The 902,139-nt window shown below is 65.3% G+C and carries 805 protein-coding genes, 16 tRNA genes, 2 rRNA genes, 13 pseudogenes and 2 riboswitches (2 of these 838 only partly in view); of the genes and pseudogenes, 452 read left to right on the top strand and 384 right to left on the bottom strand.

The genetic code is table 11. The annotated features are described in order from the left end of the window. The 6 genes from ribH to CupriaWKF_RS12545 form a co-directional block, all read right to left on the bottom strand. Positions 1-439, bottom strand: the 5' portion of a protein-coding gene (ribH, locus tag CupriaWKF_RS12570) for a 6,7-dimethyl-8-ribityllumazine synthase (RefSeq protein ID WP_276098195.1). It extends 68 nt beyond the left edge of the window; the window shows 439 of its 507 coding nt (coding positions 1-439); it begins with the start codon at positions 437-439; the stop codon falls past the left edge of the window. A gap of 64 nt (positions 440-503) precedes the next feature. Further along, on the bottom strand, positions 504-1,613 hold the full coding sequence (ribBA, locus tag CupriaWKF_RS12565) for a bifunctional 3,4-dihydroxy-2-butanone-4-phosphate synthase/GTP cyclohydrolase II (protein WP_276098194.1): 1,110 nt from the start codon (positions 1,611-1,613) through the stop codon (positions 504-506). Between the two features lie 242 nt (positions 1,614-1,855). Continuing rightward, positions 1,856-2,908, bottom strand: coding sequence for a methyl-accepting chemotaxis protein (locus tag CupriaWKF_RS12560; protein ID WP_276098193.1), 1,053 nt, complete (start codon positions 2,906-2,908; stop codon positions 1,856-1,858). A gap of 792 nt (positions 2,909-3,700) precedes the next feature. After that, entirely contained in the window at positions 3,701-4,126 is a 426-nt protein-coding gene (locus CupriaWKF_RS12555; RefSeq protein WP_276098192.1) for a hypothetical protein, read from the bottom strand. A 355-nt stretch (positions 4,127-4,481) separates the two neighbouring features. Next, the gene (locus CupriaWKF_RS12550; RefSeq protein ID WP_276098191.1) at positions 4,482-5,318 is read right to left on the bottom strand and encodes a hypothetical protein; all 837 of its coding nucleotides are present in this window, start codon (positions 5,316-5,318) and stop codon (positions 4,482-4,484) included. 229 nt (positions 5,319-5,547) lie between these two features. Further along, positions 5,548-6,588 carry a hypothetical protein gene (locus tag CupriaWKF_RS12545; RefSeq protein WP_276098190.1) on the bottom strand — a complete coding sequence of 347 codons (1,041 nt, stop codon included), beginning with the start codon at positions 6,586-6,588 and terminating at the stop codon, positions 5,548-5,550. A gap of 769 nt (positions 6,589-7,357) precedes the next feature. Between CupriaWKF_RS12545 and CupriaWKF_RS12540 the strand changes: the two genes are divergently transcribed. Next, the gene (locus tag CupriaWKF_RS12540) at positions 7,358-7,867 is read left to right on the top strand and encodes a hypothetical protein (RefSeq protein ID WP_276098189.1); all 510 of its coding nucleotides are present in this window, start codon (positions 7,358-7,360) and stop codon (positions 7,865-7,867) included. A 29-nt stretch (positions 7,868-7,896) separates the two neighbouring features. Here the strand turns inward: CupriaWKF_RS12540 and CupriaWKF_RS12535 are convergent, their stop codons facing one another. Beyond that, positions 7,897-8,115 (bottom strand): helix-turn-helix transcriptional regulator, encoded by a 219-nt coding sequence (locus CupriaWKF_RS12535; protein ID WP_276098188.1) that lies wholly within the window; start codon positions 8,113-8,115, stop codon positions 7,897-7,899. A 241-nt stretch (positions 8,116-8,356) separates the two neighbouring features. Between CupriaWKF_RS12535 and CupriaWKF_RS12530 the strand changes: the two genes are divergently transcribed. From CupriaWKF_RS12530 to CupriaWKF_RS12515, 4 genes are all read left to right on the top strand, one after another. Further along, positions 8,357-8,596: a hypothetical protein gene (locus CupriaWKF_RS12530; RefSeq protein WP_276098187.1), complete on the top strand. Its 240-nt coding sequence runs from the start codon at positions 8,357-8,359 to the stop codon at positions 8,594-8,596. 156 nt (positions 8,597-8,752) lie between these two features. Further along, positions 8,753-9,382 carry a hypothetical protein gene (locus CupriaWKF_RS12525; RefSeq protein ID WP_276098186.1) on the top strand — a complete coding sequence of 210 codons (630 nt, stop codon included), beginning with the start codon at positions 8,753-8,755 and terminating at the stop codon, positions 9,380-9,382. Then, on the top strand, positions 9,379-9,603 hold the full coding sequence (locus CupriaWKF_RS12520; protein WP_276098185.1) for a hypothetical protein: 225 nt from the start codon (positions 9,379-9,381) through the stop codon (positions 9,601-9,603). Before CupriaWKF_RS12525 ends, CupriaWKF_RS12520 begins: the two co-directional genes overlap by 4 nt. Before the next feature lie 58 nt (positions 9,604-9,661). Then, positions 9,662-10,531 (top strand): hypothetical protein, encoded by an 870-nt coding sequence (locus CupriaWKF_RS12515; RefSeq protein ID WP_276098184.1) that lies wholly within the window; start codon positions 9,662-9,664, stop codon positions 10,529-10,531. Between the two features lie 119 nt (positions 10,532-10,650). Here CupriaWKF_RS12515 and CupriaWKF_RS12510 read toward each other — a convergent pair whose 3' ends face one another. Together CupriaWKF_RS12510 and CupriaWKF_RS12505 are read right to left on the bottom strand one after the other, a co-directional pair. Next, positions 10,651-11,367, bottom strand: coding sequence for a DUF6710 family protein (locus CupriaWKF_RS12510; RefSeq protein WP_346348605.1), 717 nt, complete (start codon positions 11,365-11,367; stop codon positions 10,651-10,653). 218 nt (positions 11,368-11,585) lie between these two features. Then, a complete protein-coding gene (locus CupriaWKF_RS12505) occupies positions 11,586-11,828 on the bottom strand; it encodes a hypothetical protein (RefSeq protein ID WP_276098182.1) in 243 nt (80 codons plus the stop codon). 279 nt (positions 11,829-12,107) lie between these two features. On the opposite strand from CupriaWKF_RS12505, the gene CupriaWKF_RS12500 reads away from it, so the two are divergent. The 5 genes from CupriaWKF_RS12500 (at position 12,108) to CupriaWKF_RS12480 (ending at position 31,140) form a co-directional block, all read left to right on the top strand. Continuing rightward, positions 12,108-14,258, top strand: a complete 2,151-nt coding sequence (locus CupriaWKF_RS12500; protein WP_276098181.1) for a filamentous hemagglutinin N-terminal domain-containing protein — start codon at positions 12,108-12,110, stop codon at positions 14,256-14,258. A 53-nt stretch (positions 14,259-14,311) separates the two neighbouring features. Next, a complete protein-coding gene (locus tag CupriaWKF_RS12495; RefSeq protein WP_276100788.1) occupies positions 14,312-16,030 on the top strand; it encodes a ShlB/FhaC/HecB family hemolysin secretion/activation protein in 1,719 nt (572 codons plus the stop codon). Between the two features lie 18 nt (positions 16,031-16,048). Further along, on the top strand, positions 16,049-16,957 hold the full coding sequence (locus tag CupriaWKF_RS12490; protein WP_276098180.1) for a peptidyl-prolyl cis-trans isomerase: 909 nt from the start codon (positions 16,049-16,051) through the stop codon (positions 16,955-16,957). A 140-nt stretch (positions 16,958-17,097) separates the two neighbouring features. Then, positions 17,098-28,971 (top strand): filamentous hemagglutinin N-terminal domain-containing protein, encoded by an 11,874-nt coding sequence (locus CupriaWKF_RS12485; protein WP_276098179.1) that lies wholly within the window; start codon positions 17,098-17,100, stop codon positions 28,969-28,971. 960 nt (positions 28,972-29,931) lie between these two features. Continuing rightward, the gene (locus CupriaWKF_RS12480) at positions 29,932-31,140 is read left to right on the top strand and encodes a hypothetical protein (RefSeq protein WP_276098178.1); all 1,209 of its coding nucleotides are present in this window, start codon (positions 29,932-29,934) and stop codon (positions 31,138-31,140) included. A 372-nt stretch (positions 31,141-31,512) separates the two neighbouring features. Here CupriaWKF_RS12480 and CupriaWKF_RS12475 read toward each other — a convergent pair whose 3' ends face one another. Next, positions 31,513-31,695 carry a hypothetical protein gene (locus CupriaWKF_RS12475; RefSeq protein WP_276098177.1) on the bottom strand — a complete coding sequence of 61 codons (183 nt, stop codon included), beginning with the start codon at positions 31,693-31,695 and terminating at the stop codon, positions 31,513-31,515. A 669-nt stretch (positions 31,696-32,364) separates the two neighbouring features. On the opposite strand from CupriaWKF_RS12475, the gene CupriaWKF_RS12470 reads away from it, so the two are divergent. From CupriaWKF_RS12470 to CupriaWKF_RS12455, 4 genes and pseudogenes are all read left to right on the top strand, one after another. Continuing rightward, positions 32,365-32,697: a hypothetical protein gene (locus tag CupriaWKF_RS12470; protein WP_276098176.1), complete on the top strand. Its 333-nt coding sequence runs from the start codon at positions 32,365-32,367 to the stop codon at positions 32,695-32,697. Between the two features lie 81 nt (positions 32,698-32,778). Next, on the top strand, positions 32,779-33,093 hold the full coding sequence (locus tag CupriaWKF_RS12465; protein WP_276098175.1) for a hypothetical protein: 315 nt from the start codon (positions 32,779-32,781) through the stop codon (positions 33,091-33,093). Between the two features lie 101 nt (positions 33,094-33,194). After that, entirely contained in the window at positions 33,195-34,166 is a 972-nt protein-coding gene (locus CupriaWKF_RS12460) for a site-specific integrase (protein ID WP_276098174.1), read from the top strand. A 621-nt stretch (positions 34,167-34,787) separates the two neighbouring features. Beyond that, positions 34,788-36,017 (top strand): annotated as a pseudogene (locus tag CupriaWKF_RS12455) (DEAD/DEAH box helicase family protein); the annotation flags it as partial. Between the two features lie 639 nt (positions 36,018-36,656). Here CupriaWKF_RS12455 and CupriaWKF_RS12450 read toward each other — a convergent pair. From CupriaWKF_RS12450 to glyA, 10 genes are all read right to left on the bottom strand, one after another. Then, positions 36,657-37,289 (bottom strand): riboflavin synthase, encoded by a 633-nt coding sequence (locus tag CupriaWKF_RS12450; RefSeq protein ID WP_276098173.1) that lies wholly within the window; start codon positions 37,287-37,289, stop codon positions 36,657-36,659. Between the two features lie 78 nt (positions 37,290-37,367). Next, a complete protein-coding gene (ribD, locus tag CupriaWKF_RS12445) occupies positions 37,368-38,483 on the bottom strand; it encodes a bifunctional diaminohydroxyphosphoribosylaminopyrimidine deaminase/5-amino-6-(5-phosphoribosylamino)uracil reductase RibD (RefSeq protein WP_276098172.1) in 1,116 nt (371 codons plus the stop codon). 47 nt (positions 38,484-38,530) lie between these two features. Continuing rightward, the gene (locus CupriaWKF_RS12440; protein ID WP_276098171.1) at positions 38,531-39,088 is read right to left on the bottom strand and encodes a GspH/FimT family pseudopilin; all 558 of its coding nucleotides are present in this window, start codon (positions 39,086-39,088) and stop codon (positions 38,531-38,533) included. Between the two features lies 1 nt (position 39,089). Then, positions 39,090-39,557: a prepilin-type N-terminal cleavage/methylation domain-containing protein gene (locus CupriaWKF_RS12435; protein WP_276098170.1), complete on the bottom strand. Its 468-nt coding sequence runs from the start codon at positions 39,555-39,557 to the stop codon at positions 39,090-39,092. Continuing rightward, positions 39,554-41,410: a PilC/PilY family type IV pilus protein gene (locus tag CupriaWKF_RS12430; RefSeq protein ID WP_276098169.1), complete on the bottom strand. Its 1,857-nt coding sequence runs from the start codon at positions 41,408-41,410 to the stop codon at positions 39,554-39,556. The genes CupriaWKF_RS12435 and CupriaWKF_RS12430 overlap by 4 nt, the downstream gene beginning before the upstream one ends. Beyond that, the gene (locus tag CupriaWKF_RS12425; RefSeq protein WP_346348592.1) at positions 41,407-42,003 is read right to left on the bottom strand and encodes a hypothetical protein; all 597 of its coding nucleotides are present in this window, start codon (positions 42,001-42,003) and stop codon (positions 41,407-41,409) included. Before CupriaWKF_RS12425 ends, CupriaWKF_RS12430 begins: the two co-directional genes overlap by 4 nt. Beyond that, the gene (locus CupriaWKF_RS12420; protein WP_276098168.1) at positions 41,997-42,926 is read right to left on the bottom strand and encodes a PilW family protein; all 930 of its coding nucleotides are present in this window, start codon (positions 42,924-42,926) and stop codon (positions 41,997-41,999) included. Before CupriaWKF_RS12420 ends, CupriaWKF_RS12425 begins: the two co-directional genes overlap by 7 nt. After that, on the bottom strand, positions 42,923-43,252 hold the full coding sequence (locus CupriaWKF_RS12415; RefSeq protein ID WP_276098167.1) for a hypothetical protein: 330 nt from the start codon (positions 43,250-43,252) through the stop codon (positions 42,923-42,925). Before CupriaWKF_RS12415 ends, CupriaWKF_RS12420 begins: the two co-directional genes overlap by 4 nt. Positions 43,253-43,502: 250 nt before the next feature. After that, positions 43,503-43,967: a transcriptional regulator NrdR gene (nrdR, locus tag CupriaWKF_RS12410; protein ID WP_276098166.1), complete on the bottom strand. Its 465-nt coding sequence runs from the start codon at positions 43,965-43,967 to the stop codon at positions 43,503-43,505. Between the two features lie 143 nt (positions 43,968-44,110). Then, complete coding sequence (gene glyA, locus CupriaWKF_RS12405) at positions 44,111-45,358, bottom strand: serine hydroxymethyltransferase (protein ID WP_276098165.1); 1,248 nt, start codon at positions 45,356-45,358, stop codon at positions 44,111-44,113. Positions 45,359-45,484: 126 nt separating this feature from the next. After that, positions 45,485-45,586: riboswitch (ZMP/ZTP riboswitch) on the bottom strand. 155 nt (positions 45,587-45,741) lie between these two features. Here glyA and ybgC point away from each other — a divergent pair. The 12 genes from ybgC to CupriaWKF_RS12345 all read left to right on the top strand — a co-directional run bounded on the left by ybgC (position 45,742) and on the right by CupriaWKF_RS12345 (position 58,312). After that, positions 45,742-46,146 (top strand): tol-pal system-associated acyl-CoA thioesterase, encoded by a 405-nt coding sequence (gene ybgC / locus CupriaWKF_RS12400; protein WP_276098164.1) that lies wholly within the window; start codon positions 45,742-45,744, stop codon positions 46,144-46,146. Then, positions 46,143-46,826: a protein TolQ gene (gene tolQ / locus CupriaWKF_RS12395; protein WP_211954427.1), complete on the top strand. Its 684-nt coding sequence runs from the start codon at positions 46,143-46,145 to the stop codon at positions 46,824-46,826. The genes ybgC and tolQ overlap by 4 nt, the downstream gene beginning before the upstream one ends. A gap of 26 nt (positions 46,827-46,852) precedes the next feature. Then, positions 46,853-47,290, top strand: coding sequence for a protein TolR (tolR, locus tag CupriaWKF_RS12390; protein ID WP_276098163.1), 438 nt, complete (start codon positions 46,853-46,855; stop codon positions 47,288-47,290). A 19-nt stretch (positions 47,291-47,309) separates the two neighbouring features. Beyond that, on the top strand, positions 47,310-48,461 hold the full coding sequence (tolA, locus tag CupriaWKF_RS12385) for a cell envelope integrity protein TolA (RefSeq protein ID WP_276098162.1): 1,152 nt from the start codon (positions 47,310-47,312) through the stop codon (positions 48,459-48,461). 199 nt (positions 48,462-48,660) lie between these two features. Then, positions 48,661-50,025 (top strand): Tol-Pal system beta propeller repeat protein TolB, encoded by a 1,365-nt coding sequence (tolB, locus tag CupriaWKF_RS12380; RefSeq protein WP_276098161.1) that lies wholly within the window; start codon positions 48,661-48,663, stop codon positions 50,023-50,025. Between the two features lie 23 nt (positions 50,026-50,048). Then, positions 50,049-50,558: a peptidoglycan-associated lipoprotein Pal gene (gene pal / locus CupriaWKF_RS12375; protein ID WP_276098160.1), complete on the top strand. Its 510-nt coding sequence runs from the start codon at positions 50,049-50,051 to the stop codon at positions 50,556-50,558. A gap of 23 nt (positions 50,559-50,581) precedes the next feature. Further along, positions 50,582-51,340 (top strand): tol-pal system protein YbgF, encoded by a 759-nt coding sequence (gene ybgF, locus CupriaWKF_RS12370; RefSeq protein WP_276098159.1) that lies wholly within the window; start codon positions 50,582-50,584, stop codon positions 51,338-51,340. A 455-nt stretch (positions 51,341-51,795) separates the two neighbouring features. Beyond that, positions 51,796-53,160 (top strand): group II intron reverse transcriptase/maturase, encoded by a 1,365-nt coding sequence (gene ltrA, locus CupriaWKF_RS12365; protein WP_276100660.1) that lies wholly within the window; start codon positions 51,796-51,798, stop codon positions 53,158-53,160. Positions 53,161-53,315: 155 nt separating this feature from the next. Further along, the gene (gene queC / locus CupriaWKF_RS12360; protein ID WP_276098158.1) at positions 53,316-53,996 is read left to right on the top strand and encodes a 7-cyano-7-deazaguanine synthase QueC; all 681 of its coding nucleotides are present in this window, start codon (positions 53,316-53,318) and stop codon (positions 53,994-53,996) included. Positions 53,997-54,027: 31 nt separating this feature from the next. After that, positions 54,028-55,149, top strand: a complete 1,122-nt coding sequence (locus CupriaWKF_RS12355; protein ID WP_276098157.1) for a YeeE/YedE family protein — start codon at positions 54,028-54,030, stop codon at positions 55,147-55,149. A 62-nt stretch (positions 55,150-55,211) separates the two neighbouring features. Then, positions 55,212-55,287 (top strand) — tRNA-Lys (locus tag CupriaWKF_RS12350). Positions 55,288-55,477: 190 nt separating this feature from the next. Next, positions 55,478-58,312: an EAL domain-containing protein gene (locus CupriaWKF_RS12345; RefSeq protein WP_276098156.1), complete on the top strand. Its 2,835-nt coding sequence runs from the start codon at positions 55,478-55,480 to the stop codon at positions 58,310-58,312. A 7-nt stretch (positions 58,313-58,319) separates the two neighbouring features. Here the strand turns inward: CupriaWKF_RS12345 and CupriaWKF_RS12340 are convergent, their stop codons facing one another. The 3 genes from CupriaWKF_RS12340 to CupriaWKF_RS12330 form a co-directional block, all read right to left on the bottom strand. Next, the gene (locus CupriaWKF_RS12340) at positions 58,320-58,811 is read right to left on the bottom strand and encodes a DUF3318 domain-containing protein (protein WP_276098155.1); all 492 of its coding nucleotides are present in this window, start codon (positions 58,809-58,811) and stop codon (positions 58,320-58,322) included. Beyond that, positions 58,808-59,188: a phage holin family protein gene (locus CupriaWKF_RS12335; RefSeq protein ID WP_276098154.1), complete on the bottom strand. Its 381-nt coding sequence runs from the start codon at positions 59,186-59,188 to the stop codon at positions 58,808-58,810. Before CupriaWKF_RS12335 ends, CupriaWKF_RS12340 begins: the two co-directional genes overlap by 4 nt. 172 nt (positions 59,189-59,360) lie before the next feature. Then, a complete protein-coding gene (locus CupriaWKF_RS12330; RefSeq protein WP_338031349.1) occupies positions 59,361-59,687 on the bottom strand; it encodes a DUF883 family protein in 327 nt (108 codons plus the stop codon). Positions 59,688-59,919: 232 nt separating this feature from the next. Between CupriaWKF_RS12330 and CupriaWKF_RS12325 the strand changes: the two genes are divergently transcribed. Further along, positions 59,920-60,558 (top strand): peroxiredoxin, encoded by a 639-nt coding sequence (locus tag CupriaWKF_RS12325; RefSeq protein ID WP_276098153.1) that lies wholly within the window; start codon positions 59,920-59,922, stop codon positions 60,556-60,558. Positions 60,559-60,711: 153 nt separating this feature from the next. Here CupriaWKF_RS12325 and CupriaWKF_RS12320 read toward each other — a convergent pair whose 3' ends face one another. Beyond that, the gene (locus CupriaWKF_RS12320; RefSeq protein WP_276098152.1) at positions 60,712-61,905 is read right to left on the bottom strand and encodes an acyl-CoA dehydrogenase; all 1,194 of its coding nucleotides are present in this window, start codon (positions 61,903-61,905) and stop codon (positions 60,712-60,714) included. A 218-nt stretch (positions 61,906-62,123) separates the two neighbouring features. Here CupriaWKF_RS12320 and CupriaWKF_RS12315 point away from each other — a divergent pair, with 218 nt between their 5' ends. Further along, the gene (locus CupriaWKF_RS12315) at positions 62,124-62,936 is read left to right on the top strand and encodes an IclR family transcriptional regulator (protein ID WP_276098151.1); all 813 of its coding nucleotides are present in this window, start codon (positions 62,124-62,126) and stop codon (positions 62,934-62,936) included. 24 nt (positions 62,937-62,960) lie between these two features. On the opposite strand, the gene kynA is transcribed toward CupriaWKF_RS12315, so the two are convergent. The 3 genes from kynA to kynB are packed head-to-tail and all read right to left on the bottom strand — an operon-like array spanning position 62,961 to position 65,808. Further along, positions 62,961-63,836: a tryptophan 2,3-dioxygenase gene (gene kynA, locus CupriaWKF_RS12310; RefSeq protein ID WP_276098150.1), complete on the bottom strand. Its 876-nt coding sequence runs from the start codon at positions 63,834-63,836 to the stop codon at positions 62,961-62,963. 12 nt (positions 63,837-63,848) lie between these two features. Next, positions 63,849-65,105, bottom strand: coding sequence for a kynureninase (gene kynU / locus CupriaWKF_RS12305; protein WP_276098149.1), 1,257 nt, complete (start codon positions 65,103-65,105; stop codon positions 63,849-63,851). 43 nt (positions 65,106-65,148) lie between these two features. After that, a complete protein-coding gene (gene kynB / locus CupriaWKF_RS12300; RefSeq protein WP_276098148.1) occupies positions 65,149-65,808 on the bottom strand; it encodes an arylformamidase in 660 nt (219 codons plus the stop codon). A gap of 154 nt (positions 65,809-65,962) precedes the next feature. On the opposite strand from kynB, the gene CupriaWKF_RS12295 reads away from it, so the two are divergent. Next, the gene (locus tag CupriaWKF_RS12295; protein WP_276098147.1) at positions 65,963-66,451 is read left to right on the top strand and encodes an Lrp/AsnC family transcriptional regulator; all 489 of its coding nucleotides are present in this window, start codon (positions 65,963-65,965) and stop codon (positions 66,449-66,451) included. A gap of 32 nt (positions 66,452-66,483) precedes the next feature. Here CupriaWKF_RS12295 and CupriaWKF_RS12290 read toward each other — a convergent pair whose 3' ends face one another. Next, positions 66,484-67,044, bottom strand: coding sequence for a flavin reductase family protein (locus CupriaWKF_RS12290; RefSeq protein WP_276100786.1), 561 nt, complete (start codon positions 67,042-67,044; stop codon positions 66,484-66,486). 331 nt (positions 67,045-67,375) lie between these two features. On the opposite strand from CupriaWKF_RS12290, the gene msrA reads away from it, so the two are divergent. Continuing rightward, a complete protein-coding gene (msrA, locus tag CupriaWKF_RS12285; RefSeq protein ID WP_276098146.1) occupies positions 67,376-67,918 on the top strand; it encodes a peptide-methionine (S)-S-oxide reductase MsrA in 543 nt (180 codons plus the stop codon). A 17-nt stretch (positions 67,919-67,935) separates the two neighbouring features. Here the strand turns inward: msrA and CupriaWKF_RS12280 are convergent, their stop codons facing one another. From CupriaWKF_RS12280 to CupriaWKF_RS12260, 5 genes are all read right to left on the bottom strand, one after another. Further along, a complete protein-coding gene (locus tag CupriaWKF_RS12280; RefSeq protein ID WP_276098145.1) occupies positions 67,936-68,994 on the bottom strand; it encodes a DUF72 domain-containing protein in 1,059 nt (352 codons plus the stop codon). After that, complete coding sequence (locus CupriaWKF_RS12275; RefSeq protein ID WP_276098144.1) at positions 68,991-70,226, bottom strand: cyclopropane-fatty-acyl-phospholipid synthase family protein; 1,236 nt, start codon at positions 70,224-70,226, stop codon at positions 68,991-68,993. The genes CupriaWKF_RS12280 and CupriaWKF_RS12275 overlap by 4 nt, the downstream gene beginning before the upstream one ends. Before the next feature lie 212 nt (positions 70,227-70,438). Then, positions 70,439-71,077 (bottom strand): pyridoxamine 5'-phosphate oxidase, encoded by a 639-nt coding sequence (pdxH, locus tag CupriaWKF_RS12270; protein WP_276098143.1) that lies wholly within the window; start codon positions 71,075-71,077, stop codon positions 70,439-70,441. Between the two features lie 84 nt (positions 71,078-71,161). Next, a complete protein-coding gene (locus tag CupriaWKF_RS12265; RefSeq protein ID WP_276098142.1) occupies positions 71,162-72,367 on the bottom strand; it encodes an MFS transporter in 1,206 nt (401 codons plus the stop codon). Positions 72,368-72,617: 250 nt separating this feature from the next. Beyond that, on the bottom strand, positions 72,618-74,966 hold the full coding sequence (locus CupriaWKF_RS12260; RefSeq protein ID WP_276098141.1) for an AsmA family protein: 2,349 nt from the start codon (positions 74,964-74,966) through the stop codon (positions 72,618-72,620). Between the two features lie 190 nt (positions 74,967-75,156). Here CupriaWKF_RS12260 and tcdA point away from each other — a divergent pair, with 190 nt between their 5' ends. Continuing rightward, a complete protein-coding gene (tcdA, locus tag CupriaWKF_RS12255) occupies positions 75,157-76,032 on the top strand; it encodes a tRNA cyclic N6-threonylcarbamoyladenosine(37) synthase TcdA (RefSeq protein WP_276098140.1) in 876 nt (291 codons plus the stop codon). Here tcdA and CupriaWKF_RS12250 read toward each other — a convergent pair. After that, entirely contained in the window at positions 76,029-76,607 is a 579-nt protein-coding gene (locus tag CupriaWKF_RS12250) for an ATP-binding protein (RefSeq protein ID WP_276098139.1), read from the bottom strand. The two genes, tcdA and CupriaWKF_RS12250, sit on opposite strands and share 4 nt — an antisense overlap. 159 nt (positions 76,608-76,766) lie before the next feature. Here CupriaWKF_RS12250 and CupriaWKF_RS12245 point away from each other — a divergent pair, with 159 nt between their 5' ends. After that, positions 76,767-77,210: a bacteriohemerythrin gene (locus tag CupriaWKF_RS12245; protein ID WP_276098138.1), complete on the top strand. Its 444-nt coding sequence runs from the start codon at positions 76,767-76,769 to the stop codon at positions 77,208-77,210. A gap of 1 nt (position 77,211) precedes the next feature. Here CupriaWKF_RS12245 and CupriaWKF_RS12240 read toward each other — a convergent pair whose 3' ends face one another. Further along, positions 77,212-77,601, bottom strand: coding sequence for a cupin domain-containing protein (locus CupriaWKF_RS12240; protein ID WP_276098137.1), 390 nt, complete (start codon positions 77,599-77,601; stop codon positions 77,212-77,214). A 67-nt stretch (positions 77,602-77,668) separates the two neighbouring features. Beyond that, positions 77,669-78,514: a thioredoxin gene (gene trxA / locus CupriaWKF_RS12235; protein WP_276098136.1), complete on the bottom strand. Its 846-nt coding sequence runs from the start codon at positions 78,512-78,514 to the stop codon at positions 77,669-77,671. 199 nt (positions 78,515-78,713) lie between these two features. Here trxA and CupriaWKF_RS12230 point away from each other — a divergent pair, with 199 nt between their 5' ends. Next, entirely contained in the window at positions 78,714-80,426 is a 1,713-nt protein-coding gene (locus tag CupriaWKF_RS12230; protein WP_276098135.1) for a long-chain fatty acid--CoA ligase, read from the top strand. A 24-nt stretch (positions 80,427-80,450) separates the two neighbouring features. On the opposite strand, the gene CupriaWKF_RS12225 is transcribed toward CupriaWKF_RS12230, so the two are convergent. Next, positions 80,451-81,248, bottom strand: coding sequence for an ankyrin repeat domain-containing protein (locus CupriaWKF_RS12225; protein WP_276098134.1), 798 nt, complete (start codon positions 81,246-81,248; stop codon positions 80,451-80,453). A gap of 16 nt (positions 81,249-81,264) precedes the next feature. After that, positions 81,265-82,071 carry a gamma-glutamylcyclotransferase gene (locus CupriaWKF_RS12220; RefSeq protein ID WP_276098133.1) on the bottom strand — a complete coding sequence of 269 codons (807 nt, stop codon included), beginning with the start codon at positions 82,069-82,071 and terminating at the stop codon, positions 81,265-81,267. A 225-nt stretch (positions 82,072-82,296) separates the two neighbouring features. Here CupriaWKF_RS12220 and CupriaWKF_RS12215 point away from each other — a divergent pair, with 225 nt between their 5' ends. Next, entirely contained in the window at positions 82,297-82,617 is a 321-nt protein-coding gene (locus CupriaWKF_RS12215) for a hypothetical protein (protein ID WP_276098132.1), read from the top strand. Positions 82,618-82,662: 45 nt separating this feature from the next. On the opposite strand, the gene CupriaWKF_RS12210 is transcribed toward CupriaWKF_RS12215, so the two are convergent. From CupriaWKF_RS12210 to CupriaWKF_RS12180, 7 genes are all read right to left on the bottom strand, one after another. Beyond that, a complete protein-coding gene (locus tag CupriaWKF_RS12210; RefSeq protein ID WP_276098131.1) occupies positions 82,663-83,010 on the bottom strand; it encodes an FKBP-type peptidyl-prolyl cis-trans isomerase in 348 nt (115 codons plus the stop codon). Positions 83,011-83,095: 85 nt separating this feature from the next. Beyond that, complete coding sequence (locus CupriaWKF_RS12205; RefSeq protein WP_276098130.1) at positions 83,096-83,644, bottom strand: YaeQ family protein; 549 nt, start codon at positions 83,642-83,644, stop codon at positions 83,096-83,098. Between the two features lie 106 nt (positions 83,645-83,750). Continuing rightward, positions 83,751-84,059 carry a hypothetical protein gene (locus CupriaWKF_RS12200; protein ID WP_276098129.1) on the bottom strand — a complete coding sequence of 103 codons (309 nt, stop codon included), beginning with the start codon at positions 84,057-84,059 and terminating at the stop codon, positions 83,751-83,753. 109 nt (positions 84,060-84,168) lie between these two features. Next, the gene (locus CupriaWKF_RS12195; RefSeq protein WP_276098128.1) at positions 84,169-84,759 is read right to left on the bottom strand and encodes a YceI family protein; all 591 of its coding nucleotides are present in this window, start codon (positions 84,757-84,759) and stop codon (positions 84,169-84,171) included. A 12-nt stretch (positions 84,760-84,771) separates the two neighbouring features. After that, entirely contained in the window at positions 84,772-85,158 is a 387-nt protein-coding gene (locus CupriaWKF_RS12190; RefSeq protein WP_276098127.1) for an MAPEG family protein, read from the bottom strand. Between the two features lie 63 nt (positions 85,159-85,221). Beyond that, positions 85,222-85,464: an RNA-binding S4 domain-containing protein gene (locus CupriaWKF_RS12185; RefSeq protein WP_276098126.1), complete on the bottom strand. Its 243-nt coding sequence runs from the start codon at positions 85,462-85,464 to the stop codon at positions 85,222-85,224. Next, positions 85,464-87,215, bottom strand: a complete 1,752-nt coding sequence (locus CupriaWKF_RS12180; RefSeq protein WP_276098125.1) for a glutamine--tRNA ligase/YqeY domain fusion protein — start codon at positions 87,213-87,215, stop codon at positions 85,464-85,466. The genes CupriaWKF_RS12185 and CupriaWKF_RS12180 overlap by 1 nt, the downstream gene beginning before the upstream one ends. 256 nt (positions 87,216-87,471) lie before the next feature. On the opposite strand from CupriaWKF_RS12180, the gene CupriaWKF_RS12175 reads away from it, so the two are divergent. After that, positions 87,472-88,917 carry a CoA transferase gene (locus CupriaWKF_RS12175; RefSeq protein ID WP_276098124.1) on the top strand — a complete coding sequence of 482 codons (1,446 nt, stop codon included), beginning with the start codon at positions 87,472-87,474 and terminating at the stop codon, positions 88,915-88,917. 101 nt (positions 88,918-89,018) lie between these two features. On the opposite strand, the gene CupriaWKF_RS12170 is transcribed toward CupriaWKF_RS12175, so the two are convergent. From CupriaWKF_RS12170 to CupriaWKF_RS12155, 4 genes are all read right to left on the bottom strand, one after another. Then, positions 89,019-89,879, bottom strand: a complete 861-nt coding sequence (locus CupriaWKF_RS12170) for a PhzF family phenazine biosynthesis protein (RefSeq protein WP_276098123.1) — start codon at positions 89,877-89,879, stop codon at positions 89,019-89,021. 223 nt (positions 89,880-90,102) lie between these two features. Continuing rightward, complete coding sequence (locus CupriaWKF_RS12165; RefSeq protein WP_276098122.1) at positions 90,103-91,371, bottom strand: IS256 family transposase; 1,269 nt, start codon at positions 91,369-91,371, stop codon at positions 90,103-90,105. Positions 91,372-91,578: 207 nt separating this feature from the next. After that, positions 91,579-93,204 (bottom strand): gamma-glutamyltransferase, encoded by a 1,626-nt coding sequence (gene ggt, locus CupriaWKF_RS12160; RefSeq protein WP_276098121.1) that lies wholly within the window; start codon positions 93,202-93,204, stop codon positions 91,579-91,581. Positions 93,205-93,278: 74 nt separating this feature from the next. Then, complete coding sequence (locus tag CupriaWKF_RS12155; RefSeq protein WP_276098120.1) at positions 93,279-94,256, bottom strand: tripartite tricarboxylate transporter substrate binding protein; 978 nt, start codon at positions 94,254-94,256, stop codon at positions 93,279-93,281. A gap of 196 nt (positions 94,257-94,452) precedes the next feature. On the opposite strand from CupriaWKF_RS12155, the gene CupriaWKF_RS12150 reads away from it, so the two are divergent. After that, positions 94,453-95,337 (top strand): LysR substrate-binding domain-containing protein, encoded by an 885-nt coding sequence (locus CupriaWKF_RS12150; protein WP_276098119.1) that lies wholly within the window; start codon positions 94,453-94,455, stop codon positions 95,335-95,337. A gap of 115 nt (positions 95,338-95,452) precedes the next feature. Here the strand turns inward: CupriaWKF_RS12150 and CupriaWKF_RS12145 are convergent, their stop codons facing one another. Then, positions 95,453-96,955, bottom strand: a complete 1,503-nt coding sequence (locus CupriaWKF_RS12145; protein WP_276098118.1) for a tripartite tricarboxylate transporter permease — start codon at positions 96,953-96,955, stop codon at positions 95,453-95,455. Between the two features lie 13 nt (positions 96,956-96,968). Then, positions 96,969-97,430, bottom strand: a complete 462-nt coding sequence (locus CupriaWKF_RS12140; protein ID WP_276098117.1) for a tripartite tricarboxylate transporter TctB family protein — start codon at positions 97,428-97,430, stop codon at positions 96,969-96,971. A 373-nt stretch (positions 97,431-97,803) separates the two neighbouring features. Between CupriaWKF_RS12140 and CupriaWKF_RS12135 the strand changes: the two genes are divergently transcribed. Continuing rightward, positions 97,804-99,570 carry a potassium/proton antiporter gene (locus CupriaWKF_RS12135; protein ID WP_276098116.1) on the top strand — a complete coding sequence of 589 codons (1,767 nt, stop codon included), beginning with the start codon at positions 97,804-97,806 and terminating at the stop codon, positions 99,568-99,570. Here the strand turns inward: CupriaWKF_RS12135 and CupriaWKF_RS12130 are convergent. The 3 genes from CupriaWKF_RS12130 to CupriaWKF_RS12120 form a co-directional block, all read right to left on the bottom strand. Next, entirely contained in the window at positions 99,567-100,571 is a 1,005-nt protein-coding gene (locus tag CupriaWKF_RS12130; protein ID WP_276098115.1) for a tripartite tricarboxylate transporter substrate binding protein, read from the bottom strand. The genes CupriaWKF_RS12135 and CupriaWKF_RS12130 overlap by 4 nt on opposite strands. Positions 100,572-100,607: 36 nt before the next feature. Then, a complete protein-coding gene (locus CupriaWKF_RS12125) occupies positions 100,608-101,063 on the bottom strand; it encodes a DUF2214 family protein (protein WP_276098114.1) in 456 nt (151 codons plus the stop codon). A 141-nt stretch (positions 101,064-101,204) separates the two neighbouring features. Continuing rightward, complete coding sequence (locus CupriaWKF_RS12120; RefSeq protein ID WP_276098113.1) at positions 101,205-102,425, bottom strand: CaiB/BaiF CoA-transferase family protein; 1,221 nt, start codon at positions 102,423-102,425, stop codon at positions 101,205-101,207. A gap of 304 nt (positions 102,426-102,729) precedes the next feature. On the opposite strand from CupriaWKF_RS12120, the gene alaS reads away from it, so the two are divergent. Continuing rightward, complete coding sequence (alaS, locus tag CupriaWKF_RS12115) at positions 102,730-105,354, top strand: alanine--tRNA ligase (RefSeq protein ID WP_276098112.1); 2,625 nt, start codon at positions 102,730-102,732, stop codon at positions 105,352-105,354. Between the two features lie 67 nt (positions 105,355-105,421). Here alaS and CupriaWKF_RS12110 read toward each other — a convergent pair whose 3' ends face one another. The 4 genes from CupriaWKF_RS12110 to CupriaWKF_RS12095 all read right to left on the bottom strand — a co-directional run bounded on the left by CupriaWKF_RS12110 (position 105,422) and on the right by CupriaWKF_RS12095 (position 108,969). Beyond that, positions 105,422-105,730, bottom strand: coding sequence for a hypothetical protein (locus CupriaWKF_RS12110; RefSeq protein ID WP_276098111.1), 309 nt, complete (start codon positions 105,728-105,730; stop codon positions 105,422-105,424). 42 nt (positions 105,731-105,772) lie between these two features. Further along, a complete protein-coding gene (locus tag CupriaWKF_RS12105) occupies positions 105,773-106,534 on the bottom strand; it encodes a slipin family protein (RefSeq protein WP_276098110.1) in 762 nt (253 codons plus the stop codon). Positions 106,535-106,536: 2 nt separating this feature from the next. Next, complete coding sequence (locus tag CupriaWKF_RS12100) at positions 106,537-107,982, bottom strand: nodulation protein NfeD (protein WP_276098109.1); 1,446 nt, start codon at positions 107,980-107,982, stop codon at positions 106,537-106,539. 93 nt (positions 107,983-108,075) lie between these two features. After that, positions 108,076-108,969, bottom strand: coding sequence for a LysR substrate-binding domain-containing protein (locus CupriaWKF_RS12095; RefSeq protein ID WP_276098108.1), 894 nt, complete (start codon positions 108,967-108,969; stop codon positions 108,076-108,078). A gap of 220 nt (positions 108,970-109,189) precedes the next feature. Between CupriaWKF_RS12095 and CupriaWKF_RS12090 the strand changes: the two genes are divergently transcribed. The 6 genes from CupriaWKF_RS12090 to CupriaWKF_RS12065 all read left to right on the top strand — a co-directional run bounded on the left by CupriaWKF_RS12090 (position 109,190) and on the right by CupriaWKF_RS12065 (position 113,516). Further along, positions 109,190-110,428 carry a YbfB/YjiJ family MFS transporter gene (locus CupriaWKF_RS12090; RefSeq protein ID WP_276098107.1) on the top strand — a complete coding sequence of 413 codons (1,239 nt, stop codon included), beginning with the start codon at positions 109,190-109,192 and terminating at the stop codon, positions 110,426-110,428. Between the two features lie 90 nt (positions 110,429-110,518). Next, on the top strand, positions 110,519-111,292 hold the full coding sequence (locus CupriaWKF_RS12085; RefSeq protein WP_276098106.1) for a class II aldolase/adducin family protein: 774 nt from the start codon (positions 110,519-110,521) through the stop codon (positions 111,290-111,292). A 58-nt stretch (positions 111,293-111,350) separates the two neighbouring features. Continuing rightward, positions 111,351-111,539 carry a 4-oxalocrotonate tautomerase gene (locus CupriaWKF_RS12080; RefSeq protein WP_276098105.1) on the top strand — a complete coding sequence of 63 codons (189 nt, stop codon included), beginning with the start codon at positions 111,351-111,353 and terminating at the stop codon, positions 111,537-111,539. 37 nt (positions 111,540-111,576) lie between these two features. Continuing rightward, complete coding sequence (locus tag CupriaWKF_RS12075; RefSeq protein ID WP_211948776.1) at positions 111,577-112,611, top strand: low specificity L-threonine aldolase; 1,035 nt, start codon at positions 111,577-111,579, stop codon at positions 112,609-112,611. A gap of 65 nt (positions 112,612-112,676) precedes the next feature. Beyond that, complete coding sequence (locus CupriaWKF_RS12070) at positions 112,677-113,261, top strand: NUDIX domain-containing protein (RefSeq protein ID WP_276098104.1); 585 nt, start codon at positions 112,677-112,679, stop codon at positions 113,259-113,261. A gap of 27 nt (positions 113,262-113,288) precedes the next feature. Continuing rightward, complete coding sequence (locus CupriaWKF_RS12065) at positions 113,289-113,516, top strand: sulfurtransferase TusA family protein (protein WP_071014635.1); 228 nt, start codon at positions 113,289-113,291, stop codon at positions 113,514-113,516. A 78-nt stretch (positions 113,517-113,594) separates the two neighbouring features. On the opposite strand, the gene galU is transcribed toward CupriaWKF_RS12065, so the two are convergent. Next, positions 113,595-114,491: a UTP--glucose-1-phosphate uridylyltransferase GalU gene (gene galU, locus CupriaWKF_RS12060; protein ID WP_276098103.1), complete on the bottom strand. Its 897-nt coding sequence runs from the start codon at positions 114,489-114,491 to the stop codon at positions 113,595-113,597. 108 nt (positions 114,492-114,599) lie between these two features. Next, positions 114,600-117,467, bottom strand: coding sequence for a valine--tRNA ligase (locus CupriaWKF_RS12055; protein WP_276098102.1), 2,868 nt, complete (start codon positions 117,465-117,467; stop codon positions 114,600-114,602). 846 nt (positions 117,468-118,313) lie between these two features. Here CupriaWKF_RS12055 and CupriaWKF_RS12050 point away from each other — a divergent pair. After that, positions 118,314-120,674: a UvrD-helicase domain-containing protein gene (locus tag CupriaWKF_RS12050; RefSeq protein ID WP_276098101.1), complete on the top strand. Its 2,361-nt coding sequence runs from the start codon at positions 118,314-118,316 to the stop codon at positions 120,672-120,674. 24 nt (positions 120,675-120,698) lie between these two features. Here CupriaWKF_RS12050 and CupriaWKF_RS12045 read toward each other — a convergent pair whose 3' ends face one another. The 3 genes from CupriaWKF_RS12045 to CupriaWKF_RS12035 all read right to left on the bottom strand — a co-directional run bounded on the left by CupriaWKF_RS12045 (position 120,699) and on the right by CupriaWKF_RS12035 (position 125,247). Then, on the bottom strand, positions 120,699-121,991 hold the full coding sequence (locus CupriaWKF_RS12045; RefSeq protein WP_276098100.1) for an MFS transporter: 1,293 nt from the start codon (positions 121,989-121,991) through the stop codon (positions 120,699-120,701). A 260-nt stretch (positions 121,992-122,251) separates the two neighbouring features. Next, positions 122,252-123,781 carry an acyl--CoA ligase gene (locus CupriaWKF_RS12040; protein WP_276098099.1) on the bottom strand — a complete coding sequence of 510 codons (1,530 nt, stop codon included), beginning with the start codon at positions 123,779-123,781 and terminating at the stop codon, positions 122,252-122,254. After that, positions 123,778-125,247: an aldehyde dehydrogenase family protein gene (locus CupriaWKF_RS12035; RefSeq protein WP_276098098.1), complete on the bottom strand. Its 1,470-nt coding sequence runs from the start codon at positions 125,245-125,247 to the stop codon at positions 123,778-123,780. Before CupriaWKF_RS12035 ends, CupriaWKF_RS12040 begins: the two co-directional genes overlap by 4 nt. A gap of 210 nt (positions 125,248-125,457) precedes the next feature. On the opposite strand from CupriaWKF_RS12035, the gene CupriaWKF_RS12030 reads away from it, so the two are divergent. Next, positions 125,458-126,216: an IclR family transcriptional regulator gene (locus tag CupriaWKF_RS12030; protein ID WP_276098097.1), complete on the top strand. Its 759-nt coding sequence runs from the start codon at positions 125,458-125,460 to the stop codon at positions 126,214-126,216. A gap of 49 nt (positions 126,217-126,265) precedes the next feature. Here CupriaWKF_RS12030 and CupriaWKF_RS12025 read toward each other — a convergent pair whose 3' ends face one another. Further along, positions 126,266-127,099, bottom strand: a complete 834-nt coding sequence (locus CupriaWKF_RS12025) for an IclR family transcriptional regulator (RefSeq protein ID WP_276098096.1) — start codon at positions 127,097-127,099, stop codon at positions 126,266-126,268. A 132-nt stretch (positions 127,100-127,231) separates the two neighbouring features. Between CupriaWKF_RS12025 and CupriaWKF_RS12020 the strand changes: the two genes are divergently transcribed. Both CupriaWKF_RS12020 and CupriaWKF_RS12015 read left to right on the top strand, forming a co-directional pair. Next, positions 127,232-128,893: a choline dehydrogenase gene (locus CupriaWKF_RS12020; protein WP_276098095.1), complete on the top strand. Its 1,662-nt coding sequence runs from the start codon at positions 127,232-127,234 to the stop codon at positions 128,891-128,893. A 164-nt stretch (positions 128,894-129,057) separates the two neighbouring features. Next, positions 129,058-130,383, top strand: coding sequence for an MFS transporter (locus CupriaWKF_RS12015; protein ID WP_276098094.1), 1,326 nt, complete (start codon positions 129,058-129,060; stop codon positions 130,381-130,383). Between the two features lie 62 nt (positions 130,384-130,445). On the opposite strand, the gene CupriaWKF_RS12010 is transcribed toward CupriaWKF_RS12015, so the two are convergent. The 4 genes from CupriaWKF_RS12010 to CupriaWKF_RS11995 form a co-directional block, all read right to left on the bottom strand. Next, positions 130,446-131,234 (bottom strand): BPSS1780 family membrane protein, encoded by a 789-nt coding sequence (locus CupriaWKF_RS12010; RefSeq protein ID WP_276098093.1) that lies wholly within the window; start codon positions 131,232-131,234, stop codon positions 130,446-130,448. Positions 131,235-131,239: 5 nt separating this feature from the next. Then, positions 131,240-132,235 (bottom strand): homoserine kinase, encoded by a 996-nt coding sequence (locus CupriaWKF_RS12005; RefSeq protein ID WP_276098092.1) that lies wholly within the window; start codon positions 132,233-132,235, stop codon positions 131,240-131,242. Between the two features lie 112 nt (positions 132,236-132,347). Then, entirely contained in the window at positions 132,348-132,764 is a 417-nt protein-coding gene (locus CupriaWKF_RS12000; protein WP_276098091.1) for a hypothetical protein, read from the bottom strand. A gap of 245 nt (positions 132,765-133,009) precedes the next feature. Next, complete coding sequence (locus CupriaWKF_RS11995; RefSeq protein ID WP_276098090.1) at positions 133,010-133,948, bottom strand: TIGR00730 family Rossman fold protein; 939 nt, start codon at positions 133,946-133,948, stop codon at positions 133,010-133,012. Positions 133,949-133,952: 4 nt separating this feature from the next. Here CupriaWKF_RS11995 and polA point away from each other — a divergent pair, with 4 nt between their 5' ends. From polA to CupriaWKF_RS11975, 4 genes are all read left to right on the top strand, one after another. Continuing rightward, positions 133,953-136,778, top strand: a complete 2,826-nt coding sequence (polA, locus tag CupriaWKF_RS11990) for a DNA polymerase I (protein WP_276098089.1) — start codon at positions 133,953-133,955, stop codon at positions 136,776-136,778. Between the two features lie 226 nt (positions 136,779-137,004). Then, positions 137,005-138,339, top strand: a complete 1,335-nt coding sequence (locus CupriaWKF_RS11985) for an NAD(P)/FAD-dependent oxidoreductase (protein ID WP_276098088.1) — start codon at positions 137,005-137,007, stop codon at positions 138,337-138,339. A gap of 138 nt (positions 138,340-138,477) precedes the next feature. Next, complete coding sequence (locus tag CupriaWKF_RS11980; RefSeq protein WP_276098087.1) at positions 138,478-139,353, top strand: dienelactone hydrolase family protein; 876 nt, start codon at positions 138,478-138,480, stop codon at positions 139,351-139,353. A gap of 162 nt (positions 139,354-139,515) precedes the next feature. Further along, on the top strand, positions 139,516-140,331 hold the full coding sequence (locus CupriaWKF_RS11975; RefSeq protein WP_276100784.1) for a ZIP family metal transporter: 816 nt from the start codon (positions 139,516-139,518) through the stop codon (positions 140,329-140,331). A gap of 15 nt (positions 140,332-140,346) precedes the next feature. On the opposite strand, the gene CupriaWKF_RS11970 is transcribed toward CupriaWKF_RS11975, so the two are convergent. The 3 genes from CupriaWKF_RS11970 to CupriaWKF_RS11960 form a co-directional block, all read right to left on the bottom strand. After that, positions 140,347-141,210: a sulfurtransferase gene (locus CupriaWKF_RS11970; protein ID WP_276098086.1), complete on the bottom strand. Its 864-nt coding sequence runs from the start codon at positions 141,208-141,210 to the stop codon at positions 140,347-140,349. A 33-nt stretch (positions 141,211-141,243) separates the two neighbouring features. Continuing rightward, on the bottom strand, positions 141,244-142,167 hold the full coding sequence (locus CupriaWKF_RS11965; protein WP_276098085.1) for a DMT family transporter: 924 nt from the start codon (positions 142,165-142,167) through the stop codon (positions 141,244-141,246). A 209-nt stretch (positions 142,168-142,376) separates the two neighbouring features. Then, positions 142,377-143,480, bottom strand: a complete 1,104-nt coding sequence (locus CupriaWKF_RS11960; RefSeq protein ID WP_276098084.1) for an aromatic ring-hydroxylating dioxygenase subunit alpha — start codon at positions 143,478-143,480, stop codon at positions 142,377-142,379. 368 nt (positions 143,481-143,848) lie between these two features. On the opposite strand from CupriaWKF_RS11960, the gene CupriaWKF_RS11955 reads away from it, so the two are divergent. The 4 genes from CupriaWKF_RS11955 (at position 143,849) to folE2 (ending at position 148,034) form a co-directional block, all read left to right on the top strand. Further along, a complete protein-coding gene (locus CupriaWKF_RS11955) occupies positions 143,849-144,142 on the top strand; it encodes an exodeoxyribonuclease VII small subunit (RefSeq protein ID WP_276098083.1) in 294 nt (97 codons plus the stop codon). Next, the gene (locus tag CupriaWKF_RS11950) at positions 144,139-145,023 is read left to right on the top strand and encodes a polyprenyl synthetase family protein (protein ID WP_276098082.1); all 885 of its coding nucleotides are present in this window, start codon (positions 144,139-144,141) and stop codon (positions 145,021-145,023) included. The genes CupriaWKF_RS11955 and CupriaWKF_RS11950 overlap by 4 nt, the downstream gene beginning before the upstream one ends. Positions 145,024-145,066: 43 nt before the next feature. Continuing rightward, positions 145,067-146,983, top strand: coding sequence for a 1-deoxy-D-xylulose-5-phosphate synthase (dxs, locus tag CupriaWKF_RS11945; RefSeq protein ID WP_276098081.1), 1,917 nt, complete (start codon positions 145,067-145,069; stop codon positions 146,981-146,983). A 238-nt stretch (positions 146,984-147,221) separates the two neighbouring features. Further along, positions 147,222-148,034 carry a GTP cyclohydrolase FolE2 gene (gene folE2, locus CupriaWKF_RS11940; RefSeq protein ID WP_276098080.1) on the top strand — a complete coding sequence of 271 codons (813 nt, stop codon included), beginning with the start codon at positions 147,222-147,224 and terminating at the stop codon, positions 148,032-148,034. 85 nt (positions 148,035-148,119) lie between these two features. On the opposite strand, the gene tsaD is transcribed toward folE2, so the two are convergent. Next, the gene (gene tsaD, locus CupriaWKF_RS11935; protein ID WP_276098079.1) at positions 148,120-149,154 is read right to left on the bottom strand and encodes a tRNA (adenosine(37)-N6)-threonylcarbamoyltransferase complex transferase subunit TsaD; all 1,035 of its coding nucleotides are present in this window, start codon (positions 149,152-149,154) and stop codon (positions 148,120-148,122) included. Between the two features lie 166 nt (positions 149,155-149,320). Here tsaD and CupriaWKF_RS11930 point away from each other — a divergent pair, with 166 nt between their 5' ends. From CupriaWKF_RS11930 to dnaG, 3 genes are all read left to right on the top strand, one after another. Further along, complete coding sequence (locus tag CupriaWKF_RS11930) at positions 149,321-150,571, top strand: NAD(P)/FAD-dependent oxidoreductase (RefSeq protein ID WP_276098078.1); 1,251 nt, start codon at positions 149,321-149,323, stop codon at positions 150,569-150,571. Between the two features lie 199 nt (positions 150,572-150,770). Further along, positions 150,771-151,217: a GatB/YqeY domain-containing protein gene (locus CupriaWKF_RS11925; protein ID WP_276100782.1), complete on the top strand. Its 447-nt coding sequence runs from the start codon at positions 150,771-150,773 to the stop codon at positions 151,215-151,217. A gap of 193 nt (positions 151,218-151,410) precedes the next feature. Then, entirely contained in the window at positions 151,411-153,225 is a 1,815-nt protein-coding gene (gene dnaG, locus CupriaWKF_RS11920) for a DNA primase (protein WP_276098077.1), read from the top strand. A gap of 98 nt (positions 153,226-153,323) precedes the next feature. Here dnaG and CupriaWKF_RS11915 read toward each other — a convergent pair whose 3' ends face one another. Then, a complete protein-coding gene (locus CupriaWKF_RS11915) occupies positions 153,324-153,722 on the bottom strand; it encodes a hypothetical protein (RefSeq protein ID WP_276098076.1) in 399 nt (132 codons plus the stop codon). Between CupriaWKF_RS11915 and rpoD (CupriaWKF_RS11910) the strand changes: the two genes are divergently transcribed. Together rpoD (CupriaWKF_RS11910) and CupriaWKF_RS11905 are read left to right on the top strand one after the other, a co-directional pair. Next, on the top strand, positions 153,712-155,982 hold the full coding sequence (gene rpoD, locus CupriaWKF_RS11910) for an RNA polymerase sigma factor RpoD (protein ID WP_276098075.1): 2,271 nt from the start codon (positions 153,712-153,714) through the stop codon (positions 155,980-155,982). The genes CupriaWKF_RS11915 and rpoD (CupriaWKF_RS11910) overlap by 11 nt on opposite strands. 10 nt (positions 155,983-155,992) lie before the next feature. Next, positions 155,993-156,071: transfer RNA gene (locus CupriaWKF_RS11905), tRNA-Ile, on the top strand. Between the two features lie 294 nt (positions 156,072-156,365). Here CupriaWKF_RS11905 and CupriaWKF_RS11900 read toward each other — a convergent pair. The 3 genes from CupriaWKF_RS11900 to CupriaWKF_RS11890 are packed head-to-tail and all read right to left on the bottom strand — an operon-like array spanning position 156,366 to position 158,945. Then, entirely contained in the window at positions 156,366-157,199 is an 834-nt protein-coding gene (locus tag CupriaWKF_RS11900) for an aspartate/glutamate racemase family protein (protein WP_276098074.1), read from the bottom strand. 44 nt (positions 157,200-157,243) lie between these two features. Continuing rightward, complete coding sequence (locus CupriaWKF_RS11895) at positions 157,244-158,173, bottom strand: glyoxylate/hydroxypyruvate reductase A (RefSeq protein ID WP_276098073.1); 930 nt, start codon at positions 158,171-158,173, stop codon at positions 157,244-157,246. A gap of 1 nt (position 158,174) precedes the next feature. Further along, on the bottom strand, positions 158,175-158,945 hold the full coding sequence (locus CupriaWKF_RS11890) for a class II aldolase/adducin family protein (RefSeq protein ID WP_276098072.1): 771 nt from the start codon (positions 158,943-158,945) through the stop codon (positions 158,175-158,177). Positions 158,946-159,061: 116 nt separating this feature from the next. Here CupriaWKF_RS11890 and CupriaWKF_RS11885 point away from each other — a divergent pair, with 116 nt between their 5' ends. The 5 genes from CupriaWKF_RS11885 (at position 159,062) to hutG (ending at position 164,828) form a co-directional block, all read left to right on the top strand. Beyond that, positions 159,062-159,742 carry a Crp/Fnr family transcriptional regulator gene (locus CupriaWKF_RS11885; RefSeq protein WP_276098071.1) on the top strand — a complete coding sequence of 227 codons (681 nt, stop codon included), beginning with the start codon at positions 159,062-159,064 and terminating at the stop codon, positions 159,740-159,742. Between the two features lie 110 nt (positions 159,743-159,852). Further along, positions 159,853-160,608, top strand: a complete 756-nt coding sequence (gene hutC, locus CupriaWKF_RS11880) for a histidine utilization repressor (RefSeq protein ID WP_276098070.1) — start codon at positions 159,853-159,855, stop codon at positions 160,606-160,608. A 191-nt stretch (positions 160,609-160,799) separates the two neighbouring features. Beyond that, entirely contained in the window at positions 160,800-162,482 is a 1,683-nt protein-coding gene (gene hutU / locus CupriaWKF_RS11875; RefSeq protein ID WP_276098069.1) for a urocanate hydratase, read from the top strand. 94 nt (positions 162,483-162,576) lie between these two features. Further along, positions 162,577-163,875 carry an MFS transporter gene (locus CupriaWKF_RS11870; RefSeq protein ID WP_276098068.1) on the top strand — a complete coding sequence of 433 codons (1,299 nt, stop codon included), beginning with the start codon at positions 162,577-162,579 and terminating at the stop codon, positions 163,873-163,875. Next, complete coding sequence (gene hutG, locus CupriaWKF_RS11865; protein ID WP_276098067.1) at positions 163,872-164,828, top strand: formimidoylglutamase; 957 nt, start codon at positions 163,872-163,874, stop codon at positions 164,826-164,828. The genes CupriaWKF_RS11870 and hutG overlap by 4 nt, the downstream gene beginning before the upstream one ends. A 23-nt stretch (positions 164,829-164,851) precedes the next feature. Here the strand turns inward: hutG and CupriaWKF_RS11860 are convergent, their stop codons facing one another. Then, positions 164,852-165,055: a hypothetical protein gene (locus CupriaWKF_RS11860; RefSeq protein ID WP_276098066.1), complete on the bottom strand. Its 204-nt coding sequence runs from the start codon at positions 165,053-165,055 to the stop codon at positions 164,852-164,854. 339 nt (positions 165,056-165,394) lie between these two features. Between CupriaWKF_RS11860 and CupriaWKF_RS11855 the strand changes: the two genes are divergently transcribed. Next, on the top strand, positions 165,395-166,888 hold the full coding sequence (locus CupriaWKF_RS11855; RefSeq protein WP_276098065.1) for a DEAD/DEAH box helicase: 1,494 nt from the start codon (positions 165,395-165,397) through the stop codon (positions 166,886-166,888). Positions 166,889-166,918: 30 nt separating this feature from the next. Here the strand turns inward: CupriaWKF_RS11855 and gluQRS are convergent, their stop codons facing one another. Continuing rightward, positions 166,919-167,824 carry a tRNA glutamyl-Q(34) synthetase GluQRS gene (gene gluQRS, locus CupriaWKF_RS11850; RefSeq protein WP_276098064.1) on the bottom strand — a complete coding sequence of 302 codons (906 nt, stop codon included), beginning with the start codon at positions 167,822-167,824 and terminating at the stop codon, positions 166,919-166,921. 16 nt (positions 167,825-167,840) lie between these two features. Further along, a complete protein-coding gene (locus tag CupriaWKF_RS11845) occupies positions 167,841-168,764 on the bottom strand; it encodes a LysR family transcriptional regulator (RefSeq protein WP_276098063.1) in 924 nt (307 codons plus the stop codon). A 159-nt stretch (positions 168,765-168,923) separates the two neighbouring features. Here CupriaWKF_RS11845 and CupriaWKF_RS11840 point away from each other — a divergent pair, with 159 nt between their 5' ends. Together CupriaWKF_RS11840 and CupriaWKF_RS11835 are read left to right on the top strand one after the other, a co-directional pair. Further along, complete coding sequence (locus CupriaWKF_RS11840) at positions 168,924-169,622, top strand: pirin family protein (protein WP_276098062.1); 699 nt, start codon at positions 168,924-168,926, stop codon at positions 169,620-169,622. Positions 169,623-169,849: 227 nt separating this feature from the next. Continuing rightward, positions 169,850-170,845 (top strand): CobD/CbiB family protein, encoded by a 996-nt coding sequence (locus CupriaWKF_RS11835; protein ID WP_276098061.1) that lies wholly within the window; start codon positions 169,850-169,852, stop codon positions 170,843-170,845. A 1-nt stretch (position 170,846) separates the two neighbouring features. Here CupriaWKF_RS11835 and CupriaWKF_RS11830 read toward each other — a convergent pair whose 3' ends face one another. The 3 genes from CupriaWKF_RS11830 to CupriaWKF_RS11820 are packed head-to-tail and all read right to left on the bottom strand — an operon-like array spanning position 170,847 to position 173,410. After that, positions 170,847-171,152 (bottom strand): DUF2007 domain-containing protein, encoded by a 306-nt coding sequence (locus tag CupriaWKF_RS11830; protein WP_276098060.1) that lies wholly within the window; start codon positions 171,150-171,152, stop codon positions 170,847-170,849. A gap of 42 nt (positions 171,153-171,194) precedes the next feature. Further along, complete coding sequence (gene rsgA, locus CupriaWKF_RS11825) at positions 171,195-172,166, bottom strand: ribosome small subunit-dependent GTPase A (RefSeq protein ID WP_276098059.1); 972 nt, start codon at positions 172,164-172,166, stop codon at positions 171,195-171,197. Next, positions 172,163-173,410: a M48 family metallopeptidase gene (locus CupriaWKF_RS11820; protein ID WP_276098058.1), complete on the bottom strand. Its 1,248-nt coding sequence runs from the start codon at positions 173,408-173,410 to the stop codon at positions 172,163-172,165. The genes rsgA and CupriaWKF_RS11820 overlap by 4 nt, the downstream gene beginning before the upstream one ends. A 184-nt stretch (positions 173,411-173,594) precedes the next feature. On the opposite strand from CupriaWKF_RS11820, the gene orn reads away from it, so the two are divergent. Further along, positions 173,595-174,227 carry an oligoribonuclease gene (gene orn, locus CupriaWKF_RS11815; protein ID WP_276098057.1) on the top strand — a complete coding sequence of 211 codons (633 nt, stop codon included), beginning with the start codon at positions 173,595-173,597 and terminating at the stop codon, positions 174,225-174,227. A 97-nt stretch (positions 174,228-174,324) separates the two neighbouring features. Beyond that, positions 174,325-175,206 carry an AEC family transporter gene (locus CupriaWKF_RS11810; RefSeq protein ID WP_276098056.1) on the top strand — a complete coding sequence of 294 codons (882 nt, stop codon included), beginning with the start codon at positions 174,325-174,327 and terminating at the stop codon, positions 175,204-175,206. 45 nt (positions 175,207-175,251) lie between these two features. Here CupriaWKF_RS11810 and mog read toward each other — a convergent pair whose 3' ends face one another. Next, positions 175,252-175,890 (bottom strand): molybdopterin adenylyltransferase, encoded by a 639-nt coding sequence (gene mog / locus CupriaWKF_RS11805; RefSeq protein ID WP_276098055.1) that lies wholly within the window; start codon positions 175,888-175,890, stop codon positions 175,252-175,254. Next, positions 175,887-176,492 (bottom strand): ribosome biogenesis factor YjgA, encoded by a 606-nt coding sequence (gene yjgA, locus CupriaWKF_RS11800; RefSeq protein ID WP_276098054.1) that lies wholly within the window; start codon positions 176,490-176,492, stop codon positions 175,887-175,889. Before yjgA ends, mog begins: the two co-directional genes overlap by 4 nt. A gap of 57 nt (positions 176,493-176,549) precedes the next feature. On the opposite strand from yjgA, the gene pmbA reads away from it, so the two are divergent. Beyond that, positions 176,550-177,917 carry a metalloprotease PmbA gene (pmbA, locus tag CupriaWKF_RS11795; RefSeq protein WP_276100781.1) on the top strand — a complete coding sequence of 456 codons (1,368 nt, stop codon included), beginning with the start codon at positions 176,550-176,552 and terminating at the stop codon, positions 177,915-177,917. Between the two features lie 172 nt (positions 177,918-178,089). Here the strand turns inward: pmbA and CupriaWKF_RS11790 are convergent, their stop codons facing one another. The 3 genes from CupriaWKF_RS11790 to CupriaWKF_RS11780 form a co-directional block, all read right to left on the bottom strand. Then, complete coding sequence (locus tag CupriaWKF_RS11790; RefSeq protein ID WP_276098053.1) at positions 178,090-178,590, bottom strand: dihydrofolate reductase; 501 nt, start codon at positions 178,588-178,590, stop codon at positions 178,090-178,092. Further along, complete coding sequence (locus CupriaWKF_RS11785; RefSeq protein WP_276098052.1) at positions 178,587-179,381, bottom strand: thymidylate synthase; 795 nt, start codon at positions 179,379-179,381, stop codon at positions 178,587-178,589. The genes CupriaWKF_RS11790 and CupriaWKF_RS11785 overlap by 4 nt, the downstream gene beginning before the upstream one ends. A 134-nt stretch (positions 179,382-179,515) precedes the next feature. Continuing rightward, positions 179,516-180,229 carry a TerC family protein gene (locus CupriaWKF_RS11780; protein ID WP_276098051.1) on the bottom strand — a complete coding sequence of 238 codons (714 nt, stop codon included), beginning with the start codon at positions 180,227-180,229 and terminating at the stop codon, positions 179,516-179,518. A 540-nt stretch (positions 180,230-180,769) separates the two neighbouring features. Between CupriaWKF_RS11780 and egtD the strand changes: the two genes are divergently transcribed. After that, on the top strand, positions 180,770-181,888 hold the full coding sequence (gene egtD / locus CupriaWKF_RS11775) for an L-histidine N(alpha)-methyltransferase (RefSeq protein ID WP_276098050.1): 1,119 nt from the start codon (positions 180,770-180,772) through the stop codon (positions 181,886-181,888). Positions 181,889-181,971: 83 nt separating this feature from the next. Then, positions 181,972-183,228 carry an SUMF1/EgtB/PvdO family nonheme iron enzyme gene (locus CupriaWKF_RS11770; RefSeq protein ID WP_276098049.1) on the top strand — a complete coding sequence of 419 codons (1,257 nt, stop codon included), beginning with the start codon at positions 181,972-181,974 and terminating at the stop codon, positions 183,226-183,228. Between the two features lie 130 nt (positions 183,229-183,358). Here CupriaWKF_RS11770 and CupriaWKF_RS11765 read toward each other — a convergent pair whose 3' ends face one another. Both CupriaWKF_RS11765 and CupriaWKF_RS11760 read right to left on the bottom strand, forming a co-directional pair. Next, positions 183,359-185,239: a DEAD/DEAH box helicase gene (locus CupriaWKF_RS11765; protein WP_276098048.1), complete on the bottom strand. Its 1,881-nt coding sequence runs from the start codon at positions 185,237-185,239 to the stop codon at positions 183,359-183,361. 831 nt (positions 185,240-186,070) lie between these two features. Beyond that, on the bottom strand, positions 186,071-186,295 hold the full coding sequence (locus CupriaWKF_RS11760) for a hypothetical protein (RefSeq protein ID WP_276098047.1): 225 nt from the start codon (positions 186,293-186,295) through the stop codon (positions 186,071-186,073). Between the two features lie 543 nt (positions 186,296-186,838). On the opposite strand from CupriaWKF_RS11760, the gene CupriaWKF_RS11755 reads away from it, so the two are divergent. After that, complete coding sequence (locus tag CupriaWKF_RS11755) at positions 186,839-188,902, top strand: serine/threonine-protein kinase (protein WP_276098046.1); 2,064 nt, start codon at positions 186,839-186,841, stop codon at positions 188,900-188,902. Positions 188,903-188,939: 37 nt separating this feature from the next. Here CupriaWKF_RS11755 and CupriaWKF_RS11750 read toward each other — a convergent pair whose 3' ends face one another. Beyond that, entirely contained in the window at positions 188,940-190,187 is a 1,248-nt protein-coding gene (locus CupriaWKF_RS11750; protein ID WP_276098045.1) for a formylglycine-generating enzyme family protein, read from the bottom strand. A gap of 309 nt (positions 190,188-190,496) precedes the next feature. Here CupriaWKF_RS11750 and CupriaWKF_RS11745 point away from each other — a divergent pair, with 309 nt between their 5' ends. The 9 genes from CupriaWKF_RS11745 to CupriaWKF_RS11705 all read left to right on the top strand — a co-directional run bounded on the left by CupriaWKF_RS11745 (position 190,497) and on the right by CupriaWKF_RS11705 (position 202,797). Beyond that, positions 190,497-190,922 carry a DUF4399 domain-containing protein gene (locus CupriaWKF_RS11745; RefSeq protein ID WP_276098044.1) on the top strand — a complete coding sequence of 142 codons (426 nt, stop codon included), beginning with the start codon at positions 190,497-190,499 and terminating at the stop codon, positions 190,920-190,922. An 84-nt stretch (positions 190,923-191,006) separates the two neighbouring features. Beyond that, entirely contained in the window at positions 191,007-191,435 is a 429-nt protein-coding gene (locus CupriaWKF_RS11740; protein ID WP_276098043.1) for a DUF4399 domain-containing protein, read from the top strand. Between the two features lie 118 nt (positions 191,436-191,553). Beyond that, the gene (locus CupriaWKF_RS11735; protein ID WP_276098042.1) at positions 191,554-191,760 is read left to right on the top strand and encodes a hypothetical protein; all 207 of its coding nucleotides are present in this window, start codon (positions 191,554-191,556) and stop codon (positions 191,758-191,760) included. 175 nt (positions 191,761-191,935) lie between these two features. Then, a complete protein-coding gene (locus tag CupriaWKF_RS11730) occupies positions 191,936-193,363 on the top strand; it encodes an efflux transporter outer membrane subunit (protein WP_276100780.1) in 1,428 nt (475 codons plus the stop codon). 218 nt (positions 193,364-193,581) lie between these two features. Then, a complete protein-coding gene (locus tag CupriaWKF_RS11725; RefSeq protein WP_276098041.1) occupies positions 193,582-196,173 on the top strand; it encodes an FHA domain-containing protein in 2,592 nt (863 codons plus the stop codon). After that, a complete protein-coding gene (locus CupriaWKF_RS11720; RefSeq protein ID WP_276098040.1) occupies positions 196,170-197,549 on the top strand; it encodes an HlyD family efflux transporter periplasmic adaptor subunit in 1,380 nt (459 codons plus the stop codon). The genes CupriaWKF_RS11725 and CupriaWKF_RS11720 overlap by 4 nt, the downstream gene beginning before the upstream one ends. Before the next feature lie 64 nt (positions 197,550-197,613). After that, positions 197,614-198,366 (top strand): peptidylprolyl isomerase, encoded by a 753-nt coding sequence (locus CupriaWKF_RS11715; RefSeq protein WP_276098039.1) that lies wholly within the window; start codon positions 197,614-197,616, stop codon positions 198,364-198,366. Further along, positions 198,347-201,475: a peptidase domain-containing ABC transporter gene (locus CupriaWKF_RS11710; RefSeq protein WP_276098038.1), complete on the top strand. Its 3,129-nt coding sequence runs from the start codon at positions 198,347-198,349 to the stop codon at positions 201,473-201,475. Before CupriaWKF_RS11715 ends, CupriaWKF_RS11710 begins: the two co-directional genes overlap by 20 nt. Continuing rightward, positions 201,472-202,797 carry a sigma 54-interacting transcriptional regulator gene (locus tag CupriaWKF_RS11705; protein WP_276098037.1) on the top strand — a complete coding sequence of 442 codons (1,326 nt, stop codon included), beginning with the start codon at positions 201,472-201,474 and terminating at the stop codon, positions 202,795-202,797. The genes CupriaWKF_RS11710 and CupriaWKF_RS11705 overlap by 4 nt, the downstream gene beginning before the upstream one ends. A 35-nt stretch (positions 202,798-202,832) precedes the next feature. Here CupriaWKF_RS11705 and CupriaWKF_RS11700 read toward each other — a convergent pair whose 3' ends face one another. From CupriaWKF_RS11700 to CupriaWKF_RS11675, 6 genes are all read right to left on the bottom strand, one after another. Continuing rightward, positions 202,833-203,126 carry a YkvA family protein gene (locus CupriaWKF_RS11700; protein ID WP_276098036.1) on the bottom strand — a complete coding sequence of 98 codons (294 nt, stop codon included), beginning with the start codon at positions 203,124-203,126 and terminating at the stop codon, positions 202,833-202,835. Between the two features lie 179 nt (positions 203,127-203,305). Further along, complete coding sequence (locus tag CupriaWKF_RS11695; protein WP_276098035.1) at positions 203,306-204,451, bottom strand: BMP family ABC transporter substrate-binding protein; 1,146 nt, start codon at positions 204,449-204,451, stop codon at positions 203,306-203,308. Positions 204,452-204,535: 84 nt separating this feature from the next. Next, positions 204,536-205,456 (bottom strand): ABC transporter permease, encoded by a 921-nt coding sequence (locus CupriaWKF_RS11690; protein ID WP_276098034.1) that lies wholly within the window; start codon positions 205,454-205,456, stop codon positions 204,536-204,538. Positions 205,457-205,473: 17 nt separating this feature from the next. Next, a complete protein-coding gene (locus tag CupriaWKF_RS11685) occupies positions 205,474-206,583 on the bottom strand; it encodes an ABC transporter permease (protein ID WP_276098033.1) in 1,110 nt (369 codons plus the stop codon). After that, a complete protein-coding gene (locus CupriaWKF_RS11680; protein ID WP_276098032.1) occupies positions 206,576-208,153 on the bottom strand; it encodes an ABC transporter ATP-binding protein in 1,578 nt (525 codons plus the stop codon). Before CupriaWKF_RS11680 ends, CupriaWKF_RS11685 begins: the two co-directional genes overlap by 8 nt. A gap of 309 nt (positions 208,154-208,462) precedes the next feature. After that, positions 208,463-209,392, bottom strand: a complete 930-nt coding sequence (locus CupriaWKF_RS11675) for a pirin family protein (protein ID WP_276098031.1) — start codon at positions 209,390-209,392, stop codon at positions 208,463-208,465. A 681-nt stretch (positions 209,393-210,073) separates the two neighbouring features. Here CupriaWKF_RS11675 and CupriaWKF_RS11670 point away from each other — a divergent pair. The 4 genes and pseudogenes from CupriaWKF_RS11670 to CupriaWKF_RS11655 form a co-directional block, all read left to right on the top strand. Beyond that, positions 210,074-210,406: pseudogene (locus CupriaWKF_RS11670) on the top strand (ABC transporter permease subunit); the annotation flags it as partial. A gap of 68 nt (positions 210,407-210,474) precedes the next feature. Further along, positions 210,475-211,088, top strand: a pseudogene (locus tag CupriaWKF_RS11665) (glycine betaine ABC transporter substrate-binding protein); the annotation flags it as partial. Further along, positions 211,068-211,861 (top strand): annotated as a pseudogene (locus CupriaWKF_RS11660) (CBS domain-containing protein). The pseudogenes CupriaWKF_RS11665 and CupriaWKF_RS11660, both read left to right, overlap by 21 nt. 31 nt (positions 211,862-211,892) lie before the next feature. Next, positions 211,893-212,252, top strand: coding sequence for a hypothetical protein (locus CupriaWKF_RS11655; RefSeq protein WP_276098030.1), 360 nt, complete (start codon positions 211,893-211,895; stop codon positions 212,250-212,252). Here CupriaWKF_RS11655 and CupriaWKF_RS11650 read toward each other — a convergent pair. Further along, the gene (locus CupriaWKF_RS11650) at positions 212,209-213,654 is read right to left on the bottom strand and encodes a heavy metal sensor histidine kinase (RefSeq protein ID WP_276100779.1); all 1,446 of its coding nucleotides are present in this window, start codon (positions 213,652-213,654) and stop codon (positions 212,209-212,211) included. The genes CupriaWKF_RS11655 and CupriaWKF_RS11650 overlap by 44 nt on opposite strands. Positions 213,655-213,665: 11 nt before the next feature. After that, entirely contained in the window at positions 213,666-214,352 is a 687-nt protein-coding gene (locus tag CupriaWKF_RS11645; RefSeq protein ID WP_276098029.1) for a heavy metal response regulator transcription factor, read from the bottom strand. Positions 214,353-214,548: 196 nt separating this feature from the next. On the opposite strand from CupriaWKF_RS11645, the gene CupriaWKF_RS11640 reads away from it, so the two are divergent. The 6 genes from CupriaWKF_RS11640 to CupriaWKF_RS11615 all read left to right on the top strand — a co-directional run bounded on the left by CupriaWKF_RS11640 (position 214,549) and on the right by CupriaWKF_RS11615 (position 219,678). Continuing rightward, on the top strand, positions 214,549-216,363 hold the full coding sequence (locus CupriaWKF_RS11640; protein ID WP_276098028.1) for a copper resistance system multicopper oxidase: 1,815 nt from the start codon (positions 214,549-214,551) through the stop codon (positions 216,361-216,363). Next, positions 216,363-217,385 carry a copper resistance protein B gene (locus tag CupriaWKF_RS11635; RefSeq protein WP_276098027.1) on the top strand — a complete coding sequence of 341 codons (1,023 nt, stop codon included), beginning with the start codon at positions 216,363-216,365 and terminating at the stop codon, positions 217,383-217,385. Before CupriaWKF_RS11640 ends, CupriaWKF_RS11635 begins: the two co-directional genes overlap by 1 nt. Positions 217,386-217,445: 60 nt before the next feature. Further along, entirely contained in the window at positions 217,446-217,832 is a 387-nt protein-coding gene (copC, locus tag CupriaWKF_RS11630) for a copper homeostasis periplasmic binding protein CopC (RefSeq protein ID WP_276098025.1), read from the top strand. Between the two features lie 4 nt (positions 217,833-217,836). Then, positions 217,837-218,748 (top strand): copper homeostasis membrane protein CopD, encoded by a 912-nt coding sequence (gene copD, locus CupriaWKF_RS11625; RefSeq protein ID WP_276098024.1) that lies wholly within the window; start codon positions 217,837-217,839, stop codon positions 218,746-218,748. A 42-nt stretch (positions 218,749-218,790) separates the two neighbouring features. Continuing rightward, positions 218,791-219,282 (top strand): DUF411 domain-containing protein, encoded by a 492-nt coding sequence (locus CupriaWKF_RS11620; RefSeq protein ID WP_276098023.1) that lies wholly within the window; start codon positions 218,791-218,793, stop codon positions 219,280-219,282. Between the two features lie 177 nt (positions 219,283-219,459). Further along, entirely contained in the window at positions 219,460-219,678 is a 219-nt protein-coding gene (locus CupriaWKF_RS11615; RefSeq protein ID WP_276098022.1) for a helix-turn-helix transcriptional regulator, read from the top strand. Positions 219,679-219,921: 243 nt separating this feature from the next. On the opposite strand, the gene CupriaWKF_RS11610 is transcribed toward CupriaWKF_RS11615, so the two are convergent. Further along, positions 219,922-220,011 (bottom strand) — tRNA-Ser (locus CupriaWKF_RS11610). Positions 220,012-220,248: 237 nt separating this feature from the next. Here CupriaWKF_RS11610 and CupriaWKF_RS11605 point away from each other — a divergent pair. Continuing rightward, positions 220,249-220,755, top strand: a complete 507-nt coding sequence (locus tag CupriaWKF_RS11605) for a glycine zipper 2TM domain-containing protein (protein ID WP_276098021.1) — start codon at positions 220,249-220,251, stop codon at positions 220,753-220,755. A gap of 81 nt (positions 220,756-220,836) precedes the next feature. Here the strand turns inward: CupriaWKF_RS11605 and hemW are convergent, their stop codons facing one another. The 5 genes from hemW to CupriaWKF_RS11580 all read right to left on the bottom strand — a co-directional run bounded on the left by hemW (position 220,837) and on the right by CupriaWKF_RS11580 (position 225,556). Then, entirely contained in the window at positions 220,837-222,078 is a 1,242-nt protein-coding gene (gene hemW / locus CupriaWKF_RS11600; protein WP_276098020.1) for a radical SAM family heme chaperone HemW, read from the bottom strand. Next, positions 222,075-222,692 carry an RdgB/HAM1 family non-canonical purine NTP pyrophosphatase gene (rdgB, locus tag CupriaWKF_RS11595; RefSeq protein ID WP_276098019.1) on the bottom strand — a complete coding sequence of 206 codons (618 nt, stop codon included), beginning with the start codon at positions 222,690-222,692 and terminating at the stop codon, positions 222,075-222,077. The genes hemW and rdgB overlap by 4 nt, the downstream gene beginning before the upstream one ends. Before the next feature lie 15 nt (positions 222,693-222,707). Next, entirely contained in the window at positions 222,708-223,427 is a 720-nt protein-coding gene (gene rph / locus CupriaWKF_RS11590) for a ribonuclease PH (RefSeq protein WP_276098018.1), read from the bottom strand. Positions 223,428-223,526: 99 nt separating this feature from the next. Beyond that, the gene (locus CupriaWKF_RS11585; RefSeq protein ID WP_276098017.1) at positions 223,527-224,441 is read right to left on the bottom strand and encodes a PP2C family serine/threonine-protein phosphatase; all 915 of its coding nucleotides are present in this window, start codon (positions 224,439-224,441) and stop codon (positions 223,527-223,529) included. 50 nt (positions 224,442-224,491) lie between these two features. Then, a complete protein-coding gene (locus CupriaWKF_RS11580) occupies positions 224,492-225,556 on the bottom strand; it encodes a serine/threonine-protein kinase (protein WP_276098016.1) in 1,065 nt (354 codons plus the stop codon). 156 nt (positions 225,557-225,712) lie between these two features. Here CupriaWKF_RS11580 and CupriaWKF_RS11575 point away from each other — a divergent pair, with 156 nt between their 5' ends. The 4 genes from CupriaWKF_RS11575 (at position 225,713) to CupriaWKF_RS11560 (ending at position 230,290) form a co-directional block, all read left to right on the top strand. After that, a complete protein-coding gene (locus CupriaWKF_RS11575; protein ID WP_276098015.1) occupies positions 225,713-226,648 on the top strand; it encodes a YicC/YloC family endoribonuclease in 936 nt (311 codons plus the stop codon). A 62-nt stretch (positions 226,649-226,710) separates the two neighbouring features. Next, positions 226,711-227,361 carry a guanylate kinase gene (gmk, locus tag CupriaWKF_RS11570; protein WP_276098014.1) on the top strand — a complete coding sequence of 217 codons (651 nt, stop codon included), beginning with the start codon at positions 226,711-226,713 and terminating at the stop codon, positions 227,359-227,361. A gap of 90 nt (positions 227,362-227,451) precedes the next feature. Continuing rightward, on the top strand, positions 227,452-227,655 hold the full coding sequence (rpoZ, locus tag CupriaWKF_RS11565; RefSeq protein WP_006578656.1) for a DNA-directed RNA polymerase subunit omega: 204 nt from the start codon (positions 227,452-227,454) through the stop codon (positions 227,653-227,655). Positions 227,656-227,863: 208 nt separating this feature from the next. Further along, complete coding sequence (locus CupriaWKF_RS11560) at positions 227,864-230,290, top strand: bifunctional (p)ppGpp synthetase/guanosine-3',5'-bis(diphosphate) 3'-pyrophosphohydrolase (protein WP_276100778.1); 2,427 nt, start codon at positions 227,864-227,866, stop codon at positions 230,288-230,290. 17 nt (positions 230,291-230,307) lie between these two features. Here the strand turns inward: CupriaWKF_RS11560 and greB are convergent, their stop codons facing one another. Beyond that, entirely contained in the window at positions 230,308-230,874 is a 567-nt protein-coding gene (gene greB, locus CupriaWKF_RS11555) for a transcription elongation factor GreB (protein WP_276098013.1), read from the bottom strand. Positions 230,875-231,006: 132 nt separating this feature from the next. Between greB and CupriaWKF_RS11550 the strand changes: the two genes are divergently transcribed. The 4 genes from CupriaWKF_RS11550 (at position 231,007) to CupriaWKF_RS11535 (ending at position 232,255) form a co-directional block, all read left to right on the top strand. Next, a tRNA-Arg gene (locus tag CupriaWKF_RS11550) sits at positions 231,007-231,083 on the top strand. A 248-nt stretch (positions 231,084-231,331) separates the two neighbouring features. After that, the gene (locus CupriaWKF_RS11545; protein WP_276100777.1) at positions 231,332-231,616 is read left to right on the top strand and encodes a hypothetical protein; all 285 of its coding nucleotides are present in this window, start codon (positions 231,332-231,334) and stop codon (positions 231,614-231,616) included. A 214-nt stretch (positions 231,617-231,830) separates the two neighbouring features. Next, a complete protein-coding gene (locus tag CupriaWKF_RS11540; RefSeq protein WP_276098012.1) occupies positions 231,831-232,070 on the top strand; it encodes a hypothetical protein in 240 nt (79 codons plus the stop codon). A gap of 109 nt (positions 232,071-232,179) precedes the next feature. Beyond that, positions 232,180-232,255: transfer RNA gene (locus CupriaWKF_RS11535), tRNA-Met, on the top strand. A gap of 156 nt (positions 232,256-232,411) precedes the next feature. On the opposite strand, the gene CupriaWKF_RS11530 is transcribed toward CupriaWKF_RS11535, so the two are convergent. Together CupriaWKF_RS11530 and CupriaWKF_RS11525 are read right to left on the bottom strand one after the other, a co-directional pair. Next, complete coding sequence (locus tag CupriaWKF_RS11530) at positions 232,412-232,681, bottom strand: hypothetical protein (RefSeq protein WP_276098011.1); 270 nt, start codon at positions 232,679-232,681, stop codon at positions 232,412-232,414. Positions 232,682-232,775: 94 nt separating this feature from the next. Beyond that, entirely contained in the window at positions 232,776-233,078 is a 303-nt protein-coding gene (locus tag CupriaWKF_RS11525; protein WP_276098010.1) for a hypothetical protein, read from the bottom strand. Positions 233,079-233,337: 259 nt separating this feature from the next. On the opposite strand from CupriaWKF_RS11525, the gene CupriaWKF_RS11520 reads away from it, so the two are divergent. The 3 genes from CupriaWKF_RS11520 (at position 233,338) to lpxO (ending at position 234,859) form a co-directional block, all read left to right on the top strand. Further along, a complete protein-coding gene (locus CupriaWKF_RS11520; RefSeq protein ID WP_276100878.1) occupies positions 233,338-233,469 on the top strand; it encodes a hypothetical protein in 132 nt (43 codons plus the stop codon). 36 nt (positions 233,470-233,505) lie between these two features. After that, positions 233,506-233,811, top strand: a complete 306-nt coding sequence (locus CupriaWKF_RS11515) for a hypothetical protein (RefSeq protein ID WP_224078107.1) — start codon at positions 233,506-233,508, stop codon at positions 233,809-233,811. A 145-nt stretch (positions 233,812-233,956) separates the two neighbouring features. Next, positions 233,957-234,859 (top strand): lipid A hydroxylase LpxO, encoded by a 903-nt coding sequence (gene lpxO, locus CupriaWKF_RS11510; RefSeq protein WP_276098009.1) that lies wholly within the window; start codon positions 233,957-233,959, stop codon positions 234,857-234,859. A 71-nt stretch (positions 234,860-234,930) separates the two neighbouring features. Here lpxO and CupriaWKF_RS11505 read toward each other — a convergent pair whose 3' ends face one another. After that, positions 234,931-236,406, bottom strand: coding sequence for a GGDEF domain-containing protein (locus tag CupriaWKF_RS11505; RefSeq protein WP_276098008.1), 1,476 nt, complete (start codon positions 236,404-236,406; stop codon positions 234,931-234,933). A gap of 192 nt (positions 236,407-236,598) precedes the next feature. Further along, positions 236,599-238,035, bottom strand: a complete 1,437-nt coding sequence (locus tag CupriaWKF_RS11500) for a PLP-dependent aminotransferase family protein (RefSeq protein WP_276098007.1) — start codon at positions 238,033-238,035, stop codon at positions 236,599-236,601. Between the two features lie 178 nt (positions 238,036-238,213). Here CupriaWKF_RS11500 and CupriaWKF_RS11495 point away from each other — a divergent pair, with 178 nt between their 5' ends. Continuing rightward, positions 238,214-238,579 (top strand): hypothetical protein, encoded by a 366-nt coding sequence (locus CupriaWKF_RS11495; protein ID WP_276098006.1) that lies wholly within the window; start codon positions 238,214-238,216, stop codon positions 238,577-238,579. A 122-nt stretch (positions 238,580-238,701) separates the two neighbouring features. Beyond that, positions 238,702-240,318: an FAD-dependent protein gene (locus tag CupriaWKF_RS11490; protein ID WP_276098005.1), complete on the top strand. Its 1,617-nt coding sequence runs from the start codon at positions 238,702-238,704 to the stop codon at positions 240,316-240,318. Here the strand turns inward: CupriaWKF_RS11490 and CupriaWKF_RS11485 are convergent, their stop codons facing one another. Beyond that, a complete protein-coding gene (locus CupriaWKF_RS11485; RefSeq protein ID WP_276098004.1) occupies positions 240,319-241,602 on the bottom strand; it encodes a TIGR03862 family flavoprotein in 1,284 nt (427 codons plus the stop codon). Between the two features lie 94 nt (positions 241,603-241,696). On the opposite strand from CupriaWKF_RS11485, the gene CupriaWKF_RS11480 reads away from it, so the two are divergent. Then, positions 241,697-242,281, top strand: a complete 585-nt coding sequence (locus CupriaWKF_RS11480) for a DUF1415 domain-containing protein (protein WP_276098003.1) — start codon at positions 241,697-241,699, stop codon at positions 242,279-242,281. A 33-nt stretch (positions 242,282-242,314) separates the two neighbouring features. Here the strand turns inward: CupriaWKF_RS11480 and CupriaWKF_RS11475 are convergent, their stop codons facing one another. Beyond that, positions 242,315-243,148, bottom strand: coding sequence for an SAM-dependent methyltransferase (locus CupriaWKF_RS11475; protein ID WP_276098002.1), 834 nt, complete (start codon positions 243,146-243,148; stop codon positions 242,315-242,317). Positions 243,149-243,408: 260 nt separating this feature from the next. On the opposite strand from CupriaWKF_RS11475, the gene CupriaWKF_RS11470 reads away from it, so the two are divergent. The 4 genes from CupriaWKF_RS11470 to CupriaWKF_RS11455 all read left to right on the top strand — a co-directional run bounded on the left by CupriaWKF_RS11470 (position 243,409) and on the right by CupriaWKF_RS11455 (position 248,021). Next, positions 243,409-245,031: a FapA family protein gene (locus CupriaWKF_RS11470; RefSeq protein ID WP_276098001.1), complete on the top strand. Its 1,623-nt coding sequence runs from the start codon at positions 243,409-243,411 to the stop codon at positions 245,029-245,031. 295 nt (positions 245,032-245,326) lie between these two features. Continuing rightward, positions 245,327-245,674 carry a metalloregulator ArsR/SmtB family transcription factor gene (locus CupriaWKF_RS11465; RefSeq protein WP_276098000.1) on the top strand — a complete coding sequence of 116 codons (348 nt, stop codon included), beginning with the start codon at positions 245,327-245,329 and terminating at the stop codon, positions 245,672-245,674. After that, entirely contained in the window at positions 245,664-246,137 is a 474-nt protein-coding gene (locus CupriaWKF_RS11460; RefSeq protein WP_276097999.1) for an SRPBCC family protein, read from the top strand. Before CupriaWKF_RS11465 ends, CupriaWKF_RS11460 begins: the two co-directional genes overlap by 11 nt. A 327-nt stretch (positions 246,138-246,464) precedes the next feature. Continuing rightward, on the top strand, positions 246,465-248,021 hold the full coding sequence (locus CupriaWKF_RS11455; protein WP_276097998.1) for a PAS domain-containing methyl-accepting chemotaxis protein: 1,557 nt from the start codon (positions 246,465-246,467) through the stop codon (positions 248,019-248,021). 59 nt (positions 248,022-248,080) lie between these two features. Here CupriaWKF_RS11455 and CupriaWKF_RS11450 read toward each other — a convergent pair whose 3' ends face one another. The 4 genes from CupriaWKF_RS11450 to CupriaWKF_RS11435 form a co-directional block, all read right to left on the bottom strand. After that, positions 248,081-249,811 (bottom strand): biotin carboxylase N-terminal domain-containing protein, encoded by a 1,731-nt coding sequence (locus CupriaWKF_RS11450; RefSeq protein WP_276097997.1) that lies wholly within the window; start codon positions 249,809-249,811, stop codon positions 248,081-248,083. Beyond that, a complete protein-coding gene (pxpB, locus tag CupriaWKF_RS11445; RefSeq protein ID WP_276097996.1) occupies positions 249,808-251,469 on the bottom strand; it encodes a 5-oxoprolinase subunit PxpB in 1,662 nt (553 codons plus the stop codon). The genes CupriaWKF_RS11450 and pxpB overlap by 4 nt, the downstream gene beginning before the upstream one ends. Before the next feature lie 18 nt (positions 251,470-251,487). Further along, a complete protein-coding gene (locus CupriaWKF_RS11440; RefSeq protein WP_276100775.1) occupies positions 251,488-252,288 on the bottom strand; it encodes a putative hydro-lyase in 801 nt (266 codons plus the stop codon). A gap of 68 nt (positions 252,289-252,356) precedes the next feature. Next, positions 252,357-253,646: an MFS transporter gene (locus CupriaWKF_RS11435; RefSeq protein WP_276097995.1), complete on the bottom strand. Its 1,290-nt coding sequence runs from the start codon at positions 253,644-253,646 to the stop codon at positions 252,357-252,359. A 371-nt stretch (positions 253,647-254,017) separates the two neighbouring features. Between CupriaWKF_RS11435 and CupriaWKF_RS11430 the strand changes: the two genes are divergently transcribed. Together CupriaWKF_RS11430 and CupriaWKF_RS11425 are read left to right on the top strand one after the other, a co-directional pair. Further along, the gene (locus CupriaWKF_RS11430; RefSeq protein ID WP_276097994.1) at positions 254,018-254,686 is read left to right on the top strand and encodes a GntR family transcriptional regulator; all 669 of its coding nucleotides are present in this window, start codon (positions 254,018-254,020) and stop codon (positions 254,684-254,686) included. A 650-nt stretch (positions 254,687-255,336) separates the two neighbouring features. Then, entirely contained in the window at positions 255,337-255,519 is a 183-nt protein-coding gene (locus CupriaWKF_RS11425) for a hypothetical protein (protein WP_276097993.1), read from the top strand. Between the two features lie 529 nt (positions 255,520-256,048). Here CupriaWKF_RS11425 and CupriaWKF_RS11420 read toward each other — a convergent pair. From CupriaWKF_RS11420 to pepN, 3 genes are all read right to left on the bottom strand, one after another. Then, positions 256,049-256,124: transfer RNA gene (locus CupriaWKF_RS11420), tRNA-Thr, on the bottom strand. A gap of 188 nt (positions 256,125-256,312) precedes the next feature. Then, a complete protein-coding gene (locus tag CupriaWKF_RS11415; protein WP_276097992.1) occupies positions 256,313-257,332 on the bottom strand; it encodes a class 1 fructose-bisphosphatase in 1,020 nt (339 codons plus the stop codon). Positions 257,333-257,408: 76 nt separating this feature from the next. After that, on the bottom strand, positions 257,409-260,108 hold the full coding sequence (gene pepN / locus CupriaWKF_RS11410) for an aminopeptidase N (protein ID WP_276097991.1): 2,700 nt from the start codon (positions 260,106-260,108) through the stop codon (positions 257,409-257,411). Positions 260,109-260,360: 252 nt separating this feature from the next. On the opposite strand from pepN, the gene CupriaWKF_RS11405 reads away from it, so the two are divergent. Both CupriaWKF_RS11405 and CupriaWKF_RS11400 read left to right on the top strand, forming a co-directional pair. After that, complete coding sequence (locus CupriaWKF_RS11405; protein WP_276100773.1) at positions 260,361-261,008, top strand: DUF4136 domain-containing protein; 648 nt, start codon at positions 260,361-260,363, stop codon at positions 261,006-261,008. A gap of 267 nt (positions 261,009-261,275) precedes the next feature. Beyond that, on the top strand, positions 261,276-263,606 hold the full coding sequence (locus CupriaWKF_RS11400) for an NADP-dependent malic enzyme (RefSeq protein WP_276097990.1): 2,331 nt from the start codon (positions 261,276-261,278) through the stop codon (positions 263,604-263,606). A gap of 93 nt (positions 263,607-263,699) precedes the next feature. On the opposite strand, the gene CupriaWKF_RS11395 is transcribed toward CupriaWKF_RS11400, so the two are convergent. From CupriaWKF_RS11395 to CupriaWKF_RS11370, 6 genes are all read right to left on the bottom strand, one after another. Next, positions 263,700-263,945: a hypothetical protein gene (locus tag CupriaWKF_RS11395; RefSeq protein WP_276097989.1), complete on the bottom strand. Its 246-nt coding sequence runs from the start codon at positions 263,943-263,945 to the stop codon at positions 263,700-263,702. A gap of 238 nt (positions 263,946-264,183) precedes the next feature. Continuing rightward, positions 264,184-265,272 (bottom strand): porin, encoded by a 1,089-nt coding sequence (locus CupriaWKF_RS11390; protein ID WP_276097988.1) that lies wholly within the window; start codon positions 265,270-265,272, stop codon positions 264,184-264,186. A gap of 196 nt (positions 265,273-265,468) precedes the next feature. Beyond that, complete coding sequence (gene uraD, locus CupriaWKF_RS11385) at positions 265,469-265,987, bottom strand: 2-oxo-4-hydroxy-4-carboxy-5-ureidoimidazoline decarboxylase (RefSeq protein ID WP_276097987.1); 519 nt, start codon at positions 265,985-265,987, stop codon at positions 265,469-265,471. Beyond that, positions 265,984-266,934, bottom strand: a complete 951-nt coding sequence (gene puuE, locus CupriaWKF_RS11380) for an allantoinase PuuE (protein ID WP_276097986.1) — start codon at positions 266,932-266,934, stop codon at positions 265,984-265,986. Before puuE ends, uraD begins: the two co-directional genes overlap by 4 nt. Before the next feature lie 167 nt (positions 266,935-267,101). Next, the gene (locus tag CupriaWKF_RS11375; protein WP_276097985.1) at positions 267,102-268,508 is read right to left on the bottom strand and encodes a nucleobase:cation symporter-2 family protein; all 1,407 of its coding nucleotides are present in this window, start codon (positions 268,506-268,508) and stop codon (positions 267,102-267,104) included. 147 nt (positions 268,509-268,655) lie between these two features. After that, on the bottom strand, positions 268,656-269,405 hold the full coding sequence (locus tag CupriaWKF_RS11370; protein ID WP_276097984.1) for a GntR family transcriptional regulator: 750 nt from the start codon (positions 269,403-269,405) through the stop codon (positions 268,656-268,658). 339 nt (positions 269,406-269,744) lie between these two features. Here CupriaWKF_RS11370 and uraH point away from each other — a divergent pair, with 339 nt between their 5' ends. Together uraH and CupriaWKF_RS11360 are read left to right on the top strand one after the other, a co-directional pair. Then, a complete protein-coding gene (uraH, locus tag CupriaWKF_RS11365) occupies positions 269,745-270,098 on the top strand; it encodes a hydroxyisourate hydrolase (protein WP_276097983.1) in 354 nt (117 codons plus the stop codon). A gap of 31 nt (positions 270,099-270,129) precedes the next feature. Further along, positions 270,130-271,338 carry a urate hydroxylase PuuD gene (locus CupriaWKF_RS11360; RefSeq protein WP_276097982.1) on the top strand — a complete coding sequence of 403 codons (1,209 nt, stop codon included), beginning with the start codon at positions 270,130-270,132 and terminating at the stop codon, positions 271,336-271,338. A gap of 254 nt (positions 271,339-271,592) precedes the next feature. Here CupriaWKF_RS11360 and CupriaWKF_RS11355 read toward each other — a convergent pair whose 3' ends face one another. The 9 genes from CupriaWKF_RS11355 to xdhA form a co-directional block, all read right to left on the bottom strand. Further along, the gene (locus tag CupriaWKF_RS11355; protein ID WP_276097981.1) at positions 271,593-271,796 is read right to left on the bottom strand and encodes a hypothetical protein; all 204 of its coding nucleotides are present in this window, start codon (positions 271,794-271,796) and stop codon (positions 271,593-271,595) included. Positions 271,797-271,810: 14 nt separating this feature from the next. Beyond that, positions 271,811-273,670 (bottom strand): dihydroxy-acid dehydratase, encoded by a 1,860-nt coding sequence (ilvD, locus tag CupriaWKF_RS11350; RefSeq protein WP_276097980.1) that lies wholly within the window; start codon positions 273,668-273,670, stop codon positions 271,811-271,813. A gap of 169 nt (positions 273,671-273,839) precedes the next feature. Continuing rightward, positions 273,840-274,415, bottom strand: coding sequence for a TMEM165/GDT1 family protein (locus tag CupriaWKF_RS11345; RefSeq protein ID WP_276097979.1), 576 nt, complete (start codon positions 274,413-274,415; stop codon positions 273,840-273,842). A 63-nt stretch (positions 274,416-274,478) separates the two neighbouring features. Beyond that, a riboswitch (yybP-ykoY riboswitch) is annotated at positions 274,479-274,670 on the bottom strand. A gap of 51 nt (positions 274,671-274,721) precedes the next feature. After that, on the bottom strand, positions 274,722-275,864 hold the full coding sequence (locus CupriaWKF_RS11340; protein ID WP_276097978.1) for a fatty acid desaturase: 1,143 nt from the start codon (positions 275,862-275,864) through the stop codon (positions 274,722-274,724). 171 nt (positions 275,865-276,035) lie between these two features. Further along, entirely contained in the window at positions 276,036-277,358 is a 1,323-nt protein-coding gene (gene guaD, locus CupriaWKF_RS11335; RefSeq protein WP_276097977.1) for a guanine deaminase, read from the bottom strand. 62 nt (positions 277,359-277,420) lie between these two features. Continuing rightward, on the bottom strand, positions 277,421-278,476 hold the full coding sequence (locus tag CupriaWKF_RS11330) for an adenosine deaminase (RefSeq protein WP_276097976.1): 1,056 nt from the start codon (positions 278,474-278,476) through the stop codon (positions 277,421-277,423). Between the two features lie 20 nt (positions 278,477-278,496). After that, positions 278,497-279,489: a xanthine dehydrogenase accessory protein XdhC gene (xdhC, locus tag CupriaWKF_RS11325; RefSeq protein ID WP_276100772.1), complete on the bottom strand. Its 993-nt coding sequence runs from the start codon at positions 279,487-279,489 to the stop codon at positions 278,497-278,499. A gap of 165 nt (positions 279,490-279,654) precedes the next feature. Beyond that, positions 279,655-282,027: a xanthine dehydrogenase molybdopterin binding subunit gene (gene xdhB / locus CupriaWKF_RS11320; protein WP_276097975.1), complete on the bottom strand. Its 2,373-nt coding sequence runs from the start codon at positions 282,025-282,027 to the stop codon at positions 279,655-279,657. 12 nt (positions 282,028-282,039) lie between these two features. Then, a complete protein-coding gene (gene xdhA, locus CupriaWKF_RS11315) occupies positions 282,040-283,542 on the bottom strand; it encodes a xanthine dehydrogenase small subunit (protein ID WP_276097974.1) in 1,503 nt (500 codons plus the stop codon). A 209-nt stretch (positions 283,543-283,751) separates the two neighbouring features. Between xdhA and CupriaWKF_RS11310 the strand changes: the two genes are divergently transcribed. Beyond that, the gene (locus CupriaWKF_RS11310) at positions 283,752-284,699 is read left to right on the top strand and encodes a LysR substrate-binding domain-containing protein (RefSeq protein ID WP_276097973.1); all 948 of its coding nucleotides are present in this window, start codon (positions 283,752-283,754) and stop codon (positions 284,697-284,699) included. Positions 284,700-284,755: 56 nt separating this feature from the next. On the opposite strand, the gene CupriaWKF_RS11305 is transcribed toward CupriaWKF_RS11310, so the two are convergent. Further along, positions 284,756-285,535, bottom strand: coding sequence for an extracellular solute-binding protein (locus tag CupriaWKF_RS11305; protein WP_276100770.1), 780 nt, complete (start codon positions 285,533-285,535; stop codon positions 284,756-284,758). A gap of 196 nt (positions 285,536-285,731) precedes the next feature. Between CupriaWKF_RS11305 and CupriaWKF_RS11300 the strand changes: the two genes are divergently transcribed. The 5 genes from CupriaWKF_RS11300 to CupriaWKF_RS11280 all read left to right on the top strand — a co-directional run bounded on the left by CupriaWKF_RS11300 (position 285,732) and on the right by CupriaWKF_RS11280 (position 291,244). Beyond that, on the top strand, positions 285,732-286,829 hold the full coding sequence (locus CupriaWKF_RS11300; RefSeq protein WP_276097972.1) for a substrate-binding domain-containing protein: 1,098 nt from the start codon (positions 285,732-285,734) through the stop codon (positions 286,827-286,829). 94 nt (positions 286,830-286,923) lie between these two features. Beyond that, entirely contained in the window at positions 286,924-287,526 is a 603-nt protein-coding gene (locus CupriaWKF_RS11295; RefSeq protein WP_276097971.1) for a DUF4126 domain-containing protein, read from the top strand. 117 nt (positions 287,527-287,643) lie between these two features. After that, complete coding sequence (locus CupriaWKF_RS11290) at positions 287,644-290,148, top strand: FtsX-like permease family protein (protein WP_276097970.1); 2,505 nt, start codon at positions 287,644-287,646, stop codon at positions 290,146-290,148. A gap of 36 nt (positions 290,149-290,184) precedes the next feature. Next, on the top strand, positions 290,185-290,604 hold the full coding sequence (locus tag CupriaWKF_RS11285; protein ID WP_276097969.1) for a group II truncated hemoglobin: 420 nt from the start codon (positions 290,185-290,187) through the stop codon (positions 290,602-290,604). A gap of 34 nt (positions 290,605-290,638) precedes the next feature. Further along, the gene (locus CupriaWKF_RS11280; RefSeq protein WP_276097968.1) at positions 290,639-291,244 is read left to right on the top strand and encodes a DUF924 family protein; all 606 of its coding nucleotides are present in this window, start codon (positions 290,639-290,641) and stop codon (positions 291,242-291,244) included. Between the two features lie 34 nt (positions 291,245-291,278). Here the strand turns inward: CupriaWKF_RS11280 and CupriaWKF_RS11275 are convergent, their stop codons facing one another. The 10 genes from CupriaWKF_RS11275 to CupriaWKF_RS11230 all read right to left on the bottom strand — a co-directional run bounded on the left by CupriaWKF_RS11275 (position 291,279) and on the right by CupriaWKF_RS11230 (position 298,764). Beyond that, positions 291,279-291,863 carry a TIGR00730 family Rossman fold protein gene (locus tag CupriaWKF_RS11275; protein WP_276097967.1) on the bottom strand — a complete coding sequence of 195 codons (585 nt, stop codon included), beginning with the start codon at positions 291,861-291,863 and terminating at the stop codon, positions 291,279-291,281. 26 nt (positions 291,864-291,889) lie between these two features. Next, positions 291,890-292,567, bottom strand: coding sequence for a TetR/AcrR family transcriptional regulator (locus CupriaWKF_RS11270; RefSeq protein WP_276097966.1), 678 nt, complete (start codon positions 292,565-292,567; stop codon positions 291,890-291,892). Positions 292,568-292,667: 100 nt separating this feature from the next. Further along, on the bottom strand, positions 292,668-293,153 hold the full coding sequence (locus tag CupriaWKF_RS11265) for a diacylglycerol kinase (protein WP_276097965.1): 486 nt from the start codon (positions 293,151-293,153) through the stop codon (positions 292,668-292,670). Then, on the bottom strand, positions 293,068-294,207 hold the full coding sequence (locus CupriaWKF_RS11260) for a glycosyltransferase family 1 protein (RefSeq protein WP_276097964.1): 1,140 nt from the start codon (positions 294,205-294,207) through the stop codon (positions 293,068-293,070). The genes CupriaWKF_RS11265 and CupriaWKF_RS11260 overlap by 86 nt, the downstream gene beginning before the upstream one ends. Positions 294,208-294,263: 56 nt before the next feature. Further along, a complete protein-coding gene (locus CupriaWKF_RS11255) occupies positions 294,264-295,262 on the bottom strand; it encodes a UDP-2,3-diacylglucosamine diphosphatase (RefSeq protein WP_276097963.1) in 999 nt (332 codons plus the stop codon). A gap of 112 nt (positions 295,263-295,374) precedes the next feature. Continuing rightward, positions 295,375-296,352 (bottom strand): alpha/beta fold hydrolase, encoded by a 978-nt coding sequence (locus tag CupriaWKF_RS11250; RefSeq protein WP_276097962.1) that lies wholly within the window; start codon positions 296,350-296,352, stop codon positions 295,375-295,377. Next, positions 296,349-296,885, bottom strand: a complete 537-nt coding sequence (locus tag CupriaWKF_RS11245) for an RDD family protein (RefSeq protein ID WP_276100769.1) — start codon at positions 296,883-296,885, stop codon at positions 296,349-296,351. Before CupriaWKF_RS11245 ends, CupriaWKF_RS11250 begins: the two co-directional genes overlap by 4 nt. Before the next feature lie 117 nt (positions 296,886-297,002). Next, on the bottom strand, positions 297,003-297,761 hold the full coding sequence (locus CupriaWKF_RS11240; RefSeq protein ID WP_276097961.1) for a DUF3106 domain-containing protein: 759 nt from the start codon (positions 297,759-297,761) through the stop codon (positions 297,003-297,005). Positions 297,762-297,763: 2 nt separating this feature from the next. After that, a complete protein-coding gene (locus CupriaWKF_RS11235; protein WP_276097960.1) occupies positions 297,764-298,201 on the bottom strand; it encodes a DUF3619 family protein in 438 nt (145 codons plus the stop codon). Continuing rightward, positions 298,198-298,764 carry an RNA polymerase sigma factor gene (locus CupriaWKF_RS11230; protein WP_276097959.1) on the bottom strand — a complete coding sequence of 189 codons (567 nt, stop codon included), beginning with the start codon at positions 298,762-298,764 and terminating at the stop codon, positions 298,198-298,200. Before CupriaWKF_RS11230 ends, CupriaWKF_RS11235 begins: the two co-directional genes overlap by 4 nt. A 342-nt stretch (positions 298,765-299,106) precedes the next feature. Here CupriaWKF_RS11230 and CupriaWKF_RS11225 point away from each other — a divergent pair, with 342 nt between their 5' ends. The 7 genes from CupriaWKF_RS11225 (at position 299,107) to CupriaWKF_RS11195 (ending at position 306,832) form a co-directional block, all read left to right on the top strand. Beyond that, the gene (locus CupriaWKF_RS11225; protein WP_276097958.1) at positions 299,107-300,870 is read left to right on the top strand and encodes an acetolactate synthase 3 catalytic subunit; all 1,764 of its coding nucleotides are present in this window, start codon (positions 299,107-299,109) and stop codon (positions 300,868-300,870) included. Further along, the gene (ilvN, locus tag CupriaWKF_RS11220; RefSeq protein WP_211947708.1) at positions 300,871-301,362 is read left to right on the top strand and encodes an acetolactate synthase small subunit; all 492 of its coding nucleotides are present in this window, start codon (positions 300,871-300,873) and stop codon (positions 301,360-301,362) included. Between the two features lie 128 nt (positions 301,363-301,490). Continuing rightward, complete coding sequence (ilvC, locus tag CupriaWKF_RS11215; RefSeq protein ID WP_018005431.1) at positions 301,491-302,507, top strand: ketol-acid reductoisomerase; 1,017 nt, start codon at positions 301,491-301,493, stop codon at positions 302,505-302,507. Positions 302,508-302,759: 252 nt separating this feature from the next. Next, the gene (locus CupriaWKF_RS11210) at positions 302,760-303,413 is read left to right on the top strand and encodes a phosphatidylserine decarboxylase (protein ID WP_276097957.1); all 654 of its coding nucleotides are present in this window, start codon (positions 302,760-302,762) and stop codon (positions 303,411-303,413) included. A 25-nt stretch (positions 303,414-303,438) separates the two neighbouring features. Further along, a complete protein-coding gene (pssA, locus tag CupriaWKF_RS11205) occupies positions 303,439-304,338 on the top strand; it encodes a CDP-diacylglycerol--serine O-phosphatidyltransferase (RefSeq protein ID WP_276097956.1) in 900 nt (299 codons plus the stop codon). A 131-nt stretch (positions 304,339-304,469) separates the two neighbouring features. Next, on the top strand, positions 304,470-304,973 hold the full coding sequence (lysM, locus tag CupriaWKF_RS11200) for a peptidoglycan-binding protein LysM (protein WP_276097955.1): 504 nt from the start codon (positions 304,470-304,472) through the stop codon (positions 304,971-304,973). Positions 304,974-305,290: 317 nt separating this feature from the next. Next, entirely contained in the window at positions 305,291-306,832 is a 1,542-nt protein-coding gene (locus tag CupriaWKF_RS11195; protein WP_276097954.1) for a 2-isopropylmalate synthase, read from the top strand. Between the two features lie 132 nt (positions 306,833-306,964). Here CupriaWKF_RS11195 and CupriaWKF_RS11190 read toward each other — a convergent pair whose 3' ends face one another. Then, the gene (locus CupriaWKF_RS11190; protein ID WP_276097953.1) at positions 306,965-307,492 is read right to left on the bottom strand and encodes a hypothetical protein; all 528 of its coding nucleotides are present in this window, start codon (positions 307,490-307,492) and stop codon (positions 306,965-306,967) included. Between the two features lie 202 nt (positions 307,493-307,694). Between CupriaWKF_RS11190 and CupriaWKF_RS11185 the strand changes: the two genes are divergently transcribed. The 45 genes from CupriaWKF_RS11185 to ureG all read left to right on the top strand — a co-directional run bounded on the left by CupriaWKF_RS11185 (position 307,695) and on the right by ureG (position 351,688). After that, positions 307,695-308,945: a branched-chain amino acid ABC transporter substrate-binding protein gene (locus CupriaWKF_RS11185; RefSeq protein ID WP_276097952.1), complete on the top strand. Its 1,251-nt coding sequence runs from the start codon at positions 307,695-307,697 to the stop codon at positions 308,943-308,945. Between the two features lie 173 nt (positions 308,946-309,118). Then, positions 309,119-309,388 (top strand): 30S ribosomal protein S15, encoded by a 270-nt coding sequence (gene rpsO, locus CupriaWKF_RS11180; protein WP_010809136.1) that lies wholly within the window; start codon positions 309,119-309,121, stop codon positions 309,386-309,388. A gap of 434 nt (positions 309,389-309,822) precedes the next feature. Further along, on the top strand, positions 309,823-311,991 hold the full coding sequence (gene pnp / locus CupriaWKF_RS11175; protein WP_276097951.1) for a polyribonucleotide nucleotidyltransferase: 2,169 nt from the start codon (positions 309,823-309,825) through the stop codon (positions 311,989-311,991). A gap of 165 nt (positions 311,992-312,156) precedes the next feature. Then, complete coding sequence (locus CupriaWKF_RS11170; RefSeq protein WP_276097950.1) at positions 312,157-313,161, top strand: NAD(P)H-quinone oxidoreductase; 1,005 nt, start codon at positions 312,157-312,159, stop codon at positions 313,159-313,161. Positions 313,162-313,292: 131 nt separating this feature from the next. Next, complete coding sequence (gene tpiA / locus CupriaWKF_RS11165) at positions 313,293-313,997, top strand: triose-phosphate isomerase (protein ID WP_276100768.1); 705 nt, start codon at positions 313,293-313,295, stop codon at positions 313,995-313,997. 52 nt (positions 313,998-314,049) lie between these two features. Then, positions 314,050-314,415, top strand: a complete 366-nt coding sequence (secG, locus tag CupriaWKF_RS11160) for a preprotein translocase subunit SecG (RefSeq protein WP_276097949.1) — start codon at positions 314,050-314,052, stop codon at positions 314,413-314,415. Between the two features lie 186 nt (positions 314,416-314,601). Then, positions 314,602-314,686: transfer RNA gene (locus tag CupriaWKF_RS11155), tRNA-Leu, on the top strand. Between the two features lie 165 nt (positions 314,687-314,851). Beyond that, entirely contained in the window at positions 314,852-315,211 is a 360-nt protein-coding gene (locus CupriaWKF_RS11150; protein ID WP_224078169.1) for an NADH-quinone oxidoreductase subunit A, read from the top strand. A gap of 6 nt (positions 315,212-315,217) precedes the next feature. After that, the gene (locus CupriaWKF_RS11145; protein ID WP_011297145.1) at positions 315,218-315,700 is read left to right on the top strand and encodes an NADH-quinone oxidoreductase subunit B; all 483 of its coding nucleotides are present in this window, start codon (positions 315,218-315,220) and stop codon (positions 315,698-315,700) included. 1 nt (position 315,701) lies between these two features. Continuing rightward, positions 315,702-316,301 (top strand): NADH-quinone oxidoreductase subunit C, encoded by a 600-nt coding sequence (locus tag CupriaWKF_RS11140; protein WP_276097948.1) that lies wholly within the window; start codon positions 315,702-315,704, stop codon positions 316,299-316,301. Positions 316,302-316,310: 9 nt separating this feature from the next. Next, on the top strand, positions 316,311-317,564 hold the full coding sequence (locus CupriaWKF_RS11135) for an NADH-quinone oxidoreductase subunit D (RefSeq protein WP_276097947.1): 1,254 nt from the start codon (positions 316,311-316,313) through the stop codon (positions 317,562-317,564). Between the two features lie 181 nt (positions 317,565-317,745). After that, the gene (gene nuoE, locus CupriaWKF_RS11130; protein WP_211947722.1) at positions 317,746-318,246 is read left to right on the top strand and encodes an NADH-quinone oxidoreductase subunit NuoE; all 501 of its coding nucleotides are present in this window, start codon (positions 317,746-317,748) and stop codon (positions 318,244-318,246) included. A 1-nt stretch (position 318,247) separates the two neighbouring features. Next, a complete protein-coding gene (nuoF, locus tag CupriaWKF_RS11125; RefSeq protein ID WP_276097946.1) occupies positions 318,248-319,543 on the top strand; it encodes an NADH-quinone oxidoreductase subunit NuoF in 1,296 nt (431 codons plus the stop codon). A 12-nt stretch (positions 319,544-319,555) separates the two neighbouring features. Beyond that, positions 319,556-321,931 (top strand): NADH-quinone oxidoreductase subunit NuoG, encoded by a 2,376-nt coding sequence (gene nuoG / locus CupriaWKF_RS11120; protein ID WP_276097945.1) that lies wholly within the window; start codon positions 319,556-319,558, stop codon positions 321,929-321,931. A 27-nt stretch (positions 321,932-321,958) separates the two neighbouring features. Then, entirely contained in the window at positions 321,959-323,023 is a 1,065-nt protein-coding gene (gene nuoH, locus CupriaWKF_RS11115) for an NADH-quinone oxidoreductase subunit NuoH (RefSeq protein ID WP_276097944.1), read from the top strand. A gap of 71 nt (positions 323,024-323,094) precedes the next feature. Further along, positions 323,095-323,586, top strand: coding sequence for an NADH-quinone oxidoreductase subunit NuoI (nuoI, locus tag CupriaWKF_RS11110; RefSeq protein WP_011297152.1), 492 nt, complete (start codon positions 323,095-323,097; stop codon positions 323,584-323,586). 148 nt (positions 323,587-323,734) lie between these two features. Further along, positions 323,735-324,379 (top strand): NADH-quinone oxidoreductase subunit J, encoded by a 645-nt coding sequence (locus tag CupriaWKF_RS11105; RefSeq protein WP_276097943.1) that lies wholly within the window; start codon positions 323,735-323,737, stop codon positions 324,377-324,379. 17 nt (positions 324,380-324,396) lie between these two features. Then, positions 324,397-324,702 carry an NADH-quinone oxidoreductase subunit NuoK gene (nuoK, locus tag CupriaWKF_RS11100; protein WP_039010981.1) on the top strand — a complete coding sequence of 102 codons (306 nt, stop codon included), beginning with the start codon at positions 324,397-324,399 and terminating at the stop codon, positions 324,700-324,702. Positions 324,703-324,763: 61 nt separating this feature from the next. Beyond that, positions 324,764-326,851, top strand: a complete 2,088-nt coding sequence (gene nuoL / locus CupriaWKF_RS11095; RefSeq protein WP_276097942.1) for an NADH-quinone oxidoreductase subunit L — start codon at positions 324,764-324,766, stop codon at positions 326,849-326,851. 27 nt (positions 326,852-326,878) lie between these two features. After that, the gene (locus tag CupriaWKF_RS11090; protein ID WP_276097941.1) at positions 326,879-328,345 is read left to right on the top strand and encodes an NADH-quinone oxidoreductase subunit M; all 1,467 of its coding nucleotides are present in this window, start codon (positions 326,879-326,881) and stop codon (positions 328,343-328,345) included. 18 nt (positions 328,346-328,363) lie between these two features. Further along, positions 328,364-329,839 carry an NADH-quinone oxidoreductase subunit NuoN gene (nuoN, locus tag CupriaWKF_RS11085; protein WP_276097940.1) on the top strand — a complete coding sequence of 492 codons (1,476 nt, stop codon included), beginning with the start codon at positions 328,364-328,366 and terminating at the stop codon, positions 329,837-329,839. A 19-nt stretch (positions 329,840-329,858) separates the two neighbouring features. Then, positions 329,859-330,167, top strand: coding sequence for a DUF2818 family protein (locus CupriaWKF_RS11080; protein WP_276097939.1), 309 nt, complete (start codon positions 329,859-329,861; stop codon positions 330,165-330,167). 45 nt (positions 330,168-330,212) lie between these two features. Then, a complete protein-coding gene (locus CupriaWKF_RS11075) occupies positions 330,213-330,827 on the top strand; it encodes an NUDIX hydrolase (RefSeq protein WP_276097938.1) in 615 nt (204 codons plus the stop codon). A 142-nt stretch (positions 330,828-330,969) separates the two neighbouring features. After that, entirely contained in the window at positions 330,970-331,428 is a 459-nt protein-coding gene (locus CupriaWKF_RS11070; RefSeq protein ID WP_276097937.1) for a DUF1178 family protein, read from the top strand. Between the two features lie 86 nt (positions 331,429-331,514). Next, on the top strand, positions 331,515-332,717 hold the full coding sequence (locus CupriaWKF_RS11065) for an acyl-CoA dehydrogenase family protein (RefSeq protein ID WP_276097936.1): 1,203 nt from the start codon (positions 331,515-331,517) through the stop codon (positions 332,715-332,717). 13 nt (positions 332,718-332,730) lie between these two features. Next, positions 332,731-333,849, top strand: a complete 1,119-nt coding sequence (locus CupriaWKF_RS11060; protein ID WP_276097935.1) for an acyl-CoA dehydrogenase — start codon at positions 332,731-332,733, stop codon at positions 333,847-333,849. A gap of 159 nt (positions 333,850-334,008) precedes the next feature. Then, positions 334,009-334,452 (top strand): MaoC family dehydratase, encoded by a 444-nt coding sequence (locus CupriaWKF_RS11055; protein WP_276097934.1) that lies wholly within the window; start codon positions 334,009-334,011, stop codon positions 334,450-334,452. Positions 334,453-334,486: 34 nt separating this feature from the next. Beyond that, positions 334,487-334,963 (top strand): MaoC family dehydratase, encoded by a 477-nt coding sequence (locus tag CupriaWKF_RS11050; protein WP_140950133.1) that lies wholly within the window; start codon positions 334,487-334,489, stop codon positions 334,961-334,963. Positions 334,964-335,532: 569 nt separating this feature from the next. Beyond that, positions 335,533-336,504, top strand: coding sequence for a ubiquinol oxidase subunit II (gene cyoA, locus CupriaWKF_RS11045; protein ID WP_276097933.1), 972 nt, complete (start codon positions 335,533-335,535; stop codon positions 336,502-336,504). Positions 336,505-336,512: 8 nt separating this feature from the next. Further along, positions 336,513-338,486: a cytochrome o ubiquinol oxidase subunit I gene (cyoB, locus tag CupriaWKF_RS11040; RefSeq protein ID WP_276100767.1), complete on the top strand. Its 1,974-nt coding sequence runs from the start codon at positions 336,513-336,515 to the stop codon at positions 338,484-338,486. 5 nt (positions 338,487-338,491) lie between these two features. Further along, a complete protein-coding gene (gene cyoC / locus CupriaWKF_RS11035; protein WP_276100766.1) occupies positions 338,492-339,139 on the top strand; it encodes a cytochrome o ubiquinol oxidase subunit III in 648 nt (215 codons plus the stop codon). Continuing rightward, positions 339,140-339,490, top strand: a complete 351-nt coding sequence (gene cyoD, locus CupriaWKF_RS11030) for a cytochrome o ubiquinol oxidase subunit IV (RefSeq protein ID WP_276097932.1) — start codon at positions 339,140-339,142, stop codon at positions 339,488-339,490. A 354-nt stretch (positions 339,491-339,844) separates the two neighbouring features. Further along, positions 339,845-341,101 carry an urea ABC transporter substrate-binding protein gene (gene urtA / locus CupriaWKF_RS11025; RefSeq protein WP_276097931.1) on the top strand — a complete coding sequence of 419 codons (1,257 nt, stop codon included), beginning with the start codon at positions 339,845-339,847 and terminating at the stop codon, positions 341,099-341,101. 156 nt (positions 341,102-341,257) lie between these two features. Next, positions 341,258-342,892 carry an urea ABC transporter permease subunit UrtB gene (urtB, locus tag CupriaWKF_RS11020; RefSeq protein ID WP_276097930.1) on the top strand — a complete coding sequence of 545 codons (1,635 nt, stop codon included), beginning with the start codon at positions 341,258-341,260 and terminating at the stop codon, positions 342,890-342,892. Next, entirely contained in the window at positions 342,892-344,106 is a 1,215-nt protein-coding gene (gene urtC, locus CupriaWKF_RS11015) for an urea ABC transporter permease subunit UrtC (RefSeq protein ID WP_276100765.1), read from the top strand. Before urtB ends, urtC begins: the two co-directional genes overlap by 1 nt. Continuing rightward, positions 344,103-344,951, top strand: coding sequence for an urea ABC transporter ATP-binding protein UrtD (gene urtD / locus CupriaWKF_RS11010; RefSeq protein ID WP_276097929.1), 849 nt, complete (start codon positions 344,103-344,105; stop codon positions 344,949-344,951). Before urtC ends, urtD begins: the two co-directional genes overlap by 4 nt. Positions 344,952-344,953: 2 nt before the next feature. Next, positions 344,954-345,646, top strand: coding sequence for an urea ABC transporter ATP-binding subunit UrtE (gene urtE / locus CupriaWKF_RS11005; protein WP_276097928.1), 693 nt, complete (start codon positions 344,954-344,956; stop codon positions 345,644-345,646). Positions 345,647-345,780: 134 nt separating this feature from the next. Next, positions 345,781-346,650, top strand: coding sequence for an urease accessory protein UreD (locus CupriaWKF_RS11000; RefSeq protein ID WP_276097927.1), 870 nt, complete (start codon positions 345,781-345,783; stop codon positions 346,648-346,650). A gap of 45 nt (positions 346,651-346,695) precedes the next feature. After that, entirely contained in the window at positions 346,696-346,998 is a 303-nt protein-coding gene (locus CupriaWKF_RS10995) for an urease subunit gamma (RefSeq protein WP_011297175.1), read from the top strand. 52 nt (positions 346,999-347,050) lie between these two features. Then, positions 347,051-347,662, top strand: a complete 612-nt coding sequence (locus tag CupriaWKF_RS10990; RefSeq protein WP_276097926.1) for a HupE/UreJ family protein — start codon at positions 347,051-347,053, stop codon at positions 347,660-347,662. Between the two features lie 10 nt (positions 347,663-347,672). Continuing rightward, entirely contained in the window at positions 347,673-347,978 is a 306-nt protein-coding gene (locus CupriaWKF_RS10985) for an urease subunit beta (protein ID WP_276100763.1), read from the top strand. Next, positions 347,975-349,693, top strand: a complete 1,719-nt coding sequence (gene ureC / locus CupriaWKF_RS10980; RefSeq protein WP_276097925.1) for an urease subunit alpha — start codon at positions 347,975-347,977, stop codon at positions 349,691-349,693. Before CupriaWKF_RS10985 ends, ureC begins: the two co-directional genes overlap by 4 nt. A 19-nt stretch (positions 349,694-349,712) precedes the next feature. Continuing rightward, positions 349,713-350,330 carry an urease accessory protein UreE gene (gene ureE, locus CupriaWKF_RS10975; RefSeq protein ID WP_276097924.1) on the top strand — a complete coding sequence of 206 codons (618 nt, stop codon included), beginning with the start codon at positions 349,713-349,715 and terminating at the stop codon, positions 350,328-350,330. A gap of 21 nt (positions 350,331-350,351) precedes the next feature. Then, positions 350,352-351,044 (top strand): urease accessory protein UreF, encoded by a 693-nt coding sequence (locus CupriaWKF_RS10970; RefSeq protein ID WP_276097923.1) that lies wholly within the window; start codon positions 350,352-350,354, stop codon positions 351,042-351,044. 14 nt (positions 351,045-351,058) lie between these two features. Next, positions 351,059-351,688 (top strand): urease accessory protein UreG, encoded by a 630-nt coding sequence (ureG, locus tag CupriaWKF_RS10965; RefSeq protein ID WP_276097922.1) that lies wholly within the window; start codon positions 351,059-351,061, stop codon positions 351,686-351,688. 6 nt (positions 351,689-351,694) lie between these two features. Here the strand turns inward: ureG and CupriaWKF_RS10960 are convergent, their stop codons facing one another. Next, positions 351,695-352,084 (bottom strand): helix-turn-helix transcriptional regulator, encoded by a 390-nt coding sequence (locus tag CupriaWKF_RS10960; protein ID WP_276097921.1) that lies wholly within the window; start codon positions 352,082-352,084, stop codon positions 351,695-351,697. 264 nt (positions 352,085-352,348) lie between these two features. Between CupriaWKF_RS10960 and CupriaWKF_RS10955 the strand changes: the two genes are divergently transcribed. After that, positions 352,349-353,188, top strand: coding sequence for a hypothetical protein (locus CupriaWKF_RS10955; protein ID WP_276097920.1), 840 nt, complete (start codon positions 352,349-352,351; stop codon positions 353,186-353,188). A 49-nt stretch (positions 353,189-353,237) separates the two neighbouring features. Here CupriaWKF_RS10955 and CupriaWKF_RS10950 read toward each other — a convergent pair whose 3' ends face one another. Continuing rightward, positions 353,238-353,930: a glutathione binding-like protein gene (locus tag CupriaWKF_RS10950; RefSeq protein ID WP_276097919.1), complete on the bottom strand. Its 693-nt coding sequence runs from the start codon at positions 353,928-353,930 to the stop codon at positions 353,238-353,240. 139 nt (positions 353,931-354,069) lie between these two features. Further along, complete coding sequence (locus CupriaWKF_RS10945; protein ID WP_276097918.1) at positions 354,070-355,332, bottom strand: acyl-CoA dehydrogenase family protein; 1,263 nt, start codon at positions 355,330-355,332, stop codon at positions 354,070-354,072. A 186-nt stretch (positions 355,333-355,518) separates the two neighbouring features. Here CupriaWKF_RS10945 and CupriaWKF_RS10940 point away from each other — a divergent pair, with 186 nt between their 5' ends. The 3 genes from CupriaWKF_RS10940 to ggt (CupriaWKF_RS10930) all read left to right on the top strand — a co-directional run bounded on the left by CupriaWKF_RS10940 (position 355,519) and on the right by ggt (CupriaWKF_RS10930) (position 359,836). Beyond that, positions 355,519-356,457, top strand: coding sequence for a LysR family transcriptional regulator (locus tag CupriaWKF_RS10940; protein ID WP_276097917.1), 939 nt, complete (start codon positions 355,519-355,521; stop codon positions 356,455-356,457). 210 nt (positions 356,458-356,667) lie between these two features. After that, positions 356,668-357,828, top strand: a complete 1,161-nt coding sequence (locus CupriaWKF_RS10935) for a CAP domain-containing protein (protein ID WP_276097916.1) — start codon at positions 356,668-356,670, stop codon at positions 357,826-357,828. Positions 357,829-357,952: 124 nt separating this feature from the next. Continuing rightward, a complete protein-coding gene (gene ggt, locus CupriaWKF_RS10930; protein ID WP_276097915.1) occupies positions 357,953-359,836 on the top strand; it encodes a gamma-glutamyltransferase in 1,884 nt (627 codons plus the stop codon). An 82-nt stretch (positions 359,837-359,918) separates the two neighbouring features. Here ggt (CupriaWKF_RS10930) and CupriaWKF_RS10925 read toward each other — a convergent pair whose 3' ends face one another. From CupriaWKF_RS10925 to CupriaWKF_RS10905, 5 genes are all read right to left on the bottom strand, one after another. Next, the gene (locus CupriaWKF_RS10925) at positions 359,919-360,920 is read right to left on the bottom strand and encodes a tripartite tricarboxylate transporter substrate binding protein (RefSeq protein WP_276097914.1); all 1,002 of its coding nucleotides are present in this window, start codon (positions 360,918-360,920) and stop codon (positions 359,919-359,921) included. 191 nt (positions 360,921-361,111) lie between these two features. After that, the gene (locus tag CupriaWKF_RS10920) at positions 361,112-362,188 is read right to left on the bottom strand and encodes a phosphotransferase (protein WP_276097913.1); all 1,077 of its coding nucleotides are present in this window, start codon (positions 362,186-362,188) and stop codon (positions 361,112-361,114) included. Between the two features lie 62 nt (positions 362,189-362,250). Beyond that, positions 362,251-362,976, bottom strand: a complete 726-nt coding sequence (locus CupriaWKF_RS10915) for a histidine phosphatase family protein (protein ID WP_276097912.1) — start codon at positions 362,974-362,976, stop codon at positions 362,251-362,253. 85 nt (positions 362,977-363,061) lie between these two features. Continuing rightward, positions 363,062-363,841, bottom strand: coding sequence for an enoyl-CoA hydratase (locus CupriaWKF_RS10910; protein WP_276097911.1), 780 nt, complete (start codon positions 363,839-363,841; stop codon positions 363,062-363,064). Between the two features lie 42 nt (positions 363,842-363,883). Beyond that, entirely contained in the window at positions 363,884-365,407 is a 1,524-nt protein-coding gene (locus tag CupriaWKF_RS10905; protein ID WP_276097910.1) for a 3-hydroxyacyl-CoA dehydrogenase, read from the bottom strand. Positions 365,408-365,591: 184 nt separating this feature from the next. On the opposite strand from CupriaWKF_RS10905, the gene CupriaWKF_RS10900 reads away from it, so the two are divergent. Next, positions 365,592-366,233 carry a glutathione S-transferase gene (locus CupriaWKF_RS10900; protein ID WP_276097909.1) on the top strand — a complete coding sequence of 214 codons (642 nt, stop codon included), beginning with the start codon at positions 365,592-365,594 and terminating at the stop codon, positions 366,231-366,233. Between the two features lie 72 nt (positions 366,234-366,305). On the opposite strand, the gene CupriaWKF_RS10895 is transcribed toward CupriaWKF_RS10900, so the two are convergent. Then, positions 366,306-367,478 carry a pyridoxal phosphate-dependent aminotransferase gene (locus CupriaWKF_RS10895; RefSeq protein WP_276097908.1) on the bottom strand — a complete coding sequence of 391 codons (1,173 nt, stop codon included), beginning with the start codon at positions 367,476-367,478 and terminating at the stop codon, positions 366,306-366,308. Between the two features lie 81 nt (positions 367,479-367,559). Further along, positions 367,560-368,084, bottom strand: a complete 525-nt coding sequence (locus CupriaWKF_RS10890) for a putative toxin-antitoxin system toxin component, PIN family (protein ID WP_276097907.1) — start codon at positions 368,082-368,084, stop codon at positions 367,560-367,562. Between the two features lie 39 nt (positions 368,085-368,123). Between CupriaWKF_RS10890 and yaaA the strand changes: the two genes are divergently transcribed. Then, positions 368,124-368,909 carry a peroxide stress protein YaaA gene (gene yaaA, locus CupriaWKF_RS10885; protein ID WP_276097906.1) on the top strand — a complete coding sequence of 262 codons (786 nt, stop codon included), beginning with the start codon at positions 368,124-368,126 and terminating at the stop codon, positions 368,907-368,909. 23 nt (positions 368,910-368,932) lie between these two features. Further along, a complete protein-coding gene (locus CupriaWKF_RS10880; RefSeq protein WP_276097905.1) occupies positions 368,933-370,075 on the top strand; it encodes a M14-type cytosolic carboxypeptidase in 1,143 nt (380 codons plus the stop codon). 70 nt (positions 370,076-370,145) lie between these two features. Here CupriaWKF_RS10880 and CupriaWKF_RS10875 read toward each other — a convergent pair whose 3' ends face one another. From CupriaWKF_RS10875 to CupriaWKF_RS10865, 3 genes are all read right to left on the bottom strand, one after another. Beyond that, positions 370,146-370,895, bottom strand: a complete 750-nt coding sequence (locus CupriaWKF_RS10875) for a hypothetical protein (protein WP_276100762.1) — start codon at positions 370,893-370,895, stop codon at positions 370,146-370,148. A 246-nt stretch (positions 370,896-371,141) separates the two neighbouring features. After that, entirely contained in the window at positions 371,142-372,032 is an 891-nt protein-coding gene (locus tag CupriaWKF_RS10870) for an N-formylglutamate amidohydrolase (protein ID WP_276097904.1), read from the bottom strand. A gap of 13 nt (positions 372,033-372,045) precedes the next feature. Next, a complete protein-coding gene (locus CupriaWKF_RS10865; protein ID WP_276097903.1) occupies positions 372,046-373,032 on the bottom strand; it encodes a tripartite tricarboxylate transporter substrate binding protein BugE in 987 nt (328 codons plus the stop codon). 131 nt (positions 373,033-373,163) lie between these two features. Between CupriaWKF_RS10865 and CupriaWKF_RS10860 the strand changes: the two genes are divergently transcribed. Together CupriaWKF_RS10860 and CupriaWKF_RS10855 are read left to right on the top strand one after the other, a co-directional pair. Next, a complete protein-coding gene (locus CupriaWKF_RS10860) occupies positions 373,164-374,066 on the top strand; it encodes a LysR family transcriptional regulator (protein ID WP_276097902.1) in 903 nt (300 codons plus the stop codon). Between the two features lie 201 nt (positions 374,067-374,267). Further along, a complete protein-coding gene (locus CupriaWKF_RS10855; RefSeq protein ID WP_276097901.1) occupies positions 374,268-374,405 on the top strand; it encodes a hypothetical protein in 138 nt (45 codons plus the stop codon). Here the strand turns inward: CupriaWKF_RS10855 and CupriaWKF_RS10850 are convergent. Further along, positions 374,398-374,688: a LysR substrate-binding domain-containing protein gene (locus CupriaWKF_RS10850; RefSeq protein ID WP_276100760.1), complete on the bottom strand. Its 291-nt coding sequence runs from the start codon at positions 374,686-374,688 to the stop codon at positions 374,398-374,400. The genes CupriaWKF_RS10855 and CupriaWKF_RS10850 overlap by 8 nt on opposite strands. Positions 374,689-374,694: 6 nt before the next feature. On the opposite strand from CupriaWKF_RS10850, the pseudogene mdlC reads away from it, so the two are divergent. The 3 genes and pseudogenes from mdlC to CupriaWKF_RS10835 all read left to right on the top strand — a co-directional run. Further along, a pseudogene (mdlC, locus tag CupriaWKF_RS10845) lies at positions 374,695-376,003 on the top strand (benzoylformate decarboxylase); the annotation flags it as partial. A gap of 64 nt (positions 376,004-376,067) precedes the next feature. Next, a pseudogene (locus tag CupriaWKF_RS10840) lies at positions 376,068-377,504 on the top strand (aldehyde dehydrogenase); the annotation flags it as partial. Between the two features lie 85 nt (positions 377,505-377,589). Next, entirely contained in the window at positions 377,590-378,570 is a 981-nt protein-coding gene (locus CupriaWKF_RS10835) for a tripartite tricarboxylate transporter substrate binding protein (RefSeq protein ID WP_276097900.1), read from the top strand. 135 nt (positions 378,571-378,705) lie between these two features. Here the strand turns inward: CupriaWKF_RS10835 and CupriaWKF_RS10830 are convergent, their stop codons facing one another. The 3 genes from CupriaWKF_RS10830 to CupriaWKF_RS10820 are packed head-to-tail and all read right to left on the bottom strand — an operon-like array spanning position 378,706 to position 381,400. Further along, entirely contained in the window at positions 378,706-379,881 is a 1,176-nt protein-coding gene (locus CupriaWKF_RS10830) for a VWA domain-containing protein (protein WP_276097899.1), read from the bottom strand. A 35-nt stretch (positions 379,882-379,916) separates the two neighbouring features. Further along, complete coding sequence (locus CupriaWKF_RS10825; protein WP_276097898.1) at positions 379,917-380,510, bottom strand: GNAT family protein; 594 nt, start codon at positions 380,508-380,510, stop codon at positions 379,917-379,919. Beyond that, positions 380,510-381,400, bottom strand: coding sequence for a MoxR family ATPase (locus CupriaWKF_RS10820; RefSeq protein ID WP_276097897.1), 891 nt, complete (start codon positions 381,398-381,400; stop codon positions 380,510-380,512). Before CupriaWKF_RS10820 ends, CupriaWKF_RS10825 begins: the two co-directional genes overlap by 1 nt. Before the next feature lie 501 nt (positions 381,401-381,901). Here CupriaWKF_RS10820 and CupriaWKF_RS10815 point away from each other — a divergent pair. After that, complete coding sequence (locus CupriaWKF_RS10815) at positions 381,902-382,249, top strand: cytochrome c (protein WP_276097896.1); 348 nt, start codon at positions 381,902-381,904, stop codon at positions 382,247-382,249. 14 nt (positions 382,250-382,263) lie between these two features. Next, complete coding sequence (locus CupriaWKF_RS10810) at positions 382,264-382,662, top strand: c-type cytochrome (RefSeq protein WP_276097895.1); 399 nt, start codon at positions 382,264-382,266, stop codon at positions 382,660-382,662. A gap of 94 nt (positions 382,663-382,756) precedes the next feature. On the opposite strand, the gene aroG is transcribed toward CupriaWKF_RS10810, so the two are convergent. From aroG to CupriaWKF_RS10785, 5 genes are all read right to left on the bottom strand, one after another. Next, on the bottom strand, positions 382,757-383,839 hold the full coding sequence (aroG, locus tag CupriaWKF_RS10805; RefSeq protein WP_276100758.1) for a 3-deoxy-7-phosphoheptulonate synthase AroG: 1,083 nt from the start codon (positions 383,837-383,839) through the stop codon (positions 382,757-382,759). A 99-nt stretch (positions 383,840-383,938) separates the two neighbouring features. Then, positions 383,939-384,142: a hypothetical protein gene (locus tag CupriaWKF_RS10800; protein ID WP_276097894.1), complete on the bottom strand. Its 204-nt coding sequence runs from the start codon at positions 384,140-384,142 to the stop codon at positions 383,939-383,941. A 94-nt stretch (positions 384,143-384,236) separates the two neighbouring features. Beyond that, the gene (gene tldD, locus CupriaWKF_RS10795; RefSeq protein WP_276097893.1) at positions 384,237-385,697 is read right to left on the bottom strand and encodes a metalloprotease TldD; all 1,461 of its coding nucleotides are present in this window, start codon (positions 385,695-385,697) and stop codon (positions 384,237-384,239) included. Positions 385,698-385,782: 85 nt separating this feature from the next. Further along, positions 385,783-386,604 (bottom strand): carbon-nitrogen hydrolase family protein, encoded by an 822-nt coding sequence (locus CupriaWKF_RS10790; protein ID WP_276097892.1) that lies wholly within the window; start codon positions 386,602-386,604, stop codon positions 385,783-385,785. Between the two features lie 38 nt (positions 386,605-386,642). Continuing rightward, positions 386,643-390,902, bottom strand: a complete 4,260-nt coding sequence (locus CupriaWKF_RS10785) for a YhdP family protein (protein ID WP_276097891.1) — start codon at positions 390,900-390,902, stop codon at positions 386,643-386,645. Between the two features lie 127 nt (positions 390,903-391,029). Between CupriaWKF_RS10785 and glnE the strand changes: the two genes are divergently transcribed. Next, positions 391,030-393,984 (top strand): bifunctional [glutamate--ammonia ligase]-adenylyl-L-tyrosine phosphorylase/[glutamate--ammonia-ligase] adenylyltransferase, encoded by a 2,955-nt coding sequence (gene glnE, locus CupriaWKF_RS10780; protein ID WP_276097890.1) that lies wholly within the window; start codon positions 391,030-391,032, stop codon positions 393,982-393,984. 31 nt (positions 393,985-394,015) lie between these two features. Beyond that, positions 394,016-394,594, top strand: coding sequence for a rhombosortase (gene rrtA / locus CupriaWKF_RS10775; protein ID WP_276097889.1), 579 nt, complete (start codon positions 394,016-394,018; stop codon positions 394,592-394,594). Between the two features lie 12 nt (positions 394,595-394,606). Here rrtA and mprA read toward each other — a convergent pair whose 3' ends face one another. The 4 genes from mprA to CupriaWKF_RS10755 all read right to left on the bottom strand — a co-directional run bounded on the left by mprA (position 394,607) and on the right by CupriaWKF_RS10755 (position 399,574). Next, positions 394,607-396,262 carry an MprA protease, GlyGly-CTERM protein-sorting domain-containing form gene (gene mprA, locus CupriaWKF_RS10770; RefSeq protein ID WP_276097888.1) on the bottom strand — a complete coding sequence of 552 codons (1,656 nt, stop codon included), beginning with the start codon at positions 396,260-396,262 and terminating at the stop codon, positions 394,607-394,609. A gap of 119 nt (positions 396,263-396,381) precedes the next feature. Beyond that, complete coding sequence (locus tag CupriaWKF_RS10765; protein ID WP_276097887.1) at positions 396,382-396,816, bottom strand: hypothetical protein; 435 nt, start codon at positions 396,814-396,816, stop codon at positions 396,382-396,384. A gap of 69 nt (positions 396,817-396,885) precedes the next feature. Next, complete coding sequence (recN, locus tag CupriaWKF_RS10760; RefSeq protein WP_276097886.1) at positions 396,886-398,616, bottom strand: DNA repair protein RecN; 1,731 nt, start codon at positions 398,614-398,616, stop codon at positions 396,886-396,888. Positions 398,617-398,656: 40 nt separating this feature from the next. Next, positions 398,657-399,574 (bottom strand): NAD kinase, encoded by a 918-nt coding sequence (locus tag CupriaWKF_RS10755; protein WP_276097885.1) that lies wholly within the window; start codon positions 399,572-399,574, stop codon positions 398,657-398,659. Positions 399,575-399,686: 112 nt separating this feature from the next. Between CupriaWKF_RS10755 and hrcA the strand changes: the two genes are divergently transcribed. The 3 genes from hrcA to CupriaWKF_RS10740 all read left to right on the top strand — a co-directional run bounded on the left by hrcA (position 399,687) and on the right by CupriaWKF_RS10740 (position 402,328). Beyond that, positions 399,687-400,724: a heat-inducible transcriptional repressor HrcA gene (gene hrcA / locus CupriaWKF_RS10750; protein WP_276097884.1), complete on the top strand. Its 1,038-nt coding sequence runs from the start codon at positions 399,687-399,689 to the stop codon at positions 400,722-400,724. 96 nt (positions 400,725-400,820) lie between these two features. Then, a complete protein-coding gene (hemH, locus tag CupriaWKF_RS10745) occupies positions 400,821-401,936 on the top strand; it encodes a ferrochelatase (protein WP_276097883.1) in 1,116 nt (371 codons plus the stop codon). Beyond that, positions 401,933-402,328 (top strand): RNA-binding S4 domain-containing protein, encoded by a 396-nt coding sequence (locus tag CupriaWKF_RS10740; protein WP_276097882.1) that lies wholly within the window; start codon positions 401,933-401,935, stop codon positions 402,326-402,328. The genes hemH and CupriaWKF_RS10740 overlap by 4 nt, the downstream gene beginning before the upstream one ends. Before the next feature lie 72 nt (positions 402,329-402,400). Here the strand turns inward: CupriaWKF_RS10740 and CupriaWKF_RS10735 are convergent, their stop codons facing one another. Beyond that, positions 402,401-402,565 carry a hypothetical protein gene (locus CupriaWKF_RS10735; RefSeq protein WP_276097881.1) on the bottom strand — a complete coding sequence of 55 codons (165 nt, stop codon included), beginning with the start codon at positions 402,563-402,565 and terminating at the stop codon, positions 402,401-402,403. Between the two features lie 273 nt (positions 402,566-402,838). Here CupriaWKF_RS10735 and grpE point away from each other — a divergent pair, with 273 nt between their 5' ends. Together grpE and CupriaWKF_RS10725 are read left to right on the top strand one after the other, a co-directional pair. After that, complete coding sequence (gene grpE, locus CupriaWKF_RS10730; RefSeq protein ID WP_276097880.1) at positions 402,839-403,393, top strand: nucleotide exchange factor GrpE; 555 nt, start codon at positions 402,839-402,841, stop codon at positions 403,391-403,393. A gap of 104 nt (positions 403,394-403,497) precedes the next feature. Next, positions 403,498-403,923: a thioredoxin family protein gene (locus tag CupriaWKF_RS10725; RefSeq protein WP_276097879.1), complete on the top strand. Its 426-nt coding sequence runs from the start codon at positions 403,498-403,500 to the stop codon at positions 403,921-403,923. Here the strand turns inward: CupriaWKF_RS10725 and CupriaWKF_RS10720 are convergent. Next, positions 403,920-405,198: pseudogene (locus CupriaWKF_RS10720) on the bottom strand (phospholipase A). The gene CupriaWKF_RS10725 and the pseudogene CupriaWKF_RS10720 overlap by 4 nt on opposite strands. A gap of 122 nt (positions 405,199-405,320) precedes the next feature. Further along, positions 405,321-405,752 (bottom strand): DUF1841 family protein, encoded by a 432-nt coding sequence (locus CupriaWKF_RS10715; protein WP_276097878.1) that lies wholly within the window; start codon positions 405,750-405,752, stop codon positions 405,321-405,323. Between the two features lie 101 nt (positions 405,753-405,853). Here CupriaWKF_RS10715 and CupriaWKF_RS10710 point away from each other — a divergent pair, with 101 nt between their 5' ends. Next, a complete protein-coding gene (locus CupriaWKF_RS10710) occupies positions 405,854-406,780 on the top strand; it encodes a DMT family transporter (protein WP_276097877.1) in 927 nt (308 codons plus the stop codon). An 87-nt stretch (positions 406,781-406,867) separates the two neighbouring features. Then, positions 406,868-407,455 carry a malonic semialdehyde reductase gene (locus tag CupriaWKF_RS10705; RefSeq protein ID WP_276097876.1) on the top strand — a complete coding sequence of 196 codons (588 nt, stop codon included), beginning with the start codon at positions 406,868-406,870 and terminating at the stop codon, positions 407,453-407,455. A gap of 70 nt (positions 407,456-407,525) precedes the next feature. Here CupriaWKF_RS10705 and nth read toward each other — a convergent pair whose 3' ends face one another. Both nth and rsxB read right to left on the bottom strand, forming a co-directional pair. Continuing rightward, positions 407,526-408,170 (bottom strand): endonuclease III, encoded by a 645-nt coding sequence (gene nth / locus CupriaWKF_RS10700; protein WP_276097875.1) that lies wholly within the window; start codon positions 408,168-408,170, stop codon positions 407,526-407,528. After that, positions 408,167-408,913, bottom strand: a complete 747-nt coding sequence (gene rsxB / locus CupriaWKF_RS10695; protein WP_276097874.1) for an electron transport complex subunit RsxB — start codon at positions 408,911-408,913, stop codon at positions 408,167-408,169. The genes nth and rsxB overlap by 4 nt, the downstream gene beginning before the upstream one ends. A 207-nt stretch (positions 408,914-409,120) precedes the next feature. On the opposite strand from rsxB, the gene CupriaWKF_RS10690 reads away from it, so the two are divergent. Beyond that, positions 409,121-409,753, top strand: coding sequence for a TetR/AcrR family transcriptional regulator (locus CupriaWKF_RS10690; RefSeq protein WP_276097873.1), 633 nt, complete (start codon positions 409,121-409,123; stop codon positions 409,751-409,753). Between the two features lie 77 nt (positions 409,754-409,830). On the opposite strand, the gene phaZ is transcribed toward CupriaWKF_RS10690, so the two are convergent. Together phaZ and CupriaWKF_RS10680 are read right to left on the bottom strand one after the other, a co-directional pair. Next, positions 409,831-411,072, bottom strand: a complete 1,242-nt coding sequence (gene phaZ / locus CupriaWKF_RS10685; protein ID WP_276097872.1) for a polyhydroxyalkanoate depolymerase — start codon at positions 411,070-411,072, stop codon at positions 409,831-409,833. Between the two features lie 264 nt (positions 411,073-411,336). After that, positions 411,337-412,533 carry an amino acid aminotransferase gene (locus CupriaWKF_RS10680; RefSeq protein ID WP_276097871.1) on the bottom strand — a complete coding sequence of 399 codons (1,197 nt, stop codon included), beginning with the start codon at positions 412,531-412,533 and terminating at the stop codon, positions 411,337-411,339. A gap of 174 nt (positions 412,534-412,707) precedes the next feature. Here CupriaWKF_RS10680 and uvrB point away from each other — a divergent pair, with 174 nt between their 5' ends. From uvrB to iscX, 14 genes are all read left to right on the top strand, one after another. Then, on the top strand, positions 412,708-414,795 hold the full coding sequence (gene uvrB, locus CupriaWKF_RS10675; protein WP_276097870.1) for an excinuclease ABC subunit UvrB: 2,088 nt from the start codon (positions 412,708-412,710) through the stop codon (positions 414,793-414,795). A 72-nt stretch (positions 414,796-414,867) separates the two neighbouring features. Continuing rightward, positions 414,868-415,167, top strand: a complete 300-nt coding sequence (locus CupriaWKF_RS10670) for an antibiotic biosynthesis monooxygenase (RefSeq protein WP_276097869.1) — start codon at positions 414,868-414,870, stop codon at positions 415,165-415,167. 17 nt (positions 415,168-415,184) lie between these two features. Continuing rightward, positions 415,185-415,406, top strand: coding sequence for a hypothetical protein (locus CupriaWKF_RS10665; protein ID WP_276097868.1), 222 nt, complete (start codon positions 415,185-415,187; stop codon positions 415,404-415,406). Between the two features lie 50 nt (positions 415,407-415,456). After that, a complete protein-coding gene (locus CupriaWKF_RS10660; RefSeq protein ID WP_276097867.1) occupies positions 415,457-415,696 on the top strand; it encodes a hypothetical protein in 240 nt (79 codons plus the stop codon). Positions 415,697-415,852: 156 nt separating this feature from the next. Next, on the top strand, positions 415,853-416,344 hold the full coding sequence (locus CupriaWKF_RS10655) for a low molecular weight protein-tyrosine-phosphatase (RefSeq protein ID WP_276097866.1): 492 nt from the start codon (positions 415,853-415,855) through the stop codon (positions 416,342-416,344). Positions 416,345-416,461: 117 nt separating this feature from the next. Beyond that, a complete protein-coding gene (gene iscR / locus CupriaWKF_RS10650) occupies positions 416,462-417,019 on the top strand; it encodes a Fe-S cluster assembly transcriptional regulator IscR (protein ID WP_276097865.1) in 558 nt (185 codons plus the stop codon). A gap of 59 nt (positions 417,020-417,078) precedes the next feature. Continuing rightward, the gene (locus CupriaWKF_RS10645; RefSeq protein ID WP_276100757.1) at positions 417,079-418,302 is read left to right on the top strand and encodes an IscS subfamily cysteine desulfurase; all 1,224 of its coding nucleotides are present in this window, start codon (positions 417,079-417,081) and stop codon (positions 418,300-418,302) included. Positions 418,303-418,354: 52 nt separating this feature from the next. Continuing rightward, positions 418,355-418,756, top strand: a complete 402-nt coding sequence (gene iscU / locus CupriaWKF_RS10640; RefSeq protein WP_276097864.1) for a Fe-S cluster assembly scaffold IscU — start codon at positions 418,355-418,357, stop codon at positions 418,754-418,756. A 37-nt stretch (positions 418,757-418,793) separates the two neighbouring features. Further along, entirely contained in the window at positions 418,794-419,114 is a 321-nt protein-coding gene (gene iscA, locus CupriaWKF_RS10635) for an iron-sulfur cluster assembly protein IscA (protein WP_276097863.1), read from the top strand. Between the two features lie 22 nt (positions 419,115-419,136). After that, positions 419,137-419,355, top strand: coding sequence for a DUF3565 domain-containing protein (locus tag CupriaWKF_RS10630; RefSeq protein ID WP_276097862.1), 219 nt, complete (start codon positions 419,137-419,139; stop codon positions 419,353-419,355). A gap of 51 nt (positions 419,356-419,406) precedes the next feature. Further along, positions 419,407-419,925, top strand: coding sequence for a Fe-S protein assembly co-chaperone HscB (gene hscB, locus CupriaWKF_RS10625; RefSeq protein WP_276097861.1), 519 nt, complete (start codon positions 419,407-419,409; stop codon positions 419,923-419,925). Between the two features lie 97 nt (positions 419,926-420,022). Beyond that, complete coding sequence (gene hscA, locus CupriaWKF_RS10620) at positions 420,023-421,888, top strand: Fe-S protein assembly chaperone HscA (protein ID WP_276097860.1); 1,866 nt, start codon at positions 420,023-420,025, stop codon at positions 421,886-421,888. Positions 421,889-421,932: 44 nt separating this feature from the next. Then, the gene (fdx, locus tag CupriaWKF_RS10615; protein WP_276097859.1) at positions 421,933-422,271 is read left to right on the top strand and encodes an ISC system 2Fe-2S type ferredoxin; all 339 of its coding nucleotides are present in this window, start codon (positions 421,933-421,935) and stop codon (positions 422,269-422,271) included. A gap of 15 nt (positions 422,272-422,286) precedes the next feature. After that, entirely contained in the window at positions 422,287-422,481 is a 195-nt protein-coding gene (gene iscX, locus CupriaWKF_RS10610; RefSeq protein ID WP_276097858.1) for a Fe-S cluster assembly protein IscX, read from the top strand. Positions 422,482-422,505: 24 nt separating this feature from the next. On the opposite strand, the gene CupriaWKF_RS10605 is transcribed toward iscX, so the two are convergent. The 4 genes from CupriaWKF_RS10605 to prfB all read right to left on the bottom strand — a co-directional run bounded on the left by CupriaWKF_RS10605 (position 422,506) and on the right by prfB (position 427,254). Then, complete coding sequence (locus CupriaWKF_RS10605) at positions 422,506-423,531, bottom strand: hypothetical protein (RefSeq protein WP_276097857.1); 1,026 nt, start codon at positions 423,529-423,531, stop codon at positions 422,506-422,508. 178 nt (positions 423,532-423,709) lie between these two features. Then, complete coding sequence (lysS, locus tag CupriaWKF_RS10600; protein WP_276097856.1) at positions 423,710-425,251, bottom strand: lysine--tRNA ligase; 1,542 nt, start codon at positions 425,249-425,251, stop codon at positions 423,710-423,712. A 51-nt stretch (positions 425,252-425,302) separates the two neighbouring features. Next, a complete protein-coding gene (locus tag CupriaWKF_RS10595) occupies positions 425,303-426,061 on the bottom strand; it encodes an SDR family oxidoreductase (RefSeq protein WP_276097855.1) in 759 nt (252 codons plus the stop codon). A gap of 88 nt (positions 426,062-426,149) precedes the next feature. Next, positions 426,150-427,254 (bottom strand): peptide chain release factor 2 gene (gene prfB / locus CupriaWKF_RS10590; protein WP_276097854.1). Its coding sequence is split into 2 segments (ribosomal slippage): positions 426,150-427,172 and positions 427,174-427,254, totalling 1,104 coding nucleotides; the frame shifts between segments, so codons are not numbered across the junction. Positions 427,255-427,457: 203 nt separating this feature from the next. Here prfB and CupriaWKF_RS10585 point away from each other — a divergent pair. Next, on the top strand, positions 427,458-428,189 hold the full coding sequence (locus CupriaWKF_RS10585) for a peptidoglycan DD-metalloendopeptidase family protein (protein ID WP_276097853.1): 732 nt from the start codon (positions 427,458-427,460) through the stop codon (positions 428,187-428,189). Positions 428,190-428,200: 11 nt separating this feature from the next. Here CupriaWKF_RS10585 and recJ read toward each other — a convergent pair whose 3' ends face one another. Together recJ and CupriaWKF_RS10575 are read right to left on the bottom strand one after the other, a co-directional pair. Then, positions 428,201-429,898 (bottom strand): single-stranded-DNA-specific exonuclease RecJ, encoded by a 1,698-nt coding sequence (gene recJ, locus CupriaWKF_RS10580; protein ID WP_276097852.1) that lies wholly within the window; start codon positions 429,896-429,898, stop codon positions 428,201-428,203. 34 nt (positions 429,899-429,932) lie between these two features. Then, positions 429,933-431,033 (bottom strand): hypothetical protein, encoded by a 1,101-nt coding sequence (locus CupriaWKF_RS10575; protein ID WP_276100756.1) that lies wholly within the window; start codon positions 431,031-431,033, stop codon positions 429,933-429,935. Between the two features lie 116 nt (positions 431,034-431,149). Here CupriaWKF_RS10575 and CupriaWKF_RS10570 point away from each other — a divergent pair, with 116 nt between their 5' ends. From CupriaWKF_RS10570 to CupriaWKF_RS10555, 4 genes are all read left to right on the top strand, one after another. Beyond that, a complete protein-coding gene (locus CupriaWKF_RS10570; protein WP_276097851.1) occupies positions 431,150-432,400 on the top strand; it encodes a lipoprotein-releasing ABC transporter permease subunit in 1,251 nt (416 codons plus the stop codon). Further along, positions 432,393-433,130: an ATP-binding cassette domain-containing protein gene (locus CupriaWKF_RS10565; RefSeq protein WP_276097850.1), complete on the top strand. Its 738-nt coding sequence runs from the start codon at positions 432,393-432,395 to the stop codon at positions 433,128-433,130. The genes CupriaWKF_RS10570 and CupriaWKF_RS10565 overlap by 8 nt, the downstream gene beginning before the upstream one ends. Before the next feature lie 14 nt (positions 433,131-433,144). Then, a complete protein-coding gene (locus tag CupriaWKF_RS10560) occupies positions 433,145-433,999 on the top strand; it encodes a TatD family hydrolase (RefSeq protein ID WP_276097849.1) in 855 nt (284 codons plus the stop codon). A 70-nt stretch (positions 434,000-434,069) separates the two neighbouring features. Further along, complete coding sequence (locus CupriaWKF_RS10555) at positions 434,070-436,481, top strand: DNA internalization-related competence protein ComEC/Rec2 (RefSeq protein ID WP_276097848.1); 2,412 nt, start codon at positions 434,070-434,072, stop codon at positions 436,479-436,481. A gap of 12 nt (positions 436,482-436,493) precedes the next feature. On the opposite strand, the gene CupriaWKF_RS10550 is transcribed toward CupriaWKF_RS10555, so the two are convergent. After that, the gene (locus tag CupriaWKF_RS10550) at positions 436,494-437,423 is read right to left on the bottom strand and encodes an SIS domain-containing protein (protein WP_276097847.1); all 930 of its coding nucleotides are present in this window, start codon (positions 437,421-437,423) and stop codon (positions 436,494-436,496) included. 236 nt (positions 437,424-437,659) lie between these two features. Here CupriaWKF_RS10550 and edd point away from each other — a divergent pair, with 236 nt between their 5' ends. From edd to ftsB, 12 genes are all read left to right on the top strand, one after another. Next, positions 437,660-439,555 (top strand): phosphogluconate dehydratase, encoded by a 1,896-nt coding sequence (gene edd / locus CupriaWKF_RS10545; protein ID WP_276097846.1) that lies wholly within the window; start codon positions 437,660-437,662, stop codon positions 439,553-439,555. Between the two features lie 135 nt (positions 439,556-439,690). After that, a complete protein-coding gene (locus CupriaWKF_RS10540) occupies positions 439,691-440,197 on the top strand; it encodes a gluconokinase (RefSeq protein ID WP_276097845.1) in 507 nt (168 codons plus the stop codon). A 225-nt stretch (positions 440,198-440,422) separates the two neighbouring features. Then, on the top strand, positions 440,423-441,898 hold the full coding sequence (locus CupriaWKF_RS10535; protein WP_276097844.1) for a circularly permuted type 2 ATP-grasp protein: 1,476 nt from the start codon (positions 440,423-440,425) through the stop codon (positions 441,896-441,898). Positions 441,899-441,935: 37 nt separating this feature from the next. After that, on the top strand, positions 441,936-442,889 hold the full coding sequence (locus CupriaWKF_RS10530) for an alpha-E domain-containing protein (protein ID WP_276097843.1): 954 nt from the start codon (positions 441,936-441,938) through the stop codon (positions 442,887-442,889). A gap of 69 nt (positions 442,890-442,958) precedes the next feature. Further along, positions 442,959-443,798, top strand: coding sequence for a transglutaminase family protein (locus tag CupriaWKF_RS10525; protein ID WP_276100754.1), 840 nt, complete (start codon positions 442,959-442,961; stop codon positions 443,796-443,798). 331 nt (positions 443,799-444,129) lie between these two features. Next, entirely contained in the window at positions 444,130-444,951 is an 822-nt protein-coding gene (locus CupriaWKF_RS10520) for a peptidase (RefSeq protein WP_276097842.1), read from the top strand. Between the two features lie 13 nt (positions 444,952-444,964). After that, positions 444,965-445,771 (top strand): alpha/beta hydrolase, encoded by an 807-nt coding sequence (locus CupriaWKF_RS10515; RefSeq protein WP_276097841.1) that lies wholly within the window; start codon positions 444,965-444,967, stop codon positions 445,769-445,771. 128 nt (positions 445,772-445,899) lie between these two features. After that, positions 445,900-447,552 (top strand): CTP synthase, encoded by a 1,653-nt coding sequence (locus tag CupriaWKF_RS10510; RefSeq protein WP_276097840.1) that lies wholly within the window; start codon positions 445,900-445,902, stop codon positions 447,550-447,552. 26 nt (positions 447,553-447,578) lie between these two features. Continuing rightward, positions 447,579-448,448, top strand: coding sequence for a 3-deoxy-8-phosphooctulonate synthase (kdsA, locus tag CupriaWKF_RS10505; protein ID WP_276097839.1), 870 nt, complete (start codon positions 447,579-447,581; stop codon positions 448,446-448,448). Between the two features lie 82 nt (positions 448,449-448,530). Continuing rightward, entirely contained in the window at positions 448,531-448,824 is a 294-nt protein-coding gene (locus tag CupriaWKF_RS10500; protein ID WP_276097838.1) for a DUF1330 domain-containing protein, read from the top strand. Positions 448,825-448,930: 106 nt separating this feature from the next. Continuing rightward, entirely contained in the window at positions 448,931-450,220 is a 1,290-nt protein-coding gene (gene eno / locus CupriaWKF_RS10495; protein ID WP_276097837.1) for a phosphopyruvate hydratase, read from the top strand. A gap of 159 nt (positions 450,221-450,379) precedes the next feature. Beyond that, entirely contained in the window at positions 450,380-450,721 is a 342-nt protein-coding gene (ftsB, locus tag CupriaWKF_RS10490; RefSeq protein WP_276097836.1) for a cell division protein FtsB, read from the top strand. A gap of 45 nt (positions 450,722-450,766) precedes the next feature. Here the strand turns inward: ftsB and CupriaWKF_RS10485 are convergent, their stop codons facing one another. The 3 genes from CupriaWKF_RS10485 to CupriaWKF_RS10475 form a co-directional block, all read right to left on the bottom strand. Continuing rightward, entirely contained in the window at positions 450,767-451,153 is a 387-nt protein-coding gene (locus CupriaWKF_RS10485) for a hypothetical protein (RefSeq protein ID WP_276097835.1), read from the bottom strand. A 150-nt stretch (positions 451,154-451,303) separates the two neighbouring features. Beyond that, complete coding sequence (locus CupriaWKF_RS10480; protein ID WP_276097834.1) at positions 451,304-452,305, bottom strand: Hsp33 family molecular chaperone HslO; 1,002 nt, start codon at positions 452,303-452,305, stop codon at positions 451,304-451,306. A gap of 42 nt (positions 452,306-452,347) precedes the next feature. After that, positions 452,348-452,872: a gamma carbonic anhydrase family protein gene (locus CupriaWKF_RS10475; RefSeq protein WP_276097833.1), complete on the bottom strand. Its 525-nt coding sequence runs from the start codon at positions 452,870-452,872 to the stop codon at positions 452,348-452,350. 154 nt (positions 452,873-453,026) lie between these two features. Between CupriaWKF_RS10475 and CupriaWKF_RS10470 the strand changes: the two genes are divergently transcribed. Further along, positions 453,027-453,881 carry a ferritin-like domain-containing protein gene (locus CupriaWKF_RS10470; RefSeq protein WP_276097832.1) on the top strand — a complete coding sequence of 285 codons (855 nt, stop codon included), beginning with the start codon at positions 453,027-453,029 and terminating at the stop codon, positions 453,879-453,881. On the opposite strand, the gene CupriaWKF_RS10465 is transcribed toward CupriaWKF_RS10470, so the two are convergent. Next, positions 453,878-455,608, bottom strand: a complete 1,731-nt coding sequence (locus CupriaWKF_RS10465) for an AMP-binding protein (RefSeq protein WP_276097831.1) — start codon at positions 455,606-455,608, stop codon at positions 453,878-453,880. The genes CupriaWKF_RS10470 and CupriaWKF_RS10465 overlap by 4 nt on opposite strands. A gap of 121 nt (positions 455,609-455,729) precedes the next feature. On the opposite strand from CupriaWKF_RS10465, the gene CupriaWKF_RS10460 reads away from it, so the two are divergent. Then, on the top strand, positions 455,730-456,623 hold the full coding sequence (locus tag CupriaWKF_RS10460; protein WP_276097830.1) for an alpha/beta hydrolase: 894 nt from the start codon (positions 455,730-455,732) through the stop codon (positions 456,621-456,623). 11 nt (positions 456,624-456,634) lie between these two features. Here CupriaWKF_RS10460 and CupriaWKF_RS10455 read toward each other — a convergent pair whose 3' ends face one another. Next, complete coding sequence (locus CupriaWKF_RS10455) at positions 456,635-457,723, bottom strand: NAD(P)/FAD-dependent oxidoreductase (protein WP_276097829.1); 1,089 nt, start codon at positions 457,721-457,723, stop codon at positions 456,635-456,637. Positions 457,724-457,876: 153 nt separating this feature from the next. Here CupriaWKF_RS10455 and CupriaWKF_RS10450 point away from each other — a divergent pair, with 153 nt between their 5' ends. The 7 genes from CupriaWKF_RS10450 (at position 457,877) to CupriaWKF_RS10420 (ending at position 463,895) form a co-directional block, all read left to right on the top strand. Next, entirely contained in the window at positions 457,877-458,722 is an 846-nt protein-coding gene (locus CupriaWKF_RS10450; protein WP_276097828.1) for a 3',5'-nucleoside bisphosphate phosphatase, read from the top strand. A gap of 85 nt (positions 458,723-458,807) precedes the next feature. Beyond that, positions 458,808-459,431: an L-threonylcarbamoyladenylate synthase gene (locus CupriaWKF_RS10445; RefSeq protein ID WP_276097827.1), complete on the top strand. Its 624-nt coding sequence runs from the start codon at positions 458,808-458,810 to the stop codon at positions 459,429-459,431. 52 nt (positions 459,432-459,483) lie between these two features. Further along, complete coding sequence (locus tag CupriaWKF_RS10440) at positions 459,484-460,149, top strand: site-2 protease family protein (RefSeq protein ID WP_276097826.1); 666 nt, start codon at positions 459,484-459,486, stop codon at positions 460,147-460,149. A gap of 10 nt (positions 460,150-460,159) precedes the next feature. Then, positions 460,160-460,735: a class I SAM-dependent methyltransferase gene (locus CupriaWKF_RS10435; protein WP_276097825.1), complete on the top strand. Its 576-nt coding sequence runs from the start codon at positions 460,160-460,162 to the stop codon at positions 460,733-460,735. A 137-nt stretch (positions 460,736-460,872) separates the two neighbouring features. Beyond that, entirely contained in the window at positions 460,873-461,757 is an 885-nt protein-coding gene (gene dapA, locus CupriaWKF_RS10430) for a 4-hydroxy-tetrahydrodipicolinate synthase (protein WP_276097824.1), read from the top strand. A gap of 46 nt (positions 461,758-461,803) precedes the next feature. Continuing rightward, the gene (bamC, locus tag CupriaWKF_RS10425) at positions 461,804-463,036 is read left to right on the top strand and encodes an outer membrane protein assembly factor BamC (protein WP_276097823.1); all 1,233 of its coding nucleotides are present in this window, start codon (positions 461,804-461,806) and stop codon (positions 463,034-463,036) included. A gap of 73 nt (positions 463,037-463,109) precedes the next feature. Further along, positions 463,110-463,895 carry an MBL fold metallo-hydrolase gene (locus tag CupriaWKF_RS10420; protein ID WP_276097822.1) on the top strand — a complete coding sequence of 262 codons (786 nt, stop codon included), beginning with the start codon at positions 463,110-463,112 and terminating at the stop codon, positions 463,893-463,895. A gap of 75 nt (positions 463,896-463,970) precedes the next feature. On the opposite strand, the gene CupriaWKF_RS10415 is transcribed toward CupriaWKF_RS10420, so the two are convergent. Together CupriaWKF_RS10415 and CupriaWKF_RS10410 are read right to left on the bottom strand one after the other, a co-directional pair. Next, positions 463,971-464,210, bottom strand: coding sequence for a hypothetical protein (locus CupriaWKF_RS10415; RefSeq protein WP_276097821.1), 240 nt, complete (start codon positions 464,208-464,210; stop codon positions 463,971-463,973). 200 nt (positions 464,211-464,410) lie between these two features. Continuing rightward, the gene (locus tag CupriaWKF_RS10410) at positions 464,411-465,619 is read right to left on the bottom strand and encodes a cupin domain-containing protein (protein WP_276097820.1); all 1,209 of its coding nucleotides are present in this window, start codon (positions 465,617-465,619) and stop codon (positions 464,411-464,413) included. 11 nt (positions 465,620-465,630) lie between these two features. Between CupriaWKF_RS10410 and CupriaWKF_RS10405 the strand changes: the two genes are divergently transcribed. Beyond that, the gene (locus CupriaWKF_RS10405; protein WP_276097819.1) at positions 465,631-466,155 is read left to right on the top strand and encodes a peptidylprolyl isomerase; all 525 of its coding nucleotides are present in this window, start codon (positions 465,631-465,633) and stop codon (positions 466,153-466,155) included. Positions 466,156-466,226: 71 nt separating this feature from the next. On the opposite strand, the gene CupriaWKF_RS10400 is transcribed toward CupriaWKF_RS10405, so the two are convergent. The 6 genes from CupriaWKF_RS10400 to CupriaWKF_RS10375 all read right to left on the bottom strand — a co-directional run bounded on the left by CupriaWKF_RS10400 (position 466,227) and on the right by CupriaWKF_RS10375 (position 472,993). Beyond that, positions 466,227-467,270: a hypothetical protein gene (locus CupriaWKF_RS10400; protein WP_276097818.1), complete on the bottom strand. Its 1,044-nt coding sequence runs from the start codon at positions 467,268-467,270 to the stop codon at positions 466,227-466,229. Beyond that, positions 467,267-469,891, bottom strand: coding sequence for a DNA mismatch repair protein MutS (gene mutS / locus CupriaWKF_RS10395; RefSeq protein WP_276097817.1), 2,625 nt, complete (start codon positions 469,889-469,891; stop codon positions 467,267-467,269). The genes CupriaWKF_RS10400 and mutS overlap by 4 nt, the downstream gene beginning before the upstream one ends. A 332-nt stretch (positions 469,892-470,223) precedes the next feature. Next, on the bottom strand, positions 470,224-470,658 hold the full coding sequence (locus CupriaWKF_RS10390; RefSeq protein ID WP_276097816.1) for a universal stress protein: 435 nt from the start codon (positions 470,656-470,658) through the stop codon (positions 470,224-470,226). A 41-nt stretch (positions 470,659-470,699) separates the two neighbouring features. Continuing rightward, positions 470,700-471,794, bottom strand: coding sequence for a polyphosphate kinase 2 (gene ppk2, locus CupriaWKF_RS10385; protein ID WP_276097815.1), 1,095 nt, complete (start codon positions 471,792-471,794; stop codon positions 470,700-470,702). 1 nt (position 471,795) lies between these two features. After that, a complete protein-coding gene (locus CupriaWKF_RS10380; RefSeq protein ID WP_276097814.1) occupies positions 471,796-472,011 on the bottom strand; it encodes a YdcH family protein in 216 nt (71 codons plus the stop codon). A gap of 160 nt (positions 472,012-472,171) precedes the next feature. Continuing rightward, the gene (locus tag CupriaWKF_RS10375) at positions 472,172-472,993 is read right to left on the bottom strand and encodes an inositol monophosphatase family protein (protein WP_276097813.1); all 822 of its coding nucleotides are present in this window, start codon (positions 472,991-472,993) and stop codon (positions 472,172-472,174) included. 179 nt (positions 472,994-473,172) lie between these two features. Here CupriaWKF_RS10375 and CupriaWKF_RS10370 point away from each other — a divergent pair, with 179 nt between their 5' ends. Further along, the gene (locus tag CupriaWKF_RS10370; protein WP_276097812.1) at positions 473,173-474,051 is read left to right on the top strand and encodes an RNA methyltransferase; all 879 of its coding nucleotides are present in this window, start codon (positions 473,173-473,175) and stop codon (positions 474,049-474,051) included. Positions 474,052-474,313: 262 nt separating this feature from the next. Then, positions 474,314-475,057, top strand: a complete 744-nt coding sequence (cysE, locus tag CupriaWKF_RS10365) for a serine O-acetyltransferase (RefSeq protein ID WP_276097811.1) — start codon at positions 474,314-474,316, stop codon at positions 475,055-475,057. Between the two features lie 42 nt (positions 475,058-475,099). Here the strand turns inward: cysE and CupriaWKF_RS10360 are convergent, their stop codons facing one another. The 4 genes from CupriaWKF_RS10360 to CupriaWKF_RS10345 form a co-directional block, all read right to left on the bottom strand. After that, the gene (locus CupriaWKF_RS10360) at positions 475,100-475,897 is read right to left on the bottom strand and encodes a UDP-2,3-diacylglucosamine diphosphatase (protein ID WP_276097810.1); all 798 of its coding nucleotides are present in this window, start codon (positions 475,895-475,897) and stop codon (positions 475,100-475,102) included. Positions 475,898-475,973: 76 nt separating this feature from the next. Continuing rightward, positions 475,974-476,474 carry a peptidylprolyl isomerase gene (locus CupriaWKF_RS10355; protein ID WP_276097809.1) on the bottom strand — a complete coding sequence of 167 codons (501 nt, stop codon included), beginning with the start codon at positions 476,472-476,474 and terminating at the stop codon, positions 475,974-475,976. A 24-nt stretch (positions 476,475-476,498) separates the two neighbouring features. Continuing rightward, positions 476,499-477,086 (bottom strand): peptidylprolyl isomerase, encoded by a 588-nt coding sequence (locus CupriaWKF_RS10350; RefSeq protein ID WP_276097808.1) that lies wholly within the window; start codon positions 477,084-477,086, stop codon positions 476,499-476,501. 75 nt (positions 477,087-477,161) lie between these two features. Continuing rightward, complete coding sequence (locus CupriaWKF_RS10345; protein WP_276097807.1) at positions 477,162-477,815, bottom strand: tetratricopeptide repeat protein; 654 nt, start codon at positions 477,813-477,815, stop codon at positions 477,162-477,164. A gap of 243 nt (positions 477,816-478,058) precedes the next feature. On the opposite strand from CupriaWKF_RS10345, the gene cysS reads away from it, so the two are divergent. The 8 genes from cysS to CupriaWKF_RS10305 all read left to right on the top strand — a co-directional run bounded on the left by cysS (position 478,059) and on the right by CupriaWKF_RS10305 (position 486,968). Beyond that, the gene (cysS, locus tag CupriaWKF_RS10340; protein ID WP_276097806.1) at positions 478,059-479,447 is read left to right on the top strand and encodes a cysteine--tRNA ligase; all 1,389 of its coding nucleotides are present in this window, start codon (positions 478,059-478,061) and stop codon (positions 479,445-479,447) included. After that, entirely contained in the window at positions 479,432-480,202 is a 771-nt protein-coding gene (locus CupriaWKF_RS10335; RefSeq protein WP_276097805.1) for a DNA-3-methyladenine glycosylase, read from the top strand. Before cysS ends, CupriaWKF_RS10335 begins: the two co-directional genes overlap by 16 nt. A 115-nt stretch (positions 480,203-480,317) precedes the next feature. Beyond that, positions 480,318-481,289 (top strand): acetyl-CoA carboxylase carboxyltransferase subunit alpha, encoded by a 972-nt coding sequence (locus tag CupriaWKF_RS10330; RefSeq protein ID WP_276097804.1) that lies wholly within the window; start codon positions 480,318-480,320, stop codon positions 481,287-481,289. Positions 481,290-481,395: 106 nt separating this feature from the next. Beyond that, positions 481,396-482,709, top strand: coding sequence for a tRNA lysidine(34) synthetase TilS (gene tilS / locus CupriaWKF_RS10325; protein ID WP_276100753.1), 1,314 nt, complete (start codon positions 481,396-481,398; stop codon positions 482,707-482,709). Between the two features lie 117 nt (positions 482,710-482,826). After that, entirely contained in the window at positions 482,827-484,077 is a 1,251-nt protein-coding gene (locus CupriaWKF_RS10320) for an aspartate kinase (protein ID WP_276097803.1), read from the top strand. 131 nt (positions 484,078-484,208) lie between these two features. Next, positions 484,209-484,302, top strand: a tRNA-Ser gene (locus CupriaWKF_RS10315). A gap of 1,071 nt (positions 484,303-485,373) precedes the next feature. Beyond that, positions 485,374-485,892 (top strand): hypothetical protein, encoded by a 519-nt coding sequence (locus CupriaWKF_RS10310; RefSeq protein ID WP_276097802.1) that lies wholly within the window; start codon positions 485,374-485,376, stop codon positions 485,890-485,892. Between the two features lie 827 nt (positions 485,893-486,719). Further along, a complete protein-coding gene (locus tag CupriaWKF_RS10305; RefSeq protein ID WP_276097801.1) occupies positions 486,720-486,968 on the top strand; it encodes a DUF3330 domain-containing protein in 249 nt (82 codons plus the stop codon). A 341-nt stretch (positions 486,969-487,309) separates the two neighbouring features. On the opposite strand, the gene CupriaWKF_RS10300 is transcribed toward CupriaWKF_RS10305, so the two are convergent. The 10 genes from CupriaWKF_RS10300 to CupriaWKF_RS10255 all read right to left on the bottom strand — a co-directional run bounded on the left by CupriaWKF_RS10300 (position 487,310) and on the right by CupriaWKF_RS10255 (position 498,284). After that, positions 487,310-489,745: a heavy metal translocating P-type ATPase gene (locus tag CupriaWKF_RS10300; protein WP_276097800.1), complete on the bottom strand. Its 2,436-nt coding sequence runs from the start codon at positions 489,743-489,745 to the stop codon at positions 487,310-487,312. Positions 489,746-489,787: 42 nt separating this feature from the next. Continuing rightward, positions 489,788-490,591 (bottom strand): polyphosphate kinase 2, encoded by an 804-nt coding sequence (ppk2, locus tag CupriaWKF_RS10295; protein ID WP_276097799.1) that lies wholly within the window; start codon positions 490,589-490,591, stop codon positions 489,788-489,790. Then, a complete protein-coding gene (ftsH, locus tag CupriaWKF_RS10290; RefSeq protein ID WP_276097798.1) occupies positions 490,572-492,509 on the bottom strand; it encodes an ATP-dependent zinc metalloprotease FtsH in 1,938 nt (645 codons plus the stop codon). The genes ppk2 (CupriaWKF_RS10295) and ftsH overlap by 20 nt, the downstream gene beginning before the upstream one ends. Before the next feature lie 154 nt (positions 492,510-492,663). Beyond that, positions 492,664-492,930, bottom strand: a complete 267-nt coding sequence (locus tag CupriaWKF_RS10285) for a DUF5676 family membrane protein (RefSeq protein WP_276097797.1) — start codon at positions 492,928-492,930, stop codon at positions 492,664-492,666. A 36-nt stretch (positions 492,931-492,966) separates the two neighbouring features. After that, positions 492,967-493,632: an isoprenylcysteine carboxylmethyltransferase family protein gene (locus CupriaWKF_RS10280; RefSeq protein WP_276100752.1), complete on the bottom strand. Its 666-nt coding sequence runs from the start codon at positions 493,630-493,632 to the stop codon at positions 492,967-492,969. Next, entirely contained in the window at positions 493,632-493,892 is a 261-nt protein-coding gene (locus CupriaWKF_RS10275; protein ID WP_276097796.1) for a DUF2933 domain-containing protein, read from the bottom strand. Before CupriaWKF_RS10275 ends, CupriaWKF_RS10280 begins: the two co-directional genes overlap by 1 nt. A 36-nt stretch (positions 493,893-493,928) precedes the next feature. Then, positions 493,929-494,243, bottom strand: coding sequence for a hypothetical protein (locus tag CupriaWKF_RS10270; RefSeq protein WP_276097795.1), 315 nt, complete (start codon positions 494,241-494,243; stop codon positions 493,929-493,931). A 15-nt stretch (positions 494,244-494,258) separates the two neighbouring features. Then, positions 494,259-494,480, bottom strand: a complete 222-nt coding sequence (locus CupriaWKF_RS10265) for a hypothetical protein (RefSeq protein WP_276097794.1) — start codon at positions 494,478-494,480, stop codon at positions 494,259-494,261. Then, positions 494,477-496,939, bottom strand: coding sequence for a heavy metal translocating P-type ATPase (locus tag CupriaWKF_RS10260; RefSeq protein WP_276097793.1), 2,463 nt, complete (start codon positions 496,937-496,939; stop codon positions 494,477-494,479). The genes CupriaWKF_RS10265 and CupriaWKF_RS10260 overlap by 4 nt, the downstream gene beginning before the upstream one ends. Before the next feature lie 163 nt (positions 496,940-497,102). Further along, positions 497,103-498,284: a methionine adenosyltransferase gene (locus CupriaWKF_RS10255; protein ID WP_276097792.1), complete on the bottom strand. Its 1,182-nt coding sequence runs from the start codon at positions 498,282-498,284 to the stop codon at positions 497,103-497,105. Between the two features lie 263 nt (positions 498,285-498,547). Here CupriaWKF_RS10255 and CupriaWKF_RS10250 point away from each other — a divergent pair, with 263 nt between their 5' ends. From CupriaWKF_RS10250 to CupriaWKF_RS10215, 8 genes and pseudogenes are all read left to right on the top strand, one after another. After that, the gene (locus CupriaWKF_RS10250; protein WP_276100751.1) at positions 498,548-499,138 is read left to right on the top strand and encodes a LemA family protein; all 591 of its coding nucleotides are present in this window, start codon (positions 498,548-498,550) and stop codon (positions 499,136-499,138) included. Continuing rightward, on the top strand, positions 499,135-499,986 hold the full coding sequence (locus CupriaWKF_RS10245; RefSeq protein WP_276097791.1) for a YgcG family protein: 852 nt from the start codon (positions 499,135-499,137) through the stop codon (positions 499,984-499,986). The genes CupriaWKF_RS10250 and CupriaWKF_RS10245 overlap by 4 nt, the downstream gene beginning before the upstream one ends. Continuing rightward, positions 499,980-500,486 (top strand): TPM domain-containing protein, encoded by a 507-nt coding sequence (locus tag CupriaWKF_RS10240; RefSeq protein ID WP_276097790.1) that lies wholly within the window; start codon positions 499,980-499,982, stop codon positions 500,484-500,486. The genes CupriaWKF_RS10245 and CupriaWKF_RS10240 overlap by 7 nt, the downstream gene beginning before the upstream one ends. Before the next feature lie 76 nt (positions 500,487-500,562). Beyond that, positions 500,563-500,732, top strand: a pseudogene (locus tag CupriaWKF_RS10235) (MgtC/SapB family protein); the annotation flags it as partial. Positions 500,733-501,087: 355 nt separating this feature from the next. Beyond that, positions 501,088-501,594 (top strand): hypothetical protein, encoded by a 507-nt coding sequence (locus tag CupriaWKF_RS10230; protein ID WP_276097789.1) that lies wholly within the window; start codon positions 501,088-501,090, stop codon positions 501,592-501,594. Between the two features lie 336 nt (positions 501,595-501,930). After that, positions 501,931-502,701 carry a hypothetical protein gene (locus tag CupriaWKF_RS10225; RefSeq protein WP_276097788.1) on the top strand — a complete coding sequence of 257 codons (771 nt, stop codon included), beginning with the start codon at positions 501,931-501,933 and terminating at the stop codon, positions 502,699-502,701. Positions 502,702-502,925: 224 nt separating this feature from the next. Continuing rightward, positions 502,926-503,273, top strand: a complete 348-nt coding sequence (locus tag CupriaWKF_RS10220) for a hypothetical protein (RefSeq protein WP_276097787.1) — start codon at positions 502,926-502,928, stop codon at positions 503,271-503,273. Between the two features lie 77 nt (positions 503,274-503,350). Beyond that, positions 503,351-503,821 carry a universal stress protein gene (locus CupriaWKF_RS10215; protein ID WP_276097786.1) on the top strand — a complete coding sequence of 157 codons (471 nt, stop codon included), beginning with the start codon at positions 503,351-503,353 and terminating at the stop codon, positions 503,819-503,821. A 91-nt stretch (positions 503,822-503,912) separates the two neighbouring features. Here CupriaWKF_RS10215 and CupriaWKF_RS10210 read toward each other — a convergent pair whose 3' ends face one another. The 3 genes from CupriaWKF_RS10210 to CupriaWKF_RS10200 form a co-directional block, all read right to left on the bottom strand. Continuing rightward, on the bottom strand, positions 503,913-505,337 hold the full coding sequence (locus tag CupriaWKF_RS10210; RefSeq protein WP_276097785.1) for a DUF2252 domain-containing protein: 1,425 nt from the start codon (positions 505,335-505,337) through the stop codon (positions 503,913-503,915). A gap of 1,594 nt (positions 505,338-506,931) precedes the next feature. After that, positions 506,932-507,210, bottom strand: a complete 279-nt coding sequence (locus tag CupriaWKF_RS10205; protein ID WP_276097784.1) for a DUF1488 domain-containing protein — start codon at positions 507,208-507,210, stop codon at positions 506,932-506,934. A 31-nt stretch (positions 507,211-507,241) separates the two neighbouring features. Further along, positions 507,242-507,358, bottom strand: coding sequence for a universal stress protein (locus CupriaWKF_RS10200; protein WP_276097783.1), 117 nt, complete (start codon positions 507,356-507,358; stop codon positions 507,242-507,244). An 845-nt stretch (positions 507,359-508,203) separates the two neighbouring features. Here CupriaWKF_RS10200 and CupriaWKF_RS10195 point away from each other — a divergent pair. The 7 genes and pseudogenes from CupriaWKF_RS10195 (at position 508,204) to CupriaWKF_RS10165 (ending at position 516,630) form a co-directional block, all read left to right on the top strand. Further along, on the top strand, positions 508,204-509,034 hold the full coding sequence (locus CupriaWKF_RS10195) for a universal stress protein (RefSeq protein WP_276097782.1): 831 nt from the start codon (positions 508,204-508,206) through the stop codon (positions 509,032-509,034). Between the two features lie 13 nt (positions 509,035-509,047). After that, positions 509,048-510,406 carry an MBL fold metallo-hydrolase gene (locus CupriaWKF_RS10190; protein ID WP_276097781.1) on the top strand — a complete coding sequence of 453 codons (1,359 nt, stop codon included), beginning with the start codon at positions 509,048-509,050 and terminating at the stop codon, positions 510,404-510,406. 243 nt (positions 510,407-510,649) lie between these two features. Further along, a complete protein-coding gene (locus CupriaWKF_RS10185; protein WP_276097780.1) occupies positions 510,650-511,180 on the top strand; it encodes a hypothetical protein in 531 nt (176 codons plus the stop codon). Positions 511,181-511,250: 70 nt separating this feature from the next. Further along, complete coding sequence (locus CupriaWKF_RS10180) at positions 511,251-511,706, top strand: universal stress protein (protein ID WP_276097779.1); 456 nt, start codon at positions 511,251-511,253, stop codon at positions 511,704-511,706. Between the two features lie 15 nt (positions 511,707-511,721). Continuing rightward, the gene (gene mgtA, locus CupriaWKF_RS10175; RefSeq protein WP_276097778.1) at positions 511,722-514,409 is read left to right on the top strand and encodes a magnesium-translocating P-type ATPase; all 2,688 of its coding nucleotides are present in this window, start codon (positions 511,722-511,724) and stop codon (positions 514,407-514,409) included. Positions 514,410-514,533: 124 nt separating this feature from the next. Then, entirely contained in the window at positions 514,534-516,093 is a 1,560-nt protein-coding gene (locus CupriaWKF_RS10170) for a PAS domain-containing sensor histidine kinase (protein ID WP_276097777.1), read from the top strand. Further along, a pseudogene (locus CupriaWKF_RS10165) lies at positions 516,071-516,630 on the top strand (response regulator transcription factor). Before CupriaWKF_RS10170 ends, CupriaWKF_RS10165 begins: the two are co-directional and overlap by 23 nt. A 60-nt stretch (positions 516,631-516,690) precedes the next feature. Here the strand turns inward: CupriaWKF_RS10165 and CupriaWKF_RS10160 are convergent. Genes CupriaWKF_RS10160 through CupriaWKF_RS10150 form a run of 3 tightly spaced genes read right to left on the bottom strand, consistent with a single transcriptional unit; the run spans position 516,691 to position 519,530 of the window. Further along, entirely contained in the window at positions 516,691-518,229 is a 1,539-nt protein-coding gene (locus tag CupriaWKF_RS10160) for a thymidine phosphorylase family protein (protein WP_276097776.1), read from the bottom strand. Between the two features lie 44 nt (positions 518,230-518,273). Beyond that, on the bottom strand, positions 518,274-519,098 hold the full coding sequence (locus CupriaWKF_RS10155) for a helix-turn-helix domain-containing protein (protein WP_276097775.1): 825 nt from the start codon (positions 519,096-519,098) through the stop codon (positions 518,274-518,276). 27 nt (positions 519,099-519,125) lie between these two features. Next, positions 519,126-519,530, bottom strand: coding sequence for a DNA-binding response regulator (locus CupriaWKF_RS10150; RefSeq protein ID WP_276097774.1), 405 nt, complete (start codon positions 519,528-519,530; stop codon positions 519,126-519,128). Between the two features lie 248 nt (positions 519,531-519,778). On the opposite strand from CupriaWKF_RS10150, the gene CupriaWKF_RS10145 reads away from it, so the two are divergent. The 3 genes from CupriaWKF_RS10145 to CupriaWKF_RS10135 all read left to right on the top strand — a co-directional run bounded on the left by CupriaWKF_RS10145 (position 519,779) and on the right by CupriaWKF_RS10135 (position 521,422). Further along, positions 519,779-520,201: an Hsp20/alpha crystallin family protein gene (locus CupriaWKF_RS10145; RefSeq protein WP_276097773.1), complete on the top strand. Its 423-nt coding sequence runs from the start codon at positions 519,779-519,781 to the stop codon at positions 520,199-520,201. Positions 520,202-520,228: 27 nt separating this feature from the next. Continuing rightward, on the top strand, positions 520,229-520,693 hold the full coding sequence (locus CupriaWKF_RS10140; protein WP_276097772.1) for a CBS domain-containing protein: 465 nt from the start codon (positions 520,229-520,231) through the stop codon (positions 520,691-520,693). An 84-nt stretch (positions 520,694-520,777) separates the two neighbouring features. Continuing rightward, on the top strand, positions 520,778-521,422 hold the full coding sequence (locus tag CupriaWKF_RS10135) for a BON domain-containing protein (RefSeq protein WP_276097771.1): 645 nt from the start codon (positions 520,778-520,780) through the stop codon (positions 521,420-521,422). Between the two features lie 155 nt (positions 521,423-521,577). Here the strand turns inward: CupriaWKF_RS10135 and CupriaWKF_RS10130 are convergent, their stop codons facing one another. Both CupriaWKF_RS10130 and CupriaWKF_RS10125 read right to left on the bottom strand, forming a co-directional pair. After that, the gene (locus CupriaWKF_RS10130) at positions 521,578-522,804 is read right to left on the bottom strand and encodes an IS110 family transposase (protein ID WP_276100749.1); all 1,227 of its coding nucleotides are present in this window, start codon (positions 522,802-522,804) and stop codon (positions 521,578-521,580) included. 421 nt (positions 522,805-523,225) lie between these two features. Further along, positions 523,226-523,681 carry a universal stress protein gene (locus tag CupriaWKF_RS10125; RefSeq protein ID WP_276097770.1) on the bottom strand — a complete coding sequence of 152 codons (456 nt, stop codon included), beginning with the start codon at positions 523,679-523,681 and terminating at the stop codon, positions 523,226-523,228. Positions 523,682-523,816: 135 nt separating this feature from the next. Between CupriaWKF_RS10125 and CupriaWKF_RS10120 the strand changes: the two are divergent. Beyond that, positions 523,817-524,144, top strand: a pseudogene (locus CupriaWKF_RS10120) (efflux RND transporter periplasmic adaptor subunit); the annotation flags it as partial. Positions 524,145-524,373: 229 nt separating this feature from the next. Continuing rightward, entirely contained in the window at positions 524,374-525,027 is a 654-nt protein-coding gene (locus tag CupriaWKF_RS10115; protein WP_276097768.1) for a BON domain-containing protein, read from the top strand. An 87-nt stretch (positions 525,028-525,114) separates the two neighbouring features. Here the strand turns inward: CupriaWKF_RS10115 and groL are convergent, their stop codons facing one another. Together groL and CupriaWKF_RS10105 are read right to left on the bottom strand one after the other, a co-directional pair. Next, positions 525,115-526,749 (bottom strand): chaperonin GroEL, encoded by a 1,635-nt coding sequence (gene groL / locus CupriaWKF_RS10110; protein ID WP_276097767.1) that lies wholly within the window; start codon positions 526,747-526,749, stop codon positions 525,115-525,117. Between the two features lie 120 nt (positions 526,750-526,869). Then, positions 526,870-527,466 (bottom strand): rhomboid family intramembrane serine protease, encoded by a 597-nt coding sequence (locus tag CupriaWKF_RS10105; RefSeq protein WP_276097766.1) that lies wholly within the window; start codon positions 527,464-527,466, stop codon positions 526,870-526,872. A gap of 326 nt (positions 527,467-527,792) precedes the next feature. Between CupriaWKF_RS10105 and CupriaWKF_RS10100 the strand changes: the two genes are divergently transcribed. The 3 genes from CupriaWKF_RS10100 (at position 527,793) to CupriaWKF_RS10090 (ending at position 529,662) form a co-directional block, all read left to right on the top strand. After that, complete coding sequence (locus tag CupriaWKF_RS10100) at positions 527,793-528,296, top strand: BCAM0308 family protein (RefSeq protein WP_276097765.1); 504 nt, start codon at positions 527,793-527,795, stop codon at positions 528,294-528,296. Between the two features lie 31 nt (positions 528,297-528,327). After that, positions 528,328-529,002 carry an alpha/beta family hydrolase gene (locus CupriaWKF_RS10095; protein WP_276097764.1) on the top strand — a complete coding sequence of 225 codons (675 nt, stop codon included), beginning with the start codon at positions 528,328-528,330 and terminating at the stop codon, positions 529,000-529,002. 90 nt (positions 529,003-529,092) lie between these two features. Continuing rightward, positions 529,093-529,662, top strand: a complete 570-nt coding sequence (locus CupriaWKF_RS10090; protein ID WP_276097763.1) for a TraR/DksA C4-type zinc finger protein — start codon at positions 529,093-529,095, stop codon at positions 529,660-529,662. Between the two features lie 48 nt (positions 529,663-529,710). Here CupriaWKF_RS10090 and CupriaWKF_RS10085 read toward each other — a convergent pair whose 3' ends face one another. The 5 genes and pseudogenes from CupriaWKF_RS10085 to CupriaWKF_RS10065 all read right to left on the bottom strand — a co-directional run bounded on the left by CupriaWKF_RS10085 (position 529,711) and on the right by CupriaWKF_RS10065 (position 531,453). Further along, complete coding sequence (locus CupriaWKF_RS10085; protein WP_276097762.1) at positions 529,711-529,965, bottom strand: hypothetical protein; 255 nt, start codon at positions 529,963-529,965, stop codon at positions 529,711-529,713. Between the two features lie 150 nt (positions 529,966-530,115). After that, a complete protein-coding gene (locus CupriaWKF_RS10080; RefSeq protein ID WP_276097761.1) occupies positions 530,116-530,358 on the bottom strand; it encodes a hypothetical protein in 243 nt (80 codons plus the stop codon). 47 nt (positions 530,359-530,405) lie between these two features. Beyond that, positions 530,406-530,559 (bottom strand): annotated as a pseudogene (locus CupriaWKF_RS10075) (SagB/ThcOx family dehydrogenase); the annotation flags it as partial. A 62-nt stretch (positions 530,560-530,621) separates the two neighbouring features. Then, the gene (locus CupriaWKF_RS10070) at positions 530,622-530,864 is read right to left on the bottom strand and encodes a hypothetical protein (RefSeq protein ID WP_276097760.1); all 243 of its coding nucleotides are present in this window, start codon (positions 530,862-530,864) and stop codon (positions 530,622-530,624) included. A gap of 103 nt (positions 530,865-530,967) precedes the next feature. Then, the gene (locus CupriaWKF_RS10065) at positions 530,968-531,453 is read right to left on the bottom strand and encodes a lecithin retinol acyltransferase family protein (RefSeq protein ID WP_276097759.1); all 486 of its coding nucleotides are present in this window, start codon (positions 531,451-531,453) and stop codon (positions 530,968-530,970) included. 498 nt (positions 531,454-531,951) lie between these two features. Between CupriaWKF_RS10065 and CupriaWKF_RS10060 the strand changes: the two genes are divergently transcribed. Further along, entirely contained in the window at positions 531,952-532,347 is a 396-nt protein-coding gene (locus CupriaWKF_RS10060; RefSeq protein ID WP_276097758.1) for a hypothetical protein, read from the top strand. A gap of 141 nt (positions 532,348-532,488) precedes the next feature. On the opposite strand, the gene CupriaWKF_RS10055 is transcribed toward CupriaWKF_RS10060, so the two are convergent. The 3 genes from CupriaWKF_RS10055 to CupriaWKF_RS10045 all read right to left on the bottom strand — a co-directional run bounded on the left by CupriaWKF_RS10055 (position 532,489) and on the right by CupriaWKF_RS10045 (position 536,554). Continuing rightward, on the bottom strand, positions 532,489-533,754 hold the full coding sequence (locus CupriaWKF_RS10055) for an IS256 family transposase (RefSeq protein ID WP_276097757.1): 1,266 nt from the start codon (positions 533,752-533,754) through the stop codon (positions 532,489-532,491). Positions 533,755-534,013: 259 nt separating this feature from the next. Continuing rightward, positions 534,014-535,255: a hypothetical protein gene (locus CupriaWKF_RS10050; RefSeq protein ID WP_276097756.1), complete on the bottom strand. Its 1,242-nt coding sequence runs from the start codon at positions 535,253-535,255 to the stop codon at positions 534,014-534,016. 1,032 nt (positions 535,256-536,287) lie between these two features. Next, a complete protein-coding gene (locus tag CupriaWKF_RS10045; RefSeq protein WP_276097755.1) occupies positions 536,288-536,554 on the bottom strand; it encodes a hypothetical protein in 267 nt (88 codons plus the stop codon). Between the two features lie 1,090 nt (positions 536,555-537,644). On the opposite strand from CupriaWKF_RS10045, the gene CupriaWKF_RS10040 reads away from it, so the two are divergent. Then, positions 537,645-537,929, top strand: coding sequence for a cytochrome b/b6 domain-containing protein (locus CupriaWKF_RS10040; protein ID WP_346348604.1), 285 nt, complete (start codon positions 537,645-537,647; stop codon positions 537,927-537,929). A gap of 12 nt (positions 537,930-537,941) precedes the next feature. Then, positions 537,942-540,233, top strand: a complete 2,292-nt coding sequence (locus tag CupriaWKF_RS10035; protein ID WP_276097754.1) for a heavy metal translocating P-type ATPase — start codon at positions 537,942-537,944, stop codon at positions 540,231-540,233. A gap of 330 nt (positions 540,234-540,563) precedes the next feature. Here CupriaWKF_RS10035 and CupriaWKF_RS10030 read toward each other — a convergent pair whose 3' ends face one another. The 4 genes from CupriaWKF_RS10030 to CupriaWKF_RS10015 form a co-directional block, all read right to left on the bottom strand. Further along, entirely contained in the window at positions 540,564-541,457 is an 894-nt protein-coding gene (locus tag CupriaWKF_RS10030; protein WP_276097753.1) for an amino acid ABC transporter substrate-binding protein, read from the bottom strand. A 174-nt stretch (positions 541,458-541,631) separates the two neighbouring features. Then, complete coding sequence (locus CupriaWKF_RS10025) at positions 541,632-542,114, bottom strand: hypothetical protein (RefSeq protein WP_276097752.1); 483 nt, start codon at positions 542,112-542,114, stop codon at positions 541,632-541,634. Between the two features lie 138 nt (positions 542,115-542,252). Continuing rightward, entirely contained in the window at positions 542,253-544,970 is a 2,718-nt protein-coding gene (locus CupriaWKF_RS10020; RefSeq protein WP_276097751.1) for a bifunctional acetate--CoA ligase family protein/GNAT family N-acetyltransferase, read from the bottom strand. Between the two features lie 274 nt (positions 544,971-545,244). After that, positions 545,245-545,826: an NAD(P)H-dependent oxidoreductase gene (locus tag CupriaWKF_RS10015; protein ID WP_276097750.1), complete on the bottom strand. Its 582-nt coding sequence runs from the start codon at positions 545,824-545,826 to the stop codon at positions 545,245-545,247. A 1,557-nt stretch (positions 545,827-547,383) separates the two neighbouring features. Here CupriaWKF_RS10015 and CupriaWKF_RS10010 point away from each other — a divergent pair. The 3 genes from CupriaWKF_RS10010 (at position 547,384) to CupriaWKF_RS10000 (ending at position 548,722) form a co-directional block, all read left to right on the top strand. Next, a complete protein-coding gene (locus CupriaWKF_RS10010; RefSeq protein ID WP_276097749.1) occupies positions 547,384-547,902 on the top strand; it encodes a hypothetical protein in 519 nt (172 codons plus the stop codon). Positions 547,903-548,157: 255 nt separating this feature from the next. Then, positions 548,158-548,427, top strand: a complete 270-nt coding sequence (locus CupriaWKF_RS10005; protein ID WP_276097748.1) for a GTP cyclohydrolase — start codon at positions 548,158-548,160, stop codon at positions 548,425-548,427. A 52-nt stretch (positions 548,428-548,479) separates the two neighbouring features. Then, positions 548,480-548,722, top strand: a complete 243-nt coding sequence (locus CupriaWKF_RS10000) for a hypothetical protein (protein WP_276097747.1) — start codon at positions 548,480-548,482, stop codon at positions 548,720-548,722. 128 nt (positions 548,723-548,850) lie between these two features. On the opposite strand, the gene CupriaWKF_RS09995 is transcribed toward CupriaWKF_RS10000, so the two are convergent. The 5 genes from CupriaWKF_RS09995 to CupriaWKF_RS09975 form a co-directional block, all read right to left on the bottom strand. Further along, the gene (locus tag CupriaWKF_RS09995; protein WP_276097746.1) at positions 548,851-549,135 is read right to left on the bottom strand and encodes a hypothetical protein; all 285 of its coding nucleotides are present in this window, start codon (positions 549,133-549,135) and stop codon (positions 548,851-548,853) included. A 173-nt stretch (positions 549,136-549,308) separates the two neighbouring features. Beyond that, on the bottom strand, positions 549,309-549,539 hold the full coding sequence (locus CupriaWKF_RS09990) for a hypothetical protein (RefSeq protein WP_276097745.1): 231 nt from the start codon (positions 549,537-549,539) through the stop codon (positions 549,309-549,311). 977 nt (positions 549,540-550,516) lie between these two features. Further along, positions 550,517-550,738 (bottom strand): translation initiation factor IF-1, encoded by a 222-nt coding sequence (gene infA, locus CupriaWKF_RS09985; protein ID WP_276097744.1) that lies wholly within the window; start codon positions 550,736-550,738, stop codon positions 550,517-550,519. A gap of 17 nt (positions 550,739-550,755) precedes the next feature. Next, entirely contained in the window at positions 550,756-551,034 is a 279-nt protein-coding gene (locus CupriaWKF_RS09980; protein WP_276097743.1) for an isochorismatase, read from the bottom strand. 167 nt (positions 551,035-551,201) lie between these two features. Beyond that, positions 551,202-551,885 carry a serine protease gene (locus tag CupriaWKF_RS09975; protein WP_276097742.1) on the bottom strand — a complete coding sequence of 228 codons (684 nt, stop codon included), beginning with the start codon at positions 551,883-551,885 and terminating at the stop codon, positions 551,202-551,204. A gap of 789 nt (positions 551,886-552,674) precedes the next feature. Here CupriaWKF_RS09975 and CupriaWKF_RS09970 point away from each other — a divergent pair. Next, positions 552,675-552,878 (top strand): cold-shock protein, encoded by a 204-nt coding sequence (locus tag CupriaWKF_RS09970; RefSeq protein WP_010812830.1) that lies wholly within the window; start codon positions 552,675-552,677, stop codon positions 552,876-552,878. 340 nt (positions 552,879-553,218) lie between these two features. On the opposite strand, the gene CupriaWKF_RS09965 is transcribed toward CupriaWKF_RS09970, so the two are convergent. From CupriaWKF_RS09965 to CupriaWKF_RS09945, 5 genes are all read right to left on the bottom strand, one after another. Continuing rightward, entirely contained in the window at positions 553,219-553,650 is a 432-nt protein-coding gene (locus CupriaWKF_RS09965) for a hypothetical protein (RefSeq protein WP_276097741.1), read from the bottom strand. 860 nt (positions 553,651-554,510) lie between these two features. Then, the gene (locus CupriaWKF_RS09960) at positions 554,511-555,506 is read right to left on the bottom strand and encodes a tripartite tricarboxylate transporter substrate binding protein (protein ID WP_276097740.1); all 996 of its coding nucleotides are present in this window, start codon (positions 555,504-555,506) and stop codon (positions 554,511-554,513) included. A gap of 75 nt (positions 555,507-555,581) precedes the next feature. Then, a complete protein-coding gene (locus CupriaWKF_RS09955) occupies positions 555,582-556,748 on the bottom strand; it encodes an acyl-CoA dehydrogenase family protein (protein ID WP_276097739.1) in 1,167 nt (388 codons plus the stop codon). 15 nt (positions 556,749-556,763) lie between these two features. Further along, positions 556,764-557,969: a CoA transferase gene (locus CupriaWKF_RS09950; RefSeq protein ID WP_276097738.1), complete on the bottom strand. Its 1,206-nt coding sequence runs from the start codon at positions 557,967-557,969 to the stop codon at positions 556,764-556,766. A 10-nt stretch (positions 557,970-557,979) separates the two neighbouring features. After that, entirely contained in the window at positions 557,980-558,747 is a 768-nt protein-coding gene (locus tag CupriaWKF_RS09945) for an enoyl-CoA hydratase/isomerase family protein (RefSeq protein WP_276097737.1), read from the bottom strand. Positions 558,748-558,881: 134 nt separating this feature from the next. Between CupriaWKF_RS09945 and CupriaWKF_RS09940 the strand changes: the two genes are divergently transcribed. Then, positions 558,882-559,724 (top strand): helix-turn-helix domain-containing protein, encoded by an 843-nt coding sequence (locus CupriaWKF_RS09940; RefSeq protein WP_276097736.1) that lies wholly within the window; start codon positions 558,882-558,884, stop codon positions 559,722-559,724. A 70-nt stretch (positions 559,725-559,794) separates the two neighbouring features. Here CupriaWKF_RS09940 and CupriaWKF_RS09935 read toward each other — a convergent pair whose 3' ends face one another. After that, on the bottom strand, positions 559,795-560,178 hold the full coding sequence (locus CupriaWKF_RS09935) for a VOC family protein (protein WP_276097735.1): 384 nt from the start codon (positions 560,176-560,178) through the stop codon (positions 559,795-559,797). Positions 560,179-560,542: 364 nt separating this feature from the next. Between CupriaWKF_RS09935 and CupriaWKF_RS09930 the strand changes: the two genes are divergently transcribed. Continuing rightward, the gene (locus CupriaWKF_RS09930) at positions 560,543-561,025 is read left to right on the top strand and encodes a (2Fe-2S)-binding protein (RefSeq protein WP_276097734.1); all 483 of its coding nucleotides are present in this window, start codon (positions 560,543-560,545) and stop codon (positions 561,023-561,025) included. Next, the gene (locus tag CupriaWKF_RS09925; protein ID WP_276097733.1) at positions 561,022-563,319 is read left to right on the top strand and encodes a molybdopterin cofactor-binding domain-containing protein; all 2,298 of its coding nucleotides are present in this window, start codon (positions 561,022-561,024) and stop codon (positions 563,317-563,319) included. Before CupriaWKF_RS09930 ends, CupriaWKF_RS09925 begins: the two co-directional genes overlap by 4 nt. Here the strand turns inward: CupriaWKF_RS09925 and CupriaWKF_RS09920 are convergent. Beyond that, positions 563,316-563,495 (bottom strand): hypothetical protein, encoded by a 180-nt coding sequence (locus tag CupriaWKF_RS09920; RefSeq protein ID WP_276100877.1) that lies wholly within the window; start codon positions 563,493-563,495, stop codon positions 563,316-563,318. The two genes, CupriaWKF_RS09925 and CupriaWKF_RS09920, sit on opposite strands and share 4 nt — an antisense overlap. Before the next feature lie 508 nt (positions 563,496-564,003). On the opposite strand from CupriaWKF_RS09920, the gene CupriaWKF_RS09915 reads away from it, so the two are divergent. The 3 genes from CupriaWKF_RS09915 (at position 564,004) to CupriaWKF_RS09905 (ending at position 565,820) form a co-directional block, all read left to right on the top strand. Then, a complete protein-coding gene (locus CupriaWKF_RS09915; RefSeq protein WP_276097732.1) occupies positions 564,004-564,915 on the top strand; it encodes a cation diffusion facilitator family transporter in 912 nt (303 codons plus the stop codon). A gap of 105 nt (positions 564,916-565,020) precedes the next feature. Next, complete coding sequence (locus CupriaWKF_RS09910) at positions 565,021-565,203, top strand: hypothetical protein (RefSeq protein WP_276097731.1); 183 nt, start codon at positions 565,021-565,023, stop codon at positions 565,201-565,203. Then, a complete protein-coding gene (locus CupriaWKF_RS09905; RefSeq protein WP_276097730.1) occupies positions 565,200-565,820 on the top strand; it encodes a hypothetical protein in 621 nt (206 codons plus the stop codon). Before CupriaWKF_RS09910 ends, CupriaWKF_RS09905 begins: the two co-directional genes overlap by 4 nt. 102 nt (positions 565,821-565,922) lie before the next feature. On the opposite strand, the gene CupriaWKF_RS09900 is transcribed toward CupriaWKF_RS09905, so the two are convergent. Further along, positions 565,923-567,278: a HAMP domain-containing sensor histidine kinase gene (locus CupriaWKF_RS09900; RefSeq protein WP_276097729.1), complete on the bottom strand. Its 1,356-nt coding sequence runs from the start codon at positions 567,276-567,278 to the stop codon at positions 565,923-565,925. 2 nt (positions 567,279-567,280) lie between these two features. Next, positions 567,281-567,940 (bottom strand): response regulator transcription factor, encoded by a 660-nt coding sequence (locus tag CupriaWKF_RS09895; RefSeq protein ID WP_276097728.1) that lies wholly within the window; start codon positions 567,938-567,940, stop codon positions 567,281-567,283. A gap of 143 nt (positions 567,941-568,083) precedes the next feature. On the opposite strand from CupriaWKF_RS09895, the gene CupriaWKF_RS09890 reads away from it, so the two are divergent. The 4 genes from CupriaWKF_RS09890 (at position 568,084) to CupriaWKF_RS09875 (ending at position 572,274) form a co-directional block, all read left to right on the top strand. Beyond that, complete coding sequence (locus tag CupriaWKF_RS09890) at positions 568,084-568,497, top strand: PepSY domain-containing protein (RefSeq protein WP_276100746.1); 414 nt, start codon at positions 568,084-568,086, stop codon at positions 568,495-568,497. 112 nt (positions 568,498-568,609) lie between these two features. Further along, positions 568,610-569,077, top strand: coding sequence for a DUF2271 domain-containing protein (locus CupriaWKF_RS09885; protein ID WP_276097727.1), 468 nt, complete (start codon positions 568,610-568,612; stop codon positions 569,075-569,077). 25 nt (positions 569,078-569,102) lie between these two features. Beyond that, the gene (locus CupriaWKF_RS09880) at positions 569,103-571,310 is read left to right on the top strand and encodes a PepSY domain-containing protein (protein ID WP_276097726.1); all 2,208 of its coding nucleotides are present in this window, start codon (positions 569,103-569,105) and stop codon (positions 571,308-571,310) included. Next, positions 571,291-572,274: an FAD:protein FMN transferase gene (locus CupriaWKF_RS09875; protein ID WP_276097725.1), complete on the top strand. Its 984-nt coding sequence runs from the start codon at positions 571,291-571,293 to the stop codon at positions 572,272-572,274. Before CupriaWKF_RS09880 ends, CupriaWKF_RS09875 begins: the two co-directional genes overlap by 20 nt. Before the next feature lie 283 nt (positions 572,275-572,557). Here CupriaWKF_RS09875 and CupriaWKF_RS09870 read toward each other — a convergent pair whose 3' ends face one another. Then, positions 572,558-572,992 carry a universal stress protein gene (locus CupriaWKF_RS09870; RefSeq protein WP_276097724.1) on the bottom strand — a complete coding sequence of 145 codons (435 nt, stop codon included), beginning with the start codon at positions 572,990-572,992 and terminating at the stop codon, positions 572,558-572,560. Between the two features lie 261 nt (positions 572,993-573,253). Beyond that, complete coding sequence (locus CupriaWKF_RS09865; protein ID WP_276097723.1) at positions 573,254-573,466, bottom strand: hypothetical protein; 213 nt, start codon at positions 573,464-573,466, stop codon at positions 573,254-573,256. Positions 573,467-573,766: 300 nt separating this feature from the next. Between CupriaWKF_RS09865 and CupriaWKF_RS09860 the strand changes: the two genes are divergently transcribed. After that, a complete protein-coding gene (locus CupriaWKF_RS09860; protein ID WP_346348603.1) occupies positions 573,767-574,459 on the top strand; it encodes an NnrU family protein in 693 nt (230 codons plus the stop codon). Positions 574,460-574,797: 338 nt separating this feature from the next. On the opposite strand, the gene CupriaWKF_RS09855 is transcribed toward CupriaWKF_RS09860, so the two are convergent. The 5 genes from CupriaWKF_RS09855 to CupriaWKF_RS09835 all read right to left on the bottom strand — a co-directional run bounded on the left by CupriaWKF_RS09855 (position 574,798) and on the right by CupriaWKF_RS09835 (position 579,581). After that, positions 574,798-575,148 carry a RidA family protein gene (locus CupriaWKF_RS09855; RefSeq protein WP_276097721.1) on the bottom strand — a complete coding sequence of 117 codons (351 nt, stop codon included), beginning with the start codon at positions 575,146-575,148 and terminating at the stop codon, positions 574,798-574,800. 2 nt (positions 575,149-575,150) lie between these two features. Then, complete coding sequence (locus tag CupriaWKF_RS09850; RefSeq protein ID WP_276100745.1) at positions 575,151-576,506, bottom strand: MFS transporter; 1,356 nt, start codon at positions 576,504-576,506, stop codon at positions 575,151-575,153. A 70-nt stretch (positions 576,507-576,576) separates the two neighbouring features. Beyond that, positions 576,577-577,614 carry a succinylglutamate desuccinylase/aspartoacylase family protein gene (locus CupriaWKF_RS09845; RefSeq protein WP_276097720.1) on the bottom strand — a complete coding sequence of 346 codons (1,038 nt, stop codon included), beginning with the start codon at positions 577,612-577,614 and terminating at the stop codon, positions 576,577-576,579. Positions 577,615-577,726: 112 nt separating this feature from the next. Further along, positions 577,727-578,635, bottom strand: coding sequence for a LysR family transcriptional regulator (locus CupriaWKF_RS09840; protein ID WP_276097719.1), 909 nt, complete (start codon positions 578,633-578,635; stop codon positions 577,727-577,729). 43 nt (positions 578,636-578,678) lie between these two features. Continuing rightward, on the bottom strand, positions 578,679-579,581 hold the full coding sequence (locus CupriaWKF_RS09835; RefSeq protein WP_276097718.1) for a LysR family transcriptional regulator: 903 nt from the start codon (positions 579,579-579,581) through the stop codon (positions 578,679-578,681). 117 nt (positions 579,582-579,698) lie between these two features. Between CupriaWKF_RS09835 and CupriaWKF_RS09830 the strand changes: the two genes are divergently transcribed. Continuing rightward, positions 579,699-580,715, top strand: a complete 1,017-nt coding sequence (locus CupriaWKF_RS09830; RefSeq protein WP_276097717.1) for an MBL fold metallo-hydrolase — start codon at positions 579,699-579,701, stop codon at positions 580,713-580,715. Positions 580,716-581,497: 782 nt separating this feature from the next. Here the strand turns inward: CupriaWKF_RS09830 and CupriaWKF_RS09825 are convergent. Then, positions 581,498-582,316 carry a hypothetical protein gene (locus CupriaWKF_RS09825; protein ID WP_276097716.1) on the bottom strand — a complete coding sequence of 273 codons (819 nt, stop codon included), beginning with the start codon at positions 582,314-582,316 and terminating at the stop codon, positions 581,498-581,500. Between the two features lie 319 nt (positions 582,317-582,635). Next, positions 582,636-583,007, bottom strand: a complete 372-nt coding sequence (locus CupriaWKF_RS09820) for a hypothetical protein (RefSeq protein ID WP_276097715.1) — start codon at positions 583,005-583,007, stop codon at positions 582,636-582,638. Between the two features lie 1,302 nt (positions 583,008-584,309). On the opposite strand from CupriaWKF_RS09820, the gene CupriaWKF_RS09815 reads away from it, so the two are divergent. Further along, positions 584,310-584,864, top strand: a complete 555-nt coding sequence (locus CupriaWKF_RS09815) for a host attachment protein (RefSeq protein WP_276097714.1) — start codon at positions 584,310-584,312, stop codon at positions 584,862-584,864. Positions 584,865-584,870: 6 nt separating this feature from the next. Here CupriaWKF_RS09815 and CupriaWKF_RS09810 read toward each other — a convergent pair whose 3' ends face one another. Continuing rightward, positions 584,871-585,452, bottom strand: a complete 582-nt coding sequence (locus CupriaWKF_RS09810; RefSeq protein ID WP_276097713.1) for a hypothetical protein — start codon at positions 585,450-585,452, stop codon at positions 584,871-584,873. Between the two features lie 116 nt (positions 585,453-585,568). Here CupriaWKF_RS09810 and CupriaWKF_RS09805 point away from each other — a divergent pair, with 116 nt between their 5' ends. After that, the gene (locus CupriaWKF_RS09805; RefSeq protein ID WP_276097712.1) at positions 585,569-586,111 is read left to right on the top strand and encodes a MarR family transcriptional regulator; all 543 of its coding nucleotides are present in this window, start codon (positions 585,569-585,571) and stop codon (positions 586,109-586,111) included. Between the two features lie 20 nt (positions 586,112-586,131). On the opposite strand, the gene CupriaWKF_RS09800 is transcribed toward CupriaWKF_RS09805, so the two are convergent. Beyond that, complete coding sequence (locus CupriaWKF_RS09800; protein WP_276097711.1) at positions 586,132-587,355, bottom strand: IscS subfamily cysteine desulfurase; 1,224 nt, start codon at positions 587,353-587,355, stop codon at positions 586,132-586,134. Positions 587,356-587,685: 330 nt separating this feature from the next. On the opposite strand from CupriaWKF_RS09800, the gene CupriaWKF_RS09795 reads away from it, so the two are divergent. From CupriaWKF_RS09795 to CupriaWKF_RS09750, 10 genes are read left to right on the top strand one after another with little or no spacing between them, the layout of a single operon-like run. Beyond that, positions 587,686-588,210, top strand: coding sequence for a flavin reductase family protein (locus CupriaWKF_RS09795; protein WP_276097710.1), 525 nt, complete (start codon positions 587,686-587,688; stop codon positions 588,208-588,210). A gap of 44 nt (positions 588,211-588,254) precedes the next feature. Then, entirely contained in the window at positions 588,255-589,736 is a 1,482-nt protein-coding gene (locus CupriaWKF_RS09790; protein WP_276097709.1) for a 4-hydroxyphenylacetate 3-hydroxylase N-terminal domain-containing protein, read from the top strand. A 51-nt stretch (positions 589,737-589,787) separates the two neighbouring features. Then, positions 589,788-590,168, top strand: a complete 381-nt coding sequence (locus tag CupriaWKF_RS09785) for a cupin (RefSeq protein ID WP_276097708.1) — start codon at positions 589,788-589,790, stop codon at positions 590,166-590,168. Positions 590,169-590,170: 2 nt separating this feature from the next. Further along, complete coding sequence (locus CupriaWKF_RS09780; protein ID WP_276097707.1) at positions 590,171-591,511, top strand: amidase; 1,341 nt, start codon at positions 590,171-590,173, stop codon at positions 591,509-591,511. Positions 591,512-591,558: 47 nt separating this feature from the next. Further along, complete coding sequence (locus tag CupriaWKF_RS09775; protein ID WP_276097706.1) at positions 591,559-592,794, top strand: ABC transporter substrate-binding protein; 1,236 nt, start codon at positions 591,559-591,561, stop codon at positions 592,792-592,794. Positions 592,795-592,836: 42 nt separating this feature from the next. Next, entirely contained in the window at positions 592,837-593,526 is a 690-nt protein-coding gene (locus CupriaWKF_RS09770; RefSeq protein ID WP_276097705.1) for a DUF2848 domain-containing protein, read from the top strand. Positions 593,527-593,550: 24 nt separating this feature from the next. After that, positions 593,551-594,327 carry an ABC transporter ATP-binding protein gene (locus tag CupriaWKF_RS09765; protein ID WP_276097704.1) on the top strand — a complete coding sequence of 259 codons (777 nt, stop codon included), beginning with the start codon at positions 593,551-593,553 and terminating at the stop codon, positions 594,325-594,327. 13 nt (positions 594,328-594,340) lie between these two features. Next, positions 594,341-595,060 (top strand): ABC transporter ATP-binding protein, encoded by a 720-nt coding sequence (locus CupriaWKF_RS09760; protein ID WP_276097703.1) that lies wholly within the window; start codon positions 594,341-594,343, stop codon positions 595,058-595,060. 21 nt (positions 595,061-595,081) lie between these two features. Beyond that, entirely contained in the window at positions 595,082-595,966 is an 885-nt protein-coding gene (locus CupriaWKF_RS09755) for a branched-chain amino acid ABC transporter permease (protein WP_276097702.1), read from the top strand. A gap of 56 nt (positions 595,967-596,022) precedes the next feature. Further along, complete coding sequence (locus tag CupriaWKF_RS09750; protein WP_276100743.1) at positions 596,023-596,991, top strand: branched-chain amino acid ABC transporter permease; 969 nt, start codon at positions 596,023-596,025, stop codon at positions 596,989-596,991. 36 nt (positions 596,992-597,027) lie between these two features. Here CupriaWKF_RS09750 and CupriaWKF_RS09745 read toward each other — a convergent pair whose 3' ends face one another. Further along, on the bottom strand, positions 597,028-598,824 hold the full coding sequence (locus CupriaWKF_RS09745) for a glycoside hydrolase family 15 protein (RefSeq protein WP_276097701.1): 1,797 nt from the start codon (positions 598,822-598,824) through the stop codon (positions 597,028-597,030). 322 nt (positions 598,825-599,146) lie between these two features. Here CupriaWKF_RS09745 and CupriaWKF_RS09740 point away from each other — a divergent pair, with 322 nt between their 5' ends. The 8 genes and pseudogenes from CupriaWKF_RS09740 (at position 599,147) to CupriaWKF_RS09705 (ending at position 607,807) form a co-directional block, all read left to right on the top strand. After that, entirely contained in the window at positions 599,147-599,905 is a 759-nt protein-coding gene (locus tag CupriaWKF_RS09740) for an IclR family transcriptional regulator (protein WP_276097700.1), read from the top strand. A 243-nt stretch (positions 599,906-600,148) separates the two neighbouring features. Next, a pseudogene (locus tag CupriaWKF_RS09735) lies at positions 600,149-601,778 on the top strand (ABC transporter substrate-binding protein). Between the two features lie 27 nt (positions 601,779-601,805). Next, positions 601,806-602,777 carry an ABC transporter permease gene (locus CupriaWKF_RS09730; RefSeq protein WP_276097699.1) on the top strand — a complete coding sequence of 324 codons (972 nt, stop codon included), beginning with the start codon at positions 601,806-601,808 and terminating at the stop codon, positions 602,775-602,777. Between the two features lie 46 nt (positions 602,778-602,823). Further along, entirely contained in the window at positions 602,824-603,777 is a 954-nt protein-coding gene (locus CupriaWKF_RS09725) for an ABC transporter permease (protein WP_276097698.1), read from the top strand. A 10-nt stretch (positions 603,778-603,787) separates the two neighbouring features. Next, the gene (locus tag CupriaWKF_RS09720; RefSeq protein WP_276097697.1) at positions 603,788-604,750 is read left to right on the top strand and encodes an ABC transporter ATP-binding protein; all 963 of its coding nucleotides are present in this window, start codon (positions 603,788-603,790) and stop codon (positions 604,748-604,750) included. Next, positions 604,747-605,736, top strand: coding sequence for an oligopeptide/dipeptide ABC transporter ATP-binding protein (locus CupriaWKF_RS09715; RefSeq protein ID WP_276097696.1), 990 nt, complete (start codon positions 604,747-604,749; stop codon positions 605,734-605,736). Before CupriaWKF_RS09720 ends, CupriaWKF_RS09715 begins: the two co-directional genes overlap by 4 nt. A gap of 142 nt (positions 605,737-605,878) precedes the next feature. Beyond that, positions 605,879-606,907, top strand: coding sequence for a porin (locus tag CupriaWKF_RS09710; protein ID WP_276097695.1), 1,029 nt, complete (start codon positions 605,879-605,881; stop codon positions 606,905-606,907). Between the two features lie 45 nt (positions 606,908-606,952). After that, entirely contained in the window at positions 606,953-607,807 is an 855-nt protein-coding gene (locus tag CupriaWKF_RS09705; protein WP_276097694.1) for an N-formylglutamate amidohydrolase, read from the top strand. On the opposite strand, the gene CupriaWKF_RS09700 is transcribed toward CupriaWKF_RS09705, so the two are convergent. From CupriaWKF_RS09700 to wrbA, 3 genes are read right to left on the bottom strand one after another with little or no spacing between them, the layout of a single operon-like run. Further along, positions 607,800-609,218: an FAD-binding oxidoreductase gene (locus tag CupriaWKF_RS09700; RefSeq protein ID WP_276097693.1), complete on the bottom strand. Its 1,419-nt coding sequence runs from the start codon at positions 609,216-609,218 to the stop codon at positions 607,800-607,802. The two genes, CupriaWKF_RS09705 and CupriaWKF_RS09700, sit on opposite strands and share 8 nt — an antisense overlap. A 19-nt stretch (positions 609,219-609,237) precedes the next feature. Further along, positions 609,238-609,663 (bottom strand): DUF2069 domain-containing protein, encoded by a 426-nt coding sequence (locus CupriaWKF_RS09695; protein WP_276097692.1) that lies wholly within the window; start codon positions 609,661-609,663, stop codon positions 609,238-609,240. After that, positions 609,660-610,262 (bottom strand): NAD(P)H:quinone oxidoreductase, encoded by a 603-nt coding sequence (gene wrbA / locus CupriaWKF_RS09690; RefSeq protein WP_276097691.1) that lies wholly within the window; start codon positions 610,260-610,262, stop codon positions 609,660-609,662. The genes CupriaWKF_RS09695 and wrbA overlap by 4 nt, the downstream gene beginning before the upstream one ends. 145 nt (positions 610,263-610,407) lie before the next feature. On the opposite strand from wrbA, the gene CupriaWKF_RS09685 reads away from it, so the two are divergent. Continuing rightward, positions 610,408-611,742 (top strand): YihY family inner membrane protein, encoded by a 1,335-nt coding sequence (locus CupriaWKF_RS09685; protein ID WP_276097690.1) that lies wholly within the window; start codon positions 610,408-610,410, stop codon positions 611,740-611,742. 39 nt (positions 611,743-611,781) lie between these two features. Here CupriaWKF_RS09685 and CupriaWKF_RS09680 read toward each other — a convergent pair whose 3' ends face one another. The 3 genes from CupriaWKF_RS09680 to CupriaWKF_RS09670 all read right to left on the bottom strand — a co-directional run bounded on the left by CupriaWKF_RS09680 (position 611,782) and on the right by CupriaWKF_RS09670 (position 614,334). Then, positions 611,782-612,099 (bottom strand): Mpo1-like protein, encoded by a 318-nt coding sequence (locus CupriaWKF_RS09680; protein WP_276097689.1) that lies wholly within the window; start codon positions 612,097-612,099, stop codon positions 611,782-611,784. A gap of 100 nt (positions 612,100-612,199) precedes the next feature. Next, positions 612,200-613,024 (bottom strand): alpha/beta hydrolase, encoded by an 825-nt coding sequence (locus CupriaWKF_RS09675; RefSeq protein WP_276097688.1) that lies wholly within the window; start codon positions 613,022-613,024, stop codon positions 612,200-612,202. Beyond that, complete coding sequence (locus tag CupriaWKF_RS09670; protein ID WP_276097687.1) at positions 613,024-614,334, bottom strand: O-acetylhomoserine aminocarboxypropyltransferase; 1,311 nt, start codon at positions 614,332-614,334, stop codon at positions 613,024-613,026. Before CupriaWKF_RS09670 ends, CupriaWKF_RS09675 begins: the two co-directional genes overlap by 1 nt. 223 nt (positions 614,335-614,557) lie before the next feature. Here CupriaWKF_RS09670 and CupriaWKF_RS09665 point away from each other — a divergent pair, with 223 nt between their 5' ends. The 5 genes from CupriaWKF_RS09665 to CupriaWKF_RS09645 all read left to right on the top strand — a co-directional run bounded on the left by CupriaWKF_RS09665 (position 614,558) and on the right by CupriaWKF_RS09645 (position 620,270). Continuing rightward, a complete protein-coding gene (locus CupriaWKF_RS09665) occupies positions 614,558-615,004 on the top strand; it encodes a CBS domain-containing protein (protein ID WP_276097686.1) in 447 nt (148 codons plus the stop codon). A gap of 128 nt (positions 615,005-615,132) precedes the next feature. Next, entirely contained in the window at positions 615,133-617,031 is a 1,899-nt protein-coding gene (locus CupriaWKF_RS09660; RefSeq protein ID WP_276097685.1) for an MFS transporter, read from the top strand. Positions 617,032-617,061: 30 nt separating this feature from the next. Beyond that, entirely contained in the window at positions 617,062-617,802 is a 741-nt protein-coding gene (locus CupriaWKF_RS09655) for a glutathione S-transferase C-terminal domain-containing protein (RefSeq protein ID WP_276097684.1), read from the top strand. Positions 617,803-617,878: 76 nt separating this feature from the next. Beyond that, a complete protein-coding gene (aroC, locus tag CupriaWKF_RS09650) occupies positions 617,879-618,991 on the top strand; it encodes a chorismate synthase (protein WP_276097683.1) in 1,113 nt (370 codons plus the stop codon). 1 nt (position 618,992) lies between these two features. Further along, entirely contained in the window at positions 618,993-620,270 is a 1,278-nt protein-coding gene (locus CupriaWKF_RS09645) for an MFS transporter (protein ID WP_276097682.1), read from the top strand. Here the strand turns inward: CupriaWKF_RS09645 and CupriaWKF_RS09640 are convergent. After that, positions 620,192-621,298 carry an NAD(P)/FAD-dependent oxidoreductase gene (locus CupriaWKF_RS09640; RefSeq protein ID WP_276097681.1) on the bottom strand — a complete coding sequence of 369 codons (1,107 nt, stop codon included), beginning with the start codon at positions 621,296-621,298 and terminating at the stop codon, positions 620,192-620,194. The two genes, CupriaWKF_RS09645 and CupriaWKF_RS09640, sit on opposite strands and share 79 nt — an antisense overlap. A 52-nt stretch (positions 621,299-621,350) precedes the next feature. Further along, positions 621,351-622,058 carry an FCD domain-containing protein gene (locus CupriaWKF_RS09635; RefSeq protein WP_276100742.1) on the bottom strand — a complete coding sequence of 236 codons (708 nt, stop codon included), beginning with the start codon at positions 622,056-622,058 and terminating at the stop codon, positions 621,351-621,353. Between the two features lie 199 nt (positions 622,059-622,257). Here CupriaWKF_RS09635 and CupriaWKF_RS09630 point away from each other — a divergent pair, with 199 nt between their 5' ends. Beyond that, entirely contained in the window at positions 622,258-623,130 is an 873-nt protein-coding gene (locus tag CupriaWKF_RS09630) for a flagellar brake protein (RefSeq protein WP_276097679.1), read from the top strand. Between the two features lie 93 nt (positions 623,131-623,223). Here the strand turns inward: CupriaWKF_RS09630 and CupriaWKF_RS09625 are convergent, their stop codons facing one another. Continuing rightward, on the bottom strand, positions 623,224-624,912 hold the full coding sequence (locus CupriaWKF_RS09625; protein WP_276097678.1) for an electron transfer flavoprotein-ubiquinone oxidoreductase: 1,689 nt from the start codon (positions 624,910-624,912) through the stop codon (positions 623,224-623,226). A 301-nt stretch (positions 624,913-625,213) separates the two neighbouring features. Here CupriaWKF_RS09625 and CupriaWKF_RS09620 point away from each other — a divergent pair, with 301 nt between their 5' ends. From CupriaWKF_RS09620 to CupriaWKF_RS09600, 5 genes are all read left to right on the top strand, one after another. After that, on the top strand, positions 625,214-625,999 hold the full coding sequence (locus CupriaWKF_RS09620; RefSeq protein WP_276097676.1) for an SDR family oxidoreductase: 786 nt from the start codon (positions 625,214-625,216) through the stop codon (positions 625,997-625,999). A 268-nt stretch (positions 626,000-626,267) separates the two neighbouring features. Beyond that, complete coding sequence (locus tag CupriaWKF_RS09615) at positions 626,268-626,870, top strand: TRAP transporter small permease (protein WP_276097675.1); 603 nt, start codon at positions 626,268-626,270, stop codon at positions 626,868-626,870. Then, positions 626,867-628,171 carry a TRAP transporter large permease gene (locus CupriaWKF_RS09610; protein WP_276097674.1) on the top strand — a complete coding sequence of 435 codons (1,305 nt, stop codon included), beginning with the start codon at positions 626,867-626,869 and terminating at the stop codon, positions 628,169-628,171. The genes CupriaWKF_RS09615 and CupriaWKF_RS09610 overlap by 4 nt, the downstream gene beginning before the upstream one ends. A gap of 60 nt (positions 628,172-628,231) precedes the next feature. Further along, a complete protein-coding gene (locus CupriaWKF_RS09605) occupies positions 628,232-629,260 on the top strand; it encodes a DctP family TRAP transporter solute-binding subunit (RefSeq protein ID WP_276097673.1) in 1,029 nt (342 codons plus the stop codon). A gap of 52 nt (positions 629,261-629,312) precedes the next feature. Beyond that, positions 629,313-629,714, top strand: coding sequence for an acyl-CoA thioesterase (locus CupriaWKF_RS09600; RefSeq protein WP_276097672.1), 402 nt, complete (start codon positions 629,313-629,315; stop codon positions 629,712-629,714). 43 nt (positions 629,715-629,757) lie between these two features. On the opposite strand, the gene CupriaWKF_RS09595 is transcribed toward CupriaWKF_RS09600, so the two are convergent. After that, entirely contained in the window at positions 629,758-630,303 is a 546-nt protein-coding gene (locus CupriaWKF_RS09595) for a PAS and helix-turn-helix domain-containing protein (protein WP_211950260.1), read from the bottom strand. Between the two features lie 172 nt (positions 630,304-630,475). Here CupriaWKF_RS09595 and CupriaWKF_RS09590 point away from each other — a divergent pair, with 172 nt between their 5' ends. Together CupriaWKF_RS09590 and CupriaWKF_RS09585 are read left to right on the top strand one after the other, a co-directional pair. Next, positions 630,476-631,177 (top strand): CoA transferase subunit A, encoded by a 702-nt coding sequence (locus tag CupriaWKF_RS09590; RefSeq protein WP_276097671.1) that lies wholly within the window; start codon positions 630,476-630,478, stop codon positions 631,175-631,177. Between the two features lie 14 nt (positions 631,178-631,191). Next, the gene (locus CupriaWKF_RS09585; RefSeq protein WP_276097670.1) at positions 631,192-631,830 is read left to right on the top strand and encodes a CoA transferase subunit B; all 639 of its coding nucleotides are present in this window, start codon (positions 631,192-631,194) and stop codon (positions 631,828-631,830) included. Between the two features lie 66 nt (positions 631,831-631,896). Here CupriaWKF_RS09585 and CupriaWKF_RS09580 read toward each other — a convergent pair whose 3' ends face one another. Next, positions 631,897-632,673, bottom strand: a complete 777-nt coding sequence (locus CupriaWKF_RS09580) for a 3-hydroxybutyrate dehydrogenase (RefSeq protein WP_276097669.1) — start codon at positions 632,671-632,673, stop codon at positions 631,897-631,899. Positions 632,674-632,862: 189 nt separating this feature from the next. Between CupriaWKF_RS09580 and CupriaWKF_RS09575 the strand changes: the two genes are divergently transcribed. The 13 genes from CupriaWKF_RS09575 (at position 632,863) to CupriaWKF_RS09515 (ending at position 645,055) form a co-directional block, all read left to right on the top strand. Beyond that, complete coding sequence (locus CupriaWKF_RS09575) at positions 632,863-633,747, top strand: alpha/beta hydrolase (RefSeq protein WP_276097668.1); 885 nt, start codon at positions 632,863-632,865, stop codon at positions 633,745-633,747. 50 nt (positions 633,748-633,797) lie between these two features. Beyond that, entirely contained in the window at positions 633,798-634,160 is a 363-nt protein-coding gene (locus tag CupriaWKF_RS09570; protein ID WP_276097667.1) for a RidA family protein, read from the top strand. 26 nt (positions 634,161-634,186) lie between these two features. Then, on the top strand, positions 634,187-636,406 hold the full coding sequence (locus tag CupriaWKF_RS09565; protein WP_276097666.1) for a bifunctional (p)ppGpp synthetase/guanosine-3',5'-bis(diphosphate) 3'-pyrophosphohydrolase: 2,220 nt from the start codon (positions 634,187-634,189) through the stop codon (positions 636,404-636,406). Between the two features lie 21 nt (positions 636,407-636,427). After that, positions 636,428-636,504, top strand: a tRNA-Val gene (locus CupriaWKF_RS09560). 369 nt (positions 636,505-636,873) lie between these two features. Continuing rightward, positions 636,874-638,781 carry a threonine--tRNA ligase gene (gene thrS / locus CupriaWKF_RS09555; RefSeq protein ID WP_276097665.1) on the top strand — a complete coding sequence of 636 codons (1,908 nt, stop codon included), beginning with the start codon at positions 636,874-636,876 and terminating at the stop codon, positions 638,779-638,781. Between the two features lie 48 nt (positions 638,782-638,829). Next, positions 638,830-639,351: a translation initiation factor IF-3 gene (infC, locus tag CupriaWKF_RS09550; protein ID WP_276100741.1), complete on the top strand. Its 522-nt coding sequence runs from the start codon at positions 638,830-638,832 to the stop codon at positions 639,349-639,351. A gap of 167 nt (positions 639,352-639,518) precedes the next feature. Beyond that, a complete protein-coding gene (rpmI, locus tag CupriaWKF_RS09545) occupies positions 639,519-639,716 on the top strand; it encodes a 50S ribosomal protein L35 (RefSeq protein WP_011297448.1) in 198 nt (65 codons plus the stop codon). 28 nt (positions 639,717-639,744) lie between these two features. Then, positions 639,745-640,101, top strand: a complete 357-nt coding sequence (gene rplT, locus CupriaWKF_RS09540) for a 50S ribosomal protein L20 (RefSeq protein WP_008650487.1) — start codon at positions 639,745-639,747, stop codon at positions 640,099-640,101. Between the two features lie 218 nt (positions 640,102-640,319). After that, positions 640,320-641,351 carry a phenylalanine--tRNA ligase subunit alpha gene (gene pheS, locus CupriaWKF_RS09535; RefSeq protein ID WP_276097664.1) on the top strand — a complete coding sequence of 344 codons (1,032 nt, stop codon included), beginning with the start codon at positions 640,320-640,322 and terminating at the stop codon, positions 641,349-641,351. A 63-nt stretch (positions 641,352-641,414) separates the two neighbouring features. Further along, on the top strand, positions 641,415-643,862 hold the full coding sequence (pheT, locus tag CupriaWKF_RS09530; protein ID WP_276097663.1) for a phenylalanine--tRNA ligase subunit beta: 2,448 nt from the start codon (positions 641,415-641,417) through the stop codon (positions 643,860-643,862). Between the two features lie 87 nt (positions 643,863-643,949). Next, positions 643,950-644,369, top strand: a complete 420-nt coding sequence (locus CupriaWKF_RS09525; RefSeq protein WP_276097662.1) for an integration host factor subunit alpha — start codon at positions 643,950-643,952, stop codon at positions 644,367-644,369. A 122-nt stretch (positions 644,370-644,491) separates the two neighbouring features. Further along, a complete protein-coding gene (locus tag CupriaWKF_RS09520; RefSeq protein ID WP_276097661.1) occupies positions 644,492-644,923 on the top strand; it encodes a MerR family transcriptional regulator in 432 nt (143 codons plus the stop codon). Positions 644,924-644,978: 55 nt separating this feature from the next. Beyond that, positions 644,979-645,055: transfer RNA gene (locus CupriaWKF_RS09515), tRNA-Pro, on the top strand. A gap of 200 nt (positions 645,056-645,255) precedes the next feature. Here the strand turns inward: CupriaWKF_RS09515 and CupriaWKF_RS09510 are convergent. The 3 genes from CupriaWKF_RS09510 to CupriaWKF_RS09500 all read right to left on the bottom strand — a co-directional run bounded on the left by CupriaWKF_RS09510 (position 645,256) and on the right by CupriaWKF_RS09500 (position 646,403). After that, positions 645,256-645,516, bottom strand: a complete 261-nt coding sequence (locus tag CupriaWKF_RS09510) for a hypothetical protein (RefSeq protein WP_276097660.1) — start codon at positions 645,514-645,516, stop codon at positions 645,256-645,258. 72 nt (positions 645,517-645,588) lie between these two features. Beyond that, the gene (locus CupriaWKF_RS09505; RefSeq protein ID WP_276097659.1) at positions 645,589-646,101 is read right to left on the bottom strand and encodes a cupin domain-containing protein; all 513 of its coding nucleotides are present in this window, start codon (positions 646,099-646,101) and stop codon (positions 645,589-645,591) included. A gap of 41 nt (positions 646,102-646,142) precedes the next feature. Then, positions 646,143-646,403, bottom strand: coding sequence for a hypothetical protein (locus tag CupriaWKF_RS09500; protein WP_276097658.1), 261 nt, complete (start codon positions 646,401-646,403; stop codon positions 646,143-646,145). A 231-nt stretch (positions 646,404-646,634) separates the two neighbouring features. Here CupriaWKF_RS09500 and CupriaWKF_RS09495 point away from each other — a divergent pair, with 231 nt between their 5' ends. Together CupriaWKF_RS09495 and CupriaWKF_RS09490 are read left to right on the top strand one after the other, a co-directional pair. After that, positions 646,635-646,988, top strand: a complete 354-nt coding sequence (locus tag CupriaWKF_RS09495; RefSeq protein ID WP_276097657.1) for a hypothetical protein — start codon at positions 646,635-646,637, stop codon at positions 646,986-646,988. A gap of 84 nt (positions 646,989-647,072) precedes the next feature. Beyond that, positions 647,073-647,393, top strand: a complete 321-nt coding sequence (locus CupriaWKF_RS09490; RefSeq protein WP_276097656.1) for a hypothetical protein — start codon at positions 647,073-647,075, stop codon at positions 647,391-647,393. Between the two features lie 20 nt (positions 647,394-647,413). Here the strand turns inward: CupriaWKF_RS09490 and CupriaWKF_RS09485 are convergent, their stop codons facing one another. Together CupriaWKF_RS09485 and CupriaWKF_RS09480 are read right to left on the bottom strand one after the other, a co-directional pair. After that, entirely contained in the window at positions 647,414-652,255 is a 4,842-nt protein-coding gene (locus tag CupriaWKF_RS09485) for an NAD-glutamate dehydrogenase (RefSeq protein ID WP_276097655.1), read from the bottom strand. 176 nt (positions 652,256-652,431) lie between these two features. Further along, positions 652,432-652,959: a MarR family transcriptional regulator gene (locus CupriaWKF_RS09480; RefSeq protein WP_276097654.1), complete on the bottom strand. Its 528-nt coding sequence runs from the start codon at positions 652,957-652,959 to the stop codon at positions 652,432-652,434. Positions 652,960-653,351: 392 nt separating this feature from the next. Here CupriaWKF_RS09480 and CupriaWKF_RS09475 point away from each other — a divergent pair, with 392 nt between their 5' ends. Beyond that, on the top strand, positions 653,352-654,869 hold the full coding sequence (locus tag CupriaWKF_RS09475) for an acetyl-CoA hydrolase/transferase family protein (protein WP_276097653.1): 1,518 nt from the start codon (positions 653,352-653,354) through the stop codon (positions 654,867-654,869). Positions 654,870-654,992: 123 nt separating this feature from the next. Here CupriaWKF_RS09475 and CupriaWKF_RS09470 read toward each other — a convergent pair whose 3' ends face one another. The 3 genes from CupriaWKF_RS09470 to CupriaWKF_RS09460 form a co-directional block, all read right to left on the bottom strand. Beyond that, a complete protein-coding gene (locus CupriaWKF_RS09470) occupies positions 654,993-655,379 on the bottom strand; it encodes a hypothetical protein (RefSeq protein ID WP_276097652.1) in 387 nt (128 codons plus the stop codon). Positions 655,380-655,662: 283 nt separating this feature from the next. Then, positions 655,663-656,640: a tripartite tricarboxylate transporter substrate binding protein BugE gene (locus tag CupriaWKF_RS09465; RefSeq protein ID WP_276097651.1), complete on the bottom strand. Its 978-nt coding sequence runs from the start codon at positions 656,638-656,640 to the stop codon at positions 655,663-655,665. A 368-nt stretch (positions 656,641-657,008) separates the two neighbouring features. Then, positions 657,009-657,084: transfer RNA gene (locus tag CupriaWKF_RS09460), tRNA-Lys, on the bottom strand. 140 nt (positions 657,085-657,224) lie between these two features. On the opposite strand from CupriaWKF_RS09460, the gene CupriaWKF_RS09455 reads away from it, so the two are divergent. Together CupriaWKF_RS09455 and CupriaWKF_RS09450 are read left to right on the top strand one after the other, a co-directional pair. Next, positions 657,225-658,133 (top strand): LysR family transcriptional regulator, encoded by a 909-nt coding sequence (locus CupriaWKF_RS09455; RefSeq protein ID WP_276097650.1) that lies wholly within the window; start codon positions 657,225-657,227, stop codon positions 658,131-658,133. A 128-nt stretch (positions 658,134-658,261) separates the two neighbouring features. Continuing rightward, positions 658,262-659,653, top strand: a complete 1,392-nt coding sequence (locus CupriaWKF_RS09450) for an 8-oxoguanine deaminase (protein WP_276097649.1) — start codon at positions 658,262-658,264, stop codon at positions 659,651-659,653. Between the two features lie 101 nt (positions 659,654-659,754). Here CupriaWKF_RS09450 and CupriaWKF_RS09445 read toward each other — a convergent pair. Beyond that, a tRNA-Lys gene (locus CupriaWKF_RS09445) sits at positions 659,755-659,830 on the bottom strand. A 236-nt stretch (positions 659,831-660,066) separates the two neighbouring features. Between CupriaWKF_RS09445 and CupriaWKF_RS09440 the strand changes: the two genes are divergently transcribed. Further along, entirely contained in the window at positions 660,067-660,330 is a 264-nt protein-coding gene (locus CupriaWKF_RS09440; RefSeq protein ID WP_224079910.1) for a DUF1488 domain-containing protein, read from the top strand. A gap of 175 nt (positions 660,331-660,505) precedes the next feature. On the opposite strand, the gene CupriaWKF_RS09435 is transcribed toward CupriaWKF_RS09440, so the two are convergent. From CupriaWKF_RS09435 to folD, 4 genes are all read right to left on the bottom strand, one after another. Further along, positions 660,506-662,305, bottom strand: coding sequence for a SulP family inorganic anion transporter (locus CupriaWKF_RS09435; RefSeq protein ID WP_276097648.1), 1,800 nt, complete (start codon positions 662,303-662,305; stop codon positions 660,506-660,508). A 182-nt stretch (positions 662,306-662,487) separates the two neighbouring features. Then, complete coding sequence (xth, locus tag CupriaWKF_RS09430) at positions 662,488-663,315, bottom strand: exodeoxyribonuclease III (protein WP_276097647.1); 828 nt, start codon at positions 663,313-663,315, stop codon at positions 662,488-662,490. Continuing rightward, the gene (locus CupriaWKF_RS09425) at positions 663,312-665,390 is read right to left on the bottom strand and encodes a M3 family metallopeptidase (protein ID WP_276097646.1); all 2,079 of its coding nucleotides are present in this window, start codon (positions 665,388-665,390) and stop codon (positions 663,312-663,314) included. The genes xth and CupriaWKF_RS09425 overlap by 4 nt, the downstream gene beginning before the upstream one ends. A 105-nt stretch (positions 665,391-665,495) precedes the next feature. After that, complete coding sequence (folD, locus tag CupriaWKF_RS09420) at positions 665,496-666,347, bottom strand: bifunctional methylenetetrahydrofolate dehydrogenase/methenyltetrahydrofolate cyclohydrolase FolD (protein ID WP_276097645.1); 852 nt, start codon at positions 666,345-666,347, stop codon at positions 665,496-665,498. Between the two features lie 179 nt (positions 666,348-666,526). Between folD and CupriaWKF_RS09415 the strand changes: the two genes are divergently transcribed. Then, complete coding sequence (locus CupriaWKF_RS09415) at positions 666,527-667,207, top strand: hypothetical protein (protein WP_276097644.1); 681 nt, start codon at positions 666,527-666,529, stop codon at positions 667,205-667,207. A gap of 66 nt (positions 667,208-667,273) precedes the next feature. Here CupriaWKF_RS09415 and CupriaWKF_RS09410 read toward each other — a convergent pair whose 3' ends face one another. Further along, positions 667,274-667,906, bottom strand: a complete 633-nt coding sequence (locus tag CupriaWKF_RS09410; RefSeq protein WP_276097643.1) for a response regulator transcription factor — start codon at positions 667,904-667,906, stop codon at positions 667,274-667,276. A 120-nt stretch (positions 667,907-668,026) separates the two neighbouring features. Further along, on the bottom strand, positions 668,027-670,618 hold the full coding sequence (locus CupriaWKF_RS09405; RefSeq protein WP_276097642.1) for a PAS domain S-box protein: 2,592 nt from the start codon (positions 670,616-670,618) through the stop codon (positions 668,027-668,029). 415 nt (positions 670,619-671,033) lie between these two features. On the opposite strand from CupriaWKF_RS09405, the gene aceE reads away from it, so the two are divergent. The 4 genes from aceE (at position 671,034) to lpdA (ending at position 678,048) form a co-directional block, all read left to right on the top strand. Then, entirely contained in the window at positions 671,034-673,721 is a 2,688-nt protein-coding gene (aceE, locus tag CupriaWKF_RS09400) for a pyruvate dehydrogenase (acetyl-transferring), homodimeric type (protein WP_276097641.1), read from the top strand. Between the two features lie 164 nt (positions 673,722-673,885). Next, positions 673,886-675,547 (top strand): dihydrolipoyllysine-residue acetyltransferase, encoded by a 1,662-nt coding sequence (aceF, locus tag CupriaWKF_RS09395; protein ID WP_276097640.1) that lies wholly within the window; start codon positions 673,886-673,888, stop codon positions 675,545-675,547. A 64-nt stretch (positions 675,548-675,611) separates the two neighbouring features. After that, a complete protein-coding gene (locus CupriaWKF_RS09390) occupies positions 675,612-676,229 on the top strand; it encodes an MFS transporter (RefSeq protein WP_276097639.1) in 618 nt (205 codons plus the stop codon). A gap of 34 nt (positions 676,230-676,263) precedes the next feature. Continuing rightward, entirely contained in the window at positions 676,264-678,048 is a 1,785-nt protein-coding gene (gene lpdA / locus CupriaWKF_RS09385) for a dihydrolipoyl dehydrogenase (RefSeq protein ID WP_276097638.1), read from the top strand. Between the two features lie 134 nt (positions 678,049-678,182). Here lpdA and CupriaWKF_RS09380 read toward each other — a convergent pair whose 3' ends face one another. The 3 genes from CupriaWKF_RS09380 to phaP1 all read right to left on the bottom strand — a co-directional run bounded on the left by CupriaWKF_RS09380 (position 678,183) and on the right by phaP1 (position 681,471). Beyond that, on the bottom strand, positions 678,183-679,103 hold the full coding sequence (locus CupriaWKF_RS09380; RefSeq protein WP_276097637.1) for an amino acid ABC transporter substrate-binding protein: 921 nt from the start codon (positions 679,101-679,103) through the stop codon (positions 678,183-678,185). A gap of 31 nt (positions 679,104-679,134) precedes the next feature. After that, positions 679,135-680,457, bottom strand: a complete 1,323-nt coding sequence (locus CupriaWKF_RS09375; RefSeq protein WP_276097636.1) for a dicarboxylate/amino acid:cation symporter — start codon at positions 680,455-680,457, stop codon at positions 679,135-679,137. A gap of 432 nt (positions 680,458-680,889) precedes the next feature. Then, positions 680,890-681,471, bottom strand: a complete 582-nt coding sequence (gene phaP1 / locus CupriaWKF_RS09370; protein ID WP_276097635.1) for a TIGR01841 family phasin PhaP1 — start codon at positions 681,469-681,471, stop codon at positions 680,890-680,892. Between the two features lie 354 nt (positions 681,472-681,825). Between phaP1 and CupriaWKF_RS09365 the strand changes: the two genes are divergently transcribed. The 5 genes from CupriaWKF_RS09365 (at position 681,826) to pbpG (ending at position 686,368) form a co-directional block, all read left to right on the top strand. Further along, entirely contained in the window at positions 681,826-682,761 is a 936-nt protein-coding gene (locus CupriaWKF_RS09365) for a histone deacetylase (RefSeq protein ID WP_276097634.1), read from the top strand. Continuing rightward, positions 682,758-683,669 carry a DMT family transporter gene (locus tag CupriaWKF_RS09360; protein WP_276097633.1) on the top strand — a complete coding sequence of 304 codons (912 nt, stop codon included), beginning with the start codon at positions 682,758-682,760 and terminating at the stop codon, positions 683,667-683,669. The genes CupriaWKF_RS09365 and CupriaWKF_RS09360 overlap by 4 nt, the downstream gene beginning before the upstream one ends. Positions 683,670-683,711: 42 nt before the next feature. After that, positions 683,712-684,170, top strand: coding sequence for a thioesterase family protein (locus CupriaWKF_RS09355; protein ID WP_276097632.1), 459 nt, complete (start codon positions 683,712-683,714; stop codon positions 684,168-684,170). 39 nt (positions 684,171-684,209) lie between these two features. Beyond that, positions 684,210-684,923: a nitroreductase gene (locus CupriaWKF_RS09350; RefSeq protein WP_276100740.1), complete on the top strand. Its 714-nt coding sequence runs from the start codon at positions 684,210-684,212 to the stop codon at positions 684,921-684,923. A 257-nt stretch (positions 684,924-685,180) separates the two neighbouring features. Next, positions 685,181-686,368 carry a D-alanyl-D-alanine endopeptidase gene (gene pbpG, locus CupriaWKF_RS09345; RefSeq protein ID WP_276097631.1) on the top strand — a complete coding sequence of 396 codons (1,188 nt, stop codon included), beginning with the start codon at positions 685,181-685,183 and terminating at the stop codon, positions 686,366-686,368. An 81-nt stretch (positions 686,369-686,449) separates the two neighbouring features. Here the strand turns inward: pbpG and CupriaWKF_RS09340 are convergent, their stop codons facing one another. The 3 genes from CupriaWKF_RS09340 to CupriaWKF_RS09330 all read right to left on the bottom strand — a co-directional run bounded on the left by CupriaWKF_RS09340 (position 686,450) and on the right by CupriaWKF_RS09330 (position 689,513). Further along, positions 686,450-687,862, bottom strand: coding sequence for an FAD-binding oxidoreductase (locus CupriaWKF_RS09340; protein ID WP_276097630.1), 1,413 nt, complete (start codon positions 687,860-687,862; stop codon positions 686,450-686,452). 13 nt (positions 687,863-687,875) lie between these two features. After that, positions 687,876-688,601 (bottom strand): FCD domain-containing protein, encoded by a 726-nt coding sequence (locus CupriaWKF_RS09335; protein ID WP_276097629.1) that lies wholly within the window; start codon positions 688,599-688,601, stop codon positions 687,876-687,878. Positions 688,602-688,724: 123 nt separating this feature from the next. After that, positions 688,725-689,513 carry an IclR family transcriptional regulator gene (locus CupriaWKF_RS09330; RefSeq protein WP_276097628.1) on the bottom strand — a complete coding sequence of 263 codons (789 nt, stop codon included), beginning with the start codon at positions 689,511-689,513 and terminating at the stop codon, positions 688,725-688,727. 228 nt (positions 689,514-689,741) lie between these two features. Here CupriaWKF_RS09330 and CupriaWKF_RS09325 point away from each other — a divergent pair, with 228 nt between their 5' ends. From CupriaWKF_RS09325 to CupriaWKF_RS09315, 3 genes are read left to right on the top strand one after another with little or no spacing between them, the layout of a single operon-like run. Beyond that, complete coding sequence (locus tag CupriaWKF_RS09325; RefSeq protein WP_276097627.1) at positions 689,742-690,467, top strand: (Fe-S)-binding protein; 726 nt, start codon at positions 689,742-689,744, stop codon at positions 690,465-690,467. 17 nt (positions 690,468-690,484) lie between these two features. Next, entirely contained in the window at positions 690,485-691,897 is a 1,413-nt protein-coding gene (locus tag CupriaWKF_RS09320; RefSeq protein WP_276097626.1) for a LutB/LldF family L-lactate oxidation iron-sulfur protein, read from the top strand. Further along, entirely contained in the window at positions 691,894-692,163 is a 270-nt protein-coding gene (locus CupriaWKF_RS09315) for a hypothetical protein (protein ID WP_276097625.1), read from the top strand. The genes CupriaWKF_RS09320 and CupriaWKF_RS09315 overlap by 4 nt, the downstream gene beginning before the upstream one ends. A gap of 185 nt (positions 692,164-692,348) precedes the next feature. On the opposite strand, the gene CupriaWKF_RS09310 is transcribed toward CupriaWKF_RS09315, so the two are convergent. The 16 genes from CupriaWKF_RS09310 to CupriaWKF_RS09235 form a co-directional block, all read right to left on the bottom strand. Further along, positions 692,349-692,537 carry a hypothetical protein gene (locus CupriaWKF_RS09310; RefSeq protein WP_276097624.1) on the bottom strand — a complete coding sequence of 63 codons (189 nt, stop codon included), beginning with the start codon at positions 692,535-692,537 and terminating at the stop codon, positions 692,349-692,351. 561 nt (positions 692,538-693,098) lie between these two features. Continuing rightward, positions 693,099-693,893 (bottom strand): ABC transporter ATP-binding protein, encoded by a 795-nt coding sequence (locus CupriaWKF_RS09305; protein WP_276097623.1) that lies wholly within the window; start codon positions 693,891-693,893, stop codon positions 693,099-693,101. A 1-nt stretch (position 693,894) separates the two neighbouring features. Continuing rightward, on the bottom strand, positions 693,895-694,791 hold the full coding sequence (locus CupriaWKF_RS09300) for an ABC transporter permease (RefSeq protein ID WP_276097622.1): 897 nt from the start codon (positions 694,789-694,791) through the stop codon (positions 693,895-693,897). Positions 694,792-694,958: 167 nt separating this feature from the next. Continuing rightward, a complete protein-coding gene (locus CupriaWKF_RS09295) occupies positions 694,959-695,927 on the bottom strand; it encodes an ABC transporter substrate-binding protein (RefSeq protein WP_276097621.1) in 969 nt (322 codons plus the stop codon). 276 nt (positions 695,928-696,203) lie between these two features. Beyond that, positions 696,204-697,262, bottom strand: a complete 1,059-nt coding sequence (locus CupriaWKF_RS09290) for an aldo/keto reductase (protein ID WP_276097620.1) — start codon at positions 697,260-697,262, stop codon at positions 696,204-696,206. A 29-nt stretch (positions 697,263-697,291) separates the two neighbouring features. Then, complete coding sequence (locus CupriaWKF_RS09285) at positions 697,292-698,326, bottom strand: quinone-dependent dihydroorotate dehydrogenase (RefSeq protein WP_276097619.1); 1,035 nt, start codon at positions 698,324-698,326, stop codon at positions 697,292-697,294. Positions 698,327-698,472: 146 nt separating this feature from the next. Further along, positions 698,473-699,273, bottom strand: a complete 801-nt coding sequence (locus tag CupriaWKF_RS09280) for an arginyltransferase (protein WP_276097618.1) — start codon at positions 699,271-699,273, stop codon at positions 698,473-698,475. A 36-nt stretch (positions 699,274-699,309) separates the two neighbouring features. Then, positions 699,310-700,062, bottom strand: a complete 753-nt coding sequence (gene aat / locus CupriaWKF_RS09275; RefSeq protein ID WP_276097617.1) for a leucyl/phenylalanyl-tRNA--protein transferase — start codon at positions 700,060-700,062, stop codon at positions 699,310-699,312. A gap of 25 nt (positions 700,063-700,087) precedes the next feature. Further along, entirely contained in the window at positions 700,088-700,672 is a 585-nt protein-coding gene (locus CupriaWKF_RS09270) for an NUDIX hydrolase (protein WP_153956161.1), read from the bottom strand. A gap of 145 nt (positions 700,673-700,817) precedes the next feature. Continuing rightward, positions 700,818-700,893 (bottom strand) — tRNA-Met (locus tag CupriaWKF_RS09265). A gap of 122 nt (positions 700,894-701,015) precedes the next feature. After that, positions 701,016-701,768, bottom strand: coding sequence for an RES family NAD+ phosphorylase (locus tag CupriaWKF_RS09260; protein ID WP_276097616.1), 753 nt, complete (start codon positions 701,766-701,768; stop codon positions 701,016-701,018). After that, positions 701,728-702,117, bottom strand: coding sequence for an MbcA/ParS/Xre antitoxin family protein (locus CupriaWKF_RS09255; protein ID WP_276097615.1), 390 nt, complete (start codon positions 702,115-702,117; stop codon positions 701,728-701,730). Before CupriaWKF_RS09255 ends, CupriaWKF_RS09260 begins: the two co-directional genes overlap by 41 nt. A gap of 135 nt (positions 702,118-702,252) precedes the next feature. Next, on the bottom strand, positions 702,253-703,506 hold the full coding sequence (boxA, locus tag CupriaWKF_RS09250) for a benzoyl-CoA 2,3-epoxidase subunit BoxA (RefSeq protein ID WP_276097614.1): 1,254 nt from the start codon (positions 703,504-703,506) through the stop codon (positions 702,253-702,255). A 101-nt stretch (positions 703,507-703,607) separates the two neighbouring features. Further along, the gene (gene boxB, locus CupriaWKF_RS09245) at positions 703,608-705,032 is read right to left on the bottom strand and encodes a benzoyl-CoA 2,3-epoxidase subunit BoxB (protein WP_276097613.1); all 1,425 of its coding nucleotides are present in this window, start codon (positions 705,030-705,032) and stop codon (positions 703,608-703,610) included. Between the two features lie 151 nt (positions 705,033-705,183). Continuing rightward, entirely contained in the window at positions 705,184-706,869 is a 1,686-nt protein-coding gene (boxC, locus tag CupriaWKF_RS09240) for a 2,3-epoxybenzoyl-CoA dihydrolase (RefSeq protein ID WP_276097612.1), read from the bottom strand. Positions 706,870-706,978: 109 nt separating this feature from the next. Then, entirely contained in the window at positions 706,979-707,908 is a 930-nt protein-coding gene (locus CupriaWKF_RS09235) for a helix-turn-helix transcriptional regulator (RefSeq protein ID WP_276097611.1), read from the bottom strand. A gap of 272 nt (positions 707,909-708,180) precedes the next feature. Here CupriaWKF_RS09235 and CupriaWKF_RS09230 point away from each other — a divergent pair, with 272 nt between their 5' ends. The 8 genes from CupriaWKF_RS09230 (at position 708,181) to CupriaWKF_RS09195 (ending at position 717,705) form a co-directional block, all read left to right on the top strand. Further along, positions 708,181-709,854 (top strand): benzoate-CoA ligase family protein, encoded by a 1,674-nt coding sequence (locus CupriaWKF_RS09230; protein WP_276097610.1) that lies wholly within the window; start codon positions 708,181-708,183, stop codon positions 709,852-709,854. Positions 709,855-709,867: 13 nt separating this feature from the next. After that, positions 709,868-710,683, top strand: a complete 816-nt coding sequence (locus CupriaWKF_RS09225; protein ID WP_276100738.1) for an alpha/beta hydrolase — start codon at positions 709,868-709,870, stop codon at positions 710,681-710,683. 115 nt (positions 710,684-710,798) lie between these two features. Then, on the top strand, positions 710,799-711,986 hold the full coding sequence (locus CupriaWKF_RS09220; RefSeq protein ID WP_276097609.1) for an ABC transporter substrate-binding protein: 1,188 nt from the start codon (positions 710,799-710,801) through the stop codon (positions 711,984-711,986). A gap of 72 nt (positions 711,987-712,058) precedes the next feature. Beyond that, positions 712,059-712,925 carry a branched-chain amino acid ABC transporter permease gene (locus tag CupriaWKF_RS09215; protein WP_276097608.1) on the top strand — a complete coding sequence of 289 codons (867 nt, stop codon included), beginning with the start codon at positions 712,059-712,061 and terminating at the stop codon, positions 712,923-712,925. Between the two features lies 1 nt (position 712,926). After that, positions 712,927-714,006, top strand: a complete 1,080-nt coding sequence (locus CupriaWKF_RS09210; RefSeq protein ID WP_276097607.1) for a branched-chain amino acid ABC transporter permease — start codon at positions 712,927-712,929, stop codon at positions 714,004-714,006. After that, positions 714,003-714,770, top strand: coding sequence for an ABC transporter ATP-binding protein (locus CupriaWKF_RS09205; protein WP_276097606.1), 768 nt, complete (start codon positions 714,003-714,005; stop codon positions 714,768-714,770). Before CupriaWKF_RS09210 ends, CupriaWKF_RS09205 begins: the two co-directional genes overlap by 4 nt. Beyond that, positions 714,767-715,480 carry an ABC transporter ATP-binding protein gene (locus CupriaWKF_RS09200; protein ID WP_276097605.1) on the top strand — a complete coding sequence of 238 codons (714 nt, stop codon included), beginning with the start codon at positions 714,767-714,769 and terminating at the stop codon, positions 715,478-715,480. Before CupriaWKF_RS09205 ends, CupriaWKF_RS09200 begins: the two co-directional genes overlap by 4 nt. Before the next feature lie 320 nt (positions 715,481-715,800). Continuing rightward, the gene (locus tag CupriaWKF_RS09195; RefSeq protein WP_276097604.1) at positions 715,801-717,705 is read left to right on the top strand and encodes a potassium transporter Kup; all 1,905 of its coding nucleotides are present in this window, start codon (positions 715,801-715,803) and stop codon (positions 717,703-717,705) included. Between the two features lie 137 nt (positions 717,706-717,842). Here CupriaWKF_RS09195 and CupriaWKF_RS09190 read toward each other — a convergent pair whose 3' ends face one another. Continuing rightward, positions 717,843-718,898, bottom strand: coding sequence for a bifunctional UDP-4-keto-pentose/UDP-xylose synthase (locus CupriaWKF_RS09190; protein WP_276097603.1), 1,056 nt, complete (start codon positions 718,896-718,898; stop codon positions 717,843-717,845). 56 nt (positions 718,899-718,954) lie between these two features. Further along, a complete protein-coding gene (locus tag CupriaWKF_RS09185) occupies positions 718,955-720,631 on the bottom strand; it encodes a glycosyltransferase family 39 protein (RefSeq protein ID WP_276100737.1) in 1,677 nt (558 codons plus the stop codon). A 331-nt stretch (positions 720,632-720,962) separates the two neighbouring features. On the opposite strand from CupriaWKF_RS09185, the gene CupriaWKF_RS09180 reads away from it, so the two are divergent. Next, a complete protein-coding gene (locus tag CupriaWKF_RS09180) occupies positions 720,963-721,634 on the top strand; it encodes a response regulator (protein ID WP_276097602.1) in 672 nt (223 codons plus the stop codon). Beyond that, positions 721,631-722,989 carry an ATP-binding protein gene (locus CupriaWKF_RS09175; protein WP_276097601.1) on the top strand — a complete coding sequence of 453 codons (1,359 nt, stop codon included), beginning with the start codon at positions 721,631-721,633 and terminating at the stop codon, positions 722,987-722,989. Before CupriaWKF_RS09180 ends, CupriaWKF_RS09175 begins: the two co-directional genes overlap by 4 nt. A 48-nt stretch (positions 722,990-723,037) precedes the next feature. Here CupriaWKF_RS09175 and CupriaWKF_RS09170 read toward each other — a convergent pair whose 3' ends face one another. Beyond that, positions 723,038-725,404 carry a Tex family protein gene (locus CupriaWKF_RS09170; RefSeq protein WP_276097600.1) on the bottom strand — a complete coding sequence of 789 codons (2,367 nt, stop codon included), beginning with the start codon at positions 725,402-725,404 and terminating at the stop codon, positions 723,038-723,040. 164 nt (positions 725,405-725,568) lie between these two features. Here CupriaWKF_RS09170 and CupriaWKF_RS09165 point away from each other — a divergent pair, with 164 nt between their 5' ends. The 3 genes from CupriaWKF_RS09165 to CupriaWKF_RS09155 all read left to right on the top strand — a co-directional run bounded on the left by CupriaWKF_RS09165 (position 725,569) and on the right by CupriaWKF_RS09155 (position 728,932). Next, positions 725,569-726,402, top strand: a complete 834-nt coding sequence (locus CupriaWKF_RS09165) for a hypothetical protein (RefSeq protein WP_276097599.1) — start codon at positions 725,569-725,571, stop codon at positions 726,400-726,402. A 59-nt stretch (positions 726,403-726,461) separates the two neighbouring features. After that, positions 726,462-726,665 carry a DUF465 domain-containing protein gene (locus tag CupriaWKF_RS09160; protein WP_224079965.1) on the top strand — a complete coding sequence of 68 codons (204 nt, stop codon included), beginning with the start codon at positions 726,462-726,464 and terminating at the stop codon, positions 726,663-726,665. Between the two features lie 125 nt (positions 726,666-726,790). Then, on the top strand, positions 726,791-728,932 hold the full coding sequence (locus CupriaWKF_RS09155; protein ID WP_276100736.1) for an ATP-dependent DNA helicase: 2,142 nt from the start codon (positions 726,791-726,793) through the stop codon (positions 728,930-728,932). A gap of 104 nt (positions 728,933-729,036) precedes the next feature. Here CupriaWKF_RS09155 and CupriaWKF_RS09150 read toward each other — a convergent pair whose 3' ends face one another. Continuing rightward, positions 729,037-729,867, bottom strand: coding sequence for an outer membrane protein assembly factor BamD (locus CupriaWKF_RS09150; RefSeq protein WP_211948054.1), 831 nt, complete (start codon positions 729,865-729,867; stop codon positions 729,037-729,039). A gap of 16 nt (positions 729,868-729,883) precedes the next feature. On the opposite strand from CupriaWKF_RS09150, the gene CupriaWKF_RS09145 reads away from it, so the two are divergent. Together CupriaWKF_RS09145 and pgeF are read left to right on the top strand one after the other, a co-directional pair. Beyond that, complete coding sequence (locus CupriaWKF_RS09145; protein ID WP_276097598.1) at positions 729,884-731,095, top strand: RluA family pseudouridine synthase; 1,212 nt, start codon at positions 729,884-729,886, stop codon at positions 731,093-731,095. Then, complete coding sequence (gene pgeF / locus CupriaWKF_RS09140; protein WP_276100735.1) at positions 731,085-731,882, top strand: peptidoglycan editing factor PgeF; 798 nt, start codon at positions 731,085-731,087, stop codon at positions 731,880-731,882. The genes CupriaWKF_RS09145 and pgeF overlap by 11 nt, the downstream gene beginning before the upstream one ends. A 16-nt stretch (positions 731,883-731,898) precedes the next feature. Here pgeF and CupriaWKF_RS09135 read toward each other — a convergent pair whose 3' ends face one another. Then, positions 731,899-732,132, bottom strand: a complete 234-nt coding sequence (locus tag CupriaWKF_RS09135; RefSeq protein ID WP_276097597.1) for a hypothetical protein — start codon at positions 732,130-732,132, stop codon at positions 731,899-731,901. Positions 732,133-732,534: 402 nt separating this feature from the next. Here CupriaWKF_RS09135 and phaC point away from each other — a divergent pair, with 402 nt between their 5' ends. The 9 genes from phaC to CupriaWKF_RS09090 all read left to right on the top strand — a co-directional run bounded on the left by phaC (position 732,535) and on the right by CupriaWKF_RS09090 (position 743,325). Beyond that, on the top strand, positions 732,535-734,328 hold the full coding sequence (gene phaC / locus CupriaWKF_RS09130; RefSeq protein ID WP_276097596.1) for a class I poly(R)-hydroxyalkanoic acid synthase: 1,794 nt from the start codon (positions 732,535-732,537) through the stop codon (positions 734,326-734,328). 70 nt (positions 734,329-734,398) lie between these two features. Next, a complete protein-coding gene (locus CupriaWKF_RS09125) occupies positions 734,399-735,580 on the top strand; it encodes an acetyl-CoA C-acetyltransferase (RefSeq protein ID WP_276097595.1) in 1,182 nt (393 codons plus the stop codon). Positions 735,581-735,653: 73 nt separating this feature from the next. After that, entirely contained in the window at positions 735,654-736,394 is a 741-nt protein-coding gene (locus tag CupriaWKF_RS09120) for a 3-ketoacyl-ACP reductase (RefSeq protein ID WP_276097594.1), read from the top strand. A gap of 375 nt (positions 736,395-736,769) precedes the next feature. Beyond that, the gene (gene phaR, locus CupriaWKF_RS09115) at positions 736,770-737,321 is read left to right on the top strand and encodes a polyhydroxyalkanoate synthesis repressor PhaR (protein ID WP_224079973.1); all 552 of its coding nucleotides are present in this window, start codon (positions 736,770-736,772) and stop codon (positions 737,319-737,321) included. A 226-nt stretch (positions 737,322-737,547) separates the two neighbouring features. Then, complete coding sequence (locus CupriaWKF_RS09110; protein ID WP_276097593.1) at positions 737,548-738,558, top strand: tRNA-dihydrouridine synthase; 1,011 nt, start codon at positions 737,548-737,550, stop codon at positions 738,556-738,558. A 146-nt stretch (positions 738,559-738,704) separates the two neighbouring features. Continuing rightward, positions 738,705-740,063 carry a 30S ribosomal protein S12 methylthiotransferase RimO gene (gene rimO, locus CupriaWKF_RS09105; protein WP_276097592.1) on the top strand — a complete coding sequence of 453 codons (1,359 nt, stop codon included), beginning with the start codon at positions 738,705-738,707 and terminating at the stop codon, positions 740,061-740,063. A gap of 101 nt (positions 740,064-740,164) precedes the next feature. Next, positions 740,165-741,349 (top strand): beta-ketothiolase BktB, encoded by a 1,185-nt coding sequence (bktB, locus tag CupriaWKF_RS09100; RefSeq protein WP_276097591.1) that lies wholly within the window; start codon positions 740,165-740,167, stop codon positions 741,347-741,349. A 78-nt stretch (positions 741,350-741,427) separates the two neighbouring features. Further along, positions 741,428-741,982, top strand: coding sequence for a hypothetical protein (locus CupriaWKF_RS09095; protein WP_276100733.1), 555 nt, complete (start codon positions 741,428-741,430; stop codon positions 741,980-741,982). Positions 741,983-742,071: 89 nt separating this feature from the next. After that, entirely contained in the window at positions 742,072-743,325 is a 1,254-nt protein-coding gene (locus CupriaWKF_RS09090; protein WP_276097590.1) for a cystathionine beta-lyase, read from the top strand. A 14-nt stretch (positions 743,326-743,339) separates the two neighbouring features. On the opposite strand, the gene CupriaWKF_RS09085 is transcribed toward CupriaWKF_RS09090, so the two are convergent. The 4 genes from CupriaWKF_RS09085 to mfd form a co-directional block, all read right to left on the bottom strand. Beyond that, the gene (locus CupriaWKF_RS09085) at positions 743,340-743,576 is read right to left on the bottom strand and encodes a DUF2789 domain-containing protein (protein ID WP_276097589.1); all 237 of its coding nucleotides are present in this window, start codon (positions 743,574-743,576) and stop codon (positions 743,340-743,342) included. Between the two features lie 120 nt (positions 743,577-743,696). Next, positions 743,697-744,551 (bottom strand): phosphoserine phosphatase SerB, encoded by an 855-nt coding sequence (gene serB / locus CupriaWKF_RS09080; protein ID WP_276097588.1) that lies wholly within the window; start codon positions 744,549-744,551, stop codon positions 743,697-743,699. Between the two features lie 84 nt (positions 744,552-744,635). Beyond that, complete coding sequence (argE, locus tag CupriaWKF_RS09075; protein ID WP_276097587.1) at positions 744,636-745,850, bottom strand: acetylornithine deacetylase; 1,215 nt, start codon at positions 745,848-745,850, stop codon at positions 744,636-744,638. A gap of 83 nt (positions 745,851-745,933) precedes the next feature. Continuing rightward, positions 745,934-749,386, bottom strand: a complete 3,453-nt coding sequence (gene mfd, locus CupriaWKF_RS09070) for a transcription-repair coupling factor (protein WP_276097586.1) — start codon at positions 749,384-749,386, stop codon at positions 745,934-745,936. Between the two features lie 199 nt (positions 749,387-749,585). Here mfd and ispD point away from each other — a divergent pair, with 199 nt between their 5' ends. After that, the gene (gene ispD, locus CupriaWKF_RS09065; protein WP_276097585.1) at positions 749,586-750,341 is read left to right on the top strand and encodes a 2-C-methyl-D-erythritol 4-phosphate cytidylyltransferase; all 756 of its coding nucleotides are present in this window, start codon (positions 749,586-749,588) and stop codon (positions 750,339-750,341) included. A 3-nt stretch (positions 750,342-750,344) separates the two neighbouring features. Beyond that, a complete protein-coding gene (ispF, locus tag CupriaWKF_RS09060; protein ID WP_276097584.1) occupies positions 750,345-750,854 on the top strand; it encodes a 2-C-methyl-D-erythritol 2,4-cyclodiphosphate synthase in 510 nt (169 codons plus the stop codon). Between the two features lie 30 nt (positions 750,855-750,884). Here ispF and CupriaWKF_RS09055 read toward each other — a convergent pair whose 3' ends face one another. The 6 genes from CupriaWKF_RS09055 to ompR all read right to left on the bottom strand — a co-directional run bounded on the left by CupriaWKF_RS09055 (position 750,885) and on the right by ompR (position 756,692). After that, positions 750,885-751,457: a GNAT family N-acetyltransferase gene (locus tag CupriaWKF_RS09055; protein WP_276097583.1), complete on the bottom strand. Its 573-nt coding sequence runs from the start codon at positions 751,455-751,457 to the stop codon at positions 750,885-750,887. A 154-nt stretch (positions 751,458-751,611) separates the two neighbouring features. Further along, entirely contained in the window at positions 751,612-752,133 is a 522-nt protein-coding gene (locus CupriaWKF_RS09050; RefSeq protein WP_276097582.1) for a carboxymuconolactone decarboxylase family protein, read from the bottom strand. Positions 752,134-752,239: 106 nt separating this feature from the next. Beyond that, positions 752,240-752,788, bottom strand: a complete 549-nt coding sequence (locus CupriaWKF_RS09045; protein ID WP_276097581.1) for a peroxiredoxin — start codon at positions 752,786-752,788, stop codon at positions 752,240-752,242. 257 nt (positions 752,789-753,045) lie between these two features. Continuing rightward, on the bottom strand, positions 753,046-754,344 hold the full coding sequence (locus tag CupriaWKF_RS09040) for an MFS transporter (protein ID WP_276097580.1): 1,299 nt from the start codon (positions 754,342-754,344) through the stop codon (positions 753,046-753,048). A gap of 253 nt (positions 754,345-754,597) precedes the next feature. Beyond that, positions 754,598-755,947 (bottom strand): ATP-binding protein, encoded by a 1,350-nt coding sequence (locus CupriaWKF_RS09035; RefSeq protein ID WP_276097579.1) that lies wholly within the window; start codon positions 755,945-755,947, stop codon positions 754,598-754,600. A 22-nt stretch (positions 755,948-755,969) separates the two neighbouring features. Next, on the bottom strand, positions 755,970-756,692 hold the full coding sequence (gene ompR, locus CupriaWKF_RS09030) for a two-component system response regulator OmpR (protein WP_010810107.1): 723 nt from the start codon (positions 756,690-756,692) through the stop codon (positions 755,970-755,972). Positions 756,693-756,970: 278 nt separating this feature from the next. On the opposite strand from ompR, the gene CupriaWKF_RS09025 reads away from it, so the two are divergent. Next, positions 756,971-757,324 carry a hypothetical protein gene (locus CupriaWKF_RS09025; RefSeq protein WP_276097578.1) on the top strand — a complete coding sequence of 118 codons (354 nt, stop codon included), beginning with the start codon at positions 756,971-756,973 and terminating at the stop codon, positions 757,322-757,324. A gap of 31 nt (positions 757,325-757,355) precedes the next feature. On the opposite strand, the gene CupriaWKF_RS09020 is transcribed toward CupriaWKF_RS09025, so the two are convergent. Continuing rightward, entirely contained in the window at positions 757,356-758,621 is a 1,266-nt protein-coding gene (locus tag CupriaWKF_RS09020) for a Zn-dependent hydrolase (protein WP_276097577.1), read from the bottom strand. Positions 758,622-758,692: 71 nt separating this feature from the next. Beyond that, positions 758,693-759,529 (bottom strand): presqualene diphosphate synthase HpnD, encoded by an 837-nt coding sequence (hpnD, locus tag CupriaWKF_RS09015; RefSeq protein ID WP_276097576.1) that lies wholly within the window; start codon positions 759,527-759,529, stop codon positions 758,693-758,695. 395 nt (positions 759,530-759,924) lie between these two features. On the opposite strand from hpnD, the gene CupriaWKF_RS09010 reads away from it, so the two are divergent. The 5 genes from CupriaWKF_RS09010 to CupriaWKF_RS08985 all read left to right on the top strand — a co-directional run bounded on the left by CupriaWKF_RS09010 (position 759,925) and on the right by CupriaWKF_RS08985 (position 766,688). After that, entirely contained in the window at positions 759,925-761,139 is a 1,215-nt protein-coding gene (locus CupriaWKF_RS09010) for an efflux RND transporter periplasmic adaptor subunit (protein ID WP_276097575.1), read from the top strand. 8 nt (positions 761,140-761,147) lie between these two features. Further along, positions 761,148-764,258: an efflux RND transporter permease subunit gene (locus CupriaWKF_RS09005; protein WP_276097574.1), complete on the top strand. Its 3,111-nt coding sequence runs from the start codon at positions 761,148-761,150 to the stop codon at positions 764,256-764,258. A gap of 791 nt (positions 764,259-765,049) precedes the next feature. Beyond that, positions 765,050-765,136: transfer RNA gene (locus tag CupriaWKF_RS08995), tRNA-Leu, on the top strand. Between the two features lie 136 nt (positions 765,137-765,272). After that, a complete protein-coding gene (locus tag CupriaWKF_RS08990) occupies positions 765,273-766,223 on the top strand; it encodes an SOS response-associated peptidase family protein (protein WP_276097572.1) in 951 nt (316 codons plus the stop codon). A gap of 81 nt (positions 766,224-766,304) precedes the next feature. Further along, complete coding sequence (locus CupriaWKF_RS08985; protein ID WP_276097571.1) at positions 766,305-766,688, top strand: VanZ family protein; 384 nt, start codon at positions 766,305-766,307, stop codon at positions 766,686-766,688. On the opposite strand, the gene CupriaWKF_RS08980 is transcribed toward CupriaWKF_RS08985, so the two are convergent. Continuing rightward, entirely contained in the window at positions 766,685-767,542 is an 858-nt protein-coding gene (locus tag CupriaWKF_RS08980; protein ID WP_276097570.1) for a 23S rRNA (adenine(2030)-N(6))-methyltransferase RlmJ, read from the bottom strand. The two genes, CupriaWKF_RS08985 and CupriaWKF_RS08980, sit on opposite strands and share 4 nt — an antisense overlap. Positions 767,543-767,659: 117 nt before the next feature. Between CupriaWKF_RS08980 and mnmC the strand changes: the two genes are divergently transcribed. The 8 genes from mnmC (at position 767,660) to CupriaWKF_RS08940 (ending at position 778,670) form a co-directional block, all read left to right on the top strand. Beyond that, positions 767,660-769,666 carry a bifunctional tRNA (5-methylaminomethyl-2-thiouridine)(34)-methyltransferase MnmD/FAD-dependent 5-carboxymethylaminomethyl-2-thiouridine(34) oxidoreductase MnmC gene (mnmC, locus tag CupriaWKF_RS08975; RefSeq protein WP_276097569.1) on the top strand — a complete coding sequence of 669 codons (2,007 nt, stop codon included), beginning with the start codon at positions 767,660-767,662 and terminating at the stop codon, positions 769,664-769,666. Between the two features lie 152 nt (positions 769,667-769,818). Beyond that, positions 769,819-771,174 (top strand): trigger factor, encoded by a 1,356-nt coding sequence (gene tig / locus CupriaWKF_RS08970; RefSeq protein WP_276097568.1) that lies wholly within the window; start codon positions 769,819-769,821, stop codon positions 771,172-771,174. Positions 771,175-771,264: 90 nt separating this feature from the next. Beyond that, the gene (clpP, locus tag CupriaWKF_RS08965) at positions 771,265-771,915 is read left to right on the top strand and encodes an ATP-dependent Clp endopeptidase proteolytic subunit ClpP (RefSeq protein WP_211948088.1); all 651 of its coding nucleotides are present in this window, start codon (positions 771,265-771,267) and stop codon (positions 771,913-771,915) included. Between the two features lie 226 nt (positions 771,916-772,141). Further along, complete coding sequence (gene clpX, locus CupriaWKF_RS08960) at positions 772,142-773,419, top strand: ATP-dependent Clp protease ATP-binding subunit ClpX (RefSeq protein WP_276097567.1); 1,278 nt, start codon at positions 772,142-772,144, stop codon at positions 773,417-773,419. A 255-nt stretch (positions 773,420-773,674) separates the two neighbouring features. Further along, positions 773,675-776,086 (top strand): endopeptidase La, encoded by a 2,412-nt coding sequence (gene lon / locus CupriaWKF_RS08955; protein WP_276100732.1) that lies wholly within the window; start codon positions 773,675-773,677, stop codon positions 776,084-776,086. A gap of 241 nt (positions 776,087-776,327) precedes the next feature. Beyond that, positions 776,328-776,403 (top strand) — tRNA-Val (locus CupriaWKF_RS08950). Between the two features lie 45 nt (positions 776,404-776,448). Continuing rightward, positions 776,449-776,525 (top strand) — tRNA-Asp (locus tag CupriaWKF_RS08945). 195 nt (positions 776,526-776,720) lie between these two features. Then, a complete protein-coding gene (locus CupriaWKF_RS08940) occupies positions 776,721-778,670 on the top strand; it encodes a SurA N-terminal domain-containing protein (protein ID WP_276097566.1) in 1,950 nt (649 codons plus the stop codon). Between the two features lie 71 nt (positions 778,671-778,741). Here the strand turns inward: CupriaWKF_RS08940 and CupriaWKF_RS08935 are convergent, their stop codons facing one another. Further along, entirely contained in the window at positions 778,742-779,347 is a 606-nt protein-coding gene (locus CupriaWKF_RS08935; protein ID WP_276100730.1) for an arylesterase, read from the bottom strand. Between the two features lie 49 nt (positions 779,348-779,396). On the opposite strand from CupriaWKF_RS08935, the gene CupriaWKF_RS08930 reads away from it, so the two are divergent. Further along, entirely contained in the window at positions 779,397-780,095 is a 699-nt protein-coding gene (locus tag CupriaWKF_RS08930; protein WP_276097565.1) for an ABC transporter ATP-binding protein, read from the top strand. On the opposite strand, the gene pgi is transcribed toward CupriaWKF_RS08930, so the two are convergent. The 6 genes from pgi to CupriaWKF_RS08900 all read right to left on the bottom strand — a co-directional run bounded on the left by pgi (position 780,092) and on the right by CupriaWKF_RS08900 (position 787,995). Then, entirely contained in the window at positions 780,092-781,726 is a 1,635-nt protein-coding gene (gene pgi, locus CupriaWKF_RS08925; RefSeq protein ID WP_276097564.1) for a glucose-6-phosphate isomerase, read from the bottom strand. The two genes, CupriaWKF_RS08930 and pgi, sit on opposite strands and share 4 nt — an antisense overlap. A gap of 215 nt (positions 781,727-781,941) precedes the next feature. Then, entirely contained in the window at positions 781,942-783,522 is a 1,581-nt protein-coding gene (locus CupriaWKF_RS08920; RefSeq protein ID WP_276097563.1) for an NAD(P)H-hydrate dehydratase, read from the bottom strand. An 81-nt stretch (positions 783,523-783,603) separates the two neighbouring features. Further along, positions 783,604-784,914, bottom strand: coding sequence for a TRAP transporter large permease subunit (locus CupriaWKF_RS08915; protein WP_276097562.1), 1,311 nt, complete (start codon positions 784,912-784,914; stop codon positions 783,604-783,606). Beyond that, positions 784,914-785,465, bottom strand: coding sequence for a TRAP transporter small permease (locus CupriaWKF_RS08910; RefSeq protein ID WP_276097561.1), 552 nt, complete (start codon positions 785,463-785,465; stop codon positions 784,914-784,916). Before CupriaWKF_RS08910 ends, CupriaWKF_RS08915 begins: the two co-directional genes overlap by 1 nt. Positions 785,466-785,534: 69 nt before the next feature. Then, positions 785,535-786,500, bottom strand: a complete 966-nt coding sequence (locus tag CupriaWKF_RS08905; RefSeq protein WP_276097560.1) for a TRAP transporter substrate-binding protein — start codon at positions 786,498-786,500, stop codon at positions 785,535-785,537. 139 nt (positions 786,501-786,639) lie between these two features. Then, on the bottom strand, positions 786,640-787,995 hold the full coding sequence (locus CupriaWKF_RS08900; protein ID WP_276097559.1) for an amidase: 1,356 nt from the start codon (positions 787,993-787,995) through the stop codon (positions 786,640-786,642). 214 nt (positions 787,996-788,209) lie between these two features. Here CupriaWKF_RS08900 and CupriaWKF_RS08895 point away from each other — a divergent pair, with 214 nt between their 5' ends. Together CupriaWKF_RS08895 and purL are read left to right on the top strand one after the other, a co-directional pair. After that, complete coding sequence (locus CupriaWKF_RS08895) at positions 788,210-788,815, top strand: winged helix DNA-binding protein (protein ID WP_276097558.1); 606 nt, start codon at positions 788,210-788,212, stop codon at positions 788,813-788,815. 200 nt (positions 788,816-789,015) lie between these two features. Beyond that, a complete protein-coding gene (purL, locus tag CupriaWKF_RS08890; protein ID WP_276097557.1) occupies positions 789,016-793,062 on the top strand; it encodes a phosphoribosylformylglycinamidine synthase in 4,047 nt (1,348 codons plus the stop codon). A gap of 66 nt (positions 793,063-793,128) precedes the next feature. On the opposite strand, the gene acs is transcribed toward purL, so the two are convergent. Further along, positions 793,129-795,195, bottom strand: a complete 2,067-nt coding sequence (gene acs / locus CupriaWKF_RS08885; protein WP_276097556.1) for an acetate--CoA ligase — start codon at positions 795,193-795,195, stop codon at positions 793,129-793,131. Positions 795,196-795,479: 284 nt separating this feature from the next. On the opposite strand from acs, the gene CupriaWKF_RS08880 reads away from it, so the two are divergent. Continuing rightward, positions 795,480-795,911 carry an ACT domain-containing protein gene (locus tag CupriaWKF_RS08880; protein ID WP_276097555.1) on the top strand — a complete coding sequence of 144 codons (432 nt, stop codon included), beginning with the start codon at positions 795,480-795,482 and terminating at the stop codon, positions 795,909-795,911. Between the two features lie 81 nt (positions 795,912-795,992). On the opposite strand, the gene CupriaWKF_RS08875 is transcribed toward CupriaWKF_RS08880, so the two are convergent. From CupriaWKF_RS08875 to CupriaWKF_RS08850, 6 genes are all read right to left on the bottom strand, one after another. Next, positions 795,993-796,283, bottom strand: a complete 291-nt coding sequence (locus CupriaWKF_RS08875) for a hypothetical protein (protein WP_276097554.1) — start codon at positions 796,281-796,283, stop codon at positions 795,993-795,995. 51 nt (positions 796,284-796,334) lie between these two features. Further along, complete coding sequence (locus CupriaWKF_RS08870; RefSeq protein WP_276097553.1) at positions 796,335-797,129, bottom strand: peptidylprolyl isomerase; 795 nt, start codon at positions 797,127-797,129, stop codon at positions 796,335-796,337. Positions 797,130-797,133: 4 nt separating this feature from the next. Beyond that, the gene (locus CupriaWKF_RS08865) at positions 797,134-797,448 is read right to left on the bottom strand and encodes a BolA family transcriptional regulator (protein WP_276097552.1); all 315 of its coding nucleotides are present in this window, start codon (positions 797,446-797,448) and stop codon (positions 797,134-797,136) included. A gap of 67 nt (positions 797,449-797,515) precedes the next feature. Next, positions 797,516-798,055, bottom strand: coding sequence for a septation protein A (locus CupriaWKF_RS08860; protein ID WP_276097551.1), 540 nt, complete (start codon positions 798,053-798,055; stop codon positions 797,516-797,518). A 76-nt stretch (positions 798,056-798,131) separates the two neighbouring features. Beyond that, positions 798,132-798,542 carry a peptide-methionine (R)-S-oxide reductase MsrB gene (gene msrB, locus CupriaWKF_RS08855; RefSeq protein WP_276097550.1) on the bottom strand — a complete coding sequence of 137 codons (411 nt, stop codon included), beginning with the start codon at positions 798,540-798,542 and terminating at the stop codon, positions 798,132-798,134. Between the two features lie 116 nt (positions 798,543-798,658). Continuing rightward, positions 798,659-800,221, bottom strand: a complete 1,563-nt coding sequence (locus CupriaWKF_RS08850) for a protein adenylyltransferase SelO (protein WP_276097549.1) — start codon at positions 800,219-800,221, stop codon at positions 798,659-798,661. Between the two features lie 361 nt (positions 800,222-800,582). Here CupriaWKF_RS08850 and CupriaWKF_RS08845 point away from each other — a divergent pair, with 361 nt between their 5' ends. From CupriaWKF_RS08845 to CupriaWKF_RS08820, 6 genes are all read left to right on the top strand, one after another. Continuing rightward, positions 800,583-802,208 (top strand): 3-(methylthio)propionyl-CoA ligase, encoded by a 1,626-nt coding sequence (locus CupriaWKF_RS08845; protein ID WP_276097548.1) that lies wholly within the window; start codon positions 800,583-800,585, stop codon positions 802,206-802,208. A 145-nt stretch (positions 802,209-802,353) separates the two neighbouring features. Further along, the gene (locus CupriaWKF_RS08840; RefSeq protein ID WP_276097547.1) at positions 802,354-803,604 is read left to right on the top strand and encodes a branched-chain amino acid ABC transporter substrate-binding protein; all 1,251 of its coding nucleotides are present in this window, start codon (positions 802,354-802,356) and stop codon (positions 803,602-803,604) included. 170 nt (positions 803,605-803,774) lie between these two features. After that, positions 803,775-804,722: a branched-chain amino acid ABC transporter permease gene (locus CupriaWKF_RS08835; RefSeq protein WP_276097546.1), complete on the top strand. Its 948-nt coding sequence runs from the start codon at positions 803,775-803,777 to the stop codon at positions 804,720-804,722. A gap of 3 nt (positions 804,723-804,725) precedes the next feature. Further along, entirely contained in the window at positions 804,726-806,045 is a 1,320-nt protein-coding gene (locus tag CupriaWKF_RS08830) for a branched-chain amino acid ABC transporter permease (protein ID WP_276097545.1), read from the top strand. Beyond that, positions 806,042-806,827: an ABC transporter ATP-binding protein gene (locus CupriaWKF_RS08825; RefSeq protein WP_276097544.1), complete on the top strand. Its 786-nt coding sequence runs from the start codon at positions 806,042-806,044 to the stop codon at positions 806,825-806,827. Before CupriaWKF_RS08830 ends, CupriaWKF_RS08825 begins: the two co-directional genes overlap by 4 nt. Beyond that, positions 806,827-807,540, top strand: a complete 714-nt coding sequence (locus CupriaWKF_RS08820; RefSeq protein WP_276097543.1) for an ABC transporter ATP-binding protein — start codon at positions 806,827-806,829, stop codon at positions 807,538-807,540. Before CupriaWKF_RS08825 ends, CupriaWKF_RS08820 begins: the two co-directional genes overlap by 1 nt. Positions 807,541-807,576: 36 nt before the next feature. On the opposite strand, the gene CupriaWKF_RS08815 is transcribed toward CupriaWKF_RS08820, so the two are convergent. Further along, a complete protein-coding gene (locus tag CupriaWKF_RS08815) occupies positions 807,577-809,097 on the bottom strand; it encodes an amino acid permease (RefSeq protein WP_276097542.1) in 1,521 nt (506 codons plus the stop codon). Between the two features lie 501 nt (positions 809,098-809,598). Here CupriaWKF_RS08815 and CupriaWKF_RS08810 point away from each other — a divergent pair. The 12 genes from CupriaWKF_RS08810 (at position 809,599) to CupriaWKF_RS08755 (ending at position 822,716) form a co-directional block, all read left to right on the top strand. After that, positions 809,599-811,680 (top strand): 3-hydroxyacyl-CoA dehydrogenase NAD-binding domain-containing protein, encoded by a 2,082-nt coding sequence (locus tag CupriaWKF_RS08810; RefSeq protein ID WP_276097541.1) that lies wholly within the window; start codon positions 809,599-809,601, stop codon positions 811,678-811,680. Between the two features lie 34 nt (positions 811,681-811,714). Further along, a complete protein-coding gene (pncA, locus tag CupriaWKF_RS08805) occupies positions 811,715-812,353 on the top strand; it encodes a bifunctional nicotinamidase/pyrazinamidase (RefSeq protein WP_276097540.1) in 639 nt (212 codons plus the stop codon). Positions 812,354-812,400: 47 nt separating this feature from the next. Continuing rightward, positions 812,401-813,579 carry an acetyl-CoA C-acyltransferase gene (locus CupriaWKF_RS08800; RefSeq protein WP_276097539.1) on the top strand — a complete coding sequence of 393 codons (1,179 nt, stop codon included), beginning with the start codon at positions 812,401-812,403 and terminating at the stop codon, positions 813,577-813,579. A gap of 244 nt (positions 813,580-813,823) precedes the next feature. Further along, positions 813,824-815,686 (top strand): acyl-CoA dehydrogenase, encoded by a 1,863-nt coding sequence (locus CupriaWKF_RS08795; RefSeq protein WP_276097538.1) that lies wholly within the window; start codon positions 813,824-813,826, stop codon positions 815,684-815,686. A 48-nt stretch (positions 815,687-815,734) separates the two neighbouring features. Next, on the top strand, positions 815,735-816,517 hold the full coding sequence (locus tag CupriaWKF_RS08790) for an SDR family oxidoreductase (RefSeq protein ID WP_276097537.1): 783 nt from the start codon (positions 815,735-815,737) through the stop codon (positions 816,515-816,517). A 118-nt stretch (positions 816,518-816,635) separates the two neighbouring features. Then, positions 816,636-817,073: a PaaI family thioesterase gene (locus CupriaWKF_RS08785; RefSeq protein ID WP_276097536.1), complete on the top strand. Its 438-nt coding sequence runs from the start codon at positions 816,636-816,638 to the stop codon at positions 817,071-817,073. Positions 817,074-817,174: 101 nt separating this feature from the next. Continuing rightward, positions 817,175-818,185, top strand: coding sequence for an NADP-dependent oxidoreductase (locus tag CupriaWKF_RS08780; protein WP_276097535.1), 1,011 nt, complete (start codon positions 817,175-817,177; stop codon positions 818,183-818,185). Between the two features lie 69 nt (positions 818,186-818,254). After that, the gene (locus tag CupriaWKF_RS08775) at positions 818,255-819,100 is read left to right on the top strand and encodes a class II aldolase/adducin family protein (protein WP_276097534.1); all 846 of its coding nucleotides are present in this window, start codon (positions 818,255-818,257) and stop codon (positions 819,098-819,100) included. A 4-nt stretch (positions 819,101-819,104) separates the two neighbouring features. Then, a complete protein-coding gene (locus CupriaWKF_RS08770; RefSeq protein ID WP_276097533.1) occupies positions 819,105-819,917 on the top strand; it encodes an SDR family oxidoreductase in 813 nt (270 codons plus the stop codon). Between the two features lie 59 nt (positions 819,918-819,976). Beyond that, a complete protein-coding gene (locus CupriaWKF_RS08765) occupies positions 819,977-820,879 on the top strand; it encodes an SDR family oxidoreductase (protein WP_276097532.1) in 903 nt (300 codons plus the stop codon). Positions 820,880-820,910: 31 nt separating this feature from the next. After that, entirely contained in the window at positions 820,911-821,843 is a 933-nt protein-coding gene (locus tag CupriaWKF_RS08760; protein WP_276097531.1) for an alpha/beta hydrolase, read from the top strand. Between the two features lie 168 nt (positions 821,844-822,011). Then, positions 822,012-822,716 (top strand): aspartate/glutamate racemase family protein, encoded by a 705-nt coding sequence (locus CupriaWKF_RS08755; protein ID WP_276097530.1) that lies wholly within the window; start codon positions 822,012-822,014, stop codon positions 822,714-822,716. Between the two features lie 6 nt (positions 822,717-822,722). Here CupriaWKF_RS08755 and CupriaWKF_RS08750 read toward each other — a convergent pair whose 3' ends face one another. Beyond that, the gene (locus CupriaWKF_RS08750) at positions 822,723-823,244 is read right to left on the bottom strand and encodes an O-acetyl-ADP-ribose deacetylase (RefSeq protein ID WP_276097529.1); all 522 of its coding nucleotides are present in this window, start codon (positions 823,242-823,244) and stop codon (positions 822,723-822,725) included. A gap of 53 nt (positions 823,245-823,297) precedes the next feature. Then, positions 823,298-824,446 carry an iron-containing alcohol dehydrogenase gene (locus CupriaWKF_RS08745; protein ID WP_276097528.1) on the bottom strand — a complete coding sequence of 383 codons (1,149 nt, stop codon included), beginning with the start codon at positions 824,444-824,446 and terminating at the stop codon, positions 823,298-823,300. Between the two features lie 274 nt (positions 824,447-824,720). Here CupriaWKF_RS08745 and CupriaWKF_RS08740 point away from each other — a divergent pair, with 274 nt between their 5' ends. The 3 genes from CupriaWKF_RS08740 (at position 824,721) to CupriaWKF_RS08730 (ending at position 827,370) form a co-directional block, all read left to right on the top strand. Next, a complete protein-coding gene (locus CupriaWKF_RS08740; protein WP_276097527.1) occupies positions 824,721-825,758 on the top strand; it encodes an alpha/beta hydrolase in 1,038 nt (345 codons plus the stop codon). A gap of 78 nt (positions 825,759-825,836) precedes the next feature. Then, the gene (locus tag CupriaWKF_RS08735; RefSeq protein ID WP_276097526.1) at positions 825,837-826,820 is read left to right on the top strand and encodes a tripartite tricarboxylate transporter substrate binding protein; all 984 of its coding nucleotides are present in this window, start codon (positions 825,837-825,839) and stop codon (positions 826,818-826,820) included. Between the two features lie 112 nt (positions 826,821-826,932). After that, the gene (locus CupriaWKF_RS08730; protein WP_276097525.1) at positions 826,933-827,370 is read left to right on the top strand and encodes a YbgC/FadM family acyl-CoA thioesterase; all 438 of its coding nucleotides are present in this window, start codon (positions 826,933-826,935) and stop codon (positions 827,368-827,370) included. Between the two features lie 100 nt (positions 827,371-827,470). On the opposite strand, the gene denD is transcribed toward CupriaWKF_RS08730, so the two are convergent. The 7 genes and pseudogenes from denD to CupriaWKF_RS08695 form a co-directional block, all read right to left on the bottom strand. Further along, positions 827,471-828,445, bottom strand: coding sequence for a D-erythronate dehydrogenase (denD, locus tag CupriaWKF_RS08725; RefSeq protein ID WP_276097524.1), 975 nt, complete (start codon positions 828,443-828,445; stop codon positions 827,471-827,473). A 20-nt stretch (positions 828,446-828,465) separates the two neighbouring features. Then, entirely contained in the window at positions 828,466-829,248 is a 783-nt protein-coding gene (gene otnI, locus CupriaWKF_RS08720) for a 2-oxo-tetronate isomerase (protein ID WP_276097523.1), read from the bottom strand. A 37-nt stretch (positions 829,249-829,285) separates the two neighbouring features. Next, complete coding sequence (locus CupriaWKF_RS08715; protein WP_276100729.1) at positions 829,286-830,605, bottom strand: MFS transporter; 1,320 nt, start codon at positions 830,603-830,605, stop codon at positions 829,286-829,288. Between the two features lie 150 nt (positions 830,606-830,755). Beyond that, positions 830,756-831,409 carry an aldolase gene (locus tag CupriaWKF_RS08710; RefSeq protein ID WP_276100620.1) on the bottom strand — a complete coding sequence of 218 codons (654 nt, stop codon included), beginning with the start codon at positions 831,407-831,409 and terminating at the stop codon, positions 830,756-830,758. Next, positions 831,409-832,707: a 3-oxo-tetronate kinase gene (otnK, locus tag CupriaWKF_RS08705; protein WP_276100619.1), complete on the bottom strand. Its 1,299-nt coding sequence runs from the start codon at positions 832,705-832,707 to the stop codon at positions 831,409-831,411. Before otnK ends, CupriaWKF_RS08710 begins: the two co-directional genes overlap by 1 nt. 13 nt (positions 832,708-832,720) lie before the next feature. Beyond that, positions 832,721-833,612 (bottom strand): annotated as a pseudogene (gene ltnD, locus CupriaWKF_RS08700) (L-threonate dehydrogenase). A 52-nt stretch (positions 833,613-833,664) separates the two neighbouring features. Then, complete coding sequence (locus CupriaWKF_RS08695; protein ID WP_276100618.1) at positions 833,665-834,402, bottom strand: FadR/GntR family transcriptional regulator; 738 nt, start codon at positions 834,400-834,402, stop codon at positions 833,665-833,667. Positions 834,403-834,600: 198 nt separating this feature from the next. On the opposite strand from CupriaWKF_RS08695, the gene CupriaWKF_RS08690 reads away from it, so the two are divergent. After that, positions 834,601-835,029 carry a GNAT family N-acetyltransferase gene (locus CupriaWKF_RS08690; protein ID WP_276100617.1) on the top strand — a complete coding sequence of 143 codons (429 nt, stop codon included), beginning with the start codon at positions 834,601-834,603 and terminating at the stop codon, positions 835,027-835,029. Here the strand turns inward: CupriaWKF_RS08690 and CupriaWKF_RS08685 are convergent, their stop codons facing one another. From CupriaWKF_RS08685 to CupriaWKF_RS08675, 3 genes are read right to left on the bottom strand one after another with little or no spacing between them, the layout of a single operon-like run. Continuing rightward, complete coding sequence (locus tag CupriaWKF_RS08685) at positions 835,030-835,857, bottom strand: NRDE family protein (RefSeq protein WP_276100616.1); 828 nt, start codon at positions 835,855-835,857, stop codon at positions 835,030-835,032. Positions 835,858-835,902: 45 nt separating this feature from the next. Continuing rightward, positions 835,903-836,193, bottom strand: coding sequence for a DUF4936 family protein (locus CupriaWKF_RS08680; RefSeq protein ID WP_276100615.1), 291 nt, complete (start codon positions 836,191-836,193; stop codon positions 835,903-835,905). A 16-nt stretch (positions 836,194-836,209) separates the two neighbouring features. Beyond that, positions 836,210-837,226 carry a folate-binding protein gene (locus CupriaWKF_RS08675; RefSeq protein WP_276100614.1) on the bottom strand — a complete coding sequence of 339 codons (1,017 nt, stop codon included), beginning with the start codon at positions 837,224-837,226 and terminating at the stop codon, positions 836,210-836,212. A 203-nt stretch (positions 837,227-837,429) separates the two neighbouring features. On the opposite strand from CupriaWKF_RS08675, the gene mltG reads away from it, so the two are divergent. The 7 genes from mltG (at position 837,430) to CupriaWKF_RS08640 (ending at position 842,788) form a co-directional block, all read left to right on the top strand. Then, complete coding sequence (mltG, locus tag CupriaWKF_RS08670) at positions 837,430-838,425, top strand: endolytic transglycosylase MltG (RefSeq protein ID WP_276100612.1); 996 nt, start codon at positions 837,430-837,432, stop codon at positions 838,423-838,425. 6 nt (positions 838,426-838,431) lie between these two features. Next, the gene (gene tmk / locus CupriaWKF_RS08665; RefSeq protein WP_276100610.1) at positions 838,432-839,043 is read left to right on the top strand and encodes a dTMP kinase; all 612 of its coding nucleotides are present in this window, start codon (positions 838,432-838,434) and stop codon (positions 839,041-839,043) included. 83 nt (positions 839,044-839,126) lie between these two features. Further along, positions 839,127-840,140, top strand: a complete 1,014-nt coding sequence (locus tag CupriaWKF_RS08660) for a DNA polymerase III subunit delta' (protein WP_276100608.1) — start codon at positions 839,127-839,129, stop codon at positions 840,138-840,140. A 96-nt stretch (positions 840,141-840,236) separates the two neighbouring features. Beyond that, positions 840,237-840,632: a PilZ domain-containing protein gene (locus tag CupriaWKF_RS08655; protein ID WP_276100607.1), complete on the top strand. Its 396-nt coding sequence runs from the start codon at positions 840,237-840,239 to the stop codon at positions 840,630-840,632. Positions 840,633-840,832: 200 nt separating this feature from the next. Further along, a complete protein-coding gene (locus CupriaWKF_RS08650; RefSeq protein WP_276100605.1) occupies positions 840,833-841,627 on the top strand; it encodes a TatD family hydrolase in 795 nt (264 codons plus the stop codon). Next, positions 841,620-842,363, top strand: a complete 744-nt coding sequence (locus CupriaWKF_RS08645) for an ankyrin repeat domain-containing protein (protein ID WP_276100604.1) — start codon at positions 841,620-841,622, stop codon at positions 842,361-842,363. The genes CupriaWKF_RS08650 and CupriaWKF_RS08645 overlap by 8 nt, the downstream gene beginning before the upstream one ends. Continuing rightward, on the top strand, positions 842,363-842,788 hold the full coding sequence (locus CupriaWKF_RS08640) for a YkvA family protein (protein WP_276100602.1): 426 nt from the start codon (positions 842,363-842,365) through the stop codon (positions 842,786-842,788). The genes CupriaWKF_RS08645 and CupriaWKF_RS08640 overlap by 1 nt, the downstream gene beginning before the upstream one ends. 13 nt (positions 842,789-842,801) lie before the next feature. Here CupriaWKF_RS08640 and egtB read toward each other — a convergent pair whose 3' ends face one another. Both egtB and CupriaWKF_RS08630 read right to left on the bottom strand, forming a co-directional pair. Further along, a complete protein-coding gene (gene egtB, locus CupriaWKF_RS08635) occupies positions 842,802-844,091 on the bottom strand; it encodes an ergothioneine biosynthesis protein EgtB (RefSeq protein WP_276100601.1) in 1,290 nt (429 codons plus the stop codon). 154 nt (positions 844,092-844,245) lie between these two features. Beyond that, positions 844,246-844,866, bottom strand: a complete 621-nt coding sequence (locus CupriaWKF_RS08630) for an NAD(P)H-dependent oxidoreductase (RefSeq protein WP_276100600.1) — start codon at positions 844,864-844,866, stop codon at positions 844,246-844,248. A 149-nt stretch (positions 844,867-845,015) separates the two neighbouring features. Here CupriaWKF_RS08630 and CupriaWKF_RS08625 point away from each other — a divergent pair, with 149 nt between their 5' ends. The 5 genes from CupriaWKF_RS08625 to CupriaWKF_RS08605 all read left to right on the top strand — a co-directional run bounded on the left by CupriaWKF_RS08625 (position 845,016) and on the right by CupriaWKF_RS08605 (position 850,956). Beyond that, the gene (locus tag CupriaWKF_RS08625) at positions 845,016-845,963 is read left to right on the top strand and encodes a LysR substrate-binding domain-containing protein (protein WP_276100599.1); all 948 of its coding nucleotides are present in this window, start codon (positions 845,016-845,018) and stop codon (positions 845,961-845,963) included. 170 nt (positions 845,964-846,133) lie between these two features. Continuing rightward, positions 846,134-846,547 (top strand): DoxX family protein, encoded by a 414-nt coding sequence (locus CupriaWKF_RS08620; RefSeq protein ID WP_276100598.1) that lies wholly within the window; start codon positions 846,134-846,136, stop codon positions 846,545-846,547. Positions 846,548-846,615: 68 nt separating this feature from the next. After that, a complete protein-coding gene (locus tag CupriaWKF_RS08615; RefSeq protein WP_276100597.1) occupies positions 846,616-847,149 on the top strand; it encodes a DUF4136 domain-containing protein in 534 nt (177 codons plus the stop codon). Positions 847,150-847,278: 129 nt separating this feature from the next. Beyond that, positions 847,279-850,608 carry a DNA translocase FtsK gene (locus CupriaWKF_RS08610; RefSeq protein ID WP_276100728.1) on the top strand — a complete coding sequence of 1,110 codons (3,330 nt, stop codon included), beginning with the start codon at positions 847,279-847,281 and terminating at the stop codon, positions 850,606-850,608. Between the two features lie 12 nt (positions 850,609-850,620). Continuing rightward, positions 850,621-850,956 (top strand): cupin domain-containing protein, encoded by a 336-nt coding sequence (locus CupriaWKF_RS08605; RefSeq protein WP_276100595.1) that lies wholly within the window; start codon positions 850,621-850,623, stop codon positions 850,954-850,956. A 184-nt stretch (positions 850,957-851,140) separates the two neighbouring features. Here the strand turns inward: CupriaWKF_RS08605 and CupriaWKF_RS08600 are convergent, their stop codons facing one another. The 4 genes from CupriaWKF_RS08600 to CupriaWKF_RS08585 are packed head-to-tail and all read right to left on the bottom strand — an operon-like array spanning position 851,141 to position 854,754. Further along, positions 851,141-851,731, bottom strand: coding sequence for a peroxidase-related enzyme (locus CupriaWKF_RS08600; RefSeq protein WP_276100593.1), 591 nt, complete (start codon positions 851,729-851,731; stop codon positions 851,141-851,143). Beyond that, positions 851,728-852,276 (bottom strand): CMD domain protein, encoded by a 549-nt coding sequence (locus CupriaWKF_RS08595; RefSeq protein ID WP_276100592.1) that lies wholly within the window; start codon positions 852,274-852,276, stop codon positions 851,728-851,730. The genes CupriaWKF_RS08600 and CupriaWKF_RS08595 overlap by 4 nt, the downstream gene beginning before the upstream one ends. A gap of 26 nt (positions 852,277-852,302) precedes the next feature. Further along, complete coding sequence (locus tag CupriaWKF_RS08590; RefSeq protein ID WP_276100591.1) at positions 852,303-853,763, bottom strand: NAD(P)/FAD-dependent oxidoreductase; 1,461 nt, start codon at positions 853,761-853,763, stop codon at positions 852,303-852,305. Beyond that, entirely contained in the window at positions 853,756-854,754 is a 999-nt protein-coding gene (locus CupriaWKF_RS08585) for a LysR family transcriptional regulator (protein ID WP_276100590.1), read from the bottom strand. The genes CupriaWKF_RS08590 and CupriaWKF_RS08585 overlap by 8 nt, the downstream gene beginning before the upstream one ends. Before the next feature lie 205 nt (positions 854,755-854,959). Here CupriaWKF_RS08585 and CupriaWKF_RS08580 point away from each other — a divergent pair, with 205 nt between their 5' ends. From CupriaWKF_RS08580 to CupriaWKF_RS08565, 4 genes are all read left to right on the top strand, one after another. Further along, entirely contained in the window at positions 854,960-856,423 is a 1,464-nt protein-coding gene (locus tag CupriaWKF_RS08580) for a glycine betaine ABC transporter substrate-binding protein (RefSeq protein ID WP_276100726.1), read from the top strand. Between the two features lie 113 nt (positions 856,424-856,536). Beyond that, a complete protein-coding gene (locus CupriaWKF_RS08575) occupies positions 856,537-856,722 on the top strand; it encodes a DUF2970 domain-containing protein (protein ID WP_276100588.1) in 186 nt (61 codons plus the stop codon). Positions 856,723-856,785: 63 nt separating this feature from the next. Continuing rightward, on the top strand, positions 856,786-858,063 hold the full coding sequence (locus CupriaWKF_RS08570) for a cytochrome c (RefSeq protein WP_276100587.1): 1,278 nt from the start codon (positions 856,786-856,788) through the stop codon (positions 858,061-858,063). A 17-nt stretch (positions 858,064-858,080) separates the two neighbouring features. Then, positions 858,081-859,919, top strand: coding sequence for an NAD(P)/FAD-dependent oxidoreductase (locus CupriaWKF_RS08565; RefSeq protein ID WP_276100586.1), 1,839 nt, complete (start codon positions 858,081-858,083; stop codon positions 859,917-859,919). A 2-nt stretch (positions 859,920-859,921) separates the two neighbouring features. Here CupriaWKF_RS08565 and CupriaWKF_RS08560 read toward each other — a convergent pair whose 3' ends face one another. The 9 genes from CupriaWKF_RS08560 to CupriaWKF_RS08520 form a co-directional block, all read right to left on the bottom strand. After that, a complete protein-coding gene (locus CupriaWKF_RS08560) occupies positions 859,922-860,902 on the bottom strand; it encodes a glutathione S-transferase family protein (RefSeq protein WP_276100584.1) in 981 nt (326 codons plus the stop codon). A gap of 176 nt (positions 860,903-861,078) precedes the next feature. Then, positions 861,079-862,101, bottom strand: a complete 1,023-nt coding sequence (locus CupriaWKF_RS08555) for an acyltransferase (protein ID WP_276100583.1) — start codon at positions 862,099-862,101, stop codon at positions 861,079-861,081. A gap of 101 nt (positions 862,102-862,202) precedes the next feature. Next, the gene (locus tag CupriaWKF_RS08550) at positions 862,203-862,502 is read right to left on the bottom strand and encodes a hypothetical protein (protein ID WP_276100582.1); all 300 of its coding nucleotides are present in this window, start codon (positions 862,500-862,502) and stop codon (positions 862,203-862,205) included. 262 nt (positions 862,503-862,764) lie between these two features. Continuing rightward, on the bottom strand, positions 862,765-863,718 hold the full coding sequence (locus CupriaWKF_RS08545) for a hydroxymethylglutaryl-CoA lyase (RefSeq protein ID WP_276100581.1): 954 nt from the start codon (positions 863,716-863,718) through the stop codon (positions 862,765-862,767). A gap of 1 nt (position 863,719) precedes the next feature. Next, positions 863,720-865,744 (bottom strand): acetyl/propionyl/methylcrotonyl-CoA carboxylase subunit alpha, encoded by a 2,025-nt coding sequence (locus tag CupriaWKF_RS08540; RefSeq protein ID WP_276100580.1) that lies wholly within the window; start codon positions 865,742-865,744, stop codon positions 863,720-863,722. A gap of 132 nt (positions 865,745-865,876) precedes the next feature. Next, complete coding sequence (locus tag CupriaWKF_RS08535) at positions 865,877-866,665, bottom strand: enoyl-CoA hydratase/isomerase family protein (protein ID WP_276100579.1); 789 nt, start codon at positions 866,663-866,665, stop codon at positions 865,877-865,879. A gap of 40 nt (positions 866,666-866,705) precedes the next feature. Next, on the bottom strand, positions 866,706-868,313 hold the full coding sequence (locus CupriaWKF_RS08530) for a carboxyl transferase domain-containing protein (RefSeq protein WP_276100578.1): 1,608 nt from the start codon (positions 868,311-868,313) through the stop codon (positions 866,706-866,708). Between the two features lie 62 nt (positions 868,314-868,375). Continuing rightward, positions 868,376-869,557, bottom strand: coding sequence for an isovaleryl-CoA dehydrogenase (locus tag CupriaWKF_RS08525; RefSeq protein WP_276100576.1), 1,182 nt, complete (start codon positions 869,555-869,557; stop codon positions 868,376-868,378). Positions 869,558-869,595: 38 nt separating this feature from the next. Next, the gene (locus CupriaWKF_RS08520; protein ID WP_276100575.1) at positions 869,596-871,332 is read right to left on the bottom strand and encodes an AMP-binding protein; all 1,737 of its coding nucleotides are present in this window, start codon (positions 871,330-871,332) and stop codon (positions 869,596-869,598) included. Between the two features lie 272 nt (positions 871,333-871,604). Here CupriaWKF_RS08520 and CupriaWKF_RS08515 point away from each other — a divergent pair, with 272 nt between their 5' ends. After that, positions 871,605-872,315, top strand: a complete 711-nt coding sequence (locus tag CupriaWKF_RS08515; protein ID WP_276100574.1) for a TetR/AcrR family transcriptional regulator — start codon at positions 871,605-871,607, stop codon at positions 872,313-872,315. A 4-nt stretch (positions 872,316-872,319) separates the two neighbouring features. On the opposite strand, the gene CupriaWKF_RS08510 is transcribed toward CupriaWKF_RS08515, so the two are convergent. The 5 genes from CupriaWKF_RS08510 to CupriaWKF_RS08490 all read right to left on the bottom strand — a co-directional run bounded on the left by CupriaWKF_RS08510 (position 872,320) and on the right by CupriaWKF_RS08490 (position 876,780). Next, positions 872,320-872,454, bottom strand: coding sequence for a hypothetical protein (locus CupriaWKF_RS08510; RefSeq protein ID WP_276100572.1), 135 nt, complete (start codon positions 872,452-872,454; stop codon positions 872,320-872,322). A gap of 253 nt (positions 872,455-872,707) precedes the next feature. Then, complete coding sequence (locus CupriaWKF_RS08505) at positions 872,708-873,508, bottom strand: ABC transporter permease subunit (RefSeq protein ID WP_276100724.1); 801 nt, start codon at positions 873,506-873,508, stop codon at positions 872,708-872,710. Between the two features lie 115 nt (positions 873,509-873,623). Continuing rightward, on the bottom strand, positions 873,624-874,400 hold the full coding sequence (locus CupriaWKF_RS08500; protein ID WP_276100571.1) for an ATP-binding cassette domain-containing protein: 777 nt from the start codon (positions 874,398-874,400) through the stop codon (positions 873,624-873,626). Between the two features lie 129 nt (positions 874,401-874,529). Further along, positions 874,530-875,528, bottom strand: a complete 999-nt coding sequence (tauA, locus tag CupriaWKF_RS08495) for a taurine ABC transporter substrate-binding protein (RefSeq protein WP_276100569.1) — start codon at positions 875,526-875,528, stop codon at positions 874,530-874,532. Between the two features lie 688 nt (positions 875,529-876,216). After that, positions 876,217-876,780 carry a ProQ/FinO family protein gene (locus CupriaWKF_RS08490; protein ID WP_276100568.1) on the bottom strand — a complete coding sequence of 188 codons (564 nt, stop codon included), beginning with the start codon at positions 876,778-876,780 and terminating at the stop codon, positions 876,217-876,219. A gap of 166 nt (positions 876,781-876,946) precedes the next feature. On the opposite strand from CupriaWKF_RS08490, the gene CupriaWKF_RS08485 reads away from it, so the two are divergent. Continuing rightward, the gene (locus CupriaWKF_RS08485) at positions 876,947-877,363 is read left to right on the top strand and encodes a cupin domain-containing protein (RefSeq protein WP_276100567.1); all 417 of its coding nucleotides are present in this window, start codon (positions 876,947-876,949) and stop codon (positions 877,361-877,363) included. A 33-nt stretch (positions 877,364-877,396) separates the two neighbouring features. On the opposite strand, the gene CupriaWKF_RS08480 is transcribed toward CupriaWKF_RS08485, so the two are convergent. Beyond that, positions 877,397-878,617 (bottom strand): tyrosine-type recombinase/integrase, encoded by a 1,221-nt coding sequence (locus tag CupriaWKF_RS08480; protein ID WP_276100566.1) that lies wholly within the window; start codon positions 878,615-878,617, stop codon positions 877,397-877,399. A gap of 137 nt (positions 878,618-878,754) precedes the next feature. On the opposite strand from CupriaWKF_RS08480, the gene CupriaWKF_RS08475 reads away from it, so the two are divergent. Both CupriaWKF_RS08475 and CupriaWKF_RS08470 read left to right on the top strand, forming a co-directional pair. After that, positions 878,755-879,813, top strand: a complete 1,059-nt coding sequence (locus CupriaWKF_RS08475) for a DNA-binding protein (protein WP_276100564.1) — start codon at positions 878,755-878,757, stop codon at positions 879,811-879,813. A gap of 128 nt (positions 879,814-879,941) precedes the next feature. Continuing rightward, the gene (locus CupriaWKF_RS08470; protein ID WP_276100562.1) at positions 879,942-880,325 is read left to right on the top strand and encodes a nuclear transport factor 2 family protein; all 384 of its coding nucleotides are present in this window, start codon (positions 879,942-879,944) and stop codon (positions 880,323-880,325) included. Positions 880,326-880,377: 52 nt separating this feature from the next. Here the strand turns inward: CupriaWKF_RS08470 and CupriaWKF_RS08465 are convergent, their stop codons facing one another. Further along, complete coding sequence (locus CupriaWKF_RS08465; protein ID WP_276100561.1) at positions 880,378-881,202, bottom strand: substrate-binding domain-containing protein; 825 nt, start codon at positions 881,200-881,202, stop codon at positions 880,378-880,380. Positions 881,203-881,232: 30 nt separating this feature from the next. Then, complete coding sequence (locus CupriaWKF_RS08460) at positions 881,233-882,195, bottom strand: tripartite tricarboxylate transporter substrate binding protein (RefSeq protein WP_276100560.1); 963 nt, start codon at positions 882,193-882,195, stop codon at positions 881,233-881,235. A 126-nt stretch (positions 882,196-882,321) separates the two neighbouring features. On the opposite strand from CupriaWKF_RS08460, the gene CupriaWKF_RS08455 reads away from it, so the two are divergent. Further along, on the top strand, positions 882,322-883,242 hold the full coding sequence (locus CupriaWKF_RS08455) for a LysR family transcriptional regulator (protein ID WP_276100723.1): 921 nt from the start codon (positions 882,322-882,324) through the stop codon (positions 883,240-883,242). A 110-nt stretch (positions 883,243-883,352) separates the two neighbouring features. Then, positions 883,353-884,198 (top strand): class II glutamine amidotransferase, encoded by an 846-nt coding sequence (locus tag CupriaWKF_RS08450; RefSeq protein ID WP_276100559.1) that lies wholly within the window; start codon positions 883,353-883,355, stop codon positions 884,196-884,198. 31 nt (positions 884,199-884,229) lie between these two features. Here CupriaWKF_RS08450 and CupriaWKF_RS08445 read toward each other — a convergent pair whose 3' ends face one another. From CupriaWKF_RS08445 to rpoD (CupriaWKF_RS08410), 8 genes are all read right to left on the bottom strand, one after another. Beyond that, a complete protein-coding gene (locus tag CupriaWKF_RS08445; protein ID WP_276100558.1) occupies positions 884,230-884,697 on the bottom strand; it encodes a CBS domain-containing protein in 468 nt (155 codons plus the stop codon). Positions 884,698-884,760: 63 nt separating this feature from the next. Further along, positions 884,761-885,114: a DUF190 domain-containing protein gene (locus tag CupriaWKF_RS08440; protein WP_276100722.1), complete on the bottom strand. Its 354-nt coding sequence runs from the start codon at positions 885,112-885,114 to the stop codon at positions 884,761-884,763. A 73-nt stretch (positions 885,115-885,187) separates the two neighbouring features. Then, complete coding sequence (locus CupriaWKF_RS08435; protein WP_276100557.1) at positions 885,188-885,532, bottom strand: DUF190 domain-containing protein; 345 nt, start codon at positions 885,530-885,532, stop codon at positions 885,188-885,190. Between the two features lie 153 nt (positions 885,533-885,685). Then, the gene (locus CupriaWKF_RS08430; RefSeq protein WP_276100556.1) at positions 885,686-886,594 is read right to left on the bottom strand and encodes a DMT family transporter; all 909 of its coding nucleotides are present in this window, start codon (positions 886,592-886,594) and stop codon (positions 885,686-885,688) included. 126 nt (positions 886,595-886,720) lie between these two features. Further along, the gene (locus CupriaWKF_RS08425; protein ID WP_276100554.1) at positions 886,721-889,501 is read right to left on the bottom strand and encodes an Hsp70 family protein; all 2,781 of its coding nucleotides are present in this window, start codon (positions 889,499-889,501) and stop codon (positions 886,721-886,723) included. Positions 889,502-889,529: 28 nt separating this feature from the next. Continuing rightward, positions 889,530-891,377 carry an Hsp70 family protein gene (locus tag CupriaWKF_RS08420; RefSeq protein ID WP_276100553.1) on the bottom strand — a complete coding sequence of 616 codons (1,848 nt, stop codon included), beginning with the start codon at positions 891,375-891,377 and terminating at the stop codon, positions 889,530-889,532. Continuing rightward, the gene (locus CupriaWKF_RS08415; RefSeq protein WP_276100551.1) at positions 891,374-891,958 is read right to left on the bottom strand and encodes a DUF2760 domain-containing protein; all 585 of its coding nucleotides are present in this window, start codon (positions 891,956-891,958) and stop codon (positions 891,374-891,376) included. Before CupriaWKF_RS08415 ends, CupriaWKF_RS08420 begins: the two co-directional genes overlap by 4 nt. A gap of 298 nt (positions 891,959-892,256) precedes the next feature. Further along, positions 892,257-894,221, bottom strand: coding sequence for an RNA polymerase sigma factor RpoD (gene rpoD, locus CupriaWKF_RS08410; RefSeq protein WP_276100549.1), 1,965 nt, complete (start codon positions 894,219-894,221; stop codon positions 892,257-892,259). 519 nt (positions 894,222-894,740) lie between these two features. Between rpoD (CupriaWKF_RS08410) and CupriaWKF_RS08405 the strand changes: the two genes are divergently transcribed. The 4 genes from CupriaWKF_RS08405 to CupriaWKF_RS08390 all read left to right on the top strand — a co-directional run. Then, complete coding sequence (locus tag CupriaWKF_RS08405; RefSeq protein WP_276100548.1) at positions 894,741-896,129, top strand: sensor domain-containing diguanylate cyclase; 1,389 nt, start codon at positions 894,741-894,743, stop codon at positions 896,127-896,129. 267 nt (positions 896,130-896,396) lie between these two features. Further along, positions 896,397-897,044, top strand: coding sequence for a hypothetical protein (locus CupriaWKF_RS08400; protein WP_276100547.1), 648 nt, complete (start codon positions 896,397-896,399; stop codon positions 897,042-897,044). A 535-nt stretch (positions 897,045-897,579) separates the two neighbouring features. Further along, a 16S ribosomal RNA gene (locus CupriaWKF_RS08395) occupies positions 897,580-899,111 on the top strand. A 338-nt stretch (positions 899,112-899,449) separates the two neighbouring features. Then, positions 899,450-902,139 (top strand): 23S ribosomal RNA (locus CupriaWKF_RS08390); it runs 191 nt beyond the window's last position. The 16S and 23S rRNA genes sit together here, the layout of an rRNA operon.

The following is a 902,139-nucleotide window of genomic DNA, read 5'->3' as shown; positions in this document are numbered from 1 at the left end:
GGTTGGCCATTTCCACGGCGGCGCGGGCGCAGTCGCGGCCCTTCTCGCGCGTGCGGGCATGGGCCTGCTCGTCCGTGTCGACGGTCAGGATGCCGTTGGCGATGGGCACGTTGAAGTCCAGGCCAACGCGGGTGATGCCGGCGCCGGACTCGTTCGAGACCAGCTCGAAATGGTAGGTTTCGCCGCGCACCACGGCGCCCAGCGCCACCAGTGCGTCGAACTGGCCGCTTTCGGCCATCTTCTGCAGTGCCAGCGGCACTTCCAGCGCGCCCGGCACGGTCACCACCAGGGTGTCTTCGCCTTCGACACCGAGCTTTTCCAGCTCGGCCACGCAGGCTTCGAGCAGCTCGGCGCAGACCGGCTCGTTGAAGCGGGCCTGCACGATGCCGATACGCAGGCCTTCACCGTCGAGGTTGCTGGGGTAGAAGCCGTGATCCATTGTTCAGTTCTCCAGAGTTCGGGGGGGCGGCCACGACCGGGCGCGGCCGCCAGGATATTCAGTCTCAGTCGGCCTGCCCGTTCATGGGCTGGTAGCCGGTCACTTCCAGGTCGTAGCCGGTCATGCTGGGCATGCGCTGCCGGGCCGCCAGCACGCGCATCTTGCCCACGCCCACATCCTTCAGGATCTGCGCGCCCATGCCGTAGGTGCGCAGGTCCGGCTTGCGGCGCGGGCGGCTTTGGGGTTCGTCCAGCGCGGTGAACTGGGTGAAGAGCTGTTCGGACGAGTCGCCGCAGTTGAGCAGCACCATTACGCCGCTTTCGGCCTGGGCGATGGCTTCGAGCGCTGCCGGCATGCTCCACGAATGGGTGGTGCGGGACACTTCCAGCAGGTCGAGCACCGACAGGGGCTCATGCACGCGCACCAGCGTTTCCTTGTCCACCGTGGGCGTGCCCTTGACCAGCGCCAGGTGGGCATGGCCGGTGGGCTTGTCGCGGTAGGCGATGCTGTGGAAGGTGCCGTACGGGGTTTCCATCGACCGCTCGCCCACGCGCTCGACGATGCTCTCGGTGCGGCTGCGGTAGTGGATCAGGTCGGCAATGGTGCCGATCTTCAGGTCGTGTTCCCGCGCGAATTCGATCAGGTCGGGCAGGCGCGCCATGGTGCCGTCGTCCTTCATGATCTCGCAGATCACGGCAGCCGGCGTCAGGCCGGCCAGGGCGCCGAGGTCGCAACCGGCTTCGGTGTGGCCGGCGCGGATCAGCACGCCGCCGGGCTGCGCGGTCAGCGGGAAGATGTGCCCCGGCTGCACCAGGTCGGACGGCTTGGCGTCGCGTGCGACGGCGGCTTCCACCGTGCGGGCGCGGTCTGCCGCGGAAATGCCGGTGGTCACGCCCTCGGCGGCTTCGATCGATACCGTGAAGTTGGTGCCGTGCTGGGTACCGTTGCGGCTGACCATCGGCTGCAGGTTCAGCTGGCGGCAGCGTTCGGCTGTCAATGTCAGGCAGATCAGGCCGCGGCCATACTTGGCCATGAAATTGATCGCTTCGGGTGTGACGAAATCGGCAGCCAGGACCAGGTCGCCTTCATTCTCGCGGTCTTCTTCATCCACGAGAATGACCATGCGGCCGGCACGGATGTCGGCAATGATGTCTTCGGTACGGGCGATTGTCATGGCTGCTGGGCGGCAATAAGGGGCGGATAAGCGGTCAGCCGGCGGGCGGCGGCTCAAACATGCGGGGACTGCTGCGGGTGTGCGCCAGGCCGGCCATCGGGCGGCAGCCAGGGGCTCGCATCGTCAAACTGGATATTGTACGCCAAGGCAGGCAAGGCGGGAGTGTCCCCGCGCCAGCACACGCGCTGGCCGGGATTCTGCGCGGCGTCTGAAGCACCGCGCGGGAAAGCTGCTACTGCACGTTATTGGCGGGCGGTTTGCCGGGGGTCGTGAACGATCACGCCATACCATCCCATGCCGGGGTAGGTTTCGTAGCCCGGCGTGCGGGCGAAGGCAACCAGCCGGCCGGCATTGTCCGTGTAGAAGCCTGAGGGGGCGTTGCCGTCCTGCAGCGGGAATACTTCGTCCAGCACGCCGGCGCCGTCGGACGCCGCAATCACGCGCCGTCCGGAATCGAGCAGCAGGCAACGCGTGCCCCGCCATTCTTCCTCGGACAGCCGCACATTCCTGACCACCGCGGCGGCTTGCGGCGCCCAGTCGAAGAAGATGGCCAGCACCCCGATCGGCTCGCCATCGGCTTTGCCGCCGGCGCGGATCGCGGTGGCGTAGGTTGCCACTTCTGCCTGGTTCAGGAAGCGCGACACGGCAATGTCGTGGGCGATATAGTCCTGGCCCGACGCGGTACCCATGGCGCGGCGGAACCAGTCCACGCCCGACACCATGCGCCCGGCCACGCTGCCGTAGGTGCCAGGGCGGCCATTCGCGATCACGCGGCCGTGCGCATCGATGACCCACAGGTCGAGGTAGACCGTATAGCTGTCCAGGATGATGCCGAGCCGCTTGCTGGCCCAGGCGCAGGCAGATGCCTCGCCCTGCGCCGCGGCGGCGACGATGGCCGCGTCGGTGGCCCACCAGCGCACGTCGCACGAACGCTCATACAGGTTGCGGTCGATCAGTTCGATCATGTTCAGCGCCATGTCGGCGAAGCGCTGGCCCTGGTGGTCGCGCATCTGCCCGATCATCGCGTCGCCGAGCTGCGTGAGTTCGGAGATGGACCCGGCAAGTTCGCTGGTGAGTTCCCCGGTGATGGCCGAAATGCGCTCGGATACCTGCTTTACCTGGCTTGCCACCACGCTGAAGCCGCGTCCGGCATCGCCCGCGCGAGCGGCTTCGATCAGCGCATTCAGCGCGAGGAACTTTGTCTCGCGGTTGATTTCCGCAATGCCCGAGATTTTCCGGTCCGCGACGCGGCCGACATGGTGGGACAGTTCAACGATGCGATCTGCGCTTGCCAATTCTCTTCCCCCTGTTCATTGTTTTCGCAGGCGCCCTGGTAGCGGTCGTGCGCCCTGACTGGTTGCGGCAAGAGCAATATTTGTGCCAATAATCGTGCACTTTTTGGTGCAAAAGCGGCGGTTCATACACTTTCTGGCTGGATTCTGGCGCGGAAGGTGCGGGAGACGGTTGGCGCGGACAACAGCGAAGACTAGAGGGGGCGCGCGGAAAGACGATTGCCGTCCATGACCACGCGAAGCAAAACCGCCCGCGCAGGCGCGGGCGGTTTATGGCATGGCAAGTTGTCGCGTAAGGCTGAATGCCCTGATGCGCCAATGCGCTGCCTGAATCAGGCGGAGAGGTTTTCCTTTGGCGCCGACAGCATTCTTTCCACGTACCTGGCAATTAGGTGGAATTGGCCCGCAAAGCCTTGCCCAGCAAGGGGGTGGTTTCAGGAGGGTACAAGTATACCGTCAGAAATACCGTCACGTGTCCGAGCCTAGGGCGCCGGCCGTCGGTATACAGCGATAGACGCCCACAGCATTTCGTCGTCTCGCGGGAGGTATCGGCGGTGCCCGGTCGGCCCAGCCGGATGACGGGATGGCGGGCGTCGCTGCTGGGCAGCTCTCGCAAAATCATGATTCTTCGAAAACTTCCGGGGAAGGGCACCTACCGGCCACCCATAGCGGGCGTCGATGGATGCCTCAGTGGATGACTGATGGCGGGCCCACTGCGTGCGGGTTTTGAGCCTCCGTGGCCCCCAGGGCAGAAGAGCCAGGCAAAGGGGGACGTGAAATCTGGAGGCCGTCTTGTCAGCGTTGCTCGGTCGGTGTCCTGGGCTCCACCGAAACTTTGTCGAGAAACTGGGCTACCTCTGGGTCACGAATCTTCAAATCCAGCTTTCCATCCTTCGCTCCTTCGAGATACCCCCTGCACAACTCTTCGCTGGCGGTCGGGTTGTCTTCGAGATCTTTCTTGAAACCGCCCACCGTCCTGTCCGCAAGGGACTGCACAATCGCATCGACCTCAGGGCCAACGAGCCGCTGTAGCCCGCGGGCTTGCCCCGAGTCGGGCCTGGCTTCAATCGCGTTCTGGAGATCCTTGCGGTAGTGCGCGGAGCGGAGAAGATACAGGCCATTTCGCGACTGCCAGCCCTCTACCGCCTCAGCCGCGAGGGGTGCTATGGTTGGTCTTAGCGTCGCACAGTGGTTTCCGGTATCGACCAGGATCTTCTCCACCGCTCTGGGTCGAATCAGAGCCGCGCCGACCAACTCCCATGGGGACTCGTAATGGATGCTGTCCTGTGTGTTGCGGCACTGGCCGACGTCAGGAAAGCAAAACAGACTGCGGCTCCCGTGGTGGCTCGTTTCGTCATGTTGTTACATATTCGGTATTGCGCCGTGCACTATATGTTGGCCGATCGCGGAATCTAAAGGAAGGCTCCGGTTGAACTGAGCGCCGGACTCTCAGAGCGCGCGCCTGTACTGCGCGAAGGCGGTCGATTCACCGTTAGTCAAGCGTCTTGCACAGTGAGGCTTGAGCATCGCGTTGTGGCGGTTGTACTAACTGGCACGAGATGGTCACATCGAATGCTCATTTTCGAAAATAAACAAAATCATATTTTTTGCCGCCGATGAAGAAAGCGAACTTTATCGAACGACCGTCTGGCAACGGCACAAGGAAGCCCTTATTCGAGCTCTTGTGAAATGGGTGGCCGAACAGGTCACTCCGGTTGGCGTAGGCGAAGCTTGTGAAGTGCAGCTCGTCGTCTTTCCAATGCACGGAATTGTAGAGATACGTCCAGTTATCGTTCGCAAGTTTCAGTTGATAGCTGCCGTCAGATACACGCTGAACTTCGATCTGAACCTGGCCCTTTTCGTTGGCCCATCGGCCGACGTATCTCTCCATATCGGGGTGGGGCGGAATCGTTGGATTTGGAACGAAATCCGAGGAGGCATAAGGCACCCGCTTGCGTCGTTCCTTCTCCCAGCGATCGTCCGGACCACATAAGGGTACGAGGTCCGAGCCTTTCTCATATTGAAAAGTGAGATTCTCACCGCCGACGTCCTGCGTAAGAAGCAGAAACGCATCACTGACGAATATGATCTTCAGTGTTTGAGAGCCCCCGTCCTCCGCAATCCGAATCGTTCGACGACTCGGATCAACCGCGTAGCGCCCGGCTTCAGGCGCCTCACGGTCTCTTGTGATGCAGTTGTACGGGTAGAGCCGACTCTCGCCATCGGAGGTGAACTCAACGACATTCGCGATTCCTCCGGCCAGGGGGCTCATTTTCCAGATGCCTATCAGCTTGGCGGATTCGCCAGCAGGACCGCCGGGGACAGCGCCGCCAGTCTTGATGCCACACGCGGTAAGCGATGTCGCCAAGAGCGCGACGGCAAAGCAACTCCTCAGTTTTTCCTTCGTCAGCATACTTAAGTTCCACCTGGCGTTTGGAGCGAGATTTCTCCACCTTGCTAATCGACAACTAAGGCGGCGATTAAACCCCGCTCTGGTGGGGGCGCCAGGCACGGACTTTGTCATGGGCGGAGAGCGGCCCTTGGCGAGCAAAACGGGAAATGGCTGCTCGTGGCCGGTGTCGGCCCTCGGTCCACCCGGCAGGTGCTTGCCGGCACCAGAGGCGACTACCGACCCAATCCGGTCATACAGCTCGCTCGAACTCGGTAGCCGGAGCAGTTTCCGTTCTTTCCGCCGACGTTTCCGGGCGGTATGGCTCGCTGATCTTGTACTTTCGTAGCAAAGAAGCGTGGACAGGCTCATCCATCTTGCTACGGATTTCTGCCATCTCCTTCGTGTTCAGAGGAAGATGTCTGGCCAGTTCTTTGTCTCCGACCGTCTTGCCCCAATATTTCTCGTACAGAAATTTGTGAAACCGAAAATTATAAGGCGAGGAATCTTGATGAAAAAGTCCGCATCTATGGAGCAAGTCTCTGAGTTCCGCCTCGTTCGCGTAAACCAAAGCAATATTAAAAATATATTGCACTTCGACATGGGTTATCTGCGAGCAAACCAAGGAGCGATACGCGCGGATCTCGGCGTGCTGGGGGCATCGATTTTCAAGATGTCGCAAAAGAGACAGTAATGTAGATACTAACCGACGCTGATATCCAATGGTATATTGAACAACCCGAAATGTTTCCATTGAAAGATAATCGAGAAGCCATAATTGCTCCGCTGTCGCGGTGCCGTTCTTTATGCGATCAAGGGCTTCCGCCGGCAGGAAATGGATCTTTCGCTGTTTCAGGGTTTCTTGCATGAGTTGGAGGGATCGGCTAATAGCATCCCGGCCTACATACTCCTTTCCCTTCCTCACAATACGCACTCCTTCCACGGCTTCAAGGTAAAAGCCTAGTAGACGGAAGAGCAAACGCTCGTATTGATCAATTTCGTTTCGCTCTTGATTCTCGCTATCGCGTTGGGCTTGTCGCTGCAATTCTTTTGCTTGCTGAGAGATCTGACGCCCTTGTATCCACACCGTAAGGAAGACACCGAGAAACGCTAAGGATGAAACGAGGGCATTAACCGCACCAAAGCTATCGCCGAACTGCCCCCTTTCGGATAGTTCTGTAACGCCTTTCGGATAAGGCAAATCACCGTTCCATGAAAGCCAGTAGACTAAGCTAATTGCGCCTGCAACGAGTAAGAAAACAAGAATTGATCCGAGGATCTTGAGTATCTTCATTGGGGAAAAAAGATTTGGCGAGCGCGCCATCTGGAGCGAAAACTACACTCATAAAGCTAGGTCCATCGCGCCAATGGCATTTTTGCGTGGCCCGCCAAACTTAGTGCAGTCCATGATACTGTGTCGATTATCAGCCACTTTGGGAGTTTGGATGCGGAAACGTATCACTGCCCACAGGGCATAGCTAGTAGAAGAAAGGGGGGTGTTTCGCGGTGGCGACAGTGTTTGTTCTGTGACCGCTTCTGGGCCGACAGCAGCCTATCCCTGGGGCGCTCTCCCCGGAAATTTGCAGAACCAAAATCGTTTGGTCATTGATTGACAACGACGCCCGTCAGCGCGCCATCCCGGCCGCTCCTGAAGAGCCGGACTTTTCCACTTCCGACCGGCACTGATTTCTGATTTCGCGCGCGCTCGCGGCTCGCCGCTCGCCGCCGGTACGGGTCGACAGACGCAACCCACCGCATTCCAGCGGTTCATGAGAGGTTGTTCTGGGGCACTTGGTCATCTAAGCCGGAAGAGGGCGTCGCTTCTGGGCCGTTTTGCCAAAGTTATTTTGTTGTTGATTAGCAACAACGCCCCCTAGTACGCTGCCGACGCGACCAACCTCGGCTCGCCGAAGCAACGGTTGGTTGTTACTCGCGCCGCAGCGCCCTCGAATCCGCCGATTCGATTTCTTTGAAAGCCTCCCCCCGGAAGTCCAATCGATAATCCGATGCCGTCAGGCAGGCGTTGCTGCGCCCATCTTCATCGCAACTTTGAGGAGTGCCACATGGCCACCATACCGACCACCGTGACGTCATCGCCAGAGGGGTTTCAACCTGCGTTCAATCGGGTCCAGCAGGAGGGGGATTTCGATGATGCCTTTGCTTGCATCGCCACGCTCGCGGGCAAGACCCTGGCGGACGTTCGAAAGCAAGCGGTCGACAAATTCGGGCATCCACCGCACGGCCCCTATTGGATTTCGGAGCACCTAATCGTCAGTCTTCTGGCTCACTATGGGCTAGTGGGAACGGTCTACCAAGAAGCCAGCGCTGTGGCTGACCTGCCGGACCTGGCACTAGCCATGGTCGACTACGACCCTGAAACGGAGTTGGGAAGGCACGTGGTGTTCCACCGCGCCAAGGCGAGCCACGCACCCAAGGCCGTCGTCGAATACATGATCGACCCGGCCTACTGGGTCAGCGAAGGACAGCGTGTGCGCGTCCAGTTCGACGATTGCCAGCCTTCCTGGTACATCGGCGTGCATGCGATGGGCAAGCAGTCGGCCAGTGGCAAGTAGTCGGATGCAACGCGGCGTCGACCCAGGGTTCAGTCGCTGCGCGGCCTGGCGCCGTCCTCGGTGACCAGTTCGGTCATTGGCACGCCCAGCGCCAGAGCGATTCGCTCGATGTTGCAGATAGAAATGTTGCGCTCGCCGCGTTCGACCGAGCTGATGTAGTTGACGTGAAGGTCGGCGCCCTCCGCCACCTTCTCCTGCGTCAACTCTTTCTCTTTGCGGATGCGCCGCATGTTGGCGGCGAAGAGCATCTGCGCTCCACACTTTTGAGTTGGGTTTCCCATGCCGGGAGTTTTTCCGACGGGGATGTGCAACACCACACACTTTGAGTTTGGTTTGTGATAGCTTTGCGGACGATATCCAAACGCAAAGTGTGTTTTTATAACGGAGATCGTGAATGAACAAATGGATCCATTTCAGCAGTGCAAGGCTGCCCGCGCTCGCGAGCCTTGTGCCGACTGGTACTGAGAACATGGATATAGGAGATGCACGATGAGTCGGCGCCCGGATGACAGCAGCGATCAACCAATGCGCCGCACGTGGGTCTGGTGGGTTTTTTTCATGCCTGGCGCCATCCTCATGTGGTTTGAATACATGTTCCCTTCGCGGGGGGACGTTCTTGCCAGCAAGCGCCGGCATGGCAACAGGCTTCTGCAAGTGTGGTACAGCCTTGGAATCTACACGGTGATCCTTGTGTCACTGTTCTTCATGTTTCGCTTTCACAAAGGGTGACAGGCGTGCGGCATCGATGCGCTGCTGCCGACGCAGCGCGTCCGCTCGCCGATGAAGTCTCCCAGCTCCTCCCATTCTCAGGTCGACCGCCGGCCGCTCTCACGACATCGAAGAGCCGCTGCTGGAACCTGTCTCTCACGGTCTCAAGCTCATCGCTTGAAGACCATCAACAAGAAGATGAAAAATCGTACCCATTTCTCGAATGCCTTCGGGGCAATCAGTATCGCGCTGTTCCTTTCGGCTTGTGGCAGCGGTGGCGGAGATCAGGCGAGTGCGCCAGCTTCGAGCCCGCCAGCAGCGCCAGCCCAGAAGCCCCTTGCATGCGATGTGACCACGCCGCCAGCAACTACGCCGGCTTTTGGCGGCAAATCGACCGTGGCGGTTTGCGGCAACCTGTTTGTCGATCCGGCAGTCGCTTCGACTCAGTACACAGCCATTGCGGATGCGTATCACTCGGCCTTGGCCTTGGACAAGGCAGTGTATGGCTCCCTGCAGGCTGCCGAGCCTGACGTCGTGGTGTGCGGGTCATCGGACTGCGCAAATTACTTTGCCGGCCCCAGTCAGCGGAACGTCACGCTGGCTGCCGGGACATTCGTGCAGGCGGGCGGCTATGTCGCACCCCGGATCACTATCGTGCTCACCTCCGCGACGTGGGACCGCAATCAATACGTACTCGCGCATGAGCGTTCGCATGTGGAGGTCGCGGCGCGGCTGAATGGTAAGCACGTGCCGGCCTGGTTCGATGAGGGCTTGGCCACCTACGTCGGTGGAGAGCCTCCGGCGTGACGGGCAAGGGCATCGCGGATTTGACTCAACTGGATGCCGAATCGGACTGGACGGCCTATACCGCGGATAACGCAAAGTTCTCCACGACCTACTGTCAGGCACGTGGGGAGGTGGCGGCATGGATCAACAAAAACGGAAATAGCGCCGTAGGTCCACTGCTGCAATCTGTCGCCCAGGGCGCTGCCTTCGCTGCGACTTATGGACCATTGCTTACGCAATAGGAGCCAACGCCTACGGATGCGGATTGCGCATCCGTGTGGCACTTATTCATCGATATACATGAGCGAGAAACGAATAATGAAAATGCACGCATATGTTCTGGCAGCAGTCTGCTTTGTCGGTGGCAGCGAAGTTCTTGCTGCTCAGGTCGACTCATTCAACGGAGAGTGGAAGGGTGAAATGTCGTGTGGCGCGACGGCAGATGGCAAATCCGAGCCGTTCACCCACCCAGTCTCGATGATTGTGTTTGGGGATACAGTGAGGCTGACGCGAGAGACCCCGCGGGTCGTGGAAAACCTTGGGGGGCTGATGAGTCCGAGTGGACACCTCGAGGTGTCGGGGCCGGGACAGTTCAAATCTGGGCAGGGCCAGTCATGGAATACAAGGGTCTCCGGGCAGGCGACAGGCGCGCGATTCGAGGGCGTTGGTGGCATCTATGCCCAGGACGGGACGAAGCGCCGGGACTGCCGGCTGATGCTGAGCCTTACAGCCGTTTCTCAGGCCGCCGGCCACACGCCCATGCGGCAATCCGTCGCCGACGTCAAAGTTGTCGCGAACAACCAGCGCCAGACTGCTCCTTCGACTTCACAATCGGGTGGGAATGTGAATCAGACTGGCGCCGCCGAGGCTGTCACGAAGCAGAGTTCTGGAAATGACTCTGCGGTAAATGCCCGAGGGGCAGCGCGTGCAACGAAACCTGCGGCTTCCAAATCCTCCGAGAAGACTGTGACCGGAGTTGTCCAGTCGGGAACGCTGGATAGCGCATTGGAAGTGGCAAGCGGGAGGACCTACGTATTCATGACCAAATCTTCGATTGCAGAAAAGATATTCTCAAAATGCAAGCTTGGTGATACCTGCTCTGTGACGGGGCGATTTGACGACGAAGCAGAGAACATCTTGACTGTGACTAGGGCCGTCAAGGTCAAGTAGTGTGCCAACGCATTAGCCGGTTGCAATGCGCCTCCGCCAGGGACGCCAAGGCTATATTATCGCCTTGAAAGATGGGGATCGTAGCCTACGCGGTCCACGCCGTTCGTCCGGCCCGGTCGTTAGTCTCTAGTGTCGATGAATGGTACAACTCGGAAGTCACGCATCAGGCGGCCGATCTCGAAAACTGCTGCCGTTCGAGGATCTGGAACCGGGCAGATCTTCTTGCCCGTCCTCCTGCAGCGGTAGTGCAGACCATCGCAAGCCAGCTCGTCAAGCAAATAACTCATGTCGTACGCCTCATCCGGCTGAACGTGGCCTTCACCGGCCAATATCCCAGCAGTGATCGAATGATTGCCACCAGTTACGAAACCGATTCCCCATGGTAACCACAGCGTCACCCCATGGTTGCCATCCTGGCGCCACCCCGTATCCCGGTCGTTGTTCTTCGCTGACCCGATGGTCGCAAGAGCGCCAACATATCTTTGCCTGTTCCAGGCCCAAGGAAGGACGATATGCCGTGCGAGTTGCAGACGGATCTGATCGGTTCCCAGCGCCTTACCTCGCCAGGTCATCCTATCGGCAGCATACAGGCGGTCCTGCACAGCCGGAGCAAAGAAATCATTGGCATCAATATTCGAATAGGGATCTCGCCCCATCTCCGCAACGCCCAGCAAGTACTTGGCCTGAAGTGGTCGAACGGCGGCGCGCACTAGATCAGGCAGCCCCCTCGGATTTAACTCAGCAATCTCGTGAGCAGTCGTTAGGAGTTGCCGGAATCTAGCCAGCGGGTGCTGTCTGTCCCGTTCTGCTCGCCTGACTTCCCTGCGGTCCCGCATTGAGTCAAGCGAATATCTTAGCCTGCTGATGGGAGAAGAAGGCTCGATTTGGGAAATGCCATTCCCGGTTGCTTGGCCTGTCATATGCACGTTGGGTTGGGGTTCTCAGAAGAGTGCGCCTGCACCTCTCTACCGGTCGCCGTCGCTCACTTGGGGACAGCAGCTGGGGGGCGGATATGCGCAGATCCAACTCAGTTCCTGGGCTTATGCCGTCACCGCTATTGGTTCTCCGCGAACCGGAGAGGCTCGTCCGGGTCATCGCCGAGAGCGATGAGCATGTCACGCAAGAAATCTTGCTCGGCTGCGTCATGTTCAGGCGTTCCAACTCCGAGAGCAAAGATTTCGGCGCGCGTGAACTTGCCCCTTGCTTTTCGGATCGCATCGATGCTGTCCTCGAACGCAACCATTTCCGCATAGCGCGCATGATTCTTGTCGATGAGTCCGGTCTTCTTGAACTTCAAAGTCCGGTCTTCTTGAACTTCATTGTGAACGCCGTGATTTTCGTGACATGCGATGTATCTACGGAGATCGGAGTGAGAAGTTGAGTTCTTTCGCAAATGCGGAAATGCATTGATTAGGCGCGTAAGATGTTCCCCACCCACTTCAGTAGGGTACGGAGAATCCCTTGCCTCGTCGTAAACCACGATACGAGGTCGCCCAAGTGGCGAGTGTCCGTTCCATTCGCGAACAACCAAAAAAACGCGAGGAGCGCGCCCTGCTTAGATCGGGGCGCGACCGACATGGTCAACAACAAGTGTATCTGGCGCAGGCGTCTGGACAGACGCACTGCTGGCGTTTGCTTTGCCTTTTTAGGCTTCACGCTTCTTTGCACATCCAGCCTTGGTGCAGGGATCGTTGTCGACGGCGCCACTGCCACAAGCGTGGCCACGGCAGCCAATGGCCGTCAGACCGTGAATATCGCGCCAGCGGTGTCTGGTGTTTCGCAGAACACCTACACGCAATTCAACGTTGGTACTGCGGGTGCCACGCTCAACAATGTCGGCATCAATGCGCGCACCATTGTCAATCAGGTCACCAGCACGAATCCCACTCTGATTTCCGGTGACTTGTCAGTGACTGGGCCGCGGGCGAACGTGGTCATCGCCAATCCGAACGGAATTACCGTGGATGGCGGCTCGTTCGTCAATACCGGCCACCTGGCATTGTCAACGGGCCAGGTCAGTTTTACTGATGTGCAGATCGCACCCGGTACCTATCAGCGTAACGTCAATCTGGCCACGTCCGCAGGCACGATTGTGGTGGGGCCACAGGGATTGACCGGCGCCCTGATCGGCCTTGACCTGCTGGCCAAGAACATCAGCATCCAGGGGCCCGTTACCAATACGTACACTTCGCCGACCGCCATCACGCGCCTGTCGGCGGGTGACAGCAATGCGGTCATCAACACAGGTCTTTCGCCGACGGACAACGGTCACGACTGGCTGCAACTGACATCCCCGGCCCAGCCGCGCACGGCCACGAGTTATGCCATCGACATTACGTCGGCAGGCAGCCTTGTCAGTGGACGGATCGAATTGATCGTGACCGACAAAGGGCCAGGCGTACGTAGCGCCGGGCCGCTCAATGCGACCTATGGTGACTTCGCGCTGACTTCCAACGGCAGCGTGCAGTTGGTGAATACCACGATTACCGCAGCAAATGGCATCAGCCTCAACGCCAAGGACGCAGTCGCGTTTTCCAATGTCGATGCCAGGGCTAACGGCGGTGGCTTCACCGTGTCCGCAAGCGGCGACATTCTGCTCGCGGAAAGCCGGGTGCTGGCGAGCGATGCGGTTGTGATGGACGGGGCGTCTATCACGCTGCAGCATACGAGGGCCGATACCAGTACGCTGGCGTCGGCCAACAGCGGCATCCTGCTCAAGAGCGCGGGCGACATCACCAGCGTGAACACTCTGGTGCAGGGCAGGAAAAGCATCGAGGGGAACACAGAATCCGCGGGCGCGGTGACGCTGGCCGCCAGCGGCAATATCGTCAACCAGACCACACCGGGCGGGCAGCTGAGCATCCTGTTCGGCCAGGAGGGCGACGTTTCGCTCAGTGCCGGTGGCGGCATCACAAATCGCAACGCGCGGATCCTGTCGAACCAGAACGTTGCCATTACTGCCGGTGGTGACTTTGCCAATGTCATCGATCACACCGAAGGCGTGATGGGTGGCGCACCGGTCAGCTATGCACGGAGCAGTCCGAGATGGCTGGTGTTCTCCAAGCGAGAAAGCGGTATGACGGTCGACTACGGCTCGCTCGCCGATCCGGCGCGGCTGTCGTACGTTACGGCAGACGCCGGCAATATCCGGATCAACGCAAACAACGTCATCAATCACGGTGGTTCGATTCTGTCGAACAGCGGTGAGATCAGCATTCAGGCAAGCCGCACGTTTACCAATGAGGCGGTGTTCACTGGGCAGGTCTCATACGGCCGGTCATGCGTTTTCCTTTGCCGCTACCACGCCGAAAGCACCGTGCAGTCATTCGGCGGAATGATCGAGGCGGGCGGGGATATCAGGCTCGCGGCCGGCTCGCAGATTCTGAACGTCGGCGGTACGGTGCTTGCGATCGGTGGCTTGTACCTGTCGGCGCCACAGGTCATCGCACGGGGTGTCACGGGGTACACGGCCTTTGTGCGGGATCACGACTTGAAGGCGTGGTTTGGCAACAACTGGGCGACCATCTATCGCACCGACACGGGTGGCCTGTATCGCGCTGGCAGTGGCCAGGTCGAAATCGACGGTGAAGGCCAGATTGAAGGGGGTTCGTTCGTGGCACCGGGCGGTGTGAACGCAAGCCGCGGTGTCACCACCATACGCAGTCCCTACCGCACGCCGGTCACGCAGCGAAACCATCTGGGACTCGTGTCGTGGTTCGGGCTGTGATTGGACGCTATGGCATCGTGGCCAGTCTTGCAGCCTTGACCGCATTCGAAGCTTTGGCTCAGGCGTTGCCACCTGTAAATCTTCCGGCCGTGCGACCGGAGCAGGATCCGGGTCAGCGGCTGCTGCAGGAGCAGAGGACCCGCGAGCAACAGCAGCAGGCGGCCCAGGCACCAGCGGAGATCGCTGTGCCCACGCCGCCGCCTGTGCCGGAGGTCGCGAAAGGCAAGGACATCGAATCGTTGCCGGACGTGGAACCTATGTTCGTCATCCGCGATGTCGAATTCAGCGGCGACACCGTTCTTTCACAAGAGGAACTGGCGGCGGTGGTCGCGCCGTTCCTCGGCCGGCGCCTTGGGCGCAACCGGGTCAACCTGCTGCTGCGAAGAGTGACGGAAGCGTTCATCGAGCACGGCCACATCACGACCCGGGCCTATCTCGGCCCGCAGAACCTGGCCTCTGGTGTGCTGAAAGTGAATGTGGTCGCAGGCAAGGTGGGTGCTCTCACCCTGAACGGCAAGCCACTGCGCCCGATCCCGGACGGCGCTCGTCCATTCGAGACGGACGGGGGAGGCGTGCTGACGGACGCTGGAACAGCGTGGGCCTTCGGTACCCGTGTGGGAGACGTGCTGCGGCTGGCGGATCTGGAGCAGGGCGTCGACCAGATCAACCGACTGCGCCGCAACCAGGCGGAACTGCAGATCCTGCCCGGCCAGTCGCCTGGCGAGTCGGTGATTGCCGTTGCCAACCGCTATGGCGACCGCTTCTTCTACGACCTCGGCATGGATAACTACGGCAGCACCCAGACGGGCAAGCTGCGCTACCGGCTGGGAGCGGAAGCGGACAACGTCATCGGCCTGCAGGAATCGCTCGGTCTGAGCTTCGTCGGGACCCGTGACAGCAATGCCCTGGTGCTTTCCGGCGCGGTGCCGGTCGGCTACCAGACCTTCAGCTACACCACTTCGGTATCGGAGTACCAGCAGGTCATCGGCGACGCGGCCTTGCTCGAAGGCCGCACCTTCAGTCAGATCCTGGGCTGGAACTCCGTCCTGAGCCGGTCCCGCATGGGCAGGATGAGTATCGATGTGACCTTCGCCAGGACGCGCACCGAGCGCAGCATTGCAGGCCTGGCCTTGTCGCCGCAAAGCCTTTCCGTGCTGCGGATGGCTGCCAATGGCTTTGTCCGCTTCACGGCCAACGGGCAGCCGGCAACGGCGACCTATGACTTTGGCTTCTCGCGCGGCGTGCCCTGGCTGGACGCGGTGCATGACGATCCCACGATAGGCCGGGGTGATGCCCACAACCAGTTCAACAAGGTGGACATGACCGGCACGGTGCAGTTGACGGCCGGCACGCTGCTGCAAACCTCCTGGGCCTACCGGGGTACCTTGCGCGGCCAGTTCAGCCCGGTCGCCCTGTTTGGCACCCAGCAGATCTATCTCGGCGGAATGAGTTCGGTGCGCGGCTTCACGGAGGGCGGCATCGCGGGCGACAGCGGCCTCTACCTGCGCAATGAACTGGCCTGGCAGAACGCGCCGGCATGGGACGGCGCACGCATCGAGCCCTATGTCTTCCTTGACGGCGGCAAGGCGCACCTGAACGCACTGGGCGGATGGCCGACGCTGGCTGGCACCGGTATTGGCGTGCGGGCACAGGGCAGGTACCGCCAGCAAGCGATTTCGGGGGAGATCCTGCTGGGGCAGGCCCTGATCCAGCCGAGTTCGCTTGGCAAGAAGGCCACCGTCCTGCTGGCCACGCTCAATTGGTCGATCTAAGAAATGGGGAATACCGACATGACCACCTTCAATATCCACCGGCTGCTTTTGCGCAGTGAGGCACTGTTCCTGTCCTGCGTCCTGGCCATTGGGGCGCACAACGCCTGCGCCGCTGCCAGGACCCAGCCGGAGCCGAAGAACAAGACAGCCGTTCAAGCGGCGGACACCGGCCCGCTGCCTGCCGGCGTGGTCGCACGGGTCAACGGGGCACCGATTACCCAGGAGCAGCTTGATGCGGCGCTGAGATCGGTCAATACACCCGTCACGCCACAGATTCGCGACGCGGTGAAGAACCAGCTCATCGCCCGGGAGCTGTTCCGCCAGGCCGCTGAGAAGGGACACTACGATACCCGCCCCAATGTCCGGCTGGCCATGGAGCAGGCCAAGGCCCTGGCCATGACCCAGGACTATCTGCGCGATGCGATCAAGCCTGCGCCGGTATCAGAGGCCGATGTGCGCGCGAAATTCGACGCCATCGTGGCGACGCTTGGCGAGTTCGAGTACAAGCCCAGTGCCATCATCGTGAAAGATGCGGACACGGCGCAGAAGCTCCTTGAACAGATCAAGAAGGGCGGGGAGTTTGCGCAACTGGCCCGGCAGAGCAGCCAGGGACCCACGGCCGCGCAAGGCGGCGTGCTCAACTGGGTCTCGTTCAAGCTGCCGCTGCAGGAAGGCCGAACCCAGAACTGGCCCTTGCCGTTGGCGGCGGCCATGGTCCAGCTCCCAGAGGGAGCCGTTTCCGCTGCGCCCGTGCAAGTGGGCGAGGCCTTCTGGCTGCTGCGCGTGGATGCAAAGCGCCCGACCCAGATTCCCCAGTACGAGCAGATCAAGGACGCGCTGCGCAAGCAGCTTGAGTCAATCGAGGTCCAGAAGGCGACCCAGCAAGTCGTCGTTGACCTGATGAAGAGCGCGCGCATCCAGCAGTAAGCCTCAAGCAATCCAGGCAAGACCACGGTGGCGGCCTGCCAGTGCTGCCGTGCAGCGTCACCTCGGCCGGGAGGACGACGGCGCGAGGCTGCAGGCCATTGCCTGCGGCCCGTCACCAGAAGAAGCGCAGACAAGAAGCCATGAACAAGCGTATGCGGACCGTGTTTCGTCAACTTGATCACGCCGGTGTGGCGCGTGAGGTGTCACGCGCCGATGCCATGCTGTCGGGCGCGGGGGCAGCACTGCCTGCCGCCCACCGCCTGCCGGTATGGAAGCGGGCGCTGGCGGGCATGATCGCGGTGCTGACATGGCTGACGCCGCTTTCCGTGACCTTCGAGCAGAGTCGTGTCGCAGCCGGCACGCTGAACGCGGGCAACCGTTCGTGGACCGACGAAGCCTGGGAAACGCTTCAGGCGAAGATCGCCTTGCGCATCCGCTTCGCCATGCAGGCGGCGCAAGCAGCGCCGATTGTCGATCCCGCGGCGCCGATCACGTTCCGGCCGACCATCACGCAGACCACGGGCGCCGGCGGCGGTGTTCCCGTGGTCAACATTACCGCGCCCAATGCCGCGGGCATCTCACTCAATCAGTACCAGAGTTTCAATATCGATCCGGTCGGGCTGATTCTCAACAACAGCCTGCTGGGCGGCACCTCCCTCACGGGTGGCCAGCTGGATGCAAACGCCAACCTTGGCAACCGCGCAGCCAGCGCCATCGTCAACCAGGTGACTTCCACCGGGGTGGGCTATGCCAGCGCGCTCAAGGGGCCGCTCGAAGTGTTCGGTGCACCCGCGACGGTCATCATCGCGAACCCGAACGGCATCACCACGCAAGGGACGGGTTTCACCAACACGCTCGGTGTTACCCTGACCACGGGCCAACCACAGTTCCTGACCGGTCCCGCCGGGACGGTGACGGACTTCTCCAATGCGAAGGCGCTGGGCTTCAACGTCACCGGTGGCCATATCCAGATTGAGGGCAACGCCGGTGTCAATGGCCCCGGCTCGGGTATCGAGGGCACGGTCGGCACCATTGACCTGATTGGCGAAACCATCGGTGTCAATGCACCGCTCTATGCTGGCTCCCGGATCAACGTCGTCGCTGGCCGCCAGTTTGTCACACCGGCATCGACTTCTGCGACGGGCACAACCTATGCGACTGCGGCCAACGGTACCGTGAACACGGCCGCCGCCATATCCGCCGCCAATGGCGGGGCCAACAGCGGATACGCCATCGACGCCACGGCATTCGGCGCCGTCACCGCTGGTCAGATCCAGGTGATCGGCACGGCTGCCGGCATGGGCGTGCGCATGGATGGGCAGCTGGCCGCCAACGCCGGGGATCTTCTGATCTCGGCCAATGGCGATGTCTCGCTGGCTGGCACCGCAGCGCAGCAGCAATCCACGTTGCTCGCAGCGGGGAACATCGCGCTCAGCGGTACGCATATTGGTGTCGGCGGCTACACCATCATCGCGACTGGCGATATCAGCTCGTCGGGCACGATCCAGTCCGGCGGCCAGTTGAGCGCTAGCGCAGGCCGCAATCTCAATGTGGCAAGCACGCAAGCTACGGGTGACACGGCGTTATCGGCCGGCGCCAACCTGCAGGCGGGTGCGCTGCAAAGCGGGGGCGCCCTGGCGCTTTCGGCCGCTGGCGGTGACGGTACCGGCGATATCGCCGTGACGGACACGACCACAGCCGCCGGTGCGGCAACGCTCACTGCTGCCCGCGATATTCGTCTTGCCGGTCAGTTCAGCGCCGCCACAGTCAATGCGCAAGCCAACCGGGACATCAGCGTTCAAGGGACCTCGACCGTGCAGTCCGCCGCCGACACGGCGCTTTCGGCGGGCGGCAATGTTGTTGCTGGCGGCACGCTCAAGAGCGGCGGCAATCTGCTGGCGACGGCGGGGCAGAATCTTGCCATCACAGGCCAAAGCACCGCCAACGGCAATATCGCCCTGAACGTCGGGGGCGACACCCAGATTGCGGGCTCGCTGGCCAGCGGCGGCGCTACCTCCGTCACGGCGGGCGGGAATCTGTCCATTGCCGGCTCGCTGCTCGCCACCACCGACGCGAATCTGCAGGCCGCAAATGGCATGGATATCGCCGGCGTGCTCATCGCCCAACAGAATGGGACTTTGCGGGCTGGCACGAATCTCACTGGACCAGGCTCCCTCGCCTTTGGTCAGAGCGCGAACCTGCAGGCTGGCAATGACGTCGCGCTCACCGGCAAGCTGCTGTCGAATGACTTGTCGGTGCAGGCGGGCAATAGCGTGAGCCTTCAGGACGTCCAGGCAGGCGGTGCGCTGGCTGTCATCGCACGGGGTGGCGACGTGGCCTTCAACGGCAATGCAGCCGCCGTCGGGGCCGCTGCCGTGACGGCCGGCCGCGACGTGCTGGTCAGTGGTGCGCTGGCTGGCGGCGCGGGCGTGGACATGGCTGCGGGCCGAAACATAGGCGTGGGCGCCAGTGGTTCGATCCAGGCCGTCAGCGGCCTGAGCCTCACGGCGACCACGGGAAATATCACGTCTTCCGGCAACCTGACGGTCGGCGACAAGCTCACCGCCAGTGCGGGCAACGACATCTCGCTGGATGGCGCCACCGACGCCGTGGGCGACATCGCTCTGTCGGCGGGTCGTGACATCTCGATCTCAGGTGCCGCTTCGGGCCGGGGAAACGCGCAGCTCGTCGCAGGCAACGATGTGAATGTTGGTGGTGCTGCCGCGATAGCCGGGAACGTAGCGATCAACGCTGGACGAGACCTGTCGGTAGGCGGGAGCCTCGTGGCCAATGCCATCAACGGGGTGGCTGCTGGCTCCGTGTCTGTGAACAACGTCCAGGCGAACGGCGATCTTGCCCTGCGCGCTACAGGGACGGCTGGTGGTGGGGATATCCATATCAACGGCACCGTGCAGGGCGCCGGTGCTGGCTCCCTCGCAGCGGCCCGGGACATCGTGGTCAATGGCAGCCTGCAAACCGCTCGGGCATTGAACCTCGATGCCGGGCGAGATACGGCCATCGCCGGCACGCTGCAATCCAACGAGGATGTCTCCGTTGTCGCGCGCACCGGATCGGTCAGCAACGCTGGCACCCTGCAGGCCGGTGGCAATCTGGCCATCGACGCCGCACAGGCGATCGTCCTGGGGCCGAATGCGACCTCGGCGCTGGGCGATACTGCCTTCGCTGCCGGTGGCGACATCGTGCTGGGCGGAACGCTGGCTGGCCAGGGCAATGGCACGCTGGTCGCGGGCGGCACCATCAGCGGAGCCGGCAACACGGCGTTTGGCCTGGCTGCCTCGCTGCAATCGGCGGGCGACACTAACCTGGCCGGCTTGTTGCGCGGCGGTTCAGTGCAAGTGACGGCAGCGGGCTTCGCCACCCTGCACGACGTGCAGGCCGGTTCAGCGATGAACCTTTCGGCAGGGCAGGACCTGAACCTGACTGGCGCCATTGTTGGCGGCGCGGATGTCGCGGCATCTGCCGCGGGCAACCTCAACATCAGTGGCGGTATCCAGTCTGCCGGAAACACCGCACTGACTGCGGCCGTGGGCTCGGTCCTGAACACGGGAACCATCGCGAGCCAGGGCACACTTGGCCTTCAGGCCGGGACCGACATCCGGCTCGATGGCACTATCACCAGCAGTGGTGACGTGGCGCTTGCCAGTGGCCGCGACATCGTCATCAATGGCGTCCTCAATGGCCAGGGTAGCGGCCAGTTGCTGGCCGGGCGCGACCTCGCTGGTACGGGCACGATCACATTCACGCAACCGGCCATCCTGGCCGCCGGGCGCGACATCGCCCAGGCCGGGTTGATCCAGGGACAGGCCGTTCAGCTTGTCGGCGGCAACAGCGTCGCCGTGAACAATCTTGAATCCGCATCGACACTGAGCGTGCAGGCACTTGGCAACAGTGGTGGTGGCGATGTGCAGGTCAATGGCAGTGCAGCGGCCGCCGGCGCCATTCAAGTCGCCGCAGTACGGGATGTTGCGGTCAACGGCAAGCTTGCCGCGGGTGCCATTCTTTCGGTCGACGCCGGGCGCGATATCGCCGTCGGTGGGGTCGTGGAGTCGGTGGGCGACCTGTCGTTGCTGGCCCGCCAGGGCAGCCTCAGTGCCACTGGAGGCATCCATGGCGGTGGGCAGCTCAATGTCTCCACGGGTCTGGACCTGTCGCTTGGCGCCAGCACGAGCGCGGTGGGTACGCTGGTGCTCAGCGCTGGCCGGGATGCGGTATTGAACGGCACGCTGGCCGGTGGAACAGACGGAACCGTGATTGCCGGGCGAGACATCACTGGCGCGGGAACGCAGGGCATCACCGGGGCCGCGACGCTACTGGCCGGGCGCGACCTGGCACTTAGCGGGTCCCTGCAGGCCGACAACGTAGAGGCCTCGGGCGGCAACAATGCGGCACTCAACAATGTCATCTCCGCCAAGGCACTGACGCTTACCGCAAATGGCAATGCAGGCGGTGGCGACGCGGCGCTGACCGGGACGGTGGGCGTACCAGGCGCGGTCCTGGTCCAGGGCAGCCGGGACGTGGCCGTCGGTGGCGCACTGACCGGCGGTACGCAAGTGCAGCTCATTGGCGGGCGCGATGTGACGGTGACGGGCTCGGTCCAGGCCATTGGCGATCTTGGCCTGCTCGCCCAGACCGGCAGTGTGTCAGTCTCCGGCAGCGTGGCGACGAACCAGGCACTGTCGGTTTCGGCCGGTATGGACGTGAACCTGGGCGGCCAGGTGGCCGCGGCCGGCACCATCGCGGCGCAGGCTGGACAGGACATCGCGCTCACGGGTACCGTTGCCGTCCAGTTGGACGGCACGCTCGAGGCGGGTCGCGACATCTATGGCGCGGGCAATGCAGCCTTCGGGCAGGCTGCCACGGTTGTCGCGGGGCGCGACACCGCGCTCAGTGGTGGGTTGCAGGGATCCACCGTGACCGTGACGGCGGGCAATCGCGCCGGACTGGGTTCGGTGCAGGCGGTAAGCGGCCCGCTCGTTGCGACAGCGAACGGAAACGCTGGCGGTGGGGATGTCGCATTGTCTGGCGCTGCCGCCTCGGCGGGCGACTTGTCCCTGCAAGGCACGCGTGATGTGACCGTTGCCGGTGCCATCAACAGCGGTGGCGTGAGTACGCTCGCGGCCGGCCGCAACATTGGTGTCGCTGGTGATCTCAATACTGTCGGGGATCTGACGGTGACTGCCGGCACGGGTCGGATCGATCTGGCCAACGCGACTACCCAGGGCAATCTCACGGCGACGGCCGCCACGGCATTGTCCGCTACCGGGCTGCTGCTTGCGGGGGGGGCGGCCAGCGTCAGTGCCGGCAGTGACATGACAATCGCGGGCATCGCCGCACAGCACACGGGTGTCCTGAATGCCGGCGGCAACCTCAACGCTGGCGGTGTGGCATTTGGCGACCAGGCGACCCTGTTCGCAACAGGAAATATCAACGTTACCGGCATCGTCGCGACCAACGGCACGCTGTCGGCCTCGGCGGGAAACAGCCTTGCCTTTGGCGAGGTCCAGGCTGGCGGTGCGGCGACCCTTGTTGCCAGCGGTGCTGCCGGCGGCGGTGATGTCAGCATCGCGGGCGCAACAGTGTCCGGTGGCGCCTTGCAGGTGACCGCCACACGAGACGCATCGCTCAACGGAACAGTGCTGGGCTACGACGTTGCAACGATCGTTTCCGGCCGGAACCTGTTTGTCGGCGACCAACTGGCCGCCAATGGCGACATTTCGTTGACCGCGACCAGCGGCAATCTCGCCGTGGCCGGTGCGTTGACCACGGGTGGCAACCTGACGGCCAGCGCGGCAGGCAACCTGATCCTTTCCGGCGGCCTGGTCAATGGTGACACCACGCTGGGCGCGCAAGGCGGCATGACGCTCACGGGCAGCCTGTTTGGGCTCGGTATGGGCACCTTGCATGCGGGGAGTGCGATCACGGGTGGCGGCGCGCTGAGCTTTGCCAGGGACATCAGCATCCAGGCTGGCAGCGGTGTGACTCTCGGCGACATCCAGGGTGGGGGGCAGTTCACTGCCACGGCCGGCGGGGATGCCACGTTCGGGGCGGCTACCGTGGTCGGCAAGCTCACGGCGACATCCGGCAGCGGCAGCATCAGCTTCAGTGGTCCGGTAGCCACCGGCGGTGATCTTGATTTGCGCGCGGCGCAGAATGTCACTGCCGCAGGCGGTGTGTCCGCCATGGGCGCGGTCAACGTGGCCGGCACGCAGGGCAATGTGACCGTGGCAGGTGTGTCCGCCAATGGCGATACGCGGTTGCAGGCGGGCCAGACCCTGACCTTGACCGGCAGCAGTACCGTGGCGGGTCAGATCAACCTTGCAGGCAAGAATGTCACGCTGGGCGGCACGCTCGCCGGCTCCAGGGACATCACTGTCGCGGCGCAGTCCGGTCTCGATGCGGGCCAGTCGCAGATCATTTCCACCGGCAATACGACGCTCAGTGGCAGCAATGTCACGGTAGGGAATGCTGTTGTCGGCGGCGCGCTCGACGTGCACGCCGGCAACCAGCTGTCGCTGGCAGGTCAGCAGGTCCTTGTGGTCGGCAATGCCACGCTTACGGCGGGGAATGGCCTCAATAACGCCAGTAACGTACTGGCCGGCAGTGATCTCACTGTGTCGGCCGGAAACCTGACCAATAGGTTTGGGGCGTCCCTGGCCTCGACCGGCACGACCACGATCACTGCCGGCAGTTTCACCAACGCGGGCATCGTCAATGGCCGCGCCACCAACGTGTCTGTCAGCGGAGCGCTTGCCAACAGCGGGTCGCTGATGGGGCTGAACGCGCTGAACATCACTGCCGGCACGCTCAACAATCAGGGCGGGCTCATCTTTGCGGGTGATCCCAATGCCCAGGGCGGATCGGTTACCGGGGACCTTTCGCTCACGCTGACCGGCGGCAACGGCGCCTTCTACAACGTCAACGGCAACATCCTCGCACAGCGCGACTTGGGTATTTCGGCCGTCAATATGGCGTTCGATCCCTCCCAAGGGACGATCAACCAGGGTGGCCGGCTCAATATCAACGCGGGTTCGATCTATGTCTCGGGCACTTGGAACGTGGGGGGCCAAGGGGCGACTGTCAACGGCATCTATGGCTTCACGAGCGCCGGCACGATCGATGGCTCGGCTCCGATGACGTTCTCCACGAACGGCACCTTTGCCAACTACGGCCAGATCAGCGCGGGTGACCTGACTGTCAATGGCACGCTCTACAACGCTGGCGGCGCCACCTTGCACACCAGTGGCAATCTGACGCTCAATGGGTCCGGAACGAACCGAGGTACGGTCGAGTCGATGGGCTCGCTCACCATCAATGGCGGCTCGTATGACAACCAGCTAGCGACGACGCAGGCGGCAGGCAATGTGACCTTCAATCTCGGGGGCGTGTTGCAGAACACCGGCGGCACGATTGCAGCCGGCAACAACGTGAGCATTCAAGCCGGCAGCGTGGTCAATGATCAGACGGTGCCGACCGGGCAGCAAACCACCACCACGTGGGTCAGCGATCCGGCGCTGCTCATGTCGACGCCGATTGGCACGCGGACGGTAACCACGTGGGTGAGTACAGGAGGTGACAGCGGCAGCAGTGTGCGAAATACGGAGATCCGCGTGGCAACGCTCGGCGACTTGCTTTCATCAACGACCGCGCCAGCCACCTCCGGCGATACGCTGACACTTGGGGCTACATGGGTGGCCCAAGGATACTACCAGAACGATAGTGGCGGGCTCTATTACGGCTGGTCCTGGGCTGCAATGGATCCGTCTACGGCAGGATCTGGCTCCCAATCGTTTGCTCTACCCGGTGTCTATCAGACCGTTACAACGCAGCAGGCCGGTACATCCGGTGTGATTTCCGCTGGCAACTCGGTCTCAATCCTGGCCGATTCATTGTCTAATCGCGGCGGACAGATTTCCGCACTGAACGGTGTCGCTCTGAACGTGCAGTCGCTCAGCAATGGTGCGGCCGTATCGACAACTACCAATCAGGCACTTACCCGCGTAGATCAGGCGAGCTTGACAGCCCTCCTGAACGCCATCAATGCTCTCGGCCCCATCATTGACCCAGGTGGTTCGACAGGTGATCCATCTCTGCCCGCCAATTATGGGATCGACATCAATTCCATTGCTCCATCGACTAGCGGCTCAGTGGCATGGTCAGCTCCCTTGGGCCTGATCGCAGCCGGCGGCAATCTCACAGTTAGCGGTGGCAATCTCGTCAACGAGGGAATTCTCTACGCGGGTAACAACGTGGTAATCAATGCTGCGAGCCTGACCAATCAAGGCGGCAACCAGCAGAGCTATTCGTCGCAAGTGGGCTGTGCCTCCGGCGTGCCGGACACCGCTTGCGGCACGGCGGGGCAGCCGCGCGGCAACAACCCGACCACCACCACCTTCGGCTACAACCAGCAGAACGCGTCTATTTACGCTGGTCATGACCTGGTCATTGCCGCCGGGCAGACCAGCAACACGTACGGAAACCTGATCGCTGGCCACAACATCGTGATCGGTGGCGTGGGTTCGACGGCGACTTCGACTACACCTGCGGACAGCCTGACCAATACCTCGGGCAATATCGTCGCGGGCAACAACATCCAGCTCAACGTGGCCGGTGCCATCACGAACACGCTGCCACCGCCGGTGACCGTGCATGAAAATTACGGCACGCAACAGCAATACGCCGGCTGCATGACCGCAGGCGGCTACAAAGAGAGCTACTGCGAGGGTTACGTCGACCAACAGTCCGGCAGCTCGTCGGTGATCTCCGCTGGCAATACGCTGCAGATCAATGCGGGGTCGCTGACCAACGTCGGCAGCCTGATCTCGGCGGGCGCCAACGCCGTCATCAACGTGGCAGGCCCGGTGGTCAACAGCGCCCAGACGCTGAACGCCTACTGGCATTCGCACTGGGTTCAGGAAACCGGCATGTTCAGCAGCGACAAGCGCCACGACATCTGGGCGTGCGGCACGCCCGAGCAGTGCGCGGCCTTGTACGGCAGTGCCTACACGGCCACGGGCGGCGTCATCAACCCGCCTACGCCGGTGGGCAACATCGCCGCGACCATCCAGGCGCCGAACCTGAGCATCACCGCGGGCGGCCAGATCCAGAACGTGGGCAATGTGATCGGCACGGAGGTGTCGCTTACGGGCCAAAAGCTGATCAACGGCATTACCACGGCCAACACCTACACGCCGCGGGTCAACGCACCCTCGCAGGTCATTTCTCTGACCCCGCAGACGATGCCGGGGCTGAACCTGGGCGTGCCGCGCGCGGTGGGGAGCGGCCAACTGCCAACGCCGGTGGCGGGCAAGGCGTCCTACGTGGATGGCCAACTGACGCCAGCGCTGTCCGCAGGCTTCGGCCCGCAGACGCTGCTGGACAACTTGCCGGCCACCCTGCAGCCGGGCTCGACGTTGTTCTACTTCAACCCTGAGGAAGAAAACCTGCTACTCCAGCAGGCAGCGCTGGCCCAGACGGGCAAGGCGAGCTTCATTGACGGGCTGTCGTACGACAGCAAGCAGAACCTGTCGACCACGCAGCAGGAGAAGGCGATTCTGTACCAGAACGCGCTGGCCTACGCGCAGGCCAACGGCCTGCAGCTGGGCACGGCGCTGACACAGACGCAGGTCAACGCGCTCGACCGGCCGATGCTGTGGTACGTGGAACAGACGGTGCCCGACCCGAACTGCACGGCAACAGGCGTTGCCACGTGCCCGACCCTCACGGCGCTGATGCCGCAGGTGTACCTGCCGGTCAATACGTCGGCGATGTCGGCGGGCGGGAACATCAGCGGCACCGATATCACGCTGGACTTCGGAAAGGGCAGTGGCGGCAGCATCGTGAACACGGGCAGCATCACGGCTGGCGGGACGCTGACGGTGCACACCGACTCGCTCACCAACCAGGCCAACGTGGTGGATGTGGGTGAGATCTGGAACAAGGTGTCAGGCGGATACCTGAAGGTTACGGGTACGCAGGTACAGCCAGGTGGGTTCATGAGTGCGGCGGACCTGGACCTGAACGTCCAGAGCATCGCCAATATCGGCGGCATTCTGCAGCAGCTCAATGCGAATGGCACGGTTGATCAAGCTGGTACGCAACAGTTGCTGGCGAACCTGCAGGCACGACTGGGCGGGAACTTCACGCAGGTCACCGAAGCGGACAACCTGCACACGGACTTCGTGAAGGAGGGAGGGAGTTTCGGGGCGCTTCAGCTGGTCGCCTTAGTCGCCGCAGTCGTGGTGACCATTCTGACCTATGGCGCCGCCAGCGAGGCTATTGGTGCGACGCTCGGCGCGGAAGGTGGCACATTCGCCACCGGAACGGCTGCCACGGCGACAACTACGGCAACCACGGCGGGCCTCGGCAACATCGCATTGTCCGCGGGGATTGCTGGGGTGGCAGGCAGTGCGACGAGCCAGGTGATCTCCACTGGCAGTGTGAATTGGGGATCCGCGTTTGAGGCTGGCGCGGTTGCGGCGATCACCGCCGGGCTCACCAACGGTATCACGTACAACGCTGACACCGGATTAGGGTTCTCAACGGGACAACTGGCCGTAGGCGGGCCGACTAGTTCCTTGGCAGCCCTCGGTGGTGTGCAGTCGATTGGAAATAGCGTTGTCCAGGCAAGCTCCACTGCTGCGAGCAATCTCCCGGTACAGGTGCTGGCTTTGGCCGCCGATGCGACGATCTCGGCGGGGGTTGGGTCGTTGATCGAAGGGGGGAGTTTTGGTGACGCGCTGAAGAATACCCTGGTCAATGACATGGCAGCCATTGGCGCCTTTGCGATCGGCAATGCGAACGAGGCAGGCTTCTTTGGGAAAGGCTTGCCTGGCGAACTCGCTTACATCGCGTCGCACGCGGCATTGGGCTGTGCGGCACAAGGTCTGCTGAGCGGGGACTGCGCGGCAGGTGCCATTGGCGGGGCGGCGTCTACCATCGTGGCGCCATTGGTACTCGGCTTGATTGATCCAGGCCAGACACCGCCGACGACAGGTCAAACGGCAGCGGCGACAGCGATCGCCATGCTGGCTGGCGGCGGGCTCGCATCAGCGCTGGGACAGAACGCCAATGCCGCGGCGCTGGCAGCCCAGAACGAAGCGCTGAACAACACCATCTCGCACTATGGCCAGCTTCGTCAGCAGTGCGCGAACGGCGGCGGCAGTGGGTGCTCCCTGTATCAGAAGGTCTCGACTGAGACGAGCAAGCCGATCGGGGTGCAAAGCGGGCCTTATCAGATCGTCGCCTATACGGATGCGAACGGAACTCCGAACGCATATGGCGCCTACAACCCGCAGACAGGGCAGACCGACTATGTAATGGATGGGGGTGACCTGCAAACGTTCATGCGTGGGATGAACAGCGGCACGTTGGATCGGCAGCCAGGATACCAAGCGCAGGGTGTCGCGGGCGCAACCAACGTTGTTACTGGGATATTCGCGGGGAACTCGGGCCAGGTTGTGCAGGGTTTTAACCAGATGGGGAATAGCTGGCTAGGAGCGCTGCAAGATCCGGGCTGGTGGCTAACCACGGGAACGGCCTTGGTCGGCGGAGTGGTTGCCAAGAGTACTACCGAGGCCGCTATTGCTACAAACAATGCGGGTGTATTTGACACTGGCGCGAATATCACGCCGATGTCGTCTGCAAATACCTATCGTTCTATCGGTGCCAATGGCACGTTTGTGACGCCGGTATCGAGTATAGAATCGATAACTGGGTCGATAAGTCCGACTGCTACGGAGATCACGATTTCACAGGCTCAGGCCACAGCTCTTGAAAATTCACTTGGGCTGAATCCGGGGTCGCTGGGGTCATCCAATGTGCTATCAATTGTTAGCGGCGTAAGCTCCAGAGCGCCTCGCTCACCTCTATCGGGGAATAACTATTTCCTGGGCGGCGGCCAAGGACTGCCAGGAGGAGGGGCGGAACTGGTAATCGACTCGATCCCCAGCGCTGGTGGACAGGGTATTCGGCAGATCACGGTGAAGGTAAAGTGACAACATGACTCAGACGCGACGTTTCCCCGGGCGAGTTACGCAGTGTCCTTCATGTCACTGCGAGGTATCCTATTCATGGTTGTCTGGTATGGCAGAGCCACGCCTACACTTCTACGCCAACGACAATAACGACGTACTGGTCCGCGCTGCGTGGTTCACAAATGTTGATGCCTTGCTTAAGCAGGGTGCACCTGACTCTGTGGTTCTTGCTGCCGTTGAGGCACTGTTGAAGGGGCTTCCCAGTGCTTCGTCAAAATACGCCGTATGGAGTAACGTCAAATGCCCGCATTGTCGAAGTGAGTTTCCGTACCGGTTTAAGGGAAATTTGAAGCTTAGGTTAGAAGATCCTGGGGTTATCTTGATCGATGGCTGCCGTCTTGACACGGATGCTGGCGTCTTTGTGGTTGGAGTGGACCCGATTAGATAGCGAGTCACAATAATGTGACAAGAGAGGCTTGCGCCGGCTTCTGATCGGACAGCTATACCCGATGCGACCCGGCTTCGGCCGGGTTCGTCGTTTCTGGGGCCAATCTTGGATCATGTCACCATGAGTACATGCAACTGGGAAGCCATTCACGGATTCGTGTCACCCGGGGAATACAAACGCTTCTGCTTGTGGTTGTCGGCCCAAGTGGACGCTGGAGTCGCTGAGGCCGTGCCGGTCGCCAAACCTAGTGATGACCTGATCTATGGAGTTGACGAGCACTGGTACAGGTGCAAGGCATCGGGCGAAACATGGCGGTTGATCGCCCCTCAAGCTCCGTATCGAGGTACATGGGAGCCTATCGGTCACATCTGGCGCCTGAAAGCCGCGTCTGGGCAAAAAACTTGGGAAGGGTAACCGCGTCGGGGCAGTGAGCCGCCGCAAAGCCAAGCTGCGTCTAGGGTTGCGGGGCATCGCCAACGTGGGACGCGTCGGGTGCTGGATATGGTGCCATTGGCGGGGCGACCTCGGCTATCGTGGCGCCGCTGGTGCGCGATGGGCTGTACGGCGGCACGCAGACCGTAGTCGATAACGGCAATGGCACCCAGACGACGAGCTACAACAACCTCGGGTACAACGCCGCGACCGTGGCCATTGCGATGCTGGCTGGTGGTGGCCTTGCATCGGCGCTTGGCGAGAATGCCACCGCAGCGGCCGGCGCGGCGCAGAACGAGGCGCTGAATAACTCACTGTCGGGCAAGCAAACGAAGGAGAAAGCCCAGGAACTTGCGTCTGCGAAGACGGACGGCGACAAGCTTGCGATCACCAACAAATGGGATCGGGTCGACCAGGCGCAGACGAAAATATTTACAGATCTGACAGACGCCAAGGATGCGCTGGCGATGGCGGGCACGCCAGACGAGAAGTCGGCGGCCCGGCAGAAGCTCCAGCAGGCGGTGGACAACGCTTCGGCGCAATACAAACAGTTCCAGGCCGCAGGGGACAGTGGTGGCGCTAACAGTGTGGGGGCGGCGCTGCTGAGTGCGAGCCTGGAGATTCAGAGAAACGGTGGCACGCTGACGGCGGAGCAGCGGCAGTCGTTGGCGCAGACGCTCTCGCAGGTTGGTACTGCGCTGGGTGCGTATGAAGGGTCCTTGTTCAGCGGCAACACAAACCTGGCGCGCGGTATTCAAACACTTGTTGGCCAAGTGGGCGGTGGGGTGGCATCAGGCAAATTGGTCTCATTTGCCTTGCCCAATGGTTCAACAATTGAAGGCATTCCTGCGAATCCGTCGCTTGCCCCTGCTGCGCCAACACCGCGATTCCAAGTGACGCCTGATCAGGCAGGACAATATCTCCGCCAGATGGGACTGCCGGAAAGCCAGATTGAGAGCTTTGTGAGCTCGTTTCAAGGACCCATTTACGTCCGAAACGCTCTGCCCGGTGAAACTTTTGGGGCATACTCCGGAGGGGCGGCTAGCCCAGCGTCTGGCCAGTTTCTTACTCCGGGAACCGCCGGCCAAACGCCGGGGCAAGTGACGAACACGCTGGCATTACCGCCGAGCAATCCTGCAACGACACTCAATGCGGCGACGATTAACCGGCAAATTCCTGTACTTGAGGGCGTTATTGCCCCTCAGAATTGGAGTGGTTACCAAACCGGAGGGGGGTGGCAGGTCTTTGTTCCTGGTGGGGCAAAATACGGTCCCAATCCGCCAGTGACGATCGGCCCAATCTTGAATTGAGGATAACTATGACGTTAAGTCCTGAGTTGAGGAAGCACTTGGAATGGCTGGCATCGAATTGGGATCGAAAGGGGCTCGCTAGCCTCTCTGCATACAATGCAACCTTCTATTCTGCGCTCCAGAATATCCTGGATGGCCGTGCGAGTGAACAGGATCTCTCGCTACTCGTGGAGGGTACTCTCGGAAAAATAGCGGATGGATATGCTCATCTGCTTGATGTTGATCCGCGGGAGCTTGTTGCAGACCCATGGGTCCAATTACGCCGCCTCGGCGAAATATCTGAAGGACTCAAGAAGTTGAGTACTCCGTAGATAAGGGCCAGGGTGGGCGGACTTTGCAGTGTGAACCCGGCCTTGGTCGGGTTCGTGGTTTCTATGGCTGCCGCAACTCGGCTTCGCGGTAGACGCGTCCGGCTTCGATGGCAGCCTCGCGGGACGGGAAGATCTTGCTGGGACCGCTGGTGATGTTCCCCTCGCGCACCCACGCCTCCCACCGGCCATCGTTGCGCCAGCTCGGCACGGCGGCGTAGCCGTTGGCCTCCAACTCGGACTCCACGGCATCCACTTCAGGGTGGGCTTGAGCTGTCGGCTCCAGGCAAAAACCGCGTCTGGGAAAAAAAACCACCACCCGCACCCGCATCGGGGCGCCGACCGTCCGCCAAGCCTTGGTGCGTCTAGGGTTGCGGGTCGTCGCCAACGTGGGACGCGTCGGGTGCTGGATATGGTGCCATTGGCGGCGTGACCTCGGCCATGGTGGCGCCGCTGGGGCTCGACGTGATTTACCCGAACCACGAGCCGTTGACGACCGGGCAGACGACGATGGCACACAGAGGGTTACGATGGGCAGCGGTGCAGAAGCAGCCTTTGCCGAACGCAGACAGCGGCTTTTGCACGACCACAGCGACCATCGTCATCGCGATCGCCGAGTTCCCGAATAGGCAAGCATCCCGATCTACGTTTGATCTTTCGCGCCGCGGAGGAATCGCTCTATCGGAGAAAGCTTGGCAGTCTCTACTGCACACGACTGCCAAAGTTATACGGTGCTTGTTCCGACAAAGGCTGTGGCGTAGCCTGCTGAAGTGGCGCATGCCGCGCCATGCCGCACCCGATACCGTCGACGTAGTTCGACCTTTACCCCACAAAAGCCAAGGCTTCCTGCCTTGGCTTTTGTGCTTTCTGGGTTCTGCAATCGGGTATGCGGCTATCCCTTCAGGAGAACTTCCACATGTTTCCCACCAACTCTCCATCCAACACTGATCAGGCCGAATCCGGCGGCGCCAGGCGGTCCAACTCGCTGTTCGCGCTCGGACAGGTTGTCGCCACGCGGGGTGTTGTGGCTCACCTGACTCAGCATTTGATCGGCCCCGCTTTGTATCTCGCAATGCACGTACGCGGCGATTGGGGCCTGGTGCCCGATGAGGATGCGAAAGCCAATGACCTGGCTGTTCAGAACGGTGCGCGGGTCCTGTCGGCATACGACATCGCTGGCGTGCGGGTATGGATCATCACCGAGGCGGACCGAAGCGTGACGACGCTACTGTTGCCCGAAGAATATTAAGGCATGACGTGTCCCTCATCAGAAAACCCCGGTCCATCTCGGGCGGGGTCGCTCCTCGAGCTAGTCCTGGCCTTGCCATCGTTGCCAATCAACCCGGCTGGGGCGTTCGACTACGAGGCGGCTGATCCGCAGATTTTGGTACGCCTTGCAGATGACGCCGAACTGACGTTGTGGACCATGCATCGAGCGGTTGCAGCCATCGGGCAGCTGATTGTCCACGCCGCACCGCAGATTGAGGTCGCCAATGGCCATCCGCTGGAGGCTATCGGCTGGCTGCTGGTCGACGTCGGGAAGTTCTGTGTGTTTGCTCAGGACTTGGCAATCCACTGCCGGTCACACACCTACGACTATCGCCCCTCCGATAGCTCAAGTAGCTCCAGTTGCTCACCTTCCTAACGACCAGGCCATTCCACAGCTGGTCCTAGCGCGGCAATCACGCCGCGTTTTCGCCTTTCGCTGATTAGCGAAAAGGCTCACTTCGCACTACTCAAAAAGCCATGAAAAACGACACCAAACTCGGTGGGGCGACGCTCGCCCATGCACGGCCCAAGCCGGGCCTGCCAAGCAGTGCTACACGTCCCCAGGGCCTGTCGGTCGACGGCTATGTGGCGGCGGCGCGCTCTGCGGCAACCCAGCGAGGCTATGCGGCAGATGTGCGTCATTTCAGAAGCAAGGGAGGCAGGATTCCGGCAACGCCGCAGCAACTGGCGGGCTACCTCGCCGAGTTGGCTGCAACTTTGGCCGTTGCCACCATAGAGCGGCGGCTTATCGCTGTCCATCGAGCGCATGTCGACCGGGGGCTGGACTCCCCGGCGCGGGATGCCTTGGTGAAACAAACCATGGCGGGTATCCGGCGAACCCTGGGAACGCGGCAGCGCCAAGCCAAGGCCGTCGTCAAGGATGACCTGCTTGAATTGCTGGTGATGGTCGATCAGCGCAAGCCGATGCAGGCAGCGCGCGACCGGGCACTTCTGCTGATAGGCTTCGCAGGAGCGTTCCGGCGCTCCGAACTGGTAGCCATCCGCCGAGAAGACATCACTGAGCATGCCAATGGCCTGGAAATTTTGATTCGGCGCTCAAAAACAGACCAGGCCGGCGCAGGGCGCACCGCGTTCATCCCCTACGCAAAAGGCGCTCGGTGTCCGGTCAAGGCATTGCGGGGGTGGCTGGAACTGGCCGGGATTGCTTCGGGCTGGGTATTCCGCAGCGTGAGCCGGTACGATAAGGTCGGAACCGCCGCCTTGTCCGCGCAGTCGGTGGCATTGATCATCAAAGCCGCGGTCCAAAGGACCGGCGGTGATCCGGCTAGAGTCTCTGGTCACAGTCTGAGGGCAGGCTACGTTACGACTGCCGCCGAAGCCGGCTTACAGCCATACCAGATTAAAGAGCAAACCGGCCATCGGTCGGACGCCATGCTGGCCCGCTATATCCGGCCGGTGGCGAAGCGGAGAATTCCGACCTTGCTTTGATTGATGCAGTAGCGATTGCGGGCTCCGCAATGCGGCCTCTTCCTCATAATGATTTGGTGATGTATAAAGCACATGAAACTTCGCCGGGGGAAATGAAGTGCGCCCCCAGCAAGCTGTTTCGAGGAACCTAATGCGGCACAATTGGAGATCCCGGTTGCTATAGAATATGGGCCAATTCAGCACACTCATCCGACGCTTTCTTCCACTGAAGCCCAACTTCCAACTGAACATTTCGTCGCAGTGGGTGAAAATAATAACGGGCCTTGAATGACAAATCAGTTTTTTGAGAAGCCGATTCTCAATTCTCCGTACGAGTATCCCGGACGTCACTGGGAGCTTGACGCGACCGGACAGCCAACTCAGCAGATCGTCGAAGCTCGCCGCAGGGCCGAGTTCATCACGCCCATCCCCAAGGCCAAGAAGCAAAAAGGGGCGAAGCAGGATAGTCTGCTGTTCGACGATCTCTCGACTCAGGCACAGGCCTACGACCACACGGCCATCATCAACTCGGTGCGCCAGGAGGTCGATAAGTGGCGCGCCCTGAAGAATCCCGCGGATTGGCGGGTCACACCGGAGACGGCCCGATTGCTGCAGCACTGGCGACATCACGCCTTCAGCAGCATTCGCCCCTTTTTCTGCCAGGTTGAAGCGGCGGAGACGGTCATTTGGCTTACCGAGGTTGCGCCGCAGGTAGGCAAGATCGGCCAGACCTTCCTCGATCACCTGGCCAACGCCAACAACGACGCCAACCCGGAACTGATGCGTTTGGCGCTCAAGTTGGCCACAGGTGCCGGCAAGACGACGGTGATGGCGATGATCATCGCCTGGCAAACCGTTAACGCGGTGCGTCGGCCGGGCAGCAAGAAGTTCACCCGAGGCTTCCTCCTGGTCGCTCCCGGCTTGACCATCAAGGATCGCCTTCGCGTCCTGCAGCCCAACGACCCGGACAGCTACTACGCCAGTCGCGAGCTGGTCCCCAGCGACATGCTGGAGGATATCAACCGCGCAAAGATCGTCATCACGAACTATCACGCTTTCAAACTTCGAGAGCGTATTGAGCTATCCAAGGGCGGCCGCCTGCTGCTGCAGGGCCGCGGCGGCGATGAGCTGAATACCTTGGAGACTGAAGGTCAGATGCTCCAGCGCGTCATGCCCGACCTGATGGGCATGACCAACATCCTGGTCATCAACGACGAGGCGCACCACTGCTACCGCGAGAAGCCTGACGCCGAGACTGATGCTCTGAAGGGCGACGAAAAGAAGGAAGCCGAGGAGAACAACGAGGCAGCCCGCATGTGGATCACTGGCCTGGAGGCGGTCAACCGCAAGCTGGGGATTGCCAAGGTGATCGACCTGTCCGCCACGCCGTTCTTCCTGGCGGGCTCTGGCTATGTCGAGGGCACTCTGTTTCCTTGGACGATGAGCGACTTTTCGCTGATGGACGCCATCGAATGCGGCATCGTCAAGTTGCCCCGCGTGCCCGTAGCCGACAACATCCCTGGCGGCGAGATGCCGAAATTCCGCAACCTGTGGGAGCACATCCGCACACGCATGCCTAAAAAGGGCCGAGGGGCGGCAAAGTCGTTGGACCCCTTGAGCCTGCCGGTCGAACTGCAAACGGCTCTGGAGGCCTTGTACGGTCATTACCAAAAGACCTTCGACTTGTGGCAAGCGGCCGGCATCAAGGTGCCTCCTTGCTTCATCGTCGTCTGCAACAACACGTCCACGTCCAAACTGGTCTACGACTTCATCTCAGGCTTCAATCGCGAGAACGAAGACGGTAGCCAGACGCCTGTGCCTGGCCGCCTGGAACTGTTCCGCAACTCTGACGAGTATGGCCACCCATACGCTGCGGCTCAATGGGAACGCCTGCGGCCGGCCGTCCCAAGCCTCGTCGTTTGCCGTAACAAGCAGATTGAACATAATGCCTCCCCCAAAAATGTAACTCAGTAGTCTACTGGAGTCGGACGGCATCACATTGCAGGCCTGTTCGACGCGCTCAAACCGCAGCGTGGTTAGACTGAGGCGTGCGTCTACTAACAACGACGCCTCGGCAGCGACGCAAACAGGGGGAATGCCGCGTGCCTTCCTCAAGTCTGCCGCTTGCGAGCCGCGGACAGTGATTGGGTTGCGGACTTGCCACGGCGGAGAAAGGTCGCTCTGCGACTTTTAGTCACCCCGTAAATCGGCGAGGAAGGCTGTTCACAGGGCAGAGCGCCGTGAAGCGTGTGATCAATGGAGGATGACCGTGCGAGCAAGCACGATAACTAAAAAATCTGGAAAGCTGCACTTGTCGATTTGACCCCAAGTCCCGGTACTGGCGCGGGAGTGCGGGTGATGACAGGATGGTTTGACGCCCGGATTTGGCGGGTCCCGACGGTATACTTCGCGGCTTCGGCGAAGTATACCGTCAAGTTTACCGTCGCGAGGTGTGAGCTACCGGTGCCTTTTGGTAGCTGTCGGTAGACAAGCGTTTTGCATATAATTCAATTAAATCAACGGCTTATCGACGTCGGTAGACGCCGATAGCATCCGTTCCACGTACCTGGCAATCAAGTCGATCTCCAGGTTCACGCGGCTGCCCGGCTTGAGTTCCTGCAAGGTGGTGACTTCCACCGTGTGCGGAATCAGGTTGATCGAGAACTCGCAGCCGTCGGCCTCGTCGCTGACACGGTTGACGGTCAGCGACACGCCGTTGACGACAACCGAGCCCTTGTACGCCAGGTAGCGGCCCAGTTCGCGCGGGGCGCGCACACGCAGTTCGTGCGATTCGCCGACCGGGGCAAAGTGCACGACCTCGCCGAGACCGTCGACGTGGCCAGAGACCAGATGCCCGCCGAGCCGGTCGGCCAGCCGCAGGGCCTTTTCCAGGTTGACGCGGCCGGCGCGTTCCAGCCCGACGGTCTTGTCCAGCGATTCACGGGAGACTTCCACGTCGAAGCTGTCGGCGGTCATGGCGATCACCGTCATGCACGCGCCCTGGATGGCGATGCTGTCGCCGATGACCACGTCGGTAAGGTCCAGCCCGCCGGCGGCCACGTGCAGGCGCACGCCGGCGTCGCCTGCGCCGAGCGCGGTGACGGTCTCGATGCGGCCCACGGCCGCCACAATGCCAGTAAACATGATGCGTTCTCGAAAGTTCGGTGGTTCGGTAACCGGCGTGACATCCACGCCGTCGCGTCGGTAAATATCAGGCCGGGGTCAGGCGTCGTTGCGGCGCGCGATCAGGCGCAGGTCCTCGCCGATCTGGCGCACATCATGCCAGCGGAACGTTGCCGCGTCCTGCAGCCGGGGCAGCGGCGGCAGGTTGAACATGCCCTGCGCGTCGCCGAGCAGCTTGGGGGCCAGGTAGATCAGCAGTTCGTCGGCGCACCGCTCGCGGATCAGCGAGCCGTTGAGCTTGAAGCCGGCCTCGACATGCAGTTCGTTGATGTTGCGCCGGCCCAGTTCCTCGATCATCTGGCGCAGTTCGACCTTGCCGTGCGGGTTCGGCAGCACGACCACCTCGGCACCGCGGGCCTCCAGCGCGTGACGTCGTTCGCGGTTGTCCACCGCGCAGAACACCAGCACTGGCTTGGCAAAGTCGCCGCTGTCAGGCGTCAGAATGCGTGCGTCAAGCGGCACTTCCAGGCGCGAGTCCACCAGCACGCGCTGCGGCTGGCGCGGCGTCGGGATGGCGCGCACGGTCATTTGCGGATTGTCGTCGCGCACCGTGCCGATGCCGGTCAGGATGGCGCACGCGCGCGCGCGCCAGGCATGGCCGTCATCCCGTGCGGCCTGCCCGGTGATCCACTGGCTGGTGCCGTCGTGCAGGGCCGTGCCGCCGTCCATCGATGCCGCTACCTTGATCCGCACCCACGGCAAGCCGCGCGTCATGCGCGACACGAAGCCGATATTCAGGTCGCGCGCTTCCTTTTCCAGCAGCCCGCAGCGCACGTCGATGCCAACGTCGCGCAGCCGCTGCAGGCCGCGGCCCGAAACGGACGGATTGGGGTCTTCCATGGCCGCGACCACGCGGGCGATGCCAGCGCGCACCAGTGCGTCGGCGCAAGGGGGCGTGCGGCCGAAATGGCTGCACGGCTCCAGCGTCACGTAGGCGGTCGCGCCGGCCGGGTCGATCCCGCGTGCCTGCGCGTCCTTCAGCGCCTGGATCTCGGCATGGTCCTGCCCGGCCGGCTGGGTGAAGCCTTGTCCGATGATCTGGCCGTTCTTGCTCAGCACGCAGCCGACGCGTGGATTGGGAGTGGTGGTGAACATGCCGCGCGCGGCAAGCGCGAGCGCTTGCTGCATGGCGGCGTGGTCGGAATCGGAAAACATTTGGCCGGTGACTCTTGCCCGCTGGGCGTTTGGTGTGCGTACGGCTGTCAGGGCGGGGCGGGTTCGCCCGATGCCTCGCAGTCCTTGTCATGCCCGGGCGTGCAAAGGCGGATCCGTCCTTGCGCTCCCAAGCGAACCTGGCGCTGCTCGCCGCGGCAGCTGAGCGTGAAAGTGGCGGCCTGAAATCCGCCTTGCTCAGACCGAGAGTATCCCACAGCTGCGAATCGCAGGACGTTGCTGGCGCGCGCGGTCTGTCGCAGGACGACTGACAGGCACGGTGCGTCGAGCTGGACGACCGACAGGACGGTGGCGTCCTGTTCCAGGCGCCGGCGTCCGTTTGTGGCCACCAGTTGCCAGCCATGATCTAGCACAAGGCGGCCGTCGAGCGGCTGTAAGGCGACTTCGACGCGCCGGGCCAGGGCCGTGCCGCGCGCCAGCGCTAGCGATGCGGCGAGCCGGTCGGCGGCGATCGTTACCTGCTGGCGGGCCATCAGGACGCCGGCGAGGTGATAGGCCACCGCTCCCAGTACCGCGAGTACTGCCAGGCAAACCAGCAGTTCTGCCAGAGTGAAGCCGTCTGGATGATTCTGTGCTGATTTGCGCATATCAACAGTCCGATTCCGACTGAGTGGCGTGCGCGGTGCCTCCCGGCAGGTTCAGTTGCTGGCCCGTGCTGCGCAGGATGAGCACGCCACAGCGATGGTCCGGCGCCACCGGTGTCGCCCGGATCTCGACGCAGGCATCCAGGCCGGCGTGCGGGCACGCGGCAGCCGTAAGAACGTGGCGGGGATTTGGCCCGGGCGGAACTGGCCGGGGCCAGTTCCCGGCGGCGATGTCACTGCCCGGCTGCAGGGCAAACGTGGCGGCCGCCAGCGCGTGCTGCTCAAGCTCCAGCATCGCCGCGACCAGCTCCGCGCGCGCCTGCGTCCGCCAGCCGCGCTCAAGATACTGGCTCCATGCCGGCACGGCGACTGCGGCGAGGATCGCCAAGATGGCGAGCGCGATCAACAGCTCGATGAGGCTGAACGCCTGTTGCGCCGAGGCTTTGCGATCGGGGGGAGGTGCGGGCCTCATGGGGCGTCCCGCTGCATGGGAGCCACGACTTCGCGCCAGCTGATGCGGCCAGTGCGGCGCGTTGCGATGGTCGTCGACAGCGGCCGGGCGGACGCCTGGTCCACGGCCCACAGCGTGATCGTGTGAGCGTGCGTGCTGCTGGCACCTGCTTGCTGACGCGGGGCAGATCCTGGGGTACTCGTCAGGACGAAGCCGCCTTCGGCCGCGACCGCCTGTCCGGTCACGAACGCCTGCAGCGGTGCGCCTTCCTGGGTACGGCCCGCGGATTCGCCGGTAGCCGCCAGCACAAGATAGGCCCGCTGAAGCCCGTCGGCGGCACGGGTCGTGAAATGGAGGTAGCCGGGAAACGCATCGCTCAGCGCGTCGAGCTGTTCCCCGGGATTCGGCAGAGTCAGATGCCAGCCGGCTTCGGCGGCCGTGCCGTGCTGGCCGGGCGGGGCGCGCAGCAGGAATCCTCCGTCGGCGGGCTGGGCCGTGATGCGGGTTGGGGACCCGCCCGAGCGGGAGGGAATGGCAGCGATTTCGCGGCCTTGGCCATATATGACGAGCGGCGAAGCAGAAGAGCCCGTCAGCAATGGAGGCTCCGCATGCTCCGTCCCGGCGACTACCGGCAGCCGGTGCCGGCAACTCGGGGTGCCCGGGGCAAGGCGTCGCGTAGCGTCGGCTAAGGGGAAGTGCCAGAGCTGGCCACTATCGTCGGTGGCATAGATGGCCAGCGTCGCCCCGGTCATGTCGCTCAGGACACTGACGCCGGCAATTGCCGATGTCACCGGTGCGCCGGTGCAATCGCGCTCGGGCAGCGGCCAGGTCTGTGCGGATTCTCCTGCGGCTTGATCCAGCGGTATCAGGGCCAGGCCCGGACGGGATGCCGGGCTGTCGGAGCGCGCGTCGACAGTGGTGACAGCGAACGACCGGAGACCGTCGTTGCCGGCAAAGGCCGCGGCGCGAACCGGACCACGGGCAGATAGCGGCAGCGAGGCCGTTGCTGTCATTTCCCACAAGAGCCGGAGCGGCGCGAGCTCCGTTGGGTCAGTGATATCCAGCGCGAACACTCCAGGCGGACTGTCACCCTTGGCCGCACCCGGCATGCCGCACAGCAGCACGGTACGCCACTCACGGCGGATCACTACGTCCGCCGCCTCCGGTCGTGGACAGGGGGCGGGTGCTAGCGCGCCATTCGGGTCGGCCATGGCGATTGCCTGCGGCAGCAAAGTCCGCGGCAGGTAGGCGACAAGCTCCTCGCCGTTGACGGCATCGAATCCATGCAACAACGCGTCCGTGGTGCCCAGCCAGACCATGTGCGGCCGCGTGCGATGCCGCTCCCGGAAGGCAGCATGGCCGGCTTTGCCGGGTTGCCATTGCGGCGGGCGAACGACCAGCACGCGCGCTACACGGGCATTGGCCATGCGCGTCTCGCGCGGACGCAAGGCGGTGTTGTTGCGCTCGCCGCGCAGCCACGCGAGCTTGTCTCCCTCGGATACGCCGTTGCCTGCACCGGGTGCCTTGAGCGGACCTGCCGCATCGAGTGCGGGCCACTGCAGCGGTACCAGGCGTTCAGAGTCCGGGTCTGTGGGGGCGACCGAAGTGTAAAGACGCCGTGCGGCCACCGGCTTGGCATCGAGCGCTGCGCCGGCTTCCCAGAGCCTCTCGTGAGGGACGGTCTCCGGAGCTTGATGCTGCAGACTCCACCCAAGTGCGTACAGGCGGCCGGTCCAGGGATAAGCGCCGTTGCGGGACTGGTATGCGAGGGGGAGATTGCCGGCGGGCATGTCCGCAACCGTGCCGGCCCATGCAGCCGACGACAGCGGCAAGAGCCAGGCCAGGACAACGACGATCATGGTCAGCGGGCTCATGGCTGGATCACGCTCTGGACCACGACTGTAGTATCCCGGGTCCGGCCAAAGCCGATTGCAGTGACGCGAAAGCGCGGGACGGCCGGCTGCGGCCCGTATCCGCTGGAGCCAGCGACGTCGCCAGTCGGCTCGGCAACATAGCGCGGCGGGATGACCGCACCGGCCATGCCTTGCGGCAACGTTGGCATCGCATTGCCGGTAAACGTACCAAACGGCACGCCGATTTCGTCGGCGAGCCCCGTGCCCGACAGCCACGCTTGCCACACGGGCACGCTGTCGGGAGCCGGCATGCAGACTCCGGCCTGCATGCCCTTGCCGCAAGTCCCGCTTGCCGGAAGCGGATCGAGACGCTCAGGCCGACCGCGGCCTGCTGCCGCACCGAGCAGATCCGCCTCTCCATCCAGCAGCGCCACTTCGGCAGCCCGGAAGGCGATTTCCCTGTCGAGCTGCAACGTGGCGAGCTGGCGGGTGGAGAGAAGGAACTGCAGCGTGGCGGCGGCAGTGAATGCCGCGAGCAACAGGAGCGTTGCGGCGAACAGCAGTGTCGCGCCGCCGTGCATCGGGCGGATGTAGGGCATGGGCGGGGCTAGCACAATGTCTCCAGACATTGCGGCATATTTCGCACGCGGATGGTTGTGGCGAAGACCCGCCATGTGTTCCGGCTATATCCGGGGAGCGTGTCGAGGGCGTCGGCGATGGCATTGTCGATGTGAGCATGGGTGGCCGTTGCCTGCATGCCCGGTGGCGTGGCGCTGCGTCCTTCCAGCCGGAAGGCCAGTGCTATCTGCACCGCTGTCACGCGGTGCCATGCGTCTTCGCCCAGGGCGCTGACCTCGTCCGCACGAAGGAAGATGCCGGGTTTCTGGTCGTGTTCGCGCAGGCCGTAACGAATCTGCATCGACTCCACGCCCCGCACGATCGCGCCCGATGTCCAGCCGCTGCCGTCGATGCGCCCGTTTCGGCGCGCCGGGTAGCGGCAAAGCAATTGGGGCTCGCCATCGCTGGCGATGGCCACGTAGACGAGATTTGCCGCGACATAGTTCGCGCCGGCGGAGGTGTCCGGTCCCTGCGCGGCAACGGCGTAGCCACTGCAGTCGATCATGGTCTGGTCGGGCATGGCGGCATCGCGCGCCTGGCCGCTGCCGCTGAAGCGGATCAGCAGCGCGTCGCTACCCGCCACACCGGGTTTGCCGCAGCCCGGAATGGCTGCCATGGATGGCTGGCCGCAATTGTCCGCGCCGCTGATCGCGGGCTGCGCCGGCGCGCTGGCGGCGGGATCGGGACGCCAGCCGCCCTGCCGGATCAGGAGGGAGAGGATACTCAGCGTGCGCTGCCCGCGTTCCTCCAGCAGGGACCGCTCCGCAGTGGCGAGATAAGCTGCGCGGCAAAGCAGGAACGCGGTGCCGGCGACCGCCGTGACCACCATTCCCAGCGCCAGGCCGACCATCATCTCCGTCAGCGTGAAGCCACTCGCCGCCAGCTTGCGCGGAGAGTCATGGGCAAGGCGCGATCTCATGGCTGCATCCACAGCGCGATCCCCCGCAACGTGGTTGCTGAACCCGGTTCTCCGGCTGCCAGTCTGGCAATGGCCAGCTTGCCACCACCCTGGCAAACGGCTTGCGCCTTGTCTGGTAGCCGCGGACAGCTTTCGGACGGGAGCGGATCGAACTGGTGCATCGGTGTGACGTCCAGTGCCGCGGTCTCCGCGAATTCTCCAGCGGCTCGCATGGCCTGGGCGAGTTGCTCGTGGCCGCGTAGCCGCGTCAGCGCCGTGGCTCCCACGCTGGCAAGCGGGATCAGGCCGACGCTGACGAGCAACAGCGCGCAGAGCGACTCGGCCATGACGTGGCCGTGACGGTAACGGAGTGAGCGGAAACAAGGCGGCATGGCACTCGGCGACGGTAGAGATGAGGTCGTCAAAGTACCGCCCCGCGGGTCGCCGGTCCGTAGACGAACGTAGCGAAACTGGCAAATTTGCTTACGTCGACGCCGTGGCGCTGGACCAGATTGGCACGCGGCTCAATACCGTCGGCGCGAACCCGGCGGCGTACCTGCAGAATTGCTGGGAACGCTGAACGCTGAGCGCGTGGCGCTAGCGCTTGTGGTTGCCTGACGTCACCTCGGCCAGCACATCGGAAAACTCGGCAACGTCCTCGAAACTGCGGTACACCGAAGCAAAGCGGATATAGGCGATCTTGTCGAGCTTGCGCAGCTCTCGCATGACGAGTTCACCGACCTGGCTGCTCGGAATTTCCTTCTGGCCAAGCGCCAGCAGCTTTTCTTCGATGCGGGTGATGGCTTCGTCGATGGCTTCGGCGGAAACAGGGCGCTTGCGCAGCGCGAGGCGCATCGAGTCCTTCAGCTTGGCGCGGCTGTAGTCCACGCGCGAGCCGTTCTTCTTGACGATGGCCGGGAAGAACAGTTCGATCCGTTCGTAGGTGGTGAAGCGGCGGTCGCAGGCTTCGCAGCGCCGGCGCCGGCGCACGGCATCGCCGTCTTCAGACATGCGCGTGTCGAGCACCTGGGTATTGGAATGTCCGCAAAAGGGGCATTTCATGCCTGACCACCTTCAGATTAGAGCCCCGTCGCCTTGGTATCTTGTCCTTCTGCGGCAACAGGGCGGGTTGGCGAGGCCCGCAAGCGGCGCGACGGCGCGCCCGCGGGGCTGCCGGCCGCCCTCGCGGGCGGCCTTGCGCGGCATCAGCCGTAGACCGGGAAACGCTTGGTCAGTGCGGACACCTGCTCGCGCACGCTGGCGATGTTGCCAGTGTCGTGCGGGTTGTCCAGCACGTCGGCGATCAGGTTGGCGACGATGCGCGCTTCTTCTTCCTTGAAGCCGCGCGTGGTCATGGCCGGCGAGCCGACGCGGATGCCCGAGGTCACGAACGGCTTTTCCGGATCGTTCGGGATGGCGTTCTTGTTCACCGTCAGGTGCGCTTCGCCCAGGATGCGCTCGGCTTCCTTGCCGGTGATGTTCTTGGCGCGCAGGTCGACCAGCATCACGTGGCTTTCGGTGCGGCCCGAGACGATACGCAGGCCGCGTGCGATCAGCGTTTCGGCCAGCACGGCGGCGTTCTTGACCACCTGTTCCTGGTAAGTCTTGAATTCCGGCGTCAGTGCTTCCTTGAACGCCACGGCCTTGCCGGCGATCACGTGCATCAGCGGACCGCCCTGGATGCCCGGGAAGATCGACGAGTTGATGGCCTTCTCATGCTCGGCCTTCATCAGGATCACGCCGCCACGCGGGCCGCGCAGGCTCTTGTGCGTGGTGGTGGTGACGAAGTCGGCGTGCGGCACCGGGTTCGGGTAGACGCCCGCGGCGATCAGGCCGGCGTAGTGGGCCATGTCGACCATGAAGTAGGCACCGATCGCCTTGGCAACCTTGCTGATGCGCTCGAAGTCGATGCGCAGCGCGAAGGCCGAGGCGCCGGCGATGATCAGCTTCGGCTTCTTTTCGTGGGCCAGCTTTTCCAGCGCGTCGTAGTCGATGTCTTCCTGCGCGTTCAGGCCGTAGCTGACCACGTTGAACCACTTGCCCGACATGTTCAGGGCCATGCCGTGAGTCAGGTGGCCGCCTTCGGCCAGGCTCATGCCCATGATGGTGTCGCCCGGCTTCAGCACGGCGAAGTACACGCCCTGGTTGGCCTGCGAGCCCGAGTTCGGCTGCACGTTGGCGGCTTCGGCGCCGAACAGCTGCTTGACGCGGTCGATGGCGAGCTGCTCGACCATGTCGACATACTCGCAGCCACCGTAGTAGCGCTTGCCAGGATAGCCCTCGGCGTACTTGTTGGTCAGCTGCGAGCCCTGCGCGGCCATCACGGCCGGCGAGGTGTAGTTCTCGGAGGCGATCAGTTCGATGTGATCTTCCTGGCGCTGGTTCTCCTTCTGGATGGCGGCAAAGACCTCGGGGTCGATCTGGTCGATCGTATAGCGGCTGCGTTCGAACATGGCGAAACTCGTCTGAAAAAAGGGAATCCGATTACTGCTTCGGGGTAGGGCGCGCGGGGAAAGCGATTGGCGGCCGGCACCGGCGGAACTGCGTGGACCGTCGGCGCAGGGCGCACCCTGCTTCCCATTCGCTGCCCAGGCGAGCGGCAGGCGCTTGAAACTTCACGCCAGAGAACTTGCGCTTCCTCGTGGTAGTACCCACTGACATCGCCAGTCGCGCAAGATGGAATGGTTGGGCGCAGTGTAGCGTGAGGCGGGGATTTGCCGCAAGCCGCGTCCTATGGCCCGCAACGCCAGGCCCGGCGCGGCCCGCAACTTGCTGTTGCAAACTCGTCCTGCGGGTTAACACCGAAGCCGTCTCGCTCTCCGTTACAATCCCGGCCATGACAAACTTTGTCTGGACCCTGCGGGTGTACTGGGAAGACACCGACGCGGGCGGCGTAGTGTTCTACGCCAACTATCTCAAATTCTTCGAGCGCGCCCGAACCGAGTGGCTGCGCTCGCTTGGCGTCGAGCAGCAGGCGCTGGCTGATAAGGCCGGCGTGGTGTTCATCGTCCGCAGCACAGCGCTCGACTACAATGCGCCTGCCCGACTCGACGACCAGCTTGAGATCCGCACACGCATTGAACGCGTAGGACCCGCATCGGTGCAGTTCGCGCAAGAGGCATGGCGCGGCGAAACCTTGCTCGCCAGCGGCCAGATCCGCGTTGGCTGTGTCGATCGAAGCACTTTCCGTCCATCTCCCATTCCCGCCCCTGTCCTGGCTACCATCAAGACCGCCCGATGAATCCCGTGACCGTCACGCAAGACCTGTCGATCATTTCGCTGGTGATGCACGCCAGCCTGCTCGCACAGGCCGTCATGGCGCTGCTGCTCGTCATGTCGCTGTTCTCCTGGACCTATATCTTCCGCAAGCACCTGGCGCTGCGCTCGGCGCGCACGCAGACGGAAGGGTTCGAGCGCGACTTCTGGGCCGGCGGCGACCTGCAGGCGCTATATAACAGTGCGGTGAACAACCGGCACAATACCGGCGCGCTGGAGCGGATTTTCGAATCCGGCATGGGAGAATTCCTGAAGGCGCGCGAGCGTGGCAACGAAGCGAGCGCACTGCTCGACGCCGCCCGCCGCGCCATGCGCGCTGCCTACCAGCGCGAAATGGACGTGCTCGAATCGCACCTGCCGTTCCTGGCCTCGGTCGGCTCGGTCAGCCCGTATATCGGCCTGTTCGGCACCGTGTGGGGGATCATGAACGCCTTCCGCGGCCTGTCGAACGTGCAGCAGGCGACGCTGGCATCGGTGGCTCCCGGCATCGCCGAAGCGCTGGTGGCAACCGCAATCGGCCTGTTTGCGGCAATCCCGGCCGTGATCGCCTATAACCGCTACGCCACGGAAATCGATCGCCTGGCGATCCGGTTCGAGAGCTTCATGGAAGAATTCCTGAACATCCTGCAGCGGCAGACCCGCTGACCGACTGAACGCCCGGGAGCACAGCAATGGCAGCTATTCAGCGCCGCGGCGGATCGCGCCGCCGGGCCAGTGCCGAGATCAACGTCGTGCCTTATATCGACGTGATGCTCGTGCTGCTGGTCATCTTCATGGTGGCGGCACCGATCGTCAGCCCCGCCGTCGTCGACCTGCCGACCGTGGCCAACGCCACGCCGCAGCAGAAGGCGCCGCCGATCGTCGTGACCGTGCACGAGGACGGTGCGCTGACCGCGCGCGGCAAGGACAACGCCGGCAATTCCTTCGAGCGCCAGCTCGACAAGAACGGCCTGCTCGAATTCGTGCACCAGCGCCAGAACGAGAACCCGGACCAGCCGGTGGTGATTGCCGCCGACCGGTCGGTCAAATACGAGTCCGTGCTCGACGTCATGTCGGTGCTCAAGGCCGACGGCATCAAGCGCGTCGGCCTGATGGTGAAGTCCAAGTAGAACGCGCTTGCTGCGTGAGATGCCTGTCCGAATGCCGCGCCCGATGACGACCGCTGCCGCCTTTCCTTACCAGCCGGTGAAGGAGCGGGGAACCCTGCGTTCCTTCCTGCTCGCGCTCTTCATGCACCTGCTGCTCGGCATCGTGCTGTACTACGGCGTGCATTGGCAGAGCAGCACGCCGGTCGGTTCCGAAGCGGAGCTGTGGGATGAGATTCCCGCCACCACCGCACCGCCTCCCGCACCGCCGGCGCCACCCGAGCCGGTGGTGCAGCCGCGTCCCGCGCCGCCGGCGCCCGAGGTGAAGAGCAAGGTCGAGGAAGAGGCCGATATCGCGCTGGAGCGCCAGAAGCGCCGCGCTGCCGAGCAGGCCGCGCGCGAAGAGGCTGCGCACAAGGAAGCCGCACGTAAGGAAGCGGAACGCAAAGAGGCGGAGCGCAAGGAAAGCGAGCGCCAGGAGGCCGAGCGCAAGCAAGCCGAGCGCCTGGAGGCGCAACGCAAGGAAGACGCGAAGAAAAAGGCCGCCCAGCAGGAGCAGTTGCATCGCGAGCAAGCCGAGCGCGAGCGCGAGCGCAAGGAAGCCGATGCCAGGGCCAGGGCGAAAGCGGAAGCCGATGCCAAGGCGAAATCCCGGGCAGAAGCGGAAGCCAAGGCAGAGGCAAAGGCCAAGGCCGACGCGCAGGCAAAGGCGAAGGCAGAGGCCGACGCCAAGGCCAAGGCGGACGCGCAAGCCAAGGCCAAGGCGGATGCCGACGCCAAGGCCAAGCGCGAAGCTGCGGCCAATGCCCAGCGCAAGGGCGAGCTGGCGCGACTGCAGGCTCTGGCCGGCGGCGCCGGCGCGGGTGGCCAGGGCGGTGGCGGTGTGGGCAGTACGGCCGGTGCGGGTGCTGGCGGTGGTGGCAAGGCTTCGCCAGGGTATGCCGATCGCGTGCGTCGCAAGGTCAAGCCCAACATCGTGTTCACCGAGGATGTGCCGGGCAACCCGACTGCCGTGGTGTCCGTGCAGCTGGCGCCGGACGGGTCGCTGATGTCGGCGCGGCTGAGCAAGTCCAGTGGCAATTCGGCTTGGGATAACGCCGTGCTGCGCGCCGTCGAGCGCTCGGACCCGCTGCCGCGCGACGAGAATGGCAAGGCGCCTGCCGGCTTCACCATCACTTTCCGTCCCAAGGATTAGGTGACCCGGGCGCCATGAATTGCAACATAATGCAACCTTCATTAACCGGTGCCAGTCCCACCGCTACCATGACAGGTTGCCTGACGCGGCCGGCAGCGTGCGATACGCACGTGGAACGGGCATGCGCCGTGCGCATCCACGCCTGTTCTGCTGTCTGCCCGCCGTGCCCGATGAATCCTGAAATCGACTGAGGAGCAGCATGCGAAAGCTTTGGGCCCCCAACTGGCTGTCCGCGAAGCGGCACCAAGCAAACCAGGCCGCAATCGGAGCCGCAACCCGGCTCGTCGGCCGCCACGCGCTGATGGCCTGGCTGGCCACCGCGCTGGCCTTGTCCGCCGGCGCCGCACAGGCGCAGCTGAATGTTGAGATTTCGGGGGTTGGCTCGAGCCAGTTCCCGGTCGCCACGGCGAATTTCCAGGGCGAGGCCCAGGCCCCGCAGAACCTGACCGCCATCATCCGCAGCGACCTCGCGCGCAGCGGCCGTTTCCGCAACGTTGATCCGGGTGGCGCCACGGTGGCCGAGTCGGCCAATGTCGATCTCGGCAGCTGGAAGAGCCGCGGTGCCGATGCGTTCGTCGCCGGCAGCGTGACCCCCTCGGGCAACGGCCAGTACGAAGTGCGCTTCCGCCTGTACGACACCGTCAAGGGGCAGAGCCTGGGCGGCCTGGCGTACAACGTCAACCAGGCCCAACTGCGCGTGACGGCCCACAAGATCGCCGACTACATCTACGAGAAGCTGCTCGGCGAGCGCGGCGTGTTTGCCACGCGCCTGTCCTACGTATCGCGCGTCGGCGGCCGCTACCAGCTGCTGATTTCCGATTCGGACGGCCAGAACTCGCAGGTCGCGCTGACCAGCAACGAGCCCATCATCTCGCCGTCGTGGTCGCCGGACGGCCGCCGCGTGGCCTATGTCTCGTTCGAGGCCAAGAAGCCGGTGGTGTACGTGCACGACCTGGCCACGGGCAAGCGCACGCTGGTGTCCAACCAGAAGGGCAACAACAGCGCGCCGTCGTGGTCGCCGGATGGCCAGCACCTGGCCGTGGCGCTTTCGCGCGACGGCAACACCCAGGTGTACCAGGTCAATGCCGATGGTTCGGGCATCCGCCGCCTGACCCGCAGCAGCGCCATCGACACCGAGCCGCAGTATTCGCCGGACGGCAAGAGCATCTATTTCACCAGCGACCGCGGCGGTGCCCCGCAGGTCTATCGCATGCCGGCAGGCGGCGAGGAAGCGGGCAGCGCGCAACGCGTAACGTTCAAGGGCAGCTACAACGTCAGCCCGCGGATCTCGCCGGACGGCAAGTACCTGGCGTACATCACGCGTACGGGCGGCTTCAAGCTGCAGCTGCAGGACCTGACCAACGGCGACGTCACTTCGCTGACCGATACGTCGAATGACGAAGCGCCGAGCTTTGCCGCCAACGGCAAGTACATCCTTTACGCCACCCGCGTGGGCGGCCGCGCGGTGCTGGCGGCGGTGTCCACTGACGGGCGTACCCGGCAGGTTCTGTCCCTCCAGTCCGGCGATGTGCGCGAGCCGTCCTGGGGTCCTTTCATGCAATAACGCAATAACAGGAGTCTCTCGCCATGTCCCAACTGATGACCAAAACCCTTGCCGTTGCCGCCCTGCTGGCCCTGGGCGCCTGCAGCTCCGGCGTGAAGCTGGACGATACCGCCAATGCCGGCGCAAACAAGGGCGGCGGCGCTGATGCCCGCACCGTGCAACCCGTGGACGTCTCGCGCGACCCGCTGAACGATCCGAACAGCCCGCTGGCCAAGCGCAGCGTGTATTTCGACTTTGACAGCTACAGCGTGAAGCAGGACTACCAGGGCATGCTGGGCGATCACGCAAAGTACCTGAGCGCCAACAAGGGTCGCAAGATCCTGATCCAGGGCAACACCGACGAGCGTGGCACCAGCGAGTACAACCTGGCGCTGGGCCAGAAGCGTGCCGAGGCGGTGCGCCGTTCGCTGGCGACCATGGGCGTGCCCGACAACCAGATGGAAGCCGTGAGCCTGGGCAAGGAAAAGCCGAAGGCAACGGGCCACGACGAGGCTGCCTGGGCTGAAAACCGCCGCGCCGACATCAACTACTGATCCGATCCGCGTACAGGCCATCCATGAAAGCACGCGTTTCCACCCTGTTGTGGCTTGCCGCCGTTTCCGGCGCGGCCATGCTGCCCCTTGCCCCGGCCCGTGCCGGGGTGTTCGACGATGACGAGGCGCGCCGCGCGGTCCTCACCCTGCGCGACCAGTTCAACGGTTTCCAGGCGACGGCGACGCAGCGCATCGAGCAGAACAGCCGCACCACGATCGACATGCAGAACCAGCTGGAAGGCCTCCGCCAGGAGGTAGCCCGGCTGCGTGGCCAGAACGAGGTGCTGCAGAACACGGTGGATACGCTGCAGAAGCAGCAGAAGGACTACTACGCGGACCTGGATGCGCGCCTGAAGAAGTTCGAGCCGCAGCAGGCCACCGTGGATGGCCGCGAGGGCATGGTGCAGCCGAACGAGAAGCCCGAGTATGACGCCGCGCTCAAGCAGTTCCAGGCCGGCGACTTCAAGAGCGCGGGCAGTTCCTTTGCCGCGTTCGCCAAGAAGTATCCGCAGAGCCCGTACCTGCCGCTGGCGCAGTACTGGCTCGGCAACTCGCTCTATGCGCAGCGCGACTACAAGGGCTCGACCACGGTGCTGCAGAACATGCTGCAGGCGAACCCCACGCACCCGAAGGCGCCGGATGCCATGATCGCCATCGCCAACAACCAGCTCGAATCGGGCCAGAAGGCCGCGGCCCGCAAGACGCTGGAGCAGGTGGTGGCCAAGTATCCGGGCACCGAAGGGGCGCAGGCCGCCACCAACCGGCTCAAGACCCTGAAGTAAGCCGGCCGGAACCGGTCAGAGTCTGCAGGGCCCGCTGAAAGCGGGCCCTTTTTGCGTGCGCCCAGCATGGGCGCACTCTTGTGGGTGCAAGTCCCACCGTAAGTTGATCACAGCGAACGAAGCGAAGCGCAACTGCGTGAGGGTGACCGAGCGTGGGGAGGAAGCGTGGAGCGAAGCTGCGAGCCGAGGGACACGAACCGGATAGAAGGCGGTGCCGACCAGGACGAGCGGGCGCAATTCCGCGAAGTTCTTGTGATCAAGGGGAGGCGGCGTAAATCCGGCGGTTGTGCAGCGAAGGAGTGCGTTCTTACCTGGGGACGCCCCGCCTTGCGCCTGAAAGGGCGACGGCGTCGAGCCGGAGCGGGGTCTCAGCAGAGGTCATATTAGTTGGGGGTAGCGCCGGGAAGGCTCGAGTCCACCGACGAAGGACCGAACGAGAGGGAGTGTTCGAAGCCGTGTCGATGCAACAGGCATTGCGTCAGAAGCCCGCGCGAGCGGGGCGAGCGAGGGAAACGGACGGTGAAGCCGGCCGGGAACTCGCTCGTGACGAAGCCGGCGGCCCGCGACGCGAACCGGAGGACACAGGGTCGGCGCTGCTGGCAGCGGCGCTGACGCGAGAGAACCTGAAGCAGGCGTTCAGGCGGGTCCGACGCAACAAGGGTGCCGCTGGCGTAGACGGTCTGGATATTGATCAGACCGCTCGCCATCTGGTGTCGGCGTGGCCGGAGATTCGCCAGCAACTGCTCAAGGGGACGTACCGGCCCAGTCCGGTACGGCGGGTAACGATTCCGAAGCCGGACGGAGGCGAGCGTGAGCTTGGTATCGCGACGGTGACGGATCGGTTGATCCAGCAGGCGCTGTTGCAGGTATTGCAGCCGATTCTGGACCCTACCTTCAGCGAGCATAGCTATGGCTTCCGTCCCGGCAGGCGTGCGCACGACGCGGTGCTAGCCGCACAGTCGTACGTGCAATCGGGTCGGCGAATAGTGGTGGACGTGGACTTGGAAAAATTTTTTGACCGAGTCAACCACGACATCCTGATTGATCGCCTACAGAAGCGCATCGAGGACCCCGGAGTCATCCGGCTGGTCCGGGCGTATCTGAACAGCGGGCTGATGGATGGCGGGGTGGTGCTGCAACGGTACGAGGGCACGCCGCAGGGCGGTCCCCTGTCGCCGTTGCTGGCCAACGTGCTGCTCGATGAGGTGGACAAGGAGTTGGAGTGCCGAGGCCATTGCTTCGTGCGCTACGCCGACGATGCGAACGTGTACGTTCGCAGTCGGAGGGCGGGCGAGCGGGTGATGGCGCTGTTGCGGCGGCTGTACGGCAAGTTGCGCCTGAAGGTCAACGAGGCAAAGAGCGCGGTGGCGAGCGCGTTTGGCCGCAAATTCCTCGGCTACAGCTTCTGGGTAGCCGCAGGAGTGGTCAAGCGCAAGGTGGCCGTTAAGCCGCTGCTGACGTTCAAACAACGCATCCGCGAACTGACCGGTCGCTCAGGCGGCCGGAGTCTACGTGCGGTCGTGGAGCGGCTGCAGCCATATGTACGGGGTTGGAAGGCCTACTTCCGGCTGGCGCAAACACCTCATGTCTGGCGAAAGCTGGACGAATGGATGCGTCATCGGTTGCGCGCGATCCAACTCAAGCATTGGCGCTACGGCACTACGATCTACCGGGAATTGCGGGCGCTGGGGGCTGCGCATGCGACAGCCCAGCGGGTGGCGGCCAACAGCCGCTGCTGGTGGCGCAACAGCGATGGCGAGCTAAACCGCGTGCTGAATATCGCCTTCTTCGACCTACTGGGGATGCCTCGCCTTGCTTAACCTCAACCTCTCGAACCGCCCGGTGCGGACCCGCATGCCGGGTGGTGTGGCAGGGGCGCAGCCCGGATGGCTGCCTCCTATGCCGATTAGCCGCGCTAAAATGCGTGATTCGCCTGCAATTTCCGAGTGCCGCTTGTGCGGCGCGACCGCCACTCATGACCAAACGCGCCATTGTCCTGCTTTCGGGCGGGCTAGATTCCGCCACTGTTCTTGCCATGGCCAAGGCCCAGGGCTTCGAGACCTATGCGTTGTCGATGCGCTATGGCCAGCGCCATTCCTCGGAGCTGGAGGCCGCCAAACAGGTGGCCAGCGCGCTCGGCGCCGTCCGCCACGAGATCATCGACCTGGACCTGCGCCGCTTCGGCGGCTCGGCCCTGACCGACGACAAGTTCGACGTGCCGACCGATGGCGCGTCGTCGGGCATCCCGATCACCTATGTGCCGGCGCGCAACACCATCATGCTGTCGCTGGCGCTCGGCTGGGCTGAAGCCGTCGGCGGGCGCGACCTGTTCTTCGGCGCCAACGCGGTGGACTATTCGGGCTACCCGGACTGCCGCCCCGAGTACGTCGCGGCCTACGAGACGCTGGCCAACCTCGCCACCAAGGCGGGCGTGGAGGGTGACCGGTTCCGCGTGCATGCGCCGATCATCGACATGACCAAGGCCGAGATCATCCGCGCGGGCATCGGCCTCGGTGTGGACTACAGCCTGACGGTGTCGTGCTACCAGGCCGACGACGACGGCCGAGCCTGCGGTGTCTGCGATTCCTGCCGCATCCGCCGCGCCGGCTTCGAGGCGGCCGGCGTTGCCGACCCGACCCGCTACCAGAACGCCTGAGCGCGCCACCCGCCTTTTCATCGCCCCCGACATGCCCGAGATAGATATCGACGCGCTTTCGCGCACCGTGCTGCTGAGCACGTTTGCCCTGACCTTCCTGTTTGGCGCCATCCTGCAGCGCACGCACTTCTGCACGATGGGCGCGGTCTCGGACATCGTCAATATGGGCGACTGGAGCCGTATGCGCATGTGGGGCCTGGCCGTTGGCGTGGCCATGATGGGCACCGGCGTGCTCGCCTGGGCCGGGCTGATCGACCCGACCAAGACCATCTACGCGACGAGCAAGCTCGGCTGGCTGTCTGCGCTGGCGGGCGGGCTGATGTTTGGCTTCGGCATGGTGCTGGCGTCGGGCTGCGGCAGCAAGACGCTGGTGCGCATTGGCGCGGGCAACCTCAAATCGCTGGTGGTCTTCGTGTTTCTGGGGCTGTCGGCCTATATGACGCTGCGCGGCCTCTTTGGCGTGGTGCGCGTCAGCACGGTGGATGCCATCGCGCTCACGCTCCCGACCACGCAAGACCTGCCGTCGCTGCTGTCGCAGGGCACCGGCGCGGCGCGCGGCGCGCTGCAGCTCGGCCTGGGCCTGCTGCTCGGCGGTGCGCTCGTGGTATGGGCGCTGGCCGCGCGGGGCTTCCGCACCTTCGACAACTTGCTCGGCGGCGTCGCGGTCGGGCTGATCATCGTCGGCATGTGGTACGTCTCGGGCCATCTCGGCTACGTGGCGGAAGATCCCAACACGCTTGAGGAAGTGTTCGTCGCCACCAACAGCGGCCGCATGGAAAGCCTCAGTTTCGTGGCGCCGTATGCCTACACGCTGGACTGGCTGATGATGTTCAGCGACAAGAGCAAGGTGCTGACCGTCGGCATCGTCAGCGTTTTCGGCGTGATCGCCGGAGCGGCGGCTTATGCGCTGGCCACGCGCACCTTCCGCTGGGAAGGGTTTGGCAATGCGGAAGACGTGGCCAACCATATGATCGGCGGCATCCTGATGGGTGCCGGCGGCGTGACGGCGCTCGGGTGCACGGTCGGGCAGGGACTGTCCGGGGTATCGACGCTGGCCATCGGCTCGTTTATTGCGCTGGCTGGCATCCTTGCAGGCGCGGTGCTTGCGTTCCGCTACCAGATATGGCGTCTCGAGCGCATGGCATTTGCATGATTCGGTGCTCAACGCTTGACACATCAGGAAGAGCGTCACTATAATCGCGGTTCTGTTTTTTCGGGTCGTTAGCTCAGTCGGTAGAGCAGCGGACTTTTAATCCGTTGGTCGCGTGTTCGAGTCACGCACGACCCACCAGTATTACGAAGGGCCTGTGGCGCAAGTCACAGGCCCTTTTTGTTTTTTCGCGGAGCCTGCCCGCACAGCCTGCTCGCATTAACCCCTTCGAGTTAGAGACATTGCCGGGCCTGCCACGGACAATGAACCGAGTTCCTGGCAGCACTGGTGGCGCCGCCACGCCGTCAGCGCCACAACCGTTGGAAGTCCTATGCGGCAAGCAGGCAGGTCTTTGCCAGGCGATGTGCATGCATTGCGCGTTATCTGGCCGTTCGTTCCCGTGGTCATTGCACTGGCGCTGTTCACCATCGCCAGCGTCGACGTTCTATCCGCCGTGCGTGCGTTTGTCGCGGGCGAGAGCGAATGGTCCAAGGGCCAGAAGAACGCCGTCATGCACTTGCTGCGTTATGGCGAGGACCGTAACGAGGCGGACTTCCAGGCCTACCTGTCGGACATTGCCGTGCCGATGGGAGATCACCGCGCCCGCATCGAGCTCGATCGCGACAAGCCGGATTACGAGCGCGCGCGTGCGGGCTTTCTCGCTGGCGCCATCCACCCCGATGACATCGCGGGCATCATCCGTCTGTATCGCAATTTTCGCCACGTTGAAGAGGTCGATGCCGCCATCCGGATCTGGGCGGAAGGAGACCGCGAGATCGCGGCGCTTCACGAGCAGGCGCTGGTGCTGCGGCAACTGGCGGCGCAACCCGGCTGCGGCGTGGGGTGCACGGAGCCGGTGCTGCGGGGCATTGTTGCCATTGACGCACGGCTGACGCCGCTGGAGTCCGCGTTCTCGCACCAGCTCGGCAAGGCTTCGCGGCGCGTCACGCAAGGGCTCACCGTTGGAACCGCCGTGGTGGCGGTTGCGCTGCTGCTCTCCGCGATCCTGTTGTCCCACCGGCGGCTGCGCCGCGAGCGCAGCCTGCGCGCGGCGCTGGCCGAGAGCGAGGAGCGCCTGCAGCTGGCCGTCGGCGGCAGCAACGACGGACTGTGGGACTGGGACGTGCGCAGCCGCAGGCTGTACTTCTCGCCGCGCTGCGCGCAGATGCTTGGGTACGAGCCGGACGCGTTGCCGCAGGCGCCCGAGACGCTGCTCGGGTTGCTCCATCCCGCTGACGTGAATGTGCTCGATCACAAGCTCTTGGGTCATCTGCGCCGCGGCACGCCGTACGATGCCGAGTTCCGCATGCGTGCGCGCGGCGATCGCTACCTGTGGGTACGTGCGCGCGGGCGGCTGGTGCGCGGCGATGACGGGCGGGCCATGCGCATGGCCGGCTCGCTTACCGACATCTCGGAGCACAAGCGCTACGAGGCACAGCTGTTCGCAGAGAAAGAGCGCGCCCAGGTCACGTTGCAGGCGATCGGCGACGCCGTGGTCACCACCGATGTCTGGGGCCGGATCGATTCGCTGAATCCCGCAGCCGAAGCACTGACGGGCTGGACCGAGGCCGAGGCCCGCGGACGCCCGCTCGAACAGGTATGCGCCCTGTTGGAAGAGGGGAGCGAGGCGCCATTGCGCAAGCTGGTCGCGCTGGCGCTGCAGCAGCGCTGGACCGGCGTGACGGCCCTGCTGACCGGCCGCGGCGGGCGTACGGTGGCCGTCAAGCCATCGGTGGCGCTGATCCGTGACCGCGCGGCGCAGGCGATCGGTGTCGTCGTGGTCCTGCACGACGTCAGCCAGGAGCGCGAGCATGCCGCGAGGCTGGCCCACGAAGCCAGCCATGACGCGCTGACCGGCCTGGTCAACCGGACCGAGTTCGAGCGTCGCCTGGCTGCGGCCATCGCGCGGATGCGGGTGATTGGGGGCGCGCACGCGCTGATGTATCTCGACCTGGACCAGTTCAAGGTCGTGAACGACACCTGCGGGCATGCCGCGGGCGACGAATTGATCCGGCAGATCTCCGCGGTCATGCGCGGCCAGTTGCGCAAGGGCGACACGCTCGCACGCCTGGGCGGCGACGAGTTCGGCATCCTGCTGGAGCATTGCGTGGCGCCCGATGGCGAGCGGCGGGCCGAGGCGCTGCGGCGCGCGGTGGCGGGGTTCCGCTTCACGCACTGCCAGCGTACGTTTGCCGTTGGCGCCAGCATCGGCCTGGTGGTGCTGGACAGCGGTACCGGGGGCGTGGCAGAGGCGCTCAGCGCTGCCGACGCCGCGTGCTATGTGGCCAAGGAGAACGGCCGCAACCGCGTGCAGGTCTACCATCCCAAGGACAGCGTGGTACAGGCGCGCCATGGCGAGATGGAGTGGGTCAGCCGGGTGCATGCGGCGCTGGCCGCCGGCCGGTTCTGCCTCTACGCACAGGAAATCATCCCGCTGCGCAACGATGGGCGCGGTGGCCGCCATATCGAACTGCTACTGCGCATGGTGGACGAGTGCAACCAGCTTGTGCCCCCGATGGCGTTCGTGCCCGCTTGCGAACGCTACAACCTCATGCCGATGATCGACCGCTGGGTGGTCGAGACCGCGTTTGCCGCACTGGCGCATCGGCGGGCGGAATGCGGCGAGGATATCGAGTTGTGCGCCATCAATCTGTCCGCGTCGTCACTGGCCGATGTCCAGTTCCCGGCGTTTGTCCGCGAGCAGGCGCAACGTGCCGGCATCGCACTAAGCGGCATCTGCTTCGAGATCACCGAAACCGCGGCGATTGCCAACCTGACGCAGGCGGCGGCGTTTATCGAGCAGATGCAGGAACTGGGCTGCGCGTTTGCGCTGGACGACTTTGGCGCGGGCATGGCGTCGTTCATCTACCTGAAGCACTTGCCGGCAGCCTACCTGAAGATCGATGGCAGTTTCGTGCGCGAAATGCTGGACGATCCTGTCAAGCAGGTGATGGTGGAGGTCATCCAGCGCATTGGCCATGCCACTGGCAAGAAGACCATCGCCGAGTATGTGGAGAGCGAGGCCATGCTGGCGCGGCTGCGCGAACTTGGCGTGGATTTCGCGCAGGGGCATCACGTTGCGGTGCCCAGGCCATTCGCATCAGGACCGCGTCGGGAGCTGGCCGCGATCGATGAGGGGCAGGGCCAGGCGGCCCTGATGCCGTAATGCCCGGCTAGGGTACGAGCGGGTCGCGGAAGCCTGTGTCCTGCGGTGCCCTGGCGCTGCCGGTGTCGGCCGGCGGCACCGCCTGGTTCTTGGCCTGGCGCCACGCGTTGTAGGCCCAGTAGGCGGCGCCGGCTGCCATGCCGAGCTTGGACGCCTTCCAGGTCCAGCGCAGCACGGGCGTGCGCCGCAGCAGCGGCAGCGCGAGGGTGACGGCCGTGCTGAGCAGCGGATAGTCCTGGGCCAGGCCCAGCAGCTTCATCCACGAACCCGGCCGCACCGCGCGCGGCAGCCAGCTGGCGAAGCTGCCCAAACGCCTGGCGCCGCCTCTTACCTCGTGCAGGGCCTTCAGCAGGTCATGGCGTTCCAGTTCGGCTCGGGTCAGCAGCAGTTCCTTGCGGACTTCGAGCGGCAGGCGCACTTCACGCGCGTAGCGCACGGGGCGCAGGTGTTCGCGGCGGGGCGCCTTGACGGCGTCTGGCCCGGATTCCGGAGTAGTCATCGGCGCAGGGTCTCGCGGTCTTTGTCGATTTCCGCCAGTGTTGCCTCGAACATCGGCGGGGCAGTGCGTACCAGGCGGCGGGCATATCCCAGGCAGCCGGCGGACAGGACCAGGTAGGCGACCACCAGCGCCACCAGCGCCTGCCAGCGGTAGGTGTCCCAGAACAGGATGGCGATCAGCGCGGTGAAGGTCACCAGCGCGATCCCGAAGAAGACCAGGCCGAAGCAGGCCAGCAGGCCGACCTTCATCAGCCGGGCGCGCTCTTCGGCGAATTCGACGCTGGCCAGTTCCAGGCGCGTCTGGACCATCGCAACCAGCGAGCTGGCCAGGTTGCGCACGGATTCCAGCAACTTGGGTGAGGGAGAGGGTTCGCTCATGCGGCTCCGGCGAGGGAACGGCGCGCAGGCACTTGCCGGTCGCGCCTTTCAGCGGGCGAAGCCCGGAAGGCACAAGCCATCGTGCCCGGGCCCGGGCTAACGGCATGCCCGCTCGCGATGACGGGCATTGCCAGTGTTGCCGCGGCGCCGGGGCGCCGCGAGCGGTGCAGCCTTACTTGCGATTCAGCAGCAGACCGATCAGCAGGCCTACGCCAGCTGCCGCGCCGACTGCACGCCACGGATGATCGTGCACGTAGTCATCGGTCGCGCGCGCGGCTGCCTTGCTCTTGGTGACCACGGCGTCTTGCAGGTCCTGGGCCTTTTCCTTGGCTTGCTTCAGCAGGCCCATGCCACGCTCGCGCAGTTCGGCAGCCTTTTCGCCGGTGGTCGACGCTGCTTGCTTCAGCAGTTCTTCAGCGTCGGACAGAACGGTCTTGACATCGCTCATCAGTTTCTCCTGTTTGCGGGCGGTTGGTTCGGATTGTGCAGTTTCTGACATTTTGCCTTGCTTGCGAGAGTAACGGCACGTCTTGTCTGTTACTTAGCATATGTGGCGGGTACCCGTGGTTTCAAGACCACGTCGCCATCAAGGGAAATCATTGCGATCTGGCGGCGCACGCCCCGGCGCCGCGCTATATGACCTGGAGTGATTTTGTAGTGACTTTATATTCGTTTGGGTTCGATCGCAATCCGGATACTCTGGTTCCACGCTTTTTTTCAGGAGACAGAGCATGGCATTGCGCCTGGGCGACCTCGCCCCCGACTTCGAGCAGGATTCCAGCGAAGGCCGCATTCGCTTCCACGACTGGCTGGGTGAGGGCTGGGGCGTGCTGTTCTCGCATCCGGCCGACTATACGCCGGTGTGCACCACGGAACTGGGCCTGACCGCAAAGCTCAAGGACGAGTTCGCGCGCCGCGGCGTGAAGGCGATCGCCCTGTCGGTGGATGGCGTCGAATCCCACCAGGGATGGATCCGGGACATCAACGAGACGCAGTCCACCACGGTCAATTTCCCGATCCTGGCCGATGGCGACCGCAAGGTCTCCCAGTTGTACGACATGATCCACCCGAACGCGAACGAGACCCTGACGGTGCGCTCGCTGTTCATCATCGATCCGAAGAAGAAGGTGCGCCTGATCATCACCTATCCGGCCAGTACCGGGCGCAACTTCAACGAGATCCTGCGCGTCATCGATTCGCTGCAGCTCACGGACAGTCACAGCGTGGCCACGCCCGGCAACTGGCAGGACGGCGATGACGTGGTGATCGTCCCTTCGCTGAAGGATGAGGCGGTGATCAGCGAGAAATTCCCGAAAGGCTACAAGGCGGTGCGGCCCTACCTGCGCCTCACGCCGCAACCGAACAAATGAACGCGGCCCCGCATGGTGCGGGGCCGGCGTTCAGGACAGGTGTTTTATCGACGAGGGCAGCCTCGTCGTCTCCTTGGTAGTGTGCTTCGCCCGGCTTCGCAGCCGGGCTTTTTTATTCCGGAAATCCTGTCGACAAGGCGTGGTGGACCTTGTTCAGAAGAATGCCTGGAGGCCGGTCTGGGCGCGGCCCAGGATCAGCGCATGGATGTCGTGCGTGCCTTCGTAGGTGTTGACCACTTCCAGGTTCACCACGTGGCGGATCACGCCGAATTCGTCCGAGATACCGTTGCCGCCGAGCATGTCGCGCGCCACGCGGGCGATGTCCAGCGACTTGCCGCACGAGTTGCGCTTCATGATCGAGGTGATCTCGACTGCCGCGGTGCCTTCGTCCTTCATGCGGCCCAGGCGCAGGCAGCCCTGCAGGCCCAGCGTGATCTCGGTCTGCATGTCGGCCAGCTTCTTCTGCACGAGCTGCGTCTGGGCCAGGGGGCGGCCGAACTGCTTGCGGTCCAGCGTGTACTGGCGGGCGGTGTGCCAGCAGAACTCGGCGGCGCCGAGCGCGCCCCAGGCGATGCCGTAGCGGGCCGAGTTCAGGCAGGTGAACGGACCCTTCAGGCCCTTCACGCCCGGCATGATGTTCTCTTCCGGCACAAAGACCTGGTCGAGCACGATTTCGCCGGTGATCGAGGTGCGCAGGCCGACCTTGCCGTGGATGGCCGGGGCGCTCAGGCCCTTCCAGCCCTTTTCCAGGATAAAGCCGCGGATATCTTCCTTGCCGTCTTCGCCCGCCAGCTTGGCCCACACCACGAACACGTCGGCGATCGGCGAGTTGGTGATCCACATCTTCGCGCCGGTCAGCTCATAGCCGCCGTCGACCTTCTTGGCGCGGGTGACCATCGAGCCCGGGTCGGAGCCGTGGTTCGGCTCGGTCAGGCCGAAGCAGCCGATCCACTCGCCGGTGGCCAGCTTGGGCAGGTACTTCTGCTTCTGCGCTTCGCTGCCGAATTCATAGATCGGCACCATCACCAGCGACGATTGCACGCTCATCATCGAACGGTAGCCCGAATCCACGCGCTCGACTTCGCGCGCGATCAGGCCGTAGCTGACGTAGTTCAGGCCCGGGCCGCCGTATTGCTCGGGGATGGTCGGGCCGAGCAGGCCCAGTTCGCCCATCTCGCGGAAGATTTCCACATCGGTCTTTTCATTGCGGAACGACTGAAGGACGCGCGGCATCAGCTTGTCCTGGCAATACGCCGCGGCGGCGTCGCGGATCATGCGCTCGTCGGCGGTCAGTTGCTGGTCCAGCAGCAGGGGATCGGCCCAGTGGAATTCGGCGTTGGCAGCCATGCAGGTCTCCTTCGGTAGAGCGGGGGCACCGCTTCAAGGCGCTTGTGGCGCGCCCGTCTCAGCGGCAATCCAGGGAATCGGTGGAATTTTGAGGTTCCGCATTGCGGAACTGTGTTCCGTTGGATTAGTATATCGCAATGCGATCGCCATGCAAGCGGGACGAACACCAGCGTGTTCGATTGCCGCGCATGGCGGCCGACCTCCCACAGGAGCCAGCCTTGAGCAGCCTTTCTCCCGACATCCCGCCCGCCACGTCCGCCCCCACGGCGCGCGAGAGCGACCCCAACTTCGTTACCGCACTGGCCCGCGGCCTGGAACTGCTGCGCTGCTTCCGCACCGGCGAAGCCATGCTGGGCAACCAGGAATTCGTGCGCCGCACCGGCTTTCCCAAGGCCACGGTGAGCCGGCTGGCCGGTACGCTGGTCCAGCTTGGCTACCTGCGCTATGACGAAAGCCTGGGCAAGTACGCGCTCGATGCGGGCGTGCTGGCGCTGGGCTATGCCTACCTGTCCGCGTCGGACGTGGTGACGCTGGCGCGTCCGCACATGCTGGCGTTCGCGCAGTCCTATGGGGTTTCGGTGTCGCTGGGCAAACGCGAGCGCATGGAGGTGATCTACTTAGAGTCGATCCGTAATGACGCGGGCGTGATGCTGGGGCTGGGCGTGGGCTCGCGGCTCTCGCTGGTATCCAGCTCGATGGGGCGCGCCTACCTGGCGGCGCTGCCGCCGGCCCGGCGCGAGCGCGTGCTGGACGAGTTCAGCCAGGCATTTCCGGAGCAGTGGAAGCAACAGGAGGCGCCGATGCGCGTCGCGCTGGAGGACGCGGAGCGCCGCGGCTATTCGTCCTCGTTCCGCGACTGGCACCCCGCCATCCATGCCTGTGCGGTGGCATTCCGGCCGGTGGGGGAGAAGGAGTTGCACATGCTGAGCTGCAGTGCGTCGTATGGGACCGTGGAAGAGACCGTGTTCCACGAGACCTTGGCGCCCGCGCTGAAGGCGCTGGCGGCGCGGCTGTCGGACCCGGCCGGCTGAGGCCGGGCCCGCCGCGGGCTGCGCTTACAGGTCGGTGCGCAGCTTCCACAACTCCGGGAACAGCACCACGTCGAGCATCTTGCGCAGGTAGCTGACGCCTTCGGTGCCGCCGGTGCCACGCTTGAAGCCGATCACGCGCTCGACCGTGGTCACATGGCGGAAGCGCCATTGGCGGAACGAGTCCTCCAGGTCGACAAACTTCTCGCCGAGTTCATAGAGTTCCCAGTGCGCGTTCGGATTGCGGTAGACCTCGAGCCACGCCGCCTCGACCGAGGCGTTGTAGGCGGTCGGCTGGGTCCAGTCACGCTCGACGCAATCGGCGTCGATGGTAAAGCCGCGGCGCGCCATCAGGCGGATGGCCTCGTCATACAGCGACGGTGTCTTCAGTGCCGTCTCCACCAGCGCCAGGTGCTCCGCCCGGTGCGCATGCGGACGCAGCATCGCCGCGTTCTTGTTGCCGAGGATGAACTCGATCTCGCGGTACTGGTACGACTGGAACCCTGACGACATGCCCAGGTAGGGCCGCATCGCCGAGTACTCCGGCGGAGTCATGGTGGCCAGCACGTTCCACGCCTGCACGAGCTGGTCCATGATGCGCGACACGCGCGTCAGCATCTTGAAGGCCGGCGGCAGCGTGTCTTCGCGCACCGATGCGCGCGCCGCGCGCAGCTCGTGCAGCATCAGCTTCATCCACAGCTCCGTGGTCTGGTGCTGCACGATGAAGAGCATCTCGTTGTGGTCCGGCGAGAGCGGATGCTGCGCGCTCAGGATCTGGTCCAGGCCGAGGTAGTCGCCGTAGCTCATGTCCTTGGCGAAATCCATCTGCGCACCGTGCCAGCGGTCGTCGTCCTTGTCCTGCCGTGCCGAGCCCGACATCGGGCATCCCTTGAATTCACTCATGATCTGCTCCGCTCAGGTCACCGCGCCACGGGCATGGAAGCGCGCGTCCCGGTAGGTTTGCGTGTCGAGCACGTCGCGCAGCGTTTCCACGGCGTCCCAGACTTCGGTAAAGCTCGTGTACAGCGGCGTGAAGCCGAAGCGGATGATGCGCGGCTCGCGGTAGTCGCCGATCACGCCGCGCTCGATCAGGGCCTGCATCACGGCATAGCCTTCCGGGTGTTCGAAGCTGACCTGGCTGCCGCGGCGCGCATGCTCGCGCGGCGTGACCAGCGCGAGCGGATGGTGGCGGCAGCGCTCTTCCACCAGCGTGATGAACAGGTCGGTCAACTGCAGCGACTTGGTGCGCAGGGCGGACATATCGGTCTGCGCGAAGACATCGAGGCCGCACTCGACCATGGCCATCGACGTGATCGGCTGCGTGCCGCACAGGAAGCGGCGCACGCCGTCGACCGGACGGTATTGCGGTTCCATGGCGAACGGCGCGGCGTGGCCCCACCAGCCCGACAGCGGCTGCCAGAAGGCGTCGCGCAGCGCGGGTGCCACCCAGACGAAGGCCGGCGAGCCCGGGCCGCCGTTGAGGTACTTGTAGGTGCAGCCGATCGCGTAGTCAGCCTTCGACGCGTTCAGTGCCACGGGCACGGCGCCGGCCGAATGGCACAGGTCCCACACGGTCAGCGCGCCGCGCGCATGCGCGAGTTCGGTCAGCGCGGCCATGTCGAGCATCTCGCCGCTCTGGTAGTTGACGTGCGTGAGCATCAGCACGGCGGTATCTGGGCCGACGGCGGCGTCGATCTCAGCCGGCGAATTCACCAGGCGCAGCGAGTAGCCCTGCTGCAGCAGGTCGGCCAGGCCCTGCGCGATATACAGGTCGGTCGGGAAGTTGCTGGCTTCGGACACGATCACCTTGCGCGAAGGATCGCGCGTGGCCTGCACGCGCAGCGCGGCGGCCAGTACCTTGAACAGGTTGATGGACGTGGTGTCGGTGACCACCACTTCGTTCTCGCCGGCGCCGACCAGCGGAGCCAGCTTGTTGCCCAGCCGCTGCGGCAGTTCGAACCAGCCGGCGGTGTTCCAGCTGCGGATCAGGCCCGTGCCCCATTCCTCGCTGACGACTTCGGCGGCGCGCGCGGCCGAGGCGCGCGGCCGCGCGCCCAGCGAATTGCCATCGAGATAGATCACGCCATCAGGCAGCGCGAACTGTTCGCGCAATGCGCGCAGGGGGTCTTGCTGGTCGAGCAACAGGCATTGCTCGCGGGTCAGTGCGGTCATGTCGGAAAGAGGCAAAGGGATTGCGGGGGATATTCAGGTGTATTCAGCCAAGGCTGCGCAGCACGGCGCGCACCGGGCTGGCATCGAGCCCGGCAAAGCGCAGCGGCAGCGCGATCAGTTCGTAGTCGCCTTCGGCGACGCCATCGAGCACCAGGCCTTCCAGGATGGCCAGGCCATGGCGGCGCACGGCGTTGTGCGCATCCATGGTCTTGGATTCCTGCGGGTCCAGCGACGGCGTGTCGATGCCGACCAGCTGCACGCCGTGCGCGGCGAGCAGCGCGATGGTTTCCGGCGCCACGGCGCAGAAGCCGGCGTCCCATTGTTCGAGTGGCGCGCGCGCATAGGTGCGCAGCAGCACGCGCGGCGGCAGGGCGTCCAGTGCGTGCTCCACGTGATGCGGCGCGACGACCGGCGTGGCGCCCACGCAATCGATCACGCGGCAGCGCCCCAGATAGGGCTCCAGTGCCACGGCACCGATCGGCGCGCCATCCGCGGCATAGTGCAGCGGCGCATCCGCATGCGCGCCGGTGTGCGGCGACAGCGTGATGCGGCCCACATTCACCGGGCAGTGTTCATCGATCTGCCAGGCCGCTTCCTGCTGGAACGGGGTGTCGCCGGGCCAGACGGGCGTGGCGGGCGAAAGCGGGGCGCTGATGTCCCACAGCTTGCGGCTGTCGGCGGGCATGGCGGGGCGGTTTGTCATGTCTGCACGGCTACCGTTGGGCGGCGCCGGTGTCGTCCTCGATGACGGCATGATAGTCAAAAAAACCGGCAAGAGGCTTGCGAAATCCACTGTGTAAGGTGGCAGATTTCGCATAAAATTCGACAATTCCATTAAATAATGCTGGAATATTCGAATGAATCTCGATCCCATAGATCTGCGCATTCTCGAGTGCCTCCAGGAGCACGGCCGCATCAGCAATCAGGACCTGGCCGACCGCGTGGCCCTGTCGCCGTCGGCATGCCTGCGGCGCGTGCGGCTGCTGGAAGAGTCAGGTGTGATCGGCGGCTACCGCGCCTGGTTCGACGCCGAGCGGCTCGGGCTGGAACTGGAAGCGATCGTGCAGGTCTCGATGCGGCACGACGTGGAAGGCTGGCACGATACCTTCATCGCGGCAGTGCAGGCGTGGCCCGAGGTGCTCTCGGCCTACATCATCACCGGCGACAGCAATTACATCCTGCGGGTGCAGGCGCGCAACCTGAAGCACTACTCGGATTTCATCGTGAACCGGCTGTACCGCACGCCCGGGGTGATGGACATCCGCTCGAACATCGTGCTGCAGCGGATCAAGACGGACAGTTCGCCGCTGGCCGTGCTGAAGGCCGCGGATCCAGCGGGAACTTGAGGGGAGGCTGCGGCAGGACGGCGCCGGGGCCGTCAGTCTTCCAGGGGCGAGGTGGTCGAAAAGATGCCGTTCTGGAAGACCAGCGGCGGTTCATTGCTGTCGAGCACGCCGCAGCGCTCGACTTCACCGACAAAGATGACGTGGTCGCCTTCGTCATAGCGGCTGCGATTGTGGCACTCGAACCAGGCGAGGGCATTGCCAAGGATCGGCAGGCCATTTTCGGACAAGCGGTAATCGACGCCCGCGAAGCGATCGCCCTTGAGGGTGGAGAAGCGCTTGCACAGGTCGAGTTGCGATGCCGACAGTACGTTGACGATGTAGTGCGAGCCGTCGCGGAACATCGGCAGGCTGTTGGCGCGCGTGGCCATGCTCCACAGTACCAGCGGCGGATCGAGCGAAACCGAATTGAACGAACTGGCCGTGATGCCGATAAACGGCGGCGCCCCCGCGGCCACGGATGCGGCACTCGCGCGCGTGGTAATGATCGTCACGCCGGTCGCGAACTGCGACAGCGTGCGGCGGAAATGCAAGGAATCGAAATCCGGCGATGCGGCCTGTCTGGCCTCCCGCGCCGGGACTTCAGGCATGCCCATCGCAAGGGCTCCACTGGCGGTCATGATGATTCATAGTTGGGGGTCGCGGCGACAGGGACAAGATCGGCCCGTCTGCGCACTGGCCTCGGTGTGCCAGGTAACGTTGGAGGCAAGGATTTTCGCGCCCGCGCTTCGATGCCGCGCGGTGCAACGATGTGGCCAGTCGGCGACAGATTCTTGAGAATTGTAACGGGTTTGGAAACTCGCTGCGCCGGGCGGGCAGCACTACGGCTCGCCCGGGCGGTTAAGCCGCAGGCAACTTGCCTTATCTGCGCTTATGCTTAAGGTCGGCAGGTCGACACAACGCATGGATCCCGGGGGGGCGGCGAGCATGGAACACGAACTGGAGACGGCGACGCTGGGTGGAGGATGCTTCTGGTGCCTCGAAGCGGTGTACCAGCAAGTGAACGGCGTGCGCGCGGTGGAATCCGGCTATACCGGGGGGCATGTCAGCCATCCGACCTATCAGCAGGTCAGCGAGGGCGATACCGGTCACGCCGAGGTCGTTCGGGTGACATTCGACCCGGCCGTCATCAACTTTCGCGAGATCATCGAGATCTTCTTCGCGATCCATGATCCGACCACCTTGAACCGGCAGGGCAATGACGTGGGCCCGCAGTACCGCTCCGTCATCTTCACGCACTCCGAAGCGCAGCGTGCCGTGGCCGAGTACGTCATGCGGGAGCTGGTCGCCAACAAGACCTTCGATGCGCCCATCGTGACGCAGATCGAACCGGAGCAGCCCTACTGGCGCGCCGAGGCCAGCCACCAGAATTATTTCCAGGATCATCCGAGCCAGGGGTACTGCGCGTTCATCATTTCGCCGAAGCTGGCCAAGTTCCGCGAGCGGTTCGCGGGCAAGTTGCGCCGTTAGCCAACAGCGGCGCACGCTTACAGGCGTGCGGCGATTGCTTCGGCCAGGCGCACGCACGTCAGCGGTGCGCAGCCCTCGGCCTTGTTGCTGATGATGACGGTCGCGCTCTGGCCGGCGCGCAGCGTGCGCACGACCAGGTCGGCGATGGCTTCGCGTGTTTCGGGATCTTCATCCACCAGGCGATTGAACGGCGAGTAGATCGACTCGGCCACTTCGTATGGCCGGCCGGCATGGAGCATCCAGCGCAACACCAGCGGCCCGGGCGCGTCGGCATCCATCAAGGCCTGGGCCGAAGCCTGGCGGTGCACCGGCGGCAGCCGGTCACGCGCCGACAGGCAGAAGCGCACGCCGTGCCTGCGCAGCAGCTTGATGTAGCGCGGCGTCAGCAGGACCGGGTCGCGCATCTCCACGGCGTAGCAGGCATGCGGTGTGATGGACGGATCCAGCGGCGGCAACGCGGCAAGAAAGCCATCGAGCCGTTCGAGGAAGGCTGCGCCGTCACTGGCCAGGCTGCCTAGCGGCGAGAGCTGGAACAACAGCGGGCCGCATTTGGTGCCCAGTCCGCTGGTAGCTGGCGTGATGAAGTCGCGGATGGCGATGCCGGCATCCAGGAAGGCAGCATTGGCCAGCCGTCCGGCGCCGTCCGATCCGCGCAGCCACGCATCGCAGACGCTGGCAGGCGCTTTCACCAGGAAGCGGAATGACTCCGGTACCTGGGATGCGTACGACAGATAGTCAGCCAGCGGGATCGGGCCATAAAAGCCGCGGTCGATGCCAGCCGCGTGCAGCAGCGGGTGCCGCGAGTAAGCGGCAAGACCTTTGCGCGAGAGCAGGCTGTCGCTGTAATCGCCGTCATAGACCAGTCCGTTCCAGCCGTTGTAGGACCACGACGAGGTGCCGAGATACAGGTTGGGCGGCAGCTGCTTCGCCAGCGCATCCAGCGAGGGATCGAGCCGTGCCGGCAGGACGGATTTGCCGCGCGAGGGTCTGCTCGAGGTGCCCGCAGCGCCGCCGTCGGCGGCGCGCGGTGGTGGCGAGGCTGGCTGGAGCCGCTCGCCAAACAGGTCTTCAGTCAATCTTTCTGGCCAATCGGATAGTCGTAGATATAGCGGCGCGACCAGGGGATGGCCGACGACGGGTTGCCCGCCTTATGGCACACGACCTGGTAGATCGACATCTGGTCGGTGTCGAAGGCGTGCGCGCAGCCGGCCAGGTAGACGCGCCAGATGCGGTACTTCTTCTCGCCCACCATATCGCGGATGGCGCTTGCGTGGGCTTCGAAGTTGTCGGCCCAGTGCCGCAAGGTCTGCGCATAATGGCGGCGCAACAGCTCCACGTCAAATGCTTCCAGCCCGCCTTCCTGCATGGTCTTCAGCACCAGCCCGATGTGCGGCAGTTCGCCTTGCGGAAACACGTAGCGGTCCATGAACTCGGAACCGTCCATCGGCGTGTCGCTCGGGTCGGGCACCGTGATGCCGTGGTTCATGGCGATGCCGTTGTCGGCCAGCAGCTCGCGCATGCGTCCGAAATAGCCGGGGAGGTTCTTCTTGCCCACGTGCTCGAACATGCCGACGCTGGTGATGCGATCGAACGTGCCGGTGATGTCCCGGTAGTCCTGCAGGCGGATCTCGATCCGGTCCGACAGGCCTGCCGCCATGACACGCGCGGTGGCCAGCTCGAACTGGTTCTGCGACAGCGTGATGCCGACGCAGCGCGCGCCGAATTTCTGCGCGGCGCGCAGCACCAGCGCGCCCCAGCCGCAGCCGATATCCAGCAGCGTATGGCCCGGCTGCAAGCGGATCTTGGTCAGGATGTGGTCGATCTTCTTGAGCTGGGCGGTGGCAAGATCCTCATTGCCCTGTTCGAAATACGCGCACGAATAGACCATGTTCGGGTCCAGCCACTGGCCATAGAACTCATTGGACACGTCGTAGTGGTACTGGATCGAGTTCTTGTCTTCCTGCCTGGTGTGCGTGAAATGGCGGGCCACCTTGGCCAGTGCGCCGCCGGCGCGCCGCTTGGCCGCCGCCGAGAAGCGGTAGCCCACGTCGATGATGTCGGTGAGCTTGCCGTCAAGGTCGATCTTCTCCTGGACATAGGCTTCACCGAGATTGTCCAGGCTAGGCGTGAACAGCAGGGGCAGGGCGCCTGCCTCGCGCACCGTCAGCGTCACGTCCGGCTTGTCGAAACGTCCCAACGGGTACTCGCTGCCATTCCACAGGCGAAGCTTGACGGGCAGGTTGGCGTGCTCGCGCAAGTCGGCGATCCAGTTGTCCAGTTGCTTGTCGAGGGCTTGCTTGAAGAACATGCGCGTTACCTCCTGTCGTTGCGGCACATGTGACGAACGAAGGCGCCGGGGGCGATGACAAGCAGGGCAGTCACGGCCCGGCGCGGCTTGGTCGCGGCAGCGGGCGTGCTCAGGCAAGCCGCGTGAACATTGCGCCACGCGGTGTCCGACACATTCCCAAAGCGACGCTTATCCCACTTTAGGACAATTCGCCACTATGTGCAGCACAGCCGTCAGGGCGACAGCCGCACGATCTTCCAGCCGTCAGCGGCGTCCAGCCGATAGGCGATGCGGTCATGCAGGCGCGACGGCCGGCCCTGCCAGAATTCGAGCGCGGTGGGAACCAGGCGGTAGCCGCCCCAGTGTGCCGGGCGGGGCGGGTTCTCGCCGAACTTGGCGCGGTACTCGGATTCACGTTGCTCGAGCACATCGCGGCCCGCGACTTCCCTGCTCTGTTCGGAAGCCCAGGCACCGAGGCGGGAGCCCAGCGGGCGCGTGGCGTAGTACGCGTCGCTCTCGTCATCGTCGACTTTTTCGACGTGGCCTTCCACGCGCACCTGGCGCTCGAGCTGCACCCAGTGGAACAGCAGCGCGGCGCGTGGGTTGGCGGCGAGGTCGAGGCCTTTCCGGCTCTCGTAATTGGTGAAGAACGTGAAGCCTTTGTCGTCCATGCCCTTGAGAAGCACGATACGTGCCGAAGGCTGGCCGTCGGCGCCGACGGTGGCCAGCGTCATCGCATTGGGCTCGGGGAGCTTGGCGGTGACAGCCTCATCGAACCAGCGTTTGAACTGGGCGATCGGATCGGCCGCCACGTCCGATTCGTTCAGCGAGCCCAGGACATAGGTACGGCGGAGGTCAGCGAGTTGAGTCATGTCGCATTCGGTTGGAATCAGCCGGAAATCCGGTTGATTTGAGTATAGCGAATGCGCTGCAAGCCGCATTTGTGTGCCGGCAAATCAATGCGTCGGCGGAGAAAATTCTGCTTGTGCGGCGCGTGCCTGCCGCCGTGAGTAGAGGCCGGCCATGCCCATGGCGCCCGCCATGGAAAGAAAGATGGGCAGCATGCCCAGTGCCGTGCCGACCACGCCGAACGTGAGCGGCCACACCACCTGGCTGGTGTTGAGGACAGCGGAGCGCAGCCCCAATGCCTCGCCGGCACGGCCGCTGGGCGAGGCCGTGTGGAGAATGTTCATGACATTGGGCTGGGCACTGCCAAGCGCCAGGCCAAGGATGAAGGCCAGGCCGCACATCATCCAGAAATGGGTGACGAACGGGTAGATCAGGTAAGCCGTTGCCCCCAACATCAGCGCGATGCGGATGATCTTCCACTCCGACAGCCGGCGCGACACCATCGGCATGGCCACGCGAATCGCGAACGTGGCGATTGCGAACGCCCCCAGCACCCAGCCGATCGATGACGGCGACAGGCCGATGCGCGAACCCTGGATCGGGATCAGGAACGCGTGCAGGTCCCAGGCGGCCGACAGCACCGCGCTGGCGACAAAGACTGCGCGAAGTTCCGGGTACTGCAGCAGGTCCAGCGTGGAGCGGCGGCTGCCGTCTTCGATGGCGATGCGCCCGGCATTGCCGCCCCGCGCGGGCAGGCGCGGACGTACCCACTGCAGCCCGGCCTGGCCGGCCAGCGCGACCACCACCAGCACGAGGAATGCGGGCCGGAACCCGGCATGCTCGATCACATAGCCCATCACGACCGGCCCGAGCGTGCCCGACACCGACAATCCAAGCGCATGCAGCGTGTAGTTGCGCAGGCGCGTGTCGTTGGTGGATACCTGGCCGATCAGCAATTGCATCGCCACCTGGACCAGCATGAAGCCCACGCCGATCAGCGCGCAGGAGAAGTACAGCGCAGCGATCTCCTGCCACACGGCCGGCAGCAACGTGCCGGCCACGACCATCAGCGAGCCCGCCGTCATCGGCTTGCGCGGACCGATCTCGTCGATGCGCTTGCCGGCGCGGATCGCGAGCAGCATGGGCAGCAGCGCATAGAGCGACATCAGCAAGCCCAGCGTAACGGTCGACGCCTTAAGTGAGATGGCAAACAAGGACACCACCACGCGGCTCGCATTGAACGCCACGTGATTGCACACCGTCAGCGCGATCAGCCAGCTGATCGGCGGGACGGCGGCATGTGGCAGCGTCATGGGGGCGGGCGGCAAATTGGGCTTTTGTTGCCGACTTGCGACGGGCAACAAAAAAACAAGGGCGGCCACAGGCCGCACCTTCGGAAGGGCGCCGTTGCCGACACCCGGAGTGTGCCATTTGTTTGATACATCTTGTAAATGGCCGTTTAATTATGCGCCGGCCGTGCGCATGGCACAACGCGCGAATCGCGCAGAGCGGCGAATTCATGCACAAGTGTTGTGAATTTGCTGCGCTGAGGGTGCGAGGGTATCAGCCGCCCCGGTATAGCTCGGTGTCGTTTGCCGGGCGGTTGGCTGGCGCCGCAGGCTGGGGCGCCGGGGGCCGGGCGCCGTCGGCCGCCTGCTGGCCCGGTACGGTACGGCCTTCCTGCGCCTGATGGACCTGCTTGGCCTGTTCGGCGGCGCCCGGCTGTCCAGGCTTGCGCAATTCGGATGCGACCGCGCTGGCCGCGCCCGGAGCCTTCGGATCGCGGTAGGTCTTGCCGGGGGGCGGCGCGGCCGGCTTCTTACCCAACTCCGCGAGCAGCTGGCCGCAATGGTTTTCCTTCGACGACGACAAATCCACCAGCGGCACCACTGCCGTGGCCACCGGCGCCGCCAGTGCCAACGCCAGCGCTCCCCCGGCCCGCAGAGCGAGCACGCCGAAATCGGGGCTTACACGTGGCTTCTTCAGCGTGCCGCCCACATAGAGCGGCGAGCGCAGCGAGAGGATCCGCACGCCCTTGGAGTCCGGATGGATCGTCATTGCCAGCTTTTCGCTGTTGAGGTCGACCGCGCCTTCGGTGACGATCTCTGCGTCTTGCGTGTCCAGCACGAAGGTACGCGCCCGCGCGATGCCGTTGGTGAAGGCGAAATCGCTGACGCCGCAGTTGATCTGTACGGGCTTGTCGCCGAACAGCTTGGAAATGATCACGCTGCCGAGGTTCAGGCCCATCGCCTCCAGCAGGAACTTGCTCACGGTGCCGTTCTCGATGAGCAGCTTGGCTTCGCCGTTGGAGGATCCCAGCAACGCCCCCACCGAATTGCCTGCGGCAGACAGCTTGGCGCTGCCGTTGATCTCGCCGATGCTGGCCCGCATTGACTGCACGGTCGGGAAAAGCTGCTTGAGCTTGAGGTGACGCGCGCGCATGTCGATCATGGCGCCCATCGGCTCGCGCTTGCCGTCGAGGCGGATAGTGGACGTGAGATCGCCGTCGGCCACGCCGAAGTTGAGCGGGTCCAGCAGCACCACGGCATCCTTCAGCTTCAGGTGCGTCACGAGGTCGGTGACCGGCAGCCGTTCGTCGCGGATGATCCGCTTGCCGGTGAAGTGCACGTCGGCATCGATCGCATCCCAGCGCTCGGTGCGGAACGGCGCCACTGGCAGCGCCTTGTCGGCCGGCTGGCGCACATTGCTGTCTGGCGCTGCCTTGCCCGGCTTCGCGTTGGCGCCGATCAGCGGTGCCAGGTCGACGAAGCGCAGTTCGTTGGAGACCAGCTTGCCCTCCAGCAGCGGCCGCGGCGCACGCTGCGTGAAGGTCAGCGTACCGCTCAGGTCGCTGCCGCCGACGCGGCCGGTAAAGCCGCGGTACTCATAAACCGAGGCGCCCTTGTGGATCGTTGCCACGAGCCGGCCGCGCGTTTCGTATGGCGGCGTGGACGGGAGCACGATGCCAGTCAGCGCGTACAGCTTGGCCATGCTGTCGCCCTGCAACTGCAGATGGACATCCAGCGCGGCGAGGTGCGCAGGGTTGGTCAGCGTGCCCTCGATGACGGCCCGGGTCGCACCGACGCGCACGTCAGCCAGCAGCGGATAGGGCAGGTTGATATTGCGCAGGCTGAGCACATTACCGGCCTTGCCGCTCGCGTTGATAGTCGCCTCGTTATACCGGCCGGTGGCCTTCCAGCGCAGGCCATAGCGCTGGTTGCCGGCCACGGCATTGGCCGGGGGTCCGGAAGCGGGCGGTGCGCTCGCCGCACCCGGCGCCGATTCGCTGGCCGCTGCCGCGACTTCCGGCGCGACCAGCGCGCCGTCTCGTGCCTTGTCATAAAGCGAGCCATCTCCGACAGTGTCGACTGTCGCCTGGAGCTCGATCTTCTGCGCCTGGTCGGACAGTGCCAGGTTGCCGCGTGCCAGCACCACTTCGCCGATATCGAGATGCCAGGGGGACTTCCCGGTTTTCGGGCCGGTGTCGAAGGTCCAGTTATTGCGGTTGTCGGCCAGCCGTTCGAGCCACACCGCGGGGCTGTCGATCACGATGGTCGGCACCGCGATCTCGTGCGTCAGCAGCGGCACCGGGCGCAGCACGAAGATCAGCTCGCGCACCGTCCCGATATTCGGCGCCTTGGCCCAGTCCGGGTTGCCGATGGTGATGTCGCGCGCCGACAGCCGGGGCCACGGCACCAGCGTATGCCAGCCGGTTTCCCCCTCGCCCGTGCGCCAGGTGACGGTAAGGTCGCCATTGATCGCGAACGGGCGACCGATGGCCTCCGACACGCGCTCGTTTAGCCAGGGCTTCAGGCGGTTCCAGTCGAAGGTCAGGATCAGGATGACCAGCAGGGCAATCAGCAGGATCGGCGTAAGCACTGTCCAGAGAATGACCTTGCGGTGCACCGGCATGGGGTGTCTCCTGTAGGAGGGCGCCCGGCATCTGCAACTTATGCGGCGGACGGGACACTATGTCTATTGTATAGTTGCGCGCTTTGCTTACCTGTCGGGCTATGGCTGACAGGGTGTGGCGTGCGCGGATGTGCGCGCCTGCACGTTTTTCCGCTCGGTTTTTCCGCCCGATTTCCAGCCCGCCGCCAGCATGAACGACGCTGTCCCCTCCCTGACCGACCTGCCGGGTTTGCCCGAGCCGCTGACCCACGAAAGCCCGGCCGACGATGATTACCACCGCCGCTTCGGCGGCGTCGCCCGGCTCTATGGCAATGCCGGTCTGGCCCGGCTGGAGGCCGCCAGCGTTTGCGTGGTGGGCATCGGCGGCGTCGGCAGCTGGGCTGCCGAGGCGCTGGCGCGCAATGCGGTCGGGCGCATCACGCTGATTGACCTGGACCACATCGCTCTGTCCAATACCAACCGGCAGATCCATGCGCTCGGCGATGCGTACGGCCGCGCCAAGGTCGAGGCCATGGCCGAGCGCGTCCTGGCGATCAACCCGCGCTGCCAGGTCACGCAGGTCGATGACTTCGTCACGCTCGACAATGTTGCCGAACTGCTCGGCACTGGCCTCGACTATGTCATCGACGCGATCGATGCGGTGCGGGTGAAGACCGCGATGCTCGGCTGGGCGCGCCGGCAGGGCGTGCCGGTCATCACCTGCGGCGGCGCGGGCGGCCAGTTCGATCCGACGCGCGTGCGCATCGACGATCTCGCCCGCACCATCCAGGATCCGCTGCTTGCCAAGGTGCGCGCGAACCTGCGCAAGGACTGGGGCTTTACGCGCGACCCGAAGAAGAAGTTCGGCATTGCCGCGGTCTATTCGGATGAGCCGCTGCAATATCCCGCGCCCGAACAGCAGGCCTGCGAGATCGACGAAGCGCCGCCGGCCGCTGCCGCGACGCCTGCGGCGGGTCCGCAGGGCCTGGCCTGCGCAGGTTTTGGCTCTTCCGTGGCCGTGACCGCGGTGTTCGGTTTCGTGGCGGCGTCGGCCGCGATCGGCGCCATTGCCAGGGGCGAAGCCTAGGCGCTCAGCGCGCCCAGCAGCGCTTGCGTTTCTGCCTCCGCGGGCGCGAGGTTGCTGAAGTAGATGAGTTCCGGGTATTCAGCCGGCTCCGGCATGAAGCGGCGCGTGCGATAGGCATCCCAGTGCGCGAGCTTGTAGGCGTCGTTGGGATTGCCGCGCCGTACGATGCGGTCGTGGGCCTCGTCCTCCGGCAGGTGCACCCACACGATGCGCACGGTGGTGTTGCCCGGCACATTCAGCCAGGCCGGATCATGGAGTTGATGGGCTTTGACTTCGCGTGACAGGGGCCCGACCACCAGGACGCTGATGCCGAGTGCCAGGTTTTCCCGCGCGGTGTCGAGCAGGCCCTGGTATTCGGGATCGCGCAGGTTTTCCAGGTAGGCCGGGCTGTCCCGGTCGTTCGGGTCGCCGGTGATGGCAGCCATGGCGGCCGCGCTGTAGCGGCCGTACAGCGTGTCCTTGTCGAGCAGGCAGAACGGCTCGCCGGTGGCCTGCATCAGCGGGCCGATCAGGCGATGAGCAAGGGTGGACTTGCCGGTGCCGGCATGGCCGCAAAAGAAGATCAGTCGTGGCATCGAAGAAGGCTTGGCTCAGGGGTGCCGCCGGTGGCGGCGCAACAGGAAGCATAACCTGCCGCGCGTTCGGGGCCGATTTGCGCAATATCAGATACCGCGGGGCTGATTTCGGTATCCTTTCTGTTTCTTTTCAAACCGCCCGCCGCGCCAGCTCCTTCCATGGATCCCAAAGACCAGCTTTCCACCGACGGCCTGCCTGCCCACCTGCTGCTGGGCGAACCGGTTACCGACGCCACCCATGCGGAGTTCGTGCAATTGCTGGATGCCGTTGCGCGTGCGGACGACGCCGGTTTCCTGGCCGCCATGGACGAATGGATCGAGCATACCCGGCATCACTTCGCCCAGGAGGAGTCCTGGATGGAGGCCATGGGATTCGGCCCGCGCCATTGCCATGCCGGCGAGCACAAGCAGGTACTCGCCGTGGCCCAGGCCGTGCGCGACAAGGTCGTCAGCGACGGGGAACTGGACCTGGGCCGCCGCCTGGTGGCCGAGCTGTCGGGCTGGTTCGATCACCACGTCAAGTCCATGGATGCCATGATGGTCGAGCACATGCGCGAGAACGGCTTCACGCTGATCGAGGCGCCGGCTGGCCAGGCGGCCTGATTCAGGCGGGCTGGCCGGGAGGCGCCTCGCGGTCGATCACGACAAAGTACTTGCGCACCGGCTCCAGGACCTCGAACAGGCCGGTGAATCCGGCGGGAATGACGCAGGCATCGCCCGGCCCGAACTCGTTGGCGGCGCCGGCATCGTCGCTGATGCGCAGGCGGCCGCTAATCACGTGGAAAAATTCCTCCTTGCCGGCCGGAAAGGCAATGCGCCACGCACCCGGTTCGCAAGCCCAGATACCGCAATCGAAATCGCCATGCCGGGCGCTGTAGTGCGTCCAGGTGGTGCGGTCGGGATTGCCCGCGACGAGGCGGTCGGGGCGCGGGCGGTCGTGGGTAGGCGCGGGCGCGGCGGCTTGGAAATCGATCAGGCGCACGGATGCGGTCATGGCGGGTATGGCGGGTGGAATGCAGGAAATCGGGCCCGCCAGTTTACCGCGCCATGTCTGGGTGCCGTCAGTTGAGCGAGGTGCTCAACTGACGGCGCCAGCGCGATACCACTTCGGGCTGGTCGGCAAGCATGTCGAAGACCGAGATCATGGTCTTGCGGCCGATATCGTCTTCAAAGCCGCGATCCGTGCGCACGATAGCCAGCAATTGCTCGAGTGCGTGTTCGTACTGCTGCCGGGCGATCAGCAGTCGCGCCAGGTCAAGGCGGGCCGGCAGGTCTTGCGGGTCGGCCGCGACACGGCTCGCCAGGGTCTGTTCGTCAGGCAGGTCCGCCACGCCCTTCATGGCTTCCACGCGCGTGCGCAGGGCGGCGTAGGCATCGTCCTGGGCGGCTTGTGCAGACAAGTTGCCGAATTCCGCTTCCGCCTCGGCGACCGCATTGCCGTCCAGCAGGAAGCTGATATAGGCGAAGCGCGCCGCATCCGATCCCGGATCCAGCGCCAGCGCCGACCGGAAGGCATCGCCGGCGGCCTGCCGGTCGCCAGCGGCGGCCAGCGACTGGGCGTCGTCCAGTGCCAGTTGCGCCGGGTTTGGCGTGAGGCGCGACAGGAAGTCGCGCAGGCCCGATTCCGGCAGTACGCCGATGAACTGGTCCACCGCCTGCCCGTCGGCGATGGCCACCACATGAGGGATGCTGCGCACGCCGAAATGGCCGGCCAGCTCCTGGTTCTCGTCAACGTTCACCTTGACCAGCTTCCACTGGCCGTCGGCTTCTGCCTCGAGCTTCTCGAGCATCGGGCCGAGGGTCCGGCAAGGGCCGCACCACGGCGCCCAGAAATCCACGAGGACAGGGGCCTGGCGCGAGGCCTCGATCACTTCCGATTCAAAATTCTGCAGGGTGACATCGCTCATGGCGGCTAGCCTGTCGGGCAGGCATGGAGTTCGGCAATAGCAGGATTGTGAGGGCAAAGGCGCCAATTGCAACCGGCGTCGGCATTACCTTGAACACGCGATTCGGGGAAGCCACCGATTGAAAATAGAACGATCGTTCGGTTATAGTGACTTAATGCCTTACAAACAGGTCACCCAAGACCGCAAAGGAGACTCTTCGATGCAGAACCCTGCTCGCCCGCATTTCCAGTTCTGGCCAAAACGCGTGCCGACCTCGATCGTGCTGCCGGAGACGTCTCTCTGGTACAACCTGGAGGTTTCCGCGCATCGCTACGCGGACAAGGCGGCCATTCGCTATTTCGGCAAGGCCATCACGTTCGGCGAACTGGAGGCGCAGGCCACGGCCCTGGCGGGCTGGCTGCAGCAGAAGGCCGGTGTGAAGAAGGGCGACCGCGTGCTGCTGTACATGCAGAACTGCCCGCAGTTCATCATCAGCTACTACGCGATTCTGCGCGCGGATGCGGTGGTGGTGCCGGTCAACCCTATGAACCGGGCCGAAGAGTTCAAGCACTACGTCACTGATGCCGGCGCGCGCGTGGCGATCTGCACCGCGGACCTGGGCGCCGGCGTCGAGCAGGCGCTGTCCGAACTGGCGCCGGCCGAGCGCCTGCAGCACCTGCTGGTCACGCAATATTCGGACGCCCTGCCGAGCGCCCACGAGCACCCCGAAGACGCCCCGGCCGCCTGGCTGACCACGCAGCACCCGCTGCCGGCCGGCGCCACGCCGTGGGCCGAAGCGCTCGGCGCGGGCTTGCAGCCGGGGCCGCACACGGCAGGCCCCGACGACATGGCAGTGATGCCGTATACCTCCGGCACGACTGGCTTCCCGAAGGGCTGCATTCACACGCACCGTTCGGTGATGCACAACGTCATCGGCGGCTCGACCTGGTCGGGCAGCGGCGCGGAATCGGTGATCCTGTCGGTGCTGCCGCTGTTTCACGTCACCGGCATGCAGTACGGCATGAACGGCCCGATCTACAGCGGCGCCACGGTCGTGATGCTGCCGCGCTGGGACCGCGAAGTGGCCGGCCGCCTGATTTCGCGCTACCAGGTCACGCACTGGACCAACATCCCGACCATGGTGATCGATTTCCTGGCCAGCCCCAACCTGCCGGAGTTCGATCTGTCCAGCCTGCGCTACATCGGCGGCGGCGGCGCGGCCATGCCGCAGGCCGTCGCGGAGCGGCTGCGCGACCAGTTCGGGCTGAACTATCTGGAAGGCTACGGCCTGTCCGAGACCATGGCGCCGACCCACAGCAACCCGGCCGATCGTCCGAAGCTGCAGTGCCTGGGCGTGCCGACCTTCAATACCGACGCGCGCGTGGTCGACCCGGTCACGCTCAAGGAACTGCCGCCCAACGAGGTCGGCGAGATCATCGTGTCGGGGCCGCAGGTGTTCAAGGGCTACTGGGGCAAGGAGGAGGCCACGCGCGACGCCTTCATCGAATTCGAAGGCAAGACCTTCTTTCGCACCGGCGACCTCGGGCGCATGGATGAAGAGGGCTACTACTTCATCACCGACCGCCTCAAGCGCATGATCAATGCGTCGGGCTTCAAGGTGTGGCCGGCCGAAGTGGAAAACCTGCTGTACAAGCATCCGGACGTGCAGGAGGCATGCATCATCGGCACGCGCGACGCGTATCGCGGCGAGACTGTGAAGGCCGTGGTCGTGCTGCGTGCGCATGCCAGGGGCAAGACCACGGCGGAGCAGATCGTCGAGTGGGCCAAGGAAAACATGGCGGCCTACAAGTACCCGCGCGTGGTCGAGTTCGTCGATGCCCTGCCCAAGTCCGGTACGGGCAAGGTGATGTGGCGCCAGTTGCAGGAAACCGAAAACGCGCGCAACGCGGGCGCGCAAAAGTCCACCGCCTGAGGTGGCAGGTTCGGCGCGCCGTGATCAGTGACCGCGTGCGCGCATGAGAATCTTCACCATCGACTTGTAGCCCCGGTCGCGCGCATGGCGCGTGGGCGACACGCCTTCGCGGTCGGGCAGGTTGGCGTCGGCCCCGGCGTCGATCAGCAACTGCACGATTTCTTCATAGCGCGCGCTGCCGTCGCCGAGGATCACCGCCTCGAGCAAGGCGGTCCAGCCAAGCTGGTTGACATGGTCGACGGCAATGCCCTTTTGCAGCAGCAACTTCACGACTTCCACGTTGCCATGCTGGCTTGCCGCGATCAGCGCGGTGCCGTCGTAGCGGTCCGTGCTGGCCAGGTCCGCGCCATGCGACAGCGTCAGCCGCAACACATCCACCTGGCCAGTGGCTGCTGCCAGCAGGAACGGACTATTGGATTCCGCATCCTTGCGGTTGACGTCGGCGCCGGCCAGGATCAGCGTCTTCGCGACCTCGGCGCGCCGGTTGTAGACGGCTGTCAGCAGCGCGCTGCGGCCGCGTTCGTCGACCGCCTGCGCCGAGGCGCCGGCCGCCAGCAGGCGGTTGACCAGTTCCAGGTCGCCTCCCATGGCGGCCGTGATCAGGTTGCGGTCCAGCGCGCTGATGCCTTCCGTGCGGTTGGGAACCTGTGCGCCGTTGCCGTGCGTGCCGCGCGGGGAGCCGGCGCCGTCCGTGCCTGCGGGGCGTGCAGCCAGGGTCGGGCCACCTTGGCCGGCCAGCAGGGCGCCGCAACTCAGAAGCCCCATCAGCCCAAGCATCTCGGTGAGCGCCTGGCGGCGGGTGCGGACAAAGGGGCGCGTCATGGCGTTCGCTCCTGGGTCAGACGGTCTCGCGCGGACTGGCCGGCGCGGGCAATGGCGACGCCTCGCCATCGGGCCGCTGTGGATGGGCCGGCCCGCCATGGCCGCCATGGCCGCCATGGCCGCGCTCGGCATCGGCGGCATCATGGGCCTGGAGCTGGCGCCACAGGCGACCGAGGTAGGGGTCGTCGACGCCATTGGTGGCCAGGCCCAGCAGCGTCTGCTGCAGGTATTCACGCGCCGGGCCGTAGAGGCCGACGGCATGGCGCAGCCGTTCCACCACGCTGGCGTCGGGCAGGCGGCCCGCATAGCCTTCGTGATCGCGATTCATGACGAACGCGAGCGCGCGCTGCTCCGGGCCACCGGCTTCGTCGGCTGTGCCGGTACGGATGCGCAGCCAGCGCGGATGGTAGGCGCCCGTCAGCATCTCGCGGCGCCACAGCAGCCGGAATTCCTGCTCCACGACATGACCCGGGATGCGGAACACCATGCCGTGGCAGCAGCCGCCGCGGTCCAGGCCAAGCACCAGACCCGGGTTGTCCCAGGTGCCGCGGTTGATGCGGGAATACAGGTAGAAGCCGCGATGGTAGCCATGCACGGTAGCGCGCTGGCGCTCGGTATGCACCACCATCGGGTTCCAGATCAGCGAGCCGTAGCCGAACACCCAGACATCGCCATGGAGTGCGCAGTCGTCCGGGCGGCTGGCCAGCGCATCGCGCAGCGATCGTTCGAAGGCTTCTTCCGGCAACAGGGCGGACGCGACCGGCGTGCTGCACAGCGAGGTGCGCAGCCGGTCCGTTTCGAGGTCCTGTCGGGTAATGGCCATGTTGCCAGCATAATGCAAAGCCGGGCAACGGGCAGGGCCGCGAAGCGGCACGGCCGCCATATTTCGTCGCGGGCGGACAAGGGTGTGGGCGCCAGGCAACGGTCGGTCCGCAACGGCCGCCTTGTCCGTGATCACGCCGGCTTGTGATTGGGCCAGCCCGGGCTGGCTCAGGCTGCCACCTTGTCCTTACAATGGCAGCATCATCCCGACCTTGGAGAACCGGCAATGGCGCGTACGCTTACGGTGGTGTTCGGCAGCGGCAAGGAGTTCGAATTCACGATCAGCCAGGCCGAACTGGCATCGGTCGGTGAAGAGGCGGCGTGGCGGTGGTTCGACAAGGAGTACACCGAGCTCGATTGCCAGGCCTCCAGCCCGGTCGGCAAGGTGCTCGTGATCGACAAGATCCTGAACGTGGCCAAGTTTTCGGGGGAGTCGCGCTTTGCCGACGATACCGCCTGGGCGCAGGACTATGCGCGCCACGCGGCTCGCCTGCTGGACCGCGACAAGGTCCGTGTCGATGTCGGCAATGCCGCCATCGGCTTCTGAGCAGGTCCCGGGGCGAAGCGGGCGGTGCCCGCTTCGACGCCGGTGTCAGACCGCCAGCAGTTCCACTTCGAACAGCAGCGTGGCGTTGGGCGGAATCACGCCGCCCGCGCCGCGCGCGCCGTAGCCCAGGTCGGCCGGGATCACCAGGCGGCGCACGCCGCCGACCTTCATGCCCTGCACGCCTTCATCCCAGCCGCGGATGACATGGCCGGCGCCCAGTGGGAACACGAACGGATCGTTGCGGTCCTTGCTCGAATCGAACTTGCGGCCGGCCTGGCCGTTTTCATACAGCCAGCCGGTGTAGTGCACGGTCACGTGCTTGCCAGCGACGGCTTCGGTGCCGGAACCGACAGTGGTGTCTTCGTACTGCAGGCCAGACGGGGTGGTTTGCATGGTGTTATTCCTTCCGGTTGGTGCAAAAAATGCGGTTGGATCGGGAGAGCAGGGCAGGCCGGTGCGCGGCGCGTTCCGGGCCTGCTCAGCTTGCGGCGCGCTGGAGCACGTCCAGCGTCAGTTGCACATTGCGGTCGTCGTCGCTGACCCAGATTTCACCGTCCTGGATCGTGACGGACAGGCGCATGGCGCGTTGCGCCAGCGCAGCCAGGGCATCGACCGCGTCAGTCGGCACATTGTAGATCGTCACATTGCGCAGCTTGCCAGCCTTGCCGGCCATGCCTTTCCACCACTCGCGCGCGCTGGCGCCGTTGTAGGCATAGACCGTGACGCGGTCCGAGCGGGCGGCCGCGCGCTTCAGGCGCGCTTCGTCGGGCTGGCCCAGTTCGACCCAGTGCTCGATCTCACCGGTCAGCTTGCGGTCCCACAGGTCGGGTTCGTCGGGGTCGTCCAGGCCGCGCGTGAAGGCGAGGGTCTCGCTGGCTTCGCAGGCAAAGGCAAGCAGGCGCACCATCATGCGCGCGTCGTTCTCGGACGGGTGCTGGGCGATGGTCAGGGTATGGCTGCCGTAGTACGGCCGGTCCATGTCGGACACGGACAGTTCGGCTTTGAAAATGGTGGATTTGAGCGCCATGAAGAAAGGTGTGCGGCACGCGTCGTCGCGACGCGAAAGGCCGCATCATACGTGATTCAGGCGGCCGGCCGTATGTCCGGCCCCGCCCCCTTGGCGCGGGCAGGTGTCAGCGCTTGCGGTATTCGCTGAGGTAGAAGCGCAGCAGCGCCGACATCAGCACGGTTGTCAGGAAGGCGGCGGCGACCACCATGGCATTTCCTGCCGGGCTGTCGAGCTGGCCGGCAGTCGCGAGGCGGAACAGCCAGGTTCCGACCGTCATGGCCAGGAACGGCAGCAACAGCGCGCCGCGCCCGTAGGTCCGCACGGCCCAGAGCGGGAAGCGCCGCAGGAAATTGGCGGGGATGGCGCACAGCAGGCAGGCACCGGACGCCGCCAGCGCGGCGGCAACGATGTCGCCGGAGTGGATATCGATCATTGGCTGTCTCGCGTCGCCAGCACGCAGTTCGCGACGCGCGGCAGGCAGTTATGGGAAGCAAACGGTCAATTCTACAAAAGAATCCCGCCGTAAAGGTGATCGGATGCCGTCATTGCGCAGTGGAATCCCCGGGGGATGCCTCGACTGAGATCTGCAGCGTCACGGTATCGCTCACTTCCGGCAGGAACCGCGTCATGCCAAAGGCGCTGCGCGTGACAGTGGCGTGGAAATCACCGCCGCAGACCTTGCGACGGATGCCGAACAGCGAGATTTCGCCGCAACTGAAGCGATCGACCTCAAGCCTCAGCGGCCTTGTCGTCCCGAGCAGGCTCAGTTCGCCTTCCACCGCCACGAGCTTGCCGTTCTCCGCAACGAAGCGGTCAGCTCGCAGCCTGGCCACGGGCGCATTGACGGCATCCAGGAACTGTGGCGAACGAAGCACGCCGTCGAGGCTGCGATTGCCGGTGTCGACCGAAGCGGTTTCCACAGTGAAGTCGATTCCGCCCGCGCCGGTGGCGGGGTCGTAGACGATGCGCCCGTCGATCTTGCCGAAGCGCCCGCGTACCGTGGTTCGGTCGAAGTGGCTGGCGGCAAAGTAGACGCTCGTATGCGTCGGGTCGACGGTGTAGGAGATAGGGGCGGCGACGGCTGCCGCGCTGAGAACGGCCGCCAGCAGCCACGCAAGGCGAAACGCGCGCATAACTGGTCGCTCCTAGTTATGCACAAAGACCGGCAGCAGGAAGATGCCGACTACCGACAGCAAGCCGATAGTCCAGCACAGCGTGCGCAGCGTGGGGCGGTCGGCCAGGTAGCACACCGTGTAGAGCACGCGGGCGATGATGAAGACCACCGCGAGTTCGTTGATGCGCGCCTGGGGCGCCTGCATGTGGCTGGCCACCAGCACCGCAGCGGCAAAGAAGGGGAAGGCTTCGAAGTGGTTCCGGTGTGCCAGGTCGGCGCGGCGCGCGCGGCCGCTCTGGCGCTCCAGCCAGCCGCGCGGGTCGTGGTTGTCGAAGGCCTTGCCGCCGGCCTTGGCAATGGCCACGGTCACGACAGGCAGGATGCCTGCCACGAGGACACACCAGAATGCGATCGGCATGGTTCGGTCCTTGCGTGAAGCTGCATTCATCGCAGCGGCTGAGCCGCTGCCGACCGCCAGCCGTCAGGCCGCGACCACCCGGATGTCGATGCCGGCCAGGCTGACCACCTGGCCGGCGCGAATCTTCGCAGTCTTGCGCGATTCGGGCTCGCCGTCCACCGAGACTTCGCCGGCGGCGACCAGCGCCTTGCCGGCGCCGCCGCTGTCGCATACGCCCGCGAGCTTGAGCAGGTCATTGAGCGCGATGAACTCGCGATCGAGCGGGAACGTAATGACCTGGGCCTGGGATTTGCCTGCCTTTGCCATCACTTGCCCCAGCTGTCCTTCAGCCCGACGATGCGGTTGAAGACCGGCTTGCCTGGCTGCGAATCGACGCGGTCGGCGACGAAGTAGCCGTGGCGTTCGAACTGGAAGCGGTCTTCCGGACTGGCGTCGCGCAGGCTCGGCTCCAGGTAGGCCGTGATGATCTTCTTGGAGTCCGGGTTCAGGGCTTCGAGGAAATTCTTGCCGCCGGCATCCGGATTCGGGTCATTGAACAGGCGGTCGTACAGGCGCACTTCGCACTCGTAGGCCGCAGCGGCGCTGACCCAGTGGATCACGCCCTTGACCTTGACGCTGTCCGCGCCCGGCGTGCCGCTCTTGGTGTCGGGCAGGTAGTTGGCATGCACGGCCACGACGTTGCCGTCGGCGTCCTTGTCCACGCCGGTGCACTCGATCACGTAGCCGTACTTCAGGCGCACCTTGTTGCCCGGGAACAGCCGGAAATAGCCCTTCGGCGGGTTCTCGTTGAAGTCCTCGCGCTCGATCCACAATTCGCGCGAGATCGGGAACACGCGCTTGCCCAGTTCCGGCTTCTTCGGGTGGACGGGCGCCGAGCATTCCTCGGCCTGGCCTTCGGGGTAGTTGTCGAGGATCAGCTTGAGCGGGTCGAGCACGGCCACGCCGCGTGCGGCGCGGGTGTCCAGGTCATCGCGCACGGCGCCTTCCAGGGTGCTCATGTCGATCCAGCTGTCGGCCTTGGCCACGCCGACGCGGTCGCAGAACAGCTGGATCGATTCCGGCGTGTAGCCGCGGCGGCGGATGCCGACGATGGTCGGCATGCGCGGATCGTCCCAGCCGTCCACGCGCTGCTCGTCCACGAGCTGCTTGAGCTTGCGCTTGCTGGTGATCGCGTAGGTCAGGTTCAGGCGCGCGAATTCATACTGGTGCGGCAGCGGATCGCGGAACACGCCGCAATCGCGCAGGTGCTCGAGCACCCAGTCGTACAGCGGACGGTTGTTCTCGAACTCCAGCGTGCACAGCGAATGCGAGATGTTCTCGATCGCATCCGAGATGCAGTGCGTGAAGTCGTACATCGGGTAGATGCACCACTTGTCGCCGGTACGGTGGTGGTGCGCATGGCGGATGCGGTACAGCACCGGATCGCGCATCACGATGTTCGGCGCGGTCATGTCGATCTTCGCGCGCAGCACGTGCTCGCCGTCCTTGTACTTGCCGTCGCGCATGTCGCGGAACAGCTGCAGGTTTTCCTCGACGCTGCGGTCGCGGAACGGCGAAGGCTTGCCCGGCTCGGAGAAGTTGCCGCGGTTGGCGGCCATCTGCTCGGCGCTCTGGCTGTCGATATAGGCGACGCCGCGCTCGATCAGCTTCTCGGCGAACGTGTAGAGCTGGTCGAAGTAATCGCTCGCGTAGTGCAGGTGCGGCTGGCCGCCCGGGGTCTTGTTGTCCCAGGAGAAGCCGAGCCAGTGCACCGCGTCGATAATCGAGTCGACGTATTCGGTGTCTTCCTTGACCGGGTTGGTGTCATCGAAGCGCAGGTGGCAGCGGCCGCCGTAGTCGCGGGCGAGGCCGAAGTTCAGGCAGATGCTCTTGGCGTGGCCAATATGCAGGTAGCCGTTGGGCTCCGGCGGGAAGCGGGTGATGACGGTCGGCAGCGGCTCGCCCTGGCTGTCCTTGCGGCCGGCATAAGTGCCGGCGGCGAGGTCCTGGTCGATGATGCTTCGCAGAAAGTTGGATGCGATGGGCGTGCTGTCGGTGGGCTTGTTGTCGTGGCTCATGGTGGCGCCGGTTGGCGGCTGGATGGACCGCTTGGTCTTCAGTGTTGCGTGGCGGATTGCCAATTTGGTGATTTTACCGTGCCAGCGACACCACCCGGCGCGAGCATGGCGGATTTGTGCCCGCTTTTGTCTCCGGGGCTGTCCCGTCGGCACGCCGGGGGCAGCCGGAAGTGACGTCCGGGGGTAGCATGGAGGCCGAACGTCCACCGGCCGGCTGGCCTCGCGCCATCCGCCATGTTTCCCGGGGTTTGCCGCCATGACTGCCAGTCTCGATACCGCTTCCGCTTCCGTTCCCGACGCGCCCGCCAGTGCCGTCGCCGCCTTGTGGCAAGGCGCCGGGCTGCCCGCCGAAGCGCTGGGCCACCTTGACCTGAGCGGCGCCGATCCGGTGCTTCCGTCCAGTTTTGCCATAGGCGCCGCGGCGCAGGCCAGCCTGGCAGCCTCGGCCCTGGCCGCCGCGGCGCTATGGCAGCAGCGCACCGGACGCTGGCAGCAGGTGGGCGTGGGCATGCGCCACGCCATCACCGAGTTCCGCAGCGAACGCTACCTGCGCGTGGATGGCGGCCCGGCGCCGGAGCTGTGGGACAAGATCGCCGGCGTCTACCGCTGCGGCGACGGCCGCTGGGTCCGCCTGCATACCAATTTCCCGCATCACCGCGACGGCGTGCTGCGGCTGCTGGGCTGTGCCCACGACAAGGCTGCCGTGCAGGCGGCGCTGGCGAAATGGGAAGCCGAGGCCTTCGAGGCCACGGCTTCCGATGCCGGCCTGGTGGTCGCGGCCATGCGCAGCTTCGAGGAATGGGACCGGCATCCGCAGGCGCAGGCGCTGCGCGGACTACCGCCGGTGACGCTGGAGCGGATCGGCGAAGCGCCGCCGCAGCCGCTGCCGGCGCTGCCCTCGGCCGAAGGCCGGCCGCTCTCCGGGGTCCGGGTTCTCGATTTCACGCGGATCATTGCAGGGCCGGTGGCGGGCCGCACGCTCGCGGCACATGGCGCCGACGTGCTGCTGGTCACGGCGGCGCACCTGCCGTCGATTGCCCCGCTGGTCATCGATACCGGCCGCGGCAAGCGCAGTTGCCAGCTCGACCTGCGCGATCCCGACGACAAGCGCACGCTGCACAAGCTGCTGCACGGCGCCGACGTGATGGTCCAGGGCTACCGGCCCGGCGGGCTCGCGGAACTGGGAGTTGGCGCCGAGGCGGCGGTCCGTGCGCGGCCCGGTCTTGTCTATGTGTCGCTGAGTGCCTATGGCCATGTCGGCCCGTGGTCGGGCAAACGGGGATTCGATTCGCTGGTGCAGACCGCCACAGGCTTTAATCATGCCGAGGCCCAGGCTGCGGGGGAGGATGCGCCCCATCCGTTGCCGGCCCAGGTGCTCGACCACGCAGCCGGCTACCTGCTGGCGTTCGGCGCCATGGCGGCGCTGCACCGGCGCGCCACGGAGGGTGGCAGCTGGCACGTGCGTGTGTCGCTGGCGCAGGTCGGGCAGTGGCTGCGGGGCCTGGGGCGCGTGCCGGCCGGGTTGCAGGCGCCCGAGCAAAAGATCGATGACGTGGCCGACCTGTTGGAAGTTTTGCCCTCGGGCTTCGGCATGCTGACCGTGGTGCGGCATGCGGCGCAGTTGTCGGAGACGCCGGCCCATTGGGCGCTGCCATCCGAGCCGCTCGGCACGCACGCGCCCGAGTGGCTGCCGCGCGGCTGATACCGGATCAGGCGCCAGTCGGCCGCGCCATCAGCTATGTCCGGCGAGCGTGGTGATCGTGTACGCGTCCATGCGCGATCCTGTCGGAACGGGGGCACGCATTACAGCGTGACCGTACCGCGGCCGATTTCGATGACGCGGCCGCCGACACGAATCGCGCCCGCCGCGGTTACGGCAAGCCGCAGTGTACAGGGACGGTCGACGGCGGCACCCTGGTCGACCTCGTACTCGGCGGGCAGCGCGTGCGCGTTGGCCAGCAGCCAGCCGCCGAGATTGGCGCATGCGGACCCGGTGCCCGGGTCTTCCGCCACGCCGCCGCCTTGCTTGCTGAAGAAGTACCGGGCGAGCACGCGGCCGGGACGGGTCGGGTCAAAGGCGAACACATAGGCTGTCTTGCGGCCGAGACTGCTCTGTGGCCACTGCTCCAGACGCGCAGTGTCCGGCCGGGCCCGCTGCACGGCGTCGGTGCTGCGCACGGCAACCAGCAGCTGGTCCGCGCCGGTATCGACCCACATCGGCGAGGTCAGCAAATCGTGCGCTTCCAGTCCGAGCAGTGCCGCCATGTCCGCGTCGGGCAGGCTGACCGCGGCGGTCTTGGGCGGGCCCGCATGGGGTGCCGTGAAGGTCCATACATTGCCCCTGGCCTCGACTGGCACGACGCCGGCCTTGAATTCGAGCGTCAGCCGGTCGCCACTTGCGACCAGGTCGCGCACCACATGCGCGGTGCCGAGCGTGGGATGCCCGGCGAAGCGCATTTCATAGCCGGGCGTGAAGATCCGCACCTGCGCATGCGCGTGCTCCGAAGGCAGGATGAAGGTGGTTTCTGACAGGTTGAACTGCAGTGCCAGCGCCTGCATGGTGGCGTCGTCCATGCCGCGGGCATCCTCGAAGACGCACAGCGGATTGCCGCCGAACGTGGATTCGGCAAAGACGTTGAGCAGGCGGAAGGCGTAGGTGGGCATGGCGCGAAGGCTCCGGAGGCTGGTCGAGCACAAGTGTACGGAACGGGGGCGGACACGCCATGCACAGTTGAGCCCATCTCAGGCGGGCCAGTTCTGCTGCCGCTGGTTTGCGCCCCTCTCCCGCTTGCGGGAGAGGGGCCGGGGTGAGGGCAAGAGGGTCAAAGGCTGATGTCTGTGGGTGGAGGTGTCAGGAATTTTGTGTGCTGAGGTCGGTTAAAAAATCTCAGCTCATGGCGGAGGTGAATCGCTCGCCAAACAGAATGGCGAACTGATTGACTGCTTGCCGCCAGGTGATAGGTGGCATCTTCCAATCCTTTTCGATGTTGCGCAAGGCCAGATACAGCAGTTTGCTGGCGGCCTCGTCGCTGGGGAAGTGGCCGCGATTCTTGACGATCTTGCGCAACTGCATGTGCATGCTCTCGATGGCGTTTGTCGTATAGATGATTCGACGCACCTCAGGCGGATAGACGAAGAAGGGAATCACCTGTTCCCATTGGCGCTGCCACATGGCCGCGACGGTAGGGAATTTGCGTCCCCACTCACTTCCCGCAAAGGTGTCGAGCGCTGCGGCCGCCGCCTCGGCCGTGGCGGCCTGATAGATCGGCTTGAGCGCGGCAGCCAACGGCTTACGGTCCTTCCAGCTCGCCAGATTCAGCGAATTGCGGATCAGATGCACGATGCAGGTCTGGATTTGCGCGGCCGGATAGACCGCCTCGATCGCCTCGGGGAAGCCGCGCAAGCCGTCGACCACCGCGATCAGGACGTCGTGCAAGCCGCGGTTCTTCAGTTCGTTGAAGACCTTCAGCCAGAACTTGGCGCCTTCGGTTTGCTCGATCCACAGACCTAGCACTTCCTTGCGGCCGTCGGCGCGGATGCCCAGCGCCAGATAGACCGCCTTGTTCTTGACCGTGCCTTCGTCGCGAATCTTCAGTCGTAGCGCGTCAAAGTACACGATCGGATACATGGCCTCGAGCGGGCGTTGCTGCCATTGCTCGACGTCAGCCAGCACCTCGTCGGTGACCGTGGAAATCAGATCGGGCGATACCTGCAGCCCGTACAGCTCCAGCAGATGGCCCTGAATCTCGCGCACGCTCATGCCGCGCGCATACATGCTGATGACGTGGTCGTCGAAGCCAGGCAGCCGGCGTTGATACTTGCCGACCAATTGGGGCTCGAACGTCGCCTGCCGATCGCGCGGAATATCCAGATTCAGCTCACCGTTGGGCGTCAGGACCGTCTTGGGGCTGGTGCCGTTGCGGTGGTTGCCGGTCTTGCCTTGCTCGGCCTCGTTATCCAGATGGTGACTCAACTCGGCGGCGAGCATACGCTCGGCCAACTGCTTCTTGAGCTGGCCGGCCAAGCCCGATTCGCCCAGGATCGACTCGGCATCCTTGCTCTGCACCTGGGCCAGCAGTTGATCGATCAGCTCATCGGGAAACAGCTTCGGTGCCTTCGGGTTCTTGCTCTTCTTGTTCACTGTCGTGTCGGTCATTGGACGTTTCCGTAATCGTCTCATGACCTCGGCACACTAAAAATCTGACAGGCTCCTGTGGGTTCAAACCGTTGGCCCCGCTTGATGTGGTTCCTAGCTAAACCACCCCTCACCCCGGCCCTCTCCCCATGCGGGGCGAGGGAGTACAAGGCCCAGATAGGCTCGAGCGGCGTTGGAGCACCCCACACCGCGCGCCTCTTCTATGCCTCAGAACCCCACCGCCTGTCCGTCGCGCCGGCTATCGCTTGCGGCGACGTAGCCATGCTCGGCATCATCCGACAGGCGCCAGATGAACTGGCCGGAGCCAAAGTCCATGTACGGATCGTCCACCGACTTGAGCTGGTGGCCGCGCGCCTTCAGGCCTGCGACCGTTGCCGGATCCATGGTGCCCTCCACATCCAGCGTGAAGTCGCGGTTGACCTTCCAGCGCGGCGCACAGCAGGCCGCCTGCGGCTGCTGCTTGTAGTCGAGCATGCGGACCACGGTCTGCAGGTGGCCTTGCGGCTGCATGTCGCCGCCCATGACGCCGAAGCTCATCACCGGCTGGCCGCCGCGCGTCAGGAAGGCCGGGATGATGGTGTGGAACGGCCGCTTGCCGCCCGCCACCGCGTTGGCGGACTTCGGATCCATCGAGAAGCCCACGCCACGGTTCTGCAGGCTGATGCCGGTACCCGGCACCACCACGCCCGAGCCAAAGCCCATGTAGTTGGACTGGATGAACGAGATCATCATGCCGTTCTCGTCGGCCGCGGTCAGGTAGATGGTGCCGCCAACCTTGGGCATGCCGAAATTGAAGTGCGTGGCGCGCTGCATGTCGATCAGCTTCGCGCGCGACTTCAGGTAGGCGTCATCGAGCATCTGCTCGGGCGTGACCTCCATGCTGCGCGGGTCGGCCACGTAGCGGTAGAGGTCGGCGAATGCCAGCTTCATGGCTTCGATCTGCAGGTGCTGGGAATCGACCGAATCCACCCGCAGGGCACCAACATCGAACTGGTCGAGGATGCCCAGCGCCATCAGTGCCGCGATGCCCTGGCCGTTCGGCGGGATCTCATGCAGCTCGTAGCCGCGGTAGGACTTGCTGATCGGCTTGACCCAGTCGGGACGGTAGTTGCGCAGGTCGTCCACGGTCATGGCGCCGCCGCACTGCTTGCTGAAGGCCGCGATCTTCTCGGCGATCTCGCCTTCGTAGTAGGCGCGGCCGCGGGTTTCGCCGATCTTGCGCAGCGTGTCGGCAGCGGCCTTCATGGTGAACTTCTCGCCGACCAGCGGCGCGCGGCCGTTGGGCATGAAGGTGTCTGCAAAACCCGGCTGGTCCTTCAGTTCCGGGACAGCCGCGGCCCACTTGTGCGCGACCACCGGCGGCATCGCGTAGCCGCGCTCGGCGATCTCGATCGCGGGTTCCATCAGGTCCGCGAAAGGCAGCTTGCCAAAACGCTCGTGCAGCGCCGCCCAGCCGGCGATGACGCCGGGCACGGTGACCGAGTCCCAGCCGCGCACCGGGCGCTTGGCCAGGCCATTGGCGTCGGTGCCGTACTTGCTCTTGAAGTACTCGGGGTTCCATGCGGCCGGGGCCACGCCCGACGAGTTCAGGCCGTGCAGTTCCTTGCCGTCCCACAGGATGGCGAAGGCATCGCTGCCCAGGCCGCAGGACACGGGCTCGACGATGGTGATCGCCGCGGCAGCGGCGATCGCCGCATCCACGGCATTGCCGCCCTTGAGCAGCATGCGCAGGCCGGCCTGTGCCGCGAGCGGGTGCGAGGTCGACACCACGTTGCGCGCGAACAGCGGAATGCGCACGGACTGGTAGGGGTTGGTCCAGTTGAAGTTCTGCATGGTCTTTGTCCGTAGTCTCGTGGCAGCCGGCGTGGGGTGAGGGTGAGGGGGTGAGGGCCGGCCGCGGCTTCACGTTATTCTGCCGTGATCTTGCGATCCTTGATGAGCTTGCCCCAGCGGGCGCTGTCCTTCTTCACCATCGCCGCAAACTGTGCCGGCGTGCCGCCGACCGGCTCGGCGCCCAGCTTGGCGAGACGGTCCTTCACGTCCTGCGACTGGATGGCCTTGTTGAATTCGGCGTTGAGCCGGTTGACGATATCGGCCGGCATGCCTTTCGGGCCGTAGATGCCGAACCACGTATCCGACTCGAAGCCGGGCAGGCCCGATTCACTGGCTGTCGGGATCTCGGGCGCCAGCGGCGAGCGCTTGAGGCTGGTCACGGCCAGGGCCTTGAGCTTGCCGTCCTTCACATGCGGCAGGCCCGACACGATGCTGTCGAACAACACCTGCACCTTGCCCGAAATCAGGTCCGGCACCGCGAGCGCCGTGCCGCGGTAGGGGATGTGCGTGATGAACACGCCGGCCTGGGCCTTGAAGGCCTCGGCGGTCAGGTGGACGACGGTGCCGTTGCCGCTGGACGCATAGTTCAGTTCGCCAGGGTGCTTCTTCGCGTAGTCGATCAGTTCGCGCACATTCCTGACGGGCAGGCTGTTGGGCACCACCAGCACGTTGGTCGCGATCGCGACCTGGCCGACCGGCGTGAAATCGGTCTCGGTGTTGTACGGCAGGTGCGCATTGATATGCGGGCCGATCGAATGCGTGCTGGTGGTGGCGATCAGCAGCGTGTAGCCGTCCGGTGCCGCCTTCGCTGCCATGTCGGAACCGATGGCGCCGCCGGCGCCAGGCCGGTTGTCGACCACGATCTGCTGCCCGAGGTTGGCGCCGACCTTCTGCGCAATGGCGCGCGCGAGCAAGTCGGTGGCGCCGCTCGCGGGGAACGGCACGATCAGGCGGATCGGCTTGCTTGGGTAGTTGTCGGCCAGGGCCGGCATGGCGGCCAGGCAGAGGCCAGAGGCAAGGCCGATGCCGAGCAGGCGCAGCCAGGGTTTCATGCGGATCTCCGGAATCGTGCGAATCAGGTCAGCGGAACAGCGTCAGGCCGGCAGACCCGGATGCGCATGGCGTCGCGGGTGCCTGCGCATTATTATTCCGCGCTCGCTATCACAAAGAAAGCTAATATTTCTTTTCCTTCAAACAAGTTTTTCTTGTGGATCGCGGCCGCGCAATGGCTGATTTCCTGGTGTCCCAATGAGCACAATCCGATTCCTGCGTACCTTTGTTGCCGTGGCCGAACATGGATCCTTCGCCGCCGCTGCGGGCCACGTGGCGCTTACGCAGGCAGCGGTGAGCTTGCAGATGCGCTCGCTGGAAACCGAGCTGCGCCGCGAACTGTTCGACCGCAACGGGCGCGTCGCCGTCCTCAATGCCGACGGGCGCGAGCTGTTGCCGCGCGCGCGCCGCCTGCTCGCGCTGTATGACGAAATGCGCGTGCCGCTGGCCCAGCCAGACGCCATGGCCGGCGCGGTGGCCGTTGGCGCCGTGGTATCGGTGATGGGCGGCCTGTCGCATGTCGTGGCGCGCATGAAGCGCGCCTATCCGGCGCTGGATGTCCGGCTGGTCGGTGCCAAGTCCATCGAGCTCGCGGCGATGGTCGAGTCGGGCGAACTCGACGCCGCGATCCTGGTCGAGGGTGGCGCCCGGATACCCGGCACGCTGCGCTGGACGCCGCTCTACCACGAGCCGCTGGTTGCCATTGCCGCACAGGGCAGCGCGGGGCAGGACGTGCGCGAAGCGCTGGCCCTCAATCCGTACCTGCGCTTCGACCGCAGCCAGCGCACCGGCATGCTGGTGGAGCGTGCGTTGCGGCGAGCGCATCTGCAGGTCAACGAGTTCCTGGAGCTGAACTCGATCGAGGCGCTCGTCGAACTCGTGCGGCAAGAGGTGGGCGTAACCGTGGTGCCGCTGCTGCAGCGTGCGCGCTGGCGCAACGATGCGGCGCTGCGCATCCTGCCGCTGCTGGTCAATGGCGAGCCCGTGATGCGAACCATCGGCATGCTCGAGCGGCGCGATCATGGCAGGGGGCATGTGACCGGCGCGGTCAGGACGGCCTGCGCGGAGTTGTTTGGCGGCTGAGGCGCAGAACCAGGCGGCGGTGCGCCAACAAAAAAGGGGCGTCTCGCGACGCCCCCAGTATTGCACTGCATGACAGACCAGCGGCTAGCGGCTAGCGGCCGGCGGTCTTGCCTTCTTATTCTTCCTGGAACGCTTCCTCGCGCTTGGCCTTGATCGACGGCGAGGCCACGATCAGCACCAGCACCGCGGCGGCGATCAGCAGGCCCATCGACAGCGGACGGGTCACAAACACGCTGAAGTCACCACGCGACAGCAGCAGCGAGCGGCGGAAGTTCTCTTCCATCATCGGTCCGAGCACGAAGCCCAGCAGCAGCGGAGCCGGTTCGCACTTGAGCTTGATGAACAGGTAGCCGATCACGCCGAAAGCGGCAGTCTGGAACACGTCGAAGGTGGTGTTCTGGACCGAGTACACGCCGATGCAGCAGAACACCAGAATGGCCGGGTACAGGTAGCGGTAGGGCACCTTCAGCAGCTTCACCCAGATGCCGATCAGCGGCAGGTTCAGCACGATCAGCATCAGGTTGCCGATCCACATCGAGGCGATCAGGCCCCAGAACAGCGCCGGGTTGCTCGACATCACCTGCGGGCCGGGCTGGATGTTGTGGATGGTCATCGCACCGACCATCAGCGCCATCACCGCGTTGGGCGGAATGCCCAGCGTCAGCAGCGGGATGAACGAGGTCTGCGCCGCGGCGTTGTTGGCCGATTCCGGACCCGCCACGCCTTCGATCGCACCCTTGCCGAACTCATGCGAGTACTTCGAGGTCTTCTTCTCCAGCGAGTAGGCCGCGAACGACGCCAGCGCCGCACCGCCGCCCGGCAGGATGCCCAGCGCCGAGCCGAGCACCGTGCCGCGCAGCACGGCCGGGATCATGCGCCTGAAGTCTTCCTTGTTCGGGAACAGGTTGGTGATATGGTCGGTGAAGGTTTCGCGGTTTTCCTTCTGCTCCAGGTTCGCGATGATTTCCGCGAAGCCGAACACGCCCATGGCCACCGACACGAAGTTCAGGCCGTCGGTCAGTTCAGGCACATCGAACGAAAAGCGTGCGGCGCCCGAGTTCACGTCAGTACCCACCAGGCCCAGCAGCAGGCCCAGCACGATCATGGCGATCGCCTTGACCAGCGAACCCGAAGCCAGCACCACGGCACCGATCAGGCCCAGCACCATCAGCGAGAAGTACTCGGCGGGGCCGAACTTGAACGCCAGTTCCGACAGCGGGGCGGCAAAGGCGGCCAGGATCAGCGTGGCCACGCAGCCGGCGAAGAACGAGCCCAGGCCGGCGGTGGCCAGTGCCACGCCCGCTCGTCCTCGTCTTGCCATCTGGTAGCCGTCGATGGTGGTCACCACGGACGACGATTCACCAGGCAGGTTCACCAGAATCGCCGTAGTCGAGCCACCGTACTGGGCGCCGTAGTAAATGCCGGCCAGCATGATCAGCGCGGCCACCGGCGGCAGCGTGTAGGTCACCGGCAGCAGCATGGCGATGGTGGCCAGCGGCCCCAGGCCCGGCAGCACGCCGATCAGGGTACCCAGCACGCAGCCCAGGAAGGCGTAGGCCAGGTTCTGGAAGGAGAGGGCGGTAGCAAAGCCCAGTCCCAGGTTAGAGAGCAGTTCCATGTTGGCGGTCTCCTTAGCTTGCCAGGAAAGCCGGCCACACCGGCATCTGCAGGTTGATGCCGTACACGAACGCGCCAAGGCTGATCAGCACCAGGATGATCGCGTTCAGGATGGCGCCCTTCCAGTTGAATTCATGGCTCGCCATCGACGACACCAGCACCAGCACCAGGACCGACAGCACCATGCCCAGCGGCTTGAGCATCAGGCCGAACAGCACCACGGCACCGAGGATCCACAACAGCGACTTGATGTCCCAGCGGGCCAGGTGGTCCTCTTCCGCCTTGGCGGACAGCGAACCCCACAGCACCAGCGCGCCCAGCAGGGCGAGCACGACGCCGAGCCAGAACGGGAAGTATCCCGGCCCCATCTTTGCGGCAGTTCCCATGGAATAGCCGCGTGCGACCCAGGAAAAGCCGAATCCGACCAGGATGAACATCAGGCCGGAGGCAAAGTCCTTTTGGCTACGTATGCGCAAAATGATTCTCCTCGATAAGACTGCTTGAAATCTGCCGGGCGCCGTTGGTGCGGTGCAGTAAGGCACTTGCACTGAAGGGCCTGTTCGCGGGCAGGGTGCAAGGTAAGGGTGCGACCTTTCAGCTACCTTTCAGATGTCTGCAAACTTGGTCATGCTGAGGGTATCTCCTAATGAGGCGGCGCTTAAATGGCTACAAAGCGAGACTGGAGGCGGGGTTGCGGTGCATGATGGGCGGTTCGGCAAGGCGGTTTCCAGGGTGCTGAGCTATCATCGGACTGGCCCCGCCCGGCATTGGCGGGTGGCGGCCGCAGCACTGGCTGCAAGGTGCTGAAAGGTTGAGAACGGCAGCTGGCGAAAGTAGAAGGGACACCGTTTGGAGAGCGTCGACCACGTCATCCTGATCGGCGCCGTCGTGATGTCGCTGGGCATCGTGGTGGGCGCCTTCTCCGCACGCGCAGGCGTGCCGTTCCTGCTTGTCTTCCTGGCGGTCGGCATGCTGGCGGGCGTCGATGGCCCGGGCGGCATCCGCTTCTCCAACACCTGGCTCAGCTTCCTGGTCGGCAACCTTGCGCTGGCCGTGATCCTGCTCGATGGGGGCCTGCGCACCAGTTACGCCACGTTTCGTGTGGCCTTGCGGCCGTCGCTGGCGCTGGCCACTGCGGGTGTCCTGGTGACAGCCGGCCTGGCGGGCCTGTTCGCGGCGTGGATCCTGGACATCGACTGGAAGCTGGGCTTGCTGCTGGGCGCCATCGTGGGCTCTACCGACGCTGCGGCCGTCTTTTCGACGCTGCACAGCAGCGGCATCCGGCTGAAGGATCGCGTGGCTAGCGTGCTCGAGATCGAATCGGGCATCAACGACCCGATGGCGATCTTCCTGACGCTGACCCTGATGGAGTGGATCGCCGCGCCCAACGGACTGACGCCGCTGGCGCTTGCCGTGCGGCTCGCCGTGCAGTTCGGCGTTGGTGCCGTGCTGGGGCTCGGGCTTGGCTACTGCCTGGCCCATGTGCTCGAGCGCATCGAGGTTGCCGAAGGCCTGCACGCCATCCTGATCTGTTCCGGCGGTGCGATGATCTTTGCCATCACGCAGAGCCTGGGCGGCAGCGGCTTCCTGGCGGTGTACCTGGCCGGCATGCTGGTCGGCAACCGGGACCGCGCCGTGACTGCCGACACCATGCGCGCGATGGACGGCATGGCCTGGCTGGCCCAGTCGGCGATGTTCCTGCTGCTTGGCTTGCTCGTGGCGCCCCACCGGATCTGGGAGATTGCCGTGCCCGCGGTAGCTGTGGCCGCCTTCCTGATGCTGGTGGCCCGGCCGGTAGCCGTATTCCTGGCCTTGCTGCCGTTCCGGCTGAACGTGGGGGAAAAGGGTTTCATCGCCTGGATGGGCCTGCGCGGCGCCGTGCCCATCGTGCTGTCGCTGTTTCCATTGCTGCGCGGATTGCCCGAGTCGGGGCTGATCTTCCGCGTGGCATTTGCCGTGGTGCTGGCCAGCCTGCTGCTGCAGGGGACGACCGTGGCGCCTGCCGCGCGCCTGGCCCGCGTGCTGCGTCCCGGGTTTCCGGAGCCGCTCGCGCGCTCGCGCCTGCGCGGCGTCCATGGGCCGACGATGGAGGTCATGCAGTTCCGGGTCAGCGTCAACGCGCCGGTCGAGAATGTGCGGGCCGACCAGCTTGAACTGCCGCCGAGGTGCCGGCTACTGACGGTGGCGCGCGACGATGCACTGGCCCCGCACGAGCAGACCATGTTGCGCGCCGGCGACACGGTATCGGTGCTGGCGCCCGCCACGGTGCTGCCCAGGCTCGCGGCACTGTTCCAGGCGCCGGGGCCCGCTCCGGCATGGGATCAGGTGACGCATGATTTCCTGCTCTCCGGCGACGCCTTCCTGCGCGACGTGGCGGCGCTCTATGGGGATCGTACGCTGACGCCCGCCGAGTCCCCGCTGACGCTCGCCGACGCCATGCAGGCCAGCTTCATCTCGCCGCCGGTGGAAGGCGACAGCGTCGTGATCGCCGGCCTGCACCTGACCGCCGCGCGCATGGAAGGCCCGCGCATCATCCAGGTCGGCATGCTGCTGCCCCGCCCCGAAAGCGACACGGGCATCCGGCGCTGGGGCATCCGCCGCAAGCCGCAGGCCTAGTCGACCTTCGCGCCCGATACGCGCACGATCTGCGCGTACTTCTTCAGCTCGCGCTGCACCAGCGCGCCGAACTGTTCGGGCGTGGTGGGGGCCGGCTGGGCGCCGATGCGGGCAAGGCGTGCCTTCATGTCGTCGGTCTTCAGGATGGCGACGATATCGTGGTTGAGCCGCTCGACGATCTCGCGCGGCGTATTGGCCGGCGCGAACACGCCGAACCACGTGGAGATATCAAAGCCTTCCAGCCCCAGGCCCTTGCCCGCTTCCGCGATGGTCGGCAGCTCCGGGAAGGCGGCTGCGCGGCTGGCGGTGGTGACCGCGAATGCCTTCAGTTTGCCTGCCTTGATATTGGCGGAGGCCGAGGCCAGGTTGTCGAAGATCAGGTCGGTCTGGCCCGACAGGACCGACAACTGCGCGGGCGACGCGCCGTTGTACGGGATATGGACCATACTGATCTTCGCCATGCTCTTGAACAGCTCGCCCGACAGGTGGCCGGCGCTGCCGTTGCCGCCCGACGCATAGTCGAGCTTGCCCGGATGCTTGCGCGCGTACTCGACCAGTTCGCGCACATTGTTGATATGCAGCTCCGCGGCCTTGCCCGGATGCATCACCAGCACATTGGGCACGTCCGCGACCAGCGTGACCGGCGCGAAATCCTTGACCGGGTCATACGGCATCTTGCTGAACAGCGTCGGGTTGATGGCGTGCGTGGCCACCGCGCCCATGACGATGGTGTAGCCATCGGCCGGCTGCTTGGCCACATAGTCCGCGCCAAGGTTGCCGCCGGCGCCCGGCCTGTTCTCGACCACCACCGGCTGGCCGAGGCTGTCGCGCAGTTTCTCGCCGATGGCGCGCGCGACCGTGTCGAGAGGGCCGCCGGCCGGGTAGGGCACCACGAACTTGATCGGCTTGGACGGGTAGGCGGTGGCCGGGACGGCCGCGATGGAGGCCGCGGCGGGCAGCATGGCCGCGACGACAGTGGCGGCAAGCAGTTTCTTCAGCATGACGACTTCAGAGGTACGGAAAACAGGGGTAGCGCCTTACCTTGCCCCGATGCCGCGCGCCATCATCACGGCGCACAGCGGCAGCAGGATCACCAGGTGGGCTTCGATCATGACCCAGCGGCGGGCCTTCCTGACCTCGGACGGCGGCGGCACGAAATCGGGCAGCTTGCGGCTCTGCTTGCGCCAGCGCGAGATCGCGAAGGTCGGCGGCAGCGAGCACAGCGCGATGACGACGAACACGGTCACCTTCGCGTGGAACCACGGGTTGTGCAGGTAGAAGTCCGCGCCCTTGGCGCCATAGAACAGGCGCAGCAGGCCGGTCGCCAGTGCCGCCATCGCGGACAGGAAGTACACGCCGTCATAGATCGACAGCCGGCGCACGGTGGCCGGCGTGATGTCGGGGCGCAGCACCACGGCCTCGGCGGCCATCAGCGTGATCAGGACGAAGATGGCCAGGAAGTGGAAGAAGGCCAGCAGGGCATCGGTCAGCATGGAATTTCCGGGTGGGTCCGCGGACGCGAACAGCCGGGCCCGGACCCGCCAGGGCGTCGGGCGCAGGCAGTGCCGGCTGCGCGGAACAGCTTCGGGGGACGACTGATCAACTGCTTGCGCCGGTTCCGGCGCAAGTGGCTCTTATACCACGCCCTTGGCGCGCAGGGCGGCGATCTGTTCGGCGCTGTAGCCGAGCGCCTCGGTCAGCACCGTGTCGGTGTGTTCGCCGAGCAGCGGCGGATGGCGCAATGCCTCGGGCGGCGTGACGCTCATCTTGATCGGGCTGCCGACCAGCTTGACTTCGCCGGCGCTCGGGTGGGGCAGGTCCACGCGCAGGCCGCGCGCCTTGACCTGTTCGTCCTCGAAGACCTCGTCGAGCGAGTTGATCGGGCCGCAGGGCACGCCGGCCGCTTCCAGGTCGCGGATCCACTGCGCGCGCGTGCGCGTGCGGACCATGTCGGCCAGGATCGGCACCAGCACGTCGCGATTGGCCACGCGCTGCGGATTGGTGGCGAAGCGCGGGTCGTCGGCCAGTCCGGGCTGGCCGCCATCGGTCACGAACTTGCGGAACTGTCCATCATTGCCGACCGCGACGATCAGCCAGCCGTCGGCCGCCTGGAAGGTCTGGTAGGGGACAATGTTCGGGTGTGCATTGCCCCAGCGCCGCGGCGCCTGGCCGCTGGCCAGGTAGTTGGTGTTCATGTTGGCCAGCATCGCCACCTGCACGTCGAGCAGGGCCATGTCGATGTACTGGCCTTCGCCCGTGCGCTCGCGGTGCGCCAGGGCCGCCAGCACGGCAATGGTGGCGTACTGGCCGGTCATCAGGTCGGAAATGGCCACGCCGGCCTTCTGCGGACCGCCGCCGGGCAGGTCGTCGCGCTCGCCGGTCAGGCTCATGAAGCCGCCCATGCCCTGGATGATGAAATCGTAGCCGGGGCGGGCCGCGTAAGGGCCGCTCTGGCCGAAGCCCGTCACCGAGCAGTAGATGAGGTCCGGCTTGACCGCCTTCAGCGATTCATAGTCCAGGCCGTACTTCTTGAGCTGGCCGACCTTGTAGTTCTCCAGCACCACATCGCTCTGCGCGGCCAGCTCGCGCACGAGCTTCTGGCCCTCTGGCGAGGAGATGTCGCATGTCACCGAGCGCTTGTTGCGGTTGGCGGCGAGGTAGTAGGCGGCCTCGGCGGTGTCGCTGCCGTCTTCGGCCTTGAGCCAGGGCGGTCCCCAGGTGCGGGTATCGTCGCCAGCGCCGGGCCGCTCGATCTTGATGACGTCGGCGCCGAAATCGGCAAGGTTCTGGGCACACCATGGACCGGCGAGGACGCGGGTCATGTCGAGGACGCGGAGATGGCTTAAGGCTCCCATGGCAGTGAGGGGGCTCCGGATGCAGGGGTGTAAAGGGGGACTTGCCGGGCCGACGGCGCGGCCGGCGCGGACAGCCTGCAATGTACCACCGGGGTCCGCGCAGACGGGTCTGCAAGTGCCCCGTGAGGCGCTTTTAGTCGCCGGATTTGGGCGATAGCCGGCCGGTCCCACGGCGCCATACCCGCTGCGGCCGCCATGTCCCCGCCATGTCCTTTTGGGGCTGGCTTGCCCGTATAATCAACGGTTTGCAAATCCAACACTGATTCGTCGCGCCCTGCATGCCGCGGGAAGCGTCCGCCATCCCATGAAAGTCTCCGACATTCGCAGCAAGTTCCTGCAGTACTTCGAATCGAAGGGCCATACCGTGGTCCGCTCGTCCAGCCTGGTGCCGGCGAACGACCCGACGCTGCTGTTCACCAATTCCGGCATGGTGCAGTTCAAGGACGTGTTCCTGGGCACCGACAAGCGCCCGTACCGCCGCGCCACCTCGGCGCAGCGCTCGGTGCGCGCCGGCGGCAAGCACAACGACCTCGAGAACGTGGGCTACACCGCCCGCCACCATACGTTCTTCGAGATGCTGGGCAATTTCTCGTTCGGCGACTACTTCAAGCGCGAAGCCATCCAGTACGCGTGGGAACTGCTGACCAAGGTCTACCAGCTGCCGGCGGAGAAGCTGTGGGTGACGGTCTACGCCGAGGACGACGAGGCCTATGACATCTGGGCCAAGGAAGTCGGCGTGCCGGCCGAGCGCATCGTGCGCATCGGCGACAACAAGGGCGCGCGCTACGCCTCGGACAACTTCTGGCAGATGGCCGACACCGGCCCGTGCGGCCCGTGTTCGGAAATCTTCTTCGACCACGGCCCGGATGTGTGGGGCGGCCCCCCGGGATCGCCCGAGGAAGACGGCGACCGCTACATCGAGGTGTGGAACCTCGTGTTCATGCAGTTCAACCGCGACGAGCAGGGCAATATGACGCCGCTGCCCAAGCCGTGCGTGGACACCGGCATGGGCCTGGAGCGCATTGCCGCGGTGCTGCAGCACGTGCACAGCAACTACGAGATCGACCTGTTCCAGGCGCTGATCAAGGCCGCCGCGCGTGAAACGCATTGCGACAACCTGAACCAGAACTCGCTGAAGGTCATCGCCGACCATATCCGCGCGTGCTCGTTCCTGATCGTCGACGGCGTGATCCCCGGCAACGAAGGCCGCGGCTACGTGCTGCGCCGGATCGTGCGCCGCGCCATCCGCCACGGCTACAAGCTGGGCCAGAAGACCCCGTTCTTCCACAAGCTGGTGGCCGACCTGGTCGCGCAGATGGGCCAGGCCTATCCGGAGCTGGCTGAAGCCCAGGGCCGCGTGACCGAAGTGCTGAAGGCCGAGGAAGAGCGCTTCTTCGAGACCATCGAGAACGGCATGTCGATCCTCGATGCCGCGCTGGCCGACCTGAAGCTCAAGGGCGGCAAGACGCTCGACGGCGAACTGGCGTTCAAGCTGCACGACACCTTCGGCTTCCCGCTGGACCTGACGCAGGACGTCTGCCGCGAGCAGGAAATCGCCGTGGACGAGGCCGCGTTCGACGCCGCCATGAACCGCCAGCGCGAGCAGGCTCGCGCCGCCGGCAAGTTCAAGATGGCCGCGGGCCTGGAATACTCGGGCGACAAGACCGTGTTCCACGGCTACGAGAAGCTGGAACTGCCGCAGGCCAAGGTCATCGCGCTGTATGTGGACGGTGCCGCGGTCGACGCCATGCAGCCGGGCCAGACCGGCGTGGTGGTGCTCGACAACACCCCGTTCTACGCTGAATCCGGCGGCCAGGCCGGCGACCAGGGCGTGCTGAAGGCCGGCAATGCGGTGTTCGCCGTGGCTGACACCACCAAGATCCAGGCTGAAGTGTTCGGCCACCAGGGCACGCTGGCAGGCGGCGCGCTGAAGGTCGGCGACACCGTGCAGCCGCAAGTGGACGCACTGCGCCGTGCGCGCACCGTGCGAAATCACTCGGCCACCCACCTGATGCACAAGGCCCTGCGCGAAGTGCTGGGCAGCCACGTGCAGCAGAAGGGCTCGCTGGTCGATGCCGACAAGACCCGCTTCGACTTCTCGCACAACGCGCCGATGACGGACGAGCAGATCCGCCGCGTCGAAGAGATCGTCAACGCCGAGATCCTGCGCAACGAAGACACGCACGCGGAGGTCATGCCGTTCGACGACGCGGTCAAGAGCGGCGCCATGGCGCTGTTCGGCGAGAAGTACGCCGATGACGTGCGCGTGCTGTCGATCGGTACCTCGAAGGAACTGTGCGGCGGCACCCACGTGCACCGCACCGGCGACATCGGCCTGTTCAAGATCGTGGTGGAAGGCGGCGTGGCTGCCGGCATCCGCCGCGTGGAAGCGATCACCGGCGACAACGCGCTGCACTACCTGCAGAAGCTCGACGCCAAGCTGAACGAAGCCGCCGCCGCGCTCAAGGCCCAGCCTTCGGAACTGGTGCCGCGCATCGGCCAGGTGCAGGAGCAGGTCCGCGCGCTGGAAAAGGAGCTGGAGCGCCTGAAGAGCAAGCTGGCGTCCTCGCAGGGCGACGAACTGGCCGCGCAGGCGGTCGACGTCAAGGGCCTCAAGGTGCTGGCCGCCCAGCTCGACGGCGCCGATGTGAAGACGCTGCGCGAGACCATGGACAAGCTCAAGGACAAGCTACAGAGCGCGGCCATCGTGCTGGCGGCCGTGGCCGACGGCAAGGTCAGCCTGATCGCCGGCGTGACGGCGGATGCCACGGGCAAGGTCAAGGCCGGCGAGCTGGTCAACTTTGTCGCCCAGCAGGTCGGCGGCAAGGGCGGTGGCCGTCCGGACATGGCGCAGGCTGGCGGCACCGAGCCGGCCAATCTGCCGCAGGCGCTGTCTGGCGTGGCGGAGTGGGTGTCGGCGAAGGTTTGAGGTTTTCCGGCACTGAAGAAAGGGCGCTTCGGCGCCCTTTTTCATTGGCCTCGGCCCGCTGCAGCCGCTATTCCACGATCCGATAGATCTCCCATCGCGCTGTCCCGGAAACCACGTGAGGCTCGAGTTCCTTGCCCCACGCTGCATGCTCGGGGATGGTGGCCAGCTTGGCCCAAGCCCGTTCCAGTTCGCCGAGATCGGCGATTTCCCAGTCATGCACGACGGTAGCCTCGCGCGCGCCGATCGAGCCGGTCAGCATCCGGCCCGTGGTCATGCCGATCTGCGGCGCGATCTCGCGCGCCCAGCGTTGCAGCCGTTCGATGACTTCCTGCTTGTGGCCGAAACGGGCATCGATTTGCCATCTGGCGATCATCATGATGTTCTCCTTGTCGTGCCTGGCGCGCACACTGGTCGGGCACTATTCACCCTGGGACGAACCCGCACGCAAGGTCGCGAACAGGTCTATCGGCAGGGGGAATACGATGGTGGAACTCTTGTCTCCCGCGATCTGCGTCAGCGTCTGCATATAGCGCAGCTGCATCGCCTGAGGCTGCCGAGCCAGCATCTGCGCGGCTTCCAGCAGTTTTTCCGAAGCCTGCAGTTCGCCCTCGGCATGGATCACCTTGGCGCGCCGTTCGCGCTCGGCCTCGGCCTGCCGCGCAATCGCGCGGATCATGGTTTCGTTCAGGTCGACGTGCTTGATCTCGACGTTGGACACCTTGATGCCCCAGCCGTCAGTCTGCGCGTCCAGCGCCTGCTGGATGTCGAGGTTGAGCTTCTCGCGCTCGGCCAGCATTTCATCCAGCTCATGCTTGCCCAGCACCGAGCGCAGCGTGGTCTGCGCGAGCTGGCTGGTGGCCTCGAGGAAGTTCGCCACCTGGATGATGGCGCGTTCGGGGTCCACCACGCGGAAGTAGACCACCGCGTTGACCTTCACGGAAACGTTGTCGCGCGAGATCACGTCCTGCGGCGGCACGTCCATCACCACGGTGCGCAGGTCCACCCTGACCATCTGCTGCACGGCGGGAATCAGCAGCACCAGTCCCGGGCCCTTGACCCGCCAGAAGCGCCCGAGCATGAACACCACGCCGCGCTCGTATTCGCGCAGCACGCGGAACGACATGATCACCAGCAATGCCAGCAGGAAGATCACACCGCCGAAGCTGAATCCGTAGGCCATGGTCAGGCTCCCTTCTCTGGCGTCGGTTGGGATGGGGGCGCCGCAGCCTGCGGGGCGCTGCCGGCGGCGATCACGTCAAGCGTCAGGCCGTGCCGTGCGGTGACAAGCACCGGCGTGCCGCGCGCCAGCGGGCTGGCGCTGCGCACGCGCCAGTTCTCGCCGCGCACCTGGGCCCAGCCTTCCTCATTCAGGTCGTCCAGCACTTCACCACGGCTGCCGACCAGCGTGTCGGCGCCGCTGACCACGGGCCGCCTGCGCGCGCGCAGCAGGATCGCGGACATGCCGAATACAAAGACCGCGGACATGGCGGAAAGCGCCGCGACCATCGGCAGCGGCACGCCGAAACCCGGCACGTCGGTGTCGATCAGCATTACCGCGCCGAAGGCAAAGGCGACGATGCCGCCTACGCCCAGCGCGCCGAAGGTGGGCAGGAACAGCTCCGCCACCATGCAGCCGATGCCCAGCGCCACCAGCGCCAGCCCGGCGTAGTTGACGGGCAGCATGTGCAGCGCGAACGCCGCGACCAGCAGGCAGATCGCGCCGGCGATGCCGGGCACTACCATGCCCGGCGTGGAGAACTCGAAGATCAGCCCGTAGATGCCGATCATCATCAGCATCAGCGCGACGCTCGGCTCGGTGATGACGGCCAGGAAGCGGCTGCGCCAGTCGGGTTCCAGCGTCACGACCGTGGCGTGACCGGTCTGCAGCACGCGCTCGGCGCCGGCGGCCGTCACGTGCTTGCCGTTGAGCTTGCGCAGCAGGTCCGGCAGGTCGGTGGCGACAATGTCGACCACCCGCTGCTCTGCGGCTTCGCTTGCGGACAGGCTGACGGCTTCGCGCACCGCGCGCTCGGCCCATTCGGCATTGCGGCCGCGCAACTGCGCCAGGCCGCGGATGTAGGCCGAGGCATCGTGCATCTGCTTGCGTGTCATGGTGTCCTGCGCGGCCGGCTCGCTCGCGGGCGCAGAGGCCGGAATGGCCTCGGGCTTCTGTGGCCCGCCGATGCCGATCTGCACGGGACTGGCAGCGCCCAGGTTGGTGCCGGGCGCCATGGCGGCGATATGGCTGGCGTAGAGGATGTAGGTACCGGCGCTCGCGGCGCGCGCGCCACCCGGGAAGACATAGCTGGCCACCGGCACGGGCGAGGCCAGGATGGCCTGGATGATCTCGCGCATCGACAGGTCGAGCCCGCCGGGCGTGTCCATTTCCAGCACCACGAGCTGGGCACCGCCTTCGCGCGCGCGCGTCATGCCGCGCATCACGAAGCCAGCGCTGGCCGGGCCGATGGCGCCCTTGAGCGGGATCACGTACACGGAGCCGACGCCTGCCCCTGCGGCAGCCGGCGCAGACGTGGCGGGGGCGGCTGCCAGCACCGCGAGCGCGAAGCCGGCCAGCAGCAATCCGATATAGAGCCAGGGGTGCGCGAGGCGCGCAATGGCGAATCTCATCGCAAAGGGCGTGGCACAGGGAGTGCCGTGGTGGCGCCACTTTCAGTGTAGGCGACCGGGCACATCCTGCACGTCCCGGTCGGCCTGCGAGGCTCAGGCTGCGGCGGGCAGGGGCGGGTTGCTGGCCGGAGCGCCGGGCGCCGGCAGGGCCTGGACAAGCGCGTCCAGCGCGGCGCTGGCCATGGCCGGATGCCAGGCCAGCAACGTGCGCACGCGGCCGGCCTCGCCCAGGCCATGCACGCTGATGGCGGGCAGGTCGCGGTACAGGCCAAGCACCGAGCGCGGCACGATGGCGGCGCCGATGCCGGCCGCCGCGCATGCGACGATGGTGTGGTAGGAGTTCAGCTCCAGCACGCGCGGCGGCGCAGCACCGCCCGCCGCGTGCCAGGCCTCGAGCCGCGCGCGGTAATTGCAGCCCGGCTCGAAACCCAGCAGCGTGGACGTTTCCAGGTCCGCGGCGCTGCGGATCGGGCGGTGGCCGGCGCGCGCAATCACGACCAGTTCTTCCTCGAATGCAGGCCGGGATGCCAGCGCCGGGTTGCCAAGCGGCTCGGCCACGAAGGCGCAGTCGGCCTCGAAGCGCTCCAGTGCCTCCAGCGCCTGGCGCGTCGCCAGCGTGACCAGTTCAAGCTGCACGTCAGGCCACGCCTGGTGGTAAGCGGCCAGCATGGCAGGCAACCGGCTGGCGGCAGTGCTTTCCATCGACGCAATGCGCAGGCGCCCATGAGGACGCGACGGCAGCACCGCATGGCGTGCCTCTTCCGCCAGGCGCAGCATGCGGCACGCATAGTCGAACAGCGTCTGTCCGGCCGGCGTCAGCACCATGCGCTTGCCGTCGCGCAGGAACAGCTCGACCCCGAGCGATTCCTCCAACTGGCGGATGCGCGTGGTCACGTTGGATTGCACACGGTGCAGGCGTTCGGCGGCGCGTGTGACGCCACCTGCCTCCACCACCGTGCGGAAGATCTCGAGTGCGGCTAAGTCCATGGTGGCTCCAGGCGGGAGGTTTCGCTTTTCATCTCATGAAAAGATTAAAAGCATCTTGATAATTCATTTTTGAAGATGGTCGTCACGGCGTAGGATAGGTGAATCCAGGCAGGTTTGCCACCGCTGCGACACGGAGGAACGACGACATGCCGTACGTGAACTTCAAGACCTGCTGCTTCGGCGGCGAAACCACCATGGAGCGCCGCAAGGCGGTCAGGTGATGTCTGCTTCAACAACTGGCACGGCGGCGACCGACATGGCGCGGCGCGAACCGGGCGCGTGGGCGATTGCGCTCGCAGGGCTGGCTTCGCTGGCCGTGGTCATGGGAGTCGGCCGCTTCGCCTTCACGCCGCTGATGCCAATGATGCTTCACGATGGCCTGGTCAGCCTGCACGAAGGCGGCTGGTTGGCCACGCTGAACTACATCGGTTATTTCGTCGGCGCCGCCGTCTGCCTGTTCATCCGCCCGGATCCGGCGCGCATGATCCGGCTCGGGCTGGTGGCCACGGTCTTGCTGACGCTGGGCATGGCACTGCCGGGCGGCATGCTGGCCTGGTCGCTGTGGCGCACCGCCGCGGGCGTGGCGAGCGGGCTGGTGCTGGTCTATACCTCGGGCTGGTGCATGCAGCGGCTCGCCGACCTGGGACAGCCGGCACTGGGCGGGCTAATCTTCTGCGGGCCGGGCATCGGCATCGTGGTCACGGGCGTTTCCGCCTTTGCCATGGTCGGTGCGGGCTGGCATGCGGTAGCAGGGTGGGTCGCCTTCACGGTCATGGGCGCCGTGCTGGTGCTGGCGGTCTGGCGCGTGTTCGCCACTGACGGGGGTACGGTGCGAGCGGCCGCAACGCGGCCTGAAAGCGAGCCTGCCCATGGCGCCCGGTTGGACGGCGAGGCCTGGGCCCTGACGCTGGCCTACGGCCTGGCGGGATTCGGCTACATCATCACGGCGACGTTCCTGCCTGTGATTGCCCGGCAGGCGATGCCAGGTTCCGTCTGGGCCGACCTGTTCTGGCCGGTCTTCGGTGTCGGCGTGTCGATCGGCGCCTTTGCGGCGACGCGCGTCGGCATAGCTCACGACAACCGCCGCTTGCTCGCGTGGTCCTACGCCATGCAGGCGCTGGGTGTCGCGATCGCCGTGGTCTTCCCGACCGTCGCCGGGTTTGCCGTCAGCAGCCTGCTGGCGGGCCTGCCGTTCACCGCGCTGGTGTCGTTCGCGATGCGCGAGGCGCGCCGGCTGTGGGGCCCGCAGGCGCCGCGCCTGATGGGCCTGATGACGGCGTCCTATGGCCTGGGCCAGATTGCCGGCCCGCCGCTGGCCACGGCACTCGTTGCGCGTTCAGGTGGCTTTGCCAGTTCGCTGGCGTGCGCCGCGGCCGCGCTGCTCGCCGGTGCCGTGATGTTCGTCTGGATGCGCCACGCATGGCCCATGCAGGTAACGCGGCAGACTGCGCTACAGTAACGCCTTCGCCGCCCTTTTGCGGACCCCAGATTCACCAAGCCGGGACCAACGCCGGCACCACGAACACCGGGCGGCGCTGGAGCGACCCCCATGTCTTTCTCATTGCAGCCGGCGCGCGCCGCCGGCGCACCCAGCCCAGTCACGCCGGAAGAGCAGCGCGTCCGCGTGGACCTGGCCGCTGCTTACCGCTTGTCCGCCCTGCAGGGCTGGGATGACCTGATCTATACCCACATCTCGGCCACGGTGCCCGGCGAGCCCGGTCATTTCCTGATCAATCCGTTCGGCTTCGCCTTCGAGGAAATCCGCGCATCGGATCTGGTCAAGATCAATGGCCGCGGCGAGGTGCTTGGCGAGACCGTCCATCCCGTCAACGTCACCGGCTTCGCGCTGCACGCCGCGGTGCATGCGGCACGTGCGGACGCCATGTGCGTCATGCACCTGCACAACACCGCCGGCATTGCCGTATCCGCGCAGGCGGAAGGGCTGCTGCCGCTGTCCCAGCATGCCATGCGCTTCCACGGCCGCATGGCATACCACGACTATGAGGGCCTGGCGTTCACGCCCGCCGAGGGCGCGCGGCTGACAGCTTCACTGGGCCAGCAGCAGACCATGCTGCTGCGCAACCACGGCACGCTGACCGTGGGCCGCACGGTCGCCGAAGCCTATGTGCTGATGGCGACGCTGATCAAGGCCTGCGAAATCCAGATCGGTGCGCAGGCCGGCGGCCGGCTGGTGCGGCCCGCGCCGGGCGTCGCCGACAAGGCATCCGGGCAGCTCTACGACAACGGCGCCGTCGAAGGCACCCTGGAGTGGCCGGCGCTGCTGCGCAAACTCGATAGAATCGATCCCTCGTACCGGGACTGAACGCCCCCGGTTTCCCCCGATACGCAGATACAGGCAAAGCCAACACAAGGAGTCATAGATGCCGACTTTCCACGTAGAGATGTTTGAAGGCCGCACCGTCGAGCAGAAGCGCAAGTTCGTCGAGGAAGTGACGCGCGTGACCTGCGAGACGCTGGGCTGCACCGCTTCGGCCGTCGACATCATCATCACCGACGTCAAGCGCGAGAACTGGGCCACCGGCGGCGAGCTGTGGGCTGACAAGACGTAATCGCGCCAGACCCACACCGCCAGACCCGCAGATGACCATGCAGCATTTCGCCTCGGACAACTACGCCGGCTTTTGCCCGGAATCCCTGAAGTACTTCCTGGAGGCCAACGGCACCGGGCATGAGCAGGCCTATGGCGACGATTCGTGGACGCAGAAGGTTTGCGACCGGATCCGCGACCTGTTCCAGACCGATTGCGAAGTGTTCTTCGTCTTCAACGGCACTGCCGCCAACTCCCTGGCGCTGTCGGCGCTGTGCCAGTCGTACCACTCGGTCATCTGCCACGAGCTGGCGCATATCGAGACCGACGAGTGCGGCGGGCCGGAGTTCTTCTCCAACGGCTCGAAGCTGCTGACCGCGCCGGGCGAGAACGGCAAGCTCACGCCCGACGCGGTCGAGGCGCTGGTGACGCGGCGCTCGGACATCCACTATCCGAAGCCCAAGGTGGTGTCGCTGACGCAGTCCACCGAGGTCGGCACGGTCTATACGGTCGAAGAGGTCCGCGCGATCGCCGCGATCGCCAAGCGCCGCCAGCTTCGCGTGCATATGGACGGCGCGCGTTTTGCCAACGCGGTGGCCTCGCTCGGCGTGCATCCGTCCGAGATCACATGGCGTGCCGGCGTGGATGTACTGTGCTTCGGCGGCACCAAGAACGGCTTGCCGGTGGGCGAGGCGGTGGTCTTCTTCGACCGCCGCCTGGCCGAGGACTTTGCCTACCGCGTCAAGCAGGCCGGCCAGCTCGCATCGAAGATGCGTTTCATCTCGGCGCCGTGGCTGGGGCTGCTGGAGAACGATGTCTGGTTGTCCAATGCGCGTCACGCCAATGCCATGGCGCAACTGCTGCAGTCGCGCATCGCCGGCATTCCCGGTGTGCGCATCATGTTCCCGACCGAGTCCAACGCCGTGTTCGCCGAGCTGCCGTTGCCGGCGATCGAGGCGCTGCGCGCAAAAGGCTGGCGCTTCTACACGTTTATCGGTGCCGGCGGCTGCCGCTTCATGTGCGCGTGGGACCTGCAGCCGGAGACCGTCGAGGCCCTCGCGGCCGATATGCGCGCGGCCTGCGGCGCCTGCTGAAATGCGCGGGCAGGCGTAAGATACCGGCCGGTAGCAGAACATAACGAGACACCGAGGAGCCCCTGATGCAATACCGATTCTGCCCGCAATGCGGCGCGCCGCTCGAGGTGCTGCCGCTGTCGGGGCGCGAACGCCACGCCTGCGTCCAGCCGGAATGCGGCTTCGTGCACTGGAACAACCCGCTGCCGGTGCTGGCCGCGGTGGTCGAGTACGAAGGCAAGCTGCTGCTGGCGCGCAACGCAGCCTGGCCGCAGAAGATGTTCGCGCTGGTCACCGGTTTCCTCGAGCGTGACGAGACACCGGAACTCGGGGTGGCGCGCGAGCTGAAGGAAGAAACCAACCTCGATACCGAGGCCGTGTCGCTGATCGGCGTCTATGAGTTCATGCGCAAGAACGAGCTCATCATTGCCTACCACGTGAAGGCGTACGGCGACATCGCGCTGTCCGAGGAGCTGGCCGAATACAAGCTGGTGGCGCCCGAGGACATGCGCATCTGGTCGGCCGGCACGGGCTTCGCGGTGGCCGACTGGCTGCAGTCGCGCGGCTACCCGGTGCGCTTCTTCGACCGCCAGACCGGCGAGGACATCCCCGACCCGCGTCGGCCGAGTGACTTCAGCGTCCTGAGCGCTTCGCTACAATACCGGGTCTGAAGACTGATAAGAGCAAGGAAGAGAGGAATGGAGTTCCAGAAAGAAGTCGATGCGCGCGGCCTGAACTGCCCGCTGCCGATCCTGCGTACCAAGAAGGCTCTGGCCGACATGGCCAGCGGCGAAGTGCTCAAGGTGCTGGCCACCGACCCGGGCGCCACGCGCGATTTCCAGGCCTTTGCCAAGCAGACTGGCAACGAGCTGCTGTCGCACCAGGAAGTCGACAAGGTGTTCGTGTTCTACATGCGCCGCCGTTGAACGCCGCGGTCAGGCGTCCAGACAACAGAAGAGCCGCCCTCGGGCGGCTCTTCTTATTGGTACGGGTCGAGTTGCAGGTCAGGCTGCCGTGCCGTCGGCCAGGTAGGTGCCGCGGTGTTCCAGGTAGTCGCGGAAGCCGGCACTGACTTCGGGGTGCTTCAGCGCGTACTCGACCGTCGCCTTCAGGTAGCCGAGCTTGCTGCCGCAGTCGTAACGCGTGCCCTGGTAGCGGTAGGCCAGCACCTGTTCCTGCCCCAGCAGCGACTGGATCGCGTCGGTGAGCTGGAACTCGCCGCCGGCGCCCGGCTTCAGCTCGCGCAGGTGGTCGAAGATGCGCGGGGTCAGGATGTAGCGGCCGACCACGCCCAGGTTGGACGGCGCATCTTCCGGTGCCGGCTTTTCCACGATGCCGGACATCTTGATGACGCCTTCGTCCCATTCGCGGCCATCGACCACGCCATAGGAGCGGCTCTGTTCCGGCGCGATCTCTTCGACGCCCAGCACCGAGCAGTTGTAGTGGTTGTAGAGATCCACCATCTGCTTCATCACCGGCGGGGTGCCGTCGATCAGGTCGTCGGCCAGCATCACCGCGAACGGGCTTTCACCCACCAGCTTGGCGGCGCACAGCACGGCGTGGCCGAGGCCCAGCGCTTCGGGCTGCCGCACGTAGTAGCACTCGACATTGGCCGGCTTGATCGAACGCACCACGTCGAGCAGGGCCTGCTTGTTCTTGGCCTCCAGCTCGACTTCGAGTTCGAAGGCCTTGTCGAAATGATCCTCGATGGCGCGCTTGGAACGGCCGGTGACGAAGATCATCTCGGTAATGCCGGCCGCCATGGCTTCTTCCACCGCGTACTGGATCAGCGGTTTGTCGACCACAGGCAGCATTTCCTTGGGGCTGGCCTTGGTGGCCGGCAGAAAGCGGGTGCCCAGGCCCGCGACCGGGAAGACGGCCTTGGTAACGCGATTTTCCATGTCAGCTATTCCTTCGAATTTGACTCATAACCGTGCCGGATACTCCGGGGGCCGTCTGTCGGGTTCTGTCCGACGCGAGGCGGACGGAACCCGACGTACCCGCGATACTTAGGCCGGCAGGCGCTGCAGCTGGTCCTGCAGCTTGGCCAGCGTCTGCTCGAAATCGGACAGGCGCTGGGTTTCCTGCGCCACCACGGCGGGCGGCGCCTTGGCGACAAAGCTCTCGTTCGACAGCTTGCCACGACACTTGCCGATCTCGCCGCCGATGCGCTCGATTTCCTTCGACAGGCGCACGCGCTCGGCCGCCACGTCGATCTCGATCTTCAGCAGCAGGTGGTTGCCGCCGACGATGGCCACCGGTGCCCCGGCGCCCTCGGTCTGCAAGGTCGCATCGTCTTCGAAGACGCGCACCTCGGACAGTTTCGCCAGCGCCTGGATATGCGCGCTGGCCTCGCGCAGGAAGGCGTTGTCGCCATGCGCATAGAGCGGAATGCGCTGGGCCGGCGAAATATTCATTTCGCCGCGCAGGTTGCGGCACGCGTCCACCATGGCCTTGAGCTGCGCCACCCATTGCTCGGCGGCCTCGTCGATCTTGGCCATGGCCGGCAGCGGGTAGGCCTGCTGCGCGATGCTTTCGCTGCCATCGCCCTTGGCGCGGCCGGCCAGCGGCGCAACCTTCTGCCACAGTTCTTCCGTGATGAACGGGATGATCGGGTGCGCCAGGCGCAGCACCGTTTCCAGCACGCGCAGCAGCGTGCGGCGCGTGGCGCGCTGCTGGGCTTCGGTGCCGGTCTGGATCTGCACCTTGGCCAGTTCCAGGTACCAGTCGCAGTACTCGTCCCAGACGAACTTGTAGATCGAGCTGGCGATATTGTCGAAGCGGTACTCGGCAAAGCCCTTCTCGACATCGGCTTCCACGCGCTGCAGCAGCGACACGATCCAGCGGTCGGCCTGCGAGAAGTGCAGGTAGCCGTCCGGGCCGCAGTCGTTGTTGCACGGGCCCATGCCGCAGTCATGGCCCTCGGCGTTCATCAGCACGAAGCGCGTGGCGTTCCACAGCTTGTTGCAGAAGTTGCGGTAGCCCTCGCAGCGGCCGGTGTCGAAGTTGACGTTGCGGCCCAGCGTCGCCAGCGAAGCGAACGTGAAGCGCAGCGCATCGGCGCCGAAAGCGGGAATGCCCTCGGGGAATTCCTTCTTCGTCTTCTTCTCGATCTTGGGCGCATCCTTCGGACGGCGCAGGCCGGTGGTGCGCTTCTGCAGCAGCGTGTCGAGGTCGATGCCGTCGATCAGGTCCACCGGGTCCAGCGTGTTGCCCTCGGACTTGCTCATCTTCTTGCCTTCCGAGTCGCGCACCAGGCCGTGCACGTACACGGTATGGAAGGGCACCTGGCCGGTGAAGTGCTTGGTCATCATGACCATGCGCGCCACCCAGAAGAAGATGATGTCGTAGCCGGTCACCAGGACCGACGACGGCAGGAAGTGCTTGAGTTCAGGCGTCTCTGCGGGCCAGCCCAGCGAGGAGAACGGCACCAGTGCCGACGAGAACCACGTGTCGAGCACGTCTTCCTCGCGGCGCAGCGCGCCGGTGCTGCCGGCGGCCTTCGCCTTGGCCAGCGCTTCCTCTTCGGTGCGGGCGACGAAGCAGTTGCCGGCGTCGTCGTACCAGGCCGGGATCTGGTGGCCCCACCAGAGCTGGCGCGAGATGCACCAGTCCTGGATATTGGCCAGCCACTGGTTGTAGGTGCTGTTCCAGTTCTCCGGCACCAGCTTGATCTCGCCGCTCTGCACGGCGTCGAGCGCGACCTCGGCGATCGAGCGGCCCGGGTAGAACGTGCCTTCCGGTGCCGGCTTGCTCATGGCGACGAACCACTGGTCGGTCAGCATCGGCTCGATCGCGCTGCCGGTGCGCTCGCTGCGCGGCGTCATCAGCTTGTGCTTCTTGACCTCGGCCAGCAGTCCCTGGGCATCCAGGTCCATCACGATCTGCTTGCGGGCCTCGAAACGGTCCAGGCCGGCATAGGCGGCCGGGGCGTCGGCGACGATCTTCGCGTCGAGCGTGAGGATCGACAGCTGCGGCAGGTTGTGGCGCTGGCCGACGGCGTAGTCATTGAAGTCATGGCCCGGCGTCACCTTGACCACACCCGTGCCGAACTCGCGGTCGACGTATTCGTCGGCGATCACGGGGATCTGACGGCCGGTCAGCGGCAGGTGCACCGACTTGCCGATCAGGTGCGCATAGCGCTCGTCTTCCGGGTGGACCATCACGGCCACGTCGCCGAGCATGGTTTCCGGACGCGTGGTGGCCACGGTCAGGTGCGTGAGGCCGGTCTTGGTATCGGCTTCCACCAGTGGGTAGCGGATGTGCCACAGCGAGCCTTCTTCCTCGACGTTCTCGACCTCCAGGTCCGACACGGCGGTGCCCAGCACCGGGTCCCAGTTGACCAGGCGCTTGCCGCGGTAGATCAGGCCCTGCTCATGCAGGCGCACGAACACCTCGGTGACCGCCTTCGACATGTCCGGCGACATCGTGAAGTACTCGCGGGTCCAGTCGATCGACGCGCCCATGCGGCGCACCTGGCGGGTGATGGTCGAACCCGACTCTTCCTTCCAGGCCCAGACTTTCTCGGTGAACTTCTCGCGGCCCAGGTCGTGGCGCGACACGCCTTGCGCTTCGAGCTGGCGCTCCACCACGATCTGCGTGGCAATGCCCGCGTGGTCCGTGCCCGGCACCCACAGCGTGTTCGCGCCCAGCATGCGCGCATGGCGGGTCAGGCCGTCCATGATGGTCTGGTTGAAGGCATGGCCCATATGCAGCGTGCCGGTCACATTGGGCGGCGGCAACTGGATGGCGAAATCAGGCCTGGCCGGGTCGAACGTCGGCTGGGCAATGCCGCGCTTCTCCCACTCGGGGCCCCATTTCGCCTCGATGGCGGCGGGTTCGAAGCTCTTGGCAAGGGATTGGTCTTGGGCGGTCATGCTGGGATGTCGATGTTTGGGCGTCGGGGCTGTTGCAGGCGGGGTGCGCTGGCCTGCGCCTGGCGTGGCATTTATTGCACTGTGCCAGTAAAACCTCAAATTATACGGAACGTGGGGGAGGGGGAGGAAATCGTTCGCCTCGGGGGGTGGGGGGTCGGTATAATTTGAGGTTTGTTTAGGTTTGGTTTTTTGGGTTTGGGTTTGACGGGTGTTGTCGCTCTTGGCAGGCGCTGCTGTTTCGCCGGCGTAGCCGGCGAGTCACTTTTGTCTCGCGACAAAAGTAACCAAAAACGCGTTTTCGTGGTCGACGAACGGCCCGGGTGGTGAAGACGGTACAGGGCATAGCCAGACTGCCTGCCGCGTAGATGACCAGGATAGACGCTCCAGATGAGCGAACCCGGATTACTTGGTGGCCCCTCCTAACCACGCCATCGGTGGGACGCCTACGGCTGCGCTGCGCGCGGCTCGGTGAGAAAACCGAAAAGGCGAAGGGGAGAAGCACCGGCACCAGCGCCGTTGATGTCGTCCCACATGCCGACTAATGAGCCGCGTAGCAGCCGAAGGCGATGACGCGATATCACTCGCAGTAGGGTCCACGGACAGTTTCGGGGCTCGTTCAATCAGCGCTCTAATCCTGCCCACGGACTTGCACCACGGGGCAGGCAGCCAGGCAGACTCTGAAGCCCATACCCGTACAACATCCTCAGCACACTACGATCAATATTCGCCCGCTAGGGCAAGTAAACGCGCTTTTTGGTTACTCTTTGTCGCTCGGACAAAAAGTGACTCGCCGGCTACGCCGGCGAAACAGCGGCGCCTGCCAAGCACAATAAGCCAAGATCCTTAATGTCCGACCTGCTCGCCAACCTAAACGCCGAACAACTCGCCGCCGTCACCCTGCCTGACGAGCCGGCCCTGATCCTGGCCGGCGCGGGCAGCGGCAAGACGCGCGTGCTGACCACCCGCATTGCCTGGCTGATCCAGAACGGACGGGTATCCCCGGCGGGCATCCTGGCGGTGACCTTCACCAACAAGGCCGCCAAGGAAATGCAGACGCGCCTGTCGTCGATGCTGCCGATCAACACGCGCGGCATGTGGATCGGCACCTTCCATGGCCTGTGCAACCGCATGCTGCGCGCGCATTTCCGCGATGCCGGCTTGCCGCAGACCTTTGCCATCCTCGATACCCAGGACCAGCTTTCGGCGATCAAGCGGCTGCTGAAGGCGCTCAATGTCGACGACGAGAAGTACCCGGCCAAGAATCTCCAGTACTTCATCAACAACGCCAAGGAGCAGGGCCTGCGTCCGGCCGACGTGGAGGCCAACGACGACTTCAACCGCCGCTTCGTCGACCTGTACGCCGCCTACGACGAGCAGTGCCAGCGCGAGGGCGTGGTGGACTTTGCCGAGCTGCTGCTGCGCTGCTACGAGCTGCTGCGCTACAACGACGCCATCCGCCAGCATTACCAGCACCGCTTCCGCCATGTGCTGGTGGACGAGTTCCAGGACACCAACGTGCTGCAGTACCAGTGGCTCAAGCTGCTGGCCGGCTATGGCACGCAGAACCCGGCCGCGGTGTTCGCCGTGGGCGACGACGACCAGAGCATCTACGCGTTCCGCGGCGCGAACGTCGGCAATATGCGCGACTTCGAGCATGAGTTCCGCGTGCGCAAGCTGATCAAGCTCGAGCAGAACTACCGCTCGCACGGCCATATCCTCGATTCGGCCAACCACCTGATCTCGCACAACGCGCGCCGCCTGGGCAAGAACCTGCGCACCGATGCCGGCCACGGCGAGCCGGTGCGCGTGTTCCAGGCCGGCTCGGACGGGCAGGAGGCGTCGTGGATGATCGAGGAGATCCGCGACCAGATCGCACAGGGCATGAGCCGCTCGGAGATTGCGATCCTGTACCGCAGCAATGCGCAGTCGCGCGTGATCGAACACGCGCTGTTCTCGGCCGGCATCGCCTACCGCGTGTACGGCGGCCTGCGCTTCTTCGAGCGCGCCGAAATCAAGCACGCGCTGGCCTACCTGCAACTGCTGGAGAACCCGCGCAACGATGCCGCCTTCGGCCGCGTGGTGAACTTCCCGGCGCGCGGCATCGGCGCGCGCTCGCTGGAGCAATTGCAGGATGCCGCGCGCCAGTACAACTGCTCGCTGGCCGAAGCCGTGGCCTATGTGCCGGGCGCGGCGGGCAGCAAGCTGGCGGCGTTCGTCCGGCTGATCGAGCAGATGCGCGCCGAAACGCGCCGCATGACGCTGGCCGAGGTGGTCGAGCATGTGACCAACGCCAGCGGCCTGATCACGCATTACCGCGGCGAAAAGGAAGGCCAGGACCGCATCGAGAACTTGCAGGAACTGGTGACCGCGGCGCAGGCCTTTGTCGTGGAAGAGGGCTATGGGCTGGAAGCACTGGCCGCGGTGATCCCGGTCGGCTTCGAGTCGCGCGCCGCGCAGGCCGTGTCGCAGCTTGCCGACGGCGACCAGGCCCAGCAGGTGCTGGACCCGGAAGCGCTGCCGGTGGTGATGACGCCGCTGGTGGCGTTCCTCACGCACGCCTCGCTGGAGGCCGGCGACAATCAGGCCCAGGCCGGCCAGGACGCGGTGCAGATGATGACCGTGCACGCTGCCAAGGGCCTGGAGTTCAACGTGGTGTTCATCACCGGGCTGGAAGAGGGGCTGTTCCCGCACGAGAACAGCGCCATGGAACTGGACGGGCTCGAGGAAGAGCGCCGCCTGATGTACGTGGCGATCACGCGTGCGCGCGAGCGGCTCTACCTGTCCTTTGCGCAAAGCCGCGTGCTGCATGGCCAGATGCGCTACCACGTGCGCTCGCGCTTCTTCGAGGAACTGCCCGAGGAAGCGCTGAAATGGCTCACGCCGCAGCAGCAGAGCTACGGCGGCGTCCGCCGGCAGGAGCGCGACAGCGCGTGGGGCCGCGACTGGTTCCGCAAGCCGGAGGATGTCCCGTATTCCGGCAACAAGCCTACCGGCGGCATGGACACCGGCAACGGCTATGCCGATGCCAAGCGCGAGGCCGGCACGGGTTTCCGCGTCGGCCAGCAGGTGTTCCACAACAAGTTCGGTGAAGGCGTGATCAAGGCGCTGGAAGGAGAGGGCGCGGATGCCCGCGCCCAGATCGAGTTCAAGCGCCACGGCGCCAAGTGGCTGGCGCTGGCAGTGGCGAAGCTCGATCCGATCAACTGAGCGGGTCCGACTTCGCGTGACGCATCAGGGGAAGGCCGGCCGGACTTCGGCGGTCTTTTCCTCGGGCGTGTCCACGGTTTTCAGCGGGTTGATGAACAGCGAAGCCACCGCGCCCACGCCTAGCAACGCCGCCGAGATCATGAAGGGCAGGTTGTAGCTGCCCGTGGCCTCGATCAGGTAGCCGAACACCACCGGCGAGATCATGCCGGCCAGCCCGAAGCCCGTGTTCATCATGCCGCCCGCGGTGCCGGCGTACTTGCCGGCAATGTCGAGCGGCAGGCTCCACAGCACGGCGTTGGTCAGCTCCAGGAAGAAGAACGACAGCGACAGCAGGATCACCGCGTTCACGGCGTCGGCCGCGTAGGTCATCGGCACGATGAACATCAGCGAGCCGGCCAGGCCCGCGAACAGGATCGCGCCGCGCGCCAGGCGCAGGTTGCCGGTGCGCTTGTAGATGCGGTCCGACAGCACGCCGCCGAGCGTGTCGCCGACCACGCCCGCCATCAGCGGCAGCGCCGTGAACAGTGCGAGCTGCTTCAGGTCGAAGCCGCGCGCTTCTTTCAGGTATGACGGCAGCCAGGTCAGGTAGACCCACAGCGACCAGCCGTAGCAGAAGTCCACGAACGTCACCAGCCACATGCGCCGGAACAGGCGCCGCCACGGCGTGGCCGCCTTGGCCGAACGCTGGCATTCGCCGCGCCGGTAGCCGATCTCCTGCAGCTCCTGCGGCGTCACGCGCCTGTGCTCGTCAGGTGAGTCCTTGAACACGCCGGCGTAGAGCAGGGTCCAGCCGAGGCTGACCGCGCCGAGTACGATAAACGCCTCGCGCCAGCCGGCGGTGGCCACGATGGCCAGCACGATCGGCGGCGTGATCGCGCCGCCGAGCCGTGCAAAGCTGTGCGTGATGCCCTGCGCGAAGCCACGCTCGGCTACCGGCATCCAGTACGTGAACGCGCGCGTCGCAGTCGGGAATGCGCCGCCTTCGCCGATGCCCAGCACGAAGCGCAGCACCACCAGCATCATCACGCTGCCGGCGAAGCCGGTCAGCACGGTGGCCACGCCCCAGATCAGGGACAGCACGATCAGCACTTTCTTGGGCCCGAACTTGTCGGAGAGCCAGCCGCCGAGGATCTGCATGGCGGCATACGGATAAGCAAAGGCGGAGAACACCAGGCCGAGCTGCGAAGACGTCAATCCCATCTCTTCGCGGATCAGCGGGGCGGCGACCGAGATGTTGACGCGGTCGATATAGGCGATGAAATACATCAGGCACATGACGCCGAGGATCATATGCCGGGTCTTGATGCGTTGCTTCATACCACCTCCTGTGCGCGGCTGGCGCGCGTGGCGTTGACGGGGCGGCCGCCCGGCGCATGGTCCATCGCCATGCGCATGCGGCCGGCCAGGGCACGGCGTCAGCCGTGCTGCCCCGTCCTTGAGCAATCTGCTGTCTGTCGGGTTACCGGATAAGTCTTGTCTCCTGTTCCGGTGCGAGGGCGGTCGATGGTCTCCTTGGCGATGGTTGCGGACCGGTACGCCGCAACGCGGCTGTCCCGGGGAATCGGGAATCCAGGCGTTCAGGCGGGGTCGAGCAGCTTGAGCCGCTGCACTTTTCCTGACGGGCCGCGCGGCAGCTCGGCAATGAAGCGGAACTCCTTCGGCGTCTTGTAGCGGCCCAGTTCGCGCAGGCAGTGCGCGCGCAGTGACGCGTCATCGCAGGGAGCGGCATCTCGCATGACGACGAAGGCGACGATCTCCTGCCCATAGGCCGGGTCGGGCACGCCGACCGCTGCCGCTTCAAGCACCGCGGGGTGCCGCAGCAGCGCCTCGTCGATCTCGCGCGGGGCGATGTTTTCGCCGCCCTTGATGATCAGTTCCTTGGCGCGCCCGGTGATGTAGAAGTAGCCGTCGACATCGCGGTAGCCGAGATCGCCCGTGCGCAGCCAGCCGTCGTGCGTAAAGGCGTCGCGCGTGATCTCGGGCGCCTTGTAGTAGCCCGCCATCACGTTCTCGCCCTGCAGCACGATCTCGCCGATCTGCCCGTCGGGCAGTGCCGTGCCGTCACGCGCGAGCACGCGCGCACGCGTTCCGGAGGGCCGGCCGATGCTGCCAATGCGCCGTTGTTCCGGATCCAGTGGATTGCTGAAGGCGGGCGCGGCGGTCTCGGTCATGCCCATGGTCTCGATCACGCCGATGCCGAAGCGATCCTCGAATGCACGGTGGTGCTCGGGCGGCAGCGCGGCCGACGCCGAGCGGCAGAAGCGGACGCCTTGCGGCGCCTTGCCGTCCGGATCATTGAGCAGGTAGGCGATGATGGTCGGCACCACGTTGAGCCAGGTGCAGCCGTGGCGCGTGATGTCGCTCCAGAACGAGCTTGCCGAGAAACGCGTCGGCATCACGACCGATCCGCCGTGGACCAGTGGCGCGATCGCGGTCACGACGAGACCGTTGATGTGATAGAGCGGCAGCGTGGCCAGCACCCGGTCGCCCGGGCCAAGCGCATGCTCGCGGCTAACGTTGGCGCCGTTGGTGGCCAGGTTGTGGTGCGTGAGCAGTACGCCCTTGGGCGTGCCTGTCGTGCCCGAGGTGTACATCAGCAGCGCGGGTGCATGCGGCTCCGGGGGCGGCAGTGCGCATGCATGCTTTCTCACGGCGGGCAGCGCCGGGAGGTCCGTGGCATCGGGGCCGGTGACCACCACCGGCACATCGAGGCCGCCTTCGCGCAATGCCTCGCGGATCGCGGCTTCGCCGCCGGGCCACGTGAAGACGAGCCGCGTGTCCGAATGCGACAGGATGTAGCGCAGCTGCGCCGGCTGGCACAGCAGGTTGATCGGATTGACGACGAGCCCGCACGCCATGGTGCCGAGCAGCAGGCGCGCGGTCTGTTCGCCGTTGGGCAGGTAGACCGACACCGTCTGTCCGCTTTCCAGGCCCGCAGCCGCATAGCGTTCGCCAAGTATGTCAGCGTCGGTGGCGAGCGCGCCGAACGTGAGTGCATGGCCGCTGTCGGGCGCCAGCAGGTAGGGCCGGTCGGGCCATTGCGCGGCACGCGCGGCCATCAGCGTGGCCAGGCTCTCGAAGGCTTGGGGTTCCACGCGCGCATTCATTTGCCGACCCTCGCAAAGTAGTCGCCGAGCAGTTCGGCTTCATCGGGCACGCACTCGGCGATGGGCACCGCAATGCGCGTGATGTTCAGGTACTGGCGCCAGCCGAGGTTGTCGGAGAAGTTGTTGCCGCCCCACGTGCCGCAACCCATCGACAGCGAGAACGGCAGGCCGTTGTCGAAATTCCCGCCCGTGGCGAAGCAGTGCGCCTGGTTGACGATCACGCGCGCCACGGGCAGTTCCATGCCGAGCTGGAGCGCCTGGCGAGGGTTGGCCGTATGCAGGCTGACGGAGTGGCCGGCGCCCATGTAGTCATAGAGGCGCGACACGCATTCGACCGCAGCCGGAAGATCGGCGGCGCGGTACAGCGTCAGCACCGGCGAGAGCTTTTCGCCGGAAAACGGGAAGTCGCCGCCCACGCCGGTTTCCTCGACCAGCAGCATGGTCGGTTGCTGGTCGCGCACGCGTTCGAGCCCGGCAAGCTCGGCAATGCGCCGTGCGCTCTGGCCGGTGGCCTGTCCGGCCAGCTTGCCGTCTTGCCACATCAGCGCCTGCAGCCGCGCCTTCTCCGTCGACGTGAGCAGCACGCCGCCCACCGCGGCCAGCGCCTTGAGCATGGGTTTGTAGACGGCGTCGAGCACGACCAGGCTGTTCTCCGAGGAACAGCTCGTGGCGTTGTCGAAGGTCTTGGAGCGCACGATCTTCGCGGCGGCGTCGTCCAGCGCCGCGCTGCTGTCGATGATCGACGCCACATTGCCGGCGCCGACGCCGAACGCCGGCGTACCGCTGGTGTAGGCCATGCGCACATTGGCCTGCGAGCCCGTGGCGACCACCAGGTCGGCCTGCCGCATCAGTTCCGCCGTGGCCGCCTTCGAGACCGGCGTGGGCAGCATCTGCACGAGGTCGGCGGGCAGGCCGGCGCGCGCGAACTCGGCGTGGATGAACGACAGCAGCAGCTCGCACGTGCCCTGGCCCTTCGGCGATGGCGCGACGATCACGCTGTTGCCGCACTTGAGCGCGTTGAGGATCTTGTTGGCCGGCGTCGCCGCCGGGTTGGTGGAAGGCGTGATCGCCGCCACCACGCCTACGGGACGCGCGATCTCGGTGATGCCGGTCTCCGGATCCTGGGAGATCACTCCCGCCGTCTTGCGGCCGTGCAGGTCGCGCAACAGCCCGAGCGTCTTGCGGTAGTTCTTGCGGATCTTGTCCTCGACATTGCCGAGCCCGGTGTCGGCCACGGCGCATTGCGCAAGCTGCCGGTTGCGCGCGGGCTCCATGATGGCCCACGCGGCCGCGGCCACGGCTGTGTCGATGGTGGCCTGGTCGGCCCGCGCGAACTTGCGCTGCGCGTGCCTGGCCCGCGCCACGATCGCGGCGACGGTCTGCGCCGTCTGGTCGGGGCCGGAAGGTGCCCCTTGGGGCAAATCGGGATTGTTGGACTGCCGGTGACGCAGTATTTGCATACTCATGGATCGACTCCGCGGTTTGGACGGCGGGGTCGCGCGGCTTGTCGCGTGGCTCGCTACGCGGCGAATGGCGCTGGCCCCGGATCGAATCTAGTGAAGCCGGCGGGGCAGCTCGTCCCAATTTGTGCGCTTTTGCGGGCGCCGCAGGGAGGCGAATTGCGGAACGCAGTTTTCGGGACGTCAGGGCGTCCCGGAATCCTATAAATTGAATCCATGAGCAATCACTCGAACGCCGCCGCGGTGCGCGCCTTCCGCATTCTCGAGATACTGTCGACGGCAGAGGGGCCGCTGTCGCTGGCGGCGATCGTGCAGGAGATCGGGCTGCCGAAGCAGACCGTGCACCGACTGCTCAAGCAGCTCGAAAGCACGTGGCTGGTGTCGCGCACCGCCGGCAGCCGGTACTACGAGTGCTCGTCACGTGTGCGGCAGTTCGCGGTCAATGTGCTGATGCAGGCCGGGCCGGCGGCCGCGCGCCACGCGATCCTGCAGCAGCTCGTCGACAAGGTCGGCGAAACCTGCAACCTGACCATGCTGTCCGGCGACGATGTGGTCTATCTCGATCGCGTGGAAACGCAATGGCCGCTGCGGATGCACCTGCAGCCGGGGTCGCGCGTGCCCTTGCATTGCTCGGCCAGCGGCAAGCTGCTGCTGGCGTTCCTGCCCTGCGCGCAGCGCGAGAGGCTGATTGCCAGCCTGCCGCTGCGGGCGCAGTCGGCGAACACCATCACGGATATCGACGTACTGCGCTCAGAGCTCGCGGAGACCCGCCGTCGCCGGCTGGGCGTCAATAACCAGGAAAACCTGCAGGGGATGATCGCCGTGGCGGTGCCGGTCATGCTCAACCGCAATCGGGCTTGCGCCGCGATTGCCGTGCAGGCGCCGCTGGCGCGGATGTCTATGGAGCGGTTGTATGAATTCGTGCCGGATCTGAGAGGGGCGGCGGAGCAGATGGGGAGGACGTTTTGTGAGTGAGGGGGCGGGGGCGTTATTCGGTGCCCGCCAGGCATGAGACCCCCCAAAATCACTCACATAGAACGCTTCCCATCTCCCGGGCCGCCCTCTCCAACACGGGTGCCGCCCGCATCAATGCCTCGAGCGGCTTGCGCGCCGTAGGCGCATGGCACGCGATCGCCGCGACGACACGCCCCGAGCCGTCGCCGCCGCCGGCGGCTGCCGGCTCCCGCACTGGCACGGCCACCGCACACATCCCCCGCACGAACTCCTCGTTATCCACGCCAATTCCGCGTGAGCGCACGCGCTCGAGCTCGGCTTCGAGCAGCAAGGGGTCGGAGATCGTCCGCGGTGTGTTGGCCGTAAGAGGCAGGTACTTGAGCGTCCGCTGTTGCTCCAGCCGGTTCATCGCCGACAGGAACAGCTTCCCGCTCGCCGTGCAATGCAACGGTACATGCACGCCAGGCGAGAGCTGCAGCCGCAGCGGTTCATGGGTTTCCACCCGCTCGATATAGAGCACCTGGTCGCCATGCAGTGCCGTGAGGTTGCAGGTCTCGCCAAGCGCGGCGACCACGGAGCCAAGGATGGCGCGGCATTCGCGCAGCACCGGCGGGCTCTTGAGCGTCTGCAGCGCCAGCCCTACGGCGCGCGGGCCGGGAACGAAGCCGCGCTCGGGCGGCAACTGGGTGACAAAGCCGGCGCGTTCCATGGCGCCGAGCAGCCGCATCAGCGTGGCCTTCGGCACGCGCAGGCGCTGGGTGAGCTGCGACAGCGTCTGGGGGTGCTGCGCACACGCCAGGCTTTCCAGCACCACCAGCACGCGCAGCGCGCGGGCCTCGTCGTCTGCGGGTTCTCCCTCTGCTGCACTGCACTTCTGAAACGGAAATGCCACGTTCTGTTTCATTTCGGGCGCCCTCTGTCGATTTCACTTTCCCAGTCGCGGTTGTCCGTCAAAACTCCAGAAATCGGAACAAGACGTTTCATTATAAGAGCGCCGCTGGCCGCGTCCAGCCGGTGAAACCAGGAGACAGCGACTATGTCGCAGAGCGTTGACTACATCGTCGTGGGTGCCGGCTCGGCCGGCTGCGTGCTTGCCAACCGGCTCAGCGAGGACGGCAAGCACACAGTCTGCCTGCTGGAGGCAGGGCCGCCCGACAGCTATCCGTGGATCCACATCCCGATCGGCTATGGCAAGACAATGTTCCACAAGGAGGTGAACTGGGGCTTCTACACCGATCCGGACCCCAATATGCTCGACCGGCGCATCTACTGGCCCCGGGGCCGCACGCTCGGCGGCAGCAGCGCCATCAATGGACTGATCTATGTGCGCGGCCAGCGCGAGGACTACGACCGCTGGGAGGCCCAGGGCAATCCGGGATGGAGTTGGGACGACTGCCTGCCGTACTTCCGCAAGCTCGAGAATAACGACCGTGGCGCGGGGCCGACGCGCGGCACCGAAGGGCCACTCAATGCAACCTCGATCGACCGGCCGCATCCGCTGGTGGATGCATTTATCGGCGCCGGGCAGGCGCTCGGGGTACCGCGCAAGGTTGACTTCAACAGCGGTGACCAGGAGGGCGTGGGCTACTACCAACTGACCACGCGCAAGGGCTGGCGTTGCTCGACGGCGGTGGCGTACCTGCGGCCGGCACGTTCGCGGCCGAACCTGCGCGTCGAGACGGGCGCGCATACCACCGCCATCCTGTTTGAAGGCAAGCGCGCCGTGGGCGTGCGCTACGTGAAGGACGGCCAGCCGTTCATCGTGCGTGCCACGCGCGAGGTGGTGCTGTGCGCGGGCGCGCTGCAGTCGCCGCAACTGCTGCAGTTGTCCGGCGTCGGGCCGGCGCCGCTGTTGCAAGAGATGGGCATCCCCGTGGTGCACGCGTTGCCGGGCGTCGGCGAGAACCTGCAGGACCATCTGCAGATCCGGCTGATCTATGAAGTGGCGCGGCCCATCACGACCAACGACCAGTTGCGCTCGCTATGGGGCAAGGCGCGCATGGGGCTGGAATGGCTGCTGCGCCGCAGGGGGCCGCTGGCGGTCGGCATCAACCAGGGCGCCATGTTCTGCCGCGTGCTGCCGCAGGAGAGCGCCACGCCGGATACGCAGTTCCACTTCGCCACCCTGTCCGCGGACATGGCGGGTGGCAGCGTCCATCCGTTTTCGGGCTGCACCTATTCGGTGTGCCAGTTGCGGCCCGAGTCGCGCGGCGCGGTGCGCATCCGCTCGACCGATCCGTTCGAGGCGCCGTCGATCCAGCCCAATTACCTGTCGACCGACCTGGATCGCCGCAGTGCCATCGCTGCCGTCAGGTTCGCGCGCAAGGTCGCGCAGACCGAGCCGATGCGCGCCCTGATGAAGCGCGAGTTCCGCCCCGGCGACGACGTGCGCACCGATGACGAAATCCTGCACTTCTGCCGCGAGTACGGCGCCACGATCTTCCATCCGTCAGGCACGGCAAAGATGGGACCGGGCAGCGATCCGCAGGCGGTGGTGGATGCGCGGCTGCGCGTGCATGGCGTGGCGGGCCTGCGCGTGGTTGATTGCTCGGTGATGCCGACACTGGTGTCGGGCAACACCAACGTGCCCGTCGTGATGATGGCCGAACGCGCGGCGGACTTCATTCGGGAAGACGCGCAGAAGGAGCGGACCAGTGCAACCGTGGCGGGTATCGCGCCGGTGGCGCTGGCTGCATGAACAGGACAACAGGCAGCACATCAGGGGCCATGTCCCACCTCGCGTATGGATAGCTTTTTCCGGCACCCGCCATGCCCTGTTGCCTGGCGGGTGCCGGTTGGCAGTACCACCCGGCGCACACAACAAACATACAGCCGCCGTCCGCACGACAAAAGGAGACAAGCATGACAGGTACCAACGAACGCGCCGTCCGCAAGGTCGTGGCGGCGTCATTGATCGGCGCCACCATTGAGTGGTATGACTTCTTCCTCTACGGCGTTGTCGCCGGCATCGTCTTCAACAAGCTCTACTTTCCAGCAAGCGATCCGCTGGTCGCCACCATGCTGGCCTACACCACGTTCGCCGTTGGCTTCGTCACGCGCCCGCTCGGCGGCGTGATCTTCGGCCACTTCGGTGACCGCATCGGGCGCAAGAGCATGCTGGTGATCACGCTGATGATCATGGGTGTCTCGACGTTCCTGATCGGGCTGGTGCCGACTTACGACAGCATCGGCATCTGGGCGCCGGTCCTGCTGTTGCTGCTACGCGTGCTGCAGGGCATCGGCCTGGGTGGCGAATGGGGTGGGGCGGTGCTGATGGCCTACGAGTACGCGCCCCCGGGCCGGAAGGGCTTCTATGCCTCGCTGCCGCAGATCGGCCTGTCGATCGGCCTGTGCCTGGCATCGGGCGTGGTGGCGCTACTGTCGCTGACGCTGACCGATGCGCAGTTCCTGGCCTGGGGCTGGCGCGTGGCCTTCCTGGTCTCGGCGGCGATGGTGTTCGTCGGCATGTATATCCGCCTGAACGTCAAGGAAACGCCGGAGTTCGCCGCAGTCAAGCAGCGCAATGCCGAGACCCGTATTCCGTTCGTCGACATGATCCAGCGCTATCCCGGCAACATCCTCAAGGGCATGGGCGCGCGCTACATCGACGGCGTGTTCTTCAATATCTTCGGGGTGTTCTCGATCGGCTACCTGACCCAGACCCTGCAGCTTTCGCGCACGCAGGCACTGATCGGCGTGATGGCGGCGGCGATCGTGATGTGCGTGTTCATCCCGTTCTTCGGCAGCCTGTCCGATCGCATCGGCCGCACGCGCGTGTACTTCTGGGGGTCGCTGCTGACCGCGTTTTCCTCGTTCCCGGCGTTCTGGCTCATGCTCAACAGCGGGCACAGCACGCTGCTGGTGTGGGTGTCGATCGTGGTGCCGTTCGGCATTCTCTATGCCGCGGTGTACGGTCCGGAAGCGGCGCTGTTCTGCGAGCTGTTCGACGCGAAGGTCCGCTACACGGGGATCTCGTTCGTCTACCAGTTCTCGGGCATCTTCGCCTCGGGGATCACGCCGATCATTGCGACGGCGCTGCTCAAGACCGGCGGGGGCCAGCCGTGGCAGATCTGCGCCTACGTGGCTTTCGCGGGGGTGGTGTCGGCGTTGTCGGCGGCCTGGATCGGCCGGGATGCGCGTGTTGGCGCGTCGCGCCAGCAGGACGGGGTGTTGACGACCTGGCCGTGAGGCAAGGGGGCTTGTTGTCAATTGCATAAGGCCGGCGTTGCGCCGGCCTTTGTCGTGGCAGCTCAGGTCGGCGTAGCCTCTTCCGCAGGGACGATATTGAAGCAGCCGCGGTAGGTCGCATAGAACGAGCAGTACAGGATGGCGAGCATCAGCAGCGAATACGGCGTGACCAGGAACGACAGCACGGTCTCGGCGCCGAACGCGCTGAAGAGGGTTTCCAGGAAGAACGGGATCGCCACCAGCAGCACGGCAAACAGCAGCACGTAGGTGAAGAAGGCTCCGCGGTTGCGCCAGCACGCGGTCCAGCTGAAGAACATCGCCTTGACGGGGGGCACGCCATGCCAGGCGGCGAGCAGCGGGGCGAACCAGAACATCATGGCGATCGGCGTGTAGAGCAGCGCGCCGATCAGCAGTGCGTAGTAGAGCTGACGCACGGCCTCGGCCGTCAGCGTCTCTTCCTTCAGCAGGATCGGCAGCAGCGCGCTCATGTCCACCAGCGCGCCCGCGATCAGGCTCAGCAAGAACACCAGCGCGGCATAGATCCCGCCCAGCACCAGCAGGTTGCGCGTGGCTTCCTTGCCGTTGGTGCGGAATCCGGCTAGCAGCACGGTGGGCAGCACGCGCTTGTTCTGGATGACTTCGCGGCAGGCCGTCATGATGCCGACCGACAGGCCGGGCGTCACTACCAGCAGCGCGATGATGCCGATCAGCGGCACCACGATGGCCAGTTGCGCCGCGATCAGGTAGATGAACAGCAGCATCAGGAACGCAAGCGGATTCTTGCGGAACAGCCAGATGCCCTGGCGGAACCAGACGTAGCCTTCCTTGGCGGGGACTTCCAGTAGTTGCATACCAGTCAGATCCAGGCGAGCGCGGCGGCGTCGGCCGTCATGGCAAGGCGCCGGCGCAGGATGCGTTCGAAATGGGTCGGGTCATGCGGCTGGAGCATGTCGGCTTCGCGCGGAAGGTAGAAATCCCACAGGCGCGATACCCAGAAGCGCAGCGCGCCCGCGCGCAGCATGTCGCGCCAGTGCGCGGCTTCGGTGGCGGTGAGCGGCCGAACCGCATGATAGGCCCGCACCAGTGCCTGTGCCCGGACATTGTCCAGCTCGCCGGTGGCCAGATCGATGCACCAGTCGTTGACGGTCACGGCCAGGTCGAACAGCCACTTGTCGTTGCCGGCGAAATAGAAATCGAAGAAACCGCCGAGGCGGTGGTGACCCTTGCCGTCTTCCTCGAACAGCGCGTTGTCGCGGAACAGGTCGCAGTGACACGGGCCGCCCTGCATGGCCGCATAGTCGGCGCTGCCAAAGAAGGCCGCCTGGTGCGCGATTTCCTGCTGCAGCAACGTGCGTTGCTGCGCGTCGAGGAACGGCACGATCTCCGCCTCGGTCTGTTGCCACCACGGCAGGCTGCGCAGGTTGGGCTGGCTGCGCGGATAGTCCTGGCCGGCCACGTGCATGCGCGCGAGCATGTCGCCGACCTGCGCGCAGTGCTCGGCATCAGGCTTGAGCTGGGACGCGCCCGGCAGGCGCGTGACGATGGTCGCGGGCTTGCCCTTGAGCGCGCGCAGGATCTCGCCGTCGCGCGCCGGGATCGGCGCGGGCACGGTGATGCCGCGCGCGGCCAGGTGCGCCATCAGGTGCAGGTAATAGGGCAGCTGGTCGAACGTGAGCCGCTCGAAGATGGTCAGCACGTACTCGTGCGTGCGGCCATCCTGCTCCGTGGTCAGAAAGAAGTTGCTGTTCTCGATGCCGGAGGCGATGCCGCGCAATGCGCGGACTTCGCCAAGGTCGTAGTCAAGCAGCCAGCGGGCGATCTCGTCCTGCGAGACCGTGGTGAATACGGCCATACTTGTCGTGTGATGCGAAACGGAAAGCGGCGGCACACAGGTGCCGCCGCCGCGGCAAGACTGCCGGAGGACCGACGCGGCCCGGGTTCGCCCGGGCCGTGGGTAGTCGGAATCAGAACGTCAGATTGACCGAAGGCACGCGATTGACGTCATGCTCGCGGATCTTGGGCGAGCTGTCCTCCGGCTTGCTCATCTGGTACTTGGTGCCGAACCCGGACTTGACCTGGATATCGGTGGCGCGGCCCTTGTCGCGGTATTCGCGCACCTGCGTGCCATCGCGCTCGTTGAGCTGGAAGCTCGGCTGGCGCGGCTGGTTGATCTGCGTCTGGGCGGCCGGCGCGATCGGCTGGCTGTTGATCCGGTTCAGTTCCTGCTGCGTCAGGGCGTTGCTTTCCTCGGCGGGCTGCGCCAGGGCTACGCCGGGCAACACCAGCGCCAGCACCGCGGCGGCCAGGGCCAGGCGCGGTGTCCGGGAGGTGGCTGCCGCTGTGCTTGCAGGCTCGGCGGACCGGAGTGAGGGGGAGTTCATCAGGGGGCTCCTGTGTCGCAAAGCGGTCGATACGGCACGCTGTGCGGCGGAATGCGGCGTTGGCTCGGGCGTTGGCTCGGCGTTGGCTGCTTCCCGGCGGCGCCGGGATTGGCAAGCTGATAGCTCCTATTCTAGCAATTCCTGCCGTGAACGGGCCGCTGCCGTGGCCTGTGGGGCACCCCGGCAACGCCGCAACGGGGGCCTATGCGCCAGTGACGCCGGCCTCCCTTGCGCCCGGTTTAGTCTTACAGGTAGAACATTTCTTCCTTGGGCGGAATCGGCTTGTCGCCGCCGCGCTGCTCGTAGTACTCATAGACCGCTTCCAGCACTTCATGCGGCTCGTCGACGATCTTCATCAGGTCGAGGTCGTGCTCGGCAATCAGGCCCATCGGCAGCAGCGTGAAGCGGAACCAGTCCAGCAGGCCCTTCCAGAAGCGGCTGCCGAACATCACCACGGGCACGGAACGGGACTTGCCGGTCTGTACCAGCGTCAGCACCTCGGCGAGTTCATCGAGCGTGCCGAAACCGCCCGGCATGACGATGAAGGCATCGGAGTTCTTGACGAAGGTGACCTTGCGCGTGAAGAAATGGCGGAACCGCATGGCAATGTCCTGGTACGGATTGCCCTGCTGTTCGTGCGGCAGTTCGATATTCAGGCCGACGCTGGCCGACTTGCCGGCGTGCGCGCCCTTGTTGGCCGCTTCCATGATGCCGGGGCCGCCGCCGGAGATCACCGCAAAGCCGGCATCCGAGAACAGCCGCGCGATTTCGATGGTGCGCTGGTAGTAAGGCGAGTCCTCGCGCAGGCGCGCGCTGCCGTAGATCGAGACCGCCGGCCGGATCTCCGACAGGTACTCGGTGGCCTCGATGAACTCTGCCATAATCGTGAACATTTGCCACGAGGCGCGCGCCTTCTTCGCGGTTGCGCGGTCTTCGTCGGCCAGCGCACGCAGGCTGGGAATCATCTTGCGCGGATTGGCACGCGACGCGGCGCCATCCGCGGCCGGCTGCGCGGGGTTGCCAGCGGCGGCGGCATCGGCCGCGCGGGCGACCGCAGCCGCGTGTTCGGAAGCAGCTTCCGGCGGGGGTTGTACGGTATCGCCGGAGATATCGGAAACATCCGGGTCGGCAAGGGGGGCGGTCGAAGCACCGCCTGCTGCAGCACCAGTCAATTTAGAGTCCATGGGAATGTCGGATAGTCCAAAAACACTCTTGCTCGTCGATGGATCGAGCTATTTGTATCGCGCTTATCACGCGCTGCCGGACCTGAGGAATGGTGAGGGTCTGCCCACAGGGGCAATCTACGGCATGATCAACATGCTGCGCAAGCTGCGCAACGATTACCCGGCAGAGTATAGCGCCTGCGTGTTCGACGCCAAGGGCAAGACCTTCCGCGACGAACTGTATCCGGCGTACAAGGAGCACCGTCCGTCGATGCCGGAAGACCTGGCGCGCCAGATCGAGCCGATCCATGAAGCCGTGCGTGCGCTGGGCTGGCCCATCGTCGTGGTGGAAGGCGTCGAGGCCGACGACGTGATCGGCACCCTGGCCAGGCAGGCCGGCGAGCAGGGCGTGCGCACGGTGGTGTCCACCGGCGACAAGGACCTCGCGCAGCTCGTCAATGACCACGTCACGCTGGTCAATACCATGAGCGGCGAAGTGCTCGACCCGCCCGGCGTGAACAACAAGTTCGGCGTGCCGCCCGAGCGCATCGTCGACTATTTGTCGCTGATCGGCGACGCGGTCGACAACGTGCCCGGCGTGCCCAAGGTGGGACCCAAGACCGCGGTGAAATGGCTGACCGAACATGGCACGCTTGACGCCATCATGGCCAACGCCGACAGCATCAAGGGCGTGGTTGGCGAGAACCTGCGCAATACGCTCGACTGGCTGCCGAAGGCGCGCGAGCTGGTCACGGTCAAGACCGACTGCGACCTCGCCGATGCCGTGGCGGACTTCCATGCGCTCAGGGAAGTCGGCGAGGACAAGGAGAAGCTGGTGGCCTTCTTCTCGCGCTATGGCTTCAAGACCTGGCTGCGCGAGCTGACCGGCGAAAGCCTGCCCGATGCGCGCGCGCAGGCACGCGCCCGCGCCGCAGCCGCGCCCGCGCAGGGCGGCCTGTTCGATGCGCCGGCCACGCCTTCGGCGTCGGCCACTGAAGTGGCACAGGCGCAGGACGATACCGCGCCGAGCGAGATCCGCTACGAGATGGTGATCACCGACGCCGGCTTCGAAGCGTGGATGCAGCGCATCGAAAGCGCGCCGCTGACGGCGATCGACACCGAGACCACCTCGCTCGATCCGATGCGGGCGCAACTGGTCGGCATCTCGCTGTCCGTGGAGCCGGGCGAGGCCTGCTATATCCCGGTGGGACACCGCGGCCCGGATGTCGCCGGGATGGACAATCACGGCCAGCTTTCGCGCGATGCGGTGCTGGCGCGCATGCGTGCCTGGCTCGAGGACGAGAGCAAGCCCAAGCTCGGCCAGAACATCAAGTACGACATGCACGTATTTGCCAACCACGGCGTGACCTTGCGCGGCATCGCGCAGGACACCATGCTCGAGAGCTACGTGCTGGCCTCGCACCGCAACCACGGCATGGACAGCCTGGCCGAGCGCCTGCTGAACCTGAAGACCATCACCTACGAGGAGGTCTGCGGCAAGGGCGCGAGCCAGATCGGCTTCGACCAGATCGACCTCGCGCGCGCGACCGAGTACGCGGCCGAGGACGCCGACGTGACGCTGCGCCTGCACCGCAAGATGTTCCCCGAGGTGCAGGCCGCGCCGGGCCTGCGCCACGTGTACGACGAGATCGAGATCCCGGTGTCGGTGGTGCTGCAGAAGATCGAACGCAACGGCGTGCTGATCGATGCCGAGCGGCTCGCTGCGCAGAGCGCCGACCTGGGCCAGCGCATGCTCGCGCTCGAGCAGGCCGCGTACGACGCGGCGGGGCAGCCGTTCAACCTGGGCTCGCCCAAGCAGATCGGCGAGATCCTGTTCAACCAGATGAAGCTGCCGGTGGTCAAGAAGACCGCGAGCGGCGCGCCGTCGACCGACGAAGAGGTGCTGCAGAAGCTGGCCGAGGACTATCCGCTGCCCAAGCTGCTGCTCGACTACCGCGGCCTGGCCAAGCTCAAGTCCACCTATACGGACAAGCTGCCGAAGATGGTCAACCCGCACACCGGCCGCGTGCATACCAGCTACGGGCAGGCGACCGCGGTGACAGGCCGGCTGGCGTCGACGGACCCGAACCTGCAGAACATCCCCGTGCGCACGGAGGAAGGGCGGCGCATCCGCGAAGCGTTCATCGCGCCGCCGGGCAGCGTGATCGTGTCGGCCGACTACTCGCAGATCGAGTTGCGCATCATGGCCCATATCTCGGGCGACGAGAACCTGCTGCGCGCGTTCGCCAATGGCGAGGACATCCACCGCGCCACCGCGGCGGAGATCTTCAGCGTGGAGCGCGAGGCCGTCAGCAGCGAGCAGCGCCGCTATGCCAAGGTGATCAACTTCGGCCTGATCTACGGCATGAGCGCGTTCGGGCTGGCCAGCAACCTTGGCATCGAGCGCGAGGCGGCCAAGCACTATATCGACCGCTACTTCATGCGCTACCCGGGCGTCGCGCAGTATATGGAGGACACGCGCCAGACCGCGCGCGAACAGGGCTACGTCGAGACTGTGTTCGGCCGGCGCCTGTGGCTGCCGGACATCAACGGCGGCAGCGGCCCGCGCCGCCAGGCGGCCGAGCGCGCGGCCATCAACGCGCCCATGCAGGGCACCGCGGCAGACCTGATCAAGTTGTCGATGATCGCGGTGCAGGGCTGGCTGGAGCGCGACCGGTTGCAGACGCGCCAGATCATGCAGGTGCATGATGAACTGGTGCTCGAAGTGCCGCAGGACGAACTGGAAGTGGTCAAGGTCAGGCTGCCCGAACTGATGTGTTCGGTGGCGCAGTTGCGTGTGCCGCTGGTTGCGGAAGTCGGCACCGGCGCGAACTGGGAAGAAGCGCACTGAGCGCGCACTGAGACCGCGTTGCGCACGCAATAGAGATACGGCCGGGAGTACCCGGCCGTATTCATTTGCATGCCCTTGAAGCCGTGGAAATACGACACCCGATGTATCGAATGAAGCGACTGCTGAATCGGTAAATGCCGTCTTGCCTGTTCTGCTGCAATGCAGCAGACTGGGGGCAAATGCCAAATGGCCAGCGTTTCTCAGCAATAAAAGCATCGGGTAGACCATGACAACAGGAGCAGACGGCAGGGCGCATCGCATTATTGTGGTAGGGGGCGGGGCAGGTGGACTGGAGCTGGTGACGCGGCTGGGCGACAAGCTCGGCAAGAAGGGCGTTGCCGAAGTAGTGCTCGTGGACCGCTTGCCCACGCATATCTGGAAACCGCTGCTGCATGAAGTTGCCGCGGGCAGCATGGATCCCAACACACACCAGCTCGAATATGCGGCGCAGGCGCGCTGGCACCACTTCGAGTTCCAGCAGGGCGAGCTGACCGGTATCGATCGCACGCGCAAGACGATCTCGCTTGCCTCGTGCCTGGACCAGGACGGCGCGGAACTGCTGCCGGCGCGGGAACTGGCGTACGACACGCTGGTGCTGGCGATTGGCTGCGTGACGCACTTCTTCGGCGTGCCAGGCGCGGCCGAGCATGCGATCGCGCTCGATACCGTCGCGCAGGCCGAGCGCTTCCGCCGCCGGCTGATCGCGGCCTGCGTGCGCGCGCAGAATGGGCGCGGGCGCGTCGGTGACGACGGCCGGTCGCGCGTGGACGTGGCCATCATCGGCGCCGGCGCGACCGGCGTCGAGCTTTCGGCCGAGCTGCGCAATACCGCGCACGTGCTCAATGCCTACGGCCTGCACCAGCTCGATCCGCGCCGCGATGTGCGCATCCATGTGATCGAGGCTGGGCCGCGCATCCTGCCGGCGCTGTCCGAACGGGTTTCGGCCGAGACCACCAAGCTGCTGCGCAAGCTCGACGTCGACGTCTTCACCAGCGAGCGTGTGACCGAGGTGACGACGGAGGCGGTGCTGACCGCGAGCGGCAAGCGCATCGACGCCGACCTGACCGTGTGGGCGGCGGGCATCACCGCGCCGCCGGTACTGGCCGCGCTGGGCCTGCCCGTCAGCCGGCAGGGCCAGATCCTGGTGCGTCCGACGTTGCAGAGCGAAGGCGATCCAGACATCTTCGCATTCGGCGATTGCGCGAGCTGCCCGTGGCCCGAAAAGCAGGCCGCGGTGCCGCCGCGCGCCCAGGCCGCGCACCAGCAGGCCACCTTCCTGTTCGAGGCGCTGCGCGCGCGGCTGGCCGGCAAGCCGCTGCCGGAATTCGCCTTCAAGGATTTCGGCTCGCTGGTGTCGCTCGGGCATTTCAGCGCGGTCGGCAGCCTGATGGGCGGGCTGATCGGCGGCTCGATGTTTATCGAGGGACTGATGGCGCGCTTCATGTACACCTCGCTCTACCGCATGCACGTGCTGGCGCTGCATGGCGCGGTCGGCATGGGGCTGGATACGGTAACCCACTGGCTGCGCAGCAAGACCAGTCCGCGCGTGAAGCTCCACTGAGGCTCCACTGAAGCTCCACTGAGCGGCCCCCGCGTGAGGGCGGCTGCACGTGACGGCATGTTTGCTTAGAATCGGCGGTTGGCGTCCCGCGGGCCTCCCCTCACGGGCGCCCAACCCGCAACGATCCTGGAGACATGCATGCTGAAACCCGAAGTGGAGAGCCTGGTACCCGGACAGGCGTTCAATCGCCGCGGCTTCGTCAAGACTGCGCTGGGCTCCGCGTTCGCGGCGGCCGCGCTGCCGGCGATGGCACAGGCGATCAAGACCGACTTCGCGGGCCTGACCGCCGGCGAAGTGACGATTCCTTCGGGCGGTTTCAGCATGCCCGCCTACCGCGCCCAGCCCGAGGGCAAGACGAAGCTGCCGGTGGTGCTGGTGGTCAGCGAGATCTTCGGCGTGCATGAGCATATCGCCGACGTCTGCCGCCGCTTCGCCAAGCTCGGCTACCTGGCCATTGCGCCGGAACTGTTTGCGCGCCAGGGCGACCCGCAGAGCTTCGGCACCATCCAGGAACTGCAGGCCAACCTGATTTCCAGAGTGCCGGACGCGCAGGTCATGGGCGACCTGGACGCCGCCACGGCCTGGGCCGGCGCCAACGGCGGCGACCTGTCGCGGCTCGCCATCACGGGCTTCTGCTGGGGCGGCCGCATCACGTGGCTGTACGCCACGCACAATGAGAAGCTCAAGGCCGCCGTGGCCTGGTACGGGCAACTGACCGGCCAGCCCACACCGCTGAAGCCGAAGAACCCGCTGGACCTGGTGGCCGCGCTCGACGCGCCGGTACTCGGCCTGTACGGCGGCAAGGACACCGGCATCACGCAGGACCAGGTGGAGACGATGAGGGCAGCGCTGGCTGTGTCGCCCGATCCGGATGCCAGGGCGTCGAAAATCATCGTCTACCCGGAGTCCGGCCACGCCTTCAATGCCGATTACCGGCCCAGCTACCGCGAGGCGGATGCCAAGGACGGCTGGGCGAAGTGCCTGGACTGGTTGCGCCGGCACGGCGTCGCCTGATCAGGTCCGGCGCGCCCGGGCCGGCCAAGGATTGCAAAATCGGCGCCGGAATACGTACAATGCGGCCTTCCAGTTGTTGCAACATTGTTGCGTTTGCCATCCGCCTGGCGCCGGGCGGATGCGGCACGGCCGCCCCGGGAGCCCATCATCCACTCGACCCTTCTGTATATCCTGCTCGCCGCCACCATTTCCGGCGTGGGCAGCATTTTCGGCGCGGCGCTGCTGTCGCTGACAATGGCCTCGCGCGTGGTCGAGCGCATGGTCAGCTTCTCGGTCGGCGTGCTGCTGGCGACGGCCTTGCTTCACTCGCTTCCGGAGGCATTCGAATCCGGCGCCGATCCTCGGGCACTGTTCGGCACGCTGCTGGCGGGCCTGCTGGGCTTCTTCCTGCTGGAAAAGATCTCGCTGCTTCGCCATTCGCACCACCATGAGGGCGACGGGCACCACCATCACCACGGGCACGACCGCGAGGAGGCCGGCCGCAGCGGCCTGACCATCCTGGTCGGCGACACCTTCCACAACTTTGCCGACGGCATCGTGATCGCGGCGGCCTTCCTGGCCGACCCGCATATTGGCCTCGTCACGGCGCTGGCAATTGCGGCGCACGAAATCCCGCAGGAAGTCGGGGACTTCATCGTGCTGCTCAACGCGGGGTTCTCGAAGTCGCGCGCGTTCGCCTTCAACCTGCTGTCGAGCGTCGCGGCCGTGGCTGGCGGGCTGGTGGGCTACTTCCTGCTCGATCAGATGAGCGGCTGGATCCCGTATGTGCTGGTGATCGCGTCGAGCAGTTTCCTGTACATCGCCGTCAGCGACCTGATGCCGCAGATGCAGCGCAAGCCGCGCTGGCGCGAGTCGGCCATCCAGGTGGTGCTGGTGGCCGCCGGCATCACGGCGATCGTCTTCATCACGAATGGTGTCCACGAGCGCCATGCCCGTGGCGTCCACGGCTACGCCGCGCCGGCGGTGGCGGCCGACTGAGCGTTCAGGGCAGGCTCAACCCGCGACGCCCCTTGCAACGGGGCGGGCCGGATCGGCGCACCATTCGCTCCAGGAGCCCGGATACAGTGCGGCGCCTTCCAGGCCGGCAACTTCCAGCGCGAGCAGGTTGTGGCACGCGGTGACGCCGGAGCCACATTGCATCACGGCGTTTGTCGCCGCATGCTGGCCCAGCACTGCCGCAAACTCGGCGCGCAGTTCGGCCGCTGGCTTGAACTGGCCTTCCGCTGTCAGGTTGTCCTTGAAGAAGCGGTTCGCTGCGCCGGGGATATGTCCGCCAACGGGGTCGAGCGTCTCGTTCTCGCCGCGGAAGCGGTCCGGCGCACGCGCATCCACGACCAGCCGCGTTGGCTGGTCCAGGTTTTCGAGCAGCGCGGCGGCGTCCACGATTGCGACCAGCGGCTCACCGCGCGCCAGATTGCCCGGTGTCTCGGGTTCGGGCGTCGCGCCATGTTCCAGCGGCAGTCCTGCCTTGACCCACGCGAGCTTGCCGCCATCGAGCACGGTCACGGCGGCGTGGCCGATCCAGCGCAGCATCCACCACAGCCGGGCGGCGTACATGCCGCCCTGTGCGTCGTAGGCGACGACTTCGGTGTCGCGGTTCACGCCGAGCGCGCGCAGGCGGGCCGTGAAGGTATCGGGGTCGGGCAGGGGATGGCGGCCGTTGCTGCCGGTCTTCGGTCCCGACAGCTCATTGTCGAGATGCAGGTAGAACGCGCCGGGCAAATGGCCCTGGTGGTAGGCTTCGCGGCCGGCGGCCGGGTTGGCCAGGTCAAAGCTGCAATCGATGACGACGACGTGGCGCGCGGGCGTGGCCTGCAGGGCCTGCAGCGCGGCGACGGAGATCAGCGGGTTTGGCATGGGGCTCCTGAGCGATCGGTGTTCGGGAAAATGCTACACCTCCGGATGTACTTCCGCCTCGGGCGATTTGACCGGGGTGTCCGGCGTCGGCTTGTGTCCGGAATCCTGGCGCGCGCGGGCCAGCGTGGTGGCGATGCCGCTGGCGACGATCAGCCCCATGCCCAGCCACGAGATCCAGTTGAGCCGGTCCGACCAGATCAGCATGCCCCAGATGCTCGCGAACACGATGCCGGCGTACTGCAGGTTGGCGGTCAGCAGCGTATTGCCGCGCTTGTAGGCGCGCGTCATGGCGGTCTGGCCGAGCGTGGCCAGGATGCCGATGGCGACCAGCAGGGCCGCGCCGTGCCAGGTGTGCGCGCTGGGCCCGGAATACAGCATCCAGACCAGGCCGACTGCCAGGCCCACGGCCGAGAAGTAGAAGACGATGCGGTGCTCGGGCTCGCCAAGCTGTCCGAGCTGCCGGACCTCGACATAGGCCAGCGCGGTGAACATGCCGGAAATCAGGCCGACCAGGCCGCCCGTGAGCTGGTCCTTGCCCACCGAGGGCTGCAGCAGGAACAGGACCCCGGCGAACGACATCAGGATGGCCACGATCAGCTTCTTGTCGGCGTTGCCCGCCGTGCCCGCGAGCGCGGCACTGGCACCCAGGATCAGCGCGATCCACACCGGCGACATGTAGTTCAGCGTCATGGCCGTGGCCAGCGGTAGCAGGGTGATCGACGTGAACCACAGCAGCAGCGCGGTCACGCCAAACACGCTGCGCTTGACGTGCGTAAGCATGTGCGGCGTGCGCACCGAGACGCCCTGCGAGGCCATCAGCGCCCACATGATGCCGGCGCCGATCACGCTGCGATAGAAGACGATTTCGCCCGTGGTGTAGAACTCGGATGCCAGCTTGACGCCCACCCCCATCAACGAGAACGAGAAGGCGGCAAACAACATCCAGAGCGATTGCATGGCAAGGGGAGGAGGAGGCGGATCGAATGGCGCGCGAGGGGGGCTTCATGGTGCGGCGGCCCCGCGTCGCGAATCGGGGCGGTGAGGCAGTACAGCCCCACCGGGCAGCCATTGTAGCGTGCGTTGTGGCGCCGCCAACGCAAAACGGACCGCCTGGGCGGTCCGTTCCTGCTGGCCTTGTGCGGTAATCGCCCGCCGTTCGATGCCCCTCAGCCCTGATAGGCCATGGCGCGCCGGTACCATTCATGGAAGTGCTGCATGCCGTCTTCCATCGGCGACTGGTACGGACCGACCTCGCTGGTGCCGCGCCTGAGCAACGCCAGGCGGCCGGCATCCATGCGTTCGGCGATCTCGTCATCCTCGATGCAGGTTTCCATGTAGGCGGCGCGCTCGGCCTCGACGAACTCGCGCTCGAACAGCGTGATTTCCTCGGGATAGTAGAACTCGACCACGTTGCGGGTCTTGCGCGGCCCCATGGGGTGCAGCGTGGAGACCACCAGCACATTGGGGTACCACTCCACCATGATGTTGGGGTAGTACGTCAGCCAGATCGCGCCGTGCTTGGGCAGCACGCCGTTGTTGAAGCGCAGGACCTCGTCGTGCCACTTCTGGTACGTCATGCTGCCGGGCCGCTTCAGGCCGGCGTGCAAGCCCACGGTCTGCACGCTGTGCCACTCGCCGAACTCCCACTTCAGGTCGTCGCACGAGACGAAGCTGCCCAGTCCCGGGTGGAACGGCACGACGTGGTAGTCCTCCAGATAGACCTCGATGAAGGTCTTCCAGTTGTAGTTGCACTCGTGGACCTCGACGTGGTCGAGCATGTAGCCTTCGAAGTTCAGGTCCTCGGCCACGCCCAGCCTGGCCAGGTCGGCGCGCACGTCGCGCTTGCCGTCGAACAGCAGGCCGTTCCAGTTCTGCAGCGGCGAGCGCTTCAGGTGAAGGCAGGGCTGCCGGTCGAAATGTGGCGCGCCGAGCAGTTCGCCCTTCAGGTCGTAGGTCCAGCGGTGCAGCGGGCAGACGATGTTCTTCGAGTTGCCCTTGCCGTTGAGCATGATGGCCTGGCGATGGCGGCAGACGTTGGACATCAGCTCCACGCCAGCCGCATTGCGGACCAGCATGCGGCCCTCGTCCTCCGCCTTGAGCGTGTGGTAGTCGCCTACCTCGGGGACCATCAGTTCGTGGCCGACATAGCCCGGGCCATTCCTGAACAGCAGTTCTAGTTCTTGTTGATACAACGCCTCGTCGAAATAGACATCCACGGGCAGTTGCGTATCAGCCGGCGCCAGTTTGAGCGCGGTGCTGAGATTGGACATTATCCCCACTCCCAGATAACAGGTGAAAGCAGTGAACAACCCAACCATCGAAAAATGAATCGATTTGGGAAACACTTGTCGACCGGCGTTGCGAGCCTGGCAGGGCCTGCGCGGACTGCGGCGACGAGCCGGGGATTGTACCCCACCCCAAAAAGTTAAGGGCCTGATTTTTTTGCCTTTTTAGCGAAAAAGTCGACCCGGGTCGTCATCGGGGTGCCGTACCGGGCGCATTCGGAAAGACGACCCGAGCGCACAAGTCACATTCCGGTCAAGAGGCGCATCCGGGTGATGTATGCGGCCAGGATCGGGGTGGGGCGGGGCCCGCGTTTGGCGTAAAATCCGGGCTTCCCACTGTTCCAGGGCCTGACATGCCAAAAACCACGACCGATCCGGTCCCGACCGACGACACTGCGACAGGCTCCGTGCCGCCCGCTTCGTATGAAGCGGCGATGGCCGAGCTCGAGACGCTGGTGGCGAGCATGGAAAGCGGCGAGTTGCCGCTGGAAGCCTCGCTGGCGGCGTACCGCCGCGGCGCCGAGCTGGTCCGCTATTGCCAGCAGAAGCTCGAGCGGGTGGAGCAGCAGGTCAGGGTACTCGAGGGCGACGTGCTGAAGCCCATGACCGGTGATGCCGGCAACACCAACGGCCTGGAGCAGGAATGACCGATTTTGCAAGCTGGATGCGGGCGCAGGGCGCCCGGACCGAGGCCGCGCTGGACCAGGCGTTGCCAAATGCCGACACCGTGCCGCATACACTGCACGAGGCCATGCGTTATGCTGTGCTCGGCGGCGGCAAGCGCGTGCGGCCGTTGCTGGTGCATGCTGCCGGCGAAGTGACGGGTGCGAGTGCCGAGGCGTGCGACGCCGCGGCCTGCGCGGTGGAGATGATCCACGCCTATTCGCTGGTGCATGATGACATGCCCTGCATGGACGACGACGACCTGCGCCGCGGCCGCCCGACCGTGCACAAGGCCTATGACGAGGCCACCGCGCTGCTCGTGGGCGACGCGCTGCAGACCCAGGCGTTCATCGTGCTGGCCCAGGCGCAGGCGGTGCGGCCCGAGGCGCGGCTGAAGCTGGTGGCCGAACTGGCCGTGGCTTCTGGCTCCGTCGGCATGGCCGGCGGGCAGGCCATCGACCTGCAGAACGTCGGCAAGGCCATGTCGCGCGAGGCGCTCGAAGCCATGCACCGCATGAAGACCGGCGCGCTGCTGCGCGCGAGCGTGCGCATGGGCGCGCTGTGTGGTGAAATCGACGCACATGGCCTGGCCGCGCTGGACCGATACGCCGCGGCCGTGGGATTGGCGTTTCAGGTGGTGGACGATATTCTGGACGTCACCGCCGATACCGCCACGCTGGGCAAGACGGCGGGCAAGGACGCCGCGCACGACAAGCCGACCTATGTCTCGCTGATGGGACTGGAAGCGGCGCGCGCATTGGCGGCCGAGCTGCGCCAGTCCGCGCACGACGCCCTTGCCGGATTCGGCGAGCGGGCGACCCGCCTGGCCGATCTGGCTGACCTGATCGTGCTGCGCACACATTGAACTGACAAGCCGGACAGCAGAAACCGGCGGCCGAACGGACATCATGACCTACGCACTGCTCAAAAAGATTGACGCCCCCGCAGACCTGCGCAAGCTGGACCGGCGCGAATTGCGGACACTGGCCGATGAACTTCGCGCCTATGTGCTGGAGTCGGTCTCGCAGACTGGCGGCCACCTGTCGTCGAACCTCGGCACGGTGGAACTGACCATCGCGCTGCACTACGTCTTCCATACCCCTGACGACCGCGTGGTCTGGGACGTGGGCCATCAGAGTTATCCGCACAAGATCCTGACCGGCCGGCGCGACCGCATGAACACGCTGCGCCAGTTCGGCGGCATCTCGGGCTTCCCGCGCCGCAGCGAAAGCGAGTACGACACCTTCGGCACGGCGCATTCGTCGACCTCGATCTCGGCCGCGCTGGGCATGGCCCTGGGTGCGCGCACGCTTGGCGAGAAGCGTGTGTCGATCGCCGTGATCGGCGACGGGGCAATGACCGCGGGCATGGCCTTCGAGGCCTTGAACAATGCCGGCGTCTACAAGGACCTGCCGCTGCTGGTGGTGCTGAATGACAACGACATGTCGATTTCGCCGCCGGTGGGCGCGCTCAACAAGCACCTGGCGCGGTTGCTGAGCGGCCAGTTCTACGCGGCCACCAAGAAGGGTCTCGAGAAAGTGTTGTCGGTGGCGCCGCCGGTGCTGGAGTTCGCCAAGCGCTTCGAGGAACACGCCAAGGGCATGATGGTGCCGGCGACGCTGTTCGAGGAGTTCGGCTTCAACTACATCGGGCCGATCGACGGCCACGACCTCGATTCGCTGGTGCCGACGCTGCAGAACATCCGCAAGCGCGCGCTCGAAGGCGCGGGTCCGATGTTCCTGCACGTGGTGACCAAGAAGGGCCAGGGCTACAAGCTGGCCGAGGCCGATCCGATCCTCTATCACGGCCCGGGCAAGTTCAACCCGGCCGAAGGCATCCGCCCGGCCGCCAAGCCGGCCCGCAAGACCTATACGCAGGTCTTCGGCGACTGGCTGTGCGACATGGCCGCTGCCGACAAGCGCCTGATCGGCATTACGCCGGCGATGCGCGAAGGCTCGGGCATGGTCGAGTTCGAGAAGCGCTTCCCGGATCGCTACTACGACGTCGGCATCGCCGAGCAGCACGCGGTGACGTTCGCGGGCGGCATGGCCTGCGAGGGCCTGAAGCCGGTCGTGGCGATCTACTCGACGTTCCTGCAGCGCGGCTATGACCAGCTGATCCACGACGTGGCGCTGCAGAACCTGCCGGTGGTGTTCGCGCTGGACCGCGCGGGCCTCGTGGGCGCCGATGGCGCCACGCACGCGGGTGCCTACGATATCGCGTATCTGCGCTGCATCCCCAACATGATGGTGACGACGCCGTCCGACGAGAACGAGTGCCGCCAGTTGCTGACGACCGCGTTCCACCAGGATTGCCCGACCGCCGTGCGCTATCCGCGCGGCGCCGGCCAGGGCGTGGCGATCGAGGCGGCGCTGACGGACGTGCCGGTCGGCAAGGGCGTGATGCGCCGCACCGGCGGCGCGCGCGCGGGCCAGCGCGTGGCGTTCCTGGGCTTCGGCTCGATGGTGCATCCTGCGCTCGGCGCGGCGCAGGCGCTGGACGCATCGGTGGCCGACATGCGCTTCGTCAAGCCGCTCGACGTCGAGCTGGTCAAGCGTCTCGCCAGCGGGCACGACTACCTGGTGACGGTGGAAGAGGGCAGCGTCATGGGTGGCGCCGGCAGCGCCGTGCTCGAGGCGCTGGCCGAAGCGGGCATCGACATCCCGGTGCTGGTGCTGGGCCTGCCCGACCGCTTCATCGATCATGGCGACCCGGCCCTGCTGCTGTCGCAGTGCGGGCTCGATGCCGCTGGAATCGAACGTTCCGTGCGCGAGCGCTTCGGCATTGGCCAGACGCCCGTCGCGATCGCTTCGCGCGTGGCCTGACGCACGCACGGTACGGGTGCGCGATCACCCGTACGACCTGTAAGGGTACGGAGCCGCTTCCGGCGGCTCCGTGTGAATTCCCTTAAACTTCCCATTTTTGTGTTCGCAGCTGCGGGTCGGCATGAGTGTTGCCGGCGCCGTGGTTTCACACTCGTTGCGCGGCATGGATGGACTGCGAAAATGCCGCGACCGTAAGGGCTTGCGCCACCCCCTGGTGCGGTCCTGGAGGAAACCGTAGATGAATGACATCAATCCCGCCTTCGTGATGCCCGACGTCCAGTCGAGCCGTGACACCCGCCAGATCCCCATCCAGCGTGTCGGTGTCAGGGGCGTGCGCTACCCGGTCTCGCTGAAGACGCCGGCCGGCGTGGTCCCGAGCGTGGGCACCTTCAACCTCGACGTGCACCTGCCTGCCGAGGTCAAGGGCACGCATATGTCGCGCTTCGTCGCGCTGCTGGAAGAAGAGCGCGCCCCGCTGGAGCTGGCAAGCTTCCGCGTGCTGCTCGACAAGATGCTGGAAAAGCTGGAAGCCGAGGCGGGCCGCATCGAAGTCACGTTCCCGTACTTCATCAGCAAGATCGCGCCCGTGTCTGGCGTGGAGTCGCTGATGGACTACGAGGTCACGCTGACCGGCGAGATCCGCAACGGCGTGACGCGCGTGTTCCTGAAGGCGCTGGTGCCGGTGACGAGCCTGTGCCCATGCTCGAAGAAGATCTCGCAGTACGGCGCGCACAACCAGCGTTCGCACATCACGATGAACGTGGAGCTTGCCGGCGAGCTGCCGGTGGAAGCGCTGGTGCGCATGGCCGAAGAAGAGGCCTCGTGCGAGCTGTGGGGCCTGCTCAAGCGGCCCGACGAGAAGTTCGTGACCGAGCGCGCCTACGAGAACCCGAAGTTCGTGGAAGACCTGGTGCGCGACATCGCCATGCGGCTCAATGCCGATGAGCGCATCGTCGCCTATGTGCTCGAAGCCGAGAACTTCGAGTCGATCCACAACCACAGCGCCTATGCGGTGATCGAGCGCGACAAGCGGCTGGAGCCGGCGGCGTAAGCCTGTCTCCCGCTCAAACAACAAGGCCACCTTCGCGGTGGCCTTGTTGTTTCCTGTGCCGGCAGGGGGTCAGGCGGCAGGTTGTTCAGGCTGCAGATGGCAGGCGGATATCCGACAGGTCCCAGCGCGGCGTCACGCCATAGCCGTAGTTGCGCTGAGCGAGCTGGGGCGCGGCCTGCAGGCGCATGGCGCCGGCGAAAGCGATCATCGCGCCGTTGTCGGTGCAGAAGGCCAGGTCCGGGTAATAGACGTCGATCTTGCGCTGCTTGCCGAGCTGGTCCAGGCGTTCGCGCAGCTGCCGGTTGGCGCCGACGCCGCCGGCTACCACCAGCCGCTTGTGGCCGGTCTGCTTGAGCGCGGACATGGATTTTGCGGCCAGTACATCGACGATGGCATCGACGAATGCGCGCGCCAGGTTGGCGCGGTCCTGCTCGCAGGTGTTGGCCAGCTTGCGCGTCTGCGTCAGCACGGCGGTCTTGAGCCCGGCAAACGAGAAGTCGAGGTTGCCCGAATGCAGCATCGGCCGCGGCAGCTCGAACGCGCCGGGCACGCCGAACTCGGCCAGGCGCGAGACCTCGGGGCCGCCGGGATAGCCGAGGCCGAGAAGCTTGGCGGTCTTGTCGAAGGCTTCGCCGGCAGCGTCGTCGAGCGTTTCGCCGAGCAGGGCATAGTCGCCGATGCCTTTCACTTCCATCAACTGGGTGTGGCCGCCGGAAACCAGCAGCGCCACGAACGGGAACGGCGGCGGCTCGCGCGTAAGCAGCGGCGACAGCAGGTGGCCTTCGAGATGATGCACGCCGATCATCGGCACGTTCAGCGCGAAGCCCAGCGCATTGGCGACCGAGGCGCCGACCAGCAGCGCACCGGCCAGTCCCGGGCCCTGGGTGAATGCAATCGCGTCGATGTCGGCGCGGGTGCGGCCGGCGTCGCCCAGCACCTGCTGCAGTAGCGGCAGCACGCGGCGGATGTGGTCGCGCGAAGCCAGCTCGGGTACCACGCCGCCGTAATCGCGGTGCATCGCGATCTGCGAATGCAGGGCATGCGCGAGCAGGCCGGCGTCGGTGTCGTAGAGGGCCAGGCCGGTTTCGTCGCAGGAGGATTCGATGCCGAGGACAAGCATGAGGGAACAGGTGCGGCTCTCCGGCCCGGTCGGGATCCGGTGGAAACAGCCGTCAAAACAACGGGTTGCGTGAAACCTAGCAGGGTAGCACACCGGCGGCTGGCGTGCTTTTCGCTACAATCTGCGCTTTCCTGCGTTGGCAGGGTCTGGATTGGCGAGGATTGGGATGAGCGGTTCGGCGGGCTTGCAGGCGGGCCGGTATGACGTGGCGGTGCTGGGCGCGGGAGCGGCCGGCATGATGTGCGCCGCCGTGGCGGGCCAGGGCGGCGCACGCGTGGTGTTGATCGACCATGCCACGCGGCTGGCCGAAAAGATCCGGATTTCCGGCGGCGGCCGCTGCAATTTCACCAATCTGCAGGCGGGGCCGGCCAACTACCTGTCGGCCAATCCTCACTTCTGCCGCTCGGCGCTGGCGCGCTACACGCCGCAGCATTTCCTGGACCTGATGCGGCGCTACCGCATCGACTGGCACGAGAAGCATCGCGGCCAGCTGTTCTGCAACGACAGCGCCGAAGACGTCATCGCCATGCTGCGCGCCGAGTGCGACGCCGGCCATGTGCGCTGGCAGACCGGCTGCAGCGTCGCCGAGATCCGCCGCGAGGGCGACGACTACCTGTTGCTGACCTCGCAGGGTACCGTGCGCGCGGGGGCGATCGTAGTGGCAACCGGCGGCCTGTCGATCCCGAAGATCGGGGCCACCGACTTCGGCTACCGCATTGCCCGCCAGTTCGGCCTGAAGGTCGTGGAAACCCGGCCGGCGCTGGTGCCGCTGACCTTCGACGGCCAGGCCTGGCAACCGTTTGTGCCGCTGGCGGGGGTGTCGCTCGAGGTGGATATCTCTACTGGCTCGGGCAAGACTGCGGGCGCTTTCCGCGAAGACCTGCTGTGGACGCACCGTGGCCTGTCCGGTCCGGCGGTGCTGCAGATATCGAGCTTCTGGCACCCGGGGACGCCCATCAAGATTGACCTGTTCGATGGCGAGGATGCCGGCGGCTGGCTGCTCGAGCAGAAGGCTGGCACCCGCAAGCACCTGGCCAACCTGCTGGCCCAGCGTTTGCCGGCGCGGCTGGCGGACGCCTGGTGCACGGCCGCCGGTGTGGACGGCAGCCTGCCGCTGCATGATATTGCGGACAAGGCGCTGCGTAGGCTGGGGGCGGCGCTGAACGACTGGCGCCTGGTGCCGTCCGGTACGGAAGGCTATCGCAAGGCCGAAGTGACGCTGGGCGGGGTCGATACGCGCGGGCTGTCTTCCACCACCATGATGGCGCGTGAGGTTCAGGGACTCTATTTCATTGGCGAAGTGGTCGATGTGACCGGGTGGCTCGGAGGCTACAATTTCCAGTGGGCCTGGGCTTCGGCCGTCGCGGCCGGACAGGCCGTGGCCGAGGCCGCGCGCAGTGGCCGCGCCGTGGCGTGAATGCGACGCCGGGCGCACGGCGCAGGCGCCTTCGGTCACCAGGTCGTGGTGCTACAATCAACGACTCTGCATAACTGGCTGTAGAAAAGCTGACCGCGCCCGCCCTTGCGCGCAGGCCCGCTGTGGCCAGGCCGCGGCGGGTTTTTGCGTTTCTGGCTTGCCGGCAGCCGCCCGCCAAAACCGTTTCCGGAAGATCACGATGTCCCTCAAAGCCCGAATCAGCGACGACATGAAGGCCGCCATGCGCGCCCGCGAAACCGAGCGCCTCGGCACCATCCGCCTGTTGCAAGCGGCGATCAAACAGCGTGAAGTCGACGAGCGCATCGAGTTGGACGACGCCGCAGTGCTGGCGGTTGTGGACAAAATGCTCAAGCAGCGCAAGGACTCGATCACCCAATTCCAGCAGGCAGGTCGCGACGACCTGGTGCAGAAGGAGCAGGCCGAGGTCGAAGTGCTGAAGGTCTATATGCCGGCCGCGCTGTCCGATGCCGAAGTGGCCGCTGAAGTCCAGCAGGCCGTCGCAGATACCGGTGCCGCCGGCCCGCAGGATATGGGCAAGGTCATGGGCGTGCTCAAGGCCAAGCTGGCTGGCCGTGCCGACATGACCGCCGTGTCTGCGCAGGTCAAGGCCGCCCTTGCCAAGTAAGCGCACGTTTAATTCAGTTATCATGGTTTCGCCGCCTGATCGACGGGATTGGGCGGCGATGCAGATAGTGCGGGCGTAATGTCGTGCCTACACTACAATGATTCGATAGCAGCCGGGAGCACTTCCGGTCACACATTCTTAAAAAGCGGCTGCCCGTCCACGGGCCGGCCATGCCATCAGGACGGTCAGTCGGGTGATTCCGCAATCCTTCATTCAGGACCTGCTCAACCGTGTCGACATTGTCGATGTGGTGGGCAAGTATGTGCAGCTGAAGAAGGGCGGCGCCAATTTCATGGGGCTTTGCCCGTTTCACAACGAGAAGTCCCCGTCTTTCACGGTATCGCCCACCAAGCAGTTCTATCACTGCTTCGGCTGTGGGGCGCACGGCTCAGCCATTGGTTTCCTGATGGAGTATTCCGGGCAGTCCTACCCGGAAGCGGTCCGGGAGCTGGCCCAGTCGGTCGGCATGTCCGTCCCCGAGGAGCGCGATCGCCTGCCGCCGGGCCAGCGCGCCGAGCAGCAGGCACGCTCGGTGGCCTTGTCCGATGCCATGACGCGCGCTACCGATTTCTACCGGCGCCAGCTGCGGGGCGCCCCGCAAGCTATCCAGTATCTGAAAGGACGTGGGCTGACGGGCGAGATCGCGGCCAGTTTCGGCCTTGGCTACGCGCCGGACGACTGGCAGGGCCTGGAGGCCGTGTTTGGCAGCTACCGGGACGACGCGATCGCGGCCCCGCTGGTGGAGTCCGGCCTTCTGATCGAGAGCAGTGAAAAGCGCGATGCGGACGGCAAGCCACGCCGCTACGACCGCTTCCGCGATCGCATCATGTTCCCCATCCGTAATACCAAGGGGGCCGTCATCGGCTTTGGCGGGCGGGTCATGGGGCAGGGCGAGCCCAAGTACCTGAACTCGCCGGAGACGCCGCTGTTCAGCAAGGGCACCGAATTGTACGGGCTGTTTGAGGCCCGTCACGCCATCCGGGAAACCGGCTACGTCCTGGTGGTCGAAGGGTATATGGATGTCGTGGCGCTGGCGCAGCTCGGGTTTGCCAATGCCGTGGCCACGCTGGGCACGGCGTGCACGCCCGTGCACGTGCAGAAGCTGTTGCGGCAGACCGATTCGGTGGTGTTCTCGTTCGACGGGGATGCGGCGGGCCGCCGTGCCGCGCGCCGGGCCCTGGAGGCCTGCTTGCCGCACGTGGCCGACAACAAGGCCATTCGCTTCCTGTTCCTGCCGGCCGAGCACGATCCGGACAGCTATGTGCGCGAAGAGGGAACCGAGGCGTTTGCGGCGCAGGTGCGCGATGCCATGCCGCTATCACGCTTCCTGCTGCAGTCGGTGACGGAAGAGCTGGACATGCGCCAGCCCGAAGGCCGCGCCCGCGCGCAGTACGAGGCCAAGCCGCTGCTGCAGGCCATGCCGGCCGGCGGCCTGCGGCTACAGATTATCCGCGAACTTGCCGATGCTACCGGCACGACGCCCGCCGAAATCGAGGCGATCTGCGGCCTGCGCAGCGACCCGGCCCGCGCTGGCCGCTTTGCGCAGCCGCGCCCGCGCGCCCGGCGCCAGGCACCGACCGGCCTGGAGCAGCGCGTGCTGCAGTTGCTGATGTGCTATCCGTCACTATCGGCGCGGCTGGACGAGGATAGCCGGGCGCTGCTGCTTGGAGCGGAGGGCGGCGATGCCGAGGTGCTCGCGCACCTGGTCGCCGCCTGCGACGAGGTGGAGGGGCAGGTGAATTTTGCGGCATTCAGCGAGCATCTCGCGCAATCGCCCTATGCCGAGGTGTATGCGGCAGCGCGCACGGCGGTGCTGCGCGAAGAGATTGAAGAGGAGCCCGCGACACAAGAGTTCGACGCGGCCGTCACGAAGCTGCTGGCCGAACCACTGAGCCGGGAGCTGGAAAGGCTTCAGGCCGCCGTGGTGGCGGGTACTGCGGATGAGGCGGCCAAGGAGCGCATGCGCTGGCTGGTCGGCGAAGTCCATCGTCGCAGACGGCTTGGGTAGCGCACCGGGTGCGTGCGGTAAAAGGCGCATTTGGGGGTGGCAGGAATGAGGATGTAAAGGCTTGAGCCGATGCAGTCTCGAGCTTAAGCCTTGATTTTTCAGGTGAAAACCATACCTGACAGGAAGCTGGCTATCTGTGGCGTGCTACAATAGCCGGTTTGGATTGCGAAATCTTTCTCTCCAGATCTGGTGAAAGTGAGCGTGCCAATGGCAAAGGCCAAAGCAACCGAAAAGGTTTCCGTGAAAGCTCCCCAATCAGGGAGCGGCAAGGCGTCTGTGAAATCGACGGCGGCGAAGACATCGACCGCGTCAGTCAAGACTCCGGCCCCCCGGTCTGCGCCATCAAAATCAGCGCGAGGCGTCGAATCGCCCGCCCTGACCACTGCCACCAGGAATCGCACATCCGAAACGACAAAGGCCTCGACTTCGGCACGCGAGAGCGGCAAGAGCGCCAGTACGAGCGGCAAGGTCGCCGCATCTGCACCAGTGAAAGGCAAGAGTATCACCGTGGCGAAACAGCAGAATACCGAAGTCGAAAGCAAGCAGGCGGCAGCAGCCGGTGCCAAGAGCACAGGCGCCAAGGCGGGCGCTGCCGCGCCGGCCACCAAGGCGCGCGCCGCGTCTCCTGCAGCCGTTGCATCCGAGCGTCCCGCAGCGCCGGCAAGCAAGCCGGAGCCGAAAAAGCGCGGCCGCAAGCCCAAGGCCCAGATGCAGCACGGCGACAGCACGACAGACGACGTGATCGAAGAGTTTGACGAGAACGATAGCCGCGCGGCGACACCCGCCGCGGCTCCGAAGACCGAAAAGCAGAAGGCCAAGGACCGCAAGGCCAAGGAAAAGGCCCTGCTGAAGGAATTCGCCTCGACCCAGCAGGGCACGGAGGAAGAACTCGAGTTGCGCCGCCAGAAGCTCAAGGCGCTGATCAAGCTTGGCAAGTCGCGCGGCTACCTGACCTACGCGGAAATCAACGATCACCTCCCGGACGACATGGTCGACTCGGAGACGATCGACACGCTCGTCGCCACCCTGAACGACATCGGCATCGCCGTGTACGAGCAGGCGCCGGACGCCGAAACGCTGCTGCTGAACGACAACGCTCCGTCGGCCACCAGCGAGGAAGAGGCAGAGGAAGAAGCCGAAGCCGCCCTGTCGACGGTGGACTCGGAGTTCGGCCGCACCACCGACCCCGTGCGCATGTACATGCGTGAAATGGGCACGGTGGAGCTGCTGACGCGCGAAGGCGAAATCGTCATTGCCAAGCGTATCGAGGCGGGCCTGAAGGACATGGTGATGGCCATTTCCGCCTGCCCGGTCACGATCTCGGAGATCCTGGCCAATGCCGAGCGCGTCGCCAGCGACGAGATCAAGATCGATGAATTCGTCGACGGCCTGATCGACCCGAACGCCGACGAAGTGGCCCAGGAGGCCGCGGGTGCATCGGCCTCGGAAGAAGAAGACCTGGAGTCGGACGAAGACGAGGAATCCGACGAGGACGAGGACGACGACGATGCTGCCGGCGCCGGTGCCTCGGCACGCCAGCTCGAAGAGCTGAAGCTGTCCGCGCTGGAAAAATTCCGCGTCATCGCCGAACAGTTCGACAAGATGCGCCGCGCCTTCGAGAAGGAGGGCTACAAGTCCAAGCCTTACGTGAAGGCCCAGGAAGCGATCCAGTCCGAGCTGATGGGCATCCGCTTCACGGCGCGCAGCGTCGAACGCCTTTGCGACACCTTGCGTGGCCAGGTGGACGAAGTGCGCAAGCTGGAACGCGCGATCCTGAACAACGTGGTGGACAAGTGCGGCATGCCGCGCGCGGATTTCGTCGCCCGCTTCCCGGGCAACGAGACCAACCTCGAGTGGATCCACACGGTCATTGCGGATGGCAAGGCGTATAGCGCCATCGTCGAGCGCAACGTGCCGGCCGTGCATGAACTGCAGCAGAAGCTGATCGACCTGCAGGCACGCGTGGTTCTGCCGCTGAAGGAACTGAAGGACGTCAACCGCAAGATGGCCGAGGGCGAGAAGCGCGCCCGCGAAGCCAAGCGCGAGATGACCGAGGCCAACCTGCGCCTGGTGATCTCGATCGCGAAGAAGTACACGAACCGCGGCCTCCAGTTCCTGGACCTGATCCAGGAAGGCAACATCGGCCTCATGAAGGCGGTGGACAAGTTCGAATACCGCCGCGGCTACAAGTTCTCGACGTACGCCACGTGGTGGATCCGCCAGGCCATCACGCGCTCGATCGCCGACCAGGCGCGCACCATCCGTATTCCGGTGCACATGATCGAGACGATCAACAAGATGAACCGCATCTCGCGCCAGATCCTGCAGGAAACCGGCAACGAGCCGGATCCGGCAACGCTGGCCGAGAAGATGGAGATGCCGGAAGACAAGATCCGCAAGATCATGAAGATCGCCAAGGAGCCGATCTCCATGGAAACGCCGATCGGTGATGACGACGACTCGCATCTGGGCGATTTCATCGAGGACACCAACACGCTGGCCCCGGCCGAGGCGGCGCTGCACGGCTCCATGCGCGACGTCGTCAAGGACGTGCTGGACTCGCTCACGCCGCGCGAAGCCAAGGTGCTGCGCATGCGCTTCGGCATCGAAATGAGCACCGACCACACGCTGGAAGAGGTCGGCAAGCAGTTCGACGTCACGCGTGAACGTATCCGCCAGATCGAGGCCAAGGCACTGCGCAAGCTGCGCCATCCGAGCCGCTCTGATAAGCTCAAGAGTTTCCTGGAAGGCAACTAAACGCTTCCTCGGGCCTCTAGCTCATGCCTGGTTAGAGCAGCGGACTCATAATCCGTTGGTGCCGTGTTCGACTCACGGGAGGCCCACCAATACTGATAAGGGTTTGCGGGAGATTTCCTGCAAACCCTTTTTTGTTTTGTGTAGTTCTTGTGTAGTTGGCGAGGGCTATGTACTGACCAGGGTGGCACATCCCATCACCAATTTGGGTGATGCGGCCAGGCAGGCGGCCCCCGTACACTGACCAGGTAGGCACCGGTCTCCTCCGCCTACAGGCCTTGAGCCCCTCGGAGCACCCCGCGCCGAGGGGTTTTTTTCTTTGGCAGGCCGGATCGTCAGCCCAACATTGCGTCGGCACTATCGCGGCAGCAGCCCCGTCTGCCGATTCAGTGTCGCAGTGTGGCGAAGCTGCCGTAGGTGGCCTTGCGCGGACGCAATTGAGCAAGTGCCACGGCCTGCACGGCCGCGCAGGCGATGCCGTCGAGTAGCGGCACATCGGTCAGTTCGGCAACCGCGGGAACGTAGCCGCACAGCGCCGCCGCCACGGTGACGACCACGTCCGCTCCGTCTTCCCGGCTGAGTGTCGTGACGGCATCGCGCATCATCGCGCGGACCTCGGGAGCGAGTTCGGCACCATAGGCGGCGGTCGTCTCGATGCCGCGGATTCCCGCGACCCGCCCCGCATGGCCGTACGTCGCAGCCAGTTCAGCGTACAGCGGCGTCAATGCCGGGCCGACCGTCAGCAGCCCGATCCTGCCGCCGAGCAGGCTCGCGGTGGCGAGCGCGGCTTCGGTCGTTCCCACCACGGGCATGGCGAGCATCTGCCGCAATGCATGAAGCGCGGTGTCCATGGATACGCCGAGGATCACTGAGTCGACATTGTCATCCAGTGAGCGCGCCAGCTTCAGCAGGCCGTCGATCGCGGCGGCATTGTCCACGCGCGAGCGGATGACGGCCGGTCCGGTCGCATTGGTCAGGCCGAAGATCTCGCAGGCGTTGCCAGTGGCTAGCCTGGCCTGCGACACCATGCGGTCGGTGATGTGCTGGCTGGCGTTCGGGTTGAGCAGGGCGATGCGCATGGGTCCGGATCCTTGGTGGCGGTCGAAAATGCCGACGTGGTCGATGCGGTCGAGGTGTTCGAGCATCTTCGTCACGGCGGCGGTGGCGTCGCCGCCCATGAGCGGGTGGGCTAACACATGGTCGACCAAAATTATATGCATCGTGTACCACGATGGCCGGTTCGTGCGCAGCGGGTTTTTCCGGTTCAGTATCCGGCCGTCCGATCCACCAGGTTCAGCAACTTCCTGCCATCGCGCATCCGGCGCAGGTTTTCCACACACTGCCGTGCCACGAGCTGATACGACGGATCGCACGCGATATGCGGCGTCGCCTCGATGCGCGGATGGTTCCACACCGGATCGCCCGGCTCCGGCGGTTCCTTCGCGAACACGTCGAGCGCGGCGCCAGCCAGGTGGTCTTCGTCGATCAGCGCGACCAGGTCGGGTTCGGCCAGATGCTCGCCGCGGCCGACGTTGATGAAGAACGCGCCGGCGGGCAGCTGCGACAGCGTCTGCCGGTTGAGCAGGCCGTGCGTCTGCGGTGTGAGCGGCAGCGTGCAGACCAGGATGTCGGTCTGCGCGAGCATGGCGGACAAGCCGGCGTCGCCGATGAAGTCGGTGACGCCGGGAATGCCTTTGCCACTGCGGCTCCATCCCGCCACCGGAAAGCCGATGGCCGCGAACGTGCGGGCCACGGCGCTGCCGATTTCTCCCATGCCCAGCACGCCGACGCGGCAGCGCGCGAGGTCGGGGGCCGGGTGGCGCTTCCATTCGCCGCGGCGCTGCTGCTCGGCATAGGTGCCCAGACGCCGCGCGTGGCGCAGGGCCATGGCCAGCACGTAGTGCGCGATGCCGGTCTGCTGGCCCGGGTCGACCACGCGCGTGACCGGCATGTGCTCCGGCAGGTCGGGCGCGGCCAGCAGCTTGTCGACGCCGGCCGCCGCGCAGCAGACCAGGCGCAGGTTGCGGAAGGCGGGCACCACGCCGGGCTTCAGGCCCCACGCGATGATCGCTTCGACTTCATCGGCGGGCGCGTTCTCGCGGCCGTTCCAGACCGGGATGTCGGGCGCCGCTTCACGCAACTGGGCGGTAATGGGACCCGCCATGAAGGACGGAAGATGTACGAGGATGCCCATGTCAGTGGCGGAAGTCGGGTTGGATACGGTCCAGGCGGCGCAGCAGGCCCGGCCATGCGAGACCCGAACCCTTGCCCTTGGTGGCCTGGCGCGCCTGCTGGCCCGCGTCGGCGCTGGCGGATTCCGGCACCAGCGTCAGCGGCGTGCCGCCGCTCTGCGCCAGGATCTGGACGCGGCATGCGGATTCCAGCGTGTACATCGTCAGGAACGCGTCGGCCACCGAGCGGCCACAGGTCAGCAGGCCGTGGTTGCGCAGGATCATCTGCTTGCCGCTGCCGAGGTCGGCTACCAGCCGTGCCTTCTCATCCTCGCGCAGCGCCACGCCCTCATAGTCGTGGTAGGCCAGGCCCATGCGCGCGAACATCGCCTGCTGCGAGATCGGCAGCAGGCCGGCCTGCTGCGCCGACACTGCGACACCATGCGGGGTGTGGGTGTGCATGACGCAGCCGATCTCGGGCCGCGCCTCGTGCACGGCGCTGTGGATGATGAAGCCGGCGGGGTTGACGTCGTACGGCGTGGCCAGCACGGGCACGCCGTGATGGTCGACCTTGACCAGGCTGGACGCCGTGATCTCGTCGAACAGCATGCCGTAGGGATTGATCAGGAACTGGTCCGGCGCGTCGGGCACGCGTGCCGAGATGTGGGTGAAGATCAGGTCGTCCCAGCCGAAATGCGCGACCAGGCGGTAGGCCGCCGCCAGGTCGACGCGCATCTGCCATTCCGCGTCGGAAACGCGGTCCCTGACGGAATCGACGAGTTGTATTTGCGCCATGTGTATGCCTCCGGGGGTGCTGTCTATGTCGTGAGTGCGGTGGCATTCTGGGCCCGGGCATGGGCGCAAGTCTGTTAAGTATTGGACAATCTCGCTTTGGCCAGGGGGAGGGTGATGTGAAAGCCGTGGATTCCGGCAGGACGCTGCCGCGCAGCGTGGTGGCGAGCGGCTGGCTGCGCAATGCGCCGGCCAGCGTGCTCGACGCCGTGCAGAAGGCCGCACGCCGCCAGCGTTTCGGCGACGGCGACATGATCTTCGCGCGCGGGGATCCGCCCACGTATTTCTGCATGGTGCTGGCGGGCCGCGTGCGCATGAGCCGCGTCAGCGCGAGCGGGCGCGAGTCGGTCTATTCGGTGGTGGGCCGCGGCCGCTGGTTCGGCGAGATCTCGCTGCTCGACGGCAAGCCGCGCACGCATGACGCGTTCGCCGTGGGCAGCACCGAGCTGCTGGTGCTGGGCCGGCGCGATTTCGACCGCATCCTGGCCGCGCATCCGGAAGGCATGCAACTGATCGTCCAGCAAATCTGCGCGCGCCTGCGCGTCGCCTTCGACCACGCCGAGCGGGCCCAGCAGGCGCCGGTCGATGCGCGCATGGCCGCGCGCCTGCTCGAACTGGCCGATCGGACCGACCACGTGGTGCGGGTCTCCGCCGAAGATCTCGGCGATATGGTCAACCGTTCGCGGCAGACCGTCGCCAAGTACCTGCAGGCCTGGGAGGATGCCGGCTGGATACGCCGCCACTACCGGCAGGTGGAGCTGTTGCAGCCGGCGGCGCTGCGGCGGCTCGCGACGGGTTGACCGGCGCGAGCCGCGTGGTACATTCGCCAGTGACGTAAATACCGCTCTATACAAGTCCGGCGGGCACTCGGGCACTGTTGCCGATGGTGTCCGCCTCATGGGGAAAATCGTTGTCTCAAGCCTCCGCACAGCCGGGCCAGCCAGCCGCCGGGCTGGCCGACACGCTGCCGGCGCCGCTCTATGCGCGCGTCAAGCAATTCATCAGCGGCAGGATCGCCGACGGCAGCTGGCCGCCGCATCATCGCGTACCGTCCGAGACCGAGCTGGTCGAGGAACTCGGCGTGAGCCGCATGACCGTGAACCGCGCGCTGCGGGAGCTGACCGCCGACGGGCTGCTGGTGCGCATGCAGGGTGTCGGCACGTTTGTCGCCGAGCCCAAGCGCAATTCCGCGCTGTACGCGGTCAACAATATCGCCGAGGAAATCGCGGCGCGCGGCCGCCGCCACCATGCCAGGGTGGTGAAGAGCAGCGAAGAGGTGGCAGGCGCCGCGCGCGCGGCCGCGCTCGATGTGGGCGAGGGCCAGCGCGTGTTCCACACGGTGATCGTGCACTACGAGGACGATATGCCGATCCAGCTCGAGGATCGCTATGTCAACGCGGTGGTGGCGCCCGACTACCTGGCGCAGGACTTCACCCGCCAGACACCGTACGAATACCTGTCGCGCGTAGCCCCGCTGACCGAAGGCGAGCACGTGGTCGAGGCCGTGCTGGCCACGCCCGAAGAATGCGCGCTGCTGCAGATCGATCGCGGCGAGCCGTGCCTGCTGATCCGCCGCCGCACCTGGTCTGCCAACCGTGTCGTGACGTCGGTGCGCCTGCTGCACCCCGGCTCCATGCACCGGCTGGAAGGGCGGTTCACGTCCTGACGGTCCCGCTCCTGCATTACTGATCCGACAAACGCGCCCGGCCAAGTCCGGGCGCCGCCACATTCGGATTTCGATATTTGCCTGACCTCGGGAATACCCCAATACACCTATGCTTGTATATACAAGACTATACATGCCTATAACATGATGTTTCCCGGCGAGGCCGGGCCAGTGATTCCGAAGGAGCTGCCATGAGTGAGAACCCCCAGAACCCGCGTTTCCGCGATATTGAGATTCGTGCCCCGCGTGGCAACAAGCTGACCGCCAAGAGCTGGCTGACCGAGGCGCCGCTGCGCATGCTGATGAACAACCTCGACCCCGAGGTTGCGGAGAACCCGAAGGAGCTGGTGGTCTATGGCGGCATCGGCCGCGCCGCGCGCAACTGGGAGTGCTATGACCGCATCGTCGAGGTGCTGACCCGCCTGGAAGACGACGAGACCCTGCTGGTCCAGTCCGGCAAGCCGGTCGGCGTATTCCGCACCCACCGCGACGCACCGCGCGTGCTGATCGCCAACTCCAACCTGGTGCCGCACTGGGCCAACTGGGAACACTTCAACGAACTCGACGCCAAGGGCCTGGCCATGTACGGCCAGATGACCGCCGGTTCGTGGATCTACATCGGCAGCCAGGGCATCGTGCAGGGCACGTATGAAACCTTTGTCGAGGCCGGCCGCCAGCATTACGGCGGCAGCCTCAAGGGCCGCTGGGTGCTGACCGCGGGCCTCGGCGGCATGGGCGGCGCGCAGCCGCTGGCCGCCACGCTGGCCGGCGCGTGCTCGCTGAACATCGAATGCCAGCAGAGCCGCATCGACTTCCGCCTGAAGACGCGATATGTCGACGAACAGGCTACGGACCTCGATGATGCGCTGGCCCGTATCGACCGCTATACCTCGCAGGGCAAGGCGATTTCGATCGCGCTGTGCGCCAATGCCGCGGAAGTGCTGCCGGAACTGGTGCGCCGCGGCGTGCGCCCGGACATGGTCACCGACCAGACCAGCGCGCATGACCCGCTCAACGGCTACCTGCCGGCGGGCTGGGGCTGGGACGAGTATCGCGAGCGCGCGCAGCGCGAGCCGGCCGTGGTGGTCAAGGCCGCCAAGGCTTCGATGGCTGCGCACGTGCGTGCCATGCTGGATTTCCAGAAGCTGGGCGTGCCGACCTTCGACTACGGCAACAATATCCGCCAGATGGCCAAGGAAGAGGGCGTCGACAACGCGTTCGATTTCCCGGGCTTCGTGCCGGCCTACATCCGTCCGCTGTTCTGCCGCGGCATCGGTCCGTTCCGCTGGGCCGCGCTGTCGGGCGATCCGCAGGACATCTACAAGACCGACGCCAGGGTCAAGGAACTGATCCCCGACGACGAGCACCTGCACCGCTGGCTCGACATGGCACGCGAGCGTATCAGCTTCCAGGGCCTGCCGGCGCGCATCTGCTGGGTCGGCCTGGGCCTGCGTGCCAAGCTGGGCCTGGCCTTCAACGAGATGGTGCGCAGCGGCGAGCTGTCGGCGCCGATCGTGATCGGCCGCGACCACCTCGATTCGGGCTCGGTCGCCAGCCCCAACCGCGAGACCGAATCCATGCAGGACGGCTCCGACGCTGTCTCCGACTGGCCGCTGCTCAACGCGCTGCTCAACACCGCGAGCGGCGCCACCTGGGTGAGCCTGCACCACGGCGGTGGCGTCGGCATGGGCTTCTCGCAGCATTCGGGCGTGGTGATCGTCTGCGACGGTACCGATGAAGCCGCCGCGCGCATCGCCCGCGTGCTGAACAACGACCCTGCCACGGGCGTGATGCGCCACGCCGACGCCGGCTACCAGATCGCCGTCGACTGCGCGCGCGAGCAGGGCCTGGACCTGCCGATGTTGCGCGACTGAAGTTGCGCGACTGAATCGGCCAGCAAGAGCCGCTCTGACGGCCGGGCGCCCAAGGGGTGCCCGGCCGCTGCCATCCCGTTTCCCGGAGACACCCATGTCCATCCAAACCACCGCCAGCGCAGCGGTTGCGGCGCCGCAGCCGCAGCTTTCGCGTGCGCGCGCCATTGCCGCGATCACCATCGGCAATGGCCTGGAGTTCTACGATTTCGTGGTCTACAGCTTCTTTGCGACGCTGATCGGCCGGCTGTATTTCCCGGTCGACAACCCGACCGGGCAGCTGCTGATGTCGTTCGCCACCTTCGGTGTCGGCTTCCTGATGCGCCCGCTCGGCGGCCTGCTGATCGGCATGTATGCCGACCGCGCGGGGCGCAAGCCGGCCGTCGCGCTGACGCTGTGGCTGATGGGCCTGAGTTCGCTGATTTTCGTGGTGACGCCGCCGTACGCGCAGATCGGCATCCTTGCACCGATGATGGTGGTGCTGGCGCGGCTGGTGCAGGGCTTTGCCATCGGCGGGGAAATGGGCGCATCGACCGCACTGCTGCTCGAATACGCCGATGACCGGACGCGCGGCTTCTATACCGGCTGGCAGCCGTTCAGCCAGGGGCTGGCGGCACTGCTGGGCGCGGTGACCGGCCTGGTGCTCAGCAACGTGCTGGCGCCGGCCGAGCTGGAATCATGGGGCTGGCGTCTCGCGTTCCTGATCGGCATTCTGGTCATCCCGGTCGGCCTGGTGATCCGCCGCCGCCTGGAAGAGACTGCCGAGCCGACGCATCACGGCGAACACGCCGCGCAATGGCCGCTGCTGCGCCAGCATGCACGCGAGGTGCTCGCCAGCATCCTGCTGATGATCGGCCTGGCCTCGTCGACCTATATCGTTGTCTACTACCTCAGCAACTACGCCGTGAGCGTGCTGAAGATGCCGCTGTCGCTGAGCATCTGGGCCGGTTGCATCGCAGCGCTGGTCCAGGTGGCGCTGTCGCCGTTCGCCGGCCGGCTGGCCGATCGCATCGGACGCAAGACGGTCGTGCTGTGGTCGCGCGTGGCGCTGCTGGTGATGGTCTACCCGGCGTTCGTGCTGATCAATGCCGAACCCTCGCTGGCACGGCTGCTGGTGGTGGTGGCCTGCCTGTCGGTGCCGATGTCGATGACCGCGCCGGCATCGATGGTGCTGGTCAGCGAGGTGCTGCCGCAGCGCCTGCGTGCCACCGGACTGTCGATTGCCTACTGCGTGGCGATCGCGATCTTCGGCGGCTTTGCGCAGTACTTCTCGACGCGCCTGATCCAGATCACTGGTGACGCCAATGCACCGGCGCTCTATGTGATCGGCTGCGGCGTGGTGTCGCTGATCGGTCTGGCGCTGGTGCCCGAGACGCTGGGACGGCGCCTGAAATGAATGCGGCGGTATTGCGTGAGGGCCAGCCGATGCAAGGTGTCTGGCGCGGCCGCGTCGATCACGGCGAGGCCGGCGATACGCGGCGCCTGTTCAACGTCGTGCGCGCGGGCACGCAGCGCGAGCCCGGTGCGCCGGTGCTGATCGGCTTCTGCTGCGATGCCGGCGTGGCGCGCAACCAGGGGCGCGTTGGCGCGGCGGCGGGGCCGCATGAGATCCGGCGCGCGCTGGCCGGCGTGCCGGCCCACGATGTGCAGGCGCTGCACGATGCCGGCGACGTGGTGTGCGAAGGCGATTGGCTCGAAGCCGCCCAGCAGGCGCTGGGAGGCGTGGTTGCCGCGGAGCTCGCGGCAGGTGCCCGTCCGCTGGTCCTTGGCGGGGGCCACGAAGTGGCATGGGGCACCTGGCAAGGCCTGCGCGCGCACCTGGATGCGCGTGACGACCGCGGCCGCGTGCTGGTGGTCAATCTTGACGCGCATTTCGACCTGCGCTCGAGCCGTCCGGCCAGTTCGGGCACGCCATTCGACCAGATCGCCGACGACTGCCGCGAACGTGGCCTGCGTTTCGACTATGCCTGCCTCGGCGTCAGCCGTCTCGGCAATACGGCCGCGCTGTTCGAGCGCGCGCGGCTACTGGACGTGCGCTGGGTCGAGGATGTGCTGATGCAGGAGCGCCATCTCGATGCGCGCCTGGCGGAACTGCAGGGATGGATCGACGCGGCCGCGCATGTGTATCTGAGCATCGATCTCGATGTGTTGCCGGCGGCCGTGATGCCAGCGGTGTCGGCGCCCGCCGCTTATGGCGTGCCGTTGACGGTAGTCGAGGCCGTGCTGGAAGTGATCATGGCCAGCGGCAAGTTGCGCGTGGCCGAGCTGGCCGAGTTCAATCCCGCCTATGATCGCGATGGGTGCGGTGCGCGCGTGGCGGCGCGGCTGGCTTACCGGCTGCTGGCCTGATCGCCGCAGGGGAACTCACGCACTCAGGCCGTTGCCGGCAGGCTGTGCGGCGCGAATGGCCAGGCCGGCAGTGACGGGCTGGCACCCTCCGGCTGGCTGGCGGACGGGCCGCATGGGGCGGCCAGGGCCGCTGCGCCCGCCAGTCCCAGGAAAGCGGTGGAAGTCATCAGGAAGCGGTCACGCGCCTGGCGAAGAAAGTCCAGATCCATGGTCAGGGTCAAGCTCAAGGGTTCAATGTCCTGTCGTGTCTGATGGCGATCCGACCGGGGCTGGCAGCGGATCGGCGATCATCATCGCCGCGCTTTGTGACACGCTGTTGAAACCCGGGCCGCCCATACTGGCTCGCGAAATCCGTTGGCGAGACCCGTCGTGCACGCAGTGCCGACTTGCCCACCTGTCGTGGCGGCAGAGGTGCTAGAATGTAAGTCTTTGATTCGCTTGGGCAAATGCCGTCAAAGGCATTGCCGCGCCAGGATCCGCCCCGGATCCGGCCTGTAGCAAGGCGAGATGAGTTCCAGACGCGTATCCGTTTGTGCCGGGTTCGCCTCCCGCCAGACCCCGATACCATGACAACTACGACCCTACCTGACCAGAACGCAGCCGAGCAGACGTTCGAGAGCTTTGGCCTGGACGCGCGCATCCTGCGCGCCCTGTCCGAGCAAGGCTATACCAAGCCGACGCCGATCCAGGCGCAGGCCATCCCCGTGGTGCTGCTCGGCAAGGACGTGATGGGCGCGGCCCAGACCGGCACCGGCAAGACCGCTGGTTTCGCGCTGCCGATCATCCAGCGCCTGTTGCCTATGGCCAACGCGAGCGCCTCGCCGGCACGGCACCCGGTGCGCGCGCTGATGCTCACGCCCACGCGCGAGCTGGCCGACCAGGTCTATGACAACGTTGCACGCTACGCCAAGCACACCGACCTGCGCAGCACGGTGGTGTTCGGCGGCGTCGACATGAACCCGCAGACCGACGCGCTGCGCCGCGGCGTGGAAATCCTGGTGGCCACGCCGGGCCGGCTGCTCGACCACGTGCAGCAGAAGTCGGTGAACCTGTCGCAGGTGCAGATGCTGGTGCTGGACGAAGCCGACCGCATGCTCGACATGGGCTTCCTGCCGGACCTGCAGCGCATCATCAACCTGCTGCCGGCGCAGCGCCAGACGCTGCTGTTCTCGGCCACGTTCTCGCCCGAGATCAAGCGCCTGGCCGCGAGCTACCTGAAGCAGCCGGTCACGATCGAAGTGGCGCGCAGCAACTCCACCAATGAAAACGTGCGCCAGATGGTGTACCAGGTGGAAGACGGCCAAAAGCAGGCTGCCGTGGTGCACCTGCTGCGCCAGCGCGCCGAACAGGGCCTGTCGCGCCAGTGCATCGTGTTCGTCAACAGCAAGATCGGCTGCTCGCGCCTGGCGCGCCACCTGGAGCGCGAGGGCATCAACGCCGCCGCAATCCATGGCGACAAGACCCAGACCGAGCGCATGCAGACGCTGGAAGGCTTCAAGAACGGCACCATCGACGCGCTGGTGGCCACCGACGTCGCGGCACGCGGCCTCGATATCGCCGACATGCCGTGCGTGATCAACTTCGACCTGCCGTTCAGCGCGGAAGACTACGTGCACCGCATCGGCCGTACCGGCCGCGCCGGCGCCAGCGGCGATGCGCTGTCGATCTTCGTGCCCGGCGACGAGCGTCTTCTCGCCGATATCGAAAAGCTGATCAAGCGCAGCGTCCCGCGCGGCACGCTGGAAGGGTTCGATCCCACCGGCGAGAAGTCCCGCCAGGAAGAGGCCGATCGCCGCCGCCAGCGCGCGGACGTGCGCCGTGTCCGCGGCAATGGTGACGGAGAGAGCGATGACCGTCGCCGCCGCCACGACCACGCCGGTGGCCGCACCGCATTCCGCCCGTCGGACGACCCTTTCTTCTCGCGTCCTTACGAGCCGAGCCCGAACAGCGCCCCGGCCAAGCCTGCCGAGGAGATGATTGCGGCGGCATTGTCGCGTGGCCGCCAGGGACCCAAGCGCCCCGTTGCCGCCCTGCTGGGCGGCGTGCCGCGCAAGTCCTGATCCGCCTTGCCGCGAGGCCGGCGCTGCCTGTCAGCGCCTGGCCGCGGCAGGCAGCGCCGCCAGGCGCTGCAGCCAGTCCGCGGTGGCTCGATCGAGCCAGTCCTCCACATCCTTCCCTTCATTCCGTAGCCCGAGATGCGCGCCGGCCGCGCGCAGCGCGTCGAGCGGGGCACGCGTGTCGATGGCCTGCGCGCCGCTCTGCTTGCTGAGCTTTTCGCCGATGGCGTTGACCACCACGGGCACGTGCAGGTAAGCGGGTGTCGGCAGGCCGAGCAGGTGCTGCAGGTGGATCTGGCGCGGCGTGGAGTCGAGCAGGTCGGCGCCGCGCACGATATGCGTGATGCCCTGCAGGCCGTCGTCCACCACTACCGCGAGCTGGTAGGCCCAGAGCCCGTCGGCGCGACGCAGCACGAAGTCGCCCACCTCGGTTTCGAGGTCCTGGCATTGCCGGCCTTGCCAGCGGTCGTCGAAGCAGATGGTGGCTGCCGGGCCATCCGGCACGCGCACGCGCCATGCGCGGGGCAGCTTGCCGTTGAGCCCGTTGCGGCAGGTGCCCGGGTAGCCGAGCGTCTGGTGCCGTTCGCGCACATGCAGCAGCGAATCGGCGATCTCCTTGCGCGAGCAGCCGCATGGGTAGAGCTGTCCGGCTGCATCCAGGCGCTGCAGCGCGTCGGCATACAGCGCCTCGCGCCGGCTTTGCCAGACGGGCGGCTCGTCCGGTATCAGGCCCAGCCGTTCAAGCGTCTGCAGGATATCCGAGTCGGCGCCGCGCACGCAGCGCGGGTAGTCGATGTCCTCGATCCGCACCAGCCATTGGCCGCCGTGCGCGCGCGCGTCGAGCCAGGTGGCCAGGGCCGTGACCAGCGAACCCATGTGCAGCGGGCCGGTGGGTGAGGGAGCAAAGCGGCCGCGGTAGCCGCTGGCGGGTACTGCCATGCGCGTATCCCCCGCCTCAGCCGCCCAGGTCCGGTTGCTGCTGCAGCAGCGCCTGCGCCAGCCGCGGGTCCTCGAGCTTGCCGGCCCACCATTGCAGCGCCTTGCCGCGGTTGCTCGTGCGCCAGGCCACCTTGAAGTTGCCCGGAGCGCGCACTTCGACGGTCTCGCGCGCCTGCAGCACGCCGCTTTCGATGTGCGGCTGCGCCATCGGCGCCGGCAGCCAGCCGCAGCCAAGGCCGCGGATCTGCGCTTCGAGCTTGTCGCGCATGGTCGGCACCACCAGTACATCCTGCCCGGCCAGCACGCCATGCGTACGCGCCGGGAGGTTGCGCGAGGTGTCGCCCACCGCCACGATCCGGTGCTTGGCGATCTGGATCGTCGTCAGCGGCCCTTCCTCGGTCGCGAGCGGGTGGTGCGCGGCCACGGCGAAGACGAACGGCATGCTGCCCAGCGGCCGGATCTGGAAGCCCTGCGTGCTGGGTGCGTCATAGGCGCCGCCGATCACCAGGTCGGCGCGGTTGCTGACCAGTGCATCCCAGGCGCCGCCGAGCACTTCCTTGGCAAAGCGCAGCCGGGTCGCGGTGTTTTCGTCGTAGAAGTCCTGGATGACGGGAAGCAGCGCGCGAAAGTTGATCAGGTCGTCCACCACGATGGTCAGCGTGGCTTCCCAGCCCGTGGCCAGCCGCTTGACCCGGCGCGCGAGGTCATCCGCCGCGTGGAGCAGGTGGCGCCCTTCATCCAGCAACGCGCGCCCGGCCGGCGTCAGTTCGGCCCGATGCCGGCGGCGGTCGAACAGCAGCACGTCCAGGTCTTCTTCGAGCTTGCGCACCACATAGGTCAGCGCGGAGGGCACCTTGCCCATCTCGTGGGCGGCGGCGGCGAAGCTGCCCTTGCGCTCGATGGCGTCCAGGACTTCCAGGGATTCGAGGGAGAGTGGCATATTCGGATATTCAGAAAATCTGAACGAATGCTTCTAAGACGATGCCGTCCAATATACGCCACTGCGCCTAAACTTCCTAGCATCGTAAGCAAACGCCATATCCCACGGCACTATGTTGCAAGGGGAGGGCAAGCCAGGGCCACAAGGAGGGCCATCAAAATGATTGAAATTAGAAGGTCTGAAGAGCGCGGTTACGCGGATCATGGCTGGCTGAAGTCGTATCACTCTTTCTCCTTTGCCGACTACTACGATCCGCAGCACATCCAGTTCGGCCCGCTGCGCGTGATCAATGAGGACCGCGTCGCCCCCGGCATGGGCTTTGGCACCCATGGCCACCGCGACATGGAGATCATCAGCTACGTGCTGGAAGGCGAGCTGGCGCACAAGGACAGCATGGGCAACGGCAGCGTGATTCGCCCGGGCGACGTGCAGCGCATGAGCGCGGGCACCGGCGTGCGGCATTCGGAGTACAACCATGCCGCCCACGACACCACGCACTTCCTGCAGATCTGGATCATGCCGAACCTGACCGGCATCGAGCCGGGTTACGAGGAAAAGCGCTTCGATGCGGCGGACAAGCGTGGCCGGCTGCGCCTGGTTGCAAGTTCGGATGGCGCGGAAGGCTCGGTGCTCGTGCATCAGGACATGCGCCTGTACGCCGGCCTGTTCGACGGTGACGAGTCCGCCACGCTGGCGCTGCAACCCGGACGCCGTGCTTACGTGTATGTGGCGCGTGGCCGGATCGCCATCAATGGCCAGACGCTGGAAACCGGCGACGCGGCCAAGCTGGAGTCCGTGGACGCCCTTGCGCTGACGCAGGGCGAAGGCGCCGAAGTCCTGGTCTTCGACCTGCCCTGAGCCCAGGGCCAGGCTGGTGCGGTGCGTGACGCGCTGCGCCGCCATCCATCACAGCCCGCCGGCCCGTGCCCGCGGGCTGTTTGCCTTTTACGGCGGTACCGTCGTCGGGCATGTACCGCTGTGCTATCTTCTCGCTATGCATTTGCGACCGGCCCGGCACATCGCCGGCAGGTTGCCGCCCCTAGTTTCCGGCCTGGCCGACGCCGGGCCCGTTACCCGGTACCGAGATGACTTTCGTATCCGTTCTCCTGGCGCTGATCGCAGAGCAGTTCCGCGCCCTGGGTCGCAACAACCCGATCCACGAGATCGTGCGTGCGCTGGGTGACCGCGCCGAACACGCGTTCGACACCGGCCGCCCGCGCGACGCCGCGCTCGCGTGGCTCACGGTGGTCCTGCCGCTCACCCTGGCCGTGATGGTGGTTCACTACCTGCTCGCGTCGATCAGCATTGCACTCACGCTCGCGTGGAACGTGCTGGTGCTGTACATGACGCTGGGCTTCCGCCAGTTCAGCCACTATTTCACCGATATCCACGAGGCACTGAACCGCGACGACCTGCTTGCCGCGCGCGCGCTGCTGCACGAATGGACCGGCATCGAGACCATCGAGATGCCGGTGACCGAGATCGTGCGCCATACGCTCGAGGCGGCGATCGTCGCCGTGCACCGTCATGTGTTCGGCGTGTTCTTCTGGTTCCTGGTGCCGATCGGGCCGGGCGGCGTGGTGCTGTACCGCGCGGCGGAATTCCTGGGCCGCCAGTGGAACCTGCCGTCGACCGAGCGCAGCCCGGCGCTCGGCCGCTTCGCTGCACGTGCGTTCTACCTGCTGGACTGGGTGCCGTCGCGGCTGACGGCGATCGGGTTTGCCATCGTGGGCAATTTCGAGGACGCGGTCTACGCGTGGCGCAACCACGCCCGCAAGTGGAACGACGCGGTCAACGGCATCCTGCTCGCAAGCGGTGGCGGGGCGCTCGGCGTGCGCCTGGGCACGCCATTGCCGGAAGACGATTCCAGCGTCGTGCTTCGCACCAGCATGGCGGCGGGCCCCGCGATCGACTACGCGCCTGGCATGGAAAACGACAACGGTCCCGAGCCCGCCGCGCCCGAGTTCGGCGCGGAGCCGGGCGTGCGTACGCTGCAGTCTGCGGTGGGGCTGGTGTGGCGCGCCGTGGTGCTGTGGATGCTGCTGCTGGCGATGCTGTCGCTGGCGCTCTGGGTCGGCTGATCTAATCCCGCGACGCGCCGCAGCGCCAGCAGGCGCCGAACTGCGGCTCATGCCATTCCTGGCAGTGGCGGCACTGCCAGCGCGGGCCCGGCGGCGGTTCCGCCGCCGTCTTCAGCGCGGCCCAGGCCTGCGCCTCCATGTGATCCTCGAGGATCCAGACCTGCGGCGCGCTTTCGCGAAACGGGATTTCGCCGATCGCGCCTGAGAGCCACGTGTTGCGCAGTTCGGCCCGGATACCGGCAGCGCGCAACACGTTGCAGCAGTGCGCCGCGTGCACGATCGAGGTGGCGGACAGCAGCAGTTTCATGGGCAGCGCACCGGCAACGCAGGTGCAGCCACCATACCACGGCTACCAGGGCTTCTGCTGGCTGGATTCGTGCAGGAGCTGCGTGTAGAGCTGGTGGCGGCGCTCCGCAATACCGCCGTTCTCCACCGCGGCCAGCACGCCGCAGCCTGGCTCGTTGACGTGGTGGCAATTGTAGAAGCGGCATTCGGTCAGGCGCGGCCGGAATTCGGGGAAGGCGCGTTCCAGCATGCCTTCGCTCAGGTGGTGCAGGCCGAATTCCTGGAACCCGGGCGAATCGAACAGGCAACCCTCGCGGCCATCCACGTTGCCCCACTCGGGCGGCAGGTGGTACAGGCGCGTGAAGGTCGTGGTGTGCTTGCCGGAATCGAGCTTGGCGGAGATCTCGCGCGTCTGCGCCTCCACGCCCGGGATCAGCAGGTTGAGCAGGGAGGACTTGCCCATGCCCGACTGGCCGATCAGGATGCTGGCGAGCCCCGCGAGACGCGGCTTCAGCGCGGCCAGGGCATTGGCCGGGTCACCGTGCACCGACAGCTCGACCGTGTCATAGCCCAGGTCCCGGTACAGCGCGAGCCGGCGGCGGGATTCGTCGAGGCGGTCGGGCAGGTCGGTCTTGTTGAGCAGGATCAGCGGGCGGATCTCCATGGCCTCGGCCGAGACCAGCGCGCGCCCGAGCAGGTCCTCCGAAAATCCGGGCTCGGTGGCCAGCACGACGACTACCTGGTCGATATTCGCGGCCAGCAGCTTGGACTTGAACTGGTCGGAGCGGTACAGCAGGTTCTTGCGCGGGCTGACGGCCGTGATCACGCACTGGTCGACCGCGGTGCGTTCCACGCTGACATGGTCGCCCACCGCGGTGTCGCTCTTCTTGCCGCGCGGGAAGGCGTGCATGTGCGTGCCGTCGGCCAGCTCGACCACATAGTGGCGGCCATGCGCGGCGATGACCAGGGCGCCTTCGGCGGTCTTGCCGGTGCCGGAATTACCGCCGGCGGTACGGTGACGGCTGGTGCGGCTCATGCGTGCGCCAGCAGCCGGTCGATCCGCTGCGCGGCGGGCGGGTGCGAATAGTAGAACGCGCTGTAGAGCGGGTCGGGGGTCAGCGTGGAGGCATTGTCCTTGTACAGCTTGACCAGTGCCGAGACCAGGTGGCCGGCGTTGGTCTGGTCCGCGGCAAAGGCATCGGCCTCGAATTCGTGCCGGCGCGACGACTGGCTGGACAGCGGGCCCAGCAGGAACGTGAAGACCGGCAGCGTCAGGAAGAACAGCACCAGCGCCAGCGCGCTGTTGGAAACGCCCAGGTTCGGCACCACGCCCAGCCCCGTATAGAACCATGTACGCGTCGACAGCCAGCCCAGCAGCGCCAGGAAGACCAGGCTCAGCGCAAAGGTCACGGCGATGCGCTTGGCCACGTGGCGGCGCTTGAAGTGGCCGAGTTCGTGGGCCAGCACCGCCTCGATCTCGTCGCCCGACAGGCGCGCCAGCAGCGTGTCGAAGAAGACGATGCGCTTGGCCGCGCCAAAGCCGGTGAAATAGGCATTGCCATGCGCGCTGCGCTTGCTGCCGTCCATCACGAACAGGCCCTTGCTGGCAAAACCGCATTTCTGCATCAGCGCCTCGATGCGCTGGCGCAGGGACTCATCGTCGAGCGGCTCGAACTTGTTGAACAGCGGCGCGATGAAGGTGGGGAACACCACCAGCAGCAGCAGGTTGAAGGCCATCCATACCAGCCAGGTCCAGACCCACCACAGGCTGCCGGCGCGGTCCATCAGCCAGAGCACCGCGAGCAGCAGCGGCAGGCCGAGCACGCAGGCGACCAGCAGCATCTTGACCATGTCGGCCAGCCACAGGCCCACGGTCATCTTGTTGAAGCCGAAGCGCTCCTCGATGCCGAACTGCCCGTACAGCGTGAAGGGAAGCTCCGCCAGCCCGCCGATCAGCGCCACGCTTGCGATCAGCGCCACCCCGTAGGCGTAGCCCGGGCCGAACAGGTCGAGCCAGAACTGGTTCAGCCACTGCAGGCCGCCCAGCATGGTGAAGCCGATCAGCACCGCGGCGCCGGCCAGAACCTCGAGCATCGAAAGCCGCGTGCGGGCGATGGTGTAGTCGGCGGCCTTCTGGTGGGAAGACAGGGCAATGGTGTCGGCAAAGCGGGGCGGCACGGCGTTGCGGTGCTGGCCAACATGGCGGACCTGGCGGGCCGCCAGCCACAGCTTGGTCAGTACCATGGCGACCAGCGCGGCGAGGAAGATGAGCGTGAACATCGGCAAGAGCCTTGTCGGCGAAGGCAGCGATGGCCATATGTGGCCGACGCTGCGCAGGTTATCCGCGTGGGTGGCGCAGGTGCGCTGCGACGGACACGGCGGACGGATATGCGAGAATTATAAGTTGTTCGCGCGCGCGGGACTTCCGCGGCGCTTTTCCCTACCGCCAGACACCGCAGTCCAGATGACAAGCCAAGCCGCCGCCAAATCCGTCAAGAGTGAAAACAACCTGATCTGGTTGGACATGGAAATGACCGGCCTGTCGCCGGAAACCGATCGCATCATCGAGGTCGCGATCGTGGTGACCGATTCCGAACTCAATATCCTGGCCGAGGGTCCGGTGCTGGTGATCCACCAGTCCGACGCCGTGCTCGACGGCATGGACAACTGGAACAAGGGCACCCACGGCCGCTCGGGCCTGATCGACAAGGTCAAGGCTTCTACGCTCACCGAAGAGCAGGCCGAGGCCGAGCTGCTGGCCTTCCTCAAGCGCTGGGTGCCGGCCAGCAAGTCGCCGATGTGCGGCAACTCGATCTGCCAGGATCGTCGCTTCATGGCGCGCTACATGCCCAAGCTGGAGGCGTTCTTCCACTACCGCAACCTGGACGTGTCGACGCTCAAGGAGCTGTGCAAGCGCTGGGAGCCGGCCATTCACAAGGGCTTCGTCAAGCGCCAGCTGCATACGGCGCTGGCCGATATCCTGGAGTCGGTCGAGGAGCTGCGCTACTACCGCACGCACTTCATTCGTCATACGCCTGCTGCGGCCACTGCCGCTGCGGCGCCCGCCACGCCGGGCGCTGACGCTGCCACGCAATAATGAAGAACCGGCGGACCGGCCGTTGGCCGGTCACGCCGCCCGCCTGCGCCACGCCGGCAGCCGCTCTCCGCTCTCTGCTCGCCGTTCCTCCCGATCCATGTTTGCCCGCATCATCTCCATCATCACGCCGGTCATCCTGATCATCCTGGTGGGGTGGCTATACGGGCGCAAGGCGCACCCGGACATGGCGGGCATCAACCGTGCGACGCTGGACGTGATCGCGCCGCTGCTGGTGGTGTCGGCCTTCGTCAGCAAGGACTTCGTGCTGGCCGACCAGCTCGTGCTGCTTGCGTGCGCGATCGCGGTGGTGATTGGTTCCGGCATGCTCGCGTGGATCGCGGCGCGCGCGCTGCGCGTCGATCCGCGTACCTTCGTGCCGCCGATGATGTTCAACAACTGCGGCAACATGGGGCTGCCGCTGTCGGTCTTTGCCTTCGGGCCGGCGGGCCTGGCGCCCGCGGTGGCGTTGTTCGCGGCATCGAACCTGATGCATTTCACGATCGGCATGAAGATCGTCAACCGCCATGCTTCGATCGCGCAGATCGCGCGCAATCCGATGGTGCTGGCTACCGTGGCCGGGGTCGCGCTGTCGCTGGCCAAGCCGTGGTTCGCGTTGCCGGAGCCGGTCTACCAGTCCATCAAGCTGCTTGGCGATGCCACCGTCCCGCTGATGCTGTTCGCGCTCGGCGTGCGCATGAAGGACGTGAGCCTGCGCAACTGGGGCATGGGCATCGTGGGGGCCGTGGCATGTCCGCTCACGGGCGTCGCCGTGGCGCTGCCGCTCGCGCACTGGGTGCCGCTGACCGAGCTGCAGCGCGGACTGCTCTTTGTCTTCGCCGCGCTGCCGCCGGCGGTACTGAACTTCCTGGTGGCCGACCACTTCCGGCAGGAGCCGGACCAGGTGGCGTCGATTGTCCTGCTCGGCAATATCGGCGCCGTGCTGTTCGTGCCGGTGGGGCTCTACCTGGGGCTGCGCTGAGCCCCGGCGGTGCCGGCGCTCAGTATTGCCGCTCAGTACCGCCGCTCAGGCGGCAGGCTTACTGCGGATCGCGTGCTTGGGCCGCCAGGCCTTGACCACGCTCTCGTCGGTCTCGACGTAGGGGCCGCCGATCAGGTCGATGCAATAGGGCACTGCGGCAAAGATGCCCTGGACGACCGGCTTGCCGGCATCGTCGCGCAGGCCTTCCAGCGTTTCGCGGATGGCGCGCGGCTGGCCGGGCAGGTTGATGATCAGCGCCGCGCGGCTCGCCGTTTCGCGGATCACCGCCACCTGGCGCGACAGGATCGCGGTCGGCACGAACTGCAGGCTGACCTGGCGCATCTGCTCGCCGAAGCCGGGCATTTCCTTGGTGGCCACTGCCAGCGTAGCTTCGGGCGTGACATCGCGGCGCGCGGGCCCGGTGCCGCCGGTGGTCAGGACCAGGTCGCAGCCGGCCACGTCGACCAGGTCGATCAGCGTGCGCGAGATCAGCGCTTGCTCATCCGGGATCAGCCGCTCGACGCCCTGCCAGGGCGTGGTCAGCGTGCGGCCAAGCCATTCGCGCAGGGTCGGGATGCCTTCGTCCTGATAGGTCCCCGCCGAAGCGCGGTCGGAAATGGAGACAAAACCCACCACCAGCTCATCGGGGTGGTTGCGGGCGATCGGCTGCGTGGTCTGCGTCATGCGTCGGGCTCCGGAGTAGGGGGTTGCTCGCTTGCTGCTGCCGCGTCCTTTGCGTCCAGCGCGGTCTTGATGGCCTGGAACAGTTCGCGGAAGTAGCGCGGGGGCTTGCCCTGCTCCTTTTCCTTGCGGGCGTTGCGGATGATGTTGCGCACTGTCTGCACGTCCATGCCGGGATGCTCGCCCAGGAAGCGGGTCAGCGCGGCATCGTCGGCCAGCAGCAGCTCGCGCCAGCGCTCGATCAGGTGCATGCGCGCGGTCTCGGCCTTGCTGGTGCCCTTGAAGCCTTCGAGTGCGGCGCGGATGGCCTCCACTTCATCGTCTTCCAGGCCGCGCATGATCTTGCCCACGAATTGCATCTGCCGCCGCTTGCCTTCATGGCTGGTGATGCGGCGCGCCTCGTGGATGGCGTCGGCCAGGGCTTCGGGCATCGGCACGCGTGCCAGGCGGTCCTTGGGCAGGGCTTCGAGTTCAGCGCCAACGGCCTGCAGGGCGGTCATGTCGCGTTTCTTCTGCGACTTGCTTTTGGGCTCGTCCATATCGGGTTCCGGCGCAAAGGCGCCAGGAAAGCGGGAGCCGGGGGAGTTACGGGAATTTCGCGTCATGGACGGCATTTTATCTTGCTATGATTCCCGCTTGGACTTTAGATGACACCGCCCAGCATGGACCCCATCGCCGAACAGACCGCGCATTTCACCTATACCCAGGCCCAGCTCAGCGAGATGGCGGCAGATGTGCTGCGTGTGGCACGCGAGCTCGGCGCGACCGACGCCGCGACCGAGATCTCGGAGGGCAGCGGCCTGTCGGTGTCGGTGCGCAAGGGCCAGGTGGAGACCATCGAGCAGAATCGCGACAAGGTGGTCGGCGTGACGGTCCTGATCGGCAAGCGCCGCGGCAATGCCAGCACCTCCGACTTCTCGCCGGCCGCGCTGCGCGCCACGGCCGAGGCGGCCTACAACATCGCCCGCTTCACCGCCGAGGACGACTGCGCCGGCCTGGCCGAGGAAGAACTGCTCGAACGCGAGCCGCGCGACCTGGACCTGTTCCACCCCTGGACGATCGATGCCGAAGGCGCCATCGACATCGCGCGCCGCGCCGAAGCGGCCGCGCTGGCGGTGTCTCCGCGCATCAAGAACAGCGATGGCGCGAGCGTATCGGCGCAGCATTCGCAGTTCGTGCTGGCCACCACGCGTGGCTTCACTGGCGGCTATCCGTATTCGCGCCACTTCATTTCCTGCGCGCCGATCGCAGGCTCCGGCAGCGGCATGCAGCGCGACGACTGGTACTCGTCCAAGCGTTCGCCGCTGGCGCTGGCCGCGCCGGAAGACATCGGCCGCTATGCCGCCGAACGCGCGCTGGCCCGCCTCAACGCGCGCAAGCTGTCGACGCGCCGCTGCCCCGTGCTGTTCGAGGCACCGCTGGCCGCCGGCCTGCTCGGCGCCTTCGTGCAGGCGGTCTCGGGCGGCGCGCTGTATCGCAAGTCCACCTTCCTGCATGACTCGCTGGGCAGGGCGGTGTTCGCCCCGCATATCCAGATCCATGAGCGGCCGCACGTACCCGGCGCCATGGGCAGCGCGCCGTTCGACGAAGAGGGCGTGCGCACCCGCGAGCGCGACGTGGTGCGCGACGGCGTGGTCGAGGGTTACTTCCTCTCGACCTACTCGGCGCGCAAGCTCGGGATGCAGACCACCGGCAACGCCGGCGGCTCGCACAACCTGACGCTGAGCAGCAGTCTGGCGACGGCCAGCGACGATTTCCCCGGCATGCTGAAGAAGCTCGGCACTGGCCTGCTCGTGACGGAACTGATGGGGCAGGGTGTTAATTACGTGACCGGCGACTACTCGCGCGGCGCCTCGGGCTACTGGGTGGAGAACGGCGAGATCCAGTATCCGGTTGAAGAGATCACCATTGCCGGCAACATGGCGGAGATGTTCCGCCAGATCGTTGCCATCGGCTCGGATTCGCTGGTGCGCGGGACCAAGGAGACGGGGTCGATTCTGATCGAACAGATGACGATCGCGGGCAATTGACGGAACGTCGCATCTGAACGAAAAAGGTCGCCTGAAAATCAGGCGGTTTTTTTTGGGGGGTTGTGATTGGGTTGTCGGGCTTGGCAGGCACTGCTGTTTCGCCGGCGTAGCCGGCGAGTCACTTTTTGTCCGAGCGACAAAAAGTAACCAAAAAGCGTGGCTGACCGACCGATCACTCTTCCCCCGAAGGCGGCCGATCATAAGTCACAAACGCGTAGTCGAAGCCATTCGCTTCCGAATGATGCGTTTCCCGCGACGTCTCAATCCACTGCGTCCGGTCGATGGCGGGAAAGAACGCATCGCCCTCGATATCGGCATCGATCTCCGTCACCACAAGCCGGTCCGCGCTGGGCAGCGCTTCGGCATAGAGCTGTGCGCCGCCGATCAGGAACACCTGCTCGGCTCCGATGCAGAGCAATTGCGCGTCTTCGAGCGAGCCGGCCACTTCCGCGCCTTCCAGTTTCAGTGCGGTATTGCGGCTCACCACGATATTGCGGCGCCCCGGCAGCGGCCGGCCGATCGAGTCCCAGGTCTTGCGACCCATGATGATCGGCGCGCCCATGGTGGTGCGCTTGAAATGCGCCAGGTCTTCCGGCAGGCGCCACGGCAGCGTGTTGTTGCGGCCGATGGTGCCGTTGCGGGCGCGGGCGACGACAAGGGTCAGCAATGTCATACAGCCACCGGTGCCTTGATGGCGGGATGCGACTGGTAGCCGACCAGCTCGAAGTCTTCGTAGCGATAGTCGAAGATGCTGTCCGGCTTGCGCACGATCTTCAGCGTCGGCAGCGCCAGCGGCTCGCGCGAAAGCTGCGTCTGCACCTGTTCGTAGTGGTTGCTGTAGATATGGCAGTCGCCGCCGGTCCAGATGAAGTCGCCGACCTCCAGCCCGGTCTGCTGCGCGATCATGTGCGTCAGCAGCGCGTAGCTCGCGATATTGAACGGCACGCCGAGGAAGATGTCGGCGCTGCGCTGGTAGAGCTGGCACGACAGGCGCCCATCGGCCACGTAGAACTGGAAGAACGCATGGCACGGCGGCAGCTTCATGCGCGGGATATCGGCCACGTTCCAGGCCGAGACGATCAGGCGGCGCGAGTCCGGGTTGGCGCGGATCTGGTTCAGCAGGTCGGTGATCTGGTCGATGTGGCGGCCGTCCGGCGTGGGCCACGAGCGCCACTGCGAGCCGTAGACCGGGCCCAGTTCGCCGTTTTCGTCAGCCCATTCGTCCCAGATCGAGACCCCGTTCTCCTGCAGCCAGCGCACATTGGTCGAGCCCTGCAGGAACCATAGCAGTTCCAGGATGATCGACTTCAGGTGCAGCTTCTTGGTGGTGACCACGGGGAAGCCGTCGCGCAGGTCGAAGCGCATCTGGTAGCCGAACACCGAGCGCGTGCCGGTGCCGGTGCGGTCGGCCTTTTCGGTGCCATGCTCGTACACATGGCGCATGAAGTCGAGATACTGTTTCATCGGCGCGGGGCGGGATGGGAAGTGACGCGGGCACGGGCCCGCAAACCACGCATTTTAAAGCAAGAAGGGCCACCCCTTCGGGTGGCCCTTGCGGCAGGGTGGCCAGGGCCGCTTCCCTGGCGTGGCGGCAGGCCTTAGTGGCTGCCGGCCGGTTGCTGCGCCTGGTGTTGCCCGCGGCGCTTCTGCACCAGGTAGCCGGCGCCCAGCACGCCACCGATGACCAGCGCGTACAGGCCCCAGCTGACCACCGGGTTGGCTTCGAAGAACGCCTTGACCAGCGGTTCGTGCACGATCATCTTCGCGGCCGTGAAGGCCAGCACGCCGGCGCCGGCGTAGATGATCGCCGGGAAGCGCGACATCAGCTTGAGCACCAGGCTCGAGCCCCACACCACGATCGGGATGCTGATCAGCAGGCCCAGCACCACCAGCAGGAAGCTGCCGTGCGCGGCGCCAGCCACGGCCAGCACGTTGTCCACGCCCATCACCGCGTCGGCGATGATGATGGTCTTCATCGCGCCCCACAGCGTCGAAGCGCCCGCGCCATGCTCGTCGCCGTCGCCCTCATCGGACAGCAGCTTGTAGGCGATCCACACCAGCGCAAGGCCGCCGACCAGCAGCAGGCCCGGGATCTTGAGCAGCCAGACCACGCCGATCGTCATGGCCGAGCGCACCACCACGGCACCGACGGTACCCCAGACGATGGCCTTCTTTTGCAGGTGCTGCGGCAGGTTGCGCGCCGCCAGGGCAATCACGATGGCATTGTCGCCGGCCAGCACCAGGTCAATGACGACGATGGACAGCAGTGCCGTCAGGAACTGCATCGTGAACAGATCGGTAAACCACTCCATGAACTCTCCTCAAGTGCGAATAGCCGCAAACGCGCGTTTGGTTCGCCTGGAGTCATGGAGTGAGACGGGGGACCGGGAGTCGCCTTTGCAAACCATGATTCCAGGTTGCAAAGGTCTTGCTCGACGTCTGGCGCGGTCTGCGCACCAGTGTCAGCACAACCGGAGACGTCAGTCTCGGAATGACGATTGTGCTAAGGGCATGGCCCCGGAGCTACTCCCCTTTGAAGGGACGCGGACCAGAGTGCATCCGCGTTGGGCCGGATTATAAACGAATTGTTGCGTTGTGGCGGCATTGGGAAAGATACGGAGGCGAACTGCCTCGGTCTCGTACCGCACCCGATGTTGCCTCCGATTTGCGCTGCCATTTTTGCAACGCAGCAACCGCAATCGCCGCGGGGCACCTATGCTTGAAGATCGGCTTTCGGCCGATGCGTCCCGGACAGGACAGCGGCGCATCCCGGATCCGGCGCGCCCACGCATGTCAGGGTGCGTCCGCCTTGAGGGATAAGAAGTGGACCCACGACCACACAAGGAAACGTCATGCCGGCTGTCCCGACCCAGCTTAATCGTTCCCGCTCCACCGACCCATCCGGCCTCGGCCATCGCAACGCCAACGATGCACAAGACGCCAGGAGTACAGGCGTCGCGGACGATGGCTCCCCCTCGCTGGTGAGCGTGGCCAACGGCCATGTGTCCAGGGCCATACCGCCGCAGCCCGAGTTCATCCAGCAGTACCACGAAGACAGCGGCGCCCTGCGCGGGCAGATACTGGCCGGCCTGCGCCAGTCCGAAGCGAGCATCAGCCCGAAATTCTTCTACGACGTGCTGGGCTCGCGCCTGTTCGAGGCGATCACCGACCTGCCCGAGTACTACCCGACGCGTACCGAGGCGTCGATTTTCGCCAGCGCCGCGCCCGCCATTGCCGCGCGCGCGGGCAGCGGCTGCGTGCTGATCGACCTGGGCGCGGGCAACTGCGAGAAGGCCGCGCGGCTGTTCGGCAGCCTGAGGCCGGCGCAGTACGTGGCGCTCGACATCTCGGTGGAATTCCTGCGCGGCACCTTGTCGTGCCTGCAGCAGCAGCATCCGGACATCCCCATGCTCGGGCTCGGCGCGGACCTGTGCGGCAGCTTCGACCTGCCTCGCAACGTCAGGCGCGGCAAGCGGCTGTTTTTCTATCCGGGCTCGAGCATCGGCAATTTCTCGCCCATGGACGCGCTGGCGCTGCTGCAGCGGCTGCGTGGCGCGGCAGGGCGTGGCGACGGCGTACTGATCGGCGTGGACCTGGTCAAGGACGAAGCCACGCTGGTCGCCGCGTATGACGATGCGCTGGGTGTCACGGCTGCCTTCAACCGCAACGTGCTGCGCAATGTGAACCGCATCGTCGAGACCGATTTCGACGTCGACGACTGGCGCCATGCCGCGAGCTTCGACCGCGAGGCGTCGCGCATCCAGATGCACCTGCAGGCGTGCCGGCCGGTGCGGGTGCGCTGGGACGGCGGCGAGCGCAGGTTCGGCGAAGGCGAGCGCATCCACACCGAGGATTCCTACAAATACCGGCCCGGCGATTTCGCCATGCTGCTTGAGGCCGCCGGCTTCGACGATCCGGTGTACTGGACCGACCCGCTGGGCTGGTTCGCGGTGTTCCACGCGCGCGCCTGAAGCGTCTCCCGTCCGGTGTCATAATGGCCGCTGCCATGGCGGGCGGCCGCCCGTCTTCGTCCTTCCCGAACGGATGTCAACCGATGAGCGGCTTCACCATGCTTCCCGATCTCTACTTCAGTGGCGGCCAGGCTGGCTGGTCCGATGCCCGTCGCCTGCCACGCGAAGGGCTGGCCCAGGCGCTGGTCGACGCGCGCAGCCGGACCCTGGCCTGGCTGGCCGCTTTTGGCCAGACCCGCAAGGGTTGGGATGTGCCGCGGCAGTACGACGCCAGCCCGCCGCTGTGGACGCTGGGGTATATCGCCTGGCACGCCGAATGGTGGTGCCTGCGCGGCGTGCGGCAGCTCGACCGTGGCGGCGTGCCGGTGCCCGTGGCCAGCGAGCCGTCGCGGCTCGATGGTGCCGACGAATGGTTCGACCCTGACCGCATCGGCATGGATGAACGCTGGGAAATCGTCCTGCCCGACGTGGCCGTGATCAAGCAATATGCCTCCGATGTGCTCGATGGCCTGCTGCGCCGCCTGGCCTTGTTGCCTGACGATGGCGACCTGACGCTCTATCCGTTTCGCCGCGCGCTGTTCCAGGAAGATGCGCAGGCCGAGAATCTCGCGGCATTGTTGCAGGCGCTTGGCCTGGCACCGGCCGCGCCGGTTGCGCCAGGACCCGGCATGTCGGTCGCGCATGCCGGCACGCTGCATTTCCCCGGCGGCCGCTTCACGCAGGGCTGGTCGGATCCGGATGGCTATGCGCAGCCGGACGAACTGCCGCCGCAGCCCACTTATGTGCCGGCATTCGAGATCGACGCCGCACTGGTCAGCAACGCGCAGTTCCTGGAGTTCGTCGAGGACGGCGGCTATGAGAACCCGGCCTGGTGGTCGGCCGCTGGCCGGCAGTGGCTGATGACGCAGGAGCGCTCGGCACCTCGCTACTGGTCGCGGCACCCGGAATCGCGCAACTGGATGGTGGAGCGCTTCGGTACGCTGCGCACCCTCAACCCCGACGAGGCCGTGCGCCACGTCTCGCTTTATGAAGCCCAGGCTTGGTGCGGGTGGGCTGGCCGCCGCCTACCCATGGAAGCGGAGTGGGAGCTTGCAGCGCTGCAGAACCGCGGGTTGCAGTGGGGCATGTTGCGCGAGTGGACGGCGTCTCCGTACGAGCCGTATGCGGGGTTTGTCGCGTCGCCGTCGGACCAGGAGCTGGTGGCGCGCTTCGGCACGCACCAGACGGTGCGAGGCACGACCTTTGTCAGTTCGTCGCGGCAGCGGCACGTGCGGGCCCGATGGGCTTTGCTGCCGGAGGAGGATTTTGTGTTTGTGGGGTTTCGGACGTGCGCGATGTAAGAGGGGGGGGCGAGGGCGCCTCGTGCTGCGCCTGCCCTGCGCGATGAGCGCATCCATCAGGCGAAAAAAGAAGAGCACCCCGCGGGGTGCTCTTCTTCATGATGCCAGCGCGCGTGGCGCCGTGGATGTCTTATCGCTCGTAGCGCGAGCGGCTGTTGCGCTGACCACCGAAGCCGCCTTCGCGGTTGCCGAAGCTGCGGCCGCCATCACGGGCGCCACGGTCGCCGAAGCTGCGGTTTTCGCCGCCGAACTTGCGATCACCAAAGCTGCGGTCGCCGAAGTTGCGATCACCGAAATTGCGCTCGCCGCCACGGTAGCCGCCACCTTCGCGGTTGCCGAAACCACGGTTGTCGTCACCGAAGGTGCGCCCGCCTTCCTGGCCGCCGCGGTTGCCGAAGCCGCGGTTTTCGCCGCCGAACTTGCGTTCGCCGAAATTGCGATCACCAAAGTTGCGCTCGCCGCGGTCGCTGAAATTGCGCTCGCCGCCACGGTAGCCGCCTTCACGGTTGCCGCCGCCTTCCTGGCCGCCACGATTGCCGAAGCCACGGTTTTCGCCGCTGAACTTGCGTTCGCCAAAGCTGCGGTCACCGAAGCTGCGCTCGCCGCCGCGATAGCCGCCGCCATTGCCGCGGCCGCCACCCGGCTTGCCGCCGAAGTTCGAACGCGGCTTGGGCGAACGGCGCGGCTCCAGCCCTTCGATCACCGACGCGTCGATGCGATGGTTGGTGAAGCGCTCGATGCGGCGCCACTGGAACATATCGCCGTGGTTGACCAGGTTGATGGCGATGCCCGAGCGGCCGGCACGGCCGGTACGGCCGATACGGTGCACGTAGTCCTCGGCCTGCTTGGGCAGGTCGAAGTTCACCACGTGGGTGATGTCGGGCACGTCGATGCCGCGCGCGGCCACGTCGGTGGCCACCAGCACGCGCAGGTTGCCACGGCGCAGCGCGGTCAGGGTGCGGTTGCGCGCGCCCTGGGTCATGTCGCCGTGCAGGGCACCGGCGGCAAAGCCGGTGTCGGACAGGCGCTCGGCCAGCGAGTCGGCGTCACGCTTGGTTGCCGTGAACACGATGGCCTGCTTGAGCGTGGCATCGCGCAGCAGGTGGTCGAGCAGGCGCTCCTTGTGCGACATGTCGTCGGTGAAGTGCAGGCGCTGTTCGATATGGCTCTGGTCGGCGCGGGCCGCGGCGATCTCGATGCGCTGCGGATCCTTGAGCTGGCGCGAAGCCAGTTGCGCGATGCGGGCGTCCAGCGTGGCCGAGAACATCAGGGTCTGGCGGCTGGCCGGCGTGGCGTCGACGATAGCGTCGATGTCATCGGCAAAGCCCATGTCCAGCATGCGGTCGGCTTCGTCGAACACCAGCATGTCGAGTGCCGACAGGTCGATGCGGCCGGCGGTGATATGGTCAAGCAGGCGGCCCGGCGTGGCGACCAGGATGTCCGGCATCTTGGACAGCATGGCGAGCTGCTTCGGGTAGGGCATGCCGCCCAGGATGCTGGCGCAGACGATGCGGCGCATGTTGCGGCCATACTTGGCGGCGGCTTCGGTCACCTGCAGCGCCAGTTCGCGCGTGGGCGTCAGCACCAGCAGCGAAGGCTGTGCCGGGGACGGACGGGGACGCTTGCCCTTCATGCGCTTGGCGGGTTCGGTCGGGCGGTTCGGCGCCGGCTTTTCGCTGATGCGCTGGATGGCGGGCAGCATGAACGCCGCCGTCTTGCCCGAGCCGGTCTGGCTCGACACCAGCAGGTCGCGGCCAGCCAGGAAGGCGGGAATGGCCTGCGCCTGGACGGGCGTCGGGTTGTTGTAGTTCAGTTCGGAGAGTGCGCGCAGGATGGCCGCATCCAGGCCAAGCGCGGCAAAACCGTTCTCCGCTGCGTCGGCGCTGGTCGTTTCTTCCGGGCCATTGAGCATGGCGTCGAGCTTGTCGAGCGGGCTTTGGGCGGCGGAAGTGATCGAAGCGTCGGTAGCGGAGGCAATAGCTTGCTCCGCACGAGTGTCGTGCTGGGTCATGTCGTAATGATCAAAAATGCATGGCACCCCTGCAACGCAAACGAAATAGGGGTGGGCGCAGTGCAAAGTCTTTAAAAAGGCTTCGGCGCCAATCGGTGAGGCCGTTACGACAGACTCAGCTGACAGTACGGCGGCAGGCAGGGTGTCGGCAGGCGCTAGGCCAGCCGCGGGTCCCTGGCAGGCAAACAGCTCAGTTCAGGCTGTTCAACAGGATCGGAGACGAGGCTACGTCGGTGAGCGGTGCGTTCTGTCGGCTACTGAATCAAGGCAAAAGCCACGTTCGGCAGCGGGAAAACAGAGCTTGGGAGGGCAGCGGATTCGCCTTGGCGGGATGTGCCTGGCGGGTGGCGGAACTCACAGTTGCGAAACTCACGGCGCGGATTATAGCAGAACCCGGAAAATTTGTTGCGCTGCGAAAAAGTAACCAGATATGTCCGCCGAGGGGCACATGGCACACCAGCGCTGGCACTCACTCACGTGCGGTGCCAATTCCGGGTTGAAAGCAGGAGGGACCGCCCTATACTCAAGGCGCGAGCAACAGATGATTGCTCGTACGGGGCGGACAATAAAGTTCCCGTATTGGCATCCTACAGCGATACTGAATCACTGCTCGCTGTGAGCAGTGCGGTCATTGTCGTCACTGCCAGAATTCCTGCGAACCTCCGGGTGGTCCGGTGGGGCGTCCGCGTCATGGGCGGAATCATGGGAAGCCTGCTCGACAAGGAATGACCGCACGGCTGATGGCGTTGACCCAGGAAGTCCGGGGCCGTCCGCAACCAGCCCGCCAGGCCATGGCGGGCTTTTCTTTGTCCGGCGTGCGCTGAGGCTCTGTCACTTGCGCGGCAGCTTGCCCTCGATACGCTCCAGCGGACGGACGTGCGGATTCGCCGGCCAGCCTGGCGGATACGAAACCAGGCGCGACGGCCCGCGTTGCCGCAGACCCAGCCAGATGCGCCCGCTTGCGCCGCCGCTGCGGCTGCCGCCGAGGATGGCGGTCATGGCCTCCCGGTCCAGGTCGATGTTCTCGGTCAGGTCCTTGATGACGATCACTGCCATGGCTTTCTCCGGTCGTGCGGCGCCGCGTCCGCGCGGGGACGGCGCCGCTTCAGTATAGGCGTGCGGTCCGATGCGCAAGCAGGCCGCGCCGCCGCCTGTCGCGCAGAGACTGGGCCACCGTTTGCGCAGGGCAATGTCGAGGCACGCACGGTTCGCGCGACACATTCGGGGTGACGTCTAGCTGTCCCCCGGAAGGCTGAAAGAAGCAGGAGTCGCGCCAGGCTTCCGACCGTCCGCGTTCGGACTCGCCAGGCGCCAGGCATAGGGCGGGTTTGCGGGATGAAAGTGCATTGTGCGCGGCAAGGTTGCCCGTGCCAGACCGGGGGCAGGATGGCGGGTATTCGCCAACACTTCGAGGTTCGCTGTTGGCTGCCCACCGACAGCGGTTTTCGCTGATGTGACCCGTGCATGCGCAAGGGAGCAGAAGCTCTGCTGCGCCGCCCACGCGCGGTTTGCGGATGCCAAGAGTGCGCACTAGTATCCATCGTGGATGGTGCGCTTGCGCGAGAGCGTGCCGCTTGCATTGACTTCGGGGCAACACCGATGGCCAGTGTCAGAGACCTGATTCAGAAGTTCCAGAACGGCGGTCTGTCCGACGACGAGTTCGTTGCGTCATTCGACATGGCACTGGCGCAGGAGCGCACCACGCCGAGCCAGCTGGCACGCGTGATCATCGAGGAGAACACCCGCTTCCCGTTCCCGCCGGCGGTGTACGCCGAGGTCATGCGCCGCATCGAGCGCAGCGGCACGACGCTGTTCGATCTGACGGGCCAATCCACCGACATGGAAAGCGGCCCCGTGACCGGCTCGCTCTATGCCACCTCGCCGGCCGTCGGCACCGTGCCGCCCGCATCGCGGCCAAAGGGCGTCGGCGACACGCTGAACGGCCGCTTCGTGCTTGAAGAGTGCCTCGGTGTAGGCGGCATGGGGACGGTGTACAAGGCACTGGACCTGCGCAAGCTGGAGGCCTCGGACCGCAAGCCGTATATCGCGATCAAGGTGCTCAACCTGCAGTTCAGCGGCCACCCCAAGTCGCTGATTGCGCTGCAGCGCGAAGCGCGCAAGGCGCAGACGCTTGCGCACCGGAATATCGTCACCGTCTACGATTTCGACCGCGACGGCCCGGTGGTCTTCCTGACCATGGAGTACCTGTCCGGCAGGCCGCTCAGCCAGATCCTCAAGGCACCCGGCTTCACCGGCATGCCCATGGCCAAGGCCATGCCCATCATCGCCGGCATGAGCCATGCGCTGGCCTATGCGCACGAGCGCGGCTTCGTGCATTGCGACTTCAAGCCCGCCAACGTCTTCCTGACCGATGGCAGCGAAGTGAAGGTGATCGACTTCGGTATTGCGCGCGGCTTCCTGCCGCCGGCGGATGAATCCGACAAGACCGTCTTCGATCCCGGCTCGCTCGGCGGCATGACGCCGGCCTACGCTAGCCCCGAGATGTTCGAGCACCGCGAGCCCGACCCGCGCGACGACATCTATGCGCTAGCCTGCGTGACGTACGAGCTGCTGACCGGCCGGCACCCCTATGAACGCATGTCGGCGAATCAGGCGCGCGCCGCCGGGCTCAAGCCCATGCAGCCGCGCGAGCTGTCGCGCACGCAGTGGAAGACGCTGCGCCAGGCCCTCTCGCTGGACCGCGAGACGCGCACGCCCACGGTCGACCGTTTCCTGGCAGGCATGAGCGCAGCGCCCGCCATCACGGCGTCGCAGCGCTCGGCGCTGTTGGCAGGCGCCGCCGTGGCAGCACTGGCGGGCGTATCGGCAGTGGGCTACTTCGCATGGCGCACCAGCCGGCCAACGCAGACGCCGCCGCCAGTGGCGCAGGCCGACATTTCGCCAACCGCGCCAACCGCGCCAACCGCGCCAACCGCGCCATCGGCGCCCCCGGCACCGGCTGCCCCGGCACCGAGTCCGCCGGCCGAGGCGTTCTCGATGCCGGCCGTATTGCGCGTAATGGCCGCGGTGCCATGCTCGCTGCTGGCGGCGACCTCGCCAGAGAACGGGCGGGTGCGCGTACGTGGCTACCTGGCCGAGAGCGTGGGCGTGTCGCGCCTGCGCGAGCAGCTCAATGCGTTGCCGGGCGTGAAGTCGCTCGACTTCGACACCCAGCCGCTCAGCGCCGACAAATGCGATATCGCGCGCATGATCGCACCGTACTGGTCCGGCCGCCGCGAGGGCGCGGCGGCATCTTCGCTGCGCACGCGCGGCGACAAGAAGCAGCTCACCGAAGGCACGCCGCTGGTGCTCGAGTTGCGCACGCCCGCGCAGGATTCCTACGTGTACGTCGACTACTTTGCGGCCGACGGCAATGTGGCCCACCTTGTGCCAAGCGCGCGCGTGCCGGGCCAACAGGCGCCGGCCAGCTACAGCGCCACCATTGGCGACGCGGGTGACTGGGTGATCTCGCGGCCGTTCGGCACGGAACTCGTGGTGTTGCTCACCACGCCGGCGCCGCTGTTCGACGGGCGGCGCTCCGATGTGGAGACGCGGCAGGACTACCTGAAGGCGCTGGAAACGCCGCTCGGGCAGATGGCCCACAAGTATGGGCAGGACCGCATCAGCGCGGACCTCGTGGAGATTTCCACGCGAGCCAAATGAACCTCTGGGAGCGTCGCGAGCGTCGATGGCCGCGCGTCTACTTGACGTCGCGCGCGACGCGGAAGCCGTTCTGCGACTGCCGCACGCTCGCGCTGTACTTGAAGCGCGTCGACGACACCATGTAGCTCGCGCCTTCGCGCCATGAGCCGCCGCGGATCACGCGCGCGCCGCAACTTGCTTCTTCCCAGCTCCGGCCGTCGACCGGCGCATTCTTGTAGCTGCTGTGCCAGCAGTCCCTGACCCATTCCCACACGCTGCCGTTGACGTCGTAGAGGCCGAACGGGTTGGCCGCGAACGACCCCACGTTGGCGGGCGCATCCTGGTTCCACGGATCGCCGCAATCCTTGCAGTTGGCCGTGCCCTTGCGCATCTGGTCGCCCCACCAGAATGCCGAGGCGGTGCCCCCGCGGGCGGCATATTCCCATTCGGCTTCGGTGGGCAGGCGGTAGGTCTTGCCGGTGGTCTTGCTCAGCCACGCCACGTACTGCTGTGCGTCGTCCCAGCTGACATCTCGGATCGGCGCGCTCTTCGCACTATTTGCCACCGTGGCGATGCGGTCGCAGCCGCCCGTGTCGACGCAGGCGTTCCATTGCTCGACGGTCACCTCATAGCGGCCGATCGCGAACGGCTGGCTGATCGTGACATGGTGCGCCGGCTTTTCCGCCGGGTCGCTGGCATTGCTGCCCATCGTGAAGCTGCCGGCCGGCAGGCTGACGAGCACGGGGCAGACCGGACAATCGTGGATCTCGCCCTTGACTTCGACCGGCTTGCGCTCGCTCCCCGTGTTGACCGCGCCGGCGGCCGTCGAGCCCGCGCGCGAGGGCTGCGTGGCTGATGCTGCGGCACCAGCGGCCGCGGGCGCTGCCGTGGTGGCGGGTGGCGCGGTCCGCTGCGGCGCTGACGGCGCAGGCTTGGCTGGCGCGGTTGCCGCGGCGGGCGGCTGGGCCGGCCTGGCGTGTTCCGGTGGCGGGCTCTTGGCGGCCGGAGCGCTGGCAGCGGCAAGGCGCTCGATGCGCGCCTTGGCAAGCGCAGCGAAGCGTCCGTTCGGATATTGCTTGAGGTAGGCCTCGTAGTCGCCGGCGTAGTTGCTGTTCTTGATCGATTCCCAGAACGTCAGCTCGTATTGCTCATCGCTGTTCTTGGGCAGGATGCCGGCCAGCAGCAGGGGTGCCGCTTCCGGTGCCGCCGCCGTTCCACCGGCGAAGGCCGGGCCGGCCAGGCCAGCGAGAAGCGCGCTGGTGCACAGCACGGATGCGACCAGAACGACAGGAGATTTGCGCCACATTTTCGGACCCTGTTGGAACTGCGGCCAGCCCGACGCGCGCGCTTGGGCGGCGCCTGGGCGCATTGTGGTGTTGCCGTGACGTCAGCTTGCTTCAAGATAGCACAGCGTTTGTGAATCCGGAGGTGCTTGCGCAGCGCATCCGTGTTGTGGTCAGGCGCGGTGGCCATGTCATGGCGAGTTCGCTTTTTGCCGGGTTCCGTTCTAACCTGAATACCGAATCGCCGAGCGCTGGCCAAGAGCAACCAGAAGAACCACGGGCTTGCGGGACAACGTGATCGGGTTTCGGACACTCTCCGGGAGGCGCCGCGTATGTCCAGACGATTCCTGTTCCGCTTGCTGGCGGCCATGGCAGTTGCCACCGTGCCGTCCGTCTCGATGCCGACTTCGGCGCCGCAGAATGCCGAGGTGTACATCATCTGGCCGCCGGACGGCGCCGTCATCTCCGGCGGCAAGTTCTGGATCCGCATGGGCTTGCGCAATATGGGCGTCTGCCCCAAGGGGATCGAGTCGAGCAAGTGCGGCCACCATCATCTGCTGATCGATACGGACTTGCCGCCGCTGGACAAGGAAATTCCTTCCGACAAGAACCATCTGCACTTCGGCGCGGGGGAGACCGACGCGCGCATCGAGCTGCCGCCGGGCAAACACACGCTGCAGCTGCTGCTGGGCGATGCCAAGCACGTGCCGTTCGATCCGCCACTCTACTCCAGGAAAATCACCATCACGGTGAAGTAGCCGAGTTGGCTGCAATGGCTGCAATGGTTGCAAAGGCTTAATCGGCTGAAGTGGCCGACTGAAATAGCGCGAGGGGGATCCACCATGTTCAAGCTGCTAGCCGCCACCTTGCTCGGCGCGAGCCTCTTGCTGCCAGCCGCCGCCATGGCAGGCGAAACGCCGGCGCCGCCCGACGCCTACCTGTACATCGGCTTTCCCAACAATGGGCAGGTGCTGCCGGCAGGCAAGCCATTCCGCGTCTGGTTCGGCCTGCGCAACATGGGCGTGGCGCCGAAGGACGTCAAGTTCCCGAAGACCGGCCACCACCACCTGCTGATCGACGTGGACCTGCCGCCCATGGACAAGGAAATCCCGAACGATCGCAACCACCTGCATTTCGGTGCCGGCGAGACCGAGACTATGGTGGAGTTGCCACCGGGCAAGCACACGCTGCAGCTGCTGATGGGTGACGACAAGCACATCCCGACGAATCCGCCCGTCTATTCGAAGAAGATCACTATCTACGTGAAGTGACCACTGCTGCGCGCGAGCAAGGCCATGCTGTCGCGCAGACCGTGCCACGCTGTCTCCTGACAGCCGACAGCTATCGCAGAACTGTTGGCCGCAATCCGTCATCCGCGGCAGGGCGGCCATGATTCCCATTGCGCACGCGATCCTCCTCCATGCCTCTGAAAACCGCTTGTTTTCAGGCCTTTGCAGACAGCACAAGGCGCGCTTCGCAAGCTGGCACAGCCTATGCGTCGGTGCTCCGGGAAGCAACACCAGCCAGGCCTTCCTACCGGAGCCCGAAATGACCAAGCTGACCCTGGATACGAAGCACAACAACCTCTTCGGCTAAGCCGCCGCCGTCGGCACCCATGCCGTTGCCACCGGCCCGACTTCGGGGTTGGAGCGCGTGCCGGCGCGAACCACAATACAGACACGCAAGGCAGGTCCGGGCACCGCGGTGGCCGGCCGCTCGCGCGTGGTTGCAGGAAGATATCGTGATCAACGCCTCTACCGAATCGCCATTGATTGTTTCGCGGCCGCGCCGTGCCGCCGCATGGGTCGCCGCCGCGGCCTGCGCGGCATGGCTTGCCGGCTGCGCGGACTTCCGGCCGCCGGTGTACGAACGCCCTGAAACGCCCGCCAAGGCGGAGTGGACGCGGCAGGGGTCGATCACGGTATCGCCGGCCGAGACCGTGCAGCCGAACTGGTGGCAGGGCTTCCGGGATCCGTATCTCGACAAGCTGATCACGCAGGCGCTGTCCGGCAACTACGACATCAAGGTGCTCGCCGCGCGCATCCGCGTGGCGCAGGCGCAGATCGGCGAAGCCAAGGCCGGCGCGCTGCCGGTGATCGATCTCAACGCGGGCGGCAGCGTTACGAAGACGACCGGCCAGACGACCGTGAAGAGCTTCAACGCGGGCGCCCAGCTGAGCTGGGACATCGATATCTGGGGCAAGGTCGAGAAGGGCGTGCAGGCGCAGACCGCCGAGTTCCATGCCACCGAGGCGGACTGGCGCGCCGGCTACCTGACGCTGGCCGCCAATGTATCCACGACTTACTTCCAGATCCTGCAGTTCGACGAGCAGATCGACCAGCAGACGCGCACCGTGCAGAAGAACGGCCAGATCCTCGGCACGTACCAGGCCATGTTCCAGAACGGCCTGGTGCCGAAGATCCGCGTGATGCAGCAGCAGGCGGAAATCAACCGGCTCACCAAGGACCTGATCGAACTGCGCCGCTCGCGCGACGTGACCGAGAACGCGCTGGCCACACTGGTCGGCGTGCCGGCGGGCAATCTCAAGGTGCCCGCCGGCAAGCTGCAGGACCGCGTGCAGCCGCCGCCGGTGCCGGCGGGCCTGCCATCGCAACTGCTGGCGCGCCGTCCCGACATCGTGGCCGCTGAATATCGCGTGCTGGCGGCGTACAACATTGTCGGCCAGGCCCGGCTCGCGCAGCTGCCGAGCATCAGCCTGACCGCAAACGGCGGCGCGGCCAGTTTCGCGCTGAGCAGCTTGCTGAAGACTTTCACCTTCGGCATCGCGCCGAGCATCAGCCTGCCGATGCTGGATCCGAACATCCGTGCCCACGTCAAGACCACGGAGGCGCAGGTCAAGGTCGCGGAAAGCGATTATGGCCGCACGGTGATCAATGCCTTCGAAGAGGTGGAAACCGCACTGGTCAATGTGGATGCGCACAAGAAGCAGCGCATCGAGTTGCAGCAGCAGGTTGAACAGTTGCGCGTGGTGTCGGCGCAGATCGAGGCGCAACTCAAGGAGGGCGTGGTGTCGCAACTCGAAGTCTTCGAGACCGAGCGTTCGCTGCTGACCGCGCAACTGTCCTTGTTGGCTGTCCACCAACAGATCCTTGCCGATACTGTCACGCTCTACAAGGCGCTGGGCGGCGGCTGGTCCGACGTGCAAGTGAGCAACGCCGCGTCGAACCGAGCGCCCTGATGGCAGCGCCGCACTGGCACGCCAGGCAGCGTTCACGATACACCGGTCACAACGAGAGCAGGGTAACCCGGCGCTTTGCGCCGCCTGGGCGACACCCCGCGCGCAACGGCCGGCGCTCATCCAATTGACTAGCGGGAGGCGTGGCCTACTATGTTGATTGTCGATTCATCCCCCCGGTGCGCCTGCTGTGAAGGCTGCGCTGTTGGTTTCTTGGAAACATGGCTCCTGACGATGCACTGATCATGGAAATGCCGGTGAGGATGGGTCAGGAGTTCGACATTCTGCTGACGCCCGTATCCCGTCCGGAGCTGGGCGAGATCCGCATCGGCGACGACCTGTTCGCCGTCGGGCGGACCGAGGCGCCGTTCGTTTCCTATCCCGAAGAGCTGACCGCGGCGCTGTCGCGCCGTCATGCGCGCATCTTCGCCGAGCACGGCGCGGTCTATGTCGCGGACCTGGGCAGCAAGAACGGCACGCGCATCAATGGCGCCGATGTTGCCGGGCACCCGCTGCGGCTGCGCGATGGCGACGAGTTGTCCTTCGGTTCGGCCCTGTCGTTCCATGTACGCCTTGCGCCGCGCGTGCCCGCGGCGGAACCGCCGCGCGTCGCGGTCACGCTGCAGCCCGAGCGCAACGACGTGGGCCTGCACCCGATCGAGCTGAGCGGCTTCCCCTACCTGATCAGCAAGGCCGACGACACGTTCGCGCGCTATCGTGACAGCCATCCGCAACAGGTCAACTACCTGTCGCGGCGTCACGCGCATATCTACCTGAAGTGCGGCGTTCCGTTCCTGGAAGACCTGGGCAGCACCAACGGGACCTTCATCAACGGCCACCGCCTCGCCGACCACGGCGTGCCGCTCAATGATGGCGACCTGATTGCATTCGGCGGCAGCCACTTCGTCTACAAGGTCGAGGTCCGGCGCGAAGGCGACGTTGACGCCACGGCGACGCGCACCGTGTTTGCCGAACCGGAGGCGGCTGCCGATGTGGAGCCCGTCGCGGAGCATGTTGCGGCCCCCGCGGCGCCGATTCCCGATGATGGCGCCGACAAGACCACTTTCGTCGGCGCAGCCGACTCGTTCCTGGACATCTTCTGCGTCGACTACGCGGCGCGGCAGGAAGACGAGGTCAACGCCGACGCCGAGGCGCAAGCCGCCGCCGCTACCGATGCCTCGGCCCGCAAGGGCAGCCGTCCGCGCAGCCGCATGGCCATGCTGGCCGCGGAGATCGCGAACCGCTTCGGCCTGAACGACGCGGCGCGCATGCGGCGAGCCGGGCGCTGGGGCGCGGCACTGGCCGTGCTGGTCGTGGCCGGCATCGGGGTGCTTTACCTGCGCGGCATGCCCGAGCGCGACGTGAGATCGCTGCTCGCCGAAGGCCGCTACGCGCAGGCCGCGAAGGCCGCGGATGCCTATCTCGCGAGGCATCCCGACGATGCCCCGATCCAGGCCATGGGCACGGAGGCGCTGCTGCGCGCCTATGTGCCGCAGTGGGCTGGCAAGCTCAGGGCGCAGGACTTCCACGGCGCCGCCACGGTGCTTGCCGGGATGGCCGCGGGCAGCCAGCACAATGCGGATGCGCGTCCGCTGGTGGGCGAGCTGGAATGGATCGGCAACCTCGAACGCTACTTCGCCCAGCGCGGCGGCGCCGAAGCACCGATCCGGCTCTACACGGACGAGGCGACGATACGTGGCCTGCTGACGCACTGGAACCAGGACACCGCCGCGCACCAGCGCGCGCTGGGCCGCATCGCCGGCTATGAGCCCGCATTTCGCGACGTCTATGCAAGCGCGCTGAGCGATGTGCGCAAGCTGCAGACGGACGAGTCGGTCTACCTGGCCGCCATCGAACGGCTCAATGCCACCATCGCCACCGAGCTGGCGCGCGACCAGCCCGAGGCCTTGCAGCCGGTGTTTGCCGACTACAAGGAAAAGTACCCCCGCCTGTCAGGCCTGGACAAGCTGCAGGACGACCTGCGCCGCTACGCCGCGTTGATGCAGCCGCTGCGCGCGCGCAACCCGGGGCCACTGGTGGCGCGCATGGCCGATGCGAAGTTCGCCACGCCGCCGTTCCAGGCCCAGTACGCACGGCTGGCGCAGCGCCTGCCCGATGCGGAGGTGGCGCGCCAGTACGCGGCGGCTGCGCAGGCATGGCAGCGCGGCGACAGCGCCACGGCCATCGCCGGCCTGCGCCGCATCAGCGCGGGGCCGTGGGGCGACGATGTGGCGAAAGACGCGGCGCACAAGCAGCAGGTTGCCGCGCAGTACGCGGCACTGCAAGGCGCGCGTGGCGCCAGCGGCTACGAAGACAAGCTGCTGGGCTTCTACGCGATGCTCGATCCCGACGAGGACAAGTACTACGCCAGGGCGGTGGAAGCCGATGTCACTGCCATTCGCGACAGTGCCTTGCGGCGCGCACGCGAGTTGATGACGCGTGCCGTCGCCGGCTGGAAGCAGTACCGCGCTAACGGCCAGATTGGCGGCGACCAGAGGCTGGAGCCCGGCATCTCGCCGAAGTTCCGCGACCAGGCGCGGCGGCTGGCGCAGGCGCAGGATGACGCGCGGCAGGGCATCCGCATCGTCAGCCAGCTCAAGGCTGGCGAGAGCGCCGACCTCGCGCAATGGAACAAGGCGGAAGAGGAGATCCGCGCGGAGGTGGATCAGCAGCGGCGCGCCTTGCAGGAGCTGCGCATGGTGCTCGACCCGGCCGTGCTCAAGGCGAAGCTGGAGCTGCTCGGCGGCGAAGGCCCGGGCGCCGAAGCGCAGACCGCCGCGGCGCCGGACAAGCCGAAAGCGGGGCGGCCATGAACGACGCGCGCGGCGGCGACCGTCTCAGGCCTCTGTCCGAGGCGCTCGAGGACCACGGCGGCGAGGGCCTCGCGATCCTCACCGCCGAACCGTGGCGGCTGAGCCTGCTGACGGTGATGACCACGTTTGCGCTGGTGGTGTGCGCGCTGGTCTGGTCGTTCTTCGGCCATGCGGACGTGATCGTCACGGCGGAGGGCACGCTGGCGCCGGAATCGGAAGTCAGGCGCTTCTACGCGCCCGTCGACGGCGAACTGGCCGACCTGTACGTGGCCGAGGGGCAGCCCGTGTCCAAGGACGACGTGCTGGCGCGCCTGAACGCGCGCGGCGCGATCGAGGCGGCGGCCAACGCGCTCGAGGCGCAGCTCAAGCTGGAGGACTCGGAGCGCGAGTGGAAGCAGTTCCCGGAAAAGAAGGCGCTGATGGAACGCCGCGCCGCCGCGCTCAAGCAGCAGATCGACGTGGCCACGCGCCAGCATGAGACACGCATCGCCGAAGGCACGACACGGCTTACCGAGCAGCAGCGCGCGCAGGTGCAGGAGGCGCGCAGCAATGTCGAGAATTCGCGGCGCGCGCGCGACTTCGCGCGGCAGGAACAGGACCGCTATGCGCGCCTGTTCGCGCTGCCGGGCGGCGGTGGCGTGTCGCAGTCGCAGGTCGAAGCCAAGCGCGCGGCCACGCAGGAGGCCGAGAACACCTTGCGCGTGGCGCAGTCCCGGCTGGCCGAACTGGAAGCACGGCAGGGCCAGGAGCTGACGCAGGCCAACGTGCAGCTCGAAAGCAGCGGGCAGGAACTGGCAGGGCTGCGCGTGCAGTACGACGCGGCCATGCGCGACATCGCCAGCACCGAGGACAAGCTGCGCCTGCAGGTCCAGACCGCGCGCCTGGTGGCGGAGGCGGCGGCGCGCATCCGCTTCGAGAATATCGACAAGGACAATTTCCTGCTGATCCTGGCCCCCGTGTCCGGCGTTATCACCGACGTGACCTCCACCCAGCGCGGCGACAAGATCCAGGCCAATACGCCGATCGGCGGCATTGCGCCCAATGACGCGCGCCCCGTGCTCAAGATCGCCATTGCCGAGCGCGACCGCGCGTTCCTGAAGGAAGGCCTGCCGGTCAAGCTCAAGTTCAATGCGTTCCCCTACCAGCGCTACGGGCTGATCGAAGGCACGCTCGAATACATCTCGCCGGCCACCAAGCCGGGGGCGGACAAGCAGCCGGTCTATGAAGGCCGCATCCGCCTGTCGCGCGACTACTACACCGTGGGCGATACCCGTTATCCGTTGCGCTACGGCATGACCGCCACGGCCGAGATCGTGGTGCGCGAGCGCCGGCTGATCGACCTTGGCCTGGATCCGTTCCGGCAGGTGGCCGGCTAGCGGGCACGGAGTTCACGAGCACATCGCGACCGCCGCGGCGCGGCAGTCGAAAGGAGGTAGGGCCATGACTGGCATCGTGCGTATCGACGACGAGGTACTGGGCGTCGAGGAATTCATCCGCCTGCTCAAGTTCACCGGGCAGTTCGAAGGCCTGGTCGAGCAGATGGTGCGCGACAAGCTTACGGTGCACGCGGCGAAGCGCGCGGGCCTGGTCCTGGCGCAGGAAGACATCCAGGAACGCGCCGACCAGTTCCGGCGCGTGCAGGGCCTGCACCGCGCGGCGGACATGAACCACTATCTCGACGCGCTGGGCGTGAGCCTGGACGAGTTCGAGGTCTTCATCACCGACAGCCTCTACCAGGAGCGGATGATGGAGCAGGTCTGCAGCGAAGCCGCGGTGCACGAATACTTCCAGCTCAATTCGCCGCGCTTCGACAGCATCGAGGTCAGCCATATCGTGGTGGACAGCGAGGGCAAGGCCAAGGAGCTGATCTCCTACCTGCAGGATGATCCCGATTCGTTTGCGGAGATGGCGCGCGAGCACTCCATTGCCGATACGCGAGAGCGGGGCGGGGATATCGGCAAGGTGCTGCGCGGCTCGCTCAAGACCGACATCGAAGCCAAGGTCTTCAATGCCGAGCCCGGCGACCTGCTCGGCCCGTTCGCCGCGCCGGACCGCTCGTTCTTCGAAGTCTTCCTGGTGCGCGCCAAGCATCCCGCGACGCTGGACAGCGACGTGGCGGTGGAGGTGCGCCGGCTGCTGCGTGAAGAGTGGCTGATGGCAAGGGCGCAGGAACATGTCATCGAAGCCCGCTAGCGAAGGCGGGGCGGCGGCAGAGGTGCCGCCGCCATCGGCCGCGTCCGCTGCGCCCGCCGTGCCAGTGGCGGCATCGCTTGCCGACTTCCTGGCGACGGTGGAGATCCTCTCCGCCCTGACGCGCGAGGAGCTGGAGCAACTCGCCGCCGCGGCGCAGACGCAGACGTTCGGCTTCGGCGACACGGTGTGCAATGCCGGCGAGCCCGCGCCTGGCCTGTTTATCGTCAAGACTGGCTCGGTGCGTGTCTTCAACGAGGAGCACGGCAAGGAAATCAGCATGGGCGTGCGCAAGACCGGCGAGGTGTTCGCCGACATTGCGCTGCTGCGCGAGTACCACCATGAGTCGTCGGTGCGCGCGTCGGGCAAGACCGAGTTGCTGATGATCCCGCGCAGCGTGGGCGAGAAGGTGGTGGCGGGCAACCAGGCGGCGCAGGCCTTCATCACCAGCTATGTCGCGATCAGCTCGGCCGGCGGCTTCGTGGCGCGGCTGTTCGACCTGCGCGGCAAGCTGGACCGGCGCGAGCTGGAAGACGCCGTGCGCAGCGTGGGTGTCAAGCGCGTGGCCGCGGGCAAGGAGATCCTGAAGCAGGACGGGCGCGAAGACCGGCGGCTCTACGTGGTGCGCCAGGGAACCGTGCGCATGGTGCGCAGCGAGGAGGGCGACGAGTTCTCGCTGGCGACGCTGGGCCAGGGCGATATCTTCGGCGAGCGCGCCTGCGTGATGCGCCAGGAGCAGATCGCCTCGGCCATCGCCGAGACCGAGGTGCGCCTGCTGGTGATTCCCGAGAAGACGGTGCAGCTTATCCTGGAGCGCAACCCGCGCCTGCGCGAGGTGCTCGAGGAGCGCATCCGCGTGGTGGACCGCGAACTGCACCGGCAGAAGAAGCTGGCCGAGCGCCGCAAGCGGCCGGTGTTGCTGGACCTGCAGTCCAAGCCTGAGCTCGGCGAACGTCTGATCCGCCGCTTCGCGCTGGTCGAGCAGGCCGAGGAGATGGATTGCGGCGCCGCTTGCCTGGCCATGATCTGCAGGCACTACGGCATCCCGATGTCGCTGGGCAAGCTGCGCGAACTGGCCAACGTGACCACGCAGGGCGCCACGCTGGAAAGCCTGGCGCGCGCCGGTGAGTCGCTGGGTTTCACCACGCGCGGCGTGCAGTGCACGCGCGATTCGCTGATGGGCTTCGAGCTGCCGTTCATCGTGCACTGGGAGGGCTACCACTACGTGATCGTGTACGGCGTGTCGGGGCGCTGGGTGTGGGTGGCGGACCCGGGCATCGGCTTCCGCAAGATGAGCGCGGAAGAGTTCGAGCGCGGCTGGAGCGGCACCTGCCTGCTGTTCAGCCCCGGCGAGAGCATGACGCAGCTGTCGGTGCAGCGCTCGCCGTGGCTGCGCTTCATCAGCTACCTGGCACCGTACAAGAAGATCCTGGCGCACCTGTTCCTGGCCACGTTCGTGATCCAGATGCTAGGCGTGGTGCCGCCGCTGATCATCCAGAACATCCTGGATGGCGTGGTGGTGCACCAGAACATCGGCCTGCTGCATCTGCTGATCGTCGGGCTGATCATCGCCAATGTGTTCTCGCAACTGATGGCGACGATTCGTGCCTACCTGGCCAATTTCATGGTGCGCAACATGGATTTTTCCATGATGTCGCACTTCTTCAAGCACACGCTGTCATTGCCGCTCTCGTTCTTTGCCAAGCGCAAGACCGGCGACATCTTCGCGCGCTTCCAGGAGAACCAGACCATCCGCGCCTTCCTGACCGAATCGACGGTGACCACGGCGCTGAACCTGCTGATGGTGTTCATCTACTTCACCATCATGTTCCTCTACAACGTCAAGCTCACGCTGCTGCTGATCGCGTTCGTGATCCCGATCGCGGCGTTGACGGTGGTGGTCACGCCAAAGGTGAAGACCTACGCGCGCGAAGTCTTTGCCGCCTCGACCGACGCCAAGTCCTACCTCATGGAGACGCTGGGCGGCGCCGAGACGGTCAAGGGCATGGGCATCGAGCGGCCGGTGCGCCTGCGCTGGGAGGCCAAGTACGCCAAGGCGCTGGAGAAGCAATACCAGGCGCAGGCCTTCCATATCCTGATCGGCATGATCAGCCAGTTGCTCAACGCCGCCACGACCATCGCCGTGCTGTGGGCGGGCGCCACGCTGGTGCTGCAGCGCGAGCTGACCATCGGCCAGCTCATCGCCTTCAATGCGTTCATGGGCAGCGTGCTGGCGCCGCTGATGGGTCTGGTGGCGCTGTGGGGCCAGCTCAACGATGCGGGCGTGGCGATGGAGCGGCTCGGCGACGTGCTGGACCTGGAGCCCGAGCAGAAGCCGCAGGACGTGATGTCGCGCGTGATGCTGCCGGACCTGCAGGGCGAGATCGAGATGGACGGGCTTTACTTCCGCTACGGCGGCGAGGATACGGCCTATGTGCTCGAAAACATCAGCCTGCATATCAAGCCCGGCGAGATGGTGGCGATCGTCGGGCGCAGCGGTTCGGGCAAGACCACGCTGGCCAAGCTGCTGGTCGGGTTCTACCGGCCGACTGAGGGCTCGATGAAGGTGGACGGCTACGACATCGGCGTGATCGACACCGAGTTCTACCGCGCGCAGGTAGGCTACGTGATGCAGACCAACCTGCTGTTCTCGGGCACCATCGCCGAGAACATCGCCTGCGGCGACGAAAGTCCCGACCGGCGCCGCATCGAGGAAGTGGCCCGGATGGCGGACGCGCACCCGTTCATCACCAAGCTGCCGCTCGGCTACGAGCAGATCGTGGGCGAGCGCGGCATGGGGCTGTCGGGCGGGCAGATCCAGCGGCTGTGCATTGCGCGCGCGCTGTACCACGACCCGCGGCTGCTGGTGTTCGACGAGGCCACGTCCGCGCTCGACACCCAGTCCGAGAGCAACATCCTGGCGAACATGCAGGAGATCCTGCGCGGGCGCACGGCGGTGATCATTGCGCACCGACTCAGCACCATCATGCAGGCCGACAAGATCCTGGTGCTGTACGAGGGCGCCATCGTCGAACAGGGCCGTCACGAGGAACTGCTCGAGCGCAAGGGCATGTACTACCAGCTGGTGCAGAAGCAACTGAGTGCAGCATGAAGCTATACAACCAGGGCGCACGGCCGCCCGCAGCCAACGCCGCCAGTACCTCCGCGGTCTCGTTCGCGGGGCTGATGGAGAAGATCGAGATCTTGCGCTCGACGCTGCGCTGGTCGTCGCGGCTGGAGCGGGCCGATATCGAGAAGCTGCTCAAGCAGGCCACCACGCTGCGCGACGAGGTGATGGGGCTGTCCCACAAGGAGCGCTTCATCCACGCCGCCGCCGGTGGCGAGGCGCCGGTGGAGGAAGAAGTCGAGCGCATGCCGCGCGAGCGGCGCCAGGCGCTGCTGGAACGCAGCTTCATCTTCGAAGGCACCTTCGGCGACAACCCGAAGCTGCTCGAATCGCTGGAGATCGCCGAGAAGGCCGCACCTACCGATCTCCCGGTGCTCATCGACGGCGAAAGCGGCACCGGCAAGGAACTGATGGCCAAGGTGATCCACGCCAACGGCTCGCGCCAGGAACGGCCGTTCATCTCGGTCAACTGCGGGGCGATTCCGGAAAGCCTGCTGGAGTCGGAGTTGTTCGGTCACAAGAAGGGCGCCTTCACGGGTGCCAGCAACGACCGGCGCGGCAAGTTCGAGAGCGCGCATACCGGCACTATCTTCCTCGACGAAATCGGCGAGCTGCCGCTGACCGGACAGGTCAAGCTGCTGCGCGTGCTGGAAGCGCACGAGATCCAGCGGGTGGGGTCGGACGAAGTGATTGCCGTCGACACGCGCATCGTCGCCGCGACCAACAAGGACCTGCGGCGCATGAGCAAGGAGGGGACCTTCCGCGAGGACTTGTTCTACCGGCTCAGCGTGATCCACGTGTCGCTGCCCGCGTTGCGCGAACGGCGCGATGAAATCCCGTTGCTGGTCGCCTATTTCAGCGACGAAGCGGCCGGCATGCTCAAGCGCCGGCCGGTCCGGCTCACGCCACGGTTGCGGGATTTCCTGATGCACTACGAGTATCCCGGGAATATCCGCGAACTGCGCAACCTGATGTATCGCGTGTCTTGCCTGGCCGGCGATACGGCGGACCTCGTCCACTTGCCGCAGGATATCCGCCCGAAGCCGGTGGCGCTGGCCGTGGTGCCGCTCGGGCCTGTCGGTGCGGTGTCAGCGCTGCCTGCCTCGCTTAGCGAGGCCAAGCGCGCTGCCAGCGATGAGGCGGAACGGGCGTTTCTTGAACGGGGGCTGCAGGAAGTGGGGGGGACCGTGGCAGAACTGGCGCGGCGGTGCGATATGAATCGTTCCCACTTGCAGATGCTGCTCAAGAAGCATGGGATTCATTCGAAGGATTTTCGGGGGCAGAGGGAGAAGGGGGGAGGGGGATGAGGAGGGTCTGGGGCGCACCCCAGACCCAGCGAGATTCACCGCGCCCGGACCGTAGTCGCGCCCGCGCGCGCCTGCGCCTGCCGCAGAATATGCGGGGGCAGGCGCTTGAGCATGAAATGCACTGCAAGCGGAATCAGCACCACGTCATCGACGATGCCAAGCCCGGCGATGAAGTCGGGAATCAGGTCGATAGGTGAAACCGCATACAGCAGCAGCCCAAAGGCTGCAGGCCTGAGCCACCGCGGCGCATCCGGATGCCGCAGCGCATACCAGAACAGGCGGCCGTCGCGCCGCACCAGCGTCAACAAGGCCGAGAAACGCTTCCACATGAGTGGCCTCCATCACATTATGGGCGCCGGCCAGCGGCGCATGCACAGATAGCTTGGGCCGGTCGGGGCGGCTTCAAGTTCCGGAGAATGGCGGGGCAGGGAAAGAGAAGAGGGGTGCGCCCCGGCAAGGCCGGGGCGGGCCGGCATGCCGTGGCGGCATGCCGGAAGAGGACTGCCGATCAGCCCGGGATCTTGCCTTCCACGCCTTCGACGTAGAACTTCACGCCGTGCAGGAAGTTATCGTCGGCGGTCTGGTCCTTGGCGACCTGTTCCTTGCCGGTGTTGTCCTTGATCGGACCCTTCCAGATCGGCGCGGAACCGTCGACGATGCCCTTCTTGCGCTCGGCGACCAGCGCCTTCACGTCCTCGGGCACGATCGTATTGAAGTCCTTCAGGTCGATCATGCCTTCCTTCAGGCCCCACCACGTGGTACCGCTCTTCCAGCGGTTGTTCAGCACGTCATCCACCACCTTGCTGTAGTAGACGCCCCACTGGATTTCCGAGGCGGCCAGGTGAGCCTTCTCGCCGAACTTGCTCATATTGCTGTCCCAGCCGAACGCATACACGCCCTTTTCCTGCGCGGTCTGCACCACGGCCGCGGAGTCGGTGTTCTGCATCAGCATGTCCACGCCCTGGCCGATCAGCGTCGTGGCGGCTTCGCGCTCCTTGCCCGGGTCGAACCACTTGTTCACCCACACCACCTTGACGGTCGCGTTCGGGTTGACGCTGCGCGCACCGAGCGTGAACGAGTCGATGTTGCGGATCACCTCGGGAATCGGCACCGAACCCACCACGCCCATCTTGCCCGACTTGCTCATCTTGCCGGCGACCACGCCCGCCAGGTAGGCACCCTCGTAGGTGCGCACGTCATACTGGGCGAGGTTCTCGGCGGTCTTGAAGCCGGTGGCGTGCTCGAACTTCACGTCCGGGAACTCCTTGGCGACCTTCAGCATCGACTCCATGTAGCCGAAGGTGGTGCCGAAGATCAGCTTGTTGCCCTGGCTGGCCAGGTCGCGGAACACGCGCTCGGCGTCGGCGGCGGACTCCGGCACGTTCTCGACATAGGTGGTCTTGACCTTGTTGCCGAACTTCTCTTCCACGGCCTTGCGGCCGGCGTCGTGCGCGTAGGTCCAGCCCGCATCGCCCACCGGGCCGATGTAGACGAAGGCGACCTTGAGCGGCTCGGCCTTCTGTTCAGCGGCGGGCGCGGAGGCCGGTGCGGCGCTCTCTGCCGGCTTCTCGGCTTCCTTCTTGCCGCAGCCGGCCAGGGCCAGCACGGCGGTGGCGGCCAGTGCCGCCAGGGTCTTCCTGCGCGTGACGATCATTGATTTCTCCTTGTGATGAATTGATGAATTGATGAATTGTGTTGGCTTTCGAAGGCTCGTTGAAATGGGACTGGGGCAGCGGCATCACGCACTGCCCGGACGGAACGGCTTGCCCAGCGAGGCGGGCATGTTCAGCCGGATCCAGGCCGGATTGCGCGAGATCAGCGCCAGCACGACGATGGTGGCCGCGTAGGGCAGCATCGACAGGAACTGCGACGGCACCGAGACGCCAATGCCCTGCAGGTAGAACTGCAGGATGGTCACGCCGCCGAACAGCCATGCGCCGACCAGCACGCGGCCTGGGCGCCAGGTGGCGAACGTGGTCAGCGCCAGCGCGATCCAGCCGCGGCCGGCGACGAGGTTTTCGACCCACATCGGCGTGTACACCAGCGACAGGTAGGCGCCGGCCAGGCCGCAGCAGGCGCCGCCGAACAGCAGCGCACCGAAACGGATGGTGCGCACCGGATAGCCGAGCGCATGCGCGGATTCCGGCGATTCGCCGATCGCGCGCAGCGTCAGCCCGGCGCGCGTGCGGAACAGGAACCACATGATGGCGAAGCACAGCAGCAGGCTGAAGTACACCATCCAGTGGTGCTGAAAGAAGGCAGGACCGATAAAGGGAATGTCGGCCAGGCCCGGGATCGACCTGGCCTGCGCGGGCATGGCGTGGCCGACGAAGCGCTGGCCCATGAAGGCCGACAGCCCGGTGCCGAAGATCGACAGCGCCAGGCCGGTGGCGACCTGGTTGGTGGCCAGCACCAGCGCCAGCCACGAGAACAGCGTGGCCATCAGCATGCCGGCTACGGCGCCGGCGAGAAAGCCGAGCAGCGGCTGCTGCGTCTGGTAGCCGACCATGAAGCCAGTCACGGCGGCGACCAGCATCATGCCTTCGGCGCCCAGGTTGAGCACGCCGGAACGTTCGTTGATGAGCAGCCCAAGCGCGGCCAGCAGCAGCGGCGTGCCGGCGTTGATCGCGGTGGCGATCAGAGGAGCGAGTTGTTCCATGTTGTACGTAGCTCCGCTCAGGCTGCCGTGGCGCGCCAGCGCAGGCGGTTTTCGATGAGGGTGTCGCAGGCCAGCAGGAAGAACAGCAGCATGCCCTGGAACACCCAGCCGATGGCCGACGGCAAGCCCAGCCGCGATTGCGCCATCTCGCCGCCGATATAGAACAGCGACATCATGATGCCGCCGAACACGGTGCCGACCGGGTGCAGGCGGCCGACGAACGCGACGATGATGGCCGTGAAGCCGTAGCCAGGCGAGATCGACGGCAGCAGCTGGCCGATCGGGCCGGTGACTTCGAACGCGCCGGCCAGGCCCGCGGTGGCGCCCGAGATCAGCAGGGCGCTCCACAGCGCGCTGCGCGATGAAAAGCCGGCATAGCGCGCGGCGGCCGGCGCGGTGCCGCCGACCTGCAGGCGGTAGCCGGCGAAGCTGCGGAAAACGAACACCGTCATCACCGCGACCAGCACCAGCATCACCGCAAAGCCCGCATGCAGGCGCGAGCCGGACATCAGGTTCGGCAGCAGGTATTCGGACGAGAACACCCTGGACTGCGGAAAGTTCATGCCGTTGGGATCCTTGAGCGGTCCATTGACGACCCATAGCATGAGCTGCTGCGCGATGTACGTGAGCATCAGCGAGACCAGGATCTCGTTGGCGTTGAAGCGGTCCTTGAGCAGCGCCGTGATCGACGCCCAGGCCATGCCGCCGATCACGCCCGCGAGCGAAGCCAGCATCAGCACGACGGTTCCGTTCAGCGTCTGGCCTGGCACATCGAAGAACAGCACCGTGGCACCCGCGAAAATGCCGCCGGCGATAAGCTGGCCATCCGCGCCGATGTTCCACACATTGGCGCGGTAGCAGACCGACAGGCCCAGCGCGCACAGCACCAGCGGCACGGTCTTGAGCAGGACTTCGCCAATGGCGCGCTTGTCCCGGAGCGGATCCGCGAGGAACACCTTGAGCGCGGCCATCGGGTCCTTGCCGAGCGCCAGGAACAGCAGCGCGCCGAACAGCAGCGTGAGCGCGAGCGCGATCACCGGCGAGGCATAGGCCATGCTCCGCGACGGCAGGCCGCGCGGCGCCAGCGTGATGGGGGAGCGGGGCAGGAGCGAGCGCATCTCAGCCATGGCTGGCCACCTCCGCTGCGTGGGCGTCGCGCGACTGCGCCGGACCGCCTTCCCACAGGCCGCTCATCCACAGGCCGATCTGTTCGCGCGTGGCGGTCTCGGCCGGGATCGATGGCGACAGGTGGCCCTTGGCGATGACGTGCAGCCGGTCGCAGATCGCGAACAGCTCGTCGAGTTCTTCCGAGACCACCAGGATCGCGCAGCCGGTGGCCTTGAGCGCGAGGATCTCGTTGTGGATCTGCGCGGCGGCGCCGACATCGACGCCCCAGGTCGGCTGCGCGACGATCAGCACCTTGGGTCCGCTTTCGATCTCGCGGCCGACGATGAATTTCTGCAGGTTGCCGCCGGACAGGCTGCGGGCCAGCGCGTCGGGCCCGCTCGCTTTCACGCGGAAGCGGCTGATGATCGAAGTGGCCAGGCCGGCCGCCGCCTTCGGCGAGATCATGCCGTTGCGTACGTATGGAGGTGTCTGGTGCGACAGCAGCGTATTCGTTGCCAGGCTCATGCCGGGCACCGCGCCGCGCCCGAGCCGCTCTTCCGGCACGAAGGCCAGCCCCGCGCGCCGCCGCTGGCGCGCATCGAGCCGGCCGACCGGCTTGCCCGCGAGCCGCACCGAGGCGGCTTCCACGCGCGTGTCTTCCCCGGACAGCGCGGCCAGCAGCTCCTGCTGACCGTTGCCCGATACGCCGGCAATGCCGACGATCTCGCCGGCGTGCACGTCGAGCGAGATGCGCTGCAGCTCGGTCGCGAACGCATGCGCGCGCGGCAGCGACAGTTCCTGCACGCTCAGGCGCACCTCGCCGCGCTGCGCGGTCACGCGCGCTTCGCGCGGCGGCTCGCCGCCGATCATCAGGCGCGACAGCGAGGCCGCGCTTTCCTGGCGGGGGTCGCACACGCCGGTGACCTTGCCCATGCGCATCACGGTGGCGTGATGGCAGAGCGCACGGATTTCGTCGAGCTTGTGGCTGATGTAGAGGATGCTGGTGCCTTCGGTCGCGAGCTGGCGCAGCGTGACGAACAGCGTTTCCACGGCTTGCGGCGTCAGCACCGAGGTCGGCTCGTCCAGGATCAGCAGCTGCGGGTTGGCCAGCAGCGCGCGCACGATCTCCACGCGCTGCCGCTCGCCGACCGACAGCGTATGGACATGGCGGTTCGGTTCCAGCGGCAGGCCATAACGCTCGGCGGTGGCGCGGATGCGCTCGGCCAGCTGCTTCATGCTGCTGCCCGCGCCCTGGCGGCCGCCAGGCAGGCCCAGCGCGATGTTCTCGGTCACGGTCAGGGTGTCGAACAGCGAGAAATGCTGGAACACCATGGCAATGCCCAGGTTGCGGGCGTCGTGCGGGCTGTTGATCGTAACCGGCGCCCCGTTGAAGTGCATCTCGCCGGCGTCCGGGCGGACCGCGCCGAAGATGATCTTCATCAGGGTGGATTTGCCGGCTCCGTTTTCGCCCAGAACGGCGTGGATTTCGCCGGGGGCGACGCTGAGGCTGATGTCATCGTTCGCGATGACGCCGGGATAGCGCTTGCTGATATGGGCTAGCGCCAGCCTGGGAGGGTGTTGTGATGTCACTGAGGCGGCTCGGGTTGTTATGGCAGCAACGTGGAAGGCAGGCATTCAGCAGCAGTGCGTGGCGCAGCATCGCCGCGACGCATTGCAGCATTCATCATGATTTCGTGATGCACGATATTGGTTAAGAATTATATAAGTGCGTGGCTCCGTGGCGGCTGGTTTCCGGGGTTTGTCCAAGCGCCGCAACGGTTGGCGGGTGGTTGCAAGTCGCATGCCGGGGATGGCAAAGAAAAACCGCCGCTCTCCTTTCGGAGGGCGGCGGTCTGAAGCGCTTCGGGGCCCTGGCGCGAGGGCCGTGGCAGGCGGGGTTCAGGCCCCGGTAGCAGCCGGGATCGTCGCAAAACGCCCGTCGCGGAAATCCGCCAGCGTCTGGTAGATCTGCTCCTGCGTGTTCATCACGAACGGCCCATACTGGGCGATCGGCTCGCCCAGCGGCTGTCCGGCGATCAGCAGGAAGTGGGCATCGGCTTCGGCGCTGACGATCACGCCATCTGCCGTGCTGGCGTTGTCGAGCACGCCCATGCGCTGCGACTCGACCACCGCCTTCTCGCTGCCTTCACCGATCGACACCTCGCCCCGGTACACATAGACGAAGGCGTTGTGCCCGGCCGGCAGCGCCTGCCGGAACTGTTGGCCGGCAGGAAGGTGCACGTCAAGGTAGACCGGTTCCGTCACCGGGCGCGTTACCGCGCCGGACACGCCGTGCGAGGCTCCGGCCAGCACGCGCACGGTGCCGCCGTTGTCCAGCGCCACGGTCGGGATCGAGGCGGCGGGCATGTCGCGGTACCACGGGGCGGTCATCTTGTCCGCCGCGGGCAGGTTCAGCCAGAGCTGGAAGCCTTCCATGCGGCCGTCTTCCTGCTCGGGCATTTCCGAGTGCACCACGCCGGCGCCCGCCACCATCCACTGCGCGCCGCCGTTTTCGAGCAGGCCCTCATTGCCGGCGCTGTCACGGTGGCGCATGCGGCCGGCCAGCATGTAGGTGATGGTCTCGAAGCCGCGATGCGGGTGATCGGGGAAGCCGCCGATGTAGTCGTCCTTGCTGTCGGTGCCGAAGGCATCGAGCATCAGGAACGGGTCCAGCCGGCGCTGCAGGTTCTGCGTCAGCACGCGCGTCAGCTTGACGCCGGCGCCGTCCGAGGTGGCGATGCCGCGCACGACACGGTCCACGGTGCGGGAGCGCTGCACGGATTCCTGGGCGGTGGCCGGAACGGTGGTGAGAGGGTTGCGGGTGTCCATGAACTTTCTCCGGTTGGCGGGCCGTCTGGCGGGCATTGCTGCTGCCTGCATCGGGCCGCGTCGTGTTCAGCTACACCGACAATGTAGAGGTTTGGCCGCGAAAGAGTAGAGGGCGCGCAGGCAACACATTGTTCTATCCATGCGCGCAATATCTGCGGATTCAAGCCAGCACGGCAACGGTCGGAGCCACTTATGCCGGTTCCGCAGCGGGGTGCGCGCACGTCTTTCGAGCAGGGCTAAAAACCCGTCCGGAAGGTGGCTGGATAGGCGGAAATGACAAGATCGATGAAGATACGTATAATAGCGCTCTCTTTGTCATCCGTTGCTGTGGATTGACTTGCCTGGCTAAGCCGCCAGGCCTTGTCTGGCAACGGCCCGACGAATTCGGCGGCGCGTCGACCTCTTCACTTTCAGCGCTGCCCTGGCCACCTGCCTTCCGGTAATCAACCGACCCGGGTGCGCCGCTTCAGGGGTGCGCCGCGAGCGACGCCGCGGCATCCCGTCAACTGGGCTTCCCACCCATGGTGTGGAAGTCCAAAAGCCCGTCCGCCGGCAATCGTGCCGGTCATGGCGGCAATGCAATCTGAACCGGGACGGCGGCTCCCCCAACTCACGGCCGCCTAGCCCATATTGTTTTCCGCGAACGGAAAGTGGTTTTTTATCCGCTTTCGATTCGCGGCGCTGCGCAACGTCTCGCCCACGCTGCGCGAAGCCGCGCGCGGCATCGGCATGACGCCGTGCCAGCGGCTGCTGCGCGTGGAGCTGCCGAATGCGCTGCCGGTGATGCTGGCGGGCATCCGCATCAGCCTGGTGATCAACGTGGGCACCGTGCCGCTGTCGTTCCTGATCGGCGCCAACAGCCTCGGCGAACTGATCTTCCCGGGCATCTACCTGAACAACCAGCCGTTGCTGCTGCTCGGCGCCGCCGCCACCGCGCTGCTGGCGCTGGCGCTGGACGCGCTCTTTGCCGGCGCCGGCAACCTGTACCTGCGCCGCCGGGGCCTGGCGCGATGAATGGCGGCCGGGAGGAGAATCGAATGGAACCGAAACGAGACCGCGAACGCCGCGCCTTCTGGGCCTTCATGCTGGTGGGCACCGTGCTCGCCGCCGTGCTGCTGAGTTCCGCGCCGGCCCGCGCGCAGGCGCCCGCGGCCGAAGCCGTGCCGGTGCGCGTAGGCGGCAAGAATTTCACCGAGCAGCTGATCCTGTCGTCGCTGACGTCGCAGTACCTGCGCGCCAAGGGCATCGGCACCGAGCTGACCGCGGGCCTGGGCAGCACGCTGATGCGCCAGGCCCTGGAGAGCGGCCAGCTCGACGTGGTGTGGGACTACACCGGCACCGCGCTGATCGTCTTCAACAAGGTCGAGGAAAAGCTCGACGCGAAGGAGAGCTACGCCCGCGTAAAGGCGCTGGACGCGGCCCGCGGCCTGGTCTGGCTGGAGCCGTCGGGCATCAACAACACCTATGCGCTGGCCATGCCGAAGGCGCGTGCGCGGGCGAGCGGCGTGACCACGCTGTCGGCCTATGCAGAGAAGATGCGCAAGGGCGGCGAGGGCGCGCAACATCCGTTCGCAGTGGATATGGAATTCGCCGCACGGCCGGATGGCCTGGGCCCGCTCAAGGCCCGGTACAGGCTGCCGTTCACGCGCCGCGACGTGATTAAAGGAATCCGACTATGATCGAACTCGACCAACTCACCAAGGCCTTCCCGCAGAAGGATGGCACTGAAGTGCGGGCCGTGGATGCTGTCTCGCTGACGGTGCCGCGCGGGGAAATCTGCGTGTTCCTCGGGCCGTCCGGCCCTTCGGCGCGGTCGATCCGATCAATCGCGAAAGCATCCAGAACGAATTCCTGCAGATGCAGCGCCAGCTTGGCAAGACCGTGATCATGGTCTCGCACGATATCGACGAGGCCATCAAGCTGGCCAGCAAGGTGGCGGTGTTCCGGCGCGGCAAGCTGGTGCAGTTCGATCATCCGGACGCGCTGCTGGCGCATCCGGCCGATGCGTTCGTGCAGGCCTTTGTCGGCCACGACAACACGCTCAAGCGCCTGCTGCTCGTGAGCGCCGGCGATGCGGCCACCATGCCGCCGAGCTGCCGGCCGGACATGGCGCTGTCCGACGCGCTCGGCGTGATGGACGACGCCGACGTGCGCCACCTGCCGGTGGTCGACGATGCACAGCGCGCGCTTGGCTACGTCACGCGCCGTGATGCGCGCGCGGGCAGCGGCCTCTGCCGCGACGCGATGCGTGCGTTTCCCGCCACGGCCACATCCGACGAGCATCTGCGCATCCTGCTGTCGCGCATGTACCAGCACAACACGAGCTGGCTGCCGGTGCTGGACGCAGGCGGCGCGTACCTTGGCGAAGTGAAGCAGGATTCGATTGCGGGCTATCTCAGCTCGGGCCGCTCGCGCGGCAGCGCGCCGCTCATCCAGCCGCCGCACGAAGCTCTGCGCGCCGCAGCGTGAACCCCGGGGCGGTTCGCGCTATGCTGGTGCCATGGTCCGCTATTGCCGCTCCCCTCTGTGCCTGATGATCGAAACCCGCTGGCTGGTGCCGCGCGGGTTTGACGGCTTCACGCCAGGGCCGCTGATCCTGTTGCGCCCCGGTGCCAGCCACGCGCTGATCGAGCATGAGAAGGTGCACGTGCGCCAGTTCTGGCGCAGCTGGGGCCTGATGGGTGTGCGCTATCTGCTCAGCCGCCGCTGGCGGTTGCGCTATGAGGTCGAGGCCTATCGCGAGCAACTGCGGCACAGTCAGCCCGGCGCGGCGCGCACCCTGGCGCGCCTGCTGGCAACCAGCTACCGGCTCAAGATCACGGAAGACGACGCGTACCGCCTGCTGACGGCGAGCGAATGACGGCACACGCCGCCGCCGTGGCTGGCGCCGCCTGCCGCCGGAAGGTGAGCGTAAAGCGTGTCTTGCCACCCGCCGACTGCACGGCGATGGTTCCCCCATGCGCGGCCATGATCGCGCGCGTGATCGACAATCCCAGTCCCACGCTGTCCGACTCCGGACGGACGCGAGACCTGTCGCCGCGCGAGAAGCGGTCGAAGATCACGGGCAGCAAGTCCGGCCGGATTTCCTGGCCTTCATTCTCCACGGCAATGGCGACCCCATCGGCACCGTCATCGATTTCCACCGTGATGCTGCCGCCCGGCGGCGTATAGCGCAGGGCGTTGGACAGCAAGTTGCTGAGCGCGCGGCGCAGCATCAGCCTGTCGCCCACGAAGCGCCCCTCGCCGCGCGACGCCAGGCGCACGTGCTTGTCCTCGGCCAGTGCTTCGTAGAACTCGAACAGCGCATGGACTTCGACCGCCGCGTCGATCGGCTCGGCGCAGGGCAGGGTGAGACCGTGTTCCATCTGGGCCAGGTAGAGCATGTCCGACACCATGCGCGTCAGGCGCTGGAGTTCTTCGGCGTTCGATGCCAGCACATCGCGGTACTTTTCTGCCGCGCGCGGTTGCGAGAGCACGACGTGCGTCTGCGTCATCAGGTTGGTAAGCGGCGTACGCAGTTCATGCGCAAGGTCGGACGAGAACTCGGAGAGTCGTTCGAAATCGCGCTGCAAGCGCTCCAGCATCGCATTCAGCGTCGCCGCCAGGTCCGCCATTTCCACCGGCACCGCTTCCACCGGCATGCGCGCGTCGAGCTTGTGCGCGGTCACGGCGCGTGCGCGCGTGGCCATGGTGCGCAGCGGTGCCAGCCCGCGCCGGGCGGCCCACCAGCCGAGCAGGCCGCTGGCCAGCGCGGCCAGCGCGACGTAGAAGACCAGCGAACGACGGAATGCACGCATGAAATGCGCATGGATCTCGGTGTCCATGCCGACCACGATGGTCAGTGGCGCCGCCAGCCCGCCCGTGGCTTGCGCGGTGGCGCGCAGGCCCCGGTAGCTCTTGCCATCCTGTTCCCAGACAAAGTTCTCGCGCCCGGCCGGCAGAACCGCGGCGGTGCCAAGCGCGGTCTGGAAATCGAAGCCGTGGCTGGTGTACAGGGTCCGGCCGTCGGCCGCGCTGACGTGGGCGATGAAGCCGGGATGGTGCTCCAGCGCCAGGGCCAGTTGCTCGGGCATCGACGCCGAGGCGTTCTCGGTGGCGATCCGCTGGATCAGGCGGACGTTGTCGCCCAGGCTCGCAAAGTCCTCTTCCGCGAAATGCCGGTCCATGGCTGTCGCGATCAGGATGCCGAGCCCCAGCAGCACGCCAGCCGACGACAGGCAGAACAGCGCGGTCAGGCGCGTCGTCAGCGAGAAGCGCCGCATCGCGTCGCCCATCACGCCGCTTCCTCGGGGTCTTCGAGCACGTATCCCATGCCGCGTACGGTCTGGATCAGCTTGGTGTCGAAATCGTCGTCGATCTTGGCGCGCAATCGGCGGATGGCGACATCGATGACATTGCTGTCGCTGTCGAAATTCATGTCCCACACCTGCGAGGCGATCAGCGAGCGCGGCAACACCTCGCCGCGCCGGCGCACCAGCAATTCCAGCAGCGAGAACTCCTTGCTGGTCAGCACGATGCGGCGCCCGCCGCGCGATGCGCGCCGGCGCGCCAGGTCCAGCACCAGGTCGCCGACCTGCACGCGCTCCACGCTCACCTGCGCGCTGCCACGGCGCAGCAGCGTGCGCACGCGTGCCAGCAGTTCGGCGAAGGCGAACGGCTTGACGAGGTAGTCGTCCGCACCGAGTTCCAGTCCCTTGACGCGGTCGGCCACGCTGTCGCGCGCGGTCAGGAACAGCACCGGAACGCGGTTGTCGGCCGCGCGCAGCGTCTGCACGATGCGCCAGCCATCCACGTCGGGCAGCATCACGTCCAGGATGATCAGGTCGTAGACCTCGCTCATGGCCAGATGGTGGCCGTCCAGGCCGTTGGCGGCCAGGTCCACCACGAAGCCCGCCTCGGTCAGGCCCTGCCGGAGGTATTCACCGGTCTTGGCCTCGTCCTCCACTACCAGCAGTTTCATCTGCGCTTTCCTTGTTGCCCGCCATGCACCGCACGCCGCTGGCGACCGGCCACTGTAGCCCAGGGCAATGAACATCAAGATGACATGAAGATTACCGGATTGTAATTTCGGGGTCATGTGCATGTTCCCTGGCTTTGCGTATGCTTTGTCTGCCGCTCACAAGTGCGGCTGCCGACTCTCCAAGGACTGATTTCCCATGCGACGCGATCCCTCCACCGGCCTGCTGCTGCCCAACCTGTCCCGCCGGCGCTTCGTGCAGGGCCTGGCGGCCGGTGGCGTGCTTGCGGGCCTGCCGGCCTGGCATGGGACGGCATGGGCGCAGCCGGGCGCGACCTCCTTCGGCACGGCGCCGGTGCTGCGCGGCACCGAGTTCGATCTCGTCGTCGACGAATCGGTGGTCAACTTTACCGGCCAGCCCGGCGTGGCCACCACCGTCAACGGCATGCTGCCTGGCCCAACGCTGCGCTGGCGCGAAGGCGAGACCGTCACCATCCGCGTGACCAACCGCCTGCGCGAACCGACCTCGATCCACTGGCACGGCATCATCCTGCCGTACCAGATGGATGGCGTGCCCGGCATCAGCTTTGGCGGCATTGCCCCGGGGGACACTTTCACATACCGCTTCAAGGTCGCGCAGAGCGGCAGCTACTGGTACCACTCGCACTCCGGCTTCCAGGAGATGACCGGACTGTACGGCGGCATCATCATCGACCCGGCCGGCGAAGACCCGGTGAGGGCCGACCGCGATTACACGCTGCTGCTGTCGGACTGGACCGACGAGGACCCGATGCGCGTGCTGTCGAAGCTGAAGGTCCAGAGCGGCTACTACAACTACAACCAGCCGACGGTGGTCGATTTCTTCCGCGACGTTTCGAACGACGGCCTGAAGGCCGCGCTCGACAAGCGCCGCATGTGGAACCAGATGCGCATGAGCCCGACGGATCTCGCCGACCTGTCGGGCGCGACGCTGACCTACCTGGCCAACGGCCTGACGCCAGCCGGCAACTGGACCGGGCAGTTCCGGCCCGGCGAGAAGGTGAGGCTGCGGCTGATCAACGGCGCGGGCAATACCTTCTTCGACGTGCGTATCCCCGGCCTGAAGCTGAAGGTGGTGCAGGTCGACGGCATCAACATCGAACCCGTGACGGTCGACGAGTTCCGCTTCGGACCCGGCGAGACCTGCGATGTCGTGGTCGAGCCGCGCGACGAGGCCTATACGATCTTCGCCCAGTCGATGGACCGCACCGGCTATGCCAGGGGCACGCTGAGCGTGCGCGATGGCATGCAGGCACCGGTGCCCGCACTGGACAAGGCCGAGTGGCTGACCATGGGCGACATGATGGGCGACATGGCCGGCATGCAACACGGCGCCACGCACGGCGCGGACCATGCGGGCATGCAGGGCATGGACCACGGCAGCATGGCCATGGATCACAGCCAGCACGCGACGCATGGCGCGGCGCCTGACAATCCGCTCAAGGTCCCGGGCAAGACCGTGCGCCACGCGCGCACCGAGTACAGCGCCGGCACCGACATGCGCGTGGACACGCCGCGCACGAACCTCGACGACCCCGGCATCGGCCTGCGCAACAACGGACGGCGCGTGCTGACGCTGGCCGACATGCGCACACTGGGCGGACCGCCGGACCCACGCGGGCCGGAGCGCGAGATCGAGCTGCACCTGACGGGCAACATGGAGCGCTACACCTGGTCGTTCGATGGCGTCGAGTTCGGCAAGTCGACACCCGTGCATTTTCGCCATGGCGAGCGGCTGCGCGTCATCCTCCACAACGACACCATGATGACCCACCCGATGCACATGCACGGCATGTGGAGCGACCTGGAAGCGCCGGACGGCACGTTCCTGGCGCGCCGACACACGATCCCGGTGCAGCCGGCACAGCGCATCAGTTTCCTGGTCACAGCCGACGCGCTGGGCCGCTGGGCGTGGCATTGCCACCTGATGCTGCATATGGATGCGGGCATGTTCCGCGAAGTGGTGGTGTCGTGATGGCACGCTTCGCACGCAACGCCGCCATGCACGCGCGCACCAGGAAGCTGCTCGCCGCGATCCTTGCGGCCGCGGGAATCGGATCGGCCTGGGCACAGGACCCGCATGCGGGGCATCAGCAACATCAGTCATCCAGCGACTCGGGGGCGGTCGCACCCGTCGTGGAAGACGATGGCATGGAAGGCATGCAGAGCATGGAAGAGGGCTCCGCGCCCACTGCACCGATGCCTCAGCCCAATTCCGTGCCTGCCACGGACCATGGCGACATGAAGATGCAGGGTGGGAGTGCGCCGCCCGACGCGCGCGACCCGCACGCGTACTCGGGTGGCTACCAGCTTGGCGCAGGAAAGTACGCGCTGGGCCCCACGCGCCATCTGCACATGGCGGACGAGCACACGTTTGCCGCGGTACTCATCGACCGGCTGGAGTGGGCACATGCCAACGGCGCCAACGCCGCGAACTGGGAAGCACAGGCCTGGATCGGGGGCACCTACAACCGGCTCGTCATCAAGACCGAAGGCGAAGCCGCGGGCGGCAAGGTGCACGATGCGCGCACCGAACTGCTGTGGGGCCACGCCATCGCTCCCTACTGGGACACGCAGCTTGGCTGGCGCAATGACGTGGGCAGCGGGCGCCCGGCGCGCAACTGGATAGCGTTCGGCGTGCAGGGCCTGGCGCCGTACTGGTTCGAAGTCGATGCCACCGCCTACGTGGGCGACAGCGGGCGCACCGCGCTGCGCCTGTCAGCCGAGTACGAACTGCTGATCACGCAGCGCCTGATCCTGCAGCCGCGCATCGAGGCCAATCTGTATGGCAAGAACGACCCCGAGACCGGTACCGGCAGCGGCCTGTCAAACGGCACCGCGGGGCTGCGCCTGCGCTATGAAATCAACCGCCAGTTCGCGCCCTACATCGGCGTCGAGCGGTACCAGACCTTCGGCAATACGTCGGACATGGTCAGGACCGCCGGCGGTCGCAGTGGCGAGACCCGCTTCGTGGCTGGCGTGCGGGTCTGGTTCTGAGGCATGCTGTAGGCAAGCCGGTCGTTAAATCATCAGTTAAGTCATCATCAAAGGGCCCCCATGTTCGACATCCGTACCACTGCTAAATGCTTGCTTGCCGTATCGGCCCTGCTCGCAGGCGGCCAAGCGTTCGCTCATCCGCAACTGCTTGCGTCCGCGCCGGCTGACAGCGCCGAGATCGCGGCGCCCGCGCGGATCGAGCTGCGGTTCTCGGAAAGCCTTGTTGCACGCGTGTCCGGCGCCAAGCTCGTCATGACGGGCATGCCCGGCATGGCGGACCATGCACCCATGAACGTGGCTACCCGCGTCTCGGCCGGGGACGACCCGAAGACGATGGTGATCACTCCGGTCAGCCCGCTTGTGCCGGGTACCTACCGCCTGGACTGGCGCGCGGTGGCGTCCGACACGCATCCTGTCAGCGGCAAGCTCTCGTTCACCGTGAAATAAGCCGATGGACGCTGACTGGGCGACCGTTGCCCTGCGTTATGCGCTGTATGTCGACCTGACGCTGCTGTTCGGCGTGCCGCTTGCGGCAATGTGGTTACTGCGTGTGGACGCGCACCTGGCCACGTACGGGAAGCGCGCCACCGCGTTCATGGCGGCGGCGGGCATCGTGCTTTCCGTGCTTGGCCTGCTGGTGGCCGCCAGGACCATGATGGGCGAGGAGTCATACCTGGCCATCGATGGCGAGACCGTCCGCATGATCGTGACCGAGACTGGCCTGGGCGTTGCGTGGCAGGTGCGGATGCTGGCGCTGCTCGTCTGCCTGATCGCAAGCGGGGCGCCGCGCCAGTGGCAGGCGACGCGCATCGTATTGCCGCTGGCCGCGGCCATCGCATTGGCCACGCTGGCCTGGGGAGGGCACGGAGCCATGAGCGAAGGCGTGCAGCGCGCGATCCATCTGCCGGCGGACATCGTGCATCTGCTGGCGGCCGGCGCGTGGGTGGGCGCACTGGCCGTCTTTGTGTGGCTGTCGCTGCCGCAACACGCCACGACAAGCGTTGGTGTGGCCGAGTTGAGCCGCGTCGCGAGCGGATTTTCCCGTATCGGTGCCGGCATCGTCGCCACGCTGGTGGTGACCGGTATTGCCAACTACACCTTGATCGCCGGGCCGGACCTGTCCGGCTTGCTGTCTGCGCCCTACGGCGGGCTGTTGCTGGCCAAGCTTGCACTGTTCGGCGCGATGCTGGGGCTGGCGGCCATGAATCGCTACCGCCTGGCGCCGCGGCTGGCGCGAGCCGTGCACACGCGCGACGACGGCGCCGTGCTTGCGTTGCGCCGAAGCGTATGGTGCGAGTCGGCGTGTGCCATGATCGTGCTGTGGCTAGTGGCATGGCTTGGAACGCTGTCTCCCGGGCACTGATCCTGCCGGCCCATTCCCTGAACCTGTATTCCATTCCGATCCATGAAAGCCGAACCTGTTGTCACCAACTCTCTCCGCCGGACCGTTCTCGCCGCGCTGGCGCTGTTGCCCGCTGCCGCCTGGGCCGGGGCTTCGCCGTCCGCGACTGCGGTCAAGGTCTGGAAATCTCCCGCGTGCGGTTGCTGCAAGGACTGGGTGTCGCATCTGCAGGCCAACGGCTTCCAGGTCACGACTTATGAAGTGGATGATCTCCCCGCCGCGCGCAGCAAGGCGGGCATGCCTGAGCGCTACGGCTCGTGCCATACCGCGGTAGTCGAAGGCTATGCGCTCGAAGGGCATGTGCCGGCGCGCGAGATCCGCCGCCTGTTGCGTGAGCGGCCCGCCGCGGTGGGCCTGGCGGTGCCGGGCATGCCACTGGGATCGCCGGGCATGGACGGGCCGGAGTATGGCGGACGCAAGACGCCGTATGAGGTGCTGCTGGTGATGCGGGATGGCAAGGCGAAGGTTTTCCAGGCCTATCCCCAGGGCAATTGACAGCCGTGCCATGGGCTGCATTGCCTGGTGTTCGTACTGCGAGGCGACTGGCTGCGGGCACTAAGCCTGCGCAAGGCAAACTCCCGTGAGGTACGCGACTATGAACAGAAAATCTAAGCTCACGATGCCGACGCCCCTTGAAGACGCGGCGATCGCGCGAGGCATCGCTGGCCCAACATGATCCCGAACGAAGTGGTGGGTCGTACTGTCGACGGTGCGACGCCCGTGAAGGCATGGCGCGAGCATCTTGGCTTCACCCAGGCCGAGGTGGCTGCGAAGCTGGGCATCACGCAGGGTGCCTACGCGCAGCAGGAAGCGAGCGACAAGCTGCGCCGCTCCTCGCGCGAGAAGATCGCGGCTGCCCTCGGGATCTTCCCGCAGCAGCTCGACTTCTGACATCCGGTGGCCAGGCTGTCGGCTGCGCTATAAGCGCATCTATTCGATTCTGCCTTCCGCATACCTCGGACCCTGTCCAATTGAGCCAGCGCGGAGTCATGGCTTTCTTGCGCCGTGCCAGAGGCACGTGTGCCGATACCCGCGGATGACCGCCTGCCCGCCGATCGTGACCTTGAACCGCAGCGCGCGGTTGCGTATGCGGGTGATTCTTGGGAAGGTATCGGAACGCTGTGGAATGAGGGATGGCGGAAGCGGTGAGATTCGAACTCACGGATGGGTCACCCCATCGGCAGTTTTCAAGACTGCTGCCTTAAACCACTCGGCCACGCTTCCATAGAGTACCGGCACTGTAGCGCGGTTCGCGCGACATGCCGCTGGCCGCAAGGGCCAGTACAGGACGCGCATTATACAAGGCCCGGGCGCTTCCTTGGGTGAATCTGGTGATCCCTGTTGTCGGAGCCTGTATGACACGGCGGAACCTTATGCCTGCCGCACGGCTCATACCGGTGTGCCGGGATCTGCTTAAGTGCTGTTTTCCCGGCTTCACCTGGCAACAGAGGAGAATTCCAGATGCAAAGCAAGTCGAAGAATCGGATGGCGCTTGCGGCCGTGCTGGCTGCAATCGGGCTGGCCGGTTGTGCGGCGCCTTACAACAATGGGTACAACACCGGCTACAACGCTCCGCCCCCGCCGCAGACCAGCAACGGTGGCTATGCCACGCAGGCGCCGGCAGGTTCGGTGTACTACGGACGCGTGGAATCCATCGAGCCGATTACCAGCACGCAAAACAGCTCCGGTCTTCTCGGCACCGTGATTGGCGGTGCCGCAGGCGGGCTGCTGGGACACCAGGTCGGCGGTGGCACCGGACAGACCGCGGCGACGATCGGTGGTGCGGTGCTTGGCGCCGTGGCCGGCAACCAGATCGAGAAGCGTGCGGGGAGCAATACGCAAACCGCCTATCGCGTCAATGTCCGGCTCGACGATGGCCGGGTTGCCACCGTGACGCAGAGCAACCTTGGCAACTTGCAGGTCGGCATGCGCGCCCGCGTGGCCAATGACATGGCCGTGCCGTACTGATCCCGGTTAAGGTCGACCAAGCAACGAAGGCCACGGCAATGCCGTGGCCTTCGTACTTTCGTGCCAGGCGCGTCGCCGTCCTCAGTCTTTCAGGAACATCTCCTGCAGGTCATTGAGGAAGCGTCGTCCGAGTTCGGTCGGGCGGATTACCGTGGGGTCGGCGTCAATCAATCCCTTCTTCTCCGCCGCCGCGAGCTGCCGGCTGATGGCGTGCAGCGGCAGTCCCGTCATGTCGTGGAAGCTCGATGCCGGCACGCCGTCGGTCAGCCGCAGCGCGTTGAGCATGAACTCGAATGGCAGCTCATCCGCGCCGACTTCGCGCGCTTCCTGCACCGCGCTGCCGGCCACGGCCTGCGCCATGTAGGTGGCCGGATGCTTGTGCCGCATCTGGCGCAGGACGCGGTTGGGGAAGGACAGCTTGCCGTGCGCACCGGCGCCAATGCCAAGGTAGTCGCCAAAGCGCCAGTAGTTCAGGTTGTGCCGCGCTTCGCGATGCGCGCGCGCGTAGGCGGAGGTCTCGTAATGACGATAGCCGGCCTGGGCCGTGCGCGCTTCGATCAGGTCCTGCATCTCATAGGCCAGGTCGTCGTCCGGCAGCGCGGGCGGGTACTTGGCGAACAGCGTGTTGGGCTCCAGCGTCAGGTGGTAGAGCGACAGGTGCGCGGTGCCATACGACAGCGCAGTCTCGAGGTCGTCGCGGCACTGCTCCATGGTCTGGCCGGGCAGCGCGTACATCAGGTCGAGGTTGATGTTGTCGAAGCTGCGCTGCGCGATGTCGATGGCCGCGCGTGCCTCGCGTTCGCCGTGGATGCGGCCGAGCGCCTGCAGGTGGCTGTCGTTGAAGCTCTGGATCCCGATAGAAAGCCGGTTCACGCCGCTCGCGCGGTAGCTGGCGAAGCGTTCGGCCTCGAACGTTCCCGGGTTGGCCTCCATCGTGATCTCGGCGTCGGCATCGAGCGGCAGCAGTGCACGGATATCCGATAGCAGCCGGTCCATGCCGGCCGCGGACAGCAGGCTCGGTGTGCCGCCGCCAATGAAGACCGTATGGACCGGGCGGCCCCATACCAGCGGCAGCGATTGCTCCAGGTCGGCGCGCAAGGCGTCCAGGTAGGCGTCTTCCGGAATGTCGTGGGTGCCGTCCTTGCCAGGCACCGCATGCGAATTGAAATCGCAGTAGGGACACTTGCGCACGCACCACGGCACATGCACGTAGAGCGACAGCGGCGGCGAGCCCGGCAGCGCGATCTGGCCGGGCTTGAGCCAGAGTTGCGTGTTGTCGGCGGGCGCGGCCGGCGATGTGCTGGCCGGTACGATCGGAATCATCGCGCTGCCTGCCCGCGGCTTTCGGTCTGCAGCCGTGCCGCCAGCGAACGCAGCGCCAGTGCGCGATGGCTGACTGCGTTCTTTTCTTCGGCGGGCAGTTCGGCGGCGGTCTTGCCCAGCTCCGGCAGCAGGAAATGCGCGTCGTAGCCGAAGCCGCCGGCACCGCGCGGGGCATCGACGACTTCGCCATGCCATACGCCTTCGGCGATGATGGGGCAGGGATCCGCGGCATGCCGGACGAAGACCAGCACGCAGTAGTAATGCGCGCGGCGGTTCAGCTTGCCGGCGAGTTGCGAGATCAGGTGCGCGTTGTTGGCGGCGTCGGAATTGGCCCGGCCGGCCATCTGCGCGTAGCGCGCCGAGTAGACGCCCGGGGCACCGTCGAGCGCCTGCACGCAGATGCCCGAATCGTCGGCCAGCGCGGGCATGCCGGCCAGCCGGCTGGCGTGCCTGGCCTTGGCCAGCGCGTTCTCGACGAAGGTGCCGAACGGCTCTTCGGCTTCGGGGACACCCAACTCGCCTTGCGATACGACATCAAAGCCGAGCGGGGCCAGCAGCGCGCCGAATTCACGCAGCTTGCCAGGATTGTTTGAGGCCAGGACCAGGCGTTGCATGGTGTGCAGCGTCCTTCAGGCCAGGCCCAGCGCCTGGCGCTGGTGCCGGACCAGTTGCGCGATGCCGGCTTCGGCCAGGCGCGTCATGGCGTCGAGGTCGGCGCGGCTGAAGGGCGTGCCTTCGGCGGTGCCTTGCACCTCGACGAAGCCGCCGCTGCCGGTCATGACCACGTTCATGTCGGTATCGCAGTTGCTGTCCTCGGCATAGTCCAGGTCCAGCACCGGCACGCCGTCGACCATGCCGACCGAGACGGCCGCGACGAAGTCGCGGATCGGGCTGGCGCTGAGCTGGCCGTTGCGCAGCATGGCCGAGACCGCGTCATGCGCGGCCACGAACGCGCCGGTGATGGCCGCCGTACGGGTGCCGCCGTCGGCCTGCAGCACGTCGCAGTCGAGGTGCAACGTGTATTCGCCCAGCGCGGCCAGGTCGAAAACCGAGCGCATGGCGCGGCCGATCAGTCGCTGGATTTCCTGGGTGCGGCCGGTCTGCTTGCCGCGCGCGGCTTCGCGGTCCGAGCGCGTATGCGTGGCGCGCGGCAGCATGCCGTATTCGGCCGTGACCCAGCCTTCGCCGCTGCCTTTTTTGTGCGGCGGCACCTTGGACAGCACGCTGGCGGTGCACAGCACCTTGGTATCGCCAAAGGCACACAAGACGGAGCCTTCGGCGTGGCGGGTGTAGTGACGGGTCAGGCTGATAGAACGCAGCGCATCGGCTGCGCGTCCGCTGGGTCGCATGGGAGTGGTTCGCTCGAATCGGGTGGAGACCGCGATTCTAACCCTGGCGGGCTTTGCGTGCCCGCCTTCCCGCCTTCCCGCCATTACCGGCTGGCGTGCTCAGCGCATCAGGTTGCTGGTCTTGTCGATGGCCGCGCGGATCTCGGCGATGGAGCGCTCGATTTCCTCTTCGGAGAGCAGGTCGGCCTCCGTGCCCGGTCGTTCGAGAATGGAGGTCGTGAAGGCGTTCAGCGGCAGGGTGTCGGTCATGACGGATTCGTCGCCCGTTGCGCTGGCGTCGAGTTCCCACATCATGGCGATGCCGGTGGTGTTGTCGGCACCTTCGCCGGCTTTTTCCAGCGCGCGCGTAATCAGTTCGGGTACCGCCTGCACGACCGAGAGCCTGGTGAGCCTGTCCACGATCTCCGGCTCTTCAAGCGGTCCCCACAAGCCGTCGGAACCCAGCAGCGCAACATCGCCCGGCTCGAGCCGCACCGGACCGCCGATGTCGATCAGCGGCAGGTTGGGCGACCCGAGGCAGTTGTAGAGCTTGTTGCGCTCGGGGTGGTTGGCCACTTCCATGGGCAGCACGCGTTCCTGCTGCAGCAGGTTCTCGATCTTCGAGTGGTCGCGCGTACGCGTCAGAAGCCGGCCCTTGCGCACCATGTAGAAGCGCGAGTCGCCGGCATGGGCCCAGTGAATCTGGCCATGCTGTATCAGGCAGCAGACCACGGTCGTGCGCGGCACGTCCGAAAGCCGGTGCGCTTCCGCGTAACGGTGGATCTCCCGGTGCGCCAGCATGATGGTGTCCTGCAGGAAATCCGCCGGGTTGCGGATGACCGGGCGGGCCTGGGTCTGGAACTGGCGCGCCAGCGTCTGCAGTGCCTGCTGCGCGGCGACTTCGCCGAAGGCATGGCCGCCCAGGCCGTCGGCCAGGACCATCAGCAGGGCATCGCGCGTGAAGCAATAGCCCATGCGGTCCTGGTTGATGCGGCGGCCGCCTTTCCTGCTTTCCTGATAGACGGAGAATCGCATGTTGGCTGTTTCGGAAGGGTTCGGTTCGGAAATGCGGGACTGTGAGTGATTTAGTCGCCGCTTGTGTCCGCGGGCTGGCGCGCGGGGGCGCCTGCCGTGTCATCGCGGCGGCGCAGCAGGTTCAGGAAGCGGCTGGACGGGCCGGTCCGCTCCGCGCGATCCGCGGGGGCGGGCGGCGCCATCTGGGCGGCTTGCTCGCCGAGCGCGTTGGTTTGCTCGCGCAACTCCTTTTGCAGGCGGAAGACGCTCTGCGGGCGCTCCGCCGGAGCGAGCCGCAGGCACCATTCGACCAGGTCGACGAGGCCGTTGGTGTAGCTGCTGCGCAGGCGCGTGATGGCGTCGCCCATGCGGTCGTCCTTTTCGCGCTGGTTGGCTTCCTGCGGCGGCATGCCGGCCATGCAGGCATAGAGCGTCGCGCCCAGGCTGTAGACGTCGGTCCAGGGCCCGAGCTCGTTGTGCTTGCCGTAGAGTTCGGGCGCGGCGAAACCCGGGGTGTACATCGGCTGGAAGCGCTTGGCTTCCATGGTGAGGGTTTGCCGCGCGGCGCCGAAATCAAGCAGGATCGGTGATTCGTCTTCGCGCAGGTAGATGTTGCCGGGCTTGATGTCCAGGTGCAGCAGCTTGTGGATATGGACTTCGCGCAGGCCGCTCATCAGGTCATGGAAGACCTTGCGGATGAAGTGTTCGCGCAGCACCTTGGCGCGGCCCTGCTGGCGCGCGGCCAGGATGTGCTCCTGCAGCGTCTTGCCCATCTCATAGTTCATCACCATGTAGACGGTCGAGTTCTCGCGGAAGAAGTTCACCACGCGGACGACGCTGTGATGCGAGATGCGGGCCAGCGAGCGGCCTTCTTCGAAGAAGTATTTCAGGCCCAGGCGGAACGACGCCGCGTTTTCCTCGGGCACCATCGGGATCAGTTCGCCGGGATTGCGGCGCGCCAGCGACGAGGGCAGGTATTCCTTGATGGCGACCGGTGCGCCGGTCTCGTCCGTGGCGAGGTAGACGAAACTAAACCCCCCGCTGGCCAACTTCTTTACAATACGGTAGTTGGACAACAGCGTGCCGACGGGCAGCGGTGCACTCTTGGGTTGTGTAGCGCCCTTGGACTCTGTCATAGGAATCGGACCGGATTTGCCTCGGATTGTCACGGCTAATCGGTCACTTGTAAAGAACACAATAGCGGGCATTGTGGCCCCATTTCGGCGGATACAAGACGCCCTTGCTGCGGCCCCAGCCTACCCCCGGGGCCGCGCCATTTCGCGAGAATATTAATGATCCACAGCATGACAGGTTATGGCCTGGCAACCCGCCAGGCGCCGCTGACAAACGCGCAGGGTGAGCCCAGCGGCAGGACGGCTTCCGTTTCGGTGGAATTCCGGACTGTCAATTCGCGTTTTCTCGACCTGTTGTTCCGCGCCCCCGAAGAGTGCCGCGCCTTTGAGCCGGCGCTGCGCGAGATGCTGATGGCCGAACTGTCGCGCGGCAAGCTCGAATGCCGCATCAACCTGCAGCGCACCGATACCGGCGGCGCCACGCTGGCGCTCAATGAGGGCCTGCTGGGCCAGATCCGCGCACTGGAATCGACCGTGGCGAATACCTTCCCGACGGCGGGTACGTTGCGCATGGGCGAGATCCTGCGCTGGCCCGGCGTGCTGGTCGAGCCCGAGCTGTCCCAGGACGCGCTGCGCGAAGCCGTGATGGGCGCCGCGCGCGAAGCGCTGGACCAGCTGCGCGAAGCGCGCCGCCGCGAGGGCGATGCGCTCAAGGCCACGCTGATGGAGCGTATCGATACGATGCTGGCCATCGTCGAACGGCTCACGCCTGCCATTCCGCAGCTGATCGCCCATCATCAGGGCAAGCTGACCGAGCGCCTGCAGGAAGCGTTCAACCTGGCGGCGCCGGCCGGCATGCCGTCGATGAGCCGCGACGAGATCGCCGAGCGTATCCGACAGGAGGCCACGGTCTACGGCATCCGCATCGACATTGCCGAGGAACTGTCGCGCCTGCAGGCACACCTGAATGAAACCCGTCATATCCTGAAGAAGGGCGGGCAGGTCGGCAAGCGGCTGGATTTCATGATGCAGGAGCTCAACCGCGAGGCCAACACGCTGGGTTCCAAGGCAGCCGCCAAGGAGTTGGCCGACGCATCGATGGAGCTCAAGCTGCTGATCGAGCAGATGCGCGAGCAGATCCAGAACCTCGAGTAACACCTGTCCAACGCACGACGTTTCACCTGGCGCCACGACGCCTGAAGATCCAAAGAATTCACATGAGCGATACGCCCCACACTGCCATCGATACCGTCTACCCCGGCAACCTGTTCATGGTGGTGGCACCCTCCGGAGCCGGCAAGTCGACCCTGGTCAACGCACTGCTTGCGCAGGACCCGGCGATCCGGTTGTCGATCTCCCACACCACGCGCGCGCCGCGCCCCGGCGAGCAGGACGGTCGCGAGTACCATTTCTGTTCCGTGGACAAGTTCCGCGCCGCGCGTGATCGCGGCGAATTCCTCGAGTGGGCGGAAGTCCACGGCAACTACTACGCGACTTCGCGAGTGTGGATCGAGGAGCAGATGGCGCAGGGCAACGACGTGCTGCTCGAGATCGACTGGCAGGGCGCGCAGCAGGTGCACAAGCGCTTCTCCAATGCGATGGAGATCTTCATCCTGCCGCCGTCGCTGACAGCGCTGGAAGAGCGTCTGAAGAAGCGCGGGCAGGACGAGCCGAACGTGATCGTGCGGCGCCTGCTGGCCGCCGGCAGCGAAATGTCGCATGCGTCCGAGTCGGATTACGTCATCATCAACGAGGTGTTCGACGATGCGCTCGAGGAACTGCGCAATGTGGTGCGCGCCACGCGCCTGCGCTTTTCGTCGCAAAAGGCGCGCCACGCCGAGCTCTTTATCGAGCTTGGCATTCACTGAGCGCTGATGCGCGCGGGGCGCCGCCGGGCGATTCCCGCGCGGTGCTGTAAAATAGCAACCCAACAGGTTTTGTCCCAAGGTGGATTTGATATGGCGCGTATTACCGTCGAAGATTGTCTGAAACACATCCCGAACCGCTTTGAGCTCGCCCTGGCGGCCACGTACCGTGCCCGCCAGCTGGTGCAGGGCCACACCCCGAAGGTGGAAGCGAAGGACAAGCCCACTGTGGTTGCCCTGCGCGAGATCGCCTCGGGCCAGGTCGGCATCGAGATGCTCAAGAAGGTCCCGACCTGATTTCCCGGGCGGCCTGTGGTTCATCCTTGCATCGTGTGCGCGCACATCCAGCAACCGGATTCCAGGGGCCGTCCCCATGCCTTCGTCACAGCCATCCTCAACCGTCGCTCCCGGCCAGCAGGCCGGCGCCGCGCACCCGCGCGGCGAGACGGGCAGCGATGCCGGAGCGGCGTCCGCGCGTAAGCGTTCTCCTTCTGGCCAGGCATCCGTGACCGCGCGCACCGGCGCTCCCAATCTTCCTGATCCGCTCGGCAACGATGTTGTCGGCGAGCGTGCCGTCGTGCCGCCGATGGCGCAGGGCAAGGCGCGCATGGCGCCCGCATCATCGATGCAAGACGAGTTGACGGCCGTGCACGAGGCGCCGACGCCACCGACAGCCGACAGCCTCTTCATCGACGCTGTGCTGGCGCAGTCATACCGGCATTTCTTCGGGCCGACCTCGCAGCCCGCGGTGCCGCCGCGCCAGCAGGTCATCTCGATCTCGCGGCTGATGGAGAAGCTGGCCTACCTCAAGGCGCCGGACCAGGCACGCGTACGCGAAGCCTTCCAGTTTTCCGACGAGGCCCACCTGGGCCAGTACCGCCAGAGCGGCGAACCGTACATCACCCACCCGGTGGCGGTGGCCGAACTATGCGCGGACTGGCGGCTCGATGTGCAGTCCATCATGGCGGCGCTGCTGCATGACGTGATGGAAGACCAGGGCATCACCAAGAGCGAACTGGCCGAGAGATTCGGCCCCAAGGTCGCCGAACTGGTCGATGGCCTGACCAAGCTGGACAAGCTCGAATTCCAGAGCCGCGAGCAGGCGCAGGCGGAGAGCTTCCGCAAGATGCTGCTCGCCATGGCGCGCGACGTGCGCGTGATCCTGGTGAAGCTGGCCGACCGTACGCACAATATGCGCACGCTCGACTTCGTGCCGCCGGAGAAGCGCCGCCGCATCGCGCTCGAGACCATGGAGATCTATGCGCCGATCGCGCACAGGCTCGGTCTCAACACGATCTACCGCGAGCTGCAGGAGCTGTCGTTCAAGGTCGGCTCGCCCTTCCGCTACGCCACGCTCGAAAAAGCCGTGAAGGCCGCGCGCGGCAACCGCCGCGAGGTGGTCAAGCGCATCCTCGAGGCCGCGCAGAAGGGGCTGGCCGACGCTGGCATCGTCGCGGAACTGTCCGGCCGCGAGAAGACGCTCTACAGCATCTACCGCAAGATGCACGACAAGCAGTTGTCGTTCTCGCAGGTGCTGGACGTGTACGGTTTCCGCGTGGTCGTGGAAACGCAGATGCACTGCTACATGGCGATGGGTGCACTGCATGGCCTGTACAAGCCGATGCCGGGCAAGTTCAAGGACTACATCGCGATCCCGAAGATCAACGGCTACCAGTCGCTGCATACGACGCTGGTGGGCCCGTTCGGCACGCCGGTGGAGTTCCAGATCCGCACGCGCGAAATGCACCAGATCGCCGAGGCCGGCGTGGCCGCGCACTGGATGTACAAGACGCAGGCGGATCATGCGAATGACATCCAGCAGCAGGCGCACCAGTGGCTGCAATCGCTGCTCGATATCCAGAGCCAGACCGGCGATTCGCAGGAATTCCTCGAGCACGTCAAGATTGACCTGTTCCCCGACGCGGTCTACGTGTTTACGCCCAAGGGCCATATCCGCGCATTGCCGCGCGGTGCCACCGCGCTGGACTTTGCCTACGCGGTGCACAGCGACCTGGGCAACCAGTGCGTCGCCGTGAAGATCAACAACGAGCTGCTGCCGCTGCGCACGGAGCTCAAGAGCGGCGACATCGTCGAGGTGGTGACGGCGCCGTATTCCAAGCCGAACCCTGCATGGCTGTCGTTCGTGCGCACCGGCAAGGCGCGCGCGGCCATCCGCCACTACCTGAAGACCACCAAGCTCGACGAGGCGATACAGCTCGGCGAGCGCCTGCTCGAACAGTCGGCGCGCCAGCTCGGCATCGAGTTGAAGGCCGTGCCGCAGTCGGTGTGGGAGCGCATGATCCAGTGGACCGGCAACAAGCACCGCGAAGACATCTTTGCCGACCTGGCGCTGGGCCGGCGCGTGCCCGCCGTGGTGGCCAAGCGCATGGAGATCCTGCTGCAGGAGCTGTCCGGCGATGTCGACAGCGCGCTGCTGGCGGCGGTGCAGACCTTCTCTGGCGAAGAGGCGCCGGCGGTGCCGATCACGGGCGACGAGGGCATGTCGATCCTGTTCCCGGTGTGCTGCCGCGCAATCCCGGGCGATCCGATCGTTGGCTACCTCGGCAAGGGTGAAGGCCTGCAGATCCACGTGCAGGACTGCAAGGTGGCCAAGCGCCTGCACAGCAAGGACCCGGAACACTGGATCGACGTCATGTGGGCGAAGAAGACCGCGCGCGCGTTCGACGTGTCGATCAAGGTCATGGTGCGCAACGTCAAGGGCATCGTTGCCCGCGTGGCCGCGGACCTGACCTCGGCCGACGCCAACGTGGCGCACGTGTCGATGGAGCAGCAGGACGGCAGCCACCAGGAAGCCACCTACATGCAGTTCATCATCCAGGTACAGAATCGCCTGCACCTGGCCAACGTGATGCGCGCCCTGCGACGCAATCCGGACGTGATCCGCATCTTCCGCGACCGCAACGACGGCTGAGCGCCGCCGTTGTGCAATCAGTCCGCCGCGCGCGGCGGATAGCTGACTTCCAGGATATCGATCTGTTCCACCCCGGCCGGCGTGCGCAGTGCCACGGTATCGCCTTCACGCGCCTTGATCAGTGCCTTGGCGACCGGCGAGATCCAGCTCACGTGGTTCGTGTCGAGATCCACCTCATCCATGCCGACGATGGTAATGGTCGTTTCCTCGCCGGACTGGTTGGCGTAGGTGACGGTCGCGCCGAAGAAGATCTGGTCGTTGTCGCCCTGCAGGGACGGGTCGACCACTTCGGCCTTGTCCAGGCGACGGGTCAGGAAACGGATGCGTCGATCGATCTCGCGCAGGCGCTTCTTGCCATAGAGGTAATCGCCGTTCTCGGAGCGGTCGCCATTGGAGGCGGCCCACGACACGATCTGCACGACGTCGGGACGCTCGACGTCAATGAGCTGCATCAGTTCGTTGCGCAGGCGGTTGTAGCCGTCCGCGGTGATGTAGTTCTTCGTCCCGGCGGGCAGTGGAGTAGCGCCTTCGGGGAGATCGTCCTCGTCGTCACCGGACGATTCTTTGACAAATGCCTTGTTCATGGTCGGAATCACATCTTCGGTCTGCCATTATAGAAAACCATGCCGGCAGCCCGCGCTGGCAAGAAAAACGAAAAAAAGTGCAGAAGGGGGTTCCCAAAAATGAAAACTCAGATATAATCTCATTTCTCGAGTGCGGCTGTAGCTCAGTTGGATAGAGTACTTGGCTACGAACCAAGGGGTCGTGGGTTCGAATCCTGCCAGCCGCGCCACCTATGTAGAAAGAAAAGGGCTTCCGGAAACGGAAGCCCTTTTTTATTTCCGCGTATTCCCGCACCGGTTTCATTATCGCGCTCTTGCGGCCTTTCATATCTCCGGCCGCCTGTCTCGCGCAACGCTTCCTCTTGTTCCTCATTTCATCGCGTGCAATCCGCTGATGGTGGTGCGCGTACCTTGCCGTCGCTCGGGGGTGCACCTAGGCTCGAAAGAAAGTGCGACAGTCTCGCGCAAGGAGATCGACATGGCGCAAATCGAATGGCGTGTGGAAGCGTATCGCGGCATGGACGTCTATGTGCTCGTGACGCAGCAGCATGCTGACCACGATGGCGTGGTCAGCATGGGGGGGTCGGCGCGCTGGGCTTATGAGGTTCGTGTTTGCCAGGAGGGCATGGATCCCGCCGATGCGGGCGACACGGAACTGCTCGTCAGCGGCATGCAGCAGTTTGCGACGCGCCACGCGGCGGAAGTCGCGGCGTTCAGCGCCGGCTATGCGCTTGTCGATCGGATCGTCGGGTCAGGCAAATAGCCTGTCATGCGTTGCCGGGTGTATGCGGCCTGCATGGGCCCGCTTCAGCATGGGGTTCGATTATTTCGCTGCATGCAACGGCTTATATCATGCTGCGATCTTCGTTGATCAGCGTTGATTGACGTAAATCATTTTCGTCCTGGGGGGTGCGCTCCTACTCTGGAGATGGAGGCGGTCGATGTCCGGTCCGCCACGCAATAAAGGAGTACACGCCATGCCGGAATTTGAAGGCTACAAAATCATCTACGAAGTGATTGGCTTGCCCAAGGGCAAGTGGTCGATCGTGGTAGAGATTATTCAACGGCAGGATGGCGAGGTACTGGCGCCACGGCACAATCCGTTTCCGAGCCATCCCTTCGATACGAAGCTCGAAGCTCTCGACCAGGTGAACCAGTACATCGAAGCCGTCCTCGCTGAAACGGGGTCGGAAGGGAAGTTGCGACGCATAGCATGAAGTCGAATCTTCTCTTGGGACTAGCGCCCATGCGCCCATAACTTTCGCGCGCAGTGAAAAAATCACTTGCCAGCTGCGCGCAAATGCTTCATAATTCATCTCCTTCAGACGCGGGGTGGAGCAGTTGGCAGCTCGTCGGGCTCATAACCCGAAGGTCGCAGGTTCAAGTCCTGCCCCCGCAACCAGCGCCTTCAGCGCGTTTGGTACCTCAGGCCGTTCGGCCGTTTTTTTCCTGAAAGACTTCGATAGCGCATCGCGCAGATTGACGTATCCACGCACGCATTGCATGCGCGGATGGCATTCGTCCGGACCAGGCGTACCTGATCGATTGTGGCGTGCTCTTAGTTCGATGCCATGAGCTTCGCGGCGAGAGTGAAGGTGTCGCGTACGAGCGGTTGACCTTCGCGGTCGGCCGCTTCGGCGCGTTCTCGCAGGCGGCTCGCGAGCACGCTCAGCGTGCCGCTGTCCGCAGCGCTGCGCGACACGGCTTCGCGCGCGATCTCATCCAGCTCGCCGCTGACATCAGCGCCATCGAATGCGCTGACTGAAAGCGCCGAAATGCGTTCGAGATAGAGATTGACCAGCGCTTCGTCATGTTTCGGTTCGGGCATGTCCGCTCCTTGTCGACGACGGGAACACAAGGTCATTGTAGTGAAGGGGCGAGCCCCTTCCAGTACGCATGCCGCCAGGCCCGAAGGCCGGCATTCAGTCGTCCCGCGAGCGCCGCATGTGTTCCAGCGGCAAGGGCTGGACGCGGCGGCGCGCAGGACGCAAGGCCCGGGCAGGCCAGAGTACATAGTTGGTGTGCGGGTCGAGCGGCTTGCCGAAGTACGACACCCAGACCTGAACTCCATGTTCGGTCTCGGCAATGATGGCGGCAACCGCGCGGGCCGCGGCAGAAGGGGACTTGAGCAACTCGGCCAGGGCTTCGACACCCTGGACGACGTGGTGTTTGACACCGGCAAACCATGCGTACTGACGCATGGCGGACAACAAACGCTTGGTCATGAACGCGACTCTTCGTTGGGTTGCGAGTGAGTAAGACTGCATGTCACTCGCTTTGTTCAGTGCATCTTGCGACGCGCTCGCGAAAGGCGCAAAAACTCATGATACGCAACACCGCTATCGATATCGTGCGGGGTGCATCACTTCCTGGGTTGGTCGCCCCCGGGAGCAGCCGGCAGCGTATCATCTGCCGCCGCTTGGGGAAGAGAGTGATATCCCTGAGATGCGATGCAGCCGGTGCTCTGGCTGCCTCATTCCGCAATTGCTGGTAGCCTATTCGAACAGCTATGCCGACCAGGTCGAAAAGGATTACGAGCGCTTCGTGGCCGCGTGCCGTTCGGGCCGGCTTGAGGCGCGCACCGATGTCGACATGGCTGCGGATTTCCGCGTCTGACGCGGATGGAAAATGGATTGCCAGGAGCGCTTGCCGATGACCGAAGACATCCTGATGCAACTCATGGTCGAGGTCGAGAAGGAAGACCCGATCGACTATGCCAACCTGCCGTTCGACGATGCGGCGCTGCGCCAGCTTGCATGCCGGCTCATTGCCGAGCGCTCGAACGAGCTGGAGGCTTCTGGCATGCCCGCCGAGGCCCAGCTGGCGACAATGTGGGCGTCCACCGCCAAGCTGGTGCTGGAAAACCTTGTCCTCAACGCCAGGCTGCTGACCCTGCAGGGCATGCCCGACGATGCGCGCGCGCTGATCGAGCGCATTTCACGCCAGTCGCGCGGCTAGTTCGCGCGCGGCGGTGATGGCCATGTGCCGCAGCCTATCACGGTGCGGCAAGTCCACCATTTCGCTTAAAATAGGCGCTTTGGCTCCGGCCCCGGCTGCGCGCGTTCCGTGCGTGCGGGCCTGTAGCCGCCTGGGAGAAATTCGGGTGATCAAGTGGATTATCGTCGCCAGCTATCTCGGCGCCATCCTGTATGTGCACTTCCGCGGCAAGGCGCGACTGCGCATCTGGCGACAGCTGCTCGACCATTCGGCGCTGGTCGCGCCGATCAACTGCTTCATGTATGCCTTCTCGGGAGTGCCGCGCACGCCCTACATCCCGGTCGACAACTTCCCGGACCTGGAACGGATCCGGGCAGCGTGGCCGGAAATCCGTGACGAGGGCCTGGCCCTGGCCGCGATGCGCAAGATCAAGGCCGCCGAGAAGAACGACGACGCGGGCTTCAATTCGTTCTTCAAGAACGGCTGGAAGCGCTTTTACCTGAAGTGGTACGAAGCCCAGCATCCATCGGCCGAGGCGCTGTGCCCGAAGACCGTGGCCCTGCTGCAAGGCATCCCCAGCGTGAAGGCCGCGATGTTCGCGGAACTGCCGCCGGGCGGCAAGCTCAACCCGCACCGCGACCCGTTCGCCGGTTCCCTGCGCTATCACCTGGGCCTGGCCACGCCGAACGACGACCGCTGCTTTATCGAGGTCGACGGCGAGCGCCACAGCTGGCGCGACGGGCAGGGCGTGGTGTTCGACGAGACCTACCTGCACTGGGCCGAGAACAAGAGCGATGCCAACCGGCTGATCCTGTTCTGCGACATCGAGCGCCCGATGCGCTTTGGCTGGGCCAGCAAGATCAATCACTGGCTGGGCCGCAAGGTCATGACCGCGGCAAGTTCGCCCAACGACGAGAACGACCAGACCGGCGTGATCAACAAGCTGTTCCGCTTCGTCTGGCTGGCCGGGCAATACCGCCGCCGCTACAAGGCGTGGAACCGCAAGCTGTACTACGTGACGAAGTTCGGGCTGATCATCGCGGGCATCGCGCTGATCATCTACCTGTAAGCACGGCCCGTGCCGGTGTGAAGACAAAAAGAGCCGGCTGATGCCGGCTCTTTTGCATTGGGATGACGGACTCAGTCCCGCCGACGCTCGTCCTGGGCTTCGTAGTGGGCATGCTTGGCGTCATACATGCGGCTGTCGGCGACCTTCACGGTGTCGCTGAGGCGATCACCCTGATGGCAGGTCGCGTGGCCGATGGAAAGGCTCAGCGCGGTGCCCGGATAGAACTGGTTGTTCAGTTCCACCACCTTCTCGATCTGCTCGACCACCGTGGCGGCACCACGATCGTCGCGGCCCGGCAGCAGCGCCATGAACTCGTCGCCGCCAATGCGCGCCACGCAGACCTGTTCGCCCACGGCCTTCTTCAGTACCTCGCCGGCGCGCCGCAGCAGCGCATCGCCGTCACCGTGCCCGAACTGGTCGTTGACGACCTTCAACCCGTTCAGGTCCACGGCGATGACGCTGACCGGCCACGGGCCCTTGCGGCCCAGGCGGGCCAGTTCATCCTCGTAGTAGGCGCGGTTGTACAGCTTGGTCAGTACGTCGTGCTTGCCCAGGAACTCGACATAGGCCTCCGCCTTCTTACGGGCCGTGATATCGGTGAGCGACACCAGCACCTGGTCCCAGTCCTGTTCGTGGCCGGGGAACACCGACCATTGCATGAAGACGTCGACCGGGCGCCCGTCCAGCGCGTAGTTGATGACCTCGCGCTGCTGCCAGAGCTTCTCGTGCCACAGGTCGATCAGCTGCTCGGCGAAGTGGATGCGCATGTCGTCGCGGAACACGTCGCCGAGGCGGGAAAGCAGGATTTGCTTGGATCCCGCGCCGAACATCTGCAGCGTCTGCTGGTTGACGTCGAGCACGCGGATCTCCTGCATGCAGCGCGACACGAAATCCGGGTGCACGTTGAGGAAGGTGCGGAAATCCGTAATGCCGGCCGCGCGCACTTCATCGAGCAGCATCTTGACGACGCTGAAGTCCTCCACCCACAGCGACACCGGCGAATGCTCGAACAGCCCCAGCGCGTATTGCTCGCTGCGGCGCAGTTCGCGCTCGGTGCGCATGCGCGTGGTGATGTCCTCGATCGACAGCAGCACGCGGTCCCACATGGCCTCATGCCCGGGCATGACGGTGGCTTCCAGGCGGATATCGAGGCGCTCGCCTTCGAGCGTGTAGTTCACGGTCTGGCTGGTGAAGCGGTTGCCGCCGTCCCAGAGCTGGCCGAGCTCTTCGACGTGCTGGTCGAACATGTCGTCGCGGAACACGGTGTCGAGATTGGCGACGAGGTCGGCGAGGTCGGCGGCGCGAAACAGCTCCAGCGTGCGGCGGTTCACCGAGATCACGCGGATCAGCGACGAGCAGTGCGCCACTTCATCCGGGTTGGCCCGCAGGTAGGCCCGCAAATCCGTCACCCCTTCGGCGCGCAGCCGCTCTAAGTGCTCGCGCACGGCGCTGAAGTCTTCCAGCCAGAGCGAGACCGGCGCCAGTTGAAACAGGGTCTGGTAGTCGTCGTCGACGCGCGACGCCGCGGTTGCACTGCGCAAGGCCATTCTCCCTTCTTCTTGTTATCCATATCGCATTGGTGCAGCGGCGAACCGGCCATCAGTCCGGGGATCACCAGAAAGCGGCCGGCCACGCCAGCGGCAAGGATAGGGCAGCGCCAGCGAATAAGGGAGCGGTGTTGCAAAAACGCGAGTGCCGCGCGGGTTGGCGCGGCGGTGCCCGGGAATCAGGCGGCCCCGCTACGCCGCCAGCCTGTGGACGACCGCCGCCACGGTGCCAAGCGCGTGCTCGAGTTGTGCCGAATATGGCGTGCCGCAGTTGATGCGCACAAAGCCGTCGCCGCGCGGGGAATTGGAAAACATCAGGCCTGGTGCTACATAGATGCCTTCGCGCAAGGCCTGCTCGAACACCGCTTCGGATGAAACGCCTTCGGGCAGCTCGACCCACAGATGGAAGCCCCCGCGCGGCAGCGTCAGCCGCGTGCCGGTGGGGAAAGTCGCGGCGATCACCTGGGCCGTCCATTCACGCTGCTGGCGCAGCGCCACGCGCAGCCGCCGCAGGTGGCGTTCATACCCGCCCGTCGCCATGAATTCGGCGACGGCCGCCTGGGACAACATCTCGTTGGGGCGCGACAGCGCGAACTTCAGCATTTCCACGCGCGCATGCCATTTGCCGCCGGCAATCCAGCCAAGCCGCACGCCGGGCGCCAGCACCTTGTGCACCGACGAGCAGTAGATCACGTTGCCGGTGCGGTCCCATGCCTTCGCGGCGGCCAGCGGCGTGTCGAGGTCGGCGGTGGCGGACAGGCAGTCGTCCTCGATCAGCGGCACGCCGTGATCCTCGCACCATTGCACCAGCCGGATCTTGTGGGCGTCCGGCATGACCGAGCCGAGCGGGTTCTGCAGGTTGGGCATGGCCACCACGGCGCGGATGTTGTCGTAGGTGCGCACGGCCAGTTCCAGGGCTTCCAGCGAAAGACCGGTCTGCGCGCTGCAGGGGATCTCGAGCGCACGCATGCCCAGGCTTTCCAGGATCTGCAGCAGGCCGTAGTAGGTGGGCGATTCCACCGCAATCACGTCACCCGGCCCGGCCACGGCGCGCAGCGCCAGTTGCAGGGCCTCGGTGCAGCCGTGGGTGATGAGCACTTCGTCGGGCGACAGCGTGAAGCGGCTGCGCAGCGCCAGCCGGGCCAGCGCGGCGCGCAGGGCCGGCTGGCCGCGCGGTGCCGCGGCTTCGCCATAGAGCGTGGCGTCGCGCCGCAGGATGCGCGCGGCTGCCTGCTGGAGCGCGGCGAGAGGATAGAGCGACGGCGCCCCGCGGGCGCCACCGAGGCTGAAGGTCGACGGGTCCTGCTGGCTGCGCGCGAGCACGGACGAGATGCGCTGGTGCATGCCGATGTATTGGGCCGGGTCGGGCAGCGTTGCCGCCGGCTCGCTGAGCGGCGCCAGGCGCAGGGGCGCGGCTGCGCGCACGAAGTAGCCCGAGCGCGGCCGGGCTTCCAGCAGGCCGTCGCTCTCAAGCTGGCGGCACGCCTGCAGCGCGGTCGACAGGCTCACGTCATGGGTGGTCATCAGGGCCCGCACCGACGGCATGCGGTGGCCTGGCGCCAGCGTGCCCGTGCGGATGGCCTGGCGATAGCGGTCGGCGAGTTGCTGGTAGAGCGGCGCGGAATCCATGCGGCATGATCGCCCGGTTGACGCGGGCGCGAACAGATACAGAAGGCGAGCTTCTGCATCGTAACAGAGCAAAAAAATCTGCACTGTTCCGGTCATGAGGCAGTCCCGCTGTGGCTGTGTGGACCGAGGGGGCGCCGATACGCTGGGTTCTCGTCCGAACCACGCCAAGGAGCCGCTCATGCCAGCCCCGATTCCCACACTGAACGCGCCGATCCGCTATGCGCTCGGACCGGGCCAGGCGCTAAGGCGCCACGCTGCGCGCGGCACCGTCATTCACGTGACGGAGGGCCGTGTCGAGGTGGCCTTGCCTCTGCAATGGGCCGCTGTCGGCACCTTCGACCTGTGCCATCGGCTGCTGCCCGGAGCGGTTCTGGTGCTCGCCGAACGCGGCTGGCTGACGGTGACGGCCAACGGCGCGGCCGAAGTGATGTGGCAAGAGCCCGCGCCGGGCGCCTGGCAGCGCACATGGCGCGGGCTGGCTGGATGGCTGCGTCGCCGTGCCTGGCCGGGCGCCGCGGGCCCCGTCGAGGCGGAAACCCGCTAGAATGGCGCACCGGCCGGCCTTGCCCGGCCGATTGCCATTCTTCTGGCCCGCTCCCGAGGTCCTGTGACGCGGGGACGCGGCCGTTCCGGCCACGACTGTGGCCGCATCCTCGCAGGTTTTCCATGCTCCGCCTTTCCGAACTCAAGCTCTCCCTCGAACACACCGAAGACGATCTCGACCGCGCCGTGCGCAGCGCGCTTGCGCAAATCGGCGTGAAGGGCGACGGGCTTGTGCAGTACACCGTGTTCCGCCGCGCGCATGACGCGCGCAAGCGCTCGGACATCAAGCTCACCTACATCATCGACATCGAGGTGAAGGACGAGCCCGCCGCGATCCGCCGCATGGCCGGCAAGCCGAACTGGAGCGTGACGCCCGACATGGCTTACCGCTTCGTCGCGCAGGCGCCGCAGGGCGGCAATACGCCACGTCCGGTGGTGATCGGCATGGGGCCGTGCGGCCTGCTGGCCGGCCTGCTCCTGGCGCAGATGGGTTTCCGCCCGATCATCCTCGAGCGCGGCAAGGAAGTGCGGGAGCGCACCAAGGACACCTTCGGCCTGTGGCGCAAGAGCGTGCTCAACCCGGAGTCGAACGTCCAGTTCGGCGAAGGCGGCGCGGGCACATTCTCCGACGGCAAGCTGTACAGCCAGATCAAGGATCCGAAGCACTATGGCCGCAAGGTGCTCAACGAGTTCGTGCGCGCCGGCGCGCCGGAAGACATCCTGTACAAGGCGCGTCCGCATATCGGCACGTTCCGGCTGGTGAGCATGGTCGAAAAGATGCGCGCGGAGATCCGCGAGCTCGGCGGCGAGGTCCGCTTCGAGACCCGCGTCGACGACTTCGACATCGAACGCGGCAAGCTGCGCGGCCTGAAGCTGTCCACGGGCGAGTACCTGCCGGCCGGGCACGTCATCCTGGCGGTGGGGCACAGCGCGCGCGACACCTTCCAGGTGCTGCATGACCGCGGCGTGTTCATGGAGGCCAAGCCGTTCTCGCTCGGTTTCCGCATCGAGCACCCGCAGGGCCTGATCAACCGCAGCCGCTTTGGCAAGTTCGCCGGCAACAAGCTGCTCGGCGCGGCCGACTACAAGGTGGTGCACCACTGCAGCAACGGCCGTTCGGTGTACAGCTTCTGCATGTGCCCGGGCGGCACCGTCGTCGCCGCCGCCTCGGAGCCGGGCCGCGTGGTGACCAATGGCATGAGCCAGTACAAGCGCGCGGAGCGCAACGCGAACGCGGGCATCGTGGTGGGCATCACGCCACAGGACTACCCCGGCGGACCGCTGGCCGGCATCGAGTTCCAGCGCAAATGGGAAGAGCGCGCGTTTGAACTGGGCGGACGCAACTACAACGCACCGGGCCAGCTGGTAGGCGACTTCATCGCGCGCCGGCCGTCGACTTCGCTCGGTTCGGTCGAGCCGTCGTACAAGCCGGGCGTGACGCCGACCGACCTCAGCACCTCGCTGCCCGACTACGTCATCGAGGCCATTCGTGAAGCCCTGCCGGAGCTCGACAAGAAGATCGCCGGCTTTGCCATGCACGATGCGGTGCTGACCGGTGTGGAGACGCGCACGTCGTCGCCGCTGCGCATCGAGCGCAAGGCGGACTACCAGAGCGTGAATGTAGAAGGCCTGTATCCGGCCGGCGAGGGCGCCGGCTATGCGGGCGGGATTTACTCGGCCGCGATCGACGGCATCGAAGTGGCCGAGGCCGTCGCCCTGGCGATCGTCAACGGCCGCTGATCAGCGCGCCGAACGGGAAGACACCAGCCACTGCGCCGCGCCCAGGCCGGCGGTGCGGCCGCTCGCGAAGCAGGCCGTAAGCAGGTAGCCGCCGGTCGGCGCTTCCCAGTCCAGCATCTCGCCGGCGCAGAACACGCCCGGCAGCGCATCGAGCATCAGGCTGGCGTTCATCGCTTCAAAACGTACGCCGCCCGCGCAGCTGATGACCTCGTCGATCGGCCGCGCGCGCAACAGGCGCAGCGGCAGCGCCTTGATCGACGCGGCCAGTGTCGCGGTGTCCTGCATGGCTTCCTTCGACAGGCACTCGCGCAGCAGGCCGGCCTTCACGCCGGTGATGCCCAGCCGGCTCTGCAGGTGGCTCGACAGCGAACGCGAGCCGCGCGGATGCGAGACCTCGGCCAGCACGCGCGGTGCGTCATGGCCGGGCAGAAGGTCCAGGTGGATGACGGCTTCGCCGTCGCGATCGATCCGGTCGCGGATGGGCGCGGACAGCGCGTAGACCAGACTGCCTTCGATGCCGCCCGCGCTGATCACGAACTCGCCCTGGCGATAATGCGTGTTGCCCTGCGTGTCGGTCACCGCCAGCGCGACGGGTTTGACCGGGTGGCCGGCGTGGCGCTCGGAGAACATTGCGCTCCAGTCGACATCGAAGCCGCAGTTCGCCGACCGCAGCGCGGCGATATCGACGCCATGCTGTGCGAGCAGCGGCACCCATGCGCCATCGGAGCCGAGCCGCGACCAGCTTGCGCCCCCCAGTCCTAGTACCACGGCATTTGCCTGCACGTGTTGTTCGCCGTGCGGCGTGGCGAAGCGCAGCGCGCGCGCCGCATCGTCAGTCCAGCCGAGCCAGCGATGCCGCATATGGAACTGCACGGCGCTTTCACGCAGCCGGTGCAGCCACGCGCGCAGCATCGGCGCGGCCTTCATGTCGGTCGGAAAGACGCGACCGGAGCTGCCGACGAAGGTCTCGATGCCCAACCCGTGCACCCAATCGCGCAAGGCCTGCGCGCCGAAGTCCGCCAGCATCGGCGCGATCCGGTCGGTGCGTTCGCCATAGCGCGCAAGGAATGCCGGCTCGGGTTCGGCATGGGTCAGGTTCATGCCGCTCTTGCCGGCCATCAGGAACTTGCGCCCCACCGAGGGCATGGCATCGAACACATGCACGCGCACGCCATGCGCGGTCAGCACCTCGGCCGCCATCAGGCCAGCGGGGCCGCCGCCAATCACTGCGGCTTCAACCGGCAGGGTGGCAGGCGCGGCGGACGGGGTATCGGTGGACGGCATGGCAATGCGGGAAAGGATGGCAGGGACTTGCTACGCCGCGGATTATAGAGCCTGCGGCAGCGCTAAAATGGTGCTTTGTCCTTGCCTTGCCGCCATGCCGTCTTCCGCCAGCCATCAAGATGCCGTCATTGCCGCCACGCGCCATTGGCTGGCGCGCGCGGTGATCGGGCTCAATCTCTGCCCCTTTGCCAAGAGCGTGTATGTGAAAGAGCAGGTCCGCTACGTGGTCAGCGATGCAACGCAAGCTGCAGACTTGCTCGACGAACTGGAGCGCGAACTGAAGCTGCTGGCCGAGACCGACACGGCACAGGTCGATACCACGCTGCTGATCGTGCCTGAAGCGCTGGCCGATTTCCTCGAGTTCAACGACTTTCTCTATTTCGCGGACCGGTTGCTCGGGAGCCTGCGCCTGGAAGGCACGTTGCAGATCGCGAGCTTCCACCCGCAGTACCAGTTCGAGGGGACGGAGCCGGACGATATCGAAAACTACACCAACCGCGCGCCGTATCCCATCCTGCATCTGCTGCGCGAGGACAGCATTGCGCGTGCCGCCGAAGCGTATCCCGATGCGGCCGATATCTACGAGCGCAATATGGCAACCCTGCGCCGCCTGGGCCACGCTGGCTGGCAGCGCTGGATGGACGGTGACGACGACGTGCCGCCCAAGTCGGACGCGTAGCGTCGCCGCTCCCGCTCCCGCTCCCGCTCCCGCTCAAGCGGGCGTCGTGAAGAACCGCTCGCGCATGTCTTCCAGCCCCAGCGTGCCGAGCACGCTTTCCAGCCGCTCGGCCGGGCGGCGGCGCGGCAGGTCCTTGAACTGGGCAATGATCAGCTCGTTTTTCATCGAGTGCTCCCAGCCGACCAGCTCGGTCACGCTGACCTGGTAGCCGTGCGCTTCGAGCTGCAGGCAGCGCAGCACATTGGTCACCTGGCTGCCGAATTCACGCGTGTGCAGCGGATGGCGCCAGATCTCGGTCAGCGGGTTGCCGGCGAGCAGGCGTCCCTTGTTCTTGCGCAGCACGCTCGCGACTTCGGCCTGGCAGCACGGCACCAGCACGATGTGCCGGGCGCGCTTGGCCAGCGCGAAGCGGATGGCGTCGTCGGTGGCGGTATTGCAGGCATGCAGCGCCGTGACCACGTCGACGGTCGGGGGCAGCGCCGGCGAGGCGATGGAGTCCGCCACCGAGAGGTTCAGGAAGGACATGCCCGGAAAACCCAGGCGCGTTGCCAGTGCCTGCGAGTTCTGCACCAGTTCCTCGCGCGTTTCGATGCCGAAGATGTGCGACTGGTCGTGCAGGCTCTTGAAGAACAGGTCGTACAGGATGAAGCCCAGGTATGACTTGCCGGCGCCGTGGTCGACCAGCGTGACGGCATCGCGCTCGGACTTGACCTCTTGCAGCAGCGGTTCGATGAACTGGAACAGGTGGTAGACCTGCTTGAGCTTGCGCCGGCTGTCCTGGTTCATCTTGCCGTCGCGCGTCAGGATATGGAGTTCCTTGAGCAGCTCGATCGACTGGCCGGGGCGGATTTCGTGGGTATTTGCCATGACTGCGGGAATGCGGGAGGCGGCGGGCGCGCCTCGGAAGCCGATAGTTTACCGAAAACGCTCCGCCAGTCTGCCATGGTGATCCGGTACTTCTATGCATGGTCCGAGTTTGTCCTGCCTCAAGTTTTATTGTCAGCTGCCGTAGGTAATCGATTGACCACAAGCGGAGGTGCGGGTGAAGCCGCACTAGGCTGCTCAACTGCGCCTTGGCGGGTTGGGCAGAGAGTGGCCTGCCGCACAAAGGGAACCTTGGGGGACTCATGAGTCACGAGTCGGGTTTGCGCCTGGAGCTCAGCGAGCCAGGCGAGCAGGTGCGGGCACGCTATGTGCCCGAGACGGGCCAGCTGCCTCCGGACCATACGGCGCTCCGGGAGTGCCTGGCGAGCCATGGCTGGGAACAGGCACGGCTGGACCCGCGCGCCATTGCGCAATTCCTCAGCCAGTGCCAGCGCGCGGATCGCGAGATCGATGCCACGGTCGGCGCGCTCATCGATGGCGCGTTTGAACTCGATATCAGCGACGATCGCCTGGCCGTCCGCCTCACGCTGATGCGTCCGGAAGGCGGCCGCCCGATCACCGGGGCCGACATCCGGCGTGCCGTCGCCGAACGTGGCGTGACGGCCCAGATCCAGTCGCTGGTGCTGGAAGCCACGCTGGCGGAAGGCAGCTGCGAACTGCGCGAGATCGCGGCGGGCATCGCCCCGCGACAAGGCCAGCCGGCGCGCTTCGTCAACCTGCTGGAGCCCCGCAAGCCCGCGCAGGCCGACGACGATGCCCCCATGGACCTGCGCGAACTGGGCAGCCTGACGCTGGTCACCCCAGGCACGCCGCTGATGCGGCGCATCCCGGCCGAGCCCGGCAGCGACGGCGTCGACGTCTTTGGCAAGGCACTGGCTGCCGATCCGGTCGAAGACACGCCGTTCGCCGAAGGCCTGACCGGTGCCGCCGCCGATCCCGACGATCCGAACCTGCTGGTCGCAGTCCTGGCGGGCTCGCCGGTGGTGGGCATCCATGGCACGTCGGTCAGTCCGGTGGTGCAGGTGGAATCCGTCGACCTGCACTCGGGCAATGTGGCGTTCGACGGCACGCTGCGCGTCTCGGGCGACATCCGCACCGGCATGTCGGTGAAGGTCACCGGCGATGTGCTGGTGGATGGCGTCATCGAGGCCGCCACGATCGAGGCTGGCGGCAGCATCGTGGTCAAGGGCGGCATCATCGGCAAAGCCGAAACCGGGCACGGGCATGCGGACGCGACCGGGACCATCAGCCGGGCCAGCGTGCGCTGCCAGGGCGCGGTCCAGGCGCGTTTCATCGAGAACGCGGTGGTCGAGGCCGGCACGGAGGTTACCGTCGAAAGCGGCATCCGCCAGAGTGACGTGGCCGCGGGCGAGCGCATCGTCGTGGGCGGAAGCAGCGGCATGGGCAGCATCAGCGGCGGCCGCAGCCGCGCCTTGCTCGCGGTGCGAGCGGCCGTGTTCGGCGCGCCGGCGGGCAGCGCCACCATTGTGCAGGTAGGCCTGAACCCGTACGCGGACGCCCAGCGCGCGGCGCTCGAGACGGACCGCCGGCGTCTGCTGGAGGAGCAGAACAAGGTCAAGCAGCTGGTAGCGTTCTTCGCCAAGAACCCGGAACGTGCGGTCGGCGACCTGCGCGAGAAGGCGCGTGCCACGCTGTTCAAGTCGACGCGCGACCTGTTCGAGCTCGAGGAGAAGCTCGCCAGGCTCGGGGAGCAGATGCAGCCCGCGGCAGGCGCCGTGATCGACGCCGGCCGCCGCATCCACGGCGGCGTGACGCTGCAGGTGGGCAACCGCGTGCTCAAGGTGATGGAGGACAAGCCCGGCGGGCAGATCCGCCTCGTCGACGACCGCATCGCCGTGACCTGACCCGCATGGCTGCAGCCTGCCGACACCATCCGGCGGATTTTGTACTAAGCTGCAGACGTGTCCTGGGGTGCCGCAGGATAGGCGATGGCTAGTGTTGGGCAGTGAATGCGGAAGCGGACCAGCAATCTGTGGAAGCGTTACACGGAACCGACTCACGTGGCACTGAATCGCTGAAGGCCAGCTCGCGCTGGCCTTCCTTTTTTGGCCCGCTTGCCTGATCGCTCCGATCGCCCCCGATCCCGGTTGTGACTTCTCCGCCCTTGACGTCCTTGCGTTTCGGGATATAGTTAGCCACATGGCTAACTATTTTCCGCTCGACCCGGTCTTCCTCGCATTGGGGGATCCCACGCGTCGTGCCATCGTCAGCCGGCTCGGACAGGGCGCTGCCTCGGTCAAGGAACTGGCCGCGCCATTTGCCATGGCGTTGCCATCGTTCCTGAAGCACCTGGGCGTGCTCGAGCGCAGCGGGCTGGTGCGCTCGCACAAGCAGGGGCGCGTGCGCATGTGCGAACTGGAACCGGCGACGATGCAGGCCGCCGAGACATGGCTGGCGGAACAGCGGGCGATCTGTGAGGCGCGCACCGATCGCCTGGCTGCCTATGTCGAAGCGCTGCATTCGAAGGAGACTCGCGATGGGCATTAAGCAGGACCTCGACCTTGAAATCTCTCGCGTGCTGAAGGCACCGCGCGATCTCGTCTGGAAAGCCTGGACAGACCCGAGCCACCTGAAGGAATGGTGGTGCCCGAAGCCGTGGACCACCGAGGTCCTCGCCTTCGATCTCGCGCCGGGCGGAGCCTTCCACACGCTGATGCGCGGCCCCGGCGGCGAAACCAGCGACAACCCCGGCGTCTTCCTTGACGTGGTGCCGCGTTCGCGCATCGTCTGGACCTCGGCGCTGGTGGCCGGCTGGCGTCCGGCCGACAACCCGTGGCTGCCGATGACCGCGTACATCACCATGGACGATGAGGGCGAGCACACCCGCTACGTGGCCACGGTGCTGCACAAGGACAAGGCCTCGCGCGACCAGCATGAGCAGATGGGTTTCTTCGACGGGTGGGGTACCTGCATGACCCAGCTCGAAGCCTATGCGCAGTCGCTGAAGTAGCTGGCGTCGCGGCGCCGGTGTTGGTTGCCGCAGACACGAAAAGGCCCCGCAAGCGCCGCGCTTCCGGGGCCTTTTCCTTGCAGCTTGCCGGCGTACCAGGCGGGCCAATGCCTGCGCGAATGCAATCCGTCCGAAGGGGTAGCCGTGGCCGGCATTTGCGCGCCATCAAGTTGCTGCGATGTTCGCCGCGGGCCGTCTCGTCCTGAAGCACCCCATCGGGAATACTGCCCCGCGGAGTCCGGCAATGCAGGGGTCGGGCGGGAAATCAGGGGCGGCTTCGCAAGAGAAGTCGGGGTCAAGGTTGCATCAGAACAGACAACCAGCAACATGAGATTGAATTTGCCGGTCACCGAACAGGAATACCGATTGCCATCGGACGAAGTCATCATCACCAGGACCGATACGCAAGGCAATATCGAGTACGCCAACCAGGCATTCTTCCGCAGCAGCGGCTATGACCGTGCCGAAGTCATGGGCCAGCCGCAGAACATCATCCGCCACCCGGACATGCCGGCCGCGGCCTTCGCCGATATGTGGGCGACCATCCGTGCCGGCACGCCCTGGTCTGGCGTGGTCAAGAACCGCCGCAAGGACGGCGGCTTCTACTGGGTGCTCGCCAACGTCACGCCGGTGCTCCAGGACGGCGAGGCCGTGGCCTACCTGTCGGTGAGAACCGCACCCACGCAGGCGCAGATTGCCGCGGCGACAAGGCTCTATGCCGACCTGAAGCGCGAGGAGCGGTCCCGCTGGCGGCTATCCGGCGGCGAGGCATGCCGCAAGGGCGCGGCCGGCCTGGTGCAGCGCCTGTTGCGGCTGCCCGTGGTGGCGCGGCTGCTGGTCGTCCAGTGCGTGCAGGTCCTGCTGATCGGGCTGGCGGCGGCGAGTGCGACCCTCTGGGCAGCGCCTCCTGCAGTCACGTGGGGGCTGGCTGGCGCGGCGGTGGCCATGTGCGCAGCGGCCGCGTGCTATCTTGCGCTCAATATCCTGCGGCCCGTCATGCGCCTGAACCGCAGCGCGCTGGCCGTGTTATCCGGCCAGTTGCAGCACCGCTTCCCCGAATGCGGCGATGCGCAGACGCGGCTGCTCGGCCGCTTCCTGAACCAGATGAACGCGCGGCTGGTGGGCGTGCTGCTCGATACGCGCAACTCGATCGAGAGCGTGTGGCAGTCCTCGGCCGGGCTGGCCAGCGGCAATGCCGACCTGTCGGAGCGCACCGAGCAGCAGGCCAGTGCCATCGAGGAAACCACGGCCACGCTGGCGCAGATCACCGAAACCGCGCGGCAGAACGCCAGCGACGCGGAGCAGGCCCACCAGGAAGGGCGCCGTACCGCCGAGGCAGCCTCTTCGGCGGCGGGCGGCGTGCGCCGCTCGGCGTCGCTGATGGAGCGGCTGACCACGCAATCGCGCAAGATCGCCGAGATCACCTCGGTGATCGACGACATCGCCATCCAGACCAACCTGCTCGCACTGAATGCCGCCGTCGAGGCCGCCCGCGCGGGCCAGCACGGACGTGGCTTTGCCGTCGTGGCGGGGGAGGTGAGGTCACTGGCCCAGCGCGCCGAAACGGCGGCGAAGCAGATCAAGGCGCTGATCGAAAACTCGCTCGAAGTCGTGCAGGCTAGCAGCGAGGCGGCCATCAGCGCCGGCAGCGAGATGGATCGCGTGGAGCAATCGGTGTCGGCGCTGACGCGGACGATCTCCGCCATCGCCAATGCCAGCCGCGGGCAGAGCGTGGAGATCGAGCAGACCAGCGCGGCGGTCGAGCAGATGACCCAGATCACGCAGATGAACGCGGCGCTGGTCGAGGAATCGGCTGCGGCAGCGATGGGGCTCAAGCAGCAGGCGCAGGCGCTGGAGGATGCGGTGAACGTGTTGGCGAGCTAGCTCGCCGTGGTGTCCCCGGTGGCAGGTCCGGCGCAAATCCGGACCCGCCTGGCAGGTGCTCAGTCGATGGTCGCGATCGGCAGCCCCGCCGCCACGAAGATGCCCGCGGCCGTGCGCAACGCAATGCGGCCAGCGCGATGCGCGTGGACCTGCATCTCCATCTTCATGGCCTCCATGACGGCGATCAGTTGTCCTTCCTCGACCTGGTCGCCCTCGGCCACCTTCCAGGCATGCACGGTCCCGGCGACGGGGGCCGGTACATCGCGGGTATCGACTGCGACTGTCTCCCCCGGCGTCACGGCAGGGTTTGCCGCCTGCGCATTGGCCAGTCCGCCCAGCAGCTGAGCCGGCAGGCCCAGCACCACGCGGCGGCCATCGATCTCGATGGCCGTGCGCAGCAGGCTGCCATCGGGTTGGGGCTCGGCGCGCGCGGCAGCGGCCAGCGGTTCGGCGAAGTCGGATTCGATCCAGCGGGTGTGCACGTTGAAGCCATCCGCACCAGCGAAGTCGGCGTGATCGATCACGGCGCGGTGGAAGGGCAGCACGGAAGCGACGCCTTCGATACGGAACTCGCGCAACGCACGGCGCGCGCGGGTCAGTGCCTGTTCGCGCGTGACCCCGGTGACGATGAGCTTGGCCATCAGCGAGTCGAAGGTGCCCGGCACGACGGAACCCGACTGCACGCCGGCGTCCACGCGCACGCCCGGGCCGGACGGGGGATCGAAGCGCTGTACCGGGCCCGGCGTGGGCAGGAAGCCGCGGCCCACGTCCTCGGCATTGATGCGGAACTCGATGGCGTGGCCCAGCGGGGCGGGCGTCCTGGTGATGGTGAGCGGCAGGCCGTCGGCCACGCGCAACTGCTCGACCACGAGGTCGATGCCGGTGGTCTGTTCGGTGACGGGATGCTCCACCTGCAGGCGGGTGTTGACCTCCAGGAACGAGATCACGCCGCCGGCACTCAGCAGGAATTCCACGGTGCCCGCGCTGGTGTAGCCGGCAGCGGCGCAGATGTCGCGTGCGGAGGCATGGATGCGCTCGCGTTGCGCATCGGTCAGGAACGGCGCCGGCGCTTCTTCCACCAGCTTCTGGTTGCGGCGCTGCAGGGAACAGTCGCGGGTGCCGAGCACCACCACGTTGCCATGGGCGTCGGCCAGCACCTGGGCCTCGATATGTCGCGGCTTGTCGAGAAACTGTTCGACAAAGCACTCGCCGCGGCCGAACGCCGCGACGGCTTCGCGCGAGGCAGAGTGATAGAGCTCCTCGACTTCATCCATGCGCCAGGCGATCTTCATGCCCCGGCCGCCGCCGCCAAACGCGGCCTTGATGATGATGGGCAGGCCGTACTGTTCGGCAAACGCCAGTACCTCGTCGGCATCCTTGACGGGGTCGGGCGTGCCGGCCACCAGCGGGGCGCCTACCTGCAGCGCGATCTTGCGGGCTTCGACCTTGTTGCCGAGCTTCGCGATGGTGGCCGGCGACGGCCCGATCCAGCGCAGCCCGGCGTCGATCACGGCCTGGGCAAAGGCCTCGCTCTCCGACAGGAAGCCATAGCCCGGATGGACGGCATCGGCACCGCTCTTGCGGGCGATCTCCAGCAGCTTGGCAATGTTCAGGTAGGTATCGGCCGGACGCTCGCCATCCAGCCCGTAAGCTTCGTCGGCCATGCGCGCGTGCAGGGCGTCGATGTCGGCGTTGGCATAGACGGCAACGGACTGCACGCCGTAGTCGGCACAGGCGCGGATGACACGGACGGCGATCTCGCCGCGGTTGGCAATCAGGACTTTTTTCATCGGGGTGCTCGGAAAGTGCCGGCCTCGCCCGGGGCGGCAGCCGTAGAGAGTTCTGCAAAGGCGCGGATCGGATTGAAGCGCAGCCACGCGCCCACGGGAATCTGGCCGGCGCGGTCGAGGTGATACGGGGCTACCGTGGCAATCACGGGGTAGCCGCCGGTGAGCGGATGGTCGGCCAGGAACAGCACGGGCTGCCCGCTGGGAGGCACCTGCAATGCGCCCAGGGCCGTGCCTTCGCTCGGCAGCTCGCCGCCGATGGCGCGCTCCAGCGGCGTGTCGCCGGCCAGGCGCAGGCCGACGCGATTGGACTGGGGCGTCACCTGCCAGCGCTGCGCGGCCAGGCAGGCCACGGCCTGCGGCGTGAACCAGTCGGTGCGGGGGCCCATGACCACGTCCAGCACTACCTCCTGCTCCAGCGTAGGCAGGTCCGCGGCGGGCAGGGTCGGTTCGCCGACCACGGCGCTGGCCGGAGCGGGGTGCAGGCCCAGCACATCGCCCACCGCCAGCGGCGCGGGACCCACGCCGGCCAGGGTGTCGGTGGCACAGCTGCCGAGCACGGGCGCGACGGCAAAGCCGCCGCGCGCGGCCACATAGCAGCGCGCGCCGGCAGCGGGCTGGCCGATGCCGAGCACGTCGCCATCGGCCAGGGCCAGGGCCTGGTGCGACGGCGGGCACCATTGGCGGCCATCCGCCGTGCGCAGGGTCAGGGGCGCGTCGGCGCCGGTGACGGCGACCACGGTCTCGCCAAGACTCTGCAGTTGCAGGCCGCCGCCCACGGTTTCGAGCGCCGCGCCGTTGCCGGGGTTGCCCACGAGGCGGTTGGCCGCCTTGAGCGCGGCCTGGTCCATGGCGCCGGAGGCCGAGACCCCCTGACCGGCCTGGCCATGGCGGCCCAGGTCCTGGAATACGGTCAGCAGGCCGGTAGCCCTGACCTGGAGTGCGGTTTGCCCCGGGGCCAGCATGTCGCGGGTGCGGCCGTTGCCCGGCGCCGCGATGGCGTGATTCGAGGCGCCTGCCCGGCGGCCCGTTTCCGCTTCGTCATCCAGCGTGGCGATATCGACAAAACGCACGCGGTAGCCGGGCTGCAGCAGCGCGGGCTGGTCGCGGCCCAGGTCCCACATGGCCACCGGCGTCACGCCGATGATCTGCCAGCCGCCCGGGCTGGCCTGCGGATATACGCCGCTGAAGGTGCCGGCCAGACCCACGGCGCCGGCCGGAATGCGCGTGCGCGGGGTGCTTCGGCGCGGCACATCGAGACTGGGGTGGCCGCCGGAGAGATAGGCGAAGCCCGGGGCAAAGCCGGTGAAGGCCACGGTGTATTCGCTGCCCGTGTGCCGCCGTACGACTTCCTCGGGTGTGAGGCCCAGCCGTTGCGCTACCTCCGCCAGGTCCTCGCCGTCATAGCGCACGGGGATTTCAACCAGCGTGCCGCCGCGCTCGGCGCGCGCTGCCAGGTCGCGCGAGGCGATGGCTTGCACCAGCGTCGCCAGACTCACGGCAGCGGGCCGGAAGCGCACGAGGATCGTGCGCGCGGCAGGGACCAGTTCGTCCACGCCTGGCAGGGGATCGCGCTGCAGCGAGGTCAGCAGGGCCAGAGTCTGGTCCAGGCCGGACAGCTCCACCAGCAACGCATTCAGGGAGACAGGAAGAAAGCGCAATGCAGGCTCCGGAAGCAATCAGACGTGGTAGGTGCTGTCGGGCACATCGGTGATGAACATATGGCCGGGGGCGTGGGTCACGGCGAACGGCACGCCGGAAGCCATCACGGCAGCCTGCGGGGTGACGCCGCAGGCCCAGAAGACGGGGATCTCGCCCGGCTCGATACGCACGGCATCGCCGAAGTCGGGGCGGTGGAGGTCGGCGATGCCCAGCGCGCCGGGGTCGCCCACATGGACAGGGGCGCCGTGCACTGACGGGAAGCGTCCAGAGATCATCGCGGCGTCAGCGACGCGGCCGGCGGGAATGGGCCGCATGGACACCACCATCTCGCCGTGCAGGCGCCCCGCGGGGCGACATTGGCGATTGGTGCGATACATCGGTACGTTGCAGCCGTCCGCGATGTGGCGTACCTCGATTCCCGCTTCCTGCAACGGCGTCTCGAACGTGAAGCTGCAGCCGATCAGGAACGTGACAAGGTCGGGATGCTCCTGCCAGAGCGGCGTGGCGTCGGCGACTTCTTCAGCGAGCCTGCCGTCACGCCACACGCGGTACAGCGGAATGTCGGTGCGGATGTCGGCGCCATCGGCCAGCACGGTGTGGTGCGCTCCCGCTTCGATCACGTCGAGCACCGGGCAAGCCTTGGGATTGCGCTGGGCATAGAGGAGAAAGTCCCAGGCCCAGTCGCGCGGCAGCGCGATCATGTTGGCCTGCGTCATGCCGGGCGCCACGCCCGCCGTGGGAGCGATCTTGCCGGCACGATACGCAGCGCGTGCGGCCCTTGCCGCTGCGACGGCTGTGGTGCGGAGATCGTCGAACATATTGCTTGTGCTTGTCATGAGGGTTCCTTGCTGGCGCGATTCAGGCTTGTCGGCATTGAAGCCCCGACTCAGCGATCGGGAACCTGGCCCGGGGTGGCGGGCACGAGCACCGGATCGGCGGCTTCGGGCTCGTTCGTCAGCTCGCGCCCCTGGGTTTCCGGCAGCAGCAGGCAGGCGATCACGACCAGCCCGTACGCGCCGGCAGCCAGGTATCCGATTGCCGTACCGAGCGGCATCGACGTGCTCATGTGCCCGATCATCGCGGGAAACACCGCGCCCACGGCCCGTCCGAAGTTGTAGCAAAAGCCCTGGCCGGAGCCGCGGATGTGGCTGGGGAACAGTTCCGTCAGGTAGGCCCCCATGCCTGAAAAGATGCCCGACAGGAAGAACCCAAGCGGGAAGCCCAGGACAAGCATGGCCGCATCGGTAATGGGCAGCTGGGTGTAGCAGATCACGAGAACTGCCGCGCTCACTGCGAACAGCATGAAGCAGCGCCGGCGCCCAAGGCGGTCGGAAAGCCACGCGCTGGTCAGGTAGCCCGCAAAAGAGCCGGCAATCAGCACCATCAGGTAGCCGCTGGTGTTGAGCACGGAGAGATGGCGCTCCATCTTGAGGTAGGTGGGCAGCCAGGTCGTCACGGAATAGTAGGCCCCTTGCATGCCGGTTGCCAGCAGGCTTGCCATCACCGTGACACCGAGTACACCAGGCTTGAAGATCAGCATGAAGCTGTTGCTCTGCCCCGTGCGCGCGAGCCTGGCCTTGGTTTCGCGGTACACCTCGGGCTCGCTGATGTTGCGGCGGATGTAGAGGATGAACAGGGCCGGCACCGCGCCCAGCCAGAACAGCACACGCCATGCATATTGCTGATCGAACAGAGCATAGACCGCCCAGAAGGCAATGGCGGAAATGCCCCAGCCCACTGCCCAGCTGCTCTGCACCAGCCCGACGGCCTTGCCGCGGTGGCGGGCACGGATCATCTCGGCAATCAGCACCGAGCCGACGGACCATTCACCGCCGAACCCCAGCCCCTGCAGCATGCGCGTGACGAACAGCTGCTCGGGGGACTGCGTGAATCCGCTCAGGAACGTGAACAGGCTGAACCAGAGCACCGTGAGCTGAAGGATCCGGACGCGGCCGTACTTGTCGGCCAGGATGCCGGCCAGCCATCCGCCGAGCGCGGAACTGATGAGCGCGCCGGTGGCGATGTAGCCAGCCTCGGCCTTGGTCATGCCCCATACCAGGATGAAGGTAGGGATCATGAACGTGTAGATCATGTAGTCGAAGGCATCGACGCCATAACCGACGAATGCGGCGAAGAGCGTTCTGCGCTCCTCCCGGTTGGTTTCCTTAAGCCACATGGTTGCGTTCTCCTTCGGGGAAGACGTCGGATGTTGGAGGACGTTGTTGCGCGCCAGCCTTCGCAACGATGTCCGGGTCAGCCTGCGGTGCCGGGATCCAGCGCTGCAGTCATGTGGTCCGGTTTAGCAATCTGCATGCCATGTGGGGGTAAAAATCACATATAGCTCAACCAGAACGTAATTATTGTTGAACAATTTGACCGTATTGGCAGTTAAGGTATACACCTAGCCAGACAAGCCATGCCCTCTTGTCACCAAATCGGTGCATTCCGTTCATCAGGGCGGGGCATTTGCGTCATCAAAGTGCGCTAACATTCCACGCTTCCGGCCCGGCGTCTGGCCGGCACCTCCCAATGCGAGCCCCATAAGAGATGACATCGAGTGCTGACACGAGGAACCTGACCGAGCGCGTGGCGGAGCTCATTCGCCAGAAGATCGTGCATGGCGAGTTCGCGCCCGGGCAGCGCTTGTCGGAAGCGGCGTTGAGCGAGAGTTTCCAGATTTCTCGCAATACCCTTCGCGAGATCTTTCGCCTGCTGACCAAGGAGGGGCTGCTCAAGCATGAGCCCAACCGCGGCGTTGCGGTGGCCATCCCCAGCATCGCGGCCATCATCGATATCTACCGCGTGCGCCGGCTGATCGAGTGCCAGGCGTTGCGCCAGGCGTATCCGCGGCATCCGGCAGGCAAGCACCTGCACAGGGCGGTCGATATGGCGTCGGAATGCCGCGACCAGGGCGACTGGCAGGGCGTAGGCACGGCCAACATGGAGTTCCACATGGCCGTCGTGGAGCTGGCCGACAGCGAGCGCTTGAACGAGATGTTCTCGCGCCTGCTGGCAGAGCTGCGCCTGGCCTTCGGCATGTTGCAGGATCCCGAATTCCTCCACGCTCCATATGTGGAGATGAACCGGCACATTCTGCAATTATTCGAGGCGGGAAAGCTCGACGAGGCTGCTACCGCGCTTCAGGACTACCTTGCGCAGTCCGAGCGCATCGTGCTCGCGGCGTGTGCGCGCCATCCGGTGTTCAAGTCGCGCTGAGTGGGGGTAGCGGTAATTGGGGGGGCAGGCGAGGCCTTGAGAGGGGCCTGCAGGGCTCGTGCTGATGCCGTGCATCGTCCAGAAACAAAGCCCAACCGGATGGGCTGGGCGAAGAGAGGAATCGAAAAGATCCTCCTGGTAGGCTTCCAGCATAAATCCGAGTCGTTTCTTGCTGATTCATACCCCCTAACATACCCCCAAATTTTTTTGGTGCCGGCACGTGGAGCAGGTTCGTGAGGCGAGTCGGCACCTTCTGGTGACCATTCTTGCGCCAGCGTTGGCAAGCGATGCCTAGGAGCCCGCCATTCGGCGGGCTTTTTGTTGCCCGCGCGCAAACTAGGCAGGCATAGAATGAGATATGGCCATTCCGCACGGAGGGCTCCGCCATGATCGGATCACTTATGTTCCTCGGGGCGGTGCTTGCCATCTATGCCTACCTCCTCCGGGCCATCTTCCACAAAGGATTGGCACGGAGCGCAGTCCCTGGGCGCGGGTTCCGCTATTGGTGGGATCGTTTGATCCACTTCACCGATTAATTCCCCGCTGGCGAGCCCGCCACTCAACGGGCTTTTCTTTTGCCATTCAGGCGTGGACGATCTTCATGCTCGGTGCAGGCCGAGTAGGGTCAACTCTGAACAGAACGGGGGGGAATGAACAAGATCACGTTTGCAGCCGCCATCCTGTGCGTGGCTGCCGGGTCGGCGAATACCGCTTGCTTTGGCTCGCAGAACATGTACACCTGCACGGATAACTCGGGCAACTCGTACAACGTCAACCGGGCTAGGGCAACCACGGCCACCAAGAGCCCTATGACCGTTGCTGCCGATGCTTGATCTGACAGGGACGACGAATTTAGCTGATTCGGCAAGTTCGCAAAGAAGGCCAGCATGAGGGAACTGTCGGACGGGGAGGCTAGCGATTGGCTTCTTGCCGTGACCGCCAGTGAGCAGGTGTTTGACGAATTCGTTTGCGTCTGCCCTTCGGTACTTCCTGATATCTCTGTCGCCTAGGTGTTCTATCAGGTAGTTAAAAGGGAAAGTGGCAGTCTTCCTTGCCCTGGTGGTGTGTGCTTCTTCCTGGCTGCTTCCTTGGGGTCTCTGGTATGCAGACACTCCTGGATGAACGTCTTGCCGCCAAGGTAGGGCTGTATGTCTTCGGGGATTCTGCGCTTGAAATAGAACGAACCCGTGGGGCTCTTCAGCCAAAGGTATCTGACCTTGACTGACAGGATGGCGGTGAGGGGGATGATAGCCATAGCCGTGTGGTACTCCTGAGGTACTCTAAGTGGTACCCACACACAGCGTCGGAATCCTTGCAACCCTTGCCAGGACTGGCTTTCGGGTCAGTGTAGACCCTTTGCGATGGTGCCGAAGAGAGGAATCGAACCCCCGACCTTCTCATTACGAATGAGCTGCTCTACCGACTGAGCTACTTCGGCAACACGTTCCGTTGAACTGGAACAGCCCGCAATAATAGCAGCGCTCGTACTTCACTGCAATACTTTCTGTGTCGGGCGGGTCATCGCGGATCGCTGGCGACGTCGCCCCGGGGGTCGGTACCTGCCGGCGAAAAGCAAACAAGGCGCCCGAAGGCGCCTTGTCAGGAGCAGGCTGATGCCCGGTGGCGTCAGCCCTGCTGGGCAGCGGCTTCGTGGTGGTAGCGCGTGACGCGTTCCACTTCGTTCTTCGACCCCAGGATCACCGACACGCGCTGGTGCAGCTTTTCGGGCTGCACATCCAGGATGCGGATATGGCCGTTGGTGGCCGCGCCGCCGGCCTGCTCGACCAGCATCGCCATCGGGTTCGCTTCATACATCAGGCGCAGCTTGCCGGCCTTCTGGGGCTCGCGCTTGTCCCACGGGTACATGAAGATGCCGCCGCGCGTGAGGATGCGGTGCACGTCGGCGACCATCGAGGCGATCCAGCGCATGTTGAAGTTCTTGCCGCGCGGGCCTTCCTCGCCGGCCAGGCATTCGTCGATGTACTTGCGCACGGGCGGGGCCCAGTGGCGCATATTGGACATATTGATGGCGAATTCCTTGGTGTCTTCGGGAATCTGCACATCGGACTGGGTCAGCACGAAGCTGCCGGCTTCGCGGTCGAGCGTGAACACGTGCACGCCGTTGCCGACGGTCAGTACCAGCGTGGTCTGCGGGCCATACACGGCGTAGCCGGCGGCGACCTGGTGCGTGCCGGGCTGCAGGAAGTCGGCCTCGGTCACGGTCTGGCCGGGCTTGGGCATGTGCAGCACGGAGAAGATGGTGCCGATCGACACGTTGACGTCGATGTTAGACGAACCGTCGAGCGGATCGAACATCAGCAGGTATTCGCCCTTCGGATAGCGGTTGGGAATCTCGTAGAACGATTCCATTTCTTCCGAGGCCATGGCGGCGAGGTGGCCGCCCCATTCGTTGGCGTCGAGCAGCACTTCATTGGCGATCACGTCCAGCTTCTGCTGGGTTTCGCCCTGAACGTTGCCGGTGCCGGCCGAGCCGAGCACGCCGGCCAGCGCGCCCTTGTTGACGGAATTGGAAATGGCCTTGCAGGCGCGCGCCACCACTTCGATCAGCAGCCGCAGTTCGGGCTGGATCGTGTTGTGCTTGCGCTGCTCCTCGACCAGGTATCGGGTCAGGCTGATGCGAGTCATGATGGTTCTCCTTGGATGGCCGCAATTCTACATGTCCCGCGAGGGCCGGCGCCGCACCGGTGCCGGCCCTCTGGCGTCAGGTGGCGAGCGACTTGCCGACGATCTCGCGCACGTCGCGCGACAGCGAGGCCGATGCCGACACACGCTCCAGTTCCGCGCGCATGCGTTCGCGCAAGGCCGGCTCGTACTTCTGCCAGCGATCCAGGACACGTGCCAGTCGCGCCGCGACCTGCGGGTTGATCGCATCGAGCGCCAGCACCTGGTCGGCCCAGAAGCGGTAGCCGGAACCGTCCGCCGCATGGAACTGCGCGGGGTTGCCCGAGCAGAAGCTGAAGATCAGCGCGCGGGCGCGGTTCGGGTTGCGCAGGTTGAAGGCGGGGTGCTCCATCAGCGCGCGCACGGTGTCGATGGTGCGCTTGCCGGCGTGCGGGCCGACCTCGCCGCGCTGCATGCCCTGTAGCGAGAACCATTTGTCGATGACCAGCGCATCATCCTCGAAGCGTTCATAGAAGTCGGCGAGCGCCGCTTCGCGTCCCGGCGCGAAACTGTTGACCAGCGCCGAGAGTGCGGCAAAGCGGTCGGTCATGTTGTCGGCCTTCTGGTACTGCTCGCCGGCCAGCTGCAGCATGGCGTCGCTGCCGCTCTCGACCAGGTAGCCGAGCGCCAGGTTGCGCAGCGCGCGGCGAGAAGCCGAGTCAGCATCCGGGCTGTACGCGCCCGGCGTGGCGTTAGCCTCGTAGGCCGCCAGCCAGTCGGCCTGCAGCGCATGGGCCAGGCCCGCGCGCATGAACTGGCGCGCCAGGTGGATGGCGGCCGGGTCGGCCACGCCCATGCGCTCGGCCAGATAGGCTTCGGACGGCAGTACCAGGGCCTGCTCGCGGAACGCGGGGCTCAGGCGGTCGTCATTGAGCACGGTGCGCATGGCACTGACCAGCGCCGGATCGAGCTTCAGGTCGCGGCCGGCCTGCACGTCGGCCACGAGTTGCAGCAGCGCGCGCGTGGCCAGGCGCTGGCCGGCTTCCCAGCGGTTGAACGCGTCGCTGTCGTGGGCCAGCAGGAACGTGAGCTGGGCGTCCGTGTATTCGGCATCGACGATGACCGGTGCCGAGAAATTGCGCAGCAGCGACGGCAGCGGCGCCGCCGCGCCGCGCGGCAGGTTGATAAAGCGGAAGGTCTGCTCGGCCTGAGTGAAATCGAGCACGCGCGTGGTGGCGCCGGCCGCGGCCTCGCCTTCGAGCTGCAGCGGCAGGTCATGGCCATCGGCGCCGAGCAGGCCGATCGCGAACGGGATGTGGAAGGGCTGCTTCTCGGGCGTGCCGGCGCGCGTTTCGATCCCGACCTTCGGGCAACGCTGCGACAAGCTCAGCGTCAGGCTGCCATCATCGGCGTTCCATGCCGTGCGCGCGGTGACTACCGGGGTGCCGGCCTGGCTGTACCAGAGGCCGAACTGCGTGAGGTCGCGGCCATTGGCATCCGCCATCGCGGCACGGAAATCATCGCAGGCAACGGCCTGGCCGTCGTGGCGCTGGAAGTACAGGTCCATGCCCTTGCGGAAGCCGTCGCGGCCCAGCAGGGTCTGGTACATGCGTACGACTTCGGCGCCTTTCTCGTACACCGTGACGGTGTAGAAGTTGTTGATTTCCTCGTAGCTGTCCGGGCGCACCGGGTGCGCCATGGGGCCGGCGTCTTCGGGGAACTGCACCTGGCGCAGCACGCGCACGTCTTCGATGCGCTTGACCGCGCGGCCCGATTCCGAGCCCATCATGTCGGCCGAGAATTCCTGGTCGCGGAACACGGTCAGGCCTTCCTTGAGCGAGAGCTGGAACCAGTCGCGGCAGGTCACGCGGTTGCCGGTCCAGTTGTGGAAGTACTCGTGGCCGACCACGGCCTCGATATTGGCGAAGTCGACATCGGTGGCGGTCTGCGCATTGGCCAGCACGTATTTCGTGTTGAAGATGTTCAGGCCCTTGTTCTCCATCGCGCCCATGTTGAAGTCGCCGACGGCGACGATCATGAAGCGGTCCAGGTCCAGTTCCAGCCCGAAGCGCTGCTCGTCCCAGCGGATCGCATGGATCAGCGAATCCATGGCGTGGCGGGTCTTGTCGAGGTCGCGCGCCTCGACCCAGACCTGCAGCAGCTTGTCCTTGCCGGAGGCGGACTGGATGCGTTCCTCGATGCGCTCGAGCTTGCCGGCCACCAGCGCGAACAGGTACGACGGCTTGCGGAACGGGTCTTCCCACACCGCTTCGTGGCGGCCGCCAGGCAGTTCGCGTTCGCTGACGAGGTTGCCGTTGGACAGCAGCACCGGACAGGCCGCGCGGTCGGCGCGCAGCGTCACGCGGTAGGTGGCCATGACATCGGGCCGGTCCAGGAAATAGGTGATGCGGCGGAAGCCCTCGGCTTCGCACTGCGTGAAGAAGTTGCCGTTCGAGACGTAGAGCCCCGACAGCGAGGTGTTGGCCGCCGGCTGGCAGGCCGCGGTGATCTCCAGCGTTCCCTGCGCGGGCAGGCCGGGCAGCGTCAGCGTGCCCGCCTGCTGGGTAGCGTTGGCAACGGGTTTGCCATCCACGCTCACGCCGATCAGTTCGAGATCCTCGCCGGCGAGCACCAGCGGCGCGTCGGCGGCCGCGGCCGCATGGCGCGCGAAGCGCAGCGTGCTGGTCACGATGGTGCGTTGCGGATCCAGGTCCAGAACCAGTTCGACGTGGTCGATGGTGAAGGCGGGCGGGGTATAGTCCTTGCGATAGACGGTAACGGGCGTATCGGTGCGCAGCATGGGGAATCCTGTCTTCGGAAGACCGTGAAAGCGCGCGTGCCGGCCCGCGGGGCGCAGCACGGCGCTGAAGTAACCATTGTAGCCAAGGGGTAGGCCGCAGGGCCTAGCGGGAATTCCGGCACGATGGCGTGGTCTGAGAGACACGTCAGATCAACAACAAGCGAGGCATTGAATATGTGGCAATGGGCGGGCGGTGGCACGGGCGGCCACCGCGATGGCGAGTATGGGATGTGGCGCGCGCTGGCCGCGTCGATGGCGCTGGCCGGCGCCATGCTGCTGACTGGCTGTGCCAGCACGGTGGTGACCGATGTCACCGCCTTCCGGCAGCCGGGCTGGCAGAACGACGCGCCGCGCACCTACAGCTTCGAGCGCACGCCCGAGCAGGCGGCCCAGCTCGAGCGCCAGACCTATGAGCAATGGCTGGCCAGCGCGCTGGCCGGGATCGGCTTCGAGCAGGTGCCCGACAAGCAGGCGCGCTACCGCGTGAGCATGGAGTACAACGCGGCGCCCGGCATGGTGCGCGTGGCGGAAACGGTCTACCCGGACCCGTGGTATGGCCCGTGGGGACCGTACTGGGGACCGTACGGCTACTACCGGCCGTGGGGCCCATGGGGCTGGCCTGGCTACTGGCCACCCCAGACCGTCGTGCGCGACGTGCCGGTGACCTTCGCCAGCCTGAACGTATATTTCAAGGATGCGAAGACCGGACAGCGTGTCTACCAGGTGAGCGCGCAGAACCAGACCGAGAGCGGCAACCCCGCGGCGATGATGCCGTACCTGATCCGCAGCGCCTTCACGGAGTTTCCGGGCGAGAGCGGCAGGCCCCGGCGCGTGACCTTGCCGGTCGATGAGGGCTCGGCTGCGGCGGCTCCGGCGGATGCAAAACCGGCCCCCAAGTAGCGCCGACGAAGCATATACATTGGCGTGCCATTGCATACGCATTGGTAAAAGCTGTTTTGCTGCGATATTCGGCCAAAAACGCGACTTAACGGTCGAAACGGGTGGTTTCGGCGCCGCAACCGTGGGCTAGAATAGCTGCTCGATTTTCCGGCCCCATACTGCCGGAGCCCGTCAGGATGCTGCCCCTCGCTGCCGGCCGTCGTGCCCGCTGCGTTCATGGTGGGATACGCGCGGGCACCGGTGCCGGGCCATTTTCCGGACGAGCCAATGAGCAGCAAGACCAGCGGTGATGCACCGCAACATGCCCCGAACAGTCCTGAAGCGCAATTGCGCCTCGCTGCGCTGGAATACCACCGCAGTCCCACCAAGGGAAAGATCCAGGTAACCGCGACCAAGGCGCTGTCCAACCAGCGCGACCTGTCGCTGGCGTATTCGCCGGGCGTGGCCTATGCCTGCGAGGAGATTGCCAAGGATCCGGCGACCGCTGCCGAGTACACCTCGCGCGCCAACCTGGTGGCCGTGGTCACCAACGGTACCGCCGTGCTGGGCCTGGGCGACATCGGTCCGCTGGCCGGCAAGCCGGTGATGGAAGGCAAGGGCTGCCTGTTCAAGAAGTTCGCCGGCATCGACGTGTTCGACATCGAGCTCGACGCGCGCGACCCGGACAAGATCGTCGAGATCGTCGCCGCGCTGGAGCCCACGCTGGGCGGCGTGAACCTCGAGGACATCAAGGCGCCGGAATGCTTCTACATCGAGCAGAAGCTGCGCGAGCGCATGAACATTCCCGTCTTCCATGACGACCAGCACGGCACGGCCATCATCTCGACCGCGGCGCTGCTCAATGGCCTGAAGGTGGTCGGCAAGGACGTCGCCACGGTGAAGCTGGCCGTGTCGGGCGCCGGCGCGGCGGCCATCGCCTGCCTGGACACCATGGTGAGCCTGGGCGTGAAGCGCGAGAATATTTCGGTGGTGGACTCGAAGGGCGTGATCTATGTCGGCCGCGACGCCAACATGGAACCCAACAAGGCCCGCTACGCGCAGGACACCTCGGCCCGCACGCTGGCCGACATCGTCAAGGGCGCGGACGTGTTCCTGGGCTGCTCGACCGCCGGCGTGCTGACCGCCGAGATGGTCAAGACCATGGCCGACAAGCCCATCATCCTGGCGCTGGCCAACCCCGAGCCGGAAATCCGCCCGGAAGTGGCCAAGGCCGCGCGCCCGGACTGCATCATCGCCACCGGCCGTTCGGACTACCCGAACCAGGTCAACAACGTGCTGTGCTTCCCGTACATCTTCCGTGGCGCGCTCGATTGCGGCGCCACCAAGATCACGGAAGCGATGAAGCTGGCCTGCGTGAAGGCCATCGCCGAACTGGCCGAAGCGGAACTCAACGACGCAGTCGCCGCGGCCTACGGCGGCCGTGAACTGAAGTTCGGCCCCGACTACATCATCCCGACGCCGTTCGACCAGCGCCTGATCGAGAAGATTGCGCCGGCCGTGGCCAAGGCCGCGGAAGAGTCCGGCGTGGCCACGCGTCCGATCAAGGACCTGGACGCCTACCGCCAGCAGCTGTCGACCTACGTCTATCACACCGGCATGATCATGAAGCCGGTGTTCTCGGCCGCGAAGGCGTCGCCCAAGCGAGTCGCCTATGCCGAAGGCGAGGAAGAGCGCGTGCTGCGCGCGGTGCAGGGCGTGGTGGACGAAGGCCTGGCGCGCCCGACCCTGATCGGCCGTCCGCACGTGATCCAGATGCGCATCGAGAAGGCGGGCCTGCGCCTCAAGGCCGGGGTGGACTTCGACCTGGTCAACCCGGAAGAAGACCCGCGCTACCGCGCCTACCACGAGGCCTACCACGCGCTGCGCGGCCGCGACGGCGTCACGCCCGACATGGCCAAGGTGGCGCTGCGCCGCTCCAACACGCTGATCGGCACGATGCTGATGCACATGGGCGATGCCGATGCGCTGCTGTGCGGTACCGTGGGCCGTTTCGAGGCGCACCTGGAACACGTGCGCGACGTGATTGGCCTGGCGCCCGGCGCAAAGGTGTTTGCCGCGCTGAACGCGCTGATGCTCGAGAAGCACACACTGTTCATCACCGACGCCTTCGTCAACGAGGACCCGACCGCCGATGAACTCGCCGCGATCACGCAGCTGGCGGCGGAAGAAATCCGCCGCTTCGGCCTGCATCCGAAGGTCGCGCTGATGTCGCACTCGATGTTCGGTTCGTCGTCGCGTCCGTCGGCGCGCAAGATGCGCGAGGCCGCCGAGATCCTGGCCCGCGTGGCCCCGGACCTGGAAGTCGAAGGCGAGATGCAGGGCGATGCCGCGCTGGACGAGGACGTGCGCCGCCACTTCCTGCCGTCGACCAAGCTGGCCGGCAGCGCCAACCTGCTGGTGATGCCGACGCTGGACGCGGCCAACATCGCGTTCAACCTGCTCAAGATCACGGGCGGGCAGGGCGTGACGGTGGGCCCGATCCTGCTCGGCGCGGCCAAGCCGGTGCACATCCTGAACCCCCAGGCGACGACGCGCCGCATCGTCAATATGACCGCCGTCGCGGTGGCCGAGGCCAACGCCAGCGCCTTGCTGCGCTAAGCGCGGTCGCCTCTTTCTCGCAGGCATGAAAAAGGCCGGGTCGATGACCCGGCCTTTTTCCGTGGTGCGTCAAAGGCGCGCCGCGCCCGGTTGCTATTGCAGCACGTTGTACTGCTCGCGCATGACCACGATGATCGACCTGGCGGCCGCAAGCTGCGTGTCCAGATTCTCTACATACTCCTGCGGGAAGTTCACTTCCGCACTCCAGTTGCAGCCGGTATGGTCTGGCTGGTGCATTCGTACCGCGTGAAGTTCACATTCGCCGCATTCGGGGTTGTTATCCAGGCACTGGTTCAGGATGGCCATCAGTTCGGAACGGGTCTTCGCATTTCGCCGCATGAGTCACCTGTCTCGCTGTGGTTTTAATAGTCCGGAGAACCAATCTAGGCAGCGTGCCGGCCGGCTTCCAATTGAATCCGCCTATGGAGCGATGGCTGTCAATCCGCGCTGTTCGTGGCAGATTATGCGGCGTTGCAACATAAGTGCGGCACGGCCGTGCCGGATGTGATGCGTGAGTGGCAACAAAAAAGCCCGCCGGGCGGCGGGCTCAGTGCAGCTGACGGTACCGTGTGGTGCGTCAGAACTTGTGGCGCATGCCAACGCCAAACGTGTCGCCGTGTTCCATGTCGTTGCGCTTGTCGTAATAGTACGCCGCGTAGACGTCGGTACGCTTGGACAGATTGTAGTCGTAGGCGATGGCCGCGGTGTTGCGCTTGAAGTCGGTCACGTCATTCTTGGTCTTGTCGTAGGCGTACGAGACCAGCACGCTGCCCGCGCCTACCGGCACCGAAACGCCGACCTGGCCGTTGGTGTGCTTGAGGTCGCCGCCGTTGCCGGCGCCGTTGATGCGGGTCTTGATGTACTGGCCCTGCGCGAACAGCTTGACCACCTGGAAATCGTACGTGATGCCGCCCTGGACGGCGTCTTGCCTGTCGAAGCCGGTCGGCACGAACAGGTCACCCACCGGCTGGATGTTGAACTTGACCTGCTGGTAGGCCAGCGTGGCTGCGAACGGGCCGTTGAAGTACATCAGGTTGCCGCCCCACTTGTTCTCGCTGGTCTTGCCGGGTTGCTCGCCGAACGAATAGATCACGTTGGCGGTGAGGCCGCCGAAGTTAGGCGTGCTGTACAGCACCGAGTTGTTCCAGCCCGAATCGCCGATGATGCCCGGGTCGTTCAGCTTGCCGGGAATCGAGTTCGTCGGCGAGACCAGGTACGTGTGGAAGACCATCGGCGAGAACACGTACGAATCGACCAGCGGGTTGAACAGGATGGTCGAGATGAAGTAGGGCGTAGTGTTGCGGCCCAGCTTGACGGTACCGTACTTGTCGTTCTGCAGGCCGACGTAGGCGTTGCGCGTGAACATGGCGTCGCCGTCGAAGCGGCCCATCTTGCCCGAGTCCGTGCGGAAGAAGCCGTTCAGGTCGAAGATGGCCTTGTTGCCGCTGCCCAGGTCTTCCGTACCCTTGATGCCCCAGTACGACGTCTGCATGCCGCCCGAGTTGGCGACCCATGCGCGGCTCGCGCCGCCCACGTCCTTGAAGCCGCCGACAAACATATCGGCCTGGCCGTACAGCGTCACGCTGGACTGTGCCATGGCCGTGCCGGAAAGAAGGGTAGCCGCGATCGCTGCCAGCTTCATTGCCGGCTTGTACTGCTTCTGCATGTTTAGACCTCCGTGGTTTTGATCCTGCTTGGAACGTTGTGTACTGGGTCCCTGTCGGGTTCTTGTTCTGGTCTTTACGCTTCTGTGGTGCCGCCTGGTCTGGGCTCGGTTGACGGGCCCGCATCATCAGTCGCGGGCCGGGGTGCCGGCGGCATCGGGTACAGCGTTTTTGTTATACAGGCGGCGCTTTTTTTGTTCAGCCGGATACTAAGTCGTCAAGGCGGAACTGCGCAATGCGATGGATCTGGTTGATGCAAGTTTGCAACTCCGCTTCAGGCGTGTTGTCGATGCGGCGGGCAAACTCGTTGATGATGCCGGCGCGGTCATAGCCGCGTACGGCCAGGATGAACGGGAAGCCGAACTTCTGGTTGTAGTTCGCATTGAGCGACTGCAGTCGCTCGAATTCTTCGGGCGTGCAAAGATTCAGGCCCGCGCCGCTCTGTTCGCGCGTGGACTCGGCCGTCAGCTCGCCGCGCACCGCGGCCTTGCCGGCCAGCTCCGGGTGGGCACGCACCAGTTTGACCTGCGCGTCGGTGCCCGCTTCATCCACGGCCTTGCGCAGTGCGCCGGCCAGTTCCGCCACGTTCGCGAACGGGCGCTGCGCCGCGGCGGCTTCGGCGAACCACGGCGAGTGTTCATACAGGCCACCCAGCACCGTCACGAATTCGGCGGCGGGCATGGCATTGAGTTGGGCGATGGAGTAGGTCTGGCTCATGCTTGGTTGCGGGAAGTGTAGGGGTGGGTCGTGGCCCAGTGGCGGGCGATATCGACACGCCGGCAGATCCACACCTTGTCGTGGCCCTGCACATAGTCGAGGAAGCGCTGCAGCGCGCGGAAGCGCCCCGGGCGGCCCAGCAGGCGGCAATGCATGCCGATCGACAGCATCTTGGGCTGGTCCAGGCCGCTGGGGTCGCCTTCTTCGTACAGCACGTCGAAGGCATCCTTCAGGTACTGGAAAAACTGCTCGCCCGTATTGAAGCCCTGCGGCGTGGCGAAGCGCATGTCGTTGGAGTCGAGCGTGTAGGGCACCACGAGGTGCGGCTTCTTCTCGCCGCCGGTGACTTCCACTTCGGTCCAGAAGGGCAGGTCGTCGCCGTAGTAGTCCGAGTCGTACAGCAGGCCGCCGTGCTCCACCACCAGGCGGCGCGTATTGGGGCTGTCGCGGCCGGTGTACCAGCCAAGCGGCATCGAGCCGGTCAGCTCCTTGATGATCTGCATGCCGATGCGCATGTGCTCGCGCTCGGTGGCTTCATCAATGTTCTGGTAGTGGATCCAGCGCCAGCCGTGGCAGGCGATCTCATGGCCCAGCTCCACAAACGCGCGCGTGAGTTCCGGATGGCGCTGCAGCGCCATCGACACGCCGAAAATGGTCAGCGGCAGGCCGCGGCGCTCGAACTCGCGCAGGATGCGCCAGACGCCCGCGCGCGAGCCGTATTCGTAGATCCCCTCCATGCTCATGTGGCGGTCGGGGTAGGCCGCGGCGCCGACGATTTCGGAGAGGAACTGCTCGGATGCGGCATCGCCGTGCAGGACGCAGTTCTCGCCGCCCTCTTCGTAGTTGAGGACGAACTGCAGGGCGACGCGCGCGCCGCCAGGCCAGCGGGCGTGCGGCGGCCGGGCGCCGTAGCCGATGAGATCGCGTGGATAGTTCTGCTTTGTCATGGGTCGTATCTGCTTCAGGGAACCGGCCGTCCATCCTTGCGGTGGATCGGCCTGGGACCGCTGTGCCTTGCGGCGGCCGGCACGCTGCAGTGCGTGGAAGCGCTGCAGACTACGCAATGAGCGTGCCATTCATGCCGCCGCGTCGGCCGCGGTCCCGGTTGCTGCGATTACTCCGTGCCGTGCGAATTCGCGGCCGCGTTGCGCATGGCCTCTTCGCGCGACTGGATGCCGTTGTAGAAGAGGTTCAGTGCCACGGCCACGATGGTGCCGAGCACGATCCCGCTGTGGGTGAACGGGACCGTCCACTTCGGCAGGTACTGGAAGAACGTCGGCGCCAGGGTCGGGATCATGCCGAAGCCGATCGCGATGGCGACGATGAACAGGTTGTGGCGGTTGCGGTTGAAATCGCAGCTGCCCAGGATGCGGATGCCGGTGGCGGCCACCATGCCGAACATCACGATGCCGGCACCGCCGAGCACGAACTGCGGCACCGATGCCACCACGTGCGCCATCTTGGGGAACAGGCCGAACGCGATCAGGATGATGCCGCCGGCCGCCGCCACATAGCGCGAGCGCACGCCGGTCACGGTCACCAGGCCCACGTTCTGCGAGAACGAGGTGTACGGGAAGGTGTTGAAGACGCCGCCGATCACCGTGCCCAGGCCGTCGGCGCGCAGGCCGCGGGTCAGCTCTTCGTTGCTGAGCTTCTTGCCGGTGATGTCCGACAGCGCCAGGAACATGCCGGTCGATTCCACCAGCGTGATCAGCATGACGATGCACATCGACAGGATCGCGCTCACTTCGAAGGTCGGGATGCCGAAGTGCAGCGGCGTGATGACGGCAACGAAGCTCGCTTCGTCCAGGCCCTCGAACGAGACCTTGCCCATGGCCATGGCCACCAGCGTGCCGGCGATGATGCCGAGCAGCACCGCGCAGTTGGCCACCAGGCCGCGGCCGTACTTGGTCAGCAGCAGGATGATCGCCAGCGTGAGCCCTGCAATGCCGAGGCTGCTCAGGTCGCCGTAGGCCAGGTTGGGGACTTCCTTGACCACGCCGTCGATCACCGCACGCGTGGTCGGCTGGCCGCCGGCCGCCCAGTTGATGCCCACGCGCATCAGCGACACGCCGATCAGCGTGATCACGGTGCCAGTGACCACGGGCGGAAACAAGCCAAGCATGCGGCCCATCAACGGTGCGACCAGAATGCCGAACACGCCCGAGGCGATCACCGCGCCATAGATGCCAAGCAGGCCGATGTTCGGGTCGGAGCCGATGGCGATCATCGGCGCCACCGAGGCAAAGGTCACGCCCATCATCACGGGCATGCGGATGCCGAACTTCCAGAAGCCGAAGGCCTGGATCAGCGTGGCCAGGCCGGCGGCGAACAGGTCCGCGTTGATCAGGAAAGCCAGCTGGTCCTTGGGCAGCTTCAGCGCGCCACCGATGATCAGGGGGACAGCGACGGTTCCGGCATACATCACCAGCACATGCTGCAGTCCGAGTGCGAGCAGGCGCCCGGAGGGCAAACGCTCGTTGGTCAGGTCCGTCGGGACCGTGGTGCTTGCGGAAGTCATTGGGTGTGTCTCCTCTCCTTTGGTTTGATGGGAACACCGGCCTCCGTGGCCTCCTTTTGGGACAGCGCCGCCGCCGCGTCCTTCAGGACGCTGTCATGGGCGGCGCTGCCAGGCCTCGTGCTCTGTGATGCCGGCGGGAACACCGTGCTAGGTGGAGCGGCCCAGCACGCTGCGAAGATCGAAGGCGCCCGGATCGTCGGGCTGTACGCGGTCGGCGCAGGCGCCGAGGTGGTGCGCCATGCGCGACTGGGCCAGCGCGGCATCGCCCTGTTCCAGTGCGTCGAGGATTTCCTCGTGCTCGTCGAACGAGCACGCGTTATTGCCGGGCGCTTCCACGCTGGCGATCATCAGCGTGGTGCGCGAGACCAGCCGGCGCATCATGTTGACCAGCAACGCGTTGCCGGACAGCTCGGCCAGCGCGGTGTGGAACTCGGCCGACAGGCGGATCCAGGTAGGACGGTCGTGCGTGAGGAAGGCCTGGCGCTCGCTGGCCACCATCTTGCGCAGCGGCGCGATCACGGTCTTCACGTCGGGCATGGCGGCGAGCTTGTCGAGCACGGCGCGTTCCATCATCTGGCGCAGTTCGAACATGTCGTGCGCCTCGTCGGTGGACGGGCTGGCGATAAAGGCGCCGCGGTTGGGTTCGAGGTCCACCATGCCGTCAGCGGCCAGGTGCGACAGCACCTTGCGTACCGTGTGCCGTGCCGTGGCATAGATCTCGCAAAGCGAATGCTCGGTCAGCTTGGTGCGCGGCGGCAGCCGGTGCTCCATGATCGCGTCGTAGATCTCGTGATACATGCGCTCCTCGACCGAGCCCTTGCGTGCGGGCTTCTCGGATTTCTGTTCGGTCAGGGCGGCGTCGGCGACACCGGCAATCAGCTTCAGGCTCTTGGACATCTTGGCACCAAGCGGTAGGACGGAAACAGCGGGCCGCGGCCCCTGCGGGACCACCGTCTGTGGCACCGGGAAATCCCGGCTATCAGCAAGCGGTGATCCGAAAATTGTTGACAATTATTTGGTTAGGCATTCAATATTGTCAACAAAACAGAATCAGGTTTTCGACAACTAAGGGTTATCCCTCAGTTGTCAACCGGGCCGGTGCAGGCGCATTGTCGCCACGCACCAACCCGGCGCCGGGATGCGTTAAATGACGTACCGAGCGGGCACCATTCCCACATATGGTGCTAGTGAAGGCAGCGGCGCCCCTCACAACCCAATCGCAAAAGGACCAATACGATGGGACGCTTGACCACCCACGTTCTCGACACCGCAGCCGGCACGCCGGGCCAGGGTATGTCGATTACTCTCCATAAAATTGTCAACAATCGCCGCGAAACGCTGAAGACCGTGGTCACCAACCACGACGGCCGTTGCGACCAGCCCTTGCTGGAAGGCGCCGACCTTGCCGTCGGCGAGTACGAGCTGGAGTTCGCCGCGGGCGACTACTTCCGCGCGCAAGGCGTGAAGCTGCCTGAACCGGCGTTCCTGAACGTCGTGCCCCTGCGTTTCGGCATTGCCGACCCCAATGCGCACTACCACGTGCCGCTCCTGGTTTCGCCGTGGTCGTACTCGACCTACCGCGGCAGCTGATCCGGTGGTCTAGGGAAACAGGAGACAAGACATGGAAGGCTATATCCTCGACTGGGCCAATATGCTGCTGCGGTGGGTGCACGTCATCACCGCCATCGCATGGATCGGTTCCTCGTTCTATTTCGTCTGGCTGGACAACAGCCTGACCAAGCCCATCGCCCCCGACCTGAAGGAGAAGGGCGTGGACGGCGAGCTGTGGGCCGTGCACGGCGGCGGCTTCTACAACCCGCAGAAGTACCTGACCGCGCCGAAGTCGCTGCCCGAGAACCTGCACTGGTTCTACTGGGAGTCGTACTCGACCTGGATGAGCGGTTTCGCGCTGCTGGTGGTGCTGTACCTGTTCAACGCCAGCACGTTCCTGATCGACAAGAGCGTGTTCGACATGTCCCCTGGCGCGGCCGTCGGCTTCGCGGTGTCGTACCTGCTGATCGGCTGGATCGTCTATGACAGCATCTGCCGCCTGTTCGGCAAGAACGACCGTCTGGTCGGCATCCTGGTGGCGCTCTACATCGCGGCCGCGGCCTTCGTCGCCTGCCACATCTTCTCGGGCCGCGCGGCGTTCCTGCTGACCGGCGCGATGGTGGCGACGATCATGAGCGCCAACGTGCTGGTGTGGATCATCCCGGGCCAGCGCAAGGTCGTGGCGGCACTGAAAGCCGGCCAGCCGGTGGACCCGATCCACGGCAAGCGCGGCAAGCAGCGCAGCGTGCACAACACCTACTTCACGCTGCCGGTGCTGTTCGCCATGTTGTCGAACCACTACAGCATGACCTACGCCGCCAAGAACAACTGGCTGGTGCTGATCCTGATCATGCTGGCCGGCGTGCTGATCCGCCAGTTCTTCATCCTGAAGCACAAGGGCAAGATCAATGTGCTGTGGCCTGCTGCCGGCGTTGCCGCGCTCGGCGTAGTGGCCGTGTTGATCGCGCCGCAGCCGCGTCCGGTCGTAGCCAGCAACGGTGCTGAAGCCGCTGCCACCGCGGTGAGCTTCACCAAGGTCCAGGAAGTGATCAATACGCGCTGCGTGCAGTGCCACGCCGAAGCGCCGAAGATGATGCCGACCGCGGCCAAGGGCATCAAGCTCGACACCGCCGACGAGATCAAGGCGCACGCCCAGCTGATCTACCAGCAGGCTGTCCAGCAGAAGGCCATGCCGCTGGGCAATGTGACGCAGATCACGGACGACGAACGTGCGCTGCTGGGGCAGTGGTTTGAAGGCGGTGCCAAGACGACGAACTGATCTTCATTCAGCATGAGGGCTCGCCGGCGAGCGGGCCCACGAAAACTGAGCATCGGTGATCGACGGTCCGGTGGTCGCGCAGTCTGGCGGCCGTCAGTACCGGACCGGCGAGGGTTTGAACGGGGCTTCGGCTCCGTTTTTTTTGAGCTCGGCATGATGGGAGGGAGAGATTCTTCGCCGGATTGCGGGGAATGGGTAATGACGGGGTTGTCGTGCTTGGCGGGCGCTGCTGTTTCGCCGGCGTAGCCGGCGAGTCACTTTTGTCTCGCGACAAAAGTAACCAAAAACGCGTTTTCGTGGCTGAGGAACGCCGATCCAATCATCACCACAAAGCCCCCGCCGGCCACGCCGGCGAAACAGCGGCGCCCGCCAAGAACGACAATCCAGTCACCACCAAAACCCGCCGAGGAACCAAAAAAAACCGCTCCGAAGAGCGGCTTATGCTTCAGGCGGACCACTAGCCCATACCGAATCAGTCATCCAGCAGCGACAGATCCCGCACCGCACCCTTGTCCGCCGACATGACCAGCTTCGCATACGCCTTGAGCGCAGCCGACACCTTGCGCGGACGCGCCTTGGCCGGCCTCCACCCCTTGGCGTTCTGCTCCGCGCGGCGGCGTGCCAGTTCCTCATCCGACACGAGCACGTTGATCGTGCGGTTCGGAATGTCGATGCGGATCTTGTCGCCGTCGCGCACCAGGCCGATCGCGCCGCCAGCCGCCGCTTCCGGCGAGCAGTGGCCGATGGACAGACCCGAGGTGCCGCCCGAGAAGCGGCCGTCGGTCAGCAGCGCGCACGCCTTGCCCAGGCCCTTGGACTTGATATAGCTCGTCGGGTAGAGCATTTCCTGCATGCCGGGGCCGCCCTTGGGACCTTCGTAGCGCACGATCACCACGTCGCCGGCCTTGACCTTGTCGTTGAGGATGTTCTCGACGGCTTCGTCCTGCGACTCGGTAACGTGGGCCGAACCCTCGAACACCAGGATGCTTTCATCGACGCCGGCGGTCTTCACCACGCAGCCATCGAGCGCGATATTGCCGGTCAGCACGGCCAGGCCGCCTTCCTTCGAGAACGCGTGCTCGTACGAGCGGATGCAGCCCTCGGCACGGTCCAGGTCCAGGCTGGGCCAGCGCGTGTTCTGGCTGAATGCGACCTGCGTCGGAATGCCGGCCGGGCCGGCCATGTAGAAGGTCTTGACGGCGTCGTCCTGCGTGCGGGTGATGTCCCACTGGTTCAGCGCATCGCCGAGCGTGGCGGCGTGCACGGTCGGCACATCGGTGTGCAGCTTGCCGGCGCGCTCAAGCTCGCCGAGGATCGCCATGATGCCGCCCGCGCGGTGCACATCCTCGATGTGGTACTTGTTGGTGTTGGGCGCGACCTTGCACAGCTGCGGCACGACGCGCGACAGGCGGTCGATGTCGGTCATCGTGAAATCGATGCCGGCTTCTTGCGCAATCGCCAGCAGGTGCAGGATGGTGTTGGTCGAGCCGCCCATGGCGATGTCCAGCGTCATCGCGTTCTCGAAGGCCTTGAAGCCGACCGAGCGCGGCAGGATGCGCGCGTCCTCCTGTTCGTAGTACTGGCGGGCGAGTTCGACGATGCGGCTGCCGGCGCGCTTGAACAGCTGCTCGCGGTCCGCGTGCGTGGCGACCACCGTGCCGTTGCCGGGCAGCGACAGGCCCAGCGCCTCGGTCAGGCAGTTCATCGAGTTGGCCGTGAACATGCCCGAGCAGGAACCGCAAGTCGGGCAGGCGGAGCGCTCCACCTCGGCCACGTCGGCGTCGGAATAGGACGAGTCGGCGGCGATCACCATGGCGTCGACGAGGTCGAGCTTCTTGAATTCGACGGCCTTGGTGACGGGGTTGGCCAGGCGCGTCTTGCCGGCTTCCATGGGGCCGCCCGAGACGAAGATCACGGGAATGTTCAGGCGCATCGCTGCCATCAGCATGCCCGGGGTGATCTTGTCGCAGTTCGAGATGCACACCATGGCGTCGGCGCAGTGCGCGTTGACCATGTATTCGACCGAGTCGGCGATGATGTCGCGGCTCGGCAGCGAATAGAGCATGCCGTCGTGGCCCATGGCGATGCCGTCATCGACCGCGATGGTGTTGAATTCCTTGGCCACGCCGCCGGCGGCCTCGATCTCGCGCGCGACCAGCTGGCCCAGGTCCTTCAGGTGGACGTGGCCGGGCACGAACTGGGTGAACGAGTTCACCACCGCGATGATCGGCTTGTTGAAATCGTCGTCTTTCATGCCGGTGGCGCGCCACAGGGAGCGCGCACCTGCCATGTTGCGGCCGGCGGTGGAAGTCTTGGAACGGTATGCGGGCATTGTGGGGTGGTTGAGTCGATATCGCAGAAAGGATCCGGGGCCACGGGAATAGGGACCCCTCGCGCGCCCGTGCGTACAACCTCTTGAGCTGCGCCCTGGGCAGAACTCGCGATTATCCCACACCGCCGGGCGCGTGTAGCCGGCGCGCCCATGATGGCGCTTGCGAAGGTCAGCCGCCGATATTCAGCAGCGCCAGCACGCCCAGCACCAGGAAGATGCAGGCGGCGATCTTGTGCACGAGGCCGATCGGCATCTTGTTGGCGAACTTGTCGCCGAGCAGCACGGCCGGCGCATTGGCCAGCATCATGCCGAAGGTGGTGCCGGCGACCACGGCCAGGACCGCGCCGTTGAAGCGGGCGGCCAGCGCAACAGTGGCGATCTGGGTCTTGTCGCCCATCTCGGCAAAGAAGAACGCGACGATGGTGGTGGCCAGGATGCCGAGAGCGCCCTTGACGGGTTTGGCTTCCTCTTCGTCGTCGAACTTGTCGGGGATCAGCATCCAGCCGGCCATGGCGATGAAGCCCAGGCCCAGGATCCAGCGCAGCAGCGTGTCGCCGAGCACGTGCGTGATCCATCCGCCCAGTGCGCCGGCAAAGCCGTGATTGACGACGGTGGCGATCAGGATGCCAAGGATGATGGGAAGGGGCTTGCGATAGCGTGCGGCCAGGACGAGCGAGAGCAACTGCGTCTTGTCGCCCATTTCGGCGAGCGCGACGATGCCTGTGGAGACGAGGAAGGCTTCCATGTTGTTGTGTGAGTAACCCGGGCCGCATGCATCGCGAGATGCCAATGACGCACACCTTTCCCGGCCCGGCCAGAAAGGTATGGTCATCGGTCTCGCCAGGCCTTGGATCGGGCTGGGCCTGATGGCCAGCCGGGTCCGGAGCTGCGCACGCCATAACCGCAAGCGGTCAAGTCTGTTGACGTACGCCCCTGTCTGCCGGATTCCGCATTGCGCGGCGCGTTCAGAGCAGGGCGGCTACTCCCCAATGGAAGCCGCGATTATAGCGGCGCCGGCGGTGAGCGTCCACCGCCGGGAAAACGTGCCTTGTCAGGCCGGCACCGGCGACTGCTCGCTGGTGCGGCGGCCGCGGAAGTCGGTCCAGCACAGGGCCTTGAAGTCGTACAGCTTGCAGCGGCGCGCGGTGTCGAAATACCAGCGCCACGAGAAGTTCTCGATGATGATGCGGCCCGGCAGCGCGTGTTCCAGCAGCGCCTGGGCGCGCTTCAGGCGGTACAGCGGCACGCTCATGTCCACGTGGTGCGCGGTGTGCTCCATGATGTGGTGCAGCGCCGAGCCGATGCCATGGCGAAAACGCAGGTGGACGGTGGTCGAGACGAAGGGCTGGGCCTTGGCCCACATGCTCTTGGTGTCGTACCACGCCACGCTGGTATGGGTGTGGTGCACGTACAGCACGAAGCCGACCGTCAGGTTCCAGACCAGGAACGGCAGTACGAAACCGGCACCGACCATGATCCAGGCCGATTGCCCGGTCGCCAGTGCGGCCCACACCAGCGCGCCGATCCACGCGACGCCAAAGGCGGCCACCAGCGCGCAGTCGGCCATGAAGATGGGCCGGCGCGTGGCCATCTGGCGCTTGCTCGGGAAGAACAGCTTGAACCACCAGATCTCGATCAGGTAGTACAGTCCGGCGCCGAAGCCGTTGCGGTAGATGCGCTCCATCACCCGGCGCCAGCGCGGCAGTGCCTGGAATTCCTCGAGCGAATAGGGCGCCCAGACGAAGTCGAAGCCCTTCAGGTTGGTGTAGCCGTGGTGCACGACGTTATGGCCGACTTCCCACAGGCTGTAGGGCGTCAGCGACGGCAGGAAGGTCAGGCGGCCCAGCCACTTGTTCAGGCCGCGGCGCGGCGTCAGGCTCTGGTGGCAGGCGTCGTGCCCGATGATGAACAGCCGGGCGATGATCAGGCCGGCCAGCACACCCAGGCCGAGCTTGGCCGCCCAGTGCGGGGCCAGCACAATGCCGGCCAGCGTGGCCGCGAACAGCAGGTAGTCGAAGGCGAATAGCATCAGCGCGCGCGGCGTGCTGCGCTGGCCCAGCGGGATCAGCCAGCCGCGGATGATCTTTCGCGAGGGCAGCGGCTGGTCGGGGGCAATCGGTTCAGGAAACGGCTGGTCGGCACGGGCCGGTGCTTCAAACGTTACCTCGGGATGCGTGGCAGCGGTGGTGGTCATGGAAACCTTCAGGTTGCAGGCGTTGCTGAAGGCCTGATTTGGCCGGCAACGGAACCGTAAAGGTTAGAGGGCTTCGCCGCTCCGAGTCTTGACCCCCGTCAATTCATGCCGGAGCGCTCGCGGGTAATAACGACCTGCGGCCGCGCGGTGCGGCCGCAGGTAGATCAGTCATCACATGACCGTCGCCTGCACCGCCTCGCCCATCACATAGACGCTATCGATCACGCGGTCGTCGCCGAGCATGGCAAAGGCGAACAGCTGTTCTTCCAGCGATTCGGAGCGGCCGCTGCGGCGTGCAATCAGCGGCGTGGCTTGCGGATCCAGCACGACGAAGTCGGCCTCGCAGCCCTCGCTGAAGCTGCCGATGCGGTCGGACCAGCCCAGGGCCTCGGCCGCGGCGCGCGTGGCCAGGTAGAACATGCGCAGCGCCGTCAGGTGGTAGCCGCCCATGCGCGCGACCTTGTGCGCGGCGTTCATGGTGCGGAACATCGAGAACGAGGTGCCGCCACCGACGTCGGTCGCCAGCGTCACGTTCAGGCGGTTGGCGTCGGACTGGTGGAAGTCGTAGAAGCCGCTGCCGAGGAACAGGTTCGAGGTCGGGCAGTGCGCGACCGCGGCGCCGCTGTCGGCCAGGCGCCGGCGGTCATCCTGGTCCAGGTAGATCGCGTGGCCGTAGAACGCGCCCGGGCGCAGCAGCCCGTAGCGGTCGTACACGTCCAGGTAGCTGCGCGCGTCCGGGAACAGTTCGGCCACCCACTTCACCTCGTCGCGGTTCTCGGCCACATGGGTCTGGATGAACGCGTCCGGATAGGCCCTGGCCAGCTCGCCGCACGCGGCAAGCTGCGCTTCGGTCGAGGTCGGCGCGAAACGCGGCGTGATGGCGTAGGCCAGGCGGCCCTTGTTATGCCAGCGCGACAGCAGGTCGGCCGAATCGCGCGCGCCGGTTTCGGCGGTGTCGCGCAGGAATTCGGGGCAGTTGCGGTCCATCATCACCTTGCCGGTGATCATGCGCAGGTTGCGCTGCTCGCTCTCGGCAAACAGCGCCTCGGCCGAGGCCTTGTGCACGGTGCTCCAGACCACCGCGCTGGTGGTGCCGTTGCGCAGCAGTTCGTCGGTGAAAAAGCCGGCCACCGCGCGCGCGTATTCGGGCTCGGCAAAGCGGCGTTCCTCGGGGAAGGTGTAGGTGTCCAGCCAGTGCAGCAGGCCCGGCGACGGCGACGCGATGATGTCGGTCTGCGGGTAGTGCACGTGGGTGTCGATAAAGCCCGGCACGATCAGCTTGCCGCGGTGGTCCACCACCTCGGCGCCGGCCGGGATGCGCGATGCGAGCGCGGTGTAGTCGCCGGCCGCGACGATGCGGCCAGCCGTGACGATCAGCAGACCATCCTCCCAATACTGATAGGCGTCCTCATGGAACTGCGGGTCGCGCAGGAAATGCAGCACGCGGCCGCGGATCGCGCGGGTAATGGACGGGGTCGGGGGAGTGGTCGTCATGGTCTGTCTCTCGGGACCGGCCCGCGCAAGCGCGCAGGGCCGGGCATAGGTATGCGCCGCGCTCAGGCCGCAGGGGCCGTGGCGGGCGGGGAAGTGGGCGTTGCCGACCAGAAGTGGTCGACTTCCGCCAGGAACTCGGCTTTCTGCACCGGGGGCAGGAAGGCCGCTTCAAAACTGTTGCGCGCGAGCTGGTGGGCATCGGCGGCATCGAGCGGCAGCGCCTCGAACGTGGCTTCCCAGTTGGCGTTCATGTAGCCGCCGAAGTAGGCCGGGTCGTCCGAGTGCAGCGTGATCATGACGCCGGCATCGAGCATGCGCTTGAGCGGATGCTCGCGCAGGTCCGGGTGCACCTTGAGCTTCTGGTTCGACAGCGGACATACCGTCAGCGCCACGCGCTCGCGCGCCAGGCGCTCGATCAGCGCGGCATCGTCGATCGAACGCACGCCGTGGTCGATGCGTTCGACCTTGAGGATGTCGAGCGCGTCGCTGACATACTGCGCGGGGCCTTCCTCGCCGGCATGGGCCACGAGGTGCAGGCCGAGTTCGCGGGCACGCGCGAACACGCGCGCGAATTTCTCGGGCGGGTTGCCTTGTTCCGAAGAATCGAGCCCGACGCCGACGAAGCGGTCACGGTACGGCAGCGCGGCTTCCAGCGTCGCGAATGCGTCCTCCTCCGGCAGATGCCGCAGGAAGCAGAGGATCATGCTGCTCGAGAAATCGTATTCGGTGCGCGCCTGAGCCAGCGCGTCGGCGATGCCGTCGATCACGGTGCCGATCGGCACGCCGCGCGCGGTATGGGTCTGCGGATCGAAGAAGATCTCGGCATGGCGGACGTTGTCGGCGACGGCGCGCTTGACGTAGTCCATGGTCATGTCGAAGAAATCTTCCTCCGTCAGCAGCACGCTGGCGCCGGCGTAGTAGATATCCAGGAACGATTGCAGGTCGGTGAATGCATACGCCGCGCGCAGGGCCTCGACGCTCGGGTAGGGCAGGGTCACGTGGTTGCGCTGGGCCAGCCGGAAGATCAGCTCGGGTTCGAGCGTGCCTTCGATATGCACGTGCAGTTCAGCCTTGGGGGTACGGCGGATCTTGTCCGCCAGCGCGGCATCGATGGTCATGGGGGGCCTCGGTCTTGTGGTTACGGATGCACCGTCTCCCCGTGGCTCGCGTGCAGCGCGGCGAGGCGCTGGTCGCGGACCTGCAGCAACTGGGCGACGATGGCTACCGCAATCATAGCCGGAGCCTTGTCTGTGATCCCCGATACCCCCATCGGGCAAGTCATTTCCGGGAAGCGTGCCGGGTCGACGCCATGGTCCGCAAGCCGGTGTTCGAAGCGAGCGCGCTTGGTCTTGGACCCGATCAGCCCGAAGTACGCGAAGTCCGTGCGCCGGAAGATCTCCTCGCACAGGGTCTGGTCCAGCGCGTGGCTGTGCGTCATGACCAGGAAATAGCTGCCCGCGGGCGCCTGTGCCACCACGGCTTCGGGCGTGTCGCTGGCCTCGGCCTCGACGTTGTCGGGCAGGCCGGCCGGGAACAGTGTGTCGCGCTCGTCGACCCAGTGCACGCGGCAGGGCAGGTTGGCGAGGACTTTCACCAGGGCATGGCCGACATGGCCCGCGCCGAACAGCACGACGTGCATTTCGTCGGGCACCAGGGTGTCGGTCCATGAGCCGTCGGCTTCCAGTGTGACGGCCGGCACGACCGCACGGGCTTGCGCAAAGGTCACGGCACCATGGGCCGGCACCGAGCGCTGCAATGGCTTGCCCGCGGCAAAAGCGGCCTCCACGGCATCCAGCCAGTGCAGGTCATCCTTGCCGAGGACTTCGAAAGCCAGTTGCACGACGCCGCCGCAGCATTGGCCCAGCGCCGGGCCCAGCGGAATGCGCTCGATGCGGCGCTGCTCCTTGCCTTCATCGAGCATGGCACGCGCGATATCCATGCCGCGCCATTCCAGGTGCCCGCCGCCGATGGTCCCGACCAGGTCGTTGGCGCTGACCAGCATGCGGATGCCTGGCTCGCGCGGCGCGGAGCCCTTGACTTCGACGATGGTGACCATTGCCACCGGCACGCCGGTGCGCACCATGCGCGCGGCGTCGGCGAAGCGGAAGGGTTTGAGCGGTGCATCCTGCATGTCGGGGGCCTTTGGTCGGTGACGCCGGCTCATGCCGGTCTCGTTGTCAATCGTGCTGTCGGTTGGCTGCCTGGGGGTGGCGCGCGCCTGCGCGAGCGGCCGGCCCCTGGCCCGTCGGCGGGCGGGCAAGGGGGGAAAGTCCGGCGGGCCCGGCAGGCGCGCGCGTCAGGCCGGCTGTGCGGCGCGTTCGGGCATAGCCCGTACCTCGCGTACCGCTTCCACGGCGTCCAGGATGGCTTCGCTGGTGGCCGGTGCGCGCAGCGGCGGGTTGACCTGGTAGTCACCCACGGCCGCGATCGCGTCGCGGATCGCGAAGAACACCGAGAACGGCAGCAGCAGCGGCGGTTCGCCCACAGCCTTGGAGCGGTGGATGCTGTCTTCCACGTTCCGGTTCTGGAACAGGCGCACGTTGAATTCTTCCGGGCAGTCGTTGATGGTCGGGATCTTGTAGGTGGACGGGGCATGCGTCATCAGCTTGCCGTCCTGGTTCCACCACAGTTCCTCGGTCGTCAGCCAGCCCATGCCCTGGATGAAGGCGCCCTCCACCTGGCCGATGTCGATGGCCGGGTTCAGCGACTTGCCCGCATCGTGCAGGGCGTCGGCGCGCAGCAGCTTCCATTCGCCGGTCAGCGTGTCCACCAGCACCTCGGAGCAGGCCGCACCGTAAGCGTAGTAATAGAACGGCCGGCCATGCAGCTTTTTCTGGTCCCAGTGCAGCTTGGGCGTGGTGTAGAAACCGTCGGACCACAGCTGCACGCGCGCCAAATAGGCTTCGCGGGCGAGGTCGCCGAAGGACGCGCGCAGTTCGCCGGCGACGACTAGATCGTCGTTGAAGCGCACGGTATCGACCTCGACACCCGCCTTGCGGGCGATGAACGCAGCCAGGCGCTCGCGGATCTGGCGCGCGGCGTCCTGCGCGGCCTTGCCGTTCAGGTCGGCGCCCGTCGACGCGGCGGTGGCCGAGGTATTGGCCACCTTGCTGGTGTCGGTCGCGGTCACGCGCACGCGCTCCAGGCGGATGCCCAGTTCATGCGCCACCACCATCGCCACCTTGGTGTTCAGGCCCTGGCCCATTTCGGTGCCGCCGTGGTTCACCAGCACCGAGCCGTCGTTGTACACGTGCACGAGCGCGCCGGCCTGGTTGTAGTGGGCCACGTTGAACGAGATGCCGAACTTCACCGGCGTGATCGCGATGCCCTTCTTCAGGACCGGGCTGGCCGCGTTGAACGCACGCGTGGCCGCGCGGCGCGCGCGGTATTCGCTGGTCGCCACCAGTTCGTCGATCAGTTCGTGGATGACGTTGTCTTCCACGGTCTGCCCATACGGCGTGACATTGCGCTCGGTCTTGCCGTAGAAGTTGGCGCGGCGCACGTCCAGCGAGTCCTTGCCGACATTGCGTGCCACGTTGTCGAGGATGTACTCGATCGCGAACGCGCCCTGCGGGCCGCCGAAGCCGCGGAACGCGGTATTGCTCTGCGTGTTGGTCTTGCCGCAGTAGCCGTCGATCTGCACGTTCGGCAGCCAGTAGGCGTTGTCGAAGTGGCAGATCGCGCGGGTCATCACCGGGCCGGACAGGTCGGCCGAGAAGCCGGCGCGCGACACCATGTCGATCTTTACGCCTTCGATGCGGCCTTCCGTGTCGTGGCCGACCTCGTAGTCGAACACGAAGTCATGGCGCTTGCCGGTGATCATCATGTCGTCGTCGCGGTCCGGACGCAGTTTGACCGGGCACATCAGCTTCCACGCCGCCAGCGATGCGCAGCAAGCGAACATGGCCGATTGCGATTCCTTGCCGCCGAAGCCGCCGCCCATGCGGCGGCATTCCACCAGCACCTGGTGCGCATGCCAGCCCAGCATGTGGGCCACGGCGTGCTGCATCTCGGTCGGGTGCTGGGTCGAGCACCACACATGCATGCCGTCGTTTTCGCGCGGCGCGGCGTAGGCGATCTGGCCTTCCAGGTAGAACTGTTCCTGGCCGCCCAGGCGGATATTGCCGGCGTCGCGCTGCGCGGCAGCGGCGATATGCTGAACCGGCTCGCCGCGGGTCAGGTGCATCGGCGGCAGCACGTAGCTGCCCGCCGCGTGCGCGGCCTCGGGCGACAGCACCGGGGGCAGGTCTTCATATTCGATGACGCCTAGCCTTGCCGCGCGGCGCGCCGCATCGTGCGACGTCGCCACCACCACGAAGATCGGCTGGCCGATGAACTGCACCACGTCGCGTGCCAGGATCGGATCGTCGTGGATGATCGGGCCGCAGTCGTTGACGCCGGGAATGTCGTCCACGGTCAGCACGTCGACCACGCCCGGCGCCGCGCGCACCTTGTCGAGCGAAATCGACCTGATGCGGGCATGGGCGCGGCTGCTCATGCCGAGCGCCGCGTGCAGCGTGCCGGCCAGCTCGGGAATGTCGTCGGTATAGGTGGCGGTGCCCGCCACGTGCAGGTGCGCCGATTCGTGCGGGCGCGAGATGCCGACCTGCGGCACGGTCTCGTCGGCCACGCTGGCGTCGAGCAGGAAGGGTTCGGTTTGCTTGTTCATGCCGATCTTTCCTCAGGCCGTGGCGGTTGCGGTGGCGCCGGCGCCGATCGCGCGGACGTTGACGGCGGATGCGGGCAGCGCATCGGCGCGCGTCTCCAGCCAGAAGCGGTACAGCAGGTTGGCGGCACCGCGTGTGCGGTACGAGGCGGTCGAACGCATGTCGGTCAGCGGCGTGAAGTCCTGAGTAAGGGCGGCCATGCCGGCGCGCACGGTGGCCTCGTTCCACGGCTGGCCGGTCAGCGCGGCCTCGGTGGCCGCGCCGCGCTTGGGCGTGGCGGCCATGCCGCCGAACGCAACGCGCGCCTGTGTGATCACACCTTGCTCGACCGTGATGCCGAACGCGGCGCACACGGCGGAAATATCCTCGTCAAAGCGTTTGGACAGCTTGTAGGTCCTGAAGTGCTGGGGTCCCTTGACCGGCACACGCAGCGCGGCGACGAACTCGCCCTCGGCCATGGCCGTCTTCTGGTAAGCCAGGTAGAGGTCTTCGAGCGGCAGCGTACGGCGCGTCTCGCCGCGTTGCAGTACCACTTCGGCACCCAGCGCGATCAGGGCCGGCATGGAGTCGCCGATCGGCGAGCCGTTGGCGATATTGCCGCCGAGCGTGCCGGCATTGCGGATCGGCAGCGAGGCGAAGCGCTTCCACATTTCTTCGAGCTCGGGGTGCGCGGCGGTCAGCGCCGCATAGGCCTTCTCCAGCGTCACGCCGGCGCCGATCTCGATCATGCCGTCGCACTCGGTGACGGACTGCAGGTCTTCCACCTGGCCGATATAGAGCAGGTTGCCGAGCTCGCGGAACTGCTTGGTCACCCACAAGCCCACGTCGGTGCTGCCCGCCAGGATGCGGATGCCCGGTTCGGCAGCCTTGATCGCGCCGAACTCCGCCGCGGTGCGCGGGGCGTAGAAGTTCTGTCCCTGGGCGCTGTAGCGGAAGGTCTCGCCGCGCTTCAGGCTGCGCAGCTTGTCGGCGATCTGCTTCGGGTCGAGCTTGCTCGCGTGCGGCGCGGGCAGGGCCATCATGCGCTCGCCGGCGTCGATGATCGGGCGGTAGCCGGTGCAGCGGCACAGGTTGCCGGTCAGCGCGTCGCAGATGGTCTGGCGCGGCGGGGCTTCGCCGCCCGGGGTGTGCTGCTGGTACAGCGCCCACAGCGACATGACGAAGCCGGGCGTGCAGAAGCCGCATTGCGAACCGTGGCATTCGACCATGGCTTCCTGCACGGGGTGCAGGGTGCCGTCGGCCTGGCGCAGGTCCTCGACGGTGATCAGCGCCTTGCCGTCGAGCGTGGGCAGGAACTGGATGCAGGCGTTGACGGCCTTGAATTCGACATCGCCGCCGTCCTGCAGCTCGCCGATCACGACGGTGCAGGCGCCGCAGTCGCCTTCGGCGCAGCCTTCCTTGGTGCCGGTGCAGCGCACGTCCTCGCGCAGGTACTGCAGCACGGTGCGGGTAACGGGGGCGTCGGATACTTCCCTGACCTGGCCGCGATGGAAAAAGCGGATGGTTTGCGTCTCCATGGTCTTTATCTCGTTCTGTGATGGCGGAAACATAGCATCGGTGCAATTCATGCAATATTCGGCCCAGGTGATATGCCCCATCAGAAAGCCCATCCATCGGCCCTCCCACGCCCGGATTGACCGATGGCGGGTTGCCTGACATACACTATGCGCCGTTCCCTTCCCCCACGCCAGGCTCCCGGCCAAGCCCCGGCAGCACCCCTATCGCCATGCACGGACGCGACCATCTCGATACCTATTTGCTGCGGGTGCTCCACACCCTGCTGACCGAGCAGAGCGTGACCCGCACGGCCGTGCGCCTGGGCCAGTCGCAGCCGGCCATCAGCAATACGCTCAAGCGCCTGCGCGAGATCACCGGCGACGCCATTTTGGTGCGGGGCAAAAGCGGCATGGTGCCGACCGAGCGCGGGCGCGAACTGCTGGAGCTGGCCGAACAGAGCCTGGCGGCGATGGACCGCATCGCACGGCCGCCGCAGCAGTTCGACCCGGCCACCACCACCCGTACCTTCCACCTGGGCGCGCCGGACTACCTGGACGCCTTCTTCCTGCCCAACATCGTCGAGCGCATGCGCCGGCTGGCCCCTGGCGCCAAGCTGTTCGTGCACCCCATGACCTCGTCGGGCGACTTCCTTGAAGACCTGGAGCAGGGCCAGCTGGACATCGTCGTCGGCAACTGGCTGTCGCCGCCGGAGCACCTGCATATCTCGCCGCTGTTCGACGACGAGGTGGTCTGCATGCTGGGCGCCCAGCATCCGCTGGCGCGCAAGGGGCTGACGCTCAAGCACTACCTGGAGATGCCTCACCTGGCACCCGCGCCCTATGCATCGATGCAGCGCAGCATGATCGACCAGGCGCTGGCCGAACAGGGGTACAAACGCAATATCCAGGTGACGCTGCCGTATTTCGGGCTGGTGCCATATGTGCTGATGAAGACCGACATGGTGTTCACCACCGGCCGCCAGTTTGCTGCGCACTATGCGCAGTACCTGCCGATCCGCATGGTGCCGTCGCCGGTCACGTTCCCGCGCATGCGCTTCTACCAGCTCTGGCATGAGCGCTGCCACGCGGCGCCTGACGTCATGTGGATGCGCAGGATGATTGCCGAAGTCGCCGCCGACCTGCCGCAGCTGCCGAGGCTGGAGGCGGAGGCGGGCTGAAACGGGTAAGGGCAGCGCCGGGCTGCCCGTGATCCGCAGTCGTGGCGTTGACCAGCTTACTTGCTGGCTTGGGTAGCCTTGTAGTCCGGGAAGAACAGCTGCTCGCCCTCGACCTTGTAGCCGGCGATAGCCTGCTGGCCTTCCGGCGAGGTAATCCACTCCACCAGCTTCATCGCGTCGGTGTAGTTGGTCCCCGGGTGCCTGGCCGGGTTAACCGCGATGATGCCGTACGGATTGAACATTTTCGGGTCGCCCTGCAAGGCGATGGCCAGCCCCGTCTTGGCGCGGTAGGCGCCATAGGTGGCGCGGTCCGACAGCGTATAGGCCGGCATCTGCGCGGCCATGGTGAGCACCTCGCCCATGCCCAGGCCTGCATTGACATACCAAGGCTGGCCCTTCGGCTCGATGCCGAGCTGCTTCCAGTAGTCCTTCTCCATGACGTCGGTGCCGGAGTTGTCGCCGCGCGAGATGAACTTGCTGCCGCTGCCTGCGAGCTTACGGAAGCCCGCCAGTACGTCCTTGCCCCCCTTGATGCCCGCCGGATCGCTGGCCGGACCCACCACGATGAAGTCGTTGTACATGACGTCGCGGCGGTTGACGCCGTAGCCGCCCGCCACGAACTCGTCTTCCATCTTGCGGGCGTGCACGAGCAGCACGTCCACGTCGCCCATCTCGCCCATTTTCATGGCCTTGCCCGAGCCCACGGCGATGACCCTGACGTTCACGCCGGTCTTCTGCTCGAACTTGGGCAGCAGGTACTTGAGCAGCCCCGAGTTTTCCGTGCTGGTCGTGGTGGCAAGTTTCAGTTCGCCCGCCTGCGCAGCGGAGAGCGCCATCAGGCAGGCGATGCCGGCTACGACGGGGAGCTTGCGGAAGACGGTCCGTAACAAGTGGAGTCCCTCTAGTTATGTTTCAAGAAACATAATTGCCACGCCAAGACGGGTCGTGGAGAATGCGGAAAACTATACGAAAAGCGGGGTGAACCATTGTCATCGACGCGCATTCAAGATGTAAATATGCAAGGCGGAACATATGACATTCCGTTTTGACCTGTTCCCTGTGATTGCCGCGGACGACAACCCGCGAGCCAATGGCAAGGTATTCCAACTGCTCAAGGCCGTGCGCGAGACCGGTTCACTGCACCGCGCGGCGCGCGAAATCGGCCTGTCCTACCGCCATGCCTGGGGCGTGATGCGCACATGGGAGGCCATGCTCGGCCGCTCCGTGCTCGACATGGAGCGCGGCCGCGGGGCGTCGCTGACACGCTTTGGCGAACGCCTGCTGCGTGCAGAAATGCGCCTGCGCGAGACCCTCGACCCGGCCATGCAGCGCGCCATGGCGGAGTTCATTGCCGAGCTCGATGACGCGGCCCAGCCCCAGACCAGCGTGCATTTTTCCGGCAGCCACGACCCCGCCATCGAAGTGCTTGCCGGCGCCCTCAAGGCCCAGACGTCGGGACTCCAGCTCGATACCGTGTTCTGCGGCAGCGTGGAAGGGCTGATCTGCCTGCAGGAACGGCAGTCGGAGCTGGCCGGTTTCTATGTTTCGCCAGTGCAGACCGCGGGGTCCGTTGCGCACCTGACCCTGCGCAAGTGGCTGCGGCCCGCATCAGTGCGCCTGTTGCGCCTCGCGTGGCGCGAGCAGGGCCTGATCGTGGCGCCGGGCATGGCTGGCGAAATCCATGACCTGCGTGACCTGGTGCGCACCCAGGCGCGTTTCGTCAACCGGCAGCGCAGTTCCGGCACACGCATGCTGTTCGACCAGCTCCTGGCCACCCAGGGACTCTATCCGGACCAGATCGCCGGCTACGACGAACCTGAATTCAGCAACGAAAAGGTGGCGGAAGCCGTCCATGCGGGGCGGGCGCAGGTCGGTTTCGGGCTGCGCATGAATGCCGAGGCCCTGGGCCTGGGCTTCGTGCCGCTCACGCGGGAGGCGTACTACCTGGCACTGCGCAAGAACGACCAGACTGCGGGCTGGATGTCAGGCCTGCTGGCATTGCTGGCGGACCCCGCATTCGCGCGCCGCATCGAGGCGTTGCCGGGATACGCCATGGCCGAGCCCGCCGGCATCCTGACGCCCCAGGAAGCGTTGCCGTGGTACGGGGCGGACGGCAAGGAGGGCAGCTGAAACGCTGGCGGCGCCGGCCCGATTGCCGGCACGGCGTTCGCGCTACACTCCTTGCAAGGCCCGGACCATCCTCACCGCCATCCCAAGGAGCCCTATGCTGGAAACCGCCGCGCTGGCCGCAGGCATGTCCTGGGCCAGCGGCTTTCGCCTCTACCTGGCCGTCCTGACCGCCGGCGTGCTGTCGCGCCTCGGCTGGCTGCACCTGCCGCCCGGGCTGCACGCGCTGGAGTCCTGGTGGGTGATCGGCGTGGCGGCGGTGCTCGCGCTCGCGGAGTTCGTCGCCGACAAGGTCCCGGGTTTCGATTCGGCGTGGGACGCCATCCATACCTTCGTACGCATTCCCGCCGGCGCCATCCTGGCCGCGGCGGCATTCGGCCAGATGGATCCGCAGTGGATGGTCGCGGCCGGGCTGATCGGCGGGACCCTCGCCGGCACGGCCCATGTCGCCAAGGCCGGCACGCGCGCGCTGATCAATGTCTCGCCGGAACCGTTCTCCAATTGGCTGGCCTCATTCACTGAGGACGTCACGGCGACCGGAAGCCTGCTGCTGGCTTTTTTCCTGCCGGTGCTGTTCCTGGTCCTGCTGGCTGTCTTCCTGCTGATTGCCGTCTGGCTGCTGCCCAGGCTATGGCGTGGCGTGCGTCGGCTCCATGCCAGCTTGCGCAACCGCCCGGAGCCGCCCGCAAGACGAACCTGACCACCACGACTAATGCCAACCGAGCCCGCTGCCGCGCCCGATACTGCCGTTTCCCGACCTGCTGCATTCCATGCGCCGCCGGGACGCCGATTCTCCGCCTGGCGCCAGGCCTTGCGCATGGCCCGGCGCGACTGGCTGGCCGGCGAACTGACCCTGCTGCTGTTCGCGCTGGTGCTGGCGGTCGCCGCGCTGACCAGCGTCGGCTTCCTCTCCGACCGCATGCGCCTGGGGCTCGAGCGCGATGCGCGGCAGATGATCGCGGCGGACGTGCTGCTGGTGTCGGACCACCCGTTCGATGCTGCGTTCTCCAGCCATGCGGCCGAAAACGGGTTGGCCGTGGCGCATACCGTGACCTTCCCGAGCATGGCGACCGCACGCCGGGCCGATGTCCCGGCTGGCGCCGAAGCGCCGAGCCAGCTCGCCGCGCTCAAGGCGGTCAGCCCTGGCTATCCGCTGCGCGGCAAGCTGAAGGTCGCGGCCACGCCGGGCGGCCCGGAACAGGCCGCCGAGGGCATTCCGGCTCCCGGCACGGTCTGGGTGGACGAGGCGCTGCTGGGCGCGCTGGGGCTGCGCGTGGGCGATGCCCTGCAGCTTGGCAGCCGCACGTTCCGCATCGACCGCATCGTCACGCAGGAACTCGATCGCGGCGCGGGCTTCATGAATTTCGCGCCGCGCGTGCTGATGCCGCTGTCGGACCTCGACAGCACCGGCCTGATCGGCTGGGGCAGCCGCGTGAGCTACCGCCTGCTGGTCGCGGGCCCGGACGCCGCGGGCCGTGCCTACCAGCGCTGGGCCGCTGGCGAGATCGACCGCCTCAAGCTGCGCAACACGCGTGTGGAATCGCTCGAATCGGGACAGCCGCAGATGCGCGCCACGCTGGACCGGGCCGAGCGCTTCCTGTCGCTGGTCGCGGTGCTGTCGTCGATGATCGCCGCGGTGGCGATCGCCATGTCGGCGCGCCGCTATATGCAGCGGCACACCGATGCGTGTGCGGTCTACAAGTGCATGGGGCTGTCGCGCCGGCAGATACTGGCGGCCTTCGGCATCGAATTCCTGCTGCTCGGCGCGGGCGGCGCCATGGTGGGCGTGGTGCTGGGCTATCTGGCGCACTACGGGCTGCTGCTGTCGCTGGGCGGGCTGCTGCAGGTATCGCTGCCGCAGCCGTCGTTGTTGCCGGCGATGGTGGGCGTGCTGGCCGGGCTCGTGCTGCTGGCGGGCTTTGCCCTGCCGCCTCTGCTTGCCCTGACGCGCATAGCGCCGCTGCGCGTGCTGCGCCGTGATATCGGGCCGCCGCCCGTGTCGGCCTGGGCGGCCTACGCGCTGGGCCTGGGCGCCTTCGTCGCGCTGCTGCTGGTGGCGGCGCGCGACCTGCGCCTCGGCCTGACGACTGCTGGCGGGTTTGCCGCGGCCGGTGCCGTGTTCGCACTACTGGCACTGGGGCTGCTGACATTGCTGTCGCGCGCGCTGCGCGGCCGGCTGTCCGGCCGGTCCGCCGTGGGCTGGCGCTTCGCGCTGGCCGTGCTGGAGCGGCGCCGCGGCGTGACCGTGCTGCAGACCGTGGCCCTGGCGGTGGGCCTGATGGCGCTGCTGTTGCTTGGCATGACGCGCAACGACCTGATCGATTCCTGGCGCAACGCGACGCCGGCCGATGCGCCCAACCGCTTCATCATCAACATCCAGCCGGACCAGCGCGAACCGCTGCGCGGCATGCTGGCCGCGGCGGGCATCCATGACCTGCTGTATCCGATGGTGCGCGGCCGCCTCACGCAGATCGGCCAGCGTCCGATCCGTGCGGACAGCTACGCCGAAGGGCGCGCGCGCAACCTGGTGGAGCGCGAGTTCAACCTGTCCTATACCGACGCGCTGCCCGAAGGCAACCAGGTGGTGGCCGGGCACTGGCTCAATGGTTCCGGCGCGGGCGCCTCGGTCGAGGAGGGCATCGCCAAGACGCTCGGCATCCGGCTTGGCGATACCTTGCGCTTTGACGTCGCCGGCCAGACTGTTCAGGCGCCCGTGACGTCGCTGCGCAAGCTCGACTGGGGATCGATGCGCGTCAATTTCTTTGTGATCCTGCCGCCGGCCGCCATGCAGGGTTTGCCCGAGACCTACATCACCGCCTTCCATCTGCCGGCCGCGAGCGCGGCGCTCGGCAACCGGCTGATCGCGGCGTTTCCCAACATCACCGTGGTCAATACCGACCTGATCCTGCGGCAGATCCAGGCAGTGCTGGACCAGGTCATCGCCGCGGTGGAATTCCTCTTTGTATTCACGCTGGCAGCGGGTATCACGGTGCTGTACGCGGCACTGTCCGGCGCGCGCGACGAGCGCATGCGCGATGCCGGCCTGCTCAAGGCGCTGGGAGCGTCAGCCGCGCAGGTCAGGCAGACGCAGTACGCGGAGTTCCTGGTGGTTGGCGGGCTCGCGGGCTTGCTGGCCAGCCTGGGCGCGATCGCGGTCGGCTGGGGGCTGTCCCAGCACGTCTTCGACTTCCCGTACCGCTTCAATCCGTGGATCGTGCCGACCGGCGTGGTTTCTGGCATGCTGTGCGCTTTTGCGGGCGGCTGGCTGGGCCTGCGCGATGTGCTGCGCCAGCCGGCGCTGGCGACCTTGCGTGACGCGTGATGCCCTGGCGCCCCTGCGCTGTTTGCGAGTACCTGAATGAGCACCGAACCCGAATCCACCGGCAAGGCCGGCACCGAAGTCACCGCCTTCGACCTGATCGGCGGCGAAGCGCGCGTGCGCGAACTGGTGGACCGCTTCTACGACCTGATGGACCTGGAACCCGAGTTCGCCGGCCTGCGCGCGCTGCACCCGTCGTCGCTGGACGGATCGCGCGACAAGCTGTTCTGGTTCCTGTGCGGCTGGCTGGGCGGTCCCAACCATTTCATCGAGCGCTTTGGCCATCCGCGCCTGCGCGCGCGCCATATGCCGTTCGAGATCGGCATCAGCGAGCGCGACCAGTGGATGCGCTGCATGGCGCTGGCGATGCAGGACGTCGGCCTGTCGGAGGACCTGCAGATGCGCCTGATGCAGGCCCTGTTCCAGACCGCCGACTGGATGCGCAACGTGGCCCGCTGAAGCGGCCCGGATCTTTTCGAGAAAGGGTAGGACGATGCAAGACAAGTTGCCCGAAGCCGCCCACGAACTGCTGGAGTTCTGGTTCGGCCACCATGGCTCGCCCGTCTGGAACACGGAACGGCGCGAATGGTTCACCAAGTCCGCGGCGTTCGACGACGTGATCCGCTCGCGCTTCCTGACGCTGTGGGAGACGGCGCACTCCGGCGATCCCGATGACGGCGAGGACTGGTGCGCCACGCATGAAGGCGCCTGCGCCCGCGTGGTGCTGCTGGACCAGTTCCCGCGCAACCTGTTCCGCAACGACCCGCGCAGCTTCGCGACCGACGCCCAGGCACTGGCGCTGGCACGGCGGATCGTCGAAGGCGGCATGGACCGCGAACTGCCGACCGGCTACCACCGCATGTTCTGCTATCTGCCGTTCGAGCACTCGGAGTCGCTGCAAGACCAGGACGAGAGCGTCAGGCTGACGACGCAGCTGCGCGAGGACACCGCCGGGAAGGTGGATGTCGTGGACTGGGCGGAAAAGCACCGCGCGGTGATCGCGCGCTTCGGTCGTTTTCCGCACCGGAATGCCATCCTGGGCCGGCAGAGCACGCCGGAGGAACTGGCCTTCCTGAAGGAGCCGGGCTCGACGTTCTGAGCGTCGCGGCTTGCCCGGCCCCTGGGACCTGGCTTCAGGTCTCGTCGCGGCGTTCCTGCCACTTGTCGACAATCTCGCGCGGGGCCTTGCCCAGCTTGCCGAGCAGCGCGGCCGGTGTGTCGGCCACGTGCAGCAGGTCGGCGTGCACCTGCTTGAGGAAGCCTTCCTGCACCGCGTGCGAAAGGAAGCCCAGCATGCCGTCGTAGAAGCCCGCGACGTTTAGCAGGCCGACCGGCTTGGCATGGTAGCCGAGCTGCAGCCACGTGAAGGTCTCGAACAGCTCCTCGAAAGTCCCCACGCCGCCGGGCATGGCAATAAAGGCATCGGCGCGGTCGGCCATCATCTGCTTGCGCTCGTGCATATTGCGCACCACGTGCAGCTCGGTCAGGCCGCGGTGGCCAACTTCTTTCTGCATCAGCGCGTCGGGGATGATGCCGATGGCAGTGCCGCCATGCTCGAGCACGGCATCGGCAACGATGCCCATCAGGCCGACCTTGCCGCCGCCATAGACCAGCGACATGTCGTTTTCCACCAGGGCCTGGCCGAGCGCTCGGGCGGCCTGGGCATATTCGGGGCGGTTGCCGGGGCTGGAACCGCAATACACGCAAACGGATTTCACTTCTTGTCCTTGTCTGACTGACTTTCCTAGGCCGCCTTGGACGCCGCGTAGTCACGCGCGAGCTGGTCGAATGCGTCGCGGGCGCGGCCGCGCAGGTAGGGCGCCAGAATCGAGAAGATGTGGTAGCTCGAGCCGTGCAGGCAGCCGCGGATCTGCTCGGGGTCGTTGTACTGGCGCGGGTGTTGCACGAACTGGAACGACAGCCAGTAGGTGGCGATCACCACGATGTTGGTGCAGATCGCCTCGACCTGTTCCGGCGTCGCTTCCATTTCGCCATCTTCAATGAACTGGCGGCAGATCTCCAGCGCGAAGCGCTTCTTCTGTTCGACGATGCGCTTGAAGTTGGTTTCCAGCATGCGGTTGCGTGCCAGCAGGTCGTTGATGTCCCGGTACAGGAAGCGGTAGTTCCACATGAACTCCGACATGTACTGCAGGTAGCCCCAGCTCTCGTCCAGCGTGGCCTTGTGGTCATCGGGCAGCTTCAGGCGGCGTTCCATCTCCTGCTCGAAGCGCACGAAGATGGAATTGATGATGTCGTCCTTGTTGCGGAAGTGGTAGTAGAGATTGCCGGGGCTGATCTCCATCGCCTCCGCAATGGTGGTGGTGGTGACGTTGGGTTCGCCGACTTCGTTGAACAGGCGCAGCGAGACGTCGAGGATGCGGTCCCTGGTGCGGCGGGGACCGGCTTGCGGTTTGGGTTCCATGGGCGTCCGGGCGGTCGGTAAATCTGGGCAGGTAGCGATTATAAGCAATCGGCCTGCATCGCTTGTCGCCCCCGCTGTGTCCCCGGGGTCGAGAGGGGGCTCAGCCCGCCAGCTGGCGCAGCCAGTGCATGACGTGCGGCCCGGCAATCGCGATCCACGTGCCACCGCACAGGATCAGTGCCAGCATGACCGCGGCGCTGCCGAAGTCCTTGGCACGCTTGGACAGGCTGTGCCGCTCCAGCGAGATGCGGTCGATCGCCGCCTCGACGCTTGAATTCAGCAGTTCCACCATCAGCACCACCAGCAGCGTGCCGAGCAGCATGATGCGCTCGACCGTGCCGACGGGCAGCATGAACGCGCATGGCGTCAGGATCGCCACCAGCGTCAGCTCCTGGCGGAACGCGCTTTCTTCGAGTACGGCGTAGCGCAGCCCGGACAGGGAATTGATCGCGGCATGCCAGGCACGGGCCAGGCCGCGGTTGCCCTTGTGCGGGTTCTGCTCAATCGAGTAGTCGCTGCCTGGCGGGCGAGGTGCCTGCCCCCCCAGCGACGGATCGGACGGCAGCGGCTGAGTTGGTTTCGGCATGGCTCTGCGGGACTGGTTGGGTTGGCACCTCGCCCGCGCTGCCGGGACTGCCGCCGGCCGATAGCGGACGCAGGTGCGCCAGGAACTGCTCGGAGGCGGCGCGCCACGAGAACCGCTCGGCATGGGCGCGGGCGGTCATGCGGTCGATGCGCAGCGCTTCCAGGCAGGCTTCACGCAAGTCTTCGTGCATCACGCCGGCGGGGCTGTCGCCTAGCACGTCGATCGGGCCGGTTACCGGATAGGCCGCCACCGGCAGGCCGCTGGCCAGCGCTTCAAGCAGCACCAGCCCGAAGGTATCGGTGCGGCTCGGAAACACGAAAACGTCAGCCGAAGCATACACCCTGGCCAGTTCTGGCTGGCTCAGCACGCCGAGGTAGTTTGCGCCGGGGTAGCGCGCGCGCAGCGAAGCCAGCGCGGGGCCGTCGCCGACCACCCATTTGGAGCCCGGCAGGTCCAGTGCCAGGAAGGCCTCGACGTTTTTTTCCACGGCCACGCGGCCGACATAGAGGAAGATCGGGTGCGCGGTGTTGAGCACGTTGACGCGCTGCGTCTTGAAGACATCCAGGTCCACGCCGCGGGTCCACAGCACGCAGTGTCCGATGCCGTAGCGCTGCAGGTCGTCCAGCACCACGGGCGTCGGCGCCATCACGGCCTGCGCGGGGCCGTGGAACCAGCGCAGGAAGCGGTACGTCCACGACAGCGGAATGCCGAAGCGCGCCTGCACGTATTCGGGAAAGCGCGTGTGATAGGCCGTCGTGTACGGCATTTCCCGGCGCAGCGCGTAGCGGCGCGCGGCCATGCCCAGCGGGCCTTCGGTGGCGATATGCAGCGCGTCCGGCGCAAAGTCGCGGATGCGCTGCGCGACGCGCGCCGACGGCAGCAGCGACAGGCGGATCTCCGGATAGGTCGGGCAGGGCACGGTGCGGAATTCCAGCGGCGTGATCATGTCGACCGTGTGACCCATGGCTTCCAGCTCGCGGCGGGTCGACTTGAGCGTGCGCACCACGCCATTGACCTGCGGTTCCCAGGCATCGGTGACGATCAGGATCTTCATGCGGACTCCTCGTTGGTATGGCCGCGTTCTTGAAAGGTTGGGATCGGGCCGGCGGTTCAGCCGCTGATGGCGGCTGCGCGGCGGCGCTTGCGCGACTGGGCCTGGGGCGGGTCGAGCAGCGTGGTCCAGTAGACGATCTTCAGCTCGCCTTCCATGGTCTCGACCAGGGCGGACAGGCTTTCGACCCAGTCGCCGTCGTTGCAGTAGAGCTGGCCGCTGACCTCGCGGATCTCGGCCTTGTGGATATGGCCGCAGACCACGCCGTCGCAGCCGCGCCGGCGCGCCTCGTCGACCATCGCGTGCTCGAACGAGCTGATGTAGTTCACCGCGTTCTTGACCTGGTGCTTCAGGTATTGCGACAGCGACCAGTATGGAAAGCCGAGCCGCGCCCGGACGCGGTTGAAGTGGCGGTTCATCGCCAGGATCACCGTGTACAGCGAATCGCCGAGATACGCCAGCCAGCGCGCGTGCTGCACCACGCCGTCGAACAGATCGCCGTGCACGACCCACAGGCGCTTGCCGGTGGCCGTCACGTGGACGGCTTCTTCGCGCACCGTGATGTCGCCGAACGCCAGGCCGTCGAACTGCCGGGCGACTTCGTCATGGTTGCCGGGTACGTAGATGACCTCGGTGCCCTTGCGCGCCTTGCGCAGCAGCTTCTGCACCACGTCGTTGTGGCTTTGCGGCCAGTACCAGCCGCGCCGGAGCTGCCAGCCGTCGATGATGTCGCCGACCAGGTAGAGCCGTTCGGATTCGTTGTGCTTGAGGAAGTCGAGCAGGTAGTCGGCCTGGCAGCCGGCGGTGCCCAGGTGGATGTCGGACAGCCAGATCGCACGGTACTGCCGGATCGGGTGCGGCTCCGGCGGGAAGGGCGGGCTGGCATCGGACGGCGGTGCCAGCGCCGCAAGGGCGGGAGGCTCGGCCGGCGCCGGCACGAAGGCCGCGAGCGCGGCGATGCGCGACAAGACCTGGGAGAGTTCGGGATCAGGACTGCCGCGCAGCCTGTGCGAGACTCCAGACAGATATCCGAGTGCGGATCGGATTGCTTGAACCATGGCGGCCCCGATGACGGCGATGGCTGCATTCAGCCAGTGCGCCATGACGGAGCGGTGACGGAAACATGAATGACATATGAAACGTTGCCGCCATCCGACAGCAGCGGGGATATCAGGATGCGGTCGTACGCAGCGCGGCCAGCGCTTCGACTACGGCCGCGAGGGCGCGCGGATCGCGCAGCAGCGATACATGGCCGATACCCGCCAGCGCCTTGTGCTGCGCACCGTCGAGCCAGCTCGTGCACGGCGGGCCGGAGATGGAATCGTGCCAGCTGAAGATCGACACCATGCGCGTACGCAAGGCGGGTGTTTCCGCTTTGGCCAGCGCTGTCAGCCAGGGGCTGCCGCAGCGCATCTGCCTGGCATTGCGGCCGGCGCCGAAACGGGCCAGGGCGCAGCCGTGGTGCGGGGTGCCTAGCGTGACGACACCGGCGCCGAGATTCTCGCCGGCGCGCGCCAGCGCCGCCCGTGCGACCAGGCCGCCCATGCTGTGGCACACCAGCAGCGGGGGCTGGCCGGTATTCGCCTTGACCTGGCCGATATGGCGCCGCAGGACGTCGGCATAGTCGTCGAGATCACCGAGGACTGGCTCCAGGTCGATCGCTTCGCAGGGATAGCCGGCGGCCGCCAGCGCGGGTTGCAGGTCCAGCCAGACGGCATGGTTGCAGGCGTAGCCATGCACCAGCAGCACAGTGGGCATCTGGCGGGCGGCGAATGGGGCCGCAGGCGGCACATAGCGGCGGTGAGCGCAGAATGGTTGCAGCCAGTTGAACATGCGGAACACCGCGATGTACTCATTGGCAAAGCACCGGATGATTTCTGCCAGCCGCAGCGGCAGCCTGCCGCTGCCCAGCGCAGCCGGCGCAGGCGGAGGGCGGTGGTGGTGTGCAACACCGGTACCGCGCAACGTCATGGCGAACGCCAGCCCGATGCCTGCGGCAAGTCCGGCCAGCACTGCCACGACCCCGGCCAGCAGTGCCGCCGGCCAGCTCCAGCCGGCCTGCAGCGTAAGTTGCCAGCCGATGCCGGCGGCCGTGCCCGCCTGCAGGATGACCGCCACGCGGCGTGTGCCGGCGGCGCTCAGGGTCATGGGCGCGGCGTGCGCAAGTCGGTCAGGCGCGTGCGCGCCAGGCGGTCGTGCACGAACTGGCGGCGCGGATCCAGCCACGCCAGCAGGATCCACACCAGGAGCCCGGCGCAGAGCACGCCGACGAACGGGCCTTTCACCAGGCCGAGCCAATGCCCGAGGGCGGCCGCGGGCGGCAGCCACAGCCAGGCCAGCACGTAGCGCAGTGCCGCCTGTGGCCAGCGCGGCGGCTCACCCTGGGCGGTTTCGATCCGCATGCGCCAGGTCTGCATGGCCAGCGTCTGGCCGCTGCGCTGCCAGAACCACGTGAAGTAGAGCCCCATCACCACGAAGCTCCAGCCCTGGATGGCGTAGGGGCTGTCCAGGCCAAGCTTCTGCAGCGCCGGGCGGGCCAGAAGGAACAGTGCCGTCGACGCGCTCAGCACGCCGAACAGCAGCACGCCCTCATACAGCATGCAGGCGATGCGGCGACGTAGCGACGGAGCGGTGGGATGCGGGGCGGTGGAGGGCGACGGAGCGAGGGTAGCGGCAGGCATGGCACGGAAACGGGTGACCTTGGGGTGACCTTGGGCAGGCGTTCCAGCGGTGACCGGGTCTGGCGTGGTCACGTGCGGAATCCGGCGATTATGCCAAATGCCCGTTCGCGGGTCGCTTTACTGCCGGATTGTGCCGTCGGCCTGCGTGGCGGCAGCGGCTTCGGATCCGCCTTCCGGAGCGGCCGGCGGCGTGGGGGATGCCGGGGTGTTCGCCGGCGGCGTTGCCGCGGGAGCGGCAACCGACGCATCGGCGGCGGCGCCCTTGGCGGCGGCCGACGAGGCCGGCCTGGCAGTCAGCGCGGCAGGCTTCTTGTCCTGGTGAATCTGGCGGCTGGTGTCGCTGGGCAGGCGCTTGCCGCTGGGCAGCGCGCTGACGGCGCCTGGCCGGCGCGGCACCCGCTCCGCCTCGGCCAGCTTCTTCTTCTGCTCTTCGGGCAGCTGCTGGTACTTGTCCCAGGCCTCGGCCTTCTTTTCCGCCGGCAGGGCCCGCGTGATCTGGTAGTTCTCACGCGCAAGGCGGTGTTGCTGCGGCGTCATCTTGACCCACTCGGCCATGCGGGTCTGCAGCCGCGTCTGTTCTTCCGGCGAAAACTTCGGGTAGCGTTCGGCAATGCGCAGCCACTTGCGCCGGTTGAGTTCGGGCATCGTGTCCCACAGCGGCTGCAGCGGCCCCAGGATGCGCTGCTGGACGGGCGTGAGTTCCGACCAGGTGGGATGTGCATTGACCGCGTGCGTGGCCTGCGGCGCTGACGCCGGCCCCTGCGCATGGGCTGGCGGCGGCGTCAGGCACCAGATGGCGGCGGCAAAGAAACCCGACAGCAGCAGGGCTTCCAGCCGGCGGCGTGTTGCGTCGGAGTGGGAAGTCGCGCGGGCCATGTTTATTGCCCGCGCTTCAGGAACACGTGGAAGCCCTGGTCGGCGTAGGCCGTTGGGGGAAGGTCGTCGAGCAGCATGGCGGCATCGATGTCCGCCAGTTCCTCGACGCGCTTCTGTTGCTGCCAGTGATAGATGCCGATCAGGCCGGCGCCGAGCGCGACCAGGGCCCAGACCAGCGCGCCCCGCTTGAGCCACGCACCGACCCGGTGCAAGGCTGAGTCGTCTTCATCGTCGAGCGACGGCACGTGGTGGCCGGCCGGCATGGCAAACTGCGGTACGCGCACCGGGGCCTCGGCCTTCTTGTGGGCCAGCGCCATACGGCGCGCGGCCGCCAGCCGCTCGCTCACATCAGCCGGCAAGTTGTCGGCTGATGCGTCAAGTGCAGCGCGAACCTCATGCGCGAAGCGTAGTTCCTGAATTTCTCTGTCGTTTCTGCTCATAGTCGAACCCCCCGTGCGCGCAATGCTTGCGCCAGGGTATGCGTGGCACGGGAACAGTGCGTCTTGACGCTGCCTTCTGAGCACCCCATGACCGCGGCGGTTTCGGCGACGTCCATATCCTCCCAGTAACGCATCAGGAATGCCTCGCGTTGACGCGTGGGCAGACGCTGGATTTCCTGCTCGATAATGTGCATCACCTGCGCCCGCTCGACCTTGTCGGCGCTGCTTTCGGCCGACTCGGAGCCGGCCTGGGCTTCGAGCGTGTCGAGCAGGTCGTTGTCGTCGCCATCGCGCTCGTCGCGCAACGTCGAAAAGAGCGACACCCAGGTGTTGCGCACCTTCTGGCGGCGGAACCAGTCGTGGATGGTGTTCTGGAGGATGCGCTGGAACAGCGGGGGCAATTCCGCGGCGCTCTTGTCGCCGTATTTTTCCGCCAGCTTGATCATGGCGTCCTGGACGATGTCCAGCGCCGCTTCATCGTCACGCACGGCAAAGACCGCCTGCTTGAAGGCGCGCCGCTCGACGCTGGCGAGAAAGTCGGACAGTTCCTGATCGGTAGCCATGCAGGCGGGTGAAAACGATATCTCTGTGCTGGCGGATGTGCTGCGAACGGCTCGCGGCGTACCCGGAGTGGTGCGATGCTAGCAAAAAACAACTGGCCATGACCACTTCTGTATTGTCCCTAATACAAGAACCTGCATGCCAAGTGCCGCCCGGACGACTCAAAAGAACATAGACCGCGCTGGTGCATTGCAGTATCATCGACGGTTCACGACATCAGTGGTTGTCTCATCCGGCCGCTTATGAGGCGGTCTTCCATGCAGACGCGCACCGCTTGAACCCGTGCCACAAGCCCGGCAGAGAGCATCCAAACAATTTTTTGCCGAAAATTGCAAAGGACTGAAATGAACATGCCCAGCGCGGAATTCTCCCACGCAGACAGCAATTCATCTGCCGCACCCGAAATGATCGGTGCGGAAATTCTCGTTCATGCACTTGCCGAAGAAGGCGTTGAATACGTCTGGGGTTATCCCGGCGGCGCAGTGCTGTATATCTACGACGAGCTTCACAAACAAACGAAATTCGAGCACATCCTGGTGCGCCACGAGCAGGCCGCGGTCCATGCCGCAGACGGCTATGCGCGGGCAACCGGCAAGGTGGGCGTCGCCCTGGTGACCTCGGGTCCCGGCGTGACCAATGCCGTCACGGGCATTGCCACCGCGTATCTCGATTCGATCCCGATGGTCGTGATCACCGGCAACGTGCCGACCCACGCGATCGGCCAGGATGCCTTCCAGGAATGCGATACCGTCGGGATTACCCGCCCGATCGTCAAGCACAACTTCCTCGTGAAGGACGTGCGCGACCTCGCATCGACCATCAAGAAGGCGTTCTATATTGCCTCTACCGGCCGTCCGGGCCCGGTGGTCGTGGACATTCCCAAGGATGTCTCGCGCAACACCTGCAAGTACGAGTACCCGAAGTCGATCGACATGCGCTCGTACAGCCCGGTGAACAAGGGGCATTCGGGCCAGATCCGCAAGGCCGTGGCGCTGCTGCAGGGCGCGGAGCGTCCGTACATCTACGCCGGCGGCGGCGTGGTGCTGGCCAACGCCAGTGAAGAGCTGCGCCAGCTCGCTGCCATGACGGGCCACCCGGTGACCAACACGCTGATGGCCCTGGGCGCATTCCCGGGAACCAGCAAGCAGTTCGTCGGCATGCTCGGCATGCACGGTACGTACGAGGCCAATATGGCCATGCAGGAGTGCGACGTGCTGATTGCCGTGGGCGCGCGTTTCGATGACCGCGTGATCGGCAACCCGGCGCACTTCGCCTCGCAGGCGCGCAAGATCATCCACATCGACATCGACCCGTCGTCGATCTCGAAGCGCGTGAAGGTGGATATCCCCATCGTCGGCAACGTCAAGGACGTGCTGCAGGAGCTGATCGCCCAGCTCCAGGCCAGCGACGTCAAGCCCAAGCGCGAGGCCCTGGCGAAGTGGTGGGAGCGGATCGAGCAATGGCGCTCGGTGGACTGCCTCAAGTACGACCGCAGCTCCGAGATCATCAAGCCGCAGTACGTGGTCGAGAAGATCTGGGAACTGACCAAGGGCGATGCCTTCATCTGCTCCGACGTCGGCCAGCACCAGATGTGGGCCGCGCAGTTCTACAAGTTCAACGAGCCGCGCCGCTGGATCAACTCCGGTGGCCTGGGCACGATGGGCGTGGGCCTGCCGTACGCCATGGGCATCAAGAAGGCGTTCCCGGAGAAGGAAGTCGTCACCATCACGGGTGAAGGCTCGATTCAGATGTGTATCCAGGAACTGTCGACCTGCCTGCAGTACGACACCCCGGTCAAGATCTGCTCGCTCAACAACGGCTATCTGGGCATGGTGCGCCAGTGGCAGGAAATCGAGTACGACAACCGCTACTCGCACTCCTACATGGATGCGCTGCCCGACTTCGTGAAACTGGCCGAGGCCTATGGCCATGTCGGCATGCGCGTGGAAAAGACGTCCGACGTCGAGCCGGCGCTGCGCGAGGCCTTCCGCCTGAAGGACCGTACCGTGTTCCTGGACTTCCAGACCGACCCCACCGAAAACGTCTGGCCGATGGTCCAGGCGGGCAAGGGCATTTCCGAAATGCTGCTCGGCGCGGAGGACCTGTAAATGCGACACATCATTTCGGTCCTGCTGGAAAACGAACCGGGCGCGCTGTCGCGCGTGGTGGGCTTGTTCTCGGCCCGCGGCTACAACATCGAGACGCTGACGGTGGCCCCCACTGAAGATGCGTCGCTGTCGCGCATGACGATCGTCACGACCGGTTCGGATGACGTGATCGAGCAGATCACCAAGCACCTGAACCGGCTGGTGGAGGTGGTCAAGGTGGTCGACCTGACCGAGGGCGCGCACATCGAGCGCGAGCTGATGCTCGTCAAGGTGCGCGCGGTCGGCAAGGAGCGCGAGGAAATGAAGCGCACCGCCGACATCTTCCGTGGCCGCATCATCGACGTTACCGAGAAGACCTACACGATCGAGCTGACCGGCAACGGCGTCAAGCTCGATGCGTTCCTCGATGCCATCGACCGCACCGCGATTCTCGAAACCGTCCGCACGGGCGGCTCGGGCATCGGCCGCGGCGAGCGCATCCTGAAGGTCTGACCGGGACGTCCCGCAACGCACGCGGAAACTTTACGCAGTATCCCCCCGGGCGGCGCGATCCGGGCGCACGCGAGATGCGCCTGATGATGCCGCCTCCTCATACAAAGATTGAGACTGAAGGAATTATCATGAAAGTGTTTTACGACAAGGACGCCGACCTCTCCCTGATCAAGGGCAAGAACGTCACCATCATCGGCTACGGCTCGCAAGGCCACGCCCACGCGCTGAACCTGAAGGATTCGGGCGTGAACGTGACGGTCGGCCTGCGCAAGAGCGGCGCGTCGTGGAACAAGGCCGTCAACGCCGGCCTGCAGGTGAAGGAAGTGGCCGAGGCCGTCAAGAACGCCGACGTGGTCATGATCCTGCTGCCGGACGAGCAGATCGCCGACGTGTACAAGAACGAAGTGCACGCCAACATCAAGGAAGGTGCCGCGCTGGCCTTCGCCCACGGCTTCAATGTGCACTACGGTGCCGTGATCCCGCGCGCCGACCTGGACGTGATCATGATCGCGCCGAAGGCTCCGGGCCACACCGTGCGTGCCACCTACACCCAGGGTGGCGGCGTGCCGCACCTGATCGCCGTGCACCAGAACAAGTCCGGCGCCGCCCGTGACATCGCGCTGTCGTACGCCACCGCCAACGGCGGCGGCCGTGCCGGCATCATCGAGACCAACTTCCGCGAAGAAACCGAAACCGACCTGTTCGGCGAGCAGGCCGTGCTGTGCGGCGGTACCGTCGAGCTGATCAAGGCCGGCTTCGAGACCCTGGTGGAAGCCGGCTACGCGCCGGAAATGGCCTACTTCGAGTGCCTGCACGAACTGAAGCTGATCGTCGACCTGATCTATGAAGGCGGCATCGCCAACATGAACTACTCGATCTCCAACAACGCTGAGTATGGTGAATACGTCACCGGTCCGCGCGTGGTGACCGAGGAGACCAAGAAGGCGATGAAGCAGTGCCTGAAGGACATCCAGACCGGCGAGTACGCCAAGAGCTTCCTGCTGGAGAACAAGGCCGGCGCCCCGACCCTGATCTCGCGCCGCCGCCTGAACGCCGAGCACCAGATCGAAGTGGTTGGCGAGAAGCTGCGCGCGATGATGCCGTGGATCGCCAAGAACAAGATGGTCGACCAATCGAAGAACTAAGCTGCGTGCCAGCTGGAAGGCAGTGCCACCCGACGGGCGGCACTGCCGTGGCCGTTCAGTGTCTCGTGGATGCCTTCTATAGTTGGGAAGGGATTCGCGGGGCCTGAACGGCTTTTTGTTATCCTTGTCGGACTTTGGACGGGGCGTGCCTTATCCTGCCCCGCGTCGGTGCCTTCAGGCCCTGCCAGTGGCCGTACCCGTGGCACCTGAGTGCGCGATCGTGCCTTTTCCTCTCAACCAAACAAGCACTGCATGAACTATCCTCATCCGCTCATCGCCCGTGAAGGCTGGCCGTTCCTGGCCGGCGCCTTTCTCATCTCGCTGCTGGTCCATGTCAGCGCGGGTTTCTGGTGGGCATTGCCGTTGTGGATCATCACGCTGTTCGTGCTCCAGTTCTTCCGTGATCCGCCGCGGCCGATCCCGTCGCAACCGAATGCCGTGCTGGCTCCTGCGGACGGACGCATCGTCTCCGTGGAAAAGGCGCAGGATCCTTATGCCGGCCGTGAGGCGCTGAAGATCAGCGTGTTCATGAATGTCTTCAACGTACATTCGAACCGCGCTTCGGTTGACGGCAAGGTCGAGAAGCTCGAATACTTCCCCGGCAAGTTCGTCAACGCCGACCTCGACAAGGCATCCACCGAAAACGAGCGCAATGCGGTTGTCATCCGCCGCGCAGCCGATGGCCAGATCGTGACGCTGGTGCAGGTGGCTGGCCTGGTGGCGCGCCGCATCCTGTGCTACACCAAGGTGGGCGAGAACCTGTCGCGCGGCCAGCGCTATGGCTTTATCCGCTTCGGCTCCCGGGTGGACGTCTACCTGCCGCCGAGCGCACGGCCGCGTGTCACGATCGGCGAAAAGGTGTCGGCATCGTCGACCATCCTCGCCGAGCTGGATGAACTGAAGTAAGCGACAACCAGACAGGAGCGCTGTAATGGTTGCCTTCCACCGACGCAACAAGCGGACTTCCAACGGCAACGTGACGCACCTGCGTCCGTTCCGCCACAACCAGCTGCGCGGCGCGGACGACCTGGACGACGATGCCGCCGATGACCAGGACATCGTCTACGAGCGCCCGCGCCGCCGCGGTATCTACCTGCTGCCGAATGCGTTCACGACAGCCGCGCTGTTCGCGGGATTCTTCGCCATCGTGCAGGCCATGAACATGCGCTTCGATGTGGCGGCCATTGCCATCTTCGCGGCGATGGTGCTCGATGGCATGGACGGGCGCGTGGCGCGCATCACCAATACGCAGAGCGCGTTCGGCGAGCAGTACGACTCGCTGTCGGACATGACGTCGTTTGGCGTGGCGCCTGCGCTGGTGATGTACGAATGGATCCTGCATGACCTGGGTAAGTGGGGCTGGATCGCAGCCTTTGTCTATTGCACCTGCGCGGCGCTGCGGCTGGCGCGCTTCAACGCCAATATCGGCGTGGTCGACAAGCGCTTTTTCCAGGGACTGCCGAGCCCCGCGGCGGCGGCGCTCGTAGCAGGCTTTGTCTGGCTTGTGATCGACAACAAGCTGCCGGTCAAGGAACTGTGGATGCCGTGGGTGGCGTTTGGCATCACGTTGTACGCCGGGCTGTCGATGGTGTCGAATGCGCCGTTCTACAGCGGCAAGGCGCTCGATGTCCGCTACCGTGTGCCGTTCGGCATGATGGTGCTGGTCCTGGTGCTGTTCGTGCTGGTGTCGACCGATCCGCCAGTCGCCCTGTTTGCGCTGTTTGTCGCCTACGCGATATCCGGCTACGTGCTGTGGGCCTGGCGAGGCATGCACGGCCAGCCGGGGGTGGCAAAGCGGGCGCGCGGTAACGTCGATAGCGGCGGTCACTGAGCCGCGCGCAAGGGAAGGGCGCTGCGGCGCCCGTCATCCTTTGCTACGGCCGCTGCCGGCCAGATCCGAATTGCCGTGGCCGCAACCATGGCATGCATACCGTGTTTTCCACTCACCGTCAGGAGGGCATCATGGGCATGTTTGACTTCATCAAGGAAGCGGGGGAAAAGCTGTTCGGCACCGGCGAGGCCAAGGCCGCGCAGGACGCCGCGGCCGCCGATGCATCGGCCGAGAAAGTGGATGCGGCCAACCGGGCTGCCGGCGATGCCATCGAGGCATATATCAAGAAGATGGGGCTCGACGCCACCGGGCTGATGGTGCAGGTGGACGGCTCCCAGGGACTTGTGACCGTGTTCGGGGTGGCCCCTGACCAGGCCACGCGTGAAAAGATCATCCTGTGCTGCGGCAATGTCGAAGGCGTGGACAAGGTCGAAGACAAGATGTCGGTCAACGTGGAGTCGTCCGAGTCGCAGTGGCACACCGTGGTCAAGGGCGACACGCTGTGGGCGATCGCGCAGGCAGCCTATGGCAACGGCGCCGAATACAACCGCATCTTCGAGGCCAACACGCCGATGTTGTCCCATCCCGACAAGATCTATCCGGGCCAGAAACTGCGGATCCCGCCGAAGGACTGAGCACGGCGTTCGCCGCGCCCGTGATTCCCCGTCTTGCACGCGCGCGGCAACTCCGCTATATTCGTTGCCATGATTTCGCGCCAAGCCCTACTCGCCCGCACCACCCTAGGTGGCCTACTAGGCCATCAGGTCGGGACGCGCGTGCGCTAAGGCTATCCATTCCTTAGCGCGGAATCACCAAGGAATTTTCCAACGCCCCGGCCTGCATCGATGCACGCCGGGGCGTTTTGCATTCACTCGCAGTGAAGGCGCGGAACAGGCGGTACCCGGCGGCACGATGGCGGGGACAGCACACGATAAAGCCCAGGAGCTCCACAATGTCTGACAAACTCATCATTTTCGACACCACCTTGCGCGATGGCGAGCAGTCGCCCGGCGCCTCGATGACGCGCGAGGAAAAGATCCGCATTGCGAAGCAGCTGGAGCGGCTGAAGGTCGATGTGATCGAAGCTGGCTTTGCAGCAAGCTCCAACGGCGACTACGAAGCCATCCGCGCGATTGCCCAGGTCGTGAAGGATTCCACCATCTGCTCGCTGGCCCGCGCCAACGACAAGGACATCGCGCGCGCCGCCGAGGCCCTCAAGCCGGCCAATTCCTTCCGTATCCACACGTTCATCGCCACCTCGGCGCTGCACATGGAGAAGAAGCTGCGCATGACGCCGGACCAGGTGTACGAGCAGGCCCGCCTGGCCGTGCGCTTTGCGCGCCAGTTCACGGACGATATCGAGTTCTCGCCCGAAGACGGCAGCCGCTCGGACATGGATTTCCTGTGCCGCGTGCTTGAGGGGGTGATCGCCGAAGGCGCGACCACCATCAACCTCCCCGATACCGTGGGCTACGCGGTGCCGGAGGGCTACGCGGACCTGATCCGTTCGGTGCGCGAGCGCATCCCCAACTCGGACAAGGCCGTGTGGTCCGTCCATTGCCACAACGACCTCGGCATGGCCGTGGCGAACTCGCTGGCCGCGGTGAAGCTGGGCGGCGCGCGCCAGATCGAGTGCACGATCAACGGCCTGGGCGAACGCGCCGGCAATACCAGCCTCGAGGAAGTGGTGATGGCGGTGAAGACCCGCCGCGACTACTTCAATCTCGATGTCGGCGTCGACACCACGCAGATCGTGCCGGCCTCGAAGCTGGTGTCGCAGATCACCGGCTTCGTGGTGCAGCCGAACAAGGCCGTGGTTGGCGCCAACGCGTTCGCGCATGCCTCGGGCATCCACCAGGACGGCGTGCTGAAGGCGCGCGACACCTACGAGATCATGCGCGCCGAGGACGTGGGCTGGACCGCCAACAAGATCGTGCTGGGCAAGCTGTCGGGCCGCAACGCATTCAAGCAGCGCCTGCAGGAACTGGGCGTCGAGCTCGAAAGCGAAGCCGAGGTCAACGCTGCCTTCGGCCGCTTCAAGGAGCTGGCCGATCAGAAGGCCGAGATCTTCGATGAGGACATCATGGCCATCGTCTCGAACGAGGCCCAGCATGACGCCAACGAACACTACCGCTTCATCTCGCTGTCGCAGCGCTCGGAAACCGGTGAGCGCCCGCGGGCCCGCGTCGTCTTCAGCATGGACGGCCAGGAGCACGCCGGCGAAGGCGAGGGCAACGGCCCGGTCGACGCCACGCTGCACGCGATCGAATCGCAGGTGAACAGCGGCGCCGAGATGGTGCTGTATTCGGTGAACGCCATCACCGGCGGTACCGAGGCGCAGGGCGAAGTGACGGTGCGCCTGTCCAAGGCCGGCCGTATCGTCAACGGCGTCGGGACCGACCCGGATATCGTGGCGGCCTCGGCCAAGGCCTACCTGGCCGCGCTGAACAAGCTGCACGACAAGGCCGTTCAGAAGATCAACCCGCAGATCTGATTTTCAGACCCGCATCCTGGCGCCGCTCACATCCGGAATGGCGCCGGCGGCGAAGGGCCTATCCGGCCCGAGCGCCCGAATCAGCCCGTTGGCCGCCAGACGCGGTCCGCGGGCTATTTTCATTGAGCAGGCTTACCAGCGCCTGCGCCGGTCCGGGTCGTTGAGCGGGTCCGGAGTGATCTGCGTCTGGCGCAGGATGCCGTCGTCGTCAAAATAGAAGTTGAACAGTGACGGCCACACGCCCTCATGGCGGAAACGGTAGGTCCAGACTTCGCGCTTCATGCGCGGGAAATACTCGACCGGCTCGCGCGTCATGCCGAAGTGCTCCTGCACATCGCGCCGGGTCCACTTGCCGATCTCGGCCTTGTAGAGCTCGGGCGTCTCAAGCATGTTGCGGAAGTCAGTCAGGTTGCCGTTGCGGTCGAAGTCGGCCGCGTAGGCTTGCTGGCCGAGTGGCTGCTTCGAGTAAATCCAGCGCGAGGTGCCGTCGCGCAGTGCATAGACTTCGGGCGGCGGTCCGAAATGCGCCTGCACGGCTGCCTGCGGTGCGCCGATCAGCTTGCGGCCCTCATCCACCGGCATCAGCGTGGCGCAGGCCGACAATACAGTGATGCCAGCCGCCAGCGCCAAGGTGCGGCAGGCGCGCAGCAAGATTTTCATGTCTGCTTCCCCGTTGTCGATTTGAATAGTGTGGGAGTTTAGCGATTCGCACTCGACAAGCGCGCATTCTTCGTCTCTTCTTCCCTGAACTCCCGGCAAATCCGCGCATGGACGCTGCATCTCAGCCTTGGGCCGACAGAGCCTTGCGATTTGCGGCGGCGCGGGCGCTGCCTTACCATGCGCGCTTTCGTGGAGGCATGGCATGTGGAAACTGGCGAAGGGCTGGCTGGCGGTTGGCCTGATGTGGTTGGCAGCAGGAGCCCAGGCGCAGGAGCCGATCCGGCTCGGCATGATCGACGGGTTGTCCGGGCCGTTTGCCAATGCCGGCGATGCCGTGGTCCGGAACCTGCGCCTCGCGATCGAGCGGATCAATGCACGCGGCGGTGTGAAGACGGCGCAGGGGCAGCGGCCCATGGAACTGGTCACGTTCGACAGCAAGGGCAATGTCGACGAAAGCCTGATCCAGTTCCGCAGCCTGGTGGACAAAGGCATTCCTTTTGTCTTGCAGGGCAACAGTTCGGCGGTGGCAAGCGCGTTGGTGGCGGCCATCAACCGCCACAACGCGCGACAGCCCGAGGCGCGAGTGCTGTTCCTGAATTATTCCGCCGTCGACCCGAGCCTGACCAACGAAAACTGCAGCTTCTGGCATTTCCGCTTCGACGCCAGCGCCGACATGCGCATGCAGGCACTGGCCGAAGTCATCCGGCAGGACCGCTCGGTGCGCCGGGTCTACCTGGTCAACCAGGACTACAGCTTCGGCCACCAAGTGTCGCGCTCTGCGCGCGACATGCTGGCTGCCAAGCGGCCGGACGTTCAGTTCGTTGGCGACGAGTTCCACCCGATCGGCAAGATCAAGGACTTTGCACCCTACATCGCCAAGATCAAGGCCAGCGGGGCTGACGCCGTCGTGACCGGCAACTGGGGCAATGACCTCACGCTGATGGTCAAGGCCGCGCGCGAAGGCGGCCTGCAGGCAAAGTTCTACACCTTCTATGGCAATGGCCTCGGCGCGCCGGCCGCAATGGGCGATGCCGGCGTGGGCCGTGTGCTGGCCGTGGCGGAATGGCACCCGAATGTTGGTGGCGCCGCATCGGACGCCTTCTATGAACAGTTCCGCGCGCGCTACCCGGAGCCCAGGGACGATTACGTGCACTTGCGCATGCAGATGATGGTGGAAATGCTGGCGCGGGCGATCGAGAAGGCCGGATCGACCGATGCGGTCCAGGTCGCCCGCGCGCTGGAGAATATGCGCTACGTCAACGACTTCCATGAGGCCACCGTACGCGCTGAAGACCACCAGGTGCTGCAGCCGCTCTACGTCTCGGTGATGGAGCGGCAGGGCGGCGAAGTGCGGTTCGACAACGAGGGCTCGGGCTATGGTTTCCGCACGGTGCGCAAGCTCAAGACGGCCCAGACCACATTGCCTACCACGTGCCGTATGCAGCGCCCCTGAGGCCCGCAGGGTGAAGACGGCCAGCGGGCTGGCCCCCGGTACCGCTTTCCGTTATAATCCGCCGCTGTCGTCATCCGGCCAACGCCGGCATGAGGGCAGATGCCTGTTTATGCATGGCACGACGCAAGCGGCGCATCCCGCGCTGTGGCGTTCGCAAGTGAAAGGAAATCATCATGGCAGTCGCCGATATCAACAAGTCCGAAGTCATCAAGCAGTTCGCCCGTGGCGCCAACGACACTGGCAGCCCCGAAGTCCAGGTGGCCCTGCTGACCACCCGCATCAACGAACTGACCCCGCACTTCAAGGCCAACATGAAGGATCACCACAGCCGCCGCGGTCTGCTGCGCATGGTGAGCCGTCGTCGTCGCCTGCTGGACTACCTCAAGTCCAACGACGCTGATCGTTACCGCGCCCTGATCGAAAAGCTGGGCCTGCGCAAGTAAGGATTGGCTGGCATGGCAGCGCGATTCCAGGGTTTGCACGGTTTCGCGTGAGGCCTCGATGCCTGCTTCAGCATTGCTGGGGCAGGCATTTTGCATTTCTGGCGGGCGGATTTCGCGCCCCGCCGGAAAACGCAACATATGCGGCGAGTGATTTTCGCTTCACCGGGTTTGGGGAATTCCGATTCGCCGGCCCCCCGTTGCGGCAAGCTCCGCAACGGAGTAAGTTGCTCTTTTTCAAGGGTTTTAGTATCCGGACCGGCCAAGGAAACAGGGCTTTGTGTCATTCCAACGCGGCATCGGCAACCGTGCCGCGCTGGAATGGCATAGCACTTCCCTGCGACTGCGACCGCATCCGGCAGTTAGCCTGCGGCTGAGAACGCAGGCGGGGCGCGCCGAGCAATGATTCCGGCGTGCACGCAAGACAAGGAATGCAAATGTCCATGTTCAACAAAGTAGTCAAGCAGTTCCAGTGGGGCCAGCATACGGTCCGCATGGAAACCGGTGAAATCGCCCGCCAGGCTGGCGGTGCCGTGCTGGTCGACGTGGAAGACACCGTCGTGCTGGCGACCGTTGTCGCCGCCAAGAGCCCGAAGCCCGGTCAGGACTTTTTCCCGCTGACCGTCGACTACATCGAAAAGACCTACGCTGCCGGCAAGATCCCCGGTGGCTTCTTCAAGCGTGAAGGCCGTCCGTCGGAAAACGAGACCCTGACCTCGCGCCTGATCGACCGTCCGCTGCGTCCGCTGTTCCCGGAAGGCTTCTACAACGACGTGCAGGTGGTCGTGCACGTGGTGTCGCTGAACCCGGAAGTGCCGGCTGACATCCCCGCGCTGATCGGCGCCTCGGCCGCGCTGGCCGTGTCGGGCATTCCGTTCAACGGCCCGGTGGGCGCTGCCCGCATTGGCTACAAGGATGGCCAGTACCTGCTGAACCCGACCCGTTCGCAAATGGCGACTTCGGACCTCGACCTCGTCGTCGCCGGTACCGAGCGCGCCGTGCTGATGGTGGAATCCGAAGCCAACCAGCTGTCGGAAGACGTGATGCTGGGCGCCGTGGTGTACGGCCACGAGCAAATGCAGATTGCCATCAACGCGATCCACGATCTGGTGCGCGAAGGCGGCAAGCCTGAGTGGGACTGGGCTCCTGCGCCGAAGAACGAAGCGCTGATCGCCAAGGTCACTGAAGTTGCGCTGCCGCTGCTGCAGGAAGCCTACCAGCTGCGCCAGAAGTCGGCCCGCAGCCAGAAGCTGAAGGAAGTGTCCGCCAACGTGACGGCCGCACTGGCAGCCGCCGGCGTGGAAGCCGACAAGGTGGAAGTCGGCAACATCATGTTCGACCTGGAAGCCAAGATCGTGCGCGGCCAGGTGCTGGCCGGCGAGCCGCGTATCGACGGCCGCGACACGCGTACCGTGCGCCCCATCGAGATCCGTTCGTCGGTCCTGCCGCGCGCCCACGGCTCGGCGCTGTTCACCCGCGGCGAGACGCAGGCTCTGGTGGTGGCCACGCTCGGTACCAAGAGCGACGAGCAGATCATCGACGCGCTGGCCGGTGAATACCGCGACCGCTTCATGCTCCACTACAACATGCCTCCGTTCGCTACCGGCGAGACCGGTCGCGTGGGCAGCCCGAAGCGCCGCGAAATCGGCCATGGCCGCCTGGCCAAGCGCGCACTGATCCCGGTGCTGCCGAAAGATGACGAGTTCGCCTATACGATTCGCCTGGTTTCGGAGATCACCGAATCCAACGGTTCGTCGTCGATGGCTTCGGTCTGCGGCGGCTGCCTGGCACTGATGGACGCCGGCGTTCCGGTCAAGGCGCACGTGGCCGGCGTGGCCATGGGCCTGATCCTGGAAGGCAACAAGTTTGCCGTGCTGACCGACATCCTCGGCGACGAAGACCATCTGGGCGACATGGACTTCAAGGTTGCGGGTACCGACAACGGCATCACCGCACTGCAGATGGACATCAAGGTGCAGGGCATTACCAAGGAAATCATGCAGGTTGCCCTGGCGCAGGCCAAGGAAGGCCGCCTGCATATCCTGGGCGCGATGCAGGGTGCCATGGGCCACGCCCGCACCGAGCTGTCGGCGCACGCTCCGCGCATGATCACCATGAAGATCCATCCGGACAAGATCCGCGAGGTGATCGGCAAGGGCGGTTCGACCATCCAGGCGCTGACCAAGGAAACCGGCACCACCATCGACATCCAGGAAGACGGCACGATCACCATCGCCTCGACCTCGACCGAGGGCATGGCCGAAGCCAAGCGCCGCATCGAGGGCATCACCGCCGAAGCCGAAGTGGGCAAGATCTACAACGGCACGGTGCTGAAGCTGCTGGACTTCGGCGCGATCGTGAACATCCTGCCGGGCAAGGACGGTCTGCTGCATATCTCGGAGATCGTCAACGAGCGCGTCAAGGACATCAAGGACTGGCTGAAGGAAGGCCAGCAACTGCGCGTCAAGCTGATCCAGGCTGACGAGAAGGGCCGTCTGCGCCTGTCGCTGAAGGCCGCGCTGGCGGAAGAGGGCGGCAGCATCAGCCCGCAGAACACCGCCGAGGCCGCGCCGGCTCCGGCGGCTCCGTCGGACCAGCAGCAGTAAGCTGAGTGCGGTGCCGCCATCAGGCGGCATGGAGGAAAAAACGGCTGGCGATGTCCAGCCGTTTTTTTGTTTACACTGCCGGGCAACCCAATTGAGCAACCGCTCTCAACGACACGCCGCGATGGCCTCAGCGCTTCGCGCGCGAGACCAAGAAAAGGAGCAGCAATGCAAGCCATCGAGATTCGCGAATACGGTGCCCCCGAAGTCCTGCAGGAAGCGCAGCGGCCGGACCCGGTGCCGGGCGCTGGCGAGATCCTGATCCGCGTCGCCGCGGCCGGGGTCAATCGTCCGGACGTGTTCCAGCGCACCGGCAACTACCCGGTACCGCCCGGCGCGTCGGACCTGCCGGGCCTGGAAGTGGCGGGCGTGGTGGTTGGCGGCGACCTTTCCCATGCGGACAATCGCTTCGGCCTGAAGGTTGGCGATCGCGTTTGCGCATTGGTGCAGGGTGGCGGCTATGCGCAGCTGTGCACGGCTCCGGTGGCCCAATGCCTGCCGGCCCCGAAGGGGTTGAGCGACATCGAGGCCGCTGCGCTGCCGGAAACGTTCTTCACGGTGTGGAGCAATGTGTTCGACCGTGGCTATCTCGGCCAGGGCCCGCGCGGGAAGGATGAGACGCTGCTGATCCAGGGCGGCTCGAGCGGCATCGGTACGACCGCGATCCAGATTGCCAAGGCGCTCGGCTACAAGGTGTTCGTCACCGCCGGCACCGACGAGAAGTGCAAGGCCTGCGAGGATCTCGGCGCAGACCGTGCCATCAACTACAAGACCCAGGATTTCGTTGCCGAAGTTGCCACGCTGACCGGAGGCAAGGGCGTTGACGTGATCCTCGACATGGTGGCTGGCTCCTATCTCGGGCGCGAGCTGAAGTGCATTGCCGATGACGGCCGCATTGTCATCATCGCTCTGCTGGGTGGTGCCAAGGCGGAAATACCGCTCGGCGATATCCTGCGCCGCCGGATCACGGTCACGGGCTCGACGCTGCGACCGAGATCTGCGGCATTCAAGGGGCAGATCGCCCAGGCGCTGCATCAGCAGGTGTGGCCGTTGCTCGAGGCGGGCAAGATCAAGCCCGTGATCCACAAGGTATTTCCCGCCGCGCAGGCGGCTGAAGCGCACCGGCTGATGGAGTCTAGCGAGCACATCGGCAAGATCGTCCTGACCTGGTAATTGCCTCGCAATGTTGCCGCGCCGGCTTCGCCCGCGCGTGGTAGCGCCGGCCCCCTGCCGCAAGCTACAATACCCGGTTTGATTTGGGAGGGGACCCCGTGAGACAAAAGCTCGTCATCGGCAACTGGAAGATGCACGGCAGCCTGGCCGCCAACGCCGCGCTGCTCGAGGGAATCAAGGCGGCCCCCGCGCGTGCGCGGCTGGCGGTCTGCGCGCCTTTCCCCTATCTTGCACAGTGCCAGGCGCTGCTGAACGGCTCGCAAGTGGCCTGGGGGGCGCAGGACGTGTCCGCCGAGGCTCGTGGGGCCTTCACCGGCGAAGTGGCGGCGTCCATGCTGGGTGAGTTTGGCTGCACTTATGCGCTGGTTGGTCACTCGGAGCGTCGTACCTACCATGCGGAGACCGATGCGGTGGTTGCAGCGAAGGCGCTGCGAGCCCTCGAGTTCGGTATCTCGCCGGTGATCTGTGTCGGCGAAACGCTCGCCGAGCGCGAAGCCGGTGAAACCGAGGCTGTCGTGGGTCGCCAGTTGCAGGCGGTCCTCGATGCGCTGTCGGTCGAGCAGCTGGGTCGCGTGGTGCTGGCCTACGAGCCGGTCTGGGCGATCGGCACGGGCAAGACCGCGACCAGCGAGCAGGCACAGGCCGTGCATGCGTTCCTGCGCGGCAAGGTGCGCGAGCGCGACGCTGGCGTTGCCGAACGCATGGCTATTTTGTACGGCGGTAGTGTGAAGCCGGACAATGCGGTCGAATTGTTTTCCATGTCCGATATCGACGGAGGCCTGATTGGTGGTGCCTCGCTGAAATCGGAAGATTTTCTCGCGATCGGCAACGCCTGAATGCCTGTCGCACCGAACATCCGATCAGGCAAGTAACGCTAACTTTATCCAAATGGCAATTTTCAAGACTTTGTTGGTACTGGTGCAGGTGTTGTCGGCACTCGGCGTCATCGGCCTGGTGCTGATTCAGCACGGCAAGGGTGCCGATGTGGGTGCGGCGTTCGGGTCAGGCGCTTCGGGCAGCCTGTTTGGCGCAACGGGTTCGGCAAACTTCCTGTCGCGTACGACTGCGGTGCTGGCGACACTGTTCTTCATCTGCACGCTCAGCCTGACGCTGATGGGCAACTACAAACCTGCCGCGTCGCTGGGCGTGATGGGCTCGGCCCCGGCGTCCGCGCCGGTTCCGGCCGCTGCCTCGGCGCCTGCTGCAGCGGCTGCGGACGCTTCGGCTCCCGCTGCGCCTGCGGTTCCGAAATAATCATGCGGCCTTGGATTCGATTCCTGATTTTTTTTGTAGTTGTGCGTTGAACAATGCAGCAAACCGGGTTAGAATCCAAGGCTTGAAACGATTCCCCAGCGATGGGGCTTGAGCAAAGGCAAAAGCCTCTGCAGAAGCCCCGAAGGGCCTCAAAACCCGGCGCCAGGCAATATTGTTTCTCCCCCAGCCGACGTGGTGAAATTGGTAGACACGCTATCTTGAGGGGGTAGTGGCGAAAGCTGTGCGAGTTCGAGTCTCGCCGTCGGCACCAAACAACTTGATCGGAGTTCTCTGTCGGGCAATGCTCCCGGCAAGGGGGCTCCGGCAATCCGCAAGGCGGCGCGCCGGGAGTTTTCGGCATAGCGCCTGGGGTGGGCAACAGGACGCCGCTTCAGCTGGTGCTGTTGACAACATTCCAGATAAGGCTGGCCGTATCTTGACTCTCGAAGCCTACTTCCCCGTTCTCATCTTCATCATCTTCGGCGTTGTGCTTGGCGTGGCGCTGATGTCGATTGGTCGGATTCTCGGCCCGAACAAACCTGATCCCGCGAAGCTGTCGCCGTACGAGTGCGGCTTCGAAGCGTTCGAGGATGCGCGCATGAAGTTCGACGTGCGCTACTACCTCATCGCCATCCTTTTTATCCTGTTCGATCTCGAAACCGCCTTCCTGTTTCCGTGGGGCGTTGCCCTCAAGGATATCGGCTGGCCGGGATTCATCGCCATGGGCGTGTTTCTGCTGGAATTCATCGTGGGCTTCGTCTACATCTGGAAAAAGGGCGCGCTCGATTGGGAGTGATGTGAAATGGCAATCGAAGGCGTTCTCAACGAAGGCTTTGTCACGACTACCGCTGACAAGCTGATCAACTGGACCCGCACCGGGTCGCTGTGGCCGATGACCTTTGGCCTGGCCTGCTGTGCCGTGGAAATGATGCATGCCGGCGCCGCGCGCTACGACCTGGACCGCTTCGGCGTGGTGTTCCGCCCGTCCCCGCGCCAGTCGGATGTGATGATCGTGGCCGGCACGCTGTGCAACAAGATGGCGCCCGCGCTGCGCAAGGTCTACGACCAGATGGCCGAGCCGCGCTGGGTGATCTCGATGGGCTCTTGCGCCAATGGCGGCGGCTACTACCACTACTCGTACTCGGTGGTGCGCGGCTGCGACCGCATTGTGCCGGTGGACATCTACGTGCCGGGCTGCCCGCCCACGGCTGAAGCGCTGATCTATGGCGTAATCCAGCTGCAGAACAAGATCAAGCGTACCAACACCATCGCGCGCAAGGGCTGACATGGCGAAGCTTGAGATCCTGAAGGCCGCGCTCGAGAAAGCTCTCGACAAGCGCGTGCAGAAACTGATTGAAGCGACTGGCGAACTGACGCTGGTCGTCAAGGCAGACGACTACCTGGAAGTGGCCCGCATCCTGCGCGACGATCCGACGCTGCGTTTCGAGCAGCTGATCGACCTGTGCGGCGTGGACTATTCCGAGTACGGCGACGGCGCCTGGGACGGCCTGCGTTTTGCCGCGGTATCGCACCTGCTGTCCGTGACCCACAACTGGCGCCTGCGCGTGCGCGTGTTTGCCCCGGATGATGATTTCCCGGTCGTGCCGTCGGTGATCGACGTGTGGAATTCGGTGAACTGGTTCGAGCGCGAAGCCTTCGATTTCTACGGGATCGTGTTCGAAGGCCACCCGGACCTGCGCCGCATCCTGACTGACTACGGCTTTGTCGGCCATCCGTTCCGCAAGGATTTCCCGACCTCCGGTTACGTGGAAATGCGCTATGACCCGGAGCAGAAGCGGGTCATCTACCAGCCGGTCACGATCGAGCCCCGCGAAATCACGCCACGCGTGATCCGCGAGGAAAACTACGGCGGCACGCAGCACTGATTACGCGCCATGGCAGATATCAAGAATTACACCCTGAACTTCGGCCCGCAGCACCCGGCCGCGCACGGCGTGCTGCGCCTGGTGCTGGAGCTGGACGGCGAAGTGATCCAGCGCGCCGATCCGCATATCGGCCTGCTGCACCGTGCCACTGAAAAGCTGGCCGAGCAGAAGAGCTGGATCCAGAACGTGCCCTACATGGACCGTCTCGACTATGTGTCGATGATGTCCAACGAACACGCCTACGTGATGGCGATCGAGCGGCTGCTCGGCATTGAAGTGCCGATCCGCGCGCAGTACATCCGCGTGATGTTCGACGAAATCACCCGCCTGCTGAACCACCTGATGTGGATCGGCGCGCATGCGCTCGACGTGGGTGCCATGGCGGTGTTCCTCTACGCCTTCCGCGAGCGTGAGGACATGTTCGACATGTACGAGGCGGTGTCGGGCGCGCGCATGCATGCGGCCTACTACCGTCCGGGCGGCGTCTATCGCGACCTGCCTGACACAATGCCGCAATATCGGGCGTCCAAGGTTCACAACGAGCGTGCCATCAAGGTCATGAACGAAGCGCGTTCGGGCTCGCTGCTGGACTTCATCGAGGACTTCACCAACCGGTTCCCGAAGTACGTCGACGAGTACGAGACGCTGCTGACCGACAACCGGATCTGGAAGCAGCGCCTGGTGGACATCGGCGTGGTCAGCCCGGAGCGCGCGCTGCAGATGGGCTTTACCGGCCCGATGCTGCGCGGTTCGGGCATTGCCTGGGACCTGCGCAAGAAGCAGCCGTACGAGGTGTACGACAAGATGGACTTCGATGTGCCGGTGGGCGTGGGTGGCGACTGCTACGCGCGCTACCTCGTGCGTGTCGAGGAAATGCGCCAGTCCAACCGCATCATCAAGCAGTGCATCGAATGGCTGCGCCGCAATCCGGGCCCCGTGATCACGGACAACCACAAGGTTGCGCCGCCGTCGCGGGTGGACATGAAGTCGAACATGGAAGAGCTGATCCACCACTTCAAGCTCTTCACCGAAGGCATCCACGTGCCCGAAGGCGAGGCCTATGCAGCGGTGGAGCACCCGAAGGGCGAATTCGGTATCTATGCGATCTCGGACGGCGCGAACAAGCCTTACCGCCTGAAGATTCGCGCGCCCGGCTACGCGCACCTGGCCGCCCTGGACGAGATGGCCAAGGGACACATGATTGCTGACGCGGTGACGATCATCGGTACGCAGGACATCGTCTTCGGCGAAATCGACCGCTAATCACGGACCGCCGGCCCGGACGACGATCCGGGCGCTTTTTTGCGGAATTGGCAAGAAGCGGCGGGGAAACCCGCGGCGGAACGGCAGGGCCTCAGGCCCGCCGGCGGAACAGGCAGCGACGGCTGCAAACCTGCGGAAGCAAGCCCCAGAGCGCTGCCTCCGCCGTTTTACTGCAATGACCATGCTATCAGCAGAAGCTCTCAAGGAAATCGATCGCGCGATCGCGAAGTATCCGGCCGACCAGAAGCAGTCGGCCGTGATGGCGGCGCTTGCCGTGGCACAGGGCGAAGTGGGCTGGGTTTCCCCCGAAGTCATGCAGTTCGTCGCCAGCTACCTCGACATGCCGCCCGTGTGGGTGGAAGAGGTGGCGACCTTCTACAACATGTACGACACCAAGCCGGTGGGCAAGTACAAGCTCGCCGTCTGCACCAACCTGCCGTGCGCCCTGTCGGGCGGCGAGCGGGCCGGCGAGTACCTCAAGCGCAAGCTCGGCATCGACTACAACGAGACCACTGCCGACGGCTGCTTCACCCTCAAAGAGGGCGAGTGCATGGGCGCTTGCGGCGATGCACCGGTAATGATCGTCAACAATACCCGCATGTGCAGCTTCATGAGCGACGACAAGCTCGACGCGCTGGTCGAAGAGCTGAAGGCCGACGCTGCCGCCAAGGGGGCAAAGTAACATGACCTCTCTGCACGATCGCCATATCCAGCCGCTGATCCTGGCCGGCCTGGACGGCAAGAACTGGCACCTGGAAGACTACGTCAAGCGCGGCGGCTACCAGCAGCTCAAGCGCATCCTGACCGAGAAGGTCCCGCCCGAGCAGGTGATCGCCGACGTCAAGGCCTCGGGCCTGCGCGGTCGCGGCGGCGCTGGCTTCCCGACCGGCCTGAAGTGGAGCTTCATGCCGCGTACGTTCCCGGGCCAGAAGTACCTCGTCTGCAATACCGATGAAGGCGAGCCCGGTACGTTCAAGGACCGCGACATCATCCGCTACAACCCGCACGCGCTGATCGAAGGCATGGCCATCGGCGCGTACGCGATGGGAATCACCGTGGGCTACAACTACATCCACGGCGAAATCTGGAACGAATACAAGATCTTCGAGGAAGCCCTCGAAGAGGCACGCGCCGCCGGCTTCCTCGGCGACAACATCCTGGGTTCGGGCTTTAGCTTCCAGCTGCACGCCCACCATGGCTATGGCGCGTACATCTGCGGCGAGGAAACCGCGCTGCTCGAATCGCTGGAAGGCAAGAAGGGCCAGCCGCGCTTCAAGCCGCCGTTCCCGGCCAGCTTCGGCCTGTACGGCAAGCCGACCACCATCAACAACACCGAGACGTTTGCCGCGGTGCCGTTCCTGCTGGCCGTCGGCCCGGAGAACTACCTGAAGATGGGCAAGCCGAACAACGGCGGCACCAAGATCTTCTCGATCTCCGGCGATGTCGAGCGTCCGGGCAACTACGAGATTCCGCTGGGCACCCCGTTCGCCAAGCTGCTGGAACTGGCCGGTGGCATGCGCGGCGGCAAGCGCATCAAGGCCGTGATCCCCGGTGGTTCGTCCGCACCGGTGGTGCCGGGGGAGATGATGATGGCGTCCGACATGGACTACGACTCGATCGCCAAGGCCGGCTCGATGCTGGGCTCGGGCGCCGTGATCGTGATGGACGAGACGCGCTGCATGGTGCGCTCGCTGCTGCGCCTGTCGTACTTTTATTTTGAAGAATCGTGCGGCCAGTGCACGCCGTGCCGCGAAGGCACCGGCTGGCTGTATCGCATGGTCAATCGCATTGAACACGGAGAAGGGCGCCAGGAAGACCTGGACTTGCTCAATAACGTCGCGGAAAACATCATGGGCCGCACCATCTGCGCGCTCGGCGATGCCGCGGCGATGCCGGTCCGCGGCATGCTCAAGCACTACTGGAAAGAGTTCGAATATCACGTCGAACACAAGCAGTGCATGGTTCCGGCCTACATCTAAGCGTGGCAGAACATGGTTGAACTCGAGATCGACGGCAAGAAGGTAGAGGTTGCAGAAGGCAGCCTGGTGATGGAAGCCGCCCGCAAGCTGGGCACCTACATCCCGCACTTCTGCTACCACCGCAAACTGTCCATCGCGGCGAACTGCCGCATGTGCCTGGTTGAGGTTGAAAAGGCGCCCAAGGCGCTGCCCGCCTGCGCCACGCCCGTGACGCCTGGCATGAAGGTCTTCACCAATTCGGAGAAGGCCGTCAAGGCGCAGAAGTCCGTGATGGAATTCCTGCTGATCAACCACCCGCTCGACTGCCCGATCTGCGATCAGGGCGGCGAATGCCAGCTGCAGGATCTGGCCGTGGGCTACGGTGCATCGGAGTCGCGCTACAAGGAAGAGAAGCGCGTGGTGTTCCACAAGAACGTGGGCCCGCTGATCTCCATGGAGGAGATGACCCGCTGCATCCACTGCACCCGCTGCGTGCGCTTCGGCCAGGAAGTGGCCGGCGTGATGGAGCTGGGCATGCTGAACCGCGGCGAGCACTCGGAAATCACGACCTTCGTCGGCCAGACCGTGGATTCGGAACTGTCCGGCAACATGATCGACCTGTGTCCGGTCGGCGCGCTGACCAGCAAGCCGTTCCGCTACTCGGCCCGTACCTGGGAACTGGCTCGCCGCAAGTCGGTGTCGCCGCACGACGGCCTCGGTGCCAATGTCGTGGTCCAGAGCAAGAACCAGCGCGTCATGCGCGTGCTGCCGCTCGAGAACGAGGACATCAACGAGTGCTGGATCTCGGACAAGGACCGCTTCTCGTATGAAGGCCTGAACAGCGCCGACCGACTGACCCGTCCGCTGCTGAAGCAGGGCGGCGAGTGGATCGAGACCGACTGGCAGACCGCGCTCGAATATGTGGCCAATGGCCTGGCGAGCATCAAGCGCGACCATGGCGCAGACCAGATCGCTGCGCTGGCGAGCCCGCACAGCACGCTCGAAGAGCTGTTCCTGCTGGGCAAGCTGATGCGCGGCCTGGGCAGCGACAACGTCGACTTCCGCCTGCGCCAGTCCGACTTCTCGGCAGCGCTGAAGGGCGCGCCGTGGCTCGGCATGCCGGTGGCTGACGTGTCCACGCTGCAACGCGTGCTGGTGATCGGCTCGTCGCTGCGCAAGGACCACCCGCTGCTGGCATCGCGCCTGCGCCAGGCTGGCAAGAAGGGCGCACGCGTTGCCGTGCTGGGCGCCGGCGGCGAAGACCTGCTGATGCCGCTGGCCGCGCGTATCGACGTGGCGCCGTCGGGCTGGACCGCAGCGCTGGCCGGTGTCGCTCGCGCCGTGGCAACTGCAAAGGGTGTGGCCGCACCGGCTGGTACCGAAGGCTTTGATGGTGGCGATGTTGCCCGCAAGGCCGCGGAGGCCCTGCTGTCGGGCGAGCGCCGTGCCGTGTTCCTCGGCAACGAGGCCGTGCGTCATCCGCAATTCGCCGCGCTGCATGCGCTGGCACAGTGGATCGCCACGGAAACGGGCGCCACGCTCGGCTTCCTGACCGAGGCTGCCAACACCGTCGGCGGTTACATCGCCGGCGCGCTGCCGAAGCAGGGCGGTGCCAACGCACAGGCGATGCTCGAATCGCCGCGCAAGGCCTACGTGCTGCTCAACACCGAGCCGGAGTTCGACGTTGCCGACCCGCAGAAGGCCCTGGCCGCGCTGGCCCAGGCTGGCACTGTGGTGGTGCTGTCGCCGTTCCGTTCGGAAGCGGCCATGCAGTATGCCGACGTGATCCTGCCGGTCACGCCGTTCACGGAAACCGCGGGCACCTTCGTCAACTGCGAAGGGCTGCCGCAAAGCTTCAACGGTGTCGTGCGTGCGCTTGGCGAATCGCGTCCGGGCTGGAAGGTCCTGCGCGTGCTGGGCAACCTGCTGGACGTCGCCGGTTTCGACTACGACAGTGCGGAAGCCGTCCGCGCCGAAGTGCTGGCCGGCCCGGTTGCACCGCAACTGAGCAATGCCACCGATGCGCCGATCCGCGTGACCGCGGCCGCTGCCAATGGCATCGAGCGCATTGCCGATGTGCCGATCTACCACGCCGACCCGATCGTGCGCCGCGCCGAATCGCTGCAGCTGACCGCCGCGGCCCGCCGCGCGCAGCAGGTGGCGCTGTCGGCCGACCTGTTCGCCGGCCTGGGCATCCAGTCGGGTGATCCGGTCCGCGTGACGCAGGGCGAAGGCAGCGTGGTGTTGCCGGGCGTGCTGGAAAACACGCTGCCGGCCAACACCGTGCGCGTCCCGGCCGCAACCCCGGCTGCGATGAGCCTCGGTGCGATGTTCGGTACGGTCAAGGTCGAGAAGGCCGTGGACCTGTCCGCCGGCCAGAAGGCTGCGGCAACGGCCGGGGCGGCCTGAGCCATACAAGAATAGCGAGAAAGCAACATGATCGACTGGATTACCTCGCAAGGCCAAGCCATCTTCGGTGGCGCCTGGACGCCGCTGTGGATCCTCATCCGTGCCGTGCTCATTGTGGTGCCGCTGCTGTTGTGCGTGGCCTACCTGATTCTGTGGGAGCGCAAGCTGATCGGCTGGATGCACGTGCGTCTGGGCCCGAACCGCGTGGGCCCATTGGGCCTGCTGCAGCCGATTGCCGACGTGCTGAAGTTGCTGCTCAAGGAAGTCATGACGCCGACGCACGTCAGCAAGGGCATGTACCTGGTTGCCCCGCTGATGGTGCTGATGCCGGCCGTGGCGGTCTGGGCCGTGATCCCGTTCCAGGCCGAAGTGGTGATGGCCAACGTCAACGCCGGCCTGCTGTACGTGATGGCGATCAGCTCGGTGGGCGTGTATGGCGTAATCCTGGCCGGCTGGGCCTCGAACTCCAAGTACGCGTTCCTGGGCGGCATGCGCGCCGCCGCGCAGATGGTGTCGTATGAAATCGCCATGGGCTTCGCCCTGGTGACCGTGCTGATGGTGTCGGGCAGCCTGAACCTGTCGGCCATCGTCAACAGCCAGAACGCGGGCTATTTCGCCGACATGGGCCTCAATGTCCTGTCGTGGAACTGGATTCCGCTGCTGCCGATGTTCGGGGTGTACTTCATCTCCGGCGTGGCCGAAACCAACCGCCACCCGTTCGACGTAGTGGAAGGCGAATCGGAAATCGTGGCTGGCCACATGATCGAATACTCGGGGATGGCGTTCGCGCTGTTCTTCCTGGCCGAGTACATCAACATGATCATCATCTCGACGATGACCGCGCTGATGTTCCTGGGCGGCTGGGCGCCTCCGTTCTCGAGCTTCTTGACCAACGCGATCCCCGGCTTCTTCTGGCTGCTGATCAAGGTATTCCTGCTGCTGTCGGTCTTCATCTGGATCCGTGCCTCGTTCCCGCGCTACCGCTATGACCAGATCATGCGCCTGGGCTGGAAGGTGTTCATCCCGCTGACCGTGGTGTGGCTGATCATCGTGGCGATCTGGATCAAGTCGCCGTGGAACATCTGGCACTGAATGGCCAAACGAGCGCGCGCCGGCTGCAACCGTGCAGCGCGCGCCTCGGGAAACACTAGGAAGCAATCGTCATGCTGCTCGCCATCAAGGACTTCTTCAACAGCCTGCTCCTGAAGGAACTCTTCAAGGGTATGGCCCTGACCGGCCGCTATCTCTTCGCGCGCAAGGTCACCGTCCAGTTCCCGGAAGAGAAAACGCCGATCTCGCCGCGTTTCCGCGGCCTGCACGCGCTGCGCCGCTACCCGAACGGCGAAGAGCGCTGCATCGCCTGCAAGCTGTGCGAGGCCGTGTGCCCGGCGCTGGCCATCACGATCGAGTCGGACGTGCGTGCCGATGGCACCCGCCGCACCACGCGCTACGACATCGACCTGACCAAGTGCATTTTCTGCGGCTTCTGCGAAGAGGCCTGCCCGGTCGACGCCGTCGTCGAGACGCCGATCCTGGAATACCACGGCGAGAAGCGCGGTGACCTGTACTTCACCAAGGACATGCTGCTGGCAGTGGGCGACCGCTACGAGCCGCAGATCGCCGCGGCGAAGGCCGCGGACGCGAAGTACCGCTGATATATCCGTTGGCGCCGGCGCAGCCAGCCGGTGCTGCAAGTGAATTTGAATCGGGCTCCGCAAGGGGCCAATGGAAGGATGCCGCAGGCGCGGACCACCCGACAGGGAAGGGCTGTGCCAAAGGCCAAGAGAGGATCCGACAAGGACCATGGAACTCACGACCACCATCTTCTACGTCTTTGCGCTGGTGCTGGTGCTCTCCGCACTGAAAGTCATCACCGCGAAGAATCCGGTGCACTCCGCACTGTTCCTCGTACTGTCGTTCTTCACGGCTGCGGCGATCTGGTTGCTGCTCAAGGCGGAATTCCTCGCCATCCTGCTGGTGCTGGTGTACGTCGGCGCCGTGATGGTGCTGTTCCTGTTCGTGGTGATGATGATCGATATCGACATCGAGCACCTGCGCCGCGACTTCTGGACCTACGTGCCGCTTGCTTCGGTGGTCGGCGCGCTGATCATCGCCGAGATGGCCATCGTGCTGGTGCGCAACTTCATCGGCACGACCGCGCCGGTGGTGGCCGCCGGTTCGCAGGACCCCGGTTACTCGAACACCGCTGCGCTCGGCAAGCTGATCTACAACGACTATATCTACGCCTTCGAGGTCGCCGGCATCATCCTGCTGGTGGCGATCATCGCGGCCACCGCGCTGACCCTGCGTCGCCGCAAGGACGTCAAGGGCCAGGATATCCCGTCGCAGTTGCGTACCCGTCGCGATGACCGCGTGCGCCTGGTGTCGATGGCGGCGGAAAGCCCGGCCGCCCAGGCCGACGCCGCGGCTACTGCCAACAAGAACTAAAGCCACGGAGAAACGCTGTGCTCTCTCTCGCCCATTTCCTCGTGCTCGGTGCGATCCTGTTCGCGATCAGCATCGTCGGTATTTTCCTGAACCGCAAGAACGTGATCGTGCTGCTGATGGCGATCGAACTCATGCTGCTTGCGGTCAACATCAACTTCGTCGCATTCTCGCACTACATGGGCGACCTGGCCGGACAGGTTTTCGTTTTCTTCATCCTCACGGTGGCCGCAGCCGAGTCGGCTATCGGTCTGGCAATCCTGGTCGTGCTGTTCCGTAACCTGGACACGATCAACGTGGACGACATGGATACCCTGAAGTACTGATCCGTGACGCACTACGCAATGAACCAAGACCGCTCACCGCTCGCACACCTATAAGCGTCCTATGGCAACCACGCTAAACCCCAACCTGCTGCTCGCGATTGCGCTGGCGCCGCTAGTCGGCTCAGCCATCGCCGGCCTGTTCGGCACCAAGTTCTTCGACCTGTTTTCCTCGGAGTCGCGCGGCGGCCGGATTGTGGCGCATTCCGCCACGATCCTGGGCGTAGCCATTTCCTTCGTGCTGTCGGTGATGGTGCTGCTCGATGTGATGAACGGCGCCAGCTACAACGGCACCGTGTACGAGTGGATGGCCATCGGCGACCTGAAGATGGAGGTCGGCTTCCTGGTCGACTCGCTGACGGCGATGATGATGGTGGTGGTGACCTTCGTGTCGCTGATGGTGCATATCTACACCGTCGGCTACATGGACGGAGACCCCGGCTACAACCGCTTCTTCTCCTACATCTCGCTCTTCACCTTCTCGATGCTGATGCTGGTGATGAGCAACAACTTCCTGCAGCTGTTCTTCGGCTGGGAAGCGGTGGGCCTGGTGTCGTACCTGCTGATCGGTTTCTGGTACACGCGACCGACCGCGATCTTCGCCAACCTGAAGGCGTTCCTGGTGAACCGCGTCGGTGACTTCGGCTTCATCCTGGGCATCGGCCTGCTGCTGGCCTACAGCGGCAGCATGAACTACACGGACGTGTTCGCCGCCCGCGAAAAGCTGGCGACCGTGATCTTCCCGGGCACCGACTGGATGATGCTGACGGTGGCCTGCATCTGCCTGTTCATCGGCGCCATGGGCAAGTCGGCCCAGTTCCCGCTGCACGTCTGGCTGCCTGACTCGATGGAAGGCCCGACCCCGATTTCCGCGCTGATCCACGCCGCAACCATGGTGACGGCAGGTATCTTTATGGTGGCGCGCATGTCGCCGCTGTTCGAGCTCTCGGACACCGCACTGTCCTTCGTGCTGGTGATCGGCGCCATCACGGCGCTGTTCATGGGCTTCCTGGGCATCATCCAGAACGACATCAAGCGCGTGGTCGCGTACTCGACGCTGTCGCAGCTCGGCTACATGACCGTCGCGCTGGGCGCTTCGGCCTACTCGGTGGCGGTGTTCCACCTGATGACCCACGCGTTCTTCAAGGCGCTGCTGTTCCTCGGCGCGGGTTCGGTCATCATCGGCATGCACCACGACCAGGACATCCGCAACATGGGCGGCCTGCGCAAGTACATGCCGATTACCTGGATCACCTCGCTGGTGGGCTCGCTCGCGCTGATCGGCACGCCGTTCTTCGCGGGTTTCTACTCGAAGGACTCGATCATCGAGGCCGTGGCCGAGTCGCACATTGCTGGTTCGAGCTTTGCTTACTATGCGGTCCTGGCCGGTGTGTTCGTGACCGCGTTCTACTCGTTCCGCATGTACTTCCTGGTCTTCCATGGCAAGGAGCGCTGGGGCCAGAACCATGCCCACCATGGCCACGAAGGCGACCATGAGGACGAGGAAGTCTCGCACGACCACCACCATGGCCTGGCCGCCGGCGAGAAGCCGCACGAGTCGCCGTGGGTCGTGACGCTGCCGCTGGTGCTGCTGGCCATCCCGTCGGTCATCATCGGTGCGATCGCCATCGAGCCGATGCTGTTCGGCGAGTTCTTCAAGCACGGCGTGGCGTTCAAGGACGTGATCTTCGTCGGCGAGAACCACCACGCCATGAAGGAACTCGAGGAAGCCTTCCACGGCTGGGTGCCGATGGCGATCCATTCGGTGACCACCCCGGTCCTGTGGCTGGCCATCGCCGGCGTGGTGCTGTCGTGGTTCTTCTACATGAAGCGCCCGGACATCCCCGAGGCGATCAAGAACCGCTTCTCGGGCCTGTACAAGCTGCTCGACAACAAGTACTACATGGACGCCATCAACCAGGCCGTGTTCGCGCGCGGTGCCCGCGTGCTGGGTACCGGCCTGTGGAAGGGTGGCGACCAGAGTTTCATCGACGGCCTGTTCGTCAATGGTTCGGCCCGCGTGGTGGCGTCGTTCGCCGCCGCCAGCCGCTACCTGCAATCGGGTTACATCTACCACTACGCATTCGCGATGATCGTCGGCATGCTGGTGCTGCTGACGCTTACCGTCACGGGCGTGATTGGCACCAAGTGATAGGCACCGAGTAAGGAAAACATAGAAATGGTTCTGTCTTTCGCAATCTGGCTGCCTATCTTCTTCGGCTTGCTGGTACTGGGCTCCGGCTCGGACCGCAGCGCCGGCTACGTGAGGTGGATGTCGCTGTTCGGCTCGATCGCCAGCTTCATCGTCACGCTGCCGCTGGTGTTCCACTTCGACAAGTCCACCGCTGCGATGCAGTTCGTGGAGAAATCGAACTGGATCGAGCGCTTCAACATCCAGTACCACCTGGGCGTTGACGGCATCTCGATGTGGTTCGTCGTGCTGACGGCCTTCATCACCGTGATCGTCGTGATCTCGGCCTGGGAAGTGATCACCGAGCGCGTGGCCGAGTACATGGCCTCGTTCCTGATCCTGTCGGGCCTGATGGTCGGCGTCTTCTGCGCGCTCGACGGCCTGCTGTTCTACGTGTTCTTCGAAGCCACCCTGATCCCGATGTACATCATCATCGGCGTGTGGGGCGGCCCGAACCGTGTGTACGCGGCCTTCAAGTTCTTCCTCTACACGCTGCTGGGCTCGCTGCTGACGCTGGTCGCGCTGCTGTACCTGTACAACAAGACCGGTAGCTTCGAGATCCTGCAGTGGCACCAGGCCAAGCTGTCGATGAATGAGCAGATCGCGCTGTTCATCGCCTTCTTCATGGCTTTTGCGGTCAAGGTGCCGATGTGGCCGGTGCACACCTGGCTGCCGGACGCCCACGTGGAAGCGCCGACCGGCGGCTCCGTGGTGCTGGCCGCGATCATGCTGAAGCTCGGTGCCTACGGCTTCCTGCGGTTCTCGTTGCCGATCGCGCCCGACGCAAGCCATTCTATGGCCGGTTTCGTCATCACGATCTCGCTGATCGCCGTGATCTACATCGGCCTGGTCGCGCTGGTGCAGGCCGACATGAAGAAGCTGGTGGCGTATTCGTCGATCGCGCACATGGGTTTCGTGACGCTCGGTTTCTTCATCTTCAATGAAATCGGCATCGAAGGCGGCATCGTGCAGATGATCTCGCACGGCTTCATCTCGGGCGCCATGTTCCTTTGCATCGGCGTGCTGTATGACCGCGTGCACTCGCGCCAGATCGCCGACTACGGCGGCGTGGTGAACACCATGCCGAAGTTCGCCGCGCTGTCGGTGTTCTTCGCGATGGCCAACTGCGGCCTGCCGGCGACCTCCGGTTTCGTTGGCGAGTTCATGGTGATCCTGGGCTCGGTCAAGTATGACTTCTGGATCGGCGTGCTCGCCGCCACCGCGCTGATCTTCGGCGCCGCCTACTCGCTGTGGATGGTCAAGCGCGTGATTTTCGGCGACGTCGTGCACCAGCATGTCCGCGAACTGGCGGACCTGAACAAGCGCGAGTTCGTGATGCTGGGCCTGCTCGCCATCATGACGCTGTACATGGGCCTGCACCCGAAGCCCTTCACCGACGTGATGCACGCTTCGGTGGTCAACCTGCTGTCCCACGTGGCGCAGTCGAAGCTGTAAGCGGGGAGAGATAACACTATGCAACCGTCCTCGACTCTAGCCCCTGTGGCGCCGATTATTTTCCTGGCGATCGCGATCGCCGCGGTCAACTGGATCGACCTTGCCCGCGGCAAGGGCAAGCAAAGCGTCGCCTATCCGCTGTCGCTGCTGTTCACGCTGGTGCTGACCGTCTGGTTCGGCATCAATGCCGCGGCCGGCGAGACGCACTACGCGTTCGCCAACCTGGTGGTGATCGACCCGATGGCCAATGTGCTGTCGGCGTTCTGCTCGGCCGGCCTGTTCATCACGCTGGTCTACACGCGCCGCTACCTGGCCGACCGCTCCATGTACGCGGGCGAGTTCTACCAGCTCGCGCTGTTCACGCTGGGCGGCCAGATCGTCATGATCACCGGCAACAACTTCCTGACCCTGTACCTGGGCCTGGAACTGCTGTCGCTGTCGTCCTACGCGCTGGTGGCGCTGCGCCGCGAGTCGCGCGTGACGTCGGAATCGGCCATGAAGTACTTCGTGCTGGGCGCGCTGGCTTCGGGCTTCCTGCTGTACGGCATCTCGATGATGTATGGTGCGACCGGTTCGCTGAACCTGGGCGAAGTGTTCCGCGTGGTGGAGTCTGGCCGCGTCAACACCACCATGCTGGCCTTCGGCGTGGTCTTCATCGTCGCCGGCCTGTCGTTCAAGATCGGTGCCGCGCCGTTCCACATGTGGATTCCGGATATCTACGAGGGTTCGCCGACCGCGGTGACGCTGCTGATCGCCGGTGGCCCGAAGGTGGCGGCATTCGCGCTGATCGTGCGCGTGCTGGTGGAAGGCCTGCTGCCGCTGGCCGCAGACTGGCAGAGCATGCTGGTGGTGCTGGCCATCGTGTCGCTGGCGATCGGCAACCTGACCGCCATTGTCCAGACCAACCTGAAGCGGATGCTGGCTTATTCGACCATTTCGCACATGGGCTTCGTCCTGCTGGGCATGCTGTCCGGCGTGGTGGCCAACAAGGCGGATGGCGCGGCGAATGCTTACGGCGCGTCGATGTTCTACTCGGTGACGTACCTGCTGACCACGCTGGGTACCTTCGGCCTGATCCTGCTGCGCACCACCAAGGGTTTCGAGGCTGAAACGCTGGAAGACCTGAAGGGCATGTCGCGCCGCAACCCGTGGTTTGCGTTCCTGATGCTGGTGATGATGTTCTCGCTGGCCGGCATCCCGCCGACCGTGGGCTTCTACGCCAAGCTGTCGGTGCTCGAAGCCGTGGTGAAGTCGGGCATGACCTGGCTGGCCGTGGTGGCGGTGCTGTTCTCGCTGATCGGTGCCTTCTACTACCTGCGTGTGGTCAAGCTGATGTACTTCGACGCACCGGTCGGCGAAGAGCCGCTGGAGGCCACCACTGGCCTGCGTTCGGTGCTGAGCCTGAACGGCGCGGCAGTGATCGTGCTGGGCATCTTCCCGGCTGCGCTGATGAACCTGTGCTATCAGGCCATCCGCGCAACGCTGGCCTCGTAACCGTACGAGGCGGCAAGACATGAGTTCCCCGACGGGCGGCTGGTTTGTCATCTTGTTGGCACTGGTTTGTGCCAACCTGCCGTTCGTCAACCAGCGCCTGTTTGCAGTGATTCCACTGCGCTGGAGCCGCAAGCCGCTGTGGCTGCGGCTGCTGGAACTGATCTGCTGGTATGTGGCAGCCGGCCTGGCCGGCTTTGCGGTGGAGGCGAGCCTTGGCAATGCCTTTCCGCAAGGCTGGCAGTTCTATGCCATCACGGCGTGCATGATGCTGGTGTTCGCCTTTCCAGGCTTTACCTGGCAGTACCTCGTCAAACACCGCACGGCCTGAAGCCGGTCATGAAGCCGCCGGGCGTGCGAATCACCCGGAGCGCTTATGACGGAAAAGACCCAGGACAACCTCGCCCCGCCGTCAGGCGATGAAGGGCTCAAGGAAGTCTGCGTTGCTTCGGCAACCGTCCATCGCGGAAAATTCCTCACGCTGAAGCAAGACATCGTCCGCCTGCCTGATGGCAAGCAGACTGGCCGCGAGTACATCGTTCATCCGGGCGCGGTCATGATGATTCCGCTGTTCGACGACGGCACCGTGCTGATGGAGCGGCAGTTCCGCTACCCGATCGGTGAAGTCATGCTCGAATTCCCAGCCGGCAAGCTCGATCCGCAAGAAGGCGCGCTGCGCTGCGGCGAGCGCGAGCTGGAAGAGGAAACTGGCTACAGCGCGGCGCGCTGGGATTACCTGACCCGCATTCACCCCGTCATTTCGTACTCGACCGAGTTCATCGACGTGTTCCTCGCACGCGACCTGACCGCAGGGCAGGCGAAGCTCGATGACGGCGAATTCCTCGAAACCTTCATCGTCCCGGCCGGCCAGGTGCTGGACTGGGTGCGCCAGGGCCGCATTACCGACGTGAAGACCATCATCGGCGCATTCTGGCTGGAGAAGGTAATCTCGGGGGTGTGGCAGCCCGGCGAACAGCCGGTGCCGCGCTGAAGCCGCCACGGCGGCCCGCAGTGCAGAACGGTATGCTTTTCGCGCCATCTGGTGCGGGAAATCCCTTCCGAAAAAAATTAGCACGACCGTTCACAAAATTGGGTTTCACGGATACTATTGCTTTTGACGGGCTGGAAAGATCATGAAGGTGCTCGACCTGCGTTGCGCGCAAGACCATCGTTTCGAGGGCTGGTTCGCCTCGGAGGACGATGCGCAGACGCAACTCGCAAGTGACCTCGTCCAGTGCCCGGTCTGCGGTGACCACGCCGTGAGCCGGCTGCCAAGCGCGCCGCGCCTGAACCTCTCGGGCGCGACGCAGGTGCAGCGCGGCCAGGCAGAGGCAGGCCAGGCGGCGCAAGTGCCGGCTGCCCTGGAAGTCTTGCAGGCGGCCTATCTGAAGGCCGTGCGGCAGGTGATGGCACAGACCGAGGACGTGGGCGACCGCTTTGCCGAGGAGGCAAGGCGCATGCATTACGACGAGGCACCGGAGCGCGGTATCCGCGGTTCGGCTTCCCCGGAGGAGGTGCAGGCGCTGGCGGAAGAGGGCATCGAAACAATCCCGCTCGTGGTGCCGGATGCTTTGAAGCAGACGGCTCACTGAATTGCGTCCTGTGCCCGTGGTTTGCGGCGCAAGACGCGCAGGCAGAACTACTTGCCGGCGCCGTGCCGGCATCACAGGAGACGGGCATGGATCTCAATTACTCGGCGTCCGACAACGCCTTCCGCGAGGAAGTGCGTAGCTGGCTGGAAGCCAATCTGCCGGCGGATATCCGCAGCAAGGTGCTCAACCATCGCCGGCCCAGCCGCGACGACCTGGTGCGCTGGCACAAGATCCTGGCGGGCAAGGGCTGGTCGACGCCGCACTGGCCCGTGCAATATGGCGGTACCGGCTGGAACGCCACGCAGCGCCATATCTGGGACGAGGAAAACGCCCGCGCCGGCGCGCCCGGCGTGCTGCCGTTCGGCGTGGCCATGGTCGCGCCCGTGATCATGAAGTACGGCAACGAGCAGCAGAAGTCTTACTACCTGCCGCGTATCCTGGACTGCACCGACTGGTGGTGCCAGGGCTATTCCGAGCCGGGTTCGGGTTCGGACCTGGCCTCGCTCAAGACCCGCGCCGAGCTGACCCCGGACGGCAAGCACTACATCGTCAACGGCCAGAAGACCTGGACCACGCTCGGCCAGCACGCCGACATGATCTTCTGCCTGGTCCGCACCGATCCGGAAGCGAAGAAGCAGGAAGGCATCTCGTTCCTGCTGATCGACATGAAGACGCCGGGCATCACCGTGCGTCCGATCATCATGCTCGACGAAGACCATGAAGTGAACGAAGTCTTCTTCGACAACGTCAAGGTGCCGGTGGAAAACCGCGTTGGCGAGGAGAACAAGGGCTGGACCTACGCCAAGTACCTGCTCGGCCACGAGCGCACCGGCATTGCCCGTGTCGGCAATTCCAAGCGCGAGCTGGGCTTCCTCAAGCGCGTGGCGCGCCAGCAGCAGAAGAACGGCAAGCCGCTGCTGGAAGATCCGGTCTTCGGCGCCAAGGTTGCCGCGCTGGAAATCGAACTGATGGCGCTGGAGATCACCGTGCTGCGCGTGGTGTCGAGCGAAGCCGCGGGCAAGGGCCCCGGCCCGGAAGCTTCGATGCTGAAGATCAAGGGCACCGAGATCCAGCAGCTGCTGACCGAGCTGATGGTCGAAGCCGTCGGCCCCTATGCCCAGCCTTTCGACCCGGCCTACCTGGAGTGCGAGCACGCGCACGCGGTGACCGGCTACGACGACGCCGCCCCGCTGGCCGCCTACTACTTCAACTATCGCAAGACCTCCATCTACGGCGGGTCCAACGAAATCCAGCGCAACATCATCAGCCAGATGATCCTGGGGCTGTGAGGAGACACGGAACATGAACTTCAATCTCAGCGACGAACAGAAGCAGCTGGCTGACGCCGTACGCCGTTTCATCGACAAGGACTACGACTTCGAGTCGCGCAAGAAGCGCTACGAGAGCGGGGCCGGCTATGGCGAGTCCGCCTGGGGCTCGCTGGTCGAGCTCGGCCTGACCGCGCTGCCGGTGGCCGAAGAGCAGGGCGGCTTCGCGGGCAAGGCGCTGGACATGATGGTGGTGCAGCAGGAGCTCGCCCGCGGCCTGGTCGTCGAGCCGTACCTGGCGACCGTCGTGGGCGCGTATGCCCTGAGCCTGGCCGGTGGCCAGGAGGCGCTGCTGGAGCAAGTGGCCGGCGGCGAACTCAAGCTCGCCGTGGCCTTCAACGAGCCGCAGGCGCGCTACGAGCTGAACAACGTGCGCGTGACCGCGCGCGACGGCAAGCTTAACGGCCGCAAGGCTGTAGTGATCCATGGCGGCCAGGCCGACAAGCTGATCGTCTCGGCGCGCACCAGCGGCGCGGACGCCGACCGCGACGGCATCTCGCTGTTCCTGGTCGATGCCAAGGGCGCCGGCGTCAGTGTCAAGGACTACCGCACCATCGACAACCTGCGCGCCGCCGATATCACGTTCCAGGACGCGCCGGCTCAATTGCTCGGCGAGGCCGGCAAGGCCTTCGACCAGGTCGAGCAGGTCGCCGATTACGCGGCGGTGCTGCTGTGCGCCGAGGCCGTGGGCGTGATGGATACGCTCAACGCCGCCACGCTGGAATATGCCAAGACGCGCCAGCAGTTTGGCCAGCCGATTGCTCGCTTCCAGGCGCTGCAGCACCGCATGGTCGAGATGTTCATCCAGGCCGAGCAGTCGCGCTCGATCACGCTGCTGGCCGCGGCCCGCTTTGAAGAGGCGACACCGGAAGAGCGTCGCCGCTACGTCTCGGCTGCCAAGGCCCGCGTCGGCCAGGCCGCGCGCTACGTCGGCCAGGAGGCGGTACAGATCCACGGCGGCATGGGCGTGACCAACGAATTGCCGGCCGCGCACATGTTCAAGCGCCTGACGCTCATCAACACCACGTTCGGTGACGTCGACCATCACCTGGCCCGTTTTGCCGGCCAGGCAAGCTTCCAGCAAGCTGCCTGATCCAGGCGATGCCAATCGAAGCCGCGCCGTAGTCCAGGCGCGGCTTTTTTCTTTGCGCGCAGTTAGGGGCGGGTTCGGCAAATACGGACGCACGCCATTACCCGCCATGCGATTATCGCGATGACAAGTCAAAAGTCAGCGACAACGGAGACCCCACCAATGCTGTATTTCGAGGACTTTGCAGTCGGCAGCCGCCGCGAGCTCGGCTCCTACCTCGTCACCGAGGAAGAGATCCTCGGCTTTGCCCGCCAGTATGACCCGCAGCCCTTCCATATCGACAAGGAGGCCGCCGCCAAGAGCATCTATGGCGGACTGATCTCCAGCGGCTGGATGACCTGCTCGATCATGATGCGCCTGCTGGTGCTGAGCACCGTCGGCAAGTCGGCGAGCATGGGTTCGCCGGGCGTCGACGAGATCCGTTGGCTGAAGCCGGTCTATGCCGGCGACACGCTGTCCGTGGTGTTCATCGTGCTCGATTCCCGGCCGTCGCAATCCAAGCCGGACCGCGGCGTGGTCCTTACCCAATGGGAAGCCACCAACCAGCGCGGCGAACTGGTCTGCACGGTCAAGGGCATGGGCATGTACGGCCGCCGCCCCGCCTGAGCCCCCTAACCTAAACAACGAGGAGATAACCGACATGCGTACCATCGCATCGCTCGAAGAACTGGAAAGCCTGCAAGGGCAGGAAGTCGCGGTCAGCGACTGGATGGAGATCACCCAGGAGCAGGTGAACCTGTTTGCCGAAGCGACCGGCGATCACCAGTGGATCCACGTCGACGTGGAGCGCGCAAAGAAGGAGTCGCCGTACGGCGGCCCGATCGCGCACGGCTTCCTGACGCTGTCGCTGGTACCGAAGTTCATGCACAACGCGCTGCACATGCCGTCCAAGATCGGCGTGAACTACGGCCTGAACCGCGTGCGCTTCACCGCGCCGGTGCCGGTGGGCAGCAAGCTGCGCGCGCGCATCAAGCTGCAGAAGGTCGAGCGGCTCGACCCGCTGCCGAAGTCGCCCGAGCTCGTAGGCGCCCAGTCGACCTGGGAAGTGACGATTGAGCGCGAGGGCAGCGACCGTCCGGTGTGCGTGGCCGAGTCCATCAGTCGCCGATACGGATGAGCCGTTGTTGTTTTGTTGATACAGGAAGAAAAAAGCCGTCGACAGGCGGCTTTTTTCAATTTTTGACGATAATGCGGACACTGCAACACATTTTAAGTAAATCAAACATCTCTTTTGAGAATTGTCCGTTTTTCTGAACACTGTGTTCTGTGCTGTTGGGTTTACCCGTAATGCTGCATTGCGGTACAGTCGCGCCCACGATGTTTTACGTGTTGCACATTCCGGCCGGAAACCGCGCTTGCCCACAAGGCAGGCTTGTCGGGAAGTGCAAAAACTTCGTGGTTCAACGCTACCCGGCTGCAGTCCTGAGCCGGGACCGTTCGCGGTTTCGGCCATCAGGTGCCGCAGTGCTACCGCCTCAGGCGGGCCGCTCGCGCAGTCGTCAGCTGTCCTTCCGTGTTCATGGCGTTGTCAGGCCGCATGGTCATCCGGCGTTAGATCCGCCAGACCTCAACGCCAGCTAAGGACACGTCCTTCCGGTTTTCCCTCAGCCCAACGCCTCTTGCTTCCGGCATCAGGCGGTGAAGCCACGCTTTGCCCAAGCGCGGCCTAACCAAACCAGTCGTGACATGAAGAAACCCATACTGCCGCGGTGGACGCGGTCCCTGCCAAGCCTCGGCCTGCTCTTGCTGCTCGCCGGCTGCAACATGACGCTGCTCGACCCGAAGGGGCAGGTAGGCGTCGACATCAAAGGCATCATCCTGATCGCCACCTGGCTCATGCTGCTGGTGGTGTTGCCGGTGATCGTCCTGACGCTGGTGTTCGCCTGGAAGTACCGCGCCAGCAATACCTCGGCACGCTATGAACCCGACTGGTCGCACTCGACCGCGATCGAAGTCGTGGTGTGGCTGATTCCCTGCCTGATCATCATCGCGCTGGGCATCATCACGTGGAAGTCCTCGCACGACCTGGATCCGTACAAGCCGCTGGAATCCAAGCAGAAGCCGATCACCGTCGAGGCGGTGGCGATGAACTGGAAGTGGCTGTTCATCTATCCGGAACTGAAGATCGCGACGGTCAACCAGATCGCGTTCCCGGTGGGCACGCCGGTGAACTTCAAGATCACGTCCGATTCGATCATGAATTCGTTCTTCATCCCGCAACTGGGCAGCCAGGTTTACGCCATGGCCGGGATGGAGACCAAGCTGCACCTGATTGCCAACGAGGCCGGCACGTATGACGGCATGTCCGCCAACTACAGCGGCGGCGGCTTCTCGGGCATGAAGTTCAAGGCGACGGCCATGTCGAACTTCGAGTTCGACGCGTGGGTCGCCAAGGTGCGCGCATCCGAACGCCAGCTCGCCAGCGCGGACTACAAGGTCCTGGCCAAGCCGAGCGAAGCGGAACCGGTGGCCTACTACGGCAAGGTCGAAGACGGCCTGTTCACCGGCATCCTGCACCAGTACATGGGCAACGACGGCCACGCCATGGCCCGCGAAGGCTTTGATGGCGGCCCGATCTGCACGTCGCGTAACACGCTCGGCGAAGAGCGGGTGTCCATGGCCACGCCGGCCAAGCCGGCGCTGGGCGCGCAATCCTAGGAGCAATGATGTTTGGCAAATTGAGTTTGTCGGCGATTCCGTTTCATGAGCCGATCATCATGGTCGTACTGGCCGGCGTCGCCATCGGCGGCGCTGCGCTGCTAGGCGCGATCACGTATTTCAAGAAGTGGGGCTACCTCTGGAATGAGTGGTTCACTTCGGTCGATCACAAGAAGATCGGTGTGATGTACTGCCTGGTCGCGCTGGTCATGCTGCTGCGCGGCTTTTCCGACGCGGTCATGATGCGCGCGCAACTGGCGCTCGCCACGAACGGTGCCCACGGCGTCCTGCCGCCGGAACACTACGACCAGATCTTCACCGCCCACGGCGTGATCATGATCTTCTTCGTGGCCATGCCGCTGATGACGGGCCTGATGAACCTCGTGGTGCCGCTGCAGATCGGCGCGCGCGACGTGGCCTTCCCGTTCCTGAACACGCTGTCGTTCTGGCTGTTCGTGTCGGGCGCCATGCTGGTGAACATCTCGCTGGGCGTTGGCGAATTCGCCAAGACCGGCTGGCTCGCTTACCCGCCGCTGTCCGGCCTGGATTTCAGCCCGGGCGTAGGGGTGGACTACTACCTCTGGTCCTTGCAGATCTCGGGGTTGGGCACGCTGCTGACCGGCGTGAACTTCCTGGTGACCATCCTGAAGATGCGCGCCCCGGGCATGACCCTGATGCGCATGCCGGTGTTCACCTGGACGGTCCTGTGCACCAACGTGCTGATCGTGGCTGCCTTCCCGGTGCTGACCGTGTCGCTGGCACTGCTGGGCCTGGACCGCTACTTCGACATGCACTTCTTCACGAACGATGGCGGCGGCAATGCCATGATGTACGTGAACCTGATCTGGATCTGGGGCCACCCCGAGGTGTACATCCTGATCCTGCCGGCGTTCGGTATCTTCTCTGAAGTCATCGCCACGTTCTCGGGCAAGAAGCTGTTCGGCTACAAGGGCATGGTGTACGCGACCTCGGCCATCATGGTGCTGTCGTTCATCGTGTGGCTGCACCACTTCTTCACGATGGGCTCGGGCGCGAACGTCAACGCGTTCTTTGGCATCACGACCATGATCATCTCCATCCCGACCGGGGTGAAGATCTTCAACTGGCTGTTCACGATGTACCGCGGCCGCGTGCAGATGACCTCGCCGGTGCTGTGGACGCTGGGCTTCATGATCACCTTCGTGATCGGCGGCATGACCGGCGTGCTGATGGCCGTGCCGGCAGCCGACTTCGTGCTGCACAACAGCCTGTTCCTGATCGCCCATTTCCACAACGTGATCATCGGCGGCGTGCTGTTCGGCTACCTGGCCGGCATCACCTACTGGTGGCCGAAGGCGTTCGGCTTCAAGCTGAACGAGCGTCTGGGCAAGTGCGCGTTCTGGTGCTGGCTGGTGGGCTTCTACTTCGCCTTCATGCCGCTGTACGTGCTGGGCCTGATGGGCATGACCCGTCGCCTGAACCACACTGACAACCCGGCCTGGACGCCGTGGCTGTACCTGGCCGTGGTCGGCGTGGTGTTCGTCGCGCTGGGCATCTTCTTCCAGGTGCTGCAGATCGTCGTGTCGATCCGCGACCGCAAGAAGCTGGCCGATGTGACCGGCGACCCGTGGGGTGGCCGCACGCTGGAATGGGCCACTTCGTCGCCGCCGCCGTTCTACAACTTCGCGCACACCCCGGTGGTGCGTGACCTGGACGCGTTCGCCGACATGAAGGCCCGTGGCGAGAAGCTGCCGACCAGCGGCTACGAGCAGATCCACATGCCGAAGAACACCGGCGCGGGCTTCTGGATGGGCCTGTACAGCCTGGTGCTTGGCTTTGCCCTGGTCTGGCACATCTGGTGGCTTGCCGCCGTTGGCCTGATCGGCATGGTGGTGTCGTTCATCCGCCGCGCCAACGATGACCACATCGACTACTACGTGCCGGCCGCCGAGGTCGAGCAGATTGAAACGCGCCAACTGCAGCGCATTGCTTCGCAGGCCTGATGACCATGTCGACAGAAGTCCTTGATCGCTTCGGGGCGGCGCAAGCCCCGGCTCATGCGCGCTCGCACGACGAGACGCACGACCACGCGCACCATGACACCAGCGAGAACACCATCTTTGGTTTCTGGCTGTACCTGATGAGCGACTGCATCCTGTTCGCGTGCCTGTTCGCCGCGTTCGCCGTCCTGCGCGGCGAAGTGGCGGGCGGTCCGTCGGGCAAGGAGCTGTTCGAGCTCAACTACGTGCTCGTCGAGACCTTCATCCTGCTGTTCTCGTCGATCACGTACGGTTTCGCGATGATCTCGCTGCAGAACCGTTCGAAGGTACGGGTGCTGGTCTGGCTGGGCATTACCTTCCTGCTGGGCGCCGCGTTCATGTACATGGAAATCAATGAATTCCATCACCTGATCGCCGAAGGCGCCGGCCCGAGCCGCAGCGCGTTCCTGTCGTCGTTCTTCACGCTGGTGGGCACCCACGGCCTGCACGTCGCAAGCGGCATGGTGTGGATGCTGGTCCTGATGTGGCAAGTCAGCAAGAAGGGCCTGACCCCGACCATGTCCAAGCGCCTGAACTGCCTCAGCCTGTTCTGGCACTTCCTGGACGTCGTCTGGATCGGCGTCTTCACCGTGGTCTATCTGATGGGGGCAATGTAAATGGCACAGCAACACGCAGCGTCCGCGCACGCCGAGTCGCACGGCCACAGCAGCTTCAAGTCCTATGTGATCGGCTTCGTGCTGGCGGTGGTCCTGACCGTCATCCCGTTCAAGATCGTGATGGACGGCACCATGGACCGCGGCACGACCCTCCTGATCATCCTCGGCATGGCCGCAGTGCAGGTGGTCGTGCACCTGAAGTACTTCCTCCATATGGATGGCTCGAAGCAGCAGCGCTGGAACGTGATGTCGTTCCTGTTCACGCTGCTGATCCTGTTCATCGTGCTGGCCGGCTCGCTCTGGATCATGCACAACATGAACGCGAACATGATGCCGTGGATGATGAAGTAATCGTCTTCGGACGATAGAAGAACGGGGCCTTCGGGCCCCGTTTTTGTTTGCGGCGGTGCACCATGCGCCGCGGCGCCGCACAACTCACGACAGTCTGCCTCCTCTTCCCCGAAGCCCGCGGCCGGTTCTCCCTTGCACCTGATTGCGCCGTGCACGATGGCGGTGCGTAGTCGTCGACCGGGGCGCAGCACCAGCATGGTGCTTCCGCGCGAAACCTCCAAACGAATTGTCTCTTGCCGGGCGCCCGGCGGTGCCAGACCGCAGGCGGGAGCCGTGCGTTCCCTGGCACGCTAGTTGCAGATGCATCACCCGGGGTGCGTTGAGTCCCGTAACCAAACGATAAAGGGAGCAGCAATGAAACGACGTGACATGCTGAAGCTGTCGGCGGTAGCCGCCGCGGCAATGATCGGCGCCAGCCCGCTGGCGATGGCGCAGTCCAAAGAGCCGATCAAGGTCGGCATCCTGCATTCGCTGTCCGGCACCATGGCGATTTCCGAGACGTCGCTCAAGGACGTGGCGCTGATGACCATCGACGAGATCAACAAGAGCGGCGGCGTGCTCGGCCGCAAGCTCGAACCCGTGGTCGTGGATCCCGCGTCGAACTGGCCGCTGTTTGCCGAGAAGGCGCGTCAGCTGATCACCAAGGACAAGGTCGCCGTCACGTTCGGCTGCTGGACTTCGGTGTCGCGAAAGTCGGTGCTGCCGGTCTACGAAGAGCTGAATTCGCTGCTGTTCTACCCCGTGCAGTATGAGGGCGAGGAAATGTCGAAGAACGTCTTCTACACGGGCGCGGCGCCCAACCAGCAGGCCATTCCGGCGGTCGAGTACCTGATGAGCAAGGAAGGCGGCGGCGCCAAGCGCTTCTTCCTGCTGGGCACCGACTACGTCTATCCGCGCACCACCAACAAGATCCTGCGCGCCTTCCTGAAGAGCAAGGGCGTCGCCGACAAGGACATCGAAGAGGTCTACACGCCGTTCGGCCACAGCGACTACCAGACCATCGTCGCCAACATCAAGAAGTTCTCGCAGGGCGGCAAGACCGCCGTGATCTCCACCATCAACGGCGACTCCAACGTGCCGTTCTACAAGGAACTCGGCAACGCCGGCCTGAAGGCCAAGGACGTCCCGGTGGTCGCCTTCTCCGTGGGCGAGGAAGAGTTGCGCGGCATCGACACCAAGCCGCTGGTCGGCCACCTGGCGGCATGGAACTACTTCATGTCCGTCAAGAACCCCGAGAACGATGCGTTCAAGAAACAGTGGGCTGCCTGGGTCAAGGCGAACAACCTGCCGGGCGGCGACAAGCGCGTGACCAACGATCCGATGGAAGCCACCTACGTGGGCATCCACATGTGGGCGCAGGCCGTGAAGAAAGCCGGTACCACGGACACCGACAAGGTGCGTGCCGCCATGTACGGCCAGACCTTCAAGGCGCCCGACGGCTTCACCCTGACCATGGGCGAGAACCACCACCTCTACAAGCCGGTGATGATCGGCGAGGTCAAGGGCGACGGACAGTTCACCGTCGTGTGGAAGACGCCCAAGGCCATACGCGCGCAGCCGTGGAGCCCGTTCATCGCAGGCAACGAAGGCAAGCCGGACAAGGTGATGTAAGGCTGCCTGCCGTTGCAGCCTGACAGGCACGCACCGCCGGTTCTCCGTAGCCGGCAGTGCGTGCCGCGTCAGCCCGGTTCCCCAGAAAAAAAGCAGGCGCGGCCACGCGCCGCCCATTCGCCAGCACCTATGTCCCAATCGTTACCGAAGAGCGCCATGCCGTGGCTGCGCGCCATGCTGGCTGCGCTGCTGCTTGCCGCGCCGCTATGGGCGGCCGCCGCGGGCGCATTGTCGCAGGCCGACCTCAAGCCACTGGCCGAGGACGATTTCGATGCCAAGACCGCGGCCCTGTCGGCGCTGGCCAAAGCTCCACCGGAACAGGCCGGTCCCATCCTGAAAGCGTTGCAGGACGATGCGCTGCAATACGCGCCGTCGGTAGGCATGGTGCGCCAGGAAGGCGACAAGACCGTCGATGCCATCACCGGCCAGCCGGTCAAGGTCAAGGCCGACGAGCTGGAATCACTGACCCTGAATAACAGCCTGCGCGCGATCGTCGACAGCGCGGCAAGCAGCCTGCAGCTGCAGTCGCCCGATATCGCGGTGCGCACGCAGGCCATCAATACGCTGTACGACCAGCCCGAGAGTGCCTCGCGTGCCAGCGTCGAAGCCGCGCGCAAGATGGAGGCCGATCCCGGTCTGCGCGCCCGGTTGGACGTGATCTGGGCCACTTCCGTGCTGGCGGAGGAGACCCAGCCGGGAGATTCGGCGCAGCGCGAAGCGCGACTCGAAGCCATTCGTGTCCTGGGCCGCGACAGCAATCCGCAAAGCCGCCAGAAACTGGCTCCGCTGGTCGAGCGCGGCAGTGACGGCAAGTACCGTGAAGCCGATGTCGAAGTGCGCGTTGCCGCCCAGCAGGCACTCGATGCATTGCGCAGCGACCAGCGCCGTGCCGAGCTGATCGGCAACCTGTTTGCCGGCCTGAGCCTGGGCAGCGTGCTGCTGCTGGCCGCGCTGGGCCTGGCCATCACCTATGGCCTGATCGGCGTCATTAACATGGCGCACGGCGAGTTCCTGATGATCGGCGCGTATGCGACCTACGTGGTGCAGACGCTGTTCCGCACCTATGCGCCCGGCGCGTTCGACTGGTACCTGCCGGCGGCGCTGCCGGCCTCGTTCCTGGCGGCGGGCATCGTCGGTTTCGTGCTCGAGCGGCTGGTGCTGCGCCATCTCTACGGGCGGCCCCTGGAGACGCTGCTGGCCACGTTCGGCGTGAGCCTGCTGCTGATGCAGGCGGTGCGCACACTGTTCGGCGCGCAGAACGTGGAAGTCGCCAATCCGGCCTGGATGAGCGGTGGCATGGAGTGGATGCCGGGTCTGGTGATCCCGTACAACCGCATCGTCATCATCCTGTTCGCGCTGGCCGTGGTGGCGGTCGCATGGGCGGTGCTCAACCGCACGCGCCTTGGCCTGTTTGTTCGCGCGACCACGCAGAACCGCACCATGGCCGCCTGCGTGGGCGTGCGCACATGGAAGGTGGACAGCTATGCCTTTGCCTTCGGTGCGGGCATTGCCGGCATGGGCGGCTGCGCGCTGTCGCAGATCGGCAATGTCGGTCCGGATCTGGGCCAGGCGTACATCATCGATTCCTTCATGGTCGTGGTGCTGGGCGGGGTAGGGCAGCTGGCCGGCACCATCGTCGGCGCATTCGGGCTGGGCATCATCAACAAGTTCATCGAGCCGTTCTACGGCGCGGTGCTGGCCAAGATCTTCGTCCTGGTGCTGATCGTGCTGTTCATCCAGAAGCGGCCGCAGGGACTTTTCGCGCTCAAGGGGCGCAGCGCGGAGGCATGATGCAGAGCTTTCATTCCGATTCCCCGGGCACGCCTTTCCGGCTTGCGGTGCCCGAGCGCCAGCCGCTGTTCAGCCGCCGGGCCTGGACGATGCTGGCAGTATTGACACTCGTGGTGGCGATCGGCGTGCCGGCGTGCGCGCTGCTGGTGCCCGCAGGCCATCCGCTGCACCTGTCGGCCTACGCGCTGACGCTGGTCGGCAAGATCATGTGCTTTGCGCTCGCCGCGATTGCGCTGGACCTGGTGTGGGGCTATTGCGGCATCCTGAGCCTGGGTCACGGGCTGTTCTTCGCGCTCGGCGGCTATGCGATGGGCATGTACCTGATGCGGTCCATCGGTCGCGAAGGCGTGTACAAGAGCGATCTGCCGGACTTCATGGTGTTTCTCGACTGGAAGGAGCTGCCGTGGTTCTGGCACGGCACCGAGCACCTCGGCTATGCGCTGCTGCTGGTGGTGCTGGTCCCCGGCGTTCTGGCGTGGCTGTTCGGCTTCTTTGCGTTCCGCTCGCGCATCAAGGGCGTGTACCTGTCGATCATCACGCAGGCCATGACGTACGCGGCGATGCTGCTGTTCTTCCGCAACGAAACGGGCTTTGGCGGCAACAACGGGTTCACCGACTTCAAGCGTATCGCCGGCTATGCCATTGCCGCGCCGCAGACGCGCGCGGCGCTGTTCGTGCTGACCTTCCTTGCGCTGGTCGCAGGGTTCGTGGCTTGCCGCTATATCGTCACGTCCAAGCTGGGCCGCGTCGTGACCGCCATACGCGATGCCGAGATGCGCGTGATGTTCTCGGGCTACAACCCGCTGGGCTACAAGCTGTTCGTATGGACGTTCTCGGCCGTGCTGTGTGGCATTGCCGGCGCGCTGTACGTGCCGCAGGTGGGCATCATCAACCCGGGCGAGATGTCGCCCGGCAATTCCATCGAGATGGCCGTATGGGTGGCCGTGGGTGGGCGCGGTACGCTGATCGGGCCGGTGATCGGCGCATTCCTGGTCAACGGTGCCAAGACCATGTTCACGGCCTACTTTGCCGAGTACTGGCTGTTCCTGCTCGGCGCGATGTTCGTACTGGTCACGCTATACCTGCCCGATGGCGTGATCGGGCTGTGGAAGCGCCTGCGCGAACGCGGCAGCCGCGCAACGCCGGCGAGCCCGGTCGCACAGGAAGCCGTATCCAGTCCCGCCGTGGCGGGGCGTACCGGAGGTGAAGCATGAATGCCGCGCTTGAATACGGCCAGGCGGAAAGCGGCAACGCGACCGGTCTCGGCCGCGTGATGGAACCGGGCACGATCGATGTCTCGCACGGACCGATCCTTTACCTGGAAGACCTCACGGTGCAGTTCGACGGCTTTCGCGCGCTCAACAAGCTGAGCCTGTCGATCGACCACGGCGAATTGCGCTGCGTGATCGGCCCCAATGGCGCGGGCAAGACCACGATGATGGATGTCATCACCGGCAAGACCGGTCCGCGCAATGCCAACGTCAGCGGCCGCGTGTTCCTGGGCCAGACCATCGACCTGATGCGCATGACCGAGCCGCGCATCGCGCAGGTCGGCATCGGCCGCAAGTTCCAGAAGCCCACGGTATTCGAGCAGCATGCCGTCTGGGAGAACCTGGAGCTCGCGATGAAGGCCGACAAGCGCTGGTGGTCGTCGCTGCGCGCGCGACTGACCGGGGAAGGGCATCGCCGCATCGAGGAAACACTGGCGCTGACGGGCCTTGAAGACGAGGCCTACCGCCCGGCGGGTCTGCTGTCGCACGGCCAGAAGCAGCGCCTGGAGATCGGCATGCTACTGATGCAGCAACCCCAGTTGCTGTTGCTGGATGAGCCCGTGGCCGGCATGACCGATGAGGAAACCATGCAGCTCGCCGCGCTGCTGAACAGCCTGCGCGGCAGCTGTTCGATGATGGTGGTCGAGCACGACATGGAGTTCGTCGCGGCGCTGGCCGGCGGCGAAGGCAAAGTCACGGTACTTGCGGAAGGCAGCGTGCTGGCCGAAGGCACGCTCGACAGCGTCAAGCGCGATGACCGCGTGATCGAATCCTACCTGGGAAGATAGCCATGCTGCAGGTCAATGCACTGAACCAGTTCTACGGCGGCAGCCATATCCTGCGCAACGTCAGCTTCGAGGTGCCGCGCGGCAAGCTCACCACGCTGCTGGGCCGCAACGGCGTAGGCAAGAGCACCTTGCTCAAGTGCCTGATGGGCGTGGTGCCCACGCGCAGCGGCAGCATCCAGTGGGACGGCCACGCACTGGAGAAGAAGCCGCCCTATGAGAGGGTGTCGGCTGGCCTTGCCTACGTGCCGCAGGGGCGCGAGATCTTTCCACGGCTGACGGTGGAAGAGAACCTGCTGATCGGCGCGGCCAGCCGGGCGCGGCCCGCGGGCGTGCCGGACCGCATCTACCAGCTGTTCCCCGTGCTGCGCACCATGCGGCAGCGCCGCGGCGGCGACCTGTCGGGCGGCCAGCAGCAACAGCTTGCGATCGGCCGCGCGCTGATGAGCGAGCCCGGCCTGCTGATCCTGGACGAGCCGACCGAAGGTATCCAGCCGTCGATCATCCAGGACATCGGGCGCGCGCTGCGCCTGCTGGTCGACGAATTCGGCATGACAGTGCTGCTGGTCGAGCAGTACTACGAGTTCGCGCGCCATATTGCCGATCACTACGTGGTGATGAGCCGGGGCGAAGTCGTGGCGAAGGGCGAGGGCGTTAATATGGAGAACGACGGTGTGCGGGAGCTGATTGCCGTGTAATGGTGCAGGGCGAGTCGGTGAGTGCCGCGCGCTGCGCTTTCGTGACGGCGGACGGCGCGCTATGATTTCCGGCATCCGCTGCGGCGCATGCCGCGGCTCGCCCCTGCTTGCATTGCCGGGCCATTCATCGAGCCATGCGTCATCCTGATTTTCCTCCCACTACCGCCGTGCCTGCGCCATGGCAGGCCAGCCTGTGCCTGCGCTTTGCCGCGCGTGGCGGGCGCACCGTGCTGGCCGGACGGCAGCACCGGGGCCCGCTGATGGTGCAGAAGCCGCTCTATCCGGAAGGCGGCATCTGCCACGCCGTCATCCTGCATCCGCCGGCTGGCGTGGCGGGCGGCGACACTCTCGATATCACCCTGCATGCGGAAGCCGGCACCCACGCGGTCATCGCGACGCCAGGTGCAACCAAATGGTACAAGTCGCTCGGCCGTGACGCGTCGCAGCATGTGCGCCTGACGGTCGACGATGGCGCCCGGCTGGATTGGCTGCCGCAGGAGAACATCGTCTTCGATGATGCGCGCGCGCGCATCGCCACCGAACTGGCCGTTGCGCCGGGCGGCAGCGCGATCGGCTGGGACGCCGTGGTGCTCGGGCGGCAGGCGTCCGGCGAGCATTGGGCGCGGGGCTCCGTTTGGCTGGACACGCAGGTGCGCTGCGACGGGCGCGCGCTATGGATCGAGCAATCGCAGCTGGACGCCGCATCGGCATTGCGCGGCGCGGTACCCGGGCTGGACGGCATGTGCGTGCTGGGCACGCTCTGGGCCGTGGGCAGCGCAGCCACGCAGGAACTTGCCGAGACGCTGGCGGAGCGCCTGCCGTTCACGGCTGACCTGCGCGCTGGCGTGACGTGCCTGTCATCACCGGCGCAGTCGATGTTGCTGCTGCGCGTGCTGGGCCGGCAGATGGAGCCGGTCCGGCAGCTCATGGTTGACGCGTGGAGCGCGCTGCGCGAGCCGATCCACGGCGTGCCGGCACGGCCGCTGCGCCTGTGGGCCACGTGAGAGACAACAGCAACAAGGCATACGAGAACAACCAGGACACCGACGATGGAACTGACACCGAGAGAGAAAGACAAGCTGCTGATCTTCACCGCCGCACTGCTGGCCGAACGTCGGCGCGCGCGTGGGCTCAAGCTCAACTATCCGGAAGCGGTGGCGCTCATCACGGCCGCGATCATGGAAGGCGCGCGTGACGGCCGCACCGTGGCCGAACTGATGCACGAAGGCACCACCGTGCTGAGCCGCGACGACGTGATGGACGGCGTGGCCGAGATGATCCCCGAGATCCAGGTCGAAGCCACTTTCCCGGACGGCACCAAGCTCGTCACCGTTCATCATCCCATCGTCTGACGACGTACCGGACCCACCGACAACGCCAACAACATTCACCGAGAGCGCCTCCATGAACCGTTCCGCCTGCTTGCGCCTGTCTCTGGGCGCCACGCTGTCCCTCGCCGCGATGTCTGCGTTTGCCCATCCGGGCCATGATGCCGCCACCGTCGGCGCCAGCCTGTGGGCGGGCCTGCAGCATCCGTTCACCGGCGCCGATCACCTGCTGGCGATGGCCGCGGTGGGTGTCTGGAGCGCACTGGGTGCGCGCTCGGCCGCGGATACGCTGCGCCTGCCGCTCGCCTTCGTGAGGTTGATGCTGGTCGGCGCCGCGCTCGGACTGGCCGGGCTCGCGCTGCCCGCGGTGGAGCCGATGATCGCCGCGTCGCTGCTGGTGGTGGGCGTGCTGGTGGCGAGCCGCGCGAAACTGCCGGCATGGGCCGGTATGGCGATCGTCGGCGGCTTCGCGGTGTTCCACGGCTATGCGCACGGTGCAGAGCTGCCGGCTACGGCCGCTGCAATGCCGGCTGTGCTGGCCTATGTCGGCGGATTCGCGGTGGCGACCATGGCGCTGCATCTGCTTGGTATTGTCGGCGGCACGTACTTGCGCCACCGCGCTGGCTGGCTCGCGCGCGTGGCCGGTGCGGGCGTGGCGCTGTACGGTGCCGGCCTGCTGGTTGCCTGAGGAGACGATGATGATCCCCGGTGAACTGATGCCCGCCGATGGCGAGATCGAACTCAACGCTGGCCGGCCCACGGTGAGCGTGACGGTTGCCAATACTGGCGACCGGCCGATCCAGGTCGGATCGCATTTTCATTTCTACGAAACCAACGCCGCGCTGGCGTTCGATCGGGAGGCCGCGCGCGGCTTCCGGCTGAATATCGCGGCCGGCACCGCGGTGCGGTTCGAACCGGGCCAGACGCGCACCGTGGAGCTGGTGGCGCTCGATGGCGACAGGATCGTCTACGGCTTCAACGGCAAGATCATGGGAGCGCTGTGATGGTGAAGATCTCCAGGCAGGCCTATGCCGAAATGTTCGGCCCGACCACCGGCGACCGCGTGCGGCTGGCAGACACCGGGCTCGTGATCGAAGTCGAGAAGGACTTCACCATCTACGGCGAGGAAGTGAAGTTCGGTGGCGGCAAGGTGATCCGCGACGGCATGGGGCAGAGCCAGCGCATGGCGAAGGACTGCGTCGACACCGTCATCACCAATGCGCTGATCGTGGACCACTGGGGCATCGTCAAGGCCGATATCGGCTTGAAGGGTGGGCGCATCGCGGGGATCGGCAAGGCTGGCAATCCGGATATCCAGCCGGGCGTGACTATCGTGGTCGGTCCCGGCACCGAAGTGATTGCGGGCGAGGGCATGATCGTCACCGCTGGCGGCATCGATACGCACATCCACTTTATTTGCCCGCAGCAGATCGAAGAGGCGCTGATGAGCGGCGTGACCACCATGATCGGCGGCGGCACGGGCCCGGCCACGGGCACGTTCGCGACCACCGTCACACCGGGGCCGTGGTACATGGAGCGCATGCTACAGGCCATCGAGGCGTACCCGATGAACATTGGGTTGCTGGGCAAGGGCAACGCCAGCCAGCAGGCGCCGATCCTTGAGCAAGTGGAGGCGGGTGCCATCGGCCTCAAGCTGCACGAAGACTGGGGCACCACGCCCGCGGCGATCGACACTTGCCTGTCGGTGGCCGATGCGACCGATACGCAGGTTGCGATCCACACCGACACGCTCAACGAGGCGGGGTTTGTCGAGGCGACCATTGCCGCGTTCAAGGGCCGCACCATTCACACGTATCACACCGAAGGCGCCGGCGGCGGCCATGCGCCGGACATCATCAAGGTGTGCGGCGAGGCCAACGTGCTGCCGTCGTCGACCAATCCGACGCGGCCCTATACGGTGAACACGCTGGACGAGCATCTCGACATGCTGATGGTGTGCCACCACCTGGACCCGGCCATTGCCGAGGATATCGCCTTTGCCGAGAGCCGCATCCGGCGCGAGACGATTGCGGCCGAAGACATCCTGCACGACCTTGGCGCGTTCTCGATGATCTCGAGCGATTCGCAGGCCATGGGCCGCGTGGGCGAGGTCATCATCCGCACCTGGCAGACCGCGCACAAGATGGCCGCGCAGCGCGGCAAGCTGCCCGGCGACCCGCATGATGCGCGCGGCGGGCACGATAATTTCCGCGTCAAGCGCTATATCGCCAAGTACACGATCAACCCGGCGCTGACACACGGCATTGCGCATGAAGTGGGTTCGATCGAAGTGGGCAAGTGGGCGGACCTGGTGTTGTGGCGTCCGGCGTTCTTCGGCGTAAAGCCAAGCCTGATCCTGAAGGGCGGCATGATCGCCGCCGCGGCGATGGGCGACCCCAATGCCTCGATCCCCACGCCGCAGCCGGTGCACTACCGCCCCATGTTCGCATCGGCGGGCGGGGCGCTGCACAAGTCGTCGCTGACCTTTGTCTCGCAGGCGGCACTCGCAGCGAATGTCGGCGAACGCTATGGTCTGGCCAAGACGCTGTCAGCGGTTCGCGGTACACGCACGGTGAGCAAGCGCGACATGGTGCACAATGACTGGCAGCCGCATATCACTGTGGATCCGGAGACTTATCAGGTCGTGGCCGATGGCCAGTTGCTGATGTGCGAGCCCGCAACCGAGCTGCCCATGGCGCAGCGCTATTTCCTGTTCTGACATTCCGGCGCATTCCCACATGCTGACGATCGACAAAGTCCTGAGCGCCCCGCACGGCATTGCTGCCGTGCTGGTGCGCCGTGCCCCGAAGCTGGTCCTGCCATTTGGCGAACGCAGCAAGAGCCGTCTGCGCGCAGTGCTCGACAACGGCGAAGAAGCCGCGCTGTTCCTGCCGCGCGGCACAGTACTGCGCGGCGGCGACTTGCTGGTGGCCGAGGATGGCAGCTTTGTCGAAGTGCAGGCCGCTGCGGAACGCGTGCTGGAAGTCCGGTCGGCCGATCCGCACGCCCTGATGCGCGCGGCGTATCACCTCGGCAACCGGCACACGCCGGTCGAGGTGGGGCGCGACTATTTGCGGCTGGAGTTCGATCCCGTTCTGGCCGACATGCTGGCGCGCCTTGGCGTACAGGCCGTGCAGGCCGACGCGGCATTCGAGCCCGAAGCGGGTGCCTATGGCGGGGGACACAAGCATGGCCACGATGCGACCTTCGCGGAGGACTATGCGGCGGCGCAGGCCGTGTTCCATGAGCACCATGGACACGATCATGGGCACTCGCACTCGCACCATCACGGTCATGCCCATGATCATGACGAAGAAGGGCACGTCCATGGCCCCGACTGCGGACACAAGCACTGAACGCGTGACTTCACGCCGACCATGACACCGCTGCGCCAACTCATCTCCCTGTTGCACCTGGCCTCCCCGGCGCTACCCATTGGCGGTTTCAGCTATTCGCAAGGCCTCGAAGCCGCGATCGACAGCGGCTATGTGCGCGACGCCGAATCCGCCGAGCGTTGGATTCGAGACAACCTGCTGCATGTGCAGGCGCACTGCGAAGCCCCGGTGTGGCTGCTGCTGCATCGCCGCTGGAGCGCCATGGATGTCGAGGCGGTACGCGAGTGCAACGACTGGTTTCACGCCACGCGCGAGACCTCCGAACTGCGGCTCGAGACCGAGCAGATGGGCTGGTCGCTCGCGAAGCTGGTGGGGCAGATGGAGTGGGGCGGCGACGCCTTGCGCGAACATCTGGCCAGCCTGTCGCCGACCTGCCTGCCCACTGCATTCACCGCGGCCTGCGTGGCACTGCAGGTGGACGAGCGCGAAGGCCTGGCCGCCTACTGCTTCAACTGGGCGGAGAACCAGGTCGCCGCCGCCATCAAGGCGGTGCCGCTTGGCCAGGTGGCCGGGCAGCACATGCTGCGGCGCCTGCACGATGCAGTGCTGGCCGCGGTCGACGAGGCCGTTCAGCGCGCCGCGGCATCGCCGCCGCAGCTTTCCACCTTTTCCCCGATGCTGGGCTTGCTTTCGTCACGCCACGAAACGCAGTATTCCCGGCTGTTCCGTTCCTGAATCCCGAAGCCATCATGACCCAGGCTCGTACCAAGAAACACCCTCCGCTGCGCGTCGGCGTCGGCGGTCCCGTCGGTTCCGGCAAGACCACGCTGCTGGAGATGCTGTGCAAGGCGATGCGCGACCGCTATGACCTGGTCGCCATCACCAACGACATCTACACCAAGGAAGATCAGCGCCTGCTGACGATCTCCGGTGCGCTGCCTGCCGAACGCATCATGGGCGTGGAAACCGGTGGCTGCCCGCATACGGCCATCCGCGAAGATGCGTCGATCAATCTCGAAGCCGTCGACCGCATGCTGGCGAAGTTCCCGGATGCCGACGTGGTCTTCATCGAGTCCGGCGGCGACAACCTGGCGGCCACCTTCAGCCCGGAATTGTCCGACCTGACCATCTACGTGATCGACGTGGCTGGTGGCGAGAAAATTCCGCGCAAGGGAGGCCCTGGTATCACCAAGTCCGACCTGCTCGTCATCAACAAGACTGACCTTGCACCGTATGTCGGCGCATCGCTCGACGTGATGGAAAGCGACGCGCGCAAGATGCGCGGCGAGCGCCCGTTCGTGATGGGCAGTGTCAAGTCGGGGCAGGGGCTGGACGAGGTGGTCCGTTTCATCGAGCGCCAGGGCATGCTGGGCGTCTGAACCCGCTCACCCCTGCCTGTAGCTGCCCTTGCGCGCCAGCGCACGGGCCACTGCCGCTACCAGGTCCACCTCGGCTTCGTTGAGTTCGGCCATGTGCCGGAGCGTGGCTTCCATGGCCGCGTTCTGCGCATTGCCGAATACGGAGCGCGGCTCTTCCACCTGGACCATGTTGCTGCCTTGCTTCGGGAAATCGAGCATCGCCGAAGGCGGCACGCCGAGCGTGTCCGCCAGCATGCAGATGTTGAGCAGCGCCAGGTTGCGCTTGCCGCGTTCGATTCCGCTCAGGTAGGAACGGGCCAGTCCGCTTTCCAGCGAGAGCGTTTCCTGCGACCAGCCACGCTGCTTGCGCAGCCTGGCAAGATGCAATCCGAATTGTCTGAGAGTCTGGTCAGTCATGATCGATGGGACATATCTGCGGAACAGGACACTAGGAGTTTGACGCTGCGGCCACGACAACTTATATTCGCACTCACCATTGGTGCCTGATCCGCAGTTCAAGGGATGCGCAAGAAAAAAGGCGCTGCACCCGTGGCATGAACCGGGCGGCCTGGCGGCCGTGCCAAACGGGGCAACACGCAAGGGCAGGCTCGCGTCGAATACGCGGGGGTCGTTGCGTCTGTGGGGACCATCGTGTCTCCTTCGCTCTGTCAGGGGATTGCCATGCAGATCTACTCGCTGTTCGACGCGCCAATGCGTTCCTTCCGCCGCGGCCGCGCCGCTTCAGCGGACCTTCATATCGGATTTCATTTCCGCTTGCTGCCGGCCTGTGCGGGGCCGGGCAGCACGTGCGACTACGTCTTCCTGCAGGCTGGCCAGTCGCAGCGCGATTTCATGGCCAGGCGCGGCGAATGGTGGGCTTGCCTGCGCGGGGGCATTCGCATCGCCGCGCCGGGTCGCGACGCCGTGACGATTGGCTGCGCCGACATGCTTGCGCCGATGCCGGGTATGCCGATGCAAGTCCAGTCGGCGCTCGACAGCATCCTGGTCCGCGTCGTGCCCGATGATAGTTCCGCCTACGACGGCGCTATGTCGTTCGAAGACACCTTGTTGCAGGGTGAGCTGTCGCGTAATGCCTTGGGATGCGTGGCAACGCTGCGCGACGTCGTCAGCGGCGAGCAGGAGTTCGCCGGCAGCGGCATGAAGCCCGCGCCTGGCATGCGTGCCGGATTTGCGCAATTGCCGGAAGGGGAGTGTCTGCAGATCCGCGGCCTGCGCTGGGCGCTATGCCACCGTGGCGCGCTTGGCGTACGTTCGTGGACGGGAGGGGAGACTTATCTGAATTTCGCGCAGCCCGGGACCTTGTTCGTGCCCGATCCGCATGAGTCGTACAGCCTGGAAGCATTGCTGCCTGCTACCGGGTTGCTGTTTTGCAGTGGCCCGGTGCAGGCCGCGGTACCGGATACCTGCGGTGCCGCACGCCTGTTGCCTGGCGCGCGGCCCGGTGTCGTGGAGATGCGGCGCGCGCCCTATGGAAGCTGGTCGGAGTGCTTGCCCGCCTGAGCGGCGGCTGTCCCTGGGCGGCAAGCAAGCTGCCCGGGGACGTCCGGTGTCAGTGACGCTTGTACTGCGTCGCGCCGAACAGGATTTCGCGCGCCTTGTCGTCCTGCAGCGGCTTGCGCGCACTGGCCAGGACTTCCACGCCGCGCTTGACGGCCGGTCGTTCGGCGATGATGTTGAACCAGCGCTTGAGGTTCGGATAATCGTCGAGTTCCACACCCTGGTTCTGCCAGCTGCGCAGCCACGGGAAGGTGGCGATATCGGCAATCGTGTACTGGTCGCCGGCCAGCCATTCGTGGCGCGAGAGCCGGGTGTCGATCACGCCGTACAGGCGCTTTGCTTCGTTGGTGTAGCGGTTGACGGCGTACTCGATCTTCTCGGGCGCGTAAATGCGGAAATGGTGCGCCTGGCCGAGCATCGGGCCGACGCCGCCCATCTGGAACATCAGCCATTGCAGCGCATCGTACTTGCCGCGCACGTCTTCCGGGAGGAACTTGCCGGTCTTGCCGGCCAGGTAGAGCAGGATGGCGCCGGACTCGAACAGCGAGATCGGCTGGCCGTCCGGGCCGTCGGAATCGACGATGGCGGGGATCTTGTTGTTCGGGCTGATTTTCAGGAAGTCCTCGGCGAACTGGTCGCCCGCGCCGATGTTGACCGGGTGGACCTTGTACTCGAGGCCGCACTCCTCGAGCATGATATGGACTTTGTGGCCATTGGGCGTCGCCCAGCTATAGACGTCGATCATCGCAATGAAGACTCCTGGCTGCGAAATGGGTTCTGAGGGGAGGCCGGGCGATTTAAGCACAGAAGAAAAAAACGCGCAGCGAGGCTGCGCGTTTCCATACTGCCGGCAGGGGTGCCCCGCAGGTGTTCCGGGAGCGGGTTCAGAAGCCGCGTGCCACCGGCATCTTGACTTCCTTCGGGTCCAGGCCCATGTGCTTGGCCAGTTCCAGCTTGGCGATGGCGTTGCGGTGCACCTCGTCCGGACCATCCGCGAGGCGCAGCGTGCGCTGGTGTGCCCACCAGTTGGCCAGCGGGAAATCGCTCGACACGCCAGCCGCGCCATGCACCTGGATGGCCCAGTCGATCACCTTCAGCGCCACGTTCGGGGCCACCACCTTGATCATCGCGATCTCGGCCTTGGCCACCTTGTTGCCCACGGTGTCCATCATGTAGGCGGCCTTGAGCGTCAGCAGGCGAGCCATCTCGATTTCGCAGCGGGCTTCGGCGATGCGCTCCTGCGTGACGCCCTGGCGGGCGATCTGCTTGCCGAAGGCCACGCGTTCGAGGCTGCGCTTGCACATCAGCTCCAGCGCGCGCTCGGCCACGCCGATGCTGCGCATGCAGTGGTGGATACGGCCCGGGCCGAGGCGGCCCTGCGCGATCTCGAAGCCGCGGCCTTCGCCGAGCAGGATGTTCGAAACCGGCACACGCACGTTCTTGAGCTCGATCTCCATGTGGCCGTGCGGCGCGTCGTCATAGCCGAACACCGGCAGGAAGCGCTTGATGGTGATGCCCGGCGTGTCGGCCGGCACCACGACCATCGACTGCTGCTCATGGCGGCCCGCGTTCGGATCGGTCTTGCCCATCACGATGTAGACCTTGCAGCGCGGATCGCCGGCACCCGACGACCACCACTTGGTGCCGTTGATCACGTAGTGGTCGCCGTCGCGCTCGATGCGGCATTCGATGTTGGTCGCGTCGGACGAAGCGACTGCCGGCTCGGTCATCAGGAAGGCGGAGCGGATCTCGCCGGCGAGCAGCGGCTCCAGCCACTGATCCTTCAGTTCCTCGGATGCGTAGCGCTCGAGGGTTTCCATATTGCCGGTGTCCGGCGCGGCGCAGTTGAAGACCTCGGCCGACCAGGGCACCCGGCCCATGATCTCGCACAGGGTCGCGTATTCGAGATTCGACAGGCCTTGCGGCGCGCGCGGCGAGCGCGGCAGGAACAGGTTCCACAGGCCGGCTTCGCGTGCCTTGGGCTTCAGTTCCTCGATCAGCTTGCTCGGCACCCAGGCGTTGCCGGCCTGGCGATTGGCGTTGATCTCCTCGTAGAAGCGCTTTTCGTTCGGGTAGATGTACTGGTCGAAGAAGGCCAGCAGCTTGGCCTGCATTTCCTTGACCTTCGGCGTGTACTCGAATTGCATGGGGTCTCCTCGTAACCAGTTGTGGCGCGCCGGGGTTCCGGCGACTCGGTTTTGGTACGGTCAGTCAGCGGCGTACGGTGGCATAGGCCGATGGAATGCACTGTATCCGAAACTTGGTAATAACAAAAATGAATTTTCTGGATTTGCCAGTATCAATGTCCTGCATTCCGTGCCAGAATGCAAACCATGCAGCTATCCCGCATCGACCTCAATCTCTTCGTGGTGTTCGACGCCATCTACAGCGAAGGCAGCATCACCGCGGCGGCGCGCCAGCTCAACCTGACGCAGCCGGCCGTGAGCCATGCGCTGGGGCGTTTGCGCGGCCTGTTCGACGACCCGCTGTTCGAGCGGCGCGGGCAGGGCATGGCGCCGACGCCGCTGGCGCGTTCGCTGGCCTCGGAGGTCCGCGCGGCGCTGCAGTCCTTTGCGCGCACGCTGCAGGACACGCCGCATTTCGATCCGACCAACACGGTGCGCCGCTTCACCATCGGCATGCGCGACGCGCTCGAATCCACGCTGCTGCCGCCGTTGATGGCGCGCGTGACCGCGGCGGCACCGCACGTCGAGATCGCCGCAATCCGCTTTGACCGGCGCGAGATGGAATCGGAGCTGCTGGCCGGGACCATCGACACCGCCATCGACATCCTGCTGCCGGTCTCGCCGGCGATCCATCACGCCCCGTTCATGGCGGACCCGATGGTCGTGCTGGCGCGCCGCGACCATCCGCTGGTGAAGAAGGAGTTGACGCTGGAGCGCTACCTGGCTGCCGAGCACGTGCATGTGTCCTCGCGGCGGCGTGGCGCCGGGCTCGAAGACCAGGCGCTGCACCGCATGGGGCTCACGCGCCGGGTACGGCTGCGCTGCCAGCACTACGCGGCAGCGTGCCGTGTGGTCAGCTGCACGGACCTGCTGGCCACGCTGCCGCTGCGCTACGCGCGCATTGCCAACGAACCCTATGCCAACCGCATCCTGTCGCTGCCGTTCAAGGTTCCGTCGCTCGAGCTACATCTCTACTGGCATGCCGGCGGTGAGAACGACGGCGCCAACCGGTGGCTGCGCGAGCAGCTCATGGCCGTGATGTCCTCGCTCAGCGGCGGCACGCCGGAATCCGCGCCAGCGGCCTGACACCGCGCTGGTGCAGCGCGCGCGGGTCACACGTAAGCCATTGTTAGCAGGCTGGACGCTCGCATACCCCCTGCCTACCATCGTCGGTTCACGCCTGCCCCCGGCGTCACCGCGCAAGCCCGCGCCTGCGTTCCGGTGATGTCCTGCTGCGCCCGCCATGCCGGGCTGCCACGGGCAGTTTCTCCATCAGAACCACGACCCTCCAGATCGATGAACGGGAAACGCTTGCCTGCTGAAAACACATCCATTTTTCCTGTTGCCCGCGCCGTCACCGTGCGCCTGAGAACGCTCGGCGGGATGGTGCTGTTGTCGGCACTCGCTGCTTGTGGTGGTGGAGGTGATGGGGGCGGCAATGGCACGCCGGCAGGGGGCAGCACGCAGCCATCGGGGCAGAGCAGCGCGACCCAGGCGGGGTCGACGCCGGTGACCGCTGGCGGGTGCTACACGGTCAGCGGCACGAGGCCCGCTGCCCCGGCCGGTGGCGGCGTGACGCTGCTGCCCGCGCTGGGCAGTGCTGTCAGCAACTATCGCGTGCTCGACGACGCGCGCAGTGCGGGCCTGTGCTACGCCAACTACCGGCGCGAGCAGGTGGGCCTGCCGCCGCTGGCGGCTCGCGATGCGCTCAACAACGTCGCGCAGAACCACACGGCCTACATGCTGGCGAACCAGACGCTGACCCACGACGAAGTAGCGGGCAAGCCCGGCTACACCGGCGCCACGCCTGATGCCCGGATCCAGGCCGCGTACCCGACCAATGCCGACGCGGAAGTGGTGGCGGGGGCAAACAAGTGGACGTCGGTGGCCAACGCGCAGCTTTCCCTGTCGCCTAAGGATGCGCTCGTGTCGGACCTCATCAACGCGCCATTCCACCGCGCCGCGCTGCTGGGCAGCTACGGGTCCGCGGGCAGTGGCTATGCCGAGAGCGTGGGCCCCAATGGCAGCGGCACCGCCGCCTACTATTACCAGACGGTCGATCTCGCCGATGCATCGAAAGGCGGCACCGACAACCAGATGGTCGCGTATCCGTTTGACGGGCAGGCCGATGTGCCGGCCAGCTGGGTCAACTCGGAAAGCCCCAATCCCGCGCCCGGCTACGACGGCAAGACCATGGGCTATCCAGTATCGCTGCAGGCGATCAACACCTCGCTGCAGTTCGATGCCGACAGCTTCACCATCACCGACGCGCAGGGCCGCAATGTCGACTGCCTGAAGGTGGACAGCCGTTCGTCAGGCCTGTCCGGCGCCGCGAGCGGACTGGCGATCTGCACGCCGCTCGCGCCGCTGGTGAGCGGCCAGCGCTACAAGGTTGCCGTGAGCGGCAAGCTGGGCGGGCAGACGGTTAATCTGGGCTGGTCGTTCACGACGCGCTGAGTCGCCTTAGCCACTTCGCCATGCTCCGCCGGCTTAAGCCGGTGGAAGCTTGTCGGGTTTTGTCCGACACCGCCGTGCGCCTGCGGCCACTACAATCGGCACATCGTTCCTGGCGGAGATATCCATGGCTCACCTGCTTGCATCGAGATCGGCGTGGCGCGGTTCGATGGTTGTTGCGCTTTCGGCGCTTATGGCTGCCTGCGGCACGCAGGGCGGCGCCCCTGCGGAGCCCGCTGCCACGGTCGCGCCCGCGGCACCTCCTCCCGCCACGGCAACGCTGCCACCCGCACCGGAGATTGCGTCGGGCTACCGCACCGACATGTCGACGGTCTACGCTCAGCGATTCATGGCCGCGGCGGCCAACCCGCTCGCCACCGAAGCCGGACGCGACGTGCTGCGCCAGGGCGGCTCGGCCATCGACGCCGCCATCGCCATGCAGGCGGTGCTGACGCTGGTGGAGCCGCAGGCCTCGGGGATCGGCGGCGGTGGCTTCATCCTGTACTGGGACGGCAAGCGCGTGCAGGCCTTCGACGGCCGCGAGACCGCGCCTGCAGGCGCTACCGAGAACCTGTTCCAGCGGCCTGACGGCAAGCCGATGGAGTTCAGCGAGGCACAGATCGGCGGGCGCTCGGTGGGCGCGCCGGGCATACTGCGTGCCTTGGAATTGGCACACCGTGAGCACGGCAAGCTCAAGTGGGCCCAGTTGTTCCAGAGCGCGATCTCGCTGTCGGAAAAGGGCTTCCCAATCTCTCCGCGCCTCTATGCACAGGTGGCCACCGACCAGTTCCTGGCGAACTCTCCGGAAATGGCTGCGTATTTCCTCGATGCGCAGGGCAAGCCCAAGCCGGCCGGCACGATCCTGAAGAACCCGCAGCTTGCGCAGACGCTCCGCACCATTGCCTCGGGCGGCGCCAACGCGCTGTACACCGGCCCGATCGCGCGCGACATCGCCGCGAAGGTCAACGGCAGTTCCAACCGGGGTAGCCTGTCCACGCGTGATCTGGCGAGCTACCGGGCCAAGCTGCGTGTGCCGGTCTGCACCGACTACAAGCGCTGGAAAATCTGCGGCATGCCGCCGCCATCGTCGGGCGGGATTGCGCTGGCGCAGATCCTGGGCACGCTGCAGGCGCTTGAAACCCGCAACCCGGCATACGCGCTGGCAACGCTCAAGCCGGCTGCGGTGAGCACGCCGGCCGTGATGGAGGCCAATCCTGACGCGGTTCATGCGATTGCCGAGGCCGACCGGCTGGCCTATGCCGACCGTGGCCTCTACGTGGCGGACCCGGACTTCGTGCAGGTCGATATTGCTGGCCTGGTCAACCCGGCCTACCTGGAGCAGCGTGCGTCGCTGATCGGCGACAAGAGCATGGGCAAGGCCCAGCCTGGTGTGCCGCCCGGCACCGCGGTGGCGTTCGCGCCGGACCGCTCGCCGCCGCGCATCTCGACATCCCAGATCGTCGCGGTGGATAGCGCGGGCGGTGCCATTTCCATGACCACCTCGGTCGAATCCTATTTCGGGTCGCACCTGATGGTGCGTGGCTTCATGCTGAACAACCAGCTCACCGATTTCTCGTTCGTGCCGAGCGAGAACGGCAAGGCCGTGGCCAACCGCGTGGAACCGGGCAAGCGCCCGCGCTCGTCCATGGCGCCGACACTGGTGTTCGACCGGGCAAGCGGCAAGTTCCTGGGCACGGTGGGCTCGCCCGGCGGCTCGCAGATCATCGAGTACGTCTCCAAGACGCTGGTGGGCCTGCTGGACTGGAACATGGACGTGCAGGCGGCCATCGGCATGGCCAACTTCGGCAGCCGCAACGGGCCAACCGAGCTGGAGAAGGGACTGGTCACGCCAGCGCTGGCCGACGCCCTGAAGCAGCGTGGCCACCAGGTGGCGGAAATCGAGATGACCAGCGGCACGCAGGCCATCATGCGCCGGCAGCGTGCAGACGGCCGACAGGTCTGGGCGGGCGGTGCCGATCCGAGGCGCGAAGGGGTGGCGCTCGGGGACTGAGCGCCCGAGGCATAAAGAAGGCGGGATCCATGGTCCCGCCTTTCTTGATTTCTATCAGGCTTTCTTCAACGCGCTGGCGCCCTCAGGCGTCCAGCTTCACGCCCGCAACCTTGACCACCTTGGCCCAGCGCGCTTCCTCGGTCTGGTAGAAGCGGCTGGTTTCCGCTGGCGTCATGGTCACCACTTCCGCACCCTGTCCGGCGAGCTGCGCGCGGATATCGGGCGAGCGGATGATGCGGACCAGCTCGGCATTGACGCGCGCCACGATGGCGTCGGGCATGCCGGCCGGCGCCATCACGCCTTGCCAGGTGCCCGATTCGAAGCCAGGCACGCCCTGTTCGGCGATGGTCGGCGTCTGGCCCACCAGCGGCATGCGCGTGCGCTTGGACACCGCGATCAGCTTGAGCTTGCCGGCTTGCACCTGCGGCAGCGTGGCCAGCATGCCATTCATCAGTACCTGTGCCGTGCCGCCGACGGTATCGGCAATCGCCTGCGAACCGCCCTTGTAGGGCACGTACTGCCACTTCGCGCCGGTTGCCTGGGCCACCGCCACGCCGGCCAGGTGCGGTGCGCTGCCGATGGCCGTGACGGCGAAGTTCAGTTGCGTCTTTTGGGACAGCTCGACCAGCTCCTTCAGGCTGGACACCTTGACTGACGGATGCACGACCAACAGGTGCGGCGAGTAGGCGAGCATCGCCACGCCCTTCAGGTCCTTGGCCGGATTGAAGGTGAGCTTCGTATAGACGGACGGGCTGATGGCCAGCGCGCCCACGTCGCACAGCAGCAGCGTGTGGTTGTCCGGGCCGGCCTGCGCGGCCATGGCCGCGCCGATATTGCCGTTCGCGCCGGGGCGGTTGTCGACCACGATGGGCTGGCCGAGGGCCTCGCCGAGCTGCTTGCTGATCATGCGCGCGATGATGTCCGACGAGCCGCCGGCGGGATAGGGCACGATCAGCCGGATCGGGCGGTTGGGCCACGCATCGGCTGCGCGGGCGAGGCGCGGCAACGCCACGGATGCACCTCCCAGGGCGCCCAGCGCGGCCAGGCTGGATGCCTGCTGCAGGAAAATGCGACGAGAGGTCATACAATGTCTCCGGGAATCGCCTAATTATCAGTCGTCATACAACATGGGTTGCATAGTAGACGGCTTTGCGCGATTTCGACACCGGGAAAATACCAAGGTTACGGGCCGGAAACACAACAGCGCGCCGTGGCGCGCTGTTGTCTGATGACCTAATGCAGGTGGCGGACTTCCTAGGGTCCGCCGGTCATAGCTTACTGCTTCGCCTTCTTCGCGTATTCCCAGCCCATCTCCGCCATCGGGCGCGCACGCTTGCCGGCGTCGAGTGCCTGGGCCGAGGACGCGGTGCCGTCGACCACGCGCTTCATGATGCCCTGCAGGATACCGGCGATGCGGAACATGCTGAAGGCGAGGTAGAAGTTCCAGTCGCCGGTAATGGGGCGGCCGGTGCGCTGCTCGTACAGACGGCGATAGGTCGCCTCGTCGGGGATGCCCAGCGCGGCATGGTCCAGGCCCGCGATGCCGCGGAACTGGCCCGGCGCGATATGCCAGCTCATGCAGTGGTAGCCGAAGTCGGCCATCGGGTGACCCAGCGTCGACAGTTCCCAGTCGAGCACGGCCAGTACGCGCGGCTCGGTCGGGTGGAACATCAGGTTGTCGAGACGGTAGTCGCCGTGGACGATGCAGGTGAGGTCGGCGTCTTCCTGCGGGATATGCTGCGGCAGCCAGTCCATCAGCGCATCCATGGCCGGGATGGATTCGGTCTCAGACAGCTTGTACTGCTTGCTCCAGCGTTCGATCTGGCGCTGGAAGTAGTTGCCGGGCTTGCCGTAGTCGCCCAGGCCGATGGCCTGGTAGTCGACGCTGTGCATGGCGGCGATGACGCGGTTCATCTCGTCGTAGATGGCGGCGCGTTCGGCCGGGGTCATGTCCGGCAGCGACTGGTCCCACAGCACGCGGCCGCTGACGAATTCCATGATGTAGAAGGCGCGGCCGATCACCGATTCGTCCTCGCACAGCGCATACATCTTCGCCACCGGCACGTCGGTGCCGGCCAGCGCGGCCATCACGCGGTATTCGCGCTCGATCGCGTGGGCCGACGGCAGCAGCTTGCTCTTGGGGCCGGGCTTGGCGCGCATCACGTAGGTCTGGCCCGGGGTGACCAGCTTGAAGGTCGGGTTGGACTGGCCGCCCTTGAACTGTTCCACGCTCAGCGGGCCGGCAAAGCCTTCCACATGCTGGCGCATCCAGGCTTCCAGCGCGGCGATATCGAAACGCTGCTGGTCCGCCACGGGGCGCGTGCCTTCGAAATGCGATACGTTGCTGCTCATGCTGTCTCCGGTGATTTTCTGACGGTATCGGGTGTGAAGATCGGTGTGCGAGCCGGGGCGGTTCAGGAAGAGGGCTGCCGTCCGCGCAGGTACTGGTGCAGCAGGACTTCCATCGTGGTGTGCCGCGTGCCGCTGTGCACCGGCGTGGGCGGCGAGTAGTTGGTCATGCGCACGACCCAGTCGAGCGGATCGTCGCCCATGTCCAGCACATTGATGCAACCCGCGGTCTGCAGCAGCGAGCCGAAGAATACGCGCCGGCCGCAGGTGATGGCCTGGGACAGGATGGCGCGATTGGTCGCGCCATGCAGGACCAGCAGCACCGTATCCCAGTCCGGCCGATCGCGCAGGCGTTGCAGGGCCGGCAGGACTCGGTCCAGGAACTCGCCTACGGTCTCCCCGTTCAGGAAGCGCTTGTGCTCGGGCACTTCCCCTTCGAAGGCGCCGACGAAGGCGTCGCGCAGATCCTCGGTCGCAATGGCCGAGAGGTCGCCGCCGCGGATTTCGCGGAGTTCCGGCCAGATCTCGGGCACTACGCCCTGCATCGCCGGCAGTTCGGCCAGCACGCGCTGCGCAGTTTCCACGGTGCGCGGCAGGCCGCTGACGATGACACGGTCGAAGCGGATATTCTCGGCCGCGAAGGCGCGCCCGGCGGCGGTGGCCTGCATGCGGCCGGTCTCGTTGAGCGGCACCATGTCGGGCAGCGCCGGGCGGCCGCCTTCATCGAAGTATGAGACGGCGCCATGGCGCATCAGGTAGATGCGGCGGCGCGAGGAAAGCGGCAATTCCATGCATGTCTCCCAATGTCGGGCAGGCCCGTCTTGCGCGGGCTGGCTGCAGCGGCGCCGCGAAGCGCCGCGGTTTTCAGGGCTGCGTTCAGCGGTAGCGCGGCTTGCGCTTTTCCAGGAAGGCGCTGATGCCTTCGCCGCCGTCCGGGTGGTGCAGGGCGGCCACGAAATTATCGCGCTCGGCCGCCAGGTGTTCGGTCAGCGAGGCCGTGGCCGCATGGTTGATCAGGCCCTTGATGCGGCCGACCGCGTGCGGCGACTGCTCGGCCAGTCCCTCGGCCAGGCGCAGCGCTTCGGTCAGCGCCTGGCCCGGCGGCACCACGCGGTTGACCAGGCCGAACTGCGAGAGCCTGGCGGCATCGACCGGCTTGCCCTCCATCATCAGTTCGCTGGCCAGCGCACGCGGCAGCGCGCGCGCCAGTTCGTACGAGCCGCCGCCGTCGGGCGTCAGGCCCACCTTGACGTAGGCCATGACGAATTTGGCGTCGCTCGCCGCCACGACGAAGTCGCAGGCCAGCACCACCGAGAAGCCCGCGCCGGCCGCCGCGCCTTCGACCGCCGCAATGACCGGCTTCGGAAACGCGTGCAGCGTCTCGATCCAGTGGTTCAGCGTCTCGATGCTTTCCGCCTGCACCGCGGGCGGCTTCGAACGGTTGCCGAGCAACCGGTTCAGGTTGCCGCCGGCGCAGAAGATGCCGTCGGCGCCGGTGATGATGACGGCGCGCAGGGAATCATCGTTGGCGGCCGCGTTCAGCGCCTCGAACGAGGCGGCGTAGATGTCCGGATGCAGCGCGTTGCGCGCTTCCGGGTTCGAGATGGTCAGCACCAGCGTCGAATCGACGCGGGACGAAAGCAATTGTGCGGTCATGAGCGGCCTCGGGCGTTGCGGGGGCAGGGGAGCCGAGGCTCCTCAGTTCTCTTCGGTCAGCAGCGACAGGCGCAGGCCGGCGCGGCGCCATAGCCACGGGCTCGGGCGGTAGCGCATGTCGCCAGTCAGGGCTTCCATATTGCGCAGCGTCTCCAGCACCAGTTGCGGACCGACAGCGTCGCCCAGCGCCAGCGGGCCTTTCGGATAGCCGAGGCCCAGGTTCACGGCCAGGTCGATGTCCGCGGGCGAGGCAATGCGCTGCTGCGCGATATCGCTGGCGATGTTGATGATGCAGCAGAGCACGCGCTGGGCCACGAAGCCGGCCGAGTCGCGGATCACTGTGACTGGCACGCCGTCGCTCGCGAACAGGCCGTGCGCGGCGTCACGCGCGGCGGCGCCGGTGGCGGGCGTGGTCATCAGCGTGCGGCGCTTGGTGGCCTCGAACGGCAGCAGGGTGTCGATGGCCACCGTGCGCGAGGCGTCCAGACCTTGCTGGAGCGCGGTGGTGGTGGCGTCCAGGCCCAGCGGCGTGACGACGATCAGCGCCTCGGCCGACGGCTGGTCGCCGCTTTCGGGCGTAACGCCGAGCGCGCCGAGCAGCTTCGTCACCATGGCGTGGCCGCGTTCGCTGGCGCGGCTGACCCACACGCTGGCCGGACGTGCCGGCGGGACCGCGGCGATTGCCGGGACCTGCTTCTGGCCATCGACATAGCGGTAGAAGCCGGCGCCGGCCTTGCGGCCGACCAGGCCGCCGACCGAGCGGATCGCCGTGATCGGCGACGGGCGGTAGCGCGGCTCCTGGTAGAACTGGTTGTAGATCGACTCCATCACCGGATGCGATACATCGAGCCCGGTCAGGTCCATCAGCTCGAACGGCCCCATGCGGAAGCCGGCCTGCTCGCGCATGATGTTGTCGATGTCGGCGAACTCCGCCACGCCTTCCTGCGCGACCTTGATGCCTTCGATGTTCATGCCGCGGCCGGCATGGTTGACGATGAAGCCGGGCATGTCCTTGCAGCGCACCGGCGTGTGGCCCATGCGGCGCGACAGCGCCATCAGCGCATCGCCCACGGCCGGGTTGCCGGACAGGCCGTCGATCACCTCGACCACCTTCATCAGCGGCACCGGGTTGAAGAAGTGGTAGCCAACGATGCGGCCCGGCTCCTTCGCGCCGACGGCGATCGCGGTGATCGACAGCGACGAGGTGTTCGAGGCGATGATCGCGTCAGGACGCAGCACGGCTTCCAGCCTGGCCACGAGATCACGCTTCACCTCGAGCTTCTCGACGATGGCTTCCACCACCATATCGCAGGCGGCCAGCTCCTCAAGGGCGCCGCATGGCTTCACGCGGGCCAGCGTGGCCTCGGCGGCCGCCGCCGTGATCTTGCCTTTTTCGGCCAGCTTGCCGAGCGTATCCTGCAGGTACTTGCGCGCCGCTTCCACGGCTTGCGGGCTGGCGTCGTACAGGTTGACGGTCAGGCCAGCCTGCGCGGCGATCTGGGCGATGCCGCGGCCCATGGCGCCGGTCCCCACGATGCCAAGCGTCTCGATGGTGAAAGTGCTCATATTGCGTCCCTGAAGTTGTGGTTAAATTAGCACGATCGTACGTTTTATGCATCTTTCCGGAAATGGCCGGAAGGCAGGCGGCGTGCGCTGATCGGCCAGTCCGGCGGCACCAGAAGACCGGGATGGTCCACAATCGCTGCGGGCTTGCGCCCGCAAGCGTGGATTCCAACAGGAGAGGGACGACATGCTGAAACTGTGCGGATTTGCCGCCAGCAACTACTACAACAAGGTCAAGCTGGCACTGCTGGAAAAGAATGTGCCGTTCGAGGAGGTACTGGCGTGGATCGGCGAGACTGACCCGGCAGCGACGCCAGCGGGCAAGGTGCCCTACATGATCACCGAATCGGGCTCGCTGTGCGAGTCGGAGGTGATCAACGAATATCTGGAAGCCGCCTATCCGCAGACGCCGCTGCTGCCGCGCGATCCGCTGCAGGCCGGCAAGGTGCGCGAGATCATCACTTTCCTGGAGCTGTACCTGGAACTGACCGCGCGCGAGCTGTATCCGGAAGCGTTCTTTGGCGGCAAGGTCAGCGATAACGTGAAGGAGCGCCAGATGAAGCTGCTGACGCGCTACATCCCGGCGTTTGCCAGGCTGGCGAAGTTTTCGCCCTATATCGCGGGCGATACCTTCACGCTGGCCGATTGCGCCGCCGCGGTCCACCTGCCGCTGGTGTCCTCGTGCACCAAGATCATCTACGGCAAGGACCTGCTGGCTGACCTGCCGGTCAAGGACTACCTGAAGACGCTGTCGGAGCGCCCCTCGGTGCAGAAGGTCAATGCCGACCGCAAGGCGAACACCGAGCTGATGCTGAGCCGGAACAAGTAAGCGCGGGCCCCTTCGCGCCAAGCGAAACGCCCGCGGCATGCCGCGGGCGTTTCCGTGTCTGCGATCTCGATCCTAGAGCTTCGCCAGCCGCTCCAGTGCGAGCGCCAGCGTCTCTTCCTTCTTGGCGAAGCAGAAGCGCACCACGCCGGATTCGCGTGGCTGCGAATAGAAGGCCGAAACCGGGATCGCCGCCACGCCGATCTCGCGCGTCAGCCACATGGAAAAGTCCGCTTCGCTCAGGTCGGAGATCGCGGAATAGTCCACGCACTGGAAATACGTGCCTTCGGACGGCAGCAGCTTGAAGCGCGTGTTGGCCAGCCCGGCGCGGAAGTAGTCGCGCTTGGCCTGGTAGAAGGCCGGCAGCTCCACGTACGGTGCGGGATCAGCCATATAGTCGGCAAGGCCATGCTGCACCGGCGTATTCACGGTGAACACATTGAACTGGTGCACCTTGCGGAATTCCGCCGACAGCGCCGCCGGCGCGGCCACGTAGCCAACCTTCCAGCCGGTCACGTGGTACGTCTTGCCGAAGCTCGAAATCACAAAGCTGCGCCGCGCCAGTTCCGGATGGCGCGAGACCGAGGCGTGCGGCTGGCCGTCGTAGACCATGTGTTCGTAGACCTCGTCCGACAGCAGCAGGATATCGGTGCCGGCCAGCAGCTGCGCGAGCTTGTCCATGTCGGCGGCGCGCCAGATCGTTCCGGTCGGGTTGTGCGGCGTGTTGATGAGGATCATCCGCGTGCGCGGCGTGATGGCCGCGGCCAGGCGGTCGAAAGGCACGCGGAACTCTGGTGCTTCCAGCGTGACCGGCACGGCGGTCGCGCCGGCCAGTTCGATCGCTGGCAGGTAGCTGTCATAGCACGGCTCCAGCACGATGACCTCGTCGCCGGGATGCACCGCGCACAGGATCGCGGTGAGGATGCCTTGCGTGGCGCCGGCCGTGACGGTGATCTCGCTTTCCCAGCTATAGCGGTGGCCGTACAGCGTGGCGATCTTGTCGGCGATCGCCTGGCGCAGGCGCGGTACGCCGGCCATCGGCGGGTACTGGTTGTGGCCGGCGCGCATGGCGTGGGTCACGGCGTCGACGATGCGCGGGTCGCAATCGAAATCCGGGAAACCCTGTCCGAGGTTGACGGCGTTCTTCTCGGCCGCCAGCGCCGACATCACGGTGAAGATCGTGGTGCCGACCGAGGGCAGGCGCGACAGGGGCGGAGTCAGCGGGGCGAGGGTGGAGTCTGCGGACATTGGCTGCGACGTTGGAGTGGGATGGCGGAAAAAGGCTTGCCGGAGCTGCGGCAGCAGCAATTCTAAAGCGATTCGGTGCGCTCAGGCTGCGCTGGGCAGCGCTGCCAGCCATTGGCCGAACACCGGCGGCGTCATCACTTCCACGCCGCTGGAGCGGCGCAGGCGGCTCCTGAGCTTGAGCACGGCCTTGTCCTTCGACACCAGGCAGGCGGCCTGCGAGAAGTGCGCGAGTTCGATGAATTTCTGGTCGTCGGTGTCCTTGCAGCGCGGCAGCCGGATGGCGTCGGCGTCATCCCGGGCGGGCAGCGGCTCGAGCGTGCTGAAGCGGTCCACGATCGCCAGCGCCGCGTCGATATCGACGGCAAAGCGCGCGAATTGCGGGTAGGCCAGCACGCGGCGCAGTTCTTCGCGGCAGTCGGCGCGGATCACCGGGGCAATCGTGCCGGCCTCGAGTGCGGCGCGGATCGGCGAGGCGTGCGGGTCGTCGAAGACCAGCAGGTCGACCCAGATATTGGAGTCCAGTACCACGCGCGGCGCAGTACCGGCGGCGGATGTGATGTCGGCGGGGCAGGATGCGGAAGTGTCGCCGGAAGTCGGGTTGGTCATTCGCTACAATCTTGGCTTTGTGTTTCCCGCAATTTTGCCATGCTGATCGTCCTGTCTCCCGCCAAGTCCCTGGACTACGAGACGCCCGCGCGCATCAAGACCCATACGCTGCCGCGTTTCATCGACCGCTCGGCCATGCTGATCGAGCGCCTGCGCAAGCTCGCGCCGCAGGATGTCGGCGCGCTGATGGACATTTCCGACAAGCTTGCGGTGCTCAATGTCACGCGTTACGCGGACTGGTCGGAGACATTTTCCGCCGCCAACAGCAAGCAGGCGGTGCTGGCCTTCAACGGCGACGTCTACGACGGCTTCGATGCGAAGAGCCTGTCGGCCGATGACCTGGGCTTCGCGCAGAAGCATGTGCGCATCCTGTCGGGCCTGTACGGCGTGCTGCGCCCGCTGGACTGGATGCAGCCCTACCGCCTCGAGATGGGCACGCGCCTCGATACGGCCGCGGGCAAGGACCTCTACGCGTTCTGGGGCGACGATGTCACGCAGATGCTCAACGGCGACATGGCCGGGCTCAAGCACGAGGGCGCGCCCACGCTGGTCAACCTGGCATCGGAAGAGTATTTCAAGGTGGTGCGCCCCAAGGTGCTGAATGCGCGCATCATCACGCCGGTGTTCGAGGACTGGAAGGGCGGCCGCTACAAGATCATTTCCTTCCACGCCAAGCGCGCACGCGGCACCATGGCCCGCTATGCGGTCACGCATCGCGTCACGGAACCGGCCGCGCTCAAGCGCTTTGCCGAGGACGGCTATGCGTTCGATGCCGCCGCGTCGGACGACGGCCGCTGGATTTTCCGCCGCCGCCTCGAAGACTGAATCCCTCTACGGAACTGCCCGCCATGACCTCAGGCCTGCACATCTCGACCCACTTTGATTCCGGCGCGATCGAAGTCGAAGCGCTCGACCATGCCGACGACATCCGCCTGCGCATCCGCGCCGATTCGCACGCGGACCTCCGGCAGTGGTTCCACTTCCGCCTGCAGGGCGCAGCGGGGCAGGCGTGCCGGCTGCAGTTCCTCAACGCCGGCGACTGTACCTATCCGGACGGCTGGCGTGACTACCGCGCGGTGGCATCCTACGACCGCGCCAACTGGTTCCGCGTGCCGACGCGCTACGACGGCCAGGTGCTGACCGTCGAATTCACGCCCGAGCACGACAGCGTATGGCTGGCGTACTTCGAGCCCTATCCGGAAGAGCGCCACCTGTCGCTGCTGGCAACGTGCCAGCGCTCGCCGCTGGCGAAGCTGTCGCACCTTGGCAGCACGGTCGATGGCCGCGATCTGACCCGCGTCACCGTGGGCCAGCCGGGTCCCGGCAAGAAGACCATCTGGATGATCGCGCGCCAGCATCCGGGCGAAAGCATGGCCGAATGGTTCTGCGAAGGCGTGCTGCAGCGCCTGACGGGCACCGGAATGTGGGCGCACGATCCGATTGCGCGTCGCTTGCTCGATCAAGCCGTGTTTCATCTCGTGCCGAACATGAACCCGGACGGCTCGGCGCGCGGCAACCTGCGCACCAATGCCGCGGGCGCCAACCTGAACCGCGAATGGATGACGCCGAGCCCGGACACGAGCCCCGAGGTCTGGCATGTGCGCCGTGCGATCGAGGCCACCGGCTGCGACCTGTTCTTCGACATCCACGGCGACGAGGGCCTGCCCTACAACTTCGTCGCCGGCAGCGAGATGCTGCCGAGCTTCACCGAGAAGCAGCGCGACGAGCAGGCGCGTTTCATCGAGGCCTTCAAGCGCGTCACGCCCGATTTCCAGGACGTGCACGGCTATGCGGCCAGCAAGTACAACGCAGACGCGCTCAAGCTCGCGTCGAAGTACATCGGCCACACCTTCGGCTGCCTGTCGCTGACGCTGGAAATGCCGTTCAAGGACAATGCCGACCTGCCTGATGCCATGGTGGGCTGGAACGGCGCGCGCAGCGCGCTGCTGGGTACTGCGATGCTGGAGGCGATCCTCGATTTTCTGAGCTGAGACCGTGCTGCAGTGAGCGACAAAGGCCCGCCGGCATGGCGGCCCTTTTGCATGGGCTTGCCGCAGTCGGTTACTGCTTTTTCTTGCTTGTGCTCTTGGTGGACGACTTGGACGAAGAGGTCGCCTTCGCCGAAGACTTGCCCGACGAAGTGCTCTTTGCCGAAGCCGTTGACGAGCCCTTGGACTTGCTGCCCTTTGCGCCCTTGCGGCTCTTGCCGGACGAAGCATGGCTGGAAGTCGGCACCGCCGGCGCAGCCGCGGGTTCCGAGAGGGTGGCGCCGCTGCTGTCCAGCAGTTCATAGGCCAGCATCATGCCGTCGTCGTAGCCGCAACGGACCCTGACCTGCTGCCATGGTTCTTCGCCGCGGCGCTTGTGGGCCAGCGCGGAGAATGTCACCACGGAGTTGACCGGCACGGCCTGCTTGCCCTGCGAGAAGCGGCCGCTCCACGGTTCCACCGTGGCCTGGCCGCTGGCGAGCGCGCCAGTGGGGATCTTGAGCGCATCGTAGGCGGCCGAGCGCGGCACGACCCAGCTGGCGTGGGCAGCGCAGTCGGCGACGTCGCTGGTGGCGCTCTCGGTCTTCATCAGCTCCTCGCGCATCTTCGCGCGGTATTCGGCAAGGCTGACGCGGCCGCGGTCGGGCAGGGTGATGGTCTTGGTCGGTTCGGTGGCGGGCGCTGCCGGGGCAACGGGCGCGGCAGCAGGGCGGGCGGGTGCGGCGGCAGCGGCCGCGGACTGGCCGGAGGCATCGGTGCCCTCAGCCGGCATGTTGGCGCAGCCCGCCAGCATCAACGCACCGGTGACTGCGGCAGCCAGCATGCTGACGCGGCTGCCGATCAGTTTGGAAATTCGTCGGATCACGGTGTCTGTCTTGCCATTCCGGCAAGCGTGGGTTCGCAAAGGATTGCCATGATAGAGGAAACCTATCTTGCAAAGTTCCTAAACTTTGTTACCCATTCTTGTTGCGCACCAATAATCGTGTCGCTTTATCAGAAAGCCAGTGTGTTGTGCAACCGAGATGAACCCGGATGCAGCGTGCTGCATCCGGGAATCTTGTGCCGCGGCTCAGCGCAGCGCGCGAGCGGGCATGGACCGCGTGAACTTCAGCAGGTCGTCGAGCATGGCGTTCAGGTTGTGCCGCAGCTTGGCAAAGCCGGCCGTGTGGGTCAGGCCTGTTTCGTCCATATAGAGCTTGCGGTTGATCTCGAGCTGCAGGCTGTGGCGGCCGGTCTGCGGCTGTCCCACCACGCGCACGATTTCCACGCCCTTGTACGGGTGGTTGCGCCAGACGTCATAGCCCATGTCCTTGAGCACGCCTTCGACACGGTCGGTGAAGCGCTTGTCGCAAGTGGTCCCGTCGCGGTCGCCGACGACGAAATCGGGGTGTTGAAGCCCCGGGAACTCGGTGGCGTATTGCGCTGCCTGGCTGGGCATCGAATGGCAGTTGATGTGCCAGGCTGCACCATGTTCGGAAACGGCATGATCGGCCAGCTTCTGCAGTTGCGCGTAGTACGGCAGGTAGTAGCGGTTGATGCGCGACTGCACTTCTTCCACGCTCAGCTTGCGGTCATAGATTGCTTCGCCGGTGTCGAGCACGCGCCAGACCAGGCCCTTGCCGAGACGGGTCTTGGCCGTTTCCTGCCTGGCGCCGGGCCACGGTGCGTCGAGCAGGGCTTCGTCGATCTCCTCGAGCGCGCGGTTGGCGTCGAGGTAGCTGCGCGGGAAGCCCGCGCACAGCAGCGGAATGCCGCGTGCCGGGGCGCCCGCGTAGAGCTCGTCGACGAAGGTGTCTTCGGCCTGCCGCAGCAGCGGCAGGGGCAGGCTGGCATCCGGGCGGAAGTCCGTGGGGTAGACGGTGGCGCTGTGCGGCGAGTCAAGGAACAGCGCGCTCACCGGGCCTTCCGGCTGGTACAGCTGGTACGGACTGTCCGCGCTCTTTCGGTCTGCTTCGGTCATGGTGCTGCGGCAATCAGTCGAGAGAGATCTTGGCCGCGGCGGCCACGCGCTTGTTCTTGGCCACTTCGCTCTTGATCTGCGCGGCAAACTGCGCAGGCGAGTTGCCCACCGGCGTGGCGCCCAGCTTTTCCAGTTTAGCCTTCACCTCGGGCAATGCCAGCACCTTGATGGCGGCCGCGTTCAGCTTGCTCTGCAGCTCGGCCGGCAGGTTCGCCGGGGCGATCAGGCCGAACCATGCGGCGTCGTTGACCTCAGGCAGGCCCAGCTCGGCGAAGGTCGGCACATTGGGCAGCGCAGCGACGCGCTTGGGCGCGGCCACGGCCAGCGCGCGCAGCTTGCCGCTTTCGATGAACGGCAGCGACGACGGCAGGTTGTCGAACAGCACCTGGACCTGGCCGGCCAGCGCGTCGTTCAGCGCCGGGCCGACGCCCTTGTACGGCACGTGCAGCAGTTCGGTCTTGCTGCTCATCTTGAACAGTTCGCCCATCATGTGCGATACGCTGCCATTGCCGGCCGAGCCATAGGCCAGCTTGTTGGGTTGCGCGTGCGCCAGTGCGATGAACGACTTCATGTCGGTGGCTTTCACGGACGGGTGGATGCTCATCAAGTTAGGCACGGATGCCAGATTCGTGATGGTCGTGAAATCCTTGGTCGCGTCATAGGACAGGCGCGGGTACACGGCCGGATTGATGCCATGCGTCGAGGCCGTGGCGATGCCAAGCGTGTAGCCGTCCGGCGCGGCCTTGGCCAGGTAGGCGGTGCCGATGCTGCCGCCCGCACCGCCTCTGTTGTCCACCACCACGGCCTGGCCGAGCTGCTGGCCCAGCTTGTCGGCGACGATGCGCGCCACGATATCGGTCGTACCGCCCGCCGGGAATGGCACTACCAGCGTGATCGGCTTGGTCGGGTAGTTGGTCTGGGCTGCGGCGGGCAGCGTGGCGCCGGCGGCAAAGGCGGCCGAGGCCGCGACGAGAACGCGGAAGACTTGTCGACGTTGCATGGTTTGTGCGAGACGGGAATTAAGCGGAGGGAGAAAAGCGGTTTCCCCGATTCTGCTCGCGCCAGCAATGTGGCGGCAAACGAAATAAAATCGCACGGTCATTCCATTTGGTCGTGAAGTTGAGGTGATGTATGCGGCGCATGATGCCGTCGATGACCGAATTGCAGGCGTTTGAGGCGGCTGCCCGTCACAACAGTTTTACGGCTGCCGCCCGGGACCGGCATGTGACGCAGGGGGCGGTCAGCAAGCAGGTGCGTAGCCTGGAATCGCTGCTCGGCGTGGAATTGTTTGAGCGGGTGCGTCAGCGGCTGGAGCTGACCCCGGCGGGGGCGCGCTACCTGGAACGCATCCGGCCGACGCTGGATGAAATCGAAGCCGCCACGGTGGGGGCCGCGGGCCGCGAGCAGCAGGCTGGAGTCCTCCATATCGCGAGCATGCCCACGCTCGGCGCCAAGTGGCTGATCCCGCGGCTGCCCCAATTCTTTGCACGTCACCCGCAGGTGAAGCTGGAGTTCATCCCGCACGCACAGGGCTACGTATTTGCCGAGCCCGAGCTGGACGCGGCCATCCGCTTCGGCGTAGGCGTGTGGCCGGGCAGCGTGGCGGACTACATGATTGGCCGCGAAATCGTGCCTGTGTGCCGGCCCGGCTTGCTTGGCGGACCTGCGCACGGCCCGCTGGGATCGCCAGAGGAATTGCTGCGGTTTCCGCTGTTGCACCACACGACGGTGCCGGAGGCCTGGCCGGACTGGTTTGCGGAACTTGGCGTGCCCACGCGCGAGGCATGGGCCGGAGCGCGCTTCGACCAGTTCTCGCTGCTCACGCAGGCGGCACTGTCGGGGCTTGGCATTGCGCTGATTCCACGCTGCCTGATCGAGGAAGAGCTGGCCAACGGCGGGCTCGTGGTTGCGCATCCGGCGCGCGTGCTCAGCAACAAGGGCTATTACCTGTGCTATCCCGAGCACAAGCAGCATCTGCCAGCGCTGCAGACCTTTCGCGCATGGCTGATGGAGGGCACCGATACGCGCGCCTGACTTTGTTGCCGCGCGGCCGCAACAGACAGGGTTTGCCGCCATACTCGCGTACCGGACCGGTCGCTGACACTCCCCGGGCACAACGGGAGGCGTCCAGGGCGCAGACCACGCTGCTGTTCTCCGCACCGAAGACGGTGGCGGACATCCTGATCGCTCACCAGTCCGGGCACGGTCCGCTGCCTTGCCCATGGTGTTGTCCTGGTGTTCATCAGCAAGCTGGAGGCGTTCGGCAAGCGCGATTTTGGCGGCCTGCGCGTGCACCATGACCGCAACCGGCACCGCGCTCCCGACTACGTGGAAGTCGCGATGATCGGCAACGGCGGCCGGATCATCAGTTGAAAGGAGAATAGTCGCCGGCGGTCACTTCACGCAGCAGTTCCAGCAACTTGAGTGCCGGTCCTGGCAGGATGCCCTGCCGGCGCTTGTACACCGACAGCCGTCGCGGCGCATTGGCGCCCGGTATCGGCAGTGGCCGCATCAGCCCTGCCCGTTGCTCCGCGTCATACATTGGCTCTGCCATCCAGCACAGGAAGCCGGCGTGCATGACCAGGCTCTTCAGCGCGATGATCGAGCGCGTTTCGGCCACGATGTCGGGCGTGGCCAGGCCGGCGCTGGCGAACAGCCGCTGCACAAGAACCGCACCCCGATGGTGATCACCGCCGGCCAGCAGGCGCGCTCGATCCTTCCCTACGAGCCGTTCCTGTTCTCGGCCCAGGCCACCGAGCTGCCCAAGCCCTAAGTGGAGCCGCGAGCCCGCGCGCGCCGAAGACGTGCCGCAGGCGATTGCACGTGGCTACTACATCGCCATGCAGCCGCCGCGCGGGCCGGTGCTGATCTCCGTGCCGGCCGATGACTGGGCCCGGCCGTGCGAGCCGGTGCTGCCGCGCACGGTCAGTACCGAGAGCCGCGTGCAGCCGGACCTGCTTGCACAGATCGGCGAGGCCCTCGATGCCAGCCGCCGGCCGGCGTTCGTAGTGGGTGCGGCCGTGGATCGCGACGGTGCCTGGGACGATGTGGTCCGGCTGGCGGAACGGCACCAGGCGGCGGTGTGGGTCGCGCCGATGTCCGGGCGCTGCGGCTTTCCGGAAGACCATCCGCTGTTCGCCGGCTTTCTGCCGGCAATGCGCGAGAAGATCGTCGACCTGCTGGCGGGGCATGACCTGGTGTTCGCCGTGGGGGCGGCAGTGTTCACCTATCACGTGGAAGGCTCGGGCCCCCATGCGCCGCGAGGAGCCCAGGTGGTGCAGCTGATCGACGATCCGAATATCGCCGCATGGGCGCCGGCGGGCACGGCCGCGGTCGGCAGTATCCGCCAGGGCGTGGTCGACCTGCTGGCGCGCCCGGCGCCGCCGCGGCGTGAAGCGCCGCGTCTGCGCGTGCCGGCGCCGCGCGCCGAGCCCGGCGCGCCGATGAGCGTTGCCTACGTGCTGCAGACGCTGGCGGAACTGCGCGATCCCGACTCCATCGTGGTGGAGGAAGCGCCCAGTGCGCGCCCGGTGATGCATCGCCATCTTCCGATCCTGCGCAGCGAGACCTTCTATACGATGTGCAGCGGCGGCCTCGGCTACGGCCTGCCTGCCGCGGTGGGCGTTGCGCTTGGCAAGCCTGGCCGCAAGGTGATCGGCGTGGTCGGCGACGGCTCGAGCATGTATTCGATCCAGGCGCTGTGGAGTGCCGCGCAACTGGGATTGCCGATCACGTTCATCGTGCTCAACAACCGTCGCTATGCCGCCCTGCAGGAGTTCGCGCCGACCTTCGGCTTCGGCAGCGCCGATCCGCTGGTCGGGACGGCGCTGCCCGACCTGGATTTCGTGTCGATTGCACTCGGGCACGGCTGCAAAGCGGCACGGGTGAGCGATGCTGAAGAATTGCGCGAGACGCTGGCGGCTGCATTGCGGATGACCGTGCCCACCGTGGTGGAGGTTGACGTGGCATAAGCCGCGTCAGCGTCGGACGCCTCGCGAGAAGAAGGACAAGACATCATTTCCAGGAGACTACAGCATGCAAAGCATCACGATGCTGATCAACGGCGAGCGCGCGCAGGCCGCCAGCGGCGCCACCTTCAAGCGGCGCAATCCGCTTGACCACAGCGTGGCCACGCGCGCGCCGGCGGCCACGGCAGCCGACGCGCTGGCGGCAGCCGAAGCCGCTGGGCGAGCCTTTCCCGCATGGCGCGACACCGGTCCTGGCGAGCGGCGCGGGTTGCTGATGCGCGCCGCGCATTCGCTCGAAGCCAAGGCCGAGGCGATTACGGCCGCCATGGCGGTGGAGACCGGTGCCTCGGCGATTTGGGCTGGCTTCAATGTGCACCTTGCGGTCGGCATGCTCCAGGAAGCGGCCGCGCTGACGACGCGGATCAACGGCGAGGTGATTCCATCGGATGTGCCCGGCAGCCTGGCGATGGCGGTGCGGCAGGGCGCGGGCGTGGTGCTGGGCATCGCGCCGTGGAACGCGCCGGTGATCCTGGGCGTGCGTGCCGTGGCAACGGCGCTGGCGTGCGGCAATACCGTCATCCTGAAGGGCGCGGAAATCTGCCCGGCCACGCATGGCCTGATCATCGATGCGCTGGCGGAGGCGGGCTTCCCGGCGGGCGTCGTCAATTTCATCACCAATGCCCCGGCCGACGCGGCAACGGTGGTCGAAGCGATCATTGCCCACCCGGCGGTGCGGCGTGTCAACTTCACCGGCTCCACGCGCGTCGGCAGGCTGATCGCGCAGACCTGCGCGCAGTACCTGAAGCCGGCCGTGCTGGAGTTGGGCGGCAAGGCGCCGCTGGTGGTGCTCGACGATGCCGATCTCGATGCAGCCGTAGACGCCGCGATATTCGGCGCCTTCGCCAATTCAGGCCAGATCTGCATGTCGACGGAACGCATGATCGTCGATGACGCGGTTGCCGACGCCTTTGTGGAAAAGCTGGCGGCGCGCGCCGCCGCCCTGCCGCTGGCCGATCCGCGCGAGGGTCCGGCGGTGCTCGGGTCGGTGGTCGACATGACCACCGTGCAGCGCTGCAACGCGATGATCGACGACGCGCTGGCCAAGGGTGCGCGGCTCGCCTGCGGTAGCAAGGCCACCAGCACGCTGATGCCCGCGACGATCCTCGGTCATGTGACGCCGGCCATGGACATATACCGCGAGGAGTCGTTCGGCCCGGTCAAGGCCGTGGTGCGGGTGAGCGGGGTGGAGGCGGCCATTGCCTGTGCCAACGATTCGGAGTATGGGCTGTCCGCTGCGGTGTTCGGCCGGGACACGGCTCGCGCCATGCAAGTCGCGGGCCGCATCGACTCTGGCATCTGCCATGTCAACGGGCCTACCGTCCATGACGAGGCGCAAATGCCGTTTGGTGGCGTCAAGGCGAGCGGCTACGGCCGTTTCAGCGGCAAGGCGGGCATTGACGCATTTACCGAACTGCGCTGGATCACCGTGCAGACTACGCCGCGACCTATCCGTTCTGAGCCGCCAGCCGGCCGGAATGTACCAGAACCTGCACGGGCGGATCACCGTCCGGCATCCCCGAGACAAAGTCATGCCCTTTCCCTACCGTTTCGTGCGCCGCCTGAGCGTCGGCGCCTGCCTGCTGGCGGCGCTGGCCAGTGCTACCAGCGCGCAGACCTGGCCTGCCAAGCCGATCCGGCTCGTGGTCAATTTTCCGGCCGGCGGCGCGGCCGACACGCTCGCGCGCGGCGTTGCGCCAGCGCTGGGCGAGGCGCTGAAGCAGCCGGTCGTGATCGACAACCGGCCCGGTGCCAACGGCACGATCGGCGGCGACGCCGTGGCCAAGGCGCCGGCCGACGGCTATACCTTCCTGCTGACATCGGGCGGCGCGGTCACCATCGATCCGTTCCTGTACAAGAAGATGCCTTACGACCCGCAGAAGGACCTGGTGCCGGTGGCATCGGTGGCGCTGGTGCGCGTCTACCTGCTGGTGCACCCGTCAGTCCCGGCCACGACCCTGAACGAATTCATCGCCTACCTGCGCGCGCATCCGGGCAAGCTCAGCTACGGTTCCCCCGGCAATGGCAGTTCGCCCCATATCGCTGCGGAGATGTTCAGGCGCGCCGGCAAGCTCGATGTCCTGCACGTACCCTACAAGGGCGCGGCGCCGGCCCTGAATGACCTGCTGGCGGGGCAGGTGCAGTTCATGTTCGACCCCGGCCCCGGCCTGCAGCATGTTGCCAGTGGCAAGCTGCGCTTGCTGGCGGTGGCCAGCGCCAGGCGCGCGGCCCAGTACCCGGGAGTGCCCACCGTGGCCGAAGCCGGATTGGGCGGCGTGGACGGCGACACCACCTTCGGCGTTTATGCGCCGGCTGGCACGCCGCAGGCCATCGTCGAGCGCATGAACCGGGAAATCAACCGTGTCCTGGGCAGCGCGCAGTTGCAGGAGAACGTCAACCGTCTTGGCGGGACGGCGCAGCCCCTGAGCATCCAGGCATTTGCCGACCGGCAGAACGCCGACCGGAACCGCTATGGGGCGTTCATCCGGGCGGCGGGAATCACCTTGGACTGAGCGCAACCCGCGCGACCCTGATCGCCGCGATGCCGGGACTGGCTCGCACGCAAGGCATGGGGCATGACCAGGCCGATCAGCGGGGCCGGGTGGCGTACCCGCGGCCACGCCGGTAAAGCCTGGCCATTCACCGCCTCACTTCGACAACACCTTCATCGCCGCTTCCAGGCCCGCCAGCGTGACGGGATACATGCGTCCCTTCATCAGCTGGTTGATAACCGTGATCGACTGCCGGTACTGCCACAGGCCCTCCGGCTCCGGGTTGAGCCAGACGAAGTGCGGGAACTGCTCGGTCACGCGGTTCAGCCACACCGAGCCGGCTTCCGCATTGTTGTACTCGACCGAGCCACCGGGCTGCAGGATCTCGTACGGGCTCATGGTCGCGTCGCCGACGAAGATGATCTTGTAGTCGGGCGTGTACTTGTGCAGCAGGTCCCACGTGTTCAGCTTTTCAGCGTGGCGGCGGCGGTTGTTCTTCCACACATGGTCGTACAGGCAGTTGTGGAAGTAGTAGTACTCGAGGTGCTTGAACTCGGTCTTGGTGGCCGAGAACAGTTCCTCCACGCGCTTGATGTGATCGTCCATCGAGCCGCCCACATCCATCAGCATCAGCACCTTGACCTTGTTGTGGCGCTCGGGCCGCAGCTTGATGTCGAGCAGGCCGGCATTGGCCGCGGTGGAGTGGATGGTGTCGTCCAGGTCCAGCTCGGTGTCGGCGCCGTCGCGTGCGAAACGCCGCAGGCGGCGCAGTGCCACCTTGATGTTGCGCGTGCCGAGTTCGACCTGGTCGTCATAGTCCTTGTAGGTGCGCGCTTCCCACACCTTGATCGCGGTGCGGTTGCCCTTGGACGGTCCGCCGATGCGGATGCCCTCGGGGTTGTAGCCGCCGTGCCCGAACGGCGAGGTGCCGCCCGTGCCGATCCACTTGTTGCCGCCCTCATGCTTTTCCTTCTGCTCTTCGAGCAGTTGCTTCAGGCGTTCCATGAGCTTGTCGAGTCCGCCCATGGCCTCGATCTTGGCCTTTTCCTCGGCCGAGAGTTCGCGCTCGAGCGTCTTCTGCAGCCAGTCGAGTGGAATGTCGGACTTCCAGTCGACCAGGCTTTCCACGCCCTTGAAATACGCGCCGAAGGTCTGGTCGAACTTGTCGAAGTGCTTCTCGTCCTTGACCAGCGTCATGCGCGCCAGGTAGTAGAACTCGTCGATCGATGGCGTGATGACCTGGGCCTTGAGCGCTTCGAGCATGGTCAGGTACTCCTTGACCGAGACCGGCAGCTTGGCGTGGCGCAGCGAGAAGAAGAAATCGATCAGCATGGTGCCTCGCGATCAGTGGCAGCAGGCGGCGCGCCTCAGCGCGGCCGCTCGAGCTGGAATTGCAGGTGATTGCGCACCGCCGGCCATTCGCTGGCGATGATCGAGAACACCACGGTGTCGCGCAGCGAACCGTCCGGCATGCGCGTGTGGTTGCGCAGCACGCCGTCCTGTTTCGCGCCCAGGCGCGCGATGGCCGTGCGGCTCTGGTGGTTCATCCAGTGCGTGCGGAACTCCACGGCGATGCACTCGAGCTGTTCGAACGCATGGCGCAGCAGCATCAGCTTGCACTCGGTGTTCAGCGGCGTGCGCTGGACGCGCTGCGCATACCACGTGGAGCCGATCTCCACGCGCCGGTTGGCCGCGTCGATGTTCATGTACGTCGTCATGCCGGCGAGTTCGCCATTGGCGTCGCGCACCGCGAACGGCTGCATCGAGCCCTGCTCTTGCAGGCCAAGGCGACGCGCGATCTCGGCTTCCATGCGCTCGGGCGCGGGCACGCTGGTGTACCACAGCTTCCACAGGTCGCCGTCGGCAGCAGCAGCGCGCAGGCCTTGCGCGTGCTCGGCCCTGAGCGGCTCGAGCGTGGCGTGCCGGCCTGACAGCGTGACGGGTTGGATGAAGTCGCTCATCAGCGGTTCGCGCGGTTCATGAACACCAGGCGCTCGAACAGGTGCACGTCCTGCTCGTTCTTGAGCAGCGCGCCATGCAGCGGCGGGATCGCGGCCTTCTTGTCCGGGCTGCGCAGCGCCTCGGCCGGAATGTCCTCGGCCATCAGCAGCTTGAGCCAGTCGATCAGCTCCGACGTGGACGGCTTCTTCTTCAGGCCAGGCAGGTTGCGCATCTCATAGAACGATTCCAGCGCCGCGGCCACCAGCTCGCGCTTGATGCCGGGATAGTGGACGTCGACGATCTGCTGCATCGTCTCGGCATCCGGGAACTTGATGTAGTGGAAGAAGCAGCGGCGCAGGAAGGCGTCCGGCAGCTCCTTCTCGTTGTTCGAGGTGATGATCACCAGCGGACGATGCCTGGCCTTGACCAGTTCGCGCGTCTCGTAGACGTAGAACTCCATGCGGTCAAGTTCGCGCAGCAGGTCGTTCGGGAATTCGATATCGGCCTTGTCGATCTCGTCGATCAGCAGCACCACCTGTTGGCCGGCTTCGAAGGCCTGCCACAGCACGCCCTTGACAATGTAGTTGCGGATGTCGTGCACGCGGTCGTCGCCGAGCTGCGAGTCGCGCAGGCGCGATACGGCGTCGTACTCGTACAGGCCCTGCTGCGCCTTGGTGGTCGACTTGATGTGCCATTGCAGCAGCGGCATGCCCAGCGCGGCGGCCACTTCCTCGGCCAGCATGGTCTTGCCGGTGCCCGGCTCGCCCTTGATCAGCAGCGGACGTTGCAGCGTGCGCGCGGCATTGACGGCCAGCTTGAGGTCGTCGGTGGCGACATACTGGTCACTGCCCTCGAACTTGATCTGCTGGGCGGAGGAGGCTTGGGCGGAAGCGTTGGCGGTGTTGGACATGTGGCAACCTGAGGTGGACGGCCGGGATTCTGGCCGGATTAGGCCGGTTCGGCGTGTTTAGCGCAGTCTCTTCGCGCTGTCACGCGCGCTTTCATTATGGAAACCGGATCCGCCTGGCGATGCCATGGCGCCAGGGCACCGTTGTGGCAGATCCGCGAACGATCGTTCGGAATTCCTGGATCGGTCAGTATAAAAGACCTTTGCGGTTCGTGTTGGCGCCGGCTGACATTAGGGTTGCTCCCGGGGCCGCGGCTGGACTGCCAGGTGCCGCCTGCTGTACAATGCGGCGGTTTGACGCGCCCCCACGTCCAGTTCTCCAGTATCCGGCAGTCCGCGTTCAGAAGTCCCTGCGGTCCGTCCGGGTCGCGGTGATTGCGAGAGGTGGTTCCAGAATGGTGTTCCACATCCCGGCTGCCAGGCTTCCCGCAGAGAAGCATTCTGAGACCGTCTCCGCCCGGCAGGGCAGGTCACGCACGGTTTAACTTCCAATCCGCTAAGACAATGAAAAAGCTCCTCACGATGGTGGTGCTGGGCGCGGCTGCAACGGCAGCGCTGGCACAGGACGTCAAGGGCAATGGAGACGCTGCCAAGGACAAGGTTGCAATGTGCATCGGATGCCACGGCATTCCGGGCTACCGTGCGTCGTTCCCCGAAGTCTACGAAGTCCCGATGCTGGGCGGCCAGAGCGCCAAGTACATCGAGAACGCACTGAAGGGCTACCAGAAGGGCGATCGCAAGCACCCGACCATGCGCGGCATTGCCGCCACGCTGACCGACCAGGACATCGCCGACGTGGCGGCCTACTACTCGCAGCAGAAGGCCGGTTCGCAGAACAACACCTTGAAGTGAGAGACACCGCAACCATGAAGACGCTTCAGACGCTTTCGTTCGCGATTGGCGCACTCGTGCTGGGTGCCTCCGCAGCCACTGCCTCGGCAGCCGACCTCGCCGCCGGCAAGGCGCTGGTGGAGAAGGGCAATTGCGTGGCCTGCCACGGCCAGGGACTCAACGCTCCGATCTCGCCGGATTATCCCAAGCTGGCCGGCCAGCATGCCGACTACCTCTACCACGCGCTGCTGTCGTACCAGGTTTCAGGCGTGCCGCAAGTGGGCCGCTCCAACGCGATCATGGCTGGCCAGGTCAACGCCAACCCGGCCGTCACGGACAAGGCCGGCAAGCCGCGCCCGTTCACGCGCAAGGAACTGAAGGACATCGCCGCCTACATCGAGTCGCTGCCGGGCGACCTGGTGCTGAAGAAATAAGCAGCACGCCGGAGACTCGGCAATAAAAAAACCGCTTCGATATGAAGCGGTTTTTTATTGCCCGGCGCACGGGGCGGGGCCCCGCGTCCTGTGCTCAGTTGCCGCTGCCGCTTGCCAGGCGGCGGGCCTTGACGGCCTCGGCCAGCGTTTCGAGCACCTTGACCGAGTCATCCCAGCCGATGCAGGCATCGGTCACGGACTGGCCGTAGGTCAGGCTTTCCACCGGCGTGCCCTGGGCATGGTCCTGGCGGCCCGCCACCAGGTGCGACTCGACCATCACGCCCACGATGCGATCGTCGCCCGCGGCGAGCTGGCGGCCGATGTCCTCGCACACCGGGATCTGATTCTCATGCTTCTTGCTGCTGTTGGCGTGCGAGGCATCGATCATCAGGCGTGCGGCCAGGCCCGACTTGGCGATGGCGTCGCATGCTTCCTGCACGCTGGCCGCATCGTAGTTCGGCGTCTTGCCGCCGCGCAGGATGATGTGGCAGTCCTCGTTGCCCGAGGTCGACACGATCGCCGAGTGGCCGCCCTTGGTCACCGACAGGAAATGGTGCGGCTGCGACGCGGCCTTGATCGCGTCAACGGCGATCTTGACGTTGCCGTCGGTGCCGTTCTTGAAGCCGACCGGGCACGACAGTCCCGACGCGAGTTCGCGGTGCACTTGCGATTCCGTCGTGCGCGCGCCGATCGCGCCCCAGCTGACCAGGTCGGCGATGTACTGCGGGCTGATCATGTCCAGGTACTCGGTGCCGGTCGGCACGCCCATCTCGCTGATGTTCAGCAGCAGCTCGCGCGCGGTGCGCAGGCCGTCGTTGATCTTGAAGCTGCCGTCCATGTACGGGTCGTTGATCAGGCCCTTCCAGCCGACCGTGGTGCGCGGCTTCTCGAAATAGACCCGCATCACGACCTCCAGCTCATTGGCGAAGCGGTCGCGCTGCACCTTGAGCAGCTTGGCGTATTCGAGCGCGGCCTTCGTGTCGTGGATCGAGCAGGGGCCGATGATGACGATCAGGCGGTCATCCATGCCGTGCAGGATGCGGTGCATGGACTGGCGCGCGGCGTAGATCACGTCCGAAGCCTTTTCGGTGCAGGCGAACTCGCGGATCAGGTGCGCGGGCGGCAGCAGTTCCTTGAGTTCACGGATGCGCAGGTCGTCGGTGTTCTTCAGCATGATGGGTCCGGTCTTGTGAGGTCGAGGATGTTGTCTTGGTGAAGCAGGTATAAAAAAAGCCGCCAGTCTTGCTGGCGGCTTTTTCTTTTCGGTTCGGGGCGCTTACAGCCGTCCCTCCCTATCCGCCAGCGGTGTGGGTTCGCTAAAAAAGTAAAAGTAAAACTTAGCGGACATGGCGAAGAAGGGTTTGGCTGAGGTCAGCTTGTATTCGATTTCATTTCGAAGCGCGGCATTTATGCTGCGCTGCGTGACAGAAGGGCAGGAAATTGCGCGGGCACCGTCAAAAATTCGGTTTGCGACGATCACCTTTCCGACCGCGAAGCATCTTTATAGCGCCTTTTGCAGGGGTTGGCAAGTGCCGCGCCGGACTTCCCATGCGCATGGCGCAGCCGTCACGCGCTCAGGCCGTGCCGCCCACCGTCATGTTCTCGATGCGCAGCGTCGGCTGGCCGACGCCCACGGGCACGCTCTGGCCTTCCTTGCCGCACACGCCCACGCCCGAGTCCAGCCGCATGTCGTTGCCGATCATGGTGACGTCCTTGAGCGATTCCGGGCCGTTGCCGACCAGTGTGGCGCCCTTGACCGGATAGGTGATCTTGCCATCCTCGATCATGTAGGCCTCGCTTGCCGAGAACACGAACTTGCCGTTGGTGATATCGACCTGGCCGCCGCCGAAGTTCACGGCATACAGGCCCTTCTTCACACTGGCGATGATTTCCTGCGGATCGCGATCGCCGTTGAGCATGTAGGTGTTGGTCATGCGCGGCATCGGCAGCGCGGCGTAGCTTTCGCGGCGCGCGTTGCCGGTGACGGGCATCTTCATCAGGCGTGCGTTGAGCGTGTCCTGGATGTAGCCGCGCAGGATGCCGTCCTCGATCAGCGTGGTGCACTGGGTCGGGTTGCCTTCGTCGTCCAGGTTGAGCGAGCCGCGGCGGTTGGCCAGCGTGCCGTCATCGACCACGGTCACGCCCTTGGCGGCCACGCGCTCGCCCATGCGGCCGGCAAATGCCGACGAGCCCTTGCGGTTGAAATCGCCTTCCAGGCCGTGGCCGACCGCCTCGTGCAGCAGCACGCCGGGCCAGCCCGGGCCGAGCACCACGGTCATCGCGCCGGCAGGCGCGGGGCGCGCGTCCAGGTTGACCAGCGCGGAGGACACGGCCTCGTCCACGTACTGCTGGAGCAGTGCATCGGTGAAGTAGCCGTAGGCGTAGCGGCCGCCGCCGCCGGACGAACCCATCTCGCGCCGGCCGCCTTGTTCGGCGATCACCGTGACCGACACGCGCACCAGCGGACGCACGTCCGCGGCGATCACGCCGTCGCTGCGCGCCACCAGCACCACGTCATATTCGCCGGCCAATCCGGCCATGACCTGCACCACGCGCGGGTCCTTGGCGCGCGCCATACGCTCGATACGTTCGAGCAGCGCCACCTTCTCGGCGGCGGCCATCGAGTCGAGCGGGTCGTTCGGCGTGTACAGGTTGCGGCCCGTCTGCGAGGCCAGCTCGCTGGCCACCTTGATGCGGCCGCCGCCGGCACGGCCGATGGTGCGCGTGGCCGCCGCGGCCTGCGACAGCGCCGGCAGGCTGATGTCGTCCGAGTAGGCGAAGGCGGTCTTGTCGCCGGAGACGGCGCGCACGCCGACGCCCTGGTCGATACTGAAGCTGCCCGACTTGACGATGCCTTCCTCGAGGCTCCAGGCCTCGTTGCGCGTGTACTGGAAATACAGGTCGGCATAGTCGACCTTGTGCGTGAAGATGTCGGCCAGCACGCGCTGCAGCTTGGCTTCGTCCAGGCCATACGGCGCCAGCAGCAGTTGCTGCGCGGTGGCAAGGTTGCGGATTCCGAGATCGCCGGCGTTCATGAACAGTCCCTTTCTTTCTTGCTGGGGCGCCGGCAAGGTGGCCGGCGCCGTGAATCTGGTTTGGTGGCGGAAGCTTTCCCCAATGCTACAGCACCCGGTGCTTCAGCGCGGGCAGGTTCTGCCGGACTTCGGCCAGCCGCGCGGGGTCGATCACGCCGCTGACCACGCCTTCGCCCTCGGGCAGCACAGCCTGCACTTCGCCCCACGGATCGACCAGCATCGAATGGCCCCAGGTGCGGCGGCCGTTCTCATGCTTGCCACCTTGTGCGGCGGCAAGCACATAGCACTGGTTTTCGATGGCCCGTGCGCGCAGCAGGATTTCCCAATGGGCCTGCCCAGTGGTGTAGGTGAAGGCGGCCGGCATCAGAATCAAGCTGGCGCCGTCATCGCCGGCAAGTCCGCGGTAGAGCTCCGGAAAGCGCAGGTCGTAGCACACCGACATCGCGACGCGTCCGCAAGGCGCCTCGAAGCTGACCGGCGCGCTGCCTGCCAGGATGGTGCGCGATTCGTCATAGCTCTCCGTGCCGCGCGTAAAGCCGAACAGGTGGATCTTGTCGTAGCGGGCCACGCGTTCGCCGCGCGGATCGAACGCGAGCGAGGTGTTGTAGACGCGCGCATCGTCGCCGCACCACATCGGCAAGGTGCCGCCCACCAGCCAGATGCGGTGGCGCCGCGCGGCGTCGGCCAGGAATCGCTGCACCGGGCCGTCGCCGTCCTGTTCGCGGATGGCGATCTTGTCGGCTTCGCGCTGGCCCATCATGCAGAAGTACTCGGGCAGCAGCACCAGCTCGGCGCCGCCGCGCGCGGCTTCGGCGATCAGCGCGTCGGCACGGGCCAGGTTGGCGTCTAGCGACGTGCCGGTCACGGTCTGGATGGCGGCAACACGAAACGGGGCGGGGGCTTGCATGGATCGTTTCCTCGGGCAGCGCGCCGCGACGCTGGCGGTCAGGGCGACAGGGCCGGTTCGGTGCGGTTCTGGTACGTCGGGTGTTGCGCCTTATTGTCCCCCACTTTGCCGATCTGCGGGTTGGCCCAGCTGCCGGTGATGCGGTAGTGCTGCGTGAACACCCTGGAGAACTCGTCGGCGAACAGCAACTGCGCCGCGAGCGTGCCGATGCCCAGCACCGGGTTGATGAAGGCGGCTGCCACCGACGTGGTGGTGGCGCTGATGCGCGGTATCACCTGGACATCCAGGTCCTGGGTCTCGCGCAGCAGGTTGGCCGAACCCGACATGCTCGCGATGATCTGAGGGCTCTTCAGTTCGAAGTCCTGGATCGATCCGACGCCGTTCTCGATCGTGCCGGAGCCGGAAATGCGGTCGAACAGCAGGCCGCGCCCGGACAGCGTACGGAAATCGAGCGAGGCAAAGCGCAGCAGGCCCTGCAGGCTCAGCACGCCGAGCAGGCGCGCGGCGCCGGGCTCGACGCTCAGGATCTGGCCATTCTCCAGTTCGAGCGAAAGCCGCCCGCCCAGGGTCGGGTAATCGATCGACATCGGCGAGCCGCGCCATGCCACGCGGCCTTCGAGCTTGCCCTTGCCGTCGCGCAGCGTATGCGGCAGACCCAGGCGCTCCAGCGTGGCGCCCGCATCGCGGATCTCGATGGCGAACGTCAGCGCCGTGCGGCGCGGGGCGTTGGCCGCGTCGCCGTCGCGCAGCCGGCGCGGCACGCGCCAGGTGCCGCTGCCGGTCAGCGTGGCGCCAGGCTGCTCGATCAGCAGCCGCTCGAGGGTCCAGACCGGCTCGTTGCCGCTCTTGCTGCTGCGTGCCACGACCTCCAGCTTGCCGAAATCGTGTCCGCGCAGCGTGAACTGCTCGGCTACCAGGTCGATGGACGGCAGCGTGTCGATGCTATCGGCGATGGCGTCGACGACATTGTGTTCATCGCTCGCGTCGGGCACGTTCAGCCGGCTCAGGCGCAGGCGCATGGCGCCCGAGCCTGATGGGCCTTCGGCCCGCCACTGCATATTGCCGGCGATCTGGCGCGAGTCCAGGTTGACGTCCCAGCCGCCGGCCTCGCGCGCGGCGTCAACCGTAACGTCGTCGAGTGTGCGGCCCGCGGCCTTGAGCGTGCGCATGCGCGCGTGGATGCGCTCGGGCAGGAAAGCCGGAGGGCTGGCGCGGCGGCTGCCGTCGCCCTGCAGGCTTCCCAGGCTGGCGAGGGCGGAGCGCCAGTCATCGACATCGAACTGGTCGAGCGTGGCCGCCGCGGTGACGCCGCTCGCGGGCAGCGGCGCGGCCTGCTGCAGGCCGATGGCGCCGGCCACCACCTCGGTGTCGCCGCCGTTGCGGTCGTGGCGCAGCAGGTAGCGGGCATTGAGCGCGCCGCCAAGCTGGACCAGCATTTCGTCCAGGCCGGTGCGTCCCTGCGCGGGGCGCAGTTCGAAACGCAGGGGCATGTCCTGCGCGGCCGGCTTGGCCAGCGGCGGGGGCAGGCCGATGGCCATGCCGTTGAGATCGGAGCTGACCTGCACCTGCGTCTGGCGCTCGCGCGCGCTGAACACCGCGCCATAGCCGGTGCCGCCTTCCAGCCTGGCCGCCAGCGCCGCCGCCGCGGAGCCTGCCGCCGCTTCGCGCAGGCCTGCCGCCGTGGCATTGCCGTTCGCGCTCACGCGCACGCTGCCATCGGGCTGCGAGCCGCCGCCGATGCGGACTTCGCCGCCGAGAAAACGCGCGCGCATATTGGCGAGCTGGAAGCCGTGCTCATTGAAGGCGATGATGCCGCTGGCGCCTCCCAGCTGCGGGACCTGGGCATTGAGCACGACATCGTTGCCGGGGAAGCGGAAGGTGCCGTCGACACGCGTGGCATTGGCATTGGTCAGCGGCATGTCGAGCTTGAGCCGGAGTTCGCCGTTGCCTTGCGCGCGCGCGTTGTCCACCACGTGCCCGGTCCATTCGCGAACCGGCGACGCCGCCATGTACTGCAGGAAGCCTTGCACGGCGCCGCTGGCGCCGCCGTCGATCTCCAGGCGCCCATGGTCGCTGAGATCGTCGATGCGGCCGCTCACGTCCTGCAGCGTCACGCCGGCGATGCCGTGGACGGTAGCGCGGCGGGCCAGGAACGACATGCCGCCGCGTTCGAACAGCACCTGGCCGTCGATGTCGGCAAAGGCGGGCCACAGCGGGGCGCCGCCCGCGCCGGTCTCGTGTGCCGCGATCTGGTACCTGACCTGGCGGATCGGGACTTCCACGCGGAAGTCGCCGGCCTTCTCGAAGGGGGCGTGGAAGGGGAAATGCGTCAGGTCGCCCTTGAGCACGAAACGCACGCCGGCGGCTTCGCCACCGGCCAGCGCGCCGGCCAGGTAGTGGCGCGTGCCGGCGGGGATGCCTAGCGGCAGATAGCGTGGCACCCGCGCCACCTGCGCCCGGCTCAGCTCGCCGCTCAGGTCGGCAATGCCCGCTGTGCTGTCGCCGCCCGTGCGCCAGCTGCCGCTCACGTTGCCGGCCGTGTCCGCATTGGCGAAGCGGATGTTGTCCACCGTCACCGTCATATGGCCGTCCTGGCGGGTCCAGCGCAAGTCGCCGCCAATCTGGTCAAAGGGCAGGCGAGGCTCGTCGAACATGCCGGGCAACACCAGCGCGGAATTGGCGCCCTCGAAGTGCACCGCGCCCTGCCGGTCGTCGAAACTGAACGTGCCCGACAGGTTGGCAAAGCCCGGCACGCCCAGGTTCGGCTTGCCATTGGCCCCGAGCGCGGGCACCGCGGGCTGGCCGTTGACCGAGACGTTGCGCAGCGTGCCCTGCACGGCATAGTGCGCCTTGCCTGGACGCCGTTCGAGCATGCCCTGGCGATCGCGGTTCCAGCTCACGTTCAGGTTGTCGATATGGCCGGCCGGCTGCAGCGCGCGCAGCTGGCGCAGCACCGCGGTATCGACCGGCATCGACGTGGCCAGCGCGCGCACCGTGTTCAGGTCGAACGTCGGGGCTTTCAGCGAGAACTTGCGCAGCTCGCCCTTGTTGTCCATGCTCCAGCCCAGCGTGACCTTGCGCATGCCTTCGCGCCAGGCGGTGTCGTTGGCGGACGGCGGACCGGCCGCCGGCTGCGGTTGCCAAAGCAGGGTGTCGATGGTCAGCAGGTTGTTGCCATCGCGGTCGCTGCGATGCAGCAGGAAGGCCTGGGCGTTGGCGAGCTGCAGCGCTTCGCTGGCGCCCGCGAGCTGCAGGTCGATGCCGCTGCCGCGCAGCCGCGCCTGGCTGCGCACGATGCGGCCCCCGCTGAACTCGACTGAGCCGTCGGTGCTGAAGCTGCCACCGGTCACGCGCTCGAACACGGTCAGGTAGCGCTGCACGACCGGCAACTGCAGTTGCGTCACATCCCAGCTTGCCTGCCCGGACCAATGGCGCCAGTTGCCGGCGCTGCGCAGGTAGTCGTGGCGCAGGTTCGCGCGCATCACCAGCGGCCGCGGCGCCAGCGCCTCGGACTGCGCTTCGAGGCTGATCTCGTGATGCTGGCCCATACGCCGCGCGCTGAAATGGATCTGGGCCACGTCCAGTTGCGGCAGGTGGCCTTTTTCGTCCAGCCAGCGCAGCTTGCCGTCGGTCAGGTCCATCTGGCCCTGGGTCATCAGCCAGTCCAGGAAGCGATTGTCGTCGCTGTTGCCGCCGGCGGTGTCGACCGCCATGCCGGCGACCAGCAGCTTGCCCTCCGGCGTGCGGCGTACCAGCACATCGGCCTGGGCCGCGCTGAGCGTCCCGAACTGCAGGTTCATGCTGAACAGCGAGCGCCAGGCGAGCTGGCCGTCAAGCGAGCCGGCCGAGATCAGCGTGCGCTGCTGGGCGTCGACCACTTTCACGCCGTGTGCGCGAAAGGCCGGATGCCAGCCATTCCAGTAGGTGTCGAGCGAATCGATGGTCAGCTTCGCCGACAGCGCCAGCGAGCCGCGGTCTTCCAGCCACTGCCGCGCGGCCGATGCCTGCGGCCAGAGCACGAAGCGGATCAGCAGTCCCGCCACCAGCGCCAGCGCCAGCAGCGCCAGCGCCAGCCGCAGCAGCGTGCGGCCCAGGCCGCGCCAGACTGGATGGCGCACGGCCGCGCGCAGCAATCCGGCGCACCCGTGCGCAAACGCGCGAAGGCGCGCAGCGGGCGAAACCGGCGCAGCGATCGACGGGGAAGCAAGGGGAGAAGCCAGGCTGGCGACGGCCTCCTGGCTGCCCGCGCCCGCGTTGGGGGGGGAGCCGTCGGCAGGGGTAGGGGCGCGGCTGGACATGCGCAGATTATCCGACAATACTAGCCGCTCTCCAATCTGGCGCCCGGCCTTTGTTTGTTGCAAACACCTGACACGCGAAGGATGCCGCGGGCGCGCCGCACCTCTTCACGCATTTCAAGTTACTGGAATGACTGCCTCTGATCCGACGAGTTCCGCGGTGGGCAATACTGCCGACATCCAGCCTGGCCAGGATGGCGCAGGCGCCACGCCCGCCCAGCCGCTGGGCAACATGGCTTGCGGCGCATTCGCCACTACCGCTGCCACGGGGCCGGAACCGGCCGGTTTCGGGGGCCACGTATTGTACTCGGCTGCATATTCGCATTACGTACGCCGTGTCTTGCTGGCCCGGCCGGAGTTGCCGGGCATCGTGGCGGCCGCCGCGGCGCAGCCGCTGTCCCGGACCTGGATGAGCGAGCGCCTGAAGGCATTGCAGGAGCCATCGGCCGACCTGGAGGAGTCCGTCAAGCGCGCGCTGCGGCGCCTGCGCGCCGAGGTCATGTGCGTGGCGGTCGAGCGCGACCTGCGCGGCCAGGCCACGCTGGCCGAGGTCACCGGGGCCATGACCGATCTCGCCGAACTGTGCATCCAGCACGGGCTGGCCATGCTGGGCGACGATCTTGCCGTCACCTTCGGCAGGCCGGTCGGCGAGCAGAGCGGCGAGGTGCAGGAACTGGTCGTGGTCGGCATGGGCAAGCTTGGCGGACGCGAACTCAATGTCTCGTCCGACATCGACCTGATCTTCCTGTATGACGAGGACGGCGAGACCCGTGGCGGCACGCGCAGCCTGTCCAACCACGAGTACTTCATCCGGCTGGGCCGGCGCCTGATCAACCTGCTGGCCGACGTGACCGGCGACGGCTACGTGTTCCGCGTGGACATGCGCCTGCGGCCCAATGGCGATGCCGGTCCGCTGGCTTGCAGCCTGGGCATGCTGGAGGAGTACCTGGTGGTGCAGGGCCGCGAGTGGGAGCGCTACGCGTGGATCAAGGGCAGGGTGGTGTCCGCGCTCGATACGCCGCACGCGCAGCGTGCCGCGGACCTGCTGGCGCGGCTGACCACGCCCTTCGTGTTCCGACGCTACCTGGACTACGGCGTGATCGCGGCGATCCGCTCGCTGCATGCGCAGATCCGCAGCGAGGCGGCCAAGCGCAGCGGCGGGCTGCCGGGGCATGGCGTCAACCAGCGTTCGTTCAATATCAAGCTTGGGCGCGGCGGCATCCGCGAGATCGAATTCATGGCGCAGGTGTTCCAGCTCATCCGCGGCGGACAGGATCCGGCGCTGCGCGTGCGGCCGACGCTCGAAGTGCTGGCGGTTGCCGTCGATCGCGGCCTGCTGCCTGCGGCCCAGGCCGCGCAGCTGGCCGATGCCTACCGTTTCCTGCGCCAGCTCGAACACCGCCTGCAGTATCGCGACGACGCCCAGACCCACCACCTGCCGACCACGCCGGACGAGCAGCTTGCCGTGGCGCAGATGATGGGCTGCGCCGACTGGCCCGAATTGCTCGACAAGCTGGCCAGGCTGCAGGAGCCGGTGGCGCAGCAGTTCGAGGTCACGTTCTCCGATCCCGACGCTTCCCCGTGCGAGGCGCTGTGGCCCGGCATCGTCGTGGAAGACCAGCAGGCGCGCGGCACGCAGGAGGGGCCCGACCAGAGCGGCCCGGATACCGAGGTGTCGCCGTGCCAGCGCTTGCAGGACGCGGGCTTCACCGATTGCACGGGCCTGGTGGACCGGCTGAGGGCGATTGCCGCGTCGCTGCGCTACCGCGCGCTGTCGGAAACGAGCCGCGTGCGCTTCGACCAGCTCGTCAACCGCGCGCTGGACCTCGCGGCCAGGCAGGAGGACTCGGACAGCACCATCACGCGCTTCATCGATTTCCTCGAGGCGATCAGCCGCCGCGCATCGTATCTCTCGCTGCTGTCGGAATACCCGCAGGCAATGGACCGCGTCGCGCATACGCTGCACGCGTCGCGCTGGGCAGCCGCCTACCTGACGCGCCACCCGCAACTGCTCGACGAACTGCTCGACAGCGATGCGCTGGCCGGCGCGCCCGACTGGGCCGCGTTCCGCCGCCGGCTGTCCGAGCGCCTGCTGGCCGCGGACGGGCAGGTCGAGCAGCAGATGGACATCCTGCGCCGCGAGCACCACGCCGAGACCTTCCGCATCCTGCTGCAGGACCTGCAGGGGCTGCTCACGGTCGAGCAGATTGCGGACCGGCTGTCCGACCTGGCCGACGCCATGCTCGAGGCCACGCTGGAAACGGTCTGGCGCCAGCTCGCGACGCGCCACCGCGACGTGCCGCGCTTTGCCGTGATCGCCTATGGCCGCCTGGGTGGCAAGGAACTTGGCTATGCCTCGGACCTGGACATCATCTTCCTGTATGAAGACGAGCACGAGCGCGCGCCCGATGTGTACGCGGCCTATGCGCGGCGCCTGATCACCTGGCTGACCAGCCATACGGCGGCCGGGTCGCTGTTCGACGTCGACATGCGGCTGCGCCCGAACGGCGCGGCCGGCCTGCTCGTCACCAGCTTCGATGCGTTCCGCCGCTACCAGCTGCGCGAGGGCGACAACACCGCCTGGGTCTGGGAGCACCAGGCGCTCACGCGGGCCCGCTTCTGCGCCGGCGATGTGGCGATCGGCGCGCGCTTCGAGGCGCTGCGCGACGAAGTCCTGCGCCAGCCGCGCGACGCGGCCGCGCTGCGCGACGAGATCGTGCAGATGCGCGGCAAGGTGGCTGAGGGGCATCCGAACCCGACGCAGCTGTTCGATCTCAAGCATGACCGCGGCGGCATGGTGGATATCGAGTTCACCGTGCAGTACCTGGTACTGCTGCATAGCCGGATCCATCCGCAGCTCACGCGCAACGCCGGCAATATCGCGCTGCTGCGCGAAGCCGGAGAGCTCGGCCTGATCGATGCCGCGCTGGCGGTGCAGGTCGGCGATGCCTACCGGCAGTTCCGCGCCCGCCAGCACCAGCTGCGGCTCGACGGGCAGGACCAGGCCCGCGTGCCCGCCACGCAGGTGGCGGAGCAGACCGCGCGCGTCCTGGCGCTCTGGCAGGCCGTGTTCGGTGCCGCCTGATCGGGCCCGGCCCGGCGCGGCGTGGCCGGGCATGCTGGCCGGCCTTGCGCCGGTGTGGGGGCTGTCGGCGCTGATGAGCTTCGTGCCGTGGCTGCACGCGCACGGCCTCTATCTGCGCGATGCCGTGCTTGCCGGCGGCGAGTGGTGGCGGCTGGTGACGGCTATGTGGGTCCACCTGGACTGGCGTCATTGGCTCGCCGATGCATGCGCTGCCACGGGTTTGCTGCTGCTGGCCGGACGTGCCGCGCGCGTGCGGGAGGCGCTGCTGGTACTGGTAGCCTGCGGCATCGCGGTTCAGCTGGCGCTGCTGCGCATGCCTGCGATCGGCTGGTATGGCGGAATGTCCGGCGCTCTCCATGGGCTGGCACTCTGGGCTGCGCTGAACTTGTTGCGCGTGCCGGGATTGCCGCGAGCGGTCGGCGTGCTGCTGAGCCTTGGCGTCATCGTCAAGGTATGGCTTGAGCAATCGTGGTTGGCCCCCGTGGTGTTCGATCGGTCCTGGGGCTTTGGCGTGGTCCGTGCCGCCCATGCGGCTGGCGCGGTCGCCGGGCTCGCTTGCTGGCTGGTGCAGGAGTGGTGGCGGGGCCGGCGCGCGCCGGCCCCGCATTGAAGCTGCGGCCGCTCAGCCGCGGCGGCGCAGTGCGAGAGCGAGAAATCCTGCTGCGCCCAGCAACATGGCGAGCCACGGGTCGATGGCGCCGCCACCGCCACCGCCCGACGGCGCCGGCGCGGCCGTACTGGTGCCTGCCGCCGCGCTCAGCGCGCCGTCGGCATCAAGCAGGCCCGCGCCGCATACGCCCGGATTGGTCGTGCAAAAGGTGCCGGACGGATGCGGCCGCGCCGAACTCTTTAGCGCGGCAGTCACCTGTGCCGGCGTCAGCGACGGATTGACGGCCAGCATTAGCGACACCACGCCCGATACCATCGGCGCAGCGAAACTGGTGCCCTGCGAATCGCGGATCGTGTAGGCGCCCAGCGATGTGGTGCCATCGTTAGTGAGCGTACGGATGACCGACACGGTCGTCGTGCACGCGCCGTTCACCACCTTGGAGTTGCCGCAACCACCGCCGGGCGCGCTGATGGTGACCTTCGACCCCACATTGGCGAAGCTCGCGTTCTCGCCATCGTTGGCATGGGCGGTCACGGCAATCACGCCGCTGCAATCGGCTGGCGCTTCGAGCACCCCGGCGCTGTTGCCGGCGGCCACGACCACGGACACGCCGCGCCCGACTACGTCGTTGATGGCCTGCTGTTCGATGCTGGTGCAGGTGCCGCCCCCAAGGCTGATGTTGACCACGCGCGCAGGGTTGGGGTTGTCCGGCACACTGGGCACGCTGATGCCGGCGGCCCAGCGCAGGCCGTCCACGGTATCGGAGAGCAGGGCGCCGCAGCGTCCGGAGACCCGTACCGGCAGGATGCGCGTGTTCCAGTCGACGCCGGCAATGCCGAGTCCGTTGTTGGTCACGGCGCCGAGCACGCTCGCCACGCGCGTGCCATGCCAGGAATTAGGCGTGGCCACCGTGGTCGCCGTGGAACTGCCAGGGCAGAGGAAGCCCACCGGTACATTGTCGCCCGCATCCGTGGCATCGCTGTCGCGGCCGGGTTGGTTGTCGTTGGAGATGGTGTCGCTGCTGATGAAGTCGTATCCGGCCAGGAATTTCCCGGCCAGGTCAGGGTGGGGCAGGTAGCCCGTGTCGAGCACCGCGACCACCATGTTCGTGCTGCCGCGCGACCGGTCCCACGCGTGGGGAAGGTTTGCGCCGCCAATGGCGGTGCCCGTGCCCATCATGTAGGGCTGGGCTGAGGCGAATTCGGGATCGTTGGGAATCGTGTCGTGCAGATGCAGCCAGCGGTCAGGCACGGCGTCGGCGACGCTTGGATCTTGTCGCAGTTTGGCCGCCAATGCCTCCGGATCAGGGGTGCTGCCGTCGGCTGTGCCCAGCAGTTCCATATTGCCGGCCATGCTCCGCCACACGGCGAGATTGACGCCTGAGTGGCTGCGCAACTGCTGCAGGCGGTCTTCCGCGGCCGCGGTGCCCTGCTTGGCGCCGGCCATTGCGCCGGGCGCGCCGTTCGCGGCCGAGGCACTGGGCGTGATGCTGGCGTCACGCCAACGTACGATGACATTGCCGGTATAGGCGGGTGCGGCCTGAACCGTGCCGGCCGCCAGCGTGGCGGGGGCATGTATCGCCCAGCACAGGCCCACGAGCACCGTGGCCGACCATCGACGGGCAGCGGCGCAACTGCGCCTTGAAATATGGTGCGACAAGTGCAGCATGGACACTCTCCCGGTGCGCGCCAAAAGGGTTGGTGGAGTGCTATGAAGCGAATACGATCCGGCCGGATTCCGCAAGTGTGCCGAAGGCTTAACCCGGCCGAGTAGGGTGGTATGACCGCTCAGCTCGCCGGCATGTCGCGGCCGACCGGCATGGTGTGGTTGGGCTTGAGTACCCGGTCGGGTTCGGCCGTGCCGATGCGCGGCGCGGCGCGCAAGGTCGCCAGTGCCTGGTCCATGGTGGCATCCGGCGACGCGCTGATGGCCGTCACCAGCCACACGCCGCCCGACAGCGGCCGCTTGACCACGTAGCGGATCGGCCCTTCGATGGCATCGAGCAGCTTGCCGGCTTCTTCGGAGACATTCACGTCGGGCGCGGTGAAGCGCACCATGATGTCGCCCACCACGCGGTCAGTCGAAATGGCCCCGCGCGGAGGCTGCGATGCCTTGGGCTGCGCCTGGCAGCCGGGCAGCGCCAGCAGTGCCGCGGCGGCAGCCACGGCGGCGGCGAGTGCCGGCACGAAAGCGCGCCCGGCGGACGGCAGTGGGCGGGTCATGGTTTGCTCCTGTGAATGCGTGAATAGTAGGCGGCGGAGGTTGCCAGCGGCCCTCGGGCGCTTGCCGGCTCAGCCTGCGCTGCGTCGCGAGCGCCGGCCTTCCTTGCCGCCACTGGCCGCACGCGCGCCTTGCGCGAGCATTTCCTCGGCGTGCTGGAGCGTGGTGGCGGTCACCGTCGCGCCACCCAGCATGCGCGCGGTTTCCACCACGCGGCCGGCGGCGTCGAGTGCGCGGATGCGCGAGCGCGTGACCGAGCCGGACCCGTCGCCGGTGGTTTCCTTGCTGACCAGCAGATGGTGCCCGGCCTGCGCCGCCACCTGCGGCAGGTGCGTCACGCACAGGACCTGGCGTGCGCGCCCGAGCTCCTGCAGGCGCCGGCCGACCACTTCGGCCACTGCGCCGCCGATGCCGGTGTCCACCTCGTCGAAGATCAGCGTCGGCGTGGGCGACGCTTCGCTGGTGATGACCGAGATCGCTAGGCTGATGCGGGCCAGTTCGCCGCCGGAGGCCACGCGGGCAAGTGGCCGGGCACTGACGCCGGCGTGGCCGGCGACCAGGAATTCCACCTGTTCCAGGCCAAAGCTCTGGCCTTCCTCGAGCGCGTTGAGCGCGGCGACGAAGCTGCCGCCCGCCATCGACAAGCCCTGCATGGCTTCGGTGACGGCCCTGGACAGTGCCTCGGCGGCTTCCTTGCGCGCCAGGCTCAGGTGCTGGGCCAGCGTCAGGTAGGCGGCCTTGGCGGCAGCCTCGCGCGCCAGCACCTTGTTGATGTCCTGCGCCGACTGCAGGTCGTCGAGCTGCTGGCGGCGCGCGAGCAGTTCGTCGGCCAGTTGTTCGGGCGGCAGGCGGTACTTGCGCGCCGTGGCATGCAGTGCCTGCATGCGCTCGTTGACGGCTTCGAGCCGTTCGGGGTCGAGTTCCAGCCGGTCCACGTAGCGCATGAGCGAATGCGCGGCTTCCTCGGCCTGCACCTGCGCGGGCTCCAGCGCGGCGAGCACGTCGCGCAGCGCCGGATCGACGTCGGCGAGCTGCTGCACCCGGTGCACGATCGAATTGAGCGCGGACAGCACGGAGCCGTCAGCTTCGGACAAGGCATCGAGCGCGGCGCGGCTGCCGTCGATCAGGCCAGCCGCATGGGACAGGCGATTGTATTCGGCCTGGATCTCTTCCCATTCGCCGGGCTGTGGCGCGAGCTTCTCGAGCTCGCCGACCTGCCATTCGAGCCGCTCGCGTTCGAGCTGCATTTCGCGCGACTGGTGCTCGACCGCCTCGCGCTGGCGCACGCAGGCGCGCCACGCGCGCCAGGACTCGGCCACGGCGCCGGCCTGCTGGGTCAGTCCGGCGTGGGCATCGAACAGCAGGCGCTGGGCGTCGGGGCGCAGCAGCAGCTGGTGGGCATGCTGGCCGTGGATGTCGACGAGCTGATCGCCAATCTCGCGCAGCTGGGCCAGCGTCGCGGCCGCGCCGTTGATGAAGGCCTTGCTGCGGCCGCCGGCGTCCACGGTGCGCCGCAGCAGCACGGTACGCGAGTCCCCGTCCTCCTCGCTGCCCAGTTCGCGCTCGTCGAGCCACGCATCGAGCGCCGGGTGGGTCGAGAAGGTGGCGCTGATGCTGGCGCGCGTGGCGCCTTCGCGCACGATGCCGGCATCGGCGCGCTCGCCCAGCACCAGCGCAAGCGCGTCGATCAGGATCGATTTGCCGGCACCGGTCTCGCCGGTGAAGACAGTGAAGCCGGACTGGAAATCGAGGTCGAGCGTGTCGACGATGACGAAATCGCGGATGGACAGGCTGCGCAGCATCGTGGCGGTGGAAGGGTTCGGTCGGGACGGGACAGGACGCTCAGAGGCGGTTGTCCTCGGTCGGGTATTCGTGCCAGTGCAGCTTCTTGCGCAGCGTGGCGTAGTAGTTGTAGCCCACCGGGTGCAGCAGCTGGATGGTCTTCTTCGAGCGGCGCACGACGATGCGGTCGCCCGGCAGCAGCGAGGTGAGCGACTGCATGTCGAAATTGACGCTGGCATCGCGCGCGGTCGCCACCTCGATCGTCACCTCGGCATCGTGCGGCAGCACGATGGGCCGGTTGGACAGCGAGTGCGGCGCGATTGGCACCAGCACCAGGCCCGACAGCGTCGGGTGGAGGATCGGGCCGCCGGCGGAGAGCGCATAGGCGGTCGAACCGGTGGCGGTCGACACGATCAGGCCGTCCGAACGCTGGTTGTACATGAAATTGCCGTCCACCGACACCGCCAGTTCGACCATGCCGGAAATGCCCGAGCGGTTGACCACTACGTCATTCAGGGCCAGCGCCGAGAAGATGCGGCTGTCGTCGCGCACCACGCTGGACTCTAGCAGCAGCCGGGTCTCGGCCTCGTAGCGGCCTTCGAGCATGTCGGGCAGTACCGACTGCACGTCCTCGAGCGGGATATCCGTCATAAAGCCGAGACGGCCGTGGTTGACCCCGATCAGCGGCACGTTGTGGCCGGCGAGCTGGCGCGCAATGCCGAGCAGCGTGCCGTCCCCGCCCAGCACCACGGCCACGTCCGCTTCCCGGCCGATTTCCTCGGGGGTCAGAGCGGGATAGCCGGTCAGCCCGGTGGCCTGGGCAGTCTCGCGCTCGAACACGACATCCTGGCCATTGCGCAGGATGTAGGAAGCGAGCTCCTCCAGCGGGCCTTCGATGCCGGCAGTCGAGTACCGTCCCACGAGGGCCACGGTCTTGAATGGGGTGCGCAAGGCGCTGGTTTTGGGGGGGGCAGACATGCGGGGATTAGACCATACCGCCGTGACCGTTGTCAGCATGGGGCGCGCGCGCCATGTGCGGCGGGCCTGCCAGGCGCCCGAAGCGGTAAAACTTGCGTAAAATCGGGGCATCATGGATGAACGTTCGAAAACGCTGCTCAAGACCCTGATTGAGCGCTACATTGCCGAAGGGCAGCCGGTCGGCTCCCGGACCTTGTCCAGGTATTCCGGGCTGGACCTGTCGCCGGCCACCATCCGCAATGTGATGTCCGATCTGGAGGAGATGGGCTTCATCTCCAGTCCGCACACGTCGGCGGGACGGATTCCCACGCCGCGAGGGTATCGCCTGTTCGTCGACACTATGCTGACCGTCCAGCCGATCGAGCGCGGCGGCGTGGAAATGACGGAGCTGGCCGGCCAGATCCAGGGGCAGCTCGGCGGCCAGCAGCTCGGCCCCCAGCGCATGATCACGGCGGCCGCGCGGACCTTGTCCAACCTCTCGCATTTCGCCGGCGTGGTGATGACGCCGCGGCGCGCGCAGTCGTTCCGGCAGATCGAATTCATGCGGCTGTCGGACAAGCGCATCCTGCTGATCATCGTCAGCCCCGAGGGCGATGTGCAGAACCGGATCATCCAGACGGAGCTGCCATACACCCCCGCGCAGCTCATCGAAGCAGCGAACTTCTTCAACGCGCACTACGGCGGCATGAGTTTCGATGCGGTGCGCGACCATTTGCGCGTGGAGCTGAGGGACCTGCGGCGCGACATGTCGCAATTGATGCAGGCGGCCGTCGAGGCCGGCAGCAGCGCCATGGAGGAAGAGGACGACCACGTCTTCATCAGCGGCGAGCGCAAGCTGCTGGAAGTCGAGGACCTGGCTTCCAGCATGGACAAGCTGCGGCGGCTGTTCGACATGTTCGAGCACAAGACCAGCCTGCTCCAGCTGCTGGACGTGTCCAGCCATGCGCAGGGGGTGCAGATCTTCATCGGCGGCGAAAGCCAGCTGGTGCCGCTCGAAGACATGGCCGTGATCACCGCGCCGTACGAGGTGGACGGCCAGATCGTCGGCACGCTGGGCGTGATCGGACCGACCCGCATGGCCTACGAGCGGGTGATCCCGATCGTCGATATCACGGCACGGCTGCTGTCGAGCGCACTGAGCCAGAACTAGGGCCCGTCCGACGGGTCACACAGTCTGCGTCCCCATTTTGTGTCCCCATTTCCACCGCCCGGCGGCATCCGGCCGCCCGGCCACATCGGAAGCGACATGACGTTTTCTCCCGAACCGGCCTACCAGCACGGCCAGGCGCCGCGCACGGCCATCCTGCTGGTCAACCTGGGCACGCCCGATGCGCCGACCCCGAAGGCGGTGGGGCGCTACCTGAAGGCGTTCCTCTCGGACCCGCGCGTGGTCGAGATCCCGCGCCTGGCCTGGCTGCCGCTGCTGCATGGCGTGATCCTGCCGCTGCGCTCGCGCGCCTCGGCCCTCAAATACGAGTCGATCTGGCTGCGGGAGGCGCATATGACGGGATCGCCGCTCCTTGTATACAGCGAGCGCCAGGCGCACGCGCTGCAGCGCCTGCTCAACCAGCAGGGCTACGAGGTCACGGTCGCCTGCGCGATGCGCTACGGCAATCCTTCGGTCGAGTCCGTGCTGGAGGCGCTGCGCCGCCAGGGCACGGAACAGGTGCTGGTGCTGCCGATGTATCCACAATACTCCGGCACTACCACGGCCACCGCGTTCGACGAGGTGTTCCGCGTGCTCGGCCAGTGGCGCAACCAGCCCGAGCTTCGATTCGTGAAGCATTTCCATGACCATCCGGCCTATATTTCGGCGCTGCACCAGCAGGTCGGCGCGTACTGGGCCCAGCACGGCATGCCGGATTTTGCGCGCGGCGACAAGCTGATCCTGTCCTTCCACGGCGTGCCGCGCCGCACGCTGGAACTGGGCGATCCCTATCATTGCGAGTGCCTCAAGACAGGACGCCTGCTCGGTGATGCGCTGGGCCTGCAGCCGGGTCAATATCAAGTAACGTTCCAGTCTCGTTTCGGCAAGGCCGAATGGCTTCAGCCCTATACGGCGCCCACGCTGGCGGAACTGGGCAAGGTCGGCGCCGGCCGGGTCGACGTGTTCTGTCCGGGCTTTCCCGCCGACTGCATCGAGACCCTGGAAGAAATTGCCATGGAAGGGCAGACCGAATTCATGGTGGCGGGCGGCAAGCAGTTCCATTTCATCCCGTGCATGAACGATGCACAGCCCTGGATCGCGGCAATGGCGGAAATCGCGCTGCAGCATTTGCAGGGCTGGCCGCTGAACATGCCGCATCCGCATGAACTCGAAGCGCGCCGCAGTCGCGCGCAGACCCGGGGAGCCGCAGCATGAATGTCAGTTTCGAGCCGGATGCGCGCCTGCGCATCGACAAGTGGCTCTGGTGCGCGCGTTTCTTCAAGACGCGCTCACTGGCGGCCGAAGCCGTCGAGCGTGGCAAGGTAACGGTGAACGGCCAGCCGTGCAAGAACTCGCGCGAGGTCCGGCCCGGCGACAGGGTCGTGCTGGAAGCCCACCAGCAGCGCTGGGAACTGGTGGTGAAAGGCATTGCCCAGGCGCGCGGGCCGGCGCCGGTGGCACAGACGCTTTACGCGGAAACCGAGGACAGCCAGGCACGCCGTCATGCCGAAATGGAGCAGCGGCGCTACCAGCCGGAGCCGGCATCGCAGTTGCAGGGCCGGCCCACCAAGCGGGACCGGCGGCGCATTGACGATTTTCGGGGTTGAATGCGACAACGCGGCCGTACCGGCAAGCGCCGGTACGGCCGCGTTGAACGATCAACGTCAGCCAGCGTGGTCCTACTGGTTGACGTTGACGTATTGGACGAGGTAATGCTTGAAGACGGCCTTGCCGCTGCCATACTCGGTATCACGCGGCGTCAGGGCGCCGGACAGGCAGATGAATACTGTCATCACGGACAGCGCGGCAAGCAGGCAGAGCGTCACGATGGGCAGCTTGTGCATGGCCAACCTTTCGGAAGAGGCACAAATGTGATCCAACTCCAGTCCCCTCGGTATTTTTGTCATTTTTCTTGATAAGAATCTTAGTGATTGCACTGCAACAAATCAATAAGCGGTCGATTGCATAAAGGGGGCGTTTGTAACGGTGTGTTTCGGGGTCTCTTTGCAACCACTCTTGAAAAATGGCGGGTTGCCACCAGATCAGCGGGACACACGCCGATTTAACCACCGCGGCCCGAACCGGATGGCCGCGACAATGCATTGATACGGATCGACATGGAAGAACAGAAGCAGACGCCAACCACCCCGACGCCTGAGCCCGCCGCCGAAGCGGCTGCCAATGCCGCGACCGCCGCGCCGGAGAGCGCCGCCGTGGATGACGTGGCGGCGCAGCTTGCCGCGCTGGAAGCCAAGGCGCGCGAGCACTACGACATGTACGTGCGCTCCGTCGCGGAAAGCGAGAACATCCGCCGCCGCGCGCAGGAGGATGTGTCCAAGGCGCACAAGTTCGCCATCGAGAATTTCGCCGACAACCTGCTGCCCGTGATGGACAGCCTGCAGGCCGCCCTGGCGGATGGCTCGGGCGATATTGCCAAGCTGCGCGAAGGCGTCGAGTTGACGGCGCGCCAGCTGGCCGCTGCGTTCGAGCGCGGCAAGATCGTGGAACTGAACCCGGTCGGCGACAAGTTCGACCCGCACCGCCACCAGGCCATCTCGATGGTGCCGTCCGAGCAGGAGGCCAATACCGTCGTGACGGTGCTGCAGCGCGGTTATATGATCGCGGATCGCGTGCTGCGCCCGGCGCTGGTGACGGTTTCGGCACCCAAGTAAGCGGTGATCGCGGGCGGGGCCGAACGGCTGTGCCCGCCGATACGACCCTCGACGCCCCGGCGCCAGTCTGGCCCGGGGCGTCTTGCCATTCACGGAGGCAAGCCATGAGCGATGCAGCAGCCGGTATCCCGCCACGATCCGACGCGCACCTTGACCATCGCGCTTTTGACATGCTCGGGATGCAGCCGGTGGACGGCGCCTCGATCGATGCCGCCATTGCCGCGGCCGGCGACAAGCTGGTGTGCGTGTTCTTCTGGGGTGTGGACTGTTTCAACTGCGAAATGGCGAAGCAGGCCATGCTGTCCAGTCCCGAGCCGATCCTCGCGCTGGATCTGCACTGGTTGCACGCCAATGTCTATGCGCACCCCGAACTCGGGCAGCGCTTCGGCCTGCACGGCATTCCGGTCTTCATGTTCTTCCACAACGGCAAGAAACTCGGCCGTGCCACCGGCTGGCACGGCCATGGCCAGTTTGCCGCGGCGGTGACAAACGCGCGCCTGAAGGCGGAAGGCAAGCCGCTGGCAGGCTAGCGCGACAGCGCGTAACCCAGCCGGAACTGCCAGGGAAGCTTATGGTTGTAGTCCAGCAGGCTTTCCCCATAGCCGACGAAATAACCTGCCATCAGGTATCCGGCGGTGCCCGGAATCAGTCGCGCAAGCGGATAGGTCACGCGGGCGTCGACGCTGCCGTACCAACTTTGCGTGCCTTTGCGCACCGTCGCAGCAAACTCCCAGGAGTCCGCCTTGCCATATGCCAGGTCCAGGTCCATGTAGCCGCGGTAGTGGGTTGTCGCTTTTTTCCAGGTAGGCGTACAGCTTGGGCGCGACGCGCCAGTGCCAGTTGTTCTGGTCGCCGAAATAGAAGGTCGGCTTGAAGAAGACGGTGTTGATGCTGCGCGATTCGTCGCCGCTGCGTCCGTTGGATTCATGCTCGAGGCCGGTCGCCAGCGACAGGCGGCTGATGGCCGCGTTGTGAACGCCCGTGTCGGACAGGTAGTAATAGAAGCTCGGCCGGTAGTTGGTATCGCGGAACGGCTTGGAATCCTGCGACAGGTCCCATAGCGAGAACTGCGTGTAGGCGAAGTAGAGGTTGTCGATCAGGCGCCGTGACGACGGATCCTTGCCTTCGAAGATCCGGAATTTGAAGCTGAACTGGAACTTGGCGTTGCCCCCGTCGTGCGCGCCGACGATGAAGTACATCGGGTCATTGAACGACAGGCGCGCGCTGTCGCGCAGGTCGGCCGGCGCCGGAGCCGGCCGGGCGGCCGAGGCGACCGGGACCACCGGTGCCGTTGCGTCGGCAGGCTGGACCTCATGCGCTGGCGCGGCAGGGGCGGCAGCCAGCGGAGCCGCGGCGGGCTGGCTCGGCGTGGCCTGCTGGTTCAGCGTGACAAGTACCGGCGCAGCGTCGATACCCGTGGCGTCCAGGCGGATCGTGCCGCGCAGTGCCGGCGGCAGGTCGGCGGCATAGCGGATGGTCCGGTTTTCGCCCTGGCGCAGGGAAAGGATGGCGGGGCCCGGATCCGCTCGCCGCAAGATAAGTTTCACGGGCGCCTGGAGATCGCCGGAGGCGGTGACCTCAAGCGTGTCGGGCACCTCGTATCGGCGCGTTCCGGTGTCCGCGCTGATCAGCAGGGTCAGCGTGAGTGGCTGGGCGCCGTCGATGATGCGGGGCGGCTGCAGCATCGAAACCGCGGCCTGGCCTGACAGCGGCCAGGCGCAGGCGAGCACGAGGCAAAACCGCTTCCATTTCGAGGCCGCGGCATGAGCGGCCTTGCGGGGTATGGGCCGTAACGTTCGGGGCATATCGGGATGCGCCGTGTCCGGCTGGACTTCGGCGCAGGCGGATGGCAATGCGCGCAAGCCTACCATGGCACCCGACGGCGATTGTGATGAATTGTACGCAGGCGGTTTTGACCTGCGGCGTGTCAGCGCGACGCGCGGCGCCGCACGCAGTCCACGTAGTGCGTGCCATCGGGTGGCAACCCGGAGCGTTGCGCCTGCCACAGCATCTCGCCCAGGCATTCCATGACCTGGTGCTGCGCCTCGTGCGGGGAATCCAGCCGCTGTGCCAGCGTTTCGTAGGCCTGGCGGATGCCCGGTGGCTGGTCGATGGACACCTGCTCGGAAATCGACAAGTGCATCGACAGGTGCAGGAACGGGTTGGTCTGGCCCTTTTCGGGCGCAAAGTCCTGCGCCAGCGCACCTTCGGTATCGGCAAGCAACGACTGGTATTCGGGATGCTCGCCGATCCAGTCGACGGCAATGGCTTCGAGCGGGGTCAGGACGCCGCCGGCAAGCTGCTTCTGCCAGGCATCGCAGAAGAACCGGCGGACTTCTTCACGGGACGGATTGAACATGGTGGCGCCATTGTAAACGAGCGCTCGGGGCCCTGCTGCTGGTGGCGCCGGCGCCATTAGAATGCGGGATTGGCCAATTTGCCAGCCGTCCACCGTTCTCCATGACCGTTTCCACGCCCGCTGTCTCCGAACGCGCCCGCGAAAAGTTCGCCGGCGTGCTGCTGATCGCCTTGTCGGCGAGTGCCTTCGGTGCCATGGCGATCTTCGCCCGCTTCGCCTACCAGGCCGGTGCCGATGTCTATGGCCTGCTGACCGTGCGATTCGCACTGGCGGCCGTGGCGCTGGCGTTCGTGATGCGTGCTCGCGGCATCCGGCTGCCTGCGTGGCGGCGCGTGCTGGCGCTGGCGGCCATGGGCGGCATCGGCTACGTCGGCCAGTCCTTCTGCTTCTTCAGCGCGCTCAACCATGCCCAGGCCAGCCTGGTGGCCCTGCTGCTTTACCTGTATCCGCTCTTTGTCACCATCCTGGCGGCCATCTTCCTCAAGGAACGCCTGACGACCGCCGCGGTCATCGCCCTGGTGCTGTGCTCGGCGGGCGCCGGGCTGACCGTGGGCGGCGGGGAGGGCAGTGCGCTCGGCATTGCGCTGGGGCTGGCCGCCGCCGTGATCTATTCGGTCTACATCATCGTCGGCGCGCGGGTGACCGCGGGCGTCAACGCGATTGCCACCACCACGGTGATCTGTTCCGCCGCGGCGCTGGTCTACGGCACGATCAGCGTGCTGCGCCTTGGCGCCGGCGTGCCGCCGCAGTTTCCCGCGACAGCCGGCGGCTGGCTCGCCATGCTCGGCATTGCGCTGTTGTCCACGGTGCTGGCGATCCTGACTTTCTTTGCGGGTTTGCAGAAGCTGGGCGCGGCACAGGCGTCCATGCTGTCCACGCTCGAGCCCGTTGTGACGGTGGTGCTGGCCGCCGTGCTGCTGGGGGAGCATATCAGCGGCGCGCAAGCCATTGGCGGCTGCCTGATCCTGGCAGGCGTGCTGTGGCTGACCCGTCGCGCGAGTGCGCCGGCCAAGATGCAAGAGAATTGAATTTCCTGATCAAAGCGGCTGCACTCGCGCTGAATGGCCTTCGGTACAATTCGCGCTCCCTATAACCCAAAGTACAGGAACGAGCGCATGTCCCAGATCGATCAGGCAGCCCTGGCCCAGTTGTTCACCGAAGCCCGCACGCACAACGTGTGGCAGGATCGTCACGTGGATGACGTCGTGCTTCATCAGGTCTATGAAGCCATGAAGTTCGGCCCGACCGCGGCCAACAGCTGCCCGGTGCGCATCGTGTTCGTGAAGAGCGCTGCCGAAAAGGCCCGCTTGGTCGAGTGCGTATCTGCCGGCAACGTGGACAAGACCCGTTCCGCGCCGGTTACCGCCATCATCGCCTTCGACAAGGCTTTCCATGACCAGCTTCCGAAGCTGTTCCCGCATGCCGACGCCCGCTCGTGGTATGCCGGCAACGACGCCAAGATCGCCCGCGATGCGCTCATGAACAGCTCGCTGCAAGGCGGCTACTTCATCCTGGCCGCGCGCGCCATGGGCCTGGACTGCGGCCCGATGGGCGGCTTCGATGCCGACAAGATCAACGCCGCGTTCTTCCCCGACGGCAAGTGGGAAGTCAACTTCCTGTGCAACCTGGGCTACGGCGAAGGCGACAAGCTGTTTCCGCGCCTGCCGCGTCTGTCATTCGAAGAGGCCTGCCGCGTGGTCTGAGACGCCACGTCCCGCGCGCCATGAAAAAGACCCGCCTTGGCGGGTCTTTTTGTTCTTGCTTTGGGCCGGCTCAGCCGCGCGGGGCCTCGGTCTTGTCGCGGAACTCGCACAGGGGTTCGATCACGCAGTGCCAGCATTCGGGCTTGCGCGCCTTGCACACGTAGCGGCCGTGCAGGATCAGCCAGTGATGGGCGTCGTGCAGGAACTCCCTGGGCACCACCTTGAGCAGCTTGTCCTCGACGATCTGCACGTTCTTGCCCGGGGCAAGTCCGGTACGGTTGGCCACGCGGAAGATATGCGTGTCGACGGCGATGGTCGGCTCGCCGAACGCGGTGTTGAGCACCACGTTGGCGGTCTTGCGGCCCACGCCGGGCAGTGCCTCCAGTGCGGCGCGATCCGGCGGTACCTTGCCGCCGTGCTGCTCGACCAGGATCCGGCAGGTCTCGATCACGTGCTTCGCCTTGGTCTTGTAGAGGCCGATGGTCTTGATGTACCCGATGAGCCCTTCCTCGCCGAGTTCGAGCATCTGCTGCGGAGTATGCGCAACCGGGAACAGCCTGCGCGTGGCCTTGTTCACGCCGACGTCCGTGGCCTGCGCCGACAGCAGCACGGCAATCAGCAGTTCAAACGGGGAGCTGTATTCCAGTTCGGTGGTCGGCGCGGGGTTGTCGTCGCGCAGGGTCTCGAACAGCGCACGGCACTTGGCTGCGTTCATCGTTCTGGCGGGGTGGGTTTGTCGTTGTTGCCGTCTTCGGCGTTGCCGGTGTCCTTGACGGGGGTGCCGCTGCCCGCGGCCTGCTGCTTCTGGCGCGCGCGTTCGATGGCAGCCTGGATGATGGCGCGCTTGCGTTCCTGCGCGGCGCGCTCGGCGTCGGAGTCCGCCGCCTCGGCCTGCAAGGCCTGCAGCTTGGCGGCCGCCTTGGCCGCGAGCCGTGCGTCGTTCTCCTCGCGTTCGCGCACCAGCCGCTGCCTGCGTGCGAGATAGCGTGCGTGAGCGGCGTCAGCCTGTTCCTGCGTCCAGGCGTCCCAGCCGGTGCGCTCGCCGGTGACCGGCACCATGTCGATGCAGTCCACCGGGCAGGGCGGCACGCAAAGATCGCAGCCGGTACAAAGGTCCGGAATGATGGTGTGCATCTGCTTGGCCGCGCCCGCGATGGCGTCGACCGGGCAAGCCTGGATGCACAGCGTGCAGCCGATGCACAGGCTTTCGTCGATGCGGGCGACGGCGCGCGGCTGCTCGACGCCGCGTTCCGGATCCAGCGGCAGCGGTTCGGTACCCAACGCTGCCGACAGGCGGCGGATTCCTTCCGCGCCGCCGGGCGGGCAGCGGTTGCAGGCGGCTTCGCCGCTGGCCATGGCTTCGGCGTACGGACGGCAACCGTTGAAGCCGCACTTGGTGCACTGGGTTTGCGGCAGCAGCGCCTCAAGGCGGTCTGCGAGGGTATGGGCGGGACTCACGACAACAGCAAGATTGGCAGGCAAGGGGAAACGTTCGCGGGGACGGCGGGCTGCCGGCAAAACCGCGGGCCGGCCTCTGCGGGCCATGTGCCGCACGGATTATCCCCGATTTCGCGATCGCGCAGAACCGGCCATCATGCGCGACGGCCAGCTGGCCAGAAGCCTGTGCGGCTGTGCCATAATCCGCGCAAACATCGACCCTTACCCATGTCAAACGAGACCAGAACCAAACGGGACCCAGAGGGCACGCGCCGCCGCATCCTGGCGGCGGCCACGGAGGAATTTGCCAAGGGCGGCCTGGCCGGCGCCCGCGTCGACCAGATCGCGCGCCGCGCGGAGACCAATGAGCGCATGCTGTACTACTACTACGGCAGCAAGGAAGGGCTCTTCCTTGCCGTGCTGGAGAAGCAGTACGCCGAGTTCCGCGCGGACGAAGAACGGCTGCACATCACTGACGACGATCCCGTTGCCGGCGTCCGCACGCTGGCCCGCTTCGTCTGGGACTGGTACTACCAGCACCCGGAGTTCATCCGGCTCGTCAACAGCGAGAACCTGCACGAGGCGCGCCATCTGAAGAAATCGGCGCAACTGCACCAGCTCGTCAATCCGATCGTCAACGTGCTGGCGGACCTTATCCGCCGGGGCCAGCAACAGGGGCTGTTCCGCGACAACGTTGATGTCCCGCAGTTTTACCTGACCATTTCGGCGCTGGGCTACTACGTGCTGTCGAACCGCTACACGATCAGTGCGGTGATCGGCAGGGACGTGGCTTCGCAGGACGAGCACGAGCGGTTCGCCGAGCTGCACACGGAGATGCTGCTGAGCTACCTGCGGCGCTGAGGTGCCGGCCGGCGCCGCGGCGCGGAACAAAAAAACGCCCGCGATTGCGGGCGTTCTTGCATGGCGGGGCAGGCCGTTTACCGGTACTTGCGGATGAAGTCGCGCAACTGCGGGTAGATTTCTTCGCGCCAGCGGCGGCCCGAGAAGATCCCGTAGTGACCACACTTCGTTGCCGACAGGTGGTGCTTGTCGGTCTCTGCGATGCCCGCGCACAGATCGTGCGCCGCCGCGGTCTGGCCGGCGCCGGAGATGTCGTCGAGCTCGCCTTCGACCGTCAGCAGCGCGGTACCCTTGATGTCCTGCGGGCGCACCAGATTGCCGTCGATGGCCCAGGTGCCATTGGCCAGCCTGAACTCCTGGAAGACTTCGCGGATGGTGTCGAGATAGTATTCGGCCGCCATGTCGAGCACGGCATTGTACTCGTCGTAGAAGCGCACGTGAGCTTCCGCGTCGTCGGCATCGCCCTGGATCAGGCTCAGGTAGTAGTCATAGTGCGACGACAGGTGGCGGTCCGGATTCATGGCCACGAAGCCGGCATGCTGCAGGAAGCCGGGATAGACGCGGCGGCCGTGTCCGGGGTAGTTGGCCGGCACGGTGTAGATGACGTTGTTCTCGAACCACTCGAACGACTTGTTGGTCGCCAGGGAATTCACCGCCGTCGGGCTCTTGCGGGCATCGATAGGGCCACCCATCATGGTCATGGTGCGCGGCGTCTTCTCTCCGGCCGAGGCCATCAGCGAAATCGCCGCCAGCACTGGCACGGTCGGCTGGCACACCGAAATGACGTGCAGCTTTTCCGCGCCGATATGGCGGATGAACTCCTGAATGTAGTGGATATAGTCCGCCAGGTGGAACGGACCATGATCGGCCGGCACCATGCGGGCATCGATCCAGTCGGTCACGTAGACCTTGTGGTCCTGCAGCAAGGTACGTACGGTATCGCGCAGCAGCGTGGCATGGTGGCCGGACAGGGGCGCGGCCACCAGGACCACGGGCTCGTCCTTCAGCAGCTTGATGGTGTCCGGGTCATCGGCATAGCGTTTGAAGCGAACCAGCCGGCAAAACGGCTTTTCCAGGATGGTCTGTTCGACGATCGGGATTTCGCGGCCGTTCGAGCGCACCGACTTGATGTCGAACGCGGGTTTCTCGTATTCCTTGCCGAGCCTGTACAGCAGTTCGTACCCGGCCGCCAGGCGGGGTGCGCCGGGAACCAGGGACAACGGGCTGAGGGGATTGGTGAAGGTCTTGGCGGTCGCCTGTGCCCACGCGGTCAGCGGGTGCAGCATCGAACGCTGGAACTCATGCAGTTGGTAGAGCATGGCGGTCTGGCCTGGTAATACGTGTTTCTGGAGGGGGCACTATCGTGGACTTGCGTGCCGATTATGCACGCAACCGCATGATCGTGCCCTGCAGCATATACCCTAAGGTACGGCGGCAACGGGAAAAGACAATAGCCCAAAGGCCTTAATTCCGCATGACAAAATGGCATGACAAAAAGAAAAAGGCAGCCGTAGCTGCCTTTTTTTGTCGCATGCACCATGCCAGGGCTGTCGGCGTGTCGACAGTTCCGGGAATTGCGGCGCTTACAGCACTGCCGCGATCGCGTCGACGACGGCGTCGATGTTGCGGCTGTTCAGCGCGGCCACGCAGATGCGGCCCGTGCCGACGGCGTAGATGCCGTGCTCGTTGCGCAGGCGGTCCACCTGAGCCGAGCTCAGACCCGAGTACGAGAACATGCCGCGCTGCGCCTTCACGAACGAGAAGTCGGTTTTCACACCCTTGGCGGCCAGCTTGTCGACCAGCGCGTGGCGCATCAGCTTGATGCGGTCGCGCATTTCGGCCAGTTCCTGCTCCCACATGGCGCGCAGTTCGGGGCTGTTCAGCACGGTGGCGACCACGGTGCCGCCATGCGTCGGCGGGTTGGAGTAGTTGGTGCGGATCACGCGCTTGACCTGCGACAGCACGCGCTGGGCTTCGTCCTTGCTGGTGGTGACGATCGACAGGGCGCCGACGCGTTCGCCATACAGCGAGAAGCTCTTCGAGAACGAGCTCGACACGAAGAAGGGCAGGCCCGAATCGGCGAACAGGCGCACGGCCGCGCCGTCCGGGTCGATGCCGTCGGCAAAGCCCTGGTAGGCCATATCCAGGAACGGGATCAGGTTGCGCGCCTTGATCAGCGCGACCACTTCCTTCCACTGGTCGGCCGACAGGTCAACGCCGGTCGGGTTGTGGCAGCAAGCGTGCAGCACGACGATGGTGTTGGCCGGATACGACTTCAACGATTCCAGCATGCCGGCGAAGTTCAGGCCGTGGCTGGGGGCGTCGTAGTAGGCGTAGTTCACCACTTCGAAGCCGGCCGATTCGAACAGCGCACGGTGGTTTTCCCAGCTCGGATCGCTGATGGCAACCTTCGAGGCCGGGTACAGGCGCTTCAGGAAGTCGGCGCCGATCTTCAGCGCGCCAGTGCCCCCAAGTGCCTGGGCCGTCACAACACGACCTTCGGTGATCAGCGGCGATTCCTTGCCGAACAGCAGCGATTGCACGGCCTGGTCATAGGCGGCGATGCCCTCGATGGGCAGGTAGCCGCGCGGGGTGGCGGTGGTCAGGCGAGCCTTTTCCGCTTCCTGCACGGCACGCAGCAGGGGAATTTTCCCTTCGTCGGTGAAGTACACGCCAACGCCCAGGTTCACCTTGGTGGCGCGGGTGTCGGCATTGAAGGCTTCATTCAGGCCCAGGATCGGGTCGCGCGGGGCCATCTCGACGGCAGAAAACAAACTCATTTGGACTCTCGTGGTCGGCAATGTAAGAAAACGGGAAGGCGTAGAATGCTTCGGACTGCGCTGGGGGGCGTGCGGCAGACCTGCTTGCTGGCGTTGACGGCTTGAAGCGGGCTGTGCAACCCCAAGATTCTAGCGTATCCGCCCCCTTTTCTCAGGTTTTTCCCCTAGCCGCCTATGTCAAACCTCGCCGAAGTCGCGCCGGCCCTGGACGAAGACAAAATCGTCACTTTTCCGGGCTCGCCGTTCCAGCTCTACCAGCCGTTCCCGCCGGCCGGCGACCAGCCCGAGGCGATCCGGCAACTGGTCGAGGGCGTGGACGACGGCCTCTCGTTCCAGACGCTGCTGGGGGTGACCGGCTCGGGCAAAACCTACACGATGGCCAACGTGATCGCCCGCATGGGGCGCCCGGCCATCGTCTTCGCGCCCAACAAGACGCTCGCCGCGCAGCTGTATTCCGAGTTCCGCGAGTTCTTCCCGCGAAACGCGGTCGAATATTTCGTCAGCTACTACGATTACTACCAGCCCGAGGCCTACGTCCCGCAGCGCGACCTGTTCATCGAGAAGGATTCCTCGATCAACGAGCACATCGAGCAGATGCGCCTGTCGGCCACGAAGAGCCTGCTTGAACGCCGCGACACGGTGATCGTGGCGACGGTGTCGGCCATCTACGGTATCGGCAACCCGAGCGAGTACCACCAGATGATCCTGACGCTGCGCGCAGGGGACAAGGTCAGCCAGCGCGATGTGATCGCGCGGCTGATCGCCATGCAATACACGCGCAACGAGACCGATTTCCAGCGGGGCACGTTTCGGGTGCGCGGCGACACCATCGACATCTTCCCGGCCGAGCACGCCGAAATGGCGGTGCGGCTCGAGATGTTCGACGATGAAGTCGAGTCCCTGCAGTTCTTCGATCCGCTTACCGGCCGCGTGCGCCAGAAGATCCCGCGCTTCACGGTCTACCCGTCCAGCCACTACGTGACGCCGCGCGAAACGGTGCTGCGCGCGATCGAGGACATCAAGTCCGAGCTGCGCGAACGGCTCGAGTTCTTCCACAAGGAAGGCAAGCTGGTCGAGGCCCAGCGGCTGGAGCAGCGCACGCGCTTCGACCTGGAAATGCTGTCCGAGCTGGGCTTCTGCAAGGGCATCGAGAATTACTCGCGCCACCTGTCGGGCGCCAGGCCCGGCGATCCGCCGCCGACGCTGGTCGACTACCTGCCGCCGGACGCGCTGATGTTCCTCGACGAATCCCACGTGCTGATCGGCCAGCTCAACGGCATGTACAACGGCGACCGCGCGCGCAAGACCACGCTGGTCGAGTACGGCTTCCGGCTGCCGTCCGCGCTGGACAACCGGCCGCTCAAGTTCGGGGAGTTCGAGCGCAAGATGCGCCAGGTGATGTTCGTTTCCGCCACGCCGGCCCAGTTCGAGCAGGAGCATGCCGGGCAGGTGGTGGAACAGGTCGTGCGTCCGACCGGGCTGGTCGACCCCAGCATCATCGTGCGTCCGGCCGGCACCCAGGTGGATGACCTGCTATCGGAGATCCACCTGCGCGTAGAGGCCGGCGAGCGCGTGCTGGTGACCACGCTGACCAAGCGCATGGCCGAGCAGCTGACCGAGTTCCTGTCGGAAAATGGCGTCAAGGTGCGTTATCTGCACTCCGACATCGACACCGTGGAACGCGTGGAAATCATCCGCGACCTGCGTCTGGGCACCTTCGACGTGCTGGTGGGCATCAACCTGCTGCGCGAGGGGCTGGATATCCCCGAAGTGTCGCTGGTGGCCATCCTCGACGCGGACAAGGAAGGTTTCCTGCGCGCCGAGCGTTCTCTGATCCAGACCATCGGCCGGGCGGCGCGCAACGTGAACGGCACGGCGATCCTGTACGCCGACCGCATGACCGATTCGATGCGCCGGGCCATCGATGAGACCGAGCGGCGCCGCGCCAAGCAGATCGCCTTCAACGAAGCCAACGGCATTACGCCGCGTGGCGTGGTCAAGCGGATCAAGGACATTATCGATGGCGTCTACGATGCGGGCGAGGTCAAGGCCGAGCTGATCGCTGCGCAGGAGCGCGCGCGCTACGAAGACATGAGCGAGAAGCAGGTATCCAAGGAAATCAAGCGTCTCGAGAAGCTGATGATGGATCACGCCAAGAACCTGGAATTCGAAAAGGCGGCGCAGGTGCGCGACCAGCTCGCCAAGCTCAAGGCGCAACTGTTTGGCGCCGGCGGCGAAGAGGCGCCCCTGCCGCCGGCATAAGGCTTTCCCGGCGCGCCACAGCCGCGCGCTGGCCTATAGTGAAAAGCGTCACGCCAGATCGGGAGATGCGCCATGGTCAAGCTAGCGCTGTGGGTGCCGCTTGAAGCCGTGCCCGGCAAGGAAGCCGAGGTGGAGCAGTTCCTGCGCGACGGCTTGCCGCTGGTCGAGCAGGAGGCTGGCACCACGGCCTGGTTTGCGCTGCGGCTGGGGCCATCGCGGTTCGGCATCTTCGATGCATTCGCTGACGAAGCTTCGCGCGATGCGCATCTGGCGGGCAAGGTAGCGGCGGCGCTGGTGGCCAGGGCGCCGGATTTGTTCGTGGGTGCGCCGCCGATCCAGAAGATCGAAGTCCTGGCAGCCAAGCTGCCGTGAACGCGCTGGAGCCCGACATGGAACGGCAATTCGAATACGGCGGCTATATGGTGGTCGCCAGTGCAATCCCGGACGCGGGTGGCGGCTTTGCCGCGCAGGTCCGGATTGGCGATGCCTTCGGCGAGCCTTCCGGTCCGACATTCGAGGCGCTGGCTGGCAGGGCGCCAACGCCCGAAGCTGCAGTCGCCATGGCGGAAGCCGCCGCCATGCGCACCATCGATGCCGGCGAGGTCAACTAAACACTGAACCGTGCAAGGCGTCGGCACGCCCATCATTGCTGGAGACGGTTATGGCCGAAATCGGCGAATGGAAGAAGAAGGTCTATGAAACCCACGAAGTGCAGGTCCAGGTGCGGCCCCGCTCGCAGCACGAGTGGGAATACACGGTCCGGGTCTGCCGTGCCGGCTGCAATATCCGCGCGACCACGACGCTGATCGAAAGATCCCTGATTACCGACCACTACAAATCTTGTGAGGCCGCGGAGATCGCCGGCTTTGCGCACGGGGAACGGCTCGCGAAGCAGCTCTAGCGGGTTGACGCCGGTCACTGGCGCTGGAATCGTGCCCTTCGCCGGCAGGCGCGCGCGTACAACGCCCGGTGCGGCCCGTACCCACTGCCGGCGTTCTGCTCCGGCGCGAGGCCGCCCTGCTGCGGCGCCTTCATCCATCCAGACGATCAGAACGCAATGAAGAAATACGCCATCCTGATGTGCTGCATGGGCAATATCTGCCGCTCGCCGACAGCCGAGGGCGTCTTGCGCGCCAAGCTGGCAGCGGTAGGGCTCGCGGATCGGGTGGAACTCGATTCGGCGGGTACCCATGAGTATCATCTCGGCCGGGCCCCGGACGCGCGCACGCAACGTCACGCGCAGCGGCGCGGCTATGATCTTTCGGCGCTACGGGCGCGCAAGGTCGGCCTGCCCGATTTCTCGCGCTTCGACCTTGTGCTGGCGATGGACCGGGACAATCTTGAGCGGCTGTCAGCCTTGTGCCCGCAGGCCGACGCGGCGCAACTGCGGCTGCTGATGAGCTTCGCCACCCGCCACGAGGCGGACGAAGTGCCGGATCCGTACTACGGCGAAGGCGATGGCTTCGAGCGCGTGCTCGACTATGTGGAGGATGCGTGCGATGGCATCGTCGAGATGCTGCGCCAGCGCCTGCGCAACGATGCTGTCTGAGGTCGGCACCGGGCTATGGGAAGCCTTGAGATTTGATGCAGTGCCGCAGGGTAGTTGACTGAAATAGTCGGGTAACTTTATACTTGACGGAAACGATCAAGTATTAAGCCCTGCATCATGAGACTGACCACCAAAGGCCGCTTTGCGGTAACTGCGATGATCGACCTGGCCATGCGCCAGGATCAGGGACCCGTCACGCTCGCCGGCATCAGCCAGCGGCAGAAGATTTCGCTGTCCTACCTGGAACAGTTGTTCGGCAAGTTGCGCCGGCATGAAATCGTCGAAAGCGTGCGTGGCCCCGGCGGTGGCTACAGCCTCGCGCGCAAGGCGGAAGACGTTACCGTGGCGGACATCATCATCGCCGTGGACGAACCGCTCGATGCCACCCAGTGCGGTGGAAAGGGCAATTGTAACGGAGGTGACGGCTCCGGGCGTTGCATGACCCACGAACTGTGGGCGACGCTGAACCAGAAGATGGTCGAATACCTCGATTCCGTCTCCCTCAAGAACCTCGTGGACCAGCAGCGCGCCAAGCAGCCAGCCGTCCTGCACGACATGCGCGAAGACGCTGCCGTGCAGCAGGCGGCACCCGCGGCGCGCGGCAAGTCGGACAAGGCCGAGAAGCCGGTCCGCGCCCGGGTGGTGAATTCGGTTTTCAGCCTGGCGCAGTCCTGAAGTGCCCGGCAAGCAAGCAGCGAAACAAGAGATCAGCGGTCCCCCTGAAAAAGGCAGTCATAACGATGAGCACCCCACATTTCCCCATCTACATGGATTACTCGGCCACCACGCCGGTGGACCCGCGCGTGGCGGACAAGATGATTCCGTACCTGCGCGAGCAGTTCGGCAATCCCGCGTCGCGCAGCCACGCCTATGGCTGGGACGCGGAGCGTGCGGTGGAAGAGGCGCGTGAACAGGTGGCCGCACTGGTCGGTGCCGATCCGCGCGAAATCGTGTGGACGTCGGGGGCGACGGAATCGGACAACCTGGCGATCAAGGGCGCCGCGAATTTCTATTCGGGCAAGGGCAAGCACATCATCACGGTCAAGACCGAGCACAAGGCCGTGCTGGACACCACGCGCGAGCTGGAGCGCCAGGGCTTCGAGGTGACCTACCTCGACGTGAAGGACGACGGCCTGATCGACATGGAAGTGTTCAAGCAGGCGCTGCGCCCGGACACGATCCTGGTGTCGGTGATGCTGGTGAACAACGAGATCGGCGTGATCCAGGACGTCGAGCAGATCGGCGCGATCTGCCGCGAGAAGGGCATCATCTTCCATTGCGACGCCGCGCAGGCGACCGGCAAGGTGGCGATCGACCTGAACACGCTGAAGTGCGACCTGATGTCGTTCTCGGCCCACAAGACCTATGGCCCGAAGGGCATCGGCGCGCTGTACGTGCGCCGCAAGCCGCGCGTGCGCATCGAGGCGCAGATGCACGGCGGCGGCCATGAGCGCGGCATGCGCTCGGGCACGCTGGCCACGCACCAGATCGTCGGCATGGGCGAAGCCTTCCGCATTGCCCGCGAGGAAATGGCGACCGAGAACGAGCGCATCCGCATGCTGCGCGACCGCCTGTGGAATGGCCTGAAAAGCATGGAAGAGGTCTACCTGAACGGTGACTTCGAACGCCGCGTGCCGCACAACCTGAACGTCAGCTTTAACTTCGTCGAAGGCGAGTCGCTGATCATGGCGATCAAGGACGTGGCCGTGTCGTCGGGCTCGGCCTGCACCTCGGCCTCGCTGGAGCCGTCTTACGTGCTGCGCGCGCTGGGCCGCAACGACGAACTGGCGCACAGCTCGATCCGCTTCACGGTGGGCCGCTTCACCACCGAGCAGGAAATCGACTTCACCGTCGAACTGCTCAAGAGCAAGATCGGCAAGCTGCGCGACCTGTCGCCGCTGTGGGAGATGTTCAAGGACGGCGTCGACCTGAATTCGATCCAGTGGGCCGCGCACTGAGCGCCGCCCGCATGCACGACCCCCATAAAAGATTACGCACGAGGTAAGCAAAATGTCATACAGCTCCAAGGTTCTCGACCACTATGAAAACCCCCGCAACGTCGGTTCCTTCGACAAGGGCGACGACACGGTGGGTACCGGCATGGTCGGTGCCCCGGCTTGCGGCGACGTAATGAAGCTCCAGATCAAGGTCAATGAAGCGGGCGTGATCGAAGACGCCAAGTTCAAGACCTATGGCTGCGGCTCGGCCATTGCCTCGTCCTCGCTCGTGACCGAGTGGGTGAAGGGCAAGACCGTCGACCAGGCGCTGGAGATCAAGAACACCCAGATCGCCGAAGAACTGGCGCTGCCGCCGGTGAAGATCCACTGCTCGATCCTCGCCGAGGACGCCATCAAGGCCGCCGTCGACGACTACAAGAAGAAGCACCCGGCCGCCGACCAGAAGGCCGCCTGAGCTGCTTGAGTTCCGAACGCAGAAGGAAGACGCAACAATGATCACGATGACCGAGAAGGCCGCCAGGCACGTCGCCCGCTACCTGGAACGCCGTGGCAAGGGCGTGGGCCTGCGCCTTGGCGTGAAGACCACGGGCTGCTCGGGCCTGGCGTACAAGCTCGAATACGTTGACGACCTGCAACCCGAGGACCAGGTGTTCGAATCGCACGGCATCAAGGTCATTGTTGACGCCAAGAGCCTGCCGTATATCGACGGCACCGAACTCGACTACGCACGCGAAGGGTTGAACGAAGGTTTCCGCTTCAACAACCCGAATGTCAAGGACGAGTGCGGCTGCGGCGAGTCCTTCACGGTCTGAGCGCCGGCGCGGAGGAGACCGGATGGAACGCTGCATCGTCGGCTTCCACCGGGACGAGGAAGGCGACTGGGTCGCCGAGCTCGATTGCGGGCACGGGCAGCACATGCGCCACAACCCGCCCTGGCAACTGCGGCCGTGGACGGCCACGGAGCAGGGCAGGGCGGCCCGGCTTGGCGCAACGGTGAACTGCCTGAAATGCGATCGCAACGAGCCGCCGGCTGATTGGGCGCGAGGCGGTTGACGTGAGTGCACAAGGGGGCGGCGCGACCGCTCCTTTTTGTTGGGGAAGCTGTTGAAAGACGATTTTTTTGCGCTGTTCGGCTTGCCGGTGCAGTTCGGCGTGGATGAGGCGGCGCTGGATGCCGCATACCGGACCGTGCAGTCGCAGGCGCATCCGGACCGCTTCGCCAATGCGGGCGAGGCCGAACGGCGCGTGGCGATGCAGTGGGCCGCACACGCCAACGAGGCCTACCGCACGCTGCGCCAGCCGCTCAAGCGCGCGATCTACCTGCTGGGGCTGCGCGGCGTGGACGTACAGGCGGAGAACAACACCGCCATGTCGCCTGCGTTCCTGATGCAGCAGATGGAATGGCGCGAGGACCTGCAAGACGCCGTCGAGTCCCGCGACGTCGACCGCCTGGATGGCCTGCTGCGCGGCTTGCGGCAGGAAAAGCGCGAACGGCACGCGGCGCTTGGCGCGCTGCTGGACGCCGGCGACAACGAGGGCGCGGGCGCCGCGGTACGGCAGCTGATGTTCATCGAGAAGATCGAACACGATACCAGCGAGGCGATCGACCGGCTGGAAGGGTAGTCCCGGCACGTTTGGCGGGGCCATGTGACAATGGCGCCCGTCGCGAAAGCCGCCTGTGCGGCGGAGATCATCGCGCACGAGAAAGCGAAGAAACATCATGGCACTGCTCCAGATTTCCGAACCCGGCATGTCGCCGGCGCCCCATCAACGCCGCCTGGCGGTTGGCATCGACCTCGGCACCACCAACTCGCTGGTGGCGGCGGTGCGCCACAGCATCCCCGAAGTCCTGGCCGACGATCGCGGCCGCGCGCTGCTGCCCTCGGTGGTGCGCTACCTGCCTGACCGCACCACGCATATCGGCTACCGCGCCCAGGACGAGGCGGTGCGCGACCCGAAGAACACCATCGTCTCGGTCAAGCGCTTCATGGGCCGTGGCCTGAAGGACGTGGCTCACAACGAGCACAGCCCCTACGATTTCGTCGATGCGCCCGGCATGGTGCAGATCAAGACCGTGGCCGGCGTGAAGAGCCCGGTGGAAGTCTCGGCCGAGATCCTGGCGACGCTGCGCCAGCGCGCCGAGGACTCGCTCGGCGATGACCTGGTCGGCGCCGTCATCACCGTGCCGGCCTATTTCGATGAGGCCCAGCGCCAGGCTACCAAGGACGCCGCGCGCCTGGCCGGCCTGGAAGTGCTGCGCCTGCTCAACGAACCGACCGCGGCGGCGATTGCCTACGGCCTCGACAACGCCGCCGAAGGCATCTACGCGGTCTATGACCTGGGCGGCGGCACCTTCGATATCTCGATCCTGAAGCTGACCAAGGGCGTGTTCGAAGTGCTGTCGACGGGCGGCGATTCCGCGCTTGGCGGCGACGATTTCGACCAGCGCCTGCTGTGCTGGATCGTCGAGCAATCCGGCTTGCAGCCGCTGTCGGCGCAGGACACGCGACTGCTGATGGTGCGCGCGCGCGCGGCCAAGGAAGCGCTGTCCGAAGGCGACAGCACGGTGATCGACGCCGTGCTCGAGTCGGGCGAGATCGTGCACCTGGTGCTGACCGACGAGATCTTCGACACCATCACCGCGAATCTCGTGCAGAAGACGCTGGCGCCGGTGCGCAAGTCGCTGCGCGATGCGGGCGTGGCGGCGGACGAGGTCCAGGGCGTGGTACTGGTTGGCGGCGCCACGCGCATGCCGGCCATCCGCAAGGCGGTGGGCGACTTCTTTGGCCAGCCGCCGCTGACCAACCTCGATCCGGACCGCGTGGTCGCACTCGGCGCCGCCATGCAGGCCAACCTGCTTGCGGGCAATCATGCGCCTGGCGAAGACTGGCTGCTGCTGGACGTGATTCCGCTGTCGCTCGGCGTGGAAACCATGGGCGGCCTCGTGGAGAAGATCATTCCGCGCAACAGCACGATTCCGCTGGCGCGCGCGCAGGAGTTCACGACCTTCAAGGACGGCCAGACCGCCATGGCTATCCACGTTCTGCAGGGGGAGCGCGAACTGGCCAGCGACTGCCGTTCGCTGGCGCGCTTCGAGCTGCGCGGCATCCCGCCGATGGTGGCGGGCGCGGCGCGCATCCGCGTGACCTACCAGGTCGACGCTGACGGGCTGCTGTCGGTTACGGCGCGCGAAACGCATTCGGGCGTCGAGTCGTCGGTGACCGTGAAGCCGTCCTATGGCCTTGCCGACGACGATATCGCGCGCATGCTGCAGGAGGGCTTCCGCGAAGCCGAGCACGACATGAAGAGCCGCGCGCTGGCCGAAGAGCGCGTCGAGGCCGACCGCCTGATCGAAGCCACCAGGCGCGCGCTGGAGACTGACGGCGACCTGCTGTCGGCCGACGAGCGCGCCGCCGTCGAGGCGCTGATCGCCTCGGTGCGCGAGATCGCCACCGGCGAGGATCATCACGCCATCAAGGCCGCGGTCGAGACGCTGTCGCGCGGCACCGACGAATTCGCCGCCCGGCGCATGGACCGCTCGATCAAGAGCGCGCTGGCCGGGCGCAAGGTGCAGGAGCTCGGCTGATCACCGGGCCCTTGCATCGCCAAGCATCTATACCAGGACACGACATGCCACAGATCATCGTTTTGCCCCACGCCGAATACTGCCCGGAAGGGGCGGTGATCGAAGCCAAGACCGGCGTCAGCGTCTGCGACGCGCTGCTGGCCAACGACATCGACATCGAGCACGCGTGCGAGAAGTCGTGCGCCTGCACGACCTGCCACGTGATCGTGCGCGAAGGCTTCGACTCGCTCGACGAAGCCGAGGAGAAGGAAGAGGACCTGCTCGACAAGGCCTGGGGCCTGGAGCCCAATTCGCGCCTGTCATGCCAGGCCATCGTCGCCGACGAAGACCTGACCATCGAGATCCCGAAGTACACCATCAACCACGCCAAAGAAGGCCACTGAGGCCCGGAGAACCCCATGAAGTGGACCGACACCTACGACATCGCCGCGGCGCTGTATGACAAGTTTCCCGACGTGGATCCGGTAACGATCCGCTTCACGGACCTGCGCAAGTGGGTGCTGGAGCTGGACGGCTTCACCGACCTGCCCGAGCGCTCGGGTGAAAAGATCCTGGAAGCGATCCAGTCTGCGTGGATCGAGGAAGCGAACTGAGCTCCCCGGTCATCATCTGAATGATCAGAAGCGATAGCCGGCACCCGCCACGAACAGGTCGGCATCGCGGTCGTAGCCGGTCATCACACGGTTCCACGACAATCGACCCAGCCAGCGGCTGCTGAGCCGGTAGCTGGCCGAAAACGACAGCAGGGCGGACCAGCGCGATGGCGAGCCCTCCGCACCCGGGCCCCGTACATGCAGGGTGGTTGCGTAGTACGGGCCGGCGCCGATGCCGAGGGTCAGCCGGTCGCCAAGGAAGCCGCCGCTCAGCCAGGCCTGCGCCGCCACGCCGCGGCGCTGGACCAGGTCGGAGTTGCTCTCCGAGAAGTAGCTGACGGTTCCTTCCACGCCCCGCCAGAAGCCGTGCCGGTACTCCGCGGCCGCCGCGAAACCCGTTTCCGAATGAAAGCTGTTCACGATGCTGGCGCCAAGGAAGACCGTCAGTTCGTTGCCGGTCAGGACATTGGTACGGGTGCCTGCAATGAAGGGTCCGTCGCGCCGGCCGTGATCGAGCTGATAGCCGACGCCAAGCAGCATCGTGTTCGAGGTGAAGCTCGACCAGGCTTGCGCGCGGTTATACCGCGCCTGCACCATCCAGGGCCCGCCGCTGACATACCAGGTTGCCGCCACGCTGGCCAGCAGCGCGGCGCCGTGATGGTTCCGGTAGCTGCCGTCGGGCTGGTCATCGGCGGTATCGAAATACAGGTAAGGGCCCGCGCCGACCGACAACGCAAACTGGCGGCCCGGCGTCAGCCAGCGCCACCATAGCTGCGCGCTATAGCCGTCGCGGTGATGGCCGTCGGCGTGTCCTTCGTTCAGGTAGGTGTATGTGGCGTACCAGTTTTCCGTCAGGTTCTGCTGGTAGCTGTAGGCATAGACAGCGCTGCTGTCGTCGTCGTTGTGGATCGGGGGGGTGGTGTGCGCACCGCCCATCAGCAGGAGTTCCTGCCCATGCGCCGCATGCTGGAGCATGGCCAGCAGCAGACCGCCGGCCAGAGGAATGACGCGTTGCCAGAGACTGGGGGTCCTGCGATTGGCGCATTGCATCTGGTGGATTCCGATGAGCCGGGACGCTCAGGAATCATAGCAAAGTGCAGCAAAGTGCAGGAAAGGTTTCTGGGACGGGACGAGGTCCGTTTGTTACGGAATATTGGTGAGCGCTCTTTGCCGACCAAAGCAAAACCCCGCCGGAAGGCGGGGCTTACTGTCAACGCTGCATCCGTGCTCAGTCCTCACGCCGCAGGTGCGGGAACAGGATGACGTCGCGGATGTTCGGGCTGTCGGTCAGCAGCATCACCAGGCGGTCGATGCCGATGCCGCAGCCGCCCGTCGGGGGCATGCCGTACTCGAGCGCGCGGATATAGTCGGCGTCGTAGTACATCGCCTCTTCATCGCCAGCGTCCTTCTGCTCGACCTGCTTGCGGAAGCGTTCGGCCTGGTCTTCGGCGTCGTTGAGCTCCGAGAATCCGTTGGCGATCTCGCGGCCGGTGATGAACAGCTCGAAACGCTCGGTGATGCCCGGCACCGTGTCCGAGGCGCGCGCCAGCGGCGAGACTTCCACCGGGTAGTCGACGATGAAGGTCGGCTCCCACAGCTGGCTTTCGGCGGTTTCCTCGAACAGCACGAGCTGCAGCGTGCCGATGCCGGCATTGAGGAACTGCGGCGCGCTGGTGTTGACGCCGAATTTCTTCAGTTCTGTGCGCAGGAACTCGGCGTCGGCCAGTTGCGCGTCCGTGTACTGCGGTGCGAACTTCTGGATCGCCTGGCAGATGGTCAGGCGATGGAACGGCTTCGACAGGTCCAGCTCGCGGCCCTGGTAGGTCAGCACGGCGGTGCCGCTGGCGTCGATGGCGGCCTGGCGGATCAGGTTCTCGGTGAAGTCCATCAGCCAGCGGTAATCCGTGTAGGCCGCGTAGAACTCCATCATGGTGAACTCGGGGTTGTGGCGCGGGCTCACCCCCTCGTTGCGGAAGTTGCGGTTGATTTCGAACACGCGCTCGAAGCCGCCGACAATCAGGCGCTTCAGGTACAGCTCGGGCGCGATGCGCATGAACATCTGCATGTCCAGCGCGTTGTGGTGCGTGATGAACGGCTTGGCCGCCGCGCCGCCCGGGATCGGGTGCAGCATCGGCGTTTCCACTTCCATGAAGCCGGCGTCGGCCATATGGCGGCGCAGCGACGACATCGCCTTGGTGCGCGCGCGGAAGGTATTGCGGGTTTCCGGCGAGACGATCAGGTCGACATAGCGCTGGCGGTACTTCATTTCCTGGTCGGCCAGGCCGTGGAACTTGTCCGGCAGCGGGCGCAGCGACTTGGACAGCAGGCGCAGTTCCTGCACCTGCACCGACAGCTCGCCCTTGTTGGTGCGGAACAGCACGCCGCGCGCGCTGATGATGTCGCCGAGGTCCCAGTGCTTGAAGGCGGCGTAGACCTCTTCGCCGACCTTGTCGCGCGTGATGTAGAACTGGATCTGGCCGCTGCCGTCCTGCACGGTGGCGAAGCTGGCCTTGCCCATCACGCGCTTGAGCATCATGCGGCCGGCGATGGCGACTTCGACCGTAGTCGCTTCGAGCGCGGGCTGGTCGGTCTCGCCGTACTGCGCGTGCAGCGCGGCGGCCTGGTGGGTCGGGCGGAAATCGTTGGGGAAGGCCACGCCTTGCTGGCGCAGGGCCGCCAGTTTCTCGCGACGCTCCGCGATGATCTTGTTCTCGTCTGCGGCGGGCGTGTCAGAGGCCGGTGCGGCCTGGGCGCGGGTGGGTTCGGTCATGGTGTCTTGTCGGGTCGCGCGCGGCATGCCGCGCGCGGGTTCAGTATGGCTTCAGTAATTGCGCAGGTCGTCCAGCTCGGTGCTGCCGAAGTCCGGGCGATGCAGGTAGGCAAGGATGCGGCCCGCGGTGTCTTCGGCGGAGGCAAGCTGCTGGTTTGCCTTCAGGTCGCGGAAGCGCTGCACCTGGGCAAAGTCGGCATGGCGGATGGTGTCCTGCATGCCGGTGTCGACCACGCCTGGCGCGAGTGCCACGGCACGGACCGTGCGCGGCGCCGGGGTGCCTGCGTACTCGGCGTTGACCGAGCGGATGAACATGTCGAGGCCGGCCTTGCCGGCGCAGTAGGCGCTCCAGCCCTCGACCGGGCGGCGCGCCGCCCCGGAAGAGATGGCGAGCACCTTGCGCGGGCAGTCAAACTTCTCGGTGCGTTCCAGGAACGCGCCGGTCATGATCATCGGCGTGGCCAGGTTGGTCAGCAGGTGCGGCAGCAGCGTGCCTTCCTGCAGGCGCGACACGGGGCCGATCGGCTCGACCACGCCGGCATTCAGGATCAGCGTGGCGCTGGCGGGCGGCTGGTCCTGGCTCTCCAGCACGCTGGACAGCCAGCCGGCCGCGGCCGCGGGCTGCGACAGGTCCTGCAGGTGCCACGCCACCGGCACGCCGCTCATGGTGGCAACGCGCTCCAGTTCCGGATTGCGGCTGCGCGCCACGCAGATCAGGCGGTTGCCCGGCACGAGCAGGGCATTGGTCAGTGCGGCGCCGAGCCCGCGCGAGGCGCCGGTGATGATGTAGAGGTGGTCTGCTTCGCTCATGATGCCCCGGTTGGAGGAGCCGCCCCGCGGGGCGGGGCGTGGTTGACAGTGGTCGCGGCCCGCCATGCCCGCGGGCATGGCGGTGGCCTTACAGTCCCTGCTTGAGGCTGGCCTCGATGAATGGGTCCAGGTCGCCGTCCAGCACCTTCTGCGTGTTGGACATTTCCACGTTGGTGCGCAGGTCCTTGATGCGGCTCTGGTCCAGCACGTAGGAGCGGATCTGGTGGCCCCAGCCCACGTCGGTCTTGCCGGCTTCGAGCTTGTCGGCCTCGGCCTGGCGCTTGCGCATCTCGTTTTCGTACAGGCGCGACTTCAGCATCGACATGGCCTCGGCACGGTTGCGGTGCTGCGAACGGTCGTTCTGGCACTGCACCACGATGCCGGTCGGGATGTGCGTGATCCGCACCGCCGAATCGGTCTTGTTGATGTGCTGGCCGCCGGCGCCCGACGCGCGGTAGGTATCGACGCGCAGGTCGGCCGGGTTGACCTCGACCTCGAACGAATCATCGACTTCCGGATACACGAACACCGACGAGAACGACGTATGGCGACCGCCCGACGAATCGAACGGCGACTTGCGCACCAGGCGGTGCACGCCGGTTTCCGTACGCAGGTAGCCAAAGGCGTATTCGCCCTCGATCTTGATGGTCGCGCTCTTGATGCCGGCCACGTCGCCTTCGGACTCTTCGAGCACCTCGGCCTTGAAGCCCTTGCGCTCGCAGTACTTCAGGTACTGGCGCAGCAGCATCGAGGCCCAGTCGCACGCCTCGGTACCGCCGGCGCCAGCCTGGATGTCGATGAAGGCATTGGCCTGGTCCATCTCGCCCGCGAACATGCGGCGGAATTCCATGCCCGCGACGATTTCCTCGAAGCCCTTGACGTCGGTCTCGATCGATTCGAGCGTGTCGTCGTCGCCTTCTTCCTTGGCGAGCTCAAACAGCTCATCGGCACCGTTGAGGTCGTCCGTGAGCTTGCCGAGGACGCCTACCACGCCCTCGAGTGCTTTCTTTTCCTTGCCGAGGTCCTGGGCACGCTTGGGGTTGTTCCAGACGTCCGGGTCCTCGAGCAGGCCGTTGACTTCTTCCAGCCTTCCTACTTTGACATCGTAGTCAAAGATACCCCCGTAGATCTTCCGTCCGGGAACGGAGATCGGAGATGGCACCGGAGATGGCGTTGAGGCGTTCTGCTTCCATGATTATCCTGCGCTTCCAAAACCTTGAATTATAGCGGATTCGGGGCGTATTTCGGCGCTGTGGGCGGCGCTGGCAGCCCATTGCGCAGAGAACGGAAGCGCCTGCCAACGGTCTACCCGGCGGGCCGTGCGGGCCGGGCGGCGATAATAGGCCGCTCCAGGCCCGCTGGCCGCCCCCCCGAAGACCAATCTCAACAGGGACGAATGACGCCAACAAGACACGATACCGCCGGCCGACGCCGGATGCTGGGATGGATGATCGCTGCGGCTTCCGCCGCGCTGGCCGCCGGTTGCGGCACGATGTCCTCGGAACCCGCGCCCGAGGGCTTCTACCGCGTGGAGAGCGGCGACACGCTGTATTCCATCGCGCGCAAGCAGCGCCGCAATGTGCGCGAGCTGGTGCGCTGGAACAACCTGCCCAGCGCGGACCGCATTGAAGTGGGCCAGCTGATCCGGGTTAAGCCACCGGGGCCACCGGGGTCCGGCACGGCCACGGCCGCGCCAGCCGGCACGCCATCGGAAACTGTGACGGATACGCCGCGCGCGGACAGCAGCGGCCAGTCGAAGCCGCCTGCCAGCGCCATCCGGCTGCAGTGGCCATCCGACGGCAAGGTCACGGCGCGCTTCTCGCCACCCGCGAGCAAGGGCCTGAGCATTGCAGTGCCGCCCGGCGGCACCGTGAAGGCCGCGGCGCCGGGCTGGGCCATCCACGTCGGCAACCTGCGCGGCTACGGCATGCTGGTGATCGTCAAGCACAACGACGACTGGCTGACCGTGTACGGCAACCTCGACAAGCCGCTGGTCAGCGAAGGCGCGCGCGTGGCCGCGGGCCAGGACGTCGGCAGCATGGGCGGCAGCGGCAGCGAGCTGCACTTCGAGGTGCGCGGCAACGGCAAGCCGGTCGATCCGGCCAACTACCTGCCGCCGCGCGGCTAGCGCGGCGCGGTCTACTGCGCGTGCTCGATCACGAGCTGCACGCGCGTGACGCCGTTGAAGGTGTTGTTGTCGAGCCGGTAGGCCACCTGCGCGCTGACGCCGAGCTCGTCGGCGTGGTTGAACCAGATCGCGTCGAAGCGTTGCCGGCCGCGGCCGAGCTGCAGCTTGAGGTGCTTGCCCTTGAGCACGCTCTGGCGCAGCACGTCGAACTCGCCGCAGAAGGTTGGCGCCGGAAAGCCCTGGCCCCAGACCTGCTGCTCCAGCAGCGTGACGAATTCCGGGCTGAAGCACTGGTCCTCGATATCGCCGTCGGTCTCGATCACGCGCGCGAGCTGGTCGTCCGTGAGCCATTCCCTGCCGACCGCTTCGAAGGCGTCCTGGAACTCGGCGAAGCGCTCGGCACGCACGGTCAGGCCGGCCGCCATGGCGTGGCCGCCGAACTTGACCATCAGGCCCGGGCAGCGCTTGGAGACCAGGTCGAGCGCATCGCGCAGGTGAAAGCCGGGGATCGAGCGGCCCGAGCCCTTGACCGTGGCTTCGTCGCCGGGCGCGAAGGTGATGGTCGGGCGATGGAACCTGTCCTTCAGCCGCGAGGCGACGATGCCGATCACGCCCTGGTGCCAGGTGTCGTTGAACACGCTGACGGTAAAGCGGGCCGACGGATCGAGGCCGGCCAGCGGCTGCTCGAGGATCTGCAACGCTTCCTGCTGCATGCCGGCTTCGATGTCGCGCCGCTCGCGGTTCATGCTGTCCAGCTCCTGGGCGATCTCCCAGGCGCGGTTGGCATCGTCGGTCAGCAGGCATTCGATGCCGAGCGACATGTCGGCGAGGCGGCCGGCGGCGTTCAGCCGCGGGCCGACGCCAAAGCCAAGGTCGAAGGTGTTGGCCCGCGTGGCTTCACGGCCCGCGGCACGGAACAGCGCCGCCACGCCAGGTTGCATGCGGCCAGCGCGCATCCGCTTCAGGCCCTGTGCCACCAGGATGCGGTTGTTGGCGTCGAGCTTGACCACATCGGCGACCGTGCCCAGTGCCACCAGGTCCAGCAGCGTTTGCAGCGGCGGCTGGGTCTGCTGGGTGTAGACCCCGCGCTTGCGCAGTTCGGCGCGCAGGGCCAGCAGCACGTAGAACATCACGCCGACGCCCGCCAGGTTCTTGCTGGGGAATTCACAGCCCGGCTGGTTCGGGTTGACGATCACCGCGGCTTCGGGCAGCTCCGCGCCCGGGAGATGGTGATCGGTCACCACCACGTCGATGCCGAGCGCGTTGGCGGCAGCCACGCCGTCGACGCTGGCGATGCCATTGTCGACCGTCACGATCACGTCGGGCTGCTGCTTCGCGGCCAGCGCCACGATCTCGGGCGTCAGCCCGTAGCCGTACTCAAAACGATTGGGGACGATGAATTCCACGCGCGCGCCCAGCATGCGCAGCCCGCGCACGCCGACCGCGCAGGCGGTTGCGCCGTCGCAGTCATAGTCGGCCACGATCAGCAGGCGCTTTCGTGCCGCAATCGCGTCGGCCAGGTACTCGGCCGCATGGCCGATGCCCTTCATGGCTGCGGGCGGCAACAGTTCCGGCAGTTCGGTGGAGAGTTCGGAGGCCTGCGCCACGCCGCGCGCGGACAGGATGCGGGCCAGGGTCGGGTGCAAACCGGCAGCCGCCAGGGTACTGGCGTGCTCGGCGGAAAAGGGGCGGATGGCAATCCGGGTCATGGGGCGGTCTGCTTCTTGTTTCTGTAGATGGAGCTCAGGCGGCGTAGGCGAGATCGGACAGCAGCGCGCGCCAGTCGCCGCGCTGGCCCATGCCGCGCCAGAACTTGCGCAGGTCGGCCCGGCGCACGGTGAACTCGGCGAAGTGGTTCTCGCCGCCGAGCACCAGCGTGATGGCTTCGATGCCGCCGTCGCCGAGCGCCTGCAGCGCGGGGGCGAACCAGTCGGCGTCCAGCGCGTGCATGCGCTCGATCCACAGGCCCCAGTCTTCGGCGATATGCGCCTCGGTGGCGCTGTCGAGCATCGCCATGACCGTGCCTTCAGCCTGCACGCCGGCAAATCCGGCCGGCACGGGAGCGATGCGGCTGCCGCCCGCGAGCCCCAGGCCGGCCAGGAACGGGTCGGCCGCCAGGATGGTGTCAGCCAGCCTGGGCACCGGCTGCATCGCGCCGCCGCCATACAGCCAGACGGAATTGATGGACAGCTCCCCGGCCGCCTCGCGTGCCTGGTTGACCGGGTGGTCGAACCAGGTCATCTGGATCTCGTTCTGCAGCCGGCGCCAGTCGCGCGCGCGCGCGCCGTCCTGCAGCCAGATGTCGATGTTGCGGCCGGTGGCGCGCACCGGCGTAGTGGCGTCGAGCGGACCGAACACCGCTTCCGGCAGATACCAGCGCGCCGCGCAGGGCGTCTCGAGCGTGATGTCCGCTTCCCGCAGCAGCGGCTCGATGGCGGCATGCAGCGACGCGGCTTCCTCGTCACGCACGCCCAGTTGGTCGGGATGGAACAACACCAGGTGATCGCGGGCGGCATGGATATGCACCAGTTGCAGGCAGGCCCAGGCTTCGCGGCCCGCCGGCGCGGTGCCGCCGCTGTCAGCCTGCCGCATATAGGGCGCCATCGGCACCCTGACGGTGTCCAGGCCGGCCTTGCCTGCCAGCCAGCGCTCGTGCGGCAGGCTGCGCAGCCAGGGGTCGTCGTGCCGCTCGCGCTGGCCGGGCGTGGCCCGGGTCAGCAACTTTCCGAGCGCGGGCAACTCCAACTGCCGCAGCAGCGCGCCGGGCACGACATCGTCCGTGGCGTCGTCGCCGGCGCCGGGTGGGACGGAAAAGGGCACAATCAGGGTCAGGTGCGTCATCATGGTGGCGAGATTGTAAACTTCCGGCTGGCCGGCGCCAGCCTTGAGTGTGGCGCGGGGCACCCGGCGCTGCCGGACCACCCGGGCACAGGCGCCTTTCCGAAACAACAGGAACCCTCTTGAAATTTCCCTACGAGTGGCAGATTGGCTGGCGATATACCCGCGCAAGCAAGCGCGCCAGCCGCAATACGTTCATATCGTTCATCTCGATGATCTCGATGCTGGGCATCGCGCTCGGCGTCGCCGCGCTGATCGTGGTGCTGTCGGTGATGAACGGCTTCCAGAAGGAAGTGCGCGACCGCATGCTGTCCGTGCTGTCGCATATCGAGGTGATCGGACCGTCGGCCCTGCCTGACTGGCAGCGCACCGCGGCCGAGGCCATGCAGAACAAGGAAGTGATCGGCGCGGCGCCCTACGTGGCGGCCCAGGCCATGGTGACGCGCGAGGACGCCGTGCGCGGCGTGCTGCTGCGCGGCGTGGACCCGGCCGAGGAGCCGAAGGTGTCCGACATCGGCAAGCAGTTCAAGGCCGGCCACATGGAAAGCCTGCAGCCGGGCGAGTTCGGCATTGCGCTGGGCAATGAACTGGCCAACGCCATGGGCGTGCAGGTTGGCGACAAGATCACGCTGCTGGCGCCGCAGGGCACCATCACGCCGGCCGGCGTGCTGCCGCGCCTGAAGCAGTTCACCGTAGTGGGCGTGTTCTCGTCGGGGCACTTCGAGTTCGACAGCGCGCTGGCGCTGGTGAACATCCACGATGCCGAGACGCTGTTTCGCATGAGCGGCCCGACCGGGGTGCGCCTGAAGCTGGCGGACATGCAGCGGGCCCCGCAGGTGGCGAATGAACTGGCCGGCACCATGTCGGGCGAGCTTTACCTGCGCGACTGGTCCAAGCAGAACCGCAACTGGTTCGCCGCGGTGCAGACCGAGAAGCGCATGATGTTCATCATCCTGACGCTGATCATCGCCGTGGCCGCGTTCAACCTGGTCTCGACGCTGGTGATGACCGTCACCGACAAGCAGGCGGACATCGCCATCCTGCGTACCATGGGCGCGCAGCCGGGATCGATCATGAAGATCTTCATCGTGCAGGGCGTGGCCATCGGCTTTATCGGCACCGTGCTGGGCGTGGCCGGCGGCACGCTGATCGCCACCAACATCGACGTGATCGTGCCCTTTATCGAGCGGCTGCTGCACGTGCAGTTCCTGCCGCGCGACATCTATTTCATCAGCGAACTGCCTTCGGACCCGCGTGTGAACGATATTGCCACCATCGGCATCATTTCCTTCGTGCTGGCCACTCTGGCCACCCTCTACCCAAGCTGGCGCGCCGCCCGCGTCAATCCGGCGGAGGCCCTGCGCTATGAGTGAAGCCATGCTGCAAGCCGATACCGTGCCCGTTACCGGGCAGCCGCGCACGGGCACTCCGGTGCTGGTGGGCGAGGGCCTGTTCAAGCGTTTCAAGCAGGGTGGACTCGACGTCGAAGTCCTCAAGGGCGTGGATGTGCGCGTGGAGGGCGGCGAAAAGGTGGCCATCGTCGGCGCCTCGGGCTCGGGCAAGAGCACGCTGTTGCATGTGCTGGGCGGATTGGACAATCCGGATGCCGGCCGCGTGGCGCTGCACGGCAAGCCGTTCACGGCGCTGCGCGAGCGCGAGCGCAATATCGTGCGCAACCGCTCGCTCGGCTTCGTCTACCAGTTTCACCACCTGCTGCCGGAATTCACCGCGCTGGACAACGTGGCCATGCCGATGCGCATCCGCGGCCTGGACCAGTCCGCGGCGCGCGGCTCCGCGCAGGCGATGCTCGATCGTGTCGGCTTGGGCGGCCGTGCCAAGCACCGCCCCGGCGAGCTGTCGGGCGGCGAGCGCCAGCGCGTGGCGATTGCGCGCGCGCTGGTCGGGCAGCCCGCCTGCGTGCTGGCGGACGAGCCGACCGGCAACCTCGACGACCATACCGCGGGCGGCGTGTACGACCTGATGCTCGAACTGTCGCGCACGCTGGGCACGAGCTTTGTCATCGTTACCCACGACCTGGACCTGGCGAGCCGCTGCGACCGCGTGCTGCGGCTGCGCGACGGGCACCTGCACCAGGAAGGCTGAACCCTCCGGCAGCCATGTGGATCGACACCCATTGCCATCTCGACGCCAGCGAGTTCGACGGCGACCGTAGCATGGTCGCCGACGCAGCCGAGGCTGCCGGCGTGACCGGTATCGTGGTGCCTGCCGTGGCGGTGTGGAACTTCGACACGGTACGTGCGCTGGCGCGGCAGGACTCACGCTGCGTCTATGCGCTCGGGATCCATCCGCTGTGCTCGGCGGGCGCGGCGCAGCCTGATGTGGATGCCTTGCGCCGGGAGGTGGCGGCGTCGATCGATGATCCGCGCTTCGTCGGCATCGGCGAGATCGGTCTTGATTTCTTCGTCGCCGGCCTGGATGCCGAACATCAGACCTGGCTGTATATCGAGCAGTTGAAGATCGCGCGCGAGTTTGACCTGCCGGTGCTGCTGCATGTGCGCAAGTCGCAGGACCCGGTCTGCGCGCAGTTGCGCAAGCTGGGCGTGCGGCAGGGCATTGCCCACGCCTTCAACGGCAGCCACGAGCAGGCGCGCCGCTTTATCGACCAGGGGCTCAGGCTTGGCTTTGGCGGTAACCTGACCTTCAGCCGTGCGCGGCAGATCCGCCGGCTGGCCACCGAGTTGCCGCTCGATGCGCTGGTGCTGGAAACCGATGCGCCGGACATCGCCCCGGCCTGGCTGTCCGATGACCAGTTCGGCGAGCAGCACAAGGCCCGCAATACGCCGGCCGAAGTGGCCGGCGTCGCCCGCGTGCTGGGCGAATTGCGCGGGCTCGAGCCGCCCGCGCTGGCGCAGGCCATGTGGCGCAATTCGGTCGCGGCGCTGCCGCGCCTGGGCGCATTCGCGGACACGATGGCGCCAGCGGGCAGCAACCCGTCCGACAACAACTCCTGACGCGCTGACAAGCTTTTCCCGATAGCGAGAGGGTACAACGAAGGCCCTCTGGACTTGCCGGGAAAGCCTCGTGCGCCTGATCCTGCTGGGTTTCGTGGCTGGCTGCTGGGCCTTGCAGCGGCAGGGCACCGTGCCGGCAACGGGCCTGCTGGGCATGGTGGCGCTCTTGCTGGCTGCCGTGATCGCGCTGGCGGTCGCGCGGCTCCCGCACCGGCCCGCAAGCTGGCCAGCGCGGCTGGTGGCCGTGCTGCTTGGGCTTGCCGTGGGCTTTTGCTGGTCCGCGTGGCGCGCACAGTTGCGCATGGATGACTGGCTGGCGACGCGGCTCGAGGCGCGCGACATCGAGGTGAGGGGCGTGGTCTCCGGCTTGCCCGCGGAACTGGCGCCGGGCGCCCGCTTTGCCTTCACGGTCGAGGCTGGGCCACGCGGCGAGCGCGTGCCGGGCCGTATTGTCCTGAACTGGCGCGAAGCGCCCCCCGAATTGCGGCCAGGCCAGCGCTATGCGTTCACGGTGCGCTTGCGTCGTCCGCGCGGGCTGGCGAACCCCCACGGCTTCGACTATGCATACTGGCTGCTGGCGCAAGGCTATGGCGCGACGGGCTATGTGCGCGGCGTGCGCGACGGACCGAAGGATGCGGCTGGCGAACGCCTGGCGTGGCGCATCGAGGCGCAACGCGCGGCGCTGCGCGACCGCATTCGCGCCGCACTGCCGCCTGACTCGCGTTTTGCCGCGGTCCTGGTTGCGCTGGTGGTCGGCGACCAGCGCGGTATCGACAGCGAAGACTGGCTGCTGTTCAACCGAACCGGCGTCGGTCACCTGGTCAGTATTTCAGGGCTGCACATCACCATGATCGCCGGCATGGCCGCGGGGCTGGCGCACTGGGCGTGGCGGCACTCCTTCGGCCTGGGGCGCTGCTTGCGCCGGCCGTTGCCGTTGCGGTGCCCGGCGCGGCAGGCGGCGCTGGTGGCGGCTGTGCTGGCAGGGTTGGGCTACGGGCTCATTGCCGGGCTGCAGATCCCTGCGCTGCGCACTGTCGCAATGTTGTCGATGGCCGCGCTCGCGGCCTGGGGCGCGCGCACGCCGCCGGCGTCGATGGTGCTTGCGTGGGCGGCATTGGCTGCGCTGTTGCTGGACCCGTGGGCGGTGATGCTGCCGGGCTTCTGGCTGTCGTTCGGCGCGGTCGGCGTGATCTTCCTGGCGGCGGCGCGACCGGAAGCGCCTGTGCGCGGTTTCTGGCCGCGCTTGCGCGCCTCGCTGGCCGCCGCGGCACGCACGCAATGGGCGGTCACGGTCGGGCTGGTGCCGCTTACGCTGCTGCTTTTCCGGCAGTTTCCCGTCATTTCCCCGCTTGCCAATGCCGTGGCCATTCCCGTCGTCAGCATGCTGGTCACGCCGCTGGCACTGCTGGGCGCGGTGTTGCCGGCGATCCTGGCCGGGCCGCTGCTGGCGCTTGCGCATCAGGCACTGGCGTGGCTGGTGGTGCTGCTGCAATGGCTGGCATCTCCCGGGTGGGCGGTCTGGGAAACGGCGCAGGCCGGCGCGCTGGAGACGGCGCTGGCCCTGCTGGGCACGCTCGTCCTGCTGGTGCCGGCAATGTTCGGGCTGCGCATACGGCTGCATGGGCTGCTGCTGACCCTTCCCATGCTGCTCGCGCGCGGCGATGAGGTCGCGCCCGGAGAATTCCGCGCGGTGATGCTTGACGTGGGGCAGGGCACCGCCGTACTGGTGCAGACGCGCGCGCATGCCTTGCTCTATGACGCCGGACCTGCCTATGCCTCGGGAGGCAGCGCCGGAGCGCAGGTCGTCGTGCCCCACCTGCGCGCGGCCGGCGTGCGCAGGCTCGACCATCTGATGGTCAGTCACGAGGATATCGATCACGCAGGCGGGGCCCAGCACGTCCTGGAAGCCGTGCCGGTCGATATCAGATCAACCGCCGCGCCGCCAGGGCACGCACTGCTCGGCAAGGCGCAATGGGTGCCGTGTGGCGCAGGTCAGCACTGGGAGTGGGATGGCGTGCTGTTCACCGTGCTGCATCCGGCGGTGGAGCAGTCCGGCGATGCCGGAATCGGCAGCAATGCGCGCAGCTGCGTGCTGCGCATTGACAATGGCCGCCACAGCCTGTTGCTGACCGGCGATATCGGCAGGACGGAGGAGCGCGAGCTGGCCGACCGGCTGCCCGCGGAATTGCTGCGCGCCGAAGTCCTTGTGGTGCCGCACCATGGCAGTGGCACATCGTCCAGTCCCGCGTGGCTGGCAGCGGTCGGGCCCGATGCGGCGGTTTTCCAGCTTGGCTACCGCAACCGCTACCAGCATCCGCGCGCCGAAGTGTGGGAGCGCTATGGCAGCGCGGGCATCCTGCGCTATCGCACCGACGAAACCGGTGCGGTCACCATGGCTACGCATGGCGAAGGCTATTCGCTGGAGGCGTTCCGCCAGTCGGAGCGTCGCTACTGGCGCGAAGCTCCGGAAGCGCCGAGATAGCCGGTTACGCTGTCAGCTCGTTGTGCGAGTGCGCGTTCGTGTGGCGGCCTTGGGTCTCGCAGGCGGCAACGGCGCATCGGCTTCCTGCGGGGCCCGCGCCGGCTCAGCGCCGCCGATGCGCCGCTCACGCAAATGGGCCTTGGCGCGCTGCAGTCCCGCGGCGACGGTATCGGCGCGTTCCAGCGCCACGCCGGCCGCGAGCACGTCACCCAGTACGAGGTGGCTGATGCGCGAGGTCATGGGGGTATAGACCTCGCTGTCCTCTTCCACGTCCGAGAATACGCAGACATCGGCCAGCTTCGCCAGCGGCGAGCCGCTATGCGTCAGCGCCAGCACGCTCGCGCCGCTGGCGCGCGCCAGCGTGGCGGCAGTCAGCATGTCCCAGGTGCGGCCGCTGTTGGAAACCAGTACGGCCACATCGCCCGGCCCGAGCAGCGCGGCGGACATGCTGAAGACATGCGGGTCCGAGTAGGCCGTGGTGGGCATGCCCAGGCGGAAGAACTTGTGCTGGATATCGAGCGCCACGATGCCGGAATTGCCGCAGCCATAGAACTCGATCCGGCGCGCGGCGGCCAGCAGGCGGATGCCATGCTCGACCTGGTCCGCCGACAGCGCATTGCGCACGCTCATGAGCGTGGCGATGGTGCGGTCGAACACCTTGCCGGCAATGTCCGCCGGGCCATCGTCGGGCTTCACGTCCTGGTGGACGAAAGGCGTGCCGCCGCCCACGTTCTGCGCGAACTGCAGCTTGAATTCGCGGAAGCCGTCATAGCCCAGCGCCGCGCAGAAGCGTGCGATGGTCGGCTGCGACACGCCGGCGCGCTCGGCCAGCTCCGGCATGGACAGCCGGATCACGCTGGCGCCATGGCGGGCCACATAGTCAGCCAGGCGGCGTTCGGAAGGGCGGAGCGTGTCGTAGACGGCAAGGATTCGGTCGCGCATGAGGGTGGCGGCGTGTCGCGGGCAAGATCGTGAATGTAGATATTCTACATTGATGCTGCTATCGAATAGCGATAGATTGCCCTTTGGGTGCGCTAGGAATTTCCCGGATTTCTGTGGATATGAGCGATTTGTGATGTGAACGAGGCTGCCTGGATGATTCGTGTGTCGTTATAATGTAGAAAATCTACAAGTCCAGGGACTCGGTTTTCCCGGACCTCCAACAGGAACCTTCAGCCATGCCCCACGCCGTCCATGCCGAAATCCTTGCCGTGACCCAACGCATCACCGAGCGCAGCCAAGCCAGCCGGCGGGCATACCTGGCGCGATGCGAGCGGGCGCAGGCCGAGCTGGGTCCGCTGCGCGGGCTGTCCTGCGCCAACCTGGCCCACGGCTTTGCCGCGCTGCCGGCGCACGACAAGCTCAAGCTGCGCGTGGAACATGCGCCGAACCTTGGCATCGTGACGGCCTACAACGACATGCTGTCCGCGCACCAGCCATACGAGCGCTACCCTGGCGTGATTCGCGAGGCGGCACGCGCGGTCGGCGCCGTGGCGCAGGTGGCTGGCGGCGTGCCGGCCATGTGCGATGGCATCACGCAGGGCAATCCCGGCATGGAGCTGTCGCTGTTCTCGCGCGATGCGATTGCCATGAGCACGGCGGTGTCGCTGTCGCACAATACCTTCGATGCGGCGGTGATGCTCGGCGTGTGCGACAAGATCGTGCCGGGCCTGGTGATGGGCGCGCTGCAGTTCGGCCACCTCCCGGTCGTGTTCGTGCCGGCCGGGCCGATGGCGAGCGGCCTGCCGAACAAGGAAAAAGCCCGCGTGCGCCAGCTCTACGCCACCGGCCAGGTCGGCCGCGAGGCCCTGCTCGAAGCCGAGTGCGAGGCCTACCACAGCGCCGGCACCTGCACCTTCTACGGCACCGCCAACAGCAACCAGTTCCTGATGGAAATCATGGGCCTGCACCTGCCCGGCGCAGCCTTCGTGCACCCGGACAGCGGCCTGCGCGACGCGCTGACCGCGGCGGCGGCGCAGCGCGCGCTGGCGCTGTCGGCCCGTGGGGGCGAATACCTGCCGATGGCACGCATCGTCGACGAGCGCGCCGTCGTCAATGCGATGGTCGGCCTGCTGGCCACCGGCGGTTCCACCAACCACACCATTCACCTGGTTGCCATGGCACGCGCGGCGGGCGTGCTGATCGACTGGGACGATTTCGACCGTTTGTCGCGGATCACGCCGCTGCTCGCGCGCGTCTATCCGAACGGCTCGGCCGACGTGAACCACTTCCATGCGGCGGGCGGCACCGGTTATGTCATCGCCCAGCTCCTCGAGGCCGGGCTCGTGCACGAAGACGTGCAGACCGTGGCCGGTCCCGGCCTGGCGCGCTACATGCAGGAGCCGGTGCTGGCCGACGGCGTGCTGCGCTGGCGCGACGGCGCGAGCGCCAGCGGCGACGCGCAGGTGCTGGCCACGGTCGCGCAGCCGTTTTCGGCCGAAGGCGGCTTGCGCCTGATGCAGGGCAACCTGGGGCGCGGCGTGATCAAGGTGTCCGCCGTGGCGCCGGAACACCGCGTGGTCGAGGCGCCGGCGCGCGTGTTCGATTCGCAGGAGGCGCTGCAGGCCGCCTTCGAGGCGGGCGAGCTGAACGGGGACGTAGTCGCCGTGGTGCGTTTCCAGGGGCCCAATGCCAATGGCATGCCCGAGCTGCACCGCCTCACGCCCGTGCTTGGTGCGTTGCAGGATGCCGGCCACCAGGTGGCGCTGGTCACGGACGGGCGCATGTCCGGCGCGTCCGGCAAGGTGCCCGCGGTGATCCACGTTGGCCCCGAGGCGCTGGCCGGCGGCCCGCTCGCGCGCGTGCGCGACGGCGACCGGGTGCGCGTGGATGCTGTGACCGGCACGCTGGCCTGGCTTGGCGATCCGGCAGAGTTCGCCGCGCGCCCGGTGGCGCAGGCCCCGGCCGACGCGTTCGCGCAGTTCAGCGTGGGCCGCGGCCTGTTCGGCCTGTTCCGCCGCCACGCGCGCAAGGCGGAAGAGGGCGGCAGCGCACTTGACCTGTCCGAGGCGGATGCCGTTCCCGCCGCGGCCACGCATGGAACTGCCGTGGCCGCGCATTCCGTCGCACAATAACCGGGCCAGGGCCCGTTTCACCCGATTCCCTGGCCGGCGCCAGCCGCCGGCCGGGCCCCTGCGCGCCGCATGCCGGCGCGAGGCTACCGACAAGGATGGGGCAAACCATCCGACACCATGATCGATGGAGCAGACATGATCTATATCCTGATGGGCGTTTCCGGCAGCGGCAAGTCGACGGTTGGCGCTATGCTGGCGGAACGCCTGGGCTGCGCATTCCATGACGCGGACGAGTTTCACAGCGCTGCCAACAAAGCCAAGATGCACGCCGGCATCCCGCTCACCGACGAAGACCGCTGGCCGTGGCTCGCGGCCATGCGTGCCGCGATCGACGCCGCCCGGGCCGAGGGCCGCACCCATGTGTTCAGCTGCTCCGCGCTGCGCCAGGCGTACCGCGACCGGCTGACGCCGCCCGATGGCGGCGTGACCTTTGTCTACATGAAGGGCGATGCGGCGTTGATTGGCTCGCGCCTGTCCTCGCGCACGGACCACTTCTTCAACCCGGCGCTGCTCCAGAGCCAGCTCGAAACGCTCGAGGAGCCCCGCGGCGCGCTCGTGCTCGATATCCGGCAGTCGCCGGAAGCGCTGGTGCAGGCCATCCTCGACGACGGCGAACGGCACCGCGTCAAGGTCGCGCACTGACCCTCCGGCGCGCCGCCTGCCACGACGCTGGCAGGCATCTTGCTAATCCCGTTTCCGTGCTGCGCAGCCGCAAGGACTTGCGGCTTTCGCTGGCGCAGGTATGCTGAAAGGGCCAGTCACTCGACAGCTGTATAGCCAGGAAAACAAGGGGGCGGCGATTCCGGTGGGAGGCCGGCAGGCCAGGCGACCAGGACGCCCCCCAATTTCACGGAGGGAAGGGCCATCATGGCGGCGCGTTTTTTCGACGAGATGCTGGATTGGCGGGATGACGAGAGGAATACCGTCATCCAGGCGGGGCAGGCATTGCCGGGCGGCCTGGTACGGCCACACTACCGGCACTTCGCGGACTGGCTGGCGCGCCAGTCCGGGAACACCATGGCCAACAAGCGCGCCGAGGCGGACCTGATCTTCCGCCGCGTGGGCATTACGTTCGCGGTCTACGGCGACAAGGACGAATCCAACAGCGGCACCGAGCGGACCATTCCGTTCGATGTGATCCCGCGCATCTTCCCGGCCAGCGAGTGGGCGACGCTGGAGAAAGGCCTGCGCCAGCGCGTGGCGGCGCTGAACCGGTTCATCCACGACATCTACCACGGGCAGGACATCATTCGCGCCGGCGTGATCCCGCCGGACCAGATCTACAACAACGCGCAGTACCGGCCCGAGATGCTCGGCGTGGACGTGCCGCGCGACATCTACGCGCACGTGGCGGGCATTGACGTGGTGCGTGCCGGCGAGGGCGAGTTCTACGTGCTCGAGGACAACCTGCGCGTGCCGTCGGGCGTGTCGTACATGCTCGAGAACCGCAAGATGATGATGCGCTTGTTCCCCGACCTGTTTGCGCGTAACCGCGTGGCGCCGGTTGCCCACTATCCCGACCTGCTGCTGGACATGCTGCGCGGGGTCTCGCCGCAGGCGATCACGGATCCGACCGTGGTGGTGCTGACGCCGGGCATGTACAACTCGGCGTACTTCGAGCACGCCTTCCTCGCGCAGCAGATGGGCGTGGAGCTGGTGGAAGGCAGCGACCTCTTCGTCGAGGACGAGCACCTGTACATGCGCACCACGCAGGGCCCGCAGCGCGTCGACGTGATCTACCGGCGCGTGGACGACGACTTCCTCGACCCGCTCGTGTTCCGGCACGATTCCTCGCTCGGCGCGGCGGGGCTGCTGTCGGTCTACCGCGCGGGCAATGTGAGCATCTGTAATGCCATCGGCACGGGCGTGGCCGACGACAAGTCGATCTACCCGTACGTGCCCGACATGATCCGCTTCTACCTTGGCGAAGAGGCAATCCTCAGCAACGTGCCGACCTATATGTGCCGGCGTCCCGACGACCTGCAGTACGTGCTCGACAACATGGCCGACCTGGTCGTCAAGGAAACGCACGGCGCGGGCGGTTACGGCATGCTGGTGGGGCCGGCGGCGACGCGCGCGGAGATCGATACCTTCCGCGAGGTGGTGAAGGCGCGGCCCGAGCAGTACATCGCGCAGCCGACGCTGGCCTTGTCCACGTGTCCGACCTATGTGGAATCGGGCATCGCGCCGCGCCATATCGACCTGCGCCCGTTCGTGCTGTCGGGGCGCGAGGTGCGCATGGTGCCGGGCGGGCTCACGCGCGTGGCGCTGCGCGAGGGCTCGCTGGTGGTGAATTCCTCGCAGGGCGGGGGTACCAAGGACACCTGGGTGCTGGAGCGCTGAACGCACCGCCCACGACCGCATTGCGAGGAGAACTACCATGCTGAGCCGCACCGCCGACCATCTGTTCTGGATGGCCCGCTATACCGAGCGCGCCGAAAATACCGCGCGCATGCTGGACGTCAACTACCAGACCTCGCTGCTGCCGCAGTCCGCGGAGGTGGCGGAGCAGGGCTGGTGGGCCATGCTCGACATCTCCGAGCTGACCAGCGCGTTCGACCACAAGTACGGACTGCTCACGCGCGACGACGTGATCGATTTCATGGTGCGCGACATGACCAACCCGTCGTCGATCATGAGCTGTCTGCGCGCGGCGCGCGAGAACGCGCGCGCGGTGCGCGGCTCGCTTACCACCGAGGTCTGGGAGACGGTCAATACCACCTGGCTCGACGTGCAGCGCATGATCGCGGACGGCGAGTTGCAGGACGACCCGTCGCGCTTCTTCGAGTGGGTCAAGTTCCGTTCGCACCTGGCGCGCGGCGTGCAGTTCGGCACGATGCTGAAGGATGACGCGTTTCACTTCATGCGGCTCGGCACCTTCCTCGAGCGTGCCGACAATACCGCGCGGATTCTCGACGTGAAGTTCCAGTCCTCGGGCAGCGACGACAGCGATCCCAACCGCGAGCAGAACGACTTCTACCACTGGGCAGCGGTGCTGCGCTCGGTATCGGGCTTCGAGGTCTATCGCAAGGTCTACCGCGCCGTCATCACGCCGCAGCGCGTGGCCGAACTACTGATCCTGCGGCCGGACATGCCGCGCTCGCTGGTGTCCAGCATGGACGAGGTCGTGGCCATCCTGGCGCTGGTCGGTAACCAGCACTCGGACGAGACCGAGCGGCAGGCTGGTAAACTGCATGCCGACCTGAAATTTGCCCGCATCGACGACATTTTTGCCGTCGGGCTGCACGCCTTCCTGACGAGCTTCCTCGAGCGCATCGGCGACATCGGCAACGGCATCAGCCGTGACTTCCTGGTGCCGCTGATGGCAGCCTAGTGGAGCAGCCGCCGCGCGACCCAAGAGGCGGCCATGCGCAGCAGTCGTCGCAGCGGCACTCCTGACACCGTGAAATACAAGATCCATCACCAGACCGTCTACCGCTACGCGGAGCCGGTGCGGCGCAGCGTGCACGAACTGCGGCTCGCGCCGCGCTCGGGTCCGCTGCAGGCCGTGCAGGCCTGGGAGCTGCAGGCGCCTGGCAACCTGTCCGAGGCGCGTGACGGCTTCGGCAATATCGTCCATAACTTCACCGTCAGCGGGCCGGCCAATAAGATCGCGATCACCGCGATCGGTGAGGTGCACGTCACTCGAGGAAACGAAGGCGCGGAACGCGACGGCCCCCATGCGTTCCGCGATGCACCCATGGCGGGTGAAGCGCGCGTGTCGCCTTTGTACTTCATCGGCGGTACGCCGCTCACCGCGGCCCCGCGGGAGATGCAGGCTTTCGCCGCGCCATTTCTGGCGGCGGGGCACGAGGTGCCGGCGCTGCTGGCGCTGGCCGATGGCATCGCCGAACGCGTGCGCTATGCGGCCAACACGACGCACGTCGGTACATCTGCCGCCGAGGCATTTCAACTGGGCAGCGGCGTATGCCAGGACCAGGCGCAAGTGATGGTGGCGGCCTGCCGCGCCTTCGGCATCCCCGCGCGCTACGTGAGCGGATACTTCTATGATCCGGCTGCGACCGAATTGGCTAGCCATGCCTGGACGGATGTCTGCCTGGATGCCAGCCGCGACCTGTGGTGCAGCATCGACGTCACGCACCGTTGCGTCACGGACCACCGGCACGTTCGCCTGGCCGTGGGACGAGACTACCAGTCCGCGGCACCGGTCCGGGGCATCCTGGAAGGCGGCAGCGGCGAGACCCTGCAAGTCAATATCGCCATCATCCCCGTGACCGACTGATGTGATGCGTGCCGCACCATGCAGGTGCGGCACGTCACCTGGGCGGTGCGCAGCAGGTGTTTCACCAGCTTGGCGGTGGGCGTGCGCGGCAATGGCTCGCACAGCAGTAACGGATCCCGGCGATATCGTCGTCGAAGCCGTTGCCACCCTCTCGTCGAAGCTGCGATGGCCCTCCGGCACGCTGTCGGCGGCTGAGCGGGGCCAGTCCGGGGCGCCTTGCCCGAAATCGAAATCCGAACACTGTCTCGAAACCGGTGATGCCGGCGCCCGCAGCAGGCCAGCGGGCGCTAGAATTCCCGCTGCAACCCCGCACGGTTCCGACGACAAGACCATGACCTACTGTGTTGCCATGCGGCTCGATGCCGGCCTGGTGTTCCTTTCCGATTCGCGCACCAATGCCGGTGTCGACGCGATTTCCACCGCACGCAAGATGACGGTGTTCGAAGAGCCTGGCGACCGCGTGATGGTGCTGCTGACCGCCGGCAATCTTGCCATCAGCCAGTCGGTGCGCCAGTGCCTGGTCGAGGGGCGCGACGAGAAGCGCTCGCTATGGACCGCGCGCGATATGTTCGAGGCCGCTTCCATCGTCGGCGATGCCGTGCGCCAGGTGCACAAGCGCGATGCCCATGCGATGCGCGATGCCGGCATCGAGTTCAATGTGAGCCTGATCTTCGGCGGGCAGATCCGCGGCGAGCGCATGCGGCTGTTCAACGTCTACGCGGCCGGCAATTTCGTCGAGGCCACGCCCGAGAACTGCTATTTCCAGATCGGAGAAGCCAAGTACGGCAAGCCGATCATCGACCGCGTGGTGCACCCGTCGCTGCCGCTCGGCGAAGGCGCCAAATGCGCGCTGATCTCGATGGATTCGACACTGAAGTCGAACATCTCCGTGGGCCTGCCGCTCGATCTGCTGGTCTACGAGGCCGACACGCTGCGGGTCACGCACTTCGTCAACATCGACGAGAAGAACGCCTATTTCCGCATGATCCGCGACACCTGGGGCCAGCGCCTGCGCCAGGTGTTCGGCGAGATCCATGACCCGGAGTGGGATGCCTCGCGCGAGGCCGAGTTTCCGCTTGCGCGCACGGACGAGGCCGACCGCTGGGGGCAGCCGGTGCGGGCCACGCGCGAGCGTTCGCGCACGCAGGACTGAGCGGGGCGGGGCGATGCGCGAGATCATCCATTTTTCCCATGCCAATGGCTTTCCGGTGCCGACCTACCGCAAGCTGTTCGCCGAACTCGAGGGCGATTTCGAGTTCCGCGCCGTCGAGCGCTACGGGCACCGGCCCGAATATCCGGTGACGCGCGGCTGGCCGCATCTGGTGGAGGAGCTGCTCGATCTGGTGCAGCGCCAGTACCGCGAGCCGGTATGGCTGGTCGGGCATTCGCTTGGCGGCTTCCTGTCGCTGATGGCCGCGCTGCGGCGCCCCGAGTGGGTGCGCGGCGTGGTGATGCTCGATTCGCCGATCATCGCGGGCTGGCGCGCGTCGTTGCTGAAGACAGCGCAGATGCTCGGCATGGACGAGAAGCCGGGCCCCGCCGCGGTGACCAAAAACCGGCGCACGCACTGGCCGGATGCCGAAGCGGTCTGGGAGCACTTCCGGTCGAAACCGAACTTCGCGATCTGGGATCAGGAAATGCTGCGCGACTATGCGCTGCATGGGACCGAGCCGACCGGCAAGGACAGCGAGCGGCAGCTGCGCTTCAACCGCGAGGTGGAATACTGGATCTACCGCACGCTGCCGACCGGCCTGGGCCGCAAGGTAGCGCGCGGTGCGCCGGTACCGGTCGGCTTCGTGGCCGGCACGAAATCACGCGAGGTCAGGCAATGTGGACTTGGCGCCACGCGCAAGCTGGTCGGCGAGAACCTGCGCTTCATCGAAGGCGGCCATCTCTACCCGATGGAGCGGCCGCAGGAGACCGCGCAACTGATCCGCGAACTGATCGCCGGAATGCGGCGCGACGGGCGCTGAACCGCAAGCGGCGAATGCGCCGCAGAGGCGCCGAAGACCGGCCGCCGGCCTGCGCTTGTCACAAATTTCCGGGCCTGCGGGGGACGGGGTCTCATGTATAATCCCGATTTCCCCGGCAAGCTCGGTTTATGACCAAATTCGTCTTCGTCACCGGTGGCGTCGTCTCTTCTCTCGGCAAGGGCATCGCTGCTGCCTCGCTCGCGGCCATTCTTGAGTCGCGCGGCCTCAAAGTCACCCTCCTCAAGCTAGATCCCTACATCAACGTCGATCCCGGCACGATGAGCCCCTTCCAGCATGGCGAGGTGTTCGTCACGGAAGACGGCGCGGAAACCGACCTCGATCTCGGCCACTACGAGCGTTTCGTCTCGGCCAAGATGCGCAAGTCGAACAACTTCACCACGGGCCAGATCTACGAATCGGTGATCCGCAAGGAACGCCGCGGCGAATACCTGGGCAAGACCGTGCAGGTGATCCCGCACATCACCAACGAGATCCAGGCCTTCATCGAGAAGGGCGCCGCTGCCTCGCACGACGGCAAGGCCGACGTGGCGCTGGTGGAAATCGGCGGTACCGTCGGTGACATCGAATCGCTGCCGTTCCTGGAAGCCGCGCGCCAGATGAGCCTGCGCATGGGCCGCAACCGCTGCGCGTTCGTGCACCTGACCCTGGTGCCGTTCATTGCCAGCGCCGGCGAGCTGAAGACCAAGCCGACGCAGCACTCGGTGCAGAAGCTGCGCGAAATCGGCATTTCGCCGACCGCGCTGCTGTGCCGCGCCGACCGCCCGATCCCGGACGACGAACGCGCCAAGATTTCGCTGTTCGCCAACATCCCCCAGGACGCCGTGATTTCGGTGTGGGATGCTGACAGCATCTACAAGATCCCGCAGATGCTCAACGAGCAGGGCCTCGACCGCCTGATCTGCGAAGAGCTGCGCCTGGACCCGAAGCCGGCCGACCTGTCGATGTGGCAGAAGCTGGTCAACGCGCAGGAAAACCCGCAGCACGAGATCACCATCGGCATGGTTGGCAAGTACGTCGACCTGACCGAGTCGTACAAGTCGCTGATCGAGGCGCTGCGCCACGCCGGCATGCACACCGCCACGCGCGTGAACATCGAGTACATCGATTCCGAGGAACTTGAATCGGGCCACCTGGAAGTGCTGGCCCCGCTGGACGCCATCCTGGTGCCGGGCGGCTTCGGCAAGCGCGGCACGGAAGGCAAGATCCGCGCGATCCAGTACGCTCGCGAGAACAAGATTCCGTACCTGGGTATCTGCCTGGGCATGCAGCTCGCCGTGATCGAGTTTGCCCGCCACGTGGCAAACATGGCTGACGCCAACTCGACCGAATTCAACCTGGAAACCGAACACCCGGTGGTCGCGCTGATCACCGAGTGGGTCGACCGCGAAGGCAAGGTCGAGCAGCGTTCGGCGGAATCGGATCTGGGCGGCACCATGCGCCTGGGCGCGCAGCGCGTGCCGGTGAAGGAAGGGACCAAGGCCGCGTCGATCTACGGCGCCGAGGTCAACGAGCGTCACCGTCACCGCTACGAGGTCAACAACCACTATGTGCCGACGCTCGAAGACGCCGGCATGGTGATCTCCGCGCGCACCCCGACCGAGAACCTGCCCGAGATGATGGAGCTGCCGGAGTCGATGCACCCGTGGTTCGTCGGCGTGCAGTTCCACCCGGAATTCACCTCCACGCCGCGCGACGGCCACCCGCTGTTCAAGGCCTACGTCGAAGCCGCGCTGGCCGGCCAGCAGCGCAAGGGCGCCTGAAGCCGGGCGCCAAGCAGGAGACTGTCATGAAACTCTGTGGATTCGAGGCTGGCCTCGACAAGCCGTTCTTCCTGATCGCCGGCCCGTGCGTGATCGAGTCCGAGCAGATGGCGCTCGATACCGCCGGCGAGCTCAAGAAGATCACCGGCGAGCTGGGTATCCCGTTCATCTACAAGTCGTCGTTCGACAAGGCCAACCGTTCGTCGGGCAAGTCGTTCCGCGGCCTTGGGATGGAGAAGGGCCTGGAGATCCTGGCGACCGTGAGGCGCGAGATCGGCGTGCCGGTGCTGACCGACATCCACGAGATCGACGAGGTCAAGCCGGTGGCGGCCGTGGTCGATGTGCTGCAGACGCCGGCGTTCCTGTGCCGCCAGACCGATTTCATCCGTGCCTGCGCCCAGAGCGGCAAGCCGGTGAATATCAAGAAGGGCCAGTTCCTGGCGCCGCACGACATGAAGAACGTGATCGACAAGGCCCGCGACGCCGCGCGCGAAGCCGGCCTGCCGGACGACGTCTTCATGGCCTGCGAGCGCGGCGTGTCCTTCGGCTACAACAACCTGGTCTCGGACATGCGCTCGCTCGCGATCATGCGCGAGACCGGCGCCCCGGTAGTGTTCGACGCCACTCACTCGGTGCAGCTGCCGGGCGGGCAGGGTACCAGTTCGGGCGGTCAGCGCGAGTTCGTGCCCGTGCTGTCGCGTGCTGCGGTGGCCACCGGCGTGGCCGGGCTGTTCATGGAAACGCACCCGGACCCGAGCAAGGCCATGTCCGATGGCCCGAACGCGGTGCCGCTGTCGCGCATGAAGGAACTGCTGGCCGTGCTCAAGGACCTCGACACGCTGGTCAAGCGTGCCGGCTTCCTTGAAGACAACTTCGGCTGGCCTGCCTGCGCCTGAACAGGCCCCGGTTTGTCACTGCCGCTAGGCCGGCCGTGACAAACCGTATCGAAAGACAATACAAAACATCGGGAGATACAGCATGGCCGCCGGCTATATCATCGCCTACGTCGACGTGACGGACCCCCAGCAGTACGAGGAATACAAGGTGCTCTCCAGCAAGGCCATGCAGATCCATGGCGCGGAAGTGCTGGTGCGCGGCGGCAAGTCCGAGAACCTTGAAGGGGAATGGGCGCCCACCCGCGTCGTCGTGCTGAAATTCCCCAGCTTCGACGCCGCCAAGGCCTTCCATGACGGGGAGGCCTACCGTGCTGCCCGCAAGGCACGCGAGCATGCGGCGCGCATGAACATGATCGTGGTCGAGGGCGCGGCCTGAGCCGGCAAGCCCTGTTTTGCCTTTTCCGGGCGCGTGACATCGCCCTGACACACGAGCAGGTTGCAGTAATCAGCAGCAGCAAGAATCAACAGTCAGAGAGGAATTCATGAGTGCAATCGTAGATATCATCGGTCGCGAGGTTCTCGACTCGCGTGGCAATCCCACCGTCGAATGCGACGTGCTGCTGGAATCCGGCGTGATGGGCCGTGCGGCTGTGCCGTCGGGCGCGTCGACCGGTTCGCGCGAAGCCATCGAGCTGCGCGACGGCGACAAGAGCCGCTACCTGGGCAAGGGCGTGCTGAAGGCTGTCGAGCATATCAACACCGAGATCTCCGAAGCCATCATGGGCCTGGACGCTTCCGAGCAGGCCTTCCTGGACCGCACCCTGATCGACCTGGACGGCACCGAGAACAAGAGCCGCCTGGGCGCCAACGCCATGCTGGCGGTGTCGATGGCCGTGGCCAAGGCCGCCGCCGAAGAAGCCGGGCTGCCGCTGTACCGCTATTTCGGCGGCTCGGGCGCGATGCAGATGCCGGTGCCGATGATGAACATCGTCAACGGCGGCGCGCACGCCAACAACAGCCTGGACATCCAGGAATTCATGATCATGCCGGTGTCGGCGAGCAGCTTCCGTGAAGCCCTGCGCTGCGGCGCCGAGGTCTTCCACGCGCTGAAGAAGATCCTGGCCGACAAGGGCATGTCCACCGCCGTGGGCGACGAGGGCGGCTTCGCCCCGAACTTCTCGTCGAACGAGGAGTGCCTGAACACCATCGTCCAGGCCGTCGAGAAGGCCGGCTACCGCATGGGCGAGGACGTGCTGCTGGCGCTGGACTGCGCCGCCAGCGAGTTCTACCACGAAGCCGAAGACGTGTACCAGCTCGAAGGCGAAGGCCTGAAGCTGTCGTCGACGCAATTCGCCGACTACCTGGCCAACCTGTGCGACAAGTTCCCGATCGTCTCGATCGAGGACGGCATGGCCGAAGGCGACTGGGACGGCTGGAAGACGCTGACCGAAAAGCTGGGCACGCGCGTTCAGCTGGTGGGCGACGACCTGTTCGTGACCAACACCAAGATCCTGAAGGAAGGCATCGAGAAGGGCATCGGCAACTCGATCCTCATCAAGATCAACCAGATCGGCACGCTGACCGAGACCTTCGCCGCCATCGAGATGGCCAAGCGTGCCGGCTACACCGCCGTGATCTCGCACCGTTCGGGCGAAACCGAAGACAGCACCATTGCCGACATCGCCGTGGGCACCAACGCCGGCCAGATCAAGACCGGTTCGCTGTCGCGTTCGGACCGTATCTCGAAGTACAACCAGCTGCTGCGCATCGAGGAAGACCTCGGCGATATCGCCAGCTACCCGGGCAAGAGCGCGTTCTACAACCTGCGCTGAACCAGCGCAGGCACCTGACGCGCCCCTGACGGCGGCGGCACGGACTCGATCCGTGCCGCCGCCGTTTTTGTATCCGGATTTGTATCGAAATCTGGCCGGCATTGCCTTCCGGCCCGAGTTCGCACATCATTGTGCGGAAATTTTTGTCCGCCACGCCTCATGCGCCTGATTTCTTTGCTGTTGTTCGTGCTGTTGCTCGCCATCCAGTATCCGCTCTGGCTCGGCAAGGGCGGCTGGCTGCGCGTCTGGGAACTGAACCGGCAAGTCGAGGAGCAGGTCACTCACAATCAGACGCTGAAGCTGCGCAATGCCAAGCTGGAGGGGGAAGTGAAGGACTTGCAGGACGGTACGGGTGCCATCGAGGAGCGTGCCCGCTACGAGCTGGGCATGGTGAAGGATGGCGAGGTGTTCGTGCAGTTCGTCGCGCCGGCGCCCAAGGTCAGCGCCACGCCGCCGCTGCCGCCGCCGCCGAACTCGCCCGCAGCCACCGGTCACCACTGAGCACTCGCCAGCTGGCCGGCCCAGGCGCGGCCGGCTTTGTCATCTTTACCACCAGTATGGGTAGCCGCCCCAGTAGCCGGGCGAGCTGACGCTCATGCCACCGCCCCAGTGGCCGCCACCCCAGCCTCCATAGAACAGGTTCCAGCTCGTATTGGGATAGGCATACGCCGCGCGGTAGGCCGCTTCGGCCGCCTGTTGCCGGCCGATGGCGGCTTCCTGGTCACGCAGGATCTGCTGGTTCAGGGCATCGAGCTGCTGAATCTGCCCGACGCTGAGCGGGGCCGTAGATGCGGCATCCGGGGCCAGGCGCGCAGTGGCGGGCGTGCCGTTGATATCGCGCGGTACCGGGGCGGCACAGCCGCCAGCCAGCAGTGCGGCAGCCAGCAATGCTGGCAGGACAGGCAGGGAGCGAGACAGACGGGCGACGGACATGGCAGCGACCAATGACGGGTTGGAGCGTCGGCGCCAGCCTTGAGGCGACGGCGCCATCGATATCAGCTTAGCCGTTGGACTTGCACCCTGCCGGGTGGTTCGCACCCGACATGTCCGCTGCACCGCCGGCCCAATGGGCCAGTCCGGGGATCAGTGCTGGTGATGAACGCCTTCGCCAGCGCCGGTGGCGACATGCGCGGGCGTGAACAGCTGGGCGCAGTCCACCGCATCGAATTCATAGCGCTGGCCGCAGAAATCGCAATGGATCTCCACATTGCCGCGTTCGGCCACGATGCCGTCAATCTCGTCCTGTCCCAGTGACTGCAGCATGCCCGCCACCTTGGCACGCGAGCACGAGCAATGGAAGTGCGGGGTGAGCGGCTCGAAGACGCGCAGCCCGGCCTCTTGCAGGTCTTCCCAGAACAGGCGGCGCAGCAGCGTGTCCGGCGTCTCGGCCAGCAGCTCTTCCGCTTTCAGCGTGTGGCCGAGCTGGCAGGCGCGGTCCCAGGTGTCCAGGTCCTGCGCACGGCCGTGGCCCGACAGGGCCGCACCGGTTTCGCCGACTTCCTGCGTGCCGCCGTAGGACGGCAGCTTCTGCAGCAGCATGCCGGCCGCAGTATGGTCGTCGGCGGCCAGCCACAGGCGCGTGTCGAGCTGCTCGGAGGCCTGCATGTAGTGCTCCAGCACGGCGCTCATGCTGGCCAGCGGACCATGGGTGTCAGCCAGCGGCACGATGCCTTGATAGGGCTGCTGGCCCGGCAGCTTGTCCTTCGGGTCGAGCGTAATGGCAAAGCGGCCGTGGCCGTGGACATTGACGAGGTCGGGCAGCGTGGCGTCGTCGGCGATCTGCACGCCTTCCGCCAGTTTTGCGGTGGCGCGCATCGACAGGTCGGACAGGCACTCCACCACCAGCATGCGCACCGGGCCATCGCCATGCAGCTGCATCACGAGCGCGCCGTTGAACTTGAGGTTGGCCGACAGCAGCGCGGCGGCAGCCATCATCTCGCCCAGCACGCGCCGCACCGGCGCGGGATAGGCGTGGCGGTTCAGCACTTCGCGCCAGGTGGCTTCCATGCGGACCAGTTCGCCGCGCACGGGGGCCGCGTCGAACAGGAATTTCTGCAGGGTGTCGGTAGTGGTCGTATCAGTCACAATAATCTGTCTGTCAATCGGTTGTAGCTGCCGCGGTGCCTGTCAGTCGATCCGCTTGAGCTGTTGCTTGTACATGGCCTGGCGCGTGGCGTAGGTCTCGGCATTGCGGTACAGGTTGGCCACGTCCTGGTCGGTCAGTTCGCGCACCACCTTGGCCGGAGCGCCCAGGATCAGCGAACGGTCCGGGAACACCTTGCCCTCGGTCACCACGGCACCCGCGCCAACCAGGCATTCCTTGCCGATCACGGCGCGGTTCAGCACCACCGCCTGGATGCCGATCAGCGAGCCCTCGCCAACGGTGCAGCCGTGCAGCATGGCCTGGTGGCCGATCGAGACCTTGTCGCCCAGCGTCAGCGGGCAGCCCGGGTCGGTATGCAGCACGGAGCCTTCCTGGATGTTGGTGTCGGCACCGACCACGATCGGTTCGTTGTCGCCCCGGATCACCACGCCCGGCCATGCACTGGCGCGCGACTTCAGCGTCACGTTGCCGATGATGGTGGCTTCGGGGGCCACGTAGGCGTCCTGATCGATATTGGGAACGAGTTCGCCGAGCTGGTACAGCGCCATGGAATCTCCTGCACGAAAGTTGTTATCTGGGGATTGCCGCCGGCCTTTAAAGAGCCGGGAGTTGTCGCGGCCGGCCTTGGCGCCGGCTCGCCGCATGCATGGCCGGGAGCGCCCGGCGCGGCTCTACAATGGCGGCAGACCGGATTTTACGCCCATGCCAGAGATTTCACCCGACGCCCATTTGCCTGATCCTCCACAAACGTTGCGCCAGCAGGCACTCGGCGTGCTTTGCCTGACCGATGCGAGGGACAAGGCCAAGGCCGCGCGCGCACTGTTCCGGGACTTCGCGCAGGCCGATGCCGCTCGTTTGGGGGCGGAAGATCACATTGCCGCCGACGCGGCGCAGCGCATTCCGGGCCGCCCGCCGCGGCCCGAACTGGTGCCGCCGCAACGGGTCCAGCGTCGCCGCTCGCTGCATACCGATGACGGGCGCGCCGCCATGATTCACGCGCTGTGCCACATCGAATTCAACGCCATCAACCTGGCGCTCGACGCGGTCTGGCGCTTTCCCTGCATGCCGGCGGACTACTACCGCGACTGGCTGCGCGTGGCCGACGAGGAGGCGCTGCATTTCACGTTGCTGGCCGACCATCTCGGCACGCTTGGCTTTGGCTATGGCGATTTCCCTGCCCACAACAGCCTGTGGGAGATGTGCGACCGCACCGCGGGCGACGTGCTGGCGCGCATGGCGCTGGTGCCGCGCACGCTGGAAGCGCGCGGGCTCGATGCCTCGCCACCGGTGCGCGCGAAGCTGGCCGGTGCGGGCGACCACGCGGCCGCCGCCATCATCGACATCATCCTGCGCGATGAAGTGGGGCACGTGGCCATCGGCAACCGCTGGTACCGCTGGCTTTGCGAGCAGCGCGGGCTCGACCCGGTATCGACCTATGCCGCGCTGGCGCTGCAGCACCGCGCGCCGAAACTGCGCGGCCCGTTCAACCTCGCTGCGCGCCGCGCCGCCGGTTTCGACGAGGATGAGCTGGCATGGCTGGAGGCCTCGGCCGGTTAGCGCTTGCCGGCCGCACGCTCCTGCTCCAGCAGCCTGAGCACCCGTCGCTGGACTTTCCCGGTAGTCGTCATCGGCAACTGGTCGATGAACTCGATCTTCTTCGGGTATTCGTAAGGCGCGAGCTGGTCGCGCACGTGCTCCTGCAATGCGGTCACCAGCGCGGCGTCGCTGTCGAACGAGCGCGCCACCGCAGGCGTGAGCACGATGAAGGCCTTGACCACCGCGCCGCGCTCCGCATCCGGCGAAGGCACCACCGCGCAGTTGGACACGGCCGGATGCTTGAGCAGGCAGTTCTCGATCTCGCTCGGGCCGATGCGGTAGCCCGACGACTTGAAGACATCGTCGGCACGGCCCTGGTACCAGAGGTAGCCGTCGGCATCGACGCGGGCCAGGTCGCCGGTGCGGCACCAGCGCTGGCCGTCGCGCTCCACATACCTGGCGGCGGTGGCCGCTTCGTTCTTCCAGTAGCCGAGGAAAAAGACCGGATCGGGATGGCCGTGGATGTCGGTGGTGCAGACCGCGACCTCGCCATCCTCGCCGGGCACGCACGGCCGGCCTTCGTCATCGATGACCTGTACGCGATGGCCCGGGTAGGGCCGGCCCATCGAGCCCGGCCGTGCCGGCCAGCCCAGGCGCGCCTCGTCGTGCTGGGCTGTGCAGTTGCCGACGATGTAGTTGATCTCGGTCTGGCCGAACATCTCGTTGACGATCACGCCCATGGCATCGCGGCACCAGCTGAAGACGGTTTCGCCGACCGCTTCGCCGGCGCTCATCAGCGCGCGCAGCTTCAGCGTGTAGCGTTGCCGCGGGTCGGGGCAGGCCTTCATCATCTGCTTGAGCGCGGTCGGAAACAGGAAGGTGTTGGTGACGGCGTAGCGCTCTAGCAGCTCGAACGCGCGCTCGGCCGAGAACCGGCCCTGGTAGCCGAGGATCGGCTTGCCGAAATAGAGCGCCGGCATCAGTGCATCCCACAGGCCGCCGGTCCAGGCCCAGTCGGCGGGGCTCCAGAATACGTCGTCGTCCTGCGGATACCAGTTCTGCGAGCAGACAAAGCCGGGGAGGTTGCCGATCAGCGCCCGGTGCGGGATCAGCGCGCCCTTGGGCGGCCCCGTGGTGCCGCTGGTGTAGATCAGCACGGCGGCTTCCTCGGCCTTGGTTTGCTCGGCTGTGAAGGTCGGCAGTTGCGCGGCCAGCAGGACGTCCCAGTCGTGGTCGCCGCGCCCGCGCGCTTCGCCGGCGGCGATCACGGTGGCGAGCGTCGGACATTCCGGGCGCGCGGCGAGAACGTTGTCGATCGAGGTCTCATCCGCGATCGCCACGACAGACTCGCTGTGGCCGATGCGGTAGGCCAGCGCCTCGGGCCCGAACAACATCGACAGCGGTGTGGCGATGGCGCCGAGCTGAAAGATCGCCATGTAGGCAATGGCGGTCTCGATGCGTTGCGGCATCACGATGGCAACGCGGTCGCCACGCTGCACGCCAAGCCCGCGCAGCGCTGCCGACAGCCGGTTGGATTCGGCTTGCAGGTACGCGCAACTGAAGGCGTCGCGGCGCCCATCCTCATGCTCGGTATAGACCGCAATGTGGTCGGCCGTGGCCGGGTCGCGTGCCCAGCGGCCACAGCACGCTTCAGCCAAGTTGAAGTGCGCGGGCACCTCCCAGCGGAAAGTATCGTAGAGCGACTGGTAATCGTCGCGCCGGCTCGCCGGCAGGCCCGCTGCAGCCATCCTGCTGTCTCCTTGTCAGTCTCGCTATAATTCTGCGAACGATCGTTCGATTTTAAGCGGGCTTCCACGCCGGCCTCCGGGGCCGGGCGAGGCTGGGAAAGCCTGCAACCAGGGGAGACAGATGACCATCAAGGAAACCTCGCGTTCTGAATTTATCACGTTACGTGGGCTGCGCTATCACGTGCGGCAGTGGGGAACGCCGGGCGCGCCGAAGCTGTTCATGCTGCATGGCTGGATGGACGTGGCGGCATCGTTCCAGTTCCTGGTCGACTGCCTGGAGCGGGAGTGGCACGTGATCGCGCCCGACTGGCGCGGCTTTGGCGAAAGCGACTGGCCGACGCACTATCCGGGCACGCAGTCATACTGGTTTGCCGACTACCTCGCCGACCTGGAGGCGCTGCTCGACCACTACCAGCCCGACGGGCAGGTGGACCTGGTGGGGCACAGCATGGGTGCCAATGTGTCTTGCCTGTATGCGGGCATCCGCCCCGGGCGTGTGCGCCGGGTAGTGGATCTGGAAGGGTTCGGCTTGACGCAGACACGTGCCGAGCAGGCGCCGAAACGCTACGCGCGCTGGCTCGACGAATTGCGCCAGGGGCCGGAGCTGCGTACCTACGACGATCTTGCCGGCGTGGCGGCGCGGCTGCAGAAGACCAATCCGCGGCTGCCCGACGACCGCGCCGCGTTCCTTGCCGAACACTGGTCGCGCCGCAACGAGGCCGGGCGCTGGGAGATCCTTGGCGATCCGGCGCACAAGCTGGTGAACCCGATGCTGTACCGCCTCGACGAGATCATGGCGATCTGGGCGCAGGTGAGCGCCCCGGTGCTGCATGTGGAGGCGCGCGATTCGGAAACGCTGCGCCATATCGCCCACAAGCAGACGCTCGAGGAATTCCGCGAGCGCTTCCGCGCGTTCCGCGATTTCCGCGAGGCGGTGATCGATGATGCGGGCCACATGCTGCACCATGACCAGCCCGCCGCGGTGGCAGCGCTGATCGAGTCGTTCTGCACCTGAGCGCGCGGTGCTCAGGCGTGCGTGAGCTTTTCTTTAAGCGCCGCGTTGTTGCTGGTGTGCACGTGCACCAGCGACTTCTCGGGAAACGCGTAGTGATAGGCCTTGCGCAAGGCCAGCGCGGCCTCGTGGAAGCCTGACAGGATCAGCTTCTGCTTGTTGGCGTAGTAGGCGATGTCGCCGGCCGCGAAAATGCCGCGCCGCGAGCTTTCGTAGGTGGTGGTGTCGACCAGGATGCGGCCGGCGCGCATGTCCATGTCCCACTGCGCGATCGGGCCGGGTTCCGAGACCAGTCCGTAGAGCGCCACCAGTTCGTCCGCGGGCAGGGTCTGGACGCCGTCGCGGCTGCGGACCTCGATCTCCGTGAGCGCGGCATCGTTGCCCTCGCCGCTGGTCTTGAGCGCGCCAAGCATGCCGACGACGAAATCCATCTCGCCGGCCGCCACGGCCGCGTGCATTTCCGCCACCGTGCCGTCGGCGGCGCGGAAGCCATCGCGCCGGTGCAGCAGCGTGACGCGCGCAGCCACCTTGCGCAGCGCGAGCGCCCAGTCCAGCGCGGAATCACCGCCGCCTGCTACGATCACGCGCTTGCCGGCGAAGCGCGACACGTCGCGCACCGCGTAATGCACATGACGGCCTTCCAGCGCCGGGGCTTCCGGCAGCGACACGCGCTGCGGCGCAAAGGCGCCGGCACCGGAGCAGACCAGCACGGCGGCAACGTCGAAGCGCTTGCCGTTGTCGGTGGTCACCAGCAGGCGCGGATGGCCGTGGCCCTGTACGGGCAGCACTTCGGTCACGCCCTCGGCACGCTGGTTGAAGTGCATCGGGAAGGCAAAGGGCGCGCACTGTTCCAGCAGGCGGTCCACGAGATCCTGGGCCAGGCAGCCCGGCACGGCCGGGATGTCGTAGATCGGCTTCTCGGGGTATAGCTCGGTGCATTGGCCGCCGGCGCGATCCAGCACATCGATCAGCTCGCATTTCAGGCCAAGCACGCCGGCCTGGAAGGCGGCGAACAGGCCAACCGGGCCGGCTCCGACGATCAGCACGTCGGTGGTGGTGGTGTCGGCGGTCCCGGGCAGGGCAGTGGCGTTGTCGGTGGGCATTGGCTTGAGTGCGGCGGAAATTCCAAAACCCGACTATACCGCGCCGCCGGCGCCGTCCCGCCGACGCCAGCGTTGCCGGCAAGGGCTTTGCGTTGCGGCGCCGCGTACCGGTCGAGCCAGCCCGAAGGCACATAGGGGGAGTAGAATAGCCACATGCCCGACCCCCGCACACTCAACGCCGACCTGCACTGCCATTCCACCGTGTCCGACGGCACACTGTCGCCACGCGCCGTGGCCGAGCGCGCGCATGCCGGCGGCGTGCGGTTGTGGTCGCTCACGGACCACGACGAGGTCGGTGGCCAGGCCGAGGCGCGTGCCGCTGCCGAGGCCCTGGGCATGCGCTATGTCCCGGGCGTCGAAGTCTCGGTGACGTGGGCCGGGCAGACCGTGCATATCGTCGGCCTGCGGATCGACCCGTTCTGCCCGGAGCTGATCGACGGGCTGGCCGACACGCGCTCGGGCCGTGCGCGGCGGGCCCGCGATATTGGGGACGCGTTGGCGAAGATCGGCATCGAAGGTGCCTACCAGGGCGCGCTCAAGCATGTCGGCAACCCGGACCTGATCTCGCGAACCCATTTCGCCCGCTGGCTAGTGGACGAGGGCTACTGCGCCACGATCAGCGACGTCTTCAGCCAGTACCTGTCCGAGGGGCGGCCTGGCTACGTGGGGCATCGCTGGGCGAACCTGTCCGAGGCCATTGGCTGGATCCGCGCGGCTGGCGGCATTGCCGTAATGGCCCACCCGGGTCGCTACAACTACACCGATACGCAGCACGATGCGCTATTCGACGAGTTCACGGCGCTGGGTGGCGGCGCGGTCGAGGTGGTGACGGGCAGCCACACGCCGGACCAGTACCGGCGCTACGCCGACGTGGCCCGGCACTACGGCCTGCTGGCATCGCGCGGCTCGGACTTCCACGGTCCCGGCGAGGGGCGCGTGGAACTGGGTGCCTTGCCTCCCTTGCCCGCTACGGTCACGCCCGTATGGCACGACTGGTAACCTGCCCAGACCGCCGGGCTGGCGCGGGCGAGAGTGCCTGGCCGCCGGCCGCGAATCCCGTCCGAACCCGCACCTGAGCCCGGCCATGTCACAGTACTTCGAGATCCACCCGCTCAACCCGCAGTCGCGCCTCGTCAAGCAGGCCGCGCAGATCATCCGCCAGGGCGGGCTGATCGCGCTGCCGACCGACTCCAGCTATGCGCTCGCCTGCCAGCTTGACGACAAGGCGGCGGTGGAGCGCCTGCGCCGGCTGCGCGGCATCGATGACAAGCACCATCTCACGCTGATGTGCAGCGACCTGTCCGAGCTGGGCAGCTTCGCGCGTGTCGACAACCGGCAGTACCGCTGGATCAAGGGCGCCACGCCGGGGCCGTACGTCTTCATCCTCGAGGCGACCAAGGAAGTGCCGCGCCGGCTGTCGCACCCGGCCCGCAAGACCATCGGCGTGCGCGTGCCCGATCACGCCATCCCGCTGGCGCTGCTGGCCGAAGGCGGCGAACCCCTGCTGACCGCGACGCTGCAAATGCCCGGCGACGAGGAGCCGATGAACGATCCCGCGGAGATCCGGGCACGGCTCGAGAAGCTGCTGGACCTCGTGATTTGCGGCGGGCCCGCGCCGGCCCAGCCCACGACCGTGATCGACCTGACCAGCGGCGAACCGGAACTGGTGCGCGCCGGAAGGGGCGACATCGCACGCTTCGGCCTCTGAATTCCCGCCGGTGAGTGATCCGGCAGCCAGCCTGCCCGGTACAATAAGCCTCATGGATTCTTCCCTCATTCAAACCTTTGCCGTCTATGCCCTGCCGGTGCTGTTCGCGATCACGCTGCACGAGGCATCGCACGGCTATGTGGCCAAGCACTTCGGCGACACCACTGCCTATGCGCTGGGGCGCGTGAGCCTGAACCCGGCGCGGCACATCGATCCGATCGGCACCATCGCCGTGCCGTTGCTGCTGTACCTGCTGACGAGCGGTCAGTTCGTGTTTGGCTACGCCAAGCCCGTACCGGTCGATTTCGGGCGGCTGCGCAACCCGCGCTGGCATGGCATGTGGGTGGCACTGGCCGGGCCGGCCAGCAATGTCGTGCAGGCCTTCCTGTGGGCGCTGATCGCGATCGGGCTGGCCTGGGCGCGGGTGTCCGAGCCGTTCTTCAGCGAAATGGCGCGCGCCGGGGTGCTGGTCAACCTGGTGGTGGCGGCGTTCAACCTGTTCCCGATTCCGCCACTGGACGGTGGCCGCGTGCTGACCGCACTGCTGCCGCCGCGCGTGGCCTATTCGGTGTCGCGCATCGAGCCGTATGGCATTTTCGTCGTGCTGGCCCTGGTCGCGGCCGGCGTGATCACGTCGGTCTGGATGCGGCCGGTGATCAACCTGCTCAGCTCGATCGTGGAGTTGATGCTGCGGCCAATCATCATGCTGTTGCAGTAAGGTGCTGTCCATGCTCGCCCACGCGCCGACCGGCGCTCCGTCTGAATGGGTCACGCGCTGGGCCCACCTCGTGCGTCCGGCAGGCCGGGTGCTCGATCTCGCATGCGGCAGCGGCCGCCATGCGCGCTGGTTTGCCGAACGCGGCCATGCGGTGGTCGGCGTCGACCGCGATGCCGAAGCCATTGCGGCGCTGCCAGCGCCCATTGCCGGGCGCGTCGAGGACCTTGAGCAGGGCACATGGCCGCTCGCCGGCGAGGCGCCGTTCGATGCCGTGGTTGTCACCAATTACCTGCATCGCCCGCTGTGGTCCGACCTTGCCGATGCGCTGGCACCGGGCGGCGTGCTGCTGTATGAGACCTTTGCCAGCGGAAACGAGACCGTCGGCAAGCCCTCGCGGCCTGATTTCCTGCTGCAACCCGGCGAACTGCTGGAAGTGGCGCGCATGCACGGACTGCGTGTGATCGGCTATGAGGATGGCGTGCTCGAAGTGCCCGGAACGGCTTTCGTGCAGCGTCTGTGTGCCGTGCGCGAGGTGGCGCAAGCGGCAGGCAGCGACGTGCGGCCGCGCTACCGGCTGCCCGCGTGAAGTGGCGCCCCGTTGGTCCGCGAGAATGCTGCTTCACACGTTGATACGCTTGGTTTAACCCCGTGTCGGAACATCGGTCGAGGCGGCCGGCGGTTCCGGTACAATCCTGTTATTCGCATCCCGAATTCCCTAACGTTATGACACAGATTACCGGCAGCATTGTTGCCATCGTCACCCCGATGCATGAGGACGGCAGCCTGGACTATCCGGCACTGCGCGCACTCGTCGACTGGCACGTGGCCGAGGGCACCGATGCCATCGTGATCGTTGGCACCACCGGCGAATCGCCCACCGTCTCGGTGGACGAGCATTGCGAACTGATTCGCGTGGCGGTGGGGCAGGCAGGCAAGCGGATTCCCATCATCGCCGGTACCGGCGGCAACTCGACGAATGAAGCCATCGAGCTGACGGCCTTCGCCAAGAAGGTTGGTGCCGACGCCTCGCTGCAGGTCGTGCCGTACTACAACAAGCCGACCCAGGAAGGCATGTACCGGCATTTCCGCACCATTGCCGAGGCGGTGGATCTGCCCGTGCTGCTGTACAACGTGCCGGGCCGCACCGTTGCGGACATGAACAACGACACCATCCTGCGCCTGGCGCAGGTGCCTGGCATCGTCGGGGTGAAGGAAGCGACCGGCAACATCGACCGCGCCGCGCAGCTGATCAAGGACGCGCCGGAAGGCTTTGCGATCTACAGCGGTGACGATCCCACCGCCGTGGCGCTGATCCTGCTGGGCGGCAAGGGCAACATCTCGGTGACCGCCAACGTCGCGCCGCGCAAGATGCACGAGATGTGCGCGGCCGCGCTCAAGGGCGACGTGGTGACCGCGCGCCGCCTGCACATGGAACTGATCGAGCTGAACAAGGCAATGTTCTGCGAGGCCAACCCGATTCCGGTCAAGTGGGCCCTGCAGCAGATGGGCAAGATGGAAGGCGGCATCCGCCTGCCGCTCACGCCGCTGTCCGAGTCCAACTACGAGACCGTGCGCAAGGCACTGGCCGCCGCCGGCCTGCTGCGCTGATTTCCGGCGCACCCGTGCCGCTCCCATCAACTAGGATTGCGTGTCAATGAAACTCAAGCTTAACCGCCGTGGCGCGATGCAAGTCCGCCGCGCCGCACTGGTTGTGCCCGTGCTTGCCGCAGGCGTAATCACGGGCTGCAGCAGCATCAATGAAGCGATGCAGCCGGACAAGATCGACTACAAGTCGTCGGCTTCGAAGCGTACCCCGTCGCTCGATATTCCGCCCGACCTGACCAAGCTGGAAGGCGATCGCCGCTACTCAGTGCCCGACCAGAACGGCACGTCGACGCTGTCGAACTACAGCCAGGCGACCAAGACGCGCGAAGCCTCGCCGACGGAAAACGTCCTGCCTTCGGCGCAGGGCATCCGCATGGAGCGCGACGGCAACCAGCGCTGGCTGGTGATCAGCAATGGCATGCGTGCCGACCAGCTGTGGCAATCGCTGCGCGGCTTCTGGCAGGAAAGCGGTTTCCTACTGGTCCAGGATTCGCCTGAGACCGGCATCATGGAAACCGACTGGGCGGAGAATCGCGCCAAGATTCCTCAGGACATCATCCGCAATACCATCGGCAAGGTGTTCGACGGCCTGTACTCGACGTCGGAGCGCGACAAGTTCCGCACGCGTGTGGAGCGCTCGCAGAACGGCACGCTCGAGGTCTTCATCAGCCATCGCGGCGCGCAGGAGCAACTGACCGGTGTCGACAAGTCGACCACCGTCTGGACGCCGCGTCCGGCCGATCCGGAGCTGGAAGCCGAATTCCTCTCGCGCCTGGCACAACGCCTGGGCGTGCAGAAGGAGCAGGCCGACCGGATGGCCAAGAGCCCGACGCCGGCCGGCAACAGCGCAGCTGCAGCAGCAACCGGTGCGGCGGCAACTGGTGCAGCCGCCGCGGGCGAGACGTCCTCGGCAGCCGGCAAGTCGTACCTGTCGCAGGTCAACGGCGCTCCGGCGCTGCAACTGCCGGAGCCGTTCGACCGTGCCTGGCGTTCGGTGGGCCTGTCGCTCGATCGCGTGAACTTCACCGTGGAAGACCGCGACCGTGCGCAGGGCCTGTACTACGTGCGCTATGTCGATCCGCGCACCAGCGTCGACAGCCGTGGCTTCTTCTCCAAGCTGTTCACCAAGCCGGATGATGCGAAGACTGCCAAGAAGTACCGCGTGGCGCTCAAGGGCACTGGATCGGGTACGCTCGTGACGGTGCTCAACGAAGCGGGCCAGCCGGAGAACGGCGAAGTCGGCAAGCGCATCCTCTCGCTGCTCGACGAGCAACTCCACTGACGCCTGGTGTGCAGGCCGATCGAACGGGCCATCCGGCCCGGTTCGCAGGACATGCCATGAGGCGGGCGCAGGCATGATGCGCTTTGCCTTTCTTGGTAGTGGCAGCGAGGGCAACTCGCTGCTGGTCGAATCCCGCGAAGGAACCACCACCACCCGCATCCTGCTGGATTGCGGTTTCGGCATCCGCGAGACTGCCAGGCGCCTGGAGCGCCTGGGCGTCACGCCAGACCAGCTCGACGCTATCCTTGTGACGCACGAGCACGGCGACCACGTGGGCTCGGCCTATGCCTTTGCCGCGCGCCACGGCCTGGCCGTGCATGCCAGTCATGGCACATGGCTGGCGACATGCCACCTGCGCGGCGCAAACGCGGCCGATGTGCGTGTCTGTGCTGCCGATCACGTCTTCAGCGTCGGTGGCCTGCAGGTATTGCCATACACCGTGCCGCATGATGCGCGCGAACCCTTGCAGTTTGTGCTGTCCAATGGGGATGCGCGTCTTGGTGTGTTGACGGATATCGGCATGGAAACGCCGTATGTGACGGCGCGCCTTGCGGGTGTCGATGCGCTGGTGCTCGAATGCAATCACGACCGCGAGATGCTGCGCAACTCAGTCTACCCGGCTTCGCTCAAGCGCCGCATTGGCGGGGACTTCGGTCACCTGGCCAATGAAGTGGCGGCCAGCATCCTGGCGCAGGTGGCCCATGGCGGGCTGAACCGCGTTGTCGCGGCACACCTCAGCAAGCAGAACAATACGGTTGAACTGGCCACGGCAGCGCTGGCGTCCGCGCTCGGCGCCTTGCCGACGGACGTGCTGGTGGCGGATCAGGAAGCGGGGCTGGACTGGCAGTCAGTCCGTTGATGAAGCGCGCTCCGCGTGTGGCGGGGAAATAAAAAAACCGACCCGAAGGTCGGTTCTTTTATTGGTACGAACCAATTACTGCTTGGCAGCCGGAGCCGAGGCTTCAGCAGCCGGAGCCGAGGCTTCGGCAGCCGGAGCCGAGGCTTCAGCAGCCGGAGCGGCCGGGGCAGCGGCAGGGGCCGAAGCTTCAGCGGCCGGGGCGGCAGCAGCCGGAGCAGCGGTGTCAGCGGCCGGGGCAGCAGCTTCTTCCTTCTTGCCGCAGGCGGCGAGAGCAACAGCGGCCAGCAGCGATGCGATCAGGAGAGACTTCTTCATTGTTCGTCCTTTAACTTGTAATAACCAAAAAAACAGGCGATGAATAATTACCGGTAATTATCGCTCTTGAACTGCAAAATAGAGGCTCTCCCGGTGCCGTCAAATGCAATGGTACACAGTACTAGCCAGCCGCTGATTATATCCGCGTTTTCCCGGCTTGTGTAGCGTCGAAATTTGCGGAATTGCAATGTTACGCATTATTACAGTGCCGCCGATGACAACTGCAGCCAGCCCTCCAGCGTCCAGTGATGGAACGTGTCAAGCAGGTCAGGCAGTTCTGCGCATGCCTTGATTTCCGCAGCGGAGAGTTGCCGATAATCGGCCAATCTGTGCAGCCAGCGCGCCAGTTCGGGCGGAGGCTCATAAGCTTCGCCATTCAGGAAGAAATGGGTGCCGTCATATAGAGCAATCGAGCCCGGTGCCAGCACGACGCCATGCGTGCGCGCGAGCTTTGCGTACTGGCGCATCGGGATGTCGGGCACTTCCGCGAATTCGACCGTCGGCTTGGGTTCGGACAGATAGGTGCCGAGGAATTCCGACACCATCGCGCTGTTCCATTGCAGGGCCTTGAGACGCTGCGCGACCGCCTTTGCCATGCCCGCGGGCAGTTGGGCGGGATGCTTTGCCGCGCGTTCGCCGGCGTCCGCATAGCGGCCGCCGAGGTCTTCGTTGTCTTCCACCGTTTCGGAGAGCCAGGCCAGGAAATGGCCGGCAAGCTCGCGATAGGCGGGGGCGCGGAACCCGATCGAGCAGGTCATGCATTCGCCTTCGGCAATGCCATCGTGTGCGTACTGTGGCGGCAGGTAGAGCATGTCGCCGGGTTCCAGTATCCATTCTTCCTCGGCGCTGAAGTCGGCCAGGATCTTCAGCGGGAGGTTCGGCAGCAGATCGAGCTTCGTCTGCGACGAGATGCGCCAGCGGCGCCGGCCCGAAACCTGCAGCAGAAACACGTCGTAGGAATCAAAGTGCGGGCCGACGCCGCCGCCGTCGGTGGCGTAGCTGATCATCAGGTCGTCCAGGCGTGCGTCGGGCACAAAGCGGAACTGGCCCATCAGGTCCGCCGCGGCTGCATCATGGAGGTTGACACCCTGCACCAGCAGGGTCCACTGTTTGGTCTTGAGGGACGGCAGGTTTTCGGTGGCAAAAGGCCCTTGCTCGAGCTTCCACCTGTTGCGGAAGTGCGTCACCAGGCGCGATTCGACTTCGTCGCGGTCCGCCAGCGACAAAAGCGCCTCGCGCGACACAGGCGGCACGATTCCGGGAAATGCCTGTCGAATCAGAAGCGGTTTGCGTTGCCAGATATCACGCATGAATGCAGCGGGCGTCATGCCACCAAGAAGGCCGAGCGGTGCATCCGGATCGACGGGGCCAGGCGGCAGGGCGTGCGCGTATAATGCGGAATCGTTCATGGAGTCAAGAATTGAAAATCGCTAAGAACACGGTGGTGTCCGTGATGTACAAGCTGTCGGATGCGCAAGGCAATCTGATCGAGGAATCGGACGAGGCCATGGTCTACTTGCACGGCGGGTATGATGGCACGTTCCCCAAGATCGAGGAAGCACTCGACGGCCACGACACCGGCTTCGAGACCCAGTTGCAGCTGGAGCCCGAAGACGCATTTGGCGACTACGACGCCGAACTCGTCAAGGTCGAGCCGCGCGACCGTTTCCCCGAGCCGCTCGAAGTCGGCATGCAGTTCGAAGGCATGCCCGAAGATGGCGATGAAGAGGACTCCGTCATCTATACCGTGACCGATGTGGCCGAAGACAAGGTGGTGCTCGATGGCAACCATCCGCTGGCCGGCATGGCGCTGCGCTTCTGGCTGAAGGTGTCCGAGGTGCGTGAAGCCACGGCCGAGGAAGTCCAGCATGGCCATGCGCACGGCGCATCGGGTGTCGAAGTGGTCGACGAAGATGACGACGACACGCCGCACACGCTGCACTGACGCATCGCAGTCATGATCTCAGCAAAAAGAGCCGGAGTTTCCGGCTCTTTTTGCTTTTGACGGCTTGCCGGCTAGCCTCCGACCCCATCCTTCAGTACCACGGAGAATGGCGAGGATATTTGAGGCGTCACGATCAGTTCAGTCCATTGCGCCGTCGTACCGGCCGGCAAGGCCACGCGCGTGAAGTTCGGCATCGGCTTGCCCGCCGTGTCGCGCAGCGGCTTGTCGGTATGGAAGCCATTGCTGCCGGCATGGACGAGCAGCACCTGTCCGCGGTAGCGTCCGGCGAGTTCGCGCAATTGACGCTTGAACTCCAGGTAGCCGTCGCGCGGGCGCCGGCGCATGAAGCCGTCCAGCAGCGTCGGCTTGCCGCGCTTCTCCCAGCCATTGCCGAACTGCGGATCGCCGTGCGCGACAATGACGATGCCGGCCATGCCGCGCTGCTGGGCGAGCGAGAACGCGCGCGCCAGCCACTGGTGGTTGGCTTCGCGCCGGTCTTCGAACTCGCCGTTGCGGCCCCCTTCGCTGCGGTAATGGTTGTTGTCGCCAGGGATATTCAGGCCGACCAGCAGTACGTTGCCGATGCCGAGCCGCACGTTCTCGCGGAAGCTGCGGAACATGGCCTGGTCCGATTGCCGCACCACGGTGCGCGGTTGCTTGCCGAGTGTGGCGTCTTCCGGAAAGAACAGCTCGCGCAGGCGGTTGAGCCGCTCCACGGCATCGAAGTTGCCATTGACCGGCAGGTGGCATTCGGCCCAGTCGGTTTCGCCGGGCACGTACACCAGCGGCAGCGGCGACTGGTCGAGCAGGTGCTGGCGGGCCTGCAGCACCGTATCCCCGCATGACTCCGTATCGCCCTTGATGCCGCCCGCGTGGACCACCAGGTCGAGCTTGCGCTCGGCCAGCAGGTCGAACAGGGCAGCCACGCGTTCTTCGGCAGCGGGCCATTGCGGCAGGTCCGATAGCAAGGCGATGCGGACGGTCGGTGGCGCGAGTGCGGGCTTGCCCGAGCGACGGGCAGGCTCCGCGGCGGACACCGACGCGGCCACCAGCAACGGCAGCAACGCGGCAAGCACGAGAGTCCGGCCGCGGGGCCGGCTACCTGAAGCACTCATGCGGCGTCGACAGCCTCGTCCGCCAGCATCTTGAGCCGATAGAGCGCGTCCAGGGCAGCCCGTGGCGTGAGGCTGTCCGGATCCAGGTCCGCAAGCGCGTCGAGCACGGCTGCCTGTTCGGGCGGCAGTGAGGCCGCACGCACCGGGGTTGGGGCGTCGGCGTGTTCGTCTTCGTCGCTGGTGTCGGGCACAGGCGGCGGGGCAAACAGGTCCAGTTGCGGGGTAGGCGTGGCCTCGGCCGACTGCTGCTCAAGCCAGGTCAGGTGCTTTCGCGCCGCGCGGATCACGGGTTGGGGCACGCCGGCCAGTTGCGCGACCTGCAGGCCGTAGCTCTGGCTGGCGGGGCCGTCCTGCACGGCATGCAGGAAGACGATGCCGTCGCCATGTTCCACGGCCGAGAGATGCACATTGGCTGCCTGCGGGAATTCCTGCGGCAGCTGCGTGAGTTCAAAATAATGGGTCGCAAACAGCGTGTGGCTGCGGTTGTGCGACAGCAGGTGGCGCGCGATGGCCCAGGCCAGCGCCAGCCCGTCGAACGTCGAGGTGCCGCGGCCGATCTCGTCCATTAGCACCAGGCTGGCAGGCGTGGCATGGTGCAGGATGCCAGCCGCCTCGGTCATCTCCACCATGAACGTGGAGCGTCCGCCGGCCAGGTCGTCCGCCGCGCCGATGCGCGTGAAGATCCGATCCACCGGGCCGATCACGGCACGCCGGGCCGGCACGTAGGCACCGACACAGGCGAGCAGCACGATCAGTGCCGTCTGTCGCATGAAAGTCGACTTGCCGCCCATGTTCGGGCCGGTGATCAGCAGCAGCTTGCGTGCCTCGTTCAGCTGGCAGTCGTTGGCGATGAAGGGCACCGATTCGGCGGCCAGCTGGCCTTCCACCACCGGGTGGCGGCCCTGCACGATGTCGATCACATTCTCTGGGACACGCTCGGGGCATGACCAGTCCAGCGTTTGGGCGCGCTCGGCCAGGGCCGCCAGCGCGTCAAGACGCGCCAACGCACCGGCCACGCGCTGCAGTTCGCCGATATGCGGCAGCAACGCCTGAAGCAGGCCGTCATAGAGCTGCTTCTCGCGTGCCAGCGCCCGGTCCTGTGCCGACAACGCCTTGTCCTCGAAGGCCTTCAGCTCGGGCGTAATGTAGCGCTCGGCGTTCTTCAGCGTTTGCCGTCGGCGGTAGTCGTCCGGCACCTTGTCGGCCTGGCCATTGGTGACTTCGATGTAGAAGCCGTGCACGCGATTGTATTCCACGCGCAGGTTGGCGATGCCCGTGCGCGTGCGCTCGCGGGCTTCCAGGTCGACGAGGAACTGGCCGCAGTTCTCCGAGATATCCCGCAACTCGTCCAGCTCGGCGTCGTAGCCGCGCGCGATCACGCCCCCGTCGCGGATGACCGTGGCGGGCTCTTCCGCGACAGCGCAGACGAGCAGGTCCAGGCAGGCATGGGGCACGCCAAGCTCGGCCAGCGTCAGCGACAGCAGCGAGCTGTCAGGCTCTGCCTGGAGGCAGGCCCGCACGTGGGGCAATGCGCGCAGCGTATCGCGCAGCGACGACAGGTCGCGCGGGCGCGCGTTCAGCAGCGCCAGGCGCGAGGTGATGCGCTCTACGTCGGCGAGCTTGCGCAGCGCGCCGCGCAGGTCCTCGATGCCATGGTCGATCAGCGCGCCGATGGCCTGCTGGCGCGCCCTTGGCAGGGCCGGATCGCGCAGCGGATGATGCAGCCAGTGGCGCAGGGCACGGCTGCCCATGGTGGTGGCGCAGGTGTCGAGCAGCGAGAACAGCGTGGGCGATTCGCCGCCGCGCAGCGTTTCGGTCAGCTCCAGGTTGCGGCGCGTGGCCGAGTCCAGCCCGACGAATTCCGATTCCCGCTCGACCTTGACTTCGCGCACATGGCGCAGCGACTGCCCTTGTGTGGTGGCCGCATAGTTCAGCAGCGCGCCTGCCGCGCCGATCGCGGCGCCCAGGCCGGTGCAGCCGAATGGTTCCAGGCTGGCCACGCCAAGCTGCTCCAGCAGGCGGCGCGTGGCGGCGTCCTGGTCGAAGTGCCATTCCGGCAGGCGCGTACGCGCGCACGCAACGGCCGGCAGTTCGATGCCGTCCGCATAGAGCAGTTCAGCAGGGCGGATGCGCTCGAGTTCGCGCGTGAGTTGCGCCGCTTCGCATTCCATCAGCCGCAACTCGCCGCTTGCCAGGTTGAGCCAGGCCAGGCCTGTCTTGCTGACGCCGCGGCGGGTGGTCTGCTGGTGCACGGCCATCAGGAAGGTATCGGACTTGTCCGGCAGCAGCGCGGCATCGGTCAGCGTGCCTGGCGTGACGATGCGCACGACCTTGCGCTCGACCGGTCCCTTGCTCGCGGCCGGGTCGCCGATCTGCTCGCAGATCGCCACGGATTCGCCAAGCTTGACCAGCTTGGCGAGGTACTGGTCCACGGAGTGGAATGGAATGCCGGCCATGCGGATCGGCACCCCATTGGAGCTGCCGCGCGCGGTCAGCGTGATGTCGAGCAAGCGCGCGGCCTTTTCGGCATCGTCGTGGAACAGCTCGTAGAAATCGCCCATCCGGTAGAAGAGGAGGGTGTCCGGATGGTCCGCCTTGATGCGCAGGTACTGCTGCATCATGGGGGTGTGCTTCTCCGCAAGGGGTTTTGCAACTTCCTGATTCAATTCGATTTTCTCCTGCATTCCCTTGTCTGGCATGGCCTTGCGGCAACTGGGCAACGCGTTGCGCACAACGTTGCGGGTCGTTGCCGTTTCTTCGTCGGCCTGTGATTCCGCGGCGTGCGGATGCGGCCCGGATTGTGTCCGGGCGGCCAAAGGAAGGAGTTTACCGCAGGCTGGCTTGTGGCCGGAGCGCGTGAGGTGGGGAAATCGTGGTGCGGTCCGGCATAGCGGCCGCTATGCCGGAGCGCTGGCTGGGGAGGCCGGCGGTGGGGCAGGACACTGAAGCCGTATCAGCGGAAGACCAGCACCGGAATCGTGCTGTGCGTCAGTACCTTCTGCGTCTCGCTGCCGAGCAGCAGGCCACTGATGCCGCTGCGGCCATGAGAAGCCATGAAGATGACGTCGCAGTCAAGCTCCTGTGCACTGTTGATGATGCCGCGGTACGGTACGGCAGCCGTGGAGACGTGGCCGGTGCATGGCACGCCGGCGAATGCCGCGGCGGCTTCGATGCGCGACAGCTCCTGCCGGGCGGCAGCCTCGACACGTTGCTTGAATACGTCACGCTTCTCGTGGCTGGAATCGGTCGACAGGACATAGGGATATTCCTCCACGCACATATATGGCGTCAGCCGGGCCCCGGTCGTGCGCGCGAACTCGATCGCGGCGGAAACTGCCTTGTGGGAAAGGTCGGTGCCATCAACCGGGAGCAGGATGTGCTTGAACATGGATTTCCTTTCAATGACGGAAGGGTAAGAGGGGTGCAGGGTCAGTTGGCGATCGCGCGTCCGACGATCAGCGGGTCGGGCTGTCCGATCGAGGTGGTGTCGCGGTTGGCATAAGGGAAGCGGGACAGGATGAAGCGCAGCGCGTTCAGCCGTGCCCGCTTCTTGCAGTCGGAACGGATCACCGTCCACGGTGCATCGGCCGTGTCCGTATGGGCGAACATCGCTTCCTTCGCGCGGGTGTAGGCTTCCCACTTGTCGAGCGAGGCGATGTCGACCGGGCTCAGCTTCCATTGCTTGAGCGGATGGATTTCGCGCTCTTTGAAGCGCCGGCGTTGTTCGTGCCGGCTGACGGAGAACCAGAACTTGAACAGGTGGATGCCGCTGCGGACGAGATGGCGCTCGAACTCGGGCGCCTGCTGCAGGAAGTCCTGGTACTCCTGCGGCGAGCAGAAGCCCATCACGTGCTCGACGCCGGCGCGGTTGTACCAGGAGCGGTCGAACAGCACGATCTCGCCGGCGGACGGCAGATGCTGCACGTAGCGCTGGAAGTACCACTGGCCGCGTTCCGATTCGGTGGGCTTTTCGAGCGCCACCACGCGGGCGCCACGCGGATTCATGTGTTCCATGAAGCGTTTGATGGTGCCGCCCTTGCCGGCCGCGTCGCGGCCTTCGAAGACGATCACCACGCGCTGGCCGGTCTCGCGCACCCAGGCCTGCAGCTTCAGCAGTTCCACCTGCAAGCGGTACTTCTGCTTTTCGTAATTGCGGCGCGACATCAGGTTCTGGTACGGATAGGCGCCTTCACGCCAGCCGGCCGACAGTTCCTCGTCGGGGTGCCGTTTCCGGCCAGCCTGCCAGGCGCCGGGATCGCCTTCGAGGATCAGGCTGCGCAGTTGCCCTGCCTCGTCCGGCGACAGGCCGTCCATCAGCGTGCGGATGGCGTCGAGCACGCCATCGTTGTCCGGCCTGGACATCACGTCCTGCAGGCTGCTGGCCGCGAGCTGGACGGCCGCGTCGACGGCATCGTTGACCTGATTGCGTTCAGCCGAGCGGGCCGTATTGGTAGGCAGCACGTCGCCGCGTGCGGTGGCGCGGACCGCGCCGGGCGAGGTGTCGTCGTGAACGGTTCCTGCCATGTCAGGCGCGCGCCTTACGCAGGATGGCATAGAGCTGGTCCTTGATCTGGAGCTTTTCCTTCTTGAGGCGTTCGATCTCCAGCGGCGTGCCGGGCACGATGCCGGCTTCCATGTTGCGGATTTCCTGGTCGAGCTGATTGTGCAGGGCGAACAGCCGCGCGAAATGGGCGTCCTGGGCCTTCAGCAGCGAAATCTGGTCGCGGTACTCGGGGAACATTCGGGGCCTCCTCAGAAAAGGTGCTTCGATATACCTATTCTGAGTAACCCAGGGTGCGGTGGTCTTGATCTGGATCATCGCCGCCCTGACGTCGCGGGCAGGGCGCAGAAACAAAAACGCCCGCCGGGCTGGCGGGCGTCTGGCGCGCAAACGAGCGGGCTCAGGCCGCGGCGGGCTTGGCGTTGTCCAGCGAGTAAGGGGCCAGCAGGCGGACCATCTGGGCAAACGCCTTCGGGTTGCCGGCCAGCACTTCGCCTTGTTCCATCTGGCGCGCTTCGCCGGCGTAGTTGCCGACCAGGCCGCCCGATTCGGAGATCAGCAGCATGCCGGCGGCCATGTCCCACGGCTTCAGGCCACGTTCGAAGAAGCCGTCCAGGCGGCCGCAGGCCACGTAGGCCAGGTCCAGCGCGGCGGCGCCCGGGCGGCGCAGGCCGGCGCAGCTGCGCGTCATCAGCGCGAAGATTTCTAGGTACTCTTCCACGCCTTCCAGGTCGCGGAACGGGAAGCCGGTGCCGATCAGGCAGTCGGCCAGCTTGTCGCGGCGCGTCACGCGGATGCGGCGGTTGTTCAGGAATGCGCCGGCGCCCTTGGAGGCGGTGAACAGCTCGTCGCGGGTCGGGTCATAGACCACCGCCTGCGACGGCACGCCGCGATGCAGCTGGGCAATGGACACCGCGTACTGCGGGAAGCCGTGAATGAAGTTGGTGGTGCCGTCCAGCGGATCGATGACCCAGGTGTACTCGTGGCTGTCTTCGCCATCGGCCCAGGACTGGCCGGACTCTTCCGCTAGAATGGCGTGTTCGGGATAGGCCGTGCGGATGATCTCGATGATGGCCGCTTCGGCAGCCTTGTCGACCTCGGTCACGAAATCGTTGTGTTGCTTGCGCGAGACGCGCACCAGATCGACGTCGAGCGACGCGCGGTTGATGATGGAACCCGCCTTGCGGGCCGCCTTGATGGCGATATTGAGCATCGGATGCATGAATCTCTCCAGGCTGGCCGGAATCGCACAGCGGCGCGAACGGATTCGCGAGCCGGGCCCCGGGCAGCTGACAACACAACGAATTGTAGAAGAACGTGGGGCGTCGCCATATGTGCTGCAAGCGTCTCGCGAGCAGGCAAAGTATCGGCGCCGCACCAAAAGAAGAAGCTGAATTGTATATGAACCCGGCAAACGAGACGAGCCAGGCTGGCGGAACAGCCGCGCCGGCCACATCCGCGGAGGCGATGTTCACGCGCGTGCGCTTTGTACTGGTCGAGACCAGCCACCCTGGCAATGTCGGCTCGGTGGCGCGCGCGATCAAGACCATGGGCTTCGGCAGCCTGGTGCTGGTTTCGCCACGCGACCCGGCCGTGCGTGAACATCCGGACGCGGTGGCCATGGCCAGCGGCGCCGACGACGTGCTGGCCGGCGCCGTGATCGTAGACAGCATCGAGGCCGCGCTGGAGGGTGCCACGCAGACCGTGGCGATGACCGCGCGACAGCGTGAATTCGGGCCGCCGCGCGTGCTGCCGCGCGACGCCGCGGCACGCGGCGCCACGGCGCTGGCCGCGCGTGCCGAAGACGAGATCGCGTTCGTGTTTGGCAACGAGCGTTACGGTCTGCCCAACGAAGCCGTGCAGCGCTGCGCGGCGGTGACGCATATCCCTGCCAATCCCGCCTATACCTCGCTCAACCTGGCGCAGGCGGTGCAGCTCGTCGCGTACGAGATGCGCCTGGCATTGCTGGACCGCGCGCAGGGCGCGCCGGACGACAGTGGCAATATCGGCTATGCTGGTGAGCCGGCGACGGCGGAGCAGGTCGAATCCATGTTCGGGCACCTGCAGCAGGGGCTCGAAGCGATCGGCTTCCTCGACCCTGGCAATCCGCGCAAGTTGATGTCGCGCCTGCGGCGCCTGCTGGCCCGCGCAGGGCTGGAGCGCGAGGAAGTGAATATCCTGCGCGGTATGGCCAAGCACATGTTGCTGGCGGTGCGAGGCGGTACCGCCAAGCCAGAACAACCCGGTCCGGCTGCGCCGTCCCGGCAAGAGGAGCACTGAACGGTGGCGCACACCCCGGCCCAAGCCCCACATTCCCCCGCAGCGAAGCGCCAAGGCGCGCATCGCCCGGCGGGCGGCCGCGCGCACCTGTCCGGGCGATGTTGAACACGCGTCGAAGCCAATGACCATGACGGCATCGGGGCCCCAAATCTCTTACACTCCCTGATCCCGTTTTCACCGGCCAATGACCACGCCGGCGACCAGGCCCGCGGCAGATGCCGACATGGCTGGCGCACGGCGCGGCAACACGACACGAACCAAGATGTTCTCTCGCCTGAAGGAAGATATCGACACCATCATGCTGCGCGATCCCGCCGCGCGCAGCCGTCTCGAAGTCCTGACCTGCTACCCCGGCCTGCACGCCGTGGTGTTTCACCGCTTCGCCCATGTCTGCTGGAATGCCGGATTCCATTGGCTGGGGCGTTGGATCTCGCACTGGTCGCGCTTTCTCACCGGCATCGAAATTCATCCGGCGGTCAAGCTGGGCCGGCGCGTCTTCATCGACCACGGCATGGGCGTGGTGATCGGCGAAACCGCGGAGATTGGTAACGACTGCACCATCTACCAGGGGGTGACGCTGGGCGGCACGTCGCTGTACAAGGGGCAGAAGCGACATCCGACGCTGGGCGCCAACGTGGTCGTGAGCGCCGGCGCCAAGGTGCTTGGCGGCTTCGAGGTGGGCGACGGTGCGCGCGTTGGATCCAATGCCGTGGTGCTCAAGCCCGTGCCGCCTGGCGCGACAGCCGTGGGCGTGCCGGCCCGCATCATCCTGCCCGACGCGCCGGTATCGCAGCAAGGCGCGAAGCAGGAGTTCTCCGCTTATGGCATCACGCCGAATGCCGATGATCCGGTTTCGCTTGCGCTCAAGGGCCTGATCGACAATGCCGCCAAGCAGAACGATCGCATCGAGGCCGTGCTGGCCGCGCTCGACCGGCTGGGCGAGCATCTGGAGAACACGCCGAACGACCGCTTCGATGCAAGCGAACTGCGCAGACTGATGAAGTAGGTGTAGCGTCGGAACACAGAGAGGGGCGGCCTGGGCTGCCCCTTATGTCGTCTGTGGCAACAGATGGAAGCCGCCTTCGTCCAGCTGCAGCACCGCGGCGCGCGGCTGGCCGCCGTCGAGATCCCAGTCGGTGAGCACCCAGCGCACGCCCGAGACATCCTGGTGCCGTGCAGGGCGGTGCGTGTGGCCGTGCACTAGCAGCCGGGCGTCGCAGGCTTCGAGCAGTGCCGTCACCGCAGCGGGTGTGGCATCGCCGTATACGACCTGGGTCGGCAGGCCTTGCGCAAGCTGGCGCGCGCGTCCGGCTTCGCTGTCCACGCGCAGGCGTCGCGCCACGCCCAGCCGAGCCGACAGCGGCAGTGCCAGGAACAGGCGTTGGACCCAGGGTTTGCGGGTCCAGCGTCGGAAGCGGTTGTAGCGCTCGTCATCGGTGCACAGCATGTCGCCGTGGCTCAGCACCACGCGCTGGCCGGCGCAGAGAATGACGGTCGGGTCAGGCAGCAAGGTCACGCCTGCCGCATTGGCGAAGCGCTTGCCCAGCAGGAAATCGCGGTTGCCATGCATGAGGTAAACCGGCACGCCGCGCCCGGCCAGCGTGCGCAGTGCGTTTGCCACCTGTGTGGCAAACGGGGAGCTGGTCTCTTCGTCGCCGACCCAGAACTCGAAGAAATCGCCCAGTATGAAGAGGGTGCGGGCTTCCGAGGCGGCGCGCTCCAGCGCGCGCTCGAACGCGGCCAGCGTGCGCGGCATGCCCGGGGTCAGGTGCAGGTCGGAAATGAACCACGCCGGTGCCTGTACCTCGAGGGGACTGGCCACCGGCGTGGTGGGGATTGCGGTCATGCGCAGGGCCTGGGGGAGATGGTTGCCGGCAGGAGAGGGTGCATGAGGCCGCAATCGTGGGGCATCGATCGTGCGCTTACTCGACGATCACGGCCTTTTCGATCACCACGTCTTCCAGCGGCACGTCCTGGTGGAAGCCCGAGCTGCCGGTGCGCACGCCCTTGATCTGGTCGACAACCTCGGTGCCTTCGACGACCTTGCCGAACACGGCATAGCCGAAGCCCTGCGGCGTCGGCGAGCTGAAGTTCAGGAAGTCGTTGTCGACCACGTTGATGAAGAACTGGGCCGTGGCGGAGTGGGGTGCGTTGGTGCGCGCCATGGCCACGGTGTACTTGTCGTTCTTCAGGCCGTTGCCGGCTTCGTTCTCGATCGGTGCATCCGTGCCCTTTTGCTTCATGCCGGGCTCGAAGCCGCCGCCCTGGATCATGAAGTTCTTGATCACGCGGTGGAAGATGGTGTTGTCATAGTGGCCCTTGCGGACATACGACAGGAAGTTCTCGACCGACTTCGGAGCCTTTTCGGAGTCGAGTTCGATGGTAATGACACCCTGGTTGGTGTGGAGCTGGACCTTGGACATGGGCATTCCTCTGTACGGTAGTGTTTATTGGATGACGCTGGCCGACTCGATCACGATGGGCGTGGCCGGCACATTGCGCATGGGGCCGTAGGCCGTGGTCGGCACGTTCTTGATCTTTTCGATCGTATCCATGCCTTCCACCACCTTGCCGAACACGGCGTAGCCGTTGCCGTCCGGCTGCGGGTAGTCGAGATTCGGATTATCCACCACATTGACGAAGAACTGGGCGGTGGCCGAGTTCGGGTCGCCGGTGCGTGCCATGGCCACCGTGCCGGCCTTGTTCTTCAGCCCGTTCTGGGCTTCGAGCGGGATCGGCGCGCGCGTGGGCTTCTGCTTCATCTCGCGGTCGAAACCGCCGCCCTGCACCATGAAGCCGTTGATGACGCGGTGGAAGATGGTGCCAGTGTAGAAGCCGCTCTTCACATACTCCATGAAGTTGGCGACGGTCTTGGGCGCGACGTCGGGATAGACCTCGACGGTGAACTTGCCCTGGCTGGTGACGAACTGCACACGTTCGGCCTTCTGCGTCTGCTGTGCCATCGAAGGCAGGGCAGACAGGGCCAGTGCGGCGGCGCTCAGGCCGGCCAGGAGGATGCGGCGGGAACGGATCATGACTGCGGCTCCGGTAGTCTTGGGATTGCGCCGGGCCCTGGGGCCCGGCGACGGAACAGGAAGTGGGCGGCGGTATCAGCGCGCGGCCGGTGCGCTGGCAGGCGCGTGGACCGGGGCCGGGGTGGTCGGGCTTGCCGGGTTTGCGGCAGGCCGCAACTGGCGCAGCGCGGCGCCGGCGCGCGCATCGCCGGGGTTGCGGCGCAGCGCTTCGGCATAGGCCTGCTCGGCCAGGCGCCGGTAGACGTCACCCAGGTTGGTGTAGCCGATGGCAAAGCCGGGCTTGACCTCGGTGGCGAGCAACAGCTCCGCTTCCGCGCGTTTCAGATCGCCGCGTTTTGCGTAGAGCAGCGCGAGGTTGTTGTGCGGCTCTGGCAGCTCTGGGAAATCCTGCGCCATTTCGGCGAATGCCCGGATCGCGTCGTCCTCGCGGCCAGCCTGCGCCATGGCCCAGGCGCGCTCGAAACGGGCCTGCGCATTCCGAGGGTTGGTGGCCAGCACGCGGTCGTACCCGGAAATGGCTTCGTCGTAGCGCTTGCCGGCGGCGGCGCGTTCAGCCTTGGCCATGCCAGGGTCGGCCGAACGCGGGCCCGATGGCGGCGCGGTCGGGGCGGCCAGGGACAGCGGGCCGTTCTGCGCATGGGCAGTGCCTGCCAGCGCGGCAAGCACGGCCAGTGCGGTCATGGCGCGGCGCGCTGGGGCGAGGCGCTCGGTGGGCAGGGTCAGGCTCATTGAAGGGCGGTCCGTTATACTCCGCGGCATTCTAGCAAAGCGGCACCGCCGGCACGATGCACGTAGATGACACGCCACCGGGGCGGCGCCACGTAACCCGTCGGCGGTGGGTGGCGGCAGGGCGCTTCCGGTAAGATATGGGGCTCCGGGGTTTGCGCGCGCGCCATCGCGCCGGGCCTGACGACGCCGTCACGGGCCGGGCGACAGTTGCCGGCAGTCACCTCACATCACACTCATTGCTTCATGCAGCTTCTGAACATCTACAACACGCTCGCGCGTGAGAAACAGCCATTCGTGCCCATCGAGCCCGGCAAGGTCCGCATGTACGTGTGCGGCATGACCGTGTACGACTACTGTCACGTCGGCCACGCGCGCGTGATGGTGGTGTTCGACATGGTGCATCGCTGGCTGCGGGCCGCCGGCTATGAGGTGACATTTGTCCAGAACATTACGGATATCGACGACAAGATCATCCGCCGCGCGGCAGAGAATGGCGAAACCATCGGCCAGCTGACCACGCGCTTCATCCAGTACATGCACGAGGATGCCGATGCGCTGGGCATCGTCCGCCCGGACCATGAACCGCGCGCGACCGACTACGTGCCGCAGATGCTCGACCTGATCGGCAAGCTTGAAGCAAAGGGGCTTGCCTACCAGGCGACCGATGGCGACGTGAACTACTCCGTGCGCAAGTTCGACGGCTACGGCAAGCTTTCCGGCAAGTCGCTGGAAGACCTGCGCGCCGGCGAGCGCGTGACGGCCAACGATGCCAAGCAGGATCCGCTCGACTTCGTGCTGTGGAAATCCGCCAAGGAAAGCGAGCCGCCCGAGAGCAAGTGGGACTCGAAGTGGGGCAAGGGCCGCCCCGGCTGGCACATCGAATGCTCGGCCATGAGCTGCACGCTGCTCGGCGAGCATTTCGATATCCACGGCGGCGGTGCCGATTTGCAGTTCCCGCACCATGAGAACGAGATCGCGCAGTCCGAAGGCGCGAGCGGCAGGCCGTTCGTCAATGTCTGGATGCACAACGGCTTTGTGCGCGTGAATGACGAGAAAATGTCGAAATCGCTCGGCAACTTCTTCACGATCCGCGAGGTGTTGAAGGAATACGACCCGGAAGTGGTCCGTTTCTTCATCCTGCGTGCGCACTACCGCAGCCCGTTGAACTATAGCGATGCCCACCTCGACGATGCACGGCACGCGCTGACGCGACTCTATACGGCGCTCAAGGATGCGCAGCCCGGCGGCTATGCCGTGGACTGGGAAGAGGCGCACGCGAAGCGCTTTGCCGAGGCTATGGGCGACGACTTCAACACGCCGATCGCCATGGCGGTGCTGTTCGACCTGGCCAGCGAGATCAACCGCACCGGCTCGTCCGTGGCGGCCCGCCAGCTCAAGGGACTGGCCGGTACGCTGGGCCTGCTCGAGCGCGATCCGCATACATTCCTGCAGGGCGGCAAGCAGGCGGACGGCCCGGCGCCGGAAGAAATCGAGGCGCTGATCGCGGCGCGCAAGGCGGCCAAGGCCGAGCGTAACTTCGCGGAAGCCGACCGCATCCGCGCGGAACTGCTGGCCGCGGGCATCGTGCTGGAAGACAAGCCAGGCGGTGCGACCGAATGGAGGCGTGCTTGAACGCTGCCGCGCGCAAGCCCGCCGCACCGGCCAAGACCACCACTTCCCGCACCGCCAAGGGTGGTGCGAGGGACGGGAAGGCCGTGCTGCCGGAAGCCGAGGCATTGCCGCTGCCGGTCGAGACGGTCGTCGACGCCGTACGTCCCGCCTACTGGGATGAGGCCTGCGCCGACCTCATGAAGCGCGACCGGATCCTGCGCAAGATGATCCCGACCTATGGTCCGGCCCATCTGGTTTCGCGCGGGGATCCGTTCATCACACTCGCGCGCTCGGTGGTGGGTCAGCAGATTTCGGTCAAGGCGGCGCAGTCGGTCTGGGAACGGCTGGCCGCGGCCTGTCCGAAGCTGACGCCTGCACAGATTCTGCGCGCGGGGCCCGAGAAGCTGGCCGGCTGCGGGCTGTCGCGCCGCAAGGCGGAATACATCACCGACCTCGCCGATCACTTCAAGGCCGGCCGCGTCCATGTGAGCGAATGGGCGGTGATGGACGACGAAGCCGTCATCGCGGAGCTCACGCAGATCCGCGGCATCGGTCGCTGGACGGCCGAGATGTTCCTGATGTTCAATCTGATGCGGCCCAACGTCCTGCCCCTGGACGACATCGGACTGATCAATGCGATCTCGACCAATTATTTCAGCGGCGAGCCCGTGACCCGTAGCGAAGCGCGCGAAGTCGCGGCAAACTGGGAGCCCTGGCGAACAGTGGCTACATGGTATATGTGGCGTAGTCTCGACCCGCTGCCAGTGACTTATTAGGCATAGCCGTAACAAAAAGTAGCTGCAGGTGCAGTAAAGGCTATCTGCCCGGCGCAAAGATAGCGGCCAAATTCCGGTAGAATGCGCCCCTTCACAGACAGGTACGTGTGATTTTATGAAAACCACCTTCCTGGATTTTGAGCAGCCCATTGCCGAACTCGAGGCAAAGATCGAAGAACTGCGTTTCGTGCAGGACGATTCGGCTGTCGATATTTCCGAAGAGATTTCGCGGCTGGCTGGCAAGAGCCAGCAGCTCACCAAGGACATCTACGCTAACCTGACCCCGTGGCAGGTTGCGCAGATCGCCCGTCATCCGCAGCGCCCATACACGCTCGACTATGTGCGTGAGATCTTCACCGATTTCCACGAGCTGCATGGCGATCGCACCTTTGCCGACGACCTTTCGATCGTCGGCGGCCTGGCCCGCTTCAACGGCCAGTCGTGCATGGTCATCGGCCACCAGAAGGGCCGTGACACGAAAGAGCGCGCCTTGCGCAATTTCGGCATGCCCAAGCCCGAGGGCTATCGCAAGGCCAAGCGCCTGATGGAGCTGGCCGACAAGTTCGGCCTGCCGATCTTCACGTTCGTGGATACGCCGGGCGCGTTCCCTGGCATCGATGCCGAAGAGCGTGGCCAGTCGGAAGCCATCGGCCATAACCTCTACGTGATGGCCGGCCTCAAGGTGCCCCTGATTGCCACGATCATCGGCGAAGGTGGCTCGGGTGGTGCCCTGGCCATTGCCGTCGGCGATGTGGTGCAGATGCTGCAATTCGCGACCTACGCGGTGATCTCGCCGGAAGGCTGCGCGTCGATCCTTTGGAAGACGGCCGAGAAGGCGCCGGAAGCCGCGGAAGCCCTGGGCCTGACCGCCCACCGCCTGAAGGCGCTGGGCCTGATCGACAAGATCGTCAGCGAGCCGCTGGGCGGCGCCCACCGCGACGTCAAGGGCATGGCCGCCATGCTCAAGCGTTCCCTGGCTGAATCGCTGCGCCAGTTCCAGGGCGTGAGCGTGAAGGAGCTGCAAGCGCGCCGCTACGAGCGCCTGCTCGCCTATGGCAAGTTCAAGGAAACCGGCGTCCAGGACTGAGTTGTCCGACCGCCTGACCGACAAGGTCGCACAGGCCCTCCAGGCCAGTGCGGCCTTTGTTGTTTCTGGCGGCGCGGCGTCCGGTCAGGCCGAATTGGCGGTAGCCGTGGCGCTGTCCGGCGGCCGCGATTCGGTGGCGCTGCTGCATGCCGCGCAGGCCGCCGTTTCCGCATGGAACCTGCCAGCCCGCGTGGTGGCACTGCACGTGCACCATGGCCTGCAAGCGCAGGCGGACGACTGGGACAGGTTCTGCGCGGACCTGTGCGCGCGCTGGCAGATTGGCTATTTCGTGCGGCGTGTCACGGTACAGGCCGGCACGGGCGAGGGCGTTGAGGCAGCCGCGCGGCGCGCACGCTATGCGGCGCTGGGCGAGATGTGCCGCGCGAGCGGGGCCGGGCTGCTGCTGTTTGCCCACCACCTCGACGATCAGGTTGAAACCGTGCTGTTGCGGCTTTTTCGCGGCGCGGGCGTGGCAGGCATGGCTGGCATGCCTGCCATGCGCAGGCTGGATGAAGACGGTGACATCGCCTTGCTGAGGCCGTGGCTGGACGTGCCGCGCGCCGATATCGATGGCTATTGCGCCGCGCATGAGCTGACCTGGATCGAAGACCCATCCAACGACAGCACGCGATACGCACGCAATGCGCTGCGCGCGCAACTGCCACAGCTTGAGCAGGCATTCCCGGCGCTACGCGCGAACGTTGCACAGGCGGCTGGCCATTTCGCCCAAGCCGTCAGCATGCTCGATGACCTGGCAAGCACCGCTCTGGCGAGGTTGGTTGTGCCGGGCCGCGATGCCGACACGCTGGCCGAGTTGGACCTGCGAGGCCTGCGGGAATTGCCCGCATCCCATGCCGACGCCGTGCTGCGTCTCTGGCTGCGCGACCTCGGCGTACGGGCCCCGTCGACGGCGAGGTTGGCCGCCATGCGCGAACAATTTCTCGACCATGGTGGTGGCGAGCCGGCCATTCCCCATGACGGCCTGGTGCTGCGGCGGTTCCAGGGCAGGGTGCTGGCCTGCCGGCCCGAGCCCAATACGCGGCCAGCGCCGCAGGCATTTGCGTGGCGCGGTGAAGCGCGCATTGTGGTGCCGGCCTGGCGCGGCGAACTTCGCTTCACGCGCGACGACACCTTCGGCGTGCCCGAAGCCGTGCTGCGGCAGCCGCTGCGGCTTGCCGCGCGCCATGGCGGCGAGCGCATCGTGCTGCGGCCCGGCGGTCCCGCGCGTGCGCTCAAGCAGGCTTACCAGGAGGCCGGTGTGCCGCGCTGGCGGCGGTGCTGGCTGCCGCTGCTTTGGGCCGGAGATGCGCTGGTGCTGGCTGCGGGGCTGGGCATGCATCGACGCTGGGACGAGGCGCCACACGCGCCACGTTGGCGTGTCGAGTGGGTGCAGGTGGCCGCCCGCACACACACGGAATAACGCAAGGCCGGCCGCAGGATCACTTTCGGTGACTTGCCAAAGCGGCTGCGCCTTGCCTGATGGGCGTGGTTCGTGTATTTTCAAGAGCTTTGCACAATCGCTGGCGTCGACAAGAAGATGGCTCTCATCGTTCACAAATACGGCGGCACTTCGATGGGTTCCACGGAACGCATCAAGAATGTCGCCAAGCGCGTGGCCAAGTGGCACCGCGCCGGTCACCGCGTAGTCGTGGTGCCTTCGGCCATGTCGGGCGAAACCAATCGCCTGCTGGGACTCGCCAAGGAGATTTCGGCACAGCCGGATCCGCGTGAACTGGACATGCTCGCCTCGACCGGCGAACAGGCCAGCGTCGCGCTGCTGGCCATTGCGCTGCACGGCGAGAATATCGACGCCGTGAGCTACACGGGCTGGCAGGTGCCGGTGAAGACCGATTCGTCTTATACCAAGGCCCGCATCGAGTCGATCGACGACGAGCGCATCCTTGGCGATCTCGACGCCGGCCGCGTGGTGGTCATCACCGGCTTCCAGGGCATTGACGACGACGGCAACATCACGACGCTAGGCCGTGGCGGCTCGGACACCTCGGCCGTGGCCATTGCCGCCGCCATCGAGGCCGACGAATGCCTGATCTACACCGACGTGGATGGCGTGTACACCACCGATCCGCGCGTGGTCGAAGACGCCCGCCGCCTGGACAAGATCACCTTCGAGGAAATGCTGGAAATGGCCAGCCTGGGCTCCAAGGTGCTGCAGATCCGTTCGGTGGAATTCGCAGGCAAGTACCGCGTGAAGACCCGCGTGCTGTCGTCGCTGACCGACCCGCTTATGCCGCTCGAGCAGGAAATCAACTCGGGCACGCTGATCACTTTTGAGGAAGATTCCAACATGGAAGCCGCAGTCATCTCCGGCATCGCCTTTGCCCGCGATGAAGCCAAGATCACCGTCCTGGGCGTGCCCGACAAGCCGGGTATCGCGTACCAGATCCTGGGTCCGGTCGCCGACGCCAACATCGACGTCGACATGATCATCCAGAACCAGTCGGTGGACGGCAAGACCGACTTCACGTTCACCGTGCCGCGCGGCGACTACCAGCGCACGCTGTCGCTGCTGAACGACAGCGTCAAGCCGCACGTTGGCGCGGCCAACGTTTCGGGCGACCCGAAGGTGTCGAAAGTCTCGGTGGTCGGCGTGGGCATGCGCTCGCACGTTGGCGTCGCCAGCAAGATGTTCCGCACGCTGTCGGAAGAGGGCATCAACATCCAGATGATCTCCACCTCGGAAATCAAGATCTCGGTGCTGATCGACGAGAAGTACATGGAACTCGCCGTGCGCGCGCTGCACAAGGCGTTCGAACTGGAACAGGCCTGATCCGTTCGTAAGTTTTTTCTGGCGACGCCGAAATTTTTTGTGTTGAGTTATCGATTTTTCGTTGACCAACCACGAAGGTATCGCTAGAATTTGCGCTTCGTTGTTCGGCTCCCTCGAACAACGCAAGTTTGGGAGACGTGGCCGAGAGGTCGAAGGCACTCCCCTGCTAAGGGAGCATCTGGGCCAAAACCTGGATCGAGGGTTCGAATCCCTCCGTCTCCGCCAGAAGACATGCCCGGCCCCCGCGGGGGCCGGGTTCTGGCCTAAAATCGGGCTACTATGTCCGTGCCGCTGTCCCGTCGTTTGTACCAAACGGCGTACCATGGATTGGTGGCTTCCATGAAATACTCCTCCTACATCAAAGTCCGTAAAGGCGCTCCGTATTTTCGGATGGCCGTACCGGCTGACGTGCGTCGTCTGGTCGTCGGCAACGTTCGCAAAGAAGTCTGCTTTCGCCTGCCCACCAATTCGGTCGGCGAGGCCAATCGTACCGCCGCCAAGCTGGTCGAATTTTGCACCTCCGTCCTTCAACTTCGAATCCCGGTCAACCCTCAGGGGTCGAGTCGCCGCCATCACCGTCGCCGGCGGTCTGCGACCGCAACGTCGAAGGGCTCACCGTCTGTGGAGTTTTTTTGGAGACTGCCCCAAAGCGGGGGCTGACGACCAGCTACCAAGAGGCCAAAGAGGCACCTACAATGCGCGCAGGGCTTCCGATCTTGGGCCGGCGACCTTCGTCCTTCAACTTGGGGGGTCGTGCTTTCCGCGCAGATTGATACGCTGAGATGCGAACTTTCCAATGTCACCAACGACTTACGGCATAGAAAAATAGCACTGTGGTATTTTTGCAAGTCATTGATATAACGAAGAATTTTCTCTTCAACCGTATCGATTTGCACGGGAAGGACAAATATCCCATATCCAGTCGCGCCAATGGGCAAATGACACCTCGAATGCCCACCGCAAAAAGCTGCTGCCGCCTCTGACCGACCCTGACCTCCCAACCGGTGTGTCTTTGGGTGCATATGAATTTGTGACAGATACGGCTGACAGAATGGCCTTCCGGTCTTTGGCTGCCCTATGTCAAGTGCCTCTGGGTCTGGTTTTGATCCGCTTCTAGCGATACACGAAGAGGCGGTTCGATTAGGTTGTCATTACTTTGACGCTGGCCTTCAATGGGAGTGGGCATGGTCGCGTCGCTTGGGGCCGTTCCTGGCGACTCCAACCGCCCAGACGATCCCTTCTTGGCGCTGTGGCGGAGGGCATATTCATCGTTCAAAAAATTGACGAGCTACTGTGATGAACACCTTTGCGCTACGCGGTCTGCTCCTTCTAGTCTCAATGTTCACCGCAACTTGGCTATCGGCACAGACGATAGGCGAGGCGGAGAAGAGCATCGAAAAAGGTTCGCTGGAAAAGCGAGTTGATGCCATCGCATCCATTCAGCCGGGTCTTGGCGCCGTCATGCACGAGATGGGTCGCCGCTTTGTCGAAATTTACTGGGCAGCTAATGGCGGAAACTGGGGCCTTGCACAATATGAGCTCAAGGAGCTACTGGAAGCGCAAGAGGTTGGTGAGGTAACGAGACCTCAGCGCGCCTCGATGCTAAAGGCAAATGAGCAAACGTACCTATTGCCGCTGAGCAAGGCGATCGAAAAACAAGATATCAACCAATTCAACCGACATTTTTCCGAGGCTGTCAATGGTTGCAACGCTTGCCATACTTCGCTTGGGTATGGATTCATAAAATTCAAAATACCAAAGGCAAAAGATCAGGAATTTCTTGATTTTTCCATGAAGACGAATCCAAGCAAGTAATTGCTGCGCGTCGCAATAAGTGCCGTGTGGCAGGGTTCCCGTTTTTCTGGCGCTACATTCTCTCTTTCCTCAACCGCATTCCGAAGATGGGGGCTGAGGCGCCGGGGGCACCGTTTCGGAAGCCTTTACGACCCATGGATCGCAAGACATTTAGGCTGGCGCCAAAAGGCCGACCCGTGAACTTTGGCCTGGATGTCTACGTTCCAAGTGTCGCAGGTTGTCTAGGTTTGTTTGATGCCTGTCCTTGCCAGTTGCGCTGTCCGCGCCTTTCTCGTCAAGTGACCGCGCGGGAAGAAAAGCGGTTTTAAACGCACGTCCAATGCGCGCTAAGGGACTCCTGCCCACGCAGGCTGCGTCCCAGAAGGCCATCGTCAGGTCCTGCTTGCTGGCGTCGATCCGCGGTCACGTGGATGCCGGCGCGCCAGGCCATGGAGGAAGCTGCGTCAGAGCATCGTGCCGCGTGCCCAAAGCCCCGGAGCCCTGAGCACGTATTGGCTGCCGTGTTTGCCACCGTCCATCCAGACCTCGAGCCATGGCCCAACGCTTCGGCGATAGACGAGGGGCGAGTCCTGGAGCAGGCGCCCGGGCGCCCGCCATCGTTGGAGATGACCAGCGCAACTGCACTATGGAGTCCCGACTGCTTGCCGTGGCCTTGCCTTGATGCATATCAACCACGGCGCTCTGCAATAGACGATCCTTAATTCGAGAGGAGCGATCTAGGATTCCGTATCGTTGCTCAACGAAGATCCGTTCGCCAGCCATCGGGCGATTGACGTTTATGCGCCGCTGCTGCGAAGAATCACCGCCGCGGTGCCGGGAGTCGAATCATGACCAACAAGCTTGACCCACCCAAAGACCTCGTTCACGTCCCCTGCGAGGTCTGTATGAAGGAAGTACCACAGTCCGAGGCGATCGTCCCCGAGGCATGCGACTACGTCGTCTACTTCTGCGGTCTGGACTGCTATGCACAGTGGCGTCGTCAGTTCCCAGAGAAAGTCGTGCAGCAGGAGACTGCGCCGCCTTCCATGGCGAGAGAGGGACTATTGTCGTCCAATAAAACCGCGAGCAAATGCTGACTGCTGCGGAACAGCGATTGGGGAAGAGCGTGCTGGGCCTCGCTTATGTCGTACTTCCTTTCGGCCATGAGACCTTTTCCCTTTCTATAGACGCAATCATTTCCGCAATCTCACCCTGCAACGGCTCGCGGGCGCGAGCAGCCACCCACGCAGTGAAACCATACTTCGCAAGTTTCCCGCTCAAGATGCCAAACACGGCGAGGGGTGATAGTTCTGCTAGCGCGACAAACACGAGGGCCGGCGTTTGCGGCAACGGCGAAGCCGCGATGGCCGTCAGTGCAAAGAGTCCGTAGTCGTCAGTAAAGCCGGCAATCTGTGTCCGCGTCCACGGTACACACCGCTCAACTGGCCACCGGTGCAGCCACATCTGAAGGCGACACTGGCGGTGATGGAGCGCGAATGCCCGCGAGCTTGGTGCGCTTGAGCAACAGCGCATTGACCGCTACCAAGGCAGAGCTGCCGGACATGGACAGTGCAGCAATCGCTGGGCTTAATGTGAACGGGTACAGCACACCCGCTGCCAATGGAAAGGCAATGAGATTGTAGGCGACCGCCCACCATAGGTTCTGGTGCATCTTGCGCAGCGTTGCGCGCGACAGCTCGATGGCCCCGACCACATCAAACGGGTCGCTCTTCATGAGCACGATGTCTGCGCTTTCCATCGCGACGTCCGTGCCGGCGCCAATCGCGAAGCCGACGTCCGCCTGGGTTAGCGCAGGTGCGTCGTTGATGCCATCGCCCACCATGCCAACCTTCTTGCCCTGCGCCTGCAGTTCCTTGACCTTCTCGGCTTTTTGCCCAGGCAACACGTCCGACAGCACTAACTCAATGCCCAAGCTTGCACCGATACGCTCCGCTGTGGCCTTGTTATCCCCAGTCAGCATCGCCACCTGCACGCCTCGTTCACGCAGCTTCTTGACCGCAGCTGCGGAGGTTGGTCGCGGGGCATCGGCAATGGCAATCAAGCCAAACAGTTTTCCGCCGTAGGCGACGTGGATGACCGTCCGGCCCGCACCCTGCATCTGGTCGGACTTTTCAGTCAGGCCATTCATATCCACCCCGTGTGTGGTCATCAGGACGCGGTTGCCGAGTAGTGCTACTCGTCCGTCAATTACCGCCTTGGCACCCATACCGTCGATATTGGTAAAGTTAGTTGTCGCCAACATCGCAAGGCCGCTAGCTCGTTTGAGAATGGCCTGAGCCAGAGGGTGCTCTGACGCTTGTTCCACCGATGCCGCAAGCGCGAGCATCGCATTTGCATCGACGTCTTGGTGCGCGAAGATATCCACCACATCCGGTTCGCCCATGGTCAGGGTACCCGTCTTGTCGAAGACGACCACGTCAAGCTTGGTGGCATCCTCCAAGGCAGAAGCATTCTTGAACAGAATCCCGTTCATGGCCCCCAGCCCGGTCCCAACCATAACCGCCATCGGGGTTGCCAGCCCAAGCGCATCGGGGCAGGCAATGACGAAGACTGTAATGGTGAGGGTCATGGCAAACAGCAAGGTCTGGCCCAACCAGCCATACCAGATGACAAAAGTCGCTATGCCAATGCCGAGAGCGGCGAGCACGAGCCACTGCGAGGCGCGGTCCGCCAGCAGTTGTGCAGGTGCTTTGGAGTTCTGAGCCTCTTGCACCATCTTCACGATTTGCGCCAGAGCAGTGTCACTCCCGACCCGCGTCGCTCGGTAGCGGAAGCTGCCGCTCTTGTTAATCGTGGCGCCGATGACGCTGTCGCCTGGTCCCTTCCGCACGGGAAGCGATTCTCCGGTCAACATCGATTCATCCACTTGGGATACACCATCGATAATCGCACCGTCAGCAGGAATCTTGTTGCCAGGGCGGATGATAACGATGTCCCCTAGCTTGACATCGGCTGTCGCTATCTCGAACTCGCGGCCATCGCGCAGTACCGTGGCCTTGGGTGGCGCCAGATTCATCAGCGAGCGAATGGCGTCCGATGCGCCAGCACGCGCGCGCATCTCCAACCAATGTCCCAGGAGGATAAATACCAGGAGGACTGCCGAGGCCTCGTAGAACTGCTCTCCCCGAAAGAAGAAAGTCGCTCCGACGCTGAACAGATAGCCCGTACCGACAGAGAGGACAACCAGTGTGGCCATGTTGAGCGTGCCGTCCCGGAGGGCGCGCCACGCGGATACGAAGAAGGGCCAACTTGGATACAGGATGGCCGCGCTCGCCAGCAGGAACAGCCACTGGTTCATGCCCAGGCCGAATGGCGGACTCGGCATGGGAATCTGCATTCCCATCGGCGCGTAGAGAAAGATGGGGATGGTGAACACCAGGCAAATCCAGAACCGGTTGCGCATATCGCGCACCATTTCCCCCATATCCATGCCCGCGCCGTGCCCCATGTCACGGACCATCTGGCCATGTGTAGTGTGGGCTTCTACTTCCCCTTTCGCACCGTGTGTAGCCGCATGGATACGGTCCGGGTGTCTGCCAAGCGCGGCCAGCCGGGCTGCCGTGTGCGCGTGCTCGCCAACAATGCCGCTTGCGACGAGGCCACCCGGCGGGTCTTCTGGCGTGCAGATGTGCCGTGGCACCAGTTCACCATGGCAATGGTGGCCGCACTCTTCGAGTTTCGCCTTGATGGCGCTTAGACTCGTCACCGTATCGTCATACTCGACCGTGGTGCTACCGGAGACGCAGTTGACCTCCACCCGGACAACTCCGGGTAGGCGTGCAAGCTGCTTCTCGACCCCGCGCGCGCTGAGGACAGACAGGAGACCTCCTACTTCGATGATACTAGTCTTCATCTTATCCATCCTTGCTGTACGTGGGTTCGCAACGAGCAACAGTCACTTCGCAATCGCACCGCTCACCAGATGTTCCTCTGCATAGGGGAACACCACTTCGAGATTGGGACGTATCAGCTCTTTATCTTTGTTCGCATAGTGCAGACGGGTCAGCAAATCCTTGATGACACTGAGGCGCGCGACACGTTTGTCGTCGGCGCGCACGACGTTCCATGGCACGATGTCGCTGGTCCGAGCAAACATCTCGTTGCGCGCCTTGCTGTACTTCTTCCAGAGCGATACTGCTTGCTCGTCGATGGGGCTGACTTTCCATTGCTTTAGCGGGTCTCGACGGCGCTCTTCGATGCGCTTCTTCTGTTCGGCTTTACTGATGTCCAGGTAGTACTTGATAAGACGAATCCCGGAGCGCACGAGCATCCCTTCGAACTCCGGAACGCTTGCCATGAACTCCTCGTGCTCGTCATCAGTGCAGAAGCCCATCACGTGTTCCACGCCCGCTCGGTTGTACCAGCTGCGATTGAAGAGCGTGAACTCGCCAGCGGCTGGGAGTTCGGCGGTATAGCGCTGGAAGTACCAGGAGCCCCGGTCGCGGTCGGAAGGCTTTCCCAGCGCGACCACGCGGGTTTCACGAGGGCTGAGATGTTCGATAATGCGTTTGATGGTGCCATCCTTCCCGGCAGCATCCCTGCCTTCAAAAATCACCAGAATCCGGTCATTGCAGCAGATGAAGTGTTTCTGCAGCTTGACCAGTTCAATTTGCAGCAGGTGGAGGTTCCCCTCGTAGTTCTCGTGGGAAATCGCGCTTACCTCGGATGTGGCGCTGTGGCTACTTGCCTTCATTTTCATGATTTCCCTTCCGTACATCTGGCGCAGCGGGCGTGGCTGGGTGGGGCTTCCCGGGTGTTAGCGTGGTGACTTTTTCGGAGAGCAGCAGGTCCAGGGCAGGTCGGTCTACCACCTCCTGTTCGAGGAGAAGCTTTGCCAGTGCGTCAAGCTTGTGCCGATTCGCCAGCAGCGTCTGCTTCACCCGCAGGCTCGCGTCACCCAGAATCTTGCGGACCTCTGCATCAATGATTTGTGCAGTGCTCTCGCTGTACTCCTTCAGGTCACGGGGCATCATGCCCGCTTCGTTGAAGAGCGGATTCCGCATATCCTCATAAGTGGCAAGCCCAAGCTGCTCGCTCATGCCGAACCGCGTAATCATCTGCCGAGCCATGTCGGTGGCACGTTGAAGGTCGTTCTGTGCTCCAGTTGAAACGTCTCCGTAGACAATCTGCTCGGCAATGCGCCCACCCAGCAGGACGTCTAGCCGGTCATACAGTTCGCTCTGCTTCAGGAGATAGCGGTCTTCTGTGGGGGTCTGCTGCGTGTAGCCCAGGGCGGCGACGCCTCGCGGGATAATCGACACCTTGGAGACCCGGTCAGTCCGAGGGCGCAATTCCGCCACGATAGCGTGACCAGCCTCGTGGTAGGCAATGGTTTCCTTTTCCTGCGGATTCATTAGGCGATTCTTCTTCTCGAGTCCGCCTACGATGCGGTCAAGCGCCTCATCGAAATCAGTCATGTCCACCGCGTCTTTGCCCTTGCGAGCGGCAAGAAGCGCAGCTTCGTTGACGAGATTGGCCAGGTCGGCACCAGCGAAACCGGGCGTGCGGGCTGCCAGTTTTGTCAGGTCGACAGTGGGCGCAAGGACGACGTTCTTGACGTGTACCTTGAGAATCTGCTCGCGGCCCTTCAGGTCTGGCCGGTCCAGCGCAACATGACGGTCAAACCGCCCGGGGCGCAAGAGTGCTGGGTCCAGTATTTCCGGCCGGTTGGTCGCGGCCATGATGATGACGCCTTTGTTGGTATCAAAGCCGTCCATCTCAACCAACAACTGGTTCAGAGTCTGTTCGCGCTCGTCGTTGCCGGTAACTGCACCGAAGGCACGGGTTTTGCCCAGCGCGTCGAGTTCGTCAATGAAGATGATGCAGGGCGCCTTGGTCTCGGCCTGGTTGAAGAGGTCGCGAACGCGCGCTGCACCTACGCCGACAAACATCTCCACGAACTCCGAGCCGCTCATGCTAAAAAATGGAACGCCGGCTTCCCCCGCGACTGCCTTTGCCAGGAGCGTCTTGCCAGTTCCCGGTGCACCTAGCAGCAATACCCCCTTGGGAATCTTGCCGCCGAGGCGCCGGTAGCGCAGGGGGTCCTTCAGGAAGTTGACTATTTCCGCGAGCTCTTCCTTCGCTTCGTCGATACCGGCAACGTCGGCAAAGGTCACGCCGGTCTCCTTCTGCATATAGACCTTGGCCTTACTCTTGCCAATTTCCATCATGCCGCCGGCGCCAGCTCCCACTCGTTTAATGAGGAAGCTCCAGATGACAAAGAACAGTAGTGCAGGGACAATCCATGACAGCAGAGCGCCAATCCATTTGTTGTCGGCCTGCCCGACGAAGCGCACCTTGGCCGCTTCGAGGTCTTGAACCAGATTAGGGTCGTTGACGCGAACGGTCGAGAATGCGTGGTCTCCCTTTCCCTGCTGCAGCATCTCATCGGCCTGTTGTTTGGGAAGCAGATTTTCGATGCTATCGGTGTTCAGCGTTCCGGTGATGGCTCCTTCCCCGAGTGTGACATTCCTGACCTTGCCAGCCTTCAATAAGACCTTGAAATCACTGTACGGTAGCGTCTCGACGTGAGAAGGAGTAAAGAAGCTCTGAAGGACGAGCATCGCTGTGACCGCCGCGAGTATGTACCAAAGGGAAAATTGTTGACGCGGTTCCATGGGGGCCTTTCCATCCTGTGGTCAATCAAAAAGCTCGGCGGCCAGTGCTGTCTGCACGACCACCGAGCCCATCCGGCCTCAACAACGAGCCAGCGTTACACCAAAGTTCAGTCCATGGTGGGAGCTCCATAACCGTCAATGCCATCGGTCGGGGTCAGCGGTCACTCCTTAGGGTGTTAAAGAGCCAGGCAAAGAAGCTGCCGGCAGCAAAGAACCAGACTGCAAACACAATGGCCGGGTAGATGACGGACCACCAGGACACCGGTTCGCCAGTCTGAAGGCGTCGGAAATCAAGCCCGTGAAAGAGCGCGTTCATGAAGTTCATGAAGGGCTCGGGGAGTGCCATCCAGACGAGCGTGCACAAAGCGTAGAAGAGCACGACCGTGGCTGACAACGTCACACCAGTTTTGAAGGGATTCATGGCAGCCTCCAATTGCAACGGGGTTCCCGCCTAGCCTCAGTGAGGCTTGGTCTGAGGCATATCCCCACCGCCGAAGTGCGGGATGAAACCGGGGGTTCTTTGCCGGTATGCCTCATATTCCTGTCCAAATTCCGCCAGTGCGTCCTGCTCCTCTGCCTTGGCAAGGCGAACGTACATCCAGACCAGGATGGGGAACATCGCGAATGTGAGTATCGTGGGCCATTGCAGCAGGAATCCCAACATAATCAGGATGAACGCCACATATTGCGGATGCCGCATACGGGCGTAGAGCCCGGTGGTGGCCAAGGTGTGTTCTTGCTGAGCCTTGTACAAGACTCGCCACGCCGCAGATAGCATGAGGAATCCGCCAAAAATCAGGATGTCGCTGGCGATGTGGAAGGGGCCCAGGTGGGGATTGCCCCGCCAGCCGAAAATCATCTCCGGAAGATGGCCGGCATCATGGGACAGGAAGTCGATACCGGGAAACTTCGCCGACAGCCATGGCAACAGGAGATAGATGGTCAGGGGAATCCCATACATCTCGGTGAAGAGCGCCACGATGAACGCCGAGAAGGCTCCAAAGGAGCGCCAGTCCCGAGCGGTCTTCGGCTTGGTAAAGCTGAAGGCAAAGATGAGGAAGACCGCCGAGTTAATAATCACCAGCGACCAAAGGCCGTAGCCGTTTTGTGCGTTGTGTTCCATCATCGCTCTCCCGTGTTGCCCATGTCCTTCGGCTCGTCGCGCTGCCCGTGACCGTGTCCATGGCCGTGATGCATGAAGAGATGCATCAACGGGCAAGCCGCCAGAAGCAGGAACGGCAGGAACTGAATGACGTGAGCCTGGTGCTCCGTCCAGAGGAAGTAGCCAATCACCAAAAGAAAGCCAATCGTGACCAGCTTGGAGCGGGAAATCTTTCCCTCCGTATCGTCTGGGTGCTCGTGACTGCTATGGTCGTGACTCATACCTGCCTCCAACCAGGGGAAGAAACGGGATGTTGCTCAGCAGCAACCGTGGTTGCGATGATGTCGGTGCACATATCTTTCCGGGTCTTGCTGAAAGACCGTGCGGGAAGCTTCGGATTCAAAGAAGAAGGTATGCCCCTCAAAGTTTGAAGTGATGGCGTGCGCGGTATTGACCGTGTTGACAGTGACAGTGACGGGGTCGCGGGCAGTGGAGCCGTACTCCTGGGTTGTGTAGCGTTGCCCGCCGTCTTGATTGGTTCGACGGCTCGTGAAGCGTCGCCACGCCATCAGGGCTCCGAGACCCATTCCGCTAAGCAGGAGCCACGTCAGATTTTGTGAGAGCCAGTTCATGTGAAGTCTTCCTCGTCAAGGATTGCCTCTGGCCTTGCGCTCGCGTTCCACGGCCTGTTGAATGTCGCGCTCGCACTGACGCGAAAGCCGCCAGCTAACCCAAACTACGACGAGTGGGCAGGACAGCAGAAAGACGGCGACCAATAGCGTGAGTGGCGATACACCAAACCAGTACACGACGGCGACAGCAAGCAACGTCGCCAGTGCCGCGCAAATCCATGCGACGGTATGTTTCATGTCGCCTCCGTACTGGACTGGCCAAGCCGCACACGCTTAAGCAGCGCGGAGTTGGCTACGACGCTCAATGAGGACAGCGCCATAGCCGCCGCTGCAAAGATAGGGTTCAATAGTCCGAAGGCGGCGACCGGGATGCCAATGGTGTTGTAGACGAATGCCCAGAAGAGGTTCTGCTTGATTTTGCGCATCGTGGCGCGCGAGAGCTCGATAGACGCGACCACATCACGAACATCGTCGCGAATGAGGATGATGCTTCCTGTTTCCTTGGCGACGTCCGACCCAGAGCCGATGGCAATACCGATGTCGGCTGCTGCAAGGGCGGGCGCGTCGTTCACGCCGTCACCCACCATCGCCACGACTTCGCTCTGCTTCTGCAAGGCCTGAATGGTTTCGACCTTGTCTTCCGGCATGACTTCGGCAATCACGCGGTCGATGCCGACCTGCCGGCCGATGGCCTCCGCCGTCCGACGGTTGTCTCCGCTTAACAGCACCACTTTGATGTTGCGTGCCCTCAAGGCGGCGACAGCCTCTTCGGCTTCTGGCTTCACCGTGTCGGCCACTGCGACCACGCCAAGCAGCGTATTACCAGCGCCTACCAGCATGGCGGTCTTTCCGTCGGCCTCGAGCCTTTGCAGCACCGACTCAGCGTCACCGGTCGGGATTCCCTGACGTCCAAACAGACGCCGATTCCCGAGCCAAGTCTTTTGCCCGTCGACCTGCCCCTGAATGCCCATGCCTGACAAGGCACTGATGCTGGCAGCCTTGGGAATGGCGAGGCCGCGATGTTGCGCGGCGCGTACGATGGCTTCGCCCAGAGGATGCTCAGAGCCACTTTCGACGGCCGCCGCAAGGGTCAACAGGGTTGATTCCTCGTGATTCGAGAACGAGATGACATCGGTGACAGTAGGCTCTCCCCGCGTAATCGTTCCCGTCTTGTCAAACACGACCGCCGTGAGCTTCTCAGCACGCTCCAGCACTTCACCGCCGCGAATCAGAATGCCGTTATCCGCGCCCTTGCCGACGCCGACCATGAGGGCGGCAGGGGTTGCGACACCGAGGGCACACGGGCAAGAGATGATTAGAACCGCCACAAACGCGAGCAGTCCGTGGGGGAAGTGTCCCGCGACGCTCCAACCCACCAGGGCCAACACGGCAACGGAAACCACGGCGGGCACGAAGTAGCCGGTGACCTGGTCCGCCAGCCGCTGAATCTGCGCGGTACTGGCCTGGGCGTCCTCGACCATCTTGATAATCTGGGCGAGCGCGGTATCGGCGCCAATCTTTGTCGCCTGGAAGGTAAAGGCGCCGCTGCGGTTCAGGGTGCCGCCAATGACGGCAGTACCCGGCTTCTTCTCAACGGGCATCGACTCGCCTGTCAACATTGACTCGTCGACGCTGGACTCACCCTCCACGACCTTGCCATCCGTGGGAATCTTCTCGCCCGGGCGCACGACAACGGCCTCGCCCACCATGATGCTTTCGGCCGGGATTTCCACTTCCTTCCCATCACGCAGCACATGCGCGACGGCCGGACGAAGGTCGAGCAAGCGTCGTACCGCCGCCGACGACTTCTTCTTGATGATTTCCTCCATGTACTTGCCAAGCAGCACGAAGGCAATAATGACCGCCGACACCTCAAAATAGACGTCCCGCTCTTCGACCTTAACTGGCAACCAGGTTGGAAAGAACAGCACCACCACGCTGTAGAAGTACGCGACGGACGTTCCCAATGCGATGAGGAAGTCCATGTTGATGTTGCGGGTTCGGATGGCGTTCCACGCGCCCTTGTAGAAGCTCCAGCCGCCGATGAACTGCACTGGCGTGACCAGCAAGAACAGCCACATGCCCCACGTGAACCAAGGCAGGGCCGGAATCGGTGCCCACGTCAGCAGGGTGGCGCCGGCTGCCAGGGCCAGGAACGCACCCGCCCGCAGCACAGCAAGCGCGAGGACGCCCGTGAGGGCAATCGTCACGCGTGTCTTCATGGCCTTCAACTCGCTCTCTGGCGATTCGAAAGTCCGTAGACAACTCTCGCTGCAGAAGTAGTACTTGCGGTTGCCACGCTCGGCGGACAGGGCCGTCGCCTTGTCCACCATCATTCCGCAAATGGGGTCCTTGGCGAATTGCTTGGCACCGCCGGTGGTCGCGGGAGCATGGGTGGCCATGCCAGGCGACGGAACGCTCGCACCTGCCGGGGCAGGGTCGTCTGTTGGAGGGGGAATATATTGGGCCGGGTTGGCGAGGAATATCTGCTCGCAGTGGCTGGAGCAGAACCAATAGCGTTTGTGGTCGACTTCCGCGCTGGCGGCCGCTTCCCCGGGAGAAACTTCCATGCCACAAACAGGGTCGCGCACATATTGCTGGCGAGCAGTATCCAGGTGACTTGTCGGTTGGGGCGCGTGCCCACCCATAATGGTGGATTCTTCCCCAACTGTAGGGGTAGCGGACCTGGTCGACATGCCATCCTCCTGGGGGCGATTGGCGGCTGCAAGGCAGGATTTACCTCAATAGTCTCGTCCTTCGGGGAACTTGCTTATTGATGTCAATCAAGGAATCTCTAAGAGGGCGATGCTCGAAAATGGTGCCTTAGTGTATGGATGGATGCCGGCAGGCGAGAAGGCCTTAGAACACCGGAATCGTCCCTGTCGCCAACTCCTTGACCAACGTGGGAAGGTTGGCCAGCTGCTGCCGGAGTAGCTCACGGATTTCCTGTTGCTGAGTCGACGAGAGCCTCTGTTCCGCTACAACATCGATGGCTGCCAGTTGTGGCTGGTTGATTGGCCGGCCAATACCGGAAAGAAGCCGCACTACGACCTCGTTGACGCCGTCAACGTCCGTCGCAATAAGTCCGGCCAATCTGTGGGCCAGCACGTTATAGAGCTTGCCAACATGCGCCGCCGGGTTCTTTCCCGCTGCGGCTTCCAAGGACATTGGCCGATACGGGGTAATCAAGCCGTTGACCCGGTTTCCGCGACCCACCTGGCCGTCATCACCATGCTCCGCGCTCAGTCCAGTGACGGTCAGGTAGATTCCACTTTCATCACTGGCATCGCGGTCGTCCAGGGTATTGATAGCAACCTCAACCGCCGGTTCGATGCGTTCCGTAAGGTATGACGCAATCTGGCTCTTCACAGTGAAGTATTCATCGACCGCGCATATATAGCGGTCAACAAACGCCAGCGCGACGGTGAGACGGTGATGCCCATCGAGTCGACTACCCATGACTTTGAAGTCATTTCCGGCCGCCGGAAAAGAGGTCATAAATTCACTTGCGCGCAGTAACCGCGCAGCCCAGAGTACAGCTCTTTCAAGGCTGGAAAGTGGCGCGTACCCCACGCCGAAGGACGTATCATTCGACAGTGGGACGGATGTGCCGGTGACGCGCTGGAGGTTTGGGGCCGAAGGTCGGAGTATGGGCTCTACCCGAATATCGTCGCCGGCCCCGCCTAAGCAGGCCACGAGATAATCACGAATGGCCTGCTCAACGATTTGCTCAGCCTTGGCAGATGGCAATTCGGTGACCGGGCCCGAGACCACCAAGCGCATAGGTCGCAAGAGCTGCCCACCACCGAATTTCGGCTCACTCATACCGCCGATGAGGAGCGCCTTGTCGAGATTGAAATGCTGGATTGACCCATAGTCGTCCAGATAGGCACGGCACAGGGCATGGGCTGCAGCCTCGACGGCGCCGTCGCAAAGGCTGTCTGGGTGCCCGACGCCTTTGTGCTCGCACATCTCGGTCTGGTCCATCCACCGCGACGGCGCAGTTGAGACGGAAATCGCAATGCTCTCGGCTGCCGGCATCACCTACCCCAATAGGCACCAGATAGAGTCATTTTATGTAGCCGGCCAAGTGCGCGGACGCTCGGTCCGCCCATTGCTTGTCGCTGTTGAGGCAAATCAAACAATCGGCCCGCCACACAACCTAGGATGAGTGATGGAAACCCGATTTTTGATAGGGCAAGCTGTATCCTGCACGCGTACGGTACGAATTGTTGGCTCTGCAGGCGACGGCAGCGAAAGAACGGGGGTGTCTCGTGCGCAAGCTATGGTTGGTACTGGCGGCAATGCTCCTGGTAAGTCTGACAGGATGCGGCTACAACACAATTCAGTCGCAGGATGAACAGGTCAAGGCAAGCTGGTCGGAGGTTGTAAACCAGTACCAACGCCGGGCCGACCTGGTGCCGAATCTCGTGAACACCGTGAAAGGCTACGCCAGCCATGAGCGTGAGGTTCTGACAGCGGTGACAGAGGCGCGAGCACGCGTTGGCACCATCCAGGTCACGCCCGAGACCCTGAATGACCCGAAGGCGTTCGCCCAATTCCAGGCCGCGCAGCAGCAGTTGTCGGGGACCTTGTCCAGGCTTCTGGCAGTTTCCGAGAACTACCCACAACTGAAGGCCGACGCGGGCTTCAGGGATTTGCAGTCCCAACTCGAGGGTACCGAGAATCGGATAACCGTCGCGAGAAACCGGTATATCCAGTCCGTTCAAGCGTACAACGTGACCGTGCGTTCGTTGCCTTCAAATCTGACGGCAATGGTTTTTGGCTTCAAGGAGAAGCCCAACTTCACGGTGGCAAGCGAGACGGCAATAGCCAAGCCACCGCAAGTTGAATTCGGTGCCGCTCCGGCCAGTGCTCCTGGGAGTGCCAAGTGAAATGGCTTCCGGTTGCAAGAGGCCTGTTCCTGGCCTTTCTGGCTTTTGTGTCTCTGGGTGCGGCGGCGGATGTTGCCGTTCCCGCCCTGACGGCGCGGGTGACCGACCTGACCGGCACGCTGACAAGCGAACAAAGGGCTGCCCTCGAACAAAGACTGCAAGCTTTCGAGAGTGAGAAGGGAAGTCAGATAGGGGTACTGATGGTCCCCACAACGCAACCCGAGGACATTGCGCAGTACTCCATGCGCGTGGTCGAGCAATGGAAGCTCGGGCGGAAGGGAACGGATGACGGCGCGCTGCTCATCATCGCCAAGGACGACCGGACAGTCCGCATCGAGGTTGGCTACGGACTGGAAGGCGTACTCACCGACGCCATGAGCAAGCGCGTCATCAGCGATGACATCGTTCCGCGCTTCAAGCAGGGGGACTTCTATGGCGGCGTCACGGCTGGCGTCGAACGCATCATCGGTGTCATCAACGGCGAGCCGTTGCCCCCACCGAGGCCATCAAGAGGCGAGCGCGGCGATGACTCGGTGCGGCAATTCCTGCCAGTCATACTGGTGCTGACGCTCGTAGTGGGTGGAATGCTGCGCTCCCTCTTTGGCAGAGGCCCAGGTGCCGTTGCTACCGGAGGCGTTGTCGGCATTATCGGATGGCTACTTTCCGGAGCAATCGCTGTCGGCGTAATGGCTGGCGCTATTGCGCTCTTCTTTACGATGTTTGCTGGCTCCCACATGGGCTTGCGGGGTATTGGCGGTCGTGGCGGCTTCGGTGGCGGGTCCGGACGAGGCGGATTTGGTGGCGGCGGTGGTGGCTTTGGCGGCGGTGGCGCCTCGGGGAAATGGTAATGGCGAATCTCCAGCGCATGGCGCGACATCTCCTGATGACGCACTGGCGAGTCAGGCGGACCTTCCCGCGCGAAACCTTACTCGCAATCGAGCAGGCCATCGCGACAAGCGAGTCCACCCACATCGGACAGCTGCGATTCGCCGTAGAGGGAGCGCTGAGCTGGTCGGGCCTGCTCAAGGGACTTTCTGCCCGTGACCGTGCCATTGAAGTGTTCTCGCAACTGCGAGTCTGGGATACTGAACACAACAATGGCGTTCTGATTTACCTCTTGCTGGCAGACCGCAGCGTTGAGATTGTTGCCGATCGTGGCATCCATGCGAAGGTGCAGCGAGGAGAGTGGGACGCCATTTGCCGAGAGATGGAGGACGCCTTTCGCCGGAAAGAATTCCAGCTGGGAGTGCTTCGAGGCATAGAGGCCATTGGCAACCTCCTGGCGAGATACTTTCCCGCCGGTGTTGGCGGCACGGACGAATTGCTCAACACGCCAGTGATTCTGTAAGTCGCGATAGTCCGCGCGGAGTTCTTGGCGGAGAACAGACTTGACGCCACTCGGAATACCTCACGAGGCCACGGTCTTGGTGGCAGCACTGACGGTCGGTCTCCTGATTGGCTTGGAGCGTGGATGGCATGAGCGCGAATTGCCCGAGGGCGCGTAGCCGGCCTGCGCACATTTGCCTTGACGGGTCTCTTTGGCGGGGTTCTTGGCAACCTGTTTCCGGAATTTGGCGCTTGGCCCTTGCTTGGCGAACTGGCTACCATCGAACAGGCATTCGAAGAGTTTCTGGAATCCCTGCGGGAGACCGCCACACCATCCGTCGTGGCGAATATTGAAGAATACTTCCAAGGCTTGCCTCCTATCAAGCAATGAGTGTGGTCCACAACTCGGAGAGCTCCGACTAGGACCTTCCTGCCAACACAACCTTGTCTTATATCAAGCTTGCTTCTTCGATGGGCAATAGTCTTATGAAAGGGATGCCCGTCTGGGACGTGTGGCGCGAGTTCCAGAGAGAGCTTCGATTTCGAATCACATCTATGGGCGGGGATGCTCAGTTTGGCAATGTTGGCCTTGGGTTCTTTGTTGGTCGAACGGAGGAAGTGAAATGAACAAGAAACAATTTTTCGTGGCAATGTTCTCCGCCGGCGTGCTTTCGATTACGCCAGTTCTTGCCCAGCAAAGTAAGTCCGCCACGAAGGGCGCTCAGTCACAGCAACAGCAATCCAATGTCGCTGAGTTCGACAAACAGATGGCGCAGGTCCAGGAGAACATGCGGAAGATGCAGGAGCAGATGGACAAAATTCGTCAGACTCAGGACCCGCAGGAGCGTCAAAAGCTACTGCAAGACCACTGGACAACCATGCAGGCGACGATGGCCATGATGCATGAGATGTGGGGCGCAGGAATGATGGGCGGCGGGCACATGATGGGACGCGGCATGACGGGTGGGCCTATGATGGGCTGGGGCCAGATGGGCGGCTACTATTCAAAACTCACGCCTGAGCAAATGAAGCAGCGACAGTACATGATGGACCAGTACATGGGCATGCAGCAGATGATGATGAATAACATGATGCAGCATCAGTACATGATGATGCCGCCGGCACGGTAGCCAGGAAACACGCCAAGGACTGCGGAGCGGCTCGAAGTAACTCGAGGGGAGTCGTATCGCGCATGTGGTCGGTGTGTATGTATAACGGCGCAGATACCAGGGCCACCCGCCTGCGCCAGCCACCGGCCAGGACAAGTCTGCCCGATTTTTTTCTGCGCCGCGCCACCACGGCCAATGTCAGGGGCCGAATGCGGGACTTCAACCGCTTTCTGCGCTTGAGGGAGATTGCAATGCGGAAATATGGCTGGGAGCCGTAACGTCAATCGTGATCTTCGGGCAACGCGCAGGCGTCGGGAAAACATCGTATCCGCACCCGATACTCATAGGGAGAAGGTCATGGCTACCACCATCAGAGACTATCCCCTGCTGGTCTTCCTGGTGACGTTCAGTCTGCTCTGGTTAGCAGAGAAGATCGGAGCGATGGCCATCCGCGGCTTGCGCGGACCGGCCGAGAACGTGCGGCAGGATGTGGGCATCATTCAGGCTGCGGTACTCACGCTGCTCGGGCTACTGATTGGCTTTTGTTTTGCCATGGCGGTCAGCCGTTATGATCAGCGAAAACTTTATGAAGAGGCCGAGGCCAACGCCATCGGGACTGAGTATGTACGCGCGGGATTGTTGCCGGCAGCGGATGGGGAGCAGGTGCGCAGCCTGCTTCGCGAATATGTGCAGCGCCGTCTGGCGTTCTTTACGGTCCATGACGCCCGCAAGCTTCAGCAGATTGACACTGCCACCGCAGCTCTGCACGCCCGTCTATGGTCGGTCGTGGAACGCAATGCGGCAGATAAACCGAATGTCATCATCGGACTGGTTGTTGCTGGCATGAACGACGTGCTGAATGCGGAAGGCTATACCCAGTCATCCTGGTGGAACCGGATTCCGGACTCAGCCTGGACGCTAATGCTTCTGGTGGCCGCATGCAGTAACGCACTGGTTGGATACGGCCTGCGCAAGGCCGAGTCGACGGGCAATCTGCTGCTGGTATTGCCAATGGTGGTAGGCGTTTCATTCGCCCTGATTGCCGACATCGATAGTCCCCGCGGTGGGCTGATCCATGTGGAGCCATATAACCTCATGCGTCTGGCTTCGTCGATTCACGCGCACTAGAGGCTAGTTCGACCATCTTAGTGTTGGGGCACTGGGGCTTGGTCGGACAGTTACGATATATCCATTGCGCCACAGTGCGCGGCTAGATGGGCCGACTTTGATCCAGCCCAAGCTCTGGAGCGAACCAGACACTAGTCTGCAACTAGGCGTGCTGCGGCAATGGTCGGGTCACAGTCGACATTGTAAGATCAGGCGCCACCTCATCGATCACGGAGAGAAAGATCATGGTCAGAAAGATTGTCCCAATCCTGACTGCGGCTTCCTTGGCTGCGCTTGGCACGCAAGTTGTTCACGCACAGAAGAACTACACGGACGGCGGCGATCTGTACGGAGGAAGCCACGCTGCAAAGTCGAAGACGCAGAACCAGGCAAAGGCCGGCAAGCCCGATCCTTATACCGACGGAGCGAAGCAGTCAACCAAGGCCGGCCTGGCCGAAGGCGGGAATAAGCCGGACACCGGTACGAGTGCGGCGAGATCTGGCAAGTTCGACCCATATAGTGAAGGGGCAAAATCCGGCAAGTTCGACCCGTATACAGAGGGTGTCAAGAAGCCGGATGAGAAGGCCCAGTAAGCTTTGAGCCGGGCCATCCGTTACGTCCAGTGCACGCCGGTTCGTCCCCTTGTGTTGATCGCAACAGGGCCAATAACATGTACCATCGAATTTTGGTTGCTCTTGATGGCGGCGAAGCGAGCGACGTTGCACTGGATCACGCTATCGTGATTGCGCAAGCTACCGGGGCGGAAGTGGAGGTCATGTCTGTGGTCGATGAAAGTGCTCCGTTCCTTGACATGATGGGTACGGACCCTGTCCGACTGGCACAGGATCTGGCGACTGCGGGAGAGGGCGTAGTTGCAGCAGCCGCCACGAGGCTCAATCGGGCGGGAGTTCGATACGTCACGCGCCTGCTAGGCAAGCATGCAACCCAGCAAGACATCGCTGCAACGATTGTCGCGGAGGCCGACGACTGGTTAGCGGATCTGATCGTGATGGGGGATAACGGGCACCGCGGGATAACCCGTCCGCGCATAAGTAGCGTTGTCCGCGAAGTCATGGCGCTAAGCAGTCAGCCACTGCTTCTGGCAAGATCGCGGAGATGCAGCGAGCCAGCTCCAGAGTGAAGCAGCGGATAGTGCAATATCACGGGCCATATAGTCCTGCCATTGTCACTAGAGGTGCGTGCCGGTATGGCCAAGCCGTACCGGCACGCCCTCATGGTTCCTCAGACCTTGCGTCGATGCGTCCTTCGCGAATCGCTGCCACGAAGGCGCGGAAGTCGCTGCGGTTCTGTGAGCAGTATTCCGTCGCGAATTCGCAAATCGCATCATCAAAGGTCTGGCCGGAGCCCATGTAGCCTGCGATCATGGCGGCGTCGCCCGAACGTGCGTGCGCGCGTGCAAGGGCGTGTGCACACATGCGAGCGTACTGCCTGAGCATGCCTGTATCCCAGTCTTCAATCACCGCAGAAAGCTTCATGTCGCGAAGTTGGCGTACATAGAAGTCGCGTCCGTTCCCGCCGCGCGTCCAGCCCAGGAATACATCGCTGGCAGCCTGCATGAGGCGCTGGCCGGCGATAACGCGCTGGCCGTGGTTGGCATGCAGGCTCTTACCCGCATAGGGCTCCAGAACGGAAGCACGGGCCTCCTTCACCTGCAAGAAGAGGGGATCGTTATCGGCGGCGAGAAACAGCCCCACGCCACACATTGTTCCGACGCTGCCGACGCCAACGACCTTGATGGCCATGTCGAAGAAGTGGAACCGGTTGAACAGAACACGGACATGCTCCGCCAGGCTTTCCCGATAGATTGCTATGGCCTCCGAATAGTCCGATGCAAGGCCAGGTGCAAGTTCATCGGTTGGGTGGAAGATCAAGGGAGGCTCATCTTTGATTCTCGGTCTTTCGCCTTCTTCCGATACCAGCTTGGGGTAGAGATGGTCCGCGACTGTCTTTTGCCTTTCCGCCTCGATACGCTGCGCAAGGCGCTTTCGGGCGACAGCGACAATCTCTGGGTCTCCACTGCGATCCTCATACTTTTGCAGGTCGATCCGGTCATACCAGACGTCGAGAGCGCGCATCCATCCATAGTTGAACATGCGTTCACGATACTCGCGCACGAGATCGGTGACCACGCGGGCGGCTTCGCTCTTTGGCAGCGCGAGATGCTCCGCGGCAATGGCCACACTGGCCGCAAGCCGCTTAAGATCCCACTCGAACGGCGCCGGCAAGGTTTCGTCGAGATCGTTGATGTCGAAAATGATGTTGCGCTCGGGAGTAGCAAATCCGCCAAAGTTCATCAGATGTGCATCACCGCACGCCTGTACTCGTATTCCACTGGAAGGCGTGGTGGCCAGGTCGGCCGCCATGAGCGACGCAGATCCGCGGTAGAAGGCAAAAGGCGATGCCGCCATCCGGCCGTATCGGATCGGGACTAGGTCCAGAATCCGTCCGGCATTGGATTCGTTTAGCAGTTCAACCGGGTCGCGGCGACCTTCCCGAGCCTGCCAGCCGGCATGCGAGCTGCGGGCTACGGCGTCGCGCATCGCCCTTCCTTTGGCTGCGCGCTCGTCAGCAGTTAGGTAGCTCTTGGCCTCCTGAGACGCATTGACCAGGTGTTTGGCTTTTTCCGGTTTGTTCATGACGAGTTCCTTCTGTCAGGATCCCTTCGGCGAGGCGGGGTCAGCAGACCTCGCCGCAGTCCTGGGGGAGGATTGGGGTTGCCTTATGCCTGATCTGCACTTAGGCCGATTCTGTTGTGCATCGAGTCGCGGGGCCCTCCGTGACGGATGCTCTGAATTCGTCGATTGCGTCCGAGACCGAGATGCGGCGTCCGAAGTATCCGACTTGCTCCCCGAGTCCTTCCGCCCGGAGCATGTCCCCCACGCTGGCGTGCGCGGCAACCAGGCGCAAGGCGATTCCAGCAGCCTGTAGTTCAATTGGTGACCAGATGCCGCCGCCAGCCGGGCACGCCGGCAGCAGATTAAGGCTAGTTTCCGTGCAAGCTGTGAGGTTGATCCAAATCAGTAAGCGGCATTTGTCAGGCCTGACTTGAGTGCAAACAACACCAAACAACACTTGACGTAGCGCAAAGGAGCTCTCGCCGAGCGAACTAGGCTCGACACGAAAACAGACGAGCTCGATATCCAAGCGGCGGAGCAAGGCGAGGATGGCCTGCGCACGCGTGGGCGCTGAATTGCAGGGTCGAACCTCATATTGGTTCGGGGCTCAGGAGATGTTTCCTTGCATTTATCAGCAAAGAACTACGCGCTCGCAATAAGGTTTCTTCAAATCTCGAAGTCGCTTCGCGAAGAAGATCAATGTCGAGGTCGCTAGGCGAAGCGGCTGACTGCAGCATATCAATCTCGCTGTAGATACCTGCAATCAGGCGAAAGTATAGAAATCCGAAACCCGAAGTAAGATTCTCTACATCAAAGCGTAAGGACAGTGCTCCGCTCAGAAAATCCCTTCGCAATTGAGGTCGCCAGACGTTCAGACCACTAACTTCGCCAAGTCGGGCCACCACAGCACGCGAGCGGCGGCTCCGCGCCTGGGAACTCTCAAGGTTGTGTCAACCACACTGCCATCGTACTCAGCGATCAGGCGATAGCGTCCCGGTGCCAAGCGGATTAGTATGAATGGGCCGTCCGCATACGCCTTGATAACCAGAGAGCCATTGGGTCGGTAGATATTAGTCCTCACCCCGGCAATCCATGCCCGCTGTTTGCCGGCAAACGCCAGGCAGAGATTGTAGAGTCCCGCCACGTCGTGCATATCGATGGACTGATCCGGGTCTGCGCGGCCGCTTAAGTAGTCGACGCCGTTTGCAGTGGGCCGATGCCTCGCGCTCAGTCGCCGGTGTGCCGCGCAAGCGACAACGCCGACAGGCATCAGTTCATCCCTCGCGATCCGGTGCTCGCGATCCAAGCCGCCGTTATGCCTGCCAGGCGACGAGGCTTGTGGTCCATGCATGGGGATCCGCGCTGCCCGTGGGCCGACGCCGTAGGCGAATGCGGCATTCGACAGACAAGTGATTGTCAGTGCGGACAGGCAGGCCAGTGCGAATCGTGAATGGTTCATGGCGAGCCTTCGTATGGTTGCCGGGTGCTTGGGGCAATGCAACGTTGCGTGGCGACCGGCAGCGGCCAGGGACATGCACTGGTCAGCACGACGGTGAGCCCCTGAATTTTCTGGCGCAAACGGCCTGATGTGCGCAGTCGATCCGGGGGTAAGTGCCTACGCGGAAAACCGGAAATGACCGCTATGCAGGACGATGTTGCGGGCTCCGGTCATCTCGAATACGCCACGGGCAACCTTTTCAATCGCGTTGCGATGCGTTGCGAAGGCGGACGCCAGGTCTTCATACAGATAGGACCGTGCACCGAAATGGTCCTCCAACGCCTCCGCAGTCACCTCAAACGTGGCGGCGGCTCCGTCGATCTGTGCCGGGCACTGAAGGCTAGGACCTGCCGCGCAATAGGTCGGCGCCGATTCGGGAAAAATAACTTGGTTCATGGCAACAATCCTGCATGCAAGCGGCTGACCACTATCGCTCCGCGTCGCTGCGCGCGAGCAGAACAGGAAGCGTACTCCGACCGACTACGCCTTGCGAAACGCTTCCCATGACAAGGCGCCGAATCCCCCGGCGTCCGTGCGTTCCCATCACGATCAGGTCGGCCCTCCACTTTGCGGCTTCCGAGACGATGGTGTCGGCAATTAGGTCGGCCGAGTTCGTACACTCGAGCAGCCGGGTGACGCACGGAATCCCTGCTGCACAGATTCGGTCGGCCGTCTCCGCAAGGATCTCGCGTCATTGGGTTGTGACCTTCCTGAGGACACCGGTTGAATTCCCATAGCTCACCTCGAGCGGAAAGTCACTGTCGTCCACGACGAAGAGAACCCTGATCCCAGCGCCGGTGGCCTTGGCGACAGTAATGGCCTGTTCGATTGCAAGCTCTGCCGACCGGCTGCCACGGCTAGGAGGATTCGCTGAAACATGGTGATGCGGCCCCTTCCGAGGATCCTGCCTCAAGGCTAGACGGCTTGGGCCGGTGGGGCTTGACATGTATCAAGCCGAATGAGGTTGTGGCGACGGGGGCGGTCGCCAGTACGAAGCTTGACGTGTGACAAGTCCCCGCATGCATAGGAATCTACATTGGGGAAGAGTAGGTTTCATCTGCGGAGGCGGTGTGACGCGCACGATGCTGCAATCAATGACCGTGCCTGTCCTGCTGTCGCATTGACCATCCGGGGCATGGGAGGACGACCATGAACACGATTTCAGCAGTGCGCGCGAGGGGGATAGTCGTGCGGCGCTGCCTGTTGCCGGTAACGCTGCTTTGCTGCGGCGCCTGCACATCAATTCCGAATTTCCTGCGCCCCCCTCAGCCGCGGGCCTCCTTGGCACCAGCACATTATGCAGCGCAGAGTTGCGAAAGCACCACCCAATCGGGCGCTGGCGGACTACCGGCAAGGTCGATCGGATAGCCTGACAAGGGAGAAGCCACCATGGACTACAAGACTGTGCTTGTCGCTTTGGGCACGGATGCCGGTTGCGCAGCGCGGGTTCGCATGGCTGCCGAACTTGCTGCACGGTTTGGCGGACAAGTGGTCGGAGTCAGCGCTACAGGCATACGGATGGATCCCCTGTTCCGCGCCGGGGAGGATGCAGCAAGGCACGCGGAAGCGGCGCGGCAAAGCCGCCTGGCGCATACGGCGGAATCCGGCGAGCTGCTGGGTGAGGTGGTCAGTCAGGCGGCTTGTGGCACCGCATACACGCATCACGTTGTTGAAGACGAGTGGGGCTGGGTCATGGCGCAGGAAGGACGCGTTGCCGACATCATCATCCTGGGCGGCTTGCTGCCGCCCGGTGACAGCGCGATGGAGCGCACCGCGGAGTATGTGCTGCTGAATGCGGGCCGCCCGGTTCTGTTCGTGCCGCCGCATCCCGTGCGCTTGCATGGGGGACACATGGTGATTGCATGGGATGGAAGCCGTGAAGCGGCGAGAGCCGTCGCGGATGCCATGCCGCTGCTGCTTTGCGCCAGCAAGATAACGATCCTTGCCGTCTGGGACGAACACGGAACCCCGGATGCCAATAGCGAGCCGGTTGCCGGCTTGCGCCAATATTTGCGGCGCCATGGCGTCATTGCCGGTGTCCGTACGGAACAGACCGCACAGTCAGTCGGCACTGTGATACTCGAAGCACTACCGGTGCTTGGCGCAGACATGCTAGTAGCCGGGGGTTACGGTCACGGCCGTGTACGCGAGCTGATCCTGGGCGGCACGACGCGGGCCCTGATGCACGCGTGCCAGATCCCGCTGCTACTGTCTCACTGACCGGGAGTGATACATGGAACTGCAATTCCTCGGTGCCACGGACTCCGTCACCGGTTCGAAGTACGTGGTTGATACCGGGCGCAGCCGAGTCATGGTCGACTGCGGCCTGTTTCAGGGATTCAAGTCGCTGAGGCTGCGCAACTGGGACCCATTGCCGGTCGATCCGGCCACCCTGGATGCCGTGATCCTGACCCATGCGCATATTGACCATAGCGGCTATCTGCCCCTGCTGGTGCGCAACGGCTTTCGCGGTGCCGTATTTTGCACCTTTGGCACTGCGCAGCTCTGCGGCATTCTGCTGCCGGACAGCGCAGCGCTTGCTGAAGAAGACGCTGCCTATGCCAATCGCAAGGCGTTCTCCCGGCACAGGCCGGCCCTTCCGCTCTACAGCTGCGCCGACGCGGCGCGCGCGCTTCGCCGCCTCGAACCGAAGCCGTTCGGCACACGCTTTGCACTGACCCCGGACATCGAGGCCGAGTTTCACCACGCCGGGCACATTATCGGCGCAGCGGCAGTGACGCTGCATGCTGGCGGACAGCGCATCGTGTTCTCTGGCGACCTTGGCAGGCAGAACGACATCGTCATGCGGCCGCCGGAGTTCGTGCGCGAGGCCGATTGCCTGCTCGTCGAATCGACCTATGGCAACCGCATCCATCCGGACGAAGATCCGCTGGATGCCATGGCCAACGTCGTCGGGAGCACACTCGGCCGCGGCGGCACCCTGGTCATTCCAGCATTTGCGGTGGGACGCACACAGATATTGTTGTATTGCCTGTACCGGTTGCGCGAGGAGAAGCGCATGCCGGATATTCCCATCTATCTCAATAGTCCGATGGCGATAGACGCCACCCAGATTTTTGCTTTGCATCCGGACGAACTCCGGATCGGCCGCGCGGAGTGCGTGGCCGCATGCGGCTTGCCGATCCCCGTGCAAGGCATGGAGCAGTCGGTCTGGCTGAACCATGACCATGCACCGAAGATCATCCTGGCGGGCAGCGGCATGGCAACGGGCGGGCGCGTTGTTCACCACCTGACCAGTTTTGGCACGGACCCGCGTTGCACGGTCTTGCTGGCCGGCTTCCAGGCCCCGGGCACGCGGGGCGCGGTCCTCGCAGCGGGCCAGCGTGAACTGCGCATCCACGGCAAGGATGTGACAATCCGTGCAGCGGTCGAGCAGATTCACGGTCTGTCAGCCCATGCTGACGCGAACGAACTGATGGCATGGCTCGGCGGCTTCCGTGCGCAACCGCGACGTGTGTTCATCGTGCATGGCGAACCAGAAGCCAGCGATGCGCTGCGCCAGCGGGTGGAGCGCGGATTGGGATGGCAGGTGACCATGCCGGAGTATCGAAAGAGCTATCGCCTGGACTAACGTGGTTGCGTCAGCCTGGTCAGCCTGTCGTCAATGCTCGGAGGTCGCCATGGTGGCGCAGACGTTCGGCCAGATTGACGCGGGCCGGGGGCACTGGCGTCCACGCTGGTAGCCGCTGCTCTACGCGCAGCAACAACGAACGCCTGAGTTGAGAAGCTTGACATGCATCAATGGGCATTCGTGACGGCTTCCTAGCATCAACTAGATGCTTCGGCGCGACCGCTGCCGGATGAGGAGGCCCACATGTCGGAAAACCTGATCGTCTATTACTCCCGGACCGGCACGGCCAGGCAAGTCGCCGAGACCGTAGCCGCGCACACTGGCTGGACACTGGCCGAGGTTCGCGACAAGACACCGAGGGCCGGATTAGCCGGGGATCTGCGGTGCGTGCTGGACATACTGCTTCATCGCAAGCCGGCGTACCGGTATGAAGGGCCGTTGCTCGCGGGATGCGATCACGTAGTCGTGGTCGCCCCGGTGTGGCTCGGCCGGCTGGCGGCGCCCGTGCGCGGATTCCTTCAGGACAATACGCCGCTTCCTGGTTCCATATCCGCCATATGCGTAATGGCTTCCCGCGGGGGCTTCCGGGCCGAGGACGACATCGCTCGACTGACAGGAAAGACACCACAACCTGCGTTGGTGCTGCGGCAGCGGGACGTCCAAAGCGGTGCAGCCTCGGAACCGCTAGCTTCTTTTGCCGCCGCGCTGTGCAAACCAGCGACAACCTCTGAGGCGGTCTTGCGGCCGGTGTGGATCTCACCAAAAGAAGTCTAGAGAGCGGGCCGGCGCAGGCACGCTTCGGTGCGCGGCAACTGCATCTGTGAAACCCCTGATGGAGATGCGCATGTACAAGAAGATTCTGGTGGCGGTCGATGGCAGCCACTGCAGCGACCTTGCCCTGGACCAGGCGATCGGGCTGGCTGCCACCTGCGACGCCGAGCTTCAGGTCGTTCATGTCATTGACAACGGCTACCTGAAATACGACATGGGGTACGTTGACCTGACGGAGTTGCGTACTGGCCTGATCAAAGGCGGCCAGGACCTGCTGGCAGAGGCACAGGAGAAGGCCAGTGCCAAGCACGTTCGCTGCCGCACCGTCATGGTCGACGAGATCCTGGCGCTGGGCGATATCGCCCACCAGATCCTTAAACTTGTGGAGGACTGCGGGGCGGAAGTGGTCGTGCTTGGCACGCATGGGCGCCACGGTGTTAGCCGCTGGTTGCTGGGAAGCGTGGCCGAAAATCTTGCGCGCCAGTGCCCCGTGCCAGTACTGCTTGTGAGGGCGCCCGACGAAGCATGAGGGCCGGCCATTGTCATGAAGGCCGGCATTGTACCGAGCGCCCTCCCGAACGCGGAAGCGCCCGGCACGACTGTTGTCGACGAGGAGGCCGCGAGCCGCACCAACGGCACTCCGTCATTGCTCGGGCGTGCCGCGGCGGGCAGTGTCGCAGAGGCCTTTTCCCTGCTGTCGTCGAGCATGGATGGCTTGAGTGCCGACGAGGTGCTGATGCGCAGACTTCGCCATGGCGCCAACCAGGTCGCCGCCGAGCGGCAGCACCGCTTCGTGCCGGACCTCCTTAGGCGCCTGCGCAACCCGTTGAACCTGATGCTGATCAGCCTGGCAGCACTGTCCGGTCTGATTCACGACTGGCAGGCGGCATCGGTCATCATCTGCATGGTCGCGCTAAGCGTCATGCTGGCGACGTGGCAAGAGAGCCGGTCGGGCCGTGCAGCGGCCGCATTGCGGGCGATGGTTTACACTGTCATTGGCGTCCGGCGCCGCACGGCCCCGGGGGTACCGCCGGCGACCGCGGACATCCCGATCGCCGAACTCGTGCCCGGCGATGTCATTCACCTTGCCGCCGGAGACCTCGTCCCCGCCGATGTGCGTCTTCTGACGGCCAAGGACCTGTTTGTGAACCAGGCGGCGCTGACGGGCGAATCCATGCCGGTCGAGAAGTTCGCGGTAGATGGCGCCAGCGGCGACACAGCCGGCGATATCGCTAACCTGGCACTGATGGGGACCGCCGTGGTCAGCGGGACCGCTACGGCGCTGGTCGTGCTGACGGGCCGCAACGCGGTGTTCGGCCACATTGCGCATGCTGTCGCTGCGCGCGAGCCGCTGACGGTTTTTGAAGAGGGCCTGGGGCGCATCAGCCGCCTGATGCTTGGCATCATCCTCGTGATGGCGCCGCTGGTGTTCGTCATCAACGGATTGACCAAGGGCGACTGGTTTGAAGCCTTGCTTTTTGCCGTCGCCGTGGGTGTCGGCTTGACCCCCGAGATGCTTCCCATGCTTGTCACCGTTAACCTGGCCAAGGGTGCGCTGGTGATGTCAAGGCGCAAGGTCATTGTCAAACGCCTCAACGCGATCCAGAACCTTGGCGCGATGGACGTGCTCTGCACCGACAAGACCGGCACGCTGACACAGGATCGCGTCATTCTGAAGCATCACCTCGATCTCGACGGCAAGGAAAGCGAGCGGGTGCTGGAACTGGCGTACCTGAACAGCTTCTTCCAGTCCGGCTTGCGCAATTTGCTTGACGTCGCGGTGCTCCAGCACGAGGACGTGGGCAATCGCATGCAAATCCGTGAGCACTGGCGCGTGGTTGACGAAGTTCCGTTTGATTTCACCCGTCGGCGCATGTCGGTCGTGGTCGAGAGCACAGAGCAAGGGCATGAAGCGCGCGTGCTCATCTGCAAGGGTGCGGTGGAGGAAGTCTTCGACGGGTGCGCTACCGCGCGCATAGGCGAAGCCGTCGTCGAGCTCGACAATGCTCACCGGGCCGCGCTGATTGACCAGAGCGAGCAGCTGAACGAGGACGGGTATCGCGTCATAGCGATCGCAAGCAAGCCTCTGCCGCCAGCGGCGGCATCGCATGCATACGGCATTGCCGATGAAGCGGCGATGGAGTTGGTCGGCTATATCGCCTTTATCGATCCGCCCAAGGAGAGCGCCGCCGCCGCATTGGCGGCGTTGCGCGAAAGCGGGGTCGACGTAAAAATTCTTACCGGCGATAGCCCGAGAATCACCAGCAAAGTCTGCCGTATGGTCGGCCTGCCCGACGGGCGAGTGGTACTTGGCAGCGAACTGGACCGGCTCAGCCCCGCGGAACTGGCGGTGGTGGCACGCGACAATGCCTTGTTTGCCAAACTCAGTCCATCGCACAAGGAGGCTTTGGTGCAGGCGCTGCGCGAACAGGGCAGGGTGGTGGGCGTGCTCGGTGACGGCATCAATGACGGCCCGGCCCTCAAGGCCGCTGACGTTGGCATCTCGGTCGACAATGCCGTCGACATCGCCAAGGAGTCGGCTGGGGTCATCTTGCTGGAGAAGAGCCTGACGGTGCTGCACGACGGCGTCATGGAGGGCCGGCGAGTGTTCGTCAACTTGCTCAAATACCTGCGCATGGGCGCGAGCTCGAACTTTGGCAATATCTTCAGTGTGCTGGGTGCGAGCGCATGGCTTCCATTCCTGCCGATGGCACCTATTCAGTTGTTGACCAACAATCTGCTGTACGACATCTCGCAGACTGCCCTGCCCACGGACAATGTGGACAGCTCCGCACTAAGCCGCCCGCGGCGATGGGAGGTTGGCAAGGTTCGCCGCTACATCCTCTGCCTGGGCCCGGTCAGCTCGCTGTTTGATTATGTGACTTTCGCTGCTTTGTACTGGTGGATTGGCGCGAATACCCTCGCGGCTGCCCCGCTCTTCCAGACCGGATGGTTCCTCGAGTCGCTCCTCTCCCAGACTTTGGTCGTGCATATCATCCGGACAAGCCGGATTCCTTTCGTTGAAAGCCGGCCAAGCGCAGCGTTGCTTGTCGCGACCGTCGCCGTATGCCTGTTTGGTATTTGGCTTCCGTATTCGCCGTTCGCGTCCGTCCTCCACCTGCATGAACCGACGTCCTCCATGTGGCTGATGCTCGGCCCGGTACTGGCCGGGTATCTCTTGCTAAGCTTTGGCATGAGAAGGTTGCTTGCAAGATACCTGGAGCTGGACTGAGCTCCCGATTTGCCGCCCGCGCACAACTTGGCAGTGTATCTGGCGCCTTGTTGCAGCTGGCGTGCACAGATGTATATTCTCTTGAGGACTTTTTCTGTGTGGTCAGGGCGTCATGGCCAGGAGAATGACCAACTATTCGATCCGGATGCGACACGGGCGCCGTTCCGCAAAGCGCACCTATCGCTGGCCGCAGCAAAGCCAGGCGCAACTGGCGGGAATCATTCGCTCTTCGATGGAAGCCATCATCTCAGTGGACAGCAGGCAACGCGTGGTGTTGTTCAATCCCATGGCGGAAACCCTGTTCGCATGGCCGGCCGAACAAGCGATTGGCCGGCCGCTGAGCGACTTCATTCCCGAGCGCTTCCGCGCTGCCCATGAGGAGCATGTGCGGCGGTTCGGCATCACTGGCGTATCGGATCGGAAAATGGGGCGCCAGCGCGCGCTCTATGCGCTGCGCCGCGATGGCAGCGAGTTTCCGATTGAAGCCTCGATTTCGCAGACGACACGCGGTGGCTACCGCCTGTTGACCGTGATGCTGCGCGATATCACCGAGCGCACCCGCGCCGAGGAAGCCATGCAGGCCGGCCTTCAGCGCGTCAAGGAAAGCGAGGCGCGGCTGGCGGGAATCATCCAGTCTTCCATGGAAGCCATCATCTCGGTGGACAGCAGCCAACGGGTTGTCTTGTTCAATCCCATGGCCGAGAAACTGTTTGGCTGGCCGGCGCAAGACGCGATCGGTCGGCCACTCAGCGATTTTGTCCCGGAGCGCTTCCGGGTGGCCCATGAAGAGCATGTGCGCCGGTTCGGCATCACGGGTGTATCGGACCGGCAAATGGGGCGACAGCGCGCCCTCTATGCCGTGCGCCGGGATGGCAGCGAGTTTCCGATCGAAGCATCCATCTCCCAGATCGTTGACGGTGGCACCAGGCTCTATACCGTGATGCTGCGCGATATTACCGAGCGCGTCAGCGCCGACGCAGCGCTGCGGCGGTCAAGGGAGGAGTTGCAACAGCTCTCGGACAGCATCCTGGCTACCCGTGAAGAAGAAAAGGCTCGTATCGCTCGTGAACTCCATGACGACCTCGGCCAGCGCCTGAGCGCATTGAAGATGGACATGGCCATGCTTGCCGCTGACGTCAAGGAGCGCCGGGACACCGAAGGCGTCCTGGCCGAGATCGCGTCGATGAACGACGTCATCGACGATACCGTGGCATCGGTCCGCCGCATCGCCAGCGATCTCCGGCCAGCTTTGCTGGACGAACTTGGCATGCTGACGGCCATTGAATGGCTGGCCAGTGATTTCTCCGGACGCTATGGTTTGCCAGTAACTGTCGACGGCGTCGACGCCGATGTCCCGGAGCAGACGGCCATCGCCGTGTTCCGCATCGTGCAGGAGGCGCTTAGCAATGTCGCCCGCCATGCCGATGCGAGCGCCGTCAGCATCCGCCTCGCCGAGGCAGATGGCCAGATCGAACTGCGCGTACAGGACAATGGTGTAGGCTGGGACAAGCAGCCTTCCGGAAGCGGGCCGCGCAAGTCACTGGGGCTGCTGGGCATCCGCGAGCGGGCGCGCCTGCTTGGGGGCGCCGTCTCAGTCGACAGTGCTCCTGGCAAGGGATTTGGTCTGGTTGTGCAGATTCCGTCCGCAAAGGGGGGCAGAGATGACGCGCGTATTCATTGCTGACGACCATGCGGTCGTGCGCGATGGCCTCAAGCACATCCTCGAGCGCGCCGGCAAGTTCGAAGTGGTCGGCGAGGCCGCCGACGGTACGCAGGTCCTCAGGCTGGTGCGCGACTGTGCACCGCAGGTCTTGCTGCTCGACCTGTCGATGCCCGGCCGCAGTGGCCTGGAGCTGATCCGCCTGCTGCGGGACGAACAGCCCGCGCTGCGCATCCTTGTGCTGACCATGCTGCCATCAATCAGGTGGCCAGCGGTGGCACCTACGTCAGCCAGGCCATTGCAGGCAAGCTGGCAACCAGTCTGCAGGACAACCAGGACCAGGCGCCGCACCTGCATCTGTCGGACCGTGAACTGGAGGTCTATCGGCGCCTGGTGCTGGGCGAACCTCTCACGACCATCGCTGCCGCGCTGTGCGTGAGTGCCAAGACTGTCAGCACCTACAAGATGCGACTGATGGAGAAGATGCAGATGCCCAGCGAAGCCGCGCTGCTTCGCTATGCCATGCGTCACCACCTGTTCGATGAGGAAGAGGACATCTGACGGATCCCTTGCGCCCGGGCGCCTCGCGGGGCAACCCAGGGGCGATCCGGGACACCCTTGTCAGTGCGGTGCGATGGAGACAGCCGGGTGTGCCAGGGCATAGCTGCATGAGTAGTCCAGTTCGCCTGAAGCCTGAGCATGGATGGTGAACAGCGGCTGCCCGGCGCGGATCTCGTCGTTGACCCGTACCCGCATCTCGATGCCCGCGACGTGCCGCATAGGTGCGCCGGCCAGCTTCGCGGTGCGGGCAATGTGGCGGTTATCGATGGCGGTGACCGTGCCGCTATGCGGCGCCACAATGTCCCGGCGAAAGATTGCCTCGCCAGGAATGCGCAGGCCGCCCTGCGCTTCGCAGATCGTCTCGAACTTGCGCCACGCTGCGCCACTGTCGAGCAAGCTGCCGGCCGTGCTCGTACCCTGCCCCGGCGGCACCGCGCCGCAGAATTCCAGCAGGGCACCTGCCAGCATCAGTGATCGCTCGCGCAGGTCTGGCGGCGCCGCCACCGTTCGCTGCAGGACGGCAAGAACGTCGCGTGCTTCCAGCGCGGGCCCGATGCCCTTGCCGACCGGTTGAGTGCCGTCGGTGCGCACCATCAGAATCTGAAGCCCGAACGCGTCGGCCACATGTCGCATGGCGGCGTCGAGGCGCTCGAGATCCCTGTCCTCGCGAACTTTGGCAGTGGGGCCGACCGGCACATCGATCAGGATATGAGTGGAGCCGGCTGCAATCTTCTTGGAAAGGATGGAGGCAACCAGCTGCGCGTCGCTGTCAATGTCGAGCGCCCGCTCCACGCGGATCAGGATGTCGTCCGCCGGACTCAGGTTCAGGGCGCCACCCCAGACCAGGGATGCGCCGACGCGCTCCACGACATGCCGCAATTCGGCCGCGTCCAGTGCCACGCGGGTCAGAGTCTCCATCGTGTCGGCGGTACCCGCCGGGGAGGTGATCGCCCGCGAAGATGTCTTGGGCAGGATCAGGCCGCCTGCTGCCGCAATGGCGACCACAATGGGTGTGGTCCGGTTGCCAGGCAAGCCACCCACGCAGTGCTTGTCGGCCACCACGGGCTGGTCCCAGACCAGCCGCTCGCCAGAATTGACCATGGATCGCGTCAAGTCCACGGTCTCTCGACCGTTCATGCGGCCGTCAGCGCATGCGGCCAGGAATGCCGAAATGTGGACATCGGGATACCTGCCTGCAGAGATATCCCGGACGATGGACTCAATCTGGGCACCATCCAGCCGACGCCCATATATCTTTGCCCGCAAGGCACGTACCGATTCGAGGGCCGGGGCATGGCTGATCCTGACTACGTCGCCGGCCCGCGCCGCCAGCGCCAGCGCCGCGCTCGCGGAAAGACTGGCTTGCGCGGTTTCCAGCAGCGGCGCACCTACCAGGTTCAGGGTGGCAATGATGCGCCTGTCGCCGATTTGCACCTGGACCCGAGCCTGTGCGGTAAAGCCTTCCGAGCGGCAAACTGTGCAGTCCGGATGGAGGTAGATCACATGCTCCTGCCACGTATCGATGCCGAGCGGCTTGAAGATCAGCGGCTCGGCCGCTTGGCCGTCGTCCGTGGCAAGCGGCAGTTCATTGGCCAGCATTGGCGCACTCCCGCCAGGCGATACAGACGGCACCCATGGGGCACTCAACGCTTGTCGAGGGCGTCAAGATCGAGCAGTTCGATCTGCTTGCCCTGGACCCGGATCAGTCCGTCCTGCTGGAAGCGCGACAACGTCCGGCTAGCCGTTTCCAAGGTCATGCCGAGGAAGCTGCCGATGTCTTCGCGCGTCATCCGCAATGTAAAACAGGTCGCGGAGTAGCCCCTGTGCCGCAGACGATCCGAGATGTTGAGCAGGAAGGCGGCAACCCGCTGCTCCGCCGAGAGGTTGCCAAGCAGCATCATCTGGCCGGTTTCGCGCACGATCTCCGCGCTCAACATCCTGTGCACCTGCTGTTGCAGGGATTTGACCTCGCGACAAAGGGTTTCCAGCAAATGGAACGGGATCACGCACACGGCGCTATCTTCCAGGGCAATCGCATCGCATGTATGGAACTCTGTCGCGATGCCATCCAACCCAACGGTCTCACCGGGAAGGAAGAAGCCGGAGACATATTCCCGTCCGCTCGCGTGGGACAGCACGGTCTTGAGCGAACCCGAGCGCAGCGCATAGATGCTCTGAAACGGGTCTCCGGCCCGGTAGAGCGCCTGTCCCTGCTTGATCGTCCTCCAGTTGCGCACCACGCTGTCCAGGCGAATGACGTCGGAGTCGTCGAGGCTGGATGCCATGCAGACATGCCTAAGTATGCAACTCGAACACTGGGCTCGCAATCTCGGCGCGCTGTTGGTGGCGCGGCTGGCATGATGGCCAACGGGAGCGTTGACCTCATCCTGCGACAGGTCGGTCGAAGGCGAATCGCTGGTTCCGAACATCGTTGTCTCCAGATCCAGATGGCGGGCGCTGCGGAGCATGTCTGCCTGCCCCGACACCCGGTACTCCTATGGTCCACTGCTCCGCTGCCCCATACTGGCGATCTCAAGCAGTGCGCTGTGCAGTTCGTCGACTTCCAGCGTCTTGTCGAAGCAGTAACTCCCGCCGGCCCGCAGGCAGGCCCTCCGCATCAACGAGAACCCGCTATTGGTGAGCACAATCACGATGCTCTCCGGCAGCTTCGCTGTCAGCAATCGGACCTGCCGCAAGGACTGTCCGGTCCGCTGCCCGACCAGCACGATATCGGGACGCAGCGCCTCAATTGCCGGCAAGTCGGAATCAGGATCCGTACCCGTGCCGACCACCTGCATACCGGCGACAGTCTTGAGCATGCGCAATTGCCGTATCCGGATCGGACTCGCATGTTCAAGAACGTAGACAGTCAGATCGTGGGGCTGGGTGCGGTTTCTCATGTACCCAGTATCGTTGCCGGCAAAGCATTCCGAAATCAGGCAGTGCTGAGACTTGTGTCAGGCTTGCGGGCCGCATTGTCAGGTTTACCTGACCGCTGCGCCGAAATCTCCCGCACGGGCAAGTCGATCCGGCGCCACATGGGCCGATGCAACGATCTTGATGCAGAACAAACGGCGGCGCCTGGCAACTGCCAATCTGAAAGCAGCCGGCGTATCCGGTTGTGTTTCAGTCAAGCAAGGAGATCACTATGACCAACCTCAGGCACTTTGAGCCCTTTTCGGTCGAGCCTATCAGCGACATGCTGCAGGGTATGTTGCGCTCGTTCCGAGGTACAGCGGATACCGGCCTGGCGTTCAAGGTGGATGTGTCGGAGTCGGATAACGCCTACACATTGACTGCGGAAATGCCGGGAGTCAAGAAGGAGGACATTGATGTATCCGTTGACCGCGGGACCGTGATGATCAGCGCAAAGGTGGAAAAGTCTTCCGAGCAAAAGGAAGGCGAGCGCGTGATCCGGCGGGAGCGCTACAGCGGTTCGATGCAGCGCGCTTTCACGCTGGACGCCAGCATCGATGAGGGCAAGGTCGACGCGAGTTACGAAAACGGCGTGCTGCGGGTGGTGTTGCCCAAGAAGGAAAGTTCGCCGCAGCAGCGGATTACCGTGAAGTGAGGCAGGAATTCGAGAAGGAGTGCGGCAATGAGAATCGACGAGGTTTGTACGCGGGAGCCAGTCCACATCCCGCTCGGCTGCACCTTGCAGGAAGCTGCTGTGCAGATGCGAGACCAGCATGTGGGGTCCTTGATCGTCACGGAAGCAACGCCGTCGGGAACGCGCGTCGTTGGCGTCATGACCGACAGGGATATCGTGCTTGGCAGTACGGCTGCGGGCGCCGATCCGTGCCGGAATTCCGTGGCCGACGTGATGACGCGCGGCCTGGTCACCGTTGACCGGAATAACAGCGTCGCCGAAGCGATGCAGCTGATGCTGTCCCATGGTGTCCGCAGACTTGGTGTGCTGGATGGCGAGGCCATTGTTGGCGTCGTCTCGATGGACGACATCCTCGGGGCGATGGCGGCGGAGTGGGGCATGCTTTCCACGATCGTGCGTAACGAACAGGAACGCGAGCGTTCCGGCCACACCCAGTCACCGCTTCGTGTCTGAGTCCTGGGGCGCAGAATCGCCGCCTCGGCGCTGCATTGGCGTGGCGGACGCCGTTCCACCACGCCGCATCATGAGATGCTATCCATGAAAACTGATCTTCAACTCAAGAAAGAGGTCGCGGAAGAGCTGGATTGGGATCCTGCCATCGATGCGGCCGCCGTCGGTGTCGAGGTCCACGAAGGCGTTGTCACGCTCAGCGGGCATCTCCCCAGCTATGCGGAGAAACTCGCGGCGGAGCGCGCTGCCGAGAAGGTGTCTGGCGTGCGCGCGGTCGTGGTGAACCTGGATGTCAGGCTTGCAAGCCTGGTCAGCGACGAAGCGATTGCTACCGCCGCGAGCGATGCCCTGCAGTGGCATGTACATGTTCCCGCGGATGCCATCAAACTGCGTGTCGAGAAGGGTTGGGTGACCCTCACCGGGGAAGTGGAGTGGGGCTACCAGCGCAAGCTTGCCGAATCTACCGTGTCGCACCTGCGCGGCGTGACGGGCGTCACGAACCAGATCAAGATGCTGGTGCGTACTGCTCCCGCCGATGTGGTGGAGCGGATCGAAGCCGCATTGCGCCGGCATGTCGAGCGTGAGGCGAAGCATATCGATGTATCGATGCGGGACGGAACGGTGACGCTCAGCGGCCACGTGGATTCGCGCGCAGAGCGCCTGGCGGCTGTCGGCGCGGCGTGGTCCGCGCCAGGCGTGGCTGCCGTGGTGGACAACCTGCAACTGTCCTGACAGGCAGCGCGAAGTCGAGGCCCCTCGGGCCTCGACTTCGTGTGAAGGTTTGATCATGCCCTGGAGTTCAGGCAGCTATCCCTCGTCGATGAAGAACCTGCAGCCGGCCGTCCGGGAGAAGGCAATCGAGATTGCCAATGCGCTACTAAGAAGCGTTAGACAGCATGAGCGATGGGATCGACGTGGCACCCAAGGTCGGCGAGACGTTTGAGCAGGCGTCGAATGGTTTTCTCGGCATGATGGCGGTCAAAGTAATCGGGGCCAAGGTCGGCGTACTCCACACCATCCCGGAGCATGTGGTAAGCGGCGGTGAGCATGGAAGCAGCCACCGCGAGGATGGCCTTCTTGGCGCCGCGCCGGGCTTTGATGCGCAGGAACTGGGCACGGAGATAGCTGGTCTTGACGCGCACCGCGGCCCAAGCGGCGGTGACCAGGGCGGTCTTGAGCCAGGTACCGCTCTTGCGCACGCGCGTGCTGCGGCGTTTGCCGGCGCTCTCGTCATTGCGCGGACACAGGCCCGCCCAAGACACCAGATGGCCAGCATCGGGAAAGCGCGTCATGTCGACGCCGATCTCCGCCAACAGGACCTGAGCGGTCAAGTCGCTAACCCCGGGGATCGTGGTCAGCAGGCGGGCGCGTTGTCGGATCGGCGCCAGCGCTTTTCCCACGACGGCGTCGAGCTCGGCGAGCGTGTGCTCCAGGGCACCGATGATATCCAGATGCAGCTTGAGCATCGTGCGATGGTGTTCGGTAATGCGTCCGCGCAGCGCCTCGCACAGTTCGGCGTGCTTTTTTCGGGCGTTGCCTTGGGCCAGCGCGGCAAGCCGCTCGGGATCGGCCTCGCCGTTGACAATCGCCTTGAGCATGGCCCGGCCACTGTGTCCCAGCACGTCCGAGAGCACGCTGCCCAGCTTGAGGTTGGCGTCTTCGAGCACTTTCTGGATACGCAGGCTGTGCTGGGAGATCTCGCGCACGAGTTGCTTGCGGGTGCGCGTGAGATCGCGCAACTCCTGGATGGCGGCCGGCGGCACGAAGCTCGATCGGATCAAGCCGTGGGCGAGCAGATCGGCAATCCACATCGCGTCATTGACGTCGGTCTTGCGGCCGGGCACGTTGCGGATGTGCTGGGCATTGGCCAGCACCAACTCGAAGTTGCCCTCGAGGATGTGCCACACCGGCTTCCAGTACACCCCGGTGGCTTCCATGGCCACGTGGGTGCAGCCGTGCAGCGCCAGCCAGTCGGCCAGCGCCAGCAGGCCGGCGGTGGTGCTGTCAAAGCTGCGCACTTCGTGATGTGCGGGCGCCGAGACACAGCGCACACAGGCCACAATGGTGTCCTTGTGGACGTCGAGTCCGGCACAACGGGGATAGAGTACTTGCATGGAGCCTCCTGCCAGAGTCAACGGCATCGGCAGCAGCCCTCGTCGTCGAAATCTACTAGGCGCGTTCCGGGGTGTTACCACCCGTGGTCGCAATTCGGGGTGCTCGCAGGGCTGCGGGTCCAACTATTGAACGGGCTCGGGGCACCACGCGAAAGCCGACCTCGTTGCCGTTACCAGACGCCATCTTATGCCCATCCCATCGCAACGCATGGGCCGCAAGCCCGCTTCATCCTTCGGGGTCGGGCGCGCCCGATGAACAACTATTGAATGAGGGGTACGCAGATGGCATGGCGATTCGCATCGCTATCGCCCAGGCGCATCGCTGGGCCAGGCGTCATGCGGATGAAGAGCGGACCACGCCTGGGCGAGGGCGCCCGCTGCCCTGATACAGGCACCCCGGCCCTTCCAATGGGCGACTTCGTCAATATTCCGCAGGACTGCGCACCAGCAGTACGGGTCTGCTGCTCTGGTGAACGACACCTTGAGCCACACTGCCCATGACGACGCGAAGGAATCCGCGCCGCCCGTGCGTACCCAGGACAATCAGGTCGGCATCCCACTGATCCGCCTGTGCGAGGATGGTCTCGGCAATGCGGCCCTTTGAGATGGGCTTGTCCAGTAGTGCCACGGAATGGCGCACGCCCGTAGCGCCTAGCAGTTTTGACCATCCGTCGAGGACTTCCTGTCCATAGGCCATTATGTTGCGCAGGAGGCTCTCGCGATCAATGAAGGCGACGCCGAGCAGCGCTTCGCTATCGTCGACGACGTAGATGACCTTCACTTCCGCGTCGCACGCCTTGGCCATCTCGATGGCCTGCAGGGTCGCCAGCCGCGATGCATGGCTGCCGTCCGCCGCAACGAGAATTCTCCTGTACATGGACACCTCCTGTCATCCGTAGGACGGCGCAGGAAAAGTCCTTTGCGCCTGTGGACAGAGTAGGTGGAAGGCACGCAACAGTATTGACTCACCTCAAGAATGCCGGTACCGGTGCTGCACGCCGGCGGAAGTGACATCTACGCCAACGGCATCATGGAAAGCGAACAGGACAGCGGGGCCAGCGTCAATGTCTACCCTGAGGTGACCGGCACCGTGGTCAAGATCGCCGTCCGGGAGGGTCAGGCCCAAGCGCGGCGACGAACTGCTGACCACCAGACTCGGTCCAACGCGCGCTGGCGCAGCAGCAGTCCGCGCAGGCGGATGCCGCTGATGCCCGGCTCGCGCAATTGCTAGCACAGCCTGCGGCAAGGAAACTTTGGAGGTGGCGAAGGCACAGGTCGACGCCGCAGCCGCGAGCCTAAAGACGGTGGAGGGCCAGTACGACAAACTGCACAAGTCGTGGACAGATTGATGCCAGGTCCGTCAGCCAGGACGCCATGGACAGCATCGGCCACATTCAGGCTCGCCCGCAGGGACTGCAGGACGTGGCACTGTTGCTCGCCCTTGGAGGGGCCTGGGACGGCCCAACGCCGGCTCCATGATACATATCAACCGGCGTCGGGACTCACCGCATACGCTGGATTGTGGCTGGGCGCAACACGCAGCCGCACACCTACGATATGAGGACAAACATGAAAGGCGATATCCAACTAAAGCAGGACGTGATCGAAGAGTTGACCTGGGACCCGTCGGTCAACGCGAACGAGATCGGTGTGCAGGTCGCCGACGGCGTGGTGACGCTCACTGGGCATCTGCGCAATTTCGCCGAGAAGTACGCAGCCGAAGCCGCGGTGAAGCGAATCCCCGGCGTCAAGGCACTGGCTGTTGAACTGGATGTGCGACTGCCGGACGACTGCCGGCGCACCGACAGTGACATTGCGCGGGCAGCTTCCAATGTCCTGTCCTGGCAGGCAATGGTGCCCGGCGATCGCATCAAGATCCTGGTCGAGCATGGCGTGATCACGCTGACCGGGGACGTCGACTGGAATTACCAGCGCACGGCGGCCGAGCGTGCTGTCGCGGGTCTGTTCGGCGTGACAGGTGTCACCAACGCCATCGCCGTCCGACCGATGGTGGATCAGCGTGACCTCGGCCAGCGGATCCGGGATGCGATCCAGCGTCAGGCGGTTGTGGATGCGAGCCATGTGACCGTGGCGGTTTCGGAGGGAGACGTCAAGCTGGGCGGGAGCCTGCGCACCTGGGCCGAGCGCGAGGCCGCGTACAACGCCGCGTGGTCCGCGCCCGGGGTGATTTCAGTGGACAACAATATCCGGGTCGATCTTTGAGCCGGACGCGCGATACCCGGCGACCAGGGTCTTGCCCTGGCCGCCCGCCCGGCGTGATCATATCGGCGAACTGGCCGAGGGAAGGGCTCAGTACTCCTCACCGAACATGGCGCTCCCTCGTGCGGCTCCCTCGGCCGACATGGAAGGAGCGCGCTCCAGGGCAATCATGCAGTCGGTGGTGAGCAACAAAGATGCGATGGAAATGGCATTCTGCAGCGCAGTGCGCACGACCTTGACGGGGTCGATGACCCCCAGTTCCAACATGTCGCCATAGCGCTCGCCGCCGGCATCGTAGCCAAGCGTTCCAGAGCCCTCGCATACACGGTGGACCACCGCGTCGGCGTCCGCTCCGGCATTGGCGACGATCTGCCGCATGGGCGCGGCCAGCGCAGCGTGGACAATTCGCGCACCGGCGGCCTGCTCCGGATTGGGTGCCTGCCACGCCTGTAACGCGGTACGGGCACGTATTAGCGCCACGCCTCCGCCGGCAACGATGCCTTCGTCCACGGCGGCCCGGGTCGCATGCATGGCATCCTGGAACCGGTTCTTGCGCTCGTGCAGTGCGCTCTCCGTCGCCGCGCCGACCTTGATGACCGCGACTCCACCGGTCAGCCGCGCGATGCGTCGCAACAGTCCTTCACGCTCGTAGTCCGAACGGGCCTCGGAGAGCCGGCCGCGCAGGGCGGCGATCCGCCCTTTCACGCGGCCCGCGTCGGCACCGGAGCCAATAAGGGTGGTGGCATCCTTGCTGATCTCCACTCGCCTGGCCTCGCCCAACTGCTCGAGGCCGACATGCTCAAGGGACGTGCCGGTCTGGGGCGAGACCACAGTTGCGCCGGTGAGGGCCGCAAGATCGGCTAGCTGCTCGGTACGCGAGTCGCCGAAGCCGGGTGACTTCACCGCGCAACTCTTCAGTGCGCCCCGCAGGTTGTTGACCACCAGGGTGGCGAGCGCTTCGCCTTCTACATCGTTGGCAATGACCAGCAGTGCCCTTCCCGCCCGGGTGACGGCTTCCAGGATTGGAAGCAATTGTGCGATCGACGAGATGCTCGCGTCGCAGAGCAGCACTAGCGGTGATTCGAGGACGACGGCGCGACTCTCGGTGGTTGCGAACAGCGGCGACAGGTAGCCGCGGTCGATGAGTGCCCCTTCGGTGATGTCCAGCTCGTCGTCGAGCTTGGATCCGTCCTCGACGCTGATTGCCCCATCCTTGCCGACGTGTTCGACGGCCTGGGCGACCAGTGCTCCGACGGTGTGGTCGCCGCTGGCCGAGATGGTCGCAATCTGGCGCATTTCCTCGGTACTGCCGCACGGTTTCGCATTCGCGAGCAGGTACTCCGAAATCACCTTGCCGGCAGCTTCGATCCCCCGCTTGAGTTGCATGGGGTCGTGACCAGCCTCGACGTACTTGACACCCTCCGCCACGATCGCGTGGGCCAGCGTCGTAGCCGTGGTGGTCCCATCGCCGGCGATTTCGCTGGTGCGCACCGCCGCTTCGCAAAGCAGTCGGGCGCCCATATCGGCGAAGGGGTCCGGCAGCGACACCGACTTGGCCACGACCACGCCCGAGTTGGCCACCAGGGGCACCATGCCGTGGCGCTCCACGATGACATTGCGGCCGCCCGGTCCCAGCGTCACCTTGACGGCCCGCGCCAGCAGTTCCACACCATGAAGCATCATGCGCCTTGCGCTCTGATGGAAGATGAGAGATTTATCGGACATCGCGACTCCGCCTTGATTGCCCAGGGTTGCTCATCGCTCTACCGTAGGCGCCAAGGCGGTGAGCTTCTTGATGCAACGCAAGAGATCAACGGCTCATCGATGCCAGGCGTGCCGGGGCGGTCAGCTTTGCGCCTCTGCTCGCACATGCCATTGCCACAGGAGCAGGGCGCTAGCCGCCATGCCGCCAAGGTGCGCGAAGTGCGCGATACCGGTACGGGTATCGGACAGCCCGAGAAATAGTTCCAGCACGGCGTATACCGTTGCGAAAAGCCATGCCGGCATGGGAATCGGCGGGAACAGCAGGACCACGATCCGTCGCGGGAAGAGTCGCGCATAGGCGAGCAGCAAGCCGAACACGGCGCCCGATGCGCCGATTGTCGGCATGTGTGCCGGGGCGATGTAGCCCAGAACGGTCAGTTGGGTCAGCCCCGCGCTGACCAGGCTGGCCAGATAGATGGCGAGCATCCGGCCCGGACCCAGGCAGCCTTCGACGCTCCGACCGAACATCAGCACTCCGAGCATGTTGAACGCCAGATGGGCCGGATTGGCATGCAGGAAGCCATAGGTCAGCAATTGCCAGGGTGCAAAGCCAATGCCGCCGTCCGCGTCGCCGTTGGCATGGGGCGGCCACAGGGCGAACTCCATAGTCAGCGCCCCGTCTGTCAGCACCTCACCAACGAATGCAACGGTGTTCAGAAAGATCAACAGCGACGTCACGCCTTGTCCGACACTGGGTTGTGATCGCTTGAAACATAGGAAAGCCGTGGCGACGCTGATTGTTCCGTATCAACGGACGTGCAAATGCAAAGGTGCTGCTTTTGTGCTCCGCGAGCCCTTGGCGAGCGGCTGGGAATTGGGCGTCTGCATCTCCCTTGATCCAGCTTAAGTCTTAGTCCCGCCGCTCGCATAGCTTAGTTCTGTGTGCCCGGCGAATGTCGTCGTGGCGACTGCCAAGACGAGTGAATTCCGCTACGCATGGCGCATTCCGAGGCGGGCGCGGCCTGCCACGTAGCTGCAGATTGTCCTGATTCGAGGAGTCCTACATGAAAGTCCGAGCCCAGTCCGTCAAGGTCCGTCCCGTGCGCTGGATCCCATTTCCGGTGGAGCACATTCCGGACCGCTACAAGCAACCCTCCGCAGCGCCGAGACTTGCGACATGCCCAGTCTGCCACGCCGTCTTCATGCGGGGGCACTGGCAATGGCGTGCGGTACCGCCGGGGGCGGCGCGCCTCGTGTGCTCGGCGTGCGCGCGCATCGCGGACGGAGTACCGGCTGCGCGGGTAGTACTCGGTGGCGGCTTCGAGACCGCGCATCGCAAGGAGATCCTGGCGCTTGTCCGGCACCGTGAAGCGCAACTACGTGCGCAGCATCCGATGGAGCGTGTGATGTCCATGGACTCGGATGAGCAGGGCACGGTCATCGTCACGACGGGCGTCCATATGGCACGAGATATCGGCAATGCCGTACATCATGCATACCATGGCAAGCTTGCGATCGACTATGACAATGCGGAAACCGAATTGCGTGTGAGCTGGCACAGAGATTGACCCTGGGCACCGACAAGAAAGGGGGGCGCAAATGAAACTTATCGCGTCGGAACCGGTATTGATCCACGCAGACGACGTGGCGCTGCAGGGAGACCTGGCCATGCCCGAAGCACCAATCGGACTTGTCCTGTTCGCGCACGGGAGTGGCAGTTCCCGTCACAGCCCGCGCAATCGCCTGGTCGCTTCCATGCTGAATGACGCAGACATCGGCACGTTGCTGTTTGACCTGCTGACCCCCGATGAAGATGTTGGCCTCAGGCGCCGATTCGACATCGCATTGCTGAGCGACAGGCTGAGGGCGGCGACACAGTCCGTGAAAAGTCTGGCGCGGCAGCGCAGCCTTCGGCTGGGCTACTTTGGTGCCAGCACCGGTGCTGCCGCGGCCGTACGAGCCGCAGCCGACCCGCCGGCGCGCATGCACATTGACGCTGTGATGTCCAGGGGCGGACGTGTGGATCTGGCTGGCCATGAGGCGCTCTCCCGGTTGGCCTCCCCACTGCTCATGATCGTCGGTGAAGCCGACCCTGTCGTGGTGAACCTCAGCGCCCGTGCGGCGGCATGGATGACGTGCGAGAAGCGGCTGGAGGTGATTCCCGGTGCGACGCATCTGTTCGAAGAGCCCGGCGCGATGGAGCTGGTGGCCAGGCTTGCCAGCAACTGGTTCCGGGACCACCTTGCCGGCGGCGCCGAAGGGAAGGCAGGATAGCGGGATCGCCGCCCGACAAGTCTTGGCTGCTGACAGGCGACATTCGCTAGCCGCGGCAGCCCTTGAGAACGGGGCAGTCGGGTTGGCCTGGTGGCGCCGTACCTGCCCTATATGCGGCAGGACAAGGTCTTTTCTCCGGGGGAGATCGTTTCCCCCCACCACTTCGCGGCATTGCTTTCTGACCAATTCGACTGGCTGGTAACCGTCGACCCGCACCTGAACCGGATCGCAAATCTGTCGGACATCTTTTCCATTCCGGCGGTTGCAGTCCATGCCCAAGGAGAACGATTCATGCAAACGCTGACAAGACGGGAACTGGCGGCACTCGTCGCGCAATTGGAAGCTGATGAGGCGCGAATTCGGGCTGCCGTCGGAGCGGCGGATACGCCGCTTGCGTCACCGAAGCAGCCTGAGGCGCAAGACCAGGTCGATCACGCTGACGACGAAGCCATGCAGCAGCAGGATGACGCGATGCTGAATCATTACCGTGCGGAACTTGCGGACATCCAGGCTGCCAGGGTTCGCATGAAAGATGGGCAATACGGCATTTGCACCGAATGCCAGCAGGCAATACCGTATTCGCGCCTCCAGGCCTACCCGACCGCCAACCGCTGCATGGCCTGCCAACGCCGCCATGAGCGGCCGTTCGCACGCGTTTAGGAGGGTGTATGCGCGAGCTGTCCGGCCGGCCACGCCAAGTTCGCTGCTCTAATCGTGGCCAAGATCCATGCCAAAGCCGCCGGCCAGTTCGCAGTCGATGGCGCCGGCTGCGTAGGCAAACAGCCAGTCCTCGGCGTCCTGCGACGTCGCCGGCGAATGCTGCCAGTCTGGCGTGAAGCACACGCCGACATCCAAGCTTGCCCCGGTGATCCTGACGCGGCCGTTCGACTTGCCCGGCGCATTGGTTTCGGGCACGAATAGCACAATTTGGAATCCCTTGTACGACCGCACTTTTTCTAGCATTTGATCTCCCTGGAACGATGAATGTCCGAAACGCGGCACAAGTCACGCTGAGACCGGTTTCTGGCACCGCAATCGCGGCCTTACCGGAAGAGGAGCCGGGGCGCGTTTGAATGCTTGCGCCCTTTGCTTGCTGACCGGTAAAGCCGGTGTTCAGGAAAGATCGTACTCCCGCATCATTTCTGCGGTAACCGCCTTGACCACGGCCTGGCATGCGGGCGCTACGCCAGGAAAGGCTTCGATGCGCCAGTTGCATCCGTTGTTTGTCCTGGGGTCCGCAGCAATCGGGACCGGGATATCGCAATCGCGGCATGCGTCGCCAAGGTCGGCCTGTTCCTGCAGACGGCGCAGGATTTCATTGCGGATCTGTTCCGGGCTGCCAGTATGCTTGATCATTTCAGTGTCTCCTCGAGGTAGAGGTGCCATCCAGGCCCGGTTGAGGCTCAGGTCGGCGCGTTGATATGCGCGGCTGCTCTGCCCACGGTCTGGGAGAGGATCGGCTCCTCGTCTTCATTTAGCGACATATGCTCGGCGAGCCGGCGTCGGCTGAGGCCAGCCGCGCACGACAGTACCCAGGCCCGCTGAGGCGCAGTACAGGTTAAACGTTCTCCGCCTACCTGAAAATGTAGGCCGCAGGAGCGGCTAGGGCTTGCGCTCCGTCAAACGGGGCGGGTAAGAATGGCATTGATCCGAGCCGGCGTGCCAAAACCATCTTCGAAGCGGGCGCTCGGCTGACCACGATGAAACTCAGCAATCCGTAGCGCGAGGGCATCCATATTCGCGGGATATAGCCGCTTTTCCCCAAGCATCTCGAAAAACAAGTCGCGCTGTGCGAAACGGCGCATCTTGACAGCGTATTCGACCGGCGCACCGTTGCCTTCCATTTGAATGACGCCTCCCATGCCGCATCATCCATAAGGACTCCCAGCCTGGATAGAGGTAGTGTCCGTCGGGCGCAAGCTCCGGGCGCTTCCACCAGAGAAGTCGCCAGTGTACCGGCTGGAGTTACCAGGCCCCGGCCGTGCTTTCATGGACAGTCCGTTCATGCACGCCAAGAAGAACGCCGATGATCGCATTCATCGCGCGCCATGGGTGGCACACCAGCGCCTCGACTTGCTGGCTGCGGTCCTCACCAAACAGACACCACGTACAGAAGTGCTCGCAGTTGTTCGTGAGAAGGCGGTAGTTGTCCTCACCAATTCGCGACTTCGCCCGGCGCACGACCTCTGCTCCAACGTAGCGTGCCGCCGTTCCCGTTTCGACGCTGAAGCCAAAACCACTGGCAAAGTCTGCCAGGGAAGTCGTCTCGACCGGGCCGCAGCGCAGGAATTCCTTGAATCCGACATAGTGCACAACCTCTCCGTTACCGGCGTAGATTCCGTGGTGAACGTAACCCCGGCGATGCGTTACAAGGTGCGCGCCCGGGAAAAGTGCTTCTGCCGTGGCGGCGAGGTCGTGCACGGATTCGATGCATTGTCGATCATCGTTCATGGCACGCCCCTTCACTGTTGCCAATGGGCTCGGCAAGCTACCTGGTCTGCCGTGCGGTCCTGACCCGGCACGCCGGCCGCGGACTGCCGGCGTGCTTGACTGGAGTATGGGTTTTGCGCCATTTCATCGAAATCAGCTTTGGACGAGATTGCTGTCCGACTCAGGAGGTTGCCGGTGTACGCATCAGATAACGCGCATCTTCGGAAGAAGATGACTCGCTGTCAGGGGAATCTGACATGCCCCGAGCGACAAGTAGCCATTGCGGAGTCGAGCCGAGCCGCAGTCCGCCGGCCGGGCGAGACCAGGGTGCCGGGTTCGCGCTGCGGATTGCGTCGTTGATCCACAGCAAGAAGCAAGCGGCAGCGCCAGCTAGGCTGAAAAGCAGGAGATGGATCTCCTGTTGCCACTTGACGATAGAGGAGGTGTTCGATGCGGACATTCATTGCGGCTTGCTGCCTGATGCTGTCAGCCACTGTGCTAGGCACTACCAGTGTGCCAATGGCCGCTCTCCAAGAAAGCGCGCTGGAGTTCAGGCAGCTCAATGGCATCTCCTCTGTCACCGGCGGGATTGGGAGCGATGAAGCCGCTGCTATGCGTCGAGTGGCAAGGCAGTTCAATGTCCGCATGCATTTTGTCGACAGCACGGACAGCAGCGCCTTGTCGGATGTCACAGTAACGCTGTTCAATGCGCGGCGTGAGATTGTGTTGCTCGTGCTCAGTGAAGGGCCGCACCTGTACATGAACCTGCCACGCGGTAACTATCGGGCCGTGGTCAGGTATGGTGGGGTCATTGTCAGTCAGAGCATTACCGTGAATGGGAGTAGTGCCGGCGTCGATCTTCTGCTGCGTTTTCCTACAATTCCGGCTGGAACTGATGAGTTAATCGCCGGGTAGGTGAGCGTCTTTGGCCTGACAGGCTTCGCCGCCATGCCGTTCGGGATGCATTGTTCTTGTGCAGGAAAGCGTTTCACCCTGTCTGGCCTGGGGATGAAGGGCCTGTCCGTATTTTTGTGTGCGAGGCGGTTTTGAATTCTGTCAGCTTCGAGCGGCAGTAAATCGCTCGCCATACAGAATAGCAAACTGATTCATGGCGGACTTCCAGTCATAGGTCGTGCGAACGGACTTGGTCAGCACGTTGCGCAGCGCCAGCCACAGCAACTTGATCGCAGCTTCATCCGAAGGGAAGTGGCCCCGGGTCTTGATGATCTTGCGCAACTGCATGTTCAAGCTCTCAATGGCATTCGTGGTGTAGATCACACGCCGGATGTCGGGCGGGAACACGAAGAACGGTATGACGTGCTCCCAGGCGCGTCGCCACGACTGCACGATCATCGGGTACTTGGCTCCCCACGGGCCGTCGGCGAAGTCCTGCAGCGCCTGCCCGGCCTCTTGTTCGCTGGCCGCGCTGTAGATCGGACGCAGCGCCTGTGCCAGCACCTTGCGGTCCTTATAGTTGGCGTATTCCAGGCTGTTGCGGATCAAATGCACAATGCAGGTCTGCACCGTCGTGCGGGGATAGGCCGTGGCAACGGCCTCCGTCAACCCCTTGAGGCCGTCGACCACTGCGATCAGGATGTCCTGGCAGCCTCGGTTCTTGAGTTCATTGAAGACCTTGAGCCAGAACTTGGCGCCTTCGGTCTGCTCGACCCACAGGCCCAGCACGTCGCGCTGGCCATCTGCCTGGATTCCCAATGCCAGATACACGGCCTTATTGCTGACGATGCCGTCACTGCGGATCTTGACCCGCAACGCGTCGAAGAACACGACCGGGTACATGGCCTCAAGCGGACGGTTCTGCCAGGCGATGGTCTCGGCCATGACCTCGTCGGTGACCGAGCTGATGAAGTCCGGGGAGACTTCGGTGCCGTAGCTCTCGGCCAGAAACGCCTGGATCTCGCGCACGCTCATGCCGCGCGCGTACATGGCGATAATGCGCTCATCGAAGCCGGTAAAGCGCCGTTCGTGCTTCGGGATCAGAACCGGATCGAAACTGCCATCGCGGTCGCGTGGCAGTTCGACCCGCACCGGGCCGCGGTCGGTGATCACGGTCTTGCCGCTCAGACCGTTACGCGCATTGGACTGCTCGGCCGGCTTGGGCTCGCCTGGCTTGTAGCCCAAATGCATGCTCATCTCGGCGCTCATCGCCCGCTCGATGATGGCCTTGTTGAACGCCAGCATCAGATCCTGGACCTCGCCGGGCGTCATCGGCCCTTTAACCAACTCATCAAGCAAGCCGTCAGGCAAGGCAGGCAGCGGCCCGCGGGCCGCTGCCTGAGACGCCACCGTACGTTTCTTCTTCATCGGCATATCCATGGTCATTACCTCTCATGATATGCCTCGTACACAAATTTCCGGATAGGTCCGGGATGAAGGCCCCCAGCTATCCCGACTGCCCCCCGAAGCCGCATACCATCCTTCTTGGCTGCCCGACCGCGCGGCGGTCATCTCACACCTAAATGGCGCCGAGAGTCTATGCATATCCTAAATTGAGGAGCGCGCGGTCGCCAATACGCGTCGCGCTCCAAGACGCTGCAAACGACATACATCCCATCTAGGCTATCTAGAATAAAAGGCCGAACAAGTACTTTAGGAGTTCTTCCAGGGGCATCATGGTCAATGCCAGCGGGACAATCGGAATGAGCACGGCCGCGGCGAGTTGAACGATGGCATCCCTGGTGATAGGCGCAAGGCGCATGCCGCGCACCACTTCATAGCTATTGCCCAGGTCGGCGAGCGACTGGATGTCGCCACTTCCTACCAGGGGCTCGTCCGCAGGGCCACCGCCACGCAGCCATTTGACGTCAAACTCGCGGACATACCGTTCCGCCAAAGTGCCATATTCGCTCAGGCCTTTACGCTTGGCCTGGGCAAGCTGGGGCGCGAATACAAGCAACGGGCCGAACACCACGGCAAGCAGAAAGGCAGCCATCATGCCGATCTCCGCCTTGAACTCTGGCAGTGCGGCCTTCAGAAAGAAGATACGGTTAGCCAGATTGGCGGCCGCCATCACGCCATGCGCGGCAAGAAGCAACGCGAACGCATAGACTGTATTGGCGAGGAAGCCAAGGCCGCCGACACGATCCGGGTGCGTCGGGATAAGGCTGAGCCTGATCCGGGACACCTGCCAGAGAAACCGCATCCAGATGAATAGCCGGAAATACCATCGGATCAACAGGAACTGGAAAATCGGCAGGCTTACGTAGCCGTACCAGATTCCGGCCAGCGAGAGCCTTGAATGTCCCCCTGCGGGCGTCGCATACCACGTGGCCGCCTGGAGCGCAGTATAGTGACGCCAGACGACGAGAACGCCGACGCCATATACAAAGAGCACGAGCAGGGCTTCGGCGAAGACGGAGTTGCGCAGCCGATAGGCCGCGCCAATGGCAGCGTCAAATTGCTCCATGGCCGGCTCCGGAATCAGATTCCGCTCCAGGAAGGAATTTGCGATACCACGTAGGCGCTGATGTACGACCAGTTCTGCGGCGATCAGCAAAGGCACCGCTACCAGAAAGCGGAGGTGGACCTCTATGTCCATCAGGAATGGCACCGTCGCGTTTTTGCTCAGCAGGGTCCCTTCAAATGCGGAAAGCAGGAGGAGCGGGAGCCACGCCAGAAGAGAAATGAAGAGGATGCGCTGGCGTGCCAGGAGTAGCGCATCGTCGGACAAGTGTGCCCGAAGCAGGAGTTGATAGAGGGGCCCGCCGAGGACGAGCGAGAAGTCCTGCTGATTTTGTAGGGTATCTTCGCCGGAAACGGACGGGGCACGCAGTCGTTTAACCCCGAGGCTACGAGAGCTAATCATTTTGCTTCACCAGTTGTACCGAACTCAGGATGGGCTTGGGAAGCGTCGGCAAGAGAGCGCATGCCTTGCCGACGTCTACTCGAGTACTGTCATGCTGAACCGCTTCAGTGGCTAGCCTGGAGCATGCTGTTTGCGCGAGGACTCAATCGCGAATGTGACAAGCATCCCGCCCAGAATCGAGGCTTCTTCAGAAGAAAGAGAGAGCCGAGCAGGGCTCGGCAAACCGAATACAGTCGCGAGACAGTCGTAGGCGTAATGGACGTGACGTGGTCATGACAATGCTCCGAGATCAATAGGGCTGGTTAGTACGATGCTTTAAACAAGGCAGCCCCCCATGTCTGCGATTTGATTGTTGGAAATTTCGCGAGCGTCAGGGCAGGGCGCATGCCAAGGCACGAGCTCGCAATTCGGTGCACAACCATCATCGCCCTGAGTTCACACTAGAACTCCAGCTCAGGGCCTCGTTGCTGTAGATCAACGATTGGTACGATGGATGGCCGACCTGTATGGGCAACAATCAGGCGCCATAGCTCCATCTGCTCTGCCGTCACCGGTTTCACCCCGGCATCGCCCTGCGGCGATGATCCAGTTGTGCAGTGTCTGCTCTTACATGTCCAACTCGCGGGCCACGGCGCTCACTCACGGGTCATCCCTTTCATGACGGCTCAAGCGGACTAACCCCTGGCTAGTTTGGTCACATGTTGGAGGAGGCTGGCATCAAGGATGTACGGCTTTATCTTGGCTCCTGGAACGAGTGGTCCAGGGACCCGTCTTTACCCATTGAGGAGGGCCTGCCTTACTAGGGCAGTCACCCGGCAGCCCAGCGGCGAGTCCAGCCGTTCGCTGTTGCGTTTTTTCGAGCAGTTCATATGAACCATCAAATGTGGAGGGAGGTGCCACGGTAGCCATGGACAAAGCAGCGTCCGGGGCCGTCCTGACGTTTTGCATTTCAATTATGTTCGCGTCCCGGCGCAATGTTCTGGATTGTTAATCCAGCTTCGTGTCGTTGCGGCCGCCCCCTCCTCCCATTTGTTAGAGGATGGCATCGCACCGTTCCCTGTTCTTGTAGCCCTTGATGTATGGCTCGACCACAGCGGTGAGTTCGGGGGGCACCAGGCCATATGCAAAGTTCGCAAAGTCAGCGGGATCTAACTTCTGTTGGCACTTATCGTCAAGGGCGTAGCGTTGCTCATCGGTCAGATTCGACGCGTTGTTCCCACTCTGCCCATGTGAATCAATCGAAATCGCTGTAGTCAAAACAGAAACGACAAACGCCAACGAGAGTATGGTTGTCAACATAGCCTGCTTCCTATTCCTTTGCGCTCAGCTCCCTACTGGTTCGGACTATCGCCAGCCGCCGATGCGCGGATACATCTCGAAGGCTCGCACGTCGTCGCAGCACGCTTCTCAGATCCCACCGACCATGGCCTTTGGATTTATTCGTGATCCTGAAGCGTAGCCCACCGAAGTCCGTGTCCTCAAACTGCCCGTAGACCGCGTTGAAACAGGCTTGCGATCTGGAAGACGTCCGCCATAAGGCTTTCCAAGCACCGACAAATGCGTTCAAGCTCGCCGCGGCTTGGCCCCTGTACGAACTCTAGGCCGCGAGCCAACCTTCAATTTGATCCAGCGCAGGGACGGTGAAGCTACGAGCGTCGTCCTGCTCGCTATCCGGCAGCGACGTTAACAATGACGGAAAAAAAGAGCGGCGGAAGCGATCCGGAAAGACGGACGGGCGAGGTCGCATTTATTGAATTACAATGCGCACATGTCACGTGCAATCCCGAGTGCCTCGTTTCGGGGCGCGGTGTTAGTACTTTTTGTACTGACGCAACTGCTGACGCCGCTCCTGCACGGCCATTTCGGAACTCCGAAACAGACTGGGCTGCATATGCACGCTGGACTACCTGCCGAAACTGATTCGCATTTCCGTGCCGCTGCCCATGCCGGTTCGTCGCTGGCGACCGGGGACGCGTTCGAAGTGGATGTCGAATCCGGGATCGGACCGCTGGCGTTGGCCGCGCCGCTCCAGCCAGGGGTACTCCCCGGAGTGTCGATCCTGACGCTCGTGTTGCTGGCGGCGCTTGCCAGTGGTTCCACGCGACGGTCTCCGTTCCCTCCCGCCCCCGTCCCGCGCTGGCGCTACGGCTTCAGTCACCCGCCCCCCGCCCAGGCACCTCCGCAGTTCTCCTGATTCCCGTCATCGGGCGTCTCGCCGGTATTCGTGCACGTGCTTCCGTCTATGGAGGGCGGGCTCTGTCCTGCACGTTTGAGTCAGGGATGTCATTCAGATACCCTTACAGTGTCCGTGCGTGGATCGCATTGACCTGCTTGTCGTTTTCGCACGACGGCGCGGCACAACCGGCACCGTTGGTGCCCGGGACCAAGGCTGCTGCAGCGCATTGCGGAGCGTACGCATGGCATTCTCTATTTGCTGATGTTCGCCATGCCGGTCCTGGGCGTGCTGGCGGTGGCGTGGGCCGGAGAGCCCTTCGAGGCATTCGGCATGACGTGGCCCCTTTTTCTCGGTCAGCATGACGGGTTCGCTCACCTCGCCAAGTACATCCACGAATCCGGTGCGACCCTCGTTTATATTTTCGTCGGGTTGCATGCCGCCGCCGCGCTCTGGCACGAGTTTGTCATGAAGGGCGGCGTCCTGCGCCGCATGTCGTAGAGGGGATTTGGAATGCGCCTGCCCACTGAGCGGCTTAACAGCGTTCTCCTTGCCGTCTCCGCCGTGACATTGGCGGGAGGCCTTGTTGCGCGCCAAGTGCAAGGCGAGACGCTGGCCCAGTGGCTCTGGATAGCCGGAACATTGCCTAATGCGATTGCACTGGCAATTTCGAGTGCTACCGCCGCGATCCGGCGGCAATCCGGCATCGATGCGCTGGCGTTACTATCGATCGTGGTCGCGCTGTTCTTCGGAGAGTTTCTCGTGGCTGCGGTCGTATCACTGATGCTGGCGAGCGGCCGCGCACTTGAGGACTACGCGCAATCCCGCGCCCGGCGGGAGATGACTGCTCTGCTGAGTCACGCTCCCAGGCGGGCCAACCGGCTGGAGGGCGACCAATGGAAGCAGGTCGATGTTTCAGCAGTCCGTCCCGGGGACCGCTTGATGGTGCGGCACGCGGAGGTGGTGCCCGTCGACGGTGCCCTGATTATGCCTGCGGAACTGGACGAGTCCGCGCTGACGGGTGAGTCCGCCATCCGGCAGCGTGTTGCGGGCGAGTCGATCCAGAGCGGCACGCTGAATGCCGGCTCCGCGCTGGAAATGGTGGCGGCCGCCACGGAGGCGGAAAGCACGTTTGCTGGCATCGTACGCATGGTCGCCGCCGCGCAGGCCGAGCGGAGTCCTTCGGCGCGGCTCGCCGACAGGTATGCCTTGCAGTTCATGGGACTCACCCTGCTGCTTGCCGGTGCAAGCTGGCTGTGGAGCGGTGAGCCAATACGCATTCTTGCGATCCTAGTGGTTGCGACGCCGTGTCCGCTCATCCTCGCAGTGCCTGTGGCGATTGTTTCGGGAATGTCGCGTTGCGCGAGGCGCGGCGTACTCGTCAAGGGCGGCGGCGCGCTGGAAGGGCTCGCCAAAGCCGATACGTTGTTCTTCGACAAGACCGGCACGCTCACGGGAGGAGTCGCTAGGCTGGTCGGCATCGAATGTGCGCAGGGCTACCTGCCGGAGACAGTGCTCGCCACTGCCGCCTCCCTGGCCCAGGCGTCGAACCATGTCATCTCGGATGCCGTGACGATGACCGCGCGCAAGCGCGGCATGGACCTGCTCGCGCCTTCCGACGTGCAGGAAAGCCCTGGCGCGGGCGTGCAGGGAGTGGTAGGGGGGAAGGTCGTCAGGCTCGGCTCGCTTGCGTACGCCGTGGGCAACAGTGATGTGACAGAGTGGGCGCAGGACGTCATCCGGCGTGTCAGGATCAGTGGGGTATCGACCGTGTTCGTAAGCATCGACGGTTATCTCGCTGGCGTGATCGAGCTTGCCGACAGTATCCGCCTGGAAACTCCGCGCGCGCTTCGCCTGCTCCGCAAGGAGGGCGTCACGCGCCAGGCAATGCTCACGGGAGACCGCGCGGATATCGCGGAGGCGGTCGGTGCGATGCTCGGCGTGGTCGAAATCCATGCAGAGCAGTCTCCCGGCGACAAGCTGGCAACGATACATTGCGCACGCCGGAAGGGCACCGTGATCATGGTCGGGGATGGCGTCAATGACGCACCCGCGCTGGCCGCAGCGGATATCGGCGTTGCGATGGGGGCATGTGGCGCGGCTGCCTCCTCGGAGGCAGCGGACGTGGTACTGCTTGTGGACCGGCTCGATCGCCTCGTCGATGCCGTGCGAATCGCGCGCCGCACCCGCCGCATCGCGATCCTGAGCGTGGAGATGGGGATGACGCTGTCGGTTGCCGCAATGCTCGCGGCAGGACTGGGTTTCTTGCCTCCTCTGGCGGGCGCGATCCTGCAGGAGGGGATCGATATCCTTGCAATAGCCAATGCGCTGCGCGCCTTGCGGGCGGATTCCCGGGAGCAGCAGGGCCGCCTGGATGAGGCGGATGTGGCGCGCCTCAAAGCCGAGCATGCCGCGCTCGAGCCCATCATGAGCAGGATACGCTCCGTGGCGGACATGCTGCCCCAAATGCAAGGGCGCACAGCACACGCCGAGCTAGAGGCGTTGAACCGCTGGCTGACGAAGGTCCTGGTGCCGCACGAGCGTAGCGATGATATGCACCTTTATCCGGACGTGGCACGTTTGCTCGGCGGGGATGATCCCATGGCGGCCATGAGCGGGATGCATCGCGAAATCTTCCGGCTCACGACCGTTTTGGACAGAACCATTGCTCAACTGCCATCGGAGGGGCCGGACTGGCGTACGGTGCAGGAGTTACAACGTTTGCTGTATGGTCTGGACGCCATCCTTCGACTGCATTGTGCGCAGGAGGACGAATTGTTTCACGTACTTGGGAAGGAAAGATAACGACCGCGCAGCTATCCAATTTTCGTCCGAATCGATTAGATTTCGGACAGAGTGCAAAAGTTCGAAGCAGTCTAACCAAACCGCCTGTGTGCGGCCCATAGTTATCATGAGTGTTGGGACCATAGAAGACCGAAACTCATTGCGAATTCATCCGGTAGCAGACACGGCTCTCCAGACCGGCGGTGAGTTTCGGATGCCGCCGCAGCTTCCCGCATATGCACAACATACCCCAGGGAAGGCACCATAGTCTCACGACTGTTCGCCAGCCTCACTCAATGGGAAGGGTACCACGGTGCCTCCGCTCATTCCCATGGGCTCAATGCAAGAGTATTACTGTGCCGGCTTGTCGCTACGGACCTTAAGGTTAGCCCGCAGTGGCTCGCTCATCGGCATACTCAAGTTCACGCCGGCCGGTGGTATCGGCGATTCAAACCACTTCCGATAGAGCCGGGTAAATTCCCCGGATTTCATCAATCGCGTGAGGGTTCCATCCACCAGCTTCTTGAACTCTGGGTCGTCCTTACGGATCATGCAGGCGTATGGTTCGACCTGAAGGGTGTCCCCTACGATTTCAAGCGAATTAGGGTTTTTAGAATTGGCGCGCAAGCCAAACAGCAAAACATCATCCAGGGCCAGTGCTGACGCGCGATCGCCTTCCAAGAACTGCAGAGACTCCGCATAGTCCTTGCCGGAAACCATCCGGACATCGATATTGTTGTCGGCGCTATACTTCTTCATCACCTTTTCATTCGTGCTGCCGGCCGCGCTCGCTACGGTCTTCTTCGACAAATCTGCATAGCTGCCTATGCCAGAATCGCGCTTGACCAGAAGACGCGTTCCTGCGTAGAAGAAATTGATCGAGAATGCCACTTCCTTGCCACGTGCGCTGGTATTGGTAGTTGAGCCACACTCCAGATCGTAGGTACCATTAACTAGTAGCGGAATACGATTCTGTCCGGTTACAGGGATGTATTCAACTTTGAGGGTGGGCTTCTTCAGCTGGCTTCGCACATCGTCAATGATGGCTTGCGTCAGGTCGACAGAGAAGCCAACGGCTTTATGCGGGCCAAGCAGATAGCTGAATGGAACCGCCGCCTCGCGATAAGCGACTGTGATCTTGCCTGTCGCAGCGACCTTTTCCAGTGTTTGGGCGCAGATATTTGCTGCGGCGACCGCCAAGCTAGCCACGATGACGGTAGGAACGATTGTGCGAATTGTTTTCATTCTTGCTCTCCACGCGCGTCTGGAACATCGTTGGGCGACACTGGCTTGTGACCCGCAACGTGTAGCCACCACGGATCTCTGATGTGAATCTAGGTGCTATCTCGAAAGTACGATTGACATAGGTCAATGGGGGGCGATGCGGCAGGGCCGAGCTCAATCGGCGCGGAGCCGTCTTCATTCCCCTTGTCGTTTGCAGTGAGCGTTCCCATCGCGCAAGCAATCTTCCAGTTCGTTCACTCGGAAGGTGAAGGTCATATCCTGCGCTGCGCGACCAACGTTGATGGTCCGCTCCTGGACGTTGTCCTGATAGGCCAGAGCGAGGAGATAGCGGCCGGGCGGCATCTTCATATACAGCAGCGGACCTTCGGTCACCAGCCGCAGCACTCGCTCGTTTTTGTTGTTGAGCACCACGACCTTGACGTCGGAAAGCGAGGTGCCATCCGACTGGTCCTGAAAACGGATCCGGACATTGAAGCGCGGCGCCAGCGCGCGCATGCGGCTGACGTCGTCCGTGCCGACTCCCCCTGAAACATAGAGGATGCCCGCCGACTCGCGGGCCTCCGGCACGTCCAGCAGCGGGCGTGGCTGCCCGTGGGACAGGGTCATGGCGGCGGCCAGGGCCAGGGTGATCATCTTGCGGAACTTGTCTGGGTACATGGGGTGGCTCTCCTCAGCGGGTCGCGACCAGAATCCTTTGGTACATGCTCGCAACCTCGCGTTCGGCGGTGAGGGGCGGCATAGTGCCATTCCTTGACTGGAGGGTAGATCGCGCACGCCCGGCGGGCTTGACACACCTCAAGTGCCTGGATTGGACCCAGGAGCGACAGCGCGACCCAGCTCCAGACGGATGCGGACGGCATCCGCGCCTGCCTCGGCGCTCACCGAAAAGCCCGCACGGCGGGCTAGGTCCAGCATGGGGCGATTACCGGACAGCACATAGCCCTCCAGCGTCCGAGTGCCGCGAGCACGGCACGTGGCGATGAGTCGCTGCAGGAGCAACGTCCCGAGTCCCTTGCCTTGGCAGTCGGAACGGACCACCACGCCGAGTTCGGCGACGGCATTGTCCGGATCTGCCGCGGCGCGCACTTCACCGAGGATGTGCGGGCCACCCTCATGACCATCGGACACCGCCACTAAAGACATCTCGCGCGCATAGTCGATCTGGGTCATGCGGGCCAGCCTGGGATGGCCGGGGTCGCGGAAGCTGCAGAAGTAGCGCGTGTGGATGTCATCGGACGTGAGCTGTTCAAAGAATGCTCGCATGGCGGGCTCGTCTTCCGGGCGGATGGGACGCAGCATCAAGGGTGTGCCGTTCCATGTGATGCGTTCTTCCAGCTCCTTGGGGTAGGGCAGGATGGCGAGCCGGTCCTGCGCGGCACCCTGTGCCATGTGGATGCCGATGCGGGCGTCCAGCGCAAGCACGCCGGCCGGGCCGGCCAGCAGCGGGTTGATGTCGAGTTCGGCGATTTCCGGCACGTCGCACACCAGTGCCGACACGCGCACCAGGGCAGCATTCAATGCCTCCAGATCGGCCGAAGGCTTGTCGCGGTAGCCGGCGAGCAGGCACGCCACCCGCGTACGTTGCACCAGCTCGGCGGCCAGGACGGTATTCAGTGGTGGCAGGCCGATGGCGTGGTCACGAATCTGGGACACGGCCGTACCGCCATGGCCGAACAGGATGACCGGACCGAATACGAGATCGGCAACCATGCCCACGATCAGTTCGATGCCCGCGTTACGGTTCGCCATGGGCTGGACGGTGAAGCCTGCGAGGCGCGCGGTCGGGCGTAGGCAGCTGATTCTCGCCGACATGGTCCGTGCGGCGGCCCGCACGGCGGCAGCGTCGGGCAAGTCCAGCAGGACGCCGCCCACGTCAGACTTGTGCGTGATGTCCGGAGAGTCGATCTTGAGTGCAACTGGAAAACCCAGGGAAATGGCCAGCGCGGCGGCGCCGTCGGCGTCTGGCGCAACCAGCGTCTGGACTATGGGAATGCCATAGGCGGCCAGAATCGCTTTGCTTTCCTGCTCCGACAGCATGGCTCGCCCTTGCGCTAGCGCAGTGTCGACGATGTCACGGACCTGCTGGCGGTCGGGCTGGAAGTCATCTGTCACGGATGGCGGCGTCTGCATCAGCAATTGCTGGTTGCGCCTGTACTCGGCTGCCTGCAGGAAGCCCATCACTGCCTGCTCCGGCGTGTCATAAGTCGGGATGCCGGCGTGCCTGCAAAGCTGGCGCGCACGTACTACGGAATCACCCCCCAGCCAACTGGTGAATAGCGGCAGGTCGTCTTCCTGGCTGGCTGAAACGACCGCGGTGGCGATTTCGTCGCTTGGGACGATCGCTGTCGGCGCATGCAGCAGCAGCACCGCGTCGGCCTCGGTCGCGCGGCTGAGCGCATCGCATGCGTGCAGGTATCGGGTCACCGGCGCATCGCCGATGATGTCAATAGGGTTAGCGCGGGACCACGTTGGCGGCAGCCCGCCGTCGAGTACGGCCAGCCTGTCGGCGGTCAAGGTGGCCAGCTTGCCGCCGAGCCCAATCAGCGCATCGGTCGCCATGACGCCGGCTCCGCCACCGTTGGTGATGATCGCGAGCCGGTTCCCATAGACCGGCCGGGCCCTGGCCAGCGTTTCCACGGCGTCGAAGAGGTCCTCGGTGGAAGCGACGCGCAGCATGCCGGCGCGGCGGATCGCCGCGTCATAGATGTCGTCGCGACCGGCTAGCGCGCCGGTGTGCGAGGCGGCCGCGCGCGCACCCTCGGGCGCGCGGCCAGCTTTGACGATCACAATGGGCTTGCTGCGAGCTGCCGCACGTGCAGCTGACATGAACCTCCGGCCATTCCGGATGGCTTCCACATAGAGCAGGATCGCCCGCGTGCCGGGGTCGCCCGAGAGGTAATCGAGCACGTCGGCCACATCCACGTCCGCGCTGTCGCCAAGGGAGATGAAGTGCGAGAAACCGATCTGGCGAGGGCGGGCCCAGTCAAGCACCGCGGTGGCCAGCGCGCCGGACTGGGTGGCGAACGCCAGCGTGCCGGGTAGGCCGTCGCCGGGGGCGAAGCTGGCATTCAGGCCGAGGGTAGGCGAGATCAGGCCAATGCAGTTTGGCCCGAGGATGCGCAGCAGGTATGGCCGGGCGGCATCCAACATCTGCTGCCGCAGATCTTCATGTGGCTGTTGCGGCTGATTGGCCAGGACGGCCAGGCCTGTGCTCAGCACGATCGCGGCCCGCGTGCCGCGGCGCCCCAGTGCTTCAATCAGGGCCGGCACGGTGGCTGGCGGTGTGCAGATCACGGCAAGGTCCGGTTGACACGGCAAGGCATCAACGGCGGGATAGCAGGGCTCGGTCCCGAGCGTGCGATACTTGGGATTCACCGCCAGAACGGCGCCGGCGAAGCCACCGTTGCGCAGATTTGCCAGCACGGTGGCGCCAACGCTATGCGGCCGCTCGGTGGCCCCAATGACGGCCACCGAGCGGGGACGGAACAAGCTCTCGAGGTTTCTGATGCTCATGACGAAGGTCCGCAGGCGCCCCGCAGTCGCGACAACGGGCAACGATTCACCATAGGCACTGGCGCGCGAACAGCCTTGACACGGCGCAAGCGGAAACGTGGGGGCATATATAATGCGCGGCTGGAGATTTCAAAGTGGCCAGCCTGGATGGATCAACCCGCCGGCTTCCCAGCCAGGCAATTAATTGACGCGTTGCCTATCCGTTAGCCCGCCGTTGCAGATTTGCAGCCGCCCAGCTGTAGCAAATGGGCCGCATGGGTCTGCCACGCTCCGGTCAGTTCCCGCGCGCACCATTTTCACGCATGTTCTCCATCCAACGGGTACATGTTCTCTCGTTGGCAAAGGTAAGCCCATACAGGTTCTCGCGGATTGGCTTGATCCCGGCGAAACTCAGCACACTTCGCTCGAAGCCGCGAACTCCGTGTGCGCCAAAGTACCAGCGATACAGCAGTGCCGGCATTCCCATGGTCACGACGATGCGTGCCGAGCGGCCGGCGAGCAATCGTCTGGGGATCCCTTTCTTCTTGTAATCCATGGCAAAGCCGGGCCGAAAGATGTGTTCGAGAAAACCCTTGAACAGCGCCGGCATGGTTCCGTGCCACAGCGGAAACAGAAAGACCCAATGCTCCGCCCAGCGCATGTCCTCCCTTGGCTGCTCCAAAGCGGGAGGCAATATGCCAGTCTCGAACTCAGCCTGCGTGCGAAGAAGCGGGAAGTCGAGCTTCGCCACCTCGATGCGCCGTACGACGTGTCCCGCCGTGGTCGCGCCTTGAGCGTAGGCGTCGGCCAGTGCATGCAGCAAGTGATGGCCCGATGGGTCTGGATGCCCCTGGATGATCACGATACGCTTGGACATGCTGTGGGCCAAGTTGTTGGGGGAGACCAGCCGTACAACGTACTAATGCACGCCGTGCCAGAGCGCTAGCCTAACGGGCCAACGGATCGTGTACGAGGGCAGACGGCGTGTCGAGGCGCATCGTTGACCTGTGGACCGGATTGTAGGTGGGCCAGCCGCAATCGCGCCATTGGCGGCGAACGCAACCCAGGGCCTGGTGCATCGCGTCGGCGAGCGACTGTGGCGGTGTCAGGCCAATGCGAGAGCGCATCCCTTACGCCACTCCCGGGTGCTGCGGATTGCGGCCTTCTTAGTCTTTTAATGCTGAACGGTGGGGCAGGATATGGAATACCCTTGAACGCGTACACGCCATCACGCCGGAGGCCTCGCAACTTGCCACGACGGGTTTCGACGATCGCGTACATGGGCGGCTCCCCCAAAAGGCGGGCACTTAGATTGTGAATAGCAATGAAGGGCTGCGCCTGCTTTGCGCTGGATCAAGGGCAAGCAGTCCTGGAAGTTCCTGCCCCGACATCGGCGGCATTCCAATTGCTTCTCCTGTGGGATCCAGGATCTCATAGGACAGATTCACCGAGTATCGAAGGCGGTTCATTTCTGACCTTGTGTCGACGTGGAGGCGGAGACGGTGTCGGCCGCGGGAACGGCGCCGGCCATCCGATTAAGTGTAGCGCCAGAAGCGGACGAGCGGTCCGCGCTAGCGGGCACCGCAGATGCGTGACGCAGCGCCTGCCTGACCAATTTTGTAAGCGGGTTAGGACGGTGTGCATCGCCCCCCTATACTGTTAGATGCAGCGTTTCAGAAGCGAAGTGCTTCTGGTCCGCCTATCACTCGTTTCCGGGCTTTCCCCCTCGATGACGTCTTAGGACTGGTGACTCCTGAAGTCACTCATGGGGATTCCTGGAACATTCATGCAAGATGCCACGCGGCGACCGCCGTTCGCCCAGTCCCCCAGTAGCCAGGCAAGCCAGTCTTTCGCCAGGATCGATGCAACCGATGTCTGGCAAGGGCGACTCTTCTCCGCAAGACCGATCGCAAGGTTGGTTTCCGCCTTCGTTGCTGCACTTCCGCGTTTCAGGTTGGCGGAGCCGTGCTCTCATCGTGATGACGATGCCGTAACGATCTCCAGCAATGCGATATGGGTGGAAATGATTTCCCGCCGGCAATGGAAGATCGCTGTCCACAACGGTGACAATTTTTCAACACTGCCGTCACTATGCCAGCCTGGCAGGCGATGAAGGAACATATCGTGCCGAAAGAATCTGCAGAGACCACTTACCGGGCCATACATATCACACGCCTTCTACGCGACTGCCAGGTCGGCAGGCCGCCGAAGGGAAACACCCAGCGATTCGGAGTCATGCGATTGGCAGCGCCCAGATGGCGTCAGGCAATCACGCTGCTGATTGACTGGGATCGCGCCGTCAACGAAGGCTGGCCCGACCTGCGGTCACCGTCCTGCACCCGAACCAGGGCCATCAGGAGCATCGGTCGCAGTAAGCAAGCAAGCATCCGCCGGCTCGTCAGAAATGGAAATTGAGATTGCGTGAGGTAACTTCATGCGTACGCTCCTGTATTTCAGTCTGAGAGACACCGCCACCGCGCAACTGGCACAAGCGCGATTGGGCGATTTGGCCAGTACCCAGGCACTCGTCGCAGGGCCGTGGTTTGTCCAGCGAGACAATCAGCCCATCGACGGATTGCCGACGATCGACCTCGGTCAGACTACGTACCGCGAAGAGGCGGCGATCACGGGAATTTTTATCGGCGCGTTCGTCGGCGCGCTCGTCGTCTTCAGATACGGCGTTTCCGCCGGCGCCGGTGCCACTGCAGTTGCGTATGTTGGTGCTGTCACGCTTGGCGCGATGATCGGATGGTGGCTCTGCGGATTGGTCGGCGGCAAGATTGGTCGCCTTGCACTGTGGCGGCAGAATGCGCACCTTGCACCGGGCCAATTGCTGATGAGCGTCAGTTGCGATTCGCGATCGAAGGAAGCCCTGAAGCAGCTCATCAACGAACTGGGCGGCGTCGGGGTCGACGAGCATAGCGATCTGATGCCGAATTTCAGATGGCTATGACTGCCGCTTCGGATCGACCGTGTCGATGCGCTCCCGGAAACGTACGTTACGCGGCCTGAACGAGAAGGGGAAGCCCGAACTGCTCCAGGAAGTTTGACGGTCAAATTGCTGGGTGCCTATGGTTGAGCAGCATCGATGCAGCGTTTGATTATGGAGAGGCAAAGGCTCGCGATGACATTGCTAGCCTTGTCGCCGAAAGTAAATCGGACACGTCCCGGCTTATCCGCGTATGCTCGGTGATGAAAGGAGACCAACATGTCTCAGAACAACGCAATCTACAAAGGCTTCCGGGTATCTGCGAGGGTGCGTCACGTACCCGGTGCAGTCCCCGGCGGCGACTTGGTTGAGCCGCGCTTCCTCGCTACCGTAACGATCACACAAGTTAGTACAGGAATGGGTTCTCGCAGACAGTTGCCACCCATGATCCAGCATTTCGCAAGCGCGCCGCATGCTGCCATCGCGCTGGCCTTGTCGTCAGCCAGGGACGCGATCGACGGTATGTCGACGTTCGTCAAGGCGAGGTAGCCCGCGTCGGCCATGCCACAGGCTCAGATCGAAAGAGAAAGGGGGAGACATCATGTCAAGACAGATCAAGAACAAGGCCGAACTGCGCGCCATGCTTCGTGCGGAACAGGAAAAATTCTCTGAATGCGAGGGCGCTTGCTTTGGCGACGTGTTCTGGCATGCCGCGGATGCAGGAGGCTGCAACTGGAATCTGTCAACTATGGAGGGCGGCAACAGCGCCGCGTGCGTAGAGGCGATCCGCCCGTTCGCTAGCCAGCTACGCGAGATGTACAACGTGCCGGACGAAGGTAAGTAGCGAGCCTCGGCTGAAGCAATCCACCTGAAACGCGCGTCTTTGCGGCCATAGGGCGCACTCCTGCTTTTCGTCAGGAGTATGCGTCTGTAGGTAAGTCTTATTCTGAAGAAGGGTTTCGGCGTCTTCGATCAAAGACCGGCTAGCGACTCACCTGCGACTTGGCCTTCGATAATGTGTTCGCCGTGTTGCATGGCCGCACGCTTCGCTAACCCTAGGTCAGACCAGTGCATATCTGGAACGTGGAACACGCGCGCGCTCGTGCCGCCAGGTGGTTCACCTTCCCGGCAGATGACCACGGACGCACTGTATGAGCGGTCTGGCCGGCGCTCGTGCCATTTGCGAGGTGCGTCGAATTTATAGACCAACGGGTAGATATCAAAGCCCTTGTAGTTTGCTGCGGGATAGTTGTCCATCGTCACTCCAAGTGTGGGCAGGTTCCTGTACGTCGCTTTTCGCGACGTCGTTCGGGTATTCCATCAAGATTTGAGACTATCCGCGGTGGCCTTACTTTATGTCTTGTCTGAGTCGCTGCGGAACAACTCATGGAATCGGCTTGTGCCTCTTCAAGGCGACACACGGCTGCGCCTCAAGCCAAGCCATGAATAATATCGACAGCGAGTTTTCCATAGTGGACGGCTGCCTGCTCGGCCGCCGTGCGCGTGTAGTAATCATCCTCTTCGTCGAATGATTCACAAAACATTCGATCGTCCCTGTCCACTGTATAGCGGATGGCCATCATATAGCCCCATTTCGGCCCAGGAGCGCCCGTGCGAATAGAATCGCGGGCAGCCTCGAATGCCGCGACATGTATGTACATGCCTCGATATTCCTGGCACAGCCAACTCATTCGTGCCCGCATGGTTGGCGCTCGTCAACCAGCGCATGTCTTAGTTTGTTATGACCATCTTTGCAACGGTACATACCATCACCAGTAATGAGGTGGAGTAGGTGACCGCACTCAGCCATTGGAGCGTTCTGCTCGGCATTTCGCTTCGTCGTCGGTTCCACTCAAGTAACTGCGAGAGGACAAATAAGATAAAACTGGAAGAGTAGACTGCCAACACACGCTTCCCTCCGTAAATGAAAGGCTTTTCTCTACAGTCAGCGGTTCAGCTATCCCGGGTGAGAGATGGCGGAATAGAAGAGAAGCAGGCTAACCAATGGTGGCTGATGCGTGGATTCGCACGCTTTGCGTTGCGATGCACGGGGTTACCACGCTCCAGGTATTCGGGATCAAGGATGTACTCGTCTCCGTGGTTGTCTTGCAGCAATCCACGCCTCAATAAGTGCGGCGCAGCGAGAAGATCAAGGAGACGGCATTGAGGACGCGCGCGCCGTAGAAGCGGACGAGTCAATGCGGTTGGCATGGCTGCTTGAAGATCCTGCACAATCAGTTATACGGAGCTTTCCCGCCGTAGTCAATGAAACTCTATCGCTCGAATCTGTCAGGCGCCACGCTATATTTGGGGTCTTCTCCACCAGTCCATGGTCCTGCAGGAGCAGGAGATGGTGGGCTAGCCCGGACGGCTCTACAGTGCCGAGGGCCTTGCCAAGCTGAAGATCGGTCATCGAGGCCTGGACCTCGGCGCGTAGCGCCAGGAGGATTCTTCTCGCTGCATCTTGCAGCTCGGATCTTATTGGCTTGCGCCGTGTATTGTTGCTTCGTGGATGGGAGTGCTATGTGGAGCCAAAGGTTGTACTCTCGTTCGGACCTGGATGAAGAGGAAGATGGCCCATTCCATGGTGGCGTCAACAGTGGTCGCTATTTCGGGAGCGCGGAAACGCCGGATTCGCTCAGGACTTGTGACGATAGTTGATGCGCCCCTTTGTCAGATCGTATGGCGACATTTCGAGCGTGACGCGATCCCCCGCAAGAATACGAATGCGATTCTTCTTGAGCCGCCCGGACGAATAGGCCCAAACCTCGAAGCCATTCTCCAGGGTGACGCGAAAGCGGCTATCCGGGAGGACTTCCGAAACCTTTCCGCCAAATTCCACCAGTTCTTCTTTAGCCAAGGATGCTCCTTTCTGTTTCAGTGAATGCCACGCGGTGACGTGGAAGGGGTTGTAGCTTGCCGATACGGGGACGGTTGCAAGCGCATGTGCGCCACCACTGCGCTTTCCCCTGCGTGGCGGGCGGCTTGCCTGGCCTTAGCTTCGGTATGGTGCGTGGCGTGTCGCATCGAGACGTTCGCGACGATGCGTTCAGCGCCGTCCTTGTACTCGGAGATCATGTAGTTCGCGAACCAGACGCCGGGCTCTTGTTGGATGGGGTAAACGGAAACGGTGAACGGAGTAATGCCGGGATTCAAATTGTTGCCTGTTCGGACGGCGCTCGATCCCGGCGGGCGTGTCCTGCTTTCCCATGCGGGGGAGGTACGCGCGTGCCCGGCGATCGGTTGCCATTGCAGAAAGTCAGTGTCGCATCCTGCGCTTCATCGCAGGCGGGGAAACTGGCGTGGGATTGACCGTGCTTGCGCTACCCAGCACGCCTGGTACATGCGTGCTGGGTACGGAGCGGACGTGCCGCGGGTCGGAAATGATTGCGGCTGATTGTTGCCGCGAAAGGTTCGGGTGTACACCCGTGCTGCCGCCGATACTCTTCTAATGATGATGTTTGGCGGACGGCGCATTTGACATCGACGGCTGTCGACGGTTGCGAATAGTACCACTTCCGGAGATTTCCTGCCTGGAGGGCCTGGCGTACGACAGGCAAATGATGAAGCGTGTCATGGAAACCCAGCGGGAAGCCGACGATCGGCACCGGAGTGCCTGCTTCGATGAGGTCGCGTGGCCAGTAAAGGTGGGCCGGCGTAAAGGCCCGGTAGACCATACTCGACGGCAGAGCGGTGCGGTCGAGTTCGATCACGGCCACGTCGATACCGCCGCCGCCATCGAGCCCATCGCGCCAAACACTCTTGCCGTCGCGATACAGTGGAATTGAGAAGCCGATAGACTCTGCCACGTTGTCCGGATTGACATGCAGCTCTATCTCGATCCGGTCGGGGAAGTGCCCGGTCGGCTCGTCGATCAGCACATGCCGGCTTGTCACAACGAACAGACGCTGGCCTCGCTTGAAGAAAAAGCCGGTGGCGTTGGTCTTTGCCTGTTGAGCTTCGAATGTGGCAACGCGCGTGACGGCCAGCAGGACTGGCTCGATCATGATTCGGTGGCCCCCCTCTGCTCGCTCAACACCATAGTCGGAAAGCGCCGCGGTTCAGCGCCGCCCAGTTCGATCGCCGTCCTTGCGTGAAAAATATGTGTCGGCGTTGGCATCCATCGACTACAGGCTTGCGCCGTCCCCCAAGGCACTACGACCCGAAAGGTTGTGATGGCGGGAATGTGGGCGGTGCAAGAGACCGGTCATGTCTCTCCGAATCTTCGCAAGTCTGCAGCATGTGGCTAGGCGTATCAGCCACCATCGCTGGTCTTTTCGCTCGGCACCAGCGACCAGCCTTGCGGACCGCTGTCCTTTGCTTCCCGGTAGCTCCAGATTGCACTGCAGTTCGAGCAGCGGAATGTACTGATCGTGACCGTGACTGACCGAGGCATCTTGCTTCGCCGGGTATCGATGATGCGTAACCCGAGATGTCCAGAGGCACCGGAGGCGTCACTCGCCACAGCGAGACAGTTTGCGCAGAGAAACATACCGACCTCTTGTGCTGAAGGCGTGCCACTGTAGCACGCATCGCGGAACAATTCGGCACTCTTTCGCGGACGTCTTCAGCGCATTGGCTTGTGGCGGGCCTGGCGAGTACGCATCGATCGCCGTGAGATCTTCATTGACCGCGATGCGGCATGCCTGTATAAGAATTAGTGCAGGATCTTCAAGCGTAACCTCGAAGCGTTAGGTACACGCCCCGGCGGCGCCACTTTCTCTCCATGTTTCCTCCTTGATCGTCATGCCTCGCCTGCATTTTCGGCTCGGCGAGAATTCTTAAGGAGTCCTCACATGGAAACCGGTACTGTAAAGTGGTTTAACGATTCAAAGGGTTTTGGCTTCATTACGCCTGATGCAGGCGGAAATGACCTGTTCGCCCATTTCTCCGAAATTCAAGGCAACGGGTTCAAGTCGCTCCAGGAAGGCCAGAAAGTGCGCTATGTGGCTGGTGTAGGCCAGAAGGGCCCGGCCGCGACCAAGATCGAACCGATCTAAGTCGACCGTCTACGGTACGCAAGAAGCCCCGCCGGGAAAGCCGGCGGGGCTTTTCCTTTATGGGTTCACCGTGACCGACGCGGTTCAAGCGTTTCTGGCTGACCATCCGAACGTCATGATGCAAACACCCCCACGTACTCATCGTGGCTGAATCAGGTCTAGAACTGGTTTGCCCGTATCGAGCATGACGTCATCACGCGTGCGTGTTCACCCGTACGAAGGACCTCGACAAAAAGCTCATGCGCTCCATCCGTCAGTACAACAAGCTGGCCGCTCCGCTGAAATAGAAGCACTCCGATCCAACGCGCCGCATCCGGTGCGACTCTTCTGGTTCAGTGGACTAGCAGTCATTTTGTTGCTGCTCGTCTCGGATGTTTCGGTGGATCTTTCGCAAGGCACGGAGTGCGTGAGGATCATTCGGTTGTTCCATCGTGGCGTCAACAGATCTCGCTTGATTAGCCAGGGATTCGCACACCGCGGCGCGGGATTGGCCTACGCCAGAGTCTCCCTTGCTTCTGGCTTCGTGACCGCGCATTGTCTTCCGCTCCAATGCGCGATCAGACAGGAAGCTCGCTTCATCTTTACGCACGTGCTCGCTCTTTCCAATGACCGATACGCTGCCTTGGGGAGAGCCATCAACGATACCGTAGCCATCTGGGCATGCCGAATTTTCGGTGTAAAGAGTCTTGCCACTGCCTTCGCAACGTATTGCATGTGCGGACGCCGCCGTTGCCAGCATCATGCCAAGGAGCGCTGCTCTGATAATTGTCATGTTAATTCTCGGTGGGCGTAGGAATGTGCTTGGCGTGTCAGAGCACGCGATGTTGCCGGAATCAACATATGACATCCGAAAATGCGGCATACCCATCTAGATGGCGTAAGGCAGGTGACTGTAGCATGCAGGCAGTCTGTTGGTGGGTCGCATACCGGCTGAACGATTCCATCAAGCTGGTGCATCGACCGATGAATCCGCAGCCCGACTCTGACGTTGGCCAACCCGCGCACGGGCGTGCTGGCGCCAGAGGCAACTACAGACCCACTATGGCCTCTGGATCGCGCGCTTAACCTACGACAGCTTCCTGGGCGAAGCAGCCGCTCGAATGTCCGTTTGAGAACTCGATGGAACGACCGCTCATGGCCAACTCCGCCGTCGGCTCAACGTTTTAGGGCCGACGGGGGTATCGGAGGCTGCCGACCCCCGTTTCCGCCCCTCAGGGGTTTTCAAGGTCAAGCGGTCAGACTCCGACGTGACTCGTGGACGACTCGTCGGCCCTGGGGACGGCTTTGCATATGGCCGACAGTGTCGCCAGGCAAACAAAGGCCTTAAAACTATCCGCTAATGCCTCTATAAATAGAGCAATCTTTTGTAGGGGGCCGCCATGTCGGATGAGCAACGCGCCGCTTTCGAGGAGGCTTTTGCTCTAGCGCCACTAACGCAAGGTGGCCAAATGCGTCATTTTGGTTCTCGACGTATTGGCGCGCGGCGGATGTCATGAGGTCGGTGCGGAAACAGACATAAGCCAGGATATGAGCGGTTTGCGCCGAATCAATGCCGCGCCTGGCCCAAGGCGCACCGTTCGCGCATGGGTGCGCAAGGCGGGTCGCGATCCGCGTCCCCCGGCCCCATCCCCTCTATAGCAACTCGATCTTTGCAGTCGCCGCCAGCCGCTTCCACCTGGCGATTTCTTCCCTTTGGTAGCTGTGCAGTTCCGCAGGCGTGGAAACAATCAGCGATGTGGACTGGCGCTGGTAGTACTCCCTGACCTCCGCGGACGCTGCAGCCTGGGCGAACAGCTCGCCCAGCCGTTGCGCGATCGGCGCGGGCGTCTTGGCGGACACGGCCGCCGCCACCCAGTTGTAGGCCAGGAATTTCGGCACGCCCGCCTCGCCTGCGCTTGGCACGTTCGGCAACAACGGCGAGCGCTGGGGCGCCGTGAAGGCCAGCGCGCGCAGCTTTCCGGACTTCACCAGTTCGATGGCGCCGCTGGCGTCCACCACCGCGAAATCGACATTGGCGGCCAGCACACCGTTGACGGCATCGCCGGCGCCCTTGTAGGGGACGCCGGTGGTCTTCATGCGGCTCTGCTCGTTCAGCCACTCGCTATACAACGTGTAAGAGACGGAGCCAGTGCCATAGTTGAGCGCCCCAGGTCGCTTCCGGGCGTCCTCCACCAGCTCCCCGAGGGTCCGATACGGCGAGTTTGCCGGCACGATGATCAGGCACGGCCCGCGCGACAGCAGCGTGATCGGCTTGAAGTCGGTCAGCGGGTCGTAGGGCAGCTTGCGGAACGTGGCGGCGTTGGTGGAGAGCGTGGAATTGCTGCCGATGAACACCGCGTAGCCATCGGCGGGCGCACCGAGCACCGTCTGCACGCCAATAAATCCGTTGCCGCCGGGCTTGTTCTCCACCACCACGCCCTGTCCCGTCAGATCGCCGATCTTCTTGGCAAAGATGCGCGCGGTCATGTCCGTGCCGCTTCCGGACGGAAACGGCACGATAAAGCGGATCGGCCGGCTGGGAAATGCTTGCGCCCATCCGGGCAGCGGCAGGCTGGCCAGGCCGGCCGCGCACGCCGCGCCCGCAAGCAAGGTGAAGCGGCGCCGCGAAGCGCTGAGGGTGGTGGTCATGTTGTCTCCTGTCATGCGTCCGGCGGTATCTGCCGCCGGTATGGGTACGTCAGTGGGGTGCCGGAGCCGCGCACGCTAGTGCTTGAGCCCCAGCAGATCGCGGGCGATGACCCAGCGGTGCACCTCGGACGGGCCTTCGTAGATGCGCATCAGCCGGGTTTCATTGGCCATCTGCTGCAGTGGCATTTCCTTGGTCATGCCCATGGCGCCGAATGCCTGCATCGCGTGGTCGATCACGTCCCATGCCATTTCCGTGGCGAACACCTTGATCATCGAGACCTGGGTGCGCGCCTCGTCGCCGTTGTCGATGCGGGCCGCGGCCTCGTAGGTCATCAGGCGGCATGCGTGGATGCGCGTGGCGGCGTCGGCCACCCACCACTGGATGGCTTGCCGGTCCGCCAGCGCGGCGCCGAAGGTACGGCGCTGCGGTGCGTATTCGCATAGCATGTCGAGCGCGCGTTGCGCCCGGCCGATGCACCAGGCCGCCATCTGCACACGGCGGCTGGACAACCGCGTCTGCATTGGCGCGAAGCCCTGTCCTTCCACGCCCAGCAGCTGGGAGTGAGGAATGCGGCAGTCTTCCAGCACCACCTCGTAGGTGGAAGCGCCGCCGATCATCGGAATGCGCCGCTCCACCTTGAAGCCGGGCGTGCCGCGATCGACGAGGAAGGCGGAGATGCCGCCGCGCGCGCCGCGCGTCTTGTCGGTGACGGCCATCACGATGGTCCAGTCGGCGCGCGCGGCGCGGCTGATCCAGATCTTGCGGCCGTTGAGCACCCAGTTGTCCCCGTCGCGCTCGGCGCGCGTCGTCATCATGGCGGGATCGCCGCCAGCGCCAGGCTCGGAAATGGCGATCGCGGAAACGGCTTCGCCGCGTGCGTAAGGCTCCAGATAGCGCGCGCGCTGTGCCGCATCGGCGGTCTTCAGCAGCATGCGCAGGTTTGGCGAATCGGGCGGCAGGTCATACGGCGCGATCGTCTTGCCCAGCTCTTCGTTGACGCCGACCATCGCCACCACGGGCAAGTCGGCGCCGCCCATCTCGGCGGGGGCGTCCAGCCCCCACAGGCCGAGCTCGCGCGACATCCCGTCGAGCCTGTGCTGCTCCTGCGGGGTCAGCGTGATTTGCCCGCCCTCAGCCTCGCGCGCCAGCACGGCCGGTTCGAGCGGAATCAGTTGTTCGCGGACGAAGCGCCCAACCAGGTCCTTGAGCATCTGGTGTTCTTCATCGAGTACGAAGTGCATGCGTGGTCTCCTCTTTCAATTGTTTCGGGTGCCGGCGATCGCATCGATATCGCATGGCGCCAGGCCGGCCTCGAGCAGCACTTCCCCGGTGTGCTCGCCCAGCAGCGGTGCGTGTCGGCGCAGGGCTAGCGGCGTGGCCGAGAAGCGGGCCGTCGGACGCATTTCGCGCAAAGGCCCCTCGGTCGGATGCACGGTGGACTGGAACAGCCCCACCGCGTTCAGATGCGGATGCGATGGCAGTTCGTCGGGCGTATAGATCGGCGTGGCGGGGATATCGAGTATTTCGAACAGCGCCATCCACTGCGCCGTGGTGCGGTCGGGTGTGATGTCGCCAAAGTGCTGGTACAGCGCGCGGATGTGGGTGTTGCGCTCGGCGCGGCTGGCGATGTTGTACTTCTCGGCGAGGTCCTCGCGGTCCACGGCGCGAAAGAACGCCTTCCAGTGTCGATCCGTATAGGGCAGGGCGCAGATCCAGCCATCGGCGGTCCGCGCCGGCCGCCTGCCGCCTTGCAGCAGCCGCGCATAGCCGGCCGGTCCTGCCGCGGGATCGAAGGTCAGCCCGGCAAGATGCTCGGCCATCACGAAGCTCGCCATGGTCTCCAGCATCGGTACTTCAACGGCCTGCCCCTCGCCGTGGCGCTCGCGATGCAGCAGTGCCGCCAGTACTGCGTTGGCCAGCGCGATGCCGGTGGTCTTGTCGGCGATCAGGCTCGGCACGTACTCGGGCCGGCTGCCGGCTGCGGCGCCAAGCGAAACGAGACCGCACGCAGCCTGGATGATGTCGTCGAACGCGGGCTTGTCGCGGTGCGGGCCGTCCTGGCCGAAGCCGGTGGCCACGCAGTAGACGATGCGCGGGTTTAGGGCTGCCACGGCGTCATAGCCGAAGCCCAGGCGCTCGATGGCGGCCACGCGCATGTTGTGGATGAACACGTCCGCGCCGGTTATCAATTGCCGCAGGGCCGCCGCGCCCGCTTCGGTCTTCAGGTCCAGCACCACCGAACGCTTGTTGCGGTTCAGCGCCAGATAGATCGAGCTCATGCCCGCGTTGCGCGACACGCCGTTGGCACGCATCAGGTCCCCTTCGGGGCCTTCGATCTTGATGACGTCCGCGCCGAGGTCGGCCAGCGATTGCGTGGCGAGCGGCCCGAGTACGACCGACGTCAGGTCCAGCACGCGGATGCCGTCGAGCGGGCCGGCACAGGCGGATTTACGTGCTTGCATCGATCCCTCCTCAGTGACGGTGAAACACGGGTATGCGGCGTTCCGCCATGGCGGCGACGCCCTCCCGAAAATCGGCGGTGGCGAACTGCACTCGCTGGATGGACAGTTCGCGCTGGTTGGCCTCGATAATGCGGTCGGCCAGGCCAAGCCGCAGCGTCTCGCGCGTGCTTTCCACGGCCAGCGGCGCCGAAGCTGCAATCTCGTGCGCCAGCGCGAGGGCATGGGCGCGCACCGCTTCCTGCGCCGCCAGTTCGTCGGCCAGGCCGATCCGTACGGCTTCCTCGCCGCCGATGCGAATGCCCGTGTAGAACAGGCGTGCCGCCTGTTGCTCGCCCACCAGGCGCGGCAGCGTCACGCTCATGCCGAAGCCGGGATGAAAGCCGAGGCGGTTGAAGTTGGCGCTGAAGCGTGCCTCGGGGCAGGTCACGCGGAAATCGGCAACCAGTGCAAGGCCCAGGCCGGCGCCGATTGCCGGCCCTTCCACCGCCGCGACGACCGGCTTGCGGTTGCGATACAGCTTCATCGCCTGCGCATAGAATGCCGACGGGTCGCGCGAGACGCTCCCGGCGCCGCTGAAATCGGCACCGGCGCAGAAGGTGCCGACGCCGGAGGCCAGCACCACGGCGCGGCAGTTGTCGTCTTCATCGAGCTGCCGCAGTACCTCGGCGAGCTGCTGCATGACGTCGGCATCGACGAAGTTATGGGGTGGGCGGGATATTTCGATCTGCGCAACGTGCGCGTCGCGGCTTAGCGTGATGACAGGGGAAGCAGAGGTCATGTCGAAGCATTCCAGGGCGTGAAGAATGCAACCAGTATTCGCTGGCCCGCGCCGCTGCGCTACACTACAATTTCAGAATCCGAAATTCGCTGCGGTGCCGCAGGACATGTACGTACGGTGCCGCGTTCCCCGCCATGGCCACATCCCGACCCGCTTCACCGTCGAGCCGAGAACTGACGCACAGCACGGGCTGCTTCACGCGGCAGACCGAAGGCAGTCAGTCGCTGGAGCGCGGCCTGATGCTGCTGCGCGCGTTCCGCATCGGGTCTTCGAGCCTGACCAATGCGGACCTTGCTGCGCGCACTGGCCTGCCGCGGCCGACGGTGAGCCGGCTCACGCGCTCGCTGGTGGACAGCGGGTTCCTGCGCTACGACACCACCGAACGCGCCTACCGTCTGGCCGCCGTGGTGGTCAGCCTGGCTGACGCCTTCTTCCATGCCGTGGAGGTGCCCGAGATCGCCTTGCCGTTGATGCGCAGGGTTGCCGAAACGGAAATGGTCAATGTCGGCCTTGCCGTGCCGGACCAGGCCGCGATGGTCTACCTGGCGGCGGTGCGCTGCAGTGGCGACAGCGTTTCGCGTACGCGGCGCGTGGCGCCCGGCACGCGTATCCCGATGGAGCAGGCCTCGATCGGCATGGCCTGGCTTGCCGCCGAAGCGCCGGCGGTGCGTGCCGAGTTCCTGGCGCGGATCGAACGGAAAGTAGGTGAGGACTGGCCTGCTGTGAGCAAGGCGCTGTCACGCGGCATCAGCCAGGCGCAGAGACTGGGCTACTGCACCGCCAACTACCAGCCCGGGCACCTGACCGCGGTGGGCGCCGCGTTTCGCGGCCCGGACCATCAGTGGTATGGCCTCAATATCAGCTTCCCCCACGAGCCCCGCGAGAAAAGGCGTGACGTGGCCCGGTATGCGCCACTGCTGCTCGAGCTGATCGCAAAGATCCGGGCAGCGTGCGGCATCGTCGACGATGCGTCGTAGTTCCAAAGACTTCTTCGAACCTGTCGGCGATGATGCTCGCCGGCGCCTATCCCCATTGCACTTCAATCCGTCAGGATCCCATCTTGTAAGGGCGAGTCATGACCTCAAGGAAATGACCGTCAGGATCGTCGAAATACATTCCCCGCCCGCCGTTGTGCAGATAGGTTTCGCCTGCACGCTGTTTGCTGGGATCGGCCCAGTACTGAAGCCCTCTGTCGCGAATCCGAGCGAAGACGCGATCGAATTCGTCCTCGCCGATCAGGAACGCATAGTGCTGCATGGAAATCGCGCCGTCGCTTTCCAAGAAGTCGAGCGAGACGCCGTTGTCGAGTTGAACGACCAGCATCTGCCCGAACTCAATGGGCCTGGGAAGCTCCAGGATGTCCACGAGGAACATCGCTGATTTCTGCTTGTCGCTGCACCAGACGATCGTGTGGTTTAGCTGTACGCCCATATTGCGCCCCTCACTGAATGTTGCTGATCATGCGCTCTTGCCCAGGACGTAACGGCTGTCTCGCCATGGATCCTGCATAGCCGACGCCTGATGCCATTCAAGTGTATATAACGACGAGCGGCAGAGGACGGCCAGTACCGGCCTTCCGAAGGTGGCACGGTTCTGGAGACGGGATTCTCATTAAGATTCCTTGGCCTGTGCCGTCTCGGCACGCGCCGTCATCCATGCAAGCCCGGCTGCGAGCGAGCGGCCCGAGGCGAAAAGCGATTGATGAGCGTCATTCATGGCCGTATGTTGGATAGCGCGCATAATCGCGCCGCGTTTCTCCGCTACCATCCCGCGAACACCTGCCACGTTTTCTGCTATGACATCCCTCATGATCAACGGCCAGGTCCATGAAGTCGAACTGTCCCCAGACACGCCATTGCTCTGGACGCTGCGCGACGCGCTGGGTTTTACCGGCACGAAATTCGGATGCGGCATGGCGCTGTGCGGTGCCTGCACGGTCCATGTCGACGGACAGCCGGTGCGCTCGTGCGTGACGCCCATCTCCGCACTGCGCGGCAAGCCGGTGCGAACGATCGAATCCATGGAGACGGACCGCGTCGGCAAGACCGTGCAGGACGCATGGGTGGAGTTGGGCGTGGCGCAGTGCGGCTATTGCCAGGCGGGCCAGATCATGACCGCAACGGCACTGCTCAGGGACAATCCGACACCCACCGACGCGCAGATCGTGGCCGCCATGAGCGGCAACCTTTGCCGCTGCGGTACCTACACGCGCATCAACGCCGCGGTACGGCTGGCGTCTTCACGGCTTGCCGGTAACAAGACGGACGCCGAGGCATGATGCGCACCGATAGGGCTCCGTTGGAACGGCCGGCGCGCCGCCGGCTCTTGCAGGCGGGAGCCGCGCTGGCACTGTCGGTGGGGTTCGGCGGCCTGATCACCAAGGTGAATGCCGCGAAGAAGTATGGCGCCGCGTCGATGCCCGGTGGTGTCGTGGACAATCCGCTGGTCTTTGTGTCGCTTGCCCGTGATGGCACCGTGACCATCGTCGCGCATCGCGCCGAAATGGGTACCGGCGTGCGGACCAGCTTGCCCATGGTGGTTGCCGACGAGATGGAGGCCGACTGGAGCCGCGTGCAGATTGTGCAGGCCGATGCCAACGAGGCCCGCTATGGCAACCAGAACGTGGACGGCTCGCGCAGCGTGCGGCATTTCCTGGCGCCCATGCGCCGCGTGGGTGCATCGGCGCGCCAGATGCTGGAAGCCGCCGCGGCCGCGCGGTGGAACGTGCCTGCGGCCCAGGTGCAAGCGCGCAACCACGAAGTCATTCACGTGCCGACGGGGCGCCGGCTTGGCTACGGCGAACTGGCCGAGGGCGCCATGCGCCAGCCAGTGCCGGCGCACGATCAGCTCCGGCTCAAGAAGCCAGAGGCGTTCCGCTATATCGGCAAAGGCAAGATCATGCCGGCGGATAGCCGTGATATTGCACAGGGCAAGGCCAGGTACGGTATCGATGTGCGTTTGCCCGGTATGGTCTATGCGGTCATTGCCCGCCCGCCGGTCTATGGCGGCAAGTTGCGCAAGGTCGATAGCACCGAGACGCTGAAGGTGCCGGGCGTACTCCGCGTCGTGGAACTGAAGGGATATGACGGCCCTCCGCTGTTCAACCCTGTTGGCGGCGTGGCGGTGGTCGCCACCAATACCTGGGCGGCCATGCAGGGCCGTACCGCGCTCAAGCTCGAGTGGGACCATGGGGCGAACGCGAGCTATGACTCGGCCGTGTTCCGTCGCGCGCTCGAAGCTGCGGCGCGTCAGCCGGGCAAGGCGCTGCGCAACGACGGCGATGCCGTTGCGGCGCTGTCGGCGGGCCATGGCCAGCGCAAGGTTTCGGCCGAGTACTATATCCCGCATCTTGCACACGCGTCGATGGAACCACCGGTGGCCACAGCGCGCTTTGTCGACGGCAAGTGCGAGATCTGGGCACCTTCGCAGGCCCCGCAGGGAGCACTGGAGAGCGTGGCGAAGCATGTCGGGCTGGATCCCAAGGACGTGACGGTGCACCTGACGCTGCTTGGCGGCGGGTTCGGACGCAAGTCGATGGCGGACTTCATCTCCGAGGCCGCGCTCGTATCCAGGGCGATGGGCGGCACGCCGGTGAAGCTGCAATGGACGCGCGACGACGATATCCGGCACGACTACTACCACACGGTATCAGTCGAGCATATGGAGTCGGTGCTGGACGCCAGCGGCAAGCCCACGGCATGGCTGCACCGATCCGCCGCGCCTACCATCGGCTCCACCTTCAAGACCGGTGCGCAAGGCAAGGCAGACTTCGAGGCCGCGATGACGGCCATCAACATCCCGTACCAGATTCCGTCGATCCGCCTGGAGTCGGCCGATGTGCCGGCGCATACGCGCATCGGCTGGTTCCGCTCGGTGTCCAACATTCCGCATGCGTTCGCGGTGCAGAGCTTTATCGCCGAACTGGCGCACCAGGCGGGCCGAGACCCGAAGGACTACCTGCTGGAATTGATCGGGCCACCGCGCAAGATTGATCCCGCGGCGCTATCCGACAATTGGAACTACGGCGAGTCGCCCGACCTGTATCCGCTCGACACGGGTCGCATGCGCCGCGTGATCGAGGAAGCGGCGCGCCGGTCTGGCTGGGGCCTCAAACTGCCGAAGGGCCATGGCCTGGGTATTGCCATGGCGTACAGCTTCGTGACCTATGTGGCGACAGTGGTAGAGGTGGTCGTGGACGACAAGGGCCAGATCACGATCCCGCGCGTGGACATGGCCATCGACTGCGGCCCGCAGGTCAACCCGGAACGTATCCGCTCCCAGGTTGAGGGCGGGTGCGTGATGGGTATCGGCCTGGCGATGCTGGGCGAGATTTCGTTCCAGGGCGGCCGCGTGCAGCAAAGCAACTTCCACGACTTTGAAATCCTGCGTTCGCAGATGGCACCACGCGCCATCCACACGTGGCTGGTCGGCGGGGACTTCGACGTGCCGCCCGGAGGCGTGGGCGAGCCACCCGTGCCGCCAGTGGCGCCGGCGCTGTGCAACGCAATCTTCGCGGCCACTGGCCAGCGGATTCGTTCGCTGCCGATCCGGGGCCAGCTAGTGCAAGCCTAGCCGCGTGCGCCATCCGCGCGGTAGCGGATGGCGTCGATGACGATCCTGAGGGCGCGCGAGGACTGGCGGCGGCTTGGATAGAACGCATGGTAGCCGGGGAAGGTGGGGCACCAGTCTTCCATCACACGCACCAGACGACCTGCCTCGACGTCGGCGATCCTGGAGGAGGTTCTCAAGCATGGATTGAGCGGCGTGATGTCCCGTGAGCTTACCAGGCCCGAGCTCATTGGTAGTCGCCTGTCATTGCAGAGACTGTCAGCGGCGAAGCGGGTCGCCGTTCGGCGTATTGGCCTACCACTCAGAGGATTGCGTCGAGATCATAGGCGAGGCGACTCGCTATGAGAGGCCGACTGCTACAGGTGGTACGTTCGAAACATTCTTTTGTCCAACTTGCGGGTCTACCGTATATGCCCGCGCAGGGAAACCTCCGACTTTGATTGGGATTGCTGTCGGGGCGGGTTGTGATCCCTGAGCCCGCTCAAGCAACGTCGCCGATGTTTCGCAACGGCCGCACCGTTGCCGCGGATTGCGCTTAGTGTATGGTGCCGGCGTTCCGGTGCGCTTGCTCTGGAGCCGTGTGCGAATAAGGGCTGTCTTCCATGGTTGCCGCCGCCGGCCAAGGTTGGTTGAGGTGTCGCGCAGGCGCTAATATTTGGCTTGTCGTCGAATCACAAGGCACTGTCAATGCAAAGGCAAGATGGATTGAATCCTGAGACGGACGAAATGCCAGGCAGTCAGGCTGCGGCAAGACGAAGCACGCTCGTGAGCGTTGCGGTCAATATCGGCCTGACCCTCGGCCAGGTTGCCGCCGGTATCTTTGCTGGCTCCCAGGCGCTGGTGGCGGACGCAATCCATTCCCTTTCGGATTTGGCTTCGGACTTCGTTGTCCTGTATGCCAGCCACCATAGCAAGAAGGCGCCCAGCGAAGCCTATCACTATGGACACCAGCGTTTCGAAACTGCTGCCTCGCTGATACTTGGACTTCTTTTGCTCGTGGTCGGCGTCGGCATGCTATCGAACGCCGTACTCAAGCTTGAGCACCCGGATTCAATACAACCCGTACGAATAATAGGGCTCTGGGTTGCCCTTGGTGCGCTGGCAACCAAGGAATTGTTGTTTCGTTATATGCTGGCGATCGCCGAACGGGTCCGGTCGAGCATGCTGGTTGCAAATGCCTGGCACGCGCGGTCTGATGCGGCGTCTTCGCTGGTGGTGGCAGTGGGAATCCTGGGCAATACGCTGGGTTACCACCTGCTGGATCCGATCGCGGCACTGGTTGTCGGCCTGATGGTGACTAGGATGGGTTGGCAGTTTTCTCGGGATGCCCTGCGTGACCTGATGGATCGCGCGATCGACGCGGAGACGGTAGTTGCGATTCGCAAGACCATGCTCGAAACACCAGGCGTGCTTGGTGCCCACGATGTGCGGACCAGGAAGATGGGTGACATGATCCTGGTGGACGTCCACCTTGACATCAATGCGGCGGCAAGCGTGAGAGAGGGACATGACATTGCGCTTGAGGCGAGACGGCGAGTGATGGGCCGCAAAGATGTCCTCAACGTAATGACGCACGTTGATCCGGTCGAGGTGGCATGAAACCTTGTGGTCAACCGACAAAATGAAACTGGCGGAACTGGTATGAGGAACGTTGCGATTTGTTCTCACAGAGATAATCAGGTGCATCTCTGGCTAGGTGCGGACATGCGCTTCGGCTTTCGCTTCCTCAATACTGCATTGCTTGTCAACTCAGCCTTGCCGTTGAACGGGCCTGACGAGACGAGCGCGCGGAAATTACAGCGGCTCCTCTATGGACTCGATGCCATCCTGAAGCAGCGTTGCGCGCAAGAAGATGAGCTTGATCTTGTTTTGGGAGAACGGGGATGAGCGATATCGCAGGCTTGCTTGTCCTTGCCGTCGTGGTCTTTGGCTTGAATCTGATGCCAGCCTTTGCACCGCCGACTTGGATGGTGATGTCATGGATAGGCTTTTCACTGCCGGAGGCCAACCCCGCTCTTCTGGCGCTTGCAGCGGCATGTGCAGCGACTGCCGGCCGCCTCGTCTTGGCTCAGATGGCCTTTACACTTGTGCGCCAGCGCTGGATGCGTGAGGATGACAGGCGGAACATCGATGTAGTTGGTCAGTGGCTGGGGCGCCGCAAAAGCATGACAGTGGGGTTCATGCTTGCTTATGCCTTCAGCCCATTCCCCTCGAACTATCTCTTCATTGCCTACGGCCTCACAGGGATGCGGCTTTGGATGATTGGGCTGCCGTTCTTTGCCGGACGCTTCATCAGCTATTTTTTGTGGACGCATCTGGCCCAGGTGGGCTCGCGCTATCTGGACACGGATCTTGACGGGGCCTATTTCGGTCTGTACTTCGTACTCTCGCAGTTGCTTCTTCTGGCGGTCGTGTACCTTTTCACAAGAGTGGACTGGGTATGCCTGCTGCATGAGCGACGCTTGCGTTGGCGACGCTCACGGAGACTGTCTTCTCCACCGTGACTGACGAAGCAACGTGCGCGGGAACCGTCGATTCGGGGGCACCTGTCGGTAGAGCCGTGGGTGCCCGGAACAACGCCTCGCAATCGATGTCGCCAGGCCGGCTCACGCGCGCTTCTGCATCGCTGGCGCAACAAGCAAACGGTCGATGCTTACTTGCAGGCCGTCTTGCCAGCCCGGAGCCGGGGAGCGTAGCTCAAGGGACGAACCGGCGCCGCGCACAATCGCTTCGACGATAGCAAGGCCAAGCCCGCTGCCCTTGGCCGCGGTCGCGCCACGCTCGAAAGGCTTTGTCAGACGTTCAAGTTCATCATCCGGCAGCACTGGCCCGTGATTCCTCACAGTAAGCGAACCGGTGGCCAATAGCGAAATCCCCACAGGTTGCCCAGGCGAGCCGTGCTTTTGAGCATTTTCGACCAGATTGCGCACGACAATGGCAAACGCGTCCTGATCCATCCACGACGGAACGGGCTGGTCGGGCAGGTCAAGCTGGATCGGGTTCGCAGAGGCCACGCGCCGGAAATCCTCGACGACAAGTTCCAGTACCGGTCGAAGATCCTGCGGCGCGTCCCCGAGCACGCGTCCATTTTCCGCCTTCGCGAGTTGCATGAGTCTTTCGCTGACCCGGGACAGCGCGTGCAACGCCCGTTCGACGTTTTGTACTCGCTCTCGCACTCGGTCGGAAGGGGCTTCGGCCATGAGGCGCTGCGTCTGGGCGAGGGCCGCGGCGATCGGTGTGCGCAACTCGTGCGCACTATTGGCAGTGAAGCTGCGCTCCGCAGCCAGCGCGCGGTCCAGGCGAGCCATCAGGTCATTGACCGCGTCGGCGATCGGAGCGACCTCCGTCGGCAGTTCCTTCCTTTCGAGCGGTGTCAGGTCGTTCTGCCCACGTGCAGCGATGCTACCGCAGAAGCGCCGGATTGGCCGTAGCCCGGTGCGGACAATCAGCCAGATGCCACACAGGCCCACTGGCAGAAACAGGATGAGGATCCTGGCGACCGCGAGCGCGGCTTCAATCACCGCATGCCGGCGCGTTGCGAGCGGCTCCGCGATCATCAGGGAGATCGTGCCCTGCAAGCCCGGCTCGGCATAGATCCGGTGCGACGCCGTAGAAGTGAAGCCCGCTTTCAAGTCAGGCGGGAAGATGGCCATGTCGGCGTCGTGCGATCGCAGCAGAAGTCTGCCCCTGTCATCGCGAACCGCGTAGGTCAGAAATTCGTCGTGTGGGCGAACGGCTGCGATACGGCGGCTGCCATCGTCATCGCCATCCGCATCGCGCCCGACGATTTCCATGATGGCGAGCGGCAACAGGCGCTGCGCGGTCTCCTGTAACGCACTGTCCGACATCCGATCGACTTCGTGGCGCAGCACGTGGAATGAAGCGGCCGCGGCCGCGAGCGACAGGACAGCGAGCCCTGCAACCAGTGCTGCCGCGAGTCGGCCTTGCAGGCTGCGCAGCATAGTCAGCCTGGCTTCAGCCGATAGCCGAGCCCACGCAAGGTCTCGATGACATCGGCACCAAGCTTCTTGCGCAGCCGGCTCATATGTACCTCGATGGTGTTGCTGCCAATTTCCTCGTTGAAGGAATAAAGGCGGTCCTCCAGCCGGCTCCTTGATACGATCATCCCCGGATGCTGGATCAGCGCTTCGAGAAGCGTCCATTCACTGGCCGTCAGGTCGATGCGCGCGGCACCGCGCATCACGCTGCGCCCCACCGTATCGATACGCAGTTCGCCGAGCTTGACCAGAGGATTCGGATTGCCCGAATACCGGCGCGACACCGCGCTCACCCGTGCGGAAAGCTCGGACAGGTCGAACGGCTTGACGAGATAGTCATCCGCGCCGGCGTTCAGGCCGGCGATGCGGTTCGACACCTGATCGAGCGCTGTCAGGATGATGACTGGCACGGTTGATCCACCCGCGCGAAGCTCTCGCAGGAAGTCGAGCCCCCTACCGTCGGGAAGCAGCAGATCGAGCAGGATCAGGTCGTAGTTGGCGGCCGCAAGGTGCCGGCGCGCCTCGGCGAGGCTGGCCACGAAGTCGGTCGGATGTCCGTCTCTCTCGATCTGGTCGCGAACGGCCTCCCCGAGCCAAGGCTCATCCTCGATGAGAAGGACTCTCATTAATATCTTCCTGATGGGTGTCTCGCGTGACTTTGCCACGCGAACCTGTCGCGAACATGAAGAAAATTTCCTGTGTCTGCAAGCTTGGCTTCAGGTTTCAGGTGCATTGTGGAGTCCAGAGATGCGAACGGGAGATGTTAGTCATGAAACACCTGAGAATGGCCAGAAGCCTGGTGCTCACCATGTCTGCACTGGTCGGCGCTGTCGGCATCCATCCCGCACAGGCGCACGACAGCGACGATTGCGAGGCGCCAGTCAATGCCTGGAAGCCGCGTGACGCCGTCCGGACGATGGCGCAGCAAAAAGGCTGGCAGATCGACAGGCTCAGGATCGACGACGGTTGCTACGAGGTCAAGGGGCATGATGCCGATGGCCGGCGCTTCAAGGCAAAACTTGATCCCGTCACCCTTGACGTCGTCCGCATGAAGCGTGAGGACGACGACCACGGCGGAGCACGCGGACGCCTGCCGGATGCGAATACTGGCAAGCCACCGGCTGACGCCCCCACCGAAGGCTTGCTGAAGCCAGGCGCGAAGCCGCAAGTCCAGATCCGCTGACCCCTTGTTGCCGACGTATCGCGTACCTGATCGGCGTTGGCCCTGCTGAAGCAGCGGCAGGCCAATGCGATGGGTGCGATGCCCCCCTTTTGCCCAAATCAGGAGAATCCAGATGAAAAACGCATTCCCGATCGCCGTGCTTGCCGGTGCGCTTGCCGCGCCTTCACTGGCATCCGCGCGTCAGATTTCGTTCGAAACGCAACTGTCGAACTATGGGGGAGATGGCGCTTACGTTGCCATGTATGTCACCGATCGCGCCGGACGGTACCAGGGCACGCTGTGGGTGGCAGGGCGCAAAGCCAAGTACTACCGGCATCTGCGCGACTGGTACCGCGCCACGGGCGGCACCGCAAAGGTAGACGGCATGACTGGCGCCAGCGTCGGCGCAGGCAAGACGCTGCGTGCGACGCTGGATCTGTCGGACACGCTGCTCGACGCCGGATATGAGGTCCACATCGACACTGCGGTCGAGGACATGAAAGAGTACCCGTCCGAGGTCGTCATGCCGTTGACCAGCTCGGGCGCGAACAAGACGGTCAAGGGGAGCGGCTATGTGAAGTCGTTCCGCTATTCACTGTAACCAGGGGCAGGCGAGGAGGTGCCCGATGTTACGCAAGCTCCATTCAATTCCCGGTCTCGTCGCTGCATTGCTGATGACGATCGTCGCCTTGACAGGCGCGGCGCTATCAGTGAATCCGGCACTTGAGCACGCAAGTGCTGTCCGCCCAGGCCTGGCTCCGCTGAGTGTTGCAACGCTCGCCAGCCGCGTGATCACCTCGGTGCCTGACGTCGAAACACTCACACGCCGGCCTTCAGGGGCGATCATCGCGCACTACCAGGCCGGCGGCGAACAGCGTGCATCGATCATTGATCCCGCTACCGGCAAGGCTGTCGGCGATTATCGCCCCTCGCCTGCCGAGCGTTGGCTGAAGAACCTGCACCGCAAGCTCTTTCTCGGTGACGCTGGCCGGATTGCAACAGGTGCGACTGCTGCCTTCATGCTGTTCGCGGCGCTATCCGGGCTTGTATTGCTCGCACGCCGGATGGGCGGGTGGACGCATATTTTGGCCCCGATCCGGGGTGACGGGTTGCAGCGGCTGCATAACGAAACTGCACGAGCCGCGCTTGCCGGCCTCACGCTGTCGGCGATGACTGGGGTTGTCATGTCGTTGACGACGTTCGGCGTGATTCCGGAGGGCGGCGCGCAGGAGCCCGCCCTCAAGGTGCCGGCGGTCACCACGCCCGCGATGCCACTGCGGCAGATGCCCGCACTGGCAATAGATGTCACCAGTCTGCGCCAGTTGACGTTTGCCAACGCGGCCAACCCGAATAGCATCTTCGAAGTGAATACGACGGATGGCGCCGGTTATATCGATCCATCGTCAGGCAGATGGCTTGCCTTTCAGCCGGCCGACGCCTGGCAACGTGCGCATGGGGTTGTCCGCATGCTGCACACGGGCGAAGGGCTATGGTGGCTCGGGCTGATCCTCGGCGCATCGTCGGCGTCGGTGCCATTGCTGGCCGTAACCGGAGTGCTGCTGTGGCTGCGTCGTCGACGGGCCATGCCCAAGCTCGCCGGCAACGTGCCGGCACGCGACGCGGATTCCGTGTTGCTGGTGGGTACCGAGGGTAATAGCACGTGGGGCTTTGCTTCGGCGCTGCATGCAGCGCTGACACAGGCTGGCCTTCGCGTGCATGTTGCTCCGATGAACGATTTTGCACCCGGCCGCAGCCTGCGGTATCTGCTTGTCCTGACTGCGACCTACGGTGACGGCGATGCACCGGAGAGCGCTATACGCTTCCTGCCGAAGCTCGAACGCGTGACGATCCCTGGCGGGGTGGCGTTCGGGGTCTTGGGCTTCGGCGACCGCCAGTTTCCTCACTTTTGCGGCTATGCGCGAACGGTTCATGAGGCGCTGACTGCCAGGGGGCTAGAAGCACTGACCGATCCGGGCACGGTTGACCGGCAATCTGAACCCGAATTCCGGCAGTGGTGCACGGGGCTCGCCGAAAGGCTCGGCGTGTCGCTCGATATCCGCTACACACCATTGCTGCCGCCCACGATACCGCTCAAGCTCGTCTCACGTGACGACTATGGTGCGGATCCGGAGGACATGACTTCGGTGCTGCGGTTCATGCCCGCCGAGGGGGCAAGATCCTGGGCTACCCTGCTACGGCCGCGGCTGCCTCGGTTCGAGACGGGGGATTTGCTCGGCGTCGTGCCGCCGGGCGCCACCTCGCCCCGGTACTACTCGCTCGCGAGCGCGACCGCGGACGAGCTGGTCGAGATCTGCGTGCGGCGTCATCCGTACGGCTTGTGCTCCGGATATCTCACAGGCCTGCAGCCCGGCGACACGATTGAGGCATTCATGCGGCCGCACGCGTGCTTTCGCCCGGGTGCCGGAAGCGCGCCCGTGATCCTGATTGGGGCCGGTACCGGGATTGGTCCGCTAATCGGTTTCATCCGGCACAATGCGGCCCGCCGTCCGATGCACCTGTATTTCGGTGCGCGCAATGCTGACGATGGCTTCCTGTACCGCGACGAACTCAGGCACCTCGTAGCCGACCGGCGGCTGCGAGCACTCACGACTGCCTTCTCACGTTCCGGAAGCCGGAGCTATGTGCAGGAGCGCCTTGTCGCCGATTCACGGAGTCTGCGCACCCTGGTTATGCATGGCGCGCAAATTATGGTGTGCGGCGGCCGCAGGATGGCGGAGGGTGTCGCGCAGGCGTGGGAAAGCATTCTGACGGATACGGGCTTGTCCGTCGCACAACTGAGAGCGCAGGGACGCTATGTCGAAGATGTCTATTGAGGCGTTGCCAGACACCGAACTCAAGCTTTGGCGCGTGAGTGGAGCGACGATGGGAACCCGCTACACGGCGGCCTTCCATGCGTTGCCGAACACGGATGAAATAGAACTGGCGGCGCGGCTTGCTGCGGCGGTTGGTGCGGTTGACGGGCAGATGTCGAACTGGATGGAAAGCTCCGACCTGTCGCGGCTGAATCGTGCCGAGCTGGACTGTTGGGTGCCGGTGTCCAGGAATCTCGCGGCTTTGCTCGCACGAGCGTTGGAGATTGGCAGCGATACGCACAACGCCTTCAACATCGGCGTCGGCGACCTTGTCGGTATGTGGGGTTTTGGGCCATCGGGCGCGCAGCATGCACATCGTCCTGGCGCGGTGGACACGTTGCAGGCGAGCCCATGCCCGTCTGTGAGCGGACTGATCGACGTGGACGTGCAACGGTGCCGGGTGCGCAGGCGGGGACCCGTTGCACTGGATCTGTGCGGCATTGCAAAGGGATTCGGCGTCGACGAACTTGCACGCGTGTTGAGCGAGCACGGGATTGGCTCCTGGCTTGTCGGCATCGACGGCGAAATGCGCGCGTGCGGAAGCAAGCCGGATGGGTCACCGTGGGCGATTGCGCTTGAGGCCCCGGATTACGAGTGGCACGCCGCAATGGGCGTGATCGAACTGAGCAACGCCGCCATAGCGACCTCCGGCGACTATCGCCACTGGGCTGATATTGACGGTGCGCGTGTCTCGCACACAATGGATCCCCGAACCGGCGCGCCACTGTGCAGTTCCGTTGCGTCGGTGACGGTCATTGCATCGACATGCGCGGACGCGGACGCCTACGCGACAGCCTTGCTGGTGCTCGGCGCGCAGGCGGGGCGAGATTATGCCCAGCGCCGGCGCCTCGACGCACTCTTTGTCGTACGCGACGGCGATGCGCTTCGCGCGACCGGGACCGGCTGCTTTGCCAATGTGCGCTAGGACCCCGGCCAGTTTTTTGCCTATCACTTCAGACTGAAGCCGCATTGGTCGAGATGAGGCCGGTCACGGTCATGGTCGGTCCGGCGGCCGGCCTCAGGCCGGCGCGGTCGTGCTCGCGGAGCAGACGGACCGGCAGAGGTGGCCCGCTACTGTAGGCGACAAGGGTGAGCGCCGGCGTGAAGAGACCGCTGAGGGTCAGCGAAAAGTGCCAGCAGGGCGTACAGACGCCAGCAGCAAGGACAAGGGCGAAGCGGCAGTAGCCCTCCACCCGTGGCCATCCACGCTAGCGGTACACCAGGACAGGGATCGCGCAATGCGTCAGCACCTTCTGCGTTTCGCTGCCCACCAGTAGTCCCTCAAGGCCGCGACGTCCATGCGATGCCATGAAAATCACGTCGCAGCCGTGGCGCTTGGCGGCCTCGATGATCTCTTTGTACGGCGTCGTCGTGATCGCCGTATCGGTGCTGCAGGCAACGCCAGCCGCCTGCGCGGCGGTCACGACCAGATCGAGCCTCGCCCTCGCCTCGATCGCTGCATGCTCCTCGAACGCCTTGCGGGTCTGGTGGCCTGAGTCGGACGATGTCAGGAAGGGGTACTCATTCATGCAAGTGAATGCCGTAATCTTTGCGCCCATTGCCTTGGCAAACTCGATTGCAGCGGCAGCGGCCTTCCCGGAAAGGTCAGAACCGTCGGTGGGTACCAATACGTGCTTGAACATGGCTTCGCCCCTATGTTGTTCCAAGGTCAATTCTATCGACAGGCGGCATGCTTGAGTTGGGAACCATGGCTGGTCGGCACTGCTTGCAGACGCTCGGTGGCGTGCTTTTCCGGGACTGGACCTCCGTCACCCCCTGTGCCCGTTGGCTCGGCGTTAAGCAGGGCCCGGCCCGGTGCGGGGAGGCAACACGCATTCAGCGTGGCGTGCGGGACAACGTTAAACTCTGTCGGCAGTTGCGGCCTGCGACCTCCGTCCGGCCTTCTATACGGGCAGTGACACCGCTGCAGGTGCAATAGCAGTCATCACGCGAGCGGATCTGGTCCACTTCTGGTCGAGCACGGCGACCACCATCAGCCCAAGCGACGGGCTCAGAATCAACGAGAAGATAGACCATGCGGCGCCGGAGCGTCCCAGTGCGTTGGCAAAAAGGCCAACCGCGAAGGAGCAGGTGATCCAAGCAACAATTGCAAGCATGGCGGCAGATTCCATGAGTCAAGGTGATCGCCACGCGAAACGGCGAACCACCAGTATGGCCACTACTGCAATCAGTAGCACTTGGGGAAAGACATTAAGGGAAAGCGCTAAATGGAGATCGCGCCAAAGCGGGGGCAGACGAACGACCGGACTGCTGCCGAGCGGCGAATAAGGCAGCTACAAGGACGATCGGCAGGCGTCGAACAATCCTCGTGGAAGAAACCGCGGGGTGCAGCGATGGGATGTGCCGGGCTGGCGATTGAAGCGTTGGCTCGGCAATATGACTTGAGGAGCTGGGTAATGGGAAGCACTTACACAGTCGCGGCGGCGGCAGTGGCCTTCGTGGGCAGCCACTTTCTCTTGTCCCATTCGCTCCGCGGGCGGTTGGTCCGGACACTTGGCGAAGTGGGATTTCTCGGCGTCTATTCGCTGGTTGCGGTCTTGACGCTCGGGTGGATGGTCATAGCCTACGAAAAGGCGCCCCTTTCGGCACCACTATGGCCGGTAGGAAACGTGCTCTGGGTGGTTGCGACCGCGTTCATGCTGATCGCGTCGATCCTGCTGATGGGCTCTCTGATCCGCAACCCGGCGTTTCCGACAGGCGGCCGGCCCGGCTCGTTTCCCGAGGCGGCGCGCGGCGTGTATGCGGTGACGCGCCACCCTATGATGTGGTCGTTCGCACTCTGGGGGCTGTGCCACGTCGCAGTGTTCCCAGTGGCCAAGAACATCATAGTCGCAGCGGCTATTGTCGTCCTCGCGCTCGTCGGCGCCGCATTGCAGGACCGGAAGAAGGAGCGGCTCCAGCCGGATCTCTGGCCCGCATGGGAGTCGAAGACGAGCTACTGGCCATTCGCGGCGATTGTCGCTGGCCGTGCCCGGCCGGGCGGCTTCGGCTTGCATGCGCTTCTGGGCGGCCTCGTCGTCTGGCTCGTAGCGACTTGGGCACATACCCCGGTCACCGGTCGGGCGGCAGGCATCTGGCATTGGCTGTAGCCGCAGGACGAGCTGTCACGCCATGAAGCCATAGCAAGTCGCCAGCCGACACCCAGCCTCGAACGAGTCGAAATATGGCGCCAGGCGGTCGTCCGTTTGTCCTCGAAAGTCCGTTAGCTTGGCGGAAGTCGACATTCCAACGCCCTTGTGATCGCCGGGACCAACGACCCTTAATGACCAGTCTTGGACGGACGCCTGCCCCAAAAACTCCGACCGCCTCTGGCCAACCCTATATAGGGAGTCCGTCCCGCTTTCATCGATACTTTGAGACCATGATGATAGAGGCCGGAGGTACGAACTCCGATGGACCGACGGCGTTGCTGCCGTCGCCTGCTTCATCATGCCCAGGTCCGTCGTGCAACCACTTCGATTTCGACCGCAGCGCCCCGTGGAAGGCCCGCCACAGCCACGCAGGAGCGAGCGGGAACTGCGCTGCCAAGGTGCTCGGCGTAAGTGGTGTTGAAGCTCTCGTAGTCACTCATGTTCGCGAGGAATACGGTCACCTTTATCACGTCACGCCACTCGCAGCCCGCACCTCTCAGTACGGTGCATACGTTTGACATTGCATTGGAGGCCTGGGCAGGAAAATCGACCGGAATCGATCCGTCCGGGCCTGCGCCGGTTTTTCCCGAGAAGAAAATCAGTCCGGCGTGTTCGACCCAGTCTGAATATGGCTTGCTGTCGAACATACTCAATCTTCCTGTGCTTCCAGCATGATGCCAGCGACGGAAGCGTTGCCGACCCGTCTTGCAGCGACGAAATACAGGACGGCGCTGATCGTGGCAGCCGTTGTGCCGACGACAGCCAGCGCGATCGCCAGTCCGGACTTCGGATGCCCCAGCCACTCGTTGATCGAGCCCACGGCGAACGGGCCCAGGCCGCCGCTGATGGCGTTGGTCAGGAATACCAGCAGCGCTACCGCTCGGCCGCGCATGCGGTTCGGAATGGCAATTTGCAGAGGCACCGGTGCGAGCGCCATGACGATGCTGGCCGCGTAGGCGCACAGGCCATACAACGCCAGCGACACCGGCATCGACGGGGCCAGCGGCGCCGCGCAGGCGGCGGGCACCAGCAGGATGGCCGCGCCGCAGGCAATGCGCAGCACCTTGCGCAGCGCGCCGCGGTCGCTGACCTTGCCGACGAACAGGCTGGCGCTGAGAACGCCGGCCATCCCGCCGAGCATGTAGACCGGGCCCGTCATCTTCCCGACTTCGCTGGCGGATAGTCCGAAGCTGCGGATCAGCAAGGTCGGGTACCAGGCGGCGTGCGAGTAGAACAGCAGGATGAGTGCCACATAGCCGAAGAAGTAGGGCAGGCAGAACCGGTTGCGCACGAACAGCTCGCGCAGCACTTCACCGATCGGTGGCGCGGCCTCCGCGTGGCTTGCCGATACGCCCCGCCGCGCCGGCTCCCGGATTGACACCAGCAGCAACGCCGACAGCGCCAGGCCGGGCAAGCCGACCACGAAGAACACCATCTGCCAAGGTTGCAGGCCTTGCTGCGCCAGCCATGCCGATGTGCCGGGCTGGCCTGCCCAGCCGAGCAGCGCGCCGCCGCCAAGCAGGGCCACGCCGCCGCCCACGTACGGCCCGAGCATGAAGACGCTGCTAGCGCGCGTGACCTTGCGTGGTGGGAAGAGGTCGCTGAAGATCGACAGCGCCGCCGGGCTGAGCGCGGCCTCGGCGATGGCCGTGCCCGCGCGCCAGACCAGCAGTTCGCCGAAGCTGCTCGCCGTGCCGCACATAGCGGTGGAGATCGCCCAGATGGCGACACAGGCCGCGCTGAGCCGCACGCGATTCGAGCGGTCGACCAGGCGCGCCACGAAGACACCCGCCGTCGCGTAGCAGAGTGTGAAGGTCGCCCCCTGCAGCAGGCCGATCTGCGTGTCGCTGAGGAGCAGCGACGTCTTCAGCGGCTGCACGAGGATGCTGACAATCTGGCGGTCGATGTAGGAAAAGGCGAAACAGGTGAAGAACAGGAACACGACGTAGGCATGAGAGGACAGGCTGCCGGCGTTGTCATGTCCATCGGTGCAAGAGGCGTCCATTGTGGGCGCCCCGGGTTGGGTGGGCTGCATGGAGGGATCTCCTTGGAAAATCGGGGGAAGGGTGCGCCGTTCAGGCGAGCGGCGCGGGCGAAGCCAGCAGCGCAATGCAGTCGCCGGGCTCGACGCCCGCGAAAGTCCGGGCGCAAACCACCATTCCGCTGCCGCCAAAATGCAACTCGCGTGGCGCCTCCCACGGGGTGTAAGGATCGAACAGGCGGCCTGCGAGGTGGCCGGCGGCCACCTCTTGCCCGAGCGTGAAGCACGGCTCGAACACTCCGTGGCGGGGTGCGAAAAGGTAGTGCTGCGCACCGTTCACGGCGATGACGCGTGTGTCGTGGCGCGGCGGCGGGGTGTCGTCATGGGTCAAGCCGGCGACATGCAGCACGCGCCGCAGCCCTTCCTCGACGATGGCGAGTCCGTCCACGTTGCAGCTCCCGTAACCGCCGAACTCGCCGCACAGGAACAGGGTGCCGTGGCGCTCGGCAGCGGCGCCGTAGGTGCGGTCCTCGCCGAGCAGGTCCATCACCATCGTGTGCGGCGCGGCAAAGGCGTGGACCAGCTTCATATACTCGGCATGGCGCGACGGATCGCGGGGCAGCGCGGCGAGCAACGTCGGCATGTGGTTGAACGAGGCGCCGCCGGCGTGCAGGTCGAGCACCACGTCGGCGCGCGGGAACAGTTCCGTATCGACGTAGTGGGCGATCATGGCCGTGATGGAGCCGTTGCGGTCGCCGGGAAACATCCGGTTCAGGTTGCCGCGGTCGATGGGCGAGGTCCGAGAGCCATTCAGGAAGGCAGGGAAGTTCAGCGCCGGGATGACGATCAGCCGGCCCCGGATGCGCATCGATGGCATCCGCTGCAGCAGTTTCATCAGCGCGACGGGACCTTCGTACTCGTCGCCATGGTTGCCGCCGGTCAGCAGCACGGTCGGGCCTTCGCCGTGCTTCAGCATGGCCACCGGCACGGGAATGTGGCCGTAAGCCGAGCGGTCATGCGAGAAGGGAACGCGCAGCACGCCGGTCTGGAAGCCTTCGCGCTCGTAGTCGATCCCGGTCGAGATCAGTGATTTCCGGCTGGGGATGAGAGGGTCGTGGGGGTGGCCTTGCATGCATGTCTCCTGTGTTGGGAAGCGGGCGGCCGCTGTACGGGCCGCCGATGCATGCACTATTGCCGACGGACGAATTGCCGACAAATGCCGTTTTTTGTGGGTGCTGATGCCTTCAGGGCATCGCTATCATCACCCTGACGGTCTCGATGAAGCGGGCGAGTGCCGGTTCCAGCGCATTCGCGGGATGCACAAAGACGAGCGGCATAGGGATCGCCAGGTCGGAGAACGACGCGAAGCGAACCAGCGCCGGCGGGCGGCCGAGGTTGGCCGAGTTGACGATGGCCGCGCCGATGCCTGCGCAGACCAGCGACAGCACGGCGGCCTCGGTGGAGACTTCCTGCACCACGTCGAGCGTAACGCCTAGCGCCTGGCAGGCACCGATCAGACGGTCGTAGTAGAGCGGATAGACCGCGCGCGGGAACGTGATGAAAGGCCAGTCGGCAATGTCACGCAGGGTCACTGTTGGGTGGCGCGAGCCGTCGTCGCCAGGCAGCGTCCAGGCGTGCGGGGCAGCGAGCACCACGTTGTTGGTGGCCAGCGGCAGCGCGGCCAGCGAGGAGTCCAGCGGGCCGTACTGGTAGATGAAGCCGCCGTCGAGCATGCCGTCGCGCAGCGCGTCGAGTTGCTGCGGTGTGTTCATCGGCACCAGTTCGATGCGCACGTCGGGTACCTCTGCCTGAAAGCGCCGGAAGACGTGCGGGACGATGCCGTCCCAGCCGCTGTTCTCCACGAAGCCAAGACGGAGGTATCCCTGCACCCCCGCGGAGATCCGCTGCGCGGCGCGGGCGGCAACGTCGAGCCTGGCCAGCGCAGCGCGCGCCTCGCGCAGGTAGGCCTGGCCGGCGGTCGTCAGCTTCAGGCCGCGCGGTGTGCGCGAGAAAAGCGGGAAGCCGAGCTCCTCCTCCATGTCGTGGATCTGCCGCGAGATGGCCGGCTGGGTGACGTGGATGTGCTCGGCGGCGAGCCGGATGCTTTCGTGCTCGGCGACGGCGATGAAGTAGCGTAGGTGTCGTAGTTCCACGATGTCGTCCGTCTGGGTGTGGCAGACGATGCCACAGGCGCCGTCAGCGCGAAAGGTCGCCGCCGAGGCGCGCCACCAGGAAGTCGATGAACGCCCGCAGCTTCGGCGGCTGGATTGGCCCGCGCGGGAACACGGCATGCAGGACCGGGCAGCGGCCCACCCAGCCGGGCAGTACCGGCACCACCAGCCCCTGTGCGGCATGGCGCGCCATGATCATGTCGGTGGCCATCATCAGGCCGGCGCCATCGAACAGCGGCGCCTTGAGAACCTCAGGGTCGTCTGCCTCGATCACAGGGAGTATGGGGTAGTCGGCCAGTTCGTCCTCCCCACCTTCGCGCCGCATCGGCCACGCATATGCGCCGCCGCGCCGCGCCACGCGGGTGGAAAGCGCGGCGTACTGGCGCAGATCGCGGGGATGGGCGGGCGTGCCGTGACGCGCCAGGTAGGCGGGACTGGCGTAGACGCGGTTCGGAAACGTCGTCAGCCGGCGCGCGGCCATCGAGGAATCCGGCAGGTCGCCCATGCGCAGCGCGAGGTCGATCTCCTCGCTCACCAGGTCGAGCGTGCGGTGGTTCAGCACGAGGTCGATGGTCACCTCCGGACAGGCGGCGCGGAAGTCCGCCAGCAGCGGCGCCAGCAGATTGACCGACAGCGAGTACGACGCCGTGATCCGCAGCGCGCCACGCGGCACGCCGCGCAACTGGCCGACTGCGGCGTCGGCCTTCGCGAGCAGGCCGGGAATGGCGCGGCAGGTCTCGAAGTAAAGCGTGCCGGCTTCGGTCAGGCCGAGCCGGCGCGTGGTCCGGTGCAGGAGCTGCATGCCGAGCCGCTGTTCCAGCTCGCGCAACCGGCGGCTGACAGTGGTCTTAGGCAGTCGCAGTTCCGCCGCCGCGGCCGTGAAGCTGCCGGCCTCGACGACCTTCAGGAAGACTAGCGTGTCGTTCATGTCGGCAGGCATGGCAGTCGGGCTCGCCATTGGTAGAAAGCAGATTATGCCACTCACGGCACAATGATTCCCGATTCGGGCATCTAATCGGCGTGTGGAGGATCTTCTATCGTTTGGTTGTCACCCATCCTGAAACAGTCGGACATCATGTTCTTGCGCCTCTCCAGCCTCTTCGTTCTCGCTTCGGCCTCCGTGGCCATCCAGGCGGCCAGTCCCGCCAGCACGGGCACGTTGCCTGTGCCGCGGTCCGGCATCGGATGGGAGTCCCGCCAGGCCCCCGGCTTCTATCGCTTCCGCCTCGGCGCGTTCCGGATCACCGCGCTGTCCGATGGCACCGCCCAGCGCGACGTGGCAAAGATCATGAGCAATCCCAGTGCCGTGCGCGAAGCCTACGCGACGGCCAACCTCGCGTTGCCGATTGAGATCTCGGTCAACTGCTACTTGATCGATACCGGCGAACGTCGCCTGCTGGTGGATACCGGTGCCGGCGAGCTGTTCGGGCCGCAGACGGGCCGGCTCGTCGCCAACCTTCGCGCGGCCGGCTATGAGCCGAGCGACATCGACGACGTGCTGCTCACGCATATCCATGGCGACCATTCTGGCGGGCTCAGCATCGGCGGGCAGCGTGTGTTTCCGAATGCGACCGTGCACGTAGACCGGCGCGACCCGGCGCTGTGGCTCAGTGCCGAAGCCGAGGCAAAGGCCCCGCCAGCAGCACGCAGTACGTATCGGCAGTCGCATCAGACGGTTGACCCCTACGCTGCGGCAGGACGGCTCAAGACCTTCGACGGCGCGACGCAACTCTATCCCGGCATCCGCGCTGTACCGCTTTATGGCCATACGCCCGGGATGAGCGGCTACTTCATCGAGAGCCAAGGGCAGCGCCTGCTATTGTGGGGCGACATCATTCACGCCAGCGAGGTGCAGTTCCGCAACCCGGCAATCACCATCGACTACGACGTGGACCGGGCCGAGGCCGCCGCGACCCGGCTACGCGTTCTTACCGACGCCTCTCGGGAGGGGTACCTAGTCGGCGGCGCGCATGTGACATTCCCAGGCATAGGTCGTGTGCGCGCCGAGTGTACCGGCTTCAGTTGGGTGCCGGAGCCCTGTAGCGTGACACTCGGGGAATGACCGGATATCTTATCCGCCAAACCTCGATCCGCTAGGAGAGCGCTCGGGACAATTCGAAAACTCTTTGCAGGTGGAGCGAGGCAGCGCTTAGATGAGATGAGCGTCCGCGTCGGCACCGAATTGCTGCCATTCAACCTGAGGGAGGCGATGGCCGTAGCCCCCCTGAAGAGACGCTGGCGTTACTCTGAAGCGGTCGTTCAACATGGACAGCAGAGAAGTTACGGTCATTCAGGGAACCCGACAATAGGATTGACGATCACCCATGCAAAAGCTGCCCAAACAGGAGCGTGGCGACGGTTGGCTTATGGGTGTCCAGCCACACAGATTTCATCAATGATGAATGCTTGTTGTCGATCTGCGGGTATACAAATAAGAGACGCCGTACAAGAGGATGACACCATGTCAGCACCAAATATTCATGTATTTCATGACCGAGCTGGCTGGGCTTTATTCGTTGAAGGAAAGCGGGAGCCTATTAGCCACTATCCACGCCAGCGCCAAGCGGTTGCCGCGGCCACGGCCAAGGCGGAACGGGAACACGTTGAACTCTTGATACACCGACGGGGCGAACGGATTGGCTCATGGGACAGCTACGCTCACGACTTGCCGGAAACCGACTGACAGTGAATGCAGCCGCTTGCGCACGCTAACATAGCGACGTGCAGTGATGGACCACTATCACTGCACCCTTCAGAAACGGGGCAAGCCTCCTTCTCCTTTGAAAGCGCGCTGTGACTCGACTGGCCTCCTGCTGGAATGGAACAGGCGCTTGATCCGCGACCTCAGCGTCGCCATGAGCGGCGAGCCGCGGCCGTTGCAGCCGGGACTGCCGGCGCCCCGACAAGTCCGTCGCGCTTTCCTGTACGGCACGTTCCAGGGCCTCCAGCGGAGTCAACAGGCTCGGGCCACCCCCACATCAGCATGCCGGCAATTGCCAGGGCTACAGCAATCATCGATAGAATCTTTGGCTTTGCACGGGTGATTGGCAAGAAGGCTTCCTTTGCCGGTAGCGTGGCAACCGATTCCCAGCCAGCGGTTCGAAGCCGGTGCCGAGCAACAATGGGCCGCGTTGGCCAAGCAAATTCCAAGAGGGAGCGTGCGGGATCGGTTCCGCACGACTCATCTACGGCGCTTGCAGGTTGAAGAACCTTTTCCGGGTCTGCATGCACGACATGGCGAGGGGACGGCCCCAACGAGGCAATGCAATAGGTTCCGGGTTTGCCTATGCGGCTGCGTGACAACGCCAAGAGGAAGCTTTCGTGCCGAAGGTCAAAACTTCCGACAAGAACCGCGCGTACTTGCCCATCAATTGAGCGCACTGGCACGGCCATGGCGATGCCGGGCGTGCCGGTCATCTTGGTAATCACCGGTTCGGAAATAACGACAGACGCGCCGCGCAAGATGTCTTGAAAATACTGCCGGTCCGAGACATCAGGGTTCTGGCCTGTCGACCTGGTACCGAATACCCGCTTACCGTCCGGCCAGGCGAGAAATAGCCAGTCGAACAATTCAGGAACAGGGGCGGCCAGCTCAGCGATGCGCTTCAGTTCCTCCGGGCGACGGTCCAGTTGAGTGGAGAGTTGCTCGGCAATTCGGCGCACGATGATGGTGCGGTTAAGCCCAACCAACTTGAAGTGCCCATCTGCATTGTCGGGACCAATGAGGCGCTCGTGCTACGCGCAGGTTGCGGATGCTAGATGAGCAAGATTTGTGGCAATCAAAGAATCCGGCGTTACGAGCGAGGTGTAACGCGGGAAGTAGGACACCGCGACTTCTGCCTGCGTCCTCGTAGCTCAATCGGGTGATTGGCAAGCCGGCGAGCTTTGCTGATAATCGCACATTGCAGAAATCCTAAAAAAGCCACTTTTGGTACCAGGCCACCCTGCGCTGTGGACCTCGTCTCTTACTGATGTAGTGCCATCACGGTGATGTGCAGTTCGCAAACTTGTATGGAGTACCGTGATGAGAAGCATATCGATACGCGCGGCAATGACGGGAGAATGGGAGCGGATTGGCGATATTCTCCAGCGGAGCGGACTGATTGGCGACGACGTCGGCCTGCCCGGAACAATGTTCCACGTCGCCGAATCCGAGCGCATGCTTGTGGGATGCGCCGGCGCTCAACGGCGCGGTGATACCGCCGTTGTCGGACCAGTCGCAGTACTTCCAGAATTTCGAGAGCGAGGGATAGCATCGCATCTGGTTCGCACGGCCCTCATGAGAGCTCGCGCCAGCGGCTGTCGGCAGGCCGTGTACTTTTCGAATCGTTGTGCAGGCTTCTTCAGTCGTCATGGCTTCTTGCTAATGCCGCGAGATGGGCTTTCGCAGGAGGTGCGAGCTTCAAAGACGTTTCAACGAGAGCATGGATTGGGGCATCTCTGCATGAGATGCGACCTCACTTGATTCGCAGCCATAGGTTCCGTAGCTAGCAGCTGCTGGCATCTACACTACTCGCGCTGACGCTTCGACGATGTTTGACCCGGAATTTCATGGGACGTTGCTACAGGTCATCGGCGACGAGCCTATCCGCGTCCGCCATCAAGCGTCGACCCTGTTCCCTGATTCGCTGGTGAGTGAGCGGCGAAACCTCGAAGACCCGGCAAGATAAGCGAAGCCTTCTTAGACCTCGGGATGCGCGCCGAAATATGAAATCAATCTCGCTCTCGGGAAAGTCGCCAAGGTTGCGGTATGCCGCTCGCATTTTGCCCAGGTAGGAATTCCGCTCGACATCGGTCAGAGCAACCACACTGGCCAGCAGCGAACGCGAATGCCATTGTAGCCAGCGCCGTCTCCACGGCCCGTAGTCCTCATCCATCAATTGACCCCTGCTTTGACAGCGCTCATCTACACGCTTGAACCCTTCAAGGGCTTCGCGTACGTGTGTGGCATGTGCTTAAAAGAATCATAGTGTGATATGAGCTGTCCAACAATAGAATGTGGAAGACGGCAGCGCATCCTACCAAGGAGGGGACGCACCTCTGGCTGCCCGTCGTAGTGGTCTGTGCGGAAATGGCACCGGGCCGACCTCTGCAGAGGTAGCGCCAAGTTCTAAGCCGTAGCCGTCCGGAACGTTTTCAACGCCGGAGATTTACTCGAGTTCCTCGGCACGCATGGAAAAGCCGCGCAGTTGCATTTGCAGCAACGCACGTTTTTGAGAATGGACCTTCCAAGTTGCCCCTTCGAACACTGAGTGGCGGACGCAGTGAATTAGACATTGCTTACAACCGATATAAGAACGGATAAGGTCTGGTCCTCTGCTCAGCTGTTGGCTTAGGGTTTTGCGCAATGAGGTCTTTCGGTGTCGAAGTCGTGGCCACCTGGATTGGCCAGTTTCACGATTTTCCGAGGACCACTAATCATGGCGCGCACTTTCGGATGGCGCGCCGGATGCCAGCACGCCGCGCTGACCCTCGCTACTCAGCCTCTGGCTGGGCCTGCGTAGTGCAATACTTGCAGCGTTTCGCGTCATTGCTGCAATCAGGCATGCCCTGCTCCACATGGAGTGGGAAGATACATCAACTTCCGGGGTGGCGTGCGGCTTGCAAGTCTTTCTCCACGCGGCCCGGTATCGGGGCCGCCGAACGGAGACGATTCATGAAGACGATCTGGATCCTTGTCGCGGATGAGGGGATTGCAAGAGTGCTCGCCTCGCAAGGCGCAAGCACGCCACTGGAAGACGTCGAGAAGATCACAGACGCCGGAGCCCGCGCGCACAATGCCGCCTTGCGGCACGACGCCTACGGTCGCCGCGCACAGGCCAGCATGCAGGGCGACGCGGGCCATCCGGGCGCACACGCGGGCCGTACCGCTACCGTCACGTCATCGGCTGGCGAGGACGCGGTCCACCAGGAAGCCCAGCTCTTCGCGCGCCGCGTCGCGAAGCTGCTCGAGGAGGCCCACAACAAGCAGCGCTTCGACGAACTGGTCGTCATCGCGCCGCCGCGCTTCCTTGGCCTGCTGCGCAAGGCTCTGCCGCAGTCCGTGTGCAACGTCGTCACGCGCGAACTCGACAAGGACTATCGCCAGCTCGGCAACAACGACCTGCAGCGGCGGCTTGCCGACGATGGCATCGTCCCGGCGCGGCGCGATCCGCGCATCGAGATGGGCAAGGGGCCGGGCAACGAGATCGGCAGCCTGCCGACGCGTTAAGTCTGGCTACGGAGTGGGCAGCGCAGCGGGGAAGGCAAACGACCTCAGCGCTTCAAGCGCAGGCCGGTTTGCCAGCGCCCGCTCGATACCCGCCTTGAGTTCCGCCGTGCGAACTTCGGGATAGGGCAGCGATGCGTGCAGCGCTGCCAGCGCCCGTGCACCGGGATCATCGATCACGTCCATGCGGTCGATATGGATATGGAAGCTTGCGATCCGGGCCTTGCCGTCAGTCATGACGAAGCCAAGGCGATAGTAGCCCCGGCCCACGCGCAGCTTCGTTGCCGCAGTTTCGCGCATGGCAACCAGCCATGGAACGATCATGGCGCCGTCGTGCCAGGACTGACTGTCGCCGATGTAGTAGGTTCGGCAGCGGTCAAAGATCCTCGCAAAATCTGAAACCAGGGTGCGGGCAATTGCCGCCGCGCCTTCCGTTCTCGATGGAAAGCTGATGGCGTCGGTATTGAGCGAGATCGTCAGCCAGGCATCGTTGGCGAAGGCGTCATGGATGATCTCGGGGCGGTTGTTGTCCTTGGCCTCGATGTACTGGTGCAGCAGGGCTTGCGCCGCAGCGGCCGGGATAGCGGTCACAGTGATCTCCGTTTCAGGGAATCGCGCCAGAGAGCACCTGGCAGCGCCAGTCTTCTCCGGTGGCGTTTGCTACAATTTGATGCAAAGCTTGCTTAAAAAGCTAAGTGGAGCATACCGTGGCGTCGAAAGCGTCCAGCAAGACCCTGACCATCACCAACCCGGCATGCCTGGTAGACGGCTCGGATACCGAATTCCGCCACCTCGTGAACGGGCTGTTGCCCTTCGCCGCGCGGCTGCTGACGGTGCGGGACGGCTTCGGCAGCCTGATCGGGCTGACCGGAGTGCAGTACTCCCTGATCCGGTCGATTGCGCACCTGTCCCGGCAGGGCGACGTGACCGTCAACCAGCTTGCCGACCATCTGCACCTGAGCGGGCCGTTCATCACGATCGAAACCGGCAAGCTGAAGAAGCTCGGCCTGATCGACAAGAAGGCGCACCCCGAGGACCGGCGCAAGATGCTGCTGACGATCACGCCGGCCGGAACCAGGCTGCTCGGCGAATTGCTTCCGGTGCAGCAGCGCATCAATGACGTGCTGTTCGACGGCGTCACGCGCACGGAATTCAAGGTGCTGTGCTCCATTGTCGATCGCCTCGTCGCCAACGGCGATCGCGCCGCGCTGGACCTCGAGCACCTGCACGCCCGGCGGCAGGCCGGCTAGCCATCGCGGGACCCGCGCCATCAGTGGTCAGCCCACTGGATCGTGCGCAGGTCGATGCCTTCCTTGTGCATGTCCCAGAGCGGACTCAGTTCGCGCAGCCGGCCGACGGTGGCGTTCACCAGGCCGATCACCTCATCGACTTCCGCCTCGGTGCTGTAGCGGCCCAGCGTGAAGCGGATGGAGCTATGCGCGAGTTCATCGCTGCGGCCGAGCGCGCGCAGCACGAACGACGGCTCCAGTGAAGCCGATGTACAAGCCGAACCCGACGACACCGCCACGCCCTTGATCCCCATGATCAGGGACTCCCCCTCGACAAAGTTGAAGCTCACGTTCAGGTTGTGCGGCACGCGCTGCGCAATGCTGCCGTTGACGTAGACCTCTTCAAGCGCGCTCAGCCCCGCCAGCAGCCTGTCGCGCAGCGCGCCGACGCGGCGCGCTTCTTCGTCCAGTTCGAGCCGCGCAATGCGAAAGGCCTCGCCCATGCCGACGATCTGGTGCGTAGGCAGCGTACCGGAGCGCATGCCGCGCTCGTGGCCGCCGCCGTGGATCTGTGCTTCCAGGCGGATGCGGGGTTTGCGACGCACGTACAGCGCGCCGATGCCCTTGGGGCCATAGACCTTGTGCGCCGTCACGGTGAGCAGGTCGATCTTCAGCACTTCCAGGTCGATTGGAATCTTGCCGGCTGCCTGCACCGCGTCGCAGTGGAAGACGACGCCCGCGGCGCGGCAGATCTCGCCGACTTCCTTCACTGGCTGGATCACGCCGATCTCGTTGTTGACCATCATCACCGACACCAGGATGGTGTCTGGCCGCAGCGCCTGGCGCAGCGCGTCGAGATCGATCAGGCCGTCCTCGCGCACGTCGAGATACGTCACCTCGAACCCTTGACGCTCCAGCTCGCGGCACGTATCGAGCACGGCCTTGTGCTCGGTCTTCACGGTGACGATGTGCCGTCCCTTGCCGCGGTAGAAATTCGCCGCGCCCTTGATGGCGAGGTTGTTGCCTTCGGTCGCCCCCGATGTCCAGACGATCTCGCGCGGATCGGCATTCAGCAGCGCGGCCACATGCGCACGCGCGGTCTCTGCGGCGTCTTCCGCGTGCCAGCCGTATGCGTGGCTGCGCGAGGCAGGGTTGCCGAAGTGCTGGTGCAGGAAGGGAACCATCTTCTCGACGACGCGGACGTCGACCGGGGTCGTCGCGCTGTAGTCCATGTAGATCGGAAAGGTCCGGGGCTCGGATTGCATGATGTTTCTGCTCTGGAGTGGGGGTTACGCGGACCGAGTCTAGCACCGGGACCACCAGAATCCTTGCCGGTCCATGCCGTCGATAGGGTTGTTGTCGGGTTTGCGGCGCCACTTCGTCAAGCCGCACGGGTCATTCTGGATTTCTCGGAAACCCTTGTGTGGGAAGGGTTTCCGGGTGTCAACCATGGTTTCGGGACTGCTCTCCCGGCGCTCGCCTAGGTGTTTTTACTAGCTTGAATAGCGAAATTTATTAGCATTGAATAATACCTAACAAACAAAGCTAAAAACAAAAGCAAATGAGCAAGGTCGACAACATGTGTAGGAGTCGTGATGTCTGAGTCATCTGTTGCGGGCGCTATCGAACTCGACGCCCAACGTCATTTCCGCAGCGCGCTGGCCATGTTCGCCACGGGTGTGGCCGTCATTACCGCGCCGCGGGAGGAGGGCACGCCGGTCGGTATCACGGTGGCGTCGTTCAATTCGGTATCGCTGGATCCGCCGCTGATCCTGTTTTCGGTGGATCGCCGCTGCCACAGCCTTGGCGACCTGTGCGCGTCACCGCGTTACGCGGTGAATGTGCTGGCCGAAGCCCAGCAGGATATTTCGAACCGCTTCGCCCGTGCGAACTCGGGCAAGTGGGACGGTATCGACGCCGGTCCGCGCGATGCAAGCCACGTGCTGCTGCCCGATGCACTGGCCACCTTCGAATGCGAGCCGTATGCGCAGCATGACGGCGGCGATCACGTGATCTTCATCGGGCGCGTCGTTCGCCACCAGTCCCGGCAGGACGGCCGGCCCCTGATTTTCTTTGGCGGCAAGTACCGCGCTCTGGACGCCAGCCCGGCCGCCGCCTGAGCCCACCACCAGCACCCAATCCAGCAGACACCCAGGAGAACAACATGGTCAAGACCGGCACCCAGCACATCGCCATGCTGCGCGATGGACGCGAAGTCTATCTGGACGGCAAGCGCGTGACCGATGTCACCACGCACCCGGCCTTCCGCAACTCGATCGGCAGCTACGCGAGCCTCTACGACTTCCAGGCCCGGTCCGAGAACCTCGAAAAGATGACGTTCCAGCCGGACGGCACTGCCAACCGCATCAGCCGGATCTGGCAGCTTCCGACCAGCTACGACGAACTCGTGCAGCGCCGTGACGCGCTGGAGGCATGGACCGAGTTGCACTACGGCTTCATGGGCCGATCGCCCGACCACGTGGCCTCGTGCATCTCGGGCATGTATATGGGCATCGACGTGTTCGAGCAGGCCGACCCCAAACGTGCCGGGGCCCTGCGCGATTACTACCGCTATGCGCGTGACAACGACCTGTTCCTGACCTACGTGATCGTCAACCCGCAGGCCAACCAGTCCAAGTCGGCGCATGAGCAGGAAGACAAGTACCTGGCGGTTGGCATCGTCGACCAGGATGCGGAAGGCATCACCGTGCGCGGCGCCAAGATGCTGGCCACCAGCGGCATCATGGCCAATGAAGTGTTCTGCAGCTGCATCCAGCCGCTGCGCGAAGGCGACGAGATGTACGCGCTGTCGTTCGCGATCCCGATGAACACCAAGGGCCTGAAGGTCATGTCGCGCAAGTCGTACGAGGCCAATGCCACGTCGGTGTTCGACAACCCGCTCGCGAGCCGCTATGACGAGAACGACGCGGTGCTCTACTTCGACGACGTGAAGGTGCCCTGGGAGCGGGTCTTCGTTGCCGGCGACGTTGCGATGTGCGCGCGCCAGTTCCATGCCACGCCGGCGCACAGCTACCAGAACTACCAGTGCCAGGTGCGCCTGATGGTCAAGCTGCGCTTCCTGGTCGGCATCGCGCACAAGATCACCGAAGTCAACGGTACCAGCAACTTCCCGCAGGTGAAGGAGATGCTCGGCCAGCTCGCCGCCGAAGCGGGCATGGTGGAGGCGTGGGTCTACGGCATGGAAGCCAAGGGCCAGATGGTCAACGGCTACTACGTGCCGGACCGCAGCATGCTGTACGGCTCGCAGGTGCTGACGCAGCAGCTCTACGCGAAGGTCCTCAACACACTGCGCGAGCTGGCCGGCGGCGGCATGATCATGCTGCCTTCCAGCATTCAGGACTTCGCCAACCCGGTGCTGGCCGAGATCATCGCCAAGACGCAGAAATCGCCGGCCTGCAGCCCGGCGGAGCGCGTCAAGTTCTTCAAGCTCGCGTGGGACGCGGTCGGTTCGGAGTTCGCGTCGCGGCACAACCAGTACGAGATGTTCTATGCGGGCGCGTCCTTTGTCACGAAAGGCCATGCCTACCGCACGTACGACTGGAAGCGCGCCGCGCACCTCGTCGACAACATGCTCGGCAGCTATTCACTCGAAGCCGAACTGGGCACAACCGCGCGTGCTGCCTGAGACTGCTCTCGCACTGTTAGCTCGGACTCACCCCACACCAAGGAGATGATCATGGCGATCAACAAGCTTCACGACGAATTCCATACGCTGGACCTGCAGTCCGGCTGGGAGGTGCCGCATGGCTATCCGGCCGGCATCCAGCAGAAGATCCTGTCCGGTGCACTCGATGAACCGGGCCGCCGCGGCAGCCGCACGCGCCTGCTGCGCTTCGAGCCCGGTGTATTCACCACCCAGCCGTTCGTGCACGAGTACTGGGAAGAGGTGTATCTGCTCAGCGGTGACCTCACGGTGGGCAACGACGCGAGCGGGCAGGGCGGCGAAGCATTCGAGCCCAACACCTATGCCTGCCGCCCGCCCGGCGCGTTCCACGGGCCGTTCAAGTCCGATGCCGGCTGCATGCTGCTCGAGATCCACTACTACGATCCGGCCTGATCATGACTGCCACCGTACGAGCCGCCCTGCGGCAACTGGCTGATGGCAGCGCGAACGCCGCGTCGCTGCTGGCGTCCTGCGTGGAGCGCATCTGCAATCCGGGCGGCGAGGGCGCGCGCGTCTTTCCGCATGGCGTCAGCATGGCCGCATGCAAGCAGGCGCGCGCCAGTGACCTGATGCGCGAGTACGGCGTTGCCGGCCCGCTGGCCGGCGTGCCGATCTCGATCAAGGACCTTTTCGATGTGCAAGGCGACGTCACGCGGGCCGGGGCGCGCATGCTGCCCGAGCGGCCGGCTGTCGCCGACGCGACGGCCATTGCCCGGCTGCGGACGGCAGGCGCGGTGTTCGTCGGGCGCACGAATATGACCGAGTTCGCGTACTCGGGGGTCGGCATCAACCCGCACTACGGCACGCCGCGCAATCCGTTCGATCGTGCTGGCGAGCGTATTCCGGGCGGCTCGTCTTCGGGCGCCGCGGTATCGGTGGCCGACGGCATGGCGCTGGCTGCCATCGGTTCGGATACCGGCGGGTCGTGCCGCATCCCGGCGGCGCTGTGCGGCATTGCGGGCTTCAAGCCCACGGCAAGCCGCATCCCGCTGGACGGCGCGGTGCCGCTGTCGCCGAGCTACGACTCCGTCGGCTGCCTGGCCAGCACGGTCGCGTGCTGCGCCGATATCGACGCGGTGATGGCAGACGAAGACATGACTCCGCTGGCCCCGGTGCCGCTTGCGGGTTTGCGCCTGGCCGTGCCCGCCGGATTCGTCTTCGACGGCGCCAGCGACGAGGTGGCGCGGTCATTCAGCCGCGCGCTGCGGCAGCTCTCGGCCGCCGGTGCCCGGCTGCAGGATGTGCATTTCGACAGCTGGGACCATCTCGCGGAGATCGGTGCCAGCGGCGGCCTGGTGGCTGCCGAGGCCAGCGCCTGGCATGCCGACCTGCTGACGGCGCATGCGGACGCGTATGACCCGCGCGTGCTGTCGCGCATCCGCCTGGCGGATGCGCAACGCGCGTCCGACTACGTGCGCATGCTCGCGCGCCGCACCGCATTGTGCCGGCAAGCCGATGCCGAACTTGCGGGGTTCGATGCGGTGGTGCTGCCCACCGTGCCGATCGTGGCGCCGCGCATCGCCGACGTCGACGATGATGACGAGGCATTTTTCCGCGTCAACCGCCTGCTGCTGCGCAACCCGGCCATCGCCAACATGCTCGACCTGTGTGCGTTGTCGGTGCCGTGCCATCGGCGCGGTGAAGCGCCGGTGGGCCTGATGCTGTTCGGCCGCCATCGGGCCGACCGGCGGCTGCTGGGCATCGGCATGGGCGTGGAAGCCGCCCTGCAACGGTAGATGTGCAATTCAGATTCCCCAAGAGAATCCAACCTGGAGTAGACAACATGCCTGCAATGCGAATCGGCGCGGCCGTCCTGGCCGGTGCCATGCTATATGCCGCCCCTGCGAGGTCCGCGAAGGCCGCGGAGGTGCCCCGAATCAGCGACGGCGTCGTCAAGATCGGCGTGCTCACGGACATGTCCTCGATCTTCTCGGATATCGGCGGCAAGGGATCGGCAGTGGCTGCCCAGATGGCCGTGGAGGACTTCGGCGGCAAGGTGCTTGGCGCGCCCGTACTGGTCGTCAGCGCCGATCACCAGAACAAGACCGATGTCGCCGCGACGCTGGCGCGCGGCTGGTTCGACAACCAGAAGGTGGATGTCATCCAGGACGCGCTGCCTTCGTCGGTGGCGCTGGCCGTGTCGAACCTTGGCAAGCTCAAGCACAAGATCGTCATTGCCAGCGGCGCGGGGACCACGCGCCTGAGCAACGAGGATTGCTCGCCCTACACGGTGCAGTACTCGTATGACACGTATGCCTTCGCTGCCAACACGGTGAAAGCGCTGGCGAAGTCGGGAGACAAGAGCTGGTACTTCCTGATGGTCGACTATGCGCTCGGCACGTCGCTGGAGAAGGATGCAACGGATGCGCTGGCGAGCGCAGGTGGCAAGCTGACGGGCAAGGCCAGGCATCCGATCAACTCGGCGGACCTGTCGTCCTATCTGCTGCAGGCGCAGGCCTCCGGCGCGAAGGTGATCGGTCTGGCCAATGCCGGCGCGGATACCGTGAATGCGATCAAGACTGCAGCGGACTTTGGCATTGGCATTGGCGGCAAGCAGAAGCTTGCCGGCCTGCACATGTTCATCAGCGACATCCACAGTCTCGGTCTGCAGGCTGCACAGGGCATGCTGCTCACCACATCGTTCTACTGGGACCGCGACGATGCCACGCGTGCGTGGTCGCAGCGCTTCTACGAGCGCACCAAGCGCATGCCCACGCTGGTCCAGGCTGGCGTGTACTCGTCGACCATGCATTACCTCAAGGCCATCCAGGCAGCGCAGACCGATGACAGCGACGCCGTCATGGCCAAGATGCGCGAGATGCCTGTCAATGACTTCTTTGCGAAGGACGGCCGGATCCGCGCAGACGGCCTGATGGTCCACGACATGTACCTCGTCGAGGTCAAGCGCCCGGACGAGTCAAAGCGTCCGTGGGACTTCTACAAGATCAAGAGCGTGATTCCCGCGAGCGAGGCGTTCCGCCCACTCAGCGCGAGCCACTGTCCGCTCGTGCGCAAGTAAGCGTCGCGCATCCATTTCGCCAATACAGGATTTCGTCTCATCATGAAAACGCTCACCTTCGATATCGACAGCACCCAGGCGCGGGAGAACCGCACCTTCACCATCCGCCAGCTCGTGGTCGCGGGCTGGACCGGGCGCGACGTCGCCGCCATGGAAGCCCATATCCGCGAGCTGGAGGAACTGGGCGTCAGGCGCCCCGCGTACACACCGGTCTTCTATCGCGTGGCGGCGGAACGGCTCGGCGCAGCCGGGCAGATCCAGGTCAGCGGCCAGGCCAGCAGCGGCGAGGCGGAGTTCCTGCTGGTGAAGGATGGCGACGAGGTGCTAGTCGGTATTGCCTCCGACCACACCGACCGCGAGGTGGAAACCTATGGCATCACCGTGTCCAAGCAGATGTGCGAAAAGCCATGCGCCGCGACGCTGTGGCGCCTGGCCGATGTGGAGGGCCACTGGGATGCGCTGGTGCTGCGCTCGTACGCCACCATCGGCGGTGAACGCGTGCTGTACCAGGAGGGTCCGGTGACGGCCATGCGCGCGCCGGCCGATCTCATCGCCCGCTTTGCCGAGCACGGCGGCGAGTTTGCCGACGGCACGGCCATGCTGTGCGGCACCTTGCCCGCGATCGGTGGCATCCGGGCGGCCGAGCGCTTCGAGATCGAGCTGGAGGACCCGGTCCTGGGCCGCACGCTGCGGCACGGGTATGAGATCGTCTCGCTGCCGGTCCAGGGCTGAAGTTCCACCTCACCGGATCCAGTCATGCCCCATGAAGATCTGATACTCGAAACCCGCAGCCTGGCGAAGTCCTTCCGGGGCTTCACCGCGGTGAGCGACGTCAACCTGCGCGTGCGCCGCGGCTCGATCCATGCGCTGATCGGGCCCAACGGCGCCGGCAAGACCACCTGCTTCAACCTGCTCACCAAGTTCCTGGAGCCGACCACCGGCACCATCCTCTTCAACGGCGTCGACATCACGCGCGAGAAGCCTGCGCAGATCGCGCGCCGCGGCGTGATCCGCTCGTTCCAGATCTCGGCCGTATTCCCGCACCTGACGGTGATGGAGAACGTGCGCATCGGCCTGCAGCGCCAGATGGGCACCGCGTTCCAGTTCTGGCGCAGCGAACGTTCGCTCGACGTGCTCAATGATCGCGCGATGGAGCTGCTGGAGCAGGTCGGCCTGACCGAGTTCGCGCAGACCGTCACGGTGAACCTGCCGTACGGGCGCAAGCGCGCGCTGGAGATCGCCACCACGCTCGCGATGGAGCCCGAGCTGATGCTGCTCGACGAACCCACGCAGGGCATGGGCCACGAGGACGTGGACCGCGTCACGCAGCTGATCAGGAAGGTCTCGGCGGGCCGCACCATCCTGATGGTCGAGCACAACATGAACGTGGTGTCGTCGATCGCCGACAAGATCACCGTGCTGCAGCGTGGCGCGATCCTCGCTGAAGGGCCGTACGCTGAAGTGTCGAAAGACCCGCGCGTGATGGAGGCCTACATGGGCACCGCCGACGCCGAGCTGCAAGGCGCGCACTGAGGAGGCCATCGACATGACGACATCCAGCGTACCGGCGCTCGAGATCAAGGACCTGCACGCCTGGTACGGCGAATCGCACATCCTGCACGGCGTGGACCTGACCGTGAACCGCGGCGAGGTGGTGACGCTGCTGGGCCGCAACGGCGCGGGCCGCACCACCACGCTGCGCGCGATCATGGGCCTGACTGGCGCGCGCAAGGGCTCGATCAAGGTCAACGGCCACGAGACCATCGGCCTGGCGACGCACAAGATCGCGCACTACGGCATCGGCTATTGCCCGGAAGAGCGGGCGATCTTCTCGAGCCTGTCGTGCGAGGAGAACCTGATGCTGCCGCCGGTGCTGAAGGGCGCCGACAAGGGCATGAGCGAGGCCGAGATCTACGAGATGTTCCCGAACCTGAAGGAGCGCCGCCAGAGCCAGGGCACGCGCCTGTCGGGCGGCGAGCAGCAGATGCTGGCGGTCGGGCGCATCCTGCGCACCGGCGCGAACCTGCTGCTGCTTGACGAGATCTCGGAGGGTCTGGCGCCGGTGATCGTACAGGCGCTCGCGCGCATGATCCTGATGCTCAAGAAGAAGGGCTATACGGTGGTGATGGTGGAGCAGAACTTCCGCTTCGCCGCGCCGCTGGCCGACCGCTTCTATGTGATGGAGCACGGCAGCATCGTCGAGCGCTTCGCGGCGAGCGAGCTGGAGGGGAAGATGCCGGTGCTGCATGAATTGCTGGGCGTATAGAGCCCAAAAAAGGAGAGTTCCGTGGAACTGTTCAATATCCCGCTTTCCGCGCTGCTGTCCCAGCTCTTGCTGGGGCTTGTCAATGGCGCGTTCTACGCGATGCTGAGCCTTGGGCTGGCCGTGATCTTCGGCCTGCTCAATGTCATCAACTTCGCGCACGGCGCACTGTTCATGCTCGGCGCGTTGCTGGCGTGGGCCGGCATGGCCTACGCCGGGCTCGGTTACTGGGTGATGCTGCTGCTCTCGCCGCTGGTGGTGATGGCGCTTGGCATGCTCATCGAGAAGACGATGCTGCGCTGGCTCTACCAGCTCGACCACATCTACGGCCTGCTGCTCACGCTGGGGATCACGCTCGTGATCGAGGGCGTATTCCGCTCGGCCTATGGTGTGTCGGGCTTGCCGTATGCCCCGCCTGCCGTGCTGCAAGGTGCGACCGACCTTGGCTTCTTGCGTCTGCCCGACTATCGCGCATGGGTCGTAGCTGCGTCGCTGGGCGCGTGCCTCGGCACGTGGTACCTGATCGAGAGGACCCGTGTCGGCAGCGTCCTGCGCGCGGGCACCGAGAACGCCAGGGTGGTGGAAGCGTTCGGCGTCAACGTGCCGCTGATGGTGACCCTGACCTATGGCTTCGGCGTGGCGCTGGCGGCCTTTGCCGGCGTGCTGGCCGCGCCGGTCATGCAGGTGTCGCCGCTGATGGGGCAGAACCTGATCATCGTAGTCTTCGCGGTGGTGGTGATCGGCGGCATGGGGTCGATCACGGGATCGATCCTGACCGGCCTCGGGCTCGGCGTGATCGAAGGCCTCACCAAGTTGTTCTATCCGGAGGCATCGTCGACCGTGGTGTTCATCATCATGGCGCTGGTGTTGCTGGTGCGCCCGGCAGGGCTGTTCGGAAAGGAGAAATGATGCGTGAACCCTCGATGACTGCAGTCGTGCTGCAGCCGCAAGCGCCCGCCTGGCGCATGCCGAAGACGGCCCTGTATGGCCTGCTCCTGCTTGGCCTGCTGGCCGCGCCGCTGGCGGGCGCCTATCCGGTGTTCGTGCTGAAGGTGCTTTGCTTCGCGCTGTTCGCATGTGCGTTCAACTTGCTGATCGGCTATACGGGCTTGCTCTCCTTCGGGCATGCCGCGTTCTTTGGCGGCGCCGGCTATGTCGCGGGCCAGGCCATGAAAGCGTGGGGCGTGACGCCGGAGTTCGGCCTGATCCTCGGCACAGGGACGGGCGCGCTGATCGGGCTGGTCATGGGCACGCTGGCCATTCGGCGCCAGGGCATCTACTTTTCGATGATCACGCTGGCGCTCGCGCAGATGCTGTATTTCCTGTGCCTGCAGGCGCCGTTCACGGGCGGGGAGGACGGGCTGCAAGGCATCCCGCGCGGCAGGCTGTTCGGCGTGTTGTCGCTGGAAGGCGATCTCGCGCTGTACTACGTGGCGCTGGCCATTGTGGTGGCAGCGTTCGCCTTGATCGTGCGCACGGTGCATTCGCCGTTAGGCCAGATCCTGAAGGCGATCAGGGAGAACGAGCCGCGCGCGGTCTCGCTTGGCTATGACGTCGACCGCTTCAAGCTCGCGGCGTTCGTGCTCTCGGCGGCGCTGTCGGGGCTGGCCGGATCGCTGAAGGCACTCGTGCTTGGTTTCGAGACTCTGACGGACGTCCACTGGTCGATGTCCGGCGCGGTGATCCTGATGACGCTGGTCGGCGGCCTCGGCACGCTTGCTGGCCCCATAGTCGGCGCATTCGTGATCGTGGCGCTGGAGAACAAGCTTGGGGACATCGGGAGCTACCTTGCCGTGGGAACTGGCGTGGACTGGTTCAACGGCCTCGGCGAGTCGGTGTCGATGGTGACGGGGTTGATCTTCGTCTTTTGCGTGCTGACGTTCCGCAAGGGCATCGTCGGACAGTTCGGCGGGCGAGCGCGCGAAGGGGGGTGACTGTCTGCTGCCGGGCAAGGAAGAATCGTGGCGACGTCAGGCGCGCCTGACGCCCTTGTCGAGCAGCAAGGCAGTATTGACCAGGGCGATATGCGACAGGGCCTGCGGAAAATTGCCAGCCATGCGGCGCGTGGCCGGGTCATACTCTTCCGACAGCAGTCCGACGTCATTACGCAGCAGCAGGAGGCGCTCGAACAATTCGCATGCCTCCTGCCGGCGTCCGGCCACGGCATAGGCGTCCGCCAGCCAGAAGCTGCAGGCAAGGAAGGTCGGCTCGTCGCCGGGCAGGCCGTCCGCCGTGCGCGACGGCAGGTACCGCCGCACCAGCCCGTCGACCAGCAGTTCTTCCTCGACGGCCTTGATCGTGCCGAGCATGCGCGGGTCCTTGCCGTCGATGAAGCCGACGATCGGCAGGAGCAGCAGGCTGGCGTCGGTGGTACTGCCGCCGTAGACCTGCACGAAGCTGTTGCGCCTGGTATTGAAGCCATTGACGAGCACGTCGGCGCGTATGGTGTCCCGCACGGTGCGCCAGCGTGAGGCGGAGCCCGGCCAGTCGTGCATCTCGACGGTCTTGATGGCCCGGTCCAGCGCGACCCAGGCCATGACCTTGGAGAAGGTGAACGGCTGCCGCCCGCCGCGCACTTCCCAGATTCCCTCGTCGGGTTCCTGCCAGATCGCGGCAAGGTGGTTGACCAGCGAGCGCTGCAATGCCCACGAGTCGGGATCGCGGGGCAGGCCGCCAAGGCGCGCCTGGTACAGCGCGTCCATGACTTCGCCATAGACGTCGAGCTGGAGCTGGGTCGCGGCAAGGTTGCCGACGCGTACCGGGGCGGCGCCCTTGTACCCCGGCAGCCAGTCGAGCTCCCGTTCCCACAGGTGCCGCTCTCCGGCTACGCCATACATGATCTGGGCCTGCTCGGGACTGCCGGCGACGGCGCGGGTGAGCCAGGCGCGCCAGGCCTGGGCTTCGTCATAGTAGCCGGCGGCCATGAGCGCCAGCAGGGTTCGCGTCGCGTCGCGCAGCCAGCAGTAGCGGTAGTCCCAGTTGCGTACGCCGCCAGGCGCTTCGGGCAGCGAAGTGGTCGGGGCCGCGACGAGGCCGCCGGTCGGCCAGTAGGTGAGCGCCTTGAGAGTCAGCAGCGAGCGCCTGACCGGCCCCCTCCAGTCACCGCCCCCCTCGCACCGGTTGGACCAGTCTCGCCACCAACGGCCTGTGCGTTCGAGTTCCTTCAGTGCATCGAGCGGGGGCGGCGCGGCAAGGTGCGAGGGACTGTAGGTCAGCACGAATGGCTTCACCTCGCCGGCCTCTACCGTGAACTCGCAGGTCGTGGCGAGGTCCTTCCCGCGCAGTGGCTCGGGCGAGCGCACGATCACCATGGCGGGGCCCGCCACGGCGCGGATGCCGTTGCCTTGTTCGAGCCGGGTCACCCACGGCACCGTCGCGCCGTAGTCGAAGCGCAGCGTCAGATCCATCTTCATGTCGAGCTTGCCGCTACGGCCGCATACGATCCGGACAAGATCAGAACACTCGCCGGAATTGGACATGCCAAGGCGGATCGGCATGAAGTCGATCACGGTGACGACGCCTTCCGGATGGACAAAGACGGTTTCGAGCACCAGGCTGCCGGGCCGGTAGTGGCGCCGGCTCCTGCCGCCGCGGCCAGCAGGTGCGATGCGCCAGCGTCCGTGATCGCGCGTGCCTAGCAAGGCGGCCAGGCAGGCCGCGGAATCGAAGCGCGGCAGGCAGAGCCAGTCGATGCTGCCGTCACGGCAGACCAGCGCTGCCGTTTCGCAATCGCCAATCAGTGCGTAGTCCTCGATGGAAGCAGCCACGGCAGTCCTGGTCGCGTCGGTGGGCCCCCGGGGCAGCCTGTAGCACTGCCTCGCGGGAATGACCGTGGGCAACGCGCCGGCCGGGCCCGTCTACCTTGTTGGAGGCGCGCGCGATGTCATGGTTCCGGTACGTGGCGATGGCGCTGCGCGATCACGCCAGCAACCTGGCCATGCCATGCGCATTGCGATACATTGCGCGCCGCGAGTCACGCTGCCGTCGGCGGCCGTTGTCGCATCCGGGTCCTTGCTGGCAAGCCCGCTACAATTCGCCATGAACCCCGTTTCAGAAACTGTGCAAGAAACCAAGCAAGAAACCAAGCCGATGACATACATCGTTGACGCCGTGGACGAGGCCCTCGGCCTGTTGATGCTGGTGGCCGAGCATCCGTCGCTGGGCGTGACCGAGCTCGCGCGCCGCGCCGGGCTGACCAAGGCGCGCGCGTTCCGGCTGCTGAGCACGCTTGAGCACCGCGGCATGATCGCGCGCGAGGCGCCGGCGGCGGTCTACAAGCTGAGCTACAACGCCTTGCTGGTCGGCAATGCCGCGCGCGAGCAAGTCGACCTGATCAAGCTGGTCACGCCGAGCCTCGCCGCGCTGGGTGCCGCTTGCGGTGAGAACGTGATCGTGCGCGTGCGTGACGGGCTGGAATCGGTCTGCGTGGCGCGCCATGAGTCGTCGCAATCGGTGCGCGTGCATACGGAGGTCGGCAACCGGCGTCCGCTGCATGTGGGCGCCTCCGGCAAGCTGCTGCTCGCCTTTGGCGGCGAGACCCTGATCGACGCGGTGCTGGCGAACGCGCCGCAGCGCTTCACCGACAAGACCATTGTCGATCCGCAGGCGCTGCGCGACGAACTGGCCGCCATCCGCGCCGCGGGCTACGCGGTGTCGCTTGGCGAGCGCGAGCCCGATGCCGTGTCGGCCGCTGCGCCGTTGCGCGACCATACCGGCGCCACGGTGGCTTCGCTAAGCATTGCCAGTCCGGCCAGCCGTACCACGCAAGAAGTGCTGGATCGCCACGTGGCCATGGTCGTCGAACAGGCGGCCGTCTTGTCGCGCTCGCTCGGTCACACGGGCGCCTGATTCCCCGGCCGGCAGGCCACCCGTTGCCGCGTCCGCGGCAACTTCCTCCCCCCCGATTCCCACCTCCCACGCCGGCAATGGACTACCGCCGGCGTGCGGTCCACTGCTCGCGATAGATCCGTGTCGTGGCCGGACGGCCGCTCCTTTTCGTTGGCTTCGAAATCTCTGACAGCGGGTAAACCCGGCTTACCCGTGCCATGGCTTTGTCTTATTCTTCGATACACGGTATCACTGAATGAAACAATGTTTCAGCAAACGAGAACAGCAACACCTGCAAGAGGCCGCCGGCATCCGGCGGCCGCGCTCATTCTTGCCACCGTGCTGGCACTGGCCGGCGCGGGGACGGTGCGCGCGGCGGACCTGCGCATTGGCTACAAGGCGGAGATCAGCGCGGCCGACCCGCATGTGCTCGACGCCGCGGGGCGCAATCTCTGGGGACACGTCTACGAGACGCTGGTCGGACTGGAATGCCCTGCGCCCCGAGCCGCAGCTCGCCACCGCCTGGCGCCAGCTTGATGCGCGCACATGGGAGTTCCAGCTGCGCCCCGGCGTGCGCTTCAGCAATGGCGAGCCGTTCACGGCGGAAGACGCCCGGTATTCGATCGAGCGCGCGCGCCACCTAGCCGGTGCGCGGACGTTCCGCACCTACCTGAAATCGATTGCCGAGGTCCAGGCAAGCGGGCCGCTGACCTTGCGCGTGGTGACGCGCACGCCCAACCCGGTGCTGCCGCAGAACGTGGGCCTGGTGGCCATGCTGCCGCGCTCGCTGGGCGACAAGGCCAAGGAAGCTGACTTTGCGGCGGGCCGCGCAGCGATCGGCACCGGGCCGTACCGCTTCGTGTCGTGGGAGCACGGCCAGCAGCTGACCTTCGCGCGCAACGCCGCTTACTGGGGCGCACCGGAGCCGTGGGACCACGTGGTGTTCCAGTTCATTGCCAAGGAACCGGCGCGCGCGTCGGCGCTGCTGTCGGGGTTGGTGGATGTGATCGACGCCTCGTCGGCCAGCATCGCCGATGCCTTCACCCGCACCAACGGGCGCATTCGCACGGTATCGGCCACGTCGTACATGCTGAACTACCTGCAGCTCGACCAGGCGCGGCAGGTGTCGCCGTACGTGAGCGACAACGAAGGGCGCCCGCTGGCCGCCAATCCGCTGCGCGACGTGAAGGTGCGCCAGGCCATCAGCGTCGCGATCGACCGCGAGCTGATCGCCGCGCGCGTCACCAAGGGCGATTCCGTTCCCGCCGGCCAGCTTGTGCCGCAAGGCTTCTTCGGCTTTGCGCGTGCCGTGGCGGCGCCGCATGGCGATTCGGCCGAGGCGCGCCGGTTGCTGGCGGAGGCTGGCTATCCGTCGGGCTTCCGCCTGACCTTGCATTGCCCCAATGACCGCTACCTGAACGATGCCAAGACCTGCGAAGCCATCGGCCAGATGCTGACTCGCGTGGGCATCCGGACCGAGGTGCGCACGCTGCCGTACTCCGTGTACATCACGCGGGCCACGTCGGGCGGGGAGGGCGGCAAGCCGGAGTTCAGCGCGTTCATGCTCGGCATCGGCGCAGTCAGCGGCGATTCGCTCGAACCGCTGGTGGCCGCCGCGCATTCGCAGAAGAAGGCTGGCCTGGGCGCCAACAATCGGAGCGGCTATGCCAATCGCGCGGTCGATGCGCTGGTCGACGAGGCCATGCGCACCATGGAGCCGCCGGCGCGCGAACACGTGCAGCGCCAGGCGGCCGTGACCCTGGCCGAAGACGTGGGCGTGGTGCCGCTGCACCACCTGCGCGCCACATGGGCCTACCGCAACGGGCTCATGGTGAAGGCGCGCAGCGACGGCTTCACCTATGCCACCAATATTCGACCGGCCGCGCAACCCTGACGCGCGCGGGCCATTCCGGAAGCCATCATGCTGGAAACCCTTCTCAAACGGCTGCTGCAGAGCATCGCGGTGCTCTGGATCATGTCGGTCCTGACCTTCTGCGCCGTCAACCTGATCGGCGACCCGGTGCACCTGCTGGTGAGCCCGACGGCGACCGAGCAGGAGATCGCCGAAGCGCGCCACTCGCTCGGGCTGGACCAGCCGGTCCAGCAGCAGTACCTGCATTTCGTGCAGGGCGCGCTGCGCGGCGACCTGGGCGATTCCTTCATCTACAACCGGCCGGCCATCGAGCTGATCGTCAGCCGCGTTCCGGCGACGCTGGAACTGGCGGTGACCGCGCTGCTGCTGTCGCTGGCCATCGGCATCCCGATGGGGATCTTCGCCGGCCTCAAGCCCAACAGCCGCCTGTCGCGGCTGCTGATGGCGTGCTCGCTCGGCGGCGTGATCATGCCCACGTTCTGGATCGGCATGATCGGCATCCTGCTGTTCTCGGTGAACCTGGGCTGGCTGCCGTCGGGCGGCCGCGGTCCGGTCAGCACGGTGCTGGGCATGCCGCTGTCCGTGACGAGCTGGGAGGGCATCCGCTTCCTGCTGCTGCCGGCGCTGACGCTGTCGCTGTTCAAGATCTCGCTGGTTGCGCGCCTGACCGAGGCCGGCACGCGCGAGGTGGCCGGGCAGGAGTACATCAAGTTCGCCCGGGCCAAGGGTGTGGGCGGCGCGCGGCTGGTGCTGCGCCATGTGGTGCCCAATGTGCTGATTCCCATCGTGACCGTGGTGGGGCTCGAATTCGGCCACCTGATCGCGTTCTCGGTGGTCACCGAATCGGTGTTCTCGTGGCCCGGCATGGGCAAGCTCATCATCGACTCGGTGCTGGCGCTGGACCGCCCGGTGGTGGTGGCCTACCTGCTGGTCACGCTGGTGCTGTTCGTGGTGCTCAACCTGATCGTCGACCTGCTCTATGTGGTGCTCGATCCGCGCCTGCGCCACAAGGCGGCCTGAACGCTTCCGATCCTCGTCCTGAACCTGTTTTTTGCCAAGTTTCCCGATGTCCCTTCCCGTTACTGAACCGCGCGCCACGGCTACGCCGGCGGCGCCGGCGCCCCCAGAGGGCGCGGCGCCGCCGGCACGGCCGCGACGGCCATCCTTACTCGCACGCTTCGCACGCAATCGCGTGGCGGCGGCAGCGCTGGCGGTATTGCTCGCGCTCATGCTGGTTGCCGTGTTCGCGGGCGTGATCAGTCCGCAGAATCCCTACGACCTGGCCACGGTGTCCGTCATCGATTCCGAACTGCCGCCCGGCGCAGTCGGCTATGACGGCCAGACGCACTACTGGCTCGGCACCGACGGCGCCGGACGCGACCTGGTCAGCGCCATCTTCTATGGCATCCGCATCAGCGTCGCCGTCGGCGTGATCAGCGCCGTGGTGGCGCTGCTGGTGGGGGCCGCCATCGGGCTGGTCGCCGCCTACTGCGGCGGCGTCGTCGACGCGCTGATCATGCGCATCGTGGACCTGCAACTGAGCCTGCCTGCCATCCTCGTCGCGCTGATCCTGCTCGCGGTGCTGGGGCAGGGCGTGGACAAGACGCTGATGGCGCTGGTGATCGTGCAGTGGGCCTACTTCGCACGCACAGTGCGCGGCTCGGCGCAGGTGGAGCGGCGCAAGGATTATGTCGAAGCCGCGCTGGGCCAGGGCCTGCCGGCATGGCGCGTGATGTTCCGGCACATCCTGCCCAATTGCATGGCGCCGCTGGTCGTGACCGCCACGCTGCAGATTGCTCACGCGATCACGCTGGAAGCGACCATGAGCTTCCTTGGCATCGGCCTGCCGCGCACCCAGCCGTCGCTGGGCATGCTGATCGCCAACGGCTTCGAATACATGCTGTCGAACAAATACTGGATCAGCATCTTCCCGGGCGTGGCCCTGGTGCTGCTGATCGGCGCCATCAACCTGGTGGGCGACCGGCTGCGCCGCGTGCTCAACCCGCGCAACGAGGGCTGAGGAGAGAACCATGGCACTGCTGGAAGTGAACGGCCTGACCACGCGCTTTGCACTGGAGCACGGCGCGGTCACCGCCGTCGACAATGTTTCCTTCGCGCTCAACGCGGGCGAAATCCTCGGCATCGTGGGCGAGTCCGGGTCGGGAAAGTCGGTCACGGCGTTCTCGCTGATGAACCTGCTCGACCCGCCCGGCCGCGTGACGGGTGGCGAGGTCCGGTTCAAGGGGCAGGACCTGCGCGCCTGTACGCCGCGCCAGTGGCAGGCCCTGCGCGGGGACCGCATCGCGATGGTGTTCCAGGACCCGATGATGTCGCTCAACCCGGTCATGCGCATCGGTGCGCAGCTGATCGAGACGGTGCGCGTGCATCACCGTTGCTCGCGCGCAGAGTCGCATGACCGCGCCGTCGATGCCCTGAAGAAGGTGGGCATTCCGGCGCCGCGGGAGCGCATGCAGGCCTATCCGCATGAACTGTCGGGCGGCATGCGCCAGCGCGTGGCGATTGCCAACGCGCTGATCAACCGGCCCGACCTGATCATCGCCGACGAGCCCACCACCGCGCTTGACGTGACCATCCAGGCGCAGATCCTGTTCGAGATGAAGCAGCTGGTGCGCAAGACCGGCGCAGCCGTGATCTGGATCAGCCATGACCTGGCCGTGGTCAAGGACCTGGTCGACCGCGTCTGCGTGATGTATGCCGGCCGCGTGGTCGAGCAGGGGCCGGTGGCGGATGTCATCCGCCAGCCGATGCATCCCTATACGCGCGGCCTGCTCGATTCGCTGCCCGCGCACGACACGCGCGGGCGCACCTTGCGGGCGATTCCCGGTGCCGCGCCGGCCTTGTATGCCTTGCCGCCGGGCTGCGCGGTCGCACCGCGCTGCGCGCGGGCCAGCGACCGCTGCGCGCAGGCGCCAGTTGAAGTTTCCGTGCGCGGCCGGTCGCTGCGCTGCGTTCATCCACTGGAGGCGGCATGACTGTCCTGCTCGAAGCGCGCCAGCTGCAGAAGCATTTTTCCCCGAAGCCAGGCCTGCTTGACCGGGTGACCCGGCAAGCGCGCGCACGTCAGGTGGTGCATGCCGTCAACGACGTTTCACTGCAAGTCCGCAAAGGCGAAGTGCTGGGCGTGGTCGGCGAGTCCGGCTGCGGCAAGTCCACGCTGGGCCGCATGCTCGCCGGGCTGCTCGCACCCAGTGGCGGCGACGTGCTGTGGGAAGGCCAGCGTGCCGACACGGCCGCGGCTTCGTACCACCTTGCGGTGCAGATGGTATTCCAGAACCCGTATGCGTCGCTCAATCCGCGACTGCGCATCGGCCAGGCCATCACGGAAGGCGCGCTGCATCACGGACTGGTCGGCCGCAGCCAGGCTGCGGCGTTCGCGCGCGAGATGCTCGCCATGGTCGGGCTCGACGCGTCCTATGCCGAGTGCTATCCGCACGAGTTCTCCGGCGGTCAGCGCCAGCGCGTGGCCATTGCACGGGCACTGGCGCTGCAGCCGCAACTGGTGGTCTGCGACGAGGCGGTGTCCGCGCTCGACGTTTCGGTGCAGGCGCAGGTCATCAACCTGTTCATGGACCTGCGCCGGCAACAGGACCTGACCTACGTCTTCATCAGCCACAACCTCGCTGTGGTGGAGCACATGTCGGACCGCGTGGTGATCATGTACCTGGGCCGTATTGTCGAGATGGGCGATGCGCGCGCAGTCTTTGCCGCGCCAGGCCATCCCTACACGCGCGCGTTGCTGGCCGACGCGCCACGGCTCGACGGCAGTTCCGCGAGCCACCAGCCGATCCAGGGCGAATTGCCGAGCCCGCTCGCGCCGCCGTCCGGCTGCGCGTTCCATCCGCGCTGCCCGCATGCGAGCGCGCGTTGCGCGGCCGAGGTGCCGCTGTTGCGCGATACCGGTGGCGGCCGCCTGTCGGCGTGCCACCTCAATGAACCAGGCCAGATGAAGGCGGCCTGAGCGCGCGCCGCTAAGGGGCGGCGCTTTTCCACGGGATAGCCGCATGGCATCCGCTCCGGTCAACGGCGCGGAGGGCGGCGCTCGCACTTTTGCGCGCGGGCGCATGGCGGCGGGTTGATTCGAAGAAGAGAAGGAGAACAGCATGAAAACAATCCGTCTTATCGGGCGAGCGTGCATGGGTGGCGCGCTGCTTGCGGCGTCGGCCGGCGCGCAGGCCACCTTGACGCTCTATGGCCGCGTCGACACGGATATCGAGTACCAGCGTGGCCCGAGCGGCAACGCTGCGCAGATGGTGGACAACGCGTCGCGCTGGGGCATGCGCGGCAATGAGGATCTCGGTGGTTCGCTGCGCGCGGATTTCGGCCTGGAGCAGGGCTTTCTGGCTGACACCGGCGCCGCTACCAATCCGCAGTTCCGCAATGCCTATGTGGGCCTGAGCGGGGTCTTCGGGGCCTTTGCACTGGGCCGGCTGGATTCGGCAACTTCGGTCGGCTCGCCGGTCTACTCGCAGATCACGCAGAACGTGGACTTCGTCATTCACGATGCCGGCGCCACGGCCATCGGCACCAAGGTGCTGAATGCGCGCAACCGCGTATCGAATGCGCTCGGCTATGTGACGCCGGACTTCGGCGGTTTCTCGCTGCGCGCCCGCGTCAACCTGGCCGGGCCGGACCCCGCCACGCCGAACGTCAAGTCGCCGGTGAAGGCCGAGGACGACTTCCGCCAGTACGACACCGGCCTCAACTATGCCTCCGGCAACTTCTCGGCGGGTCTCGGCTATTCGCGTGATGCCAAGACCGGCGGGCTCGTTGCGAACGACTTCCGCGACAAGATCCAGGCCGCGGCTGCGTACGACTTCCAGGTCGTGAATATCTACGGCGTGTACGGGCGCGACCGCTATGTCGGCACGGCCAGCACGCGCACCGACGTGCGCTACTGGCTGGCGGGCTTCACGGTCCCGTACGGGCCGCACAGCCTGACCGTCAACTACATGGAGCGCGACGTGCAGACCAGCACCAGCGGCCGGCTGCGCAAGGCGCAGGCCGGCTATGGCTACCGGCTCAGCAAGCGCACGCTGCCCTATGTCTTCTTCGACTACGAGGACGGCAACAACCGCAAGCCTGGCGACACCGTGGTCACGTACGGCGTCGGCATCCAGCACAAGTTCTGACCCGCCGCGCAATGCGCCCCCATTTTGTTACCGCCTGCCCGTTCCATGTCTGATCCCTACACCCTGATCGAACCCGCTGTCGCCGCCTTGCCGCTGGTGGTGGACTCTCCCCACAGTGGCCTCGACCACGACGAAATCCTGCCGATGTCGGCCACGCCCGAAGAGTTGCTGACCGGCTGGGACGCTTATGTCGACGAGCTGTTCGGCCATGTGCCCCAGGTGGGCGGCACGTTGCTGCACGCGCGCTTCCCGCGCTGGCTGGTCGATGTCAACCGTGCGCGCGACGACCTCGATCCGGATCTGCTGGCAGGGCAGTTGCCGTATCCGCTGCGGCCCAGCGACAGGGCGCGGCGCGGCATGGGGGTGTTGCGCCGGCTGGCGCTGCCGGGCGTGCCGGTCTATGCATGCAAGCTGCCGGCGAGCTTCGCCGAGCAACTGCTGCAGCGATACTACGATCCCTACCACGCCGCGGTGGCCGGCCTGATCGACGCGCAGCACGCGCGCTTCGGCGCGGTCTGGCATATCGACTGCCATTCGATGAAGTCGCGCGGCAATGCGATGAATATCGACAACGGCGATATGCGGCCCGACTTCGTCATCAGCAACCGCGACGGCAAGACCTGTTCGCCGGAGTTTATCAAGGTCGTGGCGGGCAGCCTGCACAGGCTGGGCTATACGGTGTCGGCCAACTGGCCCTACAAGGGCGCGGAACTGATCCAGGCTTACTCGGACCCCGCGCGCGGGCGCCACAGCCTGCAGATCGAGATCAATCGCGCGCTCTATCTGGACGAGGCCGGCTTTACGCGCCACGCAGGGTTTGCGACGCTGCGCGGGCATCTCGACCAGATGCTGGAAGCCGTGGCGGCCTACGTGCGCGCCGAGCTGGCCGCGCTCAGATGACCTTGGCCGGGTTCATCAGGCCATGCGGGTCCAGCGCCTGCTTGATCGCGCGCATCATGGCCAGTTCCACCTCGCTCTTGTAGAGGCGGTTCTCCTCGCGCTTGAGCTGGCCCAGGCCATGCTCGGCGGAGATCGAGCCGCCGTGCGAATGCACGCTGTCATGGACGATGCGGTTGACGGCGTCCTGGTTGGCCAGGAACGCGTCATGGTCCACGCCGGCTGGCGGCGACACGTTGTAGTGCAGGTTGCCGTCGCCGAGGTGGCCGAAGGTCACCATGCGCGCGCCGGGGAACGACACCTGCAGCAGCGCATCGGTGGTCTCGATGAAATCCGCCACACGCGATACGGGCACGGCAATGTCGTGCTTGATGTTCTTGCCTTCTTCAACCTGCGCGAGCGGAATATGTTCGCGCAGGTTCCAGAAGTCGCGCGATTGCTGCACGGATTCCGCCACCGCGGCGTCGATGGCGACGCCGGCATCGAAGGCGACCTGCATCAGCTTTTCAAAGATGGCGCGCGCATGGTCCTCGCCTTCGCTGTCGGAAAGCTCCATCAGCACGAGCTGCGGATGCACCTGCGCGAACGGGTAGCGCAGTTGCGGGAAATGCGTGGTGACGAGTTGCATGCTCAGCGCCGACATCAGCTCGAAGCCAGTCAGCATGGCTGCCGCGTGCGACTGGGCGATGGCCAGCAGCGCGAGCGCCGCGCGCGGGCTTGCCACGGCGGCCAGCGCCGTGACACTGGCACGTGGCAGCGGGAACAGCTTCATCACCGCGGCCGTGATGATGCCGAGCGTGCCTTCCGCGCCAATGAACAGGTCGCGCAGGTCGTAGCCGGTGTTGTCCTTGCGCAGTCCGCGCAGGCCATGCCAGATTTCGCCCTTGGGCGTCACGACTTCCAGCCCCAGGCATAGCTCGCGCGTGTTGCCATAGCGCAGCACCGCGGTGCCGCCCGCATTCGTGGACAGGTTGCCGCCGATGGTGCAGCTGCCTTCGGCTGCCAGGCTCAGCGGAAACAGCCGGCCATGTTCGTGCGCCACGTCCTGCAGGTGCTGCAGGACCACGCCGGCTTCGACGGTCACCGTGTTGTTGAGCGGGTCGACCTGCCGCACGCGGTTCAGCCGCTGCAGCGAAATCACCACGCAATCCGCGGTAGCCGGCGTCGCGCCGCCGCACAGGCTGGTATTGCCGCCTTGCGGCACCACGGCGACCTGGTGCGCATGGCAGGCGTGGACAGCGGCCGCCACTTCCTCGGTATTGCCCGGGCGCAGCACGGCGATGGCGTCGCCGGTGTAGCGCTTGCGCCAGTCCGTCAGGTAGGGCGCCTTGTCGGCGGCGTCGGTCAGGACATGCTGGGGGCCGAGTGCCGCGCGGCAGAGATCGAGGAAGGAGTCGTGGTGCGAAGCGGGCATGTCGTGTCCTGGAATGCGGCTACTTGCCGGCGGGTTTGCCGGACGCAGCGCTCTTGGCCGCCTTGGCGCGGCGCTTGTACGGGCGCAGGTAAAAGATGGTGCCGAAGAAGTACAGCAGGGTCAGCGCGACCTCGATCCAGGCCAGCGTCGATGACGGCGCGCGGTCGCTGGTGGCGCGCACGATGCCTTCGGTGAAGAACAGCAGGATCAGCATCGATGACCACTGCATGGTGTAGCGGTTGCGCGTGAGCACGCCGCGCAGCGGCAGCAGCAGGGGCAGGAACTTGATCACGAGCCACGACCCGCCGGGCCGCAGCGGTGCCAGGAACCATTCCCACGCGATGCACAGCAGCATCAGCGCGATCAGGCTGCCCACGCTCAGGCGGTACAGCGCGGCGTTGTGCAGGTCGCTGTCGCTGCCGCTGTCGGCCGGCGCGGCGGTCATGCGCGCGCTCCCGCCAGGCGCAACGCGGTCTCGGCCAGGCGCTTGCCCATGGCCAGGGCCAGGGCGGACTCGTCATCGGTGACCGGGCCGCGGTTGTCGCCGTGCGCGTGGTGGCTGGGGCCGTAGGGCGTGCCGCCGGCCCTGGTCGTCATCAGCGCCTTCTCGGAATAGGGCAGGCCCATGACCAGCATGCCGTGGTGGAGCAGCGGCAGCATCATCGACAGCAGCGTGGTCTCCTGGCCGCCATGCAGGCTGCCGGTGGCGGTGAACACGCAGGCCGGCTTGCCGGTGAGCGCGCCCGACAGCCACTGGGCGATCGTGCCATCGAGGAAGTACTTCACCGGCGCGGCCATATTGCCGAAGCGCGTGGGGCTGCCGAGCGCGAGGCCGGCGCATTCCTCCAGGTCGCGCAGTTCGGCATAGGGCGGGCCGTCGGCCGGGATATCGGGCGCGGTGGCCTCGCACACGGCAGAGACCGGCGGTACCGTGCGCAGGCGCGCCTGGGCGCCGGGGACGCTGTTGATGCCGGTGGCGATCAGTTCCGCCAGCTTGCGGGTGCTGCCGTGGCGGCTGTAGTACAGGACGAGGATATCGGTCATGGGGCGGGATGGCGGGCCGTGCCGGAAACGGTCGGCATGAGGTCCGGAGCAATCCGCGTATTATAGTTGTGCCCCCGCCACCTCAGCGGGACTCGTCCGATTGCCACGTCGATTGCCACGTCATCACACAGGAGTCCGCCGCAGCATGTATGGAACCCGCGTTGCCCGCCTGCGCAGGGAATGGAATCTGCAGAAACTGCGCGCGCTCGCGCGCTATGCACTGCGCCGCGCCGGCGAAGGCCGCCTGCCCCAGGTCGCTGCCAGCCTGACCTTCACCACGGTCTTGTCGGTCGTGCCGGTACTGACGGTGGCGTTCGCGCTGCTGGCCGCGTTCCCGGTGTTCCGGGAGTTCCGCGCGGACATCGAGACCTTCCTGTTCCAGAACCTGATTCCCGGCAACGTCAGCGAATCGATCTCGCGCTATCTCGGCCAGTTTTCAAAGAGCGCGCGCGGATTGACGGCGATGGGCCTGGGCGGGCTGATGCTGACGTCGGTGCTGACCATGCTGACGGTCGAAGACGCGCTCAATGCGATCTGGCGCGTCAGGCAGCGACGTCCGCTGGCGCAGCGCGTGCTGGTGTTCTGGGCCGTGCTGACGTTCGGGCCGGTGCTGATCGGGGCCAGCCTGTCGATCAGTTCCTACCTGATTTCTATCTCGGCGGGCTATGTCGGCAATATGCCGATCGGCGTGGGGCTGCTGGTTAGCGCGACGCCGATCGTACTGTCGGCGCTGGCCTTCGCGTTTCTTTATACGGCGGTGCCAAACGCCTATGTCGAGTGGCGCGATGCGATAGCCGCGGGACTGGTCGCGGCGATCGCATTCGAATTCGCCAAGCGCGGCTTCGGGTATTTCATCACGCATATTCCGACCTACACGGCGGTCTACGGGACCTTCGCGGCGCTGCCGATCTTCCTGCTGTGGATCTACCTGAGCTGGCTGGTGACGCTGCTTGGCGCCACCATCGCCGCCAACCTGCCGGTGATGCGGCAGGGGCACTGGCGCCGGCGCACGTTTGCCGGCAGCGAGTTCTTCGATGCACTGGGCGTGCTGCTGCTGCTGTACAAGGCGCGCGACGAGGTGCCGCGCAGCGTGGGAGAACTGGACCTGGGACGCAAGCTTCGTGTCGAAGCCGACTACCTTGCCGTGCTGCTCGGCAAGCTCAAGGCCATGCACCTGATCGGCAAGCTGCAGCAGGAGCGCGGGCAGGCGCACTGGGCGCTGCTGTGCGATCCGTCGCAGGTGACGCTGCGCACGCTGTATGACCGGCTGGTGCTGAACCTGCCGCGCTTGCCGCGCACGGCGCTGGCACAGCAGTTGCAGGGAGCGGAGTCGCTCAAATCGATCCTGCTCAATCCGCAGCTGGACCTGCCGCTGGAGGCGGTGTTCAGGGAGCAGGGGGCCGGCGAGCCGCAGACCGGCGAGGCGACGGACGCGCCAAGGCCGACGCTGGAGATGGTGCCGCCGGGAAGGCTGGGGTAGGCGCAGGCGGATTTACCGCGAGCCGCCGGACCCCATCATTCAGAACGGGATCCGCCCGCGCAGGATATCCGCGTACATGACCCAATCGCCCATCAGGCTGTAGAGCGGATGGCGGAAGGTGGCGGGCCGGTTTTTCTCGAACGCGAAATGTCCTACCCACGCGAAGGCGTAGCCGGAAACTACCGCGCCGGCCAGCCACCACGCGTTGCCGGTCACCACCATCATCAGCAGGCAGATCAACGCTAGCGTCGAGCCGGCAAAATGCAGCCGCCTGCAGGTGCGGTCACGATGCTCGTTCAGGTAGAAGGGATAGAAAGCCGCAAAACTCTCGAATTCGCGCGCGTGCGCCCGGGCCATGGTTGTCTCCGAATCTTTGTTCCGGTAAGCCTCAGTGTAGCCCGCCAGGCGCGAGGAAGGTGCGGACGGCGCCACGCGGGCCGTCCGCCGGTGCGGCCGCTCAGCGCGCCGCCGCCACCTTGCGGGCGAAGCCGGCCAGGGCGTCGAGGACTTCGTCCGGGCGTTCGCCCATCATGGCGTGGCCGCACGGCACCGAGACCATGCTGGCATTGGCCATCTTCGCGGCCAGCGCCTGCGCGGCCTTGGGCGAGGTCATCATGTCCTTGCTGCCGGTGATGAAGAGCGCCGGGCAAGCCAGTGCCGCCGCGGCTTCCTCGCCATGCGCGTAGGTGTTGCACGCGGTGAAGTCGTTATGGAAGACATGGACCGACGGGTTGTTGCGCGAGACGCGCTCCATCAGCCGCTGGCTTCCGCCCTGCATCCAGGCGCCGGGCCCGGGCGATGACGGCTTGTTGGCCAGGCTCGAGTGCGACCACGCATTGACCATGGCGATGGCCTGGTCTTCGCGGTTGAGCGCGGCGTCCAGCAGCGCATCCGATACCTTCATCGGATAGGCCGTGGCCAGCATGGCAATGCCGCGCACGGACTGCGGGTGGCGCGCCGCGCATTCCAGTGCGATCAGCGACCCCATGCTGTGGCCGAACACCAGTACCGGCGCCGTCACGCCGGCGGCAGCCACCAGCGACATGACCCAGTCGGCCATCGCTTCGACGGTGGCCAGCGGTGCGCCCTTGCTGCGGTTGTGGCCGGGCAGGTCCACCGCCAGCACGGAGAAGCCGTGGTTGGCGAACCAGCGCGTCTGCAGCGCCCAGACGCTGTGGTCGTTCTGCGCGCCATGCACGAACACGGCGCAGGGCAGGGCGGGATCGAACGGCTTGCCGCCGGTGTAGGCGTAGGCCGGCTGGCCTGCGAGCTTCAGTTCCATCAGGCTTGCCCTCCCTTGCCGCTCATGGCCTTTTCGGCGGACTTCAGGCCGCGCTTGAGGTCGTCGATCAGGTCGTCGGCATCTTCCAGGCCGATCGACAGGCGGATCGTGCCTTCCGTGATGCCGGCCGATTGCAGCGCCGCCGCGTCCATGCGGAAGTGCGTGGTCGAGGCCGGGTGGATCACCAGCGAGCGCGCATCGCCGACGTTGGCCAGGTGCGAGAACAGCGACAGGCTTTCGATGAAGCGCTTGCCGGCCTCGCGGTTGCCCTTCAGGTTGAAGCTGAACACGGCGCCGCAGCCGCGCGGCAGCAGGCGCTTGGCGAGTTCATAGTCGGGGTGCGATTCCAGTTCCGGGTAGGCGACGGACTCGACCATCGGGTTCGAGGCCAGGAACTGCACCACGCGCCGGGTATTGTCGACATGGCGCGCCATGCGCAGCGGCAGCGTTTCCACGCCCTGCAGCAGCTGCCACGCGGCCATCGGGTTCATGCACGCGCCGAAGTCGCGCAGGCCTTCGCGGCGCGCGCGCAGCAGGAACGGGGCAACCGTGCTTTCCTCGGTGAAGACCATGTTGTGGAAGCCTTCATACGGCTCCGACAGTTCCGGGAAGCGTCCGGAGGCCTCGAAATCGAAGGTGCCGCCTTCGACCAGCACGCCGCCGATGGTGGTGCCGTGGCCGCCCAGGAACTTGGTGGCCGAGTGGTAGAGCAGGCCCGCGCCGTGGTCGAACGGACGCAGCAGGTACGGCGTGGTGAAGGTCGAATCGACCAGCAGCGGAATGCCGTTGTCCTGGCCGAGCTGCGCCAGGGTCGGGATGTCCAGCACGTCCAGGCCCGGGTTGCCGAGCGACTCGCCGAACAGCAGGCGCGTGTTGGGGCGGATCGCGGCGCGCCAGGCGTCGATATCGCGCGGCTTGACGAAGGTGGTCTCGATGCCGAAGCGGCGCAGCGTGTAGTGCAGCAGGTTGTGCGAGCCGCCGTACAGCGCGGTGGAGGCGACGATATGCGAGCCGGCGCCCATCAGCGTGGCCACGGCCAGGTGCAGGGCGGCCTGGCCCGAAGCGGTGGCGACGGCGCCCGCGCCGTTCTCCAGCGCGGCGATGCGCTCTTCCAGCACCGCCACGGTGGGGTTGGAGATGCGCGAGTACACATGGCCGGCGCGTTCCATATTGAACAGCGAAGCCGCGTGCTCGCTGTCCTTGAACACGAACGAGGTGGTCAGGTGGATGGGCGTGGCCCTGGCCCCGGTGGCGGGGTCGGGCGCGGCGCCGGCGTGCAGCGCCAGCGTGTCGAAACGGGTACCGGACATGAGGATTCGGGCGAGAGTTGTCTCCGGGCTGCATCGTAGCACCGCGCGTGCGGCGATGGGGTCATCCGCCCGGAAACCGGCCTGTGCTTTACTTATCCGGGCGATCTGGGCTAGCATCGGCGCACGGGCGCCCCCTGCCCGGACATCCCATGAACAGACAAGATCAGGCATTCGGCCCCCAGTCGGGCGCCATGCCGCAGGCACACCGGTAGCGGAGACAACCATGAAAGTCAGCGACATCCTCCAGATCAAGGGCAATACGCTCTACACCGTGACGCCTGACACCGCCTTGCTGGTAGCCGTCAACACCATGGCCGAGCACGACATCGGTTCGCTGGTGGTCATGGAGTACGGCGACCTGGTCGGCATGCTGACCTTCCGCGAGATCATCGAGACGCTGGCCAGGAACGGCGGCAGCGTCGGCACCACCAGCATCCGCAAGGTGATGGATGACGCGCCGCTCACCTGCACCATGGAAACCGACGTCAACGAGGTGCGCCGCATGATGCTGGAACGTCACACCCGCTACCTGCCGGTGCTCGACAACCGCACGCTGATGGGCGTGATTTCGTTCTACGACGTGGCCAAGGCGGTGGTGGAAGACCAGAGCTTCGAGAACAAGATGCTCAAGGCCTATATCCGCGACTGGCCCGAAGAGCGCGCAGACTGAGCAACGCCAGCGCCGGGCGCGTCCCGGCCCGGTGCAGTCCGGCCATGCGGTGAGGGCATGATGGCGGCCGGAACGCCGCCCCGGCAGAATCCCGGGGCCAACCCATCCGGGCCCGCGGGCCTGCCAACATGAGCCAACACAGCCAGTTCCGACTGCTCGGCGCGCGCCGTTTCGCCCCGTTCTTCTGGACCCAGTTCCTGGGGGCGATGAATGACAATGTCTTCAAGGTCGCCTTCACCTCGCTGGTGACCTATCACACGGCGCTGTTCGAGGGCGTGGACGCCCGCAGCGCCGCGTTCCTGATCTCGGCGATCTTCATCGCGCCGTTCGTGCTGTTTTCCGCGACCAGCGGGCAGATCGCCGACAAGATCGAGAAGTCGCGCCTGATCCGGCTGGTGAAATCGCTCGAGATCGCCATCATGGCGCTGGGCTGCGCCGGCTTTGCCTGGCACAGCGCCACGCTGCTCTATACGGGCACGTTCCTGATGGGCCTGCATTCCACGCTGTTCGGGCCGGTCAAGTTCGCCTACCTGCCGCAGCACCTCGATGAATCCGAACTGGTCGGCGGCAATGGCCTGGTCGAGATGGGTACGTTTGTCGCCATCCTGCTCGGCACGCTGCTCGGCGGCGAACTGGCGGGGCTGGAGCAGGGCGGCAAGCTGATCGGGCCGCTCTACGTAGGCGTGGCCTGCGTCGGCCTGGCCGTGGCCGGGCGCGTCGTGTCCGGCGGCGTGCCGGTGTCGCCCGCGCCGCAGCCTGAACTGCGCATCAACTGGAACCCGTTCACGGAGACCTGGCGCAACCTGATGCTGGCGCGCGAGAACCGCACGGTCTTCCTGAGCCTCCTGGGCATTTCGTGGCTGTGGTTCCTGGGCGCGACTTTCCTGACCTCGTTCTTCAGCTTTGCCAAGGACGTGCTGGGCGGCGACCAGAACGTGGTGACCCTGCTGCTGGCGGTGTTCTCGGTGGGCATCGGCATCGGTTCGCTGCTGTGCGAGCGGCTGTCGGGCCGGCATGTCGAGATCGGCCTGGTGCCGTTCGGCTCGATCGGCATGACCGTGTTCGCGGTGGACCTGTACTTCGCCAGCCACGGGCAGGCAAGCGGCACGCTGACAGGCATTGGCGGCTTCCTTGCGGATCCGCGCCACTGGCGCGTGCTGGCCGACCTGCTGCTGCTGGCGATGTTCGGCGGCTTCTACAGCGTGCCGCTGTATGCGCTGATCCAGAGCCGCAGCGCGCCGACGCACCGTGCGCGCATCATTGCCGCCAACAACATCCTGAATAGTTTCTTCATGATCGGCGCATCGCTGCTTGGCGTGGCGCTGACCCAGGCTGGCTTCAGCATTCCCGAGCTGTTCCTGGTCGTGGGCCTGCTCAATGCGCTGGTGGCGATCTACATCTATTCGCTGGTGCCCGAGTTCCTGCTGCGCTTCGTGGCCTGGATCCTGGTGCATACGGTGTACCGGCTGCGGCGCGTGAATGCCGAGCGCATTCCGGCCGACGGCCCGGCCGTGCTGGTCTGCAACCACGTCAGTTTTGCGGACGCGGTGGTGCTGATGGCGGCCAGTCCGCGCCCGGTGCGGTTCGTGATGGACCATCACATCTTCAAGGTGCCGCTGATGTCGTGGTTCTTCCGCCAGGCCCGGGCGATTCCGATCGCGCCCGCGCACGAAGATCCGGCGCTGCTGGCCAAGGCCTACGATGACGTGGCTGCAGCCTTGCAGGATGGCGACCTGGTCTGCATCTTCCCGGAAGGCAAGATTACCGCTTCGGGCGAGATCAACGCCTTCAAGCAGGGCGTGCAGCAGATCATTCAGCGTACGCCGGTGCCCGTGGTGCCGATGGCGTTGCGCGGCCTGTGGGGCAGCTTCTTCTCGCGCAAGGGCGGGGCGGCCATGACCAAGCCGTTCCGGCGCGGCATCCTGAGCCGCCTGGAGCTTGTCGTGGGCGAACCGGTAGCGCCGGAACTCGCCACGCCGGAAAGCCTGCAACAGATGGTCACCGCCCTGCGCGGCGAATGGCGCTAGCCGGCGCCCCGTCCCGTCGCAATCACCGCCATGCTCACGCTCTATACCTTTGGCCCGGCCTTCGGCCTGCCCGACGCCAGCCCTTTCGTCACCAAGGCCGAAATGCTGCTCAAGCTGGCCGGGCTGCCTTACCAGACCCGGCGCGGCAGCCTGCGGCGCGCGCCCAAGGGCAAGCTGCCCTACCTGGACGACATGGGCCGCATCGTGGCCGATTCGACGCTGATCCGCTGGCACATCGAGAAGACGTACCACATCGACTTCGACGCCGGCCTGACGCCCGCCGAATGCGGCGTAGCCTGGGCGGCGGAAAAGCTGATGGAGGACAACCTGTACTGGGCGGTGGCGCGCGTACGCTGGCTCGACGAAGCCAACTTCGAGCGTGGCCCGGCGCAGTTCTTCCGCGGCGTGCCGGCACCGGCGCGCGGGCTGGTCGAGCGGCTGGTGCGTCACAAGGTGCGCCGCACGCTCTGGAACCAGGGGCTGGGCCGGCATAGCGAAGAGGAACTGGTGGCGCTGGCCAACAAGGGGGTCACATCGATCGCGGATATCCTCGGCAATCGGCCGTACCTGATGGGCGAGCGTCCGTGCGGCGCCGATGCAACGCTGTTCGCGTTTGCCGCCAGCCTGCTGTGCCCGGTGTTCGACACGCCGATCCGCACCGCCGCGGAGGGGCATGCCAACCTGGTCGCCTACGTGGCGCGCATGCGCGAGGAGTTCTATCCGGATTTCGAACCGGACGCCGTGCAGCAGGGCGAACTGTCGCGCCGCTGAGCGGCAGGCGGGGCGCAGAAGGGGAGGCATTGGCCTTACAATGTAGGCCGTCCCCAATTCCTGTGCGGTTTCCATCATGTCCGGCAATTCCCTTGGCCTGCTCTTCACTGTCACCACGTTCGGCGAATCGCACGGGCCCGCAATCGGCGCGGTGGTGGATGGCTGCCCGCCGGGCATGGCGCTGACCGAGGCCGATATCCAGGGCGACCTGGACCGCCGCAAGCCGGGCACGTCGCGGCATGTCACGCAGCGCAAGGAACCGGACCAGGTCGAGATCCTCTCGGGCGTGTTCGAAGGCAAGACCACCGGCACGCCGATCTGCCTGCTGATCCGCAACACCGACCAGCGCAGCAAGGACTACGGCAACATCGTCGAGACCTTCCGTCCGGGACATGCCGACTACACCTACTGGCAGAAGTACGGCATCCGCGACCACCGCGGCGGCGGCCGCTCGTCGGCGCGCCTGACCGCGCCGGTGGTGGCGGCGGGGGCCGTGGCCAAGAAGTGGCTGCGCGAACATTTCGGCACGGAGATCCGCGGTTATATGTCGCAGCTCGGCGAGATCGAGGTGCCGTTCAGCGACTGGTCGCATGTGCAGGAGAACCCGTTCTTCGCCGCCAATGCGGACATCGTGCCGGAACTCGAAACGTATATGGACGCGCTGCGCCGCGACGGCGATTCGGTCGGCGCGCGTATCGAGGTGGTCGCCAGCAATGTGCCGGTGGGCCTGGGCGAGCCGCTGTTCGACCGGCTCGACGCCGATATCGCGCATGCCATGATGGGCCTCAACGCGGTCAAGGGCGTAGAGATCGGTGCCGGCTTCGGCAGCGTGGCCCAGCGCGGCAGCGAGCATGGCGACGAACTGACCGCACAGGGCTTCCGCAGCAACAACGCGGGCGGCATTCTGGGCGGCATTTCCACGGGCCAGGACATCACCGTGTCGCTCGCGATCAAGCCGACTTCCAGCATCCGCACGCCGCGCGAGTCCATCGACAAGGCCGGCAATGCGGCGACCGTCGAGACCTTCGGCCGCCACGACCCGTGCGTGGGCATCCGCGCCACGCCGATCGCCGAGGCGCTGCTGGCGCTGGTGCTGGTCGATCACGCGCTGCGCCATCGTGCCCAGTGCGGTGACGTCAAGGTGGACACGCCGCGCATTCCCGCGCAGGCACCCGGCCAGCCGGGCTGAGTTGGGCGCGGCGCCCAAGACCGTCGCCGGCATTCCGGCGCGGCCTGACTACGGCCGCTTCGGTCTCTTCTACCTGGGGTACTACGGCTACGTCGGCGTGATCTCGCCGTTCGTCAGCCTGTTCTTCGCCGCGCGCGGCTTTACGCCGGTGCAGATCGGCGTGCTGATGGCCTCGTTCCAGTTCAGCCGCATCCTCGGGCCCTACGCATGGGGCTGGCTGTCGGACATGATGCACACGCGCGTGCGCATCCTGCGGCTGACGGCGGTCGGTTCACTGGTCGCTTTTCTGGCGCTGCCGGCCGTACACAGCTATGGCGGCATGATGGCGATGATGGTCGCCATCAGTTTCATCTCGAGCGCGATGTCGCCGCTTGGCGATGCGCTGACCATTTCCACGCTGCGCCGCTACGGTGCCTTCGACCACCGTTACGGCCGCATCCGCATGTTCGGCTCGGTGGGCTTCATTGCCGCAGTGCTGGCGGGCGGCGCGCTGTTCCAGCAACTCGGCATGCAGGCCTTCCCATGGGTGGCCAGCACCATGCTGGCGATCCTGATGGCGATGGTGTTCGGCATGCGCGATGCGCCCGACGAAGGCCCGCGCGTGCGTCCGCCACCCGCGTTGCCGCTGCTGCGCCGGCCCGATGTGGCCTGGTTTTTCGCGTCCGCCTTTCTGATGATGTTCGCGCACGCGGCGCTGTACGTGTTCTATTCGCTCTACCTGGAGCGGCTCGGCTATAGCAAGTTCGCGATCGGCGTGATGTGGACCATCGGCGTAGTGGCGGAGATCGTCTTCTTCTACTTTCAGGGGCGGCTGTTCGCGCGCGTGCCGCTGGGGACGATCCTGGCCGGCACGTTCCTGCTGGCCACGGTGCGGTTTGGCCTGACCGGCTACTTCCCTGAAGCCCTGTGGCTGATGGCGGCTGTGCAGGTGCTGCATGCAGCGACCTTTGCCGCGCACCACAGCGCCAGCCTCAAACGCTTGCAGCACTGGTTCGCCGGGCCGCTGCAAGGCCGTGGGCAGGCGCTGTACACGGGGATTTCCTATGGCGTCGGCGGCACGCTCGGCGGGCTGGTGATGGGCTGGACCTGGAAGGTACTGGCGCCCGCGCACACGTTTGGCCTGGCGGCGGCCGCGGCAGCTGCCGGCGCGGTGTGCGCTTTGATGAGTTTCCGCGGTGGTCCGGCCGTGCCGGCCGCGATTCAGGCCAATTCGGCAGCCACGCGTTCCGCGATGGCCAGCGACGAGGTCAGCCCCGGCGACTCGATGCCGAACAGGTGAACCAGTCCCGGCACGCCGTGCGCGGCCGGGCCGTCGATGCGGAAGTCGGCCGCGACCTCGTGCGGGCCGCTGATCTTTGGCCGGATACCGGCATAGCCCGGCTGCAGCGCACTGTCGGCAAGGCCCGGCCAATAGCGGCGGACCTCATCGTAGAAGCTGTCCGCGTCGGCGGGGTCGACGCTGTATTCGATCTCGTCGATCCAGCGCACGTTCGGACCAAAGCGCGCCTGGCCACCCATGTCCAGCGTCAGGTGGACGCCAAGTCCTGCGGCTTCGGGCACCGGATAGATCAGCCGCGAGAACGGCGCGCGGCCGGCCAGCGTGAAATAGCAGCCCTTGGCGTAGTACTGCGGTGGAATCAAGGCGTCCGGCATGCCGTCGAGACGTCGCGCCAGCTCTGGCGCGGTCAGCCCGGCAGCGTTGACGACCGTCCTCGCCAGCAGCGTGGTGCTGCCGCCATCCTCATTCCCAACCTCGAGTTCGATGCCTGCGGAAGTGATCGCACCGCGCAGCACCGGTGATTGCACCGCCAGCATCGCGCCGGCGTTCTCGGCGTCGCCGAGCAGGGCGGTCATCAGCCCGTGACTGTCGATGATGCCGGTGGAAGGTGAGAGCAGGGCGGCGTGGCACTGCAGTTGCGGTTCCAGTGCCTGCGCTTCGGCGCGCGTCAGGAAGCGCAGGTCATGCACGCCATTGGCCGCGGCCTTGGCGCGGATGCCTTCCAGCGTGGCCACCTGCGTTTCGCTCGTGGCCACGATCAGCTTGCCGCAGCGCTGGTGCGCGACATGGTGGGACGCGCAGTATTCGTACAGCATTTCCTTGCCGCGCACGCACAGTTCGGCCTTGAGCGAGCCGGCCGGGTAATAGATCCCGGCGTGGATGACCTCGCTGTTGCGCGCGCTGGTGATCGTGCCAAAGGCGTTCTCGGCCTCCAGGATGATGACTTCGCGCCCGTTCATCGCCAGCGCCCTGGCCACCGCCAGCCCCACGACGCCCGCGCCGATCACGACGCAATCCACGTTATCCATCTTCTTTCCTCAGTTCAGTTTGATGCCGTTTCCGATTGCCGCTTGGCCACGTTCAGGCCAGGGGCAGGCCCAGCCGCTGCGCGGCGGCGCTCAGGTGCTGAAGCGCTGCTTCCCGCGCGGCGGCCGGGCTGCCGCTGGCGATCGCTTCCGCCAGTGCGGCATGCTCCAGATCCGCGGCCCGCGCGGCGCCGCTTTCTGCCCGCAACCGGGCCGTGTTTTCCCAGGCGCGCTGGCGCGCGGCCAGCATCTGCTGGCTCACGAAATCGGTAAGCCCGGTGAAGCAGGGGTTGTGCGCGGCCTGGGCAATCGCGTGGTGGAAAGCGATATCGGCGGCGGCCGCGGCAGCGAAGTCCGCGGCGTGATCCTGCATGGCGGCAAGGGCCGCGCGAATCTGCCGCAGGTCGGCGTCGGTACGGCGCGCCGCCGCCATTTCGGCACAGGCGGTTTCCACCACCATGCGCAGTTCGAACAACTGGGGCAGGCTGGGGCCGCCGTCCGGGGCGCTCGCGACACGCCACGCCTGCCCGCCCGGCGTGTCCGAGACGTAGGCGCCGGCGCCTTTGCGCGTCACCAGGATCCCGTCCGCCTTCAGCAGGGCGATGGCCTCGCGCACGATCGGGCGGCTGACGCCAAACGTGGTGGCGAGCGCGGACTCGGCAGGCAGCCGCGCACCGGCGGAGAACCGGCCCGCGGCAATCTCTTCGCGCAGCGACTGGGCGATGCGGTTGGCCAGCGAGGCCGGGCGTTGAAGGATGTCCACCATGATAGATGTCAGGCTGTCAGACAGATTATGGCGAATATTGCCGATCACCGGTGCCGCCGTCAAGGGGTGGGCCATCTGAAAAATCGGCTCAATCTTTCCGGATATCGGTCGATATGAATCGGGTGACGAACGCTGCTCAATGGGCGGGCGTCAGATCCCTGGCCAGTCCCTGGCCACATTGCATGCCGGAACAATCATGATCGATCTCTCTCCCAACGATCTTCCCGTGGGGGCGCCGTTGCCCTGGTCGCTGCTGGATGGCGAAGGCAATCTCGTGCTGGGCAGCGGCAACGTCATCCCCGATGTCCGGGACCTGGCACTGGTGTTCCGCCATGGCCTGCTGTGCCGCCAGGAGGCCGATTCGGGCGAGCATCCCCCGGCCGATCTGCCGCCGCCGGGGCCGCTGGGCCTGCAGGTCGGGACGCTGCTGCACGTCAAGCAGCCGGGGGACAGCGGCCGCGCTGCGGCCAGCCGCCTGATCGGCTTCGTCGACCAGGGCCTGTTTGTGACGTGGCCGCAGCTGGGTGGCCGTGACTTGGTGGTGCAGGCCGGCGACACGCTGCTGCTGCGCGGCTTCTCGGGGCGTGTCATCCATAGCTTTACGTCGACCGTCACGGCGGTGTGCCGCAGTCCGTTCCGCTACCTGGTGCTGTCGGCACCGGCGCAGCTCGACCAGATGCCGGTGCGCAAGGCTGCGCGCGTGCCAACCCGGCTCGCCGCCTACATGACGCAGTCGCAGGACGGCGATCACGACACGTTTTCCGTGGATCTCGCGAACGGCGCCGCGCGCCTGGTGATGGTGTCGGATCTCAGTACGGGCGGGGCGCTGGTACAGGCATCCGGGCCGGCACCCGCCGTCGGCAGCCGGGTTCAGCTGCGCTTTCGCTTGCGCACCGCGTCGATCGACAGCGAAATCCTTGCGGATGCCCTGGTCGTGGCCGAAGGTCATGGGGATGCCGACTACCCGGCGTTCGGCATTGCCTTCGACGTCCTCGGCGAGCGCGAGATGACGCTGCTGCAGTGCTTCATCTACGAGCAACTGCTGCTTGGCAGCGGCCTGTCGGTCTAGGGCGGCGCTGTTTTTCCACTTCAAACCAAACAAAAGAGGCACCCGAAGGTGCCTCTTTTGCATGGCGGCCCGGCGCATGGCCGGGCAGGTCTCTTACATGTTCACGTAGTTCGGACCGCCGCCGCCTTCCGGCGTGACCCACACGATATTCTGCGTCGGGTCCTTGATGTCGCAGGTCTTGCAGTGCACGCAGTTCTGCGCATTGATCTGCAGGCGTTCCTTGCCCGAGGTCTCGTCCTGCACGAACTCGTACACGCCGGCCGGGCAGTAGCGGCTTTCGGGGCCGGCGAACTTTTCCCAGTTGACGTTGACCGGCACGCTGGCGTCCTTCAGCGTCAGGTGGGCCGGCTGGTTCTCTTCGTGGTTGGTGTTGCTGATGAACACCGAGCTCAGGCGGTCGAAGGTCAGCTTGCCATCCGGCTTCGGGTAGACGATCTTCTCGCACTCGGCCGCCGGCTTCAGGTAGACGTGGTCGGGCTTGGTGCGGTGGATGGTCCAGGGCGGGTTGCGGATGCCGAGCTTCGGCAGCAGCCACTGCTCGATGCCGGTCATCAGCGTGGCCGTGGTGCGGCCCTTCTTGAACCACTGCTTGAAGTTCTTGGCCTGCAGCAATTCCTTGTACAGCCAGCTCTGTTCGAAGGCAGCCGGGTAGGCGCTCAGCTCGTCGCCCTGGCGGCCGGCCTGCAGCGCGTCATAGGCGGCTTCGGCGGCCAGCATGCCGGTCTTGATGGCGGCGTGGCTGCCCTTGATGCGCGAGGCGTTCAGGTAGCCGGCGTCGCAGCCGACCAGCGCGCCGCCCGGGAACACGGTCTTGGGCAGCGACAGCAGGCCGCCGGCGGTGATGGCGCGCGCGCCGTAGCTGAGGCGCTTGCCGCCTTCGAAGTACTTGCGGATCTCCGGATGCGTCTTGAAGCGCTGGAATTCCTCGAACGGGGACAGCCACGGATTGGTGTAGTCCAGGCCGACGACGAAGCCGACCGCGACCTTGTTGTCTTCCATGTGGTACAGGAAGGAGCCGCCGTAGGTCGCCGGATCCAGCGGCCAGCCGGCCGTGTGGACCACCAGGCCGGGCTGGTGCTTGGCCGGGTCGATCTCCCACAGTTCCTTGATGCCGATGCCGTAGCTCTGCGGATCCTTGCCGGTGTCGAGCTTGTACTTCGCGATCAGCTGCTTGCCGAGGTGGCCGCGCGCGCCTTCGGCGAAGATGGTGTACTTGGCATGCAGTTCCATGCCGAGCTGGAAGTTATCGGTGGGCTCGCCGTCCTTGCCGATGCCCATATTGCCGGTCGCCACGCCCTTGACCGAGCCGTCTTCGTTGTAGAGCACTTCGGCGGCCGGGAAGCCGGGGAAGATTTCCACGCCGAGCGCTTCGGCCTGCTGGCCGAGCCAGCGCGTGACGTTGGACAGGCTGACAATGTAGTTGCCGTGGTTGTGGAAGCATTCCGGCAACAGCGCGTTCGGGGTGCCCTTGGAGCCCGATTCGTTGAGGAACAGGAACTTGTCCTCGGTGACAGGCTGGTTCAGCGGCGCGCCCAGTTCCTTCCAGTCCGGGAACAGTTCATTGAGCGCGCGCGGGTCCATGATGGCGCCCGACAGGATGTGCGCGCCAGGCTCGGAGCCCTTCTCGAGCACGCACACGTTGACGTCGTTGCCTTTCTCCTGCGCAAGTTGCTTCAGGCGGATGGCCGTGGCCAGGCCGGCGGGGCCGCCGCCGACGATGACCACATCGTATTCCATGGCCTCGCGTGGCCCGAACTGCTCCAGGAGTTGCTGCTGATCCATTGTCTCTAACCCTCTGTTTCTTGGCGCCTTGCCTGCAATTGTGGAAACTGCCTTGTCTGTTCGTATGGAACCGGCTGCTTGCAAAGGACGCCAGGACACGCAGTTCCGCGCGTTTTCCCTCTTTCCCTTTACGGGCCAAGTTCTTAGAATCTCCGGCATTGTCCGGGACTCGTCACCCTCAGGCAAGGATTTTTTTGGAACGGTCGTTCTTTTTTTTGGTATTCTGCCTTCCAGTCCTCATTAGGCAGGGTACGCCACACGGTCACCACGGTCTACGGTCAGGCCAGCACGCGGGGTAGATATGGGTTTGTCGATCAATCTGGAAGGCAAGGTCGCGCTCGTGACCGGTGCCTCGAGCGGGCTGGGCTCGCGTTTTGCAACCGTTCTTGCCGCCGCCGGCGCCAAGGTGGTGCTGGCTTCGCGCCGCACGGAACGCCTGAAGGAGCTGCGCGCATCGATCGAGGCCGATGGCGGCAGCGCCCATGTGGTGCGCCTGGACGTGACCGATCCGGCCAGCATCCGGGCGGCCGTGGCACATGCGGAAACCGAAGCGGGCGCCATCGATATCCTCGTCAATAATTCCGGTGTCTCCACGACGCAGAAGCTGACGGATGTCACCGCCGAAGACTTCGATTTCGTCTTCAACACCAACACCCGCGGCGCTTTCTTCGTCGCTCAGGAAGTGGCCAAGCGCATGATGGCGCGTGCCAAGGGTGCCGAGAAGAACGGCAACCCGCTGCCGCAGGCGCGCATCATCAATGTCGCCTCGGTGGCGGGCCTGAAGGTGTTGTCGCAGATCGGCATCTACTGCATGAGCAAGGCGGCGGTGGTGCATATGACCAAGGCCATGGCGCTCGAATGGGCGCGCCATGGCATCAATGTCAACGCGATCTGCCCCGGCTATATCGATACCGACATCAACCACCACCACTGGGACACCGATGCCGGCCAGAAACTGATCCAGATGCTGCCGCGCAAGCGCCTGGGCAAGCCCGAAGATCTCGACGGCCTGCTGTTGCTGCTGTCTTCGGACCAGTCGCAGTTCATCAACGGCGCCGTGATCACCGCCGACGACGGCATGGTCTGAGCGCGCCCAGGCGCCGCACTGCCGCTGCACTGCGGCTGCGCTGCCCTCGGCCAAAAGCCGAAGGGCAGTGAAAGGGTTTCGATTATCCAGGGCTTATCCGGTCCCCCTGGGCGATATTCGAGCGCGGCTTCCATACCCGTGGCAATAAAACCCGACAAAGCGCGGGCCAGTCTTGGCATAATCCGCCATGTTTTCTGATTAAGTCTTTACATACAAATAAGCTGCGGTGGCCGTCTGGCCCGAGCAGCCCGGACCGGAGGCCGGGGAGATGGAGCAACAAGAGCAGGCACGGCGCGACGCCGTGCCGCAACACGTCGTCGATTCCGCGGTCATCCCGCAGGCGGCAGACGAGGCGCAGGACGCCGAATTCCGGGTTTCGCCCCGCGTCGAGGACTGGATCGGCGTGATCGTGATGGTGCTGCTGGTCTGCATCACCTTCGCCAACGTGGTGGTCCGCTACTTCACCGACGAGTCCTTTGCCTGGACCGAGGAATTTTCGGTTTTCCTGATGATCGTGCTGGCGCTCGTCGCCGGCAGCGCGGCCGTGGCGCGCGACCGCAATATCCGCATCGAATTCTTCTTCGAGCGCGGCAGCCAGGCGCGGCAGAAGCGGCTGGCCATCCTGTCGGCGCTGGCCGTCGCCGTGATGTTCATCGCGCTGGCCATATTGGGCGCCCGCATTACGTGGGATGAGTACACCTTCGGCGAAACCTCGCCGGGCATCGGCGTGCCGAGTTGGTGGTATTCGGTCTGGCTGCCCGTGCTGTCGGCGGGGATCGCGCTGCGCGCGTTCGGGCTGATGGCGCGCAATGTGCGCGCGCTCAAGGCGCTGCATGCCGCCCGCAACGAACAGGTGGGGCAAGTGCAATGACGCTGATCGCCATCATCCTGTTCGTGGTCTTTATCGGCCTGATGCTGCTGGGCGTGCCCATCGGCGTGTCGCTGGGGCTGGGCGGCCTGGTTGCCATCGGCCTGTCCAATCTCGATACCCAGATGTTCGGCCTGCTGGCCGTGCCGCAGAACTTCTACGCGGGCCTGGCCAAGTATCCGCTGCTGGCCATCCCCATGTTCGTGCTGGTCGGCTCGATTTTCGATCGCTCCGGCGTGGCGCAGCGGCTGGTGACGTTCGCCATCGCCATCGTCGGCCGCGGTCCGGGCATGCTGCCGCTGGTGGCGATCCTGGTGGCGATGTTTCTGGGTGGCATTTCGGGCTCTGGTCCCGCCAACGCGGCGGCGGTCGGCGGCGTGATGATCGCGGCGATGTCGCGGGCCGGCTATCCGGGCTCATACAGCGCGGCGGTGGTTGGCGCGGCCGCGGCGACCGATATCCTGATCCCGCCCTCGGTGGCCTTCATCATCTACAGCGTGCTGGTGCCGGGCGCCTCGGTGCCGGCGCTGTTCGCGGCCGGCATGGTCCCTGGCGTGCTGGCCGGCGTGGCGCTGATCGTGCCGGCGGTGTGGCTCGCACGCAAGCACAATATGGGCGCGATCGAAGCCGCGCTGCCGCGCCCGCCGTTCTGGAAGAGCCTGCGCGAGGCGGCCTGGGGCCTGGTGGCGCCGTTCCTGATCCTGGGCGGCATGCGCGCCGGCTGGTTCACGCCGACCGAGGCCGCGGTGGTGGCGGTGGTCTACGGCCTGTTCGTGGGCATGGTGATCTACCGCAGCATCGGCATGAAGGACCTGTTCGTGATCTTCCAGGAGGCGGCCGAGACCTCGGCTGTGATCCTGCTGGTGGTCGCGCTGGCGGGCATCTTCGCTTATGCGCTCTCCACACTGGGGGTGATCGATCCGCTCGCGAACGCCATCGCCAACTCCGGGCTGGGCGAATATGGCGTGCTGGCGCTGATCGTGCTGCTGCTGATGACGGTGGGCATGTTCCTCGATGGCATCTCGATCTTCCTGATCTTCGTGCCGCTGCTGCTGCCGATCGCCAACGCCTTCCACTGGAACCCGGTATGGTTCGGCGTGGTGCTGACGCTGAAGGTGGCGTTGGGCCAGTTCACGCCGCCACTGGCCGTGAACCTGATGGTGTCGTGCCGGATTGCCCGTGTGCGCATGGAAGAGACCGTGCCCTGGGTGATCTGGATGCTGCTGGCGATGTTCATCGCCATGCTGATGGTGCTGGCCTACCCGCCGCTGGCCACCTGGCTGCCGGACTACCTGGGCTACTGATTTTTGCTACGACAAACCTGCGACAAACAACAAGCAACGATTCCCAAGAGGAGAGACCTGATGAAACGCCGTGCCCTGATGCTGTCGATCGCTGCCACGATCGCTGCCTCCGCCTTTGCGCCCGCTGCCACCATGGCCCAGACCTACAAGCCGGAGTACAAGATGTCGCTGGTGCTCGGCCCGGCCTTCCCATGGGGCAAGGGCGGCGAGATCTGGGCTGACCTGGTCAAGCAGCGCACCAACGGCCGCATCAACATCAAGCTGTACCCTGGTACCTCGCTGGTGGCCGGCGACCAGACGCGCGAGTTCTCGGCGATCCGCCAGGGCGTGATCGACATGGCCGTGGGCTCGACCATCAACTGGTCGCCGCAGGTCAAGGAACTGAACCTGTTCTCGCTGCCGTTCCTGATGCCCGACTACAAGGCGCTCGATGCCCTGACCCAGGGCGAAGTCGGCAAGCAGATCTTCACGACGCTGGAAAAGGCCGGCGTGGTGCCGCTGGCCTGGGGCGAGAACGGTTTCCGCGAGGTCTCCAATTCCAAGAAGGAAATCCGCAAGCCGGACGACCTCAAGGGCATGAAGCTGCGCGTGGTAGGTTCGCCGCTGTACATCGAGACCTTCAACGCGCTGGGCGCCAACCCGACCCAGATGAGCTGGGCCGATGCGCAGCCGGCCATGGCCTCGGGCGCCGTGGATGGCCAGGAAAACCCGCAGTCGGTGTTCGCGGCGGCCAAGCTGTACACGGTGGGCCAGAAGTTCGTGACCACCTGGGGCTATGTGGCCGACCCGCTGATCTTCGTGGTCAACAAGCAGATCTGGGAAAGCTGGACGCCGGCTGACCGCGAGATCGTCAGGCAAGCCGCCATCGACGCCGGCAAGCAGGAAATCGCGCTGGCCCGCAAGGGCCTGGCCGAGCCGGGCGCGCCGGCGTGGAAGGACATGGAAGGTCATGGCGTCAAGGTCACGCACCTGACCCCGGCCGAGCACGATGCCTTCCGCAAGGCGACCGCCAAGGTCTACGACAAGTGGAAGAAGCAGATTGGCGCGGACCTGGTGACCAAGGCGGAAGCCTCGATCGCCAAGCGCTAAATCAACGGACAGGCCCGCCGGCAACGGCGGGCCTGTTGCTTTGGAGACCGTGATGAAGCACGTCTATACGGCGGTCATGCCGATCCGCTGGGGCGACATGGACGCGATGGGCCATGTCAACAACACCGTGTATTTCCAGTACATGGAGCAGGCGCGCATCGAGTGGTTTGCATCGCTCGGTCGCGGCGGCAAGGATGCGACCGGGCAGGGGCCGGTCATCATCAATGCCCACATGACGTTCCTGAAGCAGTTGCGCTATCCGGGCACGATCGAATGCCGCGTTTATGCGGGGCAGCTTGGGCGCACGAGCTTCGAGACGCGCATGGAGATCGTGCGTACCGACATGCCCGATGTCATATGGGCCGAAGGTGGCGCCAAGGTGGTGTGGTGCGACTATGCGGCGGAGAAGTCAGTGCCGGTGCCTGCGGAGATCCGGGCGATCATCGAAGCATGATGTGCTGAAGTTTGCCGGGGAGAAACCCTCCCCGAATCCGGTCTCAGTGGTTCACCAACCGCTGCACCAGATCGACCGACGTACTGGCCCCATATTTCTTCATCAGCCGCGCCCGATAAATATCGACCGTACGCGGGCTGATTGCCAGCAGCTTGCCTATTTGCTTGCTGGTCTTGCCTTCCACGAGTTGCGCTGCAATGTCGCGCTCGCGCGCGGTCAGCTCGGCCGTGACCTGGCGCTTCTGCGACAGGTCCTCGAACGTCCAGATGCCGGCGCCGAGCGGCTGCGAGCGGTCCAGCGAGCGGCCGGTGACGTGGCACCAGAACAGCTCGCCGCCTGCGCGCTTCATGATCCGTTCGTCCGAATACATGCCGCGCTTGTTCATGATCGGCACGATGCGCGCGCCGGTGCGCTCGAATTCGTCGGCCGTAGGGTAGAGCACCTGGAATGATTCGCCGATCAGCGCCTGCCGCGTGGTGCCGAAGATGCGGCAGACTTCGTCGTTGCAGTCCTCGATCATGCGCTCGCGGGACAGCACCAGGCCCACGGGGGCGAGCTGGAAAGCGGTCTGGTAATCGATGGCGGGCATCTACTTATGTATTTTTACGTAATGGCGTAGGTGGCGCGGCTTGCGTATCCTTTCGGTCGGACGAGAACGCGGCGCCCGCCGCCGATTGTACCGTTACAATTTCCTTGCGTCGTCCGCCGCACAACCCGGCGGCGGGTCAGGCGACAGGGGACTACCGAGGAAGGAGCGAAGCATGAACAAGGTCTACGCCAGCGCCGCGGAGGCGCTTGCAGGCGTCGTCCGCGACGGCCAGACGATCGCCGTGGGCGGTTTCGGCCTGTGCGGCATTCCCGAGGCACTGATCGCCGCGCTGCGCGACACCGGTGTCAAACAACTGACCTGCATCTCCAACAACGCCGGCGTGGACGGCTTCGGCCTGGGCCAGCTGCTGGCCACGCGCCAGATCAAGAAGATGATTTCGTCCTACGTGGGCGAGAACAAGGAGTTCGAGCGCCAGTACCTGGCCGGCGAACTCGAGCTCGAATTCACGCCGCAGGGCACGCTGGCCGAGAAGCTGCGCGCCGGCGGCTCGGGCATCCCGGCCTTCTTCACCAAGACCGGCGTGGGCACGGTCGTGGCCGAAGGCAAGGAAATCCGCGAATTCGACGGCGAAAAGTACGTGATGGAGCGTTCGCTGACCGCCGACGTGGCGCTGGTCAAGGCATACAAGGCCGACAAGGCCGGCAACCTGGTGTTCCGCCGCACCGCGCGCAACTTCAACCCGATGTGCGCCATGGCTGGCAAATTCACCATTGCCGAGGTCGAGCACATCGTCGAAACCGGCGAACTGGACCCGGACGAGATCCACCTGGCTGGTATCTTCGTCAAGCGCCTGGTGCTGAACACCACCCCCGAGAAACGCATCGAGCAGCGCACCGTGCGTGCCGCCAAGTAAGAGGGAGAGACATCATGGCATGGACACGTGACGAAATGGCCGCTCGCGCGGCGAGCGAGCTGCAGGACGGTTTCTACGTCAACCTGGGTATCGGCCTGCCGACCCTGGTGGCCAACTGGGTCCCGGAAGGCATGGAGGTGTGGCTGCAGTCGGAAAATGGCCTGCTTGGCATCGGCCCGTTCCCGACCGAGGACGAAGTCGACGCCGACATGATCAACGCCGGCAAGCAGACCGTGACGACGCTGCCGGGCTCGTCGATCTTCTCGTCGGCCGATTCCTTCGCGATGATCCGCGGCGGCCATATCAACCTGGCCATCCTGGGCGCGATGCAGGTCAGCGAGAAGGGCGACCTGGCCAACTGGATGATCCCGGGCAAGATGGTCAAGGGCATGGGCGGCGCGATGGACCTGGTCGCCGGCGTCGGCCGCGTGGTGGTGCTGATGGAACACACCGCCAAGAAGAAGGACGGCACCGAGGACATCAAGATCCTGAAGGAATGCAACCTGCCGCTGACCGGCGTGGGCGTGGTCAACCGCATCATCACCGACCTGGGCGTCATCGATGTGACGGCCGACGGCCTGAAGCTGGTGGAAACCGCCCCGGGCGTGAGCCGCGAGGAAATCCAGAGCAAGACCGGCGCGCCGCTGCTGTAAGCGCCTCAGCCGGATGCAAAAAGCCCCGCTTCGCAGCGGGGCTTTTTGCGTTGCGCGGTGTCAGGCTTACTGCGCGACCCAGCCGCCGTCCATGTTCCAGATTGCGCCGCGCACCTGGCGTGCCGCCTCCGAAGACAGGAACACCGCCAGCGCGCCGAGTTCCTCGGGCGTGACGAACTGGCCCGACGGCTGCTTCTCGATCACCAGCTCGCGCTTGGCCTGCTCGACCGGGATGCCTTCCTTCTGCGCGCGCGCATCGACCTGCTTCTGTACCAGCGGCGTCAGCACCCAGCCCGGGCAGATGGCATTGGCCGTGACACCGGTCTGCGCGGTTTCCAACGCGGTGACCTTGGTCAGGCCGACGATGCCGTGCTTGGCCGCCACATAGGCGGATTTCTGCGCCGACGCCACCAGCCCGTGGGTCGAAGCGACATTGATGATGCGGCCCCAGTTCTTCTGCTTCATGCCGGGCAATGCCAGGCGCGTGGTGTGAAAGGCCGAGGTCAGGTTGATGGCGATGATCGCGTCCCAGCGGTCGGTCGGGAAGTCCTCGATATTCGCCACGAACTGGATCCCCGCGTTATTGACGAGGATATCGGCGCCGCCGAACTCGGTCTCGGCATAGCGCATCATGTCCTCGATCTCGGACGACTTGCTCATGTCCGCGCCGTGGTAGCCCACCTTGATGCCGGCGCCGGCCTGCGCGATCTCGCGCTTTGCGTCCTCCACGTCACCAAAGCCGTTGGCGATAATGTTGGCGCCTTGTGCCGCTAGTGCCTGCGCGATGCCGAGTCCGATGCCGCTGGTCGAGCCAGTTACCAGTGCCGTCTTGCCTTTGAGCATGTAAGCCTCCGTCGAGATCGAGAGAATGGGTGGCCGGATGCGTCCGGCCGAATCGCGTCGCGATCGCCGCAGTGCTGCGGCCGACGCAGTGGACTTGTGCAGTGGCATTGTAACCGCTGCGGCGTACAATCCTGCTTTGCTCAACCTCCGGCAACGCCCGTGCGGCGGCCGGTTCGTCAGGGAGTTCAGATGTCTGTCAGTCCGCGCCTCGGCTTTGTTCAGTGCATCAGTCCGGCGGGCCTGCACCGCATGGCTTACCACGAATGGGGCGATCCGGCCAATCCGCGCGTGCTGATGTGCGTGCACGGCCTGACGCGCACGGGCCGTGACTTTGACGCGCTGGCCCAGTCGCTGTGCGGCGATTACCGCGTGGTGTGCCCCGACGTGGCGGGCCGCGGGCGTTCCGACTGGCTGGGCGATCCGAACGGATATGTAGTGCCGAAGTACATGGCGGACATGGTCACGCTGATCGCCAGGCTGAACGTGGAGAAGGTCGACTGGTTCGGCACCTCGATGGGCGGGCTGATCGGCATGGGCCTGGCGGGGCTGCCCAATTCGCCGGTGCGCAAGCTGCTGCTCAACGACGTGGGTCCGCGCATCACGGCCTCGGCCGTGGAGCGGATCGGTTCCTACGTCGGGCTGCCGGTGCGCTTCAAGACCTTTGAGGAAGGGCTGGCCTATTTGCAGACCATCAGCGCCTCGTTCGGACGCCATACGCCGGAACAGTGGCGCGAGCTCAATGCCGCGATCCTTAAGCCCGTGCAGGGAGCGCAGGGCCTGGAATGGGGCTTGCATTACGATCCGGCGCTGGCCGTGCCGTTCCGCGGTGCCACGCCGGAGCAGCTCGCCGCGGGCGAGGCCGCCATGTGGCAGATGTTTGAAGCCATCACGGCGCCGGTGCTGGTCGTGCGTGGTGCGCAATCGGACCTGCTGCTGCGCGACACCGTGGCGGACATGGTGGCCCGCGGCAAGCATGTCAGTTCGGTGGAAATCCCGGATGTGGGGCATGCACCGACTTTTATCGATCCGGCGCAGATTGCCGTGGCGCGCCAGTTTTTCCTGGGCGGTGCCTGAGCGGCGCGGGGCCGGATCGTTCGTATCAACCAGAACTCGTTTTAAATGTCATGAGCAGCAACGAACTGAAGCGCGCCCACGTGGGCAAGCGCCTGTCCGAATACGCGGTGTACAACGGCGTGGTCTACCTGGCCGGGCAGGTGCCCGAAGTCGACCCGAAGGCCGACATCCATGGCCAGACCCGCGAAGTGCTGGGCCACATCGATCGCCTGCTGGCAGAGGCCGGCAGCGACAAGAGGCGCATCCTGTCGTGCCAGATCTTCCTGACCGACATCGCCCTGATCGGCGCGATGAACGAGGTATGGGACGCGTGGGTGGCGCAGGGCAACACGCCGCCGCGTGCCACCGTCGAAGCGAAGCTGGCCAATCCCGATTACCTGATCGAAGTGGTGGTGACCGCTGCGCTCAACTGAACACGGCGTGGTGACATGGTGACTCTATGGTGACGTCCACCGACCTGGCAGGCCAGGTTGCCGGTGTACCGGACGCCGACATGGTCGAACGTGCGCTGGCGTACGTGCGCGATCATGCGGGCGATGCGCTGCTGCCAACCGGCGAGCCGGTGCTCTCGCATGCGGAAGGGATGCTGCGCATCCTCGACGGCCTGCGCGTCGACGATGCCGCACGCGCCGCCTGCTGCCTGTTTCCGCTGGCCGAGTTCGCGCCCGCGACCGAGGCGGACATCGAGGCGCGCTTCGGTGAGGATGTCTGCAGGATGGTGAAGGGCGTGCGGCAGCTGCTGCGCATCGGCGCCATCGCGGGCGGACACGACGTGCAGGAGGATTCGCGCAACGTGGCGCAGGCCCGGCACGAACAGGTGGAGGCGCTGCGCAAGATGCTGCTGGCATTCGCGCAGGATATCCGCGTGGTGCTGGTGCGCCTGGCGTCGCGGCTGCAGTCGCTGCGCTGGATGGCGCAGCACAAGCGCGAGCCGCTGCCCGGTCTCGCGCGCGAGACGCTCGACATCTACGCGCCGCTCGCCAACCGCCTGGGCATCTGGCAGATGAAGTGGGAGCTGGAAGACCTGGCGTTCCGCTTCGAACAGCCCGATACCTACAAGCGCATCGCGAAGCTGCTCGACGAAAAGCGCATCGAACGCGAAGGCTATATCGCCAGCGCCATCGCGCGCCTGCAGTCGGAGCTGGCCGAGGCCGGCATCCGCGCCGAGGTGAGCGGGCGGCCCAAGCATATCTACAGCATCTGGAAGAAGATGCGCGGCAAGGAGCTGGACTTTGCTGACCTGTACGATGTGCGGGCCTTTCGCGTAATCGTGGACGACATCAAGGACTGCTATACGGTGCTTGGTATCGTCCACCACATCTGGCAGCCGATCCCGCGCGAGTTCGACGACTACATCTCGCGGCCCAAGTCGAATGGCTACAAGTCGCTGCACACGGTGGTGATCGGCGACGACGGCCGGGCGTTCGAGGTGCAGATCCGCACGCATGAAATGCACCACTTCGCCGAGTACGGCGTGGCGGCGCACTGGCGCTACAAGGAAGCGGGCAGCAAGGGCTATAGCGGACAGTTCGCCGCAAGCGACAGCTACGACGAGAGGATCGCGTGGCTGCGCCAGCTGCTGGCGTGGAAAGACGACGCCGACCACAGCGTGGCCCACGATGAATCGCCGTGGGAGCAGCTCAAGCATGCGGCGATCGACGATCACATCTATGTGCTGACGCCGCAGGCGCGCGTCATCGCGCTGCCGCAGGGCGCCACGCCGCTGGACTTTGCCTACTACCTGCACAGCGACCTTGGCCACCGCTGCCGCGGCGCGCGCGTAGATGGCACCATGGTGCCGCTGAATACGCCGCTGAAGAATGGCCAGACGGTCGAGATCATCGCGGTGAAGCAGGGCGGGCCATCGCGTGACTGGCTCAACCCGGAGTTGGGCTACCTGGCCAGCAGCCGCGCACGGGCCAAGGTGCGCGCGTGGTTCAATGCGCTGGACTCGCAGGAGACCATCGCGCAGGGGCGCGTGCTGATCGACAAGACCCTCCAGCGCGAAGGCAAGACCGCGGTCAAGCTCGAAGACCTGGCTACGCGGCTCGGCTTCAAGTCGCCGGACGAGCTGTTTGCCGCGGTGGCGAAGGAAGAGTTCAGCCTGCGCCATGTGGAGCACGCGCTGCGGCACCCGGAAGGGGAGGTGCAGGCGCCAGTCAGCGAAGAGGATGCCGTCACCAAGAAGAGCCGTGCCACCAGCGTGGCGCGCGGGGCCAAGACCGGCGTGCTCGTGGTCGGGGTGGACTCGCTGATGACGCAGATGTCGCGCTGCTGCAAGCCGGCGCCGCCCGACGAGATCGTGGGCTTCGTCACGCGCGGGCGCGGGGTATCGATCCATCGGCGCAACTGCCACACGTTCCAGCAGCTTTCGGCGCGTGCGCCCGAGCGCGTGATCCAGACCGAATGGGGCAAGAAGAGTGATGCGGTGTATCCGGTCGACATCCACGTCGAGGCCGTCGACCGCCAGGGGCTGCTGCGCGATATCTCCGAAGTGCTGTCGCGCGAGAAGATCAACGTCACCGGCGTGAAGACGCTGTCGAGCAAGGGCGTGGCGCGCATGCAGTTCACGGCCGAGGTGTCGGAGGCCACGCAACTCCAGCGCGCGCTGTCGCTGATCGAAGATGTGCAGGGGGTATTGCAAGCGCGGAGAAAGTAAGGCTATAATTGCTGCTTCGCTAGGCTCGTAGCTCAGCTGGTTAGAGCACCACCTTGACATGGTGGGGGTCGTTGGTTCGAGTCCAATCGAGCCTACCAACGAATTGCAGTAAAGCTGTACAAGAGCAGTACAACAACACAGTGTGGCAAGTCCGATTCAATCTCACAAGGAACGGAAGGGCATCATGTTCATGACACCGCGAACTACTACCGCTGGTATGCGACAGTAGTCGAGGTGCGCCTCCGTCCCGGTTGAGTCCGGATTTGACAAAGAGAAACGCGGCCTTGGCCGCGTTTTTTTTCGTCTGTCGCCTGCCAGCTGCCTGATAAGCTTGCCGCCTGCCGTGCGCAAGCACCAAGAACGTTGCCGGCGCGCCGCTTTTTTAGCGGTGGGCCGGTGCTACAAAAGATGCAGTTTGATCCGCCCGCCGAGCGCCAGGCGCCGGGGTGGAATCCTGGAGAGTCGAAATGATCGCAATCACGCTGCCGGATGGGTCCCGTCGCGAGTTTCCCGGCCCGGTGACGGTTGCCGAAGTGGCGCAAAGCATCGGCACGGGCCTGGCCAAGGCCGCGCTGGCTGGCAAGGTGGATGGCAACCTCGTCGACACGAGCTACTCGATCGATCGCGATGTGGCGCTGGCCATTATCACGGACAAGGACGCCGACGGCGTTGATGTCATCCGCCACTCCACGGCCCACTTGCTGGCTTATGCGGTCAAGGAACTCTACCCGGAAGCGCAGGTGACGATCGGGCCGGTGATCGAGAACGGCTTCTACTACGACTTCGCCTACAAGCGCCCCTTCACGCCGGAAGACCTCGCCGCCATCGAGAAGAAGATGACGGAGCTGTCGCGCAAGGACGAGAAGGTCACGCGCGAGGTGTGGAACCGTGACGAAGCGGTGGCGCTGTTCGAGTCGATGGGCGAGAAGTACAAGGCCGAGATCATCGCCTCGATTCCGGCTGACCAGGAGATCGGGCTGTACCGCGAAGGCAAGTTTGTCGACCTGTGCCGCGGCCCGCACGTGCCGTCCACAGGCAAGCTCAAGGTCTTCAAGCTGATGAAGGTGGCCGGCGCCTACTGGCGCGGCGATGCCAACAACGAGATGCTCCAGCGCATCTACGGCACGGCCTGGGCCAAGAAGGAAGACCAGGAAGCCTATCTGCATATGCTCGAAGAGGCCGAGAAGCGCGACCATCGCAAGCTCGGCAAGTCGCTTGACCTGTTCCATCTGCAGGAAGAGGCGCCCGGCATGGTGTTCTGGCATCCGAAGGGCTGGCAGGTGTGGCAGGCCGTCGAGCAGTACATGCGCGGCCGCCTGACGGAGGCTGGCTACGACGAAGTGCGTACGCCGCAGGTGATGGACCGTTCGCTTTGGGAAAAGTCCGGCCACTGGCAGAACTACAAGGAGAACATGTTTGTCACGGAGTCGGAGAAGCGCGACTACGCGATCAAGCCGATGAACTGCCCAGGTCATGTGCAGATCTTCAATCACGGGCTGCGCTCCTACCGCGACCTGCCGCTGCGCCTGGCCGAGTTCGGTGCCTGCCACCGCAACGAGCCGTCAGGCGCGCTGCATGGGCTGATGCGCGTGCGCGGTTTTGTGCAGGACGATGCGCATATCTTCTGCACGGAAGAGCAGATCGTGGCCGAGGCCAAGGCGTTCAACGAGCTGGCGTTCTCGGTGTACGACGACTTCGGCTTCAAGGATGTGGCGGTCAAGCTGTCCTTGCGACCGGACCAGCGTGCCGGCTCGGACGAAGTCTGGGATCATGCGGAGGAAGGCCTGCGCCTGGCCCTGCGCGCCTGTGGTGTGGAATGGGAAGAGCTGCCGGGCGAGGGGGCCTTTTATGGCCCGAAGGTCGAGTACCACATCAAGGATGCGATTGGCCGCTCATGGCAGTGCGGCACGCTGCAACTTGATCTGGTGCTGCCGGAGCGCCTGGATGCCGAATACGTCTCCGAGGACAATTCGCGCAAACGTCCGGTTATGCTGCACCGGGCGATCCTCGGGTCGTTCGAGCGCTTCCTGGGTATCTTGCTCGAGAACCACGCAGGTGCGCTGCCCGCCTGGCTGGCGCCAGAGCAGGTGGTGGTCATGAATATCGCGGAATCGCAGGCTGAATATGCCGAAAACGTCGTGCAATCGCTGCTAAAACAAGGGTTTAGGGCGAAGGCCGATTTGCGTAACGAGAAAATTACGTATAAAATTCGCGAGCATTCGCTTCAGAAGATTCCCTACCTGCTGGTGGTGGGCGACAAGGAGCGGGATGCCAATCAAGTGGCCGTGCGTGCCCGAGGCAATGTGGATCTGGGTGTGATGCCCGTTTCCGCGTTTGTGGAACGTCTGCAACAGGACGTTGCCAGCAAAGCCTGATGGGTCGGAAGCACGGCTTGTTTTTTTGTCTTCTTGAGGTAACGGAACATCGCTACGGACAAAGGTCACCGCATCAACCGGGAGATCAGTGCGCCCGAACTGCGCCTGGTAGGGGTTGATAACGAGCAGCTTGGCATCGTCAAGTTCATGGACGCGCTTCGCCTGGCTGAGGATAAGGACTTGGATTTGGTGGAGATCGCCCCGAACGCGACTCCGCCCGTCGCCCGCATCATGGATTACGGGAAGTTCAAGTACGAAGAAGCCAAGCGCGCGCACGAGGCGAAGCTGAAGCAGAAGATCATCCAGGTCAAGGAAGTGAAGTTCCGCCCTGGCACGGATGACGGCGACTACAACGTCAAGCTGCGCAACCTGAAGCGATTCCTGGAAGACGGCGACAAGACCAAGATCACGCTGCGCTTCCGTGGCCGTGAGATGGCGCACCAGGAAATCGGCGCGCGCGTGCTCGAACGCCTGAAGGCGGACCTGGAGGAAATCGGCCAGGTCGAGCAGATGCCGAAGATGGAAGGGCGCCAGATGGTGATGGTGCTCGCCCCCAAGAAGAAGAAGTAATTTTTGCGCGATGCGGCGGCCGGGATGCCAAGGCATTCCGGCATCGTGTCGCGTGGAAGTGGCGCGGAACCCTTTCGGGGAACCGTGCAACAACAAGTGGATGCGGGTCTTGCAAGCGTCGGCGTCAGCCGTCCACCTGCATGCATGTCATAGAGCTGGAGTTTTTCATGCCGAAGATGAAGACGAAGAAAAGCGCCTCCAAGCGCTTTACTGCCCGTCCGAACGGTTCGTTCAAGCGTGGCCAGGCCTTCAAGCGTCACATCCTGACCAAGAAGACCACCAAGAACAAGCGTCACCTGCGTGGTACCCAGGACGTCCATGAGACGAACCTGAAGTCGGTGCGCGCAATGATGCCGTACGCATAACCTCTAACGACAGCGAAAGGAGTATTCAATGCCTCGAGTTAAGCGTGGGGTTACTGCACGGGCCCGCCACAAGAAAGTCATCGACGCTGCCAAGGGTTACCGCGGCCGTCGCAATAATGTCTATCGCATCGCCAAGCAGGCGGTCATGCGTGCTGGCCAGTACGCATACCGCGATCGCCGCAACAAGAAGCGCGTGTTCCGTGCGCTCTGGATTGCGCGTATCAATGCCGCGACGCGTGAGCATGGCATGACCTACAGCGTGTTCATGAACGGTCTGAAGAAGGCCTCGATTGAACTGGACCGCAAGGTGCTGTCGGACATGGCTATTCACGACAAGCCTGCCTTTGCCGCCATCGTCAACCAGGTGAAAGCCACCGTTGCCTGATGCCGGCTGCGGCAACCTGTAAAGGTTGCCGGGCAAGCACCGACCGCAAGGTCTGCTGAAACGGGGCTCTCACGGGGCCCCGTTTCCATTTTCGAATGCCGTTTCGGCGATTGTCCCGCCACTACGCACGGGCAGTGCCGAAACGCCATTCGAAACGAACCCCAACCCTCGCCGCGGCAGATGTCGTGTCACGGCGCCAAGCTATTTCCACGACCGCCATGTCCCAGGATCTGGATCAAATCGTCGCCGAAGCCCAGGCCGCTTTCGCCGCCGCCAACGACAACGCCACGCTCGAAAACGAGAAAGCCAGGTTCCTCGGCAAGACCGGTGCGCTGACCGAGCTGCTCAAGGGCCTCGGCAAGCTCGACCCGGAAACGCGCAAGAGCGAAGGCGCGCGCATCAACCAGGTCAAGCAGCAGGTCGAGGCCGCGCTGACGGCGCGCCGCCAGGCGCTGGCCGATGCGCTGATGAACGCGCGCCTGTCCGCCGAAGCCATCGACGTGACCTTGCCGGGCCGTGCGGTCAGCCGCGGCAGCCTGCACCCGGTCATGCGCACGTGGGAGCGCGTGGAACAGATCTTCGGCTCGATCGGCTTCGATGTGGCCGACGGCCCCGAGATCGAAACCGACTGGATGAACTTCACGGCGCTGAACAACCCGGACAACCATCCGGCGCGCTCGATGCAGGACACGTTCTATATCGACGGCCGCGACAGCGACGACAAGCTCCTGCTGCTGCGCACGCACACCAGCCCGATGCAGGTGCGCTACGCCAAGATGCACGTGGAGAAGTATGCCGGCAAGCCGATGCCGCCAATCAAGGTGATCTGCCCGGGCCGCACCTACCGCGTCGACAGCGATGCCACGCACTCGCCGATGTTCAACCAGGTCGAGGGCCTGTGGATCGGTGAGGACGTGAGCTTTGCGGACCTGAAGGGCGTGTACACCGACTTCCTGCGCAAGTTCTTCGAGCGCGACGATATCCAGGTGCGTTTCCGCCCGTCGTACTTCCCGTTCACCGAGCCGTCGGCCGAGATCGACATGGCGTTCGGCAATGGCAAGTGGCTGGAGATCTCCGGCTCCGGCCAGGTGCACCCGAACGTGCTGCGCAATATGGGCCTGGATCCGGAGCGCTACATCGGCTTCGCGTTCGGCTCTGGCCTGGAGCGCCTGACGATGCTGCGCTATGGCATCAACGACCTGCGCCTGTTCTTCGAAGGCGACGTGCGCTTCCTGCGCCAGTTCGCCTGATGCGGCGCGGCCGCGCCCAGCCCATCCCAGACATCACAGAATACTTACCGGATCAGAAGCGCCATGCAATTCTCGGAATCCTGGCTTCGCACCTTCGCCAACCCTGAAAAGATTTCCACCGACGCGCTGTCGCACAGCCTGACCATGGCCGGGCTCGAAGTGGAAGAGGTCGGCCCGGTCGCGCCGCCGTTTGACAAGGTGGTGGTTGCGCACGTGCTGTCGACCGAGCGCCATCCCAACGCAGACCGCCTCAACGTGTGCCAGGTCGACGCCGGCACCGGCGAGACGCTGCAGATCGTCTGCGGCGCGCCCAACGTCAAGCCCGGCATCAAGGTGCCGTGCGCGCTGGTCGGCGCCGTCCTGCCGCCGTCGGAGCCCGACGGCAAGCCGTTCGAAATCAAGGTTGGCAAGCTGCGTGGTGTGGAAAGCTACGGCATGCTGTGCTCGGCGCGCGAGCTGAAGCTGTCGGAAGAACACGGCGGCCTGCTGGTGCTGCCGGAAGACGCACCGGTCGGCCAGAACATCCGCGAATACCTGGACCTCGACGACCAGGTCTTCGTCATCAAGCTGACCCCGAACAAGGCCGACTGCCTGTCGATCCACGGCGTGGCGCGCGAAGTCGCGGCGCTGACGGGCGCCGCGCTGACGCTGCCGGACATGAAGCCGGTCGCGGTGACCATCGATGACAAGCTGCCGGTGAAGGTGTCGGCGCCCGACCTGTGTGGCCGCTTCTCGGGCCGCGTGATCCGCGGCGTGAACGCCCACGCCGCCACGCCGGCCTGGATGGTGCAGCGCCTGGAGCGCTCGGGCCAGCGCAGCATCTCGGCGCTGGTGGACATCTCCAACTTCGTCATGCTCGAGCTGGGTCGCCCGTCGCACGTGTTCGACCTGGACAAGATCCACGGTGGGCTCGACGTGCGCTGGGGCCGCAAGGGCGAACAGATCAAGCTGCTGAACGGCAACACCGTCGAGGTCGACGAGCAGGTCGGCGTGATCGCGGACGACAAGGAGATCGAGAGCCTGGCCGGCATCATGGGTGGCGACAGCACCGCCGTGACGCTGGACACGACCAATATCTACCTGGAAGCCGCGTTCTGGTGGCCGTCGGCCATCCAGGGCCGTGCGCGCCGCTATAACTTCTCGACCGATGCCGCGCACCGCTTCGAGCGCGGCGTGGACTATGCCACGACGGTCGAGCATATCGAGCGCATCACGGCGCTGATCCTCGAGATCTGCGGCGGACAGGCCGGTCCGGTCGACGACCACGTCGTCAACCTGCCGCAGCGCAAGCCCGTGAGCCTGCGCCTGGCGCGCGCCGAGCGCGTGCTTGGCATCGAACTGTCGTCGGCTGTGGTAGCCGACGTGTTCCAGCGCCTGCAATTGCCGTTCACGCGTACGCAAGGCGCCGAGGGCGAAGTCTTCGAGGTGACGCCGCCGAGCTACCGATTCGACATCGAGATCGAAGAAGACCTGATCGAGGAAGTCGCGCGCATCTACGGCTTCGAGCGCATTCCTGCGCGCCCGCCCATCGCGGAAAGCGAAATGCGCCCGACCAACGAAGGCCGCCGCTCGACGCACGTCGTGCGCCACGCGCTCGCTGCGCGCGACTACCAGGAAGTCATCAACTTCGCCTTCGTCGAAGAGAAGTGGGAGCGCGACTTCGCCGCCAATGACAATCCGATCCGACTGCTGAACCCCATCGCCAGCCAGCTCGCGGTGATGCGTTCCTCGCTGATCGGCGGTCTGCTCGACAAGGTTCGCTACAACCTGAACCGCAAGGCCGCACGCGTGCGCCTGTTCGAGGTCGGCCGCGTGTTCCATCGAGACGCCGATGTGAAGGACGGCGGCCTGACCGTGGCCGGCTATCATCAGCCCATGGTGGCTGCCGGCATCGCCTACGGTCCCGCATTTGAAGAGCAGTGGGGCATCGCCACGCGCAATGTCGATTTCTTCGATGTCAAGGGCGACGTGGAAGCGCTGTTCCACCCGCGCGTGGCGCGCTTCGAGCCGGTTGCGCATCCGGCCTTGCATCCGGGCCGCGCTGCGCGCGTACTGGTCGATGGCAAGCTGGTCGGCGTGGTCGGCGAACTGCATCCGCGTTGGCTGCAGGAGTATGAGTTGACGCAAGCTCCGGTGCTGTTCGAGCTGCAACTCGATGCGCTGCGTGAAACGGGTCTGCCGGCCTACACCGAGATCTCGAAGTTCCCGGCCGCCGTGCGCGACCTGGCCGTGGTGGTGAAGCAGTCGGTGCGTGTGCAGGACATGCTGGATGCCATGCTCGCAGCGCTCGACAAGCAGGGTTATGGCCGCTATTGCCAGAGCCTGGTGCTGTTCGACGAGTTCCGTCCGAAGGCTGCATCGGCCTCCATTGGGGCCGACGAGAAAAGCCTTGCGTTCCGGGTGACCTTGCAAGATACTGGGTCGACCCTGCAGGACGAGACCGTCGACAGCGCGGTGCGCTGCATGGTCGACGCATTGGGCGAAGCCTTCCAGGCCCGCCTGCGCGGCTGACCACCAGCCCCCAGCACGCACACCAGACAGGGCGCCCGGGCAGTGCACCCGGGCGGATCGCCAGACAGAATTCCTTGAGCGATCGAAATGAATGATCGAGACGCGAACTCCATGACCGCAGCAGCTTTGGGCGAGATGAGCGACCGGCAGGCTTCCTCCCGCGACGACGACTCCATGCCGGACATCCGTGGCACGGAAGTGCCGACACTGACCAAGGCGGAACTTGCCGAGATGCTGTTCGACCAGGTGGGCCTGAACAAGCGCGAATCGAAGGACATGGTCGAAGCCTTCTTCGACGTTATTCGTGAGGCCCTGGAGCAGGGTGACAGTGTCAAGCTGTCCGGCTTCGGCAACTTCCAGTTGCGTGACAAGCCCCAGCGGCCGGGCCGTAATCCGAAGACCGGCGAGGTGATTCCGATCACCGCGCGCCGCGTGGTGACGTTCCATGCCAGCCAGAAGCTCAAGAGCCAGGTGGAAGAGCGCGCCGGCCTGAGTGTTCCCGGTTGACCGCAGAGACCACCCGAACGGCGGATTGCTTGCCGCAGCGGGCGTCTGTATGCTTCAGGGCGCGCTGATCGAAGCGCCAACCCAAACCGGCCGGCATGGCCTGACGCCTGTCTACACCTCTCATGTCGGACAAATCCAGCGAGCGCGTTGCGCTGCCGCCCATTCCTGCCAAGCGTTACTTCACCATTGGCGAAGTCAGCGAACTGTGCGCGGTGAAACCGCACGTGCTGCGCTACTGGGAGCAGGAATTCACCCAGCTCAAGCCGGTCAAGCGCCGGGGCAACCGGCGCTATTACCAGCACCACGAAGTCCTGCTGATCCGGCGTATTCGCGAGTTGCTGTACGAGCAGGGCTTCACTATCAACGGTGCGCGCAATCGTCTCGACGAAGGTCGGCAGGCTCATCACCAGGCGATGGCTGAGCCGGAAGAATCGCCTGCGCAAGCTGCGGCCGAAACCTCGGTACCATCGGTGGATATCGCCAATCTGCGTGGCGAACTCGTGGAGGTGCAGCACCTGCTTGCCCAGCTTCAGCAGATCGCGCGGCGGGCATAAATTTCAGTAGAACCGCTGGTCATCTGGGAAATGCCTCTGCTATAATCTTTTTCTTCGGGGCGTAGCGCAGCCTGGTAGCGTACCTGCATGGGGTGCAGGTGGTCGGAGGTTCAAATCCTCTCGCCCCGACCAGACAGAACCCGCTTGGTATAAGGCCAAGCGGGTTTTTTATTTGTAGCGTACGGTAGCGCGTGCGCGGTTCATATTGGAAGTCTTCCAATATCACGCGGCCGGCCACTGCAATCCTTGTCGGAGAGCGCAGCGGGCCAAGGCTCCTCAGCACCCTCGCAAATCGATAAGGTATCTAAAGCGCTCGACACCCGGGGCTTGCCTCAATCCGCCAAGGGAAACCCAAACACGTCGCCGGCCAGATCCCGCTCGAACAAGGCCACCCAGTCGATTCCATCCGCTGTCGCATACTGCTCGAACTGGCTACCGACGACGCGTCCGATGCTGATGGTCCTTTGCGCATTGGCAGCATGCTCTTGCACGCTGACTTCGAAGTCCTCGGGGACAAAGCCGTGCCGGGCACAGGCGGCTTCGAATGCGTCGCGTTCCCCGGTGGGCAGTTCGTGGTAGCGCTTCTGGGCCATGGATGTCTCCCGGACTCTTTGAGCCATCCTAGCATGCGGGCACGGGGTTTCCAGCCAGCGCACAGCGAGCGCTCATGCGGGTCGGCGCGCGAACCCCAGGATCTTCGCGGCATGCGCTGGAAACGCGCTGGCAAGGTCGGAGGCCTGCGCGAGTTCGAATTCGCTGAACTCGAACCCGGGCGCAACCGTGCAGCCAAGCAGGGAGAAAGCCTCGGGTCCTGACGATACGCGTTCGGCGGCAAACCAATGGTTGGCGGGCACCATGGCCTGGAATACCGCGTCCGGATATTCGAGCGGATTGCCAAGCCGATGCGTGACAAGCTTGCCGTCGTCAGTCAGTACATGCACATCGAGCGGCGTGCCGGCATGGAAGTGCCACAGCTCGTCCGAGCGAATGCGGTGCCAGGCGGAGTAATCCCCGCCGCGCAGCAGGTAGTAGATGGCGGTCGATGCGCTGCGAATCCGGCCATCGCTGCATCGGACGCTCTCGGTACTCCGGTAGGTCTCGCGGAAATGGCCGCCTTCGGGATGAGGCTGCAGGCCCAGTTCGTGAATCAGTCGGTCGGCGGTGGTGTCGGCTTGCATGGCTTGGCGTGGCTGGCGCTTGTCGGGACGGTCAGGGGCGGTCAGAGCAGGGCAAACTGCGCGCGGTCGGGGCCGATGAAGGCCGGTCGGCCGACGGGGTACCGGTGATGATCGCCGCTGGCGTCAAAAGAGAGGAAATCGGGTGTCCAGCGTAGAGCTTGCAGGTGCCGCAGCTCGATGCCCTGCACGACGATGGCGCCGCTGCCGACGCTGACCTGCGCGCAGGGCAGGCGCACGTACTCAGCATCGTCACCGAAATAGTGTGCTTCCAGCAAGATGGAGTCAGACAGATAGAGCGGCATGGCAGTGCGCGTATGAGTACTGTATGAATGTACAGTATAAATGCCTGGCGTGCCCGCGTCATCTGTCGAGACGGCATGTGCCGGTGCGACTGACCCTGCAGTCGCGCCGCCGGCATGACCGCCCTTGGTATAACCTGAACCAGATACCGGCAGGAATGCCGCTGCGCTTCGCTCTACGTGTCCGAGGGGGCTGCCATGGCGCATTGTCAAAGCAGGGCGTGCTGGTTTGGGATGGGCTTGCTGACCGGCGTCGCGCTGGCGTGCCTCTGCGCGTGGGCGGCGAAAAGCGCGCGCCGGCATGCGGAGGCGGGCGCCACCGAATCCATGCCCGCCGCACCGGAGCAGGCGGTAGACCCGAAGCCATTGCCCGAAGCGGCCACCGACATCGTCGAATACCGTGGCTTTATGGTCCACGTGTTCTGCCACGCGCTGAGTATCGATCGCTTCAAGGCCGTGTGCGATATCTGGGAGGCCGGAGCCGTCGTGCTGGAGGGTGGTGGGCCGCCGGCCACTTATCCCACCCCGGACGAAGCACGCGTGGCGGCCATCGCGTGGGCGCGCCAGTGGGTGCAACGCAATGGCTGATGTGGGTTGAACCCCCTCGCATGTAGGGTAATTGCTACGTTACTTCCGGCTTAAGGAGCTGCGGTACAGACCGTTAGACAGCGCATGGAAATTTCCCATCTCCCTCCCAATTCAGCCTCAAACGCCGAACTGATCGGCTGGGCAGGCGCGTCGCCCCAGGTGATTGCCAGGGTGCTGAATTCCGCGTTGTCCGCCCAGGATCTGTCCGGCTTTGCGGCGCTGCTGTCGGATATCGCCCGGGACCGTGGCCTGAAGGGCCAGCGTGCGGCGCATCAGTCGATCTATGACATGCCGTATGCCAGCCTGCTGCCAAGGCAGACGCACCTGCTCGCGGATGCCTTCGAGCTGCTGGTCCTGCTCGGGCTCGAGTTCCGCCCCCGCGAGCCGGACGCGGAAGAGGACTGAGCGGACCGGCCCGGCGCGCCTCAGCTGCGTTCCAGCATGCCGATCTCGCGGATGGCCACCGACAGCATCGACAGTCCCGTGGCGCCCGATGCACGCTGGTCGGTCAGCATGCGCGTGAATCGTTCGAGCGCGGCTTGCCGGTTGGCGCGCCAGGCGTCGATCAGTGCTTCGGCCGTGTCATAGTCGCCGGACTGCGCCAGCACGCTGGTCATCAGGGCGCGCTTGAGGCGCCCGAGGTCGTCGAGCGTGGTGGTGCGCGCCAGCAAGTCCCAATGCGTATCGGCGGGCAGCGCCTGCGCACGCTCCCGCAGCCAGTTGAAGCTGAGCTGCGTATCGAGTGCGAAGTAGACCCCCGCCACCAGCTCCAGCGGACGGTTGCAGGAAGCTGCCACTTCCGCGATATCGAGCGCAGCCGCTGCGATGTCGCGGCTGGCGACCTTCTGGGCCAGCGCGGGCTCTACGCCAGCCTCCGTCAGGGCCTGCGCACGCTCGGCCAGTGCCGCCGCATCGGCCTGCGGCAGCAGGGCCGGCAACTGCGGCGTAAGCCACTGGGCCGATTGCGCGAAGCGCGCCATACCCGCTTCGGCGGTGCCACCGGTGCGCAGGTAGCGGATGAACCAGAGGCAGGCCCGCTCCAGCAACTGGCCGACGGCGCTGAACATGCGTGCCTGCTCGGCATCAGCCAAGCGGTTGTCCAGTGCATCGATCTCCTGCCACAGCGCCGTCAGCCCGAATACATCGCGTGCGAGCAGGCAGGCGCGCACGATTTCGGCAGGCCCGGCATCCGTTTCCTCCATCATGCGATGCACGAACGTCGCGCCGATCCGGTTCACGAGCAGGTTGGTCAGGTGCGTGGCCAGGATCTCGCGGCGCAGCGGGTGCCGCTGCATGGCATCGCCATAGCGCTGGCGCAGCGGCACCGGGAAGTAGTCGACCAGCAGGTCGGCCACCAGCTTGTCTTCGGGCACATCCGAGGCGAGCAGTTCGTCGTAGAGCCACATCTTGCTGTACGCGAGCAATACGGCGCGCTCGGGCGAAGTCAGGCCTTCGCCGGCGGCCTTGCGTTCGACAATCTCTTCATCGCCGGGCAGGAATTCCAGCGCGCGGTTGAGGCGGCCGGCGCGTTCAAGCCAGCGGATCTGGCGCGCTTCGCCATCGAGCAATGCGGCGCTGTTGCGGCCTGCCACCGACAAGGCCTGGGTCTGGTAGTAGTTGTCCTGCAGCACCAGCAGGCCGACTTCATCGGTCATCTCGGCCAGCAGCTTGTTGCGCTGTTTCTCGGTCATCTCGCCTTCGGCCACGACCTGGCCGAGCAGGATCTTGATGTTGACCTCATGGTCCGAGCAATCGACGCCGGCCGAATTGTCGATGGCATCGGTATTGATGCGTCCGCCACGGCGCGCGAACTCGATGCGGCCAAGCTGCGTGAAGCCGAGATTGCCGCCTTCGCCGACGACCTTGCAGCGCAGCTCGGCGCCGTTGACGCGCACGGCGTCGTTGGTGCGGTCGCCGGCCTGCTGGTGGGTTTCCTGGCTGGACTTGACATAGGTGCCGATGCCGCCGTTATAGAGCAGGTCCACAGGCGCCATCAGGATCGCGTGGATCAGCTCGGCAGGCGACAGCGTGCTCGCGGTGACGCCGAGCACGGCCTGCACCTGCGGCGACAGCGCGATGGTCTTGGCCGTGCGCGGGAACACGCCGCCCCCCGCGGAGATGAGCTTGCTGTCGTAGTCGGCCCAGCTCGAGCGTGGCAGCGCGAACATGCGCACGCGTTCCTGCAGGCTGGACACGGGGTCCGGATCCGGATCCAGGAAGATATGGCGGTGGTCGAACGCAGCCACCAGCCGGATATGGGGTGACAGCAGCATGCCGTTGCCGAACACGTCGCCCGACATATCGCCGACGCCGGCCACGGTGAAGTCGGTGGTCTGCGTGTCGATGCCCATTTCGCGGAAATGCCGCTTGACCGATTCCCATGCGCCACGCGCGGTGATGCCCATCTTCTTGTGGTCATAGCCGACCGAGCCGCCCGAGGCGAAGGCATCGCCGAGCCAGAACCCGTACTCGCCCGAGATCGCGTTGGCAAAATCGGAGAAGGTGGCGGTGCCCTTGTCGGCAGCAACCACGAGGTAAGGATCGTTGTCATCGAGGCGGACCACGTCCGGCGGGGGCACGAGGGCACCGGCAACCAGGTTGTCGGTCAGGTCGAGCAGGCCGCGCAGGAACGTCTGGTAGCAGGCGATGCCTTCCTGCAGGAAGGCATCGCGGTCGGTGGGCGGCGGTGGCCGCTTGACGACGAAGCCGCCCTTGGAGCCGACCGGCACTATCACCGTGTTCTTCACCATCTGCGCCTTCATCAGGCCCAGCACCTCCGTACGGAAATCTTCGCGCCGGTCCGACCAGCGCAGGCCGCCCCGGGCCACGCGCCCGCCCCGCAGGTGCACGCCTTCCACGCGCGGGGAGTAGACCCAGATCTCGAACATCGGGCGCGGCTCGGGCAGGCCGGGAACCTGGGAGGGATTGAACTTGAACGAAACGTAGGGGCGCGGCTGTCCGCCGGTATCGCGGTGGAAGTAGTTGGTGCGTACAGTCGCGTTGACCACCCCGAGGAACAGGCGCAGGATGCGGTCCTCATCGAGGTTCGGAACCTGGTCCAGCGCGGTCTCGATGTCGGCCAGCAATTGCTGGCAACGCGCATCGCGCGTGGCGGCCGCGGCCGGGTCGAAGCGTGCGACGAACAGCGCCACCAGCCTGGCTGCAATGGCGGGATTGCCGGTTAGTGCGCGTTCGATGTACGCATCGCTGAAGGTCGAGCCGACCTGGCGCAGGTACTTCGCGTACGCGCGCAGGATCGTCACATCGCGCGCCGCCAGCTCGGCGCGCAAAACCAGCCGGTTGAGGTCGTCGTTCTCGATCTCCCCGTTCCACGCGCGCGCGAAGGCGTCTTCGAACAGCGCCTTGATGCGTTCGATATCGAAATCGGCACCGCCGGCGCTGTCCGCGATCTCCAGCCCGAAGTCATGGATCCAGAACGGCGCGCCACTGTCCGGCTCGATCAGGTAGGGCCGCTCTTCGTCGACGCGCACGCCAAGGTGTTCGAGCATCGGCAGGCTGTGCGACAGCGCGATCGGCTCGCCGGCACGATAGACCTTGAAGCGGAAAGCGCCCGGTACCGCCTCGATCGGGCGGTACAGGTTCATGGCGATGCCGTTGCCCCGCAGCGCATGTTCCATCAGTTCGATGTCGCGCACGGCGGTGCGAGCCGGGTAGTCTTCGCGATAGCCGGCCGGGAAGGAGCCGCCGTACTGGCGCAGCATGCGGTTGCCCTGTTCCTCGCCGCGGCTCTCGTGCAGCGCTTCGGCCAGGTCGTCCTGCCAGCGGCGGCTGGCCTGGACGATGCGCGCTTCCAGTTCCTGCGTGTCGACTTGCGGCATGCTGCCGGGCTCGCCGCGCACAGTCAGCTGGATGCGCGCCAGCGGCGATTCCGACAGCAGCGGCGTGAACTCGCACGCGTTGCCGTGGAAGGCACTCATCAGGATCTTCTGGATCTTCTGGCGCAGGTCGGTGTTGTACTTGTCGCGTGGCACGAACACCAGGCAGGACACGAAGCGGTCGAAGCGGTCGCGCCGCACGAACAGCCGCGTGCGCTGGTGTTCCTGCAGCCGCAGGATGCCGATCGCAATGTCGAACAATTCGTCTTCGTCGATCTGGAACAGTTCGTCGCGCGGATACTGCTCGAGGATGGTCACCAGCGACTTGTACAGGTGACCCTTGGCCAGGAACCCGGCACGGGCCAGGATATTCGCGCACTTGCGCCGTACCAGCGGTATCTCGGCAATCGGCGAGGTGTACGCCGTGGACGTGTACAGGCCCACGAAGCGGCGTTCGCCGAACAGCTTGCCGTTGGCATCGAGCAGCTTGACGCCGATGTAATCCAGGTAGCCGGGGCGGTGCACGGTGGAGCGCGAATTGGCCTTGGTCAGGAAAATCGGCGAACTGCCCTGGATGATGGACGTGGCTGCGGCGGGCAGCGGCGTCAGGTCTTCGGCTTCGGGCGCACGCAGGCTTTCGCGCAGGATGCCAAGCCCGGTGCCCGGAACGCCGCGCAGGAAATAGCGCTGGTCCTGCGAGATGAGCTCGTAGTCGCGCTGGCCGAGGAAAGTGAAGTGGTCGTCGAGCATCCATTCCAGGACGGCCCGGCCTTCCGTGCTGTCGGCGCTGGCGGCGTCCGGGGCCTGCGCCATCGTGCCAATGGTGGTCTCGGTGATCTCGCGCATGCGTTGCCAGTCTTCGACCGCGGCGCGCAAGTCGCCGAGCACGCGTGCAATGCCGCTGCGCAGCGCCTCCAGCCGCGCCGGCTCTCCGGTGCGGTCCACCTCGAAGTGGATGAAGGATTCCAGGTGCGATTCGGCGTCGCTGCCGGCGCCGCCGAGTTCGATCTTCTCGATGCTGCCTTTGACACCGCGCCATACGCGGAATACCGGGTGAATCGCCGAGTGCAGCACCAGCCCCAGGCGGTTGATCTCCATGGTCACGGAGTCGACCAGGAAGGGCATGTCGTCGTTGACGATCTCGACCACGGTATGGTCGGAGTGCCAGCCGTGCTCTTCCAGGTTCGGGTTGTACACGCGGATGCGCGCGGTGCCAGGCACGAACTTCTGCGCCGTCTGCCAATGCGCCATCACGGCGCCATACATGTCCGCGACGTCCCGGTGGATCAGGTCATCGGCGTCGGTCTGGTCGTAGTAATGCCGCAGAATCGGTCCGAGCAGCTCGAACCCCGCCGCGGGCAGTCGCTCCCGCGCGAACGCCAGCATTTCTTCCTGCAGGTGTGCGACTTTTTCTTCGTTCTCCTGCGGCATGGTGCCTCCTTGCGGTATGGGGCGCGGGGGGCGGCCCATGCAGCGCGTCTGGACTCAGACGATGCATGTGCCGGTGCATGCTCATACTTTAGGAAAAAACAGCACGTTGCGAGGGGAAAGTCGTGGGGGGCGAACTTGCCCGCCAGCACGGCGCCGGACAGCGCCTTCGGGGTAAATCAGGCGGACATCGGCTGCGCTGCGCCGGTGCCACCAGCCCCCACACGCCCTGCCGCGGTGTGCAGCGTCACCGGCTCGTTAGCCGGGTTGCGGCTACGGCGCGCGGAGTGATCGCTCAAAGTCAGCTTCATGCGCTGCAACAGCGCGCCGAGTGCCACGCGCTCGTGCGAACTGAATGGCGATACCGAGACCGAGTGCAGGGCTTTGACCGCCTGCCACACGCGTTCGACGCGGCCCTCAGCCGCAGCGCTGATCCGCGGTGCGCCGGAGTCTGAATACTCGATCCAGCCGTCGCGCTGTAACTCACCCAGCATGTGTTCGGCGCGTGCGGCGTCGATCGGCATGACGCCCGCAAGCGGCTCGTGGCGCACGAATGCGTTCTGCATGATGGCTCGCAGCAAGAGCCATTTGCCATAGTTGAGCCCGGAGGCCGAAAGGGTCTGTTCCAAAGCACCTTGCCAGGCGGTGACCGCGTCCATCAGGGCAAGGACAACCGGCTCGTTGGGTTCGAGTGGTTTGCTATGCATGTTTTGGCGTCTCCTCATGTCTGTCGCCGACATTGCAACGCTCTTGGGCCGGAGCTTGGCCGGCCCGGGCGGCACAGGCGCCGCGCCTCGACTCCAGGGTCAAATCGGGGCGGTCTTTCCTGATGCGGCAGACACTACCAGAAGCCAAGGCTTTTTGTATGTTTCCTAGGGTTTGTCCCGCCGTAGCCGGAAGGCCCTTTTCTGCGCAAATGGAGGGGGCATGGCCGGCACTTCGCCCTTGTTTGAGGTTTATGAAAAAAGCGACTTGTTTTTATGAATTTAAATCCATGTTGGAATGCGGCGACGTGACTACACTGCCTTTCCAACCCCCGACGCCATGACTTCCGGGGGCGCACGGGTGGACCGGAACCGCCCGGCAACCGGAGATGAAGATGTACAAGGAACGCATTCGCCTGCCGAGGCTGCTGGACAAGGTGGTCTCGGCCGATACGGCAGCCGAGCTCATCCGCGACGGCATGACGGTGGGCATGAGCGGCTTTACCCGTGCGGGCGACTGCAAGGAAGTGCCATTCGCACTGGCGCGCCGCGCCGCCACGGAGCCGCTGCGCATCACGCTGATGACCGGCGCGTCGCTCGGCAACGATATCGACAAGGTGCTGGCGCAGGCCGACGTGATCGCGCGCCGCCTGCCTTTCCAGTCCGATGAGACCCTGCGGCGCAAGATCAACGCCGGCGAAGTCATGTTCATCGACCAGCATCTGTCCGAGACGGTCGAGCAACTGCGCTCCGGCCAGATTGCGCCGGTGGACGTGGCCGTGGTGGAAGCGGTCGCGATCACGGAGCAGGGCGGCATCGTGCCGAGCACTTCGGTCGGCAACTCGGCCAGCTTTGCCATGCTTGCGCGCAAGGTGATCGTCGAGATCAACATGAACATGCCGCTGGCGCTCGAGGGCTTCCACGACATTTACTTCCCGGTGCAGCGCCCATACCGGCAGCCGATCCCCCTGATTTCCGCCGAGCAGCGCATCGGCTTGCCGTATATCCCGATCGATCCGGAAAAGATTGCCGCGATTGTCATCACTGGCAAGGACGACAGTCCATCCAACGCGCTGCCGCCCGATGAAGGCACGCGCCAGATCGCGGGCCACTTGAGCGAGTTTCTCGGGCGCGAAGTCCGCGCAGGGCGGCTGTCGCCGTCGCTGCAGCCGCTGCAGGCCGGCATCGGCACGATTTCAAATGCCGTGCTGCATGGGCTGATCGACTCGCCGTTCCACGATCTCAAGATGTACTCCGAGGTCCTGCAGGACAGCACGATCGAGTTGCTCGACTCGGGGCGGCTCGCATTTGCCTCGGCGTCGTCGGTGACGCTGTCGCGCCCGGTCTACCAGCACTTCATCGCGAACCTGGAGCGGTACCGGTCGCGGCTGGTGCTGCGGCCGCAGGAGATCAGCAACCATCCGGAGATCCTGCGCCGGCTCGGGCTCATCACCATCAATACCGCGCTGGAGTGTGACATCTACGGCAATGTCAATTCGACGCATGTCGGCGGCACGCACATGATGAACGGCATCGGCGGCTCGGGCGATTTCGCACGCAATGCGCATCTGTCGGTATTCGTGACCAAGTCCGTGGCAAAGGGCGGCGATATTTCCAGCATCGTGCCGATGGTGGCGCATGTGGACCACACCGAGCACGATGTCGACATCATCGTGACCGAGCACGGTCTGGCCGACCTGCGCGGCCTGGCGCCACGCGAACGCGCCAGGCAGGTCATCGACAACTGCGCGGATCCGGCCTATCGCGACGTGCTGAACGACTACTTCCGCCGCGCCAGCCGGCTTGGCGGGCAGACGCCACACCTGCTAGAGGAAGCGTTGTCCTGGCATGTGCGCTACCGCGACCTAGGCACCATGCGCGCCTCCGTGCCGCAGCACGCGATGGCTGCCTGATCGCTGGCATCGAAAGCAAACAGCCCGCAGATGCGGGCTGTTTTGTTTGCAGCCTGCTCCGCAGAGCAGCAGCCTGCTCCGCAGAGCAGCAGCCTGCTCCGCAGAGCAGGCGACGCAGAAGTCTTACTGCGACTTCGCCGCGGGTGCCTTGGCGCCATCGGTGTACGGGTCGTACTTGCCGGACTTGGCGCCGTCGGTGTACGGATCGAACTTGCCGGCCTTGGCACCGTCGGTGTACGGGTCGGGCTTGCCGGCCTTGGCGCCGTCGGTGTATGGATCGGTCTTCTTGCCAGCGAGGTCGGCCTTGGTCGACTGCTTTGCGCCGTCCGTGTATGGATCGAATTTGCCCGACTTGGCTGCGTTCTGGTTCGGACTCGCCTTCTTCTTGGCGTGGCTGCCGCCGTACAGGTCGCCGCCCTCCGTGTAGTTCTTCTGCGCATACGCAAGCTGCGTTGCACCGAAGGCCGCCAGTGCGGCAACGATCAGGGTCGGAACGGTCTTCTTGAGCATCTTCATCCTCGCGAGTGGCGGTCGCGCAGCGCCTGCGCGATCCGGTTGGGGCCGAGTTTGGCGGATCATCCCCGGCTACTGTACCGAGGTCGGCGCTGGTCCGCATAGTGAAACTTTCTTCTAATTGCATTGAACGCTTTCTTGTCCGGCAACGACCTGTGCAAAGTCAAAGTTGATGCAGAATAAGGATGGACATCTCCTGGTGGTGCGCAATAGTGCGCGATCAAGCATAAAAAAAGCCGGCTGGTATGCAGCCGGCTTTCTTCTTGCAGGGCAGATGCCCTTATTCGAGCGTGATGTTCTGGTCGTGCGCAATCTTCTTGCGCAGGTCCAGTTCACGCTTGATCTGGGCCGCGTACTGGGCCGACGTATTGCCGTCGGGGTAGGCGCCGCTATCCGCCAGGCGGCGCTTCACGGCCGGGTCCTGCAGGGCCTTGACGGCGGCATCGTGCACGCGCGCGACGATGGCGGCCGGCGTGTTAGCCGGGGCGACCAGGCCATACCATGCCATGTTGTTCATATCCTTCATGCCGGCTTCGGCGAAGGTCGGCACGTCGGGCAAACCTTCCACGCGCTTGGGCGCGGCCACGGCCAGCGCGCGCAGCTTGCCGGCCTGGATGAACGGCATCGAGGACGGCAGGTTGTCGAACTGGACATTGACCTGGCCGGCCAGCGTGTCATTCAGCGCCGGGCCCGATCCGCGGTAAGGGATATGGACCATATCGGTCTTGGTGATGTCCTTGAACAGCTCGCCATCCAGATGGGAAATGCTGCCCTTGCCAGCCGACGCGTAGCTGTACTTGCCCGGGTTGGACTTGAGCAGCGCGACGAATTCTTTCAGCGTCTTGGCCGGGACCTTCGGGTTGACCGTCAGCACGTTCGGCACGTTCACCAGGTTGGTGATGGGCGCGAAATCCTTGATCGGGTCATACGGATTGCGGGCATTGGTGGCCGGGTTGGTGGCCATCGTGCTTACGGTAGCGATGCCCAGCGTATAGCCGTCCGGAGTGGACTTGGCCAGGGCATCGGCACCGATGGCGCCGCCGCCGCCGCCGCGGTTTTCCACCACGACGGGCTGGCCCAGTTCGCGGCCGAGCGCGTCGGAAACGGCGCGTGCCACGATGTCGGTGGTGCCGCCGGCCGCGAACGGCACGATCAGGCGGATCGGCTTGGTCGGGTAGCTTTGCGCCTGGGCGCCGCCGTGGAACAGGCCGAGGGCCGCGATGCAGGCTGCAGCGCCTGCTTTGAGAACTGCTTTCAAGGAGTGCCTCCGTTCTTCATTCACTGATTGTCGCCGGGCCGGATTCCTGGGGCGTTCTTCATGGCGATTCTGGGTCGCCTGCGCTTGTCGGTGAATCATCCGGTCCTGACTCGGCAGGCTGGTCCTCGTTGTGCGAAACCAGCCAACAACCCACAGAAATTTGGTTCCGCGATACGGAACTACGTTCCGCGTTGTGCGCCGGTGGCCATTCAACAGGGAAAGGTCGGTGAGTGGTATCGGGGAGAACCCGCGTATCAAGAAATGGCAGGTGCTCCCGTGCGCGGGCAAGAGGGCATCCCAGCAAAGACAGCAGAAGCGTATCAAAGCAAAAAGGCCAACCTTGCGGCTGGCCTTTTCTGGGAATTCGCTGGTGGGGCGTGAGTGACTCGAACACTCGACCTACGGATTAAGAGTCCGCTGCTCTACCAACTGAGCTAACGCCCCAACGAAGAAAAAGATTGTAGCAAGGTATCTAGTAAGACGCAATAGGTGAGGCGAACTTTCTTTTCCGGCACTCGCGGCTACAATGCCGAGCTTCCTGATGCGGTCAGTCACGCCGAAAGCCGTGACGACCAGACAACTCCATGCATGCCCGGATCCTGCGCTATCTAGACGAAGTGGTACGCCGCGGTTCGATCCGCAAGGCCGCGGAGCATCTCCATGTGGCGCCGACTGCGATCAACCGGCAGATTCTGGACCTGGAAGCCGAGCTCGGCGCTCCTGTATTCGAGCGCATCAACCGGCGCCTGCGCCTGACACCGCTTGGCGAGATGGTCCTCGCTCACGTCCGGCAGACCTTGCGCGAGCACGAGGCATTGCGCGAGCGGATCGAGGACTTCAAGGGCGCCCGGCGCGGTGAGGTCACGGTGGCTGCAACCGCCGGGCTCGCGGGGTCGTTGCTGCCATCGCTGGTGCATGATTTCCGCCAGCGGTATCCGGGCATCATCCTGCGCGTGGTGGATCTGCCTGTGGCGGAGATTGCCACCGCCGTGGAGCAGGGCGAGGCCGACCTCGGTCTCGGCTACGACCTGCCCGCCGCGCCAGCGCTGCGCGTGCTCGCGACCAGCGACTGGCAGATTGGCGCCGTGGTGCCGCCAGACCACGCGCTGGCAGAGCAACCCTCCGTGCTGCTCAGCGAGTGCGTCGGCTATCCGCTGGTCCTGCCGGCGCCATCGCTGTCGATCCGAGCCATCCTCGATGACGCCTTTGCGCGCAATGCCATCGACGTGACGCCGGCCGCCGAGTCGACCTCGATGGCGCTGATCCAGCGCCTGGTCATGCTGGGCAGCGGCGTCGCCTTGCTCAATCCGCTCGACATCATGGAGGAACGCGCGCGCGGCGCGCTGGTGCTGGTGCCGCTGCGCGACCGCTACCTGCGGCGCCAGACCCTCGCCCTGGTGGCGCGTGCGCACGGCACGCTAAGCCCGGCGGCTGAGCTGATGGCCGGGAGTATCGGCGCAACGCTGGCGGCGCTGTTCGCGCAAGGGCGCTAACGCCTGCGTTTTCGCGGGCGTTATTGTGTGTCCACATTTTGTGGACATGGTTGGCGAAATTCTGTGCTTTGGGATTGACGGAGCGGGTCTTAGACTCGCGTCATGCCAACCGCCAGAGACTTGCCGATATGACCCTGATTGCCCTGAACGCCGATGTGCTTGTCACCATGGATGCGCAACGGCGAGAAATACCCGATGGCGCACTGGTTGCCGACGGCCCCGCGGTGCAATGGGTCGGGGCGACGGCGGATTTGCCGCCGCAGTATCGCCGCATGATCGACGATGGCACGGCGCAGGTCATCGACATGCGCGGCCGTGTAGTGATTCCCGGCCTGGTCAATACGCACCATCACATGTACCAGAGCCTGACCCGCGCCGTGCCCGCGGCACAGGATGCCGAGCTGTTTGCGTGGCTGACCAATCTCTACATGCTGTGGTCGCACCTGACACCGGAGATGATCGGCATCTCGACGAAGACCGCGATGGCCGAGTTGATGCTGTCGGGCTGCACGACCACGAGCGATCACCTCTATCTCTATCCAAACGGATCGCGCCTCGACGACTCCATTGCCGCCGCGCAGGAAATGGGCATGCGCTTCCACGCGGCGCGCGGCTCGATGAGCGTCGGTCGCAGCAAGGGTGGCCTGCCGCCGGATGTAGTGGTGGAAGAGGAGACCGCCATCCTGCGCGACAGCCAGCGCCTGGTCGAGCAGTATCACGATAGTTCTCGTCACGCGATGCTGCGCATGGTGCTGGCGCCCTGTTCGCCGTTTTCAGTGTCGCGCGACCTGATGCGCGAATCGGCGCTCATGGCTCGCCACTATGGCGTGTCGCTGCATACGCACCTGGCCGAGAACGACAACGACATCGCCTATTCGCGCGAGAAGTTCGGGCTGACGCCTGCACAGTACGCCGAGGATCTCGGCTGGGTCGGCCACGATGTCTGGCATGCCCACTGCGTGAAGCTCGACGAGGAGGGGATCGCCCTGTTTGCACGTACGGGTACGGGTGTTGCGCATTGCCCGTGCTCCAATATGCGGCTGGCGTCAGGCATCGCCCCGGTGCGCGCCATGCGCGATGCCGGCGTCAAAGTTGGCCTCGGCGTGGACGGCAGTGCCTCGAACGATGGCGCGCATATGCTTGGCGAGGCGCGCCAGGCCATGCTGCTGCAGCGCGTCGGGTTTGGGCCGGCGGCGATGAGCGCGCGCGAGGCACTGGAGATTGCCACGCTCGGCGGTGCGCGCGTGCTCAATCGGGATGACATCGGTGCGTTGGCCCCCGGCATGTCTGCCGACTTCGTGGCCTTCGATATGTCGGCTGTCGGCTTTGCCGGGGGCGGGCATGACCCGGTTGCCGCGCTGGTGTTCTGCGCGCCCGCCAATGTGGTCACCAGCGTGATCAACGGACGCGTGGTGGTTCGTGACGGTGAACTGCTGACGGCCGACTTGCCGGTCGTGTTGTCGCGGCACCGCCAGCTCGCGCGCACGCTGTTCGAGCGCGCACGCGACAGCGGCGCCTGAGTGTGTTGCTGCGCCTGCCGCCTGCAGGCGCAGCCCAAAAGCAAAAAGCAAAAAGCAAAAGGCCGGAAGCAGATGCTTCCGGCCTTTTGCTTTGTATTCGATGGTGGGGCGTGAGTGACTCGAACACTCGACCTACGGATTAAGAGTCCGCTGCTCTACCAACTGAGCTAACGCCCCAACGAAGAAAAAGATTTTAACATGATTTCGGAGTTTGTCAAACACCCGCGTACATCAAACGAGTTCGGGCCGAACTCGCGCAGCGCCTGCGGCGTTGGCATCGCTCCGAATGTGGAGGGAACCGGCGCGCCTGTCCGGAGGTCATTCGATTGAGTGGATCAACGAAGGTCCGCGCATACGATATTGCTCCGGCCATGTTAGGATGTTTCTCCACTTGCATATGGAGGGCTGCACCGATGGATATCAAGTTCCAAGAGCAAGAGCGCTACGACATCAATAACGAAGGCTTGCTGTTCCACGCCATCGTCAATGGCGAAAAGGTAACGTGCGTCGTGACACGCGAAGCACTATGGGAAGGATTCAGCGCGGACCAGGTCCTGTCGCTGGAAGAAGCCTTCCGCGCCGGGCGCGACACGATCGAGCGCGCAGCGGTGGTGCTGATTGAACAAGGCGTCCCGCAACCGGTCGTCGTCAAGCGCGCACACGTGGCGCCGGTCTGATCCGGATGGATGCCCCGGCCAGCCGCAGGCAAGCCGCGGGCGCCCATCTCGCATCAGCCTCTTTCCGGTAGCGCATACTCCGACGCTGCCAAACCGTCTTACCGTGCGGCATCCGGTTATCTCCGATGCCAGTCTCCCGCTTCAATCATTCGGACCTGTCATTCTGACGCGGCTGTCACAGCGCTTCCGCGTGCGTTTGCGCGCCGGGGCGCTGCGCGCACTCTTCGAAGATGCGCACCTGGCACTGCGCGCAGATATCGGGAGAGAGTTGCCCGATGATCGTGTGCAGCGCCTGACGCTTGGTGGAAAAGACGTGGTCCGTGCGGAGCTTGGTGGTGAACCCCGTTTGTTCCCAGGTCTGCAGCACTTGCGTGCGCGGACGGTGGAAGTACAGGTCGCCGCCGACGGCGCGCCGTTCGGTCAGTTCGGCTTCCCACATCTCCGCGCCGGCCAGGTCGATGAAGTTCATGCTCTTGGTCATGGCCAGCAGATGCTTCTGGTTGGCATTGACCGTGCGCAGCCAGTGCAGCCGATCCGTCACGTACTGCACGGCGCCGAAATAGATGGCGCCTTCCATGCGCAGCAGCTTGAGTTGGGGGCACTCCGGCTGCGGCCGCTGCAATTCGTCCAGCGGCGTGAAGCGGCGGCCCGGGTCGTCGGCGTCGGGCACGAGGCTGCGCACCGCCGGTCGTGATGTGCGGTACAGGTAGGCGACCAGCGAAAGAATGGTACCGAGCAGCACCGCCATCTCCAGCCGGATCACCAGGGTGGCGGCGAAGGTGCCCACGGCGATAGCGAACTCGGTGCGGCTCAGGGCGGCAATGCGGCGCAGGCGGGCAAAGTCGAACAAGCCCCAGGCGACGAGCAGCAGCATGGCCGCGATAGCGGCCAGCGGAATCTGCGCGAGCAGCGGCGCGCTGACGGCCACCAGCAGCACTAGCCACAGGGCCGAGAACACGCTGGCCAGCGGCGTCTTCGCACCGGCCTCCAAATTCGGCACCGAGCGGTTGAGCGAACCGCACGAGATGTAGCCGGAGAACAGGCCGCCGGCAATATTCGACAGCCCCTGGCCAATGAATTCGCGGTTGGCGTCGATATGCTGGCCGGAACGCAACGCTACCGCCTTGGCAATCGAGATCGACTGGCCCAGTGCGACGATGGTCAGCGCCGAGGCGATGCCGAACAGGTCCGGCACGCTGCGCCAGGAAACATCCGGCACACGGAAGCTCGGAATTGCCGAGGAGATCGGTCCGACCACATTGACATGGTGTCCGCTTCCCCATCCGGTCCGGTTCAGCACCAAAGCCACGCCGTAGCCGGCCATGAGACCAAGCAGCATGAACGGCAGCCGCTTGCCCAGGCGCTTGAACACCAGCGTCGCGCCGAGCGTGACAGCGCCCACGGTGGCTGCGCCCCAGTTGATGGCGTCCAGGTTGTCGAACAGGAAGCGCAGCACGCCGAATGCGCTAGTGCCCGTGGGCACCGCCAGGCCGAGCAGGTCCTTGAGCGCATAGAGGCCGATCAGCGTGGCTGCGCCGCAGGTGAAGCCGAGCAGCACGGAAGGGGAGATGAAGTTGGCCAGCGTGCCCAGCCGCAGCGTGCCGACCGCAAACTGCATCAAGCCGACCAGGATGGTGACCGACAGCGCCAGGCCGATATAAGCCGGGCTGCCCGCGAAGGCCACGGGACTCAGCATGGCGAACAGCGCCAGCGAATTGGCATTGGTCGGACCGGACATTACGTGCCAGCTCGACCCGAACAGCGCGGCGATGATGCATGGCACCACGGCCGTGTAGATGCCGTACTCCGGCGGCAGCCCCGCCAGCGTGGCAAAGGCCACGCCCTGCGGCAACACCAGCACGGCGCCGAGCAGTCCCGCGACCACGTCCGCGCGCAAGGTGGCACGGGACACGCGTTGAGTCCAGGGAAGCAGGCGCTGCAGCCGGTCGGCTGGGCTGGTTGCGGTGGCAGTCATTGGTCAGGTTGGGGTTTGCCTGCTGGCGGCGGGGGCGTGCGGCGCCGTGAGCTGGTCGGCCAGGGCATGAAGGGAAGGTGAGGATGGCGGGGGCGTGCCAGGTTCATGGCGGCAGTGTATCCGCCCCCCGCCATGCGCCGCGAGCCGGGCTTGCCCGGACTTGCGTGCGCGTGGCGAGCGGGTCAGCCGCAGTTGAGCGTGGCGACGACCGGCGTGTGGTCGGACGGCTGCTCCCAGGTGCGCGGCACGCGGTCAATCACACAGGCGGAGCAATTGCTGGCCAGGACTGGCGACAGCAGGATGTGGTCGATGCGCAAGCCCGCATTGCGCCGGAACGCGAACATGCGGTAATCCCACCAGGAGAAGGCCTTCTCTGGCTGCTCGAACTTGCGGAAGACATCGGCCAGTCCCAGTTCGACCAGCGCGGCAAAGGCCGCGCGCTCCTGGGGCGAGACCAGGTTCTGGCCTTCCCATTTGGCGGGGTCGTGCACGTCGCGGTCTTCCGGCGCGATGTTGAAGTCGCCGAGCAGCGCGAGCCGCGGATACTTCACCAGCTCTTCGCGCAGCCACGCCGTCATGGCTTCGAGCCACTTCAGCTTGTAGACGAACTTGTCCGAGTCCAGCGCCTGCCCGTTCGGGAAATAGGCGCAGACCAGCCGGACGTCGCCATAGGTCGCGGCCACGACGCGCTGCTGCGCATCTTCAAAGCCCGGGATATTGCGCACCACATCGGTCGGGCCCGGCATGCTGGCATCGCGCGCGAGGATGGCAACGCCGTTGTAGGTCTTCTGGCCCGTGTAGACGCTGTGGAAACCGGCGTTTTCCAGTTCCGCGAGCGGGTACTTGTCGTCAGGCAGCTTCAGTTCCTGCAGGCACAGCGCGTCGATCGGCGCGCCGGCCTGCTCCTGTTCCGCCAGCCATTGAAGCACCTGCGGCAGGCGCACCTTGAGCGAGTTGACGTTCCAGCTTGCGATGCGCAGCGGGCCGGAGACAGGCAGCGCCGCGCTCATGCTGCCATGCCTCCGTGGCGCAGCAGCGCGTCGATCTGCGGCGCGCGGCCGCGGAACGCGACGAAGGAATCCATGGCGGGGCGGCTGCCGCCGACCGACAGGATCTCGCGCTGGTAGCGCGCACCGGTTTCGCTGTCGAGCACGGTGCCCGACAACTGCGCGGCTTCCTCGAAGGCGGCGTACACGTCGGCCGACAGCACTTCGGCCCACTTGTAGCTGTAGTAGCCCGCGGCATAGCCGCCCGCGAAGATGTGGCTGAAGGTATTGGGCCAGCGCGACAGCGGGTACTGCGGTACCACGTGCACGCGGTCGTTGATCTCGCGCGACAGGTCCAGCACGCTCTTCGCGCCCTGCGGGTCGAAGTCGGTGTGCAGGTGCATGTCGAACGACGAGAACACGATCTGGCGCAGCGTCATCATGCCGTTCTGGAAATTCTTGGCCGCCAGCATGCGGTCGAACAGCGGGCGCGGCAGCGGCTCGCCGCTGTCGACGTGCTGGGTCATGCCGGTCAGCACCTCATATTCCCAGCAGAAGTTCTCCATGAACTGGGACGGCAGTTCCACCGCATCCCATTCCACGCCGTTGATGCCGGACACGCCCAGCTCGCCCACCTGCGTCAGCATGTGGTGCAGGCCGTGGCCGAATTCATGGAACAGTGTGATGACTTCGTCGTGCGTGAACAGTGCCGGCTTGTCGCCGACCGGTGCCGAGAAATTGCAGGTGAGGTAGGCCACCGGCGTCTGCACCTTGCCATTGGCCAGGATCTTGCGGCCGCGCGCATCATCCATCCACGCGCCGCCGCGCTTGCCTTCGCGCGCATAGAGGTCGATGTAGAACTGGGCCAGCAGCGTGCCGTCGGCCGCATTCACGCGGAAGAAGCGCACGTCCTTGTGCCAGGTCTGCGACGTATCGGGCTGGATCTTCACCGAGAACAGCCGCTCGACGGCCCCGAACAGACCCTGCAGCACCTTGGGCTCGGGGAAGTATTGCTTCACTTCGTTCTCCGAGAACGCATAGCGTTGCTCCCGCAGCTTTTCGGAGGCATAGGCAACGTCCCACGGCGCCAGTTCGGCCAGCCCCAGCTCGGCCGCGGCATAGGCCTTGAGTTCAGCCCAGTCCTGCTCGGCATACGGACGTGCCTTGACCGCGAGTTCGTCGAGGAACTTCAGCACCTCGGCTGGCGACTCGGCCATCTTCGGCACCAGCGACACTTCGCCGTAGCACTGGTAGCCGAGCATTTGCGCTTCCTCGCGGCGCAGTGCGAGCTGTTCACGCATATTGGCCGTGTTGTCCCAGTCGGCCTGGCCGCTGCCGTACTGGGCGCCATGTTCCGATGCACGGGTCACGTTGGCCTCGTACAGGGTCTGGCGCAGCGCTCGGTCGTCCGCGTACTGCAGCACGGGGAAGTAGGAGGGGAAGTGCAGCGTGAATTTCCAGCCGGCCTTGCCGTCCTTCTCCGCCGCGTGGCGGGCAGCCTCCTGTGCGTCCTCGGGCAATCCGGATAGCCGTGCCGGATCTTCGATGATCAGCGCGTAGGCGTTGGTGGCGTCGAGCACGTGGTCGGAGAATGCCTTGGACAACTGCGCCTGCTGTTCCTGGATTTCGGCAAAGCGCGGTTTCTTGTCCTCGGGCAGTTCGGCGCCGCCCAGACGGAAGCCGCGCAGCTCATTCTCGATGAGCTGGTGGCGCGCGGCGCTCATGCCGGCAAATTCGGGGCTGGCTGCGAGCGCCTTGTACTTTTCATAGAGCGCCAGGCTTTGGCCCAGCGACGACCAGAACTCCGTCATGCGCGGCAGGTTCTCGGCGTGCGCCTTGCGCAGCTCCGGCGTATCGGCGACCGCGCTCAGGTGCCCGACCACGCCCCAGGCGCGGCCCAGCGGCTCGGTGACGGCTTCCAGCGCTTCCACGGCACTGGCCCAGTCGGACGGCGTGGCCGGATCTTCGGCGCGCGCCACGGCTGCCTGCGCACGTTCGAGCAGCACGTCGAGCGCCGGGCTGATGTGCTCGGGGCGGATCTCGGAGAAGCGCGGCAGGTCGGTGAAGTCCAGCAGTGGATTGTTGAGGGCTTGGTCCATGGCGGTTCTCGGTTGTCTGGCCTGAAGAGGCAATGGCTTGCAGATGGGGGCAGCGCCGCGGCTTTTCCAGTGCCGTTGCGGCCTCCGCCGCAACGGCCGGCAGGCTTAGCCGGCGACGCGCTCGGCGGCTTCCAGCGTATTGACCAGCAACATGGTGATGGTCATCGGGCCGACGCCGCCCGGGACCGGCGTGATATGGCCGGCCACTTCGCGCACGCCGCCGAAGTCCACGTCACCGCACAGCTTGCCGTTGTCGTCGCGGTTCATGCCCACGTCGATCACGACCGCGCCGGGCTTGACCATGTCGGCGGTAATCAGGTTGCGCTTGCCCACGGCGGCAACGATCACGTCGGCGTCGCGGGTATGGGCGCCGATGTCGCGCGTCTTGCTGTTGCAGATGGTGACCGTGGCGCCAGCCTGCAGCAGCAGCATGGCCATCGGCTTGCCGACGATATTCGAGGCGCCGACCACCACCGCACGGGCGCCGCGCAGCGGGTAGTTGATCGATTCCAGCATCTTCATGCAGCCGTATGGCGTGCACGGGCGGAACAGCGGGGCGCCGGTCATGAGTGCGCCGGCATTGGCCACGTGGAAGCCGTCGACGTCCTTTTCCGGGGCGATGGCCTCAAGCACCTTGTGGCTGTCGATGTGCTTGGGCAGCGGCAGTTGCACCAGGATGCCATGGATCTTGGGATCCTTGTTCAGCGCGTCGATACGGGCCAGCAGGTCGGCTTCGGACAGGTCGGCCGGGTAGCGGTCCAGCGACGAGTGGAAGCCGTTGTCCTCGCAGGCCTTGACCTTGTTGCGCACATAGACCTGGCTGGCCGGGTCCTCGCCGACCAGGACCACGGCCAGGCCGGGCTGGTGCCCGCGTTCGGTCAGGCGGGCGGCGCGCACGGCGGCTTCGGAACGGATATGTTTGGCAAGTGCGTTGCCGTCGATCAGTTGTGCAGACATGGGGGACAGGGCGGGTTTATGGCCGGGAGTGAAGGCGCCGTCGCGGGGCGGCGCCCGGCCGGCAGAGCTTAAAGGCGAATTATACGGGGTGACGGGCGGGCATTCCGCCCCGCGACGGCCGCGTTGCCGTTTGACCGCCGGCAAGCCGGGATGCCCGGCCACGCTGGTAGCATCGTCACATGCACACCGCGCTCCCATCCCTGTTGTCCGATCCACTGCTCGTCTTCGTGTCCATTGCCGGGTTTGGCTGGGCGCTGAGCCGCCGCCCCTGGCACTTGCTGCGGCGCGGTTCCCTGCAGCATGCCTGGCTGGGCGCGATGGTGTTGGTGGCGCTGTTGTGGACGGTGCGTGCCACGCTGGTCGGCGGCCTGGTGATCCAGCTCCTTGGCGCGACGCTGATGGTCACGCTGTTCGGGTTGCCGCTGGCGCTGATATCGCTGTTCGTGGTCGACGTGGTGTCCATGCTTGGCCTCGAATACCTGGCCGGTCACAGCTGGGCCTTGTTCGACTGGCCGTCGCTCTGGATACGCTATGTCTGGCTGGCGCTGCTGCCGGCGCTGATCTCGGCCGGGCTGCAGGGCATCATGCGCCACACGCTGCCGCGCCATCCATTCGTGTTCATCCTCGGCCATGGCTATTTCTGCGCGGGCCTGGCGGCCATGGGCGCGGGGGCGGCGGAGGCCGCCTGGCGGCACTGGATGGCTCCAGGGCTTCCGTTCAGCACCGCCGATACGCTCGCAGCCATTGTCATCCTCGCGTTTGGCGAGGCGTTCCTCACCGGCATGCTGGTCGCGATTTTTGTGGTCTACCGGCCACAATGGGTGGTGACGTTCCGGGATGAGGAGTACTTGAGCGACTGAGGCGCGGGGCGACGGGGAAGTGGCGTCGATTGCCTGCCCCGGCGGGCGCCGGGGCAGCCTGCCGGATCAGCTGTTGCGCGACAGCGCCAGGCGCAGCAGGTCGGCCACGGTATTGACGTTGAGCTTTTCCATGATGTTGGCGCGGTGCGCCTCCACGGTCTTGATGGAAATGCCCAGGTCGTCGGCGATCTGCTTGTTCAGGCGGCCGGCGACGATGCGCTCCAGCACCTGCTGCTCGCGCGTGGTCAGCTTGCCCAGCAGGTCCTTGGCGGCACGCTGCTCGCGCGCGGCCGAGTGGTCCGTGCGGGCCTTCTGCAGCATGCGCTCGACCAGCGCGCGCAGTTCCGATTCGTCGAACGGCTTCTCGATGAAGTCGATGGCGCCGCGCTTCATCGTGGAAACCGCCATCGGCACATCGCCGTGGCCGGTGATGAAGACGATGGGGATATCGATGTTCTCGGCAATCATGCGTTCCTGCAGTTCCGGGCCGCTCATGCCGGGCATGCGCACATCGAGGATCAGGCAGGAAACCTGGCTGGCGTCATAGGCCGTCAGGAACTGCTCGGCGCTGCTGAAGCTGCGCACCTGGTAGCCATTGCCTTCCAGCAGCCAGGTCAGCGAGTCGCGCATCGCTTCATCGTCATCGACGATAAAGACGGTCTCGCCGCGGTGAGGGGCAGGGTTTGGCGTTGCGGTCATGAAGTCTCCTGGGACAACCATTCGTTTGCGGCAGCAGTGTAACCGGCGGCGGCGCTATGTAACAGATCCCGCACCCCACCAGCGCGGGGGGCGGGGCGTGCCACGATCGGGTGCGCGTCGTTATTGGTCGGCCATCGCCGGCTGCAGCGGCAGCATGATTTTAAACGTACAGCCGATGCCATCGGCATTGTTCTCGACCCACAACCTGCCCTGGTGGGATTCGATGATGGAGCGGCAGATGTTCAGGCCCATGCCCATGCCGTCGGACTTGGTGCTGAAGAACGGTTCGAACAGCCGTTCCTTGGTGGCTTCGTCGACGCCGGGGCCCTGGTCGATCACGTCGATACGGACGTTGTTGCCGAACTCGCCCGGCTCCACGCGCGCATGCAGGCGCACGACGCCCCCGGCGCGCGGGGCCGGCATGCCGGCCATGGCTTCCACGGCGTTCTTGAGCAGGTTCACCAGCACCTGTTCGATCAGCACGGGGTCCACGTAGATCATCACGGGCGGTGCGGGCAGGCGCGTCAGGATGGTCACGCGGCGGCGCGTGGCCTCGAGGTCGGCCAGGCCCACGGCGTCGGCGACGATGTCGTGCAGCGAGGCCTCGCGCCGCTGCGGCTGGCTGCGCTTCACGAAGCCGCGGATGCGGCTGATGATGGTGCCGGCGCGCACGGCCTGCGCCGAGGTCTTTTCCAGCACGGGGATCAGGTCCTCGGGGGTGCTTCGGCCCGAATGCAGCCGCGCCACCGCGCCCATGCAATAGTTGTTGATGGCGGCCAGCGGCTGGTTGAGCTCATGCGCGAGCGACGATGCCATCTCGCCCATGGTGGTCAGGCGGCTGGTGAACTGCAGGCGTTCCTCATGCTGGCGCGTCATTTCCTCTGCGGCCTTGCGCACCGTGATGTCGGTGGCGATCTGCATCTGCGCGAGGTGGCCATCTACCCACTGGATATAGCGGCGGCGCACCTCGAACCACTTCTGCATGTCGGGCACGAACACTTCGCGCGCGTCCGACGTGTACGGCATCAGTTCGGAGGCGGGCAGGCCGGCGTAAGCGTCGACATAGTCGGTGTTGTCGCTCGAGACCTGGTCCTTGTCGACGTCATCGCCGGCCAGCTTCAGGTGGCCATCGGCCTCCCAGCCGAACAACTGGCGGTAATAGCGGTTGGCGAACAGCAGTTCGGCCTTGTCGGTGGCCAGCACCGAAACGGCGGCGTCCAGGCTCTCCAGCACGGTGGTGAAGCGGTCGTGCGCGGCGGCAAGCTCCTCGCGCGCGCGCTTGGGCTCGGTGATGTCCGTCATCGAACTCATCCAGCCCGTGTGGCGGCCGCGGCTGTCCACCAGCGGCGACACATACATGCGCGAGAAGAAGCTGCTGCCGTCGCGGCGCATCACGCGCATCTCGTAGCCGCCGGCCGGCGACTTGCCCTGCAGCGTGAGGTCGATCTGCTTCTGCATCTCCTGCTGGTCATTCGGCGGCCAGTAGGGAAAGGGCGGCAGGCGGCCAACCAGGTCGTTTTCCTGCCAGCCGGTCATGCGGCAGAACGCCGGGTTGACATAGGTGATGCGGCCGTTCAGGTCGAGCGCGCGCAGGCCGATCAGCATGGAGTTCTCCATGGCGCGGCGGAACGACGTTTCGGCCAGCAGCGCGCGCTGCGCTTCGGAGCGGCGGCTGGTGTGCCGCCACATGCTCCACAGGCTCCACAGCAGGAAGCAGGACAGCCCGACCACCAGCCACAGCAGCATGTTGTTGGGCAGGTTGGACGGCGGCGGGTAGGCATCGGCGCGCAGCGACAGCGAGTGCCCGGGTGGGTCGAGCAGCACCTCGTACGACAGCGCATTGCCCGGCACCGGGCGCAGCGAGGTGCTGGCGCGCGTCTGGTTGTTCTTGTCGATCAACGAGAAGCGGTAGCGCTCGGTCAGTTCCGGCGGCAGCAGGTGAGTGAGGATGCCGTTGATGGAATAGAGCGCGCCCAGCGTGCCGAGGAACTCGTTGTCCCGCACGATCGGCACCTCCATCAGCATGAAGCTGTCGCCGCGGTCATTGGTGAGCGGGCGCGAGTAGACCACGCGCTGGGTTTCGCGCGCGGCGTCGAAGGTGTCGAGCACCTCGGGTTCGAGCGGCTGCTCCTGGTTCTCGCGCAGCCGCGCCGCAAACTCCGAGGTGGACGGCAGCGACCAGCGCCCGCGGCGCGTGGCGTCGAGCCAGTTGATGAAGACAATCTCGGGGTTCTCGCGCAGGATCTCCTGCGCCGCGGTCCGGTATGCGCCCTGTTCGAGCTGCGCGGCGGCAATGTCTCGCGCGAGCGAGGCCAGTTGGTCCTGGTTGCTCAGCAGGGACAGGCGCACGCGCTGCTGCGCCCAGGCCGCGTCGCGATACAGGGCATCGCGCTGCTGCTGGCGCTCGGTCTCGTGCAGGGACCAGAGGATCACGCCCATCGCCGCGCTGAACAGCACGATGGCCACCAGCGGGATGAACATGAACCAGCTCGTGGCGACCAGGTTGCGCCAGCGCAGCCACCACAGTCCGCGCGTCGGCGCGGCGACGGTGCCGCCGTCATCGACCTGTGCCATCGTGTCGAGGGCCCCCAGCGTGCTGGCCGGCGGCGCGGCGTGCGTGCCGTCACCACCGGTTGCCCTGGCCGTATCGGCGGCGGAAGGGGGGAGGATGGCTGCGCGCAGGCTGGACAGGAAACGATTGAAAAACGACATGACAGGGATTGACGGCTGACCGGCCAGTGTAGCGGGAATACTGCGGTGCGTCGCTTGGGGAAAGCGCCAATGAATTCAAGTAAAAACCTGACGAGGCGGCGGGGCTTGCCCCGCGCCGGCGCCCGCTGGCCATGTGGCATTTGGTGCGCCGCGACAAGATTCCACATTGTAAAAAACGATATCGCAATTTGAAAATTTCACTTGTGTTGCCCTTTCTGCTTCCATAGAATCGCTTCGACCAGAAACGCGGGCGGTAACCATGCGCCTGCCGCGCGGAGGGTCCGGAACAGGACTCCCGGCGGCGGCTTCCGATGCAAGGCGCTGCGGCGACGCATCCGCAAGTCATACCCCGTCACCCCGGACCCGAATGCCAAAAGCCAGGGTCTCCGGAGCAGGAATTCACCAGGAGACAGCCATGTCCGCCGTACCCGAGCAGATTCTCGGCGCATCCAGCGCCAACGACGCCGATCCCCAGGAAACCCATGAATGGCTGGACGCCCTGCAAGGCGTTCTCGCCGCTGAAGGCCCTTCGCGCGCGGCCTTCCTGATCGACAAGCAGATCGAGTACGCACGCGTGAACGGCGTTACCCAGCCGTTCCATGCCGAGACGCAATACATCAACACGATTCCGGTCGAGCAGCAGGCCCGCATTCCCGGCGACCAGGACATCGAGCACCGTATCCGCTCGTACACCCGCTGGAACGCCATGGCGATGGTGTTGCGCGCCAACAAGCACACCAACGTCGGCGGCCACATCTCGTCGTTCGCTTCGGCCGCGACCCTGTACGACGTCGGCTACAACCACTTCTGGCGCGCTCCGTCCGAACAAAGCGGCGGCGACCTGGTCTTCGTGCAGGGCCACTCGGCGCCGGGCGTGTACTCGCGCGCGTTCCTGCTGGGCCGCCTGACGCCCGACCAGCTCGACAGCTTCCGCCAGGAAGTGGATGGCAAGGGCATCTCGTCGTACCCGCACCCGTGGCTGATGCCGGACTTCTGGCAGTTCCCGACCGTGTCGATGGGCCTGGGCCCGATCATGGCCATCTACCAGGCCCGCTTCATGAAGTACCTGGACAGCCGCGGCCTGGCCAAGGCCGGCGACCGCAAGGTCTGGGCCTTCCTGGGCGACGGCGAGACCGACGAGCCGGAATCGCTGGGCGCGATCGGCATGGCCGGCCGCGAGAAGCTGGACAACCTGGTCTTCGTCATCAACTGCAACCTGCAGCGCCTCGATGGCCCGGTACGCGGCAATGGCAAGATCATCCAGGAGCTGGAATCCGAGTTCCGCGGTGCCGGCTGGAACGTGATCAAGGTGGTCTGGGGCAGCAAGTGGGACTCCCTGCTGGCGCGCGACACCAAGGGCCTGCTGATGAAGCGCATGATGGATTGCGTGGATGGCGAGTACCAGACCATGAAGGCCAAGGACGGCGCTTACGTCCGCGAGCACTTCTTCAACACGCCTGAACTGAAGGCGATGGTGGCCGACTGGTCCGACGACGACATCTGGCGCCTGAACCGCGGCGGCCACGATCCGCACAAGATCTACGCCGCCTACAAGGCCGCCAGCGAGCACAAGGGCCAGCCGACGCTGATCCTGGCCAAGACCATCAAGGGCTATGGCATGAGCGAAGCCGGCCAGGCCATGAACGTGGCCCACCAGCAGAAGAAGATGCCGGTGGACGCGATCCGCAAGTTCCGCGACCAGTTCAACATCCCGGTTGCCGACGACAAGCTGGAAGAGGTGCCGTACATCACCTTCCCGGAAGGCTCGAAGGAACTGGAATACATGCGCCAGGCGCGCCTGAACCTGGGCGGCTACCTGCCAGCCCGCCGCCAGAAGGCCGAAGCCCTGCCGGTGCCGCAGCTGTCCGCGTTCGACGCACTGCTGAAGGCCACCGGCGAAGGCCGCGAAGTGTCCACCACCATGGCCTTCGTCCGTATCCTGAACACGCTGCTGAAAGACAAGCAGATCGGCAAGCACGTGGTGCCCATCGTGCCGGACGAGTCGCGCACCTTCGGCATGGAAGGCCTGTTCCGCCAGGTCGGCATCTGGAACCAGGAAGGCCAGAAGTACGTGCCGGAAGACCATGACCAGCTGATGTTCTACAAGGAATCGCAGACTGGCCAGGTGCTGCAGGAAGGCATCAACGAAGCCGGCGCCATGTGCGACTGGATCGCGGCCGCGACGTCGTACTCGACGCACGGCGTGCAGATGATCCCGTTCTACATCTACTACTCGATGTTCGGCATCCAGCGTATCGGCGACCTGTGCTGGGCCGCTGCCGACATGCGTTCGCGCGGCTTCCTGTTGGGCGGCACCGCCGGCCGCACCACGCTGAACGGCGAAGGCCTGCAGCACGAGGACGGCCACTCGCACGTGTTCCACTCGGTGATCCCGAACTGCATGTCGTACGACCCGACCTTCCAGTACGAACTGGCAGTGATCATGCAGGACGGCCTGCGCCGCATGTACGCCGAACAGGAAGACGTCTACTACTACCTGACGGTGATGAATGAGAACTACGAGCATCCGGAAATGCCGGCTGGCGTAGAGAAGGACATCGTCAAGGGCATGTACCAGTTCCGCAAGGGCGTCGAGAACAGCAACGCGCCGCGCGTGCAGTTGCTGGGCTCGGGCACGATCTTCCGCGAGGTGATCGCCGCCGCCGAGCTGCTGAAGCAGGACTGGGGCGTCGAATCCGACCTGTGGAGCTGCCCGAGCTTCACCGAGCTGGCCCGCGAAGGCCAGGCCGCCGAGCGCTTCAACCTGTTGCACCCGTCCGAGCCGCAGCGCGAGTCCTTCGTCGCGCAAAAGCTCAAGTCGGCCCGTGGCCCGGTCATTGCCTCGACCGACTATGTGCGCGCGTTCGCCGAACAGATCCGTCCGTTCGTGCCGCGTCGCTACGTGGTGCTGGGCACCGACGGCTTCGGCCGCTCGGACACCCGCGAAAAGCTGCGCCACTTCTTCGAGGTGGATCGCCACTGGGTCACGCTGGCCGCGCTGAAGGCGCTGGCCGACGAGGGCGCCATCAGCCGCGACAAGGTGGCCGAAGCGATCAAGAAGTACAACCTCGACCCGAGCAAGCCGAACCCGATGTCGGTCTGACCGGCTTCCTGCACCAACCCCCCGCAGTACGGCGATGCCGTGCCGCGGGCGCCCCGGGGTAAGCCCGGGCGCCTTGCGGCACAGCGGCGTGACAGAAGCGGGCGGCGAGGGTAATCTCGCCGCTTGCGGAAGTCGCGCGTGCCGGCCTGCCCAGGAGACACTGAATGAGTCAAGCGATTGAAATCAAGGTGCCGGACATCGGCGACTATGACGCCGTTCCCGTCATTGAAGTGCATGTGAAACCCGGCGACAGCATCAATGCGGAAGACGCGCTGGTCACGCTGGAATCGGACAAGGCCACCATGGACGTGCCCTCGCCGCAGGCCGGCGTGGTCAAGGACGTCCGCATCAAGGTGGGCGACAACGTGTCCGAAGGCTCCGTCCTGGTGATGCTGGAAGCCGCCGGCACATCCGCGCCGGCCCCGGCTCCAGCCGCCGCAGCACCGGCTCCCGCGCCGGCCCAGGCTGCGGCGCCCGCGCCCGCTCCGGCTGCCGCCCCGGCGCCTGCTCCGGCCGCGAGCGGCGGCACGATTGAAGTCAAGGTTCCCGATATCGGTGACTACGACGCAGTCCCAGTGATCGAAGTCCACGTCAAGCCGGGCGACACCATCAACGCCGAAGACGCTGTCGTCACGCTGGAATCGGACAAGGCCACCATGGACGTGCCATCCCCGCAAGGCGGCGTGGTCAAGGAAGTCAAGGTCAAGGTGGGCGACAACGTGTCCGAAGGCACGCTGCTGATCTTGCTGGAAGGCGCCGCAGGCGCAGCCGCACCGGCACCGGCCGCCGCGGCACCAGCCCCGGCTCCCGCTGCGGCGCCTGCCCAGGCCCCGGCCCCGGCGCCCGTCGCCGCTGCACCGGCTCCGGCAGCGGCTGCCGCAGCCCCGGTCGGCGTAACCGGCAAGGCCGCGCATGCATCGCCGTCGGTGCGCAAGTTCGCGCGCGAGCTGGGCGTGGATGTTTCCCGCGTGCCGGGAACGGGCCCGAAGAACCGCATCACCCAGGAAGACGTGCAGCGCTACGTCAAGGGCGTGATGACCGGCCAGGCCGCCGCGCCGGCACAGGCTGCCGCGGCTGGCGGCGGTGGCGGCGAACTCGGCCTGCTGCCCTGGCCGAAGGTCGATTTCACGCGCTTCGGCGAGGTCGAAAACAAGGCCCTGTCGCGCATCAAGAAGATCTCGGGCGCCAACCTGCACCGCAACTGGGTCATGATCCCGCACGTCACCAACCATGACGAGGCGGACATCACCGACCTGGAGGCGTTCCGCCTGCAGCTGAACAAGGAAAACGAGAAGTCCGGCGTCAAGGTGACGATGCTGGCGTTTATGATCAAGGCCACCGTGGCGGCGCTCAAGAAGTTCCCGAACTTCAACGCCTCGCTCGACGGCGACAACCTGGTGCTGAAGAAGTATTTCAACATCGGTTTCGCGGCCGATACGCCGAATGGCCTGGTCGTGCCGGTGATCAAGGACGCCGACAAGAAGGGCGTGATCGAGATCAGCCAGGAAATGAGCGAGCTGGCCAAGCTGGCGCGCGACGGCAAGCTCAAGCCCGACCAGATGCAGGGCGGCTGCTTCTCGATTTCGTCGCTGGGCGGCATCGGCGGTACGTACTTCACGCCGATCATCAATGCGCCGGAAGTGGCCATCATGGGCGTGTGCAAGTCGTACCAGAAGCCGGTCTGGGACGGCAAGCAGTTCGCGCCGCGCCTGACGCTGCCGCTGTCGCTGTCGTGGGACCATCGCGTGATCGATGGTGCCGAGGCGGCCCGCTTCAATACGTACTTCGGGCAGCTGCTGGCGGATTTCCGCCGCATCCTGCTGTAAGGCGGCCGCGGCCATGTCCGTGACGGGCATGGCCATGGCGCCTGCTGCTCCAGGGAGGCGAGTCATGACTACCTGTGTCGTCGTCAGGAAGGATGCAGAGGTGGCGATTGCGGCCGATGCGCTGGTCACGTTCGGTGACACGCGCCTGTCGCGCGCCTACGAGCGCAACCAGAAGGTGTTTCCGATCGGCGACAGCTTTGTCGCGCTGGCCGGCACCACGGCGCACTTCCCGGTCATGCGCGCCTTGCTGGCGGGCATGGGCGAGGAGTGCCGGCTCGGTTCGCGCGACGACGTGTTCCGGACCTTCCTGAAGGTGCATGAAAGGCTCAAGTCGGAGTACTTCATCAACACCAAGGAAGATGAGGATGATCCGTACGAGTCGTCGCAGATCGTATGCCTGATCGCCAACCCGGCCGGGATCTTCGGCGTCTACTCGTACCGCGAGGTGTTTTCGTTCGACCGTTTCTGGGGCATCGGCTCAGGCCGCAACTATGCGCTGGGGGCCATGCATGCGGTCTACGACAAGCCCGACCTGGATGCTGGCGCCATTGCGCGCATCGGTGTCGATGCCGGCATCGAGTTCGACAAGAGTTCGGCAGGCCCGATTGAAGTCCATACCGTAAGGCTGCACGATGCCGGCGCCGCCGGCGCAGCGGCAACCAACAACGACGGCGCGCCCTGAGGCCACGCAGGCCGGCGCCCATTGAGGAGCAAACATGAGTGTGATCGAAGTCAAGGTGCCGGATATCGGCGATTTCGACGCGGTGGAAGTGATCGAGGTCCTGGTCAAGCCGGGCGACATGATCGAGCAGGAACAGTCGCTGATCGTGCTGGAGTCGGACAAGGCCAGCATGGAAGTGCCGTCGTCGGCTGCCGGCAAGGTGGTCGAGGTGCGCGTGAAGGTGGGCGACAAGATCGGTGAGGGCGCCGTGATCTGCACGGTGGAAGCGCAAGCCGCGGCCGCGCCGGCTCCGGCCGCCGCTGCCCCCGCACCCGCACCCGCCGCCGCGGCGCCTTCGGCCGCCCCGGCTCCGGCTCCGGTTGCCGCCAGCCACGCCGGTGGCGCCGACATCCAGTGCGACGTGCTGGTGCTGGGCGCCGGTCCCGGAGGCTACTCGGCTGCCTTCCGCTCTGCCGACCTTGGCATGAACACCGTGCTGGTGGAACGCTATGCCACGCTCGGCGGCGTCTGCCTGAACGTAGGCTGCATCCCGTCCAAGGCGCTGCTGCACAACGCCGCGGTGATCGACGAGGCCAAGGCGCTGGCCGCCCACGGCATCCTGTTCGGCGAAGCCAAGATCGACCTGGACGGCCTGCGCCACTACAAGAACCAGGTGGTCGGCAAGCTGACCGGCGGCCTGGCCGGCATGGCCAAGGCACGCAAGGTGCAGGTGGTGCGCGGCATCGGCACCTTCCTCGATCCGCATCACCTGGAAGTGGATGCGACCGAGGGCGAGGGCAAGCAGACCACGGGCAAGAAGACCGTGATCCGTTTCGAGAAGGCCATCATCGCCGCCGGCAGCCAGGCGGTGAAGCTGCCGTTCATCCCGGAAGACCCTCGTATCGTCGATTCGACCGGCGCGCTGGAACTGCCCGAGGTGCCCAACAAGATGCTGGTCATCGGCGGCGGCATCATCGGCCTGGAAATGGCCACGGTGTACAGCACGCTGGGCGCGGACATCGACGTCGTCGAAATGCTGCCGGGCCTGATGAACGGCGCCGACCGCGACCTGGTCAAGGTCTGGGAAAAGAAGAACAAGGACCGTTTCGGCAAGGTCATGCTGAACACGAAGACGGTCGCCGTGGAAGCGAAGCCGGACGGCATCTACGTGAAGTTCGAAGGCGAGCAGGCCCCGGCCGAGCCGCAGCGCTACGACCTGGTGCTGGTGTCGGTGGGCCGTTCGCCCAATGGCAAGCGCATCGGCGCCGAGAAGGCCGGCGTGGCCGTGACCGATCGCGGCTTTATCAACGTCGACCAGCAGATGCGCACCAATGTGCCGCACATCTTCGCGATCGGCGACGTGGTCGGCCAGCCGATGCTGGCGCACAAGGCGGTGCACGAGGCCCACGTGGCCGCGGAAGCCGCGCACGGCGAGAAGGCCTACTTCGATGCCAAGCAGATCCCGTCGGTGGCCTTCACCGATCCGGAAGTGGCCTGGGCCGGCCTGACCGAGGACCAGTGCAAGGAGCAGGGCATCAAGTACAGCAAGGGCGTGTTCCCGTGGGCTGCTTCGGGCCGTGCGATTGCCAACGGCCGCGACGAAGGTTTCACCAAGCTGATCTTCGACGAGGAAACCCACCGCGTCATCGGCGGCGGCATCGTCGGCACGCATGCCGGCGACCTGATCAGCGAAGTGTGCCTGGCGATCGAGATGGGCGCGGACGCGGTGGATATCGGCAAGACCATCCACCCGCACCCGACGCTGGGCGAATCGATCGGCATGGCCGCGGAAATCTACGAAGGTACCTGCACCGACGTACCGCCGCCGCGCAAACGCTAAGAGCAAGCAACCGGATGGCAACGAAACCCGCCCGCGTGGCGGGTTTCTTTTCGGTCATAAACGCAATTAACCGACGAGAATTTGCGACGTCCGCCAATCCGGCTGGCACGGGAGGGCCGGGCCGCCAGAAGGGGTCATTCCGGCTGTTGAGGTGTGGATTCGATAATGTCTTCGAGCTGGGCACTCATGGGAATGCCAAGGCGTTCGCCAGTGGGCAGGCGGTTGATGAACCATTGCTTGTACAGGCGCTCAAGCTCGCCCGTGGTGATCAGGTCGCGAACCGCCTTGTCGACGACGGCGGCAAACTGCGGGTCGCCCTTGCGCAGCATGATGCCGTAGGGGTCGTACGACAGGAAGTCGCGCGTCACGTCATATTTCTTGCCCAGCCCGTACTTGGCCAGGAAGCCGTACAGCAGCACGTCGTCGCCGGCGTACGCATCGGCGCCGCCGTGGCGCAGCACCTCGAAGGCATCGGCGTGGTCACGGGCGCGGATCAGGGTCAGGCCGAGATCGAAGCGAGCGGACAGGCGCTCGATCGCGTCCGCGTTGGTCGTGCCGGCGGTCGCCACCACGGTCTTGCCCTTGAGATCCCGGAACGTGCGGATCGGGGAGCCGTGCGGCACCAACAGCTTGGTACCGGCGACGAAGATCACTGGCGAGAACGCCACACGCTGCTGCCGCTCGGCATTACGCGTCGTGGATCCGCATTCGAGGTCGATCTTGCCGGAAATCATGGCTTCGAACCGGTTTTCGGAAGTTACCGGCACCCAGCTGATGGCGAGGTCTCGGCCTACCTCATTGCCCGCGGCCGTCACGATGGCCGTGCAGATGTCGATCGAATAGCCGATCGGTCGCCGAGCCTGGTTCAGGTACGAGAAGGGAAGGGACGATTCCCGGTAGCCGATGGTGAGCGTGCCGGTTTCCTTGGCCTTCTTCAGCGTGCCAGACAGGGCGATCGGCTCCTGGGCCAGCGCAACGCCGGCCGACAGCGCCAGGCATAGCGCCACGATCCGCCACCACGCGTTGCGCCCGTGCCGGGCAAGAGTGCTAGACATGTGTCGCTCCTCTCGGTCAGCGAACCACCGCTTACGCACGCGCGGTCTCTGGCTTGGGCACCGGCTCGCGTTCTCCGTCCATGCCACCGACGCCGCCCTGGTCGTCGGTATCGAGCGTCGATTCGCTGGCGAGCTGGCCTTCCCACTTGGCAACGACGGCGGAGGCGATCGAATTACCCACCGCATTGGTCGCCGAACGGCCCATGTCGAGGAACTGGTCCACCCCCATGATCAGCAGCAGGCCGGCTTCCGGAATATTGAACTGGTTCAGCGTCGCCGCAATCACCACAAGCGATGCACGCGGCACGCCGGCCATGCCCTTGGACGTGAGCATCAGCAGCAAGAGCATCGTGATCTGCGTGCCCAGCGGCAAGTGGATGTCATAGGCCTGTGCAATGAACAGCACGGCGAACGTGCAGTACATCATCGACCCGTCCAGGTTGAAGGAGTAGCCCAGCGGCAGCACGAAGCTGGAGATCTTCCGGTTGACGCCGAACTTGTCGAGCGCGTCGAGCAGCTTCGGGTATGCGGCTTCGGAGCTTGCGGTAGAGAACGACAGCAGGAACGGCTCGCGGATCAGCTTGATCAGCGTGACGATCCGCCTGCCCAGGAACACGAAGCCAGCGAGCGCCAGCAATGCCCAGAGCACGAACAGGGCAAGATAGAAGCTGCCCATGAACTTGGCGAAGGTCAGGAGGATGCCAAGGCCTTGCGTCGTCACCGTCGACGCAATGGCGGCGAACACGGCAATCGGCGCCAGCCACATCACCGCACCGGTGATCTTGAGCATGATCTGCGCGAGGTCCTCGATCACGCCGGCCATGCGCTTGCCGTGTTCGCCCAGCGTGGCAATGGCGGTGCCAAAGAAGATCGAGAACACCACGATCTGCAGGATCTCGTTGTTGGCCATGGCCTCGGCCACGGACTTGGGCACCAGGTGGGCGATGAAATCCTTCAGCGTGAAGGCATTGGTCTTGAGATTGGTCGCGGAGCCGACATCGGGCAGCGGCAGGCCGATGTTGACGCCCGGCTGGAGCATGGTGGCCATGATCAGTCCCAGCGTCAGCGATACAAGCGAGGCCGTGATGAACCACGCCATCGCCTTGATGCCGACGCGGCCGACTGTACTGGCATCGCCCATGTGCGCAATGCCCATGACCAGCGTCGAGAAGACGAGCGGAGCGATGATCATCTTGATCAGCCGCAGGAATACGTCGGTGATGATCGAGATGTAGCCCGCGATCTCTTTCGCCAGCTTGGGATCGGGAAACGCGACATGACAGGCGTAGCCGACCACGCCGCCAAGGATCATCGCGATGACGATATAGGTCGTGATGTGGCGCTGCGTCTTCATGGGTTCTCCTTGACGCTGTTGCGTTGCGCAAGCGCTGCGCCGCGCAGGCCCGGCGTGATTGGTGATGCGACGCACCACCTGAATCCGGGGACGCCTGGCAGGCCAGAATGCCGCGGGCTGCACCTTCGTAACGATAGTCGCCCGCTCCGGCATTGGGCAAGGAGAACGCTGCGGCGTGACCTTTGTCGGGCGTTCGCGCAGGTCGGAGGTCGGTGGAGAGGGGCAAAAAAAACCCGACCTCGAGGGCCGGGCTTAACGATACCTTTGGACAAGGAGACCGCGGTACCGAGGAGACACTGGTACGCGATGCGGCAAATCTGCGTTGTGTGTTGCCGCCATCATCGTTGGCAAAGCGCGCCGTGCGGCGGTGCGCTTTGCCAACGGACCGGCGCAGAGCCGGTCGTTGGTACTACCTTTCAGACGTGCTTGCTATCAGGCAGCGGTCGTCTTCTTGGCGGCGGCGGCGCTGCGGGCCGTGGCGCTGGCCTGCTGGGCAGCCTTGCTGGCGGCGCTGGCGGCAGCCTGGAAGTTGCTTTCGGCGATTTCAACAGCCTGCTTGGTGGCCTTCTGGACCGACTCGTAGGCGTTGTTGGCAGCCGAGATGGCCGACTTCACGATAGCCACGGTCGATTCCGAACCGGCCGGTGCGTTCTTGGCGAAGTTGTCGACCAGGGCCTGCACCTTCTTCGAGCCTTCAGCCAGCTGGGCTTCGGCGACCTTGGTGAATTCGCTCTGGGTTTCCGAAGCGATTTCGTACAGGTGGCGGGTGTAGGCCAGGGTCTTTTCAGCGACCGGCTGCACCAGCGAAGCCTGGATGGCCAGCAGTTCCTGGGCATCCTTGGCGGACAGTGCCTTCTTGGCGTTGTCGACGTTTTCGGCGAAGGTGGTCTTGACGACCTGCAGGTTCAGTTCGACGAGCTTCTCGACGCCTTCAAAAGCCTTGGTGGTCAGGCCAAACAGCGTTTCCAGGTTGGCTTTTTGCGCTGCTGCGACTTGTTCCGGGGTGAGGATCATTGCTGGTCTCCAGTGGTGAACTTCAAGGTCAAGCAAATTAAGCCGCCTAGATGTCAGGACCGTGACGGAAAACCGTTCCGTGTCGGCTGGCCCAGGCGTAGGGATTAAGGTCAGGGCGCTTGTGCTGTCGCTTTGGTGCGCCGCAACAATTGCAATTCTAGGGAAAGCCAGGCCTGTGTCAAGAAGTTTTTGTGCGTCGCACAAAATGAGTGTGCAGTCATCTGGAAATGTGCAGAAATCGCCATGACCCAGGCCCCGGCACATGGGTTTCCAGCAGTGCTACCATCGCAAGCTGCCGACGCTTGACTAAGCAAGGGTCGCGCCGACAACAAGAACGAACTTCTCGCTCCACACATGCTTGCCTACTACGCTGACCACTTCGTGCTGCCGCTGCCGCCGGACCATCGCTTCCCGATGCGCAAGTACAGCATGCTGCGTGAAGCCGTGGCCGGCGTACCGGGCCTGGAGTTTCGCGAAGCGCCACGTGCGGGGGACGACGCGCTGCTTCTCGCCCATACGGCCGCGTACGTGGCCGATGCATCCGCCGGCACGCTTGACGCGGCGCGCCAGCGCGAGATCGGGTTCCCCTGGTCAGCGGCGATGGTCGAGCGCTCGCGCCGCTCCGCCGGGGCGACCATCGAAGCCTGCCGCGCGGCAATGGGCGAGGGCATTGCCGTGAACCTCGCGGGGGGCACCCATCATGCCTATGCCGACAAAGGCGGCGGTTTCTGCGTCTTCAATGACGCCGCCATTGCCGCGCGCGTATTGCAGCGCGACGGCCGGGTGCGGCATGTGGCGGTGATCGATCTCGACGTGCACCAGGGAAATGGCACGGCTTCCATCCTGCAGGCGGATCCGACCGTCTTCACCCTGTCGCTGCATGGGGAGAAAAACTATCCGTTTCGCAAGGAGGCGAGCGACCTCGACGTCGGGCTGCCGGATGGCTGCGGCGACGATGCCTATGCCGCAGCACTGCAGGCGGCGCTGGACAAGCTTTTCGATCGCTTTGCTCCGGACCTGCTGATCTACCTGGCCGGTGCGGACCCGCATGAGGGCGACCGTCTCGGGCGTCTGAAGCTGTCCATGGCAGGCCTGGCCCGGCGCGATGCCATGGTGTTCGAGGCGGCGCTGTCCCGTCGGCTTCCGGTCGCAGTGGCCATGGCCGGCGGCTACGGCAACCGGATTGAAGATACGGTCGCGGTGCATGCGCAGACTGTCGGCCTGGCTGCCCGCTATCACGCGCGCTACGCACTGGATGGCGCCGCGGCGGCGCGCGTGGTGGCGTCATGAGCATGGCGGCGGGAGAGATGGGGGCAAGCGCGCGGCGGGCGCTCTGGACGGCCAGCATGCCCTGGCTCTTTGTGCTGATCTGGAGCACCGGATTTATTGTTGCCAGGTATGGCATGCCGCATGCCGAGCCGATGACGTTCCTGTTCCTGCGCTTCGTTGGCGTGCTGGCGCTCATGGTGCCCTTCGTGTGGCTGGCCCGCGTGCCGTTGCCGCAACGGGACGGGCGTACCGACCGGCGCATGGTCGGCCATATCGCGATAGCGGGGCTGTTCCTGCAGACGGGTTATCTCGGCGGCGTATGGGCTGCCGTCAAGCTGGGCATGCCAGCCGGCATGTCGGCACTGATCGTCGGGATGCAACCCATCCTGACCGCGCTGATATCCGCGCGCCTGGGTGAGCGCATCAGCATGCGCCAGTGGCTGGGGCTGCTGCTTGGCATAGTGGGAGTCGGGCTCGTGGTGGCGAACAAGCTCAGCACCAGCGGACTGTCCACGGCCAGCGTGCTGCTCGCGGGTGGAGCGTTGCTCAGCATCACCTTCGGCACGCTGTACCAGAAGCGCTTCTGCGCGGTGTTCGATCTGCGCATGGGCTCGGTGATCCAGTTCGCGGCATCGGCGCTGGCTTGCGTGCCGTTCATGTTCCTGTTCGAGACCCGCCACGTGGACTGGAATGCCGAGATGGCCGGCGCGCTCGCCTGGTCTGTGGTCGCGCTGTCGATCGGAGCCATCTCGCTGCTGTTCCTGCTGATCCGGCAGGGCGCCGCCACGCGCGTCTCCAGCCTCATGTACCTGACACCGCCCACCACGGCGGTGATGGCATGGCTGCTGTTCGGTGAGCACTTTCCGCCGCTGGCGGCCTCCGGCATGGCCCTGGCAGCGGCGGGCGTCGCCCTGGTCATCCGGCGCTAGCCGTTTCGCGTATTTCCTTCATTCCTGTTCCGCAACGTGCCCATGAAACCGCAAGCCGAGCACCGCAGTGCCTATCCGCACTCCCTGGCCATCACAACGCGTTGGATGGATAACGATGTCTATGGCCACGTGAACAACGTTGTCTACTACAGTTATTTTGATACCGTCGTGAATTCGTACCTGATCCGGCAAGGCGTGCTCGACTTTGAAGCGGGCAGCACGATCGGGCTGGTGATCGAGACGCAGTGCAACTACTTCTCATCACTGAGCTTTCCGGACACGGTCACGGCGGGCTTGCGCGTGGCGCGGCTGGGAACGAGCAGCGTACGCTATGAGGTAGGGCTGTTCAGCGGGGACAGCGAGATCGCGGCGGCACAGGGGCATTTTGTCCACGTCTATGTCGATCGCGTCACGCGTCGCCCGGTGCCCCTGCCCGAGCCGCTGCGCCGCGCGCTGCAGCCCCTGACGGTGCCCGGCGCGCAAGCGCAGGGCGAGGCGTGATTGGAGGTAGGCAAGATGTCGCAGGACACGCAAGCTGGCATGCAAGTGGCCGCCGGGGCTGCTTCGCAGCAGGCGGTTGACTGCGTCGACCGTGCTATCCTCACGCGCCGTTCGGTCCGGGCGTTCCTGGAAACGCCGGTGCCGCGCGAGATGGTGGAAGAGATACTTGCCGTCGCCAGCCGCGCGCCGTCAGGCACCAACACGCAACCATGGCGCGTCTATGTGCTGGCGGGTGACGCCAAGGCCCGGCTGTGCGCCGACCTGCTGACCGCCTATGAAGACCCCGAGCGCGACAGCAAGTACCTGGAAGAGTATCCGTACTACCCGCGCTCATGGGTGAACCCCTACCTGGATCGGCGCCGCAAGGTGGGCTGGGATCTCTACGGCCTGCTTGAGATCAGCCGCGAGGACAAGGCGCGCATGCATGAACAGCATGCGCGCAATTTCCGCTTCTTCGACGCACCGGTCGGCATGATCTTCACGATCGACCGGATTATGGAACTCGGTAGCTGGCTCGACTACGGCATGTTTCTGCAGAGCATCATGGTTGCCGCCAGGGCGCGCGGACTCGACACCTGCCCGCAGGCCGCGTTCACGCAGTTTCACAAGATCATTGGCGATCACCTGCGTCTGCCCGGCGAGGAGATGGTGGTGTGCGGGATGTCGCTTGGCTATGCGGATCCGGAGGCGATTGAAAACCGACTTAGCACGGAACGTGAACCAGTTAGTGGGTTTGCGCGTTTCCTCTCATAGTTAGAGGTGTATCAATGTGTAACGATACGCGCCGATATACGAAGGAAGATTGCCGCTTGCGGCACTGCCTCGGCAGTGTAGTGGCTTGTGGGGCGTCTGCGATGACGCAAGTGACGAAGGATCAACAATTCGATCAATCATTCCGCCATGTGGAAATGATTGCAAATCGAACTTTAACTTGCGTCCGTAAGTCTTTAATCTTGCTAACAAATTCTTAATTTCCTAAACTAGCGCCATCCTGATGCGCTGAATGAATCATGTTTCGGTCTGATTCCATTTTTTCCAGAATTTTCGGCTTTACGCCCATGAGTGCCATGGCCGTTGCCGTGCTGGCATCTGCCTCGATGCTGGCCGCCCCCGTGGTTGAAGCGGCTACCAAGTCGACATCTGCCGAGAAGCCTGCCAAAAAGCATGCAAAATCGTCCAAAACCAGTGCAAGTGGTAAGAGCACGACGGCCGAAGCCTCTTCGCGCAAGGTGATCGTGCTGAAGAACGGCAAACGCCAGGTCGTGGCCTCGCATCGGGCCGCGCCGGTGCGTGCCGTTTACACGCCGGCCAAGCCGTCTCTGGGTGAAGCCATGGGGTTGCGCGATACCGAAGACGCGCTTGCCCTGCGCTCGAGCGTCGCGCTCGTGATGGACCAAAACACGAATGAGGTCCTGTTCCAGAAGAATCCGACCGCGGTGCTGCCGATCGCGTCGATCACCAAGCTGATGACCGCGCTGGTGGTGATGGATGCTCGCTTGCCGATGGACGAGCCGCTGACCATCACGGAAGAAGACAGGGACACCGAGAAGCACAGCAGCTCGCGCCTGCGCTTCGGGACGCAGCTCACACGCCAGGAAATGCTGCTGCTGGCGCTGATGTCGTCCGAGAACCGCGCCGCTTCGGCGCTGGGCCGCAACTATCCGGGTGGTCTTCCCGCCTTTGTCCAGGCCATGAACCGCAAGGCCCGTGAACTGGGCATGAACGACAGCCACTTCGTGGACTCGAATGGCCTGTCGAGCAGCAATGTGTCGAGCGCCATGGATCTCGCGCGCATGGTCAATGCGGCCTACCGCAACCCGACCATCCGCGAGTTTTCGACGCAGGCCGAGCACGAAGTCAATGTGATGGGCCGTACGCAGCACTACGTCAGTACCAACCGCCTCGTGCGCGGTGGCAACTGGGATATCGGCCTGCAGAAGACCGGCTTCATTTCCGAGGCTGGCCAATGCCTTGTCATGCAGGCCAAGGTCAACGGCCGCAATGTGGTGATGGTGTTCCTGGATTCCGTAGGCAAGCTGTCGCGCTTTGCTGACGCCACGCGCGTCCGGGACTGGCTGGAGCATACCTCGCCGCCATCGGCACCCCAGCCGCACGCCTTCCCGCCCTCGCCGAACATGACGCAAACGCCTGGCGGGGCACGCGCGATCCTGGCTTCGCAGCCGTCGCGCGGAACCTGAACTTCGCCCGCTCAACAATAAAACGCGCCAATCATGGCGCGTTTTTTTATGGGGCTTTACCTTCTTATGGGCTTTGCCGCGTCAGAGCAGCTTGCCCGGATTCATGATGCCGGCCGGGTCAAAGGCGCGCTTGATCTCGCGCATCAGCCGCAGTTCCAGGGGATCCTTGTACTGCAGGAACGCATGTCGCTTGAGCTGGCCGATGCCATGTTCGGCGCTGATGCTGCCGCCGTAGCGCATGACTTCATCGAGCACGGTACCGGTCACGGTGTCTTCGTGCGCCGCCGCCCAGTCCTTAGGTGCGCCTGCCGGGCGCGACAGGTTGTAGTGCAGGTTGCCATCGCCGAAATGCCCGAAGACGAACGGCCGGATGGCCGGATCCAGCGTGCGCAGGCGCGCTTCCATCGACACCATGAACGCCGGGATCTGTTCGATCGGCAGCGATACGTCGTGCTTCAGGTGCGGCCCGTCCGCACGCTGCGCTTCGGAGATTTCTTCGCGCAGTTTCCACAGCGCCTGCAGTTGTGCCAGCGAGGCGGACACCGCGGCGTCGAGGCACAGGCCGCGCTCGAGCGCCTCGCCGATGACGCGTTCCAGCAGCGCGTTGAGCGCGTCTTCCTCCGCGGTGTCGGCCAGTTCCACCAGCACATAGGCTGGATAGCGCTGGACAAAAGGCTCCTGTACGCCTTCAGCATGCGCGAGGACCAGGTCCACGCATGCGCCGGTGAAGAATTCGAAAGCCTGCAGCCGCGCGCCGCACTGCTCGAACAGCAGTGCGTACAGCTCCAGCGCCTGCTGCGGTGATGCCACTGCGGCCAGCACGACGCTGCGCGTGTCGGTGCGTGGGAACAATCGCAGTGCGGCGGCCGTGATGACGCCAAGCGTGCCTTCCGAACCGATCAGCAACTGCTTGAGGTCGTAGCCAGTGTTGTCCTTGCGCAGCGTGCGCAGCCCATGGAAGACCTCGCCGTTGGGCATGACGGCCTCGACGCCGAGCACCAGTTCGCGCGTCATGCCATAACGCACGACATTGACGCCGCCGGCATTCGTGGCCAGGTTGCCACCGATCTGGCACGAGTCCTCTGCCGCCAGGCTCAGCGGCAGCAGGCGGTTGGCGTCGGCGGCGGCGCGCCGCAGGTTGCCGAGGATGCAGCCGGCTTCCGCCACCATGGTGTTGGCGATCGTGTCGAGCGAGCGGATCGCATGCATGCGGTCCAGGCTCAGGACAACGTTCTGCGCCCCGTTGTCAGGCGTGGCCGCGCCGCACAGGCCAGTGTTGCCACCGCGCGGCACGACCGGTGCCGCGGCCTGCTGGCATAACGCCAGGCAGCGCGAGACCTCGTCGACCGTGCGCGGGCGGACCACCGCCTGGGCCTGGCCGCGGTAGATGCCCCGCCAATCGGACAACCACGGTGCAATGTCGTCGGGCTGCGTGAGCACGGTGTCGGGACCAAGGGCTTCGGTGAGGCGCTGGGGCAGGTTGGCGGCTTGCATGGATGGATCGCTTTCAGCTTTCAGGGCGGGGATGGACTGCGCGGGGGCGCAGGGCCAGGCCCAGGCGCTGCGCCGCATATTGCAGGTGGACGATGGTCGCCTGGCGCGCTGCGTTGGCATCGCCTTCGCGAATCGCTTCGAAGATGGCTTCGTGTTCCTTGTGCACGGCTTCGGGCAGGCGCGCTTGCAGCAGCGTGTTGGCGCGCGCGGTGGCGACAGCCTCGTGGAGCTGCAGGTTCATGTACTGCAGCAATTGCCGGTAATACGGGTTATGCGTGGCACTGGCAATGCCGATATGGAACGCAGCATCGAGGTCGACCGCCGGCTGGGCATCATAGAGATGCGCCTTCAGACGTTGCAGTAGGGCGGAAAGGGTTTCGACGTCGGCGGCGCTACGCCGCGTGGCGGCCAGCGCCGCGGCTGCGCTTTCCAGGTCGATACGCAGGTCATACAGGTCGGCCAGCTCGGTCCGGCCCAGGTCGGGCTCGCGCGGCAGCTGGAAGCCGGCGGAGCCGGTGCGTGAAATCACGGTGCAGCCCACGCCCTGGCGTGTCTCCACGAACCCCTGCGAGCGCAAATGCTCCGTCACTTCACGGATCACGGCGGCGCTGACGCCATACTGATCGGCCAGTTGCCTCCCAGTGGGCAGGCGATTGCCCACGGAATAGATACCGTTCTCGATGTCGGCACGCAACTGTCGGGTGACCTGTTCGGTCAGGGTGATCGCTCGGGTTCGCATGGCGGCCCGATTATAGAGTTTGCAGGTTATCTGAAAACTAAGCGTAAACCCTTGAAGTCGTTGCCCGTGATTGGCCAGCCCGGCGGCGGAGCCTGGATTGCCCCGCCGCCAGTAACAGCCGGATCAGGCGGCTTCGGACTCGACCACGTAGCCCATTCCGCGCGAAATCTGCAGCGCAGTGTCCTTCAGGTTCTGCAACCAGCTGTCCTGCAGGCGGTCGGCGGGCGCCGACAGCGACAGGCCCGCCACCAGGCGGCGCGAATCATCGTAGATGCCGGCGGCGATGCAGCGCACACCCAGTTCCAGCTCTTCGTTGTCGCGCGCGTAACCGTTGGTGCGTACCCAGCTGAGTTCGCGCTCGAGCTTGGGCAGGTCGGTGATCGAGGTGCGCGTATGCCCGGCCAGGCCGGTGCGCGTGGCATAGTTGCGCACGCGCGTGGACTCGTCTGCGGCCAGGAACAGCTTGCCGACCGAAGTCAGGTGCAGCGGCGCACGGCCGCCGATGGCACGCACGACCTGCATGCCGGAACGCTCGCTGTAGGCGCGCTCGATATACACGATCTCGTCGCCCTGGCGCACCGACAGGTTGACCGTCTGCCCGGTCACGCGGTGCAACGCTCGCATCGGCGCCAGTGCCGCGTCGCGAACCGACAGGCGTGCCTTGACCAGGTTCCCAAGTTCCAGCAGGCGCATGCCAAGCCGGTAGCTGCCAGGGTCGGAGCGGTCGACAAAGCGGCACGCGACCATGTCGTTGAGGATGCGGTGGGCCGTGGAAGGGTGCAGTCCGGTAGATATCGACAGCTCTTTCAGGCTGACCGGATCGGCGTGCTGGGCGAGTGCGTCCAGCAGCGTCATCATGCGTTCAATGACCTGGATCGATGTCTTTCCAGGCGACTTGTCTGCGTCTGACATAGGAAAATGTTGCCCTGCGGCAAATTAAGCGTTTGCCTGATTCTATCTCGCATCGTGAAAATTTCAATAGGTGAAATGACATTCCGGTAAGAATCCTCTGGTCGGAGGTCCGAAGAGATGTGACGCGGCCTGGACCGCATTCACAGCATGCCTGAATGGTTTGTGCGCCACCCGGCAGCGCAAAACGCGCATAATTGCGGGGTTTCGGGGTCTGGAGAAAGAAAGCAAATGCGAGTCGGCCTGTTCGCCACCTGCCTGGTGGACCTCATGCGCCCGGAGATCGGTTTCTCCGTGCTGAAGCTGCTGGAAGGCGCCGGCTACGAGGTGATGGTGCCCGAAGCCCAGACCTGCTGCGGCCAGCCGAGCTACAACTCGGGCGAGCGCGCGGTGTCGCGCGACCTGGCGGAGAAATTCCTGCGCGAGTTCGAGATGTTCGACTATGTGGTGGTGCCGTCCGGTAGCTGCGGTGGCATGATCCGTCAGCATTACGCCGACCTGCTGCGCGATGATCCTGAACTTAACGGCCGCTACGAACGCCTGCGCGAACGTGTGTTCGAGCTGACGGATTTTCTCGTCAACGTCGCAAAGATCGAACACCTCGATTCGACATTCGCCGGCCACGTCACCTATCACGATTCGTGCGCGGGCCTGCGCGAGCTGGGCGTCAAGGCGCAGCCGCGTGAACTGCTGGGCAAGCTGCCCGGCGTGCAGCTCACCGAAATGAAGGACTGCGAGGCCTGCTGCGGCTTCGGCGGCACCTTTTCGGTCAAGTACGGCAATATCTCGACGGCCATCGTCGACGAGAAGTGCGCCAACATCAAGGCTAGCGGCGCCGATGCGGTGGTGCTGGGCGACCTGGGCTGCATGCTCAATATCGAAGGCCGCCTGCGCCGCAGCGGCGATACGCAGACCCGCGTGCTGCATATCGCGCAGGTCCTGGCTGGCGACGCCTGAGCAACGGAGACGCGACGATGGAAGTCCACAGCATGGAATTCAAGGCGCGCGCCGGCCAGAAGCTGGCCGACCAGCGCCTGCAGCAGAACCTCAAGAAGCTCTCCACCAAGTTCGTCACGGCGCGCGCGGATGCCATCCGCGACATCGATTTCGACGCCACGCGCGCCGCGCTCAAGGAGCGCCGCAACCGCGCGCTGGAAAACCTGGATGTCTGGCTTGCCACCTTCGAGGAAAACGCCACGCGCCGCGGCGCCACGGTGCTGTTTGCCGAAACCACGGCCGATGCGGCGCGCCTGGTCGCGGAGATCGCGCAGAAGCACGGCGTGAAGAAGGTCATCAAGAGCAAGTCGATGGTGACCGAGGAGATGCGGCTGAACCAGGTGCTCGGCGAGATGGGCGTGCAGAGCATCGAGACCGATCTCGGCGAATACATCCTGCAGATCAATGACTCCGAGCCGCCGTCGCACATCATTGCGCCGGTGGTGCACAAGGACAAGGACGAGATCGCCGACCTGTTCGCGAAGGTCCACCACAAGCCGCGCCTGACCGATATTCCGGAAATGACGCGCGAAGCCCGCGAAGTGCTGCGCCCCGAATTCCTGTCCGCCGACATGGGCGTGACCGGCGGTAACTTCATCATTGCCGAGACCGGTTCGGTGGCGGTGGTCACCAACGAAGGCAATGAAGGCATGTGCACGGTCATGCCGCGCGTACATGTGGCAGTCACCGGCATCGAGAAGGTGCTGCCGACGCTGGAAGACCTGGCGACCGTGATGCGGCTGCTGCCACGTTCGGCAACTGGGCAGGCCATCTCGAACTATTTTTCGCTGCTGACCGGCCCGCGTGCCGAAGGCGAGCGCGATGGTCCCGAGCATATGTACTTCGTGCTCGTCGACGGCGGCCGCAGCGGCCTGATCGGCGGCGAGTTCCAGGAGATGCTGCGCTGCATCCGCTGCGGCGCCTGCATGAACCATTGCCCGGTCTACCAGAAGATCGGCGGCCATGCGTATGGCTGGGTCTATCCGGGGCCGATGGGGAGTGTGCTGACGCCTAGCTATGTCGGCCTGGCCAACGCGGTGGACCTGCCGCAGGCGGCGACGTTGTGCGGCGAATGCAATCGCGTCTGCCCGGCATCGATCCCCCTCTCGGACCTGCTGCGCAAGCTGCGCGAAAAGCAGCTGGAGCGCGGCCTGCGCCCCTGGCAGGAGCGCTTCGCGCTGCAAGCGTGGGGCTTCGTGGCCCGGCGCCCGGCACTCTATGCGCTGGCCAGCCGGCTCGGCGCGCGCCTGCTGGCGCGCATGGGCGGCAGCAACCGGCTGATCGCCAGCCTGCCCATGGCGGGCAAGGGCTGGACCCAGACGCGGGACATGCCCGCACCGTCGGGACGCACGTTCCGCGAGCTTTACAAGGAAAGGAGGGCACGCACATGAGCGCCGCCAATACGGAGACGCTGGCGCGCATGCGCTCGGCACTGGACCAGCACACCGGTGGCACGCTGCCGGCGGCCGGACTCGTGAAAGCGTGGCGCGAAGCAGCGCCCGCGCTGACGCTGCCGCCGGTCTTTGGCCAGGCGATGGAAGAACTGCTGCGCCGACTGGAGATGTCGGCGGTATTCGCGCAGGACAGTTGCTCGTTTTCGAGCACGGCCGTGACGGACCAGCTCAGGCGCTGGCTGGACAAGGCCGCTACGGTCTGACGAAAAGAAAAAAGGGAGCCAAGGCCTAGCCGTTAACAAAAAGCATTGAAAACGTAGAAAAGTCGCCCTAGAGCCCTTGTCCGGCCTAGGTTCGCTCTTCCAAGGCTGCCGACGAATTCGTCGGCAGCTTGCTTTGGCGCCTCCCTCGCAAATCAGTTCGCCGGAGGAAGGTCGTCATGGCGGTTTCAATAGCAAACAATCGACTTGCCAGTGGACGAAAGCTCGCAGCTACCAGTGGCGAGGTCTTGCAGATTTTTGAAGGCCTGACCATAAGTCATGCCGCCTCGAACGGCGGCCATTGCTTCATGGTCCATTTCTTCATCGAGCGGCAGATCTTTGATTGCCAGGGTAGAAGGGGGCAGGGTGGTGGTCATGGCAGTACTCCATCAATAGCTAAGGTAAGGGTGCCTCGTCGGCGATTTATGAACTTTTGGGTTCATGCACCCATTACCGCAATAGCTGTGCCAGTGAAGGAACATGCCTTTCTTTCCCATGAAAATACCGTGTTCCTCACTTTGCTAGCATCGCTACCCCTATAGCCTGTTCGGCCGCGGCCAACGCGCATGCAGGATAGAGTTCGCTGCCAGCCAACACTCAGAAGAGTGTGCCAAACGCCAGGGATCCATGTGGCATTGAGTGCAGGACGACCGGCGCCGGGGATGACATCAGACGTTCACGGCGGAATCCGACTTGACCAAGCCTGCCTCAACTACACCTGGCGGAGCGACCCGGGGCGCGAAGCCCTGGCAATGCACCATAGCCCGCCAAAGTGGCGCTCGACTAGAAGGACATCGTCTACCTCTCGTATGCTCGGGGCACGACGTCCCCCAAAACAAACGGGGCCGGTCACTAAGACTGGCCCCATTCGAGCTTTCAACACTTTTTGTTAACGGCTAGAGCCAAGGCTCCCTTTTTTCATGCCTGCCGCAGGCGGATCAGCCCAGCAGCAGCGCGTCGTCGTCCAGCTGCTCGTGCCGCGTCTGCTCGAACATGCGCAGCAGGTCGGGTACATCGAGCCCCTTGCGCTTGTCACCGGACACGTCCAGCACGACCTGGCCCTGGTGCAGCATCACCGTGCGCTGGCCGTAGTCCAGTGCCTGGCGCATGCTGTGCGTGACCATCATCGTCGTCAGCTTGCTTTCCTCGACGATGCGCGCGGTCAGTTCCAGCACGAACGCGGCGGTCTTCGGATCCAGTGCGGCGGTGTGCTCGTCGAGCAGCAGGATGCGCGACGGCTGCAGCGAGGCCATCAGCAGGCTCACCGCCTGGCGCTGGCCGCCCGAGAGCAGGCCGATGCGGTCGGTCAGGCGGTTTTCCAGGCCCAGGTTCAGCAGGCGCAGCTTCTCGCGGAACAGCTCGCGCGAGGTGCGGTTCAGCGCCGGGCGGAAGCCGCGCTTGGCGCCGCGGGCCATCGCCAGCGCCATGTTCTCTTCGATCGTCAGCGCCTCGCAGGTGCCGGCCATCGGGTCCTGGAATACGCGTGCCACGAGGGGCGCGCGATCCCATGCGGGCTGGCGCGTCACGTCGGTGTCGTCGATGGTGATGCGGCCGGAATCGACCATCTGGTCGCCGCTGATCGCATTCAGGAAGGTCGACTTGCCGGCGCCGTTGGAGCCGATCACGGCCACGAACTGGCCGCTCGGGATTTCCAGGCTCAGGCCGCGCAGCGCGCGGGTCTCGATCGGCGTGCCCGGGTTGAAGGTGAGCTTCAGGTCTTGTGCGCGCAGCATCTCAGGCACCTCCGTTCTTGCGGGCAAACAGCTTCTTGCGGGTGGCGGGCAGCACCAGGGCGATCGTCACCAGCGCGGCGGTGACCAGGTTCAGGTCCTGCGCCTTGAGGCCGATGAAGTCGCTGTTCAGCGCCAGCGCAATGAAGAAGCGATACAGGATGGCGCCCAGCACCACGGCAAGCGTGGCCCATACCAGGCGGCGTGCCGGCAGGATGGTTTCGCCGATGATCACCGCGGCCAGGCCGATCACGATGGTGCCGATGCCCATCGAGATATCGGAGCCGCCCTGGGTCTGCGCGAACAGCGCGCCGGCCAGTGCGACCAGTCCGTTGGACAGCGCCATGCCGGCCAGCGTGGCGCGGCCGGTGGCGATGCCCTGCGCGCGCGCCATGCGCGGATTGGCGCCGGTGGCACGCATGGCCAGGCCGAGCTGCGACGAGAAGAACCAGTCCAGGCCGACCTTGGCGACCACCACCACGATGAACAGCACCAGCGGGCGCAGCACGTAGTCCGGCAGCCATTCGGGCTGCAGGATGGTGAAGAGCGTCGGTTCGGTGATCAGCGGCACATTGGGGCGGCCCATGATGCGCAGGTTGACCGAGTACAGTGCGATCATCATCAGGATACTGGCGAGCAGGTCCATGATCTTGAGCCGCACGTTCAGCCAGCCGGTGATGAAGCCGGCCACGGCGCCGGCCACGATGGCGATGGCAGTGGCGACAAACGGGTCCTGCCCGGCCGAGATCAGCGTCGCGGCCACGGCGCCGCCCAGCGGGAAGCTGCCGTCAACGGTCAGGTCGGGAAAATTGAGGATGCGGAAGGAAATCAGCACCCCGAGGGCAACCAGGCTGAAGATCAGGCCGATCTCCAGGGCACCCAGAAGGGAAAAAAGGGACATGGTGAATCCTGTTGACGGCTGGCGCGGCCCGCCCGGATAAGGTCGGTCGGCTCGCCGTCTCGTTCAGGGGGCGGGCCCGGGTAGGGCGGTCTGGATCTTGTACTGTGGTGGACTAGCGGACGCGCGGCCGTCCGCCAGGCGCGGACGGCACAGGTCAGACGTTCTGCTTACTTGATGACGGTCTTGGCTTCCTTGACCAGGTCCGGCGACAGCGTCACGCCTTGCTTCTGCGCGGCGCCGGTGTTCACGAACAGTTCAAGGTTGCTGCTGGTTTCCGAGGCGATCACGCCCGGCTTCTCGCCCTTCAGGATGCGCACCACGACCTTGCCGGTCTGGTGGCCCAGGTCCAGGTAGTTGATGCCCAGCGCGGCGATGGCGCCACGCTTGACGCTGTCGGTGTCGGCGGCGACCAGCGGAATCTTCGACTCGTTGGCAACCTTGACCAGCGCTTCGTAGGCCGAAACCACGTTGTTGTCGGTGTTGGTGTAGATCACGTCGACCTTGCCGGCCAGGCTCTTGGCGGCGGCGCCGATGTCAACCGTGCGCGGGGCGGCGGCTTCCTTCAGGGTCAGGCCCTGCTTTCCCAGCAGTTCCTTCAGTTCCTTGACCACCACGACCGAATTGGCTTCGCCCGGGTTGTAGACCATGCCGACGGTCTTGGCATTCGGCACCACGCGCTTGATCAGGGCAACCTGCTTGTCCAGCGGCAGCTTGTCCGACACGCCGGTCACGTTGGTGCCCGACGGCGCCCAGCTCTTGACCAGTTGCGCGGCGACCGGATCGGTCACGCCCGAGTACACCACGGGCACGGTCTTGGTGGCGGCGACCACGGCCTGGGCCGACGGCGTGGCGATGGCAACGATGGCGTTGGGGTTGTCGCCGACGAACTTGCGGGCGATCTGGGCGGCGGTGCCGGTGTTGCCCTGGGCGCTCTGGTATTCCCACTTCAGGCTCTTGTCGGCGTCATAGCCGGCGGCCTTCAGCTCCTCGCGCACGCCATCGCGGATGGCGTCCAGCGCGGGGTGGTCCACGATCGACAGGACCTTGACGGTCTGGGCGTGCACGGCGCCGCCGCACAGCAATGCCAGCGCGACTGCGCCGCCGAGAATGGACTTGGTTGCCTTGAGACCCTTCATTTCGATCTGTTCTCCTCCGAGTGACTCGGTTCTGGATGGTACGGCCGCGCACAAGCATGGTCTCGCTGCCGGGCCGCCACGATGGCGTGGACAGCGCCTGCCCGTGGCTTGCGCGTGGCACTTCCGGCGGCTGGTGGAAGCGCGCGCTTGCGCGGCGGGCAAGACAGCGATAAGCCTGCGAGGATACCACTTCTCGCGCACGAAATGCGAAGTCTCGGAGGGGATGCGGGGCATCCGATGCTGCCGGAGCCCCATTTTTTGCCATCTGGGCGCAGATTATTGCGCGGGATTGCAGATTTCCTTGTGGATTTCCCCGATTGCGGCAATCACGTCTTCATGCAATTGCGTTTGCCGCGCATCGATGTTTTCCCGCAATTGCTCCAGCGACGTGGCGCCGATGATGGTGCTCGCGGCAAACCAGCGCGAATAGCACCAGGCCAGCGCCAGCGCCGCCGGCGACAGTCCGGCCTTGCGCGCAAGCTCGACGTAGCGGGCGGACGCCGCCATCGTCTCCGCGCGCATATAGCGCGGACTCCAGTCGGCGCCGAAACGCGTCAGCCGGCCGACCGCGGCGTGGTTGAACACGGGCTTCGCGGGGTCGCCGCTCAGGTACTTGCCGGTGAGCTGGCCGAACGCGAGTGGGCTGTAGACCAGCAGGCTGACGTCGCTGCGGAAGCAGGCCTCGTCCAGGCCCTGCTCGAAGCTGCGGTTGACCAGGTTGTACGGGTTCTGGATGGTGGCGATGCGCGGCAAGCCGTGCTGCTCCGCCAGCCTGACGAACTCGGCCACGCCCCATGGCGTTTCATTGGAGACGCCGACATGGCGGATCTTGCCCGCCTGAACCAGTTCGGCAAAGGTTTCGAGCTGCGCCTGGATCGGGGTGCAGGGCCGCTCCAGGGACGGATCGAAGCGGGTCTGCCCGAAGATCGGCGCGTTGCGCGCGGGCCAGTGGATCTGGTACAGGTCGATGTAGTCGGTCTGCAGCCGCTGCAGCGACGCGTCCACCGCCGCGCGGATGCCCGCGGGCGTGAAGTCGTCCCCATTGCGGATCCACGGCATCCGGCCAGGCCCGGCGACCTTGGTCGCCAGGACCACGCGGTCGCGCGGCTGGCGTTTGAGCCAGTTGCCGATGATCTGCTCGGTGCGGCTGTAGGTTTCGGCGCGCGGCCTGACCGGGTACATCTCGGCGGTATCGATGAAATTGATCCCGCGCGAGAGCGCATAGTCGAGCTGGCTGTGACCCTCGGCTTCCGTGTTCTGCTCGCCGAAGGTCATGGTGCCCAGGCAGATGCGCGAGACCTGCAGGTCGCTGCGTCCGAGGCGGATGGTTTCCATGTTTCCCTCCTTGCCGTCCTGCATGGATTTCAGGCGCGCAGCGCGGCGGCACAGTCGCGCACCAGCGTCGGGCCGCGGTAGATCAGGCCGCTATAGACCTGCACGAGCTTGGCGCCGGCATCGATCTTGGCGCGCGCGTCGGCGCCGCTGAAGATGCCGCCCACGCCGATGATCGGCACTTCTTCGCCGACCACCTGGCGCAGCGCGCGCACTACGTGCGTCGACTGCTCGAATACGGGCCGCCCGGACAGGCCGCCGGCTTCTTCTGCGTGCGGCAGGCCCTTCACGGCATCGCGCGAGATCGTGGTGTTGGTGGCGATCACGCCGTCGATCTTGTGGCGCACCAGCGCGTCGCCGATATTGCCAATCTGGTCGGCGTCGAGATCCGGCGCAATCTTCAGCGCCACCGGCACGTAGCGCTTGTGCTGGTCGGCCAGTCGTTGCTGCGCGCTCTTGAGCGTCGACAGCAGGCTGTCGAGTTCGCTGGCGCCCTGGAGCTGGCGCAGGTTCTTGGTGTTCGGCGACGAGATGTTGACCGTCACGTAGCTCGCGTGCGGATAGACGCGCTCCAGGCAGTACAGGTAATCATCGGCGGCGCGTTCGATCGGCGTGTCGGCGTTCTTGCCGATGTTCAGGCCCAGCACGCCGCCTTCAGCCTTCCAGCGCGAGGCCCTGACGTTGGCGATGAAGGCATCGACGCCGCCGTTGTTGAAGCCCATGCGGTTGATCAGCGCATCGGCCTGCGGCAGGCGGAACATGCGCGGGCGCGGGTTGCCGGCCTGCGCGCGCGGCGTGACGGTGCCCACTTCGATGAAGCCGAAGCCGAACGCCGCCAGCCCGTCGATATAGGCGCCGTCCTTGTCCAGGCCGGCGGCAAGGCCTACCGGGTTGGGGAAGCGCACGCCCATCACCGTGCGCGGATCGTCGGCGATCCGGTTGCCGATGCAGCCGGCCAGGCCCATGCGCTGCGCGCGCAGGAGATTGTTCAGGGTGAAGTGGTGGGCGTCCTCCGCGTCCATCGAGAACAGGGCGGGGCGGAGCAGGGGGTAGAGCGCGTTGAGCACGGGGAGAGGCGACCGGAGCCGGTGCAGAGTGAAAACCAAGCCGGCATTGTAACGGCAGGGGCGGCAGGGGCGGCAGGGGCGGCAGGGGCGCTTGCCCGCGCGCTGTGCCGCCTGGCCGGCCCGCGCATGCCGGCGGCCGTTGCCCGCTATTTCTGCGCGGGGCCGGCGCCGTCCGCCTGCGCGGCGGGCATCGTGTCGTGTACTTCGTCCTCGAACGCCCGCCATTGGTTGCCGCTCAGTATCTGCAGCGGGCGGAAACGTGCCTTGTAGGCCATCTTCCGGCTTTCCGCGATCCAGTAGCCCAGGTACAGGTGAGGCAGGGCGAGTTCACGCGTCTGGCGGATCTGCCAAAGGATGTTGTAGGTGCCGTAGCTGGCGTTGCGCTCCAGCGGATCGTAGAAGGTATAGACCGATGACAGGCCGTCGTCGAGCACGTCGATCATGCTGACCATGCGCAGCTTGCCGGCCTCGGGCGAGCCCGGCGGCTCGCGGAACTCCACCAGGCGCGAGTTCACGCGGCTTTGCAGCAGGAACTGCTCGTACTGGTCGCGGCTGTCCTGGTCCATGCCGCCGCCGGCGTGGCGCATCGACTGGTACAGCAGGTACAGCGCGTAGTGTTCTTCGACATACGTCAGCGGTGCCACCAGCGCCTGCAGGTGCCCGTGGCGGCGCCAGGCGCGGCGTTGCGAGCGGTCCGGCTCGAACTGGTCCACCAGCACGCGGCAAGGCGTGCAAGCGTGGCATTCATCGCAATAGGGCCGGTAAGTGAAGATGCCGCTGCGGCGGAACCCGGCGCGCACCAGCCGCGAGTACACGTCCGCATTGATCAGGTGGGCCGGCGTCGCCACTTGCGAGCGGGCCATGCGGCCATCGAGATAGCTGCAGGCATAGGGTGCCGTTGCATAGAACTGCAAGGCGGAAAGCGGAAGCTCCTTCAGCTTGCTCATGGCTCAGGACCTGGGGCGGATGATGCAGCCAGCTTGTCAGACGGCCGGGGCGGCGGGCGTGGCGGTCCACCGTTCCAGCACCGATTTGTCGAACCGCCACGGCGTGATCGCCGGTTGTGCCGAAGCGGTCCGCACATGCGCCAGGAACTCCGCGCGCGAGATCGGGCGCGCGCCAAGCGAGGCCAGGTGATCGGTTTCCTGCTGGCAGTCTATCATCGGCACGCCGTGGTTGCCGAGGAACGCGCACAGCGCCGCCAGCGCGATCTTGGAGGCATCCGTACGGTGCGCGAACATCGATTCGCCGTAGAACATATGGCCCAGCGCCACGCCATAGAGCCCGCCCACGCGCTCGCCGCGGTACCAGGCCTCGACCGAGTGCGCCATGCCGCTGCCGTGCAGCGCGCTGTAGGCGGCAATGATCTCCCCGGTGATCCAGGTGCCGTCCTGGCCTTCGCGCGGTGTCAGCGCGCAGGCCCGCATCACGGCCAGGAAGTCGTCGTCGACGCGAATTTCCCAGTCGGGGTCGCGCAGCACGCGGCGCAGCGTCTTGCGGAAGGTGGTGGAAATCTTCAGGGCCTGCGGTGCCAGCACCATGCGCGGATCGGTGCTCCACCACAGCACCGGCTGGCCCACCGAGTACCACGGGAAGATGCCCTGGCGGTAAGCCAGCAGCAGCCGCTGGGGCGACAGGTCGCGACTGGCGGCCAGCAGGCCCGGCGCCTCGGTGGCAGGCCCCAGCGCGCGCTCCACCGGCGGAAACGGATCTTGCGGATCCAGCCAGGCAATCATGCTGGGGCTGCCGGGGCAGAAGCGATCAGGGGGTGACCGTCGCCCGGCTGGTCAGCGGGCGCATGGGCTTGTCGATATCCAGGCTGTGCAGCCGGAAGCTGCCGTCCTGCAACCGGCCCGCGGCGCGGTCGGCAAAGAAGCAGCGCAGCGTGTGGATCACCGTGGGGAAAGCGAGCTCGTCCCACGGCACGTCGGCTTCTTCCACCAGCTTTACTTCCAGGCTTTCCTCGCCGGGGGCGACGTCGAGGTCGTCCAGCGTGGCCAGGTAGAAAAGATGCACCTGGTGCACATGCGGAACGTTCAGGATCGAGAACAGCTCTCCGACCTGAACGCGGGCACCGGCTTCCTCCAGCGTTTCGCGCGAGGCGGCCTGCGCCGTGGTCTCGCCGATCTCCATGAACCCGGCCGGCAGCGTCCAGAAACCGTAGCGCGGCTCGATCGCGCGCTTGCACAGCAGGATCTTGTCTTCCCAGACCGGGATCGTGCCGACCACGTTGCGGGGATTGACGTAGTGGATGGTGCCGCAGTTGTCACAAACACTGCGCGGGCGGTTGTCGCCGTCTGGTACGCGCAGCACAACCGCATGGCCACAATTCGAGCAGAATTTCATGAGGGGCGTCCGGGAGGAATGGGGCAAAGTGTATCACCGCGCGGCGCGCATGCCTGAGGCCGCAGGGGCGCAAGGCGGTGCACCGGACCCGGAAAGCAAAAAGCCCGCGATTGCGGGCTTTGCGTTGTTCGACGCGCTGATGCGTTGGTTGCGGGGGCAGGACTTGAACCTGCGACCTTCGGGTTATGAGCCCGACGAGCTGCCAACTGCTCCACCCCGCGTCCGTCGAAGAAAAAATTATAGGGCACTGGATGCCGCATTGCAATACCTGCCTGAAGAAAATATGAATCAGCATGCAATGCCGCCTGCCATAAAGGTTGGACGGCAACGCGGCTGGCTAAGTTCAGACGTCCGGCGGACTTTCGCTTGTGCGTTGCCACAGCGATGCCGCGAACTCGAAACTGTCGCGCTGCTGCAGGTCGTCACGCTGCCAGATCACGCGGTCGCGGCGCACGGTCAGCATCCAGGTGGTGGTTGCCAGCGGCTGCGGGTGGGCAAATGCGCGCGGAGACAGTACGGCGCCGCAAGGTCCATGCTGCGGGTCGCGCACCGAGGTGTAGCGGATCAGGCCGATGCCGGCTTCGCGCGCGACGCGGCCAAAGGCCTGGCAGGTCTCGTGGCTGTCGGGATCGGTCCATTGCGCGCTGTCCCGATCGAAGGGCGGCGCGTCCAGCGCCACGCCGTCGGTGCGCACGCTGACCTCGAACAGGGTCTGGGCACGGGCGTCGATGCGGGGCAGGGCGGGGCTATCGTTCAGGAAGCGCCAGCGCCAGTAGCCCAGTTCGGCGCAGGCGGTACGGATTTCCTCTGCGCCATAGAACACGCCCGGGTCCTGGCTGGCGCGAAAGCGCGAGCCCCATGGCGACGGCGGATAACGGAACGGCGTGAACAGGAGATAGTGCAGATGGCGCGCTTCCGCGGGCACGGCGGGCTTGCCGGCGTCGAGCACGGCTTCCAGCACGGCCTGCTCGTCGAGGCTGTCGACCAGGGGCATGGTCGAAACCACGTGCTGGGCTTCCACCGCACGCCAGAGGCTGAGCGCGAACGGCCGGCGCTCAGATGCGACCGCGGGTGGCGTCCAGGTAGTGAACGACACGAACGAGACCTTCGGTGGTGCGGATCATTTCGAGGGGTTTGCCGCCCAGCGCCAGGTTCTCGTTGGTCAGCCATAGCCGGGCCTGGTCGCCGTGCCCGAGGATGGCATCGAGCGAGCGGAACAGCCGTACGAACAGCACGCCGAATTCCCACTCCTTGCGGTGCTTGTCGAGGATGTACAGGCCGGATGCCATGCGTGAAACCGATGCCGTGCTGATGCCCAGCACGCTGGCCACGATCGCCTGGCTGATGCCCAGGAAGCCGGCCGCGCGCATGACGGCCTTGGTCAGCGTGGCGCCAGGGTCCGGCCCGCTGGCGGGTTCTGTTTCCGGAATTCGCCTCGATTGCATCGCCTCTGCTCCTGTTTCTTCAGAAACATTATAGGCGAGTCATTTCAGAAGGGAAGTGCCAGGTGCGGGAATCCGGCCCGCGGCGCGGTACGAGGCAGCCGGCGGATGCAGAGGCGGCTGCCCGCCACGTCTTGCTCAGTAAGTCTCGATATGCAGACGGCCTTCGCTCCTCATGGTGGCCTCCAGCTCCTGCCAGGACTGGCCGGCCGCGGCACAGGCGTCGCCAAAGGCCGACAGCACGCCTTCTTCCATCCCCTTCAGGCCACAGATGTAGACATGGCCGTGCGGGTCGGCCAGCAGGGCCGCCACGCCGGCGGACGCCTCGCGGATCGCGTCCTGTACATAGCGGCGTGGCACCCCGGCATCGCGCGAGAAGGCGAAGTGGATGTCCAGAAAGTCCCTGGGCAGCTTCAGCAGCGGGCCGAAATAGGGCAGCTCGCGCGCGTTGCGGGCCCCGAAGAACAGCATGCGGCGTCCGCCGAAGTGCTCCATGTTGCGCCGCATGCGCTCGGTCATGGCCCGCATCGGCGCCGAACCGGTGCCGGTGCACACCATCATGATGCTGGCCTCGCGGTGGTTGGGCATCAGGAACGTGGTGCCGAACGGCCCCACCACCTGCACGGTGTCGCCCTTGGCCAGGTCGCACAGGAAGTTGGAGGCCACGCCGCGCACCGGATTGCCGTCGTGGTCTTCCTCGACGCGCTTCACCGTCAGCGCCAGGTTGTTGTAGCCCGGGCGTTCGCCGTCGCGCGGGCTGGCAATCGAATACATGCGGATGTAGTGCGGCTTGCCGGCGGCGTCGGTGCCGGGCGGCAAGATGCCGATGGCCTGTCCTTCCAGCACGGGGAAGAAGTGCGTGCCGAAGTCCAGCACGATGTGGTGGATGTCGCTGGAGGCGTCCTCCGCGGTCAGCCGGTAGTTGCCAGCCACCGTAGCTGTCACCGGCGCGCGCACGCCGTGCAGGTTCACGTAAGGGTGGGCCGCCGACCAAGGCGCACGCGACGAGGTGTGGAGGCTTGTTTCCACGGCCTGTACCGTCACGCCGCCTTCATCGGCCGCGGCCGCGGTGTCGGCGCGCACGGCTTCATCGGTGCCCGCGGCGTCGAGGTCGGCCGCTGGCAGCGGTACCTCGGCCGGCAACTCGTCCCACAGCAGCTGTTCCTCGATCGGGTAGGCCTGGCCCCTGAGCATGGTGCGCCAGTTGTCGATGGCGCCGGTAGGGCACGGCGACAGGCAGGCGTTGCAGGCATTGCAGACGTCGGCCTTCACCACATAGTTGCGCTCGTCATGGGTGATGGCATCGATCGGGCACGTGTCCTCGCAGGTATTGCAGCGGATGCAGATTTCCGGATCGATCAGGTGCTGCTTGATGATTTCGGGGGCGCCCATGGTATGTCTCCATGTGGGGCGGGGCCGTATGCGGCCCCGGGGCTGACAGTCCTGTCTGTCTTGTGATGTCTTGCGATGTCTTGAGATCGGGGGGCGGCCGCTCAGTTGAACCGCACGTACTCGAAATCCATCGGCTGGCGGTTGATGCCGACGGCCGGCGGGGCGATCCAGTTGGCGTATTTGCCCGGTTCGGCCACGCGGCCCATCAGTGAGGCGACATAGGCGCGGTCTGCTTCCGTCGCCAGCCACTTCGGTGCGGTGGCCTGCCACTGCGCTTCGGACAGCACCTCTCCGGTCGGCGATACATGCACATTGGACAGCGTGCCGATCTTGCGGTTGAAGGCCTTGTGCGGGACCGTCAGCTTGAACGGGATGCCGTGCTTCTCGATCACCTTGTTCCAGCGCGCCACGCCGCCGATCGAATCGCGGATGTAGTCGTCGCGCAGCACTTCGTTGAGTGCGTTGAGCATCGGCACCTCGCGCTCGCCGAGCTGGCCGTCGCGCACTTCGAGCACGCGGTAGACGTCGCTCTTGAGCACGTGGTCGTCGGTGCGCTTGCCTTCCTCGAAGCGGCCCTTGAGCCCGGCGCTGTAGAACGTGGCCGCATTGGACGACTGGTCCGCGCCGAACAGGTCGATGGTGACGCTGTAGTGGAAGTTCAGGTAGCGCTGGATGGTCTCCAGGTCGATCACGCCGGCGGCGCGCACCTCGGCCGGGTCGCGGATGTCGCGCTCGCGCATGACCTCGCAGGTACGCTGGATCACGCGCGACACACCCGATTCGCCCACGAACATATGGTGCGCTTCCTCGGTCAGCATGAAGCGCGTGGTGCGCGCGAGCGGATCGAAGCCCGATTCGGCCAGCGCGCACAACTGGAACTTGCCGTCGCGGTCGGTGAAGTAGGTGAACATGAAGAACGACAGCCAGTCGGGCGTGCGCTCGTTGAACGCGCCGAGGATGCGCGGGTTGTCCTGGTCGCCGGAGCGGCGGTCCAGCAGGGCCTCGGCTTCCTCGCGCCCGTCGCGCCCGAAGTAGCGGTGCAGCAGGTACACCATGGCCCACAGGTGGCGGCCTTCCTCGACGTTGACCTGAAACAGGTTGCGCAGGTCGTACAGCGACGGGCAGGTCAGTCCCAGGTGCCGTTGCTGCTCGACCGAGGCGGGTTCGGTATCGCCCTGCGTGACGATGATGCGGCGCAGGTTGGCGCGGTGCTCGCCGGGCACGTCCTGCCACGCGGCTTCGCCCTTGTGCTCGCCGAAATGGATCTGGCGCGCCGGGTCGGCCGGCTGCAGGAAGATGCCCCAGCGGTAGTCGGGCATCTTCACGTAGTCGAAATGCGCCCAGCCCGACGGGTCGACCGACACCGCCGTGCGCAGGTACACGTCAAAGTCGTGCGAGCCCTCCGGCCCCATGTCGCGCCACCAGTCCAGGAACGCCGGCTGCCAGTGCTCCAGTGCACGCTGCAGCGCGCGGTCGTCCGCCAGGTTGACGTTGTTGGGGATCTTCTGGCTGTAGTCGATGCTCACGGGGTGTCTCCTGTATTTGGGGTGCGTGTCGGGATTCTCGTGAGACTGGTTCAGGGCGAAGCGAAGCGGTTCTGGCTAGGCGCGGGGCCGCAGACAGTACAAGTAGTACGGCAAGGCCGCGCAACGACGCCAGAATCGTCCTGAACCAGTCTCACACGCGGTTCCAGTCGAAGCGGGCTTTGTTGCCGGTACCGAACACCTTGAGCGCGCCGTTTTCGCCCACCGCGTTGGGGCGGTTGAAGATCCAGTTCTGCCATGCCGTCAGGCGCCCGAAGATGCGGGTTTCCATGGTCTCGCCAGGGCCGAAGCGCAGATTGGCTTCGAGGCCCGTGAGCGCATCGGGCGACAGGCTGGCGCGCTCTTCGACCGCGATGCGGATCTCGTCCTCCCAGTCCATGTCGTCGGGGGCGGCAGTGATCAGTCCCAGCGAATCCGCGCTGAGCGCGTCGAGCGGCGCGCCGATGTGCTCGCGCGCGGCGGTGATGGCGGCTTCGTCCTGATAGAAGCGCGCGGCCAGGCGGGAAAGGCCGTTCGGCATCGGGTAGCGGCCAAAGTTGGCTTCGCTGAGGAACACACGCGGCGCGTCATCCGGTGCATCGGGCAAGTGCAGCATGTAGCTGCGATCAGCCGCCAGCGCCAGTTCGAGCAGCGTGCCGGCGAAGCAGGAATCCTGCTCGATCAGCGCGAACAGGCTGCGCGAAGACACATCCAGCCGCGCCAGCGTACGGCGCAGCATGCCGATGGTTTCGCGCACGAACCAGTGGCTGGCGTGCGCCTCCATCAGTGCATCGGCGGCCAGTACGGCGGCGGGATCGCCATCGGTCTTCATGACCCACATGCCGATATCGAGATGGTTGGTCCGCAGTGTCAGGATGGCGTCGTCGAGCTCGCGCGCCATCTTGAGCGGCCACCACTGCATGCCCGCGGACACGATGCCCGCCAGGTCCGTCGGCTGGTGACGATCCGGCCCGAATACCGTGATGGTGGCCTTGCGCGCGGCGCGGTCGAAGTGGACCCGCACGGTGTCGTAGCGATAGCCGTCTTCCTCGGCAGTGCGCGACAGCGGCGTGAGTTCGACGCCATGATGGCCTTGCGGGCGATCGCTGGTGGCCGCCAGCGCGGCGGCGCGCTCGGCGACATATTCGGCAAAGCGTGCGGGTTTGACCACGTCATCCACGAGCTTCCAGTCCTTGGCGCGCTGGCCGCGCACGCCTTCGGTGGTGGTGCAGAAGATGTCGGCATGGTCGCGGCGCACGTGGCGCTTGTCGGTCACCCGCGTCAGGCCGCCGGTGCCCGGCAGCACCCCCAGAAGCGGCACTTCCGGCAGGCTGACGGCGGAGGAGCGGTCGTCGACCAGCACGATCTCGTCGCAGGCCAGCGCCAGCTCATAGCCGCCGCCCGCCGTGGTGCCGTTGCACGCGGCAATAAACTTCAGCCCCGAGTGGCGGCTGGCGTCTTCGATGCCGTTGCGTGTCTCGTTGGTGAACTTGCAGAAATTCACCTTCCACGCATGCGACGACTGGCCCAGCATGAAGATATTGGCGCCCGAGCAAAAGATGCGGTCGCGTGCGCTGGTCATCACCACCGTGCGGACTTCCGGGTGCTCGAAGCGGATGCGTTGCAGGGCGTCGTGCAGTTCGATGTCGACGCCCAGGTCGTAGGAATTCAGCTTCAGCGTGTAGCCCGGCCGCAGTCCGCCTTCCTCATCGACGTCCATCGCCAGCGTGGCGACCGGGCCTTCAAACGTGAGTTTCCAGTGGCGGTATTGATCGGGGTGGCGTTCAAACGTGACGGGTTGGTCGGAAGCTTGGCTGAGGGCGGTGGCCGGCGCGGACATGGCTGTCTCCTTGATGCACTATAGTGCCTTGCGGCTTTTAATGAAATATAGTGCATGGTGCCGAGCGACGCAATACCTTTCTGCGCCGCCGCGGGCAAGAGCGGCCGACTCAGGCGATGACGTTGGGAAGCTGGGCGCGCAGGGCCTGCAGCGAGGTGTGGGCGTCCTGTCCGCTGGTGTCCAGCGCGATGTCAGCGCGGGCGTAGAGCGGCGTGCGGGCCTGCAGGATGCGGCGCAGGTCCGTCATGGCCTCGCGGTTGCCCTGCATGGGACGCATGTCGCCCTGTGCCACCACGCGGGCCATGTGCTCTTCCGGCGAGGTCTTGACCCACACGGTATAGCAGCGCGACAGCAGCAGGTTGAAGGTGGCTGGCTCGGAAACGAGGCTGCCCGGGGTGGCAAGCACCATGCTGTCGTGCTCGCGCAGTGCGCGTTCGAGCGCGCGCATCTCGTAGCGGCGGTACGCGGCCTGGCCATATAGCGAATGGATCTCCGAGAGGCTGGCGCCGGCTTCCTGCTCGATCACATTATTGAGTTCGACGAACGGCATGTCTTCCGCCGCCGCCAGGGCGCGGCCGAGCGTGGATTTTCCCGCGCCGCGCAAACCGATCAGGGCAATCCGGCGGTGGCGCGCATCCCGGGATTCCGCGGGCGCCAGTGCGTGTCGGCAGGCTTCGCGCACGCGCGCCAGGTCGCTCGTGGGCAGCTGTGCCAGCCATTGCACGAGCTGCGCAAATTCGGTGGCCTGCTGGCTATTGAGCCCGTCGACTTCGGCCAGCACGACCGGCAGTGGCACATCGAGCGCCCGTGCGACCTGCCGCAGCAGCAGCACCGACGCATTGCCCGTGCCGGTTTCCAGGTTGGCCAGATACCGTTCCGAGACATCCGCGCCGCGCGCCAGGTCCTTGCGCGACATGCCGCGCGCGGCGCGCAGCGAGCGGATGCGCTCGCCCAGTTGCGTGAGATAGGGATCGCGTTCGCCACTGGCGCCGCTGGTGCGGGCATCGGGCGAGGGCAGCGGTTCGGGTTCTCGGCGCATGGCGTGCTGGTATATCAAGGCGGTCTTGGCTGGCCCTTGTGCGGTATCCGGCCGGAAAAAGAGGCGAATTATAAGGGAGTCCTTTGGGGTGGAAGGGCTTGTGGTGTCATATAGTGCATCTACTAACTTGCATGATAGTTGATATGAAATAAAATGCATCAACAAGCCGATGCGATCGCCTCAGCGCAGCGGCAATCCAAGAGCGACCGGCCTGACGCCGCCGCGCCTCCTGTGCCTTGCGCCGGCGGCGGGCGACACCAAGGAGTGGAGACATGACGCCCCCCAATACCGCTGCCGGTTCGCCGGCGGGTGTATCGCTTTCGCCCGGAACTGCCGAATCCGACATCACTGCGTTGCCTGCCCGGTACAACGCTGCCGCCGACCTGCTCGGCCGCAACCTGGCCGCCGGCCGGGGCGACAAGATTGCCTATGTCGACGATGCCGGCACGCTGACCTTCTCCGAACTCGACGCGCGCTGCCGCCGATTTGCCGCCGCGCTGCATGACGCCGGCTTCCGGCGCGAAGAGCGGTTGCTGCTGTGCGCGCTCGACACGATCGATTTTCCAACGGTCTTTCTCGGTTGCCTGCTCGCCGGCGTGGTGCCGGTCGCGGTGAACACGCTGCTGACGGCGGATGACTACGCCTACATGCTCGACCACTGCGGCGCGCGCGCGGTGGTGGTGTCGGAGGCATTGCTGCCCACCATGAAGACCGCGATCGCGAAGAGCGGCCGGTCTCCGATGCTGATCCAGGCGGGCCCGTATCAGGACGCGGCGCCCAGCTGCAGCGTGGAGGCGGTCGTGGCGCGTACGCGTTCGACCGCGCCGGATGCGGGCACGGGGCCGGACGACATGGCGTTCTGGCTCTATTCGTCAGGCTCGACCGGCCGGCCCAAGGGCACCGTGCATACGCACGGCAACCTGTTCCACACGGCCGACCTGTACGCGCGCCGCGTGCTGGGCCTGCGCGAAGACGATGTCGTGTTCTCGGCGGCCAAGCTCTTCTTTGCCTACGGACTTGGCAATGCGCTGACCTTCCCGCTGTCGGTCGGCGCCACCACGGTATTGATGGCGGAACGGCCGACGCCGGGCGCCGTATTCCAGCGGCTGCGCGAGCATCGGCCCACTGTGTTCTGCGGCGTGCCCACGCTGTTTGCCGGCATGCTGGCCGCGCCGGACCTGCCGCCACGCAGCGACGTGGCCATGCGCGTCTGTACCTCGGCCGGCGAGGCGCTGCCGCGGGATATCGGCGAACGGTACCTGGCGCATTTTGGCTGCGACATCCTCGACGGCATCGGCTCCACCGAAATGCTCCATATCTTCCTGTCGAACCGCCCAGGGGACGTCCACTACGGTACCACCGGCAAGCCGGTGCCCGGCTATGAACTCAAGCTGCTGGACGAGCTTGGCGAGCAATCCAGGCCCGGCGAGATCGGCGACCTGTACATCAAGGGGCCGTCCGCGGCACTGATGTACTGGTGCAACCGCGACAAGAGCCGCGACACCTTCGTTGGCGCGTGGACGCGCAGCGGCGACAAGTACCTGCAGGACGCCGACGGCTACTACATCTACGCCGGGCGCAGCGACGACATGCTCAAGGTCGGCGGCATCTATGTCTCGCCATTCGAGGTCGAGGCCGCGCTTGCCCAGCACCCGGCAGTGCTGGAGGCGGCGGTGATCGGGGTGGTCGATGCCGACGACCTGGTCAAGCCGAAGGCCTTCGTCGTGATGCGGCCGGGGCAGCATTGGCATACTGGCATGGCGGCCGAACTGCAGGCTTTCGTCAAGTCGAGGCTGGCGCCGTACAAGTACCCGCGTCAGATCGAGTGCGTAGAGGAATTGCCCAAGACGGCCACTGGCAAGATCCAGCGCTTCCGCCTGCGCCAGCGCGAGGAAGCCGCGCGGCAGGCCGGCGCGGGCGCCGCAACCGTTTCCGCCAATGCCTGACGACAAGGCGAGCATGCAGAGCGAGTGGGTGGATATTCCGTTCGACGGCCGACGCATCCGGATCGAGCATCAGTGGCTGCGCCGCGAACGCACGCAGCGCCCGCTGGTGGTGTTCCTGCATGAAGGGCTCGGCTCGGTCGGCATGTGGCGCGACTTTCCGCTGAGCTTCTGCGAGGCCGGCGATTTTCGCGGACTGGTGTTCTCGCGCTATGGCTATGGGCGCTCCACGCCGCGGCCACACGACGAAAAGTGGGGCGTCGACTTCATGCACCGGCAGGCGCGCGAAGCCTTGCCGGCGCTGTTCGATGCGCTGGACATCGGTCCCGGGCGCAGTCATGGCAGGCCTTGGCTGTTCGGCCATAGCGACGGCGGCTCGATTGCGTTGATCCACGCCACCAGCTTTCCCGATGCCGTCGATGGCGTCACCGTGCTGGCGCCGCATATCCTCGTCGAAGACGTGTCCGTGCGCAGCATAGAAGCCACGCGCCAGGCCTATCTTGAGACCGACCTGCGCAGCCGCCTGGCGCGCTACCACGACGACGTGGATTCGGCTTTCTGGGGCTGGAACGACATCTGGCTCGATCCCGCGTTTCGCCAGTGGGACTTGCATGCGCTGCTGCCGCAATTGCGCTGCCCGGTGCAGGCGGTGCAGGGCGAGGACGATGTGTACGGCACCATGGCCCAGATCGAGGGTATCCATCGATATGCCCCACAAACCGCCTTGCTTAAACTCGCGCGGTGCGGTCATTCGCCACATCGCGACCAGCCGGCGCCGTTGACGCAGGAGGCGGTACGGTTTATAAACGCACATACTTCATACCTAAAATAATTCGTTGCCCGCCCCCGCGTTCGCATCCCGGCATGCGTCCGGCTATGCATCCGAACCTGGGGGAAGGGATCGATCACGGTTCCACGAACCGCCGGCTTGACCACCAGGAGACATCATGCACCGCTTCACATCGCGCAGGCTCGCGCCTGCCTGCCTTGCCGTCGCTGCAATGCTTGCCGCCACCGGGGCCGTCCATGCGCAAAGCGCGCAGGGCGGGAAGATCAAGGTAGGGTTCATGCTGCCTTACACGGGTACGTATGCGTCACTGGGTACGACCATCGAGAACGGCTTCCGCATGTACGTGCAGCAGCAGGGCGGCAAGCTCGGCGGCCGCGACATCGAGTACTTCAAGGTCGATGACGAATCCGATCCCGCCAAGGCGCCCGAGAACGCCACCAAGCTGATCAAGCGCGACCAGGTCGACGTGGTCGTGGGCACCGTGCATTCGGGCGTGCAGATGGGCATCGTCAAGGTGGCCAAGGAAAACAACACGCTGCTGATCATCCCGAACGCCGGCGTCGATGAAGCGACCGGTCCGCTGTGCGGCCCCAATATCTTCCGCTCGTCGTTCTCCAACTGGCAGCCCGGCTACGCCATGGGCCATGTGCTGGCCGAGCGCGGCATGAAGAAGGTGGTCACCCTGACCTGGAAGTACGCGGCCGGCGAGCAATCGGTCAAGGGCTTCAAGGAAGCCTTCGAAGGCAAGGGCGGCAAGGTGGTGAAGGAACTGAGCCTGCCGTTCCCCAACGTAGAGTTCCAGGCGCTGATCACCGAAGTGGCGGCGCTCAAGCCGGACGCCGTGTTCGTGTTCTTCGCGGGCGGCGGCGCCGTCAAGTTCGTCAAGGACTGGGCCGCGGCCGGGCTCAAGGACAAGATTCCGCTTTACGGCTCGGGCTTCCTGACCGACGGCACGCTCGAAGCGCAGGGCAACGCCGCGCAGGGCCTGGAGACCACGCTGCACTATGCCGACGGCCTGAGCAACGCGCGCGACAAGAGCTTCCGCCTCGACTACGCCAAGACGTACAAGCTGCAGCCGGACGTGTACGCCGTGCAGGGCTACGACGCCGCGCAGCTGCTCGCCGCCGGTGCCAATGCGGTAAAGGGCGACATGTCGCGCAAGGCCGATGTCTACAAGGCCATGGAAGCGGCCAGGGTGGACAGCCCGCGCGGTGCCTTCACACTGTCCAAGGCGCACAACCCGGTGCAGGACTTCTACCTGCGCAAGGTGGACGGCCGCGAGAACAAGGTGAGCACCGTGGCGGTGAAGTCGCTGGCCGATCCGGCGCGCGGCTGCCGTCTCTGATTCCGACCTTTCGACCGGCATGATGCGCCGGTGCCGCGGCCTGCCGCGCGCCGGGCATCTTCCCCACGCAGCATGGACATCGTCTCTTTCCTGATCCAGTGCCTGAACAGCGTGCAGTACGGGCTGCTGCTGTTCCTGGTGGCAAGCGGCCTGACGCTGATCTTCGGCATCATGGGCGTCATCAACCTGGCACATGGCAGCTTCTACATGCTCGGGGCCTATCTGGCGTTCACGCTGGCCAGCCTTACGGGCAACCTGCTGATTGCCGTGCCGCTCGGCATCGTGCTGGGCGTGGCGTTCGGCTACGTGCTGGAGTGGGTGTTCTTCAGCTTCCTCTACGAGCGCGACCACCTGCAGCAGGTGCTGATGACCTACGGCCTGATCCTCGTGTTCGAGGAATTGCGCAGCATCCTGGTCGGCGACGATGTGCACGGCGTGCCCGTGCCCGCGTTGCTCGACGGGGCGCTGCCGATCGGCAACGACATGACGTACCCGGTCTACCGCCTGTTCATCTCGGCGGTGTGCCTGCTGGTGGCGGCGGCAATGTACTTCGTGATCCGGCGCACGCGCCTGGGCATGATGATCCGCGCGGGCGCCACCAACCGTGAAATGGTGCAGTCGCTCGGCATCAACGTGACGGTGCTGTACCGCGTGGTGTTCGCGCTGGGCGTGGCGCTGGCGGTGCTGGCGGGGATGATTGCCGCGCCGGTGTCGTCGGTGTACCCGGGCATGGGCGCGCAGGTGCTGATCGTCTGCTTCGTGGTGGTGGTGATCGGCGGCATCGGCTCGGTGAAGGGCGCGCTGGTCGCCTCGCTGCTGCTGGGCTTCGTCGATACCTTTGGCAAAGTGTTCTGGCAGGATGCGTCGGGCGTGCTGATCTACCTCCTGATGGCGGTGATCCTGTTGTGGAAGCCGCAAGGCCTGTTCAAGGCGGGTTGATATGGATACCAAGCTTTCCCCGGCGGCTTCGCACGGCAGCGCGCGCGTCGCCTTTGCGTGGCTGGTGGCATTCGCGGTGCTGGCCAGCCTGCCGCTGGTGCTGACCGCAGACAGCCACAAGTTCTATATCGAGCTGCTGAGCAAGGTCATGATCATGGCCATCTTCGCGCTCTCGCTGCAGTTGCTGATCGGCTATACCGGCCTAGTGAGCCTGGGCCATGCCGCCTACTTCGCGGCGGCGGCTTATGCCACGGCCATGCTGGCGCCGGAGTCCGGTCCTGGCAACGGCTGGCTGCTGCTGGCCGGGGCCCTGGGCGCCGCGGCAGTGTTGGCGATGCTGGTCGGCATGCTGGTGCTGCGCACGCGCGGGGTCTACTTCATCATGGTGACGCTGGCGTTCGCGCAGATGGTGTATTTCGTCTTCCACGACACCAAGATCGCTGGCGGCAGCGACGGCACGTACATCTACTTCCGCCCGGAATTCCCGGTGCCCGGCCTGCGGCAAGTGACCGTCAACGACCCCAGTCATTTCTACTGGATGGTCTGGGCCGCCATGGGCGTGACCGTAGCAGTGCTGGCGCTGCTGCTGCGTTCGCGCTTCGGGCACGCGCTGGTGGGCATCCGCCATAACGAGCAGCGCATGCGCGCAGCGGGCTATGCCACGTACCGCTACCAGCTCGGTGCATTCGTCGCCGGCGGCATGCTGGCGGGGCTGGCGGGCTTCCTGTATGCGGTCCAGTTCGGCTTCGTCAACCCGGAAATCGCCTCGTGGCACCAGTCGGGCAATGCCATGCTGATGGTCATCCTGGGCGGCGTGGGCAGCCTGGCCGGCGCGGTGCTGGGCGCCTTTTCCTTTGTGCTGGTGGCCGAGTGGTTCAGCACGATGACCAAGCACTGGCAGTTGCTGATGGGCGGCTTCATCATCGTCGCGGTGGCCCTGCTGCCGCGCGGGCTGGTGAGCCTGCCGGCGGTGCTGCGCCCGAAGGCGCGAGCCCCGGGCGTGCGCAACGGCGATGACGACGACGCAGCGCAGGAGGCGGGCGGTGAACGCCGCCACCACCGCAACACGGAGGCCGCATGAGCACACCGGTATTGCAGGCCACCGGCCTGACGCGCCGTTTTGGCGGCCTGACCGCCGTGGCGGGAGTGGATCTGTCGCTGGCGCTGCACGAGATCCACGCAGTGATCGGCACCAACGGCGCCGGCAAATCCACGCTGATCAATATGCTGTCCGGCGAACTGCCGCCTTCGGCAGGCCAGCTTCACCTGCAGGGGCGGGATGTGACCGGGTGGTCCCAGCCGCGGCTGGCCCGGCATGGCATTGGCCGCAGCTACCAGCGCAATAACATCTTCCTGCCGCTCACCGTGCGCGAGAACTGCCGGCTGGCGGCGCAGTCGCGTGCCCAGCGCGCCTGGCGGCTCTGGGAGGGCGCCGGCGGCTGCCGCATGAGCGGCGCGCTTGCCGACGAGGCCATGGAGCGTGCGGGGCTTGCCGCGCATGCGGGGCGGCTCGCCAGCGAACTCGCGCACGGCCAGAAGCGCCAGCTCGAAGTGGCCATGTGCCTGGCCACGCAGCCCGTGGCCCTGCTCCTGGACGAGCCGCTTGCGGGCATGGGCGCCGAAGAGTCGTCGCGCATGCTGGCGCTGTTGCGCGGCCTGCGCGAAGGCCATGCGATCCTGCTGGTAGAGCACGATATGGATGCCGTGTTTGCCGTGGCCGACCGCATCACGGTGATGGTCAACGGCGCGGTCATTGCCAGCGGCACGCCCGATGCCATTCGAGCCAACCGGGAAGTCCAGCTCGCCTACCTGGGCGAGGGCGAAGACCACGAGGTGCCGGCATGACGGCAGCGATGATCGAAGCCAGCGGCATCAACGCCTGGTACGGCTCCAGCCATATCCTGCGCGACGTGGACTTCCGCGTTGGCACGGGCGAGACCGTGGGCCTGCTCGGGCGCAATGGCATGGGCAAGAGCACGCTGCTGCGAACGCTGCTGGGCCACGTGCGCCAGCGCACCGGCAGCATCCGCGTGGCCGGGCGCGATGTTTCGCGCGCGCAGCCCCACGAGGTGGCGCGCCTTGGGGTGGCCTACGTGCCCGAAGGGCGCGGCATCTTCCCGAACCTGTCGGTGCGCGAGAACCTGGTCATGGCGGCACGCAAGGGCTGCAATGGCCGCCATGACTGGGACGAGGCGCGCGTGCTCGACCTGTTTCCGCGGCTCAAGGAGCGCCTGGACCATGGCGGACAGCAACTGTCCGGCGGCGAGCAGCAGATGCTGTCGATCGGCCGCGCGTTGATGACCAACCCCGACTGCCTGGTGCTTGACGAAGCCACGGAAGGGCTCGCGCCGCGCATCGTGCGCGAGATCTGGGAGGTCATTGCCACTGTGCGGGCGACGGGCATCGCCTCCGTGGTGGTGGATCGCAACTTCCGGTCCGTGCTCGCCCACGCGGACCGCGTGGTCGTGCTGGAGAAGGGGCGTGTCGTCCTGACCGGCCCCGCCGCAGACCTCGCCGGCAAGCATGAGGCTCTCGATCGCTACCTCGGCGTATAAGACCATCTCACACGAAAAGTGATGTAAATATCTCATTTTGTGGCGACACGGCAACGTCGTTCCAGCGCTGGCAGGTCCGGTGCTATTTGCTGCAGGACTTGACCATCCACCACTTCCCACCCATGCTTGATGCGTTCCGCCAGCGGTATCGGGGGCATCGTCAGTGGCCGGCGCGCCGCAGTTCATCTAGAATTGCGGCCGTTTGTGCAACGCAATAGAACAACTGAAGAGGGAGGCGGCCGATTCACGGCTGCTGTGTCGGGCCGGATTCCGGGTAGAGCGCTCTACCGCCCGCGATCCGGTCGTCGAGACCAGAATTCATGACCACCCAATCCGCAACCACCAGCCACTACTTTGTCGAGAGCCCGAGCACGCGCGCTCTTGTGATCGGCGCAATCGGCGTCGTATTCGGCGATATCGGGACCAGCCCGCTGTACGCGCTCAAGGAGTGCTTCAGCCAGGAACATGGCATTCCCTTCAGCCCGGACGCGGTGCTCGGCATCATTTCGATGCTGTTCTGGGCCATGATCATCGTGGTGTCGCTCAAATATGTCCTGTTCGTGATGCGGGCGGACAACAATGGCGAGGGCGGCGTGCTGGCCCTGATGGCGCTGGCACTGCGCACCGCGGCGCCACGCTCGCGCATGGCCAAGCTGCTGATGATGCTGGGCATCTTCGGCGCCTGCATGTTCTACGGCGACGCGGTCATCACGCCGGCCATCTCGGTGTTGTCCGCGGTGGAGGGGCTGGAGATTGCCGCCCCGGGTCTTTCCCACTTTGTCATTCCCATCACGCTGGTCATCCTGGCCGTGCTGTTCTTCATTCAGCGCAGCGGCACGCATGCCGTCGGCAAGCTGTTCGGGCCGATCATGGTCGCCTGGTTCATTGCCCTGGGCGCGCTGGGCCTGCTGCACCTGCTGCAGGCCCCGGGCATCCTGATGGCCATCAGCCCGCACCATGGCATCAAGTTCCTGATGGAGCATTCGCTGCAGGCCTTTGTCGTGCTGGGCTCGGTGTTCCTGGTGCTGACCGGTGCCGAGGCGCTGTACGCGGACATGGGGCATTTTGGCGCGCGCCCGATCCGCTATGGGTGGTTCGTGCTGGTGATGCCGTGCCTGATGCTGAACTACTTTGGCCAGGGGGCGATGCTGCTGAACCATCCGGAAGCCGTGGCCAATCCGTTCTACCTGATGGTGCCCAGTGCGCTGCAACTGCCCATGGTGCTGCTGGCGACCTGCGCCACGGTGATTGCCTCGCAGGCGGTCATTTCTGGCGCGTTCTCGCTGACCAGCCAGGCCATCCAGCTGGGCTTCGTGCCGCGCATGCGGATCCGCTACACGTCGGAGGCGGAAATCGGCCAGATCTACCTGCCGGTCATCAACTGGATCCTGCTGGTGCTCGTGGTGGCGGTCGTGGTGGCCTTCAAGAAATCGGATAACCTGGCCGCTGCTTATGGCATTGCGGTCACCACGACCATGGTAATCACCACCTTCCTGGCCGCCGTGGTGATGCGCAATGTCTGGAAGTGGAACCCGGTGCTGGTGACCCTGATCGGCCTGTCGTTCCTGATGGTGGACCTGGCGTTCTTCGCGGCCAACCTGCTGAAGATCGCGGAAGGCGGCTGGTTCCCGCTGCTGATGGGCGGTACCGCGTTCTTCCTGCTGATGACCTGGTACAGCGGCCGCAAGCTGTTGCGCGCACGCAGCCTGGAAGACGGCATTCCGCTTGAGCCCTTCATTGCCGGCCTGCTGGCGCACCCGCCGCACCGGGTGGAAGGCACGGCCGTGTTCCTGACCGGCAATACCGACTCGGTGCCGGTGTCGCTGCTGCACAACCTGAAGCACAACCGCGTGCTGCATGAACGTGTAGTCTTTCTCAGTTTCGTCACGCGCGACATTCCTTATGTCGATGACGAACACCGCCTGAGCTGCAAGGACCTGGGCGGTGGCGTGTATATCCTGAAGTCCGACTACGGCTTCAAGGAAACCCCGGACGTGCACAAGGTGCTGGAACTCGCGCAGCGCAAGCTCGGCATGCAGTTCGAGCTGATGGAGACGTCCTTCTTCATCGCGCGCGAATCGGTTATCCCGTCCAAGCTGCCGGGCATGTCGATGTGGCGCGAGAGCTTGTTCGCTTGGATGCACCAGAACGGCGCCAAGCCGTCGGACTTCTTCCAGATTCCCGCCAATCGCGTGGTCGAGCTCGGTACCAAGGTCGAGATTTGATCCTTGCCGCGGTAGTAGGACAAAGCCCCCGCAGGCGCAGGCCGGGCGGGGGCTTTGTTTTGTTCTTGGGCGGATTGAGGGAGGGTTGAGGTTGGGGGTGCTTGGCGGGCGCCGACACGGCGGCCCGCGCGTATGCCTTAGTCGCCGCTGACCAGGGTGCGGGCGTCGACCACGTGGTCGCGGTAGGCCTCGAATATCCGTCGCAGCGCCTGCTCCATCGTCACCTCGGGCTTCCAGCCCAGTTCCTGCATGGTGTTGTCGATCTTCGGCACGCGGTGCTGCACGTCCTGGTAGCCCTTGCCGTAGAAGTCGCCCGACGAGGTCTCGACGATCTGCGTCTTGCGCGCCTCTTCGGCGTACTCGGGGTAGTCGGCGGCCATCTTCAGCATCATCTCGGCCAGCTCGCGCACCGAGTGGATGTTGGACGGGTTGCCGATGTTGAAGATCTTGCCGGTGGCCACGCCGTTGGGGTTCTCGATGATGCGCATCAGCGCCGAGATGCCGTCCGAGATATCGGCGAACGCGCGCTTCTGCGCCCCGCCGTCGACCAGCTTGATCGGCTCGCCGCGCACAATATGGCCCAGGAACTGCGTGACCACGCGCGAGGAGCCTTCCTTCGATTCGAAGATCGAGTCCAGCCCGGCGCCGATCCAGTTGAACGGGCGGAACAGCGTGTAGTTCAGGCCCTGTTCCATGCCGTAGGCGTGGATGACGCGGTCCATGAGCTGCTTGGAGCAGGCGTAGATCCAGCGCGGCTTGTTGATCGGGCCGTAGATCAGCGGCGAGGACTCGGGGTCGAACTCGTCGTCGGCGCACATGCCGTAGACCTCGGAGGTCGACGGGAACACCAGGTGCTTGCCGTACTTGACCGCGGCGCGCACGATCGGCAGGTTGGCTTCGAAGTCGAGCTCGAACACGCGCAGCGGCTGGCGCACGTAGGTGGCCGGGGTGGCGATGGCCACCAGCGGCAGGACCACGTCGCATTTGCGGATGTTGTACTCGATCCACTCCTTGTTGATGGTGATGTCACCCTCGAAGAAGTGCATGCGCGGATGGTTGACCAGGTCACCGAGGCGGTCGGACGACATGTCCATGCCGTAGACTTCCCACGGCGTGGTTTCCAGGATGCGGCGCGTCAGGTGGTGGCCGATGAAGCCGTTGACGCCAAGGATGAGGACTTTCTTGGCTTGCATGGAAGTGGGCTGTTGCATGGGTTAAGCGTAAGGATAGGCCGGGCTCGGGAGCCAGCCTAGCGTTGTTGTGCCGGTGCATTCACGGCAAAGTTGGCCACGGCCACGCGGCGCCAGTCGCGTGCCACCACGACCATCGGCGCGCGCTGGCTCAGTTCGGCGAAGGTGTCCGGTGACATGATCGCCATGGCGGGCTGGCCGTCCTGCCACGCGGCGAGGAATGCCGCGGTGGTCGGCAGCCATTTCTGCGGCTCCTGGGTGACGCCGAACTCAAGCTCGTCGGGGCGCTCCACCATCACCAGCGGGTGGCGCAGGTAGAACGGCAGCGTATGGTCCAGCACGCGCACGCTGTAGAGCTTCATGTCGGGCCGCAGCACGCGCGCCACGGGTGCGATCATGTCGATGCCCGACGCAGAGCGGCCGATGACTTCGTGCCCGAGCAACGCCGCCGTGAAGGCGATGTAGATGCCAACCGCATAGACCGTGATGCTTGCCATCAGTCCGCGCCGCTGCAGCAGCCAGCGCGCAACGAGCGCGCTCGCGATGATCAGCACGAAGGCGACGGCAGCCCAGACGGCGTAGGCGCGATACAGCGCATTGGGGGTGTTGTTCGAATTGAGCGTGGCGACGATGGGGCTGGCCAGCAGCCCGATGATTCCAATCACCAGGCCGGCCACGAGCTGGCGGCGCCAGGACCGTTGATTGATCGAATCCAGCGCCACGCCGCCAAGGATGCCCAGCGCCGGGAAGACCGGCAGGATATAGCCGGGCAGCTTCGAGTGCGAAAGGCTGAAGAAGACAAAGATGGCGACGGCCCAGATGGCGGCGAGCAGGGCGGGCTGGAACGGCCGCGGCGCACTGCCGGCGCTCAGCTCGGCGCTCACCCCCGCGCGCTCGCGCACCGCGCGCCACATGCGCGGAACCAGGCCCAGCCACGGCAGGAAGCCGCCGAGCACGAGCGGCACGAAGTAGAGCAGCGGGCCCTTGCGCGAATGCACGTTCGAGGTATAGCGCTCCCAGTGCTCGTGGATGAAGAAGAAGCGCAGGAATTCCGGATTGCGTTCCGACACCAGCCAGAACCACGGCACCGTGACCAGCAGCATCAGCACGATGCCGCTCACCAGATGCAGGCGTCGCCAGAGGGCCAGGTCACGGGTGATGAGCGTGTAGATCACGAGCACCAGCCCCGGCAGCGCCATGCCGACCAGTCCCTTGGTCAGGATCGCCACGCCCATGGCCAGCCAGCATGCCAGCATCCAGTTGCGGCGTGCGGCCGGCGTGGCATCGGGGTGCTGCGCAAGCAGCATGAACGCCAGCACGCAGGCCATGGCTCCGGACAGCGTCATGTCCAGCGTGTTGAAGTGTGCCGCCACGCTCCACATGGGCGCGGCGACCAGAACCAGCCCGGTCAGCAGCGCGGCGCGCGCGCCAAACCAGCGGTGGGCAGCCAGCATCGATGCCAGCAGGCCGATGGCGCCAGCCAGGGCCACGCACAACCGCGCCTGCCAGTCCCCAATGCCAAACAGCACATAGGACAGCGCCGTTACCCACATGTGGAACGGCGGCTTTTCAAAGTACTTCAGCGCGTTGTAGCGAATCGTCACCCAGTCGCCGCTGACGAACATCTCGCGGGCGATTTCGGCGTAGCGGCCTTCATCGGGTCCGATCAGGTGGCGTATGCCCAGCGTGCCGAACCACAGCAGCGCGACCACCGCGCTGACGCCGGCCAGCGCCATCAGCGGAACACCGCCGAAGCGGCGCCTGTGCCACGGCAGGGCAGCTTGCTCGGCAAGCGAATCGTGCTCGCTCGTCATGCGGTCGGAACCTTGAAGCATGAAGGAAGATGGGTGGCGTGGCGAATGACGGGGCCGGAAACCGGGTAATGCCGTGTGGCAACGATTGTCGGATGAAAATCGGACAAGCGGCCGGTTCAGGGCAACATGGGAGGATAAGTGACGAACCTTAATGGCAGATTAAGGAGAATTGGGCAAGAATGGCGGTTGCGTGACTTGCCGCGGCCTTAACGCCCTCTATTGGCTGATATCGCCAAAAAATCGGGGCCTGGAAATGAGAATTCTTATTGTTGAAGACGACCCCATGCTGGGGGACGGGTTGCTGCACGGGCTGCAACTGATGGGATATGTCGTCGACTGGTTTACTACCGGCGCCGAGGCGGATCATGCGCTTGGCGTGGTGCAATACGACGCCGTGGTGCTGGACCTTGGGCTGCCGGGCGACGACGGCATGACGTGGCTCAGGCGCTGGCGTGAGCGGGGCTGCCAGATTCCGGTGCTGGTGCTGACGGCACGCGACGCGATCGAAAGCCGCATCAGCGGCCTGGACAGCGGCGCGGACGACTACCTGGTCAAGCCAATTTCCCTCGATGAACTGGCCGCGCGGCTGCGCGCCATGACGCGCCGGGCGGCAGGGAACTCGGCGCCGGTCTGGCGGCATGGGGCACTCGAGTTCCACCCGGCTGCGCGGCAGGCTTTCTGGCAGGGCAAGCCCGTGGACCTGACCAGCCGCGAGGCCATGCTGCTGGAATTGCTGCTGGCGCATCCGAACCGCCTGCTGACGCGCGATTTCCTGCGCGACAAGCTTTATGACTGGCAGGCCGGGCTGGAAAGCAACACGCTCGAAGTCCATATCCACCATCTGCGCCGCAAGATCCATCCGAAGATCGTGCGCACATTCCGCGGCGCCGGCTACACGCTGGGCGCGGCCGAGGACTGCGCATGACGCTGCAGCGGCGCCTGATCGTGGCCGTGCTGATCGTGACGCCGGTGGTATGGCTGCTGACCATTGCCATGACGTACGTGCGGGCCCGGCACGAGATCAACGAGCTGTACGACACCGACATGGTCCGCATGGCGATGCAGATGCACTCGCTGGTGCCGCTGGTCGACATCACGGCGGCGCCGTCGCGCGCCAGGCTACCGGCGATTGCCGGAGGAGACCAGGGCGATGCAGGCCTGGGCGACCTCGCGATAGCCGCGTGGCTGCCCGATGGCACGCCCATGCATATCGATCCGGACGGGGATCGCCTGCCGCCAGCCAAAGGCATCAAAGGGTTCACGAACCAGCGCATCGACGGCCATCGCTGGCGGCTGTACTACCTCGACGACGACGTGACCGGCTGGCGCGTCTGTATCGGGCAGAAGCTGGGCGAGCGCAACGAGCTGATCCTGTCCTATACCGCGGCGCAGGTGGTGCCGTGGGCGGTGGGCCTGCCCGTACTGATCGGCGTGCTGATCCTGTTCATGCGGCGCGCGATGGCGCCGGTGCGTGCGCTTTCCACGGAGATCGAGAGCCGTTCTCCGCATGACCCCCAGCCGCTGGGCCTGGCGGGGGTGCCTGGCGAACTGGTGCCGCTGGTCAACGCCATGAACCGGCTGCTGGTTCGCGTATCCGATTCGATCGAGCACGAGCGGCGCCTAACGGCCGATGCCGCGCATGAAATGCGCACGCCGCTGGCCGCGCTGAAGGCGCAGTGGGAAATCGCGCAGCGTTCGCCGGACGAGGGCGAGCGTGCCCGGGCGCGTGCCAATGTGGAGTCCGGCATCGACCGGATGAGCCGGCTGGTGTCTCAACTGCTGACCATGAGCCGGCTCGAAGATGCCTCGGCGCGGGCTTTGCCCGAAGACGTGAACTGGCAGCCCATCGCGCAGCAGGCATTGTCGGATTGCCTGGCGCTGGCGCAACGCAGGAAGGTCGATGTGGAGCTGATCTGGCCGCCGGCGGGCGTGGTGCCCTTGCCGCTGGCCGGGGACCCGAACCTGCTCGGGCTGATGCTGCGCAACCTGCTGGACAATGCGATCCGCTATAGCCCCGCGGGTGCCATGGTCACCATGGATTTCCGTGCCGATGCCATTGTCGTCTGCGATGAAGGGCCGGGTGCGGCGCCAGAGGTCCTCGCGCGACTGGGCGATCGCTTCTTCCGCGCCGGCGGCCAGCGCGAACAGGGGCATGGGCTCGGCATCTCGATTGCACAGCGTGTCGCGCGGCTGCACGGATTGGGGATTGGATTCGCCAACCGTGCCGATGGCCGTTCGGGCCTGGCCGTACGCATTTTCCGCTGCGGCGAGCGGACATAGAAAAACGCCCCGTGCGGGGCGTTCTCGACCGGATGCAGGCCAGCCAGTTCAGCGCTTGAGCTTGGCAAACGCCGCGGCCATGGCGCCGGCGGGCTCGGCCTCGCGGCGAGCACCGCCATTGCCGAAGCCCTTGCCGCCCTGGCGCTGACCGCCGCGATCGCCACGATCGCCACGATCGCCTGTCGGGCGCGACGACGTCTGGCCCGGTTCATCATCCAGCCGCATGCTCAGGCCGATGCGGTTGCGCTTGACGTCCACTTCCATCACCTTGACCTTGACGATCTGGCCGGCCTTGACCACTTCGTGCGCGTCCTTGACGAACTTGCTCGACAGCGCCGAGATATGCACCAGGCCGTCCTGGTGGACGCCGATGTCGACGAACGCGCCGAACGCCGCCACGTTGGTGACCACGCCTTCGAGGATCATGCCGGGCTGCAGGTCCTTCACGTCCTCCACGCCTTCCTGGAAGGTGGCGGTCTTGAATTCGGGGCGCGGGTCGCGGCCCGGCTTTTCGAGTTCGGCGAGAATGTCGCGCACGGTCGGCAGGCCGAACGATTCATCCGTGAATTGCGCCGGCGACAGGCCGCGCAGCGCCTCACGGTTGCCCATGACGTCCGACAGGCCCTTCTTGATATGGTCCAGGATGCGCTTGACCACCGGATAGGCTTCCGGGTGCACCGACGAGCGATCCAGCGGATTGTCGCCGTTGTTGACGCGCAGGAAGCCGGCAGCCTGCTCGAAGGTCTTGTCGCCCAGGCGCGGCACCTTTTTCAGCGCGTCGCGGTTGGAGAAGGCGCCGTTGGCATCGCGGTACTCGACGATATTGCGCGCCAGCACCGTATTCAGGCCGGACACGCGCGCCAGCAGCGGTGCCGATGCGGTATTGACGTCCACGCCCACGGCGTTCACGCAGTCCTCGACCACGGCATCGAGCGTGCGGGCCAGCTCGCGCTGGTTCACGTCGTGCTGGTACTGGCCCACGCCGATCGACTTCGGATCGATCTTGACGAGTTCGGCCAGCGGGTCCTGCAGGCGGCGCGCGATCGACACCGCGCCGCGCAGCGACACGTCAAGCTCGGGGAATTCCTTGGCGGCCAGTTCCGATGCCGAGTACACCGACGCACCGGCTTCGCTCACGACGATCTTGGTGAGCTTCAGGTCGGGCGCCTGGCGCATCAGGTCCTGCACCAGCTTGTCGGTTTCGCGGCTCGCAGTGCCGTTGCCGATCGAGACCAGCGCCACGCCATGCTGCTTGGCCATGCGCGCCAGCGTGGCGAGCGAGCCGTTCCAGTCGCGGCGCGGCTCATGCGGGTAGATGGTCGCGGTCTCCAGCAGCTTGCCGGTCACGTCGACCACGGCCACCTTGCAGCCGGTGCGGATGCCCGGGTCGACGCCCATCACGGCCTTGGGGCCGGCGGGCGCGGCCAGCAGCAGCTCATGCAGGTTGCGTCCGAACACCTTGATGGCTTCGCTTTCGGCGGTTTCGCGCAGCTGGGTCAGCAGCTCGGTTTCCAGGTGCGGCTGCACCTTCACGCGCCAGCACCAGCGGCACACATCGCCAAGCCACTTGTCGGCGGGGCGGCCCTGGTTCTGGATGCCCACGTGGCGCGCGATCATGCCTTCGCACGGGTGCGGCACCAGCGCATCCTGTTCTTCGCCCAGCCCCAGCTTGACCATCAGCACGCCCGCGTTGCGGCCGCGGAACAGCGCCAGCGCGCGGTGCGACGGCACGGTGCGGATGGTTTCACTGTACTCGTAGTAGTCGCGGAACTTCTCTTCCTCGGCGGTTTCCTTGCCTTCCATCACCGTGGAGCTGACCACGCCGTTGTTCCACAGGTGCTCGCGCAGCTTGCCCAGCAGCTCGGCGGTTTCGCCAAACTGTTCGGACAGGATGTCGCGCGCGCCGTCCAGCGCTGCCTTGACGTCGGGCACGCCGCCATCGGCGGTCGGGTTGCCGTTGACGTACTTGGCCGCTTCGGTCTGCGGGTCCAGCGTTGGGTCGGCCAGCAGTGCCTGGGCCAGCGGCTCCAGCCCGCACTCGCGCGCGATCTGGGCGCGCGTGCGGCGCTTGGGCTTGTAGGGCAGGTAGAGGTCTTCGAGTGCCTGCTTGGTTTCGGCGGACTCGATCGCGGTACGCAGTTCCGGTGTGAGCTTGCCTTGCTCCTCGATCGAGGCAAGGATGGCCAGGCGACGCTCTTCCATGTCGCGCAGGTACAGCAGGCGCTCTTCCAGCGTACGCAGCTGGGTGTCGTCCAGGTTGTCGGTCACTTCCTTGCGGTAGCGCGCGATGAACGGAACGGTCGCGCCTTCGTCGAGCAGGGCCACGGCAGCCGCTACCTGGCGGGGTTGAACGGTCAGTTCAGCCGCGATGAGCGACACAATCTTTTGCGAAACGGATGCGGGCAGATTGGACATCGGGAATTCGGTCTGTCGGAAGCGGTCAGTCGAAAGCGGGGCATTTTGCCACAAGCGCGGTGCCTGTCCCCGGCAGAAGAGGGACTATTTCAGGGCGTGTATCTTGCGGCACGCTGCGAGCGGCCCTGCAAGGCGCAGGGCAGGGCGGATGCTAGAATTCGGGCATGACCTTCAAGCCCCATCCGGCCGCCGCGCCCGCCATGCCGATGGCCGTCCGCGACACGGCAACCCTGGCCATGTTTCCCGCCGCGCGCCCGTCCTGCTCCATCCCGCACCGAGCCGGTCGGCAAATGCAGCCTGCACGCCTGTTTGCCGTCGCCGCGCTGTGGCTGAGCGTGGTCGGCGCCGGCACGCTGGCGCCGCTGTCGGACAGCGCGGCGCAGGCCTCCGCGCCGTCGGCGGTACCGCGTGATTTTGCCGCCGAGCGCAAGGCGATCGGCGATTCGCGCGCGTGGACCAACTACCGCTTCGCCACGGCGGAACGCGCCTGCTACGACAAGTTCTTTGTCACGCACTGCATCGACCAGGCGAAGGAAATCCAGCGCCAGGAATTGCAGGTGTTGCGCCAGCGCGAACTTGAGGTGGGTGATGCCGAGCGCGCCCAGCGGGCGGCTGACCGCGACCGCGAACAGGCGTTGCGCCGTGCCGAATTCGAGGCTGGCCAGCCCGGGCGCAGTGCGAACGAGCAGGCCAGCCGCGAAGCCTTCGAGAAGAAGCAGCAGCAACAGCAACTGCGTGACGCGCAGCATCAGGCCGATGCGCCGAAGCGCTCGGCCAACGCGCAGGCGTACCAGCAAAAGCAGGCTGACTTCGACGCCCGCATGCGCGAGGCGCAGAGCAAGGGCGCGGAGCAGGCGCGCCAGCGCGAGGAGAATGTCAAGGCGTACGAGGCCAAGCAGCGCGAGGCCGAGCAGCGCCAGAAGGACCAGGACGAGCGCCGCGCCAAGGCGAAGGCACAGCAGGGACAGGCCTCGGCGCCGCGCCCCTTTGGCTTCTAGCCGGCCAGGGGTCACGCCAGCCTCTTTTGGGCAGATGCGGCGGGGAGATGCACATGCACATCGACAGTAACCTGAACACGCTCGAACGGCAGATCATGGACCTGCAGATCGAGCACCGCGATCTGGATTTCCTGATCGACCGGCTGGCGGAGGATCCGACCCACGACGAACTGCAGCTCAGGCGGCTCAAGAAGCGCCGCCTCAAGCTGAAGGACGCCATCACCCTGCTGCAGCTCCAGCTCGAACCCGACGTGCCGGCCTGAGTGCAGCGCACGCCGGCACTGCCAGCGCCACATGGCGCCATACCGAACCCCAAGCCTTACCAGCCTTGACCATCCTGACCGATCCGACCGACCTGCCAGAACCGGACGCCGACGCCGAAAGCCCGGTGCCTGCGCAGGCGGAACTGGTTCCCGCGTCCGCGGTGCCTGCCGACCACGCCAGCGAACTGGCCAAGATCTTTGCCGAGACCGGCACCCTTGCCCAGGGCATTCCCGGCTATCGTCCGCGTGCTTCGCAGCAGCAAATGGCCGAGGCCGTGGCCGGCGCGATCGAGCGCAGCGACACCGTGATCGTCGAGGCGGGAACGGGTACGGGCAAGACATTCGCCTACCTGGTTCCCGCCATGCTCTGGGGCGGCAAGGTTGTGCTTTCCACCGGTACCAAGAACCTGCAGGACCAGCTTTTCCTGCGCGATATCCCGACCGTGCGGCGCGCGCTGAACGTGCCGATATCGGTATCTCTGCTCAAGGGCCGGGCCAATTATCTGTGCCACTATCACCTCGAGCGCGCGCAGGCCAATGGCCGGCTGGCTTCCAAGCAGGACGCGGCGTGGCTGCGCGAGATCGCGCGCTTTGCCAAGACCACGTCATCGGGCGACAAGGCCGAACTGGCCGCGGTGCCCGAGAACGCGCCGGTGTGGCAACTGGTGACCTCCACGCGCGATAACTGCCTGGGCTCGGAGTGCCCGAACTACAAGGACTGCTTCGTCATGCGGGCCCGCAAGGAAGCCCAGCAGGCCGACGTGGTGGTGGTGAATCACCACCTGTTCTTTGCCGATGTGGTGCTGCGCGACACCGGCATGGCCGAACTGCTGCCGGCGGCGAACACGATCATTTTCGACGAGGCGCACCAGTTGCCCGATACGGCGACGCTGTTCTTCGGCGAGACGCTGTCGACCAGCCAGCTGCTGGAGATCTGCCGCGACACCGTGGCCGAAGGGCTGTCGCATGCGCGCGATGCCGTCGACTGGGTTGGCATCGCGGCGCCGCTGGAGCGTGCCACGCGTGACCTGCGGCTGGCCTTTGGCAAGGAGAACGCGCGGCTGGCGCTGGGGCAGATCGAGGCCGACCGGCGCATTGGCGAACCATTCTTCGACACGCTTGATGCCCTGGAAGAGGCGTTGTCGACCTTCGTCGAGCATCTCGAAAGCCAGGCGGAGCGGGCCGAGACACTGCAGCAATGCCACCGGCGTGCGGTCGAACTGCAGCAGCGGCTGGAAGCGTGGCGCGATGAAGGCAAGGCGTTTGCAGCGCCTGCAGCGCAAGTGCCTGACGCTGGCGGAGAAGCGGCCCCGGAGCCTGAAGCAACGCCGCCGGCAGCACCGGCGCAATTCGGCCCGGAGACCGTGCGCTGGGTGGAAGTGTTCTCGCACACGGTGCAGTTGCACCGCACGCCGTTGTCGATCGCGCCTATCTTCACGCGCCAGCGCGAAGGGCATCCGCGTGCCTGGGTGTTCACGTCGGCCACGCTGTCGGTGAAAGGCAACTTCACGCACTATGCCGCGCAACTGGGACTCAACAAGGACAACTCGCTGACCTTGCCGAGCCCGTTCGACTACGGCAAGCAGGGCCTGCTGTACGTGCCGCGCGACATGCCGCCGCCAAATTCTGCGCAGTTCACCGATGCCGTGGTGGCGGCGGCGCTGCCGCTGATCGAGGCCGCCGGCGGGCGCACCTTCCTGTTGTGCACGACCTTGCGCGCTGTGCAGCGTGCCTCGGACCTGCTCTACGATGCCTTTGCCGAGCGCGGCCTCGAACTGCCGCTGCTGGTGCAGGGCCAGGCCAGCCGCACGGAACTGCTTGACCGTTTCCGCGAACTGGGCAATGCTGTGCTGGTGGGCAGCCAGAGCTTCTGGGAAGGCGTGGACGTGCGGGGCGAGGCGCTGTCCCTCGTGATCATCGACAAGCTGCCGTTCGCGCCGCCCGACGACCCGGTGCTCGCGGCGCGCATGGAAGTGCTGCAGAAGAAGGGCCTGAGCCCGTTTGCGGTACACCAGCTGCCGCATGCGGTGATCACGCTGAAGCAGGGCGCCGGGCGGCTGATCCGCTCGGAATCCGACCGCGGCGTGCTCGCCATCTGCGATACGCGGCTGGTCGAGAAGCCCTATGGCCGCCAGATCTGGCAAAGCCTGCCGCCGTTCACGCGCACGCGCGAGGCGCAGACCGTGGTGCGCTTCCTCGAGTCGCTGCGGGGTAGCGAGATGGGCGGGAGTCAGGGCGAAGACAAGGGCGGCGCGCAGCAGGACTGAGTCGCTTCGTCCATCGCATCGGCCAACAAGAAACGGGACAGATCCTTGCGGATCTGTCCCGTTCGCGTGTGTGCTGCAGGGTCAGTGCCCTGCGTCGCCATCCATCAGAACACTTCCCACCAGGACTTGTCCTTGCGGCGCTCGCCGTACTTGATGTAGTCGCTGTTCGGGAAGTTGCGTTCCATCACGCGTGCCGTATCGTCGCGCAGGTCCTTCATGCCGAGCGAGTCGTACGAGCGGATCATGATGTACAGCGCTTCCTCGTTGGCGGGGGCGCCGTCGTAGTCCTTGAGCGACTGCTGGGCCCGGTTGACTGCGGCAAGATAGGCCCCGCGCTTGTAGTAGTAGCGGGCGGCGTGAACTTCGTGCTGGGCCAGCGAGTTGACGATGTACTGCATGCGCGCGGTGGCGTCAGGCGTGTACTTGCTGTCCGGGTACTTCGTGACAAGCGTATTGAAGGCGTCATATGCCGCGCGCGCGGCCTTCGGGTCGCGCTCGCTCAGGTCCTGGCCGGAGAAGCGGCCCAGCCAGCCCAGGTTGTCGTTGAAGTTGATCAGGCCCTTGAGGTAGTAGGCGTAATCGATGTTCGGGTGGCTCGGGTGCAGCTGGATGAAGCGGTCCACCGCGGCCAGGGCCGCCGCCGTCTCGCCGTCCTTGTAGCTGGCGTAGGCGGTATCGATCTGCGCTTGCTGCGCATAGCGGCCGAACGGGTAGCGGCCCTCGAGCTTTTCGTACAGCTTCACGGCGCGCGTGTAGTCGCCGCCGTCCAGGGCGTCCTTGGCTTCCGAATATAATTTGTTGGCCGACCAGCCGGCAGTCTCGTCGGGCTGGTCAGCGAGCAGGCCGCATGCCGACAGCATGACGCAGCCGCCTGCGAGCAGAATCGCTCCAAATCCCGCGCGCCAATTTGCGCGCTTCATGCTCAGCAATTGCATGGGCAACGTATCCCGGATGAAGAAAAATAGCGTCAAGCATTATAGCCCAACCCCCCAGCCGGAATCCGGCCCGGGCGGACTCCCACTCGAACAGGTGCGCGTCCAGGCATCCCTTGCGGACAACGATGAAGCCGAAGACTTCACGGACGAGGTGCCGGCGGCACCTGCGTCAGACCTTTCGGTACCGTTGATTCTCGAAGTCGACAGCGCCGCACATGGCGAGCGGCTGGACAAGCTCCTGGCCCGGCACTTCAGCGAATTCTCGCGCAGCCGGCTGCAGCAATGGATCGAAAGCGGAGCCGTGCGCGTCGACGGCGAAGTGCGCCGGCCGCGCGACGCGGTGCAGATGGGCAACCGCATCGAGGTGCAGCCGCAGGCCGCGCCGGAATCGCAGGCGTTCGCCCCGGAAGACGTGCCGCTGGACGTCGTGTACGAAGATGAAACGCTGGTCGTCATCGACAAGCCAGCGGGACTGGTGGTGCATCCCGCCGCGGGCAACTGGAGCGGCACGGCCCTCAACGGGCTGCTCCATCGCTACCCTGCCGCGGCGGCCTTGCCGCGCGCGGGCATTGTCCATCGGCTCGACAAGGAAACTTCGGGGCTGATGGTGGTGGCGCGCACGCTGACGGCGCAGACCGACCTGGTGCGCCAGCTGCAGGCGCGCACGGTCAAGCGCACGTATATCGCGCTGGTCTGGGGCCGCACCTACGACGAAGGCACGATCGATGCGCCGATCGGCCGCGATCCCCGCGAGCGCACGCGCATGGCCATTGTCCATACCAGCAGCGGCAAGCCGTCGCGCACGCATTTCCGCACGCTGGCGACGGTGCCGCTCGGGCGCAGCTTCGTGTCGATGGTGCGGTGCCAGCTCGAAACCGGCCGCACGCACCAGATCCGCGTGCATTTCGAGTCGATCGGCCATCCGCTCGTGGGGGATCCCGTCTACTTCCGCGCCACGCAGCGCGGCCAGCGGCCCGCCGTGCGCGTGCCGCTGCCGGTGCCGTTCGAGCGGCAGGCCCTGCACGCCTACAAGCTGGGGCTGATCCACCCGGCCACGGGCAAGGCGGTGTCGTGGACCGCGCAGCCGCCGGACGACCTCCAGGCCCTGATCGATGCGCTCGATTTCTCCCGTGGTGAAGCCGATGCCGAGGAGGAAGACTGGGATGAGGACTGGGAAGACGGCCCCGAGGTTATCTGGGGCGATGGGGAGGACGATGATGACGACTGATCCCGCGTGGCTGCGGCCGGACTGGCCGGCACCCGCCTCGGTGCGCGCGTTGTCGACCACGCGCGCGGGCGGCGTGAGCCGTGGCGTGTATGGGCTGGACGGCGGGGAACCGGGTGGTCTCAACCTTGGCACGCATGTCGGTGATGATCCCGCGCATGTGGCCGAGAACCGTGCGCGGCTGGCCCCGCACCTGCCGGCCATGCCGCTGTGGCTGGAGCAGGTGCACGGCTGCGCCGTGGCCACCGTCGACCATCTGGCAAGCCCGGGTGCGGCGGCTCCGCGCGCCGATGCGAGTGTTGCCGTCGAGCCCGGGCAGGTCTGCGCGATCATGACGGCGGACTGCCTGCCAGTGCTGTTGTGCGATGTGGAAGGGACTGTGGTCGGTGCTGCGCACGCCGGATGGCGGGGCTTGTGCAACGGCGTGATCGAAGCCACGCTCGCGCGCATGCAGGCAGCGCGCGGCAAGCCTTCGTCGCGCTGGCTCGCGTGGCTGGGGCCCGCGATCGGACCCGAGGCGTTCGAGGTCGGCGCCGAAGTGCGGGATGCGTTCCTGGCTCAGGCTCGCGCGGGTGAGCATGCGGCCGTGGACGCGGCCTTCCGGCCCGGCGCTGAAGGCAAGTACATGGCCGACATCTATGCACTGGCCCGCACGCGCCTGGTCCGCGCGGGCTGCTCGGACATCTACGGCGGTGATGCCTGCACGGTATCCGACCCGCAGCGCTTCTATTCGTATCGGCGCGACGGTGTGACCGGCCGCATGGCCAGCCTCGTCTGGCTGGCAAGCTGAGCCGGCAGCGGGCCGCTCATTGCGGCCCGCTGCCATCGCGCCCGGCGCTTTCCTCCTCGCGTACGCGTTCTGCGCGCGCTTCCTCCGCCTTGCGGCGCTGCCGCCTGCCGGGTGTCCCCATGATGTAGAGCACCAGCGCCACCGGGCCGGCGCCATAGAGCAGGAACGTGGCGACACCGGCAACGATGCTGTGCTCGGTGATCGCCATCATGAGCGCCACGTAGAGCCATCCGATGGCTACGATGTACATGAAACTTTCATCCTTTGCAGATAGGCTTGCGCGCTGGTCATTCACCGCGCGGCGCCTACCGCGGGGTAGGTTTTGCTGGCGTGTGCGCGGATGCTGTTTTCCGCATTGACAGCGCGTACATTGCAAGGCAACAATGACCTCGAATATTGCGGAATCCCTCGTAGATTCCTTGTTTTTGCCGGCAAGCATACCGCATGGCGCTGCCATGCCAGACTGCGGTGCAAGCCGGGCAGGGGACGTTATCCAGATGGAAGGGATAGCTGCATGCGGGAGTCCTGGGCGCCTGGTCGAAGGGCGCAGCGTCAGGTCCATCCGGATTGCGTCTCCAGATGCATAAGTGCCGGCCAGGGCAATGTCCCGGGAGCCGGTCCGACATAGTGACGGCAGAGAGACATTTACATCATGGCGACCGGCAAAGGTGCGGCAGCTTCCACAGCGGAAGGCAAGTCCCAACCGTTCAAGTTACCGCCGGGGCCATTGGATCCAGCAACGTGGCTGGAGTGGTCCCGTCAGTGGCAAGGCCCTGAGAGCAACGGCACGGGGCTTCCCCCGGGCTTCCCCAGTTTCGCGGGATTCGAGGCGTTCGCTGCAAGCCCGCTGGCGGGCGTCAAGATCGACCCGGCACAGCTCGCGGAAATCCAGCAGCGCTATATGCGCGACTTTGCCGAGTTGTGGCGTGGTCTTGCGGAAGGCGATACCGAATCCGCCGGCAAGCTGCACGACCGGCGCTTTGCCAGCGAGGCCTGGCACAAGAATGCGCCGTACCGGTACACCGCGGCGTTCTATCTGCTCAATGCGCGCGTGCTGACGGAGATGGCGGAAGCCGTCGAGGCGGATCCCAAGACCCGCCAGCGCATCCGCTTTGCCGTGTCGCAATGGGTGGACGCCATGTCGCCCGCCAATTTCCTTGCCACCAATCCCGATGCCCAGCACCGCCTGATCGAGTCCGGCGGCGAATCGCTGCGGGCCGGCTTGCGCAACATGCTGGAAGACCTGGGCCGCGGCAAGATCTCGCAGACGGACGAGACGGCGTTCGAAGTCGGCCGCAATATGGCGGTCACGGAAGGCGCAGTCGTCTATGAAAACGAATTCTTCCAGCTGCTGCAATACAAGCCGCTGACCGACAAGGTCTATGCGCGCCCGCTGCTGCTCGTGCCGCCTTGCATCAACAAGTTCTACATTCTCGACCTGCAGCCGGAAAGCTCGCTGGTGCGGCATGCGGTGGAGCAGGGCCATACCGTGTTCCTGGTGTCGTGGCGCAATCCCGACAACACCATGGCCGAGCGTACGTGGGATGACTACATTGAGCACGCGGCGATCCGCGCCATCGAGGTGGCGCGCGACATCAGCGGACAGGACCAGATCAACGCGCTTGGCTTCTGCGTAGGCGGTACCATCATTTCGACCGCGCTGGCCGTGCTGGCGTCGCGCGGCGAGCGCCCGGTCGCCAGCCTGACGTTGCTGACGACGCTGCTGGACTTCGCGGACACGGGCATTCTTGACGTCTTCGTCGACGAAGCCCACGTCCAGCTGCGCGAAGCCACGCTCGGCGGCGCGGCGGGGGCACCTTGCGGCCTGCTGCGCGGGGTGGAACTGGCCAATACGTTTTCGTTCCTGCGCCCGAACGACCTGGTCTGGAACTATGTGGTCGACAACTACCTGAAGGGCAAGACGCCGGTGCCGTTCGACCTGCTGTTCTGGAACGGCGATGCCACCAACCTGCCGGGGCCGTGGTACTGCTGGTACCTGCGCCACACCTACCTGCAGGACGAGCTGAAGGTGCCGGGCAAGCTGACCGTGTGTGACGCACCGGTCGACCTCGGCGCCATCGACGTGCCGACCTACATCTACGGCTCGCGCGAGGACCACATCGTGCCGTGGACGGCGGCCTATTCGTCGACCGCGCTGCTCAAGAACAAGCTGCGGTTCGTGCTGGGAGCGTCCGGGCACATCGCCGGCGTCATCAACCCGCCGGCCAAGAACAAGCGCAGCCACTGGACCAATGACGCACTGCCCGCTTCGGCGCATGAGTGGCTGGCCGGCGCCGAGGAGCACCACGGCAGCTGGTGGCCGGACTGGATGGCCTGGCTTGGCAAGCAGGCCGGTGCCAAGCGCGCTGCGCCGACCGGCTACGGCAATGCCCGTTACCCGGCCATCGAACCTGCGCCGGGCCGCTACGTCAGAGCCAAGGCATAAGTCTTGCGGGTGGTCCCGGTAACGGGACGTGCCCGCCGAACACCCCAGATATCCATTGAGAGGACTGCAAATGACCGATATCGTTATCGTTTCCGCCGCCCGTACCGCCGTAGGCAAGTTTGGCGGTTCGCTCGCGAAGATTCCCGCACCGGAGCTGGGCGCCATCGCCATCAAGGCCGCGCTGGAGCGCGCAGGCGTGAAGCCGGAGCAGGTCAGTGAAGTGATCATGGGCCAGGTGCTCACGGCCGGCTCGGGCCAGAACCCGGCACGCCAGGCATCGATCAAGGCGGGCCTGCCCGCATCGGTGCCGGCCATGACCATCAACAAGGTGTGCGGATCCGGCCTGAAGGCCGTGATGCTGGCCGCTAATGCGATCCTGTCCGGTGAAGCGGAGATCGTGGTGGCCGGTGGCCAGGAGAACATGAGCGCCGCGCCGCACGTACTGCCGGGCTCGCGCGACGGCTTCCGCATGGGCGATGCCAAGCTCGTCGACACCATGATCGTCGATGGCCTGTGGGACGTGTACAACCAGTACCACATGGGCATCACCGCCGAAAACGTGGCCAAGGAATACGGCATTACCCGCGAAGCGCAGGACGAGTTCGCCGTGGCCTCGCAGAACAAGGCCGAGGCTGCGCAGAAAGCCGGCAAGTTCAATGACGAAATCGTCCCGGTGATGATTCCGCAGCGCAAGGGCGACCCGTTGGCCTTCGATAAGGACGAGTACGTCCGCCAGGGTGCCACGCTGGACAGCATGGCCGGCCTGAAGCCCGCCTTCGACAAGGCCGGCACGGTGACCGCCGCCAACGCCTCGGGCCTCAATGACGGTGCCGCGGCAGTGGTGGTGATGTCGGCTGCCAAGGCCAAGGAACTGGGCCTGACGCCACTGGCCACGATCAAGGCCTACGCCAATGCCGGCGTGGATCCGAAGGTCATGGGCATGGGCCCGGTGCCGGCTTCCAAGCGCTGCCTGTCGCGTGCGGGCTGGGGCGTGGGCGACCTGGACCTGATGGAAATCAACGAGGCCTTCGCCGCGCAGGCACTGGCCGTGCACCAGCAGATGGGCTGGGACACGTCCAAGGTCAACGTGAACGGTGGCGCCATTGCCATCGGCCACCCGATCGGCGCATCGGGCTGCCGTATCCTGGTGACGCTGCTGCACGAGATGAAGCGCCGCGACGCGAAGAAGGGCCTGGCCTCGCTGTGCATCGGCGGCGGCATGGGCGTGGCGCTGGCAGTCGAACGCAATTAATGGGGTGCGCCCGGGCGCGCAGCGGTTCGCGCGGCCCGGGCGAAGATAACGAAGAGCCAATCAAGGAGTGGACATGACTCAGCGCATTGCATATGTGACCGGCGGTATGGGCGGCATCGGGACCGCGATCTGCCAACGTCTCGCCAAGGATGGCTTCCGCGTGGTGGCCGGCTGCGGCCCCAATTCGCCGCGTCGCGAACGGTGGATCGAGCAGCAGAAGGCGCTCGGCTTCGACTTCGTTGCCTCCGAGGGCAACGTGGCCGACTGGGATTCGACCAAGGCTGCCTTCGACAAGGTGAAGTCGGAAGTCGGTGAGGTGGATGTGCTGGTCAACAATGCGGGTATCACGCGCGACGTGGTCTTCCGCAAGATGACCCGCGCCGACTGGGACGCGGTGATCGACACCAACCTGACGTCGCTGTTCAACGTGACCAAGCAGGTGATCGACGGCATGGTCGATCGCGGCTGGGGCCGCATCGTGAACATCTCGTCGGTGAACGGGCAGAAGGGCCAGTTTGGCCAGACCAACTACTCCACCGCCAAGGCTGGCCTGCACGGCTTCACCATGGCGCTGGCCCAGGAAGTGGCCACCAAGGGCGTGACGGTGAACACCGTTTCGCCGGGCTATATCGCCACTGACATGGTCAAGGCCATCCGCCAGGACGTGCTGGACAAGATCGTCGGGACGATCCCGGTGAAGCGCCTGGGCGAGCCGTCGGAAATCGCGTCCATCTGCGCGTGGCTGGCGTCGGACGAGTCGGGCTTCTCCACGGGCGCCGACTTCTCGCTGAACGGCGGTCTGCACATGGGCTGACGGGTCCTGCGTGCCGCGCCGGCGGTGCCGTTTTTGCGGTGCAGCCAGCGCGGCGCACAAACTGCTGTCGAATCGCATTGCGGGCCTTTCGGGGCCCGCAATGCGTTTATGCGTGCGGGTTTTCCTTAAGCCACCTGGCTTTTCTTAGTGCTTTGTTGGGCATAGAATCAGGTCAGCGGCACGGCCAGCACCATTGTCGTGCAACGTGCGGCCTTCGCGGGGGCGAAGGCAACCCGGCACTGGCGGCTAGATCCGCGGGTGCGCACATAGTAACTTTTTCACGATCTTCCAGATGGCCCGGCAGTACCGGTTTGCGCACTGCACCGCATGCGGTGCACCAGCGCCCATCAGCGACGACAAGAGGACAGAGCACCGATGGCCACGAGCAAAAAAGGCGCAGAGCGACTGATCAAGAAATATCCCAATCGCAGGCTCTACGACACCCAGACCAGTACCTACATCACCCTGGCCGACGTGAAGCAACTGGTCATGGACTCCGAGGACTTCAAGGTCGTCGACGCCAAGTCCGGTGATGAACTGACGCGCAGCATCCTGCTGCAGATCATCCTGGAAGAGGAAACCGGTGGCGTGCCGATGTTCTCCAGCGCCATGCTGTCGCAGATCATCCGCTTCTACGGGCATGCGATGCAGGGCATGATGGGTACCTACCTGGAAAAGAATATCCAGGCTTTCATCGATATCCAGAACAAGCTGGCCGAGAACTCGAAGGGCCTGTATTCCGGCGAAGCCTTCAGCCCGGACATGTGGTCCCAGTTCATGAACATGCAGGGGCCGATGATGCAGGGCATGATGAGCAACTACATCGAGCAGAGCAAGAACCTGTTCGTGCAGATGCAGGAACAGATGCAGAACCAGGCGAAGAATATGTTCGGGACGTTCCCGTTCAATCAGCCGGACAAGAAGTAAGTAGCAAGCACCGCCGGCGGACCGCCCGGTTCGCCGCTTCGCCGCCCTCGCACGGTTCCGGACGCTCTGCGAGGCGGCGCGCAAGCAGGTAAAATGAGCCCCTCCTGAACTGGCGGCTCATCTTGCGGACTCGCCTGCAGCGCGATTTCCCGATGCCGTCCAGCCTCCACCGTTCCGATCCGACTTCCTTTCCTGCCGGCGCATCCCCGCTGGGCCGGGCCTGACCATGGGCCGGCTATTCCTGGCCCCGATGGAGGGGCTCGCCGACTACGTGCTGCGCGATGTGCTGACGGGCCTGGGCGGCTATGATGGATGCGTGTCCGAGTTCGTTCGGGTGACTGGCTCCCTGCTTCCCGAGCGGGTCTACGAACGCGACACCCCCGAGATTCTGCAAGGCGGCTACACCCCCGGTGGAACGCCGATGGTGATCCAGCTGCTCGGCAGCGATGCCATGTGGATGGCGCGCAATGCGGCCTTTGCCGCGACGCTGTCGCCGCATGGTATCGACCTGAACTTCGGTTGCCCGGCCAAGGTCGTCAACCGGCACGGTGGCGGCGCGATGCTGCTGGCGCATCCCGAGCAGCTGCATCGCATCGTTGCCGCGGTGCGCGCGGCGGTTCCGCCGCAAATTGCGGTCACCGCCAAGATGCGTCTAGGCGTTTCGGATACTGCACTGGCGCTCGATTGCGCCACGGCGCTGGCCGAGGGTGGGGCGGCATCGCTGGTGGTGCATGCCCGCACGCGCGACCACGGCTACCGGCCACCGGCGCACTGGGAATGGATCGCCCGCATCGCGGACGCCGTGGAGATCCCCGTCATTGCCAACGGCGAAGTCTGGTCCGTTGCGGACTGGGAACGTTGCCGCGCGGTCAGCGGCTGCGTGGATGTGATGATCGGGCGTGGCGCGGTATCGGATCCTTTCCTGGCACTGCGTATCCGCGGGGTCATGGACAGCACGCCATCGGATGAGGAGTGGCCGCTGGTGCTGCACCAGATCGCCGCCTACCTGCGGAAGCTGCATGACCGGATCGCCTCCTGCCACGAGCATGGACGGGTGAAATTGTGGCTGAGCTATCTCAAGCGGACCTGGCCGCAAGCTGCGCAGTTGCATGCAGCCATCCGCAGGGTCCAGGATTCGGCCCAGATCGAGCAAGTGCTGCAAAGTTTCCCGGAGGTCACGTCCAGTCGTCCCTCAGGATTCGGGCAGGGCGAGGCGACCGGGGCGTGTGTGGTCTAAGTCGCCGGATAACCGTGGCAAACGGTTAAAATACACGGTTCGTTGCAGCGCCTGGCGGCCTTGTCCGACCTCCGTCGAGATAACCCGATATACTCCGCCCCGCCTGTCCTACATCCGCATTCCCTGTGAAAAATCCTTCAGAATCAATGACCCAGAAAGACCAGAGTCCGCGCGTGGGTTTCGTTTCGCTTGGCTGCCCGAAGGCGCTGGTTGACTCCGAGCAGATCATTACCCAACTGCGCGCCGAGGGTTACGCGATCAGCGGCACCTATGACGGCGCCGACCTGGTCGTGGTCAATACCTGCGGCTTTATCGACGAAGCCGTGCAGGAAAGCCTCGATGCCATCGGCGAGGCGCTGACCGAGAATGGCAAGGTCATCGTGACTGGCTGCCTGGGGGCCAAGAAGGATGCGGCGGGACATGACATCGTGTCGTCGGTGCACCCGAAGGTGCTGGCCGTGACCGGCCCGCATGCGCTGGGCGAGGTCATGCAGGCGGTGCACACGCACCTGCCTAAGCCGCATGATCCGTTTACCGACCTGGTGCCGGCGGCGGGCATCAAGCTGACGCCAAAGCACTACGCGTACCTGAAGATCTCCGAAGGCTGCAACCACCGCTGCTCGTTCTGCATTATCCCGTCGATGCGCGGCGACCTGGTGTCGCGCCCGGTGGCCGAGGTCATGCTGGAGGCCGAGAACCTGTTCAAGGCCGGTGTCAAGGAACTGCTGGTGATCTCGCAGGACACGAGCGCCTACGGCGTCGACGTGAAGTACCGTACCGGCTTCTGGAGCGGCCGCCCGCTCAAGACGCGAATGACCGAACTGGTGGCCGCCCTCGGCGAACTGGCGGCCCAGTACGGTGCCTGGGTGCGCCTGCATTACGTGTATCCGTATCCGCATGTCGACGAAATCATCCCGCTGATGAATGGTGGCCATGTGCTGCCATACCTCGACGTGCCGCTGCAGCACGCCCATCCGGACGTGCTCAAGCGCATGAAGCGCCCGGCCAATGCCGAGAAGACGCTGGACCGTATCCGCGCCTGGCGCGAGGTGTGCCCGGACCTGACGATCCGCAGCACCTTCATCGCCGGCTTCCCGGGCGAAACCGAAGCCGAGTTCCAGACCCTTCTGGATTTCATCGCCGAGGCCGAACTGGACCGCGTGGGCTGCTTCGCTTACTCGCCGGTCGAAGGCGCCACGGCCAACGATCTGCCGGGCGCGCTTCCCGACGAAGTGCGCGAGGAACGCCGTGCGCGCTTCATGGAGGTGGCCGAGGCGGTGTCCGCGCGCCGCCTGCAGCGCAAGGTCGGCCAGACCCTGCGTGTGCTGGTGGACGAGGTGAACCAGGAGGGCGGCATTGGCCGTTCGTCGGCCGATGCGCCGGAAATCGACGGCCTGGTCTATATCGCGCCGCCGGCGAAGGCGTCGCAGCGCTATCGCGTCGGCGAGTTCGTCCAGGTGAAGATCACGGGCGCCGATGGCCATGACCTGTGGGGTGAACTCTGACGCGGCCGGCATTGGCTACCCTTAAGTAAAAGTACGATCGTTCGATTTCCGTCGCGATGCCGTTATACTGTGCACCGCAACATAACCTCATGGAGTGAGACATGACGCGTGAAGTCGTAGTGGTGAGTGGTGTACGTACGGCAATCGGGACTTTCGGCGGGAGCCTGAAGGACATGGCACCGAGCGATATGGGTGCACTCGTGGTGCGCGAAGCACTTGCGCGCGCCCAGGTATCCGGTGACGACGTCGGTCACGTCGTGTTCGGCAATGTGATTCAGACCGAGCCGCGCGACATGTATCTGGGCCGCGTGGCGGCCGTCAACGGCGGGGTATCGACCAATGCGCCCGCGCTGACCGTGAACCGCCTGTGCGGCTCGGGCCTGCAGGCCATTGTCAGCGCTGCGCAGACCATCCTGCTCGGCGATACCGACATCGCCATCGGCGGCGGTGCCGAAAGCATGAGCCGCGCACCGTACCTGGCGCCCGCTGCCCGCTGGGGTGCCCGCATGGGCGATGCCAGCCTGGTCGACATGATGCTGGGCGCGCTGCATGATCCGTTCCATCGCATCCACATGGGTGTCACGGCCGAAAACGTGGCCAAGGAATATGACATCAGCCGCACCCAGCAGGACGAAGCCGCACTGGAGTCGCACCGCCGCGCGTCGGCGGCCATCAAGGCTGGCTACTTCAAGGACCAGATCGTTCCGGTGACGCTCAAGAGCCGCAAGGGCGACGTGAGCTTCGACACCGACGAGCATGTGCGTCATGACGCCACGATTGACGACATGACCAAGCTCAAGCCGGTCTTCGTCAAGGAAAACGGCACCGTGACCGCGGGCAATGCCTCGGGCCTGAACGATGCCGCCGCCGCCGTGGTGCTGATGGAGCGTGCCGAGGCCGAGCGCCGCGGCCTGAAGCCGCTGGCACGCCTGGTGTCGTACGGCCACGCCGGCGTGGACCCGAAGACCATGGGCATTGGCCCGGTTCCCGCCACGAAGATCGCGCTGGAGCGCGCCGGCCTGTCGGTGTCCGACCTGGACGTGATCGAAGCCAACGAAGCCTTTGCGGCACAAGCCTGCGCGGTGACCAAGGCGCTGGGCCTGGACCCGGCCAAGGTCAATCCGAACGGCTCCGGCATTTCGCTCGGGCACCCGATCGGCGCCACCGGCGCGCTGATCACGGTCAAGGCGGTCTACGAGCTGCAACGCGTGCAAGGCCGCTATGCGCTGGTGACGATGTGCATTGGCGGCGGCCAGGGTATCGCCGCGATCTTCGAGCGCATCTGAGTCTTGCCGGTGCATCGTCGCCCCGCGTTTCAGCGCTTGTTGGCCTGCCTGGCGGCAGCGCTGGCGCTTGCGGGAACGATGCCGGCGCGGGCCGCCGATGACACCGTGTCATCGGCCGGCCCGGCAGCCACTACCGGGGACCTGGGCCTGAGCGAGGCCATCCGCGAAGGCGAGGCGCGCCGTGGCACGGCGCCTGCCGCCGGCGCAGCGATCGCACCGCTGGCGCCGCGCCCGGAGTACGCCAGGCTGCCCGTCTATGTCGGCAAGGTTGGCGACAAGCCGGTGCGCCTGCGCATTGGCCCCAAGCCGGACGAGCGCGACAGCCTGCGCGGCGAATACACGACCAACGGCGCGCCCGGCGTGCGCTTGCTGGCGGGTGAATGGGAGGAGGGCAGCTTCCTGATGGAAGAGTCCGACGACGGCACCCGCGTCTCCGGCAACTGGGAAGGCACCATCGACGCCAGTGGTGCGGTGCGCGGCACCTGGACCGATGCCTTCGACCAGGCAGTCGTCCTTCCGTTTGTCATCCGCCCGCTGGGAAGCGTGCGCGTGATCCCTCCCTTCGACACGGCGCCCGGCAGCGGCGTCACGTCCGCGGTCCCGCCGCCCAAGTCGACCATCCAGGGCCGCTGAAGCCGGCTTGCGGTGGCGTCGCCAGCATTTGCTGGTAAGCTCGAACGGTTATCGCGTCCCTTTCATGCTTGCCGCACACTGCGCGCGACATGCCAGCCATCAAGGAATCCGCCGTGTCCGATCCGACTTCCAATAAGCCCGCGTCGAGCCCTGCCTCCCATTACATCCAGACTGTCGCTGTCCAGCCCGAACTGGATGTCGCGCCCGGCTTCGACTCGTTTTCTCCTGCCACCCATCGCGGTTCCACCGTGGTCTTCCGCAACCTGGCCGAACTGCGCGCGTACGGGGACCGCAGCACCACATACTGGCGCTATGGCCTGCATGCCACGCCCACCAGCGAAGCGCTGTGCCAGCATCTCGCCTTGCTCGAAGGTGCCAGCCACACGCTGCTGCTGCCGTCGGGGCTGGCCGCGATCTCGCTGGTGTATTTCGCGCTGCTCAAGAGCGGCGACGACGTGCTGGTGCCCGATAACGTCTATGGTCCCAACCGCGACCACGGCGAGTGGCTGGCGCGTGATTTCGGCGTGTCGGTACGCTACTACGATCCGATGATCGGCAGCGGCATTGCCGGCCTGATCCAGCCCAATACGCGCCTGGTCTGGATGGAGGCGCCTGGCTCCGTGACCATGGAGGTGCCCGACAGCAAGGCGATCGTGGCCGCGGCAAAGGCCCGCGGCGTCTTGACGGCCATCGACAACACCTGGTCGGCGGGCCTCTATTTCCGGCCGTTCGACATGGGCATCGACATCTCGGTGCAGGCCCTGACCAAGTACCAGTCCGGCGGCAGCGACGTCCTGATGGGCGCCGTGCTGACGCGCGACGAGGCGGTGCAGGCGCGCCTCAAGCGCACGCGCATGCTGATGGGGTGGGGGGTTTCCGCCGACGACTGCCACCTGGTGCTGCGCTCGCTGCCGAGCCTGCCGGTGCGTCTGGCCGCGCACGACCGGGCCGCGCGCGAGGTGGCGGAGTGGCTGCACCAGCGTCCGGAGGTCGTGCGCGTGCTGCATCCCGCGCTGCCGGACTGCCCGGGCCACGCCAACTGGCGACGCGACTTCAGCGGTGCCAGCGGCCTGTTCGCGATCATCCTGCACGAGAAATACTCGCGCGAGCAGGTCGACGCTTTCGTCGAAGCGCTGCGGCTGTTTGCGATCGGCTGGTCGTGGGGCGGCGCGCACAGCCTGGCCGTGCCCTACCACGTGCCGACCATGCGTCCTGCGGGCAGCTGGCCGCCCGCAGGCTGGCATCATACCGGCGAGCTGGTGCGCCTTTATATCGGCCTGGAGGACACGCGCGACCTCATCGCGGACCTGCGCCAGGCCCTGGAGCAGACCCTCGGCGGATGAGCGGCCGCGACCGGCTAGCTGGCCCGCAGGGCCACGTTGAGCCGGTCGACGACTTCGGCCCAGTCAGCATCGTCCGCGATTTCGTCGCGCAGCATGGTCGCTTGCGCGGGTGTCCAGAAAGGCGCATCAGCCAGTTCGACGTCGCCCGGCAGCGGGGCATGCGTCGCGATGAACGCCGCGATGCTGGGCGGATCGCTGGGTAGTCCCAACTGCGCAAACAGCTCGGAAAAGCGGTGAAAGGCCGGTTCCATGGTGAGGGTGCTCCGCTTCTGGGTGGTCACTCAAGCTAGTGTAGGGCACTGGGGCGGCCGATGCGCCCACGAAAAGACGGATGCCACGGCCTCCGTTCTGCATACGGGTGCCTGGTGGATTCAGTGCGGGAACAGTGCCAGGAGGCCGTCCAGGCCAACGTGATTGAAGGCAACGCTTGCCTGCACTCGCACGATGGGCTTGGCGCGGAAGGCCACGGAGAGCCCCGCCACGGCCATCATCTTCAGGTCGTTGGAGCCGTCACCCATCACGATAGCCTGGTCGGGTGCGGCGCCGATCTGCGCACACACTTCCTGCACCGTACGTGCCTTCACGTCGGCGTTGACGATTTCGCCGATCACGTTGCCCGTGAGCTTGCCATCGACGATTTCCAGCGTGTTGGCGCGCGTGACGTCCAGCTTCAGGCGTGCCTTGAGCTTTTCGGTGAAGTTGACGAAGCCGCCCGACACCAGCAGCGTGCGCAGCCCCAGCGCCTGGATGGTTTGCAGCATGCGCTCGGCACCCGGCGACAGGCGCAGACGCTCTTCGTAGACGCGCTCCAGCACGCCGGCGTCCAGGCCCTTGAGCAGGGCCACGCGGCGGCGCAGGCTTTCGTTGAAGTCAGTGATCTCGCCGCGCATGGCGGCCTCGGTGATGGCGGACACCTCGGCCTTCAGTCCGCAGAAGTCGGCGATCTCATCGATGCACTCGATCGTGATCAGGGTGGAATCCATGTCCATCGCCACCAGGCGGAAGTCCGACAGGCGGCGGCCGGGCGGCACAACGGCCCAGTCAATCTCACGCGGTCCGCAGTAGCCATCAAGCATGTCGCGCAGCGCCGGGGTGAGCGGCGCGCAGTCTTCGGCGGCCGCCACGGTTTCGCTGCGCAGCACGGGCTCGGAAGCGCGGGCGAGGGCGCGGATGGCGGTCAGGTCGTCGGAAGCGAGCGGGCGGGTACTCTGGAGAATCAGGGGCATGACAGCAGCAGGCGGATCAGGGCGGCGCGCCGGAGGGCGGGACGGCAAAGGCGACATTGTAATCGCTCATGACCCGCCTGGCCGTCAGGTCGCCACCCGCAAGCTGTCCACGACCTTGTGCAGGAACGCCTCGCACGCCGCGAGCTGGTCCAGCGAGACGAACTCGTCCGGTTTGTGTGCCTGCTGGATATCGCCGGGCCCGCACACCACCGCGGGAATGCCCGCGCGCTGGAACAGCCCTGCCTCGGTGCCATAGGCGACCTTGCTGGTCTCGCGATCTCCGGTGAGCGCCCGCACGAGTTGCGTAATAGCCGCCTGCTCGGCCACGTCCAGCGATGGCGCCGCGGCGATCTTGCTGATGACGAGGTCCGAGTCCGCGTGTTCGGCGCGCATCCCTGGCAGCAGCACGTCGTTGGCGTACGCGGCGATGCGCGCGAACAGCGCCTCGGGATCGACGCCCGGCAGGTTGCGGAACTCGAACACGAACTCGCACAGCGCGGGAATGGTATTGAGCGCGATGCCGCCCTGGATGGTCCCGGTCTGGGCCGTGGTGTAGGGCACGTCGAAGGCCTGGTCGTAGGGGCCGTTGGCCTTGAATTCATCGGCGATGTCGCGGATGAAGCAGATCAGGCGCGCGGCATACTCGATCGCATTGACGCCGCGCGGCGTGAGCGACGAGTGCGCGGCCTGGCCCCTGACGCAGCAGCGGTACGCGTTGATGCCCTTGTGCGCGACGATGACACGCATGCTGGTGGGCTCGCCCACGATGCAGCCGGCCGGCTGCACGCCGCGCTCGCGCAGTTCGGCGAGCAGGTAGGGCGCACCCATGCAGCCGATTTCCTCGTCGAACGACAGCGCGTAGTGCACCGGCTCGCGCAGCTTCGCGCCGAGCAGCGTGGGCAGCAGCGCCAGGCTGGTGCCGATGAAGCCCTTCATGTCGCAGGTGCCGCGGCCATAGAGCTTGCCGTCGCGTACCACGGGTCTGAACGGATCGGTAGTCCAGTCCTGGCCATCCACGGGCACCACGTCGGTGTGCCCGGACAGCACGATGCCGCCGTTGGTCTCACCGCTGGCGGCGGGCACCGTGACAAACAGGTTGGCCTTGTCGCGCTGAGGGTTGTAGCTGAGGTGGGGCCGCAGGCCCTTCGCGAGGAAGTGGTCCCGCACGGACTCGATCAGTCCCAGGTTGGAATGGCGGCTGGTGGTGTCGTATGCCACCAGGCGCTGCGTCCATTCCAGCGCGGTGCCACGCGGCGCGCTGGCTTCGGGGGATGACTGGCGTTGGATATCGGCTTGCATGGGCGGGGCGGGGTTGACCGGCGGGTGAAGTATTCGATGCTACACCCGCCACGGTCGCCGGGCCAGTCGCCCTGCAGCATTGGCTAGGCAAGCTGGCGCAAGGTCTGCTTGATGGTCTGCGCGCGTAATGCCACATCGGGCATCTTGGCTTCGATGCGCAGCTTGTCCTGCCCGGCCAGCTTGATATGGCGGTTCTTCTGCACCAGTTCGATGATCCTGAGTGCGTCGATGGGCGGGTTCGGCACGAACTGTACGCTGATCGTCGCATCACCCGCGTCGATCTTGCGCACGCCCAGCGGCGCCGCGGCAATGCGCAGCCGGTGGGTCTCGACCAGCGCCTGCGCCTGCGGCGGCATGCGGCCGAAGCGGTCGATCAGCTCTTCCTGGATGTCGTCGACGCGCTCCGGCGTCTCGCAGTTGGCCAGGCGCTTGTACAGCGACAGGCGTTCGTGCACGTCGGCGCAGTAGTCGTTGGGCAGCAGTGCGGGCGTGCCGAGGTTGATCTCGGTGGTCGCCGACAGCGGCGCCATCAGGTCCGGCTCCTTGCCGGCCTTGAGCGCCTTGACGGCCGCGTTGAGCATGTCGGTGTAGAGCTGGAAGCCGATTTCGTGGATCTCGCCCGACTGCTTGTCGCCGAGCACCTCGCCGGCACCGCGGATCTCCAGGTCGTGCATGGCCAGGTAGAAGCCCGAACCCAGCTCTTCCATCTGCTGGATCGCTTCGAGCCGGCGCCCCGCCTGCTTGGTGAGGCCGTCGACGTCATGCACCAGCAAGTAGGCATAGGCCTGGTGATGCGAGCGCCCGACCCGGCCGCGCAGCTGGTGCAGCTGCGCCAGGCCGAACTTGTCGGCGCGGTGGATCAGGATGGTGTTGGCCGTCGGCACGTCGATGCCGGTTTCGATAATCGTGGTGCACAGCAGGATGTTGTCGCGCCGCGAGACGAAGTCGCGCATCACGCGTTCCAGCTCGCGCTCGTGCATCTGGCCATGCGCCACCGCGATGCGGGCTTCCGGCACCAGCTCCGCGAGTTTGGCCCGCTTGTTCTCGATGGTCTCGACTTCGTTGTGCAGGAAGTAGACCTGCCCGCCGCGCTTGAGCTCGCGCAGGATGGCTTCGCGGATCACGCCGTCTTCCTCGCGCCGCACGAAGGTCTTGATGGCCAGCCGCTTTTGCGGCGCCGTGGCGATCACGGAGAAGTCGCGCAGGCCTTCGAGCGCCATGCCGAGCGTGCGCGGGATCGGCGTTGCCGTCAGCGTCAGCACGTCGACCTCGGCGCGAAGTGTCTTGAGCGCTTCCTTCTGACGCACCCCGAAACGGTGCTCCTCGTCGATGATGACGAGCCCCAGCCGCTGGAATTTGACCTCGTCCGAGAGCAGCTTGTGCGTGCCGATCACGATATCGACCGCACCCTCGTTGATCTGTTTCACGGCCGCGTCGATTTCCTTCTTCGTCTTGAAGCGCGAGAGCTCGACAATGCGCACCGGCCATTCCGCGAAGCGGTCCGAGAGCGTCTGGAAATGCTGTTCGGCCAGCAGGGTGGTCGGCGCCAGCATGGCCACCTGCTTGCCGCCGAGCACGGCGACAAAGGCGGCGCGCAGCGCCACCTCGGTCTTGCCGAAGCCCACGTCGCCACAAACCAGCCGATCCATCGGCTTGCCCGACGTCATGTCGGCGATGACGGCGGCAATGGCCGCGGCCTGGTCGGGCGTTTCCTCGAAGCCGAAGCTCTCCGCGAAGGTCTCATAGTCCTTGGGCGAGAGCGGGAACGCGAAGCCCTCGCGTGCCGCGCGGCGCGCATACAGGTTCAGGAGTTCGGCCGCGGTGTCGCGGATCTGCTGTGCGGCGCGGCGCTTGGCCTTGTCCCACTGACCCGAGCCCAGGTGGTGCAGCGGCGCGGTTTCCGGATCGGCTCCCGAGTAGCGCGAGATCACGTGCAACTGGTGCACCGGCACGTACAGCTTGCTGCTCTTGTCGTATTCCAGGTGCAGGAACTCCTCCTCGCCCTGGCCCAGGTCGAGCGACACCAGGCCGTGGTAGCGCCCGATGCCATGCTCGCTGTGTACCACCGGATCGCCGATTTTCAGCTCGGCCAGGTCGCGCACCATCGAATCGACGGCGGTGGCCTGTTCCTGCTTGCGGCGCCCGGCCCGGCGGGCGGTGCCGGCGTAGAGCTCGGCTTCGGTGACGAAGGCGAGCTTTGCTTCCGGAAGCCTGAAGCCGCTGTGCAGCGGTGCCACGGCAATGCTGAAATGCGACTCGCCAGCCAGGAAGGCGGCAAAGTCGTCCACCAGCTGCGGGCGCAGGCCGCTTTCGGCAAAGAGTTGCAACAGGGTCTCGCGGCGGCCGGCGGTGTCCGCGCACATCAGCACGCGCGTGGTCTTGTCCAGCAGCAGGGATTCCAGGTTCACGAGCGGGTCTTCCGCGCGCCGGTTCACCGAGACATCCGGCAGGCTCGCCGCGAAGGCGGGCTGGTCCGGGGCGGCGGACTCGGCCTGCAGCACCAGCCGTGCGAGCGGCTTGGCCGCGATGAAGAACTGCTCCTCGGACAGGAACAGTTGCGACGGCGGCAGCAGCGGACGCTCGCGGTCATGGCGCATGAAGTCGTAGCGCTGCGTGGTATCGGCCCAGAAGCGGCGGATGGCCTCGTCCACCTTGCCGGCGAACGCGAGCTGGGTATCGGCTGGCAGGTAATCGAACAGCGTTGCACTGGACTCGAAGAACAGCGGCAGGTAGTACTCGATGCCGGCGGACGGCACGCCGTTGCCGATGTCCTTGTAGATCGGCGACTTGGTCGGGTCGCCTTCGAACACTTCGCGCCAGCGGCCCCGGAACGCGGTACGGGCCGCTTCGTCGAGCGGAAACTCGCGCCCCGGCAGCAGACGGACTTCCTTGACCGGGTAGAGGCTGCGCTGGGTGTCGGGGTCGAAGGCGCGGATGGTCTCGATCTCGTCGCCGAAGAGGTCGATCCGGTACGGCAGCGCCGAGCCCATCGGGTACAGGTCGATGAGGCCGCCGCGCACGCTGTACTCGCCCGGTCGCATCACCGCACTGACGTGCTCGTAGCCGGCCAGCGTGAACTGCGCCTTGAGCGCGGCCTCGTCCAGCCGCTCGCCCTGCTTGAAGAAGAAAGTGTAAGCCGCCAGGAAGGACGGCGGCGCGAGCCGGTAGAGCGCGGTGGAGGCCGGCACCAGCATCACGTCGCACTGGCCGCCCTGGATGTCATGCAGCGTCGCGAGCCGTTCGGAGACCAGGTCCTGGTGGGGCGAGAAGCTGTCGTAGGGCAGCGTTTCCCAGTCTGGCAGCAGGCGCACGCGCAGTTCCGGCGCGAACCACGGGATTTCATCGGCCAGCCGCTGGGCGTCGACGGCGTTGGCGCAGACCACCGCCAGCATCGGCACGCGGCTGCGATGCTGGCGCGCATAGGCGGCAACGGCCAGGGCATCGGCAGAGCCGTGCAGGCTGGCCAGATTGTGGCGCAGCCCGGACTTGACCAGGGGCAGGTTGGCGAAAGGAAAGGCGGGAGCGGCGTCAGGCATCGGGGCAGCGGTCGGGATCAACGCAACGAACGACAACGCCCCGCCGGCAGCGCGGGCGGGGGTATGGCGTGGGCCGCATGCGATGGCGGCATGGCGGCAAACAAGGGCCGTATTATAGAATGCGCTCCGGCCGTGGCGCTGGTTTGACGCCGGTCGCCGCCGTGCCGTCCCCAACGCATTTCCAATCGATCCCTATCCCGTGCCAGACCGCCGTTTCGCCCTGATTCCCTGTGCCGGTACCGGCAGCCGCGCGGGCGGCCCGGTGCCCAAGCAGTACCAGCCCATCGCGGGCCGGCCCATGATCTGGTACGCCCTGGCGGCGTTTTCGGCCTGCGATGCGATCAGCGCCACGGCGCTGGTGCTGGCGCCCGACGATATGCCGCTGGAGTCCCGCTTCGGCGCGGAGGCCTTTGCCGGCCTGCGCTTCGATACGGCCTTCGTCGGCGGCGACACCCGCCATGCCTCGGTGCTGGCGGGCCTGCATCACCTGGCGCAGCTTGGCGCCGTGGACACCGACTGGGTACTGGTGCACGATGCGGCGCGCCCGGGGCTGACCCCGGCGATGATCCATACGCTGGTGCGCTCGGTGGAAAGCGACGGCGACGACGATCCCGACGCCGCGATTGGCGGCATCCTGGCCGTGCCGGTGCCCGATACCCTCAAGCGCGCCGACGCCGGCGCGCGCATCGGCACCACGGTTCCGCGCGACGGGCTCTGGCAGGCCCAGACCCCGCAGATGTTCCGGCTCGGCGTGCTGCGCCAGGCCTTGCAGGACGCGCTGGCCGCAGGAGCCGTGGTGACCGACGAGGCCAGCGCGATCGAACGGCTGGGCCTGCATCCGCGCCTGGTCAACGGTTCGCTGCGCAACTTCAAAGTGACATACCCGGAAGACTTTGCCCTGGCGGAGGTGCTGCTTGGCACCGCCGCGCCGCGGTCTGCCGATTCAGGAGCCTGATCGATGATGCCATTTGATATCCGCGTGGGGCAGGGCTATGACGTCCACGCGCTCGTACCCGGCCGCAAGCTGATCCTGGGCGGCGTGCAGATTCCGCATGACCGGGGATTGCTCGGGCACTCGGATGCCGATGCGCTGCTGCACGCCATTACCGACGCGCTGTTCGGCGCTGCCGGGCTGGGCGACATCGGGCGGCATTTCCCGGATACGGATGCGCAGTTTGCCGGTGCCGACAGCCGCGTGCTGCTGCGCGAAGCCGCGCGCCGTGTGCGCGAAGCCGGCTACGAGATCGGCAATGTCGATGCCTCGGTCATCGCGCAGCAGCCCAAGCTGGCTCCGCATATCCCCGGCATGGTGGCGAACATCGCCGCCGACCTCGGCTTGCCGCCGGGGCGCTGTAACGTCAAGGCGAAGACCAACGAGAAGCTCGGCTTCGAGGGACGGCAGGAAGGCATTGTGGCGCAGGCCGCAGTCCTGATCTGGCGCGGCTCGGTCTCGGGCGCGCAGGACTGAGCGCGGCCGGCATCCGGCCAGCGCGGGCGCTTACGCCTTTGCCGGCGCGGGGGCGTTTTCCGGGGTGATTGCGTAGGTGTAGTCGATCAGCCGCGCCATGGCGCCTGTCCGGGCGCCGGCCTCGGTTCGCTTGGCGAATCCCATCTGCTGGCACAAGCGGTTGGCCGAGCCCATTTCGGGCATGGTTCGCACCAGCAGGGTGGGCGAGCCGATATCGCGCGCGCGCTGGATGCAGATCTGCATCAGCGTATGCCCTAGCCCCAGGCCCCGGGCCTGCGGGCTCACGGAAAGCAGCCGGGCCTCCGGCTGGGTCAGCGTGATGGTGCTGCCGTCCAGCGCCGGCAGCGTCGCGCCGGGATGGCAGAAAAGTACGGCGCCGGTAATGCCGTGTTCCGTTTCGGCCACCCACCATTCCATATCGGGGTGGCTGGCGGCCAGCACGGCCTGCATGCCGCGCTGGAAGGAGGCGCGGCAATCCTCCATGATTTCGAGCTCGTACTGGGAATAGGCTTGCTGCGTGACCGCGGCAATATCACCCCAGTCCTGAACCGTGGCCAGGCGGTAGTGGAAGCGGGGGGAGGTCGGCGAGGGCAGGATGCTCATGGTGAGGGGCGGATGCCTGAGTGCGTGTCCTGCCTCGATTGTAGGCCGTTCACTGCACGAGTGGAGTCATCCGCGGCCGCCGGGGTACACCATGCAAACAGCCGGCAAACCTCTACTGGGAAGTTGTCGGCCGTTGTGGTATCGCGCATCCGCCTTACTGGGCGGCGATGACATTCGCCGCGGCGGCAATCACCGCGGCAATGCGGCCCACGTCGCGCAGTTGCTGCGAGGTCATGCCCTGCTCGTCCTTGAGCAACTGGTAGTGCGACTTCACGCAGAAGTGGCACTTGCCCACGATGGAGGCGGCCAGCGCGTACATTTCGAAGCGGCGCTTGTCCACGCCGCCATGGGTGGCGTAGGCGTTCATGCGCAGGCCGGCCGGCTGGCTGGCCAGGTCCGGGTCATCCGCCATCTCGACGTACGGATACCAGACGTTGTTCATGCCCATCAGCGCGGCGGCGGTCAGCGCGCCGTTGACTTCCTCGGCCGACAGCACGTTGGCGTTGCGGATCGCATCCACCAGCACCTTGCTCTGCGTCGCGAAGGCGGCGGCCAGCGCCACGCCCACGGCGTCGTTGCCTTCCAGCGAGGAGCGCGCAATGGTGCCGTCCACGTTCAGGCGAATGTCCTTGGCGTAGTCCGGGATAAGGTTCTTAATCGTGCTAAGGAATTCCATTTAATTCTCCTATCGATCAGGGCTCAAAAAACCCGCACAGGCGGGTTTGGGGGCGGAGAGGAGACCCTCCGCGGGTCGCCGCAAATTACCGGCAACCTTGCAGCAATTACAGCGTTGCGCCGCCAACGGCACGGTTGCACGGGCACAGCTCGTCCGTTTGCAGACCGTCCAGGATACGCAGCACTTCGTCCGGGTTGCGGCCGACGTTCAGGTTGTTCACCGAAACGTGCTGGATCACGTTGTGCGGATCGACGATGAAGGTCGCGCGCAGGGCCACGCCAGCGGCCTGGTCACGCACGCCCAGCTGGTCGATCAGCGAACCGGTCACGTCGGCGAATTGCCACTGGTTCAGCTTGTTCAGGTCCTTGTGTTCGCGGCGCCATGCCAGCTTCACGAATTCGTTGTCGGTCGAGCCGCCGAGAACGATGGCATCGCGGTCAGCGAAATCGCCGTTCAGCTTGGCGAATGCCACGATTTCGGTCGGGCACACGAACGTGAAGTCCTTCGGGTAGAAGTAGATGATCTTCCACTTGCCTTCGAACGACTTTTCGGTGATGTCTTCGAAAGCCGACTGGCCGTTTTCCTCATGGTTGTTGAAACCCGGCTTGACACCGACGACGTGGAAGGCTTCGAGCTTGTCACCAACGGTCTTCATAGACTTCTCCTGATACGGTTGAAGAGAGAGTGTGCAATGCGATGAACCTGCGCCCGGCAGAACCTTAGGCTTTGGTGCACCGCGACAAGGGGGGATTATGCGTCATGACGCACTACAGGGCTAATTGAAATTCTCAAACAGCCCGATAGGCGTGCGGCATGGCGATCCTGGTCGTCGCGCATGACAGTTTGCGCAAGCGGGGAAGTATGCCACGGCCGGCCCCTCGGGGCCGGCGTGGCGGGAGCGGCACTGCCGTGTCAGGCGGGGCGCAGGGCCGGCTGGCTACGGCGCGCGCGGAAGATGATCAGGGTGGCGATGAGACCGCAGGCCGCCGCGAACATCAGCCACAGGCCCGGGGCGGCCTTGTTGCCGGTGGCGTGAATCAGGTAGGTCGACACGGCCGGCGTGAAGCCGCCGAACAGTGCCGTGGCCAGGCTGTACGCAAGCGAGAAGCCCGCGGTGCGCACGGCCGGCGGCATGACTTCGGTCAGCGTGACCACCATCGCACCGTTATAGCTGCCGTACAGGAAGGACAGCCACAGTTCCACCATCAGCAGGCGCGAGAACGAAGGCTCGGCCACCAGCCACGACACGGCAGGGTAGGCAGTCAGCAGCGTGGCCGCGGTAAAGAACACCAGCAGCGGCTTGCGCCCGATGCGGTCGGACAGGGCGCCCATCAGCGGCAGCCAGATGAAGTTCGACAGGCCCACGCACATGGTGACGATGAGGTTGTCGACATCATCGAGCTTGAGCACCGTCTTGCCGAAGGTCGGCGTGTAGGCGGTGATCATGTAGAACGACACCGTGGTCATCACGACCATCATGCAGCCGGCCACGATGATGCGCCAGTTCTCGGCCATGGAGCGGTAGATCTCGCGCACGGTCGGGCGATGCTTGCGGGTCTTGAATTCCTCGGTCTCTTCGAGCGAGCGCCGGATCAGGAACAGGAACGGCACGATCAGGCAGCCGATCAGGAACGGCAGGCGCCAGCCCCAGTCATCCATTTGCTGCGGCGCCAGCGTGGCGTGCAGGATCACGCCGAGCAGGCCGGCGAAGATCACGGCGACTTGCTGGCTGGCCGATTGCCAGCTCACGTAGAAGCCTTTGCGGCCCGGCTTGGCAATCTCCGACAGGTAGACCGAGACGCCACCCAGCTCCACGCCGGCCGAAAAGCCCTGGAGCAGGCGGCCGGCCAGCACCAGCAGCGGCGCCGCCACGCCGATCGAGGCATAGCCAGGCACGCAGGCGATCAGAAGCGTGCCAACCGCCATCAGCGCCAGCGTGACGATCAGGCCCTTGCGGCGGCCGTGGTGGTCAATGTAGGCGCCCAGCACGATGGCGCCCAGCGGACGCATCAGGAAGCCGGCGCCGAAGGTGGCCAGCGACAGCATCAGCGAGGCGAACTCGTCGCCACTGGGGAAGAAGGTCCTGGCAATGGCGGCGGCATAAAAGCCGTACACCATGAAGTCGTACATTTCCAGGAAGTTGCCGCTGACCACGCGGAACACGGTCTTGAATCCGTGCTGCTGGCCGGAGGTTTGGGAGGTCTCTGACATGGCTGTCTCTCTCGGACGCCGCCGGTGGGTTCCGGCGCATGATTGTTCGGTGAGCCAGCCAGGCGTGGGGAGGAGACAGCAGGCGGCGCCATGGCTGGGAAGATGCGCTTGCATCGGCCCTGCTGACGGGCGCCAGTGTGCGCCGCGACGCTGTCATTGCCCTGTCAAATACCTTTCAGAACCCTGTCAGTAGCTGTCGAAAACCTGTCAATGGACAGGCGTTTCATGGTCGATGTGCGGGGAGCGCCGCGAGTCAGGCGCGGCGGAAACAGGCGCTGACCACCAGGCCGGTCTGCGGGGCGGAGCGGTTGGACAGCACCAGCCGTCCACCGTTGCGCTGCAGGATGCGGTTGACGATCGACATGCCAAGGCCGGCTCCCTTGGCTTCGCTGCGAGCGCTGTCCAGGCGATAGAAGGGGCGCGTCAGCAGCGAAAGCTGTGCGTCGGGCACGCCCTTGCCGTTGTCCGCCACGGTGAGCACGGCGTCCTTGTCGTCGAGCTTCGTGGTGATCTCGACTTCGGCGATGCCGGTCTCATCGTCCTTGGCATAGCGGCGCGCATTCTCGACCAGGTTGTCGAGGATGCGCTGGACCTCCATGCGGTTGGCCACGGCCATGACCGGCTCGGTGGCGCGCACTTCTACGCGCACATCGTCGTGTGCGGCATAGACGCCGACGGCATCGTTGACCAGTGCCGACAGGTCTACCGGCTCGACCATCTCGAGCGGCGGCCGCGCATAATTCAGGAACTGGCCGATGATGGCGTCCATCTGCTCGATGTCGGTGATCATCGCGTCGCGCGTGGCGCTGTCCGCCGGCGACATTTCGGTTTCCAGGCGCAGGCGCGTGAGAGGCGTGCGCAGGTCGTGCGAGATGCCGGCCAGCATCACCGCGCGGTCGTCATCGAGCTGGCGCAGGTCGCGCACCATCTGGTTGAAGCTATGGTTGGCCAGCGCGACTTCGCTGGCGCCATGCTCCGGCAGGGAGGGCGGGTCGCCGCCCGCGCCGATATCGCGCGCGGCATTGGCCAGGCGCTTGAGCGGGTAGTTGACGCGCGCGGTAATGAACGCGGCGCCGATGATCGACAGCAGCAGCGCGGCAATACTCCACCACAGCCACTGGATGCCGGACACGCGCTCGAAGCGTTCCGGGCTGATCGCCACCCAGTAGTCGTCGCCCTCGATCTCGAAGCTGACCCACACGCCGGGGATGTCGTTAACGGTGGTGGCGAGCACCGTATCCTCGCCCAGCCGGCTGCGGATTTCCTGCTGCACCAGCTGGGTCAGGAACGGATTGGCGGTGGGCGCGGCGAAATCGTCGTCCTTTTCCCGCGGATAGACCTTGATGCCTTCGTTCTGCACCAGGTCGAGCAGCAGGAAGCGGCGCCGCGCCGGGTCCGAATAGAGCAGCGCCGCGCGCGTGAGCTTGACCACGCTGACCACCTGCATGGCAATCTGCTGCGCGCGCGGGGCGCGTTCGAACAGCCGGTAGCTCTGGAACCAGATGCCCAGCGAAATGGCCAGCAGGAGCGCGATCAGCATGAAGGTTCGCCAGAACAGCGAACCAAAGAAACGCGTGGCCGTACGGCCAATGACGGTCGCCACGATGGTTGAGCGGCCGGCCGGTTTATTTCACGCCATCGGGAATGAACACATAGCCCAGGCCCCACACCGTCTGGATAAAGCGCGGGTTGCTCGGATCGGGCTCGATCAGCTTGCGCAGGCGCGAGATCTGTACGTCCAGGCTGCGGTCGAACACTTCATATTCGCGGCCGCGCGCCATTTCCATGAGTTTCTCGCGCGACAGCGGCTGGCGCGGATGGCGGGCGAAAACCTTGAGCACGGAAAATTCGCCCGTGGTCAGGGTAATTTCCTCATCGTTCTTGGTCAGCGTGCGCGTGGCCAGGTTCAGCACGAAATCGCCGAAGGCAAAGGTCTCGGGCGTTTCCGACGGCGCGCCCGGCACTTCGGCAGGCCCCTTGCGGCGCAGCACGGCGTGGATGCGGGCAATCAGCTCGCGCGGGTTGAACGGCTTCGGCAGGTAGTCGTCGGCGCCCATTTCCAGGCCGACGATGCGGTCCACGTCCTCGCCCTTGGCGGTGAGCATGATGATCGGCGTCTGGTCGTTGGCGCCACGCAGGCGGCGGCAGATGGACAGGCCATCTTCGCCGGGCATCATCAGGTCAAGCACCAGCAGGTCGAAGCGCTCGCGCAGCCAGAGCTTGTTCATGGCCGTGGCATTCTCCGCCACCAGTACCGTAAAACCCTGTTCGCCCAGATAGCGGCGCAGCAGATCGCGCAGGCGCGGGTCGTCGTCCACGACGAGAATCTTGTGGCTGGTATTTTCCATGGCGGTATCTTAGCGACTATCGCTTTCGCTCAAAATGGCTTAACAAAACGTTACATACTTTACCCTGTGGTATGGCAGCGTGCACGAACCATGCCATTACACTGCCGCATACCGTCTTTCGCGTACTGCGTCATTATCCGGGCGGCATGGGTATTGCTACCGGATTATCTGCGGCCAGCCGCATATTGCATTGCGGCGACTGCGCGGACGGGTACCGGATTTCCGGCTTCAGGCAGCCCAGGCGGCTGCAAATCCCGAAGCCAAAAACGTCATTATCGATGAAAGTGAACCGAAACCGGCATGGGCTGACCTTGCACGGCGCCGCCGGCGCCTGTCTGGTGCTCGCCGGTACGGCGCTGTGGCTGTGCGCAGCGACGCAGCCAGCCCACGCCCAGTCGGCCGGCATGGCCAATCTGCTGCACGGGCCTGAGCGCTCATCCAACCATGCCAGTGACGCCAGCGCCGGCCAGCGCGAGGCGCGCGCCCGCGCCGAACGCCACCGCGCCGAGCAGCGCGAGGCCGAGCGCAACAACCGCCAGGGGCGCGCAGGATCGAGCCTGTCTCCGGACGAACGCCGCAAGCTGCGCCAGAATCTCTATGACCTGGGGCGCGAAATGTACCAGGGCGGCTGACGCCGCCGGACGGTTCCCAACTCAACCGGATTCAGCCTTGCGGCTGAAAGTGCCGCAGGAAATCCACGAATACCTCGGCGGCAAGCTGTGCGTCCTCCGCCGTGATGGTTTCCAGCGGGTTATGGCTGATGCCGCCATTGCCGCAACGTACGAACAGCATGGCCACGTCGGTGATGCGCTGCATCATCATGGCGTCGTGGCCAGCGCCGGATGGCAGCTCAAAGGCAGGCAGGCCGCGCTTGCGCAGCACCGCGCCGAACTGGTCCATCAGCCAGCGCGCGCAGGGTGCGTTATGAACCGGCTTGACCCGGTCCACCTGGGCGGACAAGCCGCGCCTCGCCGCAATCTGCTGGATGCCGGCCACGATATCGGCAATGGCGGCTTCGCGAATGCCATCCTCGCCGGCGCGGATGTCCATCGAGAAGGTGCAGGCGGCCGGAATGACATTGCTCGATCCATCGGGTATTTGCAGCTGGCCCACGGTACCGACCAGCGTCAGTGCCGCGCTGCACCGCGTTTCGACCAGCAGGATCATTTCGGCCGCTCCGGCGGCGGCGTCCCGGCGCATGCCCATCGGTGTCGTGCCGGCATGGCTGGCCTGTCCTTCGACCCGCACCTGGAAGCGGCTGCTGCCGGCGATCTGTGTCACGACGCCGAGCGCCAGCCCCTGGTCCAGCAGGACCGGCCCCTGTTCGATATGTACCTCGACAAAGCCGAGCAGGGCGGCGGGGTCGGCCGCGGCGCCCTGTAGTGCCGCCAGTTCTCCATTGCCCGGCAGGCCGGAGGCCGCGAGCGCCTCGCGCATCGTCACGCCGTCCGCGTCTGCGCGTGCCAGTAGCGCCGGGTCGAAGCGCCCGGCCAGAACACTGCTGGCCAGGAAGCTGGTCTTGAAGCGCAGGCCTTCTTCTTCGGCGAAGCCGACGACATCGAGATGGTAGGGCAGGCGGATGCCCGCCGCATGGAGTGCGCCGGCTACGGCGATCGGGAGCAGGATGCCAAGGCGGCCATCGTAGCGCCCGCCATTGCGCACGGTGTCGAAGTGCGAGCCAGTCATCAGCACGCGCGCGTCGCTGCCTGCGGCCGGGTCCGCGGCATACCGGCCGATCACATTGCCGATGGCATCGGTTCGCACCGCCATGCCGGCCGCCTCCATCCACTGCGCCAGCAGGGCCTGGGCAGACCGGTGCGCAGGTGTGAGGAAAGCGCAGGTGAGCCCGCCTTCCATGTCGGAAAACCGGGCGAGCGCTTCGGCACGGTCAAGAATGCTTTGTCCGAGCGGGTGGAGGTTCTGGGTCATGGCGGTGCCCTATGGCGTAATGCTGGTGGCGGCGGGCCGTGTGTGGCCGGACGCGAGCCGTGGTCGGTGGCTCAACTATTGCGCACCCATGTCTTCCAGGCGATCCAGAGCTTGCGCAGCGGCGTCAGCGCGATGCGCTGATTCAGCACCTGGAAATCGCTGCGTTCGATTTCGTCGAGCAGGGCGTGGTAGATGGCCCCCATCAACAGGCCGGCGCGCTGGGCGCGGCGGTCCTGGCGCGGCAGCAGCGCAAGCGCTTCGCGGTATAGCGCGCGCGCGCGACCGGCGTGGTACTGCATCAGCGCGACAAAACGCTCGGAATGCTTGCCCTGCAAGATCTCGGATGCAGGCACCTGGAATCGCTGCAGCGTGTCCACCGGCAGGTAGATGCGGCCACGGCGCGCGTCCTCGCCGACATCGCGCAGGATGTTGACCAGTTGCAGCGACAGTCCCAGCTTTTCGGCGAACACGAGCGTATGCGCGTCGGAGTATCCGAACAGCCGGGCGCTGAGCGTGCCGACCACGCCGGCCACGCAGTGGCAATAGCGGTTCAGGCCGGTTTCATCGAGATAGCGGGTCTGGGTCAGGTCCATTTCCATGCCGTCCAGCACCTCGGACATTTCCGCGTGCGGCAGGCCGGCGGCCTTGACGTGAGGCTGCAGGGCCTGTGTGACAGGATGGCTCGGCGCCCCTTCGAACAGGCGGCGCAGTTCCCCTCGCCACCAGTCGAGTTGCTGGTGGGCCAGTCCGGGGTCGTGGGTCTCGTCGACCACGTCGTCGACTTCGCGGCACCATGCGTAGAGCGCCGTAATGGCGCGGCGGCGCTCCGCGGGCAGGAACAGGAAGCTGTAATAGAAGCTGGAGCCGCTCTGGGCGACTTTCTCTTGGCAATACTGATCGGGCGTCACGCCGGTCTCGGTCTGATGAGGTGGGGTGGGTGCGGGCAGGTTCAGGACCAGGCCTGTGCCAACGCGGCGGCCGTTCGGCGGCCAAGGTCTGGCGGCGCGCCGGATTGTAGCATTGCCATACCGCTTGCCTGGCGGTGCGCGGCAGTGCGCGGCACAAGCGCGGGCGGCCATCCAGGCTTTGCATTTTCATGCAGTTCGTTCGCCTAGAAGAATCCTTCGGTAGCCATTCCGGCCGTTTCGTCGCCAGCCGTTTGACGCACCTGAGGGGCGTCGCTATATTGCTGACCGGCCAGTTATTAATTGCCAGCGACTATCCGCGGCGTGTGCTTTGTGCGTTGCGAAGCGCTTTTGCGGGCCGCGCCAGCCTCCCACGTTGTTCGATTCGCTGCTTATCCATGCCAGTGCATTGCCAAGTGCCGGAAGTTGCGGCCGTTCGTCCCGAGACTGCTTCCTATTCCCTGCCGCGGCGCCGGCTGGCCCGGTTGGCCCGGCTGGGCGCAGCCTGCCTGGCCGGCGTGACGCTCGCACTGGCAGGCTGCGGCAAGAAGAGCGAGCCCACGCCGGAGGTGCGCCCGGTTCGCTTGCAGCAGTTGAGCCAGCGCACAGGCAAGACCACCTTTGAGTTCTCGGGCGACGTCAGGCCACGCGTGGAGTCGCGGTTGGGCTTTCGGGTGGGCGGCAAGATCGCGGCGCGGCTGGTCGACGTCGGTGCCGTTGTGCGCAAGGGCCAGCCGCTGGCCCGTCTGGACCCGACCGACCTGTCGCTGGCGGAAGCGGGTTCGCGGGCCCAGTATGAGGCGGCCCGCACGGATCGCGACCTCGCCGCTTCCGATCTCAAGCGCTACAACGAACTCTTTGCCAAGGGCTTTATCAGCGCGGCTGAGCAGCATCGGCGCCAGGCGACTTTCGATGCCGCCGAATCCCGCCTCCAGCAGGCCTCGGCGGGCCTGCGCAGCCAGGCCAACCAGACCGCCTACGCGGTGCTGCTGGCCGATGCCGATGGCGTGGTGACCGCGGTGGAGGCCGAGGTCGGGCAGGTCATCACGCCTGGCCAACCGGTGATCCGGGTGGCGCAGACCGCAGAAAAGGAAGTGGCCATCGGGCTGCCGGAAGATCAGGTCGACCTGTTGCGCGGCACCACGGATGTGACGGTGCGCACCTGGGCCGACCCCGGCCGCGCGCTGCCCGCGCGCGTGCGCGAAATCGCCGCCGCCGCGGATCCCGTGACCCGCACCTATGCCACGCGCGTTTCGGTGCCGAATCCGCCCGCCGACCTCAAGCTGGGCATGACCGCCGTCGTGACCTTCGTGCGCACCGGCGAAGCCCCCGCGATACGTGTGCCGCTGACCGCGCTGCTGCAGGAGCAGGGCCGCAACCAGGTCTGGGTCTATGATCCGGCCGCCGGCACGGTCCGGCCGGTCTCGGTGACGCTTGGCGATCCGGTGGGCAACGAGATCGAAGTGCGCCAGGGTCTTGCGCCCGGGCAGACCATTGTCACGGCCGGCGTGCATTTGCTCAAGCCGGGGCAGAAGGTCAGGCCGATGCAGACCGTCGCCCCAGTCGCGTCCGCCACGGCGCCTGCGGCTGCCCCTGTGCCGCAACGGGACTGAGGCGCGGCATGGATCATTCCCGCTTCAACCTGTCGCGCTGGGCCCTGGAGCACCAGCCGCTGACCCGCTACCTGCTGGTGGTGTTGCTGTTGGCCGGCCTGCTGGCATTTTTCCGGCTGGGCCAGGACGAAGATCCGCCATTCACCTTCCGCGTGATGGTGGTGCAGGCGTTCTGGCCCGGCGCCACCGCCGAGCAGATCGCCGTGCAGGTCACGGACAAGATCGAGCGGCAACTGCAGGAAGTGCCGTACGCCGACAAGATCCGCAGCTTTTCCAAGCCGGGCGAGACCACGGTCATCTTCCAGCTCAAGGACACGTCCCCGGCCAGGGATACCGCGCAGATCTGGTACACCGTGCGCAAGAAGATCGGCGACATCGCGCAGACGCTGCCGGCAGGCGTGCGGGGTCCGTACTTCAATGACGAGTTCGGCGACGTGTACGGCACGATCTACGCGTTGTCGGCCGATGGCTTCAACTACAAGGAACTGCGCGAATATGCCGACCTGGTGCGCCAGGAGCTGTTGCGCGTGCCTGCCGTGGCCAAGGTGTCGCTGCTGGGCCTGCAGGACGAGAAGATCTACATCGACTTCAACCAGGCCCGGTTCGCCCAGCTCGGGCTCGATCTCAATGCCATTGCCGACCAGATCACGCAGCAGAACAACCTGAACGGCAGCGGCGTGCTGGTCACGCCGACCGACAACCTGCAGGTGCGCGTGAGCGGGCAGTTCGCCAGCGTGGCGGACCTTGAGAACCTGGTGCTGCGCGGCCCCAACGGTATTGCGAATATCCGCCTGGGCGACATCGCGCACGTGTACCGCGGCTATGTCGATCCGCCGCAGAGCACCATGCGGTACAACGGCAAGAACGTGATCGGGCTCGGTATCTCGATGGCAAAGGGCGGGGACATCATTGAGCTCGGCAAGAACCTGCGCGTGGCGTTCGAACGTCTGCGGGGGCAGTTGCCGGTCGGCATCGAGATGGACCAGGTGCAAGACCAGCCGCAGGCCGTCAAGCGCTCGGTCGGCGAGTTCGTGCATGTACTGATCGAGGCCGTGGTCATCGTGCTCGGGGTCAGCTTTGTCTCGCTGGGCCTGCATACCAGGCCACTGCGGCTGGACGCGCGTCCGGGCCTGGTGGTGGCGTTGACCATTCCGCTGGTGCTCGCGGTGACGTTCCTGTTCATGAACATCTTCGGCATCGGCCTGCACAAGATATCGCTGGGCGCGCTGATCGTGGCGCTGGGGCTGCTGGTCGATGACGCCATCATTGCCGTGGAGATGATGGTGCGCAAGCTCGAGGAGGGGCTTTCCAAGATGGAGGCCGCGACCTACGCCTACACCTCCACGGCCATGCCGATGCTGACCGGCACGCTGATCACGGCCGCGGGCTTCCTGCCGGTGGGGCTCGCGAAATCCACGGTAGGCGAATACACCTTTGCCATCTTCGCCGTGACGGCGCTCGCGCTGGTGCTGTCATGGCTGGCGGCGGTTTACTTCACGCCTTACCTGGGCTACCTGCTGCTGAAGTCGCGGCCGGGAGGCGGCGAGCACCACGAGGTGTTCGATACGCCGTTCTACGCAAGCTTCCGGCGCCTGGTCGACTGGTGCGTGACCTGGCGCAAGACTGTCATCGCGGTCACGCTGGTGACGTTCGCGCTGGGCATCTACGCATTCAAGTTCGTCGAGAAGCAGTTCTTCCCCGACTCGAGCCGGCCCGAGCTGATGGTCGAGCTGTGGATGCCGGAAGGCACCAGTTTTGCCCAGATGGAGTCCGAAGCCAGGCGCTTCGAGGCTGCCATGCGCCAGGATCGGGACGTGCAGAGCCTGACCACCTTCGTCGGCACCGGTGCGCCGCGCTTCTACCTGCCGCTGGACCAGATCTTCCCGCAAAGCAACGTGGCGCAGGTGATCGTGATGCCGGTCAGCACCGAGGCGCGCGACGCGCTGCGCCAGCGCGTGATCGCGGTGCTGAACAGCCAGTTCCCGCAGTTGCGCGGGCGCGTCAAGCTGCTGCCCAACGGGCCGCCGGTGGCGTACCCGGTGCAGTTCCGCGTGATTGGTCCCGACGCCGCGGGCGTGCGCCAGCTTGCCGACCAGGTCAAGGCGCTGATGCGCGCGAACCCGAACACCGTTGGCGTGAACGACAACTGGAATGAGAGCGTCAAGATGCTGCGCCTGGACATCGACCAGGACAAGGCCCGCGCACTGGGCGTGACCACCAGCTCCATTGCGCGCGTCACGCAGACGGTGCTGACCGGGATTTCGGTCGGCCAATACCGTGACGGCGACAAGCTGATTGACATCATGATGCGCACACCGCGCAACGAGCGTGATGCCATGTCCGATCTCGGCAATATCCAGGTGCCGACCAATGCCGGCCGCGTCGTGCCGCTGACCCAGGTGGCGCGGCTGTCGCTGCGGTCCGAGCCGGGCGTGATCTGGCGCGAAAACCGCGATTTCGGCGTGACCGTGCAGGCCGATGTGGTGGACGGCATCCAGGGTCCCACGGTCACCGCGCAGATCGATCCGCTGCTCGGCAAGCTGCGCGGGCAACTGCCGCCGGGCTACCGCATCACGGTGGCCGGGGCCGAGGAGGAGAGTGGCAAGGCGGGGGCGTCGATCGCGGCGCAGCTGCCGCTGTGCATCTTCCTGATCTTCACCCTGCTCATGCTCCAGCTGCACAGCTTCTCGCGCACGCTGATGGTGTTCCTGACGGGCCCGCTGGGCCTGATCGGGGCCGCCGCCACGCTGCTGCTGCTGCGCGCGCCGATGGGCTTCGTGGCCCAGCTGGGCATCACGGCGCTGCTCGGCATGATCATCCGCAACTCGGTAATCCTGGTGGACCAGATCGAGCAGGACATCAAGGCAGGCGTGCCGGCATGGCATGCCATCGTCGAAGCGGCGGTGCGGCGCTTCCGTCCGATCATCCTGACCGCCGCGGCTGCCGTGCTGGCCATGATCCCGCTGTCGCGCTCGCTGTTCTGGGGGCCGATGGCCGTGGCCATCATGGGCGGGCTGATCATCGCCACGGTGCTGACGCTGCTGTTCCTGCCGGCGTTGTACGCGGCATGGTTCCGGGTCAGGCGGCCCGAGGCGGGCGTGGGGGCGGTGACAGCCTGAGCGTGCCTGCCAGATCGATCGGATCCGGCAGGGCCAATCAGTTGCAGAGCGTGCCAGGAACAGGCCTGCCTGAATTCGTCATGCCCTGGCACGCATCGCCGACTACCAGCGTCGTGTCGCCGGCGCTGGCCGGGGCCAGCTTCAGCTTGCCGGCCACCGTGCAGCAACCGCGAACAGCGGGTGCCGGTGGTGGTACTGGTGCTGCCATGGGTGCGGGCGCTGCAATGGGCGCGGGTGCAGCCGTAGGTACCGGCGTCGCGGGAGCAGTTGTCCTGGTTGAGGTTTGCGCGGGCTTGGACGCTGCGGCGTCCGCCTGATCATCCGCATCGGGGGAGACGCACTGGCCCTGCTGGCAAATTCGATCCCCTTTGCATTGCATGTCGTACTGACAACCGGCAGCCCTGACCGTCGATGACCATGCAAGCGCCATCGAGGCTGCCAACAGCAAGGCACGTAATTTCATATCCCCTCCGTGCGGGGCTGAAGCATTGTGGCAGCGCCCCGCACGTTGCAATGATGTGCGAGCATGCGGCGCGCGTCCGACAACTTCAGCATAGATGGCGGACCACCATCGCGAAAGGCGATGCACATGAGGGCTTGCACTATGTCACCGGGGCGGGGCTGGATTCCCCCCGAGGCTTGCGCTACAATCCGCTGCTTCGTTGCACAGCCGGCGCGCGAGCACGGCAGCGGGCGATGCGGGAAGGCGGGCAGTTCCAGCCGCCTTTTTTGCTTTCGCGCCCCATGGCTGCAACGTACATCGTGGCCGCCGTCCGGCGGCTGCAAGGACCGCGAGGGTGGCGAAATTGGTAGACGCACCAGGTTTAGGTCCTGACGCCAGCAATGGTGTAGGGGTTCGAGTCCCCTCCCTCGCACCAATTACTCCTTCTCAAGTGGCGAAAGGCTGACTTTTCCCTGCCGCAGCACGCGTCGCCCACTTGCCGCCTTTCCCGGCACCCCGGCTTAGAATGATCCTGCGCCAGCTCCGCTGGAGTTGCACGAAAGGACATTGCCATGTGCTATTCCTCCCAGATCCAGGCGGAGTTCCGCAAGTTCGAGCGCGAATACGGCGCGTCGATCAGCATTGAACGCTTCGTGGAGTTGTTCTGGCACCAGCGCCGCACCGGCGGCTGGCAGCGCATCCCCAAGGCGCTGCGCATGGCGTTTGCCGAGGCAGGCCCCGACGCCTCGTTGGTCGAGGAGGGCAACCAGGAGCAGGCCAACCGGCTCGAGGCCGAGATTTTCCAGCAACGCACGCGACTTGCCGAGGCGGAGCGGGCGCTGGCCGCGCGGCCGACCAGGAAGGCCGAGACTGACCGCCGCATTTCGACGGACAAGATCGCCAGGGCCCAACAGAACCTTGCGGACCTGCAGCGACCGGCGCTGACCGAGCAGGATTACCGGCTCTTTCCGGGCTACTACGCGCCCGTGATCATCGCGCAAGGCGGCCATCGGGTGGTGGTGCCGATGCGCTACCAATGCCGCCTGCCAGGCTGGACGGAAGCCGACGAACGCAAGCGGCCCGGCACCTACAATGCGCGCCGCGACAACCTGGAGCGCTCTTGGCGCCCGTTGTTCGGGCATCGCCACGGCGTGGCGGTGATCACCGCGTTCTACGAGCATGTGCCGCGCCACAAGGCTGAGCGCCGTGCGCTACGGCCGGGGGAGGCAGAGGAGAGCGTCATCCTGGCATTCCATCCGCGGCCGCCGCAGGACATGCTGGTGGCTTGCCTGTGGTCGGTGAGTCCGGGCGAGGAGAGGGGGCAGGACCTGTACTCGTTCGCCGCCATCACCGACGAGCCGCCGCCGGAAGTGGCCGCCGCCGGACACGACCGCTGCATCATTCCAATCCGCCCCGGGCAACTCGATGCGTGGCTTAACCCGGATGCCTCCGACCTGGCTGCGATGCAGGCCATCCTGGACGATCGCGAACCGCTGTACTTCGACTGCAAGCTGGCTGCCTGAGCGCGCTGGCTTCCCGCGCGATGCGCGGGAAGCCATGCGAACCGTTAGTATGCGGGTTCGTCTGGGTCACTACGCCACCACATGAGTCTCCACCCCGCTTTCCGGCTGACGCCGCGCTTATGGCGCCTGCTGTTCTGGCCGTGCCTGATCGCCGTGCTGGTGCTGGCGCTGATGCCGCCGACGCAGCCCACGCCCACGACGGGCTGGGACAAGGCCAACCATGTGCTGGCCTTCCTGGTGCTCGGCTGGCTGGGCAGGCGAGCTTATGGGCGCCAGCGTACGGCCGTGCTGCTGGGTCTGGTCGGATACGGCGTACTGATCGAGCTGCTGCAGGGCATGACGACGTATCGCGATGCGGATCCGGCGGACGTGCTGGCTGACTCCATCGGGCTGCTGGCTGCCCTGGCGCTGGACTGGTTGCTCGCCCGGGCTGGCCGGCTGGGTGCCGGCGCTTCGCGCGGTTAGCTCTCTTCCGACTCAAGCACGAAGCTGGCGCCGCTATCCTGCGCCAGCAGTTCCTTGAGCACCGGCATGGCCTGCTGCAGCGATTCCTTGAGCAGCCAGGGCGGGTTGACGATGAACATGCCGCTGCCATGCAGGCCGAGCCCGCCTGCAACGGGATGCTTCACGGTCAGGCTGACATGGAGCCAGCTCTTGAGCGGCAAGTTCTTCAGCTGCACCGGCAACTGCACGGATTCACGGCGCTGGACCTGCGGGTACCAGACGGCATAAACGCCGGTGGCAAAGCGTTGCAGTCCGTCCTGGACAGTCTGCACGGTACGCGCATAGTCCTGCTTGTCTTCATAGGACGGGTCGATCAGCACCAGCGCGCGGCGCGGAGGCGGCGGCAGGATGGCCTTGATGCCACCGAAGCCGTCGCCGTCATAGAGCATGACCTTGCGGCCCGCGCCGCGGAAGTTGTCGCGCAGCACCTGGATTTCGGTGCTGTGCAGCTCGAACAGGCGCAGGCGGTCCTGATCGCGCAGCATCTGCCATGCCAGCCACGGCGAGCCCGGATAATGGCGCAGTTGCCCATCCGGATTCAAGGCGCGCACCTGGTCCAGGTATTCATCCAGCATTGGCGGCAGCGGGGTGCCGCTGGCCGCCGCACGCCAGAGCGGAGCGATGCCGGTCTCGAACTCCGATTTCTTCTGCGCATAGGCATGATCCAGCGCATAGAGGCCGGCGCCCGCGTGCGTGTCGATATACCAGAACGCCTTGTCTTTCTGTGTCAGGTGCTCGAGCAATTGCACGACGACGGCGTGCTTGAGGACATCGGCATGATTGCCGGCATGGAAGGCGTGGCGGTAGGACAGCATGGCGGATCAGCGCGGGGCGGCGGCGGGGAAGGCCGTGCCGGGTTGCAGGACGGGGCGCTATGCTACCATCCGCCGCGAGTCGCCCCCTGACTCCCGTACCTGTTTCCTGTCCCGTATATGCCGCGCGCACTCGAGCCCGCCGAGCCCATCCTGTCTGCCGAAGGCACCCCGTATTCACCCCGCTACGACGACGTCTACCACAGCACCGAAGGAGGGCTGGCGCAGGCGCATCATGTGTTCCTTGGCGGCAACGGGCTGCCGCAGGCCTGGGCCGGGCGTGAGCAGTTCGTCATCATCGAGACCGGTTTCGGGCAGGGGCTGAACTTCCTGGCCACCTGGCAGGCATGGCGCAATGATCCGCAGCGCTGCACCCGGCTGCACTTCGTTTCGATCGAGAAGCACCCCTTCACGCGTGAAGGGCTGGCCCAGCTGCACGCCGGCCTTGCGGACTTGCTGCCTCTGGCCACCCAGCTGCAGGCTGCGTGGCCGGATGCTCTGCCAGGTCTTCACCGGCTTGCGTTCGATCATGGCGGCGTCACACTGACGCTGGCGCTCGGCGATATCGAGGCCGTACTGCCCAAGCTGGTCGCCGGTGCGGATGCGTTCTACCTGGACGGGTTCTCTCCGTCGCGCAATGCGGATATGTGGTCGCCCGCGGTATTCCGCGGACTGGCACGCCTGGCGCGGCCGGGCGCCACGCTCGCCACATATACGGCGGCGGGGTTCGTGCGCCGCGGGTTGCAGGAGGCCGGCTTCGATGCGCGCAAGGCACCGGGCTTCGGTGGCAAGCGCGACATGACGGTTGCCACGTTCCGCCCGGTGTGGAAGTCGAGGCGACATGCGCCCAGCCCCGCCGCGGACTGGAAGGCCCGGCATGCCATCGTGATCGGCGCCGGCCTGGCAGGGTGCGCGCTGACGGAGCGACTGGCTTCGCGCGGCTGGCAGGTGACGTTGCTGGATGCCCACGACGGCCCGGCCAGGCAGACTTCATCCCATCGTGCCGCTGCCATGCACGCGCACATTTCGGCCGACGACAGCCTCTTGTCCCGCCTGTCGCGCGCCGGGAACCAGTATGCGCTGCGCGCCTGGAGGGCGCTGGCTGATGCCGGACATCCGGTGGGATGGCATGGCTGCGGGGTGCTCCAGATCGGCGAAAACGAAGCAGAGTCCGAAGCGCAGCGTGCGGCGCTCGAGGCGCTCGGCCTGCCGGAGTCCTTCGTGCGCTGGATGACGCCCGCGGAAGCCGCATCGCTTCACGGCGCCGGTGTGCCGCGCGGCGGCCTTTGGTTCGCCCAGGGCGGCTGGGTCGCGCCGCCGGATATCTGCAAGGCGCAGTTGCGCCGCGCGGGAGATGCGGTGCACGCGCGGTTCGGTGCGCGTGTGGACCGTATCCGCCGGCACAACGATGCGTGGGAGGCCATCGGTCACGACGGGGTTGTTCTCGCGTCGGCCCCCGTCATGATCCTGGCCAATGCCCACGAGGCAACACGGCTCGCTCCGATGCGGCACCAGGTGATGCGCCGTGTCCGAGGGCAGCTCAGCACGCTCGCGCCGGAGCAGGTCGGCGCACTCGGTCAGTGGCCTGACTGTGTGGTGACAGGGGCTGGGTACCTGCTGCCCATGGCCGATGACGGCAGCGCGAGAGTGGGTTCGAGCTATGAAGCGGACGATGGGCCACTGGTCGCGCGGACGGAGGTGCATGCCGCGAACCTTGCGCGCCTGGCCGGGCTTTTGCCCTGTATTTCGGCCGCGGTCAACGGCCTGGATCCCGCTACGATGAGCGGCTATGTCGGGGTGCGTACCGTCTCCCACAACCGCCTGCCGCTGATCGGCCAGATGCCGGACGAGGCCGCGGCGGCAGCGGCGGCAACCGCATTGCGTGGAGCGCACTTGCGCGATATTCCGCGCATGCCAGGGCTTTACGCGGCACTTGCCTTTGCGTCGCGCGGCCTCACGTGGGCTGCACTGGGCGCGGAACTTCTGGTCAGCCAGATCGAGGGCGAGCCGCTCCCGCTCGAAGCCGACCTGGCCGATGCCATGGATCCGGCGCGCTTGCTTCTGCGCGCACTGCGTCATGGGCAAATCGTCCGCGCCGAAGGGCATTCCGATGGTGCGTCAGGGTAAAAACTGCCGGAAGCGGATGGAAACCGTGCGATAATGTCCGTTTTCCGTTTGCGCGGAGCTTGCAACTCGCGGGCACGCGCCAGTGCCGGACTGGCCGGCGCGCAAGCGATTGCGCTACGAACACAACTACATTTCTGGATTGGATCACGACCATGTCGAACGTCATTGAAAACCTCGGCAAACTGGACCGCAAGGTGACCCTGGCCATTCCCAAGGCCGAAGTCGAAAAGGAAAAGCAGGAGCGCCTGGTTCGCCTGTCGAAGACGGTGAAGATGTCGGGCTTCCGTCCGGGCAAGGTGCCGATGAAGATGGTCGAGAAGCAATACGGCCAGCAAGTCGAATTCGAAGTCCGCTTCGACAAGGCTGCCCGCAAGTTCTTCGACATCACCAAAGAGCAGGACGTCAAGGTTGCCGGCCAGCCGAAGTTCGAGATCAAGACCGAAGGCGTGGGCGCGGACGAAGTTGCGTTCGACGCCACCTTCGAGGTGTACCCGGAAGTCAAGCTGGGTGACCTGACCGGTGCGGAAGTGACGCGCACCAAGACCGATATCACCGACGCCGAAATCGACAAGACCATCGACATCCTGCGCAAGCAGCGCGTGCACTACCACGTGCGTGGCGAAGCCGGTGAGCACGGTGACGGTGGCAACGACGTGACAGCCCAGAACGGCGACCGCGTGACGCTGGACTTCGTCGGCAAGATCGACGGTGTGGAGTTCGCCGGCGGCAAGGCCGAGGACTTCCCGTTCGTGCTGGGCGAAGGCCGCATGCTGCCGGAATTCGAGGCCGCCACGCTGGGCCTGAAGGTCGGCGAGAGCAAGACCTTCCCGCTGGCTTTCCCGGCCGACTATCACGGCAAGGACGTGGCCGGCAAGACCGCCGAGTTCACCGTCACGCTGAAGAAGATCGAGTGGGCCCACCTGCCGGAAGTGAACGATGCATTCGCCAAGTCGCTGGGCATCGCCGACGGCAGCATCGAGAAGATGCGCGCCGACATCCGCGAGAACCTCGAGCGCGAAGTGAAGCGCCGCACGCACTCCATGCTGAAGGACCAGGTCATGGAAGCGCTGCTGAAGGTGAGCGAGCTGGACGTGCCCAAGGCCCTGATTGAGCAAGACCAGGAGCGCCTGGTGGAGATGGCTCGCCGCGACCTCGAGCAGCGTGGCATGCCGAACGCCAAGGATATGCCGATTCCGGCCGAGATGTTCACGCAGCAAGCCGAGCGCCGCGTCAAGCTGGGCCTGATCCTGGCCGAGATCGTCAAGGCCCACGGCCTGGAAGCCAAGGCTGACCAGATCAAGGCCGAGATCGAAGACTTTGCCAAGAGCTACGAAGACCCGAAGGAAGTCATGCGCTGGTACTACGGCGACCAGCAGCGCCTGGCCGAGATGGAAGCCTACGTGCTGGAAAACAACGTGGTAAATTTCGTGTGCGACAAGGCCAAGGTCACCGACAAGTCGGTGTCCTTCGAGGAACTGACCGCCGAAGGCAACGCACAGCAAGCCTGAGGTCCGGCATGATTCGCAGCCCCCGCGCCTTGGTGCGGGGATGTGATGCCCGGCTTTCCTTGTCATCCAACGATACCCTGGAGAACTTGCATGACCCGCAATGATTTGCTTGACCGTCTCGCCACCACGCAGGCGTCGGCGCTGGAAACCCAGGGTCTGGGGCTGGTGCCGATGGTCGTCGAGCAGTCCGGCCGGGGCGAGCGCGCCTACGACATCTACTCGCGCCTGCTGAAGGAGCGCGTGGTGTTCCTGGTTGGCGAGGTCAATGACCAGACCGCCAACCTGGTGGTGGCGCAGTTGCTGTTCCTGGAAAGCGAGAACCCGGACAAGGATATTTCGCTGTACATCAACTCGCCGGGCGGTTCGGTCTCGGCAGGCCTGGCGATCTACGACACCATGCAGTTCGTCAAGCCTGATGTGCAGACGCTGTGCATGGGCATGGCGGCGAGCATGGGTGCATTCCTGCTGGCGGCCGGTGCCAAGGGCAAGCGCTCCGCACTGCCGAACTCGCGCATCATGATCCACCAGCCTCTGGGTGGTGCGCGTGGCCAGGCCTCCGATATCGAGATCCAGGCACGCGAGATCCTGTACCTGCGCGAGCGCCTGAACAGCATCCTGTCCGAAGTGACCGGCCAGCCGGTTGAGAAGATCGCACGCGACACCGATCGCGACAACTTCATGAGCGGCGACCAGGCAGTGGACTACGGCCTGATCGACAAGGTCATTGCCCGCCGCGGCTGACGCTGCGGGCCGCTGCGGTAAAGTTGAACGCGGCGGCACGTTGGCTGGCCGAAACGGCACAGGCTACACCGGAACGAGGCCTTGTGCCTCGTTTTTTGCATTTGTCCCACAAGGCGGGGTAACCCCCGCCGTCTGGGCAAATTGTTTTGGCGTATGATGCGTTAGAAGCGTACTCCTGCGGCACCCCCCGTGCTGCAGTGCGCACACTGCTAAGTGACTGATTCCTATGGCGGAAAAAAAAGGTTCATCCAGCGAGAAGCTTCTCTACTGCTCCTTCTGCGGCAAGAGCCAGCATGAAGTGAAGAAGCTGATTGCCGGCCCGTCGGTGTTCATTTGCGACGAATGCATCGACCTGTGCAACGAAATCATCCGTGACGAAGCCACCGCATCCGAGAAAGATGCTGCCGCGACGACGCGCTCAGACCTGCCTACTCCGCATGAGATCCGGGAGAGCCTGGATCAATATGTGATTGGCCAGGAACAGGCCAAGAAGATCCTGGCTGTAGCGGTGTACAACCACTACAAGCGCCTGAAGCATCTTGGCAAGAAGGACGATGTCGAGCTTTCCAAGAGCAACATCCTGCTGATCGGCCCGACCGGTTCGGGCAAGACGCTGCTCGCGCAAACGCTGGCCCGGCTGCTCAACGTGCCATTCGTGATCGCGGACGCGACCACGCTGACCGAAGCCGGTTATGTTGGCGAGGACGTCGAGAACATCATCCAGAAGCTGCTGCAGAACTGCAATTACGAAGTCGAGAAGGCGCAGCGCGGGATCGTCTACATCGACGAGATCGACAAGATCTCGCGTAAGTCGGACAACCCGTCGATCACGCGTGACGTGTCGGGCGAGGGCGTCCAGCAGGCGCTGCTCAAGCTGATCGAGGGCACCATGGCCTCGGTGCCGCCGCAGGGTGGCCGCAAGCACCCGAACCAGGATTTCCTGCAGGTTGACACCACCAATATCCTGTTCATCTGCGGTGGTGCGTTCGACGGCCTGGAGAAGGTCATCATGCAGCGCTCGGACAAGACCGGCATCGGTTTTGCCGCGCAGGTGCAGAGCAAGGAAGAGCGCGACGTCAGCGAGGTGCTGCCGCAGACCGAGCCGGAAGACCTGATCAAGTTCGGCCTGATTCCCGAGCTGATCGGCCGTCTGCCTGTGGTCGCCACGCTGGCCAAGCTGGACGAAGCTGCGCTGATGCAGATCCTGGTCGAGCCCAAAAATGCGCTGGTCAAGCAATACCAGAAGCTGCTGGCGATGGAGGGCGTCGAACTGGAAATCCGCCCCGCGGCGCTGTCGGCCATCGCGCGCAAGGCGATCCGGCGCAAGACGGGTGCGCGCGGGCTGCGATCGATCCTTGAGCAATCGCTGATGGACGTCATGTACGACCTGCCCAACTACAAGGGCGTGCAGAAAGTGGTCATCGACGAAAGCACTATCAACGGGGATGCACCGCCGCTGCTGATGTATGAGGAGCAGCAGCCGAAGGTGTCAGGCTCCAACTGACGCGAGCGCTGTCCGGGGTAAAGTGGTCAGGAGCCCACGGCAGCCAGCCAGCAAGGCCGCTCGCGTAGAAGCGAGCGGCTTTTTTTGTTTAATTCAACCGACGAAGAGGAGGAAACGCGGGTATGCTGTTCCAGAGGGGCCTGCAAGTGCAGGATGCGGCATCAGCCTGTCAATCCAAATCGGTTTCGTCTCGGTATCTTGTAATCGATTTGGGCGGCCCAATTTACGCCTTAAATGACTGACTTGGGGAAAATGATGTCCGGAACACAACTCCTCCCGGCCGAGCCGATTCGCCTCCCACTGTTGCCGCTGCGCGACGTGGTGGTGTTTCCGCACATGGTGATCCCGTTGTTCGTGGGACGCCCGAAGTCCATCAAGGCGCTAGAGACTGCGATGGAGTCGGGCAAGAGCATCATGCTCGTGGCGCAAAAGACCGCCGCCAAGGACGAACCGACCGCCGACGACCTGTACGAGGTCGGCTGCATCGCCAATATCCTGCAAATGCTGAAGCTGCCGGACGGCACCGTGAAGGTGCTGGTCGAAGGCACGCAGCGTGCAAACATCCGCGAGGTCAGCGAGGACGAGTCGCACTTCATGTGCGAAGCCGTTCCCGTGCCGCCCGCGCCGGTTGAAAGCGCCGAGACCGAGGCTCTGCGCCGCGCGATCGTGTCGCAGTTCGACCAGTACGTGAAGCTCAACAAGAAGATCCCGCCGGAGATCCTGACTTCGCTGTCGGGGATCGACGAGGCAGGGCGCCTGGCCGACACCATCGCAGCGCACCTGCCGATCAAGCTCGAGCAAAAGCAGAAGATCCTGGAGATGGTCAATGTGACCGAACGCCTGGAAAGCCTGCTGTCGCAGCTCGAGGGCGAGATCGACATCCTGCAGGTGGAAAAGCGCATCCGCGGCCGCGTCAAGCGCCAGATGGAGAAGAGCCAGCGCGAGTACTACCTGAACGAGCAGGTCAAGGCCATCCAGAAGGAACTGGGCGAGGGCGAAGAAGGCGCCGACCTGGAAGAACTCGACAAGCGCATCAAGGCTGCGCGCATGCCGAAGGAAGCCAAGAAGAAGGCCGATGCCGAATTCAAGAAGCTCAAGCTGATGTCGCCGATGTCGGCGGAAGCCACCGTCGTGCGCAACTACATCGACACGCTGGTGAACCTGCCGTGGCGCAAGAAGAGCAAGGTCAACAACGACCTGGCCAATGCCGAGCGCGTGCTCGATGAAGACCATTACGGTCTCGAGAAGGTCAAGGAACGCATCCTTGAGTATCTTGCCGTGCAACAACGCGTGGACAAGGTCAAGGCGCCGATCCTGTGCCTGGTCGGGCCTCCCGGCGTAGGCAAGACCTCGCTCGGCCAGTCGGTGGCGCGCGCCACGAACCGCAAGTTCGTGCGCATGGCACTCGGTGGCGTGCGTGACGAGGCCGAGATCCGTGGTCACCGCCGTACCTACATCGGCTCGATGCCGGGCAAGATCCTGCAGAGCCTGTCGAAGGTCGGTGTGCGCAATCCGCTCTTCCTGCTCGACGAGATCGACAAGATGGGCATGGATTTCCGCGGCGATCCGTCGTCGGCGCTGCTCGAGGTGCTGGACCCGGAACAGAACCACACGTTCCAGGACCACTACATCGAAGTGGACTTCGACCTGTCCGACGTGATGTTCGTGGCGACGTCGAACTCGCTGAACATCCCGCCGCCGCTGCTGGACCGGATGGAAGTGATTCGCCTGTCGGGCTACACCGAGGACGAGAAGCTCAATATCGCCACGCGTTACCTCCTGCCCAAGCAGATCAAGAACAATGGTCTGAAGGCTGGCGAGATCGAGGTGACCGATGCAGCGATCCGCGACATCATCCGCTACTACACGCGCGAAGCCGGTGTGCGTTCGCTCGAGCGCGAGGTGTCCAAGATCGCTCGCAAGGCGGTCAAGCTCCTGCTGCTGAAGAAGGAGTCGGGCACGATCAAGGTCGATTCGGAGAACCTCGACAAGTTCCTGGGCGTGCGCAAGTACGACTTCGGCCTGGCCGGCAAGGAAAACCAGGTTGGCCAGGTGACCGGTCTGGCGTGGACGGAGGTGGGCGGCGATCTGCTGACCATCGAAGCCGCGATCATGCCGGGCAAGGGCAACATCACCCGCACCGGCTCGCTGGGCGACGTGATGAAGGAGTCGGTCGAGGCTGCGCGTTCGGTGGTGCGTTCGCGGGCACGTCGCCTGGGTATTGCGGATGAGATGTTCGAGAAGCGCGACATCCACATCCACGTGCCCGAGGGTGCCACGCCCAAGGACGGTCCGTCGGCCGGCGGCGCCATGACGACTGCGCTGGTGTCGGTGCTGACCGGCATTCCGGTGCGTGCGGATGTGGCCATGACTGGCGAGATCACGCTGCGCGGTGAAGTGCTGCCGATCGGTGGCCTCAAGGAAAAGCTGCTGGCTGCCCACCGTGGCGGTATCAAGCTGGTGCTGATCCCGGAGGAGAACGTCAAGGATCTCGCCGAGATTCCCGACAACGTGAAGAACGCCATCGAGATCGTGCCGGTCCGCTGGATCGACAAGGTGCTGGAACTGGCACTCGAGCGCAAGCCCGAGCCGCTGCCCGAGGAAGATGCCAAGCCCGCCGAGGTGGCGGACAAGGCAACGGCCAAGGTCGAGATGATCCACCACTGATCCGTTTGCTGCACAGACGGAAAGAACGCCGCGGTGTCACACCGCGGCTTTTTTCTTTGGCGGCGCGAGTCGGATGTGCGTATTTGGCCTGCGAAAGATTATTGCGATCAGTGCTTGGCAAATCGAAATCTCTCGTATTACAATCGCGGCCTCGCAACGCAAACAGCGGCAACCAGGCAGTAACCGCCGAATCGTGCGAAGCGAGATATCCTGCAGGCGGCCAAGCCTGCGATGGTCCAGTGGGTGCTTAGCTCAGTTGGTAGAGCGGCGCCCTTACAAGGCGTAGGTCGGGGGTTCGAGCCCCTCAGCACCCACCACTTCACCATTGCGCATGTGCCGGATCGATTGCAGGGACCGACAAAGGAGTGGTAGTTCAGTCGGTTAGAATACCGGCCTGTCACGCCGGGGGTCGCGGGTTCGAGTCCCGTCCACTCCGCCAGATCATGCAACGCAAAAATGCCCGCTTAAGCGGGCATTTTTGTTTTTCGGCGCCGGTGCTGCCGACCGTGGCATGGCTGCAATCGCACGCAGACATCCGTATCCCGCCGCTGGCCGGCAAATGGCGGTGCAGCGCCTGGCTCCTGCTAGAATCGCGGGGTTTGACCCTCGTGCCAACCCTCTTACCCGAGTCCGCATGCTTGATTTCGTACGCAACAACCGGCGCCTGATGCTTTTGCTGCTGCTGCTGCTTGTCTTTCCTTCGTTCGTGTTCTTCGGCGTGGAGAGCTATTCGCGCTTCATGGACAGCTCGCACGATGTCGCGAAGGTCGACGGCCGCGCGATCACGGTGCAGGAACTGGACAATGTGGTGCGTGAACAGAGCGAACGCATGCGCCAGATGCTTGGCGCCAGCTACGATCCGCGCCAGTTCGAAGGCCCGGCGCTGCGCAAGAGCGTGATGGACCAGCTGATCCTGCAGCGCGTGGTGGCCAACGAGGTGGCACGCGAGCACCTGACGGTATCGAACGCGCGCTTGTTCGAGGCGATCAACAGCATTCCGGCCATTGCGCAACTGCCGCGCAAGCAGGACGGTTCGATCGACGACAAGGCCTATCTGCAGCTGCTGGCCGCGCAAGGCATGACGCCGGAGCAGTTCGACGCGCGCATGCGCTTTGACCTGGCCACGCAGCAGCTGGGCACCTCGATCGCCGGCACGGCGTTCGTGCCCAAGTCGCTGCTCGATCGCCTGATCGCCGTGCGTGACCAGCAACGCGATGTGCAGGCGCTGCTGTTCAAGCCGGCCGACTACACGGCGAAGGTGCAGCCGGATGCCGCCGCACTGAAGGCGTATTACGAGAGCCATCAGTCTGCGTTCTCGGTGCCCGAGCAGGCCAAGGTGGAATACGTCGTGCTCTCTGGCGATGCACTGGCGGCGGCGCAGGCTGTTACGCCGGAGCAGCTGAAGTCTTACTACGACAGCAATATCGCGCGCTTTCGCACGGATGAGCAGCGCCGCGCGAGCCATATCCTGATTGCCGCGCCCAAGGATGCGCCGGCAGCGGATCGGCAGGCGGCCAAGGAGAAGGCAGGCAAGCTGCTGGAAGACCTGCGCAAGCACCCCGACACGTTTGCCGATGTGGCGCGCAAGCAGTCGCAGGATCCGGGTTCGGCGGAAAAGGGCGGCGACCTCGGCTTCATGGGTCATGGCGCGCTGGTCAAGCCGTTCGAGGATGCCATGTACGCGCTCAAGGACGGCCAGATCAGCGACGTGGTGGAAACGGACTATGGCTATCACATCATCAAGCTGACCGGCATCAAGCCGGCCGAAACCAGGCCGCTCGATGCCGTGCGGCCCGAGCTGGAGGCCGAGCTGCGCAAGCAGTTTGCCGCCAAGAAGTACGCGGAGGATGCCGACGCGTTTGGCAATATGGTGTACGAACAGTCCGACAGCCTGAAGCCGGCCGCCGACAAGTTCAAGCTGACGATCCAGACCGCGGATGGCGTGACCCGCCAGCCGAACCCGGCGCTGGGGCAGAACAGCCCGCTCAACAATGAGAAACTGCTCAAGGCGCTGTTCAGCGATGACGCAATCAAGAACAAGCGCAACACCGAGGCCGTCCAGGTCGGCCCGACCACGCTGGTTGCGGCCCGCATCGCGGATTACCGCCCGGCGACCGTGCGCAAGTTCGAGGAGGTCGAAGCCAAGGTCCGCGAAGGCTACATCGCCCAGCAAGCGGCGGAACTGGCCCGCAAGGATGGCGAGGCTCGACTGGAAGCGCTGAAGAAGAGCGACAGCGCGCAGGGCTTCGGCAGCGTAACCATGGTGTCGCGCGCCAAGGCGGAAGGTGTGGAGCCCAAGGCCGTGGAAGCCATCATGCGCGCGGATGCCACGAAGCTGCCCGCGATGGTCGGCGTGGACCTGGGCGCGAACGGCTATGCGGTCTACCGCATCACCAAGATCACCCAGCCGCAACAGGCCAACAGCGGCCAGCGCCAGGCCGAGGCGCAGCAGCTTGCGCAACTGGCTGGCCAGACGGAGCTTGGGGCCTACTACGAGAGCCTGAAGGCACGCTCCAAGGTCAAGATCCTCAAGCCAGTCGCGGCGGCCGATACGGCGGCTGGCAGCGAAGCGGCGGCGCAATAAGTCCCGCGCCAGCGACAAAGACCCCTGCAAATCTCGCAGGGGTCTTTTTTTGCAGTGTGCGTGCTGTGTCGTCAGCCTTTTCCGGCGGGTCTTAGCAGGGGCCTGAGCTGAGGCCACACGGTGTCCAGCAGGGCCGGCTGGGCATCCGCAGTCGGATGGATGCGGTCCGGCTGGAACCAGTCCTGGCGCGAGATGACTTTATCGAGGAAGAAGGGCACGAGCGGCGCCTTGAATTCCTGAGCCAGCCGCGGATAGAGCGCGAAGAATTTCTCAGTGTAGTCCTGGCCGTAGTTCGGCGGGATGCGCATGCCGATCAGCAGCACCCGGGCGCCGGCCTTCTGTGCGCCGCCAACGATCGTACGCAGGTTGGACTCGGTGACCTGCAGCGCAAGGCCGCGCAAGGCGTCATTGGCGCCAAGCTCCACGATGACCACAGCAGGGCGATGCCGTGCCAGCAGGTCAGGCAGGCGCGTCTTGCCGCCGATCGTGGTCTCGCCGCTGATGCTTGCGTTGACGACGCTATAATCAAGGCGCTCTTTCTGCAAGCGCTGCTGCAACAGGCTGACCCAGCCAGAGCCGCGCGCAATGCCATATTCGGCCGAGAGGCTGTCGCCAAGCACCAGTACGGCAGGCGCCGCCTGCGCGGCGGCGGTTCCCGCCGACACCATGAATGCCATGCAGGCGGCCAGTGCCGCCTTGTGCCAACTGCTTCGGATCCAACTCTTCATGTCCTCTTCCATCCTCGACGTCGAGTCATTGGGAAAGACCGTTGCCGACACGACTGGTTCGCTGACGATTCTGCACGACGTCACGTTTTCCGTCACGGGCGGCGAAACGCTCGCCATCGTGGGGGCATCGGGCTCGGGCAAGTCGACGCTGCTCGGCTTGCTGGCCGGGCTGGACCTGCCGACGAGCGGCATGGTGCGGCTCATGGGCCAGGATCTCTTCGCATTGGACGAGGATCAGCGCGCCGCGCTGCGGGGACGGCATGTCGGTTTCGTGTTCCAGTCGTTCCAGCTCGTGGGGCACCTGACCGCGCTGGAGAACGTCATGTTGCCGCTCGAGTTGCGCGGGGAAACGGATCGGATCAGGGAGCGGGCGGCAGATATGCTCGAGCGCGTCGGCCTGGGCGCGCGGCTCAATCACTATCCGCGCACGCTTTCGGGTGGCGAACAACAGCGCGTGGCGCTGGCCCGCGCCTTTGTCACGCGTCCTGACATCCTGTTTGCCGACGAGCCTACGGGTAGCCTCGATACGTCCACTGGCGAGGCCGTGATCGCGCTGATGTTCGAGCTCAACCGCGATGCCGGGTCCACGCTGGTGCTGGTTACCCACGACCGTTCGGTGGCGGCGCGCTGCAGCCGCATACTGACGATCGACGCTGGCCGCGTGGCCAGCGATGAGTGGATGGCAACCGAAGTCTAGCCTCGCGCCAGCACGCCGCGGGCCCTGGCAATCAGCGCTGCCGTGGACGCATCGTGCTGACTGGCTTCGGCGCCGTTCAGTTCGGCTTCGATCGGGCGAGCCAGGATCTTGCCCAGCTCCACACCCCACTGGTCGAAGGAATTGATATTCCAGACCACACCTTGCACGAAGGTCCGGTGCTCATAGAGCGCGATCAGGGCACCCAGCACGTGCGGCGTCAGGTCTTCCATCAGCAGCGTATTGCTGGGGCGGTTGCCCTCGAAAACCATATGGGCGATGCGCAGCTCGTCGGTCATGCCGGCCGCTCGCAGTTCCTCGGCGGAACGGCCGCGCATCAGCGCCTCGGCCTGGGCAAAGCAGTTGGCCAGCAGTTTGGCATGGTGGCCGGGCAGTTCGCGCGGCGGCACCAGTGGCGCAACGAAATCCACCGGTACGATCTGCGATCCCTGGTGGATCTTCTGGAAGTACGCATGCTGGCCATTGGTGCCCGCGGAACCCCACACGACCGGGCAGGTATGCGTGCGCACGCGCCGCCCGTTGAGCTGCACGGACTTGCCGTTGCTTTCCATCTCCAGCTGCTGCAGGAACGCCGGGAACAGCTCCAGCGACGTGGAGTAGGGTGCCATGCAACTGGTCGGCAGGTTGAAGAAGTTGCGGTACCAGATGCCGAGCATGCCCAGCACGACAGGCATGTTGCGTTCGAGCGGCGCGGTGCGGAAGTGCTCGTCCATGGCACGGCCGCCGGCCAGCAGGTCGGCAAAGGCATTGAAGCCAACCGCCAGCGCAATCGACAGGCCCACCGAGGACCACAGCGAGAAGCGGCCGCCGATCCAGTCCCAGAACTCGAACATATTGGCCGGGTCGATCCCGAATGCGCGTACGGCCTCCACGTTCGTCGACACCGCGACGAAGTGCCGGGCCAACTGGTCCTCGGAAACGCCATTGGCCAGGAACCATTGCCGCGCGCTGTGCGCATTGGCCATGGTCTCCAGCGTGGTGAAGGTCTTCGAGCAGACGATCATGAGCGTCCGCCGCGGATCAAGGCGCTCAAGGGCTTCAGCCAGTTCGGTGCCGTCGACGTTCGATACGAAGTGCATGCGCGGCCCGGAATGGCCGTCATCATGTGCGAGGTGCGACAGCGCACGGCACACCATCTTCGGGCCAAGGTCGGAGCCGCCGATGCCGATGTTCACGACATCGGTGATGCGTTCGCCGGCTGCGCCGGTCCACGCACCGCTGCGGACGGCTTCAGCGAACGCTCGCATGCGAACCAGGACGTTCTGGATGCACGGCATCACAGGCATACCATCAACCCTGAAGCCGGCACCGGCGGTGGCGCGAAGCGCAACGTGCAGGGCAGCGCGGTCCTCGGTGGCGTTGATATGCTCGCCGGCAAACATGGCATCCCGACGCGCCGGGACACCGGCCTCGTCGGCCAGCTGCAACAGCAGCTGCATGGTCTGCGGCGTGATCCGGTTCTTTGAGTAATCCAGGTACAGGCCAGCCGCTTCCAGCGAAAACTGCCTGACACGATCCTCGCCGCCATCGGCAAACCAATCCCGCATCTGGTCGTCGCGAATGGCGTCGTGATGCTGCAGCAGGGCGTTCCAGGCGTGAAGGTTGGTAGGCATGCAGGGTACAGATTTGTTGCAGGAGCTTGGTACCGGCGAACTGCCGGGTAGCTGCAAGTATAAAGCGTGTCTTGCCTCGATCACGCTAATTCGGTGCAGTTATCGGTTACGAGATGAAACGGTAGCGCAGTCGTATCCGGGAGCCTGTCGGCCTTTGTCCGATTGTGGCAATGATCCGGTGCAATTGTGTCCGTTGATGCACCGGCTGCATTGCACTAACCCGCCTCCCCGCGCAACAGCGCATTGAAGATCGTACGCGCCGGAATGCCGAGTTCGCTCGCCGCGAGCCCCGCCGGCCCTGTGCCGTTTGCCACCAGCATGTCGGCGGCGCGGCCATGTATCCATACGGCCGCCTGCGCCGCCTGCAGCGGCGGCATGTCCTGGGTTAGTAGCGCGCCAGCCATGCCGGCCAGCACATCGCCCGTGCCCGCGCTTGCCAGCGCGGCGTTGCCGGTCGGGTTGATCGCGCCGGCCGGTGTGCCGGGCGCGGCAATCACGGATCCGGAGCCCTTGAGCACGACGACGGCTTGCCACTGTTCCGCCAGCGTACTGGCTGCTGCCAGGCGGTCGCGCTGCACCGCGGCCACATTGCAGCCCAGCAGGCGTGCGGCTTCGAGCGGGTGCGGCGTCATGATGCGCGACAGTCCCGACGCTGACAGCGTGGCAGCCAGCCCGGCATCGCCGGCCAGCAGGTTGAGGGCGTCCGCATCCAGGACCAGCGCAGGCGGATCGTTGCAGCGGCCGGCGTCTTCCAGCCATTGCGCAAGGGCCTGGCGTGCGCCGGGATCGGTGCCCATGCCCGGCCCGATGACCAGGGCCGACATCGCGCCGGGGGCAAGGTCGGTCAGCGAATGCAGCATCAGCTCGGGGTGGACAGGATCGATGGCGGGCGCTGACGGCGCCAGAAAGCCGACGTGGACTTTCCCGGCGCCGAGGCACTGCGCCGCGCGTGCGCCAAGCAGCGGGGCGCCGGTCATGCCGGTATTGCCGCCGATGATCGCGAGCGACCCGAACGTGCCCTTGTTGGCGGCATGGCGGCGCACCGGCAGCGCGTCCCGGAACAGCGCCGGGCCGTTCACCCAGGCCCGCGGCGTCTGTGCGGGCGGAAAGTCCAGGCCCAGCGGTGCGATATCGACAATGCCAGCGCAGTCGCGTCCATCCAGCGTGAGCAGGCCAGGCTTGGCACCGAGGAACGTGAGCGTGCGGCAGGCGCGCACGGCGGGCTCGCCGGCACCGGTATCCGCAAACAGGCCGCTTGGAATATCGAGCGCGAATACGGGTGCCGGCGCCTGGGCAAGGCGCTCGATCCACGCGGCGATGGTGCCGCTTGCGGCGCGGTTCAGGCCGATGCCGAGCAGGCCGTCGACCACTGCCGCCATCCCTGCCGGCCAGGCGGCTGTAGCTGCCATTGCCGCCATGGGCACGCCCGCGGCGCTGGCTTCCTGCCATGCGCGCGTTGCGTCGGCCGGCATGCGCGAGGGGTCCGCAGTGAGCCAGACCCGCACATCGCGCCCGGCCTGGTGCAGGCGTGTCGCGGCGACCAGCGCGTCGCCGCCGTTGTTGCCGGGCCCGGCCAGGAACAGCAGCAATCCCTCGGGCACATGCTGCGCCAGCCAGCCGGCGGCCGCGCCGCCGGCGCGAGACATCAGTTCGAACGACGGCAGGCGCGCAAACGCGGCGTTCTCGATGCGGCGGATGGTGTCGACATCGTAGAGCGGAATGGCCTGCGCCGAATCGGCGGCCAGCGCCGTCCAGCCTTCAGCCGGGATCGGGGAACAAGGTTGCGTCGGGTTCATACGGGTACGGGTTCAGCCGGGGCCGATGCCATCTGGTCAGTGCCAATCTTGCCGGAACCGCATGCCATTGCCCAGTCCTCCCTATCTGAGTTCCTTCTGCATGACAGCGTCCGGCAGCCAAGTCACCAGGGCCGGCCAGATCGTGATGATGCCGATCGCCACGACCATCATCATGAAGAAGGGCAACGATACCCGGGCAATATAGTTGCTGTCCTTGCCTGTCATGCTCTGCAGCACGAACAGGTTGAAGCCCACCGGCGGCGTGACTTCAGCGATCTCCACGAGCAGCACGATGAAGATGCCGAACCATACCAGGTCGAAGCCAGCCGCCTGCACCATGGGCAATACGGTGGCCGTGGTCAGCGCGATCATCGAGATGCCGTCAAGGGCCGTGCCGAGCAGGATGTAGATCACCGTCAGCACCGCGATCAGCGCCCAGGGCGACAGGTGCAGCGCGGCCACCCACTCGGCCAGGGCGCGCGGTATGCCGGTGAAGCTCATGGTGACCGACAGGAACGAGGTCGCACCGAGCACGAACATGATCATCGCGGTAAGCCGGGTGGCCGACATCAGGCTCTCCCAGAACGCCGCGCGTGTCAGCGAGCCACCGGCCCATGCCAGCGCCAGCGAGGCGACCACGCCGTAGGCCGCGGCCTCGGTGGCCGTGGAGTATCCCGCCATCATGATCCATGTGATGAAGCCGATCAGGATGATGCACGGCATCAACTGGCGGATCGAGGCCACGCGCGCCTTCCAGCCGAACTGTTCCGCTGGCGGCGTCCGGTCCGGGTGCAGCAGGGCCCAGACCACGATATAGCCCGAGAACAGCAGCATCAGCAGCAGGCCGGGCAGGAAGCCGGCGAGGAACACGCGGATGATCGAGACATCGGCCGATACCGCGTAGACGACCATGGTGATCGACGGCGGAATCAGGATGCCGAGCGTGCCGGCCGTCGACAGCGAGCCAAGCGTGACGCGCTCGTCGTAGCCGCGCCGCGTGAGTTCGGGCAGCGCCGATTTGGCGATCGTCGCGCAGGTGGCTGCCGACGAGCCGGACACCGAGCCGAAAATCCCGCAGCCGAGGATATTGACGTGCATGAGCCGGCCCGGCAGCCAGTTCAGCCATGGCGAGAGGCCGTTGAACATCTGCTCGGACAGCTTCGTGCGGAACAGGATCTCGCCCATCCACACGAACAGCGGCAACGAGGCCAGCGTATAGGAGGCGCTCGACGACCACCACGCATTGGCGAGGTTGACCAGCGCCTCGCGGTCGGAGAAGACCACCAGGCCGACCCAGGAGGTCACGGCGATGGCGACGGGTATCCAGGCGCCGATGGCCAGAAAGACGATCATCACCAGCAGCAGGACGAGCGCGACAAGGACCGTGCTCATCAGACCGACTCCCCGAAATCGCCGGCGGCCAGCTTTGCTTCCTGTGCCAGCTGGTAGCGCGGCTTTTGCCGGCGCAGCACGCGCAGCCATTCGTCGGCGACGGCCAGCATGAAGCCGATGCAGCCGATCACGGCAAAGCTCTGCGGAATCCACAGGGGGATCACGATCTCGCCTTGCGAGACATCGCCGATCTCCCAGCTTTGCCACGCGAAGGTGCCGAGCGCCCAGGCAGCATAGATGGCGAAGATGAGGCAGAGGGTCAGCGACAGAAGTTCCAGTGCGCGGCGCCGGCGCGGTCCCGCCGCTTCGAGCAGTATTTCCACGCGCACGATGCCGCCGTGCTGGAAGGTCTGGCCGAGGACCAGGAACGCCGAGGCCGCGCACAGCCAGGCCACGATGTCGTCGCCGCCCTTGAAGATAAAGGCGGTTTCGCGCGACAGCGACATCAGGATCATGATGGCGCAGACAGCAAGGATGCAGAGCGCACCCAGGACGGCGCACAGGTCAAGCAGCCGGTCGAGCCAGCGCTTGCGGGGCGTGGGGGATGCCATGGCGGACGGTGTGGTGGCCAGCGGTAGAAGAAAGGCGAAGGCGCGCGCCTTCGCCGTGGGTGCAGCGGGCTACTTGCGGTAGGCTTCCAGGATGGCCTTGCCGTCCTCGCCCGCGCTCTTTGCCCAGTCTTCCACCATGGCCTGGCCGACCTTCTGCATGTCGGTCTTCAACTGCGGCGAGGGCGGCTGCACCGTCATGCCGTTGCGCGACAGCGTGGCGAGATAGTCCCGGGTCTTCTGCTCCGACACTTGCCAGCCGCGCTTTTCGGCATCCGCCACGGCCTTGAGCAGGGCGTCCTGGGTCGGCTTGTCCAGCGCGGCGAACGCCTTCTTGCTGACCACCAGCATGTTCTTGGGCAGCCAGGCATCCACGGTGTAGAAGTACTTGACGCTTTCCCACACCTTGGTGTCGACACCCGTCGCACCCGACGAGATGAAGGAGTTGACCGTGCCGGTCGCCAGCGCCTGGGCCAGGTCGGCCGCCTGGATCGTGACCGGTTGGGCGCCGACCAGTTCTGCAATGCGCGAGGTGGCTGGATTGTAGGCGCGCCACTTCAGGCCCTTCATGTCCGCGGCCGCGTTCAGCGGCTTGTTGGCATAGATGCCCTGCGGCGGCCAGGCCACGGCGTAGAGCAGCTTCATGCCCTGCCTGTCCAGCAGCTTTTCCGTGACCGGGCGCGACGCCTGCCACAGCCGGTAGGCGTCGGTGTAACTGGTGGCCAGGAACGGCACGGCGTCCACGCCATAGACAGGGTTCTCATTGGCCAGGGTGGACATGAGCACCTCGCCCATCTGGACCTGGCCGGTCTGCACGCCGCGCTTGATCTCGTTGGCCTTGAGCAGCGACCCGTTCGGATGCAGCACGATCTTCAGCTTGCCGCCGGTGGCCTTGTCCACCTCGCTGGCCATCTGCTGCAGGTTTTCGGTGTGCATGTTGCCCGCGGGATAGCCGGTGGGCAGGTCCCACCTGGTGTCTGCCTTTGCTGACATGACGATCAGCGCCAGGCTGGCCGCAACGAATGCCTTGACTCGCATCTCGATCTCTCCTGGTGTGCGCGCCGCGGAAGGCGCGTGTGGTACAGCTGGGTACAGCTGGCGTACTACCTGGTGCTGGCCGTGACCGCCATACAAAGGCGGCCACGCCAGGCGCAAGATCAGCGTTGCGGCGGCGGGCTTATTCGTCGCGCGGGCCGGGTTGCACGATGCCTTCCAATGCAAGCGCCGTGCCGAGCAGTTGCGTATCGTGCATCGGACCGTGGGACAGCATCAGCCCGACCGGGAGTTCGTCGGGCGCGTGGCAGGGCAGCGAAACCGAGCAGCCATCAAGGAAATTGAAGGCCGAGGTATTGCGCAGCAGCAGCGCGTTGGTGCGGAAGAACAGGTCATCGTCGCTGCAGAGCGGCGCGATGGCCGGGGCGACCATCGGTACGGTCGGGCAGACCACCGCGTCGAAGCGCGCCAGGCGGGCCTCGACCCGGGCGATCCAGTCGATCCGCGCGCGGGCGAGGTCGACATAGTCGGCCGCGCCCATGGCCGCGCCGCGATCGATGCGCATCGCCACACGCGGATCGTAGAGCTCGCGCCGCGCGGCAAGCATCTGGCGATGGATCGAGTAGGCCTCGGCCGCGCTGAAGCCGCCCATGGCGTTCAGGTCCGGAAGTTCGGCCAGCTCGGGCAGATCGGTGTGTTCCAGCTGCACGCCAGCAGCGGACAGCCGTCCCAGCGCGCGGTCGAAGGCCCGCGCGACCACCGGGTCGAGGTCATCCAGCAGTACCTGGCGCGGAATGGCCAGGCGGATTGCCGCCGGCGCCGGGGCGCTCGGCACCAGCGCGCTGTCGGCGATCACGCTGTCGACCATCAGGCAGTCATTGACCGTGCGGGCCATGGCGCACGCGGTGTCCAGCGTGTAGGACAGCGGAAAGGCGCCGGTGAGCGGCACGCGGCGCGTGGTCGGCTTGAAACCGGTCAGGCCGCACAGGGCCGCCGGAATGCGGATCGATCCGCCGGTATCGCTGCCGAGCGCTGCCACGGCCAGGCCGAGGGCCACTGAGACCGCCGCGCCGGAAGACGATCCGCCGGGGATGCGGGCGACGCCATCCGCGCTGGCCGGGTTCACCGGCGTACCGAAATGGGGATTGATGCCCACGCCCGAGAACGCGAACTCGGTCATGTTGGTGCGGCCGACAATGGCTGCGCCAGCCTGGCGCAGGCGCGCGACCACGGCGGCATCGGCGCTGGCTGGCGCAGCGTCGTGGCGTACCGCCGATGCGGCGCGCGTGACCTCGCCGGCCACATCGAAGAGATCCTTGACCGAGACCGGCAGGCCGGCAAGCGGATGCAGGGGCTTGCCGGCACGGCATGCGGCATCCGCGGCGCGGGCGGTCTGGAGGGCGGTATCGAAGGTGCTGTGCAGGAACACCGCCTGCGCGCGCACGTCGGTCGCCGCATTGGCGGCTGTCTCGACCAGTTCGGCGCGGCTGGTGGCGCCTTCGCGCAGGCGGGCGTTCAGGGTATTGAGGTCTGGAAGCATCGTGGGCGTGGAGGCGGGCAGGGTGCAATCGCTCCGAAATGGCCGGCGCGCAGGCTTCAGGCGCGCAGCCCCTCGAGCCCTGCCTGTTCATTGTTCTTGTCGAGCACCTCATGCTCCATAATTTGTCGATAAACTGTCAAGCCAAAATTGACGGGGGCGGCGCCGCGGGCAGGGCTCCGGCGGCTCCCGTCCAAGGTTGCAAGGAGCATTCCCCATGGCACGCAAGCCCGCCGCGCCCGGTCCGGCCGCCGAAGCCGACCTCATTTCCGCGCCGGACACCGCGCCCGTCAAGCCCGCTGTCCCGCTGTCGCGCGCGGCGGGCACCAATATCGTGTCGTCATCGCACCTGGTGTCGGCGCGCAGCCCGCAGCTGTCCGAGTTCGAGTTCGGCCTGAACACCGCTTACAACGCCTACAGCCGCTGGGTGGTGCGCTGCATGGGAGCTGCCGGCGTGCGCGACCTGACCTTCCTGGACGTGCTGGTGCTGCACCATGTCAACCACCGCGGCCGCGCCAAGCGCCTCGCCGATATCTGCTTTGTGCTGAACGTGGAGGACACCCACCTGGTGACCTATGCGCTGAAGAAGCTGCAGGGCCTGGGCCTGGTGACGGGCGAGCGCATCGGCAAGGAGTCCACGTATTCGACCACGCCGGCCGGTGCCGAGGCCTGTGCGCGTTACCGTGAAATCCGCGAGCAGTGCCTGACCAGCAATTTCACCGAGGGCAGCGAGGAGAATGCAGAGATCGGCGAACTCGCGCGCTTGATGCGTGTGCTGACCGGACTCTATGAGCAGGCGGCGCGCTCGGCTACGTCACTTTGAGCGCAGGACTCGGGTTGCATCGGGAAAAGTGATGCATAAGCATTATCACGGCCAGGCCTAACACAGATGCGCCGTGATGGCGCAGTGCAAAATCCGGGTGCCGGCAAGGTACAATACTGGTTTCCCGCCGGCCGGCGCCCCATGCAGCGGTGCCGGCAAGCAGCAGCCCCTACCTCCTTCGCCTCCCGACCGCTACGATCATGGCGCATTTTTCGTGCTTCCCCGGCGCTTTGGCGCTTTCCGCCTTCCGCCAGCAACGCCTGCTCACCGCCCTGCGGCAGATCGACACCGATATCGAATCGGTGCACGGCCAGTTCCTCCATTTCGTCGATTCGGACACCCCGCTGTCCACCGAAGACCAGAGCCGCATTGCCGCGCTGCTGACCTACGGCGCGCCGTTCGCCGAGCAGCCGGAAGGCGACCGCTTTGTCGTGATCCCGCGTTTCGGCACGATTTCGCCGTGGGCCAGCAAGGCCACCGACATCGCCCATAATTGCGGCCTGACGCACGTGCACCGCATCGAGCGCGGCATCGAGATCACCGTCATCTGCAAGAAGGGCCTGCTGCGCGGGCGCAAGGCGCTGGATGCCGACACGCGTGCCGCGGTGGCCGCGCACCTGTTCGACCGCATGACTGAAACGGTGATCGCCACGCGCGAGGAAGCCGCCGGACTGTTCCAGGAGCTGCCGGCCAAGCCGCTGCGCTTCGTCGACATTTCCGCCGGCCGCGGCGCGCTGGCCGAGGCCAATGTGGCCATGGGCCTGGCGCTGTCGGAAGACGAGATCGACTACCTGATCGACGCCTACGCCAAGCTCGAGCGCAACCCGACCGACGTCGAGCTGATGATGTTCGCGCAGGCCAACAGCGAGCACTGCCGCCACAAGATCTTCAACGCCACCTGGACCATCGACGGCGTGCAGCAGGACAAGTCGCTGTTCGCGATGATCCGCAACACGCACCAGCTCAATCCGCAGGGCTCGATCGTGGCCTATTCGGATAACTCTGCCGTGATGGAAGGCGGCGTCGCCGAACGCTGGTTCCCGCGCGGCGATGCCCACAAGTATGGCCGCCACGAGGCGCTGACCCATACGCTGATGAAGGTCGAGACGCACAACCACCCGACCGCGATCTCGCCGTTCCCGGGTGCCTCCACGGGCGCCGGCGGTGAAATCCGCGACGAGGGCGCGACCGGCCGCGGCGCCAAGCCCAAGGCCGGCCTGACTGGCTTCACGGTGTCGAACCTGATGCTGCCCGAGGCCGTCGAGTCGTGGGAAAACGATCGCGACGCCGCCCAGCCGGTGGCGCACCGCAACCCCGACGACAAGGCCGGCGTGACCGGCAAGCCGGACCGCATCGCCTCGCCTCTGCAGATCATGATCGAAGGCCCGCTCGGCGGCGCCGCGTTCAACAACGAATTCGGCCGCGCGAACCTGGGCGGCTACTTCCGCGTCTACGAGCAGAACGTGGGCGGTACCGTGCGTGGTTACCACAAGCCCATCATGATCGCGGGCGGCATCGGCAATATCGACGCCAGCCACACGCACAAGAACGACCTGCCGGCCGGCACGCTGCTGATTCAGCTCGGTGGCCCGGGCATGCGCATCGGCATGGGCGGCGGCGCCGCCAGCTCGATGGCGACCGGCACCAACACCGCTGACCTGGATTTCGATTCGGTCCAGCGCGGCAACCCCGAGATGGAGCGCCGTGCGCAGGAAGTGATCAACGCGTGCTGGCAGCTCGGTGACGAGAACCCGATCCTGTCGATCCACGACGTTGGCGCGGGCGGCATTTCCAACGCGTTCCCCGAAGTGGTGGACGGCGCCGGCCGCGGCGCGCGCTTCGACCTGCGCAAGGTGCACCTGGAGGAGTCGGGCCTGTCGCCGGCCGAGATCTGGTGCAACGAATCGCAGGAGCGCTACGTGCTGGCCATCGCGCCGGACAATTTCGCCAGGTTCCAGGCCATGTGCGAGCGCGAGCGTTCGCCGTTCGCCGTAGTGGGCGTGGCCACCGAGGAAAAGCAGCTGCAGCTGGTCGATTCGCATGTCGACGCCGCGCTCAAGGAGCACTACACGGTCGACATGCCGATGGAAGTGCTGCTGGGCAAGCCGCCGCGCATGCACCGCGACGTGAAGCGCGTCGAGCAGGCACTGCCGGCGGTGGACGTCACCGGCATCTCGCTGGAACAGGCCGTGCGCGACGTGCTGCGCCACCCCACCGTGGCCAACAAGTCGTTCCTGATCAGCATCGGCGACCGTACCGTGGGCGGCATGAACGCGCGCGACCAGATGGTCGGCCCGTGGCAGGTGCCGGTGGCCGACGTGGCCGTGACCACGCTCGACTACAAGGGCAATGCCGGCGAGGCGATGACCATGGGCGAGCGCACGCCGCTGGCCGTCATCAACGCCCCGGCCTCGGGCCGCATGGCGATCGGTGAAGCGCTGACCAACCTGGCAGCGGCGCCGGTCAAGGACCTGGGCAAGGTCAAGCTGTCCGCCAACTGGATGGCCGCCTGCGGCGTGGAAGGCGAGGACGCCAAGCTGTACGACACCGTGCATGCGGTCGGCATGGAACTGTGCCCGGCCCTCGGCATCAGCATCCCGGTCGGCAAGGATTCGCTGTCGATGCGCACCAAGTGGCAGGACGACGGCGTGGCCAAGGAAGTGGTGGCGCCGGTGTCGCTGATCATCTCCGCGTTCGCCGCGGTGGACGACGTGAACCGCACGCTGACGCCGCAGCTGCGTACCGACGCGGGCGACACGGTGCTGATCGGCATCGACCTCAGCCGCGGCAAGAACCGCATGGGCGGCAGCATCCTGGCGCAGGTCACGCAGCAGGTCGGCGACAGCGCACCGGACGTGGACAGCGCGGAAGATCTGAAGAACTTCTTCAATGTGATCCAGCGCCTGAATGCCGAGGGCAAGCTGCTTGCGTACCACGACCGCTCCGATGGCGGCTTTGTCGCCACGCTGGCGGAAATGGCGTTTGCCGGCCACTGCGGTATCTCGCTGAATGTCGACATGCTGGCGCTGGATCCGCAGCAGGAACAGGACTATGGCGATGCCAAGAACTGGGCCCAGCAGATCGCCGAGCGCCGCAATGACCAGACCCTGCGCGCGCTGTTCTCGGAAGAACTGGGCGCGGTGGTGCAGGTGCGCCTGCAGGACCGCGACACGGTGTTCGCCGTGCTGCGCGAAGCTGGCCTGTCGGCATGCAGCCATGTGATCGGCAAGCCCAACGCGACCGACCAGATCGAGATCTATCGCGACGCCAAGAAGGTGTTCGGCGCCTCGCGCACGGACCTGCAGCGCAACTGGAGCGAGGTCAGCTGGCGCATCGCGCGCCTGCGCGACAACCCGGTCTGTGCCGACAGCGAATACGACCGCCTGCTCGACGCGGCGGACCCCGGCATCAGCCCGGTGCTGACTTTTGATCCGGCCGAGGACATCGCAGCCCCGTTCATTTCCACCGGCGCGCGTCCGCGCGTGGCGATCCTGCGCGAGCAGGGCGTCAACTCGCAGATCGAGATGGCATACAGCATGGACCGTGCGGGTTTCGACACGCACGATGTCCACATGAGCGACCTGATCGCGGGTCGCGCGAACCTGGCAGACTTCAAGGGCTTCGTGGCCTGCGGCGGCTTCAGCTACGGCGATGTGCTGGGCGCCGGCGAGGGCTGGGCCAAGACCATCCTGTTCAACGCGCAGATGGCCGAGCAGTTCGCGGCCTTCTTCAACCGCCAGGACACGTTTGCGCTGGGCGTGTGCAACGGCTGCCAGATGATGAGCAATTTGGCCCCGATCATCCCGGGCGCCGGTGCGTGGCCTAAGTTCACGCGCAACCAGTCGGAGCAGTACGAGGCGCGCTACGTCACGGTGGAAGTGCAGCAGTCGCCATCGGTCTTCTTCGCCGGCATGGAAGGCAGCCGCATTCCGATCGTCGTCGCGCACGGCGAAGGGTTTGCCGACTTCTCGCAACAGGGCGATCTCGGGCAGGCCAATGTGGCGCTGCGGTTTGTGGACAACCACGGTGCGGTCACGCAGACCTATCCGCTGAACCCGAACGGCTCGCCGGACGGCATCACCTCGGTGACGACAACCGATGGCCGCTTCACCGTGCTGATGCCGCACCCGGAACGTGTGTTCCGTGCCGCGACCATGAGCTGGGCGCCGGATGCCTGGAAGCAGGTGGCGGATGGGGCCAGCCCGTGGATGCGGATGTTCCGCAACGCGCGCAAGTGGGTGGGGTAAGGCTGCACAGCTTGCCGTTCGTGCATTGAACAAGCCCGCCTTGCGCGGGCTTGTTCCTTTGTGGCGTCAGTCCTGCCCGCCGGCCTGTTTCTTGATCTTCTCGACAACTTCTGGATTGGCCAGCGTGGACACGTCCCCCGGTTCCTGCTTGTTCGAGATGGCCGCCAGCACGCGCCGCATGATCTTGCCAGAGCGGGTCTTGGGCATGTCGGGCACGATCACGACACGGTGCGGCCGTGCAATGGCGCCGATCTGCGAGACCACCGAGGCGGCGACCTTGCTGGCGATCTTGGGGGACGCCTCCACGCCCGGTTTCAGGGAGACATAGAGGTCGGGCACCTTGCCCTTGACCTGGTCGGCAACCGGCACCACCGCCGCTTCGGCGACGTCGGGCACCAGCAGCGCAGCCGATTCGATTTCCTTGGTGCCGAGGCGGTGGCCGGCGACGTTGATCACGTCGTCGATACGGCCGAGGATGCGGAAGTAGCCGTCCGCGGCCTGCATGGCGCCGTCCCCGGCCATATAGGGCCAGTCGCGCCAATCCTTGCTGTCGGAGTTCTTGCAGTAGCGCGCATAGTACTGTTGCACGTAGCGGTCAGGGTCCTTCCAGACCGTCTGCAGCACGCCAGGCCAGGGGTTGCGGATGCAGATATTGCCGGCCTTGCCGGAGCCCATCGGCACTTCCTTGTTGTCGTCGTCGTAGATGACCGGATGAATGCCCGGAATGCCGGGGCCCGCGCTGCCGGGCTTCATGGCATGGATGCCTGGCACAGTGCTGCACAGGAACCCGCCGTTTTCGGTCTGCCACCAGGTGTCCACGATGACAGCCTCGCCCTTGCCCACAGTGCTGTAGTACCACTTCCAGACCTCGGGCTCGATCGGCTCGCCCACAGTCGTCATGTGTTTGAAATGGTAGTTGTACTTTGCGGGCTCGTCGGGGCCGTTGCGCCGCAGCGCGCGGATTGCGGTGGGCGAGGTGTGGAAGATGTTGACGCCGAGGGACTCCGCGATGCGCCATGGCCGGCCGGCATCGGGCCAGGTGGGCAGGCCTTCGTAGACCACCGACGAGGCGGCGAGGGCGAGCGGGCCGTAGACGATATAGGAATGGCCCGTGATCCAGCCGATATCGGCCATGCACCAGTAGACGTCCTCGGGGTGGATGTCCTGGATGTACTTTGACGTCCACGCGACGTAGGAAAGGTAGCCACCGGTGGAGTGCTGGCAGCCCTTGGGGCGGCCGGTGGTACCGCTGGTGTACATCAGGAACAGCGGCGCCTCGGCGGGCATCGGGGCGGGCTCTACGCGCTTGCCGCGGAAATCGGCAAGCACCTCGTTGACGATGACGTCGCGCCCCCTGGCGAGCGCGGCACCGCTCGAGTACTTGCCCGGGTAGCGTTGCCAGATCAGGACTCTCTCGACCGGGTGGCCGGCGCTGGCCGCCTCAGTCGCCGCAATGTCCTCTTTTTCCTTATGGTCGAGCAACTCGCCGCCGCGCCAGTAGGCGTCCATGGTGATCAGCAGGCGGCTTTCGGAATCAACGATGCGGTCCGCGCACGCCTTGCCGCTGAACCCGCTGAAGACCTGCGAGTGTATGACCCCGAGCCGCGCGCAGGCCAGCATCGTAATTGGCAGTTCAGCCACCATGGGCATATGGAGGGTGACGCGGTCGCCTGCGTTCAGGCCGAAGGCGTCGCGCAGGCAGGCGGCAAGCTCATTGACGCGTACAAACAGTTCCTGGTAGGTCAGGTGATGCACCGTCTCGTTCTCAGGCTCCGGCACGAAGTGGATGGCGGTCTTGTTCCTGTTCCTGGCGAGATGGCGGTCCACGCAGTTATGGCAGGCGTTGATCCTGCCGCCGACGAACCAGCGCCAGAATGGCGGGTTGCTGGCATCGAGCGTGGTCTCCCAGTACTTGTACCAGTCCAGCAGGTCGGCAAATTCCTTGTAGCACTCGGGAAAATGCTCGAGCGAAAATCGTTCGAAGATGCGTGGATCGGTCAGATTGGCCTGGGCAATGAACTGCGCCGGTGGCGGGAAATAGTCCTCTTCCGGCCAATGCACCGCAATCTGCGCCTCGGAGACTTCTGCCGCTCGCCGCTCCGCGGCATGGCGTGGTGACTTGTCTTCTGACATGACGGTTCCCCTTCAGATGGTGCGGGGACTCCACGTGACGCGGCACGCGTGGGTCCTGAACACAATCTCCTGGCCTTCCACGGCATTGATCCGGCCAGTACCACTTCCGGCCCTTCAAGGCGTCGGGCTGCCTTGCCGCGGCATGGCGGCGGCCCGGGAAACGATAAATCCATATTAAGTCTGCGACAGCTCGGTTGCCAGACCGGCGCCGCGCCTTCCGCCTCGCCTTGTCCTCGCCAGCCCATGAGCTAGATTTCAATGGCAATGTCATTGGAGGACGCGAGATGGCAAAGGATCTTCTCGTCGAGCGGATGGATGTGTGGGCTGCCTCCATTCCAGACCGGCCGGGCGGCCTGGCCGAGGTGCTGGAGGCGCTGCGCGACGCGGGCGCGGACCTGCAGTTCGTGGTTGCCCGCCGGAGTCCGGAGGCACCCGGAAAGGGCGTGGTGTTCGTGACACCGCTGCAGTCTGACAGGGAAATTCGTACGGCTGCGCAAGTCGGTTTCAATGTCACGAACAGCTTGCATTCACTGCACATCATGGGACCGAACGAGCCCGGTGTTGCCGCCGAGCTGACGCGGAAGCTCGCTACGGGAGGCATCAATTTGCGTGGCTTTTCGGCTTCCGTGATCGGTACGCGGTTCGTCGCCTACCTCGCTCTGGATTCGCTGGACGATGCGAATGCTGCCCTGGAGATCCTGAGCCGCGACAACTGAAGGGCAGGTGCATGCAGCCGCAAGGATGCAGGTGGCGGAGGTGGCGTTCCGGGGGGCGACGATCGGGCTGGGGGCGCGTTGCTACTCTTGCAGCGGCGCCTTCAGCCGCGAACTCCACGATGCATAGGCGAAATGCAGCAGTCGTCTGCTGTCAATGCCTTCGGGTGGAATGATTTCTCCGCGTGCTTCCCGGTACGCTACCACGGCGCGCAGAGTCTTCTCGGGGGCATAACGGTCCCGCAACGGAAGATGGGGATGCAGGGTGCGCCACCCGGGGGCGGCGCCGTCAAGCGAGGCCGAGGCAAGCGCGCAATAGCACATGCCCCGCGAAGTGAGATGCCAGAGTTGCCAGTAGCCGGTCTGAGGCTCCACGCTGCTGCTTCCTTCTAGTCTGCAGCCCGGCGGGGGGACCGGCCTGCAACGTTACTGGATCTTTGCCTTGTCCTTGAGGTTCTTCATCATGGCCTGGAACTGCTCGCGCTGCCAGTTCTGGTCGCCCATCATCATCTGCATCAGCTGGGGCTTGACCTCTTCGTAGCTCGGGATCTTGGCGTCGCGAACATCGACGAGTTCGATGATGTGCCAGCCGAACTGGGTCTTGACCGGCGTATCGGTCATCTGGCCCTTCTTCAGGCCGGTCATGGCCGCCGAGAATTCCGGCACGTAGCTGCCGCTGTTGGCCCAGTCCAGGTCGCCGCCGTTGGCCGCGGAGCCCGGATCCTTGGATGAGGCCTTGGCCAGGTCCTCGAACTTGGCGCCGCCCTTGATCTTGGCGATGATGGCCTTGGCATCGGCTTCGTTCGCCACGAGGATGTGGCGCACGTGGTATTCCTTGCCATTGCCGAACTGGGACTTGATCTTGTCGTACTGCTTGCGCAGTTCGGCGTCGCTTGCGCCGTGGGTCTTCACGTAGTCCTCGAACACCGCGCCGGCCAGCACGTTCAGGCGCGCTTGCTCCAGCTGCTCCTGCACGTCGTCACGCTGCGTCAGGCCTCGCTTGTTGGCTTCCTGCACCAGCAGTTCGCGGTCGATCAGCATGCTGCGCGCACGATCCCGCAACTCCGGGTTGTCGGGCTGGCCGGTGCCGGCGATCAGCTTGTCCAGCTTGGCCGAGGGAATGGCCTTGCCATTCACGACAGCGGCATTCTGGGCGGCTGCGGGCAGGCTGCCGGCAGCGAGCACAGCCGCCAGGCTGAACGAGAGGACGGTGGTCTTCATGGAATCAGGTCTGAGAGTTGCTGGAAGAACCGCGTGAGGTTTCGCGGGATTGAAATTCTTGATCGGTGAACGCGGTCACGGCCAAAGCGTGGATCTGCGTGGGGAACAGACCGCGCAGCGCATCATACACCATGCGGTGCCGCGCAACGCGGGTGTGGCCCGTAAAGCGCTCGCTGACGATGGTCACGTCATAGTGGCCACCGCCGGATGCCGCACCGGCATGGCCGGCATGCAACGCGCTGTCATCACGCACGACCAGGTGGCTTGGAGCAAGCGCTTCACGCAGAATCGCCTCGATAGTGGCGGGATCAGCTGCCATTTGTGTTCCTCAGGGATTCTTGGAGCGAGGCCCGGAGGCCCGGGCCCCGACAATGTTCGCGCAGGCCTCAGTCCTGCGTGTTTTCCTGCATATGGCGCGACAACCAGACGCTCTGCGCGATGATGAAGACAAGCATCAGCCCCATGCTGCCGAACAGCTTGAAGTTCACCCAGGTGTCCGTGGAGAACTGGAAGGCCACATACAGGTTCAGCAGCCCCATGGCCGCGAAGAAGCCGGCCCATGCCGCGTTCAGGCGTCCCCATACCGCATCGGGCAGCGTGACCTGCTTTTCCATCATGGCGCGGATCAGGTTCTTGCGCCAGCCGATCACCGAGCCGATCAGCGCCGCGGCGAAGAGCCAGTACAGCACGGTCGGCTTCCACTTGATGAAGGTCTCGTTGTGCAGCACCAGGGTGGCGCCGCCGAACACGCCGATGATCAGCAGGCTCACCCACTGCATCGGTTCGACCTTGCGGTGGCGCAGCCACACCCAGCCGATCTGCAGGATCGTGGCGCCGATGGCCACTGCCGTGGCGGTGTAGATGCCGGCCAGCTTGAAGGCGGCAAAGAAAAGGATGACCGGGAACAGGTCGAACAGGAATTTCATGCAGGAATAACTTGGGTTGGCGGGCCCGGCTCCGCGCCCGGCCCGCGGGCCGGCAGCGCGGCCGGGCGCGTGTGCGTCAGCCGTCGCGCTCAGCCGGGTCGCGATCGTCGAATTTTAACGCAGCCGAGTTGATGCAATAGCGAAGCCCGGTCGGTGCGGGGCCATCTTCGAATACGTGGCCGAGATGGCTGCCGCATTCCTTGCAGCGGACCTCGACGCGTACCATGCCGTGCGTGTGGTCGGTGTGCTCCGAGATCACCTCGCCGTTGATCGGCCGGAAGTAGCTGGGCCAGCCGCAGCCGGCGTCGAACTTGGTGGCCGATTCGAACAGCGGAGTGCCGCAGCCTACGCACTTGAAGATGCCGCTGTCCCAGTGGTCCCAGTAGCGGCCCGTGAACGGGCGTTCGGTCGCGGCCTCGCGCGTGACACGGTATTCGATGTCGGAAAGTTGCTGGCGCCACTCGGCGTCGGTCTTGCTTGTGGTCATGCTGGATCCTTTCGGTAGGGGGCTGGCGTGTCATGCCGGCCTCACGCATTGGTCGCGGCCGTGGTTCGAACCTTACACCAGCGCGGGAAGGCGTGCCGGGCGGCGTCCGGGCGACATCACGACGAACAGCTCACCTCGATTCCGGACGCCCAGTCGGGCGGCAGCGCCGCGTAGGCTTCCGACTCCGGCTGTTCGTCGAAGGGACGCGACAGCACGGCGAGCAGCCGGTCCACTTCGCTGAAGTCCTTTTCCCGCGCGCGGCGGATGGCGGTTTCGGCAAGATGGTTGCGCAGCACATACTTGGGGTTGACTGCCAGCATGGCGGCGCGCCGGGCGCTGTCGTCGGACTGCTCCGCCCGCAGCCTGGCCCGGTAACCCTCCGCCCAGGCGTCCCAGGCGGCACGGTCGAGGAACAGGTCGCGCACCGGGGTGTCGCTGGCGCCGTCCAAAGAGGAGATGTGGGCGAGGTTGCGCCAGAACAAGGTGTAGTCCACGCGCTGCGCGTGCAGCAGCTGGAACAGGCTGGTCATCAGCGGCTCGTCTTCGTTGTCGCCGCCGGCCGGCATGCGCAGGCCAAGCTTGGCCCGGTAGTGGCGGAAGAATTCGCTCGCGTAACGGTCTCGGAACGGGTCCAGCGCTGCGCGCGCCTGCGTCACGGCGTCTTCGCGCGCGGTGTCATCGGCGCCCGGCTCCAGCCACAAGGGCAGCAGCGCCTGCGCCAGGCAATGCAGGTTCCAGAACGCGACCTGCGGCTGCTGACTGTACGCATAGCGGCCCTGCGTGTCCGAATGGTTGCAGATGTGGTTGGCGTCGAACGCGTCGAGGAAGCCGAACGGGCCGTAATCGATGGTCAGGCCGAGGATCGACATATTGTCGGTATTCATCACGCCGTGGCAAAAGCCGATCGCCTGCCAGTGCGCCACCATGTCGGCCGTGCGCAGCGAGACCTCTCGCAGCAGGGCCTGGTAGGGCTGGGCGGACTCGCGGCAGGCCGGCATGAAGTTGTCGATGACGAAATCGGCCAGCTGGCGCAGCGCGGCAACGTCCTCGTGTGCGGCAAAGTGTTCGAAGTGCCCGAAGCGGATGAACGTGGGCGCAAGCCGCGTCACCACCGCGGCGGTCTCGATGGTTTCGCGCCGCACCGGCGCGTCGGAGCCGACGATGCTCAGTGCGCGCGTGGTCGGCACGCCAAGTGCCGCCATGGCTTCGGAACACAGGTACTCGCGGATCGATGAGCGCAGCACCGCGCGGCCGTCGGCCATGCGCGAATAGGGCGTGAGTCCGGCACCCTTGAGCTGGATCTCCCACGGGCCGGTATCGGTCTGCGCCTGCGCGAGGCGGATTGCCCGGCCATCGCCAAGCTGTCCCGCCCACACGCCGAACTGATGTCCCGAGTAGACAGTGGCCAGCGGGTCGGCCCATTCGGGAATGCTGTTGCCGACAAACGCTTCAATGAAGTCCGGCTGCGCCGGGGCCTCGGCCGGCATGCCCAGCAGGGCAGCGGCGGCCGGCGCGATGCTGACCAGGTAGGGCGAGGGCAGCGGCGTGGGGCGCAGCTTCGTGAAGAAGCGCTCGCCGAGGCCGGCAAATCCGGGTTCGGTCTGGAATGGCGCGCGGAACGTCGCACCGTTGCCGGAGACATCGCGTTGGACGGAAGGTTGATTGACGGTATCGGACATTGTCTGGGGGCGGGCCGCGCGGCGACGGATTCAGGCACGGATAGGGTAAACGCCGCGTGTGGGCAGTGCAGCGCCGGCATGCCGAATTTCCCGGAAGTGCGCTTGCGTGCTAGGGAAAACGACATGTTGAGGCGCAACATGGCTCGCAGTATTGTACTTCCACATCCGGACCGGGCCCTCCAGGCTGCCTTATCACACGCAATGTTCTTCCCATTGATTGCGTCGATGAATCCGGTGCATGAAGGGCAGTGCACAACGGAATCCCGTTGACGTTGATCCAAGGTGTGGGAACAATCGCCAAAAAATAGAACGATTGTTCGTTTTCAGACGGAAATCCCCAAAAAATTCAGGAGACTGTTTCATGGCATTGATGGGTCAAATGATGAGCGCGCCGCTGCTCATTTCCTCGATCATCAAGCACGCTGCCCGCTACTACGGTGGCACCGAAATCGTCTCGCGACGCACCGAAGGCGACCTTCACCGCTATACCTATCGCGACTGCGAGCTGCGCGCCCGCAAGCTGGCCCAGGCGCTGGGCGCGCTCGGGGTGAAACAGGGCGACCGCGTCGGCACCCTGGCCTGGAATGGCTATCGCCACCTTGAGATCTACTACGGCGTGTCCGGCATGGGCGCGGTCTGCCACACGATCAATCCGCGCCTGTTTCCGGAGCAGATCGCCTATATCGTCAACCATGCCGAAGACGGCTACGTCTTCTTCGACCTGACCTTCCTGCCGCTGGTGGAAGGCTTGGCGCCGCATTGCCCGAACGTGAAGGGCTGGGTGCTGATGAGCGACCGCGCCCATATGCCGGCCGAGACCAAGGTCCCGCTTCTTTGCTACGAAGAACTGATCGACGCCCAGGACGGCAACTACGAATGGCCGCAGTTCGACGAGGGCCTCGCGTCGAGCCTGTGCTACACGTCCGGCACGACGGGCAACCCGAAGGGCGCCTTGTACTCGCATCGCTCCACCGTTCTGCATTCCTATGCTTCGGCGTTGCCGGATGCACTGGGCTGCTCGGCGCGTGACGTGATCCTGCCAGTGGTCCCGATGTTCCACGTCAACGCCTGGGGCCTGCCATATTCGGTGCCGCTGGTCGGTGCGAAGCTCGTGTTGCCGGGCCCCAAGCTGGATGGCGCTTCCCTGTACGAGTTGTTCGAGCAGGAAAAGGTGACCTTCTCCGCCGGCGTACCTACGGTATGGCTGGGCCTGCTGCAGCATGTGCAGGCCAACAACCTGAAGTTCTCCACCTTCCGCCGTACCGTGATCGGCGGGTCGGCGGTGCCACCGGCAATGATCCGCGCGCTGCGGGCCCTGGATGTCGAAGTCATCCACGGCTGGGGCATGACCGAGATGTCGCCGCTGGGCACCACCTGCAAGCTGCTGGCCAAGCACGAGGCGCTGTCCGAGGAGGCGTGCCAGAAGGTCCTTGAGAAGCAGGGCCGCGTGCTGTTTGGCGTGGATATGAAGATTGTCGATGGCGACGGCCAGGAGCTGCCCTGGGACGGCAAGGCCTTCGGCGACCTGTTGGTGCGCGGTCCCTGGATCATCGAGCGCTATTTCCGCAATGACGCCAACCCGCTCGTCGACGGCTGGTTCCCGACCGGAGACGTGGCCACGATCGATCCCGACGGCTACATGCAGATCACCGACCGCAGCAAGGACGTGATCAAGTCCGGCGGCGAGTGGATTTCGTCGATCGATATCGAGAACGTGGCCGCGGCCCATCCGGCCGTGCACATGGCTGCCTGCATTTCCGTGTACCACCCGAAGTGGGACGAGCGCCCGCTGCTCGTGGTGGTGAAGAAGCCCAATGCCGAAGTCAGCAAGGAGGAACTGCTGAAGTTCTTCGAAGGCAAGGTCGCCAAGTGGTGGATTCCGGACGACGTGGCCTTCGTCAGTGAAATCCCGCTGACCGCCACCGGCAAGATGCAGAAGCTCAAGCTGCGCGAGCAGTTCAAGGACTACCGCCTGCCGACAGCCTGAGGCGGGAATGGGCATCCGCCACGCCGTGCCAGCTTGCGGCACGGCGACGGCGGGGCAGCCGGCGGGATGCGTGCAGAGCGCTCGAGGATTCGCCCGGCAAGCCGCAATCGATGACAAGCCAACGACAAGAGTGAAGGAGACAGGTATGACCAAAATGCGTCCGCTGGTGGCCGGCGTGGCCGCGTTCGCGGCACTGGGTTCTGCGCTGGTTTCGGGCACGGCACTCGCGGATACGGTGAAGATCGCCTTCATCGATCCGCTCTCGGGGCTCATGGCCCCCGTTGGACAGAACCAGCTCAAGAGCTGGCAGTATGTGGCCGAGGTGGCCAACCAGAAGGGGTGGGGCGGTGCCCACAAGTTCGAGGTGGTGGGCTTCGACAACAAGCTGTCGCCGCAGGAGAGCCTGACCATCCTGAAGCAAGTGGCCGACCAGGGCATCCGCTACATCGTGCAGGGCAACGGCTCGTCGGTGGGCATGGCGCTGGAAGACGCAGTGGCCAAGCACAATGAGCGCAATCCGGGCAAGGAAATCGTCTACCTGAACTACGCCGCGGTGGACCCGGACATGACCAACAGCAAGTGCAACTACTGGCATTTCCGGCTCGACGCCAATTCCGACATGAAGATGGAGGCCCTGACCACGTACCTGGCCAAGGACCCCAACGTCAAGAAGGTCTACCTGATCAACCAGAACTACTCGTTCGGCCACCAGGTGGCGCGCGCAGCGAAGGACTACCTGAAGCGCAAGCGTCCCGACATCCAGATCGTCGGCGAGGACCTGCACCCGCTCGCCCAGGTGAAGGACTTCGCGCCGTACGCGGCCAAGATCAAGGCCTCCGGCGCCGATACCGTGATCACGGGCAACTGGGGCAGCGACCTCGCGCTGCTGATCAAGGCGGGCAAGGATGCCGGCCTGACCACCAACTACTACACGTACTACGCCGGCACCACCGGCGTGCCGACGGCCATGGGCTCCGCCGGCGCCGAGCACGTCAAGTACGTCGGCTACTACAACCCGAACAACGAGGGCTTCAAGGGCGCCGACATCATCGAGGGCTACAAGAAGAAGTACAACGACGACTTCTACGTGATGGCCGCCTACACCGGCGTGGCCATGCTGGCCAAGGCCGTCAAGACCACCAACTCCACCGATCCGGTCAAGGTCGCCAAGGCCATGGAGGGCATCAAGGTGGACAGCATGAACGGCCCGGTCGAGATGCGCAACACCGACCACCAGGCCCAGCAGTCGCTGGTGGTGGCCACCTGGACCAAGGTCAACGGCAAGGACGTCAAGTACGACCAGGAGAACACCGGCTACGGCTGGAAGACCAATGCGCTGATGGACCAGTACGTCGCGGCGCAACCGACTTCCTGCCAGATGAAGCGGCCGGGCTGATCCTGCCCATGGCGGGCCGGCCGGCAGCATAAAAAGCCGGCCGCCCGATCCTGCATACTTTCGGTCGAAACCGGGGAGCGTCCGCGCACCGCATGGGCGCGGCAGGATGGCGCTCACCCTTGTCAAACCGGATGGCTGCGCCGCCGCGCAGCCGGATTGAAGGATAAGTTGTGGAATTCTTCGTCATCTCCCTGTTGAACGGCATCAGCTACGGGCTGCTGTTGTTCATGCTCTCTTCAGGCCTCACCCTGATCTTCAGCATGATGGGCGTGCTCAATTTCGCGCACGCCAGCTTCTACATGCTCGGGGCCTACTTCGCCTATACCGTCGCCAGCAAGATCGGGTTCTGGCCCGCGCTGATCCTGGCGCCGCTGCTGGTGGCATGTGCCGGCGCGCTGGTGGAACGCTTCGGCCTGCGCACCGTGCACAAGTACGGACACGTGGCCGAGCTGCTGTTCACGTTCGGGCTGGCCTACCTGATCGAGGAAGGCGTCAAGCTCGTGTGGGGCCTGGCCGCCGTGCCATACCGCATCCCGGCCGAACTCGACGGGCCGCTGTTTACGGTGTTCACGTCGTCGTTCCCCAAGTACCGCGCCTTCATGATGCTGGTCTCGCTGGGCATGCTGGTGGCGATCTATCTCGTGCTGACGCGCACGCGCATCGGCCTGGTGATCCAGGCCGCGCTGACGCACCCGGAGATGGTCGAGGCGCTCGGCCACAACGTGCCGCGCGTGTTCATGATGGTGTTCGGCGGCGGCGCCGCGCTGGCGGGCTTGGCGGGCGTCATCGGCGGCAACGCCTTTGTCACCGAGCCGTCGATGGCGGCGGCGGTCGGCTCGATCGTCTTCGTGGTGGCGGTGGTGGGCGGCATGGGCTCGCTGGTGGGAGCGTTTATCGCGTCCATCCTGATCGGCGTGCTGCAAACCTTCGCGGTGACCATCGATGCCTCGCTGGCCGGCCTGTTCAACAGCATTGGCCTGGCCGTGAGCGACACCACGCCGTTCTATTCGCTGTGGAAGCTCACCGTGGCCCAGGTGGCGCCGGTGCTGCCGTACCTGCTGCTGGTGCTGATGCTGATCTTCCGGCCGCGCGGCCTGATGGGAACCCGGGAGAGCTGAGCCATGAGAATCGAAACGACGATGGAACCACGCCGTGAAGCGGTCGTAACCGGCCGTACCGTGCACTACAAGCCGCTGAACCTCGCGCGCTGGCTGATCTGGAGCCTGACCGTGCTGGTGATGCTGGTGCTGCCGCTGATCTTCAGTGGCGGGTTCGCGATCACGCTGATGTCGCAGATGGGCATCATGATCATCTTCGCGCTGTCGTACAACATGCTGCTCGGGCAGACCGGCATGCTGTCGTTCGGTCATGCGGTGTACTCGGGGCTGGGTGCCTTCATTGCCGTGCATGTACTCAATATGGCGGGCGCGGGCAAGGTCTGGCTGCCGGTGTCGATGCTGCCGCTGGTGGGCGGCATGGCCGGCGCCTTCTTCGGCGTGCTGTTCGGCTATGTGACCACCAAGAAGTCGGGCACCACCTTCGCCATGATCACCATGGGCATCGGCGAGATGGTGTTCGCCAGCTCGCTGATGTTCCCGGAGTTCTTCGGCGGCGAAGGCGGCATCTCGACCAACCGCGTGGTGGGCGACCCGTTCCTCGGCATCACCTTCGGTCCGGGGCGCCAGGTGTACTACCTGATCGCCGCATGGTGCCTGGTGTCGATGGTGGCCATGTACGCATGGACGCAGACGCCGCTCGGCCGCATCGCCAATGCGGTGCGCGACAACCCGGAGCGCGTCGAGTTCATCGGCTACAACACGCAGCGCGTGCGTTATCTGGTGCTGATCCTGTCGGCATTCTTCGCAGGCATCTCCGGTGCGCTGTCGGCGATCAATTTCGAGATCGTCTCGGCCGAGAACGTCAGCGCGGTGCGCTCCGGCGGCGTGTTGCTGGCGGCGTTCATCGGCGGTGCGGGTGTGTTCTTCGGGCCTGTCATTGGCGCGGTGGTTTTCATGCTGTTTGCCGTGGCACTGTCGGACCTGACCAAGGCGTGGCTGCTGTACCTGGGCCTGTTCTTCGTGCTGATGGTGATGTTCGTGCCGGGCGGCATTGCCAGCCTGCTGCTGATGCAGATGCCGCTGGTGGCGAAAGGCAAGTTCAGGCAGATGCTGCCGTCCTACGGGCGTGCGGCGGCGGCGGGCGTAGTGCTGCTGGCGGCCATGATCCTGACCGTGGAACTGGTCTACAAGGTCCAGGTGGACAGCGCCAACGGTACCGACATGTCGCTGTTCGGCATCGGCTTCGATGCGGGCACGCCGGTGCCGTGGGCAGTCGCGGCCGTGCTGTGGGTGGCGGGGCTGCTGGCCTGGCGCATGGCGGCAGCGCGCGTGCGCGCCGCATGGGACAAGGTGCAAGGGGAAATCGCGGGAGGCAGGGCATGACAGCGGCACTGGAACTGACCGATGTACGCAAGAAGTTCGGCCAGACGGAAATCATCCGCGGCGTGAACCTGACCATTGGCAAGGGCGAGCGCCACGCGCTGATCGGGCCCAACGGCGCGGGCAAGTCGACAACGTTCAACCTGATCTCGGGACGGTTTGCGCCGACCACCGGCTCGGTGCGCCTGAACGGACAGGAAATCGGCGGGCTGCAGCCGTTTGCCATCAACCGCATGGGGCTGTCGCGCAGCTTCCAGATCACCAATATCTTCCACCGCCTGTCGGTATTCGAGAACCTGCGCTGCGCGGTGCTGTGGTCGCTCGGGTACAAGTACTCGTTCTGGCACCGCCTGTCGGCGCTGCGCGACGCGCGCGAGCGCGCCGAGGAGGTGCTGGAACTGATCGGCATGCAGCATCGGCGCGACTCGCAGGCCGGGCTGCTGACGTACGCGGAGCAGCGTGCGCTGGAAATCGGCATCACCATCGCCGGCGGCGCCGACGTGATCCTGCTCGACGAGCCCACGGCTGGCATGAGCCGCTCGGAATCGGACCACGCGGTCGAGCTGATCCGCAAGGTCACCGCGGGCAAGACGCTGGTGATGGTCGAGCACGACATGAGCGTGGTGTTCGGGCTGGCCGACCGCATCTCGGTGCTGGTCTACGGCGAGGTGATCGCCACCGATACGCCGCAGGCCATCCGCAACAACCGCAAGGTCAAGGAGGCTTACCTGGGTACCACGCTGGACGAAGGTGCCACGGAAGGCGCCACCGAAGGAGCGCACTGATGGCAAAGCGCATGCTGGACGTAACCGGGCTGCACGCCTACTACGGCAAGAGCCACATCCTCCACGGCGTGGACGCGCATATCGACGAAGGCGAGATCGTCGCGCTGCTCGGGCGCAACGGCGTGGGGCGCTCGACCATGGCCAAGGCCATCCTCGGCATGGTCAAGGCGGAGGGATCGGTGCGCTTTCGCGACGAGGAGATCCTGGGGCGCCGCACCTTCGAGATTGCCCACCTCGGCATCGGCTATGTGCCGGAGAACCGCGATATCTTCCCGACGCTGACGGTGCGCCAGAACCTGTTGCTCGGCGAGAAGCGCAATCCGCGCCAAGCGACGCCACGCTGGTCCATGAACGACATGTTCAAGATGTTCCCGCGCCTGAAGGAGCGCGAGAACACCGCGGCGGGCGTATTGTCAGGCGGCGAGCAGCAGATGCTGACGCTGTGCCGCACGCTGATGGGCGACCCCGACCTGATCCTGATCGACGAGCCGACCGAGGGCCTCGCGCCGATGATCGTGACGCTGGTGGGCGACTACCTCAAGACGCTGAAGGAGCGCGGCGTATCGGTGCTGCTGATCGAGCAGAAGCTGGCCATTGCCCTGGATATCTCGCAGCGGGTGTACGTGATGGGCCACGGGCACATCGTGTTCGAGGGCACGCCGAACGAGTTGAAGGCGAATGCGCAGGTGCGCAAGGAGTGGCTGGAGGTATAGCTGTGCCGGCGCGGCCGAGGCCGGTCGCGCCAGGCTTCACGCATGCACCGTCTGCTTGTCGGCGTGCACTGCGCGCTTTGGCAATTCGAACGGCATATCCTCATAGTCGATCAGGCGCGTCTTCCTGACGATGCGGTAACCGAGCCACAGCGCCAGGAACACCGGTACGCCGATATAGGTGGCGATGATCTCGGGCCAGCGGTTCGGAATATCCGCAAAGGCCTGATAGTTCTGTCCGGCCACGATGACGAGGCAAAGCACCCCGGCGAAGACGGGCCCGAACGGATACAGCGGCGAACGGTAGGCCAGCGCGTTGACGTCATAGCCCTGGTAGACCAGCCCGCGGCGGAAGCGATAGTGGCTGACGGCGATGCCGAACCAGGCGAAGAAGCCGGTCATTGCGGAGGTGTTCAGCAGCCACAGATACACGGCCTTGTCGCCAAACAGCGAGCTGAAGAAGCACAGCGCGCCGATGGCGGTGGTGACCAGCAGCGCATTGAACGGCACGCCGCTCACGGTCAGCTTGCCGAGCCAGCGCGGCGCGCGGCCGCTGACGGCAAGGCCATAGAGAATGCGCGTGGAGACATACATGCTCGACGTGCCGGCCGACAGCAGGGCGGTCAGCACCACCGCATTCATCAGGCCCGCGGCAAAGGCCAGCCCGGCGTGGCGGAACACCAGCGCGAACGGGCTCACGCCGACGTCGGTGACATCATTGCGCAGCAGGTTCGGGTCCGTATAGGGAATCAGCACGCCGATGATCAGGATGGCGATCACATAGAACAGCAGGATGCGCCAGAAGGTCTGGCGGATCGCGCGCGGGATGGTCTGCGCGGGATTCTCTGCCTCGCCTGCTGCCACACCGACGGTTTCGGTGCCCTGGAACGAGAAGCCCGCGATCATCGCCACGCCGATCATGGCCGGTATGCCGCCTACGAACGGCGCGTCGCCGATGGTGAAGTTGTGCCAGCCGGATTGCGGCCCGTCTTTCATGATGCCGAAGATCATCAGCAGGCCCACGCCCAGGAACACGATGACCGTGATCACCTTGATCAGCGCGAACCAGTACTCGGCCTCGCCGAAGCCGCGCACCGAAAACGCGTTGAGCGCGAACATCAGCAGCAGGAAACCCGCGCTCCACGCCACGCCAGGCATGCCGGGAAACCAGTACTGCATCACGAGCTGCGCCGCCGTGAGTTCGACGGCAATGGTCACGGCCAGGCTGAACCAGTAGTTCCAGCCAAGCGCAAAGCCGAAGCCTTCGTCGACATAGAGCGCACTGTAGGTAACGAAGGAGCCGGCCACGGGCATGTGGACGGCCAGTTCGCCCAGGCTGGTCATCAGGCAGTACACCATGAAACCGAGCAGCGCATACATCAGCAGGGCGCCGCCAGGACCGGCCTGCGCGATCGATGCGCCCGAGGCGACGAACAGCCCCGTGCCGACGGCGCCGCCGATGGCGATCATGGTGAGATGGCGCGCCTTGAGCTTGCGCTGGAGGTCGTCATGTTCGACGACCGGATGCTGGTGCGGTTGAGGGTGGGAGTGGGAAGACATCAGGGTCGCTGGAACTTCGCCTGCCCGGGCCTCTTCTGGAGATCCGGGGCCGAAAAATGAAAAGCCGGGAGTCTAACCTGTCTTTTTTGGAGAATCGCCCGCCGAGCTCAAATTAAGTCGCATACTGGCCTTGATCCGCAGCGTTGACTTCGCGAAAGTGCGGTGGCCGCCATGGGTTATTCCGCAAATGCTTGGCTGGACAAGGGTTTTCTCCGGGCATGGGACGGTGGACCCATGCATGCGGCGAAGGGCGGGAATAAAGGGCGCGCATGATGGCCAAATAGCCGAAAAATTAAAATTGAACGACCGTGCTATTTTGTGTATGCTGTGTTTCGCCCGTCGGCTGAAATGCTTGTCAGGCGAGGGAATGCGGAGGGTTTACCCTTTCATCGCGGTTTCGGCCGCGGATCGTGGAACGGTCGAAACAGGCCGGCAATGCAGCAAAGAACCATATTCGAGAATTCGAATCCCGAGACAACCCAAGACACCAAAGGAACCAGCATGACAGCGCAGTATCAGGTTCAGGACGGCGTAGCCGTCATCACGCTCGACAATCCTCCTGTCAACGGCCTGGGTCACGGCACCCGGCTTGGCATCGTCGATGGCATGACCCGTGCGCTGGACGATGCGGCCGTCAAGGCCATCGTCATTACCGGCGCCGGCAAGGCATTCTCGGGCGGTGCCGATATCCGTGAATTCAACACGCCCAAGGCCACGCAGGAACCGACGCTGCATTCGGTGATCCGCGTGATCGAGGGTTCGTCGAAGCCGGTGGTGGCCGCGGTCCATTCGGTGGCAATGGGCGGCGGCCTGGAACTGGCCCTGGGCTGCAACTACCGCGTGGCCGCGAAGGGTGCGCAGATCGCGCTGCCGGAAGTGAAGCTGGGCCTGCTGCCCGGCGCCGGCGGCACGCAGCGCCTGCCGCGCGTGATCGGCCTGGAAGCGGCCGCGAACATGATCGTCTCGGGCACCGCCGTGCCGTCCGAGAAGTTTGCCGGCACCAAGCTGTTCGACGAGATCGTCGATGGCGACGTGCTGCCCGCAGCGGTCAAGTTCGCCCAGAGCGTTGCCACGGCGCCCGGCCCGTATCCGAAGGTGCGCGACCTGAAGGTCCGCCACGAGAACCCGGAAGGCTTCCTCGGCTTCGCCAGGAACACCGTGGCCGCCATGGCCAAGAACTTCCCGGCGCCGCTGAAGTGCCTGGAAGCCGTGGCTGGTTCGCTCAAGCCGTTCGAGCAGGGCCTGAAGGAAGAGCGCGATGGCTTCCTGTACCTGGTGACGACGCCGGAATCGCGCGCACTGCGCCATGCGTTCTTCGGCGAGCGCGCCGCCAGCAAGATCCCCGACGTGCCGTCGGACACGCCGGTCCGCAAGATCGAAAAGATCGCCGTGATCGGCGCCGGCACCATGGGTGGCGGCATCAGCATGAACTTCCTGAACGCCGGCATTCCGGTCACGATCCTGGAAACCAAGCAGGAAGCGCTGGACCGCGGCGTGGGCATCATCCGCAAGAACTACGAGAACAGCGCCAAGAAGGGCAAGCTGACGCAGGAGAAGGTCGAGCAGCGCATGGGCCTGCTGTCGACCACGCTGTCCTATGACGACATCAAGGACGCCGACCTCGTCATCGAGGCCGTGTTCGAAGAGATGGGCGTCAAGGAAATCGTCTTCAAGAAGCTGGACGAAGTGATGAAGCAGGGCGCGATCCTGGCGTCGAACACCTCGACGCTCGACGTGGACAAGATCGCCTCGTTCACCACGCGTCCGCAGGACGTGGTCGGCATGCACTTCTTCAGCCCGGCCAACGTGATGAAGCTGCTCGAAGTCGTGCGCGGCGCCAAGACCGGCAAGGACGTGCTGGCCACTGTGATGGCGATCGGCAAGAAGATCAAGAAGACCGCCGTGGTGTCGGGCGTGTGCGACGGCTTCATCGGCAACCGTATGATCGAGCAGTACAGCCGCCAGGCCGGCTACCTGCTCGACGAAGGCGCGCTGCCGGAACAGGTGGACAAGGCCATCGAGAAGTTCGGTTTCGCCATGGGCCCGTTCCGCATGGGCGACCTGGCCGGCAACGACATCGGCTGGGCCATCCGCAAGCGCCGCGCTGTGGACAAGCCGGACATCCAGTACTCGAAGACCGCCGACCTGCTGTGCGAAATGGGCCGCTATGGCCAGAAGACCGGCGCCGGCTGGTACGACTACAAGGCGGGCGACCGCAAGCCGTACCCGAACCCGCAGGTCAACGACATGATCGTGCAGCATTCGAAGGACCTGGGCATCACGCGCCGCAAGATTTCCGACGAGGAAATCGTCGAGCGCCTGGTGTTCGCGCTGGTCAACGAAGGCGCGAAGATCCTGGAAGAAGGCATCGCGTCGAAGGCCTCGGATATCGACATGGTGTATCTGACCGGCTACGGCTTCCCGCTGTTCCGCGGCGGCCCGATGCTGTACGCCGACCAGGTTGGCCTCTACAACGTGGCACTGGCCATGAAGAAGTACGCCAAGGGCTACCACGGCGAGGCCTGGCAAGTGGCACCGCTGCTGCAGAAGCTGGCGGACGAAGGCAAGGGCTTCAACGACTGAGGCCCGGGCCGCAGCAAGGCTGACGGAGGCGAAAATGAGACCCGGTCCGGATGATTGCCTGCTGGTGATCGATGTGCAGAACGACTTCATGCCCGGCGGCGCGCTTGCCGTGCCGCATGGCGACGAGGTCGTGCCTGTGATCAACCGGCTGGCGCGTGAGTTTGCGCACGTGGTGCTGACGCAGGACTGGCACCCGGCGGACCATGTCTCGTTCGCCGCCAACCATGCCGGCGCCGAGCCGTTCCAGATGCTCGCGCTGCCGTACGGCCAGCAGGTGCTGTGGCCGGTCCACTGCGTGCAGGACACACCGGGTGCGGCCTTCCATGCCGGGCTCGACGTGCCCCATGCCAGGCTGGTGATCCGCAAGGGCCACCACACCGGCGTGGACAGCTACTCCGCCTTCCTGGAGGCGGACCGCAGCACGCGCACCGGACTGGCGGGCTACCTGCGCGAGCACGGCGTGAAGCGCGTGTTCCTGGCCGGGCTGGCGACCGACTACTGCGTGGCGTGGAGCGCGCTCGACGCGCGCGCCGCGGGTTTCGAAGCCGTGCTGATCGAGGATGCCTGCCGCGCTATCGACCTGAACGGGTCGCTGGCGCAAGCGTGGAAGGACCTCGCCGCTGCCGGCGTGAAGCGCATCCAGTCGGCCGAACTGCTGCAAGCCAGAGGCTGAACCGAACCAACCGAACTGAAAGACACCAAGATTCCGAGGAGCAAGACATGAACGAGGCAGTCATCGTATCCACCGCCCGCACCGGGCTGGCCAAGAGCTGGAAGGGCGCGTTCAACATGACCCATGGCGCGACGCTGGGCGGCCATGCCGTCGAGCACGCCATCGCGCGCGCCAGGATCGAAGCCGGCGAAGTGGAAGACGTGCTGATGGGCTGCGCCAACCCCGAAGGCGCCACCGGCTCCAACATCGCGCGCCAGATCGCACTGCGCGCCGGCTGCCCGGTCACCGTGCCGGGTGCGACCGTGAACCGCTTCTGCTCGTCCGGCCTGCAGACCATCGCCATGGCCGCGCAGCGCGTGATCGCCGATGAAGGCGACATCTTCGTGGCCGGCGGCGTGGAGAGCATCTCCTGCGTGCAGCAGGAAATGAACCGCCACATGATCGCAGATCCGTGGCTGGTCAAGAACAAGCCGGAAATCTACTGGAACATGCTTCAGACCGCCGAGAACGTGGCCAAGCGCTACAACATCTCGAAGGATCGCCAGGACGAATACGGCGTGCGCAGCCAGCAACGCGCCGCCGCCGCCCAGGAAGCCGGCAAGTTCAAGGACGAGATCGTGCCGATCACCGTGCTCGCGGGCGTGGCCGACAAGTCCACGGGCCAGCTGGTCACGAAGGAAGTGACCCTGGACCGCGACGAAGGCATCCGCGGTGACACCACGCTGGAAGCCGTGTCGAAGATCCGCACCGCAGTGCCGGGTGGCGTGGTCACCGCCGGCAATGCATCGCAATTCTCGGACGGCGCCTCGGCAGCCGTGGTGATGAATGCGCGCGTCGCCGCCGCCAAGGGCCTGCAGCCGCTGGGCGTGTTCCGCGGCTTTGCCGTGGCCGGTTGCGAGCCCGATGAAATGGGCATCGGCCCGGTGTTCGCGGTGCCCAAGCTGCTGAAGAAGGCCGGCCTGAAGGTCGATGACATCGGCCTGTGGGAACTGAACGAAGCCTTCGCCGTGCAGGTGCTGTATTGCGCCGACAAGCTGGGCATCCCGATGGATCGCCTGAACGTGAACGGTGGCGCGATCGCCGTGGGCCACCCGTACGGCGTGTCGGGCGCCCGCCTGGTCGGCCATGCGCTGATTGAAGGCAAGCGCCGTGGCGTGAAGTACGTGGTGGTTACCATGTGCATCGGCGGCGGCCAGGGCGCGGCAGGTCTGTTCGAAGTGCTGTAACTGCCGACAAAACCGGCACGCTGCCGGTTTGCTCCCCTCTCCCGCTTGCGGGAGAGGGGCAAGGGGTGAGGGCAGGCGGTGGCATACCACCATCCTGTACTTCGTAGTACCGCCCGGCCCTCACCCCAACCCTCTCCCGCAAGCGGGAGAGGGAGCACCCATACGGTGCTTCAATATCCGGTCGGTTTGCACAAGAAGGCAAAGAATTTGCGGTACGCCACGCAGCGCGCCGCATGGAGACACCATGTCGCTGATCCTTTCCCGCCGTGACCTGAATTTCGTCCTGTACGAATGGCTCAAGGCCGAAGAGCTGAGCCATATTCCTCGCTACGCCGACCACTCGCGCGAGACCTTCGACGCGGCGCTGGACACCTGCGAGAAGATCGCCACCGACCTGTTCGCGCCGCACAACAAGAAGAACGACCAGCACGAACCGGAGTTCGACGGCGAGACCGTTACCATCATCCCCGAGGTCAGTACGGCGCTGAAGGCCTTCTGCGAGGCCGGCCTGATGGCCGCCGGGCAGGACTACGAACTGGGCGGCATGCAGCTGCCGGTGCTGGTCGAGAAGGCCGGCTTCGCCTATTTCAAGGCCGCCAACGTCGGCACGAGTTCCTACCCGTTCCTGACCATCGGCAATGCCAATCTGCTGCTGACGCACGGCACGCCCGCGCAGATCGAGACCTTCGTCAAGCCGGAGATGGAAGGCCGTTTCTTCGGCACCATGTGCCTGTCGGAGCCGCAGGCAGGTTCGTCGCTGTCCGACGTGACCACGCGCGCCGAGTATGAAGGCGAATCGACGCTGGGCGCGCAATACCGGCTGCGCGGCAACAAGATGTGGATCTCGGCCGGCGAGCATGAGTTGTCGGAGAACATCGTCCACCTGGTGCTGGCCAAGATTCCGGGACCGGATGGCAAGCTCGTGCCGGGCGTGAAGGGCATCTCGCTGTTCATCGTGCCCAAGTACCTGGTCAATGCCGATGGCTCGCTCGGCGAGCACAACGACGTGGTGCTGGCGGGCCTGAACCACAAGATGGGCTACCGCGGCACAACAAACTGCCTGTTGAACTTCGGCGAGGGCATGAAGTACCAGCCCGGCGGCAAGGCCGGGGCGATCGGCTACCTGGTCGGCGAGGCCGGCAAGGGCCTGGCCTGCATGTTCCACATGATGAACGAGGCCCGCATCGGCGTGGGCCTGGGCGCGGTGACGCTCGGCTACACCGGCTACCTGCACGCGCTCGACTATGCGCGCAACCGTCCGCAGGGCCGCCCGGTCGGCCCCGGCGGCAAGGATCCCGCCAGCCCGCAGGTGAAGCTGGTCGAGCACGCGGATATCCGCCGCATGCTGCTGGCACAGAAGAGCTACGTGGAAGGCGGCCTGGCGCTGAACCTGTATTGCGCGAAGCTCGTCGACGAAGAGCGTGCCGCGGCCAGCGCCGGTGACACGGCCGCGCACGAGCGGCTGTCGCTGCTGCTGGACATCCTGACCCCGATCGCCAAGAGCTGGCCTTCGCAGTGGTGCCTGGAAGCGAACAGCCTGGCCATCCAGGTGCATGGCGGCTACGGCTATACCCGCGAATACAACGTCGAGCAGTTCTACCGCGACAACCGCCTGAACCCGATCCACGAAGGCACGCACGGCATCCAGGGCCTGGACCTGCTGGGCCGCAAGGTGGTGATGAAGGACGGCGCGGCATTCCGGCTGCTGGGCGAGCGCGTGCGGGCTACTTGCGAACGCGCATTGTCGACCGGCGACGCGGCGCTGGCCAGCGAGGCCCGTGCCCTCGGCGCCGCCGCAGCGCGCCTTGCGGACGTCACGAGGGTGCTCTGGAGCGCCGGCGACGCCAACGTGACACTGGCCAACGCCAGCATCTACCTGGAGGCCTTCGGCCACGTGGTGGTGGCCTGGATCTGGCTCGAGCAGGCGCTGGTGGCGCAAGCCGCACTGGCACGCGGCGCCAGCGGCGAGGACGAAGCTTTCTATCGCGGCAAGCTGGCCGCGGCCGCGTACTTTTCGCGTTGGGAGCTGCCGAAGGTTGGCCCGCAACTCGACCTGCTGGCCACGCTGGACCGCACCACGCTGGACATGCAGGACGCCTGGTTCTGACCAGCGCCGCCATTCCCCGAACATCGAGCACCATCAAGGAACCGAACCATGCGTACCATCCAGCAACTGTTTGACCTGAAGGGCCGTACCGCGCTGATCACCGGCGGTTCGCGCGGGCTTGGCCTGCAGATCGCCGAAGCGCTCGGCGAGCAGGGCGCGCGCGTGGTGCTGTCCGCGCGCAAGGCAGACGAACTGCAGGCCGCGCAGGCACACCTGAAAGCGCGCGGCATCGACGCCGACTGGATCGCCGCCGACGGCGCGCAGGAGGCCGATATTGTCCGCCTGGCCGATGAAGCGCTGGCCAGGCTCGGCCATGTCGACATCCTCGTCAACAACGCCGGCGCGACCTGGGGCGCCCCCGCCGAAGACCACCCGGTCGAGGCCTGGGACAAGGTGATGAACCTGAATATCCGCGGCCTGTTCCTGCTGAGCCAGCGCATCGGCAAGCTGTCGATGATTCCGCGGCGCTATGGCCGCATCATCAATGTCGCGTCGATCGCCGGTCTCTCGGGCAACCCGCCGGGGTCGATGGAGACCATTGCCTACAATACCTCGAAGGGCGCCGTGGTCAACTTCACGCGCACGCTGGCGGGCGAGTGGGGCGAGCACAACATCACCGTGAACGCGCTCGCGCCGGGCTTCTTCCCGTCGAAGATGACCAAGGGTTCGCTCGAGCGCATGGGCGTCGATGCCATGTGCGCGGGCGTGCCGCTGCACCGCCTTGGCGATGACGAGGACCTGAAGGGCGCGGCGCTGCTGTTCGCCAGCGATGCCGGCAAGCACATCACCGGCCAGATCCTGGCGGTGGACGGCGGCGTCAGCGCGGTCTGACGGCGATCCGCGCACGGTCCGAGCGATAGTCGGAGTTTGCGGCAATAATGCGGAACCGGTGCCGGCGGCACAGCCTGCCTTCGGCACCGCACCATCCCCCACACCGAATCGCATTGCCATGAACCAGCACACGGGCTCGCTGAGCCATATCCCTTTCCTTGCCGATCTCGGCGTGACTTGCAGCCTGGCGGAAGGCGGACGCAGCGAGATCTCGCTGCCGATCGAGACGCGCCACCAGAACAGCTGGGACATGGCCCACGGCGGCGTGATCATGACGCTGCTCGACGTGGCCATGGCGGTGGCCGGCCGCAGCAGCGATGCCGACGGCCGCGGCGTGGTCACCATCGAGATGAAGAGCAGCTTCATGGCGCCGGGGCGCGGCCGCCTGACCGCGCGCGGCACCACCGTGCATCGCACCACCACCATGGTGTTCTGCGAGGCCGAGATCGTCGACGCCGACGGCAAGACCGTGGCGCGCAGCTCGGGCACGTTCAAGTACATCCGGCGCATGCCGCCCCAGCGTCCGGGTGCCGCCGATACCGGCGCCGACGGCTGAGCGCCGGCGCCACAGGCACAACGGGGCGGCATGGCCGCACCGCAGCTTAGTTTCCACGCAGTTTCCTGCAGTTTTCCAACTCCCATTGGAAGGAACCGATCATGTCCAACACATTCAAGCGCATCGTCCTGGCCTCGCGTCCCGAAGGCGCGGTGACACCTGCCAACTTCCGGCTGGAAGAAGTGCCCGTGCCGCAGATTGCCGACGGCCAGGTGCTGGTGCGCAACCACTACCTGTCGCTGGACCCGTATATGCGCGGCCGCATGAACGACAGCAAGTCCTACGCCGTGCCGCAGCCGCTCAACGAGGTGATGATCGGCGGCACGGTTGGCGAAGTCGTGGCCAGCAAGAACGCAAAGTACAAGGTTGGCGACAAGGTCGTCGGCATGTTCGGCTGGCAGGAAATGGGGGTAAGCGACGGCACCGGCCTGCAGCCGGTGGACACCACGCATATTCCGCTGTCGGCCTACCTCGGTTCGGTCGGCATGCCAGGCGTGACGGCGTGGTACGGGCTGAACAAGATCATCCAGCCCAAGGCGGGCAGGACCGTGGTGGTCAGCGCCGCGTCGGGCGCGGTCGGCAGCGTGGTCGGGCAGCTGGCCAAGCTGGCTGGCTGCCGTGCGGTCGGCTTTGCGGGCGGCCAGGACAAGTGCGACTACGTGGTCAACGAACTCGGCTTCGACGCGTGCATCGACTACAAGGCGGCCAAGGATGCCAAGGAGCTCTACACCATGCTCAAGGCTGCCACGCCCGATGGCATTGATGGCTACTTCGAGAACGTGGGCGGCGATATCCTCGACGCTGTGCTGATGCGCATGAATGCGTTCGGCCGCATTGCCATGTGCGGCATGATCGCGGGCTACGACGGCCAGCCGCTGCCGCTGAAGAACCCGCAACTGATCCTGGTGTCGCGCCTGACCATCGAAGGCTTCATCGTGTCCGAGCATATGGATGTGTGGCCGCAGGCGCTGAAGGAACTGGGCACCGCTGTCGCGCAGGGCAAGATCAAGTTCCGCGAGTCCGTCGCGCAGGGCCTGGAAAGCGCGCCGGAAGCCTTTATGGGCCTGCTCAAGGGCAAGAACTTTGGCAAGCAGCTGGTGAAGCTGGTGTAAGCGGCAAAGGTGCTGCCGGCCCTGGGCGGCCGGCGGGACTGCAGGGAATGACAACCACAGGAGACAGCCATGAACGCACCGCAAGCCCGGCCTGCGCCCGACGATGAGATCGGCGCCGGCCTGTCCGAAGAGGTCAAGGCCCGCTACCGCAACCTGCCGCGGCCGCCGCAGTTCGACACGCCCGCGCAGGAGCGCCTGCACCGCAAGCAGCGCCTGGCCGCGGCGTTCCGGCTGTTTTCCAAATTCGGTTTCGACGAGGGCGTGGCGGGACACATCACCGCGCGCGACCCGGAGTTCACTGACACCTTCTGGGTCAACCCGTTCGGCGTGCATTTCAGCCAGGTGAAGGTATCCAACCTGATCCGTTGCGACCATCACGGCAATGTGGTCGAAGGCGACTACCCGGTCAACGCGGCGGCGTTCGCGATTCATTCGCGCGTGCACCAGACTAGGCCCGACGCCGTGGCCGCGGCGCATTCGCACAGTACCTATGGCCGCGCCTGGTCCACGCTGGGCCGTCCGCTCGATCCGCTCACGCAGGACGTCTGCGCGTTCTACGACGATCACGCGGTCTATGACGACTTCGGCGGCGTGGTGGTGGAGTTGGACGAGGGCCAGCGCATCGCCAACGCGCTGGGGCCGAACAAGGCAGCCATCCTGCAGAACCACGGGCTGCTGACGGTGGGCAAGACCGTCGACGAGGCCGCATGGTGGTTCATCACGATGGAGCGTTCGTGCCAGGTGCAACTGCTGGCCGAGGCCGCCGCCGCGCGCACCAATGCGCCGCTCAAGGTCATCTCCGAGTCGGCCGCGCGCCAGGCCTATTCGATCGTTGGCACCGCGCAGGCAGGCTGGTTCCAGTTCCAGCCGCTGTATGCCCGCATCGTCAAAGAACAGCCTGACCTGCTGGACTGACACCATGACCCCGTATACCGGCAGGGTAGTGCTGATCACGGGTGCATCGGACGGCATCGGCGCAGAGCTGGCAATGCTGCTGGCACAGCAGGGCGCCAGGCTCGCGCTGGCAGCGCGCCGGCTGGAGTTGCTGCATGCGCTGGCGGGCCGCATCAAGGCCATGCACCCGCACGCCGAGGTCGCGGTGTGGCGTACCGATGTGTCCGACGAGTCGGCCTGCACACGGCTGATCGCGGACGTGGTCGCGCATTACGGCGGGCTGGACGCACTGGTCAATAACGCCGGCGTCTCCGCGCACGGCTATTTCGAGCAGGTGTCCGACTACGGCTACTACGAGACCGTCATGCGCGTGAACTACTTCGGCGCAATGTGGTGCACGCGCGCGGCGCTGCCGCACCTGCGCGCGCGCCGCGGCCTGATGGTGGCGGTGTCGAGCCTCGCCGGCAAGGTTGGCGTGCCCGGGCGCACGGCCTATTCGGCCAGCAAGTTTGCGCTGGCGGGCTTCTGCGAGGCGCTGCGTTGCGAGCTGTACGGCAGCGGCGTGGATGTTTGCGTGGTATTTCCCGGCGTGGTGGCGACGGATACGCGCATCAACGGCTTCGGTCCCGACGGCCGGGCGCTTGGCGAAAGCCGTTTGCGCGAGGACGGTGCCATGACCGCACAGGAGTGCGCGCGCCAGATGCTGTCCGCCATGACTGCGCGCAAGCGCGAACTGGTGATGACGGCGAAGGGCAAGCTGGGGCAGTGGATGAAGCTGCTGGCCCCTGCGATGGTGGATCGCATGGCGCTGAAGGCGTTGAAGCAGGCAGGCCGCTGAGCCGTTCGGCAGCGGCCGACCAGAACAGTAAGCAGTACACAACGAGAGGGGACAAGGACATGAAGCAATTCGAAGGCAGGGTAGCTGTCATCACGGGTGGCGCTTCGGGTTTTGGCAAGGAATTTGCGCGCACAGGCGCGGCGCTCGGCATGAAGCTGGTGCTTGCGGATGTGCAGCAGGATGCGCTGGACGCCGCCGTGGCGGAACTCAGGGCGCAGGGTGCCGATGTGATCGGCGTGCGCACCGACGTATCGCGCGGCGAGCAGGTGCAGGCGCTCGCCGATGCGGCGATGGAACGCTTCGGGCAGGTCAACGTGCTGTTCAACAACGCGGGCGTCGGCGCGGGCGGCCTGTTGTGGGAGAACTCGCTGAAGGACTGGGAGTGGGTGCTTGGCGTGAACCTGTACGGCGTGATCCATGGCGTGCGCATCTTCACGCCGCTGATGCTGGCCGCTGCCGAAAAGGATCCGGACTACCAGGCGCACATCGTCAATACCGCGTCGATGGCTGGCCTGCTCAGCCCGCCGGCCATGGGCGTGTACAACGTTTCCAAGCACGCCGTGGTGACGCTGACCGAAACGCTTTACCAGGACCTCGGGCTGGTCACGGAACAGGTGCGCTGCTCGGTGCTGTGTCCGTACTTCGTGCCGACGGGGATCAACCAGTCGCAGCGCAACCGTCCCGCAGACCTCGCCAACGATGCGCCGCCGACGCGTTCGCAGATGGTGTCGCAGGCGCTGACGGACAAGGCGGTCAGTTCCGGCAAGGTCACGGCCGAAGACGTGGCGCGAAAAACCTTCGATGCCATCCGCGAGGAAAGCTTCTATATTTATTCGCACCCGCAGGCCCTCGCACCCGTGCAGCAACGCTTTGAGGACATCATCGGCCAGCGCAATCCGGGCGATCCGTTCGCGGACAAGCCCGAGGTGCGCGCCGGCCTGGTTGCCGCGCTGCGCGGCTGACGCAACGCAACAATCCAGACGAGGCCCGCGCATGGAGAACGCCATGACTGCCCCCGCCGTGATCCGCCATCTGCAGTTTGCCAGCCTGCCCAACGGCACGCGCCTGCACTATGCCAGCGCCGGGGAGCGCGGCAAACCGCTGATGCTGTTCGTGCATGGATTCCCGGAGTTCTGGTTCGAATGGGAAGCCCAGCTCGCCGAATTCGGCCACACCCACTTTGCGGTGGCGCCGGACCTGCGCGGCTTCAACCTGTCGAGCAAGCCGGAGGCGGTAGAGGCTTACCGCCCGCGCCATATCGTCGAGGACCTGGTGCAATTCATCGCCGCGCTCGGCTACGAACGCTGCATCGTCGTGGCCCACGACTGGGGCGGGGCGATCTGCTGGAACCTGGCCATCCAGTTCCCGCAAGTGGTCGAGCAACTGGTGATCATCAATTCCCCGCATCCGTACGTGTTCGCCAAGGCCTTGGCCACCGATCCGCAGCAGCAGGAGGCATCGGCCTACATGAACTGGCTGCGCCGGCCAGGTTCGGAGGAAGTCCTCGCTGCCAACGATTTCGCGATGCTCGAGAAGATGCTGACGGCCGGCGGCGAACAGCCCGCGCCGTGGTTCAGCGGCGAGACGCGCGAGAAGTACCTGGCGGCGTGGGCCCAGCCCGGCGAGGGCGCGTCGCATTCGCTGTCGGGGGGCGTCAACTACTACCGTGCTTCGCCGATGCACCCGCCCGGCCCGGGAGAGCCGCCGCCGGACATTTCCCGGCTCGATCCGGCGGCTTTCGTGGTGCGCGTGCCAACCTTCGTGATCTGGGGCGAGAAGGACCGCGCGCTGCCGAAGTCCCTGCTCGACGGGCTCGGCCAGTTCGTGCCGGACTTGCGGCTGGAGCGCATTCCGGACGGCACGCACTGGGTGGTGCATGAGCAGCCCGAGCTGGTCAACCGGCTGATACGCGGCGCTCTGAAGTAGGCTGGGCACCGGTTTGCCGCGCGGGCGGGGTGGTCAACGGGCCGTAACTGGCAGGGTTGCCCGCGCGGAAACTGTCCCTGTCGGCCGCTTGGTCCGGGTGATAGATTGCCGCGAATACAACGCGCAAATCCCCTTGCGCAATTCCCTTTGCGCAACACGGAGCAGGCAATGAAGACCATCGGGCTGATCGGCGGCATGAGCTGGGAATCGTCCGCGGAGTACTATCGGCTCATCAACCAGGGCATGAAAGCGCGCCTGGGCGGCCATCGCAATGCGCGCAGCGTGATGGCCACGGTGTGCTTCGAGCAGATCAAGACGCTGCAGCACGACGGCCGCTGGGACGAGCTGGGCGTGCTGATGCAGCAGGCGGCCCGGCAGGTGCAGGCCGGTGGCGCCGATTTCGTGCTGCTGTGTACCAACACCATGCACCGCGTGGCCCCGGCGATCGAAGCGGCGCTGTCGGTGCCGTTCGTCCATATCGTCGATCCGACCGCGCTGGCGCTGCGTGAAGCGGGCATTGGCCGCGTCGCGCTGCTCGGCACGCGCTTTACGATGGAGCAGGATTTCTACCGCGGCCGGATGCAGGACCGCCACGGCATCGAGACGCTGGTGCCGGACGAGGCCGATCGCGCCATCGTGCACGACATCATCTATGACGAACTGTGCCATGGGGTGATTCGCGACGCCGCGCGCACGGAGTTCCGGCGCATCATCGGCGAACTCGGGACGCGCGGCGCGCAGGGCGTGATCCTCGGCTGCACCGAGATCACGTTGCTGGTCGGCCCGCAGGACAGCGTGCTGCCGGTCTTCGATACCACCGCGCTGCATGCGCAGGCCGCGGTGGCAATGGCTGATGACGGCGTGGCCCCGTAGACGCCGTCAGGACAGGCGTTCGCGGTACAGCTTGTAGTTCTCGTCGTCGAAGCAGACGAAGGTCACCTGCTCGATGCCAGGCGCCGCCGCCAGCGCGTCGCGCACGGCCTTGATGGCAATATCGGCCGCACGTTCCCGCGGAAAGCCGTAGATGCCGGTGCTGATATTGGGAAAGGCCAGCGTGCGCAGATGGTGCTCGGCGGCCAGCCGGATGCTGTTGCGGTAGGCGCTGGCCAGCTGTGCGTCTTCGTCCTTGCCGCCGCCATGCCAGACCGGGCCGACCGCGTGGATCACGTATGGCGCGGGCAGCAGCCCGCCGGTGGTGATCACCGCTTCGCCGGTGGGGCAGCCGCCCTGCGCGTCGCGGATGGCCTTGCATGCCGCCATGATCGCGGGTCCGCCGGCGCCGTGGATGGCGCCGTCCACGCCGCCGCCGCCCAGCAGCCCGCTGTTGGCCGCGTTGACGACAGCATCGACCTCCATCCGGGTAATGTCGCCATGCACAACCTGCAAATGTTCACCAGTCATTCGCTGTCTCCCGCAGTGGATGAGTGCCCCGGGCCGGCCAAGGCCAGGCTGGCCTACATGGACGCCTCAAGCATACGCCGATAATCCTCCGCGCTGGCCTCTTTCGGATTGGTCTTGTGGCAGTGGTCGAGCAGGGCGCCCGCGATTACCTTGTCGAACATGGCCTCGGTCACGCCCATCTGGCGCAGGCCGGTGGGCAGTCCCAGCCGCGCGGTCATGTCGTGCACGGCCTGGGCGATGTCGGCGCCTTCCGGCAGGTGCATGGCGCGGCGCAGGCACGCATAGCGGTCGTCGCGCACCACGGTCGGCGCGTCGGCATTGAAGCGCAGCACGGCGGGCATGACCACCGCGTTGAGCGTGCCATGGTGCAGGCCGGTCTTGCCGTCGATCTTCAGGCCGCCAAGCGGGTGCGACAGCGAATGCACGCAGCCCAGGCCCTTCTGGAACGCCATGGCCCCCTGCATGGAGGCGCTCATCATGTTGAGCCGCGCATCGCGGTCCTGGCCATCGCGGGTGGCGCGCTCGATATGCATCCAGCCTCGCTCCAGTCCGTCCAGCGCAATGCCGTCGGCGGGCGGGTTGAAGGCGGGGGCCAGGAAGGTCTCGATGCAATGGGCAATGGCGTCCATGCCGGTCGCGGCGGTCAGGCCAGCGGGCAGGCCCAGCGTGAGTTCGGGGTCGCAAATGGCCGACTTCGGCAGCAGGTGCCAGGAATGGAAGCCCAGCTTGCGCCCGTCGTCGAGGATGATGATGGCGCCGCGCGCCACCTCGCTGCCGGTGCCTGATGTAGTAGGCACGGCGATCAGCGGCGCGGCGCGCTCCGTGATCTTCGTGCTGCCGCCTTCGATGGTGGCGTAGGTTGTCAGCTCGCCCGGGTGCGTGGCGAGAATCGCGATGCCCTTGGCCAGGTCGATCGACGAGCCCCCGCCGACCGCGACCAGGCCGTCGCAGCCGGCGTCGCGGTATTGCTGCGCGGCCTTGCGCACCATGGCCTCGGTGGGGTTGGACGGGGTCTCGTCAAACACGGCCACCGGCAGGTCTTGCATCGCGTCGATCGCGCGCTGGGCCACGCCCGCCGCGACCACGCCCTTGTCCGTCACCAGCAGCGGCCGGCGGATGCCGATGCGCTCACATTCGGCCTTGAGCATGTTCACCGCGCCGAAATCAAGATGGATGTGGGTGAGATAGTAGATAAAGGCCATGGTTAGCTGTCTCCTGCGGCGATTCGCCGCGAATTTTGCTTTTTGGGAATCACTGGCAAAGCAGAACGGATAGGGCGATCATCGCCCAGAATTGCCTGCCGTGCTCATGCATGGGGGTTATCTCGTAATGCCTGCTTCCTGAAACACTGGCATGATACTGAAATCGAACGATCGTTCACAATTCGAACTTCCCCCGATGCCTGGGGAAGCCACGAACATTTCCGCGGATGCCGGCCAGGCGGCCGCCAGGGCTGTATCGAATCCAGTGTCTGCCATGTCCGCCGTACCGTCCGCATCGTCTGTGTCGTCCGACTCACCCGCCAGCCACGCTGTTCCCGGCATGCCGACGGTGCCGCTCGACCCGCAGGTGGCCGCGTTGCTGGATCTGATCGCGCGCGCCAAGCGGCCACCGATCCACGTGATGGACGTTGAGGACGCCAAGATCGCGTACGAGAAGAGCGCGCCCATCCTCGATATCTCGCCGCCAGCGGTGCACGCGGTGGAAGACCTCCATATCTGCGCGCGCGACGGCCATGGCATTCCAGTACGCCTGTATTCGCCGCGCGAGGCCAGTTGGGCCGAGCCGCTGCCATTGCTCGTGTATTTCCATGGCGGCGGATTCACCGTGGGCAGCGTGAATTCGCACGATGCGGTGTGCCGGATGCTGGCGTCGCGTGCCGATTGCATGGTGCTGTCCGTCGACTATCGCCTCGGACCGCAATGGCGCTTCCCGACCGCGGCCAATGATGCATTCGACGTGCTGCACTGGGCCTTCGAAGAGGCGGCCCGCCTCGGCGCGGACCCGCAGCGCATCGCGCTGGGCGGGGACAGCGCCGGCGGCACGCTGGCCACGGCCTGCGCGGTGCACGCGCGCGACGGCGGCCTGGCACCGGTGCTGCAATTGCTGATCTATCCGGGCACCTGCGCACGGCAGGACACGCCTTCGCACCGGGCTTTGGCAGAGGGCTACCTGCTGACCGCGGACATGATCCAGTGGTTCTTCTCGCACTACCTGGACCAGGAAACCAGCCGCGACGACTGGCGCTTTGCCCCGCTCGACGGCGCAGTCACCGGCGCCGATGTGCGCGGCTGCTGTCCCGCGTGGATCGCCGTGGCCGGCTACGACCCGCTGCATGACGAGGGCGTGGCCTATGCGGAGAAATTGCGCGCGGCCGGTGTGACTGTCACGCTGGCCGACTATGCCGGCATGATCCACGACTTCTTCAAGATGGGCCGCTTCGTGCCCGCCGTGGCGCAGGCGCATGCCGACGCCGTGGCGGCGCTCCGGGCCGCATTCTGCACCGGTCAATAACAAGCGTCGGGCCGCGGCACGCCGCACCCGATCCCGATAATTTTCAGCAGTGACTCGCAGCACAAGGAGACATCGTAAATGCAACGCCGCCAATTCATCGCCCGCGCCGGCCTCGCCGCCGCCACCGCCGCGCTTGGCTTCGCCGCCATGCCCGCGCAAGCGCAGGCAGAGAAATTCCCGCAACGTCCGATCCGCCTGGTCATCGGTTACACCGCAGGCGGCTCCACGGATATCCCGTTCCGCGTGCTGGCCGAAAACGCGTCGAAGATCCTCGGCCAGCCCGTCATCGTCGAGAACAAGCCGGGCGCCGGCGGCGTGCTGCCGGCCCAGATGATGCAATCGACTGCGCCTGACGGCTACACGCTCGCGCAGGTGGCCATGCCGGTCTATCGCCTGCCGTACACCACCAAGATCAACTGGGACCCGGTCAAGGACCTGAGCTATATCATCAACCTGGCCGGCTACTCGTTCGGGCTGGTCGTGCCGGCGGATTCGCCGATCAAGACCATGCAGGACTACATCGCCTACGCCAAGGCGAATCCCGGCAAGCTGACCTACGGTTCGCCGGGCACCATGACCACGCTGCACCTGACCATGGAAGAACTGGCGATGAAGCAGGGCGTGCAGTTCTCGCACATCCCGTACAAGGGCAACTCGGAATCGATGCAGGCGCTGCTGGGCGGCCATGTGATGTCGGTGGCCGACACGCCCGCGTGGGCGCCGTACGTGGAATCGGGCAAGCTGCGCCTGCTGTCGACGTGGGGCGACAAGCGCTCGGCGCGCTTCCCGAACGTGCCGACGCTCAAGGAACTGGGCATGGGCATCGTGCAGACTTCGCCGTTCGGCCTGGTGGCGCCGAAGGGCACCGACCCGAAGATCGTGCAGAAGCTGCATGACGCGTTCAAGAAGGCCATGGAAATGCCGAACTACCGCGAATCGCTGGCCAAGTTCGACATGGAGCCGTACTACATGAGCAGCACCCAGTACGCCCAGTTCGCCGCCGATACGGTGAAGAAGGAAAAGGCCATCATCGAGAAGCTGGGCCTGGCCAAGACGCAGTAAATCCGCAGGCGTTTCCGTTTCCCTGCGCCACGGCTCATGCCACCATCCCGCTGGCAACAGGCGGGTGGCGGCCTGATGCCATGTGGAACCCCGTTCGAAGGAGACAAGCCAGATGGCAAAAGAAGATTTCCGCCACAGCATGCCGCTGCGCGTGCGCTGGGCCGAAGTCGATCCGCAGTCGATCGTTTTCAATGCGCACTACCTGACCTATTGCGATATCTGCGTGACCGAGTACTGGCGCGATGCCGGCATCCGTTATCCGGAGGACGTGCTGCACGCACATGGCGTCGATATCTTCGTGGTCAAGTCAACGCTGGAGTATCACGCCTCGGCGCGCTTTGACGATGTGCTCGATATCCGCGGCCGCATGGCGCGGATGGGGCGGTCGAGCATGCTGTTCAGGGTGGAGATGTACCGCGGGGACGAGCACCTGATTACGGGTGAGATCGTCTATGTGTGCGCGGATCCGGAGTCGCGCAAATCGGCGCCGATTCCAGGGCCGGTGAGGGAGATTATCGAGGGGTATGAGGTGGTGAAGCCGGCGGCGTGAGCCGCCCATACTTCAAGTCCTGCTTGTTTGCTCCCTCTCCCGCGTTAGGGAGAGGGGCCAGTCCCCGCAAGAGAGGACAGCAGCAGCGAAGCCGTACCGCTTACTTCGCTACCCCCGCATCCTCCATATACGCGCGAATCACGTCATCGAAACTCGCGTCGCTCTGGAACCCCAGCGACAGCGCGCGCTCCGCGTTCCACGCGGCCGGCCACGTGCCGACAATCTTCTCGATGCGTTCCTCGCGGTGCCACGTGACACGGTCGGCCACCGCATCGCCGGCCACGCGGCGCAGCGCCTGCACCATGCCCGCGGCCGTCACCGACAGGCCCGGCAGGTTCACCACGCGGCGGTTGCCCAGCCGCTCGCCCTCCAGTTCGATACCGTTGACAAGCGCCGTCACGGCCGCGCGCGGCGACAGCAGCCACAGCGGCGTCTCGGGCGCGACCGGGCAGTTGGCTTGCACGCCCGCCAGCGGTTCGCGGATGACGCCGCTGGCGAACGACGAGGCCGCGGCATTGGGCTTGCCCGGCCGCACGCTGATGGTCGGCAGGCGCAGCACGCGCCCGTCGACAAAGCCGCGCCGGCTGTAGTCGGACAGCAGCAGTTCGCCGATGGCCTTCTGCACGCCGTAGGACGACTGCGGATTCAGTGCCGTATCGTCTTGCACCACGGGCGGCAGTTCGCCGCCATAGACCGCGACCGAGCTGGTGAACAGCACGCGCGGCTGATGGCCGAGTGCGCGGCAGGTTTCCAGCAGCGCGCGCGAAGCGTCGAGGTTGACGCGCATGCCAAGCTCGAAGTCGGCTTCGGCCTGGCCCGAGACCACGGCGGCCAGGTGGAAGATGGCGCCGGTATCGGCATCGATGGCTTGCGCAAGGACGGCGGGGTCCGACAGGTCGCCGGTCACCACGCGCACGCGCGCATCATCGAGGCCTTGCGGCGCTACCACGTCGAGCAGCGTCAGGCGGTCGAAGGCGACCGCGCGGCCGTCCAGTTGCAGGGTGCCGCGCCGCAGCAGCAGGCGCGCCAGTTGCAGGCCGAGGAAGCCGGCGCCGCCGGTAATCAGTACGTTCATGGCAGTGCTTCTCTGTGGGTTCAACGCTTCAGGTACGGCTGGATCCAGCCCAGGCCGGCCGAAGTGCCGGCGCGCGGGCGGTATTCGCAACCGATCCAGCCCTGGTAGCCCAGCTGGTCGATCACGTCGAACAGGTAGGGATAGTTCAGTTCGCCAATGTCCGGTTCGTGGCGCTCAGGCACGCCGGCGACCTGGATATGGCCGATGCCGGCGAAGTCGCGCTCGAGCTTCTTCGTGACGTCGCCTTCGACGATCTGGCAGTGATAGCAGTCGAACTGGACCTTCAGGTTGGCCGCGCCGATTTCCTTGCAGATGGCCTGGCCGTCGTCCTGCCGGTTCAGGAAATATCCGGGCATGTCGCGCGGGTTGATCGGCTCGACCAGCACGGTGATGCCTTGCGCCGCGGCGGCACTGGCCGCATGCGCCAGGTTCTCCAGGTAGGTGGCGCGGCAGCGCGCACGGTCGGCGTCGGCCGGGACCAGGCCGGCCATCACGTGGATGCGGTCATTGCCGATCACGCTGGCATATTCCATTGCGCGGCCGAAGGCGGTGCGGAACTCGGCCTCGCGGCCGGGCAGGGCGGCAATGCCGCGTTCGCCTGCGGCCCAGTCGCCCGGCGGCGCATTGAACAGCGCCTGCACGAGGCCATTGGCATCGAGACGCGCGCGCAGTTCGGCGGCCGGGTGCTCGTACGGGAACAGGTACTCCACTGCCTGGAAGCCGTCCGCCGCGGCGGCGGCGAAGCGGTCCAGGAAGTCGTGTTCCGTGTACATCATCGAAAGGTTGGCGGCAAAACGCGGCATGGTGGGTTTCCGGTTATCAGTCTTGAATGCGGTCCGCTCAGCGGTTGACCAGCTTGGCCGGCGTCAGCCACACGAGCACGGCGCCGACGACCAGGATCGCCGACAGCACGTACATCGGCAACTGCGTGCTGTGCGTCATGTCCTTGAGCGCACCGACCATATACGGCGACACGAAGCCGGCCAGGTTGCCCACCGAGTTGACCACCGCGATGCCCGACGCGGCAGCGATGCCCGACAGGAACGAGGTCGGCAGCGACCAGAACAGCGGCGCGCAGGTCAGCACCCCGGCGGCGGCCAGCGACAGCGCGGCGATGGCCACGGTCGTATTGTCGGTAAACGAGGCCGCAATCGCAAAGCCCGCGGCACCCATCAGCGCTGGCACGATCAGGTGCCAGCGGCGCTCGCGGCGCGCGTCCGCGCTGTGGCCGAGGATGTTCATCACGACAATCGCGCACAGGAACGGAATCGCCGACAGCAGGCCGATATTGAAGTTGCCGGTAACGCCGCTGGCCTTGACCAGGGTGGGCATCCAGAACGTCAGCGCGTACTGGCCCGTGACGAAGCAGAAGTAGATCAGGCACATCCACCAGACGCGGCTGTCGCTGAACACGGCGCCGAGCGAATGGCCATGCGACTTGCCAGCGGCAGCACCGGCGTGACGCTGGTCTTCCGCAACGTTCTGCTTGAGCACGCGCTTCTCGTCGGCATCGAGCCACGGCGCCTTGTCGATGCCGTCGCGGAGCACGAACACGGTGACCACCCCGATCAGCAGCGCCGGCAGCGCTTCGATCACGAACATCCATTGCCAGCCGCGCAGGCCGTGGGTGTCGTTGAACATGTCCATGATCAAGCCCGACAGCGGGTTGCCGAACATGCCGGCCACCGGAATGCCCGACATGAACAGCGCGATCATCTTCGCGCGGCGGTTGGCCGGGTACCAGTAGGTCAGGTACAGGATCACGCCCGGGTAGAAGCCCGCTTCGGCCAGGCCGAGCAGGAAGCGCATCACGTAGAACTGGGTCGGCGTCTGCACGAACATGAACAGCGCCGAAATGATGCCCCACGTGATCATGATGCGCGCAATCCAGATGCGCGCGCCGAGCTTGTGCATCAGCAGGTTGCTGGGCACCTCGAACAGGAAGTAGCCGATGAAGAACAGGCCGGCGCCAAGGCCGAACACGGTCTCGGAGAAGGCCAGGTCCTGGGCCATCTGCAGCTTGGCGAAGCCGACGTTGACGCGATCGAGATACGCGATCACGTAGCACAGCATCAGGAACGGCATGATGCGCCAGAACACCTTGTTATAGGCGCGTTTCTCGATCTGGGCGTCGACGTCGAGCCGGGCGTTGCCGCCCAGGCTGTCGTAGGCGGGCACGCTGGCCGCGGGTTGGTTCGGGGTCACGGTGGTCTCCGGTCGGGTTTCGGGGGCGCGAGTGTTCTCCGCGGCTGCCTGGCAGCAGTCGCATCCGGGTCGCGTCGGTATCAGTGGGTTGCTATTTTTGGGGTACTACCAGCGGGCCTGGAAAGTGTCCCGCAGTTCTGCCAGTGCGCTTTCGCCGAGCGCGGCGCGGGCGGCAAAGCCCGGCGCATCCTTCATCATCATCCAGAGCTTCGCGGTTTCCTCCAGCTCCTCGAGCGCGAAGGCCGCGCGCGAGACGCTGGACTCCCACACCACGGGGCCCAGGCGCTCCAGCATCACGCCGCGCACTTGGTTGGCGAGCGTGGCAACACGCGCCGCCACGGCCGGATCGCCGGGGCGGTGGTACGGAATCATCGGGACATGGCCGACCTTCATCACGTAGTAAGGCGTGAGAGGGGGCACGATATCGTCGTTCTGCCACACGCCGGCCAGCGTCAGCGCCACGAGGTGCGTCGAGTGCGTGTGCACCACGGCGTTCGCCTCGCGGTTGTTGTCATAGATGGCACGGTGCAGCGTCAGGGTCTTCGACGGCCTGTCGCCCGAGACCCAGTTGCCGTCGCCGGACACCTTGGCCACGGCGGCCGGATCCATCATGCCGAGGCAGGCATCGGTCGGCGTGATCAGCCAGCCGTCATCGAGCCGCGCGCTGATATTGCCGGCCGAGCCGACCGTATAGCCGCGCTGGTAGAGACTCGCGCCGATACGGCAGATCTCTTCGCGCAGCTTGCTCTCCTGGCTCATCACTGGCCTCCGAGTTGTGCGAGGGCTTCGGCGAAGAAATCCTCGCCGCCGAAGTTGCCCGATTTCAATGCCAGCGCGAGCGGTTGCGCATCGAGCGTGACGGTGGCGGGTACGCCTGGCGCGATCTGCGCGCCGATGCGCAGTGCGCGCACGCCGAGCGCCTGCACCACCGCGCCCGAGGTCTCGCCGCCGGCCACGACGAAGCGCCGCGTGCCGCATGCAAGCAGTCCGGCAGCGATACCGGCCAGTGCCTGCTCGACCAGATGGCCCGCGCGCTCCACGCCAAGTTCGGCCTGCACGGCCTTGACCTCGTCGGGACTGCTGGTGGCGTAGATCAGCACCGGCTCATCGTGGCTGGCGGAAAAGGCGAGCGCCGCATCCACCACGGCCTCGCCGCGTGCCAGCGCCAGCGGATCGATGCGCAGCGCGGGGCGGCCTTGCGAAAGCCAGCGAGCCACCTGGCCGTTCGTCGCGCGCGAAGCACTGCCGGCCAGCACCACGCCGTGGCCATCGATGCGAGGCACCGACGCGGCGTCGCTGCGCTGCGGCAGCAGACCCGCGCGACGGAAGTTTTCCGGCAGGCCCAGCGCGATGCCCGACCCGCCGGTAATCAGCGGCAGGTTCGCACAGGCTTCGCCGAGCGTGAACAGGTCGGCATCGGATGCGGCGTCGGCAATCGCGATGCGTACACCATCGGCGCGCAGCGCGCCGATGCGCTCGGCTGCGGCGGCGGTACCGCGCGCGACGGCGTCATAACGCAGCAGGCCGACCTTGCCCTGGCTTTGCCGCTGCAGCACGCGCACGAGGTTGGCGTCGGTCATCGGCGTGAGCGGATGGTGCTCCATGCCCGATTCGTTCAGCAGCACGTCGCCGACGAACAGGTGGCCGCGGAAAATGGTGCGGCCATTCTCGGGGAAGGCCGGGCACGCGATCGTGAAGTCGCTGTCGAGCGCCGCCAGCAGCGCTTCGGCGACGGGGCCGATATTGCCGGCCTCGGTCGAATCGAAGGTCGAGCAGTACTTGAAGACGAACTGCCGGCACCCCTGCGCGCGCAGCCACGCGAGCGCGGCCAGCGATTGCGCCACGGCATCGGCGGCGGGAATGGTGCGCGACTTGAGCGCGACCACGATGGCATCGGCGTGGCCGACGTCCTGCACGGCAGCCGTGTCCGGAACACCGATGGTCTGCACGGTGCGCATGCCGTTGCGCACCAGCGTGTTGGCCAGGTCGGTGGCGCCGGTGAAGTCATCGGCGATGCAGCCCAGCAGCGGGCGGTTTTGCGCTTGGATTGCGGTCATGATGCGGAGCGTCTTACTCGGCTTTGGTCGGCAACTCGATGCCGGGGAAGATCTTGATCACGGCGGCATCGTCCTCGCCGCCATGGCCGGCGGTGGAGGCCATCATGAACATCTGGTGCGCGGCCGCGGACAGCGGCAGCGGGAATTTGCTGGTGCGCGCGGTGTCGAGCACCATGCCAAGGTCCTTGACGAAGATATCGACCGCCGACAGTGGCGTGTAGTCGCCGGACAGGATATGCGGCACGCGGTTCTCGAACATCCACGAGTTGCCGGCGCTGTGCGTGATCACGTCATACAGCGCATTCGGGTCCACGCCTTCGCGCAGGCCCAGCGCCATGGCTTCGGCCGCGGCGGCGATATGCACGCCGGCCAGCAGCTGGTTGATGATCTTGACCTTGGAGCCGGCGCCGTGGCTGTTGCCCAGGCGGTAGACCTTGCCCGAGATCGCGGCCAGCACGTCTTCGGCGAGCGAGTAGGCTTCGGCGGGGCCGGAGGTCATCATGGTCATCTCGCCGCTGGCGGCGCGCGCGGCGCCGCCGGACACCGGGGCATCGAGCATCAGGATGCCTTGCTCGCCAAGACGGCGGCCCAGGGCTTCGGCAAAGGCGGGCGGCACCGTCGCGCTCGCGACGACGAGCGTGCCCGGACGCATCGTGGTGGCGGCCGTCCGTGCCGAACAGCACGGCCTCGGTCTGCTGCGCATTGACCACGAGCGTGATCACCACGTCGCAGCGGCTGCCGAGTTCGGCAGGGCTCGCGCACGGCACGCCGCCGGCATCGGCAAAGCGCTGCAGCACGTCGGGCCGCAGGTCGCAGGCATGCACGTTGAAGCCGGCACGCAGCAGCGACTGCGCGACACCATTGCCCATGGCGCCAAGGCCGATCACGCCGATATTCCGGGACATAGAAAACTCCTGATGCGGGTAAGACAGGTCAATCAATGAGGGCGGAGCCGGTTCAGTTCGGCGTGCCGGAGCGCTCGTCGTCCGCTTCGTCCTGGCCGAGCTGGGCCAGGCGGCGGGCGGCGTTGTACATGTGGTTCTGCGCGGCATTGCGCGCGGCCAGCGCATCGCCGGCGCGGATGGCAGCCACGATGGCCTGGTGTTCCTCGCGCACCTGGCGCGTGAAGTCTGCGCGGCGCGCCTCGTTGGTTCGCGTCACGCGCGTGGCGGCTTCGAGGTACTGGCTCAGGAATTCCAGCGTCTTGAGGAAATACGGGTTGCCCGTGGCTGCGGCAATGGCGCGGTGGAACGCCACGTCGGCGGCGACACCATCGCCGCCTGCGGCGACCTCCGCGTCCAGCCCGGCCAGCGCTGCGTCGATGGCAGCCATGGTGGCGTCGGTGCGGCGGCGCGCGGCCCGGGCCGCGACTTCGGCCTCGATGGCGCGGCGCAGTTCGACGATCTGCAGCACGGAATCCAGCGTGCCGGTGTCGGTGTAGTCGATCCGCAGCGGGCGGATGCCGGCCTGCTCGGTCACGAACACGCCGCTGCCCTGGCGCGATTCGACCACGCCTTCATACTTGAGCCGGGAGATCGCTTCGCGGATCACCGTGCGGCTGACGCCGAATTCTTCGGACAGCACGGCTTCGGTGGGCAGCTTGTCGCCGCGCGAGAAGGCGCCGCTCTGGATCTTCTCCAGCAGTTGTTCGGCGACGTTGTCGGTCAGGGCTCGGGCCGGGACTTTTTGGAACACGGTCTTATCGGGGTCATCGGGTAGTCAGGTCATCATACAAATTTCATGGAAATCTGTTAGTGCAGGTAAACCCTTATATGGTGCAGTCCGCACAAGCCTGGTGCTCCCGATAGGGGGTGGATTGTGGCGTATCATGGCGGCCGCAAGCCCGCTTGCGGTTCGATCGACTGCTTATCCCGTCATTTCCCACGCATTGCCATGCCAGTTACCGTCCTGATTTGTCCCTGGTCCGAGGCGCGCGAACGCGCCCGAGCCATCCGCTATACCGTGTTCGTCGAAGAGCAGGGCGTGCCGGTCGAGCTGGAGTGGGATGAATGGGACGAACCGAGCTGGCACGCGCTGGCACTGGCCGAGGACGGCACGCCGGTCGCCACCGGACGCCTGCTGCCAGACGGGCATATCGGCCGCATGGCGGTGCTCGGTTCGGTTCGTGGCACCGGGGTCGGCGCGCTGGTGCTGGATGCGCTGATGAAGAAGGCGGCGGAACTGGGCTTCCCGGAACTCGTGCTCAACGCGCAGACGCATGCCGCGCCGTTCTATGCGCGCGTGGGATTCGCGCAGGTCGGGGACGAATTCGAGGAAGCCGGCATCCCGCACGTGGAGATGCGCAAGCGCCTGGGCGCCTGATCAGCGCGGCGCCGGTACCGTGCCGGTGTCGCGGGCCAGGTTCAGCTTGCCGCGGTAGGAGACCTCGCCGGTCTGGCCGTTCGCATCGAAGCTTCGTTCACTGAAGTCGAAACGCCCGTCGTGGCGCACGCGCAGCACCGTGCTCGCACGCGTGCCGTAGTTGGGCGAACGGATGAATGCGGACGACAGCAGCTTTTCCCACTCGGGCGAAACGCCGGTCGAAGGCAGTTCGAAATCGGCGGCCTGGCGCTCGTCCGCCAGCATTTGCAGGTAGGGCGCGGCGCTGGCGTTGGCATGGCCGGTGTCGGCCGCCAGCACCTCCGCGAGCGCGCCGACCCGGCTGCGCACCTTGGGCCACGGCGTGTCTAGCAGGGCGTTGGACAGCCCGTACAGTCCCGGCCGCAGACGCTCCGGCTGGCGCGAAGCCGACCGGTTGCTGTACCACCAGAGTTCCCGCAGGTCGCTGGCCAGCAGGTTGAAGCCGTTGTAGCAGCCATCCGCGCCGGTCAGCGCGCCAAGGTAGTCGGCCGGCGCCTGGTGGCCGCGCAGGAAGCCTGCCACCAGTTCGCCGCGCGAGCGGGCATCGGTACGCTTTTCCGACGGGGCGCGGTAGTTTGTCAGCGCGGCAAAGCGGCCTTCACCGGCCACGCCCATCCACGTGCCGGGCTCGCCGATGACATCCGCCAGGTCGCGGCCTGCCAGCACCTGGGCGGCATCCTGCCACCAGTGCGCCGGCGCCGCCGGGCGGACATAGAATTCGTCGCGATTGCCGGCCACCACCAGGGCATAGTCCGGGTGCGATTGCCAGGCAACCAGGATCAGGCACATTGCTTTGCTTCCTTGACTACGTTTCCACGTTTGCTGCGGCCGGTTCTACAGCAGGTCCAGGTCGATGAAGTGCTCGACCTGGCGTTCGCCTTCCACCCACTGTTCCAGTCCGCTCTGACGCCACAGACCAGCCAGTGTGGCGTCGAAGGCGGGCGGTACATCGGCGTAGCATTCCATCCATGTCTGCACGCCGGCACGGGTTTCGGGCCTGCGCATGAGCGTACCACCAATTCCGGTCGCCTCGGCAACCGTCTCCATCCAGCGGTGCCAGTGCGGCAGCGCTTCGGCCGCTGCCGCCTCCGGCACGCGGAAATAGACGAAGAGATGATCGCTCATGGCGGCGTCCTGTGGGTCAGCCGGCGGCCTGGGCAGCCTCCGACAAGGGTACTTCGTAAGGGAGACGGCCCAGCGTCAGCGCGGCGCCTTGCGCGCTGTCCAGATGCAGGGCCGCCGCGGCGGCATCGATCTTCAGTTCGGCCAGGCCCGCCCAGCCGCCCTGGGGCGCCGCAGCGGCATTGACGATCATGCCGCAAGGCTGCTGCGGGTCTTCCGGACGGAAGATCTCCGCGGCGGGCGTCGGGACGGCACCGTCGCCCTGAACCAGCCACATGCGTCGCTTGAGGGTGCCGCGGTACTGGCTGCGGGCCACGATTTCCTGGCCCGGGTAGCAGCCTTTGCGGAAATTGACGCCGCCAACCAGCTCGAAATTGACCATCTGCGGCACGAACTGCTCTTGCGTCGCCGCGACGATGCGCGGGATGCCGGACTGGACTTCGAGCCAGTCCCAGAATGCTGCATCGGCCAGGGCCAGCTCGCCCGCCAGCGCTTCTCGGATCTCGCCGGCGCGCCCGGCCGGCAGCAGCAGCTGCCAGCGCGGCTGGCCAGCTGCGTCCGGCAGGCGGATGACGGTGATGCCGTCGGCGCCGTCGGCGTCGAATACGGCCTCGGGCGCGGCCAGTCCGGCCCTGGCCAGAGCCTGTGCGGCCTGCGGTCCGGCGACGCCGAGCACGGCCACGGCCGGGGTGAGATCGCTGAGCTTCGCCTTGGCGCGCAGCACGAACATGCTCAGGCGCTTCTGCAGCGCGGGGAGGATGTCGGCTGACAGTTGCAGCACGATGCCCTCGGCATCGCGCCACATCAGGAAGCTGGCCTGCAGCCGGCCCTTCGGCGAGCAGTATCCGGCCAGGCGCGCGGTGCCGGGAGCCAGGTCCTCGACCGCGTTGGTCAGTTGGGTGTGCAGGAAGGTGGCGGCGTCGTCGCCTGCCACGCGGATCCAGCCAAGCCCGGCCGGCGCGCAGACGACGCCATGGTTCTGCAGGGCGTCAAGGCTGGCGGCGAGTTGCGGGGCTGGGGTGTTCATTTCAGGCATTCCGTTCAGCGTTTGGGTGCAAATTGGGTGCGTTTGGCAGGTGCGCGCCGCGCATCACAGGACGGGTTGAGACCCGTCGCGTCGTGGCGGCGCAAGGCTCCCGGTATTATATGGGGCTGCCGGCATTTCAGCCGGCGCCGGCGGCGCGCGGCGGGCAGGATCATCACCCGCCGCATGGGCGCCGCCGAGACTGAACGGATTTCATGACTCGTCTTTTCCTCCGCCTGGTAATCGTTGTCCTGGTACTTGCCGCAGCTGCCGCCGGCGCATTTGCATGGTGGGCCAACCAGCCGTTGGGGCTATCCTCATCGCCTGTCGAAGTTGTCATCAAGCCGAATTCGGGCGTTGGCAGTGTCGGCCGCCAGTTGCAGCGCGGCGGCGTGCGCATGGACCCGCGCCTGTTTCAGCTACTGGTCAGGCTGACCGGGCATGGTCCGGACCTGAAGGCCGGCGGCTACACCTTCGAGACGGGCATCACGCCGCTCGGCGTGGTCGGCAAGCTCGCGCGCGGCGAGGTCACGCACTACGTCGTCACCGTGATCGAAGGCTGGGAATTCCGCAAGATGCGCGCGGCCGTGGATGCCAGCCCGGCGCTGCGCCATGACACGCAGGGCATGTCCGATGCCGAGTTGATGAAGGCGATCGGTGCCACGGAGGCCGCGCCGGAAGGGCTGTTCTTCCCCGACACCTACCTGTTCGCGCGCGGCAGCAGCGATATCGAGCTGTATCGTCATGCCTACAAGGCCATGCAGCGGCGCCTGAACGAAGCCTGGAACGCGCGCGCCGCGGACCTGCCGTACAAGACCCCGTACGAGGCGCTGGTCATGGCGTCGATCGTGGAAAAGGAAACCGGCCAGGGCGCCGAGCGCCCGATGATCGCCGCGGTGTTCGTCAACCGGCTGCGCAAGAACATGCTGCTGCAGACCGATCCGACCGTGATCTACGGTATTGGCGAGCACTTCGACGGCAACCTGCGCAAGCGCGACCTGCAGACCGACACCCCGTACAATACGTACACCCGCACTGGCCTGCCGCCCACGCCGATCGCGCTGCCGGGCCTGGCCTCGCTGGCGGCCGCCACCGCGCCGGCACCGTCCGACGCGCTGTATTTCGTGGCGCGGGGCGACGGCACCAGCCATTTCTCCAACACGCTTCCCGAACACAACCGCGCGGTCGACCAGTACCAGCGCGGCAAATAGGCATCCATGCGCGGAAAATTCATTACCTTCGAAGGCATCGACGGTGCCGGCAAGAGCACCCATATCGACTGGGTGGCGGCGCGCCTGCGCGAGCGCGAGGACATTGGCGCCGTGGTCACCACGCGTGAGCCCGGCGGTACGCCGCTGGGCGAAGACCTGCGCCAGATCCTGCTGCATCGGAAGATGCACCTGGAAACCGAGGCGCTGCTGATGTTCGCGGCGCGCCGCGAGCATATCGCCGAGGTCATCGAACCGGCGCTCGCGCGCGGCGACTGGGTCATCTCCGACCGCTTCACCGACGCCACCTTTGCCTACCAGGGCGGCGGCAGGGGCCTGGCCACGGCGCGGCTCGAAGCGCTGGAGGACTGGGTGCAGGGGGGCCTGCAGCCGGACCTGACGCTGCTGTTCGACGTGCCGCTGGAGACCGCCAGCGAACGCCTGGCGGGCGCGCGCGCGCCGGACAAGTTCGAGGCCGAATCGCGCGCGTTTTTCGAACGCACCCGTGCCGAGTATCTGCGCCGTGCCGCGCAGGCACCCCGGCGTTTTCGCGTGATCGACGCCACGCACAGCATTGAGGAGATTCGTGCCGAGCTTGAGAAAATCATTTCAACGCTTTGATTTTGAAGCTTTATATTGATTGATAATATTGCCATCGCTATCAAGATGGCACTTGAGCTTTCACGGCTAACTGACTGATTCGCATGCTCTATCCCTGGCAAACGGAAGACTGGCAACGGCTTGGCGCGCTGCGCGAGCGGCTGCCCCATGCGCTGCTGATCCACGGTCAGCAAGGAACCGGCAAGCGGGACCTGGCGCTGCATTTCGCGCAGGGACTGCTGTGCGAATCGCCGCGGCCCGATGGCCAGCCGTGCGGCCAGTGCGCGGCCTGCCACTGGTTCAGCCAGGGCAACCACCCGGACTTCAGCGTGGTGCGCCCTGAAGCGCTGGAGGCTTCGGGCGAAGTCGAAACCGATGACAGCGGCAAGAAGAAGGCGCCCAGCAAGATCATCCGCATGGAGCAGGTGCGGGCGCTGATCGAGGCGGTCGGCGTCGGTACGCACCGGGCCGGATTGCGGGTGGTGGTGGTCTATCCGCTCGATGCGCTGCAGGTGGAAGGCGCCAACGCGCTGCTGAAGACCCTGGAGGAGCCGCCGCCATCGACGGTGTTCCTGCTGGTCACCGACCGGCTGGACCGGATCCTGCCGACCATCCTGTCGCGCTGCCGCCAGTTTTCGACGCAGCGCCCGACGCCCGATGCGGCGCTCGCGTGGCTCAAGAGCCAGGGCGTGGCGGACGCGGAAGCCCAGCTGGCACTGGCCGGCGGCTCGCCGCTGACCGCGCTGCATGCCGCCGAAGCCGAGGAGCAGCCGCTGCAACGCTGGCTGGTCGGACAGCTCGGCGCCGCGGCGGAATTCGACGCCTCTGCGGCGGCGGAACAACTGCAAAAGCTGCCGGTGCCCGCCGTGCTTGGCATCCTCCAGCGCTGGACGTACGATCTGCTGAAATGTCGGCTTGATGCCTCCGGCGATGCCACGCCGCGCTACTTTCCGAAGGAGCGCGCGGTGCTGGCGCGTTGCGCCGGGGCCTCCAGCGCCCATCGGCTGCAGGCGTTCGCCGCGCGCATCAATGCGCACCGGCGCAGCGAGAACCATCCTCTCGCACCCAGGCTGGTGATGGAATCCGTGTTTCTCGAGTACCGGCAACTGTTCCACTGACAGCGCCGGCGCAGCAGGCAGGGCCCGGCAATCGCCGGGATGCAGGTCCACAACACCTATAAAGCAAAGCCGTAGCAGGTCAAAAAAGGGTCAGCCATGAGTACAGATGTCGCAACCATACCGGCGCGGGCGGCCGGTACCACGGGCGGAGCGCCGTCGCGGCCGAACGTGTTGTCCTTGTCGATCAAGGACCAGGCCGGGCTCCATGCCGCCTACATGCCGTTTCTGGCACGCGGCGGTATTTTTGTGCCTTCGAACCGGCCGTTCCGGCTGGGCGAGCAAGTGTTCCTGGTCCTGTCGCTGCTGGACCGGCCGCAGAAGTACCAGGTTGCTGGCCATGTTGCGTGGATCACGCCGCCGGGCACGCCAATGAAGACGCCAGGTGTGGGCGTGCATTTTCCAGATGACGACACCGGCCGCAACCTGCGGCGCGCCGTCGAGGAAATCCTGGGCAAGCAGCTGGAATCCGGGCGGCCCACGCAAACTTTATGATGTATATGAAGATTGCTTTGTAATTTCTTGTTTTTATTGAATTTTGTCCGATGATGCCGGCGACGTGCCCGGCACTGTCGCTTGCCACCGCAGCACGCTCGCGTCGCGCGCGGTGACGGCCAATACGGCGCGGTTGTCCGCAGCGTCCCGCCAGGCAGGCTGATTTTTGGCGCCTGGGCCGCAGTACTGAGGTTTCCCCCATGTTTGTAGATTCACACTGCCATATCGATTTTCCCGAACTGGCCGCGCGCCTGCCGCAGTTGCTCGACAATATGCGCGCCAACCAGGTGTCGCACGCGCTCTGCATCTCGGTGACGCTGGAAGACTTTCCGCGCGTGCTGGCGCTGGCCGAGCAGCATCCGAACCTGTACGCCTCGGTGGGCGTGCACCCGGACTACGAAGAGGGCGAGGAGCCCACGCTGGAGCGCCTGCTCGAACTCTCCGCGCACCCGCGCGTGGTCGGTACCGGCGAAACGGGGCTGGACTACTACCGCCTGAACGGCCGCAGCATCGCCGACATGGAGTGGCAGCGCGAGCGTTTCCGCACGCATATCCGCGCCGCACGCCAGACCGGCAAGCCGCTGATCATCCATACCCGTTCATCGGCGGACGACACGCTGCGCGTGATGCGCGAAGAGAATGCGCGCGAGGCCGGCGGCGTGATGCACTGCTTCACGGAAACCTGGGACGTTGCGAAACAGGCGCTGGACGAGGGTTTTCACATCTCGTTTTCGGGGATCGTCACGTTCAAGAGTGCGGCGGATTTGCAGGAAACGGCGCGCAAGGTGCCGCTGGACCGCATGCTGATCGAGACGGACTCGCCGTACCTGGCCCCTGTGCCGTACCGAGGCAAGACCAACGAGCCGGCCTGGGTGCGCCACGTGGGCGAGTTCATTGCCCAGCTGCGCGGCATTCCGGTGGAACAGCTCGCGGCCCAGACTACCGACAATTTCTTCAAGCTTTTCAAGCACATCAACAGGGAAGCTCATGTTTGACGTGAAATCTATCCGGGCACTGTCCGGGGCGGTGCTGCTCGGGTGCGCCGCGCTGGCCTGGGCCGCGCCGGCCGACGACATGCGCAAGGCCGTGGAATTCGACGACGCGCGCACCGTGCAGAAGCTGCTGGCGCGCGGCGTCGATCCCAATATCGTCGATGGCCGCGGCGACCCGGTGCTGGTCGTGGCACTGCGGGAGAAGTCGCTGAAGGCCGCCACCGCGCTGATCAAGGCCAAGGACATCGACTTCGACAAGGCCAACCCCGCCGGCGAAACCCCGCTGATGATGGCCGCACTGCAGGGCGAGCTCGACATGGTCAAGCTGATGGTTGAAGACATGGAGGCCGAGGTCAACAAGACCGGCTGGACGCCGCTGCACTATGCGTCCACGACCGGCCACAACGACGTCGTCAAGTACCTGGTCGACCACGCCGCCTACATTGACGCCGAAAGCCCGAACGGCACCACGCCGCTGATGATGGCTGCGCGTGGCGGCCATATCGAGACCGTGAAGCTGCTGCTCGACGAAGGCGCGGACATGCGCCTGAAGAACCAGCAGGGCATGACGGTGATCGATTTTGCCGAACGCTATAACCAGGCCGAGATCGCGAACGGCCTGAAATCGCGCTGGCAGAAGCTGTATCCGCAGGTGCCTATCGTTGCCGCGCCGCCGCTGAAAGCGCCGGTGGCGCAGCCCGGGGGCCAGCCGATCAAGGCGCCCGCCAGCGGCAAGTAATGCCCGCGAACGGTACCGGTACGCGAACCGAGGTGGTGCCGCTGAGCCAGCGCCTGCGGCAGTGGGCGCGCAGCCTCAAGTCGAACCTCGTGATGCTGTGGTTTTGCAGCCGCCATCCGGGCACGCCGCTGGCCGCACGGCTGCTGGCGGTGCTGGTGGTGGCCTATGCGTTCAGCCCGATCGACCTGATTCCGGATTTCATCCCGGTGCTGGGCTTTGTCGATGATGTCCTGCTGGTGCCGCTTGGCATCTGGCTGGCCTTGCAGCTGGTGCCCGCCGCCGTGAAGACAGATTGCCGCGCGCAGGCCGACGCCTGGCAAGCGTCGAAACGCCAGCGCCCGCGCAACCTGTGGGCGGCCGCGGCGATCATGCTGGTCTGGGTGCTGCTGGCGTGGCTGGGCTGGCGCTGGTGGTCGGGCCGCTGAATGAGGCCCGGCTTCAGACGTCGTCCGCCAGCCGTACGCCGGTGAACTGCCAGCGCTGGTGCGGATAGAAGAAGTTGCGATAGCTGGCCCGGATATGCGATTCCGGTGTCACGCACGATCCGCCGCGCAGCACCATCTGGCTGCTCATGAACTTGCAGTTGTACTCACCCACGCCACCGGCGCTCGGGCGGAATCCCGGATAAGGCAGGAAGGCGCTGCCGGTCCATTCCCATACATCGCCAAACATCTGGCGCAGCACCCCCGCGGTGTTCTGGCGGTCGGGCAGCGGCCGCAGTACGCGGCCCTCGACAAAATTCCCCGTAGCCGGAAGGTTGCACGCCGCGTGTTCCCATTCCGCCTCGGTCGGCAGCCGCCGCTCCGCCCAGCGCGCAAAGGCATCGGCCTCGAAGAAGCTGATATGGGTGACGGGGCTCTCCGGATCGACCGGATGCATGCCGCGCAGGGTCATGTGCCACCAGGTGCCTTCGCGTTCCTCCCAGTACAGCGGGGCCTGGATGCCTTGCTCGCACACCCAGCGCCAGCCGTCCGAAAGCCATAGCCCGGCGGTCTGGTAGCCGCCGTCGTCAATGAATTCGAACCACTGGCGGTTGCTGACCGGGTGCGAGCACAACGTGTAGGGCTGCAGGAACACCTTGTGGCGCGGCGCTTCGCAGTCAAAGGCAAAGTCTTCGCCGCGATGGCCGATCTCCACCACGCCACCGTCGAAGCCAACCCAGTCCGGGGCCGGGCGCGGGTCCGCCACCGCCGGTTCCAGCAGTTCCGGCGCGAATGCCGGCCGCAGCGGATTCTGCGCGAACAGGTGCAGGATATCGGTCAGCAACAGTTCCTGGTGCTGCTGCTCATGGTGCAGGCCGAGCGTGATCAGGGCCGCTTCGGCATCGGTCTGGGCGGCGCCGAGCAGGCTCAGCATCGATTCGTCCACCGCCTCGCGATAGGCGAGGATCTCATCCAGCGACGGCCGCGTGAGCAGGCCGCGGCGCGGGCGCGGATGGCGCGGGCCGACGGATTCGTAATAGGAGTTGAACAGGAAGCGGTAGGCGGGGTCGACCGGCTCGTAGCCTGGCACGCGCGCGGCCAGCACGAATTCCTCGAAGAACCACGTGGTGTGGGCCAGGTGCCATTTGGCGGGGCTCGCGTCCTCCATCGACTGCACCGTGGCGTCGGCGTCCGACAGGTCCGCGACGATGGCCTCGGTCGCGGACCGGATATGCCGGTACAGCGACAGCAAGGCGGGTTCGTGGGGCGGGTGGATGGCGGCGGCTGGCAACAGGGCTGAAGTCATGCGGGCTCCCGGGATCGGTCGATGACTGGGCGAAGGACGCGGCTGGCCGTGGCAGGCTGGCCAGTGACGTCGCCAATGGCACGCGGGGCGCCGTAGCGCCCCGCATCCATCATAGACCCGATCCGCCGCCGGGGCGAGCCGGTGCCGCCGGCGCTCAGGCCGCCAGGCGCGCGCCGTCGTTGAGCGCGGCGATCTCCGTGCGGGCGCTGCTCAGGCCGGCTTCGCGAGCGTCCGGACCCATGGCCAGGCCGTGGGCGCGCACGTAGGTGATGTCGGTGATGCCCAGGAAGCGGAACACCACGTCCACGGTCTTCTCGTGCAGGTCCAGTTCATTGGCGTCCTGGCGCACGCCGCCGCGCGACGACACCACGATCACGCGCTTGCCGCCGGCCAGGCCAACCGGGCCGGTCTCGGTGTACTTGAAGGTACGGCCGGCCTGGGCGATGCGGTCGATCCAGGCCTTGAGCTGGCTCGGGATGCCGAAGTTGTACTGCGGCACGCCAACCACCAGCACGTCCGCGGCCAGGAACTCGGCCAGCCAGGTTTCGGTGCGCTGCAGTTCGGCTTCCTGCACGGCGTTCAGGCCGTCCTTCGGGCCGCCCAGCACGGGCAGCAGGTTGCCGGACAGGTGAGCGGGAGCATCCTGGTCCAGATCGCGCACCGTCACCTTGGCGCCGGGGTTGGCGGCGACCAGGTCGGCCACCACGCTGGCGGTCAGGTTGCGGGAAACGGAATTGCCACCAAGGACGCTCGAATCGATCTGCAGGATGTTCATGACTTTCTCCACGAAGGGGCGGTTGCGATGGAGGAAATTTAGCGGCTGGCCATTGGTATCGGTAGTAAGGCAAAATGCAAATAATTGTTCTATTCATGCAACGGCCCGCGCGGCGAGGCTGACGCGCCGTTGCACAGGCGGAGGCCTTCATGCAGGACCTGAACGATCTGTCGCTATTTGCCCAGGTGGTCGAGCACGGCAGCTTTTCGGCGGCCAGCCGTGCCACCGGCATTCCCAAGTCGCGCCTGAGCCGGCGCATCGCACAGCTGGAACGCGATCTCAATGTGCAACTGCTGCGCCGGACGACGCGCCAGGTGCGCGTGACGCCGCTTGGCGAGTCGTTTTACGAGCGTTGCCGCGCCATGCTGAACGAGGCGGATGCCGCACGCGAAGTCATCGAGCAGGCGCGCGACCAGCCTGGCGGCACGCTGCGCGTGAGCTGTCCGGTGGCGATTGCGCAGATCCTGCTCGCACCGGCCATCGGCCATTTCATGCGCGCCAACCCGGCGGTGCGCATCGAACTGGAGGCCACGAACCGGCGCGTCGACCTGATCGGCGAGGGCTATGACCTGGCACTGCGCGTGCGCGAGGTGCTGGAAGATTCCAGCCTTGCCGTGCGCACCTTCGGCGAAAGCCAGCTCATGCTGGTGGCCAGTCCCGGCCTGCTCGACAGCATCGGCCGGCCACGCACGCCGCAGGCGCTCGATGGCATGCCGGGCGTCGGCCAGAAGCCGCACGACGGCAAGCATGTCTGGATCCTTGGCTGCAAGAGCGGCGAGACCATCCAGATTGCCTATGACCCGCGCCTGGTGACCGACGAGTTCGCCCTGCTGCGCGAGGCGGCCATTGCCGGCATTGGCGTGGCCATGCTGCCGCGCATGTACTGCCGCGATGCCATCGACAGCGGCGAACTGGAACTGCTGCTGCCCCAGTGGGAAATGCCCGTGGGCACGCTGCACGCGGTATTCCCGTCGCGCAAGGGCGTGACCCCGGCGGTGCGGCGCTTCCTGGATTTCCTCAGCGAGATCCTGCCCGAAAACGCGCGCAAGGTCGGCATGCACGAGGCCAGGCAGCCAGCGATGCACCGCCTGGTCTGACGGCACCGGCGCAGGACGCCTGTGCCGGTCTTGCGCCTTTACCTTCACGCCGCCGCGCACTAAGGTACATGGGCGAGCCCCGTGCGTGCGGGCGAAGCCGCTTGGCCGTGCCAACGGCCGGCACGCTTCCCGGGAGCTCCGACTGTTCTCAACCGGCAAGGAGGATGGCCATGAGCGGCTCTCAGGGTTCGCAGGACTTGGGCAAGGCGGTGTTGCGCATTGTGTTGGGGGTGCTGATCCTGATGCACGGCATCGCCAAGCTGAAGGGCGGCGTGGGCTTCGTCGAGCAGACCGCCACGCAGGCCGGGTTGCCCACGTGGACCGCTTACGGCGTCTATATCGGCGAAGTCGTGGCGCCCGTGTTGCTGATCATCGGCTTGTGGACGCGGGTTGCGGCGCTGATCGTCGTTGTGAACATGCTGTTCGCGGTCGCGCTGGTACACACGAAGCAGATCGGCATGCTCAATGAAACCGGCGGCTGGCAGCTCGAACTGCAGGGCATGTACCTGGCGGCTGCGCTGACGCTGATGCTCATCGGCGGGGGCCGGCTGGGCGTGGGTGGTGCTGGCGGCAAGTGGAACTAGTCGCTGCCGCCGGTTCCGGGAGACGTCTCGTGGATATTCGGAGAAGCAGAGCGACAACGGCTGTTGCCATGGCTTCTGTGGTGGTGGCGGCTTGTGCCAGCGCGCCGGACATCAAGACCGACTACAACCGCAGCGTGGATTTCGGAGCGTACCGCAGCTTTGGCTTCGTGAAGAACCCGGGCACGGACCGGCAGGGCTACGAAAGCCTGACGACGCAGTACCTCAAAGGCGCCGTGCAGCGCGAGATGACGTCGCGCGGCTACCAGTACAACGCGCAGTCGCCCGACCTGCTGGTCAACTTCAATGCGCGCACGCAGGAGAAGGTGCAGGTCTCCCCGGCGCCGCCGCCAATGACGGGCTATTACGGCTATCGCGGCGGACTCTATGCGCCGTGGCCGGGCTACGGCTTCTACAACGACGTGTACACGTACACCGAGGGCACGCTGAACATCGACCTGGTCGACCGCAAGGACATGAAGCTGGTCTGGGAAGGCGTCGCCGTGGGCAGCGTGGACGCGAGCGACCAGTCCAATATCCAGCAGCGCATCGAAAAGGTGGTGGCGCAGATTTTCGCCAGGTACCCGTTCCGCGCCGGACAGTAGGGCAGGGCGTTCTGTTGCCGCCACGCAGCGCTTACGAATACTTGCGTTTTATTGCGCGGCCCGGGGGCATGGCCGGTCGCCTTAACCGCTACAATCGCTGCCCGTAGTCTTGAACGTGGCATGGCGATCATGGGATTTGGCTGGTTCGGATTTTCGACTCTCTGGCTGGTGCCGCTGGTATGGCGGTTCTTCGGTGGACTGCTTGCGCGCGAGCGGCGCCTGTCCGGTCCCGGCTCGCTGCGGGTCTGGCTCGGCACGCTGATCGTGCTGTGCGCGAGCGCCTCGCTCGAAGCCCTGACCGGCGGCGAGGGCGGAACCGCGGGCGGCTCGGCCGGGCGCGCGCTCGGCGGCATGGTCGCCAACCTGTTCGGCTGGACCTCCGCCTTGCTGCTGATGCTGGGCGTGCTCGCGCTGGCCGCGCCCATGGTATTTGGCGAAACATGGCGCGGCCTGTTCCTGCTGCGCAAGCCGCGCGGCGCGCCGCGCGCCGAAGAAGAGCCCGCCGAGTTCGTGCCGACCCAGCCGATGCGGGAAGCGGAGCGCCGCGAAACCACCTCGCACGGCAGTGCCGCGTCCGGCAGCTGGAACGCGCCATCGGGGCGCCACCGCAGTTTCGAGGCGATTTCCGCGCGCCGACAGCCCGCCTGGCAGCCGCCGCCGCGCACGCGTGAATCGCCGCCGCAGCCCGGCGAGATCTGGTTGCATCATGCCGAATCGCCGGGTGCGGTGAAGCCGCCCTCACGCCCGGCGGCGCCGCCTGTCACCGAGACGGCGCCGCCGCGCGCCGCGCAGACGCCGCCACCGCGTCGCCCGATCAGCCTGCAGGCCGCAGCAGCAGCGGCGGCGGCATCGACACCGACTGCCGCCGCATCGCGACCCGCCGCGCCTGCGCGTGCCACGGCGACCAGCAACCCGTCCCGTCCGCCGCAGCCCATCGTGCGTTCGGCCATCACAACCTTGCCTGAAGCCTCGGCCGTCCGGGCACCGGCAAAGGCCGCGGTGGCGGTCGTGTCGACAGCGCAGGCCGTGGCTCCAGCCCCGCAAGTCCGCGCCGGTGTGCCCGAAGCCACTGTGGTCGCGGCACCGCGCGCCGCGGCAGCCGCCGCGCCGGCCGAAGCGACGGCTGACGTGACCGTTGCAGTGGCCGAGCCGGTAGTAGTCGAAGCACCTTCGTCGCTGGATCCGGCCGTCGAGCCCGGCGCGCAGACCGTCGATGCAGACGGGTTTGACGCGGACGAGGCCACGCTCGAAGCCATCCGCGAGGAAGCGCTGCAATTGCTGGCCGAGTTGCAGACGCTGTCACGCAAGGCGGTAAGCCTGCAGCCCGGTGGCGACGGACAGGTGCCCGCCGCGCCGGCGGCCGAAGTACCGGCGCCGGAAATGACGAGTCCCGCGGAACCTTCATCAGGCACCGACCTCGCCGTTGAAGCCGAAGCCGAAGCCGAAGCCGAAGCCGAAGCCGAAGCCGAAGCCGAAGCCGAAGCCGAAGCCGAAGCCGAAGCCGAAGCCGAAGCCGAAGCCGAAGCCGAAGCCGAAGCCGAAGCCGAAGCCGAAGCCGAAGCCGAAGCCGAAGCCGAAGCCGAAGCCGAAGCCGAAGCCGAAGCCGAAGCCCTCGTTGAGGCCGATGCCGACGCCGAGGTCATTGCGGAGCCCGCGCCGGAGGCCGTGCCAACCTTTGTCATGGAGGACGGCCCGCTTTCCGAATCCGGGACCGATGACGCTTCCGAAGCGGAAATGCTCGTCGATGCCAACGCACTGCTGGGGGCATCGGAAACCGGGCCGGCGTCGGTGTCCGAACCTGAGCCGGTGCCTGAGGCTGAGCCCGAGCCGGCGCCCGTCATGCCCGCAGCCAAGCCGCGCATCGTGTTGCAGGCCGTGGTCGGCAAGACGGTTGCACTGAACGCCCGACTGGCTCAACCGGCTCAACCGGCCCAGCCGGCGCCCTTGGCGCCGCCTCCCGCGCCGCGGGTCATGGTCGACTACCGCCTGCCTCCGGCCGAATTGCTGGAGGGCGCCGTCGACCAGGCCGAGCGGGTATCGGAGGAAAGGCTGCGCGAGACCAGCGACCTGATCGAGCAGCGCCTGTCGGAATTCAAGGTGCCGGTCGCCGTGGTCGGTGCCAGCGCCGGTCCGGTGATCACGCGCTTTGAAGTCGAGCCGGCCATGGGCGTGCGCGGCGCGCAGGTGGTCGGGCTGATGAAGGACCTGGCGCGCGCGCTCGGCGTGACCTCGATCCGCGTGGTCGAAACCATTCCCGGCAAGACCTGCATGGGCCTGGAGCTGCCCAATGCGCGCCGGCAGATGATCCGCTTGTCCGAGATCGTGCGCGCGTCGTCGTTCCAGTCGCACAGCTCGCGCCTGGTGCTGGCGATGGGCAAGGACATCACCGGCCACCCGGTCGTGACCGACCTGGCCCGCGCGCCGCACCTGCTGGTGGCGGGCACCACGGGCTCTGGCAAGTCGGTCGCGGTCAACGCGATGATCCTGTCGATGCTGTACAAGGCCACGCCCGAGGATGTGCGCCTGATCATGATCGACCCCAAGATGCTGGAGCTGTCGGTCTATGAAGGCATTCCGCACCTGCTCGCGCCGGTGGTGACCGACATGAAGCAGGCCGCGCACGCGCTCAACTGGTGCGTGGGCGAAATGGAGAAGCGCTACCGGCTGATGTCGGCCCTGGGCGTGCGCAACCTGGCCGGCTACAACCAGAAGATCCGCGCGGCCGAGGCGGCGGAGCAGAAGGTGCCCAACCCGTTCTCGCTGACGCCGGACGCGCCGGAGCCGCTGTCCACGCTGCCGCTGATCGTGGTGGTGATCGACGAGCTGGCCGACCTGATGATGGTGGCCGGCAAGAAGATCGAGGAACTGATTGCGCGGCTCGCGCAGAAGGCGCGTGCCGCGGGCATCCACCTGATCCTGGCCACGCAGCGTCCGTCGGTGGACGTGATCACCGGCCTGATCAAGGCCAATATCCCGACGCGCGTGGCCTTCCAGGTGTCGTCCAAGATCGATTCGCGCACCATCCTCGACCAGATGGGCGCTGAAAGCCTGCTGGGGCAGGGCGATATGCTGTTCCTGCCGCCGGGCACCGGCTACCCGCAGCGCGTGCATGGTGCCTTTGTCGCCGACGATGAAGTGCATCGCGTGGTCGAGCACTGGAAGCAGTTCGGGGAGCCGGACTACGACGAGGCGATCCTTGCTGGCGATGCCGCCGAGGCCGGCGCCAGCGACCTGTTCGGCGAGGGCAGCGGTGACGGCGAAGCCGACCCGCTCTATGACGAAGCCGCGGCCTTCGTGCTCAACACGCGCCGCGCTTCGATCTCCGCGGTGCAGCGCCAGCTTCGCATCGGCTACAACCGCGCGGCGCGGCTGATCGAGCAGATGGAAGCCGCGGGCCTGGTCTCGCCGATGGGCCGCAATGGCGCGCGCGACGTGCTCGCGCCCGGACCCGCCGACTGAAACGGAGCCGCGATGGATCTCAAGCAAGGCAACCTGTTCGCGGACGTGCCAGCCGGGTCGCCGGACGAAATCTTCCAGTCCCTGCTGGAGCGGCCTGGCCTGAAGATCGAGCGCATCGTCTCCAACGGCCAGGCCAGCCCGCCGGGCTTCTGGTACGACAGTCCGCAGGATGAATGGGTGCTGCTGCTCAGCGGCAGCGCCGGCCTGGAGTGCGAGGGCGACACGGCCCCGCGCGTCATGCGCCCGGGCGACTGGCTGCACCTGCCGGCGCATTGCCGGCACCGCGTGGCATGGACGGACGCCGCCGCACCGACCGTCTGGCTGGCGGTCCATTGCCAGCCGGCGTAACGCCGTCGGCGTGCTGGCCCCGACGGCCTCGCCGGCTACGCCGGCGAAACGGCAGCGCTTGCCAAGCACGACGAGCCAGTCACCACCACAAAGCCTCTGTCGGCTACGCCAGCGAAACAGCGGCGCCTGCCAAGCACGAAAAACCCAACCCAATCCCCGCAATCCGGCGAAGAACCTGAAAAACTCAGTCACCCGCCGGAAACACCGGCTCCCCCAGGTTCAACATCAGCCGGTTCGCCCAGGCAAAGATCGCCACGGAGTGAATCAGATCCAGGATCTCGGCATCGCTGATGCCGGCCTCGCGCAGCGCCGCCAGGCTCTGCGGCGAGACGCCCGCCGGATTCTCGGTCAGCTCGATCGAGAACTTCGAAATCGCCTGTTCCCGTTCGGTCGTACCGGCCGTGCGCGGATCGTCGAACACCTCCCTGATCACGTCATTGCGCTTGGCCAGCTGCTCGAAGCGCTGCGCATGCACCGACGCGCAATAGACGCAGCCATTGAGGCGCGACACCACGGTCGTGGCCAGCTCGCGCTCGGCGCGCGGCATGCCGCCGGGCGCGTACATGATCGCGTTGAACGCCGTGGAGCGCTGGCGCAGGATCTCGGGCTGGTGCACCAGGAACCGGTAGTAGTCCTGCACCCTGGCCTTGGGATGGCTCTCGTCGAGCACGGCCATCTGTTCCGGCGTGGCCTGGTCCAGCTCGACGACATCGAGCCAGGCCTTCCAGTCCAGCACTTCGTTGGTAAAGCCGTGGGCTTTGATGATCTCGCTCATGCCTGTGCTCCTGCGTTGTCGTTCAGTGCCTTCAGGGCATCCAGGCCGGCTACCAGGCGCACCTGGTAAGACAGGAAGGCAATCAGCTGCGCCAGCGTGACCACGGCGGGCGTGCTCAGGCCTGCGGCGGGCAGCGCCTGGAGCGCGGCCCGATCGCCTTCCACGGGCTTTTCGATCAGCGTGCGCGTGAATGTGAGGATGGCGCGCAGACGCGGGTCGGCTGAATCGGCGGGGCTGCCTTGCGCGGCGGCGGAAATGGCCGCGGCATCGACGCCGGCCGCGACCAGGCGCGCATGATAGTGGTCCGCCAGTTGGGGCGACGGCGTAAGCCGCGCGGCATAGCACGCGGCCAGCAGGCGTTCGGCCAGCGTCAGGCCGGGCAGGGCCGGATCGAACAGGGCGTCATAGCTGCCCTGGGTGGCAGCCACCACCTTGTCGCGCTTGTGGCGCAGCGCGTGCGTGGCGCTGCCGGGCCGCAGGCCGGTGATGGCGTCGATCAGGTCCGGCGGCGTGGCGCCGGCGTCGGGCGTGGGGGCTTGGCTCATGGTGGTTGTCACGGTTCGGGTTGGATTCAGGATTCCAGCGCGGGCGGCGGCGCCGGCACCCATTCGTCGCCGAAGACTTCAGGCTCGGCATAGGCCTGCAGCGCGGCGTAGTGCAGTTCAACGTCTTCCTGGTACAGCAGGCCGGCAATGCCCTGGCCCAGCCGCCTGGCACCATCGCTGATGGCCGGGATGTCGCCGGACACGGTGCCGTGCGAGAGCGCGGCCGGATAGCAGAACGCATGGATGCGCGACAACCCCGGGCAGCAGCCCGGCGTCTTCTCCTGCAGTTCGAACGCGGGGCCCAGGTCGGGCGAATCGGACAGCTCGCCATCCTCCTGTCCCGGCCGCGGCGCATGGCGGTCGCGCCAGAAGCGGATCTGGGGCGCGAACGCGGCGAACTCCGGGCGGGTTTCCAGCGCAATGCGGAATCCTGTCGAGAAGATCAGGAAATCCAGTTCGAACACACCCTTGGGCGTGCGCACGCGCAGCACGTCGCCGTCCACGTCGATGGCGTCAAGCGCGCAGTCCAGGTTGAAGCGCGCATTGGGGTGGCGCGATACGCGCAGCGTGCTGCCGCGCGGCGGCGGCACCTGCTGGCTGTTGATGTAATGGCGCAGGCGCCATTTCCATTCATCCGTCAGGCCATAGTGGCCGTGCGTCAGACCGGGATTGCCGGCGCCCTTGCTCTTGTTGACGCGCGGAATGTCCGCGCGGCGGATCAGCAGGTCCACGCTTGCGGCGCCGGCTTCCAGCGCGGTGGCGGCGCTGTCCATGGCCGAAGCCCCCGCGCCGACCACGCCCACGCGCTTGCCGCGCAGGCGGCCGTAGTCCATCGCATCGGACGAATGCGCCCACAGCGCGCGCGGCAGTCCCTCGGCGACCGGCGGCACGCAGGCGCCGCCCAGTCCGTCGCGGCCGGTGGCCAGCACCACGCGGCGGGCCAGCACGGTACGCGCTCCGTCGGGCGTGGTCATCGACAGCGCGACCAGGCCGTCGGCGCGCGGCAGCACCTGGTCGACACGGTGGTCGTTGCGGATATCGAGCCCGAGCACCTGCCTGTACCAGCGCAGGTAGTCCATCCATTGCAGCCGCGGAATCTTGTCGAGCGCTTCCCAGGCTTCGCCGCCGTACTGGGCTTCAAACCATGCACGGAAGGTCAGCGCCGGCAGGCCCAGCGCAGGGCCCGTGAGTTGCTTGGGCGAGCGCAGGGTCTCCATGCGGGCGGTGGTGGCCCACGGCCCTTCAAAGCCGGCGGGCGACTGGTCGAAGGCGCAGGCCGGGATGCCCAGGTGCTTGAGCGTGGCGCTGACGGCCAGTCCGGCCATGCCGCCGCCGATCACGGCAACATCGAGCACGGCCTGCCCGCCGTGGGTGCGCGGCATGGTCCAGGCCTTGGCGGGCAGTTCCAGCCAGGCCAGGTCCTGGCGCAGGCGCGCTTCGAGCGCGGCCAGGCCGGCCTGGCCGCGTGCGTTGTCGGTATCAGTCATGGCTCGGGGGTTCAGTATCTTCGGTTGGGGCGGCGCCGTCGCCGTACAGGGACTGGAGCAGGGCGCCATGATCGGCCGGATCGCGGCGGACAAAGTCGGGCAGCAGCGTGGCGGACGCCTCGGCCAGGACATCGACCAGCCCCAGCACGACCGCGCTGGCCGGACGCGCCTGGGGCGTGATCACGCCGAAATAGAACGGGATGTCCGCGTCGACAGGGCGCACGGCAATATCGGTCAGCGGCAGGCCGCGCGCGGTCACGGGTTCGAGCACGGCGATGCCGAGCCCGGCGCGTACCAGCGTCAGCGCGTTGATCGAGGTATTGGTGTCGATCACGGCAGCCGCACCAATGCCTGCGCCGGCAAACGCGGTATCGGTGCGGCGCCGCAGCCGGTACGGGTTCTGCATGGTGACGATGCGGCGTTCGCGGCAGTCGGCCAGGCGAACGGTCTCGCCAGCCGCGAGCGGGTCGTCCGCGCGCATGGCCGCCACGCACGCGGCCTGCCCGATCCAGTGGACGTTCACGCCACGGTGCTCCAGCGGCAGGCTGTTCAGGCCGATCTCGGCGGCGCCGGTCAGCACCGCATGCACGACCTGTTCGGGCGATACGCTCCGGACCTCCACGCGCTCGGGCGCGCACAGTCCGCGCGCAAAGGCCAGTGCGAGCGCCGCGGGCAGCAAGCCGGCCGACAGCGCGGGCGTGGCGGCAATGCGCAGCGGGCGGCCGTCGCCTCGCGCCAGCGCCGCGGCGCGGTTGCGGATCTGCTGCAAGCCGGCCAGCGTCTGCTCGACCTCGTCATAGAGCAGGAATCCCTGCTCGGTCGGGCTGACGCGCGGACCGCTGCGCGTGAACAGCGCAAAGCCCAACTCGCCTTCGAGTTCCTGGATGAGACGGGTAATCGCCGGCTGCGAACGGCCGAGCAAGCGGCCGGCAGCGGTGATACTGCCGGTCGTGACGACCGCTGCAAAGGCTTCCAGTTGCCGGATCTCCATTTGGGGGCGGATGGCTTTGTATGCGATTTACGAATTCTGTGCTGTCAAGCATGCGAATGGCAAATACTATTTGGCTATGACGTCATGCGCACGCCTATGATGTAGAGATGCCGGATGCACATCGGCCGCCCACAGGAGTGACGTCTTGTTCGCCTTCCCTCGTACCGGCGTTCTTGCGGGCGCGGCAGCCTGGCTTGCCGGCCTGTTGCTGGCGCTCGCACTGGCGGGTACGTGCAGCGCACAGGGCGCCGGTACCTTGCGGGTCGGGTCCAAGCGCTTTACGGAGTCCTACATCCTCGGCGAAGTGCTGACGCAGGCGGCCGGAGAAGCCCGCCACCAGGCCGGGCTCGGTAACACGGCGATCGTCTTCGAGGCACTGCGCGCCGGCAGCATCGACCTCTATCCGGACTACACGGGCACGCTCGCGAGCGAGATCCTGAAACTGCCGCCGGGCGCGACGCTGGAGCAGATCAACCAGGCGCTGGCGCCGATGGGACTGGGCGCGGGCATCGCGCTGGGTTTCGAGAACACCTATGCGCTGGCCGTGTCGGACGCGCATGCCGGCGGCTTGCGGCGGCTGAGCGACCTGGTACGGCAGCCGCGGCTGCGGCTGGGCCTGTCGCACGAATTCCTGGGCCGGGCCGATGGCTGGCCGGGGCTGGCCCGGCGCTATGGGCTGCCGCAGCTTCCGGTCGGGCTGGATCATGGCGTTGCCTACGAGGCGCTGGCGGCCGGGCAGGTCGACGCGATCGATATCTATTCCACCGACGCCAAGATCCGCAAATACGGGCTGCGCGTGCTGGAAGACGATCTGCACTTCTTTCCGCGCTATGACGCCGTGGTGGTCTACCGGCTGGACGTGCCGCGCCGCTTTCCGGCGGCATGGCAATCCTTGCAGTCGCTCGCGGGGCGCATCAGCGCGGCCGACATGGTGGCAATGAACGCGGCCGCGGAGATCGACGGGCAGTCTTTTGCGGCGATTGCACGCGGCTTCCTGTCCGGTAAGGCGGCGCAGCGGTCCGGCCGTGGCGGCCTGATGCAGGCACTGCTCGGTCCCGACACGCTGCGCCTGACGCGCCGCCACGTGGGCCTGGTGGCGGGTGCCGTGGGGGCTGCCACGCTGGCGGGCATACCGCTGGGCATCATATCGGCGCGGCGCCGGCGCCTGGGGCAGGGCGTGCTCGGCATGGTCAGCGTGCTCCAGACGGTGCCGTCGCTGGCGCTGCTGGCGATGCTGATCCCGCTGCTGGGCCGCATCGGCGTCTGGCCGGCGATGGTGGCGCTGTTCCTCTATGCGCTGCTGCCGATCGTGCGCAACACCTGCACGGGGCTGCAGCAGGTGTCCGCCGGCATGCGCGACGCGGCACGCGCGCTGGGGCTGCGCGACCTGCAGGTGCTGCGCTACGTGGAGCTGCCGCTGGCGCTGCCGGTGGTGCTGGCCGGCGTGAAGACTGCGGCCATCATCAGCGTGGGCACCGCGACCATTGCCGCATTCGTCGGCGCGGGCGGCTACGGCGAGCGCATTGCCACCGGGCTGGCGCTCAACGACACCGTGCTGCTGCTGGCCGGGGCGATCCCCGCCGCGGTGCTGGCCCTGGTGGTGCAGGCCGGGTTCGAGGCGCTGGAATGGGCGCTGCGCCGGCGCGGTCGCGGCGGCCCGCCGATCTGATATGCAAGAATTTCCGATATCTGATGCTGTCATGTTCCGCCGCCGGCGCCGATAATCAGCGCGAGGGCAGGCAGCGCCCCGCAGTGGCTGCCAGGGGAGACAAGGAGGTAGTCATGAACCCGCTGAGGCTGGTCCGCACCGTACTATGGGGCTTCCTTGGCCTGCGCAAAGGCCAGGAACACCAGCGCGACCTGGAGAACATGCGGCCGCTGCCGCTGATCCTGACCGGCGTGACGCTGGCCGCGGGGCTGGTGCTGGGCCTCGTGCTGGTGGCAAAGTTCGCGGTAGCCAGCGCCTGAGGCTGGCTGCCGGCGCGGCAGACAGATCGTGATCACCGAGAACAACAAGACCTGGACGCACCCATGCTTTTCCCCGCAAGGCGGTTGCTGACCGCCGCCACGCTGCTCGCCGGCCTGCTCGGCAGTGCTTGCGCCGCTGCGCAGGCCGCCACGGCCGACGTGGAGCGCGGCCGCTACCTTGCGCGCATCGCGAACTGCGCGGCCTGCCATACGAACCAATCCGGCAAGCCGTTTGCCGGCGGCCTGCCGATCCGCACCGCGGCGGGCACCCTCTATTCGACCAATATCACACCGGACGCGACCGGCATTGGCGGCTACACGCTGGCGGAATTCGACCGCGCGGTGCGCCAGGGCGTGGCGCGCGACGGCAGGCGGCTCTATCCGGCCATGCCATACCCGTCCTACGCGCGCATGCGCCCCGAGGACGTTGCCGCCCTCTATGCCTATATGCGGGCCGGCGTTGCGCCGGTCAGCCAGCGCAACCGCGATGCCGAGATGCGCTGGCCGTACAGCATGCGCCCGCTGCTGGTAGTGTGGAACGCGTTGTACCTGAGCGGCTCGCCGGTCCGCACCGACGCCGCGAAGGGCGCGGAATGGAACCGCGGTGCCTATCTCGTGCAGGCGGTCGCGCATTGCGGCGCATGCCATACGCCGCGCGGCTGGCTGTATGCCGAAAAGGGCCTGGACGAGCGCAGCAAGCGTTTCCTGTCGGGCGCCAGCGTGGAAGGCTGGTCGGCGACCAATCTGACGGGGGACCAGGTCACCGGACTGGGCGCATGGTCGCGCGCTGAGATCGCCGAGTTCCTGCGCACCGGGCGCAATGCGCACGCGACCTCGTTCGGGCCGATGTCCACGGTGATCGCCACGGCCACCCAGTACATGGCGCCGGCCGATCTCGACGCCGTGGCGGTCTACCTGAAGTCGCTGCCAGGCGCTCGCGGCGAGACCGGGCCGTTCCGGCATGATCCGGCCACGGCGCCACGTCTGCTGCAGGGCCGCTTCGACAGCCCGGGCTCACGCCAGTACTCGCAGTTCTGCATGCCTTGCCATGGCGCCGACGGCAAGGGGTTTGCGCGCGTGTTCCCGCCGCTCGCCGGCAATCCGACGGTCGCCGACCCGGACCCGGCCTCGCTGGTCAACCTGTTGCTTAACGGCGCCGTGACCGCGCGCGTCGACACCGCGCCGACCGACTATCACATGCCCGGCTATGGCTGGACCCTGGACAACCAGGAACTGGCCAACCTGCTCACCTTCATCCGCGGCAACTGGGGCAACCGCGCAGCGCCGGTCGGCGAGGCGGCCGTTGCCGCGCGCCGGCGCGAGCTGGAAGCCGCCCGCTGACCCCGCCACGACGACCCATGACGATTTCGCGCAGAGATTTCCTCAACGGCACCGCGCTGGCCATTGCCGCCGGCGTGGCGCCCGCGCAACTGCTGGCCGCCGCGCAGGTGCAGCCCGGCGCGGCTTATCCGCCAGCGCTGACGGGCCTGCGCGGCAACCACGCAGGGACCTTCACACTGGCCCACAGCCTCGCGCGCGAAGGCGCGAAGTACCCCACCGTGATGGCCCACGAGGCCTTCGACCTTGTGGTGGTGGGCGGCGGCCTGAGCGGGCTGGCGGCGGCGTGGTTCTATCAGCGCCGCTTTGGCCCGGGCAAGCGCATCCTGATCCTGGACAACCACGACGACTTCGGCGGCCACGCCAAGCGCAATGAATTCACGGTGCGCGGCAAGCGGCTGGTGACTTATGGCGGCAGTGCGGAGATGCCGCCCACGGCAGCCGCCGATGCCGCCATGCGCGAGCTGCTGGGCGGCCTTGGCCTGGATCCGGCACGCGCGCCGCTGGCCGAGCCGGCGGACCCCTATGCCGCGCTCGGCATGGGCCGCGCGGTGTTCTTCGACTCGGACCATTTCGGCCGGGACCTGTGGCTCGGCGGCGATCCGTTCGGCGAACTGGTCGACGCGCGCGGCGGGCGGCAGGGCGTTGCCGCACCGGACGCCGCGGCGCTGCGGCGCTTCCTGGATGCCGCGCCATTGCCGCCGCAGGATCGCGCGGCACTGGCCCGGCTTGCCGATGGCAGCACCGACTACCTGCCAGGCATGGCGGCCGCAGAGCGCGCCACCTATCTTCGCGGCACGCGCTATGCGGCATTCCTGCGCGACAAGGCCGGCATCGGGCTGGCCGGGCAGCGTTTCCTGCGCAGCCGCAGCAACGATGCCTTCGCGCTCGATGCCGACGGCATCAGCGTGGCCGACGCCATCGGCATCGGCCTGCCGGCTGGCGCGGGCATGCCGGCACCGGCGCTGGATCCGCGCCTGGGCAAGTCGCCGGCCTCGCGGCTGTGGTTCCCGGACGGCAACGCCTCGCTGGCGCGGCTGCTGGTGCAGAAGCTGATTCCCGGCGTAGCGAAGCTCGCGCGTCCCACGGATATCGTCAACGCGGCGTTTGACTACGGGCGCCTGGACCAGGACGGCGCGCCGGTACGGCTGCGCCTGGAGGCCACCGCCATCGCGGTGGATCCGGATGGCCCGATCACGCGCGTCACGTACGGCTGGCGCGGCAACCTGCACCGTATCGAAGCGCGCCACGTGGTGCTGGCGGGCTGGAACATGATGGTGCCGTACCTGATGCCGTCACTGCCGGCCGCGCAAGGCGACACGCTGCGCGGCGAAGTGAAGGCGCCGCTGGTCTATACCAAGGTGGCACTGGACCACTGGCGCGCGTTTGTCGCGCTCAAGACGCGGCGCATCCACGCCCCGGCCATGGCCTATACCGACCTGTGGCTGGAGCCGCCGGCCGGCTCCAGCCCCGCCGATCCCGCGGTGCTGCACATGCTGTATGTGCCGACGGTGCCCGACAGCGGCATGAGCGCGCGCGAGCGCTTCCGCGCGGGGCGTGCGTTCCTGCTGGGCACGCCGTTCAGCGAACTCGAGCGCGGCATCCGCACGCAGCTCGACCGCATGCTGGGGCCGGCGGGATTCGCCGCGAAGGACGTGATCCGCGCCATCACCGTCAACCGCTGGGCGCATGGTTACAGCTATCGGCCGGATACCCTTGCCGGGGAGGATCCGGCAGCGTGGGCATCGCCTGCGGGCGTGGGCAATGTGAGCTTCGCGGGCAGCGACAGCGCGGGCAGCCCGTCGCTGACGGCGGCTGTCGCACAGGGCCGGCGTGCCGTGGATCGCCTGGCGGGCTGAACTCAGCCCAGGCGCTCGCGCCCGTGCGGCGCGGCAAGGTCCAGCACCGGCCCGGCGGGCACGACGCCGGCCGGATTCAGCGTGCGGTGGCTTTCGTAGTAGTGGCGCTTGATGTGCTCGAAGTTCACGGTGCCGGCGATGCCGGGGTGCTGGTAGAGGTCGCGCACGAAGCCCGACAGCGCCGGATAGTCGGCGATACGGCGCAGATTGCACTTGAAGTGCCCGACATACACCGGGTCGAAGCGGACCAGCGTGGTGAAGAGGCGGATGTCGGCTTCCGTCAGGCGATTGCCGACCAGGTAGCGCTGCGTGGCCAGGCGGGCTTCCAGCCAGTCGAGTGTTTCGAACAGCGGCCATACGGCCTCTTCGTAGGCCTCTTGCGAGGTGGCGAAGCCGGCCTTGTAGACGCCGTTGTTGACCGTGTCATAGACGCGCGCGTTGATCGTGTCGATCTCCGCGCGCAGTGCCGCCGGATAGTAGTCGCCGGGCGCCGCGCCAATGCCGTCGAAGGCGCTGTTCATCATGCGCAGGATCTCGGACGACTCGTTGCTGACGATGGTCGCGCGCTGCCGGTCCCACAGCACCGGCACCGTGACGCGGCCGCTGTATTGCGGATCGGCGGCCGTATAGACCTGGTGCAGCACGCGCGCATGGTTGACCGTGTCCGGCACCACGCCAGGCCCGTCGGCAAAGGTCCAGCCTTCCGCGCGCATCAGCCAGTGCACCACCGAGACGCCGATCATGTCCTCCAGCCCCTTCAGGCGGCGCATGATCAGCGTGCGGTGCGCCCACGGGCATGCCAGGCTCACATAGAGGTGGTAGCGCCCGGCCTGCGCGGCGAAGCCGCCCGACCCCGACGGCCCGGCACGGCCATCGGCCGTGACCCAGTTCCGGAACGCGGCGTCCTTGCGCACGAAACGCCCGCCGGTGGAGTCGGTGTCATACCACTTGTCCTGCCACTGGCCATTCACCAGAAGTCCCATTCGCTGCTCCTTGACGGCTGCGCGCGCCGTGCCTGCCGCATGACGCGCCTATGCCGCCATGGTGAGCGCTTTTGGCTCGCTTTCCCTACGATTTTCCAGACCGACTCGTTCGACTGCGTTGAACAAGTTGGCGTATGCGGGACTTGGTGGATCCATCCGGCATGGGGTGGCGCGGCTCAGTGGTCCGCCGCCTGTGCAAGCAAGCCTTCGATCTCCGCGTCCTTTTCCTCCCAGCGCTCGGCCAGCCAGCGATGGAAGTCGCTGCGGAAGGCCGGGTCGGTGCCGTAGTCGGCGCTGCAGAATTCCGGCGGGATGGGGATCTGCCGCACCCGGACGATGACGGGGCCGGTGCGGCCGCAGGCAAACTGCCAGAAGGTCGGCGCGCCGTGCGGATAGACGATGGTCGCATCCAGCAGCGCGCGAAAGCGCTGGCCCATGGTGTTGATGGTCACCGCCAGACCGCCAGCCTTGGGCTTGAGCAGATGGCGATACGGCGAAGCCTGCGCCGCGCGCTTGGCCTCGGTGAAACGTGTGCCCTCCGTGAACACCATCACGCTGGTTGGCGACAGCGAGAATTTTTCGCACGCGCGGCGCGCCGTGTCCTGGTCCTCGCGCCGGAGTTCGGGCTTGCGGCGCAACTGCGCCCGCGTGCGGCGCTTCATGAAGGGAAAGTCCAGCGCCCACCAGGCCAGGCCGATGAACGGTACATAGAGCAGTTGCTGCTTGAGGAAGAACTTCAGCAACGGCACCTGGCCGTTGAGCGCCCGCTGCAGCACGAAGATGTCCACCCACGACTGGTGGTTGCAGTTGACCAGGTACCAGTCGGACCGCTTCAGGCCGGCCATGCCGTCGACATCCCAGCCGTAGCGCTGGATCGCGCCGAACCACGCGCCATTGCACGTAATCCATGCGCGCGCGATGCCATTGAGCATGGGATCGATGCGCCGCCTCGCGCCGGGCATCGGCAAGGCCAGCTTGAGCAGCGCGAACGGGCAAAGCAGCAGGCACCAGAGCAGCGTATTCAGCGCGAGCACGAGCAGGCTGACGACGCCCAGGGGCCAGCTATGCAGCGGCGGGCTGGACTTGCGCTGGTGGAGGTGGAGAGGCTTGTCGCCGCTCCGGATGGCCTGGCCGGCAGCGCCGGTGCTGCCGGGAGCGGCATGAGTGGTGGGGGTGGTAGGGGTGGTGATCGATTTCATGCGCGCCAGTTTGGCGGCGCGAAGCCGGCGACGATTTGCGCGCGATCAAATCCGATCCCATGCCACTGGGAAATCAGCGATTGTGGCTGCAAGGGCGGGCCTTATTTGGCTGGCGCTTTCTTGCTGTGTGGTTTGCCCGGCGGCTTGGACTGTGTGTCCTTGTCATCGGCCAGTGACGAAGACGTATCCTGTTTCGCGCCCTGCGTGTACGGATCGAACTTGTCCCCGGCACGCTGGGTGTCGGGAACGTATCCGTCCTTGTTGGTGGAGCGTTGCGGATCGGCAGGGGTGCCCTGGCTGCGCATGTTGTAGTCGTAGCGGTCCGCCGGGTTCGCCGGTCCGGCGGCATGGGCGGCTATCGGGACAAGTGCGGCGATGGCCAGTGCGGCAATGGTCTTCATGAATGCCTCCTTGCGAACGGGGTCGCGGGATGCGATGCGTCGGGTTGCACCGGCAATGTGTCTTGCCGATGCGCCAGACTCCTAGCCTAGGCGCCTCGGGCGCCAAGTTCCAGTGCCTGTCAGCGCGGCATGTGGCGCCGGCGTTGCCCGATGTCTGTCGCAACCTGCCTCGTTCTCAGACACACTTTCCGCGTCAGCCGCCGCACACCGGGTTTGGCGGGTGTTTCCTGGCATATGCAGGGCCCGGTCTCGAGCACAGGGCTCAGACGCATTCCCGCGGGCGGCCGCGCTCGAGCACCGCCTTGCCGACGCGCGAACCGTAGGGTCGCCCGATTGCCTCGGAGATGAAGACGCCAGCCTGAATCACCTGGTCCAGGTCGATGCCGGTATGGATGCCCATGCCGTGCAGCATGTACAGCAGGTCTTCCGTCGCCACGTTGCCCGACGCGCCCTTGGCGTAAGGGCAGCCGCCAAGGCCCGCTACCGAGGCGTGGAAGATGCGGATGCCTGCCTGCAGGCTGGCCAGGATGTTCGGCAGCGCTTGGCCATACGTGTCATGAAAGTGCCCCGCCAGCCGTTCGCGCGGGAACACATGCGCGGCGGCTTCCATCACGGCCTGCGTGCGCAGCGGTGTTCCTACGCCGATGGTGTCGGCAATGTCGATCTCGTCGCAGCCCAGGTCGCGCATGCGGCCGACCACGTCGGCCACCTTCTCAAGCGCGATTTCGCCCTCATAGGGGCAGCCGAGCGCGCAGGAGATGCTCGCGCGCAGGCGCAGGCCTGCAGCCTTGGCCGCCGCGGCCACCGGCTCGAAGCGCGCGACCGATTCGGCCACCGAGCAGTTGATGTTGCGCTGGGAAAATGCTTCGCTGGCAGCGCCGAAAATGACGACCTCGCCGGCGCCGGCGGCGAGCGCGGCTTCGAAGCCCTTCATATTGGGCGTCAGTGCCGAATAGACGGTGCCGGCCCGGCGCGCGATGGTGCCCATGACTTCCGCGCCATCGGCCATCTGCGGCACCCACTTGGGCGAGACAAAGGACGCGGTCTCGATATTGGCAAAGCCCGCCGCGCTCAGGCGATCGACGAGTTCGATCTTGGCCGCGGCCGGCACATGGCGCGCCTCGTTCTGCAAGCCGTCGCGCGGGCCCACCTCGACGATCTTGACGGACTCGGGCAGCGCAAGCCGCTGGGGAAGAGCAGGGGCGTTCCGTTCCATGTCAGGCGGCCTCCTGTTCCAGCGTCACGAGTTGCGCCCCTTCCTGGACCTGGTCGCCGACGGCGTACAGCACTTCCTGCACGGTGCCGCCTGCCGGTGCGGTCAGCGTGTGCTCCATCTTCATGGCTTCCATGACGATCAGCGCATCGCCCTTGTTGATGGTGGCGCCGGCCTCGACCATCACCGCAATGATGCGGCCCGGCATCGGCGCGGCCAGCTTGCCGCCTTCGCCTTCGGCTTCGCCGGCGTGCATCAGCGGGTCCGCCAGTACCAGCGAGCACTGGCCTTCGCCGCTGAAGACGTGCAGCGTGTCGCCATCGATATGGCACTGCCCCTTGACGGTAAGCTCGCCGAGGTCGATGGTGTGCACTTCGTCGCGCAGCGACGCGCGGAACGGCAGGGACTTGCCGCGGGCGGTGAGGCGCTGGCGGCCGGCTTCGCTGTGCACGGTGACATCGATGTTGCCGTCAGGGCTCTGCAGGCGGTAAGCCGTACTGGCTGCGCCATTGAGCCGCCACGCGCCGCCATGCGTCCACGGCGAGTGCTGGTCGGCCGCGTCGATGCGGCGCTCGCGCGTTTCGCGGTCGAGCAGCGCGGCGGTCGCCAGCGCGATGATCTCCATGCCGACCGGCGCGGGCGCCGGGAACAGCGTGGCCTCGTTGCGTTCGATCAGCCCCGTGTCGAGATCGGCCGTGCGGAACGCCTCGGATTTCACCAGCCGCTGCAGGAATGCCACGTTGGTGGACAAGCCCACCACGTGGTATGCCGCCAGCGCCTGGCGCATGCGCGCGAGCGCCTCGTCGCGGTCCTTGCCCCACACGATCAGCTTGGCGATCATCGGATCGTAGTACGGGCTGATGGTGTCGCCCTCGCGCACGCCGGCGTCGATGCGCACGCCGGCAGGGCCGTGGGCATCGCCGCCGCGCATGAACTGCACCGCCGGCGGCGTGCGCAGGAAGCGCAGCGTGCCGGTGGACGGCAGGAACTGCTTGTCGGGGTTCTCGGCGTAGATGCGCGCTTCGAGCGCGTGGCCATCGATGCGCAGTTGTTCCTGCTTCAGTGGCAGCGGCTCGCCGGCCGCCACGCGCAGTTGCCATTCGACCAGGTCCTGCCCGGTGATCATCTCGGTGACCGGATGCTCGACCTGCAGGCGCGTGTTCATCTCCATGAAATAGAACGAGCCGTCCTGGTTGGCGATGAACTCGACCGTGCCGGCGCCGACATAGCCGACGGCCTTGGCGGCGGCCACAGCAGCTTCGCCCATCGCGCGGCGGCGTTCCCCGGTCATGCCCGGCGCGGGCGCTTCTTCCAGCACCTTCTGGTGGCGGCGCTGCACCGAGCAGTCACGCTCGAACAGGTAGACGCAGTTGCCGTGGGTGTCGGCAAAGACCTGGATCTCGATATGGCGCGGCCGGGTGAGGTACTTTTCGACGAGCACCTTGTCGTCGCCGAAGCTGGCCGATGCCTCGCGCTTGACCGAGGCCAGCGCCGCGTCAAAGGCATCGCCCGATTCGACCACGCGCATGCCCTTGCCGCCGCCCCCGGCACTGGCCTTGAGCAGCACCGGATAGCCGATGCGATCGGCCTCGCTGCGCAGCAGGCCCGGATTCTGGTCTTCGCCGTGGTAGCCGGGCACCAGCGGCACCGAGGCCTTTTCCATCAGTTGCTTGGCCGCGCTCTTGCTGCCCATCGCGTGGATCGCGGAGGCCGGCGGACCGATGAAGACCAGTCCAGCCGCGGCGCAGGCCTCGGCAAAGGCTTCGTTCTCGGAGAGGAAGCCGTAGCCGGGATGGATCGCCTGAGCGCCGGTCTCCTTCGCCATCTCGATGATGTGGTCGGCGCGCAGGTAGCTGTCGCGCGCCGCGGCGCCGCCGATATGGACGGCTTCGTCGCAGAAGGCGACGTGGCGCGCATCGGCGTCGGCGTCGGAGTACACCGCGACGGTGCGGATGCCCAGCCGGCGGCAGGTGGCGGCGACGCGGCAGGCGATTTCACCTCGGTTCGCGATCAGGATCTTGTTGAACATGGTTTCTCCTGGGATGGGGGCGGGCGGTGTCGGCCGCGACCGCTGCCGCATGCCGGCAGCGGGCAGGCGCTGCCACGGCATGCTGCCGGGGTTCTCTTGATAGGGGTGTCGGGTGCGGCGGTCGGCTCTAACTTAAGCCGGCTTCCAGGCTGGCGAGCGTTTTTCCAGGAAGGCGCGCACGCCTTCGCGGCCTTCTTCCGAGGCGCGGATCGCGGCAATGCGGTCCGCCGTATCGGCGAGCAGGTGGTTGTCGATCACGCGGCCCGCGACTTCCTGCACCAGCCGCTTGCTCTCGCGCACGGCGTTGGGACTGTTGCCCACCAGCGCCGCGGTGATTTCCTCGACCTTCGCGTCCAGCGCGTCGGCCGGCACCACGGCGTGGACGAAGCCCAGGCGTAGCGCTTCGGTGGCATCGAAGCGCTCGGCGGTGATGAAGTAGCGGCGCGATGCCTGCTCGCCCATGGCACGGATCACGTACGGGCTGATGGTGGCGGGCAGCAGGCCAAGGCGCGCTTCCGACAGGCAGAAGTGCGCATGGTCGGCGGCCACCGAGATGTCGCATGCGGCAGCGAGGCCCACGCCCCCGGCGTAGGTGTCGCCCTGAATGCGCGCGACGACCGGGCGCGGGCAGGACCAGATGGTATGCAGCATCCTCGCGAGGGCCAGCGCATCGGCGCGGTTCTCGTCGTTCGAGTAGCCGGCCATCTTCTTCATCCAGTTCAGGTCGGCTCCGGCGCAGAATGCCGGGCCGTTGCCGGCGAGGACGATGGCTCGCACTTCGTCGTTGCCGCCGAGTACGCGGAAGGCCTCGGTCAGCTCGGCGATGACGGTCTCGTTGAATGCGTTGCGTACGTCCGGACGGTTCAGCGTGACAGTCGCCACATGGCGGGCGACGGTGACGGTAAGCGTGGTGAATTCCATGGCTGTCTGGCTTGGATAAGCGTTGGGATCTGCGGCCGGCTTACATCCGGAACACGCCGAACTTCATGTCATCGATCGGCGCGTTCAGGCTCGCCGACAGGCCCAGCCCCAGCACCGTGCGCGTCTGCGCCGGGTCGATCACGCCGTCGTCCCACAGCCGCGCGCTCGCGTAGTACGGGTGGCCCTGGTGCTCGTACTGGTCGCGGATCGGCTGCTTGAACGCCTCTTCTTCCTCCGCGCTCCACTTGCCGCCTTTCGCCTCGATGCCGTCGCGGCGCACCGTCGCCAGCACGCTCGCGGCCTGTTCGCCACCCATCACCGAGATACGAGCATTCGGCCACATCCACAGGAAGCGCGGCGAATACGCGCGGCCGCACATGCCGTAGTTGCCGGCACCGAACGAGCCGCCGATGATCACCGTGAACTTCGGCACCTGCGCGGTCGCCACGGCAGTCACCATCTTGGCGCCGTTGCGCGCGATGCCCTCGTTCTCGTACTTGCGGCCCACCATGAAGCCGGTGATGTTCTGCAGGAACACCAGCGGGATCTTGCGCTGGCAGCACAGCTCGATGAAGTGCGCGCCCTTGAGTGCCGACTCCGAGAACAGGATGCCGTTGTTGGCGACGATGCCGACCGGGTAACCCCAGATGCGCGCAAAACCGCATACCAGCGTGGTGCCGTAGCGCGCCTTGAACTCGTCGAACTCGGAGCCGTCGACGATGCGCGAGATCACCTCGCGCACATCGAACGGCTTGCGCGTGTCGGTCGGGATCACGCCATACAGTTCCTCGACCGGATACAGGGGCTCGGCCGGCGCGTGCAGGCGGATCTGGTCGGGCTTGCGCCGGTTCAGGTGCTGCACGATGTTCCGGGCCAGCGACAGGGCGTGATGGTCGTTCTGCGCGAAGTAGTCCGCCACGCCAGACAGCCGCGTATGCACGTCGGCGCCGCCGAGGTCCTCGGCGCTGACTTCTTCACCGGTGGCCGCCTTCACCAGCGGCGGGCCGCCGAGAAAGATGGTGCCCTGATTCTTGACGATGATCGATTCGTCGCTCATCGCCGGCACATAGGCGCCGCCGGCCGTGCACGAGCCCATCACCACCGCGATCTGCGGGATGCCCTGCTTGGACAGGTTGGCCTGGTTGTAGAAGATGCGGCCGAAATGGTCGCGGTCGGGAAACACGTCGTCCTGGTTCGGCAGGTTGGCGCCGCCGGAGTCGACCAGGTAGATGCACGGCAGGTTGTTCTGCTCGGCGATCTCCTGCGCGCGCACATGCTTCTTGACCGTCATCGGGTAGTAGGTGCCGCCCTTGACGGTCGCGTCGTTGCAGACGATCACGCATTCCTGCCCGGCCACGCGGCCGATGCCGGTGATGATGCCGGCGCCCGGCGCGGCATTGTCGTACATGTCATACGCGGCGAGCTGCGACAGCTCCAGGAACGGGGTGCCCGGGTCCAGCAGTTGCTGCACGCGGTCACGCGGCAGCAGCTTGCCGCGCGACAGGTGCTTGTCGCGCGCGGCATCGCCGCCGCCTTCGGCCAGCTTCGCCACCTTGGCCTTGAGGTCGGCCACCAGCGCCTGCATGGCTTCGGCGTTGGCCTTGAACGCTTCGGAGCGTGCGTTGAGTTTGGTTTCTAAGGTCGGCATACGATCTTGGGCAGGTCTGGTTCTGGTCAGGCGGGGCGGGCAGCGGGGGCGTCGGTTGCGGATCAGGCCGTTTCGGCAAACAGCTCGCGGCCGATCAGCATGCGGCGGATTTCCGAGGTGCCGGCGCCGATCTCGTACAGCTTGGCGTCGCGCCACAGGCGGCCGGCCGGGTATTCGTTGATATAGCCGTTGCCACCCAGGATCTGCACGGTTTCACCAGCCATCCACGTGGCCTTCTCGGCCGTGTACAGGATCACCGCCGCGCAGTCCTTGCGCACCTGGCGCACGTGGTCGGCGCCGAGCGAGTCAAGGTTCTTGCCGACCGTGTACAGGTAGCTGCGCGCGGCCTGCAGCGTGGTGTACATGTCGGCCACCTTACCCTGGATCAGCTGGAATTCGCCGATGCTCTGGCCGAACTGCTTGCGGTCGTGGATGTACGGCGTGACCACGTCCATGCACGCCTGCATGATGCCGACCGGGCCGCCCGACAGCACGGCGCGCTCGTAGTCGAGGCCGCTCATCAGCACCTTGGCGCCACCGTTCTTGGCGCCCAGGATGTTCTCGACCGGGACTTCCACATCCTCGAACACCAGCTCGCCGGTGTGCGAGCCGCGCATGCCGAGCTTGTCCAGCTTCTGTGCGACCGAGAAGCCCTTCATGCCCTTCTCGACGATGAAGGCAGTCATGCCGCGCGCACCCAGTTCCGGCTCGGTCTTCGCATAGACCACCAGCACGTCGCAGTCCGGGCCGTTGGTGATCCACATCTTGGTGCCGTTGAGCACATAGCGGTCGCCCTTGAAATCGGCGCGCAGCTTCATGCTGACCACATCGGAGCCGGCGTTCGGTTCGCTCATGGCCAGCGCACCGATCCATTCGCCGGACACCAGCTTCGGCAGGTACTTTGCCTTCTGCGCAGGCGTGCCGTTGCGGTGGATCTGGTTCACGCACAGGTTCGAATGCGCGCCGTATGAGAGGCCGACCGAGGCCGAGGCGCGGCTGATTTCCTCCATTGCCACCATGTGCGCGAGGTAGCCCATGTTGGCGCCGCCGTACTCCTCCGCCACAGTGATGCCGAGCACGCCGAGGTCGCCCATCTTCTTCCAGGCGTCCATGGGGAACTGGTCGGTGCGGTCGATTTCACCGGCACGCGGGGCCAGCTCCGCCTGGGCCCAGTCGCGCACGGCGCCGCGCAGCATCTCGATGTCTTCGCCCAGGTCGAATTTCAGGCCAGGGAGTTCGGTCATGATCGTGTTCTTCCGTGAATGTGTAGAGGGCGCCGTGGTCAGGCGGTCTTGCTTTCGGTGAGGTTGAGTTCCTTCGTCATGCGTTCGCGCATGACGAACTTCTGCACCTTGCCCGTGATCGTCATCGGCATTTCGTCGACGAAGCGGATGTAGCGCGGGATCTTGTAGTGCGCGATCTGGTCGCGGCAGAACGCGCGGATCTCGTCCTCCGTGGCGCTCTGGCCCGGCTTGAGTACGATCCACGCGCAGATTTCCTCGCCGTATTTCTGGTCCGGCACGCCGAATACCTGCACGGCCTGTACCTTCGGATGGCGGAACAGGAATTCCTCGATCTCGCGCGGATAGACGTTCTCGCCGCCGCGGATCAGCATGTCCTTGACGCGGCCGACGATATTGCAGTAACCCTCGGCGTCGATCGTCGCCAGGTCGCCGGTGTGCATCCAGCCGTCGCGGATCGCTTCGCTGGTGCGGGCTTCGTCGTCCCAGTAGCCGAGCATGACCGAGTAGCCGCGCGTGCACAGCTCGCCGGTCTCGCCGACCGGCACGATCTGGCCCGTGGCGTCGACGACCTTGCATTCCAGGTGCGGCTGCACGCGGCCGACCGTGGACACGCGCTTGGCGAGCGGGTCGTCGGTCGAGCTCTGGAACGATACGGGGCTGGTCTCCGTCATGCCGTAGGCAATCGTGACCTCCGCCATGTGCATGTCGGCGACGACGCGCTTCATGACTTCGATCGGGCACGGGGAGCCGGCCATGATGCCGGTGCGCAGCGTCGAGAAGTCGAAGCGGCTGAAGTCGGGGTGGTCGAGCTGCGCGATGAACATGGTGGGCACGCCATGCAGGGCGGTGCAGCGCTCCTCGCTGACGGCCGACATGGTCGCAACCGGTTCAAACGCTTCGCCCGGGAACACCATGCAAGCGCCCGTGGAGACGCATGCGAGCACGGCCAGGACCATGCCAAAGCAGTGGTACAGCGGCACGGGAATGCACAGCTTGTCCTGCTCGGTAAAGCGCATCGCGGCCGCGATGTAGCGCGCATTGTTGACGATGTTCCGGTGCGTCAGCGTGGCGCCCTTGGGCGCGCCCGTGGTGCCGCTGGTGAACTGGACGTTGATCGGGTCCTTGCGGTCGAGCTGCGCGGTAATTGCGTCCAGCTCGGAGGTCGGCGCGCCGGCGCCGCGCGCAAGCAATTCCTGCCAGGTCAGCATGCCCGGCGTGGGCGTGTCCTCCATGCGGATGACCCAGCGCAGCGCGGGCAGGCGGGCCGCCTGCAGGGCGCCCGGTTCGCATTGCTGCAACTCGGGGGCCAGGGCCTGGAGCATGTCCAGGTAGCGCGAGGTCTTGAACGATTCCGGCGCGATGACGGCCTTGCAGCCGACCTTATTCAGCGCGTATTCGAGCTCGGACAGGCGATAGGCCGGGTTGATATTGACCATGACGATGCCGACGCGTGCCGTGGCGAACTGGGTCAGCAGCCATTCAGCGCGGTTCGGCGACCAGATGCCGACACGGTCGCCGCGGCGCAGGCCCAGCGCGTGCAGGCCGGCCGCCATGGCATCGACGGCGGCGGCAAATTCCTGCCAGGTCCAGCGGATGCCCTGCTCGCGGAAGACCACCGCCGGACGCTGGCCGTGGCGCGCGACGGTATCGGCCAGCAGGGCCGGGATCGTCTGTTCGCTGAGCGGGGAGGTAGTGTCACCCTTTACATAGGACAGCCCGTTGGCAGGCAAGGTCGTATCGCGCACGGGCCGGGGTGTCCCAGGCTGCATCGTCATGCTCGTCTCCAGAATGCGGCGTTCGGTGTCGTTCTTCCCATATTTTGAGCTTTACTCAAAATGGCAGAGGGGAGTTCTCGGGCGGTTTGGCGCTGCTTTGTTCTCGTTGTCCGGTAAAGTTATACCTCCGCTCAGAAAAAATCAACAAAAATTGAGTATTGGTCAACTATCGTATAAAGTGGGTTCGGAGGCGCGCCCGGACGGGCGGCTGAGAGAGCGGGGCCGCACTTATAATGCGGACCTCGCGAATCACACCACGCAAGGACACGTCGATGCAGCAGATTGCGGGACAGCGCCGGGTGCCGGCGCGCGCCAAGGCCGAGCAGCGCATGCGCGACATCCTCCGGGTCGGACGGGAAGTGTTTTCCGAGCTTGGCTACGAGCGTGCGACCACCACGGAGATCGCGCAGCGGCTGGGCATCTCGGAAGGCACGGTCTTTACCTATTTCCACAGCAAGCGAGATCTCTGCGTGCGGGTCATCCAGGACTGGTACGACGAGATCATTGCCACCATGGAAAGCGGCCTGCCGCGCGAGCAGGGCACCAAGGTCCAGCTGGAATTCTTCGTGCGCACGCACCTGCGGCTGTTCCTGATCCAGGGCACGGGGCTGTGCGCGCTGGTGCTATCGGAAGGCCGTGCCAAGGGGCAGGGGCTGGAGGAAGTGTTCGTGCCGCTGCAGCGCCGCTATACGGCACCGTTGATGGACCTGCTGGCACGCGCGCAGGCGCGCAAGGAAATCCGGACCGACCTGTCATTGCGCTTGTTGCGCTCGGCCATCCTCGGGCCGATGGAGCACATCCTGTGGGATGCGGTAGTGAGCGGGCGTCCGGTCGATATCGACCGTGCCGCCAGCGACCTGATCGCGCTGCTTTGGCCGGCGCTTCAGCCGCCCGACCTGGACGCGGTCGCACTCAAGCAGTTCTATGGGGAAGTGGGCGCGGCGCTGGCGCGCGTGAAGCAGGGCGAGGCGCAGCAGGACTGAGCCGCTACTGCGCGGACAGGAACAGGTCGGGAATGCCCGTGGCGTTGTCGTCCTGGAAGACGTCAGGCTCGCCGGCGAGAAAGACGGCAGCCAGGGTCGCGGCGAGCACGGCGATCAGGTAGGCGAGTCTGGCGTTCATGGCGGTTCCTTGAGGGCTTGGACTGCAGCCTCTGTTACGCACATGCCGTGCCACGTGCCGATCGCACATCCAGGTGCTCAGGCAGTCTCCGGAGGGCCCGAAAATGGTGGTGGACAGCCAACAGGCGCTGATCGGCGTTGGGCCATGCCAGACTTCGACATGTCCCGGAATGAAAGAAAACGGCGCCCGCCTTGCCGCTTTCGCGGACAGGCGGGCGCCGTCGATGGCCCACGTGGAACGGGCGTGCCGGTTCCTACATGCGGCCCTTCCAGGGCACCAGCCACGTCTCCGACTTGCGCATCAGCAGATCGAACAGGAAGGCGATCAGCCCGATCAGCAGGATGCCCATGATGACCACATCGGTGCGCAGGAAGTTGGAGGCATTGAGCACCATCTGGCCAAGGCCGGCGGTGGCCGCCACCATCTCGGCCGCGACCAGCGTGGTCCAGCCGAAGCCGATGGCGATGCGCATGCCGGTCAGGATGTCGGGCAACGCAGCGGGCAGCACCACGTGGCGGATCACCTGCCACGGCGTGGCGCCCATCGAGTAGGCCGCGTTGATCTGCTCGATGGTGACCGAACGCACGCCGGCGCGGGCCGACATGGCCAGCGGCGCAAAGCAGGCCAGGTAGATCAGCAGGATCTTGGAGGTCTCGTCGATGCCGAACCAGATCACGATCAGCGGCAGGTAGGCCAGCGGCGGCAGCGGACGGTAGAACTCGATGGGCGGATCGAAGATGCCGCGCGCGATGCGCGACACGCCCATCAGCACGCCGACCGGCACGGCGGTGAGCACGGCCAGAGCGAAGGCGCCGAACACGCGCACCAGGCTGGCGTGGAAGTGTTCCAGCAGCGGCTGGCCGCCTTGCACGTTGCCGTTCCAGGCATCAATAAAGGCCTTGATGATGGCCTCCGGCGTGGGCAGGAACAATGGCGGCACCCACTGGAGATGGCTGGCGGTCCACCACAGGGCCAGTAGCGATACCACGGTGACGGTGGCAATGCGCGAACTCGAGCCTTCGCCGGGCATGCGGTAGCCCGAGACAGTGCGCATGGGGCGGCGCGAAGCAGCCGGCTGGCCGGTAGCGGCCGGGTTCCTGGCGGGTGCTGCGGCGGCCGCCACGGTGGCGGCGTCGACCTGCTGGACGGGTACGGTCATGGCTTTATCCTCAGGGCGTGGCATGGATCAGGTCGACGATTTCTTCGCGGTAGCGGATGAATTCCGGGTCGGACTTGACTGCCCGTGCATCGCCGCATTCGATGTAGCGCCGTGCGAAGGGCAGGTCGTAGCTGTGCGCGATGCGCCCCGGCGAGGGCGTCATCACGATCAGCCGCGTGGCAAGGAAGAGCGCCTCTTCCACGCTGTGCGTGATGAAGAAGACGATCTTCTGCTCGCGCGCCCACAGCCGGAGGATCAGCGCCTGGATCGATTCGCGCGTGAGCGCGTCGAGCGCGCCGAGCGGTTCGTCCATCAGCATCACTTCCGGGTCGTTGGCCAGCGCGCGCGCAATGCCCACGCGCTGCTGCATGCCGCCCGAGAGCTGGTAGACAGGCTTGCTGGCGACCTTCTCCAGTCCCACCTGCGCCAGTTTTTCCTGTGCGATGCGCAGGCGTTCGGCACGGCCCACGCCGCGCAGCCGCAGGCCAAGCGCGACGTTGTCGACCACGTTGAGCCACGGCATCAGCGCATGCTTCTGGAACACCACGCCGCGTTCGGCGCCGGGGCCCAGTACGGGCTTGCCATCGAGGCGGATCTCGCCTTCCGACGGCTGCATGAAGCCGGCGATGCAGGACAGCAGCGTGGTCTTGCCGCAGCCCGAGGCGCCGAGGGCGACGACGAAGTCGCCGCGTTCCATGGTCAGGTTCACTTGCGACAGCGCGAGCGTCTGCGCGCCGCCGCGGCCGCCGTAGTTGACGCTGACCTTGTCGATTTCCAGCCGGGACATGACAGTCCTCCTGAAATATTGGGGTGTAGCTCGCCGCATCGCCGGCCGCACGGGCGGGCGAGGGCAGGTACGACAGCGGAGCCGGGCAGGCACCGCCACGTGGCGCTTTAAGACTTTAAGAGGCTGTGGTTACTGCGCGGCGCGCCGGACCCACTCGGCGTTGACGCCGCTGCTGTAGTCGGGCAGCACGGTCTGGATCGTGCCCTGTTCCTTCAGGAAGACCGCCGCCGAGCGCAAGGCGCTGGCCGCGCCGCCGCCGAGCCAGCGCGGCGAGGCTTGCTCCTGGAGCGTGGGGAAGCTGTACAGCGCCATGCTGGCCGGCACTTCCTCGGCCTTGGCGCCGGTCAGCCGGGCGATCGCCCTGATGTTCGGCGAGTCGGGGGTCCAGGCGGCCTTGTTATTGCGGTAGTTGTCGTCGGCGACGGCCAGCACGCGTACAAACTTGACCATGAAGTCGGGGTTCTCGCGCGCGAACTTCTTGTTGGCGATCATGCCGTCGAAGGTGGCCTTGCCGGTCTGCGCGGCGATCTGGCCGGAGGTCGTCAGCACCTTGCCCGAGTGCTTGACCTTGGCCAGCACCGGGTCCCAGATGAAGGTGGCGTCGATGTCGCCGCGTTCCCATGCGGCGGCGACTTCCGGCGGGCGCATGTTCATGATCTTGACGTCCTTCGGATTGACCTTGGCCTGCTCCAGCGCGACCAGGGTGTGGTAGTGCGTCGTCGAAACGAACGGCACACCCACGCGCTTGCCCTTGAGGTCGGCGATGCTGGTGACCTGCGACCCGTTGCGGGCCACGAGCGCCTCAGCGGCGTTGATGTCGTCCAGGATCCAGAACAGCTCCACGTCCAGCCCTTGCGACAGGGCCGAGGCGATCGGCGACGAACCGGCCTCGCCGATGGCGATCTGGCCCGAGGCCATGGCGCGGATCACGTCGCCGCCACCGGTGAACTGGCGGAACGAGACCTTGTAGCCGGTCTGCTTCTCCACCTCCTTCATGTCCTGGGCATAGCGCCAGGGCACCACCATGTCCTGATAGGCGATCACGACTTCCTTCGCCTGCGCATGGGCGGCCGGGGCCAGGACGGCCGCCAGTGCGACGCCTGCAGCCAGTTGCTTGAACCAATGCATGATGAGACTCCTCGTAGATTGAGACTGCTTGCATGCCGACCGCAGCGGCGGCACGGTGGGTCGGCACCGACGCGGTGCCCGCGTTTGGTGCCTAAACGAGGAGGAGAGGAAGTTGAGCAAGAGTCATGCCAGTCTCCTATGGTGGGGTGTCTATGCACCCTCTCTGTTTGATGGGCTTCCCGGATGGGATGGGAAGCGCCGGCACATGACGCTTTCTGCGACATGTGAACGCCATGGTAGGGAAGGGAGTTAGGCGGGGTTAGTGCCAGTCCTGGGGTTTTGATGGGTCCAGGTTTTTGAGGGGGAGGTATGGAGATGGGAGGGGGGTGCTGGATGGGGGTATCGTGCTTGGCGGGCGCCGCTGTTTCGCCGGCGTAGCCGGCGAGTCACTTTTGTCTCGCGACAAAAGTAACCAAAAACGCGTTTTCGTGGCTGACGAACGGGCCGAGGCGGTGAAGACGGTACAGGGCATAGCCAGACTGCCTGCCGCGTAGATGATCAGGATAGAGACGTCAGATGAGCGAACCCGGATTACTTGGTGCTTGGTGGCCCCTCCTCACAGCGCCTTCGGTGGGACGCCTACGGCTGCGCTGCGCGCGGCTCGGGGGAAAACGAAGGAGGGGCATCGACGTCGCCGGTGCCGGCGACGTCGATGCCCCTCCGCTATGCCTGCTGCAGCTAAACCGTCTTACTCTGGCTTGGCCGCTTCCTCTTTGGCCGGCTCCTCTTTGGCCGGGCCGCTCTTGTTGGCGTCCGCCGCAGGCTGATCCTTGGCCTTCTGCGCCCGGGTGGCGCGGTATTGCTGAGACCGCTGCTGCTGGGCCCGCTTGGCGTCAGCCAGCGTCACCTGCCCGGCGGGCTCTCCCGCCAGATCGACGCGCGTGGCGCCTTCCACCATGCACGTCCAGTACCGTGTGCCGCGGCACCACGTGCGGACCGCCTCGCGCAGCATCGCTTCGTCCAGCGCCAGTGATGCGGCATGCTGCAGCAGATCCTCGAAGATGCCGACCTTGAGCGGCGCCTTGGGCGCGGGATTCTTGGGGAAGGCCAGCGGGAAGCGCTTCTGCAGCTTGCCGATGGCCTGAATCACCGGATCGACGGGCTTGCCCGCATTGGCAGGCTTGGCCGCCGAGTCAGCGCGCGCACGGGGCGGCTTGGCCGGGCGTGCTTCCTTCGCTTGCTTGGCCGGACGGGCTTCTTTCGCCTGCTTAGCCAGTTGTGCTTTCAATGCTGCCAGTTGTTCGAAACCCATCGTGTCCTGCCAAGTGAGAATTTTGGGGGGGATTTTAACAGTCCCGGCCCCAACCCTAGCAGCGCGGCTTTCGTCATCGCACAGTCGCTGCTCTATGCTGCAGTAGCACCCGGTGGCCGTGCCAGCGCCGTATGCCACGCCATCCGCCGGCTTCGATGGAGATCCCATGTCAGACGAAACCCATGACGCGCCGCAGGACGTGGTCGTCGTGCATCCCGACCGGGAGGTATCGACGATGCAGAAACTGCCGTATTTCGTAGGCATATCGCGGCAAACGGCCGGTGCAAGGGCGCTGTCCATGTCGATCGTGGTCGTCCCGCCCGGCGGCCATGCCGAGCCGCACATGCACCGTGGGTATGAAACCGGCATCTACGTGCTCGAGGGCCGGGTGGAAACCCGCTACGGACCGGGCCTGCGCCAGTCAGTCGTGACCGAGGCCGGCGATTTCCTGTTTATTCCGCCAGGCGTGCCGCATCAGCCGTTCAACCTCAGCGACACGGCGCCGGCGCGCGCGATCGTGGCGCGCGACAACCCGGATGAGCACGAAGAGGTCGTGCCCTACGATCCCGAGGCCGACGCATAGCCGGCCCCCGGTCACAGGGGCAAGCTGGCACATTCACTTTGTCCACCCGATCCTGTGCCGGTCCTGCGTTGCCTGGTGCCGCGCATCGTCCTCGGTGTGCAGGTAGATGCTGGTGGTGGCAATGGAGGCGTGGCCGAAATTGTCGCGCACATGGCGCAGGTCCACTTGCCGGTCGCTCATATGCGAGCCGGCCGTATGCCGCAGCCAGTGCGCCGACGCGCTGGCGAGCACCTCGGCCTGCGCCTCCCATTCCGGTCCCCGCGCCCGCAGCCGCTCGGCCGCCATGCCGAACACTTCCTTGATGACCAAGTGCAGCGCACCGCGCGACAGGGCCCTTTCGCGGCCAATGACCGGCAAGACCAGCGGGCGCTCCTCGCCCATCTGCGGGGTGGGCGGGAGCCCATGCGCGCGGCGATACCGTGCCAGTTCGGCGATCAGCTCGTCGGTGGCGGGGACCAGGCGGGGCTTGTTGCCCTTGCCGGTGACTTCGAGCCACCAGCGCTCGACGCCTTGCGCATCGCGCCGGCAGAAGAAGGCACCCATGGCGGTGCCTGCGACTTCCGCCGCGCGCAGGCCGCCGAGATAGAGCACGGTGCACAGCCAGCGGCAGCGCGCCGCGTGCAGGCGCTCGCGGTCGGTGTCCGTCGGCATGGCTTCGATCGCCTCCTTGACCGCATCCCACAGCGCATGGCTCAGGTAGCGCGTGACCCGCGCCTTTGCCGGGCCGCGCCTGCGGCGCGCGAGCGATAGCGGATTGCCGCCCAGGTAGCCAGCTTCGGTGAGCCAGGCAAAACAGGCGTTCAGGATCACCATGGCCTGGCGCGTGCTTGCCGGCGACAGCGGGCCGGCAAAGGGACGCCAGTCGGGATGGCTGCGGGCCAGCTTCTTGTTGCCAGCCAATACCCAGCGTGCAGCAGGCTGGGGATCCGACAGGAAGTGCTCATAGGCCAGCAGGTCCTCGTGCGTCAGCGAGGACAGGGGCTTGCCGCGCTGCAACGTTGCCCAGAGCACCAGCCGCTCCACCTCGCGGCGATAGGCCTGCAGCGTGGCCGGAGTATTGGTGTAGCGAGCCAGCCAGGCGGCAATGGCGGCCAGGTCATCCGAGGCGGCGATCTGCGCCGCGCGCGCCGGCGCGCGATTCGCGCCTTGGGTGCCGGAAAGCTCTGCGGGCAGCCGCAGGCGCTCTAGTGGCACGGGCAACGCGGCGACAAGGGTGGACGCGGCTGGATAACGGGGATCCAAGGCTGAACTCATGGATAGATGCAAGTCGATAATGTGATCTCGGCGTAATTATAGACATAAGAAAACTTATGTCTAAAGAAATGAAAAGAAAACGTATTCATTACGTATTACGTAGTAAAATTCCAAAATAAAATCTGACTTCGTCACTGATGCCAACTTCCGACCTGAGCCTGAGCGACGCCACCTTGCAAGCCGATCTGGCCGAGTTGCGCGCGCGTTTTCCCGAGACGCGCGCGTTGTATCGCGAGGTATGCGGGCTGCTGTTTTTCCGCTACGGCGTCACGCCGACAGCCAACAAGCTCTACAGCCTGGTGCGCAAAGGAAGCATGGGTACGCCCGCCGAGGTGCTTCAGCAGTTCTGGCAGGAGCTGCGAGGGCGTACGCGCGTCACGATCGATCATCCGGATCTGCCCGATGCACTCAAGGATGTCGCCGCCGAAGCGGTCAAGACGATCTGGCAGGCCGCCAACGACGCCGCCAGTAACGAGCTGTCCGCGCTGCGCGCCGAAGCGCGCGACGCGGCGAGCGCCGCCGAGGCGGAGCGCGATGCCGCACGCGCCGAGACCGTGGCCGCGCGCGAAGACGCGCTGGCGATCTCCGCGCAGCTGGGCGAGGCACGGCAGGCTCAAGAAGCCATGCAGGCCGAACTGGCCGCGGAGCGCCAGGCACACGCCGGGACGCAAGGGCGTCTGGAAGCGGGCCGTGCCGAACTGGAGGCGGCTGGCCGGCAGCTCGCGGATCTGCGCAAGCAGTTTTCGGCGGAACTGGAACGCGCGCGCGAGCAGGTGCAGATCGCCCAGGAGCGGGCGGAAGCCAGCGAACGGCGCGCGTTGCGCGAACTGGACCAGGAACGTACCGCGCGCCAGAAGGGCGAGCGGCTGGTGGAAGAAATGCGTGCCGACCTGGCGCAGGCCCGCAATGAGGCGCGCGAGGCCGCCGTGAGCCATGCCGAGGTCAGGGCGCGGCTGGAAGCAAAGGTGGCGGCCCAGGCAGAGCGGCTGGACGCCGGCGAACTCGCGCATGGCAGGCAGGCCATCGAGCTTGATCGGGTCGGCGCCGAACTCACGGAGGCGCTACGGCGGGCCGAGCGGGCGGAAGCCGAGGGCGCGCTGGCGCGTCAGCTTCTGTCGGAACTGCGCGTGGCACCGCCTAAACGGGACGGCAGTGGTGGACGGCGGCGCAAGTCCGGTGACGGCAACGAACAATGAGCGGACGGACCCGCTCCGCCGGATCCAGAAGCAGATGATGGACAACGGGCGCCGGCTTGACACCTCGTCGATTCGCGCTAATTTGGAATCGCTGATGGCCCGGTCTTCAATCCCACTCAGGATCCGTCATGACCACCTCACTTTCCGTCGTCAAGGCCGCCTACGACGCCTTTGGGCGTGGCGATGTACCAGCCATCCTGGATCTGCTCGCCGACAAGGTGGATTGGAAGATGCTGGGTCCGCCCGCCATCCCGTACGCCGGACAGCGGGAGACCAAGGAAGAGGTCGCGCGGTTCTTCGCTGAAGTGGCGCAAGCCGACGACATGCAAAGCTTCGAACCGCGCGAATTCATCGAGGCGGGCGAGAACGTCACCGTACTCGGCTTCGAACGATTCACGGCCCGCCCGGAGGGACGTCTGGTCGAAACCGAGTGGATTCACGTCTTTACCGTCCGTGACGGCAAGGTTACGCGCTGGCGTGGCTGCTATGACACGGCGGCTCGATTTGTGTAGCTGTCTTGCTACGAGCAGAAGTACACAAATCCGGGAAACCGTTTCAATCAGGCTATCGATTCTGGGGTTGGCCGAGCGCCGGGGGCGACGGTGGTGGCAGCGGTTTTGCCACAGGCTCCAGTCCCGTACTGCCCGCGATCGCAGCCGCAGCCGGCGACGCAAGGAAACTGACGAACCGCGAAGACGCCGGCGTTTGCCGGCCAGCGATGGTTCCGGCAGAAAAGTAAACTTTTTGCTGCAACTCGGCTGGCAAGGGACCGACGTAGTCCAGTTCCTTGAACGGCAACAATTCGCTGACCTGCTGGAAGCCAATCTCGGCATCGCCTCGCGCTACCACCGCGCCGACACGCTCGCTGTAGATCTTGTGGGCTTTGTCCTTGATCTTGTCCGCGACGCCAAGCCGGGCAAACAGTTCATTGGAGAGATATGTGCCGCTGGCACTCGCGGAATATGCGATGGATCTGGCGTTGAGCAGGGTCTGCCGCAGGGCCTCTGTCGTGCTGATGTCCGGCTTTGGCGTGCCCTTGCGCACGGACATGCCGATCAGCGACCGGGCCAGGTCCACCCGGCTGCCGGCGGCCACCTTGCCCTCCGAGACCAGCTTGTCGAGACCGGAGTCCGCAAGAATCACGACATCGAAGGTCTCGCCCCGCGCCAGCCGGCTTGGAATGGAGTCCGGCGCATTGCCCATCGACGCGCCGAAGGCAGTGATGACATGGTCCTGCGTGGCGGCCTCGTAAAGTGGCACGAGTTGCTGATAGGCGGCAGTAAAGCCACCCGATGTAATCACACGGATATCGTCTGCCCATGCCGGGCCGGCCAGCCAGAGCATAAGAACCGGCAAGGCGTTCCTGGCGGCAAGGATTGTCAGCTTCATGTTGTCTCCTGATTGACCAATGCGGATCCGTCAGTCTTCCTTCATATTGGCCGCGCGCGCGATCGGCGCCAGGCGAGCCTTTTCGCCTGCCAGGAATTTGGTGAAGTCAGCCCGCGTCCCGCCCATCGGCTGGATGCCTTGCGGGATGAGCCTGGCGCGCAGCTCAGGGGACTTGATCGCGGCGTCGATGGCCTTGTTCATCTTGTCGAGAATCGCGTCGGGGGTCCCGCGCGGTGCGAATACGCCGGACCAGTGACCGATGAAGATGCCGGGATAGCCGAGTTCGGTAGCGGTGGGCAAATCCGGCATCGCGGCAATGCGCGTATTCCAGGTGGATGCGATGGCCCGCAGCTTGCCGCCCTTGACCTGGGGAAGTACCACGACGCTGGCCTCGGAGGTTGCATCAACCTGTTTGCCGACCACCGCGACCATGCCTTCGGAGCCGCTCTTGTAAGGGATGATCTCCAGTTTTGCGCCGGTCGCAAGCTTCAGCATCTCCGCAACGAAATGCGGCGTGCTGCCGGTACCCGCCGTAGCGAAATTCAGGCTCTTTCCACCTTTGCCGCTGGCAATCAGGCTCTTGAGGTCCTTGATCGGCGAGTCGGCGGGCACGACGATGACTGACGGGCTGACGGCCAGCATGGCGACGGGCACCAGATCCTGCTCTTTGTATGGCATGTGGGATTTGATCATCCCGTTGGTGATCACGCCGGCCGCCGGTGCCAGGAAGGTATAGCCGTCCGGGGCGGACTTGGCGACATAGTCGGCACCCAGGACCGAGCCGGCGCCAGGCTTGTTCTCCACGATGATGGGCTGGCCCAGTTGCTTGGATGCGGCGTCGGCCACGGCCCGGGCGACAAGGTCGTTGGCGCCGCCAGGGCCAAACGGCACGACGAACTTCACGGGCTTTGCGGGCCAGGTTTCCGCCCAGGCGGTCAGGGTGCATGCGGTAAGGGCAAGGGCGAGCGCCAGATGGCGAACTGCGTATTTCAAGGTAAGTCTCCGAGATCAGTCTGATTTTTTTGCGCTTTCCGGCACGTCGCGACGCCCCGAGCAGGCGTTGCAAGCGTATCTCCGGGCGACTAATCTGTGAACTGCAATATTCTGATGACTCGATGCATGTTACACATTAATTTCGCCCTGGAAGACTTGCAGGCCTTTGTCGCGACTGCCGAAAAAGGGAGCTTCCGCATGGCGGCCGAAACTCTTCACATTTCGCAGCCAGCCCTCAGCCGGCGTATCGAAAAGCTGGAGAAGACGCTTGGCTCCCGTCTGCTGGACCGGACCACGCGCCGCGTGGAGACGACGAATATTGGCCGGCAGTTCCTGGAGGAAGCCCGCGCCGCGCTGGATATCCTCGACAACGCGGTGTTCCGTCTCGGCGACGAGGCTTCGCTTCAACGCGGCCTGGTGACAGTGGCTGCGATACCGTCTGCCGCGCTGCATTTTCTGCCCGATGCGATCCATGCGTTCGCCAGCCGGCATCCGGGTGTGCGGGTCCGTGTCATTGACGAAAGTGCAAATGCCGTGCTGGTCAGTGTCCTGTCGGGGGAATCGGATTTCGGGCTCAACTTCGTGGGCGCCCAGGAGCCCAACATCGAGTTCCGCGCGATCCGCGCGGAGCCCTACCAACTGGCGTTGCGGCGGGACCACGCGTGGTCCGGGCGGGCGAGCGTGGCCTGGGAGGAGCTGGCCGGGCAAAGGATGGTCAGCGTGTCGAAGCAAAGCGGCAATCGCGCCTTGATCGAAAATGCCATCGCCCACCTCGAGCGGCGCCCCACCATTCACTACGAAGCCAACCACGTGGTCGGCGTGCTGGCGCTGGTTGAGGCTGGGCTTGGCATGGCCGTGCTGCCGGGCATGGCGGTGCCACACGATCATCCGCGGCTTTGCGCTATCCCATTGATCGAGCCCCCGGTGGACCGTGTCCTTGCGTTGATACGCCGCCGTGACAGGCCATTACAGCCTGCCGCGCAGGCCCTGTATGAAATGATCGCGCCGGAAACGGCGGCGGGTGCCCGGATTGCTGCGATGCGATGAGATGAGTGAACCCAAGCCGGTGAATGCCGCGGTCCTGTGCTTTGCTGATCGCGGGTAAAATTGAAGTGTGGGCCGGAAGGCACCGGACCCGCGCCAACAGGAGGAGCATCATGTGCCGCTGGCTGGCCTATTCAGGCCGATCCGTCCCGCTCGAAGCGGTGCTATTCCAGCCGGAACACTCGCTGATCGACCAGAGCCTGAATTCCCGGCTGGGCCATACCACCACCAATGGCGACGGCTTCGGCGTGGGTTGGTATGGACGCCACTCGGAGGTGCCGTTCCGGTATCGTTGCCTGCACCCGGCCTGGAGCGATACCAACCTGCGCGAGGCGGCGCGGGCGGTACGGGCGCCGCTGTTCGTCGCCCATGTGCGTGCTGCCACCGGCACACCGACGCAGGAAACCAACTGTCATCCGTTCCGCTTCGGCCGTTGGCTGTTCGTTCATAACGGCCTGATCCGTGAGTATCCGTTACTGAGGCGCGACCTGATGATGGCCGTGTCGCCGCAGCTGTTCCGCTGGATCGAAGGGTCCACGGATTCCGAGGTGATGTTTTTCCTTGCACTGACCTTTGGGCTGGAACGCGACCCGCGTGGCGCGCTGGAGCAGATGGCAGGGCTGATCGAAGAGGTCGGCCACCGCTACGACGTCGAGCATCCGCTCAACATGACGGTCTGCGTGACCGACGGCCAGCAGGTCGTGGCGGTGCGCTATTCCAGCGAGTCGGCCTCGCGCTCGCTGTTCCACAGCACCTCGTTCCGGCAGCTGCGCGCACTGTATCCCGATGATCCGCGCATTATCGCTGCCGGCGACGATGCCTTCCTGGTGCTGTCCGAGCCGCTGATCGACGTGCAGGGCGTGTGGCAGGAGATTCCCGAGGCCACGATCCTGACCGCGCGCGGCGGCGTGATCGACCACAATCGCTTCCGCCCCCGGATGCCGGATCTGTCCGGGTAGCGCTTCAGCCATCGCGGTGTGCCGCACCCGTCTAGTAGCACCCGCCCGTGTCGACGGTCAGGCTGAGCACGTCGTACTCGAGATCCTTGATCAGGTGCTCGTCTTCGCGGAACAGTTCCTCGAGCACATCGTGACTGGACAGCACGCCGACGACACGATCGGACTCAAGGACCGGCAGATGCCGGATCCGCCTGGCATGCATCAGCGCGAGGCATTGCTCGCACGAATGTTCGGGCGAGATGCAGACCACCTGGGTGGTCATAATCTCGCGGATTCGCGTCTCGCCGGCATTGCGGCCGGCCAGTTCAACCTTGCGCGCATAGTCGCGCTGCGAAACGATGCCGGCGAGCTTTTCGCCCTGCATGACCAGCACCGTGCTGACGTCCTTGTCGGCCATCAGCGCAAGCGCGGACAGCACGGTGTCATCCGGTCCGACCGCAATGACCTGGCGTGGCTTGTCCGACAGGATCTGGCGCGCTGTCTTTCTCTCTTTTTTCATCGTCGTCTCCGGCAAAGGGGGGATTGGCCAGACCATGAGGCGTCATCCGCACCCAACTGCTTCTCAGGAATTGCCCGACGGGGAGCCGTCGGAGGCTGGCGCCGCTTTGCCGAGGAAGCCGAACTCCACCGGAAACTTTGCGTAGAAGACATGCACGTCTTCGGCGGCGAGGCGGTCAAACAGCGCCTGGATCTCCGACTCGGTCGCGATCATCGTGATTTCTTCCGGGCGGTCGGAAAGTTCGACGAAGTGCCAGCTATGAAAGCGGTGATCGTGCCCGATGCCTTCGGCCGCGACCATGTGGGTCGCGCCCCGGAAGTTCATCTCGCGCATGACTTCTAGCAGCCAGTGGGAGAGCTGCTTGCCGTGGTGCCGGCGGTTCTCGACCGTATAGAGAGTGACTTGGTAGCCATGCACGATCATCTCCCAATGCATTGCCATGCCGGAAGGGGCCTGCATCCAGTCTACTCGCACGCGGCACCGATGCCGCTTACGGCTTGGATGTCGCCGTCTTGCTGCCACCGGCATTGCCGAACTCCACCGGCGTCCGCGCGTAGAACAGCGCAAGGCCTTCTTCTTCGTCTAGCCGGCGGAACACGCGTTCGCAATCGGCTTCGCTGACCACCATGCAGATTTCGACTGGCTGGTCGTGCGGGGAGCGGAAATGATAGCGATGGAGTTCATGGTCATGCCCCAGTCCTTCCGTGCCGACCATCATGGTGACGCCGGCGACGCCCATCTCCTTGAGCGTCTCCATCAGCCATTCCGCTAGCAGCTTGTTACCGTGCCTGCGGTCATGCTGGGTATAGAAAGTGACTTGATAGCCGCGCTCCATGATGCCTCCTTTTGCGCCAACCGACCGATGCCAATATTGCCAATACCGTCGCCGACATTGGCTTAGGCCGCCGCCGCATGCCACAGCATGCGCTTTTCCGCGTGAACCCGTGTGCAAGCGAAATGCGCTCGTCCTCGCGCCCACGCGGGCGGTTCAGCGCCGTTGCGCCAGCCAGATACCGGCTCCGATGGTCACGAGTCCGACCGCGTGGTACCAGCGCGGCCAGTCGCCCAGCAGCAGCGTGGAAAGCAGCGCCGCGAACACCGGCGTCAGCGTGATGAAGAAGGACGGCAACTGCGCACCGGCGCGGGCGATGGCCCGGTCCCACGCGAAGTAGGCGAGCAGTGAAGGAATCGTGGCGACATAGAGCAGGATGGCCGCGACCTTGCCGCTCCATTGCAGCGGCTGGTCCAGCGTCATCAGTTCCCAGGCGGTCACGGGCGCGCTCACGACCAGGCCAGTGACAATCTGCGCGAACAGCAGTACCGGCAGCGGCAACTCGGGACGCTGCTTGCGCAGCAGCCACGTGTATCCACTCCACGCGATCGTGGCGGCCAGCATGAACAGGTCGCCGGCGACGAAATCGAGCTGCGCCAGGCGGCCGAGTTCGCCGCGTACGAGCACGAAGGACACGCCAACCAGGCACAGCAACGCGCCCGCGACGTGCCAGGGCTTCATCTTCTCGTGGAAGCAAGTGGCGCCGATCACCAGCAGGAACAGCGGGGTGGACGCGCCGATCAGCGTCACATTGATCGGCGTCGAAGTGGTCAGGGCCAGGTACTGGAGCGCGTTATAGCTGGCGATCGAAAGCGTGCCCAGCGCGACGATCACGCCCGCATGGCGGCGCAGTGTCGCGCGGTGCGCGATGGCGCCGCGCCACGCGTAAGGGGCCAGCAGCAGGCCAGCCAGCAGCCAGCGCACGAAATTCAGGGTGACCGGGGGCACGGTTCCTGCGGCAAAGCGGCCGACGATGGCGTTGCCCGCCCAGCTCAGAGGCGGGAAGGTGAGCAGGAACAGGGTGGTCCAGTCCAGGCGTCTGGTGGCGGTGGCGCTTGCGTGCATGGGGGATGCTTTGGCGTTCGAGGATCACGCATTATCCGTCAGGCATGGCGTGGCTGCTGAGACACATGGGGTGGGGTTGGTCATTACCTATTCCCCACAATCCGCAGAAGAACCCAAAAAAGCTGGTCAAGGCGCGCCGCCAATCAGCTTCAGGCCAGCCGGCAGCGCCTCCCCAAAGACCCGTCCCTCGTCAGCCGCATCCAGCTCGACCGCTTCGCGCACCATGGCGATCCAGCTCTGCGGGGCATTGGCGGCGGCGAGCCGCTGCACCACGGCCGCCCGGACTTCGTCAGGCAGGTCACGCGTGCGGTCGCCGGTCATGCGCGAGATCTGCGTCGCGGCGAAGGCGGCCGGTTCGACTTTCTTCCAGTCCAGGGCAAGAATGGCGTCCACCCATTGCGCGGCGACCTCGGCTGGCACGACGCCGTGCGCGCTGCCATAGAACGGCCGGCGCGCGCCGATCCGTCCCACGGCCCACCAGCTCTGGTTGTTCTCGGAGGGTTTGCGCAGGCGCGTCAGCAGCCATTCGGCGACTTCTATCTTGCGCTCGGCGGAAATGTTCTCCAACGACCCGGCCAGACGGACCATGTCGGCATATCCGGACCGTGTGGGGCCGGCGGGCTTTTTGTAGTGCGCGCTGCCAGGAGGCTGGAGATAGAACGCCATATCGTCGAGCAGCCGCAGCTGCGCGCTTTCATCGAGGCCGCCGGCCGCGCGGCGCCACAACGTCCACCATTCCGACCAGTTCTGGTTCTCGTTGACGTACTGGATGCCCTGGTCATACAGCGACCAGAGCTGCTCGACGCGCCATTCGTCCAGCGGATAGCCAAAGCCGGGGCGCACGCAGTAGCCGGCCAGGTTCAGCCAGAGGCGTTCGTGGTCAGCCGTGCGGCGACGGCGCTTGGCACGCTCCCAGAAGGCGGAGAACAGCTCGCGCAGCAGCGCGCTGTCCCACTGCTCGCGCGGCCCGAGCATCTGTTCCAGTTGCGCCCGCTGCCGCTTGACTTCCTTGGGATCGACGCCTTGCGAACGCGCGCCGAATGTACGGTCGATCGCCTCGATGGCTTGCGGCAGGCGCGGGTGCAGCGTTTCCGTCGTGGCGGCCGGAGCCGGCGCTTCATTGCCCCTGAGCTGGAATTCGAGCCGCCAGCGTTGCGAGGCATCGGCAAGCTCGTGGCAATGCACTTCCAGCGTGCCGACCTCGGTCAGCGACGTCGTGATCTGTACCGGCGTTTCCTTTGGCCCACTGGCGCCGCGCGGCTGCACGACGGTGGCGATCGGCGGCAGGCGAACGAAGTCCGCGCCCGCGAGATCGGCCAGTTCGCCGGGCTGGTAAGCGGTGTCGGCCACCGACGAGACCAGGTGGAACTGCACCGGATGCCCGAGCCGCAACGCGAAGGTACGGTCCTTGAGGTGGATTTCCTGGCCTTCCTCGGTGCCGCGCGGCAGCAGGCAGATGCCTTGCTGGCCCGACGCGCCGTCATCGAGCACGAGGAAGTAGCTGCGCGGCGAACCGCCGCCGATGCGCGGTGCCTGTCCCGAGCGGGCGCGGGCATAGGCCACCGCGCCGCGCGCTACGGCGACATCGGGGTCGGGGTTGTGCAGGACGTTCAGCGGTGATCCGCGCCAGTCGCCCAGGGTATCGGCGATGCGGCCCGCGAGCGCCTCGGCCCGGAACACGCCGCCATTGAGCAATAGCGTGTCCGGCATCGGCAAGGCGTCGTCCTGCGTCTGTGGCAGGTCCAGCGCCGAGCGCGACTGTGCCGCGTGCTGGCCGAGAAAGGCCGCAAGGTGACGAGTGACGGCCGGGTCGGACGCATACGGCAGGCCGAATTCGACAATGGCGCCGCGCGCGCGTCCCGGACGCTCGCTCGACGACACCTTGGGGAAGAAACCATCGACGACGAGCTGTTCGACCTCCTGCCGCGTCAACTCCACCGAACGCGCGCCACCGATCAGCCGCGAGCCAGCGCCGAGCAGCGTGACAGTGACGGCCTCCGGCGCTTGCGCGCTGAGCAGTTGTTCCTTGGCCGCGCGGCAGCGCGCGACCAGCTGGGACAGGCCCGACGCGGACAAGCGCGCCTGCGTGGGGCCAAGGCGTGCCTCGGCGACGTGCGCCAGGGCAAGATCCATGTTGTCGCCGCCGAGCATCAGGTGGTTGCCCACGCCGATCCGTGTCAGTTGCGGCTGCCCGTCCTGCATATCCACGCGGATCAGCGTCAGGTCGGTGGTACCGCCGCCCACGTCGCAGATCAGCACGAGCCGGGTTCGAGCAAGGTCCGCGTTCAGGGTCTGGCGATGATGGAACAGCCAGTCGTAGAGCGCGGCCTGCGGTTCCTCGAGCAGGCGCAGCGCGGGCAGGCCGGCCATGCGCGCGGCTTCCAGCGTGAGCGCACGCGCGCCCTCGTCGAACGACGCGGGCACGGTCAGCACGACGTCCTGGTCTTCGAGCCTTGCATCGGGAAACTGGTGGTTCCAGGCTGCGGCGACGTAGCCCAGGTAGCTGGCACTGGCGGCGACCGGCGAGATCTTCCCGACTTCCTCGTCCGCGCCCCACGGCAGGATGGGCGCGGTGCGGTCGACCGCCGCATGCGATAGCCAGCTCTTGGCGCTGGCCACGAGCCTGCCGGGCACCTGCGCACCGAGCGTGGCGGCCAGCCGGCCGAACACCGTGCGGCGCGCGGCGGCGCTGGCGGCGGATTGCCACGGCAGCTGCAGGTCGTCGCCGCTGATCTCGCCCGGCGCCGCGTGGTAGCGAACCGAGGGCAGCAAGGGGCGCGCGGCGACTTCGCCGAGGCCCACGAGCTGGTCGATCCCGAAGACGCGGATGTCGTCCGATCCTGTCTCCGCATAGGCGACCACCGTATTGCTGGTGCCGAGGTCAATGCCGACGGTGTACCGCTTCATCGCTTCCTTGCTTATTTGCGGCTGGTGATCAGGTGTCCGCTCCGCCGCGCACGTCGAATTCAACCTTCCAGCGCTCGCTGCCGCCACTCGGCACGGCTTCGAGCTCTAGCGTGCCGGCTTCGGTCACGCGCGCGTGCAGCCTGACCGGCACCACATCGCCGGGCGTGCGGCCGTCGGCCGGCAGGGTTGCCTGGATTTCCTCGAGTTCCTGCAGTTCCTCGGGGCCCCAGAAATCGAGCAGCGTACCGACCTGGTCCTGGCGGCGCACCGACGAGCCGAAGAAACGGAAGTGAACGGGCTCGCCCACCACCAGGCCGAACTCCTGCGGCGGCAGTTCGGCATCGGTGCCTTCCTCCATGCCAAACGGCGCCACGCACAGCGCCTGGATCGGCGGCTCGAACCCCGGTACCGCAGGCATCGACGATTCCACGGCGATGTAATACGAGCGCGCGGTGCCGCCACGGATGCGCACGCCCTTGCCGCGCCGCACATAGCCGTAATAGGCGGCACCCCGGGCCACGGCCAGGTCCAGCTCGGCGCCGCCGAGCAGGCGTGCCGGCGCCGCGCCTTCCGACGCAAGCCAGCCGTTCAGCGTCTGCAGGATGCGGTCCGCCAACAGGCCGGACTTGAACACGCCGCCGTTGAAGAGGACCGCGGTCGGGTGCAGGAAGGTCGCGCTGGCCGGCTGCGTGGCTTGCATACCCTCAAGCTCCGCGAGCGCCCCGACCTGGCGGCCGAGGAAAGCGGCCAGGTGCCGGGTGACCGCCGCATCCTGTGCATAGGGCAGGCCGAGCTGCGTCAGGCCGACGCGCGCGCGGCTCACCGGCCGGGCCGACACGTCCACTTGCGGGAAGAAGCCTTCCAGGATGATCTGGGTCAGCTCGGTGCGGGTCAGGTCCGTGCGGATCGATCCGCCGATCAGCTTCGAGCCACGGCTCGGCACGACCAGCGGCACCGAGTCGGTGGTCGGGTCGGTGAGCAGCGTTTCCTTGGCGGCGCGGCAGGCATAGGTCAGTGCGCGCAGCTGCCACGGATCGGCTTGTGTACCTTGCGCCGCGAGCTTGCGCGCGACCACGTGGGCCAGCGCCAGGTCCATATTGTCGCCGCCGAGCAGAATGTGCTCGCCGACGGCGACGCGATGCAGCTCCAGGTTGCCGTCGCGCTCGATCACCGCGATCAGCGACAGGTCGGTGGTACCGCCGCCAACGTCCACGACCAAAATGATGTCACCGACCTTCACCTGCTTGCGCCACTGCCCGCCGCTTTTCTCGATCCAGCTATAGAGCGCGGCCTGCGGTTCTTCGAGCAGGGTCATGCGTGCATAACCCGCGGCGGCGGCTGCCTCCGCCGTCAGTTCGCGCGCGGCGGGGTCGAACGAGGCCGGAATCGTTACCGTGACGTCCTGCTCAGCGAACGGTGCGTCGGGATTGGCCTGGTCCCACGCCTCGCGCAGGTGCGTGAGATAGCGCACCGAAGCCTCGAGCGGCGAGACGCGCGGCACTTCGGGCGGCGCATCGTTCGGCAGGATGGCGGCGCGGCGGTCCACGCCAGGGTGGCACAGCCAGCTTTTCGCGCTCGATACCAGGCGGATCGGCGTGCCTGCACCGCGGCTGCGGGCCAGTTCGCCCACGGCGAATTCACGTGTTGCGTTCCACGGCAGCGCCAGGTCGCCAGGGGCCAGCTCGCTCTCGTGCGGCAAGTACAGGAAGGAGGGCAGGAGATCCCGCGCTTCCGTCGCGCCGGGGCCGGTGAGCTGCGGGACGGCCAGGACACCCTGGCTGGTCTTCTCGCCGTCGCTGCCGGTCAGGTCGACGTAGGACAGGGCACTGTGCGTGGTGCCCAGGTCGATGCCGATGGAATAGCGCGCGTCGCTCATAGTTCCACCTCGGCGGGGGCGATGACGGTGGCGTCATGACGTTCGGCCAGTCGCGGCAGCCGCACTTCCTCGGCCTTCCAGCCGCGATGGCTGAGGCTGCCGTGGAAAGGCGCGCTGCCCACCACGTTGCCGGTCAGGCGAACGGCGGTAGCGTCAAAGCCGTCAGCCAGCGTGATGCGGCTGCCCTCGGCTTCGGCGCGCACCGGCCGGATCGTGAAATGCTCGCGCAGGACGGCACGGCAGCCGTCGTGCACCAGGCGCGCGGCGGCTCCGATCTCGGTATCGGTGTAGCCGGTGATGTCTTCCTCGACGAAGTCGATGAAGCGCGCATCGCGCTGGAGCAGACCCAGAAGTTGCAGAGCCGCCACAGGGCTCGCTTCCTTCAATGCCGGTGCCGGGGCTGGTGCGGGAGCAGCCGGCGTCGGCACGGGCGCAGCCACCGGTGCCGGGGCAGCGGCGGGGAATGCGCCGGTGCGCAGGCGCCGTACGTTCGCAGCGAGTTCGCCGTTACCCAGGATGGCAAGGAAGGTACCCACGGCAAGCGAAATCCTGCCAAGGAATGAGATGTTCGAGTCAGTCATGGAAAAACTCCTGTGTGCTCTGTTGAAGGACGAGCTGTCCTACGGCCACGGCGAGTAGCGGATGGGGCACGCGGACCGGTGCATCGGAAAGCCACTGCGCTGGCGGATACACCATGCATTCCAGCCGGATTGTGCACCAACCAATATGTCAGGCGGCCATTCGGCCGTGCACGGCCACTCACAACCGTGCGTGGAGATGGCGGAACATGTGAAAACCGGCAGCCCAAGGGCTGCCGGCATCTTTTTCATCCCGCGCGGGCGCATCCTGCTAGCCGCAAGACGCCTGCCTGGGTGCCGATCACGCGTCCCGCAGGTAGGTGATCAGCTGATCGGCCCGGCTCGGATGGCGCAGCTTGCGCATGGCCTTGCTCTCGATCTGGCGAATCCGCTCGCGCGTCACATCGAACTGCTTGCCGACCTCTTCCAGCGTGTAGTCGGTCGCCATGTCGATACCGAAGCGCATGCGCAGCACCTTGGCCTCGCGCGGCGTGAGTTCATCGAGCATTTCACGCACGACTTCGCGCAGGCTGGCCTGCAGCGCGGCGTCGGCCGGCGTCGCGGTGTCCGAATCGGCAATCATGTCGCCAAGGCTGGTGTCGCCGTCTTCGCCCACTGGCGTTTCCATCGAGACCGGTTCGCGGGCGATCTTCATGATCGCGCGGATCTTCTCCTCGGGCATGTCCATGCGCTCGGCGAGCACGGCCGGATCGGGTTCCTTGCCGGTCTGCTGCATGAGCTCGCGCGACAGGCGGTTGAGCTTGTTGATCTGCTCGATCATGTGGACCGGAACGCGGATCGTGCGGGCCTGGTCGGCGATCGCGCGCGTGACGGCCTGGCGCACCCACCACGTCGCGTAGGTGGAGAATTTCCAGCCGCGGCGGTACTCGAACTTGTCCACGGCCTTCATCAGGCCGATGTTGCCTTCCTGGATCAGGTCCAGGAACTGCAGGCCGCGGTTCGTGTACTTCTTGGCAATCGAGATCACCAGGCGCAGGTTGGCCTGCGTCATCTCGTGCTTGGCCTGGCGCATCTGCCGCTCGGCGGCCAGCATCTTGCGGTTCACCGCCTTCAGCTCGGCCAGCGGCAGTACCGCGCGGGCCTGGATGTCGACCAGCTTCTGCTGGTGGGCTTCCAGGTCGGGCAGCGCGCGTGACACGGCAGCGCTGTACGGACGCGATTCGGCGGCAAGGTCGCGGCCCCAGTTCAGGTTGGTCTCATTGCCCGGGAAGCGGGCAATGACGTCCTCGCGGTCCATGCCGCAACGATCCACCAGCAACTGGACCACCTGGCGCTCGACCACGCGCACGTCGTCGACCATGGTCTGGACATCGGCGCACAGGCGTTCGATGGTTTTCGCGGTGAAGCGAATCGTGCGCAGTTCGTCGCGCACCGTGTCCCGGGCGGTCACGAAACCCTTCGAGTCCGCGCCGTTGGCGGCGTATTCCTGCTGCATGCGCTCGAACTGCTCGGCAACGCGTGCAAAGCGCTTCAGGCATTCGTCGCGCAGCTTGGCGAGGTCGGCTTCGGCGCTCTGCTGCGAGCTGCTGCCTTCGTCGGCGTCGTCGTCTTCTTCGTCGCCATCGTCTTCGTCCGACGTGTCGGCGCTGTCGTCGTCGGCGTCGTCGGCGCTGGCGGTCAGGGCAACGTCCGCGCCGCTTTCATCGCTCAGGCCATCGACGAGGTCGTCGATGCCCATCTCATTGCTGGCGACGCGGCCGGACAGCTCGAGGATGGTCGCGATCGTGGACGGGCAGGCCGAGATGGCATGCACCATGTTGTTCAGGCCTTCCTCGATCCGCTTGGCGAGCTCGACTTCTTCCTTGCGCGTGAGCAGCGTGGCGGAGCTCATTTCGCGCATGTACATGCGCACCGGGTCGGTGGTCCGGCCGAACTCCGAATCCACGGTGGACAGCGCCACCTCGGCTTCTTCGTCGGCCTGATCGTCGGAGGCCACCACGGCGTTGTCGCTGAGCAGCAGCGTCTCGGCATCGGGCGTCTGCTCGAAGATCTTCACGCCCATTTCGGCGAACGTGGCGACGATGCTTTCCATCGCCGCCGTGTCGGTGAAGTTCTCTTGCAGGTGGTCGCTGATGTCCGCATGGGTCAGATACCCACGCTGCCTGCCCAGCTGGATCAGGGCACGCAACTGCTGGCTGCGCGCGTTGACTTCGTCCGGCGACATGGATTCCGCCGAGGCGCCAAGGGCTTTGACTGTACCTGCTTCGCGGCCTTTGGCAGCCGTTCGTTGTGGACCGCTCGTCATCTACTGCTGTTTCCTTCGTGAATCGCGTTTTGATTGCAGCGTGCACTCATTGCGTGCGTTTTCTGGCCTGCTGTCAAGGCATCGGACTGGCATTGGGCGTGGCGGTGAGCCAAATTCGGGCCATGTGGTCCGTGGAGCAGGGGGCGCATATTCTACAGTGTTTGTTGCGTTGCAGCATGTCGGGGCGTGGATGTCATGGGTTGGCTCCCGTTGGCAGGCAGCATCCCGACGTTCACGACCTTGTTTGCGCCCCATTCGCCGGCCGCACCGACAAAAGGGAGGTGAACCCTCCGGTCATTGCGGCGCCAATCAGGTCCCCGAAGCGCGGACGACCCCTGAATACAGCCTCACCCGATACACCGGGACTCGCTGCGGCAACCTCACAGTATACCGCTGGTCCGCATTCTGGGTAAGACAACAATCGATTCACCATGTGACGCAGCACCAACGCGCAACACCGCGCAAGTGGCGGATCGGCCCATGTATACTCGGCGCTCAGATCCCATCCCGGACGCCTGTATGCCTGTTCCGCCGCCATTTGCAGACATACCGACCAGCGCCCTCGGCGTGCGGGTCGACCCGCATGCACATTGCCGCGAGGAACTCGCGTCGCTGCGCAAGCGGGAACAGTTGCTTGCACTGGCGATTGCCGGCAGCGGCACCGGAATCTGGGACCGCAATGTCGCGACGGGTGAAATCCAGTATTCAAGTGGCTGGAAAGCCATGCTCGGCTATGCCGACTGGGAAGTGTCGAACCGGATCGAGGAGAGCTACACCCGCCTTCATCCCGATGACCTGGACTACGTCAAGGCGACGATGCAGGCCCACTTCGACGGCCAGACCGACAGTTACGAGGTCGAACACCGGATCCGGTGCCGGGACGGCAGCTACAAATGGATCTGCAGCCGGGGCAAGGTCGTGGACCGCGACGGCATGGGCCGGGCGCTGCGTATGGTTGGCACGAGCACCGACATTACGTCGCTGCGCACGATGTCGGAGAGCCTGCGCGAAGCCGTCAACCTGATCACGAACCTGACGAATGAAGTACCCGGGCTGGTGTTCCAGTACTGCGCATTGCCCGAAGGACGTTCTTTCTTTCCTTATGCGAGTGCTGGCATCAGGGAAATCTACGAGCTGACGCCGGCCCAGGTGGCTGCCGATGCGTTGTGCATCGAAGCCCTGATTCATCCTGACGATCTTGCCGCGTATCGTGCCTCGTTTCATGCTTCGGCGGCCCAGCTCTCGCCGTGGCACCTCGAGTACCGCGTGCAATTGCCCATGCAGGGCCTGCGCTGGCGGCAGGGCGATGCCAGGCCGCAGCGCTTGCCGGACGGCAGTATCCTGTGGCATGGCTTCATCACCGACGTGACGGAGCGCAAACGTATCGAAGCCGAGTTGCAGGAACTGGCGACGATCGACAGCCTGACCGGATTGCCGAACCGTCGTCATTTCATGACACAAGTCGAGACGCGGCTCGCCAGCCTGCGGAGTGGCCGCGGCACCGGCACCGCCACCGACATGGCGCTGATGATGTGCGACCTTGACCATTTCAAGGCCATCAATGACCGCTGGGGGCATGGCGTCGGGGATCGCGCACTGCGCCACTTCGGGGGCATCCTGCGCGCGCATTTGCGGCCCGGCGACATGGCCGGCCGTCTCGGTGGCGAGGAGTTCGGCATCCTGCTCGACGGGGCCGATTTGCGCGGCGCGATCGGCGTGGCCGGGCGGATCCAGCGGCGTATTGCCGAGTACCCGCTGATCGAGCATGAGCAGCGGATCGACCTGACCGTCAGCATCGGCGTCACGCTCATGACTGCGGCAGATGCCAGTGCCGAAGCCCCGTTGTCGCGTAGTGACCTGGCGCTGTACCGTGCGAAGAAGGGCGGTCGCAACCGGATCGAGTCCTGACGCGTTCAGGTCTGCGATCCAGAAAGGATCCTGAACATGCCGAATGTGCGTACATCCTTCCTGAGTCCGGTTTCGTTCTGGCCCGGCCTGGCCGTTCTGCTCACAGGCGCTGTCGCGGTCGCGGCGCCATTCGCGTGTGCGGAAGAGCCCGTGGCGCAGGAGGATACAAACGTCTGCCGCACCATATGGTTTCCACGTGGGGCACGCATACAGATGGAGGCCGACGGTACGATGCCGCTGTCGCGCCGAACCATACTGCAGCCGCCATTGGCGACGGACGCAGGCTGCCAGGCCGACATCGAGATCCACTCCAAGACGGCATTGGCCGCATTGATGGGGCCGCCGGTCGTGACCGAGCAGAAACAACGCGTGCTGCTGCGGCCCGCGGCAAACGGGTCGCCCGCCAGTATCTCGGGTCAGGCTACCGTCAATGCATGGGGGCGCTATGCGCGCCTGTACGGAACGACCACCATCGACGGGCTGGGACTGCTGGATAACCAGTATCGGGGCCTGGCTCTGCGCCAAGGCGACGTGCTTCCCGGTGAATCGGTGGACGCTAGTGTGTCCTTCACCATCTTTTCGCGCGATACCGGCGATGAAGTGGGTAAGGTCGTCGCTCCGCACGCGACGGTTTCGGTGGCATCGCGCCGGGTCGGCAAGCGGGAGATCATCCGGACCGCGCTGGGCCAGTCGGAATGCGTGCCGATCGAGTATGTGCGTACGACTTCGTTGGGACCCATGGTCGTTGCGGGCGAGCAGATCGTGACGAAACCCACGCAGATGCAGGTCAGGGACTGGTACTGCCCGACCAATAGCATGGTCATGCGCCAGGACGTGTCCGAGGAGGGAAAGGTCCAGCACATCGAGACCACGGTGGTCGAGCCACTGTCCCAAGCCTCGGACCAAACGCCATAGCGCGCACTGCCGCGGTTTTCCGACTGCGTTCTAACTAAGCGGCTTAGGCCCGGCAGAAGGGCAGAGGGACACCGTTTGTGTTCAAAAGGTCTCTTATTGCTTTTTTTAGAAAAGGGCTTGCCAGTCAGGGGGCAAGGGATTAGTATTCGCCCCCTTCTGCTGGAGCCTTCGCTGCAAAGCGGCGTAAGGCAAAGGCAATTTGCAGGAATGAGCCCGGCGGCAAAGCAGCCTGGAAAAAGAAAATTCTCCGAAAGCTTGATTAACCGCAGAAAGTTCTTTATAGTCTCGTTCCTTCGCTGCTGACGAAAACGCAGCGACGCAAAACGGCAAAGCCGATTGCGAAGTTCTTTAACAAACAGACAACCGATAAGTGTGGGCGCTTGATGACGGATGCGAAAGACTTCGGTCTTTTAGCTCAAAAGTTATCAGTGCTCGCACAGCAAAACGTGACTGGATTTTCGGATCTGGTCAGTCAGTTTTCTGAAAGTGAGCGACCGCTCGAAAGAGCGAGGACCTTCGGGTCCACACAGAGATTGAACTGAAGAGTTTGATCCTGGCTCAGATTGAACGCTGGCGGCATGCCTTACACATGCAAGTCGAACGGCAGCGCGGGCTTCGGCCTGGCGGCGAGTGGCGAACGGGTGAGTAATACATCGGAACGTGCCCTGTCGTGGGGGATAACTAGTCGAAAGATTAGCTAATACCGCATACGACCCGAGGGTGAAAGCGGGGGACCGTAAGGCCTCGCGCGATAGGAGCGGCCGATGTCTGATTAGCTAGTTGGTGGGGTAAAGGCCCACCAAGGCGACGATCAGTAGCTGGTCTGAGAGGACGATCAGCCACACTGGGACTGAGACACGGCCCAGACTCCTACGGGAGGCAGCAGTGGGGAATTTTGGACAATGGGGGCAACCCTGATCCAGCAATGCCGCGTGTGTGAAGAAGGCCTTCGGGTTGTAAAGCACTTTTGTCCGGAAAGAAATCCTCTGCCCTAATACGGCGGGGGGATGACGGTACCGGAAGAATAAGCACCGGCTAACTACGTGCCAGCAGCCGCGGTAATACGTAGGGTGCGAGCGTTAATCGGAATTACTGGGCGTAAAGCGTGCGCAGGCGGTTTGATAAGACAGGCGTGAAATCCCCGGGCTTAACCTGGGAATGGCGCTTGTGACTGTCAGGCTAGAGTGCGTCAGAGGGGGGTAGAATTCCACGTGTAGCAGTGAAATGCGTAGAGATGTGGAGGAATACCGATGGCGAAGGCAGCCCCCTGGGACGTGACTGACGCTCATGCACGAAAGCGTGGGGAGCAAACAGGATTAGATACCCTGGTAGTCCACGCCCTAAACGATGTCAACTAGTTGTTGGGGATTCATTTCTTCAGTAACGTAGCTAACGCGTGAAGTTGACCGCCTGGGGAGTACGGTCGCAAGATTAAAACTCAAAGGAATTGACGGGGACCCGCACAAGCGGTGGATGATGTGGATTAATTCGATGCAACGCGAAAAACCTTACCTACCCTTGACATGCCACTAACGAAGCAGAGATGCATTAGGTGCCCGAAAGGGAAAGTGGACACAGGTGCTGCATGGCTGTCGTCAGCTCGTGTCGTGAGATGTTGGGTTAAGTCCCGCAACGAGCGCAACCCTTGTCTCTAGTTGCTACGCAAGAGCACTCTAGAGAGACTGCCGGTGACAAACCGGAGGAAGGTGGGGATGACGTCAAGTCCTCATGGCCCTTATGGGTAGGGCTTCACACGTCATACAATGGTGCGTACAGAGGGTTGCCAACCCGCGAGGGGGAGCTAATCCCAGAAAACGCATCGTAGTCCGGATCGTAGTCTGCAACTCGACTACGTGAAGCTGGAATCGCTAGTAATCGCGGATCAGCATGCCGCGGTGAATACGTTCCCGGGTCTTGTACACACCGCCCGTCACACCATGGGAGTGGGTTTTGCCAGAAGTAGTTAGCCTAACCGCAAGGAGGGCGATTACCACGGCAGGGTTCATGACTGGGGTGAAGTCGTAACAAGGTAGCCGTATCGGAAGGTGCGGCTGGATCACCTCCTTTCCAGAGTGTGCATCCCAAGTCGAGCGTTCACACTTATCGGTTTGTTTGTGGTTTCAGCCTGGGCTGAAGCCAAATGCAAGCGCTTAAATCTGAGCGCTTGCATTTGGCATTTGCCAAGCGATCGCGGGTCTGACCTGCGGATCGGCTGTTCTTTAACAATATGGGATGTAGTAAAGGTGTCGCGCGAGCGTTGATGAGACGCTGCAGTACAAAACGCGATACCGGGTTGTGATTGTATCAACCAAAGTATTTAAGTGATCGAAAGATGACTTGGAATACGGCACAAATGCGAGAACTCACCTGTAGCAGGATGTCTCACTGAGACACACTTGTTATAGGGTCAAGCGAACAAGTGCATGTGGTGGATGCCTTGGCGATCACAGGCGATGAAGGACGCGGTAGCCTGCGAAAAGCTTCGGGGAGCTGGCAAACGAGCTTTGATCCGGAGATGTCCGAATGGGGAAACCCGGCCCGTATGGGTCATCGCTGACTGAATACATAGGTCAGCGAAGCGAACGCGGCGAACTGAAACATCTAAGTAGCTGCAGGAACAGAAATCAACCGAGATTCCCAAAGTAGTGGCGAACGAAATGGGAAGAGCCTTGTACTCTTTAGCAGTGTTGTTAGCAGAACGGGATGGAAAGCCCGGCCATAGCAGGTGATAGCCCTGTATGCGAAAACAGCGTTGTGGAACTAGGTGTACGACAAGTAGGGCGGGACACGTGAAATCCTGTCTGAAGATGGGGGGACCATCCTCCAAGGCTAAATACTCGTGATCGACCGATAGTGAACCAGTACCGTGAGGGAAAGGCGAAAAGAACCCCGGGAGGGGAGTGAAATAGATCCTGAAACCGCATGCATACAAACAGTCGGAGCCTGGAAACGGGTGACGGCGTACCTTTTGTATAATGGGTCAGCGACTTACATTCAGTGGCGAGCTTAACCGATTAGGGCAGGCGTAGCGAAAGCGAGTCCGAACAGGGCGTCCAGTCGCTGGGTGTAGACCCGAAACCAGATGATCTATCCATGGCCAGGTTGAAGGTGCGGTAACACGTACTGGAGGACCGAACCCACTAACGTTGAAAAGTTAGGGGATGAGCTGTGGATAGGGGTGAAAGGCTAAACAAATCTGGAAATAGCTGGTTCTCTCCGAAAACTATTTAGGTAGTGCCTCGTGTGTCACCTTCGGGGGTAGAGCACTGTCATGGTTGGGGGGTCTATTGCTGATTACCCCGCCATAGCAAACTCCGAATACCGAAGAGTGCAATCACGGGAGACAGACATCGGGTGCTAACGTCCGGTGTCAAGAGGGAAACAACCCAGACCGCCAGCTAAGGTCCCCAAGATTGGCTAAGTGGGAAACGAAGTGGGAAGGCTAAAACAGTCAGGAGGTTGGCTTAGAAGCAGCCACCCTTTAAAGAAAGCGTAATAGCTCACTGATCGAGTCGTCCTGCGCGGAAGATGTAACGGGGCTAAGCCAGTCACCGAAGCTGCGGACGCACAGCAATGTGCGTGGTAGGAGAGCGTTCCGTAAGCCTGTGAAGGTGTCTTGTAAAGGATGCTGGAGGTATCGGAAGTGCGAATGCTGACATGAGTAGCGATAAAGGGGGTGAAAGGCCCCCTCGCCGTAAGCCCAAGGTTTCCTACGCAACGTTCATCGGCGTAGGGTGAGTCGGCCCCTAAGGCGAGGCAGAGATGCGTAGCTGATGGGAAGCAGGTTAATATTCCTGCACCGTCGTATGATGCGATGGGGGGACGGATCGCGGAAGGTTGTCCGGGTGTTGGAAGTCCCGGTCCCTGTAGTGGAGAAGGCGCTTAGGCAAATCCGGGCGCGCAATTCAAGGCTATGGGGCGAGCGGCTTTATGCTGCGAAGCAATTGGAAGTGGTTCCAAGAAAAGCCTCTAAGCTTCAGTCATACGAGACCGTACCGCAAACCGACACAGGTGGGCGAGATGAGTATTCTAAGGCGCTTGAGAGAACTCGGGAGAAGGAACTCGGCAAATTGGTACCGTAACTTCGGGATAAGGTACGCCCTGGTAGCTTGACTGGCCTGCGCCAGAAGGGTGAAGGGGTTGCAATAAAATGGTGGCTGCGACTGTTTAATAAAAACACAGCACTCTGCAAACACGAAAGTGGACGTATAGGGTGTGACGCCTGCCCGGTGCCGGAAGATTAAATGATGGGGTGCAAGCTCTTGATTGAAGTCCCGGTAAACGGCGGCCGTAACTATAACGGTCCTAAGGTAGCGAAATTCCTTGTCGGGTAAGTTCCGACCTGCACGAATGGCGTAACGATGGCCACACTGTCTCCTCCCGAGACTCAGCGAAGTTGAAGTGTTTGTGATGATGCAATCTCCCCGCGGCTAGACGGAAAGACCCCATGAACCTTTACTGTAGCTTTGCATTGGACTTTGAACCGATCTGTGTAGGATAGGTGGGAGGCTTTGAAGCGTGGACGCTAGTTCACGTGGAGCCGTCCTTGAAATACCACCCTGGTTTGTTTGAGGTTCTAACCTTGGCCCGTGAATCCGGGTCGGGGACAGTGCATGGTAGGCAGTTTGACTGGGGCGGTCTCCTCCCAAAGTGTAACGGAGGAGTTCGAAGGTACGCTTGGTACGGTCGGACATCGTACCTAAAGTGCAATGGCAAAAGCGTGCTTAACTGCGAGACCGACAAGTCGAGCAGGTGCGAAAGCAGGACATAGTGATCCGGTGGTTCTGAATGGAAGGGCCATCGCTCAACGGATAAAAGGTACTCTGGGGATAACAGGCTGATACCGCCCAAGAGTTCATATCGACGGCGGTGTTTGGCACCTCGATGTCGGCTCATCTCATCCTGGGGCTGTAGCCGGTCCCAAGGGTATGGCTGTTCGCCATTTAAAGAGGTACGTGAGCTGGGTTTAAAACGTCGTGAGACAGTTTGGTCCCTATCTGCCGTGGGCGTTGGAATCTTGACGGGGGCTGCTCCTAGTACGAGAGGACCGGAGTGGACGTACCGCTGGTGTACCTGTTGTCTCGCCAGAGGCATC

This window comes from Cupriavidus sp. WKF15 (genome assembly GCF_029278605.1).
Classification (GTDB): Bacteria; Pseudomonadota; Gammaproteobacteria; order Burkholderiales; family Burkholderiaceae; genus Cupriavidus.
The sequence above is the reverse complement of the archived record's forward strand: the minus strand, read 5'-3'. Positions and strand labels throughout refer to the sequence as shown.

Excerpts from the sequence above, each read along its gene's own strand:
- otnI (WP_276097523.1), bottom strand. The coding sequence starts at position 829,248 with ATGCCGCGTTTTGCCGCCAACCTTTCGATGATGTACACGGAACACGAC.
- CupriaWKF_RS10440 (WP_276097826.1), top strand. The coding sequence starts at position 459,484 with ATGGATTCTTCCCTCATTCAAACCTTTGCCGTCTATGCCCTGCCGGTG.
- CupriaWKF_RS12130 (WP_276098115.1), bottom strand. The coding sequence starts at position 100,571 with ATGCTGAAGAAACTGCTTGCCGCCACTGTCGTCGCGGCCATGCTGCCC.
- CupriaWKF_RS11690 (WP_276098034.1), bottom strand. The coding sequence starts at position 205,456 with ATGGAACAACTCGCTCCTCTGATCGCCACCGCGATCAACGCCGGCACG.
- CupriaWKF_RS09765 (WP_276097704.1), top strand. The coding sequence starts at position 593,551 with ATGCCCCATGAAGATCTGATACTCGAAACCCGCAGCCTGGCGAAGTCC.
- CupriaWKF_RS08825 (WP_276097544.1), top strand. The coding sequence starts at position 806,042 with ATGACAGCGGCACTGGAACTGACCGATGTACGCAAGAAGTTCGGCCAG.
- CupriaWKF_RS10660 (WP_276097867.1), top strand. The coding sequence starts at position 415,457 with ATGGCCGAAATCGGCGAATGGAAGAAGAAGGTCTATGAAACCCACGAA.
- lon (WP_276100732.1), top strand. The coding sequence starts at position 773,675 with ATGTCCGGAACACAACTCCTCCCGGCCGAGCCGATTCGCCTCCCACTG.
- CupriaWKF_RS08660 (WP_276100608.1), top strand. The coding sequence starts at position 839,127 with ATGCTCTATCCCTGGCAAACGGAAGACTGGCAACGGCTTGGCGCGCTG.
- CupriaWKF_RS09500 (WP_276097658.1), bottom strand. The coding sequence starts at position 646,403 with ATGCCGCTCTATCTGTCTGACTCCATCTTGCTGGAAGCACACTATTTC.
- CupriaWKF_RS10045 (WP_276097755.1), bottom strand. The coding sequence starts at position 536,554 with ATGTTGACAACCATACTCTCGTTGGCGTTTGTCGTTTCTGTTTTGACT.
- CupriaWKF_RS10705 (WP_276097876.1), top strand. The coding sequence starts at position 406,868 with ATGTCCCAGATCGATCAGGCAGCCCTGGCCCAGTTGTTCACCGAAGCC.
- CupriaWKF_RS12485 (WP_276098179.1), top strand. The coding sequence starts at position 17,098 with ATGAACAAGCGTATGCGGACCGTGTTTCGTCAACTTGATCACGCCGGT.
- CupriaWKF_RS11830 (WP_276098060.1), bottom strand. The coding sequence starts at position 171,152 with ATGAAACTGCTGCTGTCCGCCACCTCGATCGTGCACGCGGCGCACTGC.
- CupriaWKF_RS08900 (WP_276097559.1), bottom strand. The coding sequence starts at position 787,995 with ATGCTTCCAGACCTCAATACCCTGAACGCCCGCCTGCGCGAAGGCGCC.
- CupriaWKF_RS10190 (WP_276097781.1), top strand. The coding sequence starts at position 509,048 with ATGGAACTGCAATTCCTCGGTGCCACGGACTCCGTCACCGGTTCGAAG.
- hutG (WP_276098067.1), top strand. The coding sequence starts at position 163,872 with ATGAATGCGGCGGTATTGCGTGAGGGCCAGCCGATGCAAGGTGTCTGG.
- CupriaWKF_RS10950 (WP_276097919.1), bottom strand. The coding sequence starts at position 353,930 with ATGATCGACGTCTATAGCTGGGCGACGCCCAATGGCCACAAAGTCCAT.
- CupriaWKF_RS11605 (WP_276098021.1), top strand. The coding sequence starts at position 220,249 with ATGCAAAGCAAGTCGAAGAATCGGATGGCGCTTGCGGCCGTGCTGGCT.
- CupriaWKF_RS10050 (WP_276097756.1), bottom strand. The coding sequence starts at position 535,255 with ATGATTAGCTCTCGTAGCCTCGGGGTTAAACGACTGCGTGCCCCGTCC.
- CupriaWKF_RS11950 (WP_276098082.1), top strand. The coding sequence starts at position 144,139 with ATGACCGATTTTGCAAGCTGGATGCGGGCGCAGGGCGCCCGGACCGAG.
- CupriaWKF_RS10905 (WP_276097910.1), bottom strand. The coding sequence starts at position 365,407 with ATGAGCACTTTCACCATCGAGACGCTTGGCATCGTGGGGACCGGCGCC.
- CupriaWKF_RS10115 (WP_276097768.1), top strand. The coding sequence starts at position 524,374 with ATGAAAGGCGATATCCAACTAAAGCAGGACGTGATCGAAGAGTTGACC.
- CupriaWKF_RS09940 (WP_276097736.1), top strand. The coding sequence starts at position 558,882 with ATGGCCACATCCCGACCCGCTTCACCGTCGAGCCGAGAACTGACGCAC.
- CupriaWKF_RS09930 (WP_276097734.1), top strand. The coding sequence starts at position 560,543 with ATGACATCCCTCATGATCAACGGCCAGGTCCATGAAGTCGAACTGTCC.
- CupriaWKF_RS11640 (WP_276098028.1), top strand. The coding sequence starts at position 214,549 with ATGCGACGCGATCCCTCCACCGGCCTGCTGCTGCCCAACCTGTCCCGC.
- ggt (WP_276098121.1), bottom strand. The coding sequence starts at position 93,204 with ATGCAGAACTTCAACTGGACCAACCCCTACCAGTCCGTGCGCATTCCG.
- CupriaWKF_RS08745 (WP_276097528.1), bottom strand. The coding sequence starts at position 824,446 with ATGGCCTTTATCTACTATCTCACCCACATCCATCTTGATTTCGGCGCG.
- CupriaWKF_RS11615 (WP_276098022.1), top strand. The coding sequence starts at position 219,460 with ATGATCCCGAACGAAGTGGTGGGTCGTACTGTCGACGGTGCGACGCCC.
- ybgF (WP_276098159.1), top strand. The coding sequence starts at position 50,582 with ATGAAAGCACGCGTTTCCACCCTGTTGTGGCTTGCCGCCGTTTCCGGC.
- ybgC (WP_276098164.1), top strand. The coding sequence starts at position 45,742 with ATGACAAACTTTGTCTGGACCCTGCGGGTGTACTGGGAAGACACCGAC.
- nuoG (WP_276097945.1), top strand. The coding sequence starts at position 319,556 with ATGGTTGAACTCGAGATCGACGGCAAGAAGGTAGAGGTTGCAGAAGGC.
- CupriaWKF_RS11580 (WP_276098016.1), bottom strand. The coding sequence starts at position 225,556 with ATGACAGAGTCCAAGGGCGCTACACAACCCAAGAGTGCACCGCTGCCC.
- CupriaWKF_RS12000 (WP_276098091.1), bottom strand. The coding sequence starts at position 132,764 with ATGAACTCCCCCTCACTCCGGTCCGCCGAGCCTGCAAGCACAGCGGCA.
- CupriaWKF_RS08585 (WP_276100590.1), bottom strand. The coding sequence starts at position 854,754 with ATGGAGATCCGGCAACTGGAAGCCTTTGCAGCGGTCGTCACGACCGGC.
- tsaD (WP_276098079.1), bottom strand. The coding sequence starts at position 149,154 with ATGCTTGTCCTCGGCATCGAATCCTCCTGCGACGAAACCGGCCTGGCC.
- CupriaWKF_RS09095 (WP_276100733.1), top strand. The coding sequence starts at position 741,428 with ATGCCGGCGCGGGCCGCCGATGACACCGTGTCATCGGCCGGCCCGGCA.
- CupriaWKF_RS09315 (WP_276097625.1), top strand. The coding sequence starts at position 691,894 with ATGAGCGCCGCCAATACGGAGACGCTGGCGCGCATGCGCTCGGCACTG.
- queC (WP_276098158.1), top strand. The coding sequence starts at position 53,316 with ATGACCAAACGCGCCATTGTCCTGCTTTCGGGCGGGCTAGATTCCGCC.
- CupriaWKF_RS09705 (WP_276097694.1), top strand. The coding sequence starts at position 606,953 with ATGTCTGATCCCTACACCCTGATCGAACCCGCTGTCGCCGCCTTGCCG.
- CupriaWKF_RS09565 (WP_276097666.1), top strand. The coding sequence starts at position 634,187 with ATGGTGACGTCCACCGACCTGGCAGGCCAGGTTGCCGGTGTACCGGAC.
- CupriaWKF_RS09525 (WP_276097662.1), top strand. The coding sequence starts at position 643,950 with ATGAATGATCGAGACGCGAACTCCATGACCGCAGCAGCTTTGGGCGAG.
- CupriaWKF_RS10000 (WP_276097747.1), top strand. The coding sequence starts at position 548,480 with ATGTCAAGACAGATCAAGAACAAGGCCGAACTGCGCGCCATGCTTCGT.
- CupriaWKF_RS10160 (WP_276097776.1), bottom strand. The coding sequence starts at position 518,229 with ATGCTGGCCAATGAACTGCCGCTTGCCACGGACGACGGCCAAGCGGCC.
- CupriaWKF_RS10460 (WP_276097830.1), top strand. The coding sequence starts at position 455,730 with ATGACCATCAAGGAAACCTCGCGTTCTGAATTTATCACGTTACGTGGG.
- CupriaWKF_RS10835 (WP_276097900.1), top strand. The coding sequence starts at position 377,590 with ATGCCCTTTCCCTACCGTTTCGTGCGCCGCCTGAGCGTCGGCGCCTGC.
- CupriaWKF_RS11050 (WP_140950133.1), top strand. The coding sequence starts at position 334,487 with ATGCGTACCATCGCATCGCTCGAAGAACTGGAAAGCCTGCAAGGGCAG.
- CupriaWKF_RS08675 (WP_276100614.1), bottom strand. The coding sequence starts at position 837,226 with ATGCCTGAAATGAACACCCCAGCCCCGCAACTCGCCGCCAGCCTTGAC.
- CupriaWKF_RS09760 (WP_276097703.1), top strand. The coding sequence starts at position 594,341 with ATGACGACATCCAGCGTACCGGCGCTCGAGATCAAGGACCTGCACGCC.
- CupriaWKF_RS12440 (WP_276098171.1), bottom strand. The coding sequence starts at position 39,088 with ATGCGCAAATCAGCACAGAATCATCCAGACGGCTTCACTCTGGCAGAA.
- tpiA (WP_276100768.1), top strand. The coding sequence starts at position 313,293 with ATGCACGGCAGCCTGGCCGCCAACGCCGCGCTGCTCGAGGGAATCAAG.
- CupriaWKF_RS11210 (WP_276097957.1), top strand. The coding sequence starts at position 302,760 with ATGAACTATCCTCATCCGCTCATCGCCCGTGAAGGCTGGCCGTTCCTG.
- CupriaWKF_RS10450 (WP_276097828.1), top strand. The coding sequence starts at position 457,877 with ATGCCCGACCCCCGCACACTCAACGCCGACCTGCACTGCCATTCCACC.
- tldD (WP_276097893.1), bottom strand. The coding sequence starts at position 385,697 with ATGAACGCCGGCGATCTCGGAATCCGCAACCTTGCCACCGCGCAGCAA.
- CupriaWKF_RS08785 (WP_276097536.1), top strand. The coding sequence starts at position 816,636 with ATGAACCAGCACACGGGCTCGCTGAGCCATATCCCTTTCCTTGCCGAT.
- CupriaWKF_RS12345 (WP_276098156.1), top strand. The coding sequence starts at position 55,478 with ATGCGGCAAGCAGGCAGGTCTTTGCCAGGCGATGTGCATGCATTGCGC.
- urtC (WP_276100765.1), top strand. The coding sequence starts at position 342,892 with ATGCAGAGCTTTCATTCCGATTCCCCGGGCACGCCTTTCCGGCTTGCG.
- CupriaWKF_RS08810 (WP_276097541.1), top strand. The coding sequence starts at position 809,599 with ATGACAGCGCAGTATCAGGTTCAGGACGGCGTAGCCGTCATCACGCTC.
- orn (WP_276098057.1), top strand. The coding sequence starts at position 173,595 with ATGACAAGCCAAGCCGCCGCCAAATCCGTCAAGAGTGAAAACAACCTG.
- CupriaWKF_RS09945 (WP_276097737.1), bottom strand. The coding sequence starts at position 558,747 with ATGACCTCTGCTTCCCCTGTCATCACGCTAAGCCGCGACGCGCACGTT.
- CupriaWKF_RS08860 (WP_276097551.1), bottom strand. The coding sequence starts at position 798,055 with ATGAAATTCCTGTTCGACCTGTTCCCGGTCATCCTTTTCTTTGCCGCC.
- CupriaWKF_RS09835 (WP_276097718.1), bottom strand. The coding sequence starts at position 579,581 with ATGAACGACACGCTAGTCTTCCTGAAGGTCGTCGAGGCCGGCAGCTTC.
- CupriaWKF_RS08650 (WP_276100605.1), top strand. The coding sequence starts at position 840,833 with ATGTTTGTAGATTCACACTGCCATATCGATTTTCCCGAACTGGCCGCG.
- ftsB (WP_276097836.1), top strand. The coding sequence starts at position 450,380 with ATGCGCCTGATTTCTTTGCTGTTGTTCGTGCTGTTGCTCGCCATCCAG.
- iscX (WP_276097858.1), top strand. The coding sequence starts at position 422,287 with ATGAAGTGGACCGACACCTACGACATCGCCGCGGCGCTGTATGACAAG.
- CupriaWKF_RS08865 (WP_276097552.1), bottom strand. The coding sequence starts at position 797,448 with ATGGCAGCTGATCCCGCCACTATCGAGGCGATTCTGCGTGAAGCGCTT.
- CupriaWKF_RS08915 (WP_276097562.1), bottom strand. The coding sequence starts at position 784,914 with ATGAGCACGGTCCTTGTCGCGCTCGTCCTGCTGCTGGTGATGATCGTC.
- CupriaWKF_RS09785 (WP_276097708.1), top strand. The coding sequence starts at position 589,788 with ATGGCGATCAACAAGCTTCACGACGAATTCCATACGCTGGACCTGCAG.
- CupriaWKF_RS10500 (WP_276097838.1), top strand. The coding sequence starts at position 448,531 with ATGGCCGCCGGCTATATCATCGCCTACGTCGACGTGACGGACCCCCAG.
- CupriaWKF_RS11845 (WP_276098063.1), bottom strand. The coding sequence starts at position 168,764 with ATGCCACTCTCCCTCGAATCCCTGGAAGTCCTGGACGCCATCGAGCGC.
- rpmI (WP_011297448.1), top strand. The coding sequence starts at position 639,519 with ATGCCGAAGATGAAGACGAAGAAAAGCGCCTCCAAGCGCTTTACTGCC.
- CupriaWKF_RS11270 (WP_276097966.1), bottom strand. The coding sequence starts at position 292,567 with ATGGAACCCAAACCGCAAGCCGGTCCCCGCCGCACCAGGGACCGCATC.
- xdhB (WP_276097975.1), bottom strand. The coding sequence starts at position 282,027 with ATGAACAAGCAAACCGAACCCTTCCTGCTCGACGCCAGCGTGGCCGAC.
- CupriaWKF_RS12330 (WP_338031349.1), bottom strand. The coding sequence starts at position 59,687 with ATGTCAGAAACTGCACAATCCGAACCAACCGCCCGCAAACAGGAGAAA.
- CupriaWKF_RS10470 (WP_276097832.1), top strand. The coding sequence starts at position 453,027 with ATGCCAGAGATTTCACCCGACGCCCATTTGCCTGATCCTCCACAAACG.
- CupriaWKF_RS10790 (WP_276097892.1), bottom strand. The coding sequence starts at position 386,604 with ATGCAAGCCCCCGCCCCGTTTCGTGTTGCCGCCATCCAGACCGTGACC.
- CupriaWKF_RS12340 (WP_276098155.1), bottom strand. The coding sequence starts at position 58,811 with ATGACTACTCCGGAATCCGGGCCAGACGCCGTCAAGGCGCCCCGCCGC.
- CupriaWKF_RS11585 (WP_276098017.1), bottom strand. The coding sequence starts at position 224,441 with ATGCGATTCTCCGTCTATCAGGAAAGCAGGAAAGGCGGCCGCCGCATC.
- CupriaWKF_RS08760 (WP_276097531.1), top strand. The coding sequence starts at position 820,911 with ATGGAGAACGCCATGACTGCCCCCGCCGTGATCCGCCATCTGCAGTTT.
- rsgA (WP_276098059.1), bottom strand. The coding sequence starts at position 172,166 with ATGAGCCGCACCAGCCGTCACCGTACCGCCGGCGGTAATTCCGGCACC.
- CupriaWKF_RS11530 (WP_276098011.1), bottom strand. The coding sequence starts at position 232,681 with ATGCCCGAACCGAAACATGACGAAGCGCTGGTCAATCTCTATCTCGAA.
- CupriaWKF_RS10890 (WP_276097907.1), bottom strand. The coding sequence starts at position 368,084 with ATGACCAACCCGACTTCCGGCGACACTTCCGCATCCTGCCCCGCCGAC.
- CupriaWKF_RS11650 (WP_276100779.1), bottom strand. The coding sequence starts at position 213,654 with ATGCGGCGCTTCTCGCTGACGACGCGCCTGACCGCGCTGTTCTGCCTG.
- CupriaWKF_RS10100 (WP_276097765.1), top strand. The coding sequence starts at position 527,793 with ATGAAAGTCCGAGCCCAGTCCGTCAAGGTCCGTCCCGTGCGCTGGATC.
- CupriaWKF_RS08605 (WP_276100595.1), top strand. The coding sequence starts at position 850,621 with ATGGATCTCAAGCAAGGCAACCTGTTCGCGGACGTGCCAGCCGGGTCG.
- aat (WP_276097617.1), bottom strand. The coding sequence starts at position 700,062 with ATGATTGCCTGGCTGGATCCGCAAGATCCGTTTCCGCCGGTGGAGCGC.
- CupriaWKF_RS10530 (WP_276097843.1), top strand. The coding sequence starts at position 441,936 with ATGCTGAGCCGCACCGCCGACCATCTGTTCTGGATGGCCCGCTATACC.
- nuoN (WP_276097940.1), top strand. The coding sequence starts at position 328,364 with ATGCAACCGTCCTCGACTCTAGCCCCTGTGGCGCCGATTATTTTCCTG.
- CupriaWKF_RS11370 (WP_276097984.1), bottom strand. The coding sequence starts at position 269,405 with ATGTCCAAGAGCCTGAAGCTGATTGCCGGTGTCGCCGACGCCGCCCTG.
- ispF (WP_276097584.1), top strand. The coding sequence starts at position 750,345 with ATGATGCCATTTGATATCCGCGTGGGGCAGGGCTATGACGTCCACGCG.
- iscU (WP_276097864.1), top strand. The coding sequence starts at position 418,355 with ATGTCATACAGCTCCAAGGTTCTCGACCACTATGAAAACCCCCGCAAC.
- CupriaWKF_RS12290 (WP_276100786.1), bottom strand. The coding sequence starts at position 67,044 with ATGGGCATGCCTGAAGTCCCGGCGCGGGAGGCCAGACAGGCCGCATCG.
- CupriaWKF_RS09325 (WP_276097627.1), top strand. The coding sequence starts at position 689,742 with ATGCGAGTCGGCCTGTTCGCCACCTGCCTGGTGGACCTCATGCGCCCG.
- CupriaWKF_RS12155 (WP_276098120.1), bottom strand. The coding sequence starts at position 94,256 with ATGAAACCCTGGCTGCGCCTGCTCGGCATCGGCCTTGCCTCTGGCCTC.
- CupriaWKF_RS08750 (WP_276097529.1), bottom strand. The coding sequence starts at position 823,244 with ATGACTGGTGAACATTTGCAGGTTGTGCATGGCGACATTACCCGGATG.
- CupriaWKF_RS08870 (WP_276097553.1), bottom strand. The coding sequence starts at position 797,129 with ATGAAGACCACCGTCCTCTCGTTCAGCCTGGCGGCTGTGCTCGCTGCC.
- pepN (WP_276097991.1), bottom strand. The coding sequence starts at position 260,108 with ATGCTGCGCACCGATACGCCCGTTACCGTCTATCGCAAGGACTATACC.
- folD (WP_276097645.1), bottom strand. The coding sequence starts at position 666,347 with ATGTCTGCACAACTGATCGACGGCAACGCACTTGCCAAACATATCCGT.
- CupriaWKF_RS11820 (WP_276098058.1), bottom strand. The coding sequence starts at position 173,410 with ATGTTCACGCTCATCTTCCTCGCCGCGCTGGTCGCCATGGTACTGACC.
- CupriaWKF_RS12030 (WP_276098097.1), top strand. The coding sequence starts at position 125,458 with ATGAGCAATCACTCGAACGCCGCCGCGGTGCGCGCCTTCCGCATTCTC.
- CupriaWKF_RS11260 (WP_276097964.1), bottom strand. The coding sequence starts at position 294,207 with ATGAAGATCCTGATCGTCACCGATGCCTGGGAACCGCAGGTCAATGGC.
- clpP (WP_211948088.1), top strand. The coding sequence starts at position 771,265 with ATGACCCGCAATGATTTGCTTGACCGTCTCGCCACCACGCAGGCGTCG.
- CupriaWKF_RS11740 (WP_276098043.1), top strand. The coding sequence starts at position 191,007 with ATGTTCAAGCTGCTAGCCGCCACCTTGCTCGGCGCGAGCCTCTTGCTG.
- CupriaWKF_RS08545 (WP_276100581.1), bottom strand. The coding sequence starts at position 863,718 with ATGGAACGGAACGCCCCTGCTCTTCCCCAGCGGCTTGCGCTGCCCGAG.
- CupriaWKF_RS12055 (WP_276098102.1), bottom strand. The coding sequence starts at position 117,467 with ATGACCGCCCAAGACCAATCCCTTGCCAAGAGCTTCGAACCCGCCGCC.
- CupriaWKF_RS12335 (WP_276098154.1), bottom strand. The coding sequence starts at position 59,188 with ATGAGCGAACCCTCTCCCTCACCCAAGTTGCTGGAATCCGTGCGCAAC.
- CupriaWKF_RS09305 (WP_276097623.1), bottom strand. The coding sequence starts at position 693,893 with ATGCTGCGCGCACAAGACCTGAAGCTCACCTTCAACCCGGGCACGCCG.
- pdxH (WP_276098143.1), bottom strand. The coding sequence starts at position 71,077 with ATGACTCAACTCGCTGACCTCCGCCGTACCTATGTCCTGGGCTCGCTG.
- serB (WP_276097588.1), bottom strand. The coding sequence starts at position 744,551 with ATGCCCCTGATTCTCCAGAGTACCCGCCCGCTCGCTTCCGACGACCTG.
- CupriaWKF_RS09615 (WP_276097675.1), top strand. The coding sequence starts at position 626,268 with ATGGAGCAACAAGAGCAGGCACGGCGCGACGCCGTGCCGCAACACGTC.
- CupriaWKF_RS08470 (WP_276100562.1), top strand. The coding sequence starts at position 879,942 with ATGACCACCTCACTTTCCGTCGTCAAGGCCGCCTACGACGCCTTTGGG.
- copD (WP_276098024.1), top strand. The coding sequence starts at position 217,837 with ATGGACGCTGACTGGGCGACCGTTGCCCTGCGTTATGCGCTGTATGTC.
- CupriaWKF_RS10070 (WP_276097760.1), bottom strand. The coding sequence starts at position 530,864 with ATGGGAGGCGTCATTCAAATGGAAGGCAACGGTGCGCCGGTCGAATAC.
- CupriaWKF_RS11925 (WP_276100782.1), top strand. The coding sequence starts at position 150,771 with ATGTCCCTCAAAGCCCGAATCAGCGACGACATGAAGGCCGCCATGCGC.
- CupriaWKF_RS09595 (WP_211950260.1), bottom strand. The coding sequence starts at position 630,303 with ATGCCCGCCATCGATTACCAGACCGCTTTCCAGCTCGCCCCCGTGGGC.
- CupriaWKF_RS08815 (WP_276097542.1), bottom strand. The coding sequence starts at position 809,097 with ATGTCTTCCCACTCCCACCCTCAACCGCACCAGCATCCGGTCGTCGAA.
- CupriaWKF_RS12120 (WP_276098113.1), bottom strand. The coding sequence starts at position 102,425 with ATGGGAGCCTTAAGCCATCTCCGCGTCCTCGACATGACCCGCGTCCTC.
- CupriaWKF_RS08845 (WP_276097548.1), top strand. The coding sequence starts at position 800,583 with ATGGCATTGATGGGTCAAATGATGAGCGCGCCGCTGCTCATTTCCTCG.
- urtD (WP_276097929.1), top strand. The coding sequence starts at position 344,103 with ATGAATGCCGCGCTTGAATACGGCCAGGCGGAAAGCGGCAACGCGACC.
- CupriaWKF_RS08980 (WP_276097570.1), bottom strand. The coding sequence starts at position 767,542 with ATGCTGTCCTACCGCCACGCCTTCCATGCCGGCAATCATGCCGATGTC.
- CupriaWKF_RS11870 (WP_276098068.1), top strand. The coding sequence starts at position 162,577 with ATGTCCATCCAAACCACCGCCAGCGCAGCGGTTGCGGCGCCGCAGCCG.
- CupriaWKF_RS09230 (WP_276097610.1), top strand. The coding sequence starts at position 708,181 with ATGACGCCCCCCAATACCGCTGCCGGTTCGCCGGCGGGTGTATCGCTT.
- CupriaWKF_RS12460 (WP_276098174.1), top strand. The coding sequence starts at position 33,195 with ATGAAAAACGACACCAAACTCGGTGGGGCGACGCTCGCCCATGCACGG.
- CupriaWKF_RS09020 (WP_276097577.1), bottom strand. The coding sequence starts at position 758,621 with ATGACCCAGAACCTCCACCCGCTCGGACAAAGCATTCTTGACCGTGCC.
- CupriaWKF_RS11785 (WP_276098052.1), bottom strand. The coding sequence starts at position 179,381 with ATGAAACAGTATCTCGACTTCATGCGCCATGTGTACGAGCATGGCACC.
- CupriaWKF_RS11360 (WP_276097982.1), top strand. The coding sequence starts at position 270,130 with ATGGAAGGCTATATCCTCGACTGGGCCAATATGCTGCTGCGGTGGGTG.
- CupriaWKF_RS09665 (WP_276097686.1), top strand. The coding sequence starts at position 614,558 with ATGAAAGTCAGCGACATCCTCCAGATCAAGGGCAATACGCTCTACACC.
- CupriaWKF_RS08795 (WP_276097538.1), top strand. The coding sequence starts at position 813,824 with ATGTCGCTGATCCTTTCCCGCCGTGACCTGAATTTCGTCCTGTACGAA.
- CupriaWKF_RS12220 (WP_276098133.1), bottom strand. The coding sequence starts at position 82,071 with ATGGCCATTACCCGACAGGACCTCGAAACGGACCGGCTGCGCACCTCG.
- CupriaWKF_RS08530 (WP_276100578.1), bottom strand. The coding sequence starts at position 868,313 with ATGCCGACCTTAGAAACCAAACTCAACGCACGCTCCGAAGCGTTCAAG.
- CupriaWKF_RS09290 (WP_276097620.1), bottom strand. The coding sequence starts at position 697,262 with ATGGAAACCATCCGCCTCGGACGCAGCGACCTGCAGGTCTCGCGCATC.
- tolQ (WP_211954427.1), top strand. The coding sequence starts at position 46,143 with ATGAATCCCGTGACCGTCACGCAAGACCTGTCGATCATTTCGCTGGTG.
- CupriaWKF_RS08640 (WP_276100602.1), top strand. The coding sequence starts at position 842,363 with ATGCCCGCGAACGGTACCGGTACGCGAACCGAGGTGGTGCCGCTGAGC.
- CupriaWKF_RS11235 (WP_276097960.1), bottom strand. The coding sequence starts at position 298,201 with ATGAGCAGAAACGACAGAGAAATTCAGGAACTACGCTTCGCGCATGAG.
- CupriaWKF_RS09875 (WP_276097725.1), top strand. The coding sequence starts at position 571,291 with ATGTCGAAGATGTCTATTGAGGCGTTGCCAGACACCGAACTCAAGCTT.
- CupriaWKF_RS10630 (WP_276097862.1), top strand. The coding sequence starts at position 419,137 with ATGGAACGCTGCATCGTCGGCTTCCACCGGGACGAGGAAGGCGACTGG.
- CupriaWKF_RS10465 (WP_276097831.1), bottom strand. The coding sequence starts at position 455,608 with ATGGCTGCAGCGGGCCTGCCGGCGAGCCGGCGCGACGATTACCAGTCG.
- CupriaWKF_RS10300 (WP_276097800.1), bottom strand. The coding sequence starts at position 489,745 with ATGAAGACTAGTATCATCGAAGTAGGAGGTCTCCTGTCTGTCCTCAGC.
- CupriaWKF_RS10010 (WP_276097749.1), top strand. The coding sequence starts at position 547,384 with ATGCGTACGCTCCTGTATTTCAGTCTGAGAGACACCGCCACCGCGCAA.
- CupriaWKF_RS11675 (WP_276098031.1), bottom strand. The coding sequence starts at position 209,392 with ATGGACACCCGCAACCCTCTCACCACCGTTCCGGCCACCGCCCAGGAA.
- CupriaWKF_RS08420 (WP_276100553.1), bottom strand. The coding sequence starts at position 891,377 with ATGAGCGACGCGCGCTATTCCATCGGCATCGACCTGGGCACCACGCAC.
- CupriaWKF_RS09300 (WP_276097622.1), bottom strand. The coding sequence starts at position 694,791 with ATGTCCCTTTTTTCCCTTCTGGGTGCCCTGGAGATCGGCCTGATCTTC.
- CupriaWKF_RS08820 (WP_276097543.1), top strand. The coding sequence starts at position 806,827 with ATGGCAAAGCGCATGCTGGACGTAACCGGGCTGCACGCCTACTACGGC.
- CupriaWKF_RS09505 (WP_276097659.1), bottom strand. The coding sequence starts at position 646,101 with ATGCAAGCCGACACCACCGCCGACCGACTGATTCACGAACTGGGCCTG.
- CupriaWKF_RS11340 (WP_276097978.1), bottom strand. The coding sequence starts at position 275,864 with ATGACCACCACCGCTGCCACGCATCCCGAGGTAACGTTTGAAGCACCG.
- CupriaWKF_RS10095 (WP_276097764.1), top strand. The coding sequence starts at position 528,328 with ATGAAACTTATCGCGTCGGAACCGGTATTGATCCACGCAGACGACGTG.
- CupriaWKF_RS09590 (WP_276097671.1), top strand. The coding sequence starts at position 630,476 with ATGAACAAGGTCTACGCCAGCGCCGCGGAGGCGCTTGCAGGCGTCGTC.
- CupriaWKF_RS09380 (WP_276097637.1), bottom strand. The coding sequence starts at position 679,103 with ATGTCTAGCACTCTTGCCCGGCACGGGCGCAACGCGTGGTGGCGGATC.
- xdhA (WP_276097974.1), bottom strand. The coding sequence starts at position 283,542 with ATGGAGACGCAAACCATCCGCTTTTTCCATCGCGGCCAGGTCAGGGAA.
- nuoE (WP_211947722.1), top strand. The coding sequence starts at position 317,746 with ATGCTATCAGCAGAAGCTCTCAAGGAAATCGATCGCGCGATCGCGAAG.
- lysS (WP_276097856.1), bottom strand. The coding sequence starts at position 425,251 with ATGACCGAACCCACCCGCGCCCAGGCCGCACCGGCCTCTGACACGCCC.
- CupriaWKF_RS09090 (WP_276097590.1), top strand. The coding sequence starts at position 742,072 with ATGCCAGCCATCAAGGAATCCGCCGTGTCCGATCCGACTTCCAATAAG.
- CupriaWKF_RS10370 (WP_276097812.1), top strand. The coding sequence starts at position 473,173 with ATGAACCCGGCAAACGAGACGAGCCAGGCTGGCGGAACAGCCGCGCCG.
- CupriaWKF_RS11285 (WP_276097969.1), top strand. The coding sequence starts at position 290,185 with ATGAGCACCGAACCCGAATCCACCGGCAAGGCCGGCACCGAAGTCACC.
- CupriaWKF_RS09915 (WP_276097732.1), top strand. The coding sequence starts at position 564,004 with ATGCAAAGGCAAGATGGATTGAATCCTGAGACGGACGAAATGCCAGGC.
- CupriaWKF_RS09355 (WP_276097632.1), top strand. The coding sequence starts at position 683,712 with ATGAAACCGCAAGCCGAGCACCGCAGTGCCTATCCGCACTCCCTGGCC.
- CupriaWKF_RS11075 (WP_276097938.1), top strand. The coding sequence starts at position 330,213 with ATGACGGAAAAGACCCAGGACAACCTCGCCCCGCCGTCAGGCGATGAA.
- CupriaWKF_RS11400 (WP_276097990.1), top strand. The coding sequence starts at position 261,276 with ATGAGCAGCAAGACCAGCGGTGATGCACCGCAACATGCCCCGAACAGT.
- CupriaWKF_RS10195 (WP_276097782.1), top strand. The coding sequence starts at position 508,204 with ATGGACTACAAGACTGTGCTTGTCGCTTTGGGCACGGATGCCGGTTGC.
- rdgB (WP_276098019.1), bottom strand. The coding sequence starts at position 222,692 with ATGCAACGCCTGGTCCTGGCCTCAAACAATCCTGGCAAGCTGCGTGAA.
- CupriaWKF_RS09960 (WP_276097740.1), bottom strand. The coding sequence starts at position 555,506 with ATGACCACCACCCTCAGCGCTTCGCGGCGCCGCTTCACCTTGCTTGCG.
- CupriaWKF_RS12275 (WP_276098144.1), bottom strand. The coding sequence starts at position 70,226 with ATGTTCTTCAAGCAAGCCCTCGACAAGCAACTGGACAACTGGATCGCC.
- CupriaWKF_RS08770 (WP_276097533.1), top strand. The coding sequence starts at position 819,105 with ATGACCCCGTATACCGGCAGGGTAGTGCTGATCACGGGTGCATCGGAC.
- CupriaWKF_RS09630 (WP_276097679.1), top strand. The coding sequence starts at position 622,258 with ATGATCGATCTCTCTCCCAACGATCTTCCCGTGGGGGCGCCGTTGCCC.
- CupriaWKF_RS10955 (WP_276097920.1), top strand. The coding sequence starts at position 352,349 with ATGCAGATCTACTCGCTGTTCGACGCGCCAATGCGTTCCTTCCGCCGC.
- CupriaWKF_RS11375 (WP_276097985.1), bottom strand. The coding sequence starts at position 268,508 with ATGACTTCCGCAAGCACCACGGTCCCGACGGACCTGACCAACGAGCGT.
- CupriaWKF_RS11545 (WP_276100777.1), top strand. The coding sequence starts at position 231,332 with ATGGCGCAAATCGAATGGCGTGTGGAAGCGTATCGCGGCATGGACGTC.
- CupriaWKF_RS09700 (WP_276097693.1), bottom strand. The coding sequence starts at position 609,218 with ATGCCCGCTTCGCACCACGACTCCTTCCTCGATCTCTGCCGCGCGGCA.
- urtA (WP_276097931.1), top strand. The coding sequence starts at position 339,845 with ATGAAACGACGTGACATGCTGAAGCTGTCGGCGGTAGCCGCCGCGGCA.
- CupriaWKF_RS09680 (WP_276097689.1), bottom strand. The coding sequence starts at position 612,099 with ATGGCCCGGGCGCACGCGCGCGAATTCGAGAGTTTTGCGGCTTTCTAT.
- CupriaWKF_RS09010 (WP_276097575.1), top strand. The coding sequence starts at position 759,925 with ATGCCAGTGCATTGCCAAGTGCCGGAAGTTGCGGCCGTTCGTCCCGAG.
- CupriaWKF_RS11145 (WP_011297145.1), top strand. The coding sequence starts at position 315,218 with ATGGCAATCGAAGGCGTTCTCAACGAAGGCTTTGTCACGACTACCGCT.
- uraH (WP_276097983.1), top strand. The coding sequence starts at position 269,745 with ATGGGACGCTTGACCACCCACGTTCTCGACACCGCAGCCGGCACGCCG.
- mutS (WP_276097817.1), bottom strand. The coding sequence starts at position 469,891 with ATGATGCAGCAGTACCTGCGCATCAAGGCGGACCATCCGGACACCCTC.
- CupriaWKF_RS12110 (WP_276098111.1), bottom strand. The coding sequence starts at position 105,730 with ATGATGATCGCCAGATGGCAAATCGATGCCCGTTTCGGCCACAAGCAG.
- CupriaWKF_RS12025 (WP_276098096.1), bottom strand. The coding sequence starts at position 127,099 with ATGAAACAGAACGTGGCATTTCCGTTTCAGAAGTGCAGTGCAGCAGAG.
- CupriaWKF_RS11390 (WP_276097988.1), bottom strand. The coding sequence starts at position 265,272 with ATGCAGAAGCAGTACAAGCCGGCAATGAAGCTGGCAGCGATCGCGGCT.
- CupriaWKF_RS09725 (WP_276097698.1), top strand. The coding sequence starts at position 602,824 with ATGTCCCTTCCCGTTACTGAACCGCGCGCCACGGCTACGCCGGCGGCG.
- cyoD (WP_276097932.1), top strand. The coding sequence starts at position 339,140 with ATGGCACAGCAACACGCAGCGTCCGCGCACGCCGAGTCGCACGGCCAC.
- CupriaWKF_RS12205 (WP_276098130.1), bottom strand. The coding sequence starts at position 83,644 with ATGGCGCTCAAATCCACCATTTTCAAAGCCGAACTGTCCGTGTCCGAC.
- CupriaWKF_RS09640 (WP_276097681.1), bottom strand. The coding sequence starts at position 621,298 with ATGGATAACGTGGATTGCGTCGTGATCGGCGCGGGCGTCGTGGGGCTG.
- polA (WP_276098089.1), top strand. The coding sequence starts at position 133,953 with ATGTCGGATAGTCCAAAAACACTCTTGCTCGTCGATGGATCGAGCTAT.
- CupriaWKF_RS08880 (WP_276097555.1), top strand. The coding sequence starts at position 795,480 with ATGGCAAAGGATCTTCTCGTCGAGCGGATGGATGTGTGGGCTGCCTCC.
- aroC (WP_276097683.1), top strand. The coding sequence starts at position 617,879 with ATGTCCGGCAATTCCCTTGGCCTGCTCTTCACTGTCACCACGTTCGGC.
- CupriaWKF_RS09195 (WP_276097604.1), top strand. The coding sequence starts at position 715,801 with ATGACCACCCAATCCGCAACCACCAGCCACTACTTTGTCGAGAGCCCG.
- CupriaWKF_RS08990 (WP_276097572.1), top strand. The coding sequence starts at position 765,273 with ATGTGCTATTCCTCCCAGATCCAGGCGGAGTTCCGCAAGTTCGAGCGC.
- CupriaWKF_RS08755 (WP_276097530.1), top strand. The coding sequence starts at position 822,012 with ATGAAGACCATCGGGCTGATCGGCGGCATGAGCTGGGAATCGTCCGCG.
- copC (WP_276098025.1), top strand. The coding sequence starts at position 217,446 with ATGTTCGACATCCGTACCACTGCTAAATGCTTGCTTGCCGTATCGGCC.
- kynU (WP_276098149.1), bottom strand. The coding sequence starts at position 65,105 with ATGACCGCACTGACCCGCGAGCAATGCCTGTTGCTCGACCAGCAAGAC.
- CupriaWKF_RS09655 (WP_276097684.1), top strand. The coding sequence starts at position 617,062 with ATGCTCACGCTCTATACCTTTGGCCCGGCCTTCGGCCTGCCCGACGCC.
- CupriaWKF_RS11245 (WP_276100769.1), bottom strand. The coding sequence starts at position 296,885 with ATGCCTGCCGCTACCCTCGCTCCGTCGCCCTCCACCGCCCCGCATCCC.
- ribD (WP_276098172.1), bottom strand. The coding sequence starts at position 38,483 with ATGTTTTCCGATTCCGACCACGCCGCCATGCAGCAAGCGCTCGCGCTT.
- CupriaWKF_RS11475 (WP_276098002.1), bottom strand. The coding sequence starts at position 243,148 with ATGGCAAATACCCACGAAATCCGCCCCGGCCAGTCGATCGAGCTGCTC.
- tig (WP_276097568.1), top strand. The coding sequence starts at position 769,819 with ATGTCGAACGTCATTGAAAACCTCGGCAAACTGGACCGCAAGGTGACC.
- CupriaWKF_RS11480 (WP_276098003.1), top strand. The coding sequence starts at position 241,697 with ATGCCGTCTTCCGCCAGCCATCAAGATGCCGTCATTGCCGCCACGCGC.
- CupriaWKF_RS10230 (WP_276097789.1), top strand. The coding sequence starts at position 501,088 with ATGAACAAGAAACAATTTTTCGTGGCAATGTTCTCCGCCGGCGTGCTT.
- CupriaWKF_RS12080 (WP_276098105.1), top strand. The coding sequence starts at position 111,351 with ATGCCGACTTTCCACGTAGAGATGTTTGAAGGCCGCACCGTCGAGCAG.
- CupriaWKF_RS09045 (WP_276097581.1), bottom strand. The coding sequence starts at position 752,788 with ATGAAGACCGTTGGTGACAAGCTCGAAGCCTTCCACGTCGTCGGTGTC.
- CupriaWKF_RS12195 (WP_276098128.1), bottom strand. The coding sequence starts at position 84,759 with ATGCGCGCGTTTCGCCTTGCGTGGCTGCTGGCGGCCGTTCTCAGCGCG.
- CupriaWKF_RS08910 (WP_276097561.1), bottom strand. The coding sequence starts at position 785,465 with ATGGCATCCCCCACGCCCCGCAAGCGCTGGCTCGACCGGCTGCTTGAC.
- CupriaWKF_RS08550 (WP_276100582.1), bottom strand. The coding sequence starts at position 862,502 with ATGAAGACCATTGCCGCACTGGCCATCGCCGCACTTGTCCCGATAGCC.
- CupriaWKF_RS09220 (WP_276097609.1), top strand. The coding sequence starts at position 710,799 with ATGCACCGCTTCACATCGCGCAGGCTCGCGCCTGCCTGCCTTGCCGTC.
- CupriaWKF_RS12005 (WP_276098092.1), bottom strand. The coding sequence starts at position 132,235 with ATGGCCGTATTCACCACGGTCTCGCAGGACGAGATCGCCCGCTGGCTG.
- CupriaWKF_RS10150 (WP_276097774.1), bottom strand. The coding sequence starts at position 519,530 with ATGAGAAACCGCACCCAGCCCCACGATCTGACTGTCTACGTTCTTGAA.
- CupriaWKF_RS11430 (WP_276097994.1), top strand. The coding sequence starts at position 254,018 with ATGACATCGAGTGCTGACACGAGGAACCTGACCGAGCGCGTGGCGGAG.
- CupriaWKF_RS09885 (WP_276097727.1), top strand. The coding sequence starts at position 568,610 with ATGAAAAACGCATTCCCGATCGCCGTGCTTGCCGGTGCGCTTGCCGCG.
- CupriaWKF_RS08565 (WP_276100586.1), top strand. The coding sequence starts at position 858,081 with ATGACGATTTCGCGCAGAGATTTCCTCAACGGCACCGCGCTGGCCATT.
- CupriaWKF_RS11705 (WP_276098037.1), top strand. The coding sequence starts at position 201,472 with ATGAAGCTATACAACCAGGGCGCACGGCCGCCCGCAGCCAACGCCGCC.
- CupriaWKF_RS11955 (WP_276098083.1), top strand. The coding sequence starts at position 143,849 with ATGCCAAAAACCACGACCGATCCGGTCCCGACCGACGACACTGCGACA.
- CupriaWKF_RS11500 (WP_276098007.1), bottom strand. The coding sequence starts at position 238,035 with ATGGATTCCGCGCCGCTCTACCAGCAACTCGCCGACCGCTATCGCCAG.
- CupriaWKF_RS08645 (WP_276100604.1), top strand. The coding sequence starts at position 841,620 with ATGTTTGACGTGAAATCTATCCGGGCACTGTCCGGGGCGGTGCTGCTC.
- CupriaWKF_RS12240 (WP_276098137.1), bottom strand. The coding sequence starts at position 77,601 with ATGACCGCATCCGTGCGCCTGATCGATTTCCAAGCCGCCGCGCCCGCG.
- CupriaWKF_RS09750 (WP_276100743.1), top strand. The coding sequence starts at position 596,023 with ATGCCGAAGACGGCCCTGTATGGCCTGCTCCTGCTTGGCCTGCTGGCC.
- CupriaWKF_RS09055 (WP_276097583.1), bottom strand. The coding sequence starts at position 751,457 with ATGAGCATCCTGCCCTCGCCGACCTCCCCCCGCTTCCACTACCGCCTG.
- CupriaWKF_RS12150 (WP_276098119.1), top strand. The coding sequence starts at position 94,453 with ATGAGCACAATCCGATTCCTGCGTACCTTTGTTGCCGTGGCCGAACAT.
- CupriaWKF_RS09625 (WP_276097678.1), bottom strand. The coding sequence starts at position 624,912 with ATGGATCAGCAGCAACTCCTGGAGCAGTTCGGGCCACGCGAGGCCATG.
- CupriaWKF_RS09575 (WP_276097668.1), top strand. The coding sequence starts at position 632,863 with ATGTCTGTCAGTCCGCGCCTCGGCTTTGTTCAGTGCATCAGTCCGGCG.
- CupriaWKF_RS11070 (WP_276097937.1), top strand. The coding sequence starts at position 330,970 with ATGAAGGTGCTCGACCTGCGTTGCGCGCAAGACCATCGTTTCGAGGGC.
- CupriaWKF_RS09790 (WP_276097709.1), top strand. The coding sequence starts at position 588,255 with ATGGTCAAGACCGGCACCCAGCACATCGCCATGCTGCGCGATGGACGC.
- CupriaWKF_RS09235 (WP_276097611.1), bottom strand. The coding sequence starts at position 707,908 with ATGCGCCGAGAACCCGAACCGCTGCCCTCGCCCGATGCCCGCACCAGC.
- yaaA (WP_276097906.1), top strand. The coding sequence starts at position 368,124 with ATGCTGATCGTCCTGTCTCCCGCCAAGTCCCTGGACTACGAGACGCCC.
- CupriaWKF_RS08780 (WP_276097535.1), top strand. The coding sequence starts at position 817,175 with ATGTCCAACACATTCAAGCGCATCGTCCTGGCCTCGCGTCCCGAAGGC.
- CupriaWKF_RS11090 (WP_276097941.1), top strand. The coding sequence starts at position 326,879 with ATGGTTCTGTCTTTCGCAATCTGGCTGCCTATCTTCTTCGGCTTGCTG.
- CupriaWKF_RS10560 (WP_276097849.1), top strand. The coding sequence starts at position 433,145 with ATGTGGATCGACACCCATTGCCATCTCGACGCCAGCGAGTTCGACGGC.
- CupriaWKF_RS10550 (WP_276097847.1), bottom strand. The coding sequence starts at position 437,423 with ATGCGCGACCGAATCCTTGCCGTCTACGACACGCTCCGCCCTTCCGAA.
- cyoB (WP_276100767.1), top strand. The coding sequence starts at position 336,513 with ATGTTTGGCAAATTGAGTTTGTCGGCGATTCCGTTTCATGAGCCGATC.
- pgeF (WP_276100735.1), top strand. The coding sequence starts at position 731,085 with ATGACGACTGATCCCGCGTGGCTGCGGCCGGACTGGCCGGCACCCGCC.
- mprA (WP_276097888.1), bottom strand. The coding sequence starts at position 396,262 with ATGCTGCACTTGTCGCACCATATTTCAAGGCGCAGTTGCGCCGCTGCC.
- CupriaWKF_RS10140 (WP_276097772.1), top strand. The coding sequence starts at position 520,229 with ATGAGAATCGACGAGGTTTGTACGCGGGAGCCAGTCCACATCCCGCTC.
- CupriaWKF_RS08830 (WP_276097545.1), top strand. The coding sequence starts at position 804,726 with ATGAGAATCGAAACGACGATGGAACCACGCCGTGAAGCGGTCGTAACC.
- CupriaWKF_RS09295 (WP_276097621.1), bottom strand. The coding sequence starts at position 695,927 with ATGAAGGGTCTCAAGGCAACCAAGTCCATTCTCGGCGGCGCAGTCGCG.
- CupriaWKF_RS11310 (WP_276097973.1), top strand. The coding sequence starts at position 283,752 with ATGCACGGACGCGACCATCTCGATACCTATTTGCTGCGGGTGCTCCAC.
- groL (WP_276097767.1), bottom strand. The coding sequence starts at position 526,749 with ATGTCCGATAAATCTCTCATCTTCCATCAGAGCGCAAGGCGCATGATG.
- nth (WP_276097875.1), bottom strand. The coding sequence starts at position 408,170 with ATGAACGCAGCCAAGTGCCGTGCGCTGTTCGAGACCCTGCGCGACGAC.
- CupriaWKF_RS11715 (WP_276098039.1), top strand. The coding sequence starts at position 197,614 with ATGACTGGCATCGTGCGTATCGACGACGAGGTACTGGGCGTCGAGGAA.
- CupriaWKF_RS10020 (WP_276097751.1), bottom strand. The coding sequence starts at position 544,970 with ATGAGCATCAGAAACCTCGAGAGCTTGTTCCGTCCCCGCTCGGTGGCC.
- CupriaWKF_RS09085 (WP_276097589.1), bottom strand. The coding sequence starts at position 743,576 with ATGGAACCGGCCTTTCACCGCTTTTCCGAGCTGTTTGCGCAGTTGGGA.
- CupriaWKF_RS09255 (WP_276097615.1), bottom strand. The coding sequence starts at position 702,117 with ATGCAATCGAGGCGAATTCCGGAAACAGAACCCGCCAGCGGGCCGGAC.
- glnE (WP_276097890.1), top strand. The coding sequence starts at position 391,030 with ATGACTGCCTCTGATCCGACGAGTTCCGCGGTGGGCAATACTGCCGAC.
- hutU (WP_276098069.1), top strand. The coding sequence starts at position 160,800 with ATGAGTGAGAACCCCCAGAACCCGCGTTTCCGCGATATTGAGATTCGT.
- CupriaWKF_RS10825 (WP_276097898.1), bottom strand. The coding sequence starts at position 380,510 with ATGAGCGACTTCATCCAACCCGTCACGCTGTCAGGCCGGCACGCCACG.
- CupriaWKF_RS09125 (WP_276097595.1), top strand. The coding sequence starts at position 734,399 with ATGACCGATATCGTTATCGTTTCCGCCGCCCGTACCGCCGTAGGCAAG.
- cyoC (WP_276100766.1), top strand. The coding sequence starts at position 338,492 with ATGTCGACAGAAGTCCTTGATCGCTTCGGGGCGGCGCAAGCCCCGGCT.
- alaS (WP_276098112.1), top strand. The coding sequence starts at position 102,730 with ATGAAAGTCTCCGACATTCGCAGCAAGTTCCTGCAGTACTTCGAATCG.
- rplT (WP_008650487.1), top strand. The coding sequence starts at position 639,745 with ATGCCTCGAGTTAAGCGTGGGGTTACTGCACGGGCCCGCCACAAGAAA.
- CupriaWKF_RS09175 (WP_276097601.1), top strand. The coding sequence starts at position 721,631 with ATGACGCTGCAGCGGCGCCTGATCGTGGCCGTGCTGATCGTGACGCCG.
- CupriaWKF_RS08935 (WP_276100730.1), bottom strand. The coding sequence starts at position 779,347 with ATGGCATTCATGGTGTCGGCGGGAACCGCCGCCGCGCAGGCGGCGCCT.
- CupriaWKF_RS12100 (WP_276098109.1), bottom strand. The coding sequence starts at position 107,982 with ATGAGATTCGCCATTGCGCGCCTCGCGCACCCCTGGCTCTATATCGGA.
- CupriaWKF_RS11960 (WP_276098084.1), bottom strand. The coding sequence starts at position 143,480 with ATGTCCAATCTCAGCACCGCGCTCAAACTGGCGCCGGCTGATACGCAA.
- CupriaWKF_RS11635 (WP_276098027.1), top strand. The coding sequence starts at position 216,363 with ATGGCACGCTTCGCACGCAACGCCGCCATGCACGCGCGCACCAGGAAG.
- CupriaWKF_RS11930 (WP_276098078.1), top strand. The coding sequence starts at position 149,321 with ATGAGCGGTTCGGCGGGCTTGCAGGCGGGCCGGTATGACGTGGCGGTG.
- CupriaWKF_RS11300 (WP_276097972.1), top strand. The coding sequence starts at position 285,732 with ATGACATTCCGTTTTGACCTGTTCCCTGTGATTGCCGCGGACGACAAC.
- CupriaWKF_RS08615 (WP_276100597.1), top strand. The coding sequence starts at position 846,616 with ATGGCTTCTGTGGTGGTGGCGGCTTGTGCCAGCGCGCCGGACATCAAG.
- egtD (WP_276098050.1), top strand. The coding sequence starts at position 180,770 with ATGCCGGCTGTCCCGACCCAGCTTAATCGTTCCCGCTCCACCGACCCA.
- CupriaWKF_RS10475 (WP_276097833.1), bottom strand. The coding sequence starts at position 452,872 with ATGGCGCTGTACCAGCTCGGCGAACTCGTTCCCAATATCGATCAGGAC.
- CupriaWKF_RS10005 (WP_276097748.1), top strand. The coding sequence starts at position 548,158 with ATGTCTCAGAACAACGCAATCTACAAAGGCTTCCGGGTATCTGCGAGG.
- CupriaWKF_RS10605 (WP_276097857.1), bottom strand. The coding sequence starts at position 423,531 with ATGCAATGCGCCAATCGCAGGACCCCCAGTCTCTGGCAACGCGTCATT.
- CupriaWKF_RS09110 (WP_276097593.1), top strand. The coding sequence starts at position 737,548 with ATGGGCCGGCTATTCCTGGCCCCGATGGAGGGGCTCGCCGACTACGTG.
- CupriaWKF_RS11515 (WP_224078107.1), top strand. The coding sequence starts at position 233,506 with ATGACCGAAGACATCCTGATGCAACTCATGGTCGAGGTCGAGAAGGAA.
- ureG (WP_276097922.1), top strand. The coding sequence starts at position 351,059 with ATGACCCAGGCTCGTACCAAGAAACACCCTCCGCTGCGCGTCGGCGTC.
- CupriaWKF_RS08905 (WP_276097560.1), bottom strand. The coding sequence starts at position 786,500 with ATGCGAGTCAAGGCATTCGTTGCGGCCAGCCTGGCGCTGATCGTCATG.
- CupriaWKF_RS09490 (WP_276097656.1), top strand. The coding sequence starts at position 647,073 with ATGGAAATTTCCCATCTCCCTCCCAATTCAGCCTCAAACGCCGAACTG.
- CupriaWKF_RS10400 (WP_276097818.1), bottom strand. The coding sequence starts at position 467,270 with ATGAGTGCTTCAGGTAGCCGGCCCCGCGGCCGGACTCTCGTGCTTGCC.
- CupriaWKF_RS09180 (WP_276097602.1), top strand. The coding sequence starts at position 720,963 with ATGAGAATTCTTATTGTTGAAGACGACCCCATGCTGGGGGACGGGTTG.
- CupriaWKF_RS10310 (WP_276097802.1), top strand. The coding sequence starts at position 485,374 with ATGAACACCTTTGCGCTACGCGGTCTGCTCCTTCTAGTCTCAATGTTC.
- CupriaWKF_RS09475 (WP_276097653.1), top strand. The coding sequence starts at position 653,352 with ATGTACAAGGAACGCATTCGCCTGCCGAGGCTGCTGGACAAGGTGGTC.
- CupriaWKF_RS11720 (WP_276098040.1), top strand. The coding sequence starts at position 196,170 with ATGAACGACGCGCGCGGCGGCGACCGTCTCAGGCCTCTGTCCGAGGCG.
- phaP1 (WP_276097635.1), bottom strand. The coding sequence starts at position 681,471 with ATGATCCTCACCCCGGAACAAGTCGCAGCAGCGCAAAAAGCCAACCTG.
- CupriaWKF_RS09375 (WP_276097636.1), bottom strand. The coding sequence starts at position 680,457 with ATGAAGACGCAGCGCCACATCACGACCTATATCGTCATCGCGATGATC.
- urtB (WP_276097930.1), top strand. The coding sequence starts at position 341,258 with ATGCCGTGGCTGCGCGCCATGCTGGCTGCGCTGCTGCTTGCCGCGCCG.
- CupriaWKF_RS08840 (WP_276097547.1), top strand. The coding sequence starts at position 802,354 with ATGACCAAAATGCGTCCGCTGGTGGCCGGCGTGGCCGCGTTCGCGGCA.
- msrA (WP_276098146.1), top strand. The coding sequence starts at position 67,376 with ATGGAACACGAACTGGAGACGGCGACGCTGGGTGGAGGATGCTTCTGG.
- CupriaWKF_RS08425 (WP_276100554.1), bottom strand. The coding sequence starts at position 889,501 with ATGAAGCGGTACACCGTCGGCATTGACCTCGGCACCAGCAATACGGTG.
- kynA (WP_276098150.1), bottom strand. The coding sequence starts at position 63,836 with ATGAGTGAATTCAAGGGATGCCCGATGTCGGGCTCGGCACGGCAGGAC.
- CupriaWKF_RS11440 (WP_276100775.1), bottom strand. The coding sequence starts at position 252,288 with ATGTTCGACGATCTCCGCACCACAGCCGTCGCAGCGGCAAGGGCCGCA.
- CupriaWKF_RS09710 (WP_276097695.1), top strand. The coding sequence starts at position 605,879 with ATGAAAACAATCCGTCTTATCGGGCGAGCGTGCATGGGTGGCGCGCTG.
- CupriaWKF_RS09470 (WP_276097652.1), bottom strand. The coding sequence starts at position 655,379 with ATGCTCAAGAAGACCGTTCCGACCCTGATCGTTGCCGCACTGGCGGCC.
- CupriaWKF_RS11895 (WP_276098073.1), bottom strand. The coding sequence starts at position 158,173 with ATGGGCATCCTCGTACATCTTCCGTCCTTCATGGCGGGTCCCATTACC.
- CupriaWKF_RS08500 (WP_276100571.1), bottom strand. The coding sequence starts at position 874,400 with ATGTCCCGGCTGGAAATCGACAAGGTCAGCGTCAACTACGGCGGCCGC.
- msrB (WP_276097550.1), bottom strand. The coding sequence starts at position 798,542 with ATGACCACAAGCAAGACCGACGCCGAGTGGCGCCAGCAACTTTCCGAC.
- CupriaWKF_RS10995 (WP_011297175.1), top strand. The coding sequence starts at position 346,696 with ATGGAACTGACACCGAGAGAGAAAGACAAGCTGCTGATCTTCACCGCC.
- CupriaWKF_RS09775 (WP_276097706.1), top strand. The coding sequence starts at position 591,559 with ATGCCTGCAATGCGAATCGGCGCGGCCGTCCTGGCCGGTGCCATGCTA.
- CupriaWKF_RS12085 (WP_276098106.1), top strand. The coding sequence starts at position 110,519 with ATGTCTTTCTCATTGCAGCCGGCGCGCGCCGCCGGCGCACCCAGCCCA.
- CupriaWKF_RS10985 (WP_276100763.1), top strand. The coding sequence starts at position 347,673 with ATGATCCCCGGTGAACTGATGCCCGCCGATGGCGAGATCGAACTCAAC.
- CupriaWKF_RS09405 (WP_276097642.1), bottom strand. The coding sequence starts at position 670,618 with ATGTCGTTTTTCAATCGTTTCCTGTCCAGCCTGCGCGCAGCCATCCTC.
- thrS (WP_276097665.1), top strand. The coding sequence starts at position 636,874 with ATGATCGCAATCACGCTGCCGGATGGGTCCCGTCGCGAGTTTCCCGGC.
- CupriaWKF_RS10060 (WP_276097758.1), top strand. The coding sequence starts at position 531,952 with ATGGCCGCTCTCCAAGAAAGCGCGCTGGAGTTCAGGCAGCTCAATGGC.
- galU (WP_276098103.1), bottom strand. The coding sequence starts at position 114,491 with ATGGAAAATCGCGTTACCAAGGCCGTCTTCCCGGTCGCGGGCCTGGGC.
- CupriaWKF_RS08930 (WP_276097565.1), top strand. The coding sequence starts at position 779,397 with ATGTCCTCTTCCATCCTCGACGTCGAGTCATTGGGAAAGACCGTTGCC.
- CupriaWKF_RS09435 (WP_276097648.1), bottom strand. The coding sequence starts at position 662,305 with ATGACTGCCACCGCAACCAGCCCAGCCGACCGGCTGCAGCGCCTGCTT.
- CupriaWKF_RS12470 (WP_276098176.1), top strand. The coding sequence starts at position 32,365 with ATGTTTCCCACCAACTCTCCATCCAACACTGATCAGGCCGAATCCGGC.
- CupriaWKF_RS09135 (WP_276097597.1), bottom strand. The coding sequence starts at position 732,132 with ATGTACATCGTAGCCATCGGATGGCTCTACGTGGCGCTCATGATGGCG.
- CupriaWKF_RS09845 (WP_276097720.1), bottom strand. The coding sequence starts at position 577,614 with ATGCAAGGCCACCCCCACGACCCTCTCATCCCCAGCCGGAAATCACTG.
- clpX (WP_276097567.1), top strand. The coding sequence starts at position 772,142 with ATGGCGGAAAAAAAAGGTTCATCCAGCGAGAAGCTTCTCTACTGCTCC.
- CupriaWKF_RS10680 (WP_276097871.1), bottom strand. The coding sequence starts at position 412,533 with ATGAGTTTGTTTTCTGCCGTCGAGATGGCCCCGCGCGACCCGATCCTG.
- ilvC (WP_018005431.1), top strand. The coding sequence starts at position 301,491 with ATGAAAGTGTTTTACGACAAGGACGCCGACCTCTCCCTGATCAAGGGC.
- CupriaWKF_RS08475 (WP_276100564.1), top strand. The coding sequence starts at position 878,755 with ATGCCAACTTCCGACCTGAGCCTGAGCGACGCCACCTTGCAAGCCGAT.
- CupriaWKF_RS09880 (WP_276097726.1), top strand. The coding sequence starts at position 569,103 with ATGTTACGCAAGCTCCATTCAATTCCCGGTCTCGTCGCTGCATTGCTG.
- mog (WP_276098055.1), bottom strand. The coding sequence starts at position 175,890 with ATGACGCAGACCACGCAGCCGATCGCCCGCAACCACCCCGATGAGCTG.
- pal (WP_276098160.1), top strand. The coding sequence starts at position 50,049 with ATGTCCCAACTGATGACCAAAACCCTTGCCGTTGCCGCCCTGCTGGCC.
- CupriaWKF_RS12065 (WP_071014635.1), top strand. The coding sequence starts at position 113,289 with ATGGAGTTCCAGAAAGAAGTCGATGCGCGCGGCCTGAACTGCCCGCTG.
- CupriaWKF_RS10180 (WP_276097779.1), top strand. The coding sequence starts at position 511,251 with ATGTACAAGAAGATTCTGGTGGCGGTCGATGGCAGCCACTGCAGCGAC.
- CupriaWKF_RS10200 (WP_276097783.1), bottom strand. The coding sequence starts at position 507,358 with ATGGGAACGCACGGACGCCGGGGGATTCGGCGCCTTGTCATGGGAAGC.
- cysE (WP_276097811.1), top strand. The coding sequence starts at position 474,314 with ATGTTCTCTCGCCTGAAGGAAGATATCGACACCATCATGCTGCGCGAT.
- pncA (WP_276097540.1), top strand. The coding sequence starts at position 811,715 with ATGAGACCCGGTCCGGATGATTGCCTGCTGGTGATCGATGTGCAGAAC.
- CupriaWKF_RS10485 (WP_276097835.1), bottom strand. The coding sequence starts at position 451,153 with ATGTCCGTCGCCCGTCTGTCTCGCTCCCTGCCTGTCCTGCCAGCATTG.
- CupriaWKF_RS10260 (WP_276097793.1), bottom strand. The coding sequence starts at position 496,939 with ATGTCGACCAGGTCCGCTACCCCTACAGTTGGGGAAGAATCCACCATT.
- CupriaWKF_RS11725 (WP_276098041.1), top strand. The coding sequence starts at position 193,582 with ATGGCTCCTGACGATGCACTGATCATGGAAATGCCGGTGAGGATGGGT.
- CupriaWKF_RS11685 (WP_276098033.1), bottom strand. The coding sequence starts at position 206,583 with ATGGCTGAGATGCGCTCGCTCCTGCCCCGCTCCCCCATCACGCTGGCG.
- CupriaWKF_RS11250 (WP_276097962.1), bottom strand. The coding sequence starts at position 296,352 with ATGACCCTGAGCGCCGCCGGCACACGCCGCGTGGCGGTCATCCTGCAG.
- CupriaWKF_RS12035 (WP_276098098.1), bottom strand. The coding sequence starts at position 125,247 with ATGAGTATGCAAATACTGCGTCACCGGCAGTCCAACAATCCCGATTTG.
- CupriaWKF_RS10275 (WP_276097796.1), bottom strand. The coding sequence starts at position 493,892 with ATGAGTCACGACCATAGCAGTCACGAGCACCCAGACGATACGGAGGGA.
- greB (WP_276098013.1), bottom strand. The coding sequence starts at position 230,874 with ATGAACAAGGCATTTGTCAAAGAATCGTCCGGTGACGACGAGGACGAT.
- CupriaWKF_RS10125 (WP_276097770.1), bottom strand. The coding sequence starts at position 523,681 with ATGTACAGGAGAATTCTCGTTGCGGCGGACGGCAGCCATGCATCGCGG.
- CupriaWKF_RS12070 (WP_276098104.1), top strand. The coding sequence starts at position 112,677 with ATGCAATACCGATTCTGCCCGCAATGCGGCGCGCCGCTCGAGGTGCTG.
- CupriaWKF_RS10920 (WP_276097913.1), bottom strand. The coding sequence starts at position 362,188 with ATGAGCAGCAACGTATCGCATTTCGAAGGCACGCGCCCCGTGGCGGAC.
- xth (WP_276097647.1), bottom strand. The coding sequence starts at position 663,315 with ATGAGCGCGGCGCTGCCTGTCTCCGGCCCGCTGCGCATCGCAAGCTGG.
- CupriaWKF_RS11710 (WP_276098038.1), top strand. The coding sequence starts at position 198,347 with ATGTCATCGAAGCCCGCTAGCGAAGGCGGGGCGGCGGCAGAGGTGCCG.
- CupriaWKF_RS11490 (WP_276098005.1), top strand. The coding sequence starts at position 238,702 with ATGCTCCGCCTTTCCGAACTCAAGCTCTCCCTCGAACACACCGAAGAC.
- CupriaWKF_RS10415 (WP_276097821.1), bottom strand. The coding sequence starts at position 464,210 with ATGAAGAAGTCTCTCCTGATCGCATCGCTGCTGGCCGCTGTTGCTCTC.
- nuoI (WP_011297152.1), top strand. The coding sequence starts at position 323,095 with ATGCTGCTCGCCATCAAGGACTTCTTCAACAGCCTGCTCCTGAAGGAA.
- CupriaWKF_RS11835 (WP_276098061.1), top strand. The coding sequence starts at position 169,850 with ATGACTTTCGTATCCGTTCTCCTGGCGCTGATCGCAGAGCAGTTCCGC.
- uraD (WP_276097987.1), bottom strand. The coding sequence starts at position 265,987 with ATGAGCCAGACCTACTCCATCGCCCAACTCAATGCCATGCCCGCCGCC.
- CupriaWKF_RS08775 (WP_276097534.1), top strand. The coding sequence starts at position 818,255 with ATGAACGCACCGCAAGCCCGGCCTGCGCCCGACGATGAGATCGGCGCC.
- CupriaWKF_RS10915 (WP_276097912.1), bottom strand. The coding sequence starts at position 362,976 with ATGGAATTGCCGCTTTCCTCGCGCCGCCGCATCTACCTGATGCGCCAT.
- CupriaWKF_RS12040 (WP_276098099.1), bottom strand. The coding sequence starts at position 123,781 with ATGAATGCGCGCGTGGAACCCCAAGCCTTCGAGAGCCTGGCCACGCTG.
- CupriaWKF_RS11190 (WP_276097953.1), bottom strand. The coding sequence starts at position 307,492 with ATGAAAATCTTGCTGCGCGCCTGCCGCACCTTGGCGCTGGCGGCTGGC.
- tolA (WP_276098162.1), top strand. The coding sequence starts at position 47,310 with ATGCCTGTCCGAATGCCGCGCCCGATGACGACCGCTGCCGCCTTTCCT.
- CupriaWKF_RS09600 (WP_276097672.1), top strand. The coding sequence starts at position 629,313 with ATGAAGCACGTCTATACGGCGGTCATGCCGATCCGCTGGGGCGACATG.
- CupriaWKF_RS11135 (WP_276097947.1), top strand. The coding sequence starts at position 316,311 with ATGGCAGATATCAAGAATTACACCCTGAACTTCGGCCCGCAGCACCCG.
- CupriaWKF_RS11265 (WP_276097965.1), bottom strand. The coding sequence starts at position 293,153 with ATGCCGAAACCAACTCAGCCGCTGCCGTCCGATCCGTCGCTGGGGGGG.
- CupriaWKF_RS08710 (WP_276100620.1), bottom strand. The coding sequence starts at position 831,409 with ATGAGCCAGGAGAGCAAGCTGCGCGAAGAGATCTGCCGTATCGGCGCG.
- CupriaWKF_RS09280 (WP_276097618.1), bottom strand. The coding sequence starts at position 699,273 with ATGAGCAAGCTGAAGGAGCTTCCGCTTTCCGCCTTGCAGTTCTATGCA.
- CupriaWKF_RS12230 (WP_276098135.1), top strand. The coding sequence starts at position 78,714 with ATGCAGAACCCTGCTCGCCCGCATTTCCAGTTCTGGCCAAAACGCGTG.
- ilvD (WP_276097980.1), bottom strand. The coding sequence starts at position 273,670 with ATGCCCGCATACCGTTCCAAGACTTCCACCGCCGGCCGCAACATGGCA.
- CupriaWKF_RS10305 (WP_276097801.1), top strand. The coding sequence starts at position 486,720 with ATGACCAACAAGCTTGACCCACCCAAAGACCTCGTTCACGTCCCCTGC.
- CupriaWKF_RS10535 (WP_276097844.1), top strand. The coding sequence starts at position 440,423 with ATGGCGGCGCGTTTTTTCGACGAGATGCTGGATTGGCGGGATGACGAG.
- boxC (WP_276097612.1), bottom strand. The coding sequence starts at position 706,869 with ATGTCCGCGCCGGCCACCGCCCTCAGCCAAGCTTCCGACCAACCCGTC.
- CupriaWKF_RS11780 (WP_276098051.1), bottom strand. The coding sequence starts at position 180,229 with ATGGAGTGGTTTACCGATCTGTTCACGATGCAGTTCCTGACGGCACTG.
- CupriaWKF_RS09715 (WP_276097696.1), top strand. The coding sequence starts at position 604,747 with ATGACTGTCCTGCTCGAAGCGCGCCAGCTGCAGAAGCATTTTTCCCCG.
- CupriaWKF_RS09935 (WP_276097735.1), bottom strand. The coding sequence starts at position 560,178 with ATGGGCGTACAGCTAAACCACACGATCGTCTGGTGCAGCGACAAGCAG.
- CupriaWKF_RS12190 (WP_276098127.1), bottom strand. The coding sequence starts at position 85,158 with ATGCCGATCGCATTCTGGTGTGTCCTCGTGGCAGGCATCCTGCCTGTC.
- CupriaWKF_RS10910 (WP_276097911.1), bottom strand. The coding sequence starts at position 363,841 with ATGACCGCACAATTGCTTTCGTCCCGCGTCGATTCGACGCTGGTGCTG.
- CupriaWKF_RS09870 (WP_276097724.1), bottom strand. The coding sequence starts at position 572,992 with ATGTTCAAGCACGTATTGGTACCCACCGACGGTTCTGACCTTTCCGGG.
- puuE (WP_276097986.1), bottom strand. The coding sequence starts at position 266,934 with ATGACAAAGCAGAACTATCCACGCGATCTCATCGGCTACGGCGCCCGG.
- CupriaWKF_RS11395 (WP_276097989.1), bottom strand. The coding sequence starts at position 263,945 with ATGCGGCGAAATGCGAAGACCCGTTCCGAACTGATGGCCATCCTGAAC.
- CupriaWKF_RS09410 (WP_276097643.1), bottom strand. The coding sequence starts at position 667,906 with ATGACCGCAACGCCAAACCCTGCCCCTCACCGCGGCGAGACCGTCTTT.
- eno (WP_276097837.1), top strand. The coding sequence starts at position 448,931 with ATGAGTGCAATCGTAGATATCATCGGTCGCGAGGTTCTCGACTCGCGT.
- CupriaWKF_RS12200 (WP_276098129.1), bottom strand. The coding sequence starts at position 84,059 with ATGATCGATATCCACTCCGGCGACATCGTTGCCGCCGCGCTGGCGGCG.
- CupriaWKF_RS10335 (WP_276097805.1), top strand. The coding sequence starts at position 479,432 with ATGGAGGCGTGCTTGAACGCTGCCGCGCGCAAGCCCGCCGCACCGGCC.
- CupriaWKF_RS12535 (WP_276098188.1), bottom strand. The coding sequence starts at position 8,115 with ATGCTCTTCGCCGCCAACATGCGGCGCATCCGCAAAGAGAAAGAGTTG.
- CupriaWKF_RS08515 (WP_276100574.1), top strand. The coding sequence starts at position 871,605 with ATGCAGCAGATTGCGGGACAGCGCCGGGTGCCGGCGCGCGCCAAGGCC.
- CupriaWKF_RS12500 (WP_276098181.1), top strand. The coding sequence starts at position 12,108 with ATGGTCAACAACAAGTGTATCTGGCGCAGGCGTCTGGACAGACGCACT.
- CupriaWKF_RS11855 (WP_276098065.1), top strand. The coding sequence starts at position 165,395 with ATGACAACTACGACCCTACCTGACCAGAACGCAGCCGAGCAGACGTTC.
- CupriaWKF_RS08485 (WP_276100567.1), top strand. The coding sequence starts at position 876,947 with ATGTCAGACGAAACCCATGACGCGCCGCAGGACGTGGTCGTCGTGCAT.
- CupriaWKF_RS09040 (WP_276097580.1), bottom strand. The coding sequence starts at position 754,344 with ATGTCAGAGACCTCCCAAACCTCCGGCCAGCAGCACGGATTCAAGACC.
- CupriaWKF_RS10540 (WP_276097845.1), top strand. The coding sequence starts at position 439,691 with ATGATCTATATCCTGATGGGCGTTTCCGGCAGCGGCAAGTCGACGGTT.
- CupriaWKF_RS10080 (WP_276097761.1), bottom strand. The coding sequence starts at position 530,358 with ATGATCAAGCATACTGGCAGCCCGGAACAGATCCGCAATGAAATCCTG.
- CupriaWKF_RS11900 (WP_276098074.1), bottom strand. The coding sequence starts at position 157,199 with ATGCATATAATTTTGGTCGACCATGTGTTAGCCCACCCGCTCATGGGC.
- CupriaWKF_RS12090 (WP_276098107.1), top strand. The coding sequence starts at position 109,190 with ATGTCTGCTTCAACAACTGGCACGGCGGCGACCGACATGGCGCGGCGC.
- CupriaWKF_RS10320 (WP_276097803.1), top strand. The coding sequence starts at position 482,827 with ATGGCTCTCATCGTTCACAAATACGGCGGCACTTCGATGGGTTCCACG.
- otnK (WP_276100619.1), bottom strand. The coding sequence starts at position 832,707 with ATGACCGCAATCCAAGCGCAAAACCGCCCGCTGCTGGGCTGCATCGCC.
- tcdA (WP_276098140.1), top strand. The coding sequence starts at position 75,157 with ATGAACGACGCTGTCCCCTCCCTGACCGACCTGCCGGGTTTGCCCGAG.
- CupriaWKF_RS09670 (WP_276097687.1), bottom strand. The coding sequence starts at position 614,334 with ATGTCCGGTACCCGTTTCGACACGCTGGCGCTGCACGCCGGCGCCGCG.
- CupriaWKF_RS09495 (WP_276097657.1), top strand. The coding sequence starts at position 646,635 with ATGGGCTTGCTGACCGGCGTCGCGCTGGCGTGCCTCTGCGCGTGGGCG.
- pssA (WP_276097956.1), top strand. The coding sequence starts at position 303,439 with ATGGTTGCCTTCCACCGACGCAACAAGCGGACTTCCAACGGCAACGTG.
- CupriaWKF_RS10690 (WP_276097873.1), top strand. The coding sequence starts at position 409,121 with ATGTCAAACGAGACCAGAACCAAACGGGACCCAGAGGGCACGCGCCGC.
- ftsH (WP_276097798.1), bottom strand. The coding sequence starts at position 492,509 with ATGGAACCGCGTCAACAATTTTCCCTTTGGTACATACTCGCGGCGGTC.
- CupriaWKF_RS08690 (WP_276100617.1), top strand. The coding sequence starts at position 834,601 with ATGCCAGTTACCGTCCTGATTTGTCCCTGGTCCGAGGCGCGCGAACGC.
- CupriaWKF_RS08535 (WP_276100579.1), bottom strand. The coding sequence starts at position 866,665 with ATGGAATTCACCACGCTTACCGTCACCGTCGCCCGCCATGTGGCGACT.
- CupriaWKF_RS10715 (WP_276097878.1), bottom strand. The coding sequence starts at position 405,752 with ATGTTCAATCCGTCCCGTGAAGAAGTCCGCCGGTTCTTCTGCGATGCC.
- CupriaWKF_RS09815 (WP_276097714.1), top strand. The coding sequence starts at position 584,310 with ATGAAGACGATCTGGATCCTTGTCGCGGATGAGGGGATTGCAAGAGTG.
- CupriaWKF_RS08435 (WP_276100557.1), bottom strand. The coding sequence starts at position 885,532 with ATGGAGCGCGGCTATCAAGTCACTTTCTATACCCAGCATGACCGCAGG.
- CupriaWKF_RS11575 (WP_276098015.1), top strand. The coding sequence starts at position 225,713 with ATGATCCACAGCATGACAGGTTATGGCCTGGCAACCCGCCAGGCGCCG.
- CupriaWKF_RS08685 (WP_276100616.1), bottom strand. The coding sequence starts at position 835,857 with ATGTGCCTGATCCTGGTTGCCTGGCAATCGCACCCGGACTATGCCCTG.
- CupriaWKF_RS12180 (WP_276098125.1), bottom strand. The coding sequence starts at position 87,215 with ATGAGCCACGACAACAAGCCCACCGACAGCACGCCCATCGCATCCAAC.
- CupriaWKF_RS09150 (WP_211948054.1), bottom strand. The coding sequence starts at position 729,867 with ATGCAATTGCTGAGCATGAAGCGCGCAAATTGGCGCGCGGGATTTGGA.
- CupriaWKF_RS08465 (WP_276100561.1), bottom strand. The coding sequence starts at position 881,202 with ATGAAGCTGACAATCCTTGCCGCCAGGAACGCCTTGCCGGTTCTTATG.
- CupriaWKF_RS10265 (WP_276097794.1), bottom strand. The coding sequence starts at position 494,480 with ATGAAACATACCGTCGCATGGATTTGCGCGGCACTGGCGACGTTGCTT.
- CupriaWKF_RS09440 (WP_224079910.1), top strand. The coding sequence starts at position 660,067 with ATGGATATCAAGTTCCAAGAGCAAGAGCGCTACGACATCAATAACGAA.
- uvrB (WP_276097870.1), top strand. The coding sequence starts at position 412,708 with ATGTCAAACCTCGCCGAAGTCGCGCCGGCCCTGGACGAAGACAAAATC.
- CupriaWKF_RS12015 (WP_276098094.1), top strand. The coding sequence starts at position 129,058 with ATGACAGGTACCAACGAACGCGCCGTCCGCAAGGTCGTGGCGGCGTCA.
- CupriaWKF_RS10900 (WP_276097909.1), top strand. The coding sequence starts at position 365,592 with ATGCTGAAACTGTGCGGATTTGCCGCCAGCAACTACTACAACAAGGTC.
- CupriaWKF_RS11745 (WP_276098044.1), top strand. The coding sequence starts at position 190,497 with ATGTCCAGACGATTCCTGTTCCGCTTGCTGGCGGCCATGGCAGTTGCC.
- CupriaWKF_RS12515 (WP_276098184.1), top strand. The coding sequence starts at position 9,662 with ATGAGCGAGAAACGAATAATGAAAATGCACGCATATGTTCTGGCAGCA.
- rrtA (WP_276097889.1), top strand. The coding sequence starts at position 394,016 with ATGCTGGCCGGCCTTGCGCCGGTGTGGGGGCTGTCGGCGCTGATGAGC.
- CupriaWKF_RS10420 (WP_276097822.1), top strand. The coding sequence starts at position 463,110 with ATGATGCGCTTTGCCTTTCTTGGTAGTGGCAGCGAGGGCAACTCGCTG.
- CupriaWKF_RS10215 (WP_276097786.1), top strand. The coding sequence starts at position 503,351 with ATGTACCATCGAATTTTGGTTGCTCTTGATGGCGGCGAAGCGAGCGAC.
- CupriaWKF_RS08480 (WP_276100566.1), bottom strand. The coding sequence starts at position 878,617 with ATGAGTTCAGCCTTGGATCCCCGTTATCCAGCCGCGTCCACCCTTGTC.
- ilvN (WP_211947708.1), top strand. The coding sequence starts at position 300,871 with ATGCGACACATCATTTCGGTCCTGCTGGAAAACGAACCGGGCGCGCTG.
- CupriaWKF_RS11140 (WP_276097948.1), top strand. The coding sequence starts at position 315,702 with ATGGCGAAGCTTGAGATCCTGAAGGCCGCGCTCGAGAAAGCTCTCGAC.
- phaC (WP_276097596.1), top strand. The coding sequence starts at position 732,535 with ATGGCGACCGGCAAAGGTGCGGCAGCTTCCACAGCGGAAGGCAAGTCC.
- mfd (WP_276097586.1), bottom strand. The coding sequence starts at position 749,386 with ATGCCTGACGCCGCTCCCGCCTTTCCTTTCGCCAACCTGCCCCTGGTC.
- CupriaWKF_RS10410 (WP_276097820.1), bottom strand. The coding sequence starts at position 465,619 with ATGAACGATTCCGCATTATACGCGCACGCCCTGCCGCCTGGCCCCGTC.
- rpoD (WP_276100549.1), bottom strand. The coding sequence starts at position 894,221 with ATGACGAGCGGTCCACAACGAACGGCTGCCAAAGGCCGCGAAGCAGGT.
- CupriaWKF_RS11735 (WP_276098042.1), top strand. The coding sequence starts at position 191,554 with ATGATTCCCATTGCGCACGCGATCCTCCTCCATGCCTCTGAAAACCGC.
- CupriaWKF_RS08850 (WP_276097549.1), bottom strand. The coding sequence starts at position 800,221 with ATGTCCGATACCGTCAATCAACCTTCCGTCCAACGCGATGTCTCCGGC.
- CupriaWKF_RS10360 (WP_276097810.1), bottom strand. The coding sequence starts at position 475,897 with ATGACCGCAATCCCCACCACGCCGGTGGCCAGTCCCCTCGAGGTACAG.
- nuoL (WP_276097942.1), top strand. The coding sequence starts at position 324,764 with ATGGCAACCACGCTAAACCCCAACCTGCTGCTCGCGATTGCGCTGGCG.
- CupriaWKF_RS09450 (WP_276097649.1), top strand. The coding sequence starts at position 658,262 with ATGACCCTGATTGCCCTGAACGCCGATGTGCTTGTCACCATGGATGCG.
- CupriaWKF_RS10520 (WP_276097842.1), top strand. The coding sequence starts at position 444,130 with ATGACCTACTGTGTTGCCATGCGGCTCGATGCCGGCCTGGTGTTCCTT.
- ppk2 (WP_276097799.1), bottom strand. The coding sequence starts at position 490,591 with ATGAAAATGAAGGCAAGTAGCCACAGCGCCACATCCGAGGTAAGCGCG.
- CupriaWKF_RS11460 (WP_276097999.1), top strand. The coding sequence starts at position 245,664 with ATGGGCATTAAGCAGGACCTCGACCTTGAAATCTCTCGCGTGCTGAAG.
- CupriaWKF_RS09660 (WP_276097685.1), top strand. The coding sequence starts at position 615,133 with ATGAGCCAACACAGCCAGTTCCGACTGCTCGGCGCGCGCCGTTTCGCC.
- CupriaWKF_RS12420 (WP_276098168.1), bottom strand. The coding sequence starts at position 42,926 with ATGAGATCGCGCCTTGCCCATGACTCTCCGCGCAAGCTGGCGGCGAGT.
- CupriaWKF_RS09310 (WP_276097624.1), bottom strand. The coding sequence starts at position 692,537 with ATGACCACCACCCTGCCCCCTTCTACCCTGGCAATCAAAGATCTGCCG.
- pheS (WP_276097664.1), top strand. The coding sequence starts at position 640,320 with ATGTCCCAGGATCTGGATCAAATCGTCGCCGAAGCCCAGGCCGCTTTC.
- glyA (WP_276098165.1), bottom strand. The coding sequence starts at position 45,358 with ATGTTCGAACGCAGCCGCTATACGATCGACCAGATCGACCCCGAGGTC.
- CupriaWKF_RS10870 (WP_276097904.1), bottom strand. The coding sequence starts at position 372,032 with ATGACCGAAGCAGACCGAAAGAGCGCGGACAGTCCGTACCAGCTGTAC.
- CupriaWKF_RS11840 (WP_276098062.1), top strand. The coding sequence starts at position 168,924 with ATGATTGAAATTAGAAGGTCTGAAGAGCGCGGTTACGCGGATCATGGC.
- CupriaWKF_RS12325 (WP_276098153.1), top strand. The coding sequence starts at position 59,920 with ATGGCATTGCGCCTGGGCGACCTCGCCCCCGACTTCGAGCAGGATTCC.
- CupriaWKF_RS08570 (WP_276100587.1), top strand. The coding sequence starts at position 856,786 with ATGCTTTTCCCCGCAAGGCGGTTGCTGACCGCCGCCACGCTGCTCGCC.
- CupriaWKF_RS12355 (WP_276098157.1), top strand. The coding sequence starts at position 54,028 with ATGCCCGAGATAGATATCGACGCGCTTTCGCGCACCGTGCTGCTGAGC.
- CupriaWKF_RS12430 (WP_276098169.1), bottom strand. The coding sequence starts at position 41,410 with ATGAGCCCGCTGACCATGATCGTCGTTGTCCTGGCCTGGCTCTTGCCG.
- CupriaWKF_RS12075 (WP_211948776.1), top strand. The coding sequence starts at position 111,577 with ATGCAGCATTTCGCCTCGGACAACTACGCCGGCTTTTGCCCGGAATCC.
- CupriaWKF_RS10240 (WP_276097790.1), top strand. The coding sequence starts at position 499,980 with ATGGTAATGGCGAATCTCCAGCGCATGGCGCGACATCTCCTGATGACG.
- CupriaWKF_RS11970 (WP_276098086.1), bottom strand. The coding sequence starts at position 141,210 with ATGCCAAACCCGCTGATCTCCGTCGCCGCGCTGCAGGCCCTGCAGGCC.
- CupriaWKF_RS10355 (WP_276097809.1), bottom strand. The coding sequence starts at position 476,474 with ATGTCCAAGGTCCAGCTCCACACCAACCAGGGTGTCATTACCATCGAA.
- CupriaWKF_RS10960 (WP_276097921.1), bottom strand. The coding sequence starts at position 352,084 with ATGACTGACCAGACTCTCAGACAATTCGGATTGCATCTTGCCAGGCTG.
- CupriaWKF_RS10130 (WP_276100749.1), bottom strand. The coding sequence starts at position 522,804 with ATGCAAGTACTCTATCCCCGTTGTGCCGGACTCGACGTCCACAAGGAC.
- CupriaWKF_RS10255 (WP_276097792.1), bottom strand. The coding sequence starts at position 498,284 with ATGCCGGCAGCCGAGAGCATTGCGATTTCCGTCTCAACTGCGCCGTCG.
- CupriaWKF_RS09480 (WP_276097654.1), bottom strand. The coding sequence starts at position 652,959 with ATGCATAGCAAACCACTCGAACCCAACGAGCCGGTTGTCCTTGCCCTG.
- CupriaWKF_RS10380 (WP_276097814.1), bottom strand. The coding sequence starts at position 472,011 with ATGTTCCCCGAGTACCGCGACCAGATTTCGCTGCTGAAGGCCCAGGAC.
- CupriaWKF_RS08735 (WP_276097526.1), top strand. The coding sequence starts at position 825,837 with ATGCAACGCCGCCAATTCATCGCCCGCGCCGGCCTCGCCGCCGCCACC.
- CupriaWKF_RS11345 (WP_276097979.1), bottom strand. The coding sequence starts at position 274,415 with ATGGAAGCCTTCCTCGTCTCCACAGGCATCGTCGCGCTCGCCGAAATG.
- CupriaWKF_RS11760 (WP_276098047.1), bottom strand. The coding sequence starts at position 186,295 with ATGGCAGTGATCGTCATCAAGGACCTGACCGAGAACATCGACCTGGAC.
- rimO (WP_276097592.1), top strand. The coding sequence starts at position 738,705 with ATGACCCAGAAAGACCAGAGTCCGCGCGTGGGTTTCGTTTCGCTTGGC.
- dapA (WP_276097824.1), top strand. The coding sequence starts at position 460,873 with ATGACACAGATTACCGGCAGCATTGTTGCCATCGTCACCCCGATGCAT.
- dxs (WP_276098081.1), top strand. The coding sequence starts at position 145,067 with ATGACCTACGCACTGCTCAAAAAGATTGACGCCCCCGCAGACCTGCGC.
- cysS (WP_276097806.1), top strand. The coding sequence starts at position 478,059 with ATGCAGCTTCTGAACATCTACAACACGCTCGCGCGTGAGAAACAGCCA.
- recN (WP_276097886.1), bottom strand. The coding sequence starts at position 398,616 with ATGCTGCGCAGCCTGTCCATCCGCGATTTCGTCATCGTCGACACGCTC.
- CupriaWKF_RS09320 (WP_276097626.1), top strand. The coding sequence starts at position 690,485 with ATGGAAGTCCACAGCATGGAATTCAAGGCGCGCGCCGGCCAGAAGCTG.
- CupriaWKF_RS08680 (WP_276100615.1), bottom strand. The coding sequence starts at position 836,193 with ATGAGCGATCATCTCTTCGTCTATTTCCGCGTGCCGGAGGCGGCAGCG.
- urtE (WP_276097928.1), top strand. The coding sequence starts at position 344,954 with ATGCTGCAGGTCAATGCACTGAACCAGTTCTACGGCGGCAGCCATATC.
- tolB (WP_276098161.1), top strand. The coding sequence starts at position 48,661 with ATGCGAAAGCTTTGGGCCCCCAACTGGCTGTCCGCGAAGCGGCACCAA.
- CupriaWKF_RS09695 (WP_276097692.1), bottom strand. The coding sequence starts at position 609,663 with ATGACCGCCGCGCCGGCCGACAGCGGCAGCGACAGCGACCTGCACAAC.
- pnp (WP_276097951.1), top strand. The coding sequence starts at position 309,823 with ATGTCCATGTTCAACAAAGTAGTCAAGCAGTTCCAGTGGGGCCAGCAT.
- CupriaWKF_RS08555 (WP_276100583.1), bottom strand. The coding sequence starts at position 862,101 with ATGAAATCGATCACCACCCCTACCACCCCCACCACTCATGCCGCTCCC.
- mgtA (WP_276097778.1), top strand. The coding sequence starts at position 511,722 with ATGAAGGCCGGCATTGTACCGAGCGCCCTCCCGAACGCGGAAGCGCCC.
- CupriaWKF_RS12545 (WP_276098190.1), bottom strand. The coding sequence starts at position 6,588 with ATGAAGATACTCAAGATCCTCGGATCAATTCTTGTTTTCTTACTCGTT.
- CupriaWKF_RS08625 (WP_276100599.1), top strand. The coding sequence starts at position 845,016 with ATGCAGGACCTGAACGATCTGTCGCTATTTGCCCAGGTGGTCGAGCAC.
- CupriaWKF_RS12320 (WP_276098152.1), bottom strand. The coding sequence starts at position 61,905 with ATGGCTGCCAACGCCGAATTCCACTGGGCCGATCCCCTGCTGCTGGAC.
- CupriaWKF_RS08590 (WP_276100591.1), bottom strand. The coding sequence starts at position 853,763 with ATGACTGATACCGACAACGCACGCGGCCAGGCCGGCCTGGCCGCGCTC.
- CupriaWKF_RS10065 (WP_276097759.1), bottom strand. The coding sequence starts at position 531,453 with ATGAACGATGATCGACAATGCATCGAATCCGTGCACGACCTCGCCGCC.
- CupriaWKF_RS12010 (WP_276098093.1), bottom strand. The coding sequence starts at position 131,234 with ATGCAACTACTGGAAGTCCCCGCCAAGGAAGGCTACGTCTGGTTCCGC.
- CupriaWKF_RS09975 (WP_276097742.1), bottom strand. The coding sequence starts at position 551,885 with ATGATCGAGCCAGTCCTGCTGGCCGTCACGCGCGTTGCCACATTCGAA.
- pbpG (WP_276097631.1), top strand. The coding sequence starts at position 685,181 with ATGTTTCGGTCTGATTCCATTTTTTCCAGAATTTTCGGCTTTACGCCC.
- CupriaWKF_RS08790 (WP_276097537.1), top strand. The coding sequence starts at position 815,735 with ATGCGTACCATCCAGCAACTGTTTGACCTGAAGGGCCGTACCGCGCTG.
- mnmC (WP_276097569.1), top strand. The coding sequence starts at position 767,660 with ATGCCGCGCGCACTCGAGCCCGCCGAGCCCATCCTGTCTGCCGAAGGC.
- CupriaWKF_RS10030 (WP_276097753.1), bottom strand. The coding sequence starts at position 541,457 with ATGAAAACAATTCGCACAATCGTTCCTACCGTCATCGTGGCTAGCTTG.
- CupriaWKF_RS08490 (WP_276100568.1), bottom strand. The coding sequence starts at position 876,780 with ATGGGTTTCGAACAACTGGCAGCATTGAAAGCACAACTGGCTAAGCAG.
- tauA (WP_276100569.1), bottom strand. The coding sequence starts at position 875,528 with ATGCATTGGTTCAAGCAACTGGCTGCAGGCGTCGCACTGGCGGCCGTC.
- denD (WP_276097524.1), bottom strand. The coding sequence starts at position 828,445 with ATGAACGTACTGATTACCGGCGGCGCCGGCTTCCTCGGCCTGCAACTG.
- CupriaWKF_RS09215 (WP_276097608.1), top strand. The coding sequence starts at position 712,059 with ATGGACATCGTCTCTTTCCTGATCCAGTGCCTGAACAGCGTGCAGTAC.
- CupriaWKF_RS09415 (WP_276097644.1), top strand. The coding sequence starts at position 666,527 with ATGCACACCGCGCTCCCATCCCTGTTGTCCGATCCACTGCTCGTCTTC.
- CupriaWKF_RS09340 (WP_276097630.1), bottom strand. The coding sequence starts at position 687,862 with ATGCAAGCCGCCAACCTGCCCCAGCGCCTCACCGAAGCCCTTGGTCCC.
- CupriaWKF_RS09185 (WP_276100737.1), bottom strand. The coding sequence starts at position 720,631 with ATGGCGCTGGCCGGCGTCAGCGCGGTGGTCGCGCTGCTGTGGTTCGGC.
- CupriaWKF_RS10575 (WP_276100756.1), bottom strand. The coding sequence starts at position 431,033 with ATGATGACGCACCTGACCCTGATTGTGCCCTTTTCCGTCCCACCCGGC.
- CupriaWKF_RS11000 (WP_276097927.1), top strand. The coding sequence starts at position 345,781 with ATGCGTCATCCTGATTTTCCTCCCACTACCGCCGTGCCTGCGCCATGG.
- CupriaWKF_RS12175 (WP_276098124.1), top strand. The coding sequence starts at position 87,472 with ATGACTGCCAGTCTCGATACCGCTTCCGCTTCCGTTCCCGACGCGCCC.
- CupriaWKF_RS08445 (WP_276100558.1), bottom strand. The coding sequence starts at position 884,697 with ATGAAAAAAGAGAGAAAGACAGCGCGCCAGATCCTGTCGGACAAGCCA.
- CupriaWKF_RS11470 (WP_276098001.1), top strand. The coding sequence starts at position 243,409 with ATGAGTCACGAGTCGGGTTTGCGCCTGGAGCTCAGCGAGCCAGGCGAG.
- CupriaWKF_RS10210 (WP_276097785.1), bottom strand. The coding sequence starts at position 505,337 with ATGAACAAACCGGAAAAAGCCAAACACCTGGTCAATGCGTCTCAGGAG.
- xdhC (WP_276100772.1), bottom strand. The coding sequence starts at position 279,489 with ATGCAGGATGCACCGCTCAAACCCTTCCGCTTCGCCGACGCCGCGCGC.
- CupriaWKF_RS12145 (WP_276098118.1), bottom strand. The coding sequence starts at position 96,955 with ATGGAACTGCTCTCTAACCTGGGACTGGGCTTTGCTACCGCCCTCTCC.
- iscA (WP_276097863.1), top strand. The coding sequence starts at position 418,794 with ATGATCACGATGACCGAGAAGGCCGCCAGGCACGTCGCCCGCTACCTG.
- CupriaWKF_RS10925 (WP_276097914.1), bottom strand. The coding sequence starts at position 360,920 with ATGACCTCTCGTCGCATTTTCCTGCAGCAGGCATCCAGCCTGGCCGCG.
- CupriaWKF_RS09205 (WP_276097606.1), top strand. The coding sequence starts at position 714,003 with ATGAGCACACCGGTATTGCAGGCCACCGGCCTGACGCGCCGTTTTGGC.
- egtB (WP_276100601.1), bottom strand. The coding sequence starts at position 844,091 with ATGACTTCAGCCCTGTTGCCAGCCGCCGCCATCCACCCGCCCCACGAA.
- pheT (WP_276097663.1), top strand. The coding sequence starts at position 641,415 with ATGCAATTCTCGGAATCCTGGCTTCGCACCTTCGCCAACCCTGAAAAG.
- CupriaWKF_RS12125 (WP_276098114.1), bottom strand. The coding sequence starts at position 101,063 with ATGCTGACCGATGCCCTGCTGGCCTTCTTCCACTTCCTGGCCATCTTC.
- CupriaWKF_RS12510 (WP_346348605.1), bottom strand. The coding sequence starts at position 11,367 with ATGCGGGACCGCAGGGAAGTCAGGCGAGCAGAACGGGACAGACAGCAC.
- CupriaWKF_RS10880 (WP_276097905.1), top strand. The coding sequence starts at position 368,933 with ATGACCTCAGGCCTGCACATCTCGACCCACTTTGATTCCGGCGCGATC.
- CupriaWKF_RS10510 (WP_276097840.1), top strand. The coding sequence starts at position 445,900 with ATGACCAAATTCGTCTTCGTCACCGGTGGCGTCGTCTCTTCTCTCGGC.
- CupriaWKF_RS08505 (WP_276100724.1), bottom strand. The coding sequence starts at position 873,508 with ATGCGCACTGTCTCGGGCTACCGCATGCCCGGCGAAGGCTCGAGTTCG.
- CupriaWKF_RS10345 (WP_276097807.1), bottom strand. The coding sequence starts at position 477,815 with ATGAGCCTGACCCTGCCCACCGAGCGCCTCGCCCCAGCGCGCCGCGCC.
- CupriaWKF_RS12165 (WP_276098122.1), bottom strand. The coding sequence starts at position 91,371 with ATGACCGACACGACAGTGAACAAGAAGAGCAAGAACCCGAAGGCACCG.
- CupriaWKF_RS11790 (WP_276098053.1), bottom strand. The coding sequence starts at position 178,590 with ATGACATTGCTGACCCTTGTCGTCGCCCGCGCCCGCAACGGCACCATC.
- CupriaWKF_RS10435 (WP_276097825.1), top strand. The coding sequence starts at position 460,160 with ATGCTCGCCCACGCGCCGACCGGCGCTCCGTCTGAATGGGTCACGCGC.
- hrcA (WP_276097884.1), top strand. The coding sequence starts at position 399,687 with ATGGATGAACGTTCGAAAACGCTGCTCAAGACCCTGATTGAGCGCTAC.
- CupriaWKF_RS09850 (WP_276100745.1), bottom strand. The coding sequence starts at position 576,506 with ATGGACGCCTCTTGCACCGATGGACATGACAACGCCGGCAGCCTGTCC.
- CupriaWKF_RS10055 (WP_276097757.1), bottom strand. The coding sequence starts at position 533,754 with ATGAAGAAGAAACGTACGGTGGCGTCTCAGGCAGCGGCCCGCGGGCCG.
- CupriaWKF_RS12215 (WP_276098132.1), top strand. The coding sequence starts at position 82,297 with ATGGCGCGTACGCTTACGGTGGTGTTCGGCAGCGGCAAGGAGTTCGAA.
- gmk (WP_276098014.1), top strand. The coding sequence starts at position 226,711 with ATGAGCGATACGCCCCACACTGCCATCGATACCGTCTACCCCGGCAAC.
- CupriaWKF_RS09570 (WP_276097667.1), top strand. The coding sequence starts at position 633,798 with ATGAGCAGCAACGAACTGAAGCGCGCCCACGTGGGCAAGCGCCTGTCC.
- CupriaWKF_RS12050 (WP_276098101.1), top strand. The coding sequence starts at position 118,314 with ATGTCCGACCTGCTCGCCAACCTAAACGCCGAACAACTCGCCGCCGTC.
- CupriaWKF_RS10665 (WP_276097868.1), top strand. The coding sequence starts at position 415,185 with ATGGAACGGCAATTCGAATACGGCGGCTATATGGTGGTCGCCAGTGCA.
- CupriaWKF_RS09425 (WP_276097646.1), bottom strand. The coding sequence starts at position 665,390 with ATGGACCAAGCCCTCAACAATCCACTGCTGGACTTCACCGACCTGCCG.
- nuoF (WP_276097946.1), top strand. The coding sequence starts at position 318,248 with ATGACCTCTCTGCACGATCGCCATATCCAGCCGCTGATCCTGGCCGGC.
- tolR (WP_276098163.1), top strand. The coding sequence starts at position 46,853 with ATGGCAGCTATTCAGCGCCGCGGCGGATCGCGCCGCCGGGCCAGTGCC.
- phaR (WP_224079973.1), top strand. The coding sequence starts at position 736,770 with ATGGCCACGAGCAAAAAAGGCGCAGAGCGACTGATCAAGAAATATCCC.
- ggt (WP_276097915.1), top strand. The coding sequence starts at position 357,953 with ATGGCTCACCTGCTTGCATCGAGATCGGCGTGGCGCGGTTCGATGGTT.
- CupriaWKF_RS11225 (WP_276097958.1), top strand. The coding sequence starts at position 299,107 with ATGAACATGCCCAGCGCGGAATTCTCCCACGCAGACAGCAATTCATCT.
- phaZ (WP_276097872.1), bottom strand. The coding sequence starts at position 411,072 with ATGCTCTACCAACTGCATGAGTTCCAGCGTTCGATGCTGCACCCGCTG.
- CupriaWKF_RS10085 (WP_276097762.1), bottom strand. The coding sequence starts at position 529,965 with ATGCTAGAAAAAGTGCGGTCGTACAAGGGATTCCAAATTGTGCTATTC.
- CupriaWKF_RS09955 (WP_276097739.1), bottom strand. The coding sequence starts at position 556,748 with ATGCACTTCGTACTCGATGAAGAACACCAGATGCTCAAGGACCTGGTT.
- CupriaWKF_RS09950 (WP_276097738.1), bottom strand. The coding sequence starts at position 557,969 with ATGCAAGCACGTAAATCCGCCTGTGCCGGCCCGCTCGACGGCATCCGC.
- CupriaWKF_RS09855 (WP_276097721.1), bottom strand. The coding sequence starts at position 575,148 with ATGTTCGACAGCAAGCCATATTCAGACTGGGTCGAACACGCCGGACTG.
- CupriaWKF_RS09005 (WP_276097574.1), top strand. The coding sequence starts at position 761,148 with ATGGATCATTCCCGCTTCAACCTGTCGCGCTGGGCCCTGGAGCACCAG.
- hemH (WP_276097883.1), top strand. The coding sequence starts at position 400,821 with ATGACGTTTTCTCCCGAACCGGCCTACCAGCACGGCCAGGCGCCGCGC.
- CupriaWKF_RS11620 (WP_276098023.1), top strand. The coding sequence starts at position 218,791 with ATGAAAGCCGAACCTGTTGTCACCAACTCTCTCCGCCGGACCGTTCTC.
- ppk2 (WP_276097815.1), bottom strand. The coding sequence starts at position 471,794 with ATGGCAGGAACCGTTCACGACGACACCTCGCCCGGCGCGGTCCGCGCC.
- CupriaWKF_RS12415 (WP_276098167.1), bottom strand. The coding sequence starts at position 43,252 with ATGGCCGAGTCGCTCTGCGCGCTGTTGCTCGTCAGCGTCGGCCTGATC.
- CupriaWKF_RS08620 (WP_276100598.1), top strand. The coding sequence starts at position 846,134 with ATGAGCGGCTCTCAGGGTTCGCAGGACTTGGGCAAGGCGGTGTTGCGC.
- CupriaWKF_RS10350 (WP_276097808.1), bottom strand. The coding sequence starts at position 477,086 with ATGATCCGTTCCCGCCGCATCCTCCTGGCCGGCCTGAGCGCCGCCGCA.
- CupriaWKF_RS09685 (WP_276097690.1), top strand. The coding sequence starts at position 610,408 with ATGTATGGAACCCGCGTTGCCCGCCTGCGCAGGGAATGGAATCTGCAG.
- nrdR (WP_276098166.1), bottom strand. The coding sequence starts at position 43,967 with ATGAAATGCCCCTTTTGCGGACATTCCAATACCCAGGTGCTCGACACG.
- CupriaWKF_RS08595 (WP_276100592.1), bottom strand. The coding sequence starts at position 852,276 with ATGAGCCAAGCCCCCACGCCCGACGCCGGCGCCACGCCGCCGGACCTG.
- CupriaWKF_RS09580 (WP_276097669.1), bottom strand. The coding sequence starts at position 632,673 with ATGCTCAAAGGCAAGACGGCACTGGTAACTGGCTCGACCAGCGGCATC.
- CupriaWKF_RS08740 (WP_276097527.1), top strand. The coding sequence starts at position 824,721 with ATGTCCGCCGTACCGTCCGCATCGTCTGTGTCGTCCGACTCACCCGCC.
- CupriaWKF_RS11185 (WP_276097952.1), top strand. The coding sequence starts at position 307,695 with ATGTGGAAACTGGCGAAGGGCTGGCTGGCGGTTGGCCTGATGTGGTTG.
- CupriaWKF_RS11810 (WP_276098056.1), top strand. The coding sequence starts at position 174,325 with ATGTTTGCCCGCATCATCTCCATCATCACGCCGGTCATCCTGATCATC.
- CupriaWKF_RS10375 (WP_276097813.1), bottom strand. The coding sequence starts at position 472,993 with ATGCATCCGATGCTCAATATCGCCATCAAGGCGGCCCGCAAGGCGGGT.
- CupriaWKF_RS10670 (WP_276097869.1), top strand. The coding sequence starts at position 414,868 with ATGGTCAAGCTAGCGCTGTGGGTGCCGCTTGAAGCCGTGCCCGGCAAG.
- cyoA (WP_276097933.1), top strand. The coding sequence starts at position 335,533 with ATGAAGAAACCCATACTGCCGCGGTGGACGCGGTCCCTGCCAAGCCTC.
- CupriaWKF_RS11655 (WP_276098030.1), top strand. The coding sequence starts at position 211,893 with ATGGTCCGCTATTGCCGCTCCCCTCTGTGCCTGATGATCGAAACCCGC.
- CupriaWKF_RS09675 (WP_276097688.1), bottom strand. The coding sequence starts at position 613,024 with ATGGAACTGAAGCTCGCAGGCCAGCCGGCCTACGCCTACACCGGCGGC.
- folE2 (WP_276098080.1), top strand. The coding sequence starts at position 147,222 with ATGAATGACATCAATCCCGCCTTCGTGATGCCCGACGTCCAGTCGAGC.
- CupriaWKF_RS10815 (WP_276097896.1), top strand. The coding sequence starts at position 381,902 with ATGAAAAAGCTCCTCACGATGGTGGTGCTGGGCGCGGCTGCAACGGCA.
- CupriaWKF_RS08630 (WP_276100600.1), bottom strand. The coding sequence starts at position 844,866 with ATGAACATCCTGCAGATCGATTCGAGCGTCCTTGGTGGCAATTCCGTT.
- CupriaWKF_RS11770 (WP_276098049.1), top strand. The coding sequence starts at position 181,972 with ATGAGCGGCTTCACCATGCTTCCCGATCTCTACTTCAGTGGCGGCCAG.
- lpdA (WP_276097638.1), top strand. The coding sequence starts at position 676,264 with ATGAGTGTGATCGAAGTCAAGGTGCCGGATATCGGCGATTTCGACGCG.
- CupriaWKF_RS12550 (WP_276098191.1), bottom strand. The coding sequence starts at position 5,318 with ATGCTGACGAAGGAAAAACTGAGGAGTTGCTTTGCCGTCGCGCTCTTG.
- CupriaWKF_RS09050 (WP_276097582.1), bottom strand. The coding sequence starts at position 752,133 with ATGGAATTCCTTAGCACGATTAAGAACCTTATCCCGGACTACGCCAAG.
- CupriaWKF_RS11435 (WP_276097995.1), bottom strand. The coding sequence starts at position 253,646 with ATGTGGCTTAAGGAAACCAACCGGGAGGAGCGCAGAACGCTCTTCGCC.
- CupriaWKF_RS10025 (WP_276097752.1), bottom strand. The coding sequence starts at position 542,114 with ATGTACCCAGACAAGTTCCGCAAGATGATCACCCTGGCCCTGGCCGCC.
- CupriaWKF_RS11750 (WP_276098045.1), bottom strand. The coding sequence starts at position 190,187 with ATGTGGCGCAAATCTCCTGTCGTTCTGGTCGCATCCGTGCTGTGCACC.
- CupriaWKF_RS10270 (WP_276097795.1), bottom strand. The coding sequence starts at position 494,243 with ATGAACTGGCTCTCACAAAATCTGACGTGGCTCCTGCTTAGCGGAATG.
- CupriaWKF_RS10445 (WP_276097827.1), top strand. The coding sequence starts at position 458,808 with ATGTCACAGTACTTCGAGATCCACCCGCTCAACCCGCAGTCGCGCCTC.
- hscA (WP_276097860.1), top strand. The coding sequence starts at position 420,023 with ATGGCACTGCTCCAGATTTCCGAACCCGGCATGTCGCCGGCGCCCCAT.
- CupriaWKF_RS08520 (WP_276100575.1), bottom strand. The coding sequence starts at position 871,332 with ATGACGATGCAGCCTGGGACACCCCGGCCCGTGCGCGATACGACCTTG.
- CupriaWKF_RS10185 (WP_276097780.1), top strand. The coding sequence starts at position 510,650 with ATGTCGGAAAACCTGATCGTCTATTACTCCCGGACCGGCACGGCCAGG.
- CupriaWKF_RS12450 (WP_276098173.1), bottom strand. The coding sequence starts at position 37,289 with ATGTTTACTGGCATTGTGGCGGCCGTGGGCCGCATCGAGACCGTCACC.
- CupriaWKF_RS11700 (WP_276098036.1), bottom strand. The coding sequence starts at position 203,126 with ATGTGGAAGCGTTTCTCGGCCTTGTTGACGCTGGTGCGGCGCGACGGC.
- CupriaWKF_RS09865 (WP_276097723.1), bottom strand. The coding sequence starts at position 573,466 with ATGCTTGCAATTGTTGCTTGGATCACCTGCTCCTTCGCGGTTGGCCTT.
- CupriaWKF_RS11995 (WP_276098090.1), bottom strand. The coding sequence starts at position 133,948 with ATGGACTCTAAATTGACTGGTGCTGCAGCAGGCGGTGCTTCGACCGCC.
- CupriaWKF_RS11330 (WP_276097976.1), bottom strand. The coding sequence starts at position 278,476 with ATGACCATCGATGCCGCGCTGGCGGACAAGATCCGCCGTACCCCCAAG.
- CupriaWKF_RS09120 (WP_276097594.1), top strand. The coding sequence starts at position 735,654 with ATGACTCAGCGCATTGCATATGTGACCGGCGGTATGGGCGGCATCGGG.
- CupriaWKF_RS09225 (WP_276100738.1), top strand. The coding sequence starts at position 709,868 with ATGCAGAGCGAGTGGGTGGATATTCCGTTCGACGGCCGACGCATCCGG.
- mltG (WP_276100612.1), top strand. The coding sequence starts at position 837,430 with ATGACTCGTCTTTTCCTCCGCCTGGTAATCGTTGTCCTGGTACTTGCC.
- CupriaWKF_RS12170 (WP_276098123.1), bottom strand. The coding sequence starts at position 89,879 with ATGCCCACCTACGCCTTCCGCCTGCTCAACGTCTTTGCCGAATCCACG.
- CupriaWKF_RS11195 (WP_276097954.1), top strand. The coding sequence starts at position 305,291 with ATGTCTGACAAACTCATCATTTTCGACACCACCTTGCGCGATGGCGAG.
- CupriaWKF_RS11890 (WP_276098072.1), bottom strand. The coding sequence starts at position 158,945 with ATGGCGCAAATACAACTCGTCGATTCCGTCAGGGACCGCGTTTCCGAC.
- hemW (WP_276098020.1), bottom strand. The coding sequence starts at position 222,078 with ATGATTCCGATCGTACCGGCCAGCACATCGCCGGCCGCGCCCGCCGAC.
- CupriaWKF_RS10655 (WP_276097866.1), top strand. The coding sequence starts at position 415,853 with ATGAAGAAATACGCCATCCTGATGTGCTGCATGGGCAATATCTGCCGC.
- CupriaWKF_RS11525 (WP_276098010.1), bottom strand. The coding sequence starts at position 233,078 with ATGACCAAGCGTTTGTTGTCCGCCATGCGTCAGTACGCATGGTTTGCC.
- CupriaWKF_RS08985 (WP_276097571.1), top strand. The coding sequence starts at position 766,305 with ATGAGTCTCCACCCCGCTTTCCGGCTGACGCCGCGCTTATGGCGCCTG.
- rpoZ (WP_006578656.1), top strand. The coding sequence starts at position 227,452 with ATGGCGCGTATTACCGTCGAAGATTGTCTGAAACACATCCCGAACCGC.
- CupriaWKF_RS10755 (WP_276097885.1), bottom strand. The coding sequence starts at position 399,574 with ATGTCTGCCCCCCCCAAAACCAGCGCCTTGCGCACCCCATTCAAGACC.
- CupriaWKF_RS12265 (WP_276098142.1), bottom strand. The coding sequence starts at position 72,367 with ATGACGCTGCCACATGCCGCCGTCCCGCCGATCAGCTGGCTGATCGCG.
- CupriaWKF_RS09170 (WP_276097600.1), bottom strand. The coding sequence starts at position 725,404 with ATGTCCAATCTGCCCGCATCCGTTTCGCAAAAGATTGTGTCGCTCATC.
- rph (WP_276098018.1), bottom strand. The coding sequence starts at position 223,427 with ATGCGACCCAGCGGACGCGCAGCCGATGCGCTGCGTTCTATCAGCCTG.
- CupriaWKF_RS09360 (WP_276097633.1), top strand. The coding sequence starts at position 682,758 with ATGAGCATGGCGGCGGGAGAGATGGGGGCAAGCGCGCGGCGGGCGCTC.
- CupriaWKF_RS11980 (WP_276098087.1), top strand. The coding sequence starts at position 138,478 with ATGCTGAAACCCGAAGTGGAGAGCCTGGTACCCGGACAGGCGTTCAAT.
- CupriaWKF_RS10330 (WP_276097804.1), top strand. The coding sequence starts at position 480,318 with ATGAAAACCACCTTCCTGGATTTTGAGCAGCCCATTGCCGAACTCGAG.
- CupriaWKF_RS10810 (WP_276097895.1), top strand. The coding sequence starts at position 382,264 with ATGAAGACGCTTCAGACGCTTTCGTTCGCGATTGGCGCACTCGTGCTG.
- CupriaWKF_RS10250 (WP_276100751.1), top strand. The coding sequence starts at position 498,548 with ATGCTCCTGGTAAGTCTGACAGGATGCGGCTACAACACAATTCAGTCG.
- CupriaWKF_RS10945 (WP_276097918.1), bottom strand. The coding sequence starts at position 355,332 with ATGCAATTCGAGTACACGCCGAAGGTCAAGGAAATGCAGGCCAAGCTG.
- CupriaWKF_RS08525 (WP_276100576.1), bottom strand. The coding sequence starts at position 869,557 with ATGACCGAACTCCCTGGCCTGAAATTCGACCTGGGCGAAGACATCGAG.
- CupriaWKF_RS11695 (WP_276098035.1), bottom strand. The coding sequence starts at position 204,451 with ATGATCGTCACGCGCAGGAAGACCCTGGCGGCACTGGCCGCCACCGCC.
- CupriaWKF_RS08510 (WP_276100572.1), bottom strand. The coding sequence starts at position 872,454 with ATGAACGCCAGACTCGCCTACCTGATCGCCGTGCTCGCCGCGACCCTG.
- wrbA (WP_276097691.1), bottom strand. The coding sequence starts at position 610,262 with ATGACCGATATCCTCGTCCTGTACTACAGCCGCCACGGCAGCACCCGC.
- CupriaWKF_RS09965 (WP_276097741.1), bottom strand. The coding sequence starts at position 553,650 with ATGACAATTATCAGAGCAGCGCTCCTTGGCATGATGCTGGCAACGGCG.
- CupriaWKF_RS10990 (WP_276097926.1), top strand. The coding sequence starts at position 347,051 with ATGAACCGTTCCGCCTGCTTGCGCCTGTCTCTGGGCGCCACGCTGTCC.
- CupriaWKF_RS12185 (WP_276098126.1), bottom strand. The coding sequence starts at position 85,464 with ATGGCAAAGGCAGGCAAATCCCAGGCCCAGGTCATTACGTTCCCGCTC.
- CupriaWKF_RS09970 (WP_010812830.1), top strand. The coding sequence starts at position 552,675 with ATGGAAACCGGTACTGTAAAGTGGTTTAACGATTCAAAGGGTTTTGGC.
- bktB (WP_276097591.1), top strand. The coding sequence starts at position 740,165 with ATGACGCGTGAAGTCGTAGTGGTGAGTGGTGTACGTACGGCAATCGGG.
- CupriaWKF_RS10895 (WP_276097908.1), bottom strand. The coding sequence starts at position 367,478 with ATGTCCGCAGACTCCACCCTCGCCCCGCTGACTCCGCCCCTGTCGCGC.
- tmk (WP_276100610.1), top strand. The coding sequence starts at position 838,432 with ATGCGCGGAAAATTCATTACCTTCGAAGGCATCGACGGTGCCGGCAAG.
- CupriaWKF_RS09210 (WP_276097607.1), top strand. The coding sequence starts at position 712,927 with ATGGATACCAAGCTTTCCCCGGCGGCTTCGCACGGCAGCGCGCGCGTC.
- CupriaWKF_RS10765 (WP_276097887.1), bottom strand. The coding sequence starts at position 396,816 with ATGACCCGCCCACTGCCGTCCGCCGGGCGCGCTTTCGTGCCGGCACTC.
- CupriaWKF_RS12095 (WP_276098108.1), bottom strand. The coding sequence starts at position 108,969 with ATGGACTTAGCCGCACTCGAGATCTTCCGCACGGTGGTGGAGGCAGGT.
- CupriaWKF_RS09270 (WP_153956161.1), bottom strand. The coding sequence starts at position 700,672 with ATGAAATTCTGCTCGAATTGTGGCCATGCGGTTGTGCTGCGCGTACCA.
- CupriaWKF_RS12295 (WP_276098147.1), top strand. The coding sequence starts at position 65,963 with ATGAATCTCGATCCCATAGATCTGCGCATTCTCGAGTGCCTCCAGGAG.
- CupriaWKF_RS09145 (WP_276097598.1), top strand. The coding sequence starts at position 729,884 with ATGAAGAAAAATAGCGTCAAGCATTATAGCCCAACCCCCCAGCCGGAA.
- CupriaWKF_RS10280 (WP_276100752.1), bottom strand. The coding sequence starts at position 493,632 with ATGGAACACAACGCACAAAACGGCTACGGCCTTTGGTCGCTGGTGATT.
- argE (WP_276097587.1), bottom strand. The coding sequence starts at position 745,850 with ATGCAAGCCGATATCCAACGCCAGTCATCCCCCGAAGCCAGCGCGCCG.
- CupriaWKF_RS09890 (WP_276100746.1), top strand. The coding sequence starts at position 568,084 with ATGAAACACCTGAGAATGGCCAGAAGCCTGGTGCTCACCATGTCTGCA.
- CupriaWKF_RS09025 (WP_276097578.1), top strand. The coding sequence starts at position 756,971 with ATGAAAGTGAACCGAAACCGGCATGGGCTGACCTTGCACGGCGCCGCC.
- CupriaWKF_RS12540 (WP_276098189.1), top strand. The coding sequence starts at position 7,358 with ATGGCCACCATACCGACCACCGTGACGTCATCGCCAGAGGGGTTTCAA.
- CupriaWKF_RS09820 (WP_276097715.1), bottom strand. The coding sequence starts at position 583,007 with ATGACGACTGAAGAAGCCTGCACAACGATTCGAAAAGTACACGGCCTG.
- CupriaWKF_RS10710 (WP_276097877.1), top strand. The coding sequence starts at position 405,854 with ATGACCGTTTCCACGCCCGCTGTCTCCGAACGCGCCCGCGAAAAGTTC.
- CupriaWKF_RS08940 (WP_276097566.1), top strand. The coding sequence starts at position 776,721 with ATGCTTGATTTCGTACGCAACAACCGGCGCCTGATGCTTTTGCTGCTG.
- CupriaWKF_RS10155 (WP_276097775.1), bottom strand. The coding sequence starts at position 519,098 with ATGCTCCGCAGCGCCCGCCATCTGGATCTGGAGACAACGATGTTCGGA.
- CupriaWKF_RS10035 (WP_276097754.1), top strand. The coding sequence starts at position 537,942 with ATGCGCCTGCCCACTGAGCGGCTTAACAGCGTTCTCCTTGCCGTCTCC.
- CupriaWKF_RS11080 (WP_276097939.1), top strand. The coding sequence starts at position 329,859 with ATGAGTTCCCCGACGGGCGGCTGGTTTGTCATCTTGTTGGCACTGGTT.
- CupriaWKF_RS09520 (WP_276097661.1), top strand. The coding sequence starts at position 644,492 with ATGTCGGACAAATCCAGCGAGCGCGTTGCGCTGCCGCCCATTCCTGCC.
- gluQRS (WP_276098064.1), bottom strand. The coding sequence starts at position 167,824 with ATGGCAGTACCCGCCAGCGGCTACCGCGGCCGCTTTGCTCCCTCACCC.
- CupriaWKF_RS11055 (WP_276097934.1), top strand. The coding sequence starts at position 334,009 with ATGCTGTATTTCGAGGACTTTGCAGTCGGCAGCCGCCGCGAGCTCGGC.
- CupriaWKF_RS09795 (WP_276097710.1), top strand. The coding sequence starts at position 587,686 with ATGTCTGAGTCATCTGTTGCGGGCGCTATCGAACTCGACGCCCAACGT.
- CupriaWKF_RS10875 (WP_276100762.1), bottom strand. The coding sequence starts at position 370,895 with ATGCTGGCTGCCGCAGTCACCGGTGCGTTGATGCTGGCGGGCTGCGCC.
- CupriaWKF_RS10595 (WP_276097855.1), bottom strand. The coding sequence starts at position 426,061 with ATGAGCGAAGCAGACCACCTCTACATCATCACCGGCGCCTCGCGCGGG.
- CupriaWKF_RS10515 (WP_276097841.1), top strand. The coding sequence starts at position 444,965 with ATGCGCGAGATCATCCATTTTTCCCATGCCAATGGCTTTCCGGTGCCG.
- CupriaWKF_RS11305 (WP_276100770.1), bottom strand. The coding sequence starts at position 285,535 with ATGGCGCTCTCCGCTGCGCAGGCGGGCGAACTGAAACTTGCCACCACG.
- CupriaWKF_RS11405 (WP_276100773.1), top strand. The coding sequence starts at position 260,361 with ATGGCGCTGGCCGGCGCCATGCTGCTGACTGGCTGTGCCAGCACGGTG.
- CupriaWKF_RS09780 (WP_276097707.1), top strand. The coding sequence starts at position 590,171 with ATGACTGCCACCGTACGAGCCGCCCTGCGGCAACTGGCTGATGGCAGC.
- kynB (WP_276098148.1), bottom strand. The coding sequence starts at position 65,808 with ATGACAAACCGCCCCGCCATGCCCGCCGACAGCCGCAAGCTGTGGGAC.
- CupriaWKF_RS11450 (WP_276097997.1), bottom strand. The coding sequence starts at position 249,811 with ATGAAAAAAGTCCTGATTGCCAACCGCGGCGAGATCGCCGTCCGTGTC.
- kdsA (WP_276097839.1), top strand. The coding sequence starts at position 447,579 with ATGAAACTCTGTGGATTCGAGGCTGGCCTCGACAAGCCGTTCTTCCTG.
- CupriaWKF_RS10725 (WP_276097879.1), top strand. The coding sequence starts at position 403,498 with ATGAGCGATGCAGCAGCCGGTATCCCGCCACGATCCGACGCGCACCTT.
- CupriaWKF_RS09365 (WP_276097634.1), top strand. The coding sequence starts at position 681,826 with ATGCTTGCCTACTACGCTGACCACTTCGTGCTGCCGCTGCCGCCGGAC.
- CupriaWKF_RS11170 (WP_276097950.1), top strand. The coding sequence starts at position 312,157 with ATGCAAGCCATCGAGATTCGCGAATACGGTGCCCCCGAAGTCCTGCAG.
- CupriaWKF_RS12530 (WP_276098187.1), top strand. The coding sequence starts at position 8,357 with ATGAGTCGGCGCCCGGATGACAGCAGCGATCAACCAATGCGCCGCACG.
- CupriaWKF_RS10205 (WP_276097784.1), bottom strand. The coding sequence starts at position 507,210 with ATGAACCAAGTTATTTTTCCCGAATCGGCGCCGACCTATTGCGCGGCA.
- CupriaWKF_RS09905 (WP_276097730.1), top strand. The coding sequence starts at position 565,200 with ATGAGCGATATCGCAGGCTTGCTTGTCCTTGCCGTCGTGGTCTTTGGC.
- CupriaWKF_RS09165 (WP_276097599.1), top strand. The coding sequence starts at position 725,569 with ATGACCTTCAAGCCCCATCCGGCCGCCGCGCCCGCCATGCCGATGGCC.
- CupriaWKF_RS12210 (WP_276098131.1), bottom strand. The coding sequence starts at position 83,010 with ATGCAAACCACCCCGTCTGGCCTGCAGTACGAAGACACCACTGTCGGT.
- CupriaWKF_RS11290 (WP_276097970.1), top strand. The coding sequence starts at position 287,644 with ATGGCCCGGCGCGACTGGCTGGCCGGCGAACTGACCCTGCTGCTGTTC.
- CupriaWKF_RS09900 (WP_276097729.1), bottom strand. The coding sequence starts at position 567,278 with ATGCTGCGCAGCCTGCAAGGCCGACTCGCGGCAGCACTGGTTGCAGGG.
- guaD (WP_276097977.1), bottom strand. The coding sequence starts at position 277,358 with ATGACGACCACTCCCCCGACCCCGTCCATTACCCGCGCGATCCGCGGC.
- CupriaWKF_RS11455 (WP_276097998.1), top strand. The coding sequence starts at position 246,465 with ATGAGATTGAATTTGCCGGTCACCGAACAGGAATACCGATTGCCATCG.
- CupriaWKF_RS12225 (WP_276098134.1), bottom strand. The coding sequence starts at position 81,248 with ATGACGCGCCCCTTTGTCCGCACCCGCCGCCAGGCGCTCACCGAGATG.
- CupriaWKF_RS09510 (WP_276097660.1), bottom strand. The coding sequence starts at position 645,516 with ATGGCCCAGAAGCGCTACCACGAACTGCCCACCGGGGAACGCGACGCA.
- CupriaWKF_RS12435 (WP_276098170.1), bottom strand. The coding sequence starts at position 39,557 with ATGAGGCCCGCACCTCCCCCCGATCGCAAAGCCTCGGCGCAACAGGCG.
- edd (WP_276097846.1), top strand. The coding sequence starts at position 437,660 with ATGCCCCACGCCGTCCATGCCGAAATCCTTGCCGTGACCCAACGCATC.
- CupriaWKF_RS10455 (WP_276097829.1), bottom strand. The coding sequence starts at position 457,723 with ATGCCCACCGACAACGCCACTGCCCTGCCCGGGACCGCCGACACCACC.
- CupriaWKF_RS11255 (WP_276097963.1), bottom strand. The coding sequence starts at position 295,262 with ATGGTTCAAGCAATCCGATCCGCACTCGGATATCTGTCTGGAGTCTCG.
- CupriaWKF_RS11415 (WP_276097992.1), bottom strand. The coding sequence starts at position 257,332 with ATGACTCGCATCAGCCTGACCCGATACCTGGTCGAGGAGCAGCGCAAG.
- CupriaWKF_RS10865 (WP_276097903.1), bottom strand. The coding sequence starts at position 373,032 with ATGCAACGTCGACAAGTCTTCCGCGTTCTCGTCGCGGCCTCGGCCGCC.
- CupriaWKF_RS10820 (WP_276097897.1), bottom strand. The coding sequence starts at position 381,400 with ATGTCCAACACCGCCAACGCTTCCGCCCAAGCCTCCTCCGCCCAGCAG.
- CupriaWKF_RS09605 (WP_276097673.1), top strand. The coding sequence starts at position 628,232 with ATGAAACGCCGTGCCCTGATGCTGTCGATCGCTGCCACGATCGCTGCC.
- ompR (WP_010810107.1), bottom strand. The coding sequence starts at position 756,692 with ATGGAAAATACCAGCCACAAGATTCTCGTCGTGGACGACGACCCGCGC.
- CupriaWKF_RS09390 (WP_276097639.1), top strand. The coding sequence starts at position 675,612 with ATGACTACCTGTGTCGTCGTCAGGAAGGATGCAGAGGTGGCGATTGCG.
- trxA (WP_276098136.1), bottom strand. The coding sequence starts at position 78,514 with ATGAGCGATGTCACCCTGCAGAATTTTGAATCGGAAGTGATCGAGGCC.
- CupriaWKF_RS10145 (WP_276097773.1), top strand. The coding sequence starts at position 519,779 with ATGACCAACCTCAGGCACTTTGAGCCCTTTTCGGTCGAGCCTATCAGC.
- CupriaWKF_RS11105 (WP_276097943.1), top strand. The coding sequence starts at position 323,735 with ATGGAACTCACGACCACCATCTTCTACGTCTTTGCGCTGGTGCTGGTG.
- CupriaWKF_RS09190 (WP_276097603.1), bottom strand. The coding sequence starts at position 718,898 with ATGCAAGCCAAGAAAGTCCTCATCCTTGGCGTCAACGGCTTCATCGGC.
- aceF (WP_276097640.1), top strand. The coding sequence starts at position 673,886 with ATGAGTCAAGCGATTGAAATCAAGGTGCCGGACATCGGCGACTATGAC.
- CupriaWKF_RS11240 (WP_276097961.1), bottom strand. The coding sequence starts at position 297,761 with ATGGCCCGCGCGACTTCCCACTCCGACGCAACACGCCGCCGGCTGGAA.
- CupriaWKF_RS08600 (WP_276100593.1), bottom strand. The coding sequence starts at position 851,731 with ATGAGCGAGATCATCAAAGCCCACGGCTTTACCAACGAAGTGCTGGAC.
- boxA (WP_276097614.1), bottom strand. The coding sequence starts at position 703,506 with ATGGGCGCCCCCGAAATCATCAAGCAGCACCTGATCGATCCGGAAATC.
- CupriaWKF_RS08730 (WP_276097525.1), top strand. The coding sequence starts at position 826,933 with ATGGCAAAAGAAGATTTCCGCCACAGCATGCCGCTGCGCGTGCGCTGG.
- CupriaWKF_RS08575 (WP_276100588.1), top strand. The coding sequence starts at position 856,537 with ATGAACCCGCTGAGGCTGGTCCGCACCGTACTATGGGGCTTCCTTGGC.
- CupriaWKF_RS11465 (WP_276098000.1), top strand. The coding sequence starts at position 245,327 with ATGGCTAACTATTTTCCGCTCGACCCGGTCTTCCTCGCATTGGGGGAT.
- CupriaWKF_RS10735 (WP_276097881.1), bottom strand. The coding sequence starts at position 402,565 with ATGCACAAGCTGCCCATCGTGACGCTCTGCCTGCTTGCCGCGCTGTCC.
- CupriaWKF_RS09990 (WP_276097745.1), bottom strand. The coding sequence starts at position 549,539 with ATGTACATACATGTCGCGGCATTCGAGGCTGCCCGCGATTCTATTCGC.
- CupriaWKF_RS08610 (WP_276100728.1), top strand. The coding sequence starts at position 847,279 with ATGGGATTTGGCTGGTTCGGATTTTCGACTCTCTGGCTGGTGCCGCTG.
- CupriaWKF_RS11485 (WP_276098004.1), bottom strand. The coding sequence starts at position 241,602 with ATGCCGTCCACCGATACCCCGTCCGCCGCGCCTGCCACCCTGCCGGTT.
- CupriaWKF_RS08415 (WP_276100551.1), bottom strand. The coding sequence starts at position 891,958 with ATGACTGACTCGAACATCTCATTCCTTGGCAGGATTTCGCTTGCCGTG.
- CupriaWKF_RS09610 (WP_276097674.1), top strand. The coding sequence starts at position 626,867 with ATGACGCTGATCGCCATCATCCTGTTCGTGGTCTTTATCGGCCTGATG.
- recJ (WP_276097852.1), bottom strand. The coding sequence starts at position 429,898 with ATGACCCGGATTGCCATCCGCCCCTTTTCCGCCGAGCACGCCAGTACC.
- CupriaWKF_RS09800 (WP_276097711.1), bottom strand. The coding sequence starts at position 587,355 with ATGCAATCCGAGCCCCGGACCTTTCCGATCTACATGGACTACAGCGCG.
- purL (WP_276097557.1), top strand. The coding sequence starts at position 789,016 with ATGGCGCATTTTTCGTGCTTCCCCGGCGCTTTGGCGCTTTCCGCCTTC.
- CupriaWKF_RS12245 (WP_276098138.1), top strand. The coding sequence starts at position 76,767 with ATGGATCCCAAAGACCAGCTTTCCACCGACGGCCTGCCTGCCCACCTG.
- CupriaWKF_RS09200 (WP_276097605.1), top strand. The coding sequence starts at position 714,767 with ATGACGGCAGCGATGATCGAAGCCAGCGGCATCAACGCCTGGTACGGC.
- CupriaWKF_RS11060 (WP_276097935.1), top strand. The coding sequence starts at position 332,731 with ATGAACTTCAATCTCAGCGACGAACAGAAGCAGCTGGCTGACGCCGTA.
- CupriaWKF_RS09720 (WP_276097697.1), top strand. The coding sequence starts at position 603,788 with ATGGCACTGCTGGAAGTGAACGGCCTGACCACGCGCTTTGCACTGGAG.
- CupriaWKF_RS11065 (WP_276097936.1), top strand. The coding sequence starts at position 331,515 with ATGGATCTCAATTACTCGGCGTCCGACAACGCCTTCCGCGAGGAAGTG.
- CupriaWKF_RS08540 (WP_276100580.1), bottom strand. The coding sequence starts at position 865,744 with ATGTTCAACAAGATCCTGATCGCGAACCGAGGTGAAATCGCCTGCCGC.
- CupriaWKF_RS09455 (WP_276097650.1), top strand. The coding sequence starts at position 657,225 with ATGCATGCCCGGATCCTGCGCTATCTAGACGAAGTGGTACGCCGCGGT.
- CupriaWKF_RS10860 (WP_276097902.1), top strand. The coding sequence starts at position 373,164 with ATGCGGCGCATGATGCCGTCGATGACCGAATTGCAGGCGTTTGAGGCG.
- CupriaWKF_RS09730 (WP_276097699.1), top strand. The coding sequence starts at position 601,806 with ATGCTGGAAACCCTTCTCAAACGGCTGCTGCAGAGCATCGCGGTGCTC.
- CupriaWKF_RS11755 (WP_276098046.1), top strand. The coding sequence starts at position 186,839 with ATGGCCAGTGTCAGAGACCTGATTCAGAAGTTCCAGAACGGCGGTCTG.
- fdx (WP_276097859.1), top strand. The coding sequence starts at position 421,933 with ATGCCACAGATCATCGTTTTGCCCCACGCCGAATACTGCCCGGAAGGG.
- CupriaWKF_RS08895 (WP_276097558.1), top strand. The coding sequence starts at position 788,210 with ATGGCACGCAAGCCCGCCGCGCCCGGTCCGGCCGCCGAAGCCGACCTC.
- ureE (WP_276097924.1), top strand. The coding sequence starts at position 349,713 with ATGCTGACGATCGACAAAGTCCTGAGCGCCCCGCACGGCATTGCTGCC.
- CupriaWKF_RS08405 (WP_276100548.1), top strand. The coding sequence starts at position 894,741 with ATGCCTGTTCCGCCGCCATTTGCAGACATACCGACCAGCGCCCTCGGC.
- CupriaWKF_RS11230 (WP_276097959.1), bottom strand. The coding sequence starts at position 298,764 with ATGGCTACCGATCAGGAACTGTCCGACTTTCTCGCCAGCGTCGAGCGG.
- CupriaWKF_RS12020 (WP_276098095.1), top strand. The coding sequence starts at position 127,232 with ATGTCGCAGAGCGTTGACTACATCGTCGTGGGTGCCGGCTCGGCCGGC.
- secG (WP_276097949.1), top strand. The coding sequence starts at position 314,050 with ATGGCAATTTTCAAGACTTTGTTGGTACTGGTGCAGGTGTTGTCGGCA.
- lysM (WP_276097955.1), top strand. The coding sequence starts at position 304,470 with ATGGGCATGTTTGACTTCATCAAGGAAGCGGGGGAAAAGCTGTTCGGC.
- CupriaWKF_RS08655 (WP_276100607.1), top strand. The coding sequence starts at position 840,237 with ATGAGTACAGATGTCGCAACCATACCGGCGCGGGCGGCCGGTACCACG.
- pmbA (WP_276100781.1), top strand. The coding sequence starts at position 176,550 with ATGGACCCCATCGCCGAACAGACCGCGCATTTCACCTATACCCAGGCC.
- CupriaWKF_RS10740 (WP_276097882.1), top strand. The coding sequence starts at position 401,933 with ATGAATGTCAGTTTCGAGCCGGATGCGCGCCTGCGCATCGACAAGTGG.
- grpE (WP_276097880.1), top strand. The coding sequence starts at position 402,839 with ATGGAAGAACAGAAGCAGACGCCAACCACCCCGACGCCTGAGCCCGCC.
- CupriaWKF_RS11495 (WP_276098006.1), top strand. The coding sequence starts at position 238,214 with ATGCCAGCCCCGATTCCCACACTGAACGCGCCGATCCGCTATGCGCTC.
- CupriaWKF_RS08430 (WP_276100556.1), bottom strand. The coding sequence starts at position 886,594 with ATGCACGCAAGCGCCACCGCCACCAGACGCCTGGACTGGACCACCCTG.
- CupriaWKF_RS11985 (WP_276098088.1), top strand. The coding sequence starts at position 137,005 with ATGACAACAGGAGCAGACGGCAGGGCGCATCGCATTATTGTGGTAGGG.
- CupriaWKF_RS08920 (WP_276097563.1), bottom strand. The coding sequence starts at position 783,522 with ATGAACCCGACGCAACCTTGTTCCCCGATCCCGGCTGAAGGCTGGACG.
- CupriaWKF_RS12250 (WP_276098139.1), bottom strand. The coding sequence starts at position 76,607 with ATGCCACGACTGATCTTCTTTTGCGGCCATGCCGGCACCGGCAAGTCC.
- aceE (WP_276097641.1), top strand. The coding sequence starts at position 671,034 with ATGTCCGCCGTACCCGAGCAGATTCTCGGCGCATCCAGCGCCAACGAC.
- CupriaWKF_RS11280 (WP_276097968.1), top strand. The coding sequence starts at position 290,639 with ATGCAAGACAAGTTGCCCGAAGCCGCCCACGAACTGCTGGAGTTCTGG.
- CupriaWKF_RS11540 (WP_276098012.1), top strand. The coding sequence starts at position 231,831 with ATGCCGGAATTTGAAGGCTACAAAATCATCTACGAAGTGATTGGCTTG.
- bamC (WP_276097823.1), top strand. The coding sequence starts at position 461,804 with ATGAAACTCAAGCTTAACCGCCGTGGCGCGATGCAAGTCCGCCGCGCC.
- CupriaWKF_RS08455 (WP_276100723.1), top strand. The coding sequence starts at position 882,322 with ATGTTACACATTAATTTCGCCCTGGAAGACTTGCAGGCCTTTGTCGCG.
- CupriaWKF_RS10170 (WP_276097777.1), top strand. The coding sequence starts at position 514,534 with ATGACCAACTATTCGATCCGGATGCGACACGGGCGCCGTTCCGCAAAG.
- CupriaWKF_RS08765 (WP_276097532.1), top strand. The coding sequence starts at position 819,977 with ATGAAGCAATTCGAAGGCAGGGTAGCTGTCATCACGGGTGGCGCTTCG.
- CupriaWKF_RS10225 (WP_276097788.1), top strand. The coding sequence starts at position 501,931 with ATGGCTACCACCATCAGAGACTATCCCCTGCTGGTCTTCCTGGTGACG.
- CupriaWKF_RS11505 (WP_276098008.1), bottom strand. The coding sequence starts at position 236,406 with ATGGCCTTGCGCAGTGCAACCGCGGCGTCGCGCGTCGACGACGACTAC.
- CupriaWKF_RS10940 (WP_276097917.1), top strand. The coding sequence starts at position 355,519 with ATGCAGCTATCCCGCATCGACCTCAATCTCTTCGTGGTGTTCGACGCC.
- CupriaWKF_RS09330 (WP_276097628.1), bottom strand. The coding sequence starts at position 689,513 with ATGTCAGACGCAGACAAGTCGCCTGGAAAGACATCGATCCAGGTCATT.
- CupriaWKF_RS09335 (WP_276097629.1), bottom strand. The coding sequence starts at position 688,601 with ATGCGAACCCGAGCGATCACCCTGACCGAACAGGTCACCCGACAGTTG.
- nuoH (WP_276097944.1), top strand. The coding sequence starts at position 321,959 with ATGATCGACTGGATTACCTCGCAAGGCCAAGCCATCTTCGGTGGCGCC.
- CupriaWKF_RS10970 (WP_276097923.1), top strand. The coding sequence starts at position 350,352 with ATGACACCGCTGCGCCAACTCATCTCCCTGTTGCACCTGGCCTCCCCG.
- CupriaWKF_RS10390 (WP_276097816.1), bottom strand. The coding sequence starts at position 470,658 with ATGTTCAAGCACATCCTGCTCCCGGTTGATGGCACCGACCTTTCCCAC.
- CupriaWKF_RS09770 (WP_276097705.1), top strand. The coding sequence starts at position 592,837 with ATGAAAACGCTCACCTTCGATATCGACAGCACCCAGGCGCGGGAGAAC.
- pgi (WP_276097564.1), bottom strand. The coding sequence starts at position 781,726 with ATGCCTACCAACCTTCACGCCTGGAACGCCCTGCTGCAGCATCACGAC.
- CupriaWKF_RS09895 (WP_276097728.1), bottom strand. The coding sequence starts at position 567,940 with ATGAGAGTCCTTCTCATCGAGGATGAGCCTTGGCTCGGGGAGGCCGTT.
- CupriaWKF_RS08560 (WP_276100584.1), bottom strand. The coding sequence starts at position 860,902 with ATGGGACTTCTGGTGAATGGCCAGTGGCAGGACAAGTGGTATGACACC.
- CupriaWKF_RS10285 (WP_276097797.1), bottom strand. The coding sequence starts at position 492,930 with ATGAATCCCTTCAAAACTGGTGTGACGTTGTCAGCCACGGTCGTGCTC.
- CupriaWKF_RS11425 (WP_276097993.1), top strand. The coding sequence starts at position 255,337 with ATGAACAAGATCACGTTTGCAGCCGCCATCCTGTGCGTGGCTGCCGGG.
- CupriaWKF_RS09925 (WP_276097733.1), top strand. The coding sequence starts at position 561,022 with ATGATGCGCACCGATAGGGCTCCGTTGGAACGGCCGGCGCGCCGCCGG.
- CupriaWKF_RS09585 (WP_276097670.1), top strand. The coding sequence starts at position 631,192 with ATGGCATGGACACGTGACGAAATGGCCGCTCGCGCGGCGAGCGAGCTG.
- CupriaWKF_RS12260 (WP_276098141.1), bottom strand. The coding sequence starts at position 74,966 with ATGCCGGTGCACCGCAAGGTCATTCTCTGGACAGTGCTTACGCCGATC.
- ribBA (WP_276098194.1), bottom strand. The coding sequence starts at position 1,613 with ATGACAATCGCCCGTACCGAAGACATCATTGCCGACATCCGTGCCGGC.
- rpsO (WP_010809136.1), top strand. The coding sequence starts at position 309,119 with ATGGCAGTCGCCGATATCAACAAGTCCGAAGTCATCAAGCAGTTCGCC.
- CupriaWKF_RS09740 (WP_276097700.1), top strand. The coding sequence starts at position 599,147 with ATGACATACATCGTTGACGCCGTGGACGAGGCCCTCGGCCTGTTGATG.
- CupriaWKF_RS10585 (WP_276097853.1), top strand. The coding sequence starts at position 427,458 with ATGACGCCAACAAGACACGATACCGCCGGCCGACGCCGGATGCTGGGA.
- CupriaWKF_RS11765 (WP_276098048.1), bottom strand. The coding sequence starts at position 185,239 with ATGACCCAGCACGACACTCGTGCGGAGCAAGCTATTGCCTCCGCTACC.
- CupriaWKF_RS11965 (WP_276098085.1), bottom strand. The coding sequence starts at position 142,167 with ATGCAATCGCTCTGGATGTTGTTTGCCGCCTTCTCGTTCTCGTTGATG.
- CupriaWKF_RS10935 (WP_276097916.1), top strand. The coding sequence starts at position 356,668 with ATGAACGGGAAACGCTTGCCTGCTGAAAACACATCCATTTTTCCTGTT.
- yjgA (WP_276098054.1), bottom strand. The coding sequence starts at position 176,492 with ATGACGCGAAATTCCCGTAACTCCCCCGGCTCCCGCTTTCCTGGCGCC.
- CupriaWKF_RS09910 (WP_276097731.1), top strand. The coding sequence starts at position 565,021 with ATGCGCTTCGGCTTTCGCTTCCTCAATACTGCATTGCTTGTCAACTCA.
- CupriaWKF_RS10565 (WP_276097850.1), top strand. The coding sequence starts at position 432,393 with ATGAGTGAAGCCATGCTGCAAGCCGATACCGTGCCCGTTACCGGGCAG.
- CupriaWKF_RS10785 (WP_276097891.1), bottom strand. The coding sequence starts at position 390,902 with ATGTCCAGCCGCGCCCCTACCCCTGCCGACGGCTCCCCCCCCAACGCG.
- iscR (WP_276097865.1), top strand. The coding sequence starts at position 416,462 with ATGAGACTGACCACCAAAGGCCGCTTTGCGGTAACTGCGATGATCGAC.
- CupriaWKF_RS08800 (WP_276097539.1), top strand. The coding sequence starts at position 812,401 with ATGAACGAGGCAGTCATCGTATCCACCGCCCGCACCGGGCTGGCCAAG.
- CupriaWKF_RS09995 (WP_276097746.1), bottom strand. The coding sequence starts at position 549,135 with ATGGACAACTATCCCGCAGCAAACTACAAGGGCTTTGATATCTACCCG.
- CupriaWKF_RS09350 (WP_276100740.1), top strand. The coding sequence starts at position 684,210 with ATGCAAGTGGCCGCCGGGGCTGCTTCGCAGCAGGCGGTTGACTGCGTC.
- CupriaWKF_RS08450 (WP_276100559.1), top strand. The coding sequence starts at position 883,353 with ATGTGCCGCTGGCTGGCCTATTCAGGCCGATCCGTCCCGCTCGAAGCG.
- CupriaWKF_RS10135 (WP_276097771.1), top strand. The coding sequence starts at position 520,778 with ATGAAAACTGATCTTCAACTCAAGAAAGAGGTCGCGGAAGAGCTGGAT.
- CupriaWKF_RS09860 (WP_346348603.1), top strand. The coding sequence starts at position 573,767 with ATGGGAAGCACTTACACAGTCGCGGCGGCGGCAGTGGCCTTCGTGGGC.
- CupriaWKF_RS12045 (WP_276098100.1), bottom strand. The coding sequence starts at position 121,991 with ATGAAGCAACGCATCAAGACCCGGCATATGATCCTCGGCGTCATGTGC.
- CupriaWKF_RS10220 (WP_276097787.1), top strand. The coding sequence starts at position 502,926 with ATGGTCAGAAAGATTGTCCCAATCCTGACTGCGGCTTCCTTGGCTGCG.
- CupriaWKF_RS11645 (WP_276098029.1), bottom strand. The coding sequence starts at position 214,352 with ATGAAACTGCTGGTAGTGGAGGACGAGGCCAAGACCGGTGAATACCTC.
- CupriaWKF_RS10830 (WP_276097899.1), bottom strand. The coding sequence starts at position 379,881 with ATGCTGATCGATTTCTTCTTCTCGCTGCGCCACGCCAAGCTGCCGGTC.
- CupriaWKF_RS10015 (WP_276097750.1), bottom strand. The coding sequence starts at position 545,826 with ATGTCCAAGCGTATCGTGATCATCCAGGGGCATCCAGACCCATCGGGC.
- acs (WP_276097556.1), bottom strand. The coding sequence starts at position 795,195 with ATGTCAGAAGACAAGTCACCACGCCATGCCGCGGAGCGGCGAGCGGCA.
- CupriaWKF_RS09620 (WP_276097676.1), top strand. The coding sequence starts at position 625,214 with ATGGGTTTGTCGATCAATCTGGAAGGCAAGGTCGCGCTCGTGACCGGT.
- CupriaWKF_RS12490 (WP_276098180.1), top strand. The coding sequence starts at position 16,049 with ATGACCACCTTCAATATCCACCGGCTGCTTTTGCGCAGTGAGGCACTG.
- CupriaWKF_RS09485 (WP_276097655.1), bottom strand. The coding sequence starts at position 652,255 with ATGCCGCAGGAGAACGAAGAAAAAGTCGCACACCTGCAGGAAGAAATG.
- CupriaWKF_RS12105 (WP_276098110.1), bottom strand. The coding sequence starts at position 106,534 with ATGGCCTACGGATTCAGCTTCGGCGGTGTGATCTTCCTGCTGGCATTG.
- CupriaWKF_RS11295 (WP_276097971.1), top strand. The coding sequence starts at position 286,924 with ATGCTGGAAACCGCCGCGCTGGCCGCAGGCATGTCCTGGGCCAGCGGC.